This window comes from Paenibacillus sp. LRG-1, from assembly GCF_057220305.1.
Window position 1 is genome coordinate 1,310,074 of record NZ_CM170126.1, and the last position, 922,746, is coordinate 2,232,819.

The window sequence follows — 922,746 nt, forward strand, 5'->3', positions numbered from 1 at the left end:
CTGTGAAAGGTGCAGTGGATGAGAAGGTAGATACTGAAACGTTCAACGCCTTGTTGATTTCGGAAGCTACTGGAAAGCTGGAAGTGAAGGGCCTGTCCCTTAACGGTTGGGGCGATCCCCGGATTACAAGCCGCTTGAAGCTGTCCGGTGGCGAACAGTCTGTCCGCCGTATGCTGCTGGCGGGTGAACTGGATGCAGTAGGGGATAAGGTGCTGGAACTGTCCGGTTTTGGTGTTGAGATTGCTGATCTAAAAAACTAATCAGCTCCGGGGGAATGACGACGATGCTGTACCACTTGTGGGTCCGGCACCACCTCCGCCCCGGAGACTTTTGGCGGCTTCCCCGTGGTGAGCGCATGCTGCTGCTGGCGTTTGCCGAACAGGAAATGGATAGCATAGCAGCTTCAAAAGCATAAACAAGGAGGTGAACATGATAGATGGCAGAAGCATTAAATTACCGCATGAACCTTGTGATTGATCCTAAAAACGTCATTAAGGCGAACAGAGAATTGCGCGCAATGGAACGCTATTTTGAGCGGATTCAAGGACGTGTGTTGAAAATCGGCCGCACTCGCATGGCCCCGGAAATTGTGCTGAACGATATGGCTTCCAAAGGATTGGATAATCTGTTGAACAAGATTAACCGGGTCAAATCCCAGATTATTAACGCCTCGGGGAATGTAAATGTGAAGGTGAATAGCGGCACTGCTAAAGTAGGTCCGGTTAAGTCTGATAACAACCTGAGTACGGTTTTGAAAGCAAATACTACTGCTGTAGAGGCCAATACGGCCGCTATTGCGGATTTAAGTACTAAGTTAGGCTCTCTGAAACTCGGTGGTGAGACGAAAGAAGAAGAGCCCAAGGGTTTTTTAGAAAATCTTAAAGACACCCTCGGGGGTGTCAAAAAGTTTGGCGAAGGCATGAAGGGATTTTCTGAATTAAAAACTAAAGCCAAAGATTTAAAAAAAGTGTGGACTGAAGCTGGACCAGTCGGGGGGACTACAAAAAGGCAAAAATTAGTAAATGGAGCAAAAAAAATATGGAATAATAAAGGTAGTCTAGGTAAGGCTGCTGGTGAAGTTCTTGAAAGTTTCGGCGGTACTGGAGATATGCTGGAAGGCGGAATGGATTTTTTTAAAGGCGGCGGTGGAATAATTGGGAATATTAAAAGTGGTGGCAGTACTGCTATAGATGCAGTTTCTAGCGCCGCTTCTAGCATTATAAACCCAAGCACTGCTGGTGCAGCTGAGGAAGCTGGATCAGGCCTATTTAAGAACTTTTTAAAAGGTGGAGCAAAAAAACTGTTGGGACCTTTAAGCTATGGAATGGATATTGTGAACATCGCGAAGGCTACCTCCGGTAAAGAACGTGCAGAAGCTATCGGTTCCACAGTTGGTGGGACTGCTGGTTCTGCATTAGGCGGAGCTATAGGTTCATTTTTGCTTCCGGGTATTGGTACTGTGGTTGGCTCTACACTTGGGGGTATGGCGGGAGACTTTGTTGGTGGAAAAATTGGTGGATTAGTCTCAGATTATGGTCCAGCCATGATAGACAAAGCGAAGTCCGCTGGTAAATTTCTTGGAGAAAAAGCTTCCCAGGTCACAGGTTGGCTTTCGGATAAGGCTGGAGACTTCGGTAAAGGCTTTTCTGATTTCTTTTCTTTTGGTAAAAAAGATGAACCTAAGAAAGAGCCAGCTAAGCCGCCTGAAGTACCTAAACCAGCAACCTCTAAACCAGCAATCCCACCTCATTCGAATTTAGGTAAGTCATTTGAGCCCTTAACGCCTATGGCTATAAATTATAGTGCTAGTGCAGTTGCAAACGTACCTCCGCAACCAGGTGCAAAAGGCGTCCCTAATCCTTATGGACCGATGGCTATAGCTAACCAGGGAGTCAATCCAAACCCACTACTAAATACTGCGGCTCATGCGAACAATGGAGCCAAAGCTAAAGGCAAAGGTAATGGTAATCCGACACCTCAAGTAGTTCAGATCAGTCCTGAACAAATGGGAACACTGTCTGGCTTTTTGAAGGATTTTAAAACGGAAACCACCAACCAATTCAATCTTCCTGCGGGGGCTGTACAGGTCACTGTACATGAGAACAAGCTGGATGTGGATGGGCTTATTACGCAAATTGGCTACCGTCTCAAAGCTGAAATTCTGCGTGCAACGCAGAACACCAAGCCAGCAGGCGCTGGAGCTATGTAATGGAGTAGATGGTAGCAACGGGGAAGGAGGAAAGAGATGGAATTTAGTTTGACGGATGGTAAAGGAAAAAAGTTTCAGTTTCCAGTAAATCCTGAGGAAGTGACGATCTCACGGCAAAAGGGATTTGATACAACGACGATTTTATCCTATGGGGAGTTTGACTTCCCACAAGGGGAGAAGGTGAAGGAAATCTCCTTCTCTTCTTTTTTTCCGAAAGAATACAATCCAGCGTATTGCACTTACAAAGATATCCCTGATCCTCAGGAGGCCATGAACACGTTGAATGGCTTTTTACTATCCAAGAACCCGCTACGTTTTATTATTACGGAGACAGCCGTGAATGTGCCAGTAATTGTGGCATCTCATAATTCGATCTTTCGCGGCGGCGAGTATGGGGATGTGAATTTTGATCTGTCACTACGGACCTGGAGTGATATGAAAGTTGCCAAAAAAGCTGGCGTCACGGGAAGTAAGGCGGCTGCGGTCAACAAAAAACCTCGCACAGATATGAAAGAAAAGAAAAAAACATATACGGTTAAGTCGGGTGATTCCTTGTCCAAAATTGCCAAGCTGGAGTTGGGGGACAGTTCGCAATGGAGTCGTATTTATCAGCTTAATAAAAAGGTCATTGGACAAAATCCGAATGCAATTAAACCGGGTCAAAAGCTGGTGTTATCATGAGCTACAAAGTCATTTTACAGGATAAATATGATTTATCTCCTCTCGTGGAGAACATTAATTTGAGGGATTCGCTGGAGCAAATCGCCTATCAGGGCACGGTCAATCTGGTCGTTACTCCGGATATGCCCGCCATTTCCCCTGGGATGTCCATTCGGGTTAGCGGAATTCCTTATGGCAAAAAGGATTATGTCCCCTTGCTGTCTCCAGCAGTGATCTGGGAAGTAGAAACCTCTAACAACGGGCTCAAACGTATGACGTTGACGTTATATGACCGTACAGTGTATTTAGACAAGTCCGAGGATGAATATTTACTCCCTGCTAAGCAGACGGCTACTCAGCGTTTTCAGAAGTATGCTAGGGACTGGAAGCTGAAAATCGCTTCATTGCCAGATACGAAAAAAACGCTGGGACGCGCCGTATACCGCACACAATCCATCTATTCTATGATGCTGGGAGATCTGCGCGAAACGGCAAAGGCGGGAGGGAAGCTGTATCATCCACGGATGATTTCTTCCGGGTTGGAGCTGTACGAGCTGGGAACGAACAAAGATGTGTATGTTTTGGAGAGAGTGACTGATACGACACAGTCCCGTACGCTGGAAGGTGCGGCCACAAGAGTGAAGGTACTGGCTACGGCTGCCAGTGAATCAGGCAATGAGGTACCGTCCAAGGTGATGGCGCTTGAGGAGAAGGACATTGCCAAATATGGGACACTTCAGGTGATTGTGCAGGATGACGAGGTCAAGTCTGGTGCAGCAGCACGTGAGTTGGCCAAAAGTAAGCTGAGAGGCATACAACAAACGATATCGGTAAATGCACCGGATATGAACACGATTCGAGCAGGAGACGCGGTAATGTTAGGCTCCATAAAGTTATTGGTCATTTCGGTGAGCAGGGAATTAGGTAACCCCGGCAGTATGTCGCTGGAGCTCGGAACGTATGACGATGTAAAAAGGAGGTTTTACCTTGAATAAGGACCCCTACGGGCATTTGGCGACCGCGCTGCAATCTTCATTTCATAAGCATACCAAGCAAGCACTGAGTGGAGTGGGCGCGGTATTAGGCACGATTACCTCCACGGGACTCAAGCTGGACGATTTTAAACATGAGCTTCAGGATTATCTGGTCGCGGAGTTGCCGGGACTGCTATCTGTACCACGCCATATGTATAAAGGCACCTCAACCGCAGTGGAATCGGAAAATTGGGAAGGCAAAGAGCTGAAAACTTCCTTTTATATCGGGGAAGACGAGCTGGAGGATGTGAATCTCAGTTTGAACGAAGGACTCAAGCCCGGAGATCGTGTACTGGCGGTTCGGGTGAATAGCGGCAATGATGTGGTAGTCGTATGCAAGGTGGTGAATGGACGTGGCTAATTTGTTTCCCGAAACGGATGATATGATCTGGACAGACACGGATATGACCGACCCGGATGTACTGGAGGATAACCGTGCAGTATTTGGTCGAAGCTGGCGGTTTGATTTTGAAGCTGGTGAGTTTGTTATGAGCCCTAGCCGTAAAATCGTGACTACAGGCGAGAAAGAAGCCTGGGTACAGTGGTGTGAAAAAGCGATTCGCACTCCTCGCTACCGGCATGTGATCTATTCGCCTGACTATGGGAGTGAGCTGGAGGAGCTGATTGGCAGCAGCTATGGGCACGGTGTGCAGGAAAGTGAAATTAAACGTATGGTCACGGAGGCGTTATTAGCAGATGCACGTACGGCTAGTGTGGATCAATTCACGTTTCGCTGGGAAGGTGAGGCATGCCATTTTAGCTGCCAGATTACGAACGTGCGAGACGAAACGGAAATTGTGGAAAGTGTGGTGATCTAATGGCAGACTTGCCGGAATATTTGGTAGACCAGACGGAAGAGGAAATTTTAAATCGGATGCTGGAAAAAGTGCCTTCGGACATGGATAAGTCCGAGGGCTCTTTTATTTGGGATGCGCAGGCGCCGGTAGCGTTTATGCTATCCGAAGCGGCAATCTGGGCGCAGGAGCTACTGCGACGTGGCTTTGCCAGCACTGCTGCCAGCGACAACCCGGATTTTCGCTCGCCAGAGCTGGATTTGCGGACAGCAGAGCATGGGGTGACACGGCGAGAAGCGGTTGCTGCCTCAGGTATGGTCACGTTTACGGGCACAGCGGGAACGACCGTCCCGGCGGGAACGTTGGTGGCGACCCCGGCAGATGATGTATCCGGGGAAGCTTCCATTGAGTATGCGACCACGGCATCGGTCACGCTGGATGAACAAGGTGCCGGGGAAGCGACTATTCGGGCGGTCAATCCCGGGCGCAGCGGTAATGTGCCTGCGGGTGTCATCCAAGTGATGGCAACCCCGGTTAGCGGGGTCGCCTCTGTGATCAATACGGAGGAAACCAAAAGCGGTACAGACGTTGAGAGCGACCAGTTGTTGCTGGAGCGTTTTTATGCCAAGGTGCGGAACCAGGGTACCAGTGGCAACAAGGCGCAGTATACCCAGTGGGCGAATGAGATTGCTGGAGTTGGTGGCGTAGAAGTAGTTCCTCTCTGGAAAGGGCCGGGAACAGTAGGATTATATGTGCTGGACACGGATAAACGCGCGGCCAGTCCGGATATCGTGGCTGCGGTGCAGAAGTATATTGATCCGACTCAGGATGGACAAGGCGAAGGGCTGGCACCAGCGGGCCCTGTGGTGACGATCATGCCAGCGGCAGAAGTGGAGATTAACATCTCAGTCAAGGTACAGCGTACCAAAGAGAAGCCGTCCACACTGGATGAAATCAAAAAGCTGATTGAAAGCGGTGTGCGGACGTATTTGAAGCAGCTTGCTTTTTACAAGGAAGACCCGTTGGTACGATATACCCGGATTTCTGCTGTGCTGCTGGACATTCCGATTATTATTGATTTCTCTGAACTGAAAATCAATGGACAGAGCAATCAGAATATTGAGATTGGATCAGGTCAGGTGGCAGTGCTGGTGACGGTGAGCGTTAGTGAGTAACAATGGAACGAACAGCTTTGAAGATTTATTGAACAATCCAGAGCAGGAAAAACGTGCAAACCGTATTGACAATTTTGTTAATCGGGTAACTATAGCGGGAGATACATTGGGCCAAATGAGCAGCGAGCGGGGATGCGAGCTGCTTTCCTATTTGCCTGCCTATTATGAAACCTCACGTGTAATGCGTTCCGATATGGATGCTAAAGGAAGCGAATTGGACGCTTTGTATCTTGCAATGGATGCAACGGTGGGACAGTTTTTCGTACGTACCGCCACGTGGGGGTTGGAACGCTGGGAAATGGAGCTGGGGATTGAAACCGATCTGACGAAGCCATTGGACCAACGGCGTGCGGTGGTGGAGTCGAAGCTGCGAGGGGCAGGAACTTTTTCCGGCCGGCTTGTCAAAAATGTAGCGGAGGCGTATGACGGAGGCACTGTAGATGTTATCTTTCATCCCGCCGAATGGGGATTTACCGTCAAATTTATGGATACCATCGGGATTCCGCCTAACGTGGAGGATCTTAAAGAAGCCATTGAGGAGATCAAGCCCGCCCATATGGCGGTGGAGTACAAATTACGCTACCTGACCATTGCTGAAGTTGAGTCTATGACCCTCTATGAAAATGAACATACAACACAGGATAGATATTTAGGAGGTGGCGCATAACATGGCAAGCGAAAAAACACCAAATCTTGGCTTAAATCAAATCGACCGCACATCGCCCAAAACCACGTATTTTGATCTGGAGAAGTATTTGGACCAAAATTGGCGCGCTGTAGATGATTTTGCAGGTGATGTGAATGATGGTGTGAATGCGATCAAGAAGCGTCTGGATACGACGGAGCGTAAGGCGGTAACTCTCGAACCTGGGGTGCAGATGGTTCATGCGGAAAAGGCATCTCCGTTTTCGCTGACGGGGCTGAACGGGCGCACGTTGGTGAATTTGTTGGGAAGATGGGGAAATTTGAGTAGATTAATGGGGGTAACACCGTATCAAGCCGATATAAAGCTAGATACTTTGAATAAAGGGACAATGCCTAATTCGTTAAAAGTAACGATCAAGCCTGGATATACCGTTGGAGTTGGGTTTTATAGTAATTTTAAATTTTTAGCTGGGAAATATTATGTTGCAATTGTAAGAGCGAAAGTAGGTAACGCTACAGATGCAGGAATCTCGGCTCCGAATGCTCTGGTAGAATCGAAAGTTATAGTTACGGATAAGACTAAATTTGCTACAGCTTGGCTTAGGCTGGCTCCTACCAGCGATATTATTACTAACATAGATTTGGTAACACAGGGTACTGTAGGACAGTATTCTTATTTTGAGGCTGCGCGTATCTATGAGATTTCTGCAGCAGAATATACAGCATTAGCAACGATGACTGACGATCAAATTGACAACAAATATCCTTATGTGGATTGTGTAATGCCTGTACGTAATCCATATGCAATTCGGTATGGGGAGAATCTGCTTCCAGCATTTTATGAGTGGTCAAGAACAGGGCATACAGTATTTATCTCTGATGCCTACACTACGAGTGGGACACTTGTTTCAGGAGCTATCGGAACGGATGCCTACATGGTTTACTACCACGATGCTGTTCCGAACTTAGAATACACCTTGACAAATCCAGCGGATAGCAATGGCTTTATACGGATATCAACATTCGATAAAAATGCGGTTCGACTGCAGGGGATGTTTGTAAAGCCTGGGGAGTCCAAAACTATTAAGTTAGGCCCCTCAGCGGTACGCATGGGTATAAATATATCAGGGGTCACCTCCTATACCGATGAATTCGATACAAACCAATGGACATGGGCTGCCGGAACTGTACGCAATTTTAAAAAACCTATGCTCAACATCGGCAACACAGCTAAACCATTCAAACCACGTGAAGACTCCATGTTGGCCTTACAAACAGACCTGTACGCCGACCCGGTTACAGGAGCAAATGCTGATACGGTGTTTGAAAAAGATGGGCAATATTTCAAAAGTAAAAAATGGCGCGGTGTGACGTTGGACGGTTCTCTGGCATGGATGTATGGGGATGCAATTGCGGCAGGAATGAAACAGGTTAAAGTGGTTGGCTTGGTTACTGGAGGTATTGCAGCAAGCGGTACTGCGACTAAGTATGACGGTAAGATAATACTACAAGGCTCCACAGGGAGCGTTGCTGATACAAATGCCGTTACAGGAGCAGGGGATTTTTATATCTCTATCCCAAACACTGACAGCGGATGGGGAGACAACTACACACCGACAGCAGACGAGATTAAGGCGTATTTTATGGGATGGAGGATGTATCCAGATAAACAGGATGCCGCAACAGCTCTCTATAACGACTCATTAGGAGTTGTTAAATATTGGGCGTATAGACTGGATGGAGTTACAGCTCTAGGCGGTGGTGGTATGGGTGGAGCTACTACTACCGTACCAAGCACGCAAGCACCAAACTGGACGCCGTATCAACTCGTATACCAACTTGCAACGCCTACCGTGGAGCCTATCATAAGTGAGGGGCAACTGACCTTTACTGAGGGTGAAAATCAGGTTGAAGTAGGTACAGGGATTGTATTGCGGGAACCTTCAAAGCCTGTGCCGTACCAAGAGGGTGCGCAGATTACGAATAGGTGGGCTATGAATAAGCTTACTTCCAGTTGGCCTAATCCTTTTAAAAACTTACCGCGTAGAGCGTTACAGGTGTACGGAAATGGATTTAGCGAGCCTTTCAACACAGGAACTACAGGTGATTTAGCAAATTGGTATGGCGGTGTTTATATAGACCAGTTGTATGCATATGCTCCTGAAAAGTCATACAGTGTCACATACCTTATGGCTGCACCATCACTAGTCGTACCATTCACAGGCAGCTACGTAGCCAACGAAAAAACACTACTTGCAGACTTGGTAGACAGCGTACAACAAAACACTGCGCGAGTGTCGGTGCTGGAGAACAAGAAGGCTGACAAAGACAGTATGCCTGTAAGATATTACCCAACTTTAATTAACGGGTGGGCAAAATATTTTGATTACAGCCCTTCATTTTACAAAGATTCGTCGGGTGTAGTCCATTTAGAAGGCATTGTTCAAAACGGGGTTATGGACAAAGCTATTTTCGTGCTTCCTATAGGTTTTAGGCCTAAAATCAGTCCTTTGGTAAACGGGGTAGCCTCTCACAACCAGACATCGAGCAGTCGCATTGAAGTAGGCGCAGACGGTCAAGTGATTGTATACAACGCTAGCTCTGTATGGACTAATTTGAGTGATGTGTCATTTTTAGCTGAACAATAAAGGAGGGAAACGCATGAAAGCAGTACCTAAAGTAAATACAGACGGCCTCTATCTGGAGGACGAGTTGGTGGACGATGCCTTTTCGGGTGTCGTCCCTTTTTATGCTCCATCTTCACTCACGCTATCTGATACAGACCAACAGCAAGACATCTATGTGCTTACTGCCGATAAATCGAGTGCTATTGATGAAACGAATTCAGAAAACATCCCTGCTGGCTACACGGTAGCAATCCCAGTTCCACCAGGTCTATATCATCCTCGTTTTGATTTCCAAGGCTGGCTGGCCTATGAAGCAGAATATAACGAAACTCTGATTGAGGCCCAGAAGAAGTACGAGCAAATTAATAAGGAATCGCAAGCTTCATTTCAGAAGCTACATGATGAATGGCAAAACAAGCTGGAAAACGAACGTGGAGACGAACCTATATATTCTGCTCCGGCTTTTGCGACTCCAGAACGAAGAGATCCAACGACGTTCTGGAGTGAAGGATTAAGTGCCGAGGCGATTAAGGAACTGACACAAAAAGCAGAGCAACAGCCAAGTGAGACAGATCAATTGAAGCAACGTATTGCAGATCTCGAAGTAACGCTGACCCAGCTCATGCTTGGTAACAAAGGAAAATAACATGTACTGACTCCTGTTTAGCCGCAAAATTCTTATTTAAAAGAGGTGAAGTCATAACTATGACTGCTTTAGCAGAGACTCAATTGCGTATTTGTGCTTATGCTTGTGTTGCCCGCTATGATCGGGGAGAAGGTAATATAGCAGCTATCATTGGAAGCTACGCTTTAGATGAAAAACAACGTAAACAAGTGAAGAAAATGATTTTATACCATCGTTCTGATCTGGTATTGGACAACGTAGAGGAATCGTCATCTATGGAGGTTTCCAGTGCACAGCGAGAACCGGTTAAATGGTATAGCTCTATTTTTCGTAAAAAAACGGTATAGAGCAGAGAGCAAAAATGCCTGTACTCAAAGGAGGAGCGAGCATGTATGAAAGAATGGATCTGATTATAATGGGTTTCTCCAAGTTGAAAATGAACAGACAAAGCAATCCTTTTATAACGATTCAATTCGGTCAGGGGGTAGAGCTGGGGATGGTGAGTGTGGATGGATATTGACGAAAAAAAAGAATCTGTTATCCAAGATGTAACCGATGATTTTAGTAATCGAATGTTCTGTTCGCGGGGACCGGAGCTATTTTCCTATCTTCCTGCCTATTACGAAACATCCCGTGTTATGCACGTCGATATGGATGCAAAGGGTAGCGAACTAGATGCTCTATATCTCGCGTTGGATGATACGTTAGCTCAGTTTTTTGTTCGTACCGCCACTTGGGGGCTCGAACGCTGGGAAATGGAGTTGGGTATCCAAACCCATTTGGAAAAGCCGCTGGAACAGCGGCGATCTGTTGTGGAGTCAAAACTTCGTGGAAGCGGCAAATTTTCAGGGGATTTAATACGGAAAATCATGAACTCTTTTGATGTGGAAGGGGAAGTAGACTTTCATCCGACGGAATATAAGTTCAGTATAAGCTTTAAAAATCGCATCCCTGAAAATATGATTGATTTCAAAAAGATCATTGAGGATATTAAGCCTGCTCATCTTGCTTTTTATATGAATAACAAAACCAGGCTTGCATTTCTTCATGAAAATGAAATAGTTTCTCGTATTCGATTACGTTCGAGAGTTCGCTTTTTGGGTGGAAGGCCATGGTATTTAGATGGTGTCGAGTTACTGAACGGAATAGCTTCTTTGTCCGGGTGGACAGAGGAACCTATGCGTTATTTGAACCGTTCAAAAATGGTCATCAAGCATCGAGTGGATCATCATCAGGAAGGCAGAATGAAAATTCGAGATCATTATTGGAAGTTAGATGGAAGTATGAAGCTGGACGGTAGTCAGATGTTAAGCTCAACCGAGAAAGTCATTTCAATCTAAACCAATATAACTTTTATTTTTAAGATAGAAAGGATGGTAAGTATGGCAGAACAAGTTTTGACAGTCACGACTGCATATGCAAGGGAACAAATGGCTCGTGCCCGCGCTGAGGGAGGGACGCTGACAAAAGTAGTAAAAATGGCATTTGGTAACGGAGGTGTGGATCAAGCAGGGAAACCACTGCCTTTGAATGGAACAGAACAGGTGTTGAAAAAGGAACTGGTTCAAAAGGATATTACGAGCTTTGAATTCATTGCCCCTGCGACAATCCGCTATATCTGCTCACTTGCGGAAACTGAATTGGCGGGAGAAACGATTAATGAGCTTGCTTTAGTAGATTCAGCAGGTAAGCTGACAGCCGTTCGTACGATGAGTAACAAGGTCAAGGATAGTGATATGGAGTTTGTTTTCGAAATTGATGACATTTATTAAGGAGGATGAAGAAGTATGAGTATACAACAGCCACGCAGATTTGTTACTACCGACCAAGGACATGCGGACGTCCTGAATGGACCGATTGATACCCTTTATGCTAACGATCTGGAATTGGCCGCACAGGTTGAAAATATCAAAAAGGACCCGGCTGGAAACGGTGTTGCTTCTAAGGAAGCGTTAGACAATCATGCCAGCAATACAGAGATCCATGTTACAGCAGCCAAGCAAGCGGTATGGAATGCAGCGGAAGCCAATGCCAAACAATATATTAGGGATTACGCAGCACCCAAGGCGCATACGCATCCTGCATCGGATTTACCATCTGCTTCTACGCAGGCTAGGGGGATTGTGCAGCTTAATACATCTACCGGAAGCACAGCTACAGATCAGGCAGCTACTCCCAGTGCGGTAAAGGCAGCTAATGATCGAGCGAATGAAGCTTACAGCCGGGCAGACCAGGCTTTTACGCAAGCCGTTGATTTTAAAAATAAAATCGTAGGCGCGATCAACGGCAAGTTCGGAGGCGCCAATCCTGACATGAGCAGCGATCAGATAGCAACAGTAATTACAAATGCACCTATAGTGAAATATGCCGAAGGGACAATAGTCCGGAATGGGGATAATATAAGTGTAAATGATGGCTATGATATAGGTCTACCTGCCACGGCTTCTGTATCGTATACAATTCCGGTGGCATTTACCGTAAGTAAAATATTTGTTTACTTATTGGGATATGCGTACTTCCATTCCGGTGGTTGGAATGGCAAGGCCATGCCGAGTGGAATCTCACTGGTAACCCCTAATTCGAATGGTCGATTATCCAATGAGGTCGGTGAATTCATCTTAAGTATAAACTCAAGTAATCTACTTACGGTCACAATGAATATGAGTTCTGGCACTACGACAAGTTCAACCGGAAGGTATTATAAATTAAATAACATTCAATGGTGGGCAATCGGTTAAAGGAAAGGTGTGATGGAATCAACGGTTGACGACAGCTTTGGATTTTATCCTCAATAAAAAAGGCTATCTAGGGAGCAGGTAGGAGTTTTGCAGTTGGAATATGGACTCTATTTTTAGGCTGTCCTGAATTATGAGGGGAAGTGGCATCATGAATGAACAAATCTGAAAATCCTTTGCAACCAAATTTGTACATCTTATCCTTGCTGACCGCCGTACTGTTGAAGACGCCAGAAGCATTGCATGAACTCATAAGGCTTATATTAATGAAGTAGTGCCAGTTATACAGGTGGAAGAACGAGCAACATCGCAAAATTTATTACTCACACGCTCACACAGAGCGTGTTTTTTTATGCCCTTGGATCAGTTCAAGGGCATTCATTTTACACCTTGGTTCAAAAGGGGGAACAAATATGCATGAAAAGATCGATCAGATTTGGCTGGGGCTATCCACGGGGACCTTGATCGGTTATTTTTTTGGGGGGTGGACCACAATGTTGACGTTGCTGTGGTGGATGGTCGTGATCGACTTTTTCACCGGATGGGCAGCGGCCTGGATTAATGGGGAGCTAAAAAGCCGCCAGGGGTATTACGGTATTTTTCGCAAGGTTACCGTGTTTTTGCTCATTACGGTAGCTCATCTAATCGACGGTATTCTCGGGGATGCACATTACTTCCGGGATGCCGTCGTTTTCTTTTATTTAGCGAACGAGCTGTTGTCCATTATTGAAAATGTGGGCAGAATGGGAGTGCCGATGCCGGATATTTTGCGGAATGCGGTAGCTATTTTTGAGTCCAAGTCGAGTGGAGAAAAAATAAAGCCAACCGACCCTTCCGACAAAGAAAATAAAGCTTCATAAAGTGCCACTAGTGGCCACTACCAAAATAGGCAGACTACCTTTTCGCCCTTTTTTCGGTGTAAAAGTGGAAAAGCCCAGACCGTATGGATGGTCCAAGCATATGGATAACAGAGACAAAGTGAGCTACAACATTATGAATGATAAGGAGGGAACGCCTTATGCAGAATCGCAGCCCTAACGCTGCCGAAGGCATTGACGTATCCCGATATCAGGGAACGATTGATTGGAAACGTGTACGAGCCGATGGTAAATCGTTTGCCTTTATTAAAGCGAGTCAAGGACAGCGTTACGTCGATCCGACATTTATCACGAATGCAAAAGGGATCAAGGCAGCCGGGATTCTCCTGGGAGCTTACCATTTTGTAGATGCAACTAGTGTAAACGCAGCAAAAGCGGAAGCCAGGCATTTCGCCGAGGTGCTGGATCAGATGGGGGGTGCGAAAGCGCTGGACTTACCAGCGGTGATGGATTACGAAAATAATCCGGGAGGGCTTAGCTCGGCCGCGATTCATGAGGTTGCGTTGGCATTTGTAACGGAATTTGAACGGGTAAGTGGCCGTAAGCCGATGGTATATACAGGGAATGCTTTTGCTGCCCATTTCAAAGCGCCATTGGGTAGTTATAAGCTGTGGATTGCGCGTTATAGTACACGGGTGCCCGGCGACACCACGGCATGGAAGCGCTGGGACTTTTGGCAATACAGCGATAGTGGACGGGTTGATGGAATTCAAGGGCCGGTTGACCTAAATGTATACGCCGGAACAGAGGCCGAGCTACGCCAAGCATTTGCAGGAGAAGAGGGGGATGAGCCAATGACAGCAGAGGAAAAAGCGGCATTTAAAGCCCTGCAGCAGCAGGTCGCTGCCCTTGAAAACAGCAAAGATGTGCTCAAGCAGACGTTGAATGAACAGAGCGCTTATATTAAAAAAGTGGATCAGCGAGTAGCTGAACTGGAGGCGCATCAGGCTATGCCAGTACCGACCTGGGCGAAGGAAGCGATGGCTGCCGCTGTTGCATTTAATCCGGCAAGCCCGATTGTGGATGCGAAACTGCCAAGCAGTTACGATTTTTATCGCTTACTGGTCGTACTGAACCGTCTGGGTGTGTTTAAAACAACCAAATGATCTTCGAAAGAACTCATTCACTGCCAATCCCACTTTTATATGAAATGAGTAAAGCAGTTACGCCCGAAGTCTAAATAGACAGGCGGTTGAAGGCAACCGCCTGCCCTTATTGCACCCTTATTCGAAAAGCAATTCAATATCCTCTTGGCTAATCCGAGCAGATTCAAAGTCCGAAGGAGTGAAGTGAACATTCTGCTGACTAAGTGTAAAATCAATCACACGGTGTAGAGTTTGGACATACATATGCATAAATTCGGTTATACTTTCTTTTTCAAACATTGTTGTGCTGTACATCATATGGACCACCAACTGGTCGTTAACAATCAGGCTGTTGATTTCGATGCCAGCCGTTAGATGATTGGCGTAGTCCACATCTTGAAGGCCTGGAGTATGCTTATATACATAGTCTGAACTCTGACTTTCGTGATCGAACTGTCCCAGATAATTGAAGCGTAGGGGACGAATCTTTTTACTTTTTTCAATAGCTCCTTGCATGTATTTTAAAATGCCATAACCGATACCCTGTTGGGGAATGCGTCGGCGCAGTTCCTTGACATATGCAATGACACTGCCTATTTCTGTACCTGGCACTTGAATACGTAAGGGATGTAACGCCGTAAACCAGCCAACCGTTCTGGATACGTCTACGTGATCCAGGCTCCTTCCGTGATGCTCAACCTCATAAGTGAAATCGTCCAACCCGATCCATTCCTTTACACTTAACGCCAAGGCAGCTAGCAGTAAATCCACAGGCTCAGTATGATAGACCTGATTCGCCTTGGTGAGCAGTTTGTGAGTATGGGCAGGGGAAAGTTCTCCTTCGACGACTGCACATGAAGCATAGTTTACGGTAGTGGATGGCTGGCTTGTGATGAATGCTGGAAAATGGTCGTTGCCGCCCTCCATTTCATTCCAAAAATCAAGCTCCTCCCGTAGATCCGCAGTAGTGGAATAATGATGAAGCTCCTTGGCAAAGGTTTGAACAGAGGCTGTTTTTCTTGAAAAATGTACCTCCTTGCCTTCTTCTAAGGCATGATAAGCCTCCAATACATCCTCCAATATAATTCTCCAGGAAACTCCATCTACAACTAGATGATGCGCAGTGATGAACAATTCCGAGGTTCCTTGTCCGTGATCGAATATAGCTGCTCGAATAGGAAGACGGTGGGACAGATCGAAACCGGATTGCAAGCTATGCACCAGCTTATTGAATTCATGCTGCCAAGCCTCTGCTGAAATAGGCGTCATGTCATAACAATCCAGCTTGAACGGGATTGCAGTGAGTTCCGGGTTATAAAATAACTTGCCATCCGGGTGTATGCTCATCCTTAAAGCATCGTGATGTTCAATTACTTTGTGAAATGCCTTTTCTAGAGCAGAACGATCCATTTCATTTTTCAGCAGAAGCAAGACCGATTGATTATAGTGATGAGGATTATGAAATGACTGCTCCATAAACCACAAGGAGATCGGTGTAGGCTGAATTTCTCCGCTGACGGGAGCTGAAGAATCGTACAGTCGGCTCTTTTGGCGTGTGTAATGAGCAAGCTCTGCTATACTGGGATGCGCTAAGACATCCTGTACACCCACTTCCAAATCATAGTTATTTAATTTGGAAGTCATCTGGATCGCTTTAATAGAGTCTCCGCCCAGTGCAAAGAAATTATCGTGGATACCTATGGTAGACGTATGGAACAGCTCTTCCCAAACCTGCACGAGAATGCTTTCCACCGTATTATGGGCTTCCTCATATATGTCAGTTAATCCAGAGGACACGTCTGGTACAGGAAGCTTTTGCTTGTCCACCTTGCCATTGGATGTAAGCGGGATGATTTCCAGCTGGAGTATGTGGCTTGGTACCATATAATGGGGAAGACAAGCATGTAAATAATCTTTGAGAAGCTTGGGAGAGATAGCACGATCAGATACATAATAGGCACACAAAACGGGATATCTATTCGCATCGCCTGTTTCCACAACGTTTACGACAGCATGCTGGATGTCAGGATAGGAGGATAAAGCTCCTTCAATCTCACCCAGCTCGATACGAAAGCCTCTGATTTTGACTTGGTTATCATTTCGGCCAAGGTATTCGATCAGGCCATTTTCCAGCCGTATCCCCATGTCACCGGTTTTATACATTCGTTCGCCAGGAACAAAAGGATTATCGAGAAACCTTTCTTTTGTGAGTTCCGGTCTGTTCAGATATCCTCTTGCCACTCCATGACCGGAAATGTAGATTTCTCCTTTTACCTGCATAGGAACAGGCTTTAAATGCGCATCCAGCAAATATACAGCCACGTTATCGGAAGGAACGCCGATGGGAACGGATCTTCTGCTATCCCGGTCTGCATCATAAATATGGATCATGCAGCCTACAACGGTTTCCGTAGGTCCGTACTCATTGAACAGGGCAATACTTCCGCCAAACTTGGCATGAATGTTGTGAGCAAGACTGACTTTGAGATCTTCTCCTCCTACGATGCATTTGCGGACGCTCGATGTACGAATGTCCGACTCTTGTAGAAGGGACAAGTGTGCGGGAGTTAGCTTTACAATGGTTGTACGTTGGTCTTTCATCATGCGGAACAATACAAATTCCCCTGGATCATTATCCCTATAGAGGTTGATGGCATGGCCGCTGATTAATGGGGTGAATATGGAAGTGACGGTCAGGTCAAAGGCTATTGATGAATAACAGGCAAAGACTTCATGAGTTGCGGACAAGTAGGTTTTATTCGCCCACCATATGTAATTAACAAGTCCTTTGTGGAGAACTGCCACTCCTTTAGGTTTGCCTGTGGAGCCGGAGGTGTAAATCACATAAGCGAGCTGGTTCGGTCCGCTTTGTGGCTTCAAATTCGAGCAATCTCCATGGTACAGGGATGCATCGTCTATACGATAAACTCCTCTGGAAAATGAAATATCATCATTCAAAGGTGCATCGGTAAGAAGCAAAGCAGCCCCGGAATCCTCCAGCATATAGCTAACACGGTCAGCTGGATAGTGAGGATCTATAGGCAGATAGGCCCCACCTGATTTCAACACAGCTAAGATCGAAATGATAAGCTCAAATGAATGCCCAGCCATGATCCCCACGATACTCTCTTGCCCAATACCACGGCTTTTTAAAAACCTCGCCAGTTGGTTAGCTTGTTCATTTAACTCACGATAGGTTAATGTGTGCTCTTCAAAGTAACAGGCAATATTAGTAGCTTTTTCAACGACTTGCTGCTCAAATAACTGAGTAATGGTTAGGGACGAGGGATAGGAAGAACGTGTTTGATTCAGCCCATAGATCAGCTCATTTTGTTCCTGCGGAGATAGCATTTCAATTTCCGCAATCGGGGTCTGTGGCTGCTCGATCATCTCGCGAACGATATGAATGATATACTCAAACATTTTTGCGATCTGCGTCTCACTGTAAGAATTCACTTTATAGTCAAAGTCCAGCGTAATTCTTCCGCTCCCCTCCCAGTCACGAATAACCAGTTGCAGCGCATAAGGTTGATAACCACTGAAAACCTCCTGAACTTCATAGGGACACCCATCAAATTGGGGACTAAATTTCATATTGTAATAATTAACGCACATATCAAACAGACTGTTATATCCTTTTTGAGCAAGCTCTAGGTCACTAGCTAGAAGATCATATGGATATTTTTGGTGAAAATAAAAATTCATCAGCTCTGCCCCCACATGCTTCATCAAAGAGCAGGCATCTAAAGCTGCATCCAGTTGGATGCGAAACGGCATGGTGCTGGTGAACATACCAAACGTATTTTTTTGTTTTTTGCCCGATCTGTTTAGGACTGGAGTCCCGATCACCACATCGGTTTCTTGAGTCGTCCGGTAGATGTAAAGCAGAAGGGCGGATACGAATAATACGTTTACAGAAAGTTTGGAGCTTTGGATAAAGGTCTGAATGATACGTGAAGTTTCACTGTCGATGGCAAAGGACGTTCGAACGGCCGAAATATCTTTGCTTTTGTTGATAGGTATCATGTCGGGTAAGGTTTGGAATTTTTCATGCCAGAATATTTTATTTTTAATAAAACGCTCAGATGTTAAATAGGCTTGTTCTTGATCAATGATAGGTATGTAGGAATATTCTTCATCAGCAGGCAGGGGGCTGTGGTTAACCAGTAGTGTATAATACTGCGAAATTCGTTCAGACACGATATGTAAGGCCCAACCGTCTGCAATAATATGATGAAATTGACCCAAATAACCAACATCACCAGGCCCAAGTTTAAAAGTAACAAAAGAATACAGTTTGGCATTCAACAGAGGCATAACCTGTCCACTCACAGCCTTCAGCCATTGTTCAAAATGAAGTAACGGATCAGGCTCATGACTAAAATCAATACATGCGATCTGCTCCTTTTCATAGGGCTTCACGTACTGTACGGGTTCTCCATTTTGCTCTTCGATCTGGATGCGGAGGCCTTCCGTTTTGGAAATGAAGAGTTGAATCGCTTTCTCCAGCGCGTCAAACTCTAGTTCCTTTTGAATGCGTACAAGTCCGGTCAGATTGTGCATGGCTGTCGTACCATATATTTTCTCGTTATACCAAACTCTTTTTTGAGAATGTGTTAGTGCATAGAACATCCATTAGCCTCCTTATACATGCAGATATTGAAAAACATAGAGTCTACATAAAAATGATCCTAGCCCACCCAATAAAAACAATCAAGCAGAAAAAATGTATTTTTAAACAAAAAATAAAACGGATTTTCGACAATTTTATTCCAATTTAAAAAGGCGAGTTCCCTTTAAAAGGTTTCCGTAGGTTTACAATGGAATTTTTAAAAAAGTGTGAATTAGCTCACTACATCCGATATGGATGAAATGTTAAGGTGTTAATACAATTTCGATAATATTGATAAATATTAATTTATTAAGTATTTCTGGTAATTGACTCTCCGATTTCGCAATCAATATCCTGGCATTCTTCCTTAATTTTCCTTTAAATAAATCCATTCCTATTTAACATATATTTACTCTTAAACTATTTAATTATCCATAAATTAAATATACAAATTGTGTATATTTATTCATGATGTTGAATACTATTTATCCTAGTTTTTTTATGTAATTACTAGATAAAGAGTCTTACATATATTGGTCAAGCAAGCTTTGATTACATATTACAAAGAAAGCTGGAGCGATTATGGAATGTAAAAAGATGATCATGAGAAAAATGGCAGCGGTTATCCTGATTTTCGCTTTAGTGGCTACATGTATTCCGCCCAGTCGTGCGGAGGCCGCAGCAGGATTGGATGTAAACACCACTCAGCGTTTGGAAGCATTTATTCATGAGAAGATGCAGGAAGGTCATATCCCTGGAATGACAGTTATTGTGGTTCGTGGAAAGGAAACGGCCTATCTCAAAAGTTTTGGGTACGCCAATGTGGACAAGCAGGTTCCTGTAACACCCGAGACAAGCTTTGAAATTGCCTCTTGCTCCAAAGGATTTACAGCACTTGCCGTGCTGCAACTACAGCAGCAGGGGTTGTTGAAGCTGGATGATCCCGTTTCAAAGTTTTTTCCATGGTTTCAAGCCAAGTATAAGCACCAAAATGTCGAGATTACACTGCGGCAGCTGTTACATCACTCCAGTGGCATTCCATGGTACACAATTACCGACATCCCGATCTCCAACCGTCCCGATTCACTGGAACAGGTTGTACGAAATGTGAATGGCCTGGAATTACATAATCGTCCTGGCGAACGCTTTGAATATGCCACCATTAACTACGCAATCGTGGGGGCTGTCATTCAAAAGGTCACAGGGCAACCTTACGAAGATTATATGAAGACCCATATTTTTCAGCCTTTAGGTCTGAATAAAACTACTCTTTATCCCACAGAAGCCGCACCCACGATGGCAACAGGCTACAAGAACGGCTTTTTTCAAGCACGTGAATATCAATCCCCTGTCTTTAGAGGAAACCGTCCCGCTGGTTATATCATGATGGACGGAAATGACCTCGCCACTTGGCTCAAATATCAGTTGGGCAGCCTGAAATCTCCCATGACTCCATTAATTATGGAAACTCATGCGCCTGACCGCACCGTTACCCCCAGCAAGTTTGATATGTCGTCTTATGCTATGGGCTGGGCTGACTACCAAAGTGGAAACGGAGAGGTGTCCAAGGCTGGATTAAATCCGAATTTTTCTGCTTATATGGTTTTTCGCCCTCAGGATCAGCTGGCTGTAGGGATTATGGCAAACAACGGTACCACGTTAACGTATATCACGGGGCATGGTCTTATGGACATTTTACGAGATCGTCAGCCTGTGTCTCCGTATGAGCCAGATCAGAAAACAGACAATGCGTGGTCCGTTATTACGATCATGCTGGCATGTTATGTGCTGGCGGTAGTGGTCCTGTTGATGACGATGGTACGAGATATCATCCGCAAACAACGTGTTTTGAAGCCTTTGAATCCAAAAAAGCTGCTCACATGGCTGCTATTTTTACTTTGCAGTACACCGTTTTTGTATGGAGTTTATTTGGTTCCTACAGCCATGCAGGGCGTTTCTTGGACAACTGCGATCGTCTGGTCTCCGTTTAGCTTTCCGTTTGCGATTGCAGCCTTGGGGCTGGGATTGCTCTTGAGCTTTGGCTACCTGGTGTTGGGTACGCTTTTTCCGAACACAGACGAAAATAAACGCTCGCTTCCTTTACTGGTAATGATGAGCTTGCTGAGCGGGGCGGCGAATGCTTTTGTCATTTTTATCGTCAATTTCTCAATTGGCAGCGAAATACCGCTCAAATATCTGCTGTATTATTTCGGATTAGCGCTGGCGGTTTATATTTTCGGTCGCAAGCTGATTGAAACCAAATTAGTGAAGATTACCTACAACATGATTTATCGAAAACGAATGGAACTGATTCAACGTGTGCTACACAGCTCTTATGACAAATTAGAACGCATGGACAATGGCAAAATTTTAGCCACTTTAAATAATGATACAGAGATGGTGGGCTTCTCGGCCAATGTGGCGGTGGGGTTCGCGACCAGTCTACTGACAGTCATCTGCTGCTTTGTTTATCTCGGTACGATTTCATTTTGGGGCACGATACTCTCCCTGGCTGTCATTGCGGTGATTGCCGCATTTTATAGCATCGTCAGCGGTACGGCTAACCGCTATTGGGAAGAGGCGAGGGATACCCAAAACGTGTATTTGGGGTTCATCGACCATATGCTCAAAGGTTTTAAAGAGCTTAGTATGCATGGACGCAAAAAGACGGAGTTTAGCAGCGATATTCAGGATAGCTGTGAACAGTATCGTCAAAAACGCTCCGTGTCCCGCATTAAATTTACCAATGCACTGGTGCTGGGCGAGACGCTGCTGATTTTAATTTTAGGTGTAGTTACCTTTGTGTTCCCGACGATTTTCCCGAACATTAAGGATTACACATTAATTCAATTTGTTGTCGTGTTCCTCTACTTGATCGGACCCATCAACGGATTGTTGCAGGCTGTGCCGGAGCTGTTCCAGATTCGGACCTCCTGGCGAAGAATTAAAGCCTTTATTGCGGAAATGCCGACTGATGACAGCGGAGAAGTGTATGATACTGCGAGTTTGGTGGATGAAGAAGTGGCTGTGGAACGAATTGGTTTTCATAATCTTAGCTTCGAGTACAGCAACGTGACTGGAGAGTCCAGCTTTCTGGTCGGACCTATTACACTGGAAGCGGCTAAAGGACAGACCATTTTCATCACAGGCGGCAACGGCAGTGGTAAAACGACGCTTGCTAAATTAATGACTGCCCTCTATCCTCCACAAACGGGATACATCACGATCAATGGAGAAGTCATTGATGCCCGCACGTCGGGCGAGTATTTTTCCACCGTCTTCTCTGATTTTCATCTGTTTGAGCGCTTGTACGACATTGATTATAAGGAAAAGCAGTCCGACATTGAGCGTTATCTGAAAAGACTGGGACTGGAGGAAAAAGTAACGGTCAAGGATGGATATTTCAGTACGCTCAAGCTATCAGGTGGACAACGAAAGCGGCTTGCGCTTTTGATCTGTTATCTGGAAGATCGACCCGTATATTTGTTTGACGAATGGGCTGCCGATCAAGATCCGGAATTCCGCAAGTTCTTTTACCATACACTTCTGCCTGAAATGAAGGCGGCGGGTAAAATTATTTTCGCCATTACGCATGATGACCATTATTTCCATACCGCAGACCGACTGCTGAAGATGGAAATGGGGCAGATGAAGGAGCTGGAGGTGTTGAGTGCTGAAGTCAGTGGCTCATAACCAATCCATTAAAATTTATGAAAAAGTGTGGGCTTAGCATGCAAAACTACATTGTTGTCAAAGGTGCAAGACAGCACAACCTGAAAAATATCTCCTTGCGGATTCCGCGAGATCAACTGGTTGTTTTCACGGGAGTTAGCGGCTCGGGTAAATCATCGCTTGTCTTCAATACACTATATGCGGAAGGGCGACGACGCTTAATGGAGTCGCTGTCCGCATATGAACGAATGGGTTTGCGAAAAACGGAAGAGGCGGATGTGGACTTGATCGAAGGGTTGTCTCCGGCAATCGCGATGGAGCAAAAGACGGTGTCGCGCAACCCGAGGTCAACCGTGGGTACATTGACCGAAATCTCCTCTTTTGTCCGGTTGTTGTTTTCACGAACAAGTCGGGCGGTTTGTCCCTACTGTCAGGAAGCACTGCCTGTGCAGACAAGGAAAAAAATCACGGAGCAGGTACTCCAATGCTCACCTGATGCTTCAATAGAAATCTATGCGCCGATCCTTTCCATGCCACATGAAGGGCCTGTCGCGTTGCTGAAGGAAATACAAAAAAAAGGCTACACCCAATTAAGCTGGAATCAAAAAATGCTGGATATAGAGCAAGCAGAAGCTTTGTTTTCCGGTAGGTCTCCACAGGCCGTACGTCTAGGAAAAGGAGACAGTCAGCTGGAGGTACTTGTTGGCAGAATTACGATTTCAGCTTCCGTGGAGCAACGCAAAGATATTCAAGCTATGGTGGATAAAGCACTGGACTTAGGAGATGGCTGGATTCAAATTCGACCTATGGTTGATAAACGATTCGTATGGAATCCAAATTTCGGTTGCTCCTGTTGTGGTATGGTGGCGAGTGAAATTTCGGCAGGGGCTTTCTCGTCGAATAGTCCTTTGGGTGCTTGTCCGACTTGTACAGGACTGGGCACTCATTATGAAGTAGATCTGGAACGTGTGATTCCTGATCGATCCAAAAGTCTAGCTGAAGGAGCGATTCAGCTACTTGGCTGGCAATGTGAGCAAGAGAAATTTCATAAAAATCGAAAAATTTTGGAGGGACTAGCGACCCGATATCATTTTAAACTAAGCACGGCGGTAAAGGATCTGCCAGATGAGGCGTTATACGCTGTGCTATACGGTACTCAAGGGGAAAAGATTGCAATTGAGAATCCTGCTACAGGTGGCAAGCTGATGCACGAAAGATTTGCAGGGATTGTGAATCTTATTTATGAGCGCTTTAACGCTAATGCCAAGGATGAAATGAGCGCCATGAAAGCGGAAGACAAGGAAGTGATGTGGGAACAAGTATGTCCGAGCTGCGGAGGAGCACGTTTGAAGGCAGAACGACTGCTATATCGTGTGGGGGACAAAACGATCCGCGATTTTTCGAACATGCCGTTGGTTGAGCTGTATGCAGGCTGTGATGAACTACTGCGAATGGCACCTCAAGTTTTCGAGAGTCTTGCGGCTGTGGCCCAGCCCATTTTACAGGAAATCAAGACTCGTTTGACGCTGCTGCTGGATATGGGACTGGACTATTTAAATCTGAACCGTCCGGTGACCCTGCTCTCGGGTGGTGAATCCCAGCGCGTACGCTTGACGACCCAATTAAGCTCTGGGCTGATGGGCATGATCTACATTTTGGATGAACCCAGTGTTGGATTACACCCGAAGGATACCGGGAAAATGATAGCTATGCTTCACAGACTACGGGATTTGGGAAATACCATCTTGGTCGTCGAACATGATGAAGAGATTATGGCCCAAGCGGATTATCTTGTAGATATTGGGCCTGGCGCAGGATTGCTCGGTGGTGAAATTGTAGCACAGGGTACGGTGGAAGAAGTCATGAGCAATTCGAAGTCTTTGACAGGACAATATTTGAGCGGCAAGCAAGGTATTCCTGTTCCCACCCAACGAAGAAAGGCCTGTGACGGGAAATATCTTGAGGTGCTGGGAGCCAGGGAGAACAATCTACAGAACCTGAATATACGAATTCCACTGGGTTGTTTAGTTTGTGTTACAGGGGTATCAGGATCAGGGAAAACCACGCTGGTTCATAACGTTATATATGGGAAATTACGTTCTCGCCTGGAGGGTAAATCTGCATATCTGAAGCACGATGTAGAGCTGAAAGGAGAAGCGTCGATTGATCAGGTGATCTGTATCGATCAGAAGCCAATTGGACGGACATCGCGATCCACTCCGGCTACTTATGTGGGGGTGTTTGACGCCATTCGAAAGCTGTTTGCCAGGACAGAAATAGCTAAGCAACTCCAACGAAAGAGTGCACATTTTAGCTTCAATTCACCGGGTGGACGCTGTGAAGTTTGTTCAGGACTCGGGGTGATCGTCACTGAAATGCAGTTTATGTCTGACGTTGAAATGGTTTGCGAAACGTGCCGGGGCAGACGCTACAGCGAGGATATACTGGCAATTACATATCACGAGAAGAATATCGCGGATGTATTGGAGATGAGCATTGAAGAAGCTGCTGTTTTCTTCGCTGACCAACCGGATATTTACGGCAAGTTGAAGCTCATGAACGAATTGGGTCTTGGTTATATGAAGCTGGGTCAGTCTGCCACGACATTATCTGGCGGGGAAGCCCAGCGTATTAAGCTGGTAGAGGAGCTAAGTCAGTTAAAAAAAGGGCGCAGCCTGTTGTACATTTTGGATGAACCGACCACAGGCTTGCATCCCGACGACATTCAGCGACTGCTAACTATCCTTCAACAGCTCGTGGATGAGGGCAACACCGTACTCATCATTGAACATAACCTGCATCTGATCAAAACAGCAGATTATGTGATAGACCTTGGCCCTGAAGGGGGCACCCGAGGTGGACAGCTAGTGGCAGCTGGAACGCCTGAGCAGGTTGCGACCTGTGAGCACTCCCATACCGGAGCTTTTTTACGTAACTTAGGAATGGATTACGACGAGAACGAGGTGAGAGCATGAGCAACAGATTGGAACATTTACGCATTCTCCCGACAGGCCCCCTAAATTATTATCTGCAAAAGCGATACAACGATCTGCCATGGGTGCACAAGTTTGGCTTGGATCACATCAAGGTAAAGGGGGATTTTATACTCATTCATGCATGGAAGCCTGGGTATGTGAAGCTAACACGGGAACAGGCGAATCTTCTCAAAGCAGCCATTGAAAAAGGCGAAAACCCAGAGGACAAGCTTCCACGGTTACCGGAAGCATGGCTACTGGACGGAGAAGATGAACCTGATGTGGAAGGACTCTTGGCTAAGGTCATCGTGCCCGAGTTATTCGAACTGCTTTCCCCGGAAAATCTTCAAGAAGACGTGACCAGTCCGCAATCTATCCGGTTAAGAGCTATTTTGGAGCGTGTCGCCGAGCATGTACCTGTTTTTCCAGCCATTCAGAATCCCTATGAGCTGCGTCGTTTTCTGGAGGTCGTGAAAGGCCAAAAGCCTAAAACAGTCGTTGAGATCGGGACAGCCAGCGGCGGTGTGTTTTATTGCCTGAGTCAACTGGCCGATCCAGACGCGTTGCTCGTCAGTATTGATTATCCGGGTGGACCGTATGGAGGGGGTCAGGATGACAGTGAGGTACAGCTCTACTCCAGCTTTGGCAGCACGGGACAGCAGTTTTCTTTTATTCGAGACCGTTCATTTCACTGCTCCACCAAACAGGACTTGAAAAAGGTTCTAGGAGACCGGCAGATTGACCTTCTATTTATTGATGGAGATCATTCCTACGGTGGTGTGAGTTCGGATTTTCGTATGTATCAAGAGCTGGTGGCACCGGGCGGCATGATTGCTTTTCATGATATCAGCATGCGGCCTGAAACGTGGGGAAGAGGTTATGATGTTGGCGTTTTCTGGGATGAAGTGAAACAAAGTTATCCCTCCTTTGAGGAATTTGTAGATCCAACGGGCTGTCGAGAGCCGTTTATTCGTCACCCGCAAGAGGGACTGTTCGCGTATGGGATTGGCACCATCATTCAATTGTAAGGGGGAGAGAAACCATGAGCCACCGTCCATTGAACAAAACACGTGTGGAGGATGTCATTGGTTTGACTCCCATGCAGGAAGGAATGCTCTACCACTATTTACGGGACAAGAATACAGGAGCTTATTTTGAGCAATACAGCTATACGCTGCAGGGTCAGCTTGATCTATCTGTCTGCTGTGAGGCGTGGAAATGGACGATTCAACAGCATGAAGTGCTGAGAAGCGTATTCCGCTGGGAAAAGATCCAGAACCCGGTTCAGATTGTCCTGAAAGGACGCGTCCTATCTTTCACTTTCCATGACCTCATAGAAATGGAAGAGGTGGAGCAAGAGACGGTACTACAGGAGCTGCGCGAGGCAGACCGTGCTGTAGGATTTGACCTGTCCGAGGGCCCCCTACTGCGGATTACGGTGTTTAGGCTGGCGCATGATCGTCATATCATGATGGTCAGCAACCACCATATTGTGATGGATGGCTGGAGTAATGGCATTGTGCTGGGTGAGTTTATCCGGGCATATGATGCGCTGCGTGCAGGCCGGGAGCCAGAACGATTAGCCAAGCCGCGTTTTCGAGAGTACGTGAAATGGCTTGGGATGCAGGATAGAAGCGGAAGCAAGGTATTTTGGCAAGCTTACCTGACTGGATATGAGGTTCAGCCCCTGTGTTTACCCGATACAATTTCTGGCTCGGAAATAAGCGATACGGCTTGCGAATCGTATGTTTTGCAATCGGAGCTGGTGAGGGGGCTTGAAGCTGTTGCGAAGGAAGAATCCGTGACAGTAGGTACCCTTTTTACAGCGGCCTGGGGTATTCTGCTGCAAAAGGTCAGCAGACGTCAGGATGTGATTTTCGGCACGACGGTATCTGGTCGCTCTAGCAGCCTGCCTGGAATTGAACGGGTAGTGGGGCTTTTGATGAACACGGTTCCTGTACGGTTACAGTCAGGCAATGGAGATACGCTGCAACAAGCCTTGCTCGATATTCAGCAAGCCAGCGTAGCGAGACAGCCCTACGAAACAACACCGCTTGTGGATATACAGTCTTACGGCAATTTCAGAAGCACAGAGCGTCTTTTTGATACGTTGCTTGTGATTGAAAATTATCCGCTGGAGATCAATCAACAGAGTGAATTGAACTTGGAATCCTTTTCTGGCCATAGCGTAACGGATTATTCACTTCTGGTGAGCATTCATCAAATGGAGCAAACAGCCATCCAAATCATGTATCAGCCCTCAAAATATGAGCCGTCCGCGATTGAACTGTTATGTGAACGTTATGTTGCTTTGCTCAGGCTGATCGTTACAGAAAGAGATTGTGCCATTCAGAATATTCACTCCTTGACGGAGATGGAAAAGAGACTGGAAGAGGTTTGGGCGATTGAATTTGACTATAGCCCGGATACTTTGAAAAGGAGTGTATGAAGATGAAGAAGCCGAAAGCTTGGGAACAAATGGATTCCTATCAATGGATGACCACGAAAGAAACCGCCCACTATTACCGACTCATCGCCAATCTAATGAAGGAGATTCACGCTAAAATTCCAGATGAACAGTATCATTTGGACAAAGTAGCTACAGAAACGGATATTCGTGAGGAAAACTTTCAGGGAAAAAACTATCAACGCGCAGTCATGTATTTAATGTCTAACGGATGTGAGTGGGCCCTGAAAAACGGAAATGGCTGCACCATGTGCGGTCATTTGGCTAAGCAAACACGTAAAGACGGCCCTCTCTCTGCCCATTATTATTTGGAGCAATTTAGTGAGGAATTTAAGCGGATTGATTTTAGCAAATATCCTTTACTCAATCTATATAATAACGGCTCCATTCTCAACGACAATGAAGTTCCGGCTGAAGCGCTGTGGGAAATCATACGCATGGTTGGAGAAAAGCCTGAGATCAAAATGCTGGTCATCGAAACCAGACCCGAATTTGTAACGAAAGAAAATATGGCGGAAATTAAGCGCCTTTTACCGGATAAGCATGTGGAAGTTGCCATGGGGCTCGAAATGATTGACGACTTTTTGCGGTATGTATGCATAAACAAAGGCTTTTCCTTAAAGCAATTTGATAAGGCCGCCCGCTTGGTGACCCAGGAGCTGAATTTACGCAGCTATGTGTTGCTGAAGCCGCCCTTTATTACGGAACAAGAGGCTATCGAACATGCCGTACAAACGATTGAGCATGCTTTTGAGCTCGGTACGACGACCGTTTCACTGGAAAGCTGTACCGTACAGGATTATACACTGGTGCAATATTTAAGTGACCAGGGCGCCTATAAACCGGCATGGCTCTGGAGCATCGTTGAGGTGGTAAAACGGACGGCGCATTTGGGCAAGATCATCGTCGGTTTGTTCCAATTCTATCCTTCTCCTGTCGGGGTGCCTTACAATTGTCCGCATTGCAGTGATCGAGTAATGGAGGCGTTGAAGGAGTATAATCACACTCTTGATCCGAGCGTTCTGGACCATCTGGATTGCAGCTGCAAGGCTGAATGGAAGAAGGAACTGAATCACGTGCATCCTCCTTTTGAGGAAAGACTGAGCATTTTGAATAGTGAATTAATTAAGTGATTCATTGAGATTATCAACTGGAAGATATGGTAGATTCGTCAGCTCATGAAGGCCTGAAACGGTTGACAGAGAGGGGAGTGTGTATGGACAAAAGTACACATTTGAAAGGCCGGATCATTGAAGAATATTGGATGGAAAAATGGTCTCAAGACCTGCCGAGGGAGTTACTGCCTGCAAGCAGAAGCAAGTCTAACCATCAGCTGGAGGCTCGCAAGGAAACGCTCGAAATGGTTATTCCCAGGGAAACGATTCGTCAATTGGATCAAATGTCGAAGGGCTCGGAATTGGGACGTTTTATTTTGTTCCTGACGGCGCTGTCAGGGCTGGTCTATCGCTATTCGCAGTCAGAGGATATTTGTATCGGCACGACGACGCTTATACAGTCCGAACCCAAGCGGGGAAATGTACTTTTTCTCAAGCCGCGGGTTCAGGGAAGCCGAACCTGGCGTGAGCTTAACGAAGACATGAAGGCCGAGTTTTCTCGAACGCTGAATCATCAGGATGTTTCTGTGCCCCTTCTCTATAACAAATGGACATCTCTTCACGGGAAAGATCTGCAAGAACTGTGGCAACTGGCATGTGTGGATGAGGGATTACAAACGGTGACTGAGGGCCTGGATCGGTTCGATCTGATGATCAGGCTTGTACCAAACGAAGAAGGTCGAATGCTGCAACTGGTTTATCGGCCTGAGGTGTATTCGTTGTCCCTAGTCCAATCCTTTGCTGCAAATTTGCTGTATGTTCTGGCTCAATGGCCTGAGAAATCGGCGGTCTCTCTGGAGGATGATGCGGCAAATATGCTGGCTCCACAGCAACGAGAGCTTCTGGTACATGGATTAAATCAGACGGCTGTAGAGCTGCCGGGTGTGACCTTGCTGCATCAATTGTTCGAAGAACAGGTGATGACAACGCCTGAACAAGCTGCTGTGGTCGAGGCAGGGTATCGCATTAGCTATAGAGAGCTAAATGCGAAGGCAAATCAGTTGGCCCGTACTTTACAACGTCACGGAGTGGGATCGGATGATATCGTGGGCATCATGGCTGAGCCGACGACGGAGGTCATCATTGCCATCTTAGCGGTATTAAAGGCTGGAGCGGCGTATTGTCCGATAGATCCGACGTTTCCAGTAGAGCGGGTACAGCAGCTTTTAACGGATAGTCGGATGGAGTTGTTGATCTCACCTCCACAGCATGTGGATACCCATGCTTTTCAAGGAACAGTGCTCGATCTATCCAATCCTGCATTATATGCGGGGGAGCCGTCCAATCTACCGTTTGAGGGTAGACCTGATCATACAGCGTATGTCATATACACATCAGGCTCGACGGGAGCGCCCAAAGGGGTGGTGATAGAGCATCGTCATATTGTCAATCAATTGGCTGGACTGAAACGCATCTATGACTTCCATGAACAGTTGAGACATGTTTTGATGGCTCCGTTCACATTCGATCCCTCTGTGCAGCAGATTTTTTTACCGTTAGCTACAGGCGGGACACTGTATCTGATTCCAAAAGAAGCCAAAACCGATCCAAGCGCCTTTTGGGGACTGGTACGGAAGGAACGGATTAACGTGTTGAATACCGTACCTTCACTGATGGAAGTGCTGTTGGAACAGGTGACAGATATCGAACATTACTTTGCTTTTATCATGGTGGCAGGTGAGGTTTGCAGCGGCGAGCTGGTACAGCAATTACGCGATAAGCTGAACATAGACAAGCTGCTCAACATTTACGGCCCGACGGAAGCGGCTATTAATACAACTCTGTATGAATGTCTGCCTGTAGAGCAGCGAGCAACATTACCCATAGGTAAGCCTCTGCTGAATTATCAGGTATACGTTCTGGATCCACAGCAACGCTTGCTGCCCTTCGGAGCTACTGGAGAGCTGTTCATCGCTGGCGCTGGACTGGCGCGCGGATACTTATACAATCCACGCTTGACGGCAGAACGCTTTGTGCCGAATCCGTTTGGGACCGAAACAGAACGGATGTATAAAACAGGCGATCTGGTGAGATGGCTGTCTGACGGCAATCTGGAGTTTGTCGGCAGGTCCGATGATCAGGTTAAGATCCGGGGGATGCGTGTGGAGCTGGGGGAGATTGAGTCTGTTCTCAGAAGTCATCCGTCCATCAAAGAAGCCGTGGTCATTCCGCATGGATCAGAGGAACGAACCGAGGATCTTGCTGCCTTTTATACCTTGAAAAAATCGGGAGCCAGGCAAGAATCTCCGGTCGGAACGAGCGATGTCCAGTCGTACTTGAAGCAGCATGTACCGGGCTATATGGTCCCGACTCATATCGTCTGCTTGGAGTCCATGCCCGTCACAGTGAACGGCAAGGTGGATAAAAAAGCGTTGCCTCTGCACCAGATTGTAATTACCGAAACCCGTGCATATGTGGCACCACGTAATGAGCTGGAAGAACAGCTGGCGGAGATCTGGAAGAAGCTGCTGGTCGTACCTGTCGTTAGTGTGGAGGAAAGTTTTTTTGAAGCAGGTGGAAATTCGTTGTCTATCGTGCGACTGCAAAGCAGAATCCACCATCTGCTGAAAGTTCAGCTGACGATTCCGCAGCTCTTTACACATCATACGATCGCCATGCAGGCTAAAATCATTCAGTTCGGCGGTGTAGAGCAACCTACTGAAGTCCTTCGCAAAACGGAAACAAAACGACTACATACCCACAGACCTGAGCTTGGAAGCAAGGGGCGAAACGGTGATGTTGCTGTGATTGGCATGGCTTGCCGTTTCCCTATGGCGGACAATTGCGATGACTTCTGGGACAATCTGTGTCGCGAGGTGGATGCCGTCCGCGACATTCCGGCCCATCGGTTACAGGATATTGCTCAGAGTTCAGATGATGTAGTCGGGCAGTCAAGATCGTTGCCGCAAGGGGCATATCTGGATCGAATTGATGGCTTTGATGCATCGTTTTTTCAAATATCCCCTAATGAAGCACGGATGATGGACCCGCAGCAGCGTCTACTGTTGCAGGTTGTATGGGAAGCGATGGTGAATGCGGGATACTCGGAAAAAGAGGTGTATGGCTCGAAGACAGGAGTGTTCATAGGGACAGGCACACCGCAATATGTGGACCTTATGCCACAGGTAGAGCCTTCCGCAATTCCGGGGAATTTGCAGGCTGTGATTGCTGGACGGATTGCTTATGTCTTCAATTGGACAGGCCCGGCGGAGGTTGTTGATACAGCTTGTTCCTCTTCACTCATCGCCGTGCATCATGCGGTACAGGAGATAACGTCCGGCGGTTGTGAAATGGCTGTGGCTGGTGGTGTCAATCTGTATCTGTCGATGGTGGATGAAAATCTCTTCAATATGGGAATCGCCTCACCTGATGGAAAGACGAAGGCGTACGACGCATCGGCAGATGGTACAGGCGGTGGCGAAGGGGTTGGCGCTGTTGTACTGAAGTCACTGGAGCAGGCGGTGGCTGATGGTGATTATATTTACGCAGTAATCAAAGGAAGCGCAGCTAACTCGGATGGTCGCTCCAACGGGATCACAGCTCCCAATGCGGCAGCGCAGGCTGAAGTGATTGAAGAGGCCTGGAAGCGTGCGGAGATTGATCCGCAGACGGTTTCTTATATCGAAACGCACGGAACAGGCACCAAGCTAGGTGATCCTATTGAAATGGAGGGCATTACACGGGCTTTTGGACGGTATACAGATCGTAAGCAGTTCTGTGCGGTAGGCTCCGTCAAAAGCAATATCGGGCATCTGGATTCAGCGGCAGGGATTGCCGGGTTTATAAAAGCAGTGCTGGCCATCACCAAGCGTGAGATTCCGGCATCCCTTCATTTTAAAGTGCCTAACCCACATATTGATTTTGCAAATTCTCCGGTTTATTTTGCTCGGTCACTTCAGGAATGGACGCCAGACTGCGGAATTCGTCGTGCGGGGGTAAGCTCCTTTGGCTTGAGCGGAACGAACTGCCATGTTGTGCTGGAGGAATATGCGATCCAAAGAGAAGTTCCTTCTCTGGGCGAGGAATATGTATTCACCTTGTCAGCTCGGACTGAACAAGCGCTCTACGCTTATGCCGACAGGTTTGCAGCTTATCTGGGAAATACCAACGAAGCTTTGGCAGACATTTGTTACTGTACCAATATCAGCCGTGGAAACGACACCTGCCGTTTGGCTACCGTCGTCAACTCGCAGGAAGAATTACGGCGTAAGCTCATGCTGTTCGTGGAGCAGAGCGATCATGATGCAGCTTCGGCATTACCGGATCGCGAACGAATATACGTAAATACGACAGCAAAAACAGGGAACAGCCCTGAGCCGTATAGGGTACAGCCTGCGGAATCGCTGGAGCATATGGCAAAGGCGTATATGCAAGGAAGGGAGCTGGAGTGGGAGGACTATTATCACGGACAAAACCGGGTGCGAGTCCCTCTTCCAGGCTACCCGTTTGAAGAGAAGCGCTACTGGGTTGAACCCAAAGTTCAGCAACCACCGCATGTACCAACTAGTGCGGAATTGACCCCTGACACGCAGGAGGAATCTCCTGATTTCTGGCAGGCTACCGAGGCGGTTTTCCAATTTGGTGAACGGTTATTGGAAGAGAGCGGCTTTGCGGTAGAACAGGGCTATAAAAAGGCGGTTGATGAATTTGCGGCCCAGCTTATTATCGGATTATTCAGACAATGGGGGACGCTCACGGAACCCGGAAAAGTATATAAAGAGCCAGAAATGTTGCATACGATAGGGATTACTTCCACATATCAGCGTCTATTTCGGTTCATGCTGCGTTTCGTAGAAGAACAGGGCTACATCTGCATTGACGGTGATAATATCACGCTAACCCTTGAAGGGTCAGCTCCCGATCTGTCGGCCTTATGTAACCAATACGTGGAACAATATCCGGCATTTGCGGGAACATTCAAGGTGTTGAAGTATTGTCTGGACGCCTATCCGGCTGTGCTGACCGGGAAAAGGTCACCCCTGAGTGTGCTGTTTCCCGATGGTACATCGCAATTCCTGGCGGGCTTTGCCAATCAGGGACGTACGCTGGGCGATCTGTGTGAGACGATGGCGCTGGACGCATTAAAGCAGCATATTTTAGCGCAAGCGGGAAAACGGCTCCGCATTCTGGAAGTTGGGGCTGGGTCGGGAACGGTGGGCAAGGTTCTTTTCCCAGCCATAGCAAATCGTCAAGTCGAGTATTGCTACACCGATTTGGGCCGGGGCATCATTTTGGAAGCGCAAAAGCAGTTTGCAGCTTACCCGTTTGTTCGATATCAGACTTTTAATATTGAAGAAGATCCTTTGGCACAAGGCTTTGCGCAGGAACAGTTTGATATCATTATTGGCCTGAATGTAGTTCATGCCACAAGCCATTTACGAACATCCTTATCCCAGTTGAAAAAGGTGCTTGCTCCCGGTGGAGCCCTGTTTATGATCGAAAAAGTGCAGAACGAGCCTGCGGAAAATCTCGTCTGGGGCATGACGGAGGGATGGTGGCTGTTCGAGGATCAGGACATACGGAAGGATTCTCCGCTGGTTCCGACGGAAACATGGGGGCAGTTGTTGAAGGAGGAGCGATTCACGGAGGTACGAACCTTTCCTATGCATTTGCCAAACCGTGCCGAGGCTGAAACCGCGCTGATTATCGGTCGAATGAGCGAGCAAGAACAAGTGAGCAGGGTTGAAGATTTAATGTACCGTGTTCGGTGGATTAAAAAAGAACTGAAGAAGACAAGAGAAGGCGTGCTAGCTCAAGGAAACTGGTTAATCTTCCAAGACAAGCTGGGGATTGGTGAGGAACTGGTGCAACGCTTGACGCGCTCCGGTCATCATGTGGTGACTGTAGAGGCTGGGCAAAGGTTTGAAAAACGGAACGATCATCAGTACACCATCCAGCCGGGTGTAGAAGCAGATTATATTCAACTCATGAATGAACTGGGACAACGTAATCAGCGCTTGAACGGTATCGTTCATCTCTGGACCTGCACAGCCACCCCGTCAACCCAAGTGAACATTGAAACAGTGGATGCAGGTTTGGAGTCAGGTGTCTATAGTCTTTATTTTCTGACTAAAGCATTACTTCATCAGGGTCTGCATGAAACGCTGGACTTGCGGGTGGTTTCGAACTTTACCCAGCGGATATCGGACGAGCAACAAGTATCACCTGAAAAAGCGGCGATTCACGGTTTGGTCAAAGTTATTTCTCAGGAGCATCCACAATTGCAATGCTTCGGACTGGATGTCGAAACGCTCCACCACACCAACGAGCAAGTGGCGGATCTGATCATGACCGAGCTGCAAGAAAACAAAACGGATTCATTCGTTGTCATCCGTCAGGAGCGTTACATCCAAGGTATGTCTCGTCTCGAATCGGATACGGTAAGCACTCCAGATAATCGGAATCATCCGGGTATTCCACCCCGGCGTTCCATCACCGTTCGTCCGGGTGCCGTATATATCGTGACTGGAGGCGCAGGGGGATTAGGACTGGAGGTTAGCCGGTATTTATCCGAGCAAGCTCCGATCCATCTAGTCATCCTGAACCGAACGGAGCTGCCGGAAAAATCGCAATGGTCACACATCATAAATGATCAGGTGCAAAGGAAGGCTGATACCGTAATTTACCGTAAGCTTTCGGCCTTTGCAGACATGGAAAAACACGGCTCAAAGGTGCATTATTACGCGGGAGATGTGGCTGATTATAGGCAGATGCAACACATTTTTGACGATGTACAAGCTCGTTATGGCCCCGTTAAGGGAGTTGTTCATTGTGCGGCAGCTAGCGGCGACACCAGTCGTCCGCTGGAGATTCAGAATTTGGGTGATTTTCGCAAGGTGCTTCGCCCCAAAATTCACGGAACGCTGGTATTGGATAAGCTTCTGGCGGAACAAGAGACAGATTTCTTTGTTCTGTACTCCTCGGTAGCCTCGCTATGGGGCGGAGCTGGCGGTGGAGATTATGCGGCTGCCAATGCGTTTATGGATGCCTTCAGCGCACAGCGTAACATGCAGGGGCAAACGACGCTTGCGATCAACTGGTATGCGTGGGAGGGACTCACTGGACCAGGGTGCATGGACTATATGCCTGTATCAGATGCGCTGGCTGCTTTCCGCATGAGCTTGTCTTATCCGCTGGATCAGGTGGCCATCGGCAAGTTTGATACACAGAAGCTGCGTGAATGGGCGCCGATGATGAAAATTCAGCTTGCGCCGGATATGTTGACGAGTCGACGCCGAGCTGTAGCTAAATCCACCAAGGAAGCAGGAGCACTGTCATCTGTAGAGCCTAACCGTTCGGTGACAGATGTGAAGGTCAGTCTGAAAGGGAAAACAACAGAGCCTTACACAGAACTGGAACAGCAGATCGCTCAAATATGGGCAGAGGTGCTGGGATACGAGGAAATTGATGTAGGTCAACATTTTTTTGAAATCGGCGGGGATTCCTTGCTTATTTTGAAAGTGCTGAGTCTTCTGAATGAACGGGTTGATCCCGAAGTGGAGGCCGGGGATTTGTTCTCGTACGGTACAGTTGCGCAGCTGGCGCAGTTTATGGAAAACAGGCATGCTGCCAGCACAAGAGAAGTGACGGACGTAGCACCGCACTTACAGGTCGAAGTTTCCGGCGCGGACGAAGCGGACGAGGATTTACGAAGCCTGATCAAGCGTGTAAAGGAGGACGCTATTTCAGTGGATGAAGCTATGAAAGGATATGAAAGCATATGAGGGATACGTTTGTTGAAGCCATTTTGCAGCTTGTAGCCAAACAGGAATTATCCGAAGAGCATGCGTATTCTCTGATCAAGCAATATCAGGTTCGGCTCAAAACTGCTTCATCGTCCGCAGCCCACGATGGAATAAACCGCAACAGGGATATAGCCATTATCGGCGTAGCCGGACGGTTCCCGCAAGCAGATAACAAGGAACAATATTGGAGTAATCTGGTCAACGGTTTGAATGGGATACGAACGTTTCCAAGCTCACGTTTGGAGCAGATTCGTCCCTTTTTGGATGAGGAGAATCAAGGGCCATATATGCCGGCAGGCTATTTGGAGGAAGTTGATACGTTTGACGCGGCATTTTTTAATATTCTTCCGGGTGAAGCCAAATACATGGACCCGCAGCAGCGTATGTTCATGGAAACCGGTTATGAGGCCATTGAGGATGCAGGGTATGGTGGTGAACGCATTCGTGGCTCACGAGTGGGGGTATATGTCGGCTATAGTGAAGCGCGATACAAGGAGCTGATCGAAAGCGAGTCGTCCACCGCCTTTGTCGGGAATTTCCCGCCAGTTATCGCAAGCCGTCTCGCTTATGCGCTGAATCTGTCCGGTCCTGCAATGAGTGTAGCCACCGCCTGCTCGTCTTCCCTGGTTGCCTTGCATCTTGCATGTGAGGGATTACGCGCTGGAGATTGCAGCATGGCTTTGGTGGGTGGGGTAGCCATTGGTGCGTTACCCACCAGGATGGAGCCGGGCGGGCTTGGGATTACTTCTCTGCAAGGACAATCACGCAGCTTCGACGCGGATGCCGACGGTACGGGATGGGGCGAAGGTTGTGGTGTTGTTCTGATCAAGCCACTGGAGCAAGCCGAGAGGGATCACGATTATATTTACTCCGTGATTAAAGCAAGTGCCATCAATCAGGATGGTGCCTCCAACGGATTGGCCTCCCCGAATGCCCGAGCTCAGGAAGAAGTGATTGTAGAGGCGTGGAAGCGTGCGGGCATTGACCCTTCCACGATCTCTTACATCGAGGCCCATGGAACGGGGACCAAAATTGGAGATCCGATTGAAATTAAGGGGATTACGAATGCCTTTCGCAGGTATACGCAAAACAGACAATTTTGCGGTATCGGCTCGGTCAAAAGCAATATCGGTCATCTTGATTCCGCTTCAGGCATGGCAGGATTAATCAAAATGATCATGGCTTTACAGCATAAGCAGCTTCCACCCACCCTGCATTTTGCTTATCCTAATCCGTTGATGAACTTGCATAGTTCTCCGGTCTATATCCATACGAAGCTAACCGAATGGCGAAGTGAGGATGGAATTCCGCTGAGGGCAGGTATCAGTTCATGGGGATTAAGCGGTACAAATTGTCACGTGGTACTGGAGGATTATCAGGGAAGCAGGCCCTCCCTTTCTTCGTCCTCCGATCTACCCTGCGGTGGGGAGCGTGTATTTACCCTTTCGGCATACAGTGAGAATTCACTGCGAAGATTGGCTGCCCGATATATTGATTTTTTGGAGAATGACGATATTCCGCCTTTGGAAAATATCTGTTACGTCCTGAATACGGGCAGAGAGCATCATGCTTATCGGCTGGCGATTCCGGTCACGGATCGACGCAGCCTTTGGACAAAGCTCAAACAGGCTTATGATGCTTTGGTTCGTCAGGATGGAACAGGGCTGGAGCAGCAGGGGATTTTCTGTTCCATGTGCAGCGAGTCCCTGGTAGAAATGGCGCTGGATACAGATGATGCCCCGATGATTGCCCGGCGATATGTTGCCGGGGAGAACAGGCGCTGGGCGGAGGATTACCCGGCAGGTGTGTGTGTCAAAGTACCCTTGCCTGCATACGCTTGGGAGAAGCAACGATATTGGGTGGAGCCGCCGATCCAACGTCGAAGCAGCAATCGCGATGAACAGGTGTCAGCTTATAGCGAAGCACGCGTTTCCTTTGGTGACGGATATGTTCCGACGGAAACAGAAGACAGGCTGGCACGTATCTGGGGCCGAATTTTAGGGATTGACGAACTGTCTGTGGATGCGGGTTTCTTCGAACTAGGCGGGGATTCCCTGCTGGCAACAGATCTGATTACTGCCATAAGCCAGGTATTCCATACACGAATTACATTGGTTGATTTGTTTGGACATCCCTGCATTCGTGAGCTGGCCCAGCTTATTTCAGGCGAAAAGAAATCGGATTACCAGTCCATTGAACCTGTGTCTCCACAAGCATTTTATCCCGTATCCAATGCGCAGCGCCGTCAGTTTATTTTGAAGCAGCTGGCAGAAGGCAATTTGAGTTACAACATGCCCGGAGCGGCTACGATCACGGGACGCTTGGATGTGGAACGCTTTAAAGCTGCTTTTGCTGCGATCATTCGTCGCCATGAATCCTTTCGGACGGTGTTTGATGTTGCGGAGGACGAAATTGTGCAAAGTGTTCTTCCGCAGGCTGAGCTTGCTATATCGCTGGGTGTGGCTCCAAAGGGAGCAGATGTGCAAAAGCTGATGGAGGAATTTGTCCAGCCGTTTTCTCTGGGAGAGGCTCCTTTACTTCGGGTACGCTTGCTGCGATTAACGGAAGAATGTGAGGAAGAGGACAAGCATTTGCTGATGTTTGATATGCATCATATTGTTTCGGATGGCGTTTCCATGGAGATCCTCATTCGGGAATTTACCAGTCTTTATGCCGGACAGGACCTGCCGCCGCTGCGTATCCAATATAAGGACTATGCGGTATGGCAAAATGCTTTTCTGCAAAGTGAGCAGATGCTGCAGCAGGAGCAATTTTGGCTGAGGACGTTAACGGAAGGACTGGAGTCAGGATTGCCTGTTCTGAAAATGCCCAGTGACTATCCCCGACCGCCTGTGATGACTTTTGAAGGGGGGGTGTACTCGTTCACGATTGACAAAGTGGTCGCTGAACGCTTGCGAGCGATGGGACAGGAGCATGGCGCTACGCTGTATATGACGCTTCTTGCTGTATACAATGTGCTGCTTTATCAATACACAGGGCAGGAGGATGTCATTGTAGGCTCTCTCATTGCCGGCAGACGTTATGCGGGTGTAGAGCATACGATAGGACTCTTTACCAACTACTTACCTATTCGTAATACTCCAGCGGGTGAGCGGCGCTTTACGGACTTCTTAAAGGAGGTGGCTCATCGCACCATAGCCGCGTATGATCATCAGGATTATCCATTTGAAAAGATGGTGGAGCATCTGGATCAGAAGCGCGATCTTTCACGCAACCCTATTTTTGACACCATGCTTATTTTACATAATCAGGGGATGCAGAGAACCCAATTTACGATGGGAGATTTGAAGCTGAACATGTTGGACTGGGCCAAGCACAGTTCAACCATGGATTTAAAGCTCGACATTTTTCAGGGAATGCAAGGGGAACTGAAATGTACCTTTGAGTATTATTCCCGTTTGTTTCACGAACAGACGATCACTGCGCTGGCAGGACATTTGCTCAGCCTGATCGACCAGATTGTGAACCAGCCTGAGCAAGCTTTAGCGGAGTACCGGATTTTTTCACCTGAGGAAGCGGAGAAGATGAAACAGAAACGGCAGGGAAAGGATTCTACTTTTGCGCTTCCTGCGATCTGCCCGGCACCGGATGCTGAGCAGCACCCTTTATCTTTTTACCAAAAGCAGATATGGCGACATCGAGGATCAGCTCCTCATGTGATCGTTCATGCAGCGTGGAAAGGCAAGGTGGATCAGACGTTATTTGTCAGAGTGCTGGAAGAACTGCAAGCCGAACACAGCACGCTCAGAACAACCTTCAGGGAAGAGACAGCTGGGCCGACTCAGCAGGTGCAGGCGTATCTTCCGTTGGATTACAAATTTACAGATGTAATAGAGGGGGATGCAGCTTCTTGGGCGGAACACCGTGTGGCTGTGGAGTATCAAAACCCGTTCGAGTTACGACAAGGTCCGCTGTACCGGATACGCTTGGGTTGTGACAGCAACGAACGATGCCAATTGATCGTCGCTGTTCATCCATTACTAACGGAGTGCCTCGATCTGAAAGGTTGGCTGGAACAACTGTTTATTCGCTATTCCGCTGCTGTTACGGATTCGGCAGTGGATACAGACCACATATTTCAGTCCATCTCGCAGATTGATTTTACTTATTGGCAACAACGGTTGCTGCAGGAAGGATATTTGGAGCCTCAAAAGGCGTATTGGACTGAGGCACTGCAAAAGCCGCTTCCTCCGATCGGATTGCCGTTCAAACGCGGGGAAGAAGCTTTTGTAACACCCGAGTGGACTTCTATTGAAGTGCCTCTCGCCACAGAGGAGACTGAAGCTCTAAAAGCTTTTGCCTCCAGTCATGAAGGTTCTGTTACGGACGTTCTATTCGCCTGTTATTTCCTGCTGCTGCGGCAATTAACGCATGCGGAGGAGCTTTTGATCTATGTCATGCATCCCGAAGGACATCCAGTTCAGGGCAGCGGAGTACCTTTATGTATCCAGCATCCTGTGCCAGTCAGAGTTTCGATGGAGGGGCTTTCGTCGTTTAATCCTTTGCTAGAAAAAGTGAAGGACAAACATCAAGCTGCGCTTCAAGCTGTTTTATATCCGTTTCATTTGCTGCTGGACCCTAATGAGTTGAAGAGCGGGAGGGAGGGTTCATCACGTTATAACGTCGTCTTTTGCACAGAGGATGGAACGAGATCTTTACCCGAGGGAGGGGAAGTGGGATTGCGTGTATACCCCTCAGAGCCAGCAGCACTGCAACTGTCAGTCGTGAAATCAACAACCGGACTGACCTGTTCCCTGAGGTGGAATACCGCTTTGCTGGAATCTTCCTATGTCCACTCTATGCTGGAAAGGTATCACAAAATAATCAAGACCATTGCTAGTAGTGTGTCCAATCTGTCTAAGGTATCCCATTAACGTGCGGTTCATTCAAAGGAGGCAATTACAAATGGAATTAAGATCATCTATTGAATTTTATGACAATCGGTTTTTAATGTTCGTTCTGGATCAAATGGCTTATGAATTTGAGAAAAACGGCTCCAAAGAGGTCATTCGAATGACCTTGGGAAAATCCGAGCTACCTTTGCATGAGGATATCATTCAGTCGATGAAGGATGCGTTGGACACCTTTGAAAAAAGCTCGCTTGTATTTCCGCCGGGCTTGCCGGAATTAAAGGAAGCGCTCGCGGAGGAATACAAGAAAACATATGATCTGGACATTAACCCTAACAATATCCTGATTAATGTAGGCACCAGCGCCTTATTCCGAAATCTGTTTTATTTGCTGGCAAAAGAGGGGGATGAGGTTCTTTTACCGCGTCCGTACTATTCTCTGTATCATTTTTGCGCCCAATTGGTAGGGGCGAATGTTCGCTACTATGATATCAATTTGGAGACGTTGGCACTGGATCTGGATTCCTTTAAGGAAAATTTCACGGATAAAACCAGAATTGTAGTCATTAATTCGCCTGGTAATCCGCTAGGCAACATCTTAACGAAAGACGAGCTGTATGCCATTGATGAAATTATCAACGGTCAGGCAGTGGTCATTAATGATGAGATTTATGCCAATGTTTGCTTTGATGAACGAAGCACTTCGGTACTGGAGCTGAAGGATACCAAATCAGCCTTTATTACAACGAATGCTTTCTCCAAAGGGTACCGGATGTACAGTCGGCGCGTGGGCTACTGTATCGTTCCTGACGAGCTAGTCACACCGCTCACGGTCATACAGCATCACACATTGCTGACAGCCGACCCTGTCGTGCAATTTGGCGCACTGGAAGCATTGGCACATCCCGAAGAGATTGAGCAGCTGGTCAGCCTGTATAAAGCAAGACGGGATTATACGGTGGAGCGATTCAATGAGGTTCCGCTCGTACGTGCTATCCCTGCACAAGGTAGCTTTTACTTCACACTCGATTGTGAAAAGTACATGGACGAGCACGGCATCGAAACGAGTTTGGAGCTGGCTGAACAAATTATGAGAGCCAAACAAGTGGCGACTGTGCCAGGTTCTGATTTTGGATTGCCGAAAATGCTGCGCCTGTCCTACTCTACAACGCGATACAACGAAGGCATAGATCGCTTAGTGGACTTTTTCACAAACAGCTTGGTAGGTCAATCGGCTGTATCTGCTGCAATTCCGGTTCGGGAGTAGACCCTATGGATCTGGATTTTGATGCATTTGAAATTCTATCGGCAGAAGAGGAACGCGTCATTGCGGAGATGAATCAGACTGCAAAGCTTTATGAGGATCATGTTACGATTCCTGATTTGTTTGCCCGTCAGGTCGCAATCACACCACAGCAAACCGCTATTTATGAATACGGCTCCTCCATTACGTATGCCCAATTGGAGGAACAAGCGAACCGAATGGCCCGCCTGCTGCACGCAGCAGGTGTGCGGCCTAACCAGCGGGTAGCAGTGGTAGCGGAACGGGGAATTGAGCTTTTAGTGGCTGTTTTCGGCGTATTAAAAGCAGGTGCAGCTTACGTGCCTATTGACCCGGACTACCCGAAAAAGCGGATTCAATATATGCTGCGCGACAGTGCTTGCGGTGTGCTGATCACCGAGTCTGCCAAGCTGCAAACGATGCTGGGAGATTTGCCGGAGAGCATGACGACGGTTGTTTGTCTTGACGAAACGAAGATGCGAGCAGATCGTCTGACGGTGTATCAGCGGTCGGATTGGGAGCGCCAGGAGCAGGGCTCATGGGCGTGTCCTGCCGGTGAAAATGATCTTGCGTATTTGATTTACACCTCAGGCTCTACGGGAGATCCCAAAGGAGTCATGATGACGCATAAAGCTGTGCTGAATACGCTCTTTTGGTTGCAGGACACCTTTTGTTTGACCGCAGAAGATGTGATTGCGCAGAAGACTTCTGCCAGTTTTACCGATTCGGTATGGGAATTCTTCTGGCCTCTGATATACGGAGCCAAGCTGTCTATATTCAGCTCGGATACGGTCAAAGATCCTCAGCGGCTATATGAACAGCTCCGGGATGACAAGATTACCATTACCCAGTTCGTTCCGGCCCAGATGAGTCTCTTTCTGGATGCGGTTCCGACCGAAGAGACGGATCATCCGCTACCGGAACTTAAATGGGTATTCAATGGAGGCGAAGCCTTGCTCGTCAATGGGGTGCGGGACTGGTATAGCACATTCCAGCAAGCCAAGATTGCCAACATTTACGGTATGACCGAGTCGGCTATTTATGCAACCTGTTACTTGATTGACGCATCTCCGGCAGAGGGAGAATTGAGCATTCCGTTGGGAAGGCCCCTTGCGAACACGCATGTTTATATTTTGGACAAGGAGGGGCAGTTGTGCCCCTTTGAGGTCAAAGGCGAAATATGCATCGGCGGGATTGGTCTGACGGAGGGGTACTGGAATAAGGCAGAAGCAACTGCCAAGGCTTTTACTCAGCATCCCAAAACAGGAGAAAGGCTATATCGTACAGGTGATTTGGGCCTGTTACGGCCGGATGGCATTCTAGAGTATAGCGGCCGCAAGGATGATCAGGTACAGGTGCGGGGGTATCGCGTAGAACTCAAAGAAGTGGAGCGGGCCGTATCCGTTTTTCCAGGGATCAAGGAAACCGCTGTGATTGCCCAAACTGATGAGTTTGGTGTAACCAATCTCTTATGTTATTTTACTTCGCTGGAAAAAGGGCTCGAAGTGGATGATCTGACAACACACTTGCGTGAAATATTACCTGAGTATATGATTCCGGGATTTTTCATGGAACTGCTGGAGATGCCGTTAACTCCGAACGGGAAGATTGATCGCAAAAATCTGCCACAGCCGGAGGGCCGAGTTCACCGTTCAACCGCATATGTGGCGCCTCGCAATGAAAGAGAGCATATGCTGACGAAAATCTGGGCCGGAATTTTAAATATAAGCCCGGAGGACGTCGGCATCCATGACAGCTTTTTTGAAATCGGCGGCAATTCCATCTCGATTGTTCGGCTTCATCGAAAGATGAAGCACGCACTGGGCAGTGAGGCAACAGTAGCCGAGCTGTTTTCCTATCCTACGATTGCAGCGTATATGAATCACTTTGAAAATCAGTCCAAGGATGACGAACAGCTGGATCAGGATCTTATGAGCCTGCTGGATCAAATTGAAGATGGCTCACTGGATGTAAGCGAGTCTATACGGGCGCTGGACCATCTGAAGGAGGGATAATATGAAACGGGTTCAGAATTATTTGCTAGCTCAGGTTGCCGCAAAACATCTCTCCAAGATAGAAGCTCTGCCGATGCTAAAAGAGCTATTCGAAAATGAGGCCAAAACGGTGAAGGTTGATGATATTGCCGTGGTTGGGATGGCCTGTCGTTTTCCGGGAGCAAATGGAACGGATGAGTTTTGGGATAATCTCGTGAACGGCATGGATGCCGTGAGGGACTTCCCGGAAAGCCGCAAGGCTGACGTGGACCAGCCTATTCGGGACTATTTTAAAGGTAAACGATATGCGCCGGAGATCAAGTATCGCAGAGGAGCCTATTTGGACCATATTGATCGTTTTGATGCAGAATATTTTAACATTACTCCTGCAGAAGCCCGGTGTATGGACCCTTTGCAGCGCATTTTCCTTGAAGTTACCTGGGAAGCGCTGGAGGATGCTGGCTATGCCGAAAAGGAATTGTACGGCTCACGAACCGGGGTATACGTAGGGGATACGGATGCCGATTACTTGCAACTGATTCAGAACATGGAGCCGTATGCCTTACCCGGTAATACCATTTCAGTCGTAGCCAGTCGGGTAGCCTACTTGCTGAATCTCGCCAGCGGCAGCCATCTGATTGATACCGCCTGCTCGGCATCTTTGGCTGCTGTGCATCATGCGGTCAAAGGACTGATTACTGGCGATTGTGACATGGCTGTAGCCGGCGGGCTGAACCTGACCCTGTTTCCCGTAGATGAAGGACTGGTCGATATCGGCATTGCTTCTCCCGACTCTGTTGCGCGGACCTTCGATGCCGCAGCGAATGGGACGGTATGGGGCGAGGGATTCGGGGTCATCGTACTGAAGACGCTGGAAAAGGCTAAAAAGGATCGGGATCATATCTACGCTGTCATTAAAGGCAGCTCCATGAATTCGGACGGAAAATCAAATGGAATTACCGCGCCAAGTGCCTTGGCTCAGACGGAGCTGATGAAGGAAGCTTGGCGAAATGCGGGCATCTCCCCGGAAACGGTAACCTATATTGAGGCTCACGGTACAGGAACCCGCCTAGGCGATCCGATTGAGATTGAAGGCATTACCAACGCCTTCCGCAGCTACACGGACAAGCGGCATTTTTGTGCCTTGGGCGCGGTGAAAACGAACATAGGTCATCTGGACACCGCAGCCGGTATTGCAGGTCTGATCAAAACAGTGCTGTTATTGCAAAAGAAGGAGATTCCGGCAACCCTCCATTTTAACGAGCCGAATCCGCACATTAATTTCATTGAATCGCCTGTGTATGTGAATACAGAGCTGGTTCCATGGGAGACGGAGGCAGGAGTGCTACGGCGGGCAGGAGTAAGTGCTTTTGGTCTAGCAGGAACTAACTGTCATGTCATATTGGAGGAATATGAGCAGGACGAGCAGAGCCAGTCCGCCAGTGGAGAAAACGTACCGTATGTATTTACGTTGTCTGCCAAGAGTAAAGCTTCCTTTGATGCTTTGGTTGACCGTTATCGTACGTTTTTGGATCGCACCGCTCATGCGCTGCCAGATATTTGTTTTACAAGCAATCAGGGACGGGGGCACTATGCTTATCGGCTTGCGATTGTAGCTACAAGTCTTGAAGAATTGAAGGAAGGGCTGGAGCGTTTTGCAAATGCAGATGAAGCTGCACGTCCAGCTTTAGCGGGAGAGGGGATATATTATACCCGCCTAACGACCCGTGAGGAGAAAAGCTTCAAGGTACAGCCTGACACCAGCCTAGATCGGGTTGTGGATGAATATATGCAAGGTAGCGAGATCAATTGGACAGCTCTGCATGATTTGGATCAAAGACATCGTGTTCCTTTACCTGTATATCCATTTGCAGGCAAACGACATTGGGTGAATTATATCCCGGAGCATGCGATGGAGCGTGTAGCAGATTCCCCAGCCTTGAGATCGGTACCGGAGAAGCAGGTTGACCAGTGGTTCTATGAACTGAATTGGGTAGCCAGTCCGTTGACGGCTTCTGCCTCCCAAGAACGGTCGGTTACCAGCAAGTCATGGCTTATTCTGGCGGATGAAGAAGGCGTAGCTGCTTCACTAAGCGAGTTTATGAAGGATCAAGGACTCACACCTATTATCGTAGAGGCTGCATCTGATTATGCTGCCATAGATCCGAGCCATTATCAGATTCGTCCCGGCTATGCGGAGGATTATAACAGGCTGCTTGCAGCCGTGACCGAGGTTGAGACGCGAGGGGGAGCAGAGCTTTCCGGTATCGTCCACTTGTGGACCTGCACCGAAATTCGCAGTCGCATGCGACAACTCGATGATTTGAATGAAAGTCAGGAGCAAGGGGCTTTAAGTCTTTTTTATTTGATGAAGGCTGTTCAGGCAAGCTCGATTCATCGCCTGTTGGAAATCAAAGTCGTCTCGAACTACGCACAGCTGGTCGTAGCGGAGGATACATATGTGTTCCCGGAAAAAGCGCCTCTGTGGGGATTGATGAAGGTCATCTCGCAGGAATATAGTCAGCATCGTTGTAGCTGTATGGATGTAGAAACGATCGGACGCGACAATTCTGACATTGCTCAGGAAATCATGCTGGAATTGAATCGGGACGAAGCAGATCAGAGTTCAGCATGGCGAAGCGGTCAGCGGTATACGCAGCAGTTGGAACGGATGCAGCTTACAGATCTTCCACATCGGAAGATTACAATCCGTGAGGGTGGCGTCTATCTGATTGCCGGGGGAGCCGGTTCAGTTGGACTGGAAACCTGCCGCTATCTTGCCCGGCAGGCGAAGGTTAAGCTCGTGCTGGTGAACCGTACTGTGCTTCCGGACCGGGAAAGCTGGCAGGAACGAGCTGCGGGGCTGGATACCTCTGAAATTACGAAGAAAATCCGTGGACTGTTGGAGATTGAAAAGCTCGGCTCCGAGGTGAGCTACTATGCGGCAGATATCACGGATCTGGATGCAATGAAGAAGGTCGTGGATGATGTACATGCACGTTATGGCCCGATTCATGGGGTCATGAATGCCGCGATGCATTTGGAGGAAATTCGTCTGGAGCAGATGGATGCAGCGGGGTTCCAGCGAACCATGGGAGCCAAGGTAATAGGAACATGGGTGTTAAACGAGGTGACTAAGGATCAAACGCTGGACTTCTGGATTCTTTTCTCGTCAGTGGCTTCGCAGCTGGGAGGTGTAGGCTTGGGTAGCTACGCTGCTGCAAATGCATTTCTGGATCAGTATGCCCACTATCAGAGCCGTCGTGGCATGGAGATGATGGCGATCAACTGGTCGCATCTGGAGATGGGGGCTACATCGGACGAGCTGATGGATCAACGGATGTTATCTCAGCCGATTTTGTCGGAGGACTATGGCAAGCTGTTTGATCGGCTTTTGCAATATAAACTGACCCAAACGGTCATTGCCAACATTCGCAGCCAGGAGCTGGCTCAAGTGTTGACGCTGCTCAAGGTTCGCTTTTCCCCAGACTTAACAAAGGAAATTACAGAGCAAGCGCAGGGACACAACGATCAAGAGTCTGAAGCCTACAGTCATCTGCTGGAGTCCTATCAAGAGCTGAAGCAGTTCATTACCTCTAATGAGGCACTGAACGATATGATCCAGCGAAATGTGAAGCTGGGTGCTAAATTTGTCTCCTTCGAGGAAGAGCTGTTTCGTACGCTACAGCCCAAGTCGGAGGCTACGGACACTGGAGTGCACATGAACTCTCACATTCAAGTGACCTTGATCGGCCGTGATGGAGATGCGTATTCGAAAACAGAACGGCAGCTAGGTCAGATTTGGGGCGAGGTACTGGGGCATGAGGAAATTAGCATACACCAGGACTTTTTTGAAAATGGAGATTCGCTGATGCTGATGAGTGTCATTGCTAAAATTAAAGACCAGCTGGCCATAGATGTACCGATTCAGGTCTTTTTTCAGGAGCCAACGGTGGCCGGGCTGGGAAGCTGGATAGATGAATCCAATCGTGTCGATTTCGAGGAATCCGATATCATTCCGGTATTACCACGTCATTTTGCTGAGGCTGAACAATAAAGCGGCTTTGTGTTGGGCTAACAGGTGAGGAGTGAAGGAACATGTTATTCTGCGGACTGAAATTAACGCATGATGGTAGTGTGGCCTTGATTGAGGATAACAAGCTTATTTTCAGCTACGAGGTTGAAAAATTCAATAACAACAAACGCTACAGCGAAATTCCTGATTTGGATTTTGTCGAGGAAGTGCTTAACCTGCATGGCTATACCTCGGCAGATGTGGATCGGTTTGTCATCGACGGCTGGGCCGGATTGAAGGAAAGCAAGGTGGACACGCGTTCCCATGGACAGGAGCTGTCTCTCACGGTTGCACCTTACCGCGAAGTATCGCTATCAGCCGACGCGCTCCAAGCCTATTCGGGCAGTGGTCTTGCCATTGGCGGAAGAACCTACGACTATACCAGCTATATGCATTCAACCACACATATCGCCAGCACCTATTGTGCAAGTCCTTACGCGGTGACCAAGGAGCCGTCTTACGCGCTTGTGTACGATGGCGGCATGTATCCGCGTTTTTATTACTTTGATCCAGCGAACGGAAAATTAGAAAATCTGGGTCCTCTCTTCATGTACATTGGCAACATTTATTCACTGTTTTCGCTGCACTTTGAGCCATTTCTGCGCGGAGGGCAAGGACCACGTGTGGATGATCTTTCGGTAGCGGGCAAGGTCATGGCCTACATTGCCAAGGGACAGGTACGTCCAGAGCTGCTCGAACAGTTTGAATTAACGTATGCACGGCATTTTTCACCCTCGCTGGAGTTTAACTGGACCTTTTCCCAGGAAATCAAGCGATATGTAGATGAGCATCATATTCCGCATGCAGACGCCATGGCGTCTTTCCATCAGTATTTGGAGCAGCTTCTCGTAACCTCGCTGGAGGCGAGTGTGACCAAGCATGGACGGAAAACACGAAACTTTTGCTTTATAGGAGGCTGTTCTCTGAATATCAAATGGAACAGTGCGATTCGGGAAAGCGGATTATTTGACGATGTGTTTGTTTCTCCGTTTACCAATGATACAGGTTCGGCTATTGGTGCTGCCTGTTGTGAAATGATTCATCAGACAGGTCATCCTCATTTGAATTGGTCTGTGTACAGCGGACCCATGGTCATTCAAAATGAGCCAGCAGAAGGTTGGGAATCACGTGCTTGTACGGTAGCACAGCTCGCGGAGCTGCTGCATACGACAGATGAACCTGTCGTGGTGCTGCATGATCGGGCGGAACTGGGACCACGTGCTTTGGGCAACCGGAGTATACTGGCAGCTGCCGTTCAACCGGATATGAAAGACCGCCTGAATGCCATCAAGCAGCGGGAAGACTATCGTCCGGTCTCACCGATTTGTATGGAGGAGCATGCACCTGCTATTTTTTCACCGGGAACACGTGATCCGTATATGCTTTTTGATCATATGTTGCGTGATGAATGGGTGGAACGCATTCCTGCGATCCGTCATCTCGATGGAACGGCACGCCTGCAGACGGTGAGTCGGGAGGATAATCCGCTGATCTATGAATTGCTGCATGCGTACGAGAATTTGAGCGGTATTCCAGTGCTGTGCAATACTAGCGCCAATCTGCTCGGCAGCGGCTTTTTCCCGGATGTACGTTCTGCAACCGAATGGAACGGAACCCGGTATGTCTGGTGCAATGAAACGTTATACGAAAAGCAGTAGCATATCCTCGAATAATGTACAGATGGAGGTTTACACATGGGAGAGAAGCAGACCTATGATCTGTCTCATGGGCAGAAACGGTTCTGGGTTCAGTCCCAGCTGGACGCTCAGAGCAGCGCCTTAAATCAGTCGGTAGCCGTTCGAATCAGACAAGCTGTGAATACCGCGTATTTACAGCAGGCCCTCCATACCATCGTTGAAAGACATTTTATCCTTCGTACAGTGTTCACGGTGGTCGAAGGTGTACCGAAGCAAGTGGTGCTGGAGCAATTGACCTTAAACGTGCCTGTTGTGGATGTATCGGATACAGGGGAAGAAACAGCGTGGGCAGAGGTACAAAAAGAAATACAGACTGTGATGAATCAGCCTTTTGATCTGGAGCAGAGTCCATTATGGCGGGCACAGATCTACATGCTGGCGGCAAACGACTATGTTTTTCATATTTGTATGCACCACATCATTGAAGATGGTTGGTCTATGGATCTGTTTTTTCAAGAACTGTTTCATATTTATCAGGCGTTGGAGCAAGGAACAAGCCCCCATTTGCCAGAATTGCCGATCCAGTATATTGATTATGCACATTGGCAAAATCAGCAGGTGCTTACTGGAAAACTAAGCTCGCAGGAGCAATACTGGAAATCCCGATTGGATGGTGAATTGCCAAGTCTTCAATTGCCTTTGGATTTTCCGCGTCCGACCATCCGAAATGCTCCGGCGGCGGTGGAAAAGGTCATTCTGGATGCGGAATTATGCGCGGGCTTGGAGCGGTTGAACCGCACGTACGGAACCACCATGTTCATGTCGATCGTTGCCAGTCTAAATGTGTTATTAGCCCGGCTTACTCAGCAAGAGGACATTATTATGGGTACTCCTGTGGCGGGACGGAATCAAAAGCAGGTTCGAAACCTGATGGGTTTTTTTGTGAATACTCTCGTGCTGCGGAATCGACTTTCTCGAGACATTTCTTTTTCCCGATTGTTACAACAAGTTAAAGATGAGTGCGCAGGAGCATACGCCCATCAGGACTATCCTTTTGACAAGCTATTGCAGGTATTGAACCGTCCACGCCGCCTAAATCGTGCCCCACTGTTTGACGTTCTAATTAATTTTGCAGCCGGCTCCAAAAATGAGGAGAACTTCGGGGGAATCCCGATGGAAAGAATCAAGCTGGGAAATGGTGCCGACGCGAACGAGTTTGACTTGACCGTAATTGTGGAATCCGTAAATGACGAATTGGTCATATCGCTTAGCTATGGAACAGATTTGTTTACAGCCTTAACGATGTCCAGGATCGGAGCGTATTTCCGTAACATTATTGCGGGTGCCATTCAGGACCCGGAGCAGTCTGTGTGGAAAATGGATTACATGGGGGCAGAGGAACGCGCGGTCATCCATCGTGTTAATGATACGCAGAAGGTTTATCCGGCTGGAGTCACAATTACGTCTCGTATTCAGGAGCAGACGCTCCGTACCCCTGATGCAGTGGGGGTTCTGGACGGCGACATGGCTGTCACCTATAAGGAGCTGCACCTTCGCTCCAACCAATTGGGACAGCTTTTCAGTCGCTATGGAGTTCGTCCGAACTCGCTGGTTGCCACTATGGGGGATAGGAATGTCCCATTGCTTACCGCTATTTTAGGGATTATGAAGGCTGGTGGTGCCTATGTACCGATTGATCCTGATTATCCGCAATCCCGAATCCAATATATGCTTGACGACAGTTCGTGCCGCGTGCTTGTTACGAATTCACGTTATTTCGGGCGGACGTTAGATCATTTGCCAGACTGTATTAAAACTGTCATTTGTCTGGATGAAACGGTATGGGGAGAGTCGGAGTGGATCGTTAGACTGCGGGAGATGCGAGGGGATGAGTCTTATTTTATTCCTGTCAAAGCACAAGGGATGTCTACGGATGATCTGAGTCTGCAAAATATTCCTAATGAAAAAGACCTGGCGTATATCATGTACACATCTGGCTCCACGGGACAGCCCAAAGGGGTGATGATGACCCATAAGGCTGTGCTGAATACGTTATTTTGGTTGCAGGATACCTTTGCTCTGGGAGCAGACGATGTCATCGCGCAGAAGACGTCTACCAGCTTTACAGACTCGGTGTGGGAATGGTTCTGGCCGCTGATGGAGGGAGCCAAATTAACGATTGTACCCGCGGATATCGTCAAAGACCCTGCACAACTATACCCATTTATGGAGCGGGAAAAAGTGACGGTCACTCAATTTGTTCCTGCGCTCATGAATGTTTTCCTAAGTGCTGTACGAAATGCGGGGGAATCTCATCCATTGCCTGATCTAAAGTGGATTTTTAACGGGGGCGAAGCGCTTCCGGTGAATATCGTGCAGGAATGGTACACTCTTTTTCGCACAGCGAAAATCGCCAATCTATACGGCATGACCGAATCGGCCATCTATGCGACCCAGCATATCATTCAGCACAAGCCGGATGCAGGAACATTACGTATTCCTCTGGGGCTGCCGATTGCGAATACTCATGTGTATGTGCTGGATCAGGATGGACAGCTTGCCGGATTCCAAGTGCAAGGCGAGATTTGTATCGGCGGGACAGGACTGGCGAGTGGATATTGGGCCAAGCCGGATTTGACAGCCAAAGCCTTCACTACGCATCCGTTGACCGGAGAAAGGCTTTATCGAACGGGAGACTTAGGCTGTCAGACCCCGGACGGGCAATTTCAGTATCTTGGGCGAAAGGACGATCAGGTTCAGGTGCGGGGATTTCGCGTCGAAATGAAGGAAGTTGAGCAGGCGCTGGTCAGTCTTCCATCTATTCGTGAGGCAGCGGTGATTGCACATGTGGAGGAAACGGGATTAACCGGGCTGATCGGCTACTACACATTGCAGTCGCCGGAAATGACGTCAGAAGGGGTACGTGAACATCTAAAAGAACGGCTTCCCGACTATATGGTTCCCGGTCTGTTGGTCCCTCTCGAAGCCATGCCTTTGACCCCACACGGTAAAATCGACCGTAAACATATGCCAAAACCTGAGGGAAGAAGTCTTGCAGGAACAGAATATGTACCTCCAAGAGACGGCATGGAGCAGGAGCTATCCACCATTTGGACAGAAATTTTGGATATAGCGCAAGTGGGTGTACAGGACCCCTTTTTTGCGTTGGGTGGACATTCACTCAAGATGGCAAAAATGATTTACCGGATTCAGGAACGCTTGCAGGTGAAAGTGACGTTCAAAGAACTCTTTGATCATCAAACCATTCGTGAGCTGGCAGATTTGCTTCGTCAAAAGACCTCTGTTCATGCAGCTTCTATCGAACCGTTGCCTGAGCAGGAGTATTACCCAGTTTCCGCCGCTCAAAGACGATTATTTGTTTTGCATCAATTGGAAGGAGAAAGCCTGAGCAATCACGTGTTCACTGCATGGCATTTGGAAGGCAGTGTCCAACGAGAGCAGCTTGAACGTCTGTTTCGAACATTACTGCTCCGGCATGAAGTATTTCGAACGGGCTTTACCCTACTGGAGGATGAGGTAGTACAGCAGATTCATTCGGATGTAGCTTGGAAAATGGAATATACCGAAGGGACGGCGGCCGATATGCCGCAGATTCAGCAATCATTTTTGCGTCCTTTTGATTTGCAACGGCCCCCGCTTTTACGGGTAATGCTGGTTCGATTAGCGGAGCAGAGCCATGTTCTACTGCTGGATGTGCATCATATTATTTTTGATGGAATTTCTGCGACAGTGCTTATTGATGAGTTTATCTCCCTGATGGAAGGAAGCGCTCTGGAAAAACCGCACATTCAGTATAAAGACTTTGCCGCCTGGCAGCATATACAGCTCAGCGGGGAACATCTGAAAGAACAGGAAGCGTTCTGGCTGAAGATGTTCGACGAACAGCACACTGGAAAGGAAATTCCACTTCTGAATCTGCCGGGAGATTATCCAAGACCAAGACAACGGAGCTTTGCCGGGGGCTCGCTGGAATTTAGTCTGTCGTCAGACTGTGCAACAAGTTTGCGGAAGCTGGCAACGGAGAGTGGTGCCACGTTATTCATGGTTTTGCTTGCAGCATACAATGTATTCTTGTCACGCTACAGTGGGCAGGAGGACATCGTGGTGGGTACGCCAGTAGCCGGAAGATCGCATGTTCAGCTGGAGCGTATGCTCGGTATGTTCGTAAATACACTTACGTTACGAAATGCTCCCGTACAGGAGAAGACCTTCCGACAGTTTCTGGACGAGGTCAAAGACAATGCGTTGAATGCGTTTGAGCATCAGGATTACCCCTTTGATATGCTCGTTAATCGCTTGCATCTCCAGCGGGATTTGAGTCGTAATCCGCTGTTTGACACGATGTTTCGGCTGCAAAATTTTATGGATGGCAGCAGGGAAGTGCCGGGTTTACAGGTGAAGCCTTATCCGTTGGAAAGCCCTTTTGCTTCATTTGATTTGATGCTGACCGTGGTTGAGATGCCGACTGCTAAAGGTGCAAGTAATATTAGCCGTAATGGGCTGCATTGTACCTTTGAATACAGCACGGAACTGTTCCGCGAGCATACGGTTCGCCAGATGGCGCAGCATTTCATAGAGCTGGTAGCCCAACTGGCTTCACAGCCAGATCGTCCCCTGTATGCTGCCAGCCTGCTGACTCCTGCGGAGCAATCACGCATCCTTGTCGACCGCAATGTGACTGAGCTTGCGCTTCCGGCTGACAAGCTGATGCACCACCTGTTCGAAGAACAGGCTGCACGGATGCCGGACGCCATAGCGGTAGAATGTGGGAGCCAGTGTTTGACCTATGGCGAGCTGGATGTCCTGTCCAATCGGGTGGCGAGAACATTGCGCAGCAAAGGAGCGGACGTGAATACGGTGGTTGCCTTGCTGCTGGAACGGTCGGTAGATTTGCTGACGGCGATGCTCGGCATTTTAAAGGCAGGTGCTGCCTATTTGCCGATCGACCCCGACTATCCTGCGGCGCGTATTTCCTACATGCTGGAAGAGAGTGAAGCACAATGGCTTATTAGTCGGGACACACTGCTGGATGGACTGGATTTTAGAGGCGAAGTCATTTCGTTGAATGACGCGAGTATATACCGTCAGGATGGAAAAAGGCTGGAGATCACACAGCCGGGACCCCATGATTTGGCGTATATGATTTTCACCTCAGGCTCGACCGGACATCCGAAAGGCGTGATGATCCGTCAGGAAGCCATCGTTAACCTGATCTACGGGATTACCGAGCGAATTCCGTTTCTTGAAGGTCAAACCTTCTTCTCGGTAACTACTGCTGCATTTGATATTTTTGTATTGGAAACGCTACTGCCTTTGGCGAAGGGGCTACGGGTAGTGTTATCTACGGGAGAAGAGCAGGCGAATGCTGAACTGCTGTTGGAAGCCATTCGCCGAACAGGTCCGCATTTGCTGCAAATGACACCCTCGCGGCTTCAGCTTTTGCTTATGCACCCGGAAGCAAAAGAGAGTATGCGCACGTTGCAGGTCGTAATGGTGGGAGGCGAGGCTTTACCAGAGTCATTGCTTCGTCAGACGCAGGACGTGACCACTGCGCGCATTTTTAACATGTACGGCCCAACCGAAACTACAGTCTGGTCAACTGTGCAGGAGCTTACCCAGCATGAGCGGGTGAGAGTGGGTACGCCGATAGCGAATACACAAGTATATATTCTGGATGGGCAGCTCCAGCCTGTACCGGATCTTGTAGCGGGTGATCTCTGGATTGGAGGCAAGGGACTTGCATCCGGTTATGACAAGCGCCCTGAGCTAACATCCGAGAAGTTCAAAGCCAATCCGTTCCGGTCCGGTGAGCGAATGTTTAAGACCGGAGATTTGGCGCGGTGGCTGCCTAACGGTGAGATTGAAGTGTTGGGCCGGATGGATGATCAGATCAAGGTCCGTGGCTATCGGGTGGAACTGGGGGAAATTGAACAGGCGCTGCTGGCTCATCCTGCCATTCGGGAAGCTGTGGTGGTACAGGACCGATCAGATGAACAGGAGAACCACTCCCTTTGTGCCTATTGGGTAGGCCAGCAGACTTTATCAGTGAGTGAGCTACGTAATCATTTGCTTGCCCGGCTGCCAGAATATATGGTTCCCTCGCATTTTATTACCTTGTCGGAGATGCCTTTAACGCCGAACGGAAAAGTAAACCGTCGAATGCTGCCCAAGCCGGATCCTAGCCGTCCTCTTCTTGAAGTGGAATATACGGTACCTGCTACAGAGGTGGAAATGCAGGTCAGCCGAATTTGGGAAGAGGTATTGCACAGAAGTGGACTTGGCATCCACGATAATTTCTTTGAGCTGGGAGGCAATTCGGTTTTGCTCATTCAAATGAATGTTCGTCTCCAGCAAATCTATCCAGGGAAAATCAGCGTTGCAGACTGCTTTGCCTATCCGACGATTGCGAGACTTTCCGGTTTTCTGGAGCAGCAGCAAGGAGAACAAGCATGGACGGATGCGGAACAGGAACGATATGAGCGTCAGGAGCAATACTGGCGTCTTTACTTGGCTGAATCGTTATCTTTTATTCCGTGGAATGAGGCGATGCGGACAGATGGAGGAGCCGAAGGGCAGGCTACGTTCACCTTTACCTTACCTGCGGACCTGCTGACCACGTTACAGAAAGCAGTCTGGAGTCAGGATTTTGCCCTAACAGACTTGTTACTAGCCGTTTATACGTATGTTTTGTCACAAATGACAGGTCAGTCCGAACTGGTATTGCTCATCGGTGAAGGACACCTATTACCACATAAACAGTTCATACACCATGGACAGTCCTCTTTCCTCGCATTACAACTGACAGGGGAGAGCTTGTATCCGCTGCGTGTACGATTGACGGAAAATGATGATTTTAGCGCCCTGTGCATAGAGGTTGCTGGTCATCGTCAAAAAGCGAAAGAGACCGACCTTTACCCGATCCCAGTTATGTTGCCAAATGGGACAGGAAACGCCAATCCGTCTGCTTTTCTCCCTTGTGTGTTTCTGAATCATACGCCGGCGGGACATGAGGTGACCCGACAATTTGACTGGGTGCTTCATATGGATGTGCGCGCGGAGCAGGTACGGTTCCTATGCGAATATCAAGCTGGAAAACTGAAGAAGACTTGGGCGGAACAGATGATGAAGGCCTATGTCCACGTACTGCACAAGATTGCAGACCTACTATAAGGAGGATGGAACGATGAAAAAATTAGGATTTTTATTCCCGGGGCAAGGCTCTCAATATGTAGGCATGGGTCAAAGCTTATACGATGAATATTCAGTAGCAAGAGAAACCTTTGAAGAGGCCGAGGATGCGCTAGGGTTTGATCTAAAGACGCTTTGTTTCACAGGTTCCATGGATGAGCTGACTCTGACCGCTAATGCCCAGCCTGCCATTTTGACCGTGAGCATCGCAGCTTTTCGTGTACTGATGCAGGAATTGAAGCTTGCTCCATCTCTGGTAGCGGGTCACAGTCTGGGAGAATTCTCGGCATTGGTCAGTACAGGGGCGCTTGCTTTTTCGGATGCGGTGAAAATAGTACGTCAGCGGGGCATTCTGATGCAGGAAGCTGTTGCTCCCGGTACAGGAGCGATGCTGGCGGTAGTCGGGAGTCATGAGCGTGAGGTGGATGAGGTGTGCCAGAAAGCTTCGACAGCCGGTGTATCGGTCGGGATTGCGAATTATAATTCCTCTGAGCAGCTCGTCATTTCGGGTCATACTCCTGCACTGGAGAAGGCAGAAGAGGAACTGAACCGTAGAGGAATCAAAACGATTCGCCTCAAGGTGGGCTTTCCGTTCCATACGAATTTAATGCGGAGCGCTGCGGGCAAATTTCGGGAGGAGCTGGAGAGATATGATTATGGCCGTTTTCAATGGCCTGTGCTCTCTAATGTTACAGCGACACCCTATGCGGATCGTCGTTATATCCTATCTAACTTGACGTCCCAGATGGCACGGCCTGTGCAATGGCACAGAAGCGTTCAATACATGCTGAATCAGGGTGTGAATCATTTTATAGAAATCGGCCCCAAAACCGTATTGAGAAATTTAATGGCTGGTATCACCTCTACGGCTCATTCCTTTGCTTTTGAGCATCCCTCCACTCTGGAATTGCTGCGGAATGCTGATATCGAGAGCAAACCAGATGGTTTGGGTCTGGTGACCTCCTGTATTGCGATTGCGGTTTCAACCCAGAACCGGAACTGGAATAACGATGAGTATGAGCAGGGTGTAGTCGTTCCATACAAAGAATTGCAAAACCTGCGCGAACAATTGATCACAACCGGAATAGAACCAACGTTGGAACAAATGCAGCAAGCTCTGGACAAGCTAAAGTCCATTTTTGCAACCAAATTAACACCAACGGAACTACGGGCTGAACGGTTTGAGCAGATTTTCAGCAATACGCATACACGCGAATTATTTCCCGCGTTTCAGGTCAGCTAATCGCAGCGAACACGAGGAACGGAAGGGAGTACGATGATGACAAAAACAGGATTCAATCTGGCGGCTCTTCAATTCAATGAACAGGATTTTCAGGACGCGGGTCCGATCGCGGTTAATGAGCTGCGAGATTCGGATATTGCAGTCATCGGGATTAGCTGTAAAATTGCCGAAAGTGAAAATGCAGCTCAGTTTTGGGATCTTCTGCGGGCGGGGCAGGACGCCATACGCCCTTTTCCTGCCCGACGAAAAAGGGAGCTGGAGAGCCTCTTCCAAGCCGGGCTGTTGAATGAACAAACGGCATTAAATGAAGGTGGATTTCTAGAAGAAATTGATAAGTTCGACTATCCCTTTTTTCAACTTTCTCCGGCTGAAGCGCGATTGATGGACCCAAACCAGCGACTGTTTTTGGAGTCTGCCTGGGCGGCAGTTGAAGATGCGGGGTACGGTGGTAAAAAGCTTTCCGGTAGTCGGACAGGAGTCTATGTCGGCTACAGCAGTGATTTTGGTGAGGAGTACAAGCGGTTTATAGCAGAAATGGCTCCTTCATCAGCTTCTTCAGCGATTCCAGGTAATATCCATTCCATGATTGCCAGTCGGATCGCCTATCTGCTGGATTTAAAAGGGCCCAGTCTGTTGGTGGATACCGCATGTTCTTCATCTTTGGTGGCCATTCACCTGGCCTGCCGGGATTTGCGGCACGGCGATTGCGATACGGCGATTGCCGGCGGGGTAAAGGTCACACTTGTACCTATAAAAGAGGGAAAGGGCGGGGGGCTGGGTGTAGGCTCCTCGGATGACCGGACGAGAACGTTCGATAGCGTTTCAGATGGCACAGGTGGAGGAGAAGGTGTAGCCGCTGTTCTGCTCAAACCCTTGAAGCGGGCCATTCAGGATCAGGACCATATTTATGCTGTCATTAAAGGCAGTGCTGTGAACAATGACGGGACTTCAGCCGGGATTACGGCTCCCAATTCGCTGGCAGGAGAGGATGTCATTGTACGGGCCTGGAAGGATGCTGGGATTGACCCGGATACCATTACATATATTGAAGCTCATGGTACAGGCACCAAGCTGGGTGATCCAGTGGAGATTGATGGTATACGGAGAGCCTTTCGGCAGTATACCGACCGGAATCAATTTTGTGCCATAGGCTCGGTCAAAACCAATGTAGGTCACCTGGATAACAGTGCGGGAATCACGGGCTTTTTAAAGGCAGTGCTCGCTTTGGAGCATGCAGAAATTCCGGCGAGCCTACATTTTACCTACCCGAACCCGGATATTAGCTTTATTGATTCGCCTGTATATGTGAATGACAAGCTGCAGCCTTGGCCCAAGGAGGATTTTCCGCGACGCTGCGGAGTCAGTTCCTTCGGGCTCAGCGGTACGAACTGCCATGTCGTTCTGGAAGAGGCCCCGGTGTGGGCTGAAATGCAGGATGGTGGCCAGTTGGAGCAGGAAACACCGGAAACGGTTCAGCTTTTTACGTTATCTGCTAAAAATGAAACAGTGCTTGCAGCCTATGTGAAGCAATATCAGCAATATGTCATGGAACCCAAAACCTATCCGTTACGCGATCTTTGTTATACCGCCAATACCGGACGAGGGCAGTATGGCTTTCGTCTAGCGATTCTGTGCCGGGATTGGGATGATCTAGGAGCAAAGCTGACTCAAATTCAGACCTCAGGCTTCAGCGGACAAGCGAAACAAGAAGAGTTCATACCGGGTGTGTATTTTGGACGTCATAAGGTTGTATCTGCACAGAAGGAAAAAGAAGCAGGGGAGCTTACGCTGGAGGAATCCAGAAGACTGACAGCATCAGCCAAAGAGAAACTGACCCAGTCTTCATTCGAGTTCGATACGCTGGATTCTCTGTGCCGTATGTATGTTGAGGGAGCAGATGTGGAATGGGAGAGCTTGTATGAAGGCAAAGCGTGCCGCAGACGAAGCCTTCCCACCTATCCTTTTGAGCCTAAGCGATGCTGGGTGGAGGTAGAGGAGAAGGCAGTCGTTTCTCAGGCTTCCCATGTTCGAAAATTCACAGAGATGGAAACAACACATCCGCTTTTGGACTATTGTTTGGCAGAAACCGAGGATCAGGATATTTACCTGACCCGTTTCTCTGTTGGGCGTCATTGGGTACTAAACGAGCATAAGATTATGGAAAACTGTATTGTACCAGGAACCACTTATCTAGAAATGGTTAGGGCAGGATTGGAAAAATACAAGCGTCCAGGCAAGGTGCTGGAGCTATATGATATCCAGTTTATTTCTCCGCTCATCGTGGATGCAGAGGAAGAAAGAGAAGTACACACCGTTTTGCAACGGGAGGGTGAGACGTTTTCGTTTAAGGTATTAAGCCGGACGGGACCCTCAGTTCAGCCGTGGGAGCAGAATTGGGTAAGGCATGCACAGGGGCGCGCCGTATTTGTAAAGGCAGCCCATCCTGTTATGAGTCTGGGCGATATTCGGACTGAGTGCAACGATCAGGAAGTAGTAGTCGGTGAGAATCATGCCGAAGCTGCTCCTGCATTTTCATTCGGGCCGCGGTGGGAGACGCTGCGGACGATTGCAATTGGAACAGATCAAGTGTTGGCTAAGCTGGAGCTGCCCGTAGCCTATCAAATGGATGTAAGTCAATACGTGCTGCATCCCGCTTTGTTGGATGTGGCCGTCGGGGTAGCAAGCCAGAGTTTGGGAAATGGCCTGTTCCTGCCATTTTCATATCACAAGCTGCGCATTTACGACTCCCTCCCACGGCTTTGCTACAGCTATCTGCGCAAAAAAAACAAGGTCAGGGAAAGTGGAGAAATTTTAACGGTAGATGTGCTCATTCTGGGTGCCGAAGGTCAGGTACTGGTAGAAATTGAAGATTATGCAGTCAAACGTGTACACGAGGCGGATCTTAAACGAACCCGCTATACAGAACATCATAAATATCATCAGATTGTATGGAAAAAGCAAGAACAAGCACCCTCCGAGTATGAAGAAGATACAGTAACCCGGACCGCAAATGATTCAGTGTTATCCACACCGCTGGAAACAGTTTTATTATTCACAGATAACCGTCCGATCGGTGTAACGCTGCGTGGATTGTTAGCGCACGAAGGGTATGATGTGGTTGAAGTGAAGCGGGGAGTCACCTTTACTAAAATGTCAGACCATGCTTACTTCTCTACGGGTTCCGAGGAAGATCATATACGCTTGTTAACAGAGATGCGATGTCAGAATGCTAAGAAACTGATATACCTCTGGAACGGGCAGTCTATGGTTCAGCTATTTCATCTGGCTAAGGCAATCGCAGAGACCAAGTCAGCTGTTAAGGAACTGACGGTGATCGCTGAGCAGGCTTATAAAGTGAATGAATTGGAAAATGAATTAAAACCAGAACATGCGGGCTTGTTTGGGCTGGCCCGTGTCATCGGTCAGGAATACCCTGATCTGAGCTGCCGTTGCCTCGATATAGATACAAGCACCCAGCCTTCAGAACTCATTCATTCCCTACGGCACGATGATGATACATTTCTGGTCGCTTGGCGTAACGGCGAACGTTATGTAGAGCAGATTGAACCTGTGGATCTGACGGAAAGCGAAGTTGACCCGATTACGATCAGACCGCAGGGAACCTATGTCATAACTGGGGGTACTGGCGGGCTGGGATTGGCAATCGGTAAATGGCTTGCTTCTAAAGGTCAGGTCACACTGGGATTGATAGGTCGCAAGCCTTTGCCACCCAAGGAGCAATGGGAGGCCATTGCAAACGCCGATTCCAACGGGAGCCCAAAAAACATAAGACAGAACTCAAATCCAGACATGAATACAAGGATGCAGAATACGGTTACCGCCTTACTGGAATTGGAGCAGCAGGGAGCGCAGGTAGAATATTATGCTGTCGATGTAGCTGACGAGACCGCTATGAAGCAAGCCTTGAATGAACTTCGCCACAAGTATGGGGCTATTCACGGTATCATCCATGCTGCGGGTGTGGCTGGAGACGGTTTTATGGCTCTCAAGAGCCAGGACCGCTTTACCGAGGTACTGGCTCCGAAGGTAACAGGCGCACATGTGCTTGACCGAATCACCACTGCGGATACACTGGACTTTTTTATTCTTTTTTCATCTGTGACTTCACTGATGGGTGGACCAGGCCAAAGCGACTACACGGCAGCCAACGCCTATCTGGATGCCTTTGCCGAGTGGCGGAATCACTCCGGCCGACGTACGCTTGCCATCAACTGGGCTCCTTGGCAGGAAGTTGGGATAGCTTTTGAGCATGAGGTTGATTTCCAAGAGAGCTTATTTCAGGCTCTGTCCACACAAGAGGGACTGGCCGCTCTTGAACAATTATTGCTTCATCCCGTTCCGCGTGTCATTGTGGGTGGCTTGAATTACGCTCAGGTGGCCGCGCTGGATTCCGCTGCCATTCCTTTCGGATTTTCTCATGAAATGCGGGCTATTCTAGACCGTCATCGTCGGCTTCTGCATGACCATGCGGTCACGTCATCTGCTGCCGTGCGCCGTCCTGTGAAGTTGCGTGGTCGGGCAACAGAACAATATAGCTCATCTGAAAAGGTGATCGCAAGCATATGGGCGGAAGTGCTGGGGCTTGATGAGCTGAACATCTATGACAGTTTTTATGAGCTGGGAGGAGACTCCCTGATTGCTAGTAAAATGGTGGGGCAGATGAATCAAAGCTTGTCCAAAAAAGTGGATATGAGCGATATCTTCAACTATATGACGGTCAGCGAATTAGCCCTGTATACGGATGGAGAAGCGAAGCAACCTCTTCTGACGGAAACGGAGCTGCCTGCACCCCAATCAGCTGACAAAAATCTGATCATTCATCCGGTGGAACAACGTGAGGTGTACCCAGCTTCCTCGACGCAGCGTCGATTTTATATGATGCGTCAAATGGCAGGACATAGCACCTTGAACAATCTATGCAGTGCGATGACCATCACTGGTAATCTGGATCATCATCGGTTGGAGAAAGCCATATATGCGGTAATTCGTCGTCATAGCTCGCTGCGCACCGCTTTTGAGTTGCGGGATAACGAACTGGTACAGAGAGTGTACCCGGAGGTAGATTTTTCGCTGGAATATAGCGAAGGGGACGGGCGCGAGCTGGAAGCGTATGTGGATGAATTTATCCGTCCTTTTGACCTGAATCGTGCGCCGCTGTTAAAGGCGAAGCTGATCCGGCTGAAGGATGATTCCCACCTCTTTCTGTGCGATGTTGACCATATTGCAGCTGATGGAGCCTCAATTGGTATTTTATTAAGTGAAATGATACAGGGCTATTCTGGACAGGATCTACCGGAACTGCCTATGCAATATACCGATTTTACATTGTGGCAAAATCAGCGTCTGGACAGTGCCGAAATGAAAAAGCAGGAGGCATACTGGCTGGACGTATTTAAGGGGACGCTGCCTGTACTTGATTTGCCTACAGATGAGCCGCGGGCAGCGCAAATGAGCAATGCCGGGGATGTCTATACATTTGATCTGAGTGAGGAATTAACAGCTTTGGCTAAAAAAACAGCGGTACAGCATGGGGTTACGCTCTTTATGCTTCTGTACGCTGTCTATAGCACTTTATTGGCCAAATATGCGAATCAGGAAGAGATCATTATTGGCATTCCAAGCGCAGGTCGCCAGTCGGAAGAGGTCCAGCACATGATTGGGCTGTTCATCAATACGCTGGCCCTACGAACTGCGCCAGCTGAAGATAAGCCTTTCGCAGCATATTTGCAGGAGGTTAAGAAGCACGCGCTTGAAGCCTATAAGCATGAGGATTATCCCTTTGAAATGCTGCTGAATCAGCTTGACGTACCGAGAGACCGGAGCCGGAACCCACTTTTTGATGTTCAGTTTATTTCCCAGAACTTTCGGGGGGAGCCGATGAGCATCAACGGGCTTCGCTTTACTCCGTTGGAAGCTAAGATGGAGGCTGTACAAGTCGATCTGACAGTCATATGGGTTGAAAATGAAGGTAAGCTGCGTTTTCACTTTGAGTATGCGACCCAACTGTTCAAGGGAGAGACCATACGTCGGCTTGCGAGCTATTACAAGAATCTTTTACAAGAAGTTTGTGCTGATGCTTGGCGGCCGATTGGCCTCATTTCCATGAATCAGGCGGAAGAACAGCAGCGAACCCTGTACGAGTGGAATGAAACCCGGGTGAATTACCCACAGGAAAAGCTGGTTCACCAGTGGTTTGAAGAGCAGGCCGAACAGCATCCTGAACGGATTGCTGCCGTCTACGGAGAGCATTCGCTGACTTACAGCCAATTGAATATCAGAGCTAATCAGCTTGCCCGGCACTTGCTAACTTATCATTTGGTACCGGACCAAGCTGTCGGTATCCTGGTTCCCCGTTCGCTGGATATGCTGACCAGCATGCTTGCCGTACTCAAAGTAGGAGCAGCCTATGTCCCTATGGACCCGGAACATCCGACGGAGCGGGTGGCCTACATGCTGGAGGACAGCGGCGTGTCTCTGCTCCTAAATTCTACGGGTACCGCCAGCATCGACACGCTGCGCTTTACAGGGTCTGTCATGGATGTAAGTGATCCGGCCTTGTACAGCGTAGATGCTGATAATCTAGCTTTTGCACTTGCAGGCAAGGAGTCTCTGGCATCTCACCATTTGGCTTATATTTTGTACACGTCAGGATCATCCGGTAAGCCCAAAGGAGTCATGGTTGAGCATAGAAATGTAACGAATTACATCACGGCTTTCCAGCATGAATTCCACTTAACGGCTGAGGACGTAGTGCTCCAGCAGGCAGCCATTACCTTTGATGCATCCGTGGAGGAAATATACCCTACATTGGCAGCAGGGGGAACGCTGGCTATGGTTTCACGGGATGAACTGAAGGACATCCAATTGCTGAACCAATTCATTCGCCAGCAGCAAGTGACCGTGGTCAGCGCCTCGCCGTTTATTTTAAATGAGCTAAATCAACTGCCCCCTTTCCCGCATATTCGCACTTACATTAGCGGGGGGGATGTGCTGAAAAGCGAATATGTCACCCAGTTGTTGCGTTCCGCAAAGGTCTACAATACGTACGGACCGACAGAAGCGACTGTCTGTGCTACCTATTATTGTGTGCCGGATATTCCAGCTGTCCATCCATTGCCTGTCGGACGGCCTGTAGCCAATGCTGAGGTATACATCATGAATCGCAGGGGTACGGATGTTATGCCTATCGGGGTACCCGGTGAAATATGCATTTCAGGCTGGGGTGTTGCACGCGGCTATATGAACCGCCCCGAACTGACGCAGCAGCAGTTTGTAGCAAATCCGTGGATACCGGGCGAGCGGATGTACAAAACAGGTGATCTGGGCAGATATCTTGAAGATGGGCAAATTCAATTTTTAGGAAGAGTCGATCAGCAGGTTAAAGTGCGGGGTTACCGCATTGAGCCGGGCGAGGTTGAAAAATCGTTGCTCCAGCACCCGCGTATACAGGATGGAGTGGTGTTGGTTCAGGAAGTCCAGCCTGGTATGCATGAGCTATGCGCCTATATCGTTACAGATCAGGAATTGTCGGTGGCAGAACTGAAGACCCATCTGTCGGTAACCTTGCCTGAATATATGATTCCGTCTTACTTTGTTCGAGTCGATGAGATCCCGTTAACACATCACGGAAAAATCGACCGTCATGCTTTACCGCAGGTTAATGAAAGTATCAAGGTCGGTACGGCCTATGTACATCCAGCTTCACCCCTGGAAGAGCGCTTGGTTGAGCTTTGGTCGGAAATCCTGCACCGGGAGCAGATTGGCACACAGGATGACTTCTTCCTGCTGGGCGGGCAATCCTTGCTGGCAACCAAGCTGGTCTACCTTATTAACAAGGAATGGAATGTAAATCTGACACTGCGCGATTTCTTCCGGGCAGGTACGGTTCAAGGATTAGCGACCTGGATAGAAGAAATTCAATCGGGCCGTGAACGTGGAATATTAGTGGAACAGGACGGATTAATCAAGCCCTTTAATCTCCGGCAAAAGCCATTGTTCCGCGTTCAGGTTATTCATCAGCCTGCCAACCGTCATTTGCTGTTCATTGATATGCATCATATTATTACGGACGGTCTTTCCCAGGAGATAATCGTCGAGGAATTTGCTCGTTTATACGGGGGCATGAGCTTACCGGAATTGACGATCCAGTATAAAGACTATGCCGTGTGGCAGCGTGAGTTTTTGAACAGTGTGGAATTCCGTCAGCAGGAGCAGTTTTGGCTGGAGCTTTTTCAAGGGGAAATTACAGAGCTGGAATTGCCTACGGATTTTTCACGCCCCGATGTGAGAAGAGGTGAAGGGCAAGCCATTCATTTTGAGCTGGATCAGGAATGGACGTGGAAGTTAAAACGCTTTGCCCTGCAACAAAATGTCACGGTATTTATGGTTCTACTGGCGGCCTATAACCTATTGCTGGCCAAAGCCAGTGGGCAAGAAGATATTATCGTCGGCATTCCGGTATCCGGCAGAACTCATGCGAGCCTGAGTCCTCTTGTCGGCATGTTCGTCAATACGTTGGCCCTTCGCAACACGCCGAAGAAGGACATGACAGTGCACGAATTTTTAATGCAGGTAAAGGAACGTTCTCTTCAGGCTTTTGAGCATCAGGACTATCCGTTTGAGCAACTGGTTGAGAAGTTGAATTTGGCTGGCCAAACAAGTCGCAATCCGCTGTTCGATACCATGTTTGCATTATTGAACGAATCTTCCCGTACCATCGTAGAATTACCCGGCCTGAAACTGACTCCATGTGATGAAGCGGAGTATACAGGAGCACAATTCGATTTAACATTTACCGCAGCCATGACCGACGAGCATATCGAATGTATTTTTCAATACGATGTAGATCTCTTTACCGGGGAGACGGTGGAACGCTTGAGCCGGGAATTCCTTCAAATCTTACACACTGTCCTTGTCAATCCACAGCAAAAGATTGGAGAGCTTCGGATAGAAAAGGTGGCAGTTGACCCGAATCAGCGGGACAGAGAGGAAGTACCTGAGTCAGCAAGCGTCCATAAGGAAGAGGACTGGGTGAGTGAGCTTGCTATAGCAGCTTCGGAATCGGTGAACGAGGCGGAATGGAAGACACTCGTCCATGATTTCAATCAAACAGATATGGACCCGGGGTCCGTAAAGCTGTTACATCAATATTTCGAGGATCAAGCAAGCCGTAACCCTGAGCAGATCGCTCTCATTTCCGGTCAACAGGAGATCAGCTACGGAGAAGTAAATCGAAGGGCGAATCTGGTCGCACATAGCCTACTGGACTCCGGTACCCGGCCAGAGCAAGTAGTAGCTATTGTCATGGAGCGCTCACCGGAAATGATTGTTGCTTTATTGGGTGTGTTAAAAGCAGGGGCGGCGTACCTCCCCATTCATCCAGCCGATCCAAAGGAACGGATTCGCTACATCCTGGCAGACGCTGGGGCCGAATGGATTCTGACCCATCAGCAGTGCCATGCCAGCTGGATGGATGAAGAAATCCAGCAGATCATGGACGTCGATTTACTGTGTCAGGATCAGCAAGAACGAGGTAATCCAGAGCTTGTCATCCAGCCTGATCATCTGGCTTATGTCATCTTCACCTCCGGCTCAACCGGGCAGCCCAAAGGGGTGATGGTGGAGCATCACGCCTTTAGTGCGCGAGTGGTATGGCTGGCACAACAGCTTGGTTTAAGGGAGCAGGACACGGTGCTGCAAAAAGCATCCTATACCTTTGATGGTTCCATCGTCGAGCTTTTCAGCTGGTTCATGGGCGGAGGACGATTGGTGTTATTGGAGGCAGGTGCAGAAACGGATACCCGTCAAATGCTGGATACCATTCACAGGCATCAGGTTACAGTGGCTTTCTTCATTCCTACTGTGCTGCAAATGTTTTTGTCAGAGCTTTCAGTCGAGGATACAATCCAAGCAGCCACTTTGCGTTGGGTCATGTCGGGTGGCGAACAGATAGGCCAGGAGCAGGTGCGAAGTTTTAATCTGAAGTTCCCGGAAGCGAGATTACTTAATCTGTATGGGCCTACGGAAGCCAGTGTGTTTGCAACAGCCTATACGTGTACGTCTGTATCTTCCGAAGGTCCGATTCCGATCGGACGGCCTGTGGGCAACACCCGGGCGTATATTTTAAATCAGGAGCTGGCGTTGGTTAGTTTGGGGCAGGTAGGAGAGCTTTGTCTGGGAGGGTGCCATCTGGCACGCGGGTATGTACATCTGGATGGACTTACGGCAGAGTGTTTTATCCCCAATCCTTTTGTACCAGGTGAGCGAATCTATCGGACAGGCGATCTTGCCCGGATGCTGCCTAGCGGCGAGATTGTTTACTTGGGACGGTCGGATCAAATGGTGAAAATCGGAGGCTACCGGATTGAGACAGGTGAAATTGAAACAGCCCTCTTGCAAAATAACGACATTCAGCAGGCGGCTGTACTTGATTTGACAGATGAGCAGGGCAACAAGTATTTGTGTGCTTATCTGGTTGTGCAAACCGACTGTACAGTTCGAGAACTGCGGGCATTTTTGCTGGAACGATTACCGGAATATATGATTCCTTTACGTTTTGTGAAGGTGGAGACGATGCCTCTAGGTTCAAGCGGAAAGCTGGACCGTAAGGCGTTAAATACCTTGGGGGTAGAGTTGCCTTCCGGCAAAGAACATACACCGCCCCGCAACGAAATGGAACAGCAACTGCTCCTGTTGTGGGCGGACATTTTCAAAACAGGCGCAGTAGGTATAGATGATCATTTCTTTGAATTTGGCGGAGATTCGTTGCTCGCTTACCAGTTCATTTTGCGTGTGCGTCAAATGTTGGCCATCGAGATTACTTTAAAGGAACTTTTTGCAGCTCCGACTATTCGACAACTTTCAGATCACATAAGCTCCAGAAGAGTTGAGTGTCATCACGAGGATGAAGCGACAGTCCGTTCCTTGATCCCTGCTGCGACTCCAAGCGCCCATTATCCGGCCTCGTCTGCTCAAATGCGTCTTTTTATGATGCACGAGCTGAATCCAGAGGATCTAAGCTATAATCTACCGGGCGCCATGATGCTGGAAGGAGAACTGGACCTGGCCAGACTTGAGGGAGCCTTCCAAGCGCTTATTCAGCGTCACGAAGCTTTTAGGACCACATTTGATGTGATCAACGGCGAGATTGTTCAGCTTATTCATGAATCTGTTCCGTTTGCCATTGAGTTTTTCAGAACAGAGGAAACCGAGATTAGCAACATACTTCGGGGCGATGGAAAGCTTATGAGAGAAGTCATACCAGTTCAGCAGCATGCACTGTCATCAGTAAAAGTAGAGAAAAAAGAACGCCGACGGAGGGAGATTTAGCATCATGCATTATGAAGGATATGAAACATCTTCGGCGCAAAAACGGCTATATCTGATTCATGATCTTCTCGGACCTAACATTATCTATAACATGCCCAGCATTCGAATCATCAAAGGAGCGCTGGAGCCAGAGCGGCTGTACAGAGCATGGTGTAGGCTGACAGAACGTCATGAGGGCTTGCGAACGTCCTTTATTCAAAAGGACGGCGAGGTTTTACAACTCGTCCATGAATCCATCGATGTATCGATTCCCTATAGAGAACTTTCGGATCAGAGTACGGATAAGCTTGTTAACGAGTTTATCCGTCCGTTCAATCTGAACGAGGCCCCTCTATGGCGGGCTGAGCTTGTACCTTTGGTTGATGGGGAAATTCTGTTCCTGTTTGATATCCACCATATCATCGCGGATGCGGTAACCATCAACATTATATTTGAAGAGCTGATGGCTCTATATCAGGGACAGGAGCTTGCTCCATTAGAGTTTCAGTATGTCGATTATACAATCTGGCAAAACGATCAATTAAGCGATATTCATATTCAGAAACAGGGTGAATTTTGGCTGAACCAATTTACAGAGGATGTTCCTCTGCTGTCGTTGCCTACGGATGAAAAAGGCTTAAGGTCTGATTACAGCGGTGGGATCGTATCGTACTCGATTGAAGCTGATACGGCTCACTCCTTGCGTGCATTATGCTTGCAGCACAATGTTACGTTGTATATGGTTCTACTCGCCGCGTACAGCATCCTTCTGTCCAAATATGCCGGACAGGAGGATCTGGTCATCGGAACACCTGTCGCCGGAAGGACTCATTCCGAGTTTGAAGGGATTGTGGGCATGTTCGTGAACACGCTCGCCTTGCGTCAGAAACCGCAGAGAACCAAGCGGTTCTCTGATTTTCTGGAAGAAGTGGCAGACCAAACTTTTGCTGCGTTTGAGCATCAGGACTACCCCTTTGATATGCTGGTGGAGCAGGTCAATCCTGAACGAATCAGTGGTCGTAATCCCTTATTTGATGCTTGCTTTGTATTGGAAAATGTACCGCAGCCTGTCGTGCAGGCAACAGAGGTCACGTTTTCTCCTTATACTTTTGAACATAAAATCGCTAAATTTGATATCACCTTGTATGCATACGAAATGCAGGAGGGTATCGGACTGGAACTGGAATATCGCAAAGCGTTGTTTACGGAGGAAAGCGCCCGCCGTATGCTACGGCATTTTGCCAGAATTGTCGAAATCATTGGCGAACAACCCGATATTCGGATCGAAGACATTGATATGGTTACAGAAGAAGAGCGCACCGTTTTACTTCATACTTTTAATCAGACCCACAGCAAAAATGCATACGAAAAAAATTCGCATGGGGTAACCATCCATCGACTGTTCGAACAGCAAGTGATACGGACGCCTGACCATCCAGCCGTGAGGTGGAAAGAAAAGCAACTAACGTATGATGAATTAAATGAACGTGCCAATCAATTGGCGCGGGTTTTACGGCAAAAGGGAGTTCAGGCAGAAGATGTCGTCGGTATTTTAGCTACGCCTGCGTTGGAGATGATTGTTGGTATTTTAGCTATTTTGAAGGCCGGGGCCGCTTATTTACCGATTGATCCGCTCTACCCAGATGAACGGATTCAATATCTATTACAGGATAGTCAGGCGAAAATATGCCTTCTACCGACTGCCAGCACCAGACGCTTTCCTGGGGTGGACATGTTACTGCTCACAGACCATAGTCTCTATACGGGAGAACCCCGTAATCTGGAGGACAGCAATCAGGCGCACAATGTGATGTACATTATTTATACTTCAGGGTCTACAGGACAACCAAAGGGTGTAATGATTGAGCATCAATCCTTTGCTCGCCTAGTGTTAGAGCCAGGGCCGTTGGCTATTACGCAAGAGGATCGAATATTGCAGACGTGTTCCCTGGCCTTTGATGTGTCGGTTTTTGAACTGTGGGGAACACTGCTGAGCGGGGCAACCTTGTATCTCATTGAAAAAGAAGAGCTTTTATCTGCCGACATACTCGGCAAGAGGATGGCACAGTATGGAATCACGATGGCATGGTTCACGGCTCCTTTGCTAAATCAGCTGATTGATGAGAAACCTTCCATCTTTACTGGACTTCGATTGATCATGACCGGGGGAGACGCCTTGTCTCCGCAGCATATGAAGCTCCTTCGCGCCGCCCAGCCGGATTTAACGATTGTCAATGCCTACGGTCCTTCGGAAAATACAATTTTTACGTCGTTCCATACGATTCAGGAGGACTATGACCATAACGTGCCGATTGGCAAGCCTGTCGCCAACACACAGCTTTATATCCTGAGTGCGTCCAATCAACTTCAGCCCATTGGAGTGCCGGGTGAGCTGTGCATTGGAGGTGAAGGATTGGCGCGTGGCTATTTGGCTCGGGAGGAATTAACGGCAGCCAAATTTGTTTCTCATCCCTGGCTCCCAGAAGAGCGTATGTACCGTTCTGGAGATTGTGCCCGATGGCTGGCTGACGGAACGCTTGAATTTTTGGGTCGCATGGATCACCAGGTCAAAATTCGGGGCTTTCGTATTGAAACCGGCGAAGTTGAGGCACGGCTTGCACATATAGAGGGGATTCAGGAAGCAGTCGTGCTTGTTCGTCAGCACAGCGACGGGATCAAATACCTCTGTGCTTACTTTGTTTCCGACGTAGAAATGTCACAGGCAGAAGTCCGGCTGGAGCTGGCTACATATTTACCGGATTATATGATTCCTGCCTGTCTGATCCGACTTCCGCGTTTGCCACTGAATGTGAATGGCAAAATTGATCGGAACGCGTTGCCAGAGCCTGATCTTGAAGCACTGCGGGAAAATGAATATGTCCCTCCTTGCAATGAACTGGAACAGGAACTGGTTAGCATCTGGTCGATGGTTCTGCCCACGAACCTGCCGACGGATCGCATTGGCGTAACGGACAATTTTTTCACCCTGGGAGGAAGCTCGCTCAAGGCTACCAAGCTGGTTTCGCTAGTTTTGCGTGAGTTAGGGATAGACCTACCGCTCACCAAATTATTTACTTTTCCTACCATCCGCCAACTGGCAAGTGCATTGCAGGGAAAGGAAAGAAGTGTGTTTCCAGCCAGAGCAGACACGCTTGTTCTCTTAAAGCCCGGCACAGCGCAGGATAAGCACCTTTTTTTCATCCATGATGGAAGCTTGGATGTCAGTTGCTACATGGAATTGGTCAACGGACTTACAGCTACTTGGAATTATTGGGGCATAAAAATGGATGCTTCGATTCTTGCTGAAAATAAAACAGCCGGGATGAAGGAAGCGGCACACCGATATGTGAATCAATTGAAAAGTATTCAGAAAACAGGCCCGTATTATGTTGCGGGGTGGAGTATGGGGGGAACGCTTGCTTTCGAAATGACCCGACAATTGGAAGAACAAGAAGAACGTGTCGAACTTTTGGCCATTCTGGACACACTGCCACCTTTGAAGTATGGCAAGGAAGATCACTGGGACCACCATATTCAGGAACTGGAGAGGATGGAAGAAACGTTGGATTTTTCGCAGTGGAAGCGAGCATTTCCAGCCAGTGTACTCCCCTTGCTACCGGAATTTAATGAGTTGGGACGGAGTGAATTACTAGAACGCTTTAAAAGTGTGAATCATTGGGTGAAAATGCAGCATGTCTACCAGCCCGATCGAGCTGTAAAGGCCCCTGTATGTTTGTTTATTTCAGAACATACCTGGGAATTAGGATATAAAGGATGGGAATTGTATTGTAAGGGGGAAATGTTCACGCATAAAGTGCCTGGCGATCATTTCTCTATCGTAAAAGGAGCCCAAGCCGTGTCTGTAGGTTTGGTGCTGAATACATTTTTGAGGTAAGATTATGCTCCTGCTTGGAGGTTGAAGACCCCAAGCAGGAGTATTTATTTGATATGATCGTGTAAGTTGGTTTGTAATATTAATTGACATGATGTATAAAAACATATCGTAATGTATGAAAAACCCCCTTGTATGCTTCCAGATTTTATAGTAAAGTATCCAATAATCAACTTTGTTTGAACATAATATTCACTGTTTGTGAGTATATATCACACTTTCACCACGACCTCACATACTCCTCTTTCTATTTATTACATCACATCTATTCATTACCCTACAGCATCTCTTACACCACTAGATTATGAACACTTCTGTCCTACTACACCTATTTGATGAACTCGGAATTTGGGACCACAGCTTGAGGACAAGCTTGTCATGTCAATCCAAAGGAATTGGCATTCATCCGGTATCAACGAATTAACAATATATAAGGTGTGAAAGGGGTTTGCTGCATGAGCAAAAAGTATGCAAAACACAAAATCTGGACCGTTCTGCTGGTGCTTGCGCTAGGAGCTGTTTTGGCGCTTTCCGGTTGTGGGGGATCAGGTGAAGGAGCAAAGCCAGAGGCAGGGAAAACACCAAGCGGAGCAGGAGAGGGCGTGCAGGACACACTCATTTATGGACGCGGCGGAGATTCCGTGGCGCTAGATCCTGCCATTGTGACTGAAAGCGAGTCGCTAAAAATCGGAATGCAAGTGTTCGACACACTGCTGGAATATAAGCAAAACACAACGGAGATCCAACCGGGGCTTGCAGAGAGCTGGGAAGTATCACCAGATGGACTGGTCTATACGTTCAAGCTGCGTCAGGGTGTAAAATTCCATGACGGAAGTGATTTTAACGCAGAAGCGGTTGTGTTTAACTTTGACCGCTGGGCTGATCCGAAAAGTCCATACAAATTTGAAGGTGACTCGTTTGACTATTATGATTCTATGTTCGGTCCTGAAGGAAGTAGGGTGATTAAGGAGGTTAAAGCGGTAGATGCGAACAGCGTCCAGTTTACACTAAACAAGCCGCAGGCGCCGTTTTTACAAAATATCGCTATGCCATCCTTTAGTATTTCAAGTCCCAAGGCTATTCAGGAGAAAAAGGCTGATTTCAAGAGTAATCCGGTCGGCACGGGTCCTTTTGTATTTAAGGAATGGAAACGGAACGATACCATCACGCTGGAGAAGAATCCAAACTATTGGAAAGAGGGGCAGCCGAAGCTGGCTAAGATCATTGTTCGTTCCATACCCGACAATACCGCGAGATTTAATGCTCTGCAAAACGGGGAAATTGACCTGATGGAGGATTTGAACCCGGATGATGCAAAGCAGTTAGACGGTAATAGCGAGTTGGTGAAAATTGAACGTCCCTCCTTTAATGTGGCGTACATTGGCTTTAATTTAAAGAAAAAAACCTTCAATAATCCCAAGGTGCGGCAGGCACTGAATCACGCAGTGAACAAGCAGGCCATTATTGATGCATTGTTTGCAGGGCAGGCTAAGCCTGCGGTCAATCCGATGCCACCTACGTTATGGGGGTACAACGATAGTATTCAGGACTACGCCTATGATCTGGATAAGGCTAAATCTTTGCTAGCGGAAGCGGGCTTTCCTAACGGGCTTCCCGAGCCGTTAACCTTCTATGCAATGCCCGTATCTCGTCCTTATATGCCTGACGGCAAAAAGGTGGCAGAGGCCATTCAAGCCGATTTTGAAAAAATAGGCGTCAAAGTAAACATCCAATCCCCGGAATGGGCTACGTATCTGGATGATGTTAAGGCGGGGGAAAAGGATGATCTGTATATGCTGGGATGGAACGGGGACAATGGTGACCCGGATAATTTTCTTTATACATTGCTGGACAAGGATACGATTCCAGGCAATAACCGCAGTTTTTATGTGAATGAGGAACTTCATAAAATATTGGTGAAGGCTCAGGTTGAGGTCGACCAGAACAAGCGTGGGGAACTGTATAAACAAGCACAAGTGATTATTAAACAGGATGCGCCGTGGATTCCATTGGTTCATAGCACACCGCTGATGGCAGGTAAAGCGAACCTCAAGGGTTTTGTACCTTCTCCGGCAGGTATTGAAGCGTACGGAAATATTTATTTTGAATAGCCCAAACGCAAGCAGGCGGTGAATAGGATATGAACTCATATATTGTAAAAAGACTGGCTATATTGATTCCTGTATTACTGGGCATGACGCTCATCGTTTTTTCCATTATTCATGCCATTCCGGGAGATCCGGCGGAAACCATACTGGGAGATAAGGCTACGGAACAGTCCAAGCAGGCGCTACGTGAGCAATTGGGGCTGGATAAGCCGTGGTTACAGCAATATGGGACCTATTTAGGTGAGCTGGCACAAGGGGACTTGGGCGATTCCATTCGCACCAGGCAGCCGATTGCCCGGGAAATGCTTCCTTATCTGGCGGCTACGCTGGAGTTGACAGTAGCAAGCATGTTTTTTGCTGTAGTAGTCGGAATGAACGCCGGCATCGTGAGTGCCTGGAAGCGAAATTCCTGGTTTGACTATGTCAGTATGGTCATTGCCCTGGTCGGAGTATCGATGCCGATTTTTTGGCTGGGCTTGATGGAGCAATGGATCTTTGCAAATAAACTGCATTGGCTTCCTTCCATCGGACGCATGAATTCTCGTGATCCGGTGGAAGCTGTGACACATTTAGCCGTGATTGATGCGATCATAGGTGGACGTATGGATCAGGTGTGGACCGTCATCAAGCATTTGATCCTGCCCAGTATCGCACTGGGAACGATTCCAATGGCGGTCATTGCGCGCATTACCCGTTCCAGCATGCTGGAGGTTATGGATGCGGACTATATCCGTACAGCTCGGGCGAAGGGGCTGGCATCTTTTCAAGTCGTATACAAACATGCGCTTAAAAATGCTGCGATCCCCGTACTTACTGTCATCGGTCTTCAGACTGGCTCACTACTGGGAGGCGCGGTACTGACAGAAACCATTTTTGCCTGGCCTGGCATCGGACGGTACATTTTTGAAGCGATCAGCTCGCGTGACTATCCGGTTATTCAAAGCGGAATTCTGATCATTGCGTTCCTGTTCGTCATCATTAATCTGATTGTCGATTTGCTGTACGCGGTGCTCGACCGGCGTATCCGTTATCAGTAATCAAGTCGCCAATTGTTCAAGGGGGAGCTTGTCCGATGTCACAATTTTCAATGGAACCCAACAACATACCGACGACACGCAGCACATTGGCTCATTTGCCTGTCGTGACTGGCCCTTGGAGAGACGCATGGAGGGCTTTTCGTCACAATAAAATGGCGTTCGTCGGCCTGAGCATTATTATCTTCTTTGTCATCATTGCTTTGATCGCGCCGTGGATTGCTCCTTTTGACTATAAAGAGCAAAATTTGGTGAGCCGTTTGCAGCCTCCTTCTGCGGAGCATTGGTTCGGTACGGATGATCTCGGTCGAGATTTACTGACTCGCACGCTGTATGGAGCCAGAATCTCGTTGTGGGTCGGTTTCTTGTCTGTTATTGGTTCAATGATTGTAGGAACAGCCTTAGGTTTAATCGCAGGATTTTACGGAAAATGGGCAGATATGGCCATTTCGCGACTATTCGACATTTTACTGGCATTTCCGGGGATTTTGCTGGCCATTGCTATTGTGGCCATTTTAGGGCCTTCATTGGAAAATGCGTTGTACGCCATTGCCATTGTCAATGTGCCAACGTATGGGCGGTTAGTTCGCTCTAAGGTGCTGAGTGTCAAAACGGAGGAGTATATCACTTCTGCTAGAGCGCTTGGAGCCAATAATACACGAATCATCCTCCGTTATATTTTGCCTAACAGCCTGACACCGATCATCGTACAGGGAACGTTGGGGATCGGAACGGCCATCATTGAAGCGGCAGCGCTTGGATTTCTGGGCTTGGGTGCACAACCTCCTGAGCCAGAGTGGGGTAAAATGTTGTCCGATTCGCGGCAATATATCCAGAACGCGCCGTGGACAGTTATTTTTCCGGGGGTATCTATCATGCTGACCGTATTGGGATTTAACCTGATGGGAGACGGCCTGCGGGATGTATTGGACCCGAGGGCGAAGCGGTAGAGCAAAAGTGATGAGGTATATAAAGTTGAGTAAAGAGGTGTTCTCTGGCCTGAAGCAAATGGCTGGGGACCACCTTTTTTATATGACTTTTTTTGTATTGGAGTAGAAAGCACCATCCGACTGCGCAGTGACGCTAAAAGTAACTTTTACAGCTGAAAGTCATGTGAGCTTTCCTGAGGCGCAAAAAAAATGTATAATCACTCCAATTGAGTACGTAGGGAGTGGGCTTTATGACATGGCAGGACAAGAGAGAGCATCGGCAATTTGCGGAACAGACACGAAGCGACGCTTCACGGGCCGCATATGAACGGGACTACTCCCGTTTAATCCATTCACCGACTTTCCGTCGGTTGCAGGGTAAATCACAGGTATTTGGCGCAGGCACGGGCGATTATTACCGTACACGACTGACGCATTCTTTGGAGGTAGCGCAAATTGCGCGTGAAGCATCACGAAGCTTGCTGCGCCGCCATCCCGAAGTAGAGCTGGAACAAGCAGATAACGCAGGACTGATCATTGACCCTGAGGTGGTAGAATGTGCTTCCATTGCACATGACTTTGGCCATCCACCGTTCGGACACAAGGGGGAAGAGGTGCTGGACGGGATTTTGGATCAACTGATTGAAACAAAGGTAGAAAAGATATCCTCTGCCGGAGGCTTCACACCGGAGTCTAAGCGTGGACAGGAGGCCTATGCGCGTGAGCGACGAATTTATGAGCATTTTGAAGGGAACGCGCACAATTTCCGGCTGATTATGTTTTTGGAGAAGCGTGAGAACGTGGATGGTTTGAATTTGTCGGACGCTGTGTTACTGGGGATCAACAAATACCCGTACCCGGGGATTCTGAACAAAAAAGGGTTGTACCTGCATGAGTGGGAATACATACGTTCCATCCGCGAGGATTGGGGTATCCCTGATGGTAAAAAAACGTTGGAAGCCCAGCTTATGGACCTGTGCGACGATATCGCTTATTCTGCGCATGATCTGGAGGACGGGATTAAGGCTGGGAAAATCGAGGTACATGAGCACTTCTTATATGATCCGTATTTAATTCGTCTGATTACGGAGAAAATCACCACGTTGGAGGATAGCTTCTGGCAAGGCTGGCAACTGGCTCAGATTGAGCAGAAGGTAGCGGCTGTGCTGAGCGAATTTTTGAAGGTGTGGAACGGCAAGATGCCGATGTGTGAACACGATTATTCCCGTACTCGCCGTGAAGTGAAGGCATACTGGGTTAGCCTGTTTGTCAGCAGCTTGGGTGTAATTGAGGATGGAAATTGGAAAAAGGTGACCTTCGTACGGGATGGAAGCGAAGATTTGGATATGCTGCGCACTGTGAGTGTGTTGAAAAGCTTTGCTTGGGTTACGATGATCCGCGATCTGCGCGTACAGCGACTGCAAAAACGGAGTGAGTGGATGCTCAGACGGCTGTGGTTAGCTTTTCTAGACCCGGAAACGTCCAAATCTATTATTCCAAGCGACTGGCTCCAGCGCTATGAGCGCGACCAAGCCAAGGCGAAACCGATCTGGACATGGGAGCATATGGTCATAGACTATATTGCAGGCATGACCGATGCTTTTGCTGAAAAAATCTATAATGAGTTATACGGTCTGAAGGTGGGTTCGATTTATGATCTGGATTGACCTTTAAATTACCCCTATATAGTAGAAGGAACTGGTTTGTAATGGATAGCAGGAGGGAGGAATATGTCTATGCAATCTCAGTCTTTATCTATAAAAAGGTTGAATCTCGGTGTGCTCGATATGGTGCCGTTGCTGCCCAGTAACCGTCCGGAGCAGGCGGTTCAACGAGCTGGTGAACTAGCAAGACAGGCAGAAGCATGGGGATATACACGCTACTGGACCTCGGAGCACCATGATATGGAGGGGCTGGCTTCCTCCAGCCCGGAAGTGCTGCTGTCTCATATCGGGGCGGTGACGAAGACAATCAAACTGGGTGCGGGTGCTATTTTGCTCCCGCATTATAGTCCAGTCAAGGTCGCGGAATGGTTTCATTTGCTGGCTGCTCTATATCCTGGCAGAGTCGAATTGGGCCTGGGGAGAGCACCTGGTGGTGGACCTCATGCTTCAATGGCACTGAGCGGTAATTTTCTTCAACATGTGACGGAGCTGCCACAGACGATGGAAGCTCTATTGGCTTTGCTGGAAGGTACTTACGAATATGAACAGGTGCCTGTGTTTGCCCGGCCGATGCCTGAACAGCCGCCAGCAGTGTGGATGCTGGGTACAAACCGAAAAAGTGCCGAATATGCCGCCCAGTATTCAACAGGCTATGTATTCGGTCAGTTTATGAGTGAACAGCAAACGGAAGAAATGCTAAGCATTTACCGCTCCAGCTTTCAGCCATCCAACCGGATGGACAAGCCACATACCATGGTTGCTGTAGGAGCAGTATGTGCCTTGACGAATGAACTGGCGCAGCAATGGGCTGGTCAGATTTCATTGGGCGACCCGGCAATGCGAGCCAGCTGGCTGGTGGGAACGCCGTCGGATATTGCCGAACGGTTACGCGGCTTGCAGATTAAATATGATAATGATGAGTTTCTGTTGGTCACACCGATTCCCGATTATGAGCAGCGGCTTCACTCCTACCGTCTAATAGCGGAGGCTGTAAATTCTAACCTTGATTCCAAATGAAAAGAGATATGACATGAATAAACAGAAAACGAATATCGAAGAAATGAAACCAAGCTACATATATACCTATGCGTGTCATGAAACAGAGCGTGAGTTGTGTCTTTTGGAATTAAAATGCTTGTTCGGTCAGCCGCCCGTGCAGGACTCCATCCTATTGTCCCATCGGCGTCTAGAGCCGGGGACAAGCCCGTTTATTCATCTTCGGCTGGATGTAATGACAGATGCGGGAACACTGGAAGAGCTATGCGAAGCAGCTTCTATGTTACAACTTGAGGAAGGAAAGACTTTCAAGGTGTTGTGCCTTAAAGAAGGTGACCATGAGGCTGATTATGACGAGCGGCGCGGGATCGAACGCCGAATGGGTGCACGCATTCATGGGCAGGCGCAAATGAAGACACCGGATATCACCCTTGGTGTTATTCGGATAGGAGAACGGTGGCTACTGGGCACGTGTCAGTATAGCGACAGATCGTGGCAGGAGCGTCGTCAGAAGCCGCAAAATTATTCTACTGGACTACCCGTTCTGGTAGCTAGGGCACTTGTGAATTTGGCAGCAACTGATCTAACAGCAGCAAAGGGAGAGTCAGGCTCATTGAAACTGCTAGACCCGTGTTGTGGTATGGGCAATGTAATGATTGAGGCATTGAGTATGGGAAAGGATATTCGCGGTTGTGATATCAACCCGTTGGCGGTGCGTGGGGCACGAGTGAATTTGCGTCATTTTGGATATGAAGAAGATCTAGTGAAGCTCGGGGATATGAATATGCTCGAAGGCACATACGATGCGGCCATATTGGATATGCCCTATAACCTGTGCTCCGTGCTCCCGGCTGATGAACTAAAGAAGATGCTGCGCAGTCTGAGACGCTTGGCCGCGCGGGCAGTGGTCGTGAGCACGGAGCCGATGGAAACATTGTTATCCGACTCAGGTTGGACCCTTACGGAGCAATGCCGCATACATAAGACAGGTATGAGTCGGGAAATCTGGATCTGTAAGTAGTGTGTTAATACTTAGTTTTGTAGTTAACCAAATTCAGCGGCAGTTCCTGATCAGCGGCATAGGCATTCAAATTAGTAAGAAAAATATCTACCGCCCGTTCGGCATATCGGTCCGTATCGCCTGCAATATGCGGTGTGATCAAGACATGGTCCAGACTCCATAGCGGATGTGAAGCAGGTAGCGGTTCTTCCTCGAATACATCCAGTCCGGCAAAGGCAATATGCTTTTGCTCCAAAGAGCGTACAAGCGCATCCGTATGAACGGTGCCACCGCGGCCTACATTAATGAAGAAGGCTTCCTTACGCATAGCTGCAAATGCTTTTTCGTCAAAGAAGTGATGGGTTTCCTTGGTGAATGGTAATATATTTACCACGATATCCGCTGCTCCCAATGCTTCGTGTAGTTGTTCGTTAGTATACATGTGCTCTACATGGGGAGCTTCCTTGCCAGAACGACGGACTCCGATCACCCGCATGCCAAAGGCTTCTGCAATCCGCGCTGTTTCGCGGCCGATTTCGCCAACGCCTGTAATCAACAGCGTTTTGCCACGTAATTCCGTCAGTTGGCCTTTCGGTGGCTGCCATGTTTTCTGACGTTGCAAGAGAGCTGCTTGCTGTAAATAACGTGTATGCGATAGCAGCATTCCAAAAATCTGCTCTGTAATTGGAATTGCATGCACACCACTTGTATTCGTTAGTAAAATGTTACGCTTCTCCAATTCGGTAAGCGGTAGCTTGTCAATTCCAGCCGACCAGGTTTGTATCCACTTCAGTTTGCTGTCTGGGTGTAACGCCTCTTTGGCAATATGCTTTGACCAGCCTAGAATAACCTCGGCCTCCCAGATTTGTTTAGACTCCAATTCCTGAGCTTTGCCAATAATCAACTCGTAGCCCGGAGCTGTTGCACGAACTTGTTTTTTTTGCTCTTCCGTAAGTTGATGTAAGCTTAAAATGTTTCCCATAGTTCATAGCCTCCTCGATTTTTGATTCCTTGGAGTTTCCAATATATTCTGGCGAACCATCCTTTCAAGAATAACAGATTGCCGAAAAAATTGCATAATTAGGGTAAAAACGAGCTCGCGGTGTCACTATATATAACAACAAATGGCTTTACCCTGATTAGGGACAATCCAAACAGCTACTTTTTGAGATATCCACAAATATCTATTAGGAAAGGAGGTATAGATTGATGAAAAATGAATCGCAAAGACTTTTTACAGCTATTGCTCTCCCAAATGAGCATAAGAAGAAATTACATGATTGGGTGGAGCAGGATTTAAAAGACCTGACTTTTCGCAAATGGAGTGATTTCAGAGATTACCACGTGACACTTCAGTTTTTGGGTGATGTGGAGACCTCGGTTATACCGAAACTTGAGCAGGTTTTAGTTCAAGCTGCAGCTGAGCATGGCCCGTTCACACTCGGCATTGGAGAAGCAGGTTTTTTTGGCCGTGAAGAATTTCCGCGTGTACTGTGGAGGGGAGTGACCGGGCAGCGTGAGTCACTGGATCAATTGTACCAGTCCATACTCCAGGCTACGGAACCGCTGGGTTTTAAACCCGAGGAACGACCTTATCGACCTCATATCACCCTAGCACGCTCGTACACAGGAGAACAGCCTATTCCACCGTCTATTTGGCAGCCAAATGACCGATGCAGCGAGCCGTGGGAAGTGGGAGAATTTGTTTTATATGCAACCAGAATGGGTCAAAAACCAATGTACCAAATAATTCAAACATTACCATTAATGAGGTGAAACCCTTGATCTATCAGCGAATTTAGTGATATAGTGTTTCAGCGTTATTCAAAAGGCGCATTTTGGGTTACATATCTGAGGAATGTGCTTAAAGTTAACGGGAGGAACATTATGGAAATCGTTAAAGAACATCGTTGGTTTGCACCTCTTTTGAGTGTGCTGCTTGTTTGTATATTGGGGATAGGCCTCTACGCTGAGGTTCAGCAAACACAGAAAAATCATAAAAATACACCTATGCAATCTCTGAGCTGGTCAGGGAACTCTTCGGCTCCTTCATATGGCGACAGGATGGGGACCCATAACGGGTCAAACAGGACAAGCCCCATCTTTGTCGCTGCTCATGGGCAGCCAAGCTGGAAAGAAATCATGCCGACACCGTTACCCGCTTCCCAGATGAAGCAGGCGGAACAAGCTCGGAATAACGTTGCTACAGGCAAGAAAAAGCTTGAGGTCCAGCATAGCAAGTCCGCAATCCTAACCCCTCCTACAACCATCTACTTTACGAAGACAAAAATGCTCACTCAGGATGACAAGGCGTTGTCTACCTGGAGCTATCCTGTCTCCGCTAAAGAACTGCTCCTGCTGCAAAAAATAGTGATGGCAGAAGCAGAAGGCGAACCGTACGAAGGCAAAGTGGCAGTTGCCAACGTTGTCTTAAACCGGCTGCGGTCAGCCCCATTTCCCGATACGATTCAGGCAGTGATTTATCAAAAAGCGCAATTTAGTCCGGTCGCGAACGGGCGTCTTCGTCGTGTTCAGCCCAACCAGGACAGCATCCGTGCGGTTACTGCTGCTTTGAACGGCCATAAAGCCGTGCCTGATAACACCTGTTTTTTCCTGTCGCTTACGTTAGCCCAGGACCTTACGGTTCATCATTCGCGTACCAAGGTGAAAACTATCGGTCATCATACCTTTTATAAATGAGCATTTGGCATAAAACCCATGAGCGTTTCAAATCAGTAATGTATAGATTGAAACGGTTTAGTTGGCAGCCTTCTACAAATAACAGCCCTTTCTAAACAATAGGGTTCAGCTTTGTGAACGGATTTTGTGGTACAGGTGAAGCCAGTATGCAAAAGAGTTATAATAGGTAAAGGAAAGTAACCAAAATAATGAAAGTGACAAAGGAGGCGTAGATGATATGAAAATCACATATTATGGACATTCAGTTGTACTGGTAGAGGCAGAGGGGAAACGGATTATTATTGATCCTTTTTTGACGGGAAATCCTAAAGCAACCGTACAAGCCGAGGATATTCAGGTGGATGCCGTACTGTTGACACACGGTCATGCCGATCATTTTGGAGATGCTGTTGAAATTGCCAAGCGCAATGATTGTCCAGTGATCGCGGTCGCGGAACTGGCCGAATATTGTTCATCCTTGGGGGCCAAAGCTCACGGTATGAATCTGGGTGGGGGGCACCACTTTGACGGTTTCCATGTGAAATTCACGCTTGCGTTCCACAGCTCATCTTTGACGGTGGACGGACAAACCGTTTACATGGGAGAGCCGGCGGGGATTTTATTGACCATGGGAGGCCAAACCTTTTTCCATGCAGGGGATACTGGCCTGTTTGGCGACATGCGTCTCATTGGGGAAACTAACTCCATCGATGCTGCGGTATTGCCGATCGGAGATGGTTATACGATGGGACCGGAGGATGCACTGCTGGCAGCAAAATGGCTGCGTGCAAGCCGCGTAATACCGGTGCATTACAATACGTTCCCGGGTATTGAGCAGGACGGAGACGGCTTCTGTGATCGTCTACACAAAGAAGGCATTGAAGGGAAAGCATTGAAGCCCGGCGAAAGTCTCGAATTTTAATAGGATATCTGATTTGCGGGAATACACTTGATGGTCTATAAACTCATCAAATCTCCTTTGTCGCCTTTTCTGTTCCTTAGAGGAATAGGAAAGGCTGTTTTTTAAAAGTGAATATTTATACATAAAAATGAGATATTTTTGCATTGATACGTTGAAGCTGTAATGTAAAAGATTTATTATCACAATCATAAAAACTTTGAATTGCTAACATGATAGGTCAATGATAAAATGATAGAACTAATTAGATTCATCAGTGGAATCGACGTATTTTTCAAGTCAAGCCATTGCATAATTATTGAAAAACATACGCATTCAGCGGACCGTACCGCCTTGAATACGTCACATGTTTTGTCCCCCATTCCTCGTAGTTGTTCTTTGAGTTACCTCTTGTTGCCACTGTCTTCTATTCGGCCGCCTGTATTTCAGGCCAGCATGACTTTATAACAGAAAGGTTGCGTTCCATGAGACAGACAGGTTTACCACCCAAACAGGGACTATATGATCCCCAATTCGAAAAAGACGCCTGCGGCATGGGCTTTGTTGCCCACATCAAGGGAAAACCATCGCACGATATTGTAAGTCAGGCTTTGACCATGCTCGTGAATATGGAGCATCGGGGCGGTCAGGGAAGTGAACCAAACTCCGGTGACGGAGCAGGGATTATGATTCAGGTCCCTCATCTGTTTTTTCAAGAGGAAGCGGAGCGATTGGGTTTCAAATTGCCAAAGGCCGGACATTATGGCGTTGGTATGCTTTTTGTATCCAATGATCCCAAAGTTCGTGAGGTACATGAGCAGAAGCTAAGAGATATCATCGTGGACGAAGGTCAAAATTGTTTGGGTTTTCGCGATGTTCCAACTTATGACGAAATGCTGGGGAAATCGGCAAAAGCAGCTAAACCGGGCGTGCGTCAGGTATTCATCGGTCGCAGTAGCGATCTAAAGGAAGAGCTGGACTTCGAACGGAAACTGTATGTCATTCGCAAACGTGCAGAGCTTGCTATTCGCTATAACCAAGAGGATGAGAACGGTGAGTCGTTCTATATTCCAAGTTTGTCATGTCGCAAGGTTGTATACAAAGGAATGCTGACAACCGAGCAGGTAGGCAAATTTTATCTGGATTTGCAGGATGAGCGGGTGACATCGGCGATCGCGCTGGTCCATTCCCGTTTTAGCACGAATACGTTCCCGAGCTGGGACCGTGCGCATCCTTATCGTTTTATGATTCACAACGGTGAAATCAATACTATGCGCGGCAACGTGAACTGGATGCATGCTCGCCAGGCGCAGTTTGAAAGCGAAGCGTTTGGTGGAGATATCAAGAAGGTAAAACCAGTCATTAACCCAGATGGCTCCGATACAGCCATGTTTGATAATACGCTGGAGTTTCTGTATCTGAGCGGACGTTCCCTTCCTCATGTAGCCATGATGATGGTGCCGGAGCCTTGGAACAAGCATGAAACCATGGACCCGAAGAAGCGAGCATTTTATGAATATCACAGCACCATGATGGAACCGTGGGACGGACCTGCTGCGATGGCGTTTACAGACGGTATCCAAATCGGAGCCATTCTCGACCGCAACGGTCTGCGTCCTGCACGTTACTATGTGACCAAGGACGATCTGATCGCACTGTCTTCAGAGGCGGGTGTATTGGATATTGCTCCTGAAAATGTGCTCTATAAGGATCGTCTCCGTCCGGGTCGTATGCTGTTGGTTGATACCCAAGAAGGCCGTATCGTTTCTGACGAAGAGTTAAAGGAACGTATCGCTTCCGAGGAACCTTATCAGCAATGGCTGGATGAGCACTTGGTTGATCTGGATGAGCTGCCAGAAGCACTAGAACAGCCGGAGCCTAAACATGAAAATGTAAATCAGCTTCAGCTCGCTTTTGGATATACGTTTGAAGAACTGCGCAAAATTCTGGAGCCGATGGCACTTACAGGTGCAGAACCGATTGGCTCAATGGGGTACGACGCACCATTGGCGGTGCTGTCTGATCGTCCGCAACGTTTGTACAATTACTTTAAACAAATGTTTGCCCAAGTCACGAACCCGCCGATTGACGCCATTCGTGAAGAGATTGTAACGTCAACCGCAACTACGATTGGGCCAGAGCGCAATTTACTGCATCCAGAACCGGAAAGCTGTCGTCAGATTCGTTTGGATTCGCCGGTGTTGTCGAATGAGGAGTTTGCCAAAATTCGCCACGTACACCGTCCGGGCTTCAAATCAATGACAATTCCGATCTTCTTTGAAGCGAAGGAAGGTGCTGAGGGCTTACGCAAGGCGCTGGAAGGATTGTTTGAGGCGGCTGACCGTGTCATTGACAAAGGTCATAACATCCTGATTTTGTCCGACCGTGGAGTGGATGCGGAAAATGCGGCCATTCCGGCGTTGCTAGCTGTTTCCAGCCTGCATCACCATCTGATTAAGCAGGGTACACGCACTCGTGTGAGCATTTTGCTGGAGTCCGGGGAGCCAAGGGATATTCACCATTATGCGGTGCTGCTTGGCTACGGTGTGAGCGCGGTTAATCCTTATCTGGCTTTTGAAACGCTGGATGTCATGATTCAGCAGGGCTTGCTGCGCGGCATCTCGCACGAAAAGGCAGTTAAAAATTATATTAAAGCGGCAACAAAGGGTGTCGTTAAAATATTGTCCAAAATGGGTATTTCCACGATTCAGTCGTACCGTGGAGCACAAATTTTTGAGGCTGTAGGTCTGAAACAGGATTTTGTTGACCGTTATTTCACCTGGACACCTTCCCGCATTGGCGGTATCGGTCTGGAGGAAGTGACTACGGAAGCGCTGGTTCATCATAACCGTGCTTTCACCGACAAGGACGGCAACGACAAAGTGCTGGATTCGGGCGGCGACTATCAATGGCGTAACGACGGGGAAGAGCATTTGTTTAACCCGCAAACGGTGCATTTGCTCCAGCAGTCGGTTCGCTCTGGAGACTACAAGTTATACAAGAAATACGCCAAGCTGGTGCAGGGCGAAACGGAACAGCATTTAACGATCCGCTCGATGCTTCAGTTGAAGCCTACGGGTGAGCCTGTGCCGCTGGAAGAAGTGGAATCCGCTGCATCCATTATGCGTCGCTTCAAGACAGGAGCCATGTCCTTTGGCTCGATCAGTCAGGAAGCGCATGAAGATATGGCGATTGCGATGAATCGGATCGGTGGCAAGAGCAATACGGGTGAAGGTGGGGAGAACCCTGCACGTTTCATTCCGGATGCCAATGGCGATTCTCGTCGCAGTTCGATTAAGCAGGTAGCGTCAGGCCGATTCGGTGTAACATCGAATTACTTGGTGAATGCCGACGAAATTCAGATCAAAATGGCGCAAGGCGCGAAGCCGGGTGAAGGTGGACAACTGCCAGGACGTAAGGTATACCCTTGGGTTGCTGAGGTACGTGGTTCTACGCCAGGAGTAGGTTTGATTTCACCACCGCCGCATCACGATATTTATTCTATCGAGGATTTGGCAGAGCTCATCTATGATCTCAAAAACGCCAATCCGCGTGCTGACATTAACGTGAAACTGGTGTCAGAAGTAGGCGTAGGCACGATTGCTACAGGGGTAGCAAAAGGCCGTGCTGACATTATTCTGGTCAGCGGTTACGACGGTGGTACAGGCGCTTCCCCGCAAGGCTCCATTCGCCATGCAGGTATGCCTTGGGAGCTGGGTCTGGCGGAGACGCATCAGACGCTGATGTTGAACAACCTGCGCGACCGCGTGGTATTGGAGACAGACGGCAAGATGCTGTCTGGCCGCGATTTGGTAGTAGCTGCCCTGTTGGGCGCGGAAGAATACGGCTTCTCTACAGCGCCGCTCGTGGCGTTGGGCTGTATTATGATGCGGGTATGCCAAATGGATACATGTCCGGTTGGTGTGGCTACGCAGAATCCGGAGCTGCGCAAAAATTATATGGGCGATCCTGCCCATGTGGTGAATTTTATGCGTTTCATCGCAGAAGATGTCCGTGAAATTATGGCGGAATTGGGCTTCCGTACAATTCAGGAAATGATTGGACGTACGGATTGTCTGGATACCGTGAACGCCGATTCGCATTGGAAGAAGAAGGGCGTAGACCTGAGCTTGCTGTTGCATGTTCCTGAGTTGGAAGAAGGTAGTGTACGTTACCGCGTACAACGCCAAAATCACGGTCTGGAAGAAACACTCGACATGCAGCAGCTCGTACCGATGGCTGCGGAAGCGCTGGAGAACGGAACGCCTGTTGAGGGTACCTTACCTATTACAAACGTAAATCGGGCGGTAGGAACGATTCTGGGCAGCGAGGTCACCCGTAAGTATGGAGCGGCGGGTCTGCCAGAGGATACGATTCGCTTTAACTTTATTGGATCGGCAGGTCAGAGCTTCGGGGCATTTATTCCGAAAGGCATCACGCTGAGCGTGGAAGGCGATAGCAATGACTATGTCGGTAAAGGGCTATCTGGCGGTAAGGTTATAGTGAAAAAGTCTCACAAAGCGACCTTTAAGGCAGAAGAGAACATTATTATCGGAAATACAGCCTTGTATGGAGCGACCAGCGGTGAAGCTTACATTAGCGGAATCGCAGGCGAGCGCTTTGCCGTTCGGAACTCCGGCGCACGAATTGTAGTTGAGGGCGTTGGGGATCATGGTTGCGAATATATGACGGGCGGACGTGTAGCGGTATTGGGTGGAACCGGACGGAATTTTGGAGCCGGAATGTCCGGAGGTATTGCATATGTCTATGACCCTGAGGGGACGTTCCTGAGCCGTTGTAATCTGGAAATGGTGTTGCTGGAAGGTGTGGAAGAACCTGCAGAAGCAGCGGATTTGCGCGGCTTGATTCAACGCCATGTCACTTACACGGGTAGTGAAGCGGGACAACGTATTTTGGATGATTGGCAGACTGCGATTCAGCAGTTTGTACGGGTGATTCCAAAGGATTACAAGCGTATGGTTGAACAGATCCAAAAAGAAGAGGCAACTGGTTTGAGCGGAGATGAAGCTCTGTTGGCAGCATTTGAAGCCAATATGCGTGAATTGGCGCGTGCCGGGGGCTAAAATGTAGACTACCAAATTTACTAAAAAAGGACTCGCTGAATACCGCTGTTATAATCACGGTGGTACCAGCAAGTCTTTTTTAGGTTGCTAAAAATGTGATTCATTTCCTTGACAAACGTCATAAATTCTGACATTACCCCCAAAATGTTTTCCTGAAACGGTAAATATGTTATAAAAAGTACCAAATTTTTTGGAATGTAACCGTTTACGTAAGAGTTTATGTCTTGTTATTTATTTTTGGATTGGTTATGATTTTTTTAGAGTACACAAACAAACCTAATATGCCCATCGTCCCTTCAAAACACAGAATAGGGTGACAGGATGAAGTTGAGGAAGTCAGCAGAAGACAAAATGATTTTTTTATACCGTTATGTATCACTATCTCTAACGTCACTTGTTTTTCTGTTCGAATCATCTAGGTTAATCGTGTGGCAGAAGCTATTACTGATTGGTTTTCTATTTTTATCCGTTACAGCATTTACTTGGATTTACCGTAAATACAGACTTCATGATATGGTATTGAAATGCAGCATTGCACTAGAAACAGCAGGGATCATTTTGTTGTTATTCCCAACCGGAGGGATGGATAGCCCGTTCAAATGGTATGTGATTACCCCCATGCTGGTGGCTTGTGCTCATCTGTCTATGAGATACAGTTGGACACTCCTCCTTTCTTATATCGGCTTGGTGCTTACATTTTGTTATATCTTTTTTACACCAGGTCAATATTTTTTGTGGGATCTTATATTGCAGAATATCAATTTGTTTCTGGTACTGATCGTAACTACGATGGCAATGCAGGTTATCGGCGTCATGAAGGACGAACTGAAGGTGGCTAAAGAACAAGCCAATGAGACGATGGATCATATCAAGTCGATTTACCACATCATGGAGACGACCAGCCACAATGAGGCTTTAAATCTCGGTCAGGTCATCTCAGACTATACTGTCAAGCTAACAAAGCAGAGCCGTGCATTTTTCTGGCTAGATAGTCAGGAGGAGGATGCACCGGAAAGCAGCCAGACAGGCTGGACGGTAGAGGAGGAGGAGCAGCTATTCGAGGAGCTGGGGAATTATCGGGAGGAATTCAGGGAAGAGCGTGAACCATTTTTCAGACATCTGCCAGAATGGGGCGATTTCCTCATGATCACAGTACCGATGACGACCCGTTTTGTAGCGACGATTGGCCTCAAGCTGGGCCCGGATCAAAGTCTGACAGGAAGACGCTGGCTCGTGCAACAACTGATATTCTTGGCTGAGCTGAGCGCTGTGTTCTTGGAGCGCTATGAGCTGGAGCGTATTGAAAATCAGCTGATTGTGACGAATGAGCAGAACCGAATTGCAAATGAAATGCATGACAATGTTTCTCAAAGTCTTTTTGGTATTGTGTACGCAACGCATTCTCTCCGGCAAACCTGGTGTCATCAGCCAAAGGAGCAAATTCAGCAATCTGCTAACCAAGCGGTTAGAGAGCTGAAAGGGGCGATTCATAGTCTAAGCTCGAAAAAAAGCGGAGGCTCAACTTGGTTAGGGACGGTGAAAAGTCATCTCCATACACTCTCCAAGCTGAACCATGTACAAATTGATTTTGACATTCATGGTGATCATTATTCACTTCCGTATTTGTACCAAAAAGCTTTGTTCCGCATCATTTCCGAAGCGGCGGGGAACGCAATCCGTCATGGATTGGCCAAGCGAATTGATGTGAAGTTAAAATTGACGCCCCAAGTGATTAGACTGTCTATTCATGACGACGGAGTAGGGTTTGAGACGGCGAGAATGGTAGCAGGAGGTGAGGCGGTCAGTGCAGGCGGGGGCCTGGGCATGATGAATATGGAATATTTAGCTCAATCGATGGGAGGCGAATTTGATATTTCAAGTCGAATCGGAGAGGGAACACAGATCCGATTGTCCATTCCGGTAAATGCTTATGAATGAGGATTTTGCAAAATCCTCGAATAAAATGCGTGAACATTCTGCAATACAAAATCTGCGGTAACAATCGGATACATAGGGATTATGCAAATCCTGAACTGTAGACAGGAGGCCGAATCATGAAAATTGTCATTGTCGATGATCATCCTTTAGTACGGAAAGGACTCGCTGCGGTTATATCCATGCAGCCCAATGTTCAGTTTGCGGGAGAGGCCCAGAATCAACAGGAAGCACTTGTGGTGATCGAGGAAACAGATCCGGATCTGGTGCTGCTGGATTTGAAACTAGCTGATGAATCGGGGCTGGATATTATCAAGATAGCGCGCGGACGTGGTTTCAGAAGCAAATTTATTTTGCTGACCTCTTCCGCAACACGTGAAGATTTTCTGAAAGCAGAGGAAGCTTCCGTGGATGGTTATGTGCTTAAGGAAGCATTGCCTGAGGAATTAATTTACGCGATTCATCTTGTCAACAAAGGACGCAAATATTATGATCCGGCTATTCTCGAAAACAAGCTGCGTGAAGATGCGGGCAATCTGTCGGACGACCTGACGCCAAAGGAAAAGGAAGTGCTGGTCGAGCTGGGACAAGGAGCCTGCAATCGTGAAATTGCATCGCGGTTATTTATCAGTGAGTTCACAGTCAAAAAGCATGTCAGTCAGATCTTGGCCAAGCTGCGGCTGGCGGATCGTACGCAGGCAGCATTGTATGCCAATGCCATTGGTCTGGCGAAGTACGAGCCAACAAACATGGTATGATGCGCTGACTCTATAAGCTGCGCTGCACTTTTATATGCGAGTGGAAAGAAAAGCCTCAAAATCACCAAGATTTGTGATTTTGAGGCTTTTTTCGATTTCTTTTTCCATAATCGACAAAGCATGGTACAAAAGTATACCATGCCGTATCCGAAAGTATACATTTCCCTCCCCCCATAGTGAGGGAGAAAGTGCCATTCGGTTCCATGTCGTTCACAGAGCCAATTGTTACAATAAAGTCATACTTAAATATGAAGAGAAATTGTATAGGAGGGAGGATTTTTGTGGAGAAAACCATTTTGGATTATCTAGTCCTGATCAAAAGAAGATTGTGGCTGATCGCAATTTTTGTCATTCTCTCATGTGTAACAACATACTTTGTGAGCGACAATGTTGTGAAGCCAGTCTATTCCGCTTCAAGCCAACTGCTGGTTAATCATATTTCCGCCAAGCAGGGGAGTAACAATCTGAACGACGTCAACACAAGTCTTAATTTGGTGGAAAGCTACAAGCAAATTCTCACTTCACCTAAAATTATGGACGCTGTTGTAGCGGCTCATCCCGAGTTCGGTTTGACGCAGCAGAAGTTGGCAGAGAAGCTGCAGATTAAATCCTCGGATAAAAGTCAGGTTATCGGTTTGACGTTTGAGGCAGGGAGCTATCCACAGGCCGCAGCGGTTGTAAACGCGGTAACCCAGAAATTCGTACAGACGGTTCCGGGATTGATGGAATTGAATAATGTGAAAATTTTAAATGAAGCGGACCCTCAGGCCAATCCTGACCCGATTAATGGGAACCCGCTCATGAATATTGCGATTAGTTTTCTCGTATCGCTGATGATTGCATTGGGCACGATTGTGTTCCTGGAAAGCATTAACGGCACGCTGCGCTCGGAGAAAGAAGCGGACGCGGACATCGGCATTCCGGTAATCGCATCGATTCCAGTCATTCGCAAGAAAGACGTCGATGGAGCAGCCGGAAATTCCAAAGAACGGGTAGGGGAGCGTAAATATGCTGCGATTGAATGACATGTTGATTACAGAAAGTAATCCATCATCGTATATCTCGGAATCATTTCGATCCCTCCGTACATACATCCGGCAGCAGGTGATTGGGCAAAAGGACCGTGGAACGGTTCTATTGTTGACCTCGCCGGAAAGCGGAGCGGGTAAAACTACACTGCTCGCCAACATCGGAGTTTCCTTTGCACAAGAAGGCAAGAAGGTGGCTCTGGTGGATTGCAATCTGCATAAACCAGCGCTGCACGAGATATTCGGAATGGAGAATACCGGAGGTCTATCGGCTTATTTGCGCGGTGGGGCTTCTTCCAAGTCTATCGTTAGGCATGGTGGGCTGGAGCTATCGGTTGTTCCCGGTGGAGACACCCTGTACAACGCAGCAGATCTGCTCGGTAGCGAACGTATGGCTGAGCTGCTGGAAGAGCTCAAACGTGAATATGACATCATCTTGCTTGATTCGGCTCCGGCGTTGAATTATACGGATGCTCGCTTGATTGCAGGCTTGACGGATGGTGTGATTCTCGTTGCTAGACATGGTCGTACCAAACGGGAAGATCTACGCAAAACAAAGCAACTCATGGAGCAGGCCAGTGCGACGCTGGTTGGAATTGTGATGAATCAGGTGAAGTAAGCAACACCAAAATTCGATGAAGCAAGGAGAATGAGTGCGATGACGAAAAGAGTGAAAAAGGCCATTATTCCAGCAGCAGGGTTAGGTACGCGCTTCCTCCCTGCCACAAAAGCGATGCCTAAGGAAATGCTTCCAATTATCAATAAGCCTACGATTCAATATATCGTGGAAGAAGCGATTGCTTCGGGTATTGAGGACATTATTATCGTTACGGGTAAAGGCAAACGTGCCATTGAGGACCACTTTGACAACGCATTTGAGCTGGAATCCAAACTGCTCGAGGACGGTAAGCTGAAACTTCTGGAGGAAGTACAGCGTTCTTCGGGAGTGGAAATTCACTACATTCGCCAAAAAGAACCCAAAGGTCTTGGACATGCGGTATGGTGCGCAAGACGCTTTATCGGGGACGAGCCGTTTGGTGTGCTGCTGGGCGATGATATCGTAACAGGTCAGAAACCTTGCCTGCGCCAGCTGATGGATCAGTATGAGGAAACTCAAAATTCGGTTATCGGTGTGCAACGGGTACCGCAGGAATTTACGAACCGGTACGGCATCATTGAACCGGATCAGCAGGACGGACGCTTGTACCGAGTGAATAATTTTATAGAAAAACCGGCTCCAGGCACAGCGCCATCCGATTTGGCTATTATGGGTCGCTACGTGTTCTCGCCGAAAATTTTCAAATATCTTGATCTTCAGGAAAAAGGAGCTGGCGGCGAAATTCAGCTGACGGATGCGATCCAAAAGCTGAATCAGAGTGAGCGTGTGTACGCCTATGATTTTGAAGGCACACGTTATGACGTGGGTGAGCGTCTTGGATATATTTTAACCACACTTGAATTTGCACTTGCCAGCGATGATTTGAAGTATCCGGTTATGGAGGCCATGAATGAATGGTTGAAAAAGACCGAGAAAGCAACCACGGCAGGTTGAGAGGGGGTACGTCAGCATGAGCATGGAAAATTTACCGGAGGACGGCGAGGCTGTCATGTCAGGTAAAGCGTTTTACATGCCATACGGAAATACACAAATTCAGGATAAAATGTCCTACCTGGTCACAAAACGCCTCCTTGATATGCTGCTGTCGTTCGTGGGCTTGATCGTCTTGCTTCCGCTTTTTGTAGTGGTAGGCGTTTTGATTAAGCTCGAAGACCCAAAGGGAAGCGTGTTTTTCAAGCAAACTCGGGTGGGCAAGAATGAGAAGTTATTCGATATGTATAAATTCCGTTCAATGGTGTCCAATGCAGAGGAACTGAAAAAGGACTTGATGGAGCTGAATGAAGTGAGCGGCGCCATGTTTAAAATTAAAAACGATCCTCGGATCACGAAAATTGGCAGTTTTCTGCGCAAGACGAGTATTGATGAGATTCCGCAGCTGTGGAACGTGTTGGTCGGCGACATGACTTTAGTCGGTCCGCGTCCGCCGTTGCCCAGCGAGGTCGAGCAATATTCCGATTATGATAAGCAACGCCTGATTGTAACACCGGGATGTACGGGTTACTGGCAGGTGAGCGCACGTAACAGTGTAGGCTTCGAAGAAATGGTGCAAATGGATTTGAAGTATATTCATGTTCGCAATACGTGGCTCGATTTGAAAATCATCATGAAAACAGGCGTTAAAATGCTGTTCTCCAAGGATGCTTACTGATGGATGCATTCAAGCGATGTCCTGCAGTGTCCGTCGTTATTTGCACCTATAACCGGGCGGACCTGCTGGAGAAAACGTTAATGTCCCTGCTGGAGCTGGAAGACCTTGCACTGGCTGAGATCATTGTGGTCGATAACCGATCCACCGATCATACAGCAGCGACGATCAAAAGGTTCACCGTCGCCCATGGTCAGAATATCCATCTCCGATATCATTATGAGCGCGAACAAGGATTGTCTGCTGCTCGTAATGCAGGTATTACGTTATCAAGAGCGGAAGTCATTGCTTTTCTCGATGATGATGCAATTCCGTGTGTTACATGGTTGCAAACGATTATGTCAGCATTCGGGAACAATCCTGAGCTGACGGCTATGGGTGGGAAAATTGACCCTATGTTTGAGACGGAACGACCGGGTTGGCTGACAGGCCCGCTTGAACTGCCTTACACGATTATTGATCTGGGCAAAGCCGTTCGTGAATATCCGTCGGGACTGAATCCATTTGGAGCGAATATGGCGATGCGCAAAACGGCTTTTGCTGCCGTTATGTTCCCGCTTCATCTAGGCAGAAAGGGAGATATCCTTCTATCAGGTGAAGAATCGTGGGTATTCGAGCAAATCCGTAAAAATGGTGGAACGATTATGTATCATCCACACATGTCTGTGGAACATTTTGTGCCGTCTTCACGGTTAACGAAAGAATGGATCATGAACCGCTACTATTGTCAGGGCATGTCTAACGCTGCTCAGGCCGTAGGTCTGCGCGGCAACGCGATGCTGATGGCGAAGACGGCAGCCAAAGTGTTATACATCACTTTGGATTCCCTGCTGGCACGTAGTGAGGGCAGGAAGCTGTTGAACCGGTGCAGGCTTGAAAGTATCCGTGGGACGCTGGATACACTGCGCAACCGGAAAAGCGAGTCAGCTGCGGGGTGAAAGATGGAACATGAGTAACTATCCTTGGACTACTAGAATAAACACCATACAGCATGTTTTTATTTTTCTACTGGGCGCTCTTGCTGTAGGAATTGCGGCTACCTATCAGCCGGTGGTCAGTATTGCGGCGGTATGTTTACTGCTCTTGCTGGCTGTTTCTATCCATCATCCGGAGCGCATCAGCTATGCTGTTTTGCTAAGTACAGCAGTCTCAGTCGATTCTCTGTATCAGGGTGGCGTGTTCGGTATTGAGATTTTGTCATTGTACAAATTGGGCATTTTGGCTCTGCTGGTGCCGTGCATGCTCGTGTATGGCATACGTCTCAAGTTCAGCTATCCGGTCTGGGCATTGGTGATCATGCTGGGGATCACATTTGGATTTTCAGCATGGCTGCCTTTGTTAACGACCTCGATTGCCGTCAAGGCGTTCGTCGGTTTATCACTCCCTTTCTTTTTTTTACTGATCCAGTGGAAAAAGGATGTGGCAGAAAAGCATATCCGACTGATCAGTTTGTTGCCCATTATTAGTGTGGTCATTGGACTGGGTTTGCAGGTTCTAGGGCTGCATTCGTTTACGGATGTAGAATTTACGGGCGCAGTCAGAGTACAAGGAGCGAATATACCGCCGCATCTGGCAATGCTCTCCTTTCTCGGAATTGCTGTCTCTCTAATTGAGGTCAAGCGTAAACCCAAGCAAGCCGCTTTTTATTACACTGTGTTGGCACTGAACTTTCTGATTCTGATCGCCACCGGTACACGTGGACCGATTCTGGCATTGTTATTAATGTTTGCTGTGTATCTGTTTGATATTGCCCGTCAGTACCTCAAGGGGAAAGTCAATTATTTGCTACCGCTGGCCGGATCGTTTTTGGTTGCTCTGGGGGCGGTGGCCCTGCAATGGAACAATTTAAAAAAACGCTCCTTCGAACGGGAGACCGATACAGGCATTGACCTGTCGGGACGCTCGGAGGCATGGGAATATTTTTTGAACAGAGTACATGATTACCCTTGGTCAGGGAGAGGTCTTGGCGCGGTAACGGTCGCGAATGACGGGACATTATTCAATGGCTTTGTTGTACCGCATAACGAGTATATACGCTTTTATTTTGACACGGGATATATCGGTTGCGGGCTATTAATGCTTTCATTGCTGATCGTGTTCGCTCTCATTTACCGGTCGCTTGCCAAGTCTATCAAACCTTATTTTGTAAGCTTAATTGCAGGCTTTCTGATCTACTCGTTTTCAGATAATACGTTGTCGACGGTTCAGATGATTATTCCATTTTGCTGGTATTTGAACGCGTTATACCAGACATCTACTCAAACCGATTTTCGCAAAGAGAAGTGATACGATGAGCAGAGTGAACATGTTCGATGTCAACTTTGATAATTACGATTTTAATGATCTACTCGAATTTATAGATACTTCTATTGAACATCAGCGTCATTCCTACATTTTGACCTGTAATGTCGATCATGTGATCAAGCTTCGCAAGGATGATGAATTCCGCAAGGTGTATTCGGATGCCGGAGCTGTAGTGGCCGATGGGATGCCTATCATATGGGCGTCCAAGTTACTGAAAAAGCCCCTCAAACAAAAGGTGTCCGGGTCAGATTTGTTCACTCGGCTGGGAGAGGCTTTTGAGGATCGAGGCTATCGGTTATTTTTTCTGGGTGCAGCTGACGGTATTCCTGAGAAGGCTATGCTCAATCTCCAGGAATCTTATCCGAACATGAATGTGGTGGGCTGTTACTCTCCTTCTTATGGCTTTGAGAAAAACGAAGAGGAGAACAGGCACATTGTCCAATTGCTTCAAGAGGCTCGCCCGGACATCGTTTTTGTAGGTGTAGGCGCCCCTAAACAGGAAAAATGGATTTACAGATATTATGAGACTTACCGCGCTCCGATTTCGATTGGGGTGGGAGCGACCTTTGATTTCCTGTCAGGAAATGTGAAAAGAGCACCGGAGCTGATGCAGAAGACGGGATTTGAATGGTTCTGGAGGTTGTCTCAGGAGCCTAAACGATTGTGGAAAAGATATTTGATTGAGGATTCCCAATTTCTCGTTCTGCTGTTTAAGGAGATGTTCAAGCGGAAGCGGATGAAGGGAGGTCAGGGGTGAGAAACATGAGTCGGTTGGCAGATCAGCAGATTTCCGTTTGGCTAGGAAATCGGCGTGGAATCAGCATGATCGGCATGGGATTGCTGGCTTGTATGCTGCCACTCGCCATCGGATTTGTCAGCGCCAAGATGAATCCCACCATGAGCCAGCAGGGAGCCATATTGCTGGCGCTCGTTTTTCCGGCCTTCCTGCTGGCGATCTTGCAATCGCGGCTACTGATTCCTTACACACTGGCAGTGTGGGCAGTAGGCCCGGAAATCCGCCGCATTGCGGATTGGATGGAGGGAACGTATCACTCGGTTTCCTTGTTGAGCGTGGCACCGCTGCTGGTAAGCAGTATGTTGATTATTCCTGTGTTGCGAGGCATTCATCAGGCGGAAAAACCCTTGACCCGAATTGCTGTATTTTTCGGCATAGAATTGGCCTACGGAAGTGTGGTCGGGTTATTCAAAAATGGTATTGTTTTTGCTTATGATTTAGCCAATTATGTGGTTCCTTTGATCCTGTTGCCTTATCTTGCGATTAAGCCCATGAAGGCGAAGGAGCTGGACCGACTGCTGTATTCATATGCCAACATTGCTGTTCTTGTGGCAATTTACGGCATTATTCAGTACTTGACGGTGCCTCCGTGGGATGCATTTTGGATGAATCATGTAGAAATGAATTCCATTGGTGTTCCAGAACCACTTCAAATCAGAGTATTTTCTTCCATGAACTCGCCCGGTCCCTGCGCTATTTTCCTGGCGATGGCACTTGTACCCATGCTAATGGAAAAACGTTGGCGTGGCACTTTGGGATGGATCGGAATCCTGCTGACGGTCGTTTGTCTCTTAATCACGCTGGTACGTTCAGCCTGGCTAATTGCATTCGTCATGTTACTGGCTTACATTCTCAGTTCATCTTCCAAGGGAAAGTGGAAAACCTTGTTTCAACTAGCTATAGTTGGCCTTCTTCTCTACATCATTGTTCCAAAACTTCCAGGGGCAGAAGGTTTGGTGGCTCGCATGCAGACGCTGACGGATATTCAGCAGGATCATTCGTACAATGAACGTTTGGATTTACTGCATACGATGCTTCCGGCGATTGCTGGCAATCCGGTCGGGCAGGGGATTGGGAGTGTAGGAATCGGAACCAAGCTTGATAACGGCGGCGATCTCGGCGAACTTGGGATTATGGATAATGGATATATCGCCATTTTCCTCACCTTCGGTATTTTCGGGGCATTCTTTTTCTTCGGTGGTCTCTTCGTTATCATCAAGCGCCTTCTCGCTCGTATTGCCGCACGAGATGCCAGTCAGCCTTATATCAGACTGGCGTTGGCTACGTGGGCCGGAGCTGTAGCCAGTCTCATATCAGATAATGGTTTCCCCGGTATGCGCGGCTATCTGATCTGGATGATGATCGGAATAGGACTATGGGCAAAAGATGTCATCGCGGAAAGAAGGTAAAGGCTGTGCAAAACTTACAAGCATTATCCGCACCTGTCCGGACACTATGGTCCACGGTGATTCGGTTTGCCAAAAGCAAGGATAACAGCTCTGCAGCAGTAAAAACGATGATATTCAGTATGCTGATTCTCGTCGTGAATATGCTGACTGGTGTGCTAACGGCACGATTCCTGGGTCCTACTGGACGCGGGGAACAGACAGCGATGGTGAACTGGTCCCAATTTCTCGCCTTCTGCATGAGCTTCGGTGTCCCGTCTGCATTGATTTACAATGCGAAAAGGAAACCGGAGGAAACGGGCAAGCTGTATGGTCTGGCCTTGCTACTGGCTACCATGTTCGGGGGCTTGGCGACACTCGTCGGAGTTTTTCTAATTCCTTATTGGCTGCGCTCTTTTTCTTCATCGGTCATACTTTTCGCGCAGTGCTCCATGATGATGTGTCCGCTCATAGCGATTTCACAGATCAATAATGCATTGCTTCAAGTTCGCTCGGAATATAAGCAGTACAATTTATTCCGGTATCTGGTACCGCTAAGTACACTGCTGGGTCTGGCGATTCTGATCTTAACCGGAAATATGAATCCGTACACCTCGGCATTGGCCTATTTACTGCCGGGCTTGCCGATTTATATTGGTGTCACGATACGAATGATTCGGCTGTACAAACCAAAGGTAAAGAACAGCTGGACGCAATTTAAAAATCTCTTTACCTACGGTATGGGTTCATACGGAAATGATCTCATGGGGCAGGTTTCCACTTATATTGATCAGATTTTGATTGCGGGTCTGCTCAGACCCGCTGATCTCGGTTTATATGCAGTAGCGGTCAGCTTGGCCAGGATGGTGAATGTATTTTCTACCTCGATCATTGTCGTGCTGTTTCCCAAAGCCTCCGGTCTGAATAAGGAAGAGGCGGTGGCCATAACATTTCGGGCATTTCGAGTGACATCAACGGCAACCTTTCTGGCTGCGGTGATGCTGATGCTGATTGCTCCGTTCGTATTTACATTGTTATACGGTCAAGAGTTTAAACAAGCGCTTACGGTATTCCGGTTCCTGGTGCTTGAGGTTGCTATCAGTGGGGGAACCATGGTGCTGGCACAACAATTTATGGCGTTGGGTAAGCCCAAACTGGTTACCATTCTACAGGGTGTCGGATTGGCGCTCGTCATTCCATTGCTGTCCATACTCGTACCGAAATATGGATTGACGGGTGCAGGGATAGCAATGCTGTCTTCGGGGATTCTACGGTTCATTTTCATTTTATGTAATGTTAAATTCGTTCTAAAAATGAAGATTCCAAGACTGCTTATTTCCAAACAAGATTTTCAATGGCTCCGATCAACGATGTCACACTACATCCGGAAAAAGCCAGTTAACGGTTAGATAAAGAAGGAGGCACCCGCTAATGAACCACATGTCTAGCGTTCCCGCGGACAACCGGATATCCGTAGTTATTATCGCTCAGGATGATGGCACTCGAATCACAGCCGCCATTAAATCCTGCAAGCCCTTTGCGGACGATATCGTCGTCATTGACGGAGGGAGCAAGGACAATACGATTCAGGTAGCTGAATCCTTGGGCTGTCGGGTGTTTTCTAACCCGTGGCCCGGTTATGCCAAACAGCGCATGTTTGGTGTTGAAAAAGCGGAATTTGATTGGATATTCCTGATTGATACGGACGAAGTAGTGGATGCAGAGTTGCTTGGAGACTTGTTGAAAGTAAAGGAAACGCTCCACGATCCGGCCAAAGCATATTCCGTATTCCGGATTGGAGATTTTCTCGGCAAATGGATGAACAAAGGCGAATACCTGGTTCGTTTGTACAATCGGCGTATTTATGGCATTACGAATAGTCTTGTTCATGAAATGCCGGATGTAGCCTCTTCCCAGATTGTCAATCTGGAGGGCGTGTTATGGCACTACGGCTTCCGCAGCATCAGTGATCATATGACCCGTTTTAACAAATATACAGATCTGGAAGCAGAGACGGCATTTAACAAAGGAAGATCCTTTCGGATTACCAGACTGTTGTGGCGGCCTCCTGCCCGCTTTGTGCAGAAGTATTTTGTCCAAGGCTTATACCGCAAGGGATTGGCGGGTTTTGCCGTAGCAGTATTCTGGGTGATGTATGAGTTTCTCGTCTGCTTCAAGCATTATGAGCTAACCAAGCGGCGAAAAAAGATAGAAATCGTGGATGACGGACATACCGAGCAGAAAGGAGAAACCAGCTATGTCGTACAATAACGGATTTCGTATTGCGGCAACGGGGCTTAGCTGGCCGTCCTTGCAGCCAGGAGGCCTCAACACATATTTCAAATCCATCTGCGAGCAGCTTACGTTAGAGCGCAATACGCTGGATGCTCTAATCTGTAGTGAAGAGCAGCCGCAGGCGCCCGACCGTATTCGAATTCATTCGATTGGCAGCAAGCAGCAATCCATGTGGAAGCGTCGAGAGCTAATGCAAAAATATGCAGCAGAGCTGTTCGATAAGCAACCGATGGATGTACTGTATTCCCATTTTGCTCCCTATGGTGTCGGACCGGCGCTGGAGGCGAAAAAAAGAGGAATCCCGGTAGTTACCACCTTTCACGGACCGTGGACGGAGGAAATGAAGATTGAAGGACAGGGCATCAAGCATTTGCTAAAAACGACGTTGGCCAAATCCATTGAAATGAAGGCCTACGGATTGGCGGATAAATTTATAGTGCTAAGCGAAACCTTTCGGGATATTTTGCATGAGCACTATAAGGTTCCACTCAGCAAAATTCATGTTATTCCTGGTGCGGCGAATGTAGAAAGGTTCCACCCGGCAGAGGATCAAGAAGCGGTGCGGAAGCGCCTGAATTTGCCGCAAAATGCGACGATTGTGCTCACCGTTCGTCGTCTTGTTAATCGAATGGGACTGCTACAGCTACTGGAAGCATGGAGACGAGTCACCGAGCGTCATCCTGATCATCTGTTGCTGATTGGAGGGAAGGGCCCCTTGATGGAGGAATTGGCTTCCAAGGTGGAGGAATACAATCTTCATAACCATGTAAGGCTGCTCGGTTATGTGTCGGATGAGGAGCTTCCACTGTATCACCAAGCATCGAATTTGTTCGTTGTACCCACACAGGCACTGGAAGGCTTCGGTCTGATCACAGTGGAGGCGATGGCCTCGGGACTGCCGGTGCTGGCGACTCCTGTGGGTGGCAACAAGGAGATTTTAAGAGGATTCCGTCCCGAGCTTTTGTTCAAGGGAACGGATAGTGAAGCCATTGCTGAAGGGTTGCTGCGTGTGCTGGATCATCGTGAACTTCTACCGAATGCAAGGGAATGCCGGGACCATGTCCTGAGCAGATATACATGGGGACATGTAGCGGAGCAGGTGGAAGAGGTGTTCCGACAGGTCCTTGATAGAAAGGCGGCGGCGAAATGATGAGAGTAGCTTATATTGACCATACGGCAAGATGGAGCGGCGGCGAAGTCGCTTTGTACAACATACTGACGAATATCGGGGAACATATCGACCCGCTCGTTATTTTGGCAGAGGAGGGCGATTTAGCAGATCGGCTTCGGCAGCGTGATATTGATGTGCGCATCGTTCCATTGGACGATTCGATTCGCAATCGGGGACGGAATGCCGTGAATCTAGGTGCGCCTGCAGCAGCTTTTCGTTTGCTGGCTTACGGTAGAAAACTTGCGCCCTTGCTGCGTGAGGAAAAGGTCGTGTGCGTTCACACGAACTCGCTCAAGTCTGCACTGTATGGTACAGTAGCCGCCAAATCGGCGAAGCTGCCCTTGATCTGGCATATCCGTGACCACATCGGTCCGCCGTATCTGAAGCCGATTGTGGCCAAAGGGATTCGGCTGATGTCCCGCTTTTTGCCCAACGGAGTGATTGCAAATTCCAAATCCACGCTGAGTGCGTTGGAGTTACCCCCGGACAAAAAGACGCTCGTCGTTTACTCTGCTTTTGCCAAAGCAATTACAGCACGTGACACGGCTGCGGATTCACGTGGTGATGACTCGTTTAACGTCGTATTGGTCGGCAGATTGGCGGAATGGAAGGGACAGCATATTTTACTGGAAGCGGCACGCTCCTTTTTACCGGATCAGCGCGTGAAATTCTGGCTGGCTGGAGATGCGTTGTTCGGAGAAGAGGAATACAAGCAACGATTAGAGTCCACGATGCGCGAATACGGGTTGACTAACGTCAATCTGCTGGGACACGTCGATGACATTCAAGGCCTGATGCAGCGTTGTGATTTGCTGATTCATACCTCTATTACACCAGAACCATTCGGTCAGGTCATTATTGAAGGCATGGCTGCGGGTCTCCCAGTGATTGCTTCCAATGAGGGTGGACCCAAGGAAACGGTGGTACCCCATGAAACCGGGCTGCTTATTGAACCGGGTGATCCGGCTAAGCTGGAAGAAGCCATCCGCTGGATGTTGGAGCATCCACAAGAACGTCAGCAGATGGGTGAGAGAGGGATGGAACGGGTCAAAAAGCATTTTGTCATCGAGAACACAGTTAAGGATATAGTTCATTACTATAAGGGTTTGTTGGCAGGAGTCTGACCGACATTCGCGTTAAAGGATGATTCAGATGAAAATAGCGATAGCACACGATTACTTAATCCAAATGGGCGGAGCGGAAAGGGTAGTAGAGGTATTCCACGATATGTATCCGGAGGCTCCTATCTTCACAACGGTGTTCAGCGACGACCGCCTGTCGCGTAACTTGAAGGATGCGGATATTAGAGCCACTTGGCTACAAAAAGTCCCAGGGGTGAAGGACAACTTCAAAGGAGTGCTGCCGCTGTATCCCATTGCTATACGTGATTTTGATTTTAGGGATTTCGACATTGTTTTAAGCTCCAGCAGTGCATTTATGAAAAGCATCCAGGTACCCAAACATACGTTTCACATTTGTTATTGTCACACACCGATGCGGTTTGCCTGGGATTACGATACATATATGGCCCGGCAGTCCAAATCCAACCTGCTCAAAAACATGCTCAAGCTGTACATGAACCGGTTGAAAACATGGGATGCCAAAACTTCTCGCAACGTAGACCAGTTTGTTGCCAACTCTTCGGTTGTTAAACGAAGAATTTTGCACTATTACCAAAGGGATTCGGATGTGATTTTTCCACCTATTAATACATCCCGTTTTAAACGCGCTACAAACATCGGTGACTATTACCTGATCGTATCCCGATTGGTGTCCTACAAGCGCATCGATCTCGCGATCGAAGCATTCAAACGTAACGGTCTCAAGCTGCGCATTGTGGGTGAAGGACCAGACCGTAAACGACTCGAAGGTATGGCTGCCCCGAACATTGAGTTCCTCGGCAGGCTTGAGGATGAAGAGGTTAACAAGCTGATGGCAGAATGCCGAGCGCTCGTTTTTCCGGGTGAAGAGGACTTCGGTATTACGCCTTTGGAGGCGAATGCGGCCGGACGGCCTGTCATCGCTTTTCAGGGTGGGGGAGCGCTGGATACGATTGTTCCTCATGTGAACGGCGTATTTTTCCGCAAGCATCAAGTAGAGGATGTGCTGGAGGCCGTCGAAAAGGTTGAGCAACATGCATGGAATGTGGACGATATCATTACCCATGCCCGCAAATTTGATGAAGAAAACTTCAAGGATCAATTAAAAAAGTATGTAGAACAAGCCTATGTGAACTTTCTAAAAGGAGGATGAACGGAATGAAGCTGGCTGTAATCGGTACTGGATACGTTGGGCTCGTCTCGGGTGTATGTTTTGCGCAAAAAGGTAATGAGGTGATTTGTGTCGATCTGGAGCAGCACAAAATCGACATGTTGAACCGGGCAGAATCTCCGATTTATGAACCGGGTATTGAGGAATTGATCGCGTTGAATCTGGAAGCGGGCCGGTTGGAGTTCACCTCGGATTTGGCCGATGCGGTACGCCGCTCGGATATCGTAATTTTGGCGGTAGGTACGCCTTCTCTGGCTAACGGCGAGGCGAATTTGTCGTACATTGAACAGGCGGCCGCTGATGTTGGGAAAGCCATGAACGGGTATAAGATTATTATGACCAAGAGTACTGTACCTGTCGGAACGAACGAAAAGATTAAGGACGTGTTGGCTCGTCACACGAGTTTGTCTTTCGATATCGTCTCCGCGCCGGAGTTCTTGAGAGAAGGCTCAGCCATCAATGATACGCTTCATCCGGATCGCATCATTATTGGTTTGGACAATACAGGATTGCGTGAAACCATGGTCACTCTGCATCAGGTCTTCACGGATAAAATCTATGTGACGGATATCCGTAGTGCTGAAATGATCAAATACGCGTCCAATGCGTTTCTGGCAACTAAAATTTCGTTCATTAACGAAATCGCTAATATTTGCGAAAAGGTTGGCGCCGATGTAACCTGTGTGGCTGACGGTATGGGTATGGACAAACGGATTGGCTCCTCTTTTCTACAAGCAGGGATCGGGTATGGTGGCTCTTGCTTTCCGAAAGACACAAATGCGCTTATCCAAATTGCAGGTAATGTAGACTATGAATTTAAGTTGTTGAAATCGGTGGTCGAGGTGAATACCGACCAGCGCTTTATGATTGTATCCAAGCTGCGCGAATCGCTGGGTCAACTGAACGGTGTGTCCATTGGCATTTGGGGCCTCGCCTTCAAGCCAAATACAGATGACATCCGCGAAGCTCCAGCACTGGAAATCGTAGAAACGCTCATTCAGGCAGGCGCTATTGTCAAGCTGTATGATCCTATTGCGATGGATAAATTCAAGGAGCGCGTGGATCACCCGAATATTGTATGGTGCTTGTCCCCACAGCAAGCCGCTGAAGGTAGCGACGCTGTGTGCCTGTTGACCGATTGGGAAGAGTTCAAAAAAGTTGATCTCGTACAACTGGCCTCCATTCTGCACAAACCGGTTCTCATTGACGGTCGTAACGTATTCGGTGAGGAACAGATCCAAGGCTCCGGGCTGGAATACTACTCCGTGGGTCGTCCGCGGATGAGTGGGTGGAATCGGGATAAGGTAGAGGTTTAAAAGTGACAGATTAAAAAGTGACTGTGGCGGGTTGGAGGCGCTGCGCGTTCCATTCGATCTTCCGATCGCTGTTGCAGTGGGATTCTTTGGATTATATAAAACATTCCAAGGTAAGAATCTCACTGCAAAGGCGAACGCTAGCGCTTCTCCAGATTCAAATGGACCGCTCCGCTGCTTTTCCCGCATAGAGTCACGGTTTTTAATCTCCCACCTTATGGGGTGGGAGTAGGAAGGGCGTATCGGAAGGAGCGGCGCGGTTGATGCCGCTCCTTCCGATCAAAGCGCCATGCGGCTGTACCGCGGCGCCGCTCCTGTGAAGCAAGGCAGGTAAACGCCAAGCGTGAGATTTTACAGGCTGATCGGACTTAATAATGTCCGGTCGTGCCTTTTGCAATAAACGGTATGATCGGCATGATGCATTTTTGAGTAGCGCAGGGATGGATTTGAATCTGGAGAAGCGGAGCGTTCGCCTGAAAGCTTTCCAAAGGAAAGCTCGCATCGGAAGCATAAGCTTAGTGGGATTCAAACCTATATAGATTTTATATAATCGAGTGAATCCCGGTCCAACAGCGATCATAAGATTAAATTCATACCGTAGCGGGTAGTCAACTCATCATCAGAACGATCATCCAACCAATATAGAGAGGAAGTGGAGAGTTATGAAGCTCGTACTTTTGTCTGGTGGTTCCGGTAAAAGATTATGGCCTTTGTCCAACGATTCCCGTTCCAAACAATTTTTGAAGGTACTGGAGAGCCCGGAGGGGATTTCGGAATCCATGGTACAGCGGGTATGGAGACAATTGGGAGACAACGGATTATCAGAATCCTCGTTTATTGCGACAGGGAGAGCACAGGTCGAAATGATCCAGAGTCAGGTCGGGCCGAATACGCGCATTATTGTTGAGCCGGAACGCAGAGACACCTTTCCTGCGATTGCGCTGACAGCGACTTATCTATATTCCATTGCAGGTGTTTCACCTGATGAAATTATAGCAATATTGCCTGTAGATCCTTATGTTGAGGATGCTTTCTTCGCTTCCGTAGCCCAGCTGGAACATACGCTTCAGGAGAGTGAAGGCAAGCTTGCTTTAATCGGGGTTGTCCCTTCCTATCCTTCAGAGAAATATGGTTACATTATTCCGAAAAACGATGCCACTCAAGGTAGCACAGGCTACCGTGAAGTGAGCCATTTTCAAGAGAAACCCGACCGGGAGCAGGCGGAGCGTCTGATTGAACGCAATGCTCTATGGAACTGCGGGGTTTTTGCATTCAAATTAAGTTATTTGCTGGATATCTTGGCATCCAAGGGGTTGCCGCTTAATTATGAAGAAATGCAAAAGCAATACGCATCTCTGGAAAAAATCAGCTTTGACTATGAAGTAGTCGAGAAGGAAAAGGACATCGTAGTTCTTCCGTATGATGGTTTTTGGAAGGATTTGGGTACCTGGAATACGCTCACAGAAGAAATGTCTAATCAACAAGTGGGCAGAGGTGTAGTAACGGAGGATTGCGTCAATACGAGCCTTATTAACGAGTTAGACATTCCTGTGGCGATCATTGGAACGAATGATCTGATCGTAGCCGCTAGCCCGGATGGCATTCTTGTGACCAATAAGGCAGAAAGTCCTCGCATTAAGGAAGTGCTCAAGGCTCATGATCAGCGTCCAATGTATGAAGAACGTCGTTGGGGACAGTATCGGGTTGTGGATTATGTCAAGTATGACGAGGGTAACGAGGTATTGACCAAACGAATCCGCGTACGGAAAGGCAAAAATATCAGCTACCAGCTTCATTTCAAACGAAGTGAAATCTGGACCATTATTAGCGGTGAAGCGGAAATTATTTTGAATGAGAAGCTGCACAAAGTGAAGGCTGGTGACGTAGTACGTATCCCTGAAGGGACGAAGCATAGCATTTTGGCAGTGACCGATGTGGACTTTATTGAGGTGCAGACTGGCTCTGAGTTGGTTGAAGAGGATATTGTCCGCTTTTGTATGGATTGGAATGAAATTTCCCGTCACCAATTTATCTCCTAATTATTTTCGTAAAAACGAAAAAAAGACGAATTCATGAAAATTCATAGCCTAAACTGTCGAAATTGGGCGAAAACCTGTAAATTCATGAACATGACCTATTAAATTTTGGTAAAAAAAAGTCGATACTTAGGGTAAGAAGGAATCCAAACTCCTTCCAACGATAAACGCAGCCCTGTCGAAAGGCAGGTACGCAAAGCTAAAGGGCCTTCCACAAGGATGGCAGCCTGGCTACCGAAAGGAAGAGCGAAAGTGAGATTCAATTTTATTCCTCTGTATCGACTGATACGTCATGTACTCCCCGTTGTTATGCTTTTTTCATTGTTGCCCGTCGGTTTTGGAGATTCTCTGTCTGTGGCGAATGCTGCTTCATTACAACCTGTTAATTCGGACGCTTCTACTCAGGCCCGTGAACTATACAATTATTTACTCAACATCTCAGGGAAAAAAATAGTCACCGGTCAGCATGATTATTTGGAAAGTCCAGATGAATTAAGTAACAAGGTCCAAAAAATCAGTCAGGCATATGTTGGTGTACACGGCTATGAGATGGGAGCTATCTCTGGTCAATCTGACGCTACGGAAGCAGCACAACGTAAAAATGTCGTCGATAGTGCTATCCGTTGGGACAGATCCGGTGGAATTGTGACGATGACTTTTCATGAAGCGCTACCAGGTAGGCCACTGACTTGGGCCAATGTACAGGCGAAAGTAAGTCAGGCGGAGTTCAACAAATACGTGACCCCAGGTACTACGCAGTATAACCTCCTCATTGCCGATCTGGATAAGGTCGCTGTATCGTTAAAGCAGCTTCGTGATGCAGGGGTTCCGGTTTTGTGGAGACCTTACCACGAAATGAATGGTGACTGGTTCTGGTGGGGAAACAAAACTAATTTCAATCAGCTATGGAATATCATGTATGACCGTTTTACAAACACACATCAATTGAACAATCTGCTGTGGGTATGGAGTCCGAATGCGCCCAATTCGTATACTGTCCCGTATACCCCAAAATACCCGGGGGATGACAAAGTGGACATTTTGGCAGTAGACATTTACAACAATGATTTTAAGCAAAGTCATTACGAAGGTCTGCTCGGGCTGGCACGGAATAAGCCGATTGCCATTGGGGAGCACGGTGAGATGCCTAGTTCTGAGGTATTGCAGGCTCAACCTAAATGGGTATATTCCATGACTTGGGGCAAGATGCTGACTGAGAATAACACAACAAATCAAATTCAGGATTATATGAATGATTCGAAGAGTTTGACGCGGGATGATGTGAAAAATGGGCTGGCAGCAATCGAACAACCTGGGACAGACGTACCGACCTTACCGGACGAGGGGCAAAGTGAGCCTATCCCGGCTCCGACTCCGGCTCCTCCTTCCGTTCCTGATGTGGTATATGTGAACGGGCTGCAGGGCGAATATTTTAACAATATGAATTTGAGCGGAAGTCCTGCTTTGATCCGTACAGATAGCAAGCTGGACTACAACTGGCGTGCCAATGCAGCTGATCCAAAGGTGAATGCCGATCAGTTCTCGGTTCGCTGGACGGGTAAAATCAAACCGCAATATAGCGAGACCTATACGTTCACAACGATATCTGATGACGGTATCCGTGTATGGGTAGATGGCAAGTTGGTTATTGACAGCTGGTTCAAACAAAGCTGGACAGAGCGTAAAGGTAGTATTACTTTGGAAGCAGGCAAAATGGTAGATTTAAAAGTGGAATACTATGATGAAAAAGGCGACGCGATGGCACGTCTAATGTGGGAAAGTCAGCATGAAGCGAAAGCGGTGATTCCCGGAAACGCTTTGTTTCTTCCTTGATTGATACTCTTTCCCGGTCAAAAAATTTGAGGAGAGAGGGTGGATCATATGATAAAAAAATGGTTATCCCATAGGTATTCAGTAGTTTTATCTGGACTACTAGCGGTCGTAGCTATAGCGATGATCGCTTGGTTTATATACACGCCTTCAAGAAGCGCAGAATTGCAGACGGATAAAGTAGCGGCTGCCAGTCCAGTATGGAAGCTGGGTCAGAGGGATGACTCTTCAGCGGAATTCAAAGGTGTGGTCGGTAGGGATAATATCGATATTTCTACAGCAGCTGCCTCTACCGAATCGTCTGCTAAAGGATCATTGTCAGCATTGTCGGAAGCAGAGAGTACAACAGTTCCGGTATTGCTCAGCAGTGGAGATATTCCTCCCGGTTTGAATGCGTCCACGAACCCTGAACTGACACTCCAGTATAAGCTGAATCAGATTCCTCCCAATGGTATGATATTCCGTGTTCGGATTTTGGATGCGGGCAAAGCAGTCCCGCAAATGGCTGTATTTTCAAATCATCAGCTGTCCGGTATTATTCAGATTGCCGGGGTTTCCGGTACTGGGAGTGCTTATAATTTCAAAAACAACTACGAGCTGTATATACCCAAAGAGCAATTGCAAAGCGGTGTTAACGTACTCAAGCTAAAGACAGCGCGCTGCCTATACTGCTCCTCTGCAGAAGATAAAAATGTGTGGTGGACTTGGGATGACTTGAGCTTGGAGACGTTAGCTTCACCTACGACCGAACCGGTACATGGTAAATATATACTGACCGGAACAAATGTGAACAATAAAGAATTTTATTATGATGAGGGTGCAGTTAAGCATTTACCATACGTTCTCAAGTGGCTGGGCATTGCTTATAGTGGCAACGTCATGAGGGTCACCTGTGCCAGTAATGTGGGCAAGGCCTGTACAGACGTGGATGATTACTATCAAACGTTAAAGCAGTATAATATGCAATCGTCTGCTTTGTATTTATATACAGGTGATATTAAGCTGCAAAAAGATGGTTCTCTACCAGAGACGGCCAAGCAAAAGTTGCGCGATTATGTAAAAAAATACGGTTCTTATCTTCAATATTATGAAGTAGATAACGAACCTGGATTATTTAATCGCTCCAAGGCGGTAAACCTGGCTGTGGCCAAGTGGTTGAATACAGAAGGCAAGCAATTGGCACCGCATCTCAAAACCGTAGCACCGGGCTGGGCCTACTGGCCAACGTACTCTACTAAGGCATGCAAAAATCAAACCGGAGGTACGCAAAAATGCGGTGACCCAGATGGATGGGAACGGGACCCGGCGCAACGTAAACAGCTGGAGGAAGTCACCGATCTGACCAATGGACACGCCTATGGTGAATCGTATAATGAAGAGGGCGGGGGTAGCTTCGTCCAAAATTTGAAAACCTTCGGCGGTTCGAGCAATGGACTGGCGAAAAAGATGCTGAATACGGAGTTCGGTACCAATGATACGCATCGAGACAATCCAGATTACGGGGCTAGTCAGCCACAAGCAGCCGCATTCGACCGGATTATGCGTTCGCAAATTGGGTTTGCCGATATGTTTATCCAGCACGCTGCTTTTTATAAGGATTATACGCTGTTTAAAACAGGCTTCGATCTGCAAAGTCATAATCCGGCCAACACAGAAATTTATCCGTTTGGGCAAGGGCAGGACACCCGCGTTAAGATCATGAGACGCTTGAGCTTAGCCTATGCCACCCATGGAAAACCTCTGACTTATACAGTGCTGAATCCAGAGGATACCAAGGATAAGATGGTGTATGTTCGTGCGGTGGATACGTCCAAGCTTAAACCGCTGGCAGGTAGCGGCGCTACTTCAGACAAATTGCTGGTGAATCTAGTGAATTTCGAAGCTACCACGCAGACAGTTCGTGTACGGGTAACGATGCCGAAAGCCGGTTTGTACACGGGTGAACGTTTTGGAGCGGGTTCTACTTACAGTCAGGCACAACGTTCCATATCAGGACTCAAGGCTTCTCCTGCCCTTGATTTTGAAGAAAAGCTGGGTCCTGGTGAAGCGGTACAATATATTTTGGAATTAAAAAGTACAGATCAAACCGCAGCTTCAGCTCCAACAGGGGTGAAGGCAGCCTCTGTTCAGGATGGGGCAGTAAAGATTAATTGGCTTCAGGCAGAAGGCGTATCTTCCTATGATGTGCTGCGTGCTGACGGGACCGACGGGGCTTATCAGGTGATTGCCTCGCAAGTAGCGGGAAGCACGTATACAGATCGGACGGTAAAAGCCGGAGGTCACTATGTCTACAAAGTTCGGGCGACCGGAGGCACTCAGGTTTCCCAGGCAGCCGAGGTCGCTTAATATCAGATCGGAATGTATATAGGACCTTAGATAACGAATACCTAACATCATTTCGAAATAAAACAAAAAAGAACCTATCAGGAGAAAATAGGACCTGACAGGTTCTTTTTTGTTGGAAAATCGTTCTGATTTGCCAATACTTTACGTATAATGAAGAAAAAAATAAGAAAATCCTTTTATATTCTCGCCATAAGACGACAACATTGCAGGTATGTATTCATATATAATAGTTTTGTTCATGACTATACATACATGGTTTGTGGGAAATTTCTTTCCGGTGACCAAGAATAATAAAGCGAGGTTAGTGCTGAATGAACAAGGAGACAGAATTAGGGGTGAACAACCCTCTTTTTCGAAACAACGTACAGAAAGCAGACAAAGCTACCATCCACTTGGACATCCGGGACATTTTGCTCCAATGTGGTATCACGATACCAGAATGGCTAGAAAGCGACGCTGATGGAAGCACATACCGGAAGGACAAGCGCGTGTAAATTCCAACGGCGGTCTTACTTGAGCGAGACGTAAAGCAGTCGGCCGCTTTCTTTATTCCATCATTCGTTCCATTCGGACAAATGCAATAAAACGTTTGGCTTCTTCCTCAGACAAGGTGCGTCCGTCAATGGTCAGGTTGAAACGTCGCAGAATATCCTCGTCGGACAGTTCAAGCTGGTCCACAAATTCCCTCACATCTGAATCCAATATTGCCACCGGATGGCTCGTACGTCCCACCAAGTAGTCAATCGTTACCCCAAAAATATCAGCGAGCTTGGTCAGGGTCTCAAAATCTGGCTTGCGCCTATTTTTTTCATAGTGAGAAAGAGCTGCCCGCGTAATTCCGAGGGATTGCGCTAGTTCCTCTTGTTTTAATCCCTTATGTTCTCGTAATTCAGCGATGCGGGTGCCATAATTCATCTGTTTTTCCTCCTGAAGGCAAGGTTAAGAAAGGTAAAAAAGCAATTTTACGCTTGACAAGATACGATTTGTATCATAAATTAGTTATGTAAGTTACATAACGTATCTTTATTTCATAGTTTTCACTTATGTCTTCGTTTATATACCCTAAGAGGCCACCGATGATTGAGCATTTTGTGCTTATTCGCTGGCTGGACCTTCTATGCGCTATTATACAACATTTTACTATAGATTAGAGGGTCATGCATCGTTCTTTTCCCCGTTATGCAGAGGATCAGTACAAGCGTTATTGCATCGAAAACAAGTCAATCAGGGAGGACTGGTCTTGTGCAGTTGAAAGAGTACATCCGTTTGATCCGTAAAAGAATGTGGTTGATTGGTAGCATCGTATTGCTGGTATGTACTGTAGTGGGCATAAAAAATGTATATTTTACCCCGCAGATTTACGAAGCTACCGCAAAGCTCATTATCAACCAGACGCCACGACCGGATCGTGCAGGTGTCGTTGATTACAGTGTAGTGCAAACGAATATAGCCTTAACGAACTCCTATAAGCAAATTATGATCTCCTCGGCGATTATGGATCAGGTGGTCGCCAGCTTCCCCGACCTTAAGGTCACTCCGTCAGCTTTGGCGTCAAAATTAAGAGTGAACACCGCAGGTGATTCACAGGTCATGGATGTAACAATCCGCGATTTATCGTATACGAAGGCTGTGAAAACCGTCAATGCGGTAGCCAAAGTATTCAAACGGCAAATCCCCTCTATCATGAAAATGGACAATGTCACCATCCTAAGCGAAGCCAGTCTGAATGATCCAGCAGTTCCCGTGAACAGTAATCCCGCTATACAGATATTTATTGCTTTTGCCACCTCTTTATTGTTGGGAATAGGCTTGGCGTTTTTGCTGGAGGTACTGGATGATACATTTAAGAATGAAGAGGATATTGAAAAAGAACTCGGTCTGCCTACCCTATCCCTGATTACGAAAATGAAAAAAGAAGATAAACGCTCCGACAGCTCCACTACAACTCCTAAACAGGTAGGTGAAGGGCAATATGCCGCGATTAATCAATAATCAGCTCGTTACATCCCTACATGCTCAGTCTTCCGTTTCGGAGGAGTACCGCATGCTTCGTACTAACATCCAGTTTTCTTCTATAGACGAGCCGATTGAGGTTATGATGGTGGCGTCCGCTCAGGCGGGTGAAGGTAGAACGGTCACGATTAGCAATTTGGCTGTAACCTATGCGCAAGAGGGGAAAAAGGTGCTGATTATGGATATGGATCTGCGTCGTTCCTCTTTGCACCATATGTTTGGTTTGCGTAATCACACGGGGCTGACACGGGTGCTTGCCAATCAACAGGCATGGCAGGATGTGGTTCAGGAAACCGGGATTGACCATCTGCATGCAATTACAGCCGGACCGAACCCGCCCAATCCGTCCGAGATGCTCAGTTCCCGCAGAATGAATGCTCTGCTGGTTGACCTAAAAGAACATTATGACGTGATCTTAATGGATACGCCGCCGTTGCTGTCCTTTCCGGATGGCTTAATTATAAGCGCTATGTGTGACGGAGTCATTCTGGTGGTGCAGGCAGGGAAGGTCAAAAAGGATATCGTCAAGAAAGCAAAAGCGAATTTGGAAAGAGTAAAGGCGCGCATTCTGGGTGTAGTACTTAATAATGTGAAGCGTTCGAATACCCGCGCCGAGCGGGGGATGGAGGAACGCAATCTGACATGAATAAAAAGGAGGAAAATGATAGTATATAAAATTCTTTTAACAATGTATAAATAATACTTATCAATAAGGAGCGAGGTGATGAGACGTGTCTTCTTCCCGCTCGAACGAGGCCGAAGTGCTGGGCGCGTCAGTGGATGTTTATTCGGTTGCTCATGGGCTTGAACGGCGGCAAGGATGGAACGTATACCCGTTCGTGAAGCGAAGCATGGATATTATATTGTCTTTCATTGGAATCATCGTGCTATGCCCAGTATTTCTGCTTGTCATTTTGCTGATTAAGCTGGAGGACCCAAAAGGCAGTGCAATATTTTATCAAGTACGTATTGGAAAAAACGAGCGGCCGTTTCGCATGATCAAATTTCGTTCTATGGTGTCTGATGCCGAAGCCAGATTGTCTGCACTGCTGGTGGAAAATGAAATTGAGGGTGCGATGTTCAAAATGCGGGACGATCCCCGAATTACCCGTGTGGGTCGCTTTCTTCGCAGAACGAGCATCGACGAGCTGCCACAACTGTTCAATGTACTACGTGGGCAGATGAGTCTGGTAGGACCCAGACCCCCATTGCCAAGAGAAGTCCATGATTACACAGTGAGGGATAAGCTGCGTCTGACGGTTACACCGGGCTGCACTGGTCTATGGCAGATCAGCGGTCGTAATCATCTAAGCTTTAACCAGATGGTAGAACTGGATTTGGAGTACATATCCAGACGCAGTTTCCGCACAGATATGATCATTATGCTGAAAACATTTCGTGTGCTGCTAGGCTCCAAGGATGCGTATTAAAGTCTTTCATTTTCACGAAGAAGGTAGGGGATAAGTATGGATCTTCATTCCAACATATATGTAGCAGGGCATAACGGACTGGTGGGTTCCGCTATTGTCCGAGCGCTTCAGGATGCGGGTTACCGTCATATTATTACTCGCACAAGCCGTGAGCTGGATCTACGCAATAAAGAGGCAGTAGATCATTTTTTTGAAACAGAGCCTGTGGATTATGTATTTCTGGCAGCGGCCAAGGTTGGTGGGATTTTGGCGAATAACGAATATCCGGCTGATTTTATCCGTGACAATCTGCTTATACAAACGAATGTGATTGATGCGGCATACCGGGCGAATGTAGGCAAGCTGTTATTCCTCGGCTCTACTTGTATCTATCCTAAATTTGCTCCGCAGCCGTTGCGGGAAGAATATCTGCTTACAGGTGAACTGGAGCCTACTAATGAGGCCTATGCAATTGCTAAAATTGCCGGGATTAAAATGTGTCAGTCTTACAACCGTCAGTATGGAACCCGGTTTATTTCTGTGATGCCGACGAATTTATACGGTCCGGGCGACAACTTTGATCTCCAGACCTCTCATGTGCTGCCTGCGCTCATCCGCAAGTTTCATGAAGCCAAGCTGAATCAATCTCCGACTGTCGAAGTATGGGGCTCAGGTACGCCGCGGCGAGAATTTCTTCATTCTGATGATTTGGCTGAAGCCTGTCTGTTCCTGATGAACAATTATGAGGGAAATGAAATTGTAAATATCGGCGTAGGTGAGGATATCTCTATTCGTGAGCTGGCTGAACGAGTGAAGAATGTAGTCGACTATGAGGGAGAAATTACCTTTAACACCTCCGCTCCTGATGGAACGCCGCGTAAGTTGGTAGATGTATCCCGAATTTCCGAGCTGGGTTGGTCGGCGCGTATTTCACTAGAAGAGGGATTAAAGTCTGTGTATCAGGCATTTCAAGGTCTGGATCTGGTTGAACAATAAAAAAACGGTGGGGGAATGGGAATGAAAAAAGCGCTGATCACAGGGATTACCGGACAAGACGGGTCCTATCTGGCTGAGTTGCTGCTGTCCAAGGATTATGAGGTGTACGGGGTGCGCAGACGAACCAGCACACCGAACTTTGAAAATGTAGCGCATATCCAGAATGACATCCACTGGCTTTCCGGTGATATGACCGATCTGGCTTCATTGATCGAAGCCGTCCGTCAGTCCGACCCGGATGAGGTCTACAACTTGGCTGCTCAATCCTTCGTAGCGGCCTCATGGCCGCAGCCGTTGGCTACAGGTCAGATTACAGCGCTGTCTGTCACCAATATGCTGGAGGCGGTTCGAATTGCCAAACCGGAAGCGCGCTTTTATCAGGCGTCAAGCAGCGAGATGTTCGGTAAGGTGCTGGAGACACCGCAGACAGAAACGACTCCGTTTTACCCACGTAGTCCCTACGGTGTCGCCAAAGTATACGGCCATTGGATTACAGTGAACTATCGCGAAAGCTTTAATATGTTTGCTTGCTCTGGCATTTTGTTCAATCACGAATCCCCACGCCGAGGACTGGAATTTGTAACGCGTAAGGTGTCGGATGCGGTAGCTCGCATCAAGCTGGGGTTGCAGCAGGAGCTGCGCATGGGAAATTTGGATTCACTGCGAGACTGGGGTTTTGCAGGGGATTATGTAAAGGCGATGTGGCTGATGCTTCAGCAGGATCAACCGGATGATTACGTCATTTCCACGGGAGAAATGCATTCTGTGCGTGAACTGCTGCAAATTGCCTTTTCCCATGTAGGCCTAAATTATGAGGATTACGTCGTGATCGATCCTCAATTTGTCCGTCCGGCAGAGGTAGATCTATTGCTCGGCGATTGTGCCAAGGCGAAAGAAAAGCTGGGCTGGCGATTGGAAGTAGGCTTCGAGCAGCTCATTCATATGATGGTGGATACAGACTTGGAGCGGGTAAAAAGGCAGGCTGCAGTTGAAGCTTCTGTCGTCGTGTAAGAGATGGAGAGGCCATCCGCCTGGGCGGGGGTCTCTTCGCTGTACGCAAGGTCATTTTTCAAGATGGAGTAAAACCTATGACATTAGTCGAAAAACGCGCCAAACCGCGCAGAAGTTTGCTGGTGAATACATCATGGCTGTTCGGTGACAAAATGATTCGCATGGTGTTCGGCCTGGCAGTCAGCATCATCATGGCGAGAGTGTTGGGACCAGAGGAACTGGGAAAGTGGAATTATGCGGAATCCTTTTTCGGGATGTTTCTGATTTTCACGACCCTTGGCTTTGATTCTATATTAGTACGCGATCTTGTCAAAGACCCTAAGGATGAGCATGAGCTATTGGGTACGGCGGTTCTGCTGAAATTGGTAGGTACTTTGATGGCCATTGTACTGTCCTATTCCTTCATTTCACTGCTCAGACCGGAAGACAGTTCGGTGCGGTTGATCAATCTGATCTTGGCTACGGCCTCGGTATTTCAATTGTTTGATATCATCGACTACTGGTTTCGTGCGCAGATGCTGTCCAAATACACGGTCGTTGCCAAGAATACCGCCTTTGTTCTCGGCTCCACCATCAAAATCATTCTGTTGTTGTCCGGTGTTCCGATATGGGTGGTGGCGTTGTGTGCTCATGGAGAGTTTCTATTGGGGAGCCTGCTGCTGCTGTATTTCTTCCGTAAGGAAGGACGACGTGTGAAGCGATGGACGTTCCGCTTAGCCACAGCTCGGCGAATCATGAATCACAGCTGGCCGCTTATACTGTCATCCTCCGCTGTATATGTACAGGCACGGATCGATCAAGTCATTATCGGTGAACTGCTGGGGAACGCTGCGGTTGGGCAATACTCCGTTGCACTCCGACTCATCGAAGTGCTGGGCTTCATTCCGGTTGTTCTGACAACGGCCTATGCTCCAGTAGTAACCCGCTCCAAGCAGAAAGGAAGCGACGAATACAGACAGACATTGTCTACGGTGTATCGCCTGATGTTTATATGCTTTCTTGTGACCTCGGTACCTTTATTTTTTCTATCCCAATGGGTAGTGGTTGTGCTGTATGGGAAAGAATTTACCGAAGCAGGTTCGCTGTTGTCTCTGTTTGCGATTCGTCTGTTTTTCACTAACTTCAGTGTTGCTAAAAGCTTGTTTATTACCAATGAAAATTTGTTCAGATACACGCTGCTGACCTCGGTGGTGGGTGCGGTTACGAATATCGCTTTCAATTACGCGCTAATCCCGTTGCTTGGTGTCCGAGGGTCGTTAGTGGCGACGATCTTGTCCTTTACGATATCTGTATTTCTATTAGATTTGCTATTTAAGGAAGTTAAATCTAATTTGGGTTGGATGATGAAGTCCATCCTGACCTTCTGGCGTGTTCATATTACAGTACCGAAAGTTGGAGAGAACAATCATGATACCCATTAAACCGTTTGTTCGGCATGAGGAACAGTGCCCGCATTGTGGAGGTAAGGTACGTGGTGGAGAGGTGCTGTGGCAGGGAATCCATGTATGTGTCAGCACTGCGTGTGAGGGGTGCGGACGCGAATATCTCGAGGACATGAGGGTCGGTCATGCCACGTATTCACCTTATCGTGTAGAAATGCCTGACTATATTCTGACAGGTGATGCGAAGTCGAGAAAATGGCTCGGAGAGCCTTTGCGGCAATCGTTGATGAATCCTTCCTATGACTTAGCAGTCGGCATGACTGTGCATAAAATGAAAGCTTCTACACGTGTGATTATCATCAACACAATGGATTATTTGTATGGCCATGCTTTGCTCAAGCTGCTCAATGTGCAACGCGAATACGAGCAATCGCCGGACCTGGGCATCATCGTCATTGTGCAAAAGTCGCTGGAATGGATGGTGCCAGCATATGTGTCTGAAATTTGGACGGTTGATGTGCCGTTCAGCAGGGCACGAAACTTTTATCCTGTGCTACATCATCGGATGATTGAGGAACTGATGCGTTTTGATGAGGTGTATGTCAGCCCGGCATATTCACATCCCAATCAGTTTGATATTGAGCAGTTTACAGGTGTCTCCCGCTATGACGAGAGGCGTGAGTCGGAGCCGCGCATTACCTTCGTATGGAGGGAAGATCGCTTGTGGAGCGGCAGCCATCATATCGCAAGAGCGGTACAGAAATTTCCGCAGCTCAAGCGTGGGCTAAAACCGCTAATTTATCATCAGCGCAGTAAAATCATACGACTGTTCCGCAGGCTGAGAGAAAGCTTCCCAGATCATCGTTTTACAGTCGCTGGACTTGGGCGTACCGGGAGCTTCCCGGCATGGATTTCTGATGAGCGTGTCACACGCTTTGACCGGGAAAGTGAGCTGCGGGTCTGCGAGGTATACGCAGCCAGCCGATTAGTGATCGGCATCCACGGCTCTAATATGCTGCTGCCCTCTGCGCATGCTGGCATGACTATTGATTTGATGCCCAAGGACCGATGGGGGAATTACGCTCAGGATATTTTATTTCACGAAACCGATCATCGGCTTACGGCCTACAAATACCGCTTTGTGCCGATGGAATCGAGTGTGACTTTAGTGGCGGATATGGCAGCTGCCCAGCTCAAAGGGGCAGACCATTTTAATATGCAGATGATGGAGGAAAGGCAGCGTGAGCATTCGGTTTGGAGGGGAGAGGCCGCTTCGGGGCGGGTTTGATCCTGGAGCAACTATTGTGGATGGAAGGCCGCTTCGGGACGGGTTTGATCTTCCGATCGCTGTTGACGTGGGATTCCTTTGTTTGAATAAAGCCCTACAGAGGGCGGAATCCCTCGTCAAAGGCGACCGCTTCGCTTCTTCAGATTCAAACCCTTACCCTCCGCTACCCACCGCAGCCAAAAAGAATTTCCCCCAGCCCATAAGGTGGGGAAGGTAAAAGCCGCCTGGCGATAGCTTCGCCCTATCGCCTCGAACATCACGCCGGGCATGCATGCCGGCGTAGGGCACACTCAGCACGGTTCTCTGTCAGGGTGACAGTGTTTGGTGGATAACACTCACGGCAAGCAACAATCAAGCCTAGCTAAGGTCTCGTGGTCAGCCTAGCGGTAGTATAGCCATGCTTGTTTGTGAGCGTGCCATAACCGTGCCAAGTTCACAAGCGTTTGACGAAGTCAACGCTCTGCATGCATCCGTGCTCGCGTATCCGCGCAGCGAAGGCACTTCATGCCCAGCATTCCCTTTTTTAAAATGGGGTGACTTTATGGACCCGGCGGTCAGCAGCGGAGCGGTCCATTTGAATCTGAAGAAGCGCTAGCGTTCGCCTTTGCAGTGGGATTCTTACATCGGAATGTTTTATATATCCAGGAATCCCACTGCAACAGCGATCGGAAGATCAAATGGAACGCGCAGCGTTCTCTGAACCCTCCGTGCTCCATAACTCACCCAATATGAAATGGCAGGAGCCCTGATGATGATTCAAAAAATATTGTATCTCCGCAATTTTGCTAGCAAGGTGAACGGGGACTCATACAATTTACAGGAAGTCGGTTTGGGCAAAGCACTCGTTCGAAAAGGCTACGATTGCGATATTGTTTACTACAACGATCGTAAGGAAACCCATCTGGAACAGGTCTACCGTCACGAAGGATGCACCCTGCGTATTATCTGGCTCCACGGGTTTAAGTTCTTAAGCAACAGCATCTACAGAGATGTTCTCAAAGATTCTTTTCTGGATGCTTATGGTCTGGTCATTACTACAGAATACAACCAGATCATGACCTATCTGCTTTCTCGCAAATGTCCTGATAAGCTGGCGTTGTATCACGGCCCATACCGAGATAACACGCACGCGCTGATCCGCAAACTGTACGATATTATGCTGCTGCCGAAGGTAGCAAAATCTCTACGCCGTACCTATGTCAAATCCGATCTTGCCAAGTGCTATTTGGAGAATAAAGGTTTTGACAACGTGGTTACGATTGGAGTCGGACTGGATCGCAGTAAAGTAGAGAGAGCATTCGACAGTGACACCAGTAACAACAGTGAAGACATAAGCGGAGAACGTGAGGAAAACCGTGAGGTCGCGAATGAGCTGCGTCGAATCGGAGATCGTCCGGTGCTACTGTATGTTGGTGTACTGGAGGAACGGAGAAATATACGTTTTATGCTGAGTACGTTCAAAAGGGTACTCCAAAAGCATCCTAGCTGCCTTTTGTTAATGGTGGGGAATGGACGGAAGACGGACACAGACCGCTATTGGACATATGCTCATGAACTGGGAATAACGGACAGTATTATACATTTTTCAAGAGTGGAGCAACGTCATCTGTGGCAGGTTTATGGAGCGGCGGATGTGATGCTGTTTCCGACCCAATACGATATTTTTGGTATGGTGCTGCTGGAAAGCATGCTGTTTCGCGTCCCGATTATCTCTTCGGTAAACGGGGGCTCGATTACCTTGATTGAGGACGGAGTGAGCGGAGTTATGCTGAGAAGCTTTTCAGAAGAGGAATGGTCTGATCGAATAGGCGCTTTGCTGGATAATGCTGAGCTGAGACGAAGTATGGCGGAGAAGGCCTTCCTTACGGTCGAGCGTATGTCGTGGGATCGCATCGCAGATGAAATAGTAAGCCATCAAGGGATCAAGCCCGGGAATTCTAACCACGTTATGCAATCAACGCAGGAAAGAGGGGCAGCCACGTGAGCCAACAGGTCAGCAGACAGATGAACCCTCCTGTAAGCAAGGTGCTGATCATCCATAACTTTTATCAGCAAAGCGGGGGAGAAGACAAGGTTGTCGAGCAAGAATCGGCTATGCTGCGTTCCAGAGGAATAGAGACAGAGCATTACTATGTGCACAACGACAGCATTCAAAGCAGAGGGCTAGCGAACATGGCAAAGCTGGCAGTAGAGGCGGCATGGTCCCTGCCGGAATTCAAAAGAATTAAGAAGCTGCTTTTACAGGTGAAGCCGGATGTGGTGCATGTGCATAATTTTTTCCCGGTTATATCCCCTTCGGTCTATCATGCTTGTGAACGGCTGGGGATTCCGGTTGTCCAGACACTGCATAATTACAGGCTGATTTGTCCGGCGGCAACCTTTATGCGAGGGAATAAGGTTTGTGAAAAATGTCTGCACGGCACGCTGCTGCACTCCATCCGTCATGGATGCTATCGAGGTTCACAGCTTCAGACGATTCCGGTGGCGGCGATGATTAAGTTCAACGATCTAATCGGCACATGGCAGCACAAGGTAAGTCGCTATATTGCGCTGACGGAGTTTGCACGGGACAAATTTGCCGAAAGCGGTATTCCGCTGGATCGTATCGCGGTAAAGCCGAATTTTATCCATCATAAAAAAGTGAAAACCCAGTATGACCCGAATGATCGCTATTTGTTGTTCGTGGGGCGGATTTCTGCTGAAAAAGGGGTTCGCAATCTGCTGCAAGCCTGGTCACAGTTGGAAGATCGGGGGGAATTGAGACTGGTCATCATTGGGGATGGTCCGGAAAAGGCTGAATTGGCCGCTGCTTATCCGCAGGAAGATGTTCGGTTTCTCGGTAAGCAGGATGGAAACACGGTACTGGATTGCATGAGCCGGGCCATGTATGTCATGGTACCTTCCATTTGGTATGAAGGATTTCCCATGACCATTGTAGAGTCTTTTTCTGTTGGAACTCCGGTATTATGCAGCCGGCTAGGCGCACTGGAGGAAGTCGTGGAGGACGGGGTGACGGGTTTCCATTTTCAACATGATGATTTGGAAAATATAAAGACTGTGATTCGCTGTGCAGTAGCCTATGAAAACTATGCAGCTATGAGACAGAAGGTGTCGGAAAATTATGCTGCACGCTATACGGAAGAAGTGAATGTGAAGCAGCTGATGGCGATATATAGCGAGGCGATGGAGGAGCGTGATTATGAAACAGCTGCCCCAATATAGAGTCGGAAGGATTGCGGATGCCGATATTGCAGCACTTACGTTTCAGGAGACGGTACACACGCTGGAACAATGGGCAGTCGAACGAAAGAACGGCTATGTATGTATTTGCAACACGCATTCCATTGTCACAGCCGGGAATCATTCCGAGTTCCACAAAGCGCTCACTCAAGCAGATTTGTGTACTCCGGATGGTATGCCGTTGGTATGGGCGCTTAAGCTGTACGGATTTGAGCGTCAGGATCGGGTAGATGGTCCCAGTCTGATGCTCAAGTTGTGCGAACGTGCGCCACAGACGAAGGTGAGTATATATTTTTACGGCAGTACGCCGGATACGCTGGATAGCTTAAAAGAAAGAGTAGAACAGGATTACCCCGGAATCCGCATCGCGGGCAGCTTTTCACCACCATTTCGTGAGCTTCACCCAGATGAGGAGGAGCGGATCATTGATGAAATCAATGCGTCCGGCGCGCATATCATATTCGTCAGCTTAGGCTGCCCGAAGCAGGAAATATGGATGCATCGAAACAAAGACCGCATTCATGGCGTGATGATTGGAGTAGGGGCGGCCTTTGACTATATCACTGGAAAGGTTCGTAGACCGCCACTAGCGATACAAAAGCTGGGGCTGGAGTGGCTGTACCGTCTGATCTGTGAACCGAAGCGATTATGGAAGAGGTATGCCTATAACAATCCGATGTATGTATACCGTTTTCTAAAATCTTATCGGCAAAACAAACGGCTTACGCTTTATCATAATCGGCTTGCAGGAAGAGATATAGAGAAGTGAAGTCGGTAAAAGCAGGATGCAATGAGACAGCATGTAAAAGGGGGAGTTGCTTTGAAGTTATGTGTAATTGGTGCAGGGTATGTCGGGCTGGTGTCGGGGGTCTGTTTTGCCGCACTCGGGAATACCGTCGTCTGTGTAGATCAGAATGAGGATAAAATTCATCAGCTGCGTGCAGGTGGGGTGCCGATTTATGAACCGGGATTAAAGGCTCTAATTAAAGATAATGTAGAACAAGGCCGACTAAGCTTTACAACAGATACGGCTGCTTCGGTGGAGGCAGCCGAAATTGTTATTTTGGCGGTCGGTACGCCTTCGCTGCCAGGCGGAGAAGCGAACCTGTCCTATATTGAAGAAGCCGCCTGCGAGGTGGCAGACGCCATGAATGGCTACAAAATAATTGTCACCAAAAGCACGGTGCCTGTCGGAACGAACGAACGTATTCAAAATTGGATTGCGAGCCGCACAAATTATCCGTTTGGTGTGGCTTCGGTTCCCGAATTTTTACGTGAAGGTTCAGCAGTCATAGACACCCTACAGCCAGATCGAATCATCATCGGAGCTTCCGATCCGCATGTGTCCACTGTGCTGACTACACTGCACGAGCCGTTGACGACAAATATCGTAACCACGGATATCCGTTCGGCGGAGATGATCAAGTACGCGTCGAATGCTTTTTTGGCGACCAAAATTTCGTTTATTAATGAGATTGCAAATATTTGTGAAAAGGTGGGCGCAGACGTTACACGCGTGGCACACGGTATGGGGCTGGATCAGCGGATCGGTTCCTCCTTTTTGTCTGCTGGTATCGGCTATGGGGGTTCCTGTTTTCCCAAGGATACACAAGCTCTGATCCAAATTGCTGGTAACGTGGACTATGAATTCAAGCTGCTGAAATCTGTGGTGGAAGTGAATCAGGGGCAACGTTTTAACGTGATTCGTAAGCTAAAAGAGGCGCTGGGTGATCTGGAAGGAGCCACGATTGGCATATGGGGGCTGGCCTTTAAACCGAATACAGATGACGTAAGAGATGCCCCGGCGCTGGATATTATGCATTCGCTGCTGGAAGCAGGGGCGCAAATTCGTGCATATGACCCGATCGCTACCGCTAACTTCCGCAGACTGCTGGACAGCTCGGAAGTAACGTGGGCAGAAAGCGCACGGGAAGCAGCAGAGGGATGCGACGCACTGTGTCTATTGACGGAATGGGAGGAGTTTGGCGAAATCGGGCTGGGTGAGCTGAATGAGCTTATGAAATATCCTATTATGATCGACGGACGCAATGTGTACAGCGAGGAGCAAATCAGACAATCCGCCTTTGCATACTATTCTGTCGGTAGGCCACAGATGAACAATCTGGATGTAGATCGTTATCAGTCTGTAGTAAATCCGTAAAGGGGAGGCTGCATATGAAACGATGGCTGAAGATGACATTGGGGGCTGCGGCGTTATTGGTCGTAGGGGCTACTGCCTACACCGCTTATGTGTATCATTCCTTTAAAACAGCGGCGAATGCGATGTATCATCCGCGCAGCATCGTGCAGCCTGGGGCGGTTTCTACCCTTGCAACGGGCGGAGCAGGGCGATCCGTAGATACAGACTCTGGATCAAGTACACCCAATCCGGCAGCCATCTCCCAGTTCAAGCCGTTCACCGTGCTGGTGCTGGGCGTAGATCGGCGGCCTCACGATCCAGGACGATCGGATACGATGATCGTCTTGTCTGTTAACCCTGCCGAAGGCTCTATGTTGATGTTCAACATTCCGCGTGATACGCGAACAGAGCTGATCGGCAGGGGGCGTGAGGACAAAATCAATCACGCTTTTGCTTTTGGGGGCGTGGATATGTCGATCCGTACGGTAGAGCATTTTTTGAACCATCCGATAGATTACTATGTGCAGATGAACATGGAAGGGTTTGCGAAAATGGTGGACCTTGTGGGGGGAGTCGAGGTTCATAACCCACTTGATTTTCAATATGAGGGCCATCATTTTGCGCAGGGTAATTTGAACTTGAACGGGGCTGAGGCGTTGGCCTACGCCCGTATGCGTTTTGATGATCCACGTGGGGATCTCGGAAGAAATGCTCGCCAGCGGGAGCTACTCAAGCAAATTCTTGCCCAGTCCATCAGCAAGGAAGGGCTGTTGAGGGTAAAACCGATACTGGAGGCAGCGGGGGAGCAGATTCGCACAGACATTACCTTTGACGATATGACCACCTTCCTGACCCGGATCGGTCCGTCCCTCAAGCAGACGGATACCGTTGAGCTGAAGGGACATGGGCGTAAAATCAACGGTGTGTATTATTACATTGTGGATGAGCAGGAACGCCAGCGTATCCATGGAGTGCTGGAGAAGCACATGCTTACCGAGGCCATATCGCCTTAGGTAAGCCTTATGTAGACGGGTGCCCTATTGGGAGGTCACCCGTTATTTTCTTATAAAGTCTTCTAAAAAAGGCTTGTCCCACATACATCTGTAGAGAATTCGGTATAGTCCAACAGAGGGAGGGGCAATGTGTGCTGTTTAGAAGGAGAGCGGCTTCGGCGTTCGTCCGTAAGCTATTATATTTTGCAATCATATGTGGATTGTTATGGTTGCTGTGGCTGGGTCTGCATGGGGTGATGTCTACAGGCGAGGGCGATCAAGCGGTAGAAGCACTGAACGAGTTCTACACTATGGAGCAATCGGGAAATTTCGGAGGCTCATGGGAGCTTTTTCATTCGCAAATGAAAAAGAAATTCGAGAAGTCCACGTATGTACAGCAGCGTGCGCACGTTTTTATGCAGGATATGGGGACGGATACGTTCACGTTTGAACTGGGGGAGCCGCAGGCTGAATATGACATTCGTACCGATCAGAATGGAGAAGAGTTAGGGAAAGTTTACCGTATTACGGTCACTCAGCATTACAAGACCCGATTCGGCAACTTTGATATCGTACAGCCTTGTTATGTGACGCAGGAAGATGAGAAATGGCGGGTGCTTTGGATATATAAGGACAAGGAATAGAGGTTGCGTGGTGTTTCTAAAAGGTTAAATATGGTACAATACTTCCAAAACCGGAAATGTACAGTAAAATGGATCACAGCTTCACTCCGGATGGAAGGAGTTTCAAAGCATGCAGCAAGCGACAGGACAGGTTCCCGTCATACGTATGGAGGGTGTGAGTAAAATCATTTCCTCAAAAGCGATCGTGGATGATCTGACGCTGGAGGTTCCGGCGGGGCAGGTATTTGGTTTCCTTGGACCCAATGGTGCGGGAAAAACGACCACCATCCGTATGATGGTTGGCCTGATTTCGATCAGCAAGGGCGATATTCATATTTGTGGAGACAGCATCAATACCGATTTTGAAAAGGCCGTTGCCCATGTCGGCGCGATTGTTGAGAACCCGGAGATGTACAAGTTTTTGACAGGCTATCAAAATTTGCAGCATTTTGCGCGAATGTCTCCTGGCGTGACCCAAGAGCGCGTGGAAGAAGCGATTCGTCTGGTGGGACTCGGAAATCGGATTCACGATAAAGTAAAAACCTACTCGCTCGGGATGCGGCAGCGACTTGGGGTAGCTCAGGCGATTTTGCATCGACCGAAGCTGCTTGTGCTGGACGAGCCGACCAATGGCTTGGACCCGCAGGGTATTCGTGAACTGCGGGATTATTTGCGTCAATTGACCCGTACGGAAGGAATTACTGTATTCGTATCAAGCCATTTGTTGTCCGAGATGGAGCTGATGTGCGACCGTGTAGCTATTATTCAGAGCGGACGGCTGGTTGATATCAAGCAACTGAAGAATACAGGGGAGGAAGTGTATAAGGCGGAAATTGCTTTTGAGGTAAATGATGCCGAACAAGCTTATGCGCTTGCTGGAGCAGGGCGCGTCGAAGGTAATCAACTGCTGCTTCACCTGGAGCGGGAACAGATTGCAGAGATGAACAGCCTGCTGGCTGCAAATGGCATTAAAGTATATGCGATTCGCCCGGTTGCCCGTACGCTGGAAGATCAATTTTTGGAAGTGACGGGAGGCGGGGTCATTGGGTGATTTCTTCAAGCTGGTACATAACGAAAATCTGAAAATTTACCTGCGTGTGCGCACATGGATTATGCTGGGATTGCTGGCGGTCATCACTGCTGTGATTCCGATGCTGATTTCCTTGGTTTCCGATCAGGTCAGTGTGTGGGATGGGATTGCGTTGACGACGTTGTTTACATTTTTCCTCAATACGACGTTTACGGTCATTGTAGCCGCTGATTCGGTGGCTGGTGAATTTACTTGGGGAACGATTAAGCTGCTGCTCATCCGACCTTGGACTCGCAGCAAAATATTGTTGTCCAAGTATATATCCGTGATTTTGTTCAGTTTGCTCGGAACGATCATTTTGATTTTGATGGTTACGCTGTCCTCATGGCTGATGTTATCCAAGGATGCACCAGCGGGTTCTGTTCCGCTGTTCAGTGATCCGATATCTTACGTAACACTGAACTTCTTGTATAGCTATATCGCCTTATTCGTGACGATGGCCTTTGCTTTTATGCTGTCCGCTGTTTTCCGTTCCAGTGCCTTGGCGATTGGGCTGTCACTGTTCATGATGTTCACCAAAACAGTTTATAACACGATTGGCTTGTTCAGCACAGATCGTTTTGAATGGACCAAATACGTTCTATTTACGCATATGGATCTGAAAAAATATTTAGATATGCCGCCGGGTACAGTAAGTTCCAGTCTAACCTTTTCGCTCACCGTGCTGGCCGCCTATTATGTGATTTTTATCGCCATTGCCTGGGTGGTTTTCGTAAAACGGGATGTTTCGACCTAAATCGAAGTGCCATAGAGTAACACAAAGGACGTTCAAATGCCTAGCATTTGGACGTCCTTTTGTTATTTCAGAATTTTACAAAATCCTCATTTAAGACTATTTTATCCTGTGTATATGTCATTTTTTACTACACATTCTACGTGCAGGGGTATATTGTAATCTATTTTCAGCAAGAATCAATCAATAGGGTCACTTTGCGTTTAAAGAGGTAGAGAGAAACAGAACAGAGGGGGGCCGCATGATATGCTGCAAAATAATCGTTTTTTTCGTCTGACTACGGGTATTGTCATGCTATTACTCATCATTTACTTGGGCACCAAAGTAAGCTTTATATTCAGTCCTCTCGTATCTTTGGTCAGCTTGCTGGTTGTACCGTTGATGCTATCTTTTTTCCTCTATTATTTATTGAGGCCGATTGTAGATGTAATGGAACGGAGAAAAATCAAACGATCTATCTCCATCTTGCTGATTTATTTGGTCATTGGAGTGTTATTGTTTGTTTTCTCATGGGGTGTGTGGCCTACGCTGCGTGATCAAGTTACCAATTTATTTGAAAATGCGCCGAAGCTCATTAAAAGTCTGGTTGATCAATTGAGCCAATGGCGGCATAATCAATCCTTGAGACAAGTGCTGCCTCCGGGTGAAGACCCGCTGTCACAACTGTCAGATACGTTGAACGAAGCTTTTTCGACACTGTCTGATTATTCGGTAAAGCTGGTATCGTTCGTGTCCTACTTTTTTATTGTATTGGCTACCTTTCCAATATTGCTCTATTACATGCTGAAGGAAGGGAGCAAGTTTGGCCCTAAAATGCTAAACTTCTTTCCAAAAAAATATCACAAGGACGCATTGGAGGTTATGGAAGATATCGATAGTGCACTCAGCAGCTTTATCGTGAGTCGGGTGCTGATTAATGTCGCGTTGGGTGTGATGATGTTTCTTGGATTTTTAATTATTGGCTTGCCTTATGCCTTGCTGCTTGCCGTTATTTCGATTTTTCTTAATTTTATTCCCTATGTGGGGGCAGTGGCTGCTTCTATACCTGTGGTTATTATTGGATTACTCGAATCACCTTCGATGGCACTCTGGTCCCTGGTCGTGGTGATCGCTGCACAGCAAATTCAGGATAATTGGCTGTCACCTATAGTTTTTGGCAAGCAGCTGGATATTCATCCGTTGACTGTCGTTATTTTACTGTTAGTTGGTGGCGACCTGCTCGGGATTCTGGGTATCATTTTGGTGATTCCATTGTATATGTGCGGAAAAATCGTCATACGCAAGGTGTACCAATTATTTTTGGAACGCAGAGTGGAGGATATTATGGAATGAATGGAGAATGCACTGGATTTAAAGGAGTATATACTGACTTTATCCTGCTTCGGATTGCAGAGCGGCTTGGCTATCCTCCTTGTTTTTGCTGAAACTAGATTGGGTTTCGTCGTTTGACTCATCCGTAGAAGTTGACAACTCTACATCCTTTGTTCGGTTCATTTGAATTGTGCCGTCCAGTATACCGCCTTCAGAAATGACCAATGCAGTGGTCGCGGTATTTCCGTACAGTTCACCTGTCGGCGTAATGGTCAGTCGTCCTTCTGTAGTAATGCTGCCAAACACCTTACCGGCAAGAATGACGTCTTGTGCGATGATATCCGAACGTACAACAGCAGATTCTCCAACGACGACAGTACGAGTGCTGCGGATATCGCCCTGAAAATGACCGTCAATCCGAATATTGGCCTCTGCCTCAACTGTACCTTCAAAGCTGGTGCCATTAGCGAGAAGTGTATCCATAGCTGGGGCGGAGAGCTTTTTTTTGGATTCCTTGAACATGATGGTTTTCCTCCAATCTTTTATTGTGAATATTTTCAAAAATCCTCATTGTACATACAGTAATGGATCGACAGGTTGGTTATGCTTGACGATCTGAAAATGAAGATGAGGTCCTGTGCTCCTTCCGGTACTTCCCAGCAGACCGATGGTCTGTCCTTTGTGGACACGATCCCCCGGAGCCACCTGCATGCCGCTCAGGTGCATATACCAGCTCTGGAGTCCGTCAGGATGCTGGATGATGATGCACTTGCCGCGGGCTCCGCTAGAAGCAGCCTCCAAGACGGTGCCAGCTCCTGCTGCATAGACAGGATCACCGGTTTGTCCGGCAATGTCCACGCCTGAATGGAAGGCAGATCTGCCTGTAAAAGGGTCGCTGCGATAGCCGAAGCTGGAGGTCATTCGCCGTGAACCTACAGGCCAAATGGAGGGATTCCCTTGCTCGGCAAGAGCCAGCCTACGAGTCTGGAGTAGCTGTGCGGCTTGTTTGCGCTCCAGATTCTGCTGTACGGCATTTGCTTGCTGAATAGAGCGGGGAACCGTACGTTCCACCGTGTCCAACAGAGATTCGATCTCCTGAAAATCATCCATTGCCTGGCGAGTTAGGAGGGCAGTATTTTCATGCACTGCGATCAGCTCGCCCCCGATATGGCCGGAAGCATCCCAGGAGAGCGGCGTCATGGTCTTTTTATGGTTACTTGTGGCAGATGAGTTTCCGTGTTTACGAATGAATTGCTGCATTTGCTGTTCCAGCTCCGTTACACGCTGAAGGCGTTCACGAATATTGGTGGCTTGATTCGTCAGCTCCATGACTTCCTGCCGTAGTCGCCCAATGGCTGCATCCTTGTCCGCTACCGTGACCTCCATCTGCAAACTCTGGACAGCAAGATTCGTTTCCATTTGGGAGATAATATGGGAAGAACGGATTTGCAGCCCGATCACGAGTGTAGAGATAGACGCGATCACAAGAGTTGGGACGAGAATGACAGCGGCTGTAGAGCATTGTAGCTGCTTGGGCGGTTGCTGTGCATCCCGAATAACAAGCAGGGTCATCCGGCGATTTAGGCTTCCTTTTTTCATAATCGCTCCTTTCCGGACATCGCTCCTATAGTGCTTGGTTACTATCTATTCAGCTTAAGAGGCAAACATGTCAAAAAAATTGGAGCTTAGTATAAAACGTAGATGAGGATTTTGCAAAATCCTGAGATATATAAGGAGGCTTAGACATGCTGTGGTTGCTGTTGGTTTTAATTGTTTTTATTTTTCAGACCGGGACGATCCTGCTCTTTGAATTTCGCAAGCCGTCCAAAGCGGTAGCCTGGCTTTTTATTTTGTTTTGCTTCCCGCTCATTGGCTTTGTCGTGTACTACTTTGTTGCACAGGATTATCAGAAGCGCAAAATGGTTCGAAAAGGGGGATCGCAGCTGTTTCGTGAGTTTCGCGAGCGTCTGTGGGCGCAATCCAAAGTGATTGAACATGTGGAGCAAATGCATAATCCTCATTTCAAGCATCAGGAGCGACTGTTTAACCAGTTAATTCGTATGTCGGAAAACCCGTTGACTGGATGTAATCGCACACGTGTGCTGACGAACGGTGAAGAAACCTTCGAAGCTATGCTGACAGCGATGGAACATGCACAACATCATATCCATGTGGAGTTTTACATATTTCGGGCCGACGAAATCGGAAGAAAGTTTCAAGAGGTCATGATCCGCAAGGCACGTGAGGGAGTAAAGGTACGATTCGTTGTGGACGGTGTAGGAAGCTACCATTTGCCCTATTCCTTTATTCGTACCTGTAGTGAGGCAGGAGTGGAATTTCATTATTTTCTACCTCCGTTTTTCGCCACGTTGGACCGCCGGATTAACTATCGCAATCACAGGAAAATCGTGGTGGTGGACGGCATGATCGGATTTGTGGGAGGGATTAATGTAGGCGACGATTATCTCGGAAAATACCCCAAAGTGGGATTTTGGAGGGATACGCATTTGCAGATTGAAGGAGATAGCGTTTATTTTCTGCAAAATGCATTTCTTAGCGACTGGAAGCTGGCCTCAGGGGAAAGGCTGATGGATGTGAATTTATTTCCTCCACATACCTGCACTGGGGATGAGGAAGTACAGATTTTGAGCAGCGGTCCCGATCAGGTTTGGGATACGATTCAGGAAATGTGTTTTGGAGCGCTCACAGTTGCCAAAAAGCGGATTTGGATTACGACGCCGTATTTTATTCCCGATCTGGGGATTTATGAGGCGCTCAAGCTAGCAGCAGTCAGTGGCGTAGATGTGAAAATTATTATTCCCTACCAATCCGATTCGAAGTTGGTTCATCTGGCGTCTTTATCCTATGTGCAAGAATTGCTGGAGGCAGGGGTGGAGTTCTACCAATATCGAAAAGGATTTATTCACGCCAAAGTGGTGATTGTCGATGATTTACTCGGCTCGGTCGGGACCGCCAATATGGACATGCGCAGCTTTTTCTATAATTTTGAGTTGACCGCTATAGTTTTTGCTAATTCAGCGCTGGAACGGCTTTCGGAAGATTTTGTAGAGGACATTTCCAACTCCTCACGCATAGATTTAAACGTGTTCCGCAGACGGCCTCGATCTCAGAAAATAGCTGAAATTCTAACTCGCATGCTCTCTCCACTCCTTTAAAGGCGGTTTTCGCCGTTTTTATCGATATAATCCCGCTTTATTGTGATTTATGTGCTCTTTGCTAACTTTTTTGCGCAAAATCACAGTTTTATGGTACACTATTCATATAACACAAGCGCGGTAAAGGAGAGGGGACTGCGGATAGCAGCCCCTTTTTCGGTCCAATATACCATACTGTAACGGGGGGATTTATATATGAGTGTAGTGAGCAAGGAAGTTCAAAATCTGTCTGAAATCACAGATGTAACCGGAGAGTTGACCAAGATCAGCAAAATTCCAGCTAATCCGAAGAACAAAGCAAAACGCCTGTTTCAGCGTGCGGCCATGATTATTTTTGGTGCGACGCTTATGGCAGTGGGCCTCGAAATATTTCTGGTTCCTAACGGCGTTATCGACGGAGGCGTCACAGGTATTTCCATTATGGCCTCCAAGATTACTGGCTATCCACTCGGTATTTTCCTGACCCTGTTGAACCTTCCATTTTTACTTATCGGATACAAACAAATCGGTAAAACCTTCGCTTTATCCACATTATTCGGCATTATCGTGATGTCCATCGGTACCGCGTTACTTCACAATGTAAGTGCATTGACTCCTGGCGAACCACTATTGGGTGCTATCTTTGGGGGCGTCATTCTCGGCGTTGGGGTGGGTCTTGTGATTCGGTCCGGCGGCTCGCTGGATGGAACAGAGATCGTAGCTATTCTCGTCAGTGAAAAAACTCCTTTTTCGGTCGGTGAGATCGTACTGTTCGTTAATATCTTCATTCTGGGAAGTGCAGGTTTTGTGTTCGGTTGGCCGAATGCCCTGTATTCCATGATTGCTTATTATATCGCCATGAAAATGATTGATATTACAATTGAGGGTCTGGATCAGTCCAAATCGGTCTGGATTATTAGTGAAAAATACCGTGATATCGGGGATGCCCTGACAGACCGTCTTGGACGGGGCGTAACTTATCTGGAAGGTGAAGGCGGCTTTACGGGCGAAAGCAAGAAAGTGATTTTCGTCGTCATTACCCGACTGGAGGAAGCGAAGCTGAAGAGCATCGTTGAAGATTGGGACCCGCACGCTTTCGTTGCGATCGGTAACATTCACGATGTGAAGGGCGGACGCTTTAAGAAAAAAGGAATACACTAGCGCAAGGGGACAATTTCTCAGCCTAATGGCTGCGGGGTTCGTCCCCTTTTTTGTTCTTCCAAGCATGGATCAGGTTCGGTGTGCCTTGGTGCGCATATGCTTGAGGACGTCTTCTACGGGCTGGGGAGGAACCTTGTCGATCAAGTCACCTACCTGGTTTAGTCGTTCTTCAATATTCAGCAAATGGTAGTCAAGTGGTGATACATCTTGCCGTACCTCTTCCCATGTTAGCGGAGTGGAGACCGTAGCGCCGGGGCGTGCCCGCGGGGTATAAGGAGCGGCCAGAGTTTTCCCCTGATAATGCTGCAAATAATCAAAATAGATGGCTGTTCCCCGATCCTTCTTTAACCGTTCGAGTGTGAACAGATGCGGGTGCTTTTCTGTCACAAACTGTCCAACTAATAGCCCGATGCTGCGAAGTTCGTCGAAGGTTATGCCTGTACGGATCGGAACGATAATTTGTACACCTGTGGCCCCGGAAGTTTTGGGGACGGAATCCAAACCAAGCGAAGCCAGTACTTCACCGACAATAGAGGCTGCCTCCATAATACGTGGCTCCACCTCTCTGGATGGATCAAGGTCAATCATCCATTCACAGGGCAGCTTGCTTCCCGCTTCATGCAGAGAGGGGTGGAATTCCAACGCAGCTTGATTACCAAGCCAGAGAAGTTGTGGCAATTTGCCGAGCACGATATATTCAATACCATCATGCAGAGCGGTTTCAATATAGTCCGGCCGAGGACGTGGGGCATTTTTCTGATAAAAAAAATCACCGTGAATCCCATGTGGCCAGCGGATGACGGTCAGTAGGCGATGATGGCAATATTTGAGCAGGAAGGGAGCCAATACCGCGAGCTTGCGAAGATATAGCGCCTTAGTCACGCCTGCTTCAGGCCACAGCGGTTTATCCGGGTTGGTGATAGGAATTTCCTGACCTTCAATGGTAATAGTACCTTTTACAGCTTGTCCCATAGTGCTATCCTCCTTGGGCTAACATGCAGCAAAATCTTTATTTACAGGCTGATTGTTGCACTTATAGATCTACATATGGTTTAACATGAACGTGAAGTGCTGAATTTATCCATCAAAGGGATTGACAAGATACAATATGTATCATAAATTTATAATAAAAATACGATATGTATCTATTAAAGGGACTTGAGCAGAGGTAGAGGAGGAGTTTGCTTGATTGAAAAGCAAGGCGGAGGGCTGGTATTTCTGTTGAGTGTCCCTCGAAGTGGAAGCTCGCTGCTTACCGCCATTTTGCAAAACCATTCCCGCCTGTTTGCCACACAGGAAATGTGGTTTCTGCTCAGTTTATATGATCTTCCTCAGTCACAGGCACGGCCATATGGAGGAACTGGGATACTCCGGCAATTTTTTAAAGGTATGGTCCCCCCTGATGTATCGGAGCAGGCTTCCCGTTCGTATGCACTTGAAATATATAATGGTCTGCTTCAAGGAACTACAGCAGATATGCTTATCGACAAATCCCCGCGTTACTATACGGTGCTGGAATTTATAGACCGTTTATTCCCTGATGCCCGCAGGCTGTGGCTTATCCGGAATCCTTTAGCCATTGTGGCCTCATTCAAAAAGGTCAATCAGCTACGGAATGGACGTTTTCAACTGCTGGAGGAACTGGGGAGTCCGCATTTTAATATGAAAATGACGGATATTACGGTTGGTTTGTTCCGTTATGCTCATTATTTTGCTACACCTCATCCACTTGCATACCCGCTTAGGTATGAACAACTCGTATCCAATCCAACGATGGAGATCGAGAAGCTGTGCAGTTTTCTGGGGATCAAGTATGAGCCGGGGATGGAAAAGTACGGAGACTTTGCGGATACGCCCAAATCCAGTCTTTTTTATAGTATGGGAGCGGGTGATCCATTCGTAGGAGAGCATGAGCAGGCGCATCAGGATTCGGTACATAGCTGGCAACATTTGTTGAGTAAAACGGAAATTGAGCTGTATTGCAGAAGCATTGGGTCCCGCATGTTTAGGCAGCTTGGTTACGCGGAAGCGTTGGAGCAGGCTGAGCAGATGACTGGAGTCCGCTTTGAAGATGAGCCGGATATAGAGCTGCTGAGTCAACGTACACAACAATTTCTCCAACAAAGCGGCTTTGAATGGAAGGCAGCTTATCGGATGCTGGAAGACCAAGATGCAGATAACAGAGAACTTGTGATAAATGCAACCCATCATACTGTACCTCAAGATCTGGCAAGGATGCAGGTGGACCAGATCGTGAACGATCGGCGGATCCAATCACTGGAAAACAGGTTGGCACATAGCTATGAGGAGCGGAACCGTCTTATCGCTCAGCTCCAAAGCTATCAACGCCCAAATCAAGGTCTCCGATCTCGCAACCTCTTTGCCCGTAAGCTCGGGCGCTTGGCGTCTGTAGCGTTATCAAGTATAGGAAAAGAAAAAGGGGGAAGAACGTGAGTGCGATTGCCGGAATCTATAGCTTTGGGCATGAGTCCGTAAGCACCGAAGAAGGCGGGAAAATGATGCAAGCCCTGCGAAAATATCCCGCTGACCGCGTATGTGCTTGGTGCGAAGGCTCAATATTTTTGGGTTGTCATGCCCAGCATGTGACCCCGGAATCTGTTCATGAGCGTCTTCCCTTCTATGATGAGCTAAGAGATTTGGCAATCACGGCGGATGCGATTATTGACAATCGTTCCGAGCTGTTTGAACGGCTGGGAGTTGAGCAGGAACGGCGGCAAGATATCACGGACAGCGAGCTGATTTTGCTGACATATGACAAATGGGGAGTGGAAGCAGCCAGTTATCTGATAGGTGATTTTGCCTTTGTCATTTGGGATGCCAAGGAACATCGATTATATGGTGCTCGAGATGTGACAGGAAATCGTACGCTGTACATCTACCAACATGACCGAGGATTCGCGTTTAGCACGGTGGTCGCTCCACTTTTGTCCCTGCCCTCTCTGCGAAAAGAACTGCATGAACCGTGGCTGGCCGAATTTTTGTCCATCCGTGCCATGCAGGAATCCGTCGATATCGGAACGACTGCATACAAGCATATCAACCAGCTTCCTCCTGCACATTGGTTCACTATGGAGGAGGGGAAGCGAACCCTTCATAAATATGCATGTCTGGATGAGGTAGAGCCACTGCGGCTCAAAACAGGGGGCGAGTACATAGAAGCTTTCCGCGAGGTGTTCACACAGGCGGTCACTGCCCGACTACGGACGCATCGCGCTGTAGGGGCTGCCTTGAGCGGAGGGCTGGATTCCGGGGCGGTTGCCAGCTTTGCCGCACCATCGCTGCACTTGCAACAAAAGCCGCTGCATGCCTACAGCTATGTGCCTGTTCAAGATTTTACAGACTGGACACCGCCTACATTGCTGGCGAACGAACGAAGCTATATTCAGTCTACGGCTCGCTATGTAGGCAACATTCACGAGAATTATATGGATTTTGAGGGTAAAAGTCCGTTTTCTGAAATTGATATTTGGCTGGAACTCATGGAAGCACCCTACAAATATTTTGAAAACTCCTTCTGGATCAGAGGTTTTTATGAAAAAGCACAGGAGCACAATGTCGGTGTACTGTTGACAGGGGCACGAGGCAATTTTACCGTATCGTGGGGCCCTGCACTTGATTATTATGCCCGGCAGTTTCGTCGTTTGCACTGGTTGCAATCCTTTCAGGGGTTGTGGCGGTACAGCAAGCTTACGGGCAGGCGTATGTCTCATCTACTCCCTGTGATGTTGAAAAAAGCGACTTCGCTTGAATCTCGTTCATGGCTGCGGCGTAGCAATCGAAGTCCCGTTCCTTCACTGATCCACCCGGAGTTTGCCAAACGGATGCATGTAGAAGATATTCCTGTATTGAGCGGAACAGGCTGGATGAAAAACGCCGATCAGACGAGAAAAGAGAAATTTTCGAATTTGGCGATTGCTAACAAAAATGGTGTGGTCGCGACCAAACTTTCACTACGGTATGGCCTGTGGGAACGTGATCCGACCGGAGACAGCCGAGTGATTCGCTTTTGCTTATCGGTGCCTTTTGAACAGTATGTGCAAAACGGTCGGGACCGTGCCCTCATTCGTACGGCCATGCGTGATCATCTGCCTGATGATGTTCGATTGAACCAGCGGGTACGCGGTGTGCAGCCTGCAGATTGGCTACATCGAATGCTTCCTTGCTGGGATACGTTTATGGGAGAGCTTCAACTGATGTGTCATGATTTACGAGCCGCCGAATATCTCAATATTGAGTTTATTAAGACGGCTATGGCGAAACTTCACCACCCCCGCCCTGAGCAGGCGTCTGATCCGAATATACGACTACTAATGCATAGCCTGATCGTGTACCGTTTTCTCTGTAGATTGAACTGATCGAACCTATCCGGTCAGACAGTTCGCCATTCGTTGGAGGGGAGGTGATGAGATGAGTAAAAAAGAATGGCAGGAACCGACGATAGAGGTGCTGGATATTAACCAGACTATGGCGGGTAAAGGCTGGAAACAGATTGACTGGGTGTCTGACCACGATGCCGATCTTCATAATCCAAGCTAACACATGGTTATACATGCAGCCGATGTTGGGCTGGAAGCAAAAAACTGGTCCGATAACGACTGAATGAACGAGAATAGCATAATCCATTGGACTCGTATTCAATACAAAGCCGTCTTTATTTCTTCGGGTTAGAGGTATTGCCCAAGAAATAAAGACGGGATTTTTAAGGACAGAGGAGTGAGTCCTATCGTGCATGACAGGAGTGCAAATGTCAGTTGGACGAAATATATAGCCTTTGGACTCAGAATTGCCAGTGAGCTGAATCTGCCTGAGCTGATCCTGGCAGCACCGGAAGCAGTAGAGGATGTAGTCATTCGGCAGGCTGATTTAACTGCATGGAGTGGTCAGCTGGAGCAGGCCAATTTTGTGATGCTAGATGAGCGATTTATGTTCCAAATACCAGGCACGGCCATTTATGCCGTCAGGGAAGGCAAGGAGATCGAAGTAAGCATATTCTCCGGGGCCGATCCTGACACCGTGCGGCTGTTTGTGCTGGGTACATGCATGGGTGTTCTGCTGATGCAAAGACGAATATTACCTATTCACGGAAGTGCGGTCGTCATCGGGGGGAGGGCCTACGCATTTGTGGGTGAATCGGGTACGGGCAAATCGACACTGGCTGCTGCTTTTAGGCAGGCAGGTTATCAGATGGTTAGTGATGACGTGATTGCTGTAAAAGCTACGGCTTCCTCAGCCATCGTGTATCCAGCTTATCCGCAGCAAAAGCTGGGGTTGGATAGCTTGCTCCAACTGGAGGCTTTACGGGAGAACAAGCATGCACGCAAAAGAAATAACATACGGTCCCTAACTGATGACAATTCTGTAATGCCACAATACAGTGATCTGCGTATGCTTGCAGGTGAACTGAATAAATATGCCGTACCCGCCGTAGATGAATTTTTTAACGATCCGCTGCCCTTAGGGGGCGTATTCGAGCTTGTGGCAGATTCTCCAATCCGTGCGTTGATGCGCGAAGGGGAGCTAATGGCGGTTACGGAACAGCCCTTGAACGTTCTGGAGTGCTTGCATACATTACTACAACATACATATCGTAGGGTGATTATTCCGCGAATGGGTTTGAGTGAATGGTCGTTTGATACAGCGGCTAGGATGGCTCGTAAAGTAGAGGGCTGGCGGCTGCTGAGGGATAGTTCCGTCTTTACTGCGTCCGAGGTTGTACAACGGGTACTTGATATCATTCGTAAGGAGGAAAAGAGTTATGGCAGCCACTAATTCAGCTAAGGACCATTATCGCGTCATTTACGGTGAAGAGGTCTATGTCAGTGATATGGACGGAGAAAAAGTGATGATGAGCATTAACACTGGTAAATATTATAACTTGGGCTTCACAGGAGGACGAATCTGGGAACTGGCAGAGTCTGGTCCTTCACTTGGCGATATCGTAACTGTCCTGACGAATGAATATGAGGTGGACGAGGAACAGTGCAGACAACAGGTACATACCTTTGTGGCTGAGTTGGAGCGGGAAGGACTGTTGAAGCTTCTACGGGAGTCGGTATAACATGCGGATACAACGGCTTCTTCTCCTGTCTCCAGAGGTTAGGAGATTGTTGCCGGAAGCCTGGCTGGAGCTGGGATGGGCGAGGTTGCGCCAGCGTCGTTCTTTTGGGGATTACTCAAGGGTTTGGGGCATATGTATGGAAGAAACTCCATGGAAGTGTGATGTCAGGCAGGAGAAGTGCATTCAGCAGATTTCGCACGCTGTGGAGCTGGCAAGCCGTTATACTCCTTGGCGCAGTAGTTGTCTTGTACAAGCCGCTGCGGCGATGACGTTGCTGGGGCGCAGAAAACTGGACTGCACGCTGTATCTGGGCACAGCCAAAAATGCCGCTGGACGCTTGGCCGCACATGCATGGGTACGTAGCGGACCGATTTATGTTACGGGGAAACGGGAGATGGAAGCATTTACGGTGGTGGGGATATTCGGGAGACGTGCTGTGACGGATACAAATACAAAGATGGCAGATAAAGGTAGTTCTTTACTTTAATGCGATGAGACAAGAAGGAGAAGAATGCATGCCCACCAAGTCTGTTTTGGAACTTGCGAATTGGAATGAGGATCAAGAATTAACGTTGTTATTCTCTCTATTGGGGAAAGACGTTTCTCATTGGCAGGATAAGACTGCTGCTACCCAGCTGCGTGAGATGGATTGGGTCCGCTTTTTACGTCTGACCGAGCACCATCGAGTGGTACCTACGGTGTATCTCCAGCTGAAAACATTGAATCATCCGTTCATTCCCGTAGAATTGTTGCGAAACCTTCAGGCGCAGTATCATCGAAACACGCTTCGCATGCTCCATCTTCAAGCAGAAGCCGAGCGTCTGACCAGGCTGCTCATAGCTCATGGAATTCGTGTGCTTATGTTGAAGGGTCCTGCTCTGGCGCAGCAATTGTACGGGGATGTTTCTCTGCGTACCTCCAAGGATATAGATTTACTCATTGCCCCTGACGATATGGATGAGGCTGAGCATTGGATGAAGGAAGCCGGATATGCGTCCAAGAGCGGAGAAGTGCGTGTCCTTGGAAGTTGGAAATGGAAGGACCATCATGCATCCTACCTCCATCCGCAAAAACGGGTAGAGATTGAGTTGCATTGGCGGCTTCACCCGGATGGGGGTGGGGAACCCTCTTTTGACGAGCTGTGGAACTGCCGGAAAATGGGCAAAGCTGCAGGAGCCAGTCGGCAGGTACCATTGGGATCTGCCGACAACAGGACTGTGATGACGTCCTGTATGTATACGCTGGGCAGCGAGCATCAATTTCTGTACTTGAGCGCGCATGGTGCGCGTCACGGCTGGTTCAGGCTACGCTGGCTGGTTGACATCGACAGGCTTGCGGTATGTGCTGTCGATTGGGAGGCGCTACTGCCGATGATGCGCCGCTACGGGGGCCTGCCTGCTGGGGGGCAGGCTTGGGCACTCGCCGCTGCGCTGTTGGGTACGCCGATACCGGAGTCGATGCGTCCGGTATCGGCTACCCGGCAGGCGCACAGGCTCGCGCTGAGCGCGCTGGCCTTCATGCAGGCCAGCGTTCCCGCACCGTACCCGATTGCCCACGGGTCGGGTACAGGTAGGCTTGCTCCATCTGAGCTGCTGCATAGCAGAGCTTTGGCGGAGCAAGCGGAAGCCGCCCCTCCGGATGGCGGTGCTTCAGTATGCGGTACCTGTGGCGAAGCAGCCATGCTTGCCACCAGTGGCGTTACTAGCATCACGGAAGATGCCAGTAACGACGACCATAGCCCGATGAGCACTGCTACCAGTTGTGCCCCCATTACTCCAGCTGTCGCCTCCAGCCAAGTCATGACCAGAAACACGGCGGCTGCCCATCAGCCGGTCAGCCGCACTTACTTGCTTTCCTTAAAAGAGCCAAGACACAGACTATGGTACCTCATCAGCCGTTTGTTTCCTTCTACGGGGGATTCGGCCGTTTTTCCACTGCCTCGCCAGCTGCATTTTTTGTATATCCCTTTACGTCCCTTTCTTTGGCTGAAGCGGCGATTTTCAAAGCACTGACTCTCGATAAGGAGTGTGCATTATGGTTCACCTGCGATTATATATGACAAAGCTGTATAGCGTGAACGGCGGTGCGTTATTTCTCAATATTGGATGTATGATCATTGTCAGCCTGCTGGAGGGTTTTGGCATTTATATGCTTGTTCCTATGCTGGCGGCTATCGGCGTATTTGTTGGTCATTCAGGGATGCCATTTCTGTCTGGTGGATTGGAACATTTTTTGCCGTTCATTCCTAAAAGCTGGCTGTTGCCGGGGATGTTGATGGTTTTTATAGTGCTGCTTACAGGGCAGGCTTTGCTTCAGCGTTACCAATCCATCCTGAATTCGCGGATTCAGCAGCGTTTTATGCGCTCTTTGCGAATAGACGTGTACACTTCCTTTATGAAGGCGCAGTGGGCATTTTATTTGCGTCAGCGTAAATCTGATTTTAGCCATGTGATGACGACCGAGCTGGCGCGTGTCAGTCAGGGAACGAATTTGCTTCTTCAACTGACTACTGCTGTCATGTTTACGATGATCCAGATTGCGTTGGCTTTTTGGTTATCCCCCTCTTTAACCGGGCTGGTATTTCTGAGTGGATTGGGGCTGTTTGTCGTGTTCCGCCGCTCCATTCGAAATGCCAAACAATTAGGTGATCGTACCACCGAGCTGTCGCAGGTTTATTTTGCTGGGATTACGGATCACATGAACGGCATGAAAGATATTAAAAGCAATCTGTTGGAAGCGGCGAATATCCATTGGTTTCGCTCCCTGACACAACGCATGGAGGATAATACGACCCAATTTGTCCGGCAAAATGCGACCACACAGTTTTTTCATCGTACAGCGGCAGCTGTTTTTGTCGCTTGTGTCATATTTACATCGCTGCAGTGGCTGCATGTTACTCCTGAAAAACTGATTGTGCTGATTCTTATATTTTCACGCTTATGGCCCCGATTTGCTCTTATTCAAGCGAGTCTGGAATACATCATGTCTATGATCTCCGCTTTTGAGAGTGTCACCAAGGTGCAACAGGAGTGCGAAGCTTTCACAGATCCGTCATTGATTGTATCTGCATCTGTACGGCAACCCCTGTCCCTTCGTCATGGGATCGAATGCAGCCATCTGGATTATCGCTACGATGGTGCAGCAGAGTCTGCGCTGCGTCAAATTAACTTGTTCATACCCGCTCGGGGAATGACAGCCATTGTAGGGAAATCGGGAGCAGGTAAAAGTACAATGGTCGATGTCCTGATGGGTTTTTTACGTCCAACTGGGGGGCAGATTACAATAGACGGGCTTGTTCTGGACGACGAATTGTTGCTCCAGTGGCGGCAGTCGTTTGGCTACGTGTCACAAGACCCATTTTTATTTCACGCGACTGTCCGCGAAAATTTGATGCTGGCAGATAAGGATGCTAGTGAGCAGCAGCTATGGGAGGCGTTACATTTTGCCGCCGCAGACAACTTTGTATCCAGATTGCCCGAAGGGCTGGACACAGTAATTGGAGATCGCGGGATTCGTCTGTCTGGAGGAGAACGTCAACGGCTAGTATTAGCACGGGCTGTCTTGCATCATCCTTCGGTACTTATACTAGATGAAGCGACAAGTGCGCTGGATGGTGAGCATGAAGCCGCAATTCAGGCAGCACTGGAACGGATGAAAGGTCAAATGACGTTGATCGTCATTGCTCACCGCCTGTCAACCATCAGACATGCGGATCAAATTGTCGTACTGGATCAAGGCGAGGTCATACAGCAGGGGAACTACCACCAACTGGAACAAGAGGAGCGGGGGGCGTTCAGTCAGCTACTATCGTATCAAAGCAGTGTCACCGCCACCCCTTAACCAGACTTTTCTGTAACTCAGCTTAAGTTTCTTTACGTTTGGCAGTGCTTCTTTTCTTTTTGACTGGAGTCGGAGAGATGTTCTCGCCTGCAACAGCCTGCTGTGCTGTTGGGGCCGCTGGTTTACGCGCAGGGCGTTTTTTCGCAGCAGGGCCGGGATCGGTAACGACAGGTTGCACTGCCTCGATGCTGGCCTGAAGGGCGGCCATTAAATCTACTACATTGGTCTGAGGCTGTGTTGGGGCGATTCGCACCTCTTCACCAGCCACTTTATGTTGAATGAGATCCAGCAGACGCTCGCGGTACTGATCCGTATACTTTGCTGCATCAAAAGGTGTAGATAGCTGCTCAATTAGCATTTTTGCCATGGTCAGCTCCTTCTCTTTAACCTCCTCCTGCCCCGGTAAGTTAGGCACTTGAGCAATGGGGCGAATTTCATCGGGGTAAAACATCGTCTCCACCGCCAAACATTCATCCAACACCCGAATAGCCGCCAGGCTGCTTTTAGAGCGGATGGAGATTTGGGCAATCCCGATTTTCCCGGTATCCTTCATCGCATTCATGAGCAGCTTATACGCATTGGAGCCAGCTTGATCCGGGGACAGATAATACGTTTTCTGAAAGTAAATCGGATCAATTTCCTGCAAATCCACAAAATCTAAAATAACAATATTTTTATCCGCTTGTCCGCTAACTTGCTCCAGTTCCTCCTTGTCGAACATGACAAATTTTCCTTTTTCATATTCGTATCCTTTTCCAATTTCCTCCCATTCGACCTCCTTGTCACAAACGGGACACTTTCGTACATAGCTAAGTGGGCTTCCACACTCCTTGTGAATATAACGCATGGAAATGTCCTTATCCTCAGTCGCAGAAAACATTTTAACGGGCACATGAACCAGCCCAAAGCTGATCGCACCTTTCCAGACTGTATGCATTACGCCGCTCCTCCTTTTCTTTAATCCGCATTTTGTATCCTTCGATTCCAACGCTCGGCTGTGAGCATATCCATTTTTCACTTAGATTTTTCACTTAGTATGCTTCGGAGAAAGGAATGTATGAGGTGTAAAGAAAAGAGCGAGCCAACTAATCTGCATTCTGAGGTATGACTACATCGCATAACACAATGATATGAAGTTGTTAAGTTACATTAGTTATATTAAGATAAGGGATAAACAACGATTTTGACATTTTAAAGAAAGGAGTGTTCATGTCATGAAGAAAAGATCATTAAACTTTATATCTTTTGGATATGGATACTCTACTGCTGTTTTTTTCTAAAATCATTTTTATTGGTGGAGTCTGCCTAAAAATGGTTAGAAGAAACGGTAGAAAAATTTAAAAATGACGAGGTCGATTAAATGAAAAATGAAAAAATAACTAGAAAAAATCCGGCAGGTATGCCGAAACCAGTAGGGAATTACACACATATAACTAAAGTTCCAAGAAATTCAGAGCTATTCGTGACTTCGGGTCAAGTTGGAGTAGATCAGAATGGCCAATTCCCAGAAAGCTTTAACCTACAAATCAGCAATACTTTTAATAACATTAAATCAGTTTTGGACGCCGAACAATTAACCGCTGACAATATTATAAAAGTAAATGTATGGGCAACTGAGCAGATAGATTGGGATTACATGTATTCCCAATGGGAAAAGTTATTCGGGAATGATTATCCTGCAATGACTATCGGCTACCTTACTGCTCTAGGATTGCCTGAAATAAAAATTGAAATTGAAATTTGGGCAGCTAAAGCATAAAAATAATACGCACCTCATTTATGGGATGGAATCATAGATAGCCCCGGTCTTCGTGAGAAGCTGGGGCTGTTTTATGTTTAAATTCACGAAAAATGTACATCCGTCGTCGCAAGCAAACGCACTAAACGATTACCGAGCATCGCATAGTGATGAGCTATCCGCATCTGCATCCTTCGATTCCAACGCCTTGGCTGTGAGTAAATCATTTTTATGTTTCGTACAAAGGATTTGTATGAGTTGTGAATGAAGACTGCGAATTGCTTCCGCGTGCGCATGGTTACAGCAAGTTTGGTGCATAGTAAGGCATATCCGATTCAAAAGGGGGTACACAATTTATGTCCGGAAAATCCTATCCTCAGCAAATCAGGCATCGTGTGGGTCAAAGCCAAATCGCCTTTCGGGGCCCGGCTGGAGGCGAACAGGATGCATTGCCGCCCGAGTTTGCTCTTTCACATGGAATCCGTCCGCCTTTTCCCGTAGCTGTGGCTCATGTGGATTTGGAGGCTGTAGTTTCAACTTCGCCTTCTCATAGCATCCCTTCATTAGACGTTGAACGGATTATAGATGAAGACTAGGTGAACTATATTTCTGAATGAATGCACACAACAACAAACAGGAGGGGAAGAATAACATGAACGTGGAACGAGCAAAAGCTATTTATGATTCATCCGAAAATATTGCCGTACAATTGGATGGTAAACCGATCTGGATTGAGCATGTAGACCAAGCAAACGGTATGGCAACGGTACAGATAGGTAGCAGACCCGGCAATACCCAAACCGTCCGTGTGGATCGTCTGGAAGAACAATAGAAGAGGGGCACCAAACCAGATTTTCCCCATAGTATGGGGTATAGCTTTAGAAAGATCTTGCACAGCTGTAGGCTTTCATCGCAGAATGCTACTTGAAAGGTCCCACTCCAACAAAAAAAGGCTCGCAATTGCTCAATGAGCAATTAGCGAACCTTATTTGTAATAATAAATGCAGTCGTAGGGACGAGTTAAATGCCAGACAAGTTAATTTGAAGGTGCAGCTGGTTCCTTTCTATGAACTTTAAACTGCTATGGCCCTCAAATGTGGTGAAACTATCAGTTTAGCCTCTGTTGCTAATTGAACGTCTTCCACCGTCAAACCCGGAGCAATTTCTTTCAGCATCAGCCCTTTACCCGGAATAACATCGATGACAGCCTTTTCGGTTACTATGGTCTTTACAACATTTACAGCAGTCAAGGGCAGCTTGCATTGTTCCAGTATTTTCGGCGCCCCATTTTTGTTCACATGCTCCATGGCTACAATCACTCTCTTGGCTCCAACTACCAAATCCATGGCTCCTCCCATACCTGGCACCTTTTTCCCAGGGATCATCCAGCTTGCAAGGTTGCCTTTCTCGTCGACCTCCAGGGCGCCCAGCACGGTGATATCCACATGCCCTCCGCGGATGATGGAAAATGAAAGTGTACTGTCAAAAAAGCATGCTCCTTCCATGGTTGTAACGTAGTTTCCGCCTGAATCGATACAATCGAGCCTTTCTTTTCCCTGAGCCGCTTTGGGGCCTACACCGAGGATTCCGTTCTCAGCCTGCAGCATAATATGAATGTCATCGGGGATATAGTCCACTACCATTGTAGGCAATCCGACACCAAGGTTGACAACTTCACCACTTTTGAATTCCTGGGCTATTCTTCGAGCAATGAATTCTCTGTTATTCATGCGTTTTCACCCACCTTTACAATTGCGTCGACAAATATTCCGGGAACGTTGACATGATTGGGGTCAATTTCACCCGTCTTTACGTATTCGTCTACCTGAGCAACTACATACTCTGCCGCTGTAGCCATAACCATATTGAAGTTACGTGAAGAGCCGTTGATGACAAGATTACCTGCTTCATCAGCCTTATGGGCTCTGATTAGCGCCACATCCGCTTTGAGCGGGAGTTCGAGCAAATATTCCCTTTCATCAATTTCTATTTTCTTTTTTCCTTCCTCTACAACGGTGCCTACACCTACAGGTGTTAAAACCCCGCCCAAACCGGCTCCTCCTGCGCGTATTTTTTCAGCGAGCGTGCCTTGCGGGAAGAGTTGGACCTCAGCTTCTTTCGTCATCAGGAGCCTTCCCGTTTCCGGATTGGAGCCGATATAGGATGCAAAAATTCGCTTTACTCTGCCACTTTTTACAAGCTTATAGATAGATAATTCCGGTGTGCCTGTGTCATTGGAAACAATCGTAAGATTGCTGGCGGGATTGGTGTCGACAAGCGCACGAACCAGCTCCTCCGGAAAGCCCCCTGCCAGAAAACCTCCGATCATCACCGTGTCTCCGTCTTTGACCTTCTTAACTGCTTCTTCAGCGGAGATTACTTTGTTATTCATGGTTCCTTCTCCTTATATATATTTTTTAGGAAAGCAAACTTTATTGAAGATAATCGTAGAGGACTCTTCCATATGGAAGCGTTAAATCAGCAATAAAATGTTTCCCGCCAATATAAGATTTAACCGGCAAATCTGCCACAGGAGCGTTGACATGGGGGATCAGGCTTAACCTGGCAGGCCCTGACCAGGCTCCTTTTACAGTAATGTTCTCAAGATTATACGCTACTAACTGAGCGATTTTGGGGGTACCGTCAACATCAGGAATTAACTTTAAATTAACTTGCGTTTTTGCGATAGCTTTTGCCGTTTCCTTTTCATCAAGAATGTTATATTTGAAAGGCATAGTTCCCGTGGCCACCAGGACGTTGTTATAATGCAATGTACCCGTCAGCGTCTCCGTCTCCTCAACGATCAAGCGAGGCTTTGCCCATTTTTTTGGAAATCCCCAGACTTCACGTCCCCCCAGAATAGCAGGCGCGTTATCCAAATACATTTGGGCAACAAAATTGCAGGGTTCTCCATGAAAAGTACACGGAATGACAATACCACTTTCCTCATAGCATCCTAAACCGGAAGAATCGGGCATCTTGATCCATTCATAGGAGACCGTATTGCTTCCATCCGGCTCAAGAGGTTCTGGGACCGCCTGTCTTATCGCAGCGGGATCAGTCTCGTAGGTAATGATAAAAAATTCCCGGTTGATGAAGCGGTATGGTGGGCGCCCGTAGCTGCCGCTAGCCGCAGGCATAGATTGGAGTGAAAGTACATCTTTTTGATTCATAGCGATCTCCCTTCCTTTTAAGAGATAGTTCTAAAAGTCATCCTGAACACGCACTTTAAATGAGCGCATTTTCAACTAGCATCGCTATTCCCATTCCTGTTCCGATGCATAACGAGGCGATACCGTAGCGTGAAGATCTTCGCACCATTTCGTGAACCAACGTAGTCAATATCCTAGCACCGCTGGCACCGACAGGATGCCCGATCGCGATTGCGCCGCCATTGACATTCACTTTGTCCAGACTGACCCCTAGCTCTTTCACTACCGCTAATGCTTGTGAGGCAAATGCTTCATTAATTTCAAAAAGATCAATGGCATCGATGGATATACCTTGCTGCTTAAGAAGTGTCGAAATGGCTTTCACTGGCCCCATTCCCATATATGCAGGGTCAACGCCAACAAGTGAATAACCTTTGATATATGCCAATGGCTTTAATGCATGTTCCTTGCATTTGTCTTCCGATACTACAAGCACGGCGGCCGCGCCATCATTGATTCCTGAAGCATTTCCGGCGGTAACCGTCCCGTTCTCCTTAAACGCAGGTTTTAATTGAGAAAGTTTTTCTTGCGTTGTATTTCCTCTTATGTGTTCGTCCTCTGTGAAAGAAATAGTTTCTTTTTTGGTTTTGATCATGACCGGAACAATTTGCTCTTCAAAAAGCTTTTTGTTTTTTGCTTCTACGGCTTTTAGCTGGCTTTGATAGGCAAATTCGTCCTGTTCAAGTCTTGAAATTCCATATTTCTCGGCAACATTTTCTGCGGTAATTCCCATATGGTAATGGTTGATCGGGCACGTAAGGCCGTCGGCCACTAGGGAGTCTACCAACTCACCGTTGCCAAGTTTGTAGCCGTTTCTTGCATTCCTTAGCAGGTAAGGGGCATTCGACATGCTCTCCATGCCTCCGGCCAAGACGACGTTGCCTTGTTCAGCCAAGATTGAATTGTAAGCTAAAGCAACGGCATGAAGTCCTGAACCGCAAACCGTGTTTATCGTTGTTTCGGGTACATCAATAGGAATACCGGCTTTTAATGCCGCCTGTCTGGCAGGATTTTGTCCATTGCCCGCCTGAAGAACATTTCCCAAATAAATCTGATCAATCAAAGAAGGCTCTAATTTACTTTGCTGAAGGCATGCTGTCATCACAGTTGCTCCCAGTTCGGAAGCGCTTAGAGGCGCAAGGGTTTTGTTAAAAGAGCCGACCGCTGTTCTCAACGGGCTTACTAAAGCTACTTTTTTCATTAAAAACTCACATTCCTTTCGCTGTGTTCAAGACACAATACATCCATGATTGCACTTCAATTCGTAATTTCCGTTTTTAACCTACGAGACGCAGCGACGCAAGATACATTTGCATGCGGGCATATCATGGTGCCTAAGACAGTGAGTGTGACGGTTCGATCGCCTTCTCTCATTGGAAATTAAAACCAGTTTCATCATAGTTCTAATGCAGATTTTGCTCAATGTCCAAATATTTACACATTTCTATGTACAGATGTTTATAGGGCCATATACTCCACAAAAATTAGGCCATTCTAATGTTTTCTGTTAATTTCTTAATTTTTCTGAAAATCATGATCATAAATTGAATTTTATGTTAAAAATGAAAATTTCAATCCATACGTGAAAAAGTTTTCTTCGCAAATATCATCTAACTCATCGCTGGGAAATAAAAAAAGCCTCCAGAATTTTCTGAAGACGGCTTTGCCTTTCAATATTCATGATCTTCGTCCTATTGTGCCAGCTTGCTTCTCGTTAAAGGTGTCACTCGAAAGGGCGGTTTTTCACATGAACTAAAAAAGAAGCCGACTTGCTTGAAAGCAATCGGCTTAGAACATAAAACTTCAACAACTCACGAAAAATGTACATCTTCCGTCGCGAGTAAACGCACAAAACGATTGCCAAGCATCCCATTATGATGAGCTACAATTTGTTCACTGCTCAGCACCTTGCTATCAAATGTACTATGCGCATCTAATACGAGCACGTTGTTATGGTATCCCAGACTATAGGCGCTTCGGCAAGTCGTGTCGAGGCAAAACTCGGTCTGCATCCCCGCGATTACGAGTTGATCGGCTCCCAGTTCCTTCAGCACATGGCCCAATTCGGTTTGATAGAAGCTGTCCCAGGATGATTTACGAACAATTCGTTCATGAGGAAGAGGACGCACCACATCGGCGATGGCCCAGCCTACACTGTTTTCCCGGAAATCCTCATCCGCTTCATCGGTATGCTGTACAAAAATCACCGGTGTACCTGTAGCTCTGGCTTTGTCCAAAAGCTGCTGCAAATGCGCTACAACTTCCTGTTCACGATACAGCTTCTCAGCATACATGAACATAGCCTGCTGAACATCAATCATGAGTAAAACGGTTTGCCCCATCGTTTCAATCCCTCCCTGTGTGTATCATCTAACTTACAATAGCATGTCTTCATGCCTTGCGGCGACATAAGGTGAACTATATAATAAAGAACAAGTTGGAACGGTCCGATTCGGACGAAAGGTGATTAAAATATATGACAATTTCGCAGGAGCAGTTTATGTTCCGTTCTGTCTCAGAGGCACAGACCGGGGCATTGGCAGGTTTTTTGGCAGCCAAAGCGGTCCCCGGAACGGTGATTGTGCTGGATGGAGATCTGGGAGCGGGCAAAACTGCTTTTTCCAAGGCTTTTGCCAGCCATTTAGGTGTGCCGGGTATCGTAAATAGTCCAACCTTTACCCTCATTAAGGAGTACGAGGGCCGATTGCCTTTGTATCATATGGATGTGTACCGGATTTCCCAGGACGAGGCAGAGGATCTCGGGCTGGACGAATATTTTTACGGGACAGGAGTATGTCTGGTGGAATGGGGTAGTATTATACCGGATATATTGCCGGAGCAGCGGCTTCACATGTATATAGAAACAACGGATGTCGGGGAGCGCTTGATTCACCTGACCGGGTACGGCGAGCCTTATGAACAATGGTGCCGCAGTTTGCGGGAGAATGGAGTTTGAACCATGCAAAGAGAGCATACAGATGTGAATGTAAAGCCGCGTGAGCGGTTTTTGACGTTAGATACAGCGACGACCGTGATGGCGGCCGCTCTGATGAACGGAAGAGAATTGCTGGGAGAAAGCAACGTCTATGGCGAACGTAATCATTCCGTGCATGTGATTACCGAGCTGGAACGACTGCTGAATGAAGAAGGGCTGACACGAGATGATGTAGATGGTATTGCAGTTGGTGTTGGACCGGGGTCTTATACCGGTATCCGGATTGCGGTGACCGCAGCCAAAACACTCGCTTGGGCCTGGGGTATCCCGGTGACGTCCATATCCACTTTGCATGCTTTGGCGTGGGGTGGTTGGAATCGCGGCATCGAGATGAAGGGACAAGAAGATAAAAATGAGTCTGTGAATAACGGTTCGTCCGGAGCGCAGGCAGCAGACTGGATTGTGCCCGTGCTGGATGCGCGCCGTGGTCAGGTTTACACGGGGCTGTTCGACGTGAGTACAGTTGACGACGTCGAGAGTCCGCAACGGCTGGAGCCAGATGCAATCCGGTTGATGACTGCTTGGACCGATGACCTGCTGCAACGGCTGGAGGCTTTGCCCTATGAAGAGCGTCCTCCAGTCATTTGGCTAGTCGGTGAAACGGCGGTTCACGCCGAAACAGCCGAGCGCCTGCGTGCTTGGAGCGAGCTTCGTATCGTACCTTATGAGCTGGAAGGAAGATGGGTTGGCCGCCTTGGGGCGGATAAGCTGCTTCGTCAAGAACATGACGAGTTACATACGCTGGTTCCTAATTATACCCAGCTGGCGGAGGCGGAAGCCAATCTGCTTCGCCAGCGCTGAAGAGAGCGGTGAACAACATGGCAAAGAACATACAGCGGGAAGAGAAACTTGAGTTTCGCTTGATGCAACTGAATGATATTCCCGATGTGCTGGAGATTGAGCATGAAGCGTTCACGCTACCGTGGACAGAGGAAGCATTCCGCAATGAGCTGACGATGAATCATTTCGCTAAATATATGATTATGGAACTAGACGGACAAGCCATTGGTTACGCAGGCATGTGGACGATTATGGATGAGGCCCATATTACGAATATTGCGATTCGTGAGGCTTATCGCGGACGTAAGCTTGGAGACAAGCTATTGGATGAGCTGATGCAGACCGCCTCTTATTTAGGGATGGAACGTATGACGCTGGAGGTGCGGGTAACGAACCGGATCGCTCAAGGCTTGTATGAGAAAAAAGGCTTTAAGCCCGCAGGTGTGCGCAAAGGCTATTATTCGGATAATAACGAGGATGCTGTGATCATGTGGGCGGATCTTCCCGCGCATGGGGCATCCGGTGAACAGGAAGGAAGCGTGCAGAAGCAATGATGCAAGAGGAAAAAGCAGGTACAGGCTCCGCCTCTGGCGAGCCTTGCTATATACTGGCAGTGGAAACGAGTTGTGATGAAACGGCTGTTTCTGTCGTGAAAAATGGCACAGAGGTGCTCTCGAATCTGATTTCCAGTCAGATTGAAACACACAAAGCCTTTGGTGGTGTTGTGCCAGAGGTGGCTTCACGCAAGCATGTGGAGAGCATCACCTACATGCTGGACGAGGCCATGCAAACATCAGGAATTACCCCACGCGAGATTTCGGCGGTTGCCGTGACACAAGGACCAGGACTGGTTGGTGCATTGCTGGTTGGTATTGTCGCCGCTAAGAGCGCTGCCTTGGCGTTTGGCAAGCCGTTAATTGGGACGCATCATATCGCGGGACATATTTATGCCAATCAGCTGGAGCATGATATCGTATATCCGTGCATTGCTCTCGTTGTGTCAGGAGGACATACAGAGCTGGTGCTGATGGAGTCCGAAGGTCATTTTCAACTCATTGGTCGTACAAGGGATGATGCGGTTGGAGAAGCCTACGACAAAGTAGCGAGAGCCATTGGATTTCCGTATCCCGGCGGTCCGCATGTGGATCGTGTGGCTCATGAATCGGAGGAAGTGGTTACTTTGCCGCGTGCATGGTTGGAGCCGGATTCTTATGATTTTAGCTTTAGCGGTTTGAAATCTGCAGTGCTGAATGTAATTAACCAGACGAAAATGCGCGGAGAAACTGTTCATGTCGGAGCGATCGCAAGAGGCTTTCAAGAGTCGGTCGTCGAGGTGCTGGTGGAAAAGGCGATTCGTGCCATGCGTGAATACGGTGCGAAGCAGCTCCTGCTTTGTGGCGGTGTGGCTGCTAATCGCGGACTGCGTACAGCATTGCGGGAGCGCTGTGAGCGCGAAGGAATTGAGCTGCTTGTACCATCGATGAAATATTGCACAGATAATGCAGCGATGATCGGTGCTGCGGCCTACGCCAAATGGAAGCGCGGGGAATTTACCTCATTGGATATGAAGGCTGATCCAGGACTGTCTCTGGAAGAATGGTCTGTCCAAACTTAATTGAAGAAGAATGAGCAAGACACGGCACAGTTGAGTCGTGTCTTTTTTGTCCTGCTCCATAACTATCATAAAAATATAAATTCAAGAGGATAAAATACAGGAGTTTGAGCAAATGAATGGCAGTATCTCATTCCCTCACATTATTCGTCACAATTGTTCACGATTTTTCATGATTCCTCAAAAAAATCTGGAATTTTGATACTGCCCGAATAATGATGTGATTTGTCAAGTTGTGAACAAAGTTATCCACATATACCGCTTCGAATGTGGATAACCGAGCCCGAAGCAAGCAGGATAAGACTTTTTGGAGATAGCAAGTTGGGGGATATGTAACACCTTTAGTTCTTGTGAAATCTGTGGATAATGTGGATAAAAGGGTGGATAAATTTGGTTTTCATTTGAAAACGGCTTTTTATCAATAAAAAAATGGCCCAAAAGGCCATTTTTCAATCTCATTCATACACATAAGCTGTGGATAATCTTGTGTACAAAAATACAAAAGAGGAAAATGTGAATTTTTTAAGGCTAAGATTTTATGCAGTAGTGTTTATTCTTCTAACAGCTCTTCCCAAGCGGTATAGGTTTCAGTCAATTCCTGTTTATGGGTGTCGAGTTGTGCCTGAATATTCTGAAGCGCTGTGTAATCCTGATAAATCTCAGGCAGGGTCATTTGTTCCTCCAGCCCTAAAATTTGTTCTTCCAGCGTTTTAATCTGGTTTTCCAATGCCTCCAGCTTGCGTTGACGGCTGCGTTCCTCGCTTTTGGCTTGTTTGTCCGCCGCATAGGTGGCGGCGCGTGATTTGGACGTGGTCTCGTCTGTCACGGATGCAGAGGCAGCCGATGTTTTGCCGCGTGTGGCCTGATTTGCCTCCAGAGCTTCCAGCGCAATTTCCTCTAACTCCTGCTTTTTGGCTACATAGTCATCATAATTCCCCAGGAAATGTTCTATCCCTTCAGGATGCAGCTCGATGACACGTTCCGCCATTTTGTTCAGGAAATAACGGTCATGGGAAATGAACAACAGTGTACCGTCATAGTCCATCAAAGCTGCTTCCAGCACTTCCTTGCTAAACAAATCCAGATGGTTGGTAGGCTCATCTAGAATTAATACGTTGGCTTCGCGCAGCATGAGCTTGGCCAGAGAAACGCGGGCTTTTTCCCCTCCGCTTAATGCAGCTACTTTTTTCAGTACATCGTCACCGCTAAACAGGAAATTACCCAGCACTGTACGAATACGTGCTTCTTCCATATGAGGGTATTCGCTCCACAACTCCTCCAGTACGGTATTGGCGGGGTTCAGGTTCGTCTGCTCCTGGTCATACAGGCCGATTTTGATTTTTGTGCCCCAGTGGATGGAGCCAGCAACAGGTTTAAGTGATCCGGTCAGACATTTGAGCAACGTCGATTTTCCGATCCCGTTCGGACCAATCAGTGCCACGGTATCTCCACGTTTTAAGTCGAACGATGCGTGCTGGAATAAAGGCTTTTTACCTTCATACCCCACAGAGAGGTCACGTACCTCCAGCACTTCCTTACCTGACATATGGGCTGTTTCAAAGGAAAAATGAGCCTTTTTCAAGTCTCCCATGGGCCGATCCATACGCTCCATTTTATCTAACTGCTTGCGCCGACTTTGAGCGCGTTTGGTCGTGGAAGCCCGTACGATATTACGTTGTACGAATGCTTCTAAACGGGCAATTTCTCCTTGCTGCTTTTCGTAATGTTTCAGGTTCGTTTCGTACTCGGCAGCCTTCAACTCCATGTAGCGGCTGTAGTTGCCTGTATATCGGGTAGAACGATGGCGTTCGATTTCAATAATCGTCGTTACCAGTCGGTCCAGAAAATAACGGTCATGTGATACAACCAGCAGAGAACCGGAGTAGCCGCGCAAATAGTCCTCCAACCAGGTCAGTGTTTGAATATCCAGATAGTTGGTAGGCTCATCGAGCATAAGGACATCTGGGGCGAGCAGTAGGATGCGTGCTAGCGCAAGCCGGGTTTTCTGTCCTCCGCTCAGAGTAGCTACAGGCGTCTCAGGTGCAAATGAACCAAAGCCCATGCCGTGCAGCACGCTGCGAATACGGGTCTCCATTTCATAACCACCGTGATCCTTGAACCAGTCTGAACGACGTGCATAGCGTTCCAGCAGATCTGCGTAGCGTTTTTCGTTTTGAGCATTGGCCAGGTCAGCGATGTCCTGTTCCATTTGCCGCAGTTCCCGTTCCGCTTCAATCAGGGGAGTGAACACCAGCATCATTTCCCCCCAGATAGAACGATCAGAATTCAAGCCGCTGTTTTGCGCCAGATAACCGATGCTGGTCTCCTTCGCCTTGAAAATTTGTCCACTGTCATAGGATATTTCACCAGCAATGATTTTGAGCAGGGTCGATTTGCCTGCACCGTTCACACCTACGAGTCCAATACGTTCACGTTCCAATATTTGAAGGTTAATCCCGTCCAGAACGGGCTCAATTCCATAGGATTTAGTAATTCCGGTTACTTGCAATAGCATAGCGTATCGTTCCTCCATTACATTTTGCACAGTTCTACCTGCTTTCTTCGCAGGTACCTTCCTTCCAGTTTACATGAAATTACCCACTATTGCACTGCTTTCACCCTGTAAACCCTTGAGCCGCGTGTAGTCAATTTGTATAAACAATGATAAACTTAAACGAGAAGTGAAAAAGAATGAAAAAAACTTGCAACGTACAGCACTTACTGACAAATGGGACAATAGTAACGTTTTAAAGATTATCGACGATTGTGCGGGAGGGCGGATGTGATGGATGTCTGTAATGTGAAGAACGCGCTGCGTTTGCAGCAACGGGAAGCGCGTGACTCCATGGACCCGCTGACAAGGCAGAAGGCATCGGCTGTGGCCTGTCGGCATGCAATCGAGGCATGGGAGCAGCTTAGAATAGACAGAAACGGAGATAAGCTAACATTATTTAGTTATCTCTCTTTTGGCAGCGAGATTTCGACGGCTCCCCTCATTGAGCATTGCTGGTCACAGGGAGATCGTGTCCTGGCCCCAAGAGTGGATCCGGTAACCCGGACTATGGAGCTGAGGGAGATGGATCAGTACGGAGATATTGTACCCGGTATCTGGAACATCCCTGAGCCTGCTTTGACATGCAAGGAATGGTCGCCTGAAATGTGGGCGGGAATTGACTGGGTTGTTGTGCCTGGCTTGGCCTTTGATCGTCGTGGGGGCAGGATTGGTTACGGCGGAGGCTATTATGACCGCTTTACCGTACAGGTAGAGGCAGAGAAGCGTAACAACAGCCACGTAGGTCCGCTTTATGTCTCGCTGCTGCTGCCGGGACAATTGCTGACACAGGTGCCCATGGAGCCAAGTGATTTGCGAGTGGACGTGCTGTTTACTCTGGATGGACGCTTAGATTGTGATTATGCAAAATTGACAAATGATGAATGAAGTAAAGTTGGGTATGTGAAAGGAGCTGTGAGGGAGTCGTGGATTCCTTTACTCATTTTAACGAACAGGGACGGGCTCGGATGGTAGATATTTCGGGTAAAACGTCTACGATTCGTACAGCAGTTGCCGTGACTCAGATTACGATGAATCCGGCTACATTGACGGCTGTAAAAGAAGGAAGAATCGGCAAGGGTGATGTTCTTGCTGTGGCCCAGGTCGCAGGGATTCAAGGTGCGAAAAAAACGTCAGACTGGATACCGATGTGTCATCCACTGGCCCTGACAGGCGTGAACATTACTTTTTCCGATAATGGACATGATGTGCTTCATATTGAAGTTGAAGTGAAGACCGAAGGTAAAACAGGTGTAGAAATGGAAGCTTTGACAGCGGCTTCAGCCGCAGCGTTAACCGTGTATGATATGTGCAAGGCGCTGCAAAAAGATATGATCATCGGCCCTACCATGCTGCAATCCAAAACAGGTGGCAAGCATGGGGATTTTCAAAGGGAGGACCACCGGGAACCTTGACATAGACAACATTGTCGCCGAGAGGGTACTGTGATGTGATGGAGGATGCAGCGTGGCTGTTTCTGATTTTCAGAAGAGAAAGTATTCTTTCATGATAGGAGAAGGGTGATCTTATGGTGTGGAAAACGGCGATCCTAACAGCCAGTGATAAAGGGGCAAGGGGAGAGCGTGAGGATACAAGCGCACAGGTCATCCGGGAACTCATCGAAGAAGAACTGGGCGGAGAGATTGTGGAATACCGGATCGTTCCCGATGAACCGGATGAAATTATTGCAGCTTTAATCGAAATGACCGATTATTTTCATGCAGACCTGGTACTAACTACGGGCGGAACTGAGCTGGCGATCCGTGATGTGACACCCGAGGCGACTAGGCGGGTAGTGGAACGGGAAGTGCCAGGCATGGCGGAAGCCATGAGAATGATCGTGATGCAGAAAAATCCAGCGGCTATGCTATTCCGTGGAATCGTGGGAATACGCGGACGTACACTGATCGTCAATTTGCCAGGAACACCCAAAGGTGTGCATGAAAATTTGGCAGCGATAATGGACCAACTTCCAGAAGCGTTGCTTATGGTGACAGGCCAGTTCCGGTAGAAGGCAGCACATCGTGTGTGGTATGATACCTATAAGAATTTATAAGGCCGTATACGGGCAAAGATTCTTATTTTGTCCGTCAACATAAGGAGGATTACTACACATGCCCAATATTGGAGCACCGGGTTATATTTTGTTGATTATTCTGGCGCTGCTGTTATTTGGTCCGAACAAGCTGCCTGAGCTGGGTCGAGCTGTAGGGCGTACATTCCGTGAGTTTAAAAACGGGGCACGCGATATTTTATCAGAAGATGAACGGACTGAGCGTAAAGACAGCAAAGATAGTGTGGTCAAAGCATCACAAACGACGTCTTCAGAAGTTCAACCTCAGCCTGAGGATAAACGCTTGTCATAGATTTAGTTATAATTCTTGATGCTTGTACAATAAACAAGAGCCTCTTCTTCAGTGAAGGGCTTTATTTTTTAGGAGGCGCTGCTGCGTTCCGTTCAGAAAGGAGGAATGGACTTGACCCCATCAGAGCATGAAATGCCGTTAATGGAACATCTGGGAGAGCTTCGCCGCAGAATTATTTATGTGCTAATTGTATTTGTATTGGCACTGGCTGGTGGTCTGTTCGCGGCGGGTTCTGTCTATGACTGGCTTATTCGCTCCGGTTCGGCGCAAGCTTTTCAGTTAAACGCGTTTTCCTTTTGGGACGGGATTGGTATCTACATGAAGATCGCCATGATCATCGGGATTGCGGTGGCGCTACCGTTTGCCTGCTACCAACTGTGGAAGTTTGTCAGCCCGGGCTTAAGACCGCAAGAACGGAGTGCGACTTTGCGGTATGTGCCTTATGTGCTGCTTTTGTTCATCATTGGGGCAGCTTTTGCTTATTTCATTATTTTCCCAATGGCGATTCAGTTTACATCGTCTGTCACCAAAAGTATGGGATTACAGGAAACGTACGGGATAGCACAATATTTCACCTTTATGTTTAATATTGTACTGCCTGTAGCGCTGTTGTTTGAGCTCCCACTGCTTATCATGTTTCTGACGGGGATTCATGTTATAACACCAATGCGGCTTCGCAAATGGCGGAAGATTTCTTATTTTCTGCTTGTGTTCGTCGCGGTTGTCATTACCCCGCCGGACTTTATTTCCGATTTTTTGGTGGCGATTCCGTTGCTGGTGCTATATGAAGTGAGCGTGTATTTATCTTCGGTCGTGTACCGCAGGCAGCTGCGTGCGCAGGAGGAACGTGAGGCCCAGTTGCGTGTAGCTTCGGAATAAAAAGGCAGGACCTGAATGGCTCAGTAAACAATTTATTCGGGTCCGCGCTACATGGCAACTTGCACATGATGAATAGCATTTGTATATCATAACTATTTACAGAGTATGAACAGCAGCAGCTTAGCTGCCCTAAAAATAAGCATTAGCCTTGGGTCAGCGGTTATTTTTAAGTCAGATGGAAATAATCGAGAAGGGCTGTCCATAAAAATTCCCATAAAAAATACATTAGGGACTTGAAATTCAATCTCAAGTTGAGTATCATAAAGTTGGTTGTTAGCACTGACGACTGTCGAGTGCTAATACATACAACATAACAACCAAATTACAGGATAAAACACTTAATAAGGAGGCTATTTTTTCATGATCAAACCTTTGGGTGAACGCGTATTGGTGGAAGCAATTGAGCAAGAGACAACGACTTCCTTCGGGATCGTACTTCCTGACTCTGCCAAGGAAAAGCCGCAAGAAGGCAAAATTATCGCGGTTGGCGCAGGCGCATTGAAAGACGGTGCCCGTATTCCTCTGGAAGTAAAAGAAGGCGACCGTGTCATTTTCTCTAAATACGCTGGAACGGAAATCAAATATGAAGGTAAAGAATATTTGATTATGAAAGAAAGCGATATCCACGCGATCATCGGTTAACCGGAACCCGGACAAGACCTGAATATAGGAATTGAAACAAATCATTCATAATCCATAGGGAGGTTTATCACAAATGGCTAAAGATATTAAATTTAGTGAAGACGCTCGTCGCTCTATGCTGCGCGGGGTTGACGCATTGGCTAATGCTGTTAAAGTAACACTCGGACCGAAAGGCCGTAACGTTGTACTGGAGAAAAAATTCGGTAGCCCGCTCATCACCAATGACGGTGTAACGATTGCAAAAGAAATCGAGCTGGAAGATGCGTTTGAAAACATGGGCGCTCAACTGGTTAAAGAAGTAGCAACCAAAACGAACGATGTAGCTGGTGATGGTACGACTACTGCTACTGTTTTGGCTCAAGCCCTCATCACAGAAGGCCTGAAAAACGTAACTGCGGGCGCAAGCCCAATCGGTATCCGTAAAGGGATTGACAAAGCGGTTAAAGCAGCTGTTGCTGAACTGCAAGCCATCTCCAAACCAATCGAAAGCAAACAATCCATTGCTCAAGTAGCTGGTATTTCCGCTGCTGATGACGAAGTAGGCGAACTGATCGCTGAAGCTATGGAAAAAGTGGGCAAAGACGGTGTAATCACGGTTGAAGAATCCCGCGGTTTTGCAACAGAGTTGGAAGTGGTTGAAGGTATGCAATTTGACCGTGGCTACATTTCCCCGTACATGATTACAGATACGGACAAAATGGAAGCTGTACTGGACAATCCATATATCCTGATCACAGACAAAAAAATCACAAACACACAAGAAATCCTGCCATTGCTTGAAAAAATCGTACAACAAGGCAAGCCACTCGTTCTGATCGCTGAAGACATCGAAGGCGAAGCGCTGGCTATGCTCGTTGTCAACAAACTGCGTGGTACATTCAACGCTGTAGCTGTTAAAGCTCCAGGCTTTGGTGACCGTCGTAAAGCAATGCTGCAAGATATCGCTGCCCTGACAGGCGGTCAAGTGATCACGGAAGAACTGGGTCTAGACCTGAAAACAGCTTCCGTAGACCAACTGGGTACAGCACGTCAAGTGCGTATCACAAAAGAAAATACGATTGTGGTTGACGGTGCTGGAAACAAAGCCGACATCGATGCTCGTGTTAGCCAAATCCGTACGCAACTGGAAGAAACCACTTCTGAGTTCGACAAAGAGAAACTGCAAGAGCGTCTGGCTAAATTGTCCGGCGGCGTAGCAGTCATCAAAGTCGGTGCGGCAACTGAAACAGAATTGAAAGAACGCAAACTGCGCATCGAAGATGCCCTGAACGCAACCCGTGCTGCGGTTGAAGAAGGTATCGTATCCGGTGGTGGTGTAGCGCTCCTGAACGTATACAAAGCAGTTGCAGCTGTTGAACTGCAAGGCGACGAGCAAACAGGCGTGAACATCGTGTTGCGCGCTCTGGAAGCTCCAATCCGCACCATCGCTGCTAACGCAGGTGAAGAAGGCTCTGTAATCGTTGAGCGTCTGAAACGCGAAGAAGTTGGCGTAGGCTTTAACGCAGCTACTGGCGACTGGGTAAACATGATCGACGCTGGTATCGTTGACCCTGCAAAAGTAACTCGCTATGCATTGCAAAACGCTGCTTCCGTAGCAGCAATGTTCCTGACTACCGAAGCGGTTATCGCTGACAAGCCAGAACCAGAAAAGGCTGCAATGCCTGACATGGGCGGAATGGGTGGAATGGGCGGCATGATGTAACAAAGGGTATCAAAACCCTGTAATACCGCTATTTAAAAGGCTCCCGAGAGGGAGCCCTTTTCTATAAAATCACATAAAAATCACATTCTCTGCACGGAGTCAGATTTGAAGGATGTCGGAAAAGTGATTTTTAATCTTTTCATTGGCATCTTTCTTCATTTTTTCTGTGACGTGTGTGTAGATTTTAAGTGTAGTTTTTGCGTCATCATGGCCAACTCTCTTCATGATTGTTTTGAGATCGACTTCAGCTTCAGTCAGCATTGATATATGGGTGTGCCGAAAAATGTGAGGAGTTGCTTTCTTTGTAATGGAGGTCTTCTTGAGAATGCGTTCCATTCGGATTAATATATTTTTCTGAATGAGCGGGTAGCCATTCTTGTGAGCAAAAACAAAGTTGTTTTCATGATAGTCAGTAAATAATTTTTTGTATTCAAGTCTGAGCGTTCGCTGTTTAACAATGTGTTCTTGAAGCAAATTCATAACAATATCAATTACATTAAATTTACGAATAGATCCTGTAGATTTGGGTGGAGTTAGAGTGTATTTACGCATGTTATTATCAGGATTGTAAAGTGTTTTGGTTATTCGTAACTCATTTAACTCAAAGTTAAAATCCGTATCTTTTAAAGCACAGAGTTCCCCAGATCGCATCCCTGAAAAGGCAAGCAAGTGAAAGATTTCAATGTCACAAGGTAAACCGTGTTCTTTCACTGCATTTAAAAATTCAGCCAGCTCATGTTTTTCTAAGTAACCATCCTCGATTGTACTATTTTCAATGCCTCTACCGTCAGCATTTTCGCCGGAATAATTGCACCCGAACATGGATTATCCAATCTCATTTTGTTTTTTATTGCATATTTCATGATCATATTCGCAGTTACGTGAACGCCCTCAATGGTTGTCCTGGCATACTCTTGATCATCTAAATCGTTTAAGATGTCCTGATGCTGTTTATGTGTAACCTTGTCTATTATGACCTTTGGAATATACCTCAATAGGATTTTAATTTCTTTTTCTCTAACTCTAACGGTACTTTTTTTCACCTTGCCTTTTGAATAGGTCTTCAGCCAGTCCCAAGGTTGAAAATCATGTGCTGTTTTGGGACGAACATATGAATGTGTTCCAGATCAACAAACATTATGATATGTGGGCTGTAGATGTACGCTTTACGAAAACGATCAGGCTTTGGACGAGGCTATTAAAAATATAGGTAGACGAAGCCACCACTACAGTTAAGGGTATCGTCCGACTTAGCGCAGATTATAAATCAATTTCTCCTTTGACTGTACCGACCAGCAAAGCTCTTTCCGATCTTTACAGCATATCTTTCGTAGACAGAGGCAAACCGTTTTCGGTCGACTGGAATTTTATCATTCTGCCCGGAACGCACAGGATTGACGTCGCTTCTTTAAACCCAGCTTCGGATCACAGTCCGCCGGGGGCTAACCCTAAAGGCGTTCTTTTTGTAGGATCTGTCACAGTGGAAGAAGGCATGACACTCGTCCACCTTTATATTGATGAAACTGGCGGGGTATACAAACGGGTTAGAACAGTCTCTGGAGTGTGGCTGCCTTGGGACGGATTAGCCAGCAAGAATCATACACATTCTGCGTCCGATCTGCCTTCCGCTACTACGCAAGCACGTGGCGTTACAATACTCGATACTTCAGTAACCAGTGATGCTAAAGATCGGGCGTCTACACCAAGCGCTACTAAACAGGCGTATGACCGAGCGAATGAAGCATACAGCCTGGCAGACCAAGCTTTTACGCAAGCCGTTGATCTTAAAAATAAAATTGTGGGCGCGATCAACGGCAAGTTTGGAGGCGCCAGTCCCGACATGAACAGCGATCAGATAGCGGCAGTATCACAAATGCATCTGTAAAACGATTCGCAAGAGGCTCATTTAACGGTCAATCGGCAGGGGCGCCCAATTATAGTAGTGGAGCTACTATGAGTCTTTCCGTTAATAATATGGGTTTTTCTCCAAGTCGTATATTCGTTCGCTTTAAACTGAAAGACAACGGAAACGTTTTGTATTTGGAATGTTTTTCAACCGCATCCGTACCACAATCAGACGGAACATGGGCTCTATACGGACGTTTTAACAACTATATTAGTATGTATAATTTAACGAAACAGCCATGCGGTTTTACTGCTACGGTAGAAACTAGCAACATACGAGAATACGCTGGGGGTTCACCAATAGCATACATTGAGGCTCATGAATGGTTTGCATACGAATAAATGGAGGGATAATAATGGTTGAAATTGGTTCAAAAGTATTCTGGCGCAAGGCCTCTGGCGAAGTGATTTTTGTAACACCGGAGTCGGCAGGCGATGTAGTTGTAACAACTGCGGAAGATGATGCAGCTTTCTATCCGCAGTTGCGCGATTACGATTTCGATAAGCTAGGCGTGATCCAACTCGGGTATCAACAGCACAAACAAGACTTCGAACAGGCCATATCTTATTGGGTCAATCCCGCTACTCAAAAGTTAGAGTTTAAATACAAAGATAGTGCTACCACAGAACCGATTTTTCAAAAGCCCTTAACGGAGCGGGTAGCAGAACTTAAACTGGCTGATTTGGACAACAAAGAAGCCATAGCCGGGCTTATCCAGCTCGTTATGGAACAAAGCAATGTTACCTAGAATCCGGGATCGGGTTCTATTTTTTATTCTCATGCAGCTCATGAAGGGAGGTGATAGCATGAATGAGCAGATTAAAAAAGCTTTTGCGACCACACTTGTACATCTTATCCTCGCTGGCCGTCGTACAATCGAGGACGTACCAGCCGGATTGCAGGATCAGCTTAAAGCAGACTTGGGCATTACTGAGCCTGCGCATGTGACTCCAGCAGCTACACAGGCGGCAGAACAATCAACAGAACTAGAAGCGTAAGGGGCGTATCCAATCGGATGCGCTATTTCTTTGCCCTCGGAGTGGTCGGGGGCTTTATTTTTAAGGGGGAAAAGGTAGTGAGCCAAATTAAAATGTTTGGCAGCACCGTATGGACCGGAATGGTCGGGGCATCGGAAAAGGAAGCGGCGGCAGGGGGAGTGACTGCGCTGACTGGTCTGATTGTTACATTTTTGGGTGGGTGGGACAAGCCGCTTCAGGTGCTGCTTACGATGATGGTATTGGATTATATTTTTGGAGTAGCCGCAGCTATTAGAAACAAAAAAATGGACAGCGATGTGATGTTTTGGGGAGGCATTCGAAAGGCTACGGTTTTGACGGTGGTGGGATTGTCTGCACAATTGGACAATTGGCTACAACCAGGCGCACCGATCTTCCGGACGGCGGCTATTTACTTCTACGCTGGCCGTGAAGGACTTTCCTTGGCCGAGAACTGGGGAGCAATGGGAATTCCATTGCCGTTCAAGCTTAAAAATTTCTTGCAACAGTTGAAAGAGAAAGGAGATGACAAAGGTGCTGACGATGGAACAGATACAAAAAAAGTCTCTTAATCGACTTGTCGGGCTGAATCCAGTTTTTAAAATTGTAATGGAAAAATTAATTGAGCGCTGCTATGCCCGTGGTGTTTGGATAGTAATTACTCAAGGATTCCGCACGTATGCGGAACAGGACGAACTCTATGCCCAAGGACGGAATGGAGATAAGCGTCCCAAAGTAACAAAAGCCAGGGGCGGATATAGCAATCATAACTTTGGGTTTGCAGCCGATTTCGCTCTGCTGTTACGAGATGGCCGCACAGTTTCCTGGGACACGCTGAAGGATGATGATAAGGATTCCCTTCCAGACTGGTCGGAAGTGGTTGAGGAAGCGAAGAAACTAGGGCTTGAGTGGGGAGGAGACTGGCGCAGCTTTAAGGACATGCCCCACCTGCAGATGGTCTTTGGAATCACGACGGCTCAATTTCGGGCGGGCAAGCACCCAACTCAAGCGCAGCTTAATGCAGCTTTAGCTAAGTTTAATAAATTGGAGGATGAACCTATGACAGCAGAAGAAAAAGCAGCGTTTAAAGCGTTGCAAAACACTGTACAGAAGCAAGCTGACCGTATCAAGACGTTAGAGACAACAGCTAAACAGCCTAAAGTACCTGCATGGGCAGAGCAAGCCTGTATCAACGCCAAGGCCGTAGGGGTACTGGACACGGCGAATGACGGTAGCTACGACTTTTATCGCATGGTCACGCTGCTTGACCGAGCTGGAGTATTCAAAAGGGGAGGTGTCGCATAATGACAGATTGGAAACGTAAATTGTCCAGTCGTAAGTTTTGGGCGTTGCTGGCCGCACTGCTCACGAGCTTGCTCACTGCTTTTGGTGCAAACAATGACACGGTTATTCAAGTAACCCGGCGTTATCGGTGCATTCGGCGCAGTGATTGCTTACATTCTGGCGGAGGCTTATGTAGATGGCAAGTCGACTGACAGTCCAACTAATGAGGAATAATTACAGGCGTTTGGGAATACGAAACACCCTGCTGGCTTAATGCCGGCGGGGTGTTTTTTTGTTTGTAGGAGTGCTCTTATGACAAACGTGGCTTTCCACATGATTCGCAAAAAAAGATTGACAACTGTTAAATGCTGGATAAAAATAGTAAATGATTATAAAATACTGGAATTTTTATGCGAGGGGTTGCTATGATATGAAGCATACACCTACGATTCGAGCAGAATTAGACAGATACCTACAACAAGAAGGATTGAGTTTAACACAATTTGGTCATATTGCGGATATGAATAGGGGAGCAGTAAGTGCTATCGTGACAGGAAACAAGCCTTTGTCTGTTAACCAACTGGATCGAATTACTGAGGCTATGGGTTTACCGGAAGGTCACTTTTATGACTTGTTCATAGAAAACTACATCATCGACCATCCTTCGAATATGAGGCGAATCGAGCCATTTTTGTATCGCTGTGCGGAATTGGACAAGCTGGGTGTGATCCGTAGAGTGGTGGGAGTTATCATGGACAATCTACTGTATTCGCCCAAACTATTTGAAATTGCAGAAGAATTGTTGTCGCAGGAACGACATGCGGCTGCATTGCTGCTCTATGAGGGGGTAGCTGAAGCGGAAAAATATCAACATTCAGAACGATTGGCAGTCTGTCAGTATCGTATATTTACGATTCAAGTTGGAGACGATCAAAGCCGTAATCTCAAGGCAGCAACGCTATTTGAACCCTTCGTGGAACGTCTGGATGAAATAGAACAGCTTGACGCACTGAAGGATTTAGCTAACGTGTACAGGTCTTTGCGTAAATGGGACAAGGTTGAGGAAGTAGCAAGAATAATGAGAGTTAAAGCGGAAATTCAATATACTTTGAAGCATGAACAGAAGAGTCGAGAGCGTAATGAATCTACTAAGAAACTAACTCGTCCCTTGTTTGTATACATTTCCTATTCTGACCTGCTGTGTGCAAGTGTCTATGAAGCCCAAGGCGATTATCAACAAGCTCTACAATATACATACGCCTATGCTAATTTAGATTGGGTCAAAGAGACAGATGAGAACACCCAACATTGGGTCAAGTTGTTTCAACACTGGGTGCAAGCTAACGTTATTGCGAATAAGCTTTTATCTGGAGATATAAAAGTGTTACAAGATTATGTTGAATATATTGATGCGGCGGAGGATACAACTCAAGAAGATAGGGTTATTCAACTGCTGAATATTATGATAGCGGCGAACCGATATAAGATCAACGTTAATGATATAATTAAACGGTTTGAAACAGACATTGCATCATTATCGCAACACTCATCAAGTGATATGTATACTCAACAAGTGGTACCTGATTATTTTGCGTGGTGTGGTTACGAATTAGCCTACTATTACTTAAATCAGGGCATTTACAGTGATGGTTTTAAACATTTGATGTATTCATTGGTAAGTTATCATACACTAAATAATGAGACTTATTTTATAAATTGTATGGGTTTGTTTTTGCATTTCAAGGATTATGCGGCTCCTGAAACCAAAGCAGATTTTTTAAATCTTATTGAAAAGGTGTGGATGAACAATGTTAAAAAAAATGGTTCTCCTGATCGTCGCGGCTAGCTTTTTGTTTATTGTTACTGTACCTGTTCACTCGCATGATATACAGCCACAAGTACAGCATGGAGGTGCTTAAACGTAAGCAAAGCAAATCCCCGCTAACCTTTAATTGGTCGGCGGGGATTTTTGTTGAACAATCTAAGGAACAGTGTGTTGAAGAATCGTACAGTAAATTTAGGCTTTAACTGGTTCAGGTCTTTTTAATTGAAGAGGGGGAGGTATTAACCAACCCTTTTTTTTGTTCATTTTTAGAATACGAACTCCTAAAGCAGTCTTAGTTAGATGATATTTCGCAAATAAAGCCCCGATGTCTTCTTTAATGGATTGACCCATAGCTTGGCTGCAAGATGTCAATCCTACAGAGGTATCTAATGCTATTTTAGCTGCAATTTCGGGATCAGTAAACCTTGCACCAGCCGGGATATCCTCAAGTTTCACAGGGGGTCTTTCAGGCAAAATAGGAGCTGGGGCAATACCATTATCAGTAAGCATTGCATCGCATTCTTGGATTTCCAGTTTAGCTTGATCAATAAGATCATCCAGTATTTTTTTGAGTTCTTTGTCTCCAGCGTGGTTTAAACATGCTTGGTAAAATGAAACGCTTCCTTTCGCTAACGCTGAAAACTGCCACACACTATAAATTTCTCCGTAATGCATGGGCTCGTCTTTTGGATTCCCGCTTAGGATACCCGTTATAAAAAACCACTCCTTGCTTATTTTAATGGTGTACAAATTTATGATTCCCAGTAGTGAAGATTTAATGTGTGTATACCAAATATGTTCTACTGGGCATATTAAATACATTAAAAACTGATTGGAAACACAAATTTAAAGGAGTGGTTTAGGTATGTTGAAAAAAATGAAGATAATGGTTGTTGTTGCATTAATGATTTCAAGTTTTGGATCGGTAGTAGCATTTGCTGAAAACAGTGAAACCAATATGGGCACAAACGACAATGGTAGAACACAAATGCTGACCACTAATAATAATGATGATGACGATAATGTTAATTGGGGATGGCTTGGTCTGTTAGGATTAATTGGATTGGCAGGCTTAAGACGTCGCGACCATGAAAACCACAAAAAAAGATAATCGTAAATACAACTCAAAAACACCTTAACAATCCCCGCTAACCTTAACTGGTCGGCGGGGATTGTTTTTAATTAAACTATTTGCTGCTAAGTCTGAATATGTCGAAAGTCGTTTATTGTACACTTTTTTGTAAGGCGCTTTACGTGTATTCTGAAACCATCCCCAGTACGTGGCATCTGTTCTGAGGAAATGAAGTCTTAGAATAACGAATACGTCATTAAGCTAACGGGCATTTTAACGCAACAATATTCTGGAGCGGTAGCCTTAGATTCAGGTTATTTAACGCCCTCTATTTGCAAAGGCCTTCAAGATCGAAATATACGCGGTATGTGTGTCCGCAACAGCAAGAATTGCCCTACCGAACTACGGATGGACGGAGCACCTTAGAATCAGCAAAAGAAACCCGAAGTCTCATAAAAGACTTGGGTTTCTCGTCAATCTGAGTAGCCTTTAGGACTACTCTTTATTTACTAATATTAAACCAACCTGGCATTACTTGAAATACATTCCAAAGTTTTTCTGGAATATTAAGCTGGTCGAGTTTCGAAACGTTCAATTCAGAATCTACCTCGGCATCACGTCCATTTGCGACCTTTTCAACCCAATTAGGATCCATAATTAACGCATGCCCAATGGCGACTAGCGGCAAACCTAATTCCATAGCTTTAAGAGCATCATCCGGTGTTATTATGGAACCAGCAGCCATCACAGGTACCTTACCGTTTGCTCTTTCAAGAATTAATTCAAGTCGTGTTTTTTCATCTTGACTATCTACTGGCTTTGAAGACACATTATCCAATGAAGCATGTATATAATCTAAATCCTGTCCAACAAGGAAATCAATTAATTCATACGTGTCTTTCATACGTAATCCGTCCACTTTGGAGGATTCTTCAGGAGAAAGTCGGAATCCTATAATGAATGGTTTTGTAGCATGTTTTTCAATGACATTTTTGATTTCTTCAATAATCGCCAACGGAAAACGCAAGCGATTTTCAAGTGATCCTCCCCATTGGTCCGTCCGTTGATTTGTCGCTGGCGACCAAAAATTCTGAATTAAAAATCCATGAGCCCCATGAATTTCGACGCCATCAAATCCGGCTTCAATTGCTCGTCTTGTTGTGTCTCCAAAAGCACGTACAATCGACAAGATCTCCTCATGTGATAGTTCTCTTGTTTCTGAAGTTGAACCTAAATTAGTAACTTCGGGTTGCAATGCACTCGCACTAACTACATCCAATCCAGGCACGGCTTTATTGCCAGCATGGAAAATCTGTAGGATCGCAGGAGCGCCTCCACTTTTCGCTGCCTCAGCTAATTTTCGTAAACTTGGAGTAAATTCATCATTGTACCCAGCGAATTCATTCGTAAAACCCTGCCCATTAGGTGTAACATGAGTACACCCTGTAATGACGAGTCCTACTCCATTCACTCTTTGTTTGTAATACTTTACTTCGTCATCCGAAATGGTAAGATCGTCATTACTTGACCAGGTTGTCATAGGTGCCATAACGATACTGTTCTTAATTGTTATTCCATTTCTGAATGTGAAGGATTCAAATAACCTACTGTATTTCTGATTCATTTCATTAACCTCGCTCTCATATTTTCTTTTCTATTTCAGTTTAATTGGTTGCTGTAACGGCAAGTCAAGTATTTATTTTTATATGATTAAATATAGATTTGTTGCGTTGTCATTCTCTTTATGATATTTTTTTAGTTACAGTAACTATAACTAAAAAAAGGGGGGCAAGTAGATGTTGTATTCAATGACATATGTAGTGGAGAATTTAAATGTATCTGCAAAGACGCTTCGATTTTATGAAGAGCAAGGGATATTACCAAATATATCTCGTGACGAAAAAGGCCGTAGAGTTTATAGCAAACAACAAATAGATTGGATTTCTTTTATTCGTTGCCTCAAAGAGACAGGCATGCCTCTTTCAAAAATAAAGAATTACAAGGAACTTTATGAATCGGGAAATACTACCTATTTACAAAGAGAAGAAATGTTGATGCAGCATAAATTGGAAGTGCAGAAGAAAATTGACGAAAGTTTTAAACACTTAGAAGAAATAAACTATAAAATAGCCATATATGAACTTCAGAAAGAAGAGGTTATGAAAAATCCCGACTATAACTTTAAATGTCACGGTATGGAATAGTGAATTAATGTACTTAAGCTAACGGGACACGTTAGCTTAAATAAAAACAGTGGTGGTCTAGGGCTTTATTTTCTCGTCCATGGCTGCCGCTGTTTCAATTTTAGGGAGAGTCTAATACTCATTTTATTTTGGCTCACGATTTTCCTTCTCGACGGATGCCCACCATGAAGGAACTGGAGATAAAGACGCGGAGGCGTACAGAGAACATAAAAGTTATTTGTTTGCTTTAGAGCAAGATAACTATATTATGGGGACTGATAAGTTTACACTACGGGATATCGCCATTCTGGAGGGCTGGGAGCGGGATAGAGCATACCTATGCTGCCAAGAGAAGGTGAGAGGCATTTTAGAGAATATTAAATTCTCAGAAATATCATTGCTACTTTGTATACCCCAATATACAATTGTAAGGAAGTTGTTGATTAGAATGAATTATGTGGGGGGCAACATGGTTATTTGAATCACAAAAAATCACATGAAAAATCACAATTCCGGCGAATGAGGGCGGATGTAGACGAATAAAACTTTCTGAAGATAAGCCCAAACAAGCTATACAATAGAAGATAAGTTTTACGACGTTCCTCTGCGAGAGTGAATCAAAGATGGGCGGCATGATGTAATAGGGTTGGAAAAACCTTATGCATCAAGGGCTTCTATGATTAGACGCCCTGTTTGACCACATAGCGTAAAACAAAAGGCTGATTATGGACTCTCTCATAATCAGCCTTTTTAATGATCCAAAATGCAGTGTTATATAGATTTACACATGATCTATAAGGGTTTTTCGGTTCATTACATTTAAAATGAAAGCGTTGACATGGATTTTAACCCGCTATATACTTAGCTTAATTAAATGAATAGCTCTAGGATTGTTACTGTTACGCAGGCAAAACCTAAGGAACAAAATGTTAAGATCTAAGGATCTTATGTATTTTGTTATACTTAGGTTTTTTTGTTTATAGAGAGAGGAAGGTTAAATACAAGTGGTTTCGGCACTCTGCTGAAGCCATTTTCTTCTATTTATGAGTTCACATCTGAGAGGAGCGACAAACTTGGAATACAAATATGAGCTGGTCCAGGCAGACAATCATTTTCCGTTAAAAATTATAGTTCATTCCTCAAATGAACCAGCGTACATACCTGGGCATTGGCACGACAGCATCGAAATATCCTATGTGCTTTCAGGAAGAATCGACCATATCTACATCGATGGCGCGAGTTATAGCTCCAAAGAAGGAGATATTTTGCTCATTAATTCGAATGCCATTCATTCCTTTTCTGTAGCTAAGGGAAAAGGGAGAGAGGCTATAACGGTTCTGATTCCTTCTGAATTTATTAGAGCAAATGTTAACGGCAGTGACCCGATTTCATTTGACTGCGTATCCATTTTTGAAACTAACGAGCAGAGATTACTGCATTTTGCGGAGCTGCGTGATTTGTTAAACACCTTATTTGTGGCTTATCTCAACCGGCATAATGACCCTTTAGCGCATATCCATTTAACGTCATTATCTTATAAACTGGTGTATCTGTTATTAATGCATTTTAAAATGGATCATGAATCTATCCGTGGCTTTAACTCCGATAAATATTTGGAGCGGCTGACGTTGATAACCGATTATATCAAAAAGAATTACGATCAAAGCTTATCCTTGGATTCGATAGCTCAGGTTTTTGGGTTGTCTCCCGAATATTTGTCCCGGTTTTTTGTGAAGCATGTAGGGATGACCTTATTTCAATATATCAATGCCATCCGTCTGGAGAGATCTTTTCGAGCTCTCATGAATACGGATCATTCCATCATACAAATTGCGCTGGAGCACGGATTTCCGAACGAGAAGTCTTTTGCCAGGGTATTTAAAAAGGTTTATCAGGCAACACCGCATCAATATCGAAAAGAGAACAAGGGGTATTCTGGAGCAAGGAGTCAGTAATTGACCTGAATTAGGCTAATAAAAGACAGGATACAAATAAAAAAATCATTAAAATAAATAATGTAAGCGTTTTATTAATGGACCCGGGAGGTAAGACATCATGTTTAAACGGTTTCAAAAGGCTGCTAAAACAACTATGTTATTCACTTTAGCTATCGGTACGACCCTTGCTTTCAATTCCGGTGCATGGGCCAAGGATGTAAAGATACAGCCCACCTCGTACCGGACGGTTGCGGAGGTTAAGGATTGGGGAGCAGCCATTACGAAGATCATTGTTAACCTGGGTAAGCCAGTACCTAAAGATGCGATAACAAAGGATACATTTAAGGTCCATGTGGGAAGAAGCGACAACAGGCTGGTAAATCCCTTTATTGAGAATGGCAACCGGAAAGTCACCAAGGCCTATGTATCGGACAAAAGTGGCAACCCTGTAAATAAAACCGGAAGCTACGTTGTATTGGAAATGGAAATCGGCCCGACCTTAACACTAAGCTCCGCTATTCATTATGATGCGGCAGGCTCTGGGTTTAATGCATGGAATGATAACAAATACACGATCACACAGCAAAAAGTTATTAAAACCAAATCAGGAACGATTTCCGGCTTGAAGATCGATACTTCCGCAGGAGAGATACGGAAGCTGGTTGATCAATTTACAACTGGCAAAGCTACTTTTGACGGTGTTACTTTAACGTATGTGGACTACGCACCGGCACAAGACAAAGTGAAAAACCCTCTAGTGATCTGGCTGCACGGTATGGGTGAGGGAGGTACCGATCCGACGATTCCGATTTCCGGAAATAAAGCAGCGAATTTTGCTTCTAAGGATATCCAATCCTATTTTGGCGGGGCTTATGTGTTGGCACCTCAGACCCCAACCTACTGGATGGATGGCTTTACAGGCTTTGGGGACGGAACCTCCAAGTACGAGCAAGCATTGATGTCCTTAATTAAGGAGTACGTGGCCAAGAACAAAGACATTGATACAGATCGAATCTATATTGGCGGAGACTCCAACGGTGGTTACATGACTATGCTGATGATCCGTGATTATAAAGATTATTTTGCAGCAGCTGTGGTGGCCTGTGAAGCCTTAAAGGACAGCCTTATTACCGATGAACAGATTAACGAAATGAAGAACCTGCCGATCTGGTTTGTGGCTGCCAAAACCGACACCGTAGTACCGCCCAACGATTATGCGATTCCGACCTACAACCGTTTAGTGAATGCCGGAGCAAAGGATGTTCATATGTCGTTATTTGATAACGTAGTGGATACCTCTGGTTTGTACAAGAAGAGCGACCAAACACCGTATGAATACAACGGCCACTGGTCCTGGATTTACGTGTATAACAACGAAGTATCGAAGGTGATTGACGGAAAGAAAACAACCATGATGCAATGGCTGGCCTCCAAAACATTGGACTGAAAGGTATAGCTAGCAAATGAAAATAGCAATATGATGTAATAGGCTTCTTTAAAGTTCAATGAAAAACTATTGAAAAATAGATTATGCTTTTGGGAAGCCAGCTTTACCGTACATTCTCTGAGTCATTCGTTAACAACACGTTATCGCTCGGCATTATCAGTTCCTTATTGGGTTTTCGCAAAATCCTCATGTATAAAACTCCGTCAACAAATAATTGACGGAGTTTAATTGTTCTCTTTCACTTATTCACTTCAATCAGCCCATCCGGTTTTTCCCGATTAGAGAGTAATTCGGATACCGTAACGAAGGTGTATCCTCTCTTCTTGAGCTCGGGTAGAATAATTTTCAAGGCTTCAACGGTTTGTGTACTTTGATGTACATAATCGTGCATGAGGACAATGTCGCCGTTACGGGCGTTGCGAAGGACTTTATTAGCGATGCGATGCACACCAGGTTTTCGCCAATCTAAGGTGTCCTGATGCCAGGACCATAAAATAATTTTCAGCCCTTTCTCCTTGGAGAGCTTAACCAGCGAATCGGTATAGGAGCCGCCGGGTGGCCTAAAAAGATGGGTTCCCGTACCAGTTGCCTGAACGATGCTCGCCTGAGCTTGATCCAATTCGGACAGAGCTTTGTTGCGGGAAATGTACTGAAAGGATGAGTGAAGAAAGGTATGGTTGCCAACTTCATGCCCTTCTTCTCGTTCCCGTTTGACAAGGTGAGGCAGCTTTTCGACACGACTGCCGACGACAAAAAAGGTCGCTTTAGCATCATATTCTTTAAGCAAATCCAAAATGGCAGGCGTGTTGCTTTCGTCAGGTCCGTCATCGAATGTGAGAGCGATAAGCTTACGATGGGTAGGAACTTCCCATACAATGTCGCCCCGTTCTTCGTAATAGGCCCTTCCCTTTGTAGGAGCAGGGGAGGCGTATGATGTGGCTTGTGCATTGGTAGATGGAGTGGGGCAAGAGCTGATACACAGTAAAGAAACAGCGATTCCAGCGCACAGCAAACGGTTATATTTCATAAGGCTTCTTCTCCGTTCTAACGTATTCTCACATTAGCTTGCCAAGAAGAAGCATATACCATTCCTCGTTTCTGAAATTCATCCATTCCAATCACTTAAAATTAGATCTAATTGCTTCTTCAGCAAGGCGCAGATTACGGAGTTATGCTCAAAAAGAGTGATAGCTTGCTTGTTGATAACATCCTGTACCCATGATAAGTTGTACATATCCATCCTTGGTTTCAATGTGCAGTTGAGGTAGGTCATTGTCCAGTTCGTGAGAGTCTTAATCTAACGAAAAATGAAGAGGTCGACGGGACAAGCCGCAAAAGCTGATCTGAGGTCAAGGAGCTGCGACTCATTCCTGAACTTCGAACAGGAGATGAGACGGGATGAAAACAAATGAAAAAGAGTTGCGAGCTATTAGTCTGACGTTAGAAGCGGGCGAACACATCCGATCATATATGGGGTGTACGTATGATTTGAAACAGAGCTCCCAGAAGATATCGCTTCATGGAATGCTGGCAGTGACGTCCGAACGAATCATCTTTTATTCCTGCACTATGGGTACTCCTTGGGTCAAGTTCATCAATTATCACCATATTTCACTGGCTAAGCTAGATAAGGATTTGTCGGATTCTAGGGGGAACATCACGCTGATCAATCAGGGTGTGAACGAGGTGTTCACCCACCTGCCGAGTGGAGATTGTATAGAGGGCTTTGTAGCTGTACTAGAGCAAGAAGCAGGTATCTCTTGTGAGAACTAATGATTATGGAAAACAAATAACTAAAACCTCCAACTTCGTAATGTGCCAAGAAGGCTCCTTACAGAATTTGGAGGTTTTTTTTGTCTTTTAATTAGAGAGAGATATGGATCGAGCGCTAACTCAATAGGGTTATAACCAATAAATTATATAATACCAGCGGCAGAATGACATTGTTGTAGGCATAGGAGCGATCAGGGGTTGTGGTGCCTGAGAAGGGTGAGTGATATTGCTGAGGGACTCTCAGATACAAATGATCCGCATCGATGTGCACAATCGTTCCTTCATATACTTGATGATCCATCGTTTGGACCCTGACCGTGTGATTCATGTAGGGGCTTAATTGATAATGCAAATGATCGCGGATATTTTTGAGTTCGGCCTGTAACTCCGGTCTAGCTTGATATAAAGTTTGCGGACTGACGGTGTTGTACGGCATTCGCCTCTAACCTCCATACCATGTAATGATGCATCGTATGCAGGAGTCTATGTCTTTGTGCTCATACCTATAGAGAGTTGCTTTTACAAAAAGAAAAAACATTAACATTTTACTCCAGCCCACTTGACGTTCCCTTTACATCGAAACGATACACTTACTGAGGTTGGTTTGAAAAGAAAGGGGCGATCCGTTTTGGGTGAGCTTAACAAATCTATGGGACTGGGGACGAGGAGTCAGCAACAGACTTCGTCTAAAGCCCGCATACGCACGGGTTCGCTAAAAATTCAAAGACTGCGCGAAAACGCGCTGGCGTATACCTTTTTGGCTCCATCGCTTATTTTGTTTGCTGTATTTATGTTTTATCCGATGATCAAGTCCGTTTATCTCAGCTTGCATTCTACAGATCCCGCAGGAAACGTTGCAGCTTATGTGGGGTTAGATAATTTCACTACACTTTTCAGCTCGGGACTGTTTCTGCAAGGGATTAAGGTGACACTCCTGTTTGCACTGCTAACAGTACCAGTAGGTATTTTATTGGCGCTGGTACTGGCTGCACTTACACACAGTAAATTACGGGGAATGCGTATCTTCCAGTTTGCCTTTTCGCTGCCGATGGTGTTGTCGGTCGGTTCATCTGCGGTCATTTGGAAATTTCTTTTTCATCCGACACTGGGGATGTTCAACTATGTGCTTTCCCTACTACATATCAATCCGGTTCCATGGCTGACCAGCCCGGATTGGGCGCTGTTCTCAGTAGCCATGATGACCATCTGGATGAATCTAGGCTTCAATTACATTATCTTATCAAGCGGACTTCAAGGGATTCCAGATGATATGTATGAAAGTGCCAAAATGGACGGAGCTGGCCCGCTCGTCACGTTCTGGCGTATCTCCATGCCACTGTTATCACCGACGATCTTTTTTGTGACTGTAGTTTCCATCATTGGAGCCTTCCAGTCTTTTGCTCAAATTAACATTTTGACCAAAGGCGGCCCGGTGAACAGTACGAATGTATTCGTGTATTCCATCTATCAGGAAGCTTTCGTTAATTTCCGGTTCGGAACGGGGAGCGCGCAGGCGATTGTCTTGTTTGCTGTCATTCTGCTGCTCACGATGATTCAGTTCAAATGGGTGGAAAGAAAGGTGCATTACCAATGAAAAGACACCTGAATTCAACATTGCTGTATGTGCTGCTTACGATTGCAGCTGCTCTCATTTTGTATCCGGTTATATATACGTTTTTTATGGCAGTCATGTCGCCGGAGGAAGCAAGCGCTTATCCACCAAGCTTTCTTCCACATTCTTTTCATTTGGCGAATTTCACTGAAGTGTTTGAAATTGTTCCGATTGCAGCCTTTATTGGAAATACATTTCTCATTTCGGGTCTGACCATGATTGGGCAGCTGATTACAGCCAGCTTGGCGGCCTACGCCTTTGCCAAAATGGAATTCAAGGGGAAAAACTTCATTTTCAGCATGTTTGTAGCGACGATGATGATCCCTTGGGAAGTGACCATTATTCCAAACTACCTGACGGTACGAAGCTGGAACTGGCTTGATACGTATCAAGGATTGACGGTCCCTTTTCTGGCGACGGCATTCGGGACATTCCTATTAAGGCAATTTTTTCTCCAGCTTCCCAAGGAACTGTTTGAGGCGGCTCGTATGGATGGGTGCGGGCATATCCGTTACTTTCTGTTCCATGTGCTTCCGTTATCGCGCCCTGCGCTCGGAACACTGGCTGTGTATTCGTTCCTGAATATGTACAATTCGTACCTCTGGCCTTTACTGATCACCAATAGCGAGAATATGCGTACGGTACAAATCGGAATATCCATGCTCGAATTTCAGGAATCGACTTCATGGAATCTGGTATTTGCGGGTACGGCCCTAGTCATTTTACCGTCTCTGCTTCTGCTGATCTTTGGACTAAAACAGTTGGTTCGTGGAATGGCAGCGGGTGCGCTTAAAGGCTAAGCACATATGTCAAATGAAAAGCAACACCTGCGCAAGCAGCCCATATACAGAGCTTCAACACACAAGAATACGCAAGAGAATGCCAATTCAAGAATCATTTAATCAAAGGGAGAGAAGAGAGATTATGGGATTTTTTCGTCTGAAAAGTGCATTGACCCTGCTTATTCTGACTGCCATGGTGGTTGCAGCAGGTTGTAGCAATAATACTGCTGCAGAGAAGCCGAGTAATGGTAGTGATGGGGGAGCAGCGGCTTCTCCAGTGAAGCTGACTTGGTGGCATTCGATGTCCGGTAACGGTGAAAAAGCAATCAAGCAGATCGCTGCTGACTTTAACGCCAGTCATAAGGACATTCAGGTAGAGCCAGTATATCAAGGCAAATATGATGACAGCTTGAACAAGCTGAAAGCGTCGCTTGGATCCAATAGCGGACCGGACATCATTCAGGTATACGAAATCGGCAGTAAATTTATGATCGACTCCAAAATGATCACACCCGTACAACAATTTATTGATGCAGATAAGTTTGATCTGTCGCAGCTAGAGCCGAATATTACACGATACTACACGATTGATGGTAAATTGAACGCCATGCCGTTCAATACGTCAAACCCGATTTTATATTACAACAAGGACGCATTCAAAGCCGCAGGACTTGATCCAGCTAATCCTCCGAAAACGTATGATGAGTTCGAAAAGGCTGCAAAAGCCTTGAGCAAGGATGGTAAATCCGGTGCTTCCATTGCCATCTACGGCTGGTTCATGGAGCAACTGTTTGCCAATCAGAACGCGGATTATGTGAATAATGGCAATGGTCGTGATCAAGCGGCAACGGAATCCATGCTGAATTCGGATGCCGGTGTAAAAACGCTGACGTGGTGGAAGAAAATGATCGATGAAAAGGTTGTATCCAATCTGGGACGTAACTCGGACGATACGGCAAAGGCTTTTTCCGCAGGACAAATTGCGATGACGCTGGATTCCACCGCTTCGCTGCGTAATATTGTGGAGCAGGTTGGCGATAAATTTGAAGTAGGCACAGGATTCCTGCCAAGATCCAATGAAGCTAAAGAAGGCGGCGTGGTTGTAGGCGGCGCAAGCTTGTACATCATGAACAACAAGCCCGAAGCTCAGCAGAAGGCAGCATGGGAGTTCATTAAATTCGTCGCTTCCCCAGCTGTACAGGCACAATGGAGTGTAAATACTGGGTACTTCCCGATCACGAAAGCAGCCTATGACGAGAAGGTACTCAAAGATAATATGGTAAAATATCCGCAATTCCAGACGGCGGTTGACCAATTGCACGCATCGGCACAATCCACCGCTACACAGGGCGCGGTGATGGGCGTATTTCCAGAAGCGCGTCAAATCGTAGAAGGTGCAATTGAGGCCGTGCTGAGTGGCCAGCAACAGCCAAAACAGGCATTGGATCAAGCTGCACAAGAAATTACAGGCAAAATTGCTCAATACAATCAAACCGTAAAAAAATAGTCGGCCTTCCCTTAAAATCGGTTGATAATCTGTAGAATGGCCCCCTTATCATCCGATTTTATGACATAACGGATCGAATGAGTGACCCCCTCACTTATTCGATCCGTTTTTGCATTTTCATTTTTAGAATGAGTGTTTAGACGAAATGTCTAAAATGAATTATTTTCATTTTTCCTATTGCTGGATAACTAAAAATGGGCTTATAATAAATACATAATTTTTGTACTGGACGGTCAGTTCAAAAAAGGAGGAAGCATGAAACAGCAGACAAAGGAAATTATTTTTAACGGCGCACTCAAAGCTTTTTCCGAACGAGGCTTTAATGAAACAAATATGGAGGAAATCGCCAAGGTATGCGGCATAGCCAAGGGCACCCTGTATTACAATTTTAAAAACAAGCAAGATTTGTACATTTACATTTTGAAGATGGGGATGGAGCGTTTTGTCCGGGATATCCATGAAGCAATGGCTCATACTCCTAAAGATCAGGTGGAGCTTAGGGTTCGTAAGCTGATCCAAGTACATATTGAGTTTATTGTGAGAGAGCCGGACTTTTGCCGTCTATTGGTCAGTAAGGGCTGGGTTTCACAAGAGCAGCATTTTAATATTAGGCAGGTGCTGGCTGATTATTTTGATTTTATGGAGGCAGAGATCGATTCCGGTAAGTTATATGGGAAAATTTCAAGTAAGCTGGATGCCAAAACAACAGCCAATTGCTTATTTGGGATTTACATTTTCGCTCCGATGCGGTCTATGGTTTGGGGCGAAACGATGAATCTGCAAGAGGTTCGAGAAAGTATTGAAGTATTTGTGTGTAATGCATTGGGCATGCAACATTAATAGACAGATGGAGTGATGAGAACATGAAAGCTAAAAAATATACGATTTACGTCGTACTTATTATTTTAATCGCGGTTGGAATATATGCCTTGACTGCTTTTCCACGGGGTGGAAGCAGCTTGTCTGCGGATCAGTCTTCTTCCATTCCTACGGCTTATGTGGAGTCGGATACCCTCAATGCCAGCTTTAAAATGGCAGGACGGATTGACCAGATGCTCGTCAAAGAAGGCGATCAGGTTAAAAAGGGGCAGGTGTTAGCCCATCTGGAAAGTCGCGAGTTGGAAGATAAGGTGAAGCAGGCACAGGCGGCGTTGCTGGCAGCCAAGAGTAATGTATCCAAAGCAAAAGCTGGAGTGTTGCAGGCTCAAGCAGGAGTAGGCCAGGCACAGGCCACTGTGAGTGCTGCTCAGGCCAAGAAAAGCCAAGGTACGACATCGGTCAGTGTGACCGCAGAGGCTTCCTCCAGCCAGATCGAACAGGCCAAAGCGGCTGCGAACGCCGCCAAGGCAAAACTGGATGCCCTCAAGAGCGGGGCAAGACCGCAGGAGCTTGAGCAATTACAAGTATCTGTGAAGATAGCCAAGGAAACGCTGGACCTGACCGTTAAAAATTTGGAGCGTGCCAAAAAGCTTCAAGAAGCCGGAGCAGCAACCCAGGCATCTTTGGATCAAGCGACATTGGAACATCAACAGGCAGTGGCCAAATATAATGCAGAGTCGCAAAAATTGGATATGGCACGGGAGGGAAGCCGCAAGGAGGAAATTACGGCGGCTGAAGCTCAATACCGTCAAGCCTTGGCTGCGGTGAAGGAAGCACAGGCAGGAGCGGGCAAAGTTGCTGTGCAACAGGAAGACGTCAAAGCTGCTCAGGCTTCGGTAGAGCAAGCGCAATCCGCTGTGAAGGCGGCGCAATCCACAGTTGAGCAGGCACAATCTGCGGTTGCAGGTGCCAATGCTCAGGTAGCCCAAGCGGAAGCCGCGCTTCAAGAGGCTCAGACCTATTTGAGCTACACTACGCTATATGCGTCAGAAGATGGAATCATAAAATCCAAGTCGCTTAGCTTAGGTGAAATGGCTAGCGCAGGATTCCCGGTCTATACCATTGAAACTTCGACACAACGTTGGGCTAAATTCTATGTACCTGAAACGTCTCTGAACGGTCTTCAAGCAGGGGATACAGTCCAAATTAAATTGCTGTCTGGCGGTAAGGAGCTGAAGGGTAAAGTCATTCTGTTAGAATCGGCTGCGGACTTTGCCATTCAAAAACCGAGCCAAAGCTCCGGTGACAAGGATGTCCGTTCCTTCGGTGTTAAAGTAGCATTGCCAGACCTTGCTGCTTCGGTTCCAACAGGCTCCACGGTTCTGTTTACAGGCAAAGGGGCGCAGTAATATGCAGGATTCACAGGAAAGACTTCGTATCCGCGATGTGTTTCGCGAGGAATGGCTGAGCATCTTCCGGGACCGCCGCTTTATGGCTATTCTGCTGATTACGCCGATTGTGTATACGATACTATTTGGCTTCCTGTATTCACATCAGCGGATTACCGAGATGCCTGTCACAGTGTACGACGGAGATAATTCGCAGCTCAGTCGCCAGATCATTCAGGCGTTTGATTCGACCGATTCATTTGCCGTTACACGGCAAGCGACCAATCAGGAAGATGTTGTCCGTCAGGTAGAGACCGGGGAAGCTAAGGTCGGAATCGTCATTCCCGACAACTTTACGACTCGGCTTAAGCATGGGGAAAATCCACCCGTGCTCACGCTGATTGACGGCAGTAATATGATGTATTCCAACAGCGCCAGTCGGATTGCGAATCAGGTTATTAGCAGTGTGAGTGCCGGAGTATCGGTCAATTCCATGAAGCAAAAGGGAATGAACTCCGATCAGGCTGCCGCGACGCTGACTACCATCCCGTTCCGGTCCAGAGTGTTGTTTAACCCGGTATATGATTATAAACTTTTCATGCCATTAGGGGTTATTTCTGCGGCTCTCCAGCAGTGTTTGCTGCTTGGTATTGCGTTGTCTTGCACGCGTGATAAGGAAGCAGGGACTTGGGGGAGATTTGGTGCATGGAGAAATACCCCTTGGCGTATGGCTATTGCCAAACTGGCACCGTATTATGCAGCGGGAGCTTTCAATGTGCTGACTGTATTCAGTATCAGCGCTTTATGCTTCGATATTCCGTTTAGGGGACAGGTATTACCGTTGATTTTAGTGTCGCTGGCCTTTAACTTTGCACTGTGCGGGTTAGGATTCCTATTCAGTCTCTTTTCCAAGACTAGAGTGGATGCGACCCAAACCCTGATGTTGATTGCTGTTCCTTCCTTTATGCTATCAGGCTATACGTGGCCATTAGAGGCAATGCCCGGCTTCTTGCGGGGGCTTGCTGAAATATTGCCACTGACGTATTACCTGGATGCTGTACGGAATATCACGCTCAAAGGACTGGATATCACATACATCTTCAAAGATATGATTGCCTTGGGCGTCATTGGTTGTGTGAGTCTGCTGGTGTCCTTCGCGATCTATCCGTTATTCTTTAGACAGCACCAGACGACAGGGCAGCATGCCGATGTGCCCGCTCAAGAAGGATTCACGCTAAAAGGCTGAGAGCAACTTTAAATATGGATATCATAAAAAGTCAGATCAGGATTAAATCCTGATCTGACTTTCGCTTATTCGTATGGTTTAAAAGTGGAAAAAATATTATTGCGGCGGCTTAAGATCCTCGATAGAATCAATCGGCACATAGGATGGAACGACAAGCCCGGACATAACGCCAGTCATGCTGGTTCCGATGTCATCCACCTTATCCTTGTATTGAGCCCAATAATCAGCATGCGTCAATGGAAGCCAAGCGGCAGCAGTAGCATCTACACTTCCGCCGGCCACGCCAGTCCACATTGGGCCGATTTCCACTTGCAGGGCTGTTACTTTATAGCCCAATTTTTGTTCCAATACATATTTCAATACGTTCGTACTGGCAATTTCAGAATCCCAAGCAGCGTAGCTCAGCTTCAAAGGATCACCGTTGACGGGCTGTAGGCCCTTGATCCATTCCTGAACCTTGTCAGGATGTTTATCAGCCCAGTTCTTGGCAGCCTGTTGTGGGGCAGTACCGTCCTGAATCGCGATCATCACTTCACCCATATCTTCAGCAGTCCACTTAAATCTGCTTAGAAATTCATAAGCCACTGGAGCATCCTGCTTCAAGCCTTTGCGGGCGATGGTATGAATTTCTTCCTTATCACCGTACGCTTTTTTAGGATCTTTCAAGTATTTTAAATCATATTTATTAAACATCCAGTGAGGAGTCCAACCTGTTACGACGATAGGCTGCTTGGCTTTGATAGCTTTATCCAGTGTAGCGGTCATAGCAGCTCCAGAGCTTTCAAGCAGCTTCCAGTCGGATAAGCCATAGTCATTCATAGCTTTAGCGGTCAGCTTCATTAGTCCGGCTCCAGGGTCGGTACCGACAATGCGGTAGCCGACCTCTTTGCCAAAGTCCCCAGTTGTGGCGGAAGCCGGAGCCGCTTCGGCTCCGTTATCCTGCAAATCAGTAATCGATTTAACATCCATGTAAGCTGGAACGACTAATCCGGTTTTAACACCACTCATATTAGCCCCAAGATCGTCGAGCTTATCCTTGTATTTAGCCCAGTAATCCGCGTGGGTTAACGGCAGCCATGCCGCAGGTGAAGCATCTACATCACCACTAGCGACACCCGTCCACATAGGACCTGCTTCCACTTGCAGTGCGGTTACTTTATAACCTAGTTTGTTTTCCAAAATATATTTCAGCAAATTCGTGCTGGCAATTTCAGAATCCCAAGCCACATAACTTAGCTTGAAGGTGTCACCATTGACAGGTTGCAGTCCTTGAGTCCATTCCTGAACCTTGTCGGCATGTTTCTCCGCCCAATCCTTGGCAGCTTGCTCAGGACTGGTTCCGGCTTGAATGGCGACCATCATTTCACCCATATCTTCTGGTGTCCATTTGAAACGTTTCAGAAACTCATAAGCGATAGGAGCATCCTGTTGCAATCCTTTACGGGCAATCGTATGAATACCCTCGGCTTCACCATAAGACTTCTTAGGGTCTTCCAAATATTTGAGATCATACTTGTTGAACATCCAGTGTGGAGTCCAACCTGTAATAATGATCGGTTTTTTCGCTTTAATGGCTTTGTCCAGTGTGGCCGTCATGGCTGCACCGGAACCTTCAACGAGCTTCCAATCAGACAAATTGTAGTCTTGAATTGCTTTGGCAGTCGATTTCATAATGCCTGCCCCGGCATCAATACCGATAATTTTGTAACCGACTTCTTCGCCAACCGGGTTGGCAGCAGCGTTACCTTTGCCAGATGCGGAATGATCCGTACCAACAAAATATTGAGATGCACCAGCGATCAAAATGACAGCTGTAACTGCAGAAGTAATCCATACTTTTTGCTTGCTGGATACGCGGCTTTTGCCTTTTTGCGTAGGTTTAAACAGGTTTTGCGTAAAACGGTCAAGCACAATAGCCAGAACGACAACAGCTAGGCCGGCTTCAAAACCTTTACCGATTTGCAGCTGTGTCACAGCACGGTACACAACAGCACCGATGCCTTCTGCACCGATCATGGAAGCAATAACAACCATGGACAGTGACAGCATGATCGTCTGGTTAATACCAGCCATTAAGGTAGGCAAAGCCAGTGGAAGCTGAACTTTGAACAGCTTTTGCGCAGATGTTGAACCGAAAGCGTCTGATGCTTCGATCAGCTCACCCGATACTTGCATAATCCCCAAGTTGGTCATACGAATGGTTGGGGGGATAGCAAAGATAACAGAAGCGATAACACCTGGTACAACACCTAGGCTGAAAAAGGTAACCGCTGGGAGCAAGTACACGAACGCAGGCATCGTCTGCATAAAATCAAGTAAAGGCGTGATAATGCGTGATGCGGATTTACTGTATGCACACCAGATCCCGATGGGAATCCCGATAACAATGGATACGAGCGCAGACGTGATGACCAGTCCCAGCGTATTCATTGTTTCACTCCAATAGCCGAGATTATCAATTAGCAGGAAGCCGATGACAGTAAACAGCGTAAGCTGAACCCGCCCGATCATAAAGGCGATAATCCCGATAATCACGATGAACACCAGAGGGTGCGGAAGCATGAACAGGCCTGAGAAAAAGCCTACTACAGCTTCTATAATGGAAGAAATAACATTAAACAATCCAGCCAGATGAATACCCATCCAGTCGACAATGGATTGAATCCACTCAGCGATTGGCAGTTTCGGTATCATGGGCATTCACCTCCTTCATAGTGGTAACATCTCCACCAAGTGCGCCGAGCAATGCTCCACGGACGATAACGCCCAGTAGCTTCTGCTTATCATCGACTACAGCCAGCGGCACTTTGGACGAGCTTGTAATTTCAAACAAATCATTAATGACAGTCTCGGCAGGAACCTGCGGTCCGTCAGTGATCAAAATATCTTCAATCTTCAAATTGTTGCGCAGTGCATGCACAGCATCCTCGGCGTTAATAACACCCAGTAGCTTTTTGGTGCGGTCAATGACGAACAAATTGGAAATCCCACGCTCCCGCATCAATTCCAGAGCCACACGCGGACCACGATCCATGGTAATGGTTTCTGGACGAAGCATGACATGAGCAGCCGTCAATACCTTGGACAGATCCACATCCTCGACGAAGCGGGCTACATAAGAGTTAGCCGGTTGGATCATAATTTCTTCCGGTGTACCGATTTGTACGACCGCACCGTCTCGCATCAATGCAATCCGGTCACCAATCCGCAACGCTTCATCCAGATCATGGGTGATAAACACAATTGTTTTCTTCATTTTATCTTGAAGCTCCAACAGCTCATCCTGCATGTCACGGCGAATGAGAGGGTCCAATGCACTGAACGCTTCATCCATCAGGAGCACTTCAGGGTCATTAGCCAGCGCCCGTGCCAGACCGACACGCTGCTGCATACCGCCACTCAATTCATCGGGCATTTTATCGCCCCAGTTTTTAAGACCAACTAGTTCCAGCGCTTGTTGCGCTTTTTCCTGACGCTGTGCTTTTTCTACCTTTTGAATTTCAAGACCATATTCTACATTTTCTAGTACAGTCCGATGTGGGAACAGGGCGAATTTTTGAAAAACCATGCTGATGGTTTTACGACGAACTTCACGAAGTTGTTCTTTGTTCATCTTACGGAGATCTTTGCCGTGGACCAGAATTTCACCGGAGGTAGGCTCAATCAAGCGATTTAGCATTCGCACCAAAGTGGACTTGCCACTGCCCGATAGACCCATAATTACGAAAATTTCACCTTGCTTAATTTCCATGTTGGCCTTATTGACACCAACAGTAATCTGTTTTTCTTTGGCCAACTTTTCCTTGCCCCAGCCTTGCTCCAGGAGCGGAACACCTTGCTCTGCGTGAGGACCAAAGAGTTTGCTGACATTTTTGACTTCCAAAATCGTCATACATACACCTCTTCTTTCTATACTTTGCTTGGTATTAACCCCATGTTGCATTAAGGATTGAGTATAAAAATCATAATTCTGAACATCCTGAACGGTTAATGACAAAATTAATTGTAACAGAAGCATTGCTTACATTTCAAACAAAAAAACTGTTCATAAAGTACGTACAGAAAAAACTGTACAAAGTTTCCTTTGATATGCTCCTTCGTTCTATAGAATGCTCAAACATTCGGAACTTTACAACCGATAGTGCTTTTTTTAAAATAGACAATGAAATATAACCATAAGAAAAAGATTTATGTATATCCATAATTTTAAAAGTTTACTATCATTAGCAATTTTGCGAATTATGATTTTGAACGATCCATGCTGTTGTAATATAGACAGAAGCTTTGTTTTTGAAACATTTCATTTATATTGAAAGATTTCATACATTGCGTCAAAGCTAATCTTTTACGGGTAAATCGTTCATACTAAGTTGTGCAAAATGCTCTAAAATTAGGAGGTTGCAAGCATGAGCTTGTACCAGTTAGGTGATGAGCAGCAGGCTTCGCTGCAAAAAATTCGCAAACGTGTTATAGAAGCTATAGGTAAAAACATGGACCTGTATGGGATCACTTTGTCTGCGGGGCATTTATACGGTTTGCTTTTTTTTGCGGATAAACCGATGACGCTGGACGAGATGGGCCGTGAAATGGAAATGAGCAAAACGAGCATGAGTACAGGAGTTCGAACATTATTGGATCTGAAAATGGTAAATAAGGTATGGAGCAAGGGCTCACGCAAAGACTTGTATGAAGTCGAATATGACTGGCATCAAACCTTCACTGACTTCTTCGCTATTAAATGGAGAAAAGCGGTAGAAACAAATTTACTGGTGCTGCGCAAAGCCATAGATGAGCTGGACAGATTGATGAATCAGGGTGAAGAGTACGAGGAATTTAAGGCGATTCTTCAGCAAGACCGATTGAAAATGAAGCAGGCCGTCGCTTATTATAAGTGGCTAGACCGACTAATTGACTCTATGGAAAGCGAAGAAATTTACAAGCTGATTCCCAAAGAAGAAGTTCGGGATTAATCGTTATTTCCCTATCTTGTTTATAAAAATGCCGGAGCGCAAAAGTGCTTCCGGTATTTTTTGGTTTGGCCGTGTGCAAAGGGTATAATAGAGATATGTAAAGATTGATATTATACCGTTGTGTTGAAGATACGAAATAAAGGAGGCTTCATGATGGAGAGTATTACAGTACATACTCGTTTAGGTCAATTACGTGGGGAAACGGGGAATGGATATCATGTATGGAAAGGTATCCCATATGCACAGCCTCCTGTTGGAAAACTACGTTTTCACGCGCCCCAGCCTTTGGAGTCTTGGGAGGGTGTACGGGCTGCGACGAGTTTTGGGCCAATCTGTCCGCAACCTATGCCATCCGCTGAAAGCATGACTGGAAATCTGGTGGAACCGCCTAAGCAGTCAGAGGATTGCTTATACCTGAACGTTTGGACACCTGCTTCGAAGGCACCTGAGAAGGGACGCCCGGTGATGGTGTGGATTCATGGCGGTGCCTTTGTCACGGGGTCCGGGATTATACCTTTATATGACGGGGAACGCATGGCGAAGAGTGGCGATGTTGTGGTTGTTACGATCAATTATCGATTAGGGCCGTTAGGATTTTTGCATCTGACTCCAAAGGGAGATGGCCTGACCTCTAATGCGGGACTGCTGGATCAGATCGCTGCGCTGGAATGGGTTAGGGATCACATCTCTGCCTTTGGCGGTAACTCGGACGAAGTAACGGTGTTCGGTGAATCGGCAGGGGCGATGAGTATTGCCGCTTTATTGGCGATGCCAGCAGCTGAGGGACTGTTCCAGCGTGCGATTTTGCAGAGTGGTGCGTCGCAGGTATTGTCAACTTCACAGGCTGAACAAGTGACGGCTGTGTATCTGCAGCAGCTGGGTGTGGACACTCAGCATCCAGAACGGTTGTTTACGCTGCCGACAGATGCGCTGATGCTAGCTATGGCGAAGACGCATGAAGTCATCGGACCAGGGATGGCGATGATCTATCAACCTGTCGTGGACGGTGTGACCTTGCCAGATGTACCGCTGTCTGCAATCGCGCAAGGTTCAGCAAAGCAGGTATCCGTTTTGATTGGAACGAACTTGCATGAGGGGGCCTATTTCATCCGAAAAGAATCCCATCTAATGAACAAGTCAACAGCGAGTCAGGCATTGGAGATGATGACGGGCATGTCAGACATCGGCGACCTGATAGAACCATTTCCGGTTACGATTGAGGGACAGGCGCAAATGTTGACTGATCTATTTTTTTGGCGTCCTGCGTTGGCTCTTGCTGTTGCGCAGTCGGCGCATACGCCTGTATGGATGTATCGTTTTGATTGGACATTGCCGGGGCATCCTACCTTTGGACAAGCGGTTCACGGTGCCGAAATTGCGTTTGTTTTCGATAATCTGGAGCTGCTAGGTAAGCTTGGATTAGAGATTCAACCGTCGATGCAGAAGCTGGCTCAAGCTATGCAGCAGGCATGGGTTGCTTTTGCACGTGATGGGAAGCCTGTGCTGTCGGAGGCGGCTTGGCCAATGTACGACAGGGAAGAGCGGACTACAGCTATTTTCCATCAGGATATTAAGGTAGAGCACGACCCCGAAGGAGATAGACGCCGTCAGTTAATCGGTCAGATGACCCTATAAGTAGACAAGAGAGAGAGCATCCTAAGAACTCTAATGTAAAAAGCCTTCGCCCGTAATTTGTATACGGACGAAGGCTTTTGTTAGTCATAAGATGTATTGCTGTTCATTCTTACTTGCATGAAATTGCAACGATGCAATGTGTAAGTTAAATCTTAAATCGCTTAACCAGCTGTTGCAAATCCTGCGCCATGTTGGACAACTCCTGAGACGAAGATGCGATTTCCTCCATGGCCGCCATTTGCTCCTGAGCGGCAGCAGATGTTGTCTGTGAACTGTCCGCTGAATTGCGAGACAGACTTGCCAAATGGGTGACAGTAGCGGAAACTTCCTCTGTACTGGCTGAGATTTGTTCAGCTGCAGCGGATACACTTTGAATTTGTTCCACGATATGAGATGTAGAGCGTTCAATATTCGTAAATGCACCTTCTGCATCTTGGCTAATACGTAATCCTTCACCTACCTGGTTACGAACATTACCGTTCATGGTAGCGGTGGAGCGTTGAATCAAATCGAGCATCTGAGTAATGATCTGACTGATGGAATCCGCGCTTTCCTTGGATTGCTCAGACAGCTTGCGTACCTCTATAGCGACTACGGCAAATCCACGCCCGGCTTCGCCTGCTCTGGAAGCTTCAATAGACGCGTTCAGAGACAACAAATTGGTTTGCTTGGCAATAGCGGCAATAGCTGTATTCATCTGCTTCGCATCGTCTGAGAGCTGGGATAGCTCATCCATCAGGCTAGCTGTTTGGCTTACAGCTTCCAGAATACGGTCCATTTGTGTCCGCACATGGCTGATCATTTGACTGCCTTGAGCCACATCATGCTCGGTTTGTCCTGCTGAATCCACGATGGAGCTTGCCGATTCGGCAATGGTGCTGACACCCTTCGCCATTTCTTCAACGGCATTAGCGGTTTGCTCGGACGCCTCGGCGCTGGTGGCTGCATTTTCCGCGGATTCCATAACCGTTTCCGCTACGTGTTGTACGGACTCCGTCGTTTGCTCTGTGCTTTCCTTGATCATCAGAGAAGAGGAAGCAAGTCGGGAGGACGTTTGATTGACCTCGGAAACCATCGTATGCAAGGAATGCGTCATCTGGTCAAAATTCTGTGCCAGTTCGCCGAACTCATCCTTGCTGGATAGATTAACACGTTCGGTCAGATTTCCGTCACGGACGATGCGTGTTCCTGCTTGCAGCTTGCGCAGCGGAATTAAGAACGAGCGGACCATAAGCACAATGATGATTGCAGCGGCAAGTATGGAAATGACAATCACAATCAGGCTTTGCTTCAGAATCGGTTGGGCTGCATCACTGTAATCCTCCAGATCCGACAGTGCGACAATGCTCCAACCGGTGAGAGGGTCCTTAAGTGTAAAGGCCAGCATATCTCGATTCATAAATTGAATTTGCGACATGGAAGGAGTATCATTTTCGACGGTTGTCGCCACTTCGGGAAGTCCCTCTATGGCGTCAGCAGGTTTTTTGCCTGCCTTGTTAAAGGCTGTTCCAGTCCCAGATACAACTTTATGTTCAGAATCAACAATAATGAGTCCTCCGCGTTCACCAATCTTGACAGACTGCAGACTTTCACCCATTTTGTCCAGATTCAAAGCCAATGAAACAGCTCCTTCACCGTCCTCCAGCGTTCCCGATATATTAACGACTAAATTCCCTGTCGTGACGCTGGCAACTGGAACACCGACGAATACCTTGCCCTTTTCCAGCATTGCATTTTTGTACCATTTTCTCTCCCGGGGGTCATAATCGTCCTCCTGTTTTTTCGGCGAACGTATGTATTGCCCTTTCGCATTGCCGAGAAGCGCGGCATCTAGCTCGGGATGAGCCTTGACGATGACATCCAACTTTTTCTGAAGGGCCTCTTGGTTGGTACCAATGGAATCAGATTTGATTTCAGTGGTAAGCACGTCCAGATCTTTCATAATGGGCGCTACATACTGATTGACATTGCTTCGGATCAGATACAGATTCGTATATACGGAACCGCCCATTTGCTGACTGAGTTGTGTCGTAGCCCCCTGATAGGAAAAGTACCCGATAAGTACGCTCGGAATCAATAACACAGCCAAAAAAGATATTATTAATCTTGTCCTCATTAAATAAAACTGCTTGAGAAACCTGTTCCACCACGGAACTGTTTGTTTTGTTTTAGTCATAGTTATTGCTCCTCTGTGTCTGATGATCACTACATTGTTTTATTCGACAGAAACCGACGAATTTTATAGATGTAATCTTTGAGAAACGAGGAATAATTGCATGTTTTAGACACTTTTTTCGGAAAATAGGTCTAAAGAACTATGATTTATATGAATACGAATACATAAAAAGCCAAATCAGAGATGCAAAAGCATCTTCACGATTTGGCTTGGGTGAGTCATGAAAGGGACATTGAACTGTTAATTTTTTTGCTGACGTGAAATCATAAAGAGCGTAATCCAGATGAGCATAAAACCAGTCAATTGCGCTACAGTGACAATTTGCTGAAATGCGATCCAGTTAATCACGACACCAACCATGGGGAAGCTTAATTCTGCCATCGTAGCATAAGACGCTTTGGTCGTACTTAAGCCTTTGTAATACAACAATAAGCTAAGAAGACCCGGAAGCAATGCCTGCAATAGCAGATTGATAATCACAGCTGCGCCCGCCCATGTACCGGCAGGCATATTCCATGGCGCATGCTCTACGGAGGTGAGGACAATCAGCAGAGGGAGCGCGACCATGAAGCGGAGGGAGGTTACCGTTTCATATTTCATTGAACGAAGCAAGTAACTTCCCATGACTGTCGAACCGCCCCACAGAACTGCTGCACCGAGTGCAAGTAGACTACCGACCTGGACAAAATCACGAACATGTCCGAAGGGGAGCGACCAACCGAAGGTCAGAAGATACGTCCCGAACAGAGCGACGACAATTAATAATCCAAAATGACGCGGCAACATTTCCTTCAAAATAATACGAGCTAGAATAATAGCGACCAAGGGTTGAAGCTTCTGGAGTAAGAGTACAGCATTCAAATCACCATTGCTGAGTGCCATGGTGAAAATTACGCTGGCCAGAGCCGAGCCACCCCACGAGACGAACAAAATAGCGAAAACTTGACGAAGCCGTACCGCTTTGAGCTCCTCACGATGCTTCCACAACATCGGTGTCAGAGCGAGGAAAAGCAGCACATGCTCCATTAGTACAATTTGTGTTGAAGTAAATGACTTTAACAAAATAATACGAAACAGCGGGTCTGCGCCCCACAAGGCTGCTCCAATTGCGACCAGCCAAAAACCATTTTTCATGTGGGAGCTACGATCAAAACCTTTGGATGTTAGTACAGTAGAAGATTGACTCATACTCAATTAGCTCCTTGCGAATACAGGACCGGTGGCACAAAAACCCCCGTCCATGGCGAAAGGCCATGCAAGACGGGGGTTGATCAAATAAACTTGCCGCTTTATGCAAGTTAAATGAAGTTACTGCAAAACCAATAACGCAGTATTCATCCACTTCGCGGCATGTTGATATTTCGATCTTCTTCCATCCGGACTTTACCGTCGGCTTTGGCATCTCACCAAATCAGTCCGTATCCTGTTGCCAGATACAGAGTCGCGGGCTTAGCTCCATGAGCCATACCGCCGGTTGGGAATCTCACCCTACCCCGAAGATCCTTATTCCGTTTTTAATTTCTCCTATAGGATATACCTGTTTTAGAATGAAGTCCAGTGAAAAATGTGTGTATATCGAACAATGATTTTCATCTGTTTTTTGAAAGCGCTCTACGAAATTACATATTACGAGGTAATATCCTTATACTCAATACGTCGAATCGCCGCATAAGCCACAAGCATTCCCAGTATAGAGAAGCCGATTTGCACGGGGGCTATGGAGCTAAGTGTAGCGCCGTTATTATTGGAGAAAAGCAATGCTACAATCAGGATTGAGGTCACAATGGTGGTGGGTACAGAGTATCTTCGCATCCCCATATACAGCGGAACCAGTCCCATAAAGCTGGCAGCAACGGCATTGATTAACGTCCGTGCTGATTGTTGCCCCAGTATGGAAAGAGTAAGGTTATCCGGTACAATCAAAACAAACTGGTTGAGCAGATGAATAGCAGCCGTAATGATTATTTCCGAAATAATAATGGACAAGAACGTGAACAGTAATACGACCAAGAGTTTGGCGATCATCAGCTTTTGACGATGAATCGGATACATGAACAAGATCGTAATCGATTTGGACTTAAATTCCCCGACGATAAAGCGGCATAGGAGAACGGAAGCAAACACAATAAATGTAGCTCTTACAAAATTGTCTATTAGATCCAATAGTTGAGTGTACTGTGTGAATTCAGGTATTCCTTCACTTTGACTTTCCAGCGCAATAACACAGAGCAGCCCAAGAATGCATGCATTGGCGATCAGGGCTGAACGGATATAACCCGTCAGATGGAATTTTTTCAGCTCCAACTGCATCAATTTAAGCATGGAGATCACCTCCGTTTAACAGGCGAAAAAAGTAGTCTTCCAGCGTGCTGCTTTTCTGATGAATGGAATCCACCTCTATATCATTTAAGATGAGCGTCTTCGTAATTTGTTTCTGCGGTACATTTGTATCGTAAATACGTATACTCTGTTCATTTATCACCTTTATATTATTCAGGCTCAAATGATGGGAGAGGACGTAGGCCGCCTTCTTACAATCGTTGGTCGTAAATTCGATGTATTCCGTATTGGTTTCCCGCACCTGCTCCATCGATACTTCCTCAATCAGTCGTCCGTGATTAATCACGCCTACCGTATCCGCAATCTGCTCTATTTCCGCTAAAATATGACTGGACACGAGCAGGGTCATCCCATATTCCTTGCATAGCATGTGGAATAGTTGGCGGATTTCCTTGATTCCCACTGGGTCCAGACCATTAATGGGTTCATCCAAAATGAGTAACTCTGGCTTAGTCGCAATAGCGCGCGCAATCCCGAGACGTTGTTTCATTCCTAGCGAAAAATCCTTTACCGGCTTGTCATCTACATTTCGCAAATTCACTAATTCCAGGGCATCCCGAACAGCCTGCTTATTATAGTAGCCCATATATTCACAATGAAGTTCGAGATTTTGCTGTGCCGTCAGCCTGTCATAAAAAATCGGGTATTCAATAATTGAACCCATCCGTCCGAGCAGATGATACGACTTCGGCGTTAATTTTTCACCGAATAATTCAATTTCACCCGATGTCGGCTTGAGCAGATTCGTAATCATTTTCATTATCGTCGTCTTGCCTGCCCCGTTAGGACCGAGAAAGCCATAGGTTTCTCCCTTGCGCACATTCATACTGACTCCCGCTACAAGTTCGTTGCCCTTCAGGGCCTTGGTCAACTGATGTGTACGTATTACGTAAGTCATGGGTGTTCTCCCTTCGTATACTGCTGATAATTCAAGGATAAAGGGCGAAATGTTCATTTTTCTTTCGTGATTCTTACAAATTTATTAAGTTGAGCATGTTTAGTTCGACTAATAGTTGATTTTCTTCAATGTAAAAGAGAAGACCGTCCGCTCATATGGTCTACTAGTTAATTGAATTTCTCCGTTCATCGCTTCAACCAGGCGTTTGGCAATCGTAAGGCCCAGTCCGCTGCCTTGTACCGCCTTATTGCGGGAGTCCTCCAGTGTGTACATGCGTTCAAAAACCTTGTCCTGCTCAGATTCCTGTATGCCTTTCCCACGATCCCATATCTCGATACACACCGTATCCTGCTGTTCCGATAGAGCCAGACCCAGCGTCCGTCCGTCTGCCCCGTAGCGAATGGCATTCGAGATCAGATTGTTCAGTACCCGCCCAATCGCTCCTTCGTTCCCCAAGGCATGAATGGGGTGCTCTGGGATCTCAATATGCACAGTAAACCCCTGTGCGGTCAGCAGGTCATAAAACTCCAAAATACTGCGTCTGCACAGTTCTCCCACTTCTAGTCGAGTCAACGGAATATCCGTATCATTAGCCTCCAGCTTCGCCAAGCTAAAAAAGCTGCCGATCAGCTCAATCGCCTCGCTTGTCTTTTGATGAATTTTGGATAGCAGCTTTATACGTTCTTCTGGCAAAATAGTCGGATCGCCATCCAGCATCTCGGCATATCCAAGCACAACCGTAAGCGGGGTCTTGAGATCGTGGGAAATGTTCGAAATCATTTTGCGCATAGCGATTTGGCTACGGTTGTAATCTGCAGACACTCTGAGATTCAAGTCCAGTAGTCGGTTAATTTCCGTCATGAGTCGTTGCAGTTCAACGTCACCTGTGACATATAGCAGCTTTTCCGCATGGTTCACCGTCACAATCCGCTCTAGTAGGGTTCGGATATCCTTTATTTTGCGCTTATAGGCCATACGCTCCCGCCAAAACCATACTATAACGACTGACATGATGAGACCGACAATCCATTCAGAAATGTTTTCGATGTTCATATCAGCCATTCTCCCATTTGTAGCCAATGCCCCATAGCGTTTTAATGTGGACAGGATGAGAGGGATCTTCTTCGATTTTCTCACGTAGGCGGCGAATATGGACGTTAATCACGTTCTCGTCGCCCATATAATCGTCTTTCCAAATAAATCCGTATAATTGTGCTTTTGTAAATACCCGATTCGGATTGGCTACAAACAGCTTCAAAATATCGGACTCTTTGGCTGTTAGCTGAATTTCATTTTCATTGCGTATGACTGTAAAATGATCAAAATCAATGCGCAGACTGCCGTAGGTCAAAACTTGTGCTTGCGGCTGTTCCTCCTGCTGTTGCTGACGGGCATATGTAGTAGATCTGCGGATCGCGGACTGAATACGAGCGGTCATTTCCAGCATTGAAAAAGGTTTGGCAACATAATCGTCTGCCCCAAAGCCCAGTCCAAGCGCTTTATCCACATCGCTGTCCTTGGCTGACATAATCAGAATAGGTACGGCGCTGTGGGTACGGATTCGGCGGATCACCTCCATACCGTCCACCTTCGGCATCATCAAATCCACCAGTACCAGATCATAGGTATGACGTTCAAAGGCAAGAAGCCCCTCTTCCCCGTCATAGGCAGTGGTTAGACTGTATCCTTCCTTAGTGAGTGCTTTGAGTAGCATTTCGGCAATAGATAGATCGTCTTCAATAAGTAAAATATGTTGTGACATAGGTGTGGAACACCCCTAATTTTTAGATTAAGCTCGCGTGACGAACTGTACCTGAATTATATAGAGCAGTGGAGGGGATTTCCATAAAAAATATCCAAAGGGAAAATTAATGTGTCTGGTAATATATCATTCCCCTATATTATACTGAAAGAGTTTATAATCGGATGTTTGGAATACGGTGTTATAATATCCGGGACATGCCTCATGTACGAGACTAGGTATGTCGAATCACGCTGCGGTACAGGACCGTCAATAAAGGAGAGCAACAATGTTTGTTATACGAGGAACACAAAAACTGCTGAAGGAATGGGAGACTGAACCACTTCAAGTTGATATTTATCCGCCTTTGAATAGTTGGCATGCCAGCTTGTTTTTACTTAATCGAAGAAAAAATATAGTGTTTATGCATGATATATCCCGCTTAAGCATCACGCTTTTTGGGATCAAAAAATCGCAGTACAACAACCTGCCAGTTCTTTTTGTGCAAGCTTTGAAGGAATTAATGATCAGTGAAGGCTTTGATGAGCAGATTGTAAAGGCATACACACAGGAAGGCGAGCAGATGCTGGCTACGACGACGAATAGTCATAGTGTAATGGGAACCTTGGATGAGATTATTTTTATCATGAAGGAACTGGATATGGAGCATGGGTGCGAGCTGGAAAAAAACCAGTGGAATAACCGGATTGTTTTCAAAACTGTTGAATACAAGTACCCTGTTGATGTTTTTAAAGAAATGCTAGAAAAGCATTATAAACTAGAGAGTATTTGAGAAATTTATGATTTTACCGAAATTAAGTTCCATTTATTCCCTCTGTCCTATATAATCTAATATAGTTCTAAAAGACTATATAAAGAGAGGTAAGGGGTAAATGAAAATTAAATTAAGAAATAAAACTGGAATGATCAAGGAACGCAAAGTAGGTTTTTCATGGACTACGCTCTTTTTCGGTTTTTTCCCTGCGTTGTTTAGAGGGGATTGGAAGTGGGCAGTTATTATTTTTCTGGTGTCGATCCTTACGAGTGGGGCGTCCAACTTTGTATTTTGCTTCATCTATAACCGCTTACATATTAATGATCTGCTGTCCCAAGGCTATGGTCCTGCTACTAAGAAATCCCAAGCTATCCTGATTTCTAAGGGATTTATTGCTGAAAATTACGCTGCTAACTTTGCAGGTTAATTTGAGAGCTGCTTGTTAAACGAGACGTATCAAAAGAGCATCCACCAAAGTCCATGCGGGCGGGGAATGCTCTTTTTTTATAACTCACATGATAGCAACGCTTGCGATGAAATGAATCATAGCGCAATAAGCGGCACACTTTGGTAAAATAAAACGATACAGGGTTTGGCACCATCAGTCAGACTTATAAAACGGGGGGTACATAACGAAAGATGAAGAGGATTATTGATATAGCCAAAGAAGCAGGAATTGAAGAAGAACATTTGGAGACGTATGGAAAATATAAAGCGAAGCTGAACCCGTCCCTGTGGGAGCAGTTAAAGGATCGCCCGAATGGAAAGCTGGTGCTGGTTACGGCGATGAATCCCACACCGGCGGGAGAAGGAAAAACGCTGACAACCATCGGGCTGTCACAGGCGCTGAATGCGCTGGGGCATAAAACCGTTGCTGCGTTGCGTGAGCCGTCCCTTGGCCCTTGCTTCGGCATGAAAGGAGGAGCAACCGGGGGAGGACAAGCCCAGATTGTTCCGGCAGAAGACATTAACCTGCATTTTACAGGTGATATTCACGCGATTTCAGCTGCGCATAATTTGCTGGCAGCGATGATCGATAATCATTTGTTTCATGGAAATGCTTTGCGGTTGAAACCGGAGCGGATCGTGTGGAAACGCGCTGTCGATATGAACGACCGGAGTTTACGAAATATTGTGACCGGATTGGGGTCAGGTAATGGAGCGGTGAGAGAAAGTGGCTTTCTGATTACCTCGGCTTCAGAAGTGATGGCGGTATTATGTTTAAGTGAAGATATGGACGATCTTAAAGTGCGATTGGGTCGGATGGTGATTGGTTATAACGAAGATGGCGAAACGGTAACAGCTGAGGAACTACATGCGGTGGAAGGTATGGCTGTGCTGCTTCGGGAAGCATTGAAACCCAATCTGGTGCAAACGTTGGAGGGAACTCCAGTTATTGTGCATGGCGGACCTTTTGCGAATATTGCGCATGGATGCAGTAGTTTGATCGGTACGAAGCTGGCCCTGAAGCTGGGAGAGGTGGTCGTTACGGAGGCTGGATTCGGGGCTGAGCTGGGGGCAGAAAAGTTTTTTGACATCAAGTGCCGTCAATCCGGTTTGCAGCCAGATGCGGCTTTGTTGGTCGTAACCGCCAAAGCGCTGAAATATAACGGCGGTGTAGCTAAAAATGAGCTGGACGCAGAAAATCTGGAGCAAATGCAACTTGGATTAGCCAACATGAACCGGCATGTACGGAATTTGCAAAAGTTTGGCGTGCCAGTACTGGTAGCGGTCAACCATTTTGTAACAGATAGCGAGGCCGAGCTGGAACTAATATTTTCGGAATGCCGCAAGCTGGGTGTACCCGCAGAGCTGTCACAGGTGTGGGCACAGGGAAGCCAAGGGGGAGAAAAGCTAGCCCAAAGCCTGCTCAACCTGCTCCAGGAGGACAAAGCCCATTTTGCACCATTGTATGAGCATACACTTGATTTGCAAGCGAAAATTAGTGTCATTGCGAAGGAACTTTACGGTGCGGCAGAGGTAGCTTACACTCCTGCGGCCAAACGGGCGTTGGCCGGTATGGAGCAGCTTGGTTTTGGACAACTGCCTGTATGCATGGCCAAAACGCCGTATTCTTTCTCAGATCAACCTTCTCTGCTAGGTGCACCGGAGGGCTTTACCATTCACGTGTCCCGCGTTTCTTTGTCCGCAGGGGCAGGCTTTGTGGTCGTGGAAACAGGCAATACTATGACGATGCCAGGATTGCCCAAATCCCCAGCAGCTGAGCATATGTCGCTGGAGGCAGATGGGAGCATTCAAGGTCTAATGTAGTATCTTTAGAAAAATGGCAGCTTCTCAGGATGGAGTGCCAAGCAGTTTGGGCAGTGCAGTAAGCAGTTTTTGCCGGGTCATGGCATCGCTCCAGTTCCAGCGGTCAGCTTCTACGAAATATACCCGACCTTGACGTACAGCAGGAAGGCTGCGCCAGAGAGGGCTGCTGATCATACGTTCCAGCGTACGTTTGGATTCTGGAGCTGTTGGGACAAGCATAAAAATGCGGTCCCCGGCGTAATCAGGCAATTCGTTCGGATCTATTTCTGCGAAGCCTTGTTCCGCGTCGAGCACCTTTTGGATCAGCTCAACGGGCTGAAAGCCCTGTGGGTGGTAGAGGGCCGACGAGAATCCGGACATACCCATGACAAAGAGCCGATCACCATGATCGAAGATGAAGACGGAGGCCGTTTCTCCGGCTGTGATTTGCGTACCGAGCTGCTGCCACATTGCCAGATTGCGGGCTGAAAAGGTAGACAACCAGCGTTCGGCCTCCCGCTCCTTACCGAGCCAGACGCCAAGTGTACGCATCCGTTCCTCCAGTGTGGCGAAGGAGTTGAAGGTGACGGTGGGAGCGATACTAGCAATGCGCTCATATTCCTGTTCATCCGAATTGGCGATGATAATTAGATCGGGATCAAGAGCGCTGGTCAAGCGAATATCCAGTGGAAGGCCCACATCGGCGACATTCACAAGACGATGTTTATAGACGCTGTATTCACTGAGTCGCAGACTTCCACCGATGGCTTTGGCCCCTAATGCCAATAGATCGCCCATCGTTTCTCCATGATAGATGATGCGGCTTGCTCGGCGCGGAATGTGAATATGGTGACCCGTCCAATCCTTGACGCGCACAGAACCGGAGACAGAAAGTGCGTACTTGCCAGGGGGAATCCCGGTCATTTGCCTAAACCGTCGATTAAAATAATATTCGTCAGAGAAACCAACCTGACGGGCAATTTCACGTAAAGGCCGTTTGCATTCCAGCAGCAGCCGCTTGGCATGGTTCAAGCGCAGCTCAGTGAGGTAATGCAGCGGCTTTTTGCCTGTAATTTTACGAAACAATTGGGAGTATTGCCATATGGAAACGTTCGCTTGTTCAGCGAGCTGCTTGACGGTAATGGGCTTTTCATAGTGGTTTTCCATATATGAAAGGGTACCTTCCACCGATGCTGGCAATGCCGGATTAGAGGTATTATTTTGATCAATATGGGTGTGGTCTTCCTGCCACAACAAGAGCAACTCTTGAAACATGATTTGCTGCCGTAATACAGATGTTTGGTTATGCGGCTGTACCGTTTGTTGGGTACTATGAAATAACTCTTCAGTCAACTGAACAAGTTTGGAGGAAGAAGAGGAGGCAATGTATTCGCGCGGTCCCGGCAGGACAGGTTCATGATATAGGGATGGCATACGTGCTGCGTGTTCAGCCAAGGCCATGTCAGCTTGTGGTTCTGATGGCAAAGCGATGACCTCAAACGTGATTTTGTAGTATTCGGGTACAGTTCCATTCAGGGGAGCGATTTGATAGGATTCACCTGGAGCTAGCCAATACCCATGACCTGTATGGGATAGATACTGCTCTGGGCCAATGTCCACCATACCTGTCCCACCGATGAATATAAGAAGACAGTGATATGAATTGGGACGTGATAATAATTCATCGGTAGGCTCACCAACCAACGCAATTTCTTTAAAATGAAAAAGCAGTGAGCTGAATGGGGGAGGATATACGGACGACGGAGACTGGTTCACGGTATTGCTCCTTTTATTGAGAATGGTTATCATGTATGTATAAGTATACCTCCTTTAGGTTCAACAAAAAAGAAGCCTATCAACAAGTGTCGATAAGCTTCTCCAATTTTTATTTGATGAGCTTGGGCAATTCCTCCAGCAGCCATTCTCGAGTGGAAGCATCACTTTCAGTTTTGCCAATATCCTGAGTGTACACACGTCCCTGTTTGACAGCAGGAAGCTGGAGCCACAGCTTGCTTTTCATTAACTGTTCAGTGGATTGTTGGGCTTCTGAACTTGGTGTTCTTAGTATGAAAATCCGATCTCCAGCGTATTGTCCGATCACTTCCTGAGATATTTGTACAAATCCTTTGTCCTCATCCAGTGCTTTCTGAATAAGAGGAGTAGGCTTGAAACCATTCTTTTCATACAGTATTTGTGACAGTCCTGTCCGTCCCATTGCGAATAAACGGTCGCCAGGATAGTAGGTAAACACTGAAGCAGTTTCCCCCGCCTTAACACCCTCTGCGTGAAGCTTGGTCCACATCTCCGCTTCCTTTATTTTATATTGGGCAAGCCAATCTTCAGCAGCCTTTTTCTTATTCACAATGTCTCCGAGATGTAGCAAACGTTCGTTTAACGGGGCAAAGGTATCGAACATAATTGTAGGTGCAATTTTTGTTAACGCTGCGTATTGTTTTTCATCTGTATCGGCGGTAATGATCAGGTCAGGCTGAAGTTCCAAGGTTTTTTCCAAATTAATCGGGAACCCCAGATCGGCCACGTTCTGAACCTGCTTCTCATAAACCTTACCTTCAATCATAGAAGTCGATGTACCTATAGCTTGTACGTCTAAAACCAATAGATCCCCATAGTTTTCTCCGAAGTAAGCAATGCGCCCAGGAGTCGTGGGAATGTTCACTGTATGTCCCTTATAGTCTGTGTAGTCACGAGTTGTGGCAGCTTCCGATGTTTTTGTAGATGCTGTTGTGTTGCTGCTTGCAGTCTGATTGTCAGATGCGCCGCATCCCAGTAGCAATGCCCCCATAAGAAAGAAAAGGCAGATCAGAGCAGTGTATTGTCGAGTAGAATTTTTGTTGATTGTCGAGTTCTTGTTGGTCATAGCAACCTCCGTATAATAGAATGATTCAGAATTTTGTAAATGAGAATTATTATCACAAAAGCAATGATAAGCGCTGGACCCTCAATACTCAATGGACAAACTTGGTCAATGAATCCGATTTTGTACAAAATAATTCTCATGTGTTCTTAGCTCATTTCAGGTTTTTCAAATTTTATTGATTTGTCATTTTTTAAGGTATAGAATATCATTTTTATACATTTGAAAGGGGTTTTGAAATGGCATTGTTTATTACATATGTTTTACTAGGTTTCTCTATAGCACTACCTGTAGGTACAATTACCATTGAAATGACGAAGCAAGGGCTAAAGAATGGATTCATGCATGGATGGATTGTGGGCCTTGGGGGGATGACCGTCGATTTGTTATTAATCATTGGTTTATATTTTGGTCTGGCCTCTGTTTTGTCATTACCTGTTGTACAAGTGATTATGTGGTTCGTTGGAGCCTTTTTTTTGTGCTACGTAGGGTACGACAGCATTAAAAATGCGGATCATGATATTGCGCTAGAAGGAGAGAAAAAGACGAAATCATTATTTTCTTCCTATAAAAATGGGCTGCTTGTAGCTGTTTCACCAGGAAATTTAGTGTTTTGGGTGAGTGTTTTTGGAACTGTGCTGGCAAGCTCATTTGATCGGTCAAATACAAGTCAATTCTTGATTGTCGGCTTAGGTATTTTGTTTGGTATTCTTATCCATGATTTAGGCTTGATGGCCCTTGTTGCGACAACACGAAAAGCGATGAATCGAACCGCCATCAAGTGGGTTACGATCAGTGCAGGCGTGGTTTTGATCGGTTTTTCATTGTATTTTCTGTATGAATTTATAATCACTCTCCAAAAGATTTTATAGCATTACACAAGGATACGTTCAAGCTTGTCATGCCAGTCTGCATAAATCGAACAAGTCCTTCATAGACATGTACTAATTCATTTAAAACATGTGCTGAAGGGGTTGATGACATGCGCCGGATTTCATGGATGCTTGCCATGGTCATGTGTGTAACGCTGCTACTGGCCGGGTGCGGCAAGAAGAGCGCGGACGATGTGGTTAAAGATTTGAGTGACGTGGTGAGCGACCTGAACAGCTACCACGGTACAGCTTTGATGACGCTGCATACCGGCGACACGCCGCAGGAATACAAGGTTGATATTTCCTACCGCAAGCCGTCCTATTACCGAATTGCCATGACGAACGAGAAAAAGGATGTTACGCAAATTGTGCTTCGTAATGATGAGGGTGTATTTGTACTGACACCCAGCCTGAACAAAAGCTTCCGTTTCAAAAGCGACTGGCCAAACAATCAGGGTCAAGTATATTTATATGAAACGTTAGTTCGCAGCATTATCGGCGATGCCTCCCGTCAGTTGGCTACCGACGATAAATCCTATGTGTTTGATGTGGCAGCAAATTACAACAGCCATGCGCTGGTGAGACAAAAGATATGGCTGTCCAAAAATGACTATGCACCCACTCAGGTACAGGTGTCTGATGCGAATGCCAAGGTAGTTGTTGATCTGAAATTCGATCAATTTGCTTTTGATACGAAGTTTGACAAGGACTCCTTTGATATGGAGCGGAACATGGCTTCAGGTAAGACGAGTACGGGTAGCGAAGGGGCGCCATCTTCTGGAGCAGTAGATTCCAGCGGTCAGCTTGATCCTTCCGGTGCGGTGGATGGGACGACTGGCGTGACGTCTGGCGAACCCGGACAAGAGCAGGGAACAGCAGGGGATGCAGTCCAGCAGCCGTCAGGGGAAGCGAAGGTGGACGGTACTGCCACAAACGATACATCCAAACCGGACGCAGCAGCCAACGCAGAGGCGCAGCAACAAACCCCGGGCACATCGGATGCCACAAACGGAACGTCAGCGGGAACAAATGCGGCAGAAGCTGTGATGGGTGAGTTCGGCTTGATCGAACCGTCCTACACGCCAGCCGGAGTACAGATCAAGGATACGCCGGAGCTCGAGGATAATGGTACACATGCGGTGATGCTGCGGTATAGTGGAACGTATAACTATACCATTGTAGAGGCACGTCCCAAAGATCGGGCGGTCGCACTGGCCGCAGGCGAACTGGTTGATATTGGAGGAAGCTTTGCCGTTCTGACCGGAGGCGAACAGCAGACGATGACCTGGATGAATGACGGAATCGAGTTCAGAATCACCAGTGCTGACCTGCCTGTGAGCGAAATGATACAAATTGCCGCTTCTATACAGGATCAATCGGGTAAATAAAACTTTATAGACGGATGCAGACGGTCTAGAGTGTAAAAATGCTCTGCTGCCGCCCGTATCCGTCTTTTGTTCATTCGCGGTCTAGGATGTGCACCGCTTGTATGTCGTGTTCATTGTAGAGGATGCAGGCAAACGTCTCCTGCCATTGACAGCCACGTTTTTGAACATTACCATTAACCTTTGGAAGCAAGAACTTTGCCACACTCCGAATGGTAAAAGGTTATGTTACAGGCTAACAATTGAAGAAGGTGACTGGATTTGCAAGCACAATACAGATCGACCCGGGCCGAAATCAACCTGGATCACCTTGGCGCCAACTATGAAGCTTTTCGCAAGGCATTGCCAGCGGATAAGCTGATACTGGTCTGTGTCAAGGCTAATGCCTACGGACACGGTGCCGTGGAAATTTCAAAGGAATTGGAACGCCTTGGTGCGGATTATTTGAGCGTCGCTTTTCTGGATGAAGCGTTGGAGCTTCGTCATGCGGGGGTTCAGCTACCGATTCTTGTACTCGGCTATACCTCACCGGAAGCTGTACAAACGGCTTGGGAGCATGATATCTCATTGACTGTGTTCAGTGAAGAAGTGCTGGAGGGTATCCGCAGACTGGACCGCCAAGGAAACGAACGCAAGCTGAAGGTGCACATCAAAATAGACAGTGGCATGGGAAGACTGGGTTTGCTGCCTGGAGAAGAGGCTATGGCTTTTGTCCGGCAGGCTCACAAATTAGAGCAGGTGCTGCTGGAAGGCATGTACACCCATTTTGCCCGCGCGGATGAAGAAGACAAAAGCTATACACTGCTACAATATGATCGGTTTCGGGGCGTGGCGGAAGCGCTAAGGGAACAAGGTATTACCATTCCCATTATACATACGGGCAATAGCGCCGCCACCATTGATACCCCTTCTCTTTCCCCCAATATGGTGCGGATTGGTATCAGTATATACGGTCTGTATCCGTCTGATGAGGTTAATCGGCAAGCCATTGAGCTGCTGCCAGTATTGTCATTGAAGACGGCGGTGGTTTACACCAAAACGCTTCCTCCCGGCTGGGGAGTTAGTTATGGCACCCGGTATGTAACCTCCAGTGAAGAACGGATCGGTACACTGCCAATCGGCTATGCGGATGGATACTCCCGCATGCTGAGTGGGAAGATCGAAGTGTTGATACGCGGTCGCCGCGTCCCGGTACTCGGTACGATTTGCATGGACCAGTGTATGGTATCCTTACAATCTTTCGCAGAAGATGCGGAAGAAATCCAAACCGGCGAAGAGGTTGTTCTCATCGGCCAGCAGTCCGGCGAAACTATCGCGGCGGATGAGTTGGCATCCAAGCTTGGTACGATCCACTATGAGGTGATCTGCATGATCGCAGATAGGGTACCGCGTGTATACACACGAGGTCATGTTCCTGTTGTTCGAGTGAACTCGCTTCTTCCAACCCGCTGGAATTAATTTCATAACGCAAATTACCGAATAAAAGCAGGAGTTTTCGCAGAACGTCCCGAAATATGTACAAAGGAAAGAAAAGAGCGCTATAACTGTCAAAAGACGCATCAGGCTCCGCTGACACTTGTATTTCGGGGATCAAACGCCTGTACGAAAACGAACTGCGTAGTTTATAATGGAATGCAGCATAGATGATATACGAATATCATATACATTCTCTTGTATTCCGTTTGAATAAATTACCGGGAATAACGTTATAATGGTACAATGGCGACAAGGTTTTGGGGGTGGAAGAGAAGTTGGCCAATTTGCAGAACACCAAAAGAATAATGATCAGTTTGCCAGATCATCTCTTGCAGGAAGTGGACGGGATCGTAGCTATGGAAAATTCCAACCGCAGTGAATTTATCAGGCAGGCCATGAAGCTGTATGTAGGCGAACGTAAAAAACGTTACATTCGTGAAGCTATGCAGCGTGGATACATGGAAATGGCTAAAATTAACTTAACCATGGCATCCGAAGCCTTTCACGCGGAGGAAGATGCAAACAGCACCTTGGGCCGTACAGTTAGCGGGGTGTAATCCATATTGATCGTAAAGCGCGGCGACGTTTTTTTTGCAGACCTTTCACCCGTAGTCGGTTCCGAGCAAGGTGGCGTCAGACCTGTGCTGATCATTCAAAATGATATCGGCAACCGGTTTAGTCCTACTGTGATCGTAGCAGCTATCACCGCTCAGATTCAGAAGGCAAAGCTGCCTACACACGTGGAAATCGACGCGGCGACGCATGGCTTTGATCGTGATTCTGTTGTTCTTCTGGAGCAAATTCGGACGATCGACAAGCAAAGGCTTACCGACAAAATCACCCATTTAGATGAAGAAACCATGCGCAAAGTGAGCGATTCGCTACAAATCAGTCTCGGTTTGATTGATTTTTAGCGTGATGGAACGACGAGTGAAACGGGAAAAGGGCAGCGCTTGGGCGCTGTCCTTTTGCGTGTCCAATGAAAAATGCAGGTAGGGCTTGCTTTAACGTCACCTGCTGGCGCTTTGAATCATTTTTTGTGATAATGAAAGACATGGTGTATGACAAGAGCTGTGAGGAAGAAGGGATAGGTTTGTCTAACGAGGAAACGAAGACGGAAATCCGGCAGGAGCCGAACGAAGCAGAACGCCAAGAGCGGATTGTCAAACAAGTGGCGAGAGAGCTGTCGCTGGCACTCAAGCAAATCCGGACAACGATCAGTTTGTTGGATGAAGGGAATACAATTCCTTTTATCGCGCGTTATCGTAAGGAAATGACAGGAGAGCTGGATGAAAATCAGCTGCGTGAAATTGAAGATCGTGTGGTGTATTTGCGTAATCTGGAGGATCGTAAGGTAGAGGTCATCCGCATTATTGATGAGCAGGGCAAGCTGACGGAAGACCTGCAGACTGCTATCACCTCTGCGGTTAAACTTCAGGAAGTGGAGGATCTGTATCGTCCGTATCGGCAAAAACGCAAAACCCGCGCCAGTGTAGCGAAGGAACGGGGACTGGAGCCGCTGTCCATCTGGATCTGGAGCCAGCCGAAACAGGGCGATGCCCTGAAAGAAGCCGAGTCTTATGTTAATGCGGAACTGGGAGTGGACAGCGCCGAGGCGGCCATCCAAGGAGCCTTGGACATTTTAGCTGAAAATATAGCGGATGATGCGGCTATTCGCCAATGGGTACGCCGATACACGCTGGACCATGGTATGTTGACCTCCGAAGCGAAGGACGCGGAGCAAGAATCCGTGTATGAGAACTACTACAGCTATCGTGAGCTCGCTAAGAAAATGCCACCTCACCGTATTCTGGCGATTAATCGCGGGGAGCGGGAAGGCATTCTTAAGGTCGGTCTGGAGGTAGCGCCAGATTCCATTTACAATTACGTGGCCGGCCAAGTGATTAAAGGATCGTCTGTCGTGCAAGATCTGCTGCGCAGTGTCATTGAGGATGCGTATAAAAGACTTATCGCGCCATCTATCGAGCGTGAAGTACGCGCTGAAATGACGGAGAAGGGCGAGCAGCAGGCCATCTCCATTTTTGCAGGCAACTTGCGCAGCCTGTTGCTACAGGCTCCGATCAAGGGCCGACGTGTGCTCGGTGTCGATCCGGCCTATCGGACAGGCTGTAAGCTGGCGGCTGTCGATGACACCGGCAAGCTGCTCGAAGTGGCTGTGACGTATCCGACACCGCCGAACAACAAGAAGCGCGAGGCTGCTGAAAAGTTCAAGCAGCTAATTGCCCAATATGGTATCGAATTGATTGTCATTGGTAACGGAACCGCTTCGCGCGAGACAGAGCAATTTGTAGCGGAAGTCATCGCGGACATTGGTGACAGCAGTCTAGCGTATCTGATCGTCAATGAGGCGGGCGCGAGCGTATACTCTGCCTCCAAGCTGGCACAGGAGGAATTTCCCGATTTGGACGTGGCTGAGCGCAGTGCGGCTTCCATCGCACGTCGTGTGCAGGACCCGCTGGCTGAGCTGGTCAAGATTGAGCCGAAGGCTATTGGTGTAGGCCAATACCAGCATGATGTGTCGCAGAAACATCTGGATGAAAGCTTAAAGGATGTTGTCGAATCAGCCGTTAACCATGTCGGTGTGGATGTGAACACGGCTTCCTCTGCGCTGTTATCCTATGTAGCGGGGATCAATGCGACGATTGCCAAAAACATCGTTAAGTACCGTGAGGAAAACGGTAAATTCAGCAGCCGTCGTCAGTTGCAGAAGGTGCCGCGCCTTGGTGCAAAAACCTATGAGCAATCTGTAGGCTTTATCCGTATACCGGGTGGAGAAAATCCGCTGGACCGTACACCGATTCACCCTGAATCGTATGCTGTCGTAGACCGCCTGTTAGCGGAACTGGACATCAGCGCCCACGATCTGGGTACTAAGACTGCAATGGAAGCACTGAGCGTGTCCAACATTGACGAATTGGCTGCAAAGCTTGAAGTCGGCGTGCCAACACTGAAGGATATTCTGGACAGTCTCCAGCGTCCGGGCCGTGACCCGCGTGACGAGCTGCCGTTGCCTGTATTCCGCAAGGATGTGCTGAAGATCGAGGATCTCTCACCGGGTATGGAGCTTCAGGGAACCGTCCGCAATGTCATTGATTTCGGCGCATTTGTCGATATCGGTATTAAAAGTGACGGGTTGGTTCATATTTCACAGCTGCGCAGTGGCTTCGTAAAGCATCCGATGGATGTCGTATCTGTCGGTGATAACGTGACGGTGTGGGTGTTAAATGTTGATTTGAAAAAAGGCAGGGTTGGTCTGACGATGAAACCTCCTGCAGAGGCGCAATCGCAGGCATAATACTTTAAATAAAGCTGTACAACCTTCTTGTGAAGGTATAACAAAAGCCGGAATCTCCGAACTGCATCGGAGATTCCCGCTTTCATTTTTGGATGCCTTAGCTTCTACCCGTTGTTGGCATCGAACTCCACGCCAGGTGCTTTATGATAAAAAAACCAACAATCGTTCAACAGTTTAATTTGGCGCCGGTCCTTTTTGTAAAAGGCCCGCATGAGCTGGTTGCTGAGCCATTGAGGCAAGCCGATCTCCTCCTCTGCGTTACTTCTGTATGTTTAGCATATGGGGTGGGTACCTAAAGTGTGCTTATGAATTGGGGGTTAGACTTCGGCCGTTATTTTATAATATGCTTGTCAGTAAGGAGCAAAGGAGGAGAGACCGGAAGGATGGAGTCTAAGTCCCTGAGCAATTCAATGAACCATTCTATGAACCGTTCTATGAGTAATGAAGAGCTTCAAGAATGGGTAGAGCGCATTTCGCTGGAGAGCTTCGGCGTGCCGTTTCGACATCAAGCCACCTTTAATGCGCGCCTGTCTTCCACAGGCGGTAGGTATTTTATGAAAAGTCATCATATTGAAATTAATCCACATCAACTCGCAGCTTACGGACGTTCTGAGGTGGAGAAAATTATTAAGCATGAGCTGTGCCATTATCATTTACATTTGCGAGGGATGGGCTATCAGCATCGAGATGCTGACTTCAAAGCATGGCTTGCCCGTGTAGGAGGGAGCAGGCATTGTCAGACTCTGCCAGGAAGAACGGAACGTAAGCCTCAGCCTTATCGTTACAAGCTAGTATGCGTTTCCTGTAAACAGGAGTATATGCGCAAGCGTAAGATGAATCCTCAGCGGTATCGCTGTGGGAAGTGTGGAGGTAAGCTTCGCCTGTTGGCACTTGACGGCACCCCCTGAATCATGGTAAATTAACCATACTGTATGATAATTTACAGTAATGTTCCCTGATAGCTCAGTTGGTAGAGCACTCGACTGTTAATCGAGTTGTCACAGGTTCGAGTCCTGTTCGGGGAGCCATGGAGAGGTACCCAAGTGGCTATAAGGGGACCCTCTGCTAAGGGGTTAGGCTGCGAAAGCGGTGCGAGGGTTCGAATCCCTCTCTCTCCGTTGGTATTTTAAGCAGAAAAAGGACGCTCGTATGCATTGTAATGATGCTTGCGAGCGTCCTTTTCGTCTATATCTGCTTTGAGAATAACGGTGGACTGAAATCGTTTAAATGGAGAGGCGGACGTGCTGCGTACAGCATGAAGCGACGTTAGCCTGTCTTGTACGCAGCCAATAACTTCTATTTCACGCTGTCAGCCTCGACTGTCTTGAGTATGTTCAACAGAGCATGAGCGACGCCATCTTCCGCATTAGTCAGAGTCACTTCGGAGCAGACGGCCTTGATGTCGTCTTTTGCATTGCCCATGGCAATGCCTGTTCCTGCCATCGTCAGCATGGAGATATCGTTGTAGCTGTCCCCAATCGCTACAGCTTCTTGCATGGGAATGCTCAGATGATTCGCCAGATAACGCAATGCATTACCTTTAGACGCATCCCTATGCTCGACTTCAAAGTTACGGTCTGAAGAGATGACCATGTTCAGCCCCTGAAAACTTCGGTAACGTTCCCGGCCCCAATCCAATTTGGCTTGATCAAAGGAGAAACAGAGCACGTTATAAATCTCTGCATTCAGTGGAATGTCCTCATATGAAGCGATGCGGGTATGTCCGGTCTGTTCATATTGTTTTTCAGCTGCATGTAATAAAGTATCCAGCGAAATATCCGGGTTGGAGCTCAGCAAGCGGTCCATTTCAACAGCAAGCAGCTGGTGTCCGTTTTGTGGAGAATAAATAGCGCGGTCTGTCATGACCTCATAGTAAAAGTCGTTGTCATGCAGCCAGCTCAGCACTTCAAACGTTTCACTGCGGCCCATAGGAGTAGAGGTTAACTGACGACGATGCACATCGTGTACGGTTGCGCCGTTTGCTCCAATGACGGGAGTTACAAGCTCTGCTTCCTCTAGCTTTGTCCAGGCGTCATAAGCGGCTCTACCAGTGGCAATTGTCACCTGAACGCCTTGCTGCTGTGCTTGGCGTATAGCCTCCGCGTTCACTTTGCTTATTTTTCCTTCCTCGTTCAGCAGTGTTCCATCCATATCAATCGCAAACAGTTTCATTTCTCCCCAGCTCCTGTCTTTCGATATCTCTGTGATAAGTCTTGAGTTCTAGCTAATCGGTTTCGTATTTTATGAGGGTACAACAACTTCCACATCATAATGTTGCAAAATTTCCAGCATCGCTGGTTCTGGCAATCTGTCGGTGATCACGATATTAACTTCAGACAGATCGGCAAAACGATATGGAAAATTGATTCCGAATTTCGAATGGTCTGCAAGGACGATCACCTGATCTGCCTGTTTCATCATTTGATGCTTCAACATACCGTCTTCTTCATGAATCAGGCTTAGTCCGTGGGCTGATATACCACCAATCCCGATAAAGGCTTTGTCTACAAAATAGTGAGACAAAGTGGCGATCACGGAGGAGCCATATACATATCGGTGTTCTTTTTGCAGGCGGCCTCCCAACAGATGTATGGAGACACCGTCTTTTCCAGATAGCACGTCAGCCTGATTGATTGAATTGGTGATGACCGAACATTCCTGCACATTCAGTCTTTCTGCACACGCCTGTACGGTGGTAGAGGAATCCAATATAATACGATCCTTATCTCGTACCATGCTGGCAGCCAGTTGTCCGATCACTTGTTTCTCCTCGGATACAGTAAGTAGTCTTTCATTATAATTTCCAATTGGATCGTGATGAAGTGTAGGGAGAAGAGCGCCGCCGCGGGTGCGAATAATTTTTTGATGCTCTTCAAGTTTTACGAGGTCTCGACGGGCCGTATCTCGTGAAACATTAAAAAATTCACAAATATCATCCACCGAAATACGCTTATGAAGCTGTAAGTAATCAACGATTTTTAACATTCGTTCTTCCTGATACATAAAAAGCTCCTCTAATATATAATTATTTCGGTATCTCGTAAGTGATTATAAGTAAATTCAAGTGATATTGCAATCGTTTATCGCTATTTTCAGGATTTTAGTGATTTTAGATAAGGCATTGTAAGTGAATGCGAATTTTGTACTTATAAAAACTGCTTTTTTAAAAATTTTAGAAATAAGTATTGCCATTCGTTATTCTATTTGATATACTCTTTCTTGTCGCCAAGTTGGCGCATAATAATAAGGCCCGTTGGTCAAGGGGTTAAGACACCTCCCTTTCACGGAGGTAACAGGGGTTCGAATCCCCTACGGGTCATTGTTGTCTTTATAGACTACATGTTGCATGCTTAAGGGAAATTCCTGAGGTCTGGTCTAATGGCGGACAGCTTGGATGAACAGCATGAGCCATTAGCTCAGTTGGTAGAGCACCTGACTTTTAATCAGGGTGTCGAAGGTTCGAGTCCTTCATGGCTCACCATTTATATTTTGTTATGCGGTCGTGGTGGAATGGCAGACACGCTATCTTGAGGGGGTAGTGAGCGTACGCTCGTGGAGGTTCGAGTCCTCTCGACCGCATCAATGGAATAAACGGAAAAGTCTCTCGCGGTAGAGGCTTTTTTTATTTGTGTAGTGATGTAATAAAGTAATGATTATGATGAAATAATGATTCCATAGTATAATATAATGCCATAATGTTATAGAATGATAAGTATAAACTTATGAAGTGACGGTGAAAAATATGGACACTCAACTGTTAGGAAATATATCAGAAAATATTTTGGGCTTGTTTCCGATTGTGAAGAAGAAATTTTTCACCTACGGTCCGCTCGATTTCCCATTACACTTGTCGCCTAATAACTTTCAAGTGCTCATGCTTCTGCGTGAAGTGCGTTCGTCTACAGTATCCGATTTGTCCAAACAACTTAATGTCTCACGTCCAAACATGACTCCTCTTCTGGATAAGTTGGTGGAGCATGGGTTGGCTGACCGCCAATCGTGTGATTCGGATCGCAGAGTCGTGAATGTGGCGATTACACAGGAAGGCGATGCTTTTTGTGAACAGGTATTTCATACCTTCTCCAATAAAATTCAAGAAAGACTGGTGTATTTGCCAGAAGAAGATTTATTGCATCTGAGTGAAACTTTGAATGAATTGAAGCATATCTTACTTAAAATCGACAACGCTGCTACGTGATTGGCGTAAGTGAACTGGCTTAAAGACCGCCCTTTCTTCGGAAAACAGGCGGTTTTTGTTGCGTGTTGTGGTATAATGGAAACCAACATACATAATTCGGTAATTTTAGCATACGTGATCTTTGAAATGGGAACAGAGAACATGATATCGTTATTTGAGAGCCTGCTAGGGAGGAAGGAACTTCTATGCAATCTATTTACCATCGCATTGAGGAACTCATCAAGGAACGGGGAATGACGAAAAAGGCGTTCTGCCAGCAGTTAGGCATTAGTACAGGGAACTTCGGGGATTGGAAAAGAGGAAAAACGACGCCGGGCACGAATAAACTCATTGAAATTGCTTCGTTTTTTGATGCCAGTCTGGATTGGATCATGCTGGGTCGAGATGTACAGGGTGAGGTGCTAAAGGAGTCGCAAGACCCTTATTTTTTTGGCGCTTCAGGGCAACTGAATTGCCAGGGGGAACCGCTTAGTGAGGCGGAAAGAAATTTTATACTTGAGTATATTGAATTTACCCGCTTTCGTAAAGAGAAAAACCAGCGCAATTCTACTATGGGGTAATGGTTGCTTAGGATTTGATGAGGATTATTAATGAGTAAGGCTGAAAATGAAAATTATTTCAGAAAAAGTTACTGTGTCGGAGGGGAAACATTTTGGGAGATCAAACTATTTATCAGCGGATTGAAGCTTTGATTAAGGATCGCGGAATGACCAAGAAGGCATTTTGTGAAAAACTTAAAATCAGTTCAGGGAATCTCGGTGATTGGAGAAGGGGGAAAACAACGCCGGGTACCACCCATTTGATTCAGATTTCGGACTTTTTTAATGTATCGCTCGATTGGTTAATGAAAGGGATTAAGCCAGGAGAAGGCGTACTTCAGGAGCAGAAGGCTGCTTATTTTTTTGGAGTGATGGGGCCACTGAATTGCCAGGCAGAAGATCTTGAGACGGAAGAACAGAATTTTATTTTAGAATATGTTGAATTTGCGAAATACCGTAAGCAAAAAAGTGAGAAGGATAAAACAAAGCCGGAATAATTTTTTGGCTAAAGATCGTCTGGGTTGAAGACCCGTAAACGAACTAGTGGGGTTCGCTTTACGGGTCTATTTGGTTTCTTGGTGATATGGAATGACCTATATGTAACTGGAATGCTTGTTAGGTTTAGAGTGCGGTGCCTCCTTATAATCGTTATCGTCGATGTTCAGAATTGCAGCAACTTGTTTTCTGTACCTTTGTGCTTTGCGGGTGCCGTGAATCAGATTGGACAAGCGTGAAGGCGGAATATTGTGTGTCTCACAAAATGTTTTCTGATCCAGTCGAAGTTCGACAAGCCGTTGTTTGATGGCCCACCCGAAGGAGGTGACAGGCATTTTGTTATTCAAGAGAAATCGCCCCTTACGGATTCTTGCGGAATAATTGGTGTGTTATAATAATCATCAGTAAACATGTTAGAATTAACCATCTAACACTATGATACACTTTTATACGTGTTTTTACAATCGTAAATGCGTCATTTTGTTGAATTAATTACTTAATTAAGTGCTAGGTGGTTCTGATAATCCGTCTAGAGTCTGCTAATGGTGTGAATTGCGATTATATGTGGATAAAAAACACTCTGCCACCTGAGGAAAGGGACAGAGTGTTTTTGGTGTTGTGACCACATTGGCGAAACGACGCATCAGGGGGATGCTGGAAGGCGTTTGAATAGACCTGAGGAGGAAAACAGTCTAGGTTCATCCAATTGGTTATTATGGCTCATATAAAGAGGTAGAGTGATGTAGGAGCTGGACCAATGTCTGTGAAGAAAGCGACGCTGAGATGCAGTTGGCTCAGGTTGGTTAAGCTTCTTCCAGGCAGAGAGGAGCTCGCTTGTCATACGCTCCATAAGAGGGTTCTTTTCCTCATAAGGAGGATTGAGTAGTTTGAAGGCATCTTCCACACAGAAGGACACCGCTGCGCTAAGATAGCCGTGAACGGTCTGTTCTACATCGTTTCCGAGGAGGAAGTTAATCCAGGTGTGAACGGTAGCGAGTGTGCCAATCGCATTGTATTGAATGAGTATAGATTCCAACTGGTCAAATTCAAGCCAAGGATAAAGAGCCTTAGCGAGCTTGAGCAGACGCTGACCGGATAGACGAAACTCCTTCACATGCTGCCAGGAGGGACGTTGGGTATGCAGCATCTTATCAATGAGGGCGATCCGCCAACTGTCATTCTGCTGGATGGCGACATACAGACTTTTGATAGCCATGCCGTCAACGGTTGTAAATTGAGGATACAAATCATCCAGCATGTAATGTTCCAGGTCTTGTAGACTGTTCAAATGTCCGTTACGCGATAGTTTCTCCAGTCCGTTAAAACGGGTAAAGCCACCAACAGGTAGGGAAGGGTCCAACAATAATGCATAGTTCAGCAAGCGGTTGCCTTTATGCAAGGTGGTTCGCCTCCTCGAAGTGAATCCTTATGTCATGTTATGTTATTTTACTTTTTACTTGGGGATAACGAAAAATATTCGAAATATATGTAATATATATTTACATTTAAATAGCTTTTGTGTCAAATCAAATATTCTTATCGCTCATACATGTTAGTTAAAATAACATATAAAATAATTATTATATTTTTGTTTACAAATAGTTGATGAGAGAGTATAATAAATCTGTTGCCTCATTACATTATGATTTGCGGTCGTGGTGGAATGGCAGACACGCTATCTTGAGGGGGTAGTGGGCGTACGCCCGTGGAGGTTCGAGTCCTCTCGACCGCATTATATGCAAGACTCAGTTAAAAAAGCATCCTGACACGGTTTACGTGAAGGGATGCTTTTTTTGTTAAGCATTTTTCGTTATATCCTTTAGCCACAGAAGCAACGGTAGACAATAGGTCATTTATTAACTGTGATAAAGAAGGATGTCAGTTTTGCTGCAAAAGCTTCTCTATATCTCCCGCCAGCTTATCTGGAGTGGTTTGCGGTGCATAGCGCTTAAATACGTTACCTTCTCGTGTAATTAAGAATTTAGTAAAATTCCATTTGATCGCTTTGGACCCTAATACCCCCGGAGCAGTTTGGGTCAGGTAACGAAATAAGGGGTGCGCTTGATCGCCATTGACATCTGTCTTGGCGAACATCGGAAAGGTAACACCATAATTGATCTGGCAAAACTCGGAAATCTCCTCGCTGGAACCTGGCTCTTGTTTGGCAAATTGGTTGCTGGGAAATCCCAAAATTTCGAGCCCCTGTTCATGGTACTGGTCATATAGCTCTTGTAGCGCTTTGTATTGGGGGGTTAACCCACATTTGCTGGCAGTGTTCACGATAAGCAGAACGTTCCCTTCATATGTGGATAACGGAATTTGTTTCCCTTGCAGGGTGTGCGCATCATATTCATAAACGGTCATAGTATCTCTCCTTATTCAATATTCAGCAATTAAATTGTAAGCAATTAAAAGCGAGGTTGCAAGTTTTGAAAAGCTGTATCAAGCCTTTAGCCGCTGTAAAATCGTATTTTGTTCAAAACAGTAAATCGCACCGCAAATGGAGCGAATTAAGGTGTTTCTTCTTATAAAAGCGGGTTCAATCGGTGTTTAGCTGGTACATATAGCGTATTTTCTTCTCTTTTTACAAAAAAAGGCCAAAAACGCTCTACCCTACGCCAATATTGACATGCTTGTCATTTTCGAAAAGGGATGAAAAACAGAGATTGAAGGAGCTGTGAGAAGCATAGTTGCATTGTAAGCGCTATTATTAATATCCTAGGCTCTAAAGGCCGATTTATAACCCCGCAGTTGAGCTTTACAGTCTTCCATGCGCGGGTGTATGATTCAAGACGTAATTTCAAATTAACTTGAATGAAGCAACAACGAAATGTCTATAGCGCTGAATTTTGCAGTTGCAAAAGCGGGGGAACCAATCGAGATTGTACGGCTTCGGAAGCCGTGTGTCTCATGGGGTGAATTTTCCGGTCAAGTGCCAGAAATAGGGCGACTCTCACGTCCGAATCCGACAGCTAACCTCGTAAGCGTACAGGGAGAGGCAACAAACCGCCGTGTGCAGCCATGGTTTATTTTATCATGGATATGTAAGAAGCCGGAGGAAAGCCTTTTTCCTTCGGCTTCTTTTTGTTGTCTTTTTATACCGGGAGAGGAGCTACTGATGGAAGGTCGGTTAATTATTGTCACTGCACCGAATGAAGCGGGCAGAAGTTTTGTGAAATTGCTTATTTTCAAAAAATTGGCGTTTGCAGTTCTCACGAATAGCGCCCAGGAGGAACGACAGCTCAAAAAAATGGGTGTGGAGCACATTGTCCGCATCAATACCATGCAAGCGGGAAAATGGAATTTTCCAAAAAAAGAAATTGGTAGTGTGTATTTGTTCGAGAACAGCTTGAATCTGACGTGCCGTTTCCTGCAAATATGTCGGCCGCTAACATCGGAATCGATCTATGTTATTACGCACGGCTGTAATCCACAAGGAATTTATCGGGGATTGGGAGCGGATCATGTGATCTACACATTGAACGGAGAGGTGGGTTTTCTGCTGAACGGATAAGCACTTATAACATAGTTGTTTTATGATTTTATGATCAAATAAGAATGGCGATCTGAGGACCGATACGGAGGGTATAAACATGATGGATATATACATGCTGCTCGTCATGGCTGTGAGTTATGGAGTGATACTGCTGTTTGTACGCTGGTGTGATGCGCAGACCTCTAAAGGAGGACGAAGAGGATGATCGTTATACTTGGACTTACGGCTATTGTGTTTATGTATTTAATCTACGCACTCCTGAACCCTGAAAAGTTCTAATCAGCTATAGGGGATAGAGCGGGCGGGAACAACAGATCTGAATATTAAGCATCATAGGTAGCAGGTTTTCGCAAACGTGTGCACACGTTTGGTGCTCTGGAAGCAGGTCTGTTGTTCCAAACGCAGGAGCATTTTGAAGGAGGAATAAAGGATGGAGCTGCTTCAAATTGGAATTGTGATCGTCATATTGCTGCTCTTGGTAAAGCCAGTGGGCACCTATATGTATCATGTATTCTCGAATGAACCCAATCGGACGGATCGGATTTTTGGCGGAACAGAAAAGCTGATTTATAAGATAGTAGGATTGAAGAAGCTGGAGAGCATGCGTTGGACTACGTATGTTATGAGTTTCATTGCAACGAATGTCGTGCTTGTGGCGATCAGCTACTTGCTGTTGCGTTTACAGGGAATGCTTCCCGGTAATCCGGCTGGAAACAGTAATATGGAAGCATCACTAGCTTTTAATACGGTAATCAGCTTTATGACGAATACGAATCTCCAACATTATAGCGGAGAAAGCGGGCTTACGTATCTGACACAGATGGCGTTCGTCACGATGATGATGTTCACTTCGGCTGCTTCCGGTTTTGCGGTTGCTGCGGCTTTTATGAGAGGATTGACGCGGCGCGGTGAAGGGATGGGCAATTTCTTTCAAGATTTTATTAAAGCCATTATAAGGATTTTCCTGCCGCTGGCCTTTGTGCTTACGCTGGTGCTGGTTGGATTGAAGGTACCACAGACGCTACAGCCTACGGCGGATCTTACGACGCTGAGCGGAACACAGCAGCAGATTTCTATGGGGCCCATTGCTTCTCTGGAGTCCATCAAGCATTTGGGGACGAATGGAGGCGGTTATGCGGGAGCTAACTCTGCGCATCCTTTTGAAAATCCAAGTCCTTGGACGAACGTGCTGGAAATTTTGGCAATGTGGGTAATGCCAGCTTCGTTGCCGTATACCTTTGGATTGTTTGCCCGTAATCGTAAGCAGGGCTGGATTATTTTTAGCTCCATGATGGTATTGTTTCTTATTTTTCTATCTATTACGTACGTGTCTGAAAAGACAGGTAACCCGTTAATCCAGACACTGGGTGTGGATGCTTCTCAAGGAAGCATGGAAGGGAAAGAGGTTCGTTTCGGCATTGGACAATCGGCTTTATTCACTGCGGTCACAACAGCGGCAACGACAGGTTCGGTCAATAATATGCATGATACACTAACCCCACTGGGTGGCATGGCTGCTTTGGGAGAAATGATGCTAAACGTCATTTTTGGCGGCAAGGGTGTCGGGCTGATGAATATGCTGATGTATGCGATTCTGGGTGTGTTTATATGCGGACTGATGGTCGGGAGAACTCCGGAATTTATGGGAAGGAAAATTGAAGGCAAGGAAATGAAGCTGATCGCGATTGCCATTTTGGTACATCCGTTCCTCATTCTCGCCCCAACTGCGCTTGCGTTTATGAGTCATTGGGGATACGACGCGGTCACTAACCCTGGCTATCACGGGTTGACTCAGGTGCTCTATGAATATGCGTCATCTGCTGCAAATAACGGTTCGGGATTTGAAGGTCTTTCGGATAACAACGTATTCTGGAACATGACAACGGGGCTGGTTATGTTCTTCGGACGATATGTATCTATGATTGCATTGTTGGCTGTGGCGGCTTCATTGAATGCCAAAGCACCGACTCCGGTGACGACGGGGACACTGCGTACGGACAACAAGTTATTTGGAGCCATTCTGATCGGGGTCGTGCTGCTGATTGGTGCGTTGACCTTTTTACCCGTCATCGTATTGGGACCTGTTGCTGAATTTTTGACCATGTGAAGAAGAAAATGAGAATGGATGAACGGGGTGTTTGATCATGAAGGAACAACGCAAACACATGCTGGACAGAAGCATCTTGAAGCATGCGATCAAGGATAGCTTTATAAAATTAAATCCGATGATTATGATGAAGAATCCTGTCATGTTCGTCGTGGAGATCGGTACATTGGTTGTGCTGCTAATGTTACTGCTTCCCGGTTATTTTGGAACTGGCAAGGAAATGGGCTTTAACCTGGCCGTGTTTGTTATTCTGTTGTTTACGTTGCTTTTTGCTAATTTTGCCGAAGCGCTCGCGGAGGGGCGGGGTAAGGCACAAGCTGCCTCTTTAAAAAAATCCAAGCAGGATACGCAAGCTAACAAACTCGTCGGAAATGACATTCAGGTGGTTAGTTCAACCGAATTGCGTAAGGGGGACGTGGTTATTGTCTCCCAGGGCGAAATGATCCCAAGCGATGGTGAGGTCATTGAAGGTCTGGCTTCGGTGGATGAATCTGCAATTACGGGCGAATCGGCTCCGGTCATCAAGGAATCGGGTGGTGATTTTTGCTCGGTAACCGGCGGGACGCGAGTGGTCAGTGACCGGATTAAGGTGCGGATTACGACAGAGCCGGGCGAGACATTTATTGATAAAATGATTTCGCTCGTGGAAGGCGCACAGCGGCAAAAAACGCCGAATGAGATTGCACTGAACACTTTGCTGATTAGCTTAACGATTATTTTTCTAATTGTAGTGGTTACGCTAGCGCCGATTGCCCGTCATTTTAACATTGATTTGCCTGTTCCTGTGCTGATTTCGTTGCTAGTCTGTCTGATTCCAACCACGATTGGAGGACTGCTGTCAGCCATCGGGATTGCCGGTATGGACCGGGTCACCCAGTTTAACGTGCTGGCCATGTCAGGCAAGGCGGTAGAAGCTTCTGGGGATATCAACACGATGATTTTGGATAAAACAGGTACAATCACCTTCGGGAACCGAATGGCGAGTGAATTCGTGCCTGTAGAGGGCGTGGAGAAGGCAAAGTTAGTGAAGTGGGCAGCGATTAGCTCTATGAAGGATGAGACGCCAGAGGGTCGCTCGGTTCTCGAATTGATGCGCAAACAGGAGCATACGCTGGATGCATCCTTGGCAGCAGGTGGAACCTTTATCGAATTCAAGGCGGAGACCCGGATGAGTGGTCTGGATCTGGCCGATGGACGAAAGGTACGCAAAGGCGCGGTGGATTCTGTTCGGCAATGGATCGTCTCGCAAAACGGCAGTGTTCCAGCTGATCTGGAGGAAAAAGCGAATCAGGTAGCCTCTGAAGGAGGTACACCGCTGGCAGTCGCGCTGGATGATCAGATATACGGCATTATTTATCTGAAGGATACAGTGAAGCCAGGCATGAAGGAACGGTTTGATCAGCTTCGGGAAATGGGTATCCGTACGATCATGTGTACCGGAGATAATCCACTGACAGCAGCTACAATTGCACGAGAAGCGGGTGTGGACGACTTTGTAGCTGAGAGCAAGCCGGAGGACAAAATAGCGGTTATCCGACGTGAGCAGGAACAGGGTAAGCTGGTTGCTATGACCGGAGACGGCACCAATGATGCACCTGCGCTGGCGCAAGCGGATGTCGGTCTTGCCATGAATAGCGGCACAGTCGCGGCCAAAGAAGCGGCTAATATGGTGGACTTGGATTCCGATCCGTCCAAAATTATTGAGGTGGTCGCGATCGGCAAGCAGCTGCTTATGACGCGCGGAGCATTGACAACGTTCAGCATTGCAAACGATGTTGCCAAATATTTTGCCATCATCCCGGCGATGTTCATGCTGGCCATTCCACAAATGGGTGCTTTGAACGTCATGGGGCTTGGCTCCCCGCTGTCCGCTATTTTGTCGGCGCTGATCTTTAACGCGGTTATTATTCCGCTTCTGATTCCGCTGGCCATGAAGGGCGTGAAGTATAAGCCGATGAGCTCGGATCGCCTGCTGGGACGGAATTTGCTGATTTACGGTCTGGGCGGTATGGTCGTACCGTTTGTCGGCATTAAGGCCATTGATTTGCTGGTGCATTTGTGGATTTAGCGCAGAAAGGGTGAGCGACATGAGTGGTTTTTATCGGATGATGTCTGGACGCAGATTTACTGCGCACGAAAAAGCCGAATCTGGCGGGCAAGGTCATAACAAACGTACAGGGACCGGGACAGTGTCAGAAGGACAACCGGAGAGACAAGAGATGCGAGGAAGTGCAGTTATTGGAGTGGCTTTGCGAACTTCAGTGCTGATGATTCTCTTGTGCGGTTTGGCATATCCGCTAGCCAGTACAGGAGTAGCACAGGTTCTGTTTCCACAGCAAGCAAACGGCAGTATGCTTCGTGACGCGGAGGGGCGGGTGGTCGGCTCCGAACTGATTGGGCAGTCCTTTGCCGATTCGGCGTTTTTTCAAGGTCGGGTATCGAGCGTTGATTACAATGGGGCTGGTTCAGGCTCAAGTAACTACGCGCCGTCGAATCCAGCCTTGATACAGCGAGTCAAGGACTCTATTGCGGATTGGCAGAAGCATAACCCGGATGTACCCGTCAGTCAGGTTCCGGTGGACCTGATTACGAACTCCGGCTCCGGTCTGGACCCGCACATCTCGCCACAGGCGGCACGGGTGCAAATTCCGCGCATTAGTGGCTTGACGGGTATCCCGCAGGATCGACTGAGAGCACTGGTGCAGGAGCAGACAGAAGGCCGCAGCGCCGGGGTGTTCGGCGAGCCACGTGTGAACGTGCTCAAGCTGAATCTCGCGCTTAAGGCGCAAATGAAGGTAGAGCCTGCCAAGCGTTGAGAATATAATAAATTGATTTGTCTGATAATTAAGTTAAAATAGTACTCAAATATGATCAAGGAGGCGGTCCAAATGGTAACGATGAATAAGCGGACAGACTATAGAAGGACAGCGCCTACTCGTCCATAAACTGCGTGGTTTCTTCTTGATGAGGGTAACCAATAATATGCAAGATTATAAATTTTTTAAAATGAATGATTTTTCAGATCATCAGATTGCTCGAATACGAATGTTGGAACAACTATGCAAGAATTTCGACGGATCAAGTTTAAGAGTGGGCATAGAAAGCCTTAAAGAAAATGGTGGAGATAAAGCGATCCTTTGCCAATTGGGCAACCAGTTGATTGGCTATCTCAGTTGGTATACATCAGATGAAATCGAAGCTAATATTAACGCTATGGTTCATCCTAATTATCGGCGCCAGGGTGTATTCCGCACCTTAATGTACAATGCTGCAGCTGAGATACAATTACAAGGCATCAAAGCATGTCGCATCAGAATCCCGTCCAATTCAATACCTGGAATAGATTGTGTGAAGCACTTGGGGGCCAACTTTAGTACGTCTGAATTCTCCATGAATTTAAATCGGTTCCAATCTGATAGGTTACATCAATCCGGCTTAGTTTTGCGGCTAGAAGAAGATCAGGATTTTGATTTTATGGTTGAATGTTCATCGCAAGCTTTTGGTGATTCCGAGTCTTGCACAAAGAACTATTTTAAGCATACGAGAGAACCAGAACGTGTAACTTACCTCGCTGTAGATAGACTGACACCGGTCGGAATGATTCGAGTCAATCATGTTCATACGGATACAGCTGTTATTCATGATTTCTGTGTACATCCATTATACCAAGGCAAAGGGTATGGCCGTGAAATTCTTGCTTGTTTGGTGAAAATCTTGCTTGCCAAGCAGTACACTAAGATTCGACTAGGAGTAGTTACGCAAAATGAGCGTGCCTTGAACCTCTATCGGTCAATAGGGTTTGAGATTTCTGCCGAGTCTCATTATTATGTGAGTGCTATACAAAATTTAATTTATACAGGACAAATAAAATAGGATGAACAAAAAAAAGGTATCTCGCTGCCATTGGGGCAAGTGAGATACCTTTTTAATATATTCATATATTGGCTACCGATTAACCTGAAATCGTTTGGATGATGAGCACTACATTCAAGATGATAATGACAGCGGTCACGATCCAGGTTAATACTTTTTGCCACATTTTATTTGCGAATTCACCCATAATCTTTTTGTCGCTGGTAAAGAGCAGTAATGGAATGATGGCAAAGGGAAGCTGGATGGACAGGATGACCTGGCTCAGCACAAGCAGTTCCTCCGCACCTTTTTCACCTGCGATTGCAGTGACGATAACCGCTGGAATGATCGCGATGAGTCGGGTCACCAGACGACGCAACCAAGGTGAAAGACGAAGATTCAGAAAGCCCTCCATCACGATTTGTCCAGCTAAAGTGCCTGTAACGGTTGAATTTTGACCTGAGGCGAGTAACGCCACCCCAAATAGTATACTCGCCAGTGTGGTTCCCAGTAGTGGCGAAAGCAGATAATAGGCATCACTAATTTCGGCTACATCTGTTCTTCCTGCCGTATGGAATACAGCAGCTGCCACGATCAAGATGGCGGCATTAATAAATAAAGCGAACATCAGCGCTATACTGGAATCCCAAGTTGCAAATGTAATAGCTTCCCGTTTACCTGCTGAAGTCTGCTCAAATTTGCGAGTTTGTACAATAGAAGAATGCAGATACAGGTTATGCGGCATTACAGTAGCGCCCATAATACCGATGGCAATGTACAGCATGCTTGGATTCGTCAAAATTTGCGAGTCTGGTACAAAGCCGCCCAATACGCCGCCCCATTCCGGTTGTGCCAAAAGGAGATTAATGCCAAAACAGCCGGCAATCGTCGCCATCAGCACAATGACAAGTGTTTCCAATGCCCGAAAACCTTTGTTTTGCAGCAGTAAAATGAGCATAACATCAAATGCTGTAATGATAACTCCGTATAGTAACGGTAGACCGAACAGCAGCTTCAGCGCAATGGCTGAACCGATGACCTCGGCCAAATCCATGGCTGCAATGGCAATTTCACACAATAGCCATAAGCCGATCGCGACAGGACGACTATAGGCATCACGGCACATTTGAGCCAAATCTTTACCTGTGGCAATGCCAAGCTTGCCGGATAAGGCTTGCAGCAGGATGGCCATCAGGTTGGAGATTAGAATGACACTAAGCAGCGTGTAGCCGAATTTCGATCCGCCGGCGATGTCTGTGGCCCAGTTGCCGGGGTCCATATAGCCGACTGCGACCATATAGCCGGGTCCAGCAAAGGCAAGAAACTTCCGAAACCAGGTCCCGTCTTTCGGGACGCTCAAGGAACGATTCACTTCCGACAGTGAAGCGATTTCCGCGAAGTTGCCCTTTGTATTTTTCATACGCTTCACCTTCTTTATTGATGTTGAAATATATTATTAGTGACATAACGATTGTGTTATCCCTATTGTACACCCACAATAGTTTTTGTCTAGTGCAACTTTTGTGTGGTCAAGCAAGTTAATCGTATTTTTGAAGCAATATAGCCATCGTATAAAGCTGAACAATAGAAAAACCAAGCTATATCACTCTGATGGGAGCAGCTTGGTCGTTTTGGATTTTTTTTAAATTACATCTTTTAAATATTGCGGGAGAGCCGTGCAGCCAGTTCCTCAATTTCTTCCGAGGATAGTCCTGGGGAGAACATTTCTGGCTTTTCCTCCAAATCGGGGATGGGAGCTCCTTCGGGAGGACCGTCTTTAACATACAAAGGTTGTCCATCTTCCGGGTGAACGCCGTTCCATATTTTATCAATTTCCTTGTAGTCATTCGGACTGAAACGATAAATAGCCCGGTGCAATCCTTTTTCTTCGAATTTACGCGTTTCAGGTGGAATTAAACGGTAAATAAATCAGTTAACTTCCATGTTTTAAATGATTCATTTTGTGTAGTTCGTTTAAAGTACATACGAGAAGGAAATCATGTATTAACATGACGATAGATTCCTGCGGAATGCAAATAATATAGAGAAGGAGAGATGAAATCATGGAAGCATTATACACAGCATCAGCAACGGTACATGGTGGAAGAGACGGTTCAGTCGCTTCATCTGATGGGGTTTTGAAGCATAAGCTCAGTACGCCGAAGGAACTGGGTGGCGCAGGTGGAGAAGCTACGAATCCGGAGCAATTGTTTGCGGCAGGTTATGGTGCCTGCTATGAGAGCGCATTGGCTAACGTGGCCCGAAAGGCTAAGGTGAAGGTGGATAATGTTGAGGTCACCAGCCACGTATCTATCGGCAAGGACCCAAGCGATGGCGGCTTCCAGCTGGCGGTACGTCTGGATGTGAAAATACCTGGTATTGAACGCGCCCAGGCCGAAGATTTGGCACGCCAAGCACATGATTTTTGTCCATACTCCAAAGCAACACGCGGTAACATTGATGTCGAGCTCAATGTCATTTGACTGCATTTCTATAACTTTTACACTCTGGCCGCCGATTTATTGGCGGCTTTTGCACATAGATCTTGATTAGCTGAGATTCGCGACCATTTGACATCATCGCCAAAATTCATTAAGATGGCTTAGGTGATTCTGGTCATCAGGTACGAAACAAATTTGAAAAATACGGGTGATATGATGTCTTACAGACCGAATATTGTTAATTTCACGCTGGCTGGCAGCAACGAAAAAGAAGGGCTTTATGAGTTTAAAATGAGTTTGGCCGATGGAACGGAGTGCCGCGTTTTTTCTCAACGTAATCCGGAGTGGACCTTGACGAATATTAGTCGACTGCTAACGACGCCTTGCCCGGTATGCCATAAGGATTTTATCTGCAAGTGTATGGATAAGTTCCATGAGGAGTTTTTAGAGCAAATTAATACGAAACAGCTGTTTGAGAAAGCATTGAGCTAGTTTTTCGAACAGGTAAAGACTATACATTTCTAAACAAGCGTCGGATACTTTCGGCGTTTTTTTGTTTATATTCATATGGTTGCGTTGCTGGTATTCATGCCGTTGATTTCTCTGGAGGTGAAATGCATTTATGAACCAGTCTGATCATGCCCATTCAGATCATTCCATTGTGTTGGTGGATGGGGTATGCCACTTTTGTCAGGGAGCGGCCCGCTTTATTATCAAGCGTGACCCTAAGGGAACATTTCATTTTGGTTCCCTGCAATCTGAGGCAGGACAAGAACTATTACGTGCAGGAGGACTATCTACAGATCAGTTGGATACGTTCGTGCTGATTGAAGACGGTACGTATTATACAAGGTCAACCGCAGCTTTGCGAATTGCCAAACGTCTTCGTTTTCCATATCCGCTGGCCTATGTGTTCATCCTGGTTCCCCGCTTTGTGCGCAATGCAGTCTATAACTGGGTGGCGCGTAACCGATATCGTTGGTTTGGCAAGGATGAAGAGGATCAATGTCAGATCCCCCCACCAGAAATTAGACAACGATTTTTTTAGAGGTTGTTCAAAAAGTCGTCTTTCCATAACGAAGCTAATCAAGAAGCGGATTCGACGTCGAATCTTGAATTCAGCCGGGCCTTCCGTTGCTCACGTAGATCTGTCTACGCTCCGCTACTCAGTCCCTAGCTTCATCCAACCTTCTCGGTCCTGAAAAGCCGACTTTTTGAACACGCACTTTAGTTGCTTTTTTAAGTTTCTTTTTTGGAGCGATGTCTACGAATTAGTAAGATCACAGCGATCACGATCAGTATCAGGCTCGTAACAGCTACATACACGATATGTCGTACATTGGGTACGTTAACAGACAATTTTAGCTCGTTAGATTCCAAAGGAGCAATGCCCCAATATAGTGTTTTTCCGTCTTCCGACACACGGTCCGCATTATTGGTAGCAGGTTGGATGGGTAAGGATAGGCTGAAGTTAAGATCCAGCTGCCGCTCCAGTAATTTGCGCGCAAACACATTCATTTGCTCAAATTTGTCACTCAGTCCTTGAGCTTCTTTAGGAAGCATCCGTGGTAGATCGAGCTTCATGGTAAGATCAATATTCGTTGTGAAAAAATGTTGACTCACAGCACGCTTTATTTCTAATCCCTCAGGTAGATTTAATCCCTGACTGGGATTTTTTTTGTTTGTGCTCCAATCTCCTTGATAATGTCCCTTGATTTGATATCCCTTTCTTCCCTGTTCAGCTAGCGGCTGTACATCTACATTGTTGCTTTGAATACGCTTGACTAATCGATCTAGCAGCCCGGGATTGTCCAACATCATCAGTGTCTGGTTGTTTACACTGAACGTTGCATCCATATCTACACTTTGATCGAGATGAACATCTACATGGATGTCACCTCGAGCACAGGAAGTTAGGGCAAGCAGACAGCACACCAGCATAAAAATGAGCAGTATTTTTCGTATCCGAACTTGCCGACGTTTGTTCCGATAAGGGCTGTATCCTGTTGGCTCCATGACCTGCACCTCTTTATATGTATTCTTTGGTTTAATGACTGGATATCTTCTATATATTACACATTGGGAGAACGAAAATCGAACGGTATAACGAAATACATAAGAATTATATTTTATAAAATGTTTCCCTAGGTAAAAACTTTAGTGTATACTCTAAAATATAGTATTGATAAAAAATAATTGAATCAAGGAAATAGTTTGTCTTAAAACGAATATTCAAAGGAGGATTTTAAAACATGAACAAGCAGTTTAAGAAGGCTTTGCCGCGATGGGTAACGACGGTTGGAGTGTTGTCTCTAGCTCTAGTTCTAGCGACTGCATGTACCGATGCTAAGAAGAAGGAGCAGGGAACTGCGAGAGAGGCGGGACAAAAAATAAAGGCTACGGCTACCATCGGTATGATCTCTGACATTGTCGGCAAGGTCGGCGGTGATTATGTGGAGGTCACGGGAATTATGAAGTCAGGCGTTGACCCGCATTTGTACAAGGCTTCTCAGGGAGATATGCGCAAGCTGGATCAGGCCGACGTTATTTTTTATAACGGGTTGCATCTGGAAGGAAAAATGCAGGACATTCTGGAGAAAATCAGCAAGCAAAAACCCGTCATATCCGTGTCCAAAAACATCGCCCAGGATCACTTGCGTGCAGGTAGCCCGGAAATGGGATCTGAGCATGATCCACATATCTGGTTTAACGTACAGAATTGGATGTCTGCGGTAGAAACCGTCAGAGATGAATTGTCGGCGCTAGACGCTGTTCATGCGGAGGAATATAAGGCCAACGCAGAAAGCTATCTTACTGAGCTGCGAGAGCTGGATGATTACACGAGAGAGCAGATTGCCAGTATACCGGAAGCCCAGCGCGTGCTTGTCACGGCACATGATGCTTTCGGCTATTTCGGAGATGCCTACCACATTCAAGTGAGAGGACTTCAAGGTATGAGCACAGAATCAGAAGCGGGTTCTCAAGATGTGACCAAGCTGCGAGATTATCTGGTCGAACATAAAATCAAGGCTATATTCGTAGAATCTAGTGTTCCGAGAAAGGCCATAGATGCGGTTATTCAGGGGGCCGCTCAGCAAGGTCATATAATTAAGGTTGGTGGCGAGCTGTATTCGGATGCCATGGGTGAAGAGGGCACAGAAGATGGAACATATATTGGAATGGTCAAGCATAACGTTAATACGATTGTTAAAGCTCTTAAATAAGGAGGCAGAGATACATGGGGCATTCACCACTTGTCGTTCGTGATTTATCGGTAGCTTATCAAAAAAAGCCCGTTTTGTTCGATGTTTCCTTTGAGGTGCCGGAAGGCAAGCTGATTGGTATTATCGGTCCGAACGGGGCTGGGAAATCTACACTGATCAAGGCAGCGCTTGGACTGATTCCAAAGCTTAGGGGCGAGGTGCTGGTCTACGGCAAGCCCTATAAGCAACAGCTACTCAAGGTTGGCTATGTACCACAGCGGGAGTCGGTGGATTGGGATTTTCCGACGAACGCATTGGATGTGGTTATGATGGGACGGTATGGCAGATTGGGCTGGTTTAAGCGTCCGGGAGCAGCAGATCGTCAGGCTGCGATGGAGAGTTTGGACAAGGTTGGAATGAGCAAATATGCAGACAGGCAGATTAGTCAATTGTCTGGCGGTCAGCAACAACGTGTTTTTTTAGCCAGAGCACTCGCGCAGGATGCTCAGCTTTATTTTATGGATGAACCGTTTGTCGGTGTGGACGCTGCAACAGAAAAAGCCATTATTTCATTGCTCAACGATCTGAAACAGCAGGGTAAAACCGTGCTTGTCGTTCATCATGATTTATCTACGGTCACGGATTATTTTGACCAGGTTATGCTGTTGAACGGGCATCTGATGGCGTTTGGAGAGACGACAGATATTTTTACCGAGGAAAATCTGCAGCGTACGTATGGCGGGCGTCTGAGTATACTCAAAACAGGCCCGGATTCCGGTACGATACTCGGAGTGAGGTGAGCAGTATGACAAGCTTGGCAACGCTTTTGACCGACCCAAACATGCAGTGGATTTTGCTGGGCTGCATTTTGCTCGGTTTAAGCAGCGGGGTGATTGGCAGTTTTATGTATTTGCGCAAGCAGTCGCTCATGGGAGATGCTTTGGCACATGCGGCTTTGCCGGGGGTATGTGTGGCTTTTATGATCACAGGTACAAAATCCGTGTTTGGATTTATGATTGGGGCCGCTATTGCGGGGATTGTTGCTACCTTTGCCATCAGTGCATTAACCCGGTATTCACGAATTAAAAGCGATTCCGCGATTGCAGCGGTGCTGTCGGTATTTTTTGGCTTCGGCATTATGTTGTTGACCGAAATTCAGCATAGTGGCGCAGGCAATCAAAGCGGATTGGATAAATTTCTATTTGGTCAAGCTGCGGCAATGGTATTGTCTGATGTCTATACGATGGCGGTAATTTCGGTGGTACTCATCGGAATATGTATATTATTTTTCAAGGAATTTAAGCTGCTCAGCTTTGATCCCGGCTTTGCCCGCGGACTTGGTTTTCCGGCAGGTTTGCTGGATAAGTTGTTGATGCTAATGATTGTCATTGCGGTGGTTGCTGGCATTCAGGCCGTGGGAGTCATTATGATGGCTGCCCTGCTGATTACCCCGGCCGTGTCGGCAAGATACTGGACAGAGAAGCTGGGTGTCATGGTATGCCTATCAGGCTTGTTTGGTGCTATAGCAGGCCTTGGTGGGACGGTCATTAGCTCTCTGGGACAAAATCTGCCTACAGGACCGTTATGCGTGTTGTGTGCGACTGTGGTGTTTGGAGTGAGCTTGATTTTTGCGCCGCAGCGCGGGATGATCTCCAAGGCTATCGTTCGGTTGAACGCCAGAAAAAATCTGGAGCAGACAGTCGGAACACAGCCAAGGGAGGAGCGTGCCCTATGAGTTCATTTTATGTAATTTTGACGGGAATGTTAGTGGCAGGGGGATGTAGTATCGTTGGGTGCTTTCTCGTGCTCCGAAAAATGGCTATGATCGGTGATGCAATCAGTCATGCGGTATTGCCGGGGATTGTCATTGCCTTTCTCATCAGCGGATCGAGGGATTCGGTGTGGATGATGTTTGGTGCGGCTGTGCTGGGTCTTCTAACGGTGTACCTGATTCAGCTATTCCAACAAAGCGGTCTGCAAAGTGATGCTGCCATTGGCGTGGTGTTTACGACATTGTTTGCTATCGGTGTTTTGCTGATCAGTGTGTTTGCTTCCAATGCCCATCTGGATATGGATCACGTTTTGTATGGGGAAATTGCTTATGTGCCGTGGAATACGTTAGAAATAGCCGGCTTCGATGTCGGTCCGAGGGCTGTGTGGATTACGGGCGCGATGTTTTTGATCAATTTGCTCGTGATAGGGGGCTTTTTCAAGCAATTTAAAATCACTTCCTTCGATCCCGCCTTGGCAGCTTCATTAGGCATTCCAGTTGTTTTATTTCATTATCTACTGATGAGTCTCGTCTCACTAACGACGGTGGCGTCATTTGAGAGCGTGGGTGCAATTCTGGTGGTTGGCATGCTCGTTGTACCGCCTCTTACCGCTTATTTGCTGACGGAGAAGTTGTCCCATATGATTGTATACAGCGTCGGATTTGGGGCGATCAGTTCGGTCGTAGGCTTTTACACAGCAAGTGTATTGGATGCTTCTATTGCAGCATGTATGCTGTGTGTATCGGGTGTGTTGCTGCTTTTAGCTTTTCTCTTTTCCCCGTCTCACGGTGTGGTATGGCAAAAGTTATTTCAACAACGGGGGATCGTTGGCGAAGATAGCAAGTGATTGTAGGAAGTGATCCCATATGAGTTACCCAAAATAGCGTGCATTCAGGCATAAGAGACCTGAATGCACGTTTTTTTGCGCTTATACTGCCCTGTGCGGCTTTTTTTGGGGCAAGCTTGATTGATCATCTTGAATTGATTGGGACACGGGAGTACATTCATTACAACCATATAAGAATGGACGGAACAAACAAGCGGCACGCTGTGGGGAGGAACGAAAGTGGAGAGCTTCAAACGTAAATCACCAGAGGAAATACTGGATTCGATTAACAAACTGCATCGAGGCAGACTCAAAATATACATGGGTGCGGTCAGTGGCTCGGGCAAGACGTATCATATGCTGCAGGAGGGACAATCGCTGCAGCATGAAGGTATTGATGTTGTGATTTGTGCGGTCTCAACCATGCAGCGGCCTGTGACCGTGGAACAGGTCGGCACGCTGGAGCGAGTGCCTAGTATTCATTGGATAAAAGATGGTGAGGAGCAAAAGGATCTGAATGTGGAAGCTTTGGTGGCACGAAATCCCGAGGTGGTACTGGTGGATCATTTGGCACATCATAACCGGAAAGACGCCCTATTTCCAACACGGCTGGAGGATATTCGGTATTTGCTGGAGCAGGGAATTAGCGTCATTACGACGGTCAATGTTTATGAACTCGAAGGAATTACGGAGTGGGTATATCAGCTGACAGGCTTTGAAGCGGAATATACGGTTCCGGTTGATACACTGGAGCTGGCGGATGAAATTCGTCTGATTGATGCCACCCCGGAGATGATTTTGGAACGGCTGGCGAAAGGCTATATGCATACGCCCAATCCTGAGATGTTTCACCGGGGAAATCTGGGTAAATTGCGTGAGCTAGCCCTGCGATTGGTAGCAGAGGATGTGAACGATTCGCTGGAACGGCACCGGGAAGAGTTAGGCTTGCACGGGGCGTCTGGAGCCGCAGAGCGTATTTTGGTACCTGTCCAATATCATTGGAATGGGTCCATTTATGTACGTAGGGGGGAACAGGTCGCCAAGCGGTTGGGTGGAGATATGCTAGTAGTCTCCTTTGTCAGCTCGAAGCGCAAGCTGTCCAAGGAATCAGCTGCCTTCAAGCGTTCAATTGAGAAATTGGCTGACAAGATCGGATCAACATTTGAAGAAATCCCGCTTTTTTCCCGCAGAAGGTTGCCTCGTCAACTGATTCATTATGCGGTGACGCACAATGTTACCCGAATTGTTATGGGGCATTCTCGGCAGACGCCGTGGCAGGAGCTGATGAAAGGATCGCTTGTGAACGGGATTTTAAAACGAATGAAAAATATGGATTTGCTGCTGATTGCGGACCGGGCCGAGCAGGAGGGTGAGCGGATTTTGCCAACAATGAGACAGGAGGAGGGAGATAACGATCCGTATCATCGTTTGAGCGTTGAGGAAGCACAGGCTGAGGCAGCCAAAATCCTGCGGGGCAAGCTCAAGGTATACATTGGCGCTGCTCCGGGGGTCGGCAAAACATACACGATGCTGAGAGAGGGGAATGATCTGCTGGAGAGTGGGATCGATGTAGTTATCGGATTGCTGGAAACGCACGGAAGAGCAGAAACACTGGCCCAGGTAGGATCTCTGAAGATGATACCCCGTCAGTCCATCGAGCGCCATGGCGCACACTTGGAAGAAATGGACACGGAATCCATTCTCAGGCGTAATCCCGAGGTGGTGCTTATTGATGAGCTGGCACATACCAACGTTCCCGGAAGTATGAGATCTAAGCGCTATGAGGATGTGCTTACCATTTTGGAACAAGGTATTTCTGTGATATCCACAATGAATGTACAGCATCTGGAGAGCTTGAATGATGCGGTAGAACAGATTACTGGTATACGAGTGAGAGAGACTGTTCCCGACCATATGATGCGTCTGGCCGATGAAGTACAGCTTGTTGATGTGGCTCCCAAATCGTTGCAGCAGCGTATGCGTGAGGGCAAAATATACGATCCTGCGAAGGTGGAACAGGCACTTAGCCATTTTTTTAAACTGGGCAATCTGATTGCGTTGCGTGAACTTGCTTTGCGGGAATTGGCAGATGACGTAGATGAGCGGCTGGAATCCTGGGATCGACACGAATCACTTCGGGGACCGTGGCGCAGGGAGGAAGTGATCTTCGTAGGCGTGACGCTAAGCGAAAATGCTGAAAGGCTGATTCGCCGCGGTTTTCGTATCGCCTTTCGTCTGAAGGCTGTGTGGATTGTGACTTATGTTCATGTCGGTGAGCGTATGCCCGAGAGACTGAACCCTCGTCTGGAACAACTAAAGTTGCTGACCCACCGACTGGGGGGAACCTTTGAGATACGGCTTGTTTCCAGCCGAAGCGAGATTGCCGACATTTTGATTGCTCCAGTGGAAGGATATTCAGGTACGCAGCTCATCGTGGGGCAGTCTTCCCGAAGTAGCCGTTGGGGGAAGGCTGCGGTTGTGCCGAGGATTCTCCGTCAAGCACGTCATATGGATGTTCTAATTGTGGCGGATTATGATCCGGATATTAAGCTGGAGGTAGATCGTTAATTCGCCCAGTAAATTCATAAATAGTCATATGATGGTTACCGATGGTTCGCTGCTTCCATAGTATATTCTATCTCAAAGAAATGGAGGCGAATTAAAAATGTTTAAACATTGTCATTTGCGTAAGCCAAAAAAACGTATCTTTAAGAAGATCATTAAGGTGACTGTCATTAAGTTTAAACCTAAATTTAAACATGATCACCGGAAACATGAAGATTTTGATAAGAAATGTCATTGCCGGAAACGTCGCCATCACCGCCATCATCGTCATCATGACTGTCATCGTCGTCACCACAAATTCTACTAAGATGAAGATGCTAGGAGGCGGGGCTAGACTGCCCGCCTTCTCCTAGTACGAGGATTTTGGAAGATACTTGCACAAAAAATACTTGCTCTAATATAAGCGCTATGCTATTCTACCAGTAAATAGATTGCACGTGACGGAAGCACCGTTCACCAACCGTATGTACTTACGGATGGATGAACGGTGCTTTTTTGCGTTGTTGTGTTAGGGAAAGGGATGAGCGTTATAGTTCCAGTGAAAGTGGTATTGGCCGTAGAAAGCCGGGATTATATTGAGCCGCTGCTGAATTATGTTCACGGAAGCGAGTACGCCAGAAGGCTGAGAATCACGGCTTTTTCGCAACCGGAGGCATTTCATCAATACATGATGGAAACCAGTGGAATGAAAAGACCGGATGTGGTGGTAGGTGAAGCGGCTTTTTTGAATCTATGGACAGACAGGGAAGCTGCTGATATTCCTTGTTTGGTATTGCATGAGGGAGAACAAGTGAGCGAATATGGACAGCCTTTATTAAAGTATCAGCCTTTATCTGAGCTGGTCGGTTTTATTTTGGAAACGGCTAGACAGAGGTCGAACGGTCGGAAAAGTGTAAACAGTCGGGAAGGTGGAATGATTATCGGCATCGTAGCAGCTTCCGGTGGACTAGGCAAGACAACGGCCGCACTCAATATGTCCAAACAGCTGGGGAATGAGGGATATTCGGTATTCTATCTGAATCTGGAGACGGTGGATTCAAGCTCGTTGTTCACTGGTTCAGGCAGTGCTAGCGGAGCAGAAGGAGAAGGGCTGTCCAGGCTGCTCTATGATCTCAAGGCGGAGGGGAGTGAGGACACTCCATTATCCATGGCTTCCTACTGTATTCGTCGCCCTGAAATTCAGGCGGATACTTTTCAGCCTGTCTATAATCGCAAGGAGCTGACGGACATGACTTGTGATGAAGCGAAAGAGCTGATTCGAACGGTTGCCGAAAGTGGGCAGTATGATGTAGTGATCGTAGATGGCGATTCTGAAAAAGGTGATCGGGCTCAAGCCGTGCTTGAAGCTAGTCATAAGCTGATTTGGCTGCTGGCAGACGATTTAATGAGCATGCACAAGTGCGGATTATGGCTGGATGTTTTAGAAACCACGCAGCCTGAAGGGCTTGAAGACATGATATGCAAAACCAGCTTTGTGGTGAACCGCTATATGGGAACTATGATCAACTCATTACCTCGTGACTTCATGGAGATAAACGGAGCGTTACCCTATATACCTTCATGGAAGCAGATGCAGCACCATGAGCTACTGCTTAGTTCACCGATTTATCAGCGGGAAATTCGTCATCTGTGCCACGAGCTGCTGAATGTGGACAGTGTAACACATCCGCCCGCCGTTTGGTCTTAAAAGGGGCTGATGAACATGAATGAGGAACGGTTTAAGGCATTGCGAGCAGATATCCGAAACGGGCTGGACGTAACGTCTTCGGTAAAGGATGCAGATCTGGTACGGCATATTGAAAATCGAATTTTACACGATGTAGAGCTGGTGGGCTTAACTTCCCGTGAGAAGCATGCACTCGTCCGCAAGATTTTTAACTCTTTCCGTGGGCTGGATGTACTCCAGCCATTGATTGATGACCCGACCGTTACGGAAATTATGATTAACAGTCACCGGGAAATTTTTGTGGAACGGGCTGGTGAAGTGATGCAGGTACCTGATCAATTTGAGTCCCGCGAGCGGCTGGAGGATTTAATCCAGACGATTGTAGCCGGGGTGAACCGAATTGTGAATGAGGCTTCCCCCATTGTGGATGCCCGGTTAAAGGATGGGTCACGCGTAAATATTGTGTTGCCTCCAGTTGCTCTCAAGGGTCCGACGATGACAATACGGAAGTTTCCCGAGCGTCCTATGACGATGGATGACTTGATACAAATGGGTGCGCTTGATGCAGAAACCGCTGCTATGCTCAAGGACTTGGTACGTAGCAAGTACAACATTTTTATAAGCGGAGGAACGGGGTCTGGTAAAACAACTTTTCTGAATGCATTATCCCAGTTTATCCCGTCGTCTGAACGGATTATTACCATTGAAGACTCAGCAGAGCTGCAAATTGTGACGGTCCCTAATCTAGTTTCCATGGAAACACGGAATGCGAACACCGAGGGGAAGGGAGAAATCACAATTCGTGATCTGATTCGTTCCTCCCTGCGTATGCGGCCCAACCGCATTGTGGTGGGTGAGGTCCGGGGAAGTGAGGCATTGGATATGCTGCATGACAAATCTATAAAAAGGTTATTCGAAAAGGAGACAGAAACACATGGGCAAAATGATTGTACGGTATAGTATTCTTCGTAACAATGGCTTTGGGAAATTTATTCTGGAGAAAAAAACTGCAACTATGAATTATGAAATTAGATTGAAAGATTACGAATATCAGCAGGAGAGTATAGTAAATGAGATAAGCTCAAAGGAGAGTGTTAAGCCAACACAGGTGAGAGTTACTGGGATTTTGGGACTTCCCTATTCATAACGTGAATAACAGCTTTAGAACAAACGTGAGAGCGTCTAAGGAGTATGTCATTGTAAAGTGCTAGGAATCAAAAAAATATACTCGAACAAGTGTGCTGATATATGGTATATTGTTCCTATATTTTTTAAAAATATAAACTGGGGGTAACAATGAATAAAGAAGAAAGAAAAAAGGCAAACGACCATCAAATACTTGTTTATTTCAATGGCTTTGAACCTACTTGGAGAGAAACTAAGATTTTGTCCATAAAGCATTTGTTAGAAAATAGAAACCGATTCGTTAACACTCTTCAAGAGTATTATGGTGAAAATTATATTGCAAACTTTGAACATTATGCATATGTTGAAGCAACCAATGGTCTTATCTTTAGTGCTATTTCGGAACTAATGATGTATATAGAAGATTTGTTTTGTTTAATTAAATTTATACGTGAGGAAGAGTATTTCATAAAGAAGATAGTGAAATATCAAGCTGGTAAAGTAACGAGTCTAGTCCATAAAATTACTACTAAATCTGATAAAGATATTTTGAAAGCATTTATGATTCCAGATAGAGAGTATATAGAATCGATTATGATAGGACATGATGAAGCTAGGACTCAAGAGATATTGTCTATATATGATAAAAATGTAGATACATTGCTGATATCTCTAAAAGAAATATCTCAAAAGTTTAAGAAATTTCAATTTTATTATAATCAATATAAACATGGCTTATCTGTAGGAATAAAAATGTTTGGTGGTGAAATGAATCTGGAATTTATCAATTATAGAAAATCAAATACAAAAGGTACTCCTATGGTTTATGATAATTCAACTATAGAGACTAAAATGAAACAAGAACGTTCAATACAAAATGGTTACAACATAGTAATACCAGATATTAATGGGCCAATCCAAGGACACATAAAAGATTTAGAGAGAGAAGAAAACCTTTTAACCTATCACATGAAAGGTGAAGTTGATATAGATGAACTTCTTGATACTGCAAAAAAAATCTCTTCTTTAATTTACATTTTATCAAAAAACAGAGTAGATTATATACAACCAGAAAAGAAAGGTGTTAATACTATTTATTTTCCGTTCCAATCCGAAAGAAACCGAGTTCAAAGTATGTCTTTCTTTCCAATAGACGAGCCTTTAAAGCTATCGTATTTTGATGTAAGTATTTAAATAAAAAACCAATTTTACCATCCAGTTGTCCTATATTGACAGTGACTGGATTTTTTTGTATCCAATTCTCAATATGCACTTTTTTTGTGCAGATTGATAGATACCTTGATATTGAGAAGCTTCTATGAAAATTTCAGGGAACCTTATTGATGTCCTAATTGTTGCCATTACTAATACTTAAATAATTTCAGTATTAGGCTACTAAGTTAAGCTTAGGAGGTTCGAAGTATTCAAATGATGAGACATCCCAACATTACTGTGCGTGAGTTGCACATTAAATGAGGAAGGCGCAGAATCGCGCTGTCATAGCTGATAGTATAGTTTACATAACGAAATGGGTGTCACCCCAACGAAATATCAAATTGCAATGTCGTCACTATTCCATGTCACCAAGTGACACGATTCCTCGCTCGGCAATTCTGACGGATGAGGAAAAGACTTTTTCGTGATTCCGCGAAATACTCCTCCACCAATGAGGGCACAAAATTGTGCTGTCCTTTTGAACCTCCCGGAAAATTTTTCGATAAGTAACCTTAACTTTTCAACCGACAACTTTGGCGTTTCGTTTCGCGATTTCACGAAGCAAGTTTATAACACAATTCTCACGGCGCAACTTTGCGCAGTCACACAATATGCCTGTGACAAACAATGCTAGCATCGGGTGTCCACAATGAACATGAGTTAAAAATCCAGACATGGTGAATCGCCATATCGTAATTCTAACCTTCTGAATCGAAAGGTATGAAAGCTAAACTCAATTATCGTGAAACGCGATATTCGAAGTCCTATGCATGGGGGACGAAATTTCGTTCCCCATGTTACATAGTGAGATGAACAAGGATACATCTTGTACCTGCCCCTCAAATTTGAGGGATAGCTAACAGGTAAATCGCCATTGTGTTTTTATGTGTAAGGGTATCGCCAACTTTGACGACACGGCGAAATTGCCGATACGAAAAGAAGACCTCAACTTTCGAGATCTTCTTTATTTTTTTAGTATTCAAATTAGGATTGGTTATACTTGCTATTCTACACGCTTACGGATTTCAAATAAATCATTTGGAGTTACATCGAAATAAACACAAAGTTTTGTGATTAACGAAGCTGATATTTTCTTTTTTTCCATATTGGTGTTGTGTAGTAGTTCCATAATCGTAGTTCTACGATGTCCAATTTCTTCAGATAATTTTAGTACAGACATGTTATCGTGCCTCTTTAGAATTTCATCTAACTTGCAATACAAAATGTAGTTTTGCTGATCCATATTATCCTCCAAAAGAGTTAGAATAAACATTGCACCATGAAAGTGCATATGATATATTGTGTATAAAGAGTTGCACTATGAAAGTGCAACTGGTGAATAGAGCAATATACTCTTGAACAAAGGAGTGTGCAGTACTTTCTTCGGCACCTTCATCACCATTTTACCAATATCTCAAGGAGGAAGATACCTAGTGATCAAAAAAGCTAACAAGCAAACCATCATCGACATTGTACGCATGAATCCAGTTTGGGAATCAGAAGAAGACACCGAAAAAGAATTGCATTATTACCACATTACCGATGCATTAAATCGCAAATGGCAGACTATTGGTCTGAATGTCTCAGATGCTATCAAAGTGTTTGAGCATGGTAATGACGACACATGGACTCGCATCATTGAGCCAGCACTGTACAATCCTAACTTGTCCATCAATGATCTAATCAATATGCTCAATATCAGACCTGAAGCAACTGGCATTCGCAATGACATGCAAATCATATTGAACACAGTTGAGCGCCGTAATGAGTATGTAAGTCGTATCATCAATGTTAATCGTGAAAGTAGATTTCTTTTACTCCATCAAATGAAGGATGAATACCTTCAGCATAGCCAACTTACAGATGATCAGTTTACTCAATTGTACGCTGTGAATCCTGTGGAGGCTCTGTCAGTGTATTTCTTACAGCCTATTGATATCATCACGTATTGGGAATGGGCTAACGCTAACGGTACTGCTGAGAAGGCTATAGAGTACAAACGTGAGGAACCTTTGTTACCGTTTATTCAGGCTATCGAACGTGCTGAGGATGAAGCGAGAGGGATTGTTTCAGGCTTCTAATGTGTCACGTGACACAACTATAAAACGAATGGAGAAGATACATATGATTACATTGAACAAATCCATCACTAACAAAAAAGGGGTAGCCAATTTGGCCACCACTACGGAAATTCCGTACCACTCTGACCTCACGCTCGAACAAGTTTGCTATTTCCTTGATATCTCACCTAAAGCTGAAATTCTAATTGGATCAATGAAGTTCATGTTGACCACTGTCGAACGTTTAAACGAGTTTCTGAATCGCTCCACTTTTGCTAGGCATCCTTTGTCCCTGCTCACTAAAATGCGTAAAGAGTATATTGACGCTTACGGTTACACTGAGAAAACCGACTTCGTATACGATTACTATCGTGACAAGAAAGCCGCATTCGAAAAGCTATTCCAAGAACCTGTACATGCCTGGAAAATGGAACGATTCCATACAGATGTTCCTGAACGTATTTATGACACTTATCTTGAACAAGGAAAGTATTCGCATATGACACAAGTTGCCTTGTTCGCTTAGTTAAGTCGGTACATTAATAATCAAATGAACAATATGCATCTAACAATGTATTACCGACTTCATGTAAAATTACCATTTCATCGTAACATCGTACTGTAACAGGCTGCATTCTACTGGAATAAGCACAATAATGTTGAGAATACATGCTATCAAATCAAATAAGGAGCGATAACCAATGTATAAATGTGGACGACTCATAAAGGGGAAACTTTTTTTGCAGACTTGGGATGGGCAATTAGTCAGCCTGAAAACATTAGCTCAGTGTGACAGAAAGACTGTGACAAATGAATACGAATTTACTAGCTCAAATGTAAGATAGTTGGTGAAAGTGGTAACAGGAAGAACGGTAAAGTTTGAGAAAAGGATTGAAAATAGAGGCCAGCCATCAGACTTGTGAAGAGGATGTCGAAAGAGTAATTGAAAAATCACATAACAACATAATACTATCAATTTCTAAAGATAATTTCATTGATGAAAAGAATTAATTATGTTAGAATGACAACGAAATTAAAGGGGATGATATCATGGGTTACTGGAAGAAAGTTCAGGAGGCGTTCCAAGAAGGATATTTGAAAAAGTATAATTGCCCTGAATGTAATGAATATTCACTCCATGTTGAGCATGATAGTTTTGCAGAATGTGAAGAGGGTTGTAGGATCACTGATAAAGATAAAATATTTGAAGTTGTGGAGAAGGACGATTACGAGGGTTTTTATGAATTAGAAGAAATTAATTCAAGGTTTGTTTAGTTACCTATATAATTAGAATAAAGGAACCAATAATTTGCTAATAGATGAGAGCGCCTAATACATTAGGCGTTTTTTGTTACTAGAGCAAGTACAATAATGAAACAAATATTCATAGTAGATGGCTTATTATTCATTGTATCACAAGTTAAAATATCAACATGTAGTATTTTTAGTTGTTGACAATCTATATATAGTTACATAAACTAAGTGTGTACCATTTATTTCATACAGAGGAGGTGTTCACAATGGCTAAATCTAGCACTCGCAAAGTTTCATCAGCACAAATGTCTTCAAAGGCTTCTTCCGTGTTGAAAAGCAAGTCTTCAAGCAAAATAGCAAAATCACTTGCTGGATCTGTGTTGTCTCAGTCTCGCGCTGGTCGTAAATAGGAAACTTCATATAACTACGAATCAGTTAAATTCAATATCTGAAATCTAGATTAATTGTAATAAAATCAAAGGCTGTTTAAAGTGATGAACTGAACTTATAAAATATATAATGAAATTGGGGATGTTGTGATGATTTTTGACGCAAGTGGAATAACTGAAGAAGATGAATTGAGAATTATTAGAGCTAATACGCTGAGAAGTCTTTTAGACCTTACTTATTCAGAGTGGTTTGAAAGAGGTACTTCCTTCTTCTTGCCTAACGAAGAAGGGGTGTGCGTTTGTAGAAATGTAGAAACGGGAAAGTCATTTGCATCTTATTCAGAAAATATAAAGAGGAGATATAATCAACTCCTAAATGAAGAGAATACCTTAGATACTACACATTTCTGCTTTGCTCTTGTAGAAGGAAAAGAAGCTAGGAAAAAATATAGAAACGAACTAAAAGTAATGTTTGCTTTTGATGAATCTGATAAAAGTGGAGTACCTCCCAAATTAAATAGATAAAGTTGTAAGTTTTATTTTTTAATTATAGTTTACACATTGACAAGAAGGAGCCGGAATTAGATGAATGATTTTTTAGATGGGAGTAATCTTGTAGAAGCAATTACGGGTAAATGGCATAGGCTAGAACAAGGTGTTGGTAAAGGCACTTTTTTAATTGAGTTATCTGACTCACTTCTCCTGAATGTGCATGTAGACTCTAAGAGTCTAGACATTTTAATGAAACAAGGAGAGGTTTTTCGTTACATGGGAGACTTTTCATTTAGTGGCCTAGAAGATGAAGAGAAGTTTTTATTTCATAGTTTAAGTATAGAACATATCCACTTTAACAATCGTGAAGTTCAAATTGACAATCCAAATTCAGAAATCTCATCAGTTTTTGTAAAACTCAGTCATGAACAGAGAGAGGTGACAGAAAGAAGATTAGAGGGACAATAATGCCTCTCTCATTTATAAAAATTTCGTATTATGAAGGAGTGATGTTATGAGCATGACTAGTGAGATTAAAGCATTTTTACCGCAAATTATTGAATTTATTGATTTAGCTGACAATTATTATAAAGAAGTAACAGAAGAAAATGAAAATCGAGACTCAATATATCAAGAAATGTCGTCTAAGCTTAAATCGTGGGAGTATCGTAATTTGTTGTTGTTGGAATCTTTAATGTACATTGGACAAAGTGATTTTATTGATCGTAGTGACTACACTACAGACTATGATTACTATAGAGATATAGAAGCTATTCGTGGGCACAGCTATACACCGGAGAAAGCTCTCAATAATATGTATTATTATTTGCACGATTTGAACCAGTATACTTCACCTGCTGGACATATGCTTGAAAAGCTTCTTTTGTCTCGTTACCTTAAACAGGGGTTGGATGTGCTTAGAATAAAACGAATTGAAGAATTCTCATCAAAATAGCGTAAGAAGTATAATCCTATTAATGATTGGGGGTGAGTAGCATAAAATGAATCTAAACCAGCATCACACAATGACCTACACACTAAACAGTGGAATCAAAGGAACTGTCGATCTATCCAGCAAGCAAATACAGGACTGGATAGAGTCATATCGTGTGGGGAGCAAATATGTGACGACAGTAGGAAAAGAATACTTTGGTTTGAATCCTGAGCTTGTAGCAGATTTTAAGGTACATAATGAATTTTCCGAGCAGAGGGAATATGTAGCAGCAATACAGCAACCAGTAGTAGCGAGTAAGAGTAAAGAGCAATTAGCAGACGCATACATCCAGCATAGGGTATTGATTCAGGTAGAGTGTAAATGTGGAGCTTCCTATATAGAAGAGTCAGCGTACAAGAGGAACAAATGGGGCTGTAAAGAATGTGGTGATATCGTGTTTCTGGACAGTAAGAAGGGTATGGTTGATACGATTAAGGGTAAGGCTTGGTATATGACCAATAGGTATTTTGTTGAGAGGTGATGGGGCTTCTTTCATTTTGAAATAACTCTTATCTACCTGTATTTATATACAAAGTCTGGGCAGTTATTTATTATGAAAAATTCATGTGAAAAGCGTCTCAATTTTTAAAAAGGTGTGTATTAATTAAATTTTTGAATTAGGAGATACGCAAAAATATTTAAAGGCTTATACGACTCTAAAAAGAGCGAATTAAGTCTTTTTTTTGTATACCCTGGAAAGGTACCCTTTTGTAAAATATCGGGGATTTGAATGGATGTTTGTGTAATGGAGACATGTCCACCATTTAACATGCTGATATTTTTAATTAGCACCAAGATTACAATGTTTTATTTGTTTATTTCCCTATTGAAAAAATCCAACTTATACCGACAAAAAACGACAAAATTTTCAAAGGACTAATGGTAATATTACTTTTGTCTCATTTTAAGGGGGATGAGTCTATTTAACTAGTAGTTATTTATCGATTGGGGAGAGTGCAATATGAAGAAAGTATGTATTTTGTTTTTTTCTTTGCTGCTAATACTAGCACAGCCAGGATTTTCACAGGCGGCAACCAGTGAGAAAGAATTAGAGAATCACTGGGCTGGCTCATTAATGAACGAATGGTTGTCCAAAGGAATCTTAAAAGGATACGAAAATGGAAAGGTGTATCCAGATCGTCAAGTCACACGGGCGGAGTTTTTAAGCATACTACATAAGGGATTTGATAGCCAAAATACTTATGATGCATCGGACAAGAAAAGCAAGTTCAGTGACGTGAAGGTGAATAATTGGTATTACAAAGATGTTTTAAAGGCTGTTGATGAGGGGGTTATTAAAGGATATCCCAATAACACGTTTCAACCGAACAAGACCCTGACTCGTCAAGAGGCTGCTGTTATTCTAGCGAACAAATTGAACCTGAAAGAAGATAATTTAAATCTTCTTAAAGAGTACAAGGATTCCAATACTGTAGCTGAGTGGGCCAGTACCAGTTTCTCAGGTGTTCTGAACCATGTCATACTGCAAGGTTATCCGGATAAGACATTGATGCCTAGAAATCTGTTAACTCGCGCTGAGGCGGTAACCTTGCTAGATAAGGCTATTAAATTTGAGTCTTCCAACAAAACCACTTTGAGTCCTCCTACTAATCCAGAAGGTAGTACTGAAATTAAACAAAGTGAGAATACTCAAACGGCTAACGCTTCTACAAGCAGTGCTGATACAGATAAAAAATCGAAAAAAAATAATATTGATACGAAACTAGATTCTGATAAGGATGGCCTGCCTGACTATAAGGAAGAAATGATGGGCACAGATAAGCATAATCCAGATACAGATGGTGACGGTTTAACTGATGGACAAGAAGTAAATCTTATTGGCACTAGTCCATTAAAAATTGATACCGATGGAAATGGTATAAATGATGGTGATGAGGATAGGGACGGAGATGGCTTAACTAACGCTAAAGAAATACAACTTGGCACTAATCCCGGTAATAAGGATACTGATTTCGACGGTTGGGAAGATGCCTACGAGTTACAGAAAGCTACGAATCCCCTAGAGGCTGATTCAGATCATGATGGATTAAAAGATTCTATAGAAGAGAAATTTGGAATGAATCCCCTTAACCCCGATACGAACGGTAATGGTATTAAGGATGGAGATGAATCGGTTGTGTACAAAACAGAGATAAAATCCTATGAACGTGACCGAAATGTTACACCTTCAGTAAAAATCGCTTCTGACGCTAAAGAGGCAACTTCTACAGTAATCACAAATGTTTATGGGGAAGATGCCTTTATTAATAAGAACATTCCTGGATATATTGGTGCGCCATTTGAATTCACAACAGATGTCCAATTCAATACAGCCGCAATTACATTTGAATATAATCCAATTTTGGAATCAGATGATTTTCGCCCAGAAATATTTTACTACAACAAAGAAAAGCAACTCTTAGAAAAGGTAGAGAATCAAACGTATGATCCGAGTTCCCATTCAGTAACAGCCATTGTCCCTCATTTTAGCACCTACATTTTGTTAAATGGTAAGGCATGGGATGCGGCTTGGGCGAAGGAAATCAGATTACCTAAAAAAGATCCTTCAACGGGGCGTGATCGCAAAGTTGATGTCGTGTTTAGCATTGACACTTCTGGAAGTATGTCTTGGAATGATCCCAAGAATATGAGATTGCAAGCAGTTAGTAACTTTGTGAGTAAGTTGGAAGAGAATGATAGAGCGGCGATTTATCAATTCGACAATTATTCTGTCCAGAGAATTGCTTTGACTTCTGATAAACAGTCGGTACAAGATGCTGTGTATCAGGTAAGTGGGGATGGAGGGACTAATATTTACTCTGCTTTAGATTCTGCATTAACAGAGCTAGAGCAGAATGGAGAAGACAACCATGAAAAGTTTATTGTTCTGTTAACCGATGGGCAAGGAACCCGGAATAATGAGCTTATTGATGATGCGATACAAAAGGCAAAGAGTGAGAAAATCTCTGTTTATACTATTGGTCTAGGAGAATCCATTGATGAGAGAATGCTTAAGCGAATTGCGTCAGAGACAGGAGGTTCATATTTCCATGCTACTACAGCAGAATCAATTGACTTGGCGTATGAACATGTAGCGGATGAAACAATTGATGCCTCATTAGTTTTAGACAGCGATAAAGATGGAATTCCTGATTATTTTGAAATCAATGGCGTGCGTTTAAGTAATGGTGATATTTTGTATGGATTAGATCCTAACAATGCAGATACGGATGGAGACGGAATACCGGATGGAATTGAGGCAATCCTTGCTTCTAAAAATTTTGATCAAGATCCTGTTTATTTTTCAATGCTCTCAGATCCAACGAAAAAAGATTCAGATGGAGATGGTATGAGTGACAAAGTTGATCCCCAACCTCTAGTTTATAACGTGACAGATCGCCATAATGTAATGGTTAGTGATTTGAGTTATGTGAATTTAGAATCAATACAGGGTACTGAGTTTGGGGGAACACTAAATGAAGAAATAATAAATAGATTTAAAGACAGTGACGCTTACCCTGATATTGAGTTGGCAGGATGGAAAATCATTAAAGCCTACAATAGTAAGTGGTATAATTTTAGTTTTGGAGCTGTAGCATTGAAAAAAGGTAATGACATCATTATAGCATTTAGAGGAACGGAATCTGAAACGTGGGAGCAAATAAAAGACTTCGCCAATGACTTAGCCATATTTATAAATAATGACAATATACAGACGTATAATGCAGAGGATTTTGTAGCAAGTGTTATTGAAGAGAACCCAAAAGCTAATATTTATATTACTGGTCATTCATTAGGAGGTTTCTTAGCAAGTGTTATGTCATACGAGTTAGCTTCTTTGAATCTAACAAATATTACAGGGAATAAAGATGCATATAAGGTGTTTAAGAATAGTGAGTATCAGTTCATTAAGGGGAGAACTTTTAATGCTGCCCCATTCTTTATTAATGGTTACTCTACAAATCTTGTAAGGCAGTGGGGAATAGAAATTTTCACCCCTTATACCGATGGTCCTGTCACACTTTCCGAATTATTGAGTGATGAATATAACGATCAAATTGAGAATTATACAACAGAAGGTGAGTTTTTAAGTATCCTTAAACAATATGCTTTGGGCTTACGTTTAGGAAAAGTATTCGAGCCTTTCCCAAGCAGTGGAAGTATGATGGAGAGACACTCGATTTATAAATTTTATGAACACTTCCCGCTTAAGTAAGGAATAGTCGATAGAGAATAGACCATATGGTCTATTCTCTCATTTTCTCGAAAGGAATGGTTACATTGAAGTCTAAAAAGAGAGCAATATCAATTTTTACTGATGAGCAACTGCAAAACTGCGTAAATTCCAGTGTATCCGTTCAGCTATATGTGGAAAAAGAACTTGACTATGAAGGTAGTATTGTTGGATATACAGATCATTCTATAACTACAGAACGAGGGTTTTATTTAAGGGCAAATTGTAAAGTAGAAACTAAAGATAATTATTTAAAATTGTTAACGTACTAAATGGACTGAACTTAAGAATCGAACCTCGGCAAATGGTGTTCCTCTTTCCTTAAGAGTTTCATTCTTTGGTTAATTCTTAAGTTCCTTTTACATAACTAACTTCAGAAGACTATTGACACATAACTTCAAGAACAGCACAGAAAATGATAAAAGCGTTTGAACAGTTTGGAAAACGGACGACGTCGTCCGATTTGGCGGTAGGTAAAATATGCCAATTGCTCTCTCTACCCGAATCTGTTGATCGTTTTGAATTTGTTGAACAGGAGCATACTGTTCCTTCGACTGGTGAGAAGAAGACCGGGGATGAAATGACTGTGAGGGAAAAAGATTTGAGTTTCTTCTATTATATAGAACCAACTTGATAGAGTGAAAAACCATGAAAATAACACTTCCAATCCGCGATTCTTGTTACGATTCACGATTCGATTGAGCTACGATAAAAAACATAGATAAATAAAGGTTTTTTAAAATTTAAATTTTGAATAAAACAATTGCTAAAAAATTAAAAAATCCATTGATTCATTAGCTTTTTAGCGAATTTCCTTCCAATTTGTACGATTGAAGCTACGATTCCAACTATTCCACAAAGAATCCTTCATTTATCTACGTTTTCACTACTTCTTCAATACAGCACGATGTAAATATATACAGACACAATTTTGGACCATAAGACTTAAGAATTGCATATGGAATATGGGGAATTTGAATATATGATCAATTTTGACGATTGAGATTCTGAATCTGTATTTTAAATCTATAGACTGAGAATTTTTTCTTTTTTCATATCAATTATTCCATCCATGATATTCTTAGAAGCTTTCATATGCAGATCTATTTTATTGTCATTTAATACAACTTTACTAAAGAAAACTCTAACTATTTTGCGTCTGTTTTCCATACTTATTATGTTTTTATTCATAATATATTGATACTTTTCAAGTGTATCTTGAATAAGATTCACATCATTTTTGTTGTGAAGAGTTGCTGATAATTTATGCTCTATTATTTGTAACTCCTCTTTTATGTCATGTACCTGCAAATCCACCGCTGATACCTTGTCCTCTAAATCCTTCATTGATTTGATTATTCCAGCCGCATACATCTCTGTATAACGTTCGCGAGACGCTTCTTTTTCCTGTAGGGACTTTTCTAATTTCTTTTTTTGTTTAAGTAATTCATCAGAGTTCGAGTTTTCGTTTTGTTGTTTAACTATACGTTCAAAAAATTCTGTTGGTTCAGATATTATGTTTTTAACATACTCCCAAACAATCTTATCTACGTAATCAACTCTCCAATTACGTCCTTCACAGATTGGATTGGACTCTCCCGTCCCAACTTCCCATGATTTTTTCGTCTTATGCTGACAAACGTAATATTTTAACAGTCCATTCTTAGTTTTTGTAGTTACCCCCGATGATACTGCTGCGCCACATCGACCACAACGGCAAATTCCTTGCAATAGATAATCTTCTGTCGGTCTTCCTGGTTTGTTCTTATTCAGAAAATCAAGCCTTTTTTGAATTTTATGATATGTCTCCATTGTAATGTAAGCAGGTACAGGTATGCGTCTCCATTCTTCCCTTGGTTGTGGAACTTGCTTTCTTGTTCCATCGGCATTCCTAATTACTTTAGATTTACCAAAGTAAAAGTTTCCTGTGTAGGTTTCGTTTTTAAATATTCTGCTTATTGTAACCTGATACCATCTGTCTTTTTTAGGAGCTGACACATTACGTAAAGATAACTCTTCGGCAATCCTAGAACAGCTATAATCTTTATGTAGGAGCATATCTACCATTTTCAGATAAATTTCTTTTTCTTCTGGATTCTCAACAAGTGTGTCTAGCTCGGTGTCAAAAGTATATCCATAAATTCTATTTAAACCCGGTATAAGCCCATTTTTAACTTTTGTGATTCTTCCACGTTTTGTATCTGCTAATATTTTAGCCTTATTATATTCAGCGATGGAACCCTGAATATTAAAATTCAACATCGATTCTGGACTTGATTTGTCAAATTCGAACTCTACAAACCAAAAGTCTTTTCCCATGCTCCAAATACGATTGGATAGTTGGGTTTGAAGATGAAGGAAGCGACTCATTCTATTCGGATGTAGAAAGATAACGTGATCACCAATCCCATATTCAAGCAAGAACAATGCATAGTTAATCATTGGTCTGTTTGGGTTATCACCTGATTCTCCATCTTCTACCAACACCACTACTTCGTCTTCGTTGATGCCTTTTTGTTTGGCTAAATCCATACATCTCTCAATCTGAGATTCAATTGAGTAATTATCTACTTGTCCATCAGTAGAAACACGAGCATAAATAAGAGCCTTGATCTTAGTGACTAGGGCTTCAAGCTCAGCTTTACTAAATTTTTGTGATCCTGCAAGAGTTAACATTTATATATCCTCCGATACTAAATTAATTTCTAATGGAATTAAAAGAGAATATTCTTGAAGAATTAATTCAATCCACTGGATAATTTCTTTTTCGATTGTTTCAGCGGGTATTGTACTTTCTTCATCTGCGTAATGGATATCAAAATAAAAATTATTTTTTCTGCTATATTTCATTGTGTAGTGTCACCATCCTTATCGTATGTTAATATTTTTTTAATCATATGAGTTCATTTTTTCCCTTTCATATATCTTATATACCTGATAGAAAGAGAACGGTATTTCTATAATTTCATTGGGTTAAAAGCTATTCTTTTGTGTCATAAAGTATGCTTTTAGACATATTAAAAAGATACCTGTTTAAGTGTGTCAAAAAGTGGTATAATGAATTTAGTCGCATGACATGAATTGTATATACTTTTTGACACAACATTGGAATAAGGGAGGGTAAATGTATTGAAACTAGCTTATGGTAGAGTATCTGCTAAGGATCAAAATCCAGAGCGACAACTAGTAAAGTTTCGAGAATTGAAAATTGATGAAAGATATATTTTTGTGGACAAGTTAAGTGGGAAGAATTTTAACCGACCTCGCTATCAGGCAATGCGGTTAATGATTCGTGAGGGTGATTTAATTTACATAGATGCACTGGACAGACTAGGTCGAGATTATGATGGTATTATAGATGAATGGAAATACATTACGCGGGAAGTTGGAGCAGACATTATATGTCTGGATAATGAAACTTTATTTGATAGTCGCAAATTCAAAACAATGGGTGATTTAGGAAAACTTTTAGAGGATCAATTCTTAAGTATGCTTGCATACATAGCTGCACAGGAAAGGTTAAAAAATAAGCAAAGACAGAGTGATGGGATAGAGGTAGCCAAAGCAGCAGGGGTGAAATTTGGCCGTCCTAAGCAGGAGATCACAGCTGAATTTGCTCGTGTATATGACAAATGGAAATCTGGAGCAATCAAGGCAGTGGAGGCAATGAAAGAACTAGGTATGAAAAATAGAACGTTTTATCGTAGAGTTAAAGAATATGAGCAACAGAAGCAAGTAGGATAAATTGTTCATGTGTTTAAAGCCTAGATGATTATGTCTAGGTTTCTTTGTTATGTTTGCTGATCAATACTAGCAGGTACAATAAAAAGGACGGGGGTATTTTACATCATAAACGTCTATTTAATTTACAGAATTGCCCCTAGCACATCCACTTTCACACTCAAGTTATTTTTTGACTCGATACCATCCCTAATATCATTAAGGTTAATTGGATGCTATACATCCAATCTAAGCTCAATTCATAGATTAATTACAAGGGAATACGAATGTAACTATAAATCTGGTAACTTTGTATTGGATGAGTTGTATTATGATTTTTCCAATAAACTATACATCAATATGAGGACGATACATTTAATCATAAAATCATTGCAAACTATCCCAAAAGGTATCTTAAGCACATATATGAAAGGTATATGATTTTATTCCAAAAGATGGTACAATCAAACAAATATATTTTACTACTTGTTTCACAACTACATAATAATTTTAACTATGCATCGTATTTGTTAGTCTACGTTGAAAGGGTGGTTTATCGATGAAAATTACACCCACGATTAGAGCAGAATTGGAACAATTTCTACAACAAGAAGGCTTAACATTATCACAATTTGGACAAAACGCAGGGATGAATAGGGGAATAATAAGTAGCATTGTAACAGGTAATAAATCTATGTCTATTAATCAGCTTGATCGAATTACTGAAGCTATGGGCTTACCAGAGGGTCACTTTTACGACTTGTTCGTAGAAAACTACATCATCGACCATCCTCCGAATATGAGGCGAATTGAGCCATTTTTATATCGCTGTGCGGAGTTGGACAAGCTCGGTGTGATCCGTCGAGTGGTGGGAGCCATCATGGACAATCTACTCTATTCACCCAAGCTATTTGAAATTGCAGAAGGATTGCTGGCAAAGGGACGACATGAGGCAGCACTACTGCTCTATGAGGGGGTGGCTGAAGCGGAGAGATATCAACATTCTGAACGCCTAGCCATCTGTCAATATCGCATATTCAAGATTCAGGTTGGAGATGACCAAGAAAAGAATTTCCAATCAGCACTTCAATTTGAGCCATTTGTCAAACGTCTCGATGCTATAGACCAATTAGATGCACTTATAGATTTGGCTAATGTATACCGATCATTGCGAAAATGGGAACGCGCTAAGGAAGTTGCTAAGGATTTAAGGACTTTAGCCAAAGCTCAATACTCTTTGGATCATTCTCAGGAAAGGGAAGAGCGCAAGCCTCAGAGACCGTTATTTTTTTATATAGCATTCAGTAAATCACTTATTGGTGGCGTTTATTATGAACAAGAGAAATATGAGTTGGCGTTACAAATTGCGTATGAGTCTTGTGATTTGGATTGGGTGAAAGAGACCGACGAAGAAGCATTGCGTTGGAAAAGCTTGTTTCAAGAATGGGGCGAGGCTAACATATGTTTAACTAAGCTCATGGCTGGAGATACAGAGGTACTTCCTTTATACACTGATCTTATTTCAACAAATAGAGAGGAATTACTACCGGGTCTGTGGAATATAATGATAGTAGCCAATCGTTATAAATTAAATGTAGATGGTATTCTAAGTCAATTTGAAAGGGAAATATCCAACATACATGATCAAGAAGGAAGACAAACGAATGACAAGCAGAATATTAATGATCAGCTTGTTGGCTTTTTAAGTGAATTGGCTGACTATTATTTGACCAATGGTCAGTACGAAAAGGGAATTAGTTACTTATTAGACTGTATGAGATTATCCACTATAATTAATAATGAGCACTCTATACTTCGTTGCGTGAGAATGTTTGAACGTTGTCGCCAATTTGTCTCAGATGAAGTAAAAGTGGAGTATCGAAATTTAGTGGAAATGGGGTAATGGTATGAAACGCATAATTAATGGGTTGTTTGCAACTACTTACTTATTGGTGTTGTTAGCGAGCATACAAACAATAAACATTCAAGATTTTAGTATGTCACAGCCAATTTCTAACGGTGGTATCTCAGTTTTTGGTTGGCATATTGGAAGTTAGTACATTTTAAATAGTGTGAAAGCGTTTATTCAAATGAAGAATATTAAGTTACATTTAAGGCTTGGACGGGATTATCCGTTTAGCCTTTTTGTATTGCTGAAAACTTGCTAAGTCGTTGCTGAGTTGGATAGGTGATAATTTATGAGATAGAACATGGAGGAGATAGAGGAAATCAGCATTCACGAAAAGATACAAAGTCAAATAATTTGACTTTGGCAAAAACGCAAAAGGATATTGTTAATGAATCACTACCTTTTCAAAAGAACCACACACATGGAATGACAATCCTACTTTACAAGAAAATGGACTAGAAGTATAATGTTTCATGGGTATCAAGGTGAATTTAGAAGAAAGGGAGTTTATTTAATCATGAAGAAAAAAATTATGGGCCTTGCATTGAGTTCGTGTCTTTTATTAGCGAGTGTTCCCGCATATGCTGCCGACAGTGCGGCAGAACCTAACCAAGCAGTTGATCCAAACTTGGTGATCTCAACCAAGGAAGAATTGCATATCCCTAGTAACGTAACTGTTAATTCAATTACTCCATTAGACAATGCTTCTATAACATACGATCACAATCACGGAATTGATTGGGATGGAAACAACAGACAGGTTTGGGGAAACACTCAGGCCCAGCAAGGGAAGACAAAGCTAGACAGTTATACGAGAGCACGTTTTGAACAATTGACTGGATCAGTGTATGGAGATTCTGGACGAGTATGGAGCACCAACCAAGGAAGATCCTATGCTCGTTCTGATTGGGAAAACTATAACGCACTCAGATCCGGTGTAGCCAAAACATACTACGGTATCTAATTTTTCAACGAATTATTTCTGATATGAATCTCTGTTTTTAGTAATTCTATAATTAAAAATTCACCAAACAATTCACCTTGTTACCTATCTTGGAGGATATATTATGAACAATATTCGTATAACTCGTGTCAAAATTTTAGATGTGCTTTTGTTTATCGCTATCACCCTGTTCAGTTTCGCTTGCTTATTTACATTGTTTTATAATGAAAACGTAAATCTCGTAAAGAAACTAAGTAATAACTTTTATGATGATAATGCCTTGTCTTTCAAAACATCAAAAACTGAACTTGACTTTTCTTCTTTATATGAGGCATTACCAAATGATACTGTATTATTCGGAAGGTTTTTCAGGCAAGGAGAGGATATTCGAGGTGTTATATATAAGGGGGACTATGTTCCACCTAAATTAATAAGTGGAAGGTTTTTTTCTGAATCTGATTTCATATCTAATTCGCATGTTGCAGTTATTGGTAGAGATGTCCCCATAAATAAAACCATAAATGAAAAAAAATATGTCGAATATAATCATATGGATTATGAGGTCATAGGGATTATTGGGTACAATATACCTACTAGAATAGATCGAACAATTTTGCTGAACTTGAATGCTGATAATATCACTTCTAGTGTTGAATATATTGTTAGCAGTTCAACCATACAAAATGGTTTGAATTTTATTGGAAACGAAAAAATGTTCGGGCAGGTTTCTGTATACGATAAGGAAAATGTTAATATTTTGCATATAATTGATAGAGGTAATAATCAATTAATTACATCCATAATTTTTATTTTCGTACTCTTTGTAAATAGCTTATCGGTAATGATCTATTGGAACGAAAAAAAGAATACTGAAATGAAGATCAAATGGAGCAACGGGTACACTAAAAAGAAAATATTAATAGATGTGTGGAAAGATTTTTTCCCAATACTATTGTTGAGCTTAATATCGGCTCTTGGCTCTTCTTGGTTTTTCGGAAAAAATATGCATGATGTCGAGCCAAGCCTTCAACCGGCTATGTTAGGGGCGACGATCCTGCTTTTATTGTTTTCATTTTTAGTGATCGGTATCTCCTATATAAAGATGACACAAAGGTGATCTGTGATGCTCAATTTGCTTATTGATTCATTAAAACAACATAAACGAAAAACCATACTTTCCATCTTACAATGTACTGCATCGTACATTTTGGTTATTTTGACATTAAGCTTGGCTACACATACACATGAACTTACATCAAATGTTCAAAATGCTACATCCTCTTTATACAAGGTCAATGACAATTTTTTCAATGATGAGGAAAAGAACTTTCTTGCTCAATCGGATAACCTCAAGGTCTTAAATGAGCTGTACGAGTGGGAAAAAACGAATCCTAGTTTTAAGTATATTATTGCAAGCAGACAAAATCTTTTTCTAGATGTGCAAGGCTTGCCTGCAAAGTTTCAATATGGATATGAAGCTGGACACGAAACCCCAGACGCATATGAAAGTATTCAAGTGAATCAACAGTTTATTGACCATTTTGCTATCCAGACTTCTGAAGGTAGATTATTTCAAGCTGGAGATTATAACGTGAAAAATGACGTTATTCCTATAATTTTGGGTTATGAATATAAAGATTATTTTAAGTTGAAACAAATCATACACGTGGGATATATGGGAGTAAATTTAAAGTGTAAAGTAATTGGCTTTTTGGGGCAGCATAGCTTTTATAATAATGGATACGCTTTGAAATACTTGGATAGACTTGTTGTATTTCCATCGTTGGAAGTAGACAATATTCATGCACAAGATAGAAGTTTTATGTTAAAACTATTCTTGGATAAAACAAGTGGCTACATCCAATCTTCTCTTTCGGCACAAAAAATCCAAGAGCTGTTCACGCAAAAAAGTTTGCAACTTGATATCGAGCCATATGTTGTAGAAGGAGTCTCAAATTTTTATCTTACGATGTGGGGGCTAGAAGGAGAGCAATTACAAAAAGTTTTATTTATATTTTCATTTGTCATTGCTTTTGTTGCGCTATTCAGCATTTCAACAAATCTCATAGCTAAAATCACTCTCCGTAAATACACATATGGAATCATGATTGCAAACGGTACAAGAAGAGCAGTAATAAATCTTTCAATTCTTTTTGAGATATTTTTTATCAATTTGGTATCATTATGTATTGCAGCATTGTTTTCATTTATGATTTCTCAAAATATAAATATTCCTATTCTACTTATTTTCAGCTTCACACTTTCACTACTATCTTTTATTCCTCCATGGATTTCTGTGAATAGATTAAAGTTGTCGAAAACAATACGAGGTGGGAACTAATGAGTGTAATTGCATTAAAGAATATAAATAAATCTTACGGTTCAAGAATGATACTTTCCGACGCCTCTTTCAATGTAGATCATGGAGATTTAGTAGGAATCATAGGCAGAAGCGGGTCAGGTAAAACTACCTTGTTAAATATTTTAGGGTTTATGGATATTGCAGATAGCGGGGAGTATTTCTTTGATAGTCAACTAATTAAGCCCAAAGATGAGAAACGAATGACTGTGTTAAGAAGAGATGAAATCGGATTTATTGTACAAGATTATGGTTTAATTAAAGAAAGAAGTGTTTTTTATAATATTGCCTTGCCTTTATTGAGTCAGAACACACCTAAAAAGGAAATTAAGCACCGTGTTGACTCTATTGCGGAGCAACTTAAAATTTCTGACTTAATTAATGAATACCCCCATGAAATTTCTGGAGGCGAAGCTCAAAGAGTCGCAATAGCAAGGGCGCTTATCAGAAAACCGAAAATAATTTTGGCAGATGAGCCAACAGGTGCTTTAGACGAGTCAGCAGAATCGGACATATTGGAAATACTTCATGCTCTTAATAGGTCGGGTGTCACAATTGCAATGGTAACACACAATCAAGTAGTTGCAAATATATGCAAGAAATTGTATACAATAGTAGATGGGAAAATCGTTCCTGTGTAGCGAATATACTACAAATGCTTTAGTGTAAAGTTGCAACCAAATAGAATGCCACATCCCTGTTAATTGGATGTGGCATTTTTATGTCAATTTGCTTCTGATTTCCATGTTCAAAGAATGGAGGAAACTCGTCTTCAAAGCACGTAACAAATGACTTATCAAGGTCCCAAGTGTATTTAGTAAAAGATTCCTCTATGCCTACCGGTTATAGAATTATTACGGGTTATCCTGTATTTAAATAAAAGAGGAGAGTAATATATGAAACAAGAAGTGAGTTATGAAAATTTGAATTATTTTATAGAAAGTTACTTTAATTGGAGTATGGATTTCGCTGATTTAGAGAACTTAATTGAGGAGTTCAAAAGTAGGGAGTTACCTGCTTATGTTGAAGGTCTGACTCAGGAGATCGAAGAAATAAATGAACTAAAGAATTGGGATAGTGTACAAGAATTTGTTTATTTATATGGACAAAGAAATTTGAACATTAAAAAGATTGAGCGCATGATTGAGTTGTTACTGACAAAATTACATGGAGATAAATAAAAATTATTTTGTAAAGCGATAGAATAAAAATGCGGCAAAAAGGTCTAATTACGAACTAACAGGTCACCACGGAGGAAATTAAAGCACCATCATGAGTATTCCTCAAAGCAAAAGGACTCCAGCCATGTATTATGTTGGCAGAGTCCTTTTGTGTTCATCTTACAATTTATTCTCATTTACCAGTTTTAAAATAGGATTCAGGAACTCCCGGGTGTAAAAGAAACCGCCCTTTGAAGGAGCAGTCACTCGACTGTGGTCAAACACTTTGAAATCGTCAATGTTTGTTATCTCATGTGTTTCACTGTCATATACTAATTCAACTAAATCTTTATAGTCTTGCTTTGACCTAGGGAAGCACAGTACATCGTGAATTGTATCATGGGAATCTAAGATATAAACATGGGTGTCAGTAACTCTATAATTCATAATATCTCTCCTTATAATGGTATAAAGATATAATAGTACAACCTTTACCACTTACAAAGGTGCGATTGAAAAGTATGGTAGAGGATTTTAATTAAAAGTGTAACATTTATTCTAATCAAAAAAGGCTAAGGGAGATGGATCAGAGCGCCCGACAAAATGGAATTCAGATTTTTTTTCATTATATACATTTCTGGTGTTCTTGCTAGTAAAACGTGTGTTTCCTCCATTATCATTTTTTGAGAAATATTGTTGACAGCATCGAAGGACAAGTGATATATTATATGCACACCAATTGAGCATGGCTGACTTCAGTTGGAATGACGAAGAAAAGGAGACGCAAAATGAATCGAAGGTGAAACAGAATCACATAGGATGAAATTTAAGTAGTTGAAAATACATATTGCATTACCACAGTTACAATTAACAAAGTAGTTTTAAAATACAGCAAGTAGACAAGATGAATACTAGATTAGATAGATGGATTAAGGTATTTTTAGGATCGGTAAACTTGATATTGTTTTATTTGCTATCTGAAATGGGTCGTTAAGTTTATTTGTTGTGCGATCTTTGAAAACTGAATACAAGAAAGGTGGGAGTAGTCTATATTTCTGCGGAGATAATGGTTATTCACTCGCTAAAATATTCATTTATCTTTGAATGGAGATATTTTTGTTGAGTACTGTGACTATTTAGATGGATAGTAATATAAAATGAAGGGAGAAGTATATATTTTTGGCTTTTGTAGAGACGCGAGATTTTATTCAAGTTACTGCTAACAACGGGAAGACAAATTTATCATACATATTTGAAGGTAATGAAGATGTGCAATTGCTTAAAAGTAAGGTCCATAAAAGCAAAATGAAATACTACAGCAAAGAAGCTGCCAAGGAAATTGAGGAATGGAACAAAAAGGGCTATGGTATTTACTTTTTGCCTAATGGCGGCGGTTACAAAAATGATGAAATAACAGAATTTCGTGCGTGTTTTATCGATATGGATATCAAAGATGAGATTGAGCATGAACTTGTTGTTGCTGGGTTTACTGGAAGCCCAAATGAATTACAAGAGGCGGTAAAATCTAAGTTTTATTCGCTGAATAGTGCAGAGAAAACCAACTATAAACAGATATTCAGGAGCCGTGTTTCTGGATTAAAACAACGTGGGATTCCTCCAAGCGCAATTGTGGAAACGAAAAATGGGTTTCATATATATTATTTGCTCAATAAAGATACACAGAGACACCAATTTGAAACACTAGAAGGACTTTTAATTTACATATATAACGGGGATATGGCTGTAAAGAATACAGCCCGATTGCTGAGAGTACCTGACACTTTACATCTTAAAGATTCAAATGATCCATTTACAATAAAGCTTGAGGAATGGAATCGAAGTGTCAGGTATGATGCAGAAGATTTGATTATTCGTCTTAGGAAAGTTGTTGAGAAGGTACATGTTCAAACAGACTCTTTGTTATGTGTTAATTCACGTAAAGCACCCACATATAATACTAAGCTCCTGTCAAAAAAGAAAGGTCTTCCATCCAGAGTAGGGATAGATTATTCTTCAATGAATATCGGTAACATCCCTACAATCAGCAAAGGGTTTGAAGGAATTCCAGAACTAAAGAAAAGGCTAGGATTAGATAACCAAGATGATCTGTGCTATATAGACCGGGATGATATCAGGCAATTCTTGAAGAAGCAAAATTTAAAGCACCTACTTGGGATAGATTCTGATAGGTTCTATTGTATTTTTCACAATAGCAGTAATTCAACCAGCGGAAACATATACTCCTATGACGATAAGTGGTTTTATAAATGCCACAGTTCTCGATGTGGAGTCCATTATGATATTGTTCAGATTATAGAGAGAATAACAAGGCTTCCTATACATAAAGCATTCGACTATTTAAAAGAATTGTACAATATTGCCGAGGTTAAAACAGAATGGCAATTAGATCAAGAGAGACTTATTGAATTTAACATTGAGTTTCTGGAACGATTCAAGTACGACATAGATTTACAAGAGAACTATCCATACCTAACGAAGTTTCTGAAAACTAAAGGTACATTGGGGCTGCTGATCCAGATCCATGAGATAGCAAGGAGAAAACTTCCCCAACTTGCTAAAATGAGGAATATGGATTCAAGTAACGCTATTGTGTTCGCACCAATGAGGAAGGTCATAGAGGAGTTATTAAGCGAGAATTCAGATTTACACAGCATTAATAAGGCCAACACGAAAGTAGTAATCATGATATTTATGTATCTGTTCAATTGTGTTGGGGTTGACCAATTACCCTATGAAATGCAGAGAAGAATTGAACAGTATCAAAAGGAGTCTCATAAGAATAATATTATCCATTACAAAAATATAGCGAGATATTATGAGATAGTCAGCATGGATACTGAGCGGCTTGTACTAGCTGAAGAGATGAGCCAATTCTTTTATAAGAATCATTTAACAATTTCAAACTTTAATCGTGAACAGTTGATCAGGCTGTGTGGAGTAGAAGAGGGAAATCGTGTCTTCCCTGATCGATCAGATGAAGCGATATCGAATTTAAACCAATCCATCTCACAGGAGATTAAGCGAGTTGTAGATGAGTTAATTCAGGTCAAGGGATGGACCTATGACAATGAGATTATTGAGCATATAGATATCTCAGATTTCAATATGAAGCAACGATACAAAGACAGCTTCAAGTACATACCTAAAAAGAAGTCGGATGAATTAGATTCATTAGCTGTACTGGATAATGATGTTGGATTTCAGAAGTGGCGTTATGGGTTTCTAGCTAAAAAACTATCTATGAATGTACCAGCAATTATTTCTAATCAGGAGTATCGTAGGGCAAGAGTAAATAAGCTGTTGAGAAAGCAGTTTGACATTCCTATACATATAAAAGGTTTCGTTTATCATCAAGAAATATCAGAACAAGGTAAACAATTAGAAGACAAAGCTTCACATATCCTACGATTAAAGCAACATGATTTAAGTCTATCTAATGCTCAGATAGCTTCATTAGTTGGATGTTCAAGACAATATGTATCTAATGTTCTTAAATGCAGAGATTAAACTTTATATTGATAATCTGATTATAGAAGTGTCAACTAAATGGTCGCTTTTAAGCACCTCATATCATTAGACTAAAGAGTAGTAACATTATGGGGTGCTTTAATAAGCACATTTAGTTGACGGGTAGATAACAGAATAAGCAATGTACTTGGTCAAAATGGAATGACGTTTGGCTTGTCTTTAGTGCGTCCATTTTCTGGGTACTCTATAAGAAATTAAGATGCTTCGTTTTGGGATGGGCATTTATATAGGGAAGGATAACACCTGTTTATTCATAGATAAATGTATAGGGGTATGAGCGTTAAAATTGATTTAGGGACTCATCTTTACGCTTTTACATATAGCCGCATAAACTTACCATAGAGGCGGTTTATTGAAAGGGGTGATGCGCTTGAGCTAGTGTTGGACTGTTTTCACATGAAGTAAGCTAGAATTATATAAAATAAAAATATACATAACAAAGGGAGAATAAAGAATTGACAACTAAACATGATTGGCTGACTATCGGAAAAAACATGAAGGCAGAGCGCATTGAATTGGGGATGTCTCAGCAAAGTGTTGGTTACAAATTGGGCTGTTCGGATAAAAAAGTGAGACATTTCGAGCAGGGAAAAGAGATTAAAGACAGAGATTCATTTTACAAGCAGTATAAGCAGATCCTGAATGACAGTTATGATGTCCATCTGTCAGAGCCAGAAAAAGAGATTGAAGACAATCAATATGAACAAGCAAAGCGAACTCTTAAAGAATTGTTGCCAAACCATCTACGAACTCGATTCGATACATACGCTTTTATTGCAGGTGGATGCGTTCACAGTATCTACAATGGGGAAGAGCCGAACGATTATGATTTCTTTCTAACAAATGAAAAATACGCGCAAACATTAAAGGACTATTTTAGTGGTATTGAGGGCTTGGAAGAGAAAAGTAGTGCTAGTGCTAAGAAGGGTACATATAAAGGACTACCACTAATCGTAACAGATAACGCAATTTCGATAGGCAAATTTCAGATTATTACTCAATGGGTGGGGAACATTCATGATGTAGTTTCAGAATTTGATTTCAAGCACAATATGTTTTACTACTACAACGGAGAGATTGGAACGTTGAGCGATTTCAAATATCTAGATGAGAAGAAGTTAGTTTATAACGATCAACGAGGAAGAAACGTAGGACATACCTTTATTCGAACAATCAAATTTGTAGAACGTGGATGGACGATTTCACATAAAGAGCTTTCCAAATTGTTGATTAAACTAAATGATGTTGGTCTAAGCGAGAAAGAGATTCTGAGCTTTAATAACAGTATTACAAAGAATGAAGAATCAGATACATATAGCAGTGATAGCAATAGTAGTACCGATAGCAACACTAACATGAATATGAAGTGTGAAGACGACGAGAATTACGAATAATACATACATAGAATTTGAACGTGATTGAATTAAAAGGCAGGCTATGAAGGGAGGTGGGTACAATGTAGATTTTAAGTCAAGTTAGCTTGTTGGATTAGTTGGTAAAAGTGAAATGAATGCAAAAAAATCAAAATTAGAGAGGATAAATAAGATGAAACTAGCGGTGATGTTTAAAAATGGAGATTTGGCTATAGACAGAGAAAATTGCAGCATTGAAGATGCTCATAAATATTTAGATACTGCACAAGAAAACATCAAAAATGGTCAATATGTTATCTTCGATAATGGTAAAGCTGTTTACGAATCGAAAGATATTAAAGCTGTAATTGTGTACATGTAAATAAATAAAGGAGACTGGTTGATGAAGATTCAAAATCAGCAGATTTACTGGTTGATGGGGTTTATTATGGAATGCCCAATGAATGCAAAAGGAAATCGAATGAGAAGACGTTTCCTAGACATTTTAGAAAAAAAGTTTGAGCAGTATAAGGTACATAGACAAGAACTACTTGAAATATATTGTGCAAAAGATCAAGACGGGAATTTCAAAACCAAAACTGAAGCTGGAGAGCTATTGTATGAGATTGAGGATAAAAAGAACTACTTACTTGATTTTTCAGACTTACAGACAGAGTATTTTTTCGTAAGCGAAGATGATCAGAACGAAGAGATGTTAAGGATTATGGGCGAAGCCTTTTTAAGACAAGATGGATTATTTTCTGGAATGGATGCTCAATATTTAAATGATGTATCGGAAGAATTCGAGAAATATTTTAAAAAGCAAGGCATTGATTATAATCAATTTTATTTAAAATAATACATAAGGTGGAGAGTAGAACGTGAGCAGATTTAACTATGTAGTAGAGAATGGAATAGGGTATGCGTTTTCAGATACAAGAGCAAGTAAGGGGATGGGAGGCATATACTTCAAATTTTATGATGGATACGAGAAGACTAGGAAGTATGGGAATAAAACCGTGTCAATTGGTGGATACACAGAATATGCCGATAAGATTTTCTCTCAGATAACAGATAGTAGTAGTATTTCTGATATTCAGCGTATTACCAGGGAAGTATGTAAAAATGATGACAGCGAAATGGGAGTGAGTGTTTTTCTCTACAGACAGGGTGAGTATATCATGTATGACATGACCACTCATTCTCAAGAACCATTTGAAATTTTTAAGACTGTGCTTGATAAACGCGCTGTATTATGCGCTGGTGCAGGTACAAATGAAGCCGAAAAACTGATTCAGAAATTTGTGTCTCAAGGTCATTCTATCTTTGATTCAGTAGTTAAATCCTACATGCTACTCAACGATGAAGTAGTTGGTGGACAGCTAATCTATTACGTGAATAACAAAGGGACGATCACTAAACATGTCATTGATATTCCTGATGTAAAGAAGGATCTTAGACATTGGAATGATAGACATTCTCTACATGCTATGATGGATGGTAGAGCGCGATTTGCTGACGTTAAATTGACTAAACCAGACGGTAGGTTTTTGGCTGATACCAATAATGGTGTATTTGACCTCAATGGGTGGAATTTGGAGGGGATAGGAAAGTTAACGGCTGAAATGATCGCCGTGAACACAATTACCGCTGATGATGGCTATATAAATAGTTTGACAGTTAACCATCTAAAAACAATCGGGAGAGACGTGGAGATTGGTCAGTACGTCGATTACATAGACATCAAAGACAATAGCATTCAATTTATTACAGCTAAAGTGGGAAGCAAGGTTCAGGCTACAGATTCAAAGGGGAGACCACTATTCTGGACGGATAACACAAAAACAATTCTATCGCCAGATGAAACACAAGATATTGCGTGGTCATATAGCTTTGACGAAGTTAAGGTAAAGAGTACATATAAGTTTGAAGGTTCAGGAGACGCAGCCTACCCAACGATTGATCTAGGCTTGGGAGACCTGTATGGTTATGGAAAAGCGTCCATAGAGAAGCCAGTAGGTAGTTTGAATATAGTATATAAGGCAAGCAATTCAGGAGTGGCTAGAGAAGTAAGTCTTGCAGACAGCGGTTTATTTATAAAGAGCGAACGTGGGAAATTTGTAGTCGAAAGTAAAGATGTTACTTTTGCATCTGAGAACGGAACTATAAAAATGAGTAATGGAAAAGCATCAATAACGCTTAATTTAGATGGTTCTATTGACTTCGATGGGACTCGTTATAACTTTAAATAAATGTTAGGACTATTGGTTTTGATTATGTTGATTGCACCCCGAATGTAAACTAATTTATGTTGTGGCTACCTCCGATATATATTGTAAGTGTATGTAATCATATATGCTAATCGAATAATTGGAGGATATACAATGAAGAAGCGGATTCCAACGTTCCTCGCTGGTGCAATATTTGGCGTTGCAGTAGCAGTTAGTGGCGTAGCAGGAGCAAGTACATATTTAAAAGCAACATTGACACCTACAAAGATTATTGTTGATGGAGAACAAGCAAAACTTAGTGACAGCCCGATCAATGTGAATGGTAAAGCGTATCTTCCACTTAGAGATACAGCTTCAGCAATGGGCTATAATGTAGCAAGCGCAAGTGGCGGTAAAATTGAGTTGGTTAAAAGCAAAGGAACGGTTTCTACTCCCTCCTCTACCCCATCTGCTACAACAACCACAAAAAGTGAGCCAGCAACATCAGCGGTTAAGCAAGGAGGTAAAACCTTTAACGTGGAGCAGTACATAAAAGGAGATAAATTAGACAGCGAGAAGATTGCAGCAGCCATTGCTAGTGGTGAGCTGACGATTAATTCACAGGATGCAAATGGTGATAGTATTCTACATTGGGTGATTAGAAAGAATGATTATGCGACATACCTTGTGATCAAGAAGAATGCTTTGAATGTGAACCTTGTTAATTCACTTGGAAATTCCCCACTTCACGAGGCTGTTTTAGATAAAAATGGTTTTTATATAGGGGAATTAACTGGTAATACGTACAGAGCCAATGCTAAGGTCAAGAACGCTGAAGGGAAGATTCCGCTTGATCTAGTAGAGAAGGGGAGTTTCACCGAAACAGAGTTGAAAGCTTACATGTTATAAATCTAATCAAGCGTCCATCAATTGGGCGCTTTCCTTTTCCTATAGAAGAGAACAGCAGATAAAATCAACATTTCATAAAAACTAGGAGGCTATATTATTGAGTAAAAATCGTGTTGTACAATTAGAAGTTATACAGGATTGGATTGACACCTATGGAGACCATAATTACGTTGACTACAAGCGCCGCGCAATCGCATTCGTAGAGCGCTACTATACGAAGGATTCCAGTAGTACAGAAGAGCGCTTCGCAGTGTATCTTCTTCATGGCAGCATATACTGTCGTATTGTTAACTGTCGTCATAACGCTGGCATTTACAAGCATGTAGAATGCGAATGGGAAGATGAAAGCAAAACATTTTTAGAGCTAGTGAAACATAAAAAACAGTTTTGGCTTGATTGGAAAGAAGCAACAGTAAAATACATAGATAATGACTATAAGCAATCATTTAGGCCAACCATTGATCGAATTAATGAGCATCTGAATTATAATTTTGACAATATACAAGTTTTAACGAATGCAGAGAATGCTTCTAAAGCCACTCGTAAGCCACACTACGTTTTTAAGGTGTTTGATAGTGTTAACCCTGATAAATCCCAATCGTTTTGTAGATATGAAACTAAAAAAGAAGCGCTAAAATCAATCGGGTTGCCACAATCTCATAGCGATACTGGTCGTTACTATCAAGTGGAGGATTCTCTATACCTCATACAGAGTGAGGACGTTACATGGGGCAGAAGAAAGCTTGAAGATTACGAAACAACAGAGGATTTGAACTATTCGGGCTGGCTCCCTGTCAGAAAAACATCAGTTGGAAATGGGAAAGTACAAACGGTTTATCAGCAGTTTACTTTTGAACAAATGGCAATCATCTTAAAGGAACCTATAGAAGAATGAACATACATAGAAGTCGCTTCAGACGAAAGTTAAAGGTTGTTTGAGGGGGGCTAGAGTTAGGGGTAGGAACCAAGGTTATATATAAAAAAATAGAATTCCAAGCGAATTGTTTTTTAGATATCTAGTGGTCGCTCGGTGTAGTTAAATGGTTCCTTTACATCATAATAAGATTTTGAAGTTTATAGGTGTCCTACATAATGATGATCTGATTAATGTCCTTGAGAAAATATATAGAAGGAGTAGATAGAGTCAATCCAATTATGGGTTGACTCTTTTTTGTAAAAAACCAATTGCCTCAATTCAGAGCACATCTGGGTTTACATTGTTTAAGCTTAATCTAAAGAGTCTTTTTCCTCTTTTTTTTCTTCAATTATTCGGTTAATAAGATTCTTGTGAAGCTCAACAATTTTTAATTTCCTATTGTGAATTAAACTTGTGCAAACGAATAAAAGTGCTACAGCAAGAGAGATAAGCAAAATGCTTGTTACGTTATTCTCAACAATATTATTAATCACTTTAGTGAAATTTTCAATGAGTGTAGGAGCATCGTCCTTATTAGATTTATTGATTCTTAATTGGAATAAAGTACTATTAGATGTTAAAAGAAATAGAATAATAAAGGTGAATAGAGGATAGATCAGTTTTATAAATGAGTCTATAAGGATTAAAAAAATATTACTGGTGGGGGTAATATGCTCTAAATAATCTTTATGAAGCTTTAAGTCATAGAATGTTTCGCCTTGATATGCTTGATACAACAATTTAGTTTTTCTATAGTTATAGAATGTGGAGTGGGATTTAAATTTCTTTTTAATTGGATGTATAAGTGTCTTTTCAAAACTGTCAAGAACATTAATGTCAATTATAATAAGAATAATAATTGCTAAAATTATCCAAGCAGTAAATGTCATGCAAGTTGTCTCCTCGTAATCTTGTCTGAAATTTTTAGTATAAAACGGAAAAATATCACAGATTATAATTTATATTTAATCGCAATGTTGTCTAACTGATGTTGAGTTATTTTATTAGCATCTATTTCAATTTTTATGAAAGGTAGGAGGGTATTCTTCTTTTCTTTTAGAACTTTTCTATATATATTATTTAGAAATTTTTGAGAGAATTCTTTGAAAGGGCTAGGTGTTGTTACTGTGGCGCTATCTCCTAATAAATTGTCGATGTTCTTAGATGAAACCAACCAAGTATACGCAATTACTTTCGCTTTTCTTTTTTTTGATATAACTAATACTTTATGCATTTGTCTAATAAAGTCTCTTCGGTATTTTATCTTTTTTCCAATGTGTATTTCAATTTGATTAAACCAGTTGTATTGACAATTGGCAGGAAGCTTAATGAATTTCCTAGAATATAGAATTTGTAATAGTTGTTTTATTAAAAAAAGAAGAAGAGCAGCATATGACAAGATAAAGAGTATTTTTTCGAATATGGGGAAAATTAATATAAAAATTCCGAATACAGATAATAAGAATGATAATAGAATTACCGTTGTTTGCTGATTTAATGATTTCATTGGTACACTTCCTTATGTTTGATAAATACATTTTATGTGGTAATAAAAAAAATATCTACAATTAACATGTTGTAGTGTGTCTGATACGTATTTAAGCTATTATTTTTTTTGTTTTAATGATAACCTTTATATAAATATTGTATTGTTTACAAATGGAGGTTTGTATGAAGAGAATAGCTACATACTATGCCAGATGCTCAACAGACAAAGAAGAGCAAAAGCAGTCAATAGATAATCAAATTAGTGGTTTAATGAAATACGCAGAGGATCATGACTATATATTGTCTGAGTCTGGTGTTTTCAGTAGTAGAGATGGAGGAAATATTCCATACAAGGGATACGTCGATGAGGGTTTTAGTGGTGCTAAATCTACTAAGTACCGTAAAGCTTTTCTTCAAATGATGAAAGATGCTAAAGCTGGATTCTTTGATGTTATATTAACTAAATCAGTCAGCAGATTTGGTCGTAATGTAAAAGAGATGTTGATTCACATTGACGAACTGAAAAAAATTGGTGTAGGCGTATGGTTTGAAGATATACAATCTTTTACACTAAATAATGCAGATATGCTTAAGATTCAACTTTTCGCAACTTTAGCTGAAGCAGAAAGTACGTCGAAGAGTGATAGCATACAGTGGGCAAAAAAAGAAGCGGCAAAAAAAGGCATTTGGTCAGGTAGAGAACCATACGGCTATAATATCGTTCAGGGCAAATTAGTTATTAATGAGTATGAAGCTGAGGTAGTCAGAAGAATATATGAGTTATACATTGATGATTTATATGGAGTAAATAAAATAGCTAAAAAACTGTATGTAGACGATCAAATACCAACAAAGCGTGGAGGTAAATGGACTGGGTCGCATGTTGCTAAGATTTTAAAAAATGAAATCTATTTAGGTAAAGTTAGACAGCACAGAACAAGAAAGTCTGATATTAATTCTAATCTAATTGAGAAAATTCCAATCGATAAGCAGATTATTTATGATGACCAACTACTTAGAATCATAGATGACGAGACTTTCTTTAGGGCAAAAGCTGAAATGGCTAGTAGACCTCATATTGAGAGCTTCACATACAACACAAAGCATGATGACGGGAAAAAGGTTAGGACAGGTGCCGAGACAAATGGTAGGGGAAGATATTCAACCTCTCATTTATTTAGTAATTTATTATGTTGTGGAAATTGCGGTGGGATGATGAGAAAAAAAGTACAAAAAACAACTCGTCAGACGCACCATTATTATTATTGTCGTAACCATGAACAATACGGAAATTCTGTATGTGAATATCGTAATTTAGTAAGAGAAGAAGAAATGCTTGAATGGATAAAAGAAGAGATAAAGGAACGGATCAATGCTCCAGAAGTAAATGACTGGTACTACACAAAGCTAATTGAAAATAGATATCAAACAGTTGATTTTGCTAAAACAATAAAGGAACATACTGAAAGGTTGACTGAATTAGCTGAAGAGAAGGAGACTAACTTTAGGTTGGTAGTTAAAAAATTTATTTCTGACGAAGAATATAATACTAGAAATCAATCTATTGATTCGGAAATGCAAAAGTTACAAAATGAAATTAAAAGATTGAATTTTATTGATGATGAAATATATAGTCTAAAGTTAAAATTTGAAGATTTCAATGAAGAGTTGAATAACCTCGATTTGAATGATTTGAGTAATATAGTATTACGTAAATTTCTTCAACGAATTACCATAACAACTTATGAGGGTGAAACTTTTAGAGAAATTAATTGGAGATTTCTTGATTCTGATGAGGATGACATCATAAATAATAACCCAACTATAAAACAAGAGATTTACGAAGAGGAAATGCTCTATGAGGAGGAAATAGCCTTTATGGAGCAGTATGGAGAGTGAGGGGCGTATCCCTCACTTTTTTTGTTTTTAAATAACCTTTTTATAAACATTGTACAAGCGATGAATACTGGCCATGATGGAAGCTTGTCAACTGGGCATGCGAATAATATCCGCGATATGGTCAGCCGGCTGGAAACGATGGTGCTCGGAGGGGCAGAGCTTCCGCTTGGAGTAGTACGGCAGCAGATCAGCTCGGCCATTGATATATTCGTTCATCTGTCACGGATGCGCGACAAATCCAGACGAGTACTGGAAATTAGCGAAGTGATTGGTTTTGAAAATGGTGAGGTGACGCTTAATCCCCTTTATCGTTTTCAGGAACGAGGAGAAAGTAAGGGGCGAATCGTAGGAGGTCTGGAACGTTGTGGCGAGGGTCTGCAACATACTTTGAAGCTGCAAATGGCCGGGATCAATCCGCAAAACTGGCACAGGGGAGGAGTATCAGCGTGAAGCCAGGAAAAACGACTGCCAAGCAAGTATCACATGAGGTCCCTTCTCTGCCAGATTATACGGTGTATACATTATCGACAGTACAAAAAAGTCTGTGCATATTCTTTAGTGGCGTGCTGTTTGCGATGATCGGCTTTCTATTTTATCACCAATGGATATTATCGTTGCTGTGCGCTGCCGGGGCTGTGGTGACGCCTCGTTATTTTAGGCAATTTTTGCTGCAACGACGCAGGTCTGCTCTAAGCATCCAATTCAAGCAGGCGTTATATTCGCTCTCGTCTTCTCTTTCAGCGGGAAGGTCGGTGGAGAATGGTTTTCGTGAGGCTGTAGAGGATTTGAGATTGCTTAGCCCGGATGGAGATCACGACCTGATTTTTGAATTTAACATTATTACCGCCTGTCTCGAAATCGGACAGCCTGTAGAGGCTGCTTTGCAGGATTTGGCCCGTCGGGCGCAGATGGAGGATATTACGAATTTTGCGGACGTATTTGCGGCTTGCAAGCGAACCGGAGGTGATCTGGTAGAAGTCGTACGACGAGCTTCAAGTGTCATTGGTGAGAAGTTGGAAATTCAGCAGGAGATCGGTGTAATGATTGCGCAGAAACGTTTTGAATCGAGGGTTATGTTTGCAGCGCCTTTTTTGTTTGTATTGTTTATGACGATGACAGCGAGTGATTACATGATGCCCTTATACAGCGGTACAGGTATGATTTTATCAACCTTTTGTTTATTGGTGCTTGGTGGGTGTCTTGTGTGGATCAACCACATTATGAAGATTGAAGTGTAAGGAGAGATGGGTATGGTGATGTTGGTTTGTCTGGTCATGCTGGTTCTGCAAGTGGGAGGCTGGGTGGTGCTGAACCAGATGCATGGTGCTAAGTATGCGCATTTTCGCCATATGAAGCTGGAGGGACTGCGGCTGCAAAGACTTTCAGTCCCATTTGTACACATGATTCATGCTTCACGTGCTACTCACAGGCTGCCTTTGCTGATGTTCAAGCTCCAGCGTTCGGTGCAGAAGCTGTATGGTATGCGCAACAGCGGAGAAAAAACGATGCTTTTTCTGACAGAAATGTTGGGTTACGGATATATAATGGCTGCTGGTGGAGCTTTAATATCGCTTATGCTGGGCGGGGATGCGACCGGGCTGGTGCTCGGATTGGGACTTGGTATTCTGGTACCCATCGCGCTGATCAAGGATTTGCATGGGAAAGTACAGAAGCGGGATCAGCAAATTTTAATGGAATTGCCTGAACTGTTGAGTAAAATGATGCTTTTAGTAGGTGCAGGTGAGACGGTACAACGGGCATTGCTACATTGCGTGGAACGTAAAGGGGCGGATACGGAACATCCGTTGTATCGAGAACTGAGGCAGACGGTGGCGGAATGGGAAAGCGGCTATTCCTTTCAACAGGCATTTGAGCACCTGAGCAAACGTTGTGGTATTCAGGAAATGACAGTATTTACGACGACAGTTTTGTTGAATATGAGGCGCGGAGGGAGCGATTTCGTGATGGCTTTACGTGAGTTATCCCAGACGTTATGGGGCAAGCGGACTTCAATTAGCCGCACAAGAGGGGAGCAGGCTTCATCTAAGCTAGTATTCCCGATGGCGCTGATTTTGCTAACGGTAATTGTGCTGGTGGGCGCTCCGGCTTTAATGATGATGAATATGTAGGAGGAATACAACGATGATGATATTAGTAACAGGCAGTATTCGTAAGTTGTACAAGGATGAGGATGGTCTGGGTACGTTAGAAATGATCCTGATCATTGCCATTCTGATTGCGGTGGCAATTATTTTTAAGGATCAGATCAAGAAAATTGTAGAAGGGCTTTTGAAAAAGGCGGATAAAAAAAGTAACGATTTTATGGATTCATAATGCTGCGTAAATTAGCACAAAAAGAGGACGGGAGCTTCTCCTTGGAAGCTTCCCTCGTCTTTCCCATTCTACTGCTGGTCATTTTTGTGATGTTATTTTTTTGCCTGTACATATATCAAAAATCTATATTGGTGCAGGTCGCTGCTACTGCTTCGGAAAGGGCCGCTTACAGTTGGGATAACAGCTTCAAGGACCCACGTACGGGAGCATTTACACAAGGGCAACGGGATTCTCTCTATTGGCGCCTGAAGGATGATATTATGCTGGGAGCCCTGTTTGGCTGGACCGGAGCCAACAATCAGGAAAGTGTACAGGTTCCGGGCGGCAATGGGGGAGGCTCGTTACCTGCTCAGAAGCTGTCCAATGCAGAAAATAGAATGCCTGCGGGCATGCAGGGGCAGATGACATATGAGAACAGTATGATTCACCGTAAGGTGACCACAAAGTTAAATAAGATAGTGAGGGTACCTTTGTTGAATCAGTTTTTAGATCAGACAGATTTGCAAGGGGAAATGAGCTCTGGTGTGGTCGAACCTGTGGAATGGATTCGTACGGTGGAGTTGGTCCGTTATTATGGTGCGAAGTTTATGGGCAGAGGATCAGGTGAAAAGGTAGATTCGGCAGTTGTAGGGAAAGTACTGATGCAATATGGTCAAAACGGTCAGTGAGAAGTAAGTAACGGGAATGTAACTGGAAAGGAGGAAGCGGGTGTTTGGTAAGAGACACAACACAAAGGACGGGGAATCAGGTGCTGTCACGGTCTTTTTAATTCTGATTTTGGCGGTCATGTTCGGTTTTATTGCTGTATTTATTGATTACGCGAGAATTGCTGCATTGCATGTGCAGACCGAACGGCTGACCCATGCGGCGGTTCGTTCAGTGATGTCTGCTTATGATCCGACATTACAACAGGAGTACGGTTTGTTTGCTTATGGCGAAGGCGGCGGAGAACAAATTATGGTCAAAGTGCTGAATGACAGCGCGCGGCGTACCGCACGCGCAGAAACGCTACCGCTTATGAATATGAAGCTGGATTCTAGTTCCCTGCAAATGGAAAGGGAGCTTGGTAAATATGCCATATTTAACGAGCAGATCCGTGAAGAAATGAAGTATAAAGCACCTGTCGATTTTACGTTTGAAGTGCTCGAAAAGCTAAAGCCGCTCTCTCAAAATATGAAAGAGGCTTCTCATACGGTAGATTTGCTGAAAAGGCTGCAAAAGCTGTACGACAGACGAGAGGCCAAACTGGATGACATGCTGGAGAAGCAGCGTAAGGCAGGAGCTTATATGGAAGAGGTTCGCAAGCGGATTATTAAACAGAGGGGCACCTATATGCCCAATCAGTATATATGGGACCCGCTTGAGGTTGTGGCCGATATTGCCGCTCAATATAAGCATTACGTACATGTATATGAAGACAATAAGAAAAGTGTGGACGACGTTAAAATCATGCAGATGGAAAAATATGCACGTAGAGCGAGGGCAGCGCTTGATCGCCTGCGTCAGATCATGGTTCAGGCTGGAGAAGAACATGATAAGCTGCTTCTGGAAGCCAAGGAACCGTTAAATGAGGCCCGACAGATTAATGAAGAGATGCGCAAAGTCATTGCCCAATATAAGCAGAGGGCGGCCAATGCAGGCTACGATGAGGTTTCAGCAGCCCCTACTCCCAGCGGAGCAGGCTCCAACGCAGATCCGTCGGTAGGAAGCGCACGGCAAAAAGCAGAGGATTTGTTGATTTCAGACAAGGAATTTGAGCAATGGGAAGCAGAAATCGAAAAGCAACGGACTTCTATAAATACTGCTAACAATAGAATAACGAGCATGATGCGTACCTTATCTTTTTATACAGATCCATTTTTGAATGCAGACATGCTCAAGCAAGAAGTCGCATCAACGCTCAAAGAGATAGATAAATACTTGAATGCGTATGCTTGGGCGGGACCTGCCAATGTACTCGACGGTGAAGTCAAAATGATGGATACGCGACGTGGACCGGACAAAGAACGCAAGAAAATGGAAAAAGAGGCGAAAAACAAGCTCAAACAAGCCTATCGGATCATTGAGGTTCTTTCCAAAGGTAAACAAAGTGCAGAACAATTCCAAAATCTGGAGCGGTATTACAATGAAAGTATTTCGTTTAACCAGTCTACATCCAGTCCATCTGTATCCGCTGATTTGCCCTATGACACCTATGATGCTGCGGGAGCTTCCATGGATAGTATGGATGGTCTATACGGGTCGGCATCCAATTTACTGACTCAACTGGGAGACGAGTTTTACCAGAATGAATACGCACTTTCTTACTTCCATCATGTGGATTTTAGCCGTTTTGGCAGTTTGGCCGGATCGGGTGGAAATGTGGGAAATGCTGCACAGATTTTGGGAGATCAGCTGGAGGTGAATAATCAGGAAGTTGAGTATATCCTGTATGGCTTCCATAATCCGACGGGTAATCTGGCATCCGCCTATGGAGAAATTTTTGCTATGAGACTTGCCATTCGAACAATGGAGGGATTGGTTAAAAACAGCTCAAAAGGTAATCCGCTGGTCGTTTTGGCGGCAGCTTTGTTATATGGAGTAGAAAAAGCGATAGAAGATATGATTATGCTGGCACAAAAGGGAGACGTGCCATTGTCTGATTTTCTGAAATTTCGACTGACATACAAGGATCATTTGCGATTGTTCCTGATGCTCCATAGCAATAATGAACGAAAAATGTCCCGTATGCTTGCTCTGATCCGCCTGAATACAGATGTCAATCCTGCTGAGCGGCAAACGTATGCAACGGGTGAGGTCAAGAATGGGATGAGGCTGTGGTTTCTACCTGGGGTAATGAAGATGCTCGGAACCGCCTCAAAAGAAGGCGAGAGTATTAAGGGAAGTGTGTACTATGTCACGAAAACAGCGCATTTTTCCTATTAATCGGTGTTTACGGAAAGTTTGTGGGCAGAAGCAATGTGAACAAGGAAGTATTGTTTTAGAAGCGTCACTGGTGTTGCCAATGTTTCTGTTTTTTATTATTTTTCTCATTTATATGGTTCAGATGACGCTGGTATCCACAGCCTTGCAGAACACCGCTTCAGAAGCGGTTAAGCAGGTTTCGACTAAAATTTACCCAGTTTCTCTAGCCGTGGAGGCGGCGTCCGCGAAAATAGATGCAGTCCGTGAACCGCTGGATGAATTGCCCAAGTTATCTGTGAGTGAATATGCAAGCCAATTCGCTGCCCAGTTGCCACCTCCAATTGGTGATTGGGTAGAAAGCGCTGTTCAGGGCGGTCAAAAGCCGATGGAGGAGCTGCGGGGGCGATTTACGGAAGCTGCACTCGATCCTGTTCTGAAGCCGATGCTAAAGCCTTTTATGGAGGAAAGCATTCTGGAGTATGACCGTATTCATATAACGAGTGTACATGTACCTGCTCTTACAGGAACTAAGGACCCTTATTTTAGAGTAGAGCTATCGTATGAACTGCCGATGAAGGTCCCCTTTTTGTATCGCAGCATTGTTCTTCAAGCGGCGGCAGAGGAACGTCTCTGGATTGGGAACACAGGGGAGGGGACAGGTACAGGAGAGGCAACAGCGGATAAGGATGCGCAGCATTCCATACAGTTGCTCGTCAAGCCTGAACCTGCTGTGAAGGGTGTGTACAATTTGATCAAGGCCAAGGTTGAGCCTGGGACGAATGCTAATCTTTCTGTACTTTATAAGTCGGGCCAAAGCACGGCCCAGCATTTGGGCTGGACCTCTGCCAATGCGGACGGGATTATTGAATGGAACTGGTTTGTGGGAACGAACACAACACCCGGTCAATGGAGCTTTGTGATTGAAACAGAGGACGGTCAACGTATAGAAGTTCCGTTTACCGTGGAAAAGCCAGCTGATGGATAGATAGAATCGACTCGACATAGACGGACAGGAATACCTACGATGGAAAGTGATTTGGTAGTCTGCTAGTTCTATTTTATAAAGGGGGAAGATCGCATTGACGTGGATGTATATTGTATGCGGAGTTCTGCTCGCGATTGCGTTAGTTACGGATTTACGTAGCATGAAAATCCCTAATAAGCTTACATTGCCCGGCATAGTGGTAGGCTTGGTGTTCAATACTCTGTTTGGAGGGTGGCACGGTTTTTTATTTGCTGTTGCTGGACTGGGTACCGGATTTGGGTTCATGCTGATTTTGTACTGGATGGGAGCTGTTGGTGCAGGAGATGTAAAGCTGTTCGGCTTGATTGGAGCATGGACAGGTGCTGCTTTTGCATGGCAGGCAGCTTTATATTCGATTTTTTTTGCAGGTATTATTGGCATAGGGATTTTGCTATGGAAGAGGGAAACCATCATGAGACTGCGGCGCGTGGCTTTTAATTTAGGAGGATTTTTTCTATTTCGCAGCGGCAAAGCGCTGACCAGTGGAAATGAAGCACACCTCAGGTTTCCTTTTATGACCGCAGTCATTCCGGGAGCGATCAGTGCTTATCTTTACTTCTTGCCATGACATGTCCGCTGGGGGAGATCATGCTACCTCACGGAGATAGGAAATTGTTAAGGAGGTCATGAATTGTTTGGTTTAAGCAGGGATTTTGCCCGGAACGGCGGGACATTTATGATTCTAAACAAGGAAGACGGGCTCAAGACCGATGATTTAAATTCCGTACAGACCGGCATGATGACTGGTAATCGGATTCCCGGTCTGCTGGAACTTAGAATAAAGGAAGTCGATTTTCAGATTGAGTTACATTACGACATTTCGGGGCAACGCATGCTTTCCCAGTTATGGAAAGGTGGGAGCGTGTCGACTTCTGATTTCTACCGGATTCTTTTTGAAGTGGCAGATGCCCTCCATCGCAGCCCGCAATATATGTTAGATATCCGCCAGTTTATTTTGCACGAGGATTATATTTTTCTAAGTGGCTCAGGTACAAGGGAAACCGCCAGTTTAACCTATGTTCCTTTACGCAGTGTACAGTATGCAGGGCAAACAGGCAGTCAATTTAAGCAGATGGTTATTCGTTTAATGACTCGTGTGGCCCACCTTCAGGGAGAATATATACAACGCATACTCGATCTGTGTGATAGAAATGAATTTGAATTGGGATTGCTAAAGGAACTGCTATTGCAAGGAATGAAGGCTGGTACAGAGAGTGCTAGCGTGAAGGGAGAAAGTATGGAAGGGCGAGCTTTTTCATCATCCGACCCTATCATATCTGCTCATACCTCACAGGGGAACTATACTGATCGTGGCGGAACATACGGGCAAGAGCATCGGGAGACTCTGCAGGAGATTCAGGAGCTTAAACGGATCAATCGGCTCAAACCGTCCGTGAAACCAGAGGAGAATTCTGAGCTTGTAACAGAAAACGAAGTAGAAGATGTGGAGCCTGGATTGCAAAAATATAAAACCTACATTACTCTCGGATGTCTGCTCGCTTCGGCCATCGTGTGGCGTTATATTTATCTGGATCATCCAGAGACGGTACCGTTGATCATTTCCGTGGTGCTGACCTTGGTACTTGCCGCTGTTGCTTATATAAGCTGGACGGGGAAATGGGAGCGCAATCGAGGTTCATCTCATATGTACAGCGATTCAGTACCTGTATTGGATTCGGAATGGTTAGGAACTACTTCTTCCTCAGCACAGGGGAAAAATGATCGTTATCAGGTAGATAAGCTGACCGGATTTGTAGCGGGACGTCATCATCAAGACAAGCAATCTTCCGATTCGAGTGATCAAGGGCAGGAGAGCTGGAGATGGACTTTTCCAAACTCAGAATCTAAAAGCGTGGGAAACCGAGTTACGGAAGATAGGGAGAACACTTCAGCAAACTATGACCTACACGAGCCATCGTGGAAAGGTGCGGGGCGGGGAAATGAATTGGAAGCCCGTGATACCAGTGAGGCTTATTATAAGTCTCTCTCCGGGGTAACGGAGCTGCTAAATGCTGCATCTAAGCAGGAAACGATGCTGCTTCGTCCAGATCAAGAGATACAGATTTCACCTGTTCAGCAATCACCGATTGCTTGCCTGGATCGCAAGCCACCAGGTAGTGGAGGGACCGAGCGCATCCGGTTGCAGCCAGACCAATTCGTTGCAGGCAGCTTTATCATCGGGAGAGATCCGCAATTGGTCCAGTTTGTGGAGCATACGGATGGAGCTTCCCGTTCTCATATTGAGCTTTGCATAGTTACAGGAGAACATAGCCACATTGTTAAGGATTTATCCTCGACGAACGGAACTGCTCTGAATGGAGAGCCTATGGTGCCTTATAAGGAGTACATCCTGAATGAGGGAGACACTTTTAAAATCGCTGGAGTCTCTTATACTTATCGGTTGGACTCTTCTAAATCCTCCAATGCATCATAAATGAAGGTTATATGGATAGATGTCAAGAAGAGGCCTGCTATATTTAGGGCTTCCTTCTTTATGAATAGTGGACTATTAATAAGAATAAAATGAGGCATCTTAAAAACTTGCAGTCTGCTCGATAGATTGTGTCTGACTTAAAAAATGAACCCTAAGCTGGTAGTGACACTACCTACCAGCCTGGAGTTCCTCTTTTTGCATTCAATGCTGTTTTTGGGAAGAATGGAGTTCCTTTAGAGCGTCCTTAAGTGAAGGATAGTTAAACTTAAATCCGTGCTCCAGCGCTTTGTGCGGGAGTACTTTTTGGCCATCCAAGACAAGGGTGCTCATCTCACCGAGCAGTTTTTGAACGAGAATGCCTGGAACGGGAAACCAATGCGGACGGTGGTATGCCTGAGCCACGGTTTTCCCAAACTGGTCGTTCGTCACTGGGTATGGTGAAGATGCGTTCACTGCCCCGACGATTTCCGTCGTATGGATGCAGTACGTGATCAGACGAACGATATCCTCAATATGAATCCAGCTCATCCATTGATGACCGCTGCCTATTTTGCCGCCGAATCCGAAGCTATAAGGTATCTTCATGAGTGGGAATACCCCTTTTTTTCTGTCCAGCACAAGGCTAATGCGTAACTTAATTAAACGGGCATCAGAAGGGTAGGCATTGGCGGCTTCCTCCCATTGCTCAACCACCTGAGACAAAAAATCTTCCGAACGACGCGGGCTCGTTTCATCGAATGTTTCGGTCAGGGATGTACCATAGGCGGCAACAGCTGAAGCCTGAATGATTACTTTCGGTTTTTTTTGTAGAGCATTCAATGCTTGAGCCAACCGGGCAACAGATAGCAGTCGTGATTGAAGAATTCTTTGTTTGGATTTATCCGTCCAGCGCTGATTCAGCGTTTCGCCTGCTAAATTAACGACCGCATCTGTGCCTTCCAGTACTTCAGGCTTTTGTTTTAATTCGTTCCAACTCATATATTGCAAGCGGGGGCTCGCTTCGTGCCCTACCAGTGGCTTGCGGGTAACGACTTTCACGGTGTATCCGTCGTCTAGCAGGCTTTTGACCAGTGCACTCCCCACCAATCCAGTTCCTCCACATACGATGATGTTCATGGAGCCAGCTCTCCTTCCGATTCACAAAAAAATACATCTGTTATAGAATATAACCCTTTTTGAGAAAAAAACTTCATATGAATGTACCTTTATACGATTAAGGATGTCAATCCATGATTTTATTTACCCTCGTTTGACTAACATAAATTCTGATGTGTACTTTATCTACGTGTTCCCTTAATAGAGTCATTTAAGAAAGCTGCCATAAAAGCTATGTTGTTTGATTTCAATAATCACGTTAAAATGATTAAATTAAAATAAGACAAGCATAACAGGATAAGGGGATGAATCAGGATCATGCTGAAAATTGGTTCTCATGTGTCCTTCTCGGACAAAGGTCTGCTCAGCGCTACAAAAGAAGCGTCTTCTTACGGGTCCAGCTCCTTTATGATATACACGGGAGCACCGCAAAACACGCGTCGTAAGCCGATGGAGTCCATGTATTTGGAGGAAGGCAAGCAGTTAATGGCTGAGAAGGGAATGGAAGATATCGTGGTGCATGCCCCGTATATCATCAACCTTGGCTCTTACAAAGAAAATACCTATGAGCTTGCGGTCAGCTTTCTTCAGGAGGAAATTCGACGCACACACGCGATTGGTGTGAAAAATATCGTGCTGCATCCAGGCGCTTTTACCGATAAGGATGCAGAATACGGAATCGGGCGTATTGCTGATGGTTTGAACGAGGTACTAAACGGCGTGAAGGAGACAGATGTTAACATTGCGCTTGAAACGATGGCAGGCAAAGGAACGGAAATGGGTCGTAGCTTTGAGGAGATTGCCTCCATTATAGATAAAGTAGAGCATAACGAGCGTCTTACGGTTTGTATGGACACCTGTCACATTCACGATGCGGGTTATGATATCGTAAATGATCTGGACGGTGTATTGGAGCAATTCGACCGTATTGTCGGCTTGAATCGCATCGCAGTTGTTCACATCAATGATAGTAAAAATCCAGTTGGCGCTCATAAAGACAGACATACTCCTATCGGATCAGGCTGGATTGGCTATCAGACTATTCATAATGTGGTGCATCATGAAGCACTTCAAGGACGTCCGTTTATTTTGGAGACGCCATGGATTGGCAAGGAAGCCAAAACTCAGCGTCCGATGTATGAGGTTGAAATTGCCCTGCTTCGCGGAAATGTAAAGGAACGCTTTGGGGATGAGTTTTTGGGTCAGGTAGAACAATTGCATTCGTTTTTCAAAAAACAGGATGTGGATGTCCGTAAATTTGTGCTGGACACCTGGGCTCTGCTAAAAAATGATGCCAAAGCAAGAAAAGCCGATCCACGTGAGCCGTTGGAACGTCTGTATGACATGATAACGGAAGCAGCACTATTTCCAGATTTGAGCGAAGAACACATTAATCAACGGTTGATTGCCTGGTTTGCCGGCAGTCATTTGCCAGTGACGGTATAAGCTAAGGGGGATTAATAGCCACATGGAAATTCACGTAAAACATCAGCCAAATAGCACTCTGTCTGCCCATGAAAACCGCGCGCGTATGCTTGTATCTTGTCCAGACGGACCAGGTATTGTAGCGGCCGTGTCCTGTTTTTTGTACGAGCATGGGGCCAATATCGTTCAATCTGATCAATATACAATGGACCCGTCCGGCGGTATGTTTTTTATGCGGATTGAATTTGATCTACCGAATTTGAGTGCAACCCAGCTACAGTTGGAGCAGGATTTTGCCGCTGTTGCTGAGCAATTCCGTATGGAGTGGACGATTTCTGCGGTTAGCCGCAAGAAAAAACTGGCTATTTTCGTTTCCAAAGAAGATCACTGTTTGGTAGAACTGCTGTGGCAATGGCAGGCAGGAGATCTGGACGCGGATATTTCATTGGTGGTTAGTAATCATCCGGATATGAAGGAGTATGTGGAATCATTTGGCATCCCGTATCACCATATTCCGGTAACAGCCGATACCAAACCGGAGGCGGAGCGCCGCCAACTAGAGGTCATTGGCGAAGACATTGACGTTATCATTTTAGCCCGTTACATGCAGATTATTTCTCCCAAGTTTATTGAGCATTATCGCAACCGGATTATCAATATCCATCATTCCTTTCTGCCGGCATTCGTGGGTGGGAAGCCATATGCCCAAGCCTATAATCGCGGTGTGAAAATTATTGGTGCTACTGCGCATTATGTAACTGAAGAATTGGACGGCGGCCCGATCATTGAGCAGGACGTGCAGCGTGTAAGCCACGGAGATGATGTAAATGAGCTAAAACGGATCGGTCGCACCATAGAGCGGGTCGTTTTGGCAAGAGCCGTGAAGTGGCATGCAGAGGATCGTATTCTGGTTCATGAGAACAAAACGGTCGTTTTTAACTAATCTTAAAATTTTAGAAAAAACTTGTGAGTATATATTTTTTGTTGAACAAAGCCCGCTGTATAACGGGCTTTGTTTTTTTATGTAAGGATTTTGAAAAATTCGACTCCAGTCGCTCCGAAGTGCAAGATATAGACGAACTAAACCATTTCGATCTATATCTTATTCATTGGAAGTCGCTTATGGGATTTTTGCAAAATCCTCATGTGAGTTACTCGCCTTAATAAACAGTCAGTACATAATATTTTTTTGTGATTTTATAATTTTTTAAATGAGGTTAATACATTACGGGTATATTTATATGAGGACTCGGTACTACATTTCCACAATCATCTTTATAAACGATCTGGCAAACTTTCACGGCAGATGGTACAATACTTAAGAATGTATAAGTCATATTGAAACATTCAAGCAGATTCACTCACTTCAATAGACATCGTTTCTATATCGGACGGTGGTGTTGGAGAGTATGACCGAATGCAATTGACATACTTTATACAATATGAGGAGGCAAACCATGACTGACCAGAACCAAGCGATTCAAAAGGATGAAAACTCCACGATCGACAATTTGTCCATCACAACTATTCGTACGTTGGCAATTGACGCCATCGAGAAAGCAAACTCGGGACATCCTGGGATGCCGATGGGCTCCGCGCCAATGGGATACCAACTTTTTGCTAAAACGATGAATCATAATCCCGATCAACCTACATGGGTTAACCGTGACCGTTTTGTATTGTCCGCAGGACACGGTTCCATGTTGCTATACAGCCTTCTGCACCTGAGCGGCTATGATCTTCCTATGGAAGAACTGAAACAATTCCGTCAATGGGGCAGCCTTACACCCGGACACCCTGAGTTTGGGCACACTGCTGGTGTAGATGCTACAACTGGACCTCTGGGACAAGGTCTCGCAATGTCCGTAGGTATGGCAATGGCTGAAGCTCAACTGGGTGCAACATATAATAAAGACGAATTTAAAGTTGTAGATCACTTCACGTATGCAATCTGCGGCGATGGCGATCTGATGGAAGGTATTTCCCACGAGGCTGCTTCGCTGGCTGGTCGCTTACAACTGGGCAAGCTGATTGTATTGTTTGATTCCAATGATATTACACTGGACGGCAAGCTTAATCTGTCCTCTTCCGAGAGTGTTGCCAAACGCTTTGAAGCTTACAACTGGCAAGTACTGCGCGTAGAAGATGGTAACGACCTTCCAGCCATCCAAAAAGCCATTGAAGAAGCGCAAGGCGACTCGACACGCCCTACGCTGATTGAAGTGAAAACAGTTATCGGCTACGGAAGCCCGAACAAACAAGGTAAAGGCGGACACGGTGGTACTCATGGTTCCCCGCTGGGATCAGAAGAAGCCAAGCTGACTAAAGATTTCTACAAATGGGTATACGAAGAGGACTTCCACGTACCACAAGAGGTTCGCGAGCATTTTGCTAAAGTAAAAGAGCGCGGTATCGCGGCGAACAAAGCATGGGATGAACAGTTCGCGAAATACAAAGCTGCTCACCCTGATTTGGCAGCGCAGTTCGAAACAGCTGTAAACGGCGATCTTCCAGAAGGATGGGATCGTGATCTTCCGAAATACACGACTGGAGACAAAGCCGTTTCGACTCGTGTAGCATCTGGTAATGCTCTGAACGGATTGGCTCCAAACGTACCTTTCCTGACAGGCGGATCTGCCGATCTGGAGAGCTCCACGATGACACATTTGAACAACCTGACGAACTTTACGCCAGAAGACTACGCCGGCCGTAACATCTATTTCGGTATCCGCGAATTTGGTATGGCTGCTGCGATGAACGGTATGGCGTTGCACCAAGGTGTAAAAGTATTCGGCGGTACATTCTTCGTATTTACAGACTATCTGCGTCCAGCCGTTCGTCTGGCAGCTCTGATGGGATTGCCTGTAACCTACGTTTTGACTCACGACAGTATTGCTGTGGGTGAAGATGGTCCGACTCATGAGCCGATCGAACAATTGGCTTCCCTGCGTATTATCCCGAACCTGACAGTAATTCGTCCGGCGGACGGTAACGAAACTTCTGCTGCTTGGGCTTACACGCTGGAAAACAAGAAAAACCCGGTTGCTCTGGTATTGACTCGTCAAAACCTGCCAATCCTGGCTGCTAGTGCTGAGCATGCACGCGAAGGTATCAAACGCGGTGCTTATGTGGTTGCAGATGCAGCAGACGGCAAACCGGTTGCTCAAATTCTGGCTACGGGCTCCGAAGTACAATTGGCTGTTAAAGCTCAGGAAGCACTGGCAGAACAAGGTATTCAAGTACGTGTTATCAGCTTCCCAAGCTGGGATCTGTTCGAAAAACAAGACAAAGCATACAAAGATTCCGTTCTGCTGCCAGAAGTGAAAGCTCGTTTGGCTGTAGAAATGGCGTATCCACTGGGCTGGGAAAAATATGTTGGCGACCAAGGCGACATTCTCGGTATCAGCACATTCGGCGCATCCGCACCTGGCGACCGCGTGATTAAGGAATACGGCTTTACGGTAGAGAATGTTGTTAGCCGTGTGAAAGCTTTGTTGAAATAAAACACTGGAGCATCTAAAACAGACAGTCGTAACCTGAGAAAGGCTTACGGCTGTTTGTTTCATACAGTTGATGTTTTGCAAAAAAATCACTATTGAATTCCAGTGTATAGCATACGGTGATACAGTGTGTATTTTCATACTGAAGCTGGAATCAAATCTATGTTATGATGCACAAATATTCATTCAACCATTGAGAGCAGATGAGGGGATAACGAATGACACAGTTTGATGGAGTAAGCGTAGTTAAAAAAGCAAACGTTTATTACGATGGTCAGGTTACAAGCCGTACAGTCATCCTGGGTGACGGCAGTAAGGTTACACTGGGTATTATGCTGCCAGGAACGTATGAGTTCGGCACGGATTCCCGTGAGATCATGGAGATTTTGGCAGGGGATTTGAGAGTGTTGCTTCCAGGTACTGAAGAATGGCTGGAAATACAAGGGGCGGCAACCTTTCACGTACCTGCAAAGTCATCATTTAAGCTGGAAGTACGAAGTGTAACTGATTATTGTTGTTCTTATCCCGAATAATAAGCCAAAACGGGTAAGCACACTCAGCTTTCAAGCCAAGTGTGCTTACCCTAAAGCTATGCCATATGTACACAAGCACAGCCGTATGGTTACAAAGAAAGGTACAGCTTATTCGAGAGGTTGACCACCAATGGTGCGGCCAATCCATGCTTCGTATGTCTTCACGACAGCGGATAGATCCTCGTCGCCGTAGCCTTGCGTTTGCCCGGCTTGAAACAGGCTTTTGGCAATGGATAACATAGGTGCAGGGATGGACAGGCTGTCTGTTAGTGAGGAAGCAAGCTTCAAGTCCTTAAGCATCAAGGCAAGTGAGAACTGGTTGCTAAAATCATGTTCAATGATTTTGCGCCCTTTCAGGTCAGCGGCCTTGCTGCCTGCCGATCCGAGTTGTACCAATTCAAGGAAGCTGTCTGCCGGGATACCGGATTTAGCCGCGATAGCAAAGCCTTCAGCCAGAGCGAGGTTATGAATACCAACCATCGTATTATGAGCGAGCTTGGCTACGGCTCCGCTGCCATTAGGTCCCATATGAAGTACCTTTTTGCCCAACGTATCAAAAACATCTGATTGTGCCGCAATGGCTTCTGCATCACCGCCAACCATGAACACGAGTGTGCCGTCTACAGCGGCGGGCTTACTGCCTGTTACGGGTGCATCAATGAAGGAACAGCCCAGCTTGTCCGCTTCGGCGGCCAGTTGTTTAACCAGCTCAGGTGAAATCGTGCTGTTGTCCATCACAGTCATGCCAGCCGTAAGACCGGCAAACACGCCGTCTTCGCCGTAATAGATGTCACGAATGGAGTGATCATCGCTGACCATGGTAATGACCAAGTGCTGACCTTCAGCTGCTTCACGAGGAGTTGAAGCTGTACGTGCGCCTTGCTCTGCCAGTGGTTCGCAGCGCGAAGCGGTACGATTATAAACTGTGACTCCGAATCCCTGCTTTAGCAGATTGGATGCCATCGGGGCGCCCATGGTGCCCAGTCCGATAAATCCGATGTTTTTCATTGCTAATCACCTTTCTTGTTGGAAGTTGCCGTCCGATGCAGATTGCGAGTTCGGCTTGAATTGAATATTGAAACAGGTTGATCTCAGTTAATTGTAGCATGGGCATGCTACCCTATCTACAAGAAGGGCTGTCAAGCACAGGATACACAGGTAACGCAAGCTTGTCAGGCCCAGCAAATTAAAGTATCCTATTCCTAAGTCCTTATGTTCGTATTCATGGTCTTAGTAATACCAAACAGGAGGTTCCAAACATGTCTAAAAAAGTTATTTTTGATTACACTAAAGCACTCTCCTTTGTAGGTCAGCACGAAATTGATTATTTTGCAGAGCCTATCAAGTTGGCTCATGAGCAACTGCACAACCAAACCGGTGTAGGTTCCGATTTCTTGGGTTGGATTGACCTGCCTACTAATTATGATAAAGAAGAGTTTGCGCGCATCCAAAAGGCTGCTGCTAAAATTCAAAGCGATTCCGAAGTACTGATCGTAATCGGTATCGGCGGTTCTTACCTTGGAGCACGTGCTGCGATCGAAATGCTGTCGCATTCTTTCTACAATGCGCTGCCTAAAGATCAACGCAAGGGTCCAGCTATCTATTTTGCAGGCAACAACATCAGCTCTACATATGTAAATCATCTGTTGGAACTGATTGAAGGAAAAGACTTCTCAGTGAACGTCATTTCTAAATCAGGTACGACAACAGAGCCAGCTATCGCATTCCGCGTATTCCGTGCAGCTCTGGAGAAAAAATACGGTAAAGAAGAAGCACGCAAGCGTATTTATGCAACGACGGATAAAGAACGTGGTGCTTTGAAAAAACTGGCTAACGAGGAAGGCTACGAATCCTTCATTATTCCTGATGATGTGGGTGGTCGTTATTCCGTGCTGACAGCAGTAGGCTTGTTGCCGATTGCTACTGCAGGCATTAACATCGAGGAAATGATGCAGGGGGCGGCAGACGCTTCCAAAGAGTACAGCAACCCGAATGTAGCTGAGAACGAGGCTTATCAATATGCAGCCGTTCGTAACGCTTTGTACCGCAAAGGTAAAGCAATTGAAATTCTCGTAAACTATGAGCCGTCTCTTCATTTTGTATCCGAGTGGTGGAAACAGTTGTACGGAGAAAGCGAAGGCAAGGATTACAAAGGCATTTATCCTGCTTCTGTTGATTTCTCGACAGACCTGCACTCCATGGGACAATTCATTCAGGAAGGCAGCCGCAACATTTTCGAAACGGTAATCCAAGTTGAAAATGTACCTAGTCACATCACCATCGAAGCAGATGAGGATGATCTGGACGGACTGAATTTCCTGGCAGGCAAAACTGTGGATTTTGTAAACAAAAAAGCATTCCAAGGTACATTGCTGGCTCACACAGACGGACAAGTACCGAACCTGATTGTAAATATTCCTGACTTGAGCCCTTACTCTTTCGGCTATCTTGCTTATTTCTTCGAAAAAGCTTGCGGCATTAGCGGCTACCTGTTGGGCGTAAATCCGTTCGATCAACCGGGCGTAGAAGCTTACAAGAAGAACATGTTTGCGCTGCTTGGCAAACCAGGCTTCGAAAAAGAAAAAGCTGAGCTTGAAGCGAGATTGTCTGAATAAGAGTGCTGTAATCTCTGATGCGAAACAGGATTTCGGTCAGAAGTGTTATAGTGTATAGCATCAATTAAAGTACAGGAAAGCAGTTCACCAGCTGCCAGAAGCGGGGGACTGCTTTCTTGTAAAATGAAGTAAGGAAGGTTATACGTGTATGTTGGAACAATACCGAACCGTACGCGGTGCCGGCAACAAGGAAATTGTGATCCGAAAATCCCGTTTTATCGGTCATATTCAGCCTGTTCAAACTGAGGAAGAAGCAACTGCTTTCATAGAACGTATCAAAAAAGAGCATTGGAACGCTACCCATAATTGTTCTGCTTACATGATTGGGGAAAGAGACGAAATCCAAAAGCAATCGGATGACGGAGAACCGAGTGGTACGGCTGGAAAGCCTATTTTGGAGGTGATCCGCAACCAGAAGCTGAAAAATGTCGCTATTGTTGTTACCCGTTACTTTGGTGGGATTTTGCTGGGAGCAGGCGGTCTGATTCGCGCATATTCAGATGGTGCTGTTGCAGCAATCGAGGCAGGGGATGCAATTACGCGTGTGCTGCATCGCGAAGTTTTTGTAGAATTGGATTATACCTGGTTGGGCAAAGTGGAAAATGAATTACGCAATCGCAGCATCCGCACTGGAGAAACAATGTTTACGGATAAAGTTACCTTAACCTGTCTGCCGCTGGCTGGTGATGCGGAATCCTTCAGCAACTGGATAACAGACTTGACGCAGGGGCAATCGCTTGTGTCGGAGGGAGAGCAGCTTTACTTTATTGAAGGGGAATAAATAATATGGCTAGAAGAGCAGTAGAACAGGAGTTGTCAAGAGGGCGGATTCTGGAAGCGGCCAGGCACTTGTTTATTACCAAGGGCTACCGTGCGATTTCAATGCGCAGCATTGGCCAGCATCTGGGTTACAGTCATGGTTCGTTATATTATCATTTTAAAGAGAAGGCTGAACTGTTCTATGCCATTGTGATTGAAGATTTTAATACATTGCGTGGGATTCTACTGCAAGCAGCAACAGGTACGTCTGATGATGGCTTGAGCAGACTGGAGTACTTGATGCTGGAATTTATCCGTTTTGGTTTGGAAAATCCATATCAGTACGAAATTATGTTCATGATGCACGATGAAGAACTATTTGCATACTGTCGCACAGAGCAAAACCGTTGTGTGGAACTATTTGCGTCTATGATCCGTCAAGAATTGAGTGGTCAGGGGCACTCGGAGGAAGATTGCTCAAGGGTACCGAAAAGCCTGTTTTTATCCATGCATGGCTTTGTATCCTTTTATATTCAGGACGGTTTAACATTTGAAGAAATTAGGCCCGCTGCTTTAGCACATGTAAAGCTGCTGTGCAGACACCTATGAGCGTACCTGCATTCACACGCTTCAGCCATGAACATGTAGGGCGCTTTTCTGGGTGTATGCACTTCATGACGGTGACTTATCATTACGGTACTTTGCGAAAGCGACTAAGGATTTAACAGACGATGATGCATCCAGCAGGAAAACATCATGGTCTGTTTTTTTTACCCGGTCCTTTAGCCCTCCATGATCTTTACATGGTATTGGCGTCTGCGTGGTCCGTCGAATTCACAAAAATAAAGTCCCTGCCATCGTCCGAGCAACAGCTTTCCATCATGGATGATGATCGTTTGTGAGGGGCCTGTCGTAATGGATTTTAAGTGGGACGCTGTATTTCCCTCCATATGGCGATATTGGGGATGCTCCCACGGATAAACTTCATCTAGTCTTAACATCACATCATGTTTGACATCTGGGTCTGCATTTTCATTAATGGCGATGCCGGCTGTCGTGTGTGGACAATAAACAAGTGCGGTTCCTTGTTGTACCCCGCTTTTTTCAATCAATGAAGCAACCTCTCGTGTAATATCGCGCATTTCATCTCGCCGTGTAGTGGATAATTCTAAAGTATGCAGCAATGACTCCATCTCCTTTCTTCTTAATACTTTACCCTTTTAATTCCTAAGATAATATATAGAGTTGACGAAAATTACTTTCCTTTGATAAAGTATCACATAAGAAAAAACAAAGTATATGCATTGGAATAATTAAATGTTTGAAATGAGGTACGTGCTTTGCGGTAAGCAAGGCTGCTGCTGTGCCTGAACAGGTCCAGAAGCGGAAAGGAAGTGTACGGATATGCATGTGGAAGTAAGAGGATTAAACAAGCATTTCGGTAATTTTCATGCAGTAAAGGACGTATCTTTTGATATTCAGGCGGGCCATCTTATTGGCTTACTCGGTCCAAGCGGTGGGGGGAAAACCTCCATTCTTCGCATATTGGCGGGTCTGGAGCAACCAGATGCAGGAGAAATTCATTTTCATGGAAAAAGGGTAAACGAGCTGTCCCCGCAGGAACGTGGAATCGGATTTGTATTTCAAAACTATGCTTTGTTCAAGCACATGAGCGTCTACGACAATATTGCCTTTGGCCTGAAAGTGAAAAAAAGCTCCAAAACCCGCATCAAGGAACGGGTTACAGAGTTGGTCGAACTAACGGGGCTCAAAGGTTTTGAGCATCGTTATCCGCATCAGTTGTCAGGTGGACAACGACAGCGGGTTGCTTTTGCGCGTGCTTTGGCACCAGAGCCTCAACTGTTGCTGCTGGATGAGCCTTTTGCGGCTATTGATGCCAAGATTCGTCAGGAGCTGCGCACCTGGCTGCGAGAGTTGATTGAGCGGGTGGGCATTACTTCAATTTTTGTCACCCATGATCAGGATGAGGCGATTGAAGTAGCGGATGAAATTATGGTGATTAATCAGGGACGACTGGAGCAGAAAGGAACGCCTTGGGATATTTATAAAAAACCGGGTACCCCGTTCGTGGCTTCCTTTATTGGGGAATCTACAGTGATTGAACAGGCAGGCAGTCTTAGAGGCTTCGAAGAAGCTGCTGGAGTGGGAACACGTGCCTTGATCCGTCCGGAGTATATTGATGTCGGGCCAAGCGAGGAATTTACGCTTCTGTCGGCGACCGAGGAAGGCATAGTGAAGCATTTGCATTTTCGTGGAAGTGAGTGGATGGTTGAAGTACAGGTCGGGGATCATCGTCTCATGACATACCGCTCACTGGAGAAGTCTACGCTGGAACCTGGTCAGCAGGTGCGAGTGTTGGTGCATCGAGCCTATCTCTATAATGACCAGTCCAGCTGGATGGTGGAAAACCGCCTGAAGGAAGATCCAATGCCTATCATCATCTAAAAATAAATACGATCACGCATGAGGGGATGTCTAGCCGGATTTCACGGCTTTGGGCATGCTCCTTTTGGCGTTGGACGCTGGAAGGATTTACGCAGATGATTTACGTAGAATCGGTCTGTTCGTTATAATAGTAGTAAAAAGACCCATATAGATAGGAGTTAAACCATGAATCGGCTTATTTTTCTTGGCACGGGGGATGCAATGGGGGTTCCGCGTGTATATTGTGATTGTCTCGTATGCACAGAAGCTCGCACGACAGGGGCGAATGTAAGATTGAGATCGTCTGTGCTGATCGAAAGCGAGACGGAGGACTTTATGATTGATTGTGGCCCGGACTGGCGCAGACAGCTAGAATTGCGCGGTCTGCGTTTTATCCCTACGATCCTTGTGACACATGCACATTTTGACCATATTGGAGGATTACCAGAATGGGCAGATGCCTGTCGCTGGACTGGGAACAGAGGTCGCTTGTACGCGCCACAGGAAGTGATTGACACGATCTTGCGTCAATTTTCCTGGCTCTCTGGAAACTTGGATCTTATTCCAGTAGACCAGGGAGCCCAACTTGGCGGATGGAATATCCGGGGATGGCGTGTGAATCACGGGAAGAACGGATATGCCTACGCTTATCGTCTGGAAAAGGACGGCTTCTCGTGGGCTTACTGTTCGGATTCGATTGGCTTGAATGAGGCGGAAATTCTGCCCTTGCACAATCTGAATTTGCTCGTCCTGGGAACGAGTTTTTATCATGAGGAGGCCGAGTATGCCACCCGTTCCGTATATGACATGCTGGAGGCTCAGGAGCTTATAGGAAGGCTTAAGCCTGAAAGCACGGTATTTACACATATGTCCCATGATGTGGATGTCACACGCAACTATGGGCTTCTGGAAGGGATTAGCTTGGCACACACCGGCATGAGTTTGCCGTTAGAATAAAGGTGCCCTTTACCTTTACATCGTTCGACTGATACGTAGAAGTGTGGAGATTCCTTCTTTGATTTGTAGCTCGTTGGCGTATGAATAAGACAGCCGTATATGCGTTTTACCCTCTGCGCCGATGGGATCAAACACATTGCCGGTGACAAAGGATACGGACTCTTGTAAACTTTTGGCAAGTAATTCATTAGGTTTCAACGTAGAAGGCAGCTGGAGCCACAGGTTGAGTCCCCCTGCCGGGCTGGTCCACGTCCAACCGGAGTCGCGGAGACTGTCTTCCATCGTTTCCTTACGAATCTGGAGCGCGATACATAGCTTTTTAATATGCTGCTGCATACGTGGAGATTGAAAGTATTCTAAAAACAGCTTTTGATTCAGCAGTGGCGATCCATTGTCCACTAACGCTTTGACGTTCAGCAGGCTGTTCATGAGCTGTGGTCGGCAGGTCACGGCTGCGATTCGTAGACCGGGTGCGACATATTTACTGTAACTTCGAATGTAGACGACGCTTCCCGAAACATCATAGGCGAAAATCGGAGAAGGGGGCTTTTGCCCAAAGCTAATGTCATAGGTGCTGTCATCCTCAACAATAAGGCAGCCATAGCGCTCGGCTAGTTCAGGCAGTCGTTTGCGCTGCTCATCGGGGACCGTAAAGCCCGTCGGGTTGTGGAATGTTGGATTCATATAAAAGAGGCGTGGTTTTTCCGTTTTCATGCACCACTCAATCTGGTCCATATCATAACCTTCTGGTCGAATATCAGTCATAGTCAGACGTGCGCCTAGTCTACGGAATATTTCCATAGCGGGGCCATAGGCAGGGCGTTCGATCAATACACGGTCTCCTGTACGGAGCAGAGATCGGGCAATTAAATCAATGGCTTGCTGTGCTCCAGAGGTAATCAGCACTTCATCCGGTGATAAAGCAAAATGCTTATCCACGCTAAAATGCTGCGCCATGGCCTCCCGAAGCTCGGCATCGCCCTGTACAGCGGAATAGGTGGCCGCTACTTTTGGATGCTTTTCAAATACCTGCATCATCAGCTCTCCCCAAAATCGGTTGGGCAGGAGAGAGGGGTCAATCAGCGCTTTGGAAAACTGGAAATTCGCATTTACCGATTGAACGCGGCTAAGTCCATCCATTCCTCTCCAGGCTGAAACTGACGGATCATCTGCCGCATGGGCAGATTCGGAGTGAATCGTGAGGTCAATGGACGAATGTCCCGAGTAGCCAGCATATTTTGCATGCCCAGTCGCTTGGGAAGCATGAACGTAATATCCTGATTTGTCTTTTACATAGACCAGTCCCCGTTGCTTCAACTCCTGATATGCCCGGAAAACAGTTAGCCGATGTACACCCAGCTCCTGAGCCAAGCTTCGTACGGACGGCAGCTTCATGTCTGTTTGCCAATCCCCGCGATCAATCCGCACAGTTACATAATGGATAACCTGCTCATACAGCTTTAAGGCATGATCGGCTGGAAAGAGTAGTTCGCTGTTGTTCTTACCCATGCTGTCCACGCTCCTTTCTGTGTATTGTACTATATAGCACTTTAAAAACGTATACAACTGTTCTGTAGTTATACATCTGTTCTGTTCGTCCCCCTGTATGCTTAAAAGCAACTGAAGGGAGAGGGACGTATCATGATAGGTATCGCGTTTACAGTAATGTGTCTTATTTTTGGCACAACGTTTTTGGCCATAAAAGTGGGAGTGGAAGCCGGACTTCCACCATTCCTATCGGCAGGTGTACGTTTTTTCGCGGCAGGGGCGATATTGTTCATTGCTATGAAGCTGACCGGAAAAGTACGATGGTCGTTATTATGGCGTAAGGAAATGTTGCTGATTGGAGCAGGAACGACCTTCGGTACATTTTCAGCCTTGTATTGGGCAGAGCAATATGTCAGCTCGGGGATCGGAGCTATTTTGTCAGCTACCGGGCCGATGATGATCGTCATTTTGCAATCTGTACTGCTACGGCAAAAAACGTCACGGATTACGGTCGTTGGCTGCATGATCAGCTTTCTTGGTGTGGTACTGGTTGTGCTGCCCGGATTGGCGGTTCAGATCAGTGGTCTGTGGCTGGCGGGATGCCTTGTCATTTTGCTGGGGGAGCTGTGTTATTCCGGGGGAGCTCTTTATTCCAAGCGAGTGATGGATGTATTTCGTGAAACGAACCCAATTGCCCTGAATGCGGCGCAAATGATCCATGGGGGATGGATGCTGCTGTTACTGTCTGCGATCACGGAACCGTGGAGTTCTGAGGGGTGGCAGTACCTTCCTGCCATGGGGTCTTTACTTTATCTGATCCTGTTTGGTTCAATGATTGCACATACACTGTTCTACTGGCTCATGGAGCGTACAAATCCCCTGTTTCCGACGACGTGGCTGTATATATCACCGCCGATTGCGGTGGGCTTGGGAGCGTTGTTGTATGGAGAGCATGTAAGCTGGTGGATGCTGGCTGGGGTGCTGCTCATTGTGACCGGACTAATCCTTATGAACAATGGAATTATCCGTCTGGTGAACAGGCGCAAGGTACGTTCTGCTGCCTGATATTTTATAGCGGTCAGGTTATTATATGATCTGACAGAAAAGGCCTCCAAACTGTCGTATGTTACTGATCATGCGACGTTTGGAGGCTTTGTTGTTGTATTACTTTATTTAAGTATTATGGGAGCAGGCACTTTTTGCTTATTCAACATTGAGTACGAATTTGTCGATGGCGTGCTTAACACCGTCTTCGTTATTGCTACGAGTGATATAATCAGCCAGCTTTTTCAAATCAGGAATGGCATTCTCCATCGCTATGCCGAGACCAGCGCATTCAAGCATTTCATGGTCGTTCCAAGAGTCGCCGATAGCAATCGTTTCCGACAGTTCACAGCCAAAATGGTTTGCAAGGAAGGTAAGCGCATGGCCCTTGGTGCCTTCATGATGCATAATTTCCAGAAAATGAGGCTTGGATTTTGTAATGTGAACTTCATTGCCAAGCAGTTCGCGAAGTTCAGGAATTAATTCATCCAACACTTCCGGCTCGTCGATGATCAGCAGTTTAGGAGCCGGCTGCTCTATAACTTTACTGAATACAGGCTCTACAAAATATTCCGTGTTGTTCAGTTCTGTGTAATCTTTGATTTTCTGATTATCTTCACGTGTGTACAATTTGTCATCTATATACGTTTGCAGATGCAGATTGCGTTCTACGCAGAATTCATACAGGCGACGTGCAGCCACGAGTGGAACATAACGCTCATACAGCACGTTTTCGTCCAGCAGGTTTTTAACCAAAGCTCCTTGGTACGTAATGATTGGCACGTTCAAACCAGTTTGTCGAGCAATTTTGTGTGCGGAGGCATAAGCTCGTCCAGTAGCGAGGGTAACCACCACACCTTTCGCTACAGCAGCTTCTAATGCCTGTTGTGTCGCCGGTGTAACTTCTTTCTGGTCGTTAATGAGTGTATCATCAATATCAATGGCAATTAATTTATACATATCGGTATTCTCTCCTTTATCTCTATCATGGGGCAATGTTAAAATTGTATCTTATAATATTCAAAATGACAATATCGCAATGAAAAGGGGACGGCCCCTATAAGAGCCTGTCCCCTTATAACCACTGAAGTATTGGCTTGAAACGATGGGAAAAAGTAACGGTTAGTCTTCCAAAAATACAAGTCCAACAAAATCGTCCAGCTCAATATTACCAAAATAGTGCTTCAAATCGAGAGAGGATAAGGCTTGACGTACCTCACCTTCATCATAGCGCTTGCCACGCAGGATATTTTCAATATCAGCAACGTCACCCACGCCGAAGAAATCCCCATAGATTTTAATATCACGGATATAGCCTTCCTTAAGATCCATGCGGATATCAATAATGCCGACCGGAAATTTACGTGTGTGCTTGATATTGCTCTCGGGGGATAGACCGTAGTTCCAATCCCACGATTGGTAGCGTTCTTTGGATATTTCATGGATTTTGGCCCAATCGGTATCGGTGAGCTTATATTGAGGTACCTGATCCAATTCTGCACCGAATATGAAACGCAGCAGTTCCTCGCGAAATTGCTCTATGGTCATCTCACGGTCCATCAGTTCGCTGATGTTAGCCACGCGACTGCGGACGGATTTAGTGCTTTTGGATTTGAATTTTTCGGGATTGGCATGCAACGATGCAGCCACATTGTCCAGATTCAGGTTAAACATCAATGTACCGTGGCTGAACATCCGTCCGCGTGTGGCAAATTGGGCGTTTCCTGAAATTTTACGTTCTCCGACCTGTAGATCGTTGCGGCCTGTCATTTCAGCTTCTACTCCCATTTGGCGCAGAGCATCAATCACGGGTTGCGTAAATTTGAGGAAATTATGAAAGGACTCCCCGTTATCCTTGGTAATAAAGCTGAAATTTAAATTACCGAGGTCATGATATACAGCACCGCCGCCGGACAGGCGACGAACGACTTGAATATTGTTATCTCTGACAAACTCGGCATTGATTTCTTCAATGGTATTTTGATGCTTGCCTATAATAATAGAAGGCTGATTAATGTAAAACAGCAGATAGCTGTCGTCCAGCGGAAGATGCTTGAGCGCGTACTCCTCAATGGCAAGATTAATGGCTGGATCGTGTATGCCCTGGTTGTCGATGAACAGCATGTCCATTCCTCCGTATATACAAACTGTGTAATTTTATGTGTGCCTCCTTCTATTGTAACCCAAGTGAGCCATGTACACAAAAGCTCATTTGCATTGACGGGACGCAAAAAGCAGCCTCATAATGGAGCTAAATGATTGGAAACGGCCGGAAAGGATGAGAGGTAATGATAGAGGTTTACGGTCATGGCGGGGACAGGGAAACAGCTGCAGCGACATTCGGCGGAGCTGCTGCGGATTTTGTAGATTTTAGTGCAAATATTAATCCGCTTGGTCCACCACCGGAGGTGCTTGAGGCGCTGCAACACTCATTTGACACTGTGATTCGCTATCCAGATCCTGGGCATCGGAATTTTAAAAATATGCTCGCACGGCGACTGCATGTTCCACCGGAGTCGTTAAGTATCGGAAACGGAGCGGCTGAAAGTATGGCGCTCCTGCTATTGGGACTGGCTCCTAAGCGTGTGGGTACAGTGGAGCCGTGTTTTTCAGAATATGCGGAGCTGGCTGGCAAATTCGGAGCTGAGGTCAACCGGGTGTACGGGAAGGCCTCGCTTCAATGGAAGGCGGACGTGGAGGACATCCTTCAGCTCATGGAGCAGGTAGATGTTTTGTTTCTTGGGCAGCCGAATAATCCAAACGGTGTGCAATATGGTAAGCAGGAGCTGTGCGAACTGGCAGAAGCGGCTGGCAAAACGGGTACCGTGCTGGTGGTGGATGAAGCATTCATTGATTTTATCCCGCTGGAACGGCGAATCTCACTACTGCCTGTGCTGGATCGTTATCCTCATGTGATTTTGATCCGGTCAATGACCAAATTTTATGCCATTCCTGGCTTGCGATTGGGCTATGCGATTGCTCATCCAGATTATATCCGGCGAATGACGGCCAAACAGGTGACCTGGAGTGTGAATGGATTGGCGTTGCTGGCTGGGGAGGCGTGTTTGAGAAGTGGGCAAGCATATGAGCACCAAACACAGGAGCTGATTGCTACGGAGCGCAACCGCCTGTTGACCGCCTTGGCGGAATGGGGCTGCGGTGTTGTTCCCGGCGAAGCCAATTACGTGCTGGCAAGGGCGCCGGGTACGTGGAGCGCATCGGCGATTCAGCAGGCGCTTGGACAACGCGGAATTCTTATACGTAGCTGTGCTATGTATCCGGGGCTGACGACGAGCCATTTTCGGATTGCGGTCAAGGATGCAGAAGCCAACGACAGGCTGCTGTCTGTATTGGGTGAAGTGCTGGAGGAGGAGCAGCGGCGTGACAGTTAGCTTGATTATCCTGGCAGCCTATCTTTTGGACAGGCTGATCGGTGACCCGAGGTGGTTGCCACATCCAGTCATCGGTATGGGACATGCCATTTCAGCATTGGAAAAAGCGATTCGCCGCCAGGCCCGAAGTGACCGGGGGTTGAAACGTGCGGGTATACTGCTTCCACTCATTGTGGCGGGAGGCTCCTTTACGCTCGCCTGGGCGCTATTGCACTTGCTTGCCTGGATTCATCCGTGGTTGTCTGTCGGCGTAGAAATGGTGCTGATTGCGACAACGATTGCTTCCAAAGGACTAAAGGACGCAGGAATGGCAGTATACCGAGCGTTGCAGGCGGATGACCTGTCTGCGGCACGGCGGGAGCTGGGCATGATAGTTGGGCGGGATACGCAACAGCTTGATGAGCCTGAGATTGTACGCGGTACGGTTGAAACGGTCGCTGAAAATATCGTGGACGCGATTATTTCCCCGCTTTTTTATGCCCTGATCGGGGGAGCACCCTTGGCGCTGGCTTATCGTGCTGTGAATACGCTCGATTCCATGGTTGGCTATAAAAATGAAAAGTATCTGCATTTAGGCTGGGCTTCAGCACGTCTGGATGATGTCGCTAACTACATTCCGGCACGTCTGACAGCGGCAATGCTTGTGGTAGCGGCGTGGATGTACAAGCGAGATGCTGCAAGAAGCTGGCGCACAGTCAAGCGAGACGCTCGTCTGCACCCAAGCCCGAACAGTGGCTTCCCGGAATCGGCTGTTGCTGGTGCACTGGGGATTCGTCTTGGAGGCTATAATGTGTATCATGGCGTGCGCTCCTTTCGTGCATACATGGGCGATTGGATACGACCGCTAGAGTCGAAAGATATACGGCATACGATCCAGCTGATGTTCGCCGTGTCCAGTATGTTTGTAGGATTGTGTTTGTTAGGAGCCGCAGGTTGTTTTGCCTTGGGATGGGTGCGGTGAGGAGTGACACACTGAATAATGATCGAGCAGGAAGTGACATGATCTTGAAACAAGATATAGCAGCAAAAAGGACAGTAGAATACGCACAAAGTCCGAACTCACAGGAGGATAAGGTGCCGTATGATGCTAAAGAAGATCTGCATTGGGACATGGAACTTGTGTTAGTTCGTCACGGCACAACCTTATGGAACAAGGAACGTCGATATCTAGGACACTCCGACTTAGGTTTGCTACCGGGAGCAGAGCAGGAATTAAAGCCTTTGCAAGAAAAATTGCAAGGGCAGTCCTTTGCTCGAATCTATTGCAGCGATTTAATGCGATGTCGCCAGACCTTGCAGATCATTGTGCCGGAATCAGAATTGACGTCTGGAGGTTCCCTATCTACTATGTCTCCTATGATGGAACCACGTCTGCGAGAGCTTCATTTTGGTGAGTGGGATGGAAAAACGTATGACATGCTCAAGGATGTGTCGTTGTATCGCGCTTGGATTGATGAGCCGCAACGGATAACCCCTCCTGGAGGAGAGTCTTGGGCAGATTTTGTGAATCGTCTACGGAAATTTCTTGACTCTCTGTATGAATGGCGTGTTGCTATGGAAGTTCAACCCATGGATTTGACTGCTGCGCCACCCTCTGTTTTGGTCGTTACGCATGGTGGCGTAATTCGTCAGTTAGCTTGCATGCTGATACCGGGCCATGATTTTTGGAGTTTGAATCCGAAGCCGGGAGAAGCATTTAGGATTCAATTGAGGCTGGCAGGACGGCACAATTACATAGCAGAAATGCTTCCTCATTAGGTTAGACACCTGCGGATAAAGAGGCTGTTTGGGTTGTAAGCCGCCTCTTTTTAACCTATAATCATCAAGTAAAAGAACGGCTTGACTACCACTTATCAAATATCCAGCAGACGAGGTCGGCGCAGCGTGATGAAACTATGGTTTCCCTTGCCTGCGCTGTTAAAAGGGAAGTCGGTGTGAGTCCGGCGCGGTCCCGCCACTGTAAATGGAAACATGCCCGTTAGTCCTGCTTTATGTGCTACTAAGCATATGAAAGAATTTCAGGACATGCATTTTACCATAAGTCAGGATACCTGCCCGTCCGCCTGTCACCATAGTCCTTCGAGGAAAGGATGACGTGTTCGCAGTGACTGTCCATGCGGAAAGAAGCTGCCGCCTGCGCACGATCTGCGCTAACGTGGCCCCTGTGTCCTGATATGAGGATGCGGGGTTTTTTTGATAGGAAAAGAAGGCTGGATTTAGAAGATATCTGATGATGTTCAAGTAACGCTCTTAACGATTTTTTATGAAGGGGTGCAAATCATGGCAGGAAAAAAAATAAAGGTTTGGACAACAGGTCTATTGGTTCTGATTTTGGCAGTTGTGCTGAGTGCATGTGGAGCTAATGGGAAAAATGCTGAAAATAAAGAGAACCAGAATTCTTCACAGCAGCCGGGACAGACCGTAACCGCACAAGAGCCTCCGGGCAAAACAGTTTACCCACTCACGGTTAAGGATACAACAGGACAGGAATTTACATTCAAAAAAGCGCCGGATAAAATCGTTTCCGTCTCCCCGGCAGAAACCGAGGCGCTGTTCGCCATCGGGCTGGATAAGGAAATTGTTGGCGTCTCCGACTACTCTGATTACCCGGAAGCAGCTACGAAAAAGCCTAAAGTGGGCGGTATTATGAAACCGAACGAAGAGGCGATCATTGCTGCTAACCCGGAAGTCGTTTTTGCAGGGATATCACTTAGTGAACAGGCTACGACCAAGCTGCGCGACATGGGAATTATGATTTTTAAAACGGAACCGAAGACAGTTGAAGATGTCATGGCTAACATCGAATTGTATGGGAAAATCACCGATCATCAGAAAGAAGCGAGAGCGGTGACTGACAAGATGAGAGCAGATGTAGCTGAAGTGAAAGAAGGAATTAAAAATATCGGTAAAGGTCAGAAGCTGCGGGTATACGTCGAGTTTTCACCAGGCTGGACAGTTGGTAAAGGCGAGTTTATGGACGAGCTGATTACGTTGGCGGGCGGCGAAAATGTAGGCGCCACGCAGAAGGGGTGGTACCAAATTAGTGAGGAAAATATTATTGCTGCGAACCCTGACGTGATTTTGTACAGCAAAAGTGTCAAGGACGACAAAACTGGTCAAACGCTCGGCGAAATCATTAAAGCTCGCAGTGGATGGGATCAAATATCGGCTGTTCGCCACAACCGGGTATTTGCCGTGGATGATAATTTGATTAGTCGTCCGGGTCCACGCGTAACGGAAGGTCTCAAGGAAGTGGCCAAGGGCGTGTATCCTGAAATTTTCAAATGAACCGTAAACTGATCGGCTTTGGAGGAACAGGTCTTGTCCTGCTGTTACTGACGCTACTGCTCTGTCTTGGCATCGGCTCGGCCAAGCTTCCGGTCAGCCAGATCACGGGCATTCTGGTTAACCACCTTCCATGGTTAGGCGATACGTTTACACCGGATTGGAATACATCCTCAGAGCAAATTATTTTGAAGGTCAGATTGCCACGAGTGTTACTGGGAATGTTGGTAGGAGCAGCGCTGGCGCTGGCGGGAGCCGGATTTCAGGGTGTGCTGCGTAATCCTTTGGCTGATCCGTATACACTGGGGGTATCCTCGGGGGCTTCGGTAGGAGCGGCAGTACTGATTTATTGGGGCCTTCAATTTTCATTTGTTGGCATATGGACGCTGCCGCTAGTGGCATTTACGACCGGAATGCTGACGCTGTGGATGGTGCTGACGTTGGCACGGGAAGGTGGAAAAATTCCGACACAAAGTCTCATTTTGTCGGGTGTGGTGATGCAATCCTTTCTGGGGGCGGTTGTTTCCTTTCTGACAGCCATGTCGAAGGAGACGGTCAATGAAATATTGTACTGGACGATGGGAAGTCTTAGCCTGCGCGGTTGGTCATATACAGGAATCCTTTTACCTTATGTGGTCATAGGACTGGTATTTCTATGGAACCGGGCACGTGTGCTGAATATTTTGGCTTTGGGTGAACGTCAGGCGGCTCACATGGGAGTTCATGTAGATGCGACGAAGCTATCTGTTCTGATCATTTCCACGCTGCTGACAGCAGCCGCTGTCTCGGTATGTGGAGTGATTGGCTTTGTGGGACTCGTTGTACCGCATATCATTCGTCTGGTGACAGGGCCTGATTACCGGATGATTGTTCCATTATCTGCGCTCGGTGGAGCTATTTTTATGGCTTGGGCAGATACGGCGGCTCGCACGTTGTTAGCCCCCACGGAAATTCCTCTGGGCGTGATGACGGCCTTTGTTGGGGCACCGTTCTTCGCATATCTCCTGTACCGGAACAAGAAGCTGCGCAGGGGGGAAATGCTGTGACAGAACAAAGTGAATCACAGAAGGTACATGATCGGGCGTTAGAGGTAGCGGGTCTAACACGTGCCTATGGAGAGTTCCATGCGTTAAAGAATATAAGCTGGAGCGTCGACGAAGGAACTTGGTGGGGGATTATTGGTCCGAACGGCAGTGGAAAATCCACCTTGCTGCATTTGCTTTCCGGTGTAGATCAGCCAACTTCGGGAAACGTTCATATCTATGGCAAAAAGGTCGGTAGCTACAGCAGAAAAGAGCTTTCCCGACTCATAGCCGTACTCCAACAGGAAGGGCTTCCTCCAGTGGGATACACCGTCAGGGAAGTCGTAGAAATGGGACGTTTTCCTCATCAGGACTGGCTAGGCAGGGAAAAGGGTGTTGATGTGGAGGCGATCACGGATCGCGTGCTAGAGCGATTGGGTCTTACCACGCTGGCGGACAGAGCATTGGACCGCTTGAGTGGGGGACAGCGACAGCGTGTAGCTTTGGCAAAAGTAATGGTGCAGGAGCCACGAATATTGCTGCTGGACGAGCCTACGACCTATCTGGACTTGCGCTATCAGCTTGAATTTATGGAACTGTTGGCAGATTGGCGCCAAGAAACGGGTGTGACGATTATTGCGGTCTTGCATGATCTTAACTTGACAGCCCAATTTTGCGAAGATTTGCTTGTACTCAAAGATGGAATGGTTGAAGGATTGGGAGCTTCATCGAAGTTATTAACCGAGGATCGGATTCGACGAGTATACGGTGTTGAGCCTGTGATGCTTCCGCATCCCGATAGCGGTGTGCCGCAGCTCTTGCTGCGCAGGAGTGCTTCGGATACAGCAGATTAAATAAACGATGAAACACACTTAAAAAGAGCAGGGAGTGGAAGTTATGAACAACAAGCTGCGTCAGCTGATCGATAGCATTGCCCAGCCGGATGGGGTGGCGGCCTCGGCAGCTTCAGCCCATTTGGACCAATTAACAAAGCCACCGGGAAGTCTTGGCAAGTTGGAAAGTGTGGCCATCAAGCTAGCAGGAATTACAGGAGTGGACAAGCCTGAATTTGATCGTAAAACGGTTATGGTCATGGCTGCGGATCACGGGGTGTGTGAAGAGGGAGTCAGTGCCTTTCCGGCTGAGGTTACACAGCAAATGCTGTATAACATGCTGTCAGGTGGCGCGGCAATTAATGTGCTGGCACGCCATGCGGGCGCAGATGTCAAGGTGGTAGATGTTGGCGTGAATGCGGATGTCGCTCACGCGAATCTGGTGGACCGTAAGGTACGCATGGGTACTTCGAATATAGCTAAAGGGCCAGCGATGCTGCGTACAGAAGCGGAACAGGCGGTTTTGGCCGGAGCAGAAGCCGTAGCAGAAGCGGTCAAAGGTGGCACACGGCTATTCGTTACCGGAGAGCTGGGCATCGGGAATACGACAGCCAGCGCTGCGGTCGTATGTGCTCTCACCGGACTGGAGCCGGAAGTTATCGTAGGCCGGGGGACGGGTGTAGATATGGCTGGGCTTACCCGTAAAATATCGGTTGTCTGCCGCGCATTGGACGTGAACCAGCCAGATGCAAATGATGCGCTCGACGTGCTCACTAAGGTCGGCGGTCTGGAGATTGCCGCCTTGGCAGGAGTCATCCTCGGGGCAGCCGCACATCGCTGTCCAGTCGTGTTGGACGGCTTTATTTCAGGCGCAGCCGCCCTCGCAGCGCGTGCACTTGCGCCTGCTAGCGCTGCGTACATGCTCGCTTCGCACGCCTCGGACGAGCGCGGGCACGCGGCGGTGCTCCGCCAGCTCAAGCTGGAGCCCATGCTTCATTTGGACATGCGGCTCGGGGAGGGCACAGGCGGTGCGCTTAGCTTGCACCTGATTGATGCGGCGTGCCGCATTATGCGCGAAATGGCGACCTTTGCCGATGCAGGCGTATCGGACGGTCAGGGAGCCGCGCAGCGATGAAAGCGCTCGTGACCGGCGGGGCACGCAGCGGGAAAAGCGGCTTTGCCGAGCGATTATGCATGTCGCGCGCGCCTGGCGCCTGCTACATTGCAACGGCGCAAGCCTATGACATGGAGATGAAGGAGCGCATCGCCCTTCATCGGGTCCAGCGCGAGTCTGCCGGATACGACTGGCAGACGCTGGAGGAAGCGCAGGCGCTGCCGGAGCTGCTGCGACGGCTTGGCGGCGATCAAGCGTCGCAGCCATCACCCGCGCCTATGGTGCTAGTCGACTGCCTGACCCTGTGGCTGTCGAACGTGCTGCTGGCCGCAGGCGAGGACGGCGAAGCTGCGTCCAGAGCTGCCATTAATGAACTGGCGGCAGCTGTGGAGCAGTATCCGGGGCAGCTCGTCATCGTGACCAACGAGGTTGGTGACGGTATTGTGCCCGAATATCCGCTTGGTCGGCTGTATCGGGATTTGAGTGGGGTAATGAATCAGCGGATTGCCCGTCTTTGTGATGAAGTATTTTTGGTGACGGCGGGCATTCCCGTAGAACTCAAACAGTTGGAATATAAGCTATGAGCCGCGAACGTCAGGCTGTTGCTGCGGCTTTTCAATTTTTAACGCGTCTTCCGGTGAAGGCGGAATTGGATTTTTCCCCGGATTTGCTTAAACGCAGTGCAAGTTATTATCCGCTGGTCGGAGTGGTTATTGGCATCATTGTCTGGGGCTTTGCGGCGCTTACTTCTATGGTGTTGCCGCCGTTGCCGTGTGCGATTCTTACGCTTGTTGTCTGGGTTTGGTTGACGGGCGGATTGCATTTGGACGGGTGGATGGATGCGGCTGATGCCTTGTTCAGCTACCGATCCCGTGAGCGGATGCTGGAGATTATGAAGGATAGCCGTGTAGGAGCAATGGGCGTTATTGCTTGTGTGTTGCTACTCATGCTCAAGGCTTCTTTGCTGTATACAGTGTTGGTTGAACGGAATGTGTCTGGCTTACTGCTGCTTCCGATGGTTTGGAGCCGCTGGTTTATGGTACATGCAATGAAGCGCTGGCCTAAAGCCCGTAATGATGATGGGCTGGCTGCGCGTTTTGCTGATATGAGTGGTGGCCGCGTAGGGTTAGCCGTATTCTGGGCTGTATTAGTGACCCTGAGTGCTGCCGTAGGACAATATCTTCTGGCAGGTTTGGCTACAGCAACAAGGGATACTGGGAATCTGTCGTTGGCAGGATCAACCATACAGACGTTCCTTTCATATTCTGAGAGCCTTCCAATCTCGATAGGCTTTGTGTTGATTCCGGTCTTGGCTTACGGTGTTGGAACCTTCACGGCAAACCGTATTAACCGCCGCTTGGGTGGACTTACGGGAGATATATACGGAACTTTAAACGAATTGCTGGAGACTGTTTTATTGTTGTTTATTGTAATTTTGTACGGGTTGTGACCAGATTTGAAATGAATTCGTTAAAGGGGAAGAGGCAATTGTCAACTTTCGAACCGTCCTGCACGAACCCGGCAGCCGTATTGATGCTTCAAGGAACAGCGTCGGATGTGGGCAAAAGCGTGGTGACAACTGCGCTTTGCCGTATTTTTACGCAGGACGGATATCGTCCCGCACCGTTTAAGTCGCAAAATATGGCGTTAAACTCTTATGTTACCGAGGACGGCAAGGAAATTGGACGCGCTCAGGGGGTGCAGGCTGAGGCCTGCGGTATTGAGGCCACGACTGACATGAATCCGATTCTGATTAAGCCAGTCAAAGATATGCACTCACAAATTGTTGTACACGGTGTACCTTATGCCTATATGAGCGCCTCAGATTACCGGAAGGATTTTTTGCCAAAAGCCAAACAGACCGTTATGGATGCTCTGAATCGGTTGCGTGATACCTATGATATTGTCCTTATGGAAGGGGCAGGCAGCCCGGCAGAGATTAATTTGAAGGACCGAGATATCGTAAATATGAATTTGGCAGGTTGGGCGGATGCACCAGTGTTGCTTATTTCAGATATCGACCGGGGCGGTGTTTTTGCCTCTCTCGTAGGAACCATCGAGTTACTGGAACCCCATGAAGTACAGCGTATCCGCGGATTTATCATTAACAAATTCAGAGGTGATCTGTCTCTGCTTCAACCGGGATTAGACTGGCTGGAAGAACGGACGGGCATTCCTGTACTCGGTGTATTGCCCTATCTACCAGACATTCGCATTGAAGCAGAGGATTCGGTAGTACTGGACAAGAAGCCCAAGCAATCTGCAAAAGATAAAGAACTGGATATTGCGGTGATACGATATCCGCGGATTTCCAATTTTACGGACACGGATGCTCTGGCCGCAGAGCCGGATGTGAGTGTTCGTTATGTCACAGAAGCCGGACAGTTGGGCGTACCGGACGCCATTATCTTACCGGGGACCAAAGACACTATTGGAGACCTGCTGGAATTGCGTGAGAGAGGTCTGGAGAAAGACATTCGGCAGGCTATGAATACTGGACGCACACAGCTAGTTGGCATTTGTGGAGGTTATCAGATGCTGGGTACAGCGCTATTTGATCCCGAAGCCGTCGAATCTGGGTTGCCGCAGCAGGCAGAAGGGTTAGGTTGGCTGGCTCTATCCACGACCTTTTTAAAGGAAAAGCAAACCGTACGCGTACTGGGAACCCTGTCTAATCATTGCCCGCTTTTGCTTGCGCCTGATTCGGGTTCTGCCTCTAAGCCAAGCATTGAAGGCTATGAAATACATATGGGCGTTACGGAGTATGTTACGGAACCATACGCACCTACAGATATAACTTTTAACTTAAGCGAAATGAAAAGGTTATTCCATATCCGGCGTGGCGAAGGAACAGCTTTTGAGGAAGGCTGGGGTACGACAGACGGTAAAGTATGGGGAACCTATTTGCACGGTGTGTTTGATAATGACCGTTTTCGTCGGTGCTGGCTGGATGGATTGCGACAAACCAAGGGCTTGGCACCTTTAGAAAGCACTTTTACTGTACGTGAAGCCAAGGAACGAGAGTTTGACCGTGTCGCAGAGGTGGTACGGGCTCATTTAGATATGGAGCAAATTTATCGTATTATGGGAATGAATTCATAAACTTCATGGATGATTATTAAAATCGCTTTTAAAAAATAAAGAGGTATCTCTACAGCCATTTTCAAGACTGTGAGATACCTCTTTTTATTCAGGATTTTGCAAAATTCGATTCCAGTCGCTCTGAAGTGCAAGATATAGACGAACTAAACCATTTCGATCTACATCTTGTCCATTGGAAGTCGCTTATGGGATTTTTGCAAAATCCTCTATTGTATCGGCTTACGTAATTTTAAATTTTTGAACTGCCTTTTGCAGCTCGGTTGCTTGTTTGCTTAATTGGCGAACAACCTCGCTGTGGCTTTCCATTTCATTCAGTTGCTCATCGGCGTTAAAACCGATTTCTTGAATCATATGCTGTGCATTGGCAGCGATGAGAGCTGTCTCTTCCACGGAAGCAGATACTTCCTCCGAGCTGGCGGATACTTGCTCCGTTGCTGCAGATACCGTTTGAATCGTAGCATTGATCTTTTGCATAAGCTCACTTAGCTGGTTAAAGGCTGAGCTCGCTTGTTGAACCATTTCCGTTCCCGAATGAATTTCACGGCTAACCTGGGTCACAGAGTCCACAGATTGTTGCGATACTTCTTGAATGGTAACCAAATAGTCAGAAATTTCTTGTGTGGCTTCTTTAGATTGCTCGGCAAGCTTGCGTACTTCTCCAGCTACTACGGCGAAGCCCCGTCCATGTTCGCCCGCACGGGCAGCTTCAATGGAGGCATTCAGGGACAACATTTGAATTTGCTTCGTAATATCGAAAATAGCCGAAACGATACTGCCAATGGCTTCTGAGCGCTCATTCATACTATGGATGTATCGAAGCGATTCATCGGCAGCATGTCCTACCTGTGACATTTGAGCTACAGCTTTTTGAGCGAGCGTATTACCGTTAACCGTTTCTTTCGTTGCTTCACTGATTTGATCGGATACATCATTGGCAGAGGAGGCGATATGCTGAACACCTTGAGCGATTTCCTCCATAGCCTGTGCATTTTCAGCAGCAGTTGTAGCTATGCTGGTACTGCCCTTTGCTACTTCCTCTGCGGCAACTGTAGAGTCCTGCACTTTTACACTCATAGCCTCAGTCCGACGAAGCAGCTCGTCCGATCCTTCAACAACCGCACCGGATGTAGAAAGCACATGGCCGATCATTTCTTTCAAGTTATGAGACATTGATTGGAAGCTGCGGGCAAGTTGGGCAATTTCATTGACTCCATGAACTTTCGCTTCTTGTGAAAGATCACCTTGAGCGATTTTTTCGCTATGACGAACCAATTCAGCAATGGGTTCTACAACTTTACGTATCACGAGGGTAGAAATAATTCCGCCCAGCAGGAGCGTTGCCACTGTAATACCTATGCAAATCCATAAAATTTGTTGGGATTTTTCCTGTACGAATCCGACATCTTCGTTCACACCCAGAACTAGATTACTACCCGATATAGCAAAGAAGGCGGTTTTGTGTACTCCGTACGAATCGCTGTAAATTTCACTGATATTCATCTCGCCTTGTTTTGCTTTTTTAATATCCTCTACTGGAATGAGTGCATCCTTGACCTTGTATACTGATTTTACATTCCGTGCGACGACTTCGGCTTTACCATCCTTTACTACTGCGATATATGCCGATTCTAATTTGAGAGTATCGACCTTCTCCTGAAGATAGGATTCCATCTGTATAGCGGAGCCGGAATCAGAACCGCTTCCTTGTTGGGCCTGAACCGCTAAGGAAATATTGAGATCCTGATACACATTTTTAGCTCCAGTTTCTAGCAATTGGTCTACTTGAGGCATGACACTGTTATTAATGATACTCATGGATATTGCATAGAAACTGATGCTGAACAAAAGGGATGCAAAGAGCTGAATCAGCAAAAACATAATTCGTAATTTCGCGCCAATGGAACGATTAAAACTCTTCATGAAAATTCTCCTCTCACATGATGGTAATAAAATCAGACGAATTCCCCTGCTTGATGTAGGCCGCTTGTCCAATAAGATACTAGGCACGCCATGATCTACTTGTTTTCCTCTCCTTGCTTGAAGAAAAGACTGAAAATGTTCGGATTCTATGTATATTTCAGCTGTATTCAAGGGACAAGAATGTGAAAGGGAAGTAATCCATGATTTACTAAAAAGTAGGTTAGACCTATTTTACATAATTAACAGGCGGTTGAATAGTCATATTTGCCCAAAAACAAACAAAAAATATATAACTATGGTCTTAGGTGTTTAGATGTAAGTTAGATGTAAATTATCAGGTGCATAAAAACGAATAGATTACTCCTTCTTTAAAACTATTGTAAAAAAGAAGTAATATAAGTAGCATAAGGAATACCGCTTTTATTACAATATTCTTCTAAGCTTGGTTTGGTAAGTTCGAAAGTGGTCTTCAATATACATATAAAAAGGGGAAAAGGTAGTTATGAATCGGGATTTACTTTCCAAAGAAATGATTTCGCAGGTCAGGGGAGAAGATGAACAGGAGCAGACTTTCGGAAGTTACAGAGCTGCCACAGGGAGAAATCCGATAAGTCGTCTATTAGATTATGTATCAGGCGTATTCACTCCGATCTTGCCGGCAATGATTGGGGCGGGAATGATCAAGGTATTAATATCTATTTTCATGTCCTTAGGTTTTTTGTTTTCAGACCAACAGGTATTTACTAGTTTGTTATCTGATCAACAGGCGTATACCATTTTATTGGTTATCAGCGATGGGGTATTCTATTTTTTGCCCATTCTATTTGCGGCAAGTGCGGCAAGAAAGCTGAACAGCAATATGTTTGTTGCGGCTGCCATCGGAGCATCAGTATTGCATCCCCGCCTGACAGAGTTGTTCCAGTCTGGTGAGGAGGTTCGCTTTGGCGACTTGTCAGTCATAGACGGGCAGTCTGCTTCTTCCATAATACTAATGCTTGTTGTCGTTTGGATGGCGTCGTATGTGGAAAAATGGTTAGACAAGCATACCCCCTATTGGCTTAAAGTAGTGGCTGTCCCGACTTTGACTCTGATGATTTTTATACCTTTGATGATGTTCGTTCTTGGCCCGTTGTGGGGGTATCTCGGTCAACATTTATCGGATGGACTCGCATGGTTATTTGATAATGCAGGAGTGTTTGCAGGGCTGCTGCTCGGGGGCGCGATGTCTTTGCTTATTATGGCAGGTATGCAATATATAATGGTACCGATTATGATCAGCTCGCTTGCAACACTGGGCTACGATCATGTCTTTCCTGTGGTAGTGGCAGCGGTACTTGCCCAGGCAGGTGCAGCATTTGGCGTGCTTTTTAAATCCAAAAATGTCAAAGTGAAAACGCTGGCCTTTTGGACAGGCTTGCTTGCCATGATGGGGGTGGTTGAGCCGGCGATGTATGGAGTCACAATGCGCTTTAAGAAGCCTTTTGTTGCGGCGTTGATCGGAGGGGCTCTCGGTGGTGCATTTATGAGTTTATTTGAAACTGAAGCAACGGCTATTGGTGGTATATCAGGTCTGCCCAGCTTGGGATTATTCGTCGGTCCTACATTTATATATGCTATTTTGGGAATGTTAATCTCACTAGTTACAGCTGGCGTAATTACGTATTTTATGGGCTTTGTGGATGAAAAAGATGAGCATTCGCAAGTAGTGTCCACATCTGGCATGAATGCTTCTCCTTCTCCGAACTCGGTTGTGGAAAAGAGCCCTGGCAGCTAAGGCGTGCCAACGCCCAAAAGCCTCATGAAAGTGTTTACAAAAAAACTTGTCACCTCAGTCTTTATATGATATTATGGTGTCAGTTATTCAAAACTGCACAATCGTGGATTGTTACTGAGCGTATCGGGCAAAACCATAAGCAGGCACTATGTGTCAGTTTTGGTATTGCCTTTTTTTACTACTCCAAGCGGCTTAAGGTGATGGAATGAAGATAGCAAAGGTGCTGAATAATAACGTCGTAACGGTCATTGATGAACAGCAGAAAGAATTAGTCATTATGGGAAGAGGAATTGCTTTTAAAAAAAACACAGGCGATGAGATTGAAGAAGAGAAAATTGAGAAAATTTTCAAACTTGAAAGTACCGAGGTTTCTCGCAAACTCATGACCCTGATGTCTGATATCCCTATTGAATATGTTGAAATTTCTGATGAAATCATCCAATATGCCAAAACGATACTTGGTGTAGAGTTGCATGACAGCATCTATATTTCGCTGACGGATCATATCCATTTTGCCATAGAGCGTTATCGCTTGGGTATGGATATCAAAAATGCACTTTACTGGGAAATCAAGCGAATGTACCGTAAGGAATTCACGATTGGGACCAAAGCATTGCACATGATTCAGGACAAGCTGGGAGTTACACTTCCAGATGATGAAGGAGCATTTATCGCCTTACATTTGGTGAATGCACAGCTTAATAGCGAAATGCGCGAAACGATAACCCTGACTAACATTGTCAAGGATATCATAAATATTGTAAGTCGCTTTTTTGTAATGGATCTGGATGAAGAGTCGTTAAGCTATTACCGCTTTATTACACATCTCAAATTTTTTGCTCAACGGGTAATGAATGGGACCCCTGTACAAAATACAGATAATTCCCTTCATGATATGGTTAAGGTTCAGTATAAGAATGCTTACGCCTGCGCGGAAAAAATAAGAGATTATACCACTAAAATCTATGGTCGAAGCTTGTCCCAGGATGAGATGTTGTATCTCACCATTCATATCGAGCGTATCATTAAAAATCAATGATTTTATGTATGATCAGGGATTTAGGATTGCTACTTCTAAACCAGAAGGCAAAACCTGAATGCTGAAAGAAGATTGGCTTTTTATAAAGCTGTCTGCTTTCTGTATTCAGGTTTTTTTATTGCCCATTTGCGCATTTTATTTTATACCTTAAAAGAAAAGAGGAACACCTCATGGATCAAAATCAATTATCCAAAGAGATACTTACACTGGTTGGTGGTGAAGAAAACGTAGAGCAGGTCATTCACTGCATGACCCGCTTGCGCTTCAACCTTCATGATGATAAGAAAGCTCAGAAAGAGCAGTTGCAGAAAACGGATGGCGTCATGGGAGTCATGGAGAGTGGCGGCCAGTTTCAGGTTATTATCGGTAATGATGTAGCTAACGTGTACAAATCGTTGGTGAGCAACATGTCCAAGGCTCCGCAAAGTGACTCAGGAGCAAGTACTGCATCTAAGAAAAAACAAAACCCGATCAGCAAACTGTTCGACTTTATTGCGGGTATGTTTACACCGATTTTGCCAGCGATCACCGGCGCAGGTATGATCAAAGGGATCATTGCTCTTTTAGTGGCAATGAACTGGATGTCCGATAAGAGTCAAACCTATACGATTTTAGCGGCAATAGGTGACGGTGCGTTCTACTTCCTGCCTATTATTCTGGCTGTCAGTGCTGCTAGAAAACTCGGCAGTAATATGTTTATTGGTGCGGCGATTGGTGCTTCCATTTTGCACCCGACGATTACAGCTTTACTGGCATCTAACGTGAAGGTTAGCTTTATTGGTCTTCCGGTGACAGCGGCCACGTATTCTTCGACCGTTATTCCAATCGTTATTGCGGTCTGGCTGGCATCTTATGTTGAAAAATTCATTGATAAGTATACACATGCATCACTGAAGTTGCTCGTTGTTCCGACATTGACTTTATTGATTATTGTACCTTTGACTTTGGTTGCTGTAGGGCCGCTCGGCTCCATTATTGGTAATGGCCTGTCAGGCGGTATCTCTTGGTTGTTTGAAAATACAGGTGCACTTGCAGGTCTGCTGCTAGGCGGTACCTTCTCCCTGATCATTATGACAGGTATGCACTATGCGTTGGTTCCTATTATGATTGGATCGATTGCAACGTTGGGCTTTGACTACATGATTCCAATTATGGGAGCAGCCAACTTGGCACAGGCTGGTGCTGCACTGGGTGTATTCTTAAAATCAAAAAATGCCAAAGTCAAAACAGTGGCTTTCTCGACGAGCTTGACAGCTATTATGGGTGTAACTGAGCCTGCAATGTATGGTGTAAATATGCGGTTTAAAAAACCATTTACTGCTGCGTTGATCGGCGGAGCCGTCGGCGGGGGTTTCATGAGCTTGTTTGGTACAAAAGCGTATGTCATGGGTGGATTGGTTGGTGTGCCTGGTCTGGCGATGTTTATTGGACCGACTTTCTTATACGCAATCCTGGGTCTTATTATTGCATTTGTGGTTGCTACGATTGTTACCTATTTGATCGGCTTTACAGATGAAAAGAACGAAGAAGCACCACAAGCAACAACAGACGCTGGCGGAGACATCTCCACTGATGAAATAGCACAATCTGCTGTGTCCTCACTGCCGAAAGGTGAGAAAATCCCGGTATACAGCCCGATTATGGGTGAAGTTAAGCCGCTCAGTGAAGTCAATGACCCTGCATTTTCTCAAGAAATCATGGGTAGAGGTTGGGCTATTGAACCATCCGAAGGCCGGGTTGTTTCTCCAGTGGATGGCACAGTGTTCTCCATTTCCAAAAGTGGGCATGCTGTTGGATTGGTGAGTGATTCAGGACTTGAAATGCTCATTCATGTTGGGATGGATACGGTTAAACTAAAAGGACTTCATTTTACGCCTCATCTTAAAGCAGGAGATCGCGTGAAGGTAGGAGACCTCGTGCTGGAGTTTGATCTGGTGGAAATCCGCAAGGCTGGTTACGAAACGATAACGCCTGTTATTGTTACGAATGTAGCTCAGTTTAGCGAGTTGGAGTCCGCTGATAATCAGCATAAAGTGGTTAAGGAACAGGAACTGTTATACACAGTGATCGTCTAACGGCTGATAAAGATTTTACGCCTAAGTTGAATACATGTCGTTGTGTTCAGGACAAAAAACAGCAAGCCTTCGAAAGATGAAGGCTTGCTGTTTGGCATTTTCAATAAATCCAAAGTGGAAGCTGCTTAACTATTTTATTGTTATAAAACCTACAAAAATAGTTGGTTTTGTGATATAGTAATCTTCGGATTGAGGGATCACCTTATAAAACATATTAAGTATAAGTTTGGAGGAAATAATACATGGATACCTTCTTTATTATTTTAAATGTAATCGTGCTGCTTTTGCTGCTAGGCGTATTGGTCTGGATGCAGAAAAAGCACATCTCCTTCACAAAAAGGGTATTTGCCGGACTTGGCTTCGGACTGATCTACGGGGCTGTTCTACAATATGCCTATGGTGCAGGCTCAGAGGTCATTACAAAATCAGTTGATTGGTTCAACCTCGCAGGTAATGGTTATGTCCGTTTGCTGCAAATGGTAGTTATTCCGCTTATCATGGTGTCGATTATTTCGGCTATTATGAATTTGAAGGGAAGACAGAACCTTGGCAAAATCAGCGTATCCATTATTGCAGTACTACTGATTACAACGGCAATTGCTGCTTCAGTTAGTATTGTAACCAGCTTGTCGTTTGATCTAAAGGCAATTGAGATTCAAGGTGGGGAGAAGGAACAAGCACAGGGCTTAAAGATGGAAGAGCGTCTTGGAACAGTTCAGGACATGACCATTCCACAGCAGGTGCTGGAATTTATTCCTTCAAATCCTTTTGAGGATATGACGGGAGCACGTCGTACGTCGACGCTGGCGGTGGTCATTTTCTCGGCCTTTATCGGTGTGGCTGTGCTCGGATTGGATCGTAAAAAACCGGAACAGGCGCAAACCTTCCGTAAAGTGATCGATGCAGTGTACGCTGTAGTGATGCGGATTGTAACTCTGGTGCTGAGATTGACTCCTTACGGCATTTTAGCACTGATCACTAAAGTAGTAGCTACGACCAATCCGGATGAAATTTTGAAGCTAATCAAGTTTGTGCTCGCTTCTTATGTAGCTCTGTTGGTCATGTTTATCATTCATCTTATTTTGCTGGCCTTGTTCGGCTACAATCCGGTGACGTATGTGAAAAAGGTATTGCCTACACTGGTTTTTGCTTTTACTTCTCGTTCCAGTGCGGCGACCATTCCGTTAAATGTTGAAACACAAACGAAAAAGCTTGGTGTGTCCGACGGCATCGCGAATCTGTCTGCGACCTTGGGAGCGACTATTGGGCAAAACGGCTGTGCTGGTATTTATCCGGCAATGCTGGCGGTCATGATTGCTCCAACCGTGGGTATTGATCCAACGAGCTGGGATTTTATCCTCACGCTTATTCTGGTCGTTACGGTCAGCTCGTTTGGCGTGGCGGGTGTAGGCGGTGGTGCCACTTTCGCTTCCCTGATCGTGCTTTCCACCATGAATCTTCCAGTGGCATTGGCAGGATTGCTCATCTCAGTCGAACCGTTGATTGATATGGGACGCACAGCGTTAAATGTCAATGATTCTATTACCGCAGGTCTCATTTCAGGCAAGGTGCTCAAGGAGAACGATCAAGACGTGTTCAACAATCATGGCATGGATTTGGATGCAACGGCACACTCCTAAGTAAATGATAAACGAAAGGTGTACGATGCATTCCCCTATCGCATCTGTAGCCTATATAACACACGTACAGAATGTACTCAATACAAAGAGCCGGCCATAAGGTCGGCTCTTTGTATTGAGTTTAGGACAGTGTAAATTATAGCTGTTCACGAATCCTAATCTATGATACATTAAAATAATGTTTTTCCGGCTTGCTTCGGATGAACCGCGGTTCGCAACCATCCCGCGCTATCAAAACTAGGAGGATTTCATGTTTAATCTGTTATGGGGGGCAGCTTTTGTCCTCGTCAATTTTATGTTCTTTTTGTTATGTTTTCGGTTGTTCGGTAAAAAAGGGCTGTACGCCTGGATTGGTGTTGCTACTGTACTAGCCAACATTCAGGTAACCAAAACGATTGATCTGGTCGGTATTACCACGACATTGGGAAATACGATGTATGTTTCTATGTATATGGCCAGTGACTTACTGAATGAAAAATATGGGCCTAAAGAGGCGCGTAAAGCTGTGTGGTTCGGCTTTTTTACTCTGATTATGACGACGATAACGATGCAAATGGTGCTGCAGTTCCAGCCTACTGCAACGGATTTTGCCCAGACACCGATGCAACAGCTGTTTGGATTGTTGCCAAGGCTTGCGCTTGCCAGCTTGACAGCCTATGCGGTCAGTCAATTGCTGGACGTGCGTCTGTATGCCTGGATTCGCAAGTTTTTTCCGGAACGTCATCAGCTCTGGATTCGCGGCAATGGCAGCACGATGATCAGCTCGTTTATAGATACGCTCATTTTCTGTACTATTGCCTTTTACGGTTATGCGTGGGGGATATGGCTCGAGATATTATTCACCACATACATCTTAAAATTTGTACTGACCGCGGCGGGTACACCCATTTTGTACATCGCACGCAATTTCCGCTTTATAGAAGAGGAGGAGCAAACCCTCAAGCCATAATGGCTTGGGGTTGCCCCTCCTTTTTTCATACTTTTTACATACCGATATAATGAATAGCGATGTTTTTATCCCAGCACCGTAAGTTCTTTTGGAAAAGAGGTAAGCACTTCAACACCATCAGAGGTGACCAAAACGTCATCTTCAATCCGCACACCGCCGAGGCCTGGCACATAGATACCGGGTTCGATTGTGAACACGAAGCCTTCATGAAGCAGATCGCTATTGCCTCCGTGTACAGATGGATATTCGTGAACACTCATGCCAAGGCCGTGTCCAACTCGATGGTTAAAGGCAGGGCCATATCCAGCGGCTTCAACAACAGCCCGTGCTGCCTGATCTACGGATGCGCAGGAAACTCCCGGGCGAATGGCGGCAATTCCCGCTTCGTTCGAGCGAAGAACCGTATTATAAATCGTTTCCAGCTCAGTCGATAGCTTTCCAAAAGCAAAAGTACGTGTAATATCCGAAGCATAGCCATCGGAGTATACGCCCATATCAAACATGAGCAGATCGCCATGCTGTAGCTTGCGGGTGCCTGGAACACCATGAGGCAAGGCTGTTTTGGGTCCAGACAGTACTGTTGTGTCAAAGGACGGGCCGTCTGCGCCGATCTTTTTCATCTGGTATTCGATTTCTGCCACCAGTTCGACTTCCGTCACCCCTTCACGCACATGGGTGAGACCGTGACGAAGAGCATCTTCTACCAAACGAGCTGCATGTTTCAGACGTTGCACTTCCTCAGGAGTTTTTCTCACACGCATTTCTTGAAGCACTGGACCTAGATCCACATATTGAGCCGCGCCAATGGCAGTATGTAGCTGTTCGTAACGGAGGACGGAGACGTGCTCCTTTTCCAGCGCGAATGCTTTCACACCGGTGCCTGTACGTTGACGCAGCAGATCATATGGATTGTCCGTATCGGTGTGGGTGGATATACGAGTCACAGAAGAAGCAGCTTGGGCGGCTTCTGCATCCAGGGCGGGTACGATCAGTTCTGGTTCTTGGTCCCGAAGCAACACCAGACCCAGAAAACGCTCATGCGGATCACTGGCAAAGCCCGTCAGATAGTAAATATGTTTAGGATCGGTCACAAGCATGCCGTCCCAAGACTGTGACTTCAGTTCATCATACAGTCGGGTTATTTTCTCATTCATAAAGTCTCATTCCTTTCTGTCTATTTATTCATTATAGCTCTTCATACATAATTATTTATAGCATTGAATGACTTATTCTCTTTCCTGACATAATGTTTGCAGTCGTGCCTGTACATTCTGATCATAGTAACCACCATGGTAGCAGAGTACCTTCTCGACATCCAATACAGTTAGTTTATCGAGGCTCTTCAGGGCCAGCGGCATATCCGGCGTAGCCGACTCTGCAGGACCGACCAGTTCACCTTCGACTACCAGCAGTTCATCTGCTGCCAATAGTAGCTTTTGTGCGGGCACATACAAACTTATATGCCCGGGCGTGTGACCGGGTGTATGAATAATCTGTATGCCCCCACCATAAGGCAGATGCTCACCGTCCTCAAGAATATGAGCAAAGCGCAAATCTGGCAGGCGGCGAATCATATCCTCTGCTTGCTGCTTAAGCACAGTATCCATTTGTTTGATCCGTTCCGACGTCAGCTTCACAAACGGTCGCTCTCCTGTCATATAAGGAACGTCATCCTTATGGGCTAACAGGGCAGTATTCGGCAGCAAGTCCAGTAGTGCATGAACATTTCCGATATGGTCAATATCCTGATGTGTTAAAATAATTCTTTTCAGGCGGCTGATATCCTCACCCACATCTGAAATAGCCTTGCGTAATGGCTCCAATTGGCCGAGCATTCCCGTGTCAATCAGTGTAAGTCCATCCTCGTCCTTGAGCAGCACAGGATAAATGGTCGTTTTTCCAAAAAAAGATTCTATAGGTACTTTCAAAATCAAGAGTTGATTTCCAATATTCATATTAAGCTGCTTCAGAATCCCTGACTCCGAAACATACCTCCCGTCTCATCGTGTTAAATCGCTTTCCTCGTTTTTATTTTTCCTTATCTTCAAGCTCTATTATAAAACCCTTTGGGACTAATCCGCAAAACAACTCGATATGGCTGATCGGGCGCTTGTCTTGTACAATAAATAAATCACACAATAGGAGGCGGATACGAATAATGAATAAGGACCAATCTTTTTCCATTGAATTTGCGTGCAAAGAGGATCTTCCCGATATTGTGGACATTTATAATTCTACGATCGCAGGACGAATGGTCACGGCAGATCTGGAACCGGTGACAGTGGAGAGTCGCATTCCATGGTTTGAGGCTCATCAGGAGAACCACCGCCCTTTGTGGGTATTAAAACAAAAGGGTGCAATTGCCGGATGGGCCAGCCTTCAGTCCTTTTATGGGCGTCCAGCTTATAACGGTACAGCAGAAATTAGCATATACGTCCATGAGGATTCTCGTGGAACAGGAACAGGAAGTCGACTGGTACAGCACTTGCTAAATGAATGTCCGAGACTGGGGATTACAACGTTGTTGGGATTTGTTTTTGGTCATAATGAACCAAGTATTGGGCTGCTGCGGAAGTTTGGTTTTGAGCAATGGGGATACTATCCGCGTGTAGCTGTGCTGGACAGCATAGAGCGAGATTTAGCGATATTGGGCAAGCGAGTGGATGAATAATAGCTTATGACAGTTAAATATTCTTTGTAATGTGTACAGAAAAAGGCTGTTTCCAAAATCGTCTCAAACACTGCGGATGATTTTAGGAGCAGCCTCTTTTACTTTGCTATTTTCATCGCTTTTAGCGCTGTGGTTTAAAACGTATGCTGTGAAAAATTTGATTAAGCACCTCAGACAGCACTAAACCGACAGCAATAGCACCTGCGATCATCAGCGTGCTCATGGCCAGCTCCAGTGCCTGAGGATAATGTTGTTGTACGAACTGGCGCATGGCATTATAGGCCATTCCCCCTGGAACGAGCGGAATCATGCCTGCCACACTAAAAATAATCACAGGCATTTTGTACAGCCGCGCAAAGCCTTGACTGACGATGCCGATGAGAATCGTTGCCAAAAGGCTGGCGCTCACAGGTCCCATGCTGTCCGTGGTTGAATAATAGACAAGCCAGCCTAGCATACCAACAAAACCGCATTGCAGTAGTGAACGCCGGGGGGCATGGAAAAGTATGCCGAAAGCAGCGGTGGCAATAAAGCTTGTGAATAATTGTGCAAGCATAGACTTGAATCTCCTCCGAATCACATATAAGAAATGATAACCGCAACGCCAGCTCCAATGCCGAAAGACGTCAGGCAAGCATCGGCTCCCTTGGAAAGACCCGAAACAAGGTGCCCGGACATTAAATCACGGATGGCATTTGTAATTAACAAGCCTGGAACCAGTGGCATGACAGAGCCAATAATAATTTTATCCATCATCTGTCCCCAGCCTACTATCGTTAATAGAGCCGCCAGCAAGCCGATTAGAAAAGATGCAGAAAACTCTGAGAAAAACTTAACCTTAACGAGCCTGTGAAAATACTGTACAGCTGCAAATCCGATACCTCCGCATAACACAGCTGCGGGGAAATCTCGCCAGACTCCACCAAACATGATCATAAAGCAACCGCTGGCCAACGCAGCAGCCATCAGCTGTACACGGTTGGAATAGCGGAGGGGGCCACGTTCAATCTCCGAAAGCTCCTTGACGGCAGCGCGAGGAGACAAATCACCTGTGCTGATTTTACGTGAAATGGAATTGACCTCTGTCACCTTGTGCAAATCGGTAGTCCGCTCTACGATGCGGATGAGCTTGGCAGGCTCCGAGTCATTAATGGCAAAAAAAATCCCAGTTGGTGTTACATAGCTATGGGACTGGGATATGCCATAGGCCGAAGCAATGCGGGACATCGTGTCTTCAACACGATAGGTTTCGGCTCCATTTTGCATCATCAGTTTGCCCGCCAACAGACAAACCTCAATGATTTCAGGAGTAGGATAGGAATGATTATTCATACTCGCTCTCTTTCATTCGTACCGGGCTGTTCGACCCTATTATTTTCATTTATTGTAGCACAAAAAGCCGCCTTTTCAGAGGCGGTTATGTTAGGCGGAAGCCAAGGATTTCATCAAGATTCTATCATATCGGGAATAACGGTATAGTAGGACTCTTCCAGATATGTTGCGGCCTCAGACAGACCCATCACCTTAAGCTGTCCAGCTACAAAAGCACGAAGGGCAGAATGGGTGAACAAATGCCGTGTCTGGGCATCCCGAATAAAAGCCAGTCTGGCTTCACGCGAACCGTTGTGGAACAACTCACGCACAGCTTCGCCTTGTTGTTCCCAAAGGAAAGGCTCCGTTACGGTCAAGAGGGCACTCTCCATAGAAGAGCTATGCTTCGCAGAAGAAGATAACTGAATGCCCAACCCGTTTAGCGTAGGAGCTGCTTCATTGTGCTTCCGTTCTGTTCGCAAGCTGTCGATATACGCAGCCATATCCTGAATCGGTTCGATACCAAAGCGTTCGCGAAAGCATTCGCGTACAAACGCGGTGCGTTCATCTACAATCTGAGGCAGTCGCTGACCTGCATGTCCAGAATAGTCATCTCCACTGGCGTAGTATCGTTTTAATGAACTGTTCTCTGTATAAACAACGCTTAAAAAATCCTGCAAATGACGGGCAACCACCCACACACCCGTCCAATCGACGGGAGATACACATACTATAGGGGCCCGGGAAAGGTCCTTTTCAAGCCCAAAATCCGTTAAAAAGCCATAATGTATTCCGTCCACCCCTGCGTGGGCAAAAGGAACAACATCTGGTGGTGTAGCCATATATCGTGGCGCGCGGCCCTGCTCCATAATCAATCCCAAATCAAAACTCAGAGAATGCCGGTTCGCTTCGAGCTCTTTTTCAAATTCTATAAGTGCCTCAATCAAAGGTGTAGCTGATCCATAGGCTAGGTTAGAACCGGAATCCATCGTGTATGCCTCCCTTATCCAAGTACATCCGTAAAGCGTTCATCCCTAAAAGGTACGTGATTTTACACGAAATGTAAACCTGTATGACGAATATTTTCAAAAATGTGACCTTTTACCCGTGTGTTGTCAAATAAAACGCTTTCGGGCAAAGCAGGACAAGATACCTATGTTAGCTCGGTAGAGAGGTAAAGTGAGTTTGTGAAAATGCGGTCTTTTCAGTGTATGTTAGTAAACGTGAAGTGTGATTGCAGGATGCGCAGTGTGAAGGACAAGGTGCAACGTAACAGGCCAACGGGTATAATATCAGGACAAGGTGAAAAGGAGCGTCATCCGAAGATTTAACAGAAAGAAGTGGGCATATGAACTTGCAAAAGAAGGCTGTTTTTTTTGATGTAGATGATACGATGTACGATCATTTGCACCCTACACGCGATGCATTGCGTACAGTATTAGGATTGAGTGATCGTTTTCCTTATGAGAAAGCCTACCATCGTATTCGCTATTACAGCGATGTACTATCGGCTAAAGGAGGACTATTGGAGGGGAAGGCAGGGCCGGATGAACTGGATGAGATGAGGGAAGGCCGTTTCATTCTGGCTTTACAAGAATTCGGGGTAGAAATTACCCGTGAGCAGGCAGTACATGTTCAACAAGAATACTTGGATCGTCAGTACCGAATTGAGCCTTTTGAGGGGGCGACCTCGTTAATAAATGATTTGAGCTCGGCTGGCTTTTTAGTTGGATTAATTACAAACGGTCTTGAGGAACACCAGATGAGCAAGATCAAGGCCATGGCACTGGAAAATCATGTTGCAGTAGAGCATATCTTTGTATCTGGGACCGTTGGCTATGCCAAGCCTGATCCGCGCATTTTTGAAGTAGTGAACGAACGGACAGGAACGTTAGCAGAGCACTGCTGCTACATTGGGGATTCCTGGCGTAATGACGTGGCGGGAGCTATAGCTGCGAATTGGCAGGTGATCTGGTTCAATCACAGGAACGCTCCCCCGGAGACTGACGTGCTGGGGATCTATAAAACAGCAGCAAGCTATGCAGAGTTAAGAAGGTTGCTTCTGCCGGACGCTCGTTAGACACGGTACATACCGTATTTATAAAAGAATCAACCTATTTTGAAGCCATTCCAAAAGATAACCCGTAATACTATTTATCTGTTATAGAACTAACTTTATTGGTATTGGTTTAGAACAGAGAAGGAGGGGATCGCGCATGGTAGAACAATGGAGGCAGGCAGAAGACATCATAAGTCAAGTGACCGTATACAGTACGGAGGATAATGATCCGGTTACCATTAAAACAGGCACTCAAGACGTCCGCTGTATTGGCATCGGGACAGATGCGGCCGTATTTACGCTCGATACGTTGCCAGGCTACGCGTTCAAGGTGTACTCAGACATGGCGATCGAGAAGAAAGATGCGGAGGCCGACGTATATGAGCGTTTGCGAGGGTCTGACTTTTTTCCTCATTATTACGGAAAAGGCGACAAGTATATTGTCATAAGTTATGAATCCGGTATTACGCTGCTGGATTGTCTGCTGCAAGGAATTCCTGTGCCAGAGCAGGTCATTCTGGATGTGGAAAAGGCGAGGGAATTTGTCCGATCCAAGGGGCTGAATCCCCGTGATATTCACCTCAAGAATGTACTCATGCAAGACGGACGTGCCAAGGTATTGGATGTATCTGAATACGTGAAGGAAGGCGATGACAAGCGCTGGGAGCATTTGGTGTGGGCGTATCATACGTTTTATTCCGGTATCTCGGAGGTTAAGGTTCCCTCATGGATTTTGGATACGATTAAAAAATGGTACTACAAGCTGGACAACTCCAACTTTAATCTGGAGGAGTTTGCCCAGCGTGCCAGTCAATTGTTCTCTAAATGGAGGTCATAACCGCTGTAAAGAAAACGGATATGAAGACTGATCTTTCGATAGCAAAAAGGATTGCACCCGTATTTAGGGGAGCAATCCTTTTCTTTTATCTGAAATCCCGAGGCACTCTTCTGGCTGTACCGCTCGCAATCGCGGCTTGAATCACCTTTTCACGCACCCGTTGAACTGCACTCTCGTTAAATACACCAGGGATAATATACAGCTTGTTTAGTTCTTCAGGACGGATCGTGCCTGCGATGGCCTCTGCGGCCGCCAGCTTCATCTCTTCGTTGATTTCACGGGCACGGCAGTCGAGCGCCGCTCGAAAGATGCCAGGGAAACAAAGCACATTGTTAATTTGGTTAGGATAGTCCGAACGTCCGGTGGCGATGACACCCGCAATGTCCTCGACGTCCTCTGGCGCAATTTCGGGAACCGGGTTAGCCATAGTGAACAGCACCGGGGCTTCTTTCATACGTTTCACGTCTTCTCGTTGCAGTAGTCCACCTGCCGACAGCCCGATAAACACGTCAGCATCCTTCAGAACCTCGGACAGCGTGCCGGACAGCCGATCAGGGTTGGTATGCTGCGCATACCAGTTCCACATCGGATGCTCGTATGTTTCATCAGCTGTAAGCGCTCCGTGACGATCTACGCCAATGATGTTGACTGCTCCTGCAGATAGCAAAATTTTCGTACAGGCCACACCCGCAGCCCCGATACCACAGACGACAATTTTGACGTCAGACAGGGCTTTGCCGACAACCTTGAGCGCATTGATCAGCCCTGCGTATAAAACGACAGCTGTGCCGTGCTGATCGTCATGAAAAACAGGTATGTCCAGCTCTTTACGTAACCGCTGTTCAATCTCAAAGCATCGTGGCGACGAAATATCCTCCAGATTAATCCCGCCAAAAGCTGGGGCCATTTGTTTAATGGCCTTAATGATCTCTTCGGTGTCCTGCGTATCCAGACAGATTGGAAAGGCATCGACGGAGCCGAGCTGCTTGAACAGCATGGCTTTGCCTTCCATAACCGGCATGGCTGCATAGGGACCGATGTTACCTAGCCCGAGAACAGCGCTTCCGTCAGAGACGACAGCGACCGTGTTGCGCTTGATCGTCAAACGGAAAGCTTTGTCCGGTTCCTCGTGAATCGCCATGCATACGCGTGCCACATCGGGGGTATATACCCGAGATAAGTCATCGCGGTTTTGAATTGGGACTTTGGGCTGCATTTCAATTTTGCCCCCGAGGTGTAATAGGAAGGTACGATCAGAGATGGATAATACCTTAACACCTTGTGCTTTTTTAATCCGAGCAATCATTCGGTCGATTTCTGCTGGATCGGCAATGGTAACTGTAATATCCCTCACAGTGACCTTCTCAGAGGTGCTAATGACGTCAATGGCAATCACATCTCCGCCATGTTCGTTTACCAGCGTAATCAATTGACCAAATTGGATGTGTCCGGTGGAAATTTCCAATCGCAAAATGATGTTTTTACCGCCAATACCGCCTTGCATACAAATTCCTCCTTTGTCTTCCATAACAAAATCATACGTAGGATCAATTGATTGCGCTTACAATAAGAAGCGGATGTAAAATCTATGCTGATATTTTAAATTAGTGGTTTCTTCCCCTATCATAGTGAACAATCTCTCGCTTGTACAGATCAAGTTGAGTAATATCTATTATTTTGTATTTAAAAAAGGACGAAAGCCCGGCTGCATTCCAGTCCAAGCGATCATCCTTTTTTCAATAAAATGATCTATTTTATTTTCACGCATTCGATCTGTTACGTCATATTTTTACCGTAGTAAATTTCGTCCATTTCGATCTTGAGACGTGTTGATATATTTTGTTGCTCTTTTTCACTCAGACTTTCCTTGGTGTAGCCGAACAGGTAATTGTCCAGATCGAATTGTTTTAGCTTACATTTGGTATGGAAAATATTTTCCTGATACACATTCACGTCGATCATGTCATACAGACTGCGCACTTCGTCCGGAATATAGTTTTGAATGGAGGCGATATCATGGTCGATGAAAAGCTTATGTCCATTCGTATCACGTGTGAAGCCGCGTACCCGGTAATCAATCGTCATAATGTCGGTGTCGAAAGAATGAGTCAAATAGTGGAGTGCCTTGAGCGGGGAGATTTCCCCACAGGTAGAGACATCAATATCAGCTCGAAACGTACTGATCCCCTCGTCTGGATGATATTCCGGGTAGGTGTGCACCGTAATATGGCTTTTATCCAGCTGTATCACGACAGATTCAGGCAGGGGGCCTGGTGACTCGGCATAAGATTCAGTCGGTACCTCCACAATGGGTCCTTCTGATATAAGTACTGTTACGCTGGCTCCTTGAGGTACATAATCCTGCTGGGCTACGTTGAGTACGTGGGCGCCGATAATGTCAGATACATTTTTTAAAATAGCTGTCAGCCGATCTGAGTTGTATTGTTCATCAATATATTCAATATACGCCTCGCGTTCTTCTTTGGTTTTGGTGTAACAAATATCGTACATGTTGAAGCTCAATGATTTGGTCAAATTGTTAAATCCGTGCAGGGTAATCCGCTGTTCCGGTGTTATGGTCATAGGCTATTTCCCCTTATAGTCGCAGTATTCATACATAATATTCCCAACACTCCTTTTCATATACCGATTCATAAAATCAGTTCTGTAGCTGTTAGATTAAAGCCTTGAACAAGTATGTCTTACCCGTTTGGCATAATTAAAAACAGGCAGGGCAGCGTCTTTGTTTTTACATGTATGGAAATTTTAACGTATATATACTTTATTTCTTACTCAGCGATTTTTAAGTAACAGGACTTATAATGTAGACTATGCATAGGGCGAAGGAACTGAATGGACAGAGGACTCGTAGTAAAACATAAGAACCGGGTTAGTAATTCATTAATTTAATGTGTGTCACCTTCACAATGCTGAAAGCTTAACCGAATATGATTATAGACCCGAAAAAATAGTGATTTTGTATATTGCGTAAATCGAGAAAAGCAACTTCAGCTAATAATGTGCGTATAATGAAATAAACGTAAGAAGCTGAGAATTATGAAGTTAAAATGAATTTTGATAGCAAAATTTAATTTACAAACCGATCCCATGTTACTGTCAGGATTTTGCAAAATTCGATTCCAGTCGCTCCGAAGTGCAAGATATAGACGAACTAAACCATTTCGATCTATATCTTGTTCATTGGAAAGTTCATTGGAAGTCGCTTATGAGATTTTTGCAAAATCCTCTACTGTAAGAAAAACGGTGAAAGGAGTATCAAGATGCTGGCTTTGTCCGATCCGGCCTGGACTCTGCTCCAAGGTCCCTACGGTTCTTCTCAATACGTCCCAGAAATGTTGAAGCAGCTCCAAGCCGGATATGACGGCGAAATGGCTGACACCTTGTATTGGGAGGAACTGTATCACCAAAATACGTTGTATACTTGTACATTTGCGGCTGTACCTTACCTTGTAGACATTGCGTTAAAAAGTTCTGATATAGGGATTCGTGCAGATATATATAACATTTGCGGAATATTCGAAGCGAAGAATAACAATCCTCTACATACCAAAGTTCCATTGGAATTTACAAGGGATCAGGTGAAAGTGGATTCTAGTCTGGCTGAATATATTTATGCGCAATATCGGAGTGCCATTGTCCGACTTGCAGAATTGACTGAAGAAATGGTGCTCTATGCGAAGGAACACGAAGGAGATATCGGTAAACGCTATGTTCTGGCTGCGGGTGCTGCTTTTCAGGGTTATCGCTGCGTAGCTTATATGCTACAAAGCTTCGATACAGGTGACGAATATACGCTGGATTGTCCGCATTGCGGTACCCCGCTCTATATTTGGCCTGATGAACAGAATGACACCCTGGTTGTCTATGATAAAGATCCTGTAAATTCAGACAATCTGGTTCCCCATCCGATCAGCCCCCGTTCATTGGACCGTAGAGGTGCTAATATGCAGTGGTTACACGAATATGCCCAAAAAATTGAAGAGAACAAGCTGCTTGCCCAATTACCCTATTTAAACGGTTGGGTAGATTGTCCAGTGTGTAATACGCCCATATATATATGGGATGAGTTGATGAAAATGGCTGATGGTGTTCGGAGGTATACCGCTTAATCAATCAAAAAAGGGTGCTGTCTTCTACAGCCCCCTCATTTCCTCTTATATTTTTCCATCTAATCTCCGTATGCTTTGCCAATTCTACTCCCGAAACGGATTCAAAAAGGTTTTAGGAATGTCGGATTCAAAACGCAGCAATACTCCGGTGACGGGATGAATAAATGACAATACCCTCGCATGTAGGCCAAGACGCCCAATCGACTTGGATTTGGAACCGTATTTTTTATCTCCAACAATTGGATGGCCGATATCCTCCATATGTACGCGGATTTGATTTTTGCGTCCGGTTTCCAAACGTACTTCCAGCAAAGAAAAATGCCGATTGGCTTGAAGCAGCTTGTAATGAGTGACTGCGTGCTGTCCGTCATTCGGATAAGGACTGGAATACATTTTTAGCGTCTTGCTTTCTTTCAGCCATGAAGTGATTGTACCCTCAGCTTTTTTAACTTGTCCTTCGACAAGAGCAATGTATGTTCGTTCATACACAACTTCCTTCCACGCTTTTTGCATTTCCTGCTGTATGGCTTCGCTTTTCGCAAACATCATCACTCCTGATGTATCACGATCCAAACGATGCAGTACAAAAATACGATTGTACGGATGTTCGCGCCTCACATGGGCCGTAAGCTGGCGATATGCTGTTACTTCCTGCTCCTGCGCTGAAGCCACGGACAGCAACCCGGCATCCTTATGGATAACGATAATGGCTTCATCCTCATGCAAAATACGTAGCCCAGTCAGTGGTACGACGGGAGTTATTTTTTCCTTGGAAAGAGCGACAGTCTGACCTTGCTCCAGTGGAAAATTATGCACGGTACGCGGAATGCCGTTGACGGACACCTGCCCACGAGCCAGTGCTGATTTAATGGAGTTACGACCCATGCCAGTCACATGTTCTACTAAAAAGCTCAATAGCTCGGCAGGCTCCTGGACGATGTATGTTTTGGCAGGGGCTTTATCTAAAGCATTCGTTCTCCGTTGAGCTTCCGGTTTATGGGAGCCAGATCTTCCGGCAGGTTTATGACTGCGTTTGGAATGGCTTGCGTTTGACGTAGATTTTGTATGATTTTTCCGTTGGGGTTTCCGATTGTTCATGGATTCTTTCTCCTTCTTGGAACCGTGTCTCTTCATAGTTATGGACAAATTTGCGGCACCGTGTTCACTATATCATGAGAAAACAGCGAGCGCCATAAGGGACTAAACCAGATTGGCAGTCTTCTAGCGGTTGAACATTACCCTGAACCCCGGTAAACTAAAGGTAACGAAAGAAAAGCCGATATGCGTCAAGGACGCTAGAAATATGAGGAGTTTTGAAACTATGACTGTACAAGCACCAACATTGGAACGGGCGCAGGACTTGCTGCAAAAATTTTATGGCTATCCCGATTTCCGGGAGGGACAAAAGAAAATTGTGGCCAGTATGCTGGAGGGCAACGATACGTTGGGCATCATGCCGACAGGAGGCGGAAAATCGATATGCTACCAGATCCCCGCGTTGTTGCATGAGGGGCTGACCATTGTCGTGTCACCGCTCATCTCGCTGATGAAAGACCAGGTGGATGCGCTGACCACAATGGGGATTGCTGCTGCCTACATCAATAGTACGTTGAGTGGTCGAGAAGTGAATGACCGCATACGAGCTGCACGAAATGGTGACTTGAAGTTGCTGTATGTCGCACCGGAACGACTGGAACTGGACTGGTTTCGCGATGAAATGGCTCAGTTGCCAATTTCCTGCGTTGCGGTAGATGAGGCACACTGCGTATCCCAGTGGGGCCATGATTTCCGTACCAGCTATCTGGCTGTGGCTCCATTCGTGGACGGGCTGTACGAACGCCCAATCGTGGCGGCGTTTACGGCAACGGCGACACCGCAGGTCATGGATGACATCGTGCGCCTGCTTCGTCTGCGCTCACCGGAGACGTTCGTTACAGGCCTTGGACGGCCCAATTTGGCGTTCAGTGTGCTGCGCGGGGAAGACAAACGCAGCTTTTTACTGAATTATGCCCGTGAGCATGAGGGTGAATCGGGCATTATTTATGCGGCGACACGTAAGGACGTGGACGATTTGTACCAACGGCTGCGTGACGCAGGCATGGCAGCCGGGCGCTATCATGCCGGGATGACAGATCAGGAACGTGCAGATAGCCAGGAAGGGTTTTTGTACGACGATATCCGTGTCATTGTAGCAACCAATGCCTTCGGCATGGGGATAGATAAATCGAACGTACGCTATGTCATTCACTACAACATGCCTAAAAATATGGAGGCTTACGTGCAAGAGGCGGGACGCGCAGGACGTGATGGCGACCCGAGTCAATGTATTTTGCTGTTCGGACCGCAAGATATTGTGACGCAGAAGTTTCTGATTGAGCAAAATCCACAGGATGAAGACCGCAAGCGCAACGACTACCGCAAGCTCCAGCAGATGGTTGATTATTGCTACACGACTCGTTGCCTACGTACGGCACAGCTTGAGTATTTCGGAGAAGCGGAAGAGCATGAAGCTTGCGGTATATGTAGTTCATGTACAGATGAGCGGGAACTGGTTGATATGACCATAGATGCGCAAAAGATTTTTTCGTGCATTCATCGCATGCGGGAGCGTTATGGGGTCTCGATGGTCGCCTCGGTCTTGAAAGGCTCGCGTAACAAAAAAGTGCTGCAGTATGGTTTTGACAGCCTGCCAACCTATGGCGTGATGGGCAACCGGACGGAAAAAGAAATTGCCGAAATTATCAATGTTCTTGTTTCGGAAGGCTATCTGATGTTGTCCGAGGGGCAATATCCGGTCGTACGCTTGCAGCAGCTTGCGGCTGAAGTGCTAAAAGGCCAGCGAGAAGTCATGCAGCGTGTGGTGCGACATGCCACGGCTTTTGCAGGTGGAGCAGGTTCACGCGGACGACAGGGACGCGATGCATACCCGGCTGCAGTCAACGAAACCGTGTTCGAGCAATTGCGCCTGATCCGCCGCGATCTGGCCGCTCAGGAGCATGTACCGTCTTATATCATTTTCAATGATGCGACGCTGCGTGAGATGAGCGTAGCGAGCCCGCAATCCGAGGCAGACATGTTGCGGATCAAGGGTGTCGGCGAAGTGAAGTTCCGCAAGTACGGCAAGCCGTTTCTTGATTTTTTTCAAAATCAGGGGAATATCGGGGGAACGGTAAGCGAGGACGAGATTTATGCAGACGATGTGTACGAGGATTTTGAATAGCTATACTAAGGCAAGGATAGAACAGTTCATGCAAACTATAAAAGGTTGTGACCTATGAAAGTCATTTTATCAACGTTAAATGCAAAATATATTCATACCTCGCTGGCAATTCGATGCCTCAAAGCCTACAGTGAAAAGGACTTTGATATCGAGCTGGCGGAGTACACGATTAAGGACCCGGTGATGAACATCGTATCCGACTTGTTTCAACGCGGGGCAGATGTCATCGGCTTTTCCTGTTATATTTGGAACATTGAAGAGACGATTAAAGTCATTGATGTGTTGAAAAAGATTATGCCTGAGGTCAAAATTGTTCTGGGTGGCCCGGAGGTATCCTACGATACGGATCACTGGATGAAGCGTTTGGCGAATGTGGATTTTATCGTGGTTGGTGAAGGAGAGGAAACATTCCATCAACTGCTGCAGGAGCTGGAAGGGGATCGCAAGTTCCATTTTGTGTATGGACTGGCTTACCGTAAGGGAGAAGAGGTTATTCAGATGCCCGGTCGCCCGAAAGCGGACTTGAACGAGCTGCCGTCGCCCTATCGTTTTGCAGAGGATATACCGGAACTTGGGAAACGGGTTGTTTATTTTGAAACGAGCCGGGGCTGTCCGTTCAGCTGCCAGTTTTGTCTGTCGAGCATCGAAGTTGGGGTGCGCTATTACGATATCGAGCGTACAAAGTCGGATATTCTGTACCTGATCGACAATGGAGCCAACCTAATCAAGTTCGTGGATCGGACGTTTAACATTAAACGCGATTATGCGCTGGAAATGTTCAAATTTTTGATTGAAAATCACCGTGGCTGCGTCTTCCAGTTTGAGATTACGGCAGATATTATGCGTCCCGAGGTGTTGGATTACTTGGCGGAAAACGCGCCGCCGGGCGTATTTCGTTTTGAAATCGGCGTCCAATCAACGAATGATCCCACCAATGAGCTGGTTAAGCGTCGCCAGAATTTTTACAAGCTTTCCCGTACTGTTACCAAGGTTAAACAAAGCGGTAAAATCGACCAGCATTTGGATTTGATCGCCGGATTGCCCTTGGAGGACTACAACACGTTCCGTAAAACGTTTAATGACGTTTTTGCGCTCGGCCCGGAAGAGCTTCAACTTGGCTTCCTCAAAATGCTGCGTGGCACCGGACTGCGTATCGACGCAGACAAGTATAACTATACGTATATGGATGTTGCGCCGTATGAAATGCTGAGCAATGACGTCCTTTCCTTTGCCGATATCGTCCGGCTCAAGCGCTTGGAAGATGTATTGGAGAAATACTGGAACTCTCATCGTATGGATCATACAGTCAACTATCTGATTGAGCGTGAATTCTCGTCCGCTTTTGATTTCTTTCAGGAATTCGGAGACTACTGGGAAGGACAGGGCTGGCAAAAAATCGGACATCAGCTCGAAGACTTGTTCACGCGTCTCCAGTCCTTTCTGGAATCGCGTGGAACAAAGCGAATGGATATGGTGCTTGGACTGATGAAGCTTGATTATTTCCTGAACCATAAATACAAGCCGCGTAAAATCTGGTGGGAGCATACCTTGGAGAAGGACAATTGGTCCAGCTACATGAAAATGATTCTCCAGCACCCGGACGCGCTGTTGTCACCTGCGGTTGCAGATTTAGTGGCAGATGCGAGCAAGGAGAGTACAGGTGAGGCGAATGTAGGCAATCAACAGCCTCAGCCATACCGCGAGATTATTCCAGCCTTTGCTTCATTGAAGCTGAGTGAAAAGGAACTGCAAAAGCACGCGGTGCTGGATGTACTGCCATTTAGTCTGGATCATATCCTGAGTGGGGGAAGCCCATTGACAGCCGAAGGCCGCACGCTTCTGCTTGTAGTCTATCAGCAAAATGGACAGCAAAAACCGCTCTACTACACCATGCCGATCGGCAAAAATATCGCCGCCATTTAAATATAGACGCCAGAGGGCATCGACTTTGATAAACCAAGAGTCGGTGTCTTCTTTTGTTTTATAAAAACAGGTGGTCACTCCAAATTTTACATTCGTGTAATCTTTTGCTTTACGATGCTTTACAAAGCAGATATATGATTACTTTATCATATATGAATATTAAATTTATTGGAGTGTGACCTTGTGAAAAAGCGTTCGATGAAAAAGAGTATCCTTGCTTTCGGTGCCATTACCGTTTTGAGTGCGCCATTGTTATCTGCTAATATCCCTAACGCTTTTGCAGCCTCATCTAGTACCAAGTCTACTACCGCACAGGTATCCAAAGGACTGAAAACCTCGTCAGCGAAAGTCGATGCTCCTAAGAATGTCATTCTCTTTATCGGCGATGGTATGGGAGAAGCAAGTCGCAACGCGATTCGCTTGGCGACGGTAGGGAAATCGGGATTACTTGAAATGGACAACATGCCTGTAACCGGCTTGGTTAGCACAAGTTCAGGGGATAACCTGGTTACGGATTCTGCTGCCGCTGCGACTGCCATTGCAACAGGTGTGAAAACGTATAACGGCGCGATCGGAATGGATTTGAATAAAAAACCAGTGACAACGATTATGGAGCTGGCTAAAAAGGCAGGCATGTCTACAGGTGTTGTGACGACAAGCCAAGTGACAGACGCAACGGGGGCCGCCTTTGGTGCGCATGTCGAAAAACGCTCCGCTCAAAGCGAGATTGCCAAGCAGTATCTGGAGAAAAGCAAGGTGGATGTTATTCTGGGCGGTGGTGAGGATTTCTGGTACCCTGCAGGAACAGTAGGCAAACATCCAGATGCTCCGGCAGAAGATCCTGAGGAAGCTAGTAAGGGAACTCAAGGAAATTTGGTAGAACAAGCGAAGAAGCTGGGTTATAGCTATGTGACAGATCAGACAGAAATGAAAGCAGCTAAAGGTTCTAAGTTGTTAGGGCTGTTCGCCAATGAAGAGATGTTTCAAGCTCACAACAAGCTGGGTAACTCTTACAACCCAACGGTTTCTTTACCGGATATGACGGCTAAAGCGATTGATGTTCTTTCCAAAAACCAAAAAGGTTTTTTCCTGATGGTAGAGGAAGAAGGAACGGATGAGATGGCGCATGACAATGAAGGTGAGTTAACGATTAAGGCTGGGCAACAGCTCGATAAGGCCGTTAAAGTAGCTAAAGAGTATGCCAAAGCGCATCCAGATACATTAGTGTTGGTGACGGCAGATCATGAAACGGGCGGTTTGGCGATTGAAGGCGAAGATGCGGAGGATGAATCCGGTGAAGGCGTCTCCAAAGAGGATGGTCCTTTTACTGTAAAAGGCTCTAATGAAAAGTTTTATATCGACTGGACCACAGGAGGACATACATCTGTTGATGTGGCGTTAACCGCGATGGGCCCCGGATCTTCTCAGTTTAGCGGGAATTACCCGAATACTGCCATTCATGACAAGCTGGTTAAGCTGCTTCAATTAAAGAAGTAACGTAGGGTGAAAGCTGCCTCTTAAAAAGATTTTCCATATTGGCAATATGGTTTTTCCTGTGATAAACTAAAGCTAATAAGTATATACTAAAAAAGAGTAAGGATGCTACCAACATCCTCACTCTTTTACAACAGCCGCTTATAAGGGCGGTGGCTGTAGGGTTGGATTAGTAAAATAGACCGCTAACCTTTTCCGGAGGGCGGTCTATTTCTTTTTGTTGAAGGAAATAATCAAGATCACCAACGTTGCAAATTGAATCATCAACATTAATGTATCTTTAACCTCCACAGGCATCACCTCCTTTGCAGGAGACTAGCCGACCGCCCATCTAAGCCATTCTGTTGTTAGTTTATAGTATATCATATGGATAGTATTGCTAAAAAGGACAAAACCAAAGGTAACTTTTAAATTCGCTTATATTATGAACATGCCGAATATCCTCAACCTTTACTCCTCCGTTGTTTTCTTCCCCCACACAAATTTCATTATAAAAAATATAATTGTCAGCATGATGAGAAGCAATGCCATCTGCAAGCCATAACGATGGATTAGTTCTCCTACTGCTTGTACATGATCGCCAAAGATACGTCCGAGCAGAAAGAAGATCAGCGTCCAGATCAAACCTGTTGAATAAGAGAAGAGGGCATAGCGCTTGAAGCTCATTTTATTGATTCCGACAATATAAGGGATAATGTGACGGACGATCGGCAGCAAATAACTGATGCAAATAGTGAAGTTGCCATACTTATGTATCAATTTTTCCGAAAACGTAATGTACCTGTCCATTTTTTTCTTCCGACGCAAACGTTCTAGAATCGGTGTGCCCACGGTTCTCCCCAATACATAACCTAAGGACAAGCCTGATATAACCCCAAGATATACAATTAAAAAAGCGGGTAACGGGTGAAGTATGCCCATGCCTGTTACAGCCCCGCCAGTCATCACAATGACTTCATCCGGGATGGGCAGACCCACAATCCCAAGCCATAGAGAAAAGAATAATGCTGCATAGCCGTATTGTTCGATGATGGAAATTAAATATTCCACGTCCATACCTGTACTCCTTTCTTAGGTTTTCTTTCGGCATATATACACGAATGCGGGTGGAACATTCATTGGCACAAACTTGATTTCTTCAATATCAAACCATTCACCTAACTGCTGCTTCATCTGTTTAGAGTATTGAAATGCGACAAACATTCCTCCATCCCTGAGTGATAGATGAATTTGTTCTACAATTTGATTTCGCATCTCTTGTGGAAAATTGAAAAATGGCAGCCCGCTAATTATGCAGTCAAGCTGTTCTATTTGGGCATTTTTCATAGCAAGCTGAAGCTCGCGCGAGTCGGAATAGCACAGATAATTCGGGAATCTTCTTTTTAAATTCTGCTGCATGGCCTGGTCCTTTTCAAAGAGTAAGACCTTTGGTTGAAATTTAGCAGCAGACGGGATGTATTGAGTAATTGCCCCCGTGCCAGCACCAAGCTCGGCAACAGCATGAACTTCACTCCATGGAATGGATTCTATCATATTTTTAGCTAAAAATCTGGAACTTGGTGTTACACTACCCACATATGCAGGCGAGTACAAAAATTTGAATAGGAACATAAGTCTCTCGTGAACCAAATGGCTAATACGGATCATACATCATTCCCCTACTTTCAATTTTTAGAATACGTTCATTTATTCTTTGCTAAGAGTAACAAATTATCCCTTTACTTACTCCTGTCTCGAGTAGGGTTAATCCCCCCGTCCTGCGGAGGGGATTTTCCTTGACTATGGTCTAGGAAATAAAAAAAGAGTGGTATTAATGAGTCTGTATTTATTCAGTTATCATTCAGCATACCCTCAGGTTGCATTCAGATTTGCTGCCGATGAAAGGTAGGTGGGCAGCTAAAAACATTATGTACACTGAGAGGGGATCTACTTTGTCACTATCCATTAACAGGCATCTCATCACGACTTCCTATGATCAATCGAATACGGTGAAGTCAAATGAGAATGGACTAAATACCACGGGTCATACCACACACAAGAAATCTAACGATTCACTCGAATTGAGCAAGGAATTTATGGAATACACGGGAGGAATGCAGGCTCCGCTTCCTACGGAAAACTACAGTAATGATTACAAGTACGACGACCAGGATACCATTGCACTAACTACAGACCAACAGAAAATGCTGTTGTCTGATCTGCAAAGTTATCTGATGTCTTCAAGTGCTTCCTCTGATACAGATGAACTCACCAATAGCACGAAGAATCCATTGGCTTCGGTTAACGATTTATTAGCCGGTGTGGATCTTTCGACGGCAACAGATGAGGAAGTATCGGAGCTATTCGATAAGATAGCAGAAACGATCCAAAATAATCGTCCTGCACCGCCGCCTGAAGGAGACCCGTCCCATCCTCAAATGGATAGCAGTGGTCTGCCTCCTATGATGCAGGCAATGGGTGGAATTATGCCTCCATTCGCATGGAATATCCAAGAGACTTCCAATCAAGAGGATAACAGCACTACATCTGAGAAAGAGCTTACAGTAGATGAAAAAAGATCCTTGCTGAGTGATTTGCAAAGCGTTCTGAGTTCCAGTCTTATATCCGGGTCAACAGCTTCGGACAAAGATCAGGAAACAGATCTGCTTTCTACATTAAAAGACGCGTGGGGAAATACAGACAAATCGAATGCCACAGATGAAGAAATATCGGCTTTATTCGATGAAATCGCTAAGATTTTTGAACAATCTGTATCATCGTCGTCTTAGTCATTAGAGTGCAATACCATAGCTTAGAACCGGTTAGCCCACACGTGTAAACTCATACTTTTATAAAGGGGAAATCTCGTATGAACATTTCATCCACATCCAGCAGTTCTATATCTATTGCAAGCACTTCGTCTTCATCCAGTACCAACGATACAGCTAGTCTGGAAAAGCAAAAAGCTCAACTTGAAGCGGAGTACAACAAGGTACAGCAAAGTAAAGATAATAAAGATACAAAAGAAACAAAAATGAAGCAGCTTCAACAGCAAATTAAACAGATTGAAGCTCAAATTGCACAGCAAAGTTCGCAATCCAGCAGCACGTCAACTCCAAAAATGGAAAAGCCCGCTCCAAGTAACATGGAAACGACTCGTATCAACAGTGCTAACAGCAGTGATATTACAGGAGTTGGGAAATCACTGGATATTTCAATTTAATCATCCCATCTTTTTTCCTGTAGGACAGACGATGGATACAAACGATAGCAGGCTCTCCGTTTCAGAGGGGCCTGCTTTTTTCGTTTACTAAATATTTTGCATGAATCCAGGGAGCGACTTTCAATCAGCGATATTTAGATTAGAATAATTCTGTCCATCTAAATTGAATCATGTGACTAAACATAGAAAAGTATATACAATATATAACAGTAGGAAGATGAAAGTATTTTAACCCTATTATTTTCTATATTTAAATCAGTAAGTGCTAGTAATCATTTTAAATTGGAGGATTTATGCCATGACGCTGGAACCTCAGATGAATCGAAGTAGTAGAGATGAAGCGCGTTTAGTCAGAAACAAGTTGATTGAGTTTAATGCGAAACACGTCCCAGCAGATATTCGGACCCGATACGAAGAGATTAATCTTACGCTCAAAGATGAAGATGGTCAGGTGATAGGCGGTCTCCTAAGTGTACAATGTTGGAACTGGGTGGAGGTTGATATTTTGTGGGTAGATCAGCGCTACAGAGGAAAGGGCTACGGTTCACAACTGCTTGGTGAAATCGAACAAATTGCTAAAGATAAAGGGTGTAATTTTATACAACTTAATACCTTTACTTTTCAAGCGCCCGAATTCTATGAAAAGCATGGCTATAAAGTCGTTGGTGTCATTGACGATGCTCCAAGAGGCTTTAAACACTATTATTATAAGAAAAGTATCTACTGAGGACTCTATATATGCGCGTACAGATCAAGGAAATAAATAAAGATCATCATATCATCATTCGTAGTATTGGCAAGGAAAAAGTATACGGCTACTGGACATATTTTTGGCATGAACTGACTTCTGGATATGCGTATGTTGTTCCGTATGAACAAAGCTTGAATAAGATGATTCCCGGCTGTGTCATTTCGGTCGAGACTTCTCAATCCAGTATAGAAGGGTTCAGAAGGCTGAAGTCTACTGAAGAGACAGGGATTTTTCGACCTCAACCCAAGCTAGGCGACTACTGGATTCAAGGAACGATACATCAAGTGATGCAGGACGAAGCAGGCGGGATAGAATGTCTGGAGATTGTAATAGGAGACACTACGTTTATTTTGGATTCTGAAGAAATGAATGGTGATGTCAACGTTAAATCGGGCGACGGTGTCGCCTTTGAAATCATAGGCCTACAGTTGTTTGACGAGGGACTGTGATCGCTCCAAGTTACCCCGCTAATCTAGTCTATGGTTAGAGTTATTGCGCTCTACAAAATAACGAGTTAAAGTATGGTGAATTCCATATTTAACCACAGTATGTCGGTGTGAAAGTTAAAAGCTAGATTATAGTGAATCGTGAATAAAGAAAGGTATGATCGGATTGACAACAGAAGTGACACACAAAATATATACCATGTGTATGATTCAAGACGGAAGTAAGGTATTGCTTATGAATAGACCAAATCGAAAGGGGTTTCCGGGTTATATTGCGCCAGGAGGAAAAGTAGAGTTTCCAGAAAGCATTGTGAATGGAGCCATTCGTGAAGTAAAGGAAGAAACAGGCTTAACCGTTACGGAAATTGTATTTAAAGGAATCGACGAATATTGTGACCCAAGTCAAGGGCTGAGATATATGGTCTTTAACTATTTGGCTACAGCCACTGAAGGTGAGCTATTAAAAAATCCCCCTGAGGGAGAATTGCTGTGGGTGGATATGAAGGAGGCGCTAAATCTGCCGATGCAGGATTGGTTTAAGCGGAGATTTCCATTGTTTTTCGAGCCGGGAACGTTTGAGGTTAGTTTCGTTTGGCTAGCAGATACGGATGAAACCCTGGAAGCAACGATTAAGAGCTATGGTGTGTAGAGATGACGACGACATCTGGAGAACGGCGAAGAAGAGTTGGCAAAGGGTTTTCTTACTGCTTACGCACAAGGGATGGAAGCCAAAGAAGGATTTACTGAGCGTTTCCGGGTGCATATGCTGCATCAGCAGATTCTAAACTGGGGATGTGCCAAAGCGATGAAGCGAGTCACTTGGGATAATAAGCTCTCTTTTGCAGATTGGGCGCAAAAATTCATGGATATTGAAATATAAGCAATAGCAGATGAATTGAACGTTTAAAGAGGAGGCCGTGAGTGGATGCAGACCGTCAGATTGGTACAGCCGGATCAGGACTGGAAGGAAGCTTATCTTTCATTTTATGAGGAATGGAAACAGATCCAGGAGCATATGGTACCTTGGGTGATCTCTATAGAGCCGTACGATTTTGAAGGTATGTTGACGCTTTTAAGTAATCAGGAAAATGGAATTAACCTGTCTGAAGGCTGGGTCAAAAGCTCAACATACTGGCTTGTGAATGCGAATGAACAGGTTGTGGGAGCAGTGAATATCAGGCATGACCTTAACGAACACCTAATGAATGCCGGAGGTCATATCGGTTACGGTATCCGTCCTTCTGCACGAGGGAACAGGTACGCTGTTACAATGCTGGCCTTGGCGTTAGAAAAAGCAAAAGAGCTGGGGATTTCCCGAGCCTTGGTCGTATGCGACTCCGATAATATCGCCTCCAAAAAAACAATCATACAAAATGGCGGAACGCCGGACAAGGATTACATAGAGGAAGACGGAAACCGTGTAAACCGGTTTTGGATCGAACTGTGAGTGAGAAAGAGGGGAACGCGAGAAGCTCATGAAATTATGGCCTGAATATGCGCAAAACATCATTGTTGGTGTTATCTTTGAAGGGGAATGGAATTGGTATGTGACGGAAAGAGAGTATTGGTTTTTGAATACCGAGATGGAGGAACGGTTTGGTATCCCTATTTTGGATGAAACCACAGTGGGAGCATTTTTGGATCACATCTGTGAATATAAGGTGGCTACTGGGGAACTAACTTCAATGCTCCAGTTGCTTGATGGTGCTATTCAGCATCAGGATGAAGTGTTGGAGTTCTGTCCTGCTCTGTATGTTAACTTTGATGAAAAAGTTCTCTATTCGCTATTTCCTGAGCCAGCCTCGTTTGAACACTATGTCCCAGCGGGGTGGAAAGGGGAATATCAAAACTTTTTGAACGAGGTACCTTCACCTGAACAGTATTGGATGATCGAGGGAAGTAATTTTTTTGAGAAATTCACTTGATAGGACGAAGGAGGAAATAAATATATGGATTCTTCCATGCATGAGTTTAAAATCATATCCAAGCACAGAATGTACGATCAATATTTGGTAAAGTTGCGGGCATGCATTGTGCTTTTGGATGAACAGGTGCTATGGCGCGTAGGTGAGACGGAAACGAATAGCATTGGTGGGATCATCAACCATATCATGGTGCATGTGTGCAGAAACGCAGCCAAGCTCGTAGATCCGACGATTACATACAAGCAAGGAATGGAGGATAGCTTTATACCTTCCATGCAAAACAAGGAACAACTGATGGATGAGGTAGAAGAAGCTTTTTCATCCTTCTGTGTAGCATTGGACCATACGGGGACGATAAATATGTATGACGTATACCATGTGGTGGAGCATACGGCTTATCATCTGGGGCAGATCATAGACCGAGTTCAGAAATTGGCAGATCACCGTTTTCAATTTGTACAGACAGGACTTAATGAAAAAGCATTGCATGCGATAGTGCAGCAATCCTTGCATAATCTACGAGAATAATGGAAGCAGTAGCTATATAAACTTATAAAATGTAGTTCTAAGGTCACAAAAACCTCTGTAATGGTCATGTTTTTATTTCTTAATTGATATTGATAATTATTATCACTTATAATAGGAGCAGACATATTACGTTATGATAGGGAGAGTTGCAGAGTGACAGTGTCCTTGGAATTATATGATGTAACGATCATCGGCGGTGGTCCTGCCGGTATGTATACCGCATTTTACAGTGGAATGAGAGATATGAAAACCAAGCTGATCGAAGCCAAGCATGAGCTGGGCGGACGAATGCGCATATACCCAGAGAAGATGATTTGGGATGTCGGGGGGGTTACCCCGGTTTTATGTGAAAAGCTGATTGATCAGCTGGAGCAGCAGGCGCGGACGTTCGAGCCTACCATTGTGCTGGGACAGCAGATCACTGGTTTGGATCGGCAAGAGGATGGCACGTTCCTGCTAACTTCTGCCACAGGGGAACAGCATTGGACACGCACGATCGTTCTGGCAGTAGGCTATGGTATTCTCAAAATGGCTAAGCTGGAGATTGAGGGTGCGGACCGCTATGAGGTTACGAACCTGCATTATACTGTACAAGAGCTGGAGCCATTCCGGGGCAAGCACGTCCTGATTTCCGGTGGAGGCGACTCGGCGGTGGATTGGGCAAATGAGCTAGAGTCTATTGCGGCGAGTGTGACCGTCGTACATCGTCGGGATCACTTTGGCGGACATGAGAAAAATGTAGCTCGTATGAAATCATCCTCGGTCCGTGTCCTCACACCATACGCGGTGAGTCAGCTACATAGCAACAATGGAGAGACGATTGAACAGGTGACGATCAGTCATGTAGATACGGGCGAAATACAGGTGTTGAATGTCGATGCTGTCATCGTAAATCATGGACTTAAATCCGACTTCGGCCCGCTTCGGGATTGGGGGCTGGATATGGGTGAGTGGCATGCCCGAGTGAGCGAAAAGCTGGAAACGAATCTGCCAGGTATTTTCGCGGCAGGCGATTTTGTCGAATACGGAAGCAAACTGTATCTAATTGCCGGTACGTTCACAGATGCCGCCCTTGCACTGAACAGCGCCAAGCTGTACATTGATCCAGCAGCTGACAAAGCGGCATATGTATCTTCTCATAACAGCCGATTCAAGGAAAAAAACCGCGAGCTTGGTGTCGTAGAGTAAGAATACGGAAATAAGTTATATAGGATTAGAGATAGGGTAGGGAAAATGTATAAGAACTTCCGCGACTACAATTCATGTGGTTTTGGAGGTTCTTTTTTTGTCAGGTTACTGACTTCTCGTTCTAAAGGTTGGATAGCATACACCATATAGAATAAAATGAAGAAAGCCTGTCCTTTTCGGTTTTATATAGTAGATTTTGAGTAGAGAAGATAAGGAGCGTGAAAAATGAGCTTACAAGAGGTACTTGAACGGCTAGCAATTCATCTGCCAGACGACATGATGGAAGCTTTGCATGTACATAGCAAGGAACGAGAGGGACGGAACGTTCAGCTTCAACTCATGAATGAGCAAGAGCTTGCCGAGGGCATCAAGTGGATGGGGCAGATCGAGGTATTTAAACATATCGTCCCTCTATGGACGGATGACCATTCTAATTATGTTGGCATATATGTGGAGGGGCCGTTAGCATATAAGTTGTGTTATATAAGTCACGAGGAAACGGATTTGTCACCGGCGTACAGAAGTGCGTTTTCTCTGATTGCAGAGTTGGAGCAAAATCCAGCACTGGAGTGGGAACAGCTCCGTAAGGATTATCCGTCCGGCGAGGACATTAGCACAGAACAATTAGCGGAAGATATTCGCTGCATGAATGAACTAAGAGCCTTGCTAGAAAAGGATTCACCTGTGGATGATGATGTGAGATGTCAGCTTCTTTACAGCCTAATGGCGATCACGCCTATCTGCGAACTAGACTCATTGCTTACCTATTTGGACGATGAGGATATGTATGTACAGGAACGAGCATGTGTCCTTTTAGGACATCATGGATATGAACCAGCGACCGAATTATTAAAAGAAGTGGTGAAGCACGGAAGCCCGAATGGGAAACTGGCAGCCCGTAAGGCGCTCTCAATGATTCGCAGTAAGCAGATGGCCAAGCATTAAAAAATTAAACGAACCTACCATAGAAAGTATGGACGGGATTGAAAGGTGACATATGGAGAGACGAACGGAGCAACAGGAAGCGATTTTGGCAGATATTATTCAAAAGGCGGAGCCCTTTGTACAGCAGCAGTTGGAGCATGATCATAGTGGTCACGATTGGTTTCATATAGACCGGGTGAGAAAGCTGTCCCTTAAAATTGCTGCCAAAGAGGGTGCAGATTCGTTTATTTGTGAACTGGCAGCACTGCTGCATGATGTAGCGGATGAAAAATTAAATGATTCCAAGCAAGCGGGCCTGGATAAAGTAGAGCAGTGGCTGCTTCTGCATGTAAGTGATCCAGATGTGATCACGCACGTGATGACTATTATAGCTACGATGTCCTACAATGGTGGACAAAACCCGCCTATGGAAACGCTGGAAGGTCAAGTTGTGCAGGATGCGGATCGGTTGGATGCTCTTGGAGCGATTGGGATTGCAAGAACCTTTATGTATGCTGGCTCAAAAGGCAGTATGATGCATCACCCGGATAAAGACTTTTCACAGCATGAGTATCGTGCCGCAGGTAAAAGTGCCATATACCATTTTTACGAAAAGCTGCTCAAGCTCAAGGATTTAATGAATACCGCTTATGCTCAAGAGCTGGCGGAGGTCCGGCATCAATGGATGGAGATGTACTTGGAGCAATTTTATAGAGAATGGAATGTGGATGATAAATAAAGTGTTTCAATAAGGCTGTTTCCTCTAACCGAGCATATCGGAGGGGAAATGGCCTTTATTTTTTTATAAATGTCATATTGATATTATCGAAAATGTGTGTTATTTTATTGTTAATAACAAAATGATAATAACAAAATATTATAAACTATAAAGAAAGTGAGGAAGTGGCTATGTTTGGATTTAATTTTGTTAAATTTCAGCCCAGTGAATATGTGATGAAGGTGAAAAACGGGAAGGTGGTTCGGGAGGGTGTTGGATTATCTTTTTATTACTACGCCCCGACCACCTCGGTTGTTGTCGTGCCCGTCTCTTCCATTGATGCGCCGTTCATGTTTGAGGACATGACGAATGATTTTCAGGCGGTGACGGTGCAGGGGCAACTAACTTATCGAATTGTGGATTATCGGAGAACGACGCAGATTTTAAACTATACGTATGACTTGAAGGAACGACGCTACATTTCGGATGATCCGAGCAAGCTGGCCCAACGGGTGATTAACATCGCCAAGGTGCTTACCAAAAAGTATTTGGAGCGTGTCCCGCTCAAAGAAGCTGTTCAGTCCAGTGAACGTCTGGCCCAAAATATGACGAAGGATATTGCACAGCATACGGAAATGGAAAAGCTCGGCATTGAGGTTATGGGACTGTCGATTTTGGCGATTCTACCCAATAAGGAGACGATGAGAGCGCTGGAGGCTCAAGCGAGAGAAGAGATTCTTCGCAACGCGGATCATGCTTTGTATGAGCGTCGTAATGCATCTATTGAGCAAGAGCGGCGTGTGAAGGAAAACGAGCTGAACACTGAGATTGCAGTAGAGACGAAAAAGAAACAAATCCGCGAAACTCAACTCGATGCCGAGCGTTCTGTGAAGCAAAAGCAAAGCGAGATGAAAGAGGAGCAGCTACGATTTGACACAGCCTTGGAGGAGAAAAAACGCGAGCTGATTGAGCTGACTGTAACAAATAAAAAGGCGGAAGCCGATGCCAAGGCCTATGAGCTGACAGCAGTCATGAAATCGTTGCAGGATGTTGAGCCGAACGTACTTCAAGCTATGGCCAACATGGATATGAGCCCGGATAAGCTAATTGCGATTGCATTCCAGGAGCTTGCAGAAAATGCAGGCAAAATCGGTCAGCTGAATATTACGCCGGATCTGCTGCAAGGTCTCATGTCAGATACGGGAGCTAGCGGATCAGCAGGATCGAGAGGGTCTGGAGGAAGAACACGATGAGCAGCCGAATGACAGAGCAGAAGATCATTTTGGTGAAGCGTAAAACGCGACTGGAGGAACTGATTGTCCGATACAATACGGTGCAGCAGGCTCGCTTCTTTATGGAACGGTTGGGTGCGGATTTCAGTGATTATGTGCTGGAGGACGAAAATTACCGCAGGGCGGTGGCAACGGCAACGTCGGAGTTAACAGCCTTGGGTCGTGTTCAGATTGTGGAGCGGGAGCATGTGCCGAACTTTATTTTTGGTGAGCAGGATACAGTGGTGGTGTTGGGTCAGGATGGGCTGGTAGCCAACACGTTAAAATATTTGACCGAGCAGCCACTTATCGGTGTGAATCCAGATCCATTGCGCTGGGACGGGGTATTGCTGCCGTTTACTGTATCCGACCTGCGCTGGGTGGTGCCGGATGTGTTCGTGCACAGACGGCCAATTAAGGAGGTTACGCTGGCTAAAGCCCAATTAAATGATGGCCAATCCTTGTATGCTGTAAATGATTTGTTCATTGGGCGCAAAACTCATGTCTCCGCGAGATATGAGCTAAGGCTGGAGGATCAAGTAGAACAACAATCATCCAGCGGCATTATCGTTTCAACCGGATTGGGAGCGACAGGCTGGCTGACCAGTGTGCTGGCTGGAGCGGCCGGAATTGTCGGCAGTGCTACACGGCATCCAATCTCGCTGACTCCAGGCCAGCTGATGCCCGGTGTAGCCTTCACTCAGGAAGAGGCAGCAGACGGAATGAGTCATGATCATCGTGCAACTTGGAGTTCGCCATCGCTTTATTTTACGGTGAGAGAACCATTCCCCAGTCGAACGACTGCTGCGGAACTCGTGTTTGGTCAGGTAGCAGCCGAAAAACCGCTACGGATTGCATCGCAGATGCCGGAAAATGGAGTTATTTTCAGTGATGGAATAGAAAGCGACTTTCTGGAGTTTAATGCTGGCATTGAGGCGGTCATTGGACCGGCGGAGAAAAAAGGGCATCTGGTCGTGTAGAGGTTTGTACAGGACGGCAATGGGTAATTATGAGTAAAGTACAACCATCAGATGAAATTAAAAAAGGAGGAATCAACATGAGCGACTACACTCAAGACGAAGCGAAAATCCGCAACAAGAAGGACGAGGACGGAGATTCCTTGATGGAGAAAACGAAGCTGGAAAATGGCGTGGATATCGAGCCTGAGGCTGATGAATGGATTGCGAAGCCCTCACCAGTGTCATACGATGATACGAACTCCTCTTCGAAGAAATAAGGCTCTTGCGTCCAAATAGAGCAGTGATGCAAAGACAGATGATCCCTAATCGGGTCATCTGTCTTCTTTACATAGGTTAATTGAATCTAGAATATACCTTCCATACTAGCTCACGACGGCTGCTTACATCTGTTTTCAAGAAAATCGCTTTCAGATGATCCTGCACCGTGTAGGCAGTAATATGAAGTGCGCTAGCCAGCTCCTTGGTCGAAAAGCCCTGAACAATGAGTTGGACAATTTGTCTCTCTCGTTCGGACCATGAGTACACCTCGGTCATAAGCGGTAGCATGTCAGTTGCTTTAGCAGCCTCAAACCATACGGCTAGCTGCTTCTGACCCGTATGCTCCTGTCCGCCTTGCAGAAGGGTGGCTCTGATGGTTACCCATGGGGTGCCTGCGTCTGCGGAAGGGATACATAGTCGGGCTGGTGCAGTGGCAGTGGATAGCGCTCGCAGGCATACCGCCCGGACAGGAGCCGGAAGGCTGTCTTCATGGATTCCCTCCTGCTGCCGAAGCAGATGTAGCCACTGCTCTGCTACTGTATTGGACGAGATCGGTTCTAGCTTATCGGAAAGCATTAGAACCCCTGGCTCAAGTTCATTTTCCGTGATCATGGCAGGGGCTGGAGATAAACCGACACTGGCCTGACGCAGATGGTAGGCTATGGACGGCGCTAATGCTTCAAGCAGTTGTTGCTCTTCCTCGCTGAATACAGGCTTTCCATGATGACGGAACAACGTAAGAAATCCCCAACAGCTCCCTTTGTACATAAATGGAACACGTAGCTCGTCCCCGAATCCGGCGGGTTGCAAAACATCTCTATATCGTGTGCTCCGATCCGGTTGGCCTTGTGTAGACCCATGTAGCGTCGCTACAGACTGTCCTTCTCGCACCAACTGATCATATTTCATCATATCGTCGTGTAGATATTCGTATTCCAGCAGTTTGTTATGAATGTCCTCCACACCCGACTCTGTAAATGCCCCCGTGGAAAGCAGCGTACGCGGATCTACTGAGGTGCAGCACGCCGCATCGAAAGCAATCTGAGTACGCAAGCGGTCGATTAGGGTGTGCTTGTACGTTAGGGATGAGGGTGCTTTTTCCCCCAGATCAATGATTTGCTGTCGGGCGTCCTTAAGCTGTGCAAATTGCGTGTAGTGTGCGTTCATCATTTACTCCTATCGTGAAAGCTGGAGATTCTCAAGCGCGATTATTAAATCCCACATTTATGGGATGGTGGATATTCGTATTGTCTTTATAATTGAGAATGATTCTTAATAAAATCTACAATAAACGAATGGTCTGAGAAGATCAAGGCTAAATGTTTGGAGGAAAGCACATATGAGACATACCCCTATTGGAAATACGGACTCAAACCAACCTATGAGCTGGAATCATCCGAATGTGCATAAGTACGCGGATACGATTGCTTTAAAAATACCTGGATATGCTCATTTGTATGAGATGACAGACTGTCTGATAACCGCACAGCTTGAGGCACAAGCTCATACTAGAAATATAGATCCAAATGTGCTAATTGTCGGTGCTGGAGGCGGTCAGGAATTGATAACACTCGGAGGGCGCCATGAAGCATGGTCCTTTACGGCAGTCGATCCCTCTGAGCACATGCTGGATTTGGCACGTAAGCGTGTGACACATGCGGGCATCAGTTCAAAAGTATCGTTTGTTGCAGGTACGTTGGAAGAGTTGTCTGGAGAACAGCCTGAAGAACAGCACGAAAAGCACGGCGAAGAGTCATGCAGAGAACCGGTCTATGACGCTGCTACCTGCCTGCTGGTGCTTCATTTTCTTCGGAGCTTGGAAAGTAAACAGGCATTGCTACGCCAGATATCCGCTCGACTCAAGCCGGGTGCACCTTTTTGTCTAGCTTCTATTAATGGGAATCCGCAGGAGCCTTCTTTTTCCATCCAAATGCAGGCATGGAAAGGTCATATGCTGAGTCAGGGCATTTCACTCGAGGATTGGGAACGATTCGCTGCTTCCATCGGTCGTGAGTCAAACCCGGTGTCCAATGCGGCAATACAGGAGCTGTTGATAGAGGCAGGCTTTACCCACATCACCAGGTATTATGGCGCTTTTTTAGTAAATGCATGGTTTGCGGTTAAAGAGGGAGAGACGACTTATGACAAAGGATAACATCATCATCATTGGCGGGTATGGCCATGTTGGAAAAATTATATGCACGGAGTTAAGTGAAATGTTTCCCGGCAAGGTATTTGCCGCAGGTCGTAGTCTGGAGCGGGCCACTGAATTTAGTAGACAATCGAATGGTAAGATACGGCCCTTGCAGCTAAATATTCATGAGCCGATGGACCCGTCGATATTAGAGCAAGCCAAAATGGTGATCATGTGTCTGGATCAGGATAATACGACCTTGGTACGTGCCTGTCTACAACATGGGGTGCATTACATGGATATTACAGCGAATGCGGACTTTTTGAGTCAGGTGGAGCAGTGTCATCAGGAGGCCCGAGCTTATCAGGCCACAGCCCTGTTAAGTGTAGGATTAGCTCCGGGGCTGACCAATTTGTTAGCACTGCAAGCGACACAGCTCATGGATCAGACGGATGAGTTGAATATATCTTTGATGCTGGGCTTGGGGGATCGACACGGTCAGGCTGCCATTGAGTGGACAGTAGATCAGATTCATGCCGATTTGGAGGTTATAGAACAGGGACGCCCTGTGACTCGAAAAAGCTTTACCGACGGCATAGTAGCAGACTTTGGTGCAGGAGTGGGTCGTCATCGGGCGTATCGATTTCCTTTTTCGGATCAGCAGACACTTCCTCGTACGCTCAAAGTTCCTACGGTTAGCACACGCCTTTGCTTCGATTCGCGCTTGACCACCCGGCTTCTGGCAGGGCTTCGAACGATAGGAGTATCAGGTTTACTCCGACAGAAAACTGTGCGTGATGCTGTAATTCGCAGCTTTGGCAAGATACATCTAGGAGGGAATGCTGTAGCGGTCAAGGTAGATGCCCGAGGAACGCTCAATGGCAAGGAGACGAAGGTCGAATGTCGGCTGAGGGGGCACCATCAATCTAATTTAACCGCTAAGGCAACCGTCTTTGCAGCGCTCGCCCTGTACCGTTCAGAACTTCCATATGGTGTATTTCACATGGAGCAGGTTTTTTCGTGGAATCGCATGCAGGCTTGGATGGGGCAGCAAGTAGCCGTAGATATTCAGGTGAACGGACAGCAAGTATAGAAGTCATATATATTATAATAAAGGACTCTCATATAATCCAAGCTTATTCAGCAATGTATTGCGGATAGGTCTTGGATTTCTTTTCCTATTGAATTACACTAGAAAGAAGTACATATTTTTGGAAAAGACCTAAGGGGATGATATGAAATGTGGAACCCCTATGAAAATAGCAGACAGCATACGCACGATTTTACAATAAAGTATCGATTTTACACGCCGGAAGAAGGAGGCAGGAAACAGCTGCCTATTCAGGGGTACCGCTGCGATTTTGCCTATGAGAGCGATGATATCACGACGACGGGAATTTACGCCATACATCCTGAGTTTGAAGATGGAGATGGTCAATTGATCATGGATACCGAGCGTCCGGTTCACCGGGAAGGACAGGCGAGAATGTGGGTTTTGTTTGGAGAAATGAGGGAAAAGGTACACCGACACCGGATACAGGTAGGAACGAGGGGATATTTTATGGAAGGCCCGCGCCGTGTTGGTGAAGTTGAAGTTACAAGCTTGGTAGGCCTCTTGACCAATCCGGTCAACTAGCTAGCTGCTGAGGAGTCGATAAGAGATGGATATCGCTTATATCATAGATTTATTACGTAAACACGATGTGACCCTAGCTCCAGGCTTATCCATACAAGAGGTTACCGACGTCGAAGACAGGTATGATATTCACTTCCCGCCCGATTTGAGGGAGCTTCTGATGAGTGTTCTTCCCATCGGTAAAGGCTTTATCCCTTGGAGAGATACGTCACCACAGCGGATGGGTGTAATTCGGCAAAGGTTGAATTGGCCACTGGAAGGTATGATTTTTGATGTAGAGCAGCATATATTCTGGCCTCCCGAATGGGGCGAAAAACCGACAGATTCGGCGGAAGCCGTTGATATATGTAAACGTGAGTTTTTACGTGTGCCCAAGCTAATCCCGATCAACGGACATCGATATATCCCAGAGCAGCCATCTGAAGAAGGAAATCCGGTATTTTCAGTGTATCAAACGGATATTATCGTGTATGGGGAATGTTTGCAGGAGTATTTCAAGCTGGAATTTGGGGAGAAGCCTTATGAACAAATTGATTTTAATGCCGTAAAAAAAGTGCGTTTTTGGAGCAACTTGTGTGAGTGAGTGTCAGGAAGATGAATAAGTCGAAACGAAGGAAGGGGAGCATGATGTGAAGGTGGAGCAGGATTTGGAAGAAATCAAAGAAAGGTTGACCCAGATCGAGATCAAACTGGAACAAAAGTCGACCTCCAAGAGAATCTTGAAGTACATGATCATCGTTTTCTTGTCTGTTTTTTTTCTTTTATTTCTAATAGGAATTATTCAATTTGTTTCAGCCTAATCGGTGCAAGAAGATGAAGGAAGGGAGCTATTTATGTCCATAGAAGCGATTATTTTTGATCTGGATAATACTCTTATTCATCGTAAACAGGCGTTTGCGGCATATACAGAGCGCTTTATTGAACGATTTATTGTGGCAGAAGAACCGGCGAGCCGCGCGGCTGTTGTTGAACAGATACGTTTGGCGGATCAGGACGGGTACCGGGATAAGAGGGAACTGTATACCGAGCTGCATGCAGACTTGGAACTGAAAAATTCCGATACGTCAGTACAAGAGATGCTGGGCTTTTGGTATGGTGAATTTCATAAGTTTACGGTGTTGATGGACGGGGCCAAGGAAGTGTTGTCCGAACTGCGGTCGCGTGGCTTGAAGCTGGGTATTATTACCAACGGCTCACTCCGCACGCAGCAAGCGAAAATCGACCGAGTTATGCTGAGGGATTATGTGGATTCTATTATCGTATCGGGCGGCGTCAACATCCAGAAGCCTAATCCTCGAATTTTCGAGTTGGCTCTGAATGAGCTGGACATTGTCGATCCCGGCCATGCCTGTTATGTAGGCGATCACCCGACAAATGATATTCGTGGTGCACAAAGTGCAGGATTGCATACCATCTGGCTGGAAGGCTTTATGACGTGGCAGGAAACAGGCATTGTACCGGATTATCAGATTGGGAGTTTGCGTGAAATCACAGGTTGGCTGGATCGTCGCAGTTATTCAACGAATAAGGAGGAGGGTGCATCATGAGTATGGAGCAGCAACCGAATCCCATTCTCTTATCGTTCCCTGACCAATTCCAGACGGAACGATTGACCATACGCGCTCCGCAATGGGGGGATGGGGCGGCAGTCAATGAGGCGATGAGAGAGAGTGCGAATGAACTGCGGCCTTGGCTTCCGTTTGCAAGAAATCTTCCTACGGCAGAGGAATCTGAAATCCGTTCGCGCCAAGCCAGACTTAAATTTCTGGATCGGTCTGATATGATGTTGTATATATTTGATACGGTTTCGGGAGAATTTGTAGCCAGCAGCGGTCTGCATCGTATTGATTGGGATGCACGAAGATTTGAAATTGGGTATTGGCTCAGAACATCATGGACCGGAAAAGGCATTATAACAGAGGCCGTACACGGTATTACCGATTTTTCCATACAGCATTTACACGCCAATCGGGTGGAGATTCGTTGTGATTCCAGAAACACGCGCAGCGCCAAGGTAGCGGAACGTGCAGGTTTTACACTGGAGGGGATTTTAAGAAACGTCGAGTATGATGAAGAGGGAAGCATGGTACACCAAATGGTTTTTGCCAAGGTGCGTGGTATTGAATTTTAGTATCCTCACACGAACAGTTTGGAAGTTGCTGATACGTTTGTACGATATTACGGAGGCTCATTATGATTAATTATATTATGAAAAATACAGACAAGTTGGTGTGCATACAATATGACATCAGCAAAAGGTTCAGCAATCTTGCAAGCGCTATCCAAGAGAGGATGCTTTACGAATTTCCAGCAGCTTGGCGGAGATGTCTCAGCATTAGGACAGGTGATTTAGCATGAGGAGCGTTCGTAAGAGCGTCATTAGGAAGGCCAATCGGGAAATAAAGGCGAAATTCAGCTGGAAGGCTCGCGCTGCGTACCTAATTGCTGTGCTGGTCACGATCTTGTTGGGTTTGGGAAGCCGGGTTTACTCCTCCCGGTTGCCTGAATTCGTTGCTGATCACTTTGGGGATGCCTTGTGGGCGTGCATGATTTATTTTGGGCTGAGAATGTTGTGGGTGAATCGTCAATTGTCTGTAGCTCTGTGGGGCAGCTTGCTGTTTTGCTTCGCCATTGAGTTCAGCCAGATGTACCAGGCTCCCTGGATTAACCACATTCGGGCAACGACGCTGGGCGGCTTGGTGCTTGGGAAAGGGTTCCTGACCGCGGATCTGATCAGGTACACGGTTGGCATTGTGGTATCCTGGGCGCTGGATCAAGGTTGTCAAAAGCTGGCGGGGAGCAATACACGTAGAGACAATGACAAACCACTCAAATAACCTGAAAAGCGAGGGTTGCGCTTGAAACAAAAGGGAAAGCGTCACAGGTTGTTCGGTAAGATGATTGGATTATGCGCAGGGTTCAGCTTGTTGTTTGCAACCATACTTATCCCAGGGCAGGCACTGGCCGAAAGACAGCTTGCGGCGCCTCTTCGATTTGACTTTGGCCCTGGGAACGTAGCTGACGGCTACACCCAAGTCACTGCCAAGGATGTTTACACGCCTGAGCGAGGCTATGGATTTACCGATCTTTCCAAAGTGAATGAAGAGGATCGTGGTGGAAGTGATGCTATACGCTCAGATTTTGTTCGTGTTCAAGGATCATCATTTGTCGTCAATTTACCACCTGCGGATTACACGCTTTCCCTAATTGCCGGAGATACTGCCGGAAACACAGACATTACGGTTAAAGCCGAGTCCATCGTCAAGGTAGAACCTACTGCCAAAACAGCAGGACAATTTGTCGAGGCTGGATTTGAACTTGCACTCATCGATGGGCAGCTTGAATTGTATTTCTCAGGTAATGAAGCGAAGATTAACGCTTTGGTTATTACTCCAAAGGATGCTCGAACGGCTGGAGAACACCCTTCGGTATACCTTGCGGGAGATTCTACGGTTCAAACCTATAAATCCGCGATGAAGCCTCAGGCGGGCTGGGGGCAAATGATTGCTCCGTTCTTCACAGATGAGCCTATTTTTGTGAACCGTTCTATTGGTGGACGAAGCACGAAAACCTTTCTGGTACAAGGGCGGTTAGATGATATTTTACGCAATATCTGTCCAGGAGATTATCTGCTCATACAGTTTGGACATAATGATGCCGCGATCAACAACCAAGAGCGTTATGTTTCACCCGCGGATTACAAAGTTTATTTAAAAACCTACATCCAAGGAGCCATCCAACGCGGTGCAACGCCTGTGCTAATTACTCCTGTTGGCCGCCGGGATTATGATGCGGCAAGTACCTCGTTTCGGATTAGTTTCCCGGAATATGTGCAGGCCATGAAGGAAACAGCATCGGAGACAGATGTTGCACTGGTCGATCTTAGCCGCTTGAGTGTAGCGTACTATGATACACTTGGTCTGGAAGGAACACTCCCGTTATTTTTACACTTGGAGCCAGGGGTGTATCCTGCATTTCCTGATGGAGTGAAGGATGATACACATTTTCAGGAATACGGTGCGGAGCAAATAGCTCGGCTGGTAGCTCAGGGAATACGTGAGTTGAATATTCCTTTATCCTCTTATGTACAGGCGGAAGATTCGCAATAAAACATTATTTCCATAGTCATGGTATACTTAGAAAATAAGCTGGCCCTACCCAAAGATAACATTGTTTAGGCTTGGGTAGGGCTTTAATGTTCTGGATCTTAAGGAGGAAGCGAGAATGACAGTCGCTCAACTTCATAATCTTATTAACGGTCAACTCCTGTACAATCAGCATCGGAGTTTATTTTATATGCGCGAGGGTTCTGTTCTGTTAGGACCTTCAACAGAAATGACGTACTGGCTGACGCAGAGAAGCTCGGAACTGATCCTCATGCTTCAAAGCTTGAAGCGCCAGCATACGTATAATGCTTTTGTGACGGATGTAGCGGCTAAAATACTGTCCCAGTTTGTAAATACCAATCAGTATCTACATTTTCACCCAGATCATGCGAGGGAGCTTACGGAGCTGTATGATCGACTTTTCACCCGGATTGAAAAGTTGTTCCAGAAGAAATTCATAGATAGAGCAACCCTGGACTTGCTGCTCCAGCAGCATTACGGGCATTTGAGAGATTTTTTAACTCGTACCAACGGACGTGAAATGTTTGCTAAGTATGCAGAGTGTGAGTATACCTTTTGGATACCTTGTGAGGAGTATACGCCGGAGTTGCAAGCCAATCTACTGGGATTGGACATTGCTCGTTTGCAAGAGCCTGTTCTAGACGTTGGATGCGGATCTGAGGCACGGTTAGTTACTTATTTACGTGCCTGTGGAATTGAGGCTTACGGAACAGATCGGTTGGCTGAAACAGAAGGTTGTGTCACTCAAGGAGATTGGTTAGAGATCACCTTTGGAGAACGTGCATGGGGGACGATCATTTCACATATGGCATTCTCCAATCATTTTATACATCATCATCTGAAGGCAGATGGTAATATTCATGAGTACGCTCGCAAATATATGGAATTGCTTAGAGCCATTCGGCCAGGAGGGACTTTTATTTACAGTCCGTGCCTTCCGTTTATGGAAGAGCTTTTGGATGCCCGAATGGGTTATCAAGTAGAGTATATCCAGTCATCTGAAGGTTACAGGGCCACGAAAATAACGCGTTTACATTCATAAGCGCGAGTAGTAGTCTATTCATTTGTCAGATTCATTCTTGGAATGGTAGTATAAGGATAGATATTACTCTATTTGGGATTCTGTTAATGATAGAGATTCTCATGACGCTAATTTGACACCATTAGAGGATGATCATTAGCAGCATGGCTGCCATGAATAATAATGATTAGCCTACGGATACGGAATTTTCAGGAAAGATTAAACCATATTTTCCTAAAAGCCGATATATGGGAATGAGGCGAGAACATACTGTTATTATACCCGCCCGAAAATGGATGTATATAATTTGGGTTAGGAGAGTAGAAGAAGTGTCAGATCTGTATACGAAAAAAGAAGTAGAAGATTATGTAACGAACGTGGTTTTCGAACGACCTTTAGGTGTAAGCATTTCAGCCATTTTATTGATCTTTAATGGAGCACTTCTGTTGGTGACCCAGCTATTGACGCTTAATGCATTAAATGAGGCTTCTACGTTAGTAGGCATTTGTAGGGGCATGTTTCAAGGGTTTATCGCGTTACTCGGTTTGGCAGGGACGACTGCCGGTGTCGGCATGTTATTTGGTAAGAAGTGGGCTTGGTGGCTGGCAGTATTTTATTTTACATATGAGACCATGCGTTATACGTGTGCAATTCTGTTTATTCCGGATGTCCCTCCAACGTTGGGCGGTGTACAGCTAAACCCTGCTCTATACTACGTAAAATATGGTATGCGTATTATTTGGAATTTGTTGTTTACGTTGTTCATGTGTCGTAGTAAAGTGACTGTTTTTTTTCAAACAAGTGAAAGCAACAAGTGGAGAGCATGTATTGTATTATTCTTCATAAATGGAGTGATGGTTGGGATTGGCTGGTGGCTGATAAGATAGATTCTTCGATGTGAAGGAGATGGATAATGTCAATGGAAACGTTTCCGATTTTAGAAACCGATAGGCTTCGTTTAAGACAGCTTACAGTAGGGGATGCGGAGGATGTGTTCGGCTATTTCTCCAAGGATGAGGTCACACAATATTATGACTTGGAAAGCTTTACAGAAGTAGAGCAAGCCGAAAAATTTATTCGTTCGATGCTAACCAGATATGAGAAGCAAGAGGGCTTTCGTTGGGGGATTACGTTAAAAGAAGCTCCTGAGCGGATCGTGGGTACAATTGGATTCCATAACTGGCACAAGGAGCACTCCCGTATTGAAATTGGGTATGAGCTGGCACCGGAATATTGGCGGCAAGGTCTGATGACAGAAGCGATGAAGGTAGTCGTGAATTATGGCTTTCAATTGCCGCAGGTTCACCGTATAGAAGCCTTCATTGATCCAGATAACGAAGGCTCCAGACGGCTGCTACTCAAAAGTGGCTTTACTAAAGAGGGTCACCTGAGAGACTATTTTTATGAAAAAGGTCAATTTGTCGACGCTGTTATTTTTGGATACCTTCGGGAAGAGCATCCCGTGGATCGGTAAGTTTACAAATACCCTTTGTCCCCGTAAGGCTGGAGTCGATCAAGCCAGGTCTGCTCCAGCTTTGCTAGTGCATCTTTGACATCAAAGAACGCTGAGTCCTTTTTCTTCAAAACGTCCAGCACTTCAAATTCAAACGAATCTTCGCCATACTCATTCCATTCCTGTTGTAGTTGTTTATTCTTAAATCCACCCATGTTCAGCTCAAAACGCCGTCCATTCAGCGACTTTAAATTCGGCGTGGAAGAGACGAAAATTTTCCCATTACGTGTATTTCGAATGCAATAGATTCCTGCCTCTGTCTTCATCTCCATGTACTGCTGCACCAATTCTTTTCTTCGATTCATTGTCGAATCCTCCTATTTGAGCATTTTGCATAAATCCCAAGAGCATTTTCAAATCAGCAATGTATAGATCGAAACGATTTAGTTCGTCTATATATTGTACCTACGAGCGTTGGGAATCGAATTATGCAAATTGCTGACTTCATAAACGTTGAGATTCAAGATTCCTTCAACCAATATTCACTGCCATCCGGCTTACGATCCAATAGATTGTATTCAATCATATATCTTCGCACCGTGACATAATCGTCATACACTTCCTGTAAAATCGCATTGATATCTTTCTCATGATATATTTGTCCCTTTACAAAACGGTCCGCAATTTCACGCAGCACAATCAGCTTGTGTTTTTCTTGCATTTTAAAGGTCTTTAGGCGTCCGTCTGTCCCATTCGGAAAATACTTCGTGAGTACCTTTTGCCGCTCGTTTTCCGTAATGTTGTAGCGTTCGTCCACCATCCGTGCTCCTATGGGTACTTCTACAATGGCGGGAGCGTGGCGGTCCTTCTCCTTTAGCAGCTCCATTAATGTGAGAAATACCTTGGCCTGCCGTTCTTTTTCTTTGAGACCAAAGCGATGATTACGTATAGTGGATGCGCTGCCGATTCCAGTTTCCTTTTGAATATCCGCATCGCCCATGCCTTGATAAAATAACTGAAGCAACCGATTCTGATGATCCGTCAGTCCAGTCAGCTTTTTGTCCAAGCCGATCAAATAGTCAAAGACTGAACCATACGTCCGCTCAATATGAAGGCGCATGTACCTCTCGGCATCATAAAATACCCCTTGATCCTGATATATAATGCCTTGCTCAAATCGCTGTCCGTCCAGCAGGCAAATGACCTGCTCTTCTTGGCGAATATATCCTCGCTTCAGTTCTTCGATACCAGCATTCCAGAACAGTTCGGAATGATCCATTTTAGCAAACACCTCAATTAAATGATGGTTATTTTATAGACAATATAACATTTTGTTTATATTAAATCAATGAGTGGATATCTCTTTAGGGTCTCGACAATGTTCGCTATATACAAAAGAGACATAGGATTGTTATCATATGTAAATTGTTGAATTGCATTAAGACTGGATAGTTGCTATATATTGTAATAAGGTGGGGTGGTAAACTATGAACAAAATGCGTTTAGAAGAAGTCATAGAAAGTGGAGATTTAAAGGAAGCGGTAAGGATTATAGAGGAGATAGGTGAAAAGCTTGATCATACATTCACTCCAATATTATTGAGATATTTAGCAACGACGGATAGTGTATTGCTAAGAAATGTAATCGCCATTACGTTAGCTGATCTAGGAGACAGTGAAGCGGTGTTACCTCTTATCGACTTATTAAGAAATCCAAAGACCAAGGGGAATAGAGGAACACTGTTATATGCTTTAGAATTTTTTGATGTATCTACTCATGTTGTGGCGCTGGTAGATTTACTGGATGATACCTTTGAAGCGAGTAGACAATCCTATTAATTGATAAGTAACGTGCAAGTTAAAATTACTAAGGCGCAAAAGGACATATGTAGACAAATCATAAGAAGAAAGCTAGCCGATTATAAAAACAAATATAAGCGTGAATTTTTGCTGGAATCTTTAGAACTTTTTACATGATTCTTTATTAGAGAGGTTTGGTTGGAGTGCTGAAAAAAGCTGTTTTATTCGTGATCATCATTGTAATTGCATACATAGTTGTATCCATTACAACAGGAAGTCCGATAAAAAGAGTCCAATTTCGGAGTAACGTCACTGACTACCTACATAAAACGTACACTATGAACTGGAAAATTGATTCAATAGATTATGATTTTAAGAATGATAAATTTATAGCTAATGTGATCTCTGACTCAGGGATTTCTTTTTTGGTGGATGAAGACTATTATGGGCAAATGATGGATAACTATGCCTGTTCTATTTGGATGGATGAGATAAAAACTGCCGTGACCAAAAAAGCAAAGGAAGTTACAGGATCAGATGCAGAAGTGATAGTAGATATATATAGTCTTGGAAGTCATACTATAATATACCGCGATGAAATTCCAAGCTATTCTACTGTTAGCCGAGCCTTCTCATCAAACGCTACAATTCTTATTAAAGGTAACTTTTCAGCCACTCATTATCTTCAAGAGATGTTGGAAATAAAGCAGTGGATTGTTGAAAAGAAGTATGATGCTTCGTTAACATTTAAGTCCGAGAAGGAGAAAATTTATTTTGCAATACCTGCAGAAGATCTAAAAAAAATAAAAAGTGTAGATGACTTTAAACCTTATTGGCTTCAAATTAATTGATTATTGCTCTATTCCGAAATGCTAAATTCTACATTCCTTAAAATTATTGTGAGGAGATATGATATGAAATATAGATTTGCTTTCATTGACGATGAAAGTGGGCTCACAGTTGGATATTGTAGAGATGTGGTTGGTTTAACGGGTGATATCATTGTCGAAACATATGAAAAGGTCATTTTTGAGCAATTTGTATTTAACGAAGAATTCATAGAAAGCATAACAAAGACAAAACAATCTGTATACAACTTGTACATTGCTATTTTAAATGATGAAAAAACAGTGATTGGAAGCTATCATTATCACCTACCTGAATCCTACATAATCCATAAACTAAACCACAATAAAGGAAACTTCAATCTGGAGTTAACAGGTATACTTGAAACGAAGCCCTCCCCTGTGGAATTAAGATTATGGGAGTTTTTAAAGGGCGCTCAGTCGCTTGAAAATAATATATGGCAAGGCTTTTCTAAAGAAGAACGGTCTGGGTGGCTAAACGTGACTAGAATACATTCTGCATCTAATCATTTTGCCAGACAGGATAAACGAGGAGAAGTCTACACCTTGGACGGCGAATACATATCTGATTTTACAACATTTTTTATAGCACTTGGTGAAGCGATTAATGGGCCTGGAGGGTACTATGGATTTAGCTTGGACAGTATATCGGACTGTCTCTGTGGAGGTTTTGGGACAGTAGGACCGTTCACGATCCATTGGAAAAACGTACATTATTTCTTGGAAAGATTCGAGGAAGAATGGGATCAAGAAGAGAGAGGTTATAGATTTTTACCACAGCAATATTTTACGGATCTTCTAACGATCTTAGTATCAGGTGGTGTTACCGTGAATTTTTCTTCGAATTAAGATAGCTAAGCAAGAAGGGATTTTTGAAATGGAATATAAATTAATGCAACCACCTTTTTGCTCATAGATATTTGGGAATGGTATCTAGGGAATGTACAGATTCAAAGTAAAAGTGCTTCAGAATTAGATGAGGAGCATTCAGAAACCGAAGAATGATTGAAGAGCTATATATGTGAGAATAAACTCGACACAAAATCCCAAGCTTTTACACTGGATATTGCCATTTATCTAGGTGAGGTTGTAAAAAGTAATCACAGTGGGTTGGATTGGGGAGTTGTTTTTAAACCCAAGTCGTATGTTAGCCTTAATCGCCCTGTTATCACTGGTTTGACTAAGCAAAAAGATATGGATGTGATCATGATTTTATCGAATAAAATGTTTGCAGTATTAAAGGGACAACGTAACCCTAATGCTTTATTTGACATTTATCATACATGGAAAGAGTTTATTTGAAATCGTCGATAGGAAGGGATTACGATGATCGAAATCAATTGAATGGGAAGATCAGTAAAAAATTTGAATATTATATAAAGAACAAAGAGCCGTTAAGCATGTTAGCGGCTCTCTTCGTCGTCTTCTGGCAAGTATTCGATCAGTTCACCAGGGAGTACACCAAGGGTTCTACAAAGTGTATTCAAGGTTGGAAAGTCAATTCGGGCGTTTGCGTTGGAGGCCAAAGCTTTAACCGTATTCCTATTAATTCCCGTAATAGAAACAATATCTTTCTGTTCTAGTCCACGGTCTTTCATAATTTTATCAAGAGAAAATCTAATCACAACAATTCCTCCAAAAAGTAATCAAGTAAACTAGTTGACATGTATGAAACATAAGTGTATATTTGTAATCAAGTAATCTAGTTAACAAGATTATAAGTAAACTAAGTTGATGCCTTCATAGTATCAAAATGCTTTAAATTTAGCAACAGTCACTATTTTGATAATCCTAAAACAATTAATGCGAGAGGAGGGGAAAATAAACGGAAGGGATCTAGTCTGTATCATCCTCTACATACTCGATAACATCTTGAACATGGCAGTCTAGAGCTTTACAGATTTTATCTAGCGTATCAAATTTCACACCGTCTGTTTCTTCGTTGTAAAGTTTGGTGATTCCGTTTCTATGTAATCCAGTCATGCGGGAAAGCTCGGCAATATTTATTCGTTTTTCGCCCATAATACGGGAAAGATGAATCTTTATCATATTTTCCTCCAGCTAAATGCATTCTATAGTGTTAAAAAGCAACATCAAAGTATTGACAATAAACACTGTTCGATGTATTCTGAAAACAACAAAAATAACACTGTAATGTGCATTTGGTTTATTGAAATGTTATTTGTGAACGTCGTAGTAATATGCTTATCGTACCAAAACGTTTTACAATTAGCAATTAATTATCGTTCAACCACCTAGTTTGAAAAACTACCTGTAGAAGAAAGTATATTGGCAAATAAGAAACTTTGAACAAAGGAATGGAGCGAGGATGTATGACAGAATGGGTAATGGGATTGGAACGGGTATCCATGGTTCAGGGGCCATATGATTTACCTCATATGTATGAGATATGCGAGGGGATTCTGTATGACCATCAATATTTCTTTTACCTCGAAAATGACATACTGTGTTTGCGCCATGTGAAGAAGGTGGAGCAATCATATCATACGCATCTTTACCTGGATGGAGAGAGCGGAGGCTTGCAACTGGCAGAGGGTGTACAAGGGGAAGTTATGCAAGTTGTCACGGAGATCATCGAACGCTTACGCGCTAAGGATGGACTGACATTTTTATTCGATGAACTGCTGTGGCTACATGGGAGGGGCCCCATTGAATTAAACCTTTTCAATAAGAAGGATGAAGTGACCCCGAGTGGCAGACAACTTGCTACGAAATAAATGATTCTTATGCTCTATATCATGGAACTTGTAGAAAAAAATTATGATTTCAGTGAATGTACCAGTTGTTGACTGATAAAAATGAGCGGATACCGAATCAATATGGTCAATTCCACCACAACAGCATCACCAGAGGGAGTAAATCCAAAATCACCTCCCAATAATATGTTTTGCTGCTGCTTTGATGAAGGAAATTCCGGTTCATCCAAGCCATAATGTTCTTTGAATCTCTCTTTCGTTTCATGATCTATGACAAGGTTATCCTGTGCAAAGGTATAGCACATAGGAACACTTAACTGTATTAAAAGAAGTAATGCAACGGGTATAAGCACTTTTTTGCTTTGCATGGTTAGCTCCTAAGATCTCTGTCTTTGACCTCTTAACTTTTGTATCTACCATAATGAAAACAACTTAAAAATGCAACGGAAGAATGAGAAAATAATCCCTTTACAGGATTTTATGACCAGAATATAATAGTAAATAACAGCATCGATCTACATACACTGGGTTATCGGGGTATAGCGCAGCTAGGTAGCGCGCACCCTTGGGGTGGGTGAGGTCGTGGGTTCGAATCCCGCTACTCCGATTTTTATCAAAATGTCCTGCTGATGCAGCTAATGCGTCTGCCGGGCGTTTTTTTTTGAATATTACATACCCTATCGCTCTTGTCTCTACTGGGTTTTGACGAGCTAGTCGTATGCAACGAATGTATGTACTTGTGGAGCATTTGAGAGGAGATATGGATAAAGCCACCTCTGCATTGGATTCGGAGGCAGAAGTGGCAATTCAACAATCGTTGGCGGAATGGTCTGCTGTATGACTTTTTTAATTTGCCTATAAAGATTCCTGAAGGGCTTTAGAAGAAGTGCTGTAATCAGCATAACGGGGAAGCACAATAGTGTAGTATATTCCTACAATAACGGTACAGACCCCAACTAATAAAAACAAGAGCTCAATTGGAATAAATGAAGGGAAGCTTACAGCAATGAAACCTAATGTAAGAGACTGGGACAGCATCATTAACGGATTAATCAAACCTTGCACTCGTCCCATCATTTGAGGATCTACAATACGAGGAAGCCATCCTCCTATACCAATGTTAATGAACGGAAGTATCAGTGCAATGACAAAGTTGATAATCAGAAAAGCATAGAGGTGGTCAACAAATCCAAGTGTGCACATACCCATTCCGGCTACCAGAACTCCCGCTGCAATCATTTGGTGTAGCTTTAGCTTGGCGGAGATGAGAGATGCGATTAGGGTACCAAGCAACACACCAGCTCCAAAAATAATACCTGTCCATACCATATACTGCTCATAGTTGTCTGGAGCTAGCTTATATTTAAGAATAAACATCGGTAAAACGCTAAAACCACCATTTAAAATACCAAACATGAAAAAGCCTGAAACCAACCAAAGCAATAGTCTGTTGCGTAATATGTAAAGAAACCCTTGTTTAAAATCGATCATGACAAGTTTGAATTTTAATTGTTTAAATTGATGTGCCCCGTTCGGAAGGCGTACTTCCTTTGGAATTTTGCAGGAACGAATAAGCAATGCAGACACAATAAAAGAAACAGCATCAATTAGGATGGCTCCAGTAATTCCAAAGTGCCAGTAAACGACGGCCCCTAGAGTTCCTCCAAATAACATGAAAAGACTCCCCATCATTTGATTGAGGCCTGCGGCAATGGTGTAATCCTCTTCGTTTAATATCCCCTGTATAATGGCACTTTCGGCTGGAAAGAAAAATTTGGAGGCAGCACTACGGATGAAGAGGAGGGCAAATATCAAAGGAATCGAATCGACCCAAATAAAAATAAGCAAACATAAGGATAAAAAAGCGCTGATCCAGTCACAATTAACAGCAATTTTTTGTCGGTCCATCCGATCTGCTAGCACTCCAACCACGAGAAATACTACCAGCATCGGAAGCGAATACATTAACTCGGCAAGCGTTGCATAGTATGGCTGATTTGTAAACCGTTTCAACAAATAAAACATGAATGCAGTAACCCCGATAATTCCTCCCATTTGTGAGGCGAAGGTTGCCAGAAAAAACCTGACATAATTCTTGTTTCTGAGTACTTGTTTTAATCCAGTCACAGTTCCATCCCTTTCGCTTTCAAAGCGGTTTTTAGATGCCTAATTAAAATAATAGTGAAAAGTAGGAATATTGTACAGAAAAGTGACTTTAATGTCACTTTAAGTTTGAATTTGCATCGTATCGGACCCTCTACCTTTTAAATTCTGCTGTTAACGTAATCATATTGGGGTGGACTGGGAAGTTGTTTTCAAAATGGTTTGGCGTAGTATGAGGAGCAACATAAACTTAAATAACCAGCCGTCGGTTGATATCTGACGGCTGGCTATTTAAGTTGCCAGGTGTTTGAGTCTGACAAATGGGTGTCAGTTTTCAATCTTAATGAAGCTAAATCCTCGCCATTTGTAGCGATTACTTTTTTATACCAATCAAAGCTTTTCTTCTTTTTGTGGAATGGCTTCTTTTAATTGTCCGATATGTTGTCTGAAATAATCAATACGGTAATCGTCTATAATGAGGGTGTAAGAATTACAGAATAGCCCGATTCATCTCATTTACGCATGGATATGTTGAGAAAAAGGAAATGCTCATAGCTAGAAAACTTTATACAATGGAAGAGGAATAAGAATTGTGAAATTCGACTTTTGATGAAGGATTTCATATAATGTGAGCATATTGTGAACAACTTAAATTGAAGACTTAATAAAAAAATGAAAATGATTTCCGTCCAGCTATGAATTTCAAAATTTGACGGAGGGAACGAGATGACAATGGAAGAGAGCAGCAGACAGGTACCTTGGCAGGCGTATTACGGACCTAATCTAGGTTATGTGCAGGACCAGTATGAAAAGTATGTAGCGGACCCCGGAACAGTTGATCCGGCTTACCGCGAGCTGTTTGATCAATGGGGTGAGCCGCCACAATCCGAATACTCGGCTGCTTCCATGATAGACAACAAATTGCAAGGCCCCCCCACAAGTGCTTTGGGGCACCTTGATTCGAACACATTGCAGAAAGCGGTTACAGCAGGGAAAATGGTGTGGAATATCCGTGAATACGGACATTTAGCCGCCCAAATCGATCCGCTGGAACTGGATGCAGAGCAGGATACACGCTTGCTTAATCCAGCATCTTACGGTTTAACTGAACAAGACTTAAAGGCTTTTCCAGCCTCTTTAATATGGGATAACGCTCCTGCGGGAACACTTAACGGATGGGAAGCCATTCAACGGTTACGTGTAGCATACACAGGTCCGATTGCCTATGAATTTAGTCATATTCATAACGAGGAGGAACGCCGCTGGCTGAACAGCTATGCAGAATCCGGCTGGTCCTCCAAGCCACTCACAACACAGGAACGCAAGTCGTTGCTGGGCAGATTGGTAGAAGTAGAACAGTTCGAAGAGTTTTTGCATAAAACATTCGTCGGACAGAAACGTTTTTCGATTGAGGGTAATGATGTGCTTGTCCCTGTACTCGACGAGATTATTCGTCTAACCACAAATGCAGGAGCAAGTCATGTCCTGATGGGTATGGCGCATCGTGGCCGTTTGAATGTACTGGCTCATGTGCTGGGCAAGCCTTACAGTAAAATTTTCTCTGAATTTCATCATTCGCCGAATAAAGATTTGATCCCGTCGGAAGGTTCCACAGGAATTAACTACGGCTGGACTGGCGATGTGAAATATCATCTGGGTGCTGATCGTTTTGTAAAAGATGGGGGAGCGGTGCAGGCCCGTCTGACATTGGCGAATAACCCAAGTCACCTGGAATATGTGAATCCAGTGGTACAAGGATTTTCACGAGCTGCACAGGAAGACCGCAGTGAGGCTGGTTATCCGAAGCTGGATGTGAGCAAGGCAGCTACAATTATTATGCACGGTGATGCGGCTTTCCCAGGTGAAGGTATCGTGGCAGAATCACTTAATTTCACGAATTTGCGTGGCTTCCGTAATGGCGGCACGGTCCATATTATTGTGAATAATCGTCTGGGTTTTACAACGGAAAGTGTCGATTCCCGTTCGACCCGTTATGCCAGTGATCTGGCTAAAGGCTATGAAATTCCAATTGTGCATGTGAACGCGGATAATCCCGAAGCTTGTATTGCAGCTGCTCGTATGGCTGGCGAATACCGCAATCGTTTCAAGAAGGATTTTCTGATTGATCTGATTGGTTACCGTCGTTATGGTCACAATGAATCCGATGACCCGGAAACAACACAACCGCTGGTATATCGTAAGGTGAAGAATCATCCGACGGTGAGCAAGTTGTATACTCAAAAGCTGATGAAGCAGGGGGTTGTGGATGAAGCGTTTAGTGCCGGCCTCATTGAAAAGGTCCAAACCAGACTGAAGGAAGCGCATGAGCATGTGAAGAATCAACCGGAACAAGAGCCGGAAATGACTCCTGTGAAGGCGAAAAAGAATCAGAGTTCTATGGTACGTACTGCAGTGGAATTGAAAAAGCTGCGCCAAATCAATGAAAACTTGCTCAAATGGCCACAGGCTTTTCATGTATATCCGAAGCTGGATCGAATTTTACAGCGTAGAAAAACCGCTCTGAACGAGGGAGAAAAGGTAGATTGGAGCTTGGCGGAGACGCTGGCTTTGGCCACCATTCTCGCAGACGGCAAGCCTATTCGTATGACAGGTCAGGATGCGGAGCGAGCTACATTTGCTCACCGTAACCTCGTGCTGCATGAGCCTGAAACAGGCCGTACACATTGCCCGTTGCATACTTTGCCGGAAGCACGTGCTTCGTTCAGTATTCATAACAGTCCATTGTCTGAGGCATCTGTCCTCGGCTTTGAATACGGCTATAACGTGTATTCTCCTGAAACGTTAGTGATTTGGGAAGCGCAATTCGGCGATTTTGCTAACTGTGCACAGGTTATTTTTGACCAATTCATTTCTGCGGGCCGTGCTAAATGGAGACAGAAATCGAGTCTGGTGATGCTGTTACCGCATGGTAGCGAAGGACAAGGACCAGAGCACACGAGCGCACGTCTGGAGCGTTTTCTCCAGTTGTCCGCACAAAATAACTGGACTGTCGCTAATTTGAGCAGTGCCTCTCAGTATTTCCATCTGCTGCGCCGTCAGGCTGCATTAAGCGAAAGTGAGGAAGCCCGTCCACTTGTGATGATGTCGCCGAAGAGCCTGATTCGTAATAATCGTGTCGCTTCGCCTGCTTCTGAATTCAGCGAAGGAGCGTTCCGTCCTGTGTTGGAACAGCCTGGTCTGGGGGCACGTCCGGATCGTGTAGAGCGCATTGTACTGTGCAGTGGCAAGATTGCCATTGATCTCGAAGAAGCATTGGAAAAGGATAAGAATGAGGCAGAAGAGCGTCTGCATATTATTCGTGTGGAGCAGCTATACCCTTTCCCGGAAGAGGAAATTCGGAATATTTTCGGCCGCTTCCCGCATGTTAAGGAGTTCGTATGGGCTCAGGAAGAACCTAAAAATATGGGGGCTTGGAGTTACATTGAACCTCGTCTGCGGAATGTAGTGCCACAGGGAGCGGAAATTCGTTACGCAGGCAGACCAGATCGTTCAAGCCCGGCCAGCGGTTATCAGCAAGTACACAGCCTAGAACAACAGCGAATTATTCAATCGGCGTTGAAGCAGGATTCCAAAAACAATATTACACTTGGGAGGTAGCGGCTGTGAGCGATATTATAGTGCCAGCAATGGGAGAATCCATCACGGAAGGAACAATCTCCAAATGGCTTGTGAAGGAAGGGGATTCCGTAGGACAGGGAGATGTTCTACTGGAGCTGGAAACCGATAAGGTCAATCTGGAAATTAGTGCGGAAGAAGCAGGTGTGGTCCAGAAAATCCTTCGTCAGGAGGGAGATACTGTGGTCATCGGTGAAGCTGTTGGCTTGATCGGAAGCGGCAGTGGTGATGCGGAATCAACCGGTGCTGGAGAAGTTGCAGCGACTCAAGCGCCTGAAGCACCGTCCGTAGCGACTTCACCGTCTTCCGTAGGAGGCGGCGTTAAAGCAGAAGAAAAGTCTGCACCGCCTATTTCATCGAATGGCGACGGGAATGGCCAGACGGCATCACCATCCGCCCGGAAGTTGGCGCGTGAGCGCGGGATTGATCTTGAACAGGTACAGGGAAAGGACCCGCTCGGACGTGTTTTCCAGGAGGACGTAAAAACGCATAACAGCGCTGAAGTGTCACGTGCAGCATCTGTACCTACGTCTCCCGCTACTAGCAAGCCTGCGCCTCCGTCTCCAGCACAAACGGAGTACAGCAAGCCTGTGGAACGCCAGCGGATGTCTCGACGCAGAGCGACGATCGCTAAGCGTCTTGTTGAAGCACAGCAAACAGCTGCCATGCTCACCACTTTTAATGAAGTGGATATGACCGCCATTCTCGATGTGCGTAAACGCCGTAAAGATAAGTTTAAGGAAAAACATGATGTAGGTTTGGGCTTTATGTCCTTCTTTACAAAGGCAGTGGTTGGTGCACTCAAGCGCTTCCCTACCGTGAATGCAGAGATTAATGGCGATGATATCGTACTGAAAAAATACTATGATATCGGGATCGCTGTATCTGCCAAGGAAGGTTTGGTCGTGCCAGTTGTGCGGGATGCCGATCGTCTTGGCTTTGCTGAGATCGAGAAGAGCATTGCAGATTTGGCTGGCAAAGCTCGCTCCAATTCACTTTCTCTGGCCGACTTGCAAGGGGGAACTTTTACTATAACCAATGGAGGTATTTTCGGTTCCCTGCTGTCTACGCCAATTCTCAATACGCCGCAAGTGGGTATTTTGGGAATGCATAAAATCCAACTTCGCCCGATTGCCATCGACGAGGAACGCATGGAAAATCGTCCGATGATGTATATCGCGTTGTCCTACGATCACCGGATTATTGATGGTAGTGAGGCGGTTCGTTTCCTGGTAACGGTTAAAGAATTGCTGGAAGATCCGGAATCATTGTTACTGGAAGGATAAAATAAAGGTAAGTGGATCTTCTCTTTACGTGTATGACAAAAGCAGACTCTTGCGAGTCTGCTTTTTTTCCTGCATAGTTATAACATAAGGCAACTGATATGACAGGCAGTAGATGTAGAGAAGGGCGGGAACTGTTTTGGGCAAAGACTTGCGCTATCCGATAGGATCATTCGTTGTTCCAGATACCATTACAGAAGAACAGCTTATCGCATGGATTCACGATATTGCTGAATTGCCTGCACAACTACGTCAGGCGGTCGAAGGACTGAATGAGCAGCAGCTAAATACGCCTTATCGCGAAGGGGGCTGGACGATTCGGCAGGTAGTTCATCATGTGGCAGACAGCCATATGAACAGCTATATCCGTTTTAAGCTGGCACTGACGGAGGATACACCCACGATCAAGCCATATGATGAGGGGCGTTGGGCCGAAATACCAGACGCCAGGGAGCTTCCACTGGAACCTTCGTTGCAATTGCTAGAAGGACTGCATGAACGGTGGGTGACCGTGTTGCGATCGTTGGGAGAAGATCAGCTACATCGATCGTTTATTCATCCTGAATCGGGCCAGACGATCCGCCTGGAACGAAACATCGGCATCTATGCCTGGCATGGCAAACATCATACAGCTCATATTACTTCCTTGAGAGAACGAAATGCATGGTGATTTTTAAAACTATACCCAAATGAAATATAAAGGAATTAAAAAGAAACCTTCAATCCCACTTTGATCGTGGTTTTAAAGGTTTCTTTTCTTATTTCCTCACAAGGCTGATGACTTGGGCGAGTTTGATTGTTCAGGTGCCTCGAAGGCTCCAGACAATGCGGAAACAGAGGTCACCCCTGTGTTAACATGACGGTCGAGCCAGTCTACGATGTCACTCATCACCTCGTCGCGGTTTGTTTCATGCAGCATCTCATGGCGACCGTCAGGATAGAGGCGATACTCCATGTCCTGAAGCTCTAGGCTTCGATACATTTCCACTAGTGACAACACACCTTTACCGAACAAACCCACTGGATCACGATCCCCGGCAAAAATATAAACTGGCAGTTTGGGATTGATGTGTTTCAGCGAGGAAGGCCAGTGGATTTCTTGCAATAGCCTGAAAAAATCCAGAAAAAAGCCTGTCGTGCAAATAGCTCCACATAATGGATCATGTACGAACTGATCTACTTCCTCAGGATCACGGGACAGCCAGTCAAACGCCGTACGCACTGGACGAAAGGCGCGGTTAAAGCCGCCAAAGACCATAGCGTTGAGCAGCATGCTGCGATGATCCATTCCTTGCAGCTTGGCTTGCAGTAGAGCAACTTGCTCTCCGAGCTTTAGGAGACCACGTCGTCCGTTGGTTCCCGATAAAATAAACCCGTGATACGTTTGCCTATCATCATACATAATTTTCTGGGTTAAAAAGGACCCCATGCTGTGACCCAGCAAAAAACGAGACTGATCAGGGAATTCCTTAGCCGCAATTTCGCCTAGCTCCAGCATGCCGTTTGCCATTCGATTAAACGCATTAGCTCCCGGCATACCCAGCTTATCAGGATCACCAGCCGTGCGCCCGTGACCGATATGATCGTTGGCATACACACCATAACCGCAACCAGTAAGCTTTTCGGCCAGTCGAATGTAGCGATAGGATGTCTCGCACATACCATGCGAAATTTGAACAATCCCCTTAATGGGCAAATTCTGATCAGGCAGCCAGCGGTAGGCAAAAAGCTCTGTTCCGTCATTTTCAGCGATGGTGAAGGTGTATTCCCGCATAATTAGACATCACATCCTTTAAGCTTTAAGGAAGATAAGATCTAAGTACGGTCATTCCGTCATTCAGCGTGTAACCGCTCAGGTTAGCAGGCAACAGGAAGCAATCTCCAGCTTTACAGGAAAGAGACTCGGTATTATTGTTCCATGTTATGGTCCCACTGCCTTCACAAATCACGAGAATGGTGAAGCTGTCTTCCGTTGTAGAAAGTGCCCAACTTCCATCTACGATACCCTTTTCCACAACAAAATACTCACAGGCAGCCAGCTGGAGCCATTTTCCAGGCTGTAAGCCGTCCGTTTTCATCGTTGTTGCACCTGCACCCTCGTAGGAGGTTACATTGAGGGAATCCTCGATATGCAACTCACGAGGCTTGCCGTCTAGTCCGGGGCGATTGTAGTCATATAAGCGATAGGTAGTATCCGAATTTTGCTGGATTTCAGCAACGACAACGCCTGCACACAGTGCATGTACGGTTCCGGCGGGAATGAAGAACGTATCGCCTGCTTCGACTGGAACCTGGCGCAAACTGCCGAGGATGTCCCCACTTTCAAGAGCTGTGCGCAGACTCTCGCGAGTTACACCTTCGGTCAGACCATAAATAATCTTGGCATCTGGCTTGGCATCAAGCACGTACCACATTTCAGTTTTCCCTAATTCTCCGGCTGGAAGTCCTGCGTAATCATCTGTCGGATGCACCTGAACGGATAAGTCATCATTACAATCCAGTAGTTTAATCAAAAGTGGAAATCGTCCGCCTTTTTCCGATACACCCTTGGCCCCGAGCCAATCCTGCCCGTAGGTCTCGCGGATTTCATCCAGTCCTTTGCCTGCCAGCTCACCATTGATGACCGTTGTTGTTCCGTTTGGATGATCGGCAATCATCCATCCTTCACCGATATGTCCTTCTGGTGGGGTTAGACCAAATTGCTCTAAGGCCCGTCCTCCCCAAACTCTCTCTTTGAACTCAGGTTGAAATTGCAGCGGGTATGGCTTTAGCATAATTTCTCTCCTCCATAATGAGTAATGAGTGCGACCTAACAGAATAGGGAAATCAATAACGTGCCGCTGGGGCAATAAACTGGGATGAATAGAGCCCAAACGAGTTTGAAAAATGATATATGTAAGGCGGCTAAAAAAGCCGCTCATAACCTGAGTTTAAAATCCGACATTATTTCTTCTCAACCGCCACTACGTAAGGCGAAGCGGCTCGTTGTAATTGACGATAAATAATGCTTTGACTGCTGGAGACCGGGAGAGCTGAAGCCCATTGAAGGACGGCTTCTGCTTCTTCGCTGCCTCCAGCATGCCCTGGATAGAGTACGGCAGTCAGAATGCCGCGTGGTCGCAGCAATTGTAAGGCAGCATCAAGTGCGACGAGCGTACTGTCTGTATGGGTGATGACAGTAGGATCGGCGCCTTCGGAAGGCAAGTAGCCGAGGTTAAACATGACCGCAGCGACTTTGCCATGCAGCATGTCTGGAACGGCCTCCCGCATTTGCTCGTGACCTTGTAGCAGTAGCGATACTTCTGCTAATGAAGGCGAAGCGTTTTCTTCCAGTCGACGACGGGCGCAATGCAGTGCTTCTTGCTGGATGTCGAAGCCATAGACACGGCCCCGTTTGCCAGCAGCTTTTGCCAGAAACAACGTATCTGCTCCTGTGCCGACGGTGGCATCTATAGCAGTATCACCTGGCTGCACCCGCGCAGCCACCAATTGATGAGCGTAGCTCAGGACGGATAGGAACCCCATTTAAGGTTGCCTCCAGTATTTTCCCTGCCACGTTTCACGTGACTTCAGTTCATGATCGATGGCATTAAGCACTTCCCATTTTTTAAGCGACCACATGGGTCCCACTAGCAAATCGCGTGGGGCATCTCCGGTTAACCGATGAACGATCATTTCGGGAGGTAAAATCTCCAGCGTATCAACTATCAGCTTAACGTATTCGTCCTTTTCCAGAAAGCGTAGCAATCCCGCTTCATACTGCTTGACCATGGGCGTTTTGCGCATGAGATGCAGCAGGTGGATTTTGATGCCCTGCACATCCATAGCCGCTACTGCACGTCCCGTATCGAGCATCATTTCATGCGTCTCTTGGGGCAGACCATAAATAATGTGGGCGCACACGCGGATATTCCGCTTGCGCAGCTTTTCCACCGCATCCAGATAGCATTGAGTATCATGAGCACGGTTAATCAGCTCTGAGGTCGATTCATGGACAGTTTGCAGACCCATTTCAACCCACAGGTACGTGCGTTCGTTTAGCTCGGCAAGGTAATCCACTACATCGTCAGGCAGGCAATCAGGACGTGTAGCGATGGACAGACCGACAACGCCTGGCTGCTCCAGAATAACCTCAAAGTATTCTCGCAGTTCCTCAACGGGAGCATACGTATTAGTGTAGGCTTGGAAATAGCCAATATATTTGGCGTTTGGCCATTTTAGATGCTGCCGATCCCGAATCGTATTGAACTGGGTGACCAGATCATCACGACGACGCCCAGCAAAATCACCCGATCCGCGTGCGCTACAAAAGGTGCAACCCCCTTTAGCGATGGAACCATCGCGATTCGGACAGGTAAAACCCGCATCCAGCATGACTTTGAACACTTTATTTTGAAATTGCTCACGCATTTCGTAATTCCAAGTATGGAACCGTTTATCTCCCCACAGGAGAGGAGCAGGCAATAAATCTGTTTTCATGGGTGTACTCCTTTTTTTACGATCACCCTATTGTAACAAAAATCAGTCTTCATTGGGAATCATTTGACCGAACAAGTCAATAAAATGTGCGGATTTTATGGCGTTGCGGATTGAAAAAGGTTACACAATGTGTTATATTGTAAGCGGTACCAGACATACAATAAAAGGACTGTTTTCGATCCTGAAGATAAAAGTTATCCGTTGCTAATGATTATTCTTCAGGGAGGCAGCTATGCTGTTTCTATCGCCTGTTTTAGGGTAAGTGCACGTCGGTTCCATCACAAATAACCCGTGAGGTGATCTTTTATGAATGCGCAGGATAAGACGCGTATGGATAAAGTTACTGTTGAGTTAACCTTTGATGAGGCGTTGGCATTGACTGGTGTCCGTTTTGGGCAGGATCGTCAGATTGGAACGACCGCACGTCAAAAAATCAGAGCGGCTTGCCAAAAGACAATTGATTTTTCACCTGCTGATGGGGTAGACTATGAACAATTAAATTAGTTGGACCCCAATCCAAATATATTGAAAAAGGAATTTCATTTCCGTATCTTCAAGCGGGGGTGAAATTCCTTTTTCCTTGATAACAGAGTATATGGAGGAGTAACATGCGTTTACGCGGAAGAAAAGGAATACGGGAAAGTCTGGAAGAACAGCAGGATCTAGTCATCTTGGAGCCGGCACAGTATAAGGGGAAATGGCAGCAGGTTTTTGGTAATGATCGTCCCATTCATGTGGAATTCGGTATGGGTAAAGGGCAATTTATAAGCCAAATGAGCTTCCGGAATCCGGAGGTTAACTATATTGGCTTTGATATGTATGATGAGCTGGTTCGCCGTGCAACAGAAAAGTCTCGTCTGGCCTGGAGTAATTCAGAGGTTGATACGCCGCCTAATATCAAATTGGCACTGGCAAACATTGAACAGATCGAGAATGTTTTTGAACCAGGAGAGATTGAACGCATTTATCTGAATTTTAGTGATCCCTGGCCTAAAGCCAAGCATGCACGTCGTCGTTTGACGCATCCGCGTTTTTTGGACAAGTACCGTCAGCTTTTGAACAGCAAAGGACAAATTCATTTTAAGACCGATTCGGAGACACTGTTTGAGTTTTCTCTGAATTCGTTTGCCGATAGCGGTTTGCAGATGACGAATATTTCGTTAAACCTTCATCGTGAGGGGATCAACGAAGAGCATGTCATGACGGAATATGAACAAAAGTTCATGGGCAAAGGTATGAATATTCATCGAGTCGAGGTGCTGATCGGCAAAGATGCTTTGGAAGAGTACGGAAAAACACGTCTCGAAAAGTATGGGAAATAAAAACAGATCAAACGGATAAAATAAGACAGGGTGCTTCCTTTTAGGAAAGCACCCTGTTCGGTTCCAGTATATCCAGAATACTCTGTGCGCTCTGAAGAGGATAATATCGCGCTACATTATGGACGTGCTCCTGTCGCTTGCGGACGATTTCTGGAAAATCGTGTAGCAGTCGGTTCATCCATTTAACGACAACATCCAGCGAAGTAATCGGTTCTCCGAAGCCTTGAGCCGTAAAGTATTGACAATTTTCCTCCTCCTGTCCAGGGAGAGGTTTGTGAAACAGCATCGGAATCCCTTTGGCCAATCCCTCGGTGCATGTCATTCCGCCGGGTTTGGTGATGAGCAGATTCGATACCTCCATTAATTTGTCGATTTCCCGTGTAAATCCGAAGATATGAATATTTGGATGATTAAACCTAGGATCCAATTGCATTTTACGACGAATTTTATCATTATGCCCCAAACAAAAAATAAATTGAATGTTTTCTCTCCACTGAGTAAGCGAACGATGTATGACTTCGTCATTCATAAGGCCCCAGCCGCCACCCATAACGAGTACGGTCGGGATGGGTTTAAGTCCAAATTGTTCTCTAATTTCATCGTGCCCAGGATGTTCCCAAAAATTTGGATGAACGGGAATGCCGGTCACCTGGATTTTCGAGACGGGTACTCCGCGCGCGCGCAGCTTACGCATGACTTCAGGCGTAGATACAAAGTACCGGTCAACCTCGGGACTAATCCATGTTCCATGTGCATCGTAGTCTGTAATGACAGTACAAAGCGGAACATGTAAACCTAAGCGCTTCAAACGTGAAATTACCGCGCTTGGGATGGGGTGAGTACATACCACCAAATCGGGACGAAGCTGCCGGAGAATGTTTCGGGTCTGCGTGTAGAACAGACGGTGCAAAGCGAGCGTTGTAAGACGGTTTAATGATTTTTTGTACTGATGACGGTAAACCAATCCGACTAGGCGAGGCTGCGATACAACAGTCTTCTTGTATGCTGTAATAATAAGCGGGGCCATTCTTGGATTCAAAAAACTCCCCAGCTCCAGCACTCTTGTCTGCACATTCGGAGAAAGCTTCCGCAAACTGCTTGAGAGCGCGTAGGCAGCTTGAGTATGTCCGGCACCGAAACCTTCCGATAATAATAACACTCGTTTTTTAGCCACTCTCATTTCACCTGTTCCTGCTGGGATGTTCTCAATCATACCATATCGGCTTTAAGGCCAGAATGCAACCGTTCCTATTGCTGCAGACGTTCCGATGACCGCTCCTGCGAGTACATCCGTTGGGTAGTGGAGACCCAGATAAATCCGAGAAAAACCTACAATTGTCGCTACAGGCAACAGCAACAGTGTTAGCATCGGTGACTGTAGCATAAAAGGCACGGTAGCTGAAAAAATAGCGGTCGTGTGCCCTGAGGGAAAAGAATGGTCCGACAAGGGGTTGCGGAATGTATTTGTACCTGGTAGCGCCAAATACGGGCGAATCCGCGGATACAGCCTTTTAACGATAGCTACGGGGATGTGACTGACCCCGAGAGCGATGGCTCCCTTCATACCGGAATCTTTCCACGGATTCGGAGCGAGCCACCAAATAAGGAGTGTGGAGGCTATAGTAAAGGTAGCCCCACCTAAATGTGTGAGATAATAAAGCCAGAAGTTCAAAAAACGGTTGTGTAAGCGTCCGTTGATCCATTTGAACAACTGCTGCTCCAGATTTACAAGTTTTACGACTAGACGTTGCATTTGGTTTCCTCCGGTTGCCGGTTCAGGTCAGTCGGCAAATATTTTGAGTCATTTTGACATAATCAGACCATAAGTAATTATTCTCTTGCTCTCATCATATTTTTAAACGCTGTTCATTTCAAGAATCACTAAAGATTCATAAATTACTTGGTTCAATTCTACACAAAAATGTTAATGGAATATAAGCCGAATTGTATAACTTTCTTTGCGTTCATCCGTCTAATAAGATAGAGTGTTTAGAAGTGGTTGCTAATTGGCCCACAAAAAGGAGGGACCAAAGAAATAAAAAGTTAGCAAATGGATGAAAATAAGACCTAAGCGTCATGAATGAGAAGCCCAGCGCCGCATTCCCGGTTCAAACGGGAGTTTGTTGTGTTTTTTTGCTGCTGAGACCAGTTTAAGGGCTTTGACAAAAGATTGAAAACCAACGAAAATCGTAATGGCATTCCTGTGTCAGCCAAAAGGGGGCTGCGCACAGCCAATGAAGAAAGCAAGGGTCGGGTCAAAAACTACAGAAAAGGCGCGCAAAGCGCCGCAACTTGCGCTACACAGATAGAAAACAAACAAACGCAAGATTTTAAGGGGTATAAAAAGGGGGTAACAAGAGATCATGTTAGACGCTATTTTCGTGACGCTCCAGATCATACTGGCGGTGATCGCAGTCTATCAGTTTGCATTCTCCTTGTTCGGATTGGTTCGCAAGAAAAGGAAAGAGCACGCGGCTCCAGAAAAATCATTTGCCATTTTAGTCGCTGCCCACAATGAAGAACAGGTTGTCGGAGCATTGATGGAAAATTTGAAGCAACTTGATTATCCGAAGGAACTTTACGATGTGTTCGTAATCTGTGATAACTGTACAGATAAGACTGCGGACATCGTTCGCGCTCACGGCATGAATGCTTGTGAACGTACGAATCCGAATCTGCGTGGTAAAGGCTACGCTATTGAGTGGATGCTCAAGGAATTATGGGCTATGCCGCGCCAATATGATGCTATTGTCATGTTTGATGCTGACAATTTGGCGCATACCAATTTCTTGAGTGAAATGAACAATGATCTGTGTACAGGTGCCCGTGTTATTCAGGGGTACATTGATACTAAGAATCCTGAGGATTCTTGGATTACAGCGGCATACGGGGTATCTTATTGGTACATCAACCGTTTGTGGCAGCTGTCACGTCACAATCTGAACATGGCTAATTTCCTCGGTGGTACAGGCATGTGCTTTGAAACAAATCTGCTTAAGGAAATGGGCTGGGGTGCGACAAGTCTGGTAGAGGATTTGGAATTCACCATGCGCTGCACACAGTGCAACGTATATCCAAGATTTAATTACGATGCCAAGGTATATGATGAAAAGCCGTTGACATTCAAGGCCTCGTCAAGACAGCGTCTGCGCTGGATGCAAGGTCACTTCACTGTTGCTCGTCGTTATTTTTTCCCGTTGCTGTGGCAAAGTATCAAGCATAGAAGCCTGATTAAATTCGATATGGCTCTTTATGGTCTGAACGTGTATATCGTACTGCTCACCTTCTTGATGACAGTAGCGATGTGGATAGATATCGCCTTCTTTGGTGGACCTAATATCGAGAACATCTATGTACAGTTACCAGCTTGGACTGGTGTTATAGCTATTGGTCTGAATGTTGCTACTTTTGTGATCGCAATGATTTTGGAAAAGGTCACATTCAAAAAAGTATATCTGTACTTATTGCTGTTCCCGATCTATGCGATTTCGTGGTATCCGATTACGGTCTATGCGTTCTTTACACAGAACAATAAGCAATGGAGCCATACCCAGCATACGCGTGTCGTTCGCTTGGAAGAGGTTCAAAGTAAGCAAGGTTAATTGGACGGTGAAATAGGACTGAAGATCGGTGTCATTCATTTTTCATTAAAGGGTTGACACCACGATTGCACCGTGATAAGATATTCGAGTATGTTAATTGAAAAGATGGATTAACAAGTAGAAGGTCCGACTTCTCACCTGCCCGGTATTGCCGGCTGGTCATGATCCAATGATTTGTGAATTGAACTTTCATGATGAATTGAGTATCAGACAGGGATGTCGGCTGTGTAGTCGTCATCCCTTTTTTGTGCTTAAACACAATACAACAATAACAGGTTCTGGAGGTGGAGGGTTATTAGTAAGGAACATATGATCAATGATGAGATTCGGGTGAGAGAAGTACGTCTAGTTGGTGCGAATGGGGAACAAATCGGGATTACACCGACGCGTGAAGCTTTGCAAATGGCGATTGACGCAAACTTGGATCTCGTGAACGTGGCGCCTCAAGCGAAGCCGCCCGTGTGTCGGATTATGGATTACGGAAAATTCCGCTATGAGCAACAGAAGAAAGAAAAGGAAGCCCGTAAAAACCAGAAGATCGTTGACATCAAAGAGGTATGGTTCCGTTCCAACATCGAGGAACATGACTACCAAACCAAGTTTCGCAATGTGGTGAAGTTCCTGAATGAAGGGGACAAGGTGAAATGCTCCGTTCGTTTCCGCGGTCGTGAAATTACTCATGCTAATGTGGGTCAAAAAATTCTCGAACGTGTGAAATTGGAAGTTGCTGATCTTTGTACCGTGGAGCGCCAACCCAAGCTCGAAGGACGCAGCATGATTATGATATTGGCTCCAAAGAGTCAATGACAAATTAAGGAGGAAGTTCAATGCCTAAAATGAAAACACATAGCAGCCTTAAAGGCCGCTTCAAAATTACCGGTACTGGTAAAGTAATGCGTTACAAAGCTTACAAAAACCATTTGCTTTCCCACAAATCCAAACGTGCAAAACGCGTTCTGGGTACTAACCCTGAGATGGCACCTGGGGACGTTAAACGTCTGAAACAAGGTCTTGCTAACCTGAAATAGCACTAGCACTGCAATGAATGAAGTATAAACATTATTTGGGAGGTCTATTGATATGGCAAGAGTAAAGGGCGGATTCGTCGTTCGTCGTCGTCATAAAAAAGTATTGAAGCTTGCTAAAGGTTATTTTGGTTCCAAACACCGCATTTTTAAAACAGCTAACGAGCAGGTAATGAAATCGCTTGTTTACGCATACCGTGACCGTCGTCAGACGAAACGTAACTTCCGCAGACTGTGGATCGTGCGTATCAACGCAGCAGCTCGTTTGAACGGTTTGTCTTACAGCAAATTGATGCACGGCCTGAAATTGGCTGGTGTGGACATTAACCGCAAAATCTTGGCTGATCTTGCAGTCAATGATATTAATGCATTCAACTCTTTGGCAACTGTTGCTAAAGGCAAAATCAACGCTTAATTATTAATAATGAAGCGTGGAAACCGCGAAAGTGGTAAAAAGGTATCCCAAGCAGTACGCTGTGTAGGGATGCCTTTTTTTGTACATACTCAATGTTACGGTAAAGACTTCGTTTTCTCCAAAATACGAATAAATATGACGTGAGATGGAAGAATGTATGTTTTTTTTAACTTTGTAGCGCTTACATTGATGGAACTTTAAAAAAAATTGACCCAAGGTTATTAATTGTCTAGATTTTAGCCGATCATAATTGTATAATCTCTAAAGTAAGTCTTCTGTACGATCTGTCTCGTCAGTAAATGACATGCATGAGCATGTACATGTTCAAAGAAAAGAGACAGTCCAGGGATCTAACACTAAGGGGGAACAGTATCAGCATGAAGAAAATGTTCAGTATGTCTTTGGTTATGCTGCTGGCGATCTCGGTCATTCTCGCAGGCTGCGGTAACAAAAATCAAGGTGCGTCCAACGCAAATGGTGGAGACACAGGTGGTTCTGCCAAAACATCGAATGTCCAAATTGGCATGGTTACAGATGTGGGTGGAGTAAACGACAAATCGTTTAACCAATCTGCTTGGGAGGCACTACAAGCCACTGAGAAAGAATCAGGCGCTAAAGTTAAATACCTGCAAAGTAAATCCGATCAAGATTATATTCCTAACCTGAACCAATTTGTTAAGGGTGGTTTTAACTTGACTTGGGGAATCGGTTTTAATCTGGCGAATGCGATTGGACAAGTAGCGAAAGACAACCCAAGCAAAAACTTGGCGATCATTGACAGTGTCGTGGATGCGCCTAACGTGAAATCGGTTGTTTTTGCTGAAAATGAAGGTTCCTTCTTGGTGGGGGTTGTAGCTGGTAAACTTACCAAAACAAACAAAATTGGTTTTGTGGGTGGACAAGACAGCCCGTTGATCAAACGTTTTGAAAAAGGATTCGAAGCAGGAATTAAAGCTGTAAATCCAAATGCAAAATTGGAAGTTAACTACACAGGTGCATTTGATAAGCCGGACCTGGGTAAAGCAGCAGCTGCGACGATCTATAACAGCGGTGCGGATATTATTTTCCATGCAGCTGGCGGATCTGGTACAGGTGTATTTAACGAAGCACTCGCACGTAAGCAACAAGGTCAGCAAGTATGGGTTATTGGCGTAGATAAAGACCAATCGCTTGAGTTTGGTGACGACGTAACATTGACTTCGATGGTAAAACGTGTAGATGAAGCTGTAAAACGCGTATCTAAAGAAGTGATTGACGGTAAATTTAAGGGCGGTGTCGAGACACTGGCTCTGAAGGATAATGGTATTGGTTTGGCAGACACATCAACGAAAAACGTACCTAAAGACGTGCTTGATCTTGTAGAACAATACAAGCAAAAAATTATTAAGGGCGAAATTACAGTTCCTTCGAAATAAGTTTGGCTTGAAGAACATATAGGTGGCGACAAGGCTGGTTCATAAGACTAGCCTTGTTCTTACGTCTGGAGTTATATGGATTATAACGGGCAAAATCAGCTCATTGGAGCACATACTATAAAGTGTATAAGGGTGATCTCATGGATGCAGCGACCCCCGTCGTTGAGTTAAAGCAAATTACAAAACGATTCCCCGGCATCGTTGCCAACGACTCCATCAGCATCAAGCTGCATAAGGGAGAAATTCATGCCCTTTTGGGTGAGAATGGCGCGGGTAAATCTACGCTTATGAATATTCTTTTCGGACTGTATCAGCCGGATGAAGGGACAATTGAAATCGGAGGTAAACCCGTACAGATTGATAGTCCAAATAAGGCGATTGATCTGGGGATTGGCATGGTGCATCAGCATTTTAAACTCGTACAGCCTTTTACCGTTACCGAAAATATTGTCCTGGGCTCGGAGCCACGTAAGGGTCTGAAAATCAATTATAAAAAGGCTGCCGCAGAAGTACAGCGGTTGTCTGAGCAGTACGGCCTTCAGGTAAATCCGAATGCCAAAATTGAGGATATATCTGTTGGTATGCAGCAACGTGTAGAAATTATCAAAACGCTCTATCGCGGTGCAGATATTCTGATTTTCGATGAGCCTACAGCTGTACTGACACCACAAGAGATCACTGAGTTGCTGGACATTATGAAGCGCTTGGTCGCTGAAGGCAAATCAATTATTCTTATTACTCATAAACTTAAAGAAATCATGCAAATTGCAGATACCGTTACGATCATTCGTCGAGGTCAGGTTATTGATACAGTCAAGACGTCTGAAACAACACCAAATGAGCTGGCTGAAAAAATGGTGGGCCGTCGTGTGTCCTTTAAAGTGGACAAGCAGCTTGCGCAACCAGGACAGACGGTACTGGCAATGAACAATGTAATTTCTAAAAACAAGGATGGCATTAATGTTCTAAATGAGTTGAACCTGCAGGTTAAGGCGGGCGAGATTTTGGGGATTGCCGGAGTAGATGGTAATGGACAGAGTGAGCTGATCGAAGCTTTGACAGGCTTACGCAAGGTGGATGGTGGGAGCATTCGTTTGCTCGGACAAGAGGTGGCCAATCAGCCACCACGCAAAATTTCAGAGGCAGGCGTTTCACATATACCGGAGGACCGTCATAAGCATGGGTTGGTGCTCGATTTTTCTATGAGTGAAAATATGGTGCTGGAGACGTATTACCAGGCGCCTTACAGTAAAAATGGCTTCTTGAACAAAGATGCTATAGAGAAACAGGCCAAAAGTCTTATCGAAAAGTTTGATGTAAGAACACCGGATATTCACACGAAGGCAAGAGCATTATCTGGTGGGAACCAGCAGAAGGCTATCATTGCGCGTGAAATTGATAAAAATCCAGACCTTCTCATTGCAGCACAGCCTACACGCGGTCTGGATGTCGGAGCTATTGAATTTGTCCAGAAACAACTGATTGCCCAACGGGACCAAGGTAAAGCTGTATTGCTCATATCTTTTGAACTGGACGAGATTATGAATGTATCCGACCGAATTGCTGTCATCTATGAGGGCAAGATTGTCGGGGAAGTGCTGCCAGAAGAAACGAATGACCAGGAACTGGGACTGATGATGGCAGGAAGTGCAGTGAAGAAAGGAGTAGAGAATGGCTAATCTATTGAAAATATTCACAAAAGACTCCTTTGTACTGGCGCTGGTCTCTATTATTTTGGGTCTCCTTCTGGGTGCTATTGTGATGCTGATTGGCGGGTATGACCCTATTGTGGCCTATTCTGCTTTGTTTAGCCGTGTATACGGAGATTCCTACAACTTTGGAGAGGCTATCCGTGAGATGACTCCGCTGATTTTAACGGGGTTGGCATTTGCTTTTGCGGCCCGCGCCGGTTTGTTTAATATCGGCGGCGAAGGTCAGTTTCTGGTAGGTATGACAGCTGCTTCGATTGTGGGCATTAAACTTCATGGGTTGCCAGCTATCATTCATGCACCGCTAGCTGTGATTGCAGGTGCAGTTTTCGGAGGTCTGTGGGCTGCGATTGCTGGCTATTTGAAGGCCAAACGAGGCGTTAATGAAGTTATTACATGTATTATGATGAACTGGATCGGTCTGTATTTGGCTAATTTGGTGATCAATCAGTTCGCACTGATGGATGGTGAAAATCGTTCTGTGGATATTCAGCCTTCTGCTTCAATTTCCATCGAATGGCTGTCCCAGATGATGGGGAATGCTCGGGTACATTGGGGCACAGTTATTGCTGTGCTGGCGGCAGTCTTTTTCTACATTTTCATGTGGAAAACAAAGCAGGGCTATGAGCTTCGGGCTGTCGGATTTAATCAGGATGCATCCCGTTATGCAGGTATGAATGTAAATCGTAATATCATAAAAGCGATGTTTATTAGTGGGGTTTTTGCCGGATTGGCAGGCGCCTTTGAAGTGCTGGGAGTATTCCATTATCAATCTGTCATGGCAGGATCACCGGGAACGGGTTTTGATGGTATCGCTGTAGCTCTGATTGGGATGAATAACCCATTCGGTGTGCTGCTCGGTTCTGTTTTGTTCGGAACGCTTACGTATGGTTCTGCGGGGATGAGCTTTAGCGCAGATGTACCGCCCGAGATTATCCGGGTTGTCATTGGCTCGATTATTTTCTTCATTGCGGCCCAAGGTATTGTACGTTGGGTTGTGAAGCCGCTCTACTCCAAGCGGAAGAAAGAGAAGGTGTTGTAAAATGAGTTGGTTAACACTTGGTGAATTAATCCATACAACGCTCGTTTTTGCGACGGCGATTATTTTTGCGTCTCTCGGCGGAGTTTTTTCAGAAAAATCCGGTGTAACAAACCTCGGGTTGGAAGGACTTATGGTATTTGGAGCGTTTGCAGCGGGTGTTGGCGGATTTTATGCCGAGCAAGCTGGACTAGGAGGCACCTCTGCGGCTTGGGTAGGTGTGCTGTCAGCTGCCGTGTTCGGTATTTTGGTTTCGCTAATTCATGCTGTAGCCTCTATTACGTTTAAAGCCGATCAGGTTATAAGCGGTATAGTTATTAACTTTCTGGCAGCTGGTAGTACACTGTACATGGTTAAGCTTTTATTTGAGGGAGATGGTGACACCGGTCGGATTCAGGGTTTTAACGAAATATCCATCCCTTACCTTGTGGATATCCCGATTGCAGGAAAAGCCTTTTTCCAAGCTTACCCAACGACATATTTAGCCATTCTATTAGTTATTATTGGCTATTTTACTTTGTATAAAACACCGTTTGGCTTACGTTTGCGTTCCGTTGGGGAGCATCCAGGAGCGGCCGATACAGTGGGAATTAAAGTAAATCGTCTTCGTTATATTGGCGTTATGATCAGTGGGGCGTTGGCTGGGATTGGTGGAGCTACAATTACTCTGACTACAACCAACATGTTCTCGCACAATACAGTTTCGGGGCAGGGATATATTGCTATTGCCGCTATGATTTTCGGTAAATGGAATCCGCTCGGCGCTTTCGGCGCAGCAGTGTTTTTTGGTTTTTCACAAGCCATTCGCAACTATGTGCAGCTGTTCGCATGGTCGCAAAGTATTCCCCAGGAAATTATTTTTATGTTGCCGTATCTCCTGACGATTATTGTACTGGTGGCGGCTGTCGGACGTTCACGCGCTCCAGCCGCTTTGGGTCAACTTTATGATCCAAGCAAGCGTTAAAACTTATAGACAGCTAATGTGCATGTTTTGAAAAATGTACATTGGTGTGAGGATTTTGCAAAAATCCCATAAGCGACTTCCAGTGAACAAGATATAGATCGAAATGGTTTAGTTCGTCTATATCTTGCACTTCGGAGCGACTGGAATCGAATTTCGCAAAATCCTGGTGTATAAAAATCTGGTATCTGCATGTGCAGGTACCAGATTTTTTTATATTGTGCAGGCATTTAAACATACGCTACTGGCATGAATGGAATAGACTGTGCTATGCAGATTGGACGGGACGCTCGGCCCCTGTCAGCTCCGGTCTATTTTGTGGTGGTGATGAGCTATCAAGGAGCCGTTCAATCTGTCCATCCGTTGAGAAAGAAGGAGGAAATACGATGAAACAGGCAGTAACCAGAAAGCAGGTGGAGAAGCTTGTCGGCAAAGTCATCTTTGCTACTCGTAAGGATGGTTCCCAGGTCAGCGGCAAGCTGATTCGCATTTCGGGTAACCGACTGGTTCTTCAACCAAACCGCAAGAAAAAGGTAAACACGAAGGCGATTATTCCTCTGGTGCTGTTTGACTTGCTTGCCATCGGCACAGCTCCATACATTGGTGCCTATGGTGGGGGATATGGAGGCTACGGTCCAGGTTATGGAGGACCAGGATATGGTCCGCAGCCAGGCCCGTATACAGACGGGGGATACCCCGGAGTAGGATATCCGTATTACCCTAATTTATTTTAGTCATACAAAATTTTGAGCCCGAAAAAGATACTTTTTACAGTGACTTTTCGAGTTCATGGCATCGGCTCAGAGCTACGTATCGCAGTATTTGATATTGATGACGCAGATAAAAATGGATCCCCCTGATATTGTCTTCGTCCACCATAACTTTAGCCCGCTTGCAGCGACGTAGTCGTCCGTAGTGTTCGGCATGCTCCAGCAGTTTTTTTCCGTATCGCATACCTTGATGAGCCGAAGAGATTGCGATCAAATCAATGTATAATAGTTCGCCATGCAGCATAACATGAATGAAGCCAACAACCTGTGCATTATCCGGTCTGCAAGCTACAAAAGTGATGCCCCGGTTTAAGCGCCGGGGTAATTCTTTGCGTATTTGTTTCATTTCTTGGGCACTTAAATGCGATAGGGGGACAAGCTCTTGCTCGATTAGACGAAAGATGATGGTGTCATCTTGAGAGCTGCGTTTTCGAATCATAAACGGGCCTCCTTTTCTACCCTTTTAACAAGATAAGACGTGGCTTTGGAGGAGTGCACTGTCTCACCGTGTGGTCTTTTTTATAATATGCGGGTACCTCTTACAAGCGTGCGACTCTGAGGTGCTTCAGAAAAGAAACATAAATTTTTATGAAATATGGGTATTGACTATCCCAGATGAGAGACATATAATGTGTCTAAACATTTGAAAGAATGACATGAACTCAACGGCAATGAAGAGGACGAAGTGATTAGGGCTCTTTTGTTCAGAGAGTGAGGCATTAGCTGCAAGCTTCACCAAAATCCCTTTTTAACGAGCTCACCTTGGAGCTGTTTTCCTGAAAAGTATTTGGGCCCGATGATATTAACGGTGCGCTGAATCACCTATTAGGGAAAATCGTACGGTCTACGTTACAGACGCCAGATATGGAGATCCTTTGCGATTTCTGTACCTGCCAAGGTTCGATATTGCGAAATATCGGGCAAACACGGGTGGTACCACGGAAGCTACAGCCTTTCGTCCCTCAGTAACAGCAAGTCTGTTCTAGGGATGAAAGGTTTTTTTGTTTTTACAAATGTCAGATGTATGTAAATTTTGTAAAGGAGGATGACCAATGAGTGCACAAATTCCTGAAGTTAGGTCAACCAATGAATTACGTGAAAAGTGGATGAAGCCTGAAGTGATTACAGGTTCGGAAATTTTACTCCGTAGCCTGTTGCTGGAGGGAGTAGATTGTGTCTTCGGATATCCAGGTGGTGCAGTGCTTTATATCTATGATGCCATGTATGGCTTTAAGGATTTCAAGCATGTCCTCACTCGTCACGAGCAAGGAGCTATTCATGCGGCAGATGGTTATGCACGGGCGAGCGGTAAAGTGGGCGTATGTATCGCGACTTCCGGACCTGGAGCGACAAACCTGGTAACTGGTATTGCGACGGCTTTTATGGATTCGGTGCCGTTGGTGGTCATCACGGGTAACGTTATATCTTCCCTGATCGGTACGGATGCTTTCCAGGAAGCCGATATCACGGGAATTACAATGCCGATTACGAAGCACAGCTATCTGGTAAGAGATGTAGAGGATCTGCCGCGAATCATCCATGAGGCATTTCATATTGCCAACACAGGGCGGAAGGGACCGGTGCTGATTGATATTCCGAAGGATATTTCCGCAGCCCAGACGTTGTTCGTTCCACAAACGGGACCAGTGACCATGCGGGGTTATAACCCGAAAGTGCTGCCCAACAAAATTCAACTAGACAAGCTAACTCAAGCTATTTCCGAAGCAGAACGTCCATTCATTCTGGCAGGTGGAGGAGTTGTATACTCCGGTGGACATGAAGCACTTTACGAGTTTGTTCGTAAAACGGAAATTCCTATTACGACAACATTGCTCGGATTGGGTGGTTTCCCAAGTGGACATGAACTGTGGACGGGGATGCCGGGGATGCATGGAACATACACCTCCAATCAGGCGATTCAACAGTCAGATCTGTTGATCTGTATCGGAGCCCGCTTCGATGATCGGGTAACAGGCAAGTTGGATGGGTTTGCTCCTCAAGCTAAAATCGTCCACATTGATATCGACCCTGCTGAAATTGGAAAAAATGTTGCAGCAGATATTCCTATCGTGGGTGACGTGAAGGCAGTGCTGGAATTGCTGAATCAGGATGTGAAACGCGCGGATCGAGCTGATGCATGGAGAGCACAAATTCAGCATTGGAAGAATGAGAAACCTTATTCTTATAAGGATTCTGAAACGGTGCTTAAACCACAATGGGTTGTTGAGTTGTTGGATGAAACGACCAAGGGCGGCGCAATCGTAACGACGGACGTGGGACAGCATCAAATGTGGGCAGCGCAGTATTACAAATTCAATCAGCCACGCTCATGGGTCACCTCTGGTGGACTCGGTACGATGGGATTTGGTTTCCCTTCTGCAATCGGTGCTCAGATGGCCAATCCCGACAGATTAGTAATATCGATTAACGGGGACGGCGGTATGCAGATGTGTTCGCAGGAATTAGCCATCTGTGCAATCAATAACATTCCGGTTAAAATCGTTATTATCAACAACCAGGTGCTTGGAATGGTTCGCCAATGGCAGGAATTGATCTATGACAATCGGTACAGTCACATTGACCTGGCTGGAAGTCCGGATTTTGTGAAACTTGCCGAAGCATACGGTGTCAAAGGGCTGCGTGCTACGAATAAGGAAGAGGCACGTCGGGCTTGGCAGGAGGCGCTTGATACACCCGGACCGGTCGTTGTCGAGTTTGTAGTCAGCAAGGAAGAGAACGTATATCCGATGGTGACGCAAGGTTCGACAATTGATCAAATGCTGATGGGGGACGAGTAAAATGACAACAAAAAATACCATTGCTGTACTGGTAAATGATCAACCCGGCGTTTTGCAACGTGTGTCCGGCCTGTTCGGTCGCCGAGGCTTTAACATTGAGAGCATAACTGTGGGACAATCGGAAGAAGTTGGATTATCCCGTATGGTCATTGTGACTGTAGGGGATGAGAACAACCTGGAGCAGATTGAAAAGCAGCTTTACAAGCTGGTTGATGTGATCAAGGTCATTGATCTCAGTTCCAAGCCGATGGTAGCTCGGGAATTGGCGATGATAAAGGTAAAGGCAGAACCGCCTCAGCGGCCAGAGATCATGGGCGTGGTAGAAACATTCAGAGCAGCTGTAATTGATGTTGGAACGACGAGCTTGATCGTACAGGTCATTGGCGATACAGAAAAAATTGATGCCATGATCGAGTTGTTGAAGCCTTACGGTATTCGGGAGTTGACTCGAACCGGGGTTACAGCTATGATACGTGGCAATGCTTAATATGGAGCTTTAACGAATTACCGCTTATAGCGCATTACATCAATAAAGAACCGCCCGCATAAGAGCGGGGGCTCGAAGAGATTTTTAGATACTAATCACGAGGGAAGTCTCTTGGAGTACCCGCTCATTATGAAGGGTCCAATTAAAAGGAGGAAATTAACCATGGCAGTTACAACGTACTACGAAAAAGATGCAGAACTCAGCGTATTGAAAGGAAAGACAGTGGCCGTTATCGGTTACGGTAGCCAAGGACATGCTCAGGCACAAAACTTGCGTGACAGTGGTGTGAATGTTGTTATTGGTTTGCGTGAAGGCAAATCAGCTGATGTCGCAAGAAACGACGGTTTCGAAGTTCTGAACGTAGCTGATGCAACAAGCCGTGCAGATGTGGTTCAAATTTTGTTACCTGATGAAACTCAAGCTTCTGTGTACAAAAATGAAATTGAACCTAACCTGAAAAAAGGCGCAGCTCTTTTGTTCTCCCATGGTTTCAACGTTCATTTTGGACAAATCGTAGCTCCTAAAGATAGCGATGTATTGCTGGTTGCTCCAAAATCCCCAGGACATATGGTACGTCGTACCTATGTAGAAGGGTTTGGGGTACCGGGGTTGATCGCAATTGAGCAGGACGCAACGGGTCAAGCCAAAGAAATCGGTCTTGCTTACGCAAAAGGCATTGGCTGTACACGTGCGGGCGTAATTGAAACCTCCTTCCGTGAAGAAACGGAGACGGATCTGTTCGGTGAGCAGGCGGTATTGTGTGGCGGCGTGAGCGCACTTGTAAAAGCGGGCTTTGAAACATTGACTGAAGCGGGGTATGCTCCTGAGATGGCATACTTTGAATGCTTGCATGAGCTTAAGCTGATCGTTGACCTGATGTATGAAGGTGGATTGGCAACGATGCGTGATTCCATCAGTAATACAGCGGAATATGGCGATTATGTAACTGGACCACGCGTGGTAACGGAAGATACGAAGAAAGCCATGAAGGATGTATTGACTGACATTCAACAAGGTAAATTTGCTCGTGACTTCATCCTTGAAAATCAATCTGGACGTGCATTCCTGACGGCTACTCGTCGTAATGAAGCTAACCATCCGATTGAAGTGGTGGGCGGACAATTGCGTGAAATGATGCATTGGATCAAAAAGTAATAATCTTTTGTACTATGAACTCGACAACATGAATTATTTATAAATATTAATTACAATGCGGCCCTGCTTATTGCGTGAGCCGCATTGTAATTTAAGGGTCCTAATCCTGAGGAGGTGCGTTAGGTTGCGCAAAATATATATATTTGACACAACGTTGAGAGACGGAGAACAGTCACCTGGCGTGAACTTGAATACTCGTGAGAAAGTGGAGATCGCTCATCAGTTGGAGAAGCTGGGAATCGATCGTATGGAGGCTGGGTTCCCGGCTGCTTCTCCGGGTGATCTGGCGGCTGTTAATGCAGTAGCAAAAGCTGTAAAAAATTCGACGGTTATTGGCCTTTCACGTGCAAGGGAACAGGATATTGATGCGGTTCGCGAGGCACTCAAGGGAGCTCAGGACCCGTGTATCCATATCTTTTTGGCAACTTCTCCTATTCACCGTCAGCACAAGCTGCGGATGGAGAAGGCACAGGTATTGGAAACCGCTCGTGCTGCCATACGCTATGGGTTGAAATATTTGCCTAAAGTGGAGTTTTCTTTGGAGGATGCAGGTCGTACAGAGCTTGATTTTGTGGTTGAAATGGTCACTATGGCTGTACAAGAAGGGGCTTCTGTCGTCAATATTCCAGATACGGTAGGTTACTTGACACCCTACGAGTATGGAAATATATTCAAACACATTAAGGAAAATGTGGTCGATGTGGAGAAGATTCAATTGAGTGCACATTGCCACAATGACCTGGGAATGGCTACCGCTAATACACTTGCTGCCATTCTGAACGGTGCGGATCAGATTGAGGGAACCATTAACGGTATCGGTGAACGCGCTGGGAACACGGCTATTGAGGAAATCGCTATGGCACTGGAGACGAGACAGGAATTTTTTCAGGCCAAAACGTCTCTGCAATTGTCTGAAATTGCGCGCACGAGCCGTTTGGTTAGCCGTTTGACGGGGATGGTAGTGCCGGGCAACAAGGCGATTGTTGGAGCCAATGCTTTTGCGCACGAATCAGGTATTCATCAAGACGGTATGCTGAAAGAGAAAACGACCTATGAAATCATGACACCAGAAAGTATCGGTCTGAAAGAAAGCAAACTGGTACTCGGTAAGCACTCAGGTCGTCATGCTTTCCGTGAGCGTTTGATCGAGTTGGGCTACGAATTGAACGAAGAAGATCTGAATCGCGCTTTTGGGCAGTTCAAGGATTTGGCTGATAAGAAGAAGGAAGTTTCGGACGATGATATTTTGGCATTGCTGGAAGAAAAATTGGCCGATGCACCTGAAGTTTTCAAGCTGGAAACCATCTTTGTTACCTATGGGAACAAGGCTACGCCTTCCGCACAAGTGCGTCTGGTTGACGATAAAGGTCAGGTTATCGAGACAGAAGCTGAAGGAAATGGTTCAGTCGATGCGATCTATAATGCGATTGACCAAGCCAGCAGCGAGAGCGTTGTACTTTCAGATTACTCCATCAAGTCTGTTACCCATGGTAAGGACGCTCTGGGTGAAGTCCATGTAGTACTGACGCAAAACGGACTGTCTGTACAGGGACGCGGGGTAAGCACCGATATTCTGGAAGCAAGTGCTCGGGCTTACGTGGATGCGCTGAATGGTTTGATCGACAAGCGTAAAAACTACAGTAATCGCGTAGATTATAAATCTTAATTTTATGTAGACTTAAGAGCTGGATATATACAGGATCGGGTGTTTCCGGTCCTGTTTTCTTTTTCTCTGATGAAAAAACAAGCTTATAGGCTGTGCCTATTGAATTGATAGATTCTATATCTTGGTCAAAGCCCTGCCATGTATGTTACAAAGAAGGTATGAAAAATACAGTTGTATAGCTGTATAACAAGAGGAGTGTACGTGATGGCAGACGTTAAAAAGATTGCGGTAATAGCGGGAGATGGAATTGGACCGGAAGTGGTCGCAGAGGCAGAAAAAATTTTGAAACGTACGGAAGAAGTGTTCGGCCTTTCATTTGAAACGGAGCATGCGCTGTTCGGCGGGATTGCGATTGATAAGAAGGGCACACCATTGCCAGAAGAAACACTGGCAGTATGTCAAACTGCAGATGCCGTTCTGCTGGGAGCGGTAGGAGGACCACAATGGGACAACAATCCAAAGGAACTTCGTCCTGAAACTGGACTGCTGGGCATTCGTAAAGAGCTCGGTCTGTTTTCGAATCTTCGTCCTGCTGTCGTCTTTGACTGTCTCAAGGACGCATCTACATTGAAACCGGAAGTGTTGGAAGGAACGGACCTGATCGTGGTGCGCGAACTGACGGGCGGCATTTATTTCGGCGAGAAGTTCAGACGAGAAAGTCCACAAGGTGAGGAAGCAGTTGATACTTGTGCATATAATGTAACGGAAGTAGAGCGTATTGTGCGCCAATCTTTCGAAATTGCACAAAAACGTCGCAAAAAACTTGCATCGGTGGATAAGGCTAATGTACTGGAAACCTCCCGTTTATGGCGTGAAGTAGTTAACCGGGTTGCTGTAGACTACCCGGATGTCGAGTTGGAGCATGTATTGGTCGATAACTGTGCCATGCAATTGCTGCGTCGTCCATCTAGCTTTGACGTCATCGTGACGGAAAATATGTTTGGTGACATTCTCAGTGATGAAGCGGCTATGCTGACCGGATCCATCGGCATGCTCTCCTCCGCATCACTTGGACAAGGCAGCTTCGGCCTATACGAGCCGGTACATGGCTCGGCGCCTGACATTGCAGGTCAAGGACTGGCGAATCCCATTGCAACGATTTTGTCCGTTGCTTTGATGTTCCGTCTCACCTTCGGGTACGAGAAGGCAGCTGATGCCATTGAGAAAGCGGTAGCTGAGGTACTGGATGCAGGGCACCGTACAGCGGATATTGCGGTGGATAAATCTCAAGCGATCTCGACAACTCAAATGGGCGATCTGATCGCAGCAGCTATTCGTTAAAAGCTCCATAAATGTACCCGTTCTGAAAAAAAGCTTCCTATTATATAGTAAGGTTATACAGTACAGCCTTTTCGGCAGATGTTTGGCACAGTAGCTCCTGAGCAATCAGGAGCTACTTGTATATTCGAAAGTTCAAAATGTGAATAAGTTGTGAATTTTTAAGCTAGTTTAAAATAATTATAAAAAAGTAATGGTTACAATATTGACTTTGATTTCAGCGAATGATAACATTTATCAAGTAAGTTGTTCATTACAATACAGATGATTGAGGAAAGCACATTCGGTGTTTTTCTTACATATTTTAAAGGAGGATTTCATATTATGGCAGAAAGATTGGTAGGAAGACCCGCCCCTGATTTTGCATTGGAAACAGTGACTGGAGACGGTCAAGAATTTGGTTCGGTAAAGCTCTCCGATTACCGTGGTAAGTGGCTCGTATTTTTCTTCTATCCACTGGATTTCACTTTTGTGTGCCCTACGGAAATTACAGCATTGAGCGATGCTGCTGACCAATTCAAAGAGCTGGATACTGAAATTCTGGGTATCAGTGTAGATTCCGTGCACAGCCACAAAGCATGGATTAACACAGCTAAAGAAAACAACGGTCTGGGCAAACTGAACTTCCCATTGGCTTCTGACATCACGAAAAAAACAGCAAGCGATTATGGCGTTCTGATCGAAGAAGAAGGCGTTGCATTGCGCGGCTTGTTCATCATTGATCCAGAAGGCGAATTGAAATATCAAGTGGTTAACCACAACGACGTAGGCCGCAGTGTGGAAGAAACTTTGCGTGTACTGCAAGCTTTGCAATCCGGTGGCTTGTGCCCAATGAACTGGAAACCAGGCGATCAAAATCTGTAATATAAGCTTCACAAGTTGAAATTAAACAAGCAAGCCCCCAACTAGCGGTTACTCTTCCGTTATTGGGGGCTTGCTTGCCTGCTCTGTGCAGCGGAAGATGTGAGGATAGCCTGTTTGAATGAGACAATACAGAGTGAAGTAACAAATAATTATGGAAATGTTGTTGTGTTCTGGAGGAATTTTGCCTGATGAAAGCGAATAAGGTATTGTAGAAGATAAACAAGGCAGAACAGGTTTTGTTCAGAGGAGGCTGAGCCCGGATGAGTTATTGCTGTGGAGCAAGCATGGTAGGAACCAAGGGAACGCTGAAGCATTACCGCACCCAAGTTCATAATGTTCCTTTGCTGTTTTGCCCGGTATGTCGTCGCATTGAAGTTCATTATAAAGTCGAAAATGAGTATGAAATTTTGGCTGAATATGCACATGGAGATGGGGCAACCGAGATTGATTTTCAGGATTATGTCATGGAAGACGATGATACGATATTTGAAAATTGTGTGAATCGTGAAAGTGAAGATGCGTTTGAAATTGTGAAGCGTCAAATTGACATATCCCTGGATTTATTGATGGTAGCCAAACAGATGAATGATGAAAAATGGCAGGGAGAGCTTAAGAGAAGACTGGCCGTTATGAGCCAAAGACGATCCCGGCTTCAACATAATAAGAGCGGCAGTTGACATCCTACACACCAAAGAAGCTCTCAATTCTGGAGAGCTTCTTTGGTGTGTAGGGCGCTTGTTCCTAACGTAATCTTTCATTTTGGTAATGTTGCGCAGATATTATGACGAAAGAAAACAGGATAAAAATGTGGATTCGACACTTTTTCCGATTGACTGCGATCCTTAATCTTGTCTATCATAAAATAAGACTCGAATTGGAAAGAGATGGTCGGATTTCTGTGAAACTGTTTTCTACACCATTGAAGGGTAGTCGATAGATGCCTTTCTCTTCTTTAAGATTATTACGCGTCCGATACGGCCAGTTTGTCATTCCGAAACAAGGGGGAAGCCTGGCATGATCAGTGAATTCCAAGAAGCCTTGCTTGATACCGTGGGAGCTTGTCCTTCCACACAGATCGCCAATAACAAGTATGAAAATGTGCTGGAGAACCTGGATAGTGGTATCATGCTGTTTGACAGTGACGGGGTACTGACCTTTATTAACGTGCAAATGGCGAAATTGCTGGAGCTACCACGGAGTTCGCTAGCAGGTCGCAATTTGATGCAAATTTTGCATCATCCTGAGTTAAGTCGGTTTAAGAAGAAGAAAATCATGCGGATTTATAAAGAAACTATCTTTCATAGAAAGCGCTATCATGAGTTGATTGATGAGTATGGTCGGCATTGGTTGATAACAGTGACCTACGGTGATCAGATGGATGGCGATTTTTTGTTTAGCGTCAAGGATGTGTCGGATTATAAGCAGATTGAGCAGACGGCGTATCAAAACGATAAGTTGGCGATGCTGGGACGCATCTCTGCCTCTATCGCCCATGAAATCCGTAACCCGCTTACCGCAATCCGGGGCTTTATTCAATTGCTTCGACCGCATTTGGTGGAGTTGGGCAGGGATGAGTATGCTCGCATTATATTAACAGAAATTGATCGTGCGAACGACATTATTTATGAGTTCTTAAATTCGTCCAAGCCTTCGGCTCCGCAAAAAACGGCTGTATCTGTGATGGGGCTGCTGAAAGAGGTAGTGATGCTGACAGAAAGCGAAGCATTGATGAAGGGTTGCCAGATTGCATTGGACGAAAATGATGAGCTCATGAAGGTTTCCATTGACGTGAAGCAGATTAAGCAGGTTATCCTCAATATGATTAAAATTGCGATGGATGCCATTGAAAGCATCGGTGGGGAACGAGAGGGCTGCATCGATATCCATACAGTGCTTGAGGGCAATTATGTTCACATTTGTATTGAAGATAACGGTTTAGGTATGGATCATAATACATTGGCGCGTTTATTTGATCCTTTTTTTACAACAAAAGAAAGTGGAACCGGATTGGGATTGGCTGTGAGCTATCGAATTATCAAAAATCACGGAGGCTTCATACATGTAGACAGTAAACATGGAAGTGGCACACAATTTAAAATTACGCTTCCTGTAGTTTAATATGGGGAGGTTTTCGCAGAGGGGTCCTGTACATACTATTTCTTTTATGTTGTGCAGCGTTGGGGTATAGGTATCACCTTTTTGGAAAAGGTTGTCTGAAGCGCATAATCTGACAAGATGATGCGCTTTTTTGGTGCTGTAAGCTCGGTTATTTGCGTAAATGCGAAAATGAATTCACGAATTTAAGACAAAAAAATGATTCACCTTTCACAGATTAAATGCTATTATATACCAGAATACAACATTATTTTTGATACTATAGACTTAAACAACGGCTTCCAAAGCTGTCAAACGTCTTAGATGATCGGAATCTCCGATATGCAGGGGGCTGAAGAGGCTGAATGAGTATACGGCTGGAAGTAAAAAAAATGATAGGTATCGGCATTACTTCGATAGTTTTGTTTGTCTTGGTTCAGTTATTTCACGTAACTTTGAATAAGATATACTCCCATAATGTTTTTTTCTTGTTATATCCGATTGTAGGATTTGCCTGTGCTGCGATTTGTTTTTCTATTTTTTATCAATCCTGGTCCGTTTTACTGGAACAGTTATCTTTGCAGAGGCTTCTTATTGCCCCGACGTTTTTGGTGGCTGGTCTGCTTTACCTTGTTCATATTGTTTCGTTTAGTTTCGTAAGCCTGACGGACTTTGCTTTGTCTCCGGGCATTTCGTTATGGCTGCTATTTGTAAATCGTGCCTTTACCGCTGTCTTGCTCTTATGTATTTGTTTCCTCCCGTTTAGCAAGACGAAGTCTGAATACAAAACAGTGGCTTTGTGGGCGGGGATAGGCTGCACTTTGCTGATTCTAGGAGTTATTAAGACATTTGGTGCAGGCTTACCAGATCTACGTATACGATACGAAATAGGCAACCTGGGCTGGACGTTAAATCTGGCTGTGATGTTACTGCTTGTGCTCACTTTTATTTTCGGGGTGAGAAAATATCGGAAAGCCTGCCCGGCAGAGTTGGGCATGTTGCTTATGGTTCGTGGGATTGGGCTGTGTGTTGTGAGTCAGTTGTTCTATTTATTTGCTGAGCAAATGAACGATATTAATCACCTTCTGGGACTTTTGACCAACGCGATAGCATTTTATAATATGTTGAGCGGGCTGGTTCGGTTGATGGTTCTGGTTCCTTATCGTGAAAAGCAGGCAGCAGAATCTGAGTTTAATCACATTGCTTATAATGATGATATAACAGGACTCCCCAATCGTCGTCGCCTTTCCCAACGCTTAGATAAAATATTGCGCAAATCATTAAAATCGGATGAGACAGTAGCGCTTTTAGTGCTAAATATTGATCGTTTCAAGGCGATTAATGATTCGCTTGGACATATGGCAGGGAATTATTTGCTGTATGCAGTAGGCGAACGCTTGGGGCATTTTAGCCATGAAGGGGAAGCTGTCTTTAGCATGGGCGGAGATGAATTTGCCTTTCTTCTAACGGGATACGACGATACAGATGCTATGAGAAATCGTATTGATGAAATGGTGAAGCTGTTCGATCAGCCTTTCGATATTGATGGAGAGTCTTATCATGTGACGGTGAGCGTTGGTATAGCTTTATACCCGTTGGATGCGAATCAGAGTGAACAGCTTATTCAGCAGGCGGATACGGCTGTCCATAGTGCCAAAGAGCAGGGAGTGAATTTTCAGCGGTATGCCAGCGCGATGCAGATGCGAGCGCATGAAAGACTCCAGCTGGAAAATGATCTACGGCGAGCGCTTGAAAATGAGGAATTTTCATTGGTGTATCAACCACGTGTCCACCTGCAAAGTGGTGAGCTCACGAGTTTGGAGGCACTGGTGCGCTGGAATCATCCTCATCGTGGGATGGTGATGCCGGGCGATTTTATTCCGGTGGCTGAAGAAAGTGGTTTAATTGTGCCCTTGGGGGAATGGGTGTTACGGGAGGCTTGTCTGCAAAATAAGCAGTGGCAGGAGCTCGGGTACCCACCAATCCCGATTTCGGTCAATTTATCCATGCGCCAATTTCAGCAAAAAAAGCTGGTGGATGTAATTCGGGGCATTTTGACCTATACGGAACTTGAAGCACGCTATCTAGAGCTGGAGATTACCGAAAGTATGACCTTTGATAAGGATCGGGCCTTTGAACAGTTGAAAAAAATAAAGGCTATTGGTGTCGCAATCAGTATTGATGATTTTGGAACTGGCTATAGCTCATTGCATTATTTGAAGAATCTCCCGATAGATCGTCTAAAAATTGACCGTTCCTTTGTAAATGAGGTACTGGTCGACAGCAAAAATGCGGCAATTGTATCTACTATTGCTTCCATGGCTCACCATTTGAAGCTGAAGGTTACGGCTGAAGGGGTGGAAAATGAGGAGCAACTTCATTTTTTGCAGGCACAGGATTGTCATGAGGGTCAGGGATATTACTTTAGTCGCCCCATTCCGGCAGAAGTCTTTGAAAAATTGTTTTTACGTAAACCTATGAATTGGCTGGCTCAGGATAGTATGTAGTATGCTTGCATTTTGCTGAAAGGTAAGTTATACTAAATAACATCCTGATTCAGCTGGTTGACGATAGGTTAAGCGTGTCATACATAAGAATCGCGATGTTATAAAATGCGGGTGTAGTTCAATGGTAGAACTTCAGCCTTCCAAGCTGATAGCGTGGGTTCGATTCCCATCACCCGCTTACTATTTTAAGAAGTTCGGAACCCTTGTGACGCAAGGGTTTTTGTTTTATTTGGAGCTAGATAAATACATTATAGCCGGGATGCCAACGGGGTATCACGGCTTTTTTGCGTTCTTACGAACTATTTTTACATTGCTGCACAAAATAAAATATAAAATATTTATCTTATATGCTATAAATAAACAGATAAAAAGAACTATTTACCAATTACTAAAAAATAAGTATAGTCGCATTGTTAGGATTTAACCAAAAAAAGGATGGTGTAGCTGCAATGAGGAAATTTTCTTTTCTGTTTTTAGCATTAACTTTGATGCTGTTTACTTTTCCAGCTAGTTCTACGTTCGCCGCTGCTGATTTTCCAAATACGTCGACGAATGGAATGACTGGTTTTGCCGGACAGGCTAAAAGTGAAAATGGAGCTACGAAGTCTGCCACAACGGGGGGAAAAGGTGGTCAGGTCATCTATATCAATAATCTAAACGATTTGAAAAACCAGTTAGGGGATTCAACCCCTAAAATTCTGGTAATCGAAAAAAATATTTCTGCCTCCTCTAAAACCGTGGTCAACATTGGTTCCAACAAATCACTCATTGGTTCTTACGCGCAAAACAAGCTGGTTAACATTCATTTGAAAACAACAAATAATTCGGGAAATGTGATCTTTCAAAATTTAACTTTTGAGCACAGTGCCAACATTAACGGTAACGATGACATCCAACTTTATCTCACGGCAGGTACAAATTATTGGATTGATCATGTTACATTTGCAGGTCACAATTATAATGCGAATGGCTCGGATTTGGACAAACTTTTGTACATAGGTCAATCGGCTGATTATGTAACCATTAGTAACTCCAAATTTGCCAATCACAAATATGGTCTCATTTTGGGATACCCTGATGATGGCAATAAAAATTATGATGGCATGCCCCATATCACGATCGCCAATAATTACTTTGAAAACTTGCTTGTACGTGGCCCAGGACTTATGAGATATGGATATTTCCATGTTAAAAATAATTATATTAATAATTTCCAGCTTGCTTACACCATTGCTACGAATGCAAGAATCTATTCTGAGTACAACTACTTTGGAAAAGGTAGTGAAAAGGGCGGTATTCTTGATGATAAAGCCAATGGCGAGTTTAAAGATGTGGGGAGTTTACCCGCCATCAACAACCAAAAATCGCGTGTAACCAACTGGAACCCAAGCAAAAACTATAGCTATCAGGTACAGACTCCTGAATATACTAAAGAGTTTGTAACGAAATATGCAGGTTCGTCCAATACAACTTTGGTATTCGGAAAATAACGCGGGTTATTTGCAAATGTGTTGTGATCTGCTATACTGACTGCAAGTAAGTATCCCATGAAAAGGAAGGTAACCATACGTCCGATGAAGTAAGCACACTGATTTTCCCACTTAACTGCACAGTTACTGGCAGGCGGCTGTAAGCTGCAACGGGAGAAGTGTGTCTGAAAATGAATGTAGGGACGTATGCGTTTATTCCGGAACGGGATTTGGCTTATTCGTTTGCGGTGTTATTTTTCATAAGCGTATGTTCTGAAACGATTCATAACAGTCATTCTATATTCCTTGTATGCAAGCCGCAGCCTTCTGCGGCTTTTTTTTATTGCTTCCGGGATCAAAAAACCGGACTGGGAAAGGATGATCGTGGTATGAGAACAATTTTGCGTATTCGCAATGTAGTAAAGGATTGGAACGGGACATCTTTATTTGAGAATGTGTCGCTGGATGTGATGGAAGGAGAACGGCTCGCACTGTTTGGAAGAAATGGAGCAGGTAAAACGACGCTATTGCGAATATTGCTGGGAGATGAAGCACCAACCTCTGGTCAAGTAGAGCATGATTTGCCACTGGAAGAGCGGGGCTGGCTGAAGCAGCAGGATACGGTGGCTTGGTCTCGAACCGCACTGGAGGCCGCACAGCAGGCCAGCCCTCGGCATTGGCGTCTCAAGCAAGCGTTGGGACAGCTGGAAGCTGACCTAGCCGATGCTGGGAAGGATATGGAGCATCATCTGGAGCGTTACGGCGAGCTAATGGATGAATACGAACGCCTGCAAGGCTTTGCCTGGGAGTCTGAGGTGGAAAAGGCGCTCACTCGAATGGGAATGCCTGTCCAGACGTGGTCCATTGCTTATGGTGACCTGAGTGGCGGCCAGAAGACGAGAGTGCGATTGGCCGGACTCATGGTCAGGCAGCCGAAGCTGCTGGTGTTGGATGAGCCGACCAACCATTTGGATGCCGAAAGCTTGCTTTGGCTGGAGCAGTGGCTGTCTACGTATCCGGGAACGCTGCTGTTTGTATCGCATGACAGAGCCTTTTTGGATCGGGTGGCTACGAGTATAGTTGAGCTCACATCGACAGGTATTGGGCGCTATAAAGGCGGCTATAAGGAATATAAAGCGCAAAAGGAGCGGGAACTGCGAGAGCAGGAAGCCAGCTATCGAAAGCAGGAGCTGGCGAAACAGGCGTTGGAGGAAACGATTCGAAATTACAGGGAATGGTTTCATCAGGCGCATCGTGGCGCATCCAAGGTTGAGATGGCCGTTACGCAGAGCTTTTATAAGGCCAAGGCTAAAAAAAATATTTCCCGTTATCATGCGAAGGAGAAGGAACTGGAGCGACTGGAAGCCAATAGAGTAGAGCAACCGCGTGAGGCTGCGTCTTTGCACATGAAATTAAGTGACAGCGGGTTTCAGGCAAAATATTTGCTGCGTGCTGAGCAGGTTGACTTTAGCTACGACGACCGTATCATTGTGAAAAATCTAAATCTGATCGTTGCACGTGGAGACCGTCTGTCTGTTCGGGGGCCCAATGGAATTGGTAAAACCACGCTGCTTCGGTTATTAACAGGTCAACTGGAGCCGCAGACGGGAAAAATCACAGCCAACCCACAGTTGAACATCGGATATTTTTCACAGGAGTTGGAGCAGCTTCCGGAGGATCAAACGTTGCTGGACAGTCTGCTTGCGCTCCCGACGATGACCCAAACAGAAGCGAGAACGGTATTAGGCTGCTTTCTTTTTGCGAAAGAGGACGTGTTTAAAAGGATCGGGACACTTAGTATGGGAGAAAAATGCAGGGTAGCTTTTCTGCGTCTGTACTTTAGTGGAGCCAATCTGCTGGTGCTGGATGAACCGACGAATTATTTTGACATTGAAACCCGTGAAATTGTAGAGGATTCTTTGCGTAACTATGATGGAGCACTGGTGCTCGTCTCACATGATCGGGAGCTGGTGAGGTACACGGCAACTCGGTTACTCGATATGAAGCCGGGGGGCGGATATGAAATCTATGAGGGGACAGCCGACGAAAAGCAAGAAGATGAGCGGAGCCGTCAACGGGAGCCAGAAGACCAGGAGCGGCGTGAGGAACGTCTTCGATTACAATTGCGTCTTACAGAGTTGATGGGAATGACGGGCACGAATGACGAAAATGAGAAGTTGTTGAGCGAAATCAGGCGCATTCGTGCAAATCTGGAGCGGTTGGATGATCTCGATATCTAAAGAAATGAAACGTATGCCCTGCTTGCCAAAGCGCGGTAGTTTGCATATAATAATGAACAATAGTTCGAATTTTTGAAAATGTCTTGATGGAGAAGAGTAGACAGTGTCCGATTGAACAGGGAGGAAGCGCCGTAGGATTGAGAGCGTTTCTGCAAATACTGGGCTGTTGAAGTTCGCTCCGGAGCAGTTCCTTGAACCTCAGGCGCCATGTGAATGGCGAATGTGCAAGTAGGGGATACCGGTTCACGACCGTTACAACGTGCAGAGCGAGACGATGATGCATAGCATGAACAATCACCTGTAACTAGTTGCCGTAAGGCAGAACGCCGGGTGAGCTGAGCTTATTGTCTAACGAGGGTGGTACCACGGTCTTTTCGTCCCTTACCGGGAGAAAAGACCTTTTTTTGTTGTCTGAAAAGCTGGATATGAAGAAAGGGGACTGAACAGGCGATGAGCGAAACCATCCAAATGAAGGAACATTTGCTGGCCTTGAAGGAAGAAGCACTGGAAGTATTGGAGAAGGTGGCAACACCCAAGGAGCTGGCTGATTTACGGGTCAAATATTCGGGGAAAAAGGGCGCACTGACTGAAATCTTGCGCGGTATGGGCAAGCTGAGCGCGGAAGAGCGTCCGGTTGTTGGACAGGTAGCCAATGAGGTGCGCGAGGCGATTGAAGAAGTCGTTAACCGTAAGCAGGACGAGTTCACGAAAGCAGAAACGAATGAGCGTCTGCAAGCGGAAAAGATCGACGTTACGCTGCCTGGACGCGCGTTGCCGCAAGGTGGACTGCACCCGCTCAACAAAGTGATTGAGCAAATCGAGGATATTTTTACAGGTATGGGCTATCGAGTGGCTGAAGGCCCACAGGCAGAGACGGATTATTATAACTTCGAAGCATTGAACCTGCCTAAAAATCACCCAGCACGGGATATGCAGGATTCATTTTACCTGACCGAGGATCTGTTGATGCGTACCCATACGTCACCGGTTCAGATTCGTGCGATGGAAGCGATGAAGGGCGAAACGCCTATTAAGGTTATCTGTCCGGGTACAGTTTTCCGACGTGATGATGACGATGCAACGCATTCTTTTCAATTCCACCAAATTGAAGGGCTTGTCATTGGAAAAGACATTCGTATGAGTGATTTGAAAGGAACCTTACTTCAATTTGCACGCGAAATGTTCGGAGAATCGACCGAAATCCGTTTGCGACCAAGCTTCTTTCCGTTCACAGAGCCGAGTGCTGAAGTAGACGTGACTTTTGTGAAGAAAAATGGCGAACGTGTATGGATCGAAATTTTGGGCTGTGGCATGGTCCATCCGAAAGTGCTGGAGATGGGCGGTTTTGATCCCGAGGTGTACAGCGGCTTTGCATTCGGTATGGGTGTAGAGCGGATTGCTATATTGAAATACGGTATCGACGATATTCGTCATTTTTATAACAGTGACCTGTCGTTCCTGAAACAGTTTGCGCGTCAATAAACAACTATATCAAGGGAAGTGAACCCATATGAAAGTATCATTCGAGTGGCTGTCCGAGTATGTATCGCTGGACCAGGTAAGCGCGGAGGATCTAGCAGAGAAAATCACCCGTTCGGGTATAGAAATTGATGAGGTCGAGCAGCGCAATCAAGGGATTACTGGCGTCGTTGTCGGCTATGTTAAAAGCAAGGAAAAGCATCCAGATGCTGATAAGCTGAATGTATGTATTGTCGATGCAGGTCAAGAGGAAGATCTGCAAATCGTGTGTGGTGCCAAAAACGTGGATGCAGGTCAAAAGGTTCCTGTTGCAGTTGTAGGGGCAAAGTTGCCGGGAGATTTCCACATTAAAAAAGCCAAGCTACGCGGTGTTGTATCTATGGGCATGATCTGCTCGGCCAAAGAACTGGGCATGAATGACAAGCTGCTTCCAAAGGAATTGCAAGAAGGAATTTTGGTGCTGCCTGAGGATGCTGAAATTGGTATGCCAATTACGAAGCTGCTGGCGCTGGATGATCAGGTACTGGATTTTGATCTGACACCCAACCGTTCGGATTGCCTGAGCATGCACGGAGCAGCATATGAAGTGAGTGCGATTCTGGGACGTGACATTTCGCTGGCTGATCCGGCTAAGGATCTGGTGGAAATTAGCGATGCAGCAGCAGATCATCTGTCCGTGAAGGTAGATACTCCTGAACTGTGTACGCACTATGCGGCCCGTTATATCACAGGTGTAAAAGTGGGGGCTTCTCCGTTATGGATTCAAAACCGTCTGATGGCGGCAGGTGTTCGTCCGATCAACAACATCGTAGATATTACGAACTACGTCATGCTGGAATACGGTCAGCCGTTGCATGCTTTTGATGCGGATAAGCTAGAAAATGGAAATATTGAAGTTCGACTCGCTCGTGCCGGCGAAACATTGATTACACTTGACGATCAGGAGCGTAAGCTGGAGCCGCATATGCTGCTGATTACAGACGGTGTGAAACCAATTGCATTGGCAGGCGTGATGGGTGGAGCCAACTCCGAGGTTACGGATGCGACGGTCAGCATTGCGCTGGAATCTGCGAAGTTTGACGGCGGTACAGTTCGCAAAACATCCCGTCAACTTGGACTGCGTTCGGAAGCAAGTCTGCGTTTTGAAAAAGAGGTTGATCCAGGATCTGTTGTGCCTGCTGTGAATCGTGCAGCTGCGCTGATTCAGCGTTATGCGGGAGGCACTGTACACCAGGGCATCGTAGAATCTGCGTCTGCAAAAGCTGAAAACCGCATTATCAAGCTGTCGCTAGATAAAATAAACCGATATTTGGGAACCGAACTGTCTTTGCTTGAGGTGAAAACGATTTTCGGTAGACTTCATTTCGGATGTGGCGACGCAGAGCAAGGGGTACTGGAAGTTGAAGTACCTACACGCCGTGGAGATATTACCATTGACGTGGACTTAATCGAAGAGGTAGCTCGTCTGTATGGTTACGACAATATCCCGACCACGCCGATTGAAGGTCCGACAACTCCGGGAGCTTTGACAGCATCGCAATCATTGCGCCGCTCCCTGCGCAGATTGCTGGCTCATGGTGGTTGGCAGGAGACGATCAGCTACTCTTTTGTACATCCGCAGAGTACGAGGTTATTTAATGCCCTGACAGAAGGTAGCCATCCGGTACGTTTGGCTATGCCTATGAGCGAAGACCGTAGTGTTTTGCGTACGAGTATCATCCCACAGATGCTGGATACAGCGGTGTACAACATGAATCGCAAGCAAGACAATCTGGCGATTTTTGAGATGGGAACAGTATTTTATACAGAGGAACAAACATTAACCCGTCAGCCGCAGGAAATTCAAGTGCTTAGTCTACTGCTGACTGGGGTACGCCGTGAAAAACAATGGAATATTGGTGCTGAAAAGGTTGATTTCTTTGATATTAAAGGCGCGCTTGAAACGGTGTTTGACTATTTCGGGTTGAGTGCCAGCATTCGTTATGTGGCTGACCAACCGCAAAGCTACCATCCGGGCCGTTCCGCTTCGGTATGGCTGGATGTGAATGGGAACTCTCAACGGATCGGTACCATTGGGCAGATTCATCCGGAGCTTCAACAATCTTATGGGCTGAATGATACGTATGTAGCGGAAATTGCGTTGCAACAGGTCGTTGAACACGCAAACTCTCATATTCAGTTCAGAGAGCTGGCTCGCTTCCCATCCGTGGAACGTGACATTGCCCTCGTGGTAAATAAAGACGTTGAGGCAGGTGAACTGCTTCGTGTTATTCACGCTGCAGGCGGAGAGCTATTGCAGGATGCGCGAGTGTTTGATGTATTTACAGGCAGTAAGCTTGGTGAAGATAAGAAGAGCGTAGCTATCTCTCTGACCTATCGTCATTGGGAGCATACGTTGACGGATGAAGAGATCAATGCGGCGCATACTCCTGTCGTTACGTCTCTGGAACAAACTTTTGGAGCGGAATTGAGAAAGTAGCAGGAAATGCGGGAAGCTGTATCGAATCTTAGTGACAGAGGTTCGATACGGCTTTTTGGCCTATCATCATAGGAGCTCTCTTACTCTGATATTTACCCGCTGCGGGGAAGCCGGACTAATAAGGTTGAACGCTTCACGGAAGGCGGGTTACCATAGTACCGGACACACCTTAGAATCAACATACAGTAGTATTGAAGGAGGGCATAATTGTGACTACACCAGATCGTACTCGCGTCACTGTAGAGATCTACGGTACTTCTTATAAACTCGTCGGCAGCAATACCGATTATATGAAGCAGGTTGCCAATTACGTGGATGAGCGTATGCACAGCATTTCTCAAGCTCATTCGCGTCTGGATATGCCCCGAATTGCCGTGCTGGCTGCGGTTCATATGGCAGAAGAAGCTGTACAAATCCAGGAAATTCAGAGTCATATGAACCGCTTAGCAGCGGAACGAGCAGAGCTCCGGGGAGATCTGGCGCAACTCCAGACGGCTCTAGGGGAACAGCAGCAAAAAAATACAGATATGCATCAATCTCTTATTCAACTAAAGGAAGAAAAGGAAGCAACGCAGAAGAAGCTGATGGAAACCGAATCTGTATCAGCCAAGGAGATTGCCCAATTGAAGGCAAAGCTGGAACAGCAGGAGAAAAAAGCAGCTGAACTTGAAAATGGACAAAAACAAGCTAAACGTGAATTGGAGGAGTCTCGTCAAGAAGCTTCTCGCAAGCTGAAAGAGCAGCAGGAGGCGGCCAATGCTCGTATCCGGCAGATAGAAGAGCAGATGAAGAAGGAAGTGGCTGAAGCAGCTAAACAGGCTGAAGCCAAGCTGTCAGCTGCAGAGAAGACTCATCAGGAGCAAAAGCGTACAGAACTGGACAAGCTGCGATCTGCTTTGCAGCAAGAGCATAGTAAGAAGGTAAGCGAATGGCAGACCAAGTGCTCCGGGCTGAATGAGCAGCTGGAGCAGGAACGTAAACAGGCTGAATTGGCGTTGAATGAAGAAAAGCTCCAGCATCAGGAAGCGCAGAAACGAGCTGATGAAGCTGCACTGGAGCAGGAGATTCGGGTCGAGGAGCTTCAGGAACAATTAGAACAAGTACAGGCAGGCAGTACAGAGCTTTCTTCTCGTCTGGGAGAGGCTCAAGAGCAAGCAAGAGTACTGAAGCAACAACAGTCCGAGCTGGAGTCTGTACTGGAAACACAACGACAGGTTGCGATAGAGCGAGAGCAGGCAGATACGCTTGCACGTGAAGAACTGCAAGGCCGATATGATCAATTAGAAGCTGAAGCCAAGGCTACGCAGCAGCAGACGGCTAAGCTGGAGGAAGAACAGCGGCGGATGCAGAAGCTGCTGGAGCAAGCTCACGTATCTTCTCGCAAGCTGCAAAGTGAGCTGGCTACGCTAGCTGAAAGCGAGAAGTCATGGAAGAAACTTGCAGAAGAACGCCAGTTGGCAGTTGATGAGCTGGAGCTCTCCCTGCTGGAAGCACGTGAACAGAAGGAAGCGATACAGGAGCAATTACAGCACACAGCGGCTGAGCTCGAAGCTATTAATGATAAATTTGCTTCACAACAGCAACGGCTAGTTCAACTCGAAGCGAGAATCAAGGAGCTTTCACCTGAGCTGATTCGTGTTCAGGATGAGCTTGAGAAAGCCAAAGTCCGAGAGCAAGAGGGAGCGAAGGCGTATCAATCGCTTCAGGAGCAATATGGAAGCATGAAGAGCCGAGCTGGAAAGCTGGAGCAAAATATCAAGCAGCTTCAACAAGAAGATCACGAACGGCGGAGTAAGCTGGAACGTGCTGAGGAAGAATCTCTGGAGTGGCAACTTAAATACGATCAGTTGAAGGCAGAAGCGGAACGTCTGGAAGCTGAAGATGCTGCCCGTAAGGAAGAATTTGCATCTTGGGAACGTGAAATAGCGGTAACAGTTGAACAAAAGGAACAGCTTCAGGAGGAGACTCGTTTGGCGGTTGAAGCTGCCAAAACGGCGAAAGCTGAACAGCAGTCCATAGAGCAGGAACGAATGGCCTTGCAGTCTGAATTGGACGAAGTGGGTCAAAAATATGAAATGGCGGCGCATCAGCTTCGTCTGTTACAAGTACAACAGGACGTAGATCGGGAAAATACGGAGAAGATTTCTACAGAATTACGTCAATTACAGGAAGAGTACACTAAGCTTCAAACGGAGTACAATGAATGGATTGAACTTATCGAACAGGATCAGTAGATACGGATTATAAATGTATGGCAATCCCCGGCTGCTCATCGCCGGGGATTGTTTGCTTATTGTATCCACTCAGAAGTGTTTATGACAAAAAGCTGTCCTTTGGCAGACGAAATCTGCTTCGGGACAGCTTTGCCGGGAGGGTCTACTGAAATTATTTCCCGTCTTTGCGACCGGCTTCAAACGGTGTCGATACCGGAATGAACAGGTCGATAATCCCGATAACCAATGCAGCGAGCAATGCGCCCAGAACGGAAACACTGACATTGGTCACCACATACTGAGCGATCCAGATAACCAGAGCGCTCACTAGAAAACCTACGATACCGCGTCCAAATGGAGAAACGCGTCGGCCGAACACTGCCTCGATGATGTAACCAACCAAGGCAATGACAATGGCAAGAATCAGCGCGCTCCAAAAGCCGCCTACACTAAATCCGGGAACGATCCAGCTTACGACCATCAGCACCAGAGCGGCAACGATGAAACGTACAATGTGCCCGAGAATGCTCACGGAATAACCTCCTTTGTTTTTTGAATTTACAGGGTTAGACAAAGGTTAGTGTGTGGCATGAAGAGCTTTCTTATGTGTAAAACAGAGTTGGCAAATAGCGTAAGTTTGCTGCTTTCGGTATAATATAGATATAAGTGAAAGGAGTAGTGAAGTTGGACTCTAAAATTTTCAAAACCCTTGAATATCAAAAAATTCTAAATAAACTAAGTCACTATGCCCAAACGGCAACGGGACAACAGACAGCCCTTCGACTACAGCCCAGCGATGATTTGGAGCATATCAAGAAAATGCTGAAAGGCACGGATGAGGCTTATGCTGCTGATCGCCTCAAAGGAGTGCCTTCATTTAACGGAGTAGTAGATATCACTCCGGCGGTGAAGCGTGCCCGTATTGGTGGAACGTTAAGCCCGCAGGAGTTGCTCGGCATTCGGACAACAGTTCAGGCCGCACGCCGTATACAGGTATACGTGACAAGTTTGCATGAGGAAAATCCTGTCGAAACATTGCTGTATTGGAGTGAGCAGCTTTCGGAGCAGAGAGGTTTGGAAAACTCCATTAAAGGCTGTATTGACGAGAATGCAGAGGTGCTGGATTCTGCCAGCACAGAGCTTTCTCAAATCCGTCGGGAGCTGCGCTCGGGAGAAGTGCGTATTCGTGAAAAGCTGGATTCCATGATTCGTTCCTCAACTGTCTCCAAAATGCTTCAAGATCAGTTGATTACGATTCGCGGAGATCGGTTTGTGATCCCGGTTAAGGCCGAATACCGTTCTTATTTTGGCGGAATTGTTCATGATCAATCCGGGTCTGGTGCAACATTGTTTATCGAGCCTGAATCCATCGTAGCCATGAACAATAAGCTGAGGGAAACAAGGCTGAGAGAAGAGCGTGAAATTGAAGTCATTTTACAAAAGCTGACCGCACTCGTCGCAGAACAAGCAGATATGTTGCTGTATGATGTGGACATTTTGGGCAATCTTGATTTTATTTTTGCAAAAGCGCGTCTCGCCCGTGAAATGAAGGCAACCTTACCTTTAATGAATGACCGCGGATATTTAAAGCTGAAAAAGGGCAGACATCCTCTAATTCCGTTGGAGCAGGTTGTTCCCATTGATGTGGAGTTAGGCAATTCATACACCTCTATTATCGTTACCGGACCGAACACAGGGGGGAAAACCGTTACCCTGAAAACCATTGGCCTACTTAGCTTGATGGCGATGTCTGGACTGTTTGTACCTGTTGAGGATGAAAGCCAGCTGTGTGTATTTGATGCAATCTATGCCGATATTGGTGACGAGCAGAGCATTGAGCAAAACTTGAGTACATTTTCCAGTCACATGACCAATATCATTAGCATCCTGAAAAATATGACGCCAAAAAGTCTTGTATTGCTTGACGAAGTGGGGGCAGGAACGGACCCCGCAGAAGGTTCGGCTCTGGCTGTATCTATTTTGGAGCATATACATGCCATGGGTTGCCGCATGGTTGCGACGACTCACTATAGTGAATTGAAGGCGTATGCCTATGAGCGCAAAGGAATTATTAATGCAAGCATGGAGTTTGATGTCGCTACATTAAGCCCGACTTACCGCCTTCTGGTCGGTGTACCCGGACGAAGTAATGCATTTGCCATTGCCGAGCGATTGGGATTGCCAGGGCGTATTTTAGACTATGCCCGTGGTGAGGTAACGGAAGAAGACCAGCGCGTTGAGCACATGATCGCGTCACTGGAGCAGAACCGTTTGACAGCTGAGCAAGAACGGGAAAAAGCGGAGCAGCTACGTAAGGAAATGGAAGCATTGCGTAGCCGTCATCAGATGGAGCTGGATAAGCTGGAGTCCCAACGGGACCGTATGCTGGAAAAAGCTGAGGACGAAGCAAGGGTTCTCGTGGATAAGGCTCGTAGTGAAGCAGAGAAAATCATTACTGATTTGCGTAAATTGGCTCAGGAAGAAGGGGCCTCGGTTAAGGAGCATAAGCTGATTGCAGCTCGCAGAGAACTGGATGAGGCTGAACCGAAACAACGCAAAAAAAGTACCGTCAAACGCCCGGCTGCTACGCGTACTCGTTCTATCATGGCTGGCGATGAAGTATCCGTCCACAGTCTGAATAAAAAAGGCCACGTGGTTGAACTGTCCGGTACCAAGGAAGCTGTGATTCAACTGGGAATCATGAAGATGAAGGTCAGTCTGGATGATCTGGAACTACTGCAACCTGCACAAACAACGACTCCAAGAGTTCAAAAACCAGTGACTGGCGTTAAGCGGACACGGGATGATAACGTACGAAGTGAACTTGATCTTCGGGGGGCGAACGTGGAGGAAGCCTTGATGGAAGTGGACCGCTTCATGGATGAAGCGTTTCTGGCCAATCTGGGTCAGGTACACATTATTCATGGTAAAGGTACGGGTGTCCTGAGAACCGGTATTCAGGAGTACCTCCGCAAGCATAAGCATGTGAAAAGCTACCGTATCGGTAATTACAATGAAGGCGGCACAGGCGTAACAGTTGCTGAATTGGAATAGCTAGGGGTTGCCGGCTTTGCCCGGGAACGCTTGGTAGAACGGGAGGGACGAAGTTAAGATGGCGATTGATGAATTGCTGTCACATCCGTTGGGGATGATGCTGGGTTATTTCTCGGTGGCGGTGCTGGAGCTAATTGTATTTTTGTCGTGTTTTGAGCTGGTAACCCGCTATAAATGCTGGGAAGAGATCAAGCGCGGTAATGTTTCGGTAGCCATGGCTACGGGAGGGAAAATGTTCGGTATTTGCAACGTACTCCGCTTTGCAATGGAAGCCAAATCCAGTGTGTATGATACGATGATTTGGTCGTTCGTTGGCTTTTTACTGCTTCTTGCGGCGTACTTTCTTTTTGAGTTTCTGACACCAGTATTTTCTATCGATCAACAGATTAAAGAGGATAATCGTGCTGTCGGCTTGTTCTCCATGATTATTTCCATATCTTTATCTTATGTGATCGGTGCCAGTGTAACTTGACACATCTTGTATACTAGAGCTTGGTATACGCTTGGAACGGAAGGATGATAAAGCTTGGAAATGACTATTTGTCCATGGTGTAACATGGAAATTATTTGGGATGAAGAATTAGGACCTGAGGAAGAGTGTCCTTATTGCCATAATGATCTAAAAGGGTACTCTGACATCACCGATGATGAAGATGAGTCTGTTTCTCCACCTGTTCATAGACATGCCGGTGAGCATGGACATGAAGAGACGAAACATGATCATGTGGCTTCTGTAACCCCGGCGCCCCACTCTCATGGAAAAGAAGACCTGAAGGGTTATCGGACACTGAGTATTCAGCTCGGTGATGATGAGGAGCAGGATATTTTATATGAGGCAGAGGATGAAATCGTAGTTGAAAAACCGGTTGATGCACCGTTGTTGCAGGATAATGAGCTTCATAAGTTGCCTGTGCTGCATACTTTGCAAAAATTTGAAGAAAGCGGTGCGGATCTGATGGCTTATGAACAAGGCGCTGAACAAATACTCGACAGACAAGATGAGGTTCTTGAATGTTCTCAATGTGGGGAGTACATGCTGCATGCAGGTTCGCAAACCGTAACCAGAGAAGGTTTTGAACCGTCGATGTCTCCAGCGCTGGGCAAGCCCGTTCTGGATTTGCCGTTCGTCTTGAATGTTTATGTATGCCCTAGCTGCTTCCATGTCCAGCAGACACTGTCAGAGAATGACCGACTGCGGATGCTGGAGAAGCTCAGCGGTATTTCCAACAATTAAATAGCAATCCCCCGGATAGGCCCAAGCTCAATACGGGCATCTTAAATCGAAGAAATCTTTGAACAAGCTGGCTTGAAATAAGCTGATTGGTGATTTTTCGGTTAGGGGGAACTGCATTGAAATCAAACCTGAACGGACAATCCATTCTGCTATTAAGCTTGAATGGATTGTTTGTGTTTGCAGCAGCATTGTCAGGCACATTTCTTAACGTGTATTTGTGGAAAAGCAGGCAGGATTACGCGATGATCGGCTGGTTTAATGTTAGTCAACAAATTGCACTGGGAATTATGGTCTGGGTGGCTGGAAAGTGGGTCAAGGAACATAACAAAATGAATGCCCTACGCGTGGGGACCGCATTATCAGGCCTATTTTATCTGATCGTGTTATATACGGGACCGCAGGCTGTGAACTACATATGGCCGCTCGGGATGCTGCTGGGTGCAGCATTAGGTTTATTCTGGCTGGCGTTTAATGTGATTTTTTTCGAAGTCACGGATCAGGCAAGCCGTGATCATTTTAACGGATGGGTGGGTCTGCTGGGCTCGTTTTCTGGTATAGTGGGTCCTTGGCTGTCCGGTTGGATTATTGCCCGTATGGAGGATGACGCAGGTTATCGCGTGATATTCAGTATTTCCTTGGCCTTTTATGTCGTAGGAGTGGTGCTTAGTTTCTTTCTTCGCAAACGTAAGCCGACAGGAAATTACAATTGGAAAGAGCCCAAGCAACGATTGTCACAAAAAGGGAGTATGTGGCGTCCGTTGTCGTTATCGCTTATTGCCCAGGGCATCCGTGAAGGGGTGTTTGCCTTCCTGATTACGCTGCTCGTATATGTAGCTACCCAACAGGAATGGAAGCTGGCACAGTTTTCACTTATCACCTCGGCGGTATCATTCTTCAGCTTTTGGGCTGTCGGAAAATGGCTCAAGCCACACTATCGTTCGGCGGGTATGCTGTTGGGTGCCGTGTTGTTGGTGATCGCGCTATTACCGTTATTGTGGCGTATGGAGTATAGCACACTACTGATTATGGGGATCGGCACCGCTTTATTTATGCCTTTATATTTAATTCCCATGATTTCTGCGAGCTTTGATTTAATGGGGACGAGTAAAGGAGATGCCAATCAGAGAGTGGAACTGGTTGTACTGCGCGAACTATGCTTAATGGTAGGCCGATTGACCGGAACACTCATTTTCTTGGGTGTCCTAAGTATCAGCAAGGCTCCTACGGCGATGATCTGGTTGTTGATTGGCCTTGCATTGATGCCAGTGCTCGGATGGTTTTTTATGCGAAGTGTGCTGAAAATGGAACAAAAGACGAAGCAGAGCAAATCTCATTCCCATGCACAACGCTGGCACAAGCAAACCGAATAGTTTGAAAATACATTAAAAAAGACCTCCAGACCCAATTAGTAGGGGAAAGAGGTTCTTTTTGTATTCATATGTTAAACCATCGGTTCCGTTGTTTCAGGCGAGGGCTTGGTAGTACGGTTTAGAGAATAAAGCTCCATTTCAGGTCGGTGTGTGCCCGTCAGTTCATCAGCCAATAGCTGTGCGGCCATCATACTCGTAACCGTCCCATTTCCCCCGTAACCCTCCAAAAAATAGCAGTTTGGAAAACGTGGATGTGGACCAATATACGGCAAGCCGTCGTGAGAGGAGCCGAATACAGCCGCCCAAGCATAGTCGATCTGAAATGGAACACCGGGAAAATGCTCCTGTAGTGTTTGCAATAGCTTTTGCTGTTGGTGTAGCAGCCTGATTTCACGTTGATTGGCGTCCAGTACAGGTTCATCCAAACCACCAATAATGATGCGTCCTTCCGGTGTTGAGCGTATGTACAGATAAGGACGAGCAGTTTCCCAGATCAGACACTGCTCATGCCACAAGGGAACATCTCCGATTGGATTGGTGGCGATAGCATAAGAGCTTTCCAGAACGGCTCCGCGATCTGTTTTAATCTCCTGTGTTTCATAACCCGTTGCAAAAATGATTTTTTTCGCTCGGATAATTCCACCGCTGGTATAACAAACAACTTCATTTTCATTAAATTCAAAATGCTTGGCTTCCGTATGCTCATATAAGCGTACACCGAGACGGCTGGCGGATTGCAACAGTCCTTGGGCAAACAAAAATGGATTAACCTCGGCATCTTCGTGCGTGTACAAGGCTGCTGATTTTCGAAAAGGAAATCGGGCTGCAATCTGTTGCTCATCCCAGTATTCGACGGGAAATCCAAACCGGGTTAGCTGTTTGTACTCTTCCTGAAGGATCTGCACATCCTCCGATGTACTTGCATAGTACAGGCTACTGCGGCGTATAAAGGACGGATCAATTTCCAGCGTGGTAGACAGTTTTTCCAACTGATCCAGAGCATCTTTGCACATACGGTAAAACAGTACACCGTTCGTTTCACCAAACGTATTGATGAAGGAGGTTAAGGTCTTATCATTGCTATATTGCAGCAGTCCGGTATTGGCCGAAGAACTTCCATGTACCAGCTTGCGTTTATCAATAACCACGGTGTCTACCTGTCGTTCTCCCAATAGCCGGGAGCAGATGGACCCACCCATCCCGCCTCCGATGATCAGTACATCACAATTTAAATCCTCTGCCAAAGGCGGAAAATCCGATGTTTGCTCCAAGGTACTCGGCCAATACGTATTCCCGCTAATCAATTCCATATAAACAGCACTCCTTATAGGCAATATGTAGTATCTCTTATGTGTACATAGTATTTCGCCAAACGGACAAGATAACCAGCGTGCAACAAAACATTTAAGGAGGCACAGAGACTATGCAATCTACCAACATGCAACCCTTGACAGGCAAAGAGCTGGAGTACATCGTGGACTCCATTTCCAATGAAGAACTGCTGCTCAAGCAATGTACGGCGACAGCAGCATCCATTCAGCATCCAGCCATTCAGCAAGCTTGTCTGCAATTCGCGAGAACTCATGAGAACCACCTGAACCTGCTTTCCAATGCACTTCAACAGCACCAGCAGCTTGCTCCTATGCAACCGCAGCAGTAATTATGGATTAACCAATAAAGGAGGTAATATCACGATGTTTTCACAGAACAATACGTCATTTATGCCCGAAGAAGATTTGCTCTATACCATTCTTGCCGATATGAAACGCACGGTGGGAGAGTATACAACAGCGACAACGGAATCCAATTGTCCGTCTGTGCGTCAGATGTTCACCGACCTTACGAACGATACGCTGCGCCTACAAGGCGATTTGTATCGTCTGATGAGTCAGAACAATATGTACTCCACTTCGTCAAAAGCACTGCGCATTGATTTGGACAAACAGATTCAAGAAGCTCGCAAGACCCAACACGAATGCCAACAGTTCATTCAGCAAAAGTCGTCATCAGCGGGGGGATATGGTCAACCTATGCATCAGCAAGGGCAGCCTACTCACCAAAATAACCCTTACTATATGTAAACGGGATATTCCGTTTTTGAAGCAATTTCCCATAACAGCCGTCCGTCTGCCGGGTTTACCGGGGCGGACGGTTTTTCTTTGCAGGTTTAAAGTGCGTATTGTATGATGTATAGTAATCTCTTTCGATGGAGGCCTTATGTAGAATGACAGAGCTAAATGGTTTGAAATTAAAAGTGCTGGAATTGTTAAAAGAAGATGCAAGAAGAACACCGACTTTGTTGGCTACTTTACTGGGGGTTGATGAGCAGGATGTACGCACCTCAATTAAAGAGCTCGAAGACCAACATGTAATCGTTAAGTACGCCGCCGTAGTCAATTGGGATAAAGTCGACGACGAAAAGGTTACTGCTTTGATTGAAGTACAGATTACACCCGAGCGTGGAAGAGGATTTGAAGGTATTGCAGAACGGATTTATTTGTATCCGCAAGTTAAATCGGTTTATCTCATGTCTGGAGCATACGACTTGCTGGTAGAAGTTGAAGGCCGCAATCTCCGTGAGGTCGCTAATTTTGTGTCGGAGAAACTGTCTCCTATTGACTCGGTCTTGTCCACCAAGACTAATTTTACGCTTAAAAAATACAAGCAGGACGGAATTATCTTTGAGGATCATCAGGAAGATAATCGTCTGGTGATTTCGCCGTAAAGGAAGATCATGATGAATCTCAAAACAGAAGCATTTACCGACAGTAACAAAGCCATGAGTTCCTATTTGTCCCCGTTGGTGCGCGAAATTCCATCTTCGGGCATTCGTAAGTTTTTTGACTTGGTGGGTGGCAACAAGGATATTATTACCCTTGGTGTAGGCGAACCGGATTTTACAACCCCTTGGCATATGCGGGAAGCCTGTGTCTATTCATTAGAGCGAGGTTTTACCAGCTATACGTCTAATGCGGGAACGCCAGAACTGCGTGAAGCGATTAGTGATTATCTGAATGAGCAATTTGAAGTTAATTATGATCCTAAAAATGAGATTATCGTGACCGTTGGGGGAAGCGAGGCGATTGATCTTGCTTTGCGTGCGTTAATTGTACCTGGCGACGAAATTCTCGTGCCCGAGCCGTGCTACATTTCATATTCTCCAATCACTTCAATTGGAGGCGGGATTCCGGTAGGTATTGAAACATTTGCTAAGGATGAATTTAAGCTGACGGCTGAGGCGTTGGAGGCAAAAATTACACCTAAATCCAAGGTGCTGATTTTATGCTATCCGAGTAATCCAACTGGGGCTACGATGACTTATGAAGATTGGCTTCCGATTGCCGAAGTCGTGGAAAAGCATGATTTGATCGTCATTTCTGATGAAATTTATGCTGAATTGAATTATGGAGAGAAGCATGTTAGTTTTGCCGCTATGCCTGGTATGATGGATCGTACGATCCTCGTCAGTGGTTTCTCCAAAGCCTTCGCCATGACAGGCTGGCGTATTGGATATACATGCGGACATCCAGATCTGATTGCGGCTATGCTCAAAATCCATCAGTACACCGTAATGTGTGCGCCTTCTATGGGGCAAGTTGCGGCACTGGAAGGCTTGCGGAATGGTTTGGGTGAGAAAGATCGTATGGTAGAAGCCTATAATCAGCGTCGCCGTCTGATGGTTGAAGGGTTCCGGGAAATCGGCCTGGAGTGCCATGAGCCAAGAGGGGCTTTTTATGTTTTCCCTAGTATTCAAAGCACGGGACTTAGCTCAGATGAATTTGCACAGCGTCTATTGGCAGAGGCTAAAGTTGCGGCTGTACCGGGTAATGTGTTCGGTTTGGGAGGCGAAGGCTATCTTCGTTGCTCATACGCGACTTCTGTTGCTCAGCTGACGGAGGCACTGGATCGGATTGGTCATTTTGTAGAAAAAGTAAGAAAAGAAGGTTAAAATTATTTTTTTATGGGTAATTCATAAAAAATAGTCTTTTATTTCTAAATTTCTATGCTATAATTTGAATTCGAAAGCAGGAAGTTCAATTTTTCAATTGTAGGAGGAATGCTCATGTCATATGTTGGATATAATTCGTCTAGTTCAATAGGATACGACATTTCCCTAGAAGATGAAATTTTGTTCCTGCGCAATGAGATGATGCGGACGTTTCAGGAAGAGCAGTCCTTCACCTCTGATCTTGTCATCGAGATTAGTTGCAAGCTCGATTTGAAAATCAATGAATACATGAAAATGTATGGTACGGAATGCAAGGTTTAACCGTGTGAAGTCAGCCAAAGGTAAGAAGGAGGCCGTAGGGCCTTCTTTTTTTGCGTTCACAACTTATGATATATTAATGGCATGGAAGAGGGGGCGTACATATGAGAGCAGGGCTAAAAAGGCTATCGCCATGGATTATCGGAATGTTGACACTTGTATTATTGGCTGGATGTGGGGGACGGGACAAGGACAGCTTCTCCATTTTTATTATGGATAAAGGGGATGCTTCAGTCATCCGTGAAGAGCTGGCACAAAAGCTTAAGGATAAGCTGGGCGAACAGGCTCCGACTATTGAGATTTCAGTCAGTCCGCTGTATAACCAGCAGAAGCTGGTTGTAGAATATGCGGCCGGGGAGCATGATCTGTTTCTTTTGCCGGAAGAGGACATGAAGCTGTATGGACAGAATGGTTCGAATCTGCCGTTAGATGATACTTTTGACAAGAAGACGTACGCTCGGGGCGTGTTCGAGGGCGGCGTATTTAAGAAGAAGGGGCAGGAGGAAGAAGAAACAGATGTAAGCAAGGAAACTCATTTGTTCGGAATTCCGGTGGAGCAGATGAAGATGTTTAAGGAGCTAAAATATAACTCAAAAACATTATTTGCTACCGTTCCGCCTCGTACAAGCAATAAGGAAGAAGCCATCAAGGTGCTGAAAGCACTTACGGAATGATAAGGGGGATGGAGTAATATGGGTATATATACCAGAACAGGTGATGAAGGACAAACTTCTGTGATTGGAGGTCGAGTGTCCAAAGATGATGACCGTGTGGAGGCATACGGTACAATTGACGAGCTGAACAGCTTTGTAGGACAAGCGATCAGCTTTGCCGAAGGGGAAAAGTTTGCGGATATTCGGACTCAATTGGAGGAAATACAGCAGGAGCTGTTTGATTGTGGTTCGGATTTGGCGTTTGTTAAAATCAGTGAAAGCAAATATAAGGTGAAAGACGAGCTGGCAGAGCGCCTGGAAGGCTGGATTGATGCATGTCAGGAGGAAAATCCGAAGGTGGAGCGTTTTATTATACCGGGTGGTAGCACATTATCCTCAACGCTTCATGTTTGCCGTACGGTTTGCCGACGCGCGGAACGCCGTGCTGTTACACTAGGTAAACATACGGACATCAATCCGGCGGTACGTCGGTATTTGAACCGTCTTTCCGATTATTTCTTTGCCGTTGCTCGCACAGCGAATGTCCGTCAGGGTGTGCCCGATGTCGAATATGTGCGCAGCAAAAAAGTGTTCCGCAAATAAGGAGGCAACCGGGAATTTGTGATGAGCTTGTACTATGAACCTATCGTATATACGATCCCTCCTGAGGAGGAGGGCATGCTGTTGAAGACTATTTTACAAAAACGTATGAACATTTCTCGAAAGTTAATATCCAAACTCAAGCTGACCGAGCAAGGTATTATGCTGAACGGGACACGTGTGTACATCAGCGTAAAGGTGAAGTCCGGGGATCGAGTAGAAATTCGCATGGAGCGCGAGCGTTCTGAAGATATTTTACCTGAACCCATTCCTTTTGAGATATTGTTTGAGGATGAACATTTGTTAGTGGTGAACAAGGCGGCGGGTATGATTGTCCATCCAACTCACGGTCATTACACTGGAACACTGGCTAATGGGGTTGTGCATTATTGGCAGACCAAGGGAGAACTGTTCCGGTTTCGTCCTGTTCATCGTCTTGATCAAGAGACGACGGGTGTGCTGGTAGTAGCCAAAAATCCGTATGTACACCAGCATATTTCTGAGCAGATGATTGCGGGAACGGTGGATAAGCGCTATACGGCTCTGGTGCATGGGCGCCCTGAGCTGCAGGAAGGTAAGGTTGACGGACCGATTGACCGCAACCCGGATAATCCGCATTTACGTATGGTGACCCCGGATGGTTATCCTGCCCTTACGCTGTATAAGCTGGAGGAAGTGTGGAACGGGGGAAGTCGCATCGGACTAAAGTTGGAATCTGGGCGTACGCACCAAATTCGAGTGCATATGACTTATATCGGTTGTCCGTTGATCGGAGATAAAATGTACCGGATTACACCCGATGATGCTGCGCAACGTGAACGATATGATCAGCTTGATGCCAGGATGCCTCGACAAGCCTTGCATGCCTCAGAGCTGTCCTTGGAGCATCCTGTAACCGGGGAGCGGCTGACGTTCTATGCTCCTCTACCTGAAGATATGGCTGAAATGCAGGAGCTATTAAGAGCGCAATATTTTTCAGAATAAAATATAAATAAGCTAGCGAAACCAAATGGAGGTTAATCTAGCGATGAGCCAACTGAAAGTATATCAGTATTCTAAATGCAGTACCTGTCGTAATGCAGTGAAATGGCTGCAAAACAAGGGACATGAGACGGAACTTATTCCTATTTTTGAACAGCCGCCCGGCCTGGAGGAATTGGAAGATTTAATTCGAAAAAGCGGGCTGGAGCTGAAAAAGTTTTTTAATACAAGCGGTGAGGTGTACAAAGAGCTAAAGCTGAAAGATAAGCTTGGAGACATGAGTCGTGAAGAGCAAATTTCGCTTTTATCCTCGAATGGTAGATTAATCAAACGCCCGATTGTAACCGACGGGAACAAAGTAACGATAGGATTCAAAGAGGAAACATTTGAGGGCACATGGGAAGCTCAATAACGCCCAATTTACACTCACGATATGTTATACTGTGGGGGTTAAATATTATGATGAATGGGAGCAATACAATCTGTGACACAACGCAATGAACAATCCGTAATGCTGGTTGACGGCATGGCCCTGCTATTTCGCGCTTATTATGCAACCGCCGCAAACGGTTATATCCGTCGTACAAAAGCTGGGGTGCCAACGAACGCCATCTATGGTTTTATTCGATATTTTTGGGATGCAGTCCAAACGTTTAATCCTACACATGTCATTTGCTGCTGGGATATGGGCGGAACGACATTCCGTGGGGAACATTTTGCTGCGTATAAAGGAAACCGAGCCGACGCACCAGATGATTTGATTCCCCAATTTACATTGATTCGTGAAGTGACGGACAGCCTCGGCATTCCCAACATTGGAGCGGAAGGCTTTGAAGCCGATGATTGTATCGGTACGCTTGCACGTCATTATTCGCAAAATGAGGACATGGATGTAATGATTCTCTCAGGAGATCATGATTTACTTCAATTAGTGGATGAGCGGACACGGGTCATTATTATGAAAAAAGGGCACGGCAATTATATGGTATACACCCCGGAGACCCTGCTGACTGAAAAAGGGCTTAAGCCACGTCAAGTGGTGGACCTTAAAGGCCTGATGGGGGATGCAAGCGATAATTATCCCGGAGTACGAGGTATTGGCGAGAAAACGGCACTCAAGCTGGTTCAGGAATACGACTCTATTGAGGGCATTCTGGAGAATCTGGATCAATTAACACCCTCAGTCCGTAAAAAAATTGAGAGTGATTTGGATATGCTGCATCTTTCACGCAAACTTGCTGAAATTCACTGTGGTGTACCTGTAGCATGTGCTTTGGATAGCTGTCTGCTGACGCTGGATCACGTGCAAATTGTAGACAAATTTGAGCAACTTGAAATGAAAAGCTTGTGTACATTGATGGGTGTCGCAACCGGATCTTAATAAAGCTGTTAGGCTTGATACGGACAATTTAAGTAAAGTAAGTAATATAGGGATGCTGACGCTTGGTGCGTTAGTGTCCTTATTTATATACCCATATGTCGACGGAGTTATATAGTCATGTGAAGGATTATATACAATTGCGATAAGGGGATTGACCTCAGGTACATTTCAGGTGAATATAGTGGAGAGAGAACCGGATTATCGAAAGGGGACAACAGCAACTATGACAGTATTGGGAGCAATTGAGGCAGGCGGTACCAAATTTGTATGTGGAATTGGCAACGAACGTGGAGAGGTACTGGAACGGGCGAGCTTTCCAACAACCACCCCAGCAGAAACAATGGAGAATGTCATCGCATTTTTTGAAGGCAAGGGCATTGAAGCATTGGGCGTAGGCTCGTTCGGGCCGATTGATCCTATCGAAGGTAGTGATACATATGGCTATATTACAACAACGCCAAAGCCACATTGGGGAAATTACAATCTGATTGGCAAACTGAAAGAGCATTTTGATGTGCCTATGGGGTTTGACACGGATGTGAATGGAGCAGCACTTGGTGAGTCTATTTGGGGTGCCGCCAAAGGATTGGACAACTGTCTGTATATTACGATAGGTACAGGCATCGGGGCGGGTGCTTTGGTTGGTGGAAAGCTGATACATGGATTATCCCACCCGGAAATGGGGCATATTCTGGTACGTCGTCACCCAGAAGATACTTACGAGGGGACATGTCCTTATCACGGAGATTGTTTGGAGGGACTGGCAGCAGGTCCTGCGCTCGAAAAAAGATGGAAGGTTAAAGGACATGAGCTTTCTGTCGATCACTCGGCCTGGGAAATGGAAGCGTACTATCTGGCACAGGCTTTAATGAGCTATGTATTAATCCTGTCACCGCAAAAAATTATTATGGGCGGGGGAGTGATGAAGCAGGACCAACTGTTCCCGCTCATTCGTACCAAGCTTCAAGAACTTTTGAACGGATACGTACAGCATTCGAGTCTGGCAACAGATATTGAGCAATATATCGTATCTCCGGGATTGGGTGACAATGCTGGATTGTGCGGTGCTCTGGCATTGGCAAAGGAAAAGCTGAATCATTAGAATTTATGGTTGACGGCACTCCAAGGTACGGTTATTATATAGGCAACAGTATAGTACGGCTCAAAAAGGGAAGCACCTTTCTTGCGAATACGCAGGATGGGTGCTTTTTTTTGCGTTTTTGTGTTGTGCGGGACTGTCTTTCAACGATATGAGGGAGGAAGAAATCATGGATATTGTATTTTTAAATCGCTTGTCCAAACGAAATGAACAGGGCTATGAGGACTTTGCTCAGGTATGGATTGGGCAGCATGAAGGGGGATGGAGTGCAGGCTGGAGCACACAGCATGTCCCGGATGAAAGTATAGACGACCTTTGGTATGAGGGCAGCTTGTGGCAGGAATTACTACATGTATACCGTCATGAGCTGGCGCTCAAAATGGCTGAGGGCTATAGGCCCTTAATCCATGGCGTATTTCATGAGCAAGAAGGATCATCAGGACGAGGACAAACGCTGCAAAAGCTGTATTGCTACAGTGATTTGTTTCCACGTGATGAAGTGTATGAGCAGTTGACGATGTGGAGACGGCAAAAGGCAGCAACGGAACGAAAAGCACCTTATTTTATCGCTACGAATCGGCTGCTTCGACTCATTAGCGTCTATCTTCCCCATACCGAAGAAGAACTGTTGGAACTGCCTGGTATGGGGCAGGGTAAAGTGTCGCAATATGGGACGGAGCTATTGGCTATTACGACACAAAATGACCGGACCACACCATTTCCGTTAAACTGGGTAACAGAGACGCTGGAAGAAGAAGTTTTTTTGTCATGGCTATACAAGCAAAAAGAGAACCAGTACAGGCAGGAGCTGAACAAATTCAGCCTAACTAGAACGATTATCGAAGGCATTTCGGACGGTCTTTCACTGGAGCATATCGGAATGAAGACAGGTTTGCATCGTAGAGAGATGATTGAAGCTGTGGAGCATTTGGACAGGGATGGCATTGATATGGAGAAGCTGATCCGCAAGGAGTTGGTGAATGTATCTGAGGAGGAGCAGGCAGCCATCTGGTCTGCTTATGAAGAGTTGGGGGATACGCTGCTCAAGCCCGTCATGCTGAAAGTGTATGGGGAAGAAAAGGCAACCGAAACAGGACTGGATCAAATTTACGAGCGTCTGCGTCTGATCCGTATACGGTTTCGTCATCAGCAGGTACCCGACCGACATGTTGGATAATATAGAACTGATTGAATAAAGCTAAAGTATTAAAGTACATTCAGGGTTCAACATACTAAAAAGCAGCAGCGAGTTCCACACAGGACACGGCTGCTGCTTTTTATGACCAAGCTGAAAATCGAAAAAAGTATCCAACTCGGTACTTTTCCCCCCTGTTCTTTTTAAACCCAGTCTTTCTTGCGGAAAATACAGAACATACTGACACCTAATGCCACCATAATACCAATGACGACAAAATAGCCATAACGTGTATGAAGCTCAGGCATATTATCGAAGTTCATCCCATATATTCCGGTAATGACTGTCAATGGCATAAATACGGTCGTAATTGCCGTAAACACACGCATAATTTCATTGGCACGGTTGGCGATACTGGATTGATAAGCTTCTCGAAGGTTACCCATCAAGTCGCGGTAAGTTTCAAAAGTCTCCGAAATTTTCACAGCATTTTCATAAATGTCGCTGAAATATTTTTGCAATTGATCGTCGATGAGCCGCAAATCCCGTTTGTTCAGGGTATTGATGACTTCTTTTTGTGGACCCAGCACTTTTTTCAGCCACAGAATCTCACTTCGTAAGCCGATGATTTCGTTCAAATGCGACTTTTTCGTATGCATTAGAATATCTTCTTCCAGCTTCTCAATGCGGACCTCAATCCGGTCACCAACCAGAAAATAGTTGTCAACAATCAAGTCGACCAACAGATACATAAAACGGTCAGGCTGGCTGACTTCTTGCTCCCACAGCATAGGCTTGAGGGTACGAAGCTCATTTATTTTCTGCTTGGTCACCGTAATGATAAAATGGCGGCCGAGAAAAATGTTCAAAGCTCGCAAAAATATTTCTTCATCATCAAAACGAATGCTATTTACAACGATAAAATAATGGCTTTCATAAATTTCAATCTTCGGACGCTGTTCTTCTTCACTCAAACAGTCTTCTACTGCAAGATCATGCATGGAAAATAAAGGCTGGAGCACTGTCAAATCATCGACATCGGCATCAATCCAATAAAAACCTTCTGCCGGTGCAGTAAGCGCCATTTCAATTTCTTCGACAGGGGTAAAAACCCCGTTGTTGACCAAACGGATTTTCATATATGTCACTCCTTATGCTCCGTCGTAACGGAAATACGTTTACCTTAAGCATAAGGAATGGACTCAGTTAGCCAGTTAGCCGGTGCGGGTAAGCGTGCACTCCCATCAAAAGCCGGAGGCTTTTGGAGCATGCAGAGCCTGGCGTCCCGTCTTTCGGCAAGCTGAAGTCATTCCTATGCTGTTGTTCAGGGATCGCCGCCTATTCGGACTCGGGTCGCCTTCCATTCCGGATTCACCTCTCAAATGGTCTTTTTTAGATTGCCACAGTATCGCAGGAAACACTCAAATCTGCACTACTGCTCCATATTTTTGCCTAATAGCACTTGTATAGTATAACGCTCGGCCTACGGCCTTTCAAGCGCAAAATCATGGGCTAAATCAACAGTAGTGGCAAGAGCTTCAACGATAGGAGGGATATGATTTAACCTATGGAAAAGGTAGACAAAATGTGAATGCAGGGTACAAATTTAAAAGTCCCATCTTGACGAAGCCCAGCCGATGCATTAAAGTGAACAACAAGAACTTTGTGAACCTAAAATGAATATAGCGAAATCTTATCAAGAGCAGGTGGAGGGACTAGCCCGATGATACCCGGCAACCGGCGATTTTAATCGCACGGTGCTAATTCTTGCAGGACGCGCGCTTTGTACAAAGAGCGTTGCCCTGACAGATGAGAGAGGCGCATATGGATACAAATATGACCTTTCTCTAACCTGAGAAAGGTCTTTTTATTATATGCCCGGCATCTCAACAAGACGATTTTCGCAAAACTTACCGAACAAGGAGTGAGTTTACATGCCGATTAAAATCCCAGACACGCTACCTGCCAAGGAAGTGCTGGAGGGCGAAAATATTTTCGTAATGGATGAAAGCTTGGCTTATCATCAGGATATTCGTCCGTTGCGTATCGCCATTTTGAATTTAATGCCTACAAAGGAGACGACGGAAACCCAACTGTTGCGCTTGGTCGGCAATACGCCGCTGCAAGTGGACGTCACGCTGGTGCACATGAAATCTCATGTATCCAAAAATACATCGCAAGAATATTTGAACATGTTCTATAAAACGTTTGACGAGATCAAGAACAGTCGTTTTGACGGCATGGTCATTACAGGAGCCCCGGTTGAACAGCTTGAGTTTGAGGATGTGAACTACTGGGAGGAGATCCAGCAAATCTTTGAATGGACGAAAACGAATGTAACTTCGACCATGCATATCTGTTGGGCCTCACAGGCAGGCTTATACCATCATTTCGATGTCCCAAAATACGGGCTCGACTACAAATGCTTTGGCGTATTTCCACACACTGTGATTAAACCTAAAGTAAAATTGCTACGCGGCTTTGATGAACTGTTTTATGCTCCTCACTCCAGACATACGGAGGTTCGGCGGGAAGATATTGATCATATTGCCGAATTAGAAGTTTTATCCGAATCCGAGGAAGCTGGAGTGTACCTCGTAGCCACGCTTGACGGTAAACAAATTTTTGTAACTGGGCATTCTGAATATGACCCGCTTTCCCTGAAATGGGAATACGACCGCGATGTGGGCAAAGGAATGGAAGTTGAAGTCCCCAAAAATTATTTCCCTAATGATGATCCCAAGCGCACACCACCCTCAATCTGGCGGGCACACGCCAATTTATTATTCTCGAATTGGCTGAACTATTATGTATACCAAGAAACACCTTACGATATCGGGCCCCAGATTTAAAAAGGGGCTTGTAGTTTACCCTTGTACAGTACCACCTTGCAGTAGCGCAGCAGTATAGTCTTTGACATCCATTTTTGCAGGATATGTTATAGCACCCACTATGGAAGTTAACAGGAGGATTCATATGAGTGAGAAACAGTGGAAAATCGAAAGCAGATTGGCACAAATCGGTTCAGTAGAGGAGCCAGTAACCGGGGCTGTTAATTACCCGATTTACCAATCTACGGCGTTCCGCCATCCCCGTCTAGGTCAAAGCACAGGATTTGATTACATTCGGACGATCAATCCCACGCGAAAGGTACTGGAAGAGGCTTCTGCTGCACTTGAATCTGGTGATGCAGGTTTTGCATGTAGCTCAGGTATGGCGGCGCTGCAAACGGTATTTGCATTGTTTGGACAGGGAGATCACCTCATTGTATCGCTGGATCTGTATGGCGGGACATATCGCTTGCTGGAGCGTATTTTATCTAAATTTGGTGTAACAGCAAGTTATGTGGATACGAATGATCTTGAAGCACTCGAACAGTCATGTCGACCGAATACCAAAGCTGTATTCATAGAAACACCTACAAATCCGTTAATGATGATCACTGATATTCGAGCGGTTGCCGAGTGGGCATCACAACATCAGTTGCTTACCATTGTAGATAATACGCTGCTAACCCCATATTTCCAGCGGCCATTGGAGCTGGGCGCGGATATTGTGGTACATAGCGCAACCAAATATTTGGGCGGACACAACGATGTGCTGGCAGGGTTGATCGTAACCAAAGGCAAAGAGCTATCAGCTGAAATTTCCTTCCTGCACAATTCCATAGGGGCCGTGCTTTCCCCGAGCGACTGCTATCAGTTGATGAAGGGGATGAAGACGTTAGCGCTGCGTATGGACCGACATCAGCATAATGCAACAGTGCTATCTAACTATTTACTGACGCATCCGGCGGTGGCGGAAGTATTTTATCCAGCTCTCGAAGGCCACCCAGGTCGTGAGATTCAAAATAAACAATCCAGCGGAAATACGGGTATCTTCTCCTTTAAAGTAAAGGATGCTCGTTATGTGGAGCCTTTGCTTCGTCACATTAAGCTCATTGCGTTTGCGGAAAGTCTCGGCGGTGTGGAATCATTAATGACCTATCCCGCTGTGCAGACACATGCGGACATACCAGCAGAAATTCGGGATGCAGTCGGGGTAGATGACAGGCTGTTGCGTTTCTCCGTCGGCATTGAGCATACAGACGACCTAATTGAAGATTTGCGTTCGGCGCTGGAAGCGGCACGTCAAGAAGTAGAAGGAGGAGAGCAGCAATGATAGAGGATGCGAGAAGGATCGGCCAGGATCTGGACAAAGAGCGGAAGTTCGCTACCAAGCTGCTGCATTTCGGCTCTGAAATTGACAGTGTTACGGGGGCTTCGAGCGTCCCGATCTATCAAGCTTCTACCTTTCACCATCATGATATTTTTAATCCTCCACAGCATGACTATAGCCGTTCAGGTAATCCGACACGACAAGCTTTGGAGGATTATATCGCCTTATTAGAAGGCGGAGCTAGCGGTTTTGCCTTTGCATCAGGTATGGCGGCCATCTCTACTACATTTATGCTCTTGTCTGCTGGAGATCATGTCATTGTTTCCGAGGACGTATATGGAGGAACATATCGACTGCTGACCTCCATTTTGAAACGGATGAATATCGAAACGACCTTCGTTGACATGACGGACCTCAACCTTGTGAAAGAGGCGTTGCAGGAGAATACAAGGGCTGTATATATGGAAACCCCGTCCAATCCGACTCTCAAAATTACCGATGTAGCAGGAATAACCTCTTGGGCACAGGATAACGGACTTTTGACGCTATTGGATAATACTTTTATGACACCTTATTATCAACGTCCGATTGAGCAGGGTGTCGATATTGTATTGCACAGTGCGACCAAGTTTCTGGGCGGACACAGCGATGTGCTGGCAGGACTTGCAGTAGCACGTACCGAATCGCTGGGGAGACAAATCAAGCAGCTCCAAAATGGACTGGGTACCGTGCTGGCTCCGCAGGAGTCATGGTTGCTCATGCGCGGTATGAAGACACTGGAGGCTCGTATGGCTCACAGCGAAAAGAGTGCAGCAAAGCTCGCCAATTGGCTGAACGAGCGCAACGACATTGAGGCGGTGTACTACCCGGGTCTGGAGAATCATCCAGGACGTGAAGTTCATGAGCGTCAATCCAGCGGTTATGGTGCAGTGATATCGTTTGATGTGGGTTCTGGTGAGCGTGCAAAAGAAGTCCTCAGTCGCGTACGTATTCCAATTGTAGCGGTGAGTCTGGGAGCTGTGGAAAGCATCTTGTCGTATCCGGCGATGATGTCACACGCGGCTATGCCCCATAGTGTACGATTGGAGCGCGGGATTACGGACGGATTACTTCGTTTCTCCGTAGGTCTGGAGGATATTGACGACCTGATTAGTGATCTGGATGAGGCGCTGCGCTAGAGCGTTAGCACATCAGTAGTATCTTTGTCGTCTTCAGGCAGGGAACAAATATGTACAGTACTAAACAGCAAGTTTCCATTCATTCAGGAGGCTTGCTGTTTTCTATAAGAATGACATGAAGGACAGTGTGAAAAAATGCACTTTTCAGTTCTGTTTTCTTATTTCTTGGCTATATGCAATGTTGAGATAAGCTTGGCAGTTGCCTGTTTTCCTAGGTGAAAAGCAGAAAGAAGCGGGAATAAGTATGGTTCCTTACCTAAAGATATGTTAGTATTATCATTAGGTTTTACTATGCTAAATAGCACAGACAACATACAAGGCCAGTCATGAACATACATTACGGCAGGGTTCGAACGCAGGTTTGTGAAAGCATTCTCGTTCATAAGTCCTGTCTTTCATTTCGTCGCCCTGTGACAGCGAAGGAGGATACACCATGAGTGTAATCGACCATATTTTAGATAAAGCCCTACGCGGCGAACGCCTGAATTTAGAGGATACCGTTGCTTTGTTCGAATCAGATGAGGTAGAAAAAATAGGTCATGCGGCGAATAAAGTTATGAATCGCATGCACCCCGATCCCATTAAAACCTTCGTCATCGGACGAAATATTAACTATACGAACGTATGTGACGTATACTGTCGCTTCTGCGCTTTTTACCGTAGACCGGGTTCTGATGAAGGTTATGTTTTGCCGGATGAGGTGATCTTTCAGAAGATCAAGGAAACGCAGGATGTAGGTGGCACCGAAATTCTAATGCAAGGCGGTGTGAATCCGAATCTGCCGTTCAGTTATTATACGGATTTGCTGAAAGCTATCAAGGAGCGTTTTCCCGATATTACGATGCACTCCTTCTCGCCAGCTGAAATTCACAAAATGAAGGAAAAATCCGGTCTATCCATGGAAGACACGATTCGAGCCATTCACGAAGCTGGATTGGATTCGCTTCCGGGTGGAGGCGGAGAAATTTTGGATGACCGCACACGCCGCAAAATTAGCCGTCTCAAAGGCTCTTGGCGTGATTGGATGGATGTGATGCAAACGGCTCACAAGGTTGGGATGAACACGACTGCTACGATGGTTATCGGCTTTGGTGAGTTGATGGAGGAGCGTGCGCTGCATTTGTTGCGTGTTCGTGATGCTCAGGACGAATGCATTGAAAACAAATATAATTCTGAAGGATTTTTGGCCTTTATTCCTTGGACCTTCCAGCCAGACAACACCAATCTGAAGAAGGAACGCCAGACGCCGGAGGAATATTTGAAGACCGTTGCGATCAGTCGTCTTGTATTGGATAACATCAAGCATATTCAGTCTTCATGGGTAACCATGGGACCTGAAATCGGTAAAAAATCGTTGTACTACGGTTGCGATGATTTTGGCAGCACCATGATTGAGGAAAACGTAGTTTCTGCTGCAGGCGCAACGTATAAGGTTAACATCGAATCCATTTTACAGTTGATCCGCGAGACGGGTCACGTTCCGGCACAGCGCAATACCCGTTATGATATTATTCGTACTTTTGACAGTGCCAGCAGTATTGAACATGATTTTATCATGCAAAATTAATATCCGTTAATATATTGTTAATTACAAAACGCTTATCTACACTAATCTATGTACAAGGATTAGTGTAGATAAGCGTTTTTTGATGTGTTACTTTGCTAAGCTTTCCATCGTTTCATATACATGATCTCAGCCTGCGGGTCTGCCATTTGGATGACTGCCTTAAAGCGCTGCAAATCCAACAGATGAACGCTGTAAACGATGACCATTTGTTCTTTTTTATCCTCAGATTCGCTTTTAATCTTGCCCTCTATCTGGGCAGAGTCTACAACAGGCGTGCTGTGTATACGCAGCCTGCGATATATGGCATCTTCGATGGTTTGCTGTTTCTTGCTGACAACACAAACCATACGCGTCAGACCAGTAAACATCAGCCGGGTCGTTTCATAGGCGGCGAGGCAGGATAAGGCTGAATAGAGAGCTGGCTCCCAGCCTAGCACAAAGCCAGCCGTAATGAGCAGCAGACCATTACACAGCATAACAATCTGTATTAACGGAATCTTGCGATGTGTTAGCAATAATGTGGATGGACGGCCATCGTCTGACTCGTTAAGTCCTAGTGAATCGAGCAGACCACCGTGACGAGCTGCCAGCACTGCGCCAAGCCCTATACAGATTCCGCCGCCCAAAGCGCATACGACCGGATGGCCACTCACTGCCGGAAAAGGCGAAAGAATAATGGCTGAGCCCGAAAAGGCGAACAAGCCGGGTAGTGCACGGAGCAACATGGGTTTGTGAGTAGACAGAGAATACAGCAGCATGAGTGGCAAGTTCAAAACGAATAGCAGTAACCCAAAATGCTCTTGTGTATAAAGCGACATGAGTCTAGAGATCCCCGTGACGCCTCCAGCGATCATATCATGCGGATGCAAAAACAATTCCAGACCGACGGATGCCGTAATTCCGCCAATCACCGTATAAAAGACAGGGAACCTGCTCGCATCTCCTGAAGCGGGCTTGACAAGCCGCCTCATAGAGTTTCGGCATGTTTTACAGCGTGCGGCATAGCCTTCCCTCCTATGGATTGTCGTATCCAGCTTTTACAATTACGCCGATTTACTTTCTTCCTTTCGTAGGCGGGGGTCCTTGAACTTAAATATTTTGTTTAACATATTAAAAATAGGTTTTGACTGCTTTGTCAGAAGTGGTCCAAGAATCGCCAGTATGAGTACATAGATGGCTGCAAAGGGTTGAACAATATCAAGCAAACCGCCTTCTTTACCCAAGTTGGCCATGATAATCGAAAATTCACCCCGTGCCACAATGGTCAGGCCGATATTTGCTGACGCTTTGGGAGATAAGGAGGCCGTACGCCCAGCCAGCATTCCTGCCCAAATGTTACCAAACAACGTGAGGACGACTGCTGCCAGTGCAAGCCATATCGCGTTTCCTCCCAGGGACAGTGGATCAATGGATAATCCAAAGCTGAAGAAAAACAGGGCGCCAAAGAAATCGCGGAAAGGAACAATTAAATGCTCGATACGTTTGGCATGTTCCGTTTCGGCCAGTACCAGACCGACTAACAGGGCGCCGATAGCTTCCGCCACATGAATCGTTTCCGAAAAACCAGCCACCAGAAACAGAGAGCCGAAAACAACAAGTCCGAATACCTCATTGGAGCGAATACGGAGAATCCGATTTAACAGAGGGACGGCCTTACGGCCGATAATAATGACTGCAAGCATAAAGCCTAGCGCGATTAGCGCTGATAGCAGCACACCACCGAGCGAGGATGAATCGCTAAGAACCAATCCGGAGAGGATGGAGATGTATACGGCGAGGAAAACATCCTCGAACATAATAATGCCCAAAATCATTTCAGTTTCAGCATTGGCGGTCCGCTTGAGATCTACCAGCACCTTCGCAGCAATAGCACTGGATGATATTGTTGTAATTCCGGCGATAACCAGTGTCTCTGCTACAGGAAAGCCGCTCAGGAAGCCAAGAGCCAGCCCCAGTGTAAAATTGATGCCAATATAAATGGTTCCGCCCACGGCAATGGAACGGCCTGATTTAATTAACCGACCTACTGAGAACTCGAGACCCAAGTAGAAGAGAAGAAACAGCACTCCGATTCTTCCCATAAAATCAATAAATGGGGCGCTTTCGATAAAGCGAAAATCAAAATGCCATAGCTCCATCGCATGTGGCCCAACTGCCATTCCGATCAGGATATAAAAAGGGATGACCGAGAAGCGCAGTTTGGAGGAAATAAGTCCGGCTGCAGCGATGAGAGCAATAGCCAATCCAACCTCAAATACCAGATGATCCATCCAATCACCCGCTTCCGTTCATAAGGATTTGTTTAAAGCGTTTTTGCTGATCGCGTTCCCCAACAACGACTACAGTGGCATCATCGTTAATCATCACTTCAGGACCAGGATTTACATATTTCTTTCCTTTTTTCTCCACAATGGCAATAACAGTGGCTCCCGAATTTTGCCTTACATCCAGCTCACCGATGGATTTGCCGACACTTGCATAATGAGATTCCACTCTATACCATTCGATAATAAAATCGTCAAACGTCATTTCTACACTTTCAAGCTGTTTGGGCTTATAGGTCATACCACCGATGATGGAGGCTACCAATCGCGCTTCCTGATCATTCAGGGTTGTCATAGAAATACTTTGTTCCAGATCCTCGTAATCAAAGTGATACAACTCGCGCCTGCCATCATCATGAATAATAATGACAATTCGGTCGCCACTCTCTGCATCTATTCGATACTTAATCCCGATTCCTGGCAAAATAGACTCTCGAATATCCATTTGTAAAGCCTCCTGTATGATACGTTATTTAAATGAATGGTATGGGAAATAAATCACATACTTTGGGAGTGACATGGAAACTTTCTTTTTGTATTAAATTTTATAAATTAACATAAAAAACCTGATAAATAGACTTTACGTATTACACTTATTGGGACAGGTTAACAAATAGACATGCAAATGTGGTGATGTGCATGCAAAGGGAGGTTAAGCCACATAACTAGAGGTAAATTTGATGGGGAACAAGTACAATTGCTTCTTTAGTTTGCAAATGACAGGAATAAAAGACAGACGTAGTTTAGGGATGCTCAATAGCAGCACAAGCGCTATCAAAATGACAAAGGGAAGTGATTTGGCCGCAGCGATCACCAGATGAAGTAAAGGGGAGGACTTGCGTATAGCTGGTTTGGAATGATGCTCCAGACCGTGAGAGTCTGTTTCTAACGAGGAAATATCAGCATGAGGCATAAGAGAAGATCCCGCCGTAAACTGAAGGGATTGAGTGGTGTCTTCCGCATGAAACGTCACAGGAAGGGACAAAATCTGAACGAGGCTCAATATGACGATCATGAATGTACGCAGCATGTTCAGCATCGTTGACATCTTATCTCCTCCCTCTTGTGAAAAATTCATATTACTATAACCTTAACATACCCCACCCTAAATATTCAAACGTCTTTCGGTTTTTTTCCTATATCACAGTAATGTTTATAACACGCCAACCGGCTTTTTGAAACCAGATCATCCTCTTTTGAATATGTCTTTCTGTTTCCAGTCGTTCACTTCGTATAACCCTTCAGAGGCCGCCATATACTGAAAGCAGTGATCGAAAGGAGTGAGCCAATGGAACTGTTTACAGTGTGGACCAATACAGACGGAGATCAGGAAACCGACCGGTTTTACGAAGTGGTCAAAAGTAGAACAAAGGGACTACATATGTCACGGCGCGGATTTCGATTCACTTTCAGACAGCTGGATAACAAAGTGGCATGGACCTGCAAGGGCACAGAAAGCAATTCGGCGTTTGAAAGCTTTCTCCCCTGTGTATACAGCATCATGTCTTCGGCAATAGCGGATTATATTATCGAAGTCAAGGAGTGGGGGCTGCTCAATCTCATTCTCACCAAAGCCTGTTCGTTGCTGGAGAAAGAGGATGCAGAGCAAATTCGCAGTATGATTCGTTCACTGTTAAACGATGATGGCCCCAGAGGTCGTTTGAAGCGTCATGGTAAGCTGACTACTCTCCTGGAGAAGGATTTCAAGGAGCTTCGTGTGATCAATTTGGAAGGGCTGATTCAATTTAGGCTCCATGCGTATAAAAAAGAGCTTGAAGAAATCGTCGACTATGCTATGGAAGAATTCTGGGCAGATCGGCAATACGAAGAATTTATGGGGCTGCTTAAATATTTTGTTTTTTTTCAGGAAAGCAAAGTTCCGCTCGTACACGTACTTCACCAAGGCGGACATAATTTTACGATTCTGGATAGTGCCATGGTGCCCATACCGATTCCTGATGCAGATGACATCATTGTCGAGATGCCAGGCATTGAATTGGAAATGGAGGTCGAGGATCGAATCGTGAGCACCCTTATTTCGATTTCTCCTGCTTCCATTATATTGCACACAGACGATGAACACACCCCCATAGTGCGGACACTCCTGCATATTTTTGAAGATAAAGTGAAACTGAGCAGACTTTATCCAGGTCAGGATGTTCAAAAATAATAATCTGTTCGTATAAACTAATGGATTTCTGGAAAGCCTTTGCCTCAAGGGGAGGTTTTTTATGAGATCCATGTTGGTATGGAAACGGATTTTGGGAACCGTGTTAATTGCAACCTGTCTGGTATTGCCCGGCAATGAAGTTTACGGTCACAAAGAACCGGTCCAGCATAAAAAATGGCAGTCCACACCTGTTTTAGCTCCACGCGAAGAGCAGGTTATTACGACCATGACGGTCACGGCAACAGGATATACAGCAGGCTATGAATCGACTGGCAAACGGCCAAGTCATCCCGGTTACGGTATTACGTATTCCGGTGTAAAAGTGCGTCGTGACAAGAACACACTGTCTACGATTGCGGCTGATCCCAAAACGTTTCCTTTGGGAAGCATATTGTACATTCCAGGTTATGGATACGGGATTGTAGCAGATACAGGTTCTGCGATTAAGGGCAATAAAATTGACTTGTATTTTAAAACAACCCGGCAGGTATATTCTGAATGGGGCAAGAAAGATGTGGATGTTCAAATTATAAAAAAAGGGAACGGAAAATGTACAGAAAAGATGGTCAAATCGCTCCAAAAGGTGATAGAAACGCATAAAACTATTCCGACCGCGACACTGGATGCTTCCATATAATCCTTGAATATTGTTTTTTCCAACATCACATACTATGTTGCGGGATGAGCTTATCCCGCAAAACATACTGGGAGGTTGAGAATTATGCCAAATCAAGGCGGAAGTTCTTTCACGAACAAAGGCTTCAAGGCAAGCGCAGGAAATCAGTTCAAAGCGGAATTTGCACAAGACAATACGGTTGGTGTCGTTTCACAAAAGGTAAAGCAGTCTGAACAAAATAAAATTCAAGACAACTTTCAGACACCAAATGAGAAGTATGATGAAGAATTTGCAACAGAACAAGGCGGTACAGGCGCTGTAGCTCAAAAAGTTCAAAACTCCAGTCGCAACAAAGTTCAAAACAATGCTCAAACACCGAACGAAAAGTTCGACGAAAACTTTAACACGAAATAAAAAAGCATATACAATTGATAATGCTCCGGATTATATCCGGGGCATTTCGTTTTAAGTGAAAGTGAATAGGTACAATAGGTCTAAGGTTTTATCTCCTTTTTAATTGTTTTTAAGGTGGAATTAAGGTTTAAAGTGCAAAATAAAGTCAGTTAAACAACACCACCTTGAAGCATAGGGTTTGGGAGGAGATATACAATGGACGAATTTAAAAATAATAACTCCGGACGCCGGAACGACAACGATCAGGTTGATACCGATAATGCAACTCGGCAAAACGATTCGAACGGTTCCTCATATTATTATTCTTACGGCCCTTTTTCTTCAGTTCAATCGGACGGACAACGTAAGGAAGGGCAGTCGGTGGAAAAGGATGTTGAGATTACGCCACCACAGGCAGTGAGACCTCTTCCTCCCTCATACCATCGCGCTATGCCTGAGCAACAGGATGGTTCGGGTCGGAATGGTGGCAACTGGCAATTCAAACCGAATAAGCCCAAGTCGCAGGTGAAAACAATTTTCTTATCTTTTTTGGCTGGGATGCTGGTCATTACGGTATTGATGTACACAGCTGACCGAACAAATATGTTCACACCCGAGACGGCGTTAACTTCGGCGGCAGCTGAAAGTGGAGAAACGACTAATTCAGGAACAACTGGCTCGACTCCAAGCGCAGTTCCGGCTGTGATGCCTTCAGGTACCGCTGATGTTCAATCTGTTGTGGCCAAGGCTGGTCCGGCAGTCGTCAAAATCGAAACGCTTGCCAAACAAACCAGTGGTAGCAGCGGCAGACAAAGCAGCCCTTATTACAATGACCCGCTGTATCAATACTTTTTCGGTAATCAGTATGGTGACAGTGGCAGTAGCGGTAACAGTAATGAAAATGAAGGTAGCAACAGCGGGCAGCTGACTCCGCTTGGTATTGGTTCCGGTTTTATTTTTGATAAATCGGGTTACGTCCTAACCAACAACCATGTTGTTGAAGGCGCGAGTGTGGTTCAGGTTACAGTAGAGGGAACTAATAAGCCTTACGAAGCCAAAGTCTTGGGCAAAAATGCTGATCTTGATTTGGCGGTACTTAAAATTGAAGGCAAAAACAACTTTCCGACAGTAACTTTGGGTGACTCCGATAACGCTAAAGTCGGCGAGTGGATGGTCGCAATCGGCAACCCTGAAGGCTTTGAGCATTCGGTAACAGCCGGGGTGCTAAGTGCGAAAGAACGTACGATCACCATTAATAGTGAATCGACTGGAAAACCGACGCAATACAAGCATCTCATTCAGACGGATGCGTCCATTAACCCTGGTAACTCTGGCGGACCGCTGTTAAATCTGCAAGGGCAGGTTATCGGTATGAACGTAGCTGTTAGTGCAGACGCACAGGGAATCGGGTTTGCGATTCCGTCCAATACAATTTTGGAAGTCGTCGATAAGCTGAAAAATAACCAGCCTATCCCGAAAGAACCTGTACCTTTCATTGGTGCAAGTCTGTTAAATTTGAGTCCTGAAGTAGCCAAAGAATTGGGCACATCCCTAACCGAAGGCTCGGTAGTACGGGATATTATATACAAATCGCCAGCTTATCAGGCCGATCTGCGTCCTTACGATGTGATTATCGGAGCCAATGGCACGCCTTATAGCACATCACAAGAGCTGATCCAGTTCATTCAAAAACAAAAAGTGGGTACAGCACTGACGCTTAACATCGAACGAGCTGGGCAGAAAAAAGATGTTCAGCTGAAAATAGGCAACAAAAATGACTTTAGCTCGACGCTTCAGCAATAAGCTGATAACTCTACAAAAATGAACATGTGCACGCAAGAAACGGAAGGAAGATCCCTTCCGTTTCTTGCTGTATGGAGCAGCCAGATGCTACACGCGTCTACTCCTGCTACAATAGAGGGAAAAGAAGAGATAAAGGAGTTCGATCGTGTATGCGTTCTACTATTCTGATTATTGATGACGATGAAAAAATTGTTTCCATGCTACGCAGAGGGCTGGCATTTGAAGGCTATGAAGTGCTGACAGCCGCCAATGGAGCAGAGGGATTAAATAAAATGCTGACAGCTGAGCCTGATGTGGTCGTGCTGGATGTAATGATGCCGCAGGTCGATGGTTTTGAGGTATGCCGTCGCATGCGGGAGGGTGGAAGCACGGTACCTGTCCTGATGCTTACAGCCAAGGATGAGGTTGAGAATCGGGTTAAGGGCTTGGATCTAGGGGCCGATGATTATCTCGTCAAGCCGTTTGCTCTGGAGGAGCTGCTGGCGCGAGTGCGAGCGCTTTTGCGGCGTAAAACCGAACAACAGGACAATAACGGAAATCGGCTTACCTTCGAGGATTTACAACTGGATAACGAATCCCGTGAAGTGGTTCGTGGCGGCAAACGCTTGGAACTGACAGCCAAAGAATTTGAACTGCTCCATTTGTTCATGCAAAACCCCAAGCGTGTTCTGTCGCGTGATCTGATTATGGACAAAATTTGGGGCTATGACTATAGCGGAGAATCGAATGTGCTGGAAGTATATATTGCCATGCTACGACAAAAAACGGAGCAGGATGGCGGTAAACGACTCATTCGTACAATTCGGGGAGCTGGCTATATTTTAAGAGGTGATGTGTAATATGTCTATTCGGTGGCGGCTGACAGCTTGGTATTCGAGCATCTTGGCTATTGTACTTGTCATTTTTGGTCTGGCTATTTACGGACTAGTATATTACTACACATATAATGAAGTGAAAAGTCAGCTTATGACTCAGGCGCCACAGATTAACAAGCAATTACGCCTTATTATTAAAGGGGGATTGTTTGAAGTCCCTAACCTGGATTTAGGATTGGAGCAGGGGCGTGGAATAGATGACTCACAGCTATATGTACAAATTTACAATTATACGTCCGGGGTTACCAAAACCACCCAAAATATGAAAGACCTCAATATCACCTTCCCTGTTCCATCTACAGCGGCAGGAGCAGTTCAAAATGAGGGGATTCGACGTGTGAACGTAAATGGGGATTCCTTTATGATTTATCAACAGCCCATTAAGTCCGAGGAGTTGGGGTTGGTGGTCGGGTTGCTACAGGTAGGACAATTCACGGGCTCTCAGGATCGACTCATGAACAGGTTACAAAATGTGCTTGTATACGGTTCGTTGTTTGCATTACTCGCTGCTGCGACCTCAGGTCTCTTTCTGGCTCGCAAGTCTATGAAGCCGCTGGTCAAGGTCATTGAGGGGGCAAATCAGATTCAATCCAGTAATGATTTGAGTGTACGGATTGAATATGACGGACCACCAGATGAAATTGGACAATTAATCGGGACGGTTAACAACATGCTGGGGCGTACAGAGGTGTTTTACAAGGAGCTGGAAGATGCGTACGGTGCACAGCGTCGTTTTGTGGCTGATGCTTCCCATGAGCTTCGTACGCCGCTAACGACGATCCGTGGCAACGTTGATTTTTTGCTCAAAATGTGGACTACCGAACCAGGAGAGCGACCGAATATGGATGAAGAGATGATTCGCGAGCTTTCTATGGAGGCATTAAATGACATGGCGGATGAAGGCAAACGGATGAGCCGTTTGGTGAGTGATATGTTGTCACTCGCGAGAGCGGACACAGGGAAAACGTTCGATAAGACTCCCGTTGCGTTGGAACCGCTTGTAAGTGAGGTTGCCCGTCGTGCTCAGTTTTTAGAGCGAACGGCCGAATGGAATGTGGGAGATTTTTCGTTGCTGAATGGTATTTATATGGATGGCAGCAAGGATTATTTGCAGCAAATGCTATTCATTTTCATTGATAATGCATTCAAATATACACCTGAAGGCACAGTCCGATTTGATGCCATTATTTATCAAGGACAGGTGGGGCTACGGATCAGTGATACGGGCATTGGAATGGATAAGAGTGAGGTTCCCTTTATTTTTGACCGCTTTTACCGGGCAGATGAGTCACGCGGGGTGACGGAGGGAATTGGGTTGGGGCTATCTATTGCCAAGTGGATTATTGATGAACATCACGGGTCTGTGGAAGTGGTTACGCGCCAAGGAGAAGGAACGACATTTGTCATCTGGCTTCCGGTCAGCTTTTCCGCGCCTTTGGAATAGGCTATAATAGGAAGGCAACTACATCATAGAATTGGCCGGTAGAGGCGTGGAAGCCCACAGCTACCCAGTTTTGGAGCTGTATACTGTGTCGAAGAAAGCGGGGGCTCATTTTGGAAGTACTCAGAATTTCGCCCCGGGGTTACTGCTACGGCGTAGTCGATGCCATGGTATTGGCACGTCAGGCAGCCAGAAATCTGGACTTACCCCGGCCTATTTATATATTAGGCATGATTGTGCATAACAGTCATGTCACCAATTCCTTTGAAGACGAAGGGATTATTACACTGGACGGCCCGAACCGTATGGAGATTTTAAGCAAGGTAGAGAGCGGCACTGTTATCTTCACTGCTCATGGCGTATCACCAGAGGTTCGCAAGCTGGCACGAGACAAGGGGTTGACTACGGTAGACGCGACTTGCCCTGACGTCACAAAAACGCATGATCTGATTCGGGAGAAGTCTGCCGAAGGCTATCAGATTGTTTATATTGGCAAAAAGAATCATCCAGAGCCGGAGGGAGCTATCGGTATTGCTCCTGACCATGTTCATCTGATTGAAAAGGAAGAAGAAATCGACAGTCTTACGTTACCAGCTGGCAAAATCCTTATTACGAATCAGACGACCATGAGTCAATGGGACATCAAGCACATTATGAAGAAGCTGCTGGAGAAGTTCCCAGGTGCTGAGATACACAATGAAATCTGTTTGGCGACGCAGGTACGTCAGGAAGCGGTAGCTGAGCAGGCTGGACAGGCGGATCTGGTGATCGTTGTCGGTGATCCGCGCAGTAACAATTCAAACCGATTGGCTCAGGTTTCGGAGGAAATTGCTGGTACAACAGCTTATCGTATTTCTGATGTGACCGAGCTGAAGAGGGAGTGGCTTGAGGGCGTAGCCAAAGTGGCTGTGACTTCTGGGGCTTCCACGCCGACACTGATTACCAAAGAGGTTATCACGTATTTGGAGCAGTATGATGCGGCTAACCCGGATACGTGGGAGATTCAGCGAACCATAGATATGAAAAAACTGCTGCCTCCTGTACGGGAGAAGTCAAAAACGACGAAATAGTTTGTGATTGATTACAGCCGTTATTCGGATACAACCATCCGGATAGCGGCTTTTTAAATTGTTTTAATTTATAGATATTATTCGGTTAGCTTCACTAAGTTAGAATATTGAATAATTCGGGATAATTAAGCCTTGACGAGTATAGCTAAAACAGGTATAGTTGCTTTAACGAATAAAAGCTTAAAAGCGAACAAGCGTCTAAGTGTCATAATATCAATCTATAATGGGTTAATAAAATATGTGTCATAGAGAGGAAGAAAAAAATGATCGTTATCGCTGGTGTTCAAACACCTGAAGAGCATATTCAAGCTATTGTTGAAGTTATTGAGAAAGAAGGATTGCAGGCTCATGTATCAAGGGGATCGGATCGCACGATCATCGGACTGATCGGTAGCGTAGAGCCCAAGCTGGCTGAACATCTGCGTCAAATGAAAGGCGTAGAAAATGTGGTTAAAATATCGAAGTCCTACAAATTGGCCAGCCGTGATTTTCATCCGGAAAATACGGTTATCTCCATTAAAGGTGTAAATATCGGCGGAGGCGAGCTTGTCATTATGGGTGGACCATGTGCCGTTGAATCTGCTGCACAGATAGATGAAATTGCCGGATTGGTCAAAGCAGCAGGTGCGCAAGTTCTCCGTGGTGGTGCTTTTAAGCCGCGTACAGGGCCTTATAGCTTCCAGGGAACTGGTGTAGAAGGTTTGATCATGATGGCTGAGGCAGGTCAAAAGCACGACCTCCTGACCATCACAGAGGTTATGACACCTGAATACGTAGACATTTGTGCGGAATATGCCGATATCCTGCAAGTAGGTACACGTAATATGCAAAACTTCGATCTGCTGCGCAAGTTGGGTACTTGCGGCAAGCCAGTGTTGCTCAAACGCGGTTTTAGCTCGACTTATGACGAGTTCTTGAATGCTGCCGAGTACATCTTGGCAGGTGGAAATCCGAATGTTATGCTGTGTGAGCGCGGTATCCGCACATTTGAAACCTACACCAGAAATACACTCGATTTGTCTGCGATCCCTGTGTTGCAACAGTTGAGCCATTTGCCGGTTATTTCTGATCCTAGCCATGGCACGGGTAGACGTGAATTGGTTGTTCCTATGACGAAGGCTTCGGTCGCTGCCGGAGCGGACGGACTAATTATTGAAATGCATACAGATCCCGACAACTCGATGACGGGTGACGGCGTACAATCTCTGTTCCCAGATCAATTTTCAGATTTGCTGAAAGATTTGGAAATATTGGCTCCTGCTGTGGGGAAAACATTTCACACGCCTACTACCATTGCTTAAAACCAATGTTTAACATTAATGCATAAAAGTTTTGCTGCAACGCAGTAATGAGATTTAAATTGCCTAAAAGCCCGATGTTTCGGGCTTTTTGTGCTATTCAAATGTTATCAAGGGCGTAAGCATATCTAACATTAGTTTAAAAAATACCTTACATAGCTATTGACCCGTGTCATGTTTGAGATTTATAATGACGACAGAAAAAAACATTCGATCATGAACATTTCAGGGTTGTATAAGACTTAATGTTCGGAAAAATTGGGAGGAAGAAGACATGTCCGTTGAAAACGTATTGAAAACAATTCAGGAAAATAATATTGAGTGGGTAGATTTTCGTTTTGTAGATTTGTCTGGTCGTGCTCACCATATTTCATTGCCAGCTTCCGAAGTAGATGCAGAAACATTTGTTAACGGTGTTGCTTTCGACGGTTCTTCCATTCCCGGCTATCGTGGCATCGAGGAGTCCGACATGGTTATGCTGCCCGATCCAGAAGCGGTTTTTATCGACCCTTTCACTCAGCATCCTACACTGAATATTCTGTGTGACATTGCTACGCCAGATGGCGAAAAATACGACCGCGATCCTCGCGGCATTGCAAAAAAAGCTGAGGCATTTCTGCAATCCGCAGGAGTGGGCACAGCAGCATTTTTTGCACCTGAGTCCGAGTTTTTCATCTTTGATGATGTTCGCTACGAAAGCGGCATGAATAGCTCCTCCTTCTTCGTAGACTCCGAGGAAGCAGCTTGGAACACGAACCGTAAGGAAGAAGGCGGCAACCTGGGCTTTAAAGTGGGAGTGAAGGGCGGATATGTACCTGTAGCGCCAGTAGATACCCAACAAGATATCCGTAGTGAAATGTGCCGTTTGCTTGAAGAAGCAGGTCTGAGAATTGAGCGCCATCACCATGAGGTAGCTACGGCAGGCCAAGCGGAAATCAACTTCCGTTTTGACACACTCAAGAAAACAGCAGATAACCTGCTCGTCTATAAATACATTGTACACAACACAGCTCGTCAATATGGTAAAGTGGCAACATTCATGCCGAAACCAATTTTCGGGGACAACGGAAGTGGTATGCACGTTCACCAATCCATTTTCGATGGCGACACTCCTTTGTTCTACGAAAAAGGTGCTTATGCTAATCTGAGCGAAATGGCTCTTCATTATATTGGCGGTATTCTGTACCATGCACCTGCATTGATCGCTTTGACAAATCCAAGCACAAACTCGTTCAAACGTCTCGTTCCTGGCTACGAAGCACCAGTTAACCTGGTATTCTCCAAAGGTAACCGTTCTGCGGCTGTACGTATTCCAGTAGCGGCTGTTACTCCAAAAGGCTGTCGGATCGAGTTCCGTACACCAGACTCCACTGCTAACCCTTACCTTGCCTTCTCAGCGATGCTGATGGCGGGTCTGGATGGTATCAAGCGCAAATTGAACCCAATCGAATTGGGTTATGGTCCACTTGACACCAACATCTACGAGCTGTCTGACGCTGAAAAAGGTAAAATCCGTAGCGTACCTGGTTCATTGGATGAGGCTTTGGATGCTCTGGAAGCTGACTGCGAATTCTTAACTGAAGGTGGCGTATTTACGAAGGACTTTATTGATAACTATGTAGAGTTCAAACGTTCTGAAGCTAAATCGGTGAACATCCGTGTTCATCCACACGAATATAGCCTGTATTTTGACTGCTAATAACTTGATTGCTTAGCTGCTTTGAATAACAACCACTAGCTTACGGGTAACAGTTGTTATTCAAGATAGGTCTCCGGTCTTATGCCGGGGACCTTTTAATATTAAAGTGAAAATTACAAAATAAAGATGTTAAATACGTTAACATTCACAACTTTGTCACATCATAAATGAAATTGAAAACATTTTTATACAAGTCTTGAACGCATTTATGAATACTGCTATCATAGCGATAATATCCACACCAGAGTAGAGAAGGGATGGGAATTTGTTGAGTAAGAGAGCCTACAATTTTAATGCAGGACCAGCGGCATTGCCGCTTAAAGTACTGGAACGTGTACAAGCTGAATTCGTAGATTTCCAGGGAACAGGGATGTCGATCATGGAAATGTCTCACCGTGGAGCTGTGTATGAATCTGTTCATAATGAGGCGCAGGAACGTCTGTTATCTCTGCTGGGCAATCCACAAGGCTACAAGGTGTTATTCCTACAAGGGGGCGCAAGTACGCAGTTTGCAATGCTGCCTTTAAATTTCTTGCGCGAAGGACAGACTGCGAGCTATGTAATGACAGGTAGCTGGTCGGACAAGGCATATAAAGAAGCCAAGCTACTGGGCAAGGCTCATATTGCCGCATCCTCCGCTGATGAGAAGTACATGCGTCTTCCGAATGTGGATTCCTTGGACTTGCCTGAGAATACTGCTTATGTGCATATGACGTCCAACGAAACGATTGAAGGTACACAATTTAAGCAATTCCCGGATACGGGGTCTGTACCATTGATTGTGGACATGTCCAGCGATATTTTTTGCAAGCCTTTTGATGTTACTCAATTTGGATTGATTTATGCTGGCGCACAAAAAAATCTGGGACCTTCTGGTGTGACGGTCGTGATTGCCCGTGAAGAGTTGCTGACTTCCTCACCGGACAATATTCCTACGATGTTGCGTTATAGCACATATGAAAAAAATAACTCTCTCTACAATACTCCCCCATCCTTTGCCATATACATGGTGAATGAAGTGCTGAAATGGATTCAGGAAGAAGGCGGTTTGGAAGGCATTGAGCGTGTGAACCAGCAGAAAGCTGCTTTGCTATACGACCGTATTGACAGTAGCGAAGGCTTCTATCGTGGTTGTGTGGACAGCGCTGATCGCTCTATCATGAATGTAACCTTCCGCCTCGCGAATGAGGATCTGGAAAAACAATTTATTAAGGAATCCGAACAGGCCGGATTTATCGGACTGAAGGGACATCGCAGTGTAGGAGGGCTTCGCGCCTCGATCTACAATGCTGTTCCACTGGAGAACTGTCAAGCATTAGCCGAGTTTATGGACGGATTCAAGCAACGTAACAGTTAATTACGCGGACATATATTTCGATACACGATATTTAAAATCGAAAAAGTAAATGTAGAGCCTTCCCTGAATGTGTATAGGGGAAGGCTTTTAGTGGTGTGGGTTGAAATTTTTGTCGTTTGATGTTCATATCTGTCTGATTTTGTTAAAATAAAAGAATGTGTATGTTTTTAATGTATACACTTTGGTTAAACTGTAGGTTATTTGTCTGATGAATTTAATGATGAAGGGAACGAAACGTGATGCCATTACATATTGTGCTTGTCGAGCCGGAAATCCCGGCTAACACAGGTAACATTGCCAGAACGTGTGCTGCAACCGGAACTCATCTGCATCTGGTGAAGCCACTGGGCTTCCGTACCGACGATGCCACGTTAAAACGGGCTGGACTTGATTATTGGTATGCTGTCCACATTGAATATCACGAGTCTTTTGCTGAAGTGCAGGAGAAATATCAGGAAGGCCGCTTTTTTTATGCGACGACCAAAGCGAATCAGCGATATAGTGATATTGCATTTCAGGATGGAGACTTCTTGGTATTTGGTAAAGAAACGAAAGGTTTGCCTCCAGAGCTGCTAGCTGCTAATCCAGATACATGTATCAAGATGCCTATGTCTGATAAAGTAAGATCTCTAAACTTGTCGAATTCCGCTGCGATTATTGTATATGAAGCGCTGAGACAAATGGATTTTCCGGATTTATCATAAAGAGCATCGAGTGAACAAGTATAAATGCGAATAAAGAACCAGGACCTTAGTTGCTAATAAGAGTTTCACCTTTGTTGCTCAAAGGTACATGACAGTGGAGCTTAAATAAAGGTTGTATGGTCGAAAATTTGCGAAATTTCTCAGCGAGGGCTAATGATAATTGGCTTTCCGGTCGATAAAAATATTATAGACATTCTGTACCATACTTTGATATGGTTCATGATTTTATGAAAAAATGTAATAAAATTTCCTGTGATCAGCAGGATTCGACAAAAAGACAGCGAATACTACATAAAGAATAGTGTCTTTGTACCTAGTTTTTCGCATGGTAAGAAATTTGTAAGTTATTACTCAATAGGAGAGGTGTACGATCACGATGAAACCTGCCGGTGTGGTACGTAAAGTTGATCAGCTGGGGAGAATAGTTTTGCCTAAGTCACTGCGTAAAAGGTACCAAATGAATGAGGGAGATCCTGTCGAAATTTTGGTTCAGGGTGACCACATTATTTTGGAGCGTTACCGTCCAAAATGTGTATTCTGCGGGTCAGTAGAACAAGTGAACGATTTCAAAGACCGTTATATTTGTGCTCAATGCCTGACAGAAATGACACAGTATTCCTCCTAAATGAGGCAAAAGCATCACGACATTCGTTCGTGATGCTTTTTTTCGGATAGAGCCGTACGTCGGCTAGCATATTTAATTTAGTAGTAGACTATTAGGTAGCTATTTATAGAACAAAAAATGAGTAGGGACTGGACGCAAATTACCATCGGACGGTTTGTTTACGACTCGACCGTTAAGTATAAGCGACGAGGAACCGCCTCCGTCCAAATTATAGGCATCTTGAACACCTAGATTGTACATTTTCCCTTGCAGTTCTTCGAGCGTCGCGCCCGAACCCCCGCTTTCATTGTAGCCGTCTACGACAATAATGAGCAACTGATCATCTTTATAGTTGCCAATGACCGTACGTGGGGCCCGCTTGGGGGAGACTTTCCATTTGTCAGGAATAGGCATTTTTTGTCCCCTTTGCAGCAGGACGGGAACGAAGGTAGCCCCAAAGGCAGGCTTTAAGCTGTCAAGAGCACCTTGACTGTAAAATTTGCCACCGATAAGCTTGCCATCGTTACTCAGTCCGACGAAGGATAAATCCTTAAAACTGGACTGAAAGCCAGTAAGGTAGTGGCCGTTCAAGACAGTAGTGCTTAATGGATAGCGTTTGCCGTCTCCATCCGCAAAGCCGCCTGCATTGATGCCTGCAATAGCTCCGTGTCTCAAGACTGCACGCATGGTGGTTTCGGAGCCACCCAATTTGTCACTTCCCAAAGACATTTTCATAGCAGTAGGATCTTTAAGTTTGACCTTCATAGCGTAGCCATGATAAATTCCCGGGTTTACCTTAAACAATTCAATGGTAATCCGGTTGCTATCTACCCGCTCATAGGGAACCCCCAGTTTGGCGGTGATACGTCGATCATAGATGATCGCGGGCCGCTTGGACTGCGTAGAGGCAGTCACGACAAGCTGATTCATCGTTTGGGTCGTTTGCTTGTATAGCTCAGAAGTCCGGTGAATCGTAGACAAGGTGTATGTTGCCGTTTGCTTGGCTTCATCAAGCTGCTTGCCTACTGATTGCGTTTGTAGAGTGACTTCAGCTTTTTGCAGACTCGAAGAAGTAGACCCAGGAAAGCTCAATGAGGGATGCACTAACAAAATACACCCCAACAAACCGATAAAAGGAGCAAGGGCCAACATAAAGAACCGGTTCACTTGTTTTGCGTCTACATTCATTTTAGCAAGTCCATTTTTTTCTGAAGTGTATTGAGTTGCTGCTTGACTTCGTTTAATTGGGTATACAGTTTATTGCTGTTATCGGTCTTATTGTTTGCATTATCCTTCGTAAAGGTCAGTAGTTCATTGAAGGACTGGACTTTTCCCTGCAATCCGCTAACTTCCTTGGAAAGAGCAGTCAGTTGCTTTTCATAGTCAGATTTGAGTGCTTGAATCTGTTGGTCTGTATGGGTTTGCATCTCGTTTAGCATTTGCTGCTTCAAGTGATTGCTATACAGATAGGTTGCGAGAGCACCTAGTATAATAAGAATGAACCAAAATAGCAGAAAAGCCTTTACGGGTAACCCCTTTCTTGAATTGCTCCGCCGAGCTTCGGTAGGAGGACGTTCAGGTGAAGCTTGCATACGATTTTCAACTCCCGTGTAAAGTCAAATTTCCAGTCTTTATTTGCAGTACCAATTCTATCATGGGCCTATTTATTTCGCAAAAGTGAAATAGTCGTATAAAAATATTGGAAAAAGAGATTGCATCGGAAGGAAGTCCTAGGATACAATTTCCTTAAACGTTTTTCGCTTCCTATACGTTCACATTCGCGCAATTTCTACATATGCAATCCCCAATTTTAGAATTATTTTCGCTACTAACTATGTATTTTTTTGTAAAATCAGGAGGTTTAGATATGAGAAAAGTATGGCAGGTGGTCATCATAGATATCCATCCTACAAGTATGCTGGGAACAAAGCTTATTTTGGAAGACCAGCAGGATTTGCTTGTCAGAGGGATGTCTTCCTCCGGAACGGAAGGCTTGGAGCTGGCTTGTTCCATTCGACCGGAAATCATTTTAATGGACTACAGGTTGCCTGAGGGAACGGCGGAACCATTTTTGACACAAATGCGGGCCTTGTCTCCGGACAGCCATATTGTTATTATGACGGATGAGGATAATATTACGTTGTTTCAGCAGCTAATTTCGCTTGGAGCAAATGGAATGTTATCCAAGCAGGCATCACCGAGCCAGTTAATCCATCTGATCAACGGTTTACGCGAAGGATTTGCTTCTTTACCAATGGACTGGATTCGGTGTGGAAACTGGCCCTTTATGCCGTTAATGGCATCCGAGCCTTTTGACGAATTGACACAAACCGAAGTGTTTATTATGGAACGTATTGTACAAGGTATTACATATGACAAAATTGCTATCGAGATCGAAGTTAGCCGGCGCTCCATTGATAATTATCTACGTAAAATTTATGCGAAATTAGGCGTGTCCAGCCGGGCGCAGGCGATTGAACGTTATGCCTTATATGCGCGTCAGATGAAGCAGCTATATGCCTGACGCGTCAGCCCGGAGATCATGACCTATTTTTCAGGAGAAGGAGGATGTTCATGCAATATTCCTTTGCTTCACGAACGGCTGCGATGTTGGCTTCTCCAGTGCGTCATATCCGGGAAAATGCGAGAAGACACTCCTTTATATCTCTGGCTGAAGAACTACCTGCACAAGAGCTGTTTCCGGTGAAGTTGCTGGAAGAAGCGGCCCATGATGTGTTTGGCTCCGGCCCTGACGCCCTCCAGTATGGTGAACCGGAGGGCTATTTCCCTTTGCGGGCATGGCTTGCGGGAGAGTGGGAACAGCGTAAAGGAGTAAGAGTACCACCAGGTCAAATCCTTCTCACGACAGGCAGTCAGCAGGCCATTGACCTGATCATAAGGCTGATGGTGGATGAGCGTGATCCGGTATTAGTTGAAAACCCGACATCTCCTGGATGTTTACAAGTACTATCTATGCAGGGTGCGCAGATCGTTCCTGTAGAATCAGATGCGGAAGGTGTCATTCCTGATAAGCTTGAAGCTTTAATGATCCGTTATCGACCCAAGCTTTTTTTTGCCACGCCAACGTTTACAAACCCGACGGGCTCCTTGTGGAGCGCGGCAAGGCGGCAGGAAATTTTGGACCTGTGCAGGCATCATGAGGTGCTAGTAGTTGAGGATGATTCTTATGGTGAATTGCATTTGAAGCAAAAAAATGAGTCCCATGACAAGAGTCCGCATGGTCAGAGTCGAAAATTTGCAGAGACTTACCCCTCACTATTTGCGCTGGATCATGCGGGCCAGGGAGGTCAAGTACTCTATATTGGTTCGTTCAATAAAACAGTTGCTCCTGCGCTGAGAACGGGTTGGGCTGCTGGTCCTGCACCGTTAATTGAAGGGATGTACGCCTTGAAGCAGCTGGCTGATATGCAATCCAGTACGATGAACCAACGGCTGCTGTTCCAATTGTTGACCAGCTCGCGTTTTCAATGGCACGAGCACTTGGCGATGTTGAACAAGGAATATTCGACTCGACTTCAATTAATCTTGGAGCTGCTCAAGCGCCCGTTTTGGAAAGACGTGACGTATCATATTCCGTCCGGTGGCATGTATGTATGGGTGCAGTTGCCCGATGGGCTGGACAGCGCATTGCTGCTAAAGGCGGCGTTACCCAAAGGCGTAGCCTTTATGCCAGGTGCGCTATGTGCGGTTGGCAGTGAAGGCGCGTCCCATATCCGACTCAATTTTAGCCATCCGGGCCGTGAGCAATTGCTTATGGGCATGAATCTGATCGGTGAGACGATCAGTGAATTTACTGCGCGGAGCTAGCAAAAACCATCGCCCCATGTCAGTCATCTTCCGCTTCCGCTGCAACAGTGGAGTAAGTGAATGGCGCTTCCGCAATCTGGCGCTGTCCACTGTCCTCGTCAAGCTCTGCGTCCATACCAGTGGCCGTTTTAATGCCATGCTCTTGCAGTACTGCCGCATACTCGTTCAGGGCAGCTTCGCCAAACGGAGTCAATCGATAGCGGCCGCGGGATACGCGCTCAAACCAGCCGTAGTAGTTGTGCTGAAGTACGGCAGCAGCTGTGCTGACGGCTGCTATGCGGGCTAGCTGCGCCGGAGCGGCTTCCCCCAAGCTCTGCAAGGCTACGGCTACGCGCAGCGCTTTTTCCCGATAGGCAGTGACCAGCTTGCGTCGGGTGCTGCCGCCGATATTGTGGTCACCGCTGCGTGCGTGAAATTCCCGCAGCAGCTTTTCCTTGCGCGAGCCGGGGCGTACCTTTGCTGCATTGTGGACATTGTCGCTAGGCGCCGCAGGCTTACACAGTACCTCAACGAGCGGCGGCTTAGTTTTAAAATGGGTGACGGTGAGCAAGCCAAGTCCTAACTGGCGGCACAGTCCGACCAGCTCGTTCCAGCGCTGATTCACGGCCCCTTTTTTGGCACGATTCCGTTCTACAGCTACATATACATTGCTGCTTAGTTTCAAACGCTGCATGCCTTGCAGCACAAGCGCCAGGTTAAACGTCTTTTTGATCTCCACAATCAGTGGTGTCTGTTGCCCTGGCTTGATACCCACCAAATCGCAGTTGCGTACCTCTCCTTTGACTTCATATCCCAAGTTCTCAAAAAAGGCTTTCACCGGAGCGTACAACTCCGTCTCATGCCGAACCGCCATGACTTCTCCCGCTCCTTTATCCCATTATTCCGAGCTTATATTGTACCATAATGCGTCAGGTCCGCGTCGTTGTTGTATATTTTAGCACAGTGTATCCCTTGGTTTTTTCGAAAAAGCAGAGAGACCTGTCATAAAAAATAGGTCAATTCTGAAATCAATCTGCATAGGTATGTATTACACTTTTTTTAAGAGGATTGCATCATATCCTGAAAGGCGTGACGAGTGTAGCCATAATCATCAGGAGTGGAGGATAGTCATTACGCAGTCATGGGAGGAACCGAGCATGAATATTTTTGAACGCGTTGCGGAGTACCGGGCGGAAAACAACCGTCTGGCCTGGAGCGGCACTTTTAGAGAGTATATTGAGATACTCAAGAAAGACCCGACGCCGGCGATGACAGCTCATGCACGGGTTTACAAGATGATTGAATCTTTTGGTGTAGAAGAGGTTGGGGGACATAAGCGATACAAATTTTTTGAGCAGGAGATCTTTGGATTGGATCGAGCGCTGGAAAAGTTGGTGGAGGAATATTTCCATTCCTCAGCCAGGCGGCTCGATGTACGCAAGCGTATCCTTCTTTTGATGGGACCCGTCAGTGGGGGGAAATCGACACTGGTCACGTTGCTAAAACGTGGTCTGGAGAAATTTTCGAGAACGGATCAGGGAGCTGTATACGCGATTGAAGGCTGCCCCATGCACGAGGACCCCCTTCATCTGATTCCTCATGAGCTGCGTCCCGATTTTGAAAAGGAGCTGGGTGTACGGATTGAAGGTAATCTCTGCCCATCCTGCCAGATGAGATTGCGCACGGAATTTGATGGCGATATTGAAAAGGTCCGCGTGGAGCGGGTATTTATATCGGAAGAAAACCGAATTGGTATTGGTACGTTCAGCCCTTCTGATCCGAAGTCACAGGATATTGCTGATTTGACGGGCAGCATCGACTTTTCCACGATTACGGAGTATGGTTCGGAATCTGACCCGCGTGCGTATCGGTTTGACGGAGAATTGAACAAAGCGAATCGTGGACTGATGGAGTTTCAGGAAATGCTGAAATGCGATGAGAAGTTTTTGTGGAATTTGCTTTCTCTGACCCAAGAGGGAAACTTCAAGGCTGGGCGGTTTGCGCTCATCAGTGCAGATGAACTGATCGTGGCTCACACCAATGAATCCGAGTATAAAAGCTTTATTGCAAACAAAAAGAACGAGGCGTTGCAATCACGGATGATTGTAATGCCGATTCCTTATAACCTGAAAGTATCTGAGGAAGAAAAGATTTACGCCAAGCTCATTGAACAAAGTGATATGAAACATATCCACATTGCGCCTCATGCGCTGCGAACGGCTGCCATTTTCTCCGTGCTTACCCGCTTGAAGGAGACGAAGAAACAGGGGATGGATCTGGTCAAAAAGATGCGCATGTATGACGGTGAAGAGGTCGAAGGATACAAGGAAGCCGATCTGAAAGAAATGCAAAGTGAGTTTCTAGAGGAAGGTATGTCCGGGGTAGACCCGCGGTACGTCATTAATCGTATTTCTAGTGCATTGATTAAGCAAAATGTGGAATCCATCAATGCCCTGGACATTTTACGAGCAATTAAGGATGGTCTGGATCAACATGCCTCCATCACAAAGGAAGAACGAGAACGCTATCTGAATTTCATTTCCGTGGCTCGTAAGGAATATGACGAATTGGCTAAAAAAGAAGTGCAGAAGGCCTTTGTGTACTCTTTCGAGGAATCAGCCAAGACGTTGTTTGACAACTATTTGGATAACATCGAAGCTTTTTGCAATTGGGCGAAAATTCGCGATCCACTCACAGATGAGGAACTCGACCCGGATGAGCGGCTCATGCGCTCTATTGAGGAGCAAATCGGGGTATCGGAAAATGCGAAAAAAGCGTTCCGTGAAGAAATATTAATCCGTATTTCCGCGTATTCTCGCAAGGGACGGAAGTTTGAGTATCATCATCATGATCGGCTGCGAGAAGCCATTGAGAAGAAGCTGTTCGCCGATTTGAAGGATATTGTGAAGATTACGACTTCGACCAAAACGCCTGACGCTAATCAGCTCAAACGGATGAATGAAGTGATTAAGCGATTGATTGAGGAGCATGGCTACACAGGAGCCAGCGCTAACGATCTGTTGAGGTATGTAGGTAGCCTCCTGAATCGGTAAGACGAAATAATAAACAAGTACAGTATGGTGAAACCATGGGTTGATCTGGATGGTGCCACACGGTTGTGAGGTATCCGATCAACGTGTTTCGTAGAGGGAATTCGGCAAGCACAGGGGATTTCAGGTGCTGCCGGATTCTTTTTTGTATCATCAGGCAGTTGTGATTATATATTTTCTGAAATTGCTATGAAAAAAATCATAATCAATCTTCTGCTTTTTTAACAATTTCTAAAAAGTTGCCGATAAATATGGTAATGTAAAATCTATGTAAACTATTATTTGGAGGAACTTATGATTCATGTCGCGGAGAGTAGATTAAAACAGATACAATATATTGGTATTACTGATGATGATTTGGCTTTATTACATCATTATCAGGGACTATTCCAATCTATTGTGAATGAGGTGGTCGATCGGTTTTATGAGCATGTAGAAAAGGTTCCGCATCTCATGTCGATTATTTCCAAATGGTCGAATATTGAACGACTAAAACAAACACAACGTGAATACTGGCTTTCTCTCGCAGATGGAAAAATAGATGATCCGTTTATCGAACACCGTCTTTTTGTGGGGCAGGTACATTCCCGAATCGGATTGTCTTCCGATTATTATTTGGGCACGTACATTGCTTATCTTGATATTGCAGTGGACATTTTAAAGCGTTCGGGGATAGAGGACTGGTTTTTTATTGTGCATGCTCTTTCCAAAATGTTCAACCTGGATTCCCAGCTTGTACTGGAAGCTTATCAGGAAAAGGAAAAGGAAAAGGAACAAATCAACGAGCTGGCCGACGAACAAACGCAGGTGCTGACCGTTGTGTCCCGAATTGCGCAAAATTTGACCGGGATGATTGCTGAGCTTAGGGAAAATACGGATAATATCGCGGAGAGTGCCTGCAACACTGCTTCTTCGCAGGAACATACAGAGGAATTGGTACAGCATTTGAGTGACGAGATTAAGCATATTGAGCAGATGAGCGGTACGATCCGGGAACTGTCCGATCAGACTCATCTGCTGGGACTGAATGCGGCGATTGAGGCTGCCCATGCGCAGGAAGCAGGGCGCGGGTTTCAAATTGTGGCACAGGAGGTGCGAAAGCTTGCATCTAATTCGAAGCAAGCACAGGAGCAAATTCAGCGCAAGGTGCTGGATATTGCCCGTATGCTTGACAGTGTACAATCCGAAACAGCTGCCACAACAGCCAGTGCCCGGCAACAGGCTTCCAGCTCAGAGGAATTGGCTTCGTTCACAAAGCTGATCGAAAACATGGTGAAGGAATTGGAAATGCTGCAGCACTCCTCGGAAATGCTGCAGGTGTAAGATGTGGCTTGAAGGCTATCCTTACGTTGGAGGCTTCACTACTGTAACGATTCAGTCATAGACTTTTTCCATTCTATATGAGCCGCAAGTACTCTTTTCCATAACTCGTCCCGTTCCTGGCGACTGTAGTTAACGAGCGGCTCGCCAAATACATCTGCTAACACTTCCAGCCACTGCGACTTCTTATCCAGTTCTACTTTTTCCAAACCGTTTAGCCCGCGTCTTTTCCAAATACATCCTCTGAGTTCATTCGCCTCTAATGCTTGCCTTTGCCGAATCAGAAACAGGTTAAACCATGGAGATTCCGCTGAGCGGCTATAGAAATGATGTTTCGGCATAAATTCTTCCAAATCCTGAACAACCGCAGGGGCAAAATCAACGCCAACAAATGAAGCAAGTGAGTCATGCTCTAAGCGCCAACCTTTTGTAACAACTCCGGATTCCATAACTTTATAATGAAGAGGGGCTTGTTCATAAGTCCCCATACGGAGTGGAAGAGGCTCATATGGCATATCGCCTAGCCCGACATCAACAATCCATACTTCATCTTCATGATGCTCATTTAGCAAGTTCACTGTTAGTCCAAGATGAAATGAATTAATGCGTGGTTCAGCTCCCAGAGGTTGTACCCCGGCACGATGCAGAGAGACTTTGTACCCTAGTGAATATAGTAGTGCACTAAAGGCACCATTCAGATGAAAACAATAACCACTTCTCCCATGTAGAATGAGTTGAATGGATTCTCGAAAACCAATGGCTGCCGGCTTCCTTGCGAAAATGTCCAATGTTTGCCATGAAAGATGTTTTACATGAGCCTTATGCAGTTCAACTAAATAGGAAAGGGTAGGAGGCTGAATTTCGGGAATTCCAATTCTGTTTAAATAAGCTTTTATTTCTTCTTTTGTCATGGTGTACATGTACAATCACCTCTATTGTTAGTTTCCCAAATTCTCTTCTCGAAACCATTAAGCATTGAGTCTTAGCATCATTGTAGAAGGGGAAAGTGCTGTTTACAATGCTATATATTTTTGGTTGTACCGGTACAGTCAGTAATTCGATTGGCTTTAGCGGCATGCGCTTTTCCTGTAGTTGGTTGTCAGAACACAAAAAAACAGACCGCTTCATCGGGTCTGTTTTTTTGTTTAGTTCCAAGCTGACAGATTATAAGAGTGATCTAAGTTCACGTCGGTATTTGTTCAAATGCGCGAACGACGGAATGACTCGCTTGGCAGAACGGAAGCCGCCTATTCTGATATTGCGGACTACATGATAGGGAGAGATCAATAGTGCGTGAAGCAGATGCAAATCATGGGTGCTCAATGGACGATATCGTTGATAGTAATCTATCGCGCGCAGCATCTTTGTCCCGTTCCAAAGACAATTCCGATGAAGAAGATGGGAGAGATCTTTCATCCTTACATGTAGGGAGCAATTTTCAAAGTCGATCAAATGGATTTTGAGCTGTTTGTCTTTAATCAGATTGGGATAATTATAGTCGCCGTGTATAAATGCGGCGGCTTTTTGCTCCTGAGCAATGGCTTCTCTAACTTTGGGCTGCTGTAGGCGATGGGACACTTCTTCACAAAGAGCTACGAGATGTGCTGTGCCTCTGTATGGGATGAGGCGTTTTTTGTATCCAACTATTTCATCGCTCAAGCCTTCATAACGGATTCTGGATGGCGGAGCTTCAGTGATAGGAAAGCTAACGGCACTGGAATGGAATTTGGCTAAAGTAGCAATTCCCTTTTTGAAGTCTATTCTTTTTGTGAATTCTGGTCTGAGTCCATGAACCCAATTGGTTAATGTATACGAAACACCTTCATAGGTCATGTAAGCCGTTTGTTGTACTGTTGGATAGACCTTTTGGCTGCGTGTAAACCCGCGCTCATCCAAGTAGGACAAGACACGTGTAATAAAACGGATCTCTTCTTCCGGAAATTTGTAGGGTTTTAAGCAATAAGTCGTATTAGCGGTCTCAATCTTGTGAATGTCCTTCATTTGACGGGTACGCTGAATTTTGATTCCGTACATCTGCTCAACGTTCGATAAAATCGACATTTTGATCCTCACTTTCTTTTATACATGAGCCCACTCCTGCAAAATATGGATGATTTGTAATCGAAGAGGCCACGACTGATCCCAATTGTCCAGGATTTCGCGATCTCTTGAACGATTCGGGTGTCGGGAAGCATGCCAGGCTTCTCGTGGTAGTTTATATAAAGCTGTAACAATCTTCCGTTCAGTACGGCTTAGTGGTTTACGCTTTTGGTATCCCTTCAGCAAGGATTGCACAAATTCAGGATTGAATTGAGTCGTATTCATAAGGGCCTTTGCCAAATCAGCATAGATTGAGCCGATCTTAGCCCGATCCCAATCAATGATTTTGAGATGACCGTCATCCGAAATAATGACATTTGGGGTAGTGATATCACTGTGTATCAAGGAGGGATGCCGATGTTCCATCCGAAGCAGCCTTATGATGGATGCATCCTGCAAATCCTTCCATGCTCGCCTGGATAAACGTTTGCAGTCTTCGCCGTGAGCATTGTACCAGTTGCGGTACGTTTTATCATGGCGACTGTTTTTTATCATTTTTCTTTGAAAAAGACGATCCTGGTTTTTCCATATCCGCAATTGTTGAATGGTCGGAGGGGACTTTCCTTTATCCATCCGATGCAAGCCGGTGGAGGTGGCGTGAAGTGTGGCAAGTGCCCGCCCCAGTTTTTCGAAATCTTCAGCGGTCTCCAGTCCCCGTCCTTTGATCCACTGACTTACATAAAATGGCGTTCCTTGATGTAGAGTCCATAACTTACCGGAATGAGTGGGGAGCCATGCGGGCATGTAGGTATACTTTCTCTTTTTCAAAAGCCTTATATGACTCGCAGCTCGTTCCATCTGTTGAATCGTATTTGAACGGATCATCTTTGTACGACTAAAGGGCTTTAATGCATAAGTTCCCTTTTTCGTTTTCACCTGGATCACTGCATTTTTTCGGTATAATGATGAGACTAAGCTTGATTTTAACGGGATCAGGCCGAAACGACGGGTGATTTTGCGAATCTGTGCTTTAGTATAGGATTTCGCCATAAGAACCTCACTTGACTTTGGATTGAAGAAAAAGGTAATCCTCTGTTAGTTATCAGTCTATTCATGAAGAAATAATAGGTGCAGTTTTATGAAGCCATCTTCGTTCTTTTCCTATGTCACATTGGTCAAAAAAACGGAGCAGCGAAAGTTCACTGCTCCGTATTAATTAGCTCTGTATTTAGTTACCCTGATTATGACCTGGGTGATTAATATTCGTTGTCATCATCATCTTCGTCTGTATCCACGATTGCGCCAGATGATGCATGGATTTCAAGCTCAACGGTTCCTTCGTTGGTGAGTACCTTTACCTCGTAGATGAACTGTCCATCTTCCTTATCCAATTTAGAAGACAAAAGGGTACTCCCGGGTACGTGCTTAAGCGCAATTTGTCCAGCCTGTTTTTCAGTCAGGGTGATGTGATTTGGCTTGTTAAGGGAGGACTCGTCATTCGAGTCATGATCAAGCTCAGAATGGGAACGGATGGTTTTCCCAGTATAAGCATCAACATCTATATCCCAATCTTTATCCCCTTGCTGGAGATCCACCTCATAGTAGACTTTTCCGTTCTTGCGCTCCAGTTCGACATCTTCAACTTGTGCATTATTCCCCACAGCCTTCTTGGCAATGTTGGCAGCGGCGGTCGCTCCAATAAGGCCCGTAGGTTTAGCGGCCCATACAACATTCGCTGAGACACCCGTAACTGTAACTCCAAGCAGAACCGTGGCTGCCATAATTCCTAATGTATAGTTTTTTTTCATTACATAATTCCTCCTTGTGCTATAAGCATGAATACAGCTTATCTCTTGAACATGAGAGGAACATAATAGAATCATGAGAAAACCATGAGAAAACATGAGCTGAGATGATCATCAAGTCGTCATGATTCGTTGTGCTCCTGTTTTTCTTTTTCCCACGTTATAGAGTCGATAGAGCCCGATACTGCATTGACCTGTACTACTGCTTCACGCCCATCTTTTACCTCAACCTCAACCAGATAGTAGAGGCCTTTGTCGTTGCGATGAAGCTCAATATCATCGGATGTTCCGTTAACTGCTTTGGCAGCAAGCTTGGCTGCTTCTTTCTCTGTAATAACGAGAGAAACCGGGGCAGGTTTATTAGCTGGATTCGATGTGTCTCTGGTTGGTGAGTTACCAGGATTGTGGTCTTGGGGCTCCTGCTTCGCATCTGAATAAACCTGTATCCGCTTAATGGAGTCGATGACACCGTCATAGGCATTGGCTTTTATATCGTACTTCCCTTTGGCGCGTTCCAGCCTGATCAGATAAAAATCACCCAAGCGTTGGGATTCGAGCACCTCACCGGGATACTGATGCAAAACGGATTGGATGACGGCCTTTTCTTCCAATGGAGAAGCTACTAACGACCGTGCCCAAGGCCACTGTAAAAGACAAATTGTAATCAATACAGCCGCCAGCGCACCCCCAATCACCCACACATAGATGGCTTTCATCGTTATTCCCTCCTTTGGCTTATTATTTTGGAACGGTAGGGAGGATGATCGTTGCAGTTGTTCCGCTCCCCTCTACACTTTCTAGCCCAATTTGAGCATGTATAGCTTGTGCAATTCCTGTAGCCAATGATAAGCCTAGCCCAGCCCCACCTTCCTCGCGGCTTCTGGCTTCATCCACACGATAGAAGCGGTCGAATACTTTAGATAACTTTTCTTCCGGGATTCCAATTCCTTGATCTGTGATTCTTATGCAGGGTTGAGCTGTACCGCCCACCGTATCAATCATCAGGTGTATCGGCTCGTCACTGTATTTGCGTGCATTATCCAAAAAGATAAATAGGAGCTGCTTCAGCTTATTTTCATCGGTATAGCCAATGCAGTCTGCCTGTACATCCAGTTGAATTTGTCGGGCGAACGCATTTTCAAATGTAGCTTTTAATTCTGTCGCTATTCTGGTCAGGCGTACAGGCTCCAGCACGACATTCCATTGTTCTTCGTTTCTGGCCAACAGAAGAAGCTGCTCTGCCATGTCCTTCATTCGGATCGCCTCGGAATGAATCGCTTCAACGGATTCGGCGAAAATGTTGGGATGCTGCAACCCCCGCCGTTTGAGCAGACTGGCATAACTTTCAATAATGGTGAGCGGTGTCTTCAATTCATGGGACGCATTAGATACAAATTGTTCTTGCCTGACGAAATTCCGCTCCAGCAGTTCAATCATGTCATTAAATGTTTCTCCCATTTCGACCAGTTCGTCGCGTGATGATGAATGGAGCGGAAGACGTTTAAATTTCCCGCTGCGCTGAATTTCTTTCATCGTGCTAATCATAGATGTAATTGGACGTGTGATCAGTCTGCCGAGCAGCCTTCCCGACACCACGACAGGAATGAGCGCAATTCCAGTGACAGCCACAAGTACGATTCTGAGTACCTGTAGCGTCTGCATCGTCGGTTGCAGACTTTCGGTCACCTGGAGATTGACAACCTCGCCATTGGTCCAAATCATGGGGAGCGATACAAGAATGTAACGATTGCTTTCATAGGTAGTCATGTGAACCTGCCGTGTTTCATCAAAAACGCCCTTCATCAAGCTAAGAGATTGCTCGGAAGAAGAGGTGATAGGGGGAAGAAAGTCGCCTTCTGGTTTCATCAGCCGAAGCATGCCATCCAGCGGTACATAGGCTCGGAGAAGATCCTCAGCGGCTACGGATACCGGAGCACGTTGAATCCCACGAACTATGTTCTCTGCTGCGGCCTCTACCTGGTCTTTTCGATTGTCTATCGAAAATTGGCTGAATAGGAAATAGATCGAAAAATTAATGGCTACAAGTAAGACCGCGAATAATAACGAGGTGTACGTATGGATTTTGTTTTGTAGCTTCATAAAGATTCCTTCAGTACATAACCAATTCCGCGTACAGTATGGATCAGCTCAGGGAGCTGGCGCGTAGGGTCGATTTTATTGCGCACGTAGCGAATATACACATCGACCACATTGGTATCGCCCATATAATCTATGCCCCATACATTCTCCAGTAATTGTTCACGGCTAAGTACCTGCCGCTGGTGTCTGAGTAAATGAACGAGCAAGTCAAACTCTCGCGGTGTAAGCTCAATGTTGTGCTCTCCTCGAAGAACTTCACGAGTACCTTCATGGAGACGTAAATCCCCGGCACTAAGCCATTTATCTACCACTTGTGGAGCCATGTCTATCGTTGCACCCACTCTGAGTGCAGCCCGTACACGTGCAAGCAGCTCTTCGATCACAAACGGTTTGGTAACATAATCATTGGCTCCCAAATCGAGTCCCTCGACCTTATCTGCAATGGAACTTTTAGCCGTCAGCAAAATGACAGGAACGTTCGTATCATGCTTACGAATCCTCCGAAGTAGCTCGATGCCATTGAGACCGGGAATCATAATATCCAGCAACACTAGATCCCAATTGCCTTTGCAATACGTCTCCAGCCCATCAATTCCGTTTTTTTCTTTACATACTTGATAGCCTTCAAATTGAAGTTCGATCTCTAGAAGCCGAGCAATCTTTTCTTCGTCTTCTACGATCAAAATAGATTGTTTCATGATCATGCCCTCCTGTAGGCGAATAGCCGATACGGAAGTATTTTAGCATATACGGACAGGTAAGACACTCCAAAGCGCAGGGCAGTGAGGGAAGAGATGTTTATACTGCGTTATATTTCTTGACATTATAAAGGGATAAAATGTAATAATAGCGCTATGATTTTGTTTTTTTATCCTTTATGCACAACAAACAAGCCTTTGTTTTGGTCAGGACGAACATTGTTTATGTTAGGAAAGTTGCAGTAACATAAGTTAAAACTATTCACCAGAACCGAAATAAAGGCAGACCGCGGGCTTGCCCTTTGTCGCCAGGAGCGTAAAATAAAATGAAGCGAAAGCAGGGATTCAAAATGCATAAGCTTGGGATGATTACGATTGGGCAAGCCCCCCGGTCAGATGTGACCCCTATCGTAGAAAGGGCATTGGAAGGACGGGCAGAGCTGGTACAGGCTGGTGCGCTAGATGGGCTCTCATTGGACTATATACAACAGCATCTATCACCGTCACCGGGAGAATATGTATTAACCTCGCGCTTGACGACCGGGGAGTCGGTGGTCATTTCACGCGAAAAAATCCAGCCACTGCTCCAAGACAAAATCACACGTTTGGAGGAGCAAGGCATACGTACTATTTTGCTACTCTGTACCGGTGTGTTTCCTGGATTGCATACCCGAAGCGCTTTTCTAATTGAGCCAGATCATGTGCTTCCTCCTGTACTAAAGGCCATGTCCAGCGGAAGAAGGTTGGGTCTCATTGGACCGCTCGAAGAACAGAAGAACAACCTCAAGCTTAAATTCAGCCCTTATGGATTGAATCCAGAGTTTGCGGCAGCCTCGCCTTACAGTGGCAGTGAGGAAGAATTTCGCCGAGCAGCAGGACAGTTCAAGAATCAAGCCGATCTGATCGTACTGGATTGCATGGGCTATACGGAAACGCATAGAGAGCTAGCGGCGCATTACTCAGGGGTTCCCGTTGTATTGTCCAATGCCTTGATTGGCAAACTGGTATCGGAAATGGTGTAAGGAGCTAAAAATTGGAGGTAAGAACTATGAGTCAACAACGTATTGAAATCAGTAAAAATGTATTGCAAAAATGTTTGGGACTTACCGCTGGGGAGACGCTTCTGGTCGTAACCGACGATGATAAAAAAGAATTGGGCGAGTCCATATATGAAGCTGGCAAGGCACTGGGGGCAGAAGCAGCTATTTTGACGATGAAGGTTCGCTCCAAATCGGGCGAGGAGCCTCCGGCCCCTGTTGCCGAAGCCATGCTTCGCTCCAACGTTGTTGTATGTGTCACCCGGTATTCGCTGACACATACAAGTGCCCGTAAGCAAGCCGCAGCTGCTGGAGCACGCCTGGCGACCATGCCCGGCATGACAGACGATATGTTCATGAATGGAGCAATTGCTGCTGATTATCCGAAGGTCAAGGCGCTGACCGAAGAGGTGACCGCATTGCTGACTGCTGCCAAGCAGGTACGGATTGAAAAGGAAGGATATAGTCTGAACTTTACCATAGAAGGGCGCAACGGCGTTCCCAGCACAGGTATGTATTTGAATCCTGGCGAATCGGGGAACCTGCCTTCAGGTGAAGCGTATATTGCTCCGCTGGAAGGAATGGCACAGGGTCAGATTGTGGTGGACGGTTCTGTAGCAGGAATCGGTGCCTTAAAAGAGCCACTGCTGCTGACGGTGCAAAATGGTAGATTAATCGCCGCAGAAGGGGAAGCCGGACAGTCCCTGTTGGATATGCTCGGCGAAGGCGATGGTAGAATGCTGGCCGAATTTGGTATTGGAACGAATGATAAAGCCCGCATTACAGGTGTTGTGTTAGAGGACGAGAAAGTATATGGCACGATTCATGTCGCTTTTGGCAGCAATAATACTTTTGGGGGAACTGTCGCTGCGGGTGTACATATTGACGGAGTCGTACAAAAACCGGATGTATATCTGGATGATCGTCTGATTATGAAGGCTGGTCAGTTGCTAGAGCGATAAAGGGAGGAAGTTATCATGCTTGGAATGATCAGAGTGCTTACCATGCAGGACAAAGCAGCTATCGACCTTCACGGCCGGGTCATTGAGCAGCGCTACGGGCTACCTGTCACCAGTGTATGTATTCCCGATCAGCCGAAAGGGATCTACGATGATATCACAGACCGGGAAGCGGTGCCTAAAATTGTGCTCGCGGCGCAACAACTCGTTGAACAAGGCTGTACGTCTATCGGTATTAGCTGCGCGGCTGATCCAGCGCTAGAGGAAACTCGTCAGGCTGTATCTGTACCTGTATACGGGGCGGGGTCCTGTGCGGCACTCTTGGCTCTGACATCGGCCAGCCGTGTAGGCGTGTTGACCATTTTGGAGGAGGCTCCGCCGCTGATTCGCCGCATTTTGGGCGATACCTATATCGGTACAGAGCGTCCCATAGGTGTGCAGACGACACTGGACTTGAACACTCCACAAGGTAAAGAGGCAGCTATGGCAGCAGCGTTACGGCTTCAGGAGAAGGGGGCTGAGGTAATTGTACTTGCCTGCACAGGTTTTGTAACGATGAACTTTGCGCCAGAGCTGGAGCGTACACTAGGGATTCGGGCTATTGACCCGATTGTGGCGTTGGGTGCAGCTGTTTCGGTACGCTAGCAGCCACTTCGTGTGGGGTACAAGCAGGATAGTTCTTAAACTTCATTATAAATAGTTGAATATTAAAATAAACCGCCTTTTCCAGAAAAGGGCGGTTTATTTATGTTCCATTGAGCTCCTAAAGATAGGAATGGGCTGGTGTGGATAGATTTGACCAAGCGGTAAAAGGTTTTGTTTTGTACACTTTTTTGGTACACTATCCTGAAAATTAGATGAACTAAGGATTTTGCAAAATAAATAGCAGGGTGGTCTGTCTTTATGAAAATACCGGGTGTAACAGTTCAAGAGCTCATGGCAATACCCGTGTTGAAGGAGGCGAAGGTATTAAGCGGAGAACAAGGGCTAAGCCGGGTTGTCCGGTTTATTGACATTATGGAAGTCCCTGACCTGAAAGGCTGGGTCCGGGAAGGTGTATTGTTAATGACAACGGCTTATTCGATCCGTCATGAGCCTGAGGTATTGTGTCAAATTATTCAATTACTGCATCAGGGCGGGGCGGCGGCGCTTGTGATCAAGCCTACCCGCTTTCTCACGGAAATTCCCCATAGTGCGCTTGAAGAAAGTAATGCCTGTGGCCTTCCTGTGATTGAGATTCCAGCCGATATTCCCTATACGGATATTACGCAGCGTGTCATGGATATGGTGTTGAACCGACAGGCAGAGCTGCTGCGACGTTCGGAAGAAATCTATCGAACGTTAACGACGATGGTGCTGGAGAACAGTGGCATACAGGCTGTAAGCGATAATATAGCAGAGCTTTTTAAAGCTCCGGTTGCTTTGATTGATAATGGTGGTCAAGCCATTGTCACTTCACCACAAGATTGGGATTGGGCGAAGGTACAAGATGCTCGTCATTTTCCCATTAGTGTGGATAAACGTACAGTCGCCAAGTTGGTCATTGCCCGCAATGAATTGGATGATATGGAGCAGGTTGGTATTGAGCAGGCACGGCTGGTGATGGCGTTAGAATTAATGCGTGAAAAGGCAGTAGAAGATACGGAAAGCCGACTACGGGGGAATTTTATAGATGAGCTCATGACACCTCCGTTGCCGGTGCGGCATGAGGTTGAGCGGAGAGGTCGTCAATTGGGATTCAACCCGGAATATAACTGGGAGGTGGCTGTACTGGAAAGTGCTACGGCTCCGCCAGAAGAGATTCTTTCTGGGTTATTGAGTATGGAATCGACCCGACGGCGTGTGGTGTCTCATATTGAGTTCCGTTCAAATCGTGCGATATTATTTCTGCCGACTCTTCAGCCGAATGATCATCAGAACGCACCTGGCTCTGATCAGGAAACGTCCTGGAGTGATACGCTGAAAAACTGGTCAACTGAAAAAGCCTGGGGTACCGCCGATTATTATTTAGGCATCGGAAGTGCCAAAAAGTTATGGGAGCTGCTGCAAAGCTACAATGAAGCACGTCGTGCCATTACTGTAGCCCAGCGGCTGTATCCTGATAAACGTGTATGCAAATACAGCGATATAGAGATGCACTATATGCTTGGAGAAGCGATGGACAAAGAGGAATTTTCAAATTTGTTTGAACGCAAGCTGGGGAGACTTCAGCAATATGATCGCTCACATGGCAGTGACTTACTCAAAACGTTATTTTATTATTTGGAAAACAGGGGCAGTCTGGTAGATACAGCCAATTATCTTTTTATACATCGTAACTCAGTAAAATACAGATTGGAACGGATACGCGACATGACAGATTTTGATCTTAACGATCCACGTGAGCAGTTTATATGTCATACATGTCTGATTCATTATTATTTGCGGGAACATAGGTAGCTGGAGCGTTTTTTTAATGCAGGGAGGGCAGGACATGGATAAAAAAATACTGATAGCGGACGATGAGGCGAGCATTCGGAATGCGCTGGCTTATGCGTTAAAGCGAGAGGGTTTTTTGGTGGAAACCGCTGTTGATGGGCAGGACGCCTTGGAAAAAGTGCGTTTGTTCCACCCGGATGTGCTCATACTGGATGTGATGATGCCCAAACTGGGTGGATATGAGGTGTGCCGCCGTTTGGAAAGTCGGAAGGGCATCGGTATTTTACTGCTGACGGCCAAAAACGATATCGTTGATAAGGTACTCGGGCTGGAGCTGGGTGCGGACGATTTTATGAGCAAACCGTTTGACCTAAGGGAGCTGCTCGCTCGTATTAAAGCATTGGTACGGAGACTGGAGCGAGAAGGAGCGCCTGCCCCGGAAGGAACAGAAATGGTACTCGGCCCATTACGGGTACGTCCGTCCAGCCGAACGGCTGAACTTGGAGCCATAGCGCTGGATCTGACCCCCAAGGAGTTTGATGTGCTGGCGCTGTTGGTGTCTCATGCCGGGAGGGTGTATACACGGGACGAGCTGCTAGAGCAGGTATGGAGCTTCGATTATGTGGGCGGAACGCGTACGGTGGATATTCATATCCAGCGCTTGCGCAAGAAGCTTGAGCCGCATCAGGCGATATTACAGACCGTGTATGGTATCGGCTATAAGGCAGAGAAAATGACGTGAACGAACATCATTCACTCCATCAGCAAGGAAGCTTGCGGTCCACCGACCAACAGAAGCGCAAACGCAAACCTACAGGCTTAAGCCTGCGTTGGAAATTTCCCCTGGTACTGGCGGCTTTGCTGCTGTTTACTGTCGGTGTGCTGAGCTGGCTCGTGCTTACTGGCATTCGCGCTAACCAGACAGACCAAATGGAACGCAGTTTAAAGCGCCAGGCCGAAATTGTAGAAATGCGTGTAAAACAGTCTTACCTGTTGGGAGTGCGCCAATCACCGGAAGGCTTCATGAAGAAGCAGGCGCCCCAACTCGCAGTGGAACTGGGCGTATCCAGCAATATGCGCGTTATTTTATATGATGGTCAGGGGCATGAGGTTGGCAATTCTCTACCGCTGGCTTTTAGAACAAATGTCAGCCAGGCCCTTTCCTATGCGCTCCAAGGCAAAATTGCGTATATTACGGAAGGTAGCGCAGTCACCTATTTGGCTCCGCTTCAAGGTCCGGACGGCTTACTGGGAGTGGTACAGCTTCATAGCTCAACAGAAGCGCAGCAGCAGTTCTACCAGGCCATTGCCCAGTTGTTTCTATGGACAGGGGGTGCGGTGCTGGTATTGAGCTTTATTTTGGGCTTAGGCTATGTCAGCCGCCAGACGAGAGATATCGGACGACTGACTCGCGCTTCCGAGCAGATATCGACAGGGCACTATCCAGAAGCCAGACTGCTGCGGCGGCAGGACGAGCTGGGAAGGCTGGATGAAGGAATGCTCCAGATGAGTCATGTGATTCGGGAGAGCATTACCGCGCTGGAAAACGAAAAGCTTCGGCTGGAAGAAGCGGTTCAGCGTTTGAGAGAGCTGGAGCAGCAGCAAAAATCTTTTATTGGAAATATCAGTCATGAACTAAAGACTCCATTAACCTCTATTCAGGCTTATGCTGATTTACTGGATATGTATGGGGATGATCCTGAACTGGTGCGTGAAGCGAGAGAAAGTATCAGTAAGGAAACAAAACGGTTGTACGAGCTTGTCGAGGACTCGCTGCGGCTATCTGTGCTGGATAAATATGATTTTGAATTGCATACAGAGGCTGTGAAACTGCATTCGTTGCTGGAAGATGCAGGGAGCCGTATTCGAGGAAAAGCGGCAGCGCGTAGGCTGAATTTTTCGATAGATACCGTTCCTGCCCAGGTGTGGGGAGACCCTAAGCATCTGATGCATATTGTACTGAATTTGCTGGATAATGCAGTGAAGTACAATCGGGACGGTGGATGGATTACGTTATCGAATCGAGTAGAACAGGACACCGTGATTGTGTGTATACGCAATTCCGGCCCATGGATTCCTAGGGAGCAATGGGACATGATTTTTGAGCCGTTTGCTACCTTAAGTCGTGATCGATCTCGTCAGGACAGCGGTACGGGACTCGGTCTTCCTCTGGCGCACAGACTAGCGGAGCGCATGGGGGGAGAGTTGCAGCTTACAGCTTCAGATCATAGTGGGTTGGAAAATGACAACGGGCATACAAATGTAAGTGGGAATGAATTTTCGCTTAGACTCCCTCTCTTGGTTCACGATGGCTCCCTGTAAACGGCCAACTGTTAGCACAGGGCTAAAATGGTGTCTTGTTTACAATTTGGAAACAATCCGATGTATTCATGAGATGTTCGGACATTAAAATGGGGGTATCGTTAACAAGGAGGCCGTTGTACATGATAAAGAAAAACATAGACAGCTATGGGCAAAAGAACGGCTCCCCTCGTCGCGAAGATTCCCGCACAAGAGTTTTCAGACAGAAAGCTACGGGGGTGCTCATGATCGGCATAATCGCCGGGGGATTGCTCAGCGGTTGCGGCATAAAGAGCGCAGGAGAGACAAATCCAGCATCCGGTATGAAACCGGGGCAACAGCTTACTGTGATTGACACGGATGCAGCCCAGCAGCAAGTAACGGACGAGCTGGTGGTATCGTCTATCGACAGGCTGGGGGATGTCTACGCGAGGTCTTGGCTGAGCGACGAAGAGCTGATTGTGGAGCGTAAAACCCAGCTGTGGATTCATAATGTAGAGACCGACAAGGAGCGGATTTTAACGCCAGGTCGTAAGGCTCCGCAGTTACTTGCTGTGGTATCACCGGATCAGCGCCATGTCTTTTTTACTGAAGGCAGCACTAGCAGCAAATATGATATCCAGGGCTACATTTTGGAGCTAAGCAGTGGTAAGGTTACATCGATCGGCAAGCTGGATATGACTAACGAAGTGAGCTGGAGCGATGAGAATGATCTCATTACAGGCACACCGGATGGTAAAATCCAGCTCATTGGTCTGGACGGCAAAGCTAAAGAATTGAGTTTTCAAGATCCGAATCGCTCTGAATTGATGTCTCATGTCGAAAAAGTGGGTAACGCCATATTTTATACAGGCAGTGATAAACAAGGGTATCCGGTGCTGAATCGGTTCACCCTCAATCATTCTCAGGCTGTGACCATTGCAGAGGGGGCCATGTCCTTTGCCGTGTCGCCTGATGGTAAGTCAATTGCCATTGAAAAACGGAAATGGAATACATCCGAACCAGCCCGTATGATCATTTTGGATGAACAGGGCAAAGAGAAAGGAATCATCGGTCAAGGCACTTTAATGAGTCGTGGAAGCTGGTCCAGCGACGGGTCCAAGCTTGCTTATTCCATTTATGATGAGGATCAGCAAGGCATGAGAGGGCTGTATGTGTTTGACCAGTCCACGGGTAAAACCACTCCGGTTACGACCGATATCCAATCCTATGACAGCCCAACGGTATGGAGCCCATCCGCCCGGTTTTTATCCATGTACCAGAACATCTCGGAAGGTGGAAAACAGCTCAATCAAAGCTACATCGTCGAATTTAAGAGGAAGTAGTTTCTGGACCCAGTCGTACACGAGGCTCATCGTTGACAAGGAAATCATACCAGCGGTTGCGAAACCGAACCTGAGGTCCATCAGCGGGGACGTGTGCCTCCATTCGCAGCGCTTCTGGGATTGGACGCGGATGCTGGCTTTCCACCACAGCCCGATCCTCTTCCAGCACCTTGCCACTGTATCTGGAAAAAATGTGGCTCATACCCGGTACAAATCTGGCAAAATTACGTCCAGCCAGTCCGTAGATGGCAGTTAACTCTTGCTCAATCGGAGTGAAGGTGACGAAATTAATAAACTTGCTGCGTCCTTCCTTGGCGGGAGTCAAAATCCATTGCTGTGGAAAGGTATATTGTAATAAACCTTTCCCGTTTTTTACTCGAATATGATTGTCATCCGCTTCAAACTCGATATGAATGTCGGTGGAGGATTTTTTACCGATCGTTTTGTTATGGACAATTGGCAAATGAGCGACATCCAGCACGCTCTCCACAACTCTCGTCAGATGTGCCTTCCACACGGAATCGTAGGGAGACAAAATGAGAGAGGGGTCCTCCAGCTCGGGGAAAATCTCCAGAGGAGGGGGGGATGTGGATGTTCCCAACCCTGAGTTTATCTCAGACTTTGAGCCAACGGCCTGAGGATATACCCACAGCAGGCCGGCTTTTTCAATCACGGGATAGGCATAGGTATGAGCAAACTCAGGAATAGCCCGTCCCGGATGTGCCGGAATATCCACACACTGCCCACTCTCATCGAAAGACCATGCATGATATGGGCATGTGATGTGCCCGTTTTGACAATAGCCGAGCGACAAATCAGCTCCTCGGTGCGGGCAATAAGCATGGATGGCATGTACCTGACGATGATCATCACGGTACAGGACAAAATCTTTGCCAAGCAATCGCTTTTTAAGCGGTTTATTTTTTAGCTCCTTGGACCAGCCAACGGCGTACCAGGCAATCGGGAATACCTGCTGGTCACTTTCACGAACTTCACGAAAGCTGGGATGGGTGTTCATCTATATCAGCGCTCCTCGTTCTGCTTCTCAATTATGACCCGTGGGTCATTTATTATATTAGTATAATACACCCCTGATCCAAAACGAAACAGGTGTCCTGAAATTGGCAAGAAACGAAGGTCGCTTAAGGTTGTATGAAATAGTAAAAAAAGGTGCATATCCTTTTTAGGAATGCCCCTTTTTTAAATTAGGCTGGCTATTTGATTTTGTATGACTATACAAACTTACGATGATGTTTCTTACCGTCATATGAGAATAAGGCAAGCTTACCCTCAATCAAGGTTTCCAAATGAACGGTGCGCCCCCACAGCTGATATACATACGGAAGTGTGCGCTCCATATATTTTAAATCCAGCTCAATGCCTTCGTACTGGTGCTTGAGCTTCAACTCGCCCGTATGCAGGTAATCTCCATCCTCGACGACGATATAAGGGGAGCCTCCATTCACACGTGAAAACACGAGCTGATCCCGTATGTTTTCCCAGGATTTATCGGTGATTTTCCAATCGGGTCCCCGTTTCTCAAACACGTACAGATCCAAATCCTCTGTCAGTTTCTTGGTCATGTAATTGCGTATAAAAGAGGTGTCTGAGTCGAACTCTCGTACCTCGAACATTTTAGCGCGTCCTTCGCCCGGTTTGCGTCCTTGTCGCTCTTGCTCCTCACGGGTTGGGTTATCCCATCGTTTTTCAATATCCTCAAATATTTTCAGTCCCAAATAGTACGGGTTCAGGCTTTGCTTGGAAGGCTGTACGACAGAAGCGTTCAGCATCGCAAATTCAACGGTTTCCTCCCCGGTTAAATCCAGTTCCCTTACAATCCGCTGGTGCCAATAGGAGGCCCAGCCTTCATTCATGATTTTGGTCTCCATTTGGGGCCAGAAATACAGCATTTCGTCCCGTAGCATCGTCATAATATCCCGCTGCCAGTCCTCCAGCACCTCCGAGAATTCCTGAATAAACCAGACGATATCTTTTTCAGGTTCCGGTGGGAACTTGCGTACCTTGATGCCCTCGGTCTCGGTCGGATCATGCTGCTTCGCTGTTTCCAGTGACCATAGATCATCGTAAGGCCCAGGAGGGCGCTGGCGTTTTCCAGGTTCTTTCTGCTCCCGAATTTTGAGCTCCATGTAACGCTGTTTATCCAGATGCCTTGGTTTGATGATCTGTGGGTCTACATGCTCTTGTATCGCCAGTACAGAGTCAATGAAGGATTCCACAGCCTTTGACCCGTATTCCATTTCATAGCTGTTGATTCGATCTGCTGTGGCCGACATACTTTCCACCATATTGCGATTAGAAGCTGAAAAGCGAGCGTTGTGTTTAAAAAAATCACAGTGTGCCAGTACATGGGCGACAATCAGTTTATTCTGCACCAAAGAATTTCCTTCCAGCAGGAAGGCATAGCAGGGATTGGAGTTAATGACCAGTTCATAGATTTTGCTCAATCCAAAATCGTACTGCATTTTCATCTTGTGAAACGTTTTTCCAAAACTCCAGTGGCTGAAGCGCGTGGGCATACCATAGGCTCCGAACGTGTATACAATATCCGCCGGACAAATCTCATACCGCATCGGGTAGTAGTCGAGCCCGAATCCATCGGCAATCTCCATAATTTCTGATATCGCATATTCTAGCTCCTTCTGGTCGGTACTCATCCCACCGATCCCCCTTCCCGTTTGCGAAAAAAGGTACGTAAGGCTTGGTATACCTCACCTTTTTCCTTGATGACATAGTACATAAACTGATCCTTTTTAATATTCTTGTAGGCTGACATCAGCGTGCTGCTGCGATTATATTGATTCACTTCTCCATAGCCGAACATATTGCTCCGCTTTATAAGTTCCTCGATTAGCTTCACACACCGCTCATTGTCCGAGGTCAGGTTATCGCCATCCGAGAAATGGAAGGGATAAATATTGTAGCTGGAAGGAGGATATCGTTTGTCGATAATCTCCAGTGCTTTCAAATAAGCGGAAGAGCAGATCGTGCCGCCACTTTCTCCGCGGGTAAAAAATTCTTCTTCCGTAACCTCTTTAGCCTCGGTATGATGCGCGAGAAAGACAATTTCCACCTTTTCATACTGACGGCGCAAAAAGCGGGTCATCCAGAAAAAGAAGCTGCGAGCGCAATATTTTTCAAAAGAGCCCATCGAACCTGAGGTGTCCATCATAGCTATAATCACCGCGTTGGATTGGGGAATGGTCTTCTCTTCCCATGTTTTGTAGCGAAGATCGTCCGGACTAATATGATGAATGCCCGGTTTCCCCTCACGGGCGTTGCGGCGCAGATTTTCGAGAATGGTTCGTTTCTTGTCAATGTTCGCTTGCATGCCTTTTTTACGTATATCATTAAATACGATAGATTCAACCTCAATTTGATCCTTGTCTTTTTGCTGTAAATTCGGCAATTCCATTTCCTCAAACAGCATATCTTCCAGTTCTTCTATGCTGACTTCCGTTTCCATAATATCGTGTCCCGGCTGGTCGCCGGCTTTCTCACCTTTACCTGGCTTCTGGGAAGCAGGATCACGTCCAATGACATCCCCCACCTGACTGTCGCCATCTCCTTGGCCTACATGCTTTTGCTTTTGATAGTTATAAATGAAGCGATATTCATCCAGACTGCGAATCGGCACTTTAATAATCTGTTGACCGTCCGACATAATAATATTTTCTTCCGTTATCAGATCGGGTAGATTTTGCTTAATGACATCTTTGACCTTCTGCTGATGACGTTGCTGGTCCTGGTACCCTTTGCGATGCAGCGACCAATCTTCGCGGGATACGACGAATGAATATGGCTGGCGTGGTTCCGGCATTATTAGGCACCCCCCAAGTGGATACACGGCACAGTTTGGCCTTGTTGGTTATTAAGTATATTCACGGGGATGAACGATATGTGATGGAACTCGATTTAAATTCTGCCCGTTTGCTTTTATAATGAAAGTAAAAAATGTAAAAAAAGAATGGAGAACCTTGGGTTATGGAAGAAATTGCAGTACTTATAGTAGACGATGAGCAGGGGTTGCGGGATATGCTGACAACGGTGTTAAAAAAAGAAGGATTCCTTCAAGTCAAGCATGCTGCAACGGGTCGGGAAGCGCTGCAAGTCGTGATGGAATCTCATGTGGATGTGATTGTACTTGATGTTATGCTGCCTGATAACGATGGGTTTGAGGTGTGTCGTCAAATGCGTCTATATACGGATGCCCCTATTCTTTTTTTGACGGCAAGAGATACAGACCTAGACAAATTAATGGGGTTTGGTATCGGAGGGGACGATTATATTACCAAACCGTTTAACCCGCTGGAAGTCGTTGCGCGTATGAAAGCTCGAATGAAATATCGGAAAGTTTCGACAGTGGCCATGAAACCGACCTTACGCACTTTAGATTTTGGATATTTTCGTCTGGAACTGGAATCCGGTGTATTGTATGTGGAGGACAAGCAGGTCGATTGTCCGGCACGTGAATGGTTACTGCTGGTATTTCTGTGCAAGCATCCTAACCGTATTTTCAGTGTACGGCAGCTTTATGAGGCGATATGGAGCGAGGCCTTCTTGGGTGATGAGAAGACCGTAGTGATTCATATCTCCCGTTTGCGGAAAAAAATAGAACCTGATCCCAAGCACCCGCAATTTTTAATCAATGTAAGAGGGCTTGGTTATAAAATGATGTCAGTCAAGATGGAGGAGCAAGAATGAACTCTCTAGTTAAGATGTCCTTTCGTTTTATGAAAGTAACGTTATGCTTTGTACTGGCCTATGTTCTATGTTTTGTTATTTGCACGATCTTATATATTTTTATAAAAAGTATATTTGGAGCATCTCAAAATATAAATATTGATCTATTCTGGACAGGACTTGGTATCGTGCAGAGTGTTGTGTTCATAGCTGCCTACGGATGGTATATAGGCAAACCTTTGGTGTATGTAATTAAATGGATTGGAAATATTGCGACAGGGGAATTCCAAGCGCCGCTAAGTGAACTGGAACTGCCAGAGGGCAAAAAAAATCAGAAAAATAGTTATAAACCTCCGTATCAATTGTATAAAGAAGTTTTTGAACAAATGAACATCTTATCGGCCCAATTGCGCAGCAATGAGGAAGAGAGAGTGGAAATAGAGAAACGAAAACAGCAGTGGGTAGCAGGTGTAAGCCATGATCTGAAAACACCATTATCTTATATTGAAGGATATGCGGTCATGCTGACTGCTCAAGAGTATGACTGGTCTGATGAAGAAAGAAGAAGCTTTAGTATGGGTATCAGTGAGAAAGTGACGGAAATGAAGCAGTTGATTCAGGATTTGAATGCTTCTATGCAGCTTAAGGAAGGTCCATTGCCAATCCAATTGGAGAAGGAGGACATTGTGGAGTTTCTACGTAGTGCGGTCATAGATATCGCTAACCATCCTTCAGCCGAGCAATACGAATTTTCTTTTACGTCAATGGACGCGGCATGTATTATGCCCTTCGATAGTAAATTATTAGGCAGAGCGCTCCAGAATTTTTTGATTAATGCTATCATTCATAATCCTCCAGGTACACACGTTTCCATGGAAGTAAGCAAAGCGAACGATAAGCTTCATATTTCTATCGAAGACGACGGAATAGGAATGAATTCCAATGAGTACATGCAGGTATCTCATTCCCAAGGGCATGGAATACCTATTGCCAAAAGCTTTATTGAGGCGCATAACGGAACGCTTCATATCCTTTCAGGCAGTAAAGCGGGTACTAGGATGGAGATTTCACTGCCGCTAAACATCTAACTTTTTAACATTTGATCTCACATTTTGCAGTTTGCTCGGTTTTTTTGCCTGTTGTTTAGGGACTGTTTACCTGATGTTTACTTTACTTCAGTAAACTGTATGTAACTTAAGCTTCAGCATTAGAAGTCGAGAGGAGATCAGGAAATGTCTGAATATGTAATACATACACAGCAGCTAACTAGGCGTTTTGGAAAACGGGAATTTGTAAAACGAATAAATCTCCAGGTACCCGGACAGCAGATTTATGGATTTTTAGGACCTAATGGAGCGGGTAAAACAACCACGATTCGTATGCTACTTGGGCTGATTAAATCCACATCCGGGGAAATTGAGATTTTTGGGAAAAAGCTGAAGGATCAGCGTATGGAAATATTGAAGGATATTGGTTCCTTGGTTGAATCACCTGCCTATTATGCCCATTTATCCGCATATCGAAATTTAGAAATCGTTACAACCATGCGTGGACTGCCGACCCGAAGAATTCATGAAGTGCTGGATTTAGTGAGATTAACCAAGGATGCGTATCGTCCGGTAAAGGGATATTCCTTGGGGATGCGACAAAGACTGGGGATTGCTATGGCGCTTATTGCCAACCCCAAATTATTGATACTTGATGAACCGACGAATGGTTTGGACCCGTCTGGTATTCAGGAAATTCGGGAGTTAATTATGAGCCTCCCTGGCGCTTACGGAATGACGGTACTGGTTTCGAGCCATTTATTAAGCGAAATTGAGCAGATTGCAACCTATGTAGGAATTATTAATCAGGGTGAAATGATCTTCCAGGGAACGATGAAGGAACTCACCGCCAAAAGCAAGCCTCAATTATTCATTGAAACCCCAGATCCTGTTCTGGCTGCCGGTGCACTGATTCAGCATGGGTGGACGGCCGGAGCTGAATCGATTGAACAAAATGAGGTCGTGACTCCTATTGTAGATCGGCAACAATCTTCGGAGATGATCAAGGTGCTTGTGGAACACAATCATCCCATTTATCGGGTCACAGAGAAGAAAAAAACATTGGAGGAGATATTCCTGGAACTGACAGGTAAGGAGCGAAGCTTATGATACTCCGGGTTATAAAGGCAGAGGGGCTTAAGCTGAAGAAAATATGCTGGTGGATTCCTCTTATACAGGGGTGTGTACTTACAGGCATGACTGCTGTGGAATGGTATCTTTACTTTCGGCAAGGACCGGGAGGTGTCTACGCTGGTTTTGCCGTTATGTTTATGTTCCTTTCGTTTGTGATGCTGCTTGGCGGTACACTTTTGGCGAGCATTATGGCCGGTACAGAGCATGATACTCAAACATGGAAGCAGCTTATGGCCATGCCTGTTCCCAGAAGTTATATCTATTTATCCAAAATCGTATGGATTGTGATTCTGCAGTTGGGTACCGCCTTGATCACTGTAGCAGGTATGAGCCTCATCTGGGTGTTATATACAAACGAACCCATTCCTTGGCGGATCATGTTGTTACAGCCGATTAATGCAAGCTTGGCTACCCTACCAGTACTTGCAATTCAACTTTGGCTGTCTACGCTTTTCACTAATCAGGCATTCCCATTAGCGTTTGGTATATTCGGTTCAATTGCAAGCTTGTTTTTGGCACGCACAAGTATTCTGTGGATTAAAATATTGCCTTGGTCGTACCCTGCATTATCAAGTCCTCTGATGAAGGAACACATGATTTGGGTGATCGTTGCTTTAAGTGCAGGAGTCATCTTTACGGGACTTGGTACACTACAGTTTACCAAGCATGAATTCAAATAGAGAGGAAAAGATACATGGGCTCTATTTTACGCGTGGAGACAATAAAGCTTCAATGGATCATGGTTTGGATTCTCATTATATTGGATGCGATCATAAATTCTTTAATGGGAGTCCTGGAACTGAATGATTTGAAGCAGTTTTTTTCACCCAGTTGGTTAACTTTATATACTTATTCAGCGCAATTTCACTCTATGTTTTTTTATCCGCTCTATTGTGGAATTATTGCTTCTCTTTTGTGTGCGTACGAGCACCGGGATGGAGGATGGAAGATTTTATTGAGCAGCCCGTATCCTCGTCAGCAAATTTATTATGCAAAATATATATTGCTCATTCTCATACTGGGTCTGGATCAGCTTATATTTATAGTAGGCTATTTTGTAAGTGGAAATATAGCAGGTGCTCCAGGAGAAATCCCTTGGTCTGTCGTTCTTTCTACCGGTTTGGGAGGTTGGCTCGGGATTTTTCCCCTGGCAGCACTACAGCTTATGCTCTCGATAAAAATTCGGAATTTTGGAGCTTCTCTGGGAATGTCCATTTGTTGTGTGGTTCCTAATATTGTCATAACAGGCTTTCACTCTTCCATAGGTGCGTGGTTTCCTTTTACGATTCCTTATTATATTATGATGCCGCAAACAGCGACTTATGCACCCAGAGTTGAGCCTTATAGTCTCGGACTGATTGTCATTTTTACGTTTTTAGCCTATCTGTATGGTGGAAGAAAGATGTTTGTGAATAGGGACTGGTTGTAGTTAGGATAGCATGAGGATGTAATCCCAACCGATCTCTTTGTTCTCAGAAACACTTAATAAAGCAGCTGCAATCCCAGCAACGCCTTCAAGCATGCCCGCTTTTGTCAGCCAAGTTAAAGAGCCATCTGACCTTGGCTCGGGGTCCAGATATCCAAGTGGGCTATCCATTTGAAAGCGATCAAGCAGACAATTCGTTAACTGTTGAATAAGCGGGAGAAACGCAGGCTCTTTACTATGACACCACATTCGCCAAGAGATGGTAAGTAATCCGGCAAGACCGTGACAGAGTGCAGAAGAGTCCATTTCCCGCTTAGCTATCTCATAGGAGATTGCACCGACACAAGCTTTCACAGCCAATTTTTGCAGTTCCTCATTATGGAGAGCCTTTCCGGCAAGAAATAGGGTACAGGCAATGCCGGGGGTACCGTAACACCATGCTTCTCTTGCTCGTTCCAAATCAAACCGTAGAGAGCCTGTTTCAGCTTCGAATGGAACAATATGAGGCCAGTAGCTACCATATTCATCTTCATATTTATACTTAAGCAACCATTCCGCAATGGTTTCAATCGCTTGATATTGGCCTTTTACTTCAATTCCAGCACTGTAAGCTACAGATAATAAAGCCAACGGTCCAGGAATACCGTGTGCCATTCCACAATTAAAATTGCCCAGAGGATAGTTACGTTTATCCCGGTCTAAAAATTGAAACTTTTGCGGAGAGTACCAGCCTGGGACATAATGATTGTGAATATGTATGGGATGTGTAAGATCGGTGAGAAATCGAAGAATAGGCTCAACGAGAGGAGTACAGATAGGATTGTTTGTGTTCATCAAAATATATCTTCCAATCCCGGATGCTCCTGAAATCGTATCAAAGGCTTGCATGGGCATACCTTCGCACAGACTTAATTGTTCTGTATTTAACTGAAGCCATTGTTCTGTCTGAGGAATCATCCATTGATGGATTTGCTGTAAAAAATTGCTGTAGTTTTCTCCATGATTAGAAGCCTCTCTTACGGAAGAAGCGATGCCTGCCCAGCCACTGTAAAGAGAGAGATCGTTAAGACCATTTTTAGCAAGCGAGGATTGGATCTGAGCCATGTTCAAATGTATGGCTTTATTCCAATCATACGAAGGGTCTGTAGCACGCCATTGCGATAGTAAATGAATGTTACCAGGATAACCATGCGAAAGTGAAGTTTCTCCCCATGGGTGGTACTTTGTTTCTGGCGAAACATTGTGTTCCGCATGGACTGCTGCATAGACGGATTCGGGCTCGCATAGACGTAAAGCAATTTTTTTACTAATATCTCTTGCACGAACTTGGTCGGATTGTTGTATAACAAAACTATCAATTTTCATATGAAAGCCTCCATTATTTTTTTCTTCATTATATTGTCACTAAAATCTAGTGTGTTGTCCTTAAAAATACTAAAAAATAATGAAGGTTTATCTTAAATGTACTCGTTGAAATTAAGACAAATGTAAGAATTATATAAAGTCTAGTTAAGATTATATAACTTATAATAAAATTGTAAAAAATAAAAAGGAGGTAACAAGATGAAAAATCAATTTGATCTGGACTTGCAAGTAGCTAAAAATGAGGTTGCTCCAAAAGGAGTTCAACCAGCCAGTGGTATTATCTGTACTCCTTCATGTGCAACAGGTACTTTGAATTGTCAAGTTAGTCTTACCTTCTGCAAAACGTGTTAATAACGAAAATACATGGAAAAAAGGCACGGTTTCTATAACCGTGTCTTTTCCAGTTATGAAAATGAGGGAAGGATTTATGGTTGAAGATTTGAAGGGGAGATCAGTTGAAATCAGTAAGTATATAGCACAAAAGCTAATAGACCTATCATATACAGAAAAGATAGTTAATCATACAAACAACCTTTCACCTTCACGTGGAAATCCCCCTTGGAATCCTGGCTCGCTTGCCGATGGAATTCCGGGTGTGTTTGCGCTGTTGTCCGAATGGGGTTACCTGGAGCCAGATCAAAATTGGGCAGAGCATGTGCATAGTCAGTTACGGTACTTAGATGCTAACTCTCTATTATTATTGCCTCGTATTTCTCTTTATTATGGAACAACAGGAGTAGCTTATGGCATATTATTAGCTTCCAATAACAGAGCTAATTATAACAAACTAATCTCTCAGCTTAATAAGTATATTGAAGTAAAGTGGGGGGATTTACCTGTAATTGGCACAATTACAGAGTTCAGTAGGCAAATGGATATCATCAATGGGCTGCTCGGAGTGGGCAGATACACTCTGGAGGTTGCTGAAGACAAGACGATGTGTGATCTGTCTCGTCAATTATTAGACACCATTACGCACTTTATACCTGAATATATACATTTGTCGTCAAGGGAAGATTCGGCTTCAATCCATCTAGGTTTGGCGCATGGTATCACCGGAATACTTGCACTGCTTGTCACTGCCCTACAAAAAAAGATCAAAGTTGAAGGACTACATGAGGCTATAAAACATATAGCTGATTTTTTGCTTATTCAAATTCAGGAGGATCAATATGGCTGGTATTGGCCTGTAAACTCTCAAGCGTCTTCAATGAACAAGAGAGAGAAAAAAGTAGGGATGAGAGAAATTGAAGGCTGGTGTCATGGAACCTTTGGAATAGCTTGGACATTATTCAGAGCAGGAATTGAGTGCAGTAATGAAGAATGGAAAAAGATAGCGGAAAAAGCTATGGAATCCATATTTTGCTTAGATGATGAGCTACTAAACGCGCTATCCCCTACTTTCTGTCACGGGTTGGCCGGTTTGCTTCATATGGCTCATAGATTCTATAGCTTAACCGGTAATATAGCAGCCTTACACTTTGCCGATCAGATAGCTTTAAAGTTAGTAAATTTATACGATGAAGAGCTCCCATTTGGATACCGGGATTTGGAGGGGACAACTCATGTTCATAATGTAGGAATACTGCAAGGAGCAACAGGGATTGCGTTAAGTTTGCTGGACTATGGAATTGGGAAAGAACATCCTAAATATTCAGGGAGATGGAGTGAATTGTTTCTAATTTCTTAAGGGCGCTCTACCTTATTGCTTATCTGAAGCATTGGTTTTGGGGGGATTAGATGAAACAAAAATTTATGGTTATATCATCTTTTAGGAAGATTAAGCATTTTTTTGAGACTTTAAGCACTCCAGAAAACATTCGAATCATGTTTTATGATTCGCTTTACCAGGCTCTACCGGAGATTGATGAGCAGTGTATCGGTGTAGCTTTGAATCAGGATCATATAACGCTAGAGGACTTGTCTTACTGGCACAGCATTAAAGAAAAATTTACAGTTCCATTTATCTTTCTTTCCTATCATAGTGATGACCAACGGCAATTGGATCTCCTCAAACAACTGTTTTCAATGGCTTCATCTGCATATGAAATGGAAAGAGAACAGCAGGCTATTAGTTTATCACCTAATGTCATTTTTGATCCTGCTGGAAAGGTTATTTGGAAGCAAGGGCATGAGCATATGCTGACTATGATGGAATTCCGATTATTAATGTATCTTCTTACTGCAAAAGAGTGTGCTTCTACGATTGATCACATTATAGACAGAGTCTGGGGAGTGGATGCTTTTACTACGTCTAATACGGTGTATGTGCACATCAGAAAATTGAGAGAGAAAATAGAAGATGATCCAAGTCATCCAAAAATTCTGGTAACATGTCATGGAATCGGTTACAAGTTGAATATATTTCCTAAAAACTTGGAGGTGGTCAGTTGTGAAGAGACAACTGCATTACACTGATGCGCATAAACTACATAATGAAGTGAGAGATCGGGATGAAAGATGGTTTAGTGCATGTGATTTTTTTCTAATCAGAGCTCCATTACTATCGCTAGACCGATATTTTCAGGTGTTTTCGGATCAAGATGTGGACAGCCAGCTTACGTTGGAGGAAATAACTCGTCGATTAAAGTTGATATCCCAAGAAGCTGTTGTTCAAGAAGCCATAGCATTAGCCTCTCCGTCCCTAATGCAGTTTTTACATTACTTGAATGATGGTCATGCTTTGGATGATAAAGGAGAGCTACAGAAGTATGAGAAGACGCTGAACAGCTTTTATCGTTATTTTATTCGGATGACTACCCGAACGACTCCATTTGGGTTATTTTCAGGAGTGGGGCAGGGGATTTGCGGGAAGACCACCGATCTGGATATTGGTAGCTATCCTAAGCATCTGAAGAGAGCCAGACCCGACATGGAATGGATATATAAACTGATTCAAAAAATAGAAGCTGATCCGGCCATATTTAATCAACTAAAGGTTTTCCTAAACAAAACGGTTATGATCAAAGGAAATCGAGCCAAATTACCATTTCGACCTAAGCATGGAGCAGCAGAAGCTGATGATTCGGCAGAAATTTTTAATTCCATTCGGCTTACTGACGTTGTTCGAATGACGTTTGAAGCTGCGGAACATCCAATTCGGGTGATGGAACTGAAAGAAATACTATTAAAGGCATTCCCTGACGCTACTTTGGAAATCATAGCTGATTATTTGCAGCAACTAGTAGAGCAAGAGTTTATTTTGAGCGAGCTTAGACCTCCGTTAATGGATCATTCACCCTTTCATTACATATTCGAAAAAATTAAAAAACTGGACATTTCCGATCCTTGGATTCACATTTTACACGAAATTGATACTTTATTACTTCAATATAATCAATGCACGATTGGAGAAGGAGAGAAGGTCTACCGGAAATTATGTGACAAAATGCTGGATATCATTTCTGTAAAAACACCTGTACAAGTTGATGTTCTTTTGGATAAAGAAGTAACGCTGCCGAAACATGTGCTTGATGAGGTTTCATTAGGGGCTGAAGTCATGTGCAAATTGTATGCATCCCCCAAAACGGATGAATTGGCTGAATATTTGAATCGTTTCTTGGAAAAGTACGGTGTGTATCAGGAGGTTCCTATTCATGAACTGTTTGATGAGGATTGGGGTCTGGGTATACCGGAAATGTATCGTTCAAATGAAAAAAAATCAATGGGCATGGAGGCATTTAAACGCAACGCTGTTCTTTTTCAATGGGTTTCGAATGCCATTTCTAATCATGAAATAGAACTCGCCCTTACAGATGAACAGTTAGAGCAACTGATGATTTCTGATAACTACGACACTTCCCCAGAATCAATGGAGATCTATTACAGTATATTTGCTGAGTCTCCTGAAAAAGTTGATTCTGGAGACTATTCGCTTTTACTTGGAGCCAGTGCTGGCTCGAATAGAGCGGGTAAAACCTTTGGACGTTTTCTGGATATGTTTAGTGAGGAGTTTGTACAAAAATTCTCTGAAATATATAATCATCACCGATGCTTTCATCCCGATGCGTTATTGTCAGAGATGGTTTTTATGCCGGAACAGGGGAAAATATCAAATATCTCATTAAGCAAAAATTTAATGGCATATGAGATTGTGTCGGGAACCACCTCTTCTAAAGATGAGGACCATACGCTCTGTATTGATGATTTAGTGGTGGGTGCTACTCATGATCGTTTTTATGTCAAGTCCAGACGTTTGGGTAAGGAAATAATCCCCTTGCAAACACACATGCTGAATTACAAGCTTTCACCACATATATTCAGATTTCTAACGGATATTACCAATAAAGAGATTGGTACGTGGTCTTATTTTGACTGGGGGCCATTAGAGCAATCCCCTTTTTTGCCAAGACTAGTATATAAAAAGATCATTATTAGTGCTGCGCAGTGGAAACTGAGCAAAGCTTCATTGAATATTTCAGAATCATGCGAGTCCAAAGAAGGAGAAGAACTTTTCCATGTGTGGAGACAACAATGGAATGTACCGCGCTATGTTTATCTAACGATGGGGGATAATCGCCTTTTATTAGACCTATGTAACCTCTTCCATATCAAAGAATTGCTACATGAGGTGAGCAAGACACGTGAAGGACAGGAACTTCTTCTTACCGAGTGTTTGGGTAATCCCTTCCATACCCCAGTACAGGGGACGGCAGGAAGATATATGGGAGAATTTGTGTTTCCACTAAAGAAGAAAAAAATAAAGGTGAAACCGAGTATCCCTAGTTCACAAAACCATATTGTTTCTCAAAACTTCATTACTCATACTCCTTCCAGCATTCATAGAGGCATATTTCCAGGAGGGGAGTGGCTATACCTTAAATTGTACGGAGTCAAGGAAAGAGAGACTGACCTGGTAGGCTTAAGCCTAGGGCATCTCTTAAAACAGCCGGGGTTTAAGGATTGGAGTCGAAAATTTTACTTTTTGCGATACGTTGATCCTGAACATCATATCCGTTTACGTTTTCAGGGAGAGCCCGATAAGCTATGGACAGCTGGTTTGGCGCAATTAAATCAGTGGGCAGCCGAGTTACGTGAAGAGGGGCTAATAACGAATATGGTCATAGATACATACCATCCTGAATTGGAGAGGTATGGAGGACAGACACTTATGGAGCTGGCAGAACAGGTTTTTGACGTGGATAGTCAATGGGTCATCGCCTATATGAAGGGAATTCGCTCTAATGCTTTCAATCTGGACATAGAGATTGCGGCTGTGATTAACATTATTCATTATCTGAGTGGTTTTGGTTTAACGATTCAGGAGCAAGTGAAATGGCTAGAAGAGAGAATTGATTGCAAGCCTCATATGAAGGCGTTCAGGGATGTCAAAAAAACATTGATTACCGCTGTAGAATCGAATTATGAATGGATTGGACAAGCAGATACGAACACACAGGTTGCTTTCTTAGCGCTTGTAGAAAAAAGACAGACTATGATTCAGCAGTATGCTCAAGCGATAATCCTGGCTAAAAATAATCACGAACTTACCAATCCTTCTTATGATATTTTAGGCAGCATCATTCATATGCATTTGAATCGTCTGCTTGGTGTAAATAGGGAGCGAGAAATAAAATGTATGGCTTTAGCTAAGCATACAGTAGCTAACCTGTTGCATAGGAAAGGGGTAAGCTATGTCACAGTCTAATGGACAAACCAATGACCTGATCTCTTTGTCCTATAAAAATATATTTCGTACCTTTTTATTTTGGCCTCGTATATTCAGGCTGCTTTGGGACACACATCCTTCCTTTTTGATTGCTATACTCATTACGAATTTATTGAAGGGTGCAATTCCTGCTGTGATCCTTTTAACCACGAGAGAATTAATCAACAGTGTCGTGGCCGGAGCGTCAGGGGGCAGCTTTCAACCTGTTTTTATAGCTTTTGGCGTCTTGATCGGTGTCAATTTGCTGTACGATCTGATCAATATTGGCGAAAGCTTTTTTCGTAAAATGTTTCAAAGCCGGCTATCGAACCAGGTAAATATCAGAATTATTGAAAAAGCACAAAAGATGTCTTTGCAGTCGTTTGAGGATGCAGATGTGCAAAATATGCTCCAACGTGCTCAGGGAGAGGCAGATTTTAGGCCGTTTGAAATATTCACTCAAATCCTTGCCATTATTAGCAGTGTTGTAACCTTATTTTCGACGGGTGCTATTCTCATCGCATGGAGATGGTGGGCATTCTTATTCATTTTTCTCATTCCATGCTTATCATTTTATTCTTTTTTACGTATCGGGCAAAGAGAATTTAATGTTCACTTTCAAAGAGCAGGAAGACAACGTGAATCCTGGTATTTGTCGTTTTTAGTGACAAGAGATAATAGTTTTAAAGAAGTGAAAATATTTCAACTGGGAGACTATTTGCGAAAAAGATATAAAACGATACTCGAAGGGTTTTATCGCGAGGATAAAGTGCTAGCGGTTCGTAGATCCTATACCTCTCTTGTATTTCAGATTGTAAATCAGGGTGCGTGTGCATTTATTATTTTCATGGCCATACAAGCCACTTATGTTGGTCAAATTTTAGTGGGGAACTTGGTGAGCTTAATTCAGGGTATCACGTTAACCCAGTCAACATCGCAGAGCATTGTACAAGGGATTTTAAGCTTGTGTCAAAATAATTTGTACATCAAGCAGCTATTTGACTTTTTGGATATGCCGGAAGAGGCAAAAATACAAAAAACGGTTCAGCAATTGCCTTTGTCCACTATTCACAGTATTGAATTTCGGAATGTATCGTTTAGATATCCGAACACGGAGGAGAATGCCATTTCTAATGTTAGCTTCAAGCTTCATCAAGGAGAGAAGCTGGCCATTGTAGGGAGAAATGGATCGGGTAAATCAACGATTGTGAAGTTACTGACTCATTTGTATTCCGATTTTGAAGGAGAAATCTTAATTAATGGACACTCAATACATGAATTGGATAAAGACAGTTTTAGAGAAAAGATAGGCGTTGTTTTTCAGGATTTTGTCCATTATGAGATGGCTGTTAGAGATAATATTGGCTTTGGTAATGTGGCTTCCAGAGAAAATGATGAGGCCATTTGGACAGCTATAGATAAGGCGGGGATTACAGATTTGATAGTCGGCCTGCCTGATAAAATGAATACCTTGCTTGGAAAATGGTTTGAAGATGGACAGCAGCTATCTGGAGGACAGTGGCAGCGTATTGCAATAGCCAGGGCCTTTATGAGAAATGCCGATATATATGTCTTGGATGAACCGAGCTCTTTTTTGGATCCACACGCGGAGAAAGAGGTTTTTCAAAAGTTTGATCAGCTTATTCATGAGAAAATTGGAGTGTTTATTTCACACAGATTGTCCTCCGCACGTATGGCGGATACCATTATTTTAATGGAGGAGGGCAAAATTGTGGAAGCAGGTAGCCATGAACACTTAATGGATATAGACGGAGTGTATGCAGAAATGTTTAGGCTGCAAGCCTCCTCGTATCTTTCACAACGAGAACGTGGTTTTGAGGAAGGAGATCTGTCGCCCTCGTTAGTAAGGACGACAGGTGGAGCCTAAGAAAGGACAGATGCCCTCCTATTGTAGGAGGGTAATTTTTTTCTTCACCACAAAAGTCGAATTACAGCCATACTCACAATACCGACAACGACGGTAGCCAGCAGGTTTTTGCTCCACAAGGCGGTCACTAGCGTAGGAAAGACAGCCATAAGCACTTGTCCATTAAGAGTGACTGAGGTTTCGGTTCGAACGAGCAGATTTTCCATCACGAGGGCCGTGAATATGCAGATGGGAATATAGGAAAGCCATTGTAGCACTGGCTTGGGTAGCGCCAGCCTTTGCAGCACGACAAAGGGAATGATCCTTGGAATCGCCGTGACAAGCATGGCACCGATTATGATATACAGGACATTGGGATTAATGTTCATTTGTCAGTTAACACTCCAATCGTTGCGGTGATCATGGTCGCTACAATGACGGCGATATGTGATGGTACCCACCAGGACAATAGGTACATCAGAACAGCCATACACAGCACAAGCAGCAGACGATGCTTGAGTTTGGAGGTCTGGACACTTTGGAGTTGGGAAATGAGCAGGGCAAGAAACATCGCTGGCAAGGCAAAGTCCAGACCAAAAGCCTCCGGCCGGGAAATCCAGTTCCCGAGAACCCCTCCCGCTACACAGGATGCAATCCAGGCGAGATAAGCTGTAATATTAAGCCCGTTCATCCAGCGGTCACTGACCTGCCCGCCTTTAGCCAATTTATCCGACGCTACTCCAAAGGATTCGTCCGTCAAAAGAACACCGATGCCTATGTTTTTCCACAATGAATATTTAGAAAAGTAAGGAGCCAGCGACGCACTTAACAGCAGATGACGAGCATTCACAATGAAAGTCGTTAAAATAATGACGGATGGAGGACTGGCTGCAGCCAGCATCGAGCACATGATAAACTGGGAGGCTCCTGCGTATACAAGCGCCGACATGAAGGCAATTTCCATGGTGCTAACCCCTGATGAAGCGCCCACAATGCCTGCCGCGAACCCAATACATACATAACCGAGCAATGTAGGAATACAATCTTTAACCCCTTGTAAAAAGCTGAGTGAATCGTGCTTCGTTCCGCTCAACTCCGAAGCTATGGACATTTTAACCTTACCCCCAGTGTATAAATTTTATAATAGTATATAACGTAAGTTGTAAAGTATCAATATATTATACGTTTGTATGTTATGTTGAATAGTTCCTACAGGAGAATTGCTCTTAAAAAGCTGTTTTACTGTTGACAACCCAATGAAGGCTATGTATTTACCAAAAAGGTTCGGTCGTGTTCCGGTTCCAGACGATTTGGCAGCAGCCAGTCATCCAAAAGCGGTGTTCAAATGTACTCCCGATGAGCTCTTCGAAATGGCAAACGGGCAAGAACTGATGATGAATCAAAGCAGCTCGGATGTGTTCATATAAGGGCTGTTTTGACTGAATGGGGAACTCGTAAAAAAAGGGCGTCCCAGTCAGTTCATGACTTATGGGGCAACCCTAAGGTGGTGATTTATATAAGCTCCTGCCGCTTTTTCAGATATCCGTAGAGAATAATTCCCGAGATCGCGCAGATGGCTGCGCATAGACCGATAACTCCATATCCCGCCTGAAGTCCGCGCAGTATGCCAAGCTCAGTGGTTGCGCCGTAGACTATCTTGACCCCTTCGATTACCCAGCCGATCACATAGTTGCCAATGACACTACCTATGCCCATCAGCGTGACGACGAACGTAATAGCTGTATCACTGTCCTTCGGATATCTCCTTGCTATGAACGCCATCACGGTCGGATAGATCATTGCAATACCTGCACCTGATACGGCAAAGAGAAACGCCAGTCTCTCTCCACCCGCGATTGCTGCGAACGTACATATCGCTGAGAAGGCGGAGAATAGAATCGTCGAAAGCACGAACCCCATCCGGTCTGTGAGTGGACCAAGCAATAGGCGCCCCAACGAGAAGGTAAGAAAGAACGCTGAGAGCATGCTGGACGCCTCCACCGTGCTCCATGAATACGCTTTCTCTAAAAAGTTGACCAGCCAGCCCCCAACTGCGAGCTCAGAGACTACTCCAAACGACAGGATCATTACCATCATCCAGAGTGCTGGATCGCGGGTTAGCGTCTTGAGTGAGGTTCGATCCTCATGCTGCAAATCGTCTCCCGGGAAGGTGCTGAGCAGTGCGGCCACAATCGGCAGCAAGCAGAGCGACAACATAGCCAGATACATCCCCCGCCAGTCCAGCATATGTCCAAATACCGTCAGTGACATGACTCCCGTCGCCAGCAAAGGGGCGACTGTTGAGCTGAGCCCATAGAAAAAGTGGGACAAATTCATCATCGTGCCGGTATTTTTCACAAAAATCCTCGCCCCCAAAATTGCGAGCGCAATCTCCAGCATGCCGTTCCCGATATACATCAAGAAGTAGGACGAGGCGAAGAACGGATACGTGTGCGACAGATAGATGAACACTCCCGGGATGATCATGGAAGCAAAGGAAATGATGCTGACCGCCTTGATTCCCCACTTACGGACAAGGACAGCGGTGAACGAGCAGGCAATCAAATAACCAAGTGCGTTTAGAGACAACAATGTTCCGAGCTGCTGTTCATCCAGATTGAAGTCGAATTGGATGCGTGGAATGGCAGGGCCTTTAATATTTTCCGAGATGCCAAATACAATAAAGCCAATAAAAATTGTCGCCAGCTGCATCGTATACATGTGGCGGGACTTGCGGGTTTGCAGATTCAAATTTAGTCCCTCCTAGATAGCCAAACTTGATTTTCTCACCTGTTGGGTGTTCAGGGACGGAAAAGTCATAGGATAGCAGCCCTCCTTCAGGATATTACAATAGTTTTGAAAAAAGTTTTAATAAGTGAAAAGTTTAAGGACATTTATATTCAATGTCAAATGTTTTTATTGCATGTTGAAGTAAGCGAGGAACCTGACCATATTACAATTACAGTAAATTGTAGCATGTCTACTTCCCATTTAAGCTTTGTATTACCTTGATCGGCTACAATTAATTTACTGTGGATAATAAGTCATGCATCCAAAATTGCAAAAGATAAATGATATTTTACGATACAGTCTATATATAGCGAACACACAGTCTTTTGTGTATTCTTCTTATATAGACTTTTGGATACAAGGAGGCAACGTCCGTGGATTCAATGCAGCATATTATTGGCTCTAATTTGGCTCAAATCAGGAAGACTAGAGGATTAAGTTTGGATAAGGTGGCTGAACTGACAGGGGTCAGCAAAGGGATGCTGGCTCAGATTGAGAAGGGGAAATCCAATCCTACGGTAACAACCCTTTGGAAAATTGCGAACGGTTTGCATGTATCCTTCTCCACCTTTCTCAAAGAAGACCCGCCGCAAATCACGAAGATTCGGAGGGAAGACCTGCATCCGGTTATTGATGAGGACGGTAACTATTTTGTTTACCCTGTATTCCCGTATCACGCTGAAAAGAAGTTTGAGGTGTTCACGGTAAGTCTGAAGCCAGGCTTTACACACCAGGCAGAGAAGCATTTGGGAGAGGAAACGATTCTCATGATCCGTGGGGAAATGTACTTTGAAATGCAGGGGCAACAGCTCAAGCTGAGTGCAGGGGATGCCGTGCAATTTCAAGTATCTGACATACATACCTACCGGAATGATTCGGATGAGGATGCCGATTTTTATGTATTGATTTATTATGCGGATTAGTGGGATGATTAGCATAGTCTAAAACAGGCTTCCACATCATGATTTTGCAAAATCCTGAGATATAAAAAGAGAGCAACGAGGAAAAGAGAGGAAAGAATCCATGGAAAGCAAGTACATCCGAGAAACCTACTGCTTCAAGACGTCCCGAGTATTTCCCAACGATATCAACAATCATAACACGCTCTTCGGCGGCCGATTAATGTCGTATATCGACGATATCGCATCTATTGCAGCTGCTAAGCTGTGTCGTACGAACACAGTTACAGCCTCTACGGATTCGGTGGATTTTTTGCTACCTATCCATCCGAGTGATTCTGTCACTCTAGAAGCGTTCGTAACCTGGACAGGCCGTAGCTCGATGGAGGTGTTCGTAAAGGTAATTCGTGAAGGACTGATGACTGGTGACCGAAAAATCGCAGCCACCGCCTTTCTGACCTTTGTGGCATTGGACGAGAACAACCGTAAGGTGACTGTCCCGCAGGTGATTCCAGAAACAGAAGAGCAGTTACAATTGCACCAGACGGCTCCATCACGCGCAGCCATACGGCGTCAGCGGAGAGAAGAAAGTAAGCAGCTGGCTAGTTTTTTGACAACAGATTATCCGTGGGAACTGTAACGTACTAGAGATTATCAATTTCATCGTTTTACGTAAAAAGGAGCCGTCTTTTCCGTTAGCAGTCACCATGATCTGCTCGGAATACGGCTCCTTTTGAAAATAACTTGAGCTATTCTACTTTAACTACACGGAAATGCTGATTCGTCCCACCATTATCGCCCCATTGAATGGCTTTGGCTCCATCGGCGGTGGCGCCTTCAGAAATATCGATCAGCTTGCCGGTTGCCCGATTTTTCAGTTTGTAATAACCACCGGTTACGGATACTAATTGCCAATGTTGACTGGACCAGCCTCCGTCACTCCACTGCTCAATAACTGTACCGTCTGTTGTGGTACCGCTTTCAACACCAATTAGCTTTCCGCTGTTGCGGTTCACAATTTTATAATATCCGCTGCCTGCATCCTTGAGCTGCCATTGCTGGTTTGCTGCTCCGGAATTTGCACGCTGCTCCAGGTCTGCACCGTCCGTCGTTGCATTGCCAATAATGCTTAGTGGCTTATTGCTCTTGCGATTCACTAGCTGATAATAGGCATCCGGATCAATGGCAATTGGCGTTGTTATCCCCTCGACCGCACCACTGGCGGTGTCAATATTAATGCTGTCGAACCAATCCATGGCTAATGAAGTCGCTGTTGGAAAACGCAGTGGCAGCCATACATATTGAGAATCCTGCACAGGACCGCTCCACGCACCCGCCCAACGGTCGCCCAAATACAGGTATGAAGTTGTCTGGGCACCTTCAACAGGAATCACGTAAGCCGACTGTGAACCATATGTCGTACCGTCCCCGAAGTTTATCGTATTACTCCAGGTTCCTTCAATGCTGGATGCGGTAGCATACTTGGCTTGATTGGGATTCCAGCCGGTTGCCCCGGATGTAATCAGGAAGTAGACGTCTCCTTTTTTGAACATCGCCGGAGCTTCACGATATTGTCCTGGCCAAAGTGTAGTCACCAGCGATTCAACTTGCAGAAAATCCGGTGTCAGACGATAGATGTTCAGATCCGCGTTTACCCGGGTAGCCGAAATGAGGTAAGCTGTACCGTTATCGTTGTATACGGTCATATCGCGCGAATCGTGATCCAGAGGACGGAAGCTGCCCTGATACGTGTAATCGCCGTCCACGGTATCGGAAGAAGCGACAGCCACTCGGGCCTCGTTGTAATTAACCCCATTCTCCTTATGCATCCATAATACGTATTTACGTGTTTTTTCATTGTAAATCACTTTCGGACGTTCAATATTCGAAACATTCAGCTCTACAGCGGAGCTGCTGGTCAGTACGTTTTTACGAAACTCCCAGTTTTTTAAATCAGAGGAACGGTAGGCGGATACCGCCTTGAATGTGCCGTTGGGATTACGATTTTCACCAAACCAATAATAGTAACCATCTACTTTAATCATACCACCCCCATGGGCATGGACCACGTTTCCATCTGTATCTTTAAACTGAATGCCATTCACAACATTCGCTGAAGCGGCTGAAGCGACCTTAGGTGAAAACATCTGAAAAATGCTCAACGTCAGCAAAATAGAGAGCATAATACACAGCAAGCGGGCAAAATCATATTTCATTGTTTCGTCCTCCTCTGTATGCGTTATTTTAAAGCGCTTTCATTAATGGGCTCTATGAAGTAGTTTTAATAGAGATGCTTATCCCAATTGTATCCATATTGAATTGAAAGTGCTAGAGTAGTATATTGACCATGTACACGGCACACGCCATCCATATCTAACAGACTTCAATCGAACGGTGAGTGTTACAAACTGGCTGATATTCATTAGATATACAGGAGGCAACCATGAAAATATACGCGATTGATACGAGCAAGCCGGAAGCTGAGGAGCATTACGAATTACTGGTAAATTGGGTTTCGCTGGAAAAGCAGCACAAGTTAGATCGTTTTTTACATCGGGAAGATGCTTTGAGGGGCTTATATGCCGATGTGCTGCTAAGATGGTTGGCCTGCCGGCAATTGAAGGTATCTAATGCTAGTCTTCAATTTACATACAATGCATTCGGTAAGCCTTCCTTGATAAATGCACCCGCATTCCATTTTAATGTTTCTCACTCGGGAAAATGGGTGGTATGCGCCATTGATGATCACCCGCTTGGAATCGACATTGAACAGCTCCGTCCTATTGATTTTGAGGTAGGCAGAGTGTGCTTTTCAGACACAGAGTATGATGCGTTAATGCGTCAGGACGCAGACAACCGATTGTCCTATTTTTACGATCTATGGACGCTTAAAGAAAGCTTTGTGAAGGCCGAGGGGCAGGGACTAACTCTACCGTTGAAGTCTTTTTCATTCGAGCTGAAGGCACAACCGTTCATAGGCTTCACGACAGAGGGCTTTACCACCGAGTATTGTCATTTTAAGCAGTATGAGCTGGATCAGGATTATAAAATGGCTGTCTGTGCAGCTCATGACCAATTTGCCCAGCAGGTGCAGCAGATAGATATAAATACACTACGCTTGGAAGTGGCGACACAGGCGTAATATGAAGTGGATATGCGTATAGTTGAAAAAAGGAGATGAGTGGCGTTGACATTCGTTTTGTTCAAGCACGGCCGGTTGCATGGGGATTGGGCTTCCAAAGGAGACTCCATCGTTGTACAGCAGGGTCGGATACAAGCCATCGGATATGCTCGGGAGCTTGAATTGCAGTTGACCGGTAAGGAATATGAAACTGTGGATTGGGAAGACGCCTATGTACTGCCAGGCTTAACTGATTCACATATGCATTTGTCTATGCATGGTATGAAGCTGGCTATGCTGGATTTAACATCAGCTACCTCCAAGGAAGAGATGCTGGCTATGCTGCGCAAACGGGTCGCTGTAACACCGCCGGGAGAGTGGATTTTAGGACTTAACTGGAATGAAAATGCGTTTATTCCTGTTGAAATTCCAGGTATAGCCGAGCTGGATGCCATTACAGATCAGCATCCGGTATATCTCACTCGTACGTGCTTTCATACGTTCTTGGCCAATTCAGAGGCATTTCGGCGTGCGGGTATTAGCGAGGACACCCCTGACCCGGCTTCGGGAGCCTATGGACGAGACGCAGATGGACGGTTGAACGGATTGATTTATGAGGAAGCATCCTTTGCCTTTACTAGCGTGCAGCCAGAGCCGGATTATTCGGTTAAGAAGGATACGATTCGGCGGGCTTGCCTGGATGCGCTACGGCTTGGTCTAACTGCTGCGCACACGGAAGATTTACGTTTTTTGGGCAGTGTGGAGACGATGCAGCGAATTTACAGGGAGCTGAGGGAAGAAGGTCTTGCTTTTCGCACACACCAGCTCATCTATCATCCATTTATGGAAGAAGCGAAAGTGCAAGGGCTGCGTGCAGGTACCGGAAATGAGTGGTTTAAAATCGGTGCGATTAAAATGTTTGCCGATGGCGCTATTGGTGGAAGAACGGCATTATTATCAGAACCTTATAGTGATGCTCCACATACCCGCGGAATGGCGATTCAACCGCAGCCAGAGCTGAATCAGATGGTGGCAGCTGCCAGGGCCGCAGGCTTTCCAGTGGCTGTACATGCTATAGGGGATGGGGCAGCGCACATGATTTTGACAGCGATGGAGGCCCATGTGCTCACGGAGGAAAGCGGTTTGCCAGATCGCCTGATCCATGGACAGGTGCTTAGGAGGGATTTGGTCAAGAGAATGGCGAAGCTGCCGCTGATTGCGGACATCCAGCCCCGTTTTGTCGCAAGTGACTTCCCTTGGGTACTGGATCGGGTGGGGAAAGAACGGACTGAATATTTATATGCCTGGAAAAAACTGCTGGAAGCAGGCATTCCATGTGCTGGAGGTAGTGACGCGCCGATTGAGCCGTTAAACCCTTTTCTTGGTATTCATGCGGCAGTGACTCGCGCCAAGCCGGAAGAAATGCATGAGGGCTATCTTCCCGCTGAAAAGCTGGATGTACATGAAGCCATTCGTCTGTTTACCACGGGAAGCGCAGTAGCAGCCGGAGAAGCTGATGAAAGAGGGGCGATAGCTGAAGGGAAAGCCGCTGACTTTACAGTCATTGACCGTGATGTATCGGAAAGCCCGCAAGCTTTACTTGACGTGAGGGTACGAATGACAGTTGTAAACGGGAAAGTAGCATATCGGTCATAGGCTGGTAATAAGTTGTATGCCAAAAGCCTTCAACTTCACTTTTCACGTGAGGTTGAAGGCTTTGTATTTTATAAACCACGCTGTATAAATCGGTCTGCGTTTTTTACACTGGACCACAGATCAGAGCTGGCTCCGCCCGGATACCAGTAGGCGAAGCCAGCAAACCCAGCATCCTGCCCCAAGCGATACTTACGAGTGAAGGATCGTCCTTCCTCAAGCCACAGCTTATGAAGCTGTGTGTCTTTGTAAGACACGGTATACTGCTGAATATCCTCATTCCAGATTGGTTTGGAGACGGAACGGGATACTAGCTGGTTTTGCTGATCTAGTGATATATCAGAGGAAGCGATTGAATGTCCGCTAGCATTAAGAGTCCAGTTCCGTGTAAATAATGGCAACGCCAAGATCGCTTTCTCCGGATAGGTGGTTTGTACGAAACGCCGCACGCTTTCACGGAGCCATGGCAATGAGGACACAGAGCCGGGGATCGAGCTACCTCCCCAATGCTCGTCATATCCCATCAGGATCAGATAGTCTGCCGCAGCGCCAAGCTGTTTATAATCAAAGGCGGCAGTCCAGTCCGTTCCGTAATCAGGAGATACACAAATCGCCAGTACCGTATTCTGACTCTTCAACTTAGCTTTTAATTGTTGGACGAACAATGTTAAATTGGCACGATCCTGACCATCTACATTTTCAAAATCAATGACAAGTCCGTTCAAACCGTATACAGATACGACATTGGCAAGCTGAGTTATAGTTTTATTCCGTAGAACCTCACTGGATAGAATTTGGTGCGTCAGCACCAGATTGGAACGGTTGCCTACCATAGCCCAGATATTTTTATGATGCTGTTTGGCCCAGGTAAGCAGCGACGCATTGGTATAGTCGCTTATACTACCTGTTTCATTTAGAAAAAACCAACGTGGTGACAGGGTGTTGATGTTGGATTGGAGCACCGTATTTTCAAACTGCTGAACGGTTTGATCATATTGCCAGCCTAGTCGGATGGAAGAAGCGGTGGAAGCAGTTTGGTTAGCATGCTTTGTTGAATACGTTAGCAGACGCTCCAGCAATGCCGCTGTTTCTTCGCGGGTTAGAGAGGATGCTGGACGAAAATAGTTACTTTCACCTTTCATAAAGCCGTAACGATTTACGGTGGTTACCGCATCAAGAGCCCAATCTGCAATTTCGCCAGCATCTGTGAAGGAGGAAGTAGCATTTCCTGATCCGCCCGAAGAACGGATGAGGCGTGCGATCATCAAGGCCGCTTCTTGACGGGTTATAGGACTATTAGGTTGGAATGTGGCAGACGTTCCCCCCTGAACGATATTGAGTTGAGAAGCCGCTTCAATCCATCCATAGTACCACGTCTTTTTGGCAACATCTCGGTAGGAGGAAACGGCTGCTTGTACAGGCTCCAGACCGAGTGTACGGTCCAGTGCGGTAACCCATTCGGCTCTGGTAACAGCCTTTTTAGGAGAGAAGTAACCAGGTTGTGTACCGTTCAAAATTCCTTTAGCGTGCAGGGAAATAATAGACTGATAGGCATAGCTGTGTGCAATATCTTGGAACGTAGCGCCGGATGATGCTGCTGCTGGAGCAGCTAAGTATGAAGTGAATGTTGTGAATATTGTGATGGCTGCAGTTGCTGAAAGGGTGAGCCTGGTTAACCAACGTGATCGTTTGGAACTCATACCAAATAACCTTCTTTTTTATGATAGATTGTAGATTCATATATCGTTACTCGACGAATAATACTATCAAAAAGAGGAAAGTTATTCATTGCTAAATTGCTGGAAAAACACCAAAAAACCCGCTACCTATGCGGCAACGGGTTTGATATTGGATAAACTATGCTTTTTTGGCATACATAATACCGATAGTCTGTGGACCACAATGACTGGAAATGACACAGCCTGCTGTAGTTAGCAGTACCTCTTGTGCGTTCGTTTCTTCTTTCAAGCGAGCTTGCAACATCAGCGCATCTTCCTCGGCCAAAGCGTGCACGACAATAATGATATCGTTATCCATCTGATCTCGTTGATTCAGAGCGTTTTGCAGCATCTGATCCAGTGCTTTTTCACGTTTGCCGCGGACTTTGTAGGCAGGCGTCATTTTTCCGTCAATCACTTTGATCACCGGACGAATTTTGAGCAGACTGCCAATCAGGTTTTGCATGCCTGAGCATCTTCCGCCTTTATACAGGTATTCAAGTGTATCAATGACAAATTCCGTGTCTATTAACGGCCTGGTTTTTGTCAACATGTCTACAATCTGCTCTATCGTATTGCCGTTGGTTGCCGCACGAGCAGCTTTCATCACAAGCAGGCCAAAGCCGCACGACAAATTCAAGGAATCAAAAACCGTAATGCGACCTTCCGGAAATTCGGAGGCAGCGAGTAGCGCATTCTGGTACGTCGATGATAGCTCGGAAGACAGACTGATATATAAAATGTCGTCCCCTTGTTCTATGTAGGGCGCAAAGGCTTGAATAAAATCCGACGGAGAAGGTGCGGCGGTACGCGGTAAATGTCCCTCGCGGCTTACACGTTGAAATAATTGTTCTGGGTGAATGTTCACACCATCCTGCAATGCTTCATCACCAAATACTGTATACAATGGCACAATACTAATCTCGTACTGTTGACGCCAGTGAGCAGGAATATCACTGGTACTGTCGGCAAAAATTTTAATTTTGTTCATACATTGAATCCTCTCTGTGTGATGCAGAAAAATTATAAAGATTGCACGGAGGAAGGATAGATATCCGCTGTGCTATTCGGAACGGAAAGACCGATGGCAAGAAGTGCAATAAAGCCCACAATAATAAGTGCATTAATGATTAAGCCTGTAATAGCAAAGGTTTTCTTACGGTTTTTTAACGCAATTCCAATGATACCGACCACAAGTCCGCTACAATTCAGCAACAGGCTGCCTAAAAAAATAAAAGGAAGCAGTACCGTTCCGGTTTGCTGCAGAGCGACTTCCGGGTTCATCGTTTGGTATTGGCCGAAATGAGCCAGCAGATTAATAACCATAATAGCCAGAATAATATATCCGATCAGGCTGACAAGCGACATAATAAAAGAAGCAATTCCGGGACCGGAATGTTTGAGCTTGACCGGAGGCTGGAACACAGGAGTTTCTGAAAAAACAGGGTGCTCCTCAGGCGCAGCAGGCTTTTGCAAATTAGGATCTTGGTAACTCATTTTTTCAACTCCTTGAACATAGTCCGAACAGGTACTAATTTTCCACAAAATAAACAAAAAAGCAAGCCACCCTACACATTACCCTTCAAAAGACAGGGTCTAATCATCCAATTCTGTATGCGGTCTGTTCACACACGCTGGCTGGTAAACTTCATACGGTTTCGATAAAATAAGAAGAACATTCGGCTAAAAGGATGAGATGAAAAGGAGTACACAAACATGCAACGAAAATGGATATTTGTGGGATCTATAATGATGATGTTGGCGGTAGCCATTGGAGCGTTCGGGGCACATATTGTGAAAGCCCGGATCGACGCGGATGCTTTGGCCGTGTATGAAACAGGTGTGAAATATCATATGATTCACGCTGTCGGTTTGCTGATTATTGCGTTGGCTGCTGGACAGTGGGGTTCTTCCAACCGTTTGAGATGGGCAGCGCGTCTGTTATTAACGGGTATCATTTTGTTTTCCGGCAGCTTGTATGTGCTAAGTTTGACCGGAATCCGTGTGCTGGGGGCTATCACCCCCTTAGGAGGCGTGTGTTTTATTGCAGGATGGATATTGCTGGCATGGGCTGCCATGGGTCTGAAGAAAGAGGATTAGAGTTCTTTTCGGATAATGCAAAAAAAAGAGAATGGGCAAGAAAGACGTCATGTTTTTCCTGCCCGTTCTCTTTTTTTTTGCTTCGTTTTTTTATGAAGTATTTACATTTACGATGTAATTTCATCGATCTCATTCATTTTAAAGGAGTACACTTGCTTCTCATCTACATGATACACACTCAGCAGGCTATTATCATGATCCAGATTGAGGATGCGGCAAGGGATGCTACGCTGTCCGCCATAGCGGTTCACGATTAACCGTACAAGCGTATTATCTTGTATATAGCGTTTGATCCATTCATACGTACTAAGTTCTTGTTGTGTTGCAGGCTTTGGCTGTACGTGGGATTGTTTGATCTCTTGAACGACTGGCGGCTTGTTCGTAACTGCGGCTGACTTCTTTTTGGAGAACTTTTCCGCAAGCGTAGCAGCTGCGTCAGACGGGTTATTACTGGCTGACTGTTTTTTTAGATACAGTGCAGCTTCGATTAAATTCCCAAGTTCAATACCGGATTGAATCCGGCTATCCGCAATGTGTTCGTTTTGGCTCAAGAGATTAAGCAGGAACTGAAGGGCCTCTACGTTCGAACGGCCTTTAACTAATACATCTACATTAAATAAATAACTGGTTTCGTCTTGATTTGATTCCTTTTTCATACATCCTCCAGCCCAAGCCATGGGTAATTAGTCTTTTATAGTACCTATCAATATATCATTAAAACGTAATCTATCATAGTGCCTAAGGCCCTGTTGTTGGATATTAACAAAAATAAAATCTATATAAAGCCCTATGTGTAAAATTTTAATGGAGTACACCGGAATTGTACATTTTTGCATGTGTACACGAATGAGGTCAGTATGTGAGCACCAGATATAGATAAGCAAAGCCAGGTTTACATATACAGAGAATAAAGGAGGTAGGGGGTGAAATCAAGTAGTTTAAATTTTAAATATGTTACAGTGGGAAAATATAACGAAGCAGTATCATCCATCCAGAAGAAAAGTAAAATCCCCCTTAACGAAAGGGGGATGGGGCATATCAAAAACATGATATATTATAGTAATCGCAATTAAAGTAAATTTTATTTGCGATCAAAAGGGGATTCGTTGTGGTCGAATAAGGTAGTCATGTTCGACTGCCCAACTCACAAGACCACTCCAAAAATCTTCACAGGCTGAAATGATCTTCGCTGGTTCAGCTAAATCTCCGGACATCACCAACTTAACTACATCATCAAATCCTTCTGGACGACTCGGCAGTTCCATGGCCTCCGGTAGAACCATTGAACCCGTTGAGAAAAGCTTCTGATTGTGCAACCCAACTAACATAGCCCCATATTGGGCAAACTGCATTACCAAGTACGGCAAGTAGGTATGAGGGCCATTTACACGGACATTTCTAAGCTTTCCTATAAACTCGTACATTTCACCTACAAGCACTTCGTTGATGGCATGCCTGAAATCTTCCTTTGTTGGGGATTCGGCCGCTTCCTTTAATATAGAAAAAAAGTTTTTAGGATCATACAGACGAAGTGGGGAAAAGAAGGGTCCATGTGTCAATGGCCAATCGCCCTCAACAGTAGAGGCAATTTTAAGAAGAATGTCTGAACTACAGACGTTCACCTCAGCTTTCCAGGGCCCCGCCGACCATTCATGGCTAAATTCTACGGGGCCGTTTGGTTCACTTAGTACACAAAACATTTCAATGTCCGAGAAAGGGCCGTCAGTACCTTTGGCAACAGATCCATAGATCCCTATAGCCAGAATTTTGTCTCTGTATACTTCATGTAACCTCGCAGCTATTTCGTGGCAAGTCTGAAGTCTCTCACTTCGAGAAATGTTGACAGGTCCATTCATGTCCATTAGTGATCTCCCTCTATTTCCTACGGTCTAAGTGACTTGTCCAATTTACGGATTTGCCATTCAGCGAGGGTTTAATTTCACTTGTGAGCCCTTGCCGCCCGTCTGGATTCCAGTTTCCTTCACTCCGGCTTCCTTCAGATCGACCAGTAGCCGCTCTAGTACCGCTTTAGCAACAGGTGCTTCTTTTGCTCCAGAAGCTTTAACGACCAACTGCACCGGTTTGCCGGAACGCAGATGTTTGTCTGCCTGACGCAGCTTCGTGTCGTAATCATGCTCCTCAATATGAGCAGTGAAGCGAAGCTCCTTGACCTTTTCTTTGCCGCTGTTTTTTGCGGTTCGGCCGACATTCGTTTTGCTTGCTGCGGCTTCTTTTTGCGCAATCGCTTTTCCTTTGCCCTTTGCGACCAAGCTACAGGGCGGTGGACTGCTCATCAGTGAGGTGCAGACCAGGTCCACCCCTTTGGATCGGGCCATAGCCAAGGCTTCTGACTTCGAGACAACGCCGAGCTTCTCCCCTGCGAGTCCAGTGAGTACCACTTCGTCAGCTTTAATTTGCTCGTTGATTAATACTGCCACGTAAATGTAGCCTCCCTTAAACAATGATAAAGCTATCATATACGGAACCCGTTTGCGATTCAATTTTAGATCTATCCGTATTGACAAAAGTCACTAAGCCCTATACTCTTTTACTGATAATGATTATCATTTTCCAATGCAATATACATACAGGGGTGATTGAGAGAAATGAAAAAGATGTTGAATAGCCTATTGTTATTTGTAGTATTTACTATTGTATTGGCGGGCTGCGGTGCAGCTGTGGATAGCTCGAAGACGGAAGGTACTGCTGGGTCTGAGCAGACATCTACTACGGCTGGTCCAGTTACGGTTAAGGACGACCACGGGGAAGTCAAGCTGGACAAGCCAGCGGAACGTGTCGTTGTACTCGAATGGACGTTTACCGAGGACCTCATTGCACTTGGCGTACAGCCTGTCGGCAATGCGGACAATGAAAACTACAAGCTGTGGGTAACACCGGAGGCAAAGCTGGCTGATACCGTAACTGATATCGGCACACGGGGCGAACCGAATCTAGAAGCGATTGCGGCGCTCAAGCCAGATCTTATTATCTCTAACGCCGATAACAATGCAGCGATCTATGCACAGCTTAAGGGGATTGCACCGACGATAGAATTCGATCCTTACAAGGGGAACGGCTATGATTACGACCGTATGGTCGAAATTTTCAAGCAAGTCGCTGTGGCTACCGGAAAAACGGAACAGGCTGATAAGGTCCTAAGCGAACTTGACCAGCACTATGTAGATGCAAAGGCTACATTGGAGAAGGCAGGCAAAGCAGACTTTCACTATGCGCTGACACAAGCCTTTACAGCTCAAAATGCTGCCAGTCTGCGAATGTTCAAAGAAAATTCGGTTGTAGTGGGAACGCTTGCGAAAATCGGCATGGTGAACGACTGGAAGTCGGACAAGACCGAGAAATACGGGTTTAGCACCGTTGGCATTGAAGCTCTTCCAGCTGTGCAGGACAGCAATTTTATCTATATTACGCAAAAGACGGACGATGTATTTGGAGCCGCGATGAAGAACAACTCGGTATGGAACGGACTGAACTTTGTCAAAGAAAAACGGACCTACCCACTGGACGGTACAACATGGACGTTCGGCGGCCCAATCTCATCCAAAGTGCTGGTTGATCAAGTAGTCGGAGCTCTGACGAAATGACCCGAACAGGCACAACGGGTTTATCGAAGACTTGGCGTGTAGGAAGCATTTTTGGGGGCGGATTGATCGTCCTCATCGTGCTTTTTTTTGTAAGCTTGTGTTATGGAGAGGCTTCAATCCCGCTGCATACAGTAATTGAGGCGTTGACCCAGCGTCAGAATACGCTCGATCATAACATGGTGTGGGATCTCCGAATGCCGCGTACGGTCATCGGAATCCTGGCTGGTGGTGCGTTGGCCATCGCCGGTGCTCTGCTCCAGGCCATCACCAAAAATCCGCTGGCGGCTTCTGATACACTAGGAATTAACGCCGGTGCCTACTTTGTGGTCGTCCTTGGCGCGGTGATGTTTCCCGGATTGCTGCATCAGGCGCCGTTTCTATTTGCCGCTGTTGGCGGCCTGCTTGCAGCGGTGCTGGCTTACTTCATGGGCGGGGGACGAGCTGGAAGTCCGATTCGGTTGGCGCTTGCCGGTTTGATTGTATCCATGGTTCTCGGTTCGTTTACCGGAGCTTTGCATATCTTTTATTCATTTGAAACGCAGGGACTGTTTCTCTGGGGTTCTGGCTCGCTTGTGCAAAACGATTGGAGCGGGACGACTTACGCCTGGCCATGGGTCGTAGGACTCTCGGTCATTGCCTTTCTGCTGTCAAGGCAGTTTGATGTTCTGGATCTGGATGAGTCCACATCCACGTCGCTCGGACAAAAGGTTAGCTTGACCCGGGCGGTGGGAATTGTATTGGCTGTACTGCTGTCGACCATTACAGTCAGCGTCATTGGACCCATTGGTTTTGTGGGTCTGGTAGCTCCGCATTTGGTTCGCTTAAGCGGTCTAAAAATGCATCGTTGGGTGCTGCCTGGTTCCTTCCTGTGGGGGGCATTGCTGTTGACGGGCGCTGACGTGCTGGCGAAAATGGTCCACCAATCAAGCATGGATCTGCCGACCGGAGCAATGATGGCCTTGATCGGTGCTCCTTGGTTAATTTGGTTGATTCTGTGGAAGATGAAGCTACCTTCTGGTATTAGTGGACAATCTTCAATGAACATAGGTGTGCGCTCTCGGAAATTACCGTATGGCAGGCTGGTCATGTTGCTTGGGTGCGGTGCCGTGCTGTTGACCGTATTCAGCCTGATGTTTGGAGGAATGCGAATTCCGGTCGGCGATTTGCTGTCCGGCCTGTTCGGCGGTGAGAACGCAAATTCGGCCTTGCTGCAGTTTAGAATTCCGCGCACGCTGGTGGCAGCCGGGGCTGGTATCGCGCTTGCGGTCAGCGGTGTCTTGATCCAATTAGCCGTTCGTAATCCCTTAGCGGATGCCTCGATCATTGGTGTTTCTTCAGGGGCTGGTTTCGGCGCGCTTGCAGTAATTATCGTTTGGCCTGGGCTGCCTGTTTATATGCTGCCCATCGCGGCGATTGCCGGAGCGACGGTGTCGGCGGCGGTGATCTTCTTTTTATCATGGAACAAGCACCTAAACCCGTCTGTGGTCATCCTACTTGGGATTGCCGTATCAGCGATCGGAGCAGCTGGCATTCAGATACTGATTATCCAAGGTTCGCTTTGGGGCAGCACAGGCTATATTTGGCTGACGGGTAGTACCTACGCTCGAAACTGGGGGCAGGTGGCGACGATTCTGGCTTTTCTGCTCGTGTTGTTGCCAATAGCCTGGTGGCTAGCTCGCCGCTTCGATCTTTTGGTATTTGACGATAGCAGCGCCATGGGACTGGGACTTCCGGTGCGCCGCACCCGGCTACTGGCCATGGCAGTGGGTGTACTGCTGGCGGGCGGAGCGGTGGCCTGTGTGGGTACAGTTGGCTTCATCGGGCTGATTGCCCCGCATATCGTGCGTACGTTGATTGGGCACCATGTACGCCGCTCCATTGTTCTGTCGAGCATCTTGGGAGCGGTGATGCTGGTGCTGGCTGATACGATTGGCCGGACAGTGCTTGCGCCGACCGAAATTCCTTCCGGATTGCTGATCGCACTGATCGGTGCACCGTATTTCCTGTACTTGATGTATCGCTCCAATAAGAGTAAGTCAGTGTAGTTGAATATGTACACAAACAGGCTGTTTCCCAGCGGATTTCTGTGGGGAAGCAGCCTTTATTATTAATTCTCCTACGTAGTCATTGGGCTTTATATTTACAAATCTAATAAAATAGATATAATATTTTATATGGAACCGTCATTGATTTATAAAGCATTGTCAAACGAAACTCGTCGTCTAATTATGCTGTGGTTAAAAAAACCAGAAGAGTTTTTTGATGAACAGGCTTATCTAAAGCAAGGGCTTAATTTTCAAATTGGTGTATGTGTGGGAGATATACAGGCTAAAGCGGGACTTGCGCAGTCTGTGATTTCAAGTTATTTATTAACGATGCAAAAATCCGGTTTGTTAGAGTCTGAGCGTATTGGGAAGTGGACGTACTATCGTCGGAATGAAAAAACAATCCGGGAATTTGCCGAGTACGTTCAAAAGGAACTATAAACTGAAAGGAGGTTTTTTTTCACATAACATATCTACAAATCTATATATATAATTAAATTGGAGGCTTATACTTAAAATGAAAAAGGTTAACCCGTTACTTATTATCATTCTGGCTTTAGGCGTATTCGGCATTATTACAACGGAAATGGGGATTATAGGTGTTCTCCCCCAAGTAACTCAAAAATTCAATGTATCAGCTGCCCAGGCTGGTTGGCTCGTCAGTATTTTTTCTTTAGTTGTTGCCATTTCAGGTCCGTTCTTGACCTTACTCGTTTCCGGCATGAATCGTAAAGTCATTCTATTAACCGCTGTATTCAGTTTTGTCATTTCCAATATTGTCTATGCCTATACCACTCATTTTGAGGTCATGCTCATTTTTCGTGTTCTTCCTGCTATTTTTCATCCTGTCTTTTTTTCGGTCGCTCTCGTGACTGCATCTCATCTTGTCCCCCCTGAAAAGAGTAGTAAAGCCGTCACCAAGGTTTTCGCTGGAATTACAGTAGGATTTGCTTTTGGCGTGCCTTTGACTTCCTATCTTGCTGATAAGATATCGTTAGAAGCTGCTTTCTTATTTGGTGCTGTCGTAAGCATGATTGCATTTGTAGGAATACTCGTATGGCTTCCTTCCCTGCCAGTTCAGGAAAAGATGTCTTATGGCAAACAGCTTGGTATATTACGTAAACCTCAATTGTGGTTCAACATTGTGACTGTTATTTTTATCTTTGCAGCTATGTTTTCGGTGTATAGCTACTTTGCCGAATATCTTGGAGAAGTAACTCTTATGAACGGGTCATGGATCAGTATGATGTTGATGGTCTTTGGAATCGTCATGATTTTTGGAAACTTTTTATTTGGAGGATTATTACATAAAAATCTGACTAAGACCGTCATCATGTTCCCATTGCTATATATGGTCATTTACGTATTCACTTATGCTCTGGGGGCTTCTTTCCTACCGATGATTGTGGTTGTGCTCATTTGGGGGGCCGTGCATTCCGGGGGGCTAATTATTAGTCAAACATGGTTAACCACTGAAGCGAAAGAAGCTCCAGAGTTTGGAAACAGCCTGTTTGTCTCATTTTCTAATCTAGGTATTACGATGGGAGCTGCTATAGGCGGCTGGTTTATCTCTCACTTGGGAATACACCAGCTCATCTGGAGCGGAATGATGTTTGCGCTGCTAGCGTTTTTATCTATGATTATAAAAATAAAATTGTTCAATTCGAATGCAACGGAAGCCAGCGTGCGTTAAAATATGGATAGACATTAGAAGAGTACTCTACATTATGTATTGGGAGGAATAGATGAATATTCGAATGTATCATGATCTGGAGGCTCAATTGGAAGAGGAAATTTGGGCTCTTGGTGAGGAAGCAGCTCATATGCTCCCATTAGATAGCAACTTAGCTGAGGAAAAAGCACAGAGGGCCTGGGATCTAATACCCGAACCTAAGCATACATGGGGCATTACAGGTGTAACCCTACATCAATACGTTCAAATTCTTAATTATAACGGGCATACTCAGCGATCAGTAGAGCTTTTAAATGGGGAGATTATAGATTTGGAAGGTTCAGGGTACCGGATTATACATGCTGAACCTTATATCCAGATGGCGGAAACACTTCTTCATCAGAGCAAGCTTGTATTAGCTCATGAATATCTCCAGAAGGCATACTCGATTGGGAGTGCAAGAGCATTTCGGGACCAGCCCAAGCTTTATCTCAAAATGGCGAAAAGTAAAGCACTGGATGAACAGGATATACTACTTCAATTTGCAGCGTTAGATGTGAATGCCAAACTTCTAAGCGATTTAAAGGATAATCAATAACCAATGAAATGGCCTCATACAGTCTGAGATAAAATGCTGATCTGGATACGACGGAAAATGGGTTTCAATATTATTTATGGGGAGGACCAATGCATTGAAATTAAAAGAAGTGCTTTTAGGCACCCACAGTTTCGAAGCGATAAAAGCTTTTTACGGCTCTCTCTTGGATTTGCAGGTTGTGGAGGAAAACCCTTCGCGGTTGTCTTTTCAAGTAGGGGAATCGGTTCTTGCTTTTCAGGAATCCTCCCACATGGAAAATGAATTTTATCATATTGCGGTTACGATTCCAACGAATAAATTCATAGAAGCAAAACAGTGGATAATCGACCGTGGGATTTCATTGATCTCAAGACCCCAAGAAGATGAGTTTTTTTTCGAAAACTGGAATGCAACAGCGCTTTACTTCTATGATCCGGATCATAACCTTGTCGAGTTCATCGCTCACCATACACTCAACAACGCAGTCACTGAAGCTTTCGGGCCCCACTCTCTACTTCGTATAAGCGAGATCGGTCTTCCTGTCGACGATGTCTCCGAAGTATCAAGGATAATCACCGAAACGTTCCAACTTGATTCATGGGGAGGGGCTGGACAGAAATTCGCGCCGCTAGGGGATGTAGAAGGATCATTTATAGTCATAGACAAGCAACGGCCTTGGTTTCCTGATGATAGGCTTCCGGCCGTATTTAACACCAGAGTCTTGTTTGAAGCTCCATGCTCTGCCAGTCTTTCGCTTCACAATGGTTTGTATGAATTGAGATCAAACTGATTTAGGGCTTCCCCGGATTTCTGGAATAAAGCTTACGATGGGGGGAATCCAGGGGCGATAATACATTCAGGAGAGAATATATGAATATTAGACTACTTCATTCAAATGAAAAATATCCAATAGAGCTCTTGTTACTAGCTGATCCTTCGCACCAACTTGTTGAGGAATACTTAAAAAGAGGGCAGTGTTTTGTAGCAGAGATTGACCATCATATTGTTGGAGTCTATGTTCTTTTACCTACAAGACCTGAAACAGTTGAGTTAGTGAATATAGCAGTATCAGAAGGTATGCATGGTAAAGGAATAGGCAGACAATTAGTAACACATGCAATTGAAACAGCTAGGGCACAAGGTTATAAAACGATGGAAATGGGCACAGGAAACTCTAGCATTGGGCAGTTAGCTCTCTACCAAAAATGTGGGTTCAGAATTGTTGGTGTAGATCTAGATTTCTTTGTCAGACATAACTATCTAGAAGAAATTTATGAGAATGGCATACAGTGTAGAGATATGATTCGTATGTCTCAGGATTTATAGAGCTTAATTTCTTTGCAAACCCTTCAAAGGTATCTTAAGTAAGGTTCTGAAAGGTATATGATATTGTGCCAAAAGATGGTACAATAAATTGCGGAAAGGCTATACAATCATTGGATTGCAATAGTCCTCTTTTTAATGAGTTGATATCCTAACAAGTTCCTGATAAGGGGTGGTTACTTTTGTACAACACAACCACGATACTCACAGAGATAACAAAACATATGAAAGATAAAGATTTAATCCTTAGTGATCTTGCCAGAGAGGCAGAAATGAATCCGGGAACCATGAGCAGTATTATTAATGGGAACCGCACTCTTTCAGTGGATCAGCTAGACCGAATTACAAAAGCAATGGGGCATCCCGTTGGCTATTACTACGAACGGTATGTGTCTGAGTATTTAACAGAGGCTAATCCGAATTGGCGTCGAATGAGTCCTTTCATACATAATTGTGCAAAATTGAATAAGCTGGACTGTATTCATGAAGTTGTTAATTTATTGATGGATAAGTTAGGCTATTCAGAATCCTTATTTGAGCTTGCTGAAGAATTATTTCATGAAAAGATGTACCAAGCGGCAGCCATACTTTATGAAAATGTAGCTGTAAGTGAGAAAAAACAATACTCAGAACGTCTGGCTATGTGTCAGTACCGCTTGTTCCATACGAGGCAAGGAGACAATCAAGAGAAAAACTATGAAGCGGCAGTTCAATTTGAAATATATGTTGAACGACTAGATGAGATAGATCAGTTAGAAGCGTTAAAAGATTTGGCGAATACATACCGTTCGTTACGTAAATGGGACAAAGTAGAATTGTTCGCTAAAGCTTTGGGAGACAAAGCTAAAATTCAATACAAATTGGAACAACAGCGGCATCATGTGAAAAAAGAAAATTCAAAGAAACCAAGTTTTCCTCTGTTTGCTTATTGGGCATTTTCTCATTTACTTCGTGCAGAAGTTTGTGAGGCTCATAAAGATTATGAGAAGGCACTTCAGCATACGTACAAATATGGTGACTTAAGTTGGGTGAAAGATTCAGATGAAACTACTTTGAAGTGGAAAAGGCAATATGAAGAATGGTCTAAAGCCAATACTTATGTAAATAAACTTCATGCTGGTGAAATTGGTGTTTTGGCTGATTATGTAACATTTTTTTCTTCAAGGAAAGAAGAGTTACTTTCCGGATTAGATAACATACTTGAAGCTGCTAATCGATATCATTTAAATGTTGATAATATACTAAATCAATTTCAAACAGAAATTTTAGTTTTGCTGGATAAACCTGAGTGTGTAGGTACGTACAACCAACAATTAGTTATAGAACGTTATGTTCATTTCACACATGAATTAGCGGTTTACTACTTTAACAAAAATAATTTTGTGGATGGATTTACTTTTTTGTTAAATTGTTTGGGAAAATCTACATTAATCAATAATAAGTCGTATATAATTAAGTGTGTAAAGCTATATGAGTTCTATCAGGAATGTGCAGCATCTGAGACGAAGACAGCATATAGAAATTTAATTAATGAGGTGGATAATGATGAAACGTAAAGTAATTCTATCTTTTTTAGTTACCAGTTTTATACTAGTAGTAGTAGCGGTTCCCCTTCTTCAGCACCAAGACAAAGGGTCTACTTATGAGCCTACAGGGCAACATGGAGGAATGTGAGAATAAAATGTCGCAAGTTCATGATTACAGTAGAGCATAGAAAATCAACTATTATCAAGTAGTTAGGTGGGATTATCCGTCTAGCTCTTTTTATATGACTTATTTTAATATTATTTTACTATACATGAATAAGCCCTAAATATTTTATGGCTCCACGGATGTCCACAGTACTGCAATTGCTGCATAAAAATATCTGGATAAATAAAGCTTTCATAGCTGTTTTCAATTTACTGATATGTACTGGTTCATTTTATTAAAATCTCATAACTGACTGAAATGAACAGACTCTAAATTCATATGTGTACACTCGTACACTGTTGCAGCCTAGATAATATGTCTAGGTTTCTTTGTTTTTAATATCCATATATTATTATTTAGATAAAATGAGGGGGGGGATTTACACCCAAAACATCTCTTTAATTTCTACAATTTCCTCCAGCACATCTATCTACACCGTATAGTTATTTAATGGACGCTGATTTCTGCTTCTAAATACCCCGGAGGTGGTTAAAATCAAATTACCATTCAATTTCCACAAATATGGGCATAGCACTTCCACTCCCTGACTCAGCCTATTTTTCGACTTGATACCATACGCAAATTGTAGACGGTAGTTGGTCAGCTTTACATATCAATTTTAAGACCAATCTACAGATAAATTATAATGGAATTTGAACACATCTACTCAATCTGATAAATTTGTATTGCTTGATTTGTCCTCTGATATTCCACTTTATCATGAAATCATTGTAAACTATCCAAAAAGGTATCTTGAGTAAATATCTGAAATATATATGATTTTATTCTAAAAAACGGTATAATCATGAGTGATCAAATAAATTAATTTTATAACTCGTTTCTCAATTACATAGTTTTTTATCTATGCATCATATGAAAAGTTTATGATGAAGGGTGGTTTATCTATGGAGATCACACCTACGATTAGAGCAGAAGTTCAAACCTATCTGATACGGAAAAGCTTAACCATGACCGAGTTTGGACACATCATTGATTTGAATGTAGGTACGGTTAGCAGTATTGTTACTGGAAATCGTATTTTATCCGTTAACCAATTGGATCGCATTACTGCCGGGATGGAATTACCACCAGACTATTTTTATGAACGTTACATTGAAGAGTGTATCATAGAAGAAACGCTCAACTGGCGAAGAATTAGCCCTTTTTTGTACCGATGTGTGGAGCTTGATCGACTCGATTGCTTGCAACGAGTTGTATTTTTGTTGCTGGATAATCCAATCTATCCTCCGTTACTCTTTGAAGTAGCCGAGAATATTTACAGAGATGGTCACAATGAAGCAGCGGCGTTTCTTTATGAAAATGTGGCCGAGAGTGAAAGGCAGCAACATTCAGAGCGATTGGCGGTTTGCCATTATCGATTGTTTACGATTCGTGTTGGAGACGATCAAGAGAAGAACTATGATGCAGCGGTTCAGTTCGAGCCTTACGTTGAAAGATTAGATGAAATAGATCAGCTTGATGCACTAAGAGCGTTGGTGAATACATATCGTTCTCTACGAAAATGGGTTAAATTGGATTATTTTGCTAAATCGCTGGGAAATAAAGCGAAAATACAATACAAAATTGATCAACAGCATTCTGAAAATAGTGAACATACAAAGAAGCCGCTATACCCTTCATTTGTCTACTGGGCATTTTCGCATTTAATACGTGCTGAAGTTTGTGATGCTAATAAAGATTATGAGACAGCACTCCAACATATCCAGAGATATGCCGATTTAAGCTGGGTAGAAGAGAAAGATGAAACGACCCTAGAATGGAAAAATCAATTTAAAGAATGGGCAAGCGCTAATATTTATGTGAATAGGCTTATGTCAGGCGACTTAAGTGTAATCCCTGATTATGTTGCTTATTTTTCTTCAAAGAAAGATGAAATACTCCCCGCAATAGATAATATAATTGAGGTGGCTAATCGATATAATATAAATGTAGATCACATCCTTGAATTGTTTGAAGCAGAAATTCAGTCTTTTTTGAATGAACAAAATCAGGTAGGCGTATATACTCAACAAATTAGTTCAGAACGTTTTACTCATTTTTCAAGGGAATTGGCGATCTATCTTTTGCGTAAGGGGAGATTTTCAGACGGCTTCACATTTTTGTTCAGCTGTTTGGAAAAGTCTGCTGAAGCTAATAATAGAATACAAGCAATCAGATGTATGAGGTTGTTTACACATTTTAAAGAACATGCATCTGCTCACACGAGGGCAGTCTACGGGAACCTGATTAAAGCGGTTAACGAAGATGAAGAGTAAGCTGACCCCACCCTTCCAGGCCAGTTTTATGTAGTAGCAGTGGTAGCTCCTCTTATTGAGCATTAAGAGAATGGCTTCAATTATGAACTAACCGGTCACCACGGGGGAATCTGAGAATAAAATGCTCTCAAGTTCAAGATCACAGTAGACCCTGAGAATACAACTATTCTCAAAAAGGTTAGATGGGATTATCCGTATAGCTTCTTAATATGGAAAAGATTTTTAAATGTATTGAACTTATTTTCATTTCAAAAAGTTTTACACAGGTGGATGGAGATAAAGTCGTACTGGGCATCCAGGAAATGGTATCCCAGTCTAATCAACAGCTTCCAAAGGTGAATATTAAAATAGAATACTGATATGTTCGAAGAAACAACAAATGGAATTATTCATTACAGTAAGATGACGCACATGCGCCCTAACCAAGGAGGAATATATGGGATATGATTCTTTGATTAAAGCCATTATTTCAGTACCGAAAAAAGAATTAACTATTCAGTGGGGAAGTGGATTAAAGATTATTGGTACTAGGGATACCATTTATGAAATGAACAATGGTTTAGATGAAGATGATAATGGGTTCATTGAATATGATGCTGCGATTATTGAAGTCAAAAAGATAGTATCTAAGCCGATTAACGACGAAGGAAGTATATATAATTGGTTACAAAAAGGAAAGAGCCCCTTTATTAAAATTTCCCTCTATAACGAACCCCCCAGCATGATAACATCTACTGATGGATCTATTATTTGGAAATATGAATAAAGAGATTTGAAAAAGTACAATTTGAGCTGGTTCCATAACAATAAAAACGGGAGGGGACCTTTATCTGTAAAATGCTTATTCGATCATTGAAAGAATATACAATGTGGAAAGTAGTATTTAAATAACAAGACATATTGCCTATTCCCTTCATTTCCCTTATGATAATTGCACTATTACCAAAGAAGGAGATACATATGAAGAAAGCTATTCTACTACTATTAATGTTTGCTATCTTAATTCCATCACAAGTATTGGCAGCAACATCTACAAAAGCAATGTCAACAAGTGAAATCGAAAAAATATACTTTGAGAATTACAAAGATCGTGTGAAGGAAATTAAAATTGCACAAAAAAAACTTAATGCTGTTCTGGGGGCAGAAGTTCGTGAGCTAACTCAGAGATTAAGTCAAGCATCAGCGCGCTATAAAAACGAAGTGAAAAATAAATCAAGTAAAGCGGTAATAGCTCAAGCCAAGGCTGATTGTAATAAATTAAAGAAGCAGCTCGGCGTGGCTAAGGTGGAACTAAATAAAACAGTTAAAAATTACAAAAAAGAAAGCGAACAAGCATTAAAGGATATTGCAAAGCAGAAAGCAGAGCTTATAAAATTCATTAAGAATCACACAGCAGGAAAAGATAAACTTACGGAGTCTCAATTTAGCAAACAAGTTAATGGAGATATTATGTCGATTGACGGCTCATTTACTGGCATTTTAAAAATGTTGACGGAAGCTGAATAATGGTGAGTAAAGGCAGCAGGTATCACCTGTTGTCTTTTTAATTTAGGCTTAGAATGGAAAGGTATTGTTGGTCGACTTTGGATTGCTGTGAAATGGGGACAAAGAGGATATATGGATATGGATGAAATAAATTTGTTCGTTTTTATATAATGAAGTACGATTAGCGAGGAGAAAAATTTATGAATCGTAAGTTTTTTATCATGGCTTTGATAAGGGGTATTTTCGGGTATTTCCCTTGTGGGCTGGGAGTTGCAGTATTATTGGAGGCTTATAGCAGATATAGTCTAAGAGGTTTTTTAATTGGAGCTACATTTTTCCTTATCGGGGGATTGGTGCTTTATTTCACAAGAAGCTATGAATCATCAGATTGGTTACTATAGATAAAACAAATATTTCATTACAAGGAGTATATGATGTTATCACCAAAACAAGAAGAGAGCCTTAGTAAATTTATGAGTAAAATTCTTAGGCATACACCAGAACAGTTTGGAATTAAGTTGGATCATGAAGGTTATTGTCACGTGCATGACTTAATTTCAGCAATTAAGTCAGAGAATAGATGGTCGGATATAGGAGAAGCAGGAATTGATCAAGTCGTAACTAATTGTCCAAAGAAGCGATACCACATGGTAAATGGATACATATGAGCTAACTACGGGCATAGTACAGGAAGATTAGATTACAAAGAATTCACTCCACCAACTTCTCTTTATCACGGAACAAATAGCAAAGTAGTTGATAAAATTATTACCGAGGGAATTAAACCCATGGGGAGAAAGTATGTTCATCTATCTGAGACACTTGAATTTGCAACATTGGCAGGTAAGAGACGTGGTGAATTAGTCATTCTTGAAATCGATACAGTAAAATCAATGGCTAACAATGTGAAGTTCTATATCGCTAACAATGGTGTTTGGCTTGCGGATTTTGTGCCCCCACAATATTTTAAAAAAATTTAACACTGATATTTTCGTTTATATTAAAAAGAGGGTTTATACAATACTTTTGACATAGTAAATCCGTTTATATCAGTCCATTTGTCACATAATATAAAAGGAAATTTCAGGATAACAGGTGGATATCCCTAAACATCTCCTTCTGATAAGATTATTTCCATCTAAATTAAAATGGACGTGATCAATTGGGGAGAATATTGGTTCCACCTGACAAGCTAATGGAAGTGGCTGACCAGTTCTTGCATGGTAAACACGAAATGGAACGTATGTTGAATTTACTGAATGGAAGAATTGATTTTGTCCAACAAGGTTGGTCTGGTGCTACCCGAGAGAGGTTTTTCCAAGATTTTCAGGTCTCTAGACAATCCATGGGCGTGACGCTTGAACGACTTTCTACGGTTGCACAAGAACTCATTTTTATTTCAAAAAACTTCACACAGGTAGATGGAGAAAAAGTCGTACTGGATGTGCCAGGGAATGGTGTGCCTGTTAAAACGGCATCAAGCGGTGAAGGTTGGTTACATAAAATCTTTGAACAGATCGGTAAAGCTGAGATCACCAAGGCTGAAGCTCAGATGGAAGCTAGTAAGCTTCAAGGGGAAATTTTGTGGGATACTGCTCAGGGAGCGAAAGGTGCTATTCAGGAAGATTTAACCTTGGGGATGCTTCCTGACAAAGACCGTGACTATGATCATCCTATGGCTGCTAAAGTAGGTGAAACTCTCGGTCACGTAGCTACGACATTGCAGGGAGCTGGTGAGGTAATCGTTGGAACAGGTGGATAAGGATTATCAGTTGCTGTTTCATCCACAGGAGTTGGTAGTATTATCGGAATACCTGGATTGATTGGCTCAGCAGCTTTAGCGGCACATGGAGGTACAACCGCAGTTAAAGGCGCAAGCGGAATAGGGAAGAGCTCAGCGGAATTGTGGCAGATGATGAAGGGAGAAGGTGTACCTTCTTATGGGAAAAAATCTGTTCCAGCAGGTCCTTATCGTGAAGTTGACAGTTACCCTGTAAAAGTAAAACACGGAGATCAGGAGAAGCATATTGTTGGGACGCCCAACTACAAACAAGACTTAGCCAATGGTAAGAACAAGAGTATTTTCTATGGTGATAACAAAACCGCACAAGAATTACTTGATAGTTATTCTGGAAAAGGTGCTATGTTTAAAGCAGGGCGAGAAAGGATTGATTTCGGAAAACCTATCGGGAAATATTATAATAGAGATACTGGTATGTTCGAAGAAACAACAAAAGGAATTATTCATTACAGTAAAGATGGCGCACATATTGTACCAGCAGCGCCTTAAACCAAGGAGGAATATATGGGATATGATTCTTTGATTAAAGCCATTCTTTCAGTACCGAAAGAAGAATTAACTATTCAGTGGGGAAGTGGATTAAAGATTATTGGTACTAGGGACACCATTTATGAAACAAACAATGGTTTAGATGAAGATGATAATGAATTCATTGAATATGATGCTGCGGTTATTGAAGTTAAAAAGATAGTATCTAAGCCGATTAACGACGAAGGAAGTATATATAATTGGTTACAAAAAGGAAAGAGCCCCTTTATTGAAATTTCTCTCCATAACGATCCTCCCAGCATGATAACATCTACTGATGGATCTATTATTTGGAAATATGAATAACTCTGGAAATCCTCAATTGTGTATTTTTCACTCAATCGAGGCTAGATGGGATTATCCATCTAGCCTTTTTGGTTTGTATGGGTACCACATAAATTGTAAGCACGACAGAGCATATAGTCCCCTATGGTCTAACATTCGTTATAAAGTAGTAGGATGCCATTACACCTAAGAAAATTAAAACAATAGACTACACGAATCATGGAAATTCAAAGCAGCATCCAGAGTGGCCTCATGAACATGTTTTTGAATGGAAAGAAGATGGGGCATTTAAAAGAGTTAACAAGAAGTAGGAGGGACTTTTTTGGAATACAATGAATTGGTGGAACGTTTTGAAATGGGGGAAGAGTTTCAGTTCTCCTATAAAAATGATAGCTATTGGATTAGCCAGAATGAAGAAGGGTACTTTCTTACTCGTGAAAGAGACAGTTTTTCGCAGTCGTTTGAATCAGCAAGAGAGTTGTTTATTCTTGGGAAGATTGATGATAAGACTATTTTAGAGTTGTGGGATAACATAGACATTTGAAAAAGTACTATTTGAGCCTACTCCTTAATAATAAAAACGGGAGTGGGCCTTTTACATAGTTAGTCAATCTGAATAAAGGAGGATGACATTTACAAACACCTTGCTTCAAACGAAGGTGCGTCAAATTCAAATTACCATGCTCCAATATCAACATTACAAGTTGTTGAGCTAGGATAAGGGAATCAAGCAGATGAACAAAATGCCCATCTAAAAGATATTACCGATATTGTTAAGGAACTCGGTATCACGAAACAACAGCTACATAACTATAAAAAACTCCTAAAGTTGATTCCTGAGTTACAGGGTATGTTTGAAGATCAGGAGTTGAAAGCGATGACTATAAGCTTTTGGTCATAGGTATAAAGTTATCTTATTTCACATAACAATTAGGAATTAAGTTCGTTTTCCATAAATCGGAATAATGTTACTATGTCATAACGAACTCAAACAGAGGTATATTATGACAACAATTAAAGTGACACCTGAGCAGCTTATGACTGCCTCCAAGCAGTTTGAGTTAGCACAGCAAACGGCAACTCAAATGAATAGTAATTTAGTACAACAAATTTCATCTATGGGGCAATTGTGGGAAGGACTGACTAAAGAGCACTTTTACTATTCCTTCCAAACCTCTCAGAAGAATATGAATGACTTTGTTACCTTGACGGATTCTATTGCTAGGGAATTACGTCACCATGCAGATAAATTCAGATTAGCAGATCTGATGGAAGCAGGTAACATTGACGCAAGTTGTTTACCACCTCCACCGAATTCATGTGCTGTTCCTGCTCCAGATACACGGAATGCGTTCCAAAAATCAGTAGATAGCTTAACTGAACTAGGTCAGGATTTTGTAGACGCTAACTCAGTACGCTATGAGAAAAAGTTTAATTCAGTCTGGAGCTTTCTAGATTATATGTCATATGGTATTCCAAAAGGAATGTACCAAGGGTACATGGAACGGGCAGCTAAACAAAACGATTCATGGAATGACATGCTCAATTTCGGTACATTTGGAGTAACAGGTATGATTCAAGGGGCATTTAATCCAAACAATGCCTGGTCAAAGGAACACTGGGCTAATATGATCGGTACAGCTGGATTAATTGGAGGAGTTAGTTCAGTAATCAAGCCTAAAATTGGTTTGAAATCATCTATTAAGTATGAGATTCCGAAGAATAATGCGAATTCGAAATTGCGTAATTCAATAGAATCTGAACCTAAAACAGAAGTACAAACAGGTGGAAGAAACGATCTTTCAATTGATGAATATTTTCGTAGAGAAGCTGAAGCAGATGAGATGTATGATCAAATCAGAGCGTCTGATAGTGATGTAAGAGCAATAGCTGAAAATTCTGGAATGAAGGAAAGTAGAGTTCAAAGAATCAAAGAACACGTTTTCATAAATGAACATATAAAGTCGAGTGGTTATGGCAGATTTCATTCTGATTACGAAATAGCTCAAGCATGGGATAGATTACAAAAAGGATTACAAACAGAAAAAGATATGGATTTGCTTAATCATGAATTGTTTGAATCCAGATTTGAGGGTATATTTAAAACAGACTATGAGACTGCTCATAAAGCTGCGGTAAGGTCGGGTCGTCCATGGGAAATAGAATAGAGGAGATTTTATAATGGGAGCATTTGTTTTACTTTTTAAAGAGCATGAGGATGAGAATGTAGTTATTTATAGATATGGCCCAAATGAACACATTATGGGGAAAATTCAATTGAACAAAGAGACTAAGCTATTCTCTGAAATTGAACCTTTACCAGATCCGAGTCATTCAAATAAATTTTATTTTGATAGGGCTGCACAGCGGATGGCACGTTGCTTCGTTAAAGAAGGTGGTATATTTCCCGAAAAGTTGACATTTGAATCATAAAGTAGCTTCAATAATACGAACCGAGCTTGCTCCTTTAACAATAAAATAGGAGTGAGCTTTTTTCATTTTTCATAGTAATTTATCTGATAAAGAAGATAATTTGCATGCAACTAAGAATTTAGAGGTGGGTTTAAACAGGAGAGTCTTCAATCAGGCTACTTACTTAGTGATATGGTTAAAGTATACGGAAGGTACGTGAATGTTATGAAGTATGATACATACTCAAAATTATGGGAAGAACAAAATAGTCTAATGAGATTATTAGAGGGGAGGGGTTTTATGAATCGGAGATTTTTATCATGGCTTTGATAAGAGTTTTTTTAATTGGAGCTACATTTTTCCTTATTGGGGGATTGGTGCTTTACTTCACAAGGCGCTATGAATTAATAAAGTGCTACTTTTATCACGAAAAGAGAAGCGCTGAGTAAATATATCAAACGCTTCTCTTATTAATAATCTGGTTAATAGATATAGAATAAGTAGTATGCCTAGCGCTATCCCTATTATTGTAACTGGTTCTTATTCATAATATTAATTGCGTCCTTTGTTATTAATTTAAAAATTGTGATTCCCAAGTACCGTCTGCATATCCCCAAATTGTATGTGTACCAGTTCCGATTACCTCTTCAAGAGACGGATGAGTAAAGTTCCAAGTGAAATATGCTGTCTGGTAGGCGCTGCGCTTGTCAGAGTTAATATGTGGTTTCTCTTCTTTTATGGTGATATTCACTAAAGGGACCCACTTTCTTGTAACAACTCCACCGCCATTTAGAATTTCAGTCACTTTCCCCGCACTAACTCTGTAATGTATATATACTTGTGTTGTAATAATATTGATACCAAATGTAGAAACGACTGTTTCAGCATGAGGTGTATATTCAGTCGCAAAAGGAGTAGTAGAGTGTGCTTGTTTGTTTTGGTTTACCCTCACTTTTATATCTCCATTATATAAATCTGAATCTTTTCCGCTTTGTATTACATTAAAAATTGATTTTATCGCTTCAGGATCATTCATATAATTTACAAACTTTTGTTGTTCTTCTTGCGAGAGATTTGTGAACTGCTCTAGAATGACAGAGGAGTCATTATCGTTCTGCGAGTTGAGTTCTTTATTATTGGCTTTTAGATAATTAATGTAGTCTTCAGGGGTGTTAATAGATAAAGAATCCTGTGCGTTAACTGAGTAAGGAAGTACACTTAAAAATAATACAAATACAACAAACAAACTTAATAATTTTTTCACTTTATAATCACTCCTTAGATATGTTAGTAAAACAAAACCATTAACATCCTTTAAATGGATTTGATTTACAAGGAATATACTACCATATATAAAATAAATTATCAAATTGTAGACTAGTAATAAATCTAATTGAAATCAAACAAATAAATATAATGAAAGTTGATAATTTAATAAAAGTATGTAACTAAAGTTCAGCTAAGGATGGAGACTATAACATATATGAATTGTCAAACGGCATCTTTTATTATCTCTGGTTGCGAGATCCCTTTAGGGGAAGTAATGAGGCGATGTACATATCTTAACTAATGATGATAAGGAAGTTGGATGGGTTACACTGATTAAGGATGTAAATAGTCTAGCAATGCTTATGAATTGGAGAAAAGTTGCTGTTACTATAACAATTAATCAGTTCTTGAGAAAACCGAATAATAAGTACTACTTCAAGAAGTTAGTGAAGCACTTACTACTTACTTGAGGAACATAAAAACAGTATTTGATAATCTTTTGAAGGGAGAAAATTACGTATGAAGCACTACTCAAAATACAAATATGTTTATAATAACTGGTATGTAGCTAGTTGCGAGAAGCATGGTGAAAAACCAATTGATTTGACATCTACTTTGAAATTGTTCCTGAATGTAAAATGGAAGAAATGAGACAGTTGTTGCATCGATGGAGTAACACCATAAAAGCAGGATTTTACTGTCACTTTTAAGAAATGTATATGGAATAAATATAGGAAGGCAAGTTGTTGAATAGTAAAATCACAATTCTCAATGGCAAAGAATCATTTTTGTATCGATTTATCTTAAATACAATTAACTTTGGAACCTTTCATGCTGATACTTTACATATTTCGATGAATTAATGATTGAAGAGTTGCAAACGCACGAAAAACTAGTTGGTTAGGGAAAAATGATGCTGGAGAGCCTTTTGGAGATAATTCAGTATTAAAATTGATTACCACAATAAGACTGCCAAATGGCCATCAATGAGAATATCAAAAATTACTGGATGGATTCGTCCCAATGAAAATATGACCTATGAAGAAGTATACACTTTTTACGCCAAGTGCGATTTTATCCCAGATGGAAAGTTGCTCAAATATATAGAATAAAACATAACAGTATAACATTGAAAAGATAAAACATAACAGTATGGCAATGGTAAAAAGATTTTATGGCTGTAGCATTAAATTTTGAATTAGAATGCAGACTGATAAAGATCTAACCCAGTACCAAATTCATAAGATTGTTAATGCCGTAGTTGAGAAAGTGCATAAGGAATTAGAAGAACTCAAAAAAGATTAAAAGAACTCGATGATGGCAAAACTCATGGGATATTGCTAATGCTTATTCCTGAGTTGCAGGATATGGTTGTTGTTACATCCTATAAGGCCTTTAGCAGCTTACGACTGTCTCCAAGAAATTAGAACAGGCACAACAATTAGTAGCTCAAATGAATAGCAATTTAGTACAACAAATTTCATCTATGGGGCAATTGTGGGAAGGGCTGACTAAGGAGAAATTTTACAATTAACCCCATACATCTCAGAAGAATATGAATGACTTACCCTGACGAATTCTAGTGCTAGGGAGTACGTCACCATGCAGATAAATTCAGATTAGCAGATCTGATGGAAGCAGGTAACATTGACGCAAGTTGTTTACCACCCCCACCTAATTCTTGTGATGTTCCTACTGCAGATACATGAAACGCATTTCGAAAATCGGCAGATAGCTTAACTGAACTAGGTCAGGATTTTGTAGCCGCTAATTCAAAATGCTATGAGAAGAAATTCGATTCAGTGTGAAGCTTCTTAGATATATGTCTTTTGGTATTCCAAAAGGAATGTATCATGGGTACATGGAACGGGGAGCTAAACAAAACGATTCATGGAGATGTTCTTTTGGAGATTATGAAGTTAGACGATATTATTAAAACACCCAATAAAGGAATCATTTTAATTGGAACAAATATTGGATTAGATAAGCAGGATCATACGAATCTGAAAAGTTTGATAGGTTCAAAAATACAAGTAGATAAGGTAGATGGGACAAAATGTGAACTGGACGTATTGGATATTAGCCTTTCTTTTTCCATTGCTAACCTTCCACTCATTGGTATTAGTGTAAAGGATTCAGAAAATATTAAAGATATAAAAAAGGGAACACAAGTAGTGCAATTGTTGGATGGATAAGGTAATCAAGCAGATGGACAAAATGTCCATATAAAAGATATCCCCGATTCAATTGGAGAAGATGAATGGGTTGAAGACTATAAATGGTATGCTGCAATAGCAGCAAGGAACAGCCACATCTGAGCAAGTAAGGATGTTGGACCAGAGATACTGAAGGAATAATATTGTGAACACAGATAAAGTAAATGTGTCCACTTTCTAGTCTAGACCCATAAGCCTCCTAATATTTTGAATGTATCCACGGGCGTCCACACTTACCCGGAAATGCTGCATAAAATATCCCGGGTGAACAAAGAGGAGGTGCATGTAATAACCATGATACACATGGAATCCGTGCAAGTGGGTGAGCATACATTTATCGGAGTTGAGGTCAAACTGCCTAAAACAACGCTGTTGACGATCTCTAACTCCCGTGGTTACATCATGTGTGGTGCACTGGATGTTGGGCTGCTCAATGAGCGGCTGGCGGATCGGAAAATTCTTGCCGCACGAGCTGTGGGGGTAAAAACGCTGAAGGAATTGTTGGAAGCGCCGATGGAATCGGTGACGACTGAAGCGGAGCAACTAGGGATTAAGCCAGGTATGCCAGGATACGAAGCACTTTTGAAACTGGTGTAATGAAGCCTATGTGCATATGTTGCATAAAAGTAGAGGAACAAGAAGAGAAAAAAACCGGACTTTTTGGCTCCGGTTTTTTTCTATGAAAAGTTTTATTCTATCGAGTTGAATCATATGAATTATATACGAACGATATGACCTGCAAGAACAATTATTCGGCAAACAAATGGGTCAGGTTCTCGCTAAAGGGTGCTTGTACAATCCCTTTTTCGGTAATGATGGCGGTAATGTACTCATGAGGTGTAACGTCGAATGCTGGGTTGTAGACTTTGATGCCCTGCGGGGCGGTCCTTTTACCAAAGCTTTCGGTAACTTCCTCCGCAGAACGCTCTTCAATCGGAATATCTGCGCCTGTTGCGGTCTGCAAATCAATGGTAGATAGTGGCGAAGCGACATAAAAAGGAATGCCATGCGCCTTCGCTAGCACAGCTAGGCTATAGGTGCCGATTTTGTTGGCCACATCTCCATTAGCAGCGACTCTATCTGTGCCGACAATAACGGCCTGTACCCATCCTTTGGACATCACCATGCCCGCCATATTGTCACAGAGCAGGGTGACATCAATGCCTGCCTGCTGAAGCTCGAAAGCGGTCAGGCGCGCCCCCTGCAGCACGGGGCGGGTTTCGTCGGCAAATACTTTGAGGTGAATGCCGTTCTCCTGCGCAAGGTACATCGGCGCGAGCGCTGTTCCGTATTTCGCTGTCGCCAATCCGCCTGCATTGCAGTGAGTAAGTACGCCCATCCCGTCCTCGAACAGAGGTAAAGCATGGATGCCGATTTGGCGACATACTTCCTCATCCTCTGCCTGAATGGCTGTGGCTTCACGCTCCAGCCCGGCATTCCAGTCTTTGACCTGACCTCCGCTAGCTTCAATGATGAGTTCCCCAGCCCGCTTCTTCATGCGGTCCAAGGCCCAGAACAGGTTCACTGCCGTCGGGCGTGAAGTAGCCAAATGTCCGCACACGGCGTGTACATGCTGCAGCCACCCAGCAGCGTCGGTGCCGTCGTAGGCGGTAGCTCCTAGCACAACGCCGTAGGCCGCAGCCATCCCGATAGCGGGCGCACCACGTACCTTCATGGCATGTATGCCATCCCATACTTCCTCGGCCGTGAATAAATCCAGCATGACAATCGTTTCGGGCAGTAGACGCTGATCCAACATAGACAAGCGGTTGCCTTTCCACACCAGCGAAGATAGAGCCTGACTGGGCACTGTAGCTTTCCCAGAGGTTACGGGCGACGATTCTTTCTTTTCACTCATATTCATTAAGCTCCTTTAGTTTGGGCAGCTGTTGCTGTCCGAACAATGTCTCCCAGTTCCCGAATCGAATGAAGCTCGCGATTGCGAAGAACCAAGGATTTACCGATAGATAACGCCAGACGTTCCGCAGCTTCCTTGATAGCAGGATCGGCAATGGTGTCGATATCTGCCACATGCGACAGGCTGATGATACGGCGAATCACTTTGCACCCTGCAAAACCAATCGTATCTTGCAGTACTTTCTGGAGATACAAGTCCTGATATCCCGCTGTACGTGCCATATGATCGGTGACATGCTCATCCCACAGTTTGCGGAACCTACGCTCAAACTGCTCCCATACCTGAATGGCGGTCTCCAGAACCCAGTCACGCCTTTCCTTTAGAGCCTTCTCGCCAGAGGTCCATCCGGGTTGTGCTGCGTAGTTCAACAGCAGATTGGCGATCACTGCTCCGATATCAAAGCCCATGGGTCCGTAGTAGGCAAATTCAGGATCAATGACTTTAGTCGATTCGGTCGTTACGAAAATGCTACCAGTATGAAGGTCACCGTGCAGCAGCGCTTCGGTTCGTGTCAAAAACTTTTCTCGCAGCAAAGCCACTTCCAGGTGAAGCACTTGATCTGTACGTAGTGCCTCTGCTTCGTCTTCGATGTACGCACCATAGTTGTTATTATCTGAGAACCGATACGGTTCATCCAGAATCAGATCCTCAGTTATTTTGCAGAGATCCGGGTTGATAAAGCGTTTAACCAGGTCTTTTTTATCCTGCTGATTCATGCCCAAATCTGAGGTGAAGAAGAGCGTGCGTGCCAGAAACTCCCCAATATGATTAGCGAAATATGGATAGGTGTTTCCTTCTATTAGTCCCTTGCGCATGATGGTGTGTGAGCTAAGATCCTCCATCACGGTCAACGCAAGCTCATCGTCATACGCCAGTACCGCAGGAACTAATTCGGGGCAAATGTGGTGTTCCTGCTGAAGTGCCTCACGTTCAATACGGGCACGATCCAGTGAAAGCGGCCAGGATTCACCCACAATTTTTACATAGGGAAGTGCCTGCTTGGCAATGATACTCTTGTTAGATTCAGAATCCGTAATATGAAAAACCAGATTTAAGTTACCATCACCGATTTCTCGGCATTCCAGACGGGCTTCCTGACTAAAAAATCCGGGGATGTTCTTCACGAATTCGATTGCTTCTTCAGTGGTTAAAGGATGATATTGGGACAACGAAGTCACCTCCATAAAATGTGCGCATGTAAATAGTTCAAAAAATATCACAATATTAAACCAAGTATTTTGATAGGATAGAGAAAGTATAACGAAAATCATTGAAGTTTTGTACATTTTTTTTATGGGGATTGAAAGAGGAAGAAAGGAGAACTCTTTTTTTGTTTCGTCTCCGTATAGAGAGGGTAAATATGAGACAGACGTCCGGCAGGTGATATTAGGATGCCCGCTGGCGTCTTACCGTCAGTAATGACGGTGATGGATATGTAAACGTTCCTGAAAGTCAATTTGATGAAAAAGGAAGGGATTTATGATGGCTAAAACAACAAGTAACTCGAAAAATACGCAAACCAAATCGGTGGAGGAACTTTTAAACCGTCAAGTCGCTAACCTCAATGTGTTATATGTAAAAATTCATAACTATCACTGGTATGTGAAAGGCTCTAGTTTCTACACACTCCATGTTAAATTTGAAGAGTTATACAATGAAGTGACATTGAAAATGGATGAGATCGCCGAGCGTTTGCTCGCGTTGAAAGGTTCTCCTTCCGCAACGTTGAAGGAATACCTGAAGCTGTCGTCGATTCAGGAAGCAACCGGCAACGAAGATGCTCCTAAGATGGTACAAACCTTGATCGAGGATTTTGCAACTGTATGCGAGGAGTTTCAGGAAGGTATCGAACTGGCGGAAAGCAATTCCGACCAGCCAACTGCAGATTTGCTGATTGGTTATAAAGCGGATCTGGAGAAACATATGTGGATGCTTCGCTCTTATTTGGGCTAATTGGCCGAATTTCGCTCCATTACCCAATGCTTAGTTCGGTGAAATTAATTCCACTCCATAGTGATGGGGTTACGCTCTGAAATAAACTCTCTACATGTAAAACGCTACTGACGTCATGCTGTCAGTAGCGTTTTTATGGCTGGAAAAAGATCATGCATCCCATGTTTTTTGTACAAATTTATAATTATATGAACAACCACAGGATGAATTTTGCTATTTGTGTGCCTGGTGGGGTGAACATTTTATGAAGAAAGTTGGATAACGTGTGTCTGTTGGTTGCACCCTTAAAGATATTTATTATAAAATAACTTGAGAATCATTGAGAATCAGTTTAGAATGATTATAAATAAATTTTTAAATATTACTTGAAATCAGGGGGCTCCCCTGTTTAAATATACTTTCTGATTTCGACACCACACTACATTTTTTGGAGGGTATTGCGAATATGGCTACAAACTTTAAGATTGAAGGTCTCAAGGCGACCATTGAAGGCAAGGAAATTTTGAAAGGTATTAACCTCGAAATGAAGGGCGGAGAAATCCATGCCATCATGGGTCCTAACGGTACGGGTAAAAGTACACTCGCGTCTGCTTTGATGGGTCATCCTAAATATGAAGTCACAGATGGCAAAGTAACTTTGGATGGAGAAGACGTGCTGGATATGGAAGTGGATGAGCGTGCACGTGCAGGATTGTTCTTGGCGATGCAGTATCCGAGTGAAATTGCAGGGGTAACGAACTCCGACTTTTTGCGTAGTGCGATCAACGCACGCCGTGAAGAAGGACAAGAAATCTCCCTGATTAAGTTTATCCGTCAAATGGAAAGCAAAATGAAAGAGCTCGAAATGAATCCTGAGTTTGCTCACCGTTACCTGAACGAAGGCTTCTCAGGTGGTGAGAAAAAACGGAATGAAATTTTGCAAATGATGATGATTGATCCGAAAATTGTCATTCTTGATGAAATCGACTCCGGTCTGGATATCGATGCTTTGAGAATCGTGGCTAGCGGTGTCAACGCTATGCGTTCCGAAGAGCGTGGTTTCCTTATCATTACTCACTATCAACGTCTGTTAAACTACGTTAAACCAGATTATGTACATGTAATGATGCAAGGACGTATCGTTAAATCCGGTGGTCCTGAGCTTGCTGAGCGTCTGGAAGCGGACGGTTACGACTGGATCAAGGAAGAGCTGGGTATCGTTGATGAAACTGTAGGACAAGAGGCGTAAGCCGGAAGCGAGGAGGAAAACTAATGACTACACAAACAATCCTTCCGGTAGATTCCGAGCAACTGCGTGTTCTGTCCGAACGTAACGGCGAACCATCTTGGTTGGCCGAAGACAGACAAAAAGCACTTGAGCTTGCAGGCAAACTGGAGCTTCCGGTATTTGAAAAAACAAAAATCGAACGATGGAAATTAAACGATTACGGTCAACATAAACAGAACGAGGTCATTGCATCGGTAGGGCAGGTCCCGGCAGCCATTGCTGATCTGGTCAAAGAGCAACAGGAGGGTGGTCTGATTATTCAGCGCAACTCCGGCGCGGTATATGTGAAGCTGAGCGAGGAATTGGCGGCGCAAGGCGTCATTTTCACGGATTTACAAACAGCGGTTAAAGAGCATGCTGATTTGGTTAAAGCTCATCTGAACACAGTTATTAAGGCTGAAGAAAATTCATTATCTGCATTGCACGCAGCACTCTGGAACGGTGGAGTATTTGCTTATGTGCCTAAAAATGTAGAACTGAACGTTCCGCTTCAAGCTGTATTCCTGACGGACGATGCGACTGCAACGTTTGCGCCGCATGTGCTGCTCATTGTCGAAAGCCACAGTTCCGTGACGTACGTAGACAACTATGTATCTGCGGATTTGGCGGCACCTGTTCTTCATAACGGTGCGGTAGAAGTTGTTGCAAATGCAGGAGCTAAAGTACGTTATGCGACAGTCCATCAGTTTGGAGAGCAAGTAACGGATATTTCGATTCGTCGTGCTACGTTGGGAAATGACGCAGCTATCGAATGGATTGTGGGCGAAATGAACAACGGTAATACAGCAAGCAATACCATGTCCGTGCTCAAAGGCAATGGCTCCAATTCGGATGCTAAGATCATTGCTGTTGGTTCTGGCTCACAAAAGCTGAACTATACGACACAAGCACAGCATTTTGGTAAAAATTCCGCCAGTCAGATGATTACGCGCGCAGTAATGCGTGAAGAAGCGTCTTCCATCATTAACGGAATTACAAAAATTGAAAAAGGTGCTACCAAAGCAGACGGTCAGCAAACAGAACGTGTTCTGATGCTCAGCCCGAAAGCGCGTGGTGACGCTAACCCGATCCTGCTGATTGATGAAGATGATGTAACGGCAGGTCACGCAGCATCGGTTGGTCAGGTAAACCGTGAACAAGTGTATTACTTGATGTCCCGCGGGATTAGCCGTGCAGAAGCTGAACGTCTGATTATTTATGGCTTCTTGGCACCTGTCGTATCTGAAATTCCGCTCGAAGGACTTCAACATCAGCTGCAAAGCCTTGTTGAAAGGAAGTTAGGCCAATGAATACTGCATTGATCCGTGAACAGTTCCCGATTTTACATCAGGAGATTAACGGTCATCCGCTGGTTTATTTGGATAATGCGGCCACTTCGCAAAAACCGCTGGCGGTCATCGAGGCGATCAAGCACTACTACGAATATGATAATTCAAATGTTCACCGTGGTGTGCATACCTTGGGTAGTCGCGCAACGGATGCTTATGAAGGTGCGCGGGATAAGGTAGCCCGCTTTCTGAATGCAAAGCGCAGTCAGGAAATTATTTTTACAAGAGGAACAACAACGGCGTTGAATCTGGTCGCTTCTTCCTATGGCAGGGCTAATTGCCAGGCAGGTGATGAAATTGTCATCACCCAAATGGAGCATCACAGTAATCTGATTCCGTGGCAACAGGTAGCCAAAGCCACAGGCGCGACTTTGAAATATATTCCACTTCAAGAGGATGGTAGCGTTGATCTTGCTGATGTTGAGAATACCATTACAGAAAACACGAAAATTGTAGCGATTGCGCATGTCTCCAATGTGCTGGGTGTTGTGAACCCTGTCAAAGAGATTGCAGCTATTGCGCATCGCAACGGCGCAGTCATCGTTATAGACGGTGCACAAAGCACACCACATATGAAAGTAGACGTGCAAGACATCGATGCTGACTTTTATGCCTTTTCGGGTCACAAAATGTGTGCTCCTACTGGGATCGGAGCACTGTACGGCAAGAAGGCGCTGCTGGAAAACATGGAGCCCATTGAGTTCGGCGGTGAAATGATCGACGATGTGGGATTGTACGAATCCACATGGAAGGAGCTGCCTTGGAAATTTGAAGGTGGAACCCCGATTATAGCCGGAGCCGTTGGTTTGGGAGCTGCCATTGATTTTCTGGAAAGCATCGGACTGGACGCCATTGCACAGCATGAAAGCCGTCTGGTCGACTATGCTCTCAAACGTCTCCGTGAAGTGGAGGGATTGACGATTTACGGACCTGCAGACCGTCATGTTGGGCTCGTAACATTCAACTTGGATGATGTGCATCCGCATGATGTAGCTACCGTATTGGATAGCAAAGGGGTGGCTGTACGTGCAGGCCATCATTGCTGCCAGCCATTGATGCGCTGGTTGAAAGCCAGTGCGACTGCACGTGCCAGCTTTTACCTCTATAACACGGAAGAGGAAGTCGACGCTTTGGTCAGCGCCTTAATCCAAACAAAGGAGTATTTTGGCGATGCAACTTGATGACTTGTACCGACGCGTGATTATGGATCATTATAAAAATCCGCGCAATCGCGGACGTTTTGAGGACGATGCCGTTACGGTGGATTTGAATAATCCTACGTGTGGTGACCGGATTTCTCTTCAACTCAAAACGAAAGACGGCGTGGTCGAAGATGCCCGTTTTACTGGCGAAGGCTGCTCGATTAGTATGTCCTCAGCTTCGATGATGACAGAAGCGGTCAAAGGAAAAACGATTGATCAGGCACTGGATATGGCAAGCCGCTTCTCTTCTTTAATGAAGGGAGAAGCCGTTGAATTCGATGATTATGAAGAATTGGAAGCTTTGTCAGGCGTGAATAAGTTCCCGGCCCGCATCAAATGTGCGACACTGGCTTGGAACGCGCTGCGCAAAGGGATTGATGAAGATAAATAATTTAAATAGAACAGAGGAGGTTTGAGAAACATGGCCAAGAAAGCACCGGAAATGGAAGAGTATAAATATGGCTTTCGTGACGAGCACAAGTCCATTTTCCAAACAGGTAAGGGTCTCACTCCGGAAATTGTAAAGGAAATCTCCAAAATTAAGGATGAGCCAGAATGGATGCTGGAGTTCCGTCTGAAAGCACTGAAACAGTTTGAAAAAATGCCAATGCCAAACTGGGGCGGAGATATGGATGAACTGGATTTCAACGATATCCAGTACTATGTAAGACCTTCCGAAAAACAAGGGAAGACATGGGAAGAAGTTCCGACGGAAATTAAAGAAACCTTTGATAAACTGGGTATTCCTGAGGCGGAGCAAAAGTTTTTGGCTGGTGTATCCGCACAGTATGAATCCGAGGTTGTCTACCACAGTATGCAAAAGGAACTGGAAGATCAGGGCGTTATTTTCATGGATACCGATACGGCGTTGCGTGAGCATCCTGAGATTCTGAAAGAGTATTTTGCAACAGTTGTACCTCCTGCGGACAATAAGTTTGCTGCACTGAACAGTGCGGTATGGTCAGGTGGTAGCTTCATCTATGTACCAAAAGGCGTGAAATGTGAAGTTCCATTGCAGGCTTACTTCCGTATCAACTCGGAAAACATGGGTCAATTTGAGCGTACGCTTATTATTGCGGACGAAGACAGCTTTGTGCATTATGTAGAAGGTTGCACGGCTCCAATTTACAGCACGAACTCGCTGCATAGTGCTGTGGTCGAAATTATTTGTAAGAAGAACGCACGCGTTCGTTATACAACGATCCAGAACTGGGCACCAAACATCTATAACCTGGTAACCAAACGTGCGGTTGCAGAAGAAAACGCAACGATGGAATGGGTCGATGGTAACATCGGTTCCAAGTTGACGATGAAGTATCCAGCCGTTGTATTGAAAGGCCGTGGAGCGAAAGGGATGGTCCTGTCCATCGCTGTTGCAGGCAAAGGCCAGCATCAGGATGCAGGTGCGAAAATGATCCACTTGGCACCAGACACCACCTCCACAATTGTATCCAAGTCGATCAGTAAGCACGGCGGTAAAGTAACGTATCGCGGATTAGCTTCATTCGGTCGTCAGGCTCAAGGTGCAAAATCGAATATCAAGTGTGATACGCTGATTTTGGATAATCAATCAACTTCAGATACTATTCCTTATAATGAAATCATGAATGACGACATCACGCTTGAGCACGAAGCAACGGTTTCCAAGGTATCGGAAGATCAGCTGTTCTATCTGATGAGCCGTGGTTTGACTGAAGCAGAGGCAACGCAAATGATCGTTATGGGCTTTATTGAGCCGTTCACCAAAGAGCTGCCGATGGAATATGCGGTAGAAATGAACCGTTTGATCAAGTTCGAAATGGAAGGTAGTATTGGTTAAAACGCAGTAACCCTTGGTGTGACAAGGTTTTTGAGGTATTCTAAAGCTGTTAAATTGGAGTCGTGTCGATTTTGTGCCGACTCGGATTTCCTGCTAGTACAGAAGGCGAACTTTTTAAGTTCGCCTTCTTCTATTTTTTCCGTAATGTCTAAAAAGATGTCGGCAGTTTTCTGAAACCGCTTTTATAAGGGGAGATAGAATTAAAAAAATTATTGTTAGGACTGCGGATAATTGCCTAGCACTTAACTATGTTTGCTTAATAGGATATTGTAAAGCCACAAAACATAAGGAGGCAGGCAACGGATGCAGAAGAATAAAGCTGGAGTGAAGAAGAAAACCCTCTCTTCTAAACAGACACAGAGGCATGTACATGAATTTGAAGGTAGTACCAAACTGGCTGAAGAAGGCGCAGACCGACATAACCACCGCTTTGCAGGTGTTACTGGGCAAGCGATTCGAGTTGGAAGAAGTCATGTCCATGAAATTGATCTTTCAAAAACTGATTTCGTGAACCATTTTCATAATCTGAGAAGGATTAGAACAGGACCCGCTATTCCAGTCGGAAATGGCAAGCACGTACATTTTGTTACGGGCCAAACCACATTAAATGATGGTCATGTACACCAGTTCAATTTCGCAACATTGATTCAGGCACCTCTTATTTAATAAACAAATGTAGCAAATAATATAGTAGTAGAAACGCGTTTTTATTGTGTTTGATCGTTGTAAATTGTGACTAGGTTAATGTCCCTAACATAAAAAGAGGCTGTCCTTCGTAGAAGAACCTACGAATCAAGGACAGTCTCTTTTTATTCGCGTAGCCTGGGCTTCGGCAAGACATTTCGTTCCACCGAAGTAACGCCGGGAGGCAGTAGCGGATCAGGATTCCAAATAAATTTCATCAATGGATACATGGCGTTCCCTAGACAAATCTACATATTCATCATCGTTAATTCTCACTAAGGGTCTGAAGTAATCAGCAGGATTGTTCAGAATAATCGTTCCTGTCTGCCCTGTAGTCAGCAGAACCTGCTTATTAATGAAATTAGGAAGCATATGTCTGATGAACACTTGGGTAGCTTCTGGGTTTAGATGTCCAAAACTCATGCTGTGCAGCTCGCGTAATACGGCGAGTAGCTCCTGCTTCGTCTGGTACACACGATTGGAAATCATCGCGCTATACACGTCTGCAATAGCTGTTATGCTGGCAAAAGGATGAATTTCTTCCTTGAACAGTCCATGGGGATATCCACTTCCATCTTCACGCTCGTGATGCTGCAAGGCGACAATTGCAGAAATCTCATCGCTGGTTGAATTGCGAATAATATCATAGCCATAGAGAGAATGTTTCTTCATTTCATGAAATTCTTCAGGTGTCAGTTTATCCGGTTTGTTCAAAATTTCATTCGGTATCATGGATTTGCCTATATCGTGTAAATATCCGGCTTTACCAGCGGCATAAGCTTCTTCTTCTGTATATCCAAGCCATGTGGCAATGTAATATGACAGTACACCTACTTGGAGAGAATGATTATAGGTATAGTGATCTCCCCGCTCCATAATTAACAGCAGAGATACGACATCTTTTTGACGAGCCAGCTCTGAAACGAGAGGGCCGAACAGTTCATCAACTCGATATTCATCAAATTTTCCAGTTGAGGAAGCTTCGAGAAACATGCTTTCAAAGCCACTGATCGTCTGCTCCATGAGGGGAACGGCGCGTTTGAGGGATTCAGGGGAAGCTGGAACATCGGGGGCAAAGTCAACCGGAATGCTCGCAGAACCGGCATCAATGTCGATATAATCGACACCATGCATAATGAGTTTGGAAATGTCGTCATGCTGAAGCTCGGTGCCCTGAATCATGACAGGTACACCGTGCCCATTGTATGTATCGGATTTGAGGCGATCTCCCGGCTTGGCATCGGTAACGTGAACTCTCATGTGCTAACCTCCTTATTGTCGTAAATTTGTCGAAAATATGAAACAACCCTAATATATCAAGAATTATATGGGATGACAACGACTAAATTACTATTATTCCAAGCTGTAAAATAGGTCCCAGGAACCCGTTTCCTATCAGATACCTACAGTAGATAACGTCAATGCTTTTCACTATGTTTATGATGTGAGATTGTTCAGAGAGTACAGCGAAGCTTAAGGACTATGTCCACTCATATGTACCATATTGCTAAATAACATGGTATGCTTAAACATTAGAAGCTCCAAAGTCGATATATATAAAGTATAGAGGAGGGCGGTTATGGAGATGACGACTCGGCAAACGTTGACCATTTTGCATACCAATGATATCCATAGTCATTTTGGCAGTATGCCTTCGATAGCCGCGATGATCGATGAACGAAGAGCCGCATCACGGGATGCGCTGCTTGTGCTCGACATAGGAGACCACATGGACCGGATGGCCCCCGAAACGGAAGGAACGCTCGGTGGGGCAAATGTGGATGTGATTAATCTAACAGGATACGATGCAATTACGATCGGTAACAATGAGGGACTGACTTTTACCCCGGATATGATTGAACAGGCATATGCAGGGATTCATTGTCCGGTCGTATGTGGCAATATGACAGAGCGTGCTACGGGGATGAACCCTTCGTGGATGAAGGAATCCCTTATCGTAGACAAAGCAGGAATCAAGGTCGGTTTACTCGGTGTGACGGCTCCTTTTGTAGAGTTTTATCAATTGCTGGGCTGGGATGTGCTCAATCCGTTTGAGGTGCTGGGTAAGCAGATCGCGGCACTGAGAAAGCAGGTTGATGTTTTGGTTGTGATGTCGCACCTGGGTCTACCTTCCGATCAAAAATTAGCGTCGCAGTTTCCTGAAATTGACGTTATCCTTGGAGGTCACACCCATCATGTGCTGGAAGAACCGCTTTGGATCGGAAAAACAGCTTTATGTGGGGCGGGTAAGTTCGGAACGCTACTGGGTGAAGTGACACTAAGTCGTAACAATAGCCTCGAACCGTTTCGAGTCACGTCAGGCGGCGTAGTTCCTGTAGATCAGACACTACTGGACGAAAAAGTGGCATCGGCCATTGTGGTGCATCGCAGACAAGCAGAGCGCGCCATGGAGAGCACCATTGCGGTGACGGATCGGAAACTGGAGATTGCATATGATCAGGAATCCCCTTTTGGGAATATGCTGGCACAAGCGGTGTCCCATTTTACAGGAACAGAAATTGCCCTCGTCAATGCGGGACAACTGCTCGGCCCATTACCTCAAGGGGATATCAGCAAAGGAATACTACATTCCTTATGCCCTTCGCCGATTAATGCCTGTGTTATGAAGTTGCGGGGAAGAGATATTCGGTTGGCGCTGGAGCAGTCCTTGCTGCCTGAATTTACAGACAAGCCCATGACGGGCTTTGGCTTCAGAGGCAAAGTGCTTGGCACGATGTGTGTGGAAGGCTTGGCCATTCAGTATGACTCGGGCCGTGCTCCTTATGAAAAAGTGACGGACATTCGTGTAGCGGGTCAACCTTTGGAAGAGCATGAGGAATACACAGTGGGCACGTTGGATATGTTCACTTTCAAAGCAGGTTATGAAGTGCTTGCGAACGGAACAGATCTCCGATTTATGCTTCCAGAATTTTTACGGGATTTGATTGAAATGGAGTTGAAGCGTCCGGGCGCGATGGAAGAATGTTTTGCAGCTAGGTGGCTTCAGGTATCAAAACAATCGGGAGAGGATTAAGCTGCGACTGGTACCTGTTACATTATTGAGAGCCGGCATGAAGCTGGGCAAAAAAATATACAATGAAAACGGAATGGTGCTGCTCTCGGAAGGTGTTGAGCTTACTTCGCGATTGATTGAACGTCTAGGCCAAGTCGGTATTGGATATGTATACATTGAGGATGCTGTGACAGAAGATATCGTCATTCCTGAGATGATCCATGAACAGACAAGGGCCGCGGCGCTACAGGAAATCAAAAAGCAGTTTCAAGGGTTGTCATCCTACTCCGTAGATCATAAGCACAAATATTTTGGCAAGTCATTTTATAAGGTGATGGAATCCATTCTGGACGATATTGGAGGCCGTCAGGACACCATCATTATGTTGATGGATATCGGGGCCGCGGATCAGGATTTGTATCATCATTCTTTGAACGTATGTTTATATTCACTAGTACTTGGAATATCCAATGGCTACGATAATAACCAGCTCATGGAGCTGGGGATAGGTTCACTACTGCACGATATCGGTAAAATGAAAATTTCACCTCAAGTACTCTATAAGCCGGGTAAATTGACGGATGAGGAATATGAGCATATGAAAACACACACGGTGATCGGCTACAAGCTGCTCAAAGACGAGCCTGGAATTCCCTTGTTGTCGGCTCATTGTGCATTACAGCATCATGAGCGTATCGACGGCAGTGGATACCCACATGGTTGGAAAAAGGACCAGATCCACGAATATGCGAAATGGATCGGTCTGGCGGACTCGTACGACGCAATGACAGCAAGTCGGATATATAAACAGGCTTTGTTGCCTTATGAAGCGATGGAAGTGCTGTACGCCGGGGCAGGAACGTTATATGAGCAGCGAATGCTGGAAGCCTTTCGTGACTGTGTAGCTATTTACCCCCTGGGACTCTCTGTGGTGCTCAACACGGGGGAAGAGGGGGTCGTGGTGCGTATACATCCCAAAATCCCGCAAAGACCCGTCATTCGCATCGTAAGGGACCGGGATGGGCAAGAAGTGAAGGCACCTTATGATGTCGATTTGTCCGTATCCCTCTCGGTTATGATTACAAACACATTGGGCGCTACTGCCGCCCCTTTCGGAGGAGTACACGTAGATTAGCAGATGATGTGGAAGAAAGCATGCAGACACTTTACACATCATGATATGATAATTATACGTCTTTTGAGGTTAATAACAGAAATAAGGTGAAAACATAATGACAGTTCTACAAAATAACACGCTACCCCAAATATCGCCAACCTATGATCCGTGGGACCCGATTGTCTCACTGCGTACACATGGTCGTCATTTGCTAACGAGTGTGGAAATGACCGTAACGCATCTATGTAATATGCGCTGTGAGCATTGCGCTGTTGGCGACATGTTAGTTATGAAGGAGGCCCCTTTCCTACCGTTAGACCTAATGCTGAAGCGTCTGGATGAAGTCGAGCATCTGGAGACCATCAGTATTACAGGCGGGGAACCTGCTTTACTCGATAAAACAGTGGATGAAGTGATCGTTCCACTGCTGAAATATGCCAAGGAGCGCGGTATTCGCTCGCAAATCAACTCCAATCTGACGTTAGATATTCGCAGATATGAGAAGATGCTTCCTTATCTGGATGTGATGCATATTTCGTTTAACTATTTGAATGCGGACGATTTTTATGAAGTGGGTTTTGCAAATACCGGCCGGCCGACTCCACGTGCGGGCGCTGTTCGCCTGTATGAAAAAATGATGGAAAATGCCCGCAGATTGAGTGAAATGGGAATGTTCATTTCAGCTGAATCCATGATTAATTATCGGACACACACGAAGCTGGAGGGCATTCATCAGTTAATCAACGAAATGGGATGCCGACGGCATGAAGTTCATCCAATGTATGCGTCGAATTTTGCCTCTGCTTTGCCTGTGCTTTCACTCGACGATATGCGAAACTCTATCCATAAGCTGCTGGATGTACGTAATCAGGACATGTGGATGTTGTTTGGGACATTACCGTTCTTTGCTTGTTCGGATCGGGAAGAAGACCGTAAACTGCTTCGCCGCTTGCGTCAGGAACCGAATATTACGGTGCGTAATGATCCAGACGGAAGAAACCGTGTGAATGTGAATATGTTCACGGGTAGCGTGTATGTGACGGATTTTGCAGACATTCCGGCTTTCGGAAACATTCAGGAAGACAGTCTGGACGATATTTTTGGTGAATGGCTGAATGAGCATCCGCTGAATCAGACTGTGAACTGTCATTGTGATGCCGCTGCCTGTTGTGGACCGAACCTGCTCGTGGCGGATATGTACTACAAAGGAATAGACTTTAAATCAAGAAAAGCATTACAATTATGAGTATTTTTGCATGATTTTAATTAGCAGCTTCCAATCAATAAAATTTGGATTGAATTGCTTGCAAACCAAAAGATGCAAAATGCAAACTATAGAAATGGGGAGTTCGTATTGGATGGTCATACCGAGTTTCATTGGGGATTGCTAGCTGTGAATCTCCTCTTGGTACTGCTGCTTGTCTTTCTAAATGGTGTATTTGTGGCCGCAGAATTTTCGTTGGTCAAAATGCGCCAATCCCGATTGACGCAGCTCCAAAGCGAGGGTCATCGCCTGGCAGGCTATGCGCTGAAGGTGAACCAAAAGTTGGATGCTTATCTGTCCGCCACCCAATTGGGCATTACGCTGGCTTCATTGGGCCTAGGCTGGATTGGAGAGCCAGCAATATCCGGCTACCTGATAGAGCCACTCATGCACAAACTCGGTGTAACTGACGGTACACTGATTACAACGGTATCCGTTATCGTCGGATTTTGCGTAATTACCTTTTTGCATATCGTATTGGGGGAACTGGCGCCAAAGTCCTTAGCGATTCAGAAGACCGAAGGTGTGGCGTTGTTTTTATCGGCGCCTTTGCTGCTTTTTTATAAGGTCTTTCTGCCTGTGATCTGGGTATTGAATGCTGCGGCAAATTTACTGTTGCGTGCATTCGGTATTCAGCCGGCGAGTGAAGCCGAAGCGGCTCATTCGGAGGAAGAGATTCGTATATTGATGAATCAGAGCGCCAAAAGCGGTGTGATTGATAAGGACGAAATTAAGCTGATGGATAATATTTTTGATTTTTCTGACTTGCTTGCCCGCGAAATTATGCTGCCGCGTACAGATATGGATTGTTTGTACACGAATTTGTCGTTTAAGGAAAATCTCAAGATTATCAGCGAGACCAAGCATTCCCGCTACCCGGTAGCGGTTGAGGATAAAGACCAGATTATCGGTTTTGTCCATATTACGGATCTTCTGCTAGCTGAGCAGGGAGAGCAACTGGATCTGGCTTCGGTGGTACGTCCTATTTTGAATGTGCCGGAGTCCATGGAAGTGAGTCACGTGCTACGCCTTATGCAGAAAAAACATTCCCAAATGACTCTCGTGGTAGATGAGTACGGCGGAACGGCCGGGCTGCTGACAGCGGAGGAAATTTTGGAGGAAATCGTCGGGGATCTCTATGATGAATTTGAGGATGAACGCCCGAGCGTGGAAATGAAGGAGAACTTCATCTCTGTGGACGGCCGTATGCTCATTGAGGATGTCAATGATTTGACTGGAGTGAATATTGAAGACGACGAGGTGGATTCCATCGGGGGATGGCTGTTCAAGGAATTAGAAGGCATTCCGGTGAAAGGGAAGAAAATTGAGTTTTATAACCTTACCTTTGAGGTGGAGGAAGCGACAAGGCTTCGCATAATGAGAGTGAAGATTCACCGCAAGCCTGATCCTGTGATTGAAGATGAGCTTTCTACCGATTGATTCCTGATCCACAGAGATAGGTAAGATCAGTTGAGGTATGTAAGTTATTATAGAGTGCTGAAGAAAGAGCTTTTAAATCCACGTACCGTGGTTTTAAAGGCTCTTTTTTGATTAGAAACAGTTCTATGGTTATTTTCTTTGAACAATTATTTTTATCTGTGATTTTTTGTTCGAGACTTGGGCGATGCGGCATATGTTGAATAGTAAAGCAGATGGATCAATCAAAGGAGGTCCCGGCCCGTGAAATTTCCACAGCAAGGTGAGTATGCCCCGTTTGTCGGCCCGTTCGATCCGTGTCCACCCGTCCTGTGCAAGACTTATGTGCTTCCGCCAAACTTATTTGTACAATTTCAGCCCCCTGGTCTACCGCAATTCAGTCCAGATGAGGCGCTGACGAAGGGGACACTATGGCCTTTACTTTACAGCCCTTATGAGCCTATGAGAAACCAGGGGGGAGGCGAATAGAATGGAGAATCCAAAACAGGGTCAGTCTCCAAACCCATTCCAACAGCAAATTCAGCATGAGAGTGGATATCAACAGCCGAATCCATATCAAAGCCCTTATTCAAATCCGTATTCATACCAGAACCAGTATCAGAGCCAAGCTCAGGACTATAGTCAAGCCGGAAACCCAGCCCAAGGCTGCACGCCCCAAACCAAGCCGGGTGATGCCCAGTTTTATGCGCTGTTGGAGAAGCTTCAGGCGGTAGATTTTGTATTGGTGGAACTGAATTTGTATCTCAATACACACCCGGATGATTTACAGGCTATCGAACAGTTCAATAAGCTGACGCAGGAAAGAACGGCGATTGCTAACGAGTACCAGATCTTATATGGGCCTTTACAAAATTTTGGCCGTGCCTATTCCAAGTATCCTTGGGAATGGAACCAAACTCCTTGGCCGTGGCAGGTCTAGGTAGGTACAACCTTTTATAAAGGAGGAACATGAATGTGGGTATATGAGAAAAAACTGCAATATCCCGTACGTGTCAGCAAATGTGATCCTCATATGGCCAAACTGCTTATGGAGCAGTATGGTGGAGCGGATGGCGAGCTGGCGGCGGCTTTGCGGTATCTGAATCAGCGGTATACGATTCCGGATAAGGTTATCGGCGTACTTAATGATATAGGTACGGAAGAATTTGCGCACCTCGAAATGATTGCGACTATGATTTACAAGCTGACCAAGGATGCGAGTGTAGAGCAAATGAAGGCAGCCGGGCTGGGGGAATATTATGCGGCGCATGATCATGCGCTGTATTACCAGAGCGCAGGCGGAGTTCCTTTTACAGCGACCTATTTTCAAGCCAAGGGTGATCCAATTGCGGATTTGTATGAGGATATTGCGGCAGAAGAAAAGGCGAGAGCTACATATCAGTGGCTGATTGATTTAACAGATGATGTGGATTTGCAGGATAGTCTGAAGTTTCTGCGTGAACGCGAAATAATCCATTCGCTCCGTTTCCATGAGTCTGTGGAAATTTTGAAGGGGGAAAGAGATCGGAAGAAAGTGTTCTGAGAAAATGATACACAAGGTCTCTTGGTGAGCTTAAGCTTGCAGGAGACTTTTTTCTTTTGAAGTCATCTAAGCTATGAAATGGTCGTTCTCAAGGAGTAGCAATGGGCATTTTGTATATAAGAGGGGGCAAAAATAAAAGCCCCCAAAAATTGCAGGCTGTCAGCCCGGGTATCGTGCCGAGCACATATCGGCATGATGACTAAAAGGCCGCCTACATTAAACGACCTTCCCTGGCGCGTCTTTCTCATCCCTATTGCTTCAGTTGTGCAAAATATTGCTCGTTATATAACACGCTTGGATGGGTAGGATGGTGCAACTGAGCGATGCGATGATGCGATTTTGCCTTTTCGATGTCACCGATTCGGTCGTAACACAGGCATAATTGCAAGTGTGGAAACCAGGTATAGTACGAGGAATTGGTTAAGGCCATCACATCTTGTGGAGGCTCTATCAGCGTCGCCTGACGAAACCAGTAAATGGCTTGAGTATACTGCTCATCTTCAATGAACAAATTGCCAAAGGCACAGCAGAACTGTGCGCGTGGTACATCAAGGTTAAGTGTGCGAAGCAGAGCCATACGCTGCTCCTGTTTTTGACCCTGGTGAGCGTAGCAATCCGCTAGCTTAAAGCAAGCAGCAATCCGATCTTCAATCCATCCGAGATCTAGACCCAGATAGTGTTTGTACTGCTGGATGGCTTCTAGTATGCGTCCGTTATCATAAAGTTCATTAGCGAAGTAGTAGTGATCTCGTTCAGAAAATGCGGTGCCTTGCTCCCGATGCTTGAGATAGATATGCAAATTACGATCAGTGTAAGCACGTGTCTTTTTATGAGTCACCGCCATATTACTGTGAAAGGTACTGCCTGTCACATTCAGGAATTCGTGAACAAATCCGATCCATCTGAATTTACGATCACGTCGCACCATTCGGTTTCTTTTGAGCTTATGCAGCGGCTGCCCCTGTTCATCTACAGATAGCACATAATCCATCGTAATGCTGTCATACGAGACGGTGGCTTGTTTTTTCCAGTCGAGAAATGCCAGTCGGTCTTGCTCTTCTAGGATGTCGTCGGCATCCAGCCAAAATTGATATTCCTGTGTTGCCTGATCAAACGCATAATTGCGGGCTGCGGAAAAATCATCACACCATTCAAAAGGGTATATCCGAGCGTTGAACGATGCAGCTACCTCTTGGGTACTGTCGGTAGAGCCAGTATCAACGATAATGATTTCATCTACCAGGTCATGGACTGATTTCAGACAGGTATGAAGTGCTTCTTCTTCATTTTTGACAATCATACATAAGCTGACAGTTACCATGCTCTTTGTCCCTCCCAAAAAACTTGATATAATCTCCATTTTATGTAGGATAGCTTGCTCATTATGTAGTAATTCCGATGGAGCATTTAGAGGATGTGTAATGATCATAAATTCAAACTTGCTCTAATAAATTAGAAAATCAAAGTCTGATATGAAGGGGGAGGAGATTGTGCGAAATTCGATATTATCAAGTGCGACCAGGAAATAAATTTGATGGCTAAATGTAGTTGGAAAACAGGTGAAAAACAGAAAAAAGGCAGTTAACTGGATGTTAAGGTTGTATTTTTGTATTGATGTCGTTTTTATTGATATTTCCAGGTGTAAGTCCATTCCTACCACGCTCACTCCCATATCGCTTGGTCGCAATTATGGTATGCCTTAGGACATGGAGGGAGAACGGTTTATGAGGCTTCTACCTGATGGAGGCGTTGAATCATGCGTATACTAATCGGTAGCCCGGTGCACCAGAAACCGGAAACATTGTCTTTATTTCTTCAAGCTTTGGAGCGACTGGAGGCACCTGACGTGCTGCCCGATTATTTATTTGTCGATGATAATGACAATCCGACTTCAAGCCAATGGCTTGCCGATTTTTCTAATCGACTGCCAGGCAGGGTTTTGCCCTTGTTGACAGGCTCACAGCAAGTGGAGAACCGAAGTGATGAGCACACTCATTATTGGCCGCCTGCCCTCGTCTGGAAAGTGGCTGATTTTAAAAATCGTCTTATTGATTATGCACTTCAGCATAATTATGACGCGCTGTTTTTGGTCGATTCAGACCTGATTCTCCATTCCCGTACCTTATGTAAACTGGTAGAGGCGGAGAAGGATATTGTATCTGAGATTTTCTGGACACGCTGGCAGCCGGAGGGGCCTCTATTGCCTCAGGTGTGGGTTAGTGATGAATATAATTTGTTCCATCGTGAAGAAGGCGAAGTGTTGTCGGCAGAGGAGCGAGCGCAACGCGAGTTGCATTTCATACACCAATTGCACGTTCCTGGTTTGTACGAGGTGGGTGGTCTAGGCGCTTGCACCCTAATCCGCAGACGTGCACTGGAAGCAGGGATTCACTTTGGTAAAATCAAAAACGTTTCCTATTGGGGAGAAGATCGACATTTCTGTATTCGGGCAGCTGCATTTGGATTTCCACTTTTTGTAGATACACACTATCCGGCGATGCATCTGTACCGGGAAGCGGATAGAATAAAGGCAGAGCAGCTACTATTCACCCTAAAGTATTTTACAACGAGTGCTGTTCATACGGACCATTCAGAACATTTAGCATATCTGGATCACTCCGATACTTCTACTAACTCTCCTGCCTTCAATCGTTCTGCATCATCAAGTCCCTCTAAGTTCCCTGAACCTCCTGTTATACCGTATGATCTCCGTGAGTCAGCTGTCTTTGCCAAGTACACTGCAGATTCTTTTGCTGTACCACAAACATTCTCTGGTCCACGACAAAGTGAACTTCATACGCCGCCTGTCTCCAAACCCAAATTGACGCTGACCATGACGGTATACAATGAGGCAGATCGCAAGCTCATTGACGTGCTGCGGAGTCATCGGGAATATATTGATGAAGCGGTCATTATTGATGATGGCAGTCAGGATGATAGCGGAGAGTTGTGCCGCGAGATCCTGAAGGGAATCCCATTGCGTTTAATACGCAATGAAACAGCTTCTTTTACCAATGAATTAGAGCTGCGAAAACAGCAGTGGAGAGAGACGTTGGCATCCTCTCCCGAATGGATATTAAACATGGACGCTGACGAAATGTTCGAATCCCGTTTTGCTCAAGGGGTACATTCGTTGTTAGCAGGAACGAAAGCGGATACGATTTGTTTCAGGTTGTTTGATATGTGGACTTCCACGCATTATCGCGATGATGATTATTGGCAGGCTCATCAGTATTACCGTCCTTTTTTAATTCGATATAAGGAAGGGTTTTCTTATAAATGGAAGGAGCAGTCCTTGCACTGTGGGAGATTTCCCGAAAATGTGCTTGACCTACCCAGTGAAATCAGCAACTACCGTATCCAGCATTGGGGATGGTGTACACCTGCTATTCGCATGGCCAAATTTCAGCGATACCAGTTGCTTGATCCAAGTGCTCGTTATGGCTGGAAAGAGCAATATGAATCTATTTTGGACCCGAACCCCCGACTCACGCTTTGGGTAGATCAGGACAACATAAATGCAGAAAAAGAAACTGCACCAGAGTATGAAGCTGCCGATGATGTGAACGCCATGGATGTTGCTGAGATTGCGAGTGTCCAGGTTATTAATAATTCCGACCTACAAATAAAAAGTGAAACAAAGGACTTACTTTATAGTAAATGCAAACTGTGTGGCTCATCTGACACGGCAGTATTTCATAGCTATGAACGCTTTACCTTGATGGGATGCGGCTCCTGCGGATTGGTTTTTCGTAATGATGTAGATCATATACAGCCAGAGGATATGATTGCAAAAATTTATAATGCCGAATGGGTTGCTATGCGGGATAGTGCAGCAACTTCAACTTATGGAGATCATGCCCTTTTTGGACTTATGCTGCTGGATATGTTCAGTACCAGTAAAGGAAAATTGCTTGAGATTGGATCAGGTACCGGAGAATTTATTCATGCTGCCCTTCAAGCCGGCTGGGATGCAGTGGGCATTGAACCTTCCATAGACTCGCGTGCTTACGCCAAATACAAATATGACGTGGATTTATTGCCGGGTTACTGGGGCGATGAAGCCGAAGAAGATACTCAAACCGAAGAAGCACATGAAATACAGGAATTGAATGAAGAACAAGAAGCAGAAGAAGATACTGACTTATCACTGGATCACAAATACGAGGCCGTAGCATGCTGGCATGTGCTGGAGCATATTGCGGACCCTGTTACATTTTTGACAGATTTACGCGAACAGCTTCAACCTGACGGGACGTTGTATATTACGGTGCCCAACAAAAACTCGTTCACCAATGAGGCTTATGGTGTTTATTCGCCTTTATTTACGGAGGAAGATCATTTGTATCATTATTCTGAGCATACGCTTGCGCTCTTACTGGAAAAGTCTGGCTTCCGCCCAGTGGCTATGTTCACCCGCCAACTTCCCTCTGGTTTGGATGCCCTGCTGCAAGCCCATCCTTTGTACGGTGAGCTTGCCTTTACGGAGCAAATGGGATTGTTAGCCAAACTTCAAGGCGAGAAACGGGGTCATGAACTGTGCTGTGTCGCAAGAGTAATTTAATCATCCCTAAAAGGAGGCAGCATCCATGAACATGTCTGACCCGTATCTGTCTCGCTTTTTTGTATATTCTGATCCCAACTCCTCCAGCATGATTTACAGACTCCCCCAAAGCTGGTGGAGTCGCCCCTATGAGTATGAGTGGTGTCTTCAATTTATGTCTGGGCAAGATACAGTGCTGGACGCAGCATGTGGAATCCCACATCCATTCAAATTTGAGTTGGCCCGCCGTTGCGCTCAGGTCTATGCCTGCGATCTGGATATTCGGATCATTTCCGTGGATGCCATTTTGGCCGAGGTGCGGCGGGATATCGGAGAGGAGGCTGCCGAGCGCATTCAGGAGATTTTGCCAGTTCGGCTCCACTCCGCACATGCCAATCTGACGGCTCTGCCCTATGAGGATGCCAGTTTTGACAAAATTGTATGTATTTCGGTGCTGGAGCATTTAACACCTGATGAATCTTTGGCAGCCTTACGTGAATTTCACCGGACCTTACGCGATGACGGAATGCTTCTGCTGACGTTTGATTACCCTACAGTGGACCTGTCAGCGATGGAGCAATGGATAGAGCAGGCGGGATTTTCGTATTGGAATGGTGTGGATCTCAAGCTTCCACGGGGTGCTTTACACACGGATATGTGGGGTGGTTTGCATTGTTTCAGGACTGTTTTAAAAAAATATAAGAGTTAGCGGTATGCGCAATGAGGTTTACACGGACCTCTCTTATTGCTTATCATGAGAGGGGTTAGAGTTGTAAACCTACATAGGAAAGGAATGACTGATAACTACATGAACAATGCACCTGTGTTGAAGAAACCTGAGGCTATGGTATTTGATATGGACGGTACACTTTTTCAGACGGAGACGCTATTGCTTCCTGCGTACCACAAGCTGTTTGATACGCTGCGCGCCGAAGGGCTTTATGAAGGAGAGACTCCTCCCGAGGAGCTTATTTTGAATAGTTTGGGCATGCTGCTGGATGAAATCTGGAGAAGAGTGATGCCGGAAGCCAGCGAAGCGGCCCATAGAAGAGCGGACGAGCTGCTGCTTCAGCTGGAACTGGAAGGATTGAAGAACGGAAGTCATGCCCTGTATCCACATGTAAAAGAAACACTCCAGACCCTTCGTGAGCAAGGTGTTCGATTGTTCGTAGCCAGTAACGGGCTGGAGGACTATGTAAAGGGGATCGCTGCTGCGTATGAAATGGTTCCCATTTTTGAAGGACTGTACAGTGCTGGGGAGTACAGCACGCTTTCCAAAGTGAATTTGCTGGAAATTCTGTTGAGCAAGCACGATATTTCGAACGTATGGATGGTAGGAGATCGTTCCTCAGATGTGGAAGCAGGCAAAAAGAACGGACAGACGGTGATCGGTTGCGCTTATGCTGGATTTGGTGTGAACGATGAGTTGAAGGGGTCCGATGCGATTATTACAGACTTTACGCAACTGCTTACACTTTATAAAAACGCCGAGTAACTGTGAAACACAGGTAATTGGTTATAAATAGGCTCGACGCACCATATAATTAAAACATGCTGGTACTGTCGGGCAGACGAAAAAAGAAAGGAAGGCAGCCACTTTACGTGGAGCCTTCCTTTGTCTTATTCTCTGTCTTATTCTCTGTCTTATTCTCTGTCTTATTTTCTGCTTTATCTTCTGTTTTATCTTCTGCTTTGTAGTCCGTCTGAGGCTTAGGATTAATTTGTGTGTGGTAGACCCACAAAGCATATTCCATGGGCTTGGCGATGGAACGGCGATAGGTTTCTTTTTCACCAATACGTGAAAAGACCTCACGGGCTGGCTTCGGGTTGACTTCCAGCACGTATATATGACCGTCCTTATTAATTGCCAAATCGAGCGCAAGCTCGCACAATGCCCCGTAGCTTTCTTCCAGATATGCAGCGATGTCCAGTCCGAGTTTTTCCCCTTGCTTGATGATTTTCTCTCTATGGCTTTCATCACGAATCCATTGCGTCAGCAATTGGCTCATCGGTACCGCCTTGCCTCCACCATGCAGGTTGGAAGTGACACTCCGATGTGCCCCGATTCGCCCGGCGCATCCGGTTAGCTCCCATACTCCTTGGCTATTTTTCTGTACCAGCATACGGTAATCATGGACTCTGCCATTCGGCAACTGCACAGGAATGCCTTCCTGAACAATGTAGTTATCCATGTTCCAGCTGCTCAGACGCGGCTCCAGACGGTCTAGACGTACCCGCTGCTGGGGAATAATATGGCGTTTGCGATTGCGGCCCTCAATCAGATACAGGCCTCCTTGCTTGTTAACAGGTTCAATACGTAAAATGCCGCGGCCTCCCGTACCGTTAATCGGCTTGAGGTACACTAGTGAATTCTGTTTAAGCATCCGTTTTACACTATGAAATCCACTGAACAGCTCTGTTGCAGGCAAATGGGCGCGAAAGGCAGACCTCCTCGCAAGCTGCTGATGAATGACCCACTTGTTACTCAGCGGTCGGTTTAAATATACAAGGTCTGTGTATTGCAATCGGAACTGCTTCAACTGACGATATCGCTCACTGCGCTGTACCCGGCAACGGTCGAAAATCATATCTGGAAACTCTCGCCATTTTCGGGTCCATTTTCCGCTGTGTGGATCATAGATTTGGGCAAGGAGCAGCCTGCGATCCTTGTGGACATCTGCAGGAGTGAATACATACATATCCAGTCCCAGCCTTTTCCCTTCTGCAATCATGCGCTCATATATGTCGCGCTCCTCCAATTGCTTCTTGTTGTTCAAATACAAGGTCATGATGCCTAGGACAGGTTTTGGCACAGCATTCCACCTTCCTCTGCCGTCTGCTTATCTTGGGATAACTCCCCGTGAAATATCAGCGTGGGTTTCCCGGTCGGTCCAGTTGTCATTTCGTGCGCAACAAGTCCAGCGCGGAAACAGGTTTTGAGACTGGACATATTGTCGGCGGCTACGCTGCACGTCAGACGGCGCAGCTGTTTGAGCTGGGCGGACAGCAGTCTAGCGCCCAGTCTGCGGCCCCGGTAAAGCGGACGAACAATTACGATGCAAGCATCCTTCCCGTAATTCAGAGCGAGGGAAAATCCCGCAATCCGCAGCCCCTTCTCCGTGCGCACATATGCGCACAGGAGGGAGGAGCCAGGGGTGTTCAATAGCTCGGGCGTTAAAACTGCCAACTGCCGCAGAGCATTACGAGTAATGCGCATGCCCCCTGAACTGCGGGCCAAAAACAGCAACTGTCGTCGTCTCAGTAGCCAGCTCCGGGCAGGCAAATGTTGAACATCGCTAATTTGCGGCATGATTCCACTTCCTTGATCATGATTTCAATCGTCCGGCCAAAAAGGAGCTGTACTGGAATATGCGTCTAAGCGACTTTTGGCGGATTTCCGGCTCGTCAAATTTCATCGGTTTGGCATTGGCCTCAAAAAACCAGAGTGTTCCGAGCGTATCCACGCCCAAATCCATGGACATTTCGCCGTGAGAAAGACCGGATGCGCGTTCAATTTGACGTGCAATCTGTATGGCCGTACTTTTAACTTTGCTCAGTAGATCCGTGCTGTCCTCAGGCCCAAACAGCGAGGACAGTAGCTTGAACGGGTCCTCTACACTCCCGCCACGCGGGACATGTGTGGTGATGCTCCCTTTACCCGCCAGTCTGGCACCGACCCCGGTTATACTCCAGGAGCCACGGATATTTTTTTGTACCAGGATACGCAGGTCGAAGGGTTTTTTCTGATAGGTTGCCAGATCGATACCCTGTTGAATGATATAAGGCGAGTTGCCTGCTTCCCGGCGGATACGTCCCCACAGCCGGGATAGCGATACAGATTTGTAGGTTACACTTTTTTTGTCATGCTGAATGGTCAGTCTGTAAGCCATGAGATGGTCTGGGTGGAATTTAAGAATCATAATCCCTTTTCCGGCCTTACCGTTTTCCGGCTTGAGATACAGGTATGGATACGCAGACAGCATTTTTCCTAATGAAGACAGGTTGCTTAACCGTTTGGTTGCCGGAACAAGCTGACGAGTGGTTTCCGAGGTACGCAACCACTTGAACAGTTCCCATTTGTTAAAAAAGCCTGGATTGTACAGTTCAATGCCTGAGGCATGTGAAATTTCATCCAACTTTGTGCGCACAGAGGTTTTAAGTTCATAATTACGGTTTGGGATGCGATTATAAATGACCTGTGGAGGTGGGAAATTCTGTTCCTCCCACGTCTGTAAGCTCTTGTTGAAGACATAGCCCTTAACCGTCTCATCTGCCAGTTTCAGGTCCCTGACGGTAACAATGTACACCTGATATCCCATCCGTGTTCCCGTTTCAAGAATATCCCTGAAATTGCGCTGATTACCCTTGAAAAATTGCCCTTCGTCGTGCACTGTCAATACAGCAACGACTGGCTTATGCTCCGCCCGGGTATTCATAGTTCCTCTTTTCTGCGGAATTTACTGAGGTAAAGACAGTGGTCCAAAATATGCTCCACGGATGCTTTACCCTCCGCACGCAACGATGGATGCTGAAAAATGGATCGGCCTGGCTTGGAGTTGGCTTCAAACATCCATACCTTTTCATCCTGATCAATGCCCAGATCAAAGCCGATTTCACCCAGTAGATGCTGGTGGTGGTGTTCAATGGCTTCAGCGAGCGTAACTGCTACGTTCTTGGCACGTTGAAGCACTTCACCCGCCCGGTCTCCGAATACCCGGTTCAACGCCTGTTCAGGTGTCATAAGGGAGCCGCCATTTTTGATATGGGTTGTGACACTGCCACGTCCGGATTTTTTAGCTCCAATGCCGACAACGACCCACTGGTTATTTCCATTTTTATGCATGTGAAACCGGAAATCAATCGGGCAATTGTCAATCTCGATCAGCTGGATGCCCTGTTGAATGACATAACCCTTTAGCATCTGTCCCTGATTGGAGTGAAGCATCCTGAGCATGGAGTTAAAAGAGGTGAATTTTAGCAATACATTGCTATTTTTCTTACGGTACCTCACATAATATCCTTGCTTGGGAACATGGGACAGACGGTAGATTCCTTTACCGAGACTGCCTCCACTTGGCTTGTAATAAGCAAATTGATGTCGCTCCAGCATACTTCGGATACGTTCAGAGCTGGGATTCGTGTATGATTCAGGGACATAGCGGTTAACATCTGGGTTATTCTCCAGCAGATTATAGATATCGGACTTATTGAAAAAGCTCCAGTTAAAGAAGGGAATTCGTTTGCGGGAAAAGCGTTCGCGTAGTTGATTGATCGCCGGGGAAAAATCAGAGCGACGGCTCGGCAAACGATTATAGATCACGTCTGGCAAAGGTACAAGTTTACGTGTGAATTCCCCGCTGGATGACAGAAAATAGCCGTTAATCGTATCATTTTGCCAGTTGATATCCCGAGGGGTGAAGGCAAAAATATACGATTTTTTGCTACCTTCCTTCAGCAGTTGCTTAATAAAGCCTGTGCGTGATCCGAAAGGGCGAGTGGTGGAGGTGGTACCGTCAGACAGCACGCCAATCAACGGCCCTAGCTGTATATCACCATCCAGATTTCGCAAATAGATGGACCCGCTTTTGGGAACACGGATTGCGTTACGTAAGCCGGAGGTCAAGTATAGATGGCGTCCCGCCTTCTGAATTGGTTTTACTGTAGCGGGGATCTGATCCTTACCGAGCCGCAGACGAACGGACTTGGCTCCGGATAATTTAAGGCTTTTCAACAAGGCAGTGGATATATACGCCACCTTGTCGGGCTGCTGTGAGAAATGCACATTGCAATGCGTTAAACTCATCTGTTTATCCTCCTATACCGTATGTTCAAGGGAGGCGTCCGCGCCCTTTGGCCCTGTCGCTTTGGAATGGGTCATTAAATATCGAGCATATTCGAGCGGGCGGTTGACCGACTGGAAAGCGCACTCTGGCTGACGGGTCTGAAAAAAGGAGGCCCGCCCAGGTCGGGAATTAACCTCCAATAGCCAGATGTTCCCGATCCGGTCAATACCGTAATCAATTCCCAACTCGCCAAGGCGGCCATAACGTTCCTCCAGCGCCCTGGTAATGGTCAAGGACAGCGTCATCATCTGCCTGATGATGAGACGCGTGGTGTCCGCGCCAAATTGTTCACGAAGGTAAGGCTCAGCAGGATGGGCTTCGCCTCCACCGTGCAGATTAGAAGTCAGGGTTCCTTTTCTGCCTTCTCTTACGGCAAAGCCCGTCAGGCACCAATAGCCGTTTCCATCCTTTTGCATGAGTGCGCGAACATCAAAGGGATGATTGCTTTGGCTTGTTAATTTCAAATAAGGCTGCACGATATAAGCGCGTTTGTGTGCAATTCCGTGGATCCATGACAATCCTGCATCCAATTCGGAAAACGAGCGCCGGAACGGGCGGTTACGGGAGTCTCTACCCTGTACAAGTAGTCCCTGACCTCCTTCTGCCAGCCGGAGATACAGTGTGCTCTTGCCATGTGTTCCGGTCTGTGGCTTCATAAACAGCTCCGAATGGCGTCGTAGCCATTCCACAAGCTGAGTCGTGTCCCGGTAAGGCGCCGTAGGCGGCACAAAGGGACGCACTTTATCTACCGCATGCAAAGCGCGATACACCTGCCATTTGCCAGGTAAGTTACGCGACCAGTAGATGAGCTTGCGCGATTTTTGCTCCGCCATGTCTTCCAGTGTGCGCCTGACATTCTGGCTCTCGTGGACATGGAGACAGCGGTTATACACAATGTCCGGCAACGGAAAGCGGCCGGATGTCCATACTCCGTTACGATAAACATAACCTCGTATGGAGTGATCTTCAGGTGAGACTCCTTCGGCGGTAAACGCCATTACGCTAAGACCAGAGCGCCTGCCCAACAGACTTAGCCTGCGGCAAAAATCGGCTTCGGTAATAGGGGGAGTGACGGCCTGATTCCGGCTAACAAGCACGCCCAGCGTACCTGGCACAACAAGAGACACCGACAACAGCTCCTTTGGCAGCCAGACTCTGGAAGAGATGAATTCATTTGAAGCCGGCTGAATAACAGCAGTATTCAATCATTTTTTTAACGGACGGGCGAGTTTTCTGATCATTTAACGGCGTGTTGTCATTCTTTGATGGCTTCGAATTGACCTCCAGCAACCAGATGCGCCCTGTGCTATCTATTGCCAGATCAATACCAAATTCCGCGAAATGGGCGGGAATTTCTTTTTCCACTCCGCTTGCGATATCCAGTGCTGCTGTTTTCAGAGAGGTATGCCCATTCGATTTAACGGTTGCGGGCAGCGTGGTTTTGGCAAGTGCTTCCTTGACTGTGCTCAGCGTGCCGCCTCTTGCCAGATTGGACACAAAGTGGCTTCCTCCAGCGATCCGGGCGACAATGGATGTTACGGTCCAGGTTCCGGACGAATTTTTCTGTACAAGCGCACGAAAGTCGACCGGACGCTTACCGTGATCAATCAAGGTAAGTCCCTGTTGGAGTTGAAAGCGTGTTGTTTTCATTTTTCCCGCTAAGCTTTTGTACAGCTTATCTACGTTGGCATACGTTTGCTTGCGGGGCGTGCCCGCTGTTGTGGATAACACCGAAAAGGTGCCATCGGTTTGCTTGTTAATGCGCATTATGCCTTTACCCAAGCTTCCGCGCACTGGCTTGAGAAAAACAGCGGGATACTGGTTGCACATTTTTTTGAAAACAGCAAAGGTTTGCAGCAAGTGGGACTCGGGTAAATACTTGCGCAGGGAAGAATTTGATTTAAGCGCATCAAATACTTCATTCTTATCCAGAAACTTTTCGTTAAAAATGGTCGTGCCGTACTGCGATTTTACTTCTTTCATGAAATGCTGTACGCTAGTTCTGTTCTCGAGTTTACGGGAGGTAAGACGATTATTGACGACATCGCCGGCGGGCATGACCGTCTTTTTCCAGCCTCCGTCATACACCCATCCCTGAACTCGCCCGGGCTGACTTCCGATATGCTCCGGGGTGAAAAAATACACATATGCTCCTTGTCTGCGGCATTCCCCGACTAGTTCACGGCAGAACAGGGTGATCGACCCGAAAGGCTTGTCGGGCTGTTCGGGATAGTCCCGACTGACCAGCACGCTAATAAGTGGGCCCACTCGAAGTGTCCGGCGACCTCGGCTGTAGGTTACTCGCAGATCACAATTGGCATGAAGCCCCATTTTTCGGGCTAGCACGCTTCCCACACGTAGGCCGCTGTAGCGGGGCACCGATATGACGGTAACCTCTTGGCGGAACGAACCGAAGGCGAGCTGAACGGGGTGGCCAGCGGATATTTTCCATTTGCGAAGCAGGGACTCGCCGACCATGAGTACGTCATCCTGCAAGATGCCCGATCCGATGATTTGAATCGTTGTTTTTTTGATGGACATCGTGGATCTCCTTCCGGGCAGCAACTTGATGTCTTGAAAGTAACGGGAAACGTGAATGGGCTGTAATAGCACTGATTCATCATATGAGGACATATATCCCTTGGTGATTGACGGACAATGTGAAATGTTGACACTAAACTTGTATTGGAGGAATAAACAATCATGAACATCTATGACAAAGCCCATGATTTAGCGAAAGCATTGAAGGAAAGCAAAGAGGTAGAGGAAATTACGTCAGCGATGAAGCTGATCGAAACCGATCCAGAAGCTAAGAAAATGCTCGACGATTTCCGTGAACGCCAAATGGAAGTACAGCAACGGATGATGAGCGGCGATATGCCAGCACAGGAAGAGATGGAAAAGATGGAGAAGCTGTTTGAGGTACTTAGCTTGAACCTCAACATCCGACGCCTGTTCGACGCTGAACGCCGCTTGAGCGTGATTATTGAGGATGTTAACAAAATTATTGCAGACAGTCTTCAAGATTTGTACGGTTCATCTCTGTAAGTTTGTCTCATATTCCTTCCTGTCCTCTCATAGACTAGATACATAGAGTCACAGGGAGAGGAAGGGATACGATTGGGTTCTTTTAAAAAATGGAAACACGGTTTGTACACACTGATTGCGCTGGCTATGGTCTTGGTTGCGTTACCACGCATCTCGCTTGCAGGCGGTTTGAACTGGGTCAACGGCTTTGGGATAGTATGGGTACTTTTTGCGCTGCTAGTCATCGGGGCGAACATGCATTTTTTGCTGGGTGTGGATGAGGAAAAGCGCAAAACGCTGGAGCGTGTGCGGCGGGCCAAAATGCAGCAGTGGCAGATGAAATGGGATAAAAAAGCTGACAAAGGTAGCATGCAGTGAGTTTTTTTTAGCTTGTCCTGGGCTTGCCCCTAGATACAAATCAATCATAGTAAGAAGCGGTCCTTGTAATAGAGGGGATCGCTTTTTTGCTATTTCCGAAGCAGAAAACTCAAAATGAACAAAGGTCTAAAATAAAGGTATTTTGTGCTATAATAGATACAGAATGATACAGATTGAACGTTGGGGGTGTAACAGAGTTGGACGGGCTAGATGAAACAGTTACGAAGCATGAGCAGCTATTGCGACATATCGAGCAGTTGAAAATAGGCTCCAAAATTTCTGTGCGCAGGTTGGCTAAAGAAATGAGCGTCAGCGAAGGAACGGCCTATCGGGCCGTGAAGGAAGCCGAGAACCTGGGAATTGTCATTACCAAGGAAAGGATCGGAACAGTACGAGTAGAGAAGCGTCCGCGCGGCTTGTCCGAGCAGCTGACCTTTGCAGATGTCGTGAATATTGTAGAGGGACATGTGCTGGGCGGAAGTGAGGGGCTGGAGAAGCCCTTGCACAAGTATGTTATTGGGGCGATGCGCGAGGAGGCTATGGCCCGTTATATTGACGCTGGCAGTTTGCTGATCGTTGGTAACCGTGAGGATGCGCATTCACTTGCATTGGAGCAGGGGGCAGGTGTGCTGATTACAGGAGGATTCGGTACGAGCCGAGAGGTTAAGCAGCTCGCAGACAAGATCAGTCTGCCGATTATTTCCTCACGCCATGATACTTTTACAGTGGCATCTATGATTAATAGAGCCATATTTGACCGCTTGATCAAAAAGAAAATTATGCTGATTGAAGACATTGCGGCAGGCAAACCGAAAACGTTGACCTTGAAAATCAACAGCACGCTTACCGAGTTTGAAGAACTTTCGGTGACGACTGGACATCATCATTTTGCAATAGTGGATGAATGGAATCGTTTAATTGGTATCGTCAGCCGCAAAGATGTGGAGGGGCTTCAACCTGAGCATACGATGGATAAATGTCTGATCCGCAATCCGATAACGGTCACTTACCAGACCTCGCTGGCTTCAGCCGCGCAAATGATGGCGTGGGAAGGTGTGGATTACTTGCCGGTCGTGGACCGCAACCGCAAGCTGCTCGGGTCCGTTACACGGCGTGAGGTGCTGGAGGCGCTGCGTAACGCCCAAAAGCAGCCACAACTTGGCGAGACGTTCGACCAGCTGATCTGGAACGGGTTTGCTGAGGAGCGCAATGAGGATGGATCGTTATTTTTTCGCGGTTTTATCATTCCGCAAATGGCGACCAATTTAGGTACGATCTCGGAAGGCGTACTGGTCAACGTGATGACACAAGCGGGCTACCGGGCAGCTAGAGACATGACCGGCAAGGATTATGTGCTGGACAATTTGACGACTTATTTTATTAGACCCGTACAGATAGAGGATGCTGTCGTTCTTCGTCCGTTGTTGCTTGAGATGAGTCGCCGCACCTGCAAGCTAGAAATTGCAATTTCACGGGAAAATCATTTGGTATGCAAAGCAGTGATGACGCTTCAATCCATTGAACATGGTTAGTCTACCAGTGGATTGGAGCAAGGTGTGAAGTCGAATAGATCGACTTAGTGGCTTTCAGGCAGTCTTTCTTTTGCTTCCAGCCAAATTTGCAGCACACCTTCCATTACAAGCATCGTTTTGACCTGGATCGTATACTCCTTGTCACGAACGGTGTATTTTTTTTGATGCAGCAACATACGTACCAGCTTGCTGTCAGAGTCAATCTCAAACATATCTCTGCCACGCAGCACCTCCAGATCACGACTGACACGGCGCAGAAGTTCCTTTAGGTTGATAGAATCAATTTTTTCGGCCGAAGCTTCCTCCGGAATCAGCTTGATCTCTTTGACAACGGTTTGGCGCTTGCTGTATTTGCGCAATGTTTTGTTGTCCTCCTCGGCTTGCTGGAGCTGGAATTGAAGATCCTGGTTGTTCGTCCATAGCTGATTGAAGCTGGCATGCCAGATGGCATTGTAGATCATTCCTCCCGTAATCATACCGAGTACAAAGACGGAGGATAATTGCATAAAAGGGCGCAGGCGCTCAAAAGGGGGGACTCTCATAGTCGTTTCACCTCACGGCCGTCCGTTGCCGCATACCCACTTGACCAGCTCTGCACCCATATGAGCGCCTAAAAAGGCGAAAATCAAATACAATATCTGCTTAATGGCAGGTGACAAATTACCATCTAACATATTGCTTTCAATAACCCGGATCGGGTCCATCGTCCCCCCCACAGCGGCGGCAAGCGCCCATATTTTAATTCTTCCAGCAACCTCCAGCATGGTCTGGGTAGGCGGCTGAAGCGATACCACAGCTCCCATTCCGCCGAGCATGGCTCCCCCGAGCACGATGCCGAAGGCAATGAAGAAGTCGAGAATCGCTTTGGATATAAAAGTGCTCATGCTCTTTTCCTCCTTAGGTATACGAATCAGGACGGCGCTTGTCCGCCGAGGTCTGTACTTTTATTCTATGGGCGCTACTAACGCGGATATGATAAAATAGTTTGAAGAAAATCAAGCGGTGAAAGGAAGAGAAGCGCATGAGTTCATTTGTGCATTTGCATGTTCATAGCGAGTACAGCCTGCTGGACGGCGCGGCTCGTACCGCGGAGTTGGTCAAACAGGCATCAGCTTACGGAATGAAGGCGCTGGCCCTTACAGATCACGGGGTCATGTACGGTGCCATTCCTTTTTATAGAGCGTGTGTAGAGAACGGCATTAAGCCGATTATCGGGTGTGAGGCCTATATGACGGCAGGATCGCGCAAGGAGCGTGGCAGCCGGAAGGATCAGCCCATATATCATTTAATTTTGCTCGCCAAAAATAAAACAGGCTATCAAAATCTGATGAAGCTGTGCTCCATCGGCCATTTGGAGGGCTTTCACTACAAGCCGCGCATCGACATGGAGGCTTTGGCTGCCCATCATGAAGGCATCATATGCCTGAGCGCTTGTTTGGGCGGTGAAGTGCCGCAGCATTTACTGCATGGTCGGGAAGCTGAAGCACGACGAGCAGCGGAGCGATATCGTAACATTTTTGGCGATGATTTTTATCTGGAACTCCAGGATCATGGTCTATCGGAGCAAAAACGCGTAAATCCTCTCTTGATCGCACTGGCGAAGGAACTGGATATTCCACTGGTGGCGACGAATGACGTGCATTACTTGACTGAGCCAGATGCAGACGTGCAGGACGTTCTGATCTGTATCGGGACAGGGAAGACAGTTGACGATGAGGAGCGCTTGCGTATACCAACACGTCAGTTGTATCTGAAAAGTCAGGAGGATATGGCTCGTTTATTCCCGCATGTGGCAGAAGCCATCGCCAACACGGTGCGTATTGCTGAAAAATGCGAACTGGAGCTGGAATTCGGTCAATCCATTTTGCCTGAATATCGTCCGCTGCCGGAAGGAATGACCTCTTCTTCCTATTTACGCAATTTGTGCGTGCAAGGGCTGGAGCGTCGCTATGGAAGCGATCCCGGATGGGAGCAGCTGGAGGAACGGGAAAGGCTGAACCAACGGCTAAACTATGAGTTAAATACCATTGACAGTATGGGTTTCAGCGATTATTTCCTGATTGTATGGGATTTTATTGCCTTCGCTCATAAGCATAAGATAGCAACGGGACCGGGGCGGGGTTCCTCAGCAGGCAGTTTGGTTGCCTATGTGCTTAACATCACGAATGTCGATCCGATGAAATACAACCTGCTCTTTGAACGGTTTCTGAATCCCGAACGAATTAGTATGCCGGATATAGATATTGATTTTAGTGATGAACGGCGTGACGAGGTTATCGACTATGTAGTACAAAAGTACGGAAATGAGCATGTAGCGCAAATTATTACCTTTGGAACGCTGGCGGCAAGAGCCGCTGTCCGTGACGTCGGTCGTGTATTGAACGTGCCATATGGCGAGGTGGACAAGGCAGCCAAGCTGATTCCGGCGCAGCTAGGCATTAATATCCGTCATGCGTTGGAAATTACCCCGGAGCTGAAAACGCTATATGAAACGAAGCCCAAGACACGTGAACTGCTGGATATGGCGATCAAGGTTGAAGGAATGCCTCGTCATGCTTCGACACATGCAGCAGGTGTTGTCATTTCGCGGACTCCATTGACCGATGCGGTTCCGCTTCAAGAGGGGAGTGAAGGGGTACCTTTGACGCAGTACTCGATGGAAAATCTAGAGCGCATTGGTTTGCTTAAAATGGATTTCCTTGGGCTGCGTACACTCTCCATTATTGAACGGTGCATACACTGGATTGCGGAAGACCATGGAGAAACGCCTGATTTTAGCCGTATTCCCGATAATGATCCACATACCTATGACTTGCTGGGCAAAGGAGATACAGGAGGCGTATTCCAGCTGGAGTCGGCCGGTGTACGCCGGGTACTCAAGGATTTGAAGCCGAGTGTATTCGAGGATATCATTTCTGTCCTGGCTTTGTATCGTCCGGGCCCGATGGGCTTTATTCCTAACTTTATACAGGCCAAGCATGGTCAGATTGAGATTTCTTATCCGCATCCTGACCTGGAACCGATCTTAAAGGACACGTACGGTATTATTGTGTATCAGGAGCAAATCATGCAGATTGCTTCACGCATGGCGGGTTTTTCCCTGGGAGAAGCCGATCTGTTGCGCCGAGCTGTGTCCAAGAAAAAGCGCGAAGTGCTGGATCTGGAGCGCGGGCATTTTGTCGAAGGCAGTATCAAGCAGGGATATACGGAGGAGGAGGCCGGAAGGGTTTACGATATGATTGTCCGTTTTGCTGACTACGGCTTCCCGCGTGCCCATGCAGCTGCTTATGGTGTGCTAGCATTTCAGACGGCTTATTTAAAGGCCCATTATCCGGTACAATTTATGGCTTCAATGCTGACAGCGGTGATGGGAAGTCATCGAAAAGTGGCTGAATATGTTGTCGAATGCCGTCGTATGGATATCGCAGTGTTGCCACCTGATGTGAATGAGAGCGGGGTGCTGTTTACTCCGTTACAGCAGGGAGGCATCCGCTTCGGCTTGGCTGCGATTAAAAATGTCGGCACACAGGCGATGGAGAGCATTCTCGCTGTTCGCAAGGAACGGCCTTTCGACAGCCTGCTCGATTTTTGTCGACGTGTCGATTTGCGGGTATGTAATAAGAGAGTAATTGAATCGCTTATTCAGGCAGGGGCCTTTGATTCGTTGACGGGTCATCGGGCACAGTTGCTTGCCATGCTGGATGAAACGGTGGATGCAGCCGTCAAATGGCGCAAGGAACGGGATGACTTGCAAATTGATATGTTTGGTTTTGTGGAAATGCCCAATTGGGATATCGAATATCCAAATGTACCCCAATTTAGTGCCAGCCAGCAATTAGAGCTGGAACGTGAACTGCTGGGACTGTATTTATCGGGGCATCCGTTGGATGATTTTGAGTCGCTGTTGGAAAGCAGCGAGGCGGATCGTTTGATGGAGCTGGGCGATGTCCCTGATGAAACGGTTGTTGTGACTGCAGGCATGGTAGTGTCACTCAAAACGATTACGACCAAGCAGGGTAAGGCTATGGCCTTTATTGAGCTGGAGGATCAGATTGAGCGCTGTGAGGTTGTGCTGTTTCCTGAGGTATGGAAGCGAAGCCAGCAGTGGATTGAAAAGGGAGCTTTGCTTACGCTTCGAGCCAAGATGCAGCAGCAGGACGAGCACTTCAAGCTCCTTGCGGATGAGACCGCCCCGCTGGCGGAAGACTCGCTGGCACGGCTCCTCCAGCGCCGACGTGCCAGTACGCGCTCGTCCGCCACAGCTGGAGCATCCGTACCAGCTGCTGGTTCTGCTGCTGGCGGCCCAGGCGGGAGAGCGCCGCGTGTGTCACCCTCGCCTTCGGCAGCCACTGCATCTGCTTCGCCTCAGCCGAAGGCGGCCCGTCCCGTGACGGCTGCTTCACCGCGCGGAGCCGAAGCGGATCGCGGTGAACAGGTGCCGGTCCCGCGCAGCGTGGAGCCGACCACTCGTCAGCGGGTGTTTGTCAAAATCACTCGCCATGCCGAGGAGGACGCCAGCTTGCTGGTCAGTCTCAAGGCACTGCTACAGGAGCATTCCGGTGCTATGCCTACCGTGCTTTTTTATGAGAGCAACCAGCGTCTGCTTGCGTTGAGCGATGCTTACAACATTAAGCCTTCTCCTCAGCTTTTTGATCAAATGGAGTCGATGTTGGGTGAAGGCACGGTGAAAGTCAAATGATAGGCACACAGCAAAGCGCCCTTATTGTAACGGTTTAATGAACATTTTCCTTCCCTCCAGCATACACTTGGAAAACTGGCGGAACAGGAGATTCAACACGTACCCTGCACCATAAGGTCCCGTACGGTGAAAGAATAGAACTGCACGGTGAAAGCGGGAGGGAAATTATGTCCTATGAATATGCAGAAACTTTGTTAAATCGCAGAGGCATTCGGATCGAGTCCATTGCGGACATTGTTTTTCAGCTTCAGCTAAAATATTATCCTCATTTGACGATGGAAGAATGTATAGACAGTGTCAAAGCGGTTTTGCAAAAGCGCGAGGTTCAATATACGTTGCTCACAGGTATTGCGCTTGATGAACTGGCCGAAAAAAAACTTCTCCCCCAGCCATTGCAAGCCATTATGGAGGCTGACGAACCGCTGTACGGAGTGGACGAGACACTGGCTCTTGGAATTACGAGTGTGTACGGTATGATCGGCTTAACCAGTTTTGGTTATCTGGATAAGGAAAAGACGGGGATTATTGAACAGCTGAACCAAAAAGGCAGTGGTATTCATGTGTTTTTAGACGATCTTGTCGCCGGACTGGCTGCCGCTGCTTCTTCGCGCATTGCACATCGGAGCCTCCATGCTAAGCATTATCCTGCATCATTGGACGCTTAATTGACCTGTGTGGACAGAGTTGATGATTTTCTAGGCCCTCCGACGGAACTTGAATGATCAGGAGGGCTTTTGTTGCGGGAAAAAAGTAAGGTATGTTATCATGAGTCTATTATATGGGCTCAAAACTTGAGGCTTAGGGGGTAGAAACAAGGCATGTGGACGGTGATTTATATTGCACCGACGGCCAGACTGGCTGACATGATTAAGCTCAAACTGTCTGAAGAAGGTTTTATGGTGCAGGCCCGGGCCATCAGCGCATCCAAGCAACAGTTTGAGATACTTGTGCCTTCGGGTGAAGTCGAAGAAATACAGGAAGTGCTTAATTCGATTTTGCGCCCTTGAGTCCGGAACGGCGGAAGTGATACAGCAGCATGAGTGGAACAAAGGATGCACGATCGGCGGTAATGTTTTAGTAACAGGCGTTGACGTGTGTATGAACATAATGCTTAGAGGTGCCGCATAGACGGCAGAGGACCTTGTATCGGTTACGGCTGACAAATAAACGGCTGGAGAGGTGTAGTTGTGTTTAAAGATTTATTCCAAAAGAAGCGTAAATACGCGACCATCCCTTCGGAACGGGCGCTGAGCGGCGATCAAGCGGACATGCCGGATCGTCCCAAACGGGAAATTCCCGAAGGTCTTATGACCAAATGTGGCAAGTGCGGAAGTATTCAATACAGCAAAGAACTAGAGAAAAATTTGAAAGTGTGTCCGGTGTGCGGATACCATATGCGTTTGAATGCAATGGATCGCATTCGCATGGTGCTCGACGAAGACACATTTACGGAATATGATGCAGATATGATTTCGGTTGACCCGCTGGACTTTCCGGGATATGCGAGCAAGCTGGAGCAACAGACCCTGAAATCTGGCTTGCGAGAGGCTGTCGTTACAGGCGACGGCCTTATTTATGGACATCCTGTTGTCGTTGCTGTGATGAGCTTTGACTTTTTTACCGGCAGTATGGGTTCGGTCGTAGGAGAGAAAATTACCCGCGCCATTGAGCAAGCAATAGACAAGCGTCTGCCGCTAATTATTTTCTCAACTTCTGGCGGGGCACGTATGCAGGAAAGTATTTTAAGCTTGATGCAGATGGCCAAAACAAGTGCTGCTCTTGCTCGTCTGGATGAGCAGGGCTTGCTCTATATTTCTGTTATCACCGACCCGACTACAGGCGGAGTATCCGCCAGCTTTGCTACGCTTGGAGATATTAATATTGCGGAGCCAGGAGCTGTATTCGGCTTTGCAGGGCGTATTGTAATTGAACAGACAATCAGACAGAAGTTGCCGGATGATTTTCAAACATCCGAATTTAATTTGCAGCACGGACAATTGGATATGGTTGTACACCGCAAGGAACTGCGTGATACCCTCGGGCAACTGCTTGATCTGCACAGTGTGAAAGGGGTGGAATAGATGGCTGGTGAATTGCCTTATGAAAAGCCCCTGGTCGAGATGCGACAGAAGATCGAAGAACTCAAGCAATTCGGACAGGATAAGCAAATTGATTTTACAGATGAAATCAACCGTCTCGAGGACCGTTATCTCGAGATGGAAGAAGAAATATATTCGAACATTACAGCACCACAAAAAATGCATTTGGCCCGTCATCATCAAAGACCAACGTCTCTTGATCTGATTGAGCAGGTGTTTACGGACTTTATTGAATTACACGGCGACCGCTTGTTTGGAGACGATCTGGCGGTTGTGGGCGGAATTGCCAAGCTAAATGGTATTCCGGTGACCGTCATTGGTCAACAGCGTGGTAAGGATACGAAAGATAACATTGCACGTTTCTTTGGTAGTGCTCATCCGGAAGGATTTCGTAAAGGCTTGCGTCTGATGCAGCAGGCTGATAAATTCAAACGCCCTATTATTACATTCATTGATACGAAGGGCGCTTATCCGGGTAATACAGCAGAGGAGAGAGGTCAATCGGAAGCGATTGCCCGCAACTTGCGGGAGATGGCAAAGCTTTCGGTGCCTGTTATTTGTGTGGTCATCGGCGAGGGTGGAAGCGGCGGTGCGCTTGCGTTTGCAGTTGGTAACCGTGTGCTGATGCTGGAACATGCCATTTATTCGGCCATTTCTCCAAACGGTGCTGCCTCGATTCTATGGAAAGATGCTTCCAAGGCCGATCAGGCAGCTGAAGCCATGAAGATCACGGCTAATGACCTCCTGCGCATGGAAATTATCGAGGATATTGTGCCGGAGCCGAAAGGGGGCGCGCATCGTAACTATGAAGTGACCGCTGCCGCAATCAAGGAGCTATTGGAACGTCATTTGGCAGACCTTACGAATATGAGCTGCGATGAATTGAGGGAAGATCGGTATCAAAAATTCCGAAAAATAGGTCAATACACCTTCTTGAAGTCTTCGGAATCTGAGCCTATGTTGTAATACGCTGTAAACGGGTAACAATAAATATGACGAACTTCCTATACAAATAGGAAAAAGTGTAGTAGATTTAATTGTTGGAAAAAGATATAAAGAGTAGCACCTTTGAAAACGGAGGAAAAACCCAAATGCGCAAAACTAAGATTGTATGTACCATCGGTCCTTCCAGTGAGTCATTGGAAAATGTGAAGAAACTGATTTTGGCTGGTATGAACGTAGCCCGCCTGAATTTCTCTCACGGTGATTTCGAGGAGCATGGCAACCGGATTAAAAACATCCGTCAAGCTTGTAAGGAGCTTAACAAGAACGTTGCTATTTTGCTCGATACGAAGGGGCCGGAAATCCGGACAGGAAAGCTCGAAGTTGAACCTATTGAGCTTGTTCAGGACGAGTTCATTACGCTGACAACGGAAGAAATTCTCGGTACGCAAGATCGTATTTCTATTACGTACAAAGATCTTCCCTCGGACGTGGAGCCCGGCTCCACCATTCTGATCGACGATGGTCTGATCGGACTCACCGTTATTGAAGTATCAGGCACTGAAATCAAATGCCGCATTGTTAATGGCGGAACGATCAAGAGCAAGAAGGGCGTTAACGTTCCAGGCGTCGCTATTTCTTTGCCTGGTATTACGGAAAAAGATGCTAATGATATCATTTTCGGTATTGAGCAGGACATTGATTTCATCGCGGCTTCTTTTGTTCGTAAAGCAAGTGATGTGCTGGAAATCCGCGAATTGCTGGCGAAACACAACGCAAGTCATATTCAAATCATCTCCAAAATAGAAAATCAGCAAGGTGTTGACAACCTGGATGAAATTTTGGAAGCTTCGGATGGCCTGATGGTTGCTCGTGGTGACCTCGGTGTGGAAATTCCTGCTGAAGAAGTGCCTCTGGCGCAAAAATTGATGATTAACAAATGTAATGTAGCTGGCAAGCCTGTTATTACGGCAACACAAATGCTGGATTCCATGCAACGTAACCCGCGTCCGACTCGTGCGGAAGCAAGTGACGTGGCGAATGCTATTTTTGACGGAACAGACGCAATTATGCTGTCCGGCGAAACAGCTGCGGGTAAATATCCGGTAGAATCCGTATTGACGATGTCACGTATTGCAGAAAAAGCTGAGTCTTCTCTGAACTACCGTGATTTGTTCAAGAAACAAAGAACGGCTCAAGAAATTAGTATTACAGAAGCAATCAGTCAATCTGTTTCTATTTCTGCACTTGACCTGCATGCCAAAGCGATCCTGACGTCCACACAAAGCGGAACAACGGCGCGTATGATTTCTAAATACCGTCCTGAAGCTCCGATTGTTGCTGTTACAACACAGGAAAGAACAGTTCGCCGTTTGGCTCTGATCTGGGGCGTACATGCAGTACAAGGCAGACCAGTCGTTGACACAACAGATAGTCTGTTTGACAATGCGCTGGAAGGCGGTCGCAAATCTGGCCTCGTTAAAGAGGGCGATTTGGTTGTGATTACTGCGGGCGTACCTCTTGGTGATTCCGGTTCTACGAACCTGATCAAAATTAGCTGCGTTCCAGCACAAGCGTAATTAAAGTCTCGAAATAATACCGAGGCTGTATGTGTTCGTTACAACAAGCAAAAGAGCATTCAAGTCAATAAGACTTGGATGCTCTTTTTTTATGTTCTCTAGCTTTTCATTTCCAGTCCTTCTCGTCGTATGAAATCAAGGAATGCCTGTTGCGTCAAGTTCATGTGTGTATCTTGTTGGTACACGATGTTTATTTGATAATGACTCCTTTTGTTATCAGCCTCGGGATAAGGAAGCCATTCCACCGAGGGAACAGCATTTTCATTATTATCGACTCCACTTGCAGGAAAGAAGGCAAGCGCTTCTCCGCCGCTTACGACTTGCTTTACCGCTTCCCAAGAGTTGATTTCCAGATGAGGCTTAACTAGCGAGGAATACTGATCTACAACTGATGAACCGCTATATTTTACCCATGTGTGCTTGTCCAGCATATCGGGTCCATCGAACTCCTCTGATATGGATGCAGGTGCAAGTGCAGATGCAGAACGGATAACTCCTACTTGATCTGAAGCCACTGGCTCTGCCACCGTATACTCTGAAAGAGAATCTCTATCGTCGAGAAAAGCAAAATCAATTTCTCCCTGTTTCAGTAGCTGCTTAATGGCATCCGGGGATTGAATCTCCAACTGAATACGACAATCTGGATATCGTTGAGCAAACTTAGCCATCAAAGTGGGGAGGAGATACGTACCTGATATCGACTCTGCACTCAGATGTAATTGACCCTGTGACTCTTCTGTCAGTTCATCTACAGCTTGTCTAGCTTCTTGCTCCAGAGAGATGATCTGCTTTGCGTAAGGTAATAATTTTTTTCCAGCTTCCGTTAGCATAATCCTGCCTTGTTGAAGAGAGAATAGGGAAACACCCATTTCCTTTTCCAGGCTTTTCATATGAAAGCTGACGGTAGGTTGTTTGACTTGCAAAGCTTCGGCCACATCCGTCGCCTTATGGAATTTGTCGATCAGCATCAAGATACGCAATTTTAGAATATTCATGGAATCCAGCAGCTCTCCTTATATGTTTATTCATATGTGAATTTCAAACTATAGATTAATTATATACCGAAAAATAATTTATCTATCAATATTTTATATTTGTTTTACAAAACCACGTCGTTCGTCTAACATTCCAGGCCTACAATGTAAAAGTGTTGATGGTCATAAATAAAAAACCGTCACTTAACTAAGGGGAGGACAATAAAAAATGTTGAAAAAATGGCCGTTCATTCTGATGACTCTCACCATGGTATTTGCACTTGCAGCTTGCGGATCAGGTAACAATGCTGCACCACAAGGAGAAGCTGCTACAGGAACAGACAATAAAGCAGCTGCTGAACTGACAGGAAATATTCTGGCTGTTGGCTCCACTGCACTTCAACCATTGGTAGAGCAAGCGGGACAAAAATTTATGGCTGTCGATAAATATAAAGGCATTGCAGTTCAAGTACAGGGCGGCGGTAGCGGTACTGGCTTGACTCAAGTTTCCGGCGGACAAGCGGACATCGGTAACTCCGACGTGTTTGCAAAAGAAAAACTGGAGAGCGGCGCAGATGAACTGGTCGATCACCAAGTAGCTGTTGTAGCCATGTCAGCGGTAGCGAATCCTAAAGTAGGCGTTACAGACCTGAAAAAAGATCAATTGGTACAAATCTTTACAGGTAAAATCACGAACTGGAAAGAAGTTGGCGGTGCAGATCAAAAAATCGTTATCGTAAACCGTCCAAGCAGCTCCGGTACTCGTGCAACATTTGAAAAATACGCATTGGGACAAAAAACGGAAGATCTGCCGGGCTCCATTCAAGAAGATTCCTCCGGTACTGTGAAAAAGCTGATTGCTGAAACACCGGGTGCGATTGGTTATCTGGCTCTGTCCTACATCGACAACACAGTAACTACTTTGAAATATGATGGCGTTGAAGCTAACGTTGAAAATGTAGAACAAGGTAAATATCCAGTATGGGCTTACGAGCATATGTACACTAAAGGTGAGCCAAAAGAGCATGTGAAAGCATTCCTTGACTACATTCTGTCAGATGAAATCCAAAAAACGGATGTCGTAGACTTGGGATACATTCCAGTAGCAGGTATGCAAGTGAAACGTGATGCTGACGGTAATATCACGAAATAAGGAGAGTCACACCTCCTGTTCGATGAACGCAGCTAACGCGAGTATATTCACGAAGAAGAGGCGGACTAGCGTCCTGCCTCTATTCTTCGGTTAAAGGAGTTACAGTATGGAACCAATTGAAGGGAAGGCATACATGGAACAGAATAAACGATCCCGAGTTATGAAAGAAAGACATTACTGGGAAGAATGGACCGGCCGCATATATACGTCGGTTTGTGTCGTTTTTTTAGTTGCAGTCATTGTCTCCATCGTATATTTTGTTGCCTCCAAAGGTGTAGCTACATTTGCGGTGAATGGAGTCAGTCTGCGAGAGTTTTTCTTTGGAACCAAATGGAGCCCGGATGGCGAGCCTAAGTCCTTCGGAGCGCTTCCGTTTATTACGGGTTCTTTTGCAGTAACCATACTGGCGGCTTTAATTGCCAGTCCGCTCAGCTTATGTGCGGCTTTATTTATGACGGAAATCGTGCCGAAATCAGGTAAACGTATCCTTCAACCCGCGATTGAATTATTATCTGGTATTCCGTCGGTTGTATATGGCTTTGTCGGCTTGACCGTCATCGTCCCGCTGCTGCGGAACGTGTTTGGAGGACAAGGCATTGGCATTCTGGCAGGCTGCCTAGTGTTGTCAGTCATGATTTTGCCGACGATTACGAGTATTATGGCGGATGCATTGTCTTCCTTACCGGGGGGGCTGCGTGAATCCTCTTATGCTTTGGGTGCTACCCGCTGGCAGACAATTGCCCGTGTTATTATTCCGACGCTGCTGCCTGCTCTTTTAACAGGAATTATTCTCGGTATGGCTCGTGCCTTCGGAGAAGCGTTGGCTGTACAGATGGTAATCGGGAATGCTCCGCACATACCGCATTCCTTGCTGGAATCCGCTTCGACCTTGACCAGCGTCATTACGCTTAGCATGGGGAATACAGCGATGGGCTCCGTTCATAACAATGCTCTCTGGAGCATGGCGCTTGTTCTTCTGCTCATGACATTCATTTTCGTGCTGCTGGTAAGGCTGCTTGAAAGGAGAAACCGGGTTTGATGAAAGCTAAAACGACCGACAAGATCGCTACATTTGTAATCTGTTTCTTCGCCTTGTTCATTGTTGCGCTTTTGGTGGGATTACTGGGCTTCATTTTGGCCCGCGGAGTCAGTCATATTTCTTTTGACTTTTTAACCAGTGCTCCCCAAACATTACGTGCAGGCGGTGGCATTGGCCCACAACTATTTAATTCCGTATTTTTGTTAATCTTAACTTTGATTATCACCATTCCGATTGGCTGGGGCGCAGGTATTTACATGGCGCAATATGCAAAGCCGGGGAAAATTACGGACTTTATACGACTTGTCGTCGAAGTATTGTCCTCCTTCCCGTCTATCGTCATCGGATTGTTTGGACTACTACTTATCGTAAATACGTTTGATTTTGGCTTTTCCCTCTTATCAGGAGCCTTGGCTTTGGCCGTATTCAACCTGCCGCTGATGGTTCGCACAACTGAGCAGGCTTTCCGAGCTGTGCCGAAGGAGCAAAAGGAAGCTGGACTCGCGCTTGGATTATCCAAGTGGAAAATCATCACCTCCATTTTGTTGCCAGCTGCGCTGCCAAGCTTGATTACGGGTACGATTTTGGCCGCAGGCCGTATTTTCGGGGAAGCCGCCGCACTGCTGTTTACAGCAGGGATGAGTACGCCGCCGCTTGATTTTACCGATTGGAATCCATTGCATGCCAGATCGCCTATTAACCCGATGCGACCTGCTGAAACATTGGCTGTTCATATTTGGAAGGTCAACAGTGAGGGGATTGCTCCTGACTCCAAAGATATTGCTGCAGGCGCTTCTGCCGTACTGGTGCTGCTTGTGCTTGCATTCAACTTGAGTGCAAGATGGTTCGGAAGAGTTGTATACCGCCGTCTGACAGCTGCCAAACGTATGGATTAGAAAGGGGATGGAGAACAATGGAACATGTGATTACGCGAACGGCAAAAACCGCCGCACCAGCAACATCCGTTCAGTCTACGCGTTCGGAACAGCTTGCGGGGCAACCGCCGCATCCGTTCAGTACTGAGGATTTGAGTATTTATTATGGCAGCTTTGAGGCTGTGAAAAAAGTGAATCTGGCCTTTCCCGAGCAGACAGTGACTGCCCTGATCGGGCCTTCCGGCTGCGGTAAATCGACCTTTTTGCGCTCCCTTAATCGGATGAATGATGAGATTGCATCTTCCTCTACAACGGGTCACATCTGGATGGATGGACAGGATTTGACAGCACCGGAAACGGACGTGATCAAGCTGCGTCAGCAAATTGGCATGGTGTGGCAGCGTCCCAACCCTTTTTACAAATCTATTTACAATAATATCGCCTTCGGTCCCAAATACCGTGGGGTGCGCAAGAAGAAACAGCTTGATGAAATCGTCGAAAGCAGCCTGCGTAAAGCAGCATTATGGGATGAGGTCAAGGATCGCCTTCATGACTCCGCTCTGGCGCTGTCTGGCGGGCAACAGCAGCGGCTTTGCATTGCACGTGCACTATCCGTTCAACCGAAAATTCTATTGCTTGACGAGCCAGCCTCCGCGCTGGACCCTGTGTCTACAGGCAAGGTAGAAGAGCTCATTACCGAATTAAAAAAAGAACTGCGCATCGTTATTGTGACGCACAATATGCAGCAGGCTGCACGAATTTCCGATTATACTGCTTATTTTTATATCGGAAGTCTGGTTGAACATGGGAAAACGAACGATATTTTCACGAATCCTGAAAATGAGCTGACTCAGGAGTACATCATGGGTCGATTTGGTTAAGCGATGTTGCTCATCGACCTACTATATATTAGCTGCACGTAAAATCCTCTTACTAATCCAGCATTAGTAAGAGGATTTTTATTGTTTTCAACGTTTTGTAACTTTTTTAATCTATTAGTAAATTAAAATATATTGATCGTTTGGATATATTTTCATATAATACAACTAACTATTTATCATGCATAAATAGTGGTTCAGTTCCCTTCGCTATCAAAAAGAATCTTCAGCAAGAATATATAGGGTTAAACTGAACGCAATTACCCAACTCAAAATAAGGGAGAGGTTCAAATGAAGAAGAAGATGTGTCCAACCGTAAAGATGATAGCGCTCTCAAGTTTGGCGATTACAGTAACGTCAGGACTCCTAAGTCCCTCATGGGCTGCGGCACAGGAGATGGTGCCGGCTACATATGATTCAGGACGTGAATCGGCGACTGCTTCTTATGAGCTTACCACAGATTCAGCTGTGGGACGGGACGTTTATGGTGACGGTGTAAATTCAGGTGTTTTGGATCGTGAGCAATTATTTGGGCTGTCGGCTGTGACGAAGCCAACCGCTGTTGTGAATACAGACAGCCTCCTGAACAAAATGCGCGACTTTAGCAAGTTCTCTACGGGGAATACATCCAAGGATACTACACTTGCCTTAAATATTGTATCCTGGCAATTACCACATGGCGGATTCTTCAAAGCTATGGAAAAGAATTATAAATCCAAATGGGATGGCAAAACTGCACGCTCCACATGGAAGAGCAAGGATGGTGTTGAGCTCGGAACGTTCGATAACGAGGCCACGACAACCGAGATTCGCTTTTTGGCGGATGTATACAAAAAAACAAAAAATAAAGACATTAAGAACAGTGTACAAAAAGCAATTGACTTCGTTTTAACCTCTCAGTATTCCTCCGGTGGCTGGCCGCAAGTATACCCTAAACGTGGTAATTATTCCGATGCTGTAACTTATAATGATGATGCGATGGTTAGAGTTATGGTTTTGGCTGACGATATTGTGAACAAGAAGCAGCCGTTTGATAGCGATATTTTGGACGATGCATCTCGCTCCAGACTTCAGCAAGCACTAAACAAAGGTATCCAGTACACAATTAAGTCTCAAATTGTAAATAATGGTACACCGACAATCTGGGGTGCACAGCACGATCCGGCTACTTATGCATCTGTTGAAGCCCGGGCATTTGAGCTACCTTCCAAAACAACTACGGAATCAGTAGGCATTACTGCTTTTCTCATGTCCCAGCCGCAAACCGCTGAAGTGAAAAAAGCGGCTCAGAGCGCTTTGAAATGGTTCGACGCGAACCGAATCGACGGTATCAAATACAATCGTCAAGGTCCGGAGTTTTTCCAAAAGGATGCATCGAGCGTAATGTGGTATCGTTTCTATAATGTGGAAGACAATAAGTATTTCTTTTCAGACCGGGATGGCAAAAAGTATACCGACATCATGAAAATTAGTGAGGAAAGACGACTTGGTTACGCCTGGGCGGGAAGCCAGGCTAAGAGTTTGCTTAAGCTGGCTTCGGATAGCGGATATTATAAACTGTCCAAGCCGTTGCCACAATAATAAAGGCATTATTATATATGATTTGCGAGGGTGGACCGGTCGGTCTGCCCTCTTTTTGTTCCTGGGCTGTAAATATGGTTTAATGGAGAGAGGGCAAAATAGAGATAAAGATGCACAAAGATAGGAGAGCTTGTATGACTCAAGAGGAGAAACAAACGGAATTACGCTGGTATGGCGCACCGCTACGTGTCCGTTATCAGGAAAGCGACCAGATGGGGGTCGTATATCATGCAAATTATTTGAACTGGTTTGAGATCGGGCGTACCGAAATGATCCGGCAGGCGGGCTTTAACTATCGGAGCATGGAGGAACGAGGAGTCTTGCTGCCAGTTATTGAAATCAATGCGAAATATGCGAGTCCTGCTCGATATGATGATTTAATTACCATTTATACGGCAATTACGGACTTCTCTAGGCTACGTCTAAACTATACCTATGAGGTTCGACGGGTAACGGACGATGAGCATCAAAGGTATCTGGGAAAGGTATGGACCCAGGCAGACACGCTACCGGGAGAACTGCTTGTCACAGGGATGACACGTCATGTATGGTTGAACACCGAATGGAAGCCTGTTCGACTAGATCAGGCGCTACCTGAGCTGTACACTGCATTAAGGTTTGCTTTTACAGGCGGGGAGGGGCAGAAGTCATGATGATGCGTAAACGTCTATGGCTGTTGCTGCTGCTCATTCCTTTGGCGGAGCTGTACGGGTTTATATGGGTAAGTCATTGGATTGGAGCGGGCAAAACGATTTTACTCATCATTCTGACGACCCTAATCGGGGCTGCCATGATGCAATTTGAAGGTCGTAAGGTGATTGCCGATGCGAAAAATGAAATGAACCGGGGGCAAATGCCCGGCCGTAAAATGCTGGATGGATTATGTGTCTTTTTCGGTGGGAGCTTGCTGCTTATCCCCGGATTTTTAACAGATATTATTGGTTTTACGTTGGTATTCCCTTTAACACGAGCGTTGTACCGCCGCTTTTTATTGAAGTGGCTGGAGAAAAAAATGAAAAACGGCAGTATTACGTTTCGGCGATTTTGACGTGAGCTGCCGTTTTTCCTATCCATGATCTAGCGGACTCTTCCAGCGAGAATATAGTTGCGCAAGTCCTGAATGACATTCGCACGATTCAGTGCATCAACGACAATTAGTGATACAGGTCCGATAATCAATCCTAAAACGCCAAATAGCTTGAGCCCGATGAACATACCGATGAGGGTGGGAAGCGGGTTCAAGCCCACGCTGCTGGCCAGCACCTTAGGCTCCACGATCTGTCGTCCAATCAACAGGATGATATAAAGGATCGACAATCCTACCCCTAGTGCCAAATTACCAGACATATACGCATACAGTATCCACGGAATCATCACAATGCCAACCCCCAAATAAGGTAGCAAGTCCACTAGCCCGATCATCAAACCGATGGTAAAGGCGGATTCCACACGCAATATGAACAGCCCAACAATGACTGTTAATGCCGTAATGGAGATGATAATAAACTGTGCACGCAAATAGCCGTACAGTGCTTTACGCAGATCGTGCCATATATCCGACAATGGTTTGCGAATCGTATCAGGAACCGTATTTGAGAGCATCCGACTATGTCGGTCCCAGTCCTTACTAATAAAAAAGGCTGCTAATACAATAACCATTAGAACTGCTCCCATATTAGGCAGAGAGGTTAGCAAGTTCAAAACTCCATTAAAAAATTGAGCGACTAGCGTAGTGACAGCCGAACTCACGGTTTGAGTTGTCTTATCAATATTACTGTTAATGGTATGTTGGTAATCCGGATTATCCCGGATAAAATGGTTAATTTCAATAATTACATTTTGAATCAAATCGCTTTGTGTCCAATCGATAAACAGACTTTTAAAACGCTCAATATGTCCGTCGAAAGTCATGGCCAACTTTATAACTTCTCGGACCATGCGGGTGATTGCCGCAGAAAGGATAATTGCAATTCCACCTAAATATACAAATAATGAGACCGTGACAGCCGTCCAACGTGGCATACGGGCTTTGTTACGCAGAAAACTAACCAGTGGATTCATGGCATAAGCCACAAGCCAGGCGAATAGGAAAGGATAGATGAGAGGGAAAAGCGCATATATGCCCAGTAACAGAGCTACAATCACGATTGCCACCCATAGAGCACGAAATATGCGATTCAGGATTAATCGGCTCAAGCTCTCACGGCTCCTTTCTTTTACGATAGTTTTTCATAAAATAAATGCTCTACTATACATATGCGGGAAAGGGGGGAGACAAGACCTATGTAAAAAAGTGCAAATAAATCAATATTTTTTGTAAGGGGTTTCAAAAAATTCTTTATGGAAGCGATAAAACATTTGAATGTGTTGGAATAGCCCTCAATGTTCACATAAACGACAAAATCCAGTATAGTGAAAGAAGGTTTAAATATTGACATATGGCGTTAACATTACTCAGCTATTTAAAAGACATATCTTACTTTTGAAAATGTTTACATTGCAAGTCCGTTCACAATGTTTTTACAAAGGAGAGATGTAACGATGACAGCGACTAAAGGTCTGGAAGGGATCGTAGCGACCACTTCCTCCATAAGCTCTATCGTAGATGGCGTTCTCACGTACCGGGGTTATAACATTGATGATTTGGCTGTTAACGCCGATTTTGAAGAGGTAGCTTATTTGTTGTGGTTTGGAAAATTACCTGATAAAGAGCAATTGCAGGAGCTTCGCAACCAGTTAAGCGATTACGCTGCTATTCCGGATGAAATTGTTACTCAATTAAAGTTATACCCGAAAAATTTGAGCACGATGGCTGCCTTGAGGTCAGCCGTATCGTCTCTCGCTTTGTATGACCCAGAGGCGGATGATATGTCGAGAGAGTCTAATGTGACTAAAACCGTCAAGCTTCAGGCGCAATTGCCCACCATTGTGGCAGCGATAGCACGTATACGAGAGGGCTTGGAGCCGATTGCGCCTAAAAAAGGTATTTCCATCGCTGAAAACTTTTTGTATCAGCTGACTGGCAAGGATCCAGAGGAGACGGCTATTAAAGCGTTCAATCAGGCTCTCGTGCTGCACGCCGATCATGAATTAAATGCTTCTACCTTTGCTGCGCGTGTAACGGTAGCCACATTGTCGGATATTTATTCTGGAATCACGTCTGCAATTGGAGCTTTAAAAGGACCACTACATGGTGGGGCCAATGAGGCTGTGGCCAAAACGCTGGAGGAGATTGGTGGTTTGGATCAGGTGGACTCCTATATTCAGGCGAAACTGGATAACCGCGAAAAAATTATGGGCTTTGGACACCGAGTCTATAAAAACGGTGATCCGCGTGCCAAGCACTTGCACAAAATGTCCCGCGAGCTGGGGGAAATGAACGGTGACACAACGTTGTTTGATATGTCAGTTCGAATTGAAGGAATTGTAACAGGGCAAAAAGGCTTGAAGCCCAATGTGGATTTTTATTCTGCCTCTGTGTATACCCAACTGGGTATCAAGAGAGACCTGTTTACACCTATTTTTGCTGTGAGTCGTGTATCTGGATGGACCGCACACATTTTAGAGCAGTATGAAAATAACCGCCTGATTCGTCCTCGCGCCGAATATACAGGTCCAATGGATCAAAAATATGTATCACCAGAGTTGCGCTAACCCTTTGTCGAAGGAAGATTGAGGTTGTATACCCTGAATTTAAAAAATAAGGTACAATAGAGGGGACGACGAGAGATGTACGTTTTTGTCTGTGATAAAGATCATGTCTTTCGTCCTGTACCCATTCATATCTGAGGAGGAAAAGGAACTTATGGCGAAATTTGAAAAGTTTGAGCTCCCAACTGAAGGCGAAAAAATTACGATTGATAACGGTCAACTACAGGTTCCGAACCATCCGGTAATTCCGTTTATCGAAGGTGACGGCACGGGTCGCGACATCTGGAAAGCTTCCAAACGCGTACTGGACGCAGCTGTAGAAAAAGCATATAACGGCAGCAAAAAGATTGCCTGGTATGAAGTATTCGCTGGTGAGAAAGCTTTCAATACATACGGCGAATGGCTCCCTAACGATACTTTGGAAGCCATCCGTGAGTATATTGTAGCCATCAAAGGACCACTTACGACACCTATTGGCGGTGGTATCCGTTCGTTGAATGTGGCATTGCGTCAAGAACTGGATTTATACGTATGTCTGCGTCCTGTTCGTTATTTTAACGGTGTTCCTTCTCCAGTGAAACGTCCTGAATTGGTAGACATGGTTATTTTCCGTGAGAACACAGAAGATATTTACGCGGGGATCGAGTATGCTGAAGGGTCTGAAGACGTGAAAAAGGTTATTCAGTTCCTCCAACAAGAGCTGGGTGTGAACAAAATCCGTTTCCCTGAAACCTCTGGTATTGGCATTAAGCCAGTTTCTTCCGAGGGTTCAAAGCGTCTGGTGCGGGCTGCCATTCAGTATGCTGTTGACCACGGACGCAAGAGTGTAACGCTCGTACACAAAGGTAACATTATGAAATTTACCGAGGGTGCCTTCAAAAACTGGGGTTATGAAGTGGCTGAGGAAGAATTTGCAGATAAAGTATTTACTTGGGCCCAATATGATGTAATCAAGGAAAAAGACGGTGAGGATGCGGCGAATGCAGCTCAAAAAGCAGCTGAAGATGCAGGCAAAATCATTATCAAGGATGCGATTGCTGATATTGCACTTCAGCAAGTACTGACTCGTCCTTCTGAATTTGATGTGATTGCTACGCTCAACCTGAACGGGGACTATCTGTCCGATGCTCTTGCTGCCCAAGTTGGTGGAATTGGTATTGCGCCAGGTGCGAACATTAACTATGTAACAGGGCATGCTATCTTTGAAGCTACACATGGTACAGCTCCAAAATACGCCGACAAAGACGTAGTGAACCCTGGTTCCGTAATTCTGTCGGGCGTAATGTTGCTTGAACACTTGGGTTGGCAAGAAGCGGCTGACCTGATTTACAAAGGGCTGGAGACGTCCATTAATAAGAAGATTGTAACTTATGACTTTGCTCGTCTGATGGATGGTGCTACACAAGTGAAATGCTCCGAGTTCGCAGATACCATTATTAGTAACCTGTAAGGAAGGGGAATACCACTTGTCCATTCAACGTAAAAAAATATCCATTGTTGGCGCCGGTTTTACCGGTGCCACTACCGCATTGCTGCTGGCTCAAAAGGAGCTAGGTGATATCGTACTCATCGATATTCCGCAACTAGAGAATCCGACCAAAGGCAAGGCGCTTGATATTTTGGAGGCCGGTCCGGTACAGGGATTTGACAGCCAGATCACGGGCACTTCCAATTACGAGGATGCAGCTAACTCGGATATCGTCATTATTACAGCCGGGATTGCACGCAAGCCGGGTATGAGCCGTGATGATTTGGTAAATACGAACGCAGGAATTGTAAAATCCGTTTGTGAGAACGTGAAGAAGTATGCGCCGGATTCTATCGTCATTATTCTGAGTAATCCGGTAGATGCTATGACCTATACTGCCTATCAAACGCTTGGGTTCCCGAAAAATCGGGTTATTGGCCAATCAGGTGTGCTGGATACAGCGCGATATTGTACCTTTATTGCACAAGAACTGAACGTTTCTGTCGAAGACGTGCGCGGCTTCGTTATGGGTGGTCACGGTGATGATATGGTGCCCCTGGTACGCTATTCCAGCGTTGGAGGTATACCTATCGAAACCCTGATTTCGCAGGAACGTATCGAAGCAATCGTACAACGTACACGCGGCGGTGGCGGAGAGATCGTTAATCTGTTGGGTAATGGTAGCGCATATTATGCTCCGGCAGCTTCGCTTGCACAAATGACAGAAGCGATTGTAAAAGATAAAAAACGGATTATTCCGGTCATTGCATACCTGGAGGGAGAGTACGGCTATCAGGATTTATTCCTTGGCGTACCGACACTTCTTGGCGGCAATGGCATCGAAAAAGTGTTCGAGTTGGAATTGACAGCCGAAGAAAAAGCAGCGCTCGATCAATCCGCCGAATCGGTCCGCAGTGTGATTAAAATAGTTACCGTATAGATTCAATTTTCTACTAAGACGGTATACTTTTACTTGAAGAGGTGTCCCCAAGCCATAGTCATGGCCGCTGGACACCTCTTTTACTTTTAAGTAATCTATTCGTTTTCTTCTGTATTCCTTTGCTTTGACCCACTTCCCCGGTATAATAGAGTTCATATGTATTGATAGTTACATGAGGATTTTGCAAAATCCTGACATAGAAAAGCATGTCCCAAAACACTGAAAAGATGGTAGTCATTCGTTGGAATATGATCGTTCTATGGAAAAAAAGTTTGTAAGAAAACAAAGAAATGGAGGTTGTAAAGAATGTTTTTTATTCACATTATTGGATCACTGGCAATGGGTTTTTATTTATTGCTCCCCTTCGTTGTGGGCAAAATCGACAAATTGGCTCCTAGCGTGCAGGAGGGAACGATATCGGCTGTTCAGCTATTGAACCGTTTGGCTCAATTTGCACTGATCCTTGTGCTTGTTAGCGGTATCTATATGATTTTTCCCTGGGGTTCTTATTCGGTAGCATGGATCGTTGTCGTTTTGCTGTTGTTTCTCGCCATTTCTGGTATCGCGGGAGCCATGGGTAAGCCGTTACGGCTGTCGCTGGAAGCGATTCGTAGCCAACAGCCTATTACGCAATACGCTGGCAAAATGCGAATGTTCAGTACGCTGCTTGCCGTCTTCCTGATTTTAATTACGTTTTTAATGGTATACAGCCATATTATTTAATTATGCATTTGGTGAGAGCCTGTAATCGAATGATGACAAATGCTAAATTGAAAAAACGGTCTGTGCTGAATAAGCATAGGTCGTTTTTTTGTGCGCTCAAATAACTACATTTTTCGTTTAACGAATAACTTTGTGTGGTAAATCAGGAGTAGAGTGGATGCAAATGTTGCATCCTAAAAAATATCTGATTTTGAAGGGAGAATGTACAATGCCTAAAAGTAACCAACCTCAGCAAACCTTGCCCCCACAGCATCAGGACCAGCAACCGGGGATTGAGTCCAAAATGTCGCCTGCACCCCAGTTTGAAAAACCAACTTACAAAGCTGCTGGCAAGCTAACAGGTAAAGTTGCACTTATTACTGGTGGAGACAGTGGAATTGGACGGGCTGTAGCTGTCACGTATGCCAAAGAAGGTGCGGACGTAGCTATCATTTACTTGAATGAACACAAGGACGCGGAAGAAACAAAACGTCAGGTAGAGCAGGAGGGACGCAAATGTGTGTTGATTCCTGGCGATATCGGAGATGACCAATTTGCCAAAAAAGCGGTTCAACAGACGGTTCACGAGCTGGGCAAGCTCGACATCGTTGTGAACAATGCGGCAGAGCAGCATCCACAGCAAAAGCTGGAGGATATTACCAAAGAACAGTTGGAGCGTACTTTCCGTACGAATATTTTTGGTATGTTCTTCCTGACGCAAGCAGCATTGCCGCATTTGAAGAAAGGAAGCACTATCGTCAACACAACATCGATTACCGCGTACGCTGGGAACAAGACACTCATTGATTATTCATCGACGAAAGGGGCAATCACATCCTTTACTCGTTCCCTTTCACTCAATTTGGCGGATCAAGGTATTCGGGTGAACGCTGTAGCACCAGGGCCAATCTGGACGCCGTTAATCCCGTCTACATTTGATGCCAAGACGGTCAGCGAGTTTGGAGGAGCACAGCCAATGAAGCGTCCGGGCCAGCCGGAAGAATTGGCGCCAGCCTATGTGTACCTTGCTTCAGACGATTCTTCATATGTAAGCGGGCAGGTTATTCATATCAACGGCGGTGAAGTTATAAACGGATAAGAGGATAAAGGAAAGGCTGGGGGCGTGTTATGCCCTGGCCTTTTTTTCTTTTCACAGTGGAACATAATGAAAGTAGCCTGTAGAATGAGACTTAACCTACATAAAGGATGGGCATATTTTATGAAATCGTTTCGTTTCAGGCTTACCCTGATCATGCTGATTTTGATTGGCGTATCTGTCCTTGCTGCTGGAATCACGATGGGACAAATTTTTAAAAATTCGAATATGAAGGTGCTAGAGGAGAACATGGGACGGGAGATTGACCTTCTTCGGGCTACATTCCCTTTTGTTAATGCAGATGCCCTGTCCAGTACGGATTATGTCTCTTATTATTCTCAAAAGGCGAAAGAAATTGCTCGTCTGACGGAATCGCGGGTGACCTTCATTCGCAAGGACGGGACGGTGGTTGGCGATTCGTTAAGTGATCCTCGTAAGATGGAAAACCACGCATCTCGTGATGAAATACGGCAAGCCACGGCGGAAGGAATCGGTCGGACAATACGCTACAGCGAAACTCTGCAACGAAACATGCTATACGTCGCTGAACCTGTTGTATCGGACAAGGGCTTTGATGGGTATATCCGTTTGTCTATGAGCCTGAAAGCGGTGGAGGAGGGAGTACGGCGTGGCTGGACGGCCATCGGGATTGGTCTTGTGTTGCTGTTTATTGCTGCTGGACTGGTGAGCTATCGTATTGCTCGCAGCCTCACCTCGCCCATTGAACATATTACAGGGGTAGCCAACCGCATATCAGGGCTGGATTATGACGCAAGAGTCGGTGTACAGCGCCGGGATGAGGTAGGGCAACTGGGTGAAGCCATTAATCGTATGGCTGACAGTCTCCAAAACCAAATGAAAACGATACGCGACAATGAGGATCTACTCCAGAGCGTCATGAGTAATATGACAGGCGGAATTCTAATGATTGATGCAAGTGAGTGTATTGCGCTTGTAAACCGTGAGTCTGAGCGAATGCTTGGTGTCGTGGGTAAACGGGTGACGGACAAGCCGTATCATGAGTTGAAAAAGCACTATGAGCTCACAAAGCTAATTGAGGGCAGCATACAAAGCAGAGAGAGGTTGCATGGTGAGGTTCATTTGTACAATCCCGAGGAGAGACTCGTGTTGCTGGACGGTGTCCCGATGTATGAGGATGAAGGCGGATACCGCGGGATGCTGTTCCTTTTACAGGATATTACGGCCATTCGACGGTTGGAAAATATGCGGAGTGAATTTGTGGCTAACGTTTCTCATGAGCTAAAAACACCGATTGCCGCGGTCAAGGGCTTTGCCGAGACGTTACTCGGTGGCGGGGTTAAAGATGAAGAAACGGCCCGCTCATTTTTGCAAATTATATATGATGAAAGCGAACGATTGAATCGGCTGATCGGTGACATTCTGGAGCTATCCAAAATTGAATCCAAGCGTTCTCCGCTGGATTGCTCGCCGGTGCACGTTTCGTCGTTCATAGATTCATTGCTGGAAAAACTGAACAATGTTGCGGCCAAAAAAAGAATTACGCTACACATGGATATCCCGGATGAGTTGTTTATGGAGGCAGATGAAGATAAGCTTCAGCAGATTTTCTTGAACCTTTTGTCTAATGGCATCAACTATACACTTGATGGTGGCAAGGTAAAGATTAAGGTTCTAACGATACAGCGGGAGAATGACACGGAAAAGGTCGTATTTACAGTCAGTGATACAGGTATTGGAATTCCGAAGAAGGACCTGCCACGTATCTTTGAGCGCTTTTACCGGGTGGACAAAGGACGCTCGCGCAACTCTGGCGGAACGGGGCTGGGATTGTCGATCGTCAAACACTTGGTCGATTTGCATCATGGCACCCTTTCGGTGGAAAGTGAGCTTGGATTGGGTACCACGTTTACAGTTGAATTACCACTATTGCAACAGGAAGAATGAACTAGAACATTTTTTACATTCTGTTAACAATGCCGTGATAAAATAAACGGGTGTCGCATGAGTATGAAAAAGGTTTCAGGATTTTGACCAATGCGCCTTTAACAGGTAAACAGGAGATGAAGTTATTTATGGGACAACGCTTGCTGGTTATTGAGGATGAACCAACGCTTGCCAGATTGCTATCCTACAATTTGATACAAGAAGGCTTCGAAGTGGACACGGAGGATCATGGCAGTGCCGGGTTTGAGAAAGCCTCCAGAGAGTCCTACGATTTGATCCTGCTGGATTTGATGTTGCCGGGAATGAACGGACTGGACATTCTGAGCAGACTTCGCCATCAGGGGCTGACGACGCCTATCATTATTTTAACGGCCAAAAACGGTGAAGCAGAGGTTGTTCAAGGGCTGAAGTCGGGTGCGGATGATTACATCACGAAGCCTTTTGGCGTTTCTGAGCTGTTGGCCCGCGTGACGGCTGTGCTGCGAAGAACTTCCGGCGGGGATGAAGGAGTGTTGTCTGATCAGAAAGATAGCTCCAAAATTCAATTGGGCGAGCTGGAGATTTACCCCGAAAAATATGAAGTCATTCTTGGAGGTCAGTCCATCAGCCTCAGACCAAAGGAATTTGAGGTACTTCTTTATTTGTCCCGCAAGCCGGGTGTGGTATTGACCCGAGATGATCTGATGAATGCTGTTTGGGGTTTTGACTACATTGGCGGTCAACGGACCGTGGATGTGCACGTCAGTTCCTTACGTAAAAAGCTGGAGCTAGATCCCGACTCGGTTCATATTGATTCGATCCGTGGAGTGGGGTACAAGCTGGTTGTAAATAAAAAAAGAAGCGCTTCTCATTTATTATAAATGAGGAGCGTTTTTCTTTATCTATGGCAGTGTCCGGCGACTTTTGTGTCCATTTCGTGATTTTACATTTCATTAACAAAACTGATCGCTAGAATCACAAATGACCGATATGATGTTCCCGTCACTCCAAGTAGTTAAAAAAAGGGGACTTCAGAACGATGATAACGGAACCAAAGACCCAGCCGAGTTCCACTGCCGTGATTGAACGTGAAGCATACAAGCCGATTACTACCCATGTGCCATGCCGGGAGGTTCCGATCATTGGTACGGACATGTCTTGTAAAGAACTGTTAGCACTTATGAAAACACAGGAAGATATACCTTGTGTTATTGTTGTGGATAAAAATGATCTTCCACTGGGCATTATTATGAGAGATGCGTACAATCGCCATTTTACGGGCAGATTTGCTGCGGCGTTGTTCTATGACAAGCCTGCGGCCATATTTGCCGACCCCGATACATTAATTGTGGATTTAAAAAGCCGGGCATCGGATATTGTGGAATTGGCGATGTTGCGTGAAGAACAGCGTTTTTACGATTGTGTGTTGATTAAGGAAGGCACACGATTACTCGGCGTACTCACGATTCGTGATATCCTGTCCGTCGTGCAGCGAATGCAAAGAGAAGCGGACGAAGAGCGGGGCGATGTGATTCGGCATAGCTATGACGGAGTCCAGCGTATTCAGCTGACTGTGCTGGATGCAGCTAAAGAGGCCGATGACAGTGTGCGGCTAACCCGCTCAATGAGTGAATTATCCCGCCGTGGCAAAGTAGAATTGGAGGATGTTTTGCTCTCCTATCGTGCGGTCACGGAGCAAATGAAGCGCCAGCATGAGCAGATGACGGCGTTGACCCAATCGCTGAATGACATTGCGGGCATGGCCTCATCCATTCGTGCACTGGCAGATCAAAGCGGACTGCTGGCGATCAATGCGTCCATTGAAGCGGCGCATGCTGGCGAACATGGACGAGGCTTCCAGATTGTGTCTCAGGAGGTGAGGAATATGTCACTCCAGACGAAAGCTTTTTCCACGCAGATTACAGGCTTACTCACCCATATCGAGCAGATGCTGCGTGACACTGCTGAACTGACGGATACGAGTATGCAGCAGATTCATACAGGCTCTCAATATATTTCTGCTGGAACACAAACTTTTGCCAAACTATTGCAGGCTGTCGATGAAATTGAAGCCAAAAACAGCGAAATGTCCCATTCCGCAGAGGAAGCGGCTTTGAATGCAGCCGAAATTGCACAGGAGCTTGAGCTCATGCTAAGTTCTTGATCATTTTACATACCGTTAACAAATCCACCACACTAAATTTACACACAGCTTATATAATCTTCATATTGTGCAAATCAGGTGCAATGCTTGAGGATCATAACTGCAACACGAAGGAGATCATAAATCCATGAATGATTCCGTAATCCGGATTGATAAGCTGAATTTATATTATGAGAAATTTCACGCGCTGAAACATATAAACCTCGATATTCCTGAAAAAACGGTAACTGCCTTTATCGGCCCGTCCGGCTGCGGCAAATCGACTCTGCTGCGTACGCTGAACCGGATGAATGACATGATACCGGGAACGCGTATTGAAGGCACCGTGAGTATCGCAGGTCAGGATATATACGGCGATACTATGGAAGTAGAAACTCTGCGTAAGCAGGTAGGAATGGTTTTTCAACAGCCTAACCCATTTCCCAAATCAATTTATGATAACGTGGCCTACGGCCCACGTCTGCATGGAGTTCGGCAAAAGGACAAGTTGGACGAATTGGTCGAGCAAAGCCTGCGGCAGGCGGCACTCTGGGAAGAGGTCAAGGACTTTCTGAAGCGTTCAGCTCTGAGCTTGTCCGGTGGACAACAGCAGCGGTTGTGCATTGCCCGGGCGCTTGCTGTACAGCCAGATATTTTGCTTATGGACGAGGCGACATCTGCGCTAGATCCGATCTCCACGATGAAAATTGAAGAACTGGTTCAGGAATTGCGAGACACATATACCATCGTCATGGTGACGCATAACATGCATCAGGCAGCGCGTGTGTCCGGTCGAACTGCGTTCTTTTTAAATGGTGTTGTGGTGGAAGCGGCGGATACAGAGACGATGTTTTCCACGCCGCAAGATTCACGTACAGAAGATTATATTTCAGGGCGATTTGGCTAAAGCCTACCAGATGAATATGCCAGAAGGGGTGACTTCGAAATGATACGTAGAAAAGGTTTTGATGAAGGGTTAGATGAGCTGAGAGCCGTACTGCGCGAAATGGGTGCACACGTTTCGAAGGCGCTCGATCAGGCCATTGAATGTTTGCAGACCAAAAATATAGAATTGGCTCAGCAGGTGGTCAAAAATGATGCATCCCTCAATACGCTGGAAGAGAATATTCTCGATATGGGTTCCAAGCTCATTATTACCCAGCAACCGGTAGCGAAGGATTTGCGCCGGATCATTGTTGCATTTAAAATTTCCAGTGATCTGGAACGAATGGGCGATTTGGCACTTGATATTGCCAAGGTGACACTTCGTTTGGAAGGGCAGCAGATCATTAAGCCTCTGGTGGATATTCCGCACATGGCTTCCATTGTTAAAGAAATGATAGATGATGCGATCAAATCCTATTTGGATGAAAATACAGATCTGGCCTACAAAATGGCCAAAGAGGATGATCGTGTGGATTCCATGTATAGCCACATGATCAGCGATCTGTACGCCTTTATGGTAGAAAAGCCGGCAGAGGCTTCACAAGCCATGCTGCAACTGCTTGTAGGACGATACATTGAACGAATTGGTGACCATGCTACGAATATCGGTGAAAGTACTGTATATCTCGTGACAGGGGAGAGACCAGATTTGAACCAGTAGAGCTTTCAGGTATATAGCGGTTGTTTCTGACCCAGACTTGTCTTTGAGCAAAAGGCAAATTTGGTTAGGAAGCAGCCGTTTTTTTCTGAAAAAGGAGTCTTGTATGTTAAGATAGGAAGAGGAATGCGTAAAACGTAAGAACGTTACGAATGCATTGATGAACTTGCGAGGTGCTAAATGGATAAACTCATGCTTATAGATGGTAACAGTATCATTTACCGGGCGTTTTTTGCTATGCCACCGTTAACGAATTCGAGCGGGCAGCAGACGAACGCGGTGTACGGATTTACGACGATGTTATTGCGGCTCTTGGAGGAGCACAAACCAACACATATTCTGGTTGCCTTCGATGCCGGCAAAATAACGTTTCGCCATAAAGGATACGAGGATTACAAAGGTGGACGGGAGAAAACACCGCCAGAGCTGTCTCAGCAATTTCCGTTGCTGAAAGAGCTATTGACCGCTTTCGGCATTGCCCAGTTTGAACTGGATGGCTATGAGGCGGACGATATTATAGGCACCCTGTCCAAGACAGCGGACGAAGCCGGTTTTAATGTGCTGGTCGTGACTGGGGACAAGGATATGCTCCAATTGGCCTCAGACCATGTCACAGTCGGCTTGACTCGCAAAGGGGTTACTGAGGTGGAGACGTATGGACCTGAGCAAATTCAGGAACGATATGGCCTGAAGCCGCTGCAAATTATTGATCTTAAGGGTCTGATGGGCGATACGTCGGACAATATTCCTGGTATTCCTGGCGTGGGAGAAAAAACAGCGCTCAAGCTGCTGCATCAATACGGTTCAGTCGAAGAAGTGCTGGCGCACACGAATGAGCTGAAGGGCAAAATGAAAGAACGTGTAGAGACACATGCTGATGATGCGCGAATGAGCAAAGATTTGGCGACCATTTATCGGGATGTAACGTTGGACAAGCAGCTGGAAGATGTGGCCTTCGGCGGGCTGCAAGCAGAAACGGCCGGGCCAGCTCTGGCGAAGCTGGAGTTCAAGTCCTTGCTGGAGCGTTTATCCTTTTCAGGTGAGGTTGGAAGTACTGGGGTAGACGTAGAGGAAGCCGAGGCTGACGTAACAGTGCTGGATGAGCAGCGGATTAGCGAATTGGTAGAAGTGTTGGATCGTGTGGATGTGCTGCATGTTGAGACGCATGGTGATAATCCGCATCATGCTGACATTGTAGGTCTGATATTTGCCGCAACGGGACAGCAATTTTTTATGACACTGGATGCACTGCAAAGCGATGCAGCTACACCTATTCGCGCATGGCTTGCTGACCCTGAACGCAAAAAACGCGGTCATGATCTGCATCGAACGGATTTGGCTTTACACTGGCATGGAATTGAGTTTGCAGGTGCCGAGTTTGATGTGCAACTGGCAGGGTACTTGCTGGACCCAACCGATGCAAACCAGACATTGAGCGGATTGGCAGCCAAACATGGCTTGTCTTCGATCCGTCCAGACGAAGAAGTGTTCGGCAAAGGAGCTAAATATAAAGTCCCTGACGTGGATGTACTGTCCGATCATGTGGCGCGTAAGGCAGCGGTGATTGAAGCTTTGGTGCCTGTGCAGCAGGCGGAGCTGGAAAAAACGGAAATGCACAAGCTGTTTCATGAGCTGGAGATGCCGTTGTCCCGCATTTTGGCGGATATGGAGAAGCAGGGCATCTTGGTGAACGTAGAAGAACTGCGCGCTTTGGGGAAAGAATTTGAAGCCCAGATTGCAACGTTGGTGGGTGAAATCTACAGCATTGCCGGAGTAGAGTTCAATCTGAATTCACCTAAACAGCTGGGTGAGATTTTGTTTGATAAACTGGGTTTGCCTGTCATTAAAAAGACGAAAACGGGGTACTCGACCGATGCGGAGGTATTGGAAAAGCTGGCCCCCTATCATGATATTGTACAAAATATTTTGCAGTACCGTACAATTGCCAAACTCCAATCGACGTATGTCGAAGGATTGCTTAAAGAAATTTCGGAGAAAACGGGTAAGGTGCATACGTATTTCCGGCAGACGGTTGCAGCAACTGGACGCTTGAGCAGTCAATTTCCGAATTTGCAAAACATTCCGATTCGTCTTGAAGAGGGTCGTAAAATCCGCAAAGTGTTTGTTCCGTCCGAACCGGGCTGGTCTATTTTGGCGGCAGACTACTCACAGATTGAGCTGCGGGTGCTAGCTGATATTTCGGATGATGAACGTTTGAAGGAAGCCTTTGTCCACGATATGGACATCCATACCAAGACCGCATCCGATGTGTTTGGTGTAGCAGCGGAAGATGTGGACTCCAACATGCGGCGTTCTGCGAAGGCAGTCAACTTTGGGATTGTCTATGGAATCAGTGATTATGGTCTGTCACAAAATTTGAATATTACGCGGAAGGAAGCGGCTCGCTTTATCGACCAGTATTTTGATGTGTTCCAAGGCGTTCGCCGTTACATGGATGATATTGTGAAGGATGCGAAGCGGGACGGCTACGTAAAAACGCTGTTGGAACGCAGACGCTATTTGCCGGAGATTAACGCCAGCAATTTCAACCTGCGTTCATTCGCTGAGCGTACAGCGATGAATACGCCGATTCAAGGTACCGCTGCCGATATTATCAAGTTGGCGATGGTACAGATGGATAAGGCGCTACGTGAACGTAATCTTCGCAGCAGAATGCTGCTCCAAGTACATGATGAGCTTGTGTTCGAGGTTCCGCCTGAGGAAATGGAGACGATGAAAGAGCTTGTCCCGGCTACCATGGAAGCTGCATTAAAGCTGGCTGTGCCGCTCAAAGCCGAAGTAAGCTATGGAAGCAATTGGTATGAGGCCAAGTAAGATATTTCAATGAGTAGATAGTCCCAATTTGACGCTGCTTCCGTTATAATATAGGGTGAGGTGAAGACATCATGCCGGAATTACCGGAAGTAGAAACAATTAAACGAACGCTAAACGAGCTTATCGTTGATAAACATATAGATCATGTCACCGTGAATTTACCGCGGATCATTCAACGGCCCGATGATATCCATGCTTTTGCGATGGAATTGGCCGATCACCGGATTACAGGGGTGGAAAGACGCGGAAAGTTTCTGCGGATTTTGCTGGACGGGCTGGTGTTGGTCTCCCATCTTCGAATGGAAGGGCGATATGGATTGTATTCGCAACATGATCCTGTGGAAAAGCATACCCATGTCATCTTTCATTTTAAAGATGGTACGGAGCTGCGTTATCAGGATGTGCGCCAGTTTGGCACGATGCACTTATTTCCGGCAGGACAGGATTTGCTGGAAAAGCCGCTGAACAAGCTTGGTTTGGAACCGATGGACGAGGCCTTTACACCCGAAATGCTGCGTGTCGCTGTTGGAACTCGTTCGACTTCGATCAAGGCAGCGCTGTTAAACCAGTCATATGTGGTGGGCATTGGGAATATTTATGTAGATGAATCGTTGTTTAAGGCGGGGATTCATCCAGCACAGCCAGCCAAAAGCCTAACGGATAGCCAATTTCATGTCTTGCATGAAGCTATTGTCTCCACGCTGGGTGCGTCGATTCAGGTTGGAGGCTCGTCCATTAAATCGTTCGTTAATGGACAGGGCAAAACGGGCGACTTCCAGCATCAATTGCAAATCTATGGACGTAACGCGAAGCCTTGCATTAACTGTGGCACATTGATCGAAAAATCTGTCGTAGCCGGACGTGGCACACATCATTGTCCGGTCTGCCAGCCTCTGCGCTAAACAGGCACAGTCACCCCAAGCCCATCCCTCTCATATATTGTTCCAAGTACCAATACTGCGGAGGGTTTCGGTTGTTATAAGGCCCTGCCTTCGCAATGGGAGGGAATTGGAGTGGCTAATCATTGGGGAGCCCTGCTGTTACTGGCATTTGCGCTAAGTTTGGACAGTTTCGGAGTCGGTGTTACATATGGTCTGCGCAAAATGAAAATTCCACTGTTGTCGATTGCTATCATCTCCGTATGTTCAGGTTTGGTGATTGGCATATCCATGCAATTGGGCGCATTACTATCTCGTGTCCTGTCTCCTGTATATACGACCGTTTTCGGCGCTGTCATCCTGATCTGTATCGGCTGTTACTCTTTGTTTCAAGCTCTGCACCGCAAAGAGGATTCGCTAGAGGATTCAGCGGAGGCCTCTCGGGGGCTGCTTCTTACAGAACAGACTGATCCAGTGAGCAGATCTGTTCTTGGAGAGAAGAAGAGTATAGAGGATGCTGATACAGAGTCTTTCCTTAGCTCAAGAAAAGATCTGTCGGCAGAAGCTTCTGTAGAGCAGCAGGAGCGAACGCTATTTTCTCTGGAGTTCCGCAAATGGGGACTTGTTATTCGGATTCTTCGAAGCCCGTCTGCTGCGGATATGGACCGTTCTGGCAGTATATCTGCTACCGAAGCGGTTTGGCTGGGTATTGCATTATCGGTCGATGCGTTCGGAGCGGGATTAGGGGCAGCTATGCTTGGTTTTCAGCCACTGTCTACTGCGCTGGCTATTACGTTATTCAGTGGAACATTTTTGATTGCAGGGATGAAGGCAGGCTTCTTTCTATCAGCATTTCGATTTATGAAGGCGCTGGGTGTATTGCCGGCATTATTACTGATTATGATGGGCATATTGAAGCTGTTATGAGGTGAAAGAGCATGAATATCGGATTAACCGGAGGTATTGCTACCGGAAAAAGCACCGTGTCGGCTCTTTTGGTCGCCAAAGGTGCGCTGCTGATCGACGCAGATGCCATTGCCCGGGAAGTGATGCTTCCGGGGCATCCGGTGCTGGCGGCGGTCATACAGCATTTTGGACAAGCTATAGTGAACAGTGACGGAACCCTGCACCGCAAAAAACTGGGTGAGATTGTATTCGGAGACCCTGCCCAGCGGCAGGCACTTAACGATATTACACATCCTGCTATTCGTGAGGAAATGCGACTGCGTATGGAAGCATATGAACGGGAACAGCCGGACAAGCTTGTTTTGGCAGATATCCCGTTAATGTACGAGTCCGGGCTGGAGAGCTTGTACGAGGAAATTATGGTTGTGTACGTACCACGTGATATTCAGCTCCAGCGTCTGATGCTCAGAGACGGTCTGACGGAGGAACAAGCTGGACTTCGGCTGTCCGCACAAATGGATATTGAACAAAAGAAAAACTTGGCCGATATCGTTATCGATAATAGCGGAACACAGTCTGAGACGAAACGACAAATTGATCAATTTTGGCAGCGGAAGGGACTTGCATGAATATTTTGCGAAAGAAAAGAGTCCTGCTCACTTTGTTTGTCGGGTTTGTCCTGATTCTGTTCCTCAATTCAAATTGGATGTCCTGGTTCTATCCGATTCAATATAAGGATGAGATTCGGCAGTATTCACAAACGTATGAAGTGGACCCATTTTTGGTGGCGTCTATTATCCGCGTAGAAACCAATTTTAAAACCAGTAAGCAATCGCATAAGGGTGCACTGGGGTTGATGCAGATTATGCCGAATACAGCAAATTGGATTATGGACAGCGCCCAGATTCAAAAGGTTCCGCTAGACAGTGTCAAGCACGAGCCTGGTACCAATATAGAGCTGGGAACCTGGTATTTGCATAACCTATCCATGAAGTTTCAGGATAATCCTGTAGCAATCGTAGCTGCTTACAATGCAGGGCCGGGTAAAGTTCAAGAGTGGCTCGATAAGGGAGTGTGGGATGGAAAAGAAGAGTCCATTAAGCAAATCCCTTTTGGTGAGACACGACATTATGTACAGCGGGTCATTTATTACTACAGGCAATACACGAAAATTTATAATGATTTTTAAAAGACAAGTTAATGACATGATGAGCCTTTTCGCTTTAAAATGAAAAAAAGCGCAGGACAGGCTGTTTTTAGCAGCCCGTCCATACACTTTTTCTTGTTATTTCTGCATTATTACCGCGATTATTGGTATTGACCTGCCAATTGTTGTTCGGCGATCGTTACGAGGCGTTTTGTGATGTAGCCCCCGATCGAACCGTTCTCATAGGAAGTCATGTTACCTTGGTATCCATCTTGAGGAATGCTGATACCCAGCTCTTGAGCGATCTCATATTTCATTTGCTCCAGAGCGCCGGAGGATCTGCTGACTACCAGATTGTTGGAGTTGCCATTGTTTCCTTGTGCCATTGTTGTTCACCTCCTCGCGATGTGGTAAACATATTATGATCCGTTTTGACAAAATTATTACTAAAAATCTTCGGGAATTTATTGGAAAAAGAAAGTGGTGAGATTATGAAATGTCCGTATTGTGCCTACAATGGCACGAAAGTGTTGGATTCGCGACCTGCGAATGATAACAAGTCCATCCGTCGCCGCCGTGAATGTGAGCAGTGTGCCAGGCGTTTTACCACCTTTGAAATGGTGGAGGAAACCCCACTCATGGTCATCAAAAAAGACGGCAGCCGTGAAGAGTTTAGTCGTGATAAAATGCTGCGCGGTCTCATTCGAGCCTGTGAGAAGCGCCCAGTATCCGTCGAGCAATTGGATATGATCGTATCCCAGGTGGAGAACGCTATCCGCAACACAGCAGCCACAGAAGTCGATAGTCAGCAGATCGGGGAGCTGGTCATGGAACAGCTTTACCCAGTGGATGAAGTCGCCTACGTACGTTTTGCGTCCGTCTATCGTCAGTTTAAAGACATCAATATGTTTATGAAGGAACTGAAAACATTGTTATCTAAAGATACAGCCAGCGACTGATCGCTGACTGTATCTTTCTTGGGTCAAGGTGGGAAGATGATTATATTTTTTTAATAAAAGTATTGACACAGGAATAAAAATTTTATATGATATAGAAGTCGCTTGAAACGTTGATTAACTTACTTATGATGGGGCCTTAGCTCAGCTGGGAGAGCGCATCGCTGGCAGCGATGAGGTCAGGGGTTCGATCCCCCTAGGCTCCACCAAACTTTTATTATGGACTCTTAGCTCAGTTGGTAGAGCAGTTGACTCTTAATCAATTGGTCCAGGGTTCGAGTCCCTGAGAGTCCATCCTTTTAGAAAAAACGGCAGAGATGCCGTTTTTTTGTTGTTTATAGATCTATTCCCAGTCTAACCGAGAACAGTTATGGGGTTTTCATTAGCATTTTTTCATTAGCATATCAAAAGAAGTATGGCAAAAAAGAACATCATTGTTTAACGATGACTGACATAATCGGAAAGGGATTTGAGATACTCACCATTCACCAATTTTCTTGGGGCGAATACGGCTGTTAAGAAAGTTAGAGATTTTGAACGCGCGATTTTTTCATCCATCATGGAATGGTCGGCTTCAGGTAAATGAATCACGGACAGCAGTTCTGGAGGTATTTTCTGGCGATAGACTCGCTCGGTACCCTTTACATCAACATTAATATCTTTGCCAGCCAGAACCAAGAGTACAGGAGAATGGAAGTGACTTAATTCTTCGGTGGAATCAGACAGAAAATTTTTGCCTATAAAGCTCCATCTTTCTTTGGAAATCATATCGTCAGGATCGGCTATGCCTAGATATTCTTCATAAGAAGCATGCTTTTTCAGTAACTGTAGAACTTCTTGATCGTAGTTCAATGTCTTTTGAATTTCTTGCGGAGTAGCTCCTTCTTGTTCCATTTCTTTTCTGGTATTAAATTGTCCTTGGGAAATCCAGTTCACGGCAGGCGATACAAGGATGCTGAATGCAATATCATGCTCCTCTTTAACGATCTTCGGAATGACCCATCCTGCTTGACTGGCTCCCCATAGGCCGATTTTTTGCTTATCAATCATCGGTAAGCTTCTTGCCCAGTCTATTGCATATCGGATCTCCTGTGCGCGGTCCTCCATGCTTTGGTCGAGCCAATTGCCAGGAGCGCTGTTAATACCGGGCTTATTCAGTGACAGGGAGGCATAACCCTTGGAAGCGAACTTTTCCCACAGTGGTTTGTATCCATCATCATATGTGTCATTAATAGGACCATCCCCATGGACAAAAACAACCAATCCAACCTTTCCCGAGTAGTTCTTAGGCAAAGCTAATGTACCTGTTAACAGCCCTTTAGGTGTCTTAATTTGTATTTTTTCTTCTGTCATCTTGTAGGAATTTTGATATAGAACAATTAGTATCAAGGCAACAGCCAGAGCTGCCGCAATACCAAAAGTAAGCTTGAATGTTTTTTTCAACGATGCTCTCTCCTCGAATGCAGGTTCTCTTTCCAACTCATCAGATACCATACAGGCTCCTTGAACCAAAAATGCCGTAACCCATTATACTTGGATTGTTCTACTTCAAACGCCAGTTTGTGATACAAACGGATAGCCCCTTGGTTCTTATGCGCTACATGAAGCGTCAATGCATGAAACCCAGATTCAACCGTAAATTGCTGTGCGAAAGCTAGAAGACGGCGTCCTATTCCCTGGTTACGATGACTTGAACGAATCGCCAAATGATCAATGTAACACTCATTTGCAGCGGGGGTATACTCCAGCGCATGCATACCTGTCAAAAATTTAAATACATTGAAGCAACCAAACTGTTTTAGGAGCGGAGCTAAAGAAATGGGATTTGTTTCAGGAAGTGAAGAGGAGGGGGCCTTCCATTTGAGGGAAAGAACACCGACAACATCTTCGTTCTCTTTGGCTACAAATTGTTTCATAGATGAAGAATAAGGATTTTGAACCCAAACCTGCATTAACAACTTCTGTATATCTTGCTCCTCCAGTGTAACAAGAGATTGGAATTTTGCTTTAAACGATTCGACTAAAAGACTGCAAACAGCTTCATGGTCTTGTTTCTGGTATGCAACAATGTCAAAGGATTTTGCACTCATTTAACGCCCTCCAAGATTTATTCTACTTTAACCTGAATTTCGTATTGCAGCTTGTTGTTGTCGAACATCGAAAGATAAGATTTTTCTACTAGAACAATCTTGCTTTGGCAGTTATATTGGTGATGAGCTACATATCGTTCCATTTGTTTAATTTCATAATCAATCTCTGGTTCTTCAATGACGGAAAGATGCTTATAAAGATAGTTGCCCTCTTCCAGAATATAGTCAGCCACATCCGCCGTTTCATAACATAGCTTCGCCTGTCCAGCATCAGACAAGTAATGCAGGTCATTTTCAAATAATCGAGGTGGGGCAGGGCGGTGTTCAAATAGGTTACCGGCAGTGAGCTCTTGACCATTCTCCAATGCAAACCATAGCTTTAAATGACGGGGACCTAATCGTTTGACCTGATACTCATCGTCCTGCTGGGTCCGATTATTATGTTCTTCTAACACTTTGTGAATAAACTGTTCATGCATCTTCAAGTTAGCTATTTCGGCCTGTACCTTCTGCAACGAATGCTCTAAAAGCTGGTTATAGTCATCGGCAGCATAGGAAGTCATACATTCTTGAATCTGATCGACAGGGACATTTAATTTGCGTAATAATAAAATATGCGAAAGCTGATAAATCTCATGAAGCCCGTACATTCGATATTGATTTTCTTCTGTATGTGATGGATACAGGACTCCCTTTTCTTCAAAATAACGCAGTTGATGTACAGATACATTCATGAGCTGAGCAAGCTGGCTGATCGTAATGTGTTCTTTCAATGGTAGGACTCCTTACTGATAGTTGAATAACTCCACTATAAACCTTAGGTCAGACCTAGGGTCAATAGAAAATATCAAATCAAATCTTGGATAGGCGTATGTGTCGAGCATTTGATGCCCACACCAAGGGAGAGACTGGAGAGTTTACCTGTCGGTGATAACCCGTTATAATCATAAGATTAGTGAGCATAAACAAGATGCTCCGGATGAAGGTTAGAATGGGGAAATCATGTTGAAAACTTTTAAAAAGGTATACATTGAGATAACGAGCATTTGCAATCTCGCATGCAGTTTTTGTCCTCAAACACAGCGTGTCAAAAAATTTATTGATCCGGAAGTCTTTCGAAATGTGCTTGATCAGGTCAAACCACACACGGATTACATCTATTTGCATGTAAAAGGAGAGCCGTTGCTCCATCCGAAAATTGATCTTTTGCTGGAAAGTGCTCATGAGAAAGGCTTGAAGGTCAATATAACCACCAATGGTACCTTGCTGTCGAAGACCGGACATAAGCTGCTTGGGCAGCCAGCGCTGCGTCAGATGAACTTCTCTCTCCACAGTTTTGACGGGCATGAAGGCTCCGTGGATCGAGAAGGGTATTTGGGTAATATTTTCACGTTTGTAAGAGAAGCGGTGAAACACAATGTCATTATTTCGTTCCGTCTATGGAACTTGACTGAAGATAATTTGACTAATGTGCAGCGTCAGCGCAACCGGGAAACACTTGAACGACTGGAGCAAGAGTTTGGACTGGACTATCGGATTGAGGAAAAGGTGATACCGGGCAGTGGGGTCAAAATCGCACCAAACGTTTATTTGAATCAAGACCATGAATTTGAATGGCCGAGCCTCAGTGCTCCGGAAGATGACGGAAAAGGCTTTTGCCATGCACTCCGTAGCCAAGCGGCGGTATTGGTGGATGGAACGGTGGTCCCTTGCTGTCTGGATGGAGAAGGCGTCATAAATTTAGGTAACGTGCATGAACAATCTTTTTCCGACATTGTGGAAGGGGAGCGTGCAAACCGTCTGTACTTCGGGTTCTCTAAGAGAGAAGCGGTAGAAGAGTTATGCCGAAAATGCGGGTACCGCAAACGATTTGGAACATAACGGAGATTTGGCAGGTGGAGACTTCGAATCTCTGACAAATCGTTACCTTCGTTTTGAGTTTAGATTCTTAGGAAAAATCCGCTAAACATCAAGGATTTCTTGGTGTTTAGCGGATTTTTTGCATACGTAAAACATACTTACATTCAACTATTAACCAGCGCTTTGGCATACTGTTTGCCTGCCGAGAGAAGGCTGTCACTCAGTTTAGGATCATTAACAGAACGTGCAAGCACAAGAGAACCAACCATACTACTGAACAATGCACTGCCCTTGGACTGATCCATTCCCCCCAAATTGGAGATAAACGTAATCATTCTTTCCAACTCCTGCGTGAATATCTGCCGGATTTCTTCGGAAGAACGGGCTATTTCTACGGAAAGGGCAGGAATAATACAGCCTATTTCTGTTCGATCACGGTGATGGGTGCTTAAATAGTAATCGATGACAACATTAATTTTAGGATCTTGCTTTTCTTGGTCAACGGCCTCCTGAAGCAGTGCGAGGGTATCACTGACGGCATAGCGACAGGCTTCGGCGACTAGCTGTTCTTTGTTATCAAAGTGTGAATAAAACCCGCCGTGAGTTAATCCTGCCCCTTTCATAATAAAGGGCACACTTACATCTTGAATACCGTTGGCACGGAAAGCTTGGGCAGCACTTTCAACGATCTTACTCCGCACTTTCATCTTATGGCCTTTTGGATAAGGCATTGTAATCACTCCACGGGTTTATAATGCTAACTTCAAAATATTATAATCATCATAATAAAACGTGTCAATTTGTCTTCCTATAACGACAACTTCAGAAAGGCTGATCAAGACTATTGACGCTTTTAAAATATGATGACTATAATATATTATAATCATCATATTTTAAATCATGCCATTTTAACAGGAGGTATTAGTTATGAGCAAGCATGAATCTGTAGAAACACTGGTCATTGGATCAGGGCCAGGAGGTTATGTGGCAGCATTGCGTTCTTCTCAGCTTGGAATGAAAACGGCGATTGTTGAACGCAGTCAGCTAGGTGGAGTGTGCACGAATGTGGGCTGCATTCCATCCAAAGCTTTGATTGCCGAAGCACATCGCTATGATATACTCAGGCAGGTAAATCAGGCAGATGCAGCGATGTCATTCGTGAATGCTCAGGCTTTCAAACAGGGGATTGTGAATAAGCAGGCAGGCGGAGTTGGCTTTTTAATGAAAACGGCAGGTGTGAGCATTCTGGAAGGGGAGGCGAGTTTGGTTGATGGGCATACAGCCATCATCAATCAAAATGGAGCGGAACAAACGATATCCTTTAAGTATGCCATATTGGCAACCGGCTCCCGTCCAATCGAGCTGAAAGCATTTCCGTTTGGCGGACGTATTTTGTCCTCTACAGAGGCGCTTTCGCTTCCAGCGGTTCCGTCCAGCCTGATCGTGATAGGTGGTGGATATATTGGCGTTGAGCTTGGACAAATGTATGCCAAATTTGGAACAAAGGTAATGATTCTGGAGGGAGGGGAACGGGTGCTGCCGGGATTTGAGACGGACCTTGTGGCCCCTGTTGTTAAGCAATTGAAAACAGATGGTGCAAGCATCGTAACTGGGGCGATAGCCGAAAAAGTCGTGCATAATACGGATACTATTACGCTGCATTATTCAAAAGATCAAGAGCAGCATCATGTCACCGCTGAGTTTGTATTAGTTACTGTAGGCAGAAAACCGAATACGGATGGCAGATTAGGATTGGAGCACATTGGCTTGCCACTGACGAGCAGGGGGTTGATCGAGACAGACGAGCAGTGTAGAACGGCTATTCCGCATATTTTTGCCATTGGAGATATTACGGAGGGTCCAGCCCTTGCCCATAAGGCTTCCTATGAAGCGAAGATTGCGGCAGAAGCGATTGCAGGTCAAGCTGCTAAAGTGGATTATAAAGCCATGCCGCTGGTTGTCTTTTCTGAACCAGAGCTGGCTAGTGTTGGCCTAAGTGAAACAGAAGCAAAGGAAAAAGCCTTACCGATTGTCATTGGCAGAGCTTCCTTTGCAATTAACGGCAGAGCATTGGCGCTAAGGGCAGCAGAGGGGTACATCAAAATCGTAGCAAAGCAGGGGTCGGGGATCGTACTGGGGGCGCAAATCGTCGGCGTCGAAGCTTCAACACTCATTTCCGAGCTTGCTCTGGCTATCGAGATGGGAGCAACCGTAGAAGACTTAGCTCTAACCATTCATCCCCATCCTACATTGGGAGAAGTAATCATGGAGGCTGCGGAGAATGCGGTCAGAAAAATGGACCGTCCAAAGTAGAGGCTCCGTATGAAATCACTTCATTGCCTGTGAGAATAATTATCAACTATAATATATTATAGTTTGAATATGAGTTTGAGCAGGTACGTGGATGGTTTGGATCGGGGGCTGAACAAAAGCAATGAAGTTGAATGATCACATTTTGCTGTGGAATCATGTTTTTATACAGGTGATGGATGTTCGTCATAAGAAGATCGAAGAAGGGGAGGAGCTACGAACCTATCGACTTCCTGCCAGTGCGTTCTTGTATACCGTTCGTGGAAACGCACGGGTACGGTTGGATAACAGTATTCACAGGGTAGAGCGTTTCCATGTACTGCATGGCGGAAAAGGAATGTGCCTGAGTATCCTGGCGGAAGAGGTGCTTGAATATTACATCATTTTGTACAAGGCAACGTTTGCCCTGCCTAGCCGCAAAGAGATTGCACAATTGCTGGAAAAGGAAAATCCTTTTCAGAACCAGTATGCTTTCGCACCTCATTACCCACTGCCCCTGTACGATAAAGTGAAGCTGTTGGAGCAAGAATGGCGTGAAGCTTCCGGACTTGGCAAACTGCATGTCAAAGCCTTATTTCAACAATTTGTATATGAGTTGTTGCAGCAGTTGTATCGGCAGGGCATTGAGCCTCTTAAGCCCGACCTGGTATCGCAGGCTGTAGCCTATATTCGTGAGCATTTTAGTCGGCCTATGGCACTTGAGTCCATTGCAGAGGAGCTAGAATGCAGTATTGGACATTTATCCAGGTTGTTCAAAAATAAAATGCATACCAGTCCGATTCATTACTTGGGCCAAGTAAGAGCAGATCGAGCGGCAGAACTGCTAATGCAGACGGACGCCACTTTGCAGGAGATCGCAGAGCGTGTGGGATATCCAGATGCCCATTCTTTAAGTCGCAGCTTCAAGAAATATAAGGGACTATCTCCCGTACGATTCAAAAAGGAACGGGAGCATCATGCTCAGAAGCAAGATCAGGATATGCCCCAAACGATGCTTAAATATGCCCTTCAGCGGACATCTTTCGCACGTTATACTGATATTGATTATCAATATCGGTATAACGCGGAAGGAGATTTGTTTATGCACGGAAGAGTCAAAATAACGGCCATGATGATTATGCTGTGTTTATCATTGATGCTGGGAGCTTGCTCGGCTCCGACGAATACAAATGGAAGCTCGCAAACGAAGGCTAATCATCATACAGCGACATCATCCAACAGCGATGGACAAGCGGCAGTGCAAGCACAGACAAGAACGGTTAAGACATTAAAAGGCGATGTGGAAGTACCTGCAAACCCGAAACGAGTGGCATCGGATCAGTATATGGGTCATCTTTTGAAGCTGGGGATTATTCCGGTGGGGGTCAGAAGCTTTATGCTGAATGAGGCTTGGATTGATCAATCGGGATATCCCAAAGAGAAATTGGCCGGTATCAAGGATCTCGGTGAATTTCCTATGGATTTGGAGGAACTGACCGTTCTGCAACCGGATTTAATTATCGGTTCAATCGAAAAGAACATCGACAGCTACCAAAAGGTAGGAACGACTGTGTTCCTGCCGTATTGGGAAGGCGAATCTACAGCGGGACCGCTGGATAAATTCCGCAGAATTAGCGAAATCTTTGGCAAGCAGAAAGAAGCCGAGCAGTGGATTACTGAATATGAGAAGAAAGCTGCAGAGGCCAGAACGAAAATTCAAGGTATCGTTAAAGACGGAGAGACGGTTTCAATTGTACAAGTCGCCAATAAATCGATATATGTTTTTGCAGCAAAAGGCGGCAATTACGGAAGTCCGACCATTTATCAGATGCTAAAGCTGCCACCTACCAAAAAGGCATTGAACATGAAAGAAGGATTTGAAAATATTTCGCTTGAAGTTTTACCCGAGTATATGGGAGATCACATCTTTGTATACGGTTCAGAAGATGAAGGGGCTAATCAGATTCTGCATAGTGAGCTATGGAAAGGCCTTCCGGCTGTAAAAAAAGGACAGGTTTATATGTACGGTTCATTTAGCGATAAAGGGGATGAGTTTGTGATGGAAGACCCTTATTCATTGGAGCTTCAATTGGATACCATAGTTAATCTCTTATTAGCCCACAAAAAATAAAGCTGAATACAGCTATAAAAATCGAAAATACGTTACCGATGAAACACTTGATTCATAGACAAAAAAACTGCTAAAACGAGGATAAACCTCTGTGTTTAGCAGTTTTTTTGTCGTAATTCAACAGAGGCACTCACCTCAGTCGCTTATTGTAGTCGTCACCACGCCATTAATGACTGTTGTTCGCTGCAACGTCCTCGTTTACAAAAAACAGTGACTATTCTCACAAAAAACGACATCTTCCGACACTGGAATGCCATATTATAGTAAGTGTTGATAGGCTATAATCGTAGCAGTGAAAACGGATTGTCACAAAAATTTATTAGAGTCAGGATTGGTGGTTCAAATAATGAAGCTGGCAACAAAATTAACTTGGATGATGCTCATCATATTGCTTCTCGTAGGCTCCTCCATTGGATACTTCGGATATCGTACCGCTTACCATCAAGTGGATGAAGCTGCTGGAATCGAGCTGGTGGGTTGCGCCAATATTACGACTGGCCTTATAGATCCTGCGGATATATCGGCTCTGGTCAGTGGAGATAACAGCAAACTTGCTGCCATTGAAGACCGGATCGGCTGGATTGTAGCCCATAAGCCTATTTTTAAGGAGGCTTTTATTATCTCTTTAGATGGAAAAATTTTGGCCGCCGATGCCAACTTTAAGCAAAGAGGCTATCAAGCTGGCGATTCTTTCTACTTTACAGACGAAGACAAAGAAATGATAACTACCATGAAACATTCAGCATATTCCAAGGTTTATACATATGAAGGAACCTCGCTCAAAACTGGATACGGCCCCATTTATCAGGACCATGATCCCACCAAGCCCATTGTTGCACTGATGGCCATCAATTTTGACGGCTCGTTAATTCAGGAACGGACGTTGGATATTATTGTTCAGCCCTTTATTATTGGCGGCTCCATTTTCATCGTGGCTATCCTTGTTGTTTACCTGTTGATTCGCCATATGGTAAGTCCGCTTACCAAGCTGTCAGCCTCTGTGAACACCATTACCAAGGGCGACCTTACCCATGAACCGCTTCTCTTCAAAAACAAGGATGAAATCGGGACGCTGGCCCGCGACTTCAACGATATGACAATGAACCTGCGCAACCTGATTACTCAGGTCAATGACACCTCTATGCTGGTCGCTTCTTCCTCTCAAGAGCTGTCTGCCAGCGCACAGGCAACGAACCGTGCTGGAGAGCATAGCGTGAATGTTACGATTGAGTTGGCAGATGGGGCGCATACCCAACTGCAAAACCTGGAAGGAAGCTATAAAGCTATTCAGGATATGTCCCGCTTCATCAGCGATATTGCTGGCAATGCGGACATCGCAATGAACAAGGCCGCGGATAATGTCCAGAAAGCACGCCTTGGCCGGGAATCAATGGATTCCACCACCTCCCAAATGGGAGTTGTCAGCGAAAGCATCGGCGATCTCTCAAGCATTATTCATACGCTTGGCAGCCACTCCAAGGAGATTGAGAACATTGTCGGCACCATTGCCAGCATCGCCGAGGAGACCAACTTGCTGTCTTTGAATGCAGCGATAGAAGCTGCGCGCGCCGGAGAAGAAGGTCAGGGCTTTGCCGTTGTCGCTGGCTCTGTCCGCAAATTGGCCGAACGTTCTGCCAATTCTGCCACACAAATCAGCGAACTGATCAGTCTGATTATCGCCCAAATGGACAAGGCAGGAGAAACTATGAAGCGTTCCACGAACGAAATGATGCAGGGCAAGGAGTTGATCATATCAGCCGGGCGCTCCTTCTCCGAGATTGAAGTCTCCATCTCCGACATGTCTTCCCAAAGCGAGCAAATATCAGCCACAGTTCGGGATCTGGCGCTGATCTCTGAAGAGCTCGTTGAAGCCATTCAGAATACCGTAATGGTCTCTAACCATACGGTTAAAGGGGCAGAGTCCCTGTCCGCCTCTTCGGAGCAACAGCTTGCTGCCATGCAAGAAGTGGAATCCTCCGCAGCGCTCCTCTCATCACTGGCCGAGAAGCTTCAGGTGCTTGTAGAGAACTTCAAGATTTAAATATTCGAGGTTCAAAGAGAAATAAACCGCTAAAGACGAGGATAAACCCTGTGTTTGGCGGTTTTTTATAGTAATTTTACGAAGGCATTCTCTCAGTCGCTTATGGTAGTCGTTACTGTGACATTGTTGACAGAGGTTGAGGAAGCACTAGAGTTGAAATTAACAACCTCAACGACTACTGTTGCACCAACAATCAGGCCTGTATTTATAATTAGATTTGTAACAGAAAGCGTTGTTAAGCCGCCTCGCTGCAACGTCCCATTTACAAATACATTGTAGTATCCGCTACTGGTCGGAACAACAAGACTGTTTGCCGCGACTGAAGTACCACTATCATTTGTGAAATTTTGTGCCGGGATAGTGGTCACTCCACCTAATATATTACCAAGCACGACAATAGCTGTGTAACGATTAACCACTGGAGTGACATTGATACTTGTTGTAATAGCAATGTTTCCAGATACGATACTGTCTGCTTCCAGATAGATTCGAATAATAGACATAGGAATTCCTCCATTCCTAATATTCCAGATAAATATTATAGTTTATGTGAATATTCTAGATATGGATTGGATGGGGGAGGAGTCTTCCAATTATTTCTCTTTGTTCAAGCTTCTTTGGGCCCGGGTTACTATTCGCTTCGTTTCTTTGGTATCCGAAATCATCAGCCATGCATTACAAACTTGAAGAACCCATTCTGGGTTGGTTTTGCTGGCGTCATTCAACCAATTACCAACGGAGTCCTGGACATATTTGGCCGGATCGGACTGAACAGCCTCCAAGAGAGGAAGAGCCAGCTCGGGATGTTCTTTTAGTTCAGGGATGTGCTTGGCCCAAACGCCTTGTGGCCGGATTAATTCAATGGCAAAACGACGTATGTTAGCATCCTCATCTCGCACCCAACTGTCTAACAGGGCAAGCCCTTCAAGCAGTTGCAAGGATATGGATTCTCTCACGGCCATCCAGGCTATTTCACGTACTCCGAAATGGGAATCGGCTGCAAAGGGGCGAATGCCAGCCAATTTTTCCTTTACACTTAAACGGGGATCAATCCCGATGATGTAGGCAGCCCAGCAGCGAATGCTGTCTGAAAGATGGGAGGCCATCGCATCAAAGATGCGAATACGTTCTTCTATCGCTTGTTGCTCAAACACATGAAGCCACGCTCGCGCGATTGCGGGTATCATTTTCATGATCTTCTTTTCCTTCAGCTGATTCAATTCGGTCATGAAGACATCGGATGATCGCTGCAAGCCAAATTCATCAAGAGTATTTTGCAATAGTACAACATGATCGACAGCCAGCCATTCGGTGAGATTCACCGTCTCAAGCCGCCCCTGCTGTAGCAGCTGAAGCACATCATTAGGAATATCTGACCCTTTGCGGGCCCCTTTTCGGTGTAACATTTCATTCACTCCATATCGTAAATTGTCTGATAGGTATACGATACTTTTTTGGGTAGGAGTATAGATGTAATGTAGTTTACAACTTCATTAGCTTTTCGCGATGGATGTAAATCGTCTTAAAGCCGGTTTTAATGACCTTTTCTTTGACAAGCTCCTGAAGAGCAGTTGTTACAGCCTCACGGGTGGCCCCGACCAGATTCGCAATTTCCTGATGGGAGAGAGGAAAATTGATTTTGCAATACTCTTCACGGCTTTGGAGGGCGAACTGATCGGACAATTTCAGAAGAACATACAAAATTTTATCCTGTAAATTTCCCAAAGCTAAATGCTGGGCCAGACTGCTCATTCCTGAGATTCGGTCACTTAACACCTTGATCATGTTCATCATGAACCGGGGATGTTCTATTAAAAAATGCTCGAATCGGTCTTTGTCCATCCGGCAGATATCGCATTCTTCTATCGTTTCTATATACATATCCCTTGTCCCCAGTGAAATCATATCCATTTCACCAAATACATTTCCTTCGCTGAGGATATCCAAAGTAAATTGCTTTCCGTCAGCGTTTAGCTTATACAGACGTACTTTTCCCTTTTTCACAAAATAAAGTCCCTCGGAAAAGGTCTCTGGGGTTTGTATAAAGTTTTTTTTCGCTATAGTCGTAATGGAGGTCATTTGGTCCATTTCAATTAAATCTTCTAATGAGAGACTATGAAGCAAATTAAATTGGGACAGGTATTGAATGCTATTCATATGTTCTCCTTTTCGTTGCACAGGGTATACAGAATCATAATACAATTATAGCTTCTCTGAGGTATTTTGACCTCTATTACTCACTTGTTTGCGCTAGAGTGAATAATGAATTTTGGGGAATCTGTCGGATTTATGTAAAGGGGAGGTTGGTATAAAATAGATATGCATGTTTGATAGTAGATACATAAAGAGTGAGGTAATAACGATGATTAAATTAAAAGATGTAGGCAATTTCGAGGTTCTTCCTGAGATAGCGATGCATATCGTTCAAGGCAATATATCCGCTTTACGCCAAGCTCTGACCGAAGGCTGGGATATAGAACAAGGGATCGTACTCAGTAAATATACGACATTAAGTCCATTGGATATTACACTCATCACTGAGCAAATGGAAGTCTTGAAGCTACTGGTCGATGAGGGGGTTCAACTTAATGTGAAGGATAATCCCGCATTCCTGACGGCTGTTCGCTATGGTACCGAAGAGATTGTCCGTTATGTGGTCGCCCATGGCGCGAAGCTGGACGGGAAAAATCATGTCAAATCCGGTGCCTATGAGCAAGCCTACTACGGTAACAAAAGCAATATGCTGCTTATCCATGAGCTGGGCCTCGATATGAAGCAGCATGCTGGAGCAACACTCCGCAACGCAGTTAGTAAGCATGACCTGAAAACAGTAGCATTACTATTGGAACATGGCGTAGATATTAATTTCAATGCCCCTAATATGGTATATCCTTATAAAGCCACGCCTTTGACAGTGGCGGCACGCAACAATGATTTTGCGATGGTGAAGTATTTGGTTCAGCAAGGCGCTGATGTGACGCTGGCAGAAAAAGATGGAGAACGGGCATATACAATTGCACTAAGTAATAAAAACGTAGAAATGGCTGAGTATTTAAAGTCTGTAGAGCCTCCAGCATTTCATAATCTGGAAAATAAACGACATGCTTTGAAAAGCTACAAGCTTCCAAAGGAGATTGTTGCCTTTCTGATGGGGGATCAGCTCCGTGTGGACCTGCCAGAAAATGATCTTGATATTCAATTTGTTGAGTTCTTCTCATTCATAGATACGGTTGAGATGAAGGTAGGTCGGCAAAAGCTGTTGCGTCTGTCTCTAAAAGTAGATAATTACTCGGATATTATATTGGTGTGGAATCCGAGGCAGAAGTGCCTGGGTTATTATGACGAGGAGCATCAGGAATATGCGGATGTGTGCAGCTTTGCCGAGTTTCTTGCACAGCCGGAAGATTATCTGGAGAAGATTATTGAGGGGGAATATTTATCATAACGAGGTGAGCCATGAATGCGGTATGCACGCAGTCATGGCTCTTGTTATTTTAAAATACAGCGCTAGTGTACACAGATGCCTAATGCTCATCAGGAATGGTTACGTATGAGCTGAATGAGATTTAGGGTAGCGGTAGATAGGGGTTCGTTCTTGCGGGTACAGATGGCGATTGAATTGAGAAGCTGGATGTCTTCTACATATACCCGGCACAGCTCGCCGCGTTCTACATATTCATATTCTTGTTTGAATTTTGCAATCCAGGCTGGAATGAGAAAATGAGCCGGTAAATAAGTAGCTGCTAGCCGGATATGACCATGGACTCCATCACGATAATCTTGAGATAATTGTTCGATTTGCTGTTCGACGGCAAAGAGCCGTTTGGCGAGTACAGCAAGCTTTTTACCAGCATCCGTTAAGGCAATCCCTCTTCCTAGCGGCATGAGCAGTGTGAGAGATATTTCTTTTTCAAATTTTTTAATCTGGGCGGTAATCGCAGGTTGGCTAATATTTAAAAGTTCAGAGGCACGTGTCACACTCCCTAATAATTCATTTACAATCAAATTGTAAGTTAATCCAAAGGAGAGTGGAGCGAATGAATCAAACGAACACGTGGGATCAAGTAGACCAGTATATCTCGGAGAGTCTCGTTCCGCATGATGCTGTCTTGGAACAAGTATTGGCTACTAACCAAAAGGCGGGACTACCTCCGCATGATGTATCGCCCAATCAGGGAAAGCTATTAAATATCCTTGCTCAAATGCAGGGAGCGCGACGCGTGCTGGAGATCGGTACTTTGGGAGGCTACAGTACAATCTGGTTGGGAAGGGCGTTGCTGAAGGATGGAAAAATAGTTACGCTGGAAGCCAACCCGATCCATGCTAAAATTGCCCGGTCGAATATATCGCTGGCTCAGTTGGATGGAATGGTGGAACTTCGGGAGGGAGAAGCTTTGGAGCAGTTAGCACAGATGAAAGAGGAGGAAGTTGAGCACAGACCCTCAGGTGCAGGGAGTAAGAAAGTTTTATGATATGCTGGCTGAAGAATCAAGAATTACAGCTACAGCTATCCAAACCGTGGGGAGCAAGGGGTATGACGGTTTCGTCATTGGAATCGTTAAGGGCTGAACGCTAAGCGTCTCGATTGGCTAAACACAAAGGGGATCAGTCCTCGTGTTTAGCTTTTTTCTGAGTAGAGAAGATGGGGACGAATTGTGCGCATAATGGTAAAATAGTACTGATGGAAGCCTTAGAACGTTTTTGAACGTTTACTGCTGAATTCCTATGTAAGAAGAATGAATTTACATAAAAGTAGATGGATTTTCTTTAAAATGTAAACGCAATCATAATGATTGGATCAGGAATTCACCATTTTGTAAAAAAATGAATTAGAAATGAATTTTTTTGAATCTTTTTGAAGAAAAATGATTGTTTTTTGTCAAGTTTGTGGTACGATATGAACAGTTGGGGGAATGATGATGCTGACGGAAGAAAGATACAAGTTAATAATACAGCGCTTACAAGAATGTGGTGTTGTAAAGTTGCAAGAATTGGCTGATCTGTTGGGAGCTTCTGAGTCAACGATTCGGCGTGATTTGATAGATCTTGAGGGCCGTCAGTTGCTCAAGCGGATTCATGGCGGGGCAACCTTGCTGAATCAGAAAAGTCAGGAACCTGGCATGGAAGAAAAAACATTCAAAAACGTTCAAGAAAAAAATGCAGTGGCCCGTATAGCAGCCAAAGAAATTTTGGATGGCGAATGTATTTATCTGGATGCGGGAACAACAACGATGGCGATGATTCCTTACATTGAAGCTAAAGACGTGACGGTCGTGACGAATGGACTATCCCACGTAGAAGCACTGGTAAGCAAAAGAATCAGAAGCTATCTACTGGGAGGGATGATGAAAATTCATACCAAAGCCGTAATCGGGAGTATTGCCCTACAAAATTTGGACAATTTTCGATTCGACAAGTGCTTTCTAGGAACGAACGGGGTGGATATGGAAATGGGGTATACGACTCCTGATCCTGAAGAGGCGCTGATCAAGCGGCGTGCCCACCAGCTGTCTGGCAAAACGTATGTGTTAGCCGATTCCAGCAAAATTGGAGAAGTAACCTTCGCCAAACTGTTCGAGCTCAAGGAAGCTATACTTATTACCGAATCGATGCCAGAACGGTCACGCCGATCCATCGCTCAGAAAACTAAGATAATCGAGGGATAACAATGATATATACAGTAACGCTGAACCCTTCCATTGATTATATCGTGGAAGTTGATGATTTGAAGCTTGGTGATTTGAACCGGATGAAACGTGATTTAAAACTGCCAGGTGGTAAGGGAATTAATGTATCACGTGTACTGAACCAGTTGGGAGCAGATAGCACGGCGATTGGTTTTCTCGGAGGATTCACAGGCAGGTTTATCGACGATACATTGCGGGAAGAATCCATTAAAACTGATTTTGTAATTATCGAAGATGACACACGGATTAACATTAAGCTCAAGCATGGCGATGAAACGGAAATTAACGGTTTGGGACCTGCGATTCGTGAGCAAGAGGCCGATGCGTTGGTGCAAAAGCTGGCGGGACTCCAGAAAAATGACATTGTCGTCTTGTCGGGAAGTATCCCGCCGTCACTTGGAGGAGACTTCTATGATCGGCTGATTAGCGTATGCCAGCAAACTGGAGCTGAATTCGTCATCGACACCACAGGTGAGGCGCTGATGAAGGCACTGGTTCATAAACCGCTGCTCATCAAGCCGAATCACCATGAGCTGGCTGAGTTGTTTGGCGTAACTATTCATTCAAAGGAGGAGATCGTCACTTACGGTCGTAAGCTGCTGGAAGCAGGTGCAAAAAATGTACTGATTTCCATGGCAGGAGAAGGGGCTTTGTTCATTACGGCAGATGAAGTGTATCACGCAAATGTACCAGCAGGAACGGTGAAAAATTCTGTAGGCGCAGGTGATTCAATGATTGCTGGATTCGTGGGTACGCTGGCTCTTCATGGCGATCCGATCGAAGCATTCCGTGCAGGGGTGGCATCCGGAAGCGCAACTGCGTTCTCCGATGATCTGGCTACTAGAGAGAAGATTGAACAATTACGGCCGCAAGTCACGATTTCAAAACAGTAATCCAGCTGCATCATGAGCTTATTATGCGTGTGTCAACACGCTGATCGAACTTAGGAGAGTGTGAAAAATGAGAATAACAGACCTGATGATTAAAGAAACGATGATCATGGACCTGCAGGCGACGACAAAAGACGAGGCGATTGAGGAGCTCATCGCTCGTCTCGAAGCAAGTGGACGTATTAATGACCGGGCGTTGTTTAAAGAAATGATTTACAAACGCGAAGCAGAATCCAGCACTGGAATTGGCGGCGGCATTGCGATGCCGCATGCCAAGACCAAAGCCGTGAATGAAGCGACCGTCGTTTTCGCCAAAAGCAGTAAAGGCGTAGAATTCGAATCGTTGGACGGTGAGCCGGCGAAAGTATTCTTCATGATTGCGGCTCCGGAGGGAGCAGCAAATACGCATCTTCGCACATTGGCTGCCCTTTCCCGACTGTTGATTGATACCGATTTTATCGGGAGCCTTATGAAAACGCAAACACCGGATGAAGTAGCTATGCTGTTTGATACCAAGCAGGCGGAAGAAGAAGCTGCCAAGAAAGCAAAAGAGGCTAAGAAAGAGGTTGCCAAAGCGCAGCAAACACCAGACGTTATCGTTGGCAATCCGAGTTCTGACGAGTTTGTGGTTGCAGTGACCGCTTGTCCTACAGGCATTGCACACACGTTTATGGCAGAAGATGCTCTCATTAAGAAAGCGAAAGAAATGGGTGTAAATATCCGTGTAGAGACGAACGGCTCGGAAGGCGCACAAAACGTACTGACAGCGGATGAAATTCGCCGTGCCAAAGGTGTAATCGTCGCAGCTGACAAGAAGGTTGAAATGGCCAGATTTGACGGTAAACCTGTATTGCAAAGACCAGTAAGCGACGGTATCCGTAAATCTGAGGAACTGATCCGCAAAGTGCTGAACGGCGATGCCCCAATTTATCGTAGTGAAGGTAAAGGCAGCGCTGATGAGTCGAAAGCGGAGAAGAGCAGCGTGGGCAGTAAAATCTACAAGGATTTAATGAACGGTATTTCTCATATGCTGCCATTCGTTGTAGGCGGGGGGATTTTGTTAGCAATTTCCTTCTTGATTGAACAAGTGGCAGGAGAAGACAATGTATTGTTCCAACTGTTGCAGACAATTGGCGGTGGAACAGGTGCGTTCCACTTCCTGATTCCGATACTGGCCGGATTTATCGCGATGAGCATTGGAGACCGCCCGGCACTGATGCCAGGTATGGTTGGGGGTCTGATGGCTGTAAACTCTAATGCAGGTTTCCTTGGCGGTCTGGCAGCTGGTTTCATGGCTGGTTATGTGGTGATCTTCCTGCGTAAAGCTTTTGCAGGTCTGCCGAAAGCGCTGGATGGTTTAAAACCAATCTTGTTATACCCTGTATTTGGACTCCTAATTTCAGGCGCGATTATGTTCTACCTGTTCGATCCGATTTTCGGTGGTATTAATACGTGGCTTGTCAATGTTCTGAACAATTTGGGAACAGGTAATGCAGTTATTTTGGGTCTGATTCTGGGCGGAATGATGTCGATCGACATGGGTGGACCTTTTAACAAAGCAGCTTACGCATTTTCGATCGGTGTCTTTACTTCCAGTGGTAACACGAACGGAGCTATGATGGCGGCTGTTATGGCAGGTGGTATGGTACCTCCGTTGGCGATCGCATTAGCTTCGACGTTCTTCAAAAATAAGTTTACTGAGCAAGAGCGCAAGTCTGGCTTGACGAACTATGTACTTGGATTGTCCTTCATTACGGAAGGAGCCATTCCATTCGCAGCTGCTGATCCTCTGCGTGTCCTGACCTCTTGTATTGTAGGTTCAGCGATTGCTGGTGGTCTGACGCAGTTCTGGCAAATCAATCTTCCAGCTCCACATGGCGGAATTTTTGTAGCAGCTCTTGCCAATCATGCTTTGTTGTTCTTGCTTGCAGTGGCGATTGGTTCCGTGATTTCCGCGCTCATTCTGGGATTGTGGAAAAAACCGCTCGAAGCGAAATAACGGGTATCACAGGAGTGAAAAAATAAAAAGAGGGTCACATTTCCTTAGGCCTTCAAAATAGTAAAGCCGCTAAACACCAGGTTTCTGAGTGTTTGGCGGCTTTTTCTTTATGCAAAGGTGTCGGCTTTGCCTATATAGCTTATTAGTAGTTATTGCATTGGAGCTATAGCCTACAAAGCTCCTTAACCAGCTGTATAAACAGCTTTCGGGCCGAAAACATATACTGCTGGTGATGGTTGTTTTGTAGGAGTCCAATAGGAATATTCGGGTCTGTTAACTGGAGGGGGACGGTGACCAGCTCCTCCTGCATAGGCATTGATGATAGAACCACTCCAACTGAAGGAATCGTTTTTACAAATGTGGGGATCGACGAGATTTGACTGACAGTATAAAAAAACGGCATCGACGGGAAGCGGGAAAGTTCTTTTTCCAGTCGTATATGGTACAAGCAGTTCTTACCTCCGACGATAAGCGGGTACTCGTACAGATATTCGAGATGAAGCTCACTTTTTACCGCAAAAGGGTGATTACGGGACACAATAAAGGCGATGTGTTCGTGATATATGGGTTCAAAGTGTAAGGAAGGAATCGAGTGAGGTTCCCCAGAGATTGCAAAATCCAGCTTACCGTCCACCAAAGCATTTGCGAGTGCATCCGTGTTTCCAACTGTAAAATGGCACGTAATATTCGGTTTATGCTCTCGAAACTGCTGTAGAACCAAGGGCAGTACGGTAGCCGCCACCGTTTCAATCACACCGATATGAAGCGTGCCAATCTCCTCCTTTTTCAGAGACTTCGCCTGGTCCATTACAAAATTCCAATGCTGAATAAGCCCGTCTATCTCCTCGGCATATAGTTTGCCTGGGGACGTTAACTCCGCATCCCAACCCCTTTTAAAAAGCTGAAATCCCAGCTCTTTCTCTAGCCTCTGGATTTGGCTCGTGACTGTAGACTGAGCGTAGTTTAATTTGGCAGCAGCTTTTGAAAACGTTCCTTCTTCGATTATGGTACGAAATGTAGTTAATTCTTTCAGATCCACGCATGCTCATCTCCATCGGTGAAATTGAATATATTTATGATTATTTTCAATTATACAGATGAAAGTAAGGGGAGTACAATTATCTTATCCCAACGGATAGGAGAGATGAGCATGCCATTTGTACGAGTTGGATACATGGAGCAGCAATACACAGAGCAAGAGCTGCCTTGGATTAGCCGCTGTATCATGAACGCTTTGATCGAACATTTTCAGGTTCCGGAAAAAGATTACTTTCAGGTTTTTCATGCTCATAAGCAAAGCGAGTTTTATTATAGTCCCGATTATTTGAATGTACCCAGAACAGATAAGCTGCTGTATATTCAAATTACAATGGGAACGGGTAGAACTACGGAACAAAAAAAGAGTTTCTACCAAAAGTTAGCGGAACTCTTATCTATTGAATGTAAGGTTAGACCGGAGGATGTATTTGTAACACTGGTAGAGACTGAATTAGAGGATTGGTCCTTTGGCAACGGACTTGCCCAGATGATTGTATGAAGCATAAATTGATCAAATCGAGTGTTCGAGAAACCATCGGTGATTTTGCTCCCGCTTTTGTAGGTTATACGGAGGATGTTCTTTTTGGAGATGTATGGAGAAGAAGTGAGCTATCTCTCAGAGAACGGAGTCTCATCACCGTCTCCGCATTGGTAGCGGGTGAGCATGTAAATCAACTCCCTTATCACCTGAAACTGGCCAAGGAGAACGGGATTTCGGAGGAAGAACTGGTTGAGGTCATTACACAGCTTGCCTTTTATGTAGGATGGCCCCGGGCAGCCTCAGCTATTCAGGTTGCCAAAGAGGTATTTTGTAAAGAGAAAGAGAGTTAAACATGAACCTAAAAAAACCGCTAAGCACAAGGGATTCCGAGTGTTTGGCGGTTTTTTGGTATGGCATACAAATGGAGAAGCGAAGGACTATCTGATCAGATGCAGGCAAAAGTCCAGATCGGCCTGCAGATGCTCCTTCATCAGCCGTTCTGCTGCATCGCCGTCATGTGCGCGGATAGCCTCACAAATATGCTGGTGCTCATCAATCAGAAAGGGACGATGATAGTAGACGACCGTATGACGGAATAAATAAATAACGGATTGCATCCGATCAAACAAATCAATCATCATCGAATTATTACTGGCCTTCATAATGATCTCATGAAACTCTTTGTTCGCTTGCATCACCTCATCCAGCGAGCCGGAACGCCCGATGTCCACACATTGCTCCAAAGCCAGTAGCTCTGTCTCGGACAAGTAGGCAGCCGCGCTGCGCGCCGCATGTCCTTCAAGCAGCATCCGTAGCTCAAAGGTATTGCGCAGGTCGGTTTCAGATAGCTTGACTACACGTTTATTGACGATAAGCCCTTCCTGCTCCAATTTGCGGATGGATTCACGGATAGGCGTGCGGCTTACACCGAGCTGCGTGGCAAGCTTTTCCTCGACCAACTTGGTTCCTTGAGGGATGGTTCCGTTCAGGATCATATCACGCAGTGTTTCATAAGATTGCTGGTGCGCCGTTCGAGAGTTATTGCTGCTGTACTGCATGTCATTCACCTCTACGTCTACTTTAGCGAAAAGATGGAGGTTAAACAATGTCTTTCCTATGTATTTGATAAAAATTGATGCAAATTTTAAATTTTTGTATACAAAAATTAATTTATTGTGTACAATCGCAAATGTAAATACAAATTAATAGCGCTTACATGTGATAAAAAGCGTTTACAAATGGATTTATCTAAAATCCTGAATAGGAAATCGAATTCGAAAAGCTATGGAGGGACTTTAACATGACAAAGAAAATTGGATTTATTGGATTAGGTATTATGGGTCGTCCGATGTCGTTAAATCTTTTGAAAGCGGATTATGAGCTGACCGTATTTGATATTAATCAGGAAACCGTCGCTACTTTGGTTGCGTCAGGCGCACATGCAGCGGCATCCCCGAAGGAAGTTGCGGAGCGCAGTGAAATCATTTTTACGATGCTGCCGAATTCCAATCATGTGAAAGAAGTCATTTTGGGTGAGAACGGGATTTTAAAAGGGGCTAGTATTGGAAGCGTTATCGTTGATATGAGCTCGATTTCTCCAGTCGTCTCCAAAGAGCTGTCGGTGAAAGCCGTTGAGGCTGGTCTGCACATGCTGGATGCCCCTGTCAGTGGTGGCGAACCGAAAGCAATTGATGGGACATTGGCGATTATGGTTGGTGGCAAAGAATCAGTGTTTGAGCATGTCTTGGATGTTCTGCATGTGCTGGGTCAGGATATCACCTTGGTTGGTGATAACGGCTGCGGCACAACGGCAAAGCTGGCTAACCAGATCATGGTGAACCTGAATATCGCGGCCATGTCCGAAGCGCTTGTATTTGCAGCCAAGGCGGGAATTAATATTGAAAAAATGGTGCAAGCGATTCGCGGTGGATTGGCAGGCAGTGCGGTACTGGATGCTAAAGTTCCTCTGATCTTGCAACGGAATTTTGTAGCTGGGGGTCGGATTGATATTAACCTCAAGGACATCACGAACGTTATGGAAACCGCGCATGACATCGGTGTACCGTTGCCACTTAGTAGCCAACTGCTGGAAATATTCCACGCACTCAAAGTGGATGGTAAAGCGGCGGATGATCACGGCGGAATCGTGCAATATTTTGAAAAACTCGCAGGCGTACAGGTAAAAGCAGAGTAGTAGAGCATGCTAATCAAGAATTTGAATAAGGTGGAGATCACATGAATGTAAATGCAGGATATACTTCGTTGTTAGCTCTTCAAGCAGAATTGCCTCCTGAATGGGACAGCAAAGGATTGCGTCAGGAAATTCGCCGGATTAATGACGCCAGAGGACGGAAAATTATCGTATTAGACGATGATCCGACCGGGGTACAAACCGTTCATGATATTGATGTTTTGACGCAGTGGGATGAAGCATTGCTTCGTGAAGCATTCGACTCACCGGAAACGCTTTTTTATATCCTGACCAATACACGCGGACTTGATGCGCAAACCGCAGAACGGATTAACCGCGAGATTGCTCGCAACGTACAGGCTGTCGCCACCGAAAAGGGAAAATCATTTACCTTTGTCAGCCGTAGTGATTCCATGTTGCGTGGGTATTACCCGCTGGAAACGGACGTACTGGCAGAAGAAGGATCGCGTCAAAGTGGACGGAGCTACGACGGTCATTTGATCATTCCAGCCTTTTTCGAAGCTGGACGAGTAACCGGAGGCAACACCCACTATATGGTGGAGGATGATACGCTAATCCCCGTACATGAGTCGGAGTTTGCCAAGGATAAGGTATTTGGCTATGAAAACGGCGATTTAACCGCTTGGGTGGAAGAAAAGACAGAAGGCCGTATTCATGCCTCGGAATGTCTTGTTATTTCACTGGAACAGATTCGCAAGGGACCAGACGCTGTGCAAGAAGTATTGCTACAAGCGAAGGATAACGTACCAATCATCGTCAACGTGCTTTCGTATGCGGATATGGATGTAGTATCACTGGGGCTGCTGAAAGCAGAAGAGCAAGGGAAAACGTTTATTTTCCGCACAGCTGCTTCTTTTGTGAAATCGTATGCCGGGATATCTGACCAGGAATATTTGCCAAAGGAACGACTGATTGCAAGTGGACAGGAAGGTCACGGTGGTATTGTGGTCGTCGGTTCCTATGTTCAAAAAACAACAAAACAGCTGGAGCAGTTACTTACGTACCCGGAAATTGTGGGTCTTGAAATTGATGTGGAACGGGTGTTGGATTCTGAGGGCTACACACAGGAATTAAGCCGTGTTATCGCAGAAGCCAATACACAACTGGCTGCGGGCAACAATGTGGTGGTATACAGTAGCCGCAAACTCATTGCGGTAGATAATAAAGCTGATAATTTCAAAATTAGTCAAACGGTATCCGGTGCACTGGTCGAAATCGTACAGTCGCTTGAGACGGTGCCTAAGTTTATCATCGCCAAAGGCGGCATTACTTCCAGTGATGTGGCAACCAAAGGTCTTGCTATCCGAAAAGCACGTGTACTCGGCCAGGTTGCGGCAGGCATCCCTGTGTGGCTGACCGGAAACGAAGCCAAATTCAGCGGCATTCCGTATATTGTGTTCCCTGGTAATGTGGGCGGAGAACGAACATTGCTGGAAACCGTAGAGAAAATTGAAAACGAGCAGGGTTAACCCCTGTTTTTCAACAAACTTAGAGAGCGCTTACTTAATGAGGGGGTTATAACATGTATTCCGTATTCGGACTCAGTCATGATGCAAGTTTGTTATTGTATGCACTTATTTCTATTATTGGACTGATTGTGCTGATCGCTAAAGTCAAAATGAACCCATTTGTCGCGCTCATCGTCGGTGCTGTATTCATGGGTCTAATTGCAGGTATGCCGCTGAAAAGTATTGTGACAGCTTATCAAGAAGGTGTGGCCAGTGTGCTCGGTTTTATCGCCATTGTTCTTGGTCTGGGTACGATGCTGGGTAAGCTGATGGCTGAGTCTGGTGGTGCGGAGCAGATTGCCAAGACCATGGTGCGGGTGTTCGGTGAGAAAAATGTTCACTGGGCCATGATGGTGGTCGCTGTTATTTGTGGTATCCCGGTATTCATTCAGGTAGGTATCGTACTGTTGTTTCCGCTCGTATTCGTAATCGCCAAGCATACCGGAACTTCGCTGATCAAAATCGGAATTTCTCTCGTGGCTGGATTGGCGGTTGTGCATAGTCTTATCCCTCCGCATCCGGCAGCGATGCTGGCAGTAGGTATCTTTAACGCGAATATTGGTAAAACGATCTTCCTTGCGCTTATCGTAGCATTGCCGTCCGCAGCGATTGCGGGTCCGATCTACGGAAGCTGGATTTCCAAACGTATCAAGGTGGAGACTTCGAGTGAATTGATGGAACAATTTACAGAAACGAAAGAAAGAGAATTGCCGGGCTTTGGTATTACACTCTTCACCATTATGCTTCCCGTTATCCTGATGCTGCTGGCGACGATTGTCGATCTGATTTTGCCAGAAGCCAACGTCTTCAGACAGGTCATTGATTTCATCGGCAGTCCGATTATTGCGTTGCTGATTGCTTTGCTGTTCTCGCTTTACTCTTTTGGTTATGCACGCAACTTCGATAGCAAGCAGCTATTGAAGTTTACGAACGATTGCCTGGGTCCGGTTGCTTCTATCATCCTGCTGATCGGTGCAGGCGGTGGTTTCAACAAGATTCTGACTGCCAGCGGTGTAGGAGATGCGATTGCAGGTTTTGCCCAGCATGCACATTTGTCTCCGCTTGTATTGGCCTTTGTGATTGCAGGTCTTATCCGGGCCGCCGTTGGTTCCGCCACGGTAGCCATGACGACGGCGGCAGGTATTGTCGCTCCGATTGCAGTCACGATGCCGGGGGTGAGCCCGGAGCTACTGGTGTTGGCTACCGGAGCAGGCTCGATCATTTTGTCCCACGTGAATGACTCCGGCTTCTGGATTGTTAAAGAATACATGAACCTGTCCGTACCTCAAACGCTGAAAACGTGGACAGTCATGGAAACCATTCTCGGGTTCAGTGCTTTTGGTATCGTGATGATACTCAGTATTTTTATCTGATTTGTTCATAAACGATCTTCCCAGAAGACTTTTCAGCATGATTGTATTGTTATTCTGCTTTGAAAGCGGTATAGTAAGAGTAATTGAATGAAGGGTCAAGTGCCCTTCGGGATTGTTACTGGTTAGCAGGCGATACCCAAATAATGACTAATTGATTTAGTCGTTATTTGGTTTTTTTTGTTATTACAAACTTTGTCATTACATCAATGAGGTGAGCAGATAAATGATCATCCGGCAAATATTTAACAACAATGTCATCCGGGCCGAAAATCAGGTGGGTCATGAATTTGTTGTCATCGGGAATGGTCTGGGCTTTAAAAAGAAAAATGGTCAGAGGGTTGATGAGGAAAAAATAGAAAAAACCTTTGTATTAAAGTCTGATAAAATTCCGCAAAAATTAATTGATCTCATTGGAGAAACATCTGTAGAGTATTTAAAGGTGGCGGATGAAATTGTAGGCAGCGCGAAAAGGGAAATGGGAGATATTTTTAGTGATAATATCTATATTTCTCTGATTGACCATATTCAATTTGCCATCTCTCGATACAGAAAATCCGTGGGACTTAAAAATTCACTGTTATGGCAAATTAAAAAATTTTACAAGAAAGAATTTATGATTGGAATGAATGCATTGGATATCATCCATGCTCAATTTGGCATCCAAATGGATGAGCATGAAGCCAGCTTTATTGCTATGCATTTTGTAAATGCAAGACAAGACGGTCAGGGAATGAAACAAACGGTTGAGATTACCGAGGTCATTGATGATATTTTCAACATTGTAACCGATTACTATCAGATTACACTGGATGAAACTTCGTTCAATTATTCCCGGTTTATTACTCATTTGCAGTACTTTGCCCAACGATTGCTGAGCAATGAACAAGAGCAACTGGCTTCAGGTGACAATTTCTTGTATGATCAGGTCAAAGATAAATATGCGAGGGCTTTTCAATGCACCCAATTAATCAATCAATATTTGGAATTAAAGCATGAAAGTGCTATGTCAATTGACGAAAAAGTGTATTTGACGATTCATATACAGCGTGTAACCTCCAGAAACGATATGGCTACTTCTTAGAAAAAAAAGCTTGCAAACGATTTCTAAGTGATTTATAGTAGGCTCACAACTTAAATATAAGGATTGTTACTGGTTAAGCAGGCGATACCTAAATGAATGGCAGTGATCATGTTCTTTGATCATACAGGCCTTTCGTTTAGGTATTTTTTTGTTTTCAGGCAATCTGCCCAAGAGGAGAATGAACATGGACCATAAGAAAATGGGCGAAGACATCGTACGTCTCGTTGGAGGAGAAGAAAATATCAATGGGCTTGTCCATTGTGCTACACGACTCCGATTTGACCTGAAGGATTCACGAAAAGCCGAAAGAGAAGCGCTTGAGAAGCACGAGGGGATCATTACAGTTGTTGAAAGCGGAGGACAATTTCAAGTTGTTATTGGCAGCCATGTTGCCTATGTATATGCGGAGATCATGAAAAACAGGAATTTTGAATCGAATTCCTCTACAGCCAGTGAATCTAGTGGTAAAAAAACATCGGTCATATCCACAATCTTTGAAGTCATTTCCGGCAGTTTCTCCCCGTTGATTCCGGCGATGGCGGGCTCGGGAATGATAAAAGCACTCCTGACGGTTTTGACCTTGCTGGGATGGATGTCTGCAACAAGTGATACTTATATGATCCTGTCTGCTGCAGGGAATGCTGTGTTTTACTTTTTGCCGATTTTGCTTGGGATCACGCTTGGTATAAAGCTGAAGGCGAATCCTTATGTAGCTGGTGTGATCGGTGCGGCTCTCATGGAACCCAACTTTACGGGGCTGATGGACAAAGGCTCTGATGTATCGTTTTTAGGAATACCGGTGGTCATGATGAACTACTCCGCCAGTGTTTTCCCGATTTTCATATCCATTAGCATATATGCGTTGGTGGATAAGTTTTTGAAGAAGATCATTCTTAAGGATTTACAACTATTTTTAGTTCCGATGCTGGCTTTGATGATTATGGTTCCGCTATCTGCGATGGCTTTCGGACCTTTCGGTACAGGGGTAGGAGATTGGATTTCTTCAGGTGTGACATGGTTAATCGGTGTAAGTGGCATTTTGTCAGGGATTGTTCTTGGCGGTTTTATGACCTTTATGGTCGTCTTCGGACTTCACTGGGGTTTTACACCCATTACGATTCAAAATATCGGTGTTGGCGGTGATCCGATTGAGGCGATGGCTGCAGCAGCTGTATTTGCTCAAATTGGTGTCGCATTTGGTATCTTCCTGAAGGCGAGAAAAGATAAAACACTTAGAACTCTTGCCGGTTCCACGAGTATTACAGGATTGCTGGCTGGTGTGACAGAGCCGATTGTGTATGGTCTGGTGCTTCGTTATAAACGTGTCATTCCGATTGTCATTATCGCAGGCGCTATAGGCGGAGCTATCAATGGACATTTTGGAGTGAAAATGACGGCTTATGTTTTTCACAACATTTTTGCAATTCCAGTATATACGCCAACCTTAATTTATGTTATCGCCATTGCATGTTCATTTATAGCTGCAACGATGCTGATCCTTATTTTTGGATATAAAAGCAAGGTGAAGGGGGAGGCCCCAGAAACAGTTGAATCCGTGAAAACAGCAGAACCAGAGCCTGTTGTTACAGCAACCAAGGCCGTTGATATCAAGAAAGAAACAATCTACAGCCCGATCACAGGCAGGACCACACCACTGAGTCAAGTGAATGATTCTGCATTTTCTACAGGGGCCATGGGAAAAGGGTTAGCCATTGAACCGTCTGTCGGCGAGGTTGTAGCGCCAATAGATGGAGTCGTAACCTCGCTGTTCCCCACAGGACATGCCATAGGATTGACTTCCAGTGCAGGTACAGAGATATTAATTCATATCGGAATTAACACCGTTGCGCTGAAAGGGAAGCATTTTAATCCAGTGGTTAAAGAGGGCGACAGCGTGAAACAGGGCGATTTGTTAATCCAATTTGACAGGGAGCAGATTATTGAAGCAGGATACGAAATCGTGACGCCTGTCATCGTCACACTTACGCAACATAAAGTGGACGTATTTGAGACAAATCAGGAGCAGATTCAAAAAAATGAAGTATTGTTAACTTTGGTTGTGTGATACTGGCAAGCATCATCATCACATATATGAATTGCGAACATCAGAAGGATATAACTATAACTGGAGGGACTAGATCATGAAACATAATCAATTGAAGGCATTTCCTGAAAATTTTTTCTGGGGAGCTTCCACTTCCGCTTATCAAGTAGAGGGTGCATGGGACGAAGATGGAAAAGGACCTTCTGTCATTGACATGGCTAATCACGTCGAAGGGGTCACTGATTTTAAGGTAACCAGTGATCATTACCATATGTTCAAAGAAGACGTAGCTCTGATGGCTGAAATGGGCTTTAAAGCATATCGTTTCTCTATTGCTTGGACACGTATTTATCCCCAGGGCGCAGGTGAAGTTAATCAGAAGGGAATCGCGTTTTACAGCTCATTAATTGATGAACTAATTAAATACGGGATTGAACCGATTGTTACTATGTATCATTTTGATCTGCCTTATGCTCTTGAAAAACAAGGCGGTTGGTCGAAGAGGGAGACGATTGATGCCTTCGAACAGTATGCCAAAACATTGTTTGAGAACTTTGGAGACAGGGTGAAATATTGGTTAACCATTAATGAGCAGAACATGCTGATTCTCCATCCCGGTTCTATTGGCACATTAGATACAAGTCTCGAAAATCCACAAAGGGTACTGTATCAACAAAATCATCATATGTTAGTCGCGCAGGCGAAAGCAATGGTATTGTGCCATGAAATGCTACCTGACGCGAAAATTGGACCTGCGCCGAATATCGGGGTTATCTATCCAGCCAGTTCCAAGCCGGAAGATACACTGGCGGCTGATAACTATGCAGCCATTCGCAACTGGCTCTATCTGGATATGGCTGTATTTGGCCGTTACAATCACATTGCGTGGAGCTATTTGGTCGAGAAAGGCTATGAGCCTGTCATTGAAGAAGGGGATATGGACATTTTAGCGAAGGGGAACCCGGACTTTATCGCATTTAATTATTATACCTCTCAAACCGTAGGAGAAAGTTTAGATGACGGAAATGATTTTTCACATACAGGAGATCAGCATGAAATTGTGGGTGAACCCGGAGCGTACCGAGGTTCCATCAACCCCAACCTGCAAACGACGGAGTTTGGTTGGGAGATTGATCCGGTCGGCTTTAGAACCACATTACGCCAAATTTATTCTCGCTACCACTTGCCTTTAATCGTGACAGAGAACGGCTTGGGCGCTTTTGACAAGCTTGAAGAAGGGGATGTAGTGAATGATCCTTACCGCATTGACTTTTTCAAGAAACATATCGAGCAGATTCAACTGGCTATTACAGACGGTGTAGAAGTATTCGGCTTCTGTCCGTGGTCTGCGATTGATCTTGTTAGTACCCATCAGGGCTCCAGCAAGCGTTACGGTTTTATCTATGTGGATCGTGAGGAGTTTGATCTCAAGGATCTGCGTCGTATTCGTAAACAAAGCTTCTATTGGTATCAAAAGCTGATCTCCACAAACGGTGAAATTCGTTAATTAAAGTATCATAACTAGAGCACCTCCCTGAATGGAAGATTTTCATTTAGGGAGGTGTTTATATTTTTTAAACCTTAGGGGGAGAGGCTGATTTCATTTAAGCAACAACTATCCCTTTTCCAGAAGTGTAATTATGTATTATATAATAGAAGAAACACAAACGGAAAGGACATTATGCATTGACCTTACAACAATTAAAATATGTCATTGAGGTTGCCAATCGTGGCTCCATGAATGAGGCGGCGAAGCGGTTGTTCATTTCCCAGCCCAGTCTGTCGAACGCGATTCGTGATTTGGAGGAAGAAATTCATATCACCATTTTTGAGCGTACCAATAAGGGGATTTCTTTGTCCAAGGAAGGCGTGGAATTCCTCGGTTATGCACGCCAGGTCGTTGAGCAGGCGGAGTTACTGGAAAGTCGCTATCTGGATGCCAAGCCTTCACCACAGCATTTTGCTGTGTCCACGCAGCATTACGCTTTTGCTGTAAATGCATTTGTGAATCTAGTGAATCAATATGGTCAAGAAGAGTATGAATTGGCTTTACGAGAGACCAAAACCCATGAAATCATACAGGATGTCAAAAGCCTGCGCAGTGAGATTGGAATCCTGTATCTGAACGAATTTAACGCCAAGGTCATTAACAAGCTGCTAAAAGATGCGAATCTGCAATTCAATAGCCTGTTTACGGCCAAGCCGCATATTTTTATCAGTGCCAATAATCCGCTATCCCGACAGTCTATCGTGACCATTGATCAGCTTCATCCCTATCCGTATCTGTCCTTTGAGCAAGGGGAGTACAATTCTTTTCACTTTTCCGAGGAAATTCTCAGTACGTTATCGCATCCCAAAAGCATTCGTGTCCATGACCGGGCGACCCTCTTTAATCTGCTCATTGGCTTGAACGGCTATACGATTTCTACCGGGGTGATCAGTGCGGATCTGAACGGTAACGACATTATTTCCGTCCCTCTGGAATGTGATGAGTCTATTAATGTGGGATGGATTTGCCATAAAAACGCTGCGCTCTCCAAGCTGGCTACCGTCTATGTAGAAGCGTTGCATGAGGCGATAGGGGAATAAAAGGTTGGGTATAGCCTTAGGCTATAACTAGCTATAGTTTATTGGAGTTACCTTATAACTGAAAATGTATGTTATCTTTCTTACAAGAACTTCACTACAGAAGCGAAAAAGGAGATAACCCTAATGAGCAGCATCCTTGACAATGCATCCCAACGTAAAGTGACCCCTTTTAGACATGATATGGTCGGAAGCTTTTTGCGCCCGCAAGCGATTAAAGACGCCAGAATTCAATTTCAAAATAATGAAATCTCTGCGGACGAGCTGAGAAAGATTGAAGATAACGAAATTATCAAGCTAGTGGAAAAGCAAAAATCCGTAGGACTTCAAGCCGTGACAGACGGTGAATTCAGACGCTCCTGGTGGCATCTTGATTTTATGTGGGGTCTGGACGGCGTGGAAAAGGTACAGCTTTCGAACGGCTACCAATTCCAAGGTGTGGAAACAAGAGCGGAAACCGCACGCTTGTCCGGTAAAATCGGACATTCCCGTCATCCTTTCATTGAAGATTTCAAATTCCTGAAGCAAGTAGCAGGTGAGGATGCCATCGCGCGCCAAACGATTCCGGCACCTGCGCAATTCCTGGCCGAGCTGTTGCGCGGAGAGAATAAAGAAACAACCGATACGTATTACAGCAATCTGGATGAGCTGGTGACGGATATCGCCAAAGCTTACAAATCCGTGATTCAAGCGTTGTACAATGAGGGCTGCCGCAGCTTACAACTGGATGATTGCACATGGGGTATGCTCTGTGATAAAAACTATTGGGAAGCTAGACAGCATGCGGGTGAGAATGTGGAAGATACCAAAAAGCTGTTCGCTCGCGTGAATCAGGAAACGGTGAATGATCTCCCAGCCGATTTGGTCGTTACGACCCACGTATGCCGTGGTAACTACCATTCCACCTGGGCATCCTCTGGCGGCTATGAGCCTGTAGCCGAAACTCTGTTCGGCATCGACAACATCGACGGCTACTATCTCGAATTCGATACCGACCGTGCAGGTGATTTCACACCGCTTAAGCATCTGAAAGATCAAAAGCAGGTCGTACTAGGCCTCGTTTCCTCCAAAACGGGTGAACTGGAAGACAAGCAGACGGTCATTAACCGTATTAAGGAAGCGACTCAATTCGTCGACATCAACCACATCTGCCTCAGCCCACAATGCGGCTTTGCTTCGACAGAAGAGGGCAATATTCTGACAGAAGAGCAGCAGTGGAAAAAGCTTGCTTTCATTAAAGAGATTGCGGACGAGATTTGGAAGTAAGGGTTATAGGGTAATTAAAAGGTTCTATTAGTTAAAGATATTTTATTAAAAAACACGTCATATATTGACGTGTTTTTTAATATTTACAAGATTAGGTGGGAGTATTCTTTTGATTGAATTCCATAACATAAACAATATGGTCATATGGTTTCGCTAAACAGATGGCGGGAAAATCTAAAAAAGTATAATTTCTGAATATCCTAAAAAAGGCTAAGACTCTTTTATGTTTGCCCGGTCAAACGAGGGAAGTTGTTACTGGCAACGTAGGGGATAGAACAATTTATTATTACGCTGAGAGCGTATCAAGAAATCTTGTGTGGTCAGGTAGTTTCCCGATACATGTTCCTAATTATAATTTCAGTGGATGTTGGATCTGGAATATTAATGGGAATTTATGTAATAATTGCAGAAGAGTTGGTTTTAAAACACTTAACATCCAACGCGGTTTCGTGATTTTTACAGTCAACCTTATTACAAATAGTGCTCAAAGAAAAACGAAGCTAAAAAATGTTCGTATGGTATTGCCCACAAAAAGGGTAAAAAGAAAATCTAAATTGAATGACCGCAAGAAACTACCTAGAAGCCAATAATTTCATAGTCGCGGGGAATCCTTTGTAATTTCGTATTCGATTCAGTTCGCGCTTTTATATAAGAAACTTGAAATTAAGTTAATAGTGGATATATATATGTTATTTTAATTTTCGATAGGGTATTGAACTTACGTAAAACAATAGTGCAATAGGAACTGCCTTATTAACTAAAGGTGGCTCCTTTATTTTTGCAAAAAAATCTTTTTTAATTTGTAATTTCCCTTATCACATTCCTCGCCAAACGTACTTTCTCTGGACTCGACTTTTTGAGCATCGTAATAATTTCTATAATATCTTCATCAGACTCCACAATTTTGGGGTCCTCGCTTACATATGAAAACAACTGAACTAAGTTTACGTCTAGTGCTTTTGCAATTTTAGCTACATTTATCAAAGAAACATTCTTTTCTCCACGTTCGATCTGTCCAATGTATGTAAAATGAAATCCACCTTTTTCCCCAAGAGCTTCTTGTGAGAGGCCTTTTTCTTTGCGTAACACTCTTATTCTAGCCCCAACTAGCTTTAGTACTTCTTTGTCCTGCATTTATCTACACCCCTTTATACTAAAAAGTGTAGTCAAGATTTTCTTGGGTAAACATGAGATTAAGAATCGTATATTCAGCATGTATTATATCTATAAGTATTATTTTAGAGTATAATAAGACTAATATTGAAATTCTCTGGAGGAATAGATATGAAAGAAGCTCCTTCTACCTTTATTCCAAGTTCCACTCAACCGTCCAGACCCTCACAACACCTACATAGTTCAATAACGGATTTTCACACTCTATCCCAATACCACATGAAACTAGCCCAAATCCTGTACAAGCACAATCAAGTCCAATGCTGCATTATCCTATGTGACTGGGCGTTAACCTCCATGTTAAAAGCTATATATATGAAAGAAAACAACAGCCTTTTCCCTCCCGGATTCCTGTCTATGACTGACCTGCTGCACTTATTACATACCGAAACCAACCCGGGATTGGATGTTGTCGTATTTATAGGCACCACTCAATTTCTTTCATCTCAGCTAGAAAGCTCTCTCCTTCAAAAGATGAAGCACAAGGATGTGAGCAGGTTACTGCGAAGAACGGACGACATTCTCTGCCAGTTGTCATCCCGAGTGATTAGCGATCCATCCGAGACGTATCAGTCCATTTTCTGAATAGCCCTTCCTTGGCAAATAAACTTGCCGATTCGCCCTGTCGTTATCCGCTTTTCTTCATACGATAAGAGTAAGCTTTAACGCAAGGAGGGATTCAGACATGGGTGAAGTAGGTTACGGTGGAGCATGGACATCCACAGGAGCGATTTTGGTATTGTTCATTTTGTTGGTGATTATTACTAAGTCGTTTCTGATCTAACAGCAGGTTAGCATCGCTTAAATCCACAAATCGGCCTTCTTTCACGACATCGTGAGGGAGGGCTTTTTTATGCAGAATGGGTGTTAGTCCAACATGTTGTCTGGTTCTGCAAGCATTGTTATACTTTACATACAGGGAGATTTTCCCTCAAGTATATAGCAATACGGATAGCGTAAGACGTGGAAAAACGGAAATTCGCTGACCAAAATCAGGAGGATCGGATGATGAATATGGCAAGCAGTCCATTACAATTTACGACAGACACGGCGACTCTCTGCCTATTTGATACGCAAGCACTTAAGCATCGTTTGGACGATGATCCGGATTGGTGGTCCATCGAAGAGGACGAGCTGGGCGAGTTGAATGCGGGAAATGTAGCTTTTTTGAATCTGGGAGCCGACGGGACCTATGAGGTTGTGATGACAGATCATATTGACAAGCCTGCTGTACGACTGTTTTTGAAGGTTCCCTCAGGTAACCTATTTATTGGAGCAGGGGAGGAAGCCACAAGTGGTGGACTGGAGCCTGAATGTGTATGGGGAGGGACGTTCCTTTCTGTGCAACCGGGACTTTATGAATGCTTGGCGAGCAGAGAAGACAATCGTATTTATCTTTCTTTAAAAAAAGGAAGCGAAGGCACCAATAGCTTTACGGGTCTGATTCGATTGTAGGTTGCAGGATCAACCCGTAATGGCCCATACAAGCCACCTGAACAGGTGGAAGCAGGAACAACCGGAACCGGGGGAAAATGGAAAAAGGGCTATCCCCACGGCTTACACATCCGTGAAGGCAGCCCTTTATCCGTCTATTGATACTTTACAATAATGGCATTGCTGATTTGGCGGCCGGGTGTGGTGAGGTAGGAGCCGTTGTAATACAGCCCGCTGGAAGCACCGCCGTCCAGATTCATGGCCTGATAAGCTCCGGCCTGTTTCATCATTTGGGCGAGCTGCGGTATAGTCGCTCCGCTTGTGGTCAGGAGGATCAGCTTATGATCCCGACTCATTCCTATTGCGCTGCGGGCGCCGCCGCCTGTTAATATTTTTGGGTCCTTGAAGCCTTCGGCTTTGACATTTAGGGAAACCTGTCCATTTGTGACCAGACGAGGCCCAGCTTGCAGGGCACCTTCGACGTTACCTTGGCTTAACCGTTGTTCAAAGGCAGAACCTGACACCAGTTCAGCTAAATGGTTCGCATCGTAGGTGAAGACCGTCCGTTGGTCGCCGGAGCTTTTTTTCAACATCTTTCCGTGACTGACCAGGTAGCCGTAAGGCGTTTTGTAGGAGCTTTTGGTATAGGCGTCAAAGAATGTACCATTTATGGCTACAACCGCTTGATTACGTTTGGCGAGACTGCTTAAGTCTTCCACTTTGCCGATAGTATTGCCTGCCAGAGCCACATCCAGGCTTACCTTGGGATGGAGCATAGAGATGGTGACCACCTTAGCGGAAAAGGTACGAGATCCGACCTTGAAGCTTTTATGAGCCGTCGTAATGGGTGTAGTATTTCCGGGTAGCTTACCGGTAAGTACCGGAAGCGTGACGGACGTTGTACCCTGCTTAATGCGTACAGCTGAGGTTTCCTTTTGCCATGAGACTTGCAGGTTTAGATATTGGCTGATGAACTGCAAGGGTACATAGGTCGAACCATTATCGGTAAAAGGAGCATTTTGCAAACGGACCGTTTGATCGTTCACTTTGGCAGTAGATTTTCCGGCAAATAGGGTAATCCGAGTATTGCCTTGCGCAATTTCTATTTTTTTGTCCGCTGCCGTCATGTTGAGTGTGATCCCTTCATAGCTGTTCAGGAGACGAAGCGGGATGAAGGAGTGGTTACTCTGGTCCACATAGACCAGCATAGGTGCTGGGGCAGCAGCGTAGATCGGGGATACAAGTAATAGCAAGGACAGGATAACAAGTGCGGTGATTCTTTTCATGAATAGATCAATCTCCTTATGTAGTCTTGACACTTTACGAGGTGCTTGTAATTATATCGGGTTTTATAAGTTGTAAATGTATGTTATGCGAATTTTGAGTGTTTAGCTGATATAGGAAGCGGGAGGTTGGAGATGAGCAGGTATGAGACAAGACTTGAGGATTACCGTCGCAGAGAGCGCCCGTCTTATCGTGTATTTGAAGGATTACAGGAATTGGTGCGTAGCGTGGGGCAACTGCATAATAACTGGTTATATGTGAATGTGGATCAATGGGATCAGGACCCTGTTTACACACCGATTTATTATTGGGATGAGCATTGGCTAGAGGAATGTGCAGAGGAGGGTACAGCCGTAACCAACGAACAGGACGAGTATATTCCCAAGTGGGTGCCGGATCGTCAGGTTCAAACCTGGTTTGAGTTGGCGACCTTCGAAAGTATTGTAGAAGTCCTTAAGGCTGCTGGACAGCCAGTGACGCTTCAGATGGTGATTATGGCGGTAAAATACTATGACAAACGAGATGCCTATCTGGACTATGAAGAGGTGAAGGCAGTGACAGACCTGTGGTCTGTGCTGACAAAGGTGAGAAACCACCTTACATAATGAACAAAGCCTGTAGAACAAACAGGGCATACATACACTGGATGGGGGAAGCAAATGAGTTGGTTGAATCATGAAATGGCAGCAAAGTGGCGACAGGAAGGAAAAAGGTATGCCGCAGATGTGAATGAATTTATCAGAGTCGGCATGGAAAGTGAATGGCAGCAGGAGCAATCAGAGCCAAAGCAGGACGAACGCCCCAAGATGGCTAAAGATATTTTTCGTATGATTCAGGAGGCAAATCAGGCTGGTGAAATGGAGCAGTTACGTCGAGAAATTCCAGCCGCATCTTGGCCGCTTACACCAGCGTTCGAGGAGGCTTTGCAAGCCGTTAGGCCGATAGCTTTTGTGAATGGAGGCAATGAAATCATTGTACATGCGGGCAATCCTCGGGAACGTGGGACGATCTATGTGACGGGAAAAGATGGAATCTTGCAAATCCCCGGACTGCATCGAGTAGGCTGTTCGCCGGACGGGACTTATTTTGCGTTGGTGGATGGACAGGGGATTCGTATTGTTCGTCAACCGGACCGAAATCTGCAAGGAGAAGAGACAGCACATTTTCAGTGGAAGGATATACAAGGACGCTTAAAAGCATCCATTCCTGATCTGGAGTGCTTGGGAGATGAGGATCATCCTGAGGATATATTAGATGAAGTGATTCCGTTTGGCGATGGACAGCGACTTCTGCTGGTTTGTGGTTACGGCGTTTATTTGCTGGCTGGTGATCAGGTGGATTTGATCCATCCTAAGGCGTCTGAACGAAGAGAACTAGAGCTGGAAGATACGATTGTGGATATGGCACATGGAGCTGTGTCGAGGGATGGACGCTGGATCGCATACGGCAGCCAGATGAGTGAGCATATGCTTATGGATCTGTCCGATAAGACGGTGCATACATTGGAGCCAAGTTCTAGTTATCCGCATTATGCTCTATTTTCCAAAGATGATCTGGACGTCTGGTACAATGCCTGTCATTTCTACAACGGTGCCACCATTCAAGTGTCGATTGCTGAGGTGGAGCAGGGTCTTGCTCAGAATAAGGAAGAATGGTCGATAATGAATGAAGAAATGCGAGTATACGCTGCAACAGCGCTGACACAAGGATCTATTTTGGGTGATGCCTACGGTTATCTCCGTCTGATTGACAGGAGGGGTCGTGAACTTTGGCGCTATTTTGTCGGCAGTACGTTATCCGGGCTGGCAGTTACACCTGATGAAGGTATGTTGGCGGTTGGAACGTATGGAGGTATGCTTCATTTGATTGATTTGCAGAGCGGCACGAAGGACGAATATAGCATTGGCACCGCGCCAATTCACGAGACAGCGCGTTGGGTGATCTGGCGGAACTATGAGCCATTGCGCTGGTAATACTAATATTCCGCAAATGGTGATAAAAGCAAGTTCTGATAAGCTGAACTTAAAAAGTGTAGTAACACATGATTACAATGCTATTTTCAGATAGAGGCATTTGGCATTAACCCATGATGCAAAATGTGAATAGAGAGGAAAGAGGTGTGAGGACATGGACAAGAAAGCGGATATTCGTACATCCATGAAGGAACTATTTGCTCAGATGGATGAAGCCTTTTTTATGGATGTGGAAGAAAATGTACCGATTGAAATGCGTGATGGGAATGTCGACGAGGAGGGATGGATCAAATGGAAGCCTCTCCCTTCACAGATTACTGAACAAGAAGTTCGGGAGATGGAGGAAAAATACCATTTTGAGCTGCCGCCCCTGCTGAGGAGTTTTATCATGTCCTACCATTATGTATCTTTACAATTCGATAATGAATCCATTCCGGGAGTATACTGGAGCGATTGTACGTTTGTTGAGTTTCCACGTCTGCCTGTAGGTCAGGGCTTAAAGGCATTTTATGATTTGCTCGATCAATGGTCACCTCTGCTGTCAGCAGGCTACATTCCTTTTGCAATAGCAGAGGACGACCAGGGCCCCGTTTGTTTAAATGCAGGCAGCAGACATAAGGACGGCGATTATCCTATTGTTTGGTTCTTTCATGAGGACCTACAGCATTTGAATGAGGATGAGTTGCGGATCAGGAGTAATCTGCTTCCCCATGTACAGGGGTTGTTTCCATCTTCTGTCGAAATGTTTAACGTGATGTTTAAGCACATTAGACACTAGCGATTTCCTAAAATGTAATTTTACTGCTCAGCCAACCGAGATATTGACATAAAAAATGAGGAATGTTATAAAAAAGGTAGGCTAGCACTCGAATGATGGGAGTGCTAACAAAGTTGAATCGTTTGCATAGCTCATATCTGCTGGCCTTACATAGGTTCATATCTGAAAGGAGATATCCGAATGGAGAAAAAACAGTTTCAGGCTGAGTCCAAGCGTCTGCTAGAAATGATGATTAACTCGATTTACACGCAAAAGGAAATTTTCCTAAGAGAGCTGATCTCCAATGCAAGTGATGCGATTGACAAAATTTATTACAAAGCATTGACGGATGATCAACTGGTCTTTGACAAAGAAAATTATTATATCAAAGTAACGGCCGATAAGGATAATAGAACGCTAACCCTGCGTGATACCGGGATTGGTATGACCAAAGAAGAACTAGAAAATAACCTGGGTGTTATTGCTAAAAGCGGCTCACTGGCATTCAAAAATGAAAATGAATCCAAGGATGGTCATGACATCATCGGTCAATTCGGCGTCGGCTTCTATTCAGCTTTTATGGTAGCCGATGTGGTTACAGTGACTACCAAGGCTTTGGGAAGTGATACTGCTTATAAATGGGAATCCACAGGTGCAGACGGGTATACCATTGAAGCAGCTGAGAAGGACGAGGTTGGAACCGAGATTGTTCTGAAAATCAAGGCAAACACCGAAGATGAGTCCTACGACGAATATTTGGACGAGTATCGTTTAAAAGCACTGATTAAAAAATACTCCGACTTTATCCGCTATCCGATTAAAATGGATATTACAGGCAAGCGTCTGAAAGAGGGAAGCGACAACGAGTTCGAGGATTACGAAGAAGAACAGCGTATCAACAGCATGGTTCCTATCTGGAGAAAAAACAAAAGCGAGCTGACCGACGAGGATTATCAAAATTTCTATGCGGAAAAACGCTATGGCTACGACAAGCCGCTCCAGCATATCCACGTCAGCGCGGACGGCGCGGTAGTGTACCAAGCTATTCTGTTTATTCCTGAAAATATCCCGTTTGATTTCTACTCCAAGGAATATGAAAAAGGGCTGGAATTGTATGCCAACGGTGTGCTGATTATGGAAAAATCTCCTGACCTGCTGCCGGATTATTTTAGCTTTGTCAAAGGTATGGTTGACTCCGAAAGCCTGTCACTCAACATTTCCAGAGAAATGCTGCAGCATGACCGTCAGCTGAAGCTGATTGCCAAAAATATCGAAAGCAAAATTAAAGGCCAATTGCTGACCTTGCTCAAAAATGACCGGGAGAAGTATGATCAATTCTACAAATCATTTGGCAGACAATTGAAATTTGGTGTTTACAACGATTACGGCAGACATAAAGAAACTCTCCAGGATCTGCTTATGTTCTACTCTTCTACAGAGAAAAAGCAGGTTACCTTGGACGAATACGTATCACGTATGCCAGAGGATCAGAAGTATATTTATTATGCTTCCGGCGAGTCCAACGAGCGTATTGAAAAACTGCCGCAAACCGAAATGGTGGCCGATAAAGGCTACGAAATTCTGTACTTCACCGATGATATTGATGAGTTTTCTATTAAAATGCTCTTAAGCTACAAAGAGAAAGAATTCAAATCTGTATCGAGCGGCGATCTGGGCATTGAGCCTGACGAAAACGAGAAAGAAACAGAAGCAGAACAAAACGACAACAAAGAGCTGTTCGAGTACATGAAGGGCTTGCTGGAAGGCAAGGTATCCAGTGTTAAAGCCTCCAAGCGCTTGAAGACACATCCGGTATGTCTGTCCGCAGACGGCGAAGTGACGATTGAGATGGAGAAAATCTTGAACGCTATGCCTAATAACGCCGATGTCAAAGCGAATAAAGTGCTGGAAATCAACATAAACCATGCGGTGTTCAACTCTTTGAAAGAAGCTTTTGCCGAGGATAAGGAGAAAGTAAACCTCTATACGGCATTACTGTATAATCAGGCTTTGCTGATCGAAGGCTTGCCGCTGCAAGATCCGGTTGAATTCACGAATGATATTTGCAAAATCATGGTTTAACAAGCTTTATTACTATATAGAGCCGTTCCCGTACTGGGAGCGGCTTTATTTATCATAAACGTTTCTTAAATCTTCATAATAGATCATATAGCGCTTACAGAGGAAGGGATGGGCCCACACAATGCCGATCATACTCGATACAAAGGAGGGAGATTACATGAGTCTGGATCGAGCCAGCGAGGAACTCCAAAATTTAAACCGAAGTGAGCTTATAGAGTTGGTGGAAAAAATCATCAGAGGTGAGGGAACAGAAGAGGAAATCGACAGCATGCTGACCATAGTGATGCAAAATACGCCCCATCCGGGGATCAGTAATTTAATCTACTGGGATGATCGTGATTTGAGTGCGGCAGAGATCGTAGATGAGGCATTACGCTATCAGCCCATAATTTTACCCCCACATGAATCTTCTTCATAGGATGCGGAGGGGTGGTCTTTTGTTTAGAAATAAGATAATATTAACTCTTTAGGGCTATGAGCATTATATTCAAAAAAACTTCCGTTAAATGCGTGCTGACTTCCCTGGTATGTATGGGGTAATGTTTGTTTTCTGCTCACTTTACGAAGTTTTTATGCCTAATTTTGGGATTTGTAAAGTTTTTGTGACATGCTCCTGTGAATTTTGATACAGCAAATTGTCGTTTTTCTTGATTATTTGGTGGGATGTCTTTATAATCATTTTGTTTGCAAGAATGATTAGCGATTAGCGTATGGAATAAGGAGGTTATTTATTTTGGGAAAAGCATTGATTATTGGCGCCGGTGGCGTGGCCAGCGTTGTGGTGCATAAATGTTGCCAAAACCCAGATGTATTTGAAGAAATTTGTATCGCAAGCAGAACTGTTGAGAAATGCGATGCGCTTAAAGAGAAGCTGGGTGGAGGTCGTACGAAGATACAAACGGCTCAGCTTGATGCTGACAACACCGACATGGTCATTGACTTGATTCGAAGCTTTCAACCGGATGTAGTTATCAATGTGGCTCTCCCTTATCAGGATTTGACGATAATGGATGCTTGCCTTGAGACAGGTGTTCATTACGTTGATACGGCGAACTATGAACCGCCGGATACGCCGAAGTTTGAATACAGCTGGCAATGGGCCTACAAAGAAAGATTCGAAAAAGCAGGAATTACAGCTCTGCTGGGCAGCGGTTTTGATCCAGGCGTGACTGGAGTATTTACGGCTTATGCTCAAAAGCACTACTTTGATGAAATTCATACGATTGATATTGTGGATGCGAATGCAGGGGACCACGGATATCCTTTCGCAACTAATTTTAATCCGGAAATCAATATTCGTGAAATTACGGCGAAGGGCCGTTACTTTGAAAACGGAGAATGGATTGAAACTGAGCCACTTTCTGAGAAAAAGGTGTACGACCTTCCTGAAATTGGACCGAAAAATATATATCTTTTGTACCATGAAGAACTGGAATCTCTTGCAGTGAATATTAAAGGCGTGAAAAAAATCCGCTTCTGGATGACGTTCTCGGACAATTATCTGAATCATCTGAATGTACTTCAAAACGTAGGCATGACTTCTATCGAGCCTATTGATTACGAAGGACAACAAATCATTCCACTGCAATTCCTAAAAGCTATTTTGCCAGACCCAGCTTCTCTGGGACCAAGAACAAAAGGCAAAACGAACATTGGTTGCATCATCCAAGGCGTGAAAGATGGAAAACCAAAAACGTATTATGTTTACAATGTTTGTGATCATGAGGAATGTTATGCAGAGGTTGGCTCCCAAGCCATTTCTTACACAACTGGTGTTCCTGCCATGATCGGCGCAATGCTTATCATCAAAGGTATCTGGAAAAAACCAGGCGTTTACAACGTTGAGGAATTTGATCCAGATCCATTTATGGAAGCACTAAATAAACACGGATTGCCATGGCAAGAGAACTTTACGCCAACGTTGCTTGATTGAGGTCTGCGATGAATATTGATATTACAGGACTTCCATCACCTTGTTATCTTGTTGACGAAAGACTTCTTGTCAAAAACCTTGAGGTTTTAAATTCCGTCCAAGAGCGGACAGGCTGCAGCATTTTGCTCGCTCTTAAGGGATTTTCGATGTTTTCGACCTTTCCTCTGGTTGGCAAATACTTAAAAGGCGTAACCTCCAGTTCGTTGTTCGAGGCACGACTTGGTCGCGAAAAAATGGACAAGGAGGTTCACGTATACGCACCTGCTTATGTTGACAGTGAATTTGATGAGCTATTGAAGTATGTTGACCATATTGTTTTCAACTCCTTTGATCAACTGAAACGCTACAAAAGCAGAGTGCAAGGCATAACTTCCAAAAAAATCGACATCGGCATTCGGGTTAATCCGGAATATTCGGAAATCGAAACGCCGCTGTATGATCCTTGCTACAACAACTCCAGAATGGGTGTGACCCTGGCTAACTTTAGACCTGAGGATCTGGATGGCGTGGATGGTATTCATTTTCATACGATGTGTGAACAGAATTCAGATACGCTGGAGCGCACCATTAAAGTCGTGGATGAGAAATTCGGGCCATACATTAAGAATATGAAATGGCTCAATTTCGGCGGCGGTCACCATATTACCAGAGAAGACTATGATCTGGACACGCTGGTACGCTGTATTCAATATTTTCAGGATAAATATGGTGTGCAGGTTTATCTGGAGCCAGGCGAAGCTATTGCTTTGAATACTGGATATCTGGTGGCTACCGTATTGGATACGATGAAAAACGGAATGGATATTGCCATTCTGGATACTTCGGCTGAATGTCATATGCCTGATGTGCTGGCTATGCCATATCGTCCGAATATCATTGATGCAGGCAAGCCTGGTGAGTATGCTTACACCTACAGACTTGGTGGACTTACGTGCTTGGCTGGAGATGTGATTGGAGACTATTCCTTTAAAGAGCCATTGAAGCCGGGAGACAAGCTTGTATTCTGCGACATGGCCCATTACACGATGGTCAAAAACCACATGTTCAACGGAGTCAACCTGCCAGCCATCGCCAGCTACAACGACGAAGAAGGCATTAAGGTAATCCGTCAGTTCTCCTACGAGGACTTTAGCTCGCGTTTGTCGTAAGGAATAAATAATGTGAAGTGACTTAACACAAGAAGCCGCGTCCCTGAAATAGGGGCACGGCTTTTGTAGTTAGTATTTATTGATTTTCTAAACTACTAAGTAAATACATAATTTTAGTTAGGTTCAGTAGAGACTTTATAAAAGAACGTCCTACCTGTATAAGGTTCAAGTCCTGGTGCTTCGACGACTAGGTAGTATTCCTTACCTTTTTCAAATTCTACATCTAAAAAATATTGATCGTCTCTTGAACGACTCAATTTATGATGATTACTATTATAAACAGTCATTTGCAACCAGGAATCAGAGTATCTGTCTCCCTGAATTGCAAAATGAACTTTTTGCGATTCATAAGCCTTAAATTTATATACATCATAGGCTTCCCAGACTCCAGGAACCCCTTCTTTACCAAGGGTCCCAATGATAGAATCACCTACAAAAAAAGGGTTCGCTTGTTCGAAGGTGCCATTTGGTTCCTGTTCATTTCCAGTAAGGGTTGGAACAGCAATTAGTTGCTTGTTTGCTGTAGGGTTTGTTTCTTCGGCTGCAGCGATACCAGCAGTAGTACTCAGCATAAGTGTCAGGCCTAATGAAGCTAACAATGTCTTTTTCATAGTAAAGTTCCTTTCTTTTTTAGGGTTTTTAAGGGGGTTAAAATCATGGAGATAAATGAGTAAAATATAAATACTAAATTGGGAATTATTTAAAAATGGACTTGATGTGTGAGATGAAATAATAGGTAGAGGTGAATATATCTGTGAGGCATTTAAGGATTCGACAAGTTTTCCTACTCGGGCTTTAGCTCGTGTTTAGTGTAAAATAGACAGAATTAATGGACTGGAGTGGCACGAATGGATAATGTAATCTGAACTAAAAGAGCCTTATACCTTAAAATAGAGGCTAGACTCTTTATTTGAATCTACGAAGGCAACGTATTTTATTGTCCAATTGTAGCCGGAATTTTATACCAGAACAATTGACCGATTTCGTAGCCTGGCGTTTCTACTTCTAAGTAGTACCATTTGCCTGCTTCAAGTTCTTTACCTAAAGTGTACTGACCATCATTTGCCGACTTTATCTTATGACCATTGCTGTCACGTAAAACCATTTTTAACCACGCACTCGGATACTTATCTCCTTCAAGTTTAAAATCAACCCACTTGGTTTCAAAAACCTTGAATTTGTAAACGTCGTAGGTGTCATAGTATCTTCCATCAATAAGTTCTCCAATGCTTCCATATATATTATCACCTAAAAAAATTTCGCTTGCTTCTTCAAAGCTATTATTAGGCTCTCTGTCAGTCCCATTCCAGATAGCTGGATAGATTCCTTTTGCAATGCGGGTGCTGCTTCTTGAGCAGATGCAACGGCGGTGGATGTGCTTAATAGAAGTGCAAGACCTAGTGTAGAAAAAACTGCCTTTTTCATTTAATAATCTCTTCCCTTCTTATATTTTGGGATTTAAACGAATATATATAACCAATTACATCCATTATTATATATTGAATCCCAATAAAATGGAATAAAAATGGAACTATAAACAAAAATATATATTTTTTTGTCACAATTATGCGTTTTTACAAATTTATTCACTAAACTTCAATTAAGAGTTAGCCAACTTACTGTATACTATAAAATCCCGTCTTAATATGCTGTCGTGAAAAGGGGCATCCTATTTTAGGAGTAACACAAGCTATGTTATACTCCATAATTGGAGGTGAAAAATATATGTTCGATCCGACGGTTTTTGATAATTTAAAAGTGGCCATGGAAAATACAGTATACGATCTGGATAATTTGGATTCACGTATTGACATTACACAGCGAATCGACAGATTGGAAATGTCTGTGATGTCACGTGAATTTGCTGTCCAATTCAGACTGAGAGAACACCCGAGTGTGACAGCAGAGATTCAACTAAAGGCGGATTTAAACAACTTGGCTGCGGAAATTTTGGAAATCAAAGATCAAATTCCGGGATGTGTCTTGTTGCTGAGTTTTTACATGGAAATTCGTGAAATTGAGTCACAATGCAGCCAGATTGAAAATATACTGACCGAAATTTGGAAGCCCGATCTTCGACCGGTACAAACGCTTAGTCAGATTTACGGAGAGAAGACATCTACATACCAAAATAGGATTGAACTCCGATTTTCCAGACAAATTAACGAAGATCAGATGGAAGACATTCCAGAGCTGTTGGAACACATATTGCTGACGCTTATGGAATTAAACAAGGTCTAAAGGGTTAGAGCCCTAATGCAAATGACATTAGTAGACCAACAAGTTAACGTTAGAGGAGTTGAAAGTATAAATGAATGAACTTGAATTCTCTCAAGTATATGCGATTATGGAGGCTTCTTTTCCTGAAACGGAATGCAGGACATTCGAGTCACAGAGGGCTCTGCTTCATCATCCATGTTATCGTTTACTTACCCAAAAGGACGAACAAGGGCAAACAATTGCTTTTTTGGCGGGATGGGAGTTTACAGATTTTCGGTTTGTAGAGCATATTGCCGTAGATTCGGCTATACGAGGTGGCGGGTTAGGTAAAGAGCTTATGAGCAAGTTTATTTCACAGTCCGGTAAACCGGTAGTACTGGAGGTTGAGCCACCAGTGGATGAATGGACCCGGAGAAGAATTGGTTTTTATGAACGTTTGGGATTTCATCTGAACCATTTTGACTATGTACAGCCTCCTTTAAGAGAAGGACAGGCTGATCTGCGGCTTCAAATAATGAGCTATCCAGGTGCGCTGGCTGAACAGGATTTTGCTCCGTTTAAAGAGATTCTATATGCCGAGGTTTATGGCTTAAATAGGAGACTAGACACTTAGTTGTAATAGATAAAAGTAAAAGGCTCTGCTTACGCCGTATTTCTACGGGAGCAGAGCCTTTGTACTACTAGGCTAAAGGTGCTAGGTGCTTCATTATCATTCATGTTTTGTCCATACCATTACAAATTCTTTCTCGTCAGTTTCGGCATCAACAGATTCCGCTTGAATGGTAAATCCATTTTTAGTATAGAAGCTAAATGCTTTCGTGTTCGACTGGTATACCTTTAATTGAATCTCATTATGTTGCTTCTTCACCCAATCTAGTAGTAACTTGCCATAGCCTTTTCTTTGAGAACCAACACGTATAAACAGAGCCGCCAAGTATCCATCCAACATGGAGACGAAGCCGCCAATGCTATGATCATCTTGTATGATAACGTAGTTTTGAGCGAGAGGAAGGTACCTGTTTTCCATCTCGGTAACTTGTGATGCCCAATACTGCGGAGCAATAAAATGATGGGCTTCTATGGAAGCATCTAGCCAGATGGCTGCCAACTCGTTGAACTCTTCCACATTTGCGGGTCTAATCGACATCGTATCTCCTCTTTCACAGTGCAGTATGTAATCTTATAGATGATGCTGAAATAAAAAAGACCGTCCGAGGACGGTCTTTCTACCCGTGGCGCTTATTTAAAGCTTTGATCCGTATCCCGCGCCTCCGTCAACTCTGTAAATTAGAGAATAACGGACCGGGTAAGGGATACGCTCAACATGTGATTATTGATGTTGACGCACCTCCTTTCCTGATGGACCCATTTTACCATATCTGGTTTGTGATATCCAGTGATTTTCTTATATTTACGGAAATGATTCATAGAAAATATAATATAAAAATAGCTTGATTTTATGTTCTATGGAAGATATAATCTAAATTACCGTGATTGAAAACATCGGTGTGAATACATAATATGCGGTCGTGGCGGAATTGGCAGACGCGCACGGTTCAGGTCCGTGTGGGCTAACCCCCCGTGGAGGTTCGAGTCCTCTCGACCGCATCATAGCCTAACATTTACAGGTTCTTGGATTGGCTGGATGCCACCAAGAGCCTGTTTTTATATGGTTAAGATGCGTGTACCATTATAACTATTTTATTTATACTGAAATATATATTTAATATAGTCCTTTGCACTCTGATTAATGTCTTCGTCGCTTGCTTGAAACGAGGCTCCGAAGACAGCGAAATAGGGTAATGTTATGGCGCCAACATGCACTGCGCTTGCCTTAAAAGGTGCTATAACTTCATCTACAGTAAAAGAAACGGAACCAGTAGGTAAGTAATTTTCTTTTTTATCGCCAATGGACATGGCTATCCCTAGCTTCTTTCCTTTTAACTTATCACCCTTTGAACCATAAGCCCATCCATGGGTAAAAACATCATCGAACCACTTTTTTAATAAAGGAGGGTAACTATACCAATACAAAGGGAATTGAAATATGACATTATCGTATGCTTCAAGTAGCTGTTGTTCTTTCAAAACATCAATGCTCCAGTTTGGATACTCTTTATAAATCTCATGAATTGTAATTTCATTGGTATATTGAAGTAATTCTCGTTTCCATCTGTTATTTACTCTAGAATCTTCGATATTGGGATGAGCTAAAATCACAAGAGTTTTCATCATAAATCACCTTTCTTACGTAACATATTTGCCTTTGTAGATGCTCTATTATTATTCTGTATGCTTCAAAAAAAGTAAATACACACAATAAAGTAAGATAGTTACTTGAAAGTATGCATTGGACTTAAAGTGAAGATATGCGATTATAGAATTAATTAGATAAACTTTGTTATTTTTAGCGTTGAAGAGGTGGTACTATGAAACAATATAATTTAGGCATAGAAGCAACACTTGAGATCATCGGAGGTAAATGGAAATCATTAATCATATGTTTATTAATGTCTGGTAGAAAAAGGACAAGTGAATTACAGCGTAGTATTTCAGGCATTTCTCAAAAGGTTCTTATACAGCAACTTCGCGAACTTGAAAAGGATGGTATCATAGGTAGACATGTGTATAATCAAATGCCTCCAAAAGTGGAGTATTATATAACGGAATATGGAATTACAGCAAATGAAATTATTGACTTAATGTGTTCTTGGGGAAGGGCTAATATCCAAATAAGACAACAGCAAGGAGAAGATGTGATGTTGTTAGAAAATGATTCAAAATGAATAGTGGAGTAAAAAAGCGTTGCAGACTATGATGTTTACGGTAGTTTTCTTCGGCTGTCTTCAAGTGTTATGTGTTGAGCCGCAAGCTGATTTGCTATATAGTTATGACTGGACAACCATTACATCCATATTAAATGAATGCTAAAGTAGGGGGACCCTTGCAATGATTATTAAACCGAAAATCCGTGGTTTTATATGTACGACTGCACATCCTGCAGGATGCGCGGCTCATGTTAACCGTCAGATCAACTACATCAAAGAAAGCACATCAATACAAGGAGCTAAAAAGGTGCTTGTGATCGGAGCATCTACTGGATACGGGCTGGCTTCTCGTATTGCTGCGAGCTTCGGTCTGGGAGCGGACACCATAGGGGTATCCTATGAACGTCCTGCATCAGAGGGGCGCACGGCTTCAGCAGGCTGGTATAATACGGTAGCCTTTGAAAGAGCGGCCAGAGCAGCTGGCTACATAGCAGAAAGCATTAATGGAGATGCTTTTTCTCATGAAATTAAGCAGGCGACGTTGAAGCTGGTAAAGGAAAAGCTGGGCAAGGTAGACCTGATTGTATATAGTGTCGCTTCACCGCGACGGACACATCCCGAAACGGGTGAGACCTTTAATTCCGTTCTCAAGCCTATCGGACAGTCTTTTTCTAATAAAACAGTGAATACGAATACAGGTGTCGTATCAGAAATTACGCTAGAACCGGCTACGCAGGAGGAAATTGAGAACACCATTACGGTAATGGGTGGCGAAGATTGGTCCTTGTGGCTGAAAGCGTTGGAAGAAGCTGATCTGCTGGCTGAAGGGGTAACCACACTGGCTTACTCGTATATTGGTCCCGAAATTACGGAGGCTATCTATCGTAAAGGAACCATTGGCCAAGCTAAAAATGATTTGGAAGCTACAGCACATACTTTAACAAGGCAATTGGAGCGTTATCATGGAAAAGCTTACGTTTCTGTGAATAAAGCTTTGGTTACACAATCCAGTTCGGCTATTCCAGTCGTACCTTTGTATATTTCTTTGCTGTTTAAGGTCATGAAGGAAAAGGGACTGCACGAGGGATGTATTGAGCAGGCACAACGTCTGTTCGAGACGCTATACAGTGGGTCCACTGTGGAAACGGATGAAGAAGGACGCATCCGTCTGGATAACTGGGAAATGAGAGACGATGTGCAGCAGGCTGTCAAAGCAGCTTGGTCCGAAATCACTACAGAAAATGTATCTGAATTAGGCGATCTCGAACAATACCGTCTGGATTTCCTTCAATTATTTGGATTCGGGTTTGATGAAATTGATTATGAATTAGATGTTAATCCAGAGGTTGATACAACTTTATAAGTGAATATTTGTAAAACAAAAACGGGTACTCTCAAGCGATGCAATTGCTTAAGAGACCCGTTTTTTATGTATATTGGCAAAAAAACAAGTTGCACTCGTTTCACTAACAGCATTTATCGAGAATTAGACGTGGAAAGTGACTTACGGTGCAGCAAGCGAAAAACGGCAATGGTAATGACAATCCCCGCAACGCCAAAGACTGCAACAGAAGTCAGTGCCCGATAAGCTTGCCAGCCGAACAAAAAAGCAATACCACTGCCAAACGTTGTACCTGCCAGTAACCCAAGTGCACAGGCAATATCCGTTCCAAATTTCATAAACATGTTCCTTTCGAATATATAAATTAAAAAGTAACTTGTACTTTTTCGCTGGACTTGGACACACACTTGTGCGTACAATTAAATAGTAATCGTTTTCAAACGGAATCTATTAATCATTATGGATCATTCTTGTGCAAATTATTCCTTTTTCAGGAGGCTGATGAAATGAATATGAATGAGCAGATCAAGCTGTGGAACGAAGAGGCGCAGGCTAGTAACGCTGATCATCCTCACCGAAAGGTTGAATTGTTTATTGAGGTACGGGATGGAGCACTGGAGTCTGTTGTTCCTTATCTGAACCAACAGGATTATCGTCATGTAACTCTGGTAGAAGATGAGCATACTTCGGCGGCGGCTGGAAAAAAAGTAGCTGAGCTGATTCGTGAGGCAGGTTTGACAGTTGATGTAGTCCGCTTACCTCCGAATGCTGTAGGGGATGTGATTGCTGATGAAACCTACATTATGAAAGTGCTGCTGGGTGTGGCGGATAATAGTCAGGCTGTACTTGCTGTAGGCTCCGGCACGATTCATGATCTGGTTCGCTTCGTATGTTATAAAATGAATCGTCCGTTCTTGTCAGTTCCGACGGCTGCTTCGGTGGATGGTTTTACCTCCGCAGGCGCACCACTAATTGTGGACGGCAGCAAGCAGACATTCCAAGCAGTTCCGCCAGAGGCGATCTTTGCTGATTTGTCCGTGCTGGCAAATGCGCCACAGACGATGACTGCGGCCGGTTTTGGCGATATGCTCGGTAAGTTCACCTCACTAGCGGACTGGCATGTTTCCAGAGATTTGGGAAACGAGCCATATTCACCTGTGGCTAATCGCATTACTGAGGAGGCTCTGCGTGACTGTGTAGAGCATGTCGACGAGATTGCGGCAGGCAGCAAGGCTGGTGTCGAGGTATTGATGAATGCGCTGATTGCATCTGGTATTTCGATGCTGATGATAGATCATTCCCGTCCAGCGTCAGGGGGAGAGCACCATATTTCCCACCGAATTGAAATGGATTTTATTGCAGAGGGACGCAAGCAAGTTTTGCATGGTGCCAAAGTAGGCGTAGCATCCGCATTGCTGTCTGACCTGTACAGGGATTTAGCAGCCAGTCAGGATGTAGAGGCTTTTAAGGTGTATCGGGCTTTGCCTACGTCGGAGCAGATGCGTGCATGGCTGGCTCAGGTCGGAGGCCCATCTACCATTGCCGAGCTGGGGGTTACGGAGGAACAGCTTGCGCGTGCATTGCGCACGGCCCATACCTTGCGTGATCGCTATACTGGACTCAAGTATATGAATGAACATCAATTGCTTCGTTCGTAATGTGTAACATCTACACAAATTGTCCTTAGATATTCGGCCAGTTATGTGTGGCAAGGAAGGGATAAGCGAATGGGTTTACACCTCCGGCAGCAATACGACGATATCCTGTTCCTGTAACATTTGTATGTACAAATGAACGGTATGCTATAATCGTGGAATATGAACAGGTACACGATATTGCAAGTACGGAGGAAATTATGGCGCCCAAATATATACAAGTTAAACAAGAAATTTTGTCCTGGATTCATTCATCTAAACTGGAACCACAAAGCCAGCTTCCATCTGAGCATGAAATGTCTGAACAATTTGCCGTTAGTCGGCAAACGGTGCGTCAGGCGCTGGGTGAGCTGGTGCAGGAAGGCTGGCTGTTTCGGATGCAGGGCAAGGGAACCTTTGTCGCGACACGGGACAGCAAGCAGCCCGAAGATCCAAAGACGATTGGAGTCGTTACAACCTATATATCGGATTATATTTTCCCATCCATTGTACAGGGAATTGAATCCAAATTGAGTCGCCAGGGATACAAGATGCTGCTGTCAAGCACAGGTAATGACCCTGAGCAAGAAAGTCAGTGCCTAGAAATGCTGTTAAGTCAACCGCTGAGCGGAATTATTATTGAACCGACCAAAAGTGGAGAGCGTAACCCCAATCTGAACTATTATTTAACCGTGGAAAATCGCCAAATCCCTTATTTGATGATCAATGCGCGTTATGAGGAAATGGATGCGCCATGTCTGCGAGTAGATGATGAAAAGGGTGGTTTTTTGGCGGCCGAGCATCTGATTAAGCTGGGACACCGACGCTTGGCCGGATTTTTCAAAACCGATGATATGCAAGGAATTCTTCGTATGAAAGGATTTGTGGCTGCTCACCGCAAATATGGAGTGACATTACACCCGAACGCAGTAACGACTTACCGGACAGAAGAAAAAAATGAGATTCCGCTACAACGTGCGTCGAGGCTGCTGGCGATGGAGGCGGGAGAGCGTCCTACTGGATGGGTGACCTATAATGATGAGTTGGCTGTTCGACTCCTGGATATTGTACGTTCGGCGGGCCTGAACATTCCCAATGATCTATCGCTGGTTGGGTTTGATGATTCATTTTTGGCGACAGCAACGGAAATCAAGCTAACGACAATTCGACATCCAAAGGAAGAATTGGGGTTACGTGCTGCCGATACCATGCTGTCGATGATTGAAGAGAAGGGGTACCATGAAGAAGATCGTCAGTTAATTCTACCGCCTGAGCTCATCGTTCGTGAATCTACGGGGCCTGTTCAGGTAATGCCTGGAGAAAACTAGGCAGGGAGATCAGTCTTAACATGTAAGGACAAGTTAGTAAGTGTACAGCTTCAACGCTTAATATTTGATGGGCATGTTTTTCGCCATACCGAACAGTCTGTTTTCTGGATTGCAGAAATAGACTGTTTTTGCTATGTTTTTTCTGAAAATGAGTACATAAATCTATCGAGAAAATACATAAAAAAGACTAGCTAAGTTGTACGTACAAGCATATAATGAAAGCGGAACCAAGGATAAAGGGTCGTTAAGACCTTCCTGTAATTTTCCATTTGAAGTTAGTTTCAGTCACCTCCTCCATTGCAGATTTCAGAAATGATAGTAAAAGGTGTGTTTTATACATATTAGAACAATTGAAAAAGGAAGTATGGGAGGCCAATTTGGCTCTTCCAAGGAGTGGCCTATGAAGAACTGAAAGCGGAGCAACTGGTTGTACTGATTCTACAAGGCGATATTGTCGAGGTTGACCTTCGGCCTTCGTCAGATACGCCTACACATCATCTGGCACTATACCGTTCTTTCGTTCGGAATCCAGAATTCACCTTAGTGGATCTGGCGCTGCTGGGTAAGCATTTTCTGCGCAAGCATGGGGCGAACGCTTATGATGGTCAACGATAAAGGAGGAGGCACACAAATGAGCAAGTATACAATTGGTGTCGATTATGGAACGGAGTCTGGCCGTGCGGTCATTGTTGACCTGTCTGACGGAGCTGAAATTGCTACACATGTAACACTTTACCGTCATGGAGTTATTGATGAAGTATTGCCTGGTAGCAGACGCAAGTTGGATATGGATTGGGCGCTGGAACATCCGGCTGATTATATTGAAGTGCTGACTATTTCTATACCTGCCGTTATGAAGGAGACTGGCATTTCTCCAGACGATATCATCGGGATCGGAATTGATTTTACAGCATGCACGATGCTGCCGATCGACGCGCAAGGACAACCGTTGTGCTTTGACGAGAACCTAAAAGATAACCCGCATAGTTGGGTGAAACTGTGGAAGCATCATGCAGCACAGGATGAAGCGGACCGTTTAAATGCCATTGCCTCGCAGCGAGGAGAGGCCTTTCTGCCCCGCTATGGAGGGAAAATTTCTTCCGAATGGATGATCGCAAAAATTTGGCAAATTCTGAACGAGGCACCGGACATTTATAATCAAACAGACCGCTTTGTAGAAGCGACCGACTGGGTAATTTCCCAGCTCAGCGGGGAACTGAAACGTAATCAGTGTACAGCTGGCTACAAGTCTATTTACCATCATCGCGATGGTTATCCGGATCGTGAATTTTTCAGAGCGCTCGATCCGCGTCTAGATAATTTGACGGATACGAAGCTGCGCGGTGAGATTTATGAATTGGGTGCCCGTGCGGGTGGATTAACAGAGGAGATGGCTGCAAAACTCGGACTGAACCCGGGAACGGCAGTAGCGGTAGGCAATGTGGATGCTCATGCGGCTGTTCCGGCAGTAGGCGTCGTCACACCAGGCAAGCTGGTGATGGCGATGGGAACTTCCATTTGCCATATGCTCCTCGGTGAGGAAGAAAAAGAAGTAGAAGGTATGTGTGGCGTTGTAGAGAACGGAATTATTCCGGGCTATTACGGGTATGAGGCTGGACAATCGGCGGTAGGAGACATTTTCGCATGGTTTGTGGAACATGCTGTTCCGGGCGAAGTGAAGGAGCAGGCAGCTGCGGAAGGTGTGAACGTCCATGTATGGCTGGAGCGTAAAGCGGCTGAATATAAACCGGGCGAAACCGGATTGCTGGCACTCGACTGGTGGAACGGTAACCGTTCTTTGTTGGTTGACACCAACCTGACGGGGCTGATTGTCGGATATACGTTGCTGACGAAGCCAGAGGAAGTGTATCGTACATTGCTGGAAGCAACTGCGTTCGGAACACGTAAAATTATCGATGCATTCCATCATAACGGCGTGCCAGTAGACGTATTGTATACGTGCGGTGGATTGCCGCAGAAAAATCGTCTTTTGATGCAAATTTATGCTGACGTAACCGGACGGGAAATTAAGGTCGCTGCTTCTACCCAAACTCCTGCGTTGGGTGCAGCCATGTTCGCAGCAGTGGCTGCGGGAGCTGAAGCTGGAGGGTACGACGATATCGTCGTAGCAGCGCGTCATATGGCGCGTGTACGGGACGAGAGCTTCAAGCCGATCCCTGAGAACGCGGCCGTGTATGATAAGCTGTACGAGGAATACAGCCGTCTTCACGACTACTTTGGACGTGGAGGCAATCCGATGATGAAAAAGCTAAAGTCCATCAAGGAAGAAGCCAAACGTTCAACTGAAACGGCAAGCATTCATTCTTAAAAAGCTGACAAAATATAAGCAAGAAGTATTTAAAGGTCTGTTATCTAAAAAGCACAGTGCGCCGAGGAATCGGCAGACTGTGCTTTTTTGCATTTTTATATTCTGTGAATTACATGATGTGAAAGTCTCAGCGGATGAAAGATGGTAATGCGTTCCTTTCAAAGACTTTCATGAAAATTACAACTATTTCTCTTTTACGGACATTTTTACTTTTTCAGCATGGCATCAGCAAACAAAATGGATTTTGGAATACGGAAAAACTGTTCCGCCTGATCCTGGAAGGTTTGCGAAGGAACGGTACCCTGATGCAACCATTTCCGAAATGTACCGGGGTGAACACCAATCCAATGACTCACATCGGTCACCGAAATATCATGTACCATGCATAGACCCGCCAAGATCCGATTTTTAACCGGAGAACGAGTCACAGTCCGTTTCATAAAACGGGACGGCGCTGGTTGACAGATGAGTGGTGAACGCCGGACAACCTCTTCATTAAATAGAATATGGTGCGGATAACCAAGTGTATTACACGTCTTTTCCAGATTAGTGTTGCCGGGAATGCGACCTTCATATACCCACGCACTGACACTACGGGAGGAAATGGAAAGCTCCTCGGCAAGTTGGGACAGTTTAATGTCATTAGCCATCAAAACGGCAAGCAAAACGCGATTGCGCACTTGACAGCGTGTTGGTTTACGAAAACGTTTGACACGCACACCTTTTCCCAAATATTTGCGATTGATCAGAGACCACGCCTGAATGGAATGTTTATCTTGTTGTTTAGGCATATACCCTCCGATTTTTTTTAACCACATACTACTATACCCGAAGGGGGGTTTGCAAGTGACTCCTCTCCTGATTTTCTTTTAATCCCATGGGCTTAACCGGTTTATGGAAAATAAGGTCCATTTGGCCTATAAAAATGGAAGTTTAAGGTGTCGATATATTAAAATGTGACATTATTAATGGAAATGGAGGTAATATGTTCTTCTCTTACGATTGTAAGGATGTACAGAGAGAAAAGTGGGTTTTTGCAGCCCAACATGCAATTTTTTTGACGAGAGAAAGGGAGGTTATACAGTTAGATGATTTGTAAAAAGGTAATGGTATGGTTTCTGACGGCACTTTTGGCAACGAACACTTTGCTGTGCTTGCCTAGTGTGGCAGGAGCGGAAAAACAAGATTTAAAGGACGGAATGCAACTGGACCAAGCAGATTTGGTACAGAAGGAACAGGAGATCACTAATGAAACAGTTTCTTTTGATCCGCCAACTTCTGTAACAAACAGCGTTTATAATGCACTCATGATGAGCTTGGCGGCAACGGTGGAGTATACGTCAATCGTTATCGAACCTGGGGAAACCTATGAATTCGAGAATACAGATACGATCAGTAAGTCCATATATAGCAACGCTTCTCAATCAAAAGGCATTTTGTACGATAGTGTAAGTTACAAAGAGGACGGAGACATCAGCACTGTCCATATGGACTATGGCATTAGCCCCATTGGTGTTCCTGGGGGAGGCACAGCGTTTATTACGAATACAGGAACAGCAGCATTAACCGTAAAAGTAACGGACGTCTTCACCTACAGTACATCGGAGGACCCGGCACTAGAGCGAGTTACGGTCTCTAAAAATGAAAGCTATCGGATTGTGAATGAAGGATGGACTGCCCGTTCGATTCAGCATGATGGGTCAAATGCGGACAATCGCCGTTTTGATTACGCAAAATACAAGGCAGACGGAACTTTATCCGCATCTGATCTCAATAGCATTGCTCATCCCTCTTTGGGTGATGGCGAGGAACTGATTATTACAGGTTCCACTGCCAATGCGGTGACCTTCGGATTTCCATACGGCAAATACAGTATAGAAAGCACCGGCGAGCCGGCTTATGCGCGGGTTACCCTAAATCAGGGGGAAAGCTACCAATTTATCAATGTGGGAACCCGATTGGATACGGTGGAAAGTGACGGTACATCTAAAGATAAACTTGACTATGTTGTTTATCTGGCAAACGGAACAGAGGCTTCACGCGGCAGTGGCACTACGGCGAAGCCGCAGATTGCTGTGGACAGATACGCGGTAATTACCCAGGTCACTGCCAATCCGGTTACATACGGGGCTCCATATCGCAATTTTATTGCTCGTCCTGTGGGTGGTGATGCAATCAGCCGTGTGGAGCTTGAGGTGGGCAAGAGCTACATTTTCCACAATAATGGTACGCTAATGAATCCGATCTACAATAACTCCAAAAAGGTAGGAAGCTTGTTCGACTATGCTATTTACAAGCCGGATGGAACGGTAAATTCCTCTGGTTTTAACAGCCAGTCTGGTCCCATGATCCCGCCTTCGGGATATGCCATTGTGACTGTGATCGGTCCGAGTCCTATTATCTTTGACTATACAGATGATTTTTCCTGGGAAACGAGTAGCTATCCTGCTTTCTTGCGGGTAACACTTTCGAAAGGTGAAAGTTATGCTTTTACCAATATTAGTGATCATTTGAGGAATCTGCACAGCACTGCCAGTACCGTTAAAGGAAAATATGATGTGGTTCTGTACAAAGCAGATGGTACAGAGCAATCCAGGCGCAATACCGGGAACTCAACCTTTTTGGTTGGTGCAGGTAAAAAGGCCAGTGTGACGGTAACCAGTGACACGCCAATCACGTTTGGTGGTATCTATCGGAGCTTTAAGGCCAGCGAAGATGATAATGGTATCGGGCAAACGACGCTGGAGCCAGGGGATTCGTATATTTTCCGCAATCATGATAGCAAATCGAATTCATTGCGGCATGACAAAAGTAGTGGAAGTGCACGCTTTGATTCGGCAAGCTATCGAGGGCTTCGTTTACTGACATCAGATCATTTCAACAATACAGTGGACCCAGAGATTGTTGCAGGCGGTGAAGCCATTGTCACCAATGTATCCGATCGGCCAATCACCTTTAGTTACAGCAGTAAGGTAGAGGCTATGCTTAACGCACAGGCAGCCTTCCATCGAATTACATTGAAACGCGGTGAAAGCCGGAAATTTATCAATGTAAGCACTTTGGACAAGGCTCTGGATGTCATTTCAGTCAGCGGTATGAAGTGGAATTACATGAATTACAAGGCAGACGGTACGGTGTACAGTCAGGCCAGTGATACGACTCAATTGCCGTTGGTACAGGCTGGTGGATATGCCATTGTAACGACGGTTTCGGATGTGCCAGTGACTTATGGAGCTGTGTTAGGAATATTCGACGTTGAGGATGCTCAGGTGCCGACAGGCAATCAAGTCACTGTCAAGCAGGGAGAAAGCTATGTATTCCATAATACTGGTTCACAGGCTTCCTCATTAACGACAGATGCTTCAAACGAAAGCCGCCTCTACGACTATGCCATATATGAAGAAGGTAGCGGTGTAAATTCCAAGGTGGATAGAGCAGGTATGGATGCTTCTCTACCTGAAATCTCACTTGGAGCCGGAGGTACGCTCGTTGTGACTGTCACTTCGCCGCAAGCCGTGACCTTTCATTTCAAGAATGAAATTAAAGCGGAGCCAAGCACAGAACCGGCGTTGTTAAAAACGTCTTTGTCTGGCGGCAAGCAGGAGATATGGATCAATCGCGGAAGTCAGGAGGCCCCTATCGTGACGAATGCGAAGGCGGCTGGTGGAACGTATCAATATACCGTTACGGATCAGGCTGGAAAAGTGATTCGTGAACATAAAGAGGCGATAGATAATCAACAGGAAGTGCCAGCTAATGCAAATATTCATCTTGCCGTAGCTGCAGCTGCTCCTGCTGTTAACTTTGGAGCGCCTTATCGTGTGTTTGCTGTAAAAAATAACGATGACAGCAAGCTGGACGAGCTAATTGAGCTCATAGATAAAGAAGCTGACTTTACGGCAGGTCAGCAAGGAAAATATCGTTTTACACCCAAAGAAGACGGGATTTACCGTTTTGCGGTGAAGGAGAAATCCAACTTTGCTGCGCAGCAACCCATTGTAAGCTTGTTTACGGACCCTGATTTTAGTAACCAGCTTGTCTCTTCAACAGAGCAAGCACAAATATATGGTTGGGATTACACGGTCTTAGAGTATGAGATGAAGGCAGGCCAAACGATTTATGTGAAGTTGACAGAAACCAATAGCGGCGCATTACAAACCGTAATTAAGGCAGCACATATGGCGCTTGGTAAGGATACTTCATATGAATATGGAAAAGGGAACCGACTGAATAAAGTTATTTTGTTCACCGGTGATCAAATTCAACTGGATTATGACTTAAACGGAAACGTCATTAGACGGACGAAGAAGGTATTTCCTTTTACAGATTAAAAGGATGTCTTTGCTTCGAAAAAACATAACAGATAGTTAGATGTACAGGCATTATTAAATAGGGGTGAGCGAGTGTTTAAACGTTATATTTGTAGTCTACTATGTATGGCAATGTTGCTGGGTCCATGGAGCACATGGGCATATGGAGAAGAAGGGCACGGAGAGGCGGCAGCTTCTCAGTCTTCTTCGTCTTCCACTCCACAGATTATTACCAGAGCATGGCTTGCGCAGCAAACTGGTAAAGATCAGGCTTGGGTCAATGCACAGTTATCCAAAGGCTATACTTTATATGATATTTATAAAGCTTGGCAAAAAGATGGTGGAGAAAATTCATTACCGGAGCAAAGTCCAAGCTTGTGGGTACAGCAGAATGGGCTGACATTGAGCACAAATGCAAAGGCGGAACCGTCTGATGAGTCGGCTGAGCTGAAGGAAGGTGAAAAGCCCACTCAGGCCGCCCAGGATGAAAGGGCAACTCAACAACCGCTAGATAAGGAAGAGGATAAAGCGCCGGCTCCAGACACGACTGAGATGGATATACCATCCATCCCCCGAGTAAATGATTCCGTATATGCTCCGACTCCAGGAGAAAACGGACTGATCGGGAAGGATTTACTTAAACAAAGTTTGTTGCAGGTATCTGCTACAACAGATGTGTATGCTCCTTTTGATCAGGCGGCGCTTGCACAAAGCAGGTTGAGTGATGATGCTTCACGTTATGGGCTGAATTACGGTGACAACGGTGTATCCACCGCTTATGGACAGCTTGTCGTGCAAAATACGGACTTGGTGCTGCCGGGTTCATTACCCTTCGCACTGACTCGTGTGTATAACAGTTCATTGGCAAATAACCAGATTGGTGTGCAGCAAAATGAAGGGTTGTATACAAACACCAGTGCCATCCGCGAGGAGGAAGCAGCTTCTGGTCTGGGAAGAGGCTGGAAGTGGGATCTTCCTCATATACAGAAACAGGATGGTAAGCGGTATTTGTATATGCCGGGAACAGGCTCCTATGAAATGAAAAATGATTTGCAGCTTGAAGGATATGCATACAAAGATCTGAAGATCAGTACAGATCAAAGCGCAAGCGTGCAGGGAGTAAGCAGTGCATACAAAATAGCAGTGCTGAATGGAAACGACTATTTTCTGGATCAGGACGGTTATTTGATTTTAATCCAGGATGCGTATAAGAATCGGGTGGAATTTGACTATACAAGTTCTGGTGGAGCAAAGCTCATTCGTTCGATTCGAAATAATGATGGCAGAGAGCTTGACTTCACTTACAATGCTGGACAGCTTGTTGTTAAAGAGCAGGGTACAGACCATCAGTACACTTATCGTCAAAGTGGCGAGGGAAGCAGCAAGGTGCTGTCAGAAGTGTTGGATTCTCTTTCCAGAAGCACAAGCTATGCGTATACATTCATGGACGCTCCTTTTAATGTGGTCGTAGATGGTGAAGGAAAGACTGGAGCCCTACAGCAAAATGCATCGGCGTTGCTTACACGAATTGTACGACCTACTTCATCGATCACAGACATTCGTTATGAAGCATTTAACAAGCAGATAGGTGTATACGGTACACAAGGCGTGTTCAAGGTGGTTTCACGCGCTGATATGTACAGTACAACCGCAGGCAATCGTTATTTAAATAAAATTGATTTCACCTATTCCGGGGAAGATCTAGCCAACTATGGGAAAAACGCTGAATGGACGGTAGTTGCCAAAGGGACACGTACAGCGGAAACCTTCCATTTCGGTAAAGTCTTTAGAGGAGATAACGTACCGGACAAGCTTGTTCTAAACAGCTATGATCAAGAGGGAGATTCTACCGGCTATCATATAGATTACACGTATAATGATGCCATGGACTGGAATTTGCCTGTGCAAATGCGAGAGTCCTATACGGAGGGAGGTTCTTCATCAGAACCTGTAACGACCTCCTATGACTACAATGAATATGGCCTTCCTTTGAAAATATCCCAAAGTACGGGATCGGAGACTGTTCATACGTATAAAACCTCTAGTGAGCCTTTTTTCTGGGTTCAACCTACCCAGACGGTTACTAAAATAAGTGAAGGAAAAACTGGAACGACAGTTCGAACTTATAAAGCAGAGGGCGCATTGTATGAACTGAAAAACTATGAAGGTACAGAGCAAGGGAAGCTTTTATCACATACCTATACTTTTTACAATGCAAAAGGGAATGTAAGTGGTCAGAAAGTTCTTATTGATGACAGAAACTATACGGATGTTTCTATTGATTATAAGTCTCCCTATGGTTCTCAGCTCCCAACAAGGCAGCTTTTGCCTAAAGGTGTTGAGTACACGTATGACTACTATCCGACTGGAGAAATCAAGTCCCAAACAGATGCCAAGCGCAAAACAGAGTCCTATGTATATGATTCTTTGGGACGTGTAACAAAGGTTACTTATCCAGATGGAACTCAAACCGTCGTGGTGTACAAGGATGATACGAATGATGTCACTGTCACCGGACCCGATGGTATCAGCGCCGAAAGATTGTATAATCCGTTCGGGCAAATGCTCCAGCAGCAAGTGGGTGATGCAATCTATGGTTATAGTTATGATGAGAATGGGGATTTGGTAGAAAGCACGGATGCCGAACAAGCAACCACTCGCTATGCCTATGATGCCTTTGGACGACCTGTGAAGACGACCTATGCGGATGGCACAACAGATACCGTGACGTATAACGCGGTGGATCGTACTGTCACTCAGACGGATGTGTCCGGTTATCGTGTGCGTGAAGTATCAGATGCTTTAGGTCGTGTGACTTCCACACAAGAAGCTAAAAATGGATCATTTCAGCCGCTGGAATCGTTAGCTTATAATTATGCGGGTATGGTCACTAGCCGTACAGACGGTAATGGTCAACGCACGCTCTATGATTACGATGCTTTGGGACAAATGACCTCGGTCACTGATCCATCCGGACAGCAGGTCAGCTATGTGTATGATCTAGCCGGAAATTTGAAGACCGTTCAGTTTCCAGATGGGCAAAAAAATGTGTATTCATATGATGAGTTGGGCAGACGTACGTTACTTGAGAAATCAAGCGGAGGAACTACGTTAAATATTTACGATACGGATGGAACTATCTCCCGTATGTTGACAGGAAAATCGGATGCCATTACCTTTCAATATAACACTGACGGATTAGTTACCGAAGCGGCAGGTCCCGATTTTAAAACCAATTATACCTATGACAGCGCAGGACGAAGAAAAAGCATGACAGATGGTCAGGGAACGACCACCTATGCCTATGATCCATCAGATGGGTCGTTGACTGGGCTGAAGTACCCTGATGGTACGCACATCAGCTATGAATACAACAAGCAGTCTCGTACAGGCTATGTGCTAACAGATGCTGCTGGCACGTCTATGCATGTTCAATCCAAGCTGGACAGTGTGGGCCGAGTTACCCAAATGGACATTAGCGCTGGGACCGGTGTGGCAAATGTACAGAGTTTGGGAGAAGCGAGTGCTGCTGCGGGTGGATCACTAGATAGCATGACGTTTGATTATGCTCCTAATGGTTTGCTAAAAGGTCAGTCTTCGAGCAGAGGACTGAGTACACGATTCAGCTATAACGGACTGGATTTATCCGGGGTTACGGTGGAGCAAGGCGGTACGGCGCTACACCAATTTGGTTATGAACGGGATGGGAATAAAAACATCATCGGACGTACACAAAACGGAACAACAGACCAGTTTGGATATGACCCGTCAAATCGGATTGCCAGCGAAGCCGCTGGTGAAAAAAATAAGACCTATGGCTACGATCCGAATGGAAACCGAAGCGCTGAAAGCAGTGGCAAAGTGTTCGGCATGAAAAATGCTGAATATACGTATGATTCTGTCAGCCGTCTGACAAAGGTGACCGGTGAAGGCAAAGAGGTCGGGTACAGCTATAACGGAGACGGTCTACTGTACGAGCGTACAGAGGGCGGCAAAACGACTCGGTATTACTATGACGAAGAAGCGAAGCTGATTGCGGAAGCCGAGGTCCAAGGTGGAACAGCCAAGATCACTTACGCTTACGTGTATGACTTGTCCGGTCAACTGTGGGCCAGACAAGACAAGGTAAGCGGGCAGTTGCAATATTATCAGCTCAACGGTCACGGTGATGTAGTAGGCCTAAGTGATAGTTCGGGCAAGGAATTGAATAGCTACAGCTACGATATCTGGGGCGGCCCGGAGAAGGTCAAAGAGACCGTTCCGAATGTGCTGCGCTATGCTGGCGAGTATTGGGACGATACGACCGGACTCCAGTACCTGCGGGCTCGCTGGTATGATCCAGGCACAGCCCGTTTTATGGGCGAGGATACGTATCAGGGAGAGATGAGCGATCCGCAAAGCTTGAACGGGTATGCGTATGCAGCCAATAATCCACTATTCTATGTGGATCCGAGTGGGCATCTGTATTCAGTACCGGACATAGAAAATTTGTTGGGATATTCTAAGCAGTTTACTCCAAATGATGCGGCCTATTGGTTAGCGCGTGAAAAATTGGGAACAATCTTTGGACCAATATATGGAGAAGCTAATAACAATCGCTATAAGTATCTATTTGGGATGATGACCCGGACTGGGTCATATGGGAATACATCAGGTAATGCAAGTTGGGCTCAAAGCCAGCTTCTTGCAGATTATACCAAATGGCGAAGGGACGTAGGAATATCCAATGGACTAGCCGCTCTGAGTCCGGGATCTAAAGGCGTGGCAGGGAAACTTAGCAAAACTATTGGGGCTGCTAAAGGTGCTAAAGGAGGTCTTGTCAAACCGGAAGCAGCCGTAAATGGGAGTAAAAAACACGGTGTGAATTGGAAAGAAGGTCCGGCCCGAGCCAAAAACGAAGGGAAACCTCAAGGTCAGTGGAATAAGGCTGATTTAGATTATGCTACAGAGAAGGCGAACACATTAAAACCTGGTGAAAATGGATATTTTGATTTGCCATCAGGTTCAAAATCCATTATACACTTGCCCGATGGAACAACAGTTCCAGCTACAAAAATGTGGGTTCGAAATAATGGCACGGGAACTTGGCATGGGTATCCTATGCCCTAAAAAATAAGAGGAGGTCAAGAATTGTGGATTTTTGGATTCAAGCAAGTTGTCCTAGATGTACAGGTTTCTTTGATGGAGAAGATCAAAATTTATCAAATGCAATTGAAACAATATTTCCAATGATGACTGAAAAGGCTGTCATGGTTTGGAAATCCATATATATACCGCTATGTTATAAATATGACATTAGTTATATGATAGATGATATTCTTTATATTCTTGAAAAATTAAGAAGTAATTCATCTGGTGAGATATCTTTGCATTGGGCATCTGATACATTTGCTAATGTATGGAATATAAGTTGGTCGGATGAGCAAATGGAAATAAACTCTCAATGGGGTTCTGTTTTGGGACATACTGAACAATTATTGACCACTAAAGGAGCTATTACTCTATCTAAGAAGTCTTTTAGATCAGAATGGAAAAGAGTTCTTTTCAATATTATATCGGGGCTAAGGGAATCAGGATATGAAGAGGGTAGCCTTTCGGGCATGTCGCGTTTAATTGCAGAGTATAACGCAATTGATGGTGAAGGAGTTCTCTACAATTGAAGAAGCGATGAGGAATGCTTTTGATAACTATAGTAAAGATTATCCGAATGGATTTAAAAGCTATTTTGGCGATTTCCAGAAACAAGATTAATTGTTGAATTGCAACGAGGTGCTTTGATGTTAGGTAACTTTTCGGAATGTAGTCAAAACCAAGTAATATCTTTTATTCCAATATTGTAAGACGTTAAGATTAAATGAGGTTGTTATTTGATTTTAAATGGAAAAATCGATGATGGTTATTTTACATTGGATTAATACTTCAGAAGATCTTGGAGATTTCTCTTCAAGGTCTTCTTTTGTGATCCACTCAAAGTACATAAATAATTTTTTCGAACATAGCTAGATTTATATAATTTAAATGTATTCCCAAAGATAAATAATGAAATTACAAAAAAAAGAATTTTAGGATGTACTTATTTAAAGAATACACGAGCAGGTTCGAGAAATGAAGTATTTCTTATGAGCAGAAGAGTGTCTAGATGATAATTTTAAATAATTATGTATAACTATTGCTGAAACAATAAGTATATTATAAATGATAATCAGATAGTTTCCTAACGGGCAGAGGGGAATTTGTCGGTATAGCCACTTAATACTGAGTATAAAATTCATAAAAGACTTGTTTTATAGGTTCTAGTTCCATCAAAAGAATCTACTAATCGCTTGTACTCTTATTAACTCCGGCCAATTTATTCACAACTTTGTAACCTTCTCTGGTAGGGGGGTTGCGAGATTGTTTTCAAATTGTTTTACTATATTTACCTACTATAGTCTGGTAATCTATTAATATATATAGGGGGAACGAAAAGACGTCAGGTTCAGTCGGTTCATACGCGTTTATGTTCTATATGTTGAGTGAATGTCTATATTGCCATGTCTATATCGTCATGTCTGTATAACTTCATAGACAAGCTAGAGATAGCTCCCGCACATTATAAAATACAGCACAGGATGGTGTAATGAATGAAGCTTTTAAATGCAAAATGGATGGCTGTATGCTTGATGGCAATCTGTTGTTTGGGTTTGCTAGGTATACATACGAATACGGCGAGTGCACAAGCGAAGGCTCCTTTGCTGGGGGTCAATGATGTGTTGCTAGATTCGAATACCATTCAGCCCGTAATGAAAAATGATAAGTTGTATGTTCCTATCGTTACATTAGGGCAAAAGATGGGGATTTCTACTTCGGCCAACGGCAACACATTGGTACTGACTGGACATAATCGCAGCTTTACGCTGGATTTGAACAAGGGGGATGTGTTCGAGCGTGGAGATCGTACAATGGTGCCAATTCGCACTTTGACCGATGCGTTCGGCTTCACTATTACGCTTCCAACAAGTAATCTATATCGAATTCAGAACGCAAATGCTAGTTTGTCTGATGCTCAGTTTTTGAATACATTCGCAACAGAAATTAAACAGTATGCAGCTGTCAAACCGGGCAAAGCCAGCAATTCAGGCAACAAGGGAACTGCCTCATCATCCAGTCGTACGATTTATTTGAGCTTCGATGATGGTCCTACGGCGCATACGTCGCAGCTGCTGGATATTTTAGATAAATATAATGCGAAGGCTACTTTCTTCATGCTGGGACCTGAAATTCGTCAACATAGCGCAGTGATGAAAAGAATGGTAGAGGCGGGTCATGGTTTGGGCCTGCATGGGATGACGCATCAGGTGAAGAAAATCTATGCATCCCCGGCAGCAGCATTGGCAGAGATGAATCAGGATAATGAAATTTTATTTAAGGCTACAGGAAAACGCACTTCTTTGATTCGTACACCTTATGGCAGCAAACCGTATTTGAAGAAAGCATATCGTGATCAACTGACGGGTGCAGGTTATCATATTTGGGACTGGAATATCGATTCCAATGATTGGCGTTATACTAAAAATCCAGAGCATTTTGTACAGACTGTCCTAAGTGATATTAGAAGATTGAAAAAGCAAGGCAGAACACCAGTCGTTCTTATGCATGATAAGCCATCTACGATCAAGGTTCTTCCACAAATCATGGCCGCTTTGCAGAAAGAAGGATATTCGTTCGAGCCGTTGAATGATAACCTGACTCCGCTTAATTTTTGGAATGATCATCGTTAATTGAATAGCATGAAAGAAAAGGCACCTTTTCAACCATTATATAGTGGTTGAAAAGGTGTCTTTTTGTTGTATTCGCTCGGAATTGTGAAGTTTGCAGCATGCTTTATATGAATCTATGAATTCATGTCTATGCACAGGTCATATGACTTTACGGGTTACCACGTCGCTGCATATATTACAGTAACCGCCCCGAGAGGAGGAGAGGTATGAATATTAATCCGAGTATGTTTAGTATGATTTGCGCTACCGCAGGAGCCCTTATTACGTTTGCCTTTGGCGGCTGGAATCAGCTAATGGTGCTATTCACGGTTGCAATGGCTGTTGATTATGTGACTGGAGTCGCCGCAGCAATTAAGACTGGGCAAGGTTTAAGCAGTAAAGCCGGCTTTTGGGGGCTGGCTAGAAAGGCTTTAATGCTAATGGTAATTTCTTTGGCGCATCATGTGGATCTCCTGATGGGTACCGAAATCATGAAAGGGGCGACAACGTATTTTTATTTATCCAATGAATTGATCTCTATTACGGAAAACTGTTCACGAATGGGTCTGCCGCTCCCACCGAAGCTCAAGAATTTTTTTGCCCTATTAAAGGACAAGGAGTCTGATGGTAAAAATGGCGGAAAAGATCGCTAGAATTACAAAGTTTCTTTCCGTATGTGGGGCGTTATGATAAAATTTTCAAGAGAACATTTTAAGATAAGGAGCCTATACGCATGATTAAACATATTGTTTTGTTCAAATTGAAAGACCGCTCCCCCGAAAGCATTGAGCACACGGCATCCATTTTGCGCAGCATGAACGGCAAAATCAAAGAGCTGCTGTCACTCGAAGTAGGTACGGATGTGATTCGTTCGGAACGTTCTTATGATATTTCCCTTACCGCTGTTGTCGAAACACTGGAGGATTTGCAAACGTATCAGGTACATCCTGTGCACCAGGAAATTATTGTACACATGAATGAAGTAAAGGATGTATCTATCGCAGTTGATTATGAAATCTAAAGCGATTACTGGAGGTGTAGGACCTTGTATTATGTCAACCGGGAACAAATTGAGCTTCGACTAGGGGCTGTTCCCGACATTGTCGCCGGACTTCGCCAGACTTCTGCTGCCTGGAACGGCGATCTGTTGCAGGGGCTAGTGCAGGAGCGCTGCCTTCATCTGGCAATTGAGACGGTAACGGACGTAGGAAGCTATATCATCGACGGATTTATTATGCGTGACGCTAGTAGCTATGAGGATATTATCGGTATCATTCATGAGGAGGGTGTACTGGATGATACCGTATTTCATTCGCTAGTAGAGCTGGTAGGCTTACGTAAACCCCTAGTACAGGAGTACTTCCATTGGGACCGGACAAGCCTTCACCCGCTTACACCAAAGCTGCCTGGGTTGCTGGAGCTTTTTGCATCTAACGTGCATGATTATTTAAATAAGGAATTGGGTCCCCAGCCCGAGGGAGTGTAAAGGCAAAAGTGACGGATAAGTATATCGTACCCGAAATGCCCACTAGGCGCATGATCATGACATTATTGAAAACCCAGGGACCTGTGGGCGTCGGAAGCTTGGCAGCTCAATTGGGCATTACCGAAATGGGAGTGCGCAGGCATCTCAAATTGATGGAGCAGGATGGTCTGATCGTGGCTACGATCGTGAGACAGGCGATGGGACGCCCGACGTTTTTATACAGTCTGAGCGAGCAGGGAAGCGAGCAGTTTCCTCGTAATTATGATCATCTGTTACTGGAACTGTTAGAGGAGCTGGATGAAGAACAGGGAATGGAAGCTGTTTACTCGCTGTTTGATGGTAGAAAACGTAAAATGATGAAGCGCTACGCCCCTCACATGGAGGGGAAGACTACACTGGCCTCACGTGTGGAAAAGCTTTCGGGCATCCAGAATGCTTCCGGATATATGGCAGAGTGGCACGAGGAAGAGGATGGTAGCTACTCTATTGTGGAATACAATTGTCCTATCTCTCAAATTGCAGGCCGTTACCGCAAGGCTTGTGAATGCGAGCAGCAAATGTTTGAGGAGCTGCTTGATGCCGAGGTTGTTCGTGAGGATTGTTTGGCGGATGGGGGCCGTTGTTGCCTGTATCGTATCCGCTCTAAAAAAAAGTAAAACTTTTCAGGCTTGTTTTCTGTATCATGACAAGCTCTCCATGCTTATAATGCACTAACAGATGGGCATTCGCCCGGGCACAAGGGAGAGATGATGATGAAGGAGAACTGCAAAAGTTTTATCCGAGGCGCGTTGGCAGGCAGCATTATTGGTTCGGTTGCTGCTTTGTTATTTGCCCCTAAGTCTGGTCGTGAGCTGCGTCAGAATATTACAGATCAGGCGCGCAACGTAAGTGATAAGGGACAGGAGCTAGCGGGGAAAATTTCAGACACCTCAATTGAGTATACTGACAAAATTAAGGAGACAGCCTCAGCCGTCATTCATGAAATTGGGCAATGGCGTAAAAAGGGTGAAATTATTCCTGAGGTTAGTATTTCATCAGCGACTGTTCAAGAAGATACGGAAAAAGATGCTCTGTAACGGTCTGTAAAACGTAGGTGAAACACTGAATACGGTTTGAATTCGTGGCTTCTCCCGTTGGGGTGGAGCCTTTTTATTGATCACTTCCTCGTTTTAGGGTAATCTTTTGGGGTACCTTTTACATTAATACGACATAAGGTATGTAGCAACGGATAGCTTTCCGAGATGAAACAACTCATATTTGAACAAAAAAGGAAGCGGTGTGTACGTGCAGCAAGCGATTGCAATATTGGATTCCGGTGTAGGAGGTTTGACGGTTGTAAAAGAAGTCATGCGTCAGCTTCCACGGGAAAAAATCATTTATTTTGGAGACACTGCGCGCACTCCGTATGGCCCCCGACCATCGGAAGAGGTTAAAAAATTTACAGAGCAAATGGTTGATTTTCTGATTCAATTTGATCCGAAAGTCATTATTATTGCTTGTAACACGGCTACTGCCGCGGCATTGGACTATATAAGCCAAAAGGTATCCATTCCGGTGATCGGAGTCATTCACCCTGGGGCTCGTGCTGCGATTAGCGCGACGGCTACCGGGCATGTCGGGGTGATTGGGACTGTCGGTACGATTCGAAGCGGAGCGTATACAGCTGCGCTCAAGCAATTGTCTCCTTATGTAGACGTGGTGAGCCATGCTTGTCCTGCGCTTGTTCCATTGGTGGAACAAGGGTTATTCCGCTCCAAGACGACATCGCAGGTTGTGGAGGAGACATTGAGACCTATTCAAACGTATCCGATTGATTGTCTGATTCTTGGTTGTACGCATTATCCTTTTTTGAAGGAAACGATTCAAGAAGTCATGGGGCCTGCAGTAAAGCTCATTAGCTCGGCAGATGAAACGGCGCGTGAGACGAGTACCATTTTGTATAACAAAGGCAAGTTGGAAGCTGGGGACGAAACGCCGGTGCATCAGCTTTTTTGTTCCGGCGATCCTGAATTGTTCCAGCGCATTGCCGCACAGTGGCTCGGGGAGCAAATTCGCCAAACGCCTGTCGTCTGGCAAGTCACCAATTTGGATTAACGAGACAGCCGACTTTTTTTGTCATTGGACAAAAGAAGTCGGTTGTTTTGCTTTTCGCTACATCAAGACACGCCGCGTCTGCATAACATGCAGTAAGGCAGATGGAAGGGGCGTAGTAAGATGAGGGAATATATCGTTCAAAAAGGAGATACATTGCACCGGGTCGCCTCGGCTTTTAAACTATCGGCGGATACTTTGATCGTAGATAATCCGTGGGCCGCCACGCAACCCTATCTGATTAGTGGTCAAGTGTTATATATTCGTCCGTCTACGGATCGTAAATACGTTATTCAGCCTGGTGAGTATGCAAGACAGATTGCCAAGCAGTTTGGTGTGGAGCTTGATGAGTTACGGCTAGCCAATCCAGGACTTGCGGAGCATGATTTTACGGAAGGAAAAACTATTGTTATTCCTGAAGACCATCAGGATCAGATTGTACGATTACGTGGAGAATATGGATATGAAGATTTAAAGGAAGACCTAGCGGCCTTGGCCCTCAGATATCCGTTTATTGAAGTTGGCAGCATTGGCACCAGTGTCATGGGGAAGGATATTCCTTATGTACGTATTGGGCAGGGAACCCGTAAAATTCATGCCAATGCTTCTGTTCATGCTAATGAATGGCTGACGACGCCTTGTTTGCTGCGTTTTATAGAGCAATATGCACAAGGGATCGATGGGACTGAAGAACATATAGGGACCTCTCAATGGGTGTATGGAGGTTCTCCGCAGGATTTGCTGGAGCATACATCCCTATGGGTGGTTCCGATGGTCAACCCGGATGGGGTAGAGCTGGTGCAACAAGGTGTACTCCCAACTCATCCGTTGTATCATGATCTCAAAAAGTGGAATGAAGGACGTGCTGATTATCGCGGTTGGAAGGCCAATATTCGTGGTGTCGATCTCAACGATCAATTTCCGGCATATTGGGAAGAAGAGGTACGCAGACGCGGTAAAATAGGTCCGTCTCGACGAGACTATGCAGGACCTGCACCTTTGTCTGAACCAGAGTCCAAGGCGCTTGCCGATCTGACGGAGCGCGAACAGTTCGACATGGTGTTATCCATACACAGTCAGGGACAGGAGATCTATTGGAATTATCGGGATCTAGAGCCTAAGGAGAGCCGAGATTGGGCCTTACGGCTAGCTGCCGCAACAGGGTACCGGGCGGTAAAGCTGGGTGGGAGCGATGCAGGGTACAAGGATTGGTTTATACAGCGATTTGGTAAACCAGGGTTTACCGTTGAAGTCGGTCTAGGTGTAAATCCGCTGCCCACGCGTGATTACGATGATATTGCAGCAGAAGTGGGCATGTTAATGGCAACAGTGCTGTCATGGTGAAAAATTCGGCCTACTGAAACGTATCGAATCATTTGCGCGTATTAGGAGGAACACGTTTTTTATAAGTGTTCCTCTTTACATGTCCCTTCAATGGGGTATATATACTTAGGAGCATTGGAAATGGAGTGAACAACTATGAAGTGGAAAAGATTACTATCTCTCCGTCAATGGTCACATGTATTTCGTCGTATGCCCCGATTTATTACTTCATCAAGGATTCCGCTGGGAGAAAAGTTACTCTTTGCGGTGCCTGTATTGCTCTATTGGGTATTACCTGATGTCATGCCATTTATGCCCATCGACGATATTGGTGTGACGCTATTGCTTATGAATTGGTTTGTCACCCGTGCCGAACGAAAATATCCAGATGTGCTTGAAAAGCAGCATGTACGTGTTCGGTAGATAAGCTTATGAATTTCGTGATTGCGATTTTTCACGATTTTCTTTACAATAGGAATATTGCCTTTTGCTATGCTGAATATAATTGTGGTCTATCGGCTCATGATGATGTTTCAGACGCAGCTGTGCTGCCGTAGTACCTCTTTCCCTCTGGGATAGAGGCTAATTATTTGAGTTGTTGATTTTACCCGCTAGGTTGTGTGGTGTGGATATGTATCCAATGAACCACATTTCATTTAATGAATATGAAGGAGATGAAGTTTGATGAACTGCAAAATTACTCGTAACGCAGCTAAAGTATTGAAACTTGAACTGGATAAGGAAGAGAACCAAGGGAAGAGCCTGCGCGTTGTTATTACTCATGCTCATGGAGATCATGCTCATTACGGGCTGGATTTGGACACGCCTAAAGAAACAGATACTGTCGTATCTACAGATAAAGGCATTGACGTAATTTTGGAAAACGGCCAGCCGCTGCTGGATGGTGTGAAAATTGATTACTTGTACTTCCCCGAAGAAGGATTTGTCATTACTAACCCTTCCCAAGGTAATCACGGCGACCACTAAGCCGGAGCTCGGAGGGATGACAGATGGCCAATGATATTCGCGTATGTGATGAATGCAATCATATCCGCTTGAAAACGATCTTGCCCAAGTTGCAAAAGATGGCACCAGATGCCGAGATCAAAATCGGCTGCAAATCGTATTGCGGTCCTTGTGGGAAACGAGCGTTTGTATATGTGAACGGACGTTATGTGAGTGCGGCCACAGAGGATGAAGTATTGGAGAAGGCTGCGCGCTTTATCAAATAGTTCCAGTACGCAGCATTCGCAATTTTTGAATAGTTCTCCTTCTTCTGATCCATGCTAATGGATGTAGACCACTGCCCAGAAGGAGGAGTGACTCATGGCCCAATATGATTCTAATCTCGACAATCACAGTGTTGAAGCTCAAACACAAAACTCGGTGGACAGGCTACACAATGCCGTCTCTCAGGCATTGTCACATCCGGCTGAGCAACTGATTGAACAGGCGGAGCAATCTCGCACTCATGCGGAACATGCCATACAGCAGGCAAAGGATAGCCTTGGTGACGACTCAGTAGAAGTTGCAGAGGACATGCTTGGTGAAGAGGTACAACGGCTTGAACAAGCTAAAAAAACGTTGCGTTCCTAGCGCAGTCGAGTGACAATCCATATAAAAAAGCACGATCCACAGCACTTACAAGCTGATGGATCGTGCTTTTTTGTTATATACAGGGTGGGTATGCGATCGGCATCCTTAAAAGAGTTCGGGGAGGATGCTATGTTAGCAACCTCCCACAGAAAGTCTATTAGATAAAGAAGGAGTTACTTCTTTGTTTGTGGTTCCCATTCGCGAATAAGATCGTATGTGATAACCTGATCGGATATGTTCAACCGATTGAGAGCTTCGGTATAGCCCGGTCCGCAGGCGTTAACATCTGTAGGCTGGCCTGTACTCAGGTTGTAACAGGTCCCTTTGGAGAATGTACCGTCCTCAGATGGAATGTAGTACACTCGTCCATCGGTGAAAGCACCAGTACGCAGTACAACCATACGAGGCTTCCCGCTAAACAGATCGTTTCCCATAAAATGATATGGTTTTGTAGAAATCCCAAGTAGGTGCATTACGGAAGGCGTCAGATCCAACTGACCTGCCGGTTCCGTATACGTGCCCGCCTGACTTCCGTCAGGAAGATGCACAAGCAATGGCACTTGATTCATGATTTTCTGCATGTCCAGATCCGTAAGTGGCTTGCCTAAAAACTTCTCATACAGTGCTTTGTCTTTAATAGAATTGTCATGATCCCCATAAAACATCAGGATCGTATCATCCCACAGTCCGTCTTTCTTCATCTGATCTACCAATTCGCCCAGTGCTTCATCTACATAATGGACAGATTTCAGATAGTCTCCGAACATGGTACCTTCAAACTCGCCAACGTCCAAATCTACCGCGTCAGGTGACAGGTTGTACGGATGATGGCTGGAGATACCGACCATATAGGCGTAGAACGGCTGCTTAACTTCGGTGGTGAGATCATTGAGCGTTTGACGGAAAAAGGATTTATCTCCTAGGGACCAACCCAGTGGCTCATCTATTTTAAAATCTTTTTTACTGTAGAACTTGTCATAGTTCATTGCCTTATACATGGTGTAACGGTTCCAGAAGCTGCTATCGTACACGTGAAACGCATTGGGACTATACCCAGTATCCTTCAAAATGGAAGGTAACGTATCGAATTTATGGTCCGCATAACGGATAAATACCGAGCCAGTAGGGAGCGGATGCAGCGAAGCATGTGTAGAGAAGTCCGCGTCCGAAGTACGACCCTGCGCAGTCTGGTGAAAATAATTGTTGAAATACATGCTTTCCTTCGTCAGTTTGTCAAAGTTAGGCGTAATCGCTTGACCGTTGATCTGTTTGCCGATAAAAAAGTTCATGAACGCTTCAGCTTGTATGACCATCACGTTTTTGCCCTTATACTTGCCAGATAGATCATTTTTAACCTGAAGCAACTTTTGGTGCTGATTAAACCATTCCTTATCCTTATCGGATTCTGCTTGAGCCAATGTAGGCTGGGGACCAAGGTGATCCTGACCATAGCGGTAGATGTCATATCCATGAAATCCGATCAATCCGGTTACGTTGTACAAGGCCATCGACCACCAGTTGCCGACAAATATGCCAGTTGCCCATGTGGAGGTATAATATTTGATCGGCCCAAATGTCAATACATAGCCAATCAGGAAGGCCAATGCCCCTTTGGAGAAGCGAAGCAGGAACCTCCTTGTGAACGAGCTTCGGGATGCTTCTAAATAAGTATCATTCGTTGTAAGTCGACGTCGTAACGAAGCCACAAATATGACATACGGAATGAATAGAATCCAGTCTGCAAAAAAGAAAATGTCCCACCAGTACATAAGGGATGCGATACTTCCGCCCAGAGAGTCAACTTGTCCGGCTTGAAGTAAGACGGGAATCGTAATGAAATCCTGGAAATACCGATAATAAACCATGTCGGAATAAATGAGCGCGGTGAGCAAAACATCGAGCACCACAAGAGCAATCAAACGTCCGCGACGTGGTAGCCATAAGGTCCAGAAGCTCACAAGTAAAAGAGAACCAATAGCGATGACATAATCCAGCGGATTCATGTCAATATTTTGGGCATGCAAGTTATAGTGAATCAGTACGAGCTTGCCGATCATAAGTACAAAAAACAGACCTAATCCAAAATATCGAGACAGCAGCACTCTGCTGAACGTGTTACCAGTGCGACTTGCACTGGACGTGCGAATAACCAACACTTTACCCCCTCCGGCAGAAATGTTCGGCTAGTATAAACTACATATTAACGTAATGTTAAAACCGAAATGCCTTTAATTATTATAGCGCTCATCTCGCGCATTTCAATGATTAAGTAAAGAAAATACAGCACAAATCAGGCCAGAAGAACGAACAGAGGGTTCGTTTCCTGGCCTAAACTTCATCATATTTAAGGCTGCAACGGCGAAGTATCTTTGCGGCGCGGAGGCAGAGGGCCTAGATACTGATAGTATTGGCATTCAATACGGCCGTTAAACAACTTCCGGCGCTTGTCTGCTTTACGGCCCCAATAATGCTCAAATTGCTTGGTGGAGCTGATGGCAAAGAAGGACCAAGTCTTCATTTCGGCTGCCGTGCGTGCGAGTGAACGGATCAGCTTTTCCACCTCGGATTGCTCGCTCAGTCTCTCGCCATAAGGTGGGTTTGTAATCATCACACCATATTGTCCTTCGAGTCTGACTTTAGTTACAGGCATTACCTTAAGAGGGATGTCTTTAGCAAAGCCTGCTGCTTTTACAGCTGCCTCAGCAACTTGTATGGCATTTGGGTCGATATCGCTACCTGCAATCTCAAAAGGAATGTCATCGCGGGTCAAATCCATCGCTTCGTCGCGAGCCTGATCCCATAATTCTCTGCCAATGACAGGCCAGTCTTCCGAGTTAAAGGTACGTCTCAGGCCTGGCGCAATGTTCCAGGCTTGCATGGCAGCTTCGACCAATAAAGTACCGGAACCGCAGCATGGGTCATAGAATGGTCGGTCAGGGCTCCAGCGACTAAGCTGAATAAGAGCAGAAGCCATCGTTTCTTTGAGAGGCGCCTCTGTAACGAGCTTACGATAGCCGCGTTTGTGCAGTCCTGGACCGGTCGTATCAAGTGTCAGCAATGCACGATCATTCAATAGAATGACCTCAATGACGTAACGAGGGCCATCTTCAGCAAACCAATCTGTGTGGTAGGTTTCCTTGAGCTTCTCTACAATCGCCTTCTTGACGATTCCCTGACTGGCTGGTACGCTACTAAGCTGTGATTTGTGCGAACGTCCCTCTACGGGAAATTCACCATCTACAGGAATCCAATCCTGCCAAGGCAATGCTTTGGTACCCTCGAACAGCTCGTCGAAGGTAGTTGCAGCAAATTCACCCATTTTTATAAGCACGCGGTCTGATGTGCGAAGCCACAGGTTACACCGGCATATATCCATATAATCTCCGGTAAAAACGACGCGGCCATTTTCAACGGTCAGATCTTCGTACCCGAGTTCTCTGAGTTCCCGGGCCACGACGGCTTCAAGTCCCATTGGCGCAGTTGCAATTAGTTGCAGTTGAGTCATTAAACGTATTCACTCCGTCCCCATAATCATGTAAGCTTGGTTCAATCCCTATAGTATAGGTCATTGTACTCGAAGAGACAAATCATTAAGGTAAAAAATTTACGAAGGACATCACGTCCAACCTGCGCTATGATTAAGCAAGAAGGAGAGATGAACCGTGGAAATTACACCAAATATGACCCCTGAACAATATGTAGACCAGCTGGTACAAGAAGATGAAGCACTGCGCAGTATTAGGGAGGCTATCGTTAAAGAAGGTATGCCGGAAGTATCCGTTGCTCATCCTTACGGAAAACTGTTGACCTTTCTAATTGAAGTATCTGGCGCACAGCATGTACTGGAAATCGGCGCATTAGGCGGCTACAGTGGATTATGTCTGGCTCGTGGGCTGGGAGAAAAGGGCCGCATTGTGTCACTGGAGCTGAAAGAAGCGTACGCAGCGCTGGCACATCGACATATGGAAAACAACGGATACGGTGACCGTGTCGAATATCGTATCGGACCCGCAGCGGACAGCTTGAAGGAACTTCAGGAAGAGGGAAGAACTTTCGATTTTTTCTTCATTGATGCAGATAAGGAAAATTACCCAGTGTATCTGGAATATGCGATTGCTCTGGCGAATCCGGGTGCCATTATTGCGGGAGACAACTGTTTCCTTCGCGGACGGACGCTGAATACGGATAAGAACGGCCCTGCCGTCCAGGCCGTGAGACGTTTTAACGAAACGATAGCAACAGATCCACGGCTGGTCAGCACGCTTTTGCCAGCTTACGATGGATTGGCGCTAGCTCGAGTTAAATAGTGTTCATTCCCTATGTATAGCTATACAAAAAGAACCTCCTTGTCCACAGCAGCGTGGAGCGGAGGTTCTTATCTGTTAAGGCAGGCTTGTCTTACCACGAGGTTATCTTACCTGAAATCAGGCGTAGCCTTACGATCAAAAAGCTTCATGCGTACCCAGAATATGTTGACGATTAACAGGACACCTGACATGATAAACAGTCCTTCGATGCCAATAAACCCGGATAGCACCCCGCCAATGACAGCACCCAGCATATTTCCGAGCGCTAGCGAACTGGTATTGAAGCCGAAAGAACGGCTTTCCATTCCTTCCGGTGTATACGTGCGAATCAACGCATTTACGCTTGGTAGCAGACCGCCCATAAATACACCCATGAAAAAACGGATAATGACAAGTTGCCATACTTCATTGACAAAAGCCTGCGGAATGAGCATAACCGCCGTTCCGAGCAGTGCAATGGTCAAGATCTTGTGCGCCCCTATCTTGTCACTCAATCTTCCAAGGAGCGGTGCAGCAACCATATTGGATACGCCTGTAATAGCCGTAACGAACCCGGCAATTAACGCAATTCCTTCTGCCGACCCATACAGCTTTTGCACATATAACGGCAGCAGAGATACCGTACTGATCATGGCAAACTGGAGTAGAAACGTTACGGTGAACAAAGCCGGAAGCTGGGGCGTATGGCTTAGCTCCTTTAATCCGGCAAGAACCGAAATTTGCGGTATGCGTGCGGCTTCCGTTTTGCTGAAATTTTCTTTAACCAGAAACATTGCGATGAGCGAGGCTATAAAAATTAGAGCGCCTGTAATATAAAAGATCGGTCTGAATCCGACCCAGTCAGCCAAAAATCCGCCTAGCAGAGGGCCGAGAATCGTGCCAGCCATCTGACCGGATTGCATAATCCCCATAGCGAATCCGGTTCGCTCTTTGGGAGTGGTACCCGACACTAGGGAAATCGATGCCGGATTGAAACCCGAAATCGTACCGTTCAGCAGGCGAAGCGCCAGCAGTTGCCACGGGTGGGTGACCAAACCCATACATCCGATGACCAAAGCCATACCAAAGCCTGAGCGAAGCAGCATGACTTTACGTCCATATCGGTCAGCCAGCTTGCCCCACAAAGGCTGGAACATAAATGAGGTCAAAAAGTTAGCGGCAAAAATAACTCCGGCCCATAGACCAATATCGTGCTCTCCCTTCACATGAAGGTCCTGAGCCAGATACAGGGCGAGGAACGGAGTAATCATCGTGATACCCGCATTGACCAGAAACTGACCGAACCAAAGCACAATGAGATTGATTTTCCACGTCTCCCACGTTTTCAATGTGCTTTCACTTCCTTTCTGCCCATTCTCATCCTGTTGTAAATCCTACTTATCAAAGCATAACTTCTCCGGAGCTTTAAAAAAGCCATTTCTCTAGTATAGCACACTTCATTGAAACTTTATCCAAATGTCATGGGTTTGTCATGGTTTGTTCGAGAGCTGCGGTTGTTACGACTCTTGAAAAAGGGCATAATAAAATATAGTATTTATGATTCGAACTGGAGGCTGAAGTCATGACCTACAATGATACTTTTATCCGCGCTTGCCGCAAGCAAGCTGTGGATCATATTCCCGTATGGTACATGCGGCAGGCCGGAAGGTATGACCCTGAGTATCGCAAAATTAAAGAAAAATATACGTTGCTTGAAATATGCCGCCAGCCCGAGTTGGCCGCAGAAGTGACCTTGATGCCCGTGCGCAAGCTTGGGGTGGACGCTGCAATTTTATATTCTGATATTATGAATCCGGTAGCCTCTCTAGGGGTTGATTTTGATATTGTCAAAAATATTGGCCCGGTTATTGATAATCCGATCCGGTCAGCTGCAGACGTAGATAAGTTGCGTCCAATTGATGTGGAACGCGATTTGGGTCATATTTTGGAAACGATTCGTATTTTGGACCGTGAACTGAACGTGCCATTGATTACGTTCGCTGGAGCGCCTTTTACCATTGCAAGCTATTTAATAGAAGGAAGGCCTTCGAAAGGATATATTCGCACCAAAGCGATGATGTATGGAGAGCCTGAGCTGTGGCATCGCCTGATGGATAAGCTAGGAGACATGGTTATTACATACGTGCGAGCCCATATCGCTAATGGCGGTAAGGCTTTTCAATTGTTTGATAGCTGGGTAGGTGCGCTCTCGCCTTATGATTTTCAAACTTTTGTGCTGCCGACTATCACACGTATTTTCCATGAACTATCTGATCTGGATGTACCTAAAATTTATTTTCCGGGCGTAAGCTCTGGTGAATTGCTCCCACACTTGAATGGGTTAAAAGCCGATGTGATTGGACTGGACTGGCGGGTAAGTATACCTGAAGGACGTCGTCGCTTGGGGAACGGTTTTGGTGTACAGGGAAACCTGGATCCTTATGTGCTTACTGCGCCAATCGATGTTATCAAGCAGTATGCGAAAACCATTGTAGATGAAGGCATTTTGGAGCCGGGTTACATTTTCAATCTCGGTCATGGTTTATTTCCTGAGGCCTCGCTAGATAAGCTAAGAGAGCTTACTAATTATGTACATGAGTATTCCCGCTCGGTTTTGTCAAAAAATGAATACATTAGAAATGTTAAGAGGTGATCTGTTAATGAAAACAAAAGTGGGTGTACTGGTCATGTCCTACGGGACGCCGGAGAGTCTGGATCAGGTGGAAGCCTATTATACACATATTCGTCGCGGCAATGCTCCCTCGCCGGAGCAGTTAAAAGAATTAAAGGATCGTTATGAAGCTATTGTAGGCGGTGTGTTTCCGCTGCGGCAGAACACGGATCGGCAGGTTCAAAACTTGCAGGAAACCTTAAATCGGGAAAACCGCAACCCGGACATTGAATTTGTCTGTTATCAGGGACTCAAACATGCCAAACCGTTTATTGAAGACGGTGTGGAAGCTATGGTGCATGATGGCATTCGTACAGCGGTGGGTGTCGTGCTGGCTCCTCACTATTCCGTTATGAGTGTAGGCACTTATATTAAGCGCGCACAGGCTAAGGCACAGGAACTGGATCTAGCCATATCATTTGTGGAGAGCTATTATCTTCATCCAAAGCTGATTAAGACGCTGACTGAGCGTGTAAACGCCAAACTGGCGCTTTTTGAAGAAGCTGGAGCCAAGCGGGATGAGGTTCGTGTTCTGTTTAGTGCGCACAGCTTGCCTGAACGGATTTTGGCTATGGGTGATCCTTATGTTGAGCAATTAATGGCTACATCGCAGGCTGTTGCGGACAAGGCGGGAATTACCAACTGGCAGTTTACGTGGCAAAGCGCCGGTCGTACAGCAGAGCCATGGCTGGGGCCAGACATTTTGGATACCATGCACAGTCTTAAAGAGGAGCAAGTGGAGTATGTGCTGGCTGCGCCAGTTGGCTTTGTTTCTGATCACTTAGAGGTGTTATACGATCTGGATATTGAAGCACAGGCGTTAGCGAAGGAATTGGATATGCGTTTTCAGCGTATTGATTCACTCAACAGTGATCCACTGTATATGGAGACGCTTAGTGATGTCATCATAGACCAATGGAAAAAGGGATGAGGACATAATGGAGCAAAAGTTACGTAATATTGTAATTGTAGGCGGAGGCTTGACCGGGCTTAGCACTGCTTTTTATACACGAAAAATGTACAAAGAAGCTGGCTATACACCTCGAATTACGTTGGTGGAGAAAGCTTCCGTGCTGGGCGGGAAAATTGAAACGCTGCATAAAGATGGTTTTGTAATTGAAAAGGGGCCAGATTCCTTTCTGGCCCGTAAAACGGCCATGATAGACCTGGCAAAAGAGCTGGAGTTGGATCATGAACTGGTGAGCACAAATCCTGAGGCTAAAAAGACATACATTTTGCATGAAGGACAGCTTCATCCGATGCCTCCTGGGCTGGTGCTGGGGATTCCAACAGAGCTGAAACCTTTTTTGCGCAGCGGCTTGATCTCTCTAGGCGGGAAAATGCGGGCTATGATGGATTTTGTCATTCCGCCTCGCCGTGTACCGGGAGATGAGGCGTTGGGTGATTTTATTGAACGCCGACTGGGCAAAGAAGTGCTGGAAAATGTAACCGAGCCACTGCTGGCGGGGATTTATGCTGCCAACATGAAGACGCTAAGTTTGCAGGCGACCTTCCCACAATTTGCTGAGGTAGAGCAGCAGTACGGAAGCCTCATTCACGGGATGATGACAGGCCGAAAACCAGCTGAAACACATACAGGTACGAAAAAAAGCGCCTTTTTGACCTTCCGTCAAGGCTTGCAAAGTTTGGTGCATGCGTTGCTGAATGATTTGTATGACTGTGATTTACGCACCGGAATGGCTGTTACAGAATTCACAAAGACCACGGAAAGTGGAGACAGCCCATATCGCGTTATGCTGGATAATGGAGAGACGCTGGAGGCGGATGATATTTTTGTAACGACTCCCAACTTTGCTGCTGCGCCGCTATTGCGAGATCATGTCAATGTGGCTGCACTGGAAGCCGTTAATTATGTCTCCGTAGCAAACGTGGTCATGGCCTTCGATAAAAATGATATTGAGAATGTCTTTGACGGTTCTGGTTTTCTGGTCCCTCGCAAAGAAGGACGCAGCGTGACCGCTTGCACATGGACGTCTGCCAAGTGGCTACATACTAGCCCGGATGATAAGGTGCTGTTGCGCTGTTATGTAGGGCGAGCAGGAGCTGAAGACACTGTAGAGTTACCGGATGATGAGCTGATTGCACTGGTACGTAAGGATTTGAAAGAGATGATGGGAGTTACAGCAACTCCGCTGTTCACGGAAATTACACGTCTTCGCAATTCCATGCCGCAATATCCGGTAGGGCATCCGCAGGCTATAGCTGATTTGCGGGAAGAGTTACGCACTGCCATGCCGGGAGTGTATGTGTTGGGTGCTGGCTATGATGCGATTGGTTTACCGGATTGCATCCGTCAGGCTAAGGAATGGGCCTCCCATGCCGTCCAAACGACACAGCAGGAAGCGGTCCAGGTACAGGTGTAAATGTTCAATGATGAACCCTTCGCGATCCAGGCGAGGGGTTCTATTTATATTGAAATTTGATATATAATGGAGAAGGTGTAAAATTCGCCAGCTAATAAAGAAGTTATGCATATGCAATAGCATAGAAGGAGTGAAGAATGTACCCTCCCAGATCACAGAGAAATGAAGGTCGCAAGAAAGCAAGAAAACCAAAAATAGGCAAGGCTTGGATTATTACGAATCTGGTCCTGCTGCTTATGATCGTAGGTCTTTTCGGTTATTATTACATATTTGAACACGACAACAGTGCCTCTCTTGCGGAAAATGCCGGGTATTCGCAAACGGAGAAGAAAATCCAAACGGAATCTGCTAGTGAAGAGCGGTCTACTCCCTCGGTCAGTGAAAATGTTACAGACTTGTCAAATAAACAGCTGGACGAAGGCTCCCATGCAGATAAGCAATTTGCTGACGATGAAACGAAGCAATCTGCTGCTTCAGACACAAGCCATCGTCCCGCGACAACGTCTGACACAAATGCTCCCGAAGGCAGCTCTTCAGGAGCAAAATTATCCTCGGGGAAAGACGGGCAAGCAGGGAACGATACGTCCAATAAGGAATACGACGGTAATCCATCCGCGGATAAGGGAGGAACGGAGGATGTAAAAAGATCCAAAACAGACGGTGCAGATTCTCCGACAGTCACGCTTCACTTTGTAGGGGATGTGCAATTTTCCGGTAAAGTTGAGCAGCGATTGGAACAGAATGGGTTTGAGTTTCCGTATCAATATCTCGGAAACTTGTTTCATAAAGACGATCTGACGATTGCCAATCTGGAAACGCCCGTGACAACGAATGGTGTGGGTGCGTTAAATAAAACGTATGTGTATAAATCTTCGCCCAAGGCGTTAACTGCGTTGGCTGCGGCAGGGATAGATGCTGTCAATTTGGCCAACAATCACATTTTGGATCAGGGCACAGGCGGATTACTGGATACACTGAAGTATCTGGATGAAAAAGGTATAGCCCATGCTGGAGCCGGACGTAATGCAAAAGAAGCGTATGCGCCGCATTATTTTGAACGTAAAGGGATCAAAATTGCGTTGTTGGGGACTACACGTGTCATGCCTGAAGCCAACTGGAATGCGGGCGCCAAACTGCCCGGTGTAGCAGGAGCCTATGATTCGTCCGCTATCGTAAAGTCCATCCGTGAGGCACGAATGCAGGCCGATCTGGTGATTGTCATTGCCCATTGGGGGAAGGAGCGCGCTACTGCACTTGAGCCCCATCAGACCGAGTTATCGCATGCTTTTATTGATGCTGGAGCTGATCTTGTCATTGGCGGTCATCCACATGTGCTTCAAGGGATGGAGCAATATAAAGGTAAATGGATCGCATACAGCACAGGCAATTTTATTTTTTCTAAATCAACGGTGCCAGCCACTTGGGATACAGCCATATTTCAGGCAACCTGCACCCGAAAAGGGGCTTGCGAAATGAAGCTGACCCCTTACCGGGCGGAGCTAGGTCAACCGATTCCATTGAAGGATACGGAGGCCAGCAAAATTTTGCAGAGAGTGGCGGCACTGTCACCGGGAAATGTCTCTATAGGGACGGATGGTACAGTAAGCGCTCAATAGAAGCTCGAAAAGAAATTTTTTATATGGGAATTGACGGAACGATCGTATGAAGGACTCCTTTGTGGATGGAGGTCATAACAAGATGAATCATTTGTGCGTGGCTCACCGCGGTTTTTCGGGGATTGCTCCCGAGAACACGATGGCAGCCTTTAAGCTTGCGTTGAAGCAGCCATTTGTACACTGGATTGAGCTGGATGTACAGCTGTCAAAGGACGGTGTTCCGGTGGTAATTCATGATTTTACGCTGGAGCGCACGACGAATGGTATAGGGAAAGTAAAGGATTCAGACTGGAAAGCATTGCAACAACTTGATGCTGGTAGCTGGAAAAGTGCAGAATACCGTGGAGAAATGATCCCTTCCCTCGCACAGGTACTGGATTTATGTCGTGGCCGCGTATCACTCAATATTGAGCTTAAAACAGCGGGAGATATGTATCCGGGACTGGAGAAAGCCGTACTCCGTGAAATTGTGATGAGAGGGATGGAGGGAGAGGTGGTATTAACCTCTTTTGAGCGTGCCGCAGTACGCCGGGCTAAGGAGCTGTCTCCTGAGATCCGTACAGGATTGATTATCGATGCGCGTCCAGATGACTTGGCAAAGCAACTGGAGCAGCTACAATGCACTTTTTTATCCATGGGCTATCCGCGTTTGGATCGAAACCTGATGAAAGATCTCACTGGCCGCGGTATTACTGTCATGGCGTGGACGGTGGATGACCGCCGTATAATGCGGAAATTGTCCTCATTGCATCCTGAATTGATGATTTGCACTAATTGGCCGGATCGCTGGGAGCAGGTTTTTTTGCTTTCCAAGCACCGGATGTGGCACTATATACGTAAACTTATTCGTTAATCAATTGGACTACATACGCGGGAAGGGTGACGGATCGTGATGAACGTGGATATTCGTAATGTTTACTGTGTTGGGCGCAATTATAAGCTGCATGCGGAGGAGCTGGGTAATGAGGTTCCCGAAGAACCGATGATTTTTTTGAAGCCGTCTCATGCGGTTGTGCCGCTGGATGGCGCCACGCTGGAGCTTCCTCAGGGGCAGGGAGATATTCATTTTGAGACTGAGCTGGTCGTGGCTGTAGGACGTAAATACGAACCAGGCATGTCTGCAGATACGTGTCTGAACGCATTTGCATTCGGCATTGATTTTACCCTGCGTGATGTACAAAGTGTTCTCAAGAAAAAAGGCCATCCATGGACCGCCGCCAAAGGCTTTAAATCGTCTGCTCCCGTGACACCATTCCTGCCTTTAGAAAAATTGGACATGCTGGAGCAGCAGGATTTTTCCTTGCTCAAAAATGGACAGGAAGTCCAGCGTGGACATGTTAAAGATATGATTTTTTCTATCCAGCACATCGTCGAATATATAGCGACTCATTATGGGCTGGGTGAAGGAGATATTATTTTTACAGGTACTCCAGCAGGAGTAGGGCCTACAGCAAGCGGGGATCGCTTTGAGCTTTTCTGGGGGAGTGATCGTCAGGGGAGCTTCACCATCGCATAAACTTGTGAACGGCATTCATGGATGAGGATTAAAAAAGGGAATGTTCTTGGTAGTTGGGAAATAAAGAGCGATTCCCTTAGAAAAGCATTGTGAAGGCCGTGTCCTGTGCCAAAGCATGGGACACGGCTTTTATATAAGTGTAGAGCATTGTACAATAATATACAGAACGAAAAAAGAAAAACGGAGATTCATTTCAAAAGCGGAGGTATATCATGGACTGGATCATCGGATTGCTTTGTGCTGCTGTGGTGGCCGGAGCTGCATTTTATAAAAAATCCTTAACCTTATCTGGCTTTGCCACGGCTGTACTGATGGGAACCGTATATTATGGGGCGGGTAACCTGTTCTGGTTCGGCACATTGCTCTTGTTCTTTATCACGTCGACCCTCCTGTCGAGGTTCAAAAAGGAGCGCAAGGCTGAGCTGGAAAAATCGTATGCCAAAACCGGAAACCGGGATGCAGGCCAAGTATGGGCCAATGGGGGATTAGGTATGCTGCTATGCCTGGGCTATGCGATATGGCCTCATGTTACGTGGCAGCTGGCTTTTGTCGGTGTCATGGCTACGGTAACATCCGATACGTGGGCAACGGAATTTGGCAGCCTGAGTCGTAGGCCACCCCGTTCGGTGCTTAACGGGAAGGTGCTGGCACCCGGAACCTCAGGTGGAGTATCTGTATTGGGAACGGTTGCGGCCTTGGCTGGGGGTGTACTGATCGGCATAGGTGCATGGGGCTTTGGACACGCCATTGGAACGCCGAGCTTGCCGTTATGGATATGGGCACTGGTTGGAGGTATATCCGGTAGCGCCGGGGCCTTTGCTGATTCCTATCTAGGTGCTACGGTGCAAATGATGCGTTCCTGCACGGTTTGCGGACGGGAAGTAGAAGTAGACTCACATTGTGGACAAACGACGGTCTATGTACGAGGCTGGCGTTGGATGAGCAATGATCGGGTGAATAGCATTAGTTCTATTTTCGGAGGATTGGTCGCTCTTGCAGGTATTTTTTTTATACTTTGAACACGGAGCTGGAGATCATTACAAGGAAAAAATTGTTATAAGAATTGACCGTGTTTCAATCCTTGTATAAGGAGGTGCTAAGATGGGCGATATACAAGGAGATAAATATGAAGCTATTTTGGACGCCGCTTACACCGTCTTTGGCACCAAAGGCTTTTATGAAAGCAAAATTTCCGAGATTGCAGAACAAGCGGGAGTTGCCAAAGGCACAGTATACTTGTACTTTAAAAGCAAAGAGCAGCTATTTACAGCAGTCACACGTAGAGATTGCGAGCAATACCTAGCCGAAATGCAAGGCGCATTAATCAATCGTACTTTGGGAGAAGGACTGCTGCGGATGGCAAATTTGCATCTGCACTACTATTTCAAGCGCAAGCAGCATACTAAATTATTTTTTATGACCCCCAACAGTGACCCCGACCTAATGGAGTTTATGTGGGGATTTATCCAGGACTATACTGATTTGGTCAAAAATAAACTGGCGTCAGAGGGTGTACAGCAGTCTGAGTTTCATGCGAAGGCATTCATTGGTATGTTGGAACGCCTAAAAATGGATATTTTATTGAATAAAGATTTCCGCGAATGTGACGTAGATCAGACGGCTGAATTAGCGGCGAACTTATTTATGCATGGCTGTAAAGCCGGGGTACAAAAATCCTGACATCTTGTTGCTAAAAAACCGTACTGACTTCGTTCAGGTAACGGTTTTTTTAATCATTGGCTGTGTCTGTGTTAAAATAAACAGGATGCATCACAAAATTGGGGAAGAGTAGGGAATCCGTATGAATATTATGACCGTTGAACATATAACGAAAAGCTATGGCGAGAAAATGTTGTTTGAGGATGCTTCCTTTGGTATGGATGAACGTGACAAAATAGGGGTCGTCGGTGTAAATGGTACCGGCAAATCAACGTTTTTACGGGTAATTTCCGGCTTAGAGCCGCCAGATGATGGCAATATTGCAGTGAACAACGATGTGCGAATTCAGTATCTAGCACAAAATCCGGAGTTTGATCCCGAAATGAAGGTACTCCAGCATATTTTTCATGGCAACCAGCCTGAGATGAAAGCGGTGCGTGAATATACGGAAATCATGGAGTTGTTGGAGTTAAATCCGGGTAGCGAGGAGCTTCAAAACCGTCTATTGCGAGCAAGTCAGCAAATGGATACGTTCCAGGCATGGCAGCTGGAGAGTGAGGCCAAAAATATACTTACCCGACTGGGGATCACCCAGTTTGAGTCTCGTATGGGCGTTCTATCCGGCGGGCAGCGTAAGCGGGTGGCTTTGGCGGCGGCTTTGATCCAACCCTGCGAGTTGCTCATTCTGGACGAGCCTACAAACCATATTGATAATGAGTCTGTTGAATGGTTGGAGCAGTATTTGCAAAAAAGACGTGGTGCGTTGTTAATGATCACGCATGATCGCTATTTTCTGGATAGAGTTGCAAATGTCATGCTGGAGCTGGATCATGGCCGCCTTTTCCGTTATGAGGCTAACTATACCCGTTTTCTGGAGTTGAAGGCAGAACGTGAGGAGCGGGAAGCGTCTACGGAACAAAAAAGGAAGAACTTGCTGCGTAATGAGCTGGCCTGGATTCGTCGTGGAGCAAAGGCTCGTTCCACCAAGCAGAAAGCGCGTATTGATCGATATGAGCAGCTTAGGGATCAGCAACCGGAAGCTCGTTCTGGATCTGTAGATATGTCCGTTGCCTCCACACGTCTGGGTAAAAAGATATTGGAGATTGAGCATCTGTCCAAATCGGTAGATTCTCGTAAGCTGATACAGGATTTGAGCTACATTGCGGTTCCTGGTGATCGTGTTGGTATCCTAGGTCCTAACGGTAGTGGGAAATCCACCCTGCTCCAAATGATTGCACAGCGTGTAGAACCGGATTCCGGCAGTGTTGTCCTGGGGCCGACCGTGAAGATAGGATATTTTACTCAGGAACATCAGGAAATGAACGAATCATTACGTGTCATTGAATATATTAAGGAAGAAGCCGAAGTGATTCGTACAGCAGACGGTTCGACGATTACAGCAGCACAAATGCTGGAGCGTTTCCTGTTTGCACCAAGCGCGCAATGGACGGTTATTTCCAGGCTGTCCGGGGGCGAAAAACGGCGCTTGTATCTGCTTCGTGTTCTGATGTCGGCACCGAATGTGCTATTGCTGGATGAACCAACAAATGATCTGGATATCCAAACCCTTTCCGTTTTGGAAGACTATCTGGATGAATTCCCGGGCGTGGTGTTTATTGTTTCTCATGATCGCTATTTCCTGGATCGGACAGTGGACAAAATACTGGCGTTTGAAGGGGACGGACAGGTACGTGTACATGTAGGCGACTATAGCGAGTATGCAGAATGGATCAGTAAAAATGCTCAATCTTCTGTGAATACGTCTGTCTCGACGAGTACGGTTTCCTCGAATCGCTCTTCCGCGCCTAAGTCTGCGGGTCCTTCCGATTCAGTCAAGGAGACAAGTAAAACTAAGCTTAAATTCACCTTCAAGGAACAGCGGGAATATGAGCAAATTGATGAGCTGATTGAACAAGCCGAACAGAAGTTGGCCGACATTCAGCGGCAGATGGAAGAGTCTTTCAGTGATTCAGCACGACTACAGGAGCTCATGGCTGAGCAAGCAAAGGCCGAACAGCATCTGGAGCACCAAATGGAACGCTGGACCTACCTGAATGAGCTAGCCGAGCAGATTGAACAAAGTAAATCTTAAAAATACAGAAGCAAGTCACCATTCAGAGTGGGGGCTTGCTTTTTTTATCGAATTATTAATACGTTTTTCATATTAAAAGCGAGTGAATTATATATTTCTAATATTAAATTACAGTGGGTATAATGGATTGCAGATGGAGGGGAGGAATTGAAAATGGAATATCGTAAACTTGGAAAAAGTGGTTTGATGGTAAGTGAGATCGCATTGGGAAACTGGATCACCCACGGTGCTCAAGTGGATGATACCATAGCGCAAGCCTGTGTAAACGCTGCATTAGACTCAGGGATTACCACGTTTGATACCGCTGATGTGTATTCGGATACCCTGGCGGAAACGGTTTTGGGTCATTCTTTAAGGGGAATACGCCGTGAAAGTATTGAATTATGTACTAAGGTTTTTCATCCCACAGGTACCGGACAGAATGATAAAGGGCTGTCTCGCAAACATATCATGGAGGCCTGCCATGCTTCTCTTCGACGCCTACAAACGGATTATATTGATGTATATTATGCACACCGTTTTGATCCAACCGTATCGCTTGAAGAAACTTTTTTGGCCTTATCCGACTTGGTGCGGCAAGGGAAGGTTTTGTATGTAGGAGTAAGCGAGTGGACAGCAGAGCAGATTAAGCAAGGAGCTGCTCTGGCTAGGGAATTAAAGGTCCCATTCGTGGCAAGTCAGCCCCAATATTCCATGCTGTGGCGTGTCATTGAAGCTGAAGTGATTCCCGCTTGTGAGCAGGAAGGGATTGGGCAGGTGGTTTGGTCACCTCTGGCACAAGGTATCCTTTCTGGTAAATATACAGCAGACAAGCCGTTACCCGAGGGTTCACGAGCTTCTACGACAGCAGGGTCACCATTTTTCGAACGTTTGGCTGGACAATGGTTACGTAAAGAAGTCCTTTTGGCAGTAAAGAAAATTCAGCCGATTGCAGAAGAATGCGGACTGACGCTGCCCCAGCTTGCAGTCGCATGGGTTTTACAAAACCCGCAAGTGTCCTCAGCTATTATCGGTGCTTCCAAGCCCGAGCAGGTTAAAGAGAACGTAAAAGCTGCGGGTGTCCGTCTAGATGGGCAGGTCATGAGACAATTGGATAGCGTTTTAAATGGTATTGTTGAACGTGATCCGAGAAAAACAGGTTAAGATATACGATCAAGGAGATTTACATGTCTAACTCTTCGTTACAAGCTGTTTCTTCAACCACTTCCAGAAAATGAGTCAGAACAGTTTCATGTGCACCTGTTTTCCATGCAGCATAAAGTGGGATGGACGGAGACTCTTCTTGAAATGAACGAAATACGACATCACTGCGTTGAAAGACAGATACGGAAGAGGGGACAATGGAGATACCTATACCCGCCGCTACCAAGTTAACGATCGTATACATTTGAACGGCTTCCTGTACGATTTGAGGCTGAAATCCGTGTTGTCCGCAAAAGTCGAGTATGAGATTATGAAAAGAAGCTCCCATATGAGGCGGAGACAGGATAAAAGATTCGTCCGCTAAAGAACGTAAAGACAAGGTTGAATGGTGGGCTAACGGATGTGTCTGAGGAAGAACGGCCATGAGTGATTCGTTGGTGTAAAGACGAGAAGTGATATGTATAGATGGATCTGCACTGCGCAGGAAGCCCACATGAACTTTGCCATCGTGTATGGCTTTTAGTTGTTGGGCAGATGTCATTTCAAATAACGTAAGCTTCACATCTGGGAAGCGCTCTTGGAATTTCTTCAAGGCATTAACCATCAGACTGCCAGAGGCTGAATCTACAAAAGCGATGGATAATTGTCCGAATTTCCCCTGACTTGCAAGCTGTGTGATCTTAATAGATCTTTCCAATTGAGCAACCATATTTCTGGATTCTTCTAAAAATATCGCTCCTGCTGACGTAAGTCGAACTTGTCTTTTGGTTCGTTCCAAAAGCTTCACACCAAGCTCTTCTTCAAGGCTTTGAATTTGTTGGCTCAAGGGAGGTTGGGTGATATTCAGTTTTTTCGCAGCACGGTTAAAATGCAGTTCTTCCGCTACTGCGATAAAGTAACGTAGTTTTTTCAGATCCATAGCTGTGATTTCCTTTCACTAAGCCTTCACCGACCTATTCTCCAGTGGAACAGGTCGGTTTTTATCGTTCGAATTAAACTGTCACATAAGCTGCAAGCAGACGTGCAGTGTTCACCACGGCCTGCTTGTGCGTGCGCTCCATTGCATGGGAGGCGTGTACGCCAGGGCCGATCAAAGCAGCACGGATGTTATTACCTGCTCTTAGTGCAGCCGAAGCGTCCGAACCGTAGTGCGGATAAATATCTACAGCATACGGAATATTCAGCTCTTTGGCCAGTTCAATCAGACGGGTCGTCATATTATAGTCGTAAGGCCCGGAGGAATCTTTGGCACAGATAGAAACATCCGTTTCCTTGCAGCTCAGATCTTCACCCATACAGCCCATATCGACAGCTATCATCTCACTGATTCCTTCAGGTATGTAAGCCGCTCCGTGCCCCACTTCCTCATAGTTAGAAATGAGCAATTTAACGGTATGTCGAGGCTTCCAGTTTCCATGTACAGCAGATTCCAGTAGACCAAACAGTGCAGCTACACTAGCTTTATCATCCAGATGCCGTGACTTGATAAATCCACTCGGTGTTACGACTGGACGCGCATCGAACGAAATAAAATCGCCCACCGCAATACCGAGCTGAAGCACGTCTTCTTTTGACTCAACAAGCTCGTCAATCCGAACCTCCATGTGGCTCTCCTTGCGCTCAAAGCTTCGTGCATCATCATAGACGTGCACGGATGGATGGCTGGACAGAATAGTACCCGTATACGTTTGTCCGCTTCGGGTATGAATAAGGCAGTATTCGTTCTCAATGCTGTTCATCATGAAACCGCCGACGGATGTCAGACGTAGGGTGCCTTGTGCTGTAATCGAACGTACCATCGCGCCCAATGTATCCACATGTGCGCTCAGCGCCACCGTACGGTCCGTTTCCTGACCTTCCAGAGTCAAGATGGCACCGCCTTTTGCATTCCATTCGATGGGTACCCCGAGGCTCTCAGCTTCCTTATGAATCAGCTCCATCACATGGTGTGTGTACCCACTGGGACTGGGCGTGTTCAGTAGCTGATTTAAAAAGTTCATCATATAATCTTCATTTAATTGAATCGTCATTTGTTGCTCCTCCTCATTTGGACAACCGATCAGGGTTAGAGGACGGTTGCTCTATATCTTGGTCGAAAGTAGACCCTGTGCTGGAAGACCCAGTCGTGTCATAGGTCACATCCGCGTTTGCTTCCACCGTGGATGTGTGCTCTTCTTGTAATGTATGAAGCTGAGTAGTCAGACGTTTAATCTCTCTCTGAAGCCTATATTGGCGGAAAATACCGAAAGAACCGACAATAAGTCCACCTAGAAGAGTGCAACCAAGAATAAGCAGAATCAAAGGAATGCTAACCATACTGAATAGAAGGTTCACTTGAACCGAATTCACATTAATAACAGCAAATACAGCTGTTAACAGAGCAATAACAAGAGCTGCGATCAAAGACCATTGTGTTTTCAAAATGCCACCTCCTCCCGTTACATTATAAAATCCCTTGCCCGCCATGGACAAGGGATTTATCCGTGCATCATTTCAATGCTGGATTTTAAGTGCGCACGGTTTTACTTTCCTTCAGTTAGCTTTTCCATTTCTGTAATGACTTCTTCGAATACGCTCATCGCTTCGCGGATCGGCTGCGGAGAGGACATGTCAACGCCAGCTTTTTTCAAAATATTAATTGAATAATCACTGCCACCGCTCTTTAAGAAGCCCAAGTAACGGTCAACGGCTGGTTGGCCTTCTTCCAGAATCTGTTTCGAGAAACTAGTTGCTGCCGAGAAGCCAGTAGCATATTTGTAGACATAAAAACTGTTATAAAAATGAGGGATCCGTGCCCATTCCATTTCAATGTCTTTGTCTACCTTCATGCCAGGCCCGTGATATTTCACATTCAGATCATAGTAAATCTCCGATAAAAGCTGTGGTGTAAGGGATTCCCCCTGTTCAGCGCGTTCATGTACAATTTTCTCAAATTCCGCAAACATGGTTTGACGGAATACCGTTGTGCGGAATTGATCTGCATAGTAGGTGAGAAGGTACATTTTCTCTTTCGGATCGGTTGATTTGTTCAGCAAGTAGTCCATTAGCAACGCTTCATTGGTTGTGGATGCCACTTCAGCCAGGAAAATGGTGTACTGTGCATCTCTATACTTCAATGCGTTGTCTGAATAGTACGAATGCAACGCATGCCCCATTTCATGAGCAAGTGTGAACATGCTGTTCAGGTTGTCTTTATGATTCAGCAGCACATATGGGTGGGTACCATAAGCTCCCCAACTGTATGCACCAGTGCGTTTGTTTTCATTTTCGTATACATCAATCCAGCGCTCATCATAGCCTTTTTGCAGCGAAGCGAGATAGTCCTCGCCCAGTGGCTTAAGGCCTTCTTTTGTTTGCTTTTTGGCGTCTTCATACGTAATGTCCATCTTGTATTCGTCCACAAGCGGAGCGAACAAATCATACATATGGAGCTCATCCACACCTAACAACTTTTTACGCAGCTTGATGTAACGATGGAGCAGGGGTAAGCTTTCATGAATGGTATCAATGAGATTCGTATACACTTCCTTCGGAATATTGTCACCGTACAGTGACATTTCCAGTACAGAAGGGTATTTGCGAACACGAGAATAAAAAATATTTTTGTTTACATTGGCACTTAGTGTAGAAGCAATTGTATTTTTATTTTTGGCATATGTGTCATATACCGCTTTAAAAGCACGTTCGCGTACTTCGCGGTGCGGACTTTCGAGGAATTGAATGTAGCTGCCATGAGTCAGCTCAACCTCTTTGCCGTTCTCATCCTTAATTTTTGGAAACTTCAGATCAGCATTGTTGAGCATGCCAAAAATCGTTTGCGGGGCTTGAGCCAGATTGCCAACCTGAGCGAGCAGTGCTTCTTCTGTCTTGCCCAAAATATGTGCTTTTTCCCGCTTCATTTCTTGAAGTGTAAACCGATAATCTGCAAGCTTCGGATCTTCAATGAAGGCATCAAGCTGTTGATCCGGCAGTGCCAAAATTTCAGGCGTCACAAAAGAAAGAGACTCGCTAACCTCAACGCCTAATTTTTTGGCTTTTTGCGAAAGACCCTGGTATGTAGGTTCAGCTGTATCCTCATCATGATGCAGATGTGCGTACACATATACACGCTCGGTTTTAAGCGACAATTCATCTTCCAATTTAAAGCAGCTGCCAATCGACTCTGCTGAATTGAGCTTGCCTTGGAAATGTTCAGCCTTTTTGGCTAGTTGTTTGACTTCTTCGTATTCTTGATCCCATGCTTTGCGGTTGGGAAACAAATCTTCCAGTTTCCATGTATTTTCCACTGGCGCATCAGCGCGTTTTACAATTTCACTCATGGAGAGCCTCCTCTGATCGAACGTAATGTGGGGTAGGGCTGCGGCAGTAAGGGACGGATGCCAAAACGAAGAAACCGCCACGCTTACCGTAAGCAGCAGGGCAAGAGGTTTTACAGGATGCATGTAACGGCAGATCCTCCTTATACCATGGCTTGTTATGCCATAGTATGACCTCTTACGCCCGAAAGTATAATTTTCCTTACTGTGGGTTGGAACCTATATTTAATAAGCTGTATACAATAAGATAAAAGGCAAGGCAAACCATGATTACAGCAGTGAGGGCCATCCACTTTTTGAGAGGAGTCGGTATCGTATCACGCTTCATGATCAGCACTCCGCCCAGCGTGAAGGCCAGAATAATGAAGATGAGATAGCTGTTGGACACCATGAATAGGCTAGACCTGTTTGAAAGCGTTCATGATCCGCTGCCACTCTTCCTCATTATCTTGAAAGGACTGCTTGGGAAACCGATTTTGAGCCCAATGCATCAGCGCCGGACGGCTTAAAAACGTGTGGGCTTCCTCGCCCCAATCATCGGATATTTCCCGTAGAACGATGTAACGGCCCTGCACCTCGACAGTCATCATGTTCCAATTGTCTTTTTTGTATATTTCGTGTTTTTTCATCATATGCATGTCTCCGATTTTATAGATGTTTTGGTTCATGATACCGCAGTTTCCGCCGCAAAAGCAAATCATTCCAGCCCGAAAAACCAGGGAAAACATCAATTGCATTGTGAAAAAGCATGAAGTATAATATGGATATTCGCCATAGATGGCGGTATTTTTAGGAGGTTGTTCACTTGAAAGGTACAGTTAAATGGTTTAACGCAGAAAAAGGTTATGGCTTCATTCAAATGGATGGTGGCGAGGACGTATTCGTACATTTCTCCGCAATCCAAGGCGACGGCTTTAAAACTTTGGAAGAAGGTCAAGCGGTTGAATTCGAAATTACTGAAGGTAACCGTGGACCCCAAGCAGCTAACGTAATCAAACTGTAAGTGTAACTGAATTGTAAGAATGGTTCCGTTTCTACGGATGTCTTATATATTACGGTTAAACTATGAATTGAGAGCGCAGTTCCTTAAATTTAAGGGACTGCGCTTTTTTGCGTAAATACGTTTATGATATGAGAAGATTGAGCAGGAATAGGGTATTATACGTAATAAAACTAAGCAGAAGACATCTTAAAACGCTGTTTATGTTCTCTTTGCCGATGCTGTTCGGAAACATTCTGCAATCCCTGAATGGAACGATCAACTCGATCTGGGTTGGAAAGTTTCTGGGAGAAGCCGCATTGACTGCCGCTTCCAATGGAAATATTATAATGTTTTTTCTTATCAGTTCGATTTTTGGCGTCACCATGGCTGCCACTATTATGATCGGACAAAATATCGGAGCAGGAGACGTAGCTGAAACCAAGCGTGTAGTAGGTACAAGTGCAGTCTTTTTTCTGGTGCTCGCTTTTGCTATAGGTATTATCGGATTTTTGAGTGCGCCTTGGATTCTTCATGTACTCAATACACCTGCCGAATCGGTGGATATGGCGATCACGTATACACGTATTATTTTCGCAGGCATGCCCTTTTTGTACGGCTATAACTATATAATGACTGTAATGAGAGGGGCTGGAGATTCCAAAACACCATTTTATTTTCTAATCGTTTCTGTCGTACTGGATGTACTACTCAACCCGCTGTTAATATTCGGATGGTGACCGATTCCTGCTATGGGCATTGGAGGTTCCGCTACTGCTACCCTGATCGCTCAAGGGATCAGCTTTGTGTTGATCCTCATTTACCTATATCGAGTAAAATATTTTTTGCGCATTACTTCTTCAGAGCTTCATTTACTCAGATTTGATTGGAAGATTATTTGGACCCTAATCCGTAAGGGAGTGCCGATGGGGTTGCAAATGATTGCTGTCTCCACCAGCGCGATTGCTTTAATGAATCTGATTAATGGCTACGGAACAGTGGCAGCAGCAGCTTATACAGCAGCCAATAATTTGTCCAGCTATGTGCAGATGCCGGCAATGGCGTTAGGTGCAGCTGTATCTTCCTTTGCCGCTCAAAATATCGGAGCAGGACGTTGGGATCGAGTGCGCATGACAACCTGGATTGGGATTGTGTATAATTTTGTGTTGACTGGTGGAGCTGTGGTATTAATTTACGTGTTTAACCGTCAGGCCTTGCTCATGTTCCTTCCTTCTACGGGGGGTGCATTGGAATTGGGTATGCGGATTAATCTGATCACTTTGTGGTCTTTTGTTATATTCGGTGTTACTAATGTCATTACAGGTGTTGTTCGATCAACGGGTTCCGTAATGATACCGCTTTTAATTACCATTATTTTATTATGGGGCATTCGTATACCTTTGGCCTATGTATTTGTTGATGAGTATGGTCTAGATGCTGTATGGTGGAGTTTTCCTGTTGGTTTTGCTATCTCTGCCGTAGCAGTCATTTTCTATTATGCTTTCGGGAAATGGAAGCAGGCAAGCATGGGAGAGGGAATCCAAGGGGTGAAGCCAGCAGAGGACAAGGGATAGGTAGGCCATTTATACTATTTGCGATTAAAGTCTTATAAGGATAGATTTTGTGTAACTCCTATTTTTGACTAATAAAACATTACAGCTATAAAGTCTTTTTGTGAGAATAGCTCATTTTTCTTGAATTTTAAAGAAAAAAGTGAGGTTGTTCATTTGTGCTAAAAGGACGAACATATTATAATGGATATGGTTTGGATAGGTATAATTACGTAGACAACAATGTGGAGGCACCGTCATTTGAGTTATGTTGAGCAAGGACGTTATCAAGTACCGAGAGGCCCCATAGGTCTAATGAGCCGAATGTACAAGCACATTCTCCCTGAAACGAAACTAGAATTGAGTAACTGGAAGAGCAAGGCCGAACAAATTCCGGACCCTGAGCTGCGAAGCCAGGCGCTTGCGAGCATAGCGGATAAGACGTTTCACTGCGTGGGTGGGGCGGTTTATGCCGCAGCCAATATGTCTGCCCGGCAGACGCTAATTCCGCTGATCGTAGCGTATCAGACCATTAGTGATTATCTGGACAACCTGTGTGATCGCAGTACGTCCATGGACCCGGATGATTTCAGGCTGTTGCATCAGGCTATGCTGGATGCGGTTAATCCGACGGCTAGGCCAGTGAATTATTATGAGTTGCGTCGTGAGCAGGAGGATGGCGGTTATTTGACCGGGCTGGTGACAACCTGTCAGTCTTGTGTAAGCAGGCTTCCGGGCTATGAGGCGGCAATGCCTTACGTTCAGGATTTGGCGCGATTATACACGGATTTGCAAGTATACAAGCATATTAAACCCGAGCTGCGGGAACAAGCGCTTTTGGACTGGTGGTCGCTTCATAAAGACCGTACACCAGAGTTGCGCTGGAATGAGTTTGCTGCGGCTACCGGTTCAACTCTGGGGGTCTTTATGCTGTTTCTTGCTGCCAGCGACCAGCATCTGACCGATGCGGGGGCTGCCTCAATACATGCATCGTATTTTCCACATGTGTGCAGTCTTCATATTTTGCTGGATTATCTAATCGATCAAGACGAAGACCGGAAGGGCGGAGATCTTAACTTTTGCAATTATTATGAAGATACCGACATGATGCTAGACCGGATCGCCTACGTTGTGAATCGGGCGCGGGCTGATATTGCAGATGTCCCTGCCAGCTCCTTTCACCGGATGATTATCGAGGGATTGCTGGCTTTATATTTATCCGACCCTAAAGTTAGCGAGCAGCAGGACGTTCGCGCTGTTTCGAGACGTTTAATGAAAAATAGTCCGCTCATGCGTTTGTTTTTCTTATTAAACAGTCGATGGATAAGAAGGCTTATATGATTATTTTGAGGAGGTCATAAATCATGACAGCAGTTAAGAAAATTGCAGTATTAACAAGTGGTGGAGATTCACAAGGGATGAACGCGGCAGTTCGCGCCGTCGTACGTAGCGGATTGTATTTTGGACTGGAAGTATTCGGGATTCAACGCGGTTATCAAGGCCTTTTGAACGATGATATTTTTCCAATGGATCTGAGAAGCGTCGGAGATATTATCCAACGTGGGGGTACTGTACTTCAATCTGCAAGATGCCTGGAATTTACGACTGAAGAAGGGCAGAAAAAAGGCGCTCAAATTTTGCGTAACCGTGGAATTGACGGCGTAGTCGTGATTGGTGGCGACGGTTCTTACCAAGGAGCTAACAAACTGACCAAGCAAGGCATTAAAACCATGTGTCTTCCGGGAACGATTGACAATGACATTTCTTTCACGGACTACACTATTGGTTTTGATACAGCGGTTAGTATCGTAGTGGATGCAATCAACAAGCTGCGTGATACGATGTCATCCCATGAACGTTCTTCCATCGTGGAAGTTATGGGACGTCATTGCGGTGATATTGCACTGCATGCGGGTCTGGCTTCTGGCGCAGAAACGATTTTGGTGCCTGAGGTAGAATTTGACCTGAATGAAGTATCCGATCGGATGAAACAAAACTTTAAGCATGGCAAACGCCATAGTATCATTATCGTTGCTGAGGGTGTAGGCAAAGGCGAAACAGTAGCACAGGTTATCCAAGAAAACTGTCCGGATTATGAGCCTCGTGTTACAGTGCTTGGACACATTCAACGTGGAGGCACACCAACAGCGTTTGACCGCAACCTGGCGAGCCGTTTGGGTGACTTTGCTGTTCGCCAATTGATCGAGGGCATATCTGACAAGGCTTGCGGAACGATCGACGGTAAGTTGGTAGCTACAGATATTGACAAGGTTGTAAATACCAAAAAAGATTTCAATATGGAGCTTTATGAGCTGGCCTTGCGTTTGTCCCAATAATAAGAGCCTTATGTAAAATAGATCGGCTCTGATATTGGAAAAGATCAAAATTATGCGGATGACCCGAGTCATCCGCTATTTTTTTAGCTTTGAGTCTTATCAGGAGGTAGTCATACATGTACCTATTCAAAATCGAAGTGGACAGTTCGGAAGGAGCGCTGACCGTCATTCTCGCTGCTGAAAATGAAGAACAGGCATTTGAAGAAATTGAACAACATGTGGAGAGACACTTTCTTTATCCTCCCAAGCTGAACGAAGTGGCGATTGTGGAGAAAAAACGAATAACTTTAGGGGCAGCATATGTAATCGAGACACGCAAAGGCTAAATTGCCTCTGCGTGTTGTTTTTTTTCGGAGAAACGACGTTGTACTTTCACCAGACGCCAGAGAAGTAAAATAGCGCCTACTGCCAATCCTGTAATCAAACCGATCCAGTAGCCGTAGGGCCCTAGTGAAGTCCAGCGTGCCAGTATATATCCTACAGGAAGCCCAATGACCCAATAGGAGAGGAATGTGAGCAAAAAGGCTGGATTGACGTCTTTATACCCGCGCAGCGCTCCTTGTGTAGGTGTAGCGACAGCATCAGATATCTGAAAGAAAATCGCATAGATTAGAAAATGCTGTGCCAATTGAATGACCTGCGGATCGGTGGAGTAAAGTCGAGCAACCTGTTCACCCCAGATAAGCAGTACAATAGCTGTAATCAGTGATAGACCTACTGCGCTGCTGATACCCATTACACTATAAGCTTTGGCATCCCGCGGGCGAGTAGCTCCTGTTTCATAGCCAACCAGAATCGTAAGTGCCATGCAAATGCTGAGTGGAATCATATACAGCGTAGATGCAAAGTTCATGGCGGCCTGATGTGCGGCTATGGTAGCTGTATTATAACTGCTCATGAAGAGGGTGACGGCTGAAAAGACGGCAGTCTCAAAAAATATAGCAAATCCAATCGGTACTCCAATCTTGATGAGCTCTTTCAAAGCACCAGCAGCAATCCCGTATATTTTGTTAAAGATTCGGTATTCGGCAAATATTTTTCCACGATGCGCAGTGATACCGGCAACCAGCATGATGATCCAGTAGGTGGTCGCCGTCGCTACCCCGGAACCCACACCCCCCAGACGCGGAAAACCCCAGTTTCCATAAATAAGTAGATAATTTAACAATACATTGATGGGTAATGACATGAGCGTGATTAACATCGTAAAGCGGGTTTGTCCCAATGCATCCATAAAGCTTCGGAGCACAGTGTAGGCAAATAGAGGAACAATCCCGAAGGCCATGGCACAAAGGTAGTATAGGGCCACATTATGAACTCTCAGTTCCAAATTCATACCGTTCAAAATAGGTTTGACCAAAATAATGCCAGCAATCAAAACGACCATAGACAGGGCGAGAGAGAGCCAAAGTGCTTGAATGACATAGTAGGAGACTTTATCTTTGCGCTGTGCTCCTACCAATTGAGATACAATGGGCGTGATAGCCATAAGTATTCCATTAAGGCCTGTTTGTACAGGAACCCATAGGCTTACTCCAATGGCTACTCCAGCCAGATCGGCAGGGGAAAAGTGCCCTGACATATTCGTATCGAAAAAAGTCATGGCAGATAGTGCAAGCTGGGTAATCAGGATAGGGAGCAAAATGTAGAAAAGCTGCTTCCATTTCTGCCCCGTTGTTAGTGTCAATTGCATTTTTGTTTTCCTCATTTACTAGGGATTGATTATTTGTATATATCATAACATGTAAGTATTTATTGTAAGGGATACCGCTACATTTGAACAGTAATAAAAAAGACTGCACCCGTTCGCCAAACAACGGGACAGCCTTCGAAATAATTATATAATTTCTAAATCTTGTATAAGAGAACGAGAAGTCCGGAGGGATAAATTATTTGTAAGTTACTCCACTTGTATAGCGGTTTGTGGCATTCCAGAGTAAATATTCATCCACTTTCATATCCTTAAGCGCGCGAATTTGATCCTCTACTTGAGTTTTCCCATACTTGGCATAATGTCCGCTCCCCAACCAACTTGCGGTAAAATCCTGGATCCAAGGACGGATAATTGGCTTTAGCTTGCCCGTCGGATCGAGCTTTTTGTGGGTATCGGCCATGGAGCCTTTAATCGTCTGGTAAGGATTCTTATCGGGATCTTTTACACCGAACCAGCCTGTGGTGTAGTGACTTGGATAAACCATGGGCGAAATGACATCCACATTTTCGGAGATTTTAGTGAAATCCTGTCCGATCCCCTCCGCAGCAGGAACGGATGCGGCATATCCGAAAATATCTACCGATACTCGTACACCTAATGGAGCAAGCTCTTTGCGGGCATATTGTACGAATTCAGCGACTGCATCCGAGCGGGATTGATCTGATTTGGTATATTTCAGCTTGTCTGCTCTTTTCTCAAAGCCTTCGGGGAAACGTACATAGTCAAATTGAATTTCCTTAAAACCAAGTTTGGCTGCTTCCTTAGCGATGGCGATATTATAATCCCATACTTCTTTATTATAGGGATTAACGAACCCGTCTCCTTTGCCGTTTTTCCAGACAGAGCCGTCAGGGTTACGGAAAGACATCTCGGGATTTTTGTTGGCCAGTACAGTATCTTTAAATACGACAATACGAGCAATCGGGTAAACATTATGCTTTTTCAATCGGTCCATCAAACCGGAAATATCCCGAATGAATTTTTGCGGCTTGCCCAATTTGAGCAGCTCGGGAGTGGTCGTTGGATAAGTGATGTAACCTGCATCGTCTTTAATATCAATAACCATGGAATTGAGCTCTGTCTTGTCAAGCAGTTCAAGCAACTGGGTCATACGCGAACCGCCTGCGCTATAAGCCGTGACATAGATGCCCTTGATAGCAGGAGTCGTCGGTTGTGGGTCAATTTTAACCGGAGGATTGGAGGCATCCACCTTCATATTATTGTGCTGAGCCTGAATCATGGCGCTGCTAATTGTTGTTGCCACCGTATCTTTTACATTTGGAGCGTTGGCTGACTGATCCCCGTTTCCGCCTATCCCCATCGCCAATAGCATAATTGCCCAAATCATATTCATTTCCTAACTCTCTCCCTTATGTATGTCGCTTACCTGATTATACGTAAAGTTATGTATCGAAAAACAACACGCTTGTAACCAATACTGGAATCATCAGGCACAGTCTTACATGATTAACCCAACCGGTGTTCATTGAATCCATAAAAATGCATAAATAATGCCGCTCTCTTCGCGGTCGTAGATGCAACCGGAAGAAGCGGCACTTGGTAAAGAAATTTATTGAAGATAATTATTGTCTTGATGCTCGCAAATACTGTACTGAATAATTTCTAGCGCATCCGTTGGCTTGAGTATGGCCATCCCGTCCCGAAGCACAATCATCGAGTTAAGCTCATCCTTTTTGAGAGAAGGGAGCATTTCCGGGTACCACCTTAAGACAATGTCGGACAGTTTTACCGTTTCCATTTCCACAAAAATCACCCTTTCCTGCTCGGAATCATTCCAAAAGAATCATTCAATACGATTCGGAAAAGCAAAGTGCCTGTGAAATAGCAGGTAAAGCTGGTCTTTATATACTATGGGAACAGCGCACATATAGTGTACCACAGAAACTGTATTTTGACACTTAGGTTTGTGCTTATCTTCGGCGAAATGAACCCATCACCCCAACCGTTTCCACAATATTGACAAAAGCAGATGGGTCCACTTCTTTAATGATGCGTTTTAATTCAACTAGCTCGTAGCGTGTCGTGACAGTCATCAGCATGTCCTTTTCGGTATGTGAAAATGCGCCTTCAATTTTTATTTTGCTAACACCGCGTGGTGTGGTCAACATCCGCTCCAGTAGCTTGTCGGTGTGCTCTGTAATAATGTAGACGGTAATCTTCGTGTGACTGACATAGATTTGATCCAATACCTTGCCAGTCACAAAAATAGATAGCATCGACGCAAGTGCAATATTCCAATCATCGTTCAAATATCCTGCTGCAAGAATGACCAGTCCATTCATGCCAACAAGTACAGTTCCTACGGGGAAGTCACGATAACGAGTGACGATGGAACCGATAATGTCAAAACCGCCCGTGGACCCTCCTACCCGAAAGGAAATTCCTGCTCCAACGCCGATCATTACCCCACCAAAAACGGAGGCCAGCAGAGGGTCCGACACGACAGATTGCACCGGCACCCACGCCAAAATCCACGTTGTAACGACAACGGATAAAATGCTCAGGCTAATAAAACGCTTGCCTAAAATAAACCAGCCTGCAATAAGCATCGGGATATTGATAATAAAATACATCGCGCTGATATCAAATTTTGTGAAGTAGCCGATTAACATGGAAAGCCCGGCTACTCCTCCGCTCAGCAAGTGGTGTGGCACGAGAAACAGATTAAAACCGCATGCAATGGCAGCGGCTCCAAAAATGACAGTTAAGCAGTTTAACACTATTTTTAACAACTTAATTTCACCTCATTTAAATTATACGGGAAGCAACTTGCTGGTATTCATGAATTGTTCTGTGCTATAATGCGATGTGGATATTCTTGAGTAGGGACCTATGTCCAGAGAAACACTTAAAATTTAAACTGTTTTAAAAAGGATAAATTCGTTTAAGATGTATCGGATAGGTTCCCCAAATTCATTACAGAAAGATGCAGTTATAGGTCTAAATAAACTGTCACTGTATTGGGGAAAACTTATACAATAATATCGCTACTTAAGAATACAGACAACATTGTGGATTGTCCACCACATCCACCATTATGAAGGAGTTTGAATAAATTTGACGACATTTGCAGAATTTGATCTTGAACCGAAAGTAATTCAGGCGATTACAGAACTGGGTTTTGAAGAAGCAACACCAATTCAATCCCAATCCATCCCGATTGCACTGCAAGGCAGAGACATGATTGGCCAAGCCCAAACAGGTACTGGTAAAACTGCTGCGTTTGGTATTCCGCTGATCAACAAAATTTCTAGAAGCGACGAAAAAATCAGAGCCCTGATCATGGCACCAACACGTGAGCTTGCTATCCAGGTAGCTGAAGAAATCGAAAAACTCTCCCGTTTCAAAGGTCTTCGTACTTTGCCAATCTATGGTGGACAAGATATCGTACGCCAGATTCGTGCTTTGAAAAAGAAACCTCAAATTATTATTGGTACGCCAGGACGCTTGCTTGACCATATTAATCGCAAAACCATCAAGCTGGAAGATGTAAACACAGTTGTTTTGGATGAAGCAGATGAAATGTTGGATATGGGCTTCATGGAAGATATTCAATCCATTCTGAAGCAAGTTCCAGACGAGCGCCAAACGATGCTTTTCTCGGCTACAATGCCTCCTAATATTAAAAGATTGGCTGAGCAATTCCTCAAAAATCCTGAGCATGTTTCAGTTATTCCTAAACAAGTTAGTGCTCCACTGATTGATCAGGCCTATATCGAAGTTCCTGAGCGTCAAAAATTCGAAGCATTGAGCCGTTTGATCGACATGGAATCCCCAGAACTTGCTATCGTATTTGGGCGTACTAAGCGTCGGGTAGACGAGCTGGCTGAAGCTCTGCAAAAACGCGGATATTCTGCAGACGGTTTGCATGGTGACTTGTCTCAAAACCAACGTGATGCTGTAATGCGTAAATTCCGTGACGGAAGCATCGATGTGCTCGTAGCGACTGACGTAGCTGCCCGTGGTTTGGACGTTTCCGGCGTAACTCACGTTGTGAACTTTGACCTTCCGCAAGATCCAGAAAGCTATGTTCACCGTATTGGACGTACTGGACGTGCAGGTAAAGAAGGGGAAGCTTGGTCTTTCGTAACGCCTCGTGAAATTGACCATTTGCACTTTATCGAACGTGTAACTCGTCACCGCATTCCACGCAAGCCGCTTCCAACGTTGGCTGAAGCTCTGGAAGGCAAACAACGTATCATTGCTGAACGTCTCCTAGAGGCTGTAGAAAGCGGTGAGCTGAACGAGTACAAAGGTTTGGCTATTCAAATGCTGGAGCAATATGATTCTGTACAACTTCTCTCCGCAGCTCTGAAACTGATGACTGGTGAGAAAAGAGAAGCATCGATTGAGTTGACTCCAGAAGATCCGATCCGTGCAAAACGTCGTAAACCAGACGTGCGTTCTGGCGGTCGCAAGCCTTCCAACTATAGCGGTCGCAGCAATGGTGGTTACAATTCCAACCGTTCTGGCGGTACCAGCGGTAGTGGAAGTAAAGGTGGATATGGCGGTTACAACCGTGGCAAAGAAGGCGGTGGCTACAACCGTGATTCCGGAAGCCGCTACAGTGGAGATCGTAAACCACGCCCGAGCAGCAATGGAGAAACTCGTCGTCCTGCAAGACGTGAAGATTCCTCTTCCGAATAAGAAATGAAATAATGAAAAGTCGAAGCAGATGAAGCTTCGGCTTTTTTGTTATGATTGATCAGTATGAATGAACCTTTTAGCGATCTGCTTTAATGGGTCACGTATTGATTTCTCTGGCGTATTAGGGCTGAAATACGGTATGATATAGTCAAGAGCCGGAATTTATAGGCATAGCAACATGAGTCTTGGAACTGCCAAGGCTTGCGGAGGGAGAGACTGACATTGGAGTTTAAAGGAGCTATGGGTGGTATTTACCGCCTGACCGAGTGGATTACCCGACTGGCGGCTACAAATTTGTTATGGGTGTTATGTTCGTCGCCCTTTGTATTCTGCCTCATACTGAAATTACTTGTAATGAATCAGAATTTGGCTAATGAGTCTTTACAAATGAACTGGGCGATGGCTATTTTGGCACCGCTTACTTTATTTCCAGCCACATCGGCTATGTTCACAGTGGTTCGCAAATGGGTAATGGGTGATACCGATACGGGCGTGTTTCGTACCTTTTTTAAAGGGTATAAAGAGAATTATAAGCAGAGTCTGATCGGGGGTATCTTTTACACATTGCTGTTTGTCATCATGTATGTGGATTATACCGTATATATGACACAACTCAGCAACTTGCAAATCGTGGGCGTAATTATGCTTATTCTTATCATTATTTTGCTTGTGTCTATGTTTAACTTCTTTTCGATGGTGGCTCATTATCATATGTCTACCGGACAAATTATTAAAAATGCGGTTTTATTGACGCTGATTCGACCATTCCGTGTATTTTCCACCATGCTCGGCAGCGCCGTTGTTATATTTATTGGAGTCAAATATCCTGTGCTTTTCCTATTCTTCATCGGCAGCGTGGTTGCCTGGTTCGCTTTCTTTAATTTTTATGGAACATTCCTCAAAATGCAAGATCAAATGGAAAAGATGAAGCAGAAAGATGAAGATACGGCAACCATTGAAGACAAGAAAAGTGATAACCTCTAAAAATAAAACATATTTCTCCTAGCATTTACTTTCTGAGTGAGAAGCGCTATAATAAGGTCACATCCTGCGATGCACGTTACGGTCATTTGTTGTTTTGAACCAATGACAATGTCTAGGGAGATCTATACGGATGAACAGCTGAAAAGCCCTGTCAATTCCTGACAAGGGGACTTCAAAAGTTTATTCTGCGGTCACCCACCTGCTAAAGCAGGTTCAGAAGACGCTATGGTCGGACGGCATCGGCGGGTACTCCAAAGATAATGAATACACTCTGTTCATGCTTCGTGCAGAAACAGGGTGTTTTTTGTATGTAACAATGTTAAACTAAGACATGAGGTACTAAGGTCGCATACCACAGGTATGGTCGGTTAAATTTTTGTTGTTTAACGTTTTTATAAAGCGCTTGCAGCAAAAAAACCGATGTGCTGCATTATGGCAACGATTATCGTGAAGGAGGAAATGTCTTGTCGTTGAAGAGGACTCTGGTAGGGATTGTGCGCAGCCAAGAAGGTACAAGCGACCGGGTCAAGGACCCCCAAATGAAGACACGCTATTATAACTTATCGAGAGACAAGGCTTGGGAAGAAGTATCATCTATTTTGAAAAAAATTCCTGGCTACAAGGTACTCCATGAGGTAGCATCCGTAGGTGAGATTACGTTAGAGAAGCGAACGGCGTTCGGTAGAACTGTCGACATTACCGTTTCTATATTGTCCGTCTCGCCAGTTCGGAGTGCGGTGGATATTTATTCTGCTTCACGCGGATCGCTAGGGGACTTGGGCGCGAATTACCGCATCATTTTGCAACTGTTCGCTGTGATTGACAAGAAGCTGTCCGCTCATAAGGTCGTGCAGTAATTGTAGATGTGTGAGCAGTGATGTGGCAGACAAACGTCAAAAAAAGCGAGGAAGGCAACCCTTCACTCGCTTTTTTAATATTCAGTCTTGATTTAGACGAGTTTTTTCACTGCTGCAATCGCTTGCTCATAGTCAGGGTGCTCGGACATTTCGCTCAAGTATTCTACGTAAGCGATTTTGTCATTTTGATCAATCACAAAAATAGCTCTATGATCCAAATGGAATTCCTTGATGAACACACCATAAGCTTCGCCGAAGGAATGATCCTTATAGTCGGACAGTGTCAATACGCGGTCGATACCGGCAGCACCGCACCAACGAGCTTGAGCGAAAGGCAGATCGACGCTGACAGTCAGCACTACGACTTGATCCCCAAGGGAATCAGCTTCCTGGTTAAAACGTCGAGTCTGTGCGTCACACACGCCTGTATCCAAAGAAGGAACAACACTGATCAATTTGACTTTGCCTGCAAAGTCTTGGAGCGTAGCTGCTTCTAGCAGGTTTTTCTGTAATTTGAAATCAGGTGCCTGATCTCCAACCTTCAGTTCAGGACCTAAGAGTGTCAAAGGATTGCCTTTAAAAGTAGCAGCTCCTGTACGTTCTTGTGCCATATGTAATAGCCTCCTTGGTTTTTAGCATTGGTTATCGTTGCCGAAATCTATTATAATCTTTTATAAAAGACATTGTCCAATTTGAATAAGGTGGAGACACCCATGAAGGAAGGATTGCCTTGATTTTTTTACGTTATGAGAACTGGAAAAGTTATTTGCGGTTTTACCCAGTAACCTGTCTGATTTTGCTCATTAATATTGTGATGTTTATTGTACTCACCGTACAGGGTGGATCGGAAAATAGTTTGACGTTGATCCGATATGGAGCTTTGATTAATGAGGCGCCATTCACTGATCAACTGTGGCGATATGTATCAGCTATGTTTTTACATGCAGGGTTTGATCATCTTCTGTTCAATTCCTTCGCCATACTCGTCTTCGCTCCTCCGCTGGAGCGTTTGCTGGGGTCCTTCCGCTATGTGTTATTGTATCTGGTCACGGGCATTGTAGGGAACATACTGTCCATCGCGCATTACAATATGATGACGGAAACGACAGTCTCTGTAGGAGCTTCAGGAGCGATTTATGGCATCTATGGAGCATTCCTATACGTTGCCCTGTTCCAGCGGTCACTGATGGATGACGCCTCGCGTAAAACGCTGTACACGCTGCTTGGGTTTGGTATCCTGTTTTCTTTCGCTGTAGCGAACATTAACTGGACCGCTCACTTCGGGGGATTGCTCAGTGGGTTTTTCCTTTATGGATTAATGATCAGATTGACTGGCCAACGCAAACGTCACTAAAGATAGTTTTACGGTAAGTTAGCAGGGGAAGAAAGAGGATGATGTTCGATTGACGTCTTCTTCCGGATGTTGAAAAACAGATTGGAGCGAATATCGGAGTGGAATTACGACAGTTGCAATACTTCATGAAGGTAGCGCAAAAAGAACATGTCACTCAGGCAGCCGAGGAGCTACATGTGGCGCAATCTGCGGTAAGTCGGCAAATTCATCAGCTTGAAGAGGAGCTGGGAGTCAATCTTTTTATGCAAAAGGGTCGCAATTTGCAGCTTACGCCAGTGGGACAACTATTTTGCAAACGGGTTGAGACGATTATAAAAGATCTAGAGCGAGCTGTTTTAGAAGTTCATGAGTTTTTGGATCCTGAGGGGGGCGAAATCCGCATCGGTTTTCCGCACAGTTTGGGGATTCATCTTATTCCTACGGTGGTGGCTGAATTCCGAAAGCGGTATCCCAATGTTAAATTCAGATTTAAACAGGGGATGTACCCGAGTTTAATTCGTGATGTGTTAGCGGGTGAGGTGGATTTGGCTTTTGTATCTCCTTTTCCGGATCGTCATGATCATGTAGAGGGGGATGTGGTGCTGACCGAGGAGTTGTTTGCTGTTCTCCCGCCCAATCATCCTTTAGCTACGGCCAAACACATTACGCTGAGTCAGCTTAAAGGAGAAAAATTCATCCTGTTCAGAGATGGATATTCGTTACGTCCGATTGTCTGGCAGGCTTGTCTGGAGGCAGGGTTTACGCCGGATATCGCTTTTGAAGGTGAAGAGACAGATACGATTCGCGGATTAGTTGCGGCTGGTATGGGAGTCAGTCTTTTGCCTGAAATGGCGTTGTTTCAGACCAACCCGCTTCAACCTGCAAGAGTGTCGATTGTTGATCCAGAGGTCACGCGAACTATTGGCTTGATTCATCGCAGAGATGACAAACTACCATTAGTTGCAAAGTCATTCCGAACTTTTTTGTTGCAATATTTTGGCCTTAAAGGTAGTGCTGCTACTCCGAATGGAAGTGCTAAAGCGGATTTAGGGCAGTGAGTATAGCTGATTGGTTTTAGATAAAGGAAAAAGGTTGTTCCTCTTGGTGGAGGAACAACCTTTTTTTGTAATACAAGCAATTAATCCCGGCTGTTAAAGATACCGATTAAGCGGATTAGTTCCAGCAATGAAACGAGAGCTGCAGCCACATAAGTTAATGCAGCAGCATTTAATACTTTGGCTATACCCCGTTCTTCATCACTACGGATAAACCCTTCGGAAACCATAATTTCTCGGGCGCGGTTGGAAGCATTAAATTCAACCGGTAATGTAATTAATTGAAAAGCGACAGTAGCCGAGAAAAAGATGATACCCAAGCCAATCAGGTTCGTGTAGCTGAATAAGAAACCGGCAATCAGCAGAAACGGTGCAATCCCGGAAGCGAAGTTTACGATCGGAAAGATCCGGTGACGGAGTGCCAGCATGGGATAGTGCTCTTTATGCTGAATGGCATGACCAACCTCGTGACAAGCTACGGCAACTGCGGAAATAGATTTTTCATAATAAACGGGCTCGGACAGCCGTACGACTCTTTGCATTGGATCATAATGGTCAGACAACGCACCAGGTACTGGTTCAATAGGCACATCATGCAAACCATTGCGATCCAGCATATGCCGAGCTGCATCATAACCGGTCAACCCATTTTCGTTTGGGACATCAGACCATTTATTAAAAGTACCTTTTACACGGAATTGCGCCCATAAGGATAATCCGAACGCAAGAATAATCAATATATACATACCCATCATAAAGCAACCCTCCATTATTGTTCATCACTAGCCCGGGCATCTACATCATAGAACTATGCTCCAGCAGATACTTCAGAGCTTCGATACAAGCGGCGCTTTGTGGTAGTAGACCAGTAAGCAACTTGCGCGCTTGAACGGGCTTGAGCTGCCCCAGAAGAGGCTGTAGTTCATTGACTTCACGTTCCAGACGCTGCATGTGCATTTCTAGACTCGTTAATTTGTCCGTGACGTGCTCTTCCCCCGCGACCGAGTTCCATTTAATCAGTGTCTGTCTGATTTCCTCGAGGCTATATTTCTCTTGTTTCATTTGGTTAATACGTTCAAGCCTGTTTAAGGTTTCATCATTATAAAGCCGATAATTTTTCAATGATCGTTCTTCAGGTGTGATTAAACCAAGCTTTGTGTAATAATCAATAGTTCGTTCGCTGACACCAGCCGCCTTGGCTAGCTCACCAATTCGATACAGCTTCATATCCCCATCTGTCTTCACCTCGCGCTCTTCGTTCAACCTTCAATATTAGCATTTGCAAACGGAGTGTTTATAAAGAATATTTTACATGATTCCCAACCATACAGTCAAACGTCATGCTTTTTTTCGGACAGAAACAAGCTACTTTTATAGTTAGTAAATGTGACATGGATTGTTTGGGACCATATTTTTTTAACATAATAAAAAAAATCTTGTCAACTTTCATGTATTCTGATTATAATGACAATAAGAATTTCACGAAATGTAAAGAAACTTAACATTCGAGGGAGTGGGCTTCATGAGAAAAAAGTGGTTAGTTGTATTATTGGCCATGCTGACAGTATTAGCTTTTCCGGTAGGTGCGTTTGCTGCTGACGGTCCGACAAATATTCAACTTCAAGCTGGGCTAAACACGGCCTTTACGTTCTTGGCATTTATACTTGTATTTTTTATGCAAGCGGGATTTGCATTGCTGGAGGCAGGCTCGACACGAATGAAGAATGCGGGCCATGTCGCTGGTAAAACGATTCTCACCACGGGTGTTGCGGCTTTGTCCTTCTGGGCACTTGGATTTGGATTCGGCTTTGGTAATGATGGCGGCAACGGATTTATGGGACTGACGGGTTTCTTCATGAGTGGTACGGATGCTGCAGTATCGTTTGATGCTCTTTCAGGTCTGGATGTTCCGATTACAATTATGTTTTTGTTCCACTTTGCTTTCGCTGCGGTATCACTTTCTATCGCATGCGGGGGGATGGCAGAGCGTGCAAAATTAAGTGTATACATTATCTTCGGTATTTTATTCTCCATCGTAATCTATCCGGTTGTAGCTCACTGGGTGTGGGGCGGCGGATGGCTTGGTAAGTTGGGAATGCAGGATTATGCCGGTTCGACGGTAGTCCATTTGACAGGCGCTACGGCGGCACTTGTCGCTACACTGCTGCTCAAACCGCGTCTGGGCAAGTTCAATAAAGATGGCAAGCCGAACATTATCCCTGGTCATAATCAGGTGTACTCTATCTTGGGTGTTATTATTCTCTGGTTTGGTTGGTTTGGATTTAACCCAGGTAGTGCTGTATCGGCTATGAATGACGGATTCTTTGGATATGTGGCCTTGACTACCAATATTGCTGCTGCGGCAGGTGGAGTTTTCGCTTTGCTCGTATCCTGGATGGTATACGGAAAGGCAGATATTCCTGCTATGCTAAACGGTGTGCTGGCGGCTTTGGTTGCCATTACTGGTTCTTGTGCCTTTGTAGCACCTTGGGCGGCACTGGTCATTGGTGCAGTTGCAGGGATCGTCACTTTCTTCACAGCGCAATGGTTCGAGCGTGCAAGAGTAGATGACCCGGTATATGCTTTCTCCGTGCATGGTGTTGCAGGGATGTGGGGCGCAGTGTCCACAGGGTTGTTCGCTACTCCTGAGCTTGTAAAAATAACAGGTGTAGGTCAAGCGGGTCTGTTCTATGGTGGTGGATTTACCCAATTAGGAGTACAGCTGCTTGGACTGATTGGCACCTTGGCTTTCGTGTTCGTCATTTCCTTCATTATTCTGGGTGCGATGAAAGCAATTATGGGTATTCGCGTTACGGAAGAGGAAGAAACAATGGGACTGGATATCAGTGAACACGGTACGTACGGCTATCCTGAGCAAATGAAGTTGGTTGCTGAGGCTGAAAAGCGTTCTGGAATTGTGAACTAATATGTAAAATATAAAGAACCAGTATGGATGAGCGGAGGAGATGGAAGTATGGAACTGCAAAATATGGCCCCTTGGGTGAGTTCCGCCGAAGCGATAGATCATGCAGATACACCTGAATCGCTAAGGCAGGCCAGGGTCGACTCTCAAAAATGGCTGCTGGCTTCCCAAGCCTCCGCTCCGTTATCAGACTGGTTACGAACGGCGAATGAAATGCATGACCGCATCGCGGCCAGAGCTGTACAAATGTGCGAAAAAGGGATGGTTGAGGATGGCTTCGGCCCTCCTCCCGTCCCTTACGCATTTATAGCCTTCGGAAGCATGGGGCGCTCGGAATCGACGCTGTGGAGTGACCAGGATAACGGTATGATTATCAGTGACACAATATCTGCTGACAAAGAATTGTATTTTAGAGAGTTTGGTCGCAGAGTGTCTGCGATGTTAGAGTATTTGGGATATCCCAAATGTGAAGGGAAAGTAATGTGCTCGGAGCCGTTGTGGCGTCAAACATTGTCTGGATGGCAAAAACAGCTAACGAAATGGTCGGATGATTTTGCTTGGGAGCCGATCCGTTATCTGATTATCTCGTCTGATATGAGGCATATCGCTGGAGATGAGCGACTATCTGCAAACTGGAAACGAAGTTTTTATGAGTTGTTCCGAAAACATCCTGATTTACCCTCGGCGGTACTTAGGAACACAGTGAGGCATAAAGCGACACTTAATATTTTAGGTCAGATCGTTACCGAGCGCTTCGGTGAGCATGCGGGCGATTTTGATGTGAAATACGGATTGTACATTCCACTGGTGAACGCAGTCCGTTTTTTGGCGTTGCAACATGGTGTAGAGGAAACCTCCACCTTCAAAAGGCTCAGTCGTCTCGCATCACTGGAAGCGGCACCGTTGCCTTTACTCGATGCTTGCGAGCGAGCCTTTCGGATTGCGCTTCAGCTACGAATGGCTACGCCAGTGAAAGAGAATGATGGATTGCTGGTCAGCAATGGCTACCTGGCTGTAAAGCCGCTGAAACAAGGTAAAGGCTGGCATGAGTTGCGCGAGGCGCTTTCGACGGTACGACGGCTGCATCGTGCGTTGCAAAGGCAGTTGCGATTTATGGAAGGGAGAAGGTCATGAAGGAACCGGCGCAGGGAAGTGGCTTCTGGAGCGCTCTCCGCAGAGGAGGAGTACCGTCTGCGATCGCATCTGTAATGGGGGCTCCTACGGCTCAGCAGATGGCGTTTATTCGCTCCTTAACCCGGGAGCAACGGCGCTCTGAAGTATTGCGGACCCCGCTGGATCGTTTGGAGACGGTAGTTTTTGATCTGGAGACAACGGGATTTTCAGCACAGCATGGAGATGAGATTTTATCGTTCGGGGCGATTCGGGTTGTCGGGGACATGATTATGGAAAAAGAGCAGTTTTATACGCTTGTTAATCCACGGACTGTGATTCCTGAGCACATTACCGAGCTAACTGGGATTACCCGGGAAATGACGGATCAAGCTCCACCACTTATGAATGGACTGCACGACTTTATGTCCTTTGTAGGTGGGCGAGTACTTGTAGCACATGCTAGCGCTCATGATAAGGCCTTTTTGAATGCTGCGTTATGGAAAACATCTAAAGTCCAATTGACTCATCGTGTTCTGGATACGATGATGCTTGCCAAATGGCTCGAGCCACAGCAACATCAAACCTACAGTTTGGATGAATTGTTGGCCTACCAATCCATTCCGATTGAAGGGCGGCACCATGCGTTAGAGGATGCGAAAATGACGGCTAAGCTGTGGGTTGCGTATGTTCAGGAAATGCTGAAGCGTAACGTGACCAATTTGGCAGATGTCTACGCGCATTTAAGTCATGCCTGATTCAGTACAAGGCATAGCATTCATATACACATAAAAACAGCAAGTTCGCGATTTCGTGGGTTTGCTGTTTTTTTTTGCGTCCTGTTCAGATTTAGAAGGTTAGAGGTGGGAACAGTATGGGCATCCTATGGAGAAGGTAAGGGTCATTTAGATGAAAGACAGGTGATAAGACGTGAAAAGATTTCTTTTCATCAGAGCGATGGTTATGCTGGTTGTGATTGGGGCTTCATGGGGAGTTATTGCAAACACAACTTATGCAGCAAGCCTGTCCATAAAAAATGTACCATTAAAAGAGGAATATGGTAGAGAAAGACTTGAAGCTGAGAAAGAGGTAGAGGCTGAAACACATGCGGTAGAGGTAATGAAAAAGATAAAACCTGGGCAACGGCTTCCTTCTTTGATTTTAAAGGGGTTAAATGGCAAGTCCTACGATGTAGGGGCCACGCGCAATAAAGCTTTGGTTATTAGCTTTTGGGCTTCGTGGTGCGACCCGTGCCGATTAGAAGCACCTATGCTGAATGAGTTGTATAGTAAGTACAAAGATGATGTGGATGTTTATGGTATCAATGTAACTCGCTATGATCGATTGGAGGATGTACAGAAGTTTTCCCGCTCTTTGGATCTCCAATTTCCCATTTTACTTGATGAGCAAGGAGCATTGTTTGAACGATTTGGAGGGGTGGCTTTTCCGACCCATGTACTGGTTGATCATCATGGACAGGTCCGCGAAATCATAATCGGAATGCTCAGTGAGCAGGAGTTGGAACGCAAAATAAAAACTCTTCAAAAAAAGAAGGTGTCTTTGGGAGCCGAGTAGACCGCCAAAGGCACCTTATAGCTCATGCGAGCACCTGATTAGTGATTAACTAATCCATGATGAGTAAGCTCTGCCTGATCGTTTTTTGGAGTTGGTGCTTCCAACAATGCGTAACGGAAACTGTCCAAGAGAGCTTCCCAGCTGGCTTCAATTACATTTTCAGATACACCTACGTTACTCCAGACGTCCTCGTAATTTTTAGACTCAATGAGCACACGTACCTTGGCGGCGGTGGCATCCTTTTCGTCAAGCACACGTACCTTGTAGTCAGCCAAATGCATGTCCCGCAAGGCAGGGAAATATTGAGAAAGAGCCTTGCGGAGTGCGTTATCGAGCGCGTTGACAGGACCGTTGCCTTCAGCTGCGGTATAGACACTCGTCCCTGCGACATTCAGCTTCAAGAATGCCTCGGATACGACCGGGCGGCCGGCTGTTTTCTCTACCAGCACTTTAAAGGACTCAAAAGAGAACATTTCCTTCACTTCACCGCCTGCTTCACGAATGAGCAGTTCCAGCGAAGCATCCGCGCCTTCAAACTGGTATCCCTGATGCTCCAGTTCCTTGATGCGGCTAATTACGCCACGTGCCTCATCACTGGATGGGTCAAGGGTGATGCCCAGCTCTTGCGCTTTGGATACCACGTTGCTTTGCCCGGCCAGTTCGGAGACCAAAACCCGCTGCTTGTTCCCCACGAGTTCAGGAGCGATGTGCTCATAAGTTCGCGAGTCGCGTAGAATGGCTGACACGTGAATGCCCCCCTTATGGGCAAAAGCTGCATTGCCAACATAAGGCTGGTTCACAGGCATATTGACGTTGGCGACTTCGCTCACAAAGCGGGCTGTATTGTGGAGTTGATTTAACTTTTCAATATCTAGACAGTCGTAGCCCAGCTTGAGCTGCAAATTAGGAATGACGGAGCACAGGTTAGCGTTACCACACCGTTCACCGTAGCCGTTGATGGTACCCTGAACCTGCCTTGCGCCTGCTTGTACAGCACTTAGAGAGTTCGCTACTGCCAATTCGCAGTCATTGTGTGTATGAATACCCAACTGTGACCTCGTTATCTGGCTTTGCAGCATAGTGACAATTTCCTGAATCTCATGTGGTAGGGTACCGCCGTTTGTATCGCACATCACGAGCCAATCCGCGCCTGCTTCTTCAGCTTTTTTCATAACGGCCATTGCATACTCGGGATTATTTTTATATCCGTCGAAAAAATGTTCGGCATCAAAAATAACCTCCATGCCCCCTTGCTTTAAAAAGGCGATGGAGTCGTAAATCATAGACAGATTTTCCTCCAGCGTCGTCTGTAAGGCGGTGTGTACATGAAAATCCCATGATTTACCCACAAGTGTAGCAGCCTGAGCGCCGGATTCCAGAATTCGTTGCAGATTGACATCCTGTGCTGCGATGCTATCTTTGCGTCGCGTGCTGCCGAAGGCGACAATCTTTGCCTGAAGGCCCAGCTCTTGTACCCGTTTGAAAAATTCGATATCCTTGCTATTGCTTCCGGGAATCCCGCCTTCAATATAATGAACACCGAGATCATCGAGTTTTTTGGCGATTTTCAATTTGTCATCAGCAGACAAGCTAATTCCTTCTCCTTGAGTGCCGTCTCGCAGCGTTGTGTCAAAGATAGAAATAGCGGTGGACATGAGGGACTCCTCCTTTGCGGATTGCTCAGATTGGTGATGCTCTGCTTTTTTAAGCATATTAATTTAGTTGTTTAACGCTTAAAAACAGGAAAGCGTTAGTTTGTCGTGTTCGTATGTTAGTCGATTATATCAACTTATGACTTCAATTGTAATATATAATTATCATTTTTAGCCGCAAAACCATTATTTTTATGTAAAATAGAAATAGCATTTAAAAGTGTCTCAAGTATAAAATCAAAACACATATTCCCGCGATGACGGGTGAATTTACAGTTAAAAAGAAGGGTTGAGCATGAAAGATGTCAGTGCTTATTATCCGGCTGGTGGGCGAGTTATTCTGCATGTGGATATGAATGCATTTTATTGTTCCGTTCATGCAGCGGAGGAGCCGGAGAAATATAAGGGACTGCCTACCGCGGTGGCAGGCAGTAGTGAGCTGCGCAAAGGTGTAATTGTAACCTGCTCTTATGAAGCCCGACGATTGGGCATTTCAACAGGGATGGTCGTTCAGCAGGCTCGCCGGATCTGTCCACAGCTCATTGTAATACAGCCTGATTTTCACTTGTATCGTCGTTATTCCAAAGCATTTATGAGCATTGCATATTCGTATACGCCTATGCTGGAAGCGACTTCAATTGATGAGTGCTATCTGGATATTTCTGGATCCAAACAGTTTGGAACACCTATGGAAATTGCTGAGGAAATCCAGCGCAGAGTAGAAGACGAGCTGGGCCTGCCCTGTTCAATTGGAGTTGCTCCTAACAAGTTGCTGGCCAAAATGGCTTCTGATCTGAAAAAACCACGCGGGATATCTATTCTACGTTTGCGTGATGTACCCAATATTTTGTGGAACCTTCCTTGTGGTCAATTGTTTGGTGTGGGCCGCAAAACGGCAGATAAGCTTCTACAAATGAATATTCGTACCATTGGGCAACTGGCTAAGGCCGATGAGCATATGCTGGTTGGCGTATTTGGTGTGACGGGTTCGTGGTTAAAATTGGCCGCTAACGGAATTAACCATTCACCTGTCAGCACTGAGCGGGAGCCAAACAAGTCCATTGGTCACACGACTACCCTGCCTATGGATGTGGTAAAGCTGGAAGAAGCCCAACGGGTACTTCTTAACATTAGTGATCAGGTAGCCCGGCGGCTTCGACGACACGGTATGCTGGCAGGAGGTATACAATTGACGATTCGGACGCCGGATATGAAGACCTTTACGCGTTCTCAAGTCAGGAGCACTCCTACGGAAAGTGCAGAGGACATATATAAGGAAGCTTGTTCGTTGTATCGTCGCCATTGGGGAGAAGATAAGCCTGTGCGCTTACTGGGGATTACGTTACAGCAGCTCATTCCAAAGGAGGAAGCGGCCGTTCAAATGGATCTATTTGAATACCAGGATCAGCCTAAGAAAGAAAGCTTATTGAAGACGATGGATGCACTGCGCGATAAGTTTGGTGAAAATGCAATTTTGACCGCTGGGATGCTGGGAGATGATCCTTCGGTACTTCTTCGCAACTCCAAGCTGCGCGGAACTTCGCTGCAAAAAGACAATCTACCAACTCCGGAGTGAACTTTTGGATAGATTATTGCAAGCATCACAAGCTTACGTTATAAGCATTTTTTGCACGAAGGATAAAGGAAAATAATTTGTAATAATATTGGGTTTGTATTAATATGTGAATAGAATGTAAAAGCTGGTTTGTTTGATTGTATAGGAGGAAGAGAAAAGTTATGGCTAAATACACTTGGGTAGAAAAAGATACATGCATTGCTTGCGGAGCCTGTGGCGCTACAGCACCTGACATTTATGATTATGATGATGAAGGTTTGGCTGAAGTGATCTTTGAAGGGGATGCAAACCAAGGCATCAAGGCAATTTCGGATGATTTGTTTGATGATATGCAAGATGCTTGCGACGGTTGCCCTACAGATTCCATTAAAGTAGCAGACGAGCCGTTCAATAAAGAAGGTTAAGCGTAGGCTTCTTTGATAGGCACAGCACCGACAGCTCCCTTCGCCGTATAACGGTGAAAGTAAGCTGTTGGTGCTGTTTTTTTTTTTAGATTATAAAATGGTTTAGCGGAGCTGAGCCATTCTATAATCGCAAGAAAAACTTCTGCCAAACGCGGTCTGGCTTCCGTGAAAGTCCATCGATAGACGTTTTTTTTATGTGCTGTCCATCGAGTCTATTTTTACCGATATACATAATAGGAAGTATGCAAGATTACACGATCAGGAGGATCCGATGAACCATTCGCCTCATCTTAAATCGTATGTAAAAAAACACCCTGATAATAAAATGGCCTGGTATTTACTCGGCAAAGAGTATGAGAGCAGCGGTCAGGAGGGCAAAGCAAATTATTGCTTCAATCGCGCAGGAGAAGTGTTCGAAGCCTTCGAGCATAAACAGATTCCGGCAGACGTATGGATGGAATATCAGGATAAACTGGTTCAGATGTCCAAGGAGAAGGAGCGAAGGACGGCTCGAACACGCCACCTGTTAACTGCGTTAATGGTACTACTGCTCATATGGGTTCCTTCAGCCAATTCACCGAGACCCTCAAATGAAAATACATCTGTTCCATCCGGAACTGAGCAGGCAGCAATTGATAATATTGAAGTTACGAAAGTGGCCACTGCTGATCCGAAGGAGATGGCCCAGATCGGTGCGGTTGGTGGTGTGTTTACGGCTCAAGCTCGAAAAGGGAGTGGAGCTGGAACGGGGCTTACTGATATGTTGGCTAAGACTAGCCGATTGCCGTCCAAGACTACGGTGTTGGGCATGGAGCAAGGGGGCTCGTGGCTGCTCTGGAGAGAGGGCATGAAGCCATTACTTAGTGTACAGAACAAAGGAAACGGCGAATTAGCTGTTCAGTCTTACGACGCCGCTGCGTGTGCTTGCAAGCCGTCAGACAGTGAAAATCTTCGCAAAGCAGGTCTAAAATGGGCTGCTGGACAGGAGGAATTAGCTGTGTTGAATAGCTCCATGCGTGCTTTTCGCTCACAGCATCAACGTCTTCCCCAGAGTCTTGATGAACTGACTCGAGACTTTCCCGCTAACACGATGTACGGTACGACAGACGGGATGAAGAAGGCTTTTACACCTATGCGTAAATTACTTGCTTCACCTGGACATGGAACTGGGAAGGCAGTAGATTTAGACGCTGACTCGTCGGCCGAAAGCAGTCCACTACTGGCATCGTCATTGCACGGACGACCTTTTCTGGGGCAACCGCTGCGAATTGTGGTGGACAAATCTAAGCACAGGCTCGCCCTGGTAAGTGGCAATGTACTTATTCGAAATTATCCTATCGGTTTGGGTGGAGAAAGAACACCAGAAGGGAAATTTGTGATTACCGATAAAGTAGTAAATCCGAACGGTAAATCCAACGGTGAGTTTGGTAGTCGTGGAATGCAACTGTCTGCAACGAATTATGCCATTCATGGCACGAACGAGCCGGACAGCATTGGCAAAAATGAGTCGTTGGGTTGCGTCCGAATGGGTAAAGAGGATGTGGAGGAATTGTTTGCACTCGTACCTTCGGGTACGGAGGTGGTCATTGGTAACGGGGGATTGCCTGATCAAGTGCTTGTGCCTGGTTCTCGATTTACAAGTGAGCCGCAGCATGACCAGACGAATCCCCGCAAAACCTATCACTGGCTAAATTAACGTTTTGATGCTATTGCTACTTGGTGTTTAACGATTTCCTGCTTGTGCTAAAACAATGACCAGAATAATCACAATGATGAGGAGAACAAAGCTGACGGCGGTCCATACAATCGCTTTCTTGTTCACCTCATCCTTTTTCTTTTGCAGACTGGGCGGCTTGCGCTTGGTCTTCATATCAGCAATCCCTCTTTTCTAACGGGCTAAGGTCTTGTCTTACTATGTCCATTGTAAATGGTTTGATTATACATTTTCAATGACATCTCCATGACAACTGAATTGTTCTGATACTACACCTCGCAAATTACTTTCTTTTTGGTATGGAAAAAGCTAAACTATTTTGTAGAGATGTTTTTTTAGGATTGTGCAAGGGCATAGAACGGAGTGGATGAATCGTGTTGTATCGAAGGATTGCGAAACCTGTTTTTTTTAAAATGAGTCCAGAGACGGCCCATCATGTAGTCATTGACGGCTTAAAACATGCGGGTTCACTCCCTGGTGGAGCAGCGACACTGCGAGGGATGTACGGAGTCAAGGAAACGGAGGATCTTGCCGTTGATCTGTTTGGCATTCATTTTCCCAACCCGATTGGACTGGCTGCAGGACTGGATAAAAATGCAGAAGCGGTTACTGGTTTTTCTTCCATCGGGTTTGGATTTATGGAAGTGGGAACGGTGACACCTGTGGGACAGCCCGGCAATGATCGACCTCGTTTGTTCCGACTGCCTCCCGATGAGGCGTTAGTTAATCGGATGGGCTTTAACAATCTGGGTGCTGAGAGCATGGCCAAACGTCTGGCTGCACTCAAACATCGACCTGTTCCGGTCGCAGTTAATATCGGTAAAAATAAACTCACGCCCAATGAGGATGCTCATAAGGACTATGAAAAGTGTATTTCTGCACTGTATCCATATGCGGACTTCTTTGTAGTGAATATTAGCTCGCCGAATACGCCGGATTTACGAAAGCTCCAGCATGGTCATGAACTGAAGTCGCTATTGGAAGCGGTTCGGGCAGAGATGGGAGTCCAGGCGAAAAAGTATGGCAATGCCAAGTCTGTACTGGTTAAAATTGCGCCGGATGTATCGGATGAGGAATTGGAATATATGACAGACGCGATTGCTGCCAGTGGAGTAGACGGCATTATTGCGACCAATACAACAATATCCAGAGCTGGTCTGACGCACCGAAATGCGAGTGAAACAGGAGGGCTGAGTGGTAAGCCGCTGCGTGACCGTTCCACAGAGGTCATCGGACGGGTGTATCGCCAGACGGAAGGTAAGCTGCCTATTATCGGATCAGGCGGCATCTTCACGAGTCGTGATGCCTATGACAAAATTAAAGCAGGCGCAAGCCTGATTGAAATTTATACAGCATTGATCTACGAAGGGCCGGAAGTAAATAGGGCTATACATGCTGGCCTGCGTGAGCTGCTTCGAAAGGACGGCTTTAGACACATTAACGAGGCTGTTGGTGCAGATCACAGATAAAAAAGTGTTGTCGGAAGAGACAGGAGGTACGGGGATGGACGGAAGAGACTGGGGAACATTTTTACTGCCATACGATCAGGCGGTGGAAGAGCTTAAGGTCAAGTTCAAAACAATGCGTGCGGAGCTGAAAAAGCGCGAGGAATACGCTCCTATCGAATTCGTAACCGGACGGGTTAAAAAAATATCAAGCATCCTCGATAAGGCGAAGAGATTACAAGTTCCTTCTGATCAGCTGGAGACGGGAATCGAGGATATTGCAGGCATTCGCATTATGTGTCAATTTGTAGAGGATATTCGGCGGGTGGCCGAATATATCAGAAGACGTAAGGATTTGACCGTACTGTATGAAAAGGACTATATCACCAATTATAAAGACAGCGGCTATCGCAGCTTTCATATGATTGTGGAGTATCCGGTTCAGACAGCAGTGGGGTTGAAAATCGTGCTGGCAGAGATTCAAATCCGTACGTTGGCTATGAATTTTTGGGCAACTATTGAGCATTCTCTTAGCTATAAGTATCGTGAAAGCTTGCCTGATAATATGCGCACACGGTTGAAAAAGGCAGCTGAGGCAGCCTTTGTATTGGATAATGAGATGTCTTCCATGCGTATTGAAATATTGGAAGCGCAGAAAAAGTTCGAGGATGAAGCCAATATCGTATCCAAAGTGCTAACAGGTATGCATCGGCTGTATTTCTACCATAAGATCAGTGAAACGATTGATGCGCAGCGCAGATTTAATGAACTGTGGGAACGGCACGACATGGAAGGAATCAAGCTGCTTCACGATGAGGTTAAAGAGATGCTAGAAGCCTCTACCAAGGAAGAAGACAGGGATGAATATTAAATGGCAAACCTTTCCTACGAACCGCTGTACGTGACTTATTTGGTATACTTCAATCGGGATCGGGATTACTTTGAATGTCATGAGGTACTGGAAGAGCTGTGGCTTAAGCTGGACCGTGACCCTGTATATAAAGGTTTGCTGCAAGTTGCTGTAGGACTGTATCATTTTCGGAATGGTAACTATCGTGGTGGACATATGATGCTGGATAGTGCGGTCCATCGGTTGAAGCATGCTCCTTCGCAGGCGCTGGGCATTAATATGGCGAAGCTGGTGGACGAGGCGCGCGTTTGCGCCCGTCAGCTTGCTGAAGCTGTTATGACCTGCACGGAGGAGCTTCAGCACCAACCGCCGGTTTATCGGGATTTGACGATTGAAATCGTCGAGCCCGGGTTGCGCCGTGCCGTGGAGAAGGCATCGTCGTCCATTCCAGTCAACATCCCGCAGCAGAGAGGTCCTCGGCGTGGGGAAAAGCATGAGCAGCGTCAGCAGGCGCTGGAAGCTTCAATTAGGCGAAGACAGGCCGCTGGCGGATCGGGCTTTGTCTCGGTGGAAACGAAGGATGCGCCTTGAGTTTGAAGCACATGCACATGATAAGCAAGCAGCCCGATCCGTTTCATGGGGATCGGGCTGCTTTATCGTTTCAGGTGTGTGAACGTTTGACTAGGAGGTTACGTTCTTTTTATATTTCTCAAAGAAGGCTTTGAAATCGTCGAGTGTGTACCCATTGTCCGAAGGACTTTCCTTCAACCCGCCTACCATACGTTCCTTTTCCACGCCTTTTTCGTAATAAATGAGCGTAGGGGTATACTCAATCTTATACTTGTCCCAGCCATCCTCATACTCACGCAGGTTAAATTCGTGCATCGTGATGTTCTCCTGCTTGCTCAAAGGCAAGAGCTTGGGAGTAGTGGCGCGGCAATGCACACAGTCGGACGCGAAATGATAGACGAAGAAGTTTTCCTTTTTGTCAATTTTGCTCTGTAGATCTTCTGGCTTAATAATTTGCTGATAGTTCGGGTCATTCAGCAGCTCTTGAGTAGCAGGATTTAACGAGGCTGTGGAAACGCCATACAGCTTGTTTTTAGTGCCTGAATTTAAAGCGAGCAGCACTCCAAGCAAAATGACCAGCACAACAAAAAAGCCGATGACAGGTATAAGCTTTTTTTTGTTGGATTTTTGTGCGTTCAATGCAATCTCTCCTATCAAAATTCAAAATATGTAGCTATGAATCTCATTATTATACAACATTACAGCTTGTAGTGAAAGTTTGTAAATCACACCGATATTGCAGGATAACAGGTTGAATATGGTACAATAAAATTTATTTTAAAAGGACAGGATGATTACGATTATGGGTGTACAGCTCCCCACAGCATTTGTAAAGCGCATGGAGCAATTGCTCGGCGACGAATTTGAAGCATTTATGACCGCCTATGACCACACGCCCCATGCCGGGATTCGCGTCAATACGTTAAAAATTCCGATGGAGGACTTTAAGGAACGTTCTCCGTTCGAACTGCGGCCGATTCCGTGGTGTGCCACGGGTTTCTACATTCCGCACGGTACAAAGCCGGGGTTACATCCTTACTACCATGCGGGGCTGTACTATGTACAGGAACCGAGTGCAATGTCTCCAGTTGAGCTACTCAATGTAGCTCAGGACGAAGCTGTATTGGACTTGTGCGCTGCACCGGGCGGGAAATCGACCCAAATAGCTGCCAAACTACAAGGAAGCGGCGTATTGGTGACAAATGATATTAGCGCGGACCGAACCAAAGCGTTGGCTAAAAATGTGGAATTGTACGGTGTGCGTAATGCCGTGGTACTGAATGAAAGCCCGGATCGAATCGCCGCTGCCTTTCCACATTTTTTTGACAAGATACTAATTGACGCACCTTGCTCGGGAGAAGGTATGTTCCGCAAGGATGAGGATATGGCAAAACAATGGGAGACGCATTCGGTGGATAAATGTGTAGTCATGCAACGGGACATTTTGCGTGTAGCGGCCTCAATGCTGAGCGCAGGAGGGAGAATTGTCTATTCGACCTGCACCTTTGCGCCAGAAGAAAACGAAGGAATGATCGCAGAATTTCTGGGAGCTCATCCCGATTTTGACGTAGTCCCTGTTCCATCGGAAGCAGGCTTTGCACCAGGTCATCCGGAATGGATGAGTGAAGAGGTCGCGGCAGCACACCCCGAACTGCGGGGAACAGCACGCCTTTGGCCGCATCTCGTAGAGGGAGAAGGCCATTTTATCGCTGTGTTGCAACATCAGGGTGGCAATGCTGCTGCGATGGAAGATCACACTGAATCCGGGGATTTGACTCAACGTGAGGACAAGAATGACAGGGCATTGAACATAGATGCAGTGTATCCACGGAAGAAGCAGTTTTTGTCCGTCAAGGAAGCGTTGACGCCAAGCGGTCAAGGAAGACATGCGACTGGTGAGCCTAAACGAAGTGGTAAAGGAATGGATGGGAAGTCCGGTAAAGGAAAGTCCGCGCGCGGCTTGGGTGGCAATAAGTCCCGTTCTGGCAAAGAAAATGTAAAATCCGCTGCACGCTCCCCACAGGATGTGCTGGAGTCCTATCACCAATTTGTGAAGGAGCAGCTGGAGGTGTGCTTAACAGGCTATACGGTGGTTTACGGAGATCGCATTTATCAGTCGCCACTGGCATCACATCGTTTGGACGGCCTGAAGGTGGTGCGACCAGGCTGGTTTATGGGTACCGACAAGAATGGTCGCTTTGTGCCTTCACATCCGCTGGCGGTGGCATTACGCCCTTCAGAGGCGGTTAGAAGCATCAATCTCTCCAGTTCAGATGCTGAGGCCATCCGGTATTTAAAAGGTGAGACCTTGTCCATCCCCGTTGAGAGAATGGCACTGCGGAACGAAGTCCAGCCCAAAGGCTATACTCTCGTGTGCATTGATGGTTATTCGGCTGGGTGGGGCAAATGGCAGGACGGCATGCTCAAAAATGAATACCCTACAGGCTGGAGGTGGACATCGGTATGAGTGGAAAAGGAAGACAAACGCAACGTTTGGACAAAGTTTTAACCCATATGGGATATGGCTCCCGTAGTGATATCAAGAGACAGGTGAAGCAAGGGATGATCACGGTAAACGGGAGAACCACCAAGGATAGCGGCTTACAGGTTCATCCCTACCAGGATCAGATTGAAGTGAACGGGGAACTTGTTGTTTTTCGGGAGTATATTTACATCATGCTGCACAAGCCACCGGGCGTCATATCTGCAACTGAAGATACGAGGGAGCGGACGGTGTTGGATTTGCTGAGTGCGGAAGAACGACATTTTGAGCCCTTTCCAGTAGGACGCTTAGATAAAGATACAGAAGGACTATTGTTGTTGACCAACGACGGTAAGCTAGCGCACGAACTACTTTCTCCACGGCGGCATGTCCCTAAAACGTATGAGGCTACCGTGTCGGGTCATGTCACGGAGGAGGATATTCATCAATTTACAGCAGGAGTGGAACTGGATGATGGGTATGTTACCCTTCCCGCGCAGTTGACCATTCTTCGTCACGAACATCCGTACCAGGCAGATGGAGAAGTCATTTCCTATATTTCGCTTGTAATCCATGAGGGTAAGTTTCATCAAGTGAAGCGTATGTTCGAGGCGGTTGGTAAAAAGGTGACCTATTTGAAAAGAACGGCCATGGGGCCATTGAAGCTGGATGAACAGCTTCCACTGGGCAGCTATCGAGAGCTGACTAGTGAAGAACTGGCATGGATCGGCCGGGATATAGCATCTGCGACGTCAGAAGTATGATAGGCAGATTAAATATAAATGACGCACAGGTTCTTATGAGATTCCTGTGCGTCATTTTATGATATAGGCAACCAGACAGAGAATTATTCAAACTCAACGTTCAACACTGAATTGCAGGTTACGAATTATTGTGCGCGTGCTGCCCGACTCTTTTTCACTTCGGCTGCTTTATAAGCTGTAACCTTGTTTTTACCTGTCGTTTTGGATATGTACATTGCTTGATCGGCCTGCTTGACCAGTTCATCCGGGTTCATTTCTTTCTTCACTGTACTGTATCCGACACTGATCGTGACAATGCTTTCTTCCGCGACCCGCTCGCGGATACGTTCTGCGACATGTCCAACCTTGGCACGTCGATCCACAACCATTGCGACCAGTTCCTCGCCACCGTATCGTCCGGTCAGTCCGATTTCATCCAGTTCATCCTCCATAATCTGTGCGACCTGTTTGAGTACTTCATCCGCACGAGCATGGCCCTGCGTATCATTCAGCTTTTTGAAATTGTCAATATCGCAAAAAATGACCGACACGCGGATTCCTTGATCCATATATCGCCGTAGTCGTCCCGAAAAATATTTGCGGTTATACAGCCCTGTCAGACCATCGGTGATGGAAGAACGGTAAATCCTTTGGAGCAGCTCCACAATCCGTTCAAACAGGATGATGAACAACGTAGTATAGTACAGCAATGGTAAAAATGACATATACAGGACTGCGTTTGACCTGCCTGCTTCTTCAGGGATGTCATTTCGCAGCCACAAATAGCCGAGCCAGAGCAAATACATGAATAAGCCCGCTACATACTTCTTTGGCTGTCCGATTCGTGGGGTTATGAACACAAGGCTCAGTATAAGTACCAGTACTCGATAAAACAGAGTGAACCCAACTAGTTTCGCTGCGCTGATCCAAGCGGGCAACAAACCTGCAGTCCAAGCAATAACCGGCAATATCAATAACGCACCCAGCAGCAGCAGGGTCCATGTCTGCACACGTTTCAGCTTCCGGTAGAGTTGAAATACGGCGGCATTGATGAGCACGAAGGCAGATGCCTCCAGCGCATTTTTCCACACGATTCCTTGGAGTTGTATCTTGCCTCCGCCTGCTGAATAGAGATTCATGGCTTCATATGTCATAATAATAATAGCGGCAACCGAAAAAAGGATATAGGCTTTTTTTCGTTGTCTGCTATATATGATCACGCACATCAGTGCCATCATGAGTATAATATACAAACCGCAGGCTGCACTTACGGCCCCGGCCAGAGATGGGAAACCCAAGGTTCCCGATAAGGACAACAACGTCAACATCACCGACTCCATTTGCAAAAGTAGTCAATCTATTGAACGGATGATACCGTTCCGATACAATAGACAGGATTTATCCCATTTAAAATGTTATAATTTTCTTTTGTGACTAACATTTATTCTCAATATATCATCTTTCAGAAAATCCGGAAACCTATACATACAATCTGTGATCCGGGCAGTTTAATGCTTGAAAGGGGAAGCACGTCATGAAATTGCTACAGGCTCTCTTTTTCCCACCCGAGCAACCGGGAGGCGTTTCATCCATGATTCCATATCTGCAAGAGCGATTTACATCCCCCCGTTGGGAAATGGAGCTATTTTCAATCCCTAAACGGATTCGCAACAAGGGTAGGGACGAAGTAACTTTTGATACCTTTGACTGGACGAGATATGAACAATATCCAATCGTCCAAAAATATATTCAGACGTACCGTGACTATTTGTGGTGGACACGGCTTCGTATTCAGAAGCCCTATGACCTCGTTCATGCCCATCATCCTATTGCCGGAATCGCCATGAAAACTGTTTTTCCTGACATTCCGCTCGTACAGACGATTCACTCTTCCTATGAGAAGGAGTTAATTCTAAACGGGAAAATAGAGGAGAACGGGCCTGAACACCAATTCTTGGTGTCACTGTATGGGGAAATGGAGCAGAAGGCGGATCGCTTGATAGCGGTATCTCATTCTTTTCAGCATTACTTAACTCCTTACGTTCAGAATCCGCAAGACATTGCAGTCATTCCGAACGGATATGATGAGAAGCGCTTCAAGCCCATTCCACACGAAAATGAAGTGACACAGCTCATAACCGTTTGCCGCCTTGTTCCGGCGAAAGGACTGGATATTTTATTGCGGGCCTGTGCTGAACTTAAAAAAAGAAATCTGGAATTTGTGCTTCATATTATTGGAGACGGTCCGGTTCGCCCTGAGCTGGAAGAGATGGCACGACAGCTCGATATATACCATGAGACGATTTTTTATGGATATACCCTTCATCCAGAAGAGTTTATGCCTTTCTTTGATGTATTTGTTTTGCCTTCTCGGGCGGAGGCCTTTGGTTCGGTATTTGCGGAAGCAGCGTTGAGTTGTCTGGCATTGGTAGGTACAGAAGTGGGAGGAATACCGGAGCAGATTGAGGATGGGGTAAATGGCCTGCTCGTGCCACCCGACAATCCGAGGGCACTGGCAGACGCTTTAGAGAAGGTCATTGCTGACCCTGCCTATCGTTATGAGCTGGCTAGATCTGCCTGTGATAAGGCTAAATCAAGCTATTCTTTAAGTCGAGCGGTTAACGAGTTGAAGAAAATGTATTTGAAATTTCCACATTAACCATGACGAGTATCACCTGGTTTGGAATCGGAATGCCGAAAGCTGGAGCGAGGACGTGAGGAACGGAAAGGTCTCCCGCGTCCTGCTATGATCAGTTTACTAACCCACATCAGACTGAGCATTCCGAAAATAGGATAAAGGACAGATAACAGTGAACTGAAGCCGAACTGACTGATTAAAAAACAGGTGAGCATAATGAATAGTGTGATGAGCTTGGGCGAAATTTGGACATGCTGACGAATTTGCAGACTGACTCCATAAATGTCGGCTACAAAGGTACTGAAGATTTCCATGAAAATGAGTAGAATGTATATGATTTCGACAAAGGCACCCAGACGGTAAGCAATGCTTCCCATAGGGATTTCAAATTGCTGAATACCCGGCATATGTGCTGACATGGCAAAGTGCGCAGCCATCAGCATAAATCCGACACCAATTCCTCCCAAAACTCCGCCCCAGCGGATGGTTCTTCGGGAAAAGGTTTGGCTGCCAAGGGGTACAAGCACGGCTTGGGCCATAGTCAGGTTGAAGGACGTGTACAGCAGTGGAGAGAGCAAGGTTCGAAATGTACTGTGATCTGTCGTATTCGTAATAAAGCTCTGAGGATTAGGCATGGAGAGCGTGCTGTGAACGAGCAGAAGAGACATGATGATCATCAAAGGGACAACCACGGTGTTCATGTGCAAGATGGCTTTAATGCCTTTACTTAGCAGCAAATAAGTTCCAATCAGTGTAATAAGCAGTCCGGTTTGGTAATGCAGGTGAAGGTGCTCTACAAAAACAGAGCCAGCTCCTGCCAGCATGACGCTGTTTACGCCAATCAGCACGATGAGTGTGAACCAGCTAATCCATTTCCCGGCATTGGCGCCAAAAAGATGTTTGTTCAGGTCCTCGTAGGATTTGGCTGAAATATCATGAGCGATCAGCATCATTTTCGTACCCAACCATACAAATATGATTGTGGATAGCATAATAGTGAGTGTAGCCCAACGACCGTACTGCGTAAAAAATTGCAGAATTTCTTGTCCGGTAGCAAATCCGGCACCGACGATTGTACCGATGTATGTAAAAGCAATCTGGAAAACATGAATATTACGTTTCATCCCCAGTCCCTCCTTGCCTGCTTGAATAACGCTGCAGCGAGCATATAATACAAACTATGTTCAACTGAAATAGGACATGACTGGATGAGACTGAAAATAATTAAAGTGAATTTAATGAATAGCTTGACGGGAGCGTAATTTATGGGTCAAATCCTTGCATGGATACTGGAATACGGATATTTGGCAATGTTCGGTTTGCTTGCACTTGGAGTAGCGGGTATGCCGATACCCGACGAAGTGCTAATGATCGCCTTCGGCGGGCTCGTGTCTCAAGGGCACTACAACTTCATTGCTGCACTGGCAGTCACATTTTTCGGTAGTATGACGGGTATGATGCTTAGCTACACCCTGGGGCGTCTGCTGGGCAAACCACTTTTGCATCGATACGGAAAATGGGTGAGGCTTACGCCTTCTAGAATTGCCTCTTCTGAAAATTGGTTTGGGCGCTATGGTACCTGGGGAATCCTGTTCGGATATTTTGTCCCCGGCTTGAGACATGTATCCTCATATCTGGCAGGTACAACCCGTCTAGGCGTTTTTCGCTATATCAGTTATGCATCAGCAGGAGCTTTGCTGTGGTGCGGTACATTTTTGGGGATTGGACATGCGGTGGGCATGCATTGGGAGCAGGTGGCGAAGCTAATGGAGAAGGTGACGCATCGGATAGGGCTGGTCGTTATTCTTTTAATCGTTGTGGGAGGAATCACCGCATGGTTCTGGAACAAGCGTAAAAAAAATGTCACATGACCGCATGGAAAGCAGCTACAGCTTGAAAGCGGCGGGTGAAGTATGGTACTTTTACCGCATAGGAATGTCGTGGGAGGTCATGTAATGGAAGTATTAAAGAAACGAATTTTAAATGAAGGCGTGATTGCATCAGATCAGGTGCTGAAGCTGGATGGTTTGCTTAATCACCAGGTTGATCCAGAGCTGACAATGGCAATGGGACGAGAGTTCGCAGCACGTTTCCGGGAAGAGAAGATCACCAGAGTAGTGACCGTGGAGTCCTCAGGCATTGCCATCGGGTTTGCGACAGCATTGGAATTGGGTGTACCGTTGGTATTTGCTCGTCGTAAAAAGACCCTATTAGCTGATCCAGACGCGCTATGTGAACGCGTACCTTCGTTTACTAAAGGTATTGTTACGGATATTATGCTGTCTCGTCAATTTATTCACGAAGATGATCGTGTTCTGTTCATTGATGATATTATCGCTAATGGTGATGCGGCACGAGGCATGGTTAAAATCATTCAACGCTCCGGAGCGGAGTTGATTGGATTCGGTGTCGCGGTGGAAAAAAGCTTTCAGGCCGGAGCGAGAACCATCCGTGAGCAGGGTATTCGTGTAGAGTCATTGGTCAAAATTTCGTCGTTAGCTGACGGCAAGATTGAGTTTGCTGAATAGTAACAATTCAAAACTCCTGATCCTTATTTCTAATAATAACCTTTGCATGAGCTTCAATTTCGCTTATAATATAGATAAGGTTTTGGAGAGGAGGCAGCAACATGGGGAAAGAACAATTGACCGAACAGTTTTTTCTGGAAAAACTGGCAGCGGCTAAAGTACACTTTGAGCGTGCCTTGGATTGTAAGCATACGGAATTCGACGATTTGTATCCCTATATGATTGAACATCCTCAGTTTTTTTGGTATAAACGCTATGTGGCCTGGTCTGAGTTGTTGACGTTGGTTAACCTATGCGAAGAATTGTCCTTCTCTTGGAAAGAAGAATTTACTGCTCACCAAGTGGAGTATGTAGATCAGCGAGTGTTGTCTGCACAAGTGCTGGACTTCTGGTACGAGAAGAACGATACAAAAGAACATGATCACAGTGTAAACCAGTCGGGATAATTTGTCGCTCTGTTGGCAATCCATATAAGTAGTAAGAGAGAAGAGACCTAAATGATTGTTTAGGTCTCTTTTTAAACTTTTTTCATGTATATAGAATCATGGTTGCTGTGTTAAAAAAGTGAATAAGGAGGGGACAAGGATGATTATGGACGAAGAATTGGATGCTTATCGACTCTCCGGTGAAAAGGTGCGTGTCGTACGCGATGGATTGGAGTCCAACGATGTTGTTGGCATTGTACTGGCATGGGATGATGAACAGGTGCTTATTCGCCGCCAGAATCGACGTGTGGTCAAGTTGGATCGCAGTTATACATACCAGCCGTTCGGCGAGCCGCGTCACAATCCGATAGATCTGGGTTAGGAAGGGGTTCCAAATGGGTGTTGGATAAAAATAACTGAGCGATTCATTAGGCATACAGAAACTCTAAATCGGACACAGTAATGAAGGGAAATCCAACAGAGAGGACGTGCTGTGTCAATGACGGTTATGGACGAAAAAGTACATGCATACAAGGATCAAATCAGCCATTTGGAAGATCAGTTGCCCGAGGTAGTTCATGCATATCATCGCTTTACCGGAGAGTGCTTTCAAGCCGGCAGCTTAGATGAGAAAACCAAGCAACTGATTGCGCTAGGCATTGGCTTATTTGCCAACAATGAAGTATGCACGTTTTATCACGTGGACGAGGCGCGGTCCAAAGGAGCCAGTGATCAGGAAATTATGGAGACCATTGCTGTGGCCGCAGCAGTAGGTGGAGGACATGCTCTAAGTCAAGGGGTTACGCGTGTACAGAAGGCGTTGCAATAAAGCAAATCATTAATAGATATGCTTATACTTCGTGATAGCGAATATAGATCGATTTTGATATATGATGGTTATGGAAAGGAGCTTCCGAGCACAGTTGGTGTCTGCGGAAGCTTCTTTCTTTTGCGTGTTTGTTGTGCGGGGACTATGCTCTTCTGCTTGCGGCAAAAGCAGCAGGGCGAGACGTTTTACGCTTATAGGCCAAAGAGGATGTAACCAAACTTCGTTCAACGATGCGTAGGGGTTTGGAAGTTGAATTGTTTGGTAATTCGGGGCGATGTTTCTCTAGTAAAGGAAGGGCGGCTGTATGAGGCATGGAGGTCGAGAGCCCCAGATATGCTCGCATCCGCTCATACATTTCTTTACGGAATGCTGGCATAGCCATATTGAACTGCTCTTTATTTCCTTTACTTATATAGGTGGCGTGAACGCCGGAGTGGTTTTGTTGTATGTCTAGAACATGAATGTGATATTTATTAAATTCATGTTTTATTTCAGATAGCAGGATTCCGGTACGATCTACACCTGCGTTAACCATTTCGACATAAAGATCAGGGGTTTTCAGCATACCGCTTTCTTCAAGAATTAGGCTGTCCCGCTCAAATACTTTTTGAATAAAGGTAAGGAGCAGATAACTTTTCACAAGAGACCATTCATGCTGAGTAGTATCTAAAGAAGTCATTACCATTCACCGCCTTAGGAAAATGTGATGATAATTCATAACCGATTGAAAAAAAGAACCTTCGTTCCTGAGAACTTATGTTCTTATTTTAGCTTATTATTCCTTTTTTATCAAGGGGAAATTAACAAACATAAAAGGTTTGACATCTTGATATGAGCATGGTATGATCTATCTTGTCGCTAAGAAAGATAGATCTTTCGAGGTATATGACAACATATATGCGGTCGTGGCGGAATTGGCAGACGCGCACGGTTCAGGTCCGTGTGGGCTAACCCCCGTGGAGGTTCGAGTCCTCTCGACCGCATCATCTTATAATATACAGGTTTGTGAATTGCTTTTATAGCAGTTTGCGGACCTTTTTGTATGCTTAAAAAATTTAAGTTGTTACCCAAGACCTGTGTCGAAGAAATCTCTCCGAAGCTATGAGAACAGGATAATAAGTCTACTGTTGGAATGACCTTATAAGCGCATTCCGGTGGATTTTTTCCCATTTCTATTATGAAGTCGATATTTTCACCTCTTCTATCTCTTTCTTTCCAGCCTTGCCATGCTTGATCTTATTTCAGTTCAATCTACTCAATATGCTTACCAATGGCTGTCGAAATTTTCCTAATTGAATCTACTGAATACGAGACTTTTGGAGGCGATTAAAAAATAACAAATAAAACAACTGCCGCTCGTGAGATGTAGCGGCAGTTGTTTAGAATTAACTACATGGAATTAACTGTATCAAAACTCAACATCTCTTTTTTTCTTGGAGCGCGCCCCTGCCAAACGGACAACTAGCGAAGCTACCACCAAAATTGCAGTTACTCCCACAAGGATAACAAAAAAGGATTGATCAAAAGCAGAACGGCCCGCATCTTTCAGTGCTTCTGCAGCCTGGGCAGGCAAACCCTCTGCAGCTATGAGCGCTTCATCCAGGCTGTCTTTCACATTCGCTGGAACGTGGAGTCCCGTAGGGACTTTCATAGCTAGGGAATACGCAAGAGTTGACATGCTTCCGATGATAGCAATCCCTGATGCTCCCCCCATTTCATAGGCAACTTCTTCAATCGATGCAGCCATGCCTGCTTTGTGTGCCGGGGCATAGTTCATAATGGAGTGAGATGCTGCTGTCATACCTGCTCCCAAACCCACACCAAGTAAAGCCAATCCAAGAATCTGCCCGGCCATGCCTGAATTAAATTGCGTGAGATAGATGCCCATTCCCAGACCGGCAATCAGAAGAGAGGAGCTTTTAATACGGATAACGTCATAGCGATGCAATATGGACCCGGTTAAGGGGCCGGCAATGAGAGATGCAATCGGTATGCTGATCGTGTACAGTCCTGCTTGGAGAGGCGACAGACCTTCCACCAGTTGAAGACGCTGGGTTACAATATATTGAATCCCCATCTGTGTAAATGCACCCACCAAGGCAGTTATAAATCCGGTGCTGAACCTTGTAATTTTAAATAAAGTAAGATCAATAAGAGGGCTAGCGCTTTTATTTTGACGACGGATAAAGATGATAAGTGCCAAGACGCCGATAACCGCACCTATTACGGCCAATATTGGAGACCCGTCACGACGGGCAAACTCTTTGATGGAATAGATGAGTCCCACCATGGCGATCATGATTTGGATGGAGCCGGTAAGATCCCATTTTTTCTCTTTATTGCCCGCATGTTTTGGAACATAAATCAGAGTTAATGCAAAAGCAATGATCGCAATCGGCAAATTAATCAAAAATACAGAACCCCACCAAAAATGCTCTAAAAGAAGCCCGCCGACGATAGGACCTAGTCCTGCTCCTCCTGCAGAAACGGAGCCCCAAATGCCGATCGCGAATCCACGCTCGCGTTCATCTGTAAATGTAACCCTAATGATTGACAAGGTAGCGGGCATCATCATAGACGCTCCGACTGCAAGAAGAACTCGAGACGCCACCAATACAAAGGGCACGGGGGAAAAGGCGGCAGTAAGCGAAGCAGCAGCAAATACAAGCAACCCGAGGGTAAAGATTTTTTTATAACCCAAGCGGTCCCCAAGCGTTCCCATTGCTGGCAGCAGACCCGCCATAACGAGCGAGTAGCCATTGAGAATCCATAATTTTTCTGACGCTGATGCACCGAGGTCATGGGTTAAGCTCGGCAATGCGGTATACAGGATGGTCATATCCATCACAATAAGCAAAAGAGCGCTTGATACGATAGCTAGAACCAACCAGCGTTTGAATTTAGACATGTTGTTCCTCCGTGAATACAAATTTAAGTTATTACAATTTAAAACCTTAATCTATAGGGTTACCCTATAGTCAAGTGCTAATTCTCGGGATAAAATAGACATACTAAACTTCTAAAACATAACGGAGGAATGAGTTATGTCAAAAAGTCACAGCCCATACTTTACTACCAGTGAGCTGGCCAAGACTTGCGGAGTCACCAAACATACCCTTTTCCATTATGATGAGATCGGGCTCTTGAAACCAGAATTCACAAACTCAAAAGGCTATCGTTTTTACTCCATTCAGCAATGCTACGCGCTTGATATTATTAATGTGCTAAAGAAGGCGGGGAGCTCACTACAGGAAATCAAGGAATTTATTGAGAATCAGAATACGCCTCTGCTCATAGAGCTATTCAAACAGAAACTGCATGACCTTGAAGTGGAACGGATTAGAATAAAACGGATGCAAAGCCTATTGAAAGGTGCCATTGAAATGACGGAGCAAGCCAAGGGAGAGTTACACGATGGACCGTCAATAGAAGAATGTGAAGAGGAATATTTCATTGCCACACAACTGGAACAGGGTGATGGTGATAAGGAGTTTGCTCACAAATTAAAGGAACATCGAGATTATTGCGAAAATCACTTTACTGATTATGAGTTTCCGATCTGGACCATTTTATCCAAGGATCGGTTTGAGTCAGGGGATTATTATTCCGATTATATTGCCAATAAGCTAAAGGCTCCGACTGTGGGAAAGAGAATAGTTACCAAATCCAAAGGCCTCTATGCTGTCTTAAATCACAGAGGATCATATGAAACAATGTCTGAAGCGTACTCCGTTATAAAAGAGTATATAGCGAGTAAAGGGATGACTGTGTGCGGGAGTGCGTACGCAGTGGATTTGCTCAACTATTTCGCAGAAAAAAATCCAGACGACTATGTAATACGGATATCGGTTGAGGTTTGTAAAGGGAGAAAATTTCTTTTATAAGGTTATCTTTTAAGATATGATAGAAAATAACGCACTTTATGATGAAGCTATTGAAAGGTTGGATGTAAGATGGAGAAAGCAACTTTTGCAGGTGGATGCTTCTGGTGTATGGTGACACCATTTGAAGAGCAGCCGGGCATTCATGGCATTGTGTCAGGATACACTGGAGGAACGATTCCCGATCCGACCTACGAGCAGGTTAAAACAGGAACTACAGGTCACTACGAGGTGGTGCAGATTACTTTTGAGCCTGAGCTGTTTCCTTATGAAAAGCTGCTCGAATTATATTGGCCGCAAACAGATCCTACCGACGGGGAAGGTCAATTCCAGGACCGGGGTACACAGTATAAACCCGCAATTTTTTATCATACAGAGCAGCAACGTGAGCTTGCGCAACAGTCCAAGGAGCAGTTGGTACAAAGTGGACGTTTTGATAAGCCAATTGTAACGGAGATTCTTCCTGCTTCTATTTTTTATCCGGCAGAGGATTATCATCAGGATTACCACAAGAAAAACGTGAAGCACTATAAGGAAGATCGGGCCCAATCAGGCCGTGATGAATTTATTGATAAGAACTGGTAAGCGGCTTTAATATACGTTTCTACGCACGATAAGGCAGATCAGGGAGTATTCCATGGATCTGCCTTATACATATTTAGACGAGGTTACTCACACAATGAAGGGACAGAGAAGGAGGCTGACCCGCAATGAGTACACGACGGAAGCTACACATGAGAAACATAATAAAAAAGGCTTTAAAGGCATCTCGCGGCCGGAAAGAGCCAGCTTATGTACCTGTATTCCATTCAAGCTCTAAAATACGGAGAACCGTAGTACTCTGTATTTCGGTATGCATGTTATTCATGGTCTGTAGTACTGGTGTTGCAAAAGCATTAGACAAACAGGACGTGCCGCAAAAGATGGTTGCCGTCATTATCGACGATCTGGGAAATAATATGAAAGGGACTGAGCAAATTTTAAATTTACCCGTTAAGATTACCGTTGCTGTGATGCCTTTCCTGCCTACAACCAAGCAGGACGCTATGGAAGCGCATAAGCGTGGTCATGATGTCATCGTCCATCTTCCAATGGAACCAAAGCAGGGAAAGCCCGAATGGCTTGGACCCGGAGCAATTAAGGCAAATATGACGGATGAAGAAGTACGTGCTAAGGTGACAGCAGCCATAAAGGATGTTCCTTATGCGATAGGAATGAACAACCACATGGGTTCCAAGGTCACTTCGGATAAACGCATTATGTCTATTGTTCTTGATGTTTGTAAGGAGCATGGACTATTTTTTGTCGACAGCCGTACTAATTATTGGTCAGTGGTACCTGAACTTGCCGCTAAAAAGGGAATGCCACCGGTACGCAATGATGTTTTCCTGGATGATGTCCATACACTCGCTCATGTGAATCGGCAACTTACAAAAGTGATTGAGTGGCTGGACGAGCACGATACATGCGTAACGATTGGGCACGTTGGCGTGTCTGGCATGTATACATCCTCGGCTCTTCATTCATCGGTTCCCAAGCTAAAGGAGCACGCCAAATTTGTGGGTATTAGCGATTTGGTGCGTGCTGTATGGGGATGGACTGGAGACCCAGCCACCAACACTACCATGCCGTCAGATGCGCAATAATGCCTTCGGCAACAGCTTCAGCAATGCTTTTTTGACCGCGATCCCCGGAAAGCATGGCTCTGTCCTGTTCGTTACTGATAAATCCGGTTTCCACAATTACAGCGGGATGCTGGATTTTATTCAGAAGATAAAAGGGTTTTCCGTACACTGTTTCTCTATTCATGCAAAATAAGCGGTTTAATGAATGCTGAATCCGTTCAGCCAACAGATAGCTGCTGCCTTCATCCTGATACAGCACAATGGGTCCACGTTTTTCGGTACGTTTGGTCCAATTGACATGCAGGCTTACAACCAAAGCGGTGGGCAGTTGTTCTGTTAGACTTTTACGTTGAGCCAGGTCTTTAAGGTGCCGGGATTTGGACTGCAACCAACGGTTATCGTCACTCAGTGCGTAGTCCTTGTCCCGATTCAGGACAGCAGGGTAACCCTGGGAGCGTAAGATCAAGTACAGCTTTTGAGCAATGGCGAGATTGATATCTTTTTCCAAAAGCCCTTTGTGACTTGTTCCACCATCCACACCGCCATGGCCTACATCAATCAGGACAACGGGCTTGGCAAAAGCGTGATAGGACGAATGTACGTTGGATGGACCCTCTGTATACTTGTTCGGTTCGCTACTTTTCTCGTTGGGCTGAGCAGCTAGATAGGTAAATGGGGCAAATACAGCACTGCAAAGGATGCATAGACTCAACCCCAGCCCTTTCAGCCATATCTTGTTTAACTTTTTTTTTCGCACGTTCTATTCCTCCAGTGGACGAATTGATTGTTTACTGAAAAACCATGCATAACAGACATCAAACCTAAAGCAACGTAGCTGCCTTCAAACATAACAATTAGCCTTGAGGTAACTGTTATGTTGAAGATAGTATGTTCCATTTAAGGGAAACCATGCATAGTTATTCCCACAGGGGTTAGACCTTTTGGAAAATGAGCAAGCTAGTTGTATCTGCACCTAACGTGTAAATCCGATATTTCCAAGCAATGTGAATGGACATGATAGGGGCAGAATAGAGGAGGTCATGGAGGATGGCGAAGAGTGACGAACTGGTGACGTATATTACGCAGCGAATTGTTCGCTATATGGAAACGCCGCGTGATGTTCGACGCAGTCAAAAACAAGCCAGAGAGCCGTGGGTGAGCAAATGGTTTGGCATGTTGCCTCTGGCTCTGAAAATGTGGATGAAATCCACACGCAGAGAACGAAGAAAGCGACATTAAACTCGCCAAAGAGACCACAAGAGGCATAGGGGATGCCATTTGAGGTCTCTTTTTGTGTTGTAGGGATCATTCCGAATCATTTTGCGTGTTTCTTAATAACTAAGAGTCCAAACGAAAAAATTCACCAGCTGACAATAACTGTTTTAAGGGTACAAATCGGGACAGTCCATGATGGTAGGTTAACGCATATAAATTGGGTTGGGACGGATGATCTGGGGATATCCAGGACTGATACCCACTAATGGATAAGGGACCTCCAAAGGCAAAATTGATACCTGTGGCAGAAAATATAATACGCGGTGAAATACTCAGTGTATCCATAAATTGGGCTGTGTTACGGACAGAAAGTTTTTGCTTGGGTTGAAGCCAACCCAGATCGTCATAGGGATCAAAAGGAGCAGACGAGACCGTAACCGCTTGCGCCTTTGTTTTCAAAAAGGGTACAGATAAAGAGAATGCGTTGTTCTGGAGCTTATGTTTCCAACTCCCATCTGCCACTTCTACAGGTAATGGATCGCCAGTCACAGCATCAATACATATTTCGCTGCCTGTAGAGGAACGCACCAGCCAGTAGGCTAGTAGCGGTTCCTCATACATAGGTGTGATTTGCAGCTTGTCGATAGATGAAAGATCAGTATCTGTGAGCGACACCAGGGATTGACGAAGTACAGCCATACTATAAGGCCCGCCCGGACCATTCCCGTATTCGTTGAGTTGATATGCGCCATTGGAGTCTGAGCCGATAATCAGGTAGCCGATGTATTCTCCCGCACGGTTTACTTGAACAAGCCAACTATGGGTTCCAGGTCCGAGCGGATGATAGCTAAGCTCAGCATCTTTCCACGAGGCAAAAGGGGGCTGCGATGATAGGGATTGTACCGTGTTGTCCGCAGTCTGTTTTACGTCTGCGGGCACGCCTTGCTCCTCAGTAGGAAAACTTGCTGAAACGTCACCTGGGGAAGGGGGAATAGGACTCGTGGAATTCAATGGAGGAACCCACGAGCTTTCGTTGTAGAGAGACACCGAGTTTAAATTGTTGCCTTGTGCGGCTGAGGGAGCCGCATGAATGGAAGTGAACGGACAGACTGCGGACAGGCCGATCAGAACAGCTGCGATCATACCTATGCTATAGTGCCCGGAATGACTCTTATTCAATGTAATCCACCTTTCTGTCGGCTTGATTGCCCGACGGAGGCATTCTTTTTTATCCAGCATACAGCCTGTCCGATAAAAAGACTGCTGCACCTTGTCGGCATAAATGTCGTATCCAGGTTCGTTTTTTGCTGTCGATACATAGGAGACATGTTTAACCAAACTTGTGGTTACAGCAGCGGAAACTGATGTAGGCTGAAGCAAGATGTTACAAGCTGACGATACCTCTGCAACTTTCCTGCGAAGGAGCGAGAGATATCGGTTACCGCAGATGAAATATCCCGCAGTTAATGGCGGATACGAGTACCTTTGGCTCATATTGCCATACCATTTCTTTACGGCGGGCTTGATGCTGCTCTGAAATGGCTTCTTTTTTATCCTCTTCCTCTTTCTGCTCTTTGATTAGATCATCGTAGTAGTGGTCAATAACCTCCAATTCCTCGCGCAATCGTTCCTTCGCCTGCTCAGCCCAACCATAATCTTGCTGACGGAGTTGTTCAGTGATGTAGCTTTCAAGCGAGGTGGAAGCTTCAGGGACAGATAGCTTGGCAGGCTGTACATGCATATTGCCCGCCAGCAGCGGGCTGAGCTGCCGGGTTTCGAGCATGGCGCCAAAATCGGTTACAATGGTGCCGCTTTTGAGCGAAATACCTAGCCACTGAAGTTCCTCACGCTTCAAATCGCAGGCGAATTCAATCTTATAGCAAATGCTGAGCCAAGCTTCATAGACTACGGGAGAGCGGGCAGACAGCTGACGGGCATCAGGCTGCTCAAACAAATAAACATATTTCCCTCCATCTCGTGCGGCTTCAAAAATTTGATGCAGCCGACGGCTTCCATATCGAAGCTCCTCCTGCAAAATACGTCCAGGTCCTAATTGTGGTAACGTCGGTACATGACCGAAGTAACGCCCCATGACCTGATCCTGTGCTGCGTTGCCTGATGCTGGAGTTGGTGGCGTATGATCGGCTAAACGTTCCTGTTCTGTGCGATAGGCTTCCCCATCAAAGATGAAAGTGAAGGACATCGTCTGCGCTGGAACGCCAGTACGCTCTACGTATCCCCAATAGTAGGGGCGGTTTGTTAGGGCTTTATCCGCTTCTGGAGAAAGCTTGACGGTTACATGGTGGGGCGACCTCTCGATGACACTACATCCGGTAGCTTCCAGATAGGTGTGGACAAAGCGCTGGACTTGCTGTGCATTCATGGTCAAACTAGCGACCTCCTTTCACACTGCGTCGAGCTTTGCCCGGAGGAACCGTATTGCCTGCTAAGCCTAATAAATCCTCGGTGTTTGGCTGGTCTGTGCGCAGTTGTTCCATTTCCTGTTTGATGGAATCCAGCGAGTGACCCAGATTTTGCATTTTTTTGCGAATTTCATCATCGCTACTGGATTCAAGCATAATTTTATACAAACTTTTTTCAATGGATTCTTTCTTCTCAAACTTCTCCAGAATAACGTCCAATCCGCCAATGACCATCTCAAACATATTTATCTTTTCATGCAGCAGATGCAGGATATGCTCCTCAATCGTTCCAGTTGTGGACAAGTTAAAAATATTAACATCATGCGTCTGTCCAAGTCGATGTACCCGTCCGATCCGCTGCTCCACGCGCATGGGATTCCACGGTAAATCGAAGTTAATCATATGGTGACAAAATTGCAGGTTAATGCCTTCACCACCCGCTTCGGTGGCAATCATGACCTGAATGCGCCCACGGAACAGATCCATCATCCAATCCTTGCGTCCACGGTTCATGCCGCCTCGGTAAGGAACAGCAGATAGGCCACGGTCACGGAAATAGTTCAGCAAATACTCCTGTGTGGCTCGGTATTCTGTAAAAATGATCACTTTTTCGTTCATCTGACGGATAAGCTCAAGCGCTTTTTCTGCTTTGGAATTGGCCTTGATCGCTTTAATGTGTGCAACCAAATCCCAGACACGATCGCGTAGAGGAGAGTCTGGAGCCATCTTTTTAGACAAATTGACCAGAGTCACGAACACAGCGTCCCGGCTGCTGCACACTTCCCGTTGAAGGGTGACGAGAGACAGCATGCTACTTAAATTTCCGCCATTTGCCTGGTATTGCTCTTTGACAAAAGAGGTCACCCCATCGTACAGCGCTTGCTCTTCCGGCGAAAGTTCCAAGTGAATGTTGGAAACATTTCGTTTGGTGAATTGAACCGGGCCTTCTCCGCGACGATTGCGGATCATGACTTTAGACAGCTCATCCTTGAGCTGATCTTCATTTTTAGGCAGACGTTTATCTACAACAAAGTTGGCTGAAAAATCGCCATGTCTTCCCAATTGACCGGGCTTGAGCAGTGTAATCAGGTTAAACAGCTCAGACAGATCGTTTTGTACAGGTGTTGCTGTCAGGAGCAAACAATATTTTTTACGCAGCTTCATAATGAACTGGTAGTTGGATGTCTTTTTATTTTTCAGCTTATGAGCCTCGTCTATAATGAGCAGGTCATAATCGGTATCTAGCAGGATGTTACTATGGGGCTCCCGCTTGGCGGTATCCATAGAGGCCACGACGACCTCGGAAGACCAAGAATACGCTTTCTTCTGGGCGACAGCGGGAATACCGAATTTGCTGTTCAGCTCACGCACCCATTGTAGGACCAGGGATGCGGGTACAAGAATAAGCACTTTGGAAGCCAGCCCGCGAACCAGATATTCTTTTAGGATCATTCCAGCTTCGATCGTTTTGCCTAGGCCGACTTCATCGGCAAGAATGGCACGTCCGGACATTTGAAACAGTACCTTCCGAGCGGTATCCAGCTGATGGGGTAGTGGAGTGAGGTCTTGCAAATGCTGTAGACATTGAAGCTCATCGAAGCTCGGCACCAGCTTGGCTTTTTCAGCCTCAATGGCCAGCTGATACAGATTCCAATCTCCCCAAGGGCCACCTTTGCGTAGGCGTTGGTCCAGCTCATCCTGCCAGCTTCGATCAAATTGCACCGGAACAGGCAGTGGCGCTTGATTGTGTATATGCGGGGAACTTGTCGATTTGGCTTTCATGATGATTCCCTCCCTCCTGGTAGTAGCACAGTTGAAGCTCTTGGTTCTGTCACATATGTGGCATCTATTTAGCACAGATCGTAGATGTAGTATGGACGGAAAAAGATATCTTCATAACAGGAGGGATGAAATCCTTTAGCTGCCTTCCATTAACTTTTGGAGTTTACTTTCCGTAGAGGTTTGCGCATTGGGGGTGTAAATGCTACAACGGAGATCAACACTGCCTTGTACCTGAAGAGAAGTCAGGTCAAATAGCATTTTGCCAGCCTTGGCATGACGAAATTCAATGAGCACCTCCGGTGCGGAGCTTACTTCACTCTGATTCCAAAGCTCGTTAAACTCTGGGTAGGCCTGGCTCATATTTTGTATAAATTGTGCATACCAGGGGTCTGTCACGTATTGCCCGTAATAAGCACGGAAAATAGCAAGGAATCCCTTTACAAAGTGTTCCCAATTCACGGCTAGACTTTTAAACTCCTTTTTGGTGAATAGCAGTTCAATCATATTGCGTTGCTCATGGGGTAGCTCGGCAAAATCCATAAAAACATGAGCAGCAGCGGCGTTCCAGCCGACAATATGACAGCGCCGATCTGAAATAATAGCAGGGCAGTAGTGCAGCTCTTGTACGATCTTTTGCAGAGAGGGGGAAATGACGGCTTGCTCTGCAGGAGCAGGAAGGCTGTGAGACCCGGCCTCAATCGCCAAATCATACAAATATTTGCGCTCGTCTGTGTTCAACTGCAATGCGGCAGCAATAGCATCCAACACAGAGGCGGACACCTTAATATCTCGTCCTTGTTCCAGCCAGGTATACCAGGTCGTACTGACACCTGCCAGCTGAGCGACTTCTTCTCTGCGCAAGCCTGGTGTTCTGCGACGTGATCCTTGGGGGAGACCGACCATATGTGGGTGTAGGCGGGCTCTTTTCGTTTTTAGAAAAACAGATAGTGCTTCCAGACGTGCTTCCGTTTTCATAGGTATTTTCTCTCCATTCAATGGGTATATCCGAAGTGAGCAAATAAGGCATTTACTATAGTAGTGTTCATTATACCAGGATAAACAAACACTTGTAATAGGATAAGACGAGGTTAAAATGAGGATTATAAGTAAGTCACCGAGCAGGAGGAATGAATAGCTTATGCAAAGAGTAGTGATAACAGGTATGGGTGTCGTTTCCCCACTGGGTAATGAAGTGGACACGTTGTGGAAGAATTTGCTGGAAGGCAATTCAGGTATACGTAAAATTGATACATTCGATGTGTCCGATTTGAAAGCACAAATTGCTGGACTGGTACAGGATTTTGATGCAGAAAAGCAATGGGGACGTAAAGATGCTAGACGAATGGATCGGTTTACTCAGTTTGCATTATATGCGGCAGAGCAAGCACTCAAGGATTCCGGTCTGGAACTGGATCACACCGATTTGGAGCGTGTCGGTGTTTATGTGGGATCGGGAGTCGGCGGTTTGGATACGTTGGTGGACAATGTAGATGTGCTGCTACATCGTGGACCGGGTAGAGTTAGCCCAACGCTGGTACCTATGATGATCTCGAATATGGCTGCTGCTCAAATTAGTATAGCGTTTGGAGCGATGGGACCTACGCTTTCACCCGTGACGGCTTGCTCTATTGGGAATACAGCAATTGGAGAGGCGTTTCGGACGATTCGTACAGGAGATGCAGATGTCATTTTTGCCGGTGGGGCTGAAGCGGCGGTGACTAGATTGGCCTTGGCGAGTTTCGCTAATGCGACTGCCTTGTCCACACGTAACGAGGAGCCTTCTATAGCAAGTCGACCTTTTGATCAGAATCGGGACGGCTTTGTCATGAGCGAAGGTGCAGGTATTCTGGTACTGGAGTCACTGGAACACGCTATCCGACGTGGTGCGGAAATCTATGGTGAGGTCATCGGTTATGGAGCCAGTTCGGATGCTTATCACATGGTTGCACCGCATCCCGAAGGAACCGGAGCTTACTTGGCGATGAAAGCGGCCCTTCGTTCGGCTCACATCTCCCCTGAGGAAGTGGACGTGATTAGCGCCCACGCGACGAGTACGTCTGTCGGGGATGTCGCTGAGACCCTTGCAATCCACAAGCTTTTTGGTGATTATGCCTATCAGATTCCGGTTACTGCGAATAAGTCCATGCTGGGTCATATGCTGGGGGCTGCGGGCGGTGTCGAAGCGATTGCGCTTGTACAATCCCTGCGGGAAGGTATCATTCCGCCAACGATGCATCTGGATAATCCAGACCCTGCTTGCGATCTGGATTATGTGCCTCACGAAGCGCGCAAGGTTCCACTAAATATTGGGCTATCTAATTCTTTCGGCTTCGGTGGTCATAATGCGGTTATTGTGCTGAAGCGCTACGAGTCATAATTTGTAAGGAGTTATTGAAACCTCAGGCATTCTATCCGGCTGGATAGAGCACCTGAGGTTATTTTAATCGAAGAATAACAGATTCATTTTAGATAAAAGATAGAGTAAGATGAAGGAAAACATTTGGAGGGACGTGAAACCATGATTTTAATCAGGAACATACAATCAGCAGACGCTGAAGCGTATTGGAATTTGAGACTGGAAGCCCTGCAAATGAACCCTGAAGCTTTTGGAACCTCCTATGAGGAAGCTGCAAGAGTTCCATTATCTGATGTGGTGAAGCAGATACAAAATAAACGAGATCATTACATACTTGGTGCATTTACAAAGGATCATCAGCTAGCTGGTATGACTGGGTTTAGAAGAGAACAAAAAATAAAAACGCAGCATAAAGGAACGATTTGGGGAGTTTATGTACCATCGACCTACCGAGGTCAGGGGATCGCTAAAAAACTTTTATTGGAAGTCATCAGCCAAGGTAGAAAATTGGAAGGTTTGAAGCAAATTAACCTGAGTGTGGTAACTACCAATCAAGCTGCTGTTAAGCTGTATAGGAAGTTGGGATTTGAAACCTATGGTATAGAAAAGAATGCTTTAGAATATCACGGACAGGAATATAATGAGGAACTCATGGCTTATTTTTACTAAGGGTGAAAGGTTTTGAAAAAATGAAAATTGACCGATTGCTTTCTATCGTCATTTTGCTGCTAAAGAAAAATAGAGTACAAGCGAAGGAACTGGCTGATTTATATGAGGTTTCGATCCGGACGATCTATAGAGATATTGAAGCGATTAGTATGGCAGGTATTCCGGTGGTGACTTATCAGGGAGCCAATGGGGGAATCGGTCTGATGGAAGGATACCGTTTGGATCGCAGTATGCTGACGGATAACGATGTCAAGGACATTGTGATGGGGCTGCAGAGTTTGTCCTCGACGTTGGGCAGCCCCAATGTGTCGCGGTTACTTCATAAATTTGAAAGTATCATACCTGAGTCCGGGAAAGAGCGATTTAGTGTCCGTACCACACAGTTTATCGTCGATCATTCGGGATGGGGAAATCAAGCTGCACAGGAAGGCAAATTGAAAAAGGTGAAAGAAGCAATGAGCCAAGCGCGTACTGTCGCTTTTACCTATCGAAATGCGGAAGGAGCCATAACGGAACGGAATGTTGAACCGCATACGCTCGTTCTGAAAGGACAACAATGGTTTGTATATGCGTATTGTCCCGATAGGGAACAGTTTCGTCTATTCAAACTCTCCCGCATGAGTGACCCTGTGGTTACAGAGACAGTTTTTGCTCGCAGGGACCTTTCTTATGAAGTGCTGCCGTGGAATGAGGGACGGATGGAGGCATCCAGAGCCGTACAACCATTTACGCTACAATTTAACCGTAATTCAAGGCATTTGGCGGAGGACTGGTTTGGCGTAGAAGCATTGACCGAGCAGGAGGAAGGGATCTACACGGTTTCGGTCCCGTTTCCCGAGGATGCATGGGCGTACGGATTTATTTTAAGCCTGGGACCGGATGTGGTTGTCAAGGAACCAGCCCATTTGCGAGACAAGATTCATAAGATGGCGCTGAGTATTGCGTCTAATTATGAAGAAGTTCGGGAATCATCTTAGATTAAGTAAAACAAACCTGACCCATAGTTGTCAGGTTTGTTTCGTTATACTGGTGGCATACCTGATATCAGTTAGCGAAAGGGGATTTACGAGGATGGATAAAGCTTGTCAAAGTTGCGGGATGCCGTTGGAGCATGAGGACCAATATGGAACGGATGCACAACATCATAAAACGGATGAGTATTGCAAGTATTGTTACAAGGAAGGCGAATTTGTACAGCCTGAATTGACTATGGAGGGAATGATTCAGCAGTCTGTGCCTTTCCTGGTAGAGAAGGGGATGCAGGAAGAAGAAGCGACTTCGATGCTGCGTAATTACCTGCCGTTTTTGAAACGATGGCGGTCCTCAGAGGATACGGGGCTTACACTGGATGGACCCATTCGGGAAGAATATCGAGGTGAGATCCGTTTGATTGGGTTGAAAGCACGTACAAGTAATCAGAATGAACAAACATCTCACGGGATCATTCCAAACATGTGGGAACGTTTTTGGAGTGAGGACGTGCCTGGTCGGATAAAGGAAAAAGCAGGACATGCTTCTGTCTATGGTTGCTATACTGACTATGAAAATGGAGCTTTGGGCGAGTATACATTTTTTATCGGGAAGGAAGTGGCTGTTGATTTCCAGACTCCTGACGATCTTGAAGAACTTGTCATTCCGGCTGCACGCTATGCTATTTTTCAGGGAACTCAGGAACCTTCTTCTGTCTTCCGTGTATGGCAGACGATTTGGGAGTGGGCTGCCATGGGACAAGGGGAGCGGACATACACAGGTGATTTTGAAGTGTATGGCAGTCCAGATGAACCTGTTTTGATTTATATTGCAATCAAGTGATGATTTTGTCGTGACAGAAGAGAACCGCCTGGCCATTATTGTGGACCAAGCGGTTTTTTCTGATTCAATCAATAGCAGTCTCCCCATCAAGTTGAACGTCGAGTTACAGCCCAAAAGATGAGAGCCAGAGCACTGACACCAGCTCCTAATAGACACACCCCGTTCCATCCGGCATAGATGTACATATGAGTGGAAGCAATGGCCCCGGTGGCGCTACCGATGGAATAAAATATCATGTAGCCTGCAGTAAGTCGGCTCCGTGCCTCAGGGCGAACATTGAAAATCAGGCTTTGGTTGGTGACATGTACAGCCTGTACGGCCAAATCCAAAAGTATTACTCCAAGAACTAAAGCGAACAGAGAATGCTCGGTGTAGCGGATAGGTAACCAGGATAGCAGCAATACAACTAGTGCGATACCCGTCGTCCGTTGTCCCAAGCCCTGATCGGCAAGACGCCCTGCTCGTGCTGCTGCTAATGCCCCGGCGACTCCAGCCAGGCCAAAGGCTCCGATGGCTGTATGTGAAAGAGATAGAGGCGGGGCACTGAGAGGTAACACAAGCGAAGTCCACAATATGCTGAACGCCGTAAAAATGAGCAGCGCAAGGACAGCACGAATACGCAGAATTCGTTCTTGCACGAACAGTACGATAACCGAGCGGAGCAGTTGCGGATAGGAAAGTGTCACACTTGTGGGTTCGTTCTTTGGCAACACCCGCAACAGAGCTACAGCCATAAACAGCGTAAGTATAGCAGAAACAAGGTAAACTGAACGCCAGCCTGCCAGATCAGTTAATACACCGGCCACGGTTCGTGCCAGCAGAATGCCGATAACGACTCCACTGGTCACCAGACCTACGATACGCCCACGTTCAGTCGGATTAGCCAAGGTAGAGGCGAAAGCCACGAGTGTTTGAGTGACTACAGCCAGCAGTCCAATCATTGCCATTCCCATAAGCAGTATTGTACGGGTAGGAGCAAAGCTAACCACGATTAGTGCCAGCACGGATAGCAGCATTTGCCCTGTAATCAGTCGTCGTCGATTCAAAAGATCGCCAAGCGGGACGAGCAGCAATAATCCCAACGCATAACAAATTTGCGTGATGGTAATGACCATGCCTACCGATGAGTGCGTAATGCCAAATTCGTTTGCCAGCGCATCCAGCAATGGCTGTGCATAGTAAATGTTAGCGACAGCCAGCCCGCAGGCTATGGCAAACAAGAGTGCCACAGATCGGGACAAGGAGGGAATGGGGGCTGTTTCGGCAGCATTTGCTACCTTTTGATGAGGGAGGAGTACCGCTTTTTCTTCTGACGTCTTCATTTTCACATACCACGTCGCTTTCTGTAATTTACATACCGTTGAGTATAATATACCGATTGGTATGTAATGAATTTAGGTCAATATAACTCGTGCAAATATAAAATGTCAAGAGTTTATCATGTACATATTTGACAGTTTCTTTTCCTGATCATACAATCTTAATATACTGAACGATATGAAAAGAAGGAGCTGCTTATGGTTCGACCACGGGAATTTGATGAAGATCAAGCGTTGAATGCAGCGATGCAAATTTTTTGGGAAAAAGGATTCGAGGCTACATCTTTAAGCGATTTAACCTCCAAAATGGGAATTCAGCGCCCTAGCATTTACGCTGCTTTTGGAGACAAGAAGCAATTATTCGAAGCCGCGCTGCGCAAATATACGCAATCCCACGCTGCTTATGTACGCTCTAGACTACAAAGCAATTCTTCTGTAAAAGAAGCGTTTTACAATTTTTTTGGAGGAATCGTGGCAGAAGAGTACGAGGATGGGCCTAATAGGGGATGCTTTTGTATCAATACGATGGTAGAATTAGCCCCTCATGATGAAAGATTTGAAATTTTAACCAGAGAACATCAGATGTATCTTTCTGCCGTCTTTCAGGAAACCCTTGAGCGCGGTATACGATCAGGAGAGCTGGAGGCTAGCATGGACGCACGAGCTCTGGCCCATACGATGGTCTCTTTGTTAATCGGGATTACCGTGATGATGAAATCACGTCCAGCGCGCTCTTTTGTAGATCAGGCGGTTGCGACTTTACTTATATTACTGGATGGGAAATAGAGATGAAGGGAAGAAGCAGGGATGCCACAGATAAAGGCCGTTCAAACCCCGATTGGAGCATTGTATGGACGAGATGCGATCTATTTGGACCATGTGCATATGAATTATTCGAAGAAGGAGCTAGTTTTGAAGGGAGAGATTAATGGGGGGCTGGCAGCGGAAGCAACAGATGGTTTTGTGCCCTACGAACTGATATTCACAGAAGTCTACTACTTCAACATGATTGAACTGGACGTTGCTTTGCACCTGTCTGATCGGGAATATACGCAGGGCAGCAGCTTTGATGAGCTTACAGATACGCCGTTATTGGCTACAATAGCAAGTGCACGGGGGAAAAATCTAAAGCACCTTATGCTGAAAACCTATGACGATATAGTAGAAATTGCCTGTGGAGACTATAAGATGACTATATAAACGGTTGATTTTTAGAAGAGGAGCAGGATCAATGGATACCCAAATTGAACTATTAAACGTGACTGTATGCTGAATATGTTATTCATACTGTCGGTCCTGTGTGGAATGGTGGCGACCATCGGGAAGAGGAGCTATTGGCGAAATGCTACCATAATGCACTCCAATTAGCTTTAGAACTGAATGCACGAAGCATTGCCTTTCCGAACATCAGCTGAATGAGAGAATACATGCGTGGAAATTAGGGGGGATCATGAATGCATGAGGAGCAAAACCAGGAACATTGGCCGGTGTGGGCTACGGAGCCTGTAAAAATAGTGAATGCTGATCCTGCCTGGTCAGAGCAGGGCTTAAAGGTCATTCACCAGTTGCGGGAGTTATTACTGCCGTTTAAGGTGACGGAAATCGAACATATAGGAAGCACGGCAATTCCCAATCTTTCCGCTAAGCCCATTATTGATATTATGGCAAAATTAGAATCTTGGGATCAACTGGAACAGGTCGTATCTGCTTTACAACCAGCAGGCTGGAACTATGTTCCACCTGAATTGGACGGTCGGGAATGGAGAAGATTTTTGGTTAAAGTGGAACAGGATCAAAGAAAGGGACATCTGCATCTCATGCTGAAATCTGATGAGCATTGGGATCAGCAGCTATTGTTTCGGAATCGACTTCGTGAACAGCCTGAGCTGATTCAGCAATATGATGTATTAAAAAGACGGCTGGCGATGGAAAATCAGCATGATCGTGAAGCATACACGGAGGCCAAGACTGATTTTGTGCAAAATGTTCTGAATACCGGACATCCTAAAGATTAGGACGACCGGACTCCTGGATACTTTCCGACCAAGCGCCGAAATCTCCGACATTTGTTATTGCCGTGTAGGGGAATGGCCGGAAGGCTTGCCAGCACACCAGAAAAAGCTTATTCAGAAGCTGCTAAAGTAACTTTCATCCAGTACTCATGTTCATTTCATGATAGGAAAAATCGTATTTATAGACGTTTCAAGAATACGCTGATGCGTTCCAAAGCCATTTCCAACTGTTCTCGTGATGATGCATACGAGCAGCGGATAAAGCCCTCGCCGCCTGGGCCAAATGCGGAACCGGGTACAGTAATGACTCCTTCTTCTTCCAGCAACCGCTTGGCAAACTGCTCTGAGCTTAACCCTGTGTGCATAATGGAGGGAAAAGCATAGAAGGCACCGTTTGGTTCGTGACATGGCAGTCCTGTCTGACATAGGCCTTCAACGAACCATTTTCTACGCAGATTGTAGGATTCCATCATACGATCTTTTTCCTCCAGCCCGTTACGCAGGGATTCAATTGCGGCAATTTGCCCGATAATAGGAGCGCACATGGCGGTATATTGATGAATCTTCAGCATAGCTGAAATCAACTCTCTTGGGCCGCACACGTAGCCGACCCTCCAGCCTGTCATCGCAAATGCTTTGGAAAAGCCGCTGATGAGCAGGGTGCGCTCTTTCATTCCCGGCAGAGCAGCGAAGCTTACATGCTTCTGTCCATAGGTCAGTTCAGCATAAATTTCGTCTGATATGACGACAAGATTATGCTCCTCAACCAGGCGGGCAATCGGTAGCCAATCCTCATAGGTCATCACCCCACCCGTCGGATTATTCGGATAACAGAGAATAAGCACTTTGGATCGTGGAGTCAGCTTGGCTTGGAGTGCCTCAGCTGTCAGCTTGAACTGCTGATCCGCAGAGGTTTCAACCGTTACGGTATGTCCTCCGTTCAGAAACGTGATGGGTGAATACGAAATATAACATGGAGCCGGAATGAGTATTTCATCGTGTGCGGTGATCAGGGCGCGTAGTGCCAAATCCAGTGCTTCACTGCTGCCAATGGTAACCATGATTTCATCTGTCGGGTTGTAGGATGTGCTGAAGCTGCTCTCCAGATATCCGGCAATCTCTTCACGAAGCTCGGGAAGACCAGCATTCGGTGTGTATGATGTTTTACCATTTTCCAGTGCTGTGATACAGGCCTTTCTGACATGTTGAGGGGTTACAAAGTCAGGTTCACCGACACCAAGCGATACAATATCTTTTCTGCCTGTACTATATTCGAAAAACTTACGGATGCCTGAAGGTGGCATTTCCCGTACAGCTGGAGTCAAAAAATCGGTTATTGATACTGCTGTCGATACATTTGTCATGATGATTTCCTCCTTTTTAAAAAACAAAAAAACCCGCCCCTGTAAAAGGGACGAGTTTATACCCGTGTTACCACCCTAGTTTCATTCCATAGGAAATGACACTCTGTTCACGTATCCATCAATACGTGTTCCGGTTAACGCTGGAAAGGCGGCAGAGCTTACTTCAGGTTCAGCCCGCTTCTCAGAGATGGCGTTCGGCTACCCTCGGAATGTTGGCTTTCACCTGCCCCAACTCTCTGCAAATCCGCTGTATAGCTTACTCGTTCTCGTCATTGAAATTTGTTACCGTATCAAGTTAGGTGTAATTATAAGCACAACATTTCAGGATGGCAAGTCTTTTTTTTAATAAACTTTAAAGACACATCATCATCATTGACGACTGGAAAATAACGTATATAGTGGTATCAAGGGGATTGTGCCCCAGATTTCAATGTGTTATATGACTATATTGCCAGAGAGGAATGGTATCCATATGAACGTATTTGAACGCTTTAGCAGTGAAGTTTTGCCGGCGGATTGGAGCTGGATCAATGAGCCGGCTGAGTGGAGATTCGATGATTCCAAGTCTTTGCAAATTTCTGCACCTTCACAGGCAGATTTCTTTAGGGATCCGTCTGGCGCAGCGACTAAATCGTCCGCACCCTTTTTGCATACAACGCTTCAAGGTGATTTTACAATATGGACGAGGGTCCGTGTTGATATGAAGCAGCCTTATGATTCAGGATGCTTGATGATGATGGCGGATGATACCCACTGGGCTAAGCTGTGTTTTGAATATTTTGAAAGCACTCCATCTATTCTTAGTGTGGTCACTCGGGATACATCCGATGATTGTATCTCTGGGGCGATGGACGTGTCCAATCCGTATTTACGAGTGGCACGAGCTGGAAATTGCTTTGCATTCCATTATTCATCAGACGGTCAGCATTGGAAGCTGGCGAGATATTTTGGTATGAATGTTCCTAACCAGCTAAAAGTTGGAGTTGTTGCTCAATCCCCGGTGGGGGAGGGCTGTGCTGTTACCTTTGATGCCTTGACGATAACAAACCATGTATCCGAGGACATACGAAACGTGGAGTAAATAGACAAAGGCTTTCTCTCTAAGTATGAAAGCGCTATAAAATAGGGCTTGAAAAGACGTATATACGCATACTCAGGCAGGAGGTAGATGGAAACTTGCTGTTAAGAAGGAAGGGCTACAAGCTGCTCAGTTTGTTGGGAGTGCTGCTTGTAGCTACGTTGGGCTGTTTCGGACTCATTATGTATTTACAGTCCACAAGCGGAACAAGGATGTATCAATTTCTGTACTGGGATATATTCCTGGCCTGGGTTCCGGTCTTTATCACTCTGGGAATGATGGCTTTATTCAGACTGCAAAGTACAAAAGTGAGAAGTATTCTTTTATTTTTCTCTTCAATTGTATGGTTGTTTTTTCTGCCGAATGCTCTTTATTTGGTGACTGAGTTACTTCATGCGTTTCGTTTTTACGATGTGAATCCTGATACACGTTTTTGGTTGAACACACAATTTTGGTTTATCTTATTTACGTCTTTTTCAGCAGCAGGGCTGGGCCTTTTTCTTACATCCCTTTGTGTATTGGTGATCCACCATATGCTGAGGAGGATTTGTTCAGGTGGACTCGCATGGGCTGTAGTTTTTGTGTTGTTGTGGCTGGCCAGCATAGGCGTATATATTGGCAGATTTGCTCGCTGGAATAGCTGGGATGTATTATTGCAGCCACTGGTGCTCCTTGCGGATATTTGGAGATGGGGAGTACATGCAGGACCAAGGCTTCATTTGCTGTCCTTTTGCTGGCTGGTGTTTGGGATAGCAGTCATTTTTTATTTATTGATCTATATCTCTTTAAGTGAGAATCAGGATGTTTAGGCCGAGGACATGTATTCAATGAATACAGGCTTCGGCCTATTTTTTTACATGTAGAGTGTCAGGAGTTGGTGCTGTCCTCCCCGTGCACATCGTAAAGCACGCGTACAAGCAGATCCTGACTGAAATTCCCGAATCTTTTGCCAAAAATAGTGAGCCCACCTTTGTTTTCCGATTGATCGGTTACGGATAAACGGAGTGTAATGTCGCTTTTATAGTTAAGGTTAATATCGTCTATTGTGACTTCGGATATGCGGCACCCGTCAATGAAGCTGCCATGCTGATTGATGCGAATTAATTTGAGCATACCATATTGATTCAAATGCGGTGGCCACCAATCTGGATTCAGAACCCCCGGCACTTCTCCAAAATCTCCGGCGCTGGTCCAGTGCCCAATAGGGATACCGTTAATATGAAAACAAATGTCAGAGGGATATTCCTCACAATAGCAGGGTGCTTCTGAGCCCAGTTCTGCGGAGAATTGAATTTCCTTAAAGGATTGATTCGCTTTCAGATAGTTGGGGATGCGGTATTCCAAAAAACCTTCGGCCATCCAGATCATTTCCGACTCCAGCCGCCCGGGATCTGCAAAATAGCGTGGATCATCAAAATCGCCGATTATGCTGTCTCGGGTCACCAATCCACAAGTGGGGGACGCTTGGTAGTTACTATAATGACCTACGCGAATCTCAACCTCATACACATTTTTTTGTTCTCTGCTGCGCAAATCTACCATCAGCTTATCCTTGTTCAAATAACACATTTTTCGGGTACCATGCTTGCCGCTAACGGTATTGATCTCCACAAGGCCGCATTCTTCCAACTTTCGAATATGCATTGTAATGGTACCGTTGCTCAAATTAAGTTTGTTTGCAATGTCATTCATACTTTGGCCCTGATAAGCAAGTAGCTCGAGAATTTGAATGCGGATTTCGGAACCCAGTGCTTTAAAAATATCTAACCCTGACATTAAGTTCTTAATATAAATCATAGCTATAGACCATCCTTATCTATAAAAATTGTGATGTAAGCGCTTATATTTTTTACTTTGATTTATGTTAAAATAAAATCAAAAAGAAGTAAACTGCTTTTTTGTAAATTTTTTTTACTAAATAAAGAGGGGAGTGATTAGGCTCCAAATTAGAGATTATTTCATAAATAAATCGTATTTAAGTTTTATTACTAGTTTTTTAGATGAAAATTAACTTAAATACGATTTAATTTTGCTTTTCATGTTACTCTAATCTATGTTTTATAATTATTTAAAAAGATTGAAAAATACATTGACGAACTGAGGAAGCGCATGCTATATTTTGTTTGTAAACGAATTCATTATTGATAAAGTAAAATGTTAATTATATGGTACATGAGAGGGATGATAATCACAGCGGCAATCAACAACGGGTTGTGTACCGCACAGTTAAAGATTAGGCCGAGTGGTATGAAGTTATTTTAACACCAAATGTATGCGGTTTCATTTAAATTTAGGAGGGGTCGCGTTGATAAAGAAAAAAGGTTTTGCAATAGCAATGGTTGTTCTGTTGTTAATGATGGCTGCATTGACTGGTTGTGGCGGGGGAAGTTCCAGTAGTGATGGAAGCAAGGAACTGACATTCATGTTCCGTGGTGGAACAGATGAGCAAAAGGCTTATAAGGAAGTAATTAAGAAATTTGAAGCGGAACATCCTGGCGTAAAGGTTAAAATGGTCGTGACAGCAGCGGACCAATATGCTACAAAGCTTAGAGCTGCGATCACAGGAAATAATCTTCCAGATGTTTTTTATTTTAACCCTGGAGATGTGAAAGCTTATGTAAACAGTGGGGTACTGAAGAACCTCACCCCTTACATTGAGAAGAATAAGGATATAAACCTAGATAACATTTGGAAATACGGTGTGGATTTATATCGCTATGACGGTAAAATGGCCGGTCAAGGAGATATTTACGGTATGCCGAAGGACTTGGGTCCATTCGCACTTGGCTACAACAAAACGATGTTCGAAAAAGCGGGCGTGCCTTTGCCTGATAAAGACAAACCGTATACATGGGATGAGTTCATCAAGGTCAACCAAGAGTTAACCAAAGATACCAATGGTGACGGCAAGCCAGATCAGTACGGTACAGGCTTTAACGTTCAGTGGGCATTACAAGCCTTTGTATGGAGCAATGGGGCGGATTGGCTGGATGAGAGCAAAACCAAAGTAACGGTTGATGATCCGAAATTTGCGGAAGCGCTTCAGTACTTTGCTGACATGCAAAACAAATATAAAATCACACCTGGTATTGAACAATCGCAAACATTGGACACATACCAACGTTGGATGAAGGGCGAAATGGCATTCTTCCCGGTAGGTCCTTGGGATATGAGTACATTTGAAAAACTGCCATTCGAATATGATTTGCTGCCGTTCCCAGCCGGATCGACTGGAAAATCGGCAACATGGATTGGTTCCCTGGGTATCGGTGTTTCCTCTAAAACAAAATATCCAGATGAAGCTGTAGAACTGGTTAATTACCTGACCACTTCCAAAGAAGGAATGAAGCAGCTGGTAGATGCCAAGGTACAAATTCCGAATCTGCTGGACATGGCTGATGAATGGTCCAAAGATACGAAAACCAAGCCTAACAATAAACAGGAATTTATTGATATCGTAAATGACTATGGACGCTCATTACCAGGCAACTATACGTATAATGCAGAATGGTATGATATTTTCTTCACAGATATTCAGCCTGTACTGGACGGCAAAATTACGGCGGCAGATTATCTGAAGCAAGAACAACCGAAAATGCAGAAACTGCTGGATAAAGCGGTGGAGCAAGAGAAAAAATCACAGAAATAATGCGTAAATAGAGGAAAAAAGGATGATGTTAGTGGCTAAATATCATGCTGCTAACATCATCTTCATTCCAAATTAGAAACAGAGGTGAGCCCTGTGATAACCAAATCTAATCTCTACCGCAAAGAGAAGATATATGGATACTTATTTATTCTTCCACCTATTCTCGGTCTGCTAATCTTTACGTTATTCCCGTTTGTCTATTCGTTATACGGCTCTTTTACAGACTGGGACGGATTGGGACAAATGAATTTTATTGGTTTCGACAATTTTAAAGATTTATTTAGCGATGAGCTCTTTTATAAATCGATGTACAATACTCTTTTCTTAATGCTGGGTATTCCAATCGGTCTTGTACTAGCTTTACTGCTGGCACTAGGTTTGAATCGCAAGATTCCAGGTACGACAACATTTCGTGTGATTTACTATATCCCGGTTATTTCTTCGTTGGCTGCCGTTTCTATTATGTGGAACTGGGCATACAACGGAGACTATGGTTTGGTGAACCAATTCCTCGAAATATTCGGTATTAAGGGTCCTAACTGGCTGATGGATAAGGATACGGTCAAACCGGCCTTGATTCTCATGACCGTCTGGAAGGGTCTCGGCTATACGATGCTGCTATATTTGGCAGCCCTGCAAAGCGTGTCTCGCTCTTATTATGAAGCAGCAGAGCTAGATGGAGCTAGCGGATTCCAGATGTTCCGCAATATTACATGGCCAATGGTGAAACCAGTAACCTTCTTCCTGGTCGTAACTAATATCATTGGTGGTTCGCAAATCTTTACTGAAATGAACATTATGACACCTACAGGGGGTCCGGAATACTCGTCCGCCTCAATCGTCTTTTATATTTGGGATAAGGCATTTAAAAACCTGCAAATGGGATATGCCTCCGCGATGGCTATGATTCTCGGCATCTTCATTTTTATCGTAACTTTGATTCAATTCAAAATGAATGAAAAATCGTCCTTTGATGGGGATTGATTTTCGCGGAAAGGAGTGAGTCTGATTATGTCCCATAGTCAAAAAACGAAAGTTACCAATACCATTATCTTTATTGTACTAGCGATTGGAGCGATTGTGATGATCGCGCCGCTGCTTTGGATGCTGTCCACTTCGGTGAAAGAAAAGCAGGATGTCTTTGCTCTTCCACCAGTATGGATACCAGAGGTATTCCAGTTTGGTAAGTATAAGGAAATTTGGGAAGCAGGACCTTTGTTAAGCGGGATCAAGAACAGTGTGATTGTGGCTGTAAGTGTTACCGTTATAGGTACCTTTACATCCAGTGTAGCCGCTTTTGCATTTGCAAAGCTGAGATTCCCTCATAAAAATAAACTGTTTCTGGCACTCATCGCATCTATGATGATTCCATACCCAACGGTTATGATTCCACAGTTTATGATGTTTTCCAAACTTGGCTGGGTCGATACACTTTTGCCTCTGATTGTTCCAGGTTTGTTCGGAAATGTAGTTATGATCTTTTTCCTGCGGCAGTACTTGCTTAGTGTACCAGATGCCATTATCGAAGCTGCGAAAATTGACGGAAGTTCTTATTTCCGACTCTACTCGTCGATTACGTTCCCGCTCATTAAGCCAGCAGTTGCGGCACAACTAATTTTATGGTTCATGGGGATTTGGAACGATTATTTGGCACCGATTATTTACTTGAACTCACCAGAAACGCAGACACTGCAGCTGGTTATCGCGAATTTTAATGCGACTTACGCCATTCAGACGGACTATCCGCTTATCATGGCAGCATCAATTATAGCCTTGTTACCTGTACTGATTATATTCTTGATCTTCCAGAAACAAATTATTGAATCGGTTGCCATTTCGGGTGTCAAAGGCTAATTGACACTTGGAGGGTATGGATGAATGATGTAAGGCAGTCACAATATGTAATGGGTAAAGGAAGGAGGAGAATAACAGTTATGGTTATGCTGTTCATGCTGGGTCTATCCGGCTGTGGGGATAACACTCCGGACCCTGTGTATCCGCAGGCTCCGCCTCCCGATCACTTGTATGATCAAAGTACGATTAACGATGAACAGCGCTGGACCATTAACAATGCACATGACCCGGCGATTATCAAAACAGATCGAGGCTATTATGTCTACTCAACGGATGTAAAGACAGGTGGAGAATTGAGACCTGGTGTTATGGTACGCAAATCGACTGATCTGATTCACTGGAACTGGGTTCAGTATGCACTCCCCGGCATTCCAAAGGAAGCGGAGGCGTGGTCATCAGCAACCAATCTGTGGGCACCGGACATCATCAAGATGGGTGATACCTATCGGATGTATTACTCCGCTTCTACCTTTGGCAGCACACGGTCTGCGATCGGATTGCAGACATCCAGCTCCCCGGAAGGCCCTTGGAAGGATGAGGGGCTGGTCGTTAAAACGGGAGAGCATGACAAGCTGAATGCGATTGATGCCAATCCGGTGCTGGATGCAGAGGGAAATCCATGGATGGTATACGGCTCTTTTTTCGGCGGTATTTACATTACGCCGCTTGATCCCCTGACTGGAAAGCTTAAAGAGTCCGGCTATGGCAAAAATATCGCTTCCAGAGATCGGGCAACTGAGGACGGTGCTGTAGAAGGGCCTTACATTGTGTACAATCCAATGTTCCGTAAATACTACTTGTTCGTCTCGTATGATTCTTTGTTCGAGGACTACAATGTTCGCGTTGCTCGCTCAGATTCTATCACAGGGCCTTATGTGGACATGAATGGACATGACATGGCAGATACCAGCTATTTGCCTCAATACGAGATTGGAAACAAGGTATTGGGCGGTTATCGGTTCAGCGAAGGAGAAGGCTGGGTTGCGCCAGGTCACAATTCTGTCCTGAAGGACGGTGCGGATTATTATATTGTACATCATGCGCGGGGAGAAACGGACAAGAGCTGGCCGTACCTGCATGTACGCAAAATATTATGGACGGCAGAGGGCTGGCCGGTCGTCTCTCCGGAGCGCTATGCGGGGGAAAAGGAGCAGGATATACCCAAAAGGCTATTATCCGGCAACTGGGAGCGCATCGTGATAAGGCAGGAAGTAGATGGTCAGGTGGAAGCTGAACCGCTCCGTCTTGAAGATGGAGGGCGGGCAACCAGTGGTTCTCTTGAAGGTCACTGGAGCTTTGATGGCAAGCGTACTCTAACAATGGATTGGAGCAATACATCCGAAGGAACAAAGGAAGAACTGTTATTGCTTCCTTCATGGGACTGGGAGCTCGGTCGCCATACTCTAATTTTCACAGGTATGAATGAAAAGGGAATTTCCATCTGGGGAAAACGTATCAGCGATTAATTGTATGAACTACATACTACACATAGAGGAGAGAAAAACCATGAATCAATCTGTACCCTTTAATAATCCGGTCATTGAGCAACGGGCAGACCCTTGGATTTACAAGCATAGTGACGGATACTATTATTTCACCGGATCTGTGCCAGAGTATGACCGCATTGAGGTTCGACGATCAAGTACTATTCAAGGCTTGAGTACAGCAGAGCCTGTCGCAGTGTGGCACAAATATGAAACGGGCCCGTTAAGTGCGAACATTTGGGCACCGGAAATTCATTATATTAACGACAAGTGGTACATTTATTTTGCAGCAGCTCGTACAACGGAGACGAAGGAAGGCCTGTTCGACCATCGGATGTTCGTGCTGGAAAATGATTCAGCTAATCCTCTGGAAGGGGAATGGGTGGAAAAAGGACAGATCAAAACCCGTTGGGAGACGTTCGCTCTCGATGCGACAACCTTCCAGCATAATGGAGTTCTGTATTATGTGTGGGCTCAGAAGGACCCGGACATCGTCGGTAATTCCAATCTGTATATTTCTGAAATGAGCAATCCGTGGACGCTGCGCGGTGAGCAGATCATGATCTCTACTCCTGAATATGATTGGGAAATCATCGGTTTTAAGGTGAATGAAGGAGCAGCGGTTCTGAAACGGAACGGGCGGATCTTTATCAGTTATTCAGCTAGCGCCACAGACCACAATTATTGCATGGGCCTGTTGACAGCAGATGAGAATACGGATTTACTTGATCCGAAATCATGGACGAAATCACCTGAGCCGGTATTCTGCACCAATGAGGAAACAGGACAATTCGGGCCAGGTCATAACAGTTTTACGGTTGCTGCTGACGGTAGCGATGTAATCGTATATCACGCCCGAAACTACAAGGAAATTACTGGAGACCCGCTGTATGATCCGAATCGTCATACACGTGTTCAGCCGTTCAACTGGAAGGAAGATGGAACACCTGATTTTGGTATTCCAATACCAGATGGCGTTTCTGTTGATAAATAAGCGAAATCTATTATAGATGGTTGACGTGTTGCACAGCGGTACTGTAACTTTCTAGAAATCATAGGGAATTATGATTCGACTGCGTATAACAAGAGTAATAAGATATCTTCTGAGCCTTCAGGCTGGAGGGTATCTTTTTGCTTTTGGGACGGCAATGAGGACTCTTTTCAAAAACTTCGATTTCTGCTATATTTAAATCGTAATATTTACGAATTGATCAAGGGGTGGAAATCTCGTGAACGAGCGGATTGATCCGTTTACCGTTAAAAAGGTTGAATACCTGCTGAATGGCTATATTGCGCTAAAGGTGCCAGGCTACGTGCGTTCTGACGTGCGGCTCATTTATCAAATAGAGGATAACTGTTTGATCTTGACGGAGGAAAGGCCTTCTAATGAAACTGAGTCGTGGGATCGCACGGACATTGTCCAATTTCGCTGGGAGGAAAATCATTGGCATGTATATGCCCGGCAAGAGGCTGAAAGCTGGCAGCGCGTAAAAGAGATTGCACCTAATCCGTGCTTTGAAGAACAGCTCGAACAGGTAGAAATAGATCCAGCAGGTATTTTTTGGACAGGTTAACGAAGTGCAGAATGATAAGTTCGGAAGATGGAGGTAGTGGGAGTCGTCCCGTTAAACTATATATGGAAGTAAACAGGCTGACCGTAACTCCTTATATGGAAGTTACGGTCATTTGTTTTGTCTGGGGTGGCACTGTCTAGTTTACGTTTCCATGTCTTGTCATGGGGCTTGTTACGGGTACTGTAAATCAGGGTATGTGAAACACAGAGCGTGATAACGAGTGGGGAGCGGTGTGTAGTGAATGAGCAGCAACGTAATGACAGACAAAGGCGTATAGATGAGCAGTATCGACCGGAACCTGAGATAAGACAAGTAGAGCGGGAGTGTGAAGCATTGTATCCAAAAGGCAGATCCCGAATTGCACTGACAGGCGCCAGTGGTTATATCGGGCATAATCTGCTGCAGAGGCTGACTGAGCATGCAGATGTCATTGCCTTATCCCGCAGTGGAGATCAGCGTAAAAATACAGAGCACGTGGAATGGCGCTCGTGTGATTTTTTTTCCATGGAGGATGCAAATCAAGGATTACATGGAGCGGATTATGCCGTATATCTCATTCATTCCATGTTGCCCTCAGCGAAGCTGACACAAGGAACATTTGAGGATATGGATGTGATTTTGGCAGAGCATTTTGCCCGGGCAGCGCGTAATAACGGGGTGAAGCAGATTGTATACTTGAGCGGTATCCTTCCCGAGCATACAAGTGAGGATGAACTATCCCGACATTTACGCAGCCGTCTGGAGGTTGAGCGTGTATTGAAGTCTTTTGGAGTACCTGTAACCACAATTCGTGCAGGCTTGATCGTCGGCCCACAGGGTTCATCGTTTCCAATTTTGGTCAAGCTCGTTCGCAGATTACCAGTCATGATTCTACCTCGTTGGACCCGAACCAAGACCCACCCGATTGCATTGGAGGATATTTTGAATGCGCTGGATCGGAGCATCGGCAACCGTACTCTTGATGAACAAATTATAGACGTAGGCGGGCCGGAGGTTATGACATATAGAGAAATGATGCAAAGAACAGCGGAAATAATGGATAAAAAGCGTCGCTTTTTTAATGTGCCGTTGCTGACGATCAAACTGTCCCGCCTTTGGGTTACCCTAGTGACTGGAGCCCCCAAAGAGATGGCTTATCCGCTGATTGAAAGCTTGGCTCATCCGATGGTGGCGCAACGGAAACATAAGGTTCAAGGCATCAGCGATGGGAAGATTTCCTTTGACAAAGCAGCTCGAACCTCACTCGAGCAGGAAGAAGAATATCGGCATAAGAAGAATTCCCATAGCAAGTCCAAAAAGCCGTTAAAGTCAGCAATTCGATCATTAAAATCTGATGTACGCTCGGTGCAACGGATCAAACTCCCGCCTGGTAAGGATGCAACATGGGCCGGGGAACGCTATTTGGCCTGGCTTCCGGTCTTTGCAAAACCTTGGGTGCGTGTCGAGACAGGAGGCCCGGATACCTATCAGTTGTATCTCTTGGGTAGTCGAAAGCCGTTGTTAGAAATGATTTATGACCGTGCGCAGAGCACCTCTGAGTTTGCACTCTATCGAATCACAGGAGGTACTTTTGCCACTGTAAAGGAAGACCATCGCGGCAGGCTTGAGTTCCTGCAAATTCCCGGTACAAATATTTGTGTCGTAGCCATTCATGATTATGTGCCATCGCTGCCTTGGTTTATTTATAAATATACACAGGCCAAAGTACATTTGGGGGTTATGTATGCGTTTGGCAAGTATGTCAAGCGGTTGATTGATACAAATGTTTAATATTTTCCACGAGATGGAAGCTACAAATGTATGGTAAAGTGTAATATATACAAGGTTTTATCCAAATGTCCTATCCAAAGTCTCCTGTGCATACCGAATCCGAATCACACGAGGTGAGAAAAATGCTGCAATCGTTAAAAGCCATTGCTAATTACAGGAAAGAAAATGATCTGGCCTGGGATACACCGACTTGGTTAAAGCTGCTTGTTTCGGCTGAGGAGCGTATTGTAAATTTGGAACGCATTCGATCTATAGGTGAGTTAAAGGATGCGAATCCTGTACTGGATTACGTGGAGCGTACGTTGCTTATTTTGGACGGACTTCCATTGTCATTCTGGGTTAAAGAGCTACTGGAGGATGTATTGGTGTGGTCTGAGACAGCCAAAGGAGGTACAGTCCGCGAACGGCTACGCTGGCAGCATGAGGGCATTAATTTATTTGTACATAATATCGGCTCCTCCCAACTGTATGTCAGACAGGCCCAAGCGGAGTCCCCTGCGTACCCGCGCAATAGCATGACCCGAATTCTGATTGAGACGCATGGATTGATCGGGCAATATATACGGGGAGAAATTCCTTTTGCTGAAAATCGACTGCTGCTTGAAATTACTCGTAAGGGCTGGCTGAGCTCTGAGGAACTGGAGCTTGTTTTACGGGCCCTGAACGAGTGTATTATCGCCGGGGTAGAACCTGCATTATGGGACCAAGTACGCAGTGAAGTAGAGCAGCTGATCGGCTGGATTGCATGGGATAACGCTCCTGTAGTCTGGAGTGTAAAGGAGCGACTGGAGAGATTACGGTCGGTTTCGATTCATGAAGGAGAGCCGTTCGAGCAGGCTTACACAGAACTAGAGCAGGAGTTGAATGTAGAGAAGGCGCTGGCTCCGTTGGAGAATCGGACACTTTGGTATGTAGAATCAGCTTTGCAGGATTTTTCACTTCAAGAACTGGTAAAGGTATTCTTACTCACATTGAGGGATGGGACGGGGCAGGAACAGCCTGCGACCGTTCGCCATATCAGCTTCGAATCGCTTATGAATACGATGTATTATGACTATCGTGGTGTCAAGAAAATTAACGTATATAAAAAACGAATGATAGAAAAATATTTAAGTGCACTGTCCTGGCAGGACATCTCAAAAGGGAAACGGAAGCATAATCCTCATTTGAGTGTGATCGTGGAGCATAAAGAGGAGCTGCCGAGTACTGTATTTTTTAATTTTGTATTTTCATCTGCGGCTGAGAAACTAATCGATTTTTGTATTGAAGCAGAAAAAACGCCTCTGTATGACAAAGCAGTCCTGCTGCTGTTCGATCTGTTCGGATTACGGCGTGATGCTTATGATCGCTTTCACAATGAGGAAACATATCTTACAGATATGAACCAGACCGTAGATTATAAAAGGGTCATTTTAGATTACGTGACGGGAACCCGCATACTGGATATTGGACCCGGCGGGGGCGTGCTGCTGGATCTGATCGAACAGGAAAGACCAGATGCGAAGCCATTAGGTCTTGATATTTCTGTGAATGTCATTGAGGCACTTAAACGTAAAAAGCAATTGGAGCGCCATCGTTGGGATGTCATCAAAGGAGATGCGCTTCGGTTGGAGGAATATGTAGAAACGGGGAGCATGGACACGGTCATCTTCTCTTCGATTCTTCACGAGCTCTATTCCTACATCGAACGAGATGGAATTCGGTTCAATCCACAAACGGTGGAGGATGCTTTGCAGAGCGCCTATCGTGTGCTTGCACCCGGCGGGCGTATCATCATTCGTGACGGTATTATGACCGAACCAGTAGAGCAGCGCAGACGAATTCGATTCTTGGAGCCGGATGGAATGGAATGGCTGATGCGGTATGCGCAAGATTTTGCGGGACGCCACATTGAAATAGAGCGTGTGGGTGAGCATGAGGCTGTTTTGCCAGTGAACGATGCGATGGAATTTCTATATACCTATACATGGGGGGCGGAAGCCTATGTACATGAAGTGCAGGAGCAGTTTGGTTATTTTACCCCGTCACAGTATGAAGAGTGTATCCGTAACACACTTGGATCACAAGCGATTATCCGGGTGAGCCGCCATTATTTACAGGAGGGCTATGCCGAGGCGCTGTCCAGCCGTGTTGAGTTCATGGATGAGCAGGGCCAGCGGGTTCCTTTGCCAGACAGTACCTGTCTGATCGTGATTGAGAAGCCGAATAATAGGGCTGGAATTGCTGAATGATTTTTAATTTGAACAAGAGAATGCCTTCTGATTTGTGCCAAGCACGATTGGAAGGCATTTTTTAGAAAGCTAGTGGAGGTGTGTTCATGTATGTCCTCGCAGGTGGAAATATCCGGGTATGACCCGCAGTGGGCTGAAGAGTATATGCGAGAGCAAAGGAAAATTGTAGAGGCTCTCAAAGATGTATGTGTCGGCATAGAGCATATCGGTAGTACGTCCGTTCCTAATCTGGGAGCCAAGCCTATTATTGATATTATGGTTGGAGTAGAAGAGTTGGCAAGTCTTCAATCCGAACATCGAGAGCGTCTACAAGGGTTTCAATATGAATATGTACATAAGCCTGATTTTCCAGAGAGAGCTTTCTTTCGCCGTGGAGAATGGGGAGCTGGGACTCATCACTTGCATATTTACAAGTATAAAGGTGAGCATTGGGAAAACCATCTATTGTTCAGAGATTACTTAAAAGCGCATCCTGATAGCCTGCGAGCGTATGATACTTTAAAAAAAGATTTGGCGTGCCAATTCAAATATGACCGTGCAGCGTATACCGAAGCCAAAGGACCATTCATTCGGAAGGTGATTGAGCGGGCGAAGCTTGAAAGATATAGGCAGGGACAGATGAATTCTTAGTACGCATGGACAAGGTGGAGGAATGATGAAGAATATGATGCTTGATGCACAGGTAACGCCGAATGGTTTAAAAGACAGAATGATGCTGCTGTCAGCGCTGGACATTATATTGTCCCCAGAAGATTGGTTACGCACGTATCGTATGCAATCTGAATGGTCTGGTGATGTATGCCTGGGTGAGGTGAACAACGGCGCTGGAGATACGATTCATATGCTATGGACGCGTGGAGGTGTGCTGTTGAAGGGTTTTGACCACGAATCCCCTGTAAGTCCTCATGCGAGAGACGAATATGAGGTCTGGCCGGGCATGTACGACGGTGTGCCTGATGATATGATGGAGCTTTTGGAAGACGAAGCCCTGGAGAAGGAGGACGTTACCTTTTGTATGTGGAGGAAAGCGGAAGATAAGGAGTGGCGTATGGGCAATGCGAACATTCCCGAGGCGTATGACGATGGCTCATCCTTTTTGCTGGGGAAAATTATAGTTACACCGGAGGAATATCAGGATTGGGCTGAAAGTTATTATGAGTTGCCGATTTCTCTAGGGGTGGTAAGCCAGATTTTCAACGGCGTTCCGGTCACTGCACAGATGATCTCTGCGCTTCATCCACAGCGTAACGTTACGGAAGCGATAAAGGAGCTAAAGCAGCTTGGCGTTCAGGTGCATGAAAGCTAAGAATACAGATTTGTTTTTCTTGACAAGTTTTGTATATAATACAGGAGAAATGGCTGGGTAATCACCTCGAATTAAAGGAGCTGTGTTGAAGATGTCCAAACGTTTGATTCCTTACATCACGATGGATGGAAATGCAAAAGAAGCAATCGAATTTTATGAAGAGGCATTGGATGCTCAACTGCTTTTTATTCAAACCTTTGGGGAAATGCCGGAAAACCCCGATTTTCCCATTCCCGCAGAGGTCAAGGAACGTGTGGGACATGCTACCCTTAAAGTGGGTGAGACAGAGCTCATGTTTTCTGATACCTTTCCCGGATCACCGTTTAGCAGCGGGAATCAGGTGAGTATCTGTATTACAACCGATAGTGTGGAGCAAGCTCAAAAAATGTTTGATGCTCTACAGCAAGGAGGACAGGTGGGAATGCCTTTGCAGGAAACCCATTTTAGTCCCGCTTATGGGAATGTAACAGACAAGTTTGGTGTCACCTTTCAAATGTTCACAGAGGCTCGGTCTTAAGAAATGGAAAACGGCTCGATTCCGCTACTTTAGCGATCTGGCCGTTTTTTTTACGTATAGTTCAATTTCTAGAATAAATAATGATTTTATTATTGTTGAAATAGAAACAAAAATATATTATATTATGTTGTTAATGCACCAACGGGTGGGAGGACAGGCCATGAACAAAGAAGAACAGGTCATAATGGGTTTCAGGGACTTATATAACAAGATGGTTTGGCTTAATAAGGATAAGATGGAAGACAGTCTTAAGGGTTATAAGTCTTCTGAAGTACATTGCATCGAATACATTGAAAGAAATGTAGATTCCAACGTGACAAAACTTGCGGAGTCCCTTTATATGACTAGCGGTGCCATAAGTAAAATAACTAAGAAGCTCATAAAAAGAGGCATTATCGAAAGCTACCAGAAGCCGGATAACAAGAAAGAAATCTATTTTAGGCTTACGGAGCAAGGGAAAGTAATCTATAAAATCCATGAGGAACTGCACAAAGAGTTTCAAGAGCGGGATAAAGCTGTATTTGAGCAGGTAACTGAGGAGCAATTTAACAGTATGATTAGCTTCCTGGAAAAGTATAGTAGGCATTTGGATGCAGAAATAAAGAAACAGGGTGTAGATATTAAGTCGGAATAAATTTGAATAATGAAAATCAAACCACAGGCAGCTGGGTTCTATTGAGAACGGGCTGCATTTTTTTTGCTACTGTTTTGTTGCCGAGGAAGCAAAACTGTGATACGATATTTTTGATTCCGAGGAAGCAAAACAACAATTTTTAAGGGGAGAATTTAAGTGTTCAAATTTAGATCACACCATGAACAGAACACAGAACAAATTGTAGATAAACACGCTTTAATATTCGGCCTTATCTCTGTGTTTCTTTGCGGAATAGGCTTCAGTATCATAGCACCTGTCGTCCCATTCTTAGTACAGCCTTATATAAGCAATCCGGGACAACAAGCTATCGTTGTCACGCTGCTGACCTCTGTTTATGCCTTCTGCGTGTTTTTTGCGGCCCCCATACTTGGAGCTCTGAGTGACAAATATGGCCGTCGTCCATTGCTCTTAGTATGCCTTTTGGGTTCCGCAATCGGGTACTTGGTTTTTGGCATAGGAGGAGCTCTATGGGTACTATTTGTGGGACGCATAATAGAGGGGATAACAGGTGGGAGCATAAGCACGATCTTCGCATATTTTGCAGACATCATTCCTCCAGAACAGAGAACCAAATACTTTGGATGGGTGAGTGCGGTTGTAGGTGTAGGCACTGTCATTGGCCCAACTCTAGGCGGATTACTTGCCAAGTTTGGTTATTCTGTACCTATGTATTTTGGAGCAATCATAACTTTATTGAATGTTGTTTATGGATTCTTTTTTATGCCAGAGAGCCTTGCCAAGAATAATAGACTGAAAGAGATTACCTTTGTAAGACTGAATCCACTTACACAGCTTGCAAACATACTTTCCATGAAAAGCTTAAGAAGGCTACTTGTCTCGGCGTTCTTACTTTGGATACCCAACGGATCTTTACAGGCCGTTTTTTCACAATTTACAATGGATACCTTCGGTTGGAAGCCTGCACTAATCGGACTTATGTTTTCAATTATGGGCTTCCAAGACTTCATTTCACAAGGTTTCATCATGCCAAAGCTTTTGATAAAACTTAATGATAAACAGATAGCAATTCTTGGAATGGTTTCGGAGATTATAGGCTACAGTCTTATTGCGCTATCTACTTTGTTCTCATTCTATCCTCTTTTTATCGCTGGAATGTTTATATTTGGTTTTGGTGATTCGATCTTTGGGCCTTCATTCAATGGGATGCTCTCCAAGTCTGTCGATTCTAGTGAACAAGGAAGGATTCAAGGAGGTAGTCAATCTATTCAGGCTTTAGCAAGAATGATTGGGCCTATCATTGGAGGTCAAATCTATGTATCACTTGGTCATGCCGCACCCGCTTTTATGGGTATGATACTTATAGCAGCGGCAATACCAGTTTTATATAAGCGAACGCAAGTAAATGAGGATTTTGCAAAAATCCCATAAGCGACTTCCAATGAACAAGATATAGATCGAAATGGTATAGTTCGTCTATATCTTGCACTTCGGAGCGACTGGAATCGAATTTTGCAAAATCCTGAAATATGTAAACTATCTACTTTGTTTACAGTCTGAGCCATCCGCATGCGGATGGCTCTTCATAGTATCACCTTGCTAAATTAATTTCACGTATTTGTACTTATACGCCAAAATTAAAATCATCATCTGTCAGCGGCTCTACATTCATCGCCCGCACATAGCCGTTTCCTTTTTTAGAAAAGAAATCATGCTGCTTAGTGTGGGTGCTGATACCGTTGAATACAATGGGATTAACTTCTTCTTCTTCAAACAGTGGATCAAAGCCCAAGTTCATCATGGCCTTGTTGGCGTTGTAGCGCAAAAAGACTTTCACATCGTCTACGAGTCCAATAGGAGTGTAAATTTGCTCGGTGTATTGTTCCTCGTTATTGTGCAAGTAGCGGAGCAAGCCTACCAGCGTCTGGTAAAGATCACGTTGTTCTTCCTCGGCCAATTCTGCATAAATCTCCTGTGCCAGTACACCTACGTACACACCGTGAATACTTTCATCCCGCAGGATCAAATCGATAATTTCTCCACTGCATGTCAGCTTGCCCTGGCCCGCCAAATAAAGAGGGTAGAAGAAGCCGCTATAAAATAAATAGCTTTCTAACAGCACCGACGCTGCCATAGCGAGATACAGGTCTTTGGGTGTGTGGATATTCATATAATACTGACGAATGGTTTCTGCCTTGGTTTGGAGATGTGGATTTTCTTCCACCCAGCGGAACACACCGTCAATTTCTTCCGTGGAAGCTAGCGTTGTAAAGATGCTACTGTACGACTTGGCATGAATTTGTTCCATCATCGCCATAAAGCTTAGTACGGCTTTGCGTTGCAGTCCGTCCACATGCTCCATAATTTGCGGCATACCCACGCCGCCTTGAATGGTATCCAGTAGCGTCAATCCGCCCAGCACCTTCATGTAGGCTTCTTTTTCGATATCACTGAGGGTTACCCAGGACATTTTATCGTCAGACAACGGGATTTCATCATCCGTCCAAAATTGCATAATGTTCTGGTTCCAGAACATCAGTGTGAAATCATCGTCCGAGCGATTCCAGTTTACAGCTTGTATACCTGTCATTGTTAGCATTCTCCCTTCAGCTTGCGAGATTCCCTGGAAACACATATTGAAATAGTGCAGGCGAATCATCGTATGCTTGACATACGGAAGCTGTATCCGCGAGGGTCTTGTCCAGTCCCGTAAAAGGTCTGAACCACACGCTGGATACAGCTTCTAATGCAAAGCATCCATATCTATTCAAAATCTAATTTTTATACTACAGTTTGTTACCATTTATATTTTAGATGGAGCAGGTGAGGCACTCTTCCACAGACAGCTTTTTGGTGCGTGTGTAGTATAACGATTTAAGTCCTTTGTGTGCGGCGTACAGATAGCAACGTGCTAACTGACGCGTAGTCACGTCACTATTCACATGAAGCACGGTCGAAATCCCTTGGTCCACGTGCGGCTGGATTTCTGCAATCAGATCAAGCACTTTGAACTGATCCATTTGATAAGCGGATTTATAGAAGAACACGTTATCCTTTTGCAAATAAGGCATTGGATAGTAGGTCGTCGAATTGGCATAGGTACGGGTTTCAATCTGCTCAACAATCGGCATGACGCTGGATGTTGCATTTTGAATGTACGAAATGCTAGCAGTCGGCGCAATTGCCATACGATAGGCGTGGTACAGGCCATTTTTCATCACATCTGCTTTTAATTTGTCCCAGTCCGCTGAAGTCGGAACATAGATGCCTTTGAACAGTTCTTGCACACGTGCAGTTGTCGGACGATAATCTGTGTTCAGGTATCGGTCAAAATATACGCCTGTCGCATAATCCGATTCCTCAAATCCATAAAAGCTTTGTCCAGCTACTTTCGCGATTTCCATACTCTTTTCGATGGAATGATAGTTCATCGTCATGAAGAAGGTACGGACAAAGTCTTTTGCTTCATTGCTTTCATACGCAATTTTGTTTTTGGCAAAGTAGCCGTGCAGATTCATAACACCCAGACCGACGGAGTGCATTTCACGGTTCGCTTTCGCAACACCTGGTGCATTAGCTACTTGGGTCATATCGCTGACTGAAGTGAGCGCGATCATACCCTCATGAACAGATTCGCGAATTTTACCATGTTCCATCACATTTACAATGTTCAGAGAAGCCAGATTACAGCTCACGTCCCGGCGGATAGTATCCTGTTGTCCGTAATCTGTAATTTCGGAAGTTTCCTGCAACTGGAAGATTTCCGTGCATAGGTTCGACATCTTGACTTGACCCACGTTTTTAAGAGCATGTGCCTGGTTCGCGTTACTTTTGTTCATGATATATGGATAACCAGACTCCAACTGAATCATGGCAATTTTCGTCAGCATGTCACGTGCGCTCATCGCTATTTTTTTCTTCACCCGATCGTCAGCAAGTAGCGTGTCGTACATTTCATCCAAATCCATGTCGTCCAGATGCGTTCCATAGGCTTTGAACACACTGTAAGGAGCAAATACATGCAGCGGTTCATTATCTTGAGCCAGCTTGTAAAAGCGGTTTGGCACCAGTAATCCAATAGAAAGTGTCTTGAGACGTACTCTTTCGTCAGCATTGATTTTTTTGCTATCCAGGAACTCAAGCACGTCCCATCCGAAAATGTTGTAATAGGCTGCGCCAGAACCTTTACGTTGTCCCATTTGATCTGCGTAGGAGAAGCCGTCTTCCATCAGCTTCAGCACAGGCATAATGCCTTTTGCTGCGCCTTCTACACCCTTAATCGCTTCACCGCGTGCCCGCAGCTTCGACAGGTTAACGGCAACACCGCCGCCAATTTTGGACAACTGCATGCAAGTGTTCAGCACATAGTTGATTGAGTTCAGGGAGTCGTCCATTTCGAGCAGGAAGCAGGATACCAATTCCCCACGACGACTTTTGCCTGCATTTAGGAAGGTTGGTGTCGCTGGCTGGAGACGTTGCTCCATCATCGAGCGGGACAACAGGCGTGCCGTATCGGCGTTACCGCGTCCTAAATGCAGCGCGACAGCAGCAACCCGGTCAGGGTAATGTTCCAGATAGACTTTACGGTCGTTACTCTTCATTGCATAGTCGGTATAAAACTTGGATGCTGCCATATAGGAAGGAAATTTAAAATTATAGCTATGAGTGATATGGAAAATATCATTAATTTCGTCAGACGTGTAGCTGTTATAGAAATTTTCGTAATAATCATTCTCAATCATATACAGCACTTGAGCGGCTGTGTCAGCAAACTTCAAACTCCGTTCCTGAACTTCCTTCATAAATTCCGCTACAGCCTCTTGGTCCTTTTCCAATTGGAAAAAGCCGTCTGTATCGCGTTTCATCAACATGTTGTTCAATTCAATATGCCGCAACTCGGCTCACCTCCTGTTTAAAACGTTCTACATCTCCGAACGTTCCAGATAATTCAAATTTACTAATTACGGGGACATTATAGTGGTCGGAAATCAAATCCGCACTTTTGGCAAATTTCTCACCCCAGTTACGGTTGCCGCTTGCAGCTACACCAACAAGGTTTTGTGCATTTTTTTTCAAAAAGGAAGATACCCTCTCAGGTATCTGCCCAAACCCGGTTGTATATGTAATAAGTACGTAAGGTTCTTCTATAGTCATTTGCTCCTCAATCTGAACCGCTGGAAGCTTGAGCTTGTTTATAAATCTTTTTACATTGCCGGTCTTGGAATCATATGCAATCAGCATGGTATGCAACCTCCTTAAACAATTAACGAAAAAAGAAAACGGCATTGCCCGAGATCCATCATAGCTGGAAACCCTTGCTGGCTGTGCCATTTAAAATTTTTGACTCTATATTTACATGTATTTTCATACCTGTATCTTCAAGATATCGGGCATAAATACGTTTTTTACACTATATTTAGAGTACATTCTCTATTTTATATCTATATATAGTTTTGTCAATCGGTCTAGAGGGGATCAGCGGACCCAGATCGGGTATAAGTCCAAGCGGGGTGCGGAAAAGAGCGAAAGAACTTTTTTTTCGTAAGTATGTTAAAAAAGTATTGGAGTTTTTGAGGGTGAAGATGTACGATTTGTCAATGGGCAATAGAATGGAAAATTTACATTTTACTGTAGAAAGGATGAAGCTGATGGGAATTGTCAAAACGATAGGAGCGGGCCTGTCCAATCAAGCAGCCGAACGGGTACAACGTTCATGTAAGGTTGTGGATAAACGGACGAGAGTGCGTGGGGGATCAGGCGATTTTTCAGCTTCGACATATTATTATATCACCTTTGAGTTTGACGGGGGTGAGCGTATGGAGCTGGAGGTGAAGGATACGGACTTTGGTATGATTGTGATCGGGGATCGTGGGAAGCTTCATTATAAAGGTACACGTTTTCTGGAGTTTGTAAGAGTAATGGAAGCATAAAGGTGTTGGCGGGGAGTTAGTATTGCCAAAACAAATACATAATTGGAGGGAAGATTACGATGCCGCATATCATTGGAAAACGAATTGTATTGAGAGAATACCGTCAAGAAGATGTACCAGCTATCCGAAAATGGGTCAATGACCCGGAAATCACACGTGGTTTAAGCGACGTGTTTATCTACCCGCATTCACAGGTGAATAGCGAATCCTTTGTGCAGATGATGATTGACGGCAACCCCGAGATCAAAGGTTTTGTCATTGCGCATAAAGACACACTGGACTATATCGGACAACTGGATTTATTCAAAATCAACTGGGTAAATCGGCACGCCACCCTTGGTGTTGTGATCGGGCGTGACGGTGACCTGGGCAAAGGCTACGGACGGGAAGCGATCCGGCTGTTACAAAAATTTGCATTTCATACGCTGAACCTGCATCGGCTGGAGTTGGAGGTCTATGCGTTCAATGAACGTGCACACCGTTGCTATTTGGCATGCGGCTTCAAGGAGGAAGGGCGGCTACGGGAAAAGCTATTCAGGGAAGGGCAATATTATGACATTATTCAGATGGGGATTTTGCGAAGCGAATACGAGGCTGCAGAGCAAGCGACGGAATCCTAAGAGTGCAACCTCATAAGCTATTTTACTCCGTCAGCTTTCTTCAATTTTTTATGAGTGAAATCACGAGGACTACGCTCATCCTTTTTCTATTAGCTAAAGGACTTTCTTTGCAGAGTGCGAACTTCTTGCTAGTTGTATTCTTTGTAAGTATTTTTTTTGTTTGAGATACCCACAGGGGCTATTGCAGATAAGTATGTAGAAGGGCTGAACAGTATTGTCTGTCAGCCCTATAATATTTCATTAAAAGACAAACCCTATTTTTCGCCGTACCACAGTTTCAGGCGATTTTGGATTAGGCCAGTGTAGATTTCTTCAGCTTTTGGCACACCCGCCTGATCCAGCTCTTGGAGCATGCGGTCATACACAGCGTCGAACTGATCTGGCTTGGCGAGTACGGCCTCAGGAATCCGTTTGCGTACAATGTCCTGCGACTTCTGATAAATAACATTGTAATTCGTATTGGTCGGAACAGGCATGTTGTAGGCAGCACCCCACTCTTTTACCGGAAAATCCTTTTCGTTCGGGAACAGGTCTTTCCACGTCTGGGCTTTGTATGCCTGAAGGGACTCTTTTTCGGCTTGACTATAATTTTCGGTAATCATCTCCGGATAATTGGTTGTGTAATAGTTGCCAGAAGGGTCCTTTACACTATCGCCGTAATGTGGCCCCCATATCCAGTACAAACCGATACCTGACTCTCTGCTAAAAGAAGCATTATCGGTGTTTTTACGTTGTTGCACATCCGCCGGAATGACTCGTTTGCCGTTCTCTACGTTGTAATGCTGGCCTTCAATTCCCCAATTGCGTAAAATTTGTCCTTCGTCGGAGGCCAGAAAATCCAGAAACTTGATAGCTCGCACCGGATTTTCACATGAGGTTGTAATTCCGATCCCGGATGCGGTATCGAAGCCAATGGGCTGGAGGGAATGATCCTCGTATTTCTCATTTAAAGTGACTGGAAAATGGGCGTAAGTGAATTCATCCTTACCTGCTGCCTTGAGCGCATTTTCGGCATCTTGATAGTTCCATTCCTGATCAATGAGTCCGATGACACGGCCTGCGGCGATTTTGGACTTATACTGATCACTTTTTTGCACAAAAGTATCCTTATCCAACAGTCCTTCATTGTACATATGGTTCAACCAACGGAAATATTCACGTTCTTCTGGGCGCTTGTAGTGAAGAATGGCTTTGTGTGTTTTAGGATCAATATAATATTCGCCATCGTCCGGTCCACCTGTAGCGGTAACAGCCGGGTTTGTCACTGTAATTTGAATTTTCCAGTCTTCGGCATCAAGTGATAGGGGGATGGTTCGCTGGCCATTGGTAGTAGGGTATTTGGCGACATAATCTTTAAGTGCTTTTTCAAAATCTTGAACGGTGCGGATTTTAGGATATCCAAGCTTCTTAAGTGCCTGATGCTGGATTTCGAAGCCGGCTTGTGCATCAAACGCGATGTGATCCACACCCAAATTGGTCGGGATCGTGTAGATGGCTGGATCTTCACTACTATATTTAATACGATTAAAATAGTCTCCATACACTTTCTTAATGTTAGGGCCGTATTTGTCAATGAGGTCGGTTAGGTCAATGAGTGCTCCGGCATCGACCAGCTTGCCAATGTCTGATTTGGGGTACACGAGATCTGGATACTCTCCGCTCGCTGCCATTAAAGCAAACTTTTCCTCGCCTCGGCCATTGACAGCATGTTCAGCATTTAGCGTAACGCCCGTTTTCTTGATAATTTCCTGCCCGACAGCATCCTTCATGTTGTTCCAGTTAGAGCTGGAATCACCGCCAAAGAAAGTAAATGTAATAGGGCTGGTGTCATTAGGATCTTCCTTTTCTGCCTTACTGCCTGTTCCGTTCGCACAGCCCGTTGTAACGAGCAGCAGCAAAGACAGGAGCAGGATGGAGCTCTGACGTACCGACCTGTTCATGAACATTTGCAAATCCCCCTTAATAAGTATGATTTACACAATGTAAGTGCTTTCAATAGTAAATTGTAGGAAATAAAAAACCTCACGTCAAGTTATTTATAATTGTTTGTTATGCGGTTTGTTTTTTTATTAAGCAAACATATTTTGGTGGAGGGTGTGGAATTGTACAAATCTATCATTTGATGATCTAAAACAAAGTATGCTACGATGGTACCAGTTTATAGGTACACCCGTGTATTAGAAAGGTTAAGGTAGAAAAAGATTCCGAATAGGGTTGGGTGAGAAGATGCGTGGAAAAGTAACGTTGCAAGAAATTGCGGATGCGGCGGGCGTTTCAAAGTTCGCTGTTTCGCGTGCACTGTCAGGCAAACCCGGTGTAAGTGAAGAGACAAGGGCGGTTCTGGTCAAGCTTGCTGCCCAGATGGGCTATTTTCGCAATCATCCCAAAATGACAGGGGTAGAGCCTCGGGACACAGATCCCAGAGAATGGTCGGGTACCGTGCTAGTGTTATTTCCGAATATTAGGTACCAGAACAGGGAATCCAGGTACTGGGGGCCTGTATTTGAAGGGATTTCCGAGCGTCTGAACCGTAAGGGTATGGATATGATCACGTTAACGGAGCCCTCGACTGAAGATACGTTTTCTCTACTGAACCCGGAGGCGATTAAAGGGATTATCACAGTAGGAACGATTTCAACTTCGTTGTTGCTGAACATTTATCGGATGGGTATTCCGGTCGTTATGGTAGATCATTGGGATTCTGCATTTTTAAGTGATACGGTGTTTACAGATAATCGCACATGCATGAGTGAATTAATGAAGGACTTGCTGTGCAGGGGCTATACCCGCTTTCAGTTTGTGGGTCATATTGATGACGCTCACAGTTTCTACGAACGCTGGGAAGCTTGTCGTTCCACACTGGAAATGAGCGGAGTAGAATTGCAGCAGAATAAAGCCCTTCTTCACGGAGGAGCGCAGGCGCTTGCTGAGGAAATGGACAAGTTGTCTGAGGACGAACTGCCTGAGGTTTTTGTATGTGCTAATGATGTGACTGCTGCGCAAGTCGTGGATGTGCTGAAAGAAAAGGGGATTGACGTTCCGAGGCGTTGCGGAGTGACCGGGTTTGACGATACGAATGAACAAATGCCGATTTATGCCACGGTGAGAGTGGATAAGGAATTGCTGGGAATGCGTGCAGTGGACCAGTTGTTGTGGCGCATAACGAACCCGGACTCGCCTGTCGAGAAAAAATTGCTACATGCTGAGCTATTCGTACGGGAAGTTCATGCACCCCGGATCAGCCGGGAAAATGATGACCGTGAGCGTTCCATCAGCACAATCACATATAGTTAATGTCCAGATACGTGTTATGACACCATACACCGTGGAGACGAAGGAGGTCGCTTTTAGCCTGTTTAGGGGCAGAGGGCGACTTTTATTTTGTATTTTGTCATTTGTTCCAAAAAACAATTGACTAATTTGTTAGCTTAATGTTATTTTTGTTATGTTACTGATGAATCCAGATGTTCCCAATCATGCTTATAGGGAGGCTTGTGACGATGGTTAATGTGATAGGGTTGGATGGCTGGAGGTTTAGGGAAGCACAAAGTGATGAGTGGCTCAGCGCGAAAGTGCCGGGTTGTGTGCATACCGATCTTTTACGACATGGCAAAATTCCTGATCCGTTTATCGGTATGAACGAGATGGAGGTACAGTGGATTGATAAGCAGGATTGGGTATATGAAGCCCATTTTGAGATAAATGCAGATCAGCTTCAATGTCAATGTGTAGAGTTGGTGTTGGAAGGTCTGGACACATACGCGGATGTAAAAGTGAATGGTCAATCTGTCTTGTCAGCCAATAATATGTTTCGGGTATGGAGACAAGATGTGAAGGCATTTGTTCAGCAAGGGGAAAATCGGCTGGAAATCAGTTTTCGTTCTCCGATTGCTGAAGATGTACCCAAGCTGGAAAGCTTAGGTTATGGACTCCCTGCACCCAATGATCAGTCCGAGATAGGTGGTTTGTCCGACAAAAAGGTAAGCGTTTTCGCACGTAAGGCTCCCTACCACTATGGTTGGGATTGGGGACCGAGGCTGGTGACGAGCGGTATCTGGAGAGAGGTCCGGATCGAAGCGTGGTCGGGTCTGATCGTGAGAGACTTGTTTATTCGACAGGACGAGGTGAATTCGGTAGGGGCTAAACTCATGGCAGTGGTAGAGATCGAAAATGCAGATGAGATTAGAGATGCCGAGTTGCGTATTTCCGCTGACGGGAAGGTGTGGTCCAAGCCAGTTCGGCTGCTGAAGGGGAAGCAGACGGTGGAGCTGGAGCTGGAGATGAAGAAGCCGAAGCTGTGGTGGTGCCGTGGGCTGGGGGAGCCGTATCTATATACGTTTGTGGCCGAATTGGTGGAACAAGAACAAGGAGCTGTAATTGCGGAAAAATCAGTAAAAACGGGACTGCGTTCCATCCGTCTTGTACGTGAACGGGATGCAGCAGGAGAGAGCTTTCATTTTGAGCTGAACGGAATTCCAGTGTTTGCAAAAGGGGCTAACCATATTCCGAATGACAGCTTTGTCACTGAAGTTACGCTGGAACGATATCGGTATGAAATTGCCAGTGCAGCAGCCTCGAATATGAATATGTTGCGGGTGTGGGGTGGCGGTATTTATGAACAAGACGTATTTTATGAGCTTTGTGATGAATACGGTTTGCTTGTGTGGCAAGATTTTATGTTCGCCTGCAGCATGTACCCAGGGGATGAGGATTTTATGGACAATGTGGCACAGGAAGCCGAGGACAATATCAAGCGGCTGCGTCATCATCCCTGCATTGCCTTATGGTGCGGCAACAATGAGATCGATTCTGCATGGGCGCATTATGAAGAGAACGGAGGCTGGGGGTGGAAAAAGGACTACACACCTGAGCAACGGGAGCGCCTGTGGGATGATTATGAAACGCTCTTTCATCGGATTCTACCGGAGGCGGTACACACTTGGTCTGCGCAGACAGCATATTGGCCCTCCTCCCCACTGATTGACCTGACGAGAGATCGGAACCAGCATGCCCATCGGTCTTCAGCTGCAGGTGATATTCATTATTGGGGTGTATGGCACGCGTCTGAGCCGTTTGAGAATTACCATGTCCATGTGGGTCGTTTTATGAGTGAATATGGTTTTCAGTCCTTTCCAGAATACAAGTCCGTTCGTACTTATGCGGAAGAAAAGGATTTGGAGCTGGAATCTGCGGTGATGCTGGCACATCAGAAGAACAGCGCAGGCAATCGTCTGATTAAAGAATATATGGAGCGGTACATGCGAGAGCCAAAGGATTTTACAAGTTTTCTTCCCATGAGCCAAATTTTACAGGCAGAAGCAATGAAAGTAGCTATAGAGGCGCATCGTCGTCACAAGCCTTATTGCATGGGAACATTATACTGGCAAATGAATGACTGCTGGCCCGTTGCCTCCTGGTCGAGTATGGACTATTTTGGTCGTTGGAAAGCGCTCCAATATACGGCTAAGCGCAGCTTTGCCGATGTGCTGTTGAGTGCAACAGATACAGAACAGGGGAATAAGGCACTGCATCTGGTCAACGATACACTAGAGCCGATATCAGGTACGCTGCGGCTGACGCTTTTGCATATCCGTAGCAGCCAGGCTATTCATGAAGAGAACGTTAAGGTAAAGCAACCAGCAGGCGGTGCAGGAATTGTACATATACTGCCTATCGACAAATGGCTGAGTGGCCTGAAGCGGGCGGAGCATATGCTGGTCGCGCGTCTGACGCAGAATGGTGAACAGGTGGCCTCTGGTGAAATTTATTTTGCAGACACAAAAGAGATGGATTTACCGCAGGCAAAAATTGAAGTGACAGAGATTCAGGGAAGTGGAGGCAGCAGATTCATGCTGTGTTCGGATGTACTTGCTAGACACGTGTGGCTATCGGCAGAGCAGGAAGGTATTTTCAGTGACAACCATCTGGATCTGGCTCCCGGTATTCCAAAAACAGTGGAATTTTTGGCCTTGCGCAACGGTTCATCAGCATTTGTGACAGCTGCGCCGGGTACATTGACAGTACATTCATTGGTCAATTGGATACAAGGTTAGACAGAAGTAAAAGCTTATCCGTCTTTAAGTAGATGATGGATAGGCTTTTTTTATAATATAAATTTATTTTATGATATGTAGAGCGTTTTCATAATGTTAATATACATAACAAAAAGAGGGTTTTCGACTTAAGTGATAACAGATCATTTGTAAGAAATCTATCTATTTAGCATCTAATTTTGGTAGAATAGGTTCAAAGTATAATCAAATCCGCATTAAAACTGACATCACGAGTATGCTTAGTGTTGAGCGAAGCCCTATAGAGAGGGTCATGAAAGCATTAGGCGGCAGGGGGAGGACATGATGCGAAAGAGCTGGTACAGGAGATTGCTTTTTTCCTATTTCCCGATTTTTATGTTAACGGTGTCGATCCTCATTTTTTTATCCTTCCTGATTGTAAACGAAATATCGCGCAATGAAACTGGAAAGGCGAATCGGATTACAACCGGATTTGTGATGGACAGTGTGGAGAAGTCGCTGACAAAGGTAGAAATGGACGTATTAAGCGAGGCGGAGACGAACAAGAGCTACAGTTCTTTTCTGAATGGGCAGGCGCAAAGTGGCAGCACGATGCTGTATGGGCTGGTTGGAAGCCTACGCGCGCTTAAGGATAATCATGAACTGGTACATTCCGTTTATATTTATCGAACGAAGGATCACACGGTGTTAACGAGAAGTGGACTTCAGGATGCTTCGACATTCAGTGATTATCCGTATATTGAGCAGGCTCTTCAGTCGGAGGATCGCCAGTGGTCACCTGTGCGGGAATGGACGGAGCCGGGAACACATACGTCTGAACGTGTGATTTCGATGCATAAGCGCCTCCCGTTGCCTTTTGGAGGACAAGGGCTGCTGGTAATCAATATCGGTGTGTATCCGTTGCAGCAAATGATTGGTCAAATGACGAATCCGACAGTTTCCTATCTGGTGATTAATGATGCTAGCGGTCAAACCATTTATCCAGCTGCATCTGGTACAAAAGATGCTGTAAAAGCAGAGGACGGGCAGCAACTGACTCATCTGATGTCCCCCCGGCTGGGATGGAGTTTTGAAAGTGGTATTCGTGCCGGACAATTGTTCGAGTGGGTGTCTGTTATCTCTTACGTCTGGATTGTAGTTGGATTGGCTGTTGTTATATTAGCGGTGATCTACATTATTTATGTGACCCGCAGAAATTACAGGCCAATTCAGCTGATGATGCAGCGTATTCAACAACTGCCCAGCCGTCCGGGTGAGGAAAACAACAAGGACGAGCTGTGGATGATTGATCATGCGTTGCAAAGTCTGATTCGGCAAACGATTGATTATGAACAGCAGGAGCATGCGAATATACTCATTCGGCGGCGGCAGCTGTTCCTTGATCTTATGGAAGGTACAGGCACCGAAACGGTAGAGCTTCGGCTGAATGATCTTTCTCCTTTTGCAGATGGCGGGAAGAGAGGTGTTACTCTGGTTTATGCTGTCATGGTGGTAGAGTTGCACGATCTGGATCTGCCACAGACAGCAGACGGTAGCAGACGTTTAGAGGATCATGGGGGCGAAGATCAGCGTTTAAGCCTGTCGTTGCTTGGTGTGGTACAGGAACTAGCAGCTACCTATGGATGGCAGGGCTGGGCAGAATGGATGAGTCGTAAAAGAATTTCCATTTTATTGCGGAAAGAGGTAGATGATGAGGAAGGCTTACTGGGTGTGAAGCTGCAAGAAATGGCACAAACAGGCTGTGAGTGGCTGCATGGGCATCTGGGTGTACAGCTCACGATTGGGATAGGCGGCCAGATTCATGAGTTGGCGCATGTTCAGGATTCCTATCGGTCCGCCATTTCTGCTCTGCGGTACCGGTTAACGCTTGGAGTGCGTGATATTGTAACCAGTGAACAGGTTCCGCAGGCTGATGACATTCCATTATACTCCTATTTGCCGCTGATTTCGGAGACGATTCGTTCTTTTCGGCTGGCGAGCCACGATTGGCGTGTACAGCTGGAAGGACTATTTGGGGCAATGGAAACAGACAAGCTGAAGGATGGGGATATTTTAACGGTAATGCAGTGGATGCAAGAACTGCTGCAACGGGAAATGCGTGAGATGAAGGATGTATCGGGGGCGCTGGATCGTTATTTTAACGGACCGGAAGCAGAAAGATGGAAATGTGAGGTCGAGTCTGCTTCTTCATTGGCTGTGATGCATACGCTAATGCTGGAGCACATGACCACTGTGTATCGGACTTACGTTGCCGCCAGTGAAACCAAAAGCTACCGGGCTATGGTTAGCGAAATGAAGCAATATATTGAAGAGCACTATACGAATCCGGATTTATCGTTAAATCATTTGAGTGAACGTTTTGATGTGTCACCTAAATATGCTAGTCATCTATTTAAAACAGAATTTGATATGAAATTCGTCGATTTTTTGACCCGGCTCCGTATGAATCATGCCCAGCAAATGCTGTGTAACACGACCGAGACGGTTCAGCATATTGCGACTCAGGTTGGTTATGCCAATTCGATTACCTTTGGGCGGGTATTTAAGCGGGTAGTCGGCGTAACGCCGGGAGATTATCGCAAGCTGAGATTAAAACCGGAGGATTCATTAACAGGGGGAGCGCTATAGGCGCTCGCCTTTTTTGTTTTTTTCATTAAAAAGGGGAGTAAAGCGCGTCAGTTTATGGGGCGGAATTTAGTTTATTGCGGCACAGGTGTTCAAATGCGATACTTATGTCCATATCTTGAACCTACAGGGCGTCAACAGCCGATGTATTGGCAGGCATGATGGCGAACCGGAATGACGGAGGATGGCTATGGCGGACATGTATGTACAAAAGCAACACAGGGATGAGCCGAAGGCTTCCGGCTGGGCCGCAGGCATTGATGTTGGCGGGACGAAGACGCTGATCTGTATCGGCACAGCGGAGCGGCAAGTAGTGGTGAGGCATAAATTTCCGACAGTTCATACGAAGGATGCCCATTTTTTCTTTGAGAGTCTGTTTGAGGAGCTGGACCATTGTCTGAAGCAGGAAGGCTTGTCGCTGGCACAGTTAAAAGGCATAGGTATCGGTTTCCCTGGTGTGGTGGATAACGATAGCGGAACGATTACCCACGCCCCGGCAATTCCATGGAGTGTTCAAGATCGTATACATGGCGACAGTACGCATGGCGGTAATGCGCATGAAAGTATACGATCTATCGTTGCACACCGATACAGTGGTCGCTTAGTGCTGGATAATGATGTGAATATGGCTGCTTTGGGAGAACAATGGTTAGGGGCAGCTCGGGGATTACGGCATGTGATGATGATAACGGTGGGAACAGGTATCGGTTGTGGCCTTATTTTAAATGGAGAGATGTATAAGGGAGCCGCAGGCGGAGCAGGTGAAATGGCTTATTGGATTGCAGGCGAGGAACAGGCACGGCAAGCAGCAAAACAGAAAGGGACGGATGAGTTCGGTGTGTTCGAATCTTTAACATCGGGGACGGCAATAACGCGCAGTGTAAAATCAGCACTCGCCTCTGGCATACCAGGTACACACATGATCCGGCTAGCAGGAGGAAACAGGGACGAGGTAGGGGCGAGACATGTATTGCAAGCGGCGTCCGAAGGGGATGTAGAAGCACAGATGATTTTAGAGCCTGCACTAGTGCATATGGCGATGGCTTTGACGAATGTGATCAGCCTGCTGAACCCGGAAATGATCGTTGTAGGTGGCGGTGTAGCAGAAGGTAACACGTATTATTTGGATGAAATTCGGCAAAGAGTAGCCTTATGGACGGATATTCCTTGTACTATTGTACCTGCTGGTCTAGGTAATGAAGCCGGGGCCATCGGAGCATTGGCTACGATTCTGGACAGCTCGGTACGCTAAACAACAGGGAGGTTTCCAGATGGTAGGCTCACAAATGCTGAAGCTACGAAGCTTCTATTTGTTTATTGGCTTGGCAGGGGGCATGTTTAATCCATATTTGACATTACTGCTGGTTCAGAATGGATTGACGAGCAGCAGTGTCGGTGTTCTGATGGCAATTGGTACGCTGGTATCCATTTTGGTTCAGCCGATATGGGGAATTATTGTGGATCAATATCGTCAAATGCGGCTGGTGCTCATTTTGAGTGTAGCGGTTCCGGGAATTATGGCTGTATGTTATCAGTCGGAGCGTTTTGTTCTGATGGCGCTTGTGTATTCAACTATGGCAATATTTACGGCAACGCAGGCGCCGATTGCGGATTCCTATGCGATTGTGGCGGCCAAGAAGGCAGGAACGACCTATGGCAGTATACGATTTATGGCGAGTATAGGCAATGCGGTGGGCGGTTACGCCGGGGGGCTATTTGTATCGCTGTTATCTGTGACTATGATGTGGGTACCTTTTTTGGTGCTGAACAGTCTTGCGGCCCTGACGGCGCTGGCGTTGCCGAAAAATACGGAGGAAGATCTCGTGCTGCGCAAATCGTTTTCGGACGGCATTGGTCAATTGATACGCAACAGGACATTTTTAATATTTTTGGGGGGCAGTTTTTTAGTAAATCAGACGTTAACTGCATTCAACACCTATTTTGTATTGGCCTTTAAGATGTCGGGAGGACTTACGAGTTTGGTCGGGGTTGCTCTGCTGATTGCGTCCATTACGAATGTCCCCTCAATGCTGCTCGCTTCACGAGTGATTCGAAAGATTGGGTTAGAGAGAACTCTTTTGCTAGGGGCAGTCGCTTATATGATTCGATGGGGAATTCAATTAGCTTTTCCCGACCCTACCGTTATGATTGCTGTGCAGGTGCTGCACGGATTGTCATTTGGTTTTTTCTACATTGCAGCGGTCGAGTATGTTTCACATGTAACTGAAAAGGATATGCAAGCGACCGGACAAAGCGTGTTCAATATGGTATTTGCCGGGCTGGCAGGGATTGTAGGTAATTTGTTAAATGGCTTTCTTCTTCACGCTGGAGGGCCGCAATTAATGAACCTGGCGTGTCTGATCAGCGCAACCTTGGGGGCATTAATGATGGTTTATGTATCACGTAGCCGTAAGGATGGGAAAACAGGGAAGGTACGCAAGCTATCCATGAGCCTCCCTTCAGAGACTTCACAGTAGGAGTAGTGACGTTAGTATTTCATTGAAATTAACAAAATGTAGTGTGAGCATCGAATCCCTGATGAGGGTGAGGATGCTCTTTTTTTCGTGCGAAAAACTTTTGAATCACGTGATATGGAACTATAGCTCACACGAAACGAACAAAGAAAATGGTTTATTCACAGGAAAATAGTGATTTTTAATAAGAGTAAGCGCTTCATCATGTTCAGTAATCGCTTTCAATCAACCGGTTTATGATTGGGAAACTAGTTTATTGTCAGTTTTCCTGCGGTCATGTCATACTAAGGCACATCCCGGACCAAAAGGGACAGACTCATGCCGATGCATGAAATGTCATAACCTCCTCATCAGAAGAGGCGACGAACGGGAAAAGCAGACAAAGGGGTGTTCAGGAATGAGTGGGAATAAGGCTGGAGGAACATTGAAGAAGCTTCGTCTGCTGCTTGCAGCTACGGTTGCACTGTCGGTTGTATTGAGTGGATGCTCGTCGGGTGAGGCGGACAAGGCTTCGACCGCTACCGGAAACAAGGGTGGTTCATTGAAGGTTGAAATTTTTGACAGAGGCAATACACCTCAGGGCTATACCATTACTGACAGCTATTTAACTCGTTATGCAAAAGAAAACTTTGGCAAACCCAACGATATTGATCTGACGTACGTGCCCGTTCAGCGCTCCGAAGAAGTTACCAAGCTGAATGTTCTGATGGCTAGCGGTGGTGATGTACCTGATATCGTGTTCACTTATGATTCCGGAACCTTTGAACGGTATGCGGAGCAGGGTGGACTGACAGACTTGACCCCTCTGCTGAATGAGTACGGCCCAAATCTTAAAAAATTCCTCGGTGAAGATACGCTCAGCTACGGTCAGGTGGGGGGCAAGCAGTTCGCCATTCCCGGCAAACGTACCATCTTAGGGAAATATTCCTCTTTTATTCGTCAGGATTGGCTCGATACGCTGAATATGCCTGTTCCTAAAACGACAGACGAACTATACAACACGCTAAAAGCGTTCAAGGAAAAAGACCCCGGCAAGACCGGCGGTAAGGTCGTTCCGCTGGGAATGACGATGGAGCCGGGGCAATATGATCCGCTGTTGTGGTCTTTTATTAAGCCAGTGACAGATGAGCAGAAATATACGCTAACCCAAGAGCTGGGTTCCCGTGACTATCCAATCCTGCTACCTGGATTCAAGGATGGAGTTCAGTTTATGAACAAGCTTTACAATGAGAATCTGATCAGCAAGGACTTTGGTCTGGATAAGGACAAAAAACAGCTGACTCAGGATATTCAAAGCGGAAATACCGGTTTTTTCAGTGAAGATTACGACAACATCTATTATAACGACTCCGCCTATCCGAATCTGTTGGCTAACCAGTCCGCAGCGAAGCTGACTCCAATGGACCCTTATACCAACAGTGAGGGTAAGCACGCCAAGCCAGAATTTGCATCCAATGGACTCTACATTATGGTACCTAAATCCAGTGAGCATGCGATTGAGGCGATCAAGTATCTCGACTGGATGTCTTCCGAGAAGGTGCTGCTTGATATGCAAAATGGTGTGGAAGGCGAGAACTATACCTTGAAAGACGGAATTCCAGTTGCCAAGGAGAAACCGACACAAGAAGCGCAGGATCGTATCTATAATCAGGGTGATGTGGTCATTATTGCGAATGGCAAGATTGCAGGAGACGATAACAAAAACAAGGAAGCCTTTGTTTTGGGCATGCCGTCCCAATTCCAAGAGGATGTTCGCAAGGCGATGGATATTTCCAACACGGACACAATTTCACCAGTGAAATTTGACCATCCGATTAAAGCCGAGTCCAAATACAGTAACTCATTGCTGGATAAGTTTGACGAAATGGTCGTTAAATCCGTGATGGTGCCTCCGGCGCAGTTTGATGCAACATTCGAAGCGGCGTTGAAGGATTATATGGTGAGCGGTGGTCAAGCGATATTGGATGAGCGTACCGAAGCTTATAAGGCCATGACAGGCAAGTAAGAAGGCGGAAAGTAAAGGAGGAGACAGCGCATGAAAGGGAACGTTTACTTCCGCAGATATTGGCAATTATACGCGTTGCTTGTGCTGCCCCTGGCCTACTTCATTGTGTTCAAATATGGTCCGATGTGGGGAGTACAGATCGCGTTTAAGGATTTCAACTTCTTTCAGGGAATTACAGGGAGTGAGTGGATCGGGTTCGATGCGTTTAGAGAAGTGTTTCGTATGGATGATTTTTATCGAACGCTGCGCAATACCATCGTGCTAAACCTGCTTGATTTGCTGGTATCTTTTCCAGCACCTTTAATCTTGGCGATTTTGCTCTATGAAATGAAAGTAGTCTGGTTTAAAAAGCTGTCACAAACGATTTTGTACGTTCCCCATTTTATTTCGTGGGTGATTATTGGCGGGATTGTGTACCAGGTGTTTGGTACGCAGTCCGGCATGATCAACAATGTGCTTACTTCGCTCGGCTTTCAGGCGATTCCATTTTTGACAGATAAAAATGACTGGGTACTCACCTACCTGCTGACAGGAGTGTGGCAAAGTGCAGGCTGGGGAACGATTTTGTACCTCGCTGCCTTGACCGGGATTAACCGGGAATTGTTCGAAGCTGCCGAGGTAGATGGTGCAGGACGCATGAAAAGAATTTGGTACATTACGATCCCTGGCATGAAAACGACTATTGCTACGCTGCTTATCATTAATTTGGGTAATATGATCACCATTGGCTTTGATCGTCCTTATGTAATTGGAAATGTGGCGGTTCGAGATTATTCCGATGTACTTAGCACGTTCGTGTATCGCATCGGGATGGAATCCGGGCAATATACGCTGGCAACGGTGGTAGGCCTGTTCCAAGCTGTGGTTGGTCTCATCTTCGTATTAGGAGCTAACTATGCCTCCAAGAAACTGACAGATGAAAGTATTATGTAAGGGGAAAGGAGCTGACATCTGATGAGTGAACGTACTGCAAATCGCACCTTTGATATCGTAACCACCGTGTTAGTGGGTGTGGCTGTACTACTGTGCTTGGCCCCGTTTATTCACATTTTGTCTATTTCCTTTAGCTCGAACCGGGCCATTACATCCGGGGAAGTTACTTTGTTCCCAGTAGAGTTCAATTTGAAGGCATACGGAAAGGTCTTTTCTGATATGAGCATGATCCGTTCGCTCGGGTTTACAGTTATGCTGACGCTGATCACGACAGTGCTGAGTATGTTAATGACAATTATCGCAGCATATCCATTAACAAAGAAACACCTAAGAGGTCGTAAAACGATTATGTTCATTATTGTAGTAACGATGTTTTTCAGCGGCGGCATCATTCCTGAATACATTCTGGTGCGCGACTTACATTTGTTGAATAATATGTGGTCCCTTATTTTACCAGGGCTGATCAGCCCGTTTTATCTGATTATTTTGATTTCCTTTTTTAATGGGATTCCAGAAAGCTTGGGAGAAGCAGCAGAAATCGATGGCAGCAGCCAGTTCGGCACTTTGCTTCGGATTGTACTACCGCTGTCCCTGCCTGTGCTGGCGACATTAAGCCTGTTTTACGGTGTAGGCCGTTGGAACGGATTTCAGGATACGCTGATGTATATTCAAACCCCCGACTTGTTCCCGTTACAGCTCAAGCTGTATCAAATGATTCAAAATAATATGGTATCCGAGCTAACCAGGCTGGAAGGAGCCAGTGGCGCGAGAATTACGCCTGAAGGGTTGAAGGCAGCAAGTGTCATTTTTGCAACGGTTCCAATTCTGCTAGTGTATCCGTGGCTGCAAAGATATTTTGTCAGCGGCGTGATGGTGGGAGCGGTGAAAGGGTGATGATAATGAAGGCGAAGGGGGAATATTCCTTTTCCACCTGTTGGAATATTAAAAAGCATACGGTCGGCCGAGAACTTGTAGAGGAAATCCGTCAGTTGGGCTTTAGCAGGGTGGAGTTGAACTATAACATTACCCGGGAAATGCTGACGACGATTGAGCCTATGATTGAGCGGGGAGAAATCGGCATATCGAGTGTGCATAATACATTTCCTCATACACCAGACCCGGATTACGGCACGGATTCCGTTCTGCTCGGGTTTGACGATGAAAGCAAGCGACAACGTGCGATAGAGCTGTTGGTGCAATCTGCGGAATATGCGCATCGTTATGGTGCAAAAGCGGTAGTTGTGCATCCCGGAGAGGTTCCATTTCCATATGATATCAGTGAGGAACTAGAGGATATTTTCAATGAGCAGGGCAGGGATTCTGCTGCTTATCAAACGTTGTGGGGCCAAATGCTGGAGCGTCGGAATTCACTGAGTGGGCACTATGTACAACGCATCCGTGATAGTCTGGAAGAGGTGTGTGACCGCATCGCATCCAAGGGATATGATGTAGCCATTGGCATTGAAACGCGTTCACGTTGCTATCAGATGCCTACGTTGCAGGAGGCAAAGACGATTATAGATCGTTTGAAGGGTGCACCTGTCTATCTGTGGTATGACATTGGACACGGTATGATTATGGACCGAATGGGACTGTACGACAACGCCAAGGAAGCCAATGAAATGATCGACTATATTCTCGGTGTTCATATTCATGAAACCATTGGATTATCTGATCACTGGTGCCCTTATATTCATAGCGGTGATCTGGAGTTCTTTGATCGTTTCGTGAATATTATCCGGCAGGCCCCTATTAAGGTTTATGAGCTGAAAGCAGCTTGTCAGCCGGAGGATATTGAACGTAGCCATGAGTTGCTGACAAGTAAGATAGCGAAGCTTCAGCCGCAAGGATGATAAACGATTATGGATATTACAGGGGTTGAGAGGAATGTATAGTAAAATCGTAGCGATCAACGATGCCTGGGTAAAACCAGGTATGGACCATCAGGTACTGGATGCTGACAGCCGTTATTACGGCGGAGTGACTGATGATGAGAATGGAATCGCCTGGCCTAATCATTCGGTTGGTACTCCTGCCGCAATGGCGATCTGGGCGGCAGCGCTCGTCAATCCGGATTCTGCATATTATCGGAATGAGGATGTACTCATCCGACTGGAGCTGGCTGCGCAGTACATGCTACGTGTGCAGCATGAGGACGGTTCTATTTCACCGGGCTGGACCAATTTTCACTCGCCACCGGATACAGCGTTCGTGGTGGTAGGCTACGCCCAGGTCTATCAGCTGCTGGTTGGTGACGACTGGCTGGAGCTGCGTCGGGTGACTGATGCGATCTACTTGTTTCTGGAGCGGACGATTCCGGTCATGCTGACCGGAGGTTGCCATACGCCAAATCACCGTTGGGTATTGTGTGCTGCGCTGGGATTTCTACATGAGCTGTTTGATCTGCCCGAGGCGCTCGTGCGGGCTGAGGCTTGGCTAGCCGAAGGGCTGGACGGGACGCCAGATGGCGAATGGACGGAGCGCAGCAACGGAATTTATAATGCCGTTAGCGATATTATGCTGATTCATGCTGCCCGATTATTAAAACTGCCGGAGCTACTAGAGTCGGTGCGCCGTAATTTACGCATGATGGTGTACCTTGTCCATCCTGATGGTGAAGTGGTCACAGAGTATTCAGGGAGACAGGATTTTGGGGTGATCATGAACTTATCTTCTTATCTTCTACCATATGCCATGCTGGCTACAGAGGATGAGGACGCTATATTTGAAGCGATGGCTGTCGCCGCTATTCAAGTCATGGATCATCCGGGTGGTGCTCCTATCAATGCGGCTGTGCGCTTTTTACTAGATCCGCGTTTGCAAACTCGTCAAGTATTGCCAGCTACATTACCTGTCACCTACAACCAGTTACTGAACGGAGACTTCCCAAGGGCTGACTATCTGAGTCGAATGGATGAGGCAGGCCATCACCAGCAGATTTATCATAGCCGACTGCATACGGACTTTGGCGCGCCAGTCGTTCGATATCGGCAGGAGGATACCAGTGCCACACTGATGACCGAGGCTTCATCGTTCCTATCGTTGCGGCACGGAGATGCACGATTATTGGCGGTTCAGGCTGCATCGTATTTCTCGCCTGGTTTTGTACCCATGCAGAAGCTGACAGCTCACGAACATGGTTGGACTCTGTCGGGCACACAGGTCAAAGGTTATTATGGCCCTGTAGCGACCTTAGATCTGCCGCCTACCTCGCAGGAGGAAGTCAGTCCGTGGTACTTGCTTCCGCATCACAAACGGCCATTAACCCATGAACAAAAGCATGAAATTCGGGTCGATGTGGATCGTCAGAGCGATATGTGGACGCTTCGTTTTCGCTCAGAGGGTCCAGTAGATTGCATGACACAGATTCGATTTATTTTTGGGCGCGAAGGACGCTTCACTTGCGGGGAATACAGGCTGGTTAACGAAACGGTTCAATGTTGGACTGGCGGTATGGCGCGCTATGAATCTGGGAATGCGTGGTTTGAGCTGCTGGGAACAACCGTAGAGCATAAGGCTAATTCGGTAAGGGGAGCCACTCTCCCCATGGATTGCCATACATTGCTGGTTAATTGGGTGACTCCGTTTGATCATACGATCCGCATTCGTATGTCGCCTTTACCTGTGAGTGAAGTCTAAAACACAGTAAGCATCTATTTTTCGGGGATGAAGTCCATTCCCGGAGAACGGATGTTTTTTTATGTTCATTTATGCCAGGGTAGAGCGCTTCCATTGAGCTTGAAGCCATTGTGGTGTACACTGTCCAGAACAGGTGTAAATTGGAACGTCAGGAAGGCAAGACGGTTACAAGGAGGGAAAGACACATATGTATGCCCGTTTAAGATCGTTAAATTATCCACTAAAACTCTATGTTTTTTTAGCACTGGCCTTATGCTCCGTAATCAGTACATTGTGGATCATTAACGTGCGACTGCCCTCAGGGGGCCGCCCTTATCTTTTTATTTGGTGGAATATGATGTTGGCCTGGATTCCTATGGTGTTGACGCTACTGCTTGATGTAATGTACAGCTCGTGGAGGCGGGGAACGAGGACATTTTTACTCTGGATTACGGGGGCGGCATGGCTTTTCTTTTATCCCAATACACCCTATTTGATCACAGATTTGCTGCATGTATTCGCCAGATATCCATTTCTCGGGGAGCAACGCTTCTGGGGAAATCCGTACTTTTGGAATCATGTACTGGGAATGCTGCTGGTAGCCGTACTTGGCCTGACAATGGGTTTTGTATCGCTCGAATCCGTACGACAATTGGTACAGCGTGCACGTGGTGGGCTTGTTAGTTGGCTGTTTATGCTGGCGGTACTCTTGTTGAGTAGCCTGGGTATTTACATTGGCCGTTTCTTTCGAGGGAACACATGGGATATTGTTTCTGCGCCCTCTCAACTGTATGCACAAGTATCTTCCATATGGGCAGACTCCTTGCAACGTACTCATTTTGTGGAGTTTAGTGGGATGGTATTCGTCATTTTGCTCGTCAGCTATGTATCCACGATGTGCGTAGTCTGGATGGGGAACAACCGCCAGGACGAATGGCGTCGCTGGTGATTTGATTGCAGCTGAGTGGCTGGATATCATCAAAAAATGTAAAAACAAAGGAGGAATAGCTACAATGAACGGACAGAATCGATCCGATATCCGCGCTGGTCTTCAGGTAGATATTGTACTTAAAAAGGATCAGCCTACCGGTAAGCTGACGCGAGGAACGGTGAAAGATATTTTGACCAATTCCCCGCGTCATCCGCATGGAATCAAAGTGCGTTTGGCAGACGGACAGGTTGGGCGTGTCAAACATATCGTAACGAACGAAGGCTAGAGCTTTGGGCTGAGGAGGAATGAAGATGAACCAGGCAACGGCATGGTCTAAAAATGATCGCTACCCGCTTGTTTTACTTGTATTGCTGGCGCTTGCCCTCATTTGGTCCTTGATTCGCCCGGTGGATTATTTTACATGGGTACTGGAAGTTCTACCCGCGGTTTTGGGAGCTGTGCTGCTGACGGCTTTGTACCGTAGATTTCGGTTTACCAATCTGGTATACACCCTAATCTGGCTGCACGCATTGATCTTGATTGTCGGTGGACATTATACCTATGCCGAAATGCCACTGTTCAACTGGATTCGGGATACGTTCGGACTGGAGCGCAATTATTATGATCGACTTGGGCATTTTGTACAAGGTTTTGTACCTGCACTCATTGTCAGGGAAGTGCTGTTGCGTAAAACGGCCTTGGGAAGCGGGAGCTGGCTCACTTTCCTCACGGTTAGTGTGTGTCTTGCGATCAGCGCTGTGTACGAGCTGATTGAGTTTGCTGTAGCCAAGGCAACCGGAACGGCAGCAGAAGCCTTTTTGGGCACACAAGGAGATGTATGGGATACCCAATGGGATATGCTTCTTGCGTTCATCGGTGCCTTGACCGCAGTGATTTTGTTGAGTGGGGTACATAACAAGCTGCTGAAACAATTAAGGTATTAGCAGAATTTATTTACCTCGCTTTTATCATGCTATCTGGAATTTCGCTGTTTTTGAAGGCTACATTCGCGTCATGGGACGGCTGTCGAGGTGTAGGGTTGCTGCGTCCATGTAGCTGTCCAGTAGCCGTTCAAAAATACGGTCCCACGTCTGCTCCAGGCTGTAGGCTCTACCCGCTCTGGACATCGAATCGCGAAGTGAGGCATCCTCGTACAACAGGTGTACAGCTTTGGCAAAGGCAGCGGCGTCCCCAGCAGGACACAATAGTCCTGTTTTTCCATGGATTAGATTATCTTTTACCCCGCCTTCATTGGCACCGACCACAGGTGTACCGCTCGCCATAGCCTCCAGTACAACGTTGCCGAAGGTTTCCGTGGTGGAAGGGAAGAGAAATACGTCGGCTGCGGCGTAGAGTTCAGCTAATTCCGGCCCTTTCACAAAACCAAGCCAGTGGACTGCATGCTCCGGTACCCCTATATCCGCTGTAGTTTTGACCTTATACAATGGACCATCTCCTGCAATGACCAGCACAGAGGCTGCGCGGACGTCGTCGGGTAACTGGAGATAGGAATCCAGTAACGTGTCTATCCCCTTTTCCGGTGCAAGCCTGCCCACATACAAAATAACAAATGCATCTGCATGAACGCCCCATTTCCTCCATACTGCATTACGGTCCACCTTTGGTTGAAATCGGTCAGTATCAATGCCTCTACTCCAGATTTCGAGCTGCCCCATTCCTTTATTGCGCAACAATTCCATGGTTGATTGAGAAGGGACATACACCCTTTCGCAATGTCTGTGAAACCAGAGCATGTATTTCCATAACGCAGGTTCAAGCCAGCGAAGCTTGTAATATTCGAGGTATTTATCAAAGTGGGTGTGATATGAGGCGACGAGTGGAATATGGTGTTTGGCTGCGTAGCTTGTTCCATACAGGCCAAGGTTAAACGGAGTAGCGACATGAATCAAATGCGGGGAAAAGGCTGACAGACGCTCGTTGATCTGTTTGGCGTTGGGGATCGCAAGTCTGCATTCCCGGTACAATAAAAAGGGAATACTCCGAAATCGCTCCACACCCGGCCCAGAGGGCAGATGATGGTCTGCCTCCGGTGCGAAGACGAGCGTAGATACTCCATGTGTCTCCAGATAGCCAATCCATCGTTCCAGGGTCAGAGCAGCGCCATTCACGTCAGGCGTATACGTGTCCGTAAATAATGCAACTCGAAGCATGCCTTCATTCCTCCTCCGCCATTCTCATTTATCCTATGACGTTCCAGGGGAGTCCGCTTGGAGGCTCCGGCTTTTATTGTGTCATGATTTTGTTTACGGGCTTGCCGGGTTTTGTAAAAGCTGGCCCGCGGACGGGCGCTTTTCTCGGAACATTCTGTAATAGACGAGGGAAGACAAAATATAGAAAACACCTGTCATGCTAAATGTGATGGCATAGCCCCAGTAGTTGCCATAAGTTGTAACCAAATAGGCTTGTACAGGTCCCATACCTGCGGTGCCTAGCATCCAGGTCGTCTGGAGAATGGAGTTGGCAATGCCACGATTTTTATCTGACACACGTTCGACGAGAATGGCGGTTTGCAGCGGATTGGCTGCATTCATTAGCGCTTGCCTGAATAGAAAGCTGATGGAAGCGATCCATAGCACGTTCGTAAAGCCTGTAATGAGAAGGAACGGTAGCGAAAGCATTTGGAAGCCAACTACAGCTCTGACCAGTCCTATTCGGCTACCGAGGGTAGGTCCGATCAACATGGAGAGGATGGTCATGAGCTGGCCGAGTGCAATCAGTAAACTCATTGCGCTGAGTGATACGGAGAAGCGGTTCGTAAAATACAAATTAAGATACGGGATGACCAGACCTGAACCTAACCCAAGAAAAAACTGGGCCAGAACAAATTGTCCAATAACCCGGCGATCAGAAGCAGCAGCAGGCGTCTCCGAGTCAGGTATATCGGATGTACTGTGCGGCGTATGTACTTGTTCTGTTTGAGGTGAAGATTCGGCAGGAGCTGGTGCTTCTAAGGTTGCCGTAGTTTTTGTGATGAATAATAGAGGAATAAAAGCGGTCAATGTTGCCATTCCTCCAAGGAACAGAGCAACCCGCAGACTGGATAGCGGTGTGATTCCCCACGTCTGCAGCCCATCTGCGAGTACACCACCCCCGAAGCTGCCTAGGACTTGGGCTGCCAGTACAAGAGCTGAGTAATAGCTGAATATTTTTAAGCGTTGGGCTTTACTTATGCTTTCCGCTAAGAAAGGCACAGCCAGCACCTGAATAAAGGCGGCGAATACACCTGAGATTACGGCAAATACCAACATGCTTCCGCTGGTATCTGTAAAGGTACGGGCGAGAAAGGCCAGGCCGCTGAATAACGCGCCGATGAGCAGCATATTTTTGCGGCTCGTCCGATCGCCCCAAAATCCGACCGGAATGAACAGCAACGCCGTCGCTAGCGCCTGCATGCTGACCACTTGGCCGTTCATATCATCGTCAAAGCCAAGCTTTTGGATATACAGGTTGTACAGCACAGAAAACATTCCCGTACCCATCTGGTACAGCAGATTGGCCATAAAAAACAATCGGATATTACGCGGCCACTTTCGGGGCTCTTCTAACATTTTGCTAATCCATGACACGATGAGTTCCTCCTGTGACGTTGTTGAAAATAAGTTAATTCTGTTGATATGTATTCTATCAGGAACTGTACATTTCATAAATATTCCTGATCTCCGATTGTTTTGGGTAATAATAAAGCATGGACTTTACATTGAATTTTCATTATAGTAATTCGGTATGAATAAATTTGAAAGGTAAGCAGGAGGGATGGCTTTGGCTTTTGGAGCACGGGTGTTAAAAACGGGAATCGCAGTGACGCTCGCCCTTTTTCTGAGCACGCTTTTGAACACCCATTCGCCTGTGGGGGCAGCGATAGCCGCTATTTTTGCCATGCAACCGTCGATATATAGGTCGTGGCGTTATTTTCTGGATCAACTCCAAACAAGCACACTAGGTGCAATCATGGCGTTGCTGGGCGGAATGGTATTTTCGAATGAGCCGATTGCAGTCGGGCTGGTATGTGTATTGGTACTTATGATATGTCTGAAAATAAATATGGCTGATACGGTTGGATTGACACTTGTGACCGTTGTTTCTGTAATGGAAGCCTCAGGGGACTGGAAATTTGCGGTGACCCGCTTTGCACTCACTTTGATTGGGATTGTGTCTGCTTTTGTCATCAATGTTAGCGTTTTTCCCCCGAAACCGAAAAGGCAGTTTATTAATCAGATTCAAAATGTATTTAACAGCATGTCTTTGTTGCTGCGTACTGCCATTTCCGATGAGATTAAGGAGTCTGTCTTTAAAGAGGAAAAAGGAAATCTGGAGGGAGCCATTAAATCGCTGTCGGACAAATATCATTTGTTCGAGGAAGAGCAGAAGAAGCTCAAGCGCTCTAAGTTTAGTCAAACGAGACAAATGGTAGTATACAAACAAATGCTCGGAAGTTTGCACAAAGGATATGAGGTACTGGATGCAGTGGAAAGGCACTACTTCCAGTCTCTACGGCCAAAGGGAACGGATGCTTTTTTTGACAGTCATCTGGAGCTACTGATTCGTTTTCACGAGCATGCTCTACTGAAATTCGAAAATAAGCTAAAACCGAATGAGGACGAAAGTGAATTGTTTCAGCAAGCCAACGGCGAATTTATGAAGCATGCGATTACACGTTTTGACCATTGTCAGGAGGGAATGCTGCGGCTTTCCATTGTAGCTGCGGCGATGTACGACTATGGTCATCAGCTGGAGAGGCTGAGCAGACTGGCCGATCATATTCATCCTGTGGAAGAGAGCAGATAGGCGAATTTCCTAAAAGAAAAGCGACCGCATTCATCAATCAGATGGCTGGTCGCTTTTTTATGTAATGAATTCAATTATGTAAGAACAGGTTAATAGAAGGTTGCCAGAACGCACAAAAAAAGCCCGCTGGTTGCGAACAGGGACTGAACTTGATACAATAGAGGATGCTCTGTTTTATGGTAAAACCATATGCTTAAGTTGTAAATCATACTTCTTTTTATATTATAGCATGCTTCAAAGGATTAGTCAATTTTCCCGGATCAGGGGGATGCCGCGAGTATGCCCGGGTCCATAATAGAGCATAGTTTGTACGCAAGGGAGCCCTGCGTGGAGCAGGAGGAAACGGAACAGGAGCGATGTCAGTGACTACTGAACAGCAATGGAATGAAGAACAACGAAGAGTAGAAGATGTGACCGCAGTGATTAGCGGGCGTATTCGGAAGCTAGAGACAGAGGTTGGTTCTGTGCGCGGAGATGTCGTCGATATGCGTAAAGACTTCTGGGATGAGGTAACGATCAATTTCAGTGAGGCGGATGATGTGGGCGAGACGTCCACCAGTTTGCGTCAGCAGTCTGAGATTTTGTCTGAGCGGGAACGAAGACACAAGCATTCTACAGAGGCGTTAGGTCGTTTGAAAAAGTTACTTGATTCACCGTATTTTGCACGCATTGATTTTGCTGAGGAAGGGCAGACTGCGGAACGTGTTTATCTGGGGATTGCCTCCCTGCTGGATAATCAAGATGAGGAGTTTCTGATATACGACTGGCGCGCGCCTATTTCCAATCTTTATTACGATAACATGCCGGGGCCCGCTTCATATAAGACCCCGGCAGGGGAGATGGAAGGGGAACTCACGCTTAAGCGCCAATTCTCGATCCGTGATGGACAGATCCGTTTTATGTTCGATACAGGGGTGACGATTGGAGACGAACTTCTTCAAGCAGTATTGAGTCGCAGCTCGGATGCTCAAATGAAAAGTATTGTCGCTACCATCCAAAAGGAGCAGAATCGCATCATCCGTGATGATCGAAGTCGGATGCTCATTGTTCAGGGGGCGGCGGGAAGTGGCAAAACCTCTGCTGCGCTTCAGAGAGTAGCGTATTTGCTATATAAGTACCGGGATCGCTTACGAGCGGATCAGGTCGTGTTATTTTCGCCTAACCCGATGTTCAACAGTTATGTATCGACAGTATTGCCTGAATTGGGTGAGGAAAATATGCTTCAGGCCACGTTTCAGGAATATTTGGAGCGGCGTTTGGGCCGGGAGTTTCAGTTAGAAGATCCATTTGAACAGCTGGAATATGTGCTTTCAGCGTCGTTACAGCCTGGGTATGAAGCTAGGATGGAGGGTATCCGCTTTAAGTCGTCCAAGACATTCTTACATGTGATTACAGGCTACAAGACGTATTTGGAAAAGGAGGGAATGCGTTTTAAACCCATCCGCTTTCAGGGACGTGAGGTGGTTTCAGTAGAGCAAATGGCACGCAAGTTTTATGAATTCGACTCTACGGTGCGGCTGGCGAACCGATTGGAACTGCTGCGGGATTGGATGCTCAAAGAGCTGGCCCGCTTTGGTAAGGAAGAATGCTCCGCCCCATGGGTGGATCAACAGATGGATCTGATGGAGCCGGAGGATTATCAGCGTGCCTATAACCGCATGCGCCGTAAATCCAAGAATAAGGGCGATACCTTCGACGATTTTACGCGTGAAAGAGAAATATTGGCGCGTATGGTGGTCAGTGACCGCTTAAAGCCCCTGCGCAAATGGATTAAGGCGCTTCGCTTCGTAGATACGACCCGGCTCTACAGCGAGCTGTTTATGAACGAGACGCTGCTGAGCCAACTGGCGAATCATGCAGAGCTGCCCGTCAGCTGGGGTGAAATTAGTCGACAAACTCTGGAACGAATTCAGGCTGGGGAGTTAGCGTATGAGGATGTGACACCCTTTTTATATTTGCGTGAGTTGATGCTGGGTTTCCGTTCTAATAGCAACATCCGTCACGTGTTTATTGATGAGGCACAGGACTATTCCCCATTCCAACTGGCTTTCTTCAAGCGCTTATTTCCACAGGCTAAAATGACGGCACTGGGTGATTTTAATCAGGCTATCTATGCCCATGCCTCGGTGCTTCAGGATGCAGAGCCATTGTATGACTTGTATGGTGCAGATCAGACCGAAATGATTTCCCTGACACGAAGCTATCGCTCAACACAGGAGATTGTGGAATTTACTCGGGGGATGGTCGCTGGGGGAGAGCACATTGTACCGTTTAATCGTAAGGGTGAGAAGCCTCTTGTAAACGAGGTGCATTCGCGTGAAAAGTTGCATCAACAGATAGCTGGGAATGTCACAGAATTGTTGGCAGAAGGCTATGAATCCATCGCGGTGATTTGTAAAAATGCTGACGAAAGCGCGGCAGCCTACGAAGCGCTGGAAGAAAAGCTGTCAGTGAAGCCAAAATTGATTAAGAAAACAACTCCCGCTTTTGAAAAGGGGATTCATATCATTCCGGCCTACCTGGCAAAAGGCGTGGAATTCGATGCGGTCCTGATTTATGACGGATCAGCGAAACAATACCAGCGTGAGAGTGAGCGTAAGTTATTCTACACCGCCTGTACGCGAGCGATGCATCTGCTGCATATTTATAGCATAGGGGAGATTACGCCATTCGTGAGTTTACGGGATTCGGATACGTATACTCGCAAAGTGGAAGAAAGTGATCGTGTTCTATAGAGAGGACATTGGCAATCAGCTGGGGGCAAATACCTTAGAAACCCATGCGATGCTTGAATAGATGTAGAGTTGGCTGGCATTATGGAGCGTATTCCAGTAACATAAGCAAATAAGAAAAACAGGTAAGAAGCATAAACGGAGGTTACAAACGTAATGGACATGAAGAGTGTATTTCAACGCCCGCCGCTGGCGGACTGTGTACCCGAGCTGGTGGCTACAGCTAGAGGGGAGCGCAAGGCATCGCTGGTGATCCGCGGAGGAACGCTGGTCAATGTGGTATCGGGCGAATTGCTGCCAGGCATGTCTATTGCTGTGCAAGGTTCTCGTATCGCTTACGTCGGTAGGGACGTCAGTCATACGATTGGAGAAGACACCATAATCATTGAAGCCGAAGGCCGCTATATGGCACCGGGGTTACTGGACGGACATTGTCACATCGAAAGCACACAGCTGACCGTAACTGAGTTCGCTAAGGCTGTACTGCCGCTGGGAGTGACGGGTGGTTTTTTTGACCCGCATGAAATTTCCAATGTACTGGGTCTAAAAGGGCTTCGTCTGATGCTGGACGAAGCACGTACGACACCGCTGGCTGCTTACATGCAGGTGGCTTCTTGCGTGCCGTCCACAGGTCCGGAACTGGAAACGACGGGTGCCTCCTTCGGCCCGGCGGAAGTCGCAGAGGCGTTAAGCTGGGGCCCGGATATGATCGGGCTGGGCGAAGTCATGAATTTCCCTGGTGTCGTCTATGGAGACGATGTGATGATCGGGGAAATTCAGGCCACGCTGCGCGCGGGCAAGGTGGCGGATGGCCATTTTACATGGGCCTCCGATGATTGGCGTCTGCCGGTCTATGCAGCCGCGGGAATTACGGGCGATCACGAGTGTGTCACGCCCGAGGATGTAGCCGAGCGTATCCGGCTCGGCATGTATGCCAAGATGCGGCAAGGCTCCGCATGGCATGATGTGGCCGAGACGATCCGAGCCAGCACGGAAATGGGTCTCGACACGCGCCGCATGATGCTGGTAACGGATGACCGCAGCGCAGAATCCTTGCTCCATGAAGGACAGATGGATTTCGTCGTGCGTCATGCCATTGCACAGGGCGTCAAGCCCGTAACCGCGTTTCAGATGGCCACGCTGAATACGGCAGAGCGCTTCGGCGTGGCACGGGATATCGGAGCGATCATTCCGGGTGCGATTGCCGACATTATTTTGCTTGATGGCCGATTGGCCGAAGTGAATGTGACGGCTACCATCGCAGCGGGCCAGCTGGTGGCCGAGCACGGTCAAATGGTCGCCGATTGGGACGGCTTCGTTTATCCTGCGGAAGTGATGGACACCGTCCATCTGGGGCGAGAGCTGAGTGCTGCAGATTTCCGCATTGCGGCTCCAGTACAGGAGGGGGATGTACCTGTACGAGTGATTCGTGTTACGGAAAATCACGTGGACACGAAGGAAGTGCGGATGACCGTTCCGGTCCGTAATGGAGAAGTCACGGCAGATCCTGCACAGGATTTGTGCAAAATAGCCGTTTTCGAGCGCCATCATGCCAGTGGCAGTCACGCGGTTGCACTTGTAACAGGTGTAGGCTTCACCGAGCCGGCTGCGATTGCCATGACCGTCGCGCATGATAGCCACAACTTGCTCGTCATTGGTAATGATGACGGGCTCATGACCCAGGCGGCGAAGCAGGCTGTTGCCCTGCGTGGTGGCGTGGTCGTCGTATCCGCCTCGGGTGAGACGCGCTTCCCGCTGCCTATCGCCGGGCTGATGTCCCCAGCTCCGTTTGCAGAGGTGGCTGCGCAGTCCGAAAGTATCAGCCGGGCGCTTCAGCAATCCGGCTGCATGCTGAACAACGCGCTGATGACACTGTCACTGCTCGCACTGGTCGTTATCCCTGAAATCCGTCTGTCGGATCAGGGGCTTGTCGTGATCGGAGCGGATGGCATCCGCAAGGTATCTCTTTTCGTGGAAGAGGATGCTGCGGAAGTCTGATAGAACACGTCGCTGGGGGTTGTCCTGCAGGTCTGACCAGACCTGAGGGATAACCCCTGTTTTTCATATACGAAGCCAAAAAAGTTATCTTCGATTCCTTTATAAAAGTCAAGGAGAGGTGAGCAGATGCATCCCTATTATCGTTCATTAGAAAAGATGGCTCATCATGCCTCGATTATAGAGCAGGATTGGAACAGGTTTGTAGAGCAAACCCATGTGAAGCATATTCAGCAGGGAATTCGCCTTTTATCTTTTGGAGACGAAAAAAGTGTAATTAGAAAAAATCACATTATACAGTTGTGTTACTTATAATCTTCAGAAAACCGTTCTTCCCAGCGGTAAACATTAACTGATTAATGGATTTTCTTGCGGTATCGTTAAACAAATACCACTCATCTTTCGATACGTCATGAACTAAAATCTCTGGATATTCTGTTGAAAGTTCAGATGGAACAGGACTAATTAAAGAATAAATATCAAAACGAACTAAGCTTTTCCCTTTTTGGTCTAAGAAATCATATTGTGCATTTTTATAATAAGACCCAAATGTGTCAATAGTGAAGCTCCAAGAGTAGTTTGCAGGTGCTTCAACCTTTTCACCTATGTTTTTTGCAAAAATATTATAAATGGTTTCATTAAATGCATTTACATTAATTTGCTGAACTACGCCGCCCATAAACATATGGTATTCATATTGCAATGCTTTTACTTGTACACCGTCTATGAACAATGGTTTAGTATCAACAGTCACTGCAAAGTTGTTGTAATTGACATTACAGCCAAACGTCTCTGCAATAAAACGAAGTGGAACATATATGCGATTATTTTTCGTGTATGGTTTTACATCAAGCAGTATCTTTTCTCCGTTTTTTTTCGCGGTGTTTCTATTTATTGCTAATTTCACTTTCATATCGCTTTTAGCGAGAATAACCTCGGAATTGGACCACTCGACGCTAGCCCCCAAACTTTCACTAATAACACGTAGAGGTACCATTGTGCGTTTGTTCTTCATTTCGGGCTTCACATCGGATGTAGTAGTCACACCGTCAACTTTGATTTGATTTTCTGCTGCATAAGTAGTGGACGATGAAATAAATAAAAAAATTGTAAGAAAAGCCCCAAAGAAAGCTTTTTTCATAAATGATTGCTCCTTTCTTGGTTTAATTTGTTGCACAGCAACTTTACCCCATATTAAGACGCAACTGGATAAAGATCGTTGCGCTGTCCTGTCTGTTAACTTAACGTAACAACCAGTTTGTACTATTTAATTAACTTCCGACATTTACCAACTTTAAACTTCTAATCTTCCTGGGGAATTATGTCGATAACATTGAATATTATTCATAAAATTTATCAAAGTAAATCCTTAGGGGGAAAGTTAATGAGAATACAGCTAAAAGTTGCGATTTCTCTAGCATGTTTAATGATGTTTATAGGTTGCTCAGCCTCACCAGTATCACAGCAGACGACCAAGATTACACTTTTGAATTCCAAAAGTGAAATAAAAACTCAGTTAGAAGAAGTAGCAAAACAATACAATCAAGAGCACTCTGAAGTATCTTTGGAGATTATTACCGCTCCTGAGGGGACGTCTGCATATCAAAAGCTGATGTCGATGTACGGCTCAGGAAGTCCCGCTACCATGTCGATGCTGGATCCTGGGGATGCTCAGCAATTTCTGGATAAAGCCGTTGATTTAAGCAAAGAAAAGTGGGTAGCTGATACGATAGAAAATGGACTTGACGCCGTTAAGAAAAGTGATGCTGTGCTGGGGTTTCCATTTGCAGTGGAAGGCTACGGATTAATTTACAATAAGAAAGTGCTGGACAAAGCAACAGGTGGGGCTTTTGATGCTTCCTCGGTAAAAAGTAGAAGCAACCTGAACTCATTAATGGCTAAGATTCAGAAGACGGGAGTAGCACCGGTCATGCTTTCACCAATGGACTGGTCTCTCGGCTCTCATCTTTTAGCTTTGTCTTATTCTGTTCAGCCTGGGGGTTTTCCGGAGTTTGTTAAAGGTATGCAGGATAACTCCATAGACATGTCCCAAAACAGTGTGATGTCTGGATGGGTACAAACTTTAGACCTACTCAAGGATAACAGCATCAATAAGCATTCGCCTTTGGACAGCACGTATGACGATGGAGCTAAAGCATTAGGAGAGGGAAAAGTGGGGCTTTGGTTTATGGGCAACTGGGCTTGGGCGGGGATTAAGAGCAATGATACAGCAAATGAGGAATACGGTTTTTTGCCCCTTCCGTTAAGCGATAATACGGATGACCCTAACAATGCTAAGATTACAGTCGGTGTAACAAAGTATATTTTCATTGACTCCACAGCTACCACACCTCAGGAGCAAGAGGAAGCAAAGAAGTTTCTGAACTGGCTGGTATACGACAAGTCCGGACAAGATTTTCTTGTAAACAAGGCTAATACGGTACCCGCGTTCAAAAATATTGATTTAGAGCCTGCCGATCCTTTGGGAAGATCAATCAAGTCGTATATCTCGAGCGGAAAGACGCTGCCGTTTATGTCAACCCTTCCACCTGATCATGCAGCCATCACAGGAGCATCTATCCAAAGCTACATCAGTGGAAAGATAGATAAGGCTGAGCTGTTGCGCCAAATACGCATATACTGGAAAGCTCAGCAGTGATGATCGAGACCAGTTACGGGAGGAAGATAAAGATGATTAAATTAACGTTAAAGAAAAAAATAATTAGTGCAGCACTCATACTGGTTATCGTACTGTCCCTTTCAAGTGTTATAGGCGTCATTAAGATGTCGGAAATGGGTGAGGCTTCTGACAAGGTAAATAACAGGTCTTTACCCGCGGTTATTCTTCTTCAGGGTATGGATAAGCAGATTACAGAAATCGATAGACTCACCGTTCGATTGATACTTGAAGAGGATGCGGCTGTTCGCAGCACTTATCAAGAAGAACTAACCAAAGCTACTGCTTCAATGGATAAGAGTGTAAATGAATATCAAAGTTTAGCCTCTACGGCAGAGGAAAAAGAACTGTTCACCAACTTTTATGGTCAGTGGGCAATGTATCTTCGCCATCTCAAAGTGGTTTCCGCTGCCATGGAAGAAAACGACAAAGTGATGGCCTACATGATCATTCATGGAAATTCTTCTATTTATAAGGCAGCATTAGATGATGTAAATAAACTGAAGCTACTTAATGAGCAGTACGCTACTGATGCCGCTAATCAATCGAGTCAATCTTACCATTCAGGTAGAATTTTAATGATTTCTCTGACGATCATATGTACGATACTTGGAATCATTGGTTCTTTTTTACTGGCTCAATCGTTCACTAAGCCCATATTAAAGATAGCGGAACAGATAAAGCTGGTAACGAGGGGGGACCTGCAAGTGGAACCCCTTAGTATCCGATCAAAAGATGAGGTCGGGGAACTGGCATCCGATTTTAATGAAATGTGCGATTCACTGCGTAACCTTTTAAAAGAAGTCGTGGATAACTCTCTACTGGTTGCCTCTACAGCAGAACAGTTAACGGCCAGTGCGGAACAGACAAGCATCGCTACCGAGCAGATAGCTATAAGTGCCACTCAAGTCGCAGAGGGATCTCAGACACAGCTTGCAGATATAGCTGAAACGCTGAATTACACGGTAGACGTTTCTAAAAGTGTAGACAACATAACCAATCGCTTTGTTCATGTGGCTAATCTCACAACCCAAGCACAAGAAAAAGCAAACAACGGGAAAACCCGAATGTCTTCGACTGTCTCCCAAATAAGAGATGTGCATACCAAGGTAACTCAATCCGCTGAAGTGGTAAATATTCTAGGCGAAAAGTCGGCGGAGATTAAACAGATCACAGCTATGATCAGTGATATAGCAGCCCGAACCAACTTGCTTTCACTAAATGCGAGTATAGAAGCTGCAAGAGCGGGAGAGCAGGGAAAAGGGTTTGCGGTTGTTGCTTTTGAAGTACGCAATTTGTCGGCACAAGCAAGTGAAGCAACAGGCAAGATCTCTTCTCTGGTCAACGAAATTACCTTAAGAACAAACGAAGTCGTGCTTTCAATGAACGAAGGTGTTCAATCTCTAAATGAAGGTATGATGCTTGTCGAAGGTGTCGGTAACGTCTTTTCTGAGATTGTAGGTGCCGTTGAAGAAGTGAGCGGTGAGGTGGACACTGCGGCTGTAGAAGCAAGATCTGTAAATGAAGGAACCGTTTCTATGGTGGAATCTATGAGAAAAATTGCTGAAATCTCCGAACGTGCAGCCGATTCTACTCAAACAGTCGCAAGCGTGGTCGAGGAAACTACCGCTTCCATGCAGGAAGTGTCTGCAGGTGCTAACATGCTTGCCAAGCGGGCGGAAGAGATGAATCAAACGGTGTCGGTATTCAAGATTTAAAATAAGCTTCAAATTAACTGGAGTTAAGAGCGGCAGCCTTGGACGAGAAAAACAAGTCCTAGACTGCCGCTGTTCTGTTAAGCTCAAACCATTAGATTACGAATGAACTGCTTCAGCTTTTTTGTTTGCTCTTTTCAAATCTTGTTTACGGCGTTCCTCCAGATACCGTTCCCCATTCTTCTTGTCTGCTGTCAGTGTAAAGCAGGATATGATGGTGAACAGGCCTGCAATGGAACCCAGAATTACATAGGTAATCGGGAAATTTAATACTTCATACATATGCCCCACAATGGGCGAGAAAATGGAAACCACCAGGGAGCCCATAAACAAATACAGCAGGTACATGGTGGAGGACAGGCGCTGGTCAAAGTTAACGGTAATATATTTGAAGATGGCTACCAGAATAAGCGGTTTCTCCAGGGAGTGAATCATCTTCATTGCAGCGACCCATATGGAACCGAATGGCAACGAAGAGCCGATAATACGCAAAGACATAATCGACCCGGCAATAATTAATGCCCATTTGGCGGTCGTTTTGTTTACAAACCAAGGGGTAACGAAAAGGAACACAAATTCCAGGAAAACTTGCACAGCGCTCAAATCGCCAAGGAATTGATTTCCTTCCGCTTTGGAACTGAACTGCGATACGAAGTATGTGGCAAACTGTTGGTCATATACCTCATAAATTTGGGTCACGCCAACCATGAATAGCATAAGAAACCAGAACTTTTTGGTACGTACGAGATGCAGTACATCAATTAGCTTCAACGATTCTGTTTTCTGCTGCTCCTGTCCGGAAATTTCGACTTTGGTCAGGAAGATGCAGATCATGGCAACAATGGCAGATACCGAGGCGATCCAGAAGGTCAGATTTACATTGATATTGATGACCCGTCCAGCAACAAAAGTAGCCGCCGCCCATCCGAGCGAACCCCACATACGAACCCGTCCGTATTCAAAGCCATATTTACGCGAAACTTTGTCCATATACGAATCGACGACACCGTTACCTGCATTAAACACCAGGCCGATAAATAGCGCACCAACAATGGCACCAATGACGAACTGCGTTTGAAGCAATGGACCGTACACATAGATAAAAAAGGGTCCGACGAGCAAAAGGATTGTAAAGAGTATGTACAGCAGATGTTTTCTCAAGCCCAGCTTGTCAGATAAGTAACCGAACAGGGGCTGCATGATCAAGGCGACGATTGAATTAGCCGCGTATAGAAATCCCGTGTAGGTTTGTGAAATTCCCAGGCTTTGTCCCAGCCAAATGACAAAAAAAGACATGGCGGCAGACCATGTAAACAGATAAGCGAAGTTGAAAATACTCAAAGACCAATAGTTGCGTTTTGCCAAATTCATCATGTTTAAGCACCCCTTTAAATTGTAGCGGCTCAAATTGTATACAACGTTAATATGCATTGTCTGTACTATTAATTGTAAGGATTATTCAGATGCTTCCATAGGGCATTTTCCCAAGATTTCCTGTGCTTATTACAATCAGTTGATAATTCGAATAAAACAGCCGATCCTGATATGGATTAAATATGGTAAAATATACAAAAAATATTATGTATTACTCTTTCGAACAGAGATGAAGAATGCGTATGATTTTAAAGAAATCTAACATAGCGAACGCTTGAGAGTTAACTCAATTTCCTTATCCAAAAGCAACCAGGCAGCTCTTGATGTAAGCGATATGACGGTAACATGAGAATATGCTGTTACATGGGTGTTTGAACTAATTAAAAACTTTTACGAGACCTACCGGGTGTGTGTAACTACATCTACGTCTTGTAAGAAATAAGTCCTAAGTGTAAAATTTCCTTATAGTTCATTAAGCTCATCAAGTAGGAGGAGAAACATAGGGGGGCATCATAATTGTAAAAGCAAGGGGATGAAGTGATTCATTTTGCAAGTACAAAGTTACTTGAAACAGTGATCGTATATAGAGTATTGTGTAACGATGAGTTAAGACGAAATCCACTCACCCTAAGGGACAGGTTATCACCCTACACTAGTCAGAAGGGGGGAGCGGATGGCTGTCCCTGATTGGTGAGGTCATTTAGATCGAACTGAGCATTATTTGTGAAAAGCACCAGATTACATACTCTAGGCAATCAGATACCGTTCTTTGGATGCAACATGGGCTACGCCCCTATTAACATATATTATACAAATTAAAGAGAAAACGAATAAAAACAAAATGTTGTGAATTCGTAGTTGGAGGATTTATTATGTCGAAAAGTGTTTCTGCGTCCTTTATTATCATTATAGGATCAATGCTATTTGCCTTATTTTTTGGTGCAGGGAATCTAATCTTTCCACCTATGCTTGGGCAAATGGCTGGAAAGAATGTATGGATAGCCAATGCAGGTTTCTTGGTTACTGGAGTTGGCTTACCATTACTAGCCGTCACAGCCTTTGTTTTTTCGGGCAAAAGCAATTTGCAAACTTTAGCGAGTCGTGTACATCCTGTATTCGGCATTGTCTTTACAACTATTCTTTATCTAGCCATCGGGCCTTTATATGCAATTCCTAGAACCGGTAGTGTGTCATTTGAAATTGGAGTAAAACCTTTTTTTTCAAACAATGCAGATCATCCTGTCGCACTTTTTGTATTTACTATCCTTTTTTTTGCAGTTGCATGTTTGTTATCACTTAATCCTACAAAAATTATTGATGTAATCGGAAAGTTTTTAACACCCATTAAATTGACATTCATTGGATTACTTGTGATTGTAGCTATTATTCACCCAATAGGAAAGTTCCAAGAACCTGCGGAGGGTTATACATCGAATGTCTTTTTCAAAGGCTTTCAAGAGGGGTATTTAACATTGGACGCTCTTGTAGCCTTTATTTTTGGAATTATCATTGTGAATGCAATTAAGGATAGAGGAGTTACTTCCAAAAAAGAGTTGATGATCATTTGTGCCAAAGCGATAGCAATTGCGGTTATACTCTTAGCTTTTATCTATACGTCTCTTTCATACATGGGAGCTTCTAGCGTTGAAAAATTGGGTGTTTTAGGAAATGGCGCTGAGGTGTTAGCTAAGGTTTCCTCCTATTATTTTGGATCTTATGGTTCTATTCTATTAGGCTTAATGATTACAGTAGCGTGTTTAACGACAAGTGTGGGGCTTATCACTTCCTGCTCTTCCTTTTTTCATGGATTATTTCCAAAAGTCTCTTACAAAAGAGTTGCTCTCATGTTATCTATATTTAGTACCCTTGTAGCCAACATAGGTTTAACACAGCTCATTAAGGTTTCAACGCCAGTATTAATGGCAATATATCCTATTGCTATTTCTCTAATATTTTTAACTTTTTTACATCCCGTATTTAAAGGAAGGTCAGAAGTATATCAAGGCAGTTTGATATTAACCTTTATCATTAGTTTATTTGATGGCTTGAATGCTGCTGGAATAAAAATTAATGTAATTAATGATTTTTTCACTCATCTTCTTCCATTATATAATGTAGGGTTAGGGTGGTTAATTCCCTCTGTTTTAGGAGGCGTAGCTAGCTACATATTTACTAAGTTAAGAGGAAGAAAAATAATTTTAGTACTTATGAAGCCCAAAAAAAATAAATGATTTATCCTATGCATATTAGTCTGTTATATAAGGGACAGCAAGCGCCTGATCTGCTTCGTGCTGCTTACGGTACTGCGAAGGGGTCAGGCCGTTCCATTTTTTAAAGGTCGCAATAAAATAGCTTAGATTGTCAAAACCAACATCCAGCGCAATATCAACCACTTTGCGATCACTTTGCTCCAGCAACCTGCAAGCCTTTTGAATCCGATGATAGTTAATATATTCTACCGGGCTTTTCTGAACCATCTGCTTAAAAAAACGGCAAAAATGCCCCTCACTCATTCCAATCTCATCTGCGATCTCCCGTAAACGTATAGGCTCATGAGCATGACTGTTAATATACACCAGCGCTTTTTTGATCCGTTCAACTTTATTGCGTTGCCCTGCCATAATCACATCCTCTCCGTTAGCGGGGGTCATGTGTGGGTACAGACAGGCGATCATGCTATAGAGCTGCGCCTTGGTCGCCAGTTCACGGGCAGGCGCATTCTGCTCATGGCTGGTGATAATGTGTCGCAATGCAGCCAGCACCTCTTGCTCCCAGGGCTGCACGCCACGAATGTGAGGGGGAGGGACAAGCTTTTTACTGATAAATGGGTCAATAAACTGTGTTTGCACCGTATCCTGCGTGCGGCTGTGCAGCATGTCGGGGTGAAACACCACCGCAGAAAATACGCAACGAGCGCTTTTTTGTAAATAACCTGCGTGAAGCTCACCACTGTTGACAAAAAGAGCTTCACCTTCGTTCACCTCCGTATAGACCATATCCGTCTGAAATACGGCGCTCCCCTGTTCGACTATGATAAACTCCATCTCTTCATGCCAATGAGACTCCAGTATACTATTTCCGTTCAACTGCTCCACGCTTGGGTATACGCTGACTGGGTACATGGGATTGCCATGAATGCGGTTTTCCCGCAACATTTCTCTTTGCATTTCTATGACTCCTTTTCCGCAAACTGATTTAAATAGAAAACATCAAAATATTGATACAATACGTCAAAATAAACGAAGTAAACCCTTACATAAATCAATATTATTATAGTAAGGATTTCGAAAAAATCCAACAAGCGATTTGGGATTAAGAAAATAAAGATTGAAGCGGAGGAAGAAACAGATGAAATTTACTGATGGCTATTGGATGATTCGCAAGGGCTATGAGATACAAAATCCTGCTGAAATCCGTGATATTGTGACGGACGATGCTTCCATGACGGTATATGCAGCGACCCACCGGATCGAGCATAAAGGAGATACGCTGAACGGAGCGTTGCTGAAAGCGACCTACAGCTCGCCTATGCCGAATGTCATTCAGGTGCGTCTGAACCACCATAAGGGACGGGTGCATCAGGGACCGAATTTTGAAATTCACACCTTGCCAACAGAGGTAGACATTACGGTGGATGAGGACGTAGCGGTACTGAAAAGCGGCGATCTGAGTGTGCGAGTCGGCCGTGGGAAGAGCTGGGATGTAGGCTTTTATGTCGAGGATCGCAAAGTCACAGGCAGCGGACATCGGGGACCAGGCTATATTACAGACCCGCAGGATCAGCCTTTTTTCCGGGAACAGCTGGAGTTGGGCATCGGTGAGTACGTATACGGACTTGGAGAGCGTTTCACTCCGTTCGTAAAAAATGGCCAGGTGGTTGATATCTGGAATGAAGATGGCGGGACTAGCAGTGAGCAGGCATATAAAAACATTCCATTTTATCTATCTAATAAAGGGTATGGTGTGTTCGTCAACCATCCAGAAAAGGTATCCTATGAGATTGCATCAGAAAATGTATCAAAGGTTCAGTTTAGCGTCTCCGGCGAATCGTTAGAGTATTTTATTATTGGTGGAGCTAACCCTAAAGAAGTACTGGACAATTACACCAAGCTGACGGGTAAGCCTGCATTACCACCAGCCTGGACCTTTGGTTTGTGGCTGACCACTTCGTTCACAACAGATTATGATGAAGCGACAGTGAACCATTTTGTCGACGGGATGGCTGAGCGGGATCTGCCACTCTCGGTATTCCATTTTGACTGCTTCTGGATGAAGGAATACCAATGGTGCGATTTCCAGTGGGATCAAGACATGTTCCCGGATCCGGAAGGCATGCTGCAGAGATTGAAGGCAAAGGGTCTCAAAATTTGTGCATGGATCAATCCGTATATTGCGGAAAAATCCATTTTGTTCGATGAAGGTATGGAGAATGGTTATCTGGTCAAAACCGCCGATGGCAGCGTGTGGCAATGGGATATGTGGCAGGCGGGGATGGGGCTGGTTGACTTCACGAATCCAGCTGCAGTCGCATGGTACCAGGATAAGCTCAAGGTGTTGGTAGATCAGGGGGTGGATTGCTTTAAAACTGATTTTGGCGAGCGCATCCCTACCCATGTAGTATATCATGACGGCTCTGATCCAATGAAGATGCATAATTATTATACGCATTTGTACAACAAGGCTGTATTTGATGTGCTGGAGGAAAAGCTGGGTAAAAATGAAGCCGCACTATTTGCACGTTCCGCTACAGCCGGGGGGCAACAGTTCCCGGTTCACTGGGGCGGAGACTGCTCGTCTACGTATGAGTCGATGGCGGAATCCTTGCGAGGCGGTTTGTCGCTTGGTTTGAGCGGCTTCGGCTTCTGGAGCCATGATATTAGCGGCTTTGAGTTAACGGCTGCGCCGGACGTGTACAAACGGTGGGTACAATTCGGGCTTCTGTCCTCTCATAGCCGTCTGCACGGAAACGAATCCTATCGCGTGCCTTGGCTGTTTGATGAAGAATCAGTCGACGTGGTGCGCAGCTTTACAAAACTCAAATGCTCGCTAATGCCATACCTGTATCCTTCTGCTGTGGAATCCTCAGTAAAGGGACTGCCGATGATGCGGGCTATGGTATTGGAATTCCCGCAGGACCCAACCTGTGCAACGCTGGATCTGCAATACATGCTGGGGGATTCCATTTTGGTAGCCCCGATCTTTAATAAAGAAGGCAATGTGCAGTATTATGTACCAGAGGGTAAGTGGACAAATTTACTTACGAATGAGAGCGTGTCAGGTGGTTGTTGGGTTAACGAGCATCATGATTTTACAACTTTGCCTGTGCTCGTGAAGCCGAACACACTTTTGGCAATCGGTCATGAGAACAGTCGTCCGGATTATGATTATGCTGATCAAGTGGCGCTTCATTTGTTTGAACTTGGTGAGGGGCAACAGGCTCGAACGATTATCGTGAATACGTCAGGTGAAGAAGAGCTAACGGTTACTGCTAGCCGCAAGAATTCTGTCATTACGGTGAAGGCAGAAGGTGCTGTTAAACCATGGTCGATAGTCCTGCGCGGTATCCACGAGGCTGTTCAAGTGGAGGAAGGCAGTAGCCAGTCGGGAGAACAGGGTGTAACCATTACACCAGCTTCCAGCGGACAGCAAGAGCTTACTATTCACTTGGGCTAGGTAAGGCGCTAGAAAGTGGATGAAGTATGTCATAATGTAGCGATTATATGCAAAAAAGGGCTTGCCTGATCCAATAGGCAAGCCTTTTTTGATGCAGATTTTTGATAGAGACCAGTTGCAACTTTTAGCTTTGGTGTTTATTTCTATTTATTCTGCTGGAGTAGCAGCGGTACAATATACTGCCGGAAAATATCTACAGGAGTCCTTTTCTTTTTAAATCTATCAGCGGTAACGACAACAACCATGTCATACGACGGGACGACAACAATATATTGCCCACCAAAGCCGAGAGCGTAAAAATAGTCCGTTTCAGTTCCTATCTCTGTTTCATCTGAAAAGGAAGAAGTCCACCAGTGCCAGCCGTAAAATGCCTTTTGTGGTTTGGCAGCAGGAAGAAACGGACGGGTTGAATATCGGACTGTCTCTGTTTGGATGATCTGCCGTCCTTCCCAGCCTCCTTGGTTCAGATAAAGCCGCCCGAATTTGAGCATGTCCATCGGCCTGAGATGCAGTCCGAATCCACCCGTATGAGTACCCTGAGGATCGGTTTCCCAATGATAGCTTTCGATACTGAGCGGTTGGAATAATTGCTGCTCGGCAAATTCAGCAACTGTTTGTCCAGAAACATTACGTAGTATGGTGGCCAAAAGTTGAGAACAGCCAGAACTGTATTCCATTCGCGTACCTGGCACATCCGATAATGGCTGTGAAAGCACAAATTGCACCCAGTCTGACGTTTTGCTCATGGTAGGAAAAGAATTTTGTCCGCCAAATTCCGTCCAGTTAAAGCCTGCGGACATCGTCAGCAGATGTTCAATCGTAATATCACGCTTACGAGAATCACTATCTGTGGCCAACTGGGGAAAGAATTCGAGGATCGGCGTCTCCGGTTTCGGTCCCCGTTGCTGGTCCATAGCGATACTAACTAATGCGGAAATCACGCTTTTGGTACAGGAATTTATTTTATAGAGTTCATTAGCAATTTGAGGTTCACGATAGTAATTCATGATCATGTTACCCTGCTGCTCAATAAGGCAGCTGCGGGTTTCCAATTCGTTAAGCACGTGAATAAGCGGTTTTAGTTCCAGACTTTTCATGCAGATCCTCCTTGAGGCTTATGGCATAGCAATACATAGTATATCATTTTAATAGTCCGAAATTCGAAGAGTACAAACTGAAAACAGTTCATTTACTAATTTTGAATTTTTTTGTTCTTTGATATTAAAAAAGATATATATGTTCACTGAATAGACACAAGTATATTTAAAAATCTATACACTTTTTCTGTTTCATTCAAAAAAACAATCGAATAAAACGATATATAGTAAGTTGGACATTTTATTCAGAAATAACTGGGGGACCGATTCATGAATTTAACAATTAAGGCCAAAATGATTCTTAGCGCGATACTGATTCCGAGTGTGATTGCAGCTATGCTGCTGACCAATTACATTTTAAGCGTACATAGTGAGAATGAGTACAAGGATATTATGAATCGTGAAGAGGCTATTGCGTATAACTCGAAGTCTCTTCAATTTTTGTTAAACGGCATATCTAATGATGAGCGGGCATATTTGCTAACTCGTGATGAACAGTACGGGCGAGAGATCGGAAACAAGCAAAGTGAAGTTGCAAAGTTGCTACAGGAGACAGAAGCTCTGCTTAATACAGGTAATGAGGATTCTAAGAAAAAAATGACTGATCTCAAGACGGGGATTAATACTTACATGAATCAAGTTCATCGTTTACTGACTACAGCGGGGTATCAGAGTACAAGAGACGATGCTTTCCCGCCATTTTCTGATTTGCTCGATGATTTTGAAAACGAACGGGTGTTGCGTAAGCAACTTGATACCAAGGTAGTAGCCTTTGTCAAAGCTCAAGAAGATATGGTAACGGTGAAAGTACAGCAAGCGCACCAAACGATGACGAATACATCCTTGATTACGAGTATTGTAGGACTTCTAGTTATCATTTACAGTATTGTTCAATCCATCGTTTTGATTCGTTCAATTCGTCCATTACACCATATGAATGAGCAGCTGTTGGAAATGTCTGAAGGTGGGGGAGATTTGCGTAGCCGACTGGATATTACGTCCAAAGACGAAATCGGTATGATTGCAAGCTCCTACAACAAGCTTATTGAGGGGTTCCGCAGTATTATAGTGGATGCTCAGGATACGGCGCGTACATTAACCGTAACCGCAGAGCGGGTTAGCGTAAGTACAGAGGAAATGAATCAGGCCAATCGTCATACTTCCGGTGTAATGGAAGAGCTAGCGGCTGGTATGGAGCATCAGGTCGATGATATTACACAAACTACAGATACCGTAAAAGAGCTAGCCCACGAACTGGAGCATATTGCAGCTACGAGCCAGCAGGTGTATGAGTTGTCTGATACAGCCGCTAAAGATGCAGAAGCAGGAGAACAATCTATAGGTCAGGCTATGCTTCAGATGGAGAAGGTAAGCGAAAGTGTAGACAGCTCTGCACGTGCTGTACGTTCACTTAGTGAACAGGCCGAACAGATTGGCATGATCGGAGCTGTTATTACTGGGATAGCCAAACAGACAGGAATGCTGGCGCTCAACGCGTCGATTGAAGCGGCAAGAGCCGGAGAGCAGGGTAAAGGATTTGCAGTTGTAGCCTCTGAGGTAAGAAGATTGGCCGAGCAGGTATCGGTTTCAGCAGCAGAAATCACACAATTTGTGCAAAATATTCAGGAGCATGTTGGAAATGTCGCTTCCAGTATGCAGACAGGGACGGTTGAAGTGCAGTCTGGCGTAAAGGTTATGCAATCCGCAGAAACCGCATTTCGTCAGATTGGAAGTTCCATTCAACTGGTCAGCGAACAGATTCACAGTGTAAATCGGTCTGTAGAACAGATGTCCGGCGGTTCCGAGCGAATGGTGGAAGCGGTGGAACGCATACGTGAAGTAGCAGAGCAGTCGGCAGGGGGAACCCAGAGCGTCAGTGCGGCAGCTGAAGAGCAGCTGGCTTCCATGGAGGAAATTGCATCATCTATTCATACACTGGCGGATATGTCGCAACTGCTGAATGCAAGGGTCGGTGGATTTAAAGTGTAACCGCATAAATCCCCACCAATGTAAACACAATAACATCTGTTGAACGAATCAGAACAGCTGTGTTATTACTTTTGCAAAGGTGGTAACGGGATGCAACAAAATAAAGGGAATCTGCTTGCGTTAGGTTCCATCCCGCTGATGATGACGCTGGGTAATTCCATGCTGATTCCTGTTTTACCGGAAATCGGACGTAAGCTACATGTAAGCTCTTTTCGGATTAGCATGTTGATTACAGTATATGCGGTAGTGGCCATTTTACTGATACCGATTGCGGGCTATCTCTCCGACCGATTTGGCCGTAAGGCGGTGATTGTTCCCTGTCTGATTCTGACTGTGATTGGAGGGGGGATTTCTGCGGCGGGAGCATGGCTGCTTCACGATTCGGCAGCATACTGGACCATTATTGGAGGCCGTCTACTTCAGGGTGCGGGAGCGGCAGGGGCTTTTCCTATAGTCATTCCGCTTGTAGGTGATTTGTACGAAAACGAGGATGAGGCCAGCAAGAACCTGGGCGTCGTCGAGACCTACAACACATTCGGTAAAGTGTTAAGTCCGATCCTCGGTGCCGCGTTGGGAGCAGTTCTATGGTTTTTGCCATTGGCAGTAATTCCAGGACTCTGTCTGATTTCGCTCATTTTGGTGCTTTGGCTGATCCATGTGCCCAAACGTAAGAACCAACCGATTATGTTTCGAGAGTTTGTGGGAAATGTGAAGCGGGTGCTTGCTGAAAAAGGACGCTGGCTCTATGCTATTTTCGCTATGGGCGGTATTTGCATGTTTGTCATTTTTGGCGTCTTGTTTTACTTATCCGACATACTAGAAAGTCGTTACAACCTCCGTGGAGTCTGGAAAGGTTTTGTGCTGGCCATTCCGCTTATTTCCCTCTGTCTGTGCTCTTATGTAGGAGGCAAGATTATCGGCAAGCACAAAAAGCGCATGAAATGGATCGGTTTCAGCGGTTTGGCCATATTGACGATCAGCTTTGCCATTCTCGGATTTTTTCAACATATTTATGCGGTGATTGGGTTGTTTACGTTAGGGGGAGGCGGAATTGGGCTCGCATTGCCTTGTTTGGATGCCCTGATTACGAAGGGAATTGAAAAAGAGGAGCGCGGAACCATTACTTCGTTGTACAGCAGCATGCGCTTTGTCGGGGTATCGCTAGGCCCTCCGGTTGTTTCCTTGCTGCTGGGTCGCAGTGGACATGGTCTGCTCTTTGGCGTGATGGCCGCTGTGGGGGGCATTGCAGCTCTACTGATGCTGTTTGCGGTCAGACCCAAGCAGGATGAGCCAGCGGATGACACATCCACTGACCGTAAAAATGTAAAGGAGGAGCTGACAGGCTTGTTCCGAGAAAAGCCTCTTTCTCCCAAGCTAAGACACAAAACTCCTGCGAAATAAAATGAAAAAGCACCCGTTGTCCACACAACCATGGCAACGGGTGCTTTTGATTATAAGCAGTTATAAACTAAATGTATTTGAAAACAATAGCTTTACCCATTGAGAGAAACATGCGATTTAGGCTTACGGCTTGCGATGATTTGTATAACATAGATCAGCAAAAACAGTACAATAAACAGCGAGGAAAGGCGGTACATCCACGCATAATCACTTGCTTTGGCAATAATGCCAAGTATAAGCGCACCGGCTGCAACCCCGAAATCGAGGGAATTGAGAAACATACCATTTGCCATGCCTCTTTGTTTAGGAGATACAATCTGAATCATCCAGGTTTGCAGGGTTGGCTGCATCACACCAAATCCGATACCGTAGCAAAGAGCCGACACATACATGAAATCATCACTGTGCGCGTAGGAAAGCAGGAGCAGACCGCCAATTAAAAAGAGGGAGCCGGGGATGAGCAGTGCTTTTGCTCCTTTTTTGTCATAAATACGGCCCGAGAAGGGACGCACAATCAGCACGGAAACCGCATTAAACAGGAAAAAATAGGCCGGGTGCGCCAGATTTGCTTCATTTCCGTAAAGCGCCATAAAGCTGAGTAATCCGCCATATGTAATAGACATCAGCATGTTCAGTAAGGCGGGAATCCACAGTTTACGGTTAAATGCCGGTTTTCGCCCCTCTTCCAAAGGAATCATAGGGGGTTCGATGTGCCCCTTAGGTAATGTACGAATGAGCCAGTGAGCCAAAGGGAATATAACAATAATGACAGCTGCTGTCGTATAGGCGAGCAGGTTAAAGCTCCCGTATTGCAGCATTGAGATGCCAATGGTCGGCCCAATCGACATCGCTAGACTGGTAGATAAACTAAAATACCCCATTCCTTCACCAAGGCGCTTGGACGGGATGACGTCAGAGGCCATCGTTGGAAAAGCCGTACTGCTCATACCGAAGCCGATCCCGAATAACATCCGCATGAGCAGAAGCACTGTAATCGTCGGCGAAACACTGTACCCCAGCGTTCCTGCCAATGCAAACAGCAGCCCCACGAAGATCAGAGTGCTGCGATGCCCTTTTTCCAGCATACGGGCGGAAAAGAGCCGTGCCGCAATCGCACTTAAAGCAAATAAAGTGGTAACGAGACTAACCTGAACGGAACTAGCGTGGAATGTATTTTTCACATAAGAAGGAATAGAGGATAAGATCATCTGTAATTCCAAAAACAAAAATAAATTGGAAACCGTAAGAACAATAAATTCCTTGGTCCAAAGAGGTTGCTTGCTTTGTTGCATATTAATCGTTATCTCCTTGTTTTTCTGATTCGGTCATGTTGGCGTGAATTTGTAAAAGAGTCTGGCGGAATTGCTCCAGATCGGCTGAGGAAATTCTTCTTACAAAATCGTGATTGGCATCATATTCAATAGGAAGAATCTCTTTTACAAGCTGTCGGCCTGCTTCAGTCAAATGAAGTAAATAGGCTCGACGATCCTGAGGGCTATTCACACGCCGTACCCAGCCCTTCTTGTCTAATAAATCAATAATTCGAGTCGTGGTCGGCTGGTCCTTCACGGCCTTAGCTGCAATTTCTTTCTGATTTAAACCCTCAGCCTGATAGATTTGGTACAGAACCGACCATTGCTCTGGGGAAATATCATAAGGCTTGAGACGCTGCAAGAGCTGCTGACTCATTTTGCGGTGAGTAATCCCGAGCAACATCCCAATGGAACAATCGGGAGGCAAGTTATTCATAAGGTACTCCTTTCTGTTTCCCGTACATAAATTACTTTGAAATCAATTAGTTGTTATAACAATTATATGAACAACAAGTTATTTTGTCAAAAAAAGTTGTTCGGCGTTTTTAATTCTGCCATCACAAAACAAAACAAAAAAACAGCCCATAAAATACGGGCTGTTTAGGTTGATATAATATCGTTTGCCATGACTGGCGAATTAAGCTTTAGGTACAGTTTCCCAGTCCTTCAGGAAGCGTTCGATACCACTGTCTGTCAGCGGGTGTTTCCACAGAGAAGGGAGCAAGGAACCTGGAATGGTGGCAATATGTGCACCAGACAGAGCAGCATCTTCTACATGCTTAATGTTGCGGATGGATGCCGCGATGATTTCGGATTTCAGACCATGGATGTCCAAAATTTGTCTTAGTTCACGAATCAGCTTCATACCATCAACAGCGATATCATCCAGACGTCCTACGAATGGGCTGATAAAAGTAGCGCCAGCTTTGGCTGCCATCAAACCTTGAGCCGCGGAGAAAATCAGTGTTACATTCGTTTTGATTCCGTTCTTGGTCAGCTCGTTACAAGCGTACAAGCCGTCTTCGGTCATAGGAAGCTTGATAACCACGTTCGGTGCCCACTTGGCGATATCATAAGCTTCTTTGAGCATATCTTCAGCCTTCAGGCCAATAACCTCAGCACTTACGGGACCTTCAACGATACTGCAAATCTCCTGAATGACTTCCTTGAACACTCGACCTTCTTTAGCGATCAGTGAAGGGTTCGTTGTTACACCATCAACCAGACCCAAACGTTCAATACGTTTGATTTCTTCAATGTTACCAGTATCCAAGAAAAATTTCATTTGATTTCCTCCTCAGGTTTATATAATTCATAATACATATCACATGCGATGTACACTAGCTCATTTAAATGTAGCATATTGCACACGTTAAACTTATAATTAGTATGTATTACATCCTTAATTGTGACACATTTTAAATTTGAAAACAAGCTGTCTATGATTAAAATTTGATGAATTGTCGGAAGATGCTGAAATTTACCGATCTATGCTCATTTATAATATATACTACCCCACTTCATAAGGAGGTAATCATTATTCAACTGTCTGAAAGACAGCGGGAAATTGTTGATATTGTCCAGCGTCTGGCACCTGTTACGGGGGATAAAATTGCTGAAACACTGGGACTGACGCGTCCGACTCTCCGTTCTGATCTTGCTCTGCTCGTTATGCTCGGGCTGGTGGATGCCAAGCCGAAGGTAGGCTACTTGCCAGGACGTTACCCCAAATATGATAGTCATATCGGCAACATGCTCAAAAAGCTGACTGTGGCGGATATACTTAGTGATCCGATTTTGATTTCCGGTGAAACGACCGCCTATGATGCGGTGCTGATGCTGTTTCAGCAAAATACAGGCACGCTGATGGTCACAGGGGAGGAGCAGGAGCTCATTGGAATTGTTACGCGCAAGGATTTGCTGAAGGTCATGCTGGGGCATACCGATCTTCACACCGTCCCGGTGACCATGGCAATGACGCGCCGGGCCCAAATGACGACGCTTGCTCCAGAAGACTCTTTACTGGAAGCGATATCGAGACTGATTCGGCATCAGGTCAATTGTCTTCCAGTTTTGGACGAGCAATGTAGCTCCTCAACTCCAATTCAAGGGTTGGTAGGGCGGGTTACGAAAACGGACATCATGAACGCCATTCTGAGCTTGACAGAAGAAAAAACGTAAAAGATGAATAAGGGGGCCTTGTATGTATTGGTTGGCCATGCTGACGATGCTGATTGACCATGTCGGACTTGTGTTTTTTCCGACGGATCCGGCTTGGAGAATTGCCGGCAGACTTGCTTTTCCAATCTATGCCTACGCGCTGTATATGGGGTATACCCGTACCCGAGATATGCGGAGCTATATGCTCCGTCTACTCGGGCTGGCTCTGATTTCTCAGGTGCCCTATATGCTGGCGTTTGATGTATACAGACCGAATGTAATCTGGACGCTACTGGCCTCGTTGCTCGCGCTGGCTGCTGCATCCCGCTTGAAGCATTGGGCGGCTGTAACGGGTCTGTACGTCCTTACAGCTCTGGTCATGGAGTTCAGCCAGATGGATTACGGGGCCTATGGTCTACTGCTGGTTCTCATTTATCGATACACTCGCTCATATATGATGATTGCAGCCCATTTTGCTTTGAACGTTGTGTATGATATGGTGCACCACGCAAATCTCCAACACTTTAGTCTGCTGTCCAGCATTCTGATCGTATGTTTTGCAACGGGAGAGAGCGGATTTTATAGTCGGGTACCGCGTTGGTTGTGGCGCAGCTTTTACCCGGTACATCTGGCTGTTATCGCGGCAATTCGCATCTGGCCCTAATCTACATCTCATACAACAAAAGAACCTTTAAAACCACGACATAAATGGTTTTAAAGGTTCTTTTTTATCCTTGAATAAGCTAGCTAACGTTTAGGATACCTTGTTAGGACCTTGGGCAAAAGGAAGTGGGCGAAGGGGAGCACCTTCCTTCATGTATTGCACCAATACTTCTGGAATATTGTGTATTCCACCTGCATTGACGCGATAGCCGTTCATTTGCCCAGGCGAGTTAATCCCCCGTTTTACCGTGAATGTAACGTCAATTCCCAAGGAACGGCAAATTTCCAACGTCTCCTTGGTATACCCACCATAAGGGAAGGCAAGTACATTCTGATCATTGTGTAGATGCTTGAACAGCTTCTTGTCAGCCATGTCCAAGTCGGTATAAACCCGCTGTTTGAACTCATTCTCTGTTTCCATTCGCCCCAGCTTTTTCGAATACACCGGGCCCATCAGAAGCGGCTTTTGTTTGGTGCGGGCTGTGTTGGAGTATCCGTAAGCATGCTGGTCATTGGTGTGATTGTAGAAATCAATGCCTTCGGCATGCATCTGATGAATTTGATCCCATGTGAGCTTTGGAATACCAATGTGCTTGGGATTGCTGATCGTGGACGTGATGAGAAAATTGGTTGCCGGTACCTGGTACTTTTTCAACACAGGAAAAGTGTCCGTGTAAAAGGACTCATAGCCGTCGTCGAATGTCATGAGTACCGCATTATCAGGAACCTTGGCTTTATGTAAAATAAAGTTGGTATACTCTTTCATCGTGATCCAGTGGAAGCCGTTAGCTTTCATTTCGTCCAACTGCCTCGTTAAATTACTAAGCTTGAGAGCGCCGGGATCAGGTGGAGTCTTGGTCACCTCATGATACATCAGGACAATGACTTTGTTTTGGTAATATACTTTATCTGGTGTAGGCGTCAGTGAGAATAAATGGCGTACCAGTCGATCTGCATGAGCTGTACGTGTACGATGAGTCCCTTTAACTGTAGGTGTGTGGTATATGCTACGTGCTTCATACACCAAAATCCCTAAAATAGCCAACAAACTTATGATTAGCAACGTTCTTTTAAAAAAAGTGTGTTTCATTGAATGACATCCCCCGCATGCAAAAAATTCTGAAAGTATAGAGGTTTATACTAAATATGAAACTAGCAAAATCTAGTCTATCATACCGAAAACATGCGGGGGAAATATCACAACTTTGTTACCTCTGTGTTGCTTTTACAGATACCGATGAAGAGGTCGGGAAGTAACCGATCTCGACGGCATGCTGGATCATGTTCCGAATAAAGTTAAGGTCGGTTGCCGGGCATTGAACGCCAGCTTGTTCCAGCAGAGCTGCGGTTACAGAGCATCCGTAACGGTAAGCTGAATCCTTGGCTCCGTCACCTTCCAGTTGTCCCATAGCAAGGTGAAGTGCATCCTCCTGAATGCCGGAAGACGGATTCAGCAGCCAAGCGCTGTAATCGTCAAAAGGCAGGGTTTCTACTGCGTAACCGAGTTGGTTTACCATAGCGATCAGTTCATCATATGGCAGTGGGTTCGGATTGCAGATATGGAAAATGCGGTTTGCGCTTTTTTGATGAACGGACAGCTCTACGATAGCACGGCTGGCGTAATCAATCGGTGTGAAGTCCGTATGCCAATCGGCTTGTGGCGCTTTGCCCAGCAGCAGCATCGCCTTCATCATACGATAATAAGCATTGCTGTCGATATTTCGCTGGAAGCGTCCGTTGGCCGAATGGGCTGTCAAATTGCCCGCGCGATAGATCGAGACAGGCGTACCCGCTTGAGCTGCTTGGAACAACAGCTTCTCCGCCGCGAGTTTACTGTTCGTGTACAGGTTGTCCACGTTCAGTTCTTCTGGGAAGGCAGAAAGCTCCAATGCCGACTCCCATTTTCCTTCGTTAGCAAGATCCTCTGGTATTCCCATAGTAGAGACATGATGGAAGGATACTCCTGGCTTGGCTTGAGCGATTTTCAGCAGTTCCAGTGTTCCGGTCACATTCGTGCGATCGAAGGCTGCCGAATCACCAAAATGGCGAACATCAGCGGCGCTGTGAATGATGCCGTCGATTTGGTGCTCCAGCATATGGCGGTCGACGGAAGAGAGACCAAGATCAGCTTGCTCCAGATCCCCATAGACAGCTTTTACCCGTCCTTCGATCAAGCTGGAGATATCTTGTCCAAAATATCCCGTCAATACGGACTGAATACGCTCGATACCGGATGGACCATCCTGAGAAGGGCGTACCATCGCGTATACTTTGGCTTCTGTCCGTTGAAGCAGGTCATACAGAATGTGCGAGCCCAGATAGCCTGTAGCACCGGTCAACAAGATCACGCGCAAGTCGCGGACCTCAGCTAAGTCAGAAGCACCAGACAACTCAATAGGATGCTCATTCAAGTCCATTTTTTCTTGAGAAATCGCGAGTGGCTTGCGTTGCGGCGTTTGTTCCGTACCTAATTGTTCCACATATTCAGCAAGCTCGCGAACGGTTTTGTAGCGGAAAAAATCTCCGATGCGCAGCGCGCCATAGCGCGGCTTTAGAATAGCCAGCACATGAATGACACGAAGCGAATCGCCCCCGATCAGGAAGAAATCATCGGTAGCGCCAATGTTATTTTTACCAAGCACTTGAGTCCATGCTTCGGCAATAAGTGTTTCGGTTCCTTCTCGGAGAGGTTCCCCGCCAAATGAAAGATCAGACGCTTCCGGAAGTGGTCGCAGGGCCAACTTTTTGCGATCGATCTTGCCAGTTGGTGAAATTGGCATGGCTTCCAGATGAACGACATGGCTTGGTACAAAATAAGAAGGCAGCTTGCCCCCAATATAAGACTGAATAACGTCTTGTGGAATGGATTGTCCATCCGAAGTGGTAAAATAGCCAACTAACATGTTCTGATCTGTGTGATCTTTGACGGCTACTACAGCGACGTCCTGAACACCTGGATGTTTGGAAAAATGGTCTTCAATTTCTCCAATTTCAATCCGATTCCCCCGAATTTTGAGTTGTGAATCCTTGCGGCTTACGTATTCAATCGTACCATCTGGCAGCAGCTTGGCGATATCACCCGAGCGGTACATTTTTTCACCCGGAACAAAAGGATTGTCCACGAATGATTGGGCTGTACGTTCTGGCTGATGGAGATAGCCATGGGCCAATGCAGGAGTAGCAATGCATACTTCACCCGGAATATTGACAGGGCAAAGCTTGTTATCATCGTTAACGATATACACTTTGTAATTGTAAATAGGCTTGCCGATCGGAATATTGACGACATGCTCAGGCACGGCACCACGGACCCGATGGGTCGTCGTTGCTACGGTGCATTCTGTCGGTCCATATACGTTTACGATGTCGGTATCTGTACCGAATTTGCTTTGGAACGCTCGAACTTGTGAGCCGTACAGCGCTTCGCCTGCCACGGTAACAATCCGTACCTTAGCGAGTTTGCGATAGCCTTCGTCTGACAAGTACGTAGATAGCTGATTAAAGAATACGGTCGGCAAAATGGTAATAATCGTCGTGCCTGTACGTGCAATGGCTTCAGCGAATTCTTCAACAGATACACGTTCTTCGGAAGACAGCAAGTACAATTTTGCACCGTAAAACAAGGCTCCAATTGTATCCCAAACGGATGCATCGAAGCTGTAGGTCGCAAATTGGGTCAACACATCCTGAGGTGTAATGTCGCAATCGCGTTGCACGACAGCTCCTAGGTTAACGACACCGCGGTGAGCGATCAGGGCACCTTTCGGTTTGCCTGTAGAGCCGGATGTATAGATGACATAAGCTAGATCATCCGGACTTACATTAACGTTCGGATTGCTTGCAGCATAGCCTGCCAGTGGCCCGTTAATCGCTAAAATTTCTTTTACCGTCTCAATCGAACCGCACAGTTCAGTCGCTTGTTCCATGAGTGCGGAAGTTGTTAAGACAAAAGGAGAACGCGTGTCTTCGACAATGTAGCTACTCCGGTCAGCAGGGTGGGCGGGATCAACAGGTACATATACACCTCCGGCTTTCAGGATACCAAGCAGTGAAATGACGGTCTCTAAGCTCCGTTCCATGAAGATAGTCACGAATTCACCTTTGGTAAGACCTTTGGATAACAAGACACGTGCGACTTGGTTAGCACGTTCGTTCAACTCACGGTACGTGTACTCTCCAGTGTGTGAAGCAATAGCCGGACGATCAGGGTATTGTGAAGCCGCCTCCTCAAACATTCCATGAATAGTTTGGTGCTCAGGATATTTCACAACTGTATTATTTAAAGCTTCGTGAGCAGCTCGATCCGCATCCGATAATATATCAATGGAATTCACAAGTGCATGGCTGTTGGTTAGCGCGCCACGCAAAAGGGTTTCAAAGTATTCTGCGTATCGGACAACCGTTGTTTCCAGCAAGAGTGATTGATCATATCGTATCTGTATTTGATAAGCGCCATTGTGTTCACTAACAGCCCAGTCCATAATACGGGATTCTACACCGCTGTCTGTAGGCAGATTTGCCGAAAATGAAGTATCGGCTTGTGGTTCCGCAAGGTATGCATTAGGCTCACGGAGCATCTCCTGAAATAAGCCTGCTAGTTCATGAAAAGTCGTTTCCTTTTCGACTGTCAGCGAAGCTGTAAGCAGACCGGTTTGCGGCACAAAAGTAGAAAAAGAAACTTCTTCTTCTGCGGATAGGCGATATACCCATGCAGTATATGCTGATAAGAGCAACGCTTGCTTGTCTTCCGCAGTTTTTTGCTGATTTAATTGTTCCGAGATGGACGCTTCTAGCTCTACTTGATAAGTAGAGGATGTATGCTTGCGTTGTATACGTGCACAATCCAAGGGAACTAGGAATGGGGATGGGGTTGTCTGTGTGCTGTTTTGTAGTAATGAAGCCATTACGCTAACCTCCTGAATGTATGATGTCTTAATATAAATGGTAAACTCAGTAAATGCCTCCGATCCCTTCAAATGCATGAACAGGAGGGAGGCATTACCGAATGATTTACTTATGAAATTAATTTTGGAGTCGATAAATGGTTATTATGATTTGGTACGGTTGGTGTCTGCAATTTTGAAATAAGATGTAATTTCTTGAAGCTCTTCAGACATGGATGTCAATTTATGGGATGAATCAATAATCGAATCCAAAGAAGCTTTTTGTTCCTCCACCGTTCGCACAATGTGAACACTGTTATTGGCTGTTTTGGTTACGGTGGAAGAAAGATCGTCTGCTGTTGCTGTCATTTCCTGTGTACCCGCAGATATTTGCTCAGTAGCACTGGATACTTCTTGGATTTGCCATGCTACATTTTTAGTTGCTTGAAGAATATCATTGAACAGCACGCCTGCTTGTCCGGCAACGACGATTCCGTTTTGAACTTCAACGTTTCCTTGCTCCATCGACTTCACAGCTTGTCCGATTTCACTTTGAATTTCTTCAATCAGGGACGTAATTTGTTTGGTTGCATCCGCAGATTGTTCTGCCAGCTTACGTACTTCACTGGCAACAACGGCAAAGCCTTTACCTTCTTCACCAACACGGGCAGCTTCAATAGAAGCGTTCAGAGCGAGCAGGTTGGTTTGACTGGAGATGCCTGAAATGGTACTGATGATATTGCCAATTTCCTGCGAACGACTGTCCAGCAACTTGATGATACGGGAAGTATTGGTTACTGTATCGGTAATCAAGTGCATTTGGGATGATACCTTACCTACAATCTCGTTGCCTTCATTAGAACGTTTCTCTACCGAATTGGCTTCCTCCGCAACATTGGAAGAACTAGTGGCAATATTTTGAATTACCGAAGCCATTTCAGCCATGGCACGTGCACTATCACCTGTTGCTTTTTCCTGCGAACGGATATTCTCCGTGATTTCACTGATGTTTTGATTGATGATGTTGGAATTGATTCCGTTTTGCTCGCAGATTGCGAGTAATTCCTTGGCAGATTCATTGACTTCATCCGTTGTCTGCTTCACTTTGGTCATAATGCTGTTAATATGACTTACCATATTGTTGAAGTTCTGATTCACGAGCCCTAAATCATCATGACCTGCATGAATTTGAACATCCAGATTTCCTCTGCTTACTTCACTGATACCGTACATCAGTTGCTTAATCGGGGACAGCGTGCGTTTCACAACCCAATATTGAAGCGCCAGGCAGATCAGTAGGAAAATCACTAAAATGGTAGCGCCGCTAATGAGCAGCTTGGTCAATCCTGCAGGTACGGCACCGGCATCTGCATCAACTGCAAAATATGCAAAGATTTTGCCACTTGGATCTTTAATCGGAGTCATCAAAGTCGTCCATGTACCAAAAGAATCATCGTAGAAGCTGGTGAATGTTGGTTTGCCACTGTCCAGCATACCGGTTACGCCTACTGCTACGACATTGGGTTGCTCGTACATGGAGCCAACGAGCAGCTTATCTTTTTCAAATGCTTCTCTGAGATCCGTTGGCATCGCCACAATAGATGTTAGATTGCCATTTTCGAGCTCCGTCCCGAAAATATAAGCATGAGAGATATTCGGATTCGTCGCCATGATATTATCTAGATACGCGCGGAGTTTGGTTTGAACGGGTCCATCATAATTTTTCTCTTGAACCGCTTGGGTTACATCATCGGAATTAATGCCTTGGGCCCACTTCAATGTGATTTTTTCCACTTGCCCATGCAATTGGTCTATCAAAATCGTACGTTGGATCAAATAACTGGACACAATAAGGACTAGCCCAATCAATACGATGTTGAAGAAGGATAATAATAAGTTTTTGGTGAAGAATGATAAGCTACTCCACTTTTTCAAAATGTTCCACTCCCTGGTTGTATTTTTGTATATGGTGTTGAACCGCTTATCGAATGAGATAATCAAGTCCCCCTTACAAACATATTAATCGAGATCATAGACCCTTGAATTTTAAGTAATAGGTCTTAAGTCCTTTTATAGACAAGTATGATATCCCTATATATATGTCGTACGAAAAGCCCTTGAAATGAATACCTTACACAATAAAAAATTAATTTTTAATAGGTAAACGCTGTCTGTGTTTCAGTATATTCCAATTTATACTTCTACTTGAAATTCGACTTCATTAAAGTCCATAAGCAACTATTCAACAGAAACCATCATACTTTATAATAGAGTCAAATGCACTTATCAATTTGGGACATTTTTCATATTTGACGTTGGAAATGCTTGATTTAGCGCGGTTTTTGTGAATTGTTTGCGAAATGAGTCCTTATATCCATGTAAAGAGAAGAGGGATAAGAAGAATGTCCAAGCTTACGATTTTAAAGGTTGAGAGTAATCATGAGGATCTGCATAAGTTGATTCAAAGGCTGGATGAGGACTTGCTGGAAAGGTATCCTGCCGACGAAATTTACTTGGTCGATTTTTCCAATCCGAAAGTTAAAAAAATGGTTTTCGCTGTTGTGTATGTGGACGAAAAACCGGTGGCTTGTGGAGGGCTTAGGCCTATAGATGCGGAAGAAATGGAGCTCAAAAGGTTTTATGTCGATTCCTCTTATCGCAGACAAGGAATTGCGGTGAGTCTATTATCTTTTTTGGAAGAGGAAGCCAGCAAACGAGGAGTTGTAAGAATTAAACTGGAGACCGGAGCGGCCCAACCTGAAGCGATTGCTCTCTATACCAAGCGGGGATACGAACCTATTGAACGGTTTGGGGAGTATGAACACGATGAAAACAGCCTTTGTTATGGTAAAAAGCTGTCTCTGTTATTATAAAGCGTTCTCTTATAAAATGGATGATGATCAATACTAGCCTATATAGCGGGAGAGATGATAATGAATTTGAAGCAAAAAGCGGCCGAAAAAGCAGTTGAGGCGATTCAGGACGGCATGAAAGTAGGACTTGGTACAGGCTCGACAGCCTTTTGGGCTATTCAAAAAATCGGTGAGCGTGTAGCACAAGGATTACATATACAGGCTGTAGCTACATCCCAAGCCTCGGAGGATCAGGCCAGGGATCTGGGAATTCCCATCATTCCGTTTGATCAGATTGGAAGGCTTGACGTTACCATCGACGGTGCAGATGAAGTGAACGAGCAACTGGTACTGGTGAAAGGTGGAGGCGGAGCCCTGCTGAGAGAGAAAATTGTGGAAAGCAATAGCGACCGATTAATCATTATTGTCGATGAGTCCAAGGATGTGAAGGTGCTGGGTGCATTTCCTTTACCCGTTGAGGTCGTACCCTTTGCCAGTGAGTGGACGTTGGAGGCTTTGCGGGGGACGGGCTGTAAAGCAGAATGGCGTATGAAAGACGGCGAGCGCTTCCTTACGGATAATGGTAATTATATTGCCGATTGTCGCTATGGTAAGATCGAGAATCCGCAGGAATTGGAAATCCGCTTGAATCAAATTCCGGGTGTAGTCGATAACGGACTGTTCATTAATATGGCGGACCAGGTTATTATCGCACGGGCCAATGGACAGATCGACGTCCGTAACAAGTAATGTCTAGGACCCGCCTGCTTCATCATGTGGCATTGATGTTATTGATTTTATATACAGGGCTTCTATTATATTGGATGTTTCTCGGTTTTGGTCGTACATTACGACCAGGACCCCCGTATTCGTATAATATTGTTCCGTTTGATACGATTAGGCAATACTGGCGGGCAATGGAGTCGTTTCCTTTTCGGGTATGGGGTGTTAATTTGCTCGGTAATATTGGCGTATTTATTCCCTTCGGTATCCTTGTGCCTATCATTTGGGTGTCCATGCGAAGTATAGGCAGTCTGTTGTTAACGATAGTGATCGCACTGGTCATTCTTGAGGTGTCCCAAATGCTACTGGGCGCAGGTACAATGGATGTAGATGACATCATACTGAATGTTCTGGGAGTATTATGCGGCCGTGTTGCCTACGTATTTGTACGTAAGAAGTTAGGGATAACAACATAATCGTCCCGCTCTCTGGATCAGTGCTTTAAGACTGGCTGAGAGCGGGCTTTTTTTACATAATGAACTGTAACCTTCTCATAATAGACGGTAATTCCTCCATTTATAGGCCGTAAGAGCAGGGAAAGGAACGCTTAAACTTGACAAAAGTGCACAATTAAGATATCTTGGAATAAAGATATGAGTAACGGAGGCTGTTAATATGTCTGTAAAACCAGATGATCAGGACTTAGCACTTAATTTGTTCGTTGTTCTGGCTCGTGCTTATAATTCGGTCACGTCCCGTACAAATCGGGACATTCATAGTCATGGATTAAATACAACAGAATTTGGAGTGCTTGATCTGCTGTATTATCGGGGACCACAGCCTTTGCAGAAGATTGGAGAAAAGGTACTAATCTCTAGTGGGAATATTACGTACGTGGTAGATAAACTTCAGAAAAAAAACTTGCTTACCCGTCGTGCATCACAAGATGATCGGCGTGTGATTTATGCAGAATTGACTGATGATGGACGTCATTTCTTTGAGCAAATATTCCCGCAGCATCATCGTGTCATTATGGAGACCGTAGATGGCTTATCTGTGGAAGAGAAAGAGCAGGCTATTCATCTGTTAAAAAAGCTTGGACTAACGGCTGAGGGGCAGAAGAGTAACGGATCATAAATTGTGCGTATGCAGGTTAAAACTGCTTTTAGATAAAATACCGACTTCTCGGTATTTTATTTTTTTGTCGTATTTTGGGGAGTAGGGTTAATGTAGAGACGCAAATCAGGTATAATTGTCTAATAGTCACGTCTGGAACAAATCCCCAGTATCTGTTTCGAATACAAATACCTTGTCGGGGAAGGAGCTGTACATGAGTATACAGCAATATACCGCAGGTGAATCGCTATTGATGCAAGCAGGAGCTTTGGCTGAATTAGTTACCCATAAGCAATACGAATTACAGCCCGATCTTTTGCAGCGTTTTGGGGATAACGGTAAAATAAAGACAAAACAGGATTCTATATATAGTTTGAACTATTTAGCTGAAAGTGTAATCATGAACAGCCCTATTTTATTTACACAGTATGTTTCCTGGTTAAAAAAGCTTCTGGAGGGTTTCGGCATAACCCAAGAAGATTTGAGCATCAATTTCAGATTAATCCAGCAGACGTTGGTAGAGCACTTCGATCATACGGATAAAACCATGGTGCTGGAGCATCTGGATTTGGGGATACAGCAAATTGGAAAGAAAGAGGAGTATGCCTCTTTTATTACAGATGATAATCCTTATGCTGCTAACGTGGCTCAATATTTGGAATATTTACTCTCAGGTAATCGCAGACAGGCTTTGGATTGGATCGTCCGTTTGCTGGATGAGGGTATCTCTATTCAACATACGTATAAATATATTTTTCAAATTTCGCAATATGAAATAGGCCGTCTATGGCATGAAGGCAAAATCACCGTCGGTCAAGAGCATTTTTGCACTGCCGCGACTCAATTTATTATTTCCAGCCTGTACCCCAGATGGATGGGAAGTGGAAGTAAGGAACGCTGCCTCGTGGCGGCGTGTGTAGGCAGCGAGCAGCATGAATTTGGTCTGCGTATGCTGGCTGATATATTTGAAATGGATGGTTGGGATACGTATTATTTAGGTGCCAATGTACCTAACCGGAGTCTGCTTCATGCCATTGTGAGTTACAAGGCGGATGTGGTGGCTATCTCAGCTACCATGGCTTACCATGTCCATCTAGTGAAAGAGTTGATTGCTCTCATTCGGCAAGACCCAACTACTAGCCATGTGAAAATTATGGTCGGAGGCTTGCCTTTTAATCTCGATTCCCACTTGTGGCAGGAAGTAGGGGCGGACGGATACGCACCAGGTGCGGAGGAAGCACTGGAGGTTGCAGGTGACTTACTTTCGCTCAGGAAATAAGGTTAGTTTTGTGAACCTGTAAGTCATTTTGTAAAGGGGGCCTTTTAATATGAAGGAACCGACAGCAGAAATGGCTGTCCTGCGGAAAACGGTCGAACAATTAACGGATGAGATTGTGAAAAGCAAGGCTGAGGAAGAAAAGCTGCTGAATGAATTTTCATCAATGAACAACGAACTGGTCAATCTGCAGCGTCAGCTTGCCAAAAGTAATGCGGAATTAACACGGACGAAGGAAGAAACGGTACGGGCTAATGACCTAAAGAGCACTTTTCTGGCTGTGGTTAGTCATGAATTCAGAACGCCAATGAATGGAATACTTGGAATGATCGAAATGTTAGGTTCATCCAAACTTTCCCCAGATCAACGGCAGGCCATCGGTGTGATACGTGAGTCAGCCTCCCTGTTGTTGAACATGATTAATAATCTGCTTGATATATCCAAAGTGGAAGCAGGACAGATGGAACTGGAGATCGGAAATGTCAGAGTTCAGGCGATTATGAGTCACGTTGCCCAGTTGTTGGAGCCGCAAATCTATCAGATGGGTAACCGGTTGAGTATAGAGACCGATACCAGTGTGGCAGAGCATCTGGAGGGAGATTCGGCAAGGATCATGCAGATCTTGCTCAATCTGTTGAACAATGCGAATAAATTTACGAGTGAAGGATTGCTCATCGTTCGAACAAAATTAGTGGAGGAAACAAAAGATTCCCAACGTGTTCGGTTTGAGGTGCAGGATTCGGGTATTGGGATTTCACCGGAGGATCAGAATAAGCTGTTTCAGCCCTATGTACAGGCCGGTGAAGGAAGCGCCTCCCAATATGGAGGAACGGGTCTGGGGCTATGGATATGCAGTTCATTTGTGGAACTCATGCAGGGAGAAATTGGGGTCGTCAGTGAAGAAGGCCAAGGCTCTACGTTCTGGTTTGAAATTCCCTTCATGAAAGGATCGGAGCAGGCAGACGAAATGAAGAAGCATGAAACTGGTGATTTGAAGGTGTTTAGCGAGTTGCTGCGTGAGCACAGTCATTCTCAAACTATTTTGGTGGCTGAGGATAATCGGGTAAATCGTCAGGTGGTGCAATTACAGCTTAACCACTTGGGATTCCAGCATATTGATTTTGCTGAGGATGGACAAGCTGCTGTAAGAGCGGCCTCCGAACGATCCTACGCTTGTATTCTAATGGATCATCATATGCCTCTGCTGAATGGTCATGATGCGGCGAAAGCGATCCGCCAGCGGGAAGCAGAAAACCAGCAACCACCTGTGCCAATCATTTCTTTGACCGGAAATGTGTCCGAGGAGGATCAGGCACGGGGCCAGGAGGTTGGAGTGAACGATTACTTGATGAAGCCAGTAACGATTGAAAGGCTCTCTGAAAAGCTTGTCAAATGGCTTCCAAAGCCTGAAACCAAGCCGATTTTGGATGAGGAAGTTATACGTGAAATTATGATGCTGGACGAGGATGGCAGCACGGGACTACTGGAGTCATTGGTCGAAATGTATACTAGTGATACACCTGCCAAAATCAATAGGTTAAGAGAACTGGCTGCTGCGGGCGAAGCCACAAAAGTAGTAGAGGCTGCTCATGAGTTGAAATCAGGCAGCGTGAGTCTGGGTGTCGGGCGTTTGTCCTCGTTGCTGTCCGATATTGAACAGCTTGCACGGGAGAACCGACTTGAGAATGCGAAAGCGAAGTTGTCTGCGCTCCAATCTGTCTATCAAGCAACGTGTTTAGAGCTGGAACGCTATATTCACCAGTGCTAGACAGATTTCCCCCTTGTTAGACTTGCATACGGAAGGAGGACGTAAGAGACATATATGAAAGAACAGTTACGTTCCATTCACCCGCTGGCCTGGACGATTATTGTCGGTACAATTTTTGGACGGATGGCGACATCCATGAGTATCCCGTTTTTGTCTATTTACCTTACCACCCGTCTAGGGGTGTCCCCCTTTCATACGGGGGTGATCGTATCGGTCAGCTCGTTGGTCGGCATTTTTGCCAGCTTTTACGGTGGATATATTTCAGATCGAATCGGACGGCGAAAGGTGATGCTGGTGTCCATTGCGAGCTGGGCGCTTGTATTCGTTGCTTTTGCGTTGGCGGAAGCGGCCTGGGCCTTTTTTGTCATTAATGCTCTGAATGGACTGTGCAGATCCTTGTTCGAGCCAACCTCACGGGCACTGTTATCAGATGTAACCCCGAAGGAGAAAAGACTGCTTATCTACAATATGAGATATGCAGCCATTAATGTTGGGGTGGTGGCAGGGCCGTTGCTTGGTTTAATGTTAGGATCTGCATCCACGGGTACGCCGTTTATGGTAGCTGCTGGTGTGTACGCATTGTACGGGGTACTGTTGTTGATCCAATTTGCCCGGTATGCATCGGATCTGCATATAGGTACAACGGCGGGAGAGGCTCCACTGCGGATGGGCGAGGCATTCCGTACAGCCAGCCGTGATCCGGTGTTTATGCCGATTTTGCTGGGAACGGTATTTTGTGTGATGGGCTATGCTCATTCCAATTCCACAATGCCTCAATTCTTGTCCTTATCCTTCGCAGAAGGAACCCGATGGTTTACATACATGCTGACGGTCAACGCGGTTTGTGTATTGGCATTTCAATATCCGCTGGTGCGATTGGCAAGTCGATTTTCCCCGGTGAATTCCTTGATTGCAGGGAATATATGTATTGCGGTCAGCCTGTTGCTGTGCGGTATGCTAAACTCAGGCTGGATGTTTATACTGGATATGGTGCTGTTTACGGTTGGTGAAGTGTTATTGTTCACGATGTTGGACGTACTGATTGACCAAATTGCAGATGCTCAATATAAAGGGACCTACTTCGGTACAATCGGCTTTAATAATTTGGGAAGCGTGCTGGCTCCTTTATTTGGTGGCTGGTTGCTGGATATCTATGGTCAAACGGCGCCGCTTGCCGTTTTTGTTCCGGTTGCCCTGTCGGTTGTGATTGGCATTCCGTTTCTTCTGGTCGCACGCCGCCGTCTGGCGCAGCGTACAGCACGGATCGCGGCTCAAGGAGGAGAATCGGTGCAGCAACTGTCATCATAAAAAGGGAGTTGAGTGCAGGATGAAGTCGGAAGAAAATGTGCTACGAATCATACAATATATGAATGATCCGCAGGTACTGCAAGACTTGCGATATGTGCGAGAGCTGAAGTTGCCGCAAGGATGTATTGCCGCAGGCTATGTACGTAACCGGGTTTGGGACAAGCTCCATGGCTATACAACTGCTACACCTTTAAACGATATTGATGTTATTTACTTTGACCCGAAAAATACGCTAGAGGAACGAGATGAGTATCTAGAATTGTCCTTGAACCGTAAGCAGGCTGGACGTAACTGGTCTGTCAAAAATCAGGCTCGGATGCATATTCGCAACGGAGAGGCTCCTTATTCCTCGATAGAGGATGCGATGAGCCGCTGGCCAGAGACGGCAACGGCTGTGGCGGTTAGATTGAATGACAAGGATCAAATAGAGGTCATTTGTCCGCATGGATTGGAAGATCTGCTGGATATGCGGGTACGGCAAAGTCCTTTGTTTCGTCACACAACGGCTTTTCGTCAGCGTGTATTTGAGAAGCAGTGGCTTGATAACTGGCCGTTGCTTATTATGGAGAATTAGAGGTAATCCTAATTTCAGGATATTAAGGAGAGACGACAAACAATGTTTAAAAATATAAAAACAGATTCAGATCGTGAGGAGGTTCTGGAGCTGTTAACCTACGCTGTGCTGGATCATCCTGAACGCGGAGAAGCAGCTTTACGTACCTATCAAGCCTCGGATGACTGGAAGCTGTTCGGTGTAGAAGATGAAGGACTTATTGTAGGTATTGTTGGCTTTGAGGAGCAGGAGGATGGAACAACCGTAATTCGCCATCTGGCCGTGTTGCCTGAAAACCGTCATAGAGGATATGCCAGAGGTATGCTGCTTACGCTTATTCAGGAGCGTAATCCGAAACGGCTTACTGTGGACACGGATGCGGAGGGGGCAGATTTCTTCCGCAATGTGGGCTTTGCCGTATATGGATCAGAGGATTTGCCGGATGGTGGGCAATTCCATTGTGTATATGAAATAGACGAAGAATAAGCGAATCTCCGGGTCCCGCGTTCCTCTTTCTACATAAGATATGTTATGTAGAAAGAGGGAGGTGGGTTTCATTGGCGTACCACTATACAGCGATTGGAGATTCTTTAACAACAGGTGCGGGGACGTTGCTGAGCGGCGGATTTGTACCTATCTATCGGCGAATGGCAGAAAGACATCTCCGTACGCCAGTCAGTTACGAGAATCTGGGAATCAACGGGCTGACATCGCAGGAGTTGCTGTCAATGGTCCGCAACAATCCGCTTTTTCGGTCGGCGCTCAGCCGGGCTGAACTTATAACGGTAACGATCGGCGGGAATGATCTGCGCCCATACATCAGCGCCCTTGCTGGAGGTTCCGGCTCGTCAGGTTCTTCCATTTCGCAAGCGCTGAATCACACCAAAGAACATGTGCGCCAAATTGTACATGCCCTGTATCAGATAAAATCCGGTCAGCGTGAGCCATGTATCATCCGGATGGTGGGATTATATAATCCTTTTCCTGAGGTAAGGGAGGCGGGAGTATATGTGCGCCAGTACAACTCGTTTCTCTACACATTGGGCGGACCCAATTACCGGGTGGCGAACATTTATCCCGCATTTGAGGGCTATGAACGGGCACTACTTTCGTTAGACCGGGTGCATCCGAACAGTCGTGGTTATCGTGTGATTGCGGAAGAGCTGAATCGGCTTGGTTATGCGCCGTTACGCTGAGCGTGAGAGGATGCTTGGGATCGGACAAAGTATATTAAAGAAAGAGGTTCATCATGACAGTAGCAACTGACCATCATGAACCTCTTTCTTTGCACTAGTAGGCGTGCTGTTTAGCCGATTATTTTACGGAATAAGCTGCGTGCAGCCCACTTGCGCTCACTTCGTTTGCGGTATTTGGGCAGGGAACGATAGACGGCAATGGACTGGTTAAAGGCTATAGTGGCTTCATCCTTGCGTCCCAGCATACGGTACATCAAGCCTGTCAGATAATAGCCCTCACTGGAAGAAGACTGAATCTCCTGAAATTGCTGCAGATAATGAAGTGACTTATTTACGTCACGTTCTTTGAAAGCAGCGGCTAAATGCAAATAAGGCTCACCGTATTGCACCCGCGGGTTAATGTCCAGTGCTTTCAGTAAATCCTGTTCTCCATCCTCCAGATGGTTTGTGTGAACTTCAGCCGTTCCCCGTGCGTTCCAATAGTCTGCTGATTCTTCATAACGGGATTGAATTTCCAATAACAGCTCCAAAGCCTGAGGATATTTCTTGCTTTCGATCCAGATACGAGCCAAATCGAACTTGGCAGCCACATCGTTGGCGTTTAGCGTAATCTGTTGGCGCAATCGAGCGGCATTGCGTCTTCTTTTCCATGGTTTGCTGATGCTGGGCAATACACCGACAAAGCTGCGATCTAATATATAGATCACGATTAGGAGTACGAGCATTGCCAAAAACGGGTTGCCGAGCAAACTCCATAGTAGAGAGAAAATTAAAAATTTCCCAATCATTCTGCTCCAATCCTCCTGTGCATGTAACAATCCATACTTTCCACATTATAGCATAGGGTCACTTTAAGGGTGATTAGCATGATGAGATTTGGAAGGATGGTAGAGGGGGCGAGAAGAAAAATACTTATTTGTGATGCTCGATGTATAGTTTTACGAGAAAAGGAACCTTTTTTTATTCCCGCCAAAAGGTTGAACAGTCTGCCTTATCCAAAATATTAAACTCGATCATTTTCTCAAGTAATGAGAAATCAACTGGACTATCCCACTGGATACGTACCAACTGCTTGGTGTGATCATAGCCAGCCTGCACAATTAACTCAGAAAAATGATTAATCCCTGCCTTTTCAGGGGCAACGGCCAAATGATGTTTGGCTACGCTAAAGCCAATAATAAATGTGCCGTGATCCGTAAACATAGGTTGATTCCACGCAATTTTTGCCATTAAATTTGGAAACTTCTTGGTTACCCAAGCCAAAACCTCTTGCGTTCGGGCCCGATGTTGGGGGTTATCAATATGCTCTAAATATTCTGCAAAAGCTTCCATGTTGTTCCCTCCTTAATTAAAAATTATATCGTTCAGAAAAGTTCCTCAAACCTATTTGTCATTAAATGGTTTAACTATCATTTTATAGCAGCAACATGTTTCTCAAGGAGTAATTGTCTGTTGAATAATCAAAAATATATTTAGATATAAAAAACACCTTTTATGTCCTGTTATATTCCTCAGCAAGAATAGAGTACAAACATGAAACATGAAACTCGCCTTTGTAGTACCAGTGTTCACGCATCAAACCTTCACGTTGCATTCCGATCTGTTGCATAACCTTCTCAGAAGCCTTGTTTTCTGGACGACATGTTGCATAAATACGGTGGACAGCAAGTGTGCTAAATCCAAAGTCTAGTAACGCTCGTGCTGCCTCTGCTGCATAACCCTTCCCTTGATAATCTGGATTCAAAACGTAACCCAATTCTGCACTAGTATCTTTGACATGAATACCCATACCGCCGATCAGGATTCCATTATTTTTCAGACAAACGGCTAGTTCGTAGTCTTGTCGTGGCTGTTCCTGCTGCGAAGCTAAAACTTGTTCTATATATGCCTTTGTATCTTCTTCTGTATTCGGTCCCCAGGCTGTATATCTAGTAACTTCAGGCAATGACGTGTACGTATGTATACTTTCCCAATCAGATCTGAAAATATCACGAATGATGAGCCGGTTTGTCTCAAATTGCATAATTATTTATTCCTCCTGTCTATAGTCAAAAGACTCTACCTAGTATTTCAAAACGATTAATACCTCAATCCAATTTTTTAAGCGAACGTAGTCTTTAAACGTTATGACCTCCATTTTACAATGAATCCAGACCTTTTGCCGCCTGAACGCAATCCGCAAGGGAGCGTCCGGCAAAAGGCAATTAGAAGATAATGAATGTGGACTGGAATAGCCTACTGTTACTGGCTATCTGGTTCGTCCTAAAACAGCCTGCGCGCTGTGACGAAACGTTTCTGCCATTTATCGTCAAGCGTGTCAAAATGAACGCCGCGTTCTTTGGAAAATGTATGCAGCAATTTGTTGTTCCCTGCATAGATAGCCACATGGCCGATCTCTAGCCCGCGTGCGCTGAAGAACAGCAGGTCGCCTTTGCGCAGCTCGTTCAGCCCGACCTCCCGCCCTTCTTTAGCCTGATCATAAGAGACACGGGGGAGGTCGATAGAGAGCGTATGCTGGAACACTTCCCCCACAAAAGAAGAACAATCAAAGGTCGATGTCGGTCCGGTTGCTGCGCCGAATTCATAAGGGATACCGAGAAATTTCTCTCCGTAGGCGATGAGTTCATCTCCCTGCCGTTCCGCCAGGGATGGGCTGGAATAGTCGCTGTATTTTGGTTTTGCCGATATGTATCCGGTCAGGTTGTCTTTAGTGCGCACTTCCAGCCAGAGAGCATTGACCTCGCGGATGACGTGAACCTTTTCGCTGGCTGGAATAAGCCGCAGGGAAGGGGAAGCTCCCGATGAATCCGGTTCGCTGCGCAGGTTGACCCTGGAAAGAACTGTTGTGAAAAAATCGTCCCTGGAGGCAATCCGGATTGTCCGGGTAAGGGCATCCCACTTCACTGTGCTCCCAAGTGCTTCGCTCACAGAACGCAGTGGAATCATCGTGTTGCCCTCAACGATCTGTCCCGGAACATTCAGGGACAGCGTTTTGCCGTTTAGGGTAGCAACGAGTTCCCCGATGTGGTAGGTCAGCACCGTGTCGGTTTTGGTTGCTGTTACGGTTTTGCTGAATCCGTTCCAGGAAAGCACAGCTCCTTGCGCCTCAAACAACTGACGCATGGGGACGAGCGTTGTCCCGTCTAGCAGCAGCGGCTCGGCGGCAAGCTGAAGCGGGTGGTCATCCACATAAACGGTCGTCACCGGAGTCAGCGGTACCGACTTCGCATAAGACGGGTTTGCTTGGAGCAGCGATACTGCCAGCAGAGCCAGCAATACTCCCTTGTTGATTGTCATGCTGTCATCACCTCGTTGTTAATGTGTTCATCTAAGTTGTACGAGGCTTCCTCCGATTAGTTGTGTACCAAATATTGGATTCACTAAAAAAACAAAACAAACAAAAATAAAACCAATAAATATCTGTGTTTTATCATTGACATCAAAATAAAATAAAGATAACATTATAAATGTGAAATATTTCACTTTAGAGAATAATTCCGTATTTAGCGAGGCAACAAGAAGTGAATCCTTTAGGAGGCCGATTTTATATGAGCGCACATGTATTTTTTGTACCATCTATCAATCTTATGGGAACAGGCTGTTTGCATGAAGTTGGGCCGTATATAAAAGAACTGAATTTAAACAAAGCTCTAGTCGTTACGGATAAATTTTTGATGAAGAGTGGCATTGCAGGCAAGGTTACATCTTTGCTGGATGATATTGGATTGAACTATGCGGTATACGATGAAGTAAAACCAAATCCGACCTGTAAAAATGTACATGATGGTGTTCAGTTTCTGCAAGAAAACGGATGTGACTTTTTAATTTCGATTGGCGGAGGATCACCACAGGATACGGCTAAGGGAATCGGCATTATTGCTACCAACGGGGGACATATAACCGAGTATGAGGGCGTTCATAAATCCAAGCATAAATCGCTTCCTATTGTAGCTATTAATACCACAGCAGGAACATCGGCTGAAATCACGATCAATTATGTCATTACGGACGAAGAGCGCAAGGTCAAGATGGTTATGGTTGATAAGAATAGTGTAGCTACGATTTCGGTCAACGACCCTGAGCTGATGGTAGACAAACCCGCCGCGTTAACGGCAGCTACAGGACTAGATGCTTTGACCCATGCTATTGAAGCTTTGGTTACGCCAGGTTCCTATCCTGTAACGAATGCGACTGCGTTGGCAGCAGTAGAGATTATTTTTAATCATTTGGCTCGTACAGTGAGCAACGGTCATGATATAGAAGCACGTGAGCAAATGGTATACGCTATTTTCTTGGGAGGACTTGCATTTAATAATGCCGGATTGGGTTACGTTCATGCGATGGCGCATCAGCTTGGCGGCGTATACGATTTGCCTCATGGTGTTTGTAATGCCATGCTGCTGCCGATTGTGGAGGAGGAGAATGCCAAGCATGTACCAGAGAAGTTTCGTGCCATCGCTAAGGTCATCGGTTTTGAAGATAAGGGGAAAACGGATAAGGAATGCGCAGACTATGTAATCCAAAGAATCAAAGACCTGTCGAAGGAAGTAGGGATTCCTTCCAAACTTTCTGAACTGGGTGTAAATGAAGTGGATTTGGATCTGCTTGCCGAGAACTCAATGAAGGATGCTTGCGCTCCGGGCAATCCGTTCATACCTAGCAAAGAACAAGTTATCGAGATGTTTAAGAAAATTCTTTAAATAAAAGATGCAATTATTTTACTAAATACTATAAGGGCTGTCCCAGGAACTGATCGAAGTATACTGGGAACGGCCCTTTTTATTCGCATTTTCTGCTAAGAGATTTGTGAGACTAGAGATAAGACAACCCCATTGAAGATTAAAGGCACAGCTCTCTCGGCTAAATCTGTAGGAGACTCTTTTTTTCCTTCCACATTCCAGCGAAAGGTTACACCATAAATGGACCAGCTTAAAATGGTCGCGGCAAGTTCTAACGTTCTTTGGTCTGTATTATTGGCTTCTCTTGTTATGAGTTGAAGTATGAATTGCTCTAATTGATTCTTAATATGTTCTTCCAGGATCGGTGCCACTGAATTATATTTATGAACGCATTGGTTACTTGAGTCGTGATAGTCACATAACGAAAGAATAAGTTTCTGAATGATCTCCTCCGACAAACGTGCCTCAGCATCAATCCTCTTGATAACATACTCCAAAAATGCGTCTGACAAAAGGGTTTCAAGCAGTGCATATTTATCTTGAAAATGTGCATAGAACGTGGCACGGTTAATGGTGGCTTTTTGGGTAATGTCATTGATCGTAATCGTGTAGAAGTCTTTCTTATTTAATTGGTCAACGAATGCGTCGAGAATTAATCTACGTGTTCGAATGACGCGCGGATCGTTTGGGTTGGGTGAGGTTACACCAGGCATCCTCAAGACACTCCTTTCAGGTAAATTAAATGATTCCCCCATTATAAACATGTGTTGTTTTGTCAACAAGTGAGTTTAGATATACAACAATTTTATAACCCTTTTGGTTAAGCAACAGAATGAACATTTTGTCGGTTGAATGATAAATTAAACATTGCTAACATTTCACTTGCACCCCGTTTGATGGTGCACGAGCTTTTTATATATCGCTAAAAACGATAAAAGAAAATGGGGAGGTACAATCCTTGAGTAATCAACCGCAAAATGTCCATTCAACAGAAGCTTTATTTCAACCTTATACCATTCATAATCTGACCCTACAGACTCGTATTGTAATGCCGGCAATGGGCCGCGCTTTTTCACCAAATGGTGTGCCAGGACCGGATGTAGCCGCTTATTATCGCCGTCGCGCAGAGAATGGTGTAGGTCTTATTATTACTGAAGGTGCAGTAATTGACCATCCTGCTGGTACAAGTGAGCCGAGGATACCTAATTTTTATGGAGAAGCGGCTTTAAACGGTTGGGCTGAAGTGGTCAGACAGGTTCATGAAGCCGGTAGTAAAATTTTTCCACAGCTTTGGCATATGGGGATGGCTCGCCCTTTGGGATCTCAGCCGAACCCAGAAGCGCTGTCGATTGGTCCATCAGGGCTGGATCTGGAAGGAAAAAAAGTGACCGAGCCGATGACAGAAGAAGAAATCGTCAAGGTCATTGGGGCCTATGTCGATGCAGCTGCGAATGCAAAACGATTGGGCTTTGACGGCGTTGAAATTCACGGAGCGCACGGCTATCTGGTTGATCAATTCTTTTGGGAGAGAACGAACCAACGTACGGATCGCTATGGTGGCGATATCATAAAACGTGCTCAATTCGCCATTGAGCTTGTGGAAGCTATTCGTGCTGAGGTTGGCCCTGACTACCCTATTGCCATGCGCCTATCCCAATGGAAAATGAATGATTACAACGCAAAACCGTTCGATACACCGGATAAACTGGGGCAATTCCTGAATGTGTTGGTACAAGCGGGCGTGGACATCTTCCATTGCTCGACACGTCGCTTTTGGGTACCTGAATTTGAAGGCTCCGATTTGAGCTTTGCCGGATGGGTGAAGAAGCTGACTGGAAAAACTACGATTACGGTTGGCTCTGTAGGTCTGGATGAGGATTTTGTAAGTTATATGGAAGGGAAAGGGGCAGGACACCAAGATATTAATGAACTTCTGGAACGGCTGGACAACAATGAATTTGATCTGGTAGCTGTTGGGCGTGCGCTTCTGGGTGATCCTGCATGGGCTACGAAAATACGTGAAGGCCGAATTCATGATCTTCAAACCTTTACACCTGAGGTACTTCAAACGCTCAACTAAAACATATCATACTTCGAATACCTCTTTAAATAAACAGTGTAAGCCAAAATACTCAAAGTCAGGTAAGGAGCTTTGGTGTTTTGGCTTTTTTATGCGTCTGCAATAGTAGTCCACCATGAACCATTTTAGATTAAGTCATCACAGATTCCCATTTGTTCACTTTTTTATTCAAGAACTCCTGGAGTTCTTCTTCATTGCTGCTTAACTTATAAAATAAAGAAAGGGCAACCAGAATCACGTCTGCACATTCTTCTTTGACATCAGATATACTCAACTGCTTATATTCGCTTCCGCTTGCATTCACATAGGAGAGCATGGCTTGAGAAGTTTCTCCTATTTCTTCGGACAATTTAAGAACCATCTGCTTTAAAGTTTTCTTTTCTTGGGTACTCAAGTATTTAATTTTCTTTAAAAGCTGCTCCATTTAATAAGCTCCTATCTATTTTAGATCCCATTATAACAAACTTATTCTTAATTCTTTGAAGCATTTCATACGTTAAAACCAAATCAGACTGACATAAATACTTGATATATATAGATGTCTATGTAATAATGTTTGTATGTTAAAAAATAATGCAGCTGCACTGATAGGAACCATTAGAGACTCGATCAATAAATTGATTGTGTCTGAGCTCGAATCAAATGGAATTGAAGGGATTGTTCCTACTCATGGCGGAATCTTAATGTTCCTTTATCAAAATGACGGGCTTTCCATTAAGGAATTGACGCAAAAAATTTCTCGTCAGCAACCCACTGTTACTGTTTTGATCGACAAGCTAGTGAAGTTGGGATATGTCGAAAGAAAAAAAGAAAGGGAGGATAGCAGAGTTACCCTGATATATTTGACCGATAAGGGAAGAAAGCTGGAGCCTGTGTTTGCGGCGATCTCCAATAGATTAAAAGAAACCATCTATGGTGGTCTGAAAGACGAGGAAAAAGAACAACTGGAATATCTGTTAGAGCATGTAAAAAACAGATTATAATTTTTTTTTTTTGAATAAATGCATAGATATCTATATTAATATCAAAATAACAATAAAACTTCTGGAGGTTATTTAAATGAAACATCTTATCATCTATGCTCACTCTAACGCTGAAAGCTTTAATCACGCGATACTCGAAACGGTTGTAAATACTCTGAAAGAAAAAGGTGACGAAGTCGTTGTACGTGATCTATATGCCCTTGATTTTCAACCTGTATTAAAACCTGAGGATACTGCCGCTATGAGAGCAGGGCAAACTCCGGCTGATATCAAAGTGGAGCAGGAATACATCTCACAATCGGATACAATTACTTTTATTTCTCCCATCTGGTGGACAGGTCTTCCTGCCATCCTGAAAGGTTACGTTGACCGTGTATTTGCATACGGATTTGCATATACGGCTGGTGCGGAAGGGATTAATAAGCTGCTTACAGGTAAAAAAGGTTTTATCGTGAATACACATGGTACTCCCAACGCGATCTACGATGAAATCGGTATGACCGCAGGATTGAAGATCACATCAGATACGGGAATTTTTGATTTCGTTGGAATTGAATCCGTCGGTCACTTGCTGCTTGGAAGTATTGGTTACCTTGATGAAGATGGTTATAAAGGACTGCTGAAGCAAGTCCAAGACACGGTTAAAACGGTGCTGTAAAGTCAGTTTATGTTCTCTTAGAAACGTAAGACATTCTTTAAATGATGAGGTCAACCCGTATTTAGTGGTTGGCCTTTTCTTATAGTGCTTATATATCTCCAACATCCCGGTTCATAGATCTTTTGAATTTGTAATAGCATCTTGGGGCAGATATAACTGGACATTCAAGGGTGGTTGAAGCATGACTCTATGATCTTTCGACGGTTTTGGAATGTCCCTCTACGATTAAGTACATGTAAACGTCAATAGGGTCCTCACGTTCAATTTTAAAACCAAACCGTTCATAAAGACGTCTGGCTGAGCTTCCTTGCAGAACATTTAAGGTTACATGTTTTCCTTTTACATGATTTTGTTCTAGCAGATTTTTTAATATTTGACTGCCGACTCCTTTACCTTGGTAACTGGGATGAATATAAAAATGCTCCAATAAATAACCGTCTAATCTCGGTTTAAAAGCTATGCAGCCCACAAAAGAAGAGTCTTCCTCAATGATCCAGGTATGGACAGAATCGAATGCATCACGAAAGCGTTGACGAACTTTCTCTTCATCAAACCTTCCTAATCTGGTTAAATCGTTCCGCAGTACAATCGCCCGTAAATTAGCAATGCTTTCAATATCCGAATTGTGGGATTGGCGAAGAGTAAACCGTTTCATCTTATGTAACAACTCCTTTACCGTAAACTGGCAAGAGGTGATCAAGCGTATTTTTTCTTATTCGACGCTGAGCTCATTAACCCTTGTATTAAAATTCACAAATATTTCATTGTTATTATCGTGGGCAATTCATTATAGTACATAGTATTAATAGTTAACTGTATGTATTATGTGTTTTGCGGAGGTTCACTATGAAAGATTATGAACTAAGGGACGAATTGAGAGAATCCGTTAACCGGATTTATGACATGGAATTATTCAGTAGCCTGACGGAGCTTGTTCAGGGGGAAAACCATGTGCTTCAATATTTAGTTCAGCATCGGGATGATGAAATTAATCCTTCCTTACTCAGCGATCATCTGCATGTATCCAGATCAAGAATTACGGCAGCGCTTACGGGATTAAGGAAAAAAGGCTATGTGACTATGGAAATGTCTGAGCATGACAGACGACGAATGTGTGTAAGGCTCACAGTAGATGGTGAATCCTTGATCAAACAGAAGCAACAGAGAATTGAGGGTTATTTTGAAGCGCTTGTAGTAGGTTTGGGTGAGAAGAATGTGAAGGAATTTATACGGTTAATTGAGCTTTCTTTGAGTATTATGAATGCGGGTTCTATTGAAAAATAACATAATGTGAGGGTGTACCGGGTGAGATATAAAATAATAGCAGACAGCTGCTGTGATTTAACGAGAGAGCTTAGAGAAGAGATGCAAGTTACTACAATTCCGTTAAATATGACGCTGGGAGATAAATGCTTCGTAGATGATGACACATTGGACTTGCCTCAGTTTATGGAAGAAATGAAAGCCTGTACAACCAAAATTGGATCCGCATCACCGTCACCTATGCTGTATAAGGAAGCCTTTCAAGGTACGCATACTTCTTTTGCCATTACATTATCCAGCAACCTGTCCAGTTCTTATTCCAGTGCATTGGTAGGAAAAGATATGGCGGAAGAAGAGGGGGCGGATGTTCATGTATTTGATTCGAAAAGCGCTTCGGCTGGACAGCTCTTGTTAGCTCTAAAACTACGCAAGCTAATCGACGAGGGCTATCATAAAAGCGAAATTATTTCTTCCTTGGAGAGCTTTATCAGCAAGATGAAAACGTACTTTGTTTTAGAAAATCTGGATAATTTGGTTAAGAACGGACGAATGAATAAAATCACTGGAAAGATACTTTCACTCTTGCATATCAGGCCTATTTTAGGCTCGGATGGTGACGGGAATATCGCATTTTTTACTCAAGCACGCGGTCAGAATCAAATTATCGAAAAGCTGGCAGATACTATTGAAAAAAGTGGCCGGGCTACCGAAGGAGAAAGCATCGTCATTACTCACTGCAATAATCCTGGGCTGGCGGAAAAATTGATGAATGCGCTGAAGAAACGCTATCAATTTAAAGATATTCATATTGTGTCCACCAGAGGGATTAGTTCAATGTATGCCAATGACAAAGGGATCATTATGGCCTTTTAAAAATATTCAGGGTTTATCCTCGCTGTATGGATAAACCCTTTTTAGTACACTGAGACTTTGCGGGAGTTCAAGCCTATCTCAATTTTTTAATGAGGACAGAAGCGTTTATACTGGCTTGAGTTCCTCCGGCTTGTGTTTGCAGGGTAACAGCAGTAGTAGAGCTATGGTTTCGCAGAGTAAGGACGTCACCGCATGCCAGAGCGAGGATAGCTTGCCCTGTGTTCTGTTGTGTCCCGGCTCCTGAGCCGTATACAGTTCCCACAGCCAGTGCGCCATTAATAAAGATAGCGAATTGGTTAGGTTCCACACCGGACACCGAAAAGTGAACTTCATATTTTCCAGCATCGGATACAGCAATCTGTGTAGTTCCTGGAACATGAGCAATTCCAGGTGTAAGTATACCGTTCGTATCCAAAATGACATCCCCTTCAATCGGAACAACTTGGGGCTTCACATTATAAATATAACCGAACTGCGCTAAATCACCTATGGTTCCAGGATCCCCTTCAGGCCCTAAAGCGCTATGATTAATATTCACACTTACAAGTTGCTTTTTGACGATGATATCTTTTCCAACCCCTTTCCGTTTCGAGCGGACTTTTCTCTTTGGGGGCTTCTCCTCAAACTTTTTTTCTAACTTATCAAACCAGGCACGGACAAAAACATTTTTTTTACGGCCTTTTTTTCGTTTTAATTCAGGATGACCCAATACAAACACCTCCATATGGTTTGTTGTATACTACTCCATTCATCTAGAGGAGGCATGGATATCTGTCCTGTGATTCATAGGAAACGATCTATTTTGACTAAAAACGGGCTGCTGTACAAGGTGCATTCGTCTAGTATGTAAAAAAGCACCTTTGAATGTGCACTTGGATGACAACCAAGGAACAGACAAAGGCGCCAGTAGAGACGAGTCTCATGATGAAGCGGTTTGAAGCCGTTTTTTGCGCACATATAGGGCGTACAAGATGCCCCCAAGCAGGCACAGGATACAGGCGAAGCCTGCCAGCAACCACGCTGATGAGACTGCTCCACCACGGTCCATGCTATTTCCGAGCCATAAAGGCAGCAGAGCTCCCCCAACTCCACCTGCGCCGATAAGCAGGCTAGTGGTAGATTCTTCTGTACCCGGCATCATTTTGCTGGCAAAAACAAGTGCGATGGAGAAGATGCCGGACATGCCCAGCCCCAGCAGTACAATAAGGATAAAGGCGCCTTCAGTCCCTTTGATCAGCGGGAACACGCACAGCAGCACGGTCGCTGCCAGTGAGCTCAGGGCGACAAAGACACCGTAGCCGTATCGATCGGCAATGTAGCCTGTGAATAACCGGCCGGTAGCCATTGCTAACCAGAAGCAGGTGACACTAAGTGCTGCTTCGGCTTGTGTGAGACCCAGCCGTTCGATGAACATGGAGGGCAGGAAATTAGCCAGGCTCATCTCTGTCCCTACATAGATAAAGAAAAAGACGATAAATAGTGCAAGTAGCTTCCAATTGCCTATAGGGCTACCCTTAGAAGCCTCCACCGTGGGGGATTTGGGTGAGTTAGTGGAACGCGTATGGTTGTCACCTTGGTGTTCCTGTTGGTCTAATACAGCGTCCAGCGTGCCGAAGGACCCGCGCAGCCAAGCTATAATGGTGATGGCTGCAAACATGGAAATGATGGGAAAGGCCAACCGCCACCAACCGAGTGCAATGAGCTGGCTGGCGATAGCGGGCATAGCCAAAGCGCCAATCCCAAAAAAGACTTCCAGACGGCTCATAGCCGCGCCCGTTCCTTGAGTAATACCGCTGATAATAATAGTGCCAATGAGTGTTTCTACCATACCGAAGCCAAACCCGGCTGTCGCCCCGACGGCATATAGCCAACCCCAAGGCGGCAGCAATGAGTACAGCACTTCAGCCGCGCATAGCAGGAGCAGGGCGAATACCAGACTTCGGCGTTTGCCGAAACTCCGGGCAAGCCACGGCGACAGCAGGACTCCAGCCAGAAAACCGGAAAATTGAGCGAAGATTAGACTTCCGCCATCCGTATAGTTTCTACCGTAATGCTCTAACAACACAGGCAGTAGGGAGCCTACAACCACGTGTGCCAGGCCGATTAAAAAATAAGATAAGCTGCCGATCCAAAGCAGTCGTTTCATGATGAACTCCTTTGATACCTAGATTTGACTCATGCAGCAAGCTGAACTGCATGAGTCAAATCTGAGTGATTATGATAGCTCCAGTACTTGAAAGCCGTAGCCTTCAATAGAAATTTCTCCTTCCAGGTATTTACCGCTGATCAGCTCATTCCCTTTCTGATCATCCAGATGATATTGCTGCGTCTGGGCGTTATGATTCAGAACGAATAGATATGATTTTCCATCTTTGGTCCGTACAGTGGCTTCTACACCCGCAGGAGCGCGCAGCAGGGATGGAATCCCTTTTTGCTCACAAATGTAGCCCAGCAGGCCATCAAGGAAAGCTTCTTCAGGGTCTGAAGCAACGTACCATGCCTCACCTTGACCGAAACGATTGCGTGTCAGCACTGGCATGCCCTGATAGAAATCATCGCCGTATTCTGCCAGTACTTCGGCGCCTTCGCTATGCAACAAGTCGCAGAGCAGACCGCATTTATATTCACCTTGTAATACGCCCACCTTTTCTTTCAATACAATGCGATTGTGTGATTCCGGCAGAAGGGCGTCAATTTCTTCCACCCAGATCCCGAGCAAGTTACGTAGTTTACCAGGATATCCTCCGGTTGTGACCAGATCGTTTTCATTTACAATGCCACTGAAAAAGGTCGTTACGAAGGTGCCGCCATGCTCTGTGAACTGTTCCAGCTTCTCGGCGGTACCCGGCTTGACCATGTAGAGTACAGGCGCGATAATGAGATCATATTTCTGGAAATCTGCATCAACAGAAACCAGGTCTACCTGTACATTCCGCCGGAAGAGGGGAGTATAATACTTGTGTACCTGATCCATATATTTCAAGGCAACAGAAGGGCCGCTTGATTTTTCCAAAGCCCACCAATTATCCCAATCGAATAAAATGGCTACTTTGGCATTAACGGTCGCGTCAAGTAGTGTGTTGCCTAATGCGCCAAGCTCACTGCCAAGCTGTGCCACCTCGCGAAATACACGTGTGTTCTCATGCCCGGCATGCTCAATGACGGCCCCGTGGAATTTCTCACAAGCGCCGATCGAGCGGCGAAGCTGGAAGAACATGACCGTGTCCGCGCCATGCGCGACTGCCTGATAACTCCATAACCGCATAACGCCGGGCCGTTTAAGCGAATTATACGCCTGCCAGTTCTGCTGGCTCGGTGTTTGCTCCATCAGCATAAAGGGTTGCCCATCCTTCAATCCGCGCATCAGATCGTGCGCCATCGCCGTATAGCTTATCGGAGTATTGGCCCCGGGATAGCTGTCCCAAGATACAATATCCATGTACTTAGCCCATTTAAAATAGTCCAGTTGCTTAAAAAAACCCATCAGATTGGTTGTTACCACGGCATCGGGAACATGTTTTTTAATCGCGTTATATTCCAATAGGTAGCAATCCAGCATACTGTCTGAATTGAAGCGCGCATAATCGAGGGATATGCCCTGAAAGCAGGAGTGATTTTCTCCCCAATGCTCGCTCAGATTATTTGGCGGTACAATTTCATCCCAATCATAGAAGGTGTGACCCCAGAAGGAAGTATTCCACACCCGGTTTAGCTCTTCCAGTGATCCGTATTTTTGCTTGAGCCACACCCGGAATGCGGCCGCGCAGTTATCACAATAGCAATCCCCGCCGTACTCATTGGACACGTGCCACACGAGGATCGCGGGATGGTTTTTGTATCGTTCTGCAATTCGGTCAGCCATCTGCTCCGCGTATTTTCGATACGTTGGACTGTTCGGACAGGAGTTGTGGCGGCCACCGAATTTCCGCTTCCGTCCGTCAGCGTCTACCCGGAGAACGTCGGGGTAGCGGTTAGCCATCCAAGCAGGGTGCGCTGCCGTACTAGTAGCTAGACAAACGAAGATATCGCTTTCATAAAGACTGTCAATCAATTGATCCAGCCATTCAAAATGATATGTGATTTCGTCGGACTGAATTTTGGCCCATGAGAATACGTTGACCGTGGCGATATCAATCCCTGCTTGCCTGAACATCCGTAAATCTTCCTGATGCGTGGCCTCATCCCATTGCTCAGGATTATAATCTCCACCGTAAAATACTTTAGGAAGTTTGCTGCTTATCATGCCAATCACCTCTGTATATAAGAATAATTCTATCTTATAATACAAATAACTGCTTTTAAATATAATAAAATGAACATGTATATAACAATATGGATCTACATGAAGAATACATACCCGCATACGCCGGAGGTGCTTTTTATGATTTTAACTCCCCATCATTTAAGATTTTTCCTGACTACACGTGAGCACTCTTTACCCCTTTTTATTGAAAGTATCGGATTTAACAGCAGGCAGGAGGATGTGTCCCGTCCAGAGGGTTATCCGTGCTTTCACTGGATTCAGACGGTGTCTGGTGAAGGGATGTTTACATTTAAAGGGGGGACCTTCCGTCTGGGAGAGCAGTCCGGGGTTCTGTTGCTGCCCGGGGAATCCCATGCATACAGACGGGCGACCAAGGTATGGCGAACGTTATACATTACATTTGACGGCCCCATCGCCGCTGCTGTATTGACTGCACTGGGATTGAAGCATACACGCGGGTATCATTGGGACCCGGATAGCGAGCTGCACAGCTTTGGGGAAACTATGCTCCATTCCATGGTTAGTGAACGTGATTTGTCTGGATTAGATGCTTCGGCCAATATGTATCGTTTTCTGACTCTACTGCGTAAACATGGACAACATAGCTCGATGCCTTCCCTATCCCATAATGTGGAACGTTTAACCCCTGTACTGGCCTTTATGGAGCAAAATTATGCCAGTCCAGATGTGGGCCTAGGTGATATGGCAGTTATGATGAATGTCAGCTCCCGTCATTTAAATACATTATTTAAGCAAGCGTTTGGTGTGACTTCTTATGCTTATCTGATTGTAATTCGGCTGCGGAAGGCCAAGGAAATGATGACGGAATATCCGCAATTAACAGTAAAGGAGATTTCGGAGCGAGTAGGATTCCGAGATGCCAGTCATTTTGTGGCAACTTTCCGCCGAGCTGAAGGAATTACCCCGGAAAGGTTCAAATTACTGTATACATAAGGGTATTTTATCGAAATACTCTTTCTTACTCGGGAATGCTCTTTTTAGGGAGCATTCCTTATTGTTTTTTTCAGGATGAGGGAGTATAAAATAATAGTTCATTTGTTTCATCAAACTGATGTGCAGGTGACATAATAAACATAAGATCCATAGTTCTTTTGCAAAACCCTCATCCAAAGAAGGAGTCAACGAAATGCTGAGTAAAGTCAAAAGATTATTAATCGGTCGTCCGCGAAAGTCGACGGCCCTTGAAGATGAGAAACTGAATAAGCTCAAGGCACTGGCCATTCTGTCCTCAGATGCCTTGTCCTCTGTAGCTTACGGAACGGAGCAAATTCTGCTGGTTTTAATTACAGCTGGCTTCGCTGCCCTATGGTATTCCATTCCTATATCCATTGCGGTATTGGGTTTGCTGATCATTCTGATCCTGTCCTATAGACAGACCATATTTTCCTATCCTGGTGGTGGCGGAGCGTACATTGTTGCACAGGACAATTTGGGAAAGAGTCCGAGTCTGATTGCAGGTGGTTCTTTGCTGGTCGATTATATTCTGACGGTAGCAGTTAGCTCATCAGCAGGTACAGATGCCATTACATCTGCGTTCCCGTCGTTACATGATCATCGGATCGCCATTGCTCTGATTATGATTATCTTTTTGACTATTATGAACTTGCGCGGGGTGACAGAATCTGCCTCGGTGCTGGCTGTACCGATTTACTTATTTGTTGTTGCTATTTTTGTTTTGATTATTAGCGGTATCATTCATTACGTGGCAGGGGGAGCTCATGCTGCAGCACCGCAATTTGGAGCTACGGTATCCAACGTCAGCCTGTTCCTGCTACTGAAGGCGTTCAGCTCGGGTTGCTCGGCGTTAACTGGGGTAGAGGCTGTCTCGAATGCCATTCCGAACTTCCGCAAGCCAGCTGCCAAAAATGCAGCAACTACACTAATGATGATGGGTTTGATTCTCGGGTGTATGTTTATCGGAATTAGTTTGCTGGCTTATTGGTACGGTGTTCGTCCTAATCCGCATGAAACGGTCATTTCGCAAATTGCGAACGCCACTTTCGGGCGCGGTGTAATGTATTACATCATTCAGGGCGTAACGGCGCTCATCTTGTTTTTGGCGGCGAATACAGCCTATTCGGCCTTTCCATTGCTTGCTTTTATGCTCGCGAAGGACAAATACATGCCGCACATGTTCATGGTTCGTGGAGATCGGCTTGGATACTCTAATGGTATCCTGTTTCTGAGTATCTTCTCGGCATTGCTGGTTATCGTATTTGGCGGAAACACAGAAAATCTGATCCCGCTTTATGCCGTAGGGGTATTTATTCCGTTCACGCTCTCGCAACTTGGCATGATGATTCGCTGGATCAAGCTCAAACCGCCAGGCTGGATCGTCAAACTTGCTATTAATACGGTTGGGATGCTGACCACGCTGTCGATTACGCTCATCTTTATTTTCACCAAATTTAGCCAGGTGTGGGTAATCTTTATTTTTCTGCCTTTGGTTCTGTATTTCTTTATGAAGATCAACAGGCATTACAAAAATACGGCTGAACAACTGCGCATTGATATTACCAAGGATAAACCTATGGTGAAAGGCAATACGATTATTATTCCGGTGGCAGGTATTACGCGAGTCGTTATGAATACGATCAGCTATGCCAAAACCTTGTCGGATAATGTGGTTGCCGTATATGTGGGTGTGGATGATGAGGCGATTCAAAAAATGGAACAGAAGTGGGAAGAGTGGGACGTGGGCATACGTTTAGTAGTGCTGAGATCCCGTTATCGCAGCATCATTAATCCGCTCCGCAAGTTCATCGATACAGTAGAGTGGAAAAAAGCAGACGAGGACCATATCACTGTTCTCATTCCACAATTCATCACCAAGCACTGGTGGGAAAATATTCTACACAATCAGACCAGCTTACTGATGAGAGCTTATTTGATTAATTACAAAGACGTGATCGTAACGACCGTACCTTTTCATTTAAACAAATGAGGATTTTGCAAAAATCCCATAAGCGACTTCCGATGAACAGGATATAGATCGAAATGCTTTAGTTCGTCTATATCTTGCACTTCGGAGCGACTGGAATCGAATTTTGCAAAATCCTGAAATAAAGTCACTTGCCAATTAGCCCAACTCATTTGTGTGAGCTGACTATAGCAAGGACAAAATGAACATCTTTTGGCCGCATTTCTTTGCGGTCGGAGGGTGTTTTTTTTGCATAACGGAGATATTTACTTTGGTGATACATTTTGTGTATTATAGATACGAAATGTATCATTCGAGACTGTTATGGAGGGATACGATGCCCGAAGCCAAGGGGAAAATGGAAGATGACAAGCTGCAATTTGTAGATACGCTGAGGGCGCTGGCTATTATTGGAGTTTTACTTGTGCATGTCAGCCAGCATGTAGACGGATTAAACGGATGGTTGCAAAAAGGCTTGAGTATAGGAGCTAAAGGAGTCGCTTTATTTTATATGGCCAGCGCTTTTACACTATTTCTGTCCTTGAGCAGACGTTCGGGTGACAAGAGGGAAAGAACTTCAGCTTACCTGTTGCGTCGTTTTTTTCGAATTGCTCCTTTGTATTACGTGATGTTAGGAATCTATTTGGTTGTGAACGGGACAGGTCCACGATTTTGGCTTGGAGATCAGGAGGGAGTCACTGCCACCAATATCACTGCTCATTTCCTGTTTTTGAATGGTCTGAATCCGTACTGGATCAACAGCATTATTGGTGTGGAATGGTCCATTGCGGTGGAATGTATGTTTTATCTGTTTATCCCCCTATTATTTAAGCTGATCCGATCAGTCCGCCATGCGACCTGGTTTGTTGTGATGGCACTTGTGGTAAGCTTCGGGCTAAATACGGTATTTGTTCAATATCCATGGATTAATGATCACTCTTTATGGGGGCACTATCTGTATTTATGGTTTCCGAATCAATTGCCTGTCTTTGGGCTAGGTATATTGTTGTTTTTCATTTGGAAAGACGAGCGGCATTGGAAAAGTATAGACCGGGTCAGTGGAGGTTGGCTGCTGGTTTCTGTGCTATTTGCGTTTTTTGGAGGCATGACCGATTATCTCATAGGTGTCGGGTTGCTGCTGGGAGCGTATGCTTTGTATCACTGGCAGCCGATCTGGCTACTTAATCGGGTGTGGTCATGGATCGGCCGCCTTAGCTACAGCATGTATTTGACGCATATGCTGGTTCTGGGACTAATCGTACAGGTTAAACTACCTTTTGCTCCCCTAGTCAGCCTCACACTTATGTTTATCATGATGTTGCTATTCACCATCGGACTATCCTGGTTTACCTACTCGTGGATTGAACAGCCCGGCATCCGTTGGGGGAAAAAGCTTATATCACGTATGAAGCCTGTGCACAAGCAGGGAGATTCGGTCAAAGAAAGTGTTGCCTAAGCTGCAACTTGAAACAGCATCCGATAACATTTGGTTGAAGTGCTTGAATAAACTATGAAATAATTGAAAAGACCTCTTGAAAAGTAGCTCCCAGCCCTTTATATTCGATGTACATCCAAGTTTTTGAATACACCGATGAGGTTTGTTGTAATTGTAAAGGAGATGCACGCATGCTTTTGAAGCCAATCGGCTTTTTGCTTTTCTCCACGCTTGAGGGAGTAGCTGTTTTTGCGCTGATTTTGAGTATTTTTAAAGTTAAAATGATCCCTTATCTATGGCAGGCCATTTTTGTTAACCTGATTATGAATTTGCAAAGTTATATGCTCCGAGAGGAGTTTTCCTTTTCGTATTTGGTGCCTGTCGTAAATATGCTGCTTTTTATTTTTTTACTTGCTACGGTCGTGAAGATTCCGATTGTGTGGTCCGGTATTATGACGGTTACAGGTTATTTTGCATATGCCGTTGTTCAGTCTGTATTCCTAAAAGTCATGTTCGGCAACCTTCCGGTTTCTGAGCTGCAGGATGGGTCCTTGAAGGGCTATCTGCTACAAGTGGTAAGCGCGGCAGTAGGACTGCTTATTTCATTGATGTTGTATCGAAAAGGGATCGGCTTTTCCCCTAATTTCAAGAAGCTAAAGTTCAAAGAGGAATATGGCATTGTCATCACGCTGATTATCCTGTCGCTCATTTCAACTTCTATTGTGCTCTACTATAACGAGGTATGGTTAAATATGATATTTTTTGCACTGGTTTCGGGATTTTTCATCTATTATGCAATCGGAAAGGAATACCGGGATGATTGAAGCGATGGCTTTCAAACTTGCTAACCAGATCAAACGTACTGTGCCTGATCATCCGGCCTCTGTCGCGGTACTTAAATACGCACTTGCTCTCATTCTGAATGCGTCCATGATCATCGTGTTAACACTATTCGCCTCAATCTTCACGGGGCGGATGGTAGAGGCAGTAATGATTCTCGTCGCCTTCGCCCTGCTGCGCCAAATATCAGGAGGCATTCATTTGAAAACGGGCATGGCATGTGTGTTGGTGACCTCAGCAGCTTTTACTTACATATCCTGCATTGCCTTAAATAGTTGGTGGACAAACCTGTTTACCGGAATAGCTCTCATTCTCGTTTTATGTTTTGCCCCGTCCAGAATTGAAAAGCAGTCACGCATTCCAGTACAATTTTATCCCCTCTTGCGACTGTTATCCTCCTTGCTTGTATGTACTAATTTTGTAATCGGTTCCTCTGTAGTGGCTATTGCTTTTTTGGTCCAGAGCCTAACATTGATCCGGGGAAGGAGGTGAGTGGAATGATGAGGAAAATGGTATATGGATTAGCTACATCGTTGTCTATGTTTGCAACATTTGCTGTATCAGTGGCGAGTTACGTGTATGTTTATCAAGGGGATACACCCGAGGAACTGCTGAAATAAACAAAATACCGAAATAGAAAAATGATACATAGAGCTGCTATTAAGCAGCTTCTTTTTATGCAAAAAAAATCAGGCGCTCCATTAAAGAGCGCCCGAATGGGAGAGGAGAAACCGGACGAAGAGCTTATGGGGAAACGTAAGTCTTCTCCGCGGTTGTCTACGACATTGGTTGAATGCCGATATCCTAAGGATGCCCAGGGAATGGTTTTTTATACCTGCCTCATCCTAAGTTTTTCAAACGGCGGTGCATGTGGTACGATAGCGTCATAATCTTATATGGTTATGAACACATATAGAAAATAGGTGAGTTTCAGCGTGAGAGTGGTATCGGGTAGTGCCAAAGGAAGGCCGTTAAAGGCAGTTCCCGGCACAGGGACGCGGCCGACCACGGATAAGGTCAAGGAAGCGCTATTTAGCATGATAGGTCCTTATTTTGATGGGGGAGTCGCACTTGATCTGTTTGCTGGCAGTGGTGGCCTGGGTATAGAGGCGCTTAGCCGGGGAATGGACAAGGCTGTTTTTATTGATATGGAATCCAAAAGCATTGATGTCATTAAAGAAAATTTGCGAAAAACTGGATTGGAAGGACAGGCTGAAGTGTTCCGCAATGATGCCGGACGAGCGCTCAAGGTGCTGGCAAAACGTGGAGCTCTTTTTGATGCTGTTTTTCTGGACCCACCCTATCGTCTCAAACACGGAGATGAATTAATGAGCCGTATGGCTGAGTTTAACTTGCTTCGTTCAGATGCAATCATCGTGCTGGAGTATGAATCGGGACATGAATATCCGGAAAGATTCGGGCCGTTCGAACAGGTCAGAAAAGCAGTTTATGGTGAAACGGCGTTATCTATTTATCATTTTGCAGCCGATGTTTTGTCGGATGTCGTAGAACATACAGAAGCCGGAGGGGTCAAATTCGGCATCAGCGAATCAGACGGGGAGGACCATCATGATTGAGCACAAACCACGTATTGCTGTATATCCGGGAACTTTTGATCCCGTGACGATGGGGCATCAGGATATTATTCAAAGAGCAGCCAGACAGTTTGATCTATTGATTGTCGCGGTTCTTAACAATATTAGTAAAAATCCGCTGTTTTCACTTGAGGAACGAATGGAGTTACTGCGAACGGTAACTCGCGATATCCCGAACGTTGAAGTGGACAGCTTCCGTGATCTGACAGCTAATTATGTACGTCAAAAAGGGGCCCAGGTTATTGTCAGAGGAATTCGGTCGGTGACTGATTTTGAATATGAGCTACAATTAGCCTCTACAAATCATAAGCTGAACCCGGATGCGGAAACGATCTTTATGATGACCAATCCAGCTTATTCATATCTGAGTTCCAGTATGGTGAAGGAAATTGCGCATTTTGATGGCAAGGTTGTAGATCTGGTGGCACCGGAGGTGGAAGACGCACTGCGTGCGAAGGTCAACGCGAATCGTGGCGGCTCCACCATGAAGTCATAAAGGAAAAGGCCAGCAGGGTAACTATAATTGTACCTAGCAGTGCAATGGACAGTACGGTTAGTTGCCAGGGGTACATAGATGTTCCTTCAATTTGTGTTAATAAGCCGCTGGCTCCGGCCATGACAGGATGCGTGGCGGATTCATTTACGTTTTCCGCAAAAGAAGACACAGAACTGCGACTGACGTAAGCGGGAGTTGTATTGCTGAAGATGCGGCTAAGCGGGACCCATGTCGCCCAGGTAAGTCCAAAAGCAATGATCCCATGGAGCACTCGTGACAGGGTGAAGGTGATGCCCTTGTCGGAAGGCCTGGTGACGGCGGTAATTTGAAGCCAGCCGCACAGGCCCCCCCAGCCCAACACAGCACTAATCAGGGCTGCTTGTGTACGGAGATCAAAGGGCAGACGGCTGATTTCATAGGAACCCAGATGGATTTCCATCCAGGCAGGCCATATGAAAGAAAGCGATCCTTGGCCTGTATATATGGACAGCAGTCGAATCAGTACGGAAAAGAAAATAATGAATCCACCTGTCACCATCAGCGTCTGTACAGCATGGGATACGGTTTCGCCCAACAGTTTTCCGAAACTGCGGCCGTCCCGTTCTCTGGCAGAGCGGGTAGCTTCCCATGCGGATCGGATCAGGGAGGGAGAAGTACGGGAAACTGAGGTGCGCCGGAGGGCAGCTGGCGTTTCCCGTTTTTGCAATTCTTTGGACGGTACAGGTAGTCTGGCTGTGATCCAGCCTGCCAGCAGCCCGGAAATCCAGTGAACGGCAAGTAACATCACACCTGCGGCAGCATTGTGCAGTAGCCCTGTCCCGATGACGAGCAGGATGGTAATCGGATTGCAGAAATGAGCGATAGCGGTTAGACGTCGAAGCTGAAACGCGGTCATATCCTCCTGTTGTGCCCATTGGCGCACTGCTTCCGCAGCAGCCGGGAATCCTGCGGTCAGGCCGAGGGCCAACACCCAGCCGCTTCGCCCGGGTAGACGGAACCAGAATCGCATAAACGGCTCCAGCAGGACACCTAGTCCATGTACTAGACCAAAGGCGATGAGCATTTCGGACAGCATCAAAAAAGGCAACATGGCCGGGAAAATAATACTCCACCATAGCTTAAGGCCTTGAGTAGAGGCTTGAAATACTTTTTCTGGTGAGGCGACAACAGCCAGTACAAGTAAAATGGCTCCAAGGCCAAGCAGTACGGTTGTCCAATAAGGAGCGGAATGGGCTTCCTTTTGCATCAAAGAATTCACCTCTCATAAATATACTAAGGAGAGTCGGATGCTGTCTCCAGCGTTTATTCACGTTCGTTGTCTTGGGATAGGTTGTTCGTATACGTTGTCGTAAACAATGTATGCTTTTTCGGAAGGCTTGAGAACAGGTGGCGTAGAGGCACTTGGGTAGGATAGGAGAAGTTAGGCTGCAAGGGGGAGAAGCAATGAAACGAATAAACCGGAAAAGAGCTTTTTTTACAACCGGTTATGTCTTAATGCTGGCTGCAATGGTCTATGTGCTGGTCTATATGCCAACCCCTTATCTGATCTATGGACCAGGTGGGGCAAACGAGATCAAACCGATGGTTAGAGTCCAGGAGGGTGACAGCATCGAACGGGGGACCTTTATGATGACGACGGTATCGGCGCGTTATGCCAATGTTATCATGTTGGGCCTGTCCAAGTTGGACCGCAATTCGGAGATTCAACGCAAAGAGGATCGTCTGCATGGAAGAAGTGAAGACGAATATGCGGCAGAGCAGGTATGGTATATGGGGGATTCCCAATCTTCCGCAATGGAGGCTGCATACACCCGTGCCCATGTCCCCTATCGGATTGTGCCAGATTACGTGTATGTATTTAAGGTCCCGGGATCGAACAGCGTGTTCGAGCCTGGAGATGAAATATTGGAGCTGAACGGAGTGAGGGTGACCGATAATCGTTCCATTCGGAAGGCTTTGGAGGACGAAAAACCGGGAACAATGGCTAAAGTGAAGCTAAAGCGTGATGGAAAGTTGCTGACCGTGCAAGCTCCCTTAACGACCATCAAGGACAGTGAGACGGGCAAGCAACGTTCTGGATTTGGCGTCAGTATTGCCACGGTACAGAAGGTACAGCCGAAGGATGGACGTAAAACGATTCATTTTACATCTACGGATGTTGGCGGTCCTTCGGCAGGTTTGATGTTTACCATGGAAATCTATAACCAACTGACACCAGGTGATCTGAGTAAGGGATATCGTGCAGCCGGTACGGGTACTATTGATAAGGACGGTCAGGTTGGAGCGATTGGTGGTGCAAAGTATAAAATAGTTGCTGCTGACCGTCAGGATGCGGATTTGTTTTTCGTCCCTGCAGATAATTATAAAGAGGCGAAGGCCAAAGCTGAGCAAATTGGAACCCGGATGAAGCTTGTTCCGGTTCGCAAGCTTGGCGATGCGCTGAATTATATGGAAAAGCTGCCCATCAAACCATAATGGGCGGTCGCAAGTAATCAGCATACATGTCGCGGATGGCGGGACGTGGCATCCCGGCTGCGTGTATGGTGGCTGCGGCTGTATCCCAGTCCAGCTGAGGATGTGATCCGGCAGACAGCTTGACCCATACCGGAAGGGTGGCTGTCTGCTTCATACGTGCCAGCAGCTTGCGTCCAGCCCTGTTAAAGCCGAGCACGCGGATATAGCCCGGACCTTTCGCCAGCTCAGCAGGAGTCATATCGGCTTTGGCATGATTCAGCAAAATATGTGTACACATCCGCTGAAGCTTCGTACGAGTATAGCGCCTTGTCTTGATAGCGGCGAGCAGGGCCTCCACAGAAGGCTGGGGGAGCGTGTACAGCGATTGCCGCAGACGATGCTCCAGCCCTTCGGTGACCTCGTGCAGCTCCGCCAGCTGCTGCGGGCTACGTGTGATCAGAGCGTTCAGCAGCGGCTGGCTGAACGCTTCCCAATGCAGCGGCGCGCGTTCGGCTTGCCACTCGCGCCGCAAAATCTCCAGTGTCGCCGCAGGTATGTACGGCGACGCGGCCTCCGGCCCGCCGTCCAGCAGCAGACGGCGGATGGCCGTGGCGCTGGCGATGACTCCGTCCGCAGGAGCCACGGCTTCATGGTAGCCCGATCCCGTGCGGGCTACCGTGAAGGGCTTGATTGTGCTGCCCAGCCGTTCCAGCGCAATCAAGTAATGCAGCCCCAACGTATTGTTGGGCTGCTGCATGAGGGCGGCGAGCGCAGCGCCGTCCTCTCCTTCGGCCGCCAGCGCGGCTGCGGCTCCCGCGTAGGCAGCGGGATAGCTCGCGCCGCTGCTTAGGCGCTGCGCGATGCCGGCCTTGAGCTCGGCCGGCTCTGCCGCCAGCACGCGGGCCAGCGCGCGTAGCGGGGCGATGTCTCCGCTCTCGCTACCGAAGCAGAGCGCATCGACGATGCCCGTCGCATGGAGCAGGGCGACCGCTCCGCGGGCAAACCATTCTGCAGGCTGGACGGCATAGGCCACAGGCAGCTCCAGAACCAGGTCCACACCCATGGCGAGTGCCATTTCGGTGCGGGACCATTTGTCTGTAATCGCGGGTTCACCCCGCTGAAGGAAAGGGCCACTCATCACAGCCACTGTGCGCTGTGCACCAGTGATGCGAAGAGACTCCTCCCAGTGATGGACATGTCCGTTATGCAGGGGGTTGTACTCTACAACCATACCGAGTGTTTTCAAGACCGTATGTCAGCTCCTTTCTTAAAGTAACTTATTGGGTAACTATTTTGATAATAATGGTTAAGTACCCGTGAATGATTGTTTTCAGGGCAGCTATACTGTTTTTCATCGTCGGCATGAACAAGACCATTGAGACCTGGACGAAAAAGCTTTATACTCGCATTATTGTACACGAAGAGTGGCGGGGGTACGAATACTCATCGGTACATGTTTAGCACAATGCATTTTTGCTTCTGCATAAAACTTGTCGAACCATTGGAAAACCGGTGGATTTGTGAGTGGTGTAAAGTGAAAGGTGTTGACAAACGACTCGATCAGTCGGTATAATAATTTTTGTTTGTTTGGAGTGATAGTGATGCAACTATTTTTTCGCAAAGTAGCAACAAGTGACGGTCCTTTTCCTATCCGTGAATCTCTTAATGTGAGTGAATTGGTGGATGATCGTGCTGATGTTACGGCCGTTTCCCCGCTGGAGACCGACTTGGTCGCCGTTAGTCTGGGTCAAGGCTTGATGAGCGTAGAAGGCACGTTGACCGCAGGTCTGGACATGCTATGCTCACGCTGTTTAAGCCCGATGCACGAGGATTTAAAGATTGAATTCCGTGAACGGTTCAAGCAAACCTCTTCGAGTGTTGAAGAGGAGGATGAAGATGGCGATTTTATCGCAGTGACGGAGGACTCCTTCGACATTGCACCGTATTGTGAAGAACTGTTTGTACTGCATGTGCCGTTTGCGCCTTTGTGCAGTGAGGATTGTCAGGGAATCGCACCAAAGACCGGACAAAACTGGAGTATTGGCTCCGATGACAGTAACGATGGCGATACGGAAAAGATTGATCCGCGTCTGGCAGGGCTTAAGGATTTTTTTAAATGAGAATTGAGTTCAATTCTGAAAAATCATCATCCGCTTGTGCCGGAGAGTTACTGAACCGATGCGTGGATGTTGCAGGCTTGATTCACCGGCTGTAAGATAATTGCTTCTGGCATTTTCTTTCAGTCTTGAATGAGATAAGAAGTCATACCCGCTATGCGGGGGTGATCTGGTTAAGGAGGTGGGAATAATGGCAGTACCTCAACGGAGAACATCCAAAACTCGTCGCGACAAACGTCGTACTCACTTTAAACTGGCAGTACCAGGTATGGTGAAATGCTCCGAATGCGGCGAATTGAAACTTGCTCACCATGTGTGCAAAGTTTGCGGAACGTACAAAGCTAGAGAGATCATCTCTCAATAATGTCCGATAAGCGGATTCTTTGGAATCTTCGCAGGAAGAGTAGCGCTTCACTTCAGTGAGGCGCTACTTTTTTTTTGTCTGCATGCTTCCTTTTTACGTCAGCATGCTATATACTGTTTTAGTACCAGGTTCTAAGAAAGAAGGGCCGAAGAGGTTCCTTTATACATACAAGAAGACAAATCGGCTTGAAGTTTCGCCGTTAGAAAGTGAAGTAAAGTAACCCGAACTGTCGTCTGAACGACAGTTTATTGTAGGGAAAGGAGGCGTCACTGACATCGAACGTTTGCCGAAGAGACAGAGACAGCAGCGGCTGACTCAATTAATTGATGATAATCCGTTCGTAACGGATCAGGAATTGACAAGACAGCTGAAGGTAAGTATTCAGACTATTCGGCTGGACCGGATGGAACTGGGAATCCCAGAATTGCGGGAACGGCTAAAGCTGATGGCTGAGCGCTCCTACGACCAGGTTCGTTCCTTGCCTTTGCATGAAGTGATCGGGGATATCGTTGATCTACAGTTGGATCGAAGCGGTATTTCGATTTTTGAGATTAAAGAGGAACATATTTTTTCGCGTACTGGCATTGCGCGGGGGCATTATGTATTTGCTCAGGCCAATTCATTGGCCGTTGCCGTGATTAATGATGAGATAGCATTGACTGCATCAGCGGATATACGCTTTGTCCGCCCGGTTCATTTAGGTGAGAAGTGCATTGCCAAGGCATATGTACGCTCAAATCCAGAACAAAAAGGGAAGGCTAAAGTGGAAGTCTTTGCCTACGTAGGAGAAGAAATGGTGTTCCAAGGCAACTTTGTCATTTATCGCTCCACGGAGGAAGAGTATAGCGAAGGAGGAAGTCAGCATGCGGATCGCCATTGATGCCATGGGGGGAGATAATGCTCCTGAGGCGACAGTAGAGGGCGCGCTATCTGCGGCAGCGGAATGGAAGGATACGGACATTACGCTGGTTGGTGACCTGGAACGAATTGAATCGGTTCTGAACGGTAGGGCGTTGCCGACGAACCTCAGCATTCGCCATGCATCCGAAATGATAGATGCGCAGGACGAGCCTGTAAAGGCAGTGCGCCGTAAAAAGGATGCCTCGATGGTCGTAGCTGGTCGAATGGTCAGAGAAGGCGAAGCGGATGCCATGATATCCGCAGGTAATACAGGCGCGCTAATGACCACAGGGTTGCTGGTGGTTGGAAGAATGGAGGGCATTGAACGTCCGGCTCTCGCGCCGATGATACCAACGATAGATGATCAGGGTATTCTAGCGCTGGACTTGGGAGCCAATATGGATGCCAAGCCTGAGCATCTTGCCCAGTATGCACTGATGGGGAGCTTGTATCGTCAGAAAGTTCACGGTGTGTCTTCTCCAAGGGTGGGTCTGCTAAATGTGGGGACCGAAGCTGGGAAGGGCAATGAACTGACGAAGTTGGCATATCCACTTATTGAGCAGTTACCTGTCAATTTTGTGGGTAATGTTGAATCGAGAGATGTGTTAACCGGGAATTGCGATGTACTGGTGTGCGATGGATTTGCTGGAAATATCATGCTAAAATCGCTAGAGGGTACAGCCGGAGCCATATTTTCTCTCTTAAAAGAGCAATTCACCAAATCCTTGAAGACCAAGCTTGCGGCAGCCTTGATTATGCCTGAGCTTCGCAGTCTGAAAGGTAAATTGGATTATAAAGAGCATGGCGGGGCTCCTTTGCTGGGTTTGAGTGGACTCGTCCTGAAAAGTCACGGTTCGTCTGACGGCGTTGCCGTCAAAAATGCGGTAAGGCAGGCTCGTACGGCCTTGCAAAACCGATTGGTAGAAAGTATATCCAAGGAAATCAGCAGGAAGTGAGTGACGATATGAATAAATTACGGCCGGTTGGTGTTATCGGAACAGGGAAATACGTACCTGAGAAAATTCTGACCAATAAAGATTTGGAAGCAATCGTAGAAACAAGTGATGAATGGATTGTCAGCCGTACAGGGATTCAGGAGCGCCATATTGCGGCTCCAGAGCAGGCTACATCTGATTTAGCTTATGAAGCAGCAATTAAGGCGTTGGAGTCCGCGGGTATGACGGCACAGGATCTGGATTTAATTATTGTAGCTACGGTTACACCGGATATGGCGTTTCCGTCAACTGCCTGCATTCTTCAGGACAAATTGGGAGCCAAAGGCGCAGCAGCTTTCGATTTGTCTGCGGCATGCTCGGGTTTTGTATACGGACTGGCTACGGCAACGAGCTTCATTAAGACAGGTATCTATAATAATGCATTAATCATTGGGGCAGACTGTCTTTCTCGGATTACAGATTATACCGACCGCAATACCTGTGTTCTATTCGGAGATGGTGCAGGAGCTGTAGTGATTGGCGAAGTGCCTGAAGGTAGAGGATTCCAATCCTTTGATCTCGGGGCTGAGGGTGCCGGAGGCAGCTTACTCAAGTTGGAAGCAGGAGGCTCGCGTTTGCCTGCGAGTGCAGACACACTGGAAAATAAACAGCACTATATTTACATGAACGGACGCGAAGTGTTCAAGTTCGCGGTTCGTGTTATGGGAACGGCAACGGTCGATGTGTTGGAAAAAGCAGGGCTGTCCAAAGATGATATTGATCTGTTCGTTCCGCATCAAGCCAATGTTCGCATCATCCAATCGGCGATGCAACGTCTGGATTTACCAGAGGAAAAGGTAGTTGTTAATGTTCATAAATATGCGAATACATCGGCAGCATCAATCCCTCTCGCTCTTGTGGAAGCAGCTGAGGAAGGCCGCATGAAGGAAGGCGACCGTGTATTAATGGTGGGCTTTGGCGGTGGCTTGACCTGGGGAGCGTCGGTTCTTGTCTGGTAATAAGATGGAAGTTTTGATATAATATTGAATTTGTGTAGTGTTTTACAGGACAAGCATTGGATACAGAGAGGTGCATACACGATGGGCAAAACGGCATTTATTTTTCCCGGTCAGGGTTCACAAGCTGTAGGTATGGCTAAAGATGCTTATGAAGCAGTTCCAGCTGCAACAGAAGTATTTCGCCAAGCGGACGAACGGTTAGGGTTCGCACTAAGCACACTGATTTTTGAAGGGCCGGACACAGCTTTGAAGCAAACATCCAATACGCAGCCTGCACTGTTAACGGCGAGCATTGCGTTGTATGAAGCGTTCAAGGAAGAAATGGGCATTCATCCCGATTATGTGGCTGGACACAGTCTAGGAGAATACAGCGCGCTAGTCGCTTCCGGTGTTCTCGCATTTGAGGATGCGGTTGAAATCGTTCGTACACGTGGCGAGTTCATGGAGCAGGCCATTCCTGATGGGCAAGGCGGGATGGCTGCTGTGTTGGGAGCTGATCGTGAAGCATTGGCAGCATTGTGCCGTGATATTACGGAGTCTGGTCAACTGGTCGAACTAGCCAACATCAATTGTCCTGGACAAATTGTTGTATCTGGTACGAAGGAGGGCGTAGCTGCTGTCGCTGAACGTGTGAAGGAAGCAGGAGGCAAGCGCGCTATTACTCTGGAGGTTAGCGGTCCTTTCCACTCGTCATTGATGAAGGAAGCAGCGACCAAGCTCTCCGGCAAGTTGGAGGCTGTAACTTTCTCCAAAGCTCAGGTTCCGGTTGTTGCCAATGTAACAGCTAAACCTGTACGTGAGGGGAGCGAAGTTCGCCAACTGTTGGTGGATCAGGTCTATTCTCCGGTACTGTGGGAAGACAGTGTAGCATGGCTACTAGAACAAGGTGTTGACACCTTTGTTGAGTTTGGACCGGGAAGTGTATTGACTGGACTGGTTAAAAAAATCGACAAAACGGTTAAGCTGTATAATATAAGCAGCCTGGAGTCGTTTGCTTCTGTAACGGAAGCCTTGGAGGCCCGTTAAAAGTATAATCATTGCCTTAACGGGTTATATACTTGCAAGGGGGGACTATGATGTCTAAGCCATTGAGTGGAAAAACGGCGCTCGTTACAGGAGCGTCGCGCGGAATTGGCCGTAGTATTGCGTTGGCGCTGGCTGAAGCAGGTGCTAATGTGGCGGTAAACTATGCTGGTAGTGAGGCGGCTGCGACTGAGGTAGCAGAGCAGATTCGTGCCAAAGGTGTAGAGGCTATTACAGTTCAGGCTAATGTCGGTCGCGCTGATGAAGCGGATCAGTTGATCAAGGATGTGATTGGCGCTTGGGGCAAGATTGACATCCTGGTGAATAATGCCGGCATAACAAGAGATAATTTAATCATGCGCATGAAGGAAGAGGAATTCGATCAGGTGATCGAAACGAATCTGAAGGGTGTGTTTAATTGTCTTAAGGCGGCAACACGTCCAATGATGAAGCAGCGTTCTGGCCGAATTATCAATATCTCATCCGTGGTCGGTGTACTTGGCAACGCAGGACAAGCCAACTACGTTGCTGCTAAAGCAGGGGTAATTGGTCTTACCAAATCCTCTGCTCGAGAGCTTGCTTCGAGAGGTATTACAGTGAACTGTGTGGCTCCTGGATTCATCGATACTGAGATGACGCAGGTGCTGGCTGATGATTTGCGTGACAATATGCTGAGCGGTATTCCGCTGGCCCGTCTTGGACGGCCTGAGGAAATTGCTGACGTGGTGCTGTTCTTGGCCTCGGATGCTTCCTCATATATGACGGGCCAGACTTTGCATGTGGATGGCGGCATGTATATGTAGTAGCATGTTGCCAATCCGCATGCCCCGATGAAGAGTTGTCAATGAATACTCTCTTCTATGGCATTTTAATTGTAATTTTCGTATAATACCTAAGAGGAGGTGAGCCGGATGTCCGATGTATTGGAGCGCGTAAAACGCATTGTCGTTGACCGTTTGGGAGCCGACGAAGCCGAAGTTACACTTGAAGCATCTTTTAAAGATGATTTAGGCGCTGATTCTCTCGATGTAGTTGAATTGGTAATGGAATTGGAAGATGAGTTTGATATGGAAATCTCTGATGAAGATGCAGAGAAAATTACAACTGTAGGTGAAGTTGTGAAGTACATACAATCTCATACCTAATTCATGTCATCAAAAGTCCCGTTCTGTTACAGGCGGGACTTTCTCCTAATTATACAGATTGAACTAAAGACGGAATTGCCGTGTGTTTTTGAGTCTGGCTCAGCTTCACTTAGTCAAAGGCTGAGAAGTATGCGGCATTACTAACTTTAGTTGATTCTATATTATTTTTACGCACAAGAGTGTGCGGTCTTAAAATACAATATGCAGTAGACATAGAGGTGATTATCTTTGAAACAACGTGTTGTCATAACAGGAATGGGTGTAATCACTTCGCTGGGACAGGATTTGAACACACTATGGGATAATCTGATGGCTGGAAAATCCGGCGTCAGTGAAATCGAAGCTTTCGATACAAGTGAGTACACTACGAAAATAGCCGCTTCCATTAAAGATTTTAATCCAGAGGATTATATTGAACGTAAGGATGCGCGTAAAATGGACCGCTTTGTGCAGTTTGCGGTTGCTGCTAGTAAATTGGCGCTTGAGGACAGCGGACTTGTAATCGGAGAAAATGCGGATGCTGAGCGTGTTGGTGTATCTGTCGGTTCCGGTATTGGCGGATTGGGAACTTGGGAGGATCAGCACAACGCACTGATTGAAAAAGGACCTAAACGCGTAAGCCCTTTCTTCATCCCGATGATGATTGCTAATATGGGTTCCGGTCAAGTGTCGATTTCACTCGGTGCTAAAGGCCCCAATACATCACCAGTTACGGCTTGTGCCACGGGCAGTCATGCTATTGGTGATTCCTTCCGCATGATTCAGCGTGGTGACGCAGACGCCATGATTTGCGGAGGAGCTGAGGCGACTATTCGTCCGATTGGTATGGCTGGATTTTGTTCCATGCGAGCAATGTCCACGCGTAACGACGAGCCTGAAAAGGCAAGCCGTCCTTTTGATACCGAAAGAGACGGGTTTGTTATGGGCGAAGGCTCTGGTGTTCTTATTCTAGAATCGTTGGATCATGCTTTGAAGCGTGGTGCGCGTATTTACGGTGAAGTGATTGGCTACGGTCTTTCTGGCGATGCCCATCATATGACGGAGCCTGATCCAGAGGGAGCAGCACGCTGCATTAGAATGGCGATCCGTGATGCTGGATTGAATCCTGAAGAGATTGATTATATCAATGCACATGGTACATCTACGCCAGTCGGTGATAAATCCGAAACGGAAGCAGTCAAGAAAACGCTGGGAGAGCATGCCTATAAGGTAGCGATCAGCTCAACTAAGTCGATGACAGGGCATTTATTGGGTGCAGCGGGCGGCGTTGAAGCCGTGATCTGTGGTCTCGCCCTTCAGCATCAGACGATTCCGCCAACGATTAATTTGGATAATCAAGACCCGGCATGCGATCTTGATTATGTACCTAATAAGCCGAGAAAAGCGGAACTGAATGTGGTTATGTCCAATTCCTTTGGTTTTGGCGGTCACAATGCTACGGTTATTCTAAAAAAATATGAAGCATAAGGGGTCAGTTCGTTGAGTGGAGACTTGAAGCAATTACAGCAGAAACTTCATATTCAATTCAACAATCGGCAGCTTCTGAAGCAGGCCTTTACGCACGCTTCCTACGTAAACGAACATCGGTTCAGTCAGCATGCAGACAATGAGCGTCTTGAATTTTTAGGTGACGCTGTTCTGGAACTGACGGTGTCCGAGCAATTGTACAATCAGTACCCTAACCGACCCGAAGGCGAACTCACCAAGCTGCGTGCAGCTATTGTCTGTGAGCCTTCTCTGGTGAAGTTTGCTGTCGGGCTTGAGTTTGGGCAATATGTACTGCTTGGAAAAGGTGAAGAGTTGACAGGTGGACGTACTCGTCCGGCTCTGTTGGCTGATGTATTCGAAGCGTTCGTAGGTGCGCTTTATTTGGATCAGGGTCTGGAGGCCGTCCGTTCGTTTCTGGAACGTTATATTTTTCCTCAAATTGTATTAAACGGTAAGCTTCAGATGAGTGATTTCAAAACAGAGCTTCAGGAACTGACGCAGCATCATAACATGGGGATGCTTGAATACAAGATTGTAGAGGAGCGCGGACCAGCCCATGAGCGCGAGTTTGTAGCTGAAGTATATATGGACAGCGAACGGCTAGGGGCAGGTACAGGACGCTCCAAAAAAGAAGCTGAGCAGCAAGCGGCGGCAGTAGCTTTAAACCGTTTGAAGCTGGCAGAATCGTAATCGGTACCTGAGCAGCCCGGACGGGTTACGCAAGCAGGGGACACAAAGTAAGAGCAAAGGGCAGTCCGCGGGGAGTCCCGGCCCGTAATGGCGAATGGACTGCGTTTTGCTCTTTTTTCGTGGCTTTGCTGGTGTAATGTGAGTGTCGGTACTGTGCTTTATACAAGCTAGTTTATGCTACAATAGGGATAATTCATATCAATCAGGTGTACGGTGTTGTACAAGCATATTTGAAATGTTAGAGGTGAGATTGAGCATGTTTTTAAAGCGCATTGAGCTGGCGGGCTTCAAATCGTTTGCAGATAAAACGGAAATGGAATTTGTCCGCGGCATTACGGCAGTCGTCGGACCCAACGGAAGCGGAAAAAGTAATATTTCTGACGGGATTCGTTGGGTGCTTGGCGAACAGAGTGCCAAATCACTGCGTGGCGGCAAAATGGAGGACATTATTTTTGCGGGTAGTGATGCTCGTAAGGCTGTTAATTACGGTGAAGTATCGCTTACGTTGGATAATGAAGATCAGGCGTTGCCTCTGGATTTTGGTGAAGTCACGGTAACGCGACGTGTACATCGAAGTGGGGATAGTGAATATTTCATTAATCGGCAATCATGCAGACTCCGAGATATTACAGAGCTGTTTATGGATACAGGGATTGGTAAAGAAGCTTATTCAATTATTGGACAGGGACGCATCGAAGAAATTCTGAGTACCCGATCTGAGGATCGTCGAGGTATTTTTGAGGAAGCCTCGGGTATCGTAAAGTATAAATCGCGTAAAAAAGATGCGGTTCGCAAGCTGGATGAAACGGAGCAAAATTTACTGCGTATTCACGATTTGGTTAGTGAACTGGAGGATCAGATTGGACCGCTTAAGGAGCAGTCTGAAAAGGCGATTCATTTTAAAGAGCTGCGCGGTGAATTGAAATCCAAAGAAATTTCAATGTACGTCCATCAAATTGAACAAATTCATACTTCGTGGAGCGATGCGACTTCCAAACTAGCTTTGCTGCAGCAGGAGCAGCTTCAGTTGTCTACGGTGGTGTCCCGCCACGATGCGATGCTGGAAAGTGACCGCAACGAATTACGCCAGCTGGAGGAGCAAGTAGAGCGGTTGCAAAGGGATCTGCTGCAATACAGTGAAGCGACGGAGAAAAGTGAAGGCTACGGCGAATTGCTCAAAGAGCGCACACGCAATCTGGAGGCTAATCGGGAACAATTGATCTTATCACTTAGCACAAGCGAATCACGGCATTCCGAGCGCAGGAGTGAACTGGATCAACTGAACGAAAAGCTGTCTGCACTGAATGTAGAGCTTGACGAGTTGCGTGGGCGGCTGTCTGACGAAGAGGCCAAACTGATTGGTGTTACAGGCGGAATCAGCCAGGAGCAGGAAGAAAGCCTAAAGGGTGGTCTGCTGGAGCTGATGAATCAAATGGCACAGGCCCGTAACGAAATTCGTTATACAGACCAACAGAAGGAAGCATTGGAACGGCGTGTGACTCGCGTAAGTGACGAATCCGGCAAATGGGAAGCCCAGAAAGTACAGCTTGAACAGCGCAAAAAGGGATTGGAAGCTGCTGTTCAGAAGCTAGGGCAGGAAATCAGTAGTTTGCGTAGTGGCTATATTCAGGGAAGTGAAAAGTACCAAGCCCTGCAAAAACTTCTGGAAGAAAACCAGGGTACGGTTCGTAAATGGGAACAAAAACGAGAGGCTCTAATTTCACGGCGAGATACGATGAAGGAAATGCAGGATGACTTTGACGGCTTCATGCTTGGAGTTAAAGAGGTATTGAAGGCTGCACGAAAAGAAACCTTGCACGGTGTACATGGAGCGGTAGCGGAGCTGATTCGGGTGCCTGAGCATTTAGAGCAGGCGATGGAGACCGCTTTGGGTGCTTCAGTTCAGCATATCGTGATGGAAAATGAATCCGTATCCAGACAGGCGATCAGTTTTCTAAAGCAACGTCAACTGGGCAGAGCGACATTTTTGCCTATGGATGTTATCCGCCCGCGTCAAATCGGTGCGGGGGAACGCCAAATTGCAGAAGGCGCTGAAGGCTTTGTCGGGATCGGTGCAGATCTTGTTCAGTATGATGATCGATATGCCGGAATTGTAGGCAGTCTCTTGGGGAATGTGGTCATTGCCCGTACGTTGGAAGATGCAAACCGTATTGCGGCCCGTTGCCAATATAGATACCGCGTGGTCACTTTGGAAGGCGATGTTGTCAATGCAGGGGGTTCCATGACTGGGGGAAGCCAGTTCAAGAAAAATGCTAATCTGCTTGGACGTAAACGTCAGCTGGATCAGTTGGATCAAGACATTGTAGATACGGAGCAGCAAATTGCAAGGTTGCGCCAGAGTGCAATAGATACCAAACGCCAGCTGGAGGAGACACAGACCCGTCTGGACGAGTTGCGTCAGGGCGGCGATGTGAAGCGCGGTGAAGAGCAGCAGATGGCAATGGAGCTCAAGCAACTGGAGCATGAACTTCGTCATGTTCTGGAGCAGGTCGCTGCGTCTGGTCAGGAGAAAAAGGGCTTTGATCAGGAAATCAAGGAGCTGGAAACTTCCCGTGAAGAAGCGTTGGTAAAGTTGGCTGCGCTGGAGGAAGAAGAGAAGAAAACGCATCAGGCCATTCACGCTGCCGAATTCGCCCGTAAAGCCAACGAATCTGCCAAAGAGCAGCTGCAGGGAGAGCTCACGAATCTCAAGGTAAGAGAAGGAAAGCTGGACCAGGAGCGCTTTTCATTGGAAGAGCAGCTGCGCAGATTGCGTGGGGATTATGATACTCTTGGTAAGGATTCGAGACAAAACAAGACCTTGCTTGCTTCCATCGAAGCAGATTTGCTGACCAATGAGCAGGAGACCGTGAAACAGATTGAAAATCTCAATCAATACCGTTTGAAAAAGGAAGAAGCCGCACAGCAACTGGAATTCAAGCGGGCTGCACGCAGTAGCTTGTCCAAAAAGCTGGAAGTGGCTGAGAACGACACGAAAGAACAGCGAATTCAGCTCAAGTCAGTGGAGGAGTTGCTTCGTCAAACGGAAATTGGAGTAAATCGACTTGATGTGGAACTGGAAAATGTTCTGAAAAAATTAAGTGATGATTATGAACTCAGCTATGAGTTAGCCAAGCAGCGTTACCCTATACCTGAAGATATTGAAGGTACGCAGAGTGAGGTAGAAAGGCTCAAACGTGGTATTTCCGCGTTAGGTGAGGTGAATCTAGGTGCCATTGAGGAATACCAGCGTGTGCATGAGCGTTATACGTTTCTTGATGAGCAAAAGTCTGATTTGGTGGAGGCCAAGACAACGCTTTATCAGGTTATTCGTGAAATGGATGAAGAAATGTCCAAACGCTTTAAGACTACATTCGATGCTATTCGGCGCGAATTTGGAACGGTATTCTCCAAGCTGTTCGGAGGCGGACGTGCTGATCTCGTGCTGCTTGACCCGGAACGCTTGCTGGAGACGGGAATCGACATCGTAGCTCAACCACCGGGCAAAAAACTGCAAAACTTGCAGCTACTGTCGGGCGGTGAGCGTGCGTTAACAGCGATGGCGTTACTATTTGCCATTTTACACGTTAAACCTGTTCCATTCTGTGTACTCGATGAAGTAGAGGCTGCATTGGACGAAGCAAACGTGGTGCGTTTTGCCCAGTATTTACGAGAATTCTCGGAGCAGACACAGTTCATTGTAGTCACACACCGCAAGGGCACAATGGAAGAATCAGATGTGCTGTACGGGGTTACGATGGAGGAAGGCGGGGTTTCCAAACTCGTATCTGTCAAGCTGGACAACGATGAAGCTGAGATTGCCTGACATTAAATAACATACTTTCAGACCAACGGAGGGAATCCATGAGTTTCTTTAGGAAATTGAAGGAAAGCATTGCAAACAAAACTGAATCTGTCACAAAACAGTTCAAAGATGGTTTGGAAAAAACACGTAAAGGTTTTGTTGAAAAAGTAACAGACTTGATGATTCGCCGTAAAAAGATTGATGAGGAATTTTATGAGGAACTGGAAGAAATTCTGATCGGAGCGGACGTAGGCGTCAACACGGTTATGAACCTCATTGAAGACCTGCGAGAAGAAGTGAAAAAGCGCAAAATCGAGGACGCATCCGAGTTACAGCCTGTATTGTCGGAGAAGCTGTCTGAGTTGCTGCGGGGTAATGACAATAGTCAGCTCAAAATGAATCCTGACGGGATTACAGTCATTTTATTCGTGGGAGTCAATGGCGTCGGCAAAACAACAACCATTGGCAAGTTAGCTCACCGTTTTAAACAAGATGGCAAAAAAGTATTGTTGGCTGCTGGGGATACGTTCCGCGCGGGTGCGATTGAACAGTTGGAGGTATGGGGCGAACGGGCAGGTGTAGAGGTTATTAAGCAGCAATCCGGTTCCGATCCGGCTGCGGTTATGTTTGATGCCGTACAGGCTGCCAAGCAGCGTAAAGTGGATGTTTTGTTGTGTGATACCGCAGGACGTCTTCAGAATAAAAGCAATCTAATGGAGGAACTGAACAAAATTTTCCGTGTGATTCAACGCGAAATTCCAGATGCTCCACATGAAGTGTTGTTGGTACTTGATGCGACGACTGGACAAAATGCACTTAACCAAGCCAAGCTGTTTGGTGAGAAAAGCGGTGTAACCGGGCTGGTACTAACGAAGTTGGATGGTACAGCGAAGGGCGGAATTGTTGTGGCCATCCGTCAGGAGCTGAATTTGCCTGTTAAGCTGGTGGGCTTAGGTGAAAAAGTGAATGATCTTCAACCGTTTGATTCCGAGCAATTCGTTCATGCGTTGTTTGCGGGGTTGATTCAGGAAGAGACGGTCGAAGCAACTGCTACAGGTGAGGAAGAACAGAACTGATACGTTTAAAGTAGGCTTTCATGCTACGTTTGGGACTAAGTAGCCATCCTGTTGCTGCTCAAGTTCGCCCAGATGTATAATGAAAGCAAGAAGTCTGTCGATGCCGTATATGTAATGTATCTTGTATGTAAAATATAAATCAGGAAGCCGGGTGAAAAACCGATGGCAAACACCTATACCTACTCCCGACGGGAAGAAGTAGCCAACGCCATTACACATGGAATTGGAGCCGTTTTAAGCGTAGCAGCGCTTGTGTTGCTCATTGTTTTTGCTAGCATGAAAGGAACCACTTGGCATGTCGTCAGCTTTACGATTTACGGGATTACGATGTTGCTGTTGTACACCAATTCAACGTTGCTTCATAGCCTGCGTGAAGGGAAAATGAAGGATTTGTTCGAAATATTCGATCATTCTTGCATTTACCTGTTCATTGCAGGCAGCTACACCCCGTTTATGCTTGTTGCACTGCGAGGTACTATGGGATGGACACTGTTTGGGGTGATTTGGGGGATTGCACTGTTTGGTGTGTTGTTCAAGGCGTTTTTCACCAAGCGCTTCCTGTTTATGTCTACCGTGTTTTACATTGTGATGGGCTGGCTCATCACAATTGCCTGGAATCCTCTGGTTGCGACTGTTCCCGCCGGAGGGATGACGTTATTGTTCGTAGGTGGTCTTATGTATACGTTGGGCACGATTTTCTATGTGTGGCGGGCATTTCCATATCACCATGCGATCTGGCATCTGTTTGTTTTGGCAGGCAGCATACTTCATTTTCTGGCTGTTCTGCTGTATCTTACTCCAGTAAGGGTTTAAGTAACAGTGGGCAAAAAGCCGATCCGTACTTCCGTTTAAGGGCAGTGGATCGGCTTTTTTTTGTATGACAAGGGATAACGCTTGACATCTTCTTTTCTTTTATGTATCATAAGGAACGTTGAAAAGAACTGTAAAGTGTTTTTCCTTGACGATGGAGGTATACAAGATGAGTCAGGAGAATCGGCTGGAAAAGACAAACCGGATTAACCGACTGTTTGACTTCTATGAACCTCTGCTTACAGAGAAGCAACAGATGTTTTTAAAATATTACTTCCATGATGATTTTTCTTTAGGGGAAATTGCATCGGAATTTCAAATTAGCCGTCAGGCAGTATATGAACATATTAAACGTGCTGAACAGGTATTGGAAATGTACGAGGAAAAGCTTGGTTTGCTAAGTAAGTATGAGCGTAGAATCCAAGATCTCGAAGAATTAAATAAGACGTTGTATGAGGCATTCGGTAAAATCGGTGAGTCCGATGAAGGCACTCTGCAACATGTCCATCAAATTGTAAATCGCCTGCAGGAATTGTAGGACATATAGATATAAGAACAAACAACCCTGGTAGACAAGGAGGTGCGAAAGTATGGCATTTGAAGGATTATCGACTCGCTTGCAAAATGTATTCAGTAAACTGCGCGGTAAAGGAAAAGTGTCTGAGGATGATGTAGCTCAGGCGATGCGTGAAGTACGATTAGCTTTGCTTGAGGCGGACGTTAACTTCAAGGTTGTAAAGGACTTTATTGCCAAGGTAAAGGAGAAATCCGTTGGTAAGGAAGTGATGGACAGCTTTACGCCAGGCATGGTCATCATCGACATCGTGAACAAGGAACTGACCGAGTTGATGGGTGGCAGTCAGGCCAAGCTTGCCAAAGCAAACAAACCGCCTACGGTCATTATGATGGTGGGTCTCCAGGGGGCAGGTAAGACGACGACGTCTGGTAAACTGGCGAAATTGTTGCAAAAGCAAAATCATCGTCCATTGCTTGTAGCTGGTGATATTTATAGACCAGCCGCGATCAAGCAACTTCAGGTTCTGGGGGAGCAGATTAATACTCCTGTATTTACACTGGGAGATCAGACAAGCCCGGTAGAAATTGCGAAACAGGGTTTGCAGCATGCTAAGGATAATGGTAATGACTACGTTATTATAGATACTGCTGGTCGTCTTCATGTTGATGAAGAGCTCATGGAAGAGTTACGCCAGATTCATACCAACGTCAACCCGGATGAAGTTCTACTGGTTGTAGATAGCATGACGGGGCAGGACGCGGTTAACGTTGCAGAGCACTTTAATAGTAGCTTGGAGTTGACGGGAGTTGTACTGACGAAGCTGGATGGTGACACTCGTGGTGGTGCAGCTTTATCAGTTAAGGCTGTGACGGGATGCCCGATCAAGTTTGCTACATTGGGTGAAAAGCTGGATGCGATGGAGCCGTTTCATCCTGAACGGATGGCTTCACGGATTTTAGGCATGGGTGACATGTTGTCCCTGATTGAAAAAGCGCAGTCCAATATCGACGCCGATAAGGCGAAGGAAATGGAACGTAAAATGCGTAATGCCGAGTTTACTTTTGAAGATTTTCTGGAGCAAATGGATCAAGTTAAGAAGCTTGGTCCAATCGACCAGATTCTTGATATGATTCCCGGTATGGGCAACATGAAGCAAATGAAAGATATCAAAGTGGATGACAAACAGATGGGCCGGATTGAGGCTATCGTTCATTCTATGACCACACAGGAAAAGCAAAACCCAGACATGATTAATCATAGCCGACGCAAACGTATTTCTGTAGGCAGTGGAACATCACTGGCTGAGGTAAATCGTCTGATAAAGCAATTTGACGAAATGCGTCGCATGATGAAGCAGTTCTCAGATATGATGGGACCTAAGGGTGGCAAAAACAAGGCTATGAAGCAGCTGAAGAGTATGGGTAAAGGTATGAAGTTTCCTTTCCGCTAAGGCCGTTAGGCCCTTGGAATTATGGGATAACAATATACAGTCTACTTTTTGAAGGAGGTGAATTTTCGTGGCAGTTCGTATTCGTCTGAAACGTATGGGTGCACATAAAGCTCCTTTCTATCGCGTCGTGGTATCTGATTCTCGTTCCCCGCGTGACGGTCGTTTTATCGAAGAAATCGGTTACTACAACCCAATCACAGTACCAGCGGTTGTAAAAATTGATGAAGATAAAGCGCTGAAATGGTTGCAAGATGGTGCACAAGCATCCGACACAGTCCGTAACTTGCTTAGCAAAGCGGGCGTAATGAAAAAGTTTCATGAATCTAAACTACAGAAATAAGGTGCTGATACGGAGGGTCAACCATGGAAGAATTAGTGATAATCATTGCTAAGGCTTTAGTCGATCATCCGGAAGATGTAACCGTGAAGACCTTGGAGAAGGATCGGCTTGTTGTATATGAGCTTAGTGTGCATCCTGAGGATGTAGGCAAAATCATTGGTAAGCAGGGTCGTATCGCCAAGGCGCTTCGCACTGTGGTTGCATCAGCAGCCGTTAAGATGGATAAACGGGTTACCGTAGACATCATATCTTAAAGATATACGAAAGTGGGTTAGGATGTATGTCCTAACCCTTTTTCGTACATGATGAAGATGATATGGAGCGGGACCGATTACAAGCAGGAGGAACACGATGCAACAATTGTTTAATGTCGGAAAAATTGTGAACACCCATGGAATCCGTGGGGAGCTTAAAATATTAACGACGACAGATTTCCCAGAAGATCGTTTTGCTAAAGGTAGTGAGCTTTTGATTGTTCCGGCGGAAGGTAAAGCACCGATCCCCGTAACTGTTGAAACAGCGCGTTTTCAAAAAAATATGGTTGTCGCTAAATTTAAGGAATATCACAATATTAATGAAGTTGAAAAATATAAAGGTACATTGTTGAAGGTATCTGCTGAGCGGTTAGGCGAATTGGAAGAAAACGAATTCTATTTTCATGAAGTAGTCGGCATGGAAGTGGTGACCGAAGACGGAAATGAGCTCGGCGTGGTCAAAGAAATTTTGACTCCGGGAGCCAATGATGTATGGGTAGTCAAAATGCCTAAAGGCAAGGAACTGCTATTGCCGTATATAGAGGATGTTATTTTGGATGTAAACGTGCGTGAAAAACGGGTTACGGTACGGTTAATGGAAGGTCTGCTGTAATGAGGGTGGATGTGCTAACCCTGTTTCCAGAGATGTTTGATGGAGTATTTAATGCAAGCATTCTGGGAAAAGCAAGGGATAAGGGAATTGTATCACTGCAAGCGGTTAATTTTCGTCAGTATGCTGGCAACAAGCATGGACAAGTGGATGATACGCCCTATGGCGGTGGGGGCGGCATGGTTTTGAAGCCTGACCCTATTTTTGCTGCGGTGGAAGCGCTGTTGGATAAATCAGAGCAACCAACATTAGAGACAGCCGATGAAGTTATCCAACATGAAGGGGTAGAACGTAACACAGACATAAAATCTCCGCGTATCATTTTGATGTGTCCACAAGGCGAGACTTTTACGCAAAAGAAAGCGGAAGAGCTGGCCAAAGAGGACCATCTTATTTTTATATGTGGGCATTATGAGGGTTATGATGAGCGTATTCGAGAGTATTTGGTGACGGATGAGCTTTCTATCGGAGATTATGTATTGACTGGTGGTGAGCTTCCAGCCATGACCGTCATTGACAGTGTGACACGGTTGCTACCAGGAGTGCTGGGGAACGAAACGAGTGCGGTAACGGACTCGTTTAGTACGGGGCTGCTGGAGTACCCCCATTATACCCGGCCTGCGGAGTTTCGGGGCTGGAAAGTACCTGATGTACTCCTGTCAGGGCATCACGTCAATATTGATTCTTGGAGACGCCAAGAGGCGTTACGTCGCACGATGGAACGCCGACCAGACTTGTTGGAACAGGCTGAACTGACAGGCAAGGAGCGCATGTGGATTGAGGAGCAGCGCAAATCTGACTGTTTGGGGGATAAGCAATAAAGCGCCTTAGACATGAGTGGATTTGAAAGCAGGCGGTGACCTGTTTTATAATGGAGTCAATTAAATAATGTTTGGTCAAATCCCTTTTTGTTGTTGCAATGCGGTATCCTCCATGATACAATACATCTGTTGTGTGTAATACGGTGGTCCTCTGTGGATGATGAAGGAAACGGTTGTGTTTCCAGAAGAAGCATGAACACCTGTACGGAAGGAGGGAGTCATAGATGAATATCGTCCAAGCGATCACTGAAGAACAACTGCGTAAAGATTTGCCTAACTTTCGTCCTGGTGACACTTTGAAAGTGCACGTGAAAGTTATTGAGGGAACTCGTGAGCGTATCCAGTTGTTTGAAGGTGTTGTAATTAAACGCCGTGGTGGTGGAATCAGTGAGACTTTTACAGTTCGTAAAATTTCTTACGGTGTAGGTGTGGAAAGAACTTTCCCGCTTCATTCCCCGAAAATCGATAAAATCGACGTGGCTCGCCGTGGTAAAGTGCGTCGTGCGAAGCTTTATTATCTTCGTGAACTGCGCGGTAAAGCAGCGAGAATTAAAGAAATTCGTCGTTAATACAACGAATAACGAAAGGGGCTTGGTTACAAGCTCCTTTCGTTTTTTCTACGTACATAGGGAACTGTGGATTATTGACCGTAAAGAGAGGACAGTGAGCTATGGAGCAAGAAGTAGGACAAGGAGCTGTACAGCAGCCAACTGATCAGGATGGTACGCCCAAGCGTAAACCAAAAAATGAGATTTTTGAGTGGCTCAAGGCCATCATTATTGCGTTAGTGCTTGTCTTTTTAATCCGCTGGCTTCTCTTTAAGCCGTTTATTGTGGATGGCCCGTCGATGCAGCCTAACTTTCATACCGGAGAACGCGTCATTGTAAATGAGATTTTGTATGATTTCCGCGCCCCTAAACCAGGCGAAGTGATCGTGTTTCATGTGCCGGAGGAAGGAAGAGACTTTATCAAACGCGTCATTGCCGTTGAAGGAGATACGGTCAAGGTAGAAGGTGACACGATTACAGTAAATGGTAAGCCGATTCAGGAAGCTTATTTGAAAGCTCCTTTAGAAGAAGCCCATCAGAATGGCGAGCTTTACAACAAGTTTACAAATTTTCCAAATGAGAAGTTTAAGGATGGAAAAGTTCCGGCAGGGCATATTTTTGTAATGGGAGATAACCGTTCCAATAGTACAGACAGTCGGATGATTGGATATATTGATTTGAAGGAAGTCGTAGGTCGGGCTGACGTTATTTTCTGGCCGGCGAAAGATATGCAGTGGATTAACCACTAGAATAACTAATAAGCAGCATAGCTGCCGTAATCCTAACTAAGAGCCTAAGGGTAAAAGTAGGAGTTACGATCAATGGGGTGATGACGGTGACGATTCAATGGTTTCCTGGTCATATGACCAGAGCGCGCCGCCAAATTGAAGCAAAATTAAAGTTAATTGATTTGGTCATTGAGCTGATTGATGCTCGATTGCCGCTCTCCAGCCGAAATCCAATGATTGATGATATTTTGCAAGGCAAGCCGCGGATGATTATTTTGAATAAAGCAGATTTGGCGGACCCGGTAGTATCACAGCAATGGATTGCTTATTTTAAGGAGCAGGGGCATGTGGCCCTTCCGGTGGATGCCACAACTGGGACGGGACTAAAAGAAATTCCGATTCAGGCTAAGCTGCTGCTTAAGGAAAAGATAGATCGGCAGATTAGGAAGGGAATGAACCCGCGTCCTATGCGTGGGTTGATTGTTGGTATTCCGAATGTTGGTAAATCGACACTGATCAACCGAATGGCGGGACGTAATATTGCAGCTACGGGTGACCGTCCAGGGGTAACGAAGGCACAGCAGTGGATCAAGATCGGAGAAATTGAATTGCTGGATACACCAGGTATTCTATGGCCTAAATTTGAGGATCAGAATGTAGGCTATCGTCTGGCAGTTACAGGTGCGATCAAGGAAGAAATTCTGAATGTCGAGGATATTGCCTTTTTTGCGACTAAATATTTAGTTCAGTACTATTGGGATGCACTGGCAGAGCGCTTTGAGCTCACCGAACGTCCTGAAGATACAGAAAATGCTGATGAAATTGTCAACGTTATGGAAGCGATCGGACGTAAACGTGGCTGTATTGTTAGCGGCGGACGTGTAGATCTCGAAAAGGCGTCAAAAATCATTTTGCGTGAGCTGCGTGCAGGGAAGCTGGGACGATTCAGTTTGGAAGCTCCTTACTGATTTTACTGGTACACCGATGCAGAACATAGCATTTTGTGGCAAGGAAGAACCTTCCCCATCTCTCCGGAGAGGAGGAAGGTTCTTTTGGTATTTGAAGGTAGCTAGAAAAGGGTTTTGGACGGTGAAGGTCTGTGGTAAGCTGAATTCAATCGCTAGAGCTACGGCATGAATGACGCGTTAAACTACATATAGATGGGTAGGTATTGAATATGGAAAATAAAGAGATTGTAGCGAAGGACATGCTACATTATGAAAAAAAATGCTGGGAGCAGTCTTGTGAGCGGATTGCAGGTATTGACGAGGTAGGTCGTGGATGCCTGTTTGGTGATGTTGTGGCCGCAGCAGTCATTTTACCAGTGGGTGAGTTACTGGAAGGTGTGGATGATTCCAAAAAATTGACGGACAAGAAGAGAGAAGCTTACTACGAGCTGATTATGGAGAAGGCTATTGCTGTAGGAGTTGGCTATGTAGACGCGCACACGATTGATGATATCAATATTAAGCAGGCAGCTCGTTTGGCTATGAAGCAGGCCATTGAGGCTTTACATGTATCTCCTGATTATTTACTGGTGGATGCAGAAAAGGTAGATGTGCCTATTCCTCAGCTCTCTATTATTAAAGGAGATGCGAACAGTCAGTCCATTGCGGCGGCCTCTATCATCGCCAAGGTAACCCGTGATCGGCTGTGTAAAGGTGAATGGGATGCGAAGTATCCGGAATATGGGATCGGTATACATAAAGGTTACGCTACCAAGTTGCACAGGGAACAAATTTTGGCGCTAGGACCTACAAAGATGCATAGACGTAGCTTTCTGGGCAATTTGTTGACGGAGCAACCGACACTGTTTGATTTGTAGTTACTTATTATGAATCGGGACAATGCCGATATAAAGTATAACTAATACCATAAGCCCCTTTGAATGGGGGAGAGTGAGAGGAGGGGCGATATGAACATCGGATCTGTATTTCGTGGATTACTTGGAGATGTGAAGGCTGGAGAGGCTAAAAAACTTGATATGCAGCCAGGTCAGGTCGTACGAGGAGTCGTGCTAAAGGTGTCTGAGGACGGCGGTGAGGCTGTGTTGCAAATACAAGGTTCTCAGGTCAGGGCAAAGCTGGAGACCCCTCTTCAACCTGGACAGACTACAACGTTTCAGGTTCAACCGGCTTCCCCCAGCGGAATGACGGTGCTTAAGCCTCTGAACGATGTGGCCAATACACCACAGCAAACCGTAGCGCTGACAGATGTATTGGAATCGGTGGGACTGCCGGATACAGTTCAGAACAGGGAGCTTATACAGGCAATGCAAAAGAATGGTGTGCCGTTGACGTCGGAAAATGCGTCTTCTTTGCGAGAAGCTATGGCGAAGCAAAGCGGCAATGTACAATTGGGAACGTTTGTGCAGGCGGCGGCAGTTGCCTTTCAGCGGGGACTTCCATTGACGGCAGAAAGCATAAACGGATTGCGTCAAGCGATGTTTGGGCCTCCTTTAAATGATCTGTTGTCTTCGCTGGAGCAAGAGCTTGAAACGGTATTAAAACAGCAAGCACAGGGAATATCCACTGATCGTTCAGTGGGGGAATCGACAGCTATAAAGAACGCTGACCGAATGTCTGCAAGTCCAACAGGTGCTTCTTCTGTGGTGGTAGATGGACAGGAAGGCCAAGCTCCTACATTGTCCAAGGATGCTTCTGCCGCTGCAAAGCAGACAGAAGCTGGACAAACCACAGGCGGCAAGGAATTTTTAAAAGGGACTCAAGCAGCCAACCTTGCTACTGCAGTGAGTGAAGCGAGTGCTTTGGCAACAGATTCAGATACTGCGACGGGGGCTACATCTGCAGCCAAAGGGACTGCTTCAGGAGAATCGGAGGCAACCAATGGACGCGGAGCGACAGTGGCATCGGAAGCTGGCGTAAATGCGTCAGAATCGAGTGCTGATGCATTAAATGGTCCTCGCACCAGAGTGGAGCAGTCACAGCAAGCTACTGCGGCAAGCACACAGCTTAAGGATGCGGATGGCGCTCCAGCGGCTGTCACGGCAGAGCCTGCGGGGGCAAAGCCCGCCTTAACCGCAGCCACGGCTAACCGTCTCTCGGCACAGCAGGCTGGTGGCCCTGTGCCGCAATCCACAGCAGGCAACACTGCTGCGCCAGAGGTGCCGCTCCAGCGGCTGCGCACGTTGCTGCAAGAGCTACGCGCGGCGGTGCCACCCGCGCTGAGCACGGCCGTGCCAGAGCAGCCCGCAACGGAAGTGGCGCAGCCAATGGCCGGCGCTTTGCGGGCTGCAGACGCCACTGCATCGCAGCCTGTGACGTCCAGCCCGCAGCTCACTCCCACGGAAGACCCGTGGGTAGGCCGCGTACTGAAGCTGCTCGGTGCAGAGCACGAGCAGCAAGTGCACCGCGCGACTACACAGGTCGCGCAAGGGGCGGCGGCACGTATGGAGCCGCCAGAGGGAATGCCCCAGACGCTGCCGGGATTAGCGGCTGCGTCTGGGGACACGGTGTCAGCAGACGCAGACACCGTAAAAGGGGCACTGCTCCAGCTGATGAGCAGTGACGACCTGCCGCCCGCTTTGAAAGAGGCGGCTCAGCAGGTTGTACAGCACCTGACAGGTCAGCAGTTGCTGCTCAATACAGACCGAACGGCGCCTTTTGCACAAGTACACATGTTTATACCATTCGTTGGACCGGACGGTCGCGAAACAGCTACGATCCAGATTCAGTCCCGCCGCGGCAAACGGGGAGAGCTGGACGCCTCCAACTGTCGTCTTTGGTTTGATTTGGACATGAAGGGACTTGGACCGACCCTGGTAGATGTCCAGGTTGTAGATCGGATTGTAAGTGTCAAGCTCCATAATGATCATGAATGGGCGGCGTCGTTGTTAACCAGTGGGCGTGAGTCCATTCACACAGCGTTGGAGTCACTAGGATACCAACTTCTATCGCTTCGTACCGAGCCCATGCCCATAAGGACTGAACAGAACAGCCTCGCCTCTTCTGAAGTACAAAGCTATGTGCCTCAGCCGTATAAAGGAGTCGATCTTAAAATATGAAAGAGCCGTTGGAACCCCCTTCTCCTTCCATAAAGAAGGCGGTCGCCCTTAAATATACGCCTGGTGAGAGCGAAGCACCGATTGTCGTTGCCAAAGGGAGCGGCCGTATTGCGGATAGCATTTTAGAAAAAGCTAAAGAACATGGTGTTCCAGTACAGGAGGATGCTGCGCTGGTTGAAGTACTATCCAAACTTGATTTGGACGAACAAATCCCTGCTGAGCTCTATCAGTTGGTGGCAGAGGTGCTTACCTATATATATCAAATGGATCGGCTTGCTTCAAGGGATGACTGGTGATGTGGAATGAAATGAAGGCTGGAGGCAAGGATCAACGGAAAGCCAAAGGAGCGATGGGCGAAGAGGTAGCGGCTTTGTTTTTAGAAAACGTTGGTTACCGAATCATAGAGCGTAATTGGCGATGCCGCAGTGGTGAAATAGATCTGATTGCCAAGCAGGAGCATACACTCGTGTTTATTGAGGTACGTAGTCGAAGTAGCTCCAAATATGGAACGCCAGCAGAATCAGTTACTGCGCGTAAAATAGCCCAAGTTCGCCAAACAGCCGCTGTATATTTGCATATGAACGGGATTGGAGATGCTCCAATCCGCTTTGACATGATTTCTGTACAATTAACTGACGAAAAGGCAGTTGTTACAGACCATTTAATAGGCGCATTTTAAGAGTAAGAGCTTTTTCGAAGCTAAGAGTGCGGGACTGAATTCATATGTACAGGTTGACAGGAAGGAAAGCTACAGGTATATTTTATTGAGAATAGTTATCATTTTCATCTGAAAATGAATATCGAGAAGTTGTACCTGTGAAGGAGGATTTACGTGACAAAACATACCTTTAGTGAACATGTCATAGATGTAATTCAGGAACGCCGGACGATTAAACGATTTAAATCCGACTCTATTCCGGTAGATACGATCAAAGAATTGCTGGACGTCGCTGTGTGGGCTCCTAATCATAAAATGCGTGAACCGTGGCGTTTTCTGTTGTTTGCTGGTGAAGGACGGAAAAAGCTTGCAAAAGCAATTGCAGCCGATATCGGTAAGGACAACAAGTTTGAGAGCGGCATTTTGCACAACCCGATCCAGCTTTTAGTAGTGCTGGAAGAAGACCCGCGTCAAGCGGTTTGGGATGAGGATTTTGCAGCGGTCAGCGCGCTTGTACAAAATTTTATGCTTGCCGCATGGAGCAAAGGAATCGGAACGTTTTGGGTGACAAAGCCATTTTTGTATTCGCCTAAGTTCCGTGAGCACTTGGGAATTCAACCAGGTGAGAAGGTAATAGGAATGATATATGCAGGCTATCCTGACGTTATCCCGGAACCAAGACCACGTACTCCCGCAGCTGATAAGCTGACCTTGTTTGACAAATAATCTGTCGTCAGATAAACTTAGTCAAGAATTTTGAAAGCATAGTTCGGAGCTAAAATTTCGAACATTACATTTGCAAAGAATGAAAATTTGGAAGCACCTTTTTTCATATATGCAATGATTCCCGAGAGGGAGCATTCCAATATGAGGAGAGGTGCTTTTTGATATGTATGGAAAATTACACGGAGCTTGTCTGTATGGAATAGATGGCGTTCTGATTGAAGTTGAGACTGATTTGTCCAATGGCTTGCCTCAGACAGCGATTATAGGATTGCCGGATTCGGCGATTCGAGAGGCAGTGGAGCGTGTCAGAGCAGCAATTAAAAACTGTGGCTTTAAATATCCGTCCCAGCGTGTCACGATTAATTTAGCTCCTGCTGATTTGCGTAAGGAAGGTTCATCTTTTGACCTTGCTATCGCTTTAGGGTTGCTGACAACCAGTGAACAGGTCGTTTTACCCGTGGGAGAACGGACGCTGTTTATTGGCGAGCTGGCGCTGGATGGCAGTATTCGCCCTGTAAATGGGGTGCTGTCCATGGTTGATCTGGCCAAGCGAGAAGGATTCAACTCCGTGCTGCTTCCCCAGGAAAACGCAAGCGAGGCTCGTCTGATTACGGGTATACGTATTTACGCTATACGTCATCTAGCAGATCTTATCCCGATTGAAAATTGTGCACAAGGGACTGTTGATAGGCAAGCGACAAATCAGAGTTGTACTGCCAGTAAACAAGTCTTGATCTGTTCCTATGACCATTTACCTCAGGCAGAGCAAATACCGTTGTGTGAGAAAGAAGAGATAACTAGCAACATGGAGGATTACAGCGATGTGCTGGGTCAGCTGCACGCCAAGCGTGCGTTAGTCATCGCTGCAGCCGGAATGCATAATATCCTGCTCATGGGACCGCCGGGGGCTGGAAAAACAATGCTCATCCGCAGGTTGCCATCTATCCTTCCGCCTTTGACTGAAAGAGAGGCGCTTGAAGTCACGAAAGTATACAGCGCCGCCGGGAAGTGGAAGGAGTCATCGCCCCATCTGATGAATATTCGTCCCTTCCGGTCGCCTCATCATACGATCTCTGCTGCTGGTTTGGTGGGTGGGGGAGGTATACCCAAACCAGGAGAAATCAGTCTTGCACACCGGGGGATTTTATTTCTGGATGAGTTGCCTGAGTTTAGCCGTCATGTACTAGAAGTGCTGCGTCAACCTTTGGAAGACCACAATGTTACGATCAGTCGTTCACGTGCTGTTTTTAAGTATCCGGCGCATTTTTTACTTGCTGCCTCTTTAAATCCGTGTCACTGTGGCTTTTTCGGAAATGATACGGAACATCAGCGCTGTACCTGTTCACCTGCAGCAGTAGCTCGCTACCGTTCACGTATTTCCGGTCCACTGCTGGATCGGATTGATCTTCAGCTTGAAGTATCGCAGCCGAAGGATTGGCGGGAGGAAAAAGAATCATTGTCATCCGCTGAAATGCGAAGGCAGGTGCTGGCTGCTCAAGCGATACAAATCCACAGATATAGCAAGCTTCCCTTTTCATGGAATAGTGAGCTGTCCGGTCAGATGCTTCGTAAATATGCCGTATTAGAAAAAAATGCAGCGGACTTGCTTGATCAGACAATGGACGCACTCGGTTTAAGCATGCGTGCGTATGATCGAATTCTCAAGCTTTCGCGTACCATTGCAGACTTACATGACTCAGAGAAAATTTTGACTTCACATGTGGCTGAAGCTATTCAATACCGCCACATGGATAGAGCAAATGCCAGTTTTCCTGAAAGTTAAAAAGGCGATAAAACTTAGTAGTTATAACACAATCATTTTTATGAAAGAGTTTTTCCAAAGGGTATGTACAATAGAAAATGGAAAAAAAGGACAAAAAAAGCTCCAGACAATAAAGATCTGGAGAAGAAAAATAAGATTATGACATTAGTGATTATACTATGAATATATCAGTTCCGTATATACGTTTATGCAGCATCTCCCATGTTACTTGATGGAAAAAAACAAACAGTCTTTAACGAAGGGATAGCTGAAAGGATAACAAGCCCCTCGACAAAAACGGTTGAGGGGTTTGTTGTGAAATTCATTCTAACGAAACTATTGAATCCATGAAGAGAGATGAAGACGTCCCCCTACATGTACTAAATAAAATCTAAGTTACAAAACGTTCAGTTTCACTTCAATATTACCGCGGGTAGCGCGGGAGTATGGACATTGTTCGTGTGCGCCTTCCACCAGTTTTAATGCAGTTTCATGATCGACGCCTTTTACCAATACATCGAGGTTTACTCCAATTCCGAAGCCGCCGTCTTCCACTTTGCCGAAATGGACCGTAGCTGTTACTTCAGTACCTTCATGCTTAACACGTTGCATGCGAGCAACCATATTTAAAGCACTATCAAAGCAAGCGGAATAGCCTGCTGCGAACAATTGCTCTGGATTCGTACCTGCACCGCCTGCGCCGCCCATTTCTTTTGGGGTATCAATATCTAAACGAAGTTCAGGGGAAGAAGACTCGATATAACCGTTACGTCCACCAACCGCTTTTACTGTTGTTTCATACATTTTTTGTTGAATGGTCATCATAATCCAATCACTGCCTCTCGCTCAATTTATATTTTACACAATTTAATTTATCAAAATAATTATCGTTTGTAAAGTATTTTGTGCAATTAGCATGTATTTTATTATATAATGTGCTAAAATAATGACGAAAGTAGGTGATCAGACAGCATGGAAAACAACCCTAATGAAGGTACAGCATTAAAACTTGATAATCAGTTATGCTTTGCCATATATGCATGCTCCAGAGAGATTACGAAGTTATACCAGCCTTATCTGGAAAAGCTCGGTGTGACGTACTCGCAATATTTGGTACTTATCGTGCTCTGGGAGCGTGAAGAGTGTACAGTGAAGGAATTGGGTGAGGCACTATATTTGGACTCCGGCACACTAACTCCGCTATTGAAGAGATTGCAGAACGCCGGGCTGATCGATCGAAAGCGTTCCACTCAGGATGAGCGTAAGGTGCTGATTTCTTTGACGACAGAGGGAAGCGCATTGCGGGAAAAAGCTCTATCTGTACCAGGATGCATCCAGGAAAAAACAAGTATGACTCATGATCAATTTGGGTCGCTTCTGCTCCAGTTCAATGATCTGCTTGACCGTGTTCATCAAGCGAATGTACAAATTGAAAAATCATAAGGTATTTTCAGTTGCTCTTGCGAATCTTATGGCATGAGTTGTTCTCAGCTGAAAGTAATAATGCTTGAAGAAATAAAGTGCCTCTTAATGCGGATTAGGTAATCCCATGTTGTAGAGGTGCTTTTTTTTTGTGTGAATTTGTATTAATGGTAATATCCAATAATATCCAAGCATTCGATTTTGGGAATGATAATGATATCAAAATACTGTAATTCATGAGGTTAAATTATAAGGAAAGCGTTTTAAAAACATGTTACAATGATGTAGGTTTAGTATAGATTTCCTTGTGAACCGCCCTTGTTGCAGTCATGTTGATAGGAGGATTCCAGAATGAATATCCATGAATATCAGGGTAAAGAAGTATTAAAGCGGTACGGAGTGGCTGTACCGAACGGTAAGGTTGCCTATACGGTGGAGGAAGCCGTTGCTGCGGCAGAATCGCTTGGAAGCGCTGTTACGGTGGTAAAAGCACAAATTCATGCTGGTGGACGCGGTAAAGCGGGTGGCGTGAAAGTTGCCAAAGGTTTGGATGAGGTGCGGACTTTTGCTTCTGAAATTTTGGGTAAGGTGCTGGTGACGCATCAGACCGGACCTGAAGGTAAAGAGGTCAAACGCCTTTTGGTTGAGGAAGGCTGCGATATTCATAAAGAATATTACGTCGGCGTTGTCGTAGATCGTGCGACTGGACGTATCGTAATGATGGCCTCAGAAGAAGGCGGTACGGAAATCGAAGAGGTGGCTGCAGCCACTCCGGAGAAAATTTTTAAAGCGGTTGTTGATCCAGCGATTGGGCTTCAGGTGTATCAGGCGCGTAAGTTGGCATATGACATTAATATTCCTAATGAACTGGTAAACAAAGCGGTCAAGTTTATGCTGGCGCTATACGAAGCTTTTGTGGACAAGGATTGTTCGATTGCAGAAATCAATCCCTTAGTCGTTACGGGTGATGGGAATGTACTGGCGTTGGATGCCAAACTGAATTTTGATTCTAATGCGTTGTTCCGTCATAAGGATATTTTGGAATTGCGTGATTTGGATGAAGAGGATGAGAAGGAAATTGAGGCATCTAAATACGATCTAAGCTATATCGCTCTGGACGGAAATATTGGCTGTATGGTCAATGGTGCGGGTTTGGCGATGGCAACCATGGATATTATTAAATATTACGGTGGCGATCCGGCCAACTTCCTAGACGTAGGGGGCGGTGCGACGACGGAAAAGGTAACCGAAGCGTTCAAAATCATTTTGTCCGATCCGAAGGTAGAAGGTATTTTCGTGAACATTTTCGGCGGAATTATGCAGTGTGACATCATTGCGAACGGCGTCGTGGAGGCTGCCAAACAGTTGGGGCTGACTCGTCCGCTTGTTGTCCGTCTTGAAGGTACGAATGTTGAGCTCGGCAAACAGATTTTAGCGGAATCCGGTTTGAATATCGTGGCAGCCGATTCCATGGCGGATGGCGCCCAAAAAATCGTCGAACTTGTTCAATAGCCTGTTTGCATTCCGATATGCCGAATAAACGATAGGGGATGTGAAGATCGTGAGTATTTTGGTCGATAAGCATACAAAGGTGATTACACAGGGGATTACGGGAAAAACGGCGTTGTTTCATGCCAAGGGTGCACTTGATTACGGCACACAAATGGTAGGTGGCACCTCTCCAGGTAAGGGAGGCACCGAGGTAGAAATTACACTGGAGAACGGACAACAGGTCAAATTGCCGGTGTTTAATACAGTGAGCGAAGCCAAGGAAGCTACTGGCGCTACAGCGAGCGTGATTTACGTGCCACCAGCTTTTGCCGCAGATTCCATTTTGGAGGCTGTAGATGCGGAATTAGATCTCGTGATTTGTATCACGGAGGGCATTCCGGTGCTTGATATGATCAGGGTCAAACGTTTTATGGAAGGTAAAAAGACCGTTCTGATTGGCCCTAACTGCCCGGGCGTTATTACGCCAGGAGAATGTAAAATCGGTATTATGCCAGGTTACATTCATCTACCAGGTCATGTAGGCGTTGTGTCACGTAGTGGTACTTTGACCTATGAAGCAGTGCATCAGTTAACGACCCGAGGTATAGGACAATCTTCTGCGGTTGGTATTGGCGGTGACCCCGTTAAAGGTTCAGAATTCATTGATATTTTGCAACGCTTCAATGAGGACCCCAACACTCATGCTGTCATTATGATCGGAGAAATTGGTGGTACAGCCGAGGAAGAGGCTGCCGAGTGGATCAGGGATAATATGACGAAGCCGGTGGTTGGTTTTATCGGTGGTGTGACTGCGCCTCCTGGCAAACGGATGGGGCATGCAGGTGCCATTATTTCTGGCGGAAAAGGAACGGCCAAAGAGAAAATTGCCACGCTTGAAGCCTGCGGGATCAAGGTGGCACCGACTCCTTCCGAAATGGGCTCGACACTGGTAAGTGTGCTGGAAGCACGTGGTATTTTGAATTTGTGTACGACACATTAAATCGTGTTTCTTCATTAATATACAGGCCATAAAACTGCATCGAAATTTGCCGCAGGCTAGTGTATAATGAAAGAAAGGTAAGCAACCTTTTTATCTTCTGAAACAGGGGATGAAAAGGTTGCTTTTTTGCGTTAAGACAGGCTTGTCAGGGAAACGCTTGCAAAATGATTCATTGTGCCACAAAATAAGGGAGGGTTCACTCTTCCGTGAATGGGGGAACCATAGTTTGGAAGAAAGATGGCTTTTGTTAGGCTTACATGAGTTAGAGGGAATCGGAAGAAAAACAATTCAGCGTATTTGGTCGAGTGACTATCAATTGCATGAGCTACTGCATTTTAGCGAACAGAAGTGGATCGAGATAGGGTTAAGCCCTGCTCAGGCACGCATTGCGGCTCAGTGTTATGATGAAGAATGGGTGCATGAACGATATCAGCGAGTTCAATCCTGTGATATTGGAACGGTAACTTATGTGGACGAGGATTATCCCCTATTAATGAAGGAAACAGTTGACCCACCTTGGGTAATGTATACAAAAGGGGATAAATCACTTTTGCATACATGTTCTATAGCCATGGTAGGAACCCGCGTTCCCACCGCTTATGGACGTAGAGCAGCGGAGATACTAACAGAGGGATTATGTAATGCAGGGATTACAATCGTTAGCGGATTGGCGAGAGGGATTGACAGTATTTGTCACGAAACAGCCCTGCGCCGGGGAGGAAACACGATTGGTGTACTGGGAACAGCGATTGATCAAATTTATCCTCCCCAAAATGCGTCTTTATTTGCAGAGATGGCTAGCAATGGCTTGATCTTATCAGAGTATCCTCCAGGCACAAGGTCGCATCCAGGAATGTTTCCACAACGTAATCGGATTATAGCCGGTCTAACGAAGGGAACGCTTGTTGTCGAAGCAGATGCAAGAAGCGGCTCCTTGATTACCGCTGATGCTGCACTGGAGGCAAATCGAGATGTGTTTGCTGTTCCCGGACCCATTACGTCACCGAAGAGTAGAGGTACGCTGAGCTTGATTAAGCAAGGGGCAAAAACGGTCACTGAAGCTTCGGATATTATTGAGGAGTATGAAGCAGATTTGCGTACAAGGGAGGTTTCTTCATACAATAGAGAGCAGAGTCTTAATCTGAAGGAGGTCTCCAAAGTGCCAGAAAGTGAGACTTCTGAGGAAAACCGTGTCATACTGTTGCTTGAACAGGGAACCATGACACTGGATGAACTGCTTGATGCTACGGCATGGGATTTTGGACTTTTACACGCAGTTCTGTTATCGTTAATCATAAAAAAAAGGATCGCCCAGCTAGCGGGCACAAAATACAAGCTTATTTAGTAGTTGTTTTTGCAAAGTCCTTAGTTAGTAAATGCACAAATTCAATTTTAAACATCAGGTGGAGGGCAGTATGGCATTCATCCGCGTCGCGGATTCCTACTCCTTCCCCACTTCCTGAAATGTGTTGACATTATGACTCGCAGCAGCGGAGCAGATGGAATTTTTCTGAAGAATCTCAGCGATCCGGAAGAATGACCAATCTGTGAAGCTCTCTATCGCGTCATAACTCACCACATTTCAGGAAGTCTATCATATTCATGTGTGTAATTGAGAGGAGGAAGAGCCTATGGCGGATTCACTCGTCATCGTGGAATCGCCTTCCAAGGCGAAGACGATCGGCAAATACTTAGGCAGCAAATATATCGTCAAGGCTTCCATGGGTCATATCAGGGATTTACCGAAGAGTCAGATCGGCGTAGAGGTCGAAAATGATTTTAATCCCAAATACATTACCATTCGAGGTAAAGGCTCAATTCTAAAAGAATTAAAGGATGCCCGAAAAAAAGTAAAAAAAGTATATCTGGCGGCTGACCCGGATCGCGAAGGTGAAGCTATTGCCTGGCATCTGGCGCATGCGCTGGAACTGGACGATACAGCAGATTGCCGTGTTGTATTTAATGAAATTACGAAGCAGGCTGTCAAAGATGCTTTTAAAACACCCCGTAAAATCAATATGGATTTGGTCAATGCTCAGCAGGCACGACGGATACTGGATCGACTTGTTGGCTACAAAATCAGCCCGTTGCTCTGGAAAAAGGTGAAAAAGGGCCTATCCGCTGGGCGTGTGCAGTCGGTTGCGGTGAAAATTATTTTGGACCGGGAAAACGAGATCAATGAGTTTGTACCGGAAGAATACTGGACGATTACAGCTAAACTAGCTATTAAAGACAGTACCTTTGAAGCGAAATTTCATAAGCTGCGCGGTGAAAAGAAAGAACTCTCTAGCGAAGCGGATGTACAAGAAGTGTTAGAAGCTATCGGAAAATCGTCCTACAAGGTACGCGATGTTAAAGAGAAAGAGCGTTTACGCAATCCTTCTCCTCCATTCACAACAAGTTCCTTGCAGCAGGAGGCGGCTCGGAAGCTCAACTTCCGTGCATCTAAAACGATGTCTGTAGCTCAGCAGCTATATGAGGGTGTGGATTTAGGTAAAGAAGGGACCGTGGGTCTGATTACGTATATGCGTACGGATTCCACACGGATCGCCGCTTCAGCTCAAGAGGAAGCGAAAGAATTAATTATTCAAAAATATGGCGAAGCTTTTGTACCTGAAACTCCTCGTCAATATTCAAAAAAAGCGGCCAACGCCCAGGATGCGCATGAAGCGATTCGTCCAACCTCTGCGTTACGCGATCCGGAAACAGTTAAGCCGTTTATGAGTCGGGATCAGTTCCGTTTGTACAAATTGGTATGGGAACGTTTCATGGCCAGCCAGATGGCTTCTGCTATTATGGATACTTTGTCCGTAGATATTGAAGCGGGTGAGACGATATTCCGGGCAGCAGGTTCTAAGGTCCGTTTTCCAGGTTTCATGAAAGTGTATGTAGAGGGAAATGACGACGGTAAAACCGAAGAAGATAAACTGCTGCCACCACTTCATCCAGGCGATAAATTAAAAAAAGAAGCGGTTGAGCCGAAGCAGCATTTTACACAACCGCCTCCCCGTTATACGGAAGCGCGACTGGTGAAGACGCTGGAAGAACTGGGTATAGGACGTCCAAGTACGTATGCACCAACGCTGGAAACCATTCAGAAACGTGGGTACGTTGCTATTGAAGAGAAGAAGTTTTTCCCTACAGAGCTGGGCGAATTGGTCATCGAACAGATGGAGGAGTTCTTCCCAGAGATTCTGAATGTGGAGTTTACAGCTAATATGGAAGGTGATCTTGACCACGTCGAAGAAGGCGAAGGTAATTGGGTCAAGGTGTTGAGTGACTTTTACGAGTCATTCGAGAAGCGACTTGAAGTGGCTGAAGAAGAAATGAAAGAAATTGAAATAAAAGATGAAGTATCCGATGTCATTTGTGATAAGTGTGGCAGCCAAATGGTGTATAAGCTTGGCCGATTTGGTAAATTCCTGGCCTGTTCTGCTTTTCCAGATTGCCGTAACACAAAGCCAATTGTTAAGGATATCGGGATTAATTGTCCTACATGCGGTGAGGGTCATGTCGTCGAACGACGGAGTAAAAAGGGACGTGTCTTCTATGGATGTGACCGCTACCCGGAATGTGATTTTGTTTCCTGGGATAAACCGTCCATTAAGCCTTGCCCAAGTTGCAGTAGCCTAATGGTCGAAAAACGTACAAAACAAGGAACGAAGCTCAACTGTACTGTCTGCGATCACAGCGAAATGCTGGAAGAGAGCGATGAGAGCGTAGAGACTTCTTAAGAACAACAATAGCAGGGGGATTTAAACGTGAGTGAACTACAAAAGGTAACGGTCATCGGAGCAGGTTTGGCGGGCAGCGAAGCTGCCTGGCAAATTGCAAGCCGTGGAGTGCCAGTTAAGTTATATGAAATGAGGCCGGTTGTAAAAACACCAGCACATCATACAGATAAATTTGCCGAACTGGTATGCAGTAATTCCTTGCGGGCAAACGGCCTAACGAATGCAGTAGGCGTACTGAAGGAAGAGATGAGAATACTGAACTCCTTGATTCTGAGTGCAGCAGATCGTCATGCTGTTCCGGCTGGCGGTGCATTGGCAGTGGATCGTGACGGATTTTCCGGTCATATTACTGATACGCTTCATCAACACCCTTTGATCGAGGTTGTTAATGAAGAGCTTCAGGAAATCCCACAGGACGGTATTGTGGTCATTGCGACGGGGCCTTTAACTTCTCCAGCTTTGTCGGAACAGATTAAATCGCTGATGGGAGAGGAGTATTTTTATTTTTACGATGCGGCAGCCCCGATTGTAGAAAAGGACTCTATCGACATGAGCAAGGTTTATCTGGCTTCCCGTTATGATAAGGGAGAAGCAGCGTACTTGAATTGTCCGATGAACGAAGCGGAATTTGATGCTTTTTATGAGGCTCTGATTACGGCTGAGGTAGCGCAAGTCAAGGAATTCGAAAAAGAAATTTATTTCGAAGGCTGTATGCCCATCGAAGTGATGATGCAACGTGGGAAACAAACGGCATTGTTCGGACCGATGAAACCTGTGGGTCTCGTAAATCCACATACAGGTGAACTGCCCCACGCAGTTGTTCAGCTTCGGCAGGATAACGCCGCAGGAACGTTGTATAATCTGGTTGGTTTCCAGACTCACCTCAAATGGGGGGAGCAAAAGCGTGTATTTTCAATGATTCCGGGTCTTGAAGAGGCAGAGTTTGTTCGTTACGGTGTGATGCATCGCAATACCTTTATTAATTCTCCGCAGCAACTTCATCCAACCTATCAGTTCAAGGGAAGAAGTAATCTATTCTTCGCCGGACAAATGACCGGTGTAGAGGGATATGTGGAGTCGGCGGCTTCTGGTCTGCTGGCCGGGATGAATGCGGCACGAGCAGCGCGTGGACAGGAAATGTTTGTATTTCCTGCAGAAACGACATTAGGCAGCATGGCGCGGTATATTACGACCGCTGATTTTAAGCATTTTCAACCGATGAATGCAAATTTTGGTTTGCTTCCAAAGTTGGAGAAACGGATTCGTAACAAAAAGGAAAAAAATGAAGCTCTCGCTAATCGCGCGCTGGAAAGTTTGCATGGTTATATCAACGAAACGGGAGTTATGTCAGCTGAAGTACAGGCATAAGGATGAAGGAAAAGGAGGAGCGCGTTATGGATATGTCCTTTCATGCTACCACCATCTGCGCTGTACGCCACAATGGCAAAGGAGCTATTGCGGGTGATGGACAGGTAACGTTCGGCAACAGTGTTGTAATGAAGCAGACGGCAAAAAAAGTGCGCAGATTGTATCGTGGTCAGGTCGTTGCGGGATTTGCGGGTTCGGTGGCAGATGCTATCACGTTATTTGAAAAGTTCGAAAATAAGCTAGAGGAACACCACGGAAATCTTCAAAGAGCAGCCGTGGAACTGGCCAAGGACTGGCGTCAGGATCGTATTCTGCGCAAGCTGGAAGCGCTCATGATTGTGATGGACTCATCCGGAATGCTGCTCATTTCTGGAGGCGGCGAAATTATCGAGCCGGATGATGATGTGCTTGCGATTGGCTCAGGTGGTAATTTTGCATTGGCGGCTGCCCGTGCTTTCAAACGCCATGGCTCTGGCATGGAAGCAAAGGACATGGCACGGGAAGCGCTAGAGGTTGCTTCGGAAATATGTGTGTATACGAACAATCAGATTATCGTGGAAGAACTGTAAATCGGCTCTGAGTATTCAAGGGTGGAGGAGTGCAAAATGAATAATCAATCGTTGACGCCCAGACAAGTGGTATCCGAGCTGGATAAGTATATTGTCGGACAAAAGGAAGCTAAAAAATCTGTTGCTGTTGCCTTGCGTAACCGTTATCGGCGTAGTAAGCTACCGGATGATATCCGGGATGAAATTGTGCCTAAAAATATTTTGATGATCGGACCAACAGGTGTGGGTAAAACTGAAATTGCACGTAGACTTGCACGGCTCGTGGGGGCTCCTTTTGTCAAGGTAGAGGCGACCAAATTTACAGAAGTGGGTTACGTCGGTCGTGATGTGGAATCCATGGTGCGTGATCTGATGGAAACCTCTATTCGCATCGTTAAGACGGAACGAACAGAGAATGTGAAGGACAAAGCGGAAGACATGGCAAATGAACGGATTGTCAGCATCCTTGTACCTGCAGAAAAGTCAAACAAATCGCAACGTAATCCCTTTGAAATGCTATTTGGCAATAACACGGGAACTTCGGTAGAAGAAGAACCACCACAACAGGATGGATCTTTGGCAGAAAAGCGCCGTAAGGTTAAATTCGATCTGTTGTCTGGTAAGCTTGAGGATGATGTTATAGAGATTGATGTGGAGGATACTGCACCCAATATGCTCGATATGTTTGCTGGGCAAGGGAATGAACAAATGGGTATGAATATGCAGGAGATGTTCGGAAGTTTTCTGCCCAAGCGGACGAAGAAGCGCAAGCTACCAGTCAAGGAAGCTCGCAAGGTGCTAATTCAAGATGAAGCTGCCAAATTGATCGATATGGATGATGTGATTCAGGAGTCTGTGAAGCGTGCTGAGCAATCCGGTATTATTTTTATTGATGAAATAGATAAGATTGCCAGCCAGGGTAAGGGGAGCGGCCCCGATGTGTCGAGAGAAGGCGTCCAGCGCGATATTTTACCTATTGTCGAGGGATCTACCATCATGACCAAATACGGTCCGGTAAGAACAGATTACATTCTGTTTATTGCTGCAGGTGCTTTTCATGTTGCAAAACCATCTGACCTGATCCCTGAGCTTCAGGGCCGTTTTCCAATCCGTGTGGAATTAAGTAGCCTGACTTTGGATGAGTTTGTGTCGATACTGACGGAGCCTAAAAATGCGCTGACCAAGCAATACACTGATCTACTCCGTACTGAGGAGATTGAAGTCGAATTTTCTGCGGAAGCGATCCGTGAGATTGCCAGCATTGCTGAGTCTGTAAATCGCAACACCGAAAATATTGGCGCACGTCGTTTGCATACCATTCTAGAAAAGCTGCTGGAGGATCTGTCGTTTGAAGCACCAGAGCTTACATTGGATCGTATGATCATTACCCCGGAATATGTACGTGAGAAGCTGGGAGATATTGCCCAAAACAGGGACCTTAGTCAGTATATTTTATGAATAGGGTTTCTAAAAATAGGGTGTGTGGTCCAGAATAACACTATCTTGCACCGTCGTTTAGACCTAGATAATGGTCAAGTTGATGATTTTTCTGTCTATTCCAAAAGTAGGACGTATAATCTTTTACAGGTGTAAAGTGCTAAGAAAACATTCATTTTCTTGAAATAAACCTGAAAAATTTAACATTTTATGCATCTAAAGCCCTCTTTTTTAAAAAAGATAGGGCTTTTTTCTTATTGTAATTAGGTCCCAACTCTACGAAACTTAGAATATATGACAGAAAGTTATTATTTTCTACTTAAGACCTAAAAGAAATGTATAATTATGAAATTTTATTGTCGAAAAAAAGTGAAAAATCTTGTTTTATTGAATCTTACTTTGGAGTAGACGCTGGGAGGGAGGAGCTAAATGAATCTGCTGGGTGATATGAGCTTTCAAAAGCTTCAGGCAGGTGTACAGGCGGCAAATACGAGACAACGTGTGATGGCGGACAATATATCCAATGCGGATACCCCGTATTTTAAGCGTTCGGAGGTTTCATTTGAAGAACTGCTTCAGCAGCAAATGGACGGTGATGTCACACCACTACGTGGAAAAGTAACCAATTCAAGACATTTTCAAATAGGACCTGTGAACTCCATTCCAGATGCCACGGTCACCAAAGATGGGTACTCAGTCATGAATAACAATATGAACAACGTAGATATCGACAGAGAAATGAGTCTTATGGCTGAAAATCAACTAAGATATAATACCTACATCCAAGAAATTAATGAGCGCATCAAAATGATGAGAACAGCGGTAGAAGGGAGATAGGACTAGGTGAAGATTAACAACGGCTTTGATATTAGTGCATCTGCTCTTACGGCCCAACGGTTGCGGATGGACGTTATATCTAGCAACATTGCCAACGCAGAGACAACTCGGGCGAAAGTAGAGAATGGACAAGCAGTTCCATATCGGAGAAAAACGGTTGTTTTGGAGCCGAACCAATCTGGCTTTGCCGATGTTTTAAAGGCTCAAATGGAAGGAAGTAGCACAAGCGCTGCTGGCGTTAAGGTTTCGCAAATTCAGGAAGATCAGTCACCTTTGAAGCCTGTGTACAATCCGGGTCACCCGGACGCTGATAAAGATGGCTATGTATATATGCCTAATGTAGACATTATGAAAGAAATGGTCGACATGATTTCCGCAACACGCTCATACGAAGCCAATGTAACAGCTCTGAATGCATCAAAGGCTATGGTTTCCAAAGCGCTTGAAATCGGTCGCTAAGTTCTAGGACTACTAACTACTTAATAGGGAGAGTAAAACATGATTCAGAACGCCATGTTTAATGTACAGACACCGGTAATACAGCAGATTCAATCGCCTAACAATGAGTTGACGAAAGCGACGCCTTCCGAATCCTTGAAGGATTTTGGTTCCTTCCTAAAGGATGCTCTCAATGAAGTAGGGCAGCAGGAAGCCGCTACGCACCAGATGTCCGACCAATTCATGGCAGGCAAAGTTGATGTAGATCAGGTCATGATCACTTCCCAACAAGCGCTGCTTTCCCTGCAGCTTACTACACAGGTCCGAAACAAAGCGATCGAAGCCTATCAGGAGATCATGCGTACACAGATGTAAAGAGGGTTTAGCAAAGTTTCGGATGGGGTGACGGAGTGAACGAGAGAATCGCCCAATATCGGGATAAGATTTCCGGGTATTGGAATAATTTCAGCAAAAAACAGAAGATATTACTTGTTTCGACATTAGCATTCATCATTATCGCCGTTGTAGTGCTAACGATGCAGTTTACTAAAACCGAGTATGAAGTGGCTTTCCGAGATTTAAATGCTAACGATGCAGCCGGAGTCATTAAATATCTCGATTCTGCGGGTATACCGTATCAACTTAATGCTGGTGGGACACAAATCTCAGTTCCAACCGCTAATGCGGATAAGGCGAAGGTAGATGTTGGGTCTCAAGGCCTGATTCAGAAGGGTTCAATCGGCATGAGTGCTTTTGACCAGTCCTCCTCTGCCATTGGTATGACGGAGAACGAGTTCAATGTGAAGTACAATAATGCATTGAACGGCGAAATACAGCAACTGTTGGAACGGATGGATGGTGTCCAAAGCTCCAAAGCTGTCATTAATATGCCAAAGGAAAACATTTTTGCCGGACTTGAAGAAAAGGACAAAGCCTCCGCTTCGATTCAAATGGAATTCGAGCCTGGCTTTACTCCAAATCAGCAAGCGATCGACGGATATTTTAATCTGGTAAAAACGGCCGTACCGAATCTGCCAGTGGAAAACATTACGATCACCAATAAGGAATATGAGTTGATTCCAACGGCCAAGGGCGGCCAAGGTGGGCTCACTAGTGGTGTTCAGGAAAACATGGCTCTACAGAAGAAGTTTGAGAGCGATGTAAGGAATAATGTTCAACAATTTTTGTCGAAAATTGTTGGAGACGACAAGGTAAATGTGCTGGTTATGTCCCAGCTAAATTTCGACAAAGTAACATCAAAGGAACAAATGGTCACACCTGTTGATCAAACGAAAATGAAGGGTATTGAAATTAGCGCCCAACAAATTCAGGAAAGCTATACGGGCAGTAGTGGACAAACCGGAGGAGTTGCAGGAACAGGAACACAGGATGTTCCAGGCTATCCTGGAGGAGCTAATTCCGGCAATACCAGCTCAGATAAGAGTTCAAGTACGATTAACTACGAAGTTAACCGAATTGCAAGGGATATTATCCAAAGTCCGTACACTGTAAAAGATTTAACCATTAATGTAGCAGTTGAACCACCAACAGGTCAGCAAACGTTGGATACTGCAACTCAGACAGCAATTCAAAATATTTTGGTTAATATTGTAAGAGCGTCGTTAGCGAATTCTGGTACTACTATTACAGACGCTGATTTGGCTAAGAAGGTTTCAGTGTTCTCACAAGCTGTTCCGGCGCCTGCGAGCACGAATACATTCTTCTCAGCTTCCAACCCTTGGCTATGGGGCATCGGAGCTGCTGTTCTGGCACTGCTGGCGGGTGTAATCTTCCTCATCGTACGCGGTCGTCGTAATCAGGAAGAAGAGTTGGATGAAGAATTGCAACTCATGCCAACGCCGACGGAGTTCCCGTCTATTACCATGGAAAGTGTGACAAATGAAAGTCAAGTGCGTAAACAGCTTGAAAGTCTGGCGAAAAAGAAACCCGACGAATTCGTCAATCTGCTTCGTACATGGCTGGCTGACGAATAGAGGTGAGTTCATTGGCAAAGGCAAGCAGTCAAGGTTTAACGGGAAGACAGAAAGCGGCTATACTTCTGATCACAATGGGACCAGAGGTATCTGCTCAAATATTCAAGCATTTGCGTGATGAGGAGATCGAGCAACTTACATTGGAAATTGCCAATGTGCGGAAGGTCGATGCCATTGAGAAGGACTCCATCATGGCCGAGTTTCATCAAATTTGTTTGGCTCAGGAGTACATTTCCCAAGGCGGTATTAATTACGCTAAAGAAATATTGGAAAAAGCACTCGGATCGCAAAAAGCAGTTGAGGTCATTAACCGTCTAACAGCGACGTTACAGGTAAGACCCTTCGATTTTGCCCGCAAGGCTGATCCAAACCAGATATTGAATTTTATACAGAATGAGAATCCGCAAACGATTGCTCTCGTGCTTTCGTACTTGCAATTCGAGCAGGCGGCTGCAATTCTGTCGTCTCTGCCACAGGAAAAACAGGCAGATGTGGCCCGGCGTGTCGCTGTCATGGACAGTACATCTCCGGAAGTTATTTCCCAGGTGGAACGAGTGTTGGAGCAAAAGCTGTCTGCAACCGCAACGCAGGATTACACGAATGCGGGCGGTATCGAGTCCATTGTTCAGATTTTGAATGGCGTAGACCGCGGAACCGAACGTACGATTCTCGACTCGCTTGAAATTCAAGATCCAGAACTGGCTGAGGAAATCAAGAAAAGAATGTTCGTGTTCGAGGATATCGTCAATGTGGACAACCGTTCCATTCAGCGCATTATCCGCGATATCGACAATGCAGATTTGCAATTGGCGCTTAAAGTGTCCAGTGAAGAAGTACGCGATGTGATTTTCCGAAATATGTCGAAACGTATGGCAGAAACCTTCAAAGAGGAAATGGAGTACATGGGACCGGTGCGGTTGCGTGATGTGGAAGAAGCACAGACACGTATCGTATCGACGATCCGCAGATTGGAAGAGGCCGGTGAGATTATAATCGCACGCGGCGGAGGAGATGACATCATTGTCTAACTTGATTAAATCTTTCCAATATGTTCCTGTAGAGGCTTTGAAAACAATTGATGTGGCACATACGTATGCGCCAGAAACGACGGATGAAGAAATCACAACTGAATATACGGAGCCGGAGCCTCAGCGAGATCACGAGGCTGAACGGCTGCGGGATGAAATGCTGAATGATGCTAAGGATTTTGCCGAACGTCAGGTTCGCGACGCAGCTGAAGAAGCGGAACGGATGCTTCAGGAGGCACAGCAGCAGATTGAAGCCTGGTGGCAGGAACGACGCGAGCATGACGAGCAGTTAACTCAGTCGTTAAAAGCTGATGGGTTTCAGCAAGGATATGAAGAAGGTCAGAAGCTGGCTGAGGCCGAGCTCCAGACGAAATCAGAGCAGATGATGGAAGAAGCACAGGATATTCTGCGTCAGGCCTATGAGATCAAGGAACAACTGATTCAGGAAGCTGAGCCTTTCCTGGTTGAACTGAGTAGTGCTATTGCTGAGAAGGTCATTGAGAAACAGCTTAGCCTTGAGCCTGAATACACGATTGAATTAATTCGTAAAAATTTGGCTCGTAAGCGGGAAAAAGGAACCATTACATTGTGTGTGTCGCCTCAGCATTTCGCATTTGTGCAAGGTGCGCGAGAAGAATTGTCATTAACTGTCGATTCGCAGGCAGAACTGCAAATTATTCCTGATGGTACCGTGAAAGATCGCGGTTGTGTTATCCGTTCTTCCTTTGGAAGTGTGGATGCGCGGATTGATACGCAATTAGCTGAGATCAAAAAGGAATTATTGCGTCTGGCACATGAGAATGAGGAGCGAAGACATGAAGGGGCTTAATGCGCAGCGCTACATGGATCATTTGCGCCAGCTGGACCCTGTTCGGGTAAATGGCAAGGTTACGCAGGTTATCGGCCTGATGGTTGAATCGGAAGGTCCAGACGCCAGTATCGGGGATGTTTGTTACATTTATCCGGGTAAAACGGCAAAGCCGTTGCAAGCGGAGGTCGTAGGCTTCAGGGACAATAAAGTGCTTCTGATGCCACTTGGAGAACTGCAATCCATTGGCCCCGGTTGTGATGTTGTAGGAACAGGGAAACCGTTGAATGTGCAGGTCGGGTCGGAGCTGTTAGGCAAAGTGCTGGACGGATTGGGTCAGCCTCTGGATGGCTCATTGATTCCCTCTCGAATGGCGAGATATTCAACCTTCAATATTCCGTCCAATCCGCTGAATCGTCCGCGTGTGCAGGAACCAATCAGTATCGGGGTGCGCGCTATCGACGGGTTGCTTACTATCGGTAAAGGACAACGGGTTGGTATTTTTGCAGGTTCGGGTGTAGGTAAAAGTACCTTGATGGGAATGATTGCTCGTAATACGGAAGCTGATGTGAATGTAATTGCCTTGATCGGGGAACGTGGACGCGAGGTGCTGGACTTTATTGAACGGGATTTAGGTCCGGAGGGACTAGAACGTTCCGTGGTCATTGTGGCAACTTCCGACCAGCCTGCGTTAATCCGTATTAAGGGTGCACTTATTGCAACGACGATCGCGGAATATTTTCGGGATCGCGGGTTAAATGTCATGCTGATGATGGATTCAGTTACCCGGTATGCGATGGCCCAACGTGAAGTGGGACTAGCCGTAGGGGAGCCGCCAGCAATGAGAGGGTACACACCTTCCGTGTTTGCTAGTCTACCTAAGCTTCTAGAACGTGCAGGGACAGGTCCTACTGGCTCCATAACCGCTTTTTATACGGTACTGGTCGATGGTGATGATATGAACGAGCCCATCGCGGATGCGGTGCGCGGGATTTTGGATGGACACATTGTCTTGAATCGTGGGATTGCGAACAAAGGACATTTTCCCGCAATTGATGTGTTAGCGAGTATTAGCCGGGTTATGAAGGATATCGCACCACGAGATCAGATAGACGCTGCCGAGAACATTAAGCGCTTGATGGCCGTCTACAAAGATTCGGAGGACCTGATTAATATCGGGGCCTATCAGCAGGGTTCAAATGCAGAAATTGACGAATCCATGGAGCGTATACGGGATATATGGGATTTTACAAGACAAAGAACAGATGAAAAGGCTGAGCTGGACGAGGTAAGGGAGCGTTTGATTTCTGAATTTACGAGGAGATGAAGGTTGAACGATGAGATTTCAGTATTCCTTTCAGAAAGTTGTAGACTTGAAAACCAACGAAAAGTCACAGGCCGAATGGTTGCTTTCCAGTGCTGTCGGACAATTGCAGGCTGAGGAGCAGACATTAACACAGCTTGTAGGCGAAAGGAATCGGGTCATATCAGCCATTCAAAAGGCTGCCGAGGATTGCGCGCCACTCTCTACTATTCAGGAATTACAGGCTTATGTTAATCATCTGGACCAATGTATTACACGCAAGCATAGGGATGTTCAATATGCGCAGCAAAATGTGCAAAGCAAACAAACCGTTTTGACCGATAAAATGCTGGATGAACAGGTTTGGCTGAAAGCGAGAGAGAAGGCCAACGTGAAATTCCAACAGGAAATGCTCCTGCGCGAGCAGAACGAGCTGGATGAAATGGCTTCCGTGCGATTTGCCATGAAAGCCCGGTAAGCGGAAAGTCATAGGATACGCATATCAGCTGCCTGAGGAGGAAGACGATGGCACAGAAGTTAGCAGAAAATGAACTGGATATGGATTTAGGAAAAGAATCAGGCGGGGGATTTGAACGGTTTATGTTTTTCCTGATTCCGATTGTGTTCACAATCGTTCTGGTCGGGGTCCTGCTTACATTGTTCAATATGGACTTCAGAAGCGAAATGATTTCATTAGGGAACAAAATACCAGTTGTTAAAAATTGGGTGCCTGAACCGAAAGATAAGGCTACCCAGACGAAAGAGGCAGATCAGAAGGCACAGTCTGAAAGTTCTGAAGCAACCATTCAGCAGTTAAAGTCAGATTTAGCCAAGCAGACGGAGGAGCTTAAAAAGGCTACCGCTGCTAAGACGACACAAGATAAAAAGGTTACTGAACTGCAGAATCAGGTCAATACGCTGCAAACGCAACAGGAACAGCAGCCACAGGCCAGTCAGCAGGGACAGGCTGGTACGCAAACTACAGGTGGAACAACAAATGAAGATCCTTATGTAAAACAGGCCAGAGATCTTGCTAGCATGTATGAAGGAATGACAGCTAGTAAAGCGGCACCGATTATGGAGAATCTGACTACGGAAGAGACTGTGCAGCTGCTAAGCTACATGGACCCTGCCAACAGTGCAAAGATTTTGCAAAAGATGGACGCTAAAAAAGCAGCCGATATTACTATGGCTCTGAAAAACGTAACGCCATCTACGGATTTGTCAGTTGCTGCGTTGCAGTCTCGTCTGAAAAAGGATCAAGGTACCACAGCTGGCACGACGAGTAAGAGTTTGCAAAGCACTCAAATCAGTAGCACATTTGCTTCCATGGACAAGAAGAGCGGTGCCGAACTTATTTTACAAACTTACAAAATCAGTCCAGACAAGGCATTAAACATATTAAATACAGTAGATGATTCGACACGTGGTTCTTTACTACAAAATATGTCTGCCAAGGATGCGGCTCAGACTGCAAAAATTTTGAACAAACTGATGGGCAGTAAGTAATTTAAATGAAGGGAGGTGAAAAATAAATGACCCTTATTTCTCAAAGTGTATCGCTCAGCTCCAGTCAAACAGCTAGCAGTACGACAGCCTCAACAACGAGTACAGCCACGGCTGCCGGAGCAACCACGGGTGCTTTTAATCAAACACTTACGCAAATGATGACAGGCGGGCAAACGGGCTCAGCAGGCACAGATGCGAACGGTTCTCCATTAGTTATGGTACTTCCGCTGATTGCAACCGGAGAATCCACGGAAGCTCCAACCGAGCCGCTGGTCGAAACACTGGCTCCTTTGCTGCAAAATCTCGAAAAGCTGGATGATCAGGTAGCTGCCGATCCTGCTCTGCTTGCTTCTCTGCAAGCGTGGATTCAGCAAGTACAACAGTTTTTGCAAGGCGACGGAACAAATCAACAGTTAAACGGTGGAGAAACGTCAGAGGCGACAGGCTTAACAGCCTTGGCAGCCAACCCGGCTACTCTTCGATTTGCATTGCAGGACGCTTTGTCACAACTTGCCAATGTAGCAGAGCAGGCTTCTGGAGACCAAAAGTCCCAGGTGGCACAGTTGCTACAATCGCTCCAAAGCGCAACGGCAGGGACGGGAGCTATTTCCGATGAGCAGTGGAATGGTGTAATGAAAGCTGTGGAACTTGCTGATGGTGGGGATTCACAAGCGGTTCAGCCTTCTGCAAATCGAGCAAATGGTACTCAGACCGTAGCTACAGCTACTACAGACAAACAGGTTGTTGTTTCTCAGCAGCAAGCAAGTCAGGGCGAAACTAATCAGCAAGGTTCAGAAGGGCAACGTTCATCAACTAATATTCTCGTTCAGTCTACAGTTAAGACGACTGGAGCGGATGAAGCGAGTGCATTCGTAGATGCAACTGAGCAAGCGGATCCGACAGCAACTGACAATCAGACTCCAGTGATCACAACTGCGGGACAGCTTTCGGTACAAACGCAAGGAACAACACCTTCGGCTCCAGCTCAACCAGTCGTACATGTACGGCAATTTGCCAAGGAGATGACCGAATTTGTAGTTCAGAAACTTGACATTGTAAAACACACTGGTTTGACGGAAGCGACCATCATGCTTCGTCCAGATCATCTGGGCCAGCTGGAGGTTAAGCTGACGATGCAAAATGGTCATCTGGTTGCCCAGTTCATGACTGAGCATAGCGGAGCGAAGGATTTGCTGGAACAGCAAATGTCGCAGCTGCGTTCGAGCCTGCAGAGCCAAGGTATCCAGGTAGATAAGGTAGAAGTAACGCACAATGAGTCGCTTTCCTCCCATATGTATCAGGATGGACGCGGATCTGGAGCTAATCAGCAGCAGCAATCCAACCAACGTTCCAAAGCTCGTGGTAGAGAAGAGAGCGAGGATGCTATGAAGGTAGCTGAAATGGCAGAAGAGCTTCGTAACTGGACAGCAGAACAACGCGCAGATGATATGAATCGGACAGGCTCCTTTACAGCACAAGCGTAATGATGGAGGTGAGAACACAATGACGACTACAGACAACAATGTATCCACCAGTAACGTCTGGCCGAATTACAATGTGAATAATGTCAAAACAGCAAGTGCCAAGGATACTAAAACGATGGGTAAAGATCAATTTCTGAAAATTTTGATCACCCAGCTACAAAATCAGGATCCGATGCAGCCTTTGGAGGATAAAGAATTTATCGCTCAAATGGCCCAGTTTTCCTCGGTGGAACAACTGATGAACATTTCTACGCAGTTGAATGCATTGGGACAGTCTTTGGGTACGGCTTCCGGTTTGATAGGAAAAGAAGTCAGCTGGATTGAGGCAGGTAAAAAAGACTCCATTACAGGTGAGACAGGTGCGGGTACAGTGAAAAGTGGAATCGTGGATTCCATCGTTATTCGCGACGGTGTGCAGTATGCCAAAATGGGAGCGGCTGAGGTGGCATTAAAAGATGTAACATCAGTGAGCCAGGCTAACACGACGACTCCCGCTACAGATACATCGGATACTTCATCTTCTTCCTCTACTGGAAGCGGTGAGAACTCATGAATGACAGGATAACGGTCGGACGCCTTTTTCCCGCCAACGTGCCCCCGGCAGCAATCTCACAAAACCGAGTAAATTCGGTATCCAAGGATGCCAGACCGTTCGGTCAGGTATTGCAGGATCAGGTGCTCAAGCTGAGCAACCATGCAGCCAAGCGTCTGGAGCAGCGGGGAATAGAGTTGAGAAGTGACCAAATGGCGAAAATTAACTCTGCTGTGGATAAAGCAGCTGCCAAAGGCGCCAAAGAATCATTGATTTTAATGCAGGATATGGCTTTGATTGTAAGTGTACCTAATCGAACAGTTGTTACCGCGATGGATAAGAAATCCATGGAGGATAACGTATTTACGCAGATAGATAGTGCTGTAATTATTTCATGAAAAATGTATACGAAGTGGCTGGCCCGAATAGGAAAGCCATGAAAAAGCCGCGGATCGACTGATGCGGTCAACTAAGCAACCAATCAGAGGAGGATTTATACTCAATGTTGAGATCAATGTATTCAGGTGTATCGGGCATGAAGGGCTTTCAAACGAAGCTGGACGTTATCGGTAACAACATTGCAAACGTAAATACTACAGGCTTCAAGTCCAGCCGAGTGATGTTCAAGGATATCTTGAGCCAAACGAGTTCAGGCGCAAGTGCACCAGACGGAACCACAACCGCCGGGCAGAATGCCAAGCAGGTAGGTTTGGGGGTATCGGTCAGTTCAATTGATACACTGCACCTTCCAGGTAGTGCAATGACTACGAATAACCCAACGGATTTACGTATTAACGGTGACGGATTTTTCCTGGTCAAAATGAATGATGCACAGGAAGTTCCTTATCTGACTCGTGCGGGCGATTTTCATGTAGACGCGAACCGAAATCTGGTTACATCTGATGGATTTTTCGTAGGAGATGCGGGTGGAGATCCCATCACACTTGCTGACAATGTTACAGCGTTCTCCATCTCGCAGGACGGTACAATTGTACAACAATTGGATGACGGAACAGTTGATAATGGCACGCAAATTGGATTAGCCAGAGTCACGAATCCGGAAGGTTTAGAAAAAATCGGCGGGAGCTTGTACCGTACTACGGTCAACTCAAATATTGATGCAATTGAGCCTGGAGTAGCGAACGCAGATGGTCTGGGAGCTATTATCTCAGGTCAGCTGGAAATGTCCAACGTTGATCTGACAGGCGAATTTACCGAAATGATCGTAGCTCAGCGCGGATTCCAAGCGAACTCGCGTATCATTACGACCTCGGATGAAGTGCTTCAGGAAGTTGTAAACTTGAAACGATAATCTCATTTAAACGCGGAGGAGTAGAGGCTCCTCCGCACCTATCAGGAGGTTGGTGTTACGATGATCCCGTTAACGCGGCTGAACGGCTCGCCTATGTGGCTTAATGCGCTGCTCATTGAGACTGTGGAGGAAACACCGGATACATACGTCACTTTGGTGACGGGGAAACGGTTGATTGTATTGGAAAAAGCGGCAGATGTCGTCTCCTTGATCAAGGGTTACAGCCGTGAAATCGGCATGCATGCCGCCACGATAAAAGTGCAACAAATGGAGGAAGACGAATGAAGAAGATGCTGCCATGGCTCATTACAATTTTACTCGCGATTACTTTGATTGCAGGCGCGGCCTTTGTACTTATACCAGCGCTTAGCGGGAAGAAGTCGGAAGTCATACCGAATGCGCAAGCTGCTCAAGCAGAACAACTTCCAAGATTGTCAGCAGATGAATTGGTGGAAGTGAGCTCTGAAATTACCGGTATCAAAACGAATTTGGCAGACGCAGATTACATTGTCCAGATGAACCTATCTTTTCAATTGAACGATGCCAAAGCAAAAGAATCTTTTGAAAAAATCAAAGATATCAGTATTAAGCCCATCGTTATTCAATTACTTGCAGACACCAAACCTGATGAGCTCAGAACGGCTAAAGGCCGGGACCAGTTCAGTGACAAGCTGACGGATCTCATCAACAAGTCGCTCCCTGAAGGTCACCTGGGGAACGCCAAAATTACAGACTTTTTGCTGGCAGCCATTTGATTCCAGGTGAACTTGTCAGGAACACGTAAGGGGGTGAATAACATTGGTGGATGTACTGTCACAAGGGGAAATTGATGCCCTTTTAGCAGCTCTTTCGTCCGGTGAAATGGATGCGGAAGAACTTAAAAAGGAAGATACCCAAAAGAAAGTTCGCGCTTATGATTTTAAAAGAGCGCTTAGGTTTTCCAAGGATCATATACGGAGTCTGACGCGGATACACGAGAACTTTGCACGGTATCTGACCACATATTTTTCAGCGCAGCTTCGTACTTTTGTCCAAATTAATGTCGTTCAGGTGGAGCAGCTTCCTTATGATGAATTCATTCGCTCCATTCCAAAAATGACCATTCTAAACATTTTTGAAGCTGAACCGCTGGAAGGCCGTATGGTGCTTGAGGTTCACCCGAACGTTGCTTATGCCATGTTGGACAGGCTACTCGGAGGAACAGGTTCGGCACCGTCAAAGGTTGCTGCGTTGACCGAAATCGAGACGACGATCATGGAGCGAATTTTCAGTCGTACCTTTGATAGCCTGCAAGAGGCTTGGAAAACGGTACTAGACATTGAACCGCGCCTAGAGGCGATGGAAACAAATCCGCAGTTTATGCAGATTGTTTCGCCGAATGAAACGATTGCTCTGATTTCGCTTAGCACCAAAATTGGTGATACCACAGGGATGATTAACCTCTGTATCCCGCACGTGGTATTGGAACCCATTATGGCTAGACTGTCCACGCACCAGTGGTTTACATCCGAAAAGAAATCAAGGGCGCCCGAAGAGATCGACGCCTTGAGATTACGGGTCACCAAAGCAGAGCTCCCTATTATTGCGGAGTTGGGTGAATCCCGGATAAATGTAGCCGAGTTTCTGGGTCTTTCGGTAGGGGATGTCATTTCATTGAACAAGCCTGTCAAAGAAGGACTATCCATCCGGGTAGGCGAGAAATTGAAGTTTATGGGAAGTCCCGGCATGGTAAGAGATCGTGTTGCCGTACAAATTGATGAAATTGTCAACGAAGGAGTTGAAGAAATTGACGAGTAAAGACTATTTGTCCCAGGAGGAAATCGATGCCTTGCTGAAACAGTCTGAAGCGGGGACGGATTCTACTCCCGCCAACAAGACCGTTGACGATTTTCTGACTCCTCTGGAGCAGGATGCTCTCGGGGAAATCGGTAATATAACGTTCGGCAGCGCAGCTACGGCTCTTTCCACACTGCTCGGTCAAAAGGTGGATATTACGACACCTAAAGTTTCAATTATTACCCGTTCTGAATTTGAAACTGCATTTCCAAAGCCACACGTAGCTGTACATGTAAATTATGTCGATGGATTCGAGGGTATTAACTCACTCGTAATCAAAAAGCGTGATGCACAAGTGATAGCGGACTTAATGCTTGGTGGTGAAGGAAACCCAGTAGATGAAGAATTGAATGAAATCCACATCAGTGCCGTGCAGGAAGCGATGAACCAGATGATGGGGTCGTCGGCGACCTCTATGTCTACCATGTTTAATCGTTTTGTTAATATCTCTCCACCGGGGATTGATATTTTGGATCCTATGCACGGTGATGGAGTATCCAGTCTGCCGGATGAAGAGACGCTCATTACAGTATCCTTCCGGTTATTGATCGGGGATCTTATTGACTCTACGCTGATGCAATTGTTACCTGTTAATTTCGCCAAAAAAATGGTGAGCATCCTAATGAATGGCGGAGAGGAAGAGGAACAACCGCAAGCGTCCGCACAGCAGGTAGCTGCAACAGCAACTCCTGAAGCGCCGCAACAAGCTAGCGTTCCGCAGCAACCGCCTGCACCAGCCTATCAGCAGCCGCCTGCAGCCGCGCAGGCGCCGCAAGACCCAAGCTATGGGCAACAACCGCCAATGTATCCTCAAGACCCGGGATACGGGCAGCAGGGCGCTCCAGGCTATGGAACACCGGGTTATGGAATGCCAGCTGGTGTACCACCGCAAGCTCCTTACGGAACGCCTCATCACTACGGCGCAGTACCGGGACGTAATGTAAATGTACAACCTGTACAATTTTCTAACTTGCAGTCCGGTGCATTTGCGCAAGTGGATGAAAACAATTTAAATTTATTGATGGACATTCCCCTTAGAGTCACCGTAGAATTAGGAAGGACCCAAAAGCAAATTAAAGATATTCTGGAGCTCTCACAAGGTTCAATTATTGAACTGGACAAGCTTGCCGGGGAGCCGGTGGACATTTTGGTTAACAACAAACTGATTGCCAAGGGCGAGGTTGTCGTAATCGACGAGAACTTTGGCGTGCGTGTAACAGATATTGTAAGCCAATGGGACCGTATTCAAAAATTACAATAAAAGCATAATTTAGGGAGGATTTATTTCAGATGGCAAACCGTATTTTGATCGTGGACGATGCTGCATTTATGAGAATGATGATTCGGGACATCCTGTCCAAAAATGGATTTGAAGTAGTAGGAGAGGCCCAGGACGGATCACAGGCCATTGAAAAATTCAAGGAGCTTCGTCCGGACCTGATTACGATGGATATCACGATGCCTGAAATGGACGGCATTGCCGCTCTGAAGGAAATCAAACAAATTGACGCGAACGCAAAGGTTATCATGTGTTCCGCGATGGGTCAGCAAGCAATGGTTATTGATGCCATTCAAGCTGGCGCAAAAGATTTTATCGTTAAGCCTTTCCAATCGGATCGGGTTATCGAAGCCATCAACAAAACACTGGGTGTGTAAGGCGCACCCAGTATGGATACACAACAGGGTGCCTCTGACGCATTGAGTACATCCAGCAATATAGGCAACATTGCCTGGGTCCTTTTCGTGCTAATCTTTATCATCGTACTGATCGTGTACTTGATACGGTTTTTGAGTAAAAGAAATCAGAGCTGGTTCAGCAACCGCTCCGTTCGCATACTGGGAGGCGTGGGACTTGGTCCCAATAAATCCCTTCAGCTTGTTGAAGTTGGTAGCAGTGTGTACCTCATTGGTGTGGGAGAAGATATCCGGCTTGTTGACAAAGTATCCGATCCTGAAGAAGTGGAGCAAATTTTGGCCGCACTGGAGCAAGAAGCTTCTCTGCAGCGCGGCCCGATTGCCCCGCTATTCGCTAAAATTGCGGATAAGCTTCGCCGGAACAACGCGGCACAGCAGCAGCCTGAAGAGGAGACATCTTTTCACGAGATGTTTGAATCCAAGCTTCGGCAAATGCCGAATCGCAAGGATAAACTTGAAAAGCTGCGCAATGAGGAGAATACTACAGATCGGTCGGGAGATTCATGAGAAAAAAGATTATACTTGCATGTTTGCTGCTTGTCTTGTTCAGCTTCATTTCGGTGACGGCGGCCTCTGCGGAACCGATTCCGAACATTGATATTCAAGTCGGCAATTCGGACAAAGGACAGCCCGGTGCCACCTCGCTGTCTATTATTTTACTTATTACTGTCATTAGTGTAGCGCCGGCGTTGCTTGTACTTATGACAAGTTTTACGCGAATTGTGATTGTGCTTGGCTTTGTGCGAACTTCGCTGGGAACCCAGCAGATGCCGCCTAATCAGGTGCTTGTCGGGCTGGCTTTGTTTCTCACTTTATTCATTATGGCACCGACGTTCTCAGCTATGAATGAAACTGCACTTCAGCCGTATCTCAAGGGGGATATAACACAGTCTCAGGCGCTGGATAAGGCATCGGTACCGATCAAGACCTTTATGTTCTCTCATACACGTGAGAAGGATCTACTGCTCTTTATGAAATACACCAAGATGGAAAAACCAAAGAATTATCAGGATATTCCACTAACGGTGATGGTTCCGGCTTATGCAATCAGTGAGTTGAAGACGGCATTTCAGATGGGCTTTATGATTTTCATACCGTTTTTAGTTATAGACATTGTGGTGTCGAGTACACTCATGGCTATGGGGATGATGATGCTACCACCAGTAATGATTTCACTTCCTTTTAAAATACTGCTTTTCGTACTTGTAGATGGTTGGTATTTGGTTGTCAAATCATTGCTTCTGAGTTTTAACACATGAATACTTCATGCAAGGACAGCAATCAAGGAGGACGGCAATGACTTCGGAGTTTATTATTTCCCTGGCTGGGCAAGCGGTGTACATTGTACTCAAGGTGAGCGCTCCGATGCTGATTTTGGGGCTAGTCGTGGGTTTGATTATCAGCATTTTTCAGGCGACAACCCAAATTCAGGAGCAAACACTGGCCTTTGTTCCGAAGATTGTCGCCGTATTGCTGGCATTGCTTTTGTTCGGGCCCTGGATATTGACCACATTAGTGGACTTTACGTATAACATTCTGGACAATTTGTACAAATATATAGGTTAGGCTGAATGTTATGAACATATTGTTACAGAGTTTTCCTGTTTTTTTGCTGATTTTTTGTCGGATTACCTCATTTTTTGTAGTAGCGCCTATTTTTTCAACCCGAGGGGTACCTAATATCTTTAAGGTCGGAATTTCAGGATTTCTAGCTTTGGTCGTGTATCTTACATATGGTACGCATCAACAGGTACCGACCGATGTAGCGTATGTGCTCTTAGTGGGTCGTGAAGTGCTGATTGGGTTGTTATTGGGGTTTACTGCATATCTGTTCATGACAGCGATCCAAACCGCAGGTTCTTTTATAGACCTACAGGTGGGTTTCGGAATGGCGAGTGTGTTTGATCCCATGACAGGGGCTTCAACGCCTTTAACGGGGAATTTCAAGTTTGCCATAGCTGTATTGTTCTTTTTAAGTATAAATGGGCACCATCATCTGCTAAATGCTATCTTATACAGCTATGATTGGGTGCCGTTGACAAATGATTTTTTTGTAAAGCTGTATGGTGGCAGTGTAACTGAATTCTTGGTACGTTCTTTTGCGGAATCATTTATGCTTGCTTTTCAAATTGCTGCTCCCATTGTAGTGGCTACCTTTTTAACAGATGTGGGACTCGGTTTTTTAGCTAAAACAGCGCCACAATTCAACATTTTTGTTATTGGTGTACCTCTTAAAATTATTGTGGGACTGTTCATGTTACTGCTTCTCATGCCAAGTTTTGCTTTTATATTCGAAAGATTGTTTTCTGTGATGTTCGAATCCATGCGCAACTTGTTGGATATTATGGGTAATCGTCCTTAATGTCTGGTCTGGAGGAACGTAGTTTGTCATTTAAATATGCTATGAACCTGCAGTTGTTCTCAGGGGAAAAAACGGAAAAAGCTACACCCAAAAAGAAACAGGATGCAAGACAAAAAGGGCAGGTTGCCAAAAGCATGGAGTTGCCCGCCGCTGGTGTCCTGCTGGTTACGTTTTTTTGCCTCATGATTTTCGGCGGGTATTTTAAGGATCATGCTGTTCGACTATTTCGAGATATTTTTGTGAATCGGCTCTCTATGGAGGTAACGCCGAACACAACGCTGCTGATGATGGGCGAGTACGGCGTGCAAATCTTGATTATGCTGGCACCTATTTTTATTGGGGCTATTGTCATCGGGATAGTAGCGAATTACATGCAGATCGGTTTTTTATTAACCGGAGAGGGCATTACGCCCAAGTTTAGCAAGATTGATCCGATTAAAGGATTCAAAAATATTTTTTCCATGAGGTCATTGGTTGAATTCCTGAAATCTGTTTTAAAGATGACCGTAATTGGTTATCTGGTGTACAGCGTACTCTGGAAAACAAAGGCTGACCTACCCAAACTAGCTGAAATGTCCGGCGATCAGATGTTGGGCTTTACAGCTTCATTAACGATGGAACTGGGGCTCAAAATTGGTGTGGTGCTGTTCGTTTTAGCGGTGTTGGATTATATGTATCAACGTTACGAGCATGAGAAAAACCTGAAAATGTCCAAGCAGGACATTAAGGATGAATACAAGAAAATGGAGGGTGACCCGCTGATCAAGGGGAAAATTCGCGAGCGTCAGCGCCGTATGGCTATGCAGCGTATGATGCAGGAGGTTCCTAATGCAGATGTCATCATCACCAACCCTACGCACTTTGCTGTGGCTTTGAAATATGACGGTTCGGAGATGGAAGCGCCGCAGATTATTGCGAAAGGGCAAGATTACGTTGCACTCCGAATTAAAGAAATTGCCAAGCAAAACGGCGTAATAACGATGGAAAACAAGCCGCTGGCGCGGGCGCTGTTTCAACGAGCCGAAATCGGGGATGCGATACCAGCTGATCTGTTCCAGGCCGTTGCCGAAGTGCTGGCGTATGTATATAAATTAAAAGGTAAAGTGAAATAAAGGGATCGGAGGGCTAGAGACCCGTGAAAATAAAAGAAATAACTGTCCTTGCAGGCGTCATCGGTATCGTTCTTATGATGATTCTCCCGATCCCATCATGGCTGCTGGATATCCTACTCGTCATTAATATTTCTATTGCTTTGATGATTCTACTCGTTTCTATGAACACGAAGGAAGCATTACAGTTCTCTATTTTCCCTTCATTGTTGCTCATTACAACGTTGTTTCGATTGGCACTTAATATTTCTACAACCAAACTTATTTTAGGTGAGGGCCATGCAGGGGAAGTAGTTGCTACGTTTGGTAGTTGGATTGC

General features: G+C 45.5%; 828 protein-coding genes, 12 tRNA genes, 1 other RNA gene, 10 pseudogenes, 5 riboswitches and 1 other annotated feature (2 of these 857 cut by a window edge). Of the genes and pseudogenes, 649 read left to right on the forward strand and 202 right to left on the reverse strand.

Annotation, left to right across the window (positions count from 1 at the left end; genetic code table 11):
- The 17 genes from ACUUJN_RS05830 to ACUUJN_RS05910 all read left to right on the forward strand — a co-directional run.
- Positions 1-260, forward strand: the 3' portion of a protein-coding gene (locus ACUUJN_RS05830; RefSeq protein ID WP_007429164.1) for a phage tail assembly chaperone. 175 nt of this gene lie to the left of the window's left edge; the window shows 260 of its 435 coding nt (coding positions 176-435); the start codon falls outside the window, past its left edge; its stop codon occupies positions 258-260.
- A 176-nt stretch (positions 261-436) separates the two neighbouring features.
- On the forward strand, positions 437-2,209 hold the full coding sequence (locus ACUUJN_RS05835; protein WP_484669377.1) for a hypothetical protein: 1,773 nt from the start codon (positions 437-439) through the stop codon (positions 2,207-2,209).
- A 36-nt stretch (positions 2,210-2,245) separates the two neighbouring features.
- Positions 2,246-2,890, forward strand: a complete 645-nt coding sequence (locus tag ACUUJN_RS05840; protein WP_061830304.1) for a LysM peptidoglycan-binding domain-containing protein — start codon at positions 2,246-2,248, stop codon at positions 2,888-2,890.
- Positions 2,887-3,864: an XkdQ/YqbQ family protein gene (locus ACUUJN_RS05845; protein ID WP_053324821.1), complete on the forward strand. Its 978-nt coding sequence runs from the start codon at positions 2,887-2,889 to the stop codon at positions 3,862-3,864. Before ACUUJN_RS05840 ends, ACUUJN_RS05845 begins: the two co-directional genes overlap by 4 nt.
- A complete protein-coding gene (locus ACUUJN_RS05850) occupies positions 3,857-4,264 on the forward strand; it encodes a hypothetical protein (protein WP_023987380.1) in 408 nt (135 codons plus the stop codon). Before ACUUJN_RS05845 ends, ACUUJN_RS05850 begins: the two co-directional genes overlap by 8 nt.
- Positions 4,251-4,721 (forward strand): DUF2634 domain-containing protein, encoded by a 471-nt coding sequence (locus ACUUJN_RS05855; RefSeq protein WP_081047455.1) that lies wholly within the window; start codon positions 4,251-4,253, stop codon positions 4,719-4,721. Before ACUUJN_RS05850 ends, ACUUJN_RS05855 begins: the two co-directional genes overlap by 14 nt.
- Entirely contained in the window at positions 4,721-5,872 is a 1,152-nt protein-coding gene (locus ACUUJN_RS05860; protein ID WP_484669378.1) for a baseplate J/gp47 family protein, read from the forward strand. The genes ACUUJN_RS05855 and ACUUJN_RS05860 overlap by 1 nt, the downstream gene beginning before the upstream one ends.
- Entirely contained in the window at positions 5,865-6,539 is a 675-nt protein-coding gene (locus ACUUJN_RS05865) for a YmfQ family protein (RefSeq protein WP_484669379.1), read from the forward strand. The genes ACUUJN_RS05860 and ACUUJN_RS05865 overlap by 8 nt, the downstream gene beginning before the upstream one ends.
- Position 6,540: 1 nt before the next feature.
- On the forward strand, positions 6,541-9,165 hold the full coding sequence (locus ACUUJN_RS05870) for a hypothetical protein (RefSeq protein WP_484669380.1): 2,625 nt from the start codon (positions 6,541-6,543) through the stop codon (positions 9,163-9,165).
- A 13-nt stretch (positions 9,166-9,178) separates the two neighbouring features.
- Complete coding sequence (locus ACUUJN_RS05875; protein ID WP_484669381.1) at positions 9,179-9,790, forward strand: hypothetical protein; 612 nt, start codon at positions 9,179-9,181, stop codon at positions 9,788-9,790.
- A gap of 59 nt (positions 9,791-9,849) precedes the next feature.
- Positions 9,850-10,116, forward strand: coding sequence for a hypothetical protein (locus ACUUJN_RS05880; RefSeq protein ID WP_484669382.1), 267 nt, complete (start codon positions 9,850-9,852; stop codon positions 10,114-10,116).
- 41 nt (positions 10,117-10,157) lie between these two features.
- The gene (locus ACUUJN_RS05885) at positions 10,158-10,289 is read left to right on the forward strand and encodes a hypothetical protein (RefSeq protein ID WP_256253340.1); all 132 of its coding nucleotides are present in this window, start codon (positions 10,158-10,160) and stop codon (positions 10,287-10,289) included.
- Between the two features lie 52 nt (positions 10,290-10,341).
- The gene (locus tag ACUUJN_RS05890) at positions 10,342-11,109 is read left to right on the forward strand and encodes a putative phage tail protein (protein WP_484669737.1); all 768 of its coding nucleotides are present in this window, start codon (positions 10,342-10,344) and stop codon (positions 11,107-11,109) included.
- A 42-nt stretch (positions 11,110-11,151) separates the two neighbouring features.
- Positions 11,152-11,541 (forward strand): phage tail-collar fiber domain-containing protein, encoded by a 390-nt coding sequence (locus ACUUJN_RS05895; protein WP_250272789.1) that lies wholly within the window; start codon positions 11,152-11,154, stop codon positions 11,539-11,541.
- A 15-nt stretch (positions 11,542-11,556) separates the two neighbouring features.
- Positions 11,557-12,507 carry a tail fiber protein gene (locus ACUUJN_RS05900; protein WP_484669383.1) on the forward strand — a complete coding sequence of 317 codons (951 nt, stop codon included), beginning with the start codon at positions 11,557-11,559 and terminating at the stop codon, positions 12,505-12,507.
- A 410-nt stretch (positions 12,508-12,917) separates the two neighbouring features.
- On the forward strand, positions 12,918-13,364 hold the full coding sequence (locus ACUUJN_RS05905) for a phage holin family protein (RefSeq protein WP_023987387.1): 447 nt from the start codon (positions 12,918-12,920) through the stop codon (positions 13,362-13,364).
- A 158-nt stretch (positions 13,365-13,522) separates the two neighbouring features.
- Positions 13,523-14,488, forward strand: a complete 966-nt coding sequence (locus ACUUJN_RS05910; protein WP_484669384.1) for a glycoside hydrolase family 25 protein — start codon at positions 13,523-13,525, stop codon at positions 14,486-14,488.
- Positions 14,489-14,605: 117 nt separating this feature from the next.
- On the opposite strand, the gene ACUUJN_RS05915 is transcribed toward ACUUJN_RS05910, so the two are convergent.
- Positions 14,606-19,099: an amino acid adenylation domain-containing protein gene (locus ACUUJN_RS05915; RefSeq protein WP_484669385.1), complete on the reverse strand. Its 4,494-nt coding sequence runs from the start codon at positions 19,097-19,099 to the stop codon at positions 14,606-14,608.
- Positions 19,100-19,676: 577 nt separating this feature from the next.
- Between ACUUJN_RS05915 and ACUUJN_RS05920 the strand changes: the two genes are divergently transcribed.
- The 21 genes from ACUUJN_RS05920 (at position 19,677) to ACUUJN_RS06020 (ending at position 82,336) form a co-directional block, all read left to right on the forward strand.
- Entirely contained in the window at positions 19,677-22,772 is a 3,096-nt protein-coding gene (locus ACUUJN_RS05920) for a cyclic peptide export ABC transporter (protein WP_484669386.1), read from the forward strand.
- 38 nt (positions 22,773-22,810) lie between these two features.
- Positions 22,811-25,726 (forward strand): excinuclease ABC subunit UvrA, encoded by a 2,916-nt coding sequence (uvrA, locus tag ACUUJN_RS05925; protein ID WP_484669387.1) that lies wholly within the window; start codon positions 22,811-22,813, stop codon positions 25,724-25,726.
- Complete coding sequence (locus ACUUJN_RS05930; protein ID WP_028543132.1) at positions 25,723-26,754, forward strand: class I SAM-dependent methyltransferase; 1,032 nt, start codon at positions 25,723-25,725, stop codon at positions 26,752-26,754. The genes uvrA and ACUUJN_RS05930 overlap by 4 nt, the downstream gene beginning before the upstream one ends.
- A gap of 14 nt (positions 26,755-26,768) precedes the next feature.
- A complete protein-coding gene (locus tag ACUUJN_RS05935; protein ID WP_484669388.1) occupies positions 26,769-28,175 on the forward strand; it encodes a condensation domain-containing protein in 1,407 nt (468 codons plus the stop codon).
- A gap of 2 nt (positions 28,176-28,177) precedes the next feature.
- The gene (locus ACUUJN_RS05940) at positions 28,178-29,326 is read left to right on the forward strand and encodes an archaeosine biosynthesis radical SAM protein RaSEA (protein WP_028543130.1); all 1,149 of its coding nucleotides are present in this window, start codon (positions 28,178-28,180) and stop codon (positions 29,324-29,326) included.
- Positions 29,327-29,409: 83 nt separating this feature from the next.
- Positions 29,410-37,032 carry an amino acid adenylation domain-containing protein gene (locus tag ACUUJN_RS05945; RefSeq protein ID WP_484669389.1) on the forward strand — a complete coding sequence of 2,541 codons (7,623 nt, stop codon included), beginning with the start codon at positions 29,410-29,412 and terminating at the stop codon, positions 37,030-37,032.
- On the forward strand, positions 37,029-41,948 hold the full coding sequence (locus tag ACUUJN_RS05950) for a condensation domain-containing protein (protein WP_484669390.1): 4,920 nt from the start codon (positions 37,029-37,031) through the stop codon (positions 41,946-41,948). The genes ACUUJN_RS05945 and ACUUJN_RS05950 overlap by 4 nt, the downstream gene beginning before the upstream one ends.
- Before the next feature lie 31 nt (positions 41,949-41,979).
- Positions 41,980-43,191, forward strand: coding sequence for a pyridoxal phosphate-dependent aminotransferase (locus ACUUJN_RS05955; protein ID WP_028543127.1), 1,212 nt, complete (start codon positions 41,980-41,982; stop codon positions 43,189-43,191).
- A 5-nt stretch (positions 43,192-43,196) separates the two neighbouring features.
- Complete coding sequence (locus ACUUJN_RS05960; protein WP_338533341.1) at positions 43,197-45,221, forward strand: non-ribosomal peptide synthetase; 2,025 nt, start codon at positions 43,197-43,199, stop codon at positions 45,219-45,221.
- Between the two features lies 1 nt (position 45,222).
- Positions 45,223-49,257: an SDR family NAD(P)-dependent oxidoreductase gene (locus ACUUJN_RS05965; RefSeq protein WP_484669391.1), complete on the forward strand. Its 4,035-nt coding sequence runs from the start codon at positions 45,223-45,225 to the stop codon at positions 49,255-49,257.
- A 41-nt stretch (positions 49,258-49,298) separates the two neighbouring features.
- Positions 49,299-50,933, forward strand: a complete 1,635-nt coding sequence (locus tag ACUUJN_RS05970) for a carbamoyltransferase N-terminal domain-containing protein (protein ID WP_338533343.1) — start codon at positions 49,299-49,301, stop codon at positions 50,931-50,933.
- A gap of 36 nt (positions 50,934-50,969) precedes the next feature.
- The gene (locus ACUUJN_RS05975) at positions 50,970-58,103 is read left to right on the forward strand and encodes an amino acid adenylation domain-containing protein (RefSeq protein WP_484669392.1); all 7,134 of its coding nucleotides are present in this window, start codon (positions 50,970-50,972) and stop codon (positions 58,101-58,103) included.
- Positions 58,104-58,116: 13 nt separating this feature from the next.
- Positions 58,117-59,364 (forward strand): ACP S-malonyltransferase, encoded by a 1,248-nt coding sequence (gene fabD, locus ACUUJN_RS05980; protein WP_484669393.1) that lies wholly within the window; start codon positions 58,117-58,119, stop codon positions 59,362-59,364.
- 33 nt (positions 59,365-59,397) lie between these two features.
- Positions 59,398-70,713, forward strand: a complete 11,316-nt coding sequence (locus tag ACUUJN_RS05985; RefSeq protein ID WP_484669394.1) for an amino acid adenylation domain-containing protein — start codon at positions 59,398-59,400, stop codon at positions 70,711-70,713.
- Positions 70,714-70,717: 4 nt separating this feature from the next.
- A complete protein-coding gene (locus tag ACUUJN_RS05990) occupies positions 70,718-74,587 on the forward strand; it encodes a non-ribosomal peptide synthetase (protein ID WP_484669395.1) in 3,870 nt (1,289 codons plus the stop codon).
- 452 nt (positions 74,588-75,039) lie between these two features.
- Positions 75,040-76,695 carry an ABC transporter substrate-binding protein gene (locus ACUUJN_RS05995; protein ID WP_023987405.1) on the forward strand — a complete coding sequence of 552 codons (1,656 nt, stop codon included), beginning with the start codon at positions 75,040-75,042 and terminating at the stop codon, positions 76,693-76,695.
- A gap of 29 nt (positions 76,696-76,724) precedes the next feature.
- Positions 76,725-77,729, forward strand: a complete 1,005-nt coding sequence (locus tag ACUUJN_RS06000) for an ABC transporter permease (protein WP_023987406.1) — start codon at positions 76,725-76,727, stop codon at positions 77,727-77,729.
- 35 nt (positions 77,730-77,764) lie between these two features.
- On the forward strand, positions 77,765-78,676 hold the full coding sequence (nikC, locus tag ACUUJN_RS06005) for a nickel transporter permease (RefSeq protein WP_025720529.1): 912 nt from the start codon (positions 77,765-77,767) through the stop codon (positions 78,674-78,676).
- A 230-nt stretch (positions 78,677-78,906) separates the two neighbouring features.
- Complete coding sequence (locus tag ACUUJN_RS06010; RefSeq protein WP_028543119.1) at positions 78,907-80,322, forward strand: deoxyguanosinetriphosphate triphosphohydrolase family protein; 1,416 nt, start codon at positions 78,907-78,909, stop codon at positions 80,320-80,322.
- Between the two features lie 69 nt (positions 80,323-80,391).
- Positions 80,392-81,336: an MsnO8 family LLM class oxidoreductase gene (locus ACUUJN_RS06015; protein WP_076295011.1), complete on the forward strand. Its 945-nt coding sequence runs from the start codon at positions 80,392-80,394 to the stop codon at positions 81,334-81,336.
- A 13-nt stretch (positions 81,337-81,349) separates the two neighbouring features.
- The gene (locus ACUUJN_RS06020; protein WP_484669396.1) at positions 81,350-82,336 is read left to right on the forward strand and encodes a TRM11 family SAM-dependent methyltransferase; all 987 of its coding nucleotides are present in this window, start codon (positions 81,350-81,352) and stop codon (positions 82,334-82,336) included.
- 4 nt (positions 82,337-82,340) lie between these two features.
- Here the strand turns inward: ACUUJN_RS06020 and ACUUJN_RS06025 are convergent, their stop codons facing one another.
- A complete protein-coding gene (locus ACUUJN_RS06025) occupies positions 82,341-83,297 on the reverse strand; it encodes a D-2-hydroxyacid dehydrogenase (RefSeq protein WP_484669397.1) in 957 nt (318 codons plus the stop codon).
- A 227-nt stretch (positions 83,298-83,524) separates the two neighbouring features.
- Here ACUUJN_RS06025 and thpR point away from each other — a divergent pair, with 227 nt between their 5' ends.
- The 24 genes from thpR to ACUUJN_RS06145 all read left to right on the forward strand — a co-directional run bounded on the left by thpR (position 83,525) and on the right by ACUUJN_RS06145 (position 115,202).
- Entirely contained in the window at positions 83,525-84,091 is a 567-nt protein-coding gene (gene thpR, locus ACUUJN_RS06030; protein ID WP_484669398.1) for an RNA 2',3'-cyclic phosphodiesterase, read from the forward strand.
- A 111-nt stretch (positions 84,092-84,202) separates the two neighbouring features.
- Complete coding sequence (locus ACUUJN_RS06035; RefSeq protein ID WP_023987413.1) at positions 84,203-85,015, forward strand: cell wall hydrolase; 813 nt, start codon at positions 84,203-84,205, stop codon at positions 85,013-85,015.
- Between the two features lie 217 nt (positions 85,016-85,232).
- A complete protein-coding gene (locus ACUUJN_RS06040) occupies positions 85,233-85,916 on the forward strand; it encodes a metal-dependent hydrolase (protein WP_340858926.1) in 684 nt (227 codons plus the stop codon).
- Between the two features lie 461 nt (positions 85,917-86,377).
- Positions 86,378-90,976 (forward strand): glutamate synthase large subunit, encoded by a 4,599-nt coding sequence (gltB, locus tag ACUUJN_RS06045; protein ID WP_068938671.1) that lies wholly within the window; start codon positions 86,378-86,380, stop codon positions 90,974-90,976.
- 321 nt (positions 90,977-91,297) lie between these two features.
- On the forward strand, positions 91,298-92,914 hold the full coding sequence (locus ACUUJN_RS06050; RefSeq protein ID WP_484669399.1) for a sensor histidine kinase: 1,617 nt from the start codon (positions 91,298-91,300) through the stop codon (positions 92,912-92,914).
- 116 nt (positions 92,915-93,030) lie between these two features.
- Positions 93,031-93,669: a response regulator gene (locus tag ACUUJN_RS06055; protein ID WP_013309148.1), complete on the forward strand. Its 639-nt coding sequence runs from the start codon at positions 93,031-93,033 to the stop codon at positions 93,667-93,669.
- Between the two features lie 281 nt (positions 93,670-93,950).
- Positions 93,951-94,694 carry a YveK family protein gene (locus tag ACUUJN_RS06060; RefSeq protein WP_023987416.1) on the forward strand — a complete coding sequence of 248 codons (744 nt, stop codon included), beginning with the start codon at positions 93,951-93,953 and terminating at the stop codon, positions 94,692-94,694.
- A complete protein-coding gene (locus tag ACUUJN_RS06065) occupies positions 94,678-95,316 on the forward strand; it encodes a CpsD/CapB family tyrosine-protein kinase (RefSeq protein ID WP_013309150.1) in 639 nt (212 codons plus the stop codon). Before ACUUJN_RS06060 ends, ACUUJN_RS06065 begins: the two co-directional genes overlap by 17 nt.
- Before the next feature lie 39 nt (positions 95,317-95,355).
- Positions 95,356-96,249, forward strand: a complete 894-nt coding sequence (gene galU / locus ACUUJN_RS06070; RefSeq protein WP_013309151.1) for a UTP--glucose-1-phosphate uridylyltransferase GalU — start codon at positions 95,356-95,358, stop codon at positions 96,247-96,249.
- Positions 96,250-96,265: 16 nt separating this feature from the next.
- Positions 96,266-96,964, forward strand: coding sequence for a sugar transferase (locus tag ACUUJN_RS06075; protein WP_023987417.1), 699 nt, complete (start codon positions 96,266-96,268; stop codon positions 96,962-96,964).
- Complete coding sequence (locus tag ACUUJN_RS06080; protein ID WP_484669400.1) at positions 96,964-97,899, forward strand: glycosyltransferase; 936 nt, start codon at positions 96,964-96,966, stop codon at positions 97,897-97,899. Before ACUUJN_RS06075 ends, ACUUJN_RS06080 begins: the two co-directional genes overlap by 1 nt.
- 10 nt (positions 97,900-97,909) lie before the next feature.
- Complete coding sequence (locus tag ACUUJN_RS06085; protein WP_023987419.1) at positions 97,910-99,247, forward strand: O-antigen ligase family protein; 1,338 nt, start codon at positions 97,910-97,912, stop codon at positions 99,245-99,247.
- A 4-nt stretch (positions 99,248-99,251) separates the two neighbouring features.
- The gene (locus tag ACUUJN_RS06090; RefSeq protein ID WP_013309155.1) at positions 99,252-100,022 is read left to right on the forward strand and encodes a WecB/TagA/CpsF family glycosyltransferase; all 771 of its coding nucleotides are present in this window, start codon (positions 99,252-99,254) and stop codon (positions 100,020-100,022) included.
- Between the two features lie 5 nt (positions 100,023-100,027).
- Positions 100,028-101,470 carry an O-antigen ligase family protein gene (locus tag ACUUJN_RS06095; protein WP_023987420.1) on the forward strand — a complete coding sequence of 481 codons (1,443 nt, stop codon included), beginning with the start codon at positions 100,028-100,030 and terminating at the stop codon, positions 101,468-101,470.
- Between the two features lie 5 nt (positions 101,471-101,475).
- The gene (locus ACUUJN_RS06100) at positions 101,476-102,855 is read left to right on the forward strand and encodes a lipopolysaccharide biosynthesis protein (protein WP_013309157.1); all 1,380 of its coding nucleotides are present in this window, start codon (positions 101,476-101,478) and stop codon (positions 102,853-102,855) included.
- 22 nt (positions 102,856-102,877) lie between these two features.
- Positions 102,878-103,717 carry a glycosyltransferase family 2 protein gene (locus ACUUJN_RS06105; protein WP_023987421.1) on the forward strand — a complete coding sequence of 280 codons (840 nt, stop codon included), beginning with the start codon at positions 102,878-102,880 and terminating at the stop codon, positions 103,715-103,717.
- Positions 103,704-104,891 carry a glycosyltransferase family 4 protein gene (locus tag ACUUJN_RS06110; protein WP_069081245.1) on the forward strand — a complete coding sequence of 396 codons (1,188 nt, stop codon included), beginning with the start codon at positions 103,704-103,706 and terminating at the stop codon, positions 104,889-104,891. Before ACUUJN_RS06105 ends, ACUUJN_RS06110 begins: the two co-directional genes overlap by 14 nt.
- Positions 104,888-106,036: a glycosyltransferase family 4 protein gene (locus ACUUJN_RS06115; protein ID WP_484669401.1), complete on the forward strand. Its 1,149-nt coding sequence runs from the start codon at positions 104,888-104,890 to the stop codon at positions 106,034-106,036. The genes ACUUJN_RS06110 and ACUUJN_RS06115 overlap by 4 nt, the downstream gene beginning before the upstream one ends.
- Before the next feature lie 28 nt (positions 106,037-106,064).
- Positions 106,065-107,165 carry a glycosyltransferase gene (locus ACUUJN_RS06120; protein ID WP_023987424.1) on the forward strand — a complete coding sequence of 367 codons (1,101 nt, stop codon included), beginning with the start codon at positions 106,065-106,067 and terminating at the stop codon, positions 107,163-107,165.
- 5 nt (positions 107,166-107,170) lie between these two features.
- Positions 107,171-108,499, forward strand: coding sequence for a UDP-glucose dehydrogenase family protein (locus ACUUJN_RS06125; RefSeq protein WP_028543107.1), 1,329 nt, complete (start codon positions 107,171-107,173; stop codon positions 108,497-108,499).
- Positions 108,500-109,158: 659 nt separating this feature from the next.
- On the forward strand, positions 109,159-110,535 hold the full coding sequence (locus ACUUJN_RS06130; RefSeq protein WP_013309163.1) for a sugar phosphate nucleotidyltransferase: 1,377 nt from the start codon (positions 109,159-109,161) through the stop codon (positions 110,533-110,535).
- Between the two features lie 155 nt (positions 110,536-110,690).
- Positions 110,691-110,771, forward strand: a riboswitch (cyclic di-GMP riboswitch).
- Positions 110,772-110,784: 13 nt separating this feature from the next.
- Positions 110,785-112,365: a glycosyl hydrolase gene (locus ACUUJN_RS06135; protein WP_075153887.1), complete on the forward strand. Its 1,581-nt coding sequence runs from the start codon at positions 110,785-110,787 to the stop codon at positions 112,363-112,365.
- 48 nt (positions 112,366-112,413) lie between these two features.
- Entirely contained in the window at positions 112,414-114,708 is a 2,295-nt protein-coding gene (locus tag ACUUJN_RS06140; RefSeq protein WP_484669402.1) for a hypothetical protein, read from the forward strand.
- A gap of 311 nt (positions 114,709-115,019) precedes the next feature.
- Entirely contained in the window at positions 115,020-115,202 is a 183-nt protein-coding gene (locus ACUUJN_RS06145; protein ID WP_484669403.1) for a hypothetical protein, read from the forward strand.
- Positions 115,203-115,254: 52 nt separating this feature from the next.
- On the opposite strand, the gene ACUUJN_RS06150 is transcribed toward ACUUJN_RS06145, so the two are convergent.
- A complete protein-coding gene (locus ACUUJN_RS06150) occupies positions 115,255-115,623 on the reverse strand; it encodes a helix-turn-helix domain-containing protein (protein ID WP_484669404.1) in 369 nt (122 codons plus the stop codon).
- Positions 115,624-115,950: 327 nt separating this feature from the next.
- Between ACUUJN_RS06150 and ACUUJN_RS06155 the strand changes: the two genes are divergently transcribed.
- The 17 genes from ACUUJN_RS06155 to ACUUJN_RS06235 all read left to right on the forward strand — a co-directional run bounded on the left by ACUUJN_RS06155 (position 115,951) and on the right by ACUUJN_RS06235 (position 132,957).
- A complete protein-coding gene (locus ACUUJN_RS06155; protein WP_023987432.1) occupies positions 115,951-116,700 on the forward strand; it encodes a YveK family protein in 750 nt (249 codons plus the stop codon).
- Entirely contained in the window at positions 116,681-117,367 is a 687-nt protein-coding gene (locus ACUUJN_RS06160; RefSeq protein WP_023987433.1) for a CpsD/CapB family tyrosine-protein kinase, read from the forward strand. Before ACUUJN_RS06155 ends, ACUUJN_RS06160 begins: the two co-directional genes overlap by 20 nt.
- 85 nt (positions 117,368-117,452) lie before the next feature.
- On the forward strand, positions 117,453-118,151 hold the full coding sequence (locus ACUUJN_RS06165) for a sugar transferase (RefSeq protein ID WP_023987434.1): 699 nt from the start codon (positions 117,453-117,455) through the stop codon (positions 118,149-118,151).
- Positions 118,152-118,187: 36 nt separating this feature from the next.
- The gene (fcl, locus tag ACUUJN_RS06170) at positions 118,188-119,126 is read left to right on the forward strand and encodes a GDP-L-fucose synthase (RefSeq protein ID WP_023987435.1); all 939 of its coding nucleotides are present in this window, start codon (positions 118,188-118,190) and stop codon (positions 119,124-119,126) included.
- Between the two features lie 21 nt (positions 119,127-119,147).
- Positions 119,148-120,137 carry a GDP-mannose 4,6-dehydratase gene (gene gmd, locus ACUUJN_RS06175; protein ID WP_023987436.1) on the forward strand — a complete coding sequence of 330 codons (990 nt, stop codon included), beginning with the start codon at positions 119,148-119,150 and terminating at the stop codon, positions 120,135-120,137.
- Between the two features lie 77 nt (positions 120,138-120,214).
- Positions 120,215-121,558 carry a flippase gene (locus ACUUJN_RS06180; protein WP_028543103.1) on the forward strand — a complete coding sequence of 448 codons (1,344 nt, stop codon included), beginning with the start codon at positions 120,215-120,217 and terminating at the stop codon, positions 121,556-121,558.
- Positions 121,545-122,807, forward strand: coding sequence for a hypothetical protein (locus ACUUJN_RS06185; protein ID WP_103744446.1), 1,263 nt, complete (start codon positions 121,545-121,547; stop codon positions 122,805-122,807). Before ACUUJN_RS06180 ends, ACUUJN_RS06185 begins: the two co-directional genes overlap by 14 nt.
- A gap of 424 nt (positions 122,808-123,231) precedes the next feature.
- Positions 123,232-123,402, forward strand: a complete 171-nt coding sequence (locus tag ACUUJN_RS06190) for a hypothetical protein (protein ID WP_155766932.1) — start codon at positions 123,232-123,234, stop codon at positions 123,400-123,402.
- A gap of 156 nt (positions 123,403-123,558) precedes the next feature.
- On the forward strand, positions 123,559-124,791 hold the full coding sequence (locus tag ACUUJN_RS06195) for a glycosyltransferase family 4 protein (RefSeq protein ID WP_484669405.1): 1,233 nt from the start codon (positions 123,559-123,561) through the stop codon (positions 124,789-124,791).
- Positions 124,788-126,029 (forward strand): glycosyltransferase family 4 protein, encoded by a 1,242-nt coding sequence (locus ACUUJN_RS06200; protein WP_484669406.1) that lies wholly within the window; start codon positions 124,788-124,790, stop codon positions 126,027-126,029. Before ACUUJN_RS06195 ends, ACUUJN_RS06200 begins: the two co-directional genes overlap by 4 nt.
- The gene (locus tag ACUUJN_RS06205; RefSeq protein WP_484669407.1) at positions 126,007-126,816 is read left to right on the forward strand and encodes a WecB/TagA/CpsF family glycosyltransferase; all 810 of its coding nucleotides are present in this window, start codon (positions 126,007-126,009) and stop codon (positions 126,814-126,816) included. Before ACUUJN_RS06200 ends, ACUUJN_RS06205 begins: the two co-directional genes overlap by 23 nt.
- A gap of 51 nt (positions 126,817-126,867) precedes the next feature.
- Positions 126,868-128,208 carry a UDP-glucose dehydrogenase family protein gene (locus tag ACUUJN_RS06210; protein WP_023987442.1) on the forward strand — a complete coding sequence of 447 codons (1,341 nt, stop codon included), beginning with the start codon at positions 126,868-126,870 and terminating at the stop codon, positions 128,206-128,208.
- Positions 128,209-128,222: 14 nt separating this feature from the next.
- Complete coding sequence (locus tag ACUUJN_RS06215) at positions 128,223-129,200, forward strand: LCP family glycopolymer transferase (protein WP_023987443.1); 978 nt, start codon at positions 128,223-128,225, stop codon at positions 129,198-129,200.
- Positions 129,201-129,331: 131 nt separating this feature from the next.
- On the forward strand, positions 129,332-129,823 hold the full coding sequence (locus ACUUJN_RS06220) for a hypothetical protein (protein ID WP_023987444.1): 492 nt from the start codon (positions 129,332-129,334) through the stop codon (positions 129,821-129,823).
- 109 nt (positions 129,824-129,932) lie between these two features.
- Entirely contained in the window at positions 129,933-130,853 is a 921-nt protein-coding gene (locus ACUUJN_RS06225) for an ABC transporter ATP-binding protein (protein WP_279831868.1), read from the forward strand.
- Positions 130,846-131,628, forward strand: a complete 783-nt coding sequence (locus tag ACUUJN_RS06230) for an ABC transporter permease (protein ID WP_023987446.1) — start codon at positions 130,846-130,848, stop codon at positions 131,626-131,628. The genes ACUUJN_RS06225 and ACUUJN_RS06230 overlap by 8 nt, the downstream gene beginning before the upstream one ends.
- Positions 131,629-131,871: 243 nt before the next feature.
- Positions 131,872-132,957 carry an AI-2E family transporter gene (locus ACUUJN_RS06235; protein ID WP_023987447.1) on the forward strand — a complete coding sequence of 362 codons (1,086 nt, stop codon included), beginning with the start codon at positions 131,872-131,874 and terminating at the stop codon, positions 132,955-132,957.
- 39 nt (positions 132,958-132,996) lie between these two features.
- Here ACUUJN_RS06235 and ACUUJN_RS06240 read toward each other — a convergent pair whose 3' ends face one another.
- Entirely contained in the window at positions 132,997-133,458 is a 462-nt protein-coding gene (locus ACUUJN_RS06240; protein WP_071559035.1) for a bactofilin family protein, read from the reverse strand.
- A 45-nt stretch (positions 133,459-133,503) separates the two neighbouring features.
- Positions 133,504-134,535: a M23 family metallopeptidase gene (locus tag ACUUJN_RS06245; protein WP_075153895.1), complete on the reverse strand. Its 1,032-nt coding sequence runs from the start codon at positions 134,533-134,535 to the stop codon at positions 133,504-133,506.
- A 146-nt stretch (positions 134,536-134,681) separates the two neighbouring features.
- Between ACUUJN_RS06245 and cls the strand changes: the two genes are divergently transcribed.
- Entirely contained in the window at positions 134,682-136,112 is a 1,431-nt protein-coding gene (gene cls, locus ACUUJN_RS06250) for a cardiolipin synthase (RefSeq protein ID WP_028543093.1), read from the forward strand.
- Between the two features lie 195 nt (positions 136,113-136,307).
- Positions 136,308-137,252, forward strand: a complete 945-nt coding sequence (locus ACUUJN_RS06255) for a YitT family protein (RefSeq protein ID WP_023987451.1) — start codon at positions 136,308-136,310, stop codon at positions 137,250-137,252.
- A 69-nt stretch (positions 137,253-137,321) separates the two neighbouring features.
- Here the strand turns inward: ACUUJN_RS06255 and ligD are convergent, their stop codons facing one another.
- Positions 137,322-138,224: a non-homologous end-joining DNA ligase gene (ligD, locus tag ACUUJN_RS06260; protein WP_013309189.1), complete on the reverse strand. Its 903-nt coding sequence runs from the start codon at positions 138,222-138,224 to the stop codon at positions 137,322-137,324.
- Positions 138,225-138,437: 213 nt separating this feature from the next.
- Between ligD and ACUUJN_RS06265 the strand changes: the two genes are divergently transcribed.
- The 8 genes from ACUUJN_RS06265 (at position 138,438) to ACUUJN_RS06300 (ending at position 147,171) form a co-directional block, all read left to right on the forward strand.
- Positions 138,438-139,706, forward strand: coding sequence for a sulfotransferase family protein (locus tag ACUUJN_RS06265; RefSeq protein WP_484669408.1), 1,269 nt, complete (start codon positions 138,438-138,440; stop codon positions 139,704-139,706).
- The gene (locus ACUUJN_RS06270) at positions 139,703-141,628 is read left to right on the forward strand and encodes an asparagine synthase-related protein (protein ID WP_068938657.1); all 1,926 of its coding nucleotides are present in this window, start codon (positions 139,703-139,705) and stop codon (positions 141,626-141,628) included. The genes ACUUJN_RS06265 and ACUUJN_RS06270 overlap by 4 nt, the downstream gene beginning before the upstream one ends.
- 52 nt (positions 141,629-141,680) lie before the next feature.
- On the forward strand, positions 141,681-141,809 hold the full coding sequence (locus ACUUJN_RS06275) for a paeninodin family lasso peptide (protein WP_023987454.1): 129 nt from the start codon (positions 141,681-141,683) through the stop codon (positions 141,807-141,809).
- A 189-nt stretch (positions 141,810-141,998) separates the two neighbouring features.
- A complete protein-coding gene (locus ACUUJN_RS06280; protein ID WP_484669409.1) occupies positions 141,999-143,042 on the forward strand; it encodes a serine kinase in 1,044 nt (347 codons plus the stop codon).
- Entirely contained in the window at positions 143,029-143,331 is a 303-nt protein-coding gene (locus tag ACUUJN_RS06285) for a lasso peptide biosynthesis PqqD family chaperone (RefSeq protein ID WP_053324868.1), read from the forward strand. Before ACUUJN_RS06280 ends, ACUUJN_RS06285 begins: the two co-directional genes overlap by 14 nt.
- A 1-nt stretch (position 143,332) precedes the next feature.
- Positions 143,333-143,818, forward strand: coding sequence for a lasso peptide biosynthesis B2 protein (locus ACUUJN_RS06290; protein ID WP_076295002.1), 486 nt, complete (start codon positions 143,333-143,335; stop codon positions 143,816-143,818).
- Positions 143,819-143,846: 28 nt separating this feature from the next.
- Complete coding sequence (locus ACUUJN_RS06295) at positions 143,847-145,343, forward strand: nucleotidyltransferase domain-containing protein (RefSeq protein ID WP_484669410.1); 1,497 nt, start codon at positions 143,847-143,849, stop codon at positions 145,341-145,343.
- A gap of 22 nt (positions 145,344-145,365) precedes the next feature.
- Positions 145,366-147,171, forward strand: coding sequence for an ABC transporter ATP-binding protein (locus tag ACUUJN_RS06300; RefSeq protein ID WP_071559030.1), 1,806 nt, complete (start codon positions 145,366-145,368; stop codon positions 147,169-147,171).
- A gap of 22 nt (positions 147,172-147,193) precedes the next feature.
- On the opposite strand, the gene ku is transcribed toward ACUUJN_RS06300, so the two are convergent.
- Positions 147,194-148,108 carry a non-homologous end joining protein Ku gene (ku, locus tag ACUUJN_RS06305; RefSeq protein WP_013309197.1) on the reverse strand — a complete coding sequence of 305 codons (915 nt, stop codon included), beginning with the start codon at positions 148,106-148,108 and terminating at the stop codon, positions 147,194-147,196.
- A 423-nt stretch (positions 148,109-148,531) separates the two neighbouring features.
- Here ku and ACUUJN_RS06310 point away from each other — a divergent pair, with 423 nt between their 5' ends.
- The 3 genes from ACUUJN_RS06310 to ACUUJN_RS06320 all read left to right on the forward strand — a co-directional run bounded on the left by ACUUJN_RS06310 (position 148,532) and on the right by ACUUJN_RS06320 (position 149,741).
- Entirely contained in the window at positions 148,532-148,930 is a 399-nt protein-coding gene (locus tag ACUUJN_RS06310; protein WP_023987460.1) for a RidA family protein, read from the forward strand.
- 335 nt (positions 148,931-149,265) lie between these two features.
- On the forward strand, positions 149,266-149,505 hold the full coding sequence (locus ACUUJN_RS06315; protein WP_023987461.1) for a hypothetical protein: 240 nt from the start codon (positions 149,266-149,268) through the stop codon (positions 149,503-149,505).
- A 56-nt stretch (positions 149,506-149,561) separates the two neighbouring features.
- Entirely contained in the window at positions 149,562-149,741 is a 180-nt protein-coding gene (locus ACUUJN_RS06320; protein ID WP_023987462.1) for an H-type small acid-soluble spore protein, read from the forward strand.
- A 241-nt stretch (positions 149,742-149,982) separates the two neighbouring features.
- Here the strand turns inward: ACUUJN_RS06320 and ACUUJN_RS06325 are convergent, their stop codons facing one another.
- The 5 genes from ACUUJN_RS06325 to ACUUJN_RS06345 form a co-directional block, all read right to left on the reverse strand.
- Complete coding sequence (locus ACUUJN_RS06325; RefSeq protein WP_342419676.1) at positions 149,983-150,639, reverse strand: 3-oxoacid CoA-transferase subunit B; 657 nt, start codon at positions 150,637-150,639, stop codon at positions 149,983-149,985.
- Entirely contained in the window at positions 150,636-151,301 is a 666-nt protein-coding gene (locus tag ACUUJN_RS06330; RefSeq protein WP_484669411.1) for a CoA transferase subunit A, read from the reverse strand. The genes ACUUJN_RS06325 and ACUUJN_RS06330 overlap by 4 nt, the downstream gene beginning before the upstream one ends.
- Before the next feature lie 40 nt (positions 151,302-151,341).
- Positions 151,342-152,082 (reverse strand): acetoacetate decarboxylase, encoded by a 741-nt coding sequence (locus ACUUJN_RS06335; RefSeq protein ID WP_341162028.1) that lies wholly within the window; start codon positions 152,080-152,082, stop codon positions 151,342-151,344.
- 55 nt (positions 152,083-152,137) lie between these two features.
- Entirely contained in the window at positions 152,138-153,322 is a 1,185-nt protein-coding gene (locus ACUUJN_RS06340; RefSeq protein ID WP_160789052.1) for an acetyl-CoA C-acetyltransferase, read from the reverse strand.
- 610 nt (positions 153,323-153,932) lie between these two features.
- Positions 153,933-154,463, reverse strand: coding sequence for a cysteine hydrolase family protein (locus ACUUJN_RS06345; RefSeq protein WP_484669412.1), 531 nt, complete (start codon positions 154,461-154,463; stop codon positions 153,933-153,935).
- Positions 154,464-154,597: 134 nt separating this feature from the next.
- Between ACUUJN_RS06345 and tsaE the strand changes: the two genes are divergently transcribed.
- The 4 genes from tsaE to tsaD are packed head-to-tail and all read left to right on the forward strand — an operon-like array spanning position 154,598 to position 157,511.
- Positions 154,598-155,077 carry a tRNA (adenosine(37)-N6)-threonylcarbamoyltransferase complex ATPase subunit type 1 TsaE gene (gene tsaE, locus ACUUJN_RS06350; RefSeq protein WP_053324873.1) on the forward strand — a complete coding sequence of 160 codons (480 nt, stop codon included), beginning with the start codon at positions 154,598-154,600 and terminating at the stop codon, positions 155,075-155,077.
- 3 nt (positions 155,078-155,080) lie between these two features.
- Positions 155,081-155,917, forward strand: coding sequence for a tRNA (adenosine(37)-N6)-threonylcarbamoyltransferase complex dimerization subunit type 1 TsaB (tsaB, locus tag ACUUJN_RS06355; protein WP_075153901.1), 837 nt, complete (start codon positions 155,081-155,083; stop codon positions 155,915-155,917).
- A 17-nt stretch (positions 155,918-155,934) separates the two neighbouring features.
- The gene (gene rimI / locus ACUUJN_RS06360) at positions 155,935-156,450 is read left to right on the forward strand and encodes a ribosomal protein S18-alanine N-acetyltransferase (protein ID WP_071639897.1); all 516 of its coding nucleotides are present in this window, start codon (positions 155,935-155,937) and stop codon (positions 156,448-156,450) included.
- Positions 156,447-157,511, forward strand: a complete 1,065-nt coding sequence (tsaD, locus tag ACUUJN_RS06365) for a tRNA (adenosine(37)-N6)-threonylcarbamoyltransferase complex transferase subunit TsaD (RefSeq protein WP_075153902.1) — start codon at positions 156,447-156,449, stop codon at positions 157,509-157,511. Before rimI ends, tsaD begins: the two co-directional genes overlap by 4 nt.
- Before the next feature lie 547 nt (positions 157,512-158,058).
- On the opposite strand, the gene ACUUJN_RS06370 is transcribed toward tsaD, so the two are convergent.
- On the reverse strand, positions 158,059-160,023 hold the full coding sequence (locus tag ACUUJN_RS06370; protein WP_254348189.1) for an ABC-F family ATP-binding cassette domain-containing protein: 1,965 nt from the start codon (positions 160,021-160,023) through the stop codon (positions 158,059-158,061).
- Between the two features lie 270 nt (positions 160,024-160,293).
- Between ACUUJN_RS06370 and ACUUJN_RS06375 the strand changes: the two genes are divergently transcribed.
- The 7 genes from ACUUJN_RS06375 (at position 160,294) to groL (ending at position 165,648) form a co-directional block, all read left to right on the forward strand.
- A complete protein-coding gene (locus ACUUJN_RS06375; RefSeq protein ID WP_339202283.1) occupies positions 160,294-160,947 on the forward strand; it encodes a 5-formyltetrahydrofolate cyclo-ligase in 654 nt (217 codons plus the stop codon).
- A 38-nt stretch (positions 160,948-160,985) separates the two neighbouring features.
- Positions 160,986-161,474, forward strand: coding sequence for a cyclic pyranopterin monophosphate synthase MoaC (gene moaC / locus ACUUJN_RS06380; RefSeq protein ID WP_013309211.1), 489 nt, complete (start codon positions 160,986-160,988; stop codon positions 161,472-161,474).
- A 113-nt stretch (positions 161,475-161,587) separates the two neighbouring features.
- Positions 161,588-162,070, forward strand: a complete 483-nt coding sequence (locus tag ACUUJN_RS06385; RefSeq protein WP_013309212.1) for a MogA/MoaB family molybdenum cofactor biosynthesis protein — start codon at positions 161,588-161,590, stop codon at positions 162,068-162,070.
- A gap of 103 nt (positions 162,071-162,173) precedes the next feature.
- Positions 162,174-162,425, forward strand: a complete 252-nt coding sequence (locus ACUUJN_RS06390) for a twin-arginine translocase TatA/TatE family subunit (RefSeq protein WP_013309213.1) — start codon at positions 162,174-162,176, stop codon at positions 162,423-162,425.
- 111 nt (positions 162,426-162,536) lie between these two features.
- A complete protein-coding gene (tatC, locus tag ACUUJN_RS06395) occupies positions 162,537-163,304 on the forward strand; it encodes a twin-arginine translocase subunit TatC (protein ID WP_023987474.1) in 768 nt (255 codons plus the stop codon).
- Positions 163,305-163,664: 360 nt separating this feature from the next.
- Entirely contained in the window at positions 163,665-163,946 is a 282-nt protein-coding gene (gene groES, locus ACUUJN_RS06400; protein ID WP_007429271.1) for a co-chaperone GroES, read from the forward strand.
- A gap of 73 nt (positions 163,947-164,019) precedes the next feature.
- On the forward strand, positions 164,020-165,648 hold the full coding sequence (groL, locus tag ACUUJN_RS06405; RefSeq protein ID WP_013309215.1) for a chaperonin GroEL: 1,629 nt from the start codon (positions 164,020-164,022) through the stop codon (positions 165,646-165,648).
- Positions 165,649-165,747: 99 nt separating this feature from the next.
- Here groL and ACUUJN_RS06410 read toward each other — a convergent pair.
- Positions 165,748-166,721: pseudogene (locus ACUUJN_RS06410) on the reverse strand (tyrosine-type recombinase/integrase); the annotation flags it as partial.
- Positions 166,722-167,128: 407 nt separating this feature from the next.
- On the opposite strand from ACUUJN_RS06410, the gene ACUUJN_RS06415 reads away from it, so the two are divergent.
- The 7 genes from ACUUJN_RS06415 to ACUUJN_RS06445 all read left to right on the forward strand — a co-directional run bounded on the left by ACUUJN_RS06415 (position 167,129) and on the right by ACUUJN_RS06445 (position 171,679).
- A complete protein-coding gene (locus ACUUJN_RS06415) occupies positions 167,129-167,533 on the forward strand; it encodes a phage tail protein (protein WP_484669413.1) in 405 nt (134 codons plus the stop codon).
- Positions 167,534-167,909: 376 nt separating this feature from the next.
- Positions 167,910-168,302, forward strand: coding sequence for a hypothetical protein (locus tag ACUUJN_RS06420; RefSeq protein ID WP_028543077.1), 393 nt, complete (start codon positions 167,910-167,912; stop codon positions 168,300-168,302).
- Positions 168,303-168,360: 58 nt separating this feature from the next.
- A complete protein-coding gene (locus ACUUJN_RS06425) occupies positions 168,361-168,552 on the forward strand; it encodes a CD1375 family protein (RefSeq protein ID WP_028543076.1) in 192 nt (63 codons plus the stop codon).
- A 77-nt stretch (positions 168,553-168,629) separates the two neighbouring features.
- Positions 168,630-169,121, forward strand: a complete 492-nt coding sequence (locus tag ACUUJN_RS06430) for a phage holin family protein (protein ID WP_484669414.1) — start codon at positions 168,630-168,632, stop codon at positions 169,119-169,121.
- Positions 169,075-169,854: a M15 family metallopeptidase gene (locus ACUUJN_RS06435; protein WP_028543074.1), complete on the forward strand. Its 780-nt coding sequence runs from the start codon at positions 169,075-169,077 to the stop codon at positions 169,852-169,854. The genes ACUUJN_RS06430 and ACUUJN_RS06435 overlap by 47 nt, the downstream gene beginning before the upstream one ends.
- On the forward strand, positions 169,854-170,045 hold the full coding sequence (locus ACUUJN_RS06440; protein ID WP_226887785.1) for a hypothetical protein: 192 nt from the start codon (positions 169,854-169,856) through the stop codon (positions 170,043-170,045). Before ACUUJN_RS06435 ends, ACUUJN_RS06440 begins: the two co-directional genes overlap by 1 nt.
- A gap of 218 nt (positions 170,046-170,263) precedes the next feature.
- The gene (locus tag ACUUJN_RS06445; RefSeq protein ID WP_484669415.1) at positions 170,264-171,679 is read left to right on the forward strand and encodes a transcriptional regulator; all 1,416 of its coding nucleotides are present in this window, start codon (positions 170,264-170,266) and stop codon (positions 171,677-171,679) included.
- A 171-nt stretch (positions 171,680-171,850) separates the two neighbouring features.
- Here the strand turns inward: ACUUJN_RS06445 and ACUUJN_RS06450 are convergent, their stop codons facing one another.
- The gene (locus ACUUJN_RS06450) at positions 171,851-172,372 is read right to left on the reverse strand and encodes a DUF3231 family protein (RefSeq protein WP_028543072.1); all 522 of its coding nucleotides are present in this window, start codon (positions 172,370-172,372) and stop codon (positions 171,851-171,853) included.
- Between the two features lie 151 nt (positions 172,373-172,523).
- Between ACUUJN_RS06450 and ACUUJN_RS06455 the strand changes: the two genes are divergently transcribed.
- A complete protein-coding gene (locus tag ACUUJN_RS06455) occupies positions 172,524-172,769 on the forward strand; it encodes a WGxxGxxG family protein (protein ID WP_028543071.1) in 246 nt (81 codons plus the stop codon).
- Between the two features lie 463 nt (positions 172,770-173,232).
- Here ACUUJN_RS06455 and ACUUJN_RS06460 read toward each other — a convergent pair whose 3' ends face one another.
- Positions 173,233-174,354 carry an NADH-dependent flavin oxidoreductase gene (locus ACUUJN_RS06460; protein WP_028543070.1) on the reverse strand — a complete coding sequence of 374 codons (1,122 nt, stop codon included), beginning with the start codon at positions 174,352-174,354 and terminating at the stop codon, positions 173,233-173,235.
- Between the two features lie 172 nt (positions 174,355-174,526).
- Here ACUUJN_RS06460 and ACUUJN_RS06465 point away from each other — a divergent pair, with 172 nt between their 5' ends.
- From ACUUJN_RS06465 to ACUUJN_RS06475, 3 genes are all read left to right on the forward strand, one after another.
- Entirely contained in the window at positions 174,527-174,934 is a 408-nt protein-coding gene (locus ACUUJN_RS06465) for a MerR family transcriptional regulator (protein ID WP_028543069.1), read from the forward strand.
- Positions 174,935-175,986: 1,052 nt separating this feature from the next.
- Positions 175,987-176,868, forward strand: a complete 882-nt coding sequence (locus ACUUJN_RS06470; RefSeq protein WP_053324884.1) for an AraC family transcriptional regulator — start codon at positions 175,987-175,989, stop codon at positions 176,866-176,868.
- 100 nt (positions 176,869-176,968) lie between these two features.
- The gene (locus ACUUJN_RS06475; RefSeq protein WP_484669416.1) at positions 176,969-178,297 is read left to right on the forward strand and encodes a prolyl oligopeptidase family serine peptidase; all 1,329 of its coding nucleotides are present in this window, start codon (positions 176,969-176,971) and stop codon (positions 178,295-178,297) included.
- Between the two features lie 238 nt (positions 178,298-178,535).
- Here ACUUJN_RS06475 and ACUUJN_RS06480 read toward each other — a convergent pair whose 3' ends face one another.
- A complete protein-coding gene (locus ACUUJN_RS06480; protein ID WP_023987570.1) occupies positions 178,536-179,324 on the reverse strand; it encodes a polysaccharide deacetylase family protein in 789 nt (262 codons plus the stop codon).
- A gap of 371 nt (positions 179,325-179,695) precedes the next feature.
- On the opposite strand from ACUUJN_RS06480, the gene ACUUJN_RS06485 reads away from it, so the two are divergent.
- Entirely contained in the window at positions 179,696-180,070 is a 375-nt protein-coding gene (locus ACUUJN_RS06485) for a PH domain-containing protein (protein ID WP_023987571.1), read from the forward strand.
- 115 nt (positions 180,071-180,185) lie between these two features.
- On the opposite strand, the gene ACUUJN_RS06490 is transcribed toward ACUUJN_RS06485, so the two are convergent.
- Positions 180,186-180,506: a hypothetical protein gene (locus ACUUJN_RS06490; RefSeq protein ID WP_023987572.1), complete on the reverse strand. Its 321-nt coding sequence runs from the start codon at positions 180,504-180,506 to the stop codon at positions 180,186-180,188.
- 192 nt (positions 180,507-180,698) lie between these two features.
- Here ACUUJN_RS06490 and ACUUJN_RS06495 point away from each other — a divergent pair, with 192 nt between their 5' ends.
- The 6 genes from ACUUJN_RS06495 (at position 180,699) to ACUUJN_RS06520 (ending at position 187,424) form a co-directional block, all read left to right on the forward strand.
- Positions 180,699-181,664 (forward strand): carbohydrate ABC transporter permease, encoded by a 966-nt coding sequence (locus ACUUJN_RS06495; RefSeq protein WP_023987573.1) that lies wholly within the window; start codon positions 180,699-180,701, stop codon positions 181,662-181,664.
- Positions 181,661-182,482, forward strand: a complete 822-nt coding sequence (locus tag ACUUJN_RS06500) for a carbohydrate ABC transporter permease (protein ID WP_023987574.1) — start codon at positions 181,661-181,663, stop codon at positions 182,480-182,482. The genes ACUUJN_RS06495 and ACUUJN_RS06500 overlap by 4 nt, the downstream gene beginning before the upstream one ends.
- 124 nt (positions 182,483-182,606) lie before the next feature.
- Positions 182,607-183,971, forward strand: coding sequence for an ABC transporter substrate-binding protein (locus ACUUJN_RS06505; RefSeq protein ID WP_023987575.1), 1,365 nt, complete (start codon positions 182,607-182,609; stop codon positions 183,969-183,971).
- Positions 183,972-184,226: 255 nt separating this feature from the next.
- On the forward strand, positions 184,227-184,811 hold the full coding sequence (locus tag ACUUJN_RS06510) for a TetR/AcrR family transcriptional regulator (protein WP_023987576.1): 585 nt from the start codon (positions 184,227-184,229) through the stop codon (positions 184,809-184,811).
- Positions 184,812-184,834: 23 nt separating this feature from the next.
- A complete protein-coding gene (locus ACUUJN_RS06515; RefSeq protein WP_023987577.1) occupies positions 184,835-186,199 on the forward strand; it encodes an HlyD family secretion protein in 1,365 nt (454 codons plus the stop codon).
- Position 186,200: 1 nt separating this feature from the next.
- A complete protein-coding gene (locus tag ACUUJN_RS06520; RefSeq protein ID WP_023987578.1) occupies positions 186,201-187,424 on the forward strand; it encodes an ABC transporter permease in 1,224 nt (407 codons plus the stop codon).
- 96 nt (positions 187,425-187,520) lie between these two features.
- On the opposite strand, the gene ACUUJN_RS06525 is transcribed toward ACUUJN_RS06520, so the two are convergent.
- Together ACUUJN_RS06525 and ACUUJN_RS06530 are read right to left on the reverse strand one after the other, a co-directional pair.
- Positions 187,521-190,118, reverse strand: a complete 2,598-nt coding sequence (locus ACUUJN_RS06525; RefSeq protein WP_023987579.1) for a glycine betaine ABC transporter substrate-binding protein — start codon at positions 190,116-190,118, stop codon at positions 187,521-187,523.
- The gene (locus ACUUJN_RS06530; RefSeq protein WP_028543061.1) at positions 190,093-191,316 is read right to left on the reverse strand and encodes a quaternary amine ABC transporter ATP-binding protein; all 1,224 of its coding nucleotides are present in this window, start codon (positions 191,314-191,316) and stop codon (positions 190,093-190,095) included. The genes ACUUJN_RS06525 and ACUUJN_RS06530 overlap by 26 nt, the downstream gene beginning before the upstream one ends.
- Positions 191,317-191,830: 514 nt before the next feature.
- Here ACUUJN_RS06530 and ACUUJN_RS06535 point away from each other — a divergent pair.
- Together ACUUJN_RS06535 and ACUUJN_RS06540 are read left to right on the forward strand one after the other, a co-directional pair.
- A complete protein-coding gene (locus ACUUJN_RS06535) occupies positions 191,831-192,394 on the forward strand; it encodes a GbsR/MarR family transcriptional regulator (RefSeq protein ID WP_023987581.1) in 564 nt (187 codons plus the stop codon).
- Between the two features lie 153 nt (positions 192,395-192,547).
- On the forward strand, positions 192,548-194,029 hold the full coding sequence (locus ACUUJN_RS06540; protein ID WP_076294987.1) for a carboxylesterase/lipase family protein: 1,482 nt from the start codon (positions 192,548-192,550) through the stop codon (positions 194,027-194,029).
- Positions 194,030-194,174: 145 nt separating this feature from the next.
- Here ACUUJN_RS06540 and ACUUJN_RS06545 read toward each other — a convergent pair whose 3' ends face one another.
- The 6 genes from ACUUJN_RS06545 to ACUUJN_RS06570 all read right to left on the reverse strand — a co-directional run bounded on the left by ACUUJN_RS06545 (position 194,175) and on the right by ACUUJN_RS06570 (position 201,205).
- Positions 194,175-196,205, reverse strand: a complete 2,031-nt coding sequence (locus tag ACUUJN_RS06545) for a methyl-accepting chemotaxis protein (protein WP_053324890.1) — start codon at positions 196,203-196,205, stop codon at positions 194,175-194,177.
- 240 nt (positions 196,206-196,445) lie between these two features.
- Positions 196,446-197,393, reverse strand: coding sequence for a DMT family transporter (locus ACUUJN_RS06550; protein ID WP_484669417.1), 948 nt, complete (start codon positions 197,391-197,393; stop codon positions 196,446-196,448).
- 172 nt (positions 197,394-197,565) lie between these two features.
- Positions 197,566-197,710: riboswitch (FMN riboswitch) on the reverse strand.
- 121 nt (positions 197,711-197,831) lie between these two features.
- Positions 197,832-198,527: an ABC transporter permease gene (locus ACUUJN_RS06555; RefSeq protein ID WP_069080825.1), complete on the reverse strand. Its 696-nt coding sequence runs from the start codon at positions 198,525-198,527 to the stop codon at positions 197,832-197,834.
- Complete coding sequence (locus ACUUJN_RS06560) at positions 198,520-199,443, reverse strand: ABC transporter ATP-binding protein (RefSeq protein ID WP_053324891.1); 924 nt, start codon at positions 199,441-199,443, stop codon at positions 198,520-198,522. The genes ACUUJN_RS06555 and ACUUJN_RS06560 overlap by 8 nt, the downstream gene beginning before the upstream one ends.
- 108 nt (positions 199,444-199,551) lie before the next feature.
- On the reverse strand, positions 199,552-200,496 hold the full coding sequence (locus ACUUJN_RS06565) for a sensor histidine kinase (protein ID WP_053324892.1): 945 nt from the start codon (positions 200,494-200,496) through the stop codon (positions 199,552-199,554).
- A gap of 1 nt (position 200,497) precedes the next feature.
- Positions 200,498-201,205 carry a response regulator transcription factor gene (locus ACUUJN_RS06570; RefSeq protein ID WP_023987588.1) on the reverse strand — a complete coding sequence of 236 codons (708 nt, stop codon included), beginning with the start codon at positions 201,203-201,205 and terminating at the stop codon, positions 200,498-200,500.
- A 268-nt stretch (positions 201,206-201,473) separates the two neighbouring features.
- Between ACUUJN_RS06570 and ACUUJN_RS06575 the strand changes: the two genes are divergently transcribed.
- The 3 genes from ACUUJN_RS06575 (at position 201,474) to ACUUJN_RS06585 (ending at position 204,230) form a co-directional block, all read left to right on the forward strand.
- Entirely contained in the window at positions 201,474-201,977 is a 504-nt protein-coding gene (locus ACUUJN_RS06575; RefSeq protein WP_023987589.1) for a DUF6933 domain-containing protein, read from the forward strand.
- Positions 201,978-202,077: 100 nt separating this feature from the next.
- Positions 202,078-202,386, forward strand: a complete 309-nt coding sequence (locus ACUUJN_RS06580) for a hypothetical protein (RefSeq protein WP_013309242.1) — start codon at positions 202,078-202,080, stop codon at positions 202,384-202,386.
- A gap of 212 nt (positions 202,387-202,598) precedes the next feature.
- The gene (locus ACUUJN_RS06585; protein ID WP_069080823.1) at positions 202,599-204,230 is read left to right on the forward strand and encodes a formate--tetrahydrofolate ligase; all 1,632 of its coding nucleotides are present in this window, start codon (positions 202,599-202,601) and stop codon (positions 204,228-204,230) included.
- A 24-nt stretch (positions 204,231-204,254) separates the two neighbouring features.
- Here ACUUJN_RS06585 and ACUUJN_RS06590 read toward each other — a convergent pair whose 3' ends face one another.
- Together ACUUJN_RS06590 and ACUUJN_RS06595 are read right to left on the reverse strand one after the other, a co-directional pair.
- Positions 204,255-205,985, reverse strand: coding sequence for an ABC transporter substrate-binding protein (locus tag ACUUJN_RS06590; protein ID WP_338533369.1), 1,731 nt, complete (start codon positions 205,983-205,985; stop codon positions 204,255-204,257).
- Positions 205,986-206,094: 109 nt separating this feature from the next.
- The gene (locus ACUUJN_RS06595) at positions 206,095-207,087 is read right to left on the reverse strand and encodes an ABC transporter substrate-binding protein (protein WP_028543052.1); all 993 of its coding nucleotides are present in this window, start codon (positions 207,085-207,087) and stop codon (positions 206,095-206,097) included.
- A gap of 236 nt (positions 207,088-207,323) precedes the next feature.
- Here ACUUJN_RS06595 and ACUUJN_RS06600 point away from each other — a divergent pair, with 236 nt between their 5' ends.
- The 6 genes from ACUUJN_RS06600 to ACUUJN_RS06625 all read left to right on the forward strand — a co-directional run bounded on the left by ACUUJN_RS06600 (position 207,324) and on the right by ACUUJN_RS06625 (position 214,133).
- Positions 207,324-207,956: a LysE family translocator gene (locus ACUUJN_RS06600; RefSeq protein WP_484669418.1), complete on the forward strand. Its 633-nt coding sequence runs from the start codon at positions 207,324-207,326 to the stop codon at positions 207,954-207,956.
- A gap of 110 nt (positions 207,957-208,066) precedes the next feature.
- The gene (locus tag ACUUJN_RS06605; RefSeq protein WP_023987594.1) at positions 208,067-209,344 is read left to right on the forward strand and encodes an outer membrane lipoprotein-sorting protein; all 1,278 of its coding nucleotides are present in this window, start codon (positions 208,067-208,069) and stop codon (positions 209,342-209,344) included.
- A 258-nt stretch (positions 209,345-209,602) separates the two neighbouring features.
- On the forward strand, positions 209,603-210,799 hold the full coding sequence (alr, locus tag ACUUJN_RS06610) for an alanine racemase (RefSeq protein WP_484669419.1): 1,197 nt from the start codon (positions 209,603-209,605) through the stop codon (positions 210,797-210,799).
- Positions 210,800-211,092: 293 nt separating this feature from the next.
- On the forward strand, positions 211,093-211,374 hold the full coding sequence (locus tag ACUUJN_RS06615; RefSeq protein WP_007429334.1) for a CopG family ribbon-helix-helix protein: 282 nt from the start codon (positions 211,093-211,095) through the stop codon (positions 211,372-211,374).
- Between the two features lie 6 nt (positions 211,375-211,380).
- Complete coding sequence (locus ACUUJN_RS06620) at positions 211,381-211,731, forward strand: type II toxin-antitoxin system PemK/MazF family toxin (protein ID WP_007429335.1); 351 nt, start codon at positions 211,381-211,383, stop codon at positions 211,729-211,731.
- A 179-nt stretch (positions 211,732-211,910) separates the two neighbouring features.
- A complete protein-coding gene (locus tag ACUUJN_RS06625; RefSeq protein ID WP_484669420.1) occupies positions 211,911-214,133 on the forward strand; it encodes a Tex family protein in 2,223 nt (740 codons plus the stop codon).
- 104 nt (positions 214,134-214,237) lie between these two features.
- Here the strand turns inward: ACUUJN_RS06625 and cmpA are convergent, their stop codons facing one another.
- Positions 214,238-214,372: a cortex morphogenetic protein CmpA gene (gene cmpA, locus ACUUJN_RS06630; RefSeq protein ID WP_007429337.1), complete on the reverse strand. Its 135-nt coding sequence runs from the start codon at positions 214,370-214,372 to the stop codon at positions 214,238-214,240.
- Between the two features lie 144 nt (positions 214,373-214,516).
- Here cmpA and ACUUJN_RS06635 point away from each other — a divergent pair, with 144 nt between their 5' ends.
- The 3 genes from ACUUJN_RS06635 to ACUUJN_RS06645 all read left to right on the forward strand — a co-directional run bounded on the left by ACUUJN_RS06635 (position 214,517) and on the right by ACUUJN_RS06645 (position 215,251).
- A complete protein-coding gene (locus ACUUJN_RS06635; RefSeq protein ID WP_068939849.1) occupies positions 214,517-215,041 on the forward strand; it encodes a SprT family protein in 525 nt (174 codons plus the stop codon).
- 44 nt (positions 215,042-215,085) lie between these two features.
- A tRNA-Asn gene (locus ACUUJN_RS06640) sits at positions 215,086-215,161 on the forward strand.
- Between the two features lies 1 nt (position 215,162).
- Positions 215,163-215,251 (forward strand) — tRNA-Ser (locus tag ACUUJN_RS06645).
- A gap of 178 nt (positions 215,252-215,429) precedes the next feature.
- Here the strand turns inward: ACUUJN_RS06645 and ACUUJN_RS06650 are convergent.
- Positions 215,430-216,305, reverse strand: coding sequence for a Cof-type HAD-IIB family hydrolase (locus ACUUJN_RS06650; protein ID WP_484669421.1), 876 nt, complete (start codon positions 216,303-216,305; stop codon positions 215,430-215,432).
- Between the two features lie 69 nt (positions 216,306-216,374).
- On the reverse strand, positions 216,375-217,136 hold the full coding sequence (locus ACUUJN_RS06655; RefSeq protein ID WP_068939853.1) for a DeoR/GlpR family DNA-binding transcription regulator: 762 nt from the start codon (positions 217,134-217,136) through the stop codon (positions 216,375-216,377).
- 244 nt (positions 217,137-217,380) lie between these two features.
- Between ACUUJN_RS06655 and ACUUJN_RS06660 the strand changes: the two genes are divergently transcribed.
- The 6 genes from ACUUJN_RS06660 to ACUUJN_RS06685 all read left to right on the forward strand — a co-directional run bounded on the left by ACUUJN_RS06660 (position 217,381) and on the right by ACUUJN_RS06685 (position 219,367).
- Positions 217,381-217,452: transfer RNA gene (locus tag ACUUJN_RS06660), tRNA-Glu, on the forward strand.
- 86 nt (positions 217,453-217,538) lie between these two features.
- Positions 217,539-217,614, forward strand: a tRNA-Lys gene (locus ACUUJN_RS06665).
- A 15-nt stretch (positions 217,615-217,629) separates the two neighbouring features.
- Positions 217,630-217,712, forward strand: a tRNA-Leu gene (locus ACUUJN_RS06670).
- Between the two features lie 163 nt (positions 217,713-217,875).
- On the forward strand, positions 217,876-218,331 hold the full coding sequence (locus tag ACUUJN_RS06675; RefSeq protein ID WP_068939855.1) for a MarR family winged helix-turn-helix transcriptional regulator: 456 nt from the start codon (positions 217,876-217,878) through the stop codon (positions 218,329-218,331).
- A gap of 185 nt (positions 218,332-218,516) precedes the next feature.
- Positions 218,517-218,891 carry a helix-turn-helix domain-containing protein gene (locus tag ACUUJN_RS06680; RefSeq protein WP_028543045.1) on the forward strand — a complete coding sequence of 125 codons (375 nt, stop codon included), beginning with the start codon at positions 218,517-218,519 and terminating at the stop codon, positions 218,889-218,891.
- A gap of 92 nt (positions 218,892-218,983) precedes the next feature.
- On the forward strand, positions 218,984-219,367 hold the full coding sequence (locus tag ACUUJN_RS06685) for a helix-turn-helix domain-containing protein (RefSeq protein ID WP_013309253.1): 384 nt from the start codon (positions 218,984-218,986) through the stop codon (positions 219,365-219,367).
- A 96-nt stretch (positions 219,368-219,463) separates the two neighbouring features.
- Here ACUUJN_RS06685 and ACUUJN_RS06690 read toward each other — a convergent pair whose 3' ends face one another.
- Positions 219,464-219,712 carry a hypothetical protein gene (locus ACUUJN_RS06690; RefSeq protein WP_013309254.1) on the reverse strand — a complete coding sequence of 83 codons (249 nt, stop codon included), beginning with the start codon at positions 219,710-219,712 and terminating at the stop codon, positions 219,464-219,466.
- Between the two features lie 296 nt (positions 219,713-220,008).
- The gene (locus tag ACUUJN_RS06695) at positions 220,009-220,746 is read right to left on the reverse strand and encodes an urease accessory protein UreF (RefSeq protein ID WP_028543043.1); all 738 of its coding nucleotides are present in this window, start codon (positions 220,744-220,746) and stop codon (positions 220,009-220,011) included.
- 268 nt (positions 220,747-221,014) lie between these two features.
- On the opposite strand from ACUUJN_RS06695, the gene ACUUJN_RS06700 reads away from it, so the two are divergent.
- Positions 221,015-221,097 (forward strand) — tRNA-Leu (locus tag ACUUJN_RS06700).
- 146 nt (positions 221,098-221,243) lie between these two features.
- On the opposite strand, the gene ACUUJN_RS06705 is transcribed toward ACUUJN_RS06700, so the two are convergent.
- The gene (locus tag ACUUJN_RS06705) at positions 221,244-221,729 is read right to left on the reverse strand and encodes a glutathione peroxidase (RefSeq protein WP_023987602.1); all 486 of its coding nucleotides are present in this window, start codon (positions 221,727-221,729) and stop codon (positions 221,244-221,246) included.
- A gap of 466 nt (positions 221,730-222,195) precedes the next feature.
- Positions 222,196-222,368, forward strand: a riboswitch (cyclic di-AMP (ydaO/yuaA leader).
- Between the two features lie 115 nt (positions 222,369-222,483).
- Here ACUUJN_RS06705 and ACUUJN_RS06710 point away from each other — a divergent pair.
- The 6 genes from ACUUJN_RS06710 to ACUUJN_RS06735 all read left to right on the forward strand — a co-directional run bounded on the left by ACUUJN_RS06710 (position 222,484) and on the right by ACUUJN_RS06735 (position 228,841).
- The gene (locus ACUUJN_RS06710) at positions 222,484-222,879 is read left to right on the forward strand and encodes a hypothetical protein (RefSeq protein WP_023987603.1); all 396 of its coding nucleotides are present in this window, start codon (positions 222,484-222,486) and stop codon (positions 222,877-222,879) included.
- Between the two features lie 183 nt (positions 222,880-223,062).
- Entirely contained in the window at positions 223,063-223,140 is a 78-nt protein-coding gene (locus tag ACUUJN_RS06715) for a potassium-transporting ATPase subunit F (protein WP_071559652.1), read from the forward strand.
- Positions 223,141-223,291: 151 nt separating this feature from the next.
- Positions 223,292-224,968: a potassium-transporting ATPase subunit KdpA gene (gene kdpA, locus ACUUJN_RS06720; RefSeq protein WP_068939857.1), complete on the forward strand. Its 1,677-nt coding sequence runs from the start codon at positions 223,292-223,294 to the stop codon at positions 224,966-224,968.
- Positions 224,969-225,005: 37 nt separating this feature from the next.
- A complete protein-coding gene (gene kdpB / locus ACUUJN_RS06725; protein WP_068939862.1) occupies positions 225,006-227,036 on the forward strand; it encodes a potassium-transporting ATPase subunit KdpB in 2,031 nt (676 codons plus the stop codon).
- Positions 227,037-227,055: 19 nt separating this feature from the next.
- On the forward strand, positions 227,056-227,784 hold the full coding sequence (gene kdpC / locus ACUUJN_RS06730; protein ID WP_484669422.1) for a potassium-transporting ATPase subunit KdpC: 729 nt from the start codon (positions 227,056-227,058) through the stop codon (positions 227,782-227,784).
- Positions 227,785-227,950: 166 nt separating this feature from the next.
- Positions 227,951-228,841: a GNAT family N-acetyltransferase gene (locus ACUUJN_RS06735; protein ID WP_053324900.1), complete on the forward strand. Its 891-nt coding sequence runs from the start codon at positions 227,951-227,953 to the stop codon at positions 228,839-228,841.
- A gap of 79 nt (positions 228,842-228,920) precedes the next feature.
- Here ACUUJN_RS06735 and ACUUJN_RS06740 read toward each other — a convergent pair whose 3' ends face one another.
- Positions 228,921-230,240 carry an Nramp family divalent metal transporter gene (locus tag ACUUJN_RS06740; RefSeq protein ID WP_023987609.1) on the reverse strand — a complete coding sequence of 440 codons (1,320 nt, stop codon included), beginning with the start codon at positions 230,238-230,240 and terminating at the stop codon, positions 228,921-228,923.
- A 236-nt stretch (positions 230,241-230,476) separates the two neighbouring features.
- Entirely contained in the window at positions 230,477-230,746 is a 270-nt protein-coding gene (locus tag ACUUJN_RS06745; RefSeq protein ID WP_081327499.1) for a manganese catalase family protein, read from the reverse strand.
- Positions 230,747-230,883: 137 nt separating this feature from the next.
- Here ACUUJN_RS06745 and ACUUJN_RS06750 point away from each other — a divergent pair, with 137 nt between their 5' ends.
- The 3 genes from ACUUJN_RS06750 (at position 230,884) to ACUUJN_RS06760 (ending at position 232,309) form a co-directional block, all read left to right on the forward strand.
- The gene (locus ACUUJN_RS06750; protein ID WP_013309264.1) at positions 230,884-231,303 is read left to right on the forward strand and encodes an organic hydroperoxide resistance protein; all 420 of its coding nucleotides are present in this window, start codon (positions 230,884-230,886) and stop codon (positions 231,301-231,303) included.
- Positions 231,304-231,426: 123 nt separating this feature from the next.
- Complete coding sequence (locus ACUUJN_RS06755) at positions 231,427-231,753, forward strand: hypothetical protein (RefSeq protein ID WP_025722703.1); 327 nt, start codon at positions 231,427-231,429, stop codon at positions 231,751-231,753.
- Positions 231,754-231,883: 130 nt separating this feature from the next.
- Positions 231,884-232,309: a thiol-disulfide oxidoreductase DCC family protein gene (locus tag ACUUJN_RS06760; RefSeq protein WP_023987611.1), complete on the forward strand. Its 426-nt coding sequence runs from the start codon at positions 231,884-231,886 to the stop codon at positions 232,307-232,309.
- 191 nt (positions 232,310-232,500) lie between these two features.
- Here the strand turns inward: ACUUJN_RS06760 and ACUUJN_RS06765 are convergent, their stop codons facing one another.
- Positions 232,501-233,277, reverse strand: a complete 777-nt coding sequence (locus ACUUJN_RS06765; RefSeq protein WP_484669423.1) for a DUF3153 domain-containing protein — start codon at positions 233,275-233,277, stop codon at positions 232,501-232,503.
- Positions 233,278-233,513: 236 nt separating this feature from the next.
- On the opposite strand from ACUUJN_RS06765, the gene ACUUJN_RS06770 reads away from it, so the two are divergent.
- From ACUUJN_RS06770 to ACUUJN_RS06810, 9 genes and pseudogenes are all read left to right on the forward strand, one after another.
- Positions 233,514-234,485 carry a metal ABC transporter solute-binding protein, Zn/Mn family gene (locus ACUUJN_RS06770; RefSeq protein ID WP_053324903.1) on the forward strand — a complete coding sequence of 324 codons (972 nt, stop codon included), beginning with the start codon at positions 233,514-233,516 and terminating at the stop codon, positions 234,483-234,485.
- A 14-nt stretch (positions 234,486-234,499) separates the two neighbouring features.
- Positions 234,500-235,264, forward strand: a complete 765-nt coding sequence (locus ACUUJN_RS06775; protein WP_023987614.1) for a metal ABC transporter ATP-binding protein — start codon at positions 234,500-234,502, stop codon at positions 235,262-235,264.
- A 5-nt stretch (positions 235,265-235,269) separates the two neighbouring features.
- A complete protein-coding gene (locus ACUUJN_RS06780; RefSeq protein WP_023987615.1) occupies positions 235,270-236,199 on the forward strand; it encodes a metal ABC transporter permease in 930 nt (309 codons plus the stop codon).
- Complete coding sequence (locus ACUUJN_RS06785; RefSeq protein WP_023987616.1) at positions 236,196-237,083, forward strand: metal ABC transporter permease; 888 nt, start codon at positions 236,196-236,198, stop codon at positions 237,081-237,083. The genes ACUUJN_RS06780 and ACUUJN_RS06785 overlap by 4 nt, the downstream gene beginning before the upstream one ends.
- A gap of 219 nt (positions 237,084-237,302) precedes the next feature.
- Positions 237,303-239,630 carry a histidine kinase gene (locus ACUUJN_RS06790; RefSeq protein WP_028543032.1) on the forward strand — a complete coding sequence of 776 codons (2,328 nt, stop codon included), beginning with the start codon at positions 237,303-237,305 and terminating at the stop codon, positions 239,628-239,630.
- Positions 239,631-240,147: 517 nt separating this feature from the next.
- Positions 240,148-241,314, forward strand: coding sequence for a P-loop NTPase family protein (locus ACUUJN_RS06795; protein WP_160789642.1), 1,167 nt, complete (start codon positions 240,148-240,150; stop codon positions 241,312-241,314).
- 15 nt (positions 241,315-241,329) lie between these two features.
- Positions 241,330-242,196: pseudogene (locus ACUUJN_RS06800) on the forward strand (TadA family conjugal transfer-associated ATPase); the annotation flags it as partial.
- A gap of 31 nt (positions 242,197-242,227) precedes the next feature.
- Entirely contained in the window at positions 242,228-242,440 is a 213-nt protein-coding gene (locus tag ACUUJN_RS06805; protein WP_484669424.1) for a hypothetical protein, read from the forward strand.
- Between the two features lie 149 nt (positions 242,441-242,589).
- Positions 242,590-243,612 (forward strand): hypothetical protein, encoded by a 1,023-nt coding sequence (locus ACUUJN_RS06810; protein ID WP_484669425.1) that lies wholly within the window; start codon positions 242,590-242,592, stop codon positions 243,610-243,612.
- 1,024 nt (positions 243,613-244,636) lie between these two features.
- Here ACUUJN_RS06810 and ACUUJN_RS06815 read toward each other — a convergent pair.
- Complete coding sequence (locus tag ACUUJN_RS06815; RefSeq protein ID WP_254349189.1) at positions 244,637-244,876, reverse strand: helix-turn-helix domain-containing protein; 240 nt, start codon at positions 244,874-244,876, stop codon at positions 244,637-244,639.
- Positions 244,877-245,066: 190 nt separating this feature from the next.
- On the opposite strand from ACUUJN_RS06815, the gene ACUUJN_RS06820 reads away from it, so the two are divergent.
- The 10 genes from ACUUJN_RS06820 to ACUUJN_RS06865 all read left to right on the forward strand — a co-directional run bounded on the left by ACUUJN_RS06820 (position 245,067) and on the right by ACUUJN_RS06865 (position 253,690).
- Positions 245,067-245,714 carry a hypothetical protein gene (locus ACUUJN_RS06820; RefSeq protein WP_484669426.1) on the forward strand — a complete coding sequence of 216 codons (648 nt, stop codon included), beginning with the start codon at positions 245,067-245,069 and terminating at the stop codon, positions 245,712-245,714.
- Between the two features lie 43 nt (positions 245,715-245,757).
- Entirely contained in the window at positions 245,758-246,219 is a 462-nt protein-coding gene (locus ACUUJN_RS06825) for a hypothetical protein (RefSeq protein ID WP_484669427.1), read from the forward strand.
- Between the two features lie 524 nt (positions 246,220-246,743).
- Positions 246,744-246,968, forward strand: a complete 225-nt coding sequence (locus tag ACUUJN_RS06830; RefSeq protein WP_484669428.1) for a hypothetical protein — start codon at positions 246,744-246,746, stop codon at positions 246,966-246,968.
- A 245-nt stretch (positions 246,969-247,213) separates the two neighbouring features.
- A complete protein-coding gene (locus ACUUJN_RS06835; RefSeq protein ID WP_484669429.1) occupies positions 247,214-247,357 on the forward strand; it encodes a hypothetical protein in 144 nt (47 codons plus the stop codon).
- Positions 247,358-247,486: 129 nt separating this feature from the next.
- Entirely contained in the window at positions 247,487-247,861 is a 375-nt protein-coding gene (locus ACUUJN_RS06840) for a hypothetical protein (RefSeq protein ID WP_484669430.1), read from the forward strand.
- A 60-nt stretch (positions 247,862-247,921) separates the two neighbouring features.
- On the forward strand, positions 247,922-248,296 hold the full coding sequence (locus ACUUJN_RS06845; protein ID WP_484669431.1) for a hypothetical protein: 375 nt from the start codon (positions 247,922-247,924) through the stop codon (positions 248,294-248,296).
- A gap of 46 nt (positions 248,297-248,342) precedes the next feature.
- Positions 248,343-248,783: a hypothetical protein gene (locus ACUUJN_RS06850; RefSeq protein ID WP_484669432.1), complete on the forward strand. Its 441-nt coding sequence runs from the start codon at positions 248,343-248,345 to the stop codon at positions 248,781-248,783.
- A gap of 46 nt (positions 248,784-248,829) precedes the next feature.
- Positions 248,830-249,303 carry a hypothetical protein gene (locus ACUUJN_RS06855; protein ID WP_484669433.1) on the forward strand — a complete coding sequence of 158 codons (474 nt, stop codon included), beginning with the start codon at positions 248,830-248,832 and terminating at the stop codon, positions 249,301-249,303.
- A 480-nt stretch (positions 249,304-249,783) separates the two neighbouring features.
- Positions 249,784-253,038 carry an S-layer homology domain-containing protein gene (locus ACUUJN_RS06860; RefSeq protein ID WP_484669434.1) on the forward strand — a complete coding sequence of 1,085 codons (3,255 nt, stop codon included), beginning with the start codon at positions 249,784-249,786 and terminating at the stop codon, positions 253,036-253,038.
- A 433-nt stretch (positions 253,039-253,471) separates the two neighbouring features.
- Positions 253,472-253,690 carry a hypothetical protein gene (locus ACUUJN_RS06865; RefSeq protein WP_484669435.1) on the forward strand — a complete coding sequence of 73 codons (219 nt, stop codon included), beginning with the start codon at positions 253,472-253,474 and terminating at the stop codon, positions 253,688-253,690.
- A 392-nt stretch (positions 253,691-254,082) separates the two neighbouring features.
- Here the strand turns inward: ACUUJN_RS06865 and ACUUJN_RS06870 are convergent, their stop codons facing one another.
- Together ACUUJN_RS06870 and ACUUJN_RS06875 are read right to left on the reverse strand one after the other, a co-directional pair.
- The gene (locus tag ACUUJN_RS06870) at positions 254,083-255,732 is read right to left on the reverse strand and encodes a recombinase family protein (RefSeq protein ID WP_484669436.1); all 1,650 of its coding nucleotides are present in this window, start codon (positions 255,730-255,732) and stop codon (positions 254,083-254,085) included.
- Entirely contained in the window at positions 255,733-255,906 is a 174-nt protein-coding gene (locus ACUUJN_RS06875) for a hypothetical protein (RefSeq protein WP_484669437.1), read from the reverse strand. It lies immediately after the preceding gene.
- Positions 255,907-256,185: 279 nt separating this feature from the next.
- Between ACUUJN_RS06875 and ACUUJN_RS06880 the strand changes: the two genes are divergently transcribed.
- The 7 genes from ACUUJN_RS06880 to ACUUJN_RS06910 all read left to right on the forward strand — a co-directional run bounded on the left by ACUUJN_RS06880 (position 256,186) and on the right by ACUUJN_RS06910 (position 263,168).
- The gene (locus ACUUJN_RS06880; RefSeq protein WP_484669438.1) at positions 256,186-256,800 is read left to right on the forward strand and encodes a recombinase family protein; all 615 of its coding nucleotides are present in this window, start codon (positions 256,186-256,188) and stop codon (positions 256,798-256,800) included.
- A 535-nt stretch (positions 256,801-257,335) separates the two neighbouring features.
- Positions 257,336-258,679: a transcriptional regulator gene (locus ACUUJN_RS06885; RefSeq protein WP_484669439.1), complete on the forward strand. Its 1,344-nt coding sequence runs from the start codon at positions 257,336-257,338 to the stop codon at positions 258,677-258,679.
- A 523-nt stretch (positions 258,680-259,202) separates the two neighbouring features.
- A complete protein-coding gene (locus ACUUJN_RS06890) occupies positions 259,203-259,649 on the forward strand; it encodes a hypothetical protein (protein ID WP_484669440.1) in 447 nt (148 codons plus the stop codon).
- 103 nt (positions 259,650-259,752) lie between these two features.
- The gene (locus ACUUJN_RS06895) at positions 259,753-260,745 is read left to right on the forward strand and encodes an FtsX-like permease family protein (protein WP_484669441.1); all 993 of its coding nucleotides are present in this window, start codon (positions 259,753-259,755) and stop codon (positions 260,743-260,745) included.
- A gap of 6 nt (positions 260,746-260,751) precedes the next feature.
- Positions 260,752-261,969, forward strand: a complete 1,218-nt coding sequence (locus ACUUJN_RS06900; protein ID WP_484669442.1) for a hypothetical protein — start codon at positions 260,752-260,754, stop codon at positions 261,967-261,969.
- Positions 261,969-262,628 carry an ABC transporter ATP-binding protein gene (locus ACUUJN_RS06905; protein WP_149033494.1) on the forward strand — a complete coding sequence of 220 codons (660 nt, stop codon included), beginning with the start codon at positions 261,969-261,971 and terminating at the stop codon, positions 262,626-262,628. Before ACUUJN_RS06900 ends, ACUUJN_RS06905 begins: the two co-directional genes overlap by 1 nt.
- 255 nt (positions 262,629-262,883) lie before the next feature.
- Positions 262,884-263,168 carry a contact-dependent growth inhibition system immunity protein gene (locus tag ACUUJN_RS06910; protein ID WP_484669443.1) on the forward strand — a complete coding sequence of 95 codons (285 nt, stop codon included), beginning with the start codon at positions 262,884-262,886 and terminating at the stop codon, positions 263,166-263,168.
- A gap of 159 nt (positions 263,169-263,327) precedes the next feature.
- Here the strand turns inward: ACUUJN_RS06910 and ACUUJN_RS06915 are convergent, their stop codons facing one another.
- Complete coding sequence (locus ACUUJN_RS06915) at positions 263,328-263,594, reverse strand: hypothetical protein (RefSeq protein ID WP_484669444.1); 267 nt, start codon at positions 263,592-263,594, stop codon at positions 263,328-263,330.
- 732 nt (positions 263,595-264,326) lie between these two features.
- Here ACUUJN_RS06915 and ACUUJN_RS06920 point away from each other — a divergent pair.
- The 7 genes from ACUUJN_RS06920 (at position 264,327) to ACUUJN_RS06950 (ending at position 272,062) form a co-directional block, all read left to right on the forward strand.
- Positions 264,327-266,675 (forward strand): hypothetical protein, encoded by a 2,349-nt coding sequence (locus tag ACUUJN_RS06920; protein WP_484669445.1) that lies wholly within the window; start codon positions 264,327-264,329, stop codon positions 266,673-266,675.
- A gap of 476 nt (positions 266,676-267,151) precedes the next feature.
- On the forward strand, positions 267,152-268,090 hold the full coding sequence (locus tag ACUUJN_RS06925) for a Gabija anti-defense Gad2 family protein (protein WP_484669446.1): 939 nt from the start codon (positions 267,152-267,154) through the stop codon (positions 268,088-268,090).
- 151 nt (positions 268,091-268,241) lie between these two features.
- The gene (locus ACUUJN_RS06930; RefSeq protein WP_484669447.1) at positions 268,242-268,430 is read left to right on the forward strand and encodes a hypothetical protein; all 189 of its coding nucleotides are present in this window, start codon (positions 268,242-268,244) and stop codon (positions 268,428-268,430) included.
- A 21-nt stretch (positions 268,431-268,451) separates the two neighbouring features.
- Positions 268,452-268,907 (forward strand): hypothetical protein, encoded by a 456-nt coding sequence (locus ACUUJN_RS06935; protein WP_484669448.1) that lies wholly within the window; start codon positions 268,452-268,454, stop codon positions 268,905-268,907.
- A 22-nt stretch (positions 268,908-268,929) separates the two neighbouring features.
- Positions 268,930-270,300 (forward strand): hypothetical protein, encoded by a 1,371-nt coding sequence (locus ACUUJN_RS06940; RefSeq protein ID WP_484669449.1) that lies wholly within the window; start codon positions 268,930-268,932, stop codon positions 270,298-270,300.
- 132 nt (positions 270,301-270,432) lie between these two features.
- Positions 270,433-271,167, forward strand: a complete 735-nt coding sequence (locus ACUUJN_RS06945) for a stalk domain-containing protein (protein WP_484669450.1) — start codon at positions 270,433-270,435, stop codon at positions 271,165-271,167.
- Between the two features lie 97 nt (positions 271,168-271,264).
- The gene (locus ACUUJN_RS06950) at positions 271,265-272,062 is read left to right on the forward strand and encodes a hypothetical protein (RefSeq protein ID WP_484669451.1); all 798 of its coding nucleotides are present in this window, start codon (positions 271,265-271,267) and stop codon (positions 272,060-272,062) included.
- 332 nt (positions 272,063-272,394) lie between these two features.
- Here the strand turns inward: ACUUJN_RS06950 and ACUUJN_RS06955 are convergent, their stop codons facing one another.
- Positions 272,395-272,973, reverse strand: coding sequence for a hypothetical protein (locus ACUUJN_RS06955; protein WP_484669452.1), 579 nt, complete (start codon positions 272,971-272,973; stop codon positions 272,395-272,397).
- A gap of 62 nt (positions 272,974-273,035) precedes the next feature.
- On the reverse strand, positions 273,036-273,590 hold the full coding sequence (locus ACUUJN_RS06960) for a hypothetical protein (RefSeq protein WP_484669453.1): 555 nt from the start codon (positions 273,588-273,590) through the stop codon (positions 273,036-273,038).
- Positions 273,591-273,754: 164 nt separating this feature from the next.
- Here ACUUJN_RS06960 and ACUUJN_RS06965 point away from each other — a divergent pair, with 164 nt between their 5' ends.
- From ACUUJN_RS06965 to ACUUJN_RS07010, 10 genes and pseudogenes are all read left to right on the forward strand, one after another.
- Positions 273,755-275,470 carry a recombinase family protein gene (locus tag ACUUJN_RS06965; RefSeq protein WP_484669454.1) on the forward strand — a complete coding sequence of 572 codons (1,716 nt, stop codon included), beginning with the start codon at positions 273,755-273,757 and terminating at the stop codon, positions 275,468-275,470.
- 42 nt (positions 275,471-275,512) lie between these two features.
- Positions 275,513-275,920 (forward strand): annotated as a pseudogene (locus tag ACUUJN_RS06970) (ATPase, T2SS/T4P/T4SS family); the annotation flags it as partial.
- Complete coding sequence (locus ACUUJN_RS06975) at positions 275,917-276,708, forward strand: type II secretion system F family protein (protein WP_028543029.1); 792 nt, start codon at positions 275,917-275,919, stop codon at positions 276,706-276,708. The pseudogene ACUUJN_RS06970 and the gene ACUUJN_RS06975, both read left to right, overlap by 4 nt.
- 12 nt (positions 276,709-276,720) lie before the next feature.
- Positions 276,721-277,599 carry a type II secretion system F family protein gene (locus tag ACUUJN_RS06980; RefSeq protein WP_028543028.1) on the forward strand — a complete coding sequence of 293 codons (879 nt, stop codon included), beginning with the start codon at positions 276,721-276,723 and terminating at the stop codon, positions 277,597-277,599.
- Between the two features lie 13 nt (positions 277,600-277,612).
- Positions 277,613-277,804 (forward strand): Flp1 family type IVb pilin, encoded by a 192-nt coding sequence (locus ACUUJN_RS06985; protein ID WP_023987623.1) that lies wholly within the window; start codon positions 277,613-277,615, stop codon positions 277,802-277,804.
- Positions 277,804-278,472 carry a TadE family protein gene (locus ACUUJN_RS06990; protein WP_028543027.1) on the forward strand — a complete coding sequence of 223 codons (669 nt, stop codon included), beginning with the start codon at positions 277,804-277,806 and terminating at the stop codon, positions 278,470-278,472. Before ACUUJN_RS06985 ends, ACUUJN_RS06990 begins: the two co-directional genes overlap by 1 nt.
- A 40-nt stretch (positions 278,473-278,512) precedes the next feature.
- Entirely contained in the window at positions 278,513-280,729 is a 2,217-nt protein-coding gene (locus ACUUJN_RS06995; RefSeq protein WP_341058122.1) for a hypothetical protein, read from the forward strand.
- Entirely contained in the window at positions 280,698-281,693 is a 996-nt protein-coding gene (locus ACUUJN_RS07000; protein ID WP_028543025.1) for a TadE/TadG family type IV pilus assembly protein, read from the forward strand. The genes ACUUJN_RS06995 and ACUUJN_RS07000 overlap by 32 nt, the downstream gene beginning before the upstream one ends.
- 94 nt (positions 281,694-281,787) lie before the next feature.
- Positions 281,788-282,300 (forward strand): A24 family peptidase, encoded by a 513-nt coding sequence (locus ACUUJN_RS07005; RefSeq protein ID WP_076264355.1) that lies wholly within the window; start codon positions 281,788-281,790, stop codon positions 282,298-282,300.
- Between the two features lie 63 nt (positions 282,301-282,363).
- On the forward strand, positions 282,364-284,166 hold the full coding sequence (locus ACUUJN_RS07010; protein WP_338533383.1) for a DUF6382 domain-containing protein: 1,803 nt from the start codon (positions 282,364-282,366) through the stop codon (positions 284,164-284,166).
- Positions 284,167-284,367: 201 nt separating this feature from the next.
- On the opposite strand, the gene ACUUJN_RS07015 is transcribed toward ACUUJN_RS07010, so the two are convergent.
- On the reverse strand, positions 284,368-285,282 hold the full coding sequence (locus tag ACUUJN_RS07015; RefSeq protein WP_264454045.1) for a TIGR01777 family oxidoreductase: 915 nt from the start codon (positions 285,280-285,282) through the stop codon (positions 284,368-284,370).
- Between the two features lie 297 nt (positions 285,283-285,579).
- On the opposite strand from ACUUJN_RS07015, the gene ACUUJN_RS07020 reads away from it, so the two are divergent.
- From ACUUJN_RS07020 to ppnP, 4 genes are all read left to right on the forward strand, one after another.
- Positions 285,580-286,707: a deoxyribonuclease IV gene (locus tag ACUUJN_RS07020; protein ID WP_025722686.1), complete on the forward strand. Its 1,128-nt coding sequence runs from the start codon at positions 285,580-285,582 to the stop codon at positions 286,705-286,707.
- 22 nt (positions 286,708-286,729) lie between these two features.
- Positions 286,730-287,629 carry a formyltetrahydrofolate deformylase gene (gene purU, locus ACUUJN_RS07025; RefSeq protein ID WP_484669455.1) on the forward strand — a complete coding sequence of 300 codons (900 nt, stop codon included), beginning with the start codon at positions 286,730-286,732 and terminating at the stop codon, positions 287,627-287,629.
- 514 nt (positions 287,630-288,143) lie between these two features.
- Entirely contained in the window at positions 288,144-290,189 is a 2,046-nt protein-coding gene (gene tkt, locus ACUUJN_RS07030; RefSeq protein ID WP_484669456.1) for a transketolase, read from the forward strand.
- Between the two features lie 215 nt (positions 290,190-290,404).
- The gene (gene ppnP / locus ACUUJN_RS07035; protein ID WP_023987633.1) at positions 290,405-290,719 is read left to right on the forward strand and encodes a pyrimidine/purine nucleoside phosphorylase; all 315 of its coding nucleotides are present in this window, start codon (positions 290,405-290,407) and stop codon (positions 290,717-290,719) included.
- 108 nt (positions 290,720-290,827) lie between these two features.
- Here the strand turns inward: ppnP and ACUUJN_RS07040 are convergent, their stop codons facing one another.
- Positions 290,828-291,727 (reverse strand): NAD(P)-dependent oxidoreductase, encoded by a 900-nt coding sequence (locus ACUUJN_RS07040; protein WP_028543020.1) that lies wholly within the window; start codon positions 291,725-291,727, stop codon positions 290,828-290,830.
- A gap of 251 nt (positions 291,728-291,978) precedes the next feature.
- On the opposite strand from ACUUJN_RS07040, the gene ACUUJN_RS07045 reads away from it, so the two are divergent.
- From ACUUJN_RS07045 to ACUUJN_RS07055, 3 genes are all read left to right on the forward strand, one after another.
- Positions 291,979-293,334, forward strand: a complete 1,356-nt coding sequence (locus tag ACUUJN_RS07045; RefSeq protein WP_013369975.1) for a glucose-6-phosphate isomerase — start codon at positions 291,979-291,981, stop codon at positions 293,332-293,334.
- Between the two features lie 148 nt (positions 293,335-293,482).
- Positions 293,483-294,115: a YigZ family protein gene (locus tag ACUUJN_RS07050; RefSeq protein WP_023987635.1), complete on the forward strand. Its 633-nt coding sequence runs from the start codon at positions 293,483-293,485 to the stop codon at positions 294,113-294,115.
- 5 nt (positions 294,116-294,120) lie between these two features.
- Complete coding sequence (locus tag ACUUJN_RS07055; RefSeq protein WP_023987636.1) at positions 294,121-294,702, forward strand: TetR/AcrR family transcriptional regulator; 582 nt, start codon at positions 294,121-294,123, stop codon at positions 294,700-294,702.
- Between the two features lie 173 nt (positions 294,703-294,875).
- Here ACUUJN_RS07055 and ACUUJN_RS07060 read toward each other — a convergent pair whose 3' ends face one another.
- Positions 294,876-295,277, reverse strand: coding sequence for a secondary thiamine-phosphate synthase enzyme YjbQ (locus ACUUJN_RS07060; RefSeq protein WP_023987637.1), 402 nt, complete (start codon positions 295,275-295,277; stop codon positions 294,876-294,878).
- A gap of 220 nt (positions 295,278-295,497) precedes the next feature.
- Here ACUUJN_RS07060 and ACUUJN_RS07065 point away from each other — a divergent pair, with 220 nt between their 5' ends.
- Both ACUUJN_RS07065 and ACUUJN_RS07070 read left to right on the forward strand, forming a co-directional pair.
- Positions 295,498-296,559: a sulfate/molybdate ABC transporter ATP-binding protein gene (locus ACUUJN_RS07065; RefSeq protein WP_023987638.1), complete on the forward strand. Its 1,062-nt coding sequence runs from the start codon at positions 295,498-295,500 to the stop codon at positions 296,557-296,559.
- A gap of 165 nt (positions 296,560-296,724) precedes the next feature.
- On the forward strand, positions 296,725-297,495 hold the full coding sequence (locus tag ACUUJN_RS07070) for an MBL fold metallo-hydrolase (RefSeq protein ID WP_023987639.1): 771 nt from the start codon (positions 296,725-296,727) through the stop codon (positions 297,493-297,495).
- A 15-nt stretch (positions 297,496-297,510) separates the two neighbouring features.
- Here ACUUJN_RS07070 and ACUUJN_RS07075 read toward each other — a convergent pair whose 3' ends face one another.
- Positions 297,511-299,004 (reverse strand): aminotransferase-like domain-containing protein, encoded by a 1,494-nt coding sequence (locus ACUUJN_RS07075; RefSeq protein ID WP_053324907.1) that lies wholly within the window; start codon positions 299,002-299,004, stop codon positions 297,511-297,513.
- A gap of 132 nt (positions 299,005-299,136) precedes the next feature.
- Here ACUUJN_RS07075 and ACUUJN_RS07080 point away from each other — a divergent pair, with 132 nt between their 5' ends.
- Positions 299,137-300,048, forward strand: a complete 912-nt coding sequence (locus tag ACUUJN_RS07080; protein ID WP_013309297.1) for a DMT family transporter — start codon at positions 299,137-299,139, stop codon at positions 300,046-300,048.
- Positions 300,049-300,186: 138 nt separating this feature from the next.
- Here ACUUJN_RS07080 and ACUUJN_RS07085 read toward each other — a convergent pair whose 3' ends face one another.
- Together ACUUJN_RS07085 and lplA are read right to left on the reverse strand one after the other, a co-directional pair.
- Positions 300,187-300,987 (reverse strand): Cof-type HAD-IIB family hydrolase, encoded by an 801-nt coding sequence (locus ACUUJN_RS07085; RefSeq protein WP_023987642.1) that lies wholly within the window; start codon positions 300,985-300,987, stop codon positions 300,187-300,189.
- 162 nt (positions 300,988-301,149) lie between these two features.
- Entirely contained in the window at positions 301,150-302,151 is a 1,002-nt protein-coding gene (gene lplA, locus ACUUJN_RS07090; protein ID WP_023987643.1) for a lipoate--protein ligase, read from the reverse strand.
- 164 nt (positions 302,152-302,315) lie between these two features.
- Between lplA and cobD the strand changes: the two genes are divergently transcribed.
- From cobD to ACUUJN_RS07140, 10 genes are all read left to right on the forward strand, one after another.
- Positions 302,316-303,419 carry a threonine-phosphate decarboxylase CobD gene (gene cobD / locus ACUUJN_RS07095; RefSeq protein ID WP_053324909.1) on the forward strand — a complete coding sequence of 368 codons (1,104 nt, stop codon included), beginning with the start codon at positions 302,316-302,318 and terminating at the stop codon, positions 303,417-303,419.
- On the forward strand, positions 303,409-304,380 hold the full coding sequence (gene cbiB, locus ACUUJN_RS07100) for an adenosylcobinamide-phosphate synthase CbiB (RefSeq protein ID WP_484669457.1): 972 nt from the start codon (positions 303,409-303,411) through the stop codon (positions 304,378-304,380). The genes cobD and cbiB overlap by 11 nt, the downstream gene beginning before the upstream one ends.
- Before the next feature lie 38 nt (positions 304,381-304,418).
- Positions 304,419-305,177: a histidine phosphatase family protein gene (locus ACUUJN_RS07105; protein ID WP_370671146.1), complete on the forward strand. Its 759-nt coding sequence runs from the start codon at positions 304,419-304,421 to the stop codon at positions 305,175-305,177.
- A 121-nt stretch (positions 305,178-305,298) separates the two neighbouring features.
- Positions 305,299-305,492: riboswitch (cobalamin riboswitch) on the forward strand.
- Positions 305,493-305,699: 207 nt separating this feature from the next.
- Positions 305,700-306,707 (forward strand): ABC transporter substrate-binding protein, encoded by a 1,008-nt coding sequence (locus ACUUJN_RS07110; RefSeq protein ID WP_023987647.1) that lies wholly within the window; start codon positions 305,700-305,702, stop codon positions 306,705-306,707.
- The gene (locus ACUUJN_RS07115) at positions 306,704-307,750 is read left to right on the forward strand and encodes a FecCD family ABC transporter permease (RefSeq protein WP_209941360.1); all 1,047 of its coding nucleotides are present in this window, start codon (positions 306,704-306,706) and stop codon (positions 307,748-307,750) included. The genes ACUUJN_RS07110 and ACUUJN_RS07115 overlap by 4 nt, the downstream gene beginning before the upstream one ends.
- Positions 307,747-308,580, forward strand: a complete 834-nt coding sequence (locus ACUUJN_RS07120; protein ID WP_023987649.1) for an ABC transporter ATP-binding protein — start codon at positions 307,747-307,749, stop codon at positions 308,578-308,580. The genes ACUUJN_RS07115 and ACUUJN_RS07120 overlap by 4 nt, the downstream gene beginning before the upstream one ends.
- Positions 308,581-308,623: 43 nt before the next feature.
- Positions 308,624-309,694 (forward strand): nicotinate-nucleotide--dimethylbenzimidazole phosphoribosyltransferase, encoded by a 1,071-nt coding sequence (gene cobT, locus ACUUJN_RS07125; RefSeq protein ID WP_484669458.1) that lies wholly within the window; start codon positions 308,624-308,626, stop codon positions 309,692-309,694.
- On the forward strand, positions 309,691-310,257 hold the full coding sequence (cobU, locus tag ACUUJN_RS07130; protein WP_053324914.1) for a bifunctional adenosylcobinamide kinase/adenosylcobinamide-phosphate guanylyltransferase: 567 nt from the start codon (positions 309,691-309,693) through the stop codon (positions 310,255-310,257). Before cobT ends, cobU begins: the two co-directional genes overlap by 4 nt.
- Positions 310,254-311,123, forward strand: a complete 870-nt coding sequence (gene cobS / locus ACUUJN_RS07135; protein WP_023987652.1) for an adenosylcobinamide-GDP ribazoletransferase — start codon at positions 310,254-310,256, stop codon at positions 311,121-311,123. The genes cobU and cobS overlap by 4 nt, the downstream gene beginning before the upstream one ends.
- A gap of 38 nt (positions 311,124-311,161) precedes the next feature.
- Positions 311,162-312,775: a cobyric acid synthase gene (locus tag ACUUJN_RS07140; protein WP_484669459.1), complete on the forward strand. Its 1,614-nt coding sequence runs from the start codon at positions 311,162-311,164 to the stop codon at positions 312,773-312,775.
- 219 nt (positions 312,776-312,994) lie between these two features.
- Here the strand turns inward: ACUUJN_RS07140 and ACUUJN_RS07145 are convergent, their stop codons facing one another.
- Complete coding sequence (locus tag ACUUJN_RS07145) at positions 312,995-314,695, reverse strand: methyl-accepting chemotaxis protein (RefSeq protein WP_028543010.1); 1,701 nt, start codon at positions 314,693-314,695, stop codon at positions 312,995-312,997.
- Positions 314,696-315,197: 502 nt separating this feature from the next.
- Between ACUUJN_RS07145 and ACUUJN_RS07150 the strand changes: the two genes are divergently transcribed.
- The 5 genes from ACUUJN_RS07150 to ACUUJN_RS07170 all read left to right on the forward strand — a co-directional run bounded on the left by ACUUJN_RS07150 (position 315,198) and on the right by ACUUJN_RS07170 (position 322,172).
- Positions 315,198-316,469, forward strand: coding sequence for a PTS transporter subunit EIIC (locus ACUUJN_RS07150; protein WP_484669460.1), 1,272 nt, complete (start codon positions 315,198-315,200; stop codon positions 316,467-316,469).
- Positions 316,470-316,674: 205 nt separating this feature from the next.
- Positions 316,675-317,508, forward strand: a complete 834-nt coding sequence (gene licT / locus ACUUJN_RS07155; protein ID WP_023987656.1) for a BglG family transcription antiterminator LicT — start codon at positions 316,675-316,677, stop codon at positions 317,506-317,508.
- A gap of 170 nt (positions 317,509-317,678) precedes the next feature.
- Positions 317,679-319,583 (forward strand): beta-glucoside-specific PTS transporter subunit IIABC, encoded by a 1,905-nt coding sequence (locus ACUUJN_RS07160; RefSeq protein WP_484669461.1) that lies wholly within the window; start codon positions 317,679-317,681, stop codon positions 319,581-319,583.
- A gap of 242 nt (positions 319,584-319,825) precedes the next feature.
- On the forward strand, positions 319,826-321,223 hold the full coding sequence (locus ACUUJN_RS07165; protein WP_025724316.1) for an L-cystine transporter: 1,398 nt from the start codon (positions 319,826-319,828) through the stop codon (positions 321,221-321,223).
- A 250-nt stretch (positions 321,224-321,473) separates the two neighbouring features.
- Positions 321,474-322,172 (forward strand): queuosine precursor transporter, encoded by a 699-nt coding sequence (locus ACUUJN_RS07170; protein ID WP_023987659.1) that lies wholly within the window; start codon positions 321,474-321,476, stop codon positions 322,170-322,172.
- A 65-nt stretch (positions 322,173-322,237) separates the two neighbouring features.
- Here the strand turns inward: ACUUJN_RS07170 and ACUUJN_RS07175 are convergent, their stop codons facing one another.
- Complete coding sequence (locus tag ACUUJN_RS07175; protein WP_418027410.1) at positions 322,238-323,326, reverse strand: M24 family metallopeptidase; 1,089 nt, start codon at positions 323,324-323,326, stop codon at positions 322,238-322,240.
- A 72-nt stretch (positions 323,327-323,398) separates the two neighbouring features.
- Positions 323,399-324,127 carry an MBL fold metallo-hydrolase gene (locus ACUUJN_RS07180; protein ID WP_418027411.1) on the reverse strand — a complete coding sequence of 243 codons (729 nt, stop codon included), beginning with the start codon at positions 324,125-324,127 and terminating at the stop codon, positions 323,399-323,401.
- Between the two features lie 203 nt (positions 324,128-324,330).
- On the opposite strand from ACUUJN_RS07180, the gene ACUUJN_RS07185 reads away from it, so the two are divergent.
- Entirely contained in the window at positions 324,331-324,843 is a 513-nt protein-coding gene (locus ACUUJN_RS07185; protein ID WP_068939939.1) for a GNAT family N-acetyltransferase, read from the forward strand.
- Between the two features lie 121 nt (positions 324,844-324,964).
- Here the strand turns inward: ACUUJN_RS07185 and ACUUJN_RS07190 are convergent, their stop codons facing one another.
- The 3 genes from ACUUJN_RS07190 to ACUUJN_RS07200 all read right to left on the reverse strand — a co-directional run bounded on the left by ACUUJN_RS07190 (position 324,965) and on the right by ACUUJN_RS07200 (position 327,143).
- Positions 324,965-325,399, reverse strand: coding sequence for a threonine/serine exporter family protein (locus ACUUJN_RS07190; RefSeq protein ID WP_013309318.1), 435 nt, complete (start codon positions 325,397-325,399; stop codon positions 324,965-324,967).
- A 20-nt stretch (positions 325,400-325,419) separates the two neighbouring features.
- Positions 325,420-326,175, reverse strand: a complete 756-nt coding sequence (locus tag ACUUJN_RS07195; protein WP_013309319.1) for a threonine/serine exporter family protein — start codon at positions 326,173-326,175, stop codon at positions 325,420-325,422.
- 113 nt (positions 326,176-326,288) lie between these two features.
- Positions 326,289-327,143, reverse strand: coding sequence for a hypothetical protein (locus ACUUJN_RS07200; protein ID WP_028543004.1), 855 nt, complete (start codon positions 327,141-327,143; stop codon positions 326,289-326,291).
- A gap of 359 nt (positions 327,144-327,502) precedes the next feature.
- Between ACUUJN_RS07200 and ACUUJN_RS07205 the strand changes: the two genes are divergently transcribed.
- Together ACUUJN_RS07205 and ACUUJN_RS07210 are read left to right on the forward strand one after the other, a co-directional pair.
- On the forward strand, positions 327,503-328,234 hold the full coding sequence (locus tag ACUUJN_RS07205; protein WP_484669462.1) for an HAD family hydrolase: 732 nt from the start codon (positions 327,503-327,505) through the stop codon (positions 328,232-328,234).
- Between the two features lie 136 nt (positions 328,235-328,370).
- Positions 328,371-329,051, forward strand: a complete 681-nt coding sequence (locus ACUUJN_RS07210) for a serine/threonine-protein kinase (protein WP_023987697.1) — start codon at positions 328,371-328,373, stop codon at positions 329,049-329,051.
- Between the two features lie 85 nt (positions 329,052-329,136).
- Here ACUUJN_RS07210 and ACUUJN_RS07215 read toward each other — a convergent pair whose 3' ends face one another.
- Both ACUUJN_RS07215 and speD read right to left on the reverse strand, forming a co-directional pair.
- On the reverse strand, positions 329,137-330,555 hold the full coding sequence (locus ACUUJN_RS07215) for an NAD-dependent malic enzyme (protein WP_028543003.1): 1,419 nt from the start codon (positions 330,553-330,555) through the stop codon (positions 329,137-329,139).
- Positions 330,556-330,827: 272 nt separating this feature from the next.
- Positions 330,828-331,634: an adenosylmethionine decarboxylase gene (gene speD, locus ACUUJN_RS07220; RefSeq protein ID WP_053324922.1), complete on the reverse strand. Its 807-nt coding sequence runs from the start codon at positions 331,632-331,634 to the stop codon at positions 330,828-330,830.
- Between the two features lie 698 nt (positions 331,635-332,332).
- Between speD and ACUUJN_RS07225 the strand changes: the two genes are divergently transcribed.
- Positions 332,333-333,181: a hypothetical protein gene (locus ACUUJN_RS07225; protein WP_023987699.1), complete on the forward strand. Its 849-nt coding sequence runs from the start codon at positions 332,333-332,335 to the stop codon at positions 333,179-333,181.
- An 84-nt stretch (positions 333,182-333,265) separates the two neighbouring features.
- On the opposite strand, the gene ACUUJN_RS07230 is transcribed toward ACUUJN_RS07225, so the two are convergent.
- Positions 333,266-334,279, reverse strand: a complete 1,014-nt coding sequence (locus ACUUJN_RS07230) for an RluA family pseudouridine synthase (protein ID WP_023987700.1) — start codon at positions 334,277-334,279, stop codon at positions 333,266-333,268.
- Between the two features lie 223 nt (positions 334,280-334,502).
- On the opposite strand from ACUUJN_RS07230, the gene recQ reads away from it, so the two are divergent.
- The 3 genes from recQ (at position 334,503) to ACUUJN_RS07245 (ending at position 339,821) form a co-directional block, all read left to right on the forward strand.
- On the forward strand, positions 334,503-336,401 hold the full coding sequence (gene recQ / locus ACUUJN_RS07235; protein ID WP_023987701.1) for a DNA helicase RecQ: 1,899 nt from the start codon (positions 334,503-334,505) through the stop codon (positions 336,399-336,401).
- Between the two features lie 54 nt (positions 336,402-336,455).
- The gene (locus tag ACUUJN_RS07240; protein WP_484669463.1) at positions 336,456-338,324 is read left to right on the forward strand and encodes a B12-binding domain-containing radical SAM protein; all 1,869 of its coding nucleotides are present in this window, start codon (positions 336,456-336,458) and stop codon (positions 338,322-338,324) included.
- 183 nt (positions 338,325-338,507) lie between these two features.
- Positions 338,508-339,821 carry an alkaline phosphatase gene (locus ACUUJN_RS07245; protein ID WP_023987703.1) on the forward strand — a complete coding sequence of 438 codons (1,314 nt, stop codon included), beginning with the start codon at positions 338,508-338,510 and terminating at the stop codon, positions 339,819-339,821.
- 204 nt (positions 339,822-340,025) lie between these two features.
- On the opposite strand, the gene ACUUJN_RS07250 is transcribed toward ACUUJN_RS07245, so the two are convergent.
- The 3 genes from ACUUJN_RS07250 to ACUUJN_RS07260 all read right to left on the reverse strand — a co-directional run bounded on the left by ACUUJN_RS07250 (position 340,026) and on the right by ACUUJN_RS07260 (position 341,465).
- Complete coding sequence (locus ACUUJN_RS07250) at positions 340,026-340,115, reverse strand: putative holin-like toxin (RefSeq protein WP_007429455.1); 90 nt, start codon at positions 340,113-340,115, stop codon at positions 340,026-340,028.
- Positions 340,116-340,268: 153 nt separating this feature from the next.
- Positions 340,269-340,874 (reverse strand): DedA family protein, encoded by a 606-nt coding sequence (locus ACUUJN_RS07255; protein WP_076294970.1) that lies wholly within the window; start codon positions 340,872-340,874, stop codon positions 340,269-340,271.
- A gap of 15 nt (positions 340,875-340,889) precedes the next feature.
- Complete coding sequence (locus ACUUJN_RS07260; protein WP_068939948.1) at positions 340,890-341,465, reverse strand: class I SAM-dependent methyltransferase; 576 nt, start codon at positions 341,463-341,465, stop codon at positions 340,890-340,892.
- Positions 341,466-341,749: 284 nt separating this feature from the next.
- Between ACUUJN_RS07260 and ACUUJN_RS07265 the strand changes: the two genes are divergently transcribed.
- The 15 genes from ACUUJN_RS07265 (at position 341,750) to ACUUJN_RS07335 (ending at position 352,008) form a co-directional block, all read left to right on the forward strand.
- On the forward strand, positions 341,750-342,586 hold the full coding sequence (locus ACUUJN_RS07265) for a hypothetical protein (RefSeq protein WP_076294969.1): 837 nt from the start codon (positions 341,750-341,752) through the stop codon (positions 342,584-342,586).
- A gap of 80 nt (positions 342,587-342,666) precedes the next feature.
- Positions 342,667-343,020, forward strand: coding sequence for a FlxA-like family protein (locus ACUUJN_RS07270; protein ID WP_023987707.1), 354 nt, complete (start codon positions 342,667-342,669; stop codon positions 343,018-343,020).
- A 298-nt stretch (positions 343,021-343,318) separates the two neighbouring features.
- On the forward strand, positions 343,319-343,747 hold the full coding sequence (locus tag ACUUJN_RS07275; RefSeq protein ID WP_484669464.1) for a GNAT family N-acetyltransferase: 429 nt from the start codon (positions 343,319-343,321) through the stop codon (positions 343,745-343,747).
- Positions 343,748-343,758: 11 nt separating this feature from the next.
- On the forward strand, positions 343,759-344,220 hold the full coding sequence (locus tag ACUUJN_RS07280; protein WP_484669465.1) for a hypothetical protein: 462 nt from the start codon (positions 343,759-343,761) through the stop codon (positions 344,218-344,220).
- Positions 344,221-344,374: 154 nt separating this feature from the next.
- Positions 344,375-344,866, forward strand: coding sequence for an 8-oxo-dGTP diphosphatase (locus ACUUJN_RS07285; protein WP_028542993.1), 492 nt, complete (start codon positions 344,375-344,377; stop codon positions 344,864-344,866).
- Between the two features lie 36 nt (positions 344,867-344,902).
- Positions 344,903-345,097, forward strand: a complete 195-nt coding sequence (locus ACUUJN_RS07290) for a hypothetical protein (protein ID WP_341058136.1) — start codon at positions 344,903-344,905, stop codon at positions 345,095-345,097.
- A gap of 45 nt (positions 345,098-345,142) precedes the next feature.
- Complete coding sequence (locus ACUUJN_RS07295; protein WP_279831672.1) at positions 345,143-345,664, forward strand: GNAT family N-acetyltransferase; 522 nt, start codon at positions 345,143-345,145, stop codon at positions 345,662-345,664.
- 28 nt (positions 345,665-345,692) lie between these two features.
- Positions 345,693-346,142, forward strand: a complete 450-nt coding sequence (locus tag ACUUJN_RS07300; protein ID WP_023987715.1) for a hypothetical protein — start codon at positions 345,693-345,695, stop codon at positions 346,140-346,142.
- A 24-nt stretch (positions 346,143-346,166) separates the two neighbouring features.
- Complete coding sequence (locus tag ACUUJN_RS07305; protein ID WP_069080697.1) at positions 346,167-346,670, forward strand: hypothetical protein; 504 nt, start codon at positions 346,167-346,169, stop codon at positions 346,668-346,670.
- A gap of 153 nt (positions 346,671-346,823) precedes the next feature.
- Positions 346,824-347,858 carry an NAD(P)/FAD-dependent oxidoreductase gene (locus ACUUJN_RS07310; RefSeq protein ID WP_023987717.1) on the forward strand — a complete coding sequence of 345 codons (1,035 nt, stop codon included), beginning with the start codon at positions 346,824-346,826 and terminating at the stop codon, positions 347,856-347,858.
- 225 nt (positions 347,859-348,083) lie between these two features.
- The gene (locus tag ACUUJN_RS07315; protein WP_069080696.1) at positions 348,084-348,803 is read left to right on the forward strand and encodes a HEAT repeat domain-containing protein; all 720 of its coding nucleotides are present in this window, start codon (positions 348,084-348,086) and stop codon (positions 348,801-348,803) included.
- Positions 348,804-348,855: 52 nt separating this feature from the next.
- Complete coding sequence (locus ACUUJN_RS07320; RefSeq protein ID WP_023987719.1) at positions 348,856-349,521, forward strand: HD domain-containing protein; 666 nt, start codon at positions 348,856-348,858, stop codon at positions 349,519-349,521.
- A 170-nt stretch (positions 349,522-349,691) separates the two neighbouring features.
- Positions 349,692-350,753, forward strand: a complete 1,062-nt coding sequence (locus ACUUJN_RS07325) for an SPFH domain-containing protein (protein ID WP_013309343.1) — start codon at positions 349,692-349,694, stop codon at positions 350,751-350,753.
- Positions 350,750-351,751 (forward strand): NAD(+)/NADH kinase, encoded by a 1,002-nt coding sequence (locus ACUUJN_RS07330; protein WP_023987720.1) that lies wholly within the window; start codon positions 350,750-350,752, stop codon positions 351,749-351,751. The genes ACUUJN_RS07325 and ACUUJN_RS07330 overlap by 4 nt, the downstream gene beginning before the upstream one ends.
- A 77-nt stretch (positions 351,752-351,828) precedes the next feature.
- Positions 351,829-352,008 carry a hypothetical protein gene (locus tag ACUUJN_RS07335; RefSeq protein WP_023987721.1) on the forward strand — a complete coding sequence of 60 codons (180 nt, stop codon included), beginning with the start codon at positions 351,829-351,831 and terminating at the stop codon, positions 352,006-352,008.
- 76 nt (positions 352,009-352,084) lie between these two features.
- Here ACUUJN_RS07335 and ACUUJN_RS07340 read toward each other — a convergent pair whose 3' ends face one another.
- Positions 352,085-353,176: a LuxR C-terminal-related transcriptional regulator gene (locus ACUUJN_RS07340; RefSeq protein ID WP_075153949.1), complete on the reverse strand. Its 1,092-nt coding sequence runs from the start codon at positions 353,174-353,176 to the stop codon at positions 352,085-352,087.
- A 172-nt stretch (positions 353,177-353,348) separates the two neighbouring features.
- Between ACUUJN_RS07340 and ACUUJN_RS07345 the strand changes: the two genes are divergently transcribed.
- From ACUUJN_RS07345 to ACUUJN_RS07395, 11 genes are all read left to right on the forward strand, one after another.
- Positions 353,349-354,164 carry a class I SAM-dependent methyltransferase gene (locus ACUUJN_RS07345; RefSeq protein WP_034095001.1) on the forward strand — a complete coding sequence of 272 codons (816 nt, stop codon included), beginning with the start codon at positions 353,349-353,351 and terminating at the stop codon, positions 354,162-354,164.
- On the forward strand, positions 354,151-355,236 hold the full coding sequence (locus ACUUJN_RS07350) for a saccharopine dehydrogenase family protein (protein ID WP_484669466.1): 1,086 nt from the start codon (positions 354,151-354,153) through the stop codon (positions 355,234-355,236). Before ACUUJN_RS07345 ends, ACUUJN_RS07350 begins: the two co-directional genes overlap by 14 nt.
- Positions 355,237-355,383: 147 nt before the next feature.
- Entirely contained in the window at positions 355,384-355,779 is a 396-nt protein-coding gene (locus ACUUJN_RS07355) for a hypothetical protein (protein WP_023987725.1), read from the forward strand.
- A 25-nt stretch (positions 355,780-355,804) separates the two neighbouring features.
- Positions 355,805-356,362 (forward strand): SMI1/KNR4 family protein, encoded by a 558-nt coding sequence (locus ACUUJN_RS07360; protein WP_023987726.1) that lies wholly within the window; start codon positions 355,805-355,807, stop codon positions 356,360-356,362.
- A gap of 250 nt (positions 356,363-356,612) precedes the next feature.
- Positions 356,613-357,326: an HAD family hydrolase gene (locus tag ACUUJN_RS07365; RefSeq protein ID WP_071558992.1), complete on the forward strand. Its 714-nt coding sequence runs from the start codon at positions 356,613-356,615 to the stop codon at positions 357,324-357,326.
- The gene (locus ACUUJN_RS07370) at positions 357,323-357,910 is read left to right on the forward strand and encodes a GNAT family N-acetyltransferase (protein WP_023987729.1); all 588 of its coding nucleotides are present in this window, start codon (positions 357,323-357,325) and stop codon (positions 357,908-357,910) included. Before ACUUJN_RS07365 ends, ACUUJN_RS07370 begins: the two co-directional genes overlap by 4 nt.
- 223 nt (positions 357,911-358,133) lie before the next feature.
- Positions 358,134-358,616: a ribosomal maturation YjgA family protein gene (locus ACUUJN_RS07375; RefSeq protein ID WP_484669467.1), complete on the forward strand. Its 483-nt coding sequence runs from the start codon at positions 358,134-358,136 to the stop codon at positions 358,614-358,616.
- Positions 358,617-358,676: 60 nt separating this feature from the next.
- Positions 358,677-359,888, forward strand: coding sequence for a rhamnogalacturonan acetylesterase (locus ACUUJN_RS07380; protein WP_484669738.1), 1,212 nt, complete (start codon positions 358,677-358,679; stop codon positions 359,886-359,888).
- Positions 359,889-360,003: 115 nt separating this feature from the next.
- Entirely contained in the window at positions 360,004-360,948 is a 945-nt protein-coding gene (locus ACUUJN_RS07385; protein WP_076158081.1) for a class I SAM-dependent methyltransferase, read from the forward strand.
- A gap of 308 nt (positions 360,949-361,256) precedes the next feature.
- A complete protein-coding gene (locus ACUUJN_RS07390) occupies positions 361,257-361,814 on the forward strand; it encodes a hypothetical protein (protein WP_023987734.1) in 558 nt (185 codons plus the stop codon).
- A 26-nt stretch (positions 361,815-361,840) separates the two neighbouring features.
- Positions 361,841-362,401, forward strand: coding sequence for a GNAT family N-acetyltransferase (locus ACUUJN_RS07395; RefSeq protein WP_076294962.1), 561 nt, complete (start codon positions 361,841-361,843; stop codon positions 362,399-362,401).
- 2 nt (positions 362,402-362,403) lie between these two features.
- Here ACUUJN_RS07395 and ACUUJN_RS07400 read toward each other — a convergent pair whose 3' ends face one another.
- Both ACUUJN_RS07400 and ACUUJN_RS07405 read right to left on the reverse strand, forming a co-directional pair.
- Positions 362,404-362,745: a GIY-YIG nuclease family protein gene (locus ACUUJN_RS07400; RefSeq protein ID WP_025724270.1), complete on the reverse strand. Its 342-nt coding sequence runs from the start codon at positions 362,743-362,745 to the stop codon at positions 362,404-362,406.
- Positions 362,746-362,900: 155 nt separating this feature from the next.
- Positions 362,901-363,659: a DUF2087 domain-containing protein gene (locus ACUUJN_RS07405; RefSeq protein ID WP_023987737.1), complete on the reverse strand. Its 759-nt coding sequence runs from the start codon at positions 363,657-363,659 to the stop codon at positions 362,901-362,903.
- Between the two features lie 208 nt (positions 363,660-363,867).
- On the opposite strand from ACUUJN_RS07405, the gene ACUUJN_RS07410 reads away from it, so the two are divergent.
- The 4 genes from ACUUJN_RS07410 (at position 363,868) to ACUUJN_RS07425 (ending at position 366,347) form a co-directional block, all read left to right on the forward strand.
- Entirely contained in the window at positions 363,868-364,218 is a 351-nt protein-coding gene (locus tag ACUUJN_RS07410; RefSeq protein WP_256704465.1) for a HEAT repeat domain-containing protein, read from the forward strand.
- Between the two features lie 164 nt (positions 364,219-364,382).
- Positions 364,383-365,030, forward strand: coding sequence for a YfjL-like protein (locus ACUUJN_RS07415; RefSeq protein WP_484669468.1), 648 nt, complete (start codon positions 364,383-364,385; stop codon positions 365,028-365,030).
- A 63-nt stretch (positions 365,031-365,093) separates the two neighbouring features.
- Positions 365,094-365,894: a barstar family protein gene (locus ACUUJN_RS07420; RefSeq protein WP_076294958.1), complete on the forward strand. Its 801-nt coding sequence runs from the start codon at positions 365,094-365,096 to the stop codon at positions 365,892-365,894.
- 156 nt (positions 365,895-366,050) lie between these two features.
- Entirely contained in the window at positions 366,051-366,347 is a 297-nt protein-coding gene (locus tag ACUUJN_RS07425; protein ID WP_023987740.1) for a hypothetical protein, read from the forward strand.
- Between the two features lie 101 nt (positions 366,348-366,448).
- Here ACUUJN_RS07425 and ACUUJN_RS07430 read toward each other — a convergent pair whose 3' ends face one another.
- Entirely contained in the window at positions 366,449-366,670 is a 222-nt protein-coding gene (locus ACUUJN_RS07430; RefSeq protein WP_010349271.1) for a helix-turn-helix domain-containing protein, read from the reverse strand.
- Positions 366,671-366,881: 211 nt separating this feature from the next.
- Entirely contained in the window at positions 366,882-367,094 is a 213-nt protein-coding gene (locus ACUUJN_RS07435; RefSeq protein WP_023987741.1) for a helix-turn-helix domain-containing protein, read from the reverse strand.
- A gap of 284 nt (positions 367,095-367,378) precedes the next feature.
- On the opposite strand from ACUUJN_RS07435, the gene ACUUJN_RS07440 reads away from it, so the two are divergent.
- Positions 367,379-367,783, forward strand: coding sequence for a hypothetical protein (locus ACUUJN_RS07440; RefSeq protein WP_076294957.1), 405 nt, complete (start codon positions 367,379-367,381; stop codon positions 367,781-367,783).
- Between the two features lie 41 nt (positions 367,784-367,824).
- On the opposite strand, the gene ACUUJN_RS07445 is transcribed toward ACUUJN_RS07440, so the two are convergent.
- A complete protein-coding gene (locus ACUUJN_RS07445; protein WP_023987743.1) occupies positions 367,825-368,130 on the reverse strand; it encodes a hypothetical protein in 306 nt (101 codons plus the stop codon).
- Positions 368,131-368,295: 165 nt separating this feature from the next.
- Between ACUUJN_RS07445 and ACUUJN_RS07450 the strand changes: the two genes are divergently transcribed.
- Positions 368,296-368,369 (forward strand) — tRNA-Pro (locus ACUUJN_RS07450).
- A gap of 111 nt (positions 368,370-368,480) precedes the next feature.
- Positions 368,481-368,603, forward strand: coding sequence for a hypothetical protein (locus ACUUJN_RS07455; protein WP_256026503.1), 123 nt, complete (start codon positions 368,481-368,483; stop codon positions 368,601-368,603).
- A 14-nt stretch (positions 368,604-368,617) separates the two neighbouring features.
- On the opposite strand, the gene ACUUJN_RS07460 is transcribed toward ACUUJN_RS07455, so the two are convergent.
- Positions 368,618-369,889, reverse strand: coding sequence for an MFS transporter (locus ACUUJN_RS07460; RefSeq protein ID WP_076294956.1), 1,272 nt, complete (start codon positions 369,887-369,889; stop codon positions 368,618-368,620).
- 702 nt (positions 369,890-370,591) lie between these two features.
- On the opposite strand from ACUUJN_RS07460, the gene ACUUJN_RS07465 reads away from it, so the two are divergent.
- From ACUUJN_RS07465 to ACUUJN_RS07475, 3 genes are all read left to right on the forward strand, one after another.
- The gene (locus tag ACUUJN_RS07465) at positions 370,592-373,483 is read left to right on the forward strand and encodes a 2-oxoglutarate dehydrogenase E1 component (protein ID WP_023987745.1); all 2,892 of its coding nucleotides are present in this window, start codon (positions 370,592-370,594) and stop codon (positions 373,481-373,483) included.
- Positions 373,484-373,488: 5 nt separating this feature from the next.
- Positions 373,489-374,787, forward strand: a complete 1,299-nt coding sequence (gene odhB / locus ACUUJN_RS07470) for a 2-oxoglutarate dehydrogenase complex dihydrolipoyllysine-residue succinyltransferase (RefSeq protein ID WP_053324955.1) — start codon at positions 373,489-373,491, stop codon at positions 374,785-374,787.
- Positions 374,788-374,923: 136 nt separating this feature from the next.
- Positions 374,924-375,454, forward strand: coding sequence for a YfiT family bacillithiol transferase (locus ACUUJN_RS07475; protein ID WP_023987747.1), 531 nt, complete (start codon positions 374,924-374,926; stop codon positions 375,452-375,454).
- Positions 375,455-375,550: 96 nt separating this feature from the next.
- On the opposite strand, the gene ACUUJN_RS07480 is transcribed toward ACUUJN_RS07475, so the two are convergent.
- The 4 genes from ACUUJN_RS07480 to mnmL all read right to left on the reverse strand — a co-directional run bounded on the left by ACUUJN_RS07480 (position 375,551) and on the right by mnmL (position 379,263).
- Positions 375,551-376,558, reverse strand: a complete 1,008-nt coding sequence (locus ACUUJN_RS07480) for an alpha/beta fold hydrolase (RefSeq protein ID WP_023987748.1) — start codon at positions 376,556-376,558, stop codon at positions 375,551-375,553.
- A gap of 25 nt (positions 376,559-376,583) precedes the next feature.
- Positions 376,584-377,558: a type I phosphomannose isomerase catalytic subunit gene (locus ACUUJN_RS07485; protein WP_023987749.1), complete on the reverse strand. Its 975-nt coding sequence runs from the start codon at positions 377,556-377,558 to the stop codon at positions 376,584-376,586.
- A gap of 169 nt (positions 377,559-377,727) precedes the next feature.
- Positions 377,728-378,309, reverse strand: a complete 582-nt coding sequence (gene mnmM, locus ACUUJN_RS07490) for a tRNA 5-(aminomethyl)-2-thiouridylate-methyltransferase MnmM (protein ID WP_023987750.1) — start codon at positions 378,307-378,309, stop codon at positions 377,728-377,730.
- Positions 378,310-379,263 carry a tRNA modification radical SAM protein MnmL/YtqA gene (gene mnmL / locus ACUUJN_RS07495; protein ID WP_028542970.1) on the reverse strand — a complete coding sequence of 318 codons (954 nt, stop codon included), beginning with the start codon at positions 379,261-379,263 and terminating at the stop codon, positions 378,310-378,312.
- Positions 379,264-379,569: 306 nt separating this feature from the next.
- Between mnmL and ACUUJN_RS07500 the strand changes: the two genes are divergently transcribed.
- On the forward strand, positions 379,570-379,767 hold the full coding sequence (locus ACUUJN_RS07500; protein ID WP_013309373.1) for a hypothetical protein: 198 nt from the start codon (positions 379,570-379,572) through the stop codon (positions 379,765-379,767).
- A 104-nt stretch (positions 379,768-379,871) separates the two neighbouring features.
- Positions 379,872-380,585, forward strand: coding sequence for a tRNA (guanosine(46)-N7)-methyltransferase TrmB (gene trmB / locus ACUUJN_RS07505; protein WP_023987752.1), 714 nt, complete (start codon positions 379,872-379,874; stop codon positions 380,583-380,585).
- A 40-nt stretch (positions 380,586-380,625) separates the two neighbouring features.
- Here the strand turns inward: trmB and ACUUJN_RS07510 are convergent, their stop codons facing one another.
- Positions 380,626-381,759: an MGDG synthase family glycosyltransferase gene (locus ACUUJN_RS07510; RefSeq protein ID WP_023987753.1), complete on the reverse strand. Its 1,134-nt coding sequence runs from the start codon at positions 381,757-381,759 to the stop codon at positions 380,626-380,628.
- Positions 381,760-381,810: 51 nt separating this feature from the next.
- Positions 381,811-382,338 (reverse strand): phosphatase PAP2 family protein, encoded by a 528-nt coding sequence (locus ACUUJN_RS07515; protein WP_013309376.1) that lies wholly within the window; start codon positions 382,336-382,338, stop codon positions 381,811-381,813.
- Between the two features lie 610 nt (positions 382,339-382,948).
- On the opposite strand from ACUUJN_RS07515, the gene ACUUJN_RS07520 reads away from it, so the two are divergent.
- The 9 genes from ACUUJN_RS07520 (at position 382,949) to ACUUJN_RS07560 (ending at position 391,485) form a co-directional block, all read left to right on the forward strand.
- Entirely contained in the window at positions 382,949-384,187 is a 1,239-nt protein-coding gene (locus tag ACUUJN_RS07520) for a glycosyltransferase family 2 protein (protein WP_023987754.1), read from the forward strand.
- 309 nt (positions 384,188-384,496) lie between these two features.
- Positions 384,497-384,994: a translation initiation factor IF-3 gene (gene infC, locus ACUUJN_RS07525; RefSeq protein ID WP_013309378.1), complete on the forward strand. Its 498-nt coding sequence runs from the start codon at positions 384,497-384,499 to the stop codon at positions 384,992-384,994.
- Positions 384,995-385,014: 20 nt separating this feature from the next.
- Positions 385,015-385,215 (forward strand): 50S ribosomal protein L35, encoded by a 201-nt coding sequence (gene rpmI, locus ACUUJN_RS07530; protein ID WP_013309379.1) that lies wholly within the window; start codon positions 385,015-385,017, stop codon positions 385,213-385,215.
- A gap of 52 nt (positions 385,216-385,267) precedes the next feature.
- The gene (rplT, locus tag ACUUJN_RS07535; protein WP_007429517.1) at positions 385,268-385,627 is read left to right on the forward strand and encodes a 50S ribosomal protein L20; all 360 of its coding nucleotides are present in this window, start codon (positions 385,268-385,270) and stop codon (positions 385,625-385,627) included.
- 377 nt (positions 385,628-386,004) lie between these two features.
- A complete protein-coding gene (locus tag ACUUJN_RS07540) occupies positions 386,005-387,042 on the forward strand; it encodes a BMP family lipoprotein (protein WP_484669469.1) in 1,038 nt (345 codons plus the stop codon).
- 140 nt (positions 387,043-387,182) lie between these two features.
- Positions 387,183-388,721, forward strand: a complete 1,539-nt coding sequence (locus ACUUJN_RS07545) for an ABC transporter ATP-binding protein (RefSeq protein WP_484669470.1) — start codon at positions 387,183-387,185, stop codon at positions 388,719-388,721.
- Positions 388,714-389,793, forward strand: coding sequence for an ABC transporter permease (locus tag ACUUJN_RS07550; RefSeq protein ID WP_013309382.1), 1,080 nt, complete (start codon positions 388,714-388,716; stop codon positions 389,791-389,793). Before ACUUJN_RS07545 ends, ACUUJN_RS07550 begins: the two co-directional genes overlap by 8 nt.
- A gap of 1 nt (position 389,794) precedes the next feature.
- Positions 389,795-390,754: an ABC transporter permease gene (locus ACUUJN_RS07555; RefSeq protein WP_010349245.1), complete on the forward strand. Its 960-nt coding sequence runs from the start codon at positions 389,795-389,797 to the stop codon at positions 390,752-390,754.
- Positions 390,755-391,137: 383 nt separating this feature from the next.
- Complete coding sequence (locus ACUUJN_RS07560; protein ID WP_023987757.1) at positions 391,138-391,485, forward strand: hypothetical protein; 348 nt, start codon at positions 391,138-391,140, stop codon at positions 391,483-391,485.
- Positions 391,486-391,519: 34 nt separating this feature from the next.
- Here the strand turns inward: ACUUJN_RS07560 and ACUUJN_RS07565 are convergent, their stop codons facing one another.
- On the reverse strand, positions 391,520-391,960 hold the full coding sequence (locus ACUUJN_RS07565; RefSeq protein WP_023987758.1) for a GNAT family N-acetyltransferase: 441 nt from the start codon (positions 391,958-391,960) through the stop codon (positions 391,520-391,522).
- 613 nt (positions 391,961-392,573) lie between these two features.
- Between ACUUJN_RS07565 and ilvB the strand changes: the two genes are divergently transcribed.
- The 15 genes from ilvB to zapA all read left to right on the forward strand — a co-directional run bounded on the left by ilvB (position 392,574) and on the right by zapA (position 414,271).
- Positions 392,574-394,319, forward strand: a complete 1,746-nt coding sequence (gene ilvB, locus ACUUJN_RS07570) for a biosynthetic-type acetolactate synthase large subunit (RefSeq protein ID WP_023987759.1) — start codon at positions 392,574-392,576, stop codon at positions 394,317-394,319.
- A 1-nt stretch (position 394,320) separates the two neighbouring features.
- Positions 394,321-394,806 carry an acetolactate synthase small subunit gene (ilvN, locus tag ACUUJN_RS07575; RefSeq protein WP_023987760.1) on the forward strand — a complete coding sequence of 162 codons (486 nt, stop codon included), beginning with the start codon at positions 394,321-394,323 and terminating at the stop codon, positions 394,804-394,806.
- A 162-nt stretch (positions 394,807-394,968) separates the two neighbouring features.
- On the forward strand, positions 394,969-395,961 hold the full coding sequence (gene ilvC, locus ACUUJN_RS07580) for a ketol-acid reductoisomerase (protein WP_013309387.1): 993 nt from the start codon (positions 394,969-394,971) through the stop codon (positions 395,959-395,961).
- A 124-nt stretch (positions 395,962-396,085) separates the two neighbouring features.
- Positions 396,086-397,627 (forward strand): 2-isopropylmalate synthase, encoded by a 1,542-nt coding sequence (locus tag ACUUJN_RS07585; protein WP_068940004.1) that lies wholly within the window; start codon positions 396,086-396,088, stop codon positions 397,625-397,627.
- Between the two features lie 204 nt (positions 397,628-397,831).
- Entirely contained in the window at positions 397,832-398,908 is a 1,077-nt protein-coding gene (gene leuB, locus ACUUJN_RS07590; RefSeq protein ID WP_023987762.1) for a 3-isopropylmalate dehydrogenase, read from the forward strand.
- A 321-nt stretch (positions 398,909-399,229) separates the two neighbouring features.
- The gene (locus ACUUJN_RS07595) at positions 399,230-399,769 is read left to right on the forward strand and encodes a peroxiredoxin (RefSeq protein WP_023987763.1); all 540 of its coding nucleotides are present in this window, start codon (positions 399,230-399,232) and stop codon (positions 399,767-399,769) included.
- 260 nt (positions 399,770-400,029) lie between these two features.
- Positions 400,030-400,446, forward strand: a complete 417-nt coding sequence (locus tag ACUUJN_RS07600; RefSeq protein WP_013309391.1) for a hypothetical protein — start codon at positions 400,030-400,032, stop codon at positions 400,444-400,446.
- 337 nt (positions 400,447-400,783) lie between these two features.
- A complete protein-coding gene (locus ACUUJN_RS07605) occupies positions 400,784-401,887 on the forward strand; it encodes an ATP-binding protein (protein WP_484669471.1) in 1,104 nt (367 codons plus the stop codon).
- A gap of 341 nt (positions 401,888-402,228) precedes the next feature.
- Positions 402,229-404,370 (forward strand): bifunctional diguanylate cyclase/phosphodiesterase, encoded by a 2,142-nt coding sequence (locus ACUUJN_RS07610; RefSeq protein WP_484669472.1) that lies wholly within the window; start codon positions 402,229-402,231, stop codon positions 404,368-404,370.
- 107 nt (positions 404,371-404,477) lie between these two features.
- Positions 404,478-404,548 (forward strand) — tRNA-Gly (locus ACUUJN_RS07615).
- Between the two features lie 310 nt (positions 404,549-404,858).
- Positions 404,859-405,860, forward strand: a complete 1,002-nt coding sequence (locus tag ACUUJN_RS07620; RefSeq protein WP_372238121.1) for a polysaccharide lyase family 1 protein — start codon at positions 404,859-404,861, stop codon at positions 405,858-405,860.
- 368 nt (positions 405,861-406,228) lie between these two features.
- On the forward strand, positions 406,229-408,079 hold the full coding sequence (gene abc-f / locus ACUUJN_RS07625) for a ribosomal protection-like ABC-F family protein (RefSeq protein WP_053325022.1): 1,851 nt from the start codon (positions 406,229-406,231) through the stop codon (positions 408,077-408,079).
- A gap of 450 nt (positions 408,080-408,529) precedes the next feature.
- Positions 408,530-409,561 carry a phenylalanine--tRNA ligase subunit alpha gene (pheS, locus tag ACUUJN_RS07630; protein ID WP_269321413.1) on the forward strand — a complete coding sequence of 344 codons (1,032 nt, stop codon included), beginning with the start codon at positions 408,530-408,532 and terminating at the stop codon, positions 409,559-409,561.
- A 28-nt stretch (positions 409,562-409,589) separates the two neighbouring features.
- Positions 409,590-412,037, forward strand: coding sequence for a phenylalanine--tRNA ligase subunit beta (gene pheT / locus ACUUJN_RS07635; protein ID WP_484669473.1), 2,448 nt, complete (start codon positions 409,590-409,592; stop codon positions 412,035-412,037).
- Between the two features lie 209 nt (positions 412,038-412,246).
- Positions 412,247-414,271: a cell division protein ZapA gene (zapA, locus tag ACUUJN_RS07640; RefSeq protein WP_053325024.1), complete on the forward strand. Its 2,025-nt coding sequence runs from the start codon at positions 412,247-412,249 to the stop codon at positions 414,269-414,271.
- 151 nt (positions 414,272-414,422) lie between these two features.
- On the opposite strand, the gene ACUUJN_RS07645 is transcribed toward zapA, so the two are convergent.
- On the reverse strand, positions 414,423-414,782 hold the full coding sequence (locus ACUUJN_RS07645) for a phage holin family protein (protein ID WP_023987773.1): 360 nt from the start codon (positions 414,780-414,782) through the stop codon (positions 414,423-414,425).
- Positions 414,783-414,934: 152 nt separating this feature from the next.
- Between ACUUJN_RS07645 and ACUUJN_RS07650 the strand changes: the two genes are divergently transcribed.
- The 4 genes from ACUUJN_RS07650 to ACUUJN_RS07665 all read left to right on the forward strand — a co-directional run bounded on the left by ACUUJN_RS07650 (position 414,935) and on the right by ACUUJN_RS07665 (position 419,908).
- The gene (locus ACUUJN_RS07650) at positions 414,935-417,304 is read left to right on the forward strand and encodes an endonuclease MutS2 (protein WP_023987774.1); all 2,370 of its coding nucleotides are present in this window, start codon (positions 414,935-414,937) and stop codon (positions 417,302-417,304) included.
- A 58-nt stretch (positions 417,305-417,362) separates the two neighbouring features.
- Positions 417,363-417,776 carry a DUF350 domain-containing protein gene (locus ACUUJN_RS07655; RefSeq protein ID WP_013309402.1) on the forward strand — a complete coding sequence of 138 codons (414 nt, stop codon included), beginning with the start codon at positions 417,363-417,365 and terminating at the stop codon, positions 417,774-417,776.
- Positions 417,777-417,830: 54 nt separating this feature from the next.
- Positions 417,831-418,538 (forward strand): hypothetical protein, encoded by a 708-nt coding sequence (locus ACUUJN_RS07660; protein ID WP_068940106.1) that lies wholly within the window; start codon positions 417,831-417,833, stop codon positions 418,536-418,538.
- 116 nt (positions 418,539-418,654) lie between these two features.
- Positions 418,655-419,908 carry an MFS transporter gene (locus tag ACUUJN_RS07665; RefSeq protein ID WP_023987777.1) on the forward strand — a complete coding sequence of 418 codons (1,254 nt, stop codon included), beginning with the start codon at positions 418,655-418,657 and terminating at the stop codon, positions 419,906-419,908.
- A 71-nt stretch (positions 419,909-419,979) separates the two neighbouring features.
- Here ACUUJN_RS07665 and ACUUJN_RS07670 read toward each other — a convergent pair whose 3' ends face one another.
- A complete protein-coding gene (locus tag ACUUJN_RS07670) occupies positions 419,980-421,218 on the reverse strand; it encodes an NAD(P)/FAD-dependent oxidoreductase (RefSeq protein WP_076158022.1) in 1,239 nt (412 codons plus the stop codon).
- Between the two features lie 113 nt (positions 421,219-421,331).
- Between ACUUJN_RS07670 and ACUUJN_RS07675 the strand changes: the two genes are divergently transcribed.
- From ACUUJN_RS07675 to ACUUJN_RS07730, 12 genes are all read left to right on the forward strand, one after another.
- Entirely contained in the window at positions 421,332-421,568 is a 237-nt protein-coding gene (locus tag ACUUJN_RS07675) for a hypothetical protein (protein WP_013309406.1), read from the forward strand.
- 34 nt (positions 421,569-421,602) lie between these two features.
- Complete coding sequence (locus ACUUJN_RS07680; protein ID WP_013309407.1) at positions 421,603-421,989, forward strand: spore coat protein; 387 nt, start codon at positions 421,603-421,605, stop codon at positions 421,987-421,989.
- A gap of 143 nt (positions 421,990-422,132) precedes the next feature.
- Entirely contained in the window at positions 422,133-422,633 is a 501-nt protein-coding gene (locus tag ACUUJN_RS07685; RefSeq protein ID WP_023987779.1) for an Lrp/AsnC family transcriptional regulator, read from the forward strand.
- 12 nt (positions 422,634-422,645) lie between these two features.
- Positions 422,646-423,857 (forward strand): aminotransferase class I/II-fold pyridoxal phosphate-dependent enzyme, encoded by a 1,212-nt coding sequence (locus ACUUJN_RS07690; protein WP_023987780.1) that lies wholly within the window; start codon positions 422,646-422,648, stop codon positions 423,855-423,857.
- Positions 423,858-423,971: 114 nt separating this feature from the next.
- The gene (locus ACUUJN_RS07695) at positions 423,972-424,178 is read left to right on the forward strand and encodes an aspartyl-phosphate phosphatase Spo0E family protein (RefSeq protein ID WP_023987781.1); all 207 of its coding nucleotides are present in this window, start codon (positions 423,972-423,974) and stop codon (positions 424,176-424,178) included.
- A 101-nt stretch (positions 424,179-424,279) separates the two neighbouring features.
- On the forward strand, positions 424,280-424,849 hold the full coding sequence (locus ACUUJN_RS07700) for a type 2 periplasmic-binding domain-containing protein (protein WP_069080470.1): 570 nt from the start codon (positions 424,280-424,282) through the stop codon (positions 424,847-424,849).
- Between the two features lie 18 nt (positions 424,850-424,867).
- On the forward strand, positions 424,868-425,431 hold the full coding sequence (locus tag ACUUJN_RS07705) for a cob(I)yrinic acid a,c-diamide adenosyltransferase (RefSeq protein WP_028542959.1): 564 nt from the start codon (positions 424,868-424,870) through the stop codon (positions 425,429-425,431).
- Positions 425,432-425,452: 21 nt separating this feature from the next.
- A complete protein-coding gene (locus ACUUJN_RS07710; protein ID WP_069080469.1) occupies positions 425,453-426,412 on the forward strand; it encodes an RluA family pseudouridine synthase in 960 nt (319 codons plus the stop codon).
- Between the two features lie 43 nt (positions 426,413-426,455).
- On the forward strand, positions 426,456-426,821 hold the full coding sequence (locus ACUUJN_RS07715) for an arsenate reductase family protein (RefSeq protein WP_069080468.1): 366 nt from the start codon (positions 426,456-426,458) through the stop codon (positions 426,819-426,821).
- Between the two features lie 72 nt (positions 426,822-426,893).
- On the forward strand, positions 426,894-427,790 hold the full coding sequence (locus ACUUJN_RS07720; RefSeq protein WP_013309415.1) for a 5'-3' exonuclease: 897 nt from the start codon (positions 426,894-426,896) through the stop codon (positions 427,788-427,790).
- 223 nt (positions 427,791-428,013) lie between these two features.
- Positions 428,014-428,892, forward strand: coding sequence for an ROK family protein (locus tag ACUUJN_RS07725; protein WP_023987786.1), 879 nt, complete (start codon positions 428,014-428,016; stop codon positions 428,890-428,892).
- A gap of 166 nt (positions 428,893-429,058) precedes the next feature.
- Positions 429,059-430,066 (forward strand): HRDC domain-containing protein, encoded by a 1,008-nt coding sequence (locus ACUUJN_RS07730; protein WP_028542957.1) that lies wholly within the window; start codon positions 429,059-429,061, stop codon positions 430,064-430,066.
- Between the two features lie 161 nt (positions 430,067-430,227).
- Here the strand turns inward: ACUUJN_RS07730 and corA are convergent, their stop codons facing one another.
- The gene (corA, locus tag ACUUJN_RS07735) at positions 430,228-431,163 is read right to left on the reverse strand and encodes a magnesium/cobalt transporter CorA (RefSeq protein WP_053325030.1); all 936 of its coding nucleotides are present in this window, start codon (positions 431,161-431,163) and stop codon (positions 430,228-430,230) included.
- 551 nt (positions 431,164-431,714) lie between these two features.
- Positions 431,715-431,840: riboswitch (SAM riboswitch) on the forward strand.
- 118 nt (positions 431,841-431,958) lie between these two features.
- Between corA and metA the strand changes: the two genes are divergently transcribed.
- From metA to mqnC, 4 genes are all read left to right on the forward strand, one after another.
- On the forward strand, positions 431,959-432,876 hold the full coding sequence (gene metA, locus ACUUJN_RS07740) for a homoserine O-acetyltransferase MetA (RefSeq protein WP_028542956.1): 918 nt from the start codon (positions 431,959-431,961) through the stop codon (positions 432,874-432,876).
- A 124-nt stretch (positions 432,877-433,000) separates the two neighbouring features.
- The gene (locus tag ACUUJN_RS07745) at positions 433,001-434,185 is read left to right on the forward strand and encodes a PLP-dependent transferase (protein ID WP_023987790.1); all 1,185 of its coding nucleotides are present in this window, start codon (positions 433,001-433,003) and stop codon (positions 434,183-434,185) included.
- Positions 434,182-435,360, forward strand: coding sequence for an aminotransferase class I/II-fold pyridoxal phosphate-dependent enzyme (locus ACUUJN_RS07750; RefSeq protein ID WP_028542955.1), 1,179 nt, complete (start codon positions 434,182-434,184; stop codon positions 435,358-435,360). Before ACUUJN_RS07745 ends, ACUUJN_RS07750 begins: the two co-directional genes overlap by 4 nt.
- A gap of 433 nt (positions 435,361-435,793) precedes the next feature.
- Positions 435,794-436,927, forward strand: a complete 1,134-nt coding sequence (gene mqnC, locus ACUUJN_RS07755; protein ID WP_023987792.1) for a cyclic dehypoxanthinyl futalosine synthase — start codon at positions 435,794-435,796, stop codon at positions 436,925-436,927.
- 95 nt (positions 436,928-437,022) lie between these two features.
- On the opposite strand, the gene ACUUJN_RS07760 is transcribed toward mqnC, so the two are convergent.
- The 4 genes from ACUUJN_RS07760 to ACUUJN_RS07775 form a co-directional block, all read right to left on the reverse strand.
- Positions 437,023-437,898 carry a YitT family protein gene (locus tag ACUUJN_RS07760; RefSeq protein WP_068940115.1) on the reverse strand — a complete coding sequence of 292 codons (876 nt, stop codon included), beginning with the start codon at positions 437,896-437,898 and terminating at the stop codon, positions 437,023-437,025.
- A gap of 72 nt (positions 437,899-437,970) precedes the next feature.
- On the reverse strand, positions 437,971-439,197 hold the full coding sequence (locus ACUUJN_RS07765; protein WP_028542953.1) for a cation:proton antiporter: 1,227 nt from the start codon (positions 439,195-439,197) through the stop codon (positions 437,971-437,973).
- Between the two features lie 4 nt (positions 439,198-439,201).
- Positions 439,202-439,696 carry a cation:proton antiporter regulatory subunit gene (locus ACUUJN_RS07770; RefSeq protein ID WP_023987795.1) on the reverse strand — a complete coding sequence of 165 codons (495 nt, stop codon included), beginning with the start codon at positions 439,694-439,696 and terminating at the stop codon, positions 439,202-439,204.
- Between the two features lie 207 nt (positions 439,697-439,903).
- Positions 439,904-440,299, reverse strand: a complete 396-nt coding sequence (locus ACUUJN_RS07775) for a hypothetical protein (RefSeq protein WP_484669474.1) — start codon at positions 440,297-440,299, stop codon at positions 439,904-439,906.
- A 240-nt stretch (positions 440,300-440,539) separates the two neighbouring features.
- Here ACUUJN_RS07775 and ACUUJN_RS07780 point away from each other — a divergent pair, with 240 nt between their 5' ends.
- From ACUUJN_RS07780 to ACUUJN_RS07835, 12 genes are all read left to right on the forward strand, one after another.
- Positions 440,540-441,421: a putative sporulation protein YtxC gene (locus ACUUJN_RS07780; protein WP_028542952.1), complete on the forward strand. Its 882-nt coding sequence runs from the start codon at positions 440,540-440,542 to the stop codon at positions 441,419-441,421.
- Between the two features lie 61 nt (positions 441,422-441,482).
- Complete coding sequence (locus ACUUJN_RS07785; protein WP_023987798.1) at positions 441,483-442,058, forward strand: 3D domain-containing protein; 576 nt, start codon at positions 441,483-441,485, stop codon at positions 442,056-442,058.
- 84 nt (positions 442,059-442,142) lie between these two features.
- Positions 442,143-442,451: a hypothetical protein gene (locus ACUUJN_RS07790; RefSeq protein WP_023987799.1), complete on the forward strand. Its 309-nt coding sequence runs from the start codon at positions 442,143-442,145 to the stop codon at positions 442,449-442,451.
- A gap of 195 nt (positions 442,452-442,646) precedes the next feature.
- The gene (locus ACUUJN_RS07795) at positions 442,647-444,233 is read left to right on the forward strand and encodes a S1C family serine protease (protein WP_023987800.1); all 1,587 of its coding nucleotides are present in this window, start codon (positions 442,647-442,649) and stop codon (positions 444,231-444,233) included.
- Between the two features lie 149 nt (positions 444,234-444,382).
- On the forward strand, positions 444,383-445,072 hold the full coding sequence (locus tag ACUUJN_RS07800) for a response regulator transcription factor (RefSeq protein WP_013309432.1): 690 nt from the start codon (positions 444,383-444,385) through the stop codon (positions 445,070-445,072).
- Position 445,073: 1 nt separating this feature from the next.
- Complete coding sequence (locus ACUUJN_RS07805; RefSeq protein ID WP_013309433.1) at positions 445,074-446,552, forward strand: sensor histidine kinase; 1,479 nt, start codon at positions 445,074-445,076, stop codon at positions 446,550-446,552.
- Positions 446,553-446,662: 110 nt separating this feature from the next.
- Positions 446,663-447,619 (forward strand): 4-hydroxy-3-methylbut-2-enyl diphosphate reductase, encoded by a 957-nt coding sequence (locus ACUUJN_RS07810; RefSeq protein ID WP_023987801.1) that lies wholly within the window; start codon positions 446,663-446,665, stop codon positions 447,617-447,619.
- A gap of 263 nt (positions 447,620-447,882) precedes the next feature.
- The gene (gene aroF / locus ACUUJN_RS07815) at positions 447,883-448,920 is read left to right on the forward strand and encodes a 3-deoxy-7-phosphoheptulonate synthase (protein WP_013309435.1); all 1,038 of its coding nucleotides are present in this window, start codon (positions 447,883-447,885) and stop codon (positions 448,918-448,920) included.
- Positions 448,921-449,191: 271 nt separating this feature from the next.
- Entirely contained in the window at positions 449,192-450,616 is a 1,425-nt protein-coding gene (gene glnA, locus ACUUJN_RS07820) for a type I glutamate--ammonia ligase (RefSeq protein WP_028542951.1), read from the forward strand.
- Positions 450,617-450,881: 265 nt separating this feature from the next.
- Complete coding sequence (gene serC / locus ACUUJN_RS07825) at positions 450,882-451,973, forward strand: 3-phosphoserine/phosphohydroxythreonine transaminase (protein ID WP_028542950.1); 1,092 nt, start codon at positions 450,882-450,884, stop codon at positions 451,971-451,973.
- Positions 451,974-452,212: 239 nt separating this feature from the next.
- Positions 452,213-452,677, forward strand: coding sequence for a tRNA (uridine(34)/cytosine(34)/5-carboxymethylaminomethyluridine(34)-2'-O)-methyltransferase TrmL (trmL, locus tag ACUUJN_RS07830; protein WP_023987805.1), 465 nt, complete (start codon positions 452,213-452,215; stop codon positions 452,675-452,677).
- 376 nt (positions 452,678-453,053) lie between these two features.
- Positions 453,054-453,302: an AbrB/MazE/SpoVT family DNA-binding domain-containing protein gene (locus tag ACUUJN_RS07835; protein ID WP_013309439.1), complete on the forward strand. Its 249-nt coding sequence runs from the start codon at positions 453,054-453,056 to the stop codon at positions 453,300-453,302.
- Between the two features lie 99 nt (positions 453,303-453,401).
- On the opposite strand, the gene ACUUJN_RS07840 is transcribed toward ACUUJN_RS07835, so the two are convergent.
- Both ACUUJN_RS07840 and ACUUJN_RS07845 read right to left on the reverse strand, forming a co-directional pair.
- The gene (locus ACUUJN_RS07840) at positions 453,402-454,469 is read right to left on the reverse strand and encodes a phosphodiester glycosidase family protein (RefSeq protein ID WP_023987806.1); all 1,068 of its coding nucleotides are present in this window, start codon (positions 454,467-454,469) and stop codon (positions 453,402-453,404) included.
- Positions 454,466-454,873 (reverse strand): hypothetical protein, encoded by a 408-nt coding sequence (locus ACUUJN_RS07845; RefSeq protein ID WP_023987807.1) that lies wholly within the window; start codon positions 454,871-454,873, stop codon positions 454,466-454,468. Before ACUUJN_RS07845 ends, ACUUJN_RS07840 begins: the two co-directional genes overlap by 4 nt.
- Before the next feature lie 275 nt (positions 454,874-455,148).
- On the opposite strand from ACUUJN_RS07845, the gene ACUUJN_RS07850 reads away from it, so the two are divergent.
- Together ACUUJN_RS07850 and ACUUJN_RS07855 are read left to right on the forward strand one after the other, a co-directional pair.
- Entirely contained in the window at positions 455,149-455,805 is a 657-nt protein-coding gene (locus tag ACUUJN_RS07850) for a response regulator transcription factor (protein ID WP_023987808.1), read from the forward strand.
- Positions 455,806-455,855: 50 nt separating this feature from the next.
- Entirely contained in the window at positions 455,856-457,109 is a 1,254-nt protein-coding gene (locus ACUUJN_RS07855; protein WP_023987809.1) for an aminotransferase-like domain-containing protein, read from the forward strand.
- A 19-nt stretch (positions 457,110-457,128) separates the two neighbouring features.
- On the opposite strand, the gene ACUUJN_RS07860 is transcribed toward ACUUJN_RS07855, so the two are convergent.
- On the reverse strand, positions 457,129-457,962 hold the full coding sequence (locus ACUUJN_RS07860; RefSeq protein WP_071558976.1) for a DUF2161 domain-containing phosphodiesterase: 834 nt from the start codon (positions 457,960-457,962) through the stop codon (positions 457,129-457,131).
- A gap of 283 nt (positions 457,963-458,245) precedes the next feature.
- On the opposite strand from ACUUJN_RS07860, the gene ACUUJN_RS07865 reads away from it, so the two are divergent.
- Together ACUUJN_RS07865 and ACUUJN_RS07870 are read left to right on the forward strand one after the other, a co-directional pair.
- The gene (locus ACUUJN_RS07865) at positions 458,246-460,141 is read left to right on the forward strand and encodes a PrkA family serine protein kinase (RefSeq protein ID WP_023987811.1); all 1,896 of its coding nucleotides are present in this window, start codon (positions 458,246-458,248) and stop codon (positions 460,139-460,141) included.
- Between the two features lie 291 nt (positions 460,142-460,432).
- Positions 460,433-461,461, forward strand: a complete 1,029-nt coding sequence (locus ACUUJN_RS07870) for a protoglobin domain-containing protein (protein ID WP_484669475.1) — start codon at positions 460,433-460,435, stop codon at positions 461,459-461,461.
- Between the two features lie 38 nt (positions 461,462-461,499).
- Here ACUUJN_RS07870 and ACUUJN_RS07875 read toward each other — a convergent pair whose 3' ends face one another.
- From ACUUJN_RS07875 to ACUUJN_RS07905, 7 genes are all read right to left on the reverse strand, one after another.
- Positions 461,500-462,378, reverse strand: a complete 879-nt coding sequence (locus ACUUJN_RS07875; protein WP_209941475.1) for an arylamine N-acetyltransferase family protein — start codon at positions 462,376-462,378, stop codon at positions 461,500-461,502.
- A 244-nt stretch (positions 462,379-462,622) separates the two neighbouring features.
- A complete protein-coding gene (locus ACUUJN_RS07880; RefSeq protein ID WP_484669476.1) occupies positions 462,623-463,519 on the reverse strand; it encodes a phosphotransferase in 897 nt (298 codons plus the stop codon).
- Positions 463,520-463,537: 18 nt separating this feature from the next.
- Complete coding sequence (locus ACUUJN_RS07885) at positions 463,538-464,548, reverse strand: aminoglycoside phosphotransferase family protein (protein ID WP_028542948.1); 1,011 nt, start codon at positions 464,546-464,548, stop codon at positions 463,538-463,540.
- Positions 464,549-464,754: 206 nt separating this feature from the next.
- On the reverse strand, positions 464,755-465,306 hold the full coding sequence (locus tag ACUUJN_RS07890) for a PepSY domain-containing protein (protein WP_484669477.1): 552 nt from the start codon (positions 465,304-465,306) through the stop codon (positions 464,755-464,757).
- 119 nt (positions 465,307-465,425) lie between these two features.
- Positions 465,426-466,019: a PepSY domain-containing protein gene (locus ACUUJN_RS07895; RefSeq protein WP_484669478.1), complete on the reverse strand. Its 594-nt coding sequence runs from the start codon at positions 466,017-466,019 to the stop codon at positions 465,426-465,428.
- Positions 466,020-466,041: 22 nt separating this feature from the next.
- Entirely contained in the window at positions 466,042-467,403 is a 1,362-nt protein-coding gene (locus tag ACUUJN_RS07900) for a sensor histidine kinase (protein WP_484669479.1), read from the reverse strand.
- The gene (locus tag ACUUJN_RS07905; protein WP_076293736.1) at positions 467,400-468,101 is read right to left on the reverse strand and encodes a response regulator transcription factor; all 702 of its coding nucleotides are present in this window, start codon (positions 468,099-468,101) and stop codon (positions 467,400-467,402) included. The genes ACUUJN_RS07900 and ACUUJN_RS07905 overlap by 4 nt, the downstream gene beginning before the upstream one ends.
- A gap of 326 nt (positions 468,102-468,427) precedes the next feature.
- Here ACUUJN_RS07905 and ACUUJN_RS07910 point away from each other — a divergent pair, with 326 nt between their 5' ends.
- From ACUUJN_RS07910 to ACUUJN_RS07940, 7 genes are all read left to right on the forward strand, one after another.
- Complete coding sequence (locus tag ACUUJN_RS07910; RefSeq protein ID WP_069080722.1) at positions 468,428-469,123, forward strand: AroM family protein; 696 nt, start codon at positions 468,428-468,430, stop codon at positions 469,121-469,123.
- A 26-nt stretch (positions 469,124-469,149) separates the two neighbouring features.
- Positions 469,150-470,100 carry an aminopeptidase gene (locus tag ACUUJN_RS07915; RefSeq protein ID WP_053325047.1) on the forward strand — a complete coding sequence of 317 codons (951 nt, stop codon included), beginning with the start codon at positions 469,150-469,152 and terminating at the stop codon, positions 470,098-470,100.
- Positions 470,101-470,115: 15 nt separating this feature from the next.
- A complete protein-coding gene (locus ACUUJN_RS07920) occupies positions 470,116-470,742 on the forward strand; it encodes an aspartate/glutamate racemase family protein (protein ID WP_484669480.1) in 627 nt (208 codons plus the stop codon).
- A 258-nt stretch (positions 470,743-471,000) separates the two neighbouring features.
- Positions 471,001-472,536 (forward strand): PucR family transcriptional regulator, encoded by a 1,536-nt coding sequence (locus tag ACUUJN_RS07925; RefSeq protein ID WP_069080724.1) that lies wholly within the window; start codon positions 471,001-471,003, stop codon positions 472,534-472,536.
- A gap of 34 nt (positions 472,537-472,570) precedes the next feature.
- Positions 472,571-473,257, forward strand: a complete 687-nt coding sequence (locus ACUUJN_RS07930) for a response regulator transcription factor (protein WP_484669481.1) — start codon at positions 472,571-472,573, stop codon at positions 473,255-473,257.
- A complete protein-coding gene (locus ACUUJN_RS07935; protein ID WP_484669482.1) occupies positions 473,254-474,837 on the forward strand; it encodes a sensor histidine kinase in 1,584 nt (527 codons plus the stop codon). Before ACUUJN_RS07930 ends, ACUUJN_RS07935 begins: the two co-directional genes overlap by 4 nt.
- A gap of 122 nt (positions 474,838-474,959) precedes the next feature.
- Entirely contained in the window at positions 474,960-476,141 is a 1,182-nt protein-coding gene (locus ACUUJN_RS07940) for a TolB-like translocation protein (RefSeq protein ID WP_484669483.1), read from the forward strand.
- Here ACUUJN_RS07940 and ACUUJN_RS07945 read toward each other — a convergent pair.
- The 3 genes from ACUUJN_RS07945 to yhbH form a co-directional block, all read right to left on the reverse strand.
- Positions 476,128-477,159, reverse strand: coding sequence for an aromatic ring-hydroxylating oxygenase subunit alpha (locus ACUUJN_RS07945; RefSeq protein WP_023987826.1), 1,032 nt, complete (start codon positions 477,157-477,159; stop codon positions 476,128-476,130). The genes ACUUJN_RS07940 and ACUUJN_RS07945 overlap by 14 nt on opposite strands.
- Before the next feature lie 214 nt (positions 477,160-477,373).
- Complete coding sequence (locus ACUUJN_RS07950) at positions 477,374-478,816, reverse strand: SpoVR family protein (protein ID WP_340858800.1); 1,443 nt, start codon at positions 478,814-478,816, stop codon at positions 477,374-477,376.
- Positions 478,813-479,979, reverse strand: a complete 1,167-nt coding sequence (yhbH, locus tag ACUUJN_RS07955) for a sporulation protein YhbH (RefSeq protein ID WP_023987828.1) — start codon at positions 479,977-479,979, stop codon at positions 478,813-478,815. The genes ACUUJN_RS07950 and yhbH overlap by 4 nt, the downstream gene beginning before the upstream one ends.
- A gap of 164 nt (positions 479,980-480,143) precedes the next feature.
- Between yhbH and ACUUJN_RS07960 the strand changes: the two genes are divergently transcribed.
- From ACUUJN_RS07960 to ACUUJN_RS07980, 5 genes are all read left to right on the forward strand, one after another.
- Positions 480,144-480,863 carry a response regulator transcription factor gene (locus ACUUJN_RS07960; protein WP_023987829.1) on the forward strand — a complete coding sequence of 240 codons (720 nt, stop codon included), beginning with the start codon at positions 480,144-480,146 and terminating at the stop codon, positions 480,861-480,863.
- Positions 480,860-481,930, forward strand: a complete 1,071-nt coding sequence (locus ACUUJN_RS07965) for a sensor histidine kinase (RefSeq protein ID WP_028542937.1) — start codon at positions 480,860-480,862, stop codon at positions 481,928-481,930. The genes ACUUJN_RS07960 and ACUUJN_RS07965 overlap by 4 nt, the downstream gene beginning before the upstream one ends.
- A 144-nt stretch (positions 481,931-482,074) precedes the next feature.
- Complete coding sequence (locus tag ACUUJN_RS07970; protein WP_023987831.1) at positions 482,075-482,998, forward strand: ABC transporter ATP-binding protein; 924 nt, start codon at positions 482,075-482,077, stop codon at positions 482,996-482,998.
- Entirely contained in the window at positions 482,995-483,702 is a 708-nt protein-coding gene (locus tag ACUUJN_RS07975) for an ABC transporter permease (RefSeq protein ID WP_023987832.1), read from the forward strand. Before ACUUJN_RS07970 ends, ACUUJN_RS07975 begins: the two co-directional genes overlap by 4 nt.
- 14 nt (positions 483,703-483,716) lie before the next feature.
- A complete protein-coding gene (locus ACUUJN_RS07980; protein ID WP_013309463.1) occupies positions 483,717-484,451 on the forward strand; it encodes an ABC transporter permease in 735 nt (244 codons plus the stop codon).
- Here the strand turns inward: ACUUJN_RS07980 and ACUUJN_RS07985 are convergent, their stop codons facing one another.
- Positions 484,452-485,813, reverse strand: coding sequence for a lanthionine synthetase C family protein (locus ACUUJN_RS07985; protein WP_484669484.1), 1,362 nt, complete (start codon positions 485,811-485,813; stop codon positions 484,452-484,454).
- Positions 485,814-486,011: 198 nt separating this feature from the next.
- On the opposite strand from ACUUJN_RS07985, the gene ACUUJN_RS07990 reads away from it, so the two are divergent.
- The 5 genes from ACUUJN_RS07990 (at position 486,012) to ACUUJN_RS08010 (ending at position 493,348) form a co-directional block, all read left to right on the forward strand.
- A complete protein-coding gene (locus ACUUJN_RS07990; protein WP_023987834.1) occupies positions 486,012-486,164 on the forward strand; it encodes an FDLD family class I lanthipeptide in 153 nt (50 codons plus the stop codon).
- Between the two features lie 76 nt (positions 486,165-486,240).
- Complete coding sequence (locus ACUUJN_RS07995; RefSeq protein ID WP_341058175.1) at positions 486,241-487,503, forward strand: lanthionine synthetase C family protein; 1,263 nt, start codon at positions 486,241-486,243, stop codon at positions 487,501-487,503.
- Positions 487,504-487,553: 50 nt separating this feature from the next.
- On the forward strand, positions 487,554-488,231 hold the full coding sequence (locus ACUUJN_RS08000; RefSeq protein ID WP_023987836.1) for a winged helix-turn-helix domain-containing protein: 678 nt from the start codon (positions 487,554-487,556) through the stop codon (positions 488,229-488,231).
- Between the two features lie 127 nt (positions 488,232-488,358).
- Positions 488,359-491,460: a lantibiotic dehydratase gene (locus ACUUJN_RS08005; protein WP_484669739.1), complete on the forward strand. Its 3,102-nt coding sequence runs from the start codon at positions 488,359-488,361 to the stop codon at positions 491,458-491,460.
- Positions 491,461-491,722: 262 nt separating this feature from the next.
- Entirely contained in the window at positions 491,723-493,348 is a 1,626-nt protein-coding gene (locus tag ACUUJN_RS08010) for an ABC transporter ATP-binding protein (protein ID WP_237449031.1), read from the forward strand.
- 44 nt (positions 493,349-493,392) lie between these two features.
- On the opposite strand, the gene ACUUJN_RS08015 is transcribed toward ACUUJN_RS08010, so the two are convergent.
- From ACUUJN_RS08015 to ACUUJN_RS08025, 3 genes are all read right to left on the reverse strand, one after another.
- Entirely contained in the window at positions 493,393-493,716 is a 324-nt protein-coding gene (locus ACUUJN_RS08015; RefSeq protein ID WP_053325053.1) for an AzlD domain-containing protein, read from the reverse strand.
- Positions 493,713-494,438 carry an AzlC family ABC transporter permease gene (locus ACUUJN_RS08020; RefSeq protein WP_028542932.1) on the reverse strand — a complete coding sequence of 242 codons (726 nt, stop codon included), beginning with the start codon at positions 494,436-494,438 and terminating at the stop codon, positions 493,713-493,715. The genes ACUUJN_RS08015 and ACUUJN_RS08020 overlap by 4 nt, the downstream gene beginning before the upstream one ends.
- A 401-nt stretch (positions 494,439-494,839) precedes the next feature.
- Positions 494,840-496,078, reverse strand: coding sequence for an MFS transporter (locus ACUUJN_RS08025; RefSeq protein WP_484669485.1), 1,239 nt, complete (start codon positions 496,076-496,078; stop codon positions 494,840-494,842).
- 413 nt (positions 496,079-496,491) lie between these two features.
- Between ACUUJN_RS08025 and ACUUJN_RS08030 the strand changes: the two genes are divergently transcribed.
- Both ACUUJN_RS08030 and ACUUJN_RS08035 read left to right on the forward strand, forming a co-directional pair.
- Positions 496,492-497,040 carry a helix-turn-helix domain-containing protein gene (locus tag ACUUJN_RS08030; protein ID WP_023987843.1) on the forward strand — a complete coding sequence of 183 codons (549 nt, stop codon included), beginning with the start codon at positions 496,492-496,494 and terminating at the stop codon, positions 497,038-497,040.
- Between the two features lie 100 nt (positions 497,041-497,140).
- On the forward strand, positions 497,141-497,656 hold the full coding sequence (locus ACUUJN_RS08035; RefSeq protein ID WP_013309488.1) for an acyl-CoA thioesterase: 516 nt from the start codon (positions 497,141-497,143) through the stop codon (positions 497,654-497,656).
- Positions 497,657-497,765: 109 nt separating this feature from the next.
- On the opposite strand, the gene ACUUJN_RS08040 is transcribed toward ACUUJN_RS08035, so the two are convergent.
- On the reverse strand, positions 497,766-499,232 hold the full coding sequence (locus ACUUJN_RS08040) for an RICIN domain-containing protein (RefSeq protein WP_023987844.1): 1,467 nt from the start codon (positions 499,230-499,232) through the stop codon (positions 497,766-497,768).
- 227 nt (positions 499,233-499,459) lie between these two features.
- On the opposite strand from ACUUJN_RS08040, the gene ACUUJN_RS08045 reads away from it, so the two are divergent.
- Positions 499,460-500,158 (forward strand): 4'-phosphopantetheinyl transferase family protein, encoded by a 699-nt coding sequence (locus ACUUJN_RS08045; protein WP_023987845.1) that lies wholly within the window; start codon positions 499,460-499,462, stop codon positions 500,156-500,158.
- A 45-nt stretch (positions 500,159-500,203) separates the two neighbouring features.
- Positions 500,204-501,793, forward strand: coding sequence for an amidohydrolase (locus tag ACUUJN_RS08050; protein ID WP_484669486.1), 1,590 nt, complete (start codon positions 500,204-500,206; stop codon positions 501,791-501,793).
- Between the two features lie 68 nt (positions 501,794-501,861).
- Here the strand turns inward: ACUUJN_RS08050 and ACUUJN_RS08055 are convergent, their stop codons facing one another.
- The 3 genes from ACUUJN_RS08055 to ACUUJN_RS08065 all read right to left on the reverse strand — a co-directional run bounded on the left by ACUUJN_RS08055 (position 501,862) and on the right by ACUUJN_RS08065 (position 505,005).
- A complete protein-coding gene (locus tag ACUUJN_RS08055) occupies positions 501,862-503,490 on the reverse strand; it encodes an S-layer homology domain-containing protein (protein ID WP_484669487.1) in 1,629 nt (542 codons plus the stop codon).
- A 157-nt stretch (positions 503,491-503,647) separates the two neighbouring features.
- Positions 503,648-504,499, reverse strand: a complete 852-nt coding sequence (locus ACUUJN_RS08060) for a DegV family protein (RefSeq protein WP_068940141.1) — start codon at positions 504,497-504,499, stop codon at positions 503,648-503,650.
- Between the two features lie 32 nt (positions 504,500-504,531).
- Positions 504,532-505,005, reverse strand: coding sequence for a hypothetical protein (locus ACUUJN_RS08065; protein ID WP_053325059.1), 474 nt, complete (start codon positions 505,003-505,005; stop codon positions 504,532-504,534).
- 219 nt (positions 505,006-505,224) lie between these two features.
- Here ACUUJN_RS08065 and ACUUJN_RS08070 point away from each other — a divergent pair, with 219 nt between their 5' ends.
- On the forward strand, positions 505,225-505,608 hold the full coding sequence (locus tag ACUUJN_RS08070; protein WP_071640103.1) for a DUF423 domain-containing protein: 384 nt from the start codon (positions 505,225-505,227) through the stop codon (positions 505,606-505,608).
- Between the two features lie 107 nt (positions 505,609-505,715).
- Here ACUUJN_RS08070 and ACUUJN_RS08075 read toward each other — a convergent pair whose 3' ends face one another.
- From ACUUJN_RS08075 to infC (ACUUJN_RS08085), 3 genes are all read right to left on the reverse strand, one after another.
- On the reverse strand, positions 505,716-506,264 hold the full coding sequence (locus tag ACUUJN_RS08075; RefSeq protein ID WP_023987852.1) for a hypothetical protein: 549 nt from the start codon (positions 506,262-506,264) through the stop codon (positions 505,716-505,718).
- A gap of 435 nt (positions 506,265-506,699) precedes the next feature.
- Complete coding sequence (locus ACUUJN_RS08080; RefSeq protein WP_484669488.1) at positions 506,700-507,470, reverse strand: ANT(4')-I family aminoglycoside nucleotidyltransferase; 771 nt, start codon at positions 507,468-507,470, stop codon at positions 506,700-506,702.
- Between the two features lie 60 nt (positions 507,471-507,530).
- Positions 507,531-508,046: a translation initiation factor IF-3 gene (infC, locus tag ACUUJN_RS08085; protein ID WP_053325060.1), complete on the reverse strand. Its 516-nt coding sequence runs from the start codon at positions 508,044-508,046 to the stop codon at positions 507,531-507,533.
- A gap of 168 nt (positions 508,047-508,214) precedes the next feature.
- Here infC (ACUUJN_RS08085) and ACUUJN_RS08090 point away from each other — a divergent pair, with 168 nt between their 5' ends.
- The 18 genes and pseudogenes from ACUUJN_RS08090 (at position 508,215) to ACUUJN_RS08175 (ending at position 525,327) form a co-directional block, all read left to right on the forward strand.
- Complete coding sequence (locus tag ACUUJN_RS08090) at positions 508,215-509,210, forward strand: ABC transporter substrate-binding protein (RefSeq protein WP_484669489.1); 996 nt, start codon at positions 508,215-508,217, stop codon at positions 509,208-509,210.
- On the forward strand, positions 509,207-511,255 hold the full coding sequence (locus ACUUJN_RS08095; RefSeq protein WP_484669490.1) for an iron ABC transporter permease: 2,049 nt from the start codon (positions 509,207-509,209) through the stop codon (positions 511,253-511,255). Before ACUUJN_RS08090 ends, ACUUJN_RS08095 begins: the two co-directional genes overlap by 4 nt.
- Positions 511,256-511,384: 129 nt before the next feature.
- Positions 511,385-511,696 (forward strand): ArsR/SmtB family transcription factor, encoded by a 312-nt coding sequence (locus tag ACUUJN_RS08100; protein WP_023987858.1) that lies wholly within the window; start codon positions 511,385-511,387, stop codon positions 511,694-511,696.
- Positions 511,697-511,772: 76 nt separating this feature from the next.
- Positions 511,773-512,948 carry an MFS transporter gene (locus tag ACUUJN_RS08105; protein WP_053325062.1) on the forward strand — a complete coding sequence of 392 codons (1,176 nt, stop codon included), beginning with the start codon at positions 511,773-511,775 and terminating at the stop codon, positions 512,946-512,948.
- 52 nt (positions 512,949-513,000) lie between these two features.
- Positions 513,001-513,525 (forward strand): hypothetical protein, encoded by a 525-nt coding sequence (locus ACUUJN_RS08110; protein WP_484669491.1) that lies wholly within the window; start codon positions 513,001-513,003, stop codon positions 513,523-513,525.
- A gap of 94 nt (positions 513,526-513,619) precedes the next feature.
- On the forward strand, positions 513,620-514,294 hold the full coding sequence (locus tag ACUUJN_RS08115) for a VOC family protein (RefSeq protein ID WP_053325064.1): 675 nt from the start codon (positions 513,620-513,622) through the stop codon (positions 514,292-514,294).
- A gap of 80 nt (positions 514,295-514,374) precedes the next feature.
- On the forward strand, positions 514,375-514,830 hold the full coding sequence (locus ACUUJN_RS08120; protein ID WP_023987862.1) for a GNAT family N-acetyltransferase: 456 nt from the start codon (positions 514,375-514,377) through the stop codon (positions 514,828-514,830).
- Between the two features lie 221 nt (positions 514,831-515,051).
- Positions 515,052-516,383 (forward strand): helix-turn-helix domain-containing protein, encoded by a 1,332-nt coding sequence (locus tag ACUUJN_RS08125; RefSeq protein WP_445165026.1) that lies wholly within the window; start codon positions 515,052-515,054, stop codon positions 516,381-516,383.
- Between the two features lie 1,041 nt (positions 516,384-517,424).
- Positions 517,425-518,795: a transcriptional regulator gene (locus ACUUJN_RS08130; RefSeq protein ID WP_484669492.1), complete on the forward strand. Its 1,371-nt coding sequence runs from the start codon at positions 517,425-517,427 to the stop codon at positions 518,793-518,795.
- Positions 518,796-519,231: 436 nt separating this feature from the next.
- A complete protein-coding gene (locus ACUUJN_RS08135) occupies positions 519,232-519,561 on the forward strand; it encodes a hypothetical protein (RefSeq protein ID WP_484669493.1) in 330 nt (109 codons plus the stop codon).
- 194 nt (positions 519,562-519,755) lie between these two features.
- The gene (locus ACUUJN_RS08140) at positions 519,756-520,301 is read left to right on the forward strand and encodes a hypothetical protein (RefSeq protein ID WP_484669494.1); all 546 of its coding nucleotides are present in this window, start codon (positions 519,756-519,758) and stop codon (positions 520,299-520,301) included.
- Positions 520,302-520,480: 179 nt separating this feature from the next.
- Positions 520,481-520,681 (forward strand): hypothetical protein, encoded by a 201-nt coding sequence (locus ACUUJN_RS08145; RefSeq protein ID WP_023987867.1) that lies wholly within the window; start codon positions 520,481-520,483, stop codon positions 520,679-520,681.
- Positions 520,682-520,714: 33 nt separating this feature from the next.
- Positions 520,715-521,260 (forward strand): annotated as a pseudogene (locus ACUUJN_RS08150) (RNA 2'-phosphotransferase).
- A gap of 182 nt (positions 521,261-521,442) precedes the next feature.
- Positions 521,443-522,570: pseudogene (locus tag ACUUJN_RS08155) on the forward strand (polymorphic toxin type 50 domain-containing protein).
- 15 nt (positions 522,571-522,585) lie between these two features.
- Positions 522,586-522,915, forward strand: a complete 330-nt coding sequence (locus ACUUJN_RS08160; protein ID WP_013309519.1) for a hypothetical protein — start codon at positions 522,586-522,588, stop codon at positions 522,913-522,915.
- 301 nt (positions 522,916-523,216) lie between these two features.
- Positions 523,217-523,438: a hypothetical protein gene (locus tag ACUUJN_RS08165; RefSeq protein ID WP_104495212.1), complete on the forward strand. Its 222-nt coding sequence runs from the start codon at positions 523,217-523,219 to the stop codon at positions 523,436-523,438.
- Between the two features lie 460 nt (positions 523,439-523,898).
- On the forward strand, positions 523,899-525,062 hold the full coding sequence (locus ACUUJN_RS08170; RefSeq protein WP_076294942.1) for a WXG100 family type VII secretion target: 1,164 nt from the start codon (positions 523,899-523,901) through the stop codon (positions 525,060-525,062).
- Between the two features lie 13 nt (positions 525,063-525,075).
- On the forward strand, positions 525,076-525,327 hold the full coding sequence (locus ACUUJN_RS08175; RefSeq protein WP_023987879.1) for a hypothetical protein: 252 nt from the start codon (positions 525,076-525,078) through the stop codon (positions 525,325-525,327).
- A gap of 550 nt (positions 525,328-525,877) precedes the next feature.
- Here the strand turns inward: ACUUJN_RS08175 and ACUUJN_RS08180 are convergent.
- The gene (locus ACUUJN_RS08180) at positions 525,878-526,570 is read right to left on the reverse strand and encodes a hypothetical protein (protein ID WP_279831432.1); all 693 of its coding nucleotides are present in this window, start codon (positions 526,568-526,570) and stop codon (positions 525,878-525,880) included.
- A gap of 1,404 nt (positions 526,571-527,974) precedes the next feature.
- Between ACUUJN_RS08180 and ACUUJN_RS08185 the strand changes: the two are divergent.
- The 3 genes and pseudogenes from ACUUJN_RS08185 to ACUUJN_RS08195 all read left to right on the forward strand — a co-directional run.
- Positions 527,975-528,496: pseudogene (locus ACUUJN_RS08185) on the forward strand (WXG100 family type VII secretion target); the annotation flags it as partial.
- Complete coding sequence (locus ACUUJN_RS08190; protein WP_071558963.1) at positions 528,480-528,770, forward strand: hypothetical protein; 291 nt, start codon at positions 528,480-528,482, stop codon at positions 528,768-528,770. The pseudogene ACUUJN_RS08185 and the gene ACUUJN_RS08190, both read left to right, overlap by 17 nt.
- A gap of 315 nt (positions 528,771-529,085) precedes the next feature.
- Positions 529,086-529,388, forward strand: coding sequence for a YunC family protein (locus ACUUJN_RS08195; protein ID WP_023987881.1), 303 nt, complete (start codon positions 529,086-529,088; stop codon positions 529,386-529,388).
- A 151-nt stretch (positions 529,389-529,539) separates the two neighbouring features.
- Here ACUUJN_RS08195 and mtnA read toward each other — a convergent pair whose 3' ends face one another.
- Positions 529,540-530,649, reverse strand: coding sequence for an S-methyl-5-thioribose-1-phosphate isomerase (mtnA, locus tag ACUUJN_RS08200; RefSeq protein ID WP_160788877.1), 1,110 nt, complete (start codon positions 530,647-530,649; stop codon positions 529,540-529,542).
- A gap of 5 nt (positions 530,650-530,654) precedes the next feature.
- Entirely contained in the window at positions 530,655-531,878 is a 1,224-nt protein-coding gene (gene mtnK / locus ACUUJN_RS08205; protein WP_069081111.1) for an S-methyl-5-thioribose kinase, read from the reverse strand.
- Between the two features lie 313 nt (positions 531,879-532,191).
- Here mtnK and ACUUJN_RS08210 point away from each other — a divergent pair, with 313 nt between their 5' ends.
- The 7 genes from ACUUJN_RS08210 (at position 532,192) to ACUUJN_RS08240 (ending at position 538,944) form a co-directional block, all read left to right on the forward strand.
- The gene (locus ACUUJN_RS08210; RefSeq protein WP_484669495.1) at positions 532,192-532,662 is read left to right on the forward strand and encodes a Dps family protein; all 471 of its coding nucleotides are present in this window, start codon (positions 532,192-532,194) and stop codon (positions 532,660-532,662) included.
- Positions 532,663-533,107: 445 nt separating this feature from the next.
- Positions 533,108-533,890, forward strand: a complete 783-nt coding sequence (sufC, locus tag ACUUJN_RS08215) for a Fe-S cluster assembly ATPase SufC (RefSeq protein WP_013309552.1) — start codon at positions 533,108-533,110, stop codon at positions 533,888-533,890.
- Between the two features lie 23 nt (positions 533,891-533,913).
- Positions 533,914-535,218 carry a Fe-S cluster assembly protein SufD gene (sufD, locus tag ACUUJN_RS08220; protein ID WP_023987884.1) on the forward strand — a complete coding sequence of 435 codons (1,305 nt, stop codon included), beginning with the start codon at positions 533,914-533,916 and terminating at the stop codon, positions 535,216-535,218.
- Entirely contained in the window at positions 535,215-536,438 is a 1,224-nt protein-coding gene (locus tag ACUUJN_RS08225) for a cysteine desulfurase (protein ID WP_484669496.1), read from the forward strand. The genes sufD and ACUUJN_RS08225 overlap by 4 nt, the downstream gene beginning before the upstream one ends.
- Entirely contained in the window at positions 536,428-536,850 is a 423-nt protein-coding gene (gene sufU, locus ACUUJN_RS08230; RefSeq protein ID WP_013309555.1) for a Fe-S cluster assembly sulfur transfer protein SufU, read from the forward strand. The genes ACUUJN_RS08225 and sufU overlap by 11 nt, the downstream gene beginning before the upstream one ends.
- Positions 536,851-536,880: 30 nt before the next feature.
- Entirely contained in the window at positions 536,881-538,278 is a 1,398-nt protein-coding gene (gene sufB / locus ACUUJN_RS08235) for a Fe-S cluster assembly protein SufB (RefSeq protein ID WP_013309556.1), read from the forward strand.
- Between the two features lie 303 nt (positions 538,279-538,581).
- Positions 538,582-538,944, forward strand: coding sequence for a YmaF family protein (locus ACUUJN_RS08240; protein ID WP_023987886.1), 363 nt, complete (start codon positions 538,582-538,584; stop codon positions 538,942-538,944).
- 213 nt (positions 538,945-539,157) lie between these two features.
- Here ACUUJN_RS08240 and ACUUJN_RS08245 read toward each other — a convergent pair whose 3' ends face one another.
- Positions 539,158-540,222 carry an HD-GYP domain-containing protein gene (locus tag ACUUJN_RS08245; RefSeq protein ID WP_025722544.1) on the reverse strand — a complete coding sequence of 355 codons (1,065 nt, stop codon included), beginning with the start codon at positions 540,220-540,222 and terminating at the stop codon, positions 539,158-539,160.
- 319 nt (positions 540,223-540,541) lie between these two features.
- On the opposite strand from ACUUJN_RS08245, the gene ACUUJN_RS08250 reads away from it, so the two are divergent.
- From ACUUJN_RS08250 to ACUUJN_RS08280, 7 genes are all read left to right on the forward strand, one after another.
- On the forward strand, positions 540,542-541,996 hold the full coding sequence (locus ACUUJN_RS08250) for a bifunctional metallophosphatase/5'-nucleotidase (protein WP_484669497.1): 1,455 nt from the start codon (positions 540,542-540,544) through the stop codon (positions 541,994-541,996).
- On the forward strand, positions 541,950-543,110 hold the full coding sequence (locus tag ACUUJN_RS08255; protein WP_025722542.1) for an HD-GYP domain-containing protein: 1,161 nt from the start codon (positions 541,950-541,952) through the stop codon (positions 543,108-543,110). The genes ACUUJN_RS08250 and ACUUJN_RS08255 overlap by 47 nt, the downstream gene beginning before the upstream one ends.
- 97 nt (positions 543,111-543,207) lie before the next feature.
- Positions 543,208-544,338 (forward strand): radical SAM/CxCxxxxC motif protein YfkAB, encoded by a 1,131-nt coding sequence (gene yfkAB / locus ACUUJN_RS08260; protein WP_023987890.1) that lies wholly within the window; start codon positions 543,208-543,210, stop codon positions 544,336-544,338.
- Between the two features lie 108 nt (positions 544,339-544,446).
- Positions 544,447-545,796, forward strand: a complete 1,350-nt coding sequence (locus ACUUJN_RS08265) for a hemolysin family protein (protein WP_484669498.1) — start codon at positions 544,447-544,449, stop codon at positions 545,794-545,796.
- Positions 545,797-546,036: 240 nt separating this feature from the next.
- The gene (locus tag ACUUJN_RS08270; protein WP_025722540.1) at positions 546,037-546,261 is read left to right on the forward strand and encodes a spore coat associated protein CotJA; all 225 of its coding nucleotides are present in this window, start codon (positions 546,037-546,039) and stop codon (positions 546,259-546,261) included.
- A gap of 1 nt (position 546,262) precedes the next feature.
- Positions 546,263-546,712 carry a spore coat protein CotJB gene (locus ACUUJN_RS08275; protein ID WP_023987893.1) on the forward strand — a complete coding sequence of 150 codons (450 nt, stop codon included), beginning with the start codon at positions 546,263-546,265 and terminating at the stop codon, positions 546,710-546,712.
- A gap of 33 nt (positions 546,713-546,745) precedes the next feature.
- Positions 546,746-547,315, forward strand: a complete 570-nt coding sequence (locus ACUUJN_RS08280; protein WP_013309567.1) for a manganese catalase family protein — start codon at positions 546,746-546,748, stop codon at positions 547,313-547,315.
- Positions 547,316-547,565: 250 nt separating this feature from the next.
- Here the strand turns inward: ACUUJN_RS08280 and ACUUJN_RS08285 are convergent, their stop codons facing one another.
- On the reverse strand, positions 547,566-548,636 hold the full coding sequence (locus ACUUJN_RS08285) for a glycosyltransferase family 2 protein (protein ID WP_023987894.1): 1,071 nt from the start codon (positions 548,634-548,636) through the stop codon (positions 547,566-547,568).
- Between the two features lie 435 nt (positions 548,637-549,071).
- On the opposite strand from ACUUJN_RS08285, the gene ACUUJN_RS08290 reads away from it, so the two are divergent.
- The 3 genes from ACUUJN_RS08290 (at position 549,072) to ACUUJN_RS08300 (ending at position 553,353) form a co-directional block, all read left to right on the forward strand.
- On the forward strand, positions 549,072-551,879 hold the full coding sequence (locus ACUUJN_RS08290) for a bifunctional glycosyltransferase/class I SAM-dependent methyltransferase (protein WP_076294936.1): 2,808 nt from the start codon (positions 549,072-549,074) through the stop codon (positions 551,877-551,879).
- Positions 551,880-551,904: 25 nt separating this feature from the next.
- Positions 551,905-552,567 carry a class I SAM-dependent methyltransferase gene (locus ACUUJN_RS08295; protein ID WP_023987896.1) on the forward strand — a complete coding sequence of 221 codons (663 nt, stop codon included), beginning with the start codon at positions 551,905-551,907 and terminating at the stop codon, positions 552,565-552,567.
- Positions 552,568-552,651: 84 nt separating this feature from the next.
- Positions 552,652-553,353, forward strand: a complete 702-nt coding sequence (locus ACUUJN_RS08300) for an HAD family hydrolase (protein ID WP_081376892.1) — start codon at positions 552,652-552,654, stop codon at positions 553,351-553,353.
- Positions 553,354-553,456: 103 nt separating this feature from the next.
- On the opposite strand, the gene ACUUJN_RS08305 is transcribed toward ACUUJN_RS08300, so the two are convergent.
- Genes ACUUJN_RS08305 through ACUUJN_RS08330 form a run of 6 tightly spaced genes read right to left on the reverse strand, consistent with a single transcriptional unit; the run spans position 553,457 to position 560,242 of the window.
- Entirely contained in the window at positions 553,457-554,671 is a 1,215-nt protein-coding gene (locus ACUUJN_RS08305; RefSeq protein WP_071558958.1) for a YheC/YheD family endospore coat-associated protein, read from the reverse strand.
- Positions 554,653-555,168 carry a GNAT family protein gene (locus ACUUJN_RS08310; protein ID WP_023987899.1) on the reverse strand — a complete coding sequence of 172 codons (516 nt, stop codon included), beginning with the start codon at positions 555,166-555,168 and terminating at the stop codon, positions 554,653-554,655. Before ACUUJN_RS08310 ends, ACUUJN_RS08305 begins: the two co-directional genes overlap by 19 nt.
- Positions 555,169-555,184: 16 nt before the next feature.
- The gene (locus ACUUJN_RS08315) at positions 555,185-556,294 is read right to left on the reverse strand and encodes a YheC/YheD family endospore coat-associated protein (protein ID WP_023987900.1); all 1,110 of its coding nucleotides are present in this window, start codon (positions 556,292-556,294) and stop codon (positions 555,185-555,187) included.
- Complete coding sequence (locus ACUUJN_RS08320; RefSeq protein WP_013309575.1) at positions 556,291-557,661, reverse strand: YheC/YheD family endospore coat-associated protein; 1,371 nt, start codon at positions 557,659-557,661, stop codon at positions 556,291-556,293. Before ACUUJN_RS08320 ends, ACUUJN_RS08315 begins: the two co-directional genes overlap by 4 nt.
- Positions 557,662-557,673: 12 nt before the next feature.
- Positions 557,674-558,828, reverse strand: a complete 1,155-nt coding sequence (locus ACUUJN_RS08325) for a YheC/YheD family endospore coat-associated protein (protein WP_069080141.1) — start codon at positions 558,826-558,828, stop codon at positions 557,674-557,676.
- A 43-nt stretch (positions 558,829-558,871) separates the two neighbouring features.
- Positions 558,872-560,242 (reverse strand): YheC/YheD family endospore coat-associated protein, encoded by a 1,371-nt coding sequence (locus tag ACUUJN_RS08330; RefSeq protein ID WP_023987902.1) that lies wholly within the window; start codon positions 560,240-560,242, stop codon positions 558,872-558,874.
- Between the two features lie 162 nt (positions 560,243-560,404).
- On the opposite strand from ACUUJN_RS08330, the gene ACUUJN_RS08335 reads away from it, so the two are divergent.
- The 3 genes from ACUUJN_RS08335 (at position 560,405) to ACUUJN_RS08345 (ending at position 562,638) form a co-directional block, all read left to right on the forward strand.
- Positions 560,405-560,749, forward strand: coding sequence for a YlbF/YmcA family competence regulator (locus ACUUJN_RS08335; protein ID WP_013309578.1), 345 nt, complete (start codon positions 560,405-560,407; stop codon positions 560,747-560,749).
- 72 nt (positions 560,750-560,821) lie between these two features.
- A complete protein-coding gene (locus ACUUJN_RS08340; RefSeq protein ID WP_013309579.1) occupies positions 560,822-561,106 on the forward strand; it encodes a hypothetical protein in 285 nt (94 codons plus the stop codon).
- A gap of 197 nt (positions 561,107-561,303) precedes the next feature.
- A complete protein-coding gene (locus ACUUJN_RS08345; protein WP_013309580.1) occupies positions 561,304-562,638 on the forward strand; it encodes a DRTGG domain-containing protein in 1,335 nt (444 codons plus the stop codon).
- Positions 562,639-562,682: 44 nt separating this feature from the next.
- Here ACUUJN_RS08345 and ACUUJN_RS08350 read toward each other — a convergent pair whose 3' ends face one another.
- Together ACUUJN_RS08350 and ACUUJN_RS08355 are read right to left on the reverse strand one after the other, a co-directional pair.
- A complete protein-coding gene (locus tag ACUUJN_RS08350; protein WP_023987904.1) occupies positions 562,683-563,180 on the reverse strand; it encodes a sporulation membrane protein YtrI in 498 nt (165 codons plus the stop codon).
- Positions 563,181-563,192: 12 nt separating this feature from the next.
- Positions 563,193-563,522 carry a YtrH family sporulation protein gene (locus ACUUJN_RS08355; protein ID WP_013309582.1) on the reverse strand — a complete coding sequence of 110 codons (330 nt, stop codon included), beginning with the start codon at positions 563,520-563,522 and terminating at the stop codon, positions 563,193-563,195.
- A 137-nt stretch (positions 563,523-563,659) separates the two neighbouring features.
- Here ACUUJN_RS08355 and ACUUJN_RS08360 point away from each other — a divergent pair, with 137 nt between their 5' ends.
- From ACUUJN_RS08360 to pyk, 6 genes are all read left to right on the forward strand, one after another.
- The gene (locus ACUUJN_RS08360; RefSeq protein ID WP_484669499.1) at positions 563,660-567,337 is read left to right on the forward strand and encodes a DNA polymerase III subunit alpha; all 3,678 of its coding nucleotides are present in this window, start codon (positions 563,660-563,662) and stop codon (positions 567,335-567,337) included.
- A 167-nt stretch (positions 567,338-567,504) separates the two neighbouring features.
- Positions 567,505-568,002, forward strand: coding sequence for a phosphatidylglycerophosphatase A family protein (locus tag ACUUJN_RS08365; RefSeq protein ID WP_023987905.1), 498 nt, complete (start codon positions 567,505-567,507; stop codon positions 568,000-568,002).
- 153 nt (positions 568,003-568,155) lie between these two features.
- The gene (locus ACUUJN_RS08370; protein ID WP_013309585.1) at positions 568,156-568,344 is read left to right on the forward strand and encodes a hypothetical protein; all 189 of its coding nucleotides are present in this window, start codon (positions 568,156-568,158) and stop codon (positions 568,342-568,344) included.
- Positions 568,345-568,524: 180 nt separating this feature from the next.
- On the forward strand, positions 568,525-569,418 hold the full coding sequence (gene accD / locus ACUUJN_RS08375; RefSeq protein ID WP_013309586.1) for an acetyl-CoA carboxylase, carboxyltransferase subunit beta: 894 nt from the start codon (positions 568,525-568,527) through the stop codon (positions 569,416-569,418).
- Complete coding sequence (locus tag ACUUJN_RS08380; protein WP_023987906.1) at positions 569,419-570,402, forward strand: acetyl-CoA carboxylase carboxyltransferase subunit alpha; 984 nt, start codon at positions 569,419-569,421, stop codon at positions 570,400-570,402.
- A 125-nt stretch (positions 570,403-570,527) separates the two neighbouring features.
- Complete coding sequence (gene pyk, locus ACUUJN_RS08385; protein WP_023987907.1) at positions 570,528-571,958, forward strand: pyruvate kinase; 1,431 nt, start codon at positions 570,528-570,530, stop codon at positions 571,956-571,958.
- Between the two features lie 98 nt (positions 571,959-572,056).
- On the opposite strand, the gene ACUUJN_RS08390 is transcribed toward pyk, so the two are convergent.
- The gene (locus tag ACUUJN_RS08390; protein ID WP_160789319.1) at positions 572,057-572,953 is read right to left on the reverse strand and encodes a LysR family transcriptional regulator; all 897 of its coding nucleotides are present in this window, start codon (positions 572,951-572,953) and stop codon (positions 572,057-572,059) included.
- Positions 572,954-573,161: 208 nt separating this feature from the next.
- Between ACUUJN_RS08390 and ACUUJN_RS08395 the strand changes: the two genes are divergently transcribed.
- The 7 genes from ACUUJN_RS08395 to ACUUJN_RS08425 all read left to right on the forward strand — a co-directional run bounded on the left by ACUUJN_RS08395 (position 573,162) and on the right by ACUUJN_RS08425 (position 579,506).
- Positions 573,162-574,085: a phosphate ABC transporter substrate-binding protein PstS family protein gene (locus ACUUJN_RS08395; RefSeq protein WP_025722004.1), complete on the forward strand. Its 924-nt coding sequence runs from the start codon at positions 573,162-573,164 to the stop codon at positions 574,083-574,085.
- Between the two features lie 106 nt (positions 574,086-574,191).
- Positions 574,192-575,124 carry a phosphate ABC transporter permease subunit PstC gene (gene pstC / locus ACUUJN_RS08400; RefSeq protein ID WP_013370343.1) on the forward strand — a complete coding sequence of 311 codons (933 nt, stop codon included), beginning with the start codon at positions 574,192-574,194 and terminating at the stop codon, positions 575,122-575,124.
- Positions 575,124-576,020 carry a phosphate ABC transporter permease PstA gene (gene pstA / locus ACUUJN_RS08405; RefSeq protein ID WP_023987910.1) on the forward strand — a complete coding sequence of 299 codons (897 nt, stop codon included), beginning with the start codon at positions 575,124-575,126 and terminating at the stop codon, positions 576,018-576,020. Before pstC ends, pstA begins: the two co-directional genes overlap by 1 nt.
- Positions 576,021-576,037: 17 nt before the next feature.
- Entirely contained in the window at positions 576,038-576,880 is an 843-nt protein-coding gene (gene pstB, locus ACUUJN_RS08410; RefSeq protein ID WP_023987911.1) for a phosphate ABC transporter ATP-binding protein PstB, read from the forward strand.
- A 288-nt stretch (positions 576,881-577,168) separates the two neighbouring features.
- Complete coding sequence (pelA, locus tag ACUUJN_RS08415) at positions 577,169-578,458, forward strand: pectate lyase (protein ID WP_028542895.1); 1,290 nt, start codon at positions 577,169-577,171, stop codon at positions 578,456-578,458.
- Between the two features lie 134 nt (positions 578,459-578,592).
- Complete coding sequence (locus ACUUJN_RS08420) at positions 578,593-579,111, forward strand: acyl-CoA thioesterase (RefSeq protein ID WP_023987913.1); 519 nt, start codon at positions 578,593-578,595, stop codon at positions 579,109-579,111.
- On the forward strand, positions 579,108-579,506 hold the full coding sequence (locus ACUUJN_RS08425; RefSeq protein WP_013309596.1) for an FxsA family protein: 399 nt from the start codon (positions 579,108-579,110) through the stop codon (positions 579,504-579,506). Before ACUUJN_RS08420 ends, ACUUJN_RS08425 begins: the two co-directional genes overlap by 4 nt.
- A gap of 29 nt (positions 579,507-579,535) precedes the next feature.
- Here ACUUJN_RS08425 and ytvI read toward each other — a convergent pair whose 3' ends face one another.
- Complete coding sequence (gene ytvI, locus ACUUJN_RS08430) at positions 579,536-580,654, reverse strand: sporulation integral membrane protein YtvI (protein WP_023987915.1); 1,119 nt, start codon at positions 580,652-580,654, stop codon at positions 579,536-579,538.
- A 345-nt stretch (positions 580,655-580,999) separates the two neighbouring features.
- On the opposite strand from ytvI, the gene citZ reads away from it, so the two are divergent.
- The 15 genes from citZ (at position 581,000) to ACUUJN_RS08505 (ending at position 597,774) form a co-directional block, all read left to right on the forward strand.
- On the forward strand, positions 581,000-582,112 hold the full coding sequence (citZ, locus tag ACUUJN_RS08435; protein ID WP_013309598.1) for a citrate synthase: 1,113 nt from the start codon (positions 581,000-581,002) through the stop codon (positions 582,110-582,112).
- 151 nt (positions 582,113-582,263) lie between these two features.
- Complete coding sequence (gene icd / locus ACUUJN_RS08440; RefSeq protein WP_023987916.1) at positions 582,264-583,559, forward strand: NADP-dependent isocitrate dehydrogenase; 1,296 nt, start codon at positions 582,264-582,266, stop codon at positions 583,557-583,559.
- A 16-nt stretch (positions 583,560-583,575) separates the two neighbouring features.
- Positions 583,576-584,517, forward strand: coding sequence for a malate dehydrogenase (mdh, locus tag ACUUJN_RS08445; RefSeq protein WP_028542892.1), 942 nt, complete (start codon positions 583,576-583,578; stop codon positions 584,515-584,517).
- A gap of 306 nt (positions 584,518-584,823) precedes the next feature.
- Complete coding sequence (locus ACUUJN_RS08450; protein ID WP_023987918.1) at positions 584,824-585,240, forward strand: hypothetical protein; 417 nt, start codon at positions 584,824-584,826, stop codon at positions 585,238-585,240.
- Positions 585,241-585,448: 208 nt separating this feature from the next.
- Positions 585,449-586,318 carry an SDR family oxidoreductase gene (locus tag ACUUJN_RS08455; protein ID WP_023987919.1) on the forward strand — a complete coding sequence of 290 codons (870 nt, stop codon included), beginning with the start codon at positions 585,449-585,451 and terminating at the stop codon, positions 586,316-586,318.
- 120 nt (positions 586,319-586,438) lie between these two features.
- Positions 586,439-588,241 carry a two-component system histidine kinase PnpS gene (gene pnpS / locus ACUUJN_RS08460; protein ID WP_028542891.1) on the forward strand — a complete coding sequence of 601 codons (1,803 nt, stop codon included), beginning with the start codon at positions 586,439-586,441 and terminating at the stop codon, positions 588,239-588,241.
- 128 nt (positions 588,242-588,369) lie between these two features.
- Positions 588,370-589,101, forward strand: a complete 732-nt coding sequence (locus ACUUJN_RS08465) for a response regulator transcription factor (protein WP_013309604.1) — start codon at positions 588,370-588,372, stop codon at positions 589,099-589,101.
- A 158-nt stretch (positions 589,102-589,259) separates the two neighbouring features.
- Positions 589,260-590,384: a methyl-accepting chemotaxis protein gene (locus tag ACUUJN_RS08470; RefSeq protein WP_484669500.1), complete on the forward strand. Its 1,125-nt coding sequence runs from the start codon at positions 589,260-589,262 to the stop codon at positions 590,382-590,384.
- Positions 590,385-590,511: 127 nt separating this feature from the next.
- Complete coding sequence (gene pstB / locus ACUUJN_RS08475) at positions 590,512-591,270, forward strand: phosphate ABC transporter ATP-binding protein PstB (protein ID WP_023987922.1); 759 nt, start codon at positions 590,512-590,514, stop codon at positions 591,268-591,270.
- A gap of 39 nt (positions 591,271-591,309) precedes the next feature.
- Positions 591,310-591,969 (forward strand): phosphate signaling complex protein PhoU, encoded by a 660-nt coding sequence (phoU, locus tag ACUUJN_RS08480; RefSeq protein WP_023987923.1) that lies wholly within the window; start codon positions 591,310-591,312, stop codon positions 591,967-591,969.
- Positions 591,970-592,146: 177 nt separating this feature from the next.
- Entirely contained in the window at positions 592,147-594,801 is a 2,655-nt protein-coding gene (gene polA, locus ACUUJN_RS08485; protein ID WP_484669501.1) for a DNA polymerase I, read from the forward strand.
- 71 nt (positions 594,802-594,872) lie between these two features.
- Positions 594,873-595,703, forward strand: a complete 831-nt coding sequence (gene mutM, locus ACUUJN_RS08490; protein ID WP_023987925.1) for a DNA-formamidopyrimidine glycosylase — start codon at positions 594,873-594,875, stop codon at positions 595,701-595,703.
- A 111-nt stretch (positions 595,704-595,814) separates the two neighbouring features.
- A complete protein-coding gene (locus ACUUJN_RS08495; RefSeq protein WP_023987926.1) occupies positions 595,815-596,606 on the forward strand; it encodes an MntP/YtaF family protein in 792 nt (263 codons plus the stop codon).
- A gap of 11 nt (positions 596,607-596,617) precedes the next feature.
- Positions 596,618-597,214, forward strand: coding sequence for a dephospho-CoA kinase (gene coaE, locus ACUUJN_RS08500; RefSeq protein ID WP_023987927.1), 597 nt, complete (start codon positions 596,618-596,620; stop codon positions 597,212-597,214).
- The gene (locus ACUUJN_RS08505) at positions 597,211-597,774 is read left to right on the forward strand and encodes a lytic transglycosylase domain-containing protein (protein ID WP_023987928.1); all 564 of its coding nucleotides are present in this window, start codon (positions 597,211-597,213) and stop codon (positions 597,772-597,774) included. The genes coaE and ACUUJN_RS08505 overlap by 4 nt, the downstream gene beginning before the upstream one ends.
- A gap of 119 nt (positions 597,775-597,893) precedes the next feature.
- Here ACUUJN_RS08505 and ACUUJN_RS08510 read toward each other — a convergent pair whose 3' ends face one another.
- The gene (locus tag ACUUJN_RS08510; protein ID WP_013309613.1) at positions 597,894-598,118 is read right to left on the reverse strand and encodes an alpha/beta-type small acid-soluble spore protein; all 225 of its coding nucleotides are present in this window, start codon (positions 598,116-598,118) and stop codon (positions 597,894-597,896) included.
- 105 nt (positions 598,119-598,223) lie between these two features.
- Here ACUUJN_RS08510 and nrdR point away from each other — a divergent pair, with 105 nt between their 5' ends.
- The 3 genes from nrdR (at position 598,224) to ACUUJN_RS08525 (ending at position 598,982) form a co-directional block, all read left to right on the forward strand.
- Complete coding sequence (gene nrdR, locus ACUUJN_RS08515) at positions 598,224-598,691, forward strand: transcriptional regulator NrdR (protein WP_013309614.1); 468 nt, start codon at positions 598,224-598,226, stop codon at positions 598,689-598,691.
- 130 nt (positions 598,692-598,821) lie between these two features.
- A tRNA-Ala gene (locus ACUUJN_RS08520) sits at positions 598,822-598,897 on the forward strand.
- A 12-nt stretch (positions 598,898-598,909) separates the two neighbouring features.
- Positions 598,910-598,982 (forward strand) — tRNA-Lys (locus tag ACUUJN_RS08525).
- A 144-nt stretch (positions 598,983-599,126) separates the two neighbouring features.
- On the opposite strand, the gene ACUUJN_RS08530 is transcribed toward ACUUJN_RS08525, so the two are convergent.
- Genes ACUUJN_RS08530 through ACUUJN_RS08540 form a run of 3 tightly spaced genes read right to left on the reverse strand, consistent with a single transcriptional unit; the run spans position 599,127 to position 601,551 of the window.
- A complete protein-coding gene (locus ACUUJN_RS08530; RefSeq protein ID WP_484669502.1) occupies positions 599,127-600,131 on the reverse strand; it encodes an alpha/beta hydrolase family protein in 1,005 nt (334 codons plus the stop codon).
- The gene (locus tag ACUUJN_RS08535) at positions 600,128-600,778 is read right to left on the reverse strand and encodes a GNAT family N-acetyltransferase (RefSeq protein ID WP_104411499.1); all 651 of its coding nucleotides are present in this window, start codon (positions 600,776-600,778) and stop codon (positions 600,128-600,130) included. The genes ACUUJN_RS08530 and ACUUJN_RS08535 overlap by 4 nt, the downstream gene beginning before the upstream one ends.
- A 17-nt stretch (positions 600,779-600,795) precedes the next feature.
- Entirely contained in the window at positions 600,796-601,551 is a 756-nt protein-coding gene (locus ACUUJN_RS08540) for a helix-turn-helix domain-containing protein (RefSeq protein WP_028542888.1), read from the reverse strand.
- Positions 601,552-601,780: 229 nt separating this feature from the next.
- On the opposite strand from ACUUJN_RS08540, the gene ACUUJN_RS08545 reads away from it, so the two are divergent.
- Entirely contained in the window at positions 601,781-602,659 is an 879-nt protein-coding gene (locus tag ACUUJN_RS08545; protein WP_484669503.1) for a radical SAM/SPASM domain-containing protein, read from the forward strand.
- Positions 602,660-602,802: 143 nt separating this feature from the next.
- Here the strand turns inward: ACUUJN_RS08545 and ACUUJN_RS08550 are convergent, their stop codons facing one another.
- Positions 602,803-603,369, reverse strand: coding sequence for a TetR/AcrR family transcriptional regulator (locus ACUUJN_RS08550; RefSeq protein ID WP_023987933.1), 567 nt, complete (start codon positions 603,367-603,369; stop codon positions 602,803-602,805).
- 196 nt (positions 603,370-603,565) lie between these two features.
- On the opposite strand from ACUUJN_RS08550, the gene lpdA reads away from it, so the two are divergent.
- From lpdA to ACUUJN_RS08565, 3 genes are all read left to right on the forward strand, one after another.
- Positions 603,566-604,951, forward strand: a complete 1,386-nt coding sequence (gene lpdA / locus ACUUJN_RS08555; protein ID WP_484669504.1) for a dihydrolipoyl dehydrogenase — start codon at positions 603,566-603,568, stop codon at positions 604,949-604,951.
- 121 nt (positions 604,952-605,072) lie between these two features.
- Positions 605,073-607,058, forward strand: coding sequence for an AraC family transcriptional regulator (locus tag ACUUJN_RS08560; protein ID WP_484669505.1), 1,986 nt, complete (start codon positions 605,073-605,075; stop codon positions 607,056-607,058).
- A gap of 346 nt (positions 607,059-607,404) precedes the next feature.
- Entirely contained in the window at positions 607,405-609,099 is a 1,695-nt protein-coding gene (locus ACUUJN_RS08565) for a methyl-accepting chemotaxis protein (RefSeq protein ID WP_053325106.1), read from the forward strand.
- Between the two features lie 92 nt (positions 609,100-609,191).
- On the opposite strand, the gene ACUUJN_RS08570 is transcribed toward ACUUJN_RS08565, so the two are convergent.
- The 3 genes from ACUUJN_RS08570 to ACUUJN_RS08580 form a co-directional block, all read right to left on the reverse strand.
- A complete protein-coding gene (locus tag ACUUJN_RS08570; protein WP_484669506.1) occupies positions 609,192-609,602 on the reverse strand; it encodes a DUF4183 domain-containing protein in 411 nt (136 codons plus the stop codon).
- Positions 609,603-609,692: 90 nt separating this feature from the next.
- Entirely contained in the window at positions 609,693-610,505 is an 813-nt protein-coding gene (locus tag ACUUJN_RS08575) for a DNA alkylation repair protein (RefSeq protein ID WP_028542884.1), read from the reverse strand.
- Between the two features lie 76 nt (positions 610,506-610,581).
- Positions 610,582-611,256 carry a Crp/Fnr family transcriptional regulator gene (locus tag ACUUJN_RS08580; protein WP_028542883.1) on the reverse strand — a complete coding sequence of 225 codons (675 nt, stop codon included), beginning with the start codon at positions 611,254-611,256 and terminating at the stop codon, positions 610,582-610,584.
- Between the two features lie 205 nt (positions 611,257-611,461).
- Between ACUUJN_RS08580 and ACUUJN_RS08585 the strand changes: the two genes are divergently transcribed.
- Positions 611,462-612,544: an ankyrin repeat domain-containing protein gene (locus tag ACUUJN_RS08585; protein ID WP_071558954.1), complete on the forward strand. Its 1,083-nt coding sequence runs from the start codon at positions 611,462-611,464 to the stop codon at positions 612,542-612,544.
- Between the two features lie 89 nt (positions 612,545-612,633).
- Here the strand turns inward: ACUUJN_RS08585 and ACUUJN_RS08590 are convergent, their stop codons facing one another.
- The gene (locus tag ACUUJN_RS08590; RefSeq protein WP_071558953.1) at positions 612,634-613,104 is read right to left on the reverse strand and encodes a LysR family transcriptional regulator; all 471 of its coding nucleotides are present in this window, start codon (positions 613,102-613,104) and stop codon (positions 612,634-612,636) included.
- A gap of 32 nt (positions 613,105-613,136) precedes the next feature.
- Here ACUUJN_RS08590 and ACUUJN_RS08595 point away from each other — a divergent pair.
- The 4 genes and pseudogenes from ACUUJN_RS08595 (at position 613,137) to ACUUJN_RS08610 (ending at position 617,675) form a co-directional block, all read left to right on the forward strand.
- Positions 613,137-613,668, forward strand: a pseudogene (locus tag ACUUJN_RS08595) (O-methyltransferase).
- Between the two features lie 350 nt (positions 613,669-614,018).
- Positions 614,019-614,765: a DeoR/GlpR family DNA-binding transcription regulator gene (locus ACUUJN_RS08600; protein ID WP_023987941.1), complete on the forward strand. Its 747-nt coding sequence runs from the start codon at positions 614,019-614,021 to the stop codon at positions 614,763-614,765.
- Between the two features lie 2 nt (positions 614,766-614,767).
- Positions 614,768-615,679 carry a 1-phosphofructokinase gene (pfkB, locus tag ACUUJN_RS08605; RefSeq protein WP_338533435.1) on the forward strand — a complete coding sequence of 304 codons (912 nt, stop codon included), beginning with the start codon at positions 614,768-614,770 and terminating at the stop codon, positions 615,677-615,679.
- A gap of 67 nt (positions 615,680-615,746) precedes the next feature.
- Positions 615,747-617,675: a PTS fructose transporter subunit IIABC gene (locus ACUUJN_RS08610; protein ID WP_484669507.1), complete on the forward strand. Its 1,929-nt coding sequence runs from the start codon at positions 615,747-615,749 to the stop codon at positions 617,673-617,675.
- Between the two features lie 163 nt (positions 617,676-617,838).
- On the opposite strand, the gene ACUUJN_RS08615 is transcribed toward ACUUJN_RS08610, so the two are convergent.
- Positions 617,839-618,714: a LysR family transcriptional regulator gene (locus ACUUJN_RS08615; protein ID WP_484669508.1), complete on the reverse strand. Its 876-nt coding sequence runs from the start codon at positions 618,712-618,714 to the stop codon at positions 617,839-617,841.
- 111 nt (positions 618,715-618,825) lie between these two features.
- Here ACUUJN_RS08615 and ACUUJN_RS08620 point away from each other — a divergent pair, with 111 nt between their 5' ends.
- Positions 618,826-619,212, forward strand: coding sequence for a tautomerase family protein (locus ACUUJN_RS08620; protein ID WP_023987945.1), 387 nt, complete (start codon positions 618,826-618,828; stop codon positions 619,210-619,212).
- Positions 619,209-619,544, forward strand: a complete 336-nt coding sequence (locus ACUUJN_RS08625; protein WP_023987946.1) for a carboxymuconolactone decarboxylase family protein — start codon at positions 619,209-619,211, stop codon at positions 619,542-619,544. The genes ACUUJN_RS08620 and ACUUJN_RS08625 overlap by 4 nt, the downstream gene beginning before the upstream one ends.
- A gap of 87 nt (positions 619,545-619,631) precedes the next feature.
- On the opposite strand, the gene ACUUJN_RS08630 is transcribed toward ACUUJN_RS08625, so the two are convergent.
- Positions 619,632-620,252: a GntR family transcriptional regulator gene (locus tag ACUUJN_RS08630; RefSeq protein ID WP_023987947.1), complete on the reverse strand. Its 621-nt coding sequence runs from the start codon at positions 620,250-620,252 to the stop codon at positions 619,632-619,634.
- 242 nt (positions 620,253-620,494) lie between these two features.
- Between ACUUJN_RS08630 and garR the strand changes: the two genes are divergently transcribed.
- The 8 genes from garR to ACUUJN_RS08670 all read left to right on the forward strand — a co-directional run bounded on the left by garR (position 620,495) and on the right by ACUUJN_RS08670 (position 631,264).
- Positions 620,495-621,388: a 2-hydroxy-3-oxopropionate reductase gene (gene garR / locus ACUUJN_RS08635; RefSeq protein WP_341062888.1), complete on the forward strand. Its 894-nt coding sequence runs from the start codon at positions 620,495-620,497 to the stop codon at positions 621,386-621,388.
- 41 nt (positions 621,389-621,429) lie between these two features.
- Positions 621,430-622,875, forward strand: coding sequence for a four-carbon acid sugar kinase family protein (locus tag ACUUJN_RS08640; RefSeq protein WP_340958432.1), 1,446 nt, complete (start codon positions 621,430-621,432; stop codon positions 622,873-622,875).
- A gap of 53 nt (positions 622,876-622,928) precedes the next feature.
- On the forward strand, positions 622,929-624,287 hold the full coding sequence (locus tag ACUUJN_RS08645) for a GntP family permease (protein WP_028542872.1): 1,359 nt from the start codon (positions 622,929-622,931) through the stop codon (positions 624,285-624,287).
- Positions 624,288-624,510: 223 nt separating this feature from the next.
- The gene (licT, locus tag ACUUJN_RS08650) at positions 624,511-625,368 is read left to right on the forward strand and encodes a BglG family transcription antiterminator LicT (protein WP_023987951.1); all 858 of its coding nucleotides are present in this window, start codon (positions 624,511-624,513) and stop codon (positions 625,366-625,368) included.
- Positions 625,369-625,552: 184 nt separating this feature from the next.
- Complete coding sequence (locus ACUUJN_RS08655) at positions 625,553-627,433, forward strand: beta-glucoside-specific PTS transporter subunit IIABC (protein ID WP_484669509.1); 1,881 nt, start codon at positions 625,553-625,555, stop codon at positions 627,431-627,433.
- Positions 627,434-627,509: 76 nt separating this feature from the next.
- Positions 627,510-628,919 (forward strand): glycoside hydrolase family 1 protein, encoded by a 1,410-nt coding sequence (locus tag ACUUJN_RS08660; protein ID WP_023987953.1) that lies wholly within the window; start codon positions 627,510-627,512, stop codon positions 628,917-628,919.
- Positions 628,920-629,098: 179 nt separating this feature from the next.
- Complete coding sequence (locus ACUUJN_RS08665; RefSeq protein WP_023987954.1) at positions 629,099-630,001, forward strand: LysR family transcriptional regulator; 903 nt, start codon at positions 629,099-629,101, stop codon at positions 629,999-630,001.
- Positions 630,002-630,124: 123 nt separating this feature from the next.
- Complete coding sequence (locus tag ACUUJN_RS08670; RefSeq protein WP_023987955.1) at positions 630,125-631,264, forward strand: 5-methyltetrahydropteroyltriglutamate--homocysteine S-methyltransferase; 1,140 nt, start codon at positions 630,125-630,127, stop codon at positions 631,262-631,264.
- A 795-nt stretch (positions 631,265-632,059) separates the two neighbouring features.
- On the opposite strand, the gene ACUUJN_RS08675 is transcribed toward ACUUJN_RS08670, so the two are convergent.
- On the reverse strand, positions 632,060-632,398 hold the full coding sequence (locus ACUUJN_RS08675) for a helix-turn-helix domain-containing protein (protein WP_023987960.1): 339 nt from the start codon (positions 632,396-632,398) through the stop codon (positions 632,060-632,062).
- 724 nt (positions 632,399-633,122) lie between these two features.
- Here ACUUJN_RS08675 and ACUUJN_RS08680 point away from each other — a divergent pair.
- Together ACUUJN_RS08680 and ACUUJN_RS08685 are read left to right on the forward strand one after the other, a co-directional pair.
- The gene (locus ACUUJN_RS08680; protein WP_014599622.1) at positions 633,123-633,221 is read left to right on the forward strand and encodes a hypothetical protein; all 99 of its coding nucleotides are present in this window, start codon (positions 633,123-633,125) and stop codon (positions 633,219-633,221) included.
- Between the two features lie 221 nt (positions 633,222-633,442).
- Positions 633,443-633,892 carry a DUF6386 family protein gene (locus tag ACUUJN_RS08685; RefSeq protein WP_484669510.1) on the forward strand — a complete coding sequence of 150 codons (450 nt, stop codon included), beginning with the start codon at positions 633,443-633,445 and terminating at the stop codon, positions 633,890-633,892.
- A 134-nt stretch (positions 633,893-634,026) separates the two neighbouring features.
- Here the strand turns inward: ACUUJN_RS08685 and ACUUJN_RS08690 are convergent, their stop codons facing one another.
- On the reverse strand, positions 634,027-635,157 hold the full coding sequence (locus tag ACUUJN_RS08690) for a phosphodiester glycosidase family protein (RefSeq protein WP_279831288.1): 1,131 nt from the start codon (positions 635,155-635,157) through the stop codon (positions 634,027-634,029).
- A 132-nt stretch (positions 635,158-635,289) separates the two neighbouring features.
- Between ACUUJN_RS08690 and ACUUJN_RS08695 the strand changes: the two genes are divergently transcribed.
- The 7 genes from ACUUJN_RS08695 (at position 635,290) to nspC (ending at position 643,048) form a co-directional block, all read left to right on the forward strand.
- The gene (locus ACUUJN_RS08695) at positions 635,290-635,760 is read left to right on the forward strand and encodes a DUF7716 domain-containing protein (protein WP_053325130.1); all 471 of its coding nucleotides are present in this window, start codon (positions 635,290-635,292) and stop codon (positions 635,758-635,760) included.
- Between the two features lie 54 nt (positions 635,761-635,814).
- A complete protein-coding gene (locus tag ACUUJN_RS08700) occupies positions 635,815-637,128 on the forward strand; it encodes a hypothetical protein (protein ID WP_484669511.1) in 1,314 nt (437 codons plus the stop codon).
- A gap of 154 nt (positions 637,129-637,282) precedes the next feature.
- Positions 637,283-637,906, forward strand: coding sequence for an SMI1/KNR4 family protein (locus ACUUJN_RS08705; protein WP_053325132.1), 624 nt, complete (start codon positions 637,283-637,285; stop codon positions 637,904-637,906).
- 180 nt (positions 637,907-638,086) lie between these two features.
- Positions 638,087-639,967 (forward strand): molecular chaperone HtpG, encoded by a 1,881-nt coding sequence (gene htpG, locus ACUUJN_RS08710; RefSeq protein WP_053325133.1) that lies wholly within the window; start codon positions 638,087-638,089, stop codon positions 639,965-639,967.
- A 157-nt stretch (positions 639,968-640,124) separates the two neighbouring features.
- On the forward strand, positions 640,125-640,385 hold the full coding sequence (locus ACUUJN_RS08715) for a bacteriocin immunity protein (RefSeq protein ID WP_068940231.1): 261 nt from the start codon (positions 640,125-640,127) through the stop codon (positions 640,383-640,385).
- 315 nt (positions 640,386-640,700) lie between these two features.
- The gene (locus ACUUJN_RS08720; RefSeq protein ID WP_013309649.1) at positions 640,701-641,900 is read left to right on the forward strand and encodes a saccharopine dehydrogenase family protein; all 1,200 of its coding nucleotides are present in this window, start codon (positions 640,701-640,703) and stop codon (positions 641,898-641,900) included.
- Positions 641,901-641,908: 8 nt separating this feature from the next.
- Positions 641,909-643,048 carry a carboxynorspermidine decarboxylase gene (nspC, locus tag ACUUJN_RS08725; protein WP_484669512.1) on the forward strand — a complete coding sequence of 380 codons (1,140 nt, stop codon included), beginning with the start codon at positions 641,909-641,911 and terminating at the stop codon, positions 643,046-643,048.
- Between the two features lie 113 nt (positions 643,049-643,161).
- Here the strand turns inward: nspC and ACUUJN_RS08730 are convergent, their stop codons facing one another.
- From ACUUJN_RS08730 to ACUUJN_RS08740, 3 genes are all read right to left on the reverse strand, one after another.
- Positions 643,162-643,659 carry a hypothetical protein gene (locus ACUUJN_RS08730; protein WP_279831275.1) on the reverse strand — a complete coding sequence of 166 codons (498 nt, stop codon included), beginning with the start codon at positions 643,657-643,659 and terminating at the stop codon, positions 643,162-643,164.
- Positions 643,660-643,982: 323 nt separating this feature from the next.
- A complete protein-coding gene (locus ACUUJN_RS08735) occupies positions 643,983-644,153 on the reverse strand; it encodes a hypothetical protein (protein ID WP_279831274.1) in 171 nt (56 codons plus the stop codon).
- A 143-nt stretch (positions 644,154-644,296) separates the two neighbouring features.
- Positions 644,297-644,473 (reverse strand): hypothetical protein, encoded by a 177-nt coding sequence (locus tag ACUUJN_RS08740; protein ID WP_279831273.1) that lies wholly within the window; start codon positions 644,471-644,473, stop codon positions 644,297-644,299.
- Between the two features lie 300 nt (positions 644,474-644,773).
- On the opposite strand from ACUUJN_RS08740, the gene ACUUJN_RS08745 reads away from it, so the two are divergent.
- Together ACUUJN_RS08745 and ACUUJN_RS08750 are read left to right on the forward strand one after the other, a co-directional pair.
- Positions 644,774-645,289: a hypothetical protein gene (locus ACUUJN_RS08745; protein WP_279832190.1), complete on the forward strand. Its 516-nt coding sequence runs from the start codon at positions 644,774-644,776 to the stop codon at positions 645,287-645,289.
- A 70-nt stretch (positions 645,290-645,359) separates the two neighbouring features.
- Positions 645,360-645,881, forward strand: a complete 522-nt coding sequence (locus ACUUJN_RS08750; protein ID WP_342419889.1) for a GNAT family N-acetyltransferase — start codon at positions 645,360-645,362, stop codon at positions 645,879-645,881.
- A 96-nt stretch (positions 645,882-645,977) separates the two neighbouring features.
- Here the strand turns inward: ACUUJN_RS08750 and ACUUJN_RS08755 are convergent, their stop codons facing one another.
- Complete coding sequence (locus tag ACUUJN_RS08755) at positions 645,978-646,415, reverse strand: N-acetyltransferase (RefSeq protein WP_279831269.1); 438 nt, start codon at positions 646,413-646,415, stop codon at positions 645,978-645,980.
- Between the two features lie 376 nt (positions 646,416-646,791).
- Here ACUUJN_RS08755 and ACUUJN_RS08760 point away from each other — a divergent pair.
- Positions 646,792-646,876: transfer RNA gene (locus ACUUJN_RS08760), tRNA-Leu, on the forward strand.
- Positions 646,877-646,969: 93 nt separating this feature from the next.
- On the opposite strand, the gene ACUUJN_RS08765 is transcribed toward ACUUJN_RS08760, so the two are convergent.
- Positions 646,970-647,500 carry an NAD(P)H-dependent oxidoreductase gene (locus ACUUJN_RS08765; protein ID WP_279832189.1) on the reverse strand — a complete coding sequence of 177 codons (531 nt, stop codon included), beginning with the start codon at positions 647,498-647,500 and terminating at the stop codon, positions 646,970-646,972.
- 197 nt (positions 647,501-647,697) lie between these two features.
- Between ACUUJN_RS08765 and ACUUJN_RS08770 the strand changes: the two genes are divergently transcribed.
- Both ACUUJN_RS08770 and fabV read left to right on the forward strand, forming a co-directional pair.
- Complete coding sequence (locus ACUUJN_RS08770) at positions 647,698-648,054, forward strand: winged helix-turn-helix transcriptional regulator (protein WP_069079881.1); 357 nt, start codon at positions 647,698-647,700, stop codon at positions 648,052-648,054.
- Positions 648,055-648,217: 163 nt separating this feature from the next.
- Complete coding sequence (gene fabV, locus ACUUJN_RS08775) at positions 648,218-649,399, forward strand: enoyl-ACP reductase FabV (RefSeq protein ID WP_279831264.1); 1,182 nt, start codon at positions 648,218-648,220, stop codon at positions 649,397-649,399.
- A 113-nt stretch (positions 649,400-649,512) separates the two neighbouring features.
- On the opposite strand, the gene ACUUJN_RS08780 is transcribed toward fabV, so the two are convergent.
- Positions 649,513-649,716 carry a hypothetical protein gene (locus ACUUJN_RS08780; RefSeq protein WP_023987976.1) on the reverse strand — a complete coding sequence of 68 codons (204 nt, stop codon included), beginning with the start codon at positions 649,714-649,716 and terminating at the stop codon, positions 649,513-649,515.
- Positions 649,717-649,884: 168 nt separating this feature from the next.
- Between ACUUJN_RS08780 and ACUUJN_RS08785 the strand changes: the two genes are divergently transcribed.
- The 4 genes and pseudogenes from ACUUJN_RS08785 to ACUUJN_RS08800 all read left to right on the forward strand — a co-directional run bounded on the left by ACUUJN_RS08785 (position 649,885) and on the right by ACUUJN_RS08800 (position 654,669).
- Positions 649,885-651,036, forward strand: coding sequence for a sn-glycerol-1-phosphate dehydrogenase (locus ACUUJN_RS08785; protein WP_341062876.1), 1,152 nt, complete (start codon positions 649,885-649,887; stop codon positions 651,034-651,036).
- A 197-nt stretch (positions 651,037-651,233) separates the two neighbouring features.
- The gene (locus ACUUJN_RS08790; protein ID WP_053325140.1) at positions 651,234-652,340 is read left to right on the forward strand and encodes a GntR family transcriptional regulator; all 1,107 of its coding nucleotides are present in this window, start codon (positions 651,234-651,236) and stop codon (positions 652,338-652,340) included.
- Positions 652,341-652,678: 338 nt separating this feature from the next.
- Positions 652,679-652,859: pseudogene (locus ACUUJN_RS08795) on the forward strand (class II aldolase/adducin family protein); the annotation flags it as partial.
- A gap of 112 nt (positions 652,860-652,971) precedes the next feature.
- Positions 652,972-654,669 carry a ribulokinase gene (locus ACUUJN_RS08800; RefSeq protein ID WP_053325142.1) on the forward strand — a complete coding sequence of 566 codons (1,698 nt, stop codon included), beginning with the start codon at positions 652,972-652,974 and terminating at the stop codon, positions 654,667-654,669.
- 206 nt (positions 654,670-654,875) lie between these two features.
- Here the strand turns inward: ACUUJN_RS08800 and ACUUJN_RS08805 are convergent, their stop codons facing one another.
- Entirely contained in the window at positions 654,876-655,460 is a 585-nt protein-coding gene (locus ACUUJN_RS08805; protein WP_007429779.1) for a helix-turn-helix domain-containing protein, read from the reverse strand.
- A gap of 297 nt (positions 655,461-655,757) precedes the next feature.
- Between ACUUJN_RS08805 and ACUUJN_RS08810 the strand changes: the two genes are divergently transcribed.
- From ACUUJN_RS08810 to ACUUJN_RS08880, 15 genes are all read left to right on the forward strand, one after another.
- Entirely contained in the window at positions 655,758-659,000 is a 3,243-nt protein-coding gene (locus tag ACUUJN_RS08810; RefSeq protein ID WP_341062875.1) for a hypothetical protein, read from the forward strand.
- A gap of 72 nt (positions 659,001-659,072) precedes the next feature.
- Positions 659,073-664,088: an RHS repeat-associated core domain-containing protein gene (locus ACUUJN_RS08815; RefSeq protein ID WP_484669513.1), complete on the forward strand. Its 5,016-nt coding sequence runs from the start codon at positions 659,073-659,075 to the stop codon at positions 664,086-664,088.
- 23 nt (positions 664,089-664,111) lie between these two features.
- Positions 664,112-664,639, forward strand: coding sequence for a hypothetical protein (locus ACUUJN_RS08820; RefSeq protein WP_254325934.1), 528 nt, complete (start codon positions 664,112-664,114; stop codon positions 664,637-664,639).
- Between the two features lie 963 nt (positions 664,640-665,602).
- A complete protein-coding gene (locus ACUUJN_RS08825) occupies positions 665,603-666,739 on the forward strand; it encodes a polysaccharide deacetylase family protein (RefSeq protein ID WP_023987984.1) in 1,137 nt (378 codons plus the stop codon).
- A 206-nt stretch (positions 666,740-666,945) separates the two neighbouring features.
- Positions 666,946-667,371, forward strand: coding sequence for a phage holin family protein (locus tag ACUUJN_RS08830; RefSeq protein WP_023987985.1), 426 nt, complete (start codon positions 666,946-666,948; stop codon positions 667,369-667,371).
- A gap of 80 nt (positions 667,372-667,451) precedes the next feature.
- Positions 667,452-667,739 (forward strand): Dabb family protein, encoded by a 288-nt coding sequence (locus tag ACUUJN_RS08835; protein WP_013309679.1) that lies wholly within the window; start codon positions 667,452-667,454, stop codon positions 667,737-667,739.
- Positions 667,740-667,763: 24 nt separating this feature from the next.
- A complete protein-coding gene (locus ACUUJN_RS08840; protein WP_023987986.1) occupies positions 667,764-668,204 on the forward strand; it encodes a DUF86 domain-containing protein in 441 nt (146 codons plus the stop codon).
- Between the two features lie 8 nt (positions 668,205-668,212).
- Positions 668,213-668,860 (forward strand): helix-turn-helix transcriptional regulator, encoded by a 648-nt coding sequence (locus ACUUJN_RS08845; RefSeq protein WP_028542843.1) that lies wholly within the window; start codon positions 668,213-668,215, stop codon positions 668,858-668,860.
- 96 nt (positions 668,861-668,956) lie between these two features.
- Positions 668,957-669,280 (forward strand): YtxH domain-containing protein, encoded by a 324-nt coding sequence (locus ACUUJN_RS08850; protein ID WP_068940242.1) that lies wholly within the window; start codon positions 668,957-668,959, stop codon positions 669,278-669,280.
- 208 nt (positions 669,281-669,488) lie between these two features.
- A complete protein-coding gene (gene racE / locus ACUUJN_RS08855) occupies positions 669,489-670,298 on the forward strand; it encodes a glutamate racemase (protein WP_023987989.1) in 810 nt (269 codons plus the stop codon).
- 120 nt (positions 670,299-670,418) lie between these two features.
- Entirely contained in the window at positions 670,419-671,639 is a 1,221-nt protein-coding gene (locus tag ACUUJN_RS08860) for a M14 family metallopeptidase (protein WP_023987990.1), read from the forward strand.
- Positions 671,640-671,774: 135 nt separating this feature from the next.
- Positions 671,775-672,041, forward strand: a complete 267-nt coding sequence (locus ACUUJN_RS08865; RefSeq protein WP_023987991.1) for a hypothetical protein — start codon at positions 671,775-671,777, stop codon at positions 672,039-672,041.
- Between the two features lie 261 nt (positions 672,042-672,302).
- A complete protein-coding gene (locus ACUUJN_RS08870) occupies positions 672,303-672,605 on the forward strand; it encodes an iron-sulfur cluster assembly accessory protein (protein ID WP_013309686.1) in 303 nt (100 codons plus the stop codon).
- 23 nt (positions 672,606-672,628) lie between these two features.
- Positions 672,629-672,850, forward strand: coding sequence for a YuzB family protein (locus ACUUJN_RS08875; RefSeq protein ID WP_007429791.1), 222 nt, complete (start codon positions 672,629-672,631; stop codon positions 672,848-672,850).
- Between the two features lie 94 nt (positions 672,851-672,944).
- Positions 672,945-673,214, forward strand: coding sequence for a hypothetical protein (locus tag ACUUJN_RS08880; protein ID WP_023987992.1), 270 nt, complete (start codon positions 672,945-672,947; stop codon positions 673,212-673,214).
- A 173-nt stretch (positions 673,215-673,387) separates the two neighbouring features.
- Here the strand turns inward: ACUUJN_RS08880 and ACUUJN_RS08885 are convergent, their stop codons facing one another.
- The gene (locus ACUUJN_RS08885; protein ID WP_028542840.1) at positions 673,388-675,370 is read right to left on the reverse strand and encodes an LTA synthase family protein; all 1,983 of its coding nucleotides are present in this window, start codon (positions 675,368-675,370) and stop codon (positions 673,388-673,390) included.
- A 188-nt stretch (positions 675,371-675,558) separates the two neighbouring features.
- The gene (locus ACUUJN_RS08890) at positions 675,559-676,719 is read right to left on the reverse strand and encodes a THUMP domain-containing class I SAM-dependent RNA methyltransferase (RefSeq protein ID WP_023987994.1); all 1,161 of its coding nucleotides are present in this window, start codon (positions 676,717-676,719) and stop codon (positions 675,559-675,561) included.
- 157 nt (positions 676,720-676,876) lie between these two features.
- Between ACUUJN_RS08890 and ACUUJN_RS08895 the strand changes: the two genes are divergently transcribed.
- Entirely contained in the window at positions 676,877-677,521 is a 645-nt protein-coding gene (locus ACUUJN_RS08895; RefSeq protein ID WP_023987995.1) for an O-methyltransferase, read from the forward strand.
- 107 nt (positions 677,522-677,628) lie between these two features.
- On the opposite strand, the gene ACUUJN_RS08900 is transcribed toward ACUUJN_RS08895, so the two are convergent.
- A complete protein-coding gene (locus ACUUJN_RS08900) occupies positions 677,629-678,849 on the reverse strand; it encodes an MFS transporter (protein ID WP_013309691.1) in 1,221 nt (406 codons plus the stop codon).
- A 233-nt stretch (positions 678,850-679,082) separates the two neighbouring features.
- Here ACUUJN_RS08900 and hemE point away from each other — a divergent pair, with 233 nt between their 5' ends.
- The 10 genes from hemE to ACUUJN_RS08950 all read left to right on the forward strand — a co-directional run bounded on the left by hemE (position 679,083) and on the right by ACUUJN_RS08950 (position 690,581).
- Positions 679,083-680,153, forward strand: coding sequence for a uroporphyrinogen decarboxylase (hemE, locus tag ACUUJN_RS08905; protein WP_023987997.1), 1,071 nt, complete (start codon positions 679,083-679,085; stop codon positions 680,151-680,153).
- A gap of 7 nt (positions 680,154-680,160) precedes the next feature.
- Positions 680,161-681,102 (forward strand): ferrochelatase, encoded by a 942-nt coding sequence (hemH, locus tag ACUUJN_RS08910; protein ID WP_028542839.1) that lies wholly within the window; start codon positions 680,161-680,163, stop codon positions 681,100-681,102.
- A 7-nt stretch (positions 681,103-681,109) separates the two neighbouring features.
- Complete coding sequence (hemY, locus tag ACUUJN_RS08915) at positions 681,110-682,555, forward strand: protoporphyrinogen oxidase (RefSeq protein ID WP_028542838.1); 1,446 nt, start codon at positions 681,110-681,112, stop codon at positions 682,553-682,555.
- Positions 682,556-682,692: 137 nt separating this feature from the next.
- Positions 682,693-684,171, forward strand: coding sequence for a CapA family protein (locus tag ACUUJN_RS08920; RefSeq protein ID WP_028542837.1), 1,479 nt, complete (start codon positions 682,693-682,695; stop codon positions 684,169-684,171).
- 82 nt (positions 684,172-684,253) lie between these two features.
- The gene (locus tag ACUUJN_RS08925; RefSeq protein WP_341062872.1) at positions 684,254-685,024 is read left to right on the forward strand and encodes a glycerophosphodiester phosphodiesterase; all 771 of its coding nucleotides are present in this window, start codon (positions 684,254-684,256) and stop codon (positions 685,022-685,024) included.
- Between the two features lie 39 nt (positions 685,025-685,063).
- Positions 685,064-685,687 (forward strand): fumarylacetoacetate hydrolase family protein, encoded by a 624-nt coding sequence (locus tag ACUUJN_RS08930; RefSeq protein ID WP_484669740.1) that lies wholly within the window; start codon positions 685,064-685,066, stop codon positions 685,685-685,687.
- A 212-nt stretch (positions 685,688-685,899) separates the two neighbouring features.
- Positions 685,900-686,706, forward strand: a complete 807-nt coding sequence (locus ACUUJN_RS08935) for a DUF92 domain-containing protein (RefSeq protein ID WP_341062871.1) — start codon at positions 685,900-685,902, stop codon at positions 686,704-686,706.
- Positions 686,707-686,788: 82 nt separating this feature from the next.
- Entirely contained in the window at positions 686,789-687,367 is a 579-nt protein-coding gene (locus tag ACUUJN_RS08940) for a TetR/AcrR family transcriptional regulator (RefSeq protein ID WP_028542833.1), read from the forward strand.
- A 121-nt stretch (positions 687,368-687,488) separates the two neighbouring features.
- Positions 687,489-689,438, forward strand: coding sequence for an ABC-F family ATP-binding cassette domain-containing protein (locus ACUUJN_RS08945; RefSeq protein WP_076264300.1), 1,950 nt, complete (start codon positions 687,489-687,491; stop codon positions 689,436-689,438).
- 153 nt (positions 689,439-689,591) lie between these two features.
- Entirely contained in the window at positions 689,592-690,581 is a 990-nt protein-coding gene (locus ACUUJN_RS08950; RefSeq protein WP_341062870.1) for an aldo/keto reductase family protein, read from the forward strand.
- Positions 690,582-690,600: 19 nt separating this feature from the next.
- On the opposite strand, the gene ACUUJN_RS08955 is transcribed toward ACUUJN_RS08950, so the two are convergent.
- The 6 genes from ACUUJN_RS08955 to ACUUJN_RS08980 form a co-directional block, all read right to left on the reverse strand.
- Positions 690,601-691,500 (reverse strand): LysR substrate-binding domain-containing protein, encoded by a 900-nt coding sequence (locus ACUUJN_RS08955; protein WP_071558935.1) that lies wholly within the window; start codon positions 691,498-691,500, stop codon positions 690,601-690,603.
- Between the two features lie 73 nt (positions 691,501-691,573).
- Positions 691,574-692,611 carry a M42 family metallopeptidase gene (locus ACUUJN_RS08960; RefSeq protein ID WP_028542829.1) on the reverse strand — a complete coding sequence of 346 codons (1,038 nt, stop codon included), beginning with the start codon at positions 692,609-692,611 and terminating at the stop codon, positions 691,574-691,576.
- A gap of 13 nt (positions 692,612-692,624) precedes the next feature.
- Positions 692,625-693,047: a LapA family protein gene (locus tag ACUUJN_RS08965; protein WP_028542828.1), complete on the reverse strand. Its 423-nt coding sequence runs from the start codon at positions 693,045-693,047 to the stop codon at positions 692,625-692,627.
- Between the two features lie 56 nt (positions 693,048-693,103).
- Positions 693,104-694,900, reverse strand: a complete 1,797-nt coding sequence (pepF, locus tag ACUUJN_RS08970; protein ID WP_484669514.1) for an oligoendopeptidase F — start codon at positions 694,898-694,900, stop codon at positions 693,104-693,106.
- A gap of 199 nt (positions 694,901-695,099) precedes the next feature.
- Entirely contained in the window at positions 695,100-695,288 is a 189-nt protein-coding gene (locus tag ACUUJN_RS08975) for a hypothetical protein (RefSeq protein WP_025715827.1), read from the reverse strand.
- Positions 695,289-695,295: 7 nt separating this feature from the next.
- Positions 695,296-695,529 carry a hypothetical protein gene (locus ACUUJN_RS08980; protein ID WP_013309704.1) on the reverse strand — a complete coding sequence of 78 codons (234 nt, stop codon included), beginning with the start codon at positions 695,527-695,529 and terminating at the stop codon, positions 695,296-695,298.
- 173 nt (positions 695,530-695,702) lie between these two features.
- On the opposite strand from ACUUJN_RS08980, the gene ACUUJN_RS08985 reads away from it, so the two are divergent.
- The 5 genes and pseudogenes from ACUUJN_RS08985 to ACUUJN_RS09005 all read left to right on the forward strand — a co-directional run bounded on the left by ACUUJN_RS08985 (position 695,703) and on the right by ACUUJN_RS09005 (position 700,088).
- A complete protein-coding gene (locus tag ACUUJN_RS08985) occupies positions 695,703-695,900 on the forward strand; it encodes a cold shock domain-containing protein (protein ID WP_013309706.1) in 198 nt (65 codons plus the stop codon).
- Between the two features lie 128 nt (positions 695,901-696,028).
- A pseudogene (locus ACUUJN_RS08990) lies at positions 696,029-697,450 on the forward strand (MATE family efflux transporter).
- A 237-nt stretch (positions 697,451-697,687) separates the two neighbouring features.
- On the forward strand, positions 697,688-698,767 hold the full coding sequence (locus tag ACUUJN_RS08995) for a tetraprenyl-beta-curcumene synthase family protein (RefSeq protein ID WP_013309708.1): 1,080 nt from the start codon (positions 697,688-697,690) through the stop codon (positions 698,765-698,767).
- Positions 698,768-698,790: 23 nt separating this feature from the next.
- Positions 698,791-699,762 carry a 6-phosphofructokinase gene (pfkA, locus tag ACUUJN_RS09000; protein ID WP_023988013.1) on the forward strand — a complete coding sequence of 324 codons (972 nt, stop codon included), beginning with the start codon at positions 698,791-698,793 and terminating at the stop codon, positions 699,760-699,762.
- A gap of 116 nt (positions 699,763-699,878) precedes the next feature.
- Positions 699,879-700,088 (forward strand): DUF3906 family protein, encoded by a 210-nt coding sequence (locus ACUUJN_RS09005; protein ID WP_013309710.1) that lies wholly within the window; start codon positions 699,879-699,881, stop codon positions 700,086-700,088.
- On the opposite strand, the gene ACUUJN_RS09010 is transcribed toward ACUUJN_RS09005, so the two are convergent.
- The 4 genes from ACUUJN_RS09010 to ACUUJN_RS09025 form a co-directional block, all read right to left on the reverse strand.
- On the reverse strand, positions 700,085-701,455 hold the full coding sequence (locus ACUUJN_RS09010; RefSeq protein ID WP_068940264.1) for an MATE family efflux transporter: 1,371 nt from the start codon (positions 701,453-701,455) through the stop codon (positions 700,085-700,087). The two genes, ACUUJN_RS09005 and ACUUJN_RS09010, sit on opposite strands and share 4 nt — an antisense overlap.
- Before the next feature lie 196 nt (positions 701,456-701,651).
- Positions 701,652-702,830 (reverse strand): putative glycoside hydrolase, encoded by a 1,179-nt coding sequence (locus ACUUJN_RS09015; protein WP_028542824.1) that lies wholly within the window; start codon positions 702,828-702,830, stop codon positions 701,652-701,654.
- Positions 702,831-703,046: 216 nt separating this feature from the next.
- Complete coding sequence (locus ACUUJN_RS09020) at positions 703,047-703,235, reverse strand: hypothetical protein (protein ID WP_080683009.1); 189 nt, start codon at positions 703,233-703,235, stop codon at positions 703,047-703,049.
- 172 nt (positions 703,236-703,407) lie between these two features.
- Positions 703,408-704,229: a YitT family protein gene (locus tag ACUUJN_RS09025; protein ID WP_023988017.1), complete on the reverse strand. Its 822-nt coding sequence runs from the start codon at positions 704,227-704,229 to the stop codon at positions 703,408-703,410.
- A 325-nt stretch (positions 704,230-704,554) separates the two neighbouring features.
- Between ACUUJN_RS09025 and cshA the strand changes: the two genes are divergently transcribed.
- The 4 genes from cshA (at position 704,555) to ACUUJN_RS09045 (ending at position 707,985) form a co-directional block, all read left to right on the forward strand.
- The gene (cshA, locus tag ACUUJN_RS09030) at positions 704,555-706,144 is read left to right on the forward strand and encodes a degradosome RNA helicase CshA (RefSeq protein WP_484669515.1); all 1,590 of its coding nucleotides are present in this window, start codon (positions 704,555-704,557) and stop codon (positions 706,142-706,144) included.
- Positions 706,145-706,366: 222 nt separating this feature from the next.
- Positions 706,367-707,128 carry a YesL family protein gene (locus tag ACUUJN_RS09035; RefSeq protein ID WP_023988019.1) on the forward strand — a complete coding sequence of 254 codons (762 nt, stop codon included), beginning with the start codon at positions 706,367-706,369 and terminating at the stop codon, positions 707,126-707,128.
- Between the two features lie 58 nt (positions 707,129-707,186).
- A non-coding RNA gene (gene ssrS / locus ACUUJN_RS09040) (6S RNA) lies at positions 707,187-707,381 on the forward strand.
- A gap of 211 nt (positions 707,382-707,592) precedes the next feature.
- Entirely contained in the window at positions 707,593-707,985 is a 393-nt protein-coding gene (locus tag ACUUJN_RS09045) for a DUF1499 domain-containing protein (RefSeq protein WP_013309718.1), read from the forward strand.
- 92 nt (positions 707,986-708,077) lie between these two features.
- Here the strand turns inward: ACUUJN_RS09045 and tpx are convergent, their stop codons facing one another.
- Positions 708,078-708,596, reverse strand: a complete 519-nt coding sequence (tpx, locus tag ACUUJN_RS09050) for a thiol peroxidase (RefSeq protein WP_053325164.1) — start codon at positions 708,594-708,596, stop codon at positions 708,078-708,080.
- 119 nt (positions 708,597-708,715) lie between these two features.
- On the opposite strand from tpx, the gene ACUUJN_RS09055 reads away from it, so the two are divergent.
- Both ACUUJN_RS09055 and gltC read left to right on the forward strand, forming a co-directional pair.
- Positions 708,716-709,339, forward strand: a complete 624-nt coding sequence (locus ACUUJN_RS09055; RefSeq protein WP_023988021.1) for a rhomboid family intramembrane serine protease — start codon at positions 708,716-708,718, stop codon at positions 709,337-709,339.
- A 98-nt stretch (positions 709,340-709,437) separates the two neighbouring features.
- Positions 709,438-710,376, forward strand: coding sequence for a glutamate biosynthesis transcriptional regulator GltC (gene gltC, locus ACUUJN_RS09060; RefSeq protein WP_023988022.1), 939 nt, complete (start codon positions 709,438-709,440; stop codon positions 710,374-710,376).
- Positions 710,377-710,456: 80 nt separating this feature from the next.
- On the opposite strand, the gene ACUUJN_RS09065 is transcribed toward gltC, so the two are convergent.
- Both ACUUJN_RS09065 and ACUUJN_RS09070 read right to left on the reverse strand, forming a co-directional pair.
- Complete coding sequence (locus ACUUJN_RS09065) at positions 710,457-711,128, reverse strand: zinc metallopeptidase (protein WP_023988023.1); 672 nt, start codon at positions 711,126-711,128, stop codon at positions 710,457-710,459.
- A 40-nt stretch (positions 711,129-711,168) separates the two neighbouring features.
- Positions 711,169-711,600 carry a MerR family transcriptional regulator gene (locus tag ACUUJN_RS09070; RefSeq protein ID WP_023988024.1) on the reverse strand — a complete coding sequence of 144 codons (432 nt, stop codon included), beginning with the start codon at positions 711,598-711,600 and terminating at the stop codon, positions 711,169-711,171.
- A gap of 295 nt (positions 711,601-711,895) precedes the next feature.
- On the opposite strand from ACUUJN_RS09070, the gene ACUUJN_RS09075 reads away from it, so the two are divergent.
- The 4 genes from ACUUJN_RS09075 to ACUUJN_RS09090 all read left to right on the forward strand — a co-directional run bounded on the left by ACUUJN_RS09075 (position 711,896) and on the right by ACUUJN_RS09090 (position 715,981).
- Positions 711,896-713,299, forward strand: a complete 1,404-nt coding sequence (locus ACUUJN_RS09075) for an ammonium transporter (RefSeq protein ID WP_013309724.1) — start codon at positions 711,896-711,898, stop codon at positions 713,297-713,299.
- Positions 713,300-713,347: 48 nt separating this feature from the next.
- On the forward strand, positions 713,348-714,430 hold the full coding sequence (locus ACUUJN_RS09080; protein ID WP_023988026.1) for a DUF294 nucleotidyltransferase-like domain-containing protein: 1,083 nt from the start codon (positions 713,348-713,350) through the stop codon (positions 714,428-714,430).
- A complete protein-coding gene (locus ACUUJN_RS09085) occupies positions 714,427-715,164 on the forward strand; it encodes an exonuclease domain-containing protein (RefSeq protein ID WP_023988027.1) in 738 nt (245 codons plus the stop codon). The genes ACUUJN_RS09080 and ACUUJN_RS09085 overlap by 4 nt, the downstream gene beginning before the upstream one ends.
- 172 nt (positions 715,165-715,336) lie before the next feature.
- Entirely contained in the window at positions 715,337-715,981 is a 645-nt protein-coding gene (locus ACUUJN_RS09090; RefSeq protein WP_484669516.1) for a TlpA family protein disulfide reductase, read from the forward strand.
- Between the two features lie 38 nt (positions 715,982-716,019).
- Here the strand turns inward: ACUUJN_RS09090 and cimA are convergent, their stop codons facing one another.
- Entirely contained in the window at positions 716,020-717,636 is a 1,617-nt protein-coding gene (gene cimA / locus ACUUJN_RS09095; protein WP_013309728.1) for a citramalate synthase, read from the reverse strand.
- A gap of 292 nt (positions 717,637-717,928) precedes the next feature.
- Between cimA and ACUUJN_RS09100 the strand changes: the two genes are divergently transcribed.
- The gene (locus ACUUJN_RS09100; protein WP_235308035.1) at positions 717,929-719,209 is read left to right on the forward strand and encodes a DNA polymerase IV; all 1,281 of its coding nucleotides are present in this window, start codon (positions 717,929-717,931) and stop codon (positions 719,207-719,209) included.
- A 161-nt stretch (positions 719,210-719,370) separates the two neighbouring features.
- On the forward strand, positions 719,371-719,613 hold the full coding sequence (locus ACUUJN_RS09105) for a ferredoxin (protein ID WP_023988031.1): 243 nt from the start codon (positions 719,371-719,373) through the stop codon (positions 719,611-719,613).
- Here the strand turns inward: ACUUJN_RS09105 and ACUUJN_RS09110 are convergent.
- The gene (locus ACUUJN_RS09110; RefSeq protein ID WP_340858699.1) at positions 719,610-719,762 is read right to left on the reverse strand and encodes a hypothetical protein; all 153 of its coding nucleotides are present in this window, start codon (positions 719,760-719,762) and stop codon (positions 719,610-719,612) included. The two genes, ACUUJN_RS09105 and ACUUJN_RS09110, sit on opposite strands and share 4 nt — an antisense overlap.
- Positions 719,763-719,884: 122 nt before the next feature.
- On the opposite strand from ACUUJN_RS09110, the gene ACUUJN_RS09115 reads away from it, so the two are divergent.
- Entirely contained in the window at positions 719,885-721,309 is a 1,425-nt protein-coding gene (locus ACUUJN_RS09115; RefSeq protein WP_076294914.1) for a L,D-transpeptidase, read from the forward strand.
- Positions 721,310-721,336: 27 nt separating this feature from the next.
- Here the strand turns inward: ACUUJN_RS09115 and ACUUJN_RS09120 are convergent, their stop codons facing one another.
- Positions 721,337-721,483: a hypothetical protein gene (locus tag ACUUJN_RS09120; protein ID WP_023988033.1), complete on the reverse strand. Its 147-nt coding sequence runs from the start codon at positions 721,481-721,483 to the stop codon at positions 721,337-721,339.
- Positions 721,484-721,701: 218 nt separating this feature from the next.
- On the opposite strand from ACUUJN_RS09120, the gene ACUUJN_RS09125 reads away from it, so the two are divergent.
- The 3 genes from ACUUJN_RS09125 to ACUUJN_RS09135 are packed head-to-tail and all read left to right on the forward strand — an operon-like array spanning position 721,702 to position 724,213.
- Entirely contained in the window at positions 721,702-722,796 is a 1,095-nt protein-coding gene (locus ACUUJN_RS09125; RefSeq protein ID WP_023988034.1) for a quinone-dependent dihydroorotate dehydrogenase, read from the forward strand.
- A 34-nt stretch (positions 722,797-722,830) separates the two neighbouring features.
- Complete coding sequence (gene yjbM, locus ACUUJN_RS09130; protein WP_340858698.1) at positions 722,831-723,643, forward strand: GTP diphosphokinase; 813 nt, start codon at positions 722,831-722,833, stop codon at positions 723,641-723,643.
- Positions 723,644-724,213 carry a DUF309 domain-containing protein gene (locus ACUUJN_RS09135; protein WP_340858697.1) on the forward strand — a complete coding sequence of 190 codons (570 nt, stop codon included), beginning with the start codon at positions 723,644-723,646 and terminating at the stop codon, positions 724,211-724,213.
- A gap of 90 nt (positions 724,214-724,303) precedes the next feature.
- On the opposite strand, the gene ACUUJN_RS09140 is transcribed toward ACUUJN_RS09135, so the two are convergent.
- On the reverse strand, positions 724,304-724,831 hold the full coding sequence (locus ACUUJN_RS09140; RefSeq protein WP_013309735.1) for a thioredoxin family protein: 528 nt from the start codon (positions 724,829-724,831) through the stop codon (positions 724,304-724,306).
- A 163-nt stretch (positions 724,832-724,994) separates the two neighbouring features.
- Here ACUUJN_RS09140 and ACUUJN_RS09145 point away from each other — a divergent pair, with 163 nt between their 5' ends.
- The gene (locus tag ACUUJN_RS09145) at positions 724,995-726,659 is read left to right on the forward strand and encodes an RsmB/NOP family class I SAM-dependent RNA methyltransferase (RefSeq protein ID WP_254348001.1); all 1,665 of its coding nucleotides are present in this window, start codon (positions 724,995-724,997) and stop codon (positions 726,657-726,659) included.
- On the forward strand, positions 726,656-727,438 hold the full coding sequence (locus ACUUJN_RS09150) for a pseudouridine synthase (protein WP_023988038.1): 783 nt from the start codon (positions 726,656-726,658) through the stop codon (positions 727,436-727,438). Before ACUUJN_RS09145 ends, ACUUJN_RS09150 begins: the two co-directional genes overlap by 4 nt.
- Before the next feature lie 125 nt (positions 727,439-727,563).
- Here ACUUJN_RS09150 and ACUUJN_RS09155 read toward each other — a convergent pair whose 3' ends face one another.
- Positions 727,564-728,745 carry a GGDEF domain-containing protein gene (locus ACUUJN_RS09155; protein WP_068940274.1) on the reverse strand — a complete coding sequence of 394 codons (1,182 nt, stop codon included), beginning with the start codon at positions 728,743-728,745 and terminating at the stop codon, positions 727,564-727,566.
- Between the two features lie 206 nt (positions 728,746-728,951).
- On the opposite strand from ACUUJN_RS09155, the gene ACUUJN_RS09160 reads away from it, so the two are divergent.
- Positions 728,952-730,076: a glycosyltransferase family 4 protein gene (locus ACUUJN_RS09160; protein WP_484669517.1), complete on the forward strand. Its 1,125-nt coding sequence runs from the start codon at positions 728,952-728,954 to the stop codon at positions 730,074-730,076.
- Here ACUUJN_RS09160 and ACUUJN_RS09165 read toward each other — a convergent pair.
- A complete protein-coding gene (locus ACUUJN_RS09165; RefSeq protein ID WP_023988041.1) occupies positions 730,073-731,179 on the reverse strand; it encodes a YkvI family membrane protein in 1,107 nt (368 codons plus the stop codon). The two genes, ACUUJN_RS09160 and ACUUJN_RS09165, sit on opposite strands and share 4 nt — an antisense overlap.
- 141 nt (positions 731,180-731,320) lie before the next feature.
- Between ACUUJN_RS09165 and ACUUJN_RS09170 the strand changes: the two genes are divergently transcribed.
- The 5 genes from ACUUJN_RS09170 to ACUUJN_RS09190 all read left to right on the forward strand — a co-directional run bounded on the left by ACUUJN_RS09170 (position 731,321) and on the right by ACUUJN_RS09190 (position 733,837).
- Positions 731,321-731,926, forward strand: a complete 606-nt coding sequence (locus tag ACUUJN_RS09170) for a DedA family protein (RefSeq protein WP_023988042.1) — start codon at positions 731,321-731,323, stop codon at positions 731,924-731,926.
- An 84-nt stretch (positions 731,927-732,010) separates the two neighbouring features.
- Positions 732,011-732,583 (forward strand): xanthine phosphoribosyltransferase, encoded by a 573-nt coding sequence (locus ACUUJN_RS09175; protein WP_023988043.1) that lies wholly within the window; start codon positions 732,011-732,013, stop codon positions 732,581-732,583.
- 101 nt (positions 732,584-732,684) lie between these two features.
- On the forward strand, positions 732,685-733,029 hold the full coding sequence (locus ACUUJN_RS09180; RefSeq protein WP_007429850.1) for a hypothetical protein: 345 nt from the start codon (positions 732,685-732,687) through the stop codon (positions 733,027-733,029).
- A gap of 139 nt (positions 733,030-733,168) precedes the next feature.
- Positions 733,169-733,390, forward strand: a complete 222-nt coding sequence (locus tag ACUUJN_RS09185; protein WP_023988044.1) for a hypothetical protein — start codon at positions 733,169-733,171, stop codon at positions 733,388-733,390.
- Positions 733,391-733,507: 117 nt separating this feature from the next.
- On the forward strand, positions 733,508-733,837 hold the full coding sequence (locus tag ACUUJN_RS09190) for a carboxymuconolactone decarboxylase family protein (protein ID WP_013309744.1): 330 nt from the start codon (positions 733,508-733,510) through the stop codon (positions 733,835-733,837).
- Between the two features lie 142 nt (positions 733,838-733,979).
- Here the strand turns inward: ACUUJN_RS09190 and ACUUJN_RS09195 are convergent, their stop codons facing one another.
- The gene (locus ACUUJN_RS09195) at positions 733,980-734,516 is read right to left on the reverse strand and encodes a YhjD family protein (protein WP_023988046.1); all 537 of its coding nucleotides are present in this window, start codon (positions 734,514-734,516) and stop codon (positions 733,980-733,982) included.
- Positions 734,517-734,736: 220 nt separating this feature from the next.
- On the opposite strand from ACUUJN_RS09195, the gene ACUUJN_RS09200 reads away from it, so the two are divergent.
- Positions 734,737-734,820: transfer RNA gene (locus ACUUJN_RS09200), tRNA-Leu, on the forward strand.
- Between the two features lie 425 nt (positions 734,821-735,245).
- On the opposite strand, the gene ACUUJN_RS09205 is transcribed toward ACUUJN_RS09200, so the two are convergent.
- Positions 735,246-736,745, reverse strand: coding sequence for an MFS transporter (locus ACUUJN_RS09205; RefSeq protein ID WP_484669518.1), 1,500 nt, complete (start codon positions 736,743-736,745; stop codon positions 735,246-735,248).
- 136 nt (positions 736,746-736,881) lie between these two features.
- On the opposite strand from ACUUJN_RS09205, the gene ACUUJN_RS09210 reads away from it, so the two are divergent.
- The 3 genes from ACUUJN_RS09210 (at position 736,882) to ACUUJN_RS09220 (ending at position 739,364) form a co-directional block, all read left to right on the forward strand.
- Positions 736,882-737,721, forward strand: coding sequence for a MerR family transcriptional regulator (locus ACUUJN_RS09210; protein WP_076264291.1), 840 nt, complete (start codon positions 736,882-736,884; stop codon positions 737,719-737,721).
- Between the two features lie 69 nt (positions 737,722-737,790).
- On the forward strand, positions 737,791-738,303 hold the full coding sequence (gene msrA / locus ACUUJN_RS09215) for a peptide-methionine (S)-S-oxide reductase MsrA (protein ID WP_028542807.1): 513 nt from the start codon (positions 737,791-737,793) through the stop codon (positions 738,301-738,303).
- 125 nt (positions 738,304-738,428) lie between these two features.
- Complete coding sequence (locus ACUUJN_RS09220) at positions 738,429-739,364, forward strand: divergent polysaccharide deacetylase family protein (RefSeq protein WP_075154039.1); 936 nt, start codon at positions 738,429-738,431, stop codon at positions 739,362-739,364.
- Here ACUUJN_RS09220 and ACUUJN_RS09225 read toward each other — a convergent pair.
- Positions 739,339-740,100 carry an N-acetylmuramoyl-L-alanine amidase gene (locus tag ACUUJN_RS09225; protein WP_023988051.1) on the reverse strand — a complete coding sequence of 254 codons (762 nt, stop codon included), beginning with the start codon at positions 740,098-740,100 and terminating at the stop codon, positions 739,339-739,341. The two genes, ACUUJN_RS09220 and ACUUJN_RS09225, sit on opposite strands and share 26 nt — an antisense overlap.
- A gap of 290 nt (positions 740,101-740,390) precedes the next feature.
- On the opposite strand from ACUUJN_RS09225, the gene ACUUJN_RS09230 reads away from it, so the two are divergent.
- Positions 740,391-740,582, forward strand: coding sequence for a YqzE family protein (locus ACUUJN_RS09230; protein ID WP_484669519.1), 192 nt, complete (start codon positions 740,391-740,393; stop codon positions 740,580-740,582).
- Positions 740,583-740,681: 99 nt separating this feature from the next.
- On the opposite strand, the gene ACUUJN_RS09235 is transcribed toward ACUUJN_RS09230, so the two are convergent.
- The 4 genes from ACUUJN_RS09235 to ACUUJN_RS09250 form a co-directional block, all read right to left on the reverse strand.
- Positions 740,682-741,938 (reverse strand): hypothetical protein, encoded by a 1,257-nt coding sequence (locus ACUUJN_RS09235; protein ID WP_226887703.1) that lies wholly within the window; start codon positions 741,936-741,938, stop codon positions 740,682-740,684.
- A 58-nt stretch (positions 741,939-741,996) separates the two neighbouring features.
- Positions 741,997-742,947, reverse strand: coding sequence for a YqhG family protein (locus ACUUJN_RS09240; protein ID WP_053325174.1), 951 nt, complete (start codon positions 742,945-742,947; stop codon positions 741,997-741,999).
- Between the two features lies 1 nt (position 742,948).
- Positions 742,949-744,763 (reverse strand): DEAD/DEAH box helicase, encoded by a 1,815-nt coding sequence (locus tag ACUUJN_RS09245; protein WP_053325175.1) that lies wholly within the window; start codon positions 744,761-744,763, stop codon positions 742,949-742,951.
- A 135-nt stretch (positions 744,764-744,898) separates the two neighbouring features.
- On the reverse strand, positions 744,899-745,738 hold the full coding sequence (locus tag ACUUJN_RS09250; protein ID WP_023988057.1) for a helix-turn-helix transcriptional regulator: 840 nt from the start codon (positions 745,736-745,738) through the stop codon (positions 744,899-744,901).
- A 163-nt stretch (positions 745,739-745,901) separates the two neighbouring features.
- On the opposite strand from ACUUJN_RS09250, the gene fabF (ACUUJN_RS09255) reads away from it, so the two are divergent.
- The 4 genes from fabF (ACUUJN_RS09255) to ACUUJN_RS09270 all read left to right on the forward strand — a co-directional run bounded on the left by fabF (ACUUJN_RS09255) (position 745,902) and on the right by ACUUJN_RS09270 (position 749,600).
- Entirely contained in the window at positions 745,902-747,140 is a 1,239-nt protein-coding gene (fabF, locus tag ACUUJN_RS09255; RefSeq protein WP_023988058.1) for a beta-ketoacyl-ACP synthase II, read from the forward strand.
- A 141-nt stretch (positions 747,141-747,281) separates the two neighbouring features.
- The gene (locus tag ACUUJN_RS09260; RefSeq protein WP_023988059.1) at positions 747,282-747,788 is read left to right on the forward strand and encodes a GNAT family N-acetyltransferase; all 507 of its coding nucleotides are present in this window, start codon (positions 747,282-747,284) and stop codon (positions 747,786-747,788) included.
- Between the two features lie 20 nt (positions 747,789-747,808).
- The gene (locus ACUUJN_RS09265; protein WP_023988060.1) at positions 747,809-748,765 is read left to right on the forward strand and encodes a helix-turn-helix transcriptional regulator; all 957 of its coding nucleotides are present in this window, start codon (positions 747,809-747,811) and stop codon (positions 748,763-748,765) included.
- 94 nt (positions 748,766-748,859) lie between these two features.
- A complete protein-coding gene (locus ACUUJN_RS09270) occupies positions 748,860-749,600 on the forward strand; it encodes a zinc ribbon domain-containing protein (RefSeq protein ID WP_484669520.1) in 741 nt (246 codons plus the stop codon).
- 86 nt (positions 749,601-749,686) lie between these two features.
- Here ACUUJN_RS09270 and ACUUJN_RS09275 read toward each other — a convergent pair whose 3' ends face one another.
- Entirely contained in the window at positions 749,687-750,922 is a 1,236-nt protein-coding gene (locus ACUUJN_RS09275; RefSeq protein WP_023988062.1) for an MFS transporter, read from the reverse strand.
- Positions 750,923-751,117: 195 nt separating this feature from the next.
- On the opposite strand from ACUUJN_RS09275, the gene ACUUJN_RS09280 reads away from it, so the two are divergent.
- The 4 genes and pseudogenes from ACUUJN_RS09280 (at position 751,118) to ACUUJN_RS09295 (ending at position 752,934) form a co-directional block, all read left to right on the forward strand.
- Positions 751,118-751,705, forward strand: coding sequence for a TetR/AcrR family transcriptional regulator (locus ACUUJN_RS09280; protein ID WP_023988063.1), 588 nt, complete (start codon positions 751,118-751,120; stop codon positions 751,703-751,705).
- A gap of 21 nt (positions 751,706-751,726) precedes the next feature.
- Positions 751,727-752,119, forward strand: coding sequence for a hypothetical protein (locus ACUUJN_RS09285; RefSeq protein WP_023988064.1), 393 nt, complete (start codon positions 751,727-751,729; stop codon positions 752,117-752,119).
- 62 nt (positions 752,120-752,181) lie between these two features.
- Positions 752,182-752,331: pseudogene (locus ACUUJN_RS09290) on the forward strand (macro domain-containing protein); the annotation flags it as partial.
- A gap of 42 nt (positions 752,332-752,373) precedes the next feature.
- A complete protein-coding gene (locus tag ACUUJN_RS09295; RefSeq protein ID WP_023988065.1) occupies positions 752,374-752,934 on the forward strand; it encodes a GrpB family protein in 561 nt (186 codons plus the stop codon).
- A gap of 176 nt (positions 752,935-753,110) precedes the next feature.
- On the opposite strand, the gene ACUUJN_RS09300 is transcribed toward ACUUJN_RS09295, so the two are convergent.
- A complete protein-coding gene (locus tag ACUUJN_RS09300; RefSeq protein WP_023988066.1) occupies positions 753,111-754,295 on the reverse strand; it encodes an aminotransferase class I/II-fold pyridoxal phosphate-dependent enzyme in 1,185 nt (394 codons plus the stop codon).
- A 43-nt stretch (positions 754,296-754,338) separates the two neighbouring features.
- Positions 754,339-754,577, reverse strand: a binding site (T-box leader).
- Between the two features lie 190 nt (positions 754,578-754,767).
- On the opposite strand from ACUUJN_RS09300, the gene ACUUJN_RS09305 reads away from it, so the two are divergent.
- Both ACUUJN_RS09305 and ACUUJN_RS09310 read left to right on the forward strand, forming a co-directional pair.
- Positions 754,768-755,376, forward strand: coding sequence for a DUF1349 domain-containing protein (locus ACUUJN_RS09305; protein ID WP_028542799.1), 609 nt, complete (start codon positions 754,768-754,770; stop codon positions 755,374-755,376).
- A gap of 95 nt (positions 755,377-755,471) precedes the next feature.
- Positions 755,472-756,182, forward strand: a complete 711-nt coding sequence (locus ACUUJN_RS09310) for a DUF1361 domain-containing protein (RefSeq protein ID WP_068940295.1) — start codon at positions 755,472-755,474, stop codon at positions 756,180-756,182.
- A 58-nt stretch (positions 756,183-756,240) separates the two neighbouring features.
- Here ACUUJN_RS09310 and ACUUJN_RS09315 read toward each other — a convergent pair whose 3' ends face one another.
- Positions 756,241-757,170, reverse strand: a complete 930-nt coding sequence (locus ACUUJN_RS09315) for an ArsR/SmtB family transcription factor (RefSeq protein WP_053325180.1) — start codon at positions 757,168-757,170, stop codon at positions 756,241-756,243.
- Positions 757,171-757,678: 508 nt separating this feature from the next.
- Here ACUUJN_RS09315 and ACUUJN_RS09320 point away from each other — a divergent pair.
- The 13 genes from ACUUJN_RS09320 to ACUUJN_RS09380 all read left to right on the forward strand — a co-directional run bounded on the left by ACUUJN_RS09320 (position 757,679) and on the right by ACUUJN_RS09380 (position 771,802).
- Positions 757,679-759,022, forward strand: a complete 1,344-nt coding sequence (locus ACUUJN_RS09320; protein ID WP_023988070.1) for an ABC transporter substrate-binding protein — start codon at positions 757,679-757,681, stop codon at positions 759,020-759,022.
- 93 nt (positions 759,023-759,115) lie between these two features.
- Complete coding sequence (locus tag ACUUJN_RS09325; protein ID WP_023988071.1) at positions 759,116-760,006, forward strand: carbohydrate ABC transporter permease; 891 nt, start codon at positions 759,116-759,118, stop codon at positions 760,004-760,006.
- 27 nt (positions 760,007-760,033) lie between these two features.
- Complete coding sequence (locus tag ACUUJN_RS09330; protein ID WP_023988072.1) at positions 760,034-760,876, forward strand: carbohydrate ABC transporter permease; 843 nt, start codon at positions 760,034-760,036, stop codon at positions 760,874-760,876.
- Between the two features lie 80 nt (positions 760,877-760,956).
- A complete protein-coding gene (locus ACUUJN_RS09335; RefSeq protein ID WP_484669741.1) occupies positions 760,957-762,342 on the forward strand; it encodes a family 43 glycosylhydrolase in 1,386 nt (461 codons plus the stop codon).
- A 40-nt stretch (positions 762,343-762,382) separates the two neighbouring features.
- Positions 762,383-763,354, forward strand: a complete 972-nt coding sequence (locus ACUUJN_RS09340; RefSeq protein ID WP_484669521.1) for a glycoside hydrolase family 43 protein — start codon at positions 762,383-762,385, stop codon at positions 763,352-763,354.
- Between the two features lie 235 nt (positions 763,355-763,589).
- A complete protein-coding gene (locus ACUUJN_RS09345; RefSeq protein ID WP_233903857.1) occupies positions 763,590-763,934 on the forward strand; it encodes a DUF3024 domain-containing protein in 345 nt (114 codons plus the stop codon).
- Between the two features lie 237 nt (positions 763,935-764,171).
- Entirely contained in the window at positions 764,172-765,704 is a 1,533-nt protein-coding gene (locus tag ACUUJN_RS09350; RefSeq protein ID WP_305954065.1) for an NAD(P)H-binding protein, read from the forward strand.
- 122 nt (positions 765,705-765,826) lie between these two features.
- Positions 765,827-767,935 carry a class I SAM-dependent methyltransferase gene (locus tag ACUUJN_RS09355; RefSeq protein WP_484669522.1) on the forward strand — a complete coding sequence of 703 codons (2,109 nt, stop codon included), beginning with the start codon at positions 765,827-765,829 and terminating at the stop codon, positions 767,933-767,935.
- 90 nt (positions 767,936-768,025) lie between these two features.
- Positions 768,026-768,565, forward strand: coding sequence for a GrpB family protein (locus tag ACUUJN_RS09360; protein WP_484669523.1), 540 nt, complete (start codon positions 768,026-768,028; stop codon positions 768,563-768,565).
- A gap of 25 nt (positions 768,566-768,590) precedes the next feature.
- Positions 768,591-769,241 (forward strand): hypothetical protein, encoded by a 651-nt coding sequence (locus ACUUJN_RS09365; protein ID WP_076294902.1) that lies wholly within the window; start codon positions 768,591-768,593, stop codon positions 769,239-769,241.
- A 91-nt stretch (positions 769,242-769,332) separates the two neighbouring features.
- Positions 769,333-769,758, forward strand: coding sequence for a VOC family protein (locus ACUUJN_RS09370; RefSeq protein WP_053325184.1), 426 nt, complete (start codon positions 769,333-769,335; stop codon positions 769,756-769,758).
- A 160-nt stretch (positions 769,759-769,918) separates the two neighbouring features.
- On the forward strand, positions 769,919-770,392 hold the full coding sequence (locus tag ACUUJN_RS09375) for a MarR family transcriptional regulator (RefSeq protein WP_076294901.1): 474 nt from the start codon (positions 769,919-769,921) through the stop codon (positions 770,390-770,392).
- A gap of 156 nt (positions 770,393-770,548) precedes the next feature.
- Positions 770,549-771,802, forward strand: coding sequence for an MFS transporter (locus ACUUJN_RS09380; RefSeq protein WP_076294900.1), 1,254 nt, complete (start codon positions 770,549-770,551; stop codon positions 771,800-771,802).
- A 193-nt stretch (positions 771,803-771,995) separates the two neighbouring features.
- Here ACUUJN_RS09380 and nrdF read toward each other — a convergent pair whose 3' ends face one another.
- The 3 genes from nrdF to nrdI all read right to left on the reverse strand — a co-directional run bounded on the left by nrdF (position 771,996) and on the right by nrdI (position 775,612).
- A complete protein-coding gene (gene nrdF, locus ACUUJN_RS09385) occupies positions 771,996-772,961 on the reverse strand; it encodes a class 1b ribonucleoside-diphosphate reductase subunit beta (RefSeq protein WP_025723500.1) in 966 nt (321 codons plus the stop codon).
- A 220-nt stretch (positions 772,962-773,181) separates the two neighbouring features.
- Positions 773,182-775,266: a class 1b ribonucleoside-diphosphate reductase subunit alpha gene (gene nrdE / locus ACUUJN_RS09390; protein WP_484669524.1), complete on the reverse strand. Its 2,085-nt coding sequence runs from the start codon at positions 775,264-775,266 to the stop codon at positions 773,182-773,184.
- Complete coding sequence (nrdI, locus tag ACUUJN_RS09395; RefSeq protein WP_053325185.1) at positions 775,253-775,612, reverse strand: class Ib ribonucleoside-diphosphate reductase assembly flavoprotein NrdI; 360 nt, start codon at positions 775,610-775,612, stop codon at positions 775,253-775,255. Before nrdI ends, nrdE begins: the two co-directional genes overlap by 14 nt.
- Positions 775,613-775,968: 356 nt before the next feature.
- Here nrdI and ACUUJN_RS09400 point away from each other — a divergent pair, with 356 nt between their 5' ends.
- Both ACUUJN_RS09400 and ACUUJN_RS09405 read left to right on the forward strand, forming a co-directional pair.
- Complete coding sequence (locus ACUUJN_RS09400) at positions 775,969-776,301, forward strand: DUF2500 domain-containing protein (RefSeq protein ID WP_484669742.1); 333 nt, start codon at positions 775,969-775,971, stop codon at positions 776,299-776,301.
- 59 nt (positions 776,302-776,360) lie between these two features.
- Positions 776,361-776,921 (forward strand): GNAT family N-acetyltransferase, encoded by a 561-nt coding sequence (locus ACUUJN_RS09405; protein ID WP_160789685.1) that lies wholly within the window; start codon positions 776,361-776,363, stop codon positions 776,919-776,921.
- A 254-nt stretch (positions 776,922-777,175) separates the two neighbouring features.
- Here ACUUJN_RS09405 and ACUUJN_RS09410 read toward each other — a convergent pair whose 3' ends face one another.
- On the reverse strand, positions 777,176-778,867 hold the full coding sequence (locus tag ACUUJN_RS09410; RefSeq protein WP_023988087.1) for an ABC transporter substrate-binding protein: 1,692 nt from the start codon (positions 778,865-778,867) through the stop codon (positions 777,176-777,178).
- 280 nt (positions 778,868-779,147) lie between these two features.
- Between ACUUJN_RS09410 and ACUUJN_RS09415 the strand changes: the two genes are divergently transcribed.
- The 13 genes from ACUUJN_RS09415 to ACUUJN_RS09475 all read left to right on the forward strand — a co-directional run bounded on the left by ACUUJN_RS09415 (position 779,148) and on the right by ACUUJN_RS09475 (position 796,483).
- On the forward strand, positions 779,148-780,215 hold the full coding sequence (locus tag ACUUJN_RS09415; RefSeq protein ID WP_484669525.1) for a LacI family DNA-binding transcriptional regulator: 1,068 nt from the start codon (positions 779,148-779,150) through the stop codon (positions 780,213-780,215).
- A 206-nt stretch (positions 780,216-780,421) separates the two neighbouring features.
- A complete protein-coding gene (locus tag ACUUJN_RS09420) occupies positions 780,422-782,974 on the forward strand; it encodes a beta-mannosidase (protein ID WP_484669526.1) in 2,553 nt (850 codons plus the stop codon).
- Positions 782,975-783,274: 300 nt separating this feature from the next.
- Positions 783,275-785,581: a helix-turn-helix domain-containing protein gene (locus tag ACUUJN_RS09425; protein WP_484669527.1), complete on the forward strand. Its 2,307-nt coding sequence runs from the start codon at positions 783,275-783,277 to the stop codon at positions 785,579-785,581.
- Between the two features lie 187 nt (positions 785,582-785,768).
- Positions 785,769-786,830 carry an ROK family protein gene (locus ACUUJN_RS09430; protein ID WP_484669528.1) on the forward strand — a complete coding sequence of 354 codons (1,062 nt, stop codon included), beginning with the start codon at positions 785,769-785,771 and terminating at the stop codon, positions 786,828-786,830.
- Between the two features lie 19 nt (positions 786,831-786,849).
- Positions 786,850-788,055 (forward strand): MFS transporter, encoded by a 1,206-nt coding sequence (locus ACUUJN_RS09435; protein WP_023988092.1) that lies wholly within the window; start codon positions 786,850-786,852, stop codon positions 788,053-788,055.
- Between the two features lie 394 nt (positions 788,056-788,449).
- Positions 788,450-790,057 (forward strand): extracellular solute-binding protein, encoded by a 1,608-nt coding sequence (locus ACUUJN_RS09440; RefSeq protein ID WP_028542781.1) that lies wholly within the window; start codon positions 788,450-788,452, stop codon positions 790,055-790,057.
- Positions 790,058-790,087: 30 nt separating this feature from the next.
- Positions 790,088-790,990 carry an ABC transporter permease gene (locus ACUUJN_RS09445; protein ID WP_025721738.1) on the forward strand — a complete coding sequence of 301 codons (903 nt, stop codon included), beginning with the start codon at positions 790,088-790,090 and terminating at the stop codon, positions 790,988-790,990.
- 21 nt (positions 790,991-791,011) lie between these two features.
- Positions 791,012-791,884 (forward strand): carbohydrate ABC transporter permease, encoded by an 873-nt coding sequence (locus tag ACUUJN_RS09450; RefSeq protein ID WP_484669529.1) that lies wholly within the window; start codon positions 791,012-791,014, stop codon positions 791,882-791,884.
- The gene (locus ACUUJN_RS09455) at positions 791,884-792,843 is read left to right on the forward strand and encodes a sugar phosphate isomerase/epimerase family protein (RefSeq protein ID WP_034095012.1); all 960 of its coding nucleotides are present in this window, start codon (positions 791,884-791,886) and stop codon (positions 792,841-792,843) included. Before ACUUJN_RS09450 ends, ACUUJN_RS09455 begins: the two co-directional genes overlap by 1 nt.
- 34 nt (positions 792,844-792,877) lie before the next feature.
- The gene (locus ACUUJN_RS09460; RefSeq protein WP_484669530.1) at positions 792,878-794,629 is read left to right on the forward strand and encodes a hypothetical protein; all 1,752 of its coding nucleotides are present in this window, start codon (positions 792,878-792,880) and stop codon (positions 794,627-794,629) included.
- Between the two features lie 187 nt (positions 794,630-794,816).
- Complete coding sequence (locus tag ACUUJN_RS09465) at positions 794,817-795,557, forward strand: DUF1361 domain-containing protein (protein ID WP_028542778.1); 741 nt, start codon at positions 794,817-794,819, stop codon at positions 795,555-795,557.
- A gap of 64 nt (positions 795,558-795,621) precedes the next feature.
- Positions 795,622-795,825: a YwbE family protein gene (locus ACUUJN_RS09470; protein ID WP_013309792.1), complete on the forward strand. Its 204-nt coding sequence runs from the start codon at positions 795,622-795,624 to the stop codon at positions 795,823-795,825.
- Between the two features lie 25 nt (positions 795,826-795,850).
- Positions 795,851-796,483: a DUF2238 domain-containing protein gene (locus ACUUJN_RS09475; protein WP_023988099.1), complete on the forward strand. Its 633-nt coding sequence runs from the start codon at positions 795,851-795,853 to the stop codon at positions 796,481-796,483.
- Positions 796,484-796,540: 57 nt separating this feature from the next.
- Here ACUUJN_RS09475 and ACUUJN_RS09480 read toward each other — a convergent pair whose 3' ends face one another.
- On the reverse strand, positions 796,541-797,710 hold the full coding sequence (locus ACUUJN_RS09480) for a glycosyltransferase family 4 protein (protein ID WP_076156954.1): 1,170 nt from the start codon (positions 797,708-797,710) through the stop codon (positions 796,541-796,543).
- A gap of 93 nt (positions 797,711-797,803) precedes the next feature.
- Positions 797,804-799,126 (reverse strand): MFS transporter, encoded by a 1,323-nt coding sequence (locus tag ACUUJN_RS09485; RefSeq protein ID WP_023988101.1) that lies wholly within the window; start codon positions 799,124-799,126, stop codon positions 797,804-797,806.
- Between the two features lie 187 nt (positions 799,127-799,313).
- On the opposite strand from ACUUJN_RS09485, the gene ACUUJN_RS09490 reads away from it, so the two are divergent.
- The 3 genes from ACUUJN_RS09490 to ACUUJN_RS09500 all read left to right on the forward strand — a co-directional run bounded on the left by ACUUJN_RS09490 (position 799,314) and on the right by ACUUJN_RS09500 (position 805,075).
- Positions 799,314-800,345, forward strand: a complete 1,032-nt coding sequence (locus ACUUJN_RS09490; protein ID WP_175405266.1) for an FUSC family protein — start codon at positions 799,314-799,316, stop codon at positions 800,343-800,345.
- 356 nt (positions 800,346-800,701) lie between these two features.
- A complete protein-coding gene (helD, locus tag ACUUJN_RS09495) occupies positions 800,702-803,080 on the forward strand; it encodes an RNA polymerase recycling motor HelD (RefSeq protein WP_484669531.1) in 2,379 nt (792 codons plus the stop codon).
- A gap of 153 nt (positions 803,081-803,233) precedes the next feature.
- Positions 803,234-805,075: an adenine deaminase gene (locus ACUUJN_RS09500; protein ID WP_068940600.1), complete on the forward strand. Its 1,842-nt coding sequence runs from the start codon at positions 803,234-803,236 to the stop codon at positions 805,073-805,075.
- Between the two features lie 289 nt (positions 805,076-805,364).
- Here ACUUJN_RS09500 and ACUUJN_RS09505 read toward each other — a convergent pair whose 3' ends face one another.
- The gene (locus ACUUJN_RS09505; protein WP_023988106.1) at positions 805,365-806,213 is read right to left on the reverse strand and encodes a copper amine oxidase N-terminal domain-containing protein; all 849 of its coding nucleotides are present in this window, start codon (positions 806,211-806,213) and stop codon (positions 805,365-805,367) included.
- Between the two features lie 243 nt (positions 806,214-806,456).
- Here ACUUJN_RS09505 and ACUUJN_RS09510 point away from each other — a divergent pair, with 243 nt between their 5' ends.
- On the forward strand, positions 806,457-807,731 hold the full coding sequence (locus tag ACUUJN_RS09510; RefSeq protein ID WP_338533698.1) for an ABC transporter substrate-binding protein: 1,275 nt from the start codon (positions 806,457-806,459) through the stop codon (positions 807,729-807,731).
- 32 nt (positions 807,732-807,763) lie between these two features.
- Complete coding sequence (locus ACUUJN_RS09515; RefSeq protein ID WP_075154055.1) at positions 807,764-809,467, forward strand: methyl-accepting chemotaxis protein; 1,704 nt, start codon at positions 807,764-807,766, stop codon at positions 809,465-809,467.
- A gap of 96 nt (positions 809,468-809,563) precedes the next feature.
- On the opposite strand, the gene ACUUJN_RS09520 is transcribed toward ACUUJN_RS09515, so the two are convergent.
- A complete protein-coding gene (locus tag ACUUJN_RS09520; protein WP_034095014.1) occupies positions 809,564-810,838 on the reverse strand; it encodes an oligosaccharide MFS transporter in 1,275 nt (424 codons plus the stop codon).
- 872 nt (positions 810,839-811,710) lie between these two features.
- Here ACUUJN_RS09520 and brnQ point away from each other — a divergent pair.
- Entirely contained in the window at positions 811,711-813,069 is a 1,359-nt protein-coding gene (gene brnQ / locus ACUUJN_RS09525; protein WP_484669532.1) for a branched-chain amino acid transport system II carrier protein, read from the forward strand.
- Between the two features lie 15 nt (positions 813,070-813,084).
- Here the strand turns inward: brnQ and ACUUJN_RS09530 are convergent, their stop codons facing one another.
- A complete protein-coding gene (locus ACUUJN_RS09530) occupies positions 813,085-814,005 on the reverse strand; it encodes an AraC family transcriptional regulator (RefSeq protein WP_279831071.1) in 921 nt (306 codons plus the stop codon).
- A gap of 181 nt (positions 814,006-814,186) precedes the next feature.
- Between ACUUJN_RS09530 and yicI the strand changes: the two genes are divergently transcribed.
- Positions 814,187-816,511, forward strand: coding sequence for an alpha-xylosidase (yicI, locus tag ACUUJN_RS09535; RefSeq protein ID WP_484669533.1), 2,325 nt, complete (start codon positions 814,187-814,189; stop codon positions 816,509-816,511).
- Positions 816,512-816,654: 143 nt separating this feature from the next.
- Here yicI and ACUUJN_RS09540 read toward each other — a convergent pair whose 3' ends face one another.
- Complete coding sequence (locus tag ACUUJN_RS09540; RefSeq protein WP_023988113.1) at positions 816,655-817,608, reverse strand: serine hydrolase domain-containing protein; 954 nt, start codon at positions 817,606-817,608, stop codon at positions 816,655-816,657.
- Positions 817,609-817,878: 270 nt separating this feature from the next.
- Here ACUUJN_RS09540 and ACUUJN_RS09545 point away from each other — a divergent pair, with 270 nt between their 5' ends.
- Both ACUUJN_RS09545 and ACUUJN_RS09550 read left to right on the forward strand, forming a co-directional pair.
- A complete protein-coding gene (locus ACUUJN_RS09545; RefSeq protein WP_023988114.1) occupies positions 817,879-819,597 on the forward strand; it encodes a methyl-accepting chemotaxis protein in 1,719 nt (572 codons plus the stop codon).
- A 90-nt stretch (positions 819,598-819,687) separates the two neighbouring features.
- On the forward strand, positions 819,688-820,998 hold the full coding sequence (locus ACUUJN_RS09550; protein WP_484669534.1) for an MFS transporter: 1,311 nt from the start codon (positions 819,688-819,690) through the stop codon (positions 820,996-820,998).
- Positions 820,999-821,090: 92 nt separating this feature from the next.
- On the opposite strand, the gene ACUUJN_RS09555 is transcribed toward ACUUJN_RS09550, so the two are convergent.
- From ACUUJN_RS09555 to fsa, 3 genes are all read right to left on the reverse strand, one after another.
- Positions 821,091-822,290 (reverse strand): MFS transporter, encoded by a 1,200-nt coding sequence (locus ACUUJN_RS09555; RefSeq protein WP_075154062.1) that lies wholly within the window; start codon positions 822,288-822,290, stop codon positions 821,091-821,093.
- 1 nt (position 822,291) lies between these two features.
- Complete coding sequence (locus ACUUJN_RS09560) at positions 822,292-822,747, reverse strand: MarR family winged helix-turn-helix transcriptional regulator (protein WP_023988117.1); 456 nt, start codon at positions 822,745-822,747, stop codon at positions 822,292-822,294.
- A gap of 201 nt (positions 822,748-822,948) precedes the next feature.
- On the reverse strand, positions 822,949-823,596 hold the full coding sequence (gene fsa / locus ACUUJN_RS09565; RefSeq protein ID WP_013309811.1) for a fructose-6-phosphate aldolase: 648 nt from the start codon (positions 823,594-823,596) through the stop codon (positions 822,949-822,951).
- A 185-nt stretch (positions 823,597-823,781) separates the two neighbouring features.
- Here fsa and ACUUJN_RS09570 point away from each other — a divergent pair, with 185 nt between their 5' ends.
- Positions 823,782-824,492, forward strand: a complete 711-nt coding sequence (locus ACUUJN_RS09570) for a CBS domain-containing protein (protein ID WP_028542764.1) — start codon at positions 823,782-823,784, stop codon at positions 824,490-824,492.
- A 22-nt stretch (positions 824,493-824,514) separates the two neighbouring features.
- Complete coding sequence (locus tag ACUUJN_RS09575; RefSeq protein WP_028542763.1) at positions 824,515-825,135, forward strand: TraX family protein; 621 nt, start codon at positions 824,515-824,517, stop codon at positions 825,133-825,135.
- A 90-nt stretch (positions 825,136-825,225) separates the two neighbouring features.
- Here ACUUJN_RS09575 and ACUUJN_RS09580 read toward each other — a convergent pair whose 3' ends face one another.
- From ACUUJN_RS09580 to ACUUJN_RS09590, 3 genes are all read right to left on the reverse strand, one after another.
- Positions 825,226-826,224 carry a polysaccharide deacetylase family protein gene (locus ACUUJN_RS09580; RefSeq protein ID WP_069080053.1) on the reverse strand — a complete coding sequence of 333 codons (999 nt, stop codon included), beginning with the start codon at positions 826,222-826,224 and terminating at the stop codon, positions 825,226-825,228.
- Positions 826,225-826,342: 118 nt separating this feature from the next.
- Positions 826,343-830,038, reverse strand: coding sequence for a non-ribosomal peptide synthetase family protein (locus ACUUJN_RS09585; RefSeq protein ID WP_484669535.1), 3,696 nt, complete (start codon positions 830,036-830,038; stop codon positions 826,343-826,345).
- Between the two features lie 144 nt (positions 830,039-830,182).
- Positions 830,183-831,952 carry a methyl-accepting chemotaxis protein gene (locus tag ACUUJN_RS09590; RefSeq protein WP_025718581.1) on the reverse strand — a complete coding sequence of 590 codons (1,770 nt, stop codon included), beginning with the start codon at positions 831,950-831,952 and terminating at the stop codon, positions 830,183-830,185.
- Positions 831,953-832,419: 467 nt separating this feature from the next.
- On the opposite strand from ACUUJN_RS09590, the gene ACUUJN_RS09595 reads away from it, so the two are divergent.
- The 10 genes from ACUUJN_RS09595 to ACUUJN_RS09640 all read left to right on the forward strand — a co-directional run bounded on the left by ACUUJN_RS09595 (position 832,420) and on the right by ACUUJN_RS09640 (position 840,809).
- A complete protein-coding gene (locus ACUUJN_RS09595) occupies positions 832,420-832,890 on the forward strand; it encodes a GNAT family N-acetyltransferase (RefSeq protein ID WP_028542760.1) in 471 nt (156 codons plus the stop codon).
- 60 nt (positions 832,891-832,950) lie between these two features.
- Complete coding sequence (gene rpiA / locus ACUUJN_RS09600) at positions 832,951-833,619, forward strand: ribose-5-phosphate isomerase RpiA (RefSeq protein WP_484669536.1); 669 nt, start codon at positions 832,951-832,953, stop codon at positions 833,617-833,619.
- A complete protein-coding gene (locus ACUUJN_RS09605) occupies positions 833,619-834,068 on the forward strand; it encodes a VanZ family protein (RefSeq protein WP_023988125.1) in 450 nt (149 codons plus the stop codon). Before rpiA ends, ACUUJN_RS09605 begins: the two co-directional genes overlap by 1 nt.
- A gap of 199 nt (positions 834,069-834,267) precedes the next feature.
- Complete coding sequence (locus ACUUJN_RS09610) at positions 834,268-834,729, forward strand: MarR family winged helix-turn-helix transcriptional regulator (protein WP_013309820.1); 462 nt, start codon at positions 834,268-834,270, stop codon at positions 834,727-834,729.
- Positions 834,730-834,922: 193 nt separating this feature from the next.
- Positions 834,923-835,987, forward strand: a complete 1,065-nt coding sequence (locus ACUUJN_RS09615) for a cobalamin B12-binding domain-containing protein (RefSeq protein ID WP_484669537.1) — start codon at positions 834,923-834,925, stop codon at positions 835,985-835,987.
- A 49-nt stretch (positions 835,988-836,036) separates the two neighbouring features.
- Positions 836,037-837,752, forward strand: a complete 1,716-nt coding sequence (locus tag ACUUJN_RS09620) for an ATP-binding protein (RefSeq protein ID WP_484669538.1) — start codon at positions 836,037-836,039, stop codon at positions 837,750-837,752.
- 54 nt (positions 837,753-837,806) lie between these two features.
- On the forward strand, positions 837,807-839,060 hold the full coding sequence (locus ACUUJN_RS09625; protein WP_028542757.1) for an MDR family MFS transporter: 1,254 nt from the start codon (positions 837,807-837,809) through the stop codon (positions 839,058-839,060).
- A 19-nt stretch (positions 839,061-839,079) separates the two neighbouring features.
- A complete protein-coding gene (locus tag ACUUJN_RS09630; protein ID WP_023988129.1) occupies positions 839,080-839,634 on the forward strand; it encodes a nucleotidyltransferase family protein in 555 nt (184 codons plus the stop codon).
- 42 nt (positions 839,635-839,676) lie between these two features.
- Positions 839,677-840,099: a GNAT family N-acetyltransferase gene (locus ACUUJN_RS09635; protein WP_023988130.1), complete on the forward strand. Its 423-nt coding sequence runs from the start codon at positions 839,677-839,679 to the stop codon at positions 840,097-840,099.
- Positions 840,100-840,170: 71 nt separating this feature from the next.
- Entirely contained in the window at positions 840,171-840,809 is a 639-nt protein-coding gene (locus ACUUJN_RS09640) for a GDSL-type esterase/lipase family protein (RefSeq protein WP_254348066.1), read from the forward strand.
- A 110-nt stretch (positions 840,810-840,919) separates the two neighbouring features.
- Here ACUUJN_RS09640 and ACUUJN_RS09645 read toward each other — a convergent pair whose 3' ends face one another.
- From ACUUJN_RS09645 to ACUUJN_RS09660, 4 genes are all read right to left on the reverse strand, one after another.
- On the reverse strand, positions 840,920-841,597 hold the full coding sequence (locus ACUUJN_RS09645) for a tetratricopeptide repeat protein (protein ID WP_076264268.1): 678 nt from the start codon (positions 841,595-841,597) through the stop codon (positions 840,920-840,922).
- A gap of 172 nt (positions 841,598-841,769) precedes the next feature.
- Positions 841,770-842,141, reverse strand: a complete 372-nt coding sequence (locus tag ACUUJN_RS09650; RefSeq protein ID WP_023988136.1) for an iron chaperone — start codon at positions 842,139-842,141, stop codon at positions 841,770-841,772.
- A gap of 160 nt (positions 842,142-842,301) precedes the next feature.
- Positions 842,302-842,832: a GNAT family N-acetyltransferase gene (locus ACUUJN_RS09655; RefSeq protein WP_484669539.1), complete on the reverse strand. Its 531-nt coding sequence runs from the start codon at positions 842,830-842,832 to the stop codon at positions 842,302-842,304.
- Between the two features lie 239 nt (positions 842,833-843,071).
- Complete coding sequence (locus tag ACUUJN_RS09660; RefSeq protein WP_484669540.1) at positions 843,072-844,106, reverse strand: C40 family peptidase; 1,035 nt, start codon at positions 844,104-844,106, stop codon at positions 843,072-843,074.
- A 251-nt stretch (positions 844,107-844,357) separates the two neighbouring features.
- Here ACUUJN_RS09660 and ACUUJN_RS09665 point away from each other — a divergent pair, with 251 nt between their 5' ends.
- Entirely contained in the window at positions 844,358-845,509 is a 1,152-nt protein-coding gene (locus ACUUJN_RS09665; RefSeq protein WP_023988139.1) for an iron-containing alcohol dehydrogenase, read from the forward strand.
- 95 nt (positions 845,510-845,604) lie between these two features.
- On the opposite strand, the gene ACUUJN_RS09670 is transcribed toward ACUUJN_RS09665, so the two are convergent.
- Positions 845,605-846,201 (reverse strand): TetR family transcriptional regulator, encoded by a 597-nt coding sequence (locus tag ACUUJN_RS09670; RefSeq protein ID WP_023988140.1) that lies wholly within the window; start codon positions 846,199-846,201, stop codon positions 845,605-845,607.
- Between the two features lie 245 nt (positions 846,202-846,446).
- On the opposite strand from ACUUJN_RS09670, the gene ACUUJN_RS09675 reads away from it, so the two are divergent.
- On the forward strand, positions 846,447-847,568 hold the full coding sequence (locus tag ACUUJN_RS09675) for an NADH:flavin oxidoreductase (protein ID WP_484669541.1): 1,122 nt from the start codon (positions 846,447-846,449) through the stop codon (positions 847,566-847,568).
- Between the two features lie 130 nt (positions 847,569-847,698).
- Here ACUUJN_RS09675 and ACUUJN_RS09680 read toward each other — a convergent pair whose 3' ends face one another.
- Positions 847,699-847,992, reverse strand: coding sequence for a MazG-like family protein (locus ACUUJN_RS09680; RefSeq protein ID WP_484669542.1), 294 nt, complete (start codon positions 847,990-847,992; stop codon positions 847,699-847,701).
- Positions 847,993-848,128: 136 nt separating this feature from the next.
- On the opposite strand from ACUUJN_RS09680, the gene ACUUJN_RS09685 reads away from it, so the two are divergent.
- Together ACUUJN_RS09685 and ACUUJN_RS09690 are read left to right on the forward strand one after the other, a co-directional pair.
- Positions 848,129-848,551, forward strand: a complete 423-nt coding sequence (locus tag ACUUJN_RS09685) for a MarR family winged helix-turn-helix transcriptional regulator (RefSeq protein ID WP_484669543.1) — start codon at positions 848,129-848,131, stop codon at positions 848,549-848,551.
- Positions 848,552-848,627: 76 nt separating this feature from the next.
- Positions 848,628-849,209 (forward strand): NAD(P)H-dependent oxidoreductase, encoded by a 582-nt coding sequence (locus tag ACUUJN_RS09690; protein WP_028542747.1) that lies wholly within the window; start codon positions 848,628-848,630, stop codon positions 849,207-849,209.
- Positions 849,210-849,396: 187 nt separating this feature from the next.
- Here the strand turns inward: ACUUJN_RS09690 and ACUUJN_RS09695 are convergent, their stop codons facing one another.
- Positions 849,397-849,864, reverse strand: a complete 468-nt coding sequence (locus tag ACUUJN_RS09695) for a GNAT family N-acetyltransferase (protein WP_023988144.1) — start codon at positions 849,862-849,864, stop codon at positions 849,397-849,399.
- Positions 849,865-850,055: 191 nt separating this feature from the next.
- Here ACUUJN_RS09695 and ACUUJN_RS09700 point away from each other — a divergent pair, with 191 nt between their 5' ends.
- Both ACUUJN_RS09700 and ACUUJN_RS09705 read left to right on the forward strand, forming a co-directional pair.
- Positions 850,056-850,493 (forward strand): MarR family winged helix-turn-helix transcriptional regulator, encoded by a 438-nt coding sequence (locus ACUUJN_RS09700; protein WP_071640431.1) that lies wholly within the window; start codon positions 850,056-850,058, stop codon positions 850,491-850,493.
- A 21-nt stretch (positions 850,494-850,514) separates the two neighbouring features.
- Complete coding sequence (locus ACUUJN_RS09705) at positions 850,515-851,345, forward strand: DegV family protein (RefSeq protein ID WP_023988146.1); 831 nt, start codon at positions 850,515-850,517, stop codon at positions 851,343-851,345.
- A 73-nt stretch (positions 851,346-851,418) separates the two neighbouring features.
- Here the strand turns inward: ACUUJN_RS09705 and ACUUJN_RS09710 are convergent, their stop codons facing one another.
- From ACUUJN_RS09710 to ACUUJN_RS09720, 3 genes are all read right to left on the reverse strand, one after another.
- A complete protein-coding gene (locus ACUUJN_RS09710; protein WP_023988147.1) occupies positions 851,419-852,054 on the reverse strand; it encodes a hypothetical protein in 636 nt (211 codons plus the stop codon).
- A 210-nt stretch (positions 852,055-852,264) separates the two neighbouring features.
- Positions 852,265-853,491 carry an MFS transporter gene (locus tag ACUUJN_RS09715; RefSeq protein WP_023988148.1) on the reverse strand — a complete coding sequence of 409 codons (1,227 nt, stop codon included), beginning with the start codon at positions 853,489-853,491 and terminating at the stop codon, positions 852,265-852,267.
- Between the two features lie 69 nt (positions 853,492-853,560).
- Positions 853,561-855,588: a beta-galactosidase gene (locus ACUUJN_RS09720; RefSeq protein ID WP_484669544.1), complete on the reverse strand. Its 2,028-nt coding sequence runs from the start codon at positions 855,586-855,588 to the stop codon at positions 853,561-853,563.
- Positions 855,589-855,726: 138 nt separating this feature from the next.
- Here ACUUJN_RS09720 and ACUUJN_RS09725 point away from each other — a divergent pair, with 138 nt between their 5' ends.
- The 8 genes from ACUUJN_RS09725 (at position 855,727) to coaD (ending at position 862,916) form a co-directional block, all read left to right on the forward strand.
- Positions 855,727-856,563, forward strand: a complete 837-nt coding sequence (locus tag ACUUJN_RS09725) for an AraC family transcriptional regulator (RefSeq protein WP_023988150.1) — start codon at positions 855,727-855,729, stop codon at positions 856,561-856,563.
- Between the two features lie 193 nt (positions 856,564-856,756).
- Positions 856,757-858,574: an APC family permease gene (locus ACUUJN_RS09730; protein WP_023988151.1), complete on the forward strand. Its 1,818-nt coding sequence runs from the start codon at positions 856,757-856,759 to the stop codon at positions 858,572-858,574.
- 313 nt (positions 858,575-858,887) lie between these two features.
- Positions 858,888-860,006 (forward strand): acyltransferase family protein, encoded by a 1,119-nt coding sequence (locus tag ACUUJN_RS09735; protein ID WP_484669545.1) that lies wholly within the window; start codon positions 858,888-858,890, stop codon positions 860,004-860,006.
- Positions 860,007-860,176: 170 nt separating this feature from the next.
- On the forward strand, positions 860,177-860,809 hold the full coding sequence (locus tag ACUUJN_RS09740; protein ID WP_338533482.1) for a hypothetical protein: 633 nt from the start codon (positions 860,177-860,179) through the stop codon (positions 860,807-860,809).
- On the forward strand, positions 860,802-861,317 hold the full coding sequence (locus ACUUJN_RS09745; RefSeq protein WP_028542742.1) for an accessory gene regulator ArgB-like protein: 516 nt from the start codon (positions 860,802-860,804) through the stop codon (positions 861,315-861,317). Before ACUUJN_RS09740 ends, ACUUJN_RS09745 begins: the two co-directional genes overlap by 8 nt.
- Before the next feature lie 5 nt (positions 861,318-861,322).
- Positions 861,323-861,445 (forward strand): cyclic lactone autoinducer peptide, encoded by a 123-nt coding sequence (locus ACUUJN_RS09750; RefSeq protein WP_023988155.1) that lies wholly within the window; start codon positions 861,323-861,325, stop codon positions 861,443-861,445.
- 315 nt (positions 861,446-861,760) lie between these two features.
- Positions 861,761-862,402, forward strand: coding sequence for a 16S rRNA (guanine(966)-N(2))-methyltransferase RsmD (gene rsmD / locus ACUUJN_RS09755; protein ID WP_484669546.1), 642 nt, complete (start codon positions 861,761-861,763; stop codon positions 862,400-862,402).
- Positions 862,395-862,916 carry a pantetheine-phosphate adenylyltransferase gene (gene coaD, locus ACUUJN_RS09760; protein ID WP_013309846.1) on the forward strand — a complete coding sequence of 174 codons (522 nt, stop codon included), beginning with the start codon at positions 862,395-862,397 and terminating at the stop codon, positions 862,914-862,916. Before rsmD ends, coaD begins: the two co-directional genes overlap by 8 nt.
- On the opposite strand, the gene ACUUJN_RS09765 is transcribed toward coaD, so the two are convergent.
- On the reverse strand, positions 862,879-864,162 hold the full coding sequence (locus tag ACUUJN_RS09765) for a nucleoside recognition protein (RefSeq protein WP_484669547.1): 1,284 nt from the start codon (positions 864,160-864,162) through the stop codon (positions 862,879-862,881). The genes coaD and ACUUJN_RS09765 overlap by 38 nt on opposite strands.
- A gap of 197 nt (positions 864,163-864,359) precedes the next feature.
- On the opposite strand from ACUUJN_RS09765, the gene ACUUJN_RS09770 reads away from it, so the two are divergent.
- Positions 864,360-865,391 (forward strand): YlbL family protein, encoded by a 1,032-nt coding sequence (locus tag ACUUJN_RS09770; protein ID WP_076156898.1) that lies wholly within the window; start codon positions 864,360-864,362, stop codon positions 865,389-865,391.
- Here ACUUJN_RS09770 and ACUUJN_RS09775 read toward each other — a convergent pair.
- Positions 865,381-866,616, reverse strand: a complete 1,236-nt coding sequence (locus tag ACUUJN_RS09775) for a nucleotidyltransferase (RefSeq protein ID WP_484669548.1) — start codon at positions 866,614-866,616, stop codon at positions 865,381-865,383. The two genes, ACUUJN_RS09770 and ACUUJN_RS09775, sit on opposite strands and share 11 nt — an antisense overlap.
- A gap of 355 nt (positions 866,617-866,971) precedes the next feature.
- Here ACUUJN_RS09775 and ACUUJN_RS09780 point away from each other — a divergent pair, with 355 nt between their 5' ends.
- The 28 genes from ACUUJN_RS09780 to ACUUJN_RS09915 all read left to right on the forward strand — a co-directional run bounded on the left by ACUUJN_RS09780 (position 866,972) and on the right by ACUUJN_RS09915 (position 893,201).
- Positions 866,972-867,490 (forward strand): YceD family protein, encoded by a 519-nt coding sequence (locus ACUUJN_RS09780; protein ID WP_023988160.1) that lies wholly within the window; start codon positions 866,972-866,974, stop codon positions 867,488-867,490.
- 187 nt (positions 867,491-867,677) lie between these two features.
- The gene (gene rpmF / locus ACUUJN_RS09785) at positions 867,678-867,851 is read left to right on the forward strand and encodes a 50S ribosomal protein L32 (RefSeq protein ID WP_007429979.1); all 174 of its coding nucleotides are present in this window, start codon (positions 867,678-867,680) and stop codon (positions 867,849-867,851) included.
- Positions 867,852-868,134: 283 nt separating this feature from the next.
- A complete protein-coding gene (gene fapR / locus ACUUJN_RS09790; RefSeq protein ID WP_007429980.1) occupies positions 868,135-868,731 on the forward strand; it encodes a transcription factor FapR in 597 nt (198 codons plus the stop codon).
- On the forward strand, positions 868,715-869,707 hold the full coding sequence (gene plsX, locus ACUUJN_RS09795) for a phosphate acyltransferase PlsX (protein WP_023988161.1): 993 nt from the start codon (positions 868,715-868,717) through the stop codon (positions 869,705-869,707). Before fapR ends, plsX begins: the two co-directional genes overlap by 17 nt.
- Before the next feature lie 8 nt (positions 869,708-869,715).
- Entirely contained in the window at positions 869,716-870,705 is a 990-nt protein-coding gene (locus ACUUJN_RS09800; protein WP_023988162.1) for a beta-ketoacyl-ACP synthase III, read from the forward strand.
- Between the two features lie 81 nt (positions 870,706-870,786).
- Positions 870,787-871,731, forward strand: a complete 945-nt coding sequence (fabD, locus tag ACUUJN_RS09805; protein WP_028542738.1) for an ACP S-malonyltransferase — start codon at positions 870,787-870,789, stop codon at positions 871,729-871,731.
- Positions 871,732-871,781: 50 nt separating this feature from the next.
- Positions 871,782-872,531 carry a 3-oxoacyl-[acyl-carrier-protein] reductase gene (gene fabG, locus ACUUJN_RS09810; RefSeq protein WP_025721716.1) on the forward strand — a complete coding sequence of 250 codons (750 nt, stop codon included), beginning with the start codon at positions 871,782-871,784 and terminating at the stop codon, positions 872,529-872,531.
- 108 nt (positions 872,532-872,639) lie between these two features.
- Positions 872,640-872,873 (forward strand): acyl carrier protein, encoded by a 234-nt coding sequence (locus ACUUJN_RS09815; protein ID WP_007429985.1) that lies wholly within the window; start codon positions 872,640-872,642, stop codon positions 872,871-872,873.
- 228 nt (positions 872,874-873,101) lie between these two features.
- Entirely contained in the window at positions 873,102-874,340 is a 1,239-nt protein-coding gene (fabF, locus tag ACUUJN_RS09820) for a beta-ketoacyl-ACP synthase II (RefSeq protein ID WP_023988165.1), read from the forward strand.
- A gap of 12 nt (positions 874,341-874,352) precedes the next feature.
- Positions 874,353-875,051, forward strand: a complete 699-nt coding sequence (gene rnc, locus ACUUJN_RS09825) for a ribonuclease III (protein WP_013309856.1) — start codon at positions 874,353-874,355, stop codon at positions 875,049-875,051.
- 256 nt (positions 875,052-875,307) lie between these two features.
- Complete coding sequence (gene smc, locus ACUUJN_RS09830) at positions 875,308-878,877, forward strand: chromosome segregation protein SMC (protein WP_053325229.1); 3,570 nt, start codon at positions 875,308-875,310, stop codon at positions 878,875-878,877.
- Positions 878,878-878,915: 38 nt separating this feature from the next.
- Positions 878,916-879,932 carry a signal recognition particle-docking protein FtsY gene (gene ftsY, locus ACUUJN_RS09835; protein WP_484669549.1) on the forward strand — a complete coding sequence of 339 codons (1,017 nt, stop codon included), beginning with the start codon at positions 878,916-878,918 and terminating at the stop codon, positions 879,930-879,932.
- Positions 879,933-880,094: 162 nt separating this feature from the next.
- On the forward strand, positions 880,095-880,745 hold the full coding sequence (trhA, locus tag ACUUJN_RS09840) for a PAQR family membrane homeostasis protein TrhA (protein ID WP_023988168.1): 651 nt from the start codon (positions 880,095-880,097) through the stop codon (positions 880,743-880,745).
- 166 nt (positions 880,746-880,911) lie between these two features.
- Positions 880,912-881,280: a putative DNA-binding protein gene (locus ACUUJN_RS09845; protein WP_023988169.1), complete on the forward strand. Its 369-nt coding sequence runs from the start codon at positions 880,912-880,914 to the stop codon at positions 881,278-881,280.
- A gap of 52 nt (positions 881,281-881,332) precedes the next feature.
- On the forward strand, positions 881,333-882,709 hold the full coding sequence (gene ffh / locus ACUUJN_RS09850; RefSeq protein WP_023988170.1) for a signal recognition particle protein: 1,377 nt from the start codon (positions 881,333-881,335) through the stop codon (positions 882,707-882,709).
- 67 nt (positions 882,710-882,776) lie between these two features.
- A complete protein-coding gene (gene rpsP / locus ACUUJN_RS09855) occupies positions 882,777-883,049 on the forward strand; it encodes a 30S ribosomal protein S16 (protein WP_013309862.1) in 273 nt (90 codons plus the stop codon).
- A gap of 23 nt (positions 883,050-883,072) precedes the next feature.
- Positions 883,073-883,303, forward strand: a complete 231-nt coding sequence (locus tag ACUUJN_RS09860) for a KH domain-containing protein (protein ID WP_013309863.1) — start codon at positions 883,073-883,075, stop codon at positions 883,301-883,303.
- Between the two features lie 97 nt (positions 883,304-883,400).
- A complete protein-coding gene (gene rimM / locus ACUUJN_RS09865) occupies positions 883,401-883,916 on the forward strand; it encodes a ribosome maturation factor RimM (protein WP_013309864.1) in 516 nt (171 codons plus the stop codon).
- A complete protein-coding gene (trmD, locus tag ACUUJN_RS09870; protein ID WP_023988171.1) occupies positions 883,916-884,734 on the forward strand; it encodes a tRNA (guanosine(37)-N1)-methyltransferase TrmD in 819 nt (272 codons plus the stop codon). Before rimM ends, trmD begins: the two co-directional genes overlap by 1 nt.
- Before the next feature lie 224 nt (positions 884,735-884,958).
- Positions 884,959-885,303, forward strand: coding sequence for a 50S ribosomal protein L19 (gene rplS, locus ACUUJN_RS09875; protein WP_010346403.1), 345 nt, complete (start codon positions 884,959-884,961; stop codon positions 885,301-885,303).
- 101 nt (positions 885,304-885,404) lie between these two features.
- The gene (gene lepB / locus ACUUJN_RS09880; RefSeq protein ID WP_013309866.1) at positions 885,405-886,031 is read left to right on the forward strand and encodes a signal peptidase I; all 627 of its coding nucleotides are present in this window, start codon (positions 885,405-885,407) and stop codon (positions 886,029-886,031) included.
- 86 nt (positions 886,032-886,117) lie between these two features.
- Positions 886,118-886,978, forward strand: coding sequence for a ribosome biogenesis GTPase YlqF (gene ylqF, locus ACUUJN_RS09885; RefSeq protein ID WP_068940942.1), 861 nt, complete (start codon positions 886,118-886,120; stop codon positions 886,976-886,978).
- 209 nt (positions 886,979-887,187) lie between these two features.
- Positions 887,188-887,835 carry a ribonuclease HII gene (locus tag ACUUJN_RS09890; RefSeq protein ID WP_075155048.1) on the forward strand — a complete coding sequence of 216 codons (648 nt, stop codon included), beginning with the start codon at positions 887,188-887,190 and terminating at the stop codon, positions 887,833-887,835.
- 90 nt (positions 887,836-887,925) lie between these two features.
- Complete coding sequence (locus ACUUJN_RS09895; RefSeq protein WP_068940642.1) at positions 887,926-890,034, forward strand: DNA ligase; 2,109 nt, start codon at positions 887,926-887,928, stop codon at positions 890,032-890,034.
- A complete protein-coding gene (locus tag ACUUJN_RS09900) occupies positions 890,031-890,330 on the forward strand; it encodes an EscU/YscU/HrcU family type III secretion system export apparatus switch protein (protein ID WP_023988176.1) in 300 nt (99 codons plus the stop codon). The genes ACUUJN_RS09895 and ACUUJN_RS09900 overlap by 4 nt, the downstream gene beginning before the upstream one ends.
- Positions 890,330-890,713 (forward strand): YraN family protein, encoded by a 384-nt coding sequence (locus ACUUJN_RS09905; protein WP_068940644.1) that lies wholly within the window; start codon positions 890,330-890,332, stop codon positions 890,711-890,713. The genes ACUUJN_RS09900 and ACUUJN_RS09905 overlap by 1 nt, the downstream gene beginning before the upstream one ends.
- 153 nt (positions 890,714-890,866) lie before the next feature.
- Positions 890,867-891,418: a nitroreductase family protein gene (locus ACUUJN_RS09910; RefSeq protein ID WP_068940646.1), complete on the forward strand. Its 552-nt coding sequence runs from the start codon at positions 890,867-890,869 to the stop codon at positions 891,416-891,418.
- A 163-nt stretch (positions 891,419-891,581) separates the two neighbouring features.
- Entirely contained in the window at positions 891,582-893,201 is a 1,620-nt protein-coding gene (locus ACUUJN_RS09915) for a YifB family Mg chelatase-like AAA ATPase (RefSeq protein WP_076156882.1), read from the forward strand.
- Between the two features lie 375 nt (positions 893,202-893,576).
- Here ACUUJN_RS09915 and ACUUJN_RS09920 read toward each other — a convergent pair whose 3' ends face one another.
- Positions 893,577-894,005: an organic hydroperoxide resistance protein gene (locus tag ACUUJN_RS09920; protein ID WP_025723282.1), complete on the reverse strand. Its 429-nt coding sequence runs from the start codon at positions 894,003-894,005 to the stop codon at positions 893,577-893,579.
- Between the two features lie 147 nt (positions 894,006-894,152).
- On the opposite strand from ACUUJN_RS09920, the gene ACUUJN_RS09925 reads away from it, so the two are divergent.
- The 32 genes from ACUUJN_RS09925 to flhA all read left to right on the forward strand — a co-directional run.
- Positions 894,153-894,623: a MarR family winged helix-turn-helix transcriptional regulator gene (locus tag ACUUJN_RS09925; RefSeq protein ID WP_023988180.1), complete on the forward strand. Its 471-nt coding sequence runs from the start codon at positions 894,153-894,155 to the stop codon at positions 894,621-894,623.
- A 330-nt stretch (positions 894,624-894,953) separates the two neighbouring features.
- The gene (sucC, locus tag ACUUJN_RS09930; RefSeq protein ID WP_068940651.1) at positions 894,954-896,114 is read left to right on the forward strand and encodes an ADP-forming succinate--CoA ligase subunit beta; all 1,161 of its coding nucleotides are present in this window, start codon (positions 894,954-894,956) and stop codon (positions 896,112-896,114) included.
- A 49-nt stretch (positions 896,115-896,163) separates the two neighbouring features.
- A complete protein-coding gene (gene sucD, locus ACUUJN_RS09935; protein WP_025723280.1) occupies positions 896,164-897,093 on the forward strand; it encodes a succinate--CoA ligase subunit alpha in 930 nt (309 codons plus the stop codon).
- 226 nt (positions 897,094-897,319) lie between these two features.
- Positions 897,320-898,438, forward strand: a complete 1,119-nt coding sequence (dprA, locus tag ACUUJN_RS09940; RefSeq protein ID WP_484669550.1) for a DNA-processing protein DprA — start codon at positions 897,320-897,322, stop codon at positions 898,436-898,438.
- 286 nt (positions 898,439-898,724) lie between these two features.
- Positions 898,725-900,827 (forward strand): type I DNA topoisomerase, encoded by a 2,103-nt coding sequence (gene topA, locus ACUUJN_RS09945; protein WP_053325254.1) that lies wholly within the window; start codon positions 898,725-898,727, stop codon positions 900,825-900,827.
- 27 nt (positions 900,828-900,854) lie between these two features.
- Complete coding sequence (trmFO, locus tag ACUUJN_RS09950) at positions 900,855-902,195, forward strand: FADH(2)-oxidizing methylenetetrahydrofolate--tRNA-(uracil(54)-C(5))-methyltransferase TrmFO (protein WP_023988185.1); 1,341 nt, start codon at positions 900,855-900,857, stop codon at positions 902,193-902,195.
- Positions 902,196-902,221: 26 nt separating this feature from the next.
- Positions 902,222-902,764 carry an ATP-dependent protease subunit HslV gene (hslV, locus tag ACUUJN_RS09955; protein WP_013309881.1) on the forward strand — a complete coding sequence of 181 codons (543 nt, stop codon included), beginning with the start codon at positions 902,222-902,224 and terminating at the stop codon, positions 902,762-902,764.
- A 36-nt stretch (positions 902,765-902,800) separates the two neighbouring features.
- Positions 902,801-904,201 carry an ATP-dependent protease ATPase subunit HslU gene (gene hslU, locus ACUUJN_RS09960; RefSeq protein WP_023988186.1) on the forward strand — a complete coding sequence of 467 codons (1,401 nt, stop codon included), beginning with the start codon at positions 902,801-902,803 and terminating at the stop codon, positions 904,199-904,201.
- 408 nt (positions 904,202-904,609) lie between these two features.
- The gene (gene flgB, locus ACUUJN_RS09965; RefSeq protein ID WP_013309883.1) at positions 904,610-905,017 is read left to right on the forward strand and encodes a flagellar basal body rod protein FlgB; all 408 of its coding nucleotides are present in this window, start codon (positions 904,610-904,612) and stop codon (positions 905,015-905,017) included.
- A 6-nt stretch (positions 905,018-905,023) separates the two neighbouring features.
- Positions 905,024-905,476, forward strand: a complete 453-nt coding sequence (gene flgC / locus ACUUJN_RS09970) for a flagellar basal body rod protein FlgC (protein ID WP_013309884.1) — start codon at positions 905,024-905,026, stop codon at positions 905,474-905,476.
- A gap of 39 nt (positions 905,477-905,515) precedes the next feature.
- Positions 905,516-905,830 carry a flagellar hook-basal body complex protein FliE gene (gene fliE, locus ACUUJN_RS09975; protein ID WP_007430020.1) on the forward strand — a complete coding sequence of 105 codons (315 nt, stop codon included), beginning with the start codon at positions 905,516-905,518 and terminating at the stop codon, positions 905,828-905,830.
- Between the two features lie 35 nt (positions 905,831-905,865).
- Positions 905,866-907,449 carry a flagellar basal-body MS-ring/collar protein FliF gene (fliF, locus tag ACUUJN_RS09980; protein ID WP_023988187.1) on the forward strand — a complete coding sequence of 528 codons (1,584 nt, stop codon included), beginning with the start codon at positions 905,866-905,868 and terminating at the stop codon, positions 907,447-907,449.
- Between the two features lie 11 nt (positions 907,450-907,460).
- The gene (gene fliG, locus ACUUJN_RS09985; protein ID WP_013370674.1) at positions 907,461-908,477 is read left to right on the forward strand and encodes a flagellar motor switch protein FliG; all 1,017 of its coding nucleotides are present in this window, start codon (positions 907,461-907,463) and stop codon (positions 908,475-908,477) included.
- Complete coding sequence (locus tag ACUUJN_RS09990) at positions 908,470-909,306, forward strand: FliH/SctL family protein (protein ID WP_023988188.1); 837 nt, start codon at positions 908,470-908,472, stop codon at positions 909,304-909,306. Before fliG ends, ACUUJN_RS09990 begins: the two co-directional genes overlap by 8 nt.
- Positions 909,293-910,612, forward strand: coding sequence for a flagellar protein export ATPase FliI (fliI, locus tag ACUUJN_RS09995; RefSeq protein WP_013309889.1), 1,320 nt, complete (start codon positions 909,293-909,295; stop codon positions 910,610-910,612). Before ACUUJN_RS09990 ends, fliI begins: the two co-directional genes overlap by 14 nt.
- A 10-nt stretch (positions 910,613-910,622) precedes the next feature.
- Positions 910,623-911,066 carry a flagellar export protein FliJ gene (gene fliJ, locus ACUUJN_RS10000; protein WP_013309890.1) on the forward strand — a complete coding sequence of 148 codons (444 nt, stop codon included), beginning with the start codon at positions 910,623-910,625 and terminating at the stop codon, positions 911,064-911,066.
- A 47-nt stretch (positions 911,067-911,113) separates the two neighbouring features.
- Positions 911,114-912,097 carry a magnesium transporter MgtE N-terminal domain-containing protein gene (locus ACUUJN_RS10005; protein WP_028542724.1) on the forward strand — a complete coding sequence of 328 codons (984 nt, stop codon included), beginning with the start codon at positions 911,114-911,116 and terminating at the stop codon, positions 912,095-912,097.
- Between the two features lie 26 nt (positions 912,098-912,123).
- A complete protein-coding gene (locus ACUUJN_RS10010; RefSeq protein WP_053325258.1) occupies positions 912,124-913,581 on the forward strand; it encodes a flagellar hook-length control protein FliK in 1,458 nt (485 codons plus the stop codon).
- Positions 913,582-913,600: 19 nt separating this feature from the next.
- Entirely contained in the window at positions 913,601-914,134 is a 534-nt protein-coding gene (locus tag ACUUJN_RS10015) for a flagellar hook capping FlgD N-terminal domain-containing protein (protein WP_025723729.1), read from the forward strand.
- A complete protein-coding gene (locus ACUUJN_RS10020; protein WP_272640488.1) occupies positions 914,131-914,511 on the forward strand; it encodes a TIGR02530 family flagellar biosynthesis protein in 381 nt (126 codons plus the stop codon). The genes ACUUJN_RS10015 and ACUUJN_RS10020 overlap by 4 nt, the downstream gene beginning before the upstream one ends.
- A 104-nt stretch (positions 914,512-914,615) precedes the next feature.
- The gene (gene flgG, locus ACUUJN_RS10025; protein ID WP_025723727.1) at positions 914,616-915,425 is read left to right on the forward strand and encodes a flagellar basal body rod protein FlgG; all 810 of its coding nucleotides are present in this window, start codon (positions 914,616-914,618) and stop codon (positions 915,423-915,425) included.
- 60 nt (positions 915,426-915,485) lie between these two features.
- Positions 915,486-915,710, forward strand: coding sequence for a flagellar FlbD family protein (locus ACUUJN_RS10030; protein WP_013309896.1), 225 nt, complete (start codon positions 915,486-915,488; stop codon positions 915,708-915,710).
- Complete coding sequence (locus tag ACUUJN_RS10035; RefSeq protein ID WP_023988194.1) at positions 915,707-916,180, forward strand: flagellar basal body-associated FliL family protein; 474 nt, start codon at positions 915,707-915,709, stop codon at positions 916,178-916,180. Before ACUUJN_RS10030 ends, ACUUJN_RS10035 begins: the two co-directional genes overlap by 4 nt.
- A gap of 43 nt (positions 916,181-916,223) precedes the next feature.
- On the forward strand, positions 916,224-917,222 hold the full coding sequence (gene fliM / locus ACUUJN_RS10040; RefSeq protein WP_023988195.1) for a flagellar motor switch protein FliM: 999 nt from the start codon (positions 916,224-916,226) through the stop codon (positions 917,220-917,222).
- Positions 917,212-918,522, forward strand: coding sequence for a flagellar motor switch phosphatase FliY (gene fliY, locus ACUUJN_RS10045; RefSeq protein WP_023988196.1), 1,311 nt, complete (start codon positions 917,212-917,214; stop codon positions 918,520-918,522). Before fliM ends, fliY begins: the two co-directional genes overlap by 11 nt.
- 29 nt (positions 918,523-918,551) lie before the next feature.
- Complete coding sequence (locus ACUUJN_RS10050) at positions 918,552-918,917, forward strand: response regulator (protein WP_010346372.1); 366 nt, start codon at positions 918,552-918,554, stop codon at positions 918,915-918,917.
- Between the two features lie 12 nt (positions 918,918-918,929).
- A complete protein-coding gene (locus tag ACUUJN_RS10055) occupies positions 918,930-919,463 on the forward strand; it encodes a flagellar biosynthetic protein FliO (RefSeq protein WP_023988197.1) in 534 nt (177 codons plus the stop codon).
- Positions 919,460-920,215, forward strand: coding sequence for a flagellar type III secretion system pore protein FliP (gene fliP, locus ACUUJN_RS10060; protein WP_013309901.1), 756 nt, complete (start codon positions 919,460-919,462; stop codon positions 920,213-920,215). The genes ACUUJN_RS10055 and fliP overlap by 4 nt, the downstream gene beginning before the upstream one ends.
- Positions 920,216-920,252: 37 nt before the next feature.
- The gene (fliQ, locus tag ACUUJN_RS10065) at positions 920,253-920,522 is read left to right on the forward strand and encodes a flagellar biosynthesis protein FliQ (RefSeq protein ID WP_007430038.1); all 270 of its coding nucleotides are present in this window, start codon (positions 920,253-920,255) and stop codon (positions 920,520-920,522) included.
- A gap of 10 nt (positions 920,523-920,532) precedes the next feature.
- Complete coding sequence (gene fliR / locus ACUUJN_RS10070; RefSeq protein WP_023988198.1) at positions 920,533-921,318, forward strand: flagellar biosynthetic protein FliR; 786 nt, start codon at positions 920,533-920,535, stop codon at positions 921,316-921,318.
- Positions 921,318-922,430, forward strand: a complete 1,113-nt coding sequence (flhB, locus tag ACUUJN_RS10075; protein ID WP_069080945.1) for a flagellar biosynthesis protein FlhB — start codon at positions 921,318-921,320, stop codon at positions 922,428-922,430. Before fliR ends, flhB begins: the two co-directional genes overlap by 1 nt.
- A gap of 23 nt (positions 922,431-922,453) precedes the next feature.
- Positions 922,454-922,746: the 5' end (the start) of a flagellar biosynthesis protein FlhA gene (gene flhA, locus ACUUJN_RS10080; protein WP_016820963.1), read on the forward strand. Its footprint extends 1,741 nt past the window's final position; only the first 293 of its 2,034 coding nucleotides appear in the window; it begins with the start codon at positions 922,454-922,456; its stop codon lies off the right edge, out of view.

Excerpts from the sequence above, each read along its gene's own strand:
- ACUUJN_RS07690 (WP_023987780.1), top strand. The coding sequence starts at position 422,646 with ATGAATCTCAAAACAGAAGCATTTACCGACAGTAACAAAGCCATGAGT.
- ACUUJN_RS07445 (WP_023987743.1), bottom strand. The coding sequence starts at position 368,130 with ATGCAAAGCAAAAAAGTGCTTATACCCGTTGCATTACTTCTTTTAATA.
- ACUUJN_RS06930 (WP_484669447.1), top strand. The coding sequence starts at position 268,242 with ATGAAACTAGCGGTGATGTTTAAAAATGGAGATTTGGCTATAGACAGA.
- ACUUJN_RS07915 (WP_053325047.1), top strand. The coding sequence starts at position 469,150 with ATGAGTCAACAACGTATTGAAATCAGTAAAAATGTATTGCAAAAATGT.
- ACUUJN_RS09510 (WP_338533698.1), top strand. The coding sequence starts at position 806,457 with ATGAGAATACAGCTAAAAGTTGCGATTTCTCTAGCATGTTTAATGATG.
- ACUUJN_RS06895 (WP_484669441.1), top strand. The coding sequence starts at position 259,753 with ATGAACAATATTCGTATAACTCGTGTCAAAATTTTAGATGTGCTTTTG.
- ACUUJN_RS07995 (WP_341058175.1), top strand. The coding sequence starts at position 486,241 with ATGGTTGAAGATTTGAAGGGGAGATCAGTTGAAATCAGTAAGTATATA.
- ACUUJN_RS09195 (WP_023988046.1), bottom strand. The coding sequence starts at position 734,516 with ATGACTTCTTTAGATACTACTCAGCATGAATGGTCTCTTGTGAAAAGT.
- ACUUJN_RS07895 (WP_484669478.1), bottom strand. The coding sequence starts at position 466,019 with ATGAAAGCCATCTATGTGTGGGTGATTGGGGGTGCGCTGGCGGCTGTA.
- ACUUJN_RS06120 (WP_023987424.1), top strand. The coding sequence starts at position 106,065 with ATGAAAATAGCGATAGCACACGATTACTTAATCCAAATGGGCGGAGCG.
- polA (WP_484669501.1), top strand. The coding sequence starts at position 592,147 with ATGGATAAACTCATGCTTATAGATGGTAACAGTATCATTTACCGGGCG.
- ACUUJN_RS07900 (WP_484669479.1), bottom strand. The coding sequence starts at position 467,403 with ATGAAGCTACAAAACAAAATCCATACGTACACCTCGTTATTATTCGCG.
- ACUUJN_RS07965 (WP_028542937.1), top strand. The coding sequence starts at position 480,860 with ATGAACTCTCTAGTTAAGATGTCCTTTCGTTTTATGAAAGTAACGTTA.
- glnA (WP_028542951.1), top strand. The coding sequence starts at position 449,192 with ATGTCCGTTGAAAACGTATTGAAAACAATTCAGGAAAATAATATTGAG.
- ACUUJN_RS06905 (WP_149033494.1), top strand. The coding sequence starts at position 261,969 with ATGAGTGTAATTGCATTAAAGAATATAAATAAATCTTACGGTTCAAGA.
- uvrA (WP_484669387.1), top strand. The coding sequence starts at position 22,811 with ATGCAAAACTACATTGTTGTCAAAGGTGCAAGACAGCACAACCTGAAA.
- ACUUJN_RS09220 (WP_075154039.1), top strand. The coding sequence starts at position 738,429 with ATGAGTACACGACGGAAGCTACACATGAGAAACATAATAAAAAAGGCT.
- ftsY (WP_484669549.1), top strand. The coding sequence starts at position 878,916 with ATGAGTTTCTTTAGGAAATTGAAGGAAAGCATTGCAAACAAAACTGAA.
- ACUUJN_RS09075 (WP_013309724.1), top strand. The coding sequence starts at position 711,896 with ATGAGAAAAAAGTGGTTAGTTGTATTATTGGCCATGCTGACAGTATTA.
- ACUUJN_RS09400 (WP_484669742.1), top strand. The coding sequence starts at position 775,969 with ATGGGCAATAGAATGGAAAATTTACATTTTACTGTAGAAAGGATGAAG.
- ACUUJN_RS09660 (WP_484669540.1), bottom strand. The coding sequence starts at position 844,106 with ATGACAATCAACAAGGGAGTATTGCTGGCTCTGCTGGCAGTATCGCTG.
- ACUUJN_RS07260 (WP_068939948.1), bottom strand. The coding sequence starts at position 341,465 with ATGATCCGTATTAGCCATTTGGTTCACGAGAGACTTATGTTCCTATTC.
- pfkA (WP_023988013.1), top strand. The coding sequence starts at position 698,791 with ATGACAGCAGTTAAGAAAATTGCAGTATTAACAAGTGGTGGAGATTCA.
- ACUUJN_RS09500 (WP_068940600.1), top strand. The coding sequence starts at position 803,234 with ATGGACATGAAGAGTGTATTTCAACGCCCGCCGCTGGCGGACTGTGTA.
- ACUUJN_RS06425 (WP_028543076.1), top strand. The coding sequence starts at position 168,361 with ATGAATGAGCAGATTAAAAAAGCTTTTGCGACCACACTTGTACATCTT.
- ACUUJN_RS06095 (WP_023987420.1), top strand. The coding sequence starts at position 100,028 with ATGAGTCGGTTGGCAGATCAGCAGATTTCCGTTTGGCTAGGAAATCGG.
- ACUUJN_RS08080 (WP_484669488.1), bottom strand. The coding sequence starts at position 507,470 with ATGGACATGAATGGACCTGTCAACATTTCTCGAAGTGAGAGACTTCAG.
- ACUUJN_RS09160 (WP_484669517.1), top strand. The coding sequence starts at position 728,952 with ATGAAATTGCTACAGGCTCTCTTTTTCCCACCCGAGCAACCGGGAGGC.
- ACUUJN_RS07175 (WP_418027410.1), bottom strand. The coding sequence starts at position 323,326 with ATGAATGAGAAAATAACCCGACTGTATGATGAACTGAAGTCACAGTCT.
- ACUUJN_RS05930 (WP_028543132.1), top strand. The coding sequence starts at position 25,723 with ATGAGCAACAGATTGGAACATTTACGCATTCTCCCGACAGGCCCCCTA.
- ACUUJN_RS09005 (WP_013309710.1), top strand. The coding sequence starts at position 699,879 with ATGTACCTATTCAAAATCGAAGTGGACAGTTCGGAAGGAGCGCTGACC.
- pheT (WP_484669473.1), top strand. The coding sequence starts at position 409,590 with ATGAAAGTATCATTCGAGTGGCTGTCCGAGTATGTATCGCTGGACCAG.
- ACUUJN_RS06315 (WP_023987461.1), top strand. The coding sequence starts at position 149,266 with ATGTCCGGAAAATCCTATCCTCAGCAAATCAGGCATCGTGTGGGTCAA.
- ACUUJN_RS09615 (WP_484669537.1), top strand. The coding sequence starts at position 834,923 with ATGAGTATACAGCAATATACCGCAGGTGAATCGCTATTGATGCAAGCA.
- ACUUJN_RS09745 (WP_028542742.1), top strand. The coding sequence starts at position 860,802 with ATGATTGAAGCGATGGCTTTCAAACTTGCTAACCAGATCAAACGTACT.
- fabD (WP_028542738.1), top strand. The coding sequence starts at position 870,787 with ATGGGCAAAACGGCATTTATTTTTCCCGGTCAGGGTTCACAAGCTGTA.
- ACUUJN_RS09015 (WP_028542824.1), bottom strand. The coding sequence starts at position 702,830 with ATGAATATGATTTGGGCAATTATGCTATTGGCGATGGGGATAGGCGGA.
- ilvB (WP_023987759.1), top strand. The coding sequence starts at position 392,574 with ATGAGTGCACAAATTCCTGAAGTTAGGTCAACCAATGAATTACGTGAA.
- ACUUJN_RS07145 (WP_028543010.1), bottom strand. The coding sequence starts at position 314,695 with ATGAAGAGTTTTAATCGTTCCATTGGCGCGAAATTACGAATTATGTTT.
- speD (WP_053324922.1), bottom strand. The coding sequence starts at position 331,634 with ATGACCATAACACCGGAACAGCGGATTACCCTGCACGGATTTAACAAT.
- ACUUJN_RS06840 (WP_484669430.1), top strand. The coding sequence starts at position 247,487 with ATGATTTTTGACGCAAGTGGAATAACTGAAGAAGATGAATTGAGAATT.
- pyk (WP_023987907.1), top strand. The coding sequence starts at position 570,528 with ATGCGCAAAACTAAGATTGTATGTACCATCGGTCCTTCCAGTGAGTCA.
- tsaD (WP_075153902.1), top strand. The coding sequence starts at position 156,447 with ATGATGCAAGAGGAAAAAGCAGGTACAGGCTCCGCCTCTGGCGAGCCT.
- ACUUJN_RS06375 (WP_339202283.1), top strand. The coding sequence starts at position 160,294 with ATGGATGTCTGTAATGTGAAGAACGCGCTGCGTTTGCAGCAACGGGAA.
- ACUUJN_RS09435 (WP_023988092.1), top strand. The coding sequence starts at position 786,850 with ATGGTAGGCTCACAAATGCTGAAGCTACGAAGCTTCTATTTGTTTATT.
- ACUUJN_RS07680 (WP_013309407.1), top strand. The coding sequence starts at position 421,603 with ATGTTTTCACAGAACAATACGTCATTTATGCCCGAAGAAGATTTGCTC.
- ACUUJN_RS09455 (WP_034095012.1), top strand. The coding sequence starts at position 791,884 with ATGATAATGAAGGCGAAGGGGGAATATTCCTTTTCCACCTGTTGGAAT.
- ACUUJN_RS09580 (WP_069080053.1), bottom strand. The coding sequence starts at position 826,224 with ATGAAACACACTTTTTTTAAAAGAACGTTGCTAATCATAAGTTTGTTG.
- ACUUJN_RS06520 (WP_023987578.1), top strand. The coding sequence starts at position 186,201 with ATGCAGGATTCACAGGAAAGACTTCGTATCCGCGATGTGTTTCGCGAG.
- mnmL (WP_028542970.1), bottom strand. The coding sequence starts at position 379,263 with ATGAAAACAGATTTATTGCCTGCTCCTCTCCTGTGGGGAGATAAACGG.
- ACUUJN_RS09410 (WP_023988087.1), bottom strand. The coding sequence starts at position 778,867 with ATGTTCATGAACAGGTCGGTACGTCAGAGCTCCATCCTGCTCCTGTCT.
- ACUUJN_RS05900 (WP_484669383.1), top strand. The coding sequence starts at position 11,557 with ATGAGTATACAACAGCCACGCAGATTTGTTACTACCGACCAAGGACAT.
- ACUUJN_RS07595 (WP_023987763.1), top strand. The coding sequence starts at position 399,230 with ATGGCAGAAAGATTGGTAGGAAGACCCGCCCCTGATTTTGCATTGGAA.
- ACUUJN_RS07435 (WP_023987741.1), bottom strand. The coding sequence starts at position 367,094 with ATGATAAAGATTCATCTTTCCCGTATTATGGGCGAAAAACGAATAAAT.
- pepF (WP_484669514.1), bottom strand. The coding sequence starts at position 694,900 with ATGAGTGAAATTGTAAAACGCGCTGATGCGCCAGTGGAAAATACATGG.
- ACUUJN_RS09610 (WP_013309820.1), top strand. The coding sequence starts at position 834,268 with ATGTCTGTAAAACCAGATGATCAGGACTTAGCACTTAATTTGTTCGTT.
- ACUUJN_RS06335 (WP_341162028.1), bottom strand. The coding sequence starts at position 152,082 with ATGAATCAAAAAGATGTACTTTCACTCCAATCTATGCCTGCGGCTAGC.
- ACUUJN_RS06225 (WP_279831868.1), top strand. The coding sequence starts at position 129,933 with ATGCAGCAAGCGACAGGACAGGTTCCCGTCATACGTATGGAGGGTGTG.
- tsaE (WP_053324873.1), top strand. The coding sequence starts at position 154,598 with ATGACAATTTCGCAGGAGCAGTTTATGTTCCGTTCTGTCTCAGAGGCA.
- ACUUJN_RS09815 (WP_007429985.1), top strand. The coding sequence starts at position 872,640 with ATGTCCGATGTATTGGAGCGCGTAAAACGCATTGTCGTTGACCGTTTG.
- fabD (WP_484669393.1), top strand. The coding sequence starts at position 58,117 with ATGAAAAAATTAGGATTTTTATTCCCGGGGCAAGGCTCTCAATATGTA.
- ACUUJN_RS07950 (WP_340858800.1), bottom strand. The coding sequence starts at position 478,816 with ATGAGTACCGACCAGAAGGAGCTAGAATATGCGATATCAGAAATTATG.
- ACUUJN_RS08950 (WP_341062870.1), top strand. The coding sequence starts at position 689,592 with ATGGAATATCGTAAACTTGGAAAAAGTGGTTTGATGGTAAGTGAGATC.
- ACUUJN_RS09530 (WP_279831071.1), bottom strand. The coding sequence starts at position 814,005 with ATGCAAAGAGAAATGTTGCGGGAAAACCGCATTCATGGCAATCCCATG.
- ACUUJN_RS06130 (WP_013309163.1), top strand. The coding sequence starts at position 109,159 with ATGAAGCTCGTACTTTTGTCTGGTGGTTCCGGTAAAAGATTATGGCCT.
- ACUUJN_RS05895 (WP_250272789.1), top strand. The coding sequence starts at position 11,152 with ATGGCAGAACAAGTTTTGACAGTCACGACTGCATATGCAAGGGAACAA.
- ACUUJN_RS08060 (WP_068940141.1), bottom strand. The coding sequence starts at position 504,499 with ATGAACAAAATTAAAATTTTTGCCGACAGTACCAGTGATATTCCTGCT.
- ACUUJN_RS08550 (WP_023987933.1), bottom strand. The coding sequence starts at position 603,369 with ATGCCTTATCCAAAAGGCCATAAGATGAAAGTGCGGAGTAAGATCGTT.
- ACUUJN_RS07355 (WP_023987725.1), top strand. The coding sequence starts at position 355,384 with ATGTGGAACCCCTATGAAAATAGCAGACAGCATACGCACGATTTTACA.
- ACUUJN_RS09275 (WP_023988062.1), bottom strand. The coding sequence starts at position 750,922 with ATGAAGACGTCAGAAGAAAAAGCGGTACTCCTCCCTCATCAAAAGGTA.
- cobT (WP_484669458.1), top strand. The coding sequence starts at position 308,624 with ATGAACAACAAGCTGCGTCAGCTGATCGATAGCATTGCCCAGCCGGAT.
- ACUUJN_RS06955 (WP_484669452.1), bottom strand. The coding sequence starts at position 272,973 with ATGACATTTACTGCTTGGATAATTTTAGCAATTATTATTCTTATTATA.
- ACUUJN_RS08455 (WP_023987919.1), top strand. The coding sequence starts at position 585,449 with ATGCCTAAAAGTAACCAACCTCAGCAAACCTTGCCCCCACAGCATCAG.
- ACUUJN_RS06545 (WP_053324890.1), bottom strand. The coding sequence starts at position 196,205 with ATGACTAAAACAAAACAAACAGTTCCGTGGTGGAACAGGTTTCTCAAG.
- hemE (WP_023987997.1), top strand. The coding sequence starts at position 679,083 with ATGACCTACAATGATACTTTTATCCGCGCTTGCCGCAAGCAAGCTGTG.
- ACUUJN_RS07170 (WP_023987659.1), top strand. The coding sequence starts at position 321,474 with ATGTTTAATCTGTTATGGGGGGCAGCTTTTGTCCTCGTCAATTTTATG.
- ACUUJN_RS06525 (WP_023987579.1), bottom strand. The coding sequence starts at position 190,118 with ATGATACCGAAACTGCCAATCGCTGAGTGGATTCAATCCATTGTCGAC.
- ACUUJN_RS08805 (WP_007429779.1), bottom strand. The coding sequence starts at position 655,460 with ATGCCTAAACAACAAGATAAACATTCCATTCAGGCGTGGTCTCTGATC.
- tkt (WP_484669456.1), top strand. The coding sequence starts at position 288,144 with ATGACTGACCAGAACCAAGCGATTCAAAAGGATGAAAACTCCACGATC.
- ACUUJN_RS07925 (WP_069080724.1), top strand. The coding sequence starts at position 471,001 with ATGAAAATACCGGGTGTAACAGTTCAAGAGCTCATGGCAATACCCGTG.
- ACUUJN_RS07765 (WP_028542953.1), bottom strand. The coding sequence starts at position 439,197 with ATGGATCATCTGGTATTTGAGGTTGGATTGGCTATTGCTCTCATCGCT.
- ACUUJN_RS07420 (WP_076294958.1), top strand. The coding sequence starts at position 365,094 with ATGAAATATAGATTTGCTTTCATTGACGATGAAAGTGGGCTCACAGTT.
- yfkAB (WP_023987890.1), top strand. The coding sequence starts at position 543,208 with ATGACAGTTCTACAAAATAACACGCTACCCCAAATATCGCCAACCTAT.
- ACUUJN_RS08535 (WP_104411499.1), bottom strand. The coding sequence starts at position 600,778 with ATGAGTGCAAAATCCTTTGACATTGTTGCATACCAGAAACAAGACCAT.
- ACUUJN_RS07205 (WP_484669462.1), top strand. The coding sequence starts at position 327,503 with ATGAACTTGCAAAAGAAGGCTGTTTTTTTTGATGTAGATGATACGATG.
- ACUUJN_RS06455 (WP_028543071.1), top strand. The coding sequence starts at position 172,524 with ATGTTGAAAAAAATGAAGATAATGGTTGTTGTTGCATTAATGATTTCA.
- ACUUJN_RS09540 (WP_023988113.1), bottom strand. The coding sequence starts at position 817,608 with ATGAAAAGTCTGGAACTAAAACCGCTTATTCACGTGCTTAACGAATTG.
- ACUUJN_RS08045 (WP_023987845.1), top strand. The coding sequence starts at position 499,460 with ATGAAAATATACGCGATTGATACGAGCAAGCCGGAAGCTGAGGAGCAT.
- kdpA (WP_068939857.1), top strand. The coding sequence starts at position 223,292 with ATGGAGCTGCTTCAAATTGGAATTGTGATCGTCATATTGCTGCTCTTG.
- ppnP (WP_023987633.1), top strand. The coding sequence starts at position 290,405 with ATGACACAGTTTGATGGAGTAAGCGTAGTTAAAAAAGCAAACGTTTAT.
- ACUUJN_RS09635 (WP_023988130.1), top strand. The coding sequence starts at position 839,677 with ATGTTTAAAAATATAAAAACAGATTCAGATCGTGAGGAGGTTCTGGAG.
- ACUUJN_RS07620 (WP_372238121.1), top strand. The coding sequence starts at position 404,859 with ATGCTGTTTACTTTTCCAGCTAGTTCTACGTTCGCCGCTGCTGATTTT.
- ACUUJN_RS08865 (WP_023987991.1), top strand. The coding sequence starts at position 671,775 with ATGAAGTGGAAAAGATTACTATCTCTCCGTCAATGGTCACATGTATTT.
- ACUUJN_RS09670 (WP_023988140.1), bottom strand. The coding sequence starts at position 846,201 with ATGCCTGGTGTAACCTCACCCAACCCAAACGATCCGCGCGTCATTCGA.
- ACUUJN_RS09330 (WP_023988072.1), top strand. The coding sequence starts at position 760,034 with ATGTCCCATAGTCAAAAAACGAAAGTTACCAATACCATTATCTTTATT.
- ACUUJN_RS07195 (WP_013309319.1), bottom strand. The coding sequence starts at position 326,175 with ATGAATAATCATTCCTATCCTACTCCTGAAATCATTGAGGTTTGTCTG.
- ACUUJN_RS06215 (WP_023987443.1), top strand. The coding sequence starts at position 128,223 with ATGAAACGATGGCTGAAGATGACATTGGGGGCTGCGGCGTTATTGGTC.
- ACUUJN_RS08425 (WP_013309596.1), top strand. The coding sequence starts at position 579,108 with ATGATGATGCGTAAACGTCTATGGCTGTTGCTGCTGCTCATTCCTTTG.
- ACUUJN_RS07455 (WP_256026503.1), top strand. The coding sequence starts at position 368,481 with ATGCAACGAATGTATGTACTTGTGGAGCATTTGAGAGGAGATATGGAT.
- mqnC (WP_023987792.1), top strand. The coding sequence starts at position 435,794 with ATGAGTGTAATCGACCATATTTTAGATAAAGCCCTACGCGGCGAACGC.
- ACUUJN_RS07850 (WP_023987808.1), top strand. The coding sequence starts at position 455,149 with ATGAGAAAAGTATGGCAGGTGGTCATCATAGATATCCATCCTACAAGT.
- ACUUJN_RS07215 (WP_028543003.1), bottom strand. The coding sequence starts at position 330,555 with ATGCAAGGCGGTATTGGCGGTAAAAACATCATTTTGCGATTGGAAATT.
- ACUUJN_RS07885 (WP_028542948.1), bottom strand. The coding sequence starts at position 464,548 with ATGGCGAAATCCTATACTAAAGCACAGATTCGCAAAATCACCCGTCGT.
- ACUUJN_RS07990 (WP_023987834.1), top strand. The coding sequence starts at position 486,012 with ATGAAAAATCAATTTGATCTGGACTTGCAAGTAGCTAAAAATGAGGTT.
- ilvC (WP_013309387.1), top strand. The coding sequence starts at position 394,969 with ATGGCAGTTACAACGTACTACGAAAAAGATGCAGAACTCAGCGTATTG.
- rimM (WP_013309864.1), top strand. The coding sequence starts at position 883,401 with ATGCAACAATTGTTTAATGTCGGAAAAATTGTGAACACCCATGGAATC.
- ACUUJN_RS09265 (WP_023988060.1), top strand. The coding sequence starts at position 747,809 with ATGAAAATTGACCGATTGCTTTCTATCGTCATTTTGCTGCTAAAGAAA.
- ACUUJN_RS06740 (WP_023987609.1), bottom strand. The coding sequence starts at position 230,240 with ATGAAAAATACAAAGGGCAACTTCGCGGAAATCGCTTCACTGTCGGAA.
- ACUUJN_RS07685 (WP_023987779.1), top strand. The coding sequence starts at position 422,133 with ATGACAGAGCTAAATGGTTTGAAATTAAAAGTGCTGGAATTGTTAAAA.
- ACUUJN_RS08750 (WP_342419889.1), top strand. The coding sequence starts at position 645,360 with ATGAATGAACTTGAATTCTCTCAAGTATATGCGATTATGGAGGCTTCT.
- ACUUJN_RS07190 (WP_013309318.1), bottom strand. The coding sequence starts at position 325,399 with ATGCTTGCACAATTATTCACAAGCTTTATTGCCACCGCTGCTTTCGGC.
- yjbM (WP_340858698.1), top strand. The coding sequence starts at position 722,831 with ATGGACGGAAGAGACTGGGGAACATTTTTACTGCCATACGATCAGGCG.
- ACUUJN_RS09460 (WP_484669530.1), top strand. The coding sequence starts at position 792,878 with ATGTATAGTAAAATCGTAGCGATCAACGATGCCTGGGTAAAACCAGGT.
- ku (WP_013309197.1), bottom strand. The coding sequence starts at position 148,108 with ATGCATACAGTCTGGAAAGGTGCGATCAGCTTTGGGCTGGTTCATGTG.
- ACUUJN_RS09085 (WP_023988027.1), top strand. The coding sequence starts at position 714,427 with ATGAAGGAACCGGCGCAGGGAAGTGGCTTCTGGAGCGCTCTCCGCAGA.
- ACUUJN_RS07945 (WP_023987826.1), bottom strand. The coding sequence starts at position 477,159 with ATGAACACCCATCCCAGCTTTCGTGAAGTTCGTGAAAGTGACCAGCAG.
- ACUUJN_RS06795 (WP_160789642.1), top strand. The coding sequence starts at position 240,148 with ATGAGCGTTATAGTTCCAGTGAAAGTGGTATTGGCCGTAGAAAGCCGG.
- ACUUJN_RS08980 (WP_013309704.1), bottom strand. The coding sequence starts at position 695,529 with ATGATGAAAAAACACGAAATATACAAAAAAGACAATTGGAACATGATG.
- ACUUJN_RS08300 (WP_081376892.1), top strand. The coding sequence starts at position 552,652 with ATGACTGATAACTACATGAACAATGCACCTGTGTTGAAGAAACCTGAG.
- ACUUJN_RS07705 (WP_028542959.1), top strand. The coding sequence starts at position 424,868 with ATGGGTATATATACCAGAACAGGTGATGAAGGACAAACTTCTGTGATT.
- ACUUJN_RS06805 (WP_484669424.1), top strand. The coding sequence starts at position 242,228 with ATGGGCAAAATGATTGTACGGTATAGTATTCTTCGTAACAATGGCTTT.
- ACUUJN_RS07730 (WP_028542957.1), top strand. The coding sequence starts at position 429,059 with ATGGATATTGTATTTTTAAATCGCTTGTCCAAACGAAATGAACAGGGC.
- ACUUJN_RS05875 (WP_484669381.1), top strand. The coding sequence starts at position 9,179 with ATGAAAGCAGTACCTAAAGTAAATACAGACGGCCTCTATCTGGAGGAC.
- ACUUJN_RS06815 (WP_254349189.1), bottom strand. The coding sequence starts at position 244,876 with ATGGATCAGCAAAACTACATTTTGTATTGCAAGTTAGATGAAATTCTA.
- lpdA (WP_484669504.1), top strand. The coding sequence starts at position 603,566 with ATGAGCAAGCATGAATCTGTAGAAACACTGGTCATTGGATCAGGGCCA.
- rimI (WP_071639897.1), top strand. The coding sequence starts at position 155,935 with ATGGCAAAGAACATACAGCGGGAAGAGAAACTTGAGTTTCGCTTGATG.
- ACUUJN_RS09270 (WP_484669520.1), top strand. The coding sequence starts at position 748,860 with ATGGATAAAGCTTGTCAAAGTTGCGGGATGCCGTTGGAGCATGAGGAC.
- trhA (WP_023988168.1), top strand. The coding sequence starts at position 880,095 with ATGGCAAACACCTATACCTACTCCCGACGGGAAGAAGTAGCCAACGCC.
- fsa (WP_013309811.1), bottom strand. The coding sequence starts at position 823,596 with ATGAAATTTTTCTTGGATACTGGTAACATTGAAGAAATCAAACGTATT.
- lepB (WP_013309866.1), top strand. The coding sequence starts at position 885,405 with ATGGAGCAAGAAGTAGGACAAGGAGCTGTACAGCAGCCAACTGATCAG.
- ACUUJN_RS08465 (WP_013309604.1), top strand. The coding sequence starts at position 588,370 with ATGGGACAACGCTTGCTGGTTATTGAGGATGAACCAACGCTTGCCAGA.
- ACUUJN_RS09770 (WP_076156898.1), top strand. The coding sequence starts at position 864,360 with ATGAAACGAATAAACCGGAAAAGAGCTTTTTTTACAACCGGTTATGTC.
- ACUUJN_RS07550 (WP_013309382.1), top strand. The coding sequence starts at position 388,714 with ATGGCTAATCTATTGAAAATATTCACAAAAGACTCCTTTGTACTGGCG.
- ACUUJN_RS06340 (WP_160789052.1), bottom strand. The coding sequence starts at position 153,322 with ATGAAAAAAGTAGCTTTAGTAAGCCCGTTGAGAACAGCGGTCGGCTCT.
- ACUUJN_RS08730 (WP_279831275.1), bottom strand. The coding sequence starts at position 643,659 with ATGAAAAAGACATTGTTAGCTTCATTAGGCCTGACACTTATGCTGAGT.
- ACUUJN_RS09725 (WP_023988150.1), top strand. The coding sequence starts at position 855,727 with ATGATTTTAACTCCCCATCATTTAAGATTTTTCCTGACTACACGTGAG.
- ACUUJN_RS08285 (WP_023987894.1), bottom strand. The coding sequence starts at position 548,636 with ATGGTAACTGTCAGCTTATGTATGATTGTCAAAAATGAAGAAGAAGCA.
- ACUUJN_RS09260 (WP_023988059.1), top strand. The coding sequence starts at position 747,282 with ATGATTTTAATCAGGAACATACAATCAGCAGACGCTGAAGCGTATTGG.
- fliQ (WP_007430038.1), top strand. The coding sequence starts at position 920,253 with ATGACTTCGGAGTTTATTATTTCCCTGGCTGGGCAAGCGGTGTACATT.
- ACUUJN_RS05975 (WP_484669392.1), top strand. The coding sequence starts at position 50,970 with ATGGGAGAGAAGCAGACCTATGATCTGTCTCATGGGCAGAAACGGTTC.
- rpmF (WP_007429979.1), top strand. The coding sequence starts at position 867,678 with ATGGCAGTACCTCAACGGAGAACATCCAAAACTCGTCGCGACAAACGT.
- nspC (WP_484669512.1), top strand. The coding sequence starts at position 641,909 with ATGAATATTGATATTACAGGACTTCCATCACCTTGTTATCTTGTTGAC.
- ACUUJN_RS08070 (WP_071640103.1), top strand. The coding sequence starts at position 505,225 with ATGCAACGAAAATGGATATTTGTGGGATCTATAATGATGATGTTGGCG.
- ACUUJN_RS08785 (WP_341062876.1), top strand. The coding sequence starts at position 649,885 with ATGAATATGAATGAGCAGATCAAGCTGTGGAACGAAGAGGCGCAGGCT.
- ACUUJN_RS08685 (WP_484669510.1), top strand. The coding sequence starts at position 633,443 with ATGATGAATATGGCAAGCAGTCCATTACAATTTACGACAGACACGGCG.
- ACUUJN_RS07340 (WP_075153949.1), bottom strand. The coding sequence starts at position 353,176 with ATGAACGCACACTACACGCAATTTGCACAGCTTAAGGACGCCCGACAG.
- ACUUJN_RS09080 (WP_023988026.1), top strand. The coding sequence starts at position 713,348 with ATGGAACTGCAAAATATGGCCCCTTGGGTGAGTTCCGCCGAAGCGATA.
- ACUUJN_RS07975 (WP_023987832.1), top strand. The coding sequence starts at position 482,995 with ATGATACTCCGGGTTATAAAGGCAGAGGGGCTTAAGCTGAAGAAAATA.
- ACUUJN_RS05870 (WP_484669380.1), top strand. The coding sequence starts at position 6,541 with ATGGCAAGCGAAAAAACACCAAATCTTGGCTTAAATCAAATCGACCGC.
- ACUUJN_RS06010 (WP_028543119.1), top strand. The coding sequence starts at position 78,907 with ATGACATGGCAGGACAAGAGAGAGCATCGGCAATTTGCGGAACAGACA.
- ACUUJN_RS06195 (WP_484669405.1), top strand. The coding sequence starts at position 123,559 with ATGATTCAAAAAATATTGTATCTCCGCAATTTTGCTAGCAAGGTGAAC.
- ACUUJN_RS08000 (WP_023987836.1), top strand. The coding sequence starts at position 487,554 with ATGAAACAAAAATTTATGGTTATATCATCTTTTAGGAAGATTAAGCAT.
- ACUUJN_RS09175 (WP_023988043.1), top strand. The coding sequence starts at position 732,011 with ATGGAAGTATTAAAGAAACGAATTTTAAATGAAGGCGTGATTGCATCA.
- ACUUJN_RS07865 (WP_023987811.1), top strand. The coding sequence starts at position 458,246 with ATGAATATTTTTGAACGCGTTGCGGAGTACCGGGCGGAAAACAACCGT.
- ACUUJN_RS07350 (WP_484669466.1), top strand. The coding sequence starts at position 354,151 with ATGACAAAGGATAACATCATCATCATTGGCGGGTATGGCCATGTTGGA.
- groL (WP_013309215.1), top strand. The coding sequence starts at position 164,020 with ATGGCTAAAGATATTAAATTTAGTGAAGACGCTCGTCGCTCTATGCTG.
- ACUUJN_RS05970 (WP_338533343.1), top strand. The coding sequence starts at position 49,299 with ATGTTATTCTGCGGACTGAAATTAACGCATGATGGTAGTGTGGCCTTG.
- ACUUJN_RS08125 (WP_445165026.1), top strand. The coding sequence starts at position 515,052 with ATGAAAGATAAAGATTTAATCCTTAGTGATCTTGCCAGAGAGGCAGAA.
- ACUUJN_RS09570 (WP_028542764.1), top strand. The coding sequence starts at position 823,782 with ATGCTGAAATTTACCGATCTATGCTCATTTATAATATATACTACCCCA.
- ACUUJN_RS08960 (WP_028542829.1), bottom strand. The coding sequence starts at position 692,611 with ATGACGATTCAATTAAATGAAGATTATATGATGAACTTTTTAAATCAG.
- ACUUJN_RS07275 (WP_484669464.1), top strand. The coding sequence starts at position 343,319 with ATGACGCTGGAACCTCAGATGAATCGAAGTAGTAGAGATGAAGCGCGT.
- ACUUJN_RS06440 (WP_226887785.1), top strand. The coding sequence starts at position 169,854 with ATGACAGATTGGAAACGTAAATTGTCCAGTCGTAAGTTTTGGGCGTTG.
- ACUUJN_RS08800 (WP_053325142.1), top strand. The coding sequence starts at position 652,972 with ATGAGCAAGTATACAATTGGTGTCGATTATGGAACGGAGTCTGGCCGT.
- ACUUJN_RS09715 (WP_023988148.1), bottom strand. The coding sequence starts at position 853,491 with ATGAAACGACTGCTTTGGATCGGCAGCTTATCTTATTTTTTAATCGGC.
- ACUUJN_RS07710 (WP_069080469.1), top strand. The coding sequence starts at position 425,453 with ATGAGCTTGTACTATGAACCTATCGTATATACGATCCCTCCTGAGGAG.
- fcl (WP_023987435.1), top strand. The coding sequence starts at position 118,188 with ATGGATCTTCATTCCAACATATATGTAGCAGGGCATAACGGACTGGTG.
- ACUUJN_RS08360 (WP_484669499.1), top strand. The coding sequence starts at position 563,660 with ATGAGTTCATTTGTGCATTTGCATGTTCATAGCGAGTACAGCCTGCTG.
- ACUUJN_RS06775 (WP_023987614.1), top strand. The coding sequence starts at position 234,500 with ATGGGGCATTCACCACTTGTCGTTCGTGATTTATCGGTAGCTTATCAA.
- ACUUJN_RS06635 (WP_068939849.1), top strand. The coding sequence starts at position 214,517 with ATGGAGTCTAAGTCCCTGAGCAATTCAATGAACCATTCTATGAACCGT.
- ACUUJN_RS06565 (WP_053324892.1), bottom strand. The coding sequence starts at position 200,496 with ATGAACATCGAAAACATTTCTGAATGGATTGTCGGTCTCATCATGTCA.
- ACUUJN_RS08090 (WP_484669489.1), top strand. The coding sequence starts at position 508,215 with ATGAAAAAGATGTTGAATAGCCTATTGTTATTTGTAGTATTTACTATT.
- ACUUJN_RS09665 (WP_023988139.1), top strand. The coding sequence starts at position 844,358 with ATGAGCGCACATGTATTTTTTGTACCATCTATCAATCTTATGGGAACA.
- ACUUJN_RS08740 (WP_279831273.1), bottom strand. The coding sequence starts at position 644,473 with ATGAAAAAGGCAGTTTTTTCTACACTAGGTCTTGCACTTCTATTAAGC.
- fliR (WP_023988198.1), top strand. The coding sequence starts at position 920,533 with ATGAACATATTGTTACAGAGTTTTCCTGTTTTTTTGCTGATTTTTTGT.
- ACUUJN_RS05855 (WP_081047455.1), top strand. The coding sequence starts at position 4,251 with ATGGACGTGGCTAATTTGTTTCCCGAAACGGATGATATGATCTGGACA.
- abc-f (WP_053325022.1), top strand. The coding sequence starts at position 406,229 with ATGAGAACAATTTTGCGTATTCGCAATGTAGTAAAGGATTGGAACGGG.
- sufB (WP_013309556.1), top strand. The coding sequence starts at position 536,881 with ATGGCCAAGAAAGCACCGGAAATGGAAGAGTATAAATATGGCTTTCGT.
- ACUUJN_RS09650 (WP_023988136.1), bottom strand. The coding sequence starts at position 842,141 with ATGGAAGCTTTTGCAGAATATTTAGAGCATATTGATAACCCCCAACAT.
- cobD (WP_053324909.1), top strand. The coding sequence starts at position 302,316 with ATGATAGAGGTTTACGGTCATGGCGGGGACAGGGAAACAGCTGCAGCG.
- ACUUJN_RS09120 (WP_023988033.1), bottom strand. The coding sequence starts at position 721,483 with ATGAAGACCAAGCGCAAGCCGCCCAGTCTGCAAAAGAAAAAGGATGAG.
- ACUUJN_RS06825 (WP_484669427.1), top strand. The coding sequence starts at position 245,758 with ATGATTACATTGAACAAATCCATCACTAACAAAAAAGGGGTAGCCAAT.
- ACUUJN_RS07105 (WP_370671146.1), top strand. The coding sequence starts at position 304,419 with ATGATCTTGAAACAAGATATAGCAGCAAAAAGGACAGTAGAATACGCA.
- ACUUJN_RS06835 (WP_484669429.1), top strand. The coding sequence starts at position 247,214 with ATGGCTAAATCTAGCACTCGCAAAGTTTCATCAGCACAAATGTCTTCA.
- ACUUJN_RS06020 (WP_484669396.1), top strand. The coding sequence starts at position 81,350 with ATGAATAAACAGAAAACGAATATCGAAGAAATGAAACCAAGCTACATA.
- ACUUJN_RS05955 (WP_028543127.1), top strand. The coding sequence starts at position 41,980 with ATGGAATTAAGATCATCTATTGAATTTTATGACAATCGGTTTTTAATG.
- ACUUJN_RS06185 (WP_103744446.1), top strand. The coding sequence starts at position 121,545 with ATGATACCCATTAAACCGTTTGTTCGGCATGAGGAACAGTGCCCGCAT.
- ACUUJN_RS05965 (WP_484669391.1), top strand. The coding sequence starts at position 45,223 with ATGAAACGGGTTCAGAATTATTTGCTAGCTCAGGTTGCCGCAAAACAT.
- ACUUJN_RS08015 (WP_053325053.1), bottom strand. The coding sequence starts at position 493,716 with ATGAACATTAATCCCAATGTCCTGTATATCATAATCGGTGCCATGCTT.
- ACUUJN_RS07840 (WP_023987806.1), bottom strand. The coding sequence starts at position 454,469 with ATGAATGTAGACGCAAAACAAGTGAACCGGTTCTTTATGTTGGCCCTT.
- ACUUJN_RS07395 (WP_076294962.1), top strand. The coding sequence starts at position 361,841 with ATGTCAATGGAAACGTTTCCGATTTTAGAAACCGATAGGCTTCGTTTA.
- fabF (WP_023988058.1), top strand. The coding sequence starts at position 745,902 with ATGCAAAGAGTAGTGATAACAGGTATGGGTGTCGTTTCCCCACTGGGT.
- ACUUJN_RS05945 (WP_484669389.1), top strand. The coding sequence starts at position 29,410 with ATGGACAAAAGTACACATTTGAAAGGCCGGATCATTGAAGAATATTGG.
- ACUUJN_RS09300 (WP_023988066.1), bottom strand. The coding sequence starts at position 754,295 with ATGACAAATGTATCGACAGCAGTATCAATAACCGATTTTTTGACTCCA.
- ACUUJN_RS07050 (WP_023987635.1), top strand. The coding sequence starts at position 293,483 with ATGTTGGAACAATACCGAACCGTACGCGGTGCCGGCAACAAGGAAATT.
- ACUUJN_RS09620 (WP_484669538.1), top strand. The coding sequence starts at position 836,037 with ATGAAGGAACCGACAGCAGAAATGGCTGTCCTGCGGAAAACGGTCGAA.
- fabV (WP_279831264.1), top strand. The coding sequence starts at position 648,218 with ATGATTATTAAACCGAAAATCCGTGGTTTTATATGTACGACTGCACAT.
- ACUUJN_RS06915 (WP_484669444.1), bottom strand. The coding sequence starts at position 263,594 with ATGAATTATAGAGTTACTGACACCCATGTTTATATCTTAGATTCCCAT.
- ACUUJN_RS08705 (WP_053325132.1), top strand. The coding sequence starts at position 637,283 with ATGGACAAGAAAGCGGATATTCGTACATCCATGAAGGAACTATTTGCT.
- ACUUJN_RS10030 (WP_013309896.1), top strand. The coding sequence starts at position 915,486 with ATGATCCCGTTAACGCGGCTGAACGGCTCGCCTATGTGGCTTAATGCG.
- cobU (WP_053324914.1), top strand. The coding sequence starts at position 309,691 with ATGAAAGCGCTCGTGACCGGCGGGGCACGCAGCGGGAAAAGCGGCTTT.
- ACUUJN_RS10050 (WP_010346372.1), top strand. The coding sequence starts at position 918,552 with ATGGCAAACCGTATTTTGATCGTGGACGATGCTGCATTTATGAGAATG.
- ACUUJN_RS09115 (WP_076294914.1), top strand. The coding sequence starts at position 719,885 with ATGAACCATTCGCCTCATCTTAAATCGTATGTAAAAAAACACCCTGAT.
- ACUUJN_RS10005 (WP_028542724.1), top strand. The coding sequence starts at position 911,114 with ATGGCACAGAAGTTAGCAGAAAATGAACTGGATATGGATTTAGGAAAA.
- ACUUJN_RS09185 (WP_023988044.1), top strand. The coding sequence starts at position 733,169 with ATGATTATGGACGAAGAATTGGATGCTTATCGACTCTCCGGTGAAAAG.
- ACUUJN_RS06015 (WP_076295011.1), top strand. The coding sequence starts at position 80,392 with ATGCAATCTCAGTCTTTATCTATAAAAAGGTTGAATCTCGGTGTGCTC.
- ACUUJN_RS06845 (WP_484669431.1), top strand. The coding sequence starts at position 247,922 with ATGAATGATTTTTTAGATGGGAGTAATCTTGTAGAAGCAATTACGGGT.
- ACUUJN_RS07080 (WP_013309297.1), top strand. The coding sequence starts at position 299,137 with ATGATAGGTATCGCGTTTACAGTAATGTGTCTTATTTTTGGCACAACG.
- ACUUJN_RS07315 (WP_069080696.1), top strand. The coding sequence starts at position 348,084 with ATGAGCTTACAAGAGGTACTTGAACGGCTAGCAATTCATCTGCCAGAC.
- cobS (WP_023987652.1), top strand. The coding sequence starts at position 310,254 with ATGAGCCGCGAACGTCAGGCTGTTGCTGCGGCTTTTCAATTTTTAACG.
- ACUUJN_RS09190 (WP_013309744.1), top strand. The coding sequence starts at position 733,508 with ATGACGGTTATGGACGAAAAAGTACATGCATACAAGGATCAAATCAGC.
- ACUUJN_RS08660 (WP_023987953.1), top strand. The coding sequence starts at position 627,510 with ATGAAACATAATCAATTGAAGGCATTTCCTGAAAATTTTTTCTGGGGA.
- ACUUJN_RS06580 (WP_013309242.1), top strand. The coding sequence starts at position 202,078 with ATGAAAATTAAATTAAGAAATAAAACTGGAATGATCAAGGAACGCAAA.
- plsX (WP_023988161.1), top strand. The coding sequence starts at position 868,715 with ATGCGGATCGCCATTGATGCCATGGGGGGAGATAATGCTCCTGAGGCG.
- ACUUJN_RS08075 (WP_023987852.1), bottom strand. The coding sequence starts at position 506,264 with ATGAAAAAGGAATCAAATCAAGACGAAACCAGTTATTTATTTAATGTA.
- ACUUJN_RS09450 (WP_484669529.1), top strand. The coding sequence starts at position 791,012 with ATGAGTGAACGTACTGCAAATCGCACCTTTGATATCGTAACCACCGTG.
- ACUUJN_RS09895 (WP_068940642.1), top strand. The coding sequence starts at position 887,926 with ATGAACATCGGATCTGTATTTCGTGGATTACTTGGAGATGTGAAGGCT.
- ACUUJN_RS08280 (WP_013309567.1), top strand. The coding sequence starts at position 546,746 with ATGTGGGTATATGAGAAAAAACTGCAATATCCCGTACGTGTCAGCAAA.
- ACUUJN_RS07285 (WP_028542993.1), top strand. The coding sequence starts at position 344,375 with ATGATCGGATTGACAACAGAAGTGACACACAAAATATATACCATGTGT.
- yhbH (WP_023987828.1), bottom strand. The coding sequence starts at position 479,979 with ATGCCGGAACCACGCCAGCCATATTCATTCGTCGTATCCCGCGAAGAT.
- ACUUJN_RS09905 (WP_068940644.1), top strand. The coding sequence starts at position 890,330 with ATGTGGAATGAAATGAAGGCTGGAGGCAAGGATCAACGGAAAGCCAAA.
- ACUUJN_RS08870 (WP_013309686.1), top strand. The coding sequence starts at position 672,303 with ATGAACTGCAAAATTACTCGTAACGCAGCTAAAGTATTGAAACTTGAA.
- ACUUJN_RS09440 (WP_028542781.1), top strand. The coding sequence starts at position 788,450 with ATGAGTGGGAATAAGGCTGGAGGAACATTGAAGAAGCTTCGTCTGCTG.
- tsaB (WP_075153901.1), top strand. The coding sequence starts at position 155,081 with ATGCAAAGAGAGCATACAGATGTGAATGTAAAGCCGCGTGAGCGGTTT.
- ACUUJN_RS09585 (WP_484669535.1), bottom strand. The coding sequence starts at position 830,038 with ATGGCTTCATTACTACAAAACAGCACACAGACAACCCCATCCCCATTC.
- ACUUJN_RS06870 (WP_484669436.1), bottom strand. The coding sequence starts at position 255,732 with ATGTTAACTCTTGCAGGATCACAAAAATTTAGTAAAGCTGAGCTTGAA.
- ACUUJN_RS09405 (WP_160789685.1), top strand. The coding sequence starts at position 776,361 with ATGCCGCATATCATTGGAAAACGAATTGTATTGAGAGAATACCGTCAA.
- ACUUJN_RS08020 (WP_028542932.1), bottom strand. The coding sequence starts at position 494,438 with ATGTCCATAGCTTCGGAGTTGAGCGGAACGAAGCACGATTCACTCAGC.
- ACUUJN_RS06505 (WP_023987575.1), top strand. The coding sequence starts at position 182,607 with ATGGGATTTTTTCGTCTGAAAAGTGCATTGACCCTGCTTATTCTGACT.
- ACUUJN_RS07335 (WP_023987721.1), top strand. The coding sequence starts at position 351,829 with ATGAGCGACTACACTCAAGACGAAGCGAAAATCCGCAACAAGAAGGAC.
- smc (WP_053325229.1), top strand. The coding sequence starts at position 875,308 with ATGTTTTTAAAGCGCATTGAGCTGGCGGGCTTCAAATCGTTTGCAGAT.
- ACUUJN_RS08100 (WP_023987858.1), top strand. The coding sequence starts at position 511,385 with ATGGAACCGTCATTGATTTATAAAGCATTGTCAAACGAAACTCGTCGT.
- ACUUJN_RS07795 (WP_023987800.1), top strand. The coding sequence starts at position 442,647 with ATGGACGAATTTAAAAATAATAACTCCGGACGCCGGAACGACAACGAT.
- ACUUJN_RS06370 (WP_254348189.1), bottom strand. The coding sequence starts at position 160,023 with ATGCTATTGCAAGTAACCGGAATTACTAAATCCTATGGAATTGAGCCC.
- ACUUJN_RS07670 (WP_076158022.1), bottom strand. The coding sequence starts at position 421,218 with ATGGAATTGATTAGCGGGAATACGTATTGGCCGAGTACCTTGGAGCAA.
- tpx (WP_053325164.1), bottom strand. The coding sequence starts at position 708,596 with ATGGCACAAGAACGTACAGGAGCTGCTACTTTTAAAGGCAATCCTTTG.
- ACUUJN_RS07715 (WP_069080468.1), top strand. The coding sequence starts at position 426,456 with ATGAGCCAACTGAAAGTATATCAGTATTCTAAATGCAGTACCTGTCGT.
- ACUUJN_RS08700 (WP_484669511.1), top strand. The coding sequence starts at position 635,815 with ATGAGTTGGTTGAATCATGAAATGGCAGCAAAGTGGCGACAGGAAGGA.
- ACUUJN_RS06600 (WP_484669418.1), top strand. The coding sequence starts at position 207,324 with ATGGCATTGTTTATTACATATGTTTTACTAGGTTTCTCTATAGCACTA.
- ACUUJN_RS09700 (WP_071640431.1), top strand. The coding sequence starts at position 850,056 with ATGAAAGATTATGAACTAAGGGACGAATTGAGAGAATCCGTTAACCGG.
- ACUUJN_RS08630 (WP_023987947.1), bottom strand. The coding sequence starts at position 620,252 with ATGCAGTACAGCAGCAATAACTCTCGAACGGCGCACCAGCAATCTTAT.
- ACUUJN_RS05940 (WP_028543130.1), top strand. The coding sequence starts at position 28,178 with ATGAAGAAGCCGAAAGCTTGGGAACAAATGGATTCCTATCAATGGATG.
- ACUUJN_RS08680 (WP_014599622.1), top strand. The coding sequence starts at position 633,123 with ATGGGTGAAGTAGGTTACGGTGGAGCATGGACATCCACAGGAGCGATT.
- corA (WP_053325030.1), bottom strand. The coding sequence starts at position 431,163 with ATGAAAATCCGTTTGGTCAACAACGGGGTTTTTACCCCTGTCGAAGAA.
- ACUUJN_RS08645 (WP_028542872.1), top strand. The coding sequence starts at position 622,929 with ATGTATTCCGTATTCGGACTCAGTCATGATGCAAGTTTGTTATTGTAT.
- ACUUJN_RS05905 (WP_023987387.1), top strand. The coding sequence starts at position 12,918 with ATGCATGAAAAGATCGATCAGATTTGGCTGGGGCTATCCACGGGGACC.
- ACUUJN_RS07320 (WP_023987719.1), top strand. The coding sequence starts at position 348,856 with ATGGAGAGACGAACGGAGCAACAGGAAGCGATTTTGGCAGATATTATT.
- trmB (WP_023987752.1), top strand. The coding sequence starts at position 379,872 with ATGCGTTTACGCGGAAGAAAAGGAATACGGGAAAGTCTGGAAGAACAG.
- ACUUJN_RS06750 (WP_013309264.1), top strand. The coding sequence starts at position 230,884 with ATGGAAGCATTATACACAGCATCAGCAACGGTACATGGTGGAAGAGAC.
- ACUUJN_RS08780 (WP_023987976.1), bottom strand. The coding sequence starts at position 649,716 with ATGAAATTTGGAACGGATATTGCCTGTGCACTTGGGTTACTGGCAGGT.
- ACUUJN_RS07675 (WP_013309406.1), top strand. The coding sequence starts at position 421,332 with ATGCAATCTACCAACATGCAACCCTTGACAGGCAAAGAGCTGGAGTAC.
- licT (WP_023987656.1), top strand. The coding sequence starts at position 316,675 with ATGAAGATAGCAAAGGTGCTGAATAATAACGTCGTAACGGTCATTGAT.
- ACUUJN_RS07960 (WP_023987829.1), top strand. The coding sequence starts at position 480,144 with ATGGAAGAAATTGCAGTACTTATAGTAGACGATGAGCAGGGGTTGCGG.
- ACUUJN_RS09295 (WP_023988065.1), top strand. The coding sequence starts at position 752,374 with ATGCATGAGGAGCAAAACCAGGAACATTGGCCGGTGTGGGCTACGGAG.
- ACUUJN_RS09720 (WP_484669544.1), bottom strand. The coding sequence starts at position 855,588 with ATGATAAGCAGCAAACTTCCTAAAGTATTTTACGGTGGAGATTATAAT.
- ACUUJN_RS08570 (WP_484669506.1), bottom strand. The coding sequence starts at position 609,602 with ATGTCTATTATTCGAATCTATCTGGAAGCAGACAGTATCGTATCTGGA.
- ACUUJN_RS06785 (WP_023987616.1), top strand. The coding sequence starts at position 236,196 with ATGAGTTCATTTTATGTAATTTTGACGGGAATGTTAGTGGCAGGGGGA.
- ffh (WP_023988170.1), top strand. The coding sequence starts at position 881,333 with ATGGCATTTGAAGGATTATCGACTCGCTTGCAAAATGTATTCAGTAAA.
- ACUUJN_RS08880 (WP_023987992.1), top strand. The coding sequence starts at position 672,945 with ATGGCCCAATATGATTCTAATCTCGACAATCACAGTGTTGAAGCTCAA.
- ACUUJN_RS07045 (WP_013369975.1), top strand. The coding sequence starts at position 291,979 with ATGTCTAAAAAAGTTATTTTTGATTACACTAAAGCACTCTCCTTTGTA.
- ACUUJN_RS06860 (WP_484669434.1), top strand. The coding sequence starts at position 249,784 with ATGAAGAAAGTATGTATTTTGTTTTTTTCTTTGCTGCTAATACTAGCA.
- ACUUJN_RS09550 (WP_484669534.1), top strand. The coding sequence starts at position 819,688 with ATGCAACAAAATAAAGGGAATCTGCTTGCGTTAGGTTCCATCCCGCTG.
- ACUUJN_RS06530 (WP_028543061.1), bottom strand. The coding sequence starts at position 191,316 with ATGACGATTTTGGAAGTCAAAAATGTCAGCAAACTCTTTGGTCCTCAC.
- pstB (WP_023987911.1), top strand. The coding sequence starts at position 576,038 with ATGGAACATGTGATTACGCGAACGGCAAAAACCGCCGCACCAGCAACA.
- mnmM (WP_023987750.1), bottom strand. The coding sequence starts at position 378,309 with ATGGGGTTCCTATCCGTCCTGAGCTACGCTCATCAATTGGTGGCTGCG.
- ACUUJN_RS07385 (WP_076158081.1), top strand. The coding sequence starts at position 360,004 with ATGACAGTCGCTCAACTTCATAATCTTATTAACGGTCAACTCCTGTAC.
- ACUUJN_RS08195 (WP_023987881.1), top strand. The coding sequence starts at position 529,086 with ATGATACACATGGAATCCGTGCAAGTGGGTGAGCATACATTTATCGGA.
- ACUUJN_RS07725 (WP_023987786.1), top strand. The coding sequence starts at position 428,014 with ATGACAGTATTGGGAGCAATTGAGGCAGGCGGTACCAAATTTGTATGT.
- hslU (WP_023988186.1), top strand. The coding sequence starts at position 902,801 with ATGAATAATCAATCGTTGACGCCCAGACAAGTGGTATCCGAGCTGGAT.
- ACUUJN_RS09100 (WP_235308035.1), top strand. The coding sequence starts at position 717,929 with ATGAAAGATGTCAGTGCTTATTATCCGGCTGGTGGGCGAGTTATTCTG.
- ACUUJN_RS08130 (WP_484669492.1), top strand. The coding sequence starts at position 517,425 with ATGGAGATCACACCTACGATTAGAGCAGAAGTTCAAACCTATCTGATA.
- garR (WP_341062888.1), top strand. The coding sequence starts at position 620,495 with ATGACAAAGAAAATTGGATTTATTGGATTAGGTATTATGGGTCGTCCG.
- ACUUJN_RS08625 (WP_023987946.1), top strand. The coding sequence starts at position 619,209 with ATGAAGCATAAATTGATCAAATCGAGTGTTCGAGAAACCATCGGTGAT.
- ACUUJN_RS07870 (WP_484669475.1), top strand. The coding sequence starts at position 460,433 with ATGATTCATGTCGCGGAGAGTAGATTAAAACAGATACAATATATTGGT.
- ACUUJN_RS06145 (WP_484669403.1), top strand. The coding sequence starts at position 115,020 with ATGAACAAGGAGACAGAATTAGGGGTGAACAACCCTCTTTTTCGAAAC.
- ACUUJN_RS07790 (WP_023987799.1), top strand. The coding sequence starts at position 442,143 with ATGCCAAATCAAGGCGGAAGTTCTTTCACGAACAAAGGCTTCAAGGCA.
- ACUUJN_RS06475 (WP_484669416.1), top strand. The coding sequence starts at position 176,969 with ATGTTTAAACGGTTTCAAAAGGCTGCTAAAACAACTATGTTATTCACT.
- aroF (WP_013309435.1), top strand. The coding sequence starts at position 447,883 with ATGATCGTTATCGCTGGTGTTCAAACACCTGAAGAGCATATTCAAGCT.
- ACUUJN_RS07365 (WP_071558992.1), top strand. The coding sequence starts at position 356,613 with ATGTCCATAGAAGCGATTATTTTTGATCTGGATAATACTCTTATTCAT.
- ACUUJN_RS09750 (WP_023988155.1), top strand. The coding sequence starts at position 861,323 with ATGATGAGGAAAATGGTATATGGATTAGCTACATCGTTGTCTATGTTT.
- ACUUJN_RS07805 (WP_013309433.1), top strand. The coding sequence starts at position 445,074 with ATGTCTATTCGGTGGCGGCTGACAGCTTGGTATTCGAGCATCTTGGCT.
- ACUUJN_RS09545 (WP_023988114.1), top strand. The coding sequence starts at position 817,879 with ATGAATTTAACAATTAAGGCCAAAATGATTCTTAGCGCGATACTGATT.
- ACUUJN_RS08055 (WP_484669487.1), bottom strand. The coding sequence starts at position 503,490 with ATGAGTTCCAAACGATCACGTTGGTTAACCAGGCTCACCCTTTCAGCA.
- ACUUJN_RS06050 (WP_484669399.1), top strand. The coding sequence starts at position 91,298 with ATGAAGTTGAGGAAGTCAGCAGAAGACAAAATGATTTTTTTATACCGT.
- infC (WP_013309378.1), top strand. The coding sequence starts at position 384,497 with ATGATCAATGATGAGATTCGGGTGAGAGAAGTACGTCTAGTTGGTGCG.
- pstA (WP_023987910.1), top strand. The coding sequence starts at position 575,124 with ATGAAAGCTAAAACGACCGACAAGATCGCTACATTTGTAATCTGTTTC.
- ACUUJN_RS07040 (WP_028543020.1), bottom strand. The coding sequence starts at position 291,727 with ATGAAAAACATCGGATTTATCGGACTGGGCACCATGGGCGCCCCGATG.
- nrdR (WP_013309614.1), top strand. The coding sequence starts at position 598,224 with ATGAAATGTCCGTATTGTGCCTACAATGGCACGAAAGTGTTGGATTCG.
- ACUUJN_RS09150 (WP_023988038.1), top strand. The coding sequence starts at position 726,656 with ATGAGTGGAAAAGGAAGACAAACGCAACGTTTGGACAAAGTTTTAACC.
- gltB (WP_068938671.1), top strand. The coding sequence starts at position 86,378 with ATGAGACAGACAGGTTTACCACCCAAACAGGGACTATATGATCCCCAA.
- ACUUJN_RS09680 (WP_484669542.1), bottom strand. The coding sequence starts at position 847,992 with ATGGAGCAGCTTTTAAAGAAAATTAAATACTTGAGTACCCAAGAAAAG.
- pfkB (WP_338533435.1), top strand. The coding sequence starts at position 614,768 with ATGATATATACAGTAACGCTGAACCCTTCCATTGATTATATCGTGGAA.
- rpmI (WP_013309379.1), top strand. The coding sequence starts at position 385,015 with ATGCCTAAAATGAAAACACATAGCAGCCTTAAAGGCCGCTTCAAAATT.
- ACUUJN_RS07910 (WP_069080722.1), top strand. The coding sequence starts at position 468,428 with ATGAAGCGAAAGCAGGGATTCAAAATGCATAAGCTTGGGATGATTACG.
- ACUUJN_RS08225 (WP_484669496.1), top strand. The coding sequence starts at position 535,215 with ATGAATACTGCATTGATCCGTGAACAGTTCCCGATTTTACATCAGGAG.
- ACUUJN_RS09010 (WP_068940264.1), bottom strand. The coding sequence starts at position 701,455 with ATGCAATTGACACTAACAACGGGGCAGAAATGGAAGCAGCTTTTCTAC.
- ACUUJN_RS05985 (WP_484669394.1), top strand. The coding sequence starts at position 59,398 with ATGATGACAAAAACAGGATTCAATCTGGCGGCTCTTCAATTCAATGAA.
- citZ (WP_013309598.1), top strand. The coding sequence starts at position 581,000 with ATGACAGCGACTAAAGGTCTGGAAGGGATCGTAGCGACCACTTCCTCC.
- ACUUJN_RS08810 (WP_341062875.1), top strand. The coding sequence starts at position 655,758 with ATGATTTGTAAAAAGGTAATGGTATGGTTTCTGACGGCACTTTTGGCA.
- ACUUJN_RS06150 (WP_484669404.1), bottom strand. The coding sequence starts at position 115,623 with ATGAATTATGGCACCCGCATCGCTGAATTACGAGAACATAAGGGATTA.
- ACUUJN_RS07560 (WP_023987757.1), top strand. The coding sequence starts at position 391,138 with ATGAAACAGGCAGTAACCAGAAAGCAGGTGGAGAAGCTTGTCGGCAAA.
- ACUUJN_RS09360 (WP_484669523.1), top strand. The coding sequence starts at position 768,026 with ATGTCCTCGCAGGTGGAAATATCCGGGTATGACCCGCAGTGGGCTGAA.
- pheS (WP_269321413.1), top strand. The coding sequence starts at position 408,530 with ATGAGCGAAACCATCCAAATGAAGGAACATTTGCTGGCCTTGAAGGAA.
- leuB (WP_023987762.1), top strand. The coding sequence starts at position 397,832 with ATGGCAGACGTTAAAAAGATTGCGGTAATAGCGGGAGATGGAATTGGA.
- sufC (WP_013309552.1), top strand. The coding sequence starts at position 533,108 with ATGGCTACAAACTTTAAGATTGAAGGTCTCAAGGCGACCATTGAAGGC.
- ACUUJN_RS07185 (WP_068939939.1), top strand. The coding sequence starts at position 324,331 with ATGAATAAGGACCAATCTTTTTCCATTGAATTTGCGTGCAAAGAGGAT.
- ACUUJN_RS07380 (WP_484669738.1), top strand. The coding sequence starts at position 358,677 with ATGATTGGATTATGCGCAGGGTTCAGCTTGTTGTTTGCAACCATACTT.
- ACUUJN_RS08975 (WP_025715827.1), bottom strand. The coding sequence starts at position 695,288 with ATGGTGTCCAACAGCTATCTCATCTTCATTATTCTGGCCTTCACGCTG.
- ACUUJN_RS06055 (WP_013309148.1), top strand. The coding sequence starts at position 93,031 with ATGAAAATTGTCATTGTCGATGATCATCCTTTAGTACGGAAAGGACTC.
- ACUUJN_RS08350 (WP_023987904.1), bottom strand. The coding sequence starts at position 563,180 with ATGAGAGTCCCCCCTTTTGAGCGCCTGCGCCCTTTTATGCAATTATCC.
- groES (WP_007429271.1), top strand. The coding sequence starts at position 163,665 with ATGATCAAACCTTTGGGTGAACGCGTATTGGTGGAAGCAATTGAGCAA.
- ACUUJN_RS08690 (WP_279831288.1), bottom strand. The coding sequence starts at position 635,157 with ATGAAAAGAATCACCGCACTTGTTATCCTGTCCTTGCTATTACTTGTA.
- ACUUJN_RS06480 (WP_023987570.1), bottom strand. The coding sequence starts at position 179,324 with ATGAAATATAACCGTTTGCTGTGCGCTGGAATCGCTGTTTCTTTACTG.
- ACUUJN_RS06325 (WP_342419676.1), bottom strand. The coding sequence starts at position 150,639 with ATGAATAACAGAGAATTCATTGCTCGAAGAATAGCCCAGGAATTCAAA.
- ACUUJN_RS09285 (WP_023988064.1), top strand. The coding sequence starts at position 751,727 with ATGCCACAGATAAAGGCCGTTCAAACCCCGATTGGAGCATTGTATGGA.
- ACUUJN_RS07150 (WP_484669460.1), top strand. The coding sequence starts at position 315,198 with ATGAATCGGGATTTACTTTCCAAAGAAATGATTTCGCAGGTCAGGGGA.
- ACUUJN_RS07295 (WP_279831672.1), top strand. The coding sequence starts at position 345,143 with ATGCAGACCGTCAGATTGGTACAGCCGGATCAGGACTGGAAGGAAGCT.
- ACUUJN_RS06320 (WP_023987462.1), top strand. The coding sequence starts at position 149,562 with ATGAACGTGGAACGAGCAAAAGCTATTTATGATTCATCCGAAAATATT.
- ACUUJN_RS07700 (WP_069080470.1), top strand. The coding sequence starts at position 424,280 with ATGAGAGCAGGGCTAAAAAGGCTATCGCCATGGATTATCGGAATGTTG.
- ACUUJN_RS05960 (WP_338533341.1), top strand. The coding sequence starts at position 43,197 with ATGGATCTGGATTTTGATGCATTTGAAATTCTATCGGCAGAAGAGGAA.
- ACUUJN_RS08470 (WP_484669500.1), top strand. The coding sequence starts at position 589,260 with ATGATAACGGAACCAAAGACCCAGCCGAGTTCCACTGCCGTGATTGAA.
- ilvN (WP_023987760.1), top strand. The coding sequence starts at position 394,321 with ATGACAACAAAAAATACCATTGCTGTACTGGTAAATGATCAACCCGGC.
- ACUUJN_RS07345 (WP_034095001.1), top strand. The coding sequence starts at position 353,349 with ATGAGACATACCCCTATTGGAAATACGGACTCAAACCAACCTATGAGC.
- ACUUJN_RS07610 (WP_484669472.1), top strand. The coding sequence starts at position 402,229 with ATGAGTATACGGCTGGAAGTAAAAAAAATGATAGGTATCGGCATTACT.
- ACUUJN_RS06675 (WP_068939855.1), top strand. The coding sequence starts at position 217,876 with ATGGACACTCAACTGTTAGGAAATATATCAGAAAATATTTTGGGCTTG.
- ACUUJN_RS06025 (WP_484669397.1), bottom strand. The coding sequence starts at position 83,297 with ATGGGAAACATTTTAAGCTTACATCAACTTACGGAAGAGCAAAAAAAA.
- ACUUJN_RS08290 (WP_076294936.1), top strand. The coding sequence starts at position 549,072 with ATGCGTATACTAATCGGTAGCCCGGTGCACCAGAAACCGGAAACATTG.
- ACUUJN_RS06295 (WP_484669410.1), top strand. The coding sequence starts at position 143,847 with ATGCCCACCAAGTCTGTTTTGGAACTTGCGAATTGGAATGAGGATCAA.
- ACUUJN_RS08925 (WP_341062872.1), top strand. The coding sequence starts at position 684,254 with ATGAATCATTTGTGCGTGGCTCACCGCGGTTTTTCGGGGATTGCTCCC.
- ACUUJN_RS09375 (WP_076294901.1), top strand. The coding sequence starts at position 769,919 with ATGAACAAAGAAGAACAGGTCATAATGGGTTTCAGGGACTTATATAAC.
- helD (WP_484669531.1), top strand. The coding sequence starts at position 800,702 with ATGTCAGTGACTACTGAACAGCAATGGAATGAAGAACAACGAAGAGTA.
- ACUUJN_RS06680 (WP_028543045.1), top strand. The coding sequence starts at position 218,517 with ATGCAATCTATTTACCATCGCATTGAGGAACTCATCAAGGAACGGGGA.
- ACUUJN_RS06865 (WP_484669435.1), top strand. The coding sequence starts at position 253,472 with ATGATAAAAGCGTTTGAACAGTTTGGAAAACGGACGACGTCGTCCGAT.
- pstC (WP_013370343.1), top strand. The coding sequence starts at position 574,192 with ATGGAACCAATTGAAGGGAAGGCATACATGGAACAGAATAAACGATCC.
- ACUUJN_RS06300 (WP_071559030.1), top strand. The coding sequence starts at position 145,366 with ATGGTTCACCTGCGATTATATATGACAAAGCTGTATAGCGTGAACGGC.
- ACUUJN_RS08600 (WP_023987941.1), top strand. The coding sequence starts at position 614,019 with ATGCTGACGGAAGAAAGATACAAGTTAATAATACAGCGCTTACAAGAA.
- ACUUJN_RS06550 (WP_484669417.1), bottom strand. The coding sequence starts at position 197,393 with ATGAGTCAATCTTCTACTGTACTAACATCCAAAGGTTTTGATCGTAGC.
- ACUUJN_RS08420 (WP_023987913.1), top strand. The coding sequence starts at position 578,593 with ATGACTCAAGAGGAGAAACAAACGGAATTACGCTGGTATGGCGCACCG.
- ACUUJN_RS08965 (WP_028542828.1), bottom strand. The coding sequence starts at position 693,047 with ATGGCGGGCAAGGGATTTTATAATGTAACGGGAGGAGGTGGCATTTTG.
- ACUUJN_RS07075 (WP_053324907.1), bottom strand. The coding sequence starts at position 299,004 with ATGGGTAAGAACAACAGCGAACTACTCTTTCCAGCCGATCATGCCTTA.
- ACUUJN_RS06760 (WP_023987611.1), top strand. The coding sequence starts at position 231,884 with ATGAACCAGTCTGATCATGCCCATTCAGATCATTCCATTGTGTTGGTG.
- ACUUJN_RS09475 (WP_023988099.1), top strand. The coding sequence starts at position 795,851 with ATGAACCAGGCAACGGCATGGTCTAAAAATGATCGCTACCCGCTTGTT.
- ACUUJN_RS05835 (WP_484669377.1), top strand. The coding sequence starts at position 437 with ATGGCAGAAGCATTAAATTACCGCATGAACCTTGTGATTGATCCTAAA.
- ACUUJN_RS07860 (WP_071558976.1), bottom strand. The coding sequence starts at position 457,962 with ATGGCGGTTCGGCATGAGACGGAGTTGTACGCTCCGGTGAAAGCCTTT.
- ACUUJN_RS07280 (WP_484669465.1), top strand. The coding sequence starts at position 343,759 with ATGCGCGTACAGATCAAGGAAATAAATAAAGATCATCATATCATCATT.
- ACUUJN_RS09655 (WP_484669539.1), bottom strand. The coding sequence starts at position 842,832 with ATGCAATTTGAGACAAACCGGCTCATCATTCGTGATATTTTCAGATCT.
- ACUUJN_RS05950 (WP_484669390.1), top strand. The coding sequence starts at position 37,029 with ATGAGGGATACGTTTGTTGAAGCCATTTTGCAGCTTGTAGCCAAACAG.
- ACUUJN_RS07180 (WP_418027411.1), bottom strand. The coding sequence starts at position 324,127 with ATGAATATTGGAAATCAACTCTTGATTTTGAAAGTACCTATAGAATCT.
- ACUUJN_RS09355 (WP_484669522.1), top strand. The coding sequence starts at position 765,827 with ATGCTGCAATCGTTAAAAGCCATTGCTAATTACAGGAAAGAAAATGAT.
- ACUUJN_RS08620 (WP_023987945.1), top strand. The coding sequence starts at position 618,826 with ATGCCATTTGTACGAGTTGGATACATGGAGCAGCAATACACAGAGCAA.
- ACUUJN_RS06490 (WP_023987572.1), bottom strand. The coding sequence starts at position 180,506 with ATGCCGTACAACACCGTCAGTCCGCAAACTTTATATCAAGCTAGACCG.
- ACUUJN_RS08245 (WP_025722544.1), bottom strand. The coding sequence starts at position 540,222 with ATGAGAGTTCACGTTACCGATGCCAAGCCGGGAGATCGCCTCAAATCC.
- lplA (WP_023987643.1), bottom strand. The coding sequence starts at position 302,151 with ATGCTGTTCATCGACAACCAGGGCATACACGATCCAGCCATTAATCTT.
- ACUUJN_RS06935 (WP_484669448.1), top strand. The coding sequence starts at position 268,452 with ATGAAGATTCAAAATCAGCAGATTTACTGGTTGATGGGGTTTATTATG.
- ACUUJN_RS09740 (WP_338533482.1), top strand. The coding sequence starts at position 860,177 with ATGCTTTTGAAGCCAATCGGCTTTTTGCTTTTCTCCACGCTTGAGGGA.
- ACUUJN_RS06850 (WP_484669432.1), top strand. The coding sequence starts at position 248,343 with ATGAGCATGACTAGTGAGATTAAAGCATTTTTACCGCAAATTATTGAA.
- ACUUJN_RS09340 (WP_484669521.1), top strand. The coding sequence starts at position 762,383 with ATGAATCAATCTGTACCCTTTAATAATCCGGTCATTGAGCAACGGGCA.
- ACUUJN_RS09415 (WP_484669525.1), top strand. The coding sequence starts at position 779,148 with ATGCGTGGAAAAGTAACGTTGCAAGAAATTGCGGATGCGGCGGGCGTT.
- hemY (WP_028542838.1), top strand. The coding sequence starts at position 681,110 with ATGGAGCAAAAGTTACGTAATATTGTAATTGTAGGCGGAGGCTTGACC.
- ACUUJN_RS07300 (WP_023987715.1), top strand. The coding sequence starts at position 345,693 with ATGAAATTATGGCCTGAATATGCGCAAAACATCATTGTTGGTGTTATC.
- sucC (WP_068940651.1), top strand. The coding sequence starts at position 894,954 with ATGAATATCCATGAATATCAGGGTAAAGAAGTATTAAAGCGGTACGGA.
- ACUUJN_RS07000 (WP_028543025.1), top strand. The coding sequence starts at position 280,698 with ATGTCACGAAAACAGCGCATTTTTCCTATTAATCGGTGTTTACGGAAA.
- ACUUJN_RS05890 (WP_484669737.1), top strand. The coding sequence starts at position 10,342 with ATGTTCTGTTCGCGGGGACCGGAGCTATTTTCCTATCTTCCTGCCTAT.
- ACUUJN_RS09780 (WP_023988160.1), top strand. The coding sequence starts at position 866,972 with ATGCAACTATTTTTTCGCAAAGTAGCAACAAGTGACGGTCCTTTTCCT.
- trmD (WP_023988171.1), top strand. The coding sequence starts at position 883,916 with ATGAGGGTGGATGTGCTAACCCTGTTTCCAGAGATGTTTGATGGAGTA.
- ACUUJN_RS07240 (WP_484669463.1), top strand. The coding sequence starts at position 336,456 with ATGAAAGTCATTTTATCAACGTTAAATGCAAAATATATTCATACCTCG.
- coaE (WP_023987927.1), top strand. The coding sequence starts at position 596,618 with ATGAATATCGGATTAACCGGAGGTATTGCTACCGGAAAAAGCACCGTG.
- ACUUJN_RS09370 (WP_053325184.1), top strand. The coding sequence starts at position 769,333 with ATGTCCAAACGTTTGATTCCTTACATCACGATGGATGGAAATGCAAAA.
- ACUUJN_RS09065 (WP_023988023.1), bottom strand. The coding sequence starts at position 711,128 with ATGATGGGTATGTATATATTGATTATTCTTGCGTTCGGATTATCCTTA.
- ACUUJN_RS06435 (WP_028543074.1), top strand. The coding sequence starts at position 169,075 with ATGACAAAGGTGCTGACGATGGAACAGATACAAAAAAAGTCTCTTAAT.
- ACUUJN_RS09630 (WP_023988129.1), top strand. The coding sequence starts at position 839,080 with ATGAAGTCGGAAGAAAATGTGCTACGAATCATACAATATATGAATGAT.
- ACUUJN_RS08575 (WP_028542884.1), bottom strand. The coding sequence starts at position 610,505 with ATGTTACACCGAAAAGGGGCCCGCAAAGGGTCAGATATTCCTAATGAT.
- ACUUJN_RS08610 (WP_484669507.1), top strand. The coding sequence starts at position 615,747 with ATGAGAATAACAGACCTGATGATTAAAGAAACGATGATCATGGACCTG.
- ACUUJN_RS08390 (WP_160789319.1), bottom strand. The coding sequence starts at position 572,953 with ATGAATATTCTAAAATTGCGTATCTTGATGCTGATCGACAAATTCCAT.
- ACUUJN_RS09170 (WP_023988042.1), top strand. The coding sequence starts at position 731,321 with ATGGGTCAAATCCTTGCATGGATACTGGAATACGGATATTTGGCAATG.
- ACUUJN_RS08510 (WP_013309613.1), bottom strand. The coding sequence starts at position 598,118 with ATGGCACAAGGAAACAATGGCAACTCCAACAATCTGGTAGTCAGCAGA.
- nikC (WP_025720529.1), top strand. The coding sequence starts at position 77,765 with ATGTCACAATTTTCAATGGAACCCAACAACATACCGACGACACGCAGC.
- ACUUJN_RS07330 (WP_023987720.1), top strand. The coding sequence starts at position 350,750 with ATGAGCAGCCGAATGACAGAGCAGAAGATCATTTTGGTGAAGCGTAAA.
- ACUUJN_RS07605 (WP_484669471.1), top strand. The coding sequence starts at position 400,784 with ATGATCAGTGAATTCCAAGAAGCCTTGCTTGATACCGTGGGAGCTTGT.
- ACUUJN_RS08250 (WP_484669497.1), top strand. The coding sequence starts at position 540,542 with ATGGAGATGACGACTCGGCAAACGTTGACCATTTTGCATACCAATGAT.
- ACUUJN_RS06125 (WP_028543107.1), top strand. The coding sequence starts at position 107,171 with ATGAAGCTGGCTGTAATCGGTACTGGATACGTTGGGCTCGTCTCGGGT.
- ACUUJN_RS09280 (WP_023988063.1), top strand. The coding sequence starts at position 751,118 with ATGGTTCGACCACGGGAATTTGATGAAGATCAAGCGTTGAATGCAGCG.
- ACUUJN_RS09245 (WP_053325175.1), bottom strand. The coding sequence starts at position 744,763 with ATGAAAGCCAAATCGACAAGTTCCCCGCATATACACAATCAAGCGCCA.
- ACUUJN_RS07600 (WP_013309391.1), top strand. The coding sequence starts at position 400,030 with ATGAGTTATTGCTGTGGAGCAAGCATGGTAGGAACCAAGGGAACGCTG.
- ACUUJN_RS06575 (WP_023987589.1), top strand. The coding sequence starts at position 201,474 with ATGTTTGTTATACGAGGAACACAAAAACTGCTGAAGGAATGGGAGACT.
- ACUUJN_RS08955 (WP_071558935.1), bottom strand. The coding sequence starts at position 691,500 with ATGGATCTGAAAAAACTACGTTACTTTATCGCAGTAGCGGAAGAACTG.
- ACUUJN_RS05910 (WP_484669384.1), top strand. The coding sequence starts at position 13,523 with ATGCAGAATCGCAGCCCTAACGCTGCCGAAGGCATTGACGTATCCCGA.
- ACUUJN_RS07485 (WP_023987749.1), bottom strand. The coding sequence starts at position 377,558 with ATGCTAAAGCCATACCCGCTGCAATTTCAACCTGAGTTCAAAGAGAGA.
- ACUUJN_RS07440 (WP_076294957.1), top strand. The coding sequence starts at position 367,379 with ATGACAGAATGGGTAATGGGATTGGAACGGGTATCCATGGTTCAGGGG.
- ACUUJN_RS06910 (WP_484669443.1), top strand. The coding sequence starts at position 262,884 with ATGAAACAAGAAGTGAGTTATGAAAATTTGAATTATTTTATAGAAAGT.
- ACUUJN_RS08505 (WP_023987928.1), top strand. The coding sequence starts at position 597,211 with ATGAATATTTTGCGAAAGAAAAGAGTCCTGCTCACTTTGTTTGTCGGG.
- ACUUJN_RS06855 (WP_484669433.1), top strand. The coding sequence starts at position 248,830 with ATGAATCTAAACCAGCATCACACAATGACCTACACACTAAACAGTGGA.
- ACUUJN_RS07845 (WP_023987807.1), bottom strand. The coding sequence starts at position 454,873 with ATGCAAGCTTCACCTGAACGTCCTCCTACCGAAGCTCGGCGGAGCAAT.
- ACUUJN_RS07305 (WP_069080697.1), top strand. The coding sequence starts at position 346,167 with ATGGATTCTTCCATGCATGAGTTTAAAATCATATCCAAGCACAGAATG.
- ACUUJN_RS06570 (WP_023987588.1), bottom strand. The coding sequence starts at position 201,205 with ATGTCACAACATATTTTACTTATTGAAGACGATCTATCTATTGCCGAA.
- ACUUJN_RS09180 (WP_007429850.1), top strand. The coding sequence starts at position 732,685 with ATGGGGAAAGAACAATTGACCGAACAGTTTTTTCTGGAAAAACTGGCA.
- ACUUJN_RS07695 (WP_023987781.1), top strand. The coding sequence starts at position 423,972 with ATGTCATATGTTGGATATAATTCGTCTAGTTCAATAGGATACGACATT.
- rpiA (WP_484669536.1), top strand. The coding sequence starts at position 832,951 with ATGAATTTGAAGCAAAAAGCGGCCGAAAAAGCAGTTGAGGCGATTCAG.
- ACUUJN_RS06765 (WP_484669423.1), bottom strand. The coding sequence starts at position 233,277 with ATGGAGCCAACAGGATACAGCCCTTATCGGAACAAACGTCGGCAAGTT.
- ACUUJN_RS08860 (WP_023987990.1), top strand. The coding sequence starts at position 670,419 with ATGAGGGAATATATCGTTCAAAAAGGAGATACATTGCACCGGGTCGCC.
- ACUUJN_RS08655 (WP_484669509.1), top strand. The coding sequence starts at position 625,553 with ATGGACCATAAGAAAATGGGCGAAGACATCGTACGTCTCGTTGGAGGA.
- ACUUJN_RS08160 (WP_013309519.1), top strand. The coding sequence starts at position 522,586 with ATGGGATATGATTCTTTGATTAAAGCCATTCTTTCAGTACCGAAAGAA.
- ACUUJN_RS07465 (WP_023987745.1), top strand. The coding sequence starts at position 370,592 with ATGACAATGGAAGAGAGCAGCAGACAGGTACCTTGGCAGGCGTATTAC.
- ACUUJN_RS08715 (WP_068940231.1), top strand. The coding sequence starts at position 640,125 with ATGAGTCTGGATCGAGCCAGCGAGGAACTCCAAAATTTAAACCGAAGT.
- ACUUJN_RS08120 (WP_023987862.1), top strand. The coding sequence starts at position 514,375 with ATGAATATTAGACTACTTCATTCAAATGAAAAATATCCAATAGAGCTC.
- ACUUJN_RS09555 (WP_075154062.1), bottom strand. The coding sequence starts at position 822,290 with ATGCAACAAAGCAAGCAACCTCTTTGGACCAAGGAATTTATTGTTCTT.
- ACUUJN_RS09520 (WP_034095014.1), bottom strand. The coding sequence starts at position 810,838 with ATGATGAATTTGGCAAAACGCAACTATTGGTCTTTGAGTATTTTCAAC.
- ACUUJN_RS10020 (WP_272640488.1), top strand. The coding sequence starts at position 914,131 with ATGAATGACAGGATAACGGTCGGACGCCTTTTTCCCGCCAACGTGCCC.
- coaD (WP_013309846.1), top strand. The coding sequence starts at position 862,395 with ATGATTGAGCACAAACCACGTATTGCTGTATATCCGGGAACTTTTGAT.
- ACUUJN_RS09505 (WP_023988106.1), bottom strand. The coding sequence starts at position 806,213 with ATGAAAAAAGCTTTCTTTGGGGCTTTTCTTACAATTTTTTTATTTATT.
- ACUUJN_RS07480 (WP_023987748.1), bottom strand. The coding sequence starts at position 376,558 with ATGCGGGAATACACCTTCACCATCGCTGAAAATGACGGAACAGAGCTT.
- ACUUJN_RS07770 (WP_023987795.1), bottom strand. The coding sequence starts at position 439,696 with ATGGATATTCGAGAGTCTATTTTGCCAGGAATCGGGATTAAGTATCGA.
- hemH (WP_028542839.1), top strand. The coding sequence starts at position 680,161 with ATGAAAACAAAAGTGGGTGTACTGGTCATGTCCTACGGGACGCCGGAG.
- ACUUJN_RS06290 (WP_076295002.1), top strand. The coding sequence starts at position 143,333 with ATGCGGATACAACGGCTTCTTCTCCTGTCTCCAGAGGTTAGGAGATTG.
- ACUUJN_RS06390 (WP_013309213.1), top strand. The coding sequence starts at position 162,174 with ATGCCCAATATTGGAGCACCGGGTTATATTTTGTTGATTATTCTGGCG.
- ACUUJN_RS08175 (WP_023987879.1), top strand. The coding sequence starts at position 525,076 with ATGGGAGCATTTGTTTTACTTTTTAAAGAGCATGAGGATGAGAATGTA.
- ACUUJN_RS06945 (WP_484669450.1), top strand. The coding sequence starts at position 270,433 with ATGAAGAAGCGGATTCCAACGTTCCTCGCTGGTGCAATATTTGGCGTT.
- ACUUJN_RS06650 (WP_484669421.1), bottom strand. The coding sequence starts at position 216,305 with ATGAAACTGTTTGCGATTGATATGGATGGAACACTGCTGAACGAGGAA.
- ACUUJN_RS05860 (WP_484669378.1), top strand. The coding sequence starts at position 4,721 with ATGGCAGACTTGCCGGAATATTTGGTAGACCAGACGGAAGAGGAAATT.
- ACUUJN_RS07855 (WP_023987809.1), top strand. The coding sequence starts at position 455,856 with ATGCAATATTCCTTTGCTTCACGAACGGCTGCGATGTTGGCTTCTCCA.
- galU (WP_013309151.1), top strand. The coding sequence starts at position 95,356 with ATGACGAAAAGAGTGAAAAAGGCCATTATTCCAGCAGCAGGGTTAGGT.
- ACUUJN_RS07360 (WP_023987726.1), top strand. The coding sequence starts at position 355,805 with ATGGATATCGCTTATATCATAGATTTATTACGTAAACACGATGTGACC.
- ACUUJN_RS06515 (WP_023987577.1), top strand. The coding sequence starts at position 184,835 with ATGAAAGCTAAAAAATATACGATTTACGTCGTACTTATTATTTTAATC.
- ACUUJN_RS07985 (WP_484669484.1), bottom strand. The coding sequence starts at position 485,813 with ATGAAAATTGATAGTTTTGTTATACAACAATCCGACCAAGTTCGTGCA.
- ACUUJN_RS09685 (WP_484669543.1), top strand. The coding sequence starts at position 848,129 with ATGTTAAAAAATAATGCAGCTGCACTGATAGGAACCATTAGAGACTCG.
- ACUUJN_RS09645 (WP_076264268.1), bottom strand. The coding sequence starts at position 841,597 with ATGATTGGGAAATTTTTAATTTTCTCTCTACTATGGAGTTTGCTCGGC.
- ACUUJN_RS07905 (WP_076293736.1), bottom strand. The coding sequence starts at position 468,101 with ATGAAACAATCTATTTTGATCGTAGAAGACGAAGAAAAGATTGCTCGG.
- ACUUJN_RS09595 (WP_028542760.1), top strand. The coding sequence starts at position 832,420 with ATGTCCAAGCTTACGATTTTAAAGGTTGAGAGTAATCATGAGGATCTG.
- ACUUJN_RS05995 (WP_023987405.1), top strand. The coding sequence starts at position 75,040 with ATGAGCAAAAAGTATGCAAAACACAAAATCTGGACCGTTCTGCTGGTG.
- ACUUJN_RS06140 (WP_484669402.1), top strand. The coding sequence starts at position 112,414 with ATGATAAAAAAATGGTTATCCCATAGGTATTCAGTAGTTTTATCTGGA.
- sufD (WP_023987884.1), top strand. The coding sequence starts at position 533,914 with ATGACTACACAAACAATCCTTCCGGTAGATTCCGAGCAACTGCGTGTT.
- ACUUJN_RS08790 (WP_053325140.1), top strand. The coding sequence starts at position 651,234 with ATGGCGCCCAAATATATACAAGTTAAACAAGAAATTTTGTCCTGGATT.
- ACUUJN_RS08545 (WP_484669503.1), top strand. The coding sequence starts at position 601,781 with ATGTTGAAAACTTTTAAAAAGGTATACATTGAGATAACGAGCATTTGC.
- ACUUJN_RS09765 (WP_484669547.1), bottom strand. The coding sequence starts at position 864,162 with ATGCAAAAGGAAGCCCATTCCGCTCCTTATTGGACAACCGTACTGCTT.
- ACUUJN_RS07890 (WP_484669477.1), bottom strand. The coding sequence starts at position 465,306 with ATGAAAAAAAACTATACATTAGGAATTATGGCAGCCACGGTTCTGCTT.
- ACUUJN_RS07015 (WP_264454045.1), bottom strand. The coding sequence starts at position 285,282 with ATGAACATCATCGTATGTGGAGGAACTGGATTGGTGGGGAGTGCACTG.
- ACUUJN_RS09800 (WP_023988162.1), top strand. The coding sequence starts at position 869,716 with ATGAATAAATTACGGCCGGTTGGTGTTATCGGAACAGGGAAATACGTA.
- ACUUJN_RS06035 (WP_023987413.1), top strand. The coding sequence starts at position 84,203 with ATGGAAATCGTTAAAGAACATCGTTGGTTTGCACCTCTTTTGAGTGTG.
- ACUUJN_RS06830 (WP_484669428.1), top strand. The coding sequence starts at position 246,744 with ATGGGTTACTGGAAGAAAGTTCAGGAGGCGTTCCAAGAAGGATATTTG.
- ACUUJN_RS09845 (WP_023988169.1), top strand. The coding sequence starts at position 880,912 with ATGAGTCAGGAGAATCGGCTGGAAAAGACAAACCGGATTAACCGACTG.
- ACUUJN_RS08210 (WP_484669495.1), top strand. The coding sequence starts at position 532,192 with ATGGCTAAAACAACAAGTAACTCGAAAAATACGCAAACCAAATCGGTG.
- ACUUJN_RS08040 (WP_023987844.1), bottom strand. The coding sequence starts at position 499,232 with ATGAAATATGATTTTGCCCGCTTGCTGTGTATTATGCTCTCTATTTTG.
- ACUUJN_RS08580 (WP_028542883.1), bottom strand. The coding sequence starts at position 611,256 with ATGAATAGCATTCAATACCTGTCCCAATTTAATTTGCTTCATAGTCTC.
- ACUUJN_RS06985 (WP_023987623.1), top strand. The coding sequence starts at position 277,613 with ATGATGATATTAGTAACAGGCAGTATTCGTAAGTTGTACAAGGATGAG.
- ACUUJN_RS09515 (WP_075154055.1), top strand. The coding sequence starts at position 807,764 with ATGATTAAATTAACGTTAAAGAAAAAAATAATTAGTGCAGCACTCATA.
- pelA (WP_028542895.1), top strand. The coding sequence starts at position 577,169 with ATGAAGAAGAAGATGTGTCCAACCGTAAAGATGATAGCGCTCTCAAGT.
- ACUUJN_RS07325 (WP_013309343.1), top strand. The coding sequence starts at position 349,692 with ATGTTTGGATTTAATTTTGTTAAATTTCAGCCCAGTGAATATGTGATG.
- ACUUJN_RS06105 (WP_023987421.1), top strand. The coding sequence starts at position 102,878 with ATGAACCACATGTCTAGCGTTCCCGCGGACAACCGGATATCCGTAGTT.
- ACUUJN_RS06735 (WP_053324900.1), top strand. The coding sequence starts at position 227,951 with ATGCAAGATTATAAATTTTTTAAAATGAATGATTTTTCAGATCATCAG.
- ACUUJN_RS07070 (WP_023987639.1), top strand. The coding sequence starts at position 296,725 with ATGAATCGGCTTATTTTTCTTGGCACGGGGGATGCAATGGGGGTTCCG.
- gmd (WP_023987436.1), top strand. The coding sequence starts at position 119,148 with ATGAAAAAAGCGCTGATCACAGGGATTACCGGACAAGACGGGTCCTAT.
- ACUUJN_RS07520 (WP_023987754.1), top strand. The coding sequence starts at position 382,949 with ATGTTAGACGCTATTTTCGTGACGCTCCAGATCATACTGGCGGTGATC.
- ACUUJN_RS08240 (WP_023987886.1), top strand. The coding sequence starts at position 538,582 with ATGCAGAAGAATAAAGCTGGAGTGAAGAAGAAAACCCTCTCTTCTAAA.
- ACUUJN_RS06090 (WP_013309155.1), top strand. The coding sequence starts at position 99,252 with ATGAGCAGAGTGAACATGTTCGATGTCAACTTTGATAATTACGATTTT.
- ACUUJN_RS09420 (WP_484669526.1), top strand. The coding sequence starts at position 780,422 with ATGGTTAATGTGATAGGGTTGGATGGCTGGAGGTTTAGGGAAGCACAA.
- ACUUJN_RS06160 (WP_023987433.1), top strand. The coding sequence starts at position 116,681 with ATGCCGCGATTAATCAATAATCAGCTCGTTACATCCCTACATGCTCAG.
- ACUUJN_RS06385 (WP_013309212.1), top strand. The coding sequence starts at position 161,588 with ATGGTGTGGAAAACGGCGATCCTAACAGCCAGTGATAAAGGGGCAAGG.
- ACUUJN_RS07400 (WP_025724270.1), bottom strand. The coding sequence starts at position 362,745 with ATGAATCGAAGAAAAGAATTGGTGCAGCAGTACATGGAGATGAAGACA.
- ACUUJN_RS09425 (WP_484669527.1), top strand. The coding sequence starts at position 783,275 with ATGATGCGAAAGAGCTGGTACAGGAGATTGCTTTTTTCCTATTTCCCG.
- ACUUJN_RS08935 (WP_341062871.1), top strand. The coding sequence starts at position 685,900 with ATGGACTGGATCATCGGATTGCTTTGTGCTGCTGTGGTGGCCGGAGCT.
- mutM (WP_023987925.1), top strand. The coding sequence starts at position 594,873 with ATGCCGGAATTACCGGAAGTAGAAACAATTAAACGAACGCTAAACGAG.
- ACUUJN_RS08395 (WP_025722004.1), top strand. The coding sequence starts at position 573,162 with ATGTTGAAAAAATGGCCGTTCATTCTGATGACTCTCACCATGGTATTT.
- yicI (WP_484669533.1), top strand. The coding sequence starts at position 814,187 with ATGAAATTTACTGATGGCTATTGGATGATTCGCAAGGGCTATGAGATA.
- ACUUJN_RS06780 (WP_023987615.1), top strand. The coding sequence starts at position 235,270 with ATGACAAGCTTGGCAACGCTTTTGACCGACCCAAACATGCAGTGGATT.
- ACUUJN_RS09105 (WP_023988031.1), top strand. The coding sequence starts at position 719,371 with ATGGCTAAATACACTTGGGTAGAAAAAGATACATGCATTGCTTGCGGA.
- ACUUJN_RS07540 (WP_484669469.1), top strand. The coding sequence starts at position 386,005 with ATGAAGAAAATGTTCAGTATGTCTTTGGTTATGCTGCTGGCGATCTCG.
- ACUUJN_RS07970 (WP_023987831.1), top strand. The coding sequence starts at position 482,075 with ATGTCTGAATATGTAATACATACACAGCAGCTAACTAGGCGTTTTGGA.
- mtnA (WP_160788877.1), bottom strand. The coding sequence starts at position 530,649 with ATGAGTGAAAAGAAAGAATCGTCGCCCGTAACCTCTGGGAAAGCTACA.
- msrA (WP_028542807.1), top strand. The coding sequence starts at position 737,791 with ATGGAGAAAGCAACTTTTGCAGGTGGATGCTTCTGGTGTATGGTGACA.
- ACUUJN_RS07555 (WP_010349245.1), top strand. The coding sequence starts at position 389,795 with ATGAGTTGGTTAACACTTGGTGAATTAATCCATACAACGCTCGTTTTT.
- ACUUJN_RS07875 (WP_209941475.1), bottom strand. The coding sequence starts at position 462,378 with ATGTACACCATGACAAAAGAAGAAATAAAAGCTTATTTAAACAGAATT.
- ACUUJN_RS08170 (WP_076294942.1), top strand. The coding sequence starts at position 523,899 with ATGACAACAATTAAAGTGACACCTGAGCAGCTTATGACTGCCTCCAAG.
- ACUUJN_RS07775 (WP_484669474.1), bottom strand. The coding sequence starts at position 440,299 with ATGTCAACGATGCTGAACATGCTGCGTACATTCATGATCGTCATATTG.
- ACUUJN_RS08035 (WP_013309488.1), top strand. The coding sequence starts at position 497,141 with ATGGAAAGCAAGTACATCCGAGAAACCTACTGCTTCAAGACGTCCCGA.
- ACUUJN_RS06605 (WP_023987594.1), top strand. The coding sequence starts at position 208,067 with ATGCGCCGGATTTCATGGATGCTTGCCATGGTCATGTGTGTAACGCTG.
- ACUUJN_RS10035 (WP_023988194.1), top strand. The coding sequence starts at position 915,707 with ATGAAGAAGATGCTGCCATGGCTCATTACAATTTTACTCGCGATTACT.
- ACUUJN_RS09730 (WP_023988151.1), top strand. The coding sequence starts at position 856,757 with ATGCTGAGTAAAGTCAAAAGATTATTAATCGGTCGTCCGCGAAAGTCG.
- ACUUJN_RS09315 (WP_053325180.1), bottom strand. The coding sequence starts at position 757,170 with ATGATTTATATTAAGAACTTAATGTCAGGGTTAGATATTTTTAAAGCA.
- ACUUJN_RS10010 (WP_053325258.1), top strand. The coding sequence starts at position 912,124 with ATGACCCTTATTTCTCAAAGTGTATCGCTCAGCTCCAGTCAAACAGCT.
- ACUUJN_RS05915 (WP_484669385.1), bottom strand. The coding sequence starts at position 19,099 with ATGTTCTATGCACTAACACATTCTCAAAAAAGAGTTTGGTATAACGAG.
- ACUUJN_RS08320 (WP_013309575.1), bottom strand. The coding sequence starts at position 557,661 with ATGAGTTTAACGCATTGCAATGTGCATTTCTCACAGCAGCCCGACAAG.
- ACUUJN_RS07750 (WP_028542955.1), top strand. The coding sequence starts at position 434,182 with ATGATAGAGGATGCGAGAAGGATCGGCCAGGATCTGGACAAAGAGCGG.
- topA (WP_053325254.1), top strand. The coding sequence starts at position 898,725 with ATGGCGGATTCACTCGTCATCGTGGAATCGCCTTCCAAGGCGAAGACG.
- ACUUJN_RS06485 (WP_023987571.1), top strand. The coding sequence starts at position 179,696 with ATGAAAACAAATGAAAAAGAGTTGCGAGCTATTAGTCTGACGTTAGAA.
- ACUUJN_RS08640 (WP_340958432.1), top strand. The coding sequence starts at position 621,430 with ATGAATGTAAATGCAGGATATACTTCGTTGTTAGCTCTTCAAGCAGAA.
- ACUUJN_RS06460 (WP_028543070.1), bottom strand. The coding sequence starts at position 174,354 with ATGAATCAGAAATACAGTAGGTTATTTGAATCCTTCACATTCAGAAAT.
- ACUUJN_RS08560 (WP_484669505.1), top strand. The coding sequence starts at position 605,073 with ATGAAGTTGAATGATCACATTTTGCTGTGGAATCATGTTTTTATACAG.
- ACUUJN_RS06510 (WP_023987576.1), top strand. The coding sequence starts at position 184,227 with ATGAAACAGCAGACAAAGGAAATTATTTTTAACGGCGCACTCAAAGCT.
- ACUUJN_RS07930 (WP_484669481.1), top strand. The coding sequence starts at position 472,571 with ATGGATAAAAAAATACTGATAGCGGACGATGAGGCGAGCATTCGGAAT.
- ACUUJN_RS06810 (WP_484669425.1), top strand. The coding sequence starts at position 242,590 with ATGAATAAAGAAGAAAGAAAAAAGGCAAACGACCATCAAATACTTGTT.
- phoU (WP_023987923.1), top strand. The coding sequence starts at position 591,310 with ATGATACGTAGAAAAGGTTTTGATGAAGGGTTAGATGAGCTGAGAGCC.
- ACUUJN_RS08105 (WP_053325062.1), top strand. The coding sequence starts at position 511,773 with ATGAAAAAGGTTAACCCGTTACTTATTATCATTCTGGCTTTAGGCGTA.
- nrdF (WP_025723500.1), bottom strand. The coding sequence starts at position 772,961 with ATGACAGGTATACAAGCTGTAAACTGGAATCGCTCGGACGATGATTTC.
- nrdI (WP_053325185.1), bottom strand. The coding sequence starts at position 775,612 with ATGCTGATTGCATATGATTCCAAGACCGGCAATGTAAAAAGATTTATA.
- ACUUJN_RS06275 (WP_023987454.1), top strand. The coding sequence starts at position 141,681 with ATGAGTAAAAAAGAATGGCAGGAACCGACGATAGAGGTGCTGGATATT.
- ACUUJN_RS09365 (WP_076294902.1), top strand. The coding sequence starts at position 768,591 with ATGAAGAATATGATGCTTGATGCACAGGTAACGCCGAATGGTTTAAAA.
- ACUUJN_RS08695 (WP_053325130.1), top strand. The coding sequence starts at position 635,290 with ATGAGCAGGTATGAGACAAGACTTGAGGATTACCGTCGCAGAGAGCGC.
- ACUUJN_RS07370 (WP_023987729.1), top strand. The coding sequence starts at position 357,323 with ATGAGTATGGAGCAGCAACCGAATCCCATTCTCTTATCGTTCCCTGAC.
- ACUUJN_RS08890 (WP_023987994.1), bottom strand. The coding sequence starts at position 676,719 with ATGACTCAACTGCAACTAATTGCAACTGCGCCAATGGGACTTGAAGCC.
- ACUUJN_RS06890 (WP_484669440.1), top strand. The coding sequence starts at position 259,203 with ATGAAGAAAAAAATTATGGGCCTTGCATTGAGTTCGTGTCTTTTATTA.
- ACUUJN_RS07065 (WP_023987638.1), top strand. The coding sequence starts at position 295,498 with ATGCATGTGGAAGTAAGAGGATTAAACAAGCATTTCGGTAATTTTCAT.
- ACUUJN_RS06555 (WP_069080825.1), bottom strand. The coding sequence starts at position 198,527 with ATGCTTAAATTGATGCAGTTGGAGCTGAAAAAATTCCATCTGACGGGT.
- purU (WP_484669455.1), top strand. The coding sequence starts at position 286,730 with ATGGAAATTCACGTAAAACATCAGCCAAATAGCACTCTGTCTGCCCAT.
- ACUUJN_RS07405 (WP_023987737.1), bottom strand. The coding sequence starts at position 363,659 with ATGGATCATTCCGAACTGTTCTGGAATGCTGGTATCGAAGAACTGAAG.
- ACUUJN_RS06420 (WP_028543077.1), top strand. The coding sequence starts at position 167,910 with ATGGTTGAAATTGGTTCAAAAGTATTCTGGCGCAAGGCCTCTGGCGAA.
- fabG (WP_025721716.1), top strand. The coding sequence starts at position 871,782 with ATGTCTAAGCCATTGAGTGGAAAAACGGCGCTCGTTACAGGAGCGTCG.
- ACUUJN_RS06885 (WP_484669439.1), top strand. The coding sequence starts at position 257,336 with ATGAAAATTACACCCACGATTAGAGCAGAATTGGAACAATTTCTACAA.
- ACUUJN_RS07980 (WP_013309463.1), top strand. The coding sequence starts at position 483,717 with ATGGGCTCTATTTTACGCGTGGAGACAATAAAGCTTCAATGGATCATG.
- ACUUJN_RS06875 (WP_484669437.1), bottom strand. The coding sequence starts at position 255,906 with ATGAAATATAGCAGAAAAAATAATTTTTATTTTGATATCCATTACGCA.
- ACUUJN_RS09695 (WP_023988144.1), bottom strand. The coding sequence starts at position 849,864 with ATGAAACGGTTTACTCTTCGCCAATCCCACAATTCGGATATTGAAAGC.
- ACUUJN_RS07085 (WP_023987642.1), bottom strand. The coding sequence starts at position 300,987 with ATGTATAAATTAATTGCCATTGATATTGATGATACACTCATTAACGAC.
- ACUUJN_RS07160 (WP_484669461.1), top strand. The coding sequence starts at position 317,679 with ATGGATCAAAATCAATTATCCAAAGAGATACTTACACTGGTTGGTGGT.
- ACUUJN_RS09070 (WP_023988024.1), bottom strand. The coding sequence starts at position 711,600 with ATGAAGCTGTATCGAATTGGTGAGCTAGCCAAGGCGGCTGGTGTCAGC.
- ACUUJN_RS08830 (WP_023987985.1), top strand. The coding sequence starts at position 666,946 with ATGAATATTAATCCGAGTATGTTTAGTATGATTTGCGCTACCGCAGGA.
- ACUUJN_RS07565 (WP_023987758.1), bottom strand. The coding sequence starts at position 391,960 with ATGATTCGAAAACGCAGCTCTCAAGATGACACCATCATCTTTCGTCTA.
- flhB (WP_069080945.1), top strand. The coding sequence starts at position 921,318 with ATGTCTGGTCTGGAGGAACGTAGTTTGTCATTTAAATATGCTATGAAC.
- ACUUJN_RS09020 (WP_080683009.1), bottom strand. The coding sequence starts at position 703,235 with ATGGAAACGGTAAAACTGTCCGACATTGTCTTAAGGTGGTACCCGGAA.
- ACUUJN_RS08850 (WP_068940242.1), top strand. The coding sequence starts at position 668,957 with ATGAAGGAGAACTGCAAAAGTTTTATCCGAGGCGCGTTGGCAGGCAGC.
- ACUUJN_RS06345 (WP_484669412.1), bottom strand. The coding sequence starts at position 154,463 with ATGGGGCAAACCGTTTTACTCATGATTGATGTTCAGCAGGCTATGTTC.
- ACUUJN_RS09480 (WP_076156954.1), bottom strand. The coding sequence starts at position 797,710 with ATGCTTCGAGTTGCATTATTTACGGACACGTATACGCCTGACGTGAAT.
- ACUUJN_RS08770 (WP_069079881.1), top strand. The coding sequence starts at position 647,698 with ATGAAACAATATAATTTAGGCATAGAAGCAACACTTGAGATCATCGGA.
- ACUUJN_RS07375 (WP_484669467.1), top strand. The coding sequence starts at position 358,134 with ATGAGGAGCGTTCGTAAGAGCGTCATTAGGAAGGCCAATCGGGAAATA.
- ligD (WP_013309189.1), bottom strand. The coding sequence starts at position 138,224 with ATGGGACAAGCTGTAAAAGGTACTATTACCATTGAAGGTCAGGAAATT.
- ACUUJN_RS09205 (WP_484669518.1), bottom strand. The coding sequence starts at position 736,745 with ATGTCTAAATTCAAACGCTGGTTGGTTCTAGCTATCGTATCAAGCGCT.
- ACUUJN_RS08355 (WP_013309582.1), bottom strand. The coding sequence starts at position 563,522 with ATGAGCACTTTTATATCCAAAGCGATTCTCGACTTCTTCATTGCCTTC.
- ACUUJN_RS06655 (WP_068939853.1), bottom strand. The coding sequence starts at position 217,136 with ATGTATCAGGAAGAACGAATGTTAAAAATCGTTGATTACTTACAGCTT.
- ACUUJN_RS07760 (WP_068940115.1), bottom strand. The coding sequence starts at position 437,898 with ATGAGGCGGCTTGTCAAGCCCGCTTCAGGAGATGCGAGCAGGTTCCCT.
- ACUUJN_RS06310 (WP_023987460.1), top strand. The coding sequence starts at position 148,532 with ATGAAAAATGAAAAAATAACTAGAAAAAATCCGGCAGGTATGCCGAAA.
- ACUUJN_RS07225 (WP_023987699.1), top strand. The coding sequence starts at position 332,333 with ATGCTGGCTTTGTCCGATCCGGCCTGGACTCTGCTCCAAGGTCCCTAC.
- ACUUJN_RS09135 (WP_340858697.1), top strand. The coding sequence starts at position 723,644 with ATGGCAAACCTTTCCTACGAACCGCTGTACGTGACTTATTTGGTATAC.
- ACUUJN_RS07745 (WP_023987790.1), top strand. The coding sequence starts at position 433,001 with ATGAGTGAGAAACAGTGGAAAATCGAAAGCAGATTGGCACAAATCGGT.
- ACUUJN_RS06085 (WP_023987419.1), top strand. The coding sequence starts at position 97,910 with ATGAGTAACTATCCTTGGACTACTAGAATAAACACCATACAGCATGTT.
- ACUUJN_RS07800 (WP_013309432.1), top strand. The coding sequence starts at position 444,383 with ATGCGTTCTACTATTCTGATTATTGATGACGATGAAAAAATTGTTTCC.
- ACUUJN_RS06465 (WP_028543069.1), top strand. The coding sequence starts at position 174,527 with ATGTTGTATTCAATGACATATGTAGTGGAGAATTTAAATGTATCTGCA.
- ACUUJN_RS09605 (WP_023988125.1), top strand. The coding sequence starts at position 833,619 with ATGTCTAGGACCCGCCTGCTTCATCATGTGGCATTGATGTTATTGATT.
- kdpB (WP_068939862.1), top strand. The coding sequence starts at position 225,006 with ATGAAGGAACAACGCAAACACATGCTGGACAGAAGCATCTTGAAGCAT.
- licT (WP_023987951.1), top strand. The coding sequence starts at position 624,511 with ATGATCATCCGGCAAATATTTAACAACAATGTCATCCGGGCCGAAAAT.
- ACUUJN_RS08875 (WP_007429791.1), top strand. The coding sequence starts at position 672,629 with ATGGCCAATGATATTCGCGTATGTGATGAATGCAATCATATCCGCTTG.
- ACUUJN_RS09165 (WP_023988041.1), bottom strand. The coding sequence starts at position 731,179 with ATGAAACGTAATATTCATGTTTTCCAGATTGCTTTTACATACATCGGT.
- ACUUJN_RS07655 (WP_013309402.1), top strand. The coding sequence starts at position 417,363 with ATGGCGATTGATGAATTGCTGTCACATCCGTTGGGGATGATGCTGGGT.
- ACUUJN_RS10015 (WP_025723729.1), top strand. The coding sequence starts at position 913,601 with ATGACGACTACAGACAACAATGTATCCACCAGTAACGTCTGGCCGAAT.
- ACUUJN_RS06240 (WP_071559035.1), bottom strand. The coding sequence starts at position 133,458 with ATGTTCAAGGAATCCAAAAAAAAGCTCTCCGCCCCAGCTATGGATACA.
- ACUUJN_RS06705 (WP_023987602.1), bottom strand. The coding sequence starts at position 221,729 with ATGACCGTTTATGAATATGATGCGCACACCCTGCAAGGGAAACAAATT.
- ACUUJN_RS07515 (WP_013309376.1), bottom strand. The coding sequence starts at position 382,338 with ATGCAACGTCTAGTCGTAAAACTTGTAAATCTGGAGCAGCAGTTGTTC.
- rplT (WP_007429517.1), top strand. The coding sequence starts at position 385,268 with ATGGCAAGAGTAAAGGGCGGATTCGTCGTTCGTCGTCGTCATAAAAAA.
- ACUUJN_RS06235 (WP_023987447.1), top strand. The coding sequence starts at position 131,872 with ATGCTGCAAAATAATCGTTTTTTTCGTCTGACTACGGGTATTGTCATG.
- ACUUJN_RS08765 (WP_279832189.1), bottom strand. The coding sequence starts at position 647,500 with ATGAAAACTCTTGTGATTTTAGCTCATCCCAATATCGAAGATTCTAGA.
- ACUUJN_RS08585 (WP_071558954.1), top strand. The coding sequence starts at position 611,462 with ATGATTAAATTAAAAGATGTAGGCAATTTCGAGGTTCTTCCTGAGATA.
- pstB (WP_023987922.1), top strand. The coding sequence starts at position 590,512 with ATGAATGATTCCGTAATCCGGATTGATAAGCTGAATTTATATTATGAG.
- flgB (WP_013309883.1), top strand. The coding sequence starts at position 904,610 with ATGAATCTGCTGGGTGATATGAGCTTTCAAAAGCTTCAGGCAGGTGTA.
- ACUUJN_RS08450 (WP_023987918.1), top strand. The coding sequence starts at position 584,824 with ATGTTTTTTATTCACATTATTGGATCACTGGCAATGGGTTTTTATTTA.
- ACUUJN_RS06000 (WP_023987406.1), top strand. The coding sequence starts at position 76,725 with ATGAACTCATATATTGTAAAAAGACTGGCTATATTGATTCCTGTATTA.
- ACUUJN_RS08310 (WP_023987899.1), bottom strand. The coding sequence starts at position 555,168 with ATGCCGCAAATTAGCGATGTTCAACATTTGCCTGCCCGGAGCTGGCTA.
- ACUUJN_RS09890 (WP_075155048.1), top strand. The coding sequence starts at position 887,188 with ATGGAAAATAAAGAGATTGTAGCGAAGGACATGCTACATTATGAAAAA.
- ACUUJN_RS07835 (WP_013309439.1), top strand. The coding sequence starts at position 453,054 with ATGAAACCTGCCGGTGTGGTACGTAAAGTTGATCAGCTGGGGAGAATA.
- ACUUJN_RS08335 (WP_013309578.1), top strand. The coding sequence starts at position 560,405 with ATGAACATCTATGACAAAGCCCATGATTTAGCGAAAGCATTGAAGGAA.
- ACUUJN_RS06540 (WP_076294987.1), top strand. The coding sequence starts at position 192,548 with ATGGAGAGTATTACAGTACATACTCGTTTAGGTCAATTACGTGGGGAA.
- ACUUJN_RS06245 (WP_075153895.1), bottom strand. The coding sequence starts at position 134,535 with ATGAAAAAAGGAAGCCTAAATCGCCGGATGACCCTGCTTGTTATTCGG.
- ACUUJN_RS07880 (WP_484669476.1), bottom strand. The coding sequence starts at position 463,519 with ATGTCGATTTTATCGAACGTTGAGCAGATGTACGGAATCAAAATTCAG.
- ACUUJN_RS09575 (WP_028542763.1), top strand. The coding sequence starts at position 824,515 with ATGTATTGGTTGGCCATGCTGACGATGCTGATTGACCATGTCGGACTT.
- ACUUJN_RS08735 (WP_279831274.1), bottom strand. The coding sequence starts at position 644,153 with ATGGTTTTACGTGACAGCAATGGTCATAAGATAAAGTCGGCAAATGAT.
- ACUUJN_RS09490 (WP_175405266.1), top strand. The coding sequence starts at position 799,314 with ATGGCTTTGGCTTTTGGAGCACGGGTGTTAAAAACGGGAATCGCAGTG.
- ACUUJN_RS06960 (WP_484669453.1), bottom strand. The coding sequence starts at position 273,590 with ATGAAATCATTAAATCAGCAAACAACGGTAATTCTATTATCATTCTTA.
- ACUUJN_RS08275 (WP_023987893.1), top strand. The coding sequence starts at position 546,263 with ATGGAGAATCCAAAACAGGGTCAGTCTCCAAACCCATTCCAACAGCAA.
- ACUUJN_RS07255 (WP_076294970.1), bottom strand. The coding sequence starts at position 340,874 with ATGGACGTGGAATATTTAATTTCCATCATCGAACAATACGGCTATGCA.
- ACUUJN_RS06535 (WP_023987581.1), top strand. The coding sequence starts at position 191,831 with ATGAGCTTGTACCAGTTAGGTGATGAGCAGCAGGCTTCGCTGCAAAAA.
- icd (WP_023987916.1), top strand. The coding sequence starts at position 582,264 with ATGGCGAAATTTGAAAAGTTTGAGCTCCCAACTGAAGGCGAAAAAATT.
- rplS (WP_010346403.1), top strand. The coding sequence starts at position 884,959 with ATGAATATCGTCCAAGCGATCACTGAAGAACAACTGCGTAAAGATTTG.
- sufU (WP_013309555.1), top strand. The coding sequence starts at position 536,428 with ATGCAACTTGATGACTTGTACCGACGCGTGATTATGGATCATTATAAA.
- ACUUJN_RS06990 (WP_028543027.1), top strand. The coding sequence starts at position 277,804 with ATGCTGCGTAAATTAGCACAAAAAGAGGACGGGAGCTTCTCCTTGGAA.
- fliP (WP_013309901.1), top strand. The coding sequence starts at position 919,460 with ATGAGAAAAAAGATTATACTTGCATGTTTGCTGCTTGTCTTGTTCAGC.
- ACUUJN_RS08095 (WP_484669490.1), top strand. The coding sequence starts at position 509,207 with ATGACCCGAACAGGCACAACGGGTTTATCGAAGACTTGGCGTGTAGGA.
- ACUUJN_RS06900 (WP_484669442.1), top strand. The coding sequence starts at position 260,752 with ATGCTCAATTTGCTTATTGATTCATTAAAACAACATAAACGAAAAACC.
- ACUUJN_RS08565 (WP_053325106.1), top strand. The coding sequence starts at position 607,405 with ATGAAGCTGGCAACAAAATTAACTTGGATGATGCTCATCATATTGCTT.
- ACUUJN_RS07940 (WP_484669483.1), top strand. The coding sequence starts at position 474,960 with ATGATAAAGAAAAACATAGACAGCTATGGGCAAAAGAACGGCTCCCCT.
- ACUUJN_RS06715 (WP_071559652.1), top strand. The coding sequence starts at position 223,063 with ATGATCGTTATACTTGGACTTACGGCTATTGTGTTTATGTATTTAATC.
- ACUUJN_RS07920 (WP_484669480.1), top strand. The coding sequence starts at position 470,116 with ATGCTTGGAATGATCAGAGTGCTTACCATGCAGGACAAAGCAGCTATC.
- ACUUJN_RS06255 (WP_023987451.1), top strand. The coding sequence starts at position 136,308 with ATGAGTGTAGTGAGCAAGGAAGTTCAAAATCTGTCTGAAATCACAGAT.
- fliI (WP_013309889.1), top strand. The coding sequence starts at position 909,293 with ATGAAGGGGCTTAATGCGCAGCGCTACATGGATCATTTGCGCCAGCTG.
- ACUUJN_RS06115 (WP_484669401.1), top strand. The coding sequence starts at position 104,888 with ATGATGAGAGTAGCTTATATTGACCATACGGCAAGATGGAGCGGCGGC.
- ACUUJN_RS06285 (WP_053324868.1), top strand. The coding sequence starts at position 143,029 with ATGGCAGCCACTAATTCAGCTAAGGACCATTATCGCGTCATTTACGGT.
- ACUUJN_RS09230 (WP_484669519.1), top strand. The coding sequence starts at position 740,391 with ATGGCGAAGAGTGACGAACTGGTGACGTATATTACGCAGCGAATTGTT.
- ACUUJN_RS05935 (WP_484669388.1), top strand. The coding sequence starts at position 26,769 with ATGAGCCACCGTCCATTGAACAAAACACGTGTGGAGGATGTCATTGGT.
- ACUUJN_RS06445 (WP_484669415.1), top strand. The coding sequence starts at position 170,264 with ATGAAGCATACACCTACGATTCGAGCAGAATTAGACAGATACCTACAA.
- ACUUJN_RS05880 (WP_484669382.1), top strand. The coding sequence starts at position 9,850 with ATGACTGCTTTAGCAGAGACTCAATTGCGTATTTGTGCTTATGCTTGT.
- ACUUJN_RS07250 (WP_007429455.1), bottom strand. The coding sequence starts at position 340,115 with ATGCCTGTGGAGGTTAAAGATACATTAATGTTGATGATTCAATTTGCA.
- metA (WP_028542956.1), top strand. The coding sequence starts at position 431,959 with ATGCCGATTAAAATCCCAGACACGCTACCTGCCAAGGAAGTGCTGGAG.
- ACUUJN_RS08140 (WP_484669494.1), top strand. The coding sequence starts at position 519,756 with ATGAAGAAAGCTATTCTACTACTATTAATGTTTGCTATCTTAATTCCA.
- ACUUJN_RS08135 (WP_484669493.1), top strand. The coding sequence starts at position 519,232 with ATGGGATATGATTCTTTGATTAAAGCCATTATTTCAGTACCGAAAAAA.
- ACUUJN_RS08930 (WP_484669740.1), top strand. The coding sequence starts at position 685,064 with ATGAACGTGGATATTCGTAATGTTTACTGTGTTGGGCGCAATTATAAG.
- ACUUJN_RS06500 (WP_023987574.1), top strand. The coding sequence starts at position 181,661 with ATGAAAAGACACCTGAATTCAACATTGCTGTATGTGCTGCTTACGATT.
- flgG (WP_025723727.1), top strand. The coding sequence starts at position 914,616 with ATGTTGAGATCAATGTATTCAGGTGTATCGGGCATGAAGGGCTTTCAA.
- ACUUJN_RS08755 (WP_279831269.1), bottom strand. The coding sequence starts at position 646,415 with ATGTCGATTAGACCCGCAAATGTGGAAGAGTTCAACGAGTTGGCAGCC.
- ACUUJN_RS07110 (WP_023987647.1), top strand. The coding sequence starts at position 305,700 with ATGGCAGGAAAAAAAATAAAGGTTTGGACAACAGGTCTATTGGTTCTG.
- trmL (WP_023987805.1), top strand. The coding sequence starts at position 452,213 with ATGCCATTACATATTGTGCTTGTCGAGCCGGAAATCCCGGCTAACACA.
- fliJ (WP_013309890.1), top strand. The coding sequence starts at position 910,623 with ATGAGATTTCAGTATTCCTTTCAGAAAGTTGTAGACTTGAAAACCAAC.
- ACUUJN_RS08675 (WP_023987960.1), bottom strand. The coding sequence starts at position 632,398 with ATGCAGGACAAAGAAGTACTAAAGCTAGTTGGGGCTAGAATAAGAGTG.
- ACUUJN_RS05840 (WP_061830304.1), top strand. The coding sequence starts at position 2,246 with ATGGAATTTAGTTTGACGGATGGTAAAGGAAAAAAGTTTCAGTTTCCA.
- ACUUJN_RS08745 (WP_279832190.1), top strand. The coding sequence starts at position 644,774 with ATGTTCGATCCGACGGTTTTTGATAATTTAAAAGTGGCCATGGAAAAT.
- ACUUJN_RS08380 (WP_023987906.1), top strand. The coding sequence starts at position 569,419 with ATGGCTGGTGAATTGCCTTATGAAAAGCCCCTGGTCGAGATGCGACAG.
- ACUUJN_RS06075 (WP_023987417.1), top strand. The coding sequence starts at position 96,266 with ATGAGCATGGAAAATTTACCGGAGGACGGCGAGGCTGTCATGTCAGGT.
- htpG (WP_053325133.1), top strand. The coding sequence starts at position 638,087 with ATGGAGAAAAAACAGTTTCAGGCTGAGTCCAAGCGTCTGCTAGAAATG.
- ACUUJN_RS08825 (WP_023987984.1), top strand. The coding sequence starts at position 665,603 with ATGAAGCTTTTAAATGCAAAATGGATGGCTGTATGCTTGATGGCAATC.
- ACUUJN_RS06040 (WP_340858926.1), top strand. The coding sequence starts at position 85,233 with ATGAAAATCACATATTATGGACATTCAGTTGTACTGGTAGAGGCAGAG.
- ACUUJN_RS06110 (WP_069081245.1), top strand. The coding sequence starts at position 103,704 with ATGTCGTACAATAACGGATTTCGTATTGCGGCAACGGGGCTTAGCTGG.
- thpR (WP_484669398.1), top strand. The coding sequence starts at position 83,525 with ATGAAAAATGAATCGCAAAGACTTTTTACAGCTATTGCTCTCCCAAAT.
- ACUUJN_RS06065 (WP_013309150.1), top strand. The coding sequence starts at position 94,678 with ATGCTGCGATTGAATGACATGTTGATTACAGAAAGTAATCCATCATCG.
- ACUUJN_RS07780 (WP_028542952.1), top strand. The coding sequence starts at position 440,540 with ATGGAACTGTTTACAGTGTGGACCAATACAGACGGAGATCAGGAAACC.
- ACUUJN_RS06585 (WP_069080823.1), top strand. The coding sequence starts at position 202,599 with ATGAAGAGGATTATTGATATAGCCAAAGAAGCAGGAATTGAAGAAGAA.
- ACUUJN_RS09145 (WP_254348001.1), top strand. The coding sequence starts at position 724,995 with ATGGGTGTACAGCTCCCCACAGCATTTGTAAAGCGCATGGAGCAATTG.
- ACUUJN_RS07020 (WP_025722686.1), top strand. The coding sequence starts at position 285,580 with ATGCTGAAAATTGGTTCTCATGTGTCCTTCTCGGACAAAGGTCTGCTC.
- ACUUJN_RS06595 (WP_028543052.1), bottom strand. The coding sequence starts at position 207,087 with ATGACCAACAAGAACTCGACAATCAACAAAAATTCTACTCGACAATAC.
- hslV (WP_013309881.1), top strand. The coding sequence starts at position 902,222 with ATGGATATGTCCTTTCATGCTACCACCATCTGCGCTGTACGCCACAAT.
- ACUUJN_RS06965 (WP_484669454.1), top strand. The coding sequence starts at position 273,755 with ATGAAGAGAATAGCTACATACTATGCCAGATGCTCAACAGACAAAGAA.
- ACUUJN_RS05885 (WP_256253340.1), top strand. The coding sequence starts at position 10,158 with ATGTATGAAAGAATGGATCTGATTATAATGGGTTTCTCCAAGTTGAAA.
- ACUUJN_RS07165 (WP_025724316.1), top strand. The coding sequence starts at position 319,826 with ATGGATACCTTCTTTATTATTTTAAATGTAATCGTGCTGCTTTTGCTG.
- cimA (WP_013309728.1), bottom strand. The coding sequence starts at position 717,636 with ATGTCCACCGCTATTTCTATCTTTGACACAACGCTGCGAGACGGCACT.
- ACUUJN_RS08145 (WP_023987867.1), top strand. The coding sequence starts at position 520,481 with ATGAATCGTAAGTTTTTTATCATGGCTTTGATAAGGGGTATTTTCGGG.
- ACUUJN_RS10055 (WP_023988197.1), top strand. The coding sequence starts at position 918,930 with ATGGATACACAACAGGGTGCCTCTGACGCATTGAGTACATCCAGCAAT.
- fliE (WP_007430020.1), top strand. The coding sequence starts at position 905,516 with ATGATTCAGAACGCCATGTTTAATGTACAGACACCGGTAATACAGCAG.
- ACUUJN_RS09925 (WP_023988180.1), top strand. The coding sequence starts at position 894,153 with ATGGAAAACAACCCTAATGAAGGTACAGCATTAAAACTTGATAATCAG.
- ACUUJN_RS06080 (WP_484669400.1), top strand. The coding sequence starts at position 96,964 with ATGGATGCATTCAAGCGATGTCCTGCAGTGTCCGTCGTTATTTGCACC.
- ACUUJN_RS08365 (WP_023987905.1), top strand. The coding sequence starts at position 567,505 with ATGTCCTATGAATATGCAGAAACTTTGTTAAATCGCAGAGGCATTCGG.
- ACUUJN_RS05990 (WP_484669395.1), top strand. The coding sequence starts at position 70,718 with ATGCATTATGAAGGATATGAAACATCTTCGGCGCAAAAACGGCTATAT.
- ACUUJN_RS09860 (WP_013309863.1), top strand. The coding sequence starts at position 883,073 with ATGGAAGAATTAGTGATAATCATTGCTAAGGCTTTAGTCGATCATCCG.
- brnQ (WP_484669532.1), top strand. The coding sequence starts at position 811,711 with ATGTCGAAAAGTGTTTCTGCGTCCTTTATTATCATTATAGGATCAATG.
- ACUUJN_RS06560 (WP_053324891.1), bottom strand. The coding sequence starts at position 199,443 with ATGACTTACGTAATACGTACACATCAGTTGACCAAGGCCCTGAAGGGC.
- cls (WP_028543093.1), top strand. The coding sequence starts at position 134,682 with ATGCTGTGGTTGCTGTTGGTTTTAATTGTTTTTATTTTTCAGACCGGG.
- ACUUJN_RS08940 (WP_028542833.1), top strand. The coding sequence starts at position 686,789 with ATGGGCGATATACAAGGAGATAAATATGAAGCTATTTTGGACGCCGCT.
- ACUUJN_RS09445 (WP_025721738.1), top strand. The coding sequence starts at position 790,088 with ATGAAAGGGAACGTTTACTTCCGCAGATATTGGCAATTATACGCGTTG.
- ACUUJN_RS08065 (WP_053325059.1), bottom strand. The coding sequence starts at position 505,005 with ATGAGTTACCAAGATCCTAATTTGCAAAAGCCTGCTGCGCCTGAGGAG.
- ACUUJN_RS09465 (WP_028542778.1), top strand. The coding sequence starts at position 794,817 with ATGTATGCCCGTTTAAGATCGTTAAATTATCCACTAAAACTCTATGTT.
- ACUUJN_RS08370 (WP_013309585.1), top strand. The coding sequence starts at position 568,156 with ATGTGGACGGTGATTTATATTGCACCGACGGCCAGACTGGCTGACATG.
- ACUUJN_RS07545 (WP_484669470.1), top strand. The coding sequence starts at position 387,183 with ATGGATGCAGCGACCCCCGTCGTTGAGTTAAAGCAAATTACAAAACGA.
- ACUUJN_RS06330 (WP_484669411.1), bottom strand. The coding sequence starts at position 151,301 with ATGAATAACAAAGTAATCTCCGCTGAAGAAGCAGTTAAGAAGGTCAAA.
- ACUUJN_RS09210 (WP_076264291.1), top strand. The coding sequence starts at position 736,882 with ATGTCAAAAAGTCACAGCCCATACTTTACTACCAGTGAGCTGGCCAAG.
- ACUUJN_RS07055 (WP_023987636.1), top strand. The coding sequence starts at position 294,121 with ATGGCTAGAAGAGCAGTAGAACAGGAGTTGTCAAGAGGGCGGATTCTG.
- ACUUJN_RS09335 (WP_484669741.1), top strand. The coding sequence starts at position 760,957 with ATGGTTATGCTGTTCATGCTGGGTCTATCCGGCTGTGGGGATAACACT.
- ACUUJN_RS07410 (WP_256704465.1), top strand. The coding sequence starts at position 363,868 with ATGAACAAAATGCGTTTAGAAGAAGTCATAGAAAGTGGAGATTTAAAG.
- ACUUJN_RS07210 (WP_023987697.1), top strand. The coding sequence starts at position 328,371 with ATGGTAGAACAATGGAGGCAGGCAGAAGACATCATAAGTCAAGTGACC.
- ACUUJN_RS07115 (WP_209941360.1), top strand. The coding sequence starts at position 306,704 with ATGAACCGTAAACTGATCGGCTTTGGAGGAACAGGTCTTGTCCTGCTG.
- ACUUJN_RS06770 (WP_053324903.1), top strand. The coding sequence starts at position 233,514 with ATGAACAAGCAGTTTAAGAAGGCTTTGCCGCGATGGGTAACGACGGTT.
- ACUUJN_RS09915 (WP_076156882.1), top strand. The coding sequence starts at position 891,582 with ATGTATGGAAAATTACACGGAGCTTGTCTGTATGGAATAGATGGCGTT.
- ACUUJN_RS07270 (WP_023987707.1), top strand. The coding sequence starts at position 342,667 with ATGAACATTTCATCCACATCCAGCAGTTCTATATCTATTGCAAGCACT.
- ACUUJN_RS06980 (WP_028543028.1), top strand. The coding sequence starts at position 276,721 with ATGGTGATGTTGGTTTGTCTGGTCATGCTGGTTCTGCAAGTGGGAGGC.
- ACUUJN_RS06205 (WP_484669407.1), top strand. The coding sequence starts at position 126,007 with ATGAAACAGCTGCCCCAATATAGAGTCGGAAGGATTGCGGATGCCGAT.
- ACUUJN_RS09250 (WP_023988057.1), bottom strand. The coding sequence starts at position 745,738 with ATGAAAACGGAAGCACGTCTGGAAGCACTATCTGTTTTTCTAAAAACG.
- ACUUJN_RS09155 (WP_068940274.1), bottom strand. The coding sequence starts at position 728,745 with ATGTTGACGTTGTTGTCCTTATCGGGAACCTTGGGTTTCCCATCTCTG.
- ACUUJN_RS07230 (WP_023987700.1), bottom strand. The coding sequence starts at position 334,279 with ATGAACAATCGGAAACCCCAACGGAAAAATCATACAAAATCTACGTCA.
- ACUUJN_RS08920 (WP_028542837.1), top strand. The coding sequence starts at position 682,693 with ATGTACCCTCCCAGATCACAGAGAAATGAAGGTCGCAAGAAAGCAAGA.
- kdpC (WP_484669422.1), top strand. The coding sequence starts at position 227,056 with ATGAGTGGTTTTTATCGGATGATGTCTGGACGCAGATTTACTGCGCAC.
- ACUUJN_RS08110 (WP_484669491.1), top strand. The coding sequence starts at position 513,001 with ATGAATATTCGAATGTATCATGATCTGGAGGCTCAATTGGAAGAGGAA.
- ACUUJN_RS08315 (WP_023987900.1), bottom strand. The coding sequence starts at position 556,294 with ATGAATACCCGGGCGGAGCATAAGCCAGTCGTTGCTGTATTGACAGTG.
- ACUUJN_RS07200 (WP_028543004.1), bottom strand. The coding sequence starts at position 327,143 with ATGGATTCCGGTTCTAACCTAGCCTATGGATCAGCTACACCTTTGATT.
- ACUUJN_RS09430 (WP_484669528.1), top strand. The coding sequence starts at position 785,769 with ATGGCGGACATGTATGTACAAAAGCAACACAGGGATGAGCCGAAGGCT.
- ACUUJN_RS08330 (WP_023987902.1), bottom strand. The coding sequence starts at position 560,242 with ATGTCCATCAAAAAAACAACGATTCAAATCATCGGATCGGGCATCTTG.
- ACUUJN_RS06180 (WP_028543103.1), top strand. The coding sequence starts at position 120,215 with ATGACATTAGTCGAAAAACGCGCCAAACCGCGCAGAAGTTTGCTGGTG.
- ACUUJN_RS09920 (WP_025723282.1), bottom strand. The coding sequence starts at position 894,005 with ATGATGACCATTCAACAAAAAATGTATGAAACAACAGTAAAAGCGGTT.
- ACUUJN_RS05845 (WP_053324821.1), top strand. The coding sequence starts at position 2,887 with ATGAGCTACAAAGTCATTTTACAGGATAAATATGATTTATCTCCTCTC.
- ACUUJN_RS07500 (WP_013309373.1), top strand. The coding sequence starts at position 379,570 with ATGAATGCGCAGGATAAGACGCGTATGGATAAAGTTACTGTTGAGTTA.
- ACUUJN_RS09900 (WP_023988176.1), top strand. The coding sequence starts at position 890,031 with ATGAAAGAGCCGTTGGAACCCCCTTCTCCTTCCATAAAGAAGGCGGTC.
- recQ (WP_023987701.1), top strand. The coding sequence starts at position 334,503 with ATGACTGTACAAGCACCAACATTGGAACGGGCGCAGGACTTGCTGCAA.
- ACUUJN_RS09560 (WP_023988117.1), bottom strand. The coding sequence starts at position 822,747 with ATGAATAACTTGCCTCCCGATTGTTCCATTGGGATGTTGCTCGGGATT.
- ACUUJN_RS09625 (WP_028542757.1), top strand. The coding sequence starts at position 837,807 with ATGAAAGAACAGTTACGTTCCATTCACCCGCTGGCCTGGACGATTATT.
- ACUUJN_RS07785 (WP_023987798.1), top strand. The coding sequence starts at position 441,483 with ATGAGATCCATGTTGGTATGGAAACGGATTTTGGGAACCGTGTTAATT.
- ACUUJN_RS08670 (WP_023987955.1), top strand. The coding sequence starts at position 630,125 with ATGAGCAGCATCCTTGACAATGCATCCCAACGTAAAGTGACCCCTTTT.
- ACUUJN_RS09470 (WP_013309792.1), top strand. The coding sequence starts at position 795,622 with ATGAACGGACAGAATCGATCCGATATCCGCGCTGGTCTTCAGGTAGAT.
- ACUUJN_RS06710 (WP_023987603.1), top strand. The coding sequence starts at position 222,484 with ATGGAAGGTCGGTTAATTATTGTCACTGCACCGAATGAAGCGGGCAGA.
- ACUUJN_RS08295 (WP_023987896.1), top strand. The coding sequence starts at position 551,905 with ATGAACATGTCTGACCCGTATCTGTCTCGCTTTTTTGTATATTCTGAT.
- pnpS (WP_028542891.1), top strand. The coding sequence starts at position 586,439 with ATGAAATCGTTTCGTTTCAGGCTTACCCTGATCATGCTGATTTTGATT.
- ACUUJN_RS09735 (WP_484669545.1), top strand. The coding sequence starts at position 858,888 with ATGCCCGAAGCCAAGGGGAAAATGGAAGATGACAAGCTGCAATTTGTA.
- ACUUJN_RS05920 (WP_484669386.1), top strand. The coding sequence starts at position 19,677 with ATGATCATGAGAAAAATGGCAGCGGTTATCCTGATTTTCGCTTTAGTG.
- ACUUJN_RS08945 (WP_076264300.1), top strand. The coding sequence starts at position 687,489 with ATGAATATTATGACCGTTGAACATATAACGAAAAGCTATGGCGAGAAA.
- ACUUJN_RS08835 (WP_013309679.1), top strand. The coding sequence starts at position 667,452 with ATGATTAAACATATTGTTTTGTTCAAATTGAAAGACCGCTCCCCCGAA.
- ACUUJN_RS09305 (WP_028542799.1), top strand. The coding sequence starts at position 754,768 with ATGAACGTATTTGAACGCTTTAGCAGTGAAGTTTTGCCGGCGGATTGG.
- ACUUJN_RS09690 (WP_028542747.1), top strand. The coding sequence starts at position 848,628 with ATGAAACATCTTATCATCTATGCTCACTCTAACGCTGAAAGCTTTAAT.